The sequence below is a fragment of the Pseudomonas fluorescens genome (assembly GCF_001307275.1).
Lineage (GTDB): Bacteria > Pseudomonadota > Gammaproteobacteria > Pseudomonadales > Pseudomonadaceae > Aquipseudomonas > Aquipseudomonas fluorescens_AA.
Genome location: NZ_CP012831.1, coordinates 4,123,177 through 5,038,741 on the forward strand (window position 1 = coordinate 4,123,177; position 915,565 = coordinate 5,038,741).

Consider the following 915,565-nt stretch of genomic DNA (forward strand, 5'->3'; position numbering starts at 1 on the left):
AGCATTTTTATATCTGATCCACCGCCATCGCGAGCAAGCTCGCTCCCACAGTGGTTTTGAGTAGGGCCTGGGAGAATCCAGGCAATAAAAAGCCCCGCCTCTCGAAAGAGGGCGGGGCTTTTTAGTGGCCTGCTGCCGGGGAAGGTTACTCTTCGCCCATCTGCGATTGCAGGTAGTTCTCCAGACCGACTTTGTCGATCAGGCCCAGTTGGGTTTCCAGCCAGTCGATGTGCTCTTCCTCGGATTCGAGGATGTCTTCCAGCAGTTCACGGCTACCGAAGTCGCCAACGCTTTCGCAATGGGCAATGGCGGCCTTCAGGTCGGCGTGGCCGGTGCGCTCGATGCGCAGGTCGCACTCGAGCATTTCCCGGGTGTGTTCGCCAATGTGCAGCTTGCCCAGGTCCTGGACGTTCGGCAGGCCTTCGAGAAACAGGATGCGCTTGATCAGCTTGTCCGCGTGTTTCATCTCGTCGATGGACTCGTGGTACTCGTGCTTGCCCAGCTTGTTCAGGCCCCAATCCTCGTACATGCGCGCATGCAGGAAGTATTGGTTGATCGCGACCAGCTCATTGGCAAGGATCTTGTTGAGATGCTGGATGACTGTAATGTCGCCTTTCATGATGAGGCCTGCCCTGTAATAGCTGTGTATAGGGCAGAGTTTGAGCCGCGTATTTATCAGTGTCAAACCTAAGTTATTGAATAATAAATGAAAATTAATCGGAATAAGAATGTTTGTGTTCCGCGTCTGGACGCTAAGCATTTGATTTACAGGCATAAAAAAACCGGACATTGAGTCCGGTTCCTTGAAAAGCTGTCTTTACGCGGCAGTAAATTCTACCGGGTAGGGGATCGAGGCCTGTGCCGTTTGCACCTTGGCGAGGGTTTCACGCACCACTTCCTTGGCCAGGCAGGCACATTTGCCGCATTGGCTGGCTACGCCGGTGGCCTGGCGGACTTCGCGATAGCTGCAGCAACCTTCATAGATCGCTTCGCGGATTTGTCCGTCGGTGACGCCAGTGCAGAGGCATACATACATAAGTGAGAACCGTCGCTGGTTGTGACTCAATTGAGACGGATCTTAATGTTAACGAGAATGATTGTCAAAGTGGTTTCTCAAGGTCTTGCGCCAGAGCGGTGCCAGGCTGACGAACGGTTTTTTCCTTGGGCAACGAAGGCGGCACGCAGCGGGGCGGCGATTTTTCGATACCACCGAAAAACCGTTGAAGACAGTCCAAATGCGCGGTGTATGATGGTCGGCCCTTGCAAGCGGGTTCGTGTCACAGGGCTGTCGCCTGAGGGTGGCAGGCTGGCCCGGACTTTGTTTTCACGCTAATTACATCAGGAGATATCCAATGAGCGTACTCGTAGGCAAACAAGCCCCTGACTTCACCGTGCCAGCCGTGCTTGGCAACGGCGAAATCGTCGACAGCTTCACCCTGTCCTCGGCCATCAAAGGCAAATACGGCCTGGTGTTCTTCTATCCGCTGGACTTCACCTTCGTCTGCCCGTCCGAGCTGATCGCACTGGATCACCGCATGGATGATTTCAAGGCGCGCAACGTTGAAGTGGTCGCTGTGTCGATCGACTCGCACTTCACTCACAACGCCTGGCGCAACACCCCGATCAACAATGGCGGTATCGGCCAGGTGAAATACACCATGGCTGCCGACATGAAGCACGAAATCGCCAAGGCCTACGACGTTGAGTCCGAAGGCGGCGTGGCCTTCCGTGGTGCCTTCCTGATCGACGACAAGGGCGTTGTCCGTTCGCAGATCATCAACGACCTGCCGCTGGGCCGTAACATGGAAGAGTTGATCCGTCTGGTCGACGCGCTGCAATTCCACGAAGAGCACGGCGAAGTCTGCCCGGCCAACTGGAAAAAAGGCGACAAGGGCATGACCGCATCGCCTGAAGGCGTTGCCGCTTACCTGGGCGAGCACAGCGACAAGCTGTAAGCGCCTCCAGGCATAAAAAAACCGGCCCTCGATGGGCCGGTTTTTTTATGGGTGTTCCAAACTTGTCGGCTGAAACACAGAACCCTGTGGTGAGGGGATTTATCTGTGGGAGCAAGGCTTGCCCGCGATGGCGGCGATGCGGTCTTCCAAGAACCGAGTCGCCTGTGTCGCGAGCAAGCTTTGCTCCCACAGAGTGGCACCGCCCCACATTGGCTCTGCTCTTTAGTCGTCGAAATCCTGCCAGCCGCCCATCTCTTTCCACCGGTTGACGATGCCGCAGAACAGCTCGGCGGTCTTCTCGGTGTCGTAGCGGGCCGAGTGCGCCTCACGACCATCGAAATCGATGTCGGCTGCCTGGCACGCCTTGGCCAGGACGGTCTGGCCATACGCCAGGCCAGCCAGGGTCGCGGTGTCGAAGCTGGAGAACGGGTGGAACGGGTTGCGCTTCATGTCCAGGCGCGCGACGGCGGCGTTGAGGAAGCCCAGGTCGAAGCTGCTGTTGTGGCCGACCAGGATCGCGCGCTTGCAACCGTTGGCCTTGAGCGCCTTACGCACACCACGGAAGATGTCGGTCAGGGCCGTTTCTTCGCTGACTGCCATGCGCAACGGGTGATCGAGCTTGATCCCGGTGAATTCCAAAGCCGCCGCTTCGACGTTGGCGCCTTCGAACGGTTCGACACGGAAGAAATAGGTGTGGTCAGGGAACACAAAGCCTTTTTCGTCCATGCCGATGGTGGTCGCGGCGATTTCCAGCAAGGCGTCGGTGGCGGAATTGAAACCACCGGTTTCTACATCGACGACGACCGGCAGATAACCACGGAACCGCGCGGCCATGGGGTGACGGGCGCCGCCCGAACCACCGTTGCCGTCCAGTTCGTCGTCGAAATGATCTTCACTCACGCGTTTTCCTCCAGCAGGCGCCAGCGCAGTTTTTCACCGGCGCGCAGCGGGATGACGGTCTGCTCGCCGAAGGGCAGGCTGACAGGGGCGGTCCATTCGTCACGGACCAGGGTAATACGGTCGGTGTTCACCGGCAGGCCATAGAAGCGCGGGCCATGCAGGCTGGCGAAGCCTTCGAGTTTTTCCAGCGCATTGCGCTGTTCGAACGCCTCGGCGTACATCTCGATGGCGGCATAGGCGGTGTAGCAACCGGCGCAACCGCAGGCCGCTTCCTTGGCGTGACGGGCGTGGGGTGCCGAGTCGGTGCCGAGGAAAAACTTGGCGCTGCCGCTGGTAGCGGCGTCCAGCAAGGCTTCCTGGTGGGTATTGCGCTTGAGGATCGGCAGGCAATAGAAGTGCGGCCGGATCCCGCCCACCAGCATGTGGTTGCGGTTGTACAGCAGGTGGTGGGCGGTAATGGTCGCGCCGACGTTGGCCGGGGCCTCGTTGACGAACTGCACGGCATCGCCGGTGGTGATGTGTTCGAACACCACCTTGAGGGTCGGGAAACGCTCCACGACGCGGCGCATGTGTTCGTCGATGAAGATTTTCTCGCGGTCGAACACATCGACGTCGCCCCGGGTAACCTCACCATGGATCAACAACGGCATGCCGACTTCGGCCATGGCCTCCAGCGCCGGGAAGATCTTGTCGATGCTGGTGACACCGGAATCGGAGTTGGTCGTCGCGCCGGCGGGATACAGCTTGGCGGCATGGACAAAACCGCTGGCCTTGGCGTCGCGAATCTCTTCGGGCTGGGTGCGGTCGGTGAGGTAAAGCACCATCAGCGGTTCGAAGCGGCTGCCAGCCGGGCGCGCGGCGAGGATACGCTGGCGATAGCCATCGGCCTCGGCGGCGTTGCGCACGGGCGGAACCAGGTTAGGCATGATGATTGCGCGCCCGAAGGTGCGCGCGACATCGGCGACGGTATGGGTCAACACAGCACCATCGCGAAGATGAATATGCCAGTCGTCGGGACGCAGCAGGGTCAGGCGGTCGGACATTAGGGGGCTTCCAGGCGGGTCAAACTCTGGGGAATGCTACCGGAAAAGACCGATTCAGGCACCCGCTATCAAGTTCTGCCACAACTTACCGATAGCTCCTACAGGTGTGCCACGAATCCGTGCAGTGCCCCGGACAGGCGTCATGCCCTCAAGCATGCGTCGATCTTTGTATAAAAGTCAGTGGAGCCTCCCGTGCGCCAGCGTTATCTAGCCTTGCTCAGTGTGTTTGCCAGCCTTCCCGCCATGGCGCTCACTTTCCAGACCCGTCTGGAGAGCATTGAGTGGACGGTCGAAGGCGACAAGTTCGAGTGCCGGCTGAGCCAGCCGATCACCGATTTCGGCAGTGGCGAGTTCGTGCGCCGGGCGGGCGAACAGGCCACGTTCCGCCTCAAGAGCTATAACCCGATGCTGGGCGGCGGTTCGGCCACCTTGCTGGCGGCCGCCGCACCGTGGCAACCGGGGCGCGGCGATATCAACCTGGGCTCGGTCAGCATTGGCAGTGGCGATGTATTGTTCAACAGCTCCCAGGTCCAGGCCGGACGCTTGATCAGTGGGCTGATGGACGGTCGTAGCCCTGTGGTACGGCGTAACACCGAGGACGGTCGAGTGTCGGAAGTCCGGTTGCTGCCGGTGCGTTTCAATAAAGCCTTCGGCGATTATCAGAGCTGTGTGGCCAAGTTGTTGCCGAAGAATTTCGAGCAGGTGAAGCAGACCCAGATCGGCTTCCCCGGCGAAGAAGTCGAACTCGATGCCCATGCCAAGGCCCAGTTGCAGGTGATGCTCGACTTCATCAAGGCCGATCCGAGCGTCAATCATGTCGAGCTTGACGGTCACTCCGACAACAGCGGCAATCGCCTGACCAACCGCGAGCTGTCGCGCCGCCGGGCCCTGGCGGTCCAGGATTTCTTCAAGGCCAATGGTTTCCAGGAGTCGCAGATTACCCTGCGCTTCCACGGCGAACGTTATCCCCTGGTGCCCAACACCAACGCCGCCAACCGGGCCAAGAACCGTCGGGTGGTCGTGCGCCTCGAGCGCGTGGCGGCTAGCGAAGCACCGGCACCCCAGCCCGCCGCCGCGCAGCCTGCACCCGCTGCGCCCCCTGCCAAAGCGCCGGCGCCCACCGCTGCACCGGCCAAGACACCGGCACCCACGCCCGTCGGGACGACCGCGCGGACCTCCTGATTCGGTTTTGACCGTCGCGCGCTCGACATAATCTGTCGCTTCGTCGTCATAAGCTGTCGCGCCCCTGTAAATTATCCGCGCTGGACGTTAGACTTCACGGCTTTCCGTACAACCCGTGGAGTGATGGCATGGCGGACGTAAACAAGGTCGTTCTGGCGTATTCCGGCGGCCTGGACACTTCGGTGATCCTCAAGTGGCTGCAGGACACTTATAACTGCGAAGTGGTGACCTTCACCGCTGACCTGGGGCAGGGCGAGGAAGTCGAGCCTGCACGCGCCAAGGCCCAGGCCATGGGCGTCAAAGAGATCTACATCGATGACCTGCGCGAAGAGTTCGTCCGCGACTTCGTGTTCCCGATGTTCCGCGCCAACACCGTTTACGAAGGCGAGTACCTGCTGGGTACGTCCATCGCCCGTCCGTTGATTGCCAAGCGCCTGATCGAAATCGCCAACGAAACCGGCGCCGATGCCATTTCCCACGGCGCTACCGGCAAAGGCAACGACCAGGTGCGTTTCGAGCTGGGCGCCTATGCCCTCAAGCCGGGCGTGAAAGTCATCGCCCCGTGGCGTGAATGGGACTTGCTGTCCCGTGAAAAACTGATGGACTACGCCGAGAAGCACGCGATTCCAATCGAGCGTCACGGCAAGAAGAAATCCCCGTACTCGATGGACGCCAACCTGCTGCACATCTCCTATGAAGGCGGCGTGCTGGAAGACACCTGGACCGAGCACGAAGAAGACATGTGGCGCTGGACCGTCTCTCCCGAGAAGGCCCCGGATACCCCGCAATACCTGGAGCTGACCTATCGCAATGGCGATATCGTCGCCCTGGACGGCGTGGAAATGAGCCCGGCCACCGTGCTGGCGACCCTGAACCGCATCGGCGGCGAACACGGCATCGGTCGTCTGGACATCGTCGAGAACCGCTATGTCGGCATGAAGTCCCGCGGCTGCTACGAAACCCCGGGCGGTACCATCATGCTGCGCGCTCACCGGGCGATCGAATCGATCACCCTGGACCGCGAAGTGGCTCACCTCAAGGACGAGCTGATGCCCAAGTACGCCAGCCTGATCTACACCGGCTACTGGTGGAGCCCTGAGCGTCTGATGCTGCAGCAGATGATCGACGCCTCCCAGGCTCATGTGAATGGCGTGGTACGCCTGAAGCTGTACAAGGGCAACGTGATCGTCACCGGGCGTAAGTCCGACGAGTCGCTGTTCGACGCCAACATCGCGACCTTCGAAGAAGACGGCGGTGCCTACAACCAGGCCGACGCGGCCGGCTTCATCAAGCTCAACGCCCTGCGCATGCGCATCGCGGCGAACAAGGGTCGCAAGCTGTTCTGACCCTGGCGATATAAAAAACGGCCTGCCTTGAGCAGGCCGTTTTTTTTGCCCTCTGTTTTGCATGGGCAGCCTATTGTCTGCAGCACTGTCTCCTGATGGCTCATCCATCCTGCCCGTGGGTTGCAAGGTCTGCGTGGTGGTAAATGACGTACACGACGATGCCGGCGTGCTTCAAATGCTCAGGTTGGCAAGTTTCGCTCAGGCGGCGGGATTGGCGGCACAGGATGCAAAAGGTGTCCGGCGGTTCATGCCTGGGGCGATGAAGACCTATCAGTCGCCGCCGGTGGTCCTTGCCCGCCCGACGTAGCATTCGTTTGCGCCGACAGGTCGCGTCATCCATGGTCTTTATGAAGTGCTTGCTCTTGCGAAAATCCGAAGGTGAATACAAGGAACGATAATTGAAGTTGAGGGTGATGAAAAAAAGCAGCAATAAATAGAAGGGGAAGCTGATCAGGAACCAGAGGTAATACTCACGGTCCTGGTCATCCAGAAAAGGCAGGGAAACAGCCGCGGACGTTTCGGATAAAGTTGCGAATATGGCGATAAGGGTCATGGGGTTGGTGATGGTCTTCAAAGGTTTGTTCATGGTTAATGCTCATGGAATATTCATGCTCGTGAGTGGTTTGGAAAAAATAATATCGGTGGCTAATAAGGTGTCGCTAAAACAATCAGGGCTGTCGATGTTTTATATCGGGTGCCTGAACGTCTCTTATATAGGAATTTCCGCTGCTGAAGTGAGGGGGGGCAGTTTTAACAGTAAATAATTCAGTTACTCTTTATGAGTAAAGTGCTTTCCAATGACCGGTCCGCAAGCAGGTAGGGCGGCGAAAGAGCGCATTATTCATAGGGGTAACGGATGCTCAAGGGCGCTCGGTCCTTCTCTGTAAAAAATTGAGGACACATTTTTCCCGGCGGGATTTGTAGGAGTTTTCTGTATAGCTTGTAGGATCTGTCTCTCGGTGCGAGCGGTCAGGGGGGGGCGGCATGCCAAGGTAGAAATGACTAGGCTATTGTGCGTGCTCTAAAAATTCGAACAGCGAAGTTGGATTTGCCCATGAATAAAGTGCTGATCGTGGATGATCATCCCGTCATTCGTCTTGCTGTACGTTTGCTGATGGAGCGTCATGGTTATGAGGTCGTTGCCGAAACCGACAACGGCGTCGATGCGTTACAACTTGCTCGTGAACTTATGCCCGATATCGTCATTCTCGATATCGGTATTCCGAAACTGGACGGGTTGGAGGTCATTGCCCGTTTGACGGCCATACCTTCGTCAATGAAGGTATTGGTACTGACTTCCCAGGCGCCTGGGCATTTTTCAATGCGTTGCATGCAGACAGGGGCGGCCGGGTATGTCTGCAAGCAACAGGACCTTACTGAATTATTAAGTGCAATCAAGGCAGTACTGTCCGGCTACAGTTACTTTCCCAACCAGGCATTGCATACGGTGCGATCGAGCCTGGGTAATGCCAGTGAGTCCGATATGGTCGATCGGTTGTCGGGGCGGGAGATGATGGTCTTGCAGCAACTGGCGCGCGGCAAGACCAACAAGGAAATCGCCGATGGAATGTTCTTGAGCAACAAGACCGTCAGTACTTACAAGACCCGTCTGTTATTGAAGCTCAATGCCCGTTCGCTGGTCGACCTGATCGAGCTGGCGCAGCGTAATGGGTTGGTGTGAGGCTGCTGTCACGCGTACTCAGTAAAAAGCCTCCATCAGGGAGGCTTTTACGTGTCAGAGGTCAAAGTCGTAATCGGCCAGTTGCTTCTGTAAACGACGCTCTTCCAGCAGGTTATCGATGGTGCGGCGCTTGCTCAGGTTGGTTTTCGCTACTTCCGGCACGACCGCAGGTTCACCGTCGTCGGCCTCAGCGGCGATGAATTCGTCTTCTACATCCAGTTGTTCTTTGCCAGCACTCATGGGTTCGACTCCAGGCTAAGACTGCCATTGGCGCTCCTTATATCGATAAACCACGGGCGGGTAAAAAAGATTTTTTCAATCGATAGATCGATAAAAGCAATAGCGCCTCAATCGTCCGAGGTCTTGTGCTTGTATTCGCATAAATCTTCGATTCGGCAGCTGCCGCAGCGGGGCTTGCGCGCCAGGCAGACGTAGCGCCCATGGAGGATGAGCCAGTGATGGGAGTCCAGCAGGTATTCCTTGGGGACAAACTTCATCAGCTTCTTCTCCACCTCCACCACGTTTTTGCCGGGGGCCAGCCCGGTACGGTTGCTGACGCGGAAAATGTGGGTGTCGACCGCCATGGTCAACTGCCGAAACGCGGTGTTGAGCACGACGTTGGCGGTTTTGCGGCCGACGCCTGGAAGGGCTTCCAGCGCTTCACGGGTTTGCGGGATTTCACTGCCGTGGAGCTCGATCAGCAGGCGGCAGGTTTCGATCACGTTTTTGGCCTTGCTGTTGAACAGGCCGATGGTCTTGATGTACTCGGACAACCCTTCGACGCCCAGGGCGTAGATCGCCTCCGGGGTGTTGGCGACCGGGAACAATTTAGCCGTGGCCTTGTTGACGCCGACGTCGGTGGACTGGGCCGACAGGATGACCGCGATCAGCAATTCGAACGGCGAGGAATAGGCCAGTTCGGTTTTCGGTTCCGGGTTGTCCTCGTGAAAGCGACGGAATATTTCCAGGCGTTTTGCGGCGTTCATGGGCGCGGCGTTTCCTCGGTGGTTGAAGGGGATTTGGCTGCCGTCCAGGCCTGTCGGGCCGCCAGTAGCAGGCCGAGCAGAATGAACCCGCCCGGGGCGAGCAAGGCCAGGGGGAGGCCGCTGCCGATCAGCTCACGCAGGGTGCCCAGGCTGACCATCAAGAGACCGAACACCCCAGCCAGCCTGAGGCGTCCAGGCAAGCGAGACTCAACGAAGAAACCCGCATGCTCCAGCGCCACGCAGCTCAAGGTGATCCAGCCCAGGTAAAGCCCCAGCGGTCGATACAGTTCCAATGCCCAGGCCTGGATGACAAAACCTATGCAGGTGGTCAGGGTAGCGGCCAGCACGATGGCGGCGAGCAGTTGTTGCGCGGTTGTCAGGCGTTGTCGGACACACCCCATCGCCAAGCCCTGGCAGAAGAACATCAAGGCCCAGGCCAGCCATAACACCAGTGCGCCCATCAGCGAATCGCTGGCGCCCACCAGCGGGACGAGCAGCAGGCCGTGTGTCAGGCCCCATGGCTTATTCATTGGCAGGCACTCCCAACTGAGCCTTGTGCTCGTCGAAGTAACGCAACGCGTCGTGAACCGCTTGGAGCACCGCCCGGGATGTCACCGTTGCGCCGGCCAGTTGATCGAACTGTCCCTGGTCCTTCTTCAGGGCCCAGCCGCTGTCGTCAGGCGCCTGGCGTGATTTGCCGGTGAAAACCTGCATCCAGGTGTTCGGCCAGCCGGCAATCGCCGCGCCCAACCCGGGAGTTTCGGCTTGGCGCAGCGTCTTGACGCCCAGCAGCCGGCCCTGTGGATCGATGGCGACCAGCAATTCGATGCTGCCCTCATAGCCCGGTGCCTGGCTACGCAGCAGCACGGCGCTGGGCTGGCCATTGCGGGTCGCCAGATAACCGCCCAGCAGCGAGCTATGGGTCAAGGTCTCCGGGGCGGTGAGAACGGGGTGCGCCAATGGCTGATTGTCGTAGAGGCCGGTGGGCAGCACCTCAAGCAAGGTCCTGTTCGCCAGCGCTTGCCGCTGGGTCTCGATGCGCCCGGCGGTGCCGAGGTGTGTGAGGTAAGTGGCACTGCAACCGAGGCCGATCAACAGGATCAGGATTGCCACGCCGCCGGGATTCTTCATGTCAGTGGCCGCCGTTGTCGCGCCTCGGCAAACCGATCCAGTGCCGGCACGCCGAGGTTCATCAGCAACACCGCGAACGCCACGCCATCCGGGTAGCCGCCCCAGGTGCGGATCAGGTAGACCAGCAGCCCCATGCCCGCGCCAAACAGCAGGCGGGCGAGAGGGGCCTTGGCGCCCGAGACCGGTTCGGTCGCGATAAAAAACGCGCCGAGCATGGTTGCGCCGCTGAACAGATGAAACAGCGGGGAACCATGGGAGTCGGACCCCGACCCGTTCCAGCACAGCAGGCTGACGATAAACAGGCTCCCCAGCAGGCCCACTGGCGCATGCCAGCTGAACACCCGTTGCTGCAACAGAAACAGACCGCCTGCCAGAAAGGCCAGATTGACCCATTCGGCACCGCGGCCACCGAAACGCCCGAACGCCGGATCGCTGGCGAACAGTTCATCGATGGTCAGGCTCGTGTTGGTTCGCAGGCTGTCCAGCGCGGTGGCCCCGGCCCAGGCGTCGGGCGTCGGATGAGTGCCGAACACCTGTTGCAAGCCTTCAAGCAGGCCCAAACCGTGGGGCGCGGGACTCATATGGGCGGGAAACGCCACCAGGACCAGGGCATAGCCGAGCATCGCCGGGTTGAACGGGTTGCTGCCGACGCCGCCCCACAGGTGCTTGCCGAACAGCAAGGCGCAGGCGGCCGCGGTGACGGTCAGCCACCAGGGGCAATACGCCGGCAAGGCCAGGGCCAGCAGCGTGGCACTGACCAGCGCGCTGCCATCGTTCAGTTCGGGTTTGAGCGGCCGGCGGCGCAAACGCAGCACCAACGCTTCGACCGCCAGCGCGGTGAGGCCGGACAACAGCAGGTTGAGTACCACGCCCCAGCCCTGGAACCACAGCAACGCCAGCACGCCGGGCAGTGTCGCCAGCAACACCCGCGTCATCGCGGGCCGCAGCCGTTCGTCCACGGTGTCAGGAAGCGGCATGGACGTCCACCTGGCGCTCGGCATCCTTCACCGCTTGCTCCAACGCCTGCAGTTGTTCATCCGATGCCGCTGCCGTACGGGCTTTGCTGAGTTCGGCGCGGCGCATCGCCAGTTGGATCTTGGCCCGCTTCAGTTCGGCGCTTTGTGCCGGAGCCGGGGCTGGCGTGATCGCGGGTGCGGCGTTTTCCAGTTGGCTCAGGGCCTGCTCGGCCGCTTCGAACTGGCGTTGCAGCAGGATCAGTTGCGACTGCTGCTCGAAGGTTGGCGGATGGCCGAACGCTTTCAAGGATTTGTTCAACTGCGCCCGGCTCATGGCCAGGTCAACCTTGGCTTTTTTCAAGGCGGCATCGGCGGTGGCGGCTTTTTGCGCGCGCACGCGTTCCAGTGCGGCTTGTACGGGATCGAGCGGCTGTTCCGGTTCCTTGGCCTGGGCCGCGCGCTGGGTACGGGCCAAGCGCTCCGCCTGGCGCTGTTCTTCTTCGCGGCGCAGGCGCGCATTGCGTTGTTCGAAGCGGCGCCGGGCGTGGTTGCGCTTGGCCGTTCGCGCCTGTTGCTCGGCGGCGCTGAAGGCCAGGCCGCCGACAATCGGCAACACGCTTGCCGTCGGCAGGGGCCGCATTTCGATGCAGTCGACCGGGCAGGGCGCCACGCACAGGTCGCAGCCGGTGCATTCGTCGATGAGGACGGTGTGCATCAGCTTGGCCGCGCCGACAATCGCGTCCACCGGACAGGCCTGGATGCACTTGGTGCAGCCGATGCATTCGGCTTCGCGGATGAAGGCGATTTGCGCCGGAGCCACGCCGCGGCTGGTGTCCAGTTCCAGCACTGGTATTTTCATCAGCTCGGCCAGGGCCGCGATGGTTTCGCGTCCGCCGGGCGGGCATTTGTTGATCGGCTCGCCCTGGGCGATGCCTTCGGCGTAGGGCTTGCACCCGGGGTGACCGCATTTGCCGCATTGGGTCTGCGGCAACAGGGCGTCGATACGTTGAATCAGGCTCATGTTTTGACCAGCCCGCGCAATCCGAGAAAGGCCACCGCCATCAGTCCGGCGCTGATCAACTGTATTGGCAGGCCCCTGAAGGGCAAGGGAATAGCGTGATTGAAGGTGCGCTGGCGCAGATCGTCGAACAGGCCCAGCACCAGCCAGAAGCCCAGCCCGGCCCCCAGGCTCAGCGCCACGGCGTGGCCCAGGCCTCGGTCTTCCTGGCCGTTGAGCAGCGTGACGCCCAGGATGCCGGCATTGCCGAGCAGCAGCGGCCACAATCCATCGAACGGCATTGCGGGCAGCCAGCGTGTCAGCAGGCGCAGCAACGGCCCGATCAGCAAGATGCTCAAGGACAGCCAGACCAACAGGCGCAGGAATGTCAGATTGGTTGGCACGAGCACCCCATGATCGACCAGATAACCCAGGGTGCCGACGATCAGCATCAGGCACGCCGTTGCCAGGCCCAGGGCGTGCACCTGTCTTCTGCCGTTGGCCGCCAGCAGCGGATCGACGCCCAGCGGCCAATGCAACACCAGGTTGTTGATCAGGGCAGCGCTGAACAGCGTGAGGACGATTTCGGTCATGGGCGTGTGGGCGAACAAAGGGCCTGTTACAAGATTAGGCATTATCCGGCACGCCGGGAGTGCGGGCCAGATATGAAAATCCCACAGCCACCTGCAAGGCGACTGTGGGATCGGTGCAGCACGCGGTCGCGTTACTTGATCCGCTGGCCCGGCTTGGCGCCGCTGTCAGGGCTCAACAGGTAGATTTCCTCGCCACCGGGGCCTGCCGCCATCACCATGCCTTCGGAGATGCCGAAGCGCATTTTGCGCGGCTTGAGGTTGGCGATCATCATCGTCAACCGACCTTCGAGCTTGGCCGGGTCCGGGTAGGCACTCTTGATGCCGGAGAACACGTTGCGTTGCTCATCGCCGATGTCCAGGGTCAGGCGCAGCAGCTTGTCGGCCCCTTCGACGGCCTCGGCCTTGAGGATCAGCGCCACGCGCAGGTCAACGGCGGCGAAAGCGTCGAAGTCGATTTCCGGCGACAACGGATCCTTGGTCAACTCACCGTTGCCGGTCGGGCCGCCGGTGTCGGTCTGGCTGGCGGCCAGGTCTTCCTTGGAGGCGTCGATCATGGCTTGGACCTTGGTGGCATCGATACGGGTCATCAACGGCTTGAATGCGTTCAGTTGATGGTTGCTCAGCAGTGTCTGGTGGTCGTTCCAGGTCAGCGGCGCGACGTTCAGGAACGCTTCGGCATCAGCGGCCAGCAACGGCAGTACCGGCTTGAGGAAGATCACCAACTGGCGGAACAGGTTGATGCCCAAGGCGCAGATGGCCTGGACTTCGTCCTGCTTGCCTTCCTGCTTGGCCAGCGACCACGGGGCCTTGTCGGCGATCCAGGCATTGGCGCGGTCGGCCAGGGCCATGATTTCGCGCATGGCGCGGGCAAAGTCGCGGCTCTCGTAGGCGTCGGCGATGCTGGGTGCCGCCGCCAGGAAAGCGTCGGTCAGTTCCGGCGCGGCGTTACCGGCGACCAGGACCCCGGCGTTGCCCTTGTGGATGAACCCGGCGCAACGGCTGGCAATGTTGACGACCTTGCCCACCAGGTCGGAGTTGACCTTCTGCACGAAGTCTTCGAGGTTCAGGTCCAGGTCGTCGACGCCGCGGCCGAGCTTGGACGCGTAGTAGTAGCGCAGGTATTCCGGCGACAGGTGGTCCAGGTAGGTCCGGGCCTTGATGAAGGTGCCGCGGGACTTGGACATCTTCTGGCCATTGACGGTCAGGTAGCCGTGGACGTTGATGCCGGTCGGCTTGCGGAAACCGGCGCCTTCGAGCATGGCGGGCCAGAACAGCGCATGGAAGTTGACGATGTCCTTGCCGATGAAGTGATACACCTCGGCCGTGGAGTCCTTGCCCCAGAACGCGTCGAAGTCCAGCTCAGGCGTGCGGTCGCAAAGGTTCTTGAAGCTCGCCATGTAGCCGATGGGCGCATCCAGCCACACGTAGAAATACTTGCCGGGCTCGCCGGGGATTTCGAAGCCGAAGTACGGCGCATCGCGGGAGATGTCCCACTCTTGCAGGCCGGAGTCGAGCCATTCGGCGAGCTTGTTGGCCACCGCGTCGTGCAACGTGCCGCTGCGGGTCCAGGTTTGCAGCATTTCCTGGAAATCCGGCAGCTTGAAGAAGAAATGCTGGGAGTCCCTGAGCACCGGGGTGGCGCCGGAAATCGCCGATTTCGGGTCTTTCAGGTCGGTCGGTGCGTAGGTGGCGCCGCATTTTTCGCAGTTGTCGCCGTACTGGTCTTCGGTGCCGCATTTCGGGCAGGTGCCCTTGATGAAGCGGTCGGCCAGGAACATGTTCTTTTCCGGGTCGAAATACTGGGTGACCGAACGGGTGGCGATGTGCCCGGCGTCACGCAGCTTCAGGTAGATCTGGCTCGACAGCTCACGGTTTTCTTCGGCGTGAGTGGAGTGGAAGTTGTCGAAGTCCACCAGGAACTCGGCAAAGTCGGCGCTGTGTTCGGCCTGGACGTTGGCGATCAGTTGCTCCGGGGTGATGCCTTCCTTTTCCGCGCGCAGCATGATGGCCGAACCGTGGGCGTCGTCGGCGCAGACATAGATGCACTGGTTGCCGCGATGTTTCTGGAAGCGCGTCCACATATCGGTCTGGATGTATTCCAGCATATGGCCGAGGTGAATCGAACCATTGGCATAGGGCAGGGCGCTGGTGACGAGAATCTTGCGTGGCTCGGACATGGGGCTCGGCTACTTGATGAAACGGAGGTCGGCCACTATAAAGCGCCGGGAAATATATTTCACCCCACTGGCCTGTTTCCGCATGCATCGGTTGGGAACGGCGAAAGGCCTGAGCCAGGCACAATCTGTGGCGAGGGGATTGTGGGAGCAAAGCTTGCTCGCGAAACGGGCACCTCGATTTCTGAAAGACCGCATCGCCTGCATCGCGGGCAAGCCTTGCTCCCACACAGCGGGAGCAAGCTCCCTCGCCACACAAGCAGGCTCGGCGTAGGATAGCGGCCTGTTTTTCAAGTCTTGCTATCGGAGTTGCCCATGAGCGCCGTCAACCGCGCAGCGGTGGAAACCGTCCTTCGCCAGTACACCGACCCCTACCTGAACCAGGACCCGGTCAGCGCCGGATGCGTGCGCGCCATCGACATCCAGGGCGATCGCGTCAGTGTCCAGCTGGAAATCGGCTACGCCGCCGACCTGTTCAAGAGCGGCTGGGCGCAGATGCTGCAAATGGCGATCGAAGGCCTCGACGGCGTGACCGCCGCGACAGTCCAGGTCACCAGCGTGATCGCTGCCCATAAGGCTCAGGCGCAGGTGCCGGGGCTGGCCAACGTCAAGAACGTGATCGCCGTGGCCTCGGGCAAGGGCGGCGTGGGCAAGTCCACCACCGCCGCCAACCTGGCCCTGGCCCTGGCCCGTGAAGGGGCGAAGGTCGGGATTCTCGACGCGGACATCTACGGCCCGAGCCAGGGCATCATGTTCGGGATCGCCGAGGGCACCCGGCCGCAGATCAAGGACCAGAAGTGGTTCGTGCCGCTGCAATCCCATGGCGTGGAAGTCATGTCCATGGCCTTCCTGACCGACGACAACACGCCGATGGTCTGGCGCGGACCGATGGTTTCCGGGGCCTTGCTGCAACTGGTCACGCAAACCGCGTGGGGCGACCTGGATTACCTGGTGATCGACATGCCGCCGGGCACCGGCGATATCCAGCTGACCCTGGCGCAGAAAGTCCCGGTGGCCGGTGCGGTGATCGTCACCACCCCCCAGGACCTGGCCCTGCTGGACGCGCGCAAGGGCGTGGAGATGTTCCGCAAGGTGAACATCCCTGTGCTGGGCGTGGTAGAGAACATGGCCGTGCACATCTGCTCCAATTGCGGACATGCCGAGCACCTGTTCGGCGAAGGTGGCGGGGAAAAGCTGGCGACCCAGTACGGCGTCGAACTGCTGGCTTCGCTGCCGCTGTCGATGGTGATCCGCGAACAGGCCGACGGCGGCAAACCGACGGTCATCGCCGAACCGGACAGCCAGATCGCCATGGTCTATCAGGAACTGGCCCGCCATGTGGGCGCGCGGATAGTGTTGCAGGAGGCCGCTTCACCGGCGATGCCGAACATCACCGTCAGCGACGATTGATCGACTGAACTGCAGTCTTATGTGGGAGCAAGCCTGTGGGAGCACAGCTTGCTCGCGATGACGGCTTCACCTACAACACATCTGTTGGCCTTAGAATCGCTATCGCGAGCAAGCTGTGCTCCCACAGGCCCGCTCCCACATTTCATTTGGTTTGCGCTGACCTTAGATCCGCAACCCGCCATCCATCTCCAAGATCCGCCCGGTGTAGTAGTCATTCTCGAAGATATACGCCGCCGAATGGGCGATCTCCTCGGGCTTGCCCATGCGCTTGAGCGGAATCCCCGAGGTCATTTTCTCCAGGGCTTCGGGTTTCATGCCCAGGGTCATCTCGGTTTCGATGAAGCCCGGTGCGATGCCGGCGACACGGATGCCGTAGCGCGCCAGTTCCTTCGCCCAGGTCACGGTGGCGGCGGCCACACCGGCCTTGGCGGCCGAATAGTTGGTCTGGCCGACATTGCCGGCGCGGGAAATCGACGAGATATTGATGATGGCGCCGCTGTTCTTCAGTTCGACCATTTTCGCCGCCACTTCACGGGTGCACAGGAACACGCCGGTGAGGTTGACGTCGATCACGGCCTGCCACTGGGCCAGGCTCATCTTGGTCATTTCGCCGTCCTTGACCTTGAGCAGCAGGCCATCGCGCAGGATCCCGGCGTTGTTGATCAGGCCGTGGATCGCGCCGAAGTCCTCGGCCACCCGGGCAACCATGTCGATCACCTGATCTTCATTGGCGACATTGCACAAGTAGGCGCGGGCCTCGACGCCCTTGGCTGCGCAGGCGGCCACCGCCTGGTCGAGTTTTTCCTGGTTGAGGTCCACCAGCGCCAGCTTTGCGCCTTTGTCGGCGAAATACTCGGCCATGGAGCGGCCCAGGCCCTGGCAACCGCCGGTGATAATGATTACTTTGTCAGTGAGTTGCATTCTCATGTTCCAGATGGCGCAGCGGTGGAGGGGGGACCTGTTGGGAGGTTTCTCGAATTTGTGACGGTGCAGCCCGACTGCACACGCGAACTGTCCCCTAGGTGTATCGGAACATTACTCCAGTCGCCCGACCGTTTTCTAGACGGATTTCATAAAAGGAGTCATAAATTGAGCGTTGAAGCTGCCAGACATGCCCGGGAACTGCTGCTCAAGGAATACCGTGGAATGCTCTCCACTCATTCCAAATCCATGCCCGGCTTTCCGTTCGGCTCCGTCGTCCCGTATTGCCTGGACGCACAAGGCTGGCCGCTGATCCTGATCAGCCGCATTGCCCAGCACACTCACAATCTGCAAAAAGACCCCAAGTGTTCGATGCTGGTGGGCGAGCGCGGTGCCGAGGATGTCCAGGCGGTGGGGCGCCTGACCTATCTGGCCGAAGCCCGGAAGCTCGAAGACAGCGCCGCCATCGAAGCGGCCGCCGAGCGTTATTACCGCTATTTCCCTGACTCGCAGAACTACCACAAGGCCCATGATTTCGATTTCTGGGTGCTCGAGCCGGTGCGCCATCGCTACATCGGCGGCTTTGGCGCCATTCACTGGATCGACCGGCTCACCCTGGCCAACCCCTTCGCCGGCAAAGCCGAAGCCAGCATGATCGAGCACATGAACGCCGATCACGCCAAAGCCATCGCCCATTACGTGGAACTGGCCGGCCTGCCGAAAAGCGAACCGGCGCAACTGGTGGGCATCGACAGCGAGGGCATGCACCTGCGCATTGGCCAGGGCCTGCACTGGCTGGCGTTTGCGGCACCTTGCAACACGCCGACACAAGTGCGCGAAGCCTTGGTTTACTTGGCTCACGCCGAGCAATGGCCAAAAAATGCCGAGGCCGACGCTTGAATTCACGAAAGGGCGACGTCATTTAAGGTTTCATAGCAAGGCATTCTTGCGTTGAGGAACCATTTGATGCGCCCTTTTTTGTTGCTCTTTCTGCTGTTTCCGGTGTTGGAGCTGTTCGTATTCGTCAAGGTCAGCGGTGCGATCGGGTTTTTCCCGGCGCTGTTGCTGGTCATTCTCGGCTCGATGCTCGGCGTGTTCGTGCTGCGCATCGCCGGCCTCGCCACGGCATTGCGTGCCCGTGAAAGCCTGAACCGTGGCGAGCTGCCTGCCCAGACCATGCTCGAAGGCCTGATGCTGGCATTGGGTGGCGGCCTGTTGATCCTGCCAGGCTTTATCAGCGACGTGCTGGGCCTGGTCATGCTGTTGCCGTTCACCCGTCGGTTGCTGGCCAATAAAATGCGCCAGCGCGCCGAAGAGCAGGCGATGCGCCAGCGGGCCTTCGCCGATGACCTGCAGCCCCGTGGCGGGCCGGCTCCGCGAGAACCCCTGGGCCGTGAGCCCAACGTGATCGAAGGCGAATTCGAACATCGCGACCCCAAGTAAAAAACCGCGACACGGCACCTTCGGGTGCCGTGTTCGTTTTCGGCTCCGAGAAGTAAAAAATTTCATGCCCTGCCCTTGTAATCGCCTTGTGCGCCCTTATGTATGGGTCACCGCAAGGTTTCCGGTGGCAACACCGGACAGACTTCCGCGGTTCGCTTGACGAACCGCACCCGGCACAGCCGGATTCGTTAAACCCGCCGGGACTACACCGGCCGATGAAAACCACAATTAGGAGAGATCGACAATGAAGCTTCGTCCTCTGCATGACCGCGTCGTCGTCCGTCGCAGCGAAGAAGAAAAGAAAACCGCTGGCGGTATCGTCCTGCCAGGTTCGGCTGCTGAAAAGCCAAACCAGGGTGAAGTCCTCGCTGTAGGCCCAGGCAAGGCCCTGGAAAACGGTGAAGTACGTGCGCTGTCCGTGAAAGTGGGTGACAAGGTTGTGTTCGGCCCTTACTCCGGTAGCAACACTGTGAAAGTTGATGGCGAAGACCTGCTGGTTATCGGCGAGAGCGAAATTCTCGCTGTTGTCGAAGGCTGATTTCCCGCTCATTTTCCCGCGACTACAAAGTATTTAAGGAATATCGATCATGGCTGCTAAAGAAGTTAAATTCGGCGATTCCGCCCGCAAGAAAATGCTCGCCGGTGTCAACGTCCTGGCTGACGCAGTAAAAGCGACCCTGGGCCCGAAAGGCCGTAACGTGATCATCGAGAAGAGCTTCGGCGCTCCGACCATCACCAAGGACGGCGTTTCCGTAGCCAAGGAAATCGAGCTGAAAGATCGCTTCGAAAACATGGGCGCGCAGCTGGTCAAAGACGTTGCCTCCCGTGCCAACGATGACGCCGGTGACGGCACCACCACCGCGACCGTACTGGCTCAGTCGATCGTCAACGAAGGCCTGAAAGCCGTCGCTGCCGGCATGAACCCGATGGACCTCAAGCGCGGCATCGACAAGGCGACCATCGCCATTGTCAAAGAGCTCAAAGCCCTGTCCAAGCCATGCGCTGACACCAAGGCGATCGCTCAGGTCGGCACCATCTCCGCCAACTCCGACAACTCCATCGGCGACATCATTGCCGAAGCCATGGAAAAAGTCGGTAAAGAAGGCGTGATCACCGTTGAAGAAGGCTCGGGCCTGGAAAACGAACTGTCGGTTGTTGAAGGCATGCAGTTCGACCGTGGCTACCTGTCCCCGTACTTCGTCAACAAGCCGGACACCATGACCGCCGAGCTCGACGGCCCGCTGATCCTGCTGGTGGACAAGAAGATCTCCAACATCCGCGAAATGCTGCCCGTGCTGGAAGCCGTTGCCAAAGCCGGTCGCCCACTGCTGATCGTGGCTGAAGACGTTGAAGGCGAAGCCCTGGCGACTCTGGTTGTGAACAACATGCGTGGCATCGTTAAAGTCGCAGCCGTCAAGGCTCCAGGCTTCGGCGACCGTCGCAAGGCCATGCTGCAGGACATCGCCGTACTGACCGGCGGTACCGTTATCTCCGAAGAGATCGGCCTGAGCCTGGAAAGCACCACCCTGGAGCACCTGGGTAACGCCAAGCGCGTGATCCTGTCCAAGGAAAACACCACCGTGATCGACGGTGCCGGCGTCGAGGCTGACATCCAGGCTCGCGTGACCCAGATCCGCGCACAAGTGGCCGAGACTTCGTCCGACTACGACCGTGAAAAGCTGCAAGAGCGTCTGGCCAAGCTGTCCGGCGGCGTTGCAGTGATCAAGGTCGGTGCAGGTTCCGAAGTTGAAATGAAAGAGAAGAAAGCCCGCGTTGAAGACGCCCTGCACGCTACCCGCGCAGCCGTCGAAGAAGGCGTGGTACCTGGCGGTGGCGTGGCACTGGTTCGTGCCCTGCAAGCCATCAGCGAACTCAAAGGCGACAACGATGACCAGAACGTGGGCATCCAGTTGCTGCGTCGCGCGGTAGAAGCACCGCTGCGCCAGATCGTTGCCAACTCCGGTGACGAGCCAAGCGTTGTGGTCGACAAGGTCAAGCAGGGTTCGGGTAACTACGGTTACAACGCTGCTACCGGCGAATACGGCGACATGATCGAAATGGGTATCCTGGACCCGGCCAAAGTGACTCGTTCGGCTCTGCAAGCGGCTTCGTCGATTGCCAGCCTGATGATCACCACCGAGGCGATGATCGCTGAAATCAAGGAAGACGCTCCAGCTGGCGGCGGCATGCCAGACATGGGCGGCATGGGTGGCATGGGCGGCATGATGTAAGCCAGCCTTACCCCTGTAGCGAAAAACCCCGCCTGCGAAAGCAAGCGGGGTTTTTTATTGCCTTGGATTCATGAACGAAGCCAATCCCCCTGTGGGAGCGAGCTTGCTCGCGATAGCAGTGTGTCAGTTCATATATCCGGCACTGACCCACCGTTATCGCGAGCAAGCTCGCTCCCACATTGGGATGCGGTTCAGTTCAGGCATTGGCGGGACTGGTGACAGCGACACGCTCGGCCGTGGCGGCCGGTCGGTACAGGATGTAGTAGTAACACCCCAGGCAAATCAGCCAACAGAACACCGCCGTCCACACGTTATGGGAAAAGAAGTGCGCCCCTTGCATCATCCGCCCCAGGGAAAACACCGTGCCCAACGTGAAGGCGAGTACCAAGGCCCGGCGGGCCAGGCGCGGGCGGCGGTCGCGCAGGACGAAGAACAGCGCAAACAATGTGAACCCGGTGGCGGCGTGACCACCGGGCCAGCATCGACCGGGTTTGTCGGTGGCCGGGCGTGGGCTGAGCAGTTCACTGTAGGTTTCCTGGCCGCCGAATTCCTTCAGGCTCCAGGGGCATTGCACCGCCGTCACGGCTTTGATCGGGGTGACGAAAGACGTCGCCAGTGCCAAGGACAGCACCAGGCAACCCAGCTCGCGTTTGAACGGTTTGAGCCGGGCGATGAAAAACGTACCGATGAACCCGAGGATCGCCAGCACGGAGAACGCGATCACCACCTCCTTGGCTCGATCGTGCAGGATGTCCTCCAGAAAAAAACTGTGCCGACCGATAAAACCACCCGCCATCGGGTCGTAAAACAGCTTGGCCACGTCCATGTCCAGGGTGGTCAGTTCCAGCAGCACCAGAACGGCTGCGACAACGGCAGGCAGGCCCAAGGCAACCCGGAAATTCAGCGGCCTGGAAGCGGGGCGGAGGGCGGTGGAGACCATGGCAATACCTTTGATGGGAGTTTTCTTAAGCAGCGCGTTGCGCAGTCTGGCCTGCGCTGCGTTGGGGCGGTGTGAATGTTGGGTGAAAAACTCGTCAATGACCGTGCAGCCCTGTTCCTGGGTGCTTGACCTTTGTGGGAGCGAGCTTGCTCGCGAAAGCGTCGCTACATTCAACATGGATGGCGACTGATCCACCGCATTCGCGAGCAAGCTCGCTCCCACAGGGGACCCGCGCCGCTACGGCGGATACAACCCTAGCCGTGAGCCACGCTTGGCCGTAAGCTGCGCGGGCCAAGCCAGCCGTTAACTGTGTACGCAGAGGTACCCATGCGAATTCTATTGGTCGAAGACAACCGCGACATCCTGGCCAACCTGGCCGATTACCTGGGGCTCAAGGGCTACACCGTCGATTGCGCCCAGGACGGTTTGTCGGGGTTGCACCTGGCGGCGACCGAACATTACGACCTGATCGTGCTCGATATCATGCTGCCAGGCATCGATGGCTACACCTTGTGCAAGCGCCTGCGCGAAGACGCCCGGCGTGATACGCCGGTGATCATGCTCACCGCCCGGGACCAGTTGGACGATCGCCTGCAGGGCTTCAAGTCCGGTGCCGATGATTACCTGATCAAACCGTTCGCTTTGTCGGAACTGGCGGCGCGGATCGAAGCCGTCATGCGTCGAGCCCAGGGCGGTGGCCGGCGGGCCTTGCAGGTCGGCGACCTGAGCTACGACCTCGATACCCTCGAAGTGACGCGCGAAGGCAAGCTGCTCAAGCTCAACCCCGTCGGCCTGAAGCTGTTGGCGGTGCTGATGCAGAAAAGTCCCCATGTGCTGCGCCGCGAAATCCTCGAGGAAGCGTTGTGGGGCGACGATTGCCCGGACAGCGACAGCTTGCGCAGCCATGTCCATCAACTGCGCCAGGTCATCGACAAACCTTTCGACAAGCCGTTGTTGCACACCGTGCACGGCGTCGGCTATCGCCTGGCCGAGGGCCGCGATGGAGTTTAAGCAAAGCCTTGCCCAACGGATCATCATCGCGTTTGCGCTGATGAGCGCATTGGTGGCCGGTGCGTTCGCCATGGGCATCGTGGCGACGGTCCATCTGGTGGAAGAGAAACTGATTTCCGCCGGGCTTGGCGGTGATTTGCAACGCCTGCTGTTGATGGACAGTGTCTCGGACTGGAACCATCGGCCGGAACCCGACCAGTTGTTTTATTTCAGCGGCGGCCCGGGGGATTTCGAGTTGCCCAAGGATCTGCGCCATCTGGAGCGCGGTTTCCACGAGGTGTTTCGCGAGCAGTTGTCCTATCACGCCATGGTCGAGATCGTTGACGGTCGGCACTACGTGTTGCTGCAAGACCAGAGCGACTTCGAAGAGCGCGAACGGGTGCTGTTCGCCGTGGTGCTGGTGGGCTTCGTGCTCAGCCTGGCGCTGGCGGTATTTCTGGGCTGGGTCCTGGCCCGCCGGGTGATGGCGCCCGTGGTTCGTCTGGCCCGGCAAGTGCGTCATCGCGATCAGCTTCTGGGGCTCGCGCCGCCGCTGGCCCCGGACTATGCCGCCGATGAGGTGGGTGAACTGGCGGTGGCGTTCGACGCCACACTGGGGCGTTTGCGCCAGGCCTTGACCCGCGAGCGGTTGTTTACCAGCGACGTGAGCCACGAATTGCGCACACCGTTGATGGTCCTGGCGACCTCGTGTGAGTTGCTGTTGGAAAACCCGGCGCTGGATCCGCGCGGGCGTACCCAGGTCGAGCGCATCAATCGGGCCAGTGAAGAGATGCGCGAGCTGGTGCAGACCTTCCTGATGCTCGCCAGGGCCGAGCGTGAAGACAACGGCATGTCGCCTCGGCTGACCCTGGGGCAGGTGGCCGAGAACCTCCTTGGCGTATGGCGTGTGCCCATCGAATCCAAAGGCCTGACGCTGATCTTCGAACCTGGGCAAACCGTCGACACCCTGTATAACGCCACGTTCCTGACGGCCGTGATGGGCAATCTGTTGCGTAACGCCCTGCACTACACCGACCAGGGATTCATCCGCCTTTCGCTGACCACCACCGGATTCGTGGTCGAGGACAGCGGCGTGGGGATCCCGGAGGAGAAGCGCGAAGCGATGTTCGAACCGTTCGTGCGCGGTAACGAAAAACGCGGCGAGGGCTTGGGATTGGGCTTGTCCCTGGTGCAGCGCATTTGCGAAAACCAGGGCTGGACAGTCAGCCTCAGTACGATGGAGCCCAATGGTTGCCATTTCGAAGTGGAATTGAATCCAAAGGGCTAAGCCCCTCTGTTGAAAAGTCTTGTAAATATTGGAGCGTTTACCTGACTTTATTTTCACAAAGGCATGACATTCCGATTCATAAGGTGGGCCGATCAGTCATCGAGGCCCACCTAATGTCCAAACCCATCAAGCTGGAATTTTCTGAAAAATACGACGAGCAGCACGCCAGGGAATATTTTCATAAGCATCGCCGTGGCTTGAGTCGCCGTCTTTCCAACCAGCGAGACCAACAACTGGCCCGGCGTGCATTGGCCCTCGTCGGAGACCCCGGTCTGGTCCTGGACCTGCCCTGCGGTGCCGGGCGCTTCTGGTCTTTGTTGGCCGAAAAGCCGAACCGAGTCATCATCGGCGCCGACAATTCCGAGGCCATGCTCAGTACTGCATTGGAGGCCCAACCGACCGATGTGGTGAAACGGGTACGGCCCTTGCACACTTCTGCGTTCGACATCGCCTTGCCTGATAACGCCGTCGACAGTATTTTTTGTATGCGTTTGTTGCATCACATCGGTGAACCCGCGCATCGATTGGCGATTCTGAAGGAATTCGAGCGTGTCAGCCGTGACAGCGTGATCGTTTCATTGTGGGTCGATGGCAATTTCAAGGCCTGGAAACGCAAGCGTCTGGAGCGCACCCGTGGGCAGAAAGACTACCAGAATCGATTTGTGTTACCGACAGATACAGTAGAGGAAGAGTTTCGACAGGCTGGGTTTCGCATTCAGGAACGGCTGGATTTCCTACCGCTCTATGCCATGTGGCGAGTTTATGTATTACGCAAGAGGTAAGAGCATGGTTGTGCAGGCAGTAGAGACAACTGGCATTTCCCGCAACAGCTTCGAACATTTTTGGAACCAGCAAGGTGAGTGGGTGGAAGAACCCAACGTGCGACGTGGCGGTGAAAGCGGCGTGCAGCGGATCAACAGCAACGACGGCGAGCTGTTGTATGCCAAGCGTCAAACGGGGCACATTTATCGCAGTTGGTTGTATCCGCTCGGTCGACCGACCGTGCTGCGTGAGCAAGACGCGTTGCTGGCGTTGACCCAGTTGAATGTCCGCGTGCCAGAGCTGATCTTTTGTGGTGCCCAGCGTGACCCCGACCACAAGTGGCGTGCGCTGTTAGTGACCCATGCGCTGGAAGGCTTCGAGGAGATCGAGCATTGGTATGCCGGCGGCGGACGTGAGCGCCATGGCGAAGCGGTGCATGATCAAATCCTCCAGGCCCTGGCTGAGAACCTGGCCCGCATGCACAAGGGCCGTTGGCAGCATGGCTGCCTCTACATCAAGCATGTTTTTGTGCGGGTGACAGGAGAGGGCGAAGCGGCCAAGGCCGAAGTGGCCCTGCTGGATCTGGAGAAATGTCGCCAGCGTCTGACTGCCCGGCGTGCGGCCTCCCATGACCTGAAGCAACTGCGGCGCCATTCGTCGTTCAGCGATGTTGATTGGAAAAAATTCGTCTACTTTTATGAGGCGGCGTTTGGCAGCGCTATCAAAGGTTTATAGCCATGAAACTAGAAATTGCTAGAGGTTTGTTTTTAGTCGGAGCCCTGGCAGTTGCGTCAATGGCGGTGGCTGTATGGGAACAGCCACGCTCGCAGATCCTCAGTGCCTCCAGTGAGGGGGCGCATTGTCCCCTGCCGCGTGTGGCAAAGGCGAGCGAAGCGATCCGACCGGACGATGATCTGCTGCTGTTCATGTTCAGCCTGTCCCAGGGGATGAGGCCTCAGAGTTGAACATCACGAAGCCAAAAAGGCCTCGCTTGTGCGAGGCCTTTTTTTCTGCCGCAATCACCAGTCGAGCACTAAAACCTGTGGTGAGGGAGCTTGCTCCCCTGGACCGCGAAGCGGTCCCAATCGATTGCTCAGGTAGCCTTGGCGCATTGACGACGGCTTCGCAGCCGAGCGGGAGCAAGCTCCCTCGCCACAAAAACTATCCTGTTCCCTTCTGGCCGCCTTCAGGGTTTATCGGGTTTGGCCAGCAGTGTGTAGACGCAGGGCAGCACAAACAGGGTGAACAAGGTGCCAATCGACATGCCCGTGGCGATCACCGTGCCGATGTCGAAGCGGCTCACTGCCCCGGCGCCTGTGGCGAAGATGAGCGGCACCATGCCGAACACCATCGCCGCGGTGGTCATCAGCACCGGTCGCAGACGAATCGACGCGGCTTGTTCCACGGCTTCGCGCGGCGACAGGTTCTGTTCCCTGCGCAACTGGTTGGCGAACTCGACAATCAGGATCCCGTGCTTGCTGATCAGGCCGATCAACGTCACCAGGCCCACCTGGGTATAGATGTTCATGCTCGACCAGCCGAGGAACAGCGGAATCAGGGCGCCGCAGATGGACAACGGCACGGTCACCAGGATCACCAGCGGATCCCGGAAGCTTTCGAACTGCGCGGCCAGCACCAGGAAGATAATCGCCAGGGCCAGGGCAAAGGTCACCCATAACGCGCTGCCCTCCTGTACGAATTGGCGTGAAGCCCCCGCGTAATCGAAGGCGAACCCCACCGGCGCTTCCTCCCGGGCGATCTGGCGGACGGTCTCGATGGCCTCGCCCATGCTCACGATGGGAAAGCCTGAAATCGTCACCGCATTGAGCTGCTGGAACTGGTTCAGTTGTCGCGGCCGCGCCCGGTCGCTGACCTTGATCAGGGTCGATAGCGGTAGCGATTCACCCTTGGCATTTTTCACGTAGTAATTGTTCAGCCAGTCCGGGTTGTCCCGGAACGGCCGTTCGACCTGGGCGATGACCTTGTAGCTGCGGCCTTCGAGGGTGAAGCGATTGATCTCCGATTCCCCCAGCAGCGTCGCCAGGGTGCCGCCCAGGTCCTGCATGGAAACGCCCATCTGGGCGGCCTTGGCGCGATCGATATCCACCACGACTTCTGGCTTGTCGAACGCAAGGTCGATGTCCATGAAGGCGAATTTGCCGGATTCCAATGCGCGCTTTTTGACCCGGTCGGCAACCTCCAGCAGCGTTGCGTAGTCCTTCGGGGAGTTGATGACGAACGCGAACGGCAAGCCTTCGCCGGTGCCCGGCAGCGAGGGCAGGTTGAAGCCGAAGATCTGCAAGCCAGGCACGCTTTCCAGCTTGGCCTGCACCTCGGGCAGGATTTCCATCTGGGTGCGGTCGCGTTCGTTCCAGGGCTTGAGCAGGAAGCCGCCGATGCCCGACTGCACGCCGTTGTAGCCATTGATCTGGAAGGAGGAGTAGTACTCCGGGAACTCCTTGAAAATGGTAATGAAGTGATCGGTATAGGTGTTCAGGTAGTCGAGGTTGGTGGGCTGCGGGGCGTTGGCCATCATGAAGATGATGCCCTGGTCCTCGTCGGGGGCCAGTTCGGACTTGCTGAACATGACCAGCACCGGGATCAGCAGCAGCACGATCACCGCGAACACCAGCACCACCGGCCGGGTGTTGAGCGTGCCATGGAGCATGCGCTGGTAACGGCTCTTCAAGCGTTCGAAGAGCGTGTCCAGCCGATGGGCCAGCCCCGAGGGGTTCTCATCGTGACGCAGGAGCAGGGCGCACATCATGGGCGACAGGGTCAGGGCGACGATCCCGGAGATCACCACCGCGCCAGCCAGGGTCAAGGCGAACTCCTTGAACAAGGCGCCCGTCAGGCCCTCGAGCAGGCCGATCGGTGCATACACCGCCGCCAGGGTGATGGTCATCGAGACCACCGGCATGGCGATTTCCCGGGCACCTTCTATCGCGGCGTCGAACGGGGTCTTGCCTTCCTCGATGTGCCGGTGAATGTTTTCCACCACCACGATGGCGTCGTCCACCACCAGGCCGATGGCGAGCACCATGGCCAGCAGCGTCAGCAGGTTCATCGAGTAGCCCATCAACTGCATGAAGAACATCACGCCGATCATCGACAGCGGGATGGTCACTACCGGGATGATCACCGAACGCAGGGCACCGAGGAACAGGAACACCACGACGATGACGATCAGCACCGCCTCGAACAGGGTTTTCACCACCTCGTCGAGGGAAGCCTGGATAAACAGGGTAGCGTCGTAGGCGATCTCGGCCTTGAGGTTGGTCGGCAGTTGCGCCTCCATCTCCGGCATGATCTTGCGCACTTCCTTGATCACATCCAGCGGGTTCGCGCCCGGCGTGGCCTTGATCCCGATGTACACCGAAGGCGTGCCACCAAAGGAGCTGATGGTGTCGTAGTTCTCGGCGCCCATTTCCACGCGGGCCACGTCCCGCAGCAACACACGGCTGTCGCCGTCGGTCTTGAGCGGGATCGCGGCGAAGGCCTCGGCGGACTTGAGTTCGGTGTTGGCGTTGATGCTGGTGACGACGTATTCGCCTTTCACTTCACCGGCGGCGGAGAGGAAGTTGTGCTGGCGCACGGCATTGGTCACGTCGGCGGCGGTCAGGCCGAAGCCGGCGAGCTTGACCGGGTCCAGCCACAGGCGCATGGCGAAGACCTGGTTGCCGAGGATCTCCGCCTCGGCCATGCCGGGCAGTGTCGCCAGCTTGGGCTGGACCACCCGTGACAGGTAGTCGGTGATCTGCGGGTTGTTCAGTTCCTTGCTGAAGAAGCTGATGTACATCAGCGCCGAGGCATCGGCGGCCTCGCGGCTGAGGACCGGGTCCTCGGCATCCTGGGGCAACTGGTTCTTGACCTCGTTGGCCTTGGCCAGCAGTTCGGTAAAGAGCCGGTCGCTGTTGGAGCCGATGCGGGCATAGACCGAAATCACCGAGAAGTTCTGGCGACTGACCGAGGTCATGTAGTCGATGCCCTCGGCACTGGCCAGGCTCTGCTGCATCGGTTGGGTGATGTAGCCCTGGATGGTCTCGGCGTTGGCCCCGGGGTAGGCGGTGGTCACTGTGATCAGGGCGTTTTCCATTTGTGGATACTGGCGCAGGGGCAGCTTGCTCCAGGCCTGGAAGCCCAGCAGTACGATCAACAGGCTGACCACGGTGGCGAGCACCGGACGACGGATGAACGGATCGGTAAAAGCCATGGGGGTTCCTTGATCAGTCCGCGCGCGGCGTGCTGTTCTGTTCGGTCAGGGTCTTGTCGTCGCTGATGGCGATCGGCGTACCGTTATCGAGCTTGATCTGGCCGGCGATCACGACTTGTTCGCCGCTCTGCACGCCCTTGGAAACCAGCACTTGGCCGTCGCGTCGCTCGCCGGTTTCAACGAAACGCCGTTCGGCGATCAGGACGGGCTGGCCCTTGTCGTCTTTCTCGACGGTGCCGTCGGCGGCTTTCTTTTGCGTCACCACGTACATGGAGTTGCCGTAGAGGGTGTAGGTCACGGCGCTTTCCGGCACGACGATGCCGGCGGCCACGTCCGGCAGGATCACCTGCAGGTTGGCGAACATGCCGGGCAGCAGCTTGCCGTCGGGGTTGGCCAGGGTGGCGCGCACCAGGACGTTGCGGGTGCTGTCCTCGACCTTGGGGTTGATCGCGCTGATGGTGCCGACGAAGGTCTGCCCGGGATAGGCCGAGACGCTGACGTTGACCGATTGGGCTACAGCGAGCCGGGGCACGCTTTGCTCAGGCACGTAGAAGTCCACGTACAGGCTGCTGAGGTCTTGCAGGGTGGCGATCACCGTGCCACTGGCCAGGTAGTCGCCGACATCCACCTGGCGAATGCCGATGGTGCCGCTGAACGGCGCCAGGATGTGTTTCTTGGCCAGCGACGCCTTGAGTTGGTTGACCGTGGCCTGGTTCTTCTTCAGTTGCGCCGAGAGCCGGTCGAATTCGCCCTTGGAGATCGCCTGGCTGCCCACCAGCTGTCGGCCGCGACCGAAATCCACTTGCGACAGGCCCAGGTCGGCCTCGGCGGTTTCCAGCAGGGCGCTTTCGACTTCGCTGTCCAGTTGCAGGAGCGGCTGACCAACCTTGACCTTTTGCCCCGACTGGAACTGCACCTTCTGCACGGTCCCGGCGATCTCCAGGCTCAGGTCCACCCCTTGCAGGGCCTTCAGACTGCCCACGGTGGGCAGGCGAGCCTGCCAGGGTTGCTGGGCGGCCGTGGCCACGGCGACGCTGATCGGAGGTTTTGGCTCGGAGAACGACTGGATCTCCTGGTAAACGGAAAAGGCCTTGTAGCCGGCGAGCAACAGCACTACCAGCAGGACAACACCCAACATGATCAGCATGCGGCGTCGCAGCATGTTCCACTTCCTTGGAAAAAAACTGAGAGAAAATACAGATAGGCGGGCACATTACCCTGAGAGTGCGGGCTATTCCAGATGCTGACGGGCCCGTGGTGCGTGGGACTTTTCCGAAAAGCAGGGAGCTTGGCGCCGATGGCGCTTCGCTCCCTTGTTCAGACCAGATGCAAATGGTTGTCCCAGAGCCCTGCCGGCAGATCCAGGGGTTTTGCAACCAGTTGTGTCTGACGACAATCGTAATAGCGGCAACGTCCTTGGCCCGACGTCACGACAAAACCGTCGGCTACCGCGCCCACGCCGGCACAGTCCGGCAAGGGTGCATCCAGGCGGACTTCGCCACTGTCCAGGTCCCAGATGAAGAAGCGGTTGCCGCGCGGGGCGGTCAGGGCCACGAGGCGCAGGTCGCTGTGCACAGCGACGCTGGCGGTGTAGTGCCCCATGGCCTGCAATTGTTCTTCGGGCACCGGGAATGCCTGGAACGGCTGCCCTGGCCGTTTGATCGCCACCAGTTCCGACGATTCGTGGGCAGCGCCCATGAACTGCTGGCCGGAGACGATGGTGCCGTCACTGGCGATGCCGAGGTGGCGCACGCTGTTCATCGATTGGGCAAGGGTTTCCTTGCTCAGCAGGGTGCCATCGCGTTGCATCAGCACCAGGCTCGGTTCCATGGCGTCGAGGTTCATTTCGACCCGGCTTTCGGCCTCGGTGCGAATGCCGCCGTTGGCCACCACCAGCGTCTCGCCATCGGGCATCCAGGACACCTGGTGAGGGCCGATGCCATGGGTGGATATCTCGCCGCTGTGCACCAGCCGCTCGCCTTCGAAACGGTAAACGCCCAACAGGCCGCGTCCCGGGTCGGTGGTGTCGTTCTCGGTGGCGTACAGCCATTCGCCGCTGTTATGGATGACCGCGTGGCCGTAGAAATGCCGGTTCGGCAGCGAGGCGATGGTTTGCAGCAGCGCCCCGTCGCGCAGGTCGATCAAGTAGCTTTCGGTGCCTGGACGACGGGCGACGAACAGCGCAATCGGCTGCGTCGGGTGATTGATGATGTCATGGCAGCGTTGGCCGACCTGGGTGGCGAACACCCGCGTGCCGTCCAGTCGATAGCCGACGGCGTAGTGCTTGCCGTCGCCATCGTCCCGTGCCGAAAGCAAGAGTGGGTGCTTGTCCTTTTGCTTGAACAGCGTCCAGCCGCCCAGGGTGACGGCGCCGAGCAGCAAACTGCCCAGTGCCAGGACCTGACGTCGAAACATGATCAGTCACCGTCGTTGGCATTGAAGCCCAGTTGAATGCCCAGCGCCTTGGCCAGTTCGCCTTCGTGCAGGCGATGGACGACGTTGAGGCTGTCGTACAAATCGTTGAGTTGCTGGCGCCCGGCATCGTCGTTGAGCATTTCGGTCAAGGAGCGCTGGCTGCTGGCGAACAGTTTCAAGGAGGCATCGTAGGCGGCGTCGATCTTGTCCGCCAACGGTTTCTGGTCGCTTGGCAGCAGGCCGCGCAGGCCTTTGTTGTCCACCCCGGCCCAGACGGTCCTGGCCGCGCTCAGGCTGGCTTCCAGCCCTTGCAACGACGACTGGCTGCGCCAGGCATCGGCCTGGAATGGCTGAGGTACGCCCTTGCTCTGGCGGCCCATCGGCGTGCCGAGTTTTTTCTTCAGCGTGTCCAGGGCCGTGACCTGCACGCGCAGCAGATCGGCGATGGCCTCGTGGGAGTCGGCATAGCGCTGGTTGGGGAACTTGCTCATCTGGGCGAGCATGCCGTCGTTGGCGTTCCAGCCCGACAGGATCTCTTCGGCCAGTTGTTTCTGGCGTTCGCCGATGGCGGTGAGCAGCGGGCAGTACTTGGCTTTCTGGGCGCTGTCGGCCATGTCGATTTTCGCGTCGAACAGCAGGTATTCGTAGGCCGAGAGCCCTTGTACGACAACGCTGGACTTGGCCAGGCCGGCGGCGTCGATCTGTGGCTGGCTGTTGACCAGTTGCTCGACCTGGCGACCCACCAGGTTTTTCTTGTCCGGCCAGAACTGCACCTGCCAGGCGCGGTTGCCCTCGGCCAGCGGGCCGATCAACAGGGGTTGCAACTCGGCCCAGGCTTTTTGCGCCTTGAGGAAGTCGGCGCGGGCGGTGTCCAGGTTTTCCTTGCCTTGGCAGAACGCCAGGGCGCTGGTTGCCAGTTGCCGGTCGGCGTCGACCCAGCGGCTGTAGGTCGGCAGGATCACCTGCTTGGCGATGGCGGCCGAGGTGACCGCTTGCGGGTCCTGGGGCGAGCAGGCACCCAGGGCGAGGGCGGCGAGGCTGGTGAACAACAGCTTGGGACGGAACATGTCAGGCTCCCATTTCTGGAAAAGGCATTTAAAGGGAATTCAGAAAGGCCAGCAACGCAGCGCGTTGCTCGGCATTGAACGCTAAAACCTGGCGTTGCGCCGCTTGTGCTTCGCCGCCATGCCACAGCACGGCTTCGAGCAGGTTGCGGGCACGACCGTCATGCAGGAACTGGGTGTGGCCATTGACGGTTTCGGTCAGGCCGATGCCCCACAGCGGCGGGGTTCGCCAATCACGGCCGCTGGCCTTGAGTTCGCTGCGGTTGTCGGCCAGGCCTTCGCCCATGTCGTGCAGCAGCAGGTCGGTGTAGGGGCGGATGACCTGGTTGGCAAGCTCCGGTTCAGCGGCGTTGGCAGCGGTGGTGTATTTGGGGGTGTGGCAAGACTGGCAACCGGCCTGGAAAAACAGATTCTTGCCCGCCAGCACTTGAGGTGAATTCACCTCGCGACGGGCCGGTACGGCGAGGTTGCGGCTGTAGAACAGCACCAGTCGCAGGATGTTGTCGCTGACTTCCGGCTCGCCGTCCGGGCCGTTGCCGCTGGGGGCGCGCTTGCAATCGACCTGGGCTTCGGTGCAATCGTCGAAGGGCCGCAGGCTCGTCGTCAGGCCCATGTCACCGGAGAACGCATGGACGTTCTGTTGGTTGAGGTTGGGTTGGCCGGCCTTCCAGCCAAACCGTCCAAGTACGGTTTTCTGTTGGGCATCGTCCCAGACCTGGTTGGGGCGACCGGCAATGCCGTTGTTTTCCCGCGCCTGGGCTTTGGCGTTGGCCAGGATGGCTTCGTCGGGGATTGCCTCCAGCAACCCCAGGCCGATCATCGGCGGAGCGACACGGGCGGAAAAGCGCGTGTCCGGGTGCATCGGCCCATAGGCCAATTGGGTGATCTGCAGGTTTGGCTTGCGCAGCTCCACGACGGTGCCGTCCTTGAAGCGCACCGGGACTGGGCTGTAATCGACCCGGACTTTACCTTCGGGAGCGACACCGGGAACGGACATGTCCTGCAACTGCCCGCCGTAAACCGGTTCAGGTACGACCCCCAGTTGTTCGATGACCTTGGCGTAGGCCGGTGTGTCGGGAATCGACAGGCGCACCAGCATCGACACCGCGCTGCTCGCGTCCGGCGCTGGCGGATGGCCGCGACCGTCCTTGATGTGGCAGTTCTGGCAGGCGTTGGTGTTGAACAAGGGCCCTAGGCCATCGCGGGCGGTGGTGGTCGAGGGGGCGATCACCCACGGGCTGCGGAAGAAGCTGTTGCCGACGCTGAAATCCACGCGCCGCGAAGGTGGCAGGTTGGCCGAGGGCAGAGAAAAGGCGTTCTGATCGCTCTTGCGAACCGTCGCGGCGCCACCGGAACGGGCTTCACCCGGTTCGGCCTGGGTAAAACGCGGGGCATCATCGCAGGCACTCAGGCCCAGGGCCATGAACAGTGCACATAAACGAAGAGGCAACGACGGCATCGGGCGACCTGGGAGATAGGTGAAAAGAGGGCGCAAAGTCTAACAGGGCGGGGCAGTTTGAATAAGAGGAATTATCGTTTGGTTAATGAGGTCGCGCTTGATTCACCGTGGCGAGGGAGCTTGCTCCCGCTCGGTTGCGCAGCGACCGCAAAATCCAGGGGCCGCTTCGCAGCCCAGCGGGAGCAAGCTCCCTCGCCACAAGGGCCAGCATTGCCTTGGAGTCAACAGATCCACTGTTCATTTGCAGGTTATGGCTGGACAACAGCCCCCGGCACCAACGGCAGTTCCAGTGTTGCAATGAAACCGCCTTCGGGATGATTGCCCAGCACCAACGCACCGCCATGGCGCTCGGCGGCACGACGCGCAATCGCCAGGCCCAGGCCATGGCCGGCGGCAGTCTGGCCGGGGGCGCGGTAGAACGGTTCGCCCAATTGACCCAGGTGTTCGGCCTCCACGCCAGGCCCGTGGTCGCGCACGCTGATCAGGATCCGTTCGCCCTGGCGCGCCGCGCGCATTTCGATGGGTTGCCCGGTCGGATTGAAGCGCTGGGCGTTACGCAGCAGGTTGTCCACCGCTCGCTCGATCATGGTCGGCCAGCCCTTGAGGGTCAGGTCTGCCTCGGTTTCAAGCTGCACGGTTTGCTCCGGTGACGCCAGTTGTGCATCTTTTTGCAGGGTGAACAGCAAACCGTTGAGGTCCACCTCTTCGGCGCTGGCGTTGTCGGCGTCGACCCGGGCCAGGACCAGGATTTCGCTGATCAACGCTTCCAGGCGATCGCATTCGCGGGTCAGGCGCGGCCAGAGTTTTTCACGTTCCTCGGGGCTGGCCCGTTCAGCCAATGCCAAGGCAATGCGCAGCCGGGCGAGGGGCGAGCGCAGTTCGTGGGACACGTCGCGCAATAGCTGCCGTTGGCTCCCGATCAAGCTTTGCAGGCGCGCGCCCATGCGGTTGAAGTCGGTGGCCAGCACGCCGAACTCGTCTCGCCGGTTGGCCAGCTTGGCGAGGCTGTTCTGCTGGTAGGCGGCCTGGCCCAGGTCATGCACCGCGCCGCGCAGGCGACTCAGTGGGCGGGTGATGGAAAGCGTCACCAACAGGCTGAACAAGGTCAGCACCACCAGCGCGATGCCCAGTGCACTGAGGGGCCAGAGCAGGCTGCCGCGGTGCCAGGCGTCCAGTTCGGGATGGGGAATGCGGTAGATAAACAGGTACGTGTCGCCACTTTTGGCGCTGGTGAACTCGTCGGTCAGCCGCCGCCAGGGCAGGCGTCGGTCGTCGTTGTTCTGCCGGGCCTCGAAGGCCGCGGCACGATGGGGAAAGGTGCCGCGTACCACCGGGTCGCCGCTTTCGTTGAACACCTGGACGTCGATGTGATACTGGCGCTTGCGCTGTTGCAGGATGTCCTGGGCGGCATCCTCGCCCTGGCTTTCGTAGGTTTGCGTCCACTCTTCGGGCAGGGTATTGAGGCCAGGGTGACGGCTGAGGATCCAGGCGTCCTGGTTCAGCATATGGCCCATCAGGATCGAAAGCCCTGCAACCAGGGCGATGGCCAGCCAGAAACTGGCCAGGATGCGCCAGAACAATGAACGCACGATAAATCCTCGAAAACAAAGAAAGCCCAACGGCGATTGGCCGTTGGGCTGGGCAAGCTTCAGCGCATTATTGCGCTTTTTGCGGTTGTTGCGCTTTCCAGGCTTTGAACTCAGCCCACTCGGCGCGACGTTCGGCCTGTTTCTTCTGGATCGCGTCGAATTCCTTCTGCTGCTCAGGCTTCAACAAGCCACGGATCTGGGCATCGACTTTCTCATGCCGGGCCTGCATTTCGTCCTGCATGGCTTTCTGGTCGGCTGGCGACAGCTTGGCCAGGTACTTGTCGACCAGTTCCCGTTGTTCGTGGCGCTGTTCGCCCATGATCCGGCGAATCTGCTGGCGTTGTTCGTGGCTCAGGTCCAGTTGGCTGTAGGGGCCTTTGTCGTGCATCTGGCCGCCGTGACGCGGGCCGTCCATCGGACCCATCGGGCCGGGGCCTTCGGGCATGGCCATGGCGACAGTCGGCAGGGCGGCAGCGAACATCAGAGCGATAAGGGTCTTGCGCATGGTGTGTCTCCTTGTCTCATTCCCGGTCAGTTCCGGATGTGTGCAGATTACGGAGATCAAGGTCAGCGGCGGTCAGGGGGGCGTAAAGCTTGGGTAAAGACGGTTTGGTTCGATGCTGACAAACAGCCTGCACACAACCCCGTGGGGCATGCAATGGGAAGGAGACCCTCGCCACAAAAGCCTCCAGGGGCTGTAGCAGCACTCACAGTCTCTAGAGCCGTAACCTCTAGAGGCTGTAGTAATAACCCCGGCTACGCAGGGCCACGATGCGCGGGCGACCGTCGGGGTGGGGGCCGATTTTCTTGCGCAGGTTGCTCACGTGCATGTCGAGGCTGCGGTCGTACAGGGTCAGCTTGCGGCCCAGGGCGATTTGCGCCAGTTCCTGCTTGTCCAGCGGCTCGCCCGGTTGCTTGAGCAGCGCTTCGAGCAGGCGGCTTTCGGAAACGGTGAGGGTCTGTTCCTGTTCGTCGATGCTGACGACGCCACGCACCGGGCTGAAGGTCAGGTCACCCAGTTCGATCTGGCTGGACACGGCCGCCGGATGGCTGCGACGCAGCACGGCGCGCAAGCGGGCGGTCAGTTCCCGTGGGTCGCAGGGCTTGGCCAGGTAGTCGTCGGCACCCAGTTCCAGGCCAAGGATACGGTCCAGCGGCTCACCCCGGGCCGACAGCATCAGCACCGGCAGTTCCGGGTGATCGTTGCGCAATTGCTTGAGCAGTTCCAGGCCACTGCCGTCGGGCAGCATCACGTCCAGGACCACGGCAGCCGGGGCGGTTTCGGCCAAGGCCTTGCGGGCACTCTGGCCATCGTGACAGGCGCGGACCTGAAACCCTTCCTGACTCAGCCAACTCACGAGGAGCTCACACAGCTCCTGGTCATCATCTATCAGTAACAGCTCGCTCATGACTCACTCAATTTAGCCATTGCCGACGTTGTCTACGTCCACCGCTGGCAAAGATACCGCAGAGCAAGGCCAATAGCGCTACCCCGGCACCAATGACGAACCATTGCTGTTGATCGGTCAACAGCCGTGGCAACGGGCTGGCCTGGGCTTCCTTGAGTTGCAGCTTCAGGCGCTGGTTCTCCTGGCGCAGCCGGGCCAGCACAGCGCTTTCGCGCTCGCTGTCGGCATTTTGAAGTTGTTTGCTCAGTTCTTCACGCTGGCGCTCGCTGTCTTTCAAGCGTTGCTGCAATTCGGCGATCTGGCCGCCGGCGCTCAGGGACAAGGGCGCCGAATGACTGCCCTCGGTGCTTTCCTCGCCATGGGCGGGCGCTCCGATCGCCAACGAGACCAACAACAGGCACAACGGACCTTTGCGCATTGCAACTCCTGAATTCCAATCGAGATTAGACAGGTTGTCGGCCGACGAACGATAAAGATGAGCAACGGCGGCAATGAGCCGCGAAGGCCCATCGCGCCAGGGGGGATTTACGGCAGGACTTGCTTGAACGGCTTGACCACGACATTGGCGTAGACGCCGGCCGCCACGAACGGATCGGCCTCGGCCCAGGCCTGGGCGGCGACCAGGGAGTCGAACTCGGCCACGATCAGGCTGCCGCTGAAGCCGGCGGCGCCCGGGTCATTGCTGTCCACCGCCGGGTGCGGGCCGGCCAGCACGATACGACCTTCGGACTTGAGCTGTTGCAGGCGCTCCAGGTGTGCCGGGCGCACGGCCAGGCGTTTTTCCAGGGAGTCGGCGACGTCGGTGGCAATGATTGCGTAGAGCATGTCAGTCCTCGGTTTTTGGCGTGGTGGGGTCGGCATCGTGCAGGTGACGGGACAGGTAGATGCCCTGGCCAATCAGGAACAGCAGCGTCATGCCCAGGCTGCCGAAGACCTTGAAGTCGACCCAGTACTCCTGGAACGTGAACGCAACGAACAGGTTGGCGGCACCGCAGAACAGGAAAAACGCGATCCAGGCGATGTTCAACCGGGTCCAGATCAGTTCCGGCAGGCTGATGGCATGGCCCATGATGCGCTTGATCAGCAATCGGTCACCGATGAAGTGGCTGCCGATGAACGCGAGGGCAAACAGCCAGTTGACCACCGGGGCCTTCCATTTGAGGAAGGTTTCGCTGTGGAACGCCAGGGTCAGGCTGCCGAATACAAGGCAGGCGATGAGGGTCAGCCACTGGCTTTTCTCCAGCTTGCGCTGGGACACGAACAGCGCGCCGTAGACCACCAGGGAGCTGATGATCAGCACGGCGGTGGCGCTGTAGATACCGCCTACAGTCAAGGAGTGGCCGGCGAAATCGACGGTCCGGGGATCAAGTTTGTAGACGATGAAAAACAGCAGGAGCGGGATGAAGTCGATGAATTGTTTCACAGTGGCAGCCAGAAGCAGGATGTGGCGGCATAATAACAAACATCCTTGGCCGCGATAGGGCCAGCTGATTTGAGGTAACAAACTCTCGTGAATGTTGATTTGCACTGCCATAGCACGGCCTCCGATGGCGCCCTGGCGCCTGCGGTTCTGGTGGCGCGGGCGTTCGAGCACGGCGTGCGAGTCCTGGCCCTGACCGATCACGACACCCTCGAAGGCCTCGACGAGGCCCGCAGCGCCGCCACGGCGCTGGGCATGCAGCTGGTCAACGGGGTCGAGTTGTCGTGTACCTGGGGCGGGGCGACCATCCATGTGCTGGGCTATGGTTTCGATGTGAATGCGCCGGCGCTGGTCCAGGCCATCGCACAACTGCGCGACGGGCGCTGGCTGCGGTCCGAAGAGATCAGCCGCAAGCTGGCCCTCAAGGGCATGCCCGGTGCGCTGGACGGCGCCCGGCAGATCCAGCAGGAACTGGGCGACAGCGGCAACGCACCGGCCCGGCCACACTTTGCCGACTGGATGGTGCGCGAAGGGTTCGTCAAGGATCGCGCCGAAGCGTTCCGCAAATGGTTGGGGGCCGGCAAGCTGGGGGACGTCAAGCAGCACTGGCCGACCCTGGAAGAAACCGTCCAGACCCTGCGGGCCGCTGGCGCCTGGGTCAGCCTGGCACATCCATGGCACTATGATTTCACCCGCAGCAAGCGCCGACGCCTGGTCGCCGACTATATTCAAGCGGGGGGCCATGCCATTGAGGTGGTCAACGGCCATCAGCCTGCCGAGCAAGTGGGCAGCTTGGCGATCCTGGCCCGTGAGTTCGGCCTGCTGGTCACCGCCGGCAGTGATTTCCATGGCCCTGGGGGCTGGTCCGAGATCGGCGAATACCGCCCGTTGCCGGAAGATCTGCCACCACTCTGGTGTAGATTCAAACATGATCCCGTTACCGCCGCCGTCTGAACAGGTAGAACACGTGAGTCAATTTTTCCAGATTCATCCGGAAAACCCGCAAGCGCGCCTGATCAAACAGGCCGTGGAAATCATTCGTGGTGGTGGCGTGGTGGTCTATCCCACCGACTCGTCCTACGCCATCGGTTGCCAGATCGGCGACAAGAATGCCGTGGAGCGCGTCAGACGCCTGCGTCAACTGGACGACAAGCACAATTTCGCGCTCATCTGCAGCGACCTGTCGCAGTTGGGCCTGTTCGCCAAGATCGACACCGGCACCTTCCGCTTGCTCAAGGCGCATTTGCCGGGGCCGTACACGTTCATTCTCAATGCCACCCGGGAAGTCCCGCGGCTGTTGCTGCACCCGAAAAAGCGCACCATCGGCCTGCGGGTGCCGAGCCATCCCATCGCCCTGGCGCTGCTGGCGGAACTGGGTGAGCCGCTGATGAGCGTGACGCTGATCATGCCCGGCGAGACCGAGCCGTTGACCGATCCCTATGAGATGCGTCAGATACTCGAGCATCAGGTGGACCTGATCATCGATGGCGGTTTCGGCGGCATGTCGGCGTCCACGGTGATCAACCTGGCCGATGGCGAGCCCCAGGTGGTGCGCGTCGGGTGCGGCGATCCGACGCCGTTCATGGTCGAGGCCTGAATGTCCGCCGTGGAAACCGCCGTGGACAATGCCGACAGCCAGGCCGGCGCGCAGCAGGAGTTGCCGTTCGCCATGGTCTATGGCCAGGCGGTCATGGAAATGCCCCTGGACCTGTACATTCCGCCGGATGCGCTGGAAGTGTTCCTCGAGGCCTTCGAGGGCCCGCTTGACCTGCTGCTGTACCTGATCCGTAAACAGAACATCAATATCCTCGACATCCCCGTGGCGGAAATCACCCGCCAGTACATGGGCTACGTCGAGTTGATGCAGTCGGTACGCCTGGAACTGGCGGCGGAGTACCTGGTGATGGCGGCCATGCTGGCCGAGATCAAGTCGCGGATGCTGCTGCCGCGCTCGGCGGAGGTCGAAGCGGAAGAGGACGACCCGCGGGCCGAGTTGATCCGGCGCTTGCAGGAGTACGAACGCTTCAAGGTCGCCGCCGAACGCCTCGATGGCTTGAACCGGGTGGGGCGCGATGTGGTGGTGCCCAAGCTCGATGCGCCCGAAGCGCGGGCGCGCAAGTTGCTGCCGGATGTAAGCCTGGAAGAGCTGCTGATGTCCATGGCCGAGGTCCTGCGCCGAGGCGATATGTTTGAAAGTCACCAGGTCAGCCGCGAAGCGCTGTCCACCCGCGAGCGCATGAGCGATGTGTTGGAGCGGCTCAAGGGCGGCGGCTTCGTGCCGTTCGTCGAGCTGTTCACCGCCGAGGAAGGGCGGTTGGGGGTGGTGGTGACGTTTATGGCGGTCCTGGAATTGGTCAAGGAATCCTTGGTCGAGCTGGTGCAGAATGAGCCGTTCGCAGCGATCCACGTGCGGGCACGAGCCGAATAACGAGCAAATCAATGAATCTGACTGAACCCCGCGAGCTGGCCCCCTTGCTTGAAGCTTTCCTGTTGGCTTCGGGAAAGCCGCAATCGATGGAGCGCCTGTTCGAACTCTTCGAAGAAGGCGAGCGACCCGAGCCGGCCGTGTTCAAGAAAGCCCTGACGCTGTTGGGCAAGTCCTGCGAAGGACGAGCTTTCGAACTCAAGGAAGTGGCGTCCGGTTATCGCCTGCAGATCCGCGAGAAGTTCGCGCCCTGGGTCGGACGCCTGTGGGAGGAGCGGCCGCAGCGTTACTCCCGCGCCATGCTCGAGACCATGGCGTTGATCGCCTATCGCCAACCGATCACCCGGGGCGAGATCGAGGATGTACGGGGCGTGGCGGTCAACAGCCATATCGTCAAGACGTTGCTGGAGCGCGAGTGGATCCGCGTCGTCGGCTATCGCGATGTGCCGGGCAAACCCGCGATGTTCGCCACCACCAAGGCCTTTCTCGATCACTTCAACCTGAAGAACCTGGATGACCTGCCGCCCCTGGCCGAACTGCGGGAGCTGGAACCCGAACCGGTACTGGAGTTCGACGACGTGCCGGTGCCCCAGGGCTTGCAGGAACTGGCGGATGCCAGCGCCGAGCCTGAGGAACCGAAGGAAGAGACCAGTTTCCATTCGTTGTTGCTGGAGCTGGACACCATGGAGGAGGGCTTGAAGACTGATTTCGACGACCTGCTGCGTGAGGGGCCAGGACCTGAAGGCGAGACGAATGATCAGCCGGAGCCCGACGACGTTGAACTTCAAGCCGAGCCTGAACCCGAAGAAGACATCCTCGGCGTTGCCGAAGCCCGGGAAAAACTGCTGGCCGCTGTCGCCGCCCTCCAGCCTCACGAGCCCGAGCCGGAATTGAGCGACGAAGAAGCCGAAGCCCGTGCCCTGGCCGAAGCGATCGAGAACGAACGGCGCCAGTTCGACGACTGATACAACTGGTTTGGAAACGCCGTCCCCTGTGGGAGCCGAGCTTGCTCGCGATGACAGAGGAACATTCAGCATCAATGCAGGCTGACCCACCGCTATCGCGAGCAAGCTCGGCTCCCACAGGGGGCTTCAGCCACCGGTCGGCGGAAAAAGCGCTGAGCCTGGGTTGATCAGCTAGTCTCAGATGCGCAATTGCCTCAACAGGCGTATGATTCGCGACCCTTTGGCGATCCCTTCGTCCAAGACCCGTTTTCAAAGCGTCAGGCCAAGCCTGACCCGACCACACCGGGAGGTGCCCAGAATGAAAGACCAAGACCAGAACGACAGCCAGGAAATCGGCCCAGCAGGCGAGAAGCTGCAAAAAGTCCTCGCCCGTATCGGCGTCGGTTCGCGCCGTGACGTGGAAGCCTGGATCACTCAGGGCCGGATCAAGGTCAATGGCAAAGATGCCACCTTGGGCCTGCGTGTCGACATGCACGACGCCATCACCATCGATGGCAAGGTGATCAAGCGCGAAGAGGCCGCCGAAACGGTGCGCCGCGTGATCATGTACAACAAACCCGACGGCGAGATCTGCACCCGTGACGACCCGGAAGGCCGTCCGACCGTGTTCGACAAGATGCCGCGTCCGAAAGAAGGCCGCTGGATCAACATCGGGCGGCTGGACATCAACACCACCGGTTTGCTGATGTTCACCACCGACGGTGAGCTGGCCAACCGTTTGATGCACCCGTCCTACGAGATGGACCGCGAATACGCCGTGCGTGTGCGTGGCGAAGTCGACGACGAGATGATCGAGCGCCTCAAGGCCGGTGTTGTGCTGGAAGACGGCCCGGCGCGTTTCACCGACATCAAGCAGGCGCCCGGCGGTGAAGGTTTCAACCACTGGTATCACTGCGTGGTGATGGAAGGCCGTAACCGTGAAGTGCGGCGTTTGTGGGAATCCCAGGGGCTGGTGGTCAGCCGCCTCAAGCGCGTGCGTTTCGGCCCGGTGTTCCTCAACTCCGACCTGCCGATGGGCCGCTGGCGCGAAATGAGCCAGTACGAAGTCGACATCCTGGCCGCCGAAGTGGGTCTCAAGCCGGTGGCGATGCCGCAGATGACCGCCAAGAGCAAGGACAAGCTGGAGCGGATGCAGCGTAAATCCTCGCGCCCGATGGGCAAGACCGAGCGCGTGCGTACGCTGCGTCCGGCTGCTGAAGGTGTGGCGACCGGTCCGCGTCCTTCCCGCGAGCCGCAGATCGAAGGCGAGCGCCCGGCCCGCAAGCCTGCGCCTCGTCAGGACGGTGAGCGTGGCCCACGTACGCCGCGTCCGGCCAATGGTCGGACTGAGCGCGGTGAAGGTCGCGGTGCTCCGGCAGGTCGCGGTACGCCCGTCGCCGATCGCCCGGCCGACACCAAGCGTCCGGCCAAGCCGGCGCCGAAAAAGCGCCCGGGTATCGTCCTGGCCGACCGCGACGCGCCATCGGGCAAGCGCCGTGGTGCACCGGCAGGTTCGGGACAGCGTCCGGGGTTCGGGCGTCGTAAGCCGGAGTGATCGGCAGCCGCCCATGAAAAAAGCCAACTTTCGAGTTGGCTTTTTTTTGCCTGGCTTTTATTGATGCGGTGCCGGTGAGTCCGCTATCGCGAGCAAGCTCGCTCCCACAAGGGGCTTCAGCGAATGGAAGATTTACATTCAACGTCGTCCCACTGTGGGAGCGAGCTTGCTCGCGATGGCGGCATCAGCCGTGCAGAAATCCCACCTAAAGCACAAACCGTCCATCGAACATCGGCTCGTTATCCAGCGCCAATACGCCGCTCTCGAAAATCAGATCCAGATGATGGCTGCCCTTGGCCCCGCCACCCAGTCCCAGGTGCAAGCCGCAGTGGCGCTCCTCGAAACCGGCATTGCGGGCGTACAGGCTCTTGACCCCTTCGTTGGTGCCGATCCCCAATTCCTCGATGCGGCGATTGGACGGGTTGGCGTCCAGGTATTTGTTGAAGTCGTGCTCCAGGCCAGGTACATCGGTGGCGATTTTCTGGATGGTGGAGTCTTCGATCCACAGCTCCAGCGGCGATTGCAACACGCCGTATTTGCGTGCGAACGGGATGGTGCTCAGGAATGTGCCGACAAAATTCACCCGGCCATTGATGGTGTCGCTGTGGGTGGCGATTTCGCCGGGGGCCAGGTCGTAGTTGCCGACCCCGTTGATGTCGGTCCATTTCTTAACGCCGCCCAGGGCGGTGTCGAAATATGAACCGCGGTCATCCTGGAAACTCAGGGTCGTCGCCTGGGACATGCGTCGGATCAGGTGACTGTTGAGCCCGGCGATGCGCTGGGGAATCACGCTGAAGGTGTCGTAGAAATAATCGCCGTAGTCCTTGAACAGCAGCGATTTCTTCCAGTTGTCGGCCATCACGCCTTGCAGCGCACGGACAAAGTCCGGGCCGTCGGGACGTGGGTTGGGCAGGGTGGAAGAGTCGTAGAAGAAAATATACAGATCGCTGTCGGCAATGGCCTTGGACAGGCGCTCCGTGGGCTCGAGGTCCAGGCGCATGGCACTGAACCGGAAGGGTGAGCCGCTGCCCGCCTGTTCGGCGATGGCGCCGGTCAGCGCTTCGTAGTCAGCAGTATGACCGAGCAACACCTTGGCGGGCTGAATGCCGGCCAGGGCGGGATGGTGTTCGAGATAGTAAAGGAAATGTGAGATGGCTCGTTGTGTGTCCATGCTTATTCTTCCCTGACAAGTTCATTTAACTTCCCTGACAACCGGCAAAAAGTGGCGGAGTCGACCGGCCGGATCGCCTCCGCCGGGCGGTGCCTACAGAGGCCACATCGCCGTGCCGAACGGAACGACTGCGTCGGCTTGCATCATTTCAACGGCGGCTTCATGGGTTGGGGCTTCAAACCATTCGTCCAGTTGCAGTTCGGTTTCCAAGTCTTTGTCCAGTGCTTGCATAGTGAATCTCCTAGATGACTTTTACGGAAATCAGCGGACCGATTCGGCGAGTGGAAACAGGCCGGTGACGGCACCGCAGAACTTGTCGGCACGATGCCTTGGCAAGTCGCTGAAAACCTAGTCGAGGGTTTTTTGGATTGCAAAAAAATAATTTATTTTTTTCGTTTGAACTTTTTGTTCCATTTTTAACGACAACATTACTCATTCAAAAACAGCCGCCTGGGTGTTTTTTTTAATAGGTAGCTACCTACCGTCAATTTGCAGTCAGCCTACGGAAATTTCCTACTTGGAAAGTTTGCGTGACGGGTTGTAAAGAAATGCTGACGAAAAAGACCGGCCGAGAGGGGCCGAAACGTCGTTTCCCCAAAGCGTAAGAAAAAACTTCCGTAAGCCCCACCCTGCAGGGTTTTCCAAGGCTCTGGCCCGCTTGTTTCGAATCGATGGGCAGGGTGAGATGCGCCCCATGCCTGTCGTGCAGGTGAATAACAAAAAGGAGGCGCAATGAACGCCGCAGCTCCAGTGCATTTCTCCCGTCGTGGCGTTTTTAGCGCTACACCCTTCAGGGGCTCGCAAGGGCCTGGACACTTTTTTGCAGCCGCCCGGCATGTTCGAGGCGGACCCATGCAATCCCGGCAAACGACACGCTGATCCGGTGGTGTCTGGCAGCAGGGGGTCAGCGGTGTACAATGCGCCGCGTTTTACTGTGACCCTTCGCGTACCCACGCACTTTCAAGGTTATCCACCTTGTTCACTCCGCCACGCCACAAGCGTGTCGGGTTCGATTTCGTCACAGATAAAAACAAACAGGTGACGCATGACCGTTGTAAAAACGCTGAATTCCTGGTGCCTGCGCTGGGGTTTGATCGGCGCTGCTTGAGATCCGATTCGAGCGGCAACGTCTAACGAACATCATCAAACCTTGCGTGAGACCCTTTTCATGAGTGGACAAAACTCGCATTCGGGCGAGCTGAAACGCGGCCTGAAAAATCGCCACATTCAACTGATCGCCCTCGGTGGCGCGATCGGCACCGGCCTGTTCCTCGGCTCGGCGGGGGTGCTGAAATCAGCCGGCCCGTCGATGATCCTCGGCTACGCCATCTGCGGCTTCATCGCCTTCATGATCATGCGCCAGTTGGGCGAAATGATCGTCGAAGAGCCCGTCGCCGGGTCCTTCAGCCACTTCGCCCACAAGTACTGGGGCGGTTTCGCCGGGTTCCTGTCGGGTTGGAACTGCTGGATTCTCTACATCCTGGTGGGCATGTCCGAGCTGACCGCGGTCGGCAAGTACATCCATTACTGGGCCCCGGACATTCCGACCTGGGTGTCGGCGGCGGCGTTTTTCATCCTGATCAATGCGATCAACCTGGCCAATGTCAAAGTCTTCGGCGAGGCCGAGTTCTGGTTCGCGATCATCAAGGTCGTGGCGATTGTCGGCATGATTGCCTTGGGCAGCTATTTGCTGGTCAGCGGTCATGGTGGTCCGCAGGCGTCGGTGACCAACCTGTGGTCCCATGGTGGGTTCTTCCCCAACGGCGTGAGCGGCCTGGTGATGGCCATGGCGATCATCATGTTCTCCTTCGGTGGCCTGGAAATGCTCGGTTTCACCGCCGCTGAGGCCGACAAGCCGAAAACCGTGATCCCCAAGGCCATCAACCAGGTGATCTACCGGATTCTGATTTTCTACATCGGCGCGCTCGTGGTGCTGTTGTCCCTGACCCCTTGGGACAGCCTGCTGGCCACCCTTAACGCTTCCGGCGATGCCTACAGCGGCAGCCCGTTCGTGCAGGTGTTCTCGATGCTGGGCAGCAACACCGCTGCGCATATCCTCAACTTCGTGGTGCTGACCGCCGCGCTGTCGGTGTACAACAGCGGCACCTACTGCAACAGCCGCATGTTGCTGGGCATGGCCGAGCAGGGCGATGCGCCCAAGGCCTTGTCCAGGATCGACAAGCGCGGCGTGCCGGTACGTTCGATCCTCGCGTCGGCGGCGGTCACGCTGGTGGCGGTGCTGTTGAACTACCTGGTCCCGCAGCATGCGTTGGAGTTGTTGATGTCGCTGGTGGTCGCGACCCTGGTGATCAACTGGGCGATGATCAGCTACTCGCACTTCAAGTTCCGCCAGCACATGAACCAGACCCAGCAGACGCCACTGTTCAAAGCGCTGTGGTATCCGTACGGCAACTACATCTGCCTGGCGTTCGTGGTGTTCATCCTGGGCGTGATGTTGCTGATTCCCGGCATCCAGATCTCGGTCTACGCGATTCCGGTGTGGGTGGTGTTCATGTGGGTGTGCTACGTGATCAAGAACAAGCGCAGTGCCCGCCAGGAATTGGCTGTGGCGGCTGCCAAGTAAGCACGAAACCCTGTGGGAGCGAGCTTGCTCGCGATGGCGGTGGGTCAGCAATATCAAGGGTGACTGACACACTGCAATCGCGAGCAAGCTCGCTCCCACAGGAGTTAGGCGTCGCCCTGGGGGATTCGGGGTATTCTGTGGGGCTTGATAGCGGACCCTTTCCCATGCTGGCGATTTCCAACACCGTGCACATCCCGGACGCCGAGATCGAGCTGACGGCCATCCGCGCCCAGGGGGCCGGGGGGCAGAACGTCAACAAGGTCTCCAGCGCCGTGCATTTGCGCTTCGACATTCCGGCCTCGTCGCTGCCCGAGTTCTACAAGGAGCGGTTGCTGGCCCTGCGCGACAGTCGCATTACCAGCGACGGTGTGCTGATCATCAAGGCCCAGCAATACCGTACCCAGGAACAGAACCGGGCCGACGCGCTGGAGCGCTTGTCCGAACTGATCCTCAGCGCCACCAAGGTCGAAAAGAAGCGCCGCCCGACCAAGCCGACCCTGGGTTCGAAAAAGCGTCGCCTGGAATCCAAGACCAAGCGCGGCTCGATCAAGGCCGGGCGCGGCAAGGTGGATTTCTAGTCCTTCTCCCGCGCTTCACGGTAGCGGGGCGCCTGCCGGTACAGGTAGACACTCAGTGCCAACCCACCCAGGGCCGCCAGGGCGGCGAACAGAAAGATCGAGGCAAAGCCGAAGCCCGCGGCAATCGCGCCGGCCAGTGGCCCGGTGATCCCCAACGACAAATCAATGAACAGCGAATAGGCGCCCACCGCCGCCCCACGACTGGAGGCCGGCACCAGGTTGACCGCTTCCACGCCCAGCGCTGGAAACACCAGGGAAAAGCCGAAACCGCTCAACGCCGCGCCCGCCAGGGCCCAGTGGGCATCCGGTGCGAGCCACAACAGCAACAAACCGAGGGTTTCCACCGACAGGCAGGCAATCGCTACGCGAAAGCCGCCCAGACGGTTGATCAGGTTGCCGAACAACAGGCGCGCGCCGATGAAGCTGGCGCCGAACAGGCTCAGGCACAGCACGGCGTTATCCCAGTGCTGCGTGGCGTAGTAGAGGGTGATGAAGGTCGCGATCGTGCCAAACCCGATGGAGCCCAGGGCCAGGCCGCAGCCGTGTGGCAGCACACGTCCCAACACATGCATGAACGGCAGGCGTTCGCCAGCGACGATGGGCGCCGCGGTTTTGCGCCAGGCCAATGCCAGCCCCAGCAAACCCAGCAAGATGATGCTGACGCCCATGCTCCACAGCCCTAACGCATTGACCAGCCATACCCCCAACGGCGCACCGATCGCCAGCGCGCCGTAACTGGCGATGCCGTTCCAGGAAATCACCTTGGCGGTATTCGCTGCACCGACCCGGCCAATGCCCCAGCCAATCGAACCCGAACCCACCAGGCTTTCGGCACTGCCCAGCACCAGGCGACCGATCAACAGGCTGATCAGGCTGAGTGTCGGCAGGTGGGGCGTCCAGGCCGACACGAGCATGAACACACCGCTCAGCCCACAGCCGGCGAGGCCGAACATCACCGCGCGCTTGCTCCCCAGGTTGTCGATGATTCGCCCTGCGTAAGGGCGACTGAGCAGGGTGGCCAGGTACTGCACGCTGATCACCAGCCCGGCGATCACCGCGCCGAAACCCAGTTCGCCATGGACGAAACCGGGCAGCACGGCCAGGGGAATGCCGATATTCAGGTAGCCAATGAAGGTGAACAGGACGATGGAAACGACTTGCAGCGTGACCGCCAGGGGGCGCTGGGAATCTGACATGGGAAAGAGGTCCACGGAGCAGCGGGATAGATAGGCTGCTTATGATAACGGCGAGCGCGGCGTCCGGGCGGGGAAAAGTAAAACTATTTGCCCAATGGTGGTTCAGCTGTCGTGCTGTCCACTGACCAGGCGCGTGGTGACCAGCGCGGCGATGGCGTTTTCTTCGCTGCCGAAACGGGCCAGCAGGGCCGCTTGTTTCTCGGCGGGAAGGCGGGTCCAGATCTCGACCATTTTCTCGGCGGTGCCGATCAGGACGCTGGCCTGGCTTTCGCTGAAGGGAGGGGTGTCATCGGTCATGGGGGCACTCGGGTTCAGGCAGTGTGGAAAGCGCATCTTAGCGCTTTCCACACGGTCTGGTGGTGCGGGTCAATCAGTCTTCGCTGTCGGCCTGGCGGCGTTCAGTGGCTTCCTTGGGCTCGGGTTGCTGGGCATCAGGTTGCCCCCCGGCTTGTAGCGTGGTCGTCTGCTCAGTGTCGTGCAGGCTTGGGAAGGGGAGATTAGGGATCTCGTGCATATCGCGCTCCTCGCAAAGTCTGTGGATAGATCTGGTAGATCCGCGCTTTTACAAAGCGTGGGCAGGATACCCCAGGAGAAATGACAAAAAGACTTTTAAATCCAGGCATGCCGACAAAAGGAGTTGTCTGGACAGGTCATGCTCAATAGTCGCGTCGCTTGCGAAACGCCCATCGGCCTGCAATCACGGTAAAGGTTGCCACCAGCGCCACGAGGATCCAGAAGCCCTCGGGGTCACTCGCCAGCGGTACGCCGCCGACGTTCATGCCGAAGAAACCGGCAATGATGTTGATGGGCAGCGCCAGGACCGTGACCACTGTCAGGGTGAACAGCGTACGGTTGCTTTGTTCGTTGAGGTTGGCAGCGATCTCTTCCTGCAGCAGCTTGATCCGCTCGCCCAGGGCGGTGAGGTCGTTGATGATCAGGGCAAACTCCTCGGTGGACTTGCGCAGCTCCTTGACGTCTTCCTTCTGCAACCATTGCGGCGGGCGGTTGAGCAAGCGCAGCAACGAGCCTGGCTCCAGGGCCAGCAGGCGTTGCAGGCGCACCAGCACGCGGCGCTGGGCGCCCAACTCGGAGCGGTTGGTGGACAGTCGTGAAGAGAGCAATTGATCTTCGATCTGGTCGACGCTGAGGCTGGTCTTGCGCACGATCTGAGTCAGCACTTCGCCTTGGTCGCGCAGCAGATGCACGAGCAGTTCCAGCGGTGAGCGAAAGCTCTCGCCGGCCTTGACCGATGAGCGCAGCTTGTCGACCGAATGCAAAGGTTGCAGGCGCGCACTGATGATCAACCGACTGTGCACGCAAACCCACAACGTGGAGACATCCGAGGACACCAGGTTGCTGAGGTTGAACACCACATCGTTGACCACGGCCAGCAATGCCGAGTCGACATGTTCGATCCGGGTCGAGCGTGAGCCTTCGTGCAGGGCTTCGAAAAACTCCTCGGGCAGGGCCAGGTGGCTTTTCATCCAGCGTTCGCACGCTGCGTGAGCCAGGTTCAGGTGCAGCCAGAGAAACTCATCCGGGTCTTGCGGTTGTTGCAGGCTTTGCAGGGCCTGGGCCGAATCGATCTCCTTGCCACGCTCGCCGGGGCGGAAACGAAAGCCGTAGAGCAGGCCGAACAGGTCAGGATCGCGATGGCTTTGGTCGATGCTGTGGTTCATGAGGGCTCGCTGGCGGGGAGTGCCTGTCGCGGCGACAACAGGTTCACTTGAGCGGCATCATTGCAAGCTTTCTTGAAGGTTTTGTGACAGGTATGTCGCGGTGCTGGACCTGTGGAGTTGATAGCGGATTTTCACATACGCCAAACAAAAAGCCGCGCAACTCGAAAGTTGCGCGGCTCTTTTTTGTCGATGGATCAAGTGTCTTGCTTGTTGCTCAGGACTTTGCCGGTTGTAGCGTCGAAGTCAACGTCAAACTCTTTGCCATCGGCGGTTTTCAGTTCCACTTCATACTCATAACCGTTGAAGTGGTTATCCAGGTCGGTGTCGGTGATGGTGGCACCTGGGTGCAACTTCAGGGCTTCTGCGTTCATCGATTCCAGGGATTTGATCTTGCCTTCCTTGACCAGTTGCGGAACCTGGTCGATTCGAACGTCAGCCTGGGCCAGGCCAGCGGTGAGGGTCAGGGCGGCAGCGGTGAACAGGGCAGTCAAAGTTTTCATATGTCTTTCCTTGGTGTCATTAAGGGGTGAGTCGTTTAAGTGGGTTCAGATTATCTCTGGCAACTTAATTCACCCTTAATTCGAAAAAACTTGAAGCACGTTTCCTGGAAACGTCTTTCGACTCAGTAGCCGTTCTTCTCCAACAGTTGCGTCACACTGCCTGTTTCGGGACGCTTGAAGTACTTGAGCAACTCACTGGCACGGTTGGTGAAAATGCCATCGACGCCAGCGTCCATCACTTTCTTGAAGTCCACCGGCTCATCCACGGTGTAGACATGCACCAGCAAACCCTGGGTATGGGTGTACTGGTTCATCCACGGCTGCACCAGATCCGAGTAACTCTGGCTGCCGCCATGGGTCAAGGCAGCGGACGGACCGGTGCCCACTGCACCCTGGGCCTTGGCGTACTGGACCCATTTCTCGAATTCCGCCCTGTCCTTGGGTTCCTGCTTGGCATAGTAGACCGCCTTGTCCGTTTCACCGGATTCGGCAAACGGCACCTTGGACTTGGGTTCGATGTTGCCCTCGCCGACCCACAGCAAGAGGATCTTCGGCACCTTCGGCATCTCTTTGTGCAACAGTTCCAGGCTGCTCTTCTCGAAGGTCTGCAAGACCACCTTGCCCTTGCCTTGGCCGACGCCGGTGGCGCTTTTTGCGAGCTTGGAGCCGGAGGGGCTCAACCAGCCACGGTCCTGCAATTTGTCCTTGAGGTCACGTTCGATGCCGGGAAACAACTTCGGCTCCTTGGTTTCGATATACAGCCCCGGTTTGTGCTGTGGGTTGCCCTGGGCAATGTCGATCACTTCATCGAGGGTGAGGATCTTCAGGCCGGCGAACGAAGGGCGGGCGCGGTCCGGGTAGGCGGTGTTGAACCAGCTGCCGGCATCGAGGGTTTTGAGTTCCGCCATGGTGAACTCGTTGGCGGTGCTGTCCTTGCGTTCGGGAAACTTGGTGGCGACATCCGTGGTGCGCAGCAGACTGTCGTCATGCAGGACGAACAACACTCCGTCCTTGCTGCGTTGCAGGTCCAGTTCCAGATAGTCGGCGCCCAGGTCGCGAGCCAGCTTGTAGGCAGCGGCGGTGGATTCCGGCGCGTCGAACGAGGCACCGCGGTGGGCAATGACCGCCGGATGCGGAATGCCTTGAAGGGTTGCCAGGGCCTTGGGGCTCGGGGCTTCGGAGGCTTGTGTCTGGCCAAAGCCGAGCAACAGGCTCAGCACCAAGGCGCTGCGGGTGAAGGTGACAGGCATGCTCGAGATCCTTTCGTGATTTTCAAAGGCTTCTCTTTTAACAATTGAACGCGTTCGGCGCTATCGCCAAACCGACCTAAACCTGCGCAATGCAATTTTCCCCTCGCCTGAGACTGCTATGCAGACCGCTTGGCTCAGCGATTTTCGTGTATTAAAAGGGGTGGAGTCCGGCGTCGATCATTCTGAATATTTACAAGAAAATTCCTATCCCTCCATCGATTCGCTCGCTGAAACAGTGTGTACGGCGTAGTTCCCTGTGTTGTCGGGCTTGGCTAAAAAAATCGAGCAATATCGCCTAACGGTTCTGGCAGTGCTTCTGTTTTTTTCGACTCTTACTATGCGCGGCAGAGCGAAACAGTTCGCTTGTATTCTCCATGCCAAAGGATCGACATGAGTAATAAAAGAACGTTGTGGATAGCCAAGCTCGGGTTTTTATCTTGCCTTGCAATCACTGTCCAAGCCCAGGCAAAAACAACTGAACATGCCACGCAGGCCTACGAGTATTTGAGTGTCACGGAACTCAATCAGAGATTGACTGCCAACCAGCTGACTTCGGTGGAACTGGTGAACTATTTGAATAACCGGATCCAGACGCTGGATAAGGAAGGACCTCACCTCAAGGCTGTTCTCGAACTGAATCCTCAGGCCCTGGCAGATGCAGCGTTACGCGACAGTGAGCGTGCAAGCGGTAACGTTCGAGGTCCGCTGCACGGTATACCGGTATTGATCAAGGACAATATCGACACTGCGGACCAGATGCAGACTTCTGCCGGCTCACTGGCGATGGTGGGGATGCCGGCCGCGCAGGACGCCTTCGTCATCCAGCGGCTACGCGACGCTGGCGCCATTATCCTGGGCAAAGCCAACATGAGCGAATGGGCTGGAATGAGGGACCTGAGGGTGCCACAAGGGTGGAGCGGCCGAGGTGGGCAAGGACTCAATCCTCATGTTTTAAGCGCAGGTACCTGTGGCTCCAGCTCCGGCTCGGCGGCTAGTGTGGCTGCGGGTTTTGCGCCCATTTCGGTGGGCACCGAGACCAATGGCTCGATCATCTGCCCATCCGCCGTCAATGGGGTCGTAGGCTTCAAACCCAGCCTTGGATTGCTGAGTCGCTCGGGTGTCGTTCCAATCACCCGGCGGCAGGACACCCCCGGGCCAATAGCGCGCAACGTCTATGATGTCGCTTTGCTGCTGTACCAGTTGGCAGGCTCCGATCCAGCCGACCCGCTGACCGGCAATGCACCGCAAGGCTCCGATTACACCAGCGCTTTATCCACCGAGGCGTTGCAAGGCAAACGCATTGGGGTGGTCCTGGATGAAGGCGAGAAACATCTCGGCGCGTTTCCGCTGTTTCCCGTCGTGAAGAGCGTGAAGCGGTCGCAATGTGATTTGGGTAACGGGATGGTGCACGACCTCAGCCCTCAATATTGCGCGGCGGTAAAAACCCTCAGGGATAATGGCGCTACCCTTGTTCCGGTGACGCTGAGCCTTCCAGACATGAGCAACTACGTTCAAGTATTGGCAGCGGCGATGAAGCTCGAACTGCAGACTTACTTGAGTACTCGTAGCGGGTTGCCAATTACGTCTATTGAAACGTTGATAGATTTCAACGAGCAAAATCCGGTGGAAGGGAACCATGGCCAGGGGATGCTTGAGCAAATCAACGCGCAAACGTTAAGTGAAGAACAAGTTGATGCTCTATGGTTGCCGATACGGGCAAGTTTCAAAAGCCTCATCGACACTCAATTCCAGAATCACACGCTGGATGTCATGGTGGCCGATTATGACTATATCTCCCAGCCGAGCGCTGCCATCGCAGGCTACCCGATCATCACCGTACCGTCCGGTGTAGAGCCGGAGGGTGAGCCAACTTCCATATCGTTTATCGGGTCCATGTGGCAAGACGCCGGGGTATTGGGATTTGCCTATGCCTATGAGCAAGCTTCCTTGAAACTGGTCCATCCAACATTCAGACCGTGACGAGGCACTGATCCGATGAGCCGGGAACTGCCCGGCTCATCGAGCTCATTTAATCCAGGTCGGGACGAATTCCTCTGTTGCGGTGCTTTTTCAGGCCGGTCTACGGTAATCTTGGCCGCACAGTTTCCCCGCAGAGGGAAACCTCAATTCCAGCATCCGCTTGCCCTGCGTGTAAACCATTGATCAGACGTCCCGAGGGACGCATCCATGAGGTTTACCATGCGCACCACTTCGACATTCATCTGCCAGGCCGCCGACCAGCTCAAGGGTTTTGTCGGCCTGAACCGCAAGACTGGCCAGTACATTGTGCGGTTCAGCGAAGACGCCTTCGGCATGGACGTGGCCGACGACGGCATCATTCCCACCAGCGAATTTGTCTGGGCCCCCGCAGCAGACGGCGCCATGGCCCTCAAGCGCGAGCGGATCCAGCTGTTGCTGGACCAGAACATCGACGACCGCATCAACCTCACCGAACCTTTGCGGGTGTACATGGCCCGCAGCGATCTGCCGGAAATCGTGGCGGTGCGGCAGTTGGTGGAAGGCTGAGGCCTCGATCTTGAACTGAACAGAAACCCTGTGGGAGCGAGCTTGCTCGCGATAGCGGTGGATCAGCCAACATCACCGTGACTGACATACCGCCATCGCGAGCAAGCTCGCTCCCACAAGGATTGGTGTCCTGGTATTAGTTTGGGCGTTGGAAGGCATAGTCCCGTTCGACCTTGCACACCCTCGTATGGCAATGGGTGTACCAGGTTGAGCGACCGCGCTCACGGATCGCGCGGTGTTCGGGATGCTGCTTCCAGGCCAGGATCGCGGCTTCATCGCTCCAATACGACACAGTAATCCCAAGGCCATCGTCGCCACGGGCCGATTCGACACCTAAAAATCCGCGCTGCTCCCGGGCCAGGGCCAGCATGCGCTCGGCGGCTTCGGCGTAGCCTTGGTCCCCTTCGGTACGCAGGGAGGTGAAAATCACGGCGTAACAGTGGGCGCTCATGACATTTTCCTTGCGCAGACTTCGACAAACGCGCGGACCAGCGGCGGCACCCGGCCTTCCAGCGCGGCTCGTTCAGGCTGGAACAGCGTGGCGACAAAGAACGGATGGTCCTGCAGCTCCACCGCTCGCAGGTCGCCGGCCGAATCCCGGGCGACGGCGTGCAGGCGCTGGCTCAGCAAGTCTTTTTCAAAGTCCGGATTGACCCCGAAGCGGCAATGGTAGCCCTCGAACGCGGTCTGTCGGCCATAGGCCTTGGCGATCAACGAGCCCGCCTCGAGTTGAAGGCTGTCGATGGTTTCCACCAGGGCGCAGCTCAGCGGCGTCAACAGCGCCCGTTCAGCCTCGGGAGAGGTTTCACCATGGACGGCGTCGACCCAGCCCATCACGTGACGGGCATATTCCAGCACGGCATGCTGAAAACCACCGCAGGTGCCCAGGAAAGGGCGACGCTGTTCGCGGGCAAAACGAATGGCTTGCAAGGCGCCGGCTTCGTTTTGGTAGGGGCTGCCGGGCACACACCAGACGCCGTCGAAATCCTCCAGCACAGCATTGTCGGTAATGAGCGGCGTTGCCAGCCATTGCAGGCGAAGGGCATGGCCGGTTTGTGTGCCTGCCAGCTCAAGTGCGCGGGGGATCGCCCGGTGAGCGGTGATGTGTGGATCGTGGTCGCCGACCAGGGCGATGTTTAACGCATGCTGTTTTTCCATGGGAGCTCGCCGCTTGTTGATTCCTGGTGGCCACTATAGATTGGCGTTCACGCAATCAATATTGGCGTTTATCCAAGTGATCAATGCAGCAACGCACTATCGTCTGGACTATCCCGATCTGTCCCTGATCCTGGCGCTGGTCCGGGGTGGCTCGCTGGCACGGGCCGCTCGGCTGCTGCAGGTGGACGTGTCCACGGTGTTTCGTTCGGTACGTCGGCTGGAGGCAGCCCTGGGCCAGCCCTTGTTCGAGAAAAGCCGTTCCGGGTACTTGCCCACGAGCCTGGCCCAGGCATTGGCCGAACAAGCCGAACGCGCCGAGCAGGCCTTGGAGGCGGCGCGAGTGGGGGTGGAGCAGGGCGGCGAGGTCATCAGCGGGACGGTGCGCCTGACGTGCAGTGATTCGGTCCTGCAAGCGTTGTTGCTGCCGGCGCTGGCGCGTTTCATGCCTGCTTATCCGGCGTTGAGCCTCGAGTTGAGCACCTCGAATGACTTCGCCAACCTCAGCCGCCGGGATGCCGACATCGCGTTGCGACTGACCCGTACGCCGCCGGAGCACTTGGTTGGTCGCAACCTCGGCAATGTGACGTTCCGGGTATGTGCCGGTGCCACGTACCTGCGCTCGGCGAATGTGGATGACCTGGCCGCCATGACCTGGATCGCGCCGGACGATTTTCTCCCCGATCACCCCACCGTGGCCTGGCGTCGTCAGCATTTACCCGGCGTAGTGCCCGCCTATCGCTGCAACAGCATGCTCTCTGTCACCGAACTGGTGCGGGCGGGTTTGGGGGTGGCGGCGCTGCCGGACTTTCTGATCGACGAAAACCAGGGCCTGATGCCACTCGGTGAACCGTTGCAGGGATATGACACGGCTCTGTGGCTCCTGACCCGCCCGGATTGCCGGGCCTTGCGTTCGGTGGTGACCTTGTTCGATGAGTTGGGGCGCAATCTGCGGTGGCGCTGACTTTTAACGCGCGGGCTGTGCATGACTCAATGGATGATGATCCCCCAACGGTTATAGTGCCTTGAGCACCAGCCCTGGCAGAGAACATCACGATGACGAAGTCTTCCCAAACCACTCCCTCCGCACCCGTTGACCACTTGCGTTTTCATCGCCCTCACGCTCATCTGGCGCCGACTTTTGGCAATGACCGCTTTGCGCTGAGGGCGGAGGCGTTCGCGCGTTTTTTCGGGACGCCGATGTTCCTCGGTGCGCAGACTTTGATCGTGCTGCTATGGGTCAGCCTGAACCTGATGGGGGTCTTTCACTTCGATGCTTACCCGTTCATCTTGCTGAATCTGGCGTTCAGCCTGCAGTCAGCCTATGCTGCCCCGCTGATTTTGCTGGCGCAAACCCGGCAGGCCGCTCGGGACAAGGCCCAGGCGGAAGCCGATGCGCAACATCGCGAAGCCTTGGCCGTCGCCAACAGCGAGCGCCAGGCCCAGGCCGCGCAGAACACGGCGCAGTTGCTCCAATTGTTGGAGCAGAACACCCGCCTGACGGAAATGACCAAGGCGTTGACCGAGCGTATCGACAGCTTGACCACCGAAATGCACCAGAAGGTCGTGCACAACCCATCGATGCGGTAGTCCCTCATCCAGCGGGATGCGCCAGCCAATCAGGCCTGGTAACGACTCAGGAACATGTCGAGGGCCGATTCGATCACCCGGGCCTGCTCCTCCTGGGTCAGGCTCGGTTGCCCCATGGAAACCTGCGGCCAGAAGGCGAACGTCTTGAGTAGCCCATGCATTTGCTGGGCGGCAAATGCCGGCTCCACGGGCTTCAACCGAGCATCGGCCTGGGCCTGGCGAATCCAGGCCGTCAGGCCTTCTTCACGCTGGCCCATGCGCGACACCATGTCCTGGGCCCGTTCCGGGGAATGAATCGTTGCGGCGATGGCGATGCGCGCCAGGTCGAGGAAATTCTCGTCCGCCAGCAGGCGCAGTTTGGCTTGCAGCAACGTTTGAAGCTGCTCCCGCAGCGGCGTTTGCGAGCTGTAGGGCATGTCCTGTTCTGCGGTGATGCTGTTCCATAACCGATTCAGAATTTCGGCAAACAGCTCTTCCTTGCTGGGGAAATGGTTGTACACCGTGCGCTTCGATACGCCGGCAGTCGCCGCGATCTTGTCCATGCTGGTGATCTCGAAACCGCTGCTACGGAATTCAGCAATCGCGGCCTGGAGGATGGCTTCGCGTTTTCGCTCGGTAAGGCGCTGCGGTACGGTCATGGGCATTCGTCGGTTGAGAGGAGAGAACTTACACTCGGCAGTTTACTTGCTCCCGGCATTCATGCAATCTAGAAACTACACCGAGTGGTGTAGTTTCTGTGTCAAACGGCTGAGCGTGCATGCAACGGCCATCCAGCGTCCCACAACGGCGAAGCGCAATTGCGACGACGTCCTTGGAGTTATCGCACCATGACCATTCCCTCTTTTCCGACCGATAGCCCGGCTGCCCAACATTTATCCCGGCACGAACAGGGCAAGTATCGCAATCACGCCTTCACTCCGCGGCAAGGGTTCGGCACGACCCTGCGCATCATCTGGAACATGACCTTCCACAAGCCGCGCGCTACCCGGCCCGCGGGCGCCATCGAGGTTCAACCGCTGACGCGCGCCGCGTTGCTGGCCGCGCCCAATCACAGCGTCTTCCGTCTCGGCCACTCCACCGTGTTGCTCAAGCTGCGGGACAAATTCTGGCTGACCGACCCGGTGTTCTCCGAACGTGCTTCACCCGTGCAATGGGTCGGCCCCAAGCGTTTTCATCAGCCGCCCATCAGCCTGGAAGAGTTGCCGCCGATTGAAGCGGTGATCCTTTCCCACGATCATTACGACCACCTCGATCATCAGGCGATCCTCAAGCTGGCGGCCAAGACTCGCCACTTCCTGGCCCCCCTTGGCGTGGGCGATACCCTGATCAAATGGGGTGTCGATGCCAGCAAGGTGCGTCAGCTGGACTGGTGGCAAGGCACCGAGGTGGACGGCATCGAGTTCATCGCCACGCCCTCCCAGCATTTTTCCGGTCGCGGTCTGTTCGACAGCAACAGCACCTTATGGGCCTCGTGGGTGATGATCGACGGCGCCACGCGAATTTTCTTCAGTGGCGACACCGGCTACTTCGAGGGTTTCAAACGCATCGGCGAACAATACGGCCCCTTCGACCTGACGCTGATGGAAACCGGCGCCTATAACGTCGATTGGCCCCATGTGCACATGCAGCCGGAGCAGACCCTGCAGGCTCATATCGACCTGAAGGGCCGCTGGCTGCTGCCGATCCACAACGGCACGTTCGACTTGGCGATGCATGCCTGGTATGAACCTTTCGATCGCATCCTGGCCCTGGCCTGGGAGCGCAACGTTTGCATCACCACACCGCAAATGGGCGAAGCATTCACCCTGGCGCAGCCGCAACGTGGCCGCGCCTGGTGGCTGGACGTAGAACCCTCGGCGTACCCGGACCGAGCCGGTATCGCCTAGCATGTGCGCAGACGGTGTTATTCGATCATCGCGTAATCGGGCCGCCCCATCGGGTCCGGCGTCGCGCCCTTGATGTTCATGCCGCGCCCCGGTGCGAACCCGGGGAAGAACACCAGCCCCTCGGCCTCCAGGCGAAACGCCAGGGCCAGGCGGGTTACATCGAGCAACTCGCCACCGGCCTCGAAGCGGCGGATGGCCTGGACCGAGACGCCGGATTGCCGGGACAGCTCCTCGACACTCCAGCCCAGCATGGCTCGGGCCTGCGCACTGTGAGCAGGGGTGAATTGATAGACAGCGATGCGTTCCAGGGTGGTTTTGATTGCGAGAGAGGCCATGGGGTGCTCCAAAGCTGTGGGATTCAAAAAATACTGTGTTTTTGTACAGTTGTTTTGAATCCTGATCAATCTCATTTTTTGATCAATGACCGGTGGTCTTCTCCAGCCAGGCGCTCGGAGCGTGACCCAGCACCCGACGGAACATGGTGGAAAACGCAGCGGGGCTGTCGTAGCCCAGATCCAAGGCTATGCACGTCACCGAATCCCCTTCGGCCAAACGGGCCAACGCCGCCATGACACACGCCTGCTGTCGCCACTGGCTGAAACTCAGCGTGGTCTGCCGGCTGAACAGGCGATTGAAGGAGCGCAGGCTGATATGCAATTGCGCCGCCCATTGCACGGGCGAGGCATGGGTGTCGGGGTGTTTCAGGAACGCCCGGCACAGGCCGAGCAGGCGCGGGTCCTGGGGCAGTGGGAGGTGCAGTGGCAGATGGGTGCTGCGCAGCAGTTCGTGGAGCAGCAGATCGATCAGCGCGCCATCGCGTCCAGCCTCGTCGTAGTCCGGCGCAAGCGCCACGGCTTCCATCAGCAACTGGCGCATCAAGGGCGACACGCCGATGACCTGGCACCGCGTGTCCATGGTCGTAACCGCAGCCGGTTCGATGTACAGGCTACGGGTGCTCACGCCCAGCATCAGCACTTCATGGTCGACCCCCGGTGGAATCCAGACCGCCCGTTGCGGCGGCACCACCCAGTTGCCGTCCGCCGTGCCGACCTGCATCACCCCGGTGGCACCGTAGAGCAGTTGGGCCCGGCGATGATGGTGCATCGGCAACAGATGCCCGTGGGGGTAATCGGTGCCAATGGCGACGACGGCCCTGGGTGTCGCATCCAGCAAATCGATCGAAGTGTTGCGCATCGAAGGGTGACTCGCGATTGGCGTAAACGCGAACATTATTGGCCGGTTTGCTACAGCGGGCCAACCTTCGTTTACCTATCGTGGACGCCTCCCCATTCCACGGACTTCCCTAGATGTTCTACGTATTGCTCGCCTGTTTCGGCTGCTTGAGTGGCGTGACCGCCGTGCTGTTTGGGTTCGGCGGTGGTTTTGTCGTGGTGCCGTTGATCTACCGCCTGCTGATGGCTCGCCACGCAGGTGACGTTATCGGTGAGTCGGCGATGCACATCGCCGTGGCCACTTCCACCTGCGTCATGATCGTCAACGCCTTGGTTGCCACTGGAAAACATCACCGCGCCGGTCAGCTGCTTCGTCATTACTTGTGGCCGTTCGGCGCCTTCATCGCTCTGGGCGCGATCCTCGGCGCAACGGCTGCCACCTGGATGAGCGGCGAGATTATCCGCTACGCCTTCATTGCCTACTTGGGCCTGACCATTCTGGATTGCCTGTTGCGGCGAGGTTTTCTGACGCGCGCCAGGGATGCCGACCCACGACCTCTGTCGGCGATGGAGACGACGTTGGGTGGTACGGCTGTCGGAATCATTGCCACGTTCCTGGGTGTCGGCGGAAGTGTCATGACCGTGCCGCTGCTGCGCCGATGTGGCTTGAACATGTCCCAGGCCACGTCCATGGCCAATCCGCTGAGCCTGCCTGTCGCTTTGGCCGGCACCGTGACCTACATGGCCTTGGCCGCTTTCACCGGAACGGACCTTGGGCCGTGGTTCGTCGGTTATGTCGACTTGCTGGCCTTCGCTGTACTCACGCTCGGGGGGCTATTGGGCATCCGCCTGGCAACGCCGTGGATCGGGCGGATACCGGATCGGCTGCATGCGCGGGTGTATGTGGGGTTGTTGATGCTGGTCATGGGGGGGATGTTGCTGGGGTAGGGGGCTATTGATCCGCCAACCCCGGCGCCTCCCGAATAATAAAATGGTCCAGGTTCTCGATATTGGCGCTGAACACCCCGAACGTCTGGTCGGGGTTTTTCTTGCTCGGCACCTGCTTGAACTCCGGCGTCACGCCATAAAAGAAGCAATACAACGACTCGTCACTGTCGATGGCGTGCTTGATTTCTTCCAGGAACGCTTTGCGCTTGCGGTAGTTGTCGATCAGCTTCTTGCTCAGGTAAACGTTGACTGAGTAAGGCTTCTTCTTTGCCTCGTCCGCTTGCTTGAACCAGACCTTTGCTTCGAAATCGATGCGAAAGCTCAGCGTGTAATCCTTGATCTCCTTGATCTTGCCCCAGTAGATCAAGCCCTTGTTGTCCTGCAAGTAGTCGATCTTCTTGAAGAACGATCCATAGGGCGCCGTGTGCTCGCCAATCTTCAGCGGCATGCGCTTGAGCAGATCCTTGTTATCGAAATTCGAGACGAAACATTCCACCGGGTGGGCGAAGACACTGGTCTTGTCCGGTGTCGAGTCCTGGGCGGAATGAGTGTCATCACCGTGGGACGATGCAGAGAGGGGGGGAGGGCGAGTCGCTTCGACATCCTTCGGCAGATCGGACGGTTTACGCACGTACTGACGCCGAGTCAGCAACAGCTCCGACGGAAAATGCTCTTCGCGGTCGTCATCCGTTTCCGCCTCGCCACTCTGCGCACCCAACCCCGGTGTTTTCGGGCTGACATAAGGACAGCCCTCGATATGCTGGGTCGTTGGTTGGTTCTTGAAATGTGGCGTGCGAATGTAATTGACGCTCTTGGCATTGAGCGTCGTCAGCCGATTCTCCTCATCAAACGCCGTCCGACAGGCATCGTTGGGGCACTGGAACTGTTCTTTCGCGGAATCGAACGCCACCGTCTCGTCGAAATTCAGATCGCGCACGTCATAGATCGACAGCTTGTCGTCGAGGCTGCGGCAATAGGCGAGGTCGAATTTCATGAAGGGCTCGGGTCCTTGAGGGGGAAAGGATATTAATAGCGGGAGGCGGGGTGGGTTGCACTGATTGTTTTCAGCTCAATGTAAAATCTGCAGCAATGCCCCAGCCATGGACAGCGCCCGAGACTTTATTGATATTCCCAGCTCGACACCAACCCTGTGGCGAGGGAGCTTGCTCCCGCTGGGCTGCGCAGCAGCCCCCAATTAAGGCAGTGAGCGGGTCGTTCCAGGGTCAAAGCACGCAGTCATAGGTGCGGATGTTCTGTCTCAGCGCCGCCAGAAACGAGAAGGCGTTTTCCACCCGCTCGCCCTGGAACCCGTGGTAATAGCTTTCCGGCGTCAGCACGGTGCCGGCGCCGCGTTTGTTGTCGGGGTGCAGGCAGTAGGGGATCGACAGAAAACCACTGTCAAAGGCACCGAGCAGGGCTTCGGACAAGTTGCTGTCGTGGGCCAGCGTGCCTTCGATCAGGCGTTTCGCGCTGCGCAGGACGCGTTCGTGTTCCTGGGAATCGAACGGAATCTGCGGTAAAACGCCGTCGGTGTTCAGGCAATAGTCGCAGTACTCCAGCGCCGCGATATTTTCCTCTACCCGGGGAATGCGCCTTGATTCCACCGGTGTCTTGATGATCACGCGCTGCACACCCGTGGCGCGGATCATCGCCAGCGCATCGCCAGTGATTCGGCAAAAACCGCCAAGCGAGCGCGGGAAGAACCCCATGAACACATAACCGACAAAGTGATAGCTGCCCGGCGCAAAATATTCGGCCGCGAGTTGTTGGAGGGCTGTCACCGCCGCACGATCCTGCACCGGCGAGGTGCCTTGAGCGTAGGAGAACGACAGCGTCTTGATGCCATGGGAGCGCAAGAACAACCCTTCAAGAATATTCAGCGCCACCAGAATCACCGGGTCGCACATCTGTCCCATCATGCAACCGGCGAAGCTTTCGATGTGACTGTTGTCGACGCCGCTGGACAGCACCTGACAGGCTTTCTCCCAGTGCCCGAACGCCTCGCGCAACGGCGTGCGACTGTACGGCAGGCAATAGGAAATCGGCCCGCCCTCGGTGGTGGGCAGACCGACTTCGACCATGCGCTCGAAAATGTGCAACGGGTCGGGTGAACCATGACGAACCTGCACTGGCAGGCGGTAGCGCGCATCGATCTGGTCGATCATGGCACGGGTTTGCGCTGGCGGATGGTTGACGATCGGATAACCGTTGAGCATCGATTCGCTGTCGATGGCCCGTTGCGCTGCTTCAAGATTGTTTACCCGGGTGAACGCATCAAGGGTGATGGTGCACACAGTGTTCGCCCGGCTCGCTGCCGTGGCTTCCAGGCCGGCTTGCATCCGGGCCGGGTCACTGAAGCCCATTCGCGGCTGGAGCACCGGGCCATGGGCGTTGAAGCGTTCAAGAACATGGGTGTTGAAATCGATCATCCTGATCTGCCTTTTTCTGCGAGTCGGTAAGGGTGCAACGGGTCAGCGAGCGATCCGTTTCTCCAGGTAATGCTCTGGATACAACTGGGCAGACACCAATTCCTGAAAGGCATCGAAGCTGTTGGCCACGCTGTCGTCGAACACCTCATCGAAACCGGCGGCGCGCAGTGTGTCGCTATGGCGGGCAATGGTCCGAGGATCGTTTTCGGTGCAGATCTTGCCGCCGATATACACCCCGTCGGTGTGTTTGGTTTCGCTACGAATACGCCGCGCGAGTTCAGCGCCTTCGATGTAGCCATGGCCATTGACCGTGCTGACGACAACCATGGCGCTGGCGTGGCGGTTGAGCCGCGCGATCACTTCATCCATGGGCGTGTTCGGTCCCAGATTCTCGACGTTGTAGCCCATGTCCGTGAGCAGGAACTCCATGAACACCAGATTCCAACTATGGGAATCCGAAGGCACGGTGGTGAGCAGAGCGGTTTTGCTGAAAGTCATCGTCAAAGTCCTTTTTAAGTTGCTGTCCTGGTTGCGTAGTACGGGAGCGCCCGCTGAAAGTTGCGAAAGTTGGTGGTCACCGAGTTGATGTAGCCCCAGGTCTCGGCGTAGTTCGTGGGAAAGGGTTTGGAACCTTCGATCCTGTCGCGTTCGCGGGCAGTGATGTAGTTCGGCCACTCTTTGGATCGTGGGCGCCGGTGATGAAAGTCGTGACACGGTGTATCGCCGACCATCACAAACACCCGGACAAACAAGTGGAACGCCAGCATCTTGATCAGCCAAACGCTGATATGGGCGAAGCGTCGAACAGTTCCCGCACCTTGGGGTATGCGCAGTTCTTCGCCGATGAATACGCCGGTGGTGCTTTCGCAAATGAAGTCGATGCCGCGCCGTTCCAGTACGTCCACGCTGGGCCAGGTGTGCTCGGCCGCCAGGCGAAATGTGGTGCTGATGTGGTAGCCGGCGAAGATCGGAATCACCCACGCCACGATGAACAGATCGAAATGGCCCAAGGCTGCCGACAGCAGTGCAAGGCCCGCCCAGAAGACCAAGGTCAGTACTGCGACGCGGCGGTTTTCAGCCGTGGCGGTGCCTTTCAATCGGCCCCAGCACGAACGCAGCACGGCCAGTGGCGACAGCGCGGTCGAGACCAGTTTGGTCCACATGCTGGCGATGCTGTCGGACGGTTTCAAACCCACCACACTTTGCAGGTAGGAGAGGGTGTCATCATCGTCGGTCAGCAGCGTTTTCGAACTGTGATGCAGCGCGTGTTCGCTCTTGTAGGTATCGAAGGGTTTGAGCATCAGGACGCCGGAAATGATCCGGCCGACGGTCATATTGGTCTCGCGCGATTCGAAGACCATGTCATGGGCGCAGTTGTGGCAGATCATCACTTGCATCTGCTTGATGCCACCGGTGGCGAGGACAAAGCCCAACAGCCACAGCGCAATGCTGGCCTGCGAATAACCGATGCCGGCCAACAGCGCGCCGCCGGCTATTAATCCCGCCGACACAACGATATGGTGGAACGGCTTCAGAGGTCGGACTTTATCGAGGTCTTCGGGCAGAGGCTTGGCTGTCAGCCAACTCAGAAACGGCTGCATGAACCCTGGAAGGGCGCGCATTGAGTTACGTATCATCCATGTTTCCTCTAGGGTTTTGCTCCATGCAAAAACTGTAACGTGGCCTCTGGATATTTCGAATAGAAATAGGTGGGGATCGATTTTCCATTTTTGGGTATGTCATCGACATGGATTGGGATGATCTGAAGGTTTTTATCTTCGTGGCTAAATCGAACAACGTGACCGAGGCCGGAATCTCGCTCAAGGTTTCGGCCTCGACGGTGTCGCGCAAGATCGCGGCGCTCGAGGAATCGCTCGGTACGGTATTGTTTTCGAAGAAGACCAACGGTTACTTCCTGACTGAAGCGGGAAGAGCGTTGCTGCCATTGGCACTGGAAACGGAGGAGCGTTTCAAACTGATCGAGCGGCAAATGTCGCAACCGGGTGATCGGATGGCGGGACAGGTGCGCATCGATTGTCCGGAACTAATGGGTACGCACTTGATCATTCCGCAACTCGCGGTATTTCATGCTCAGCACCCGGAGATCAGTTTCGACTTCATTAACTCGGCGGTGTCGTCGAAACTCACGCAGAGCCACAGCGACATCATTATCCGCTTGCGCAGACCGGAGAACGGTAACTTCACCATGCGCCGGGTCGGAACACTGATGCAGGGGCTTTTCTGCTCCCGGGCTTATGCCGATGCCAACGGTCTGCCGACCGAACCCGCCGACCTCAAGCACCACAGCCTGATCGGCTGGACCGAAGAAATGTCGTATATGCCGCTCGCCCAATGGTTGAGCGAAATGGCCGGAGACCAGAAGCTGTGGATGCGCGTTTCAAACCTGAATGCGCAGCTCAAGGCCGTCGAAGCCGATCTGGGGATTGCCGCGCTACCCGTCTATGTCGGACATCAGTCCGGTCTGTGCCAGGTGTTGGCCAATCACCCTGCTCGCCGCTCGGAAATCTGGTTGCTGCGCAATCAGGCGACCCAGGGTGTGAGCCGCGTTGATCGAGTGGTGGAGTATCTGACGGAGCTGTTTCACGGCAAAGCGGTCGGCATGCACTGACCACCGTCTTACCGCGAGGTCATGGCACCAGAATCAATGAACCCTGGGTTTGGCGGTATTGCATGACGCAGTGGGCCTGGGCCGCCAGCGCGAGGGGGAAGTGCGCTATTGCCGGCAAACGAATCGCGCCCTTGGCCACTGCTTGCAGCACCCGTTCGGCCGCGTGGGTCAATTCAGCGTCGCCGCCGATGTAGTGCTTCAACGACGGCCGCGTCACATGCAGCGAGCCCATCTGCCCGAGCCGGGACAGGTTGAAATCCGTCACGTCGCCCGAAGCATTGCCAAACAGCACGAGGTGGCCGCGCGGACGCAAACTCGCCAATGACAGCTCTACGGTATCTTTACCGATCGAGTCGAATACGACATGGGCGCCTTTGCCATCGGTCAATTCACGGATCGACCCCAGTGTGTCTGGCGCTTCGGCATTGAGGGCCGCTATGCACCCCACATCCAGAACCTGACGGCGTTTGGCTTCGGTCGAAGCGAGACCTATCACGTGTACACCGCGAGCGACCAGCCAGCTTGTGGCAATGCTGCCCACGCCGCCCGCCGCCGCGTGCCATACCACAAAGTCACCAGGCGCCAGCGGCACGCAGCGATGCGTCAGGTATTCGGCCGTCAGCCCTTTGAACATGAGGCCTGCCGCGACTTCGCTCGGCACGCCATCGGGCAAGCGTATCGCCCGCGAAGCGCGAACGACCGCGTGACCGGCATAGCTGCCGGTCGAGCTGTCGACGAAGGCCACTCGATCGCCAATGGCCAGGTTTTTCACCTGCGATCCACATTCGACGACACGCCCAGCACCTTCCATGCCCAAGCCCCGGGGGAAGGCTGAACCATCGTCCAGCGCGCCGGAACGCCGGTGCAGGTCGATGAAGTTCACGCCGGCGGCTTCGATGGCCACAGTGATTTCTTCAGGGCCGGTGGTACGCAGCGGGTATTTGCGCAATTCCATGACGTTGGGTGCCCCGGGGGCGGCGAAGACAATTCCGTGGGTCTGGGTCATGGGAGCCTCCTTAAAGCGGGCTGATGCGCAGGAAAATCCATACCGCAACCGCTATCAGCATCAGGCCGAACGCAGCGTTCTGAAACATCAGCAGTTTGGGGCGGGACTGGATCAGTTTCTGCACGGTCGAACCCATCGACACCCAGATGACATGGGAGAAGAAGTTCAGCGAAATCAGCGCCGCACTGAGGATCAACACGACAGTGCTGCTGGTCTCGCCGGAAGGCATGAATGTGGAAAACATCACCAGCAACATCACGATCCCTTGCACGTTGCCCAGTTGTATAACAATGCCGTCCCGAAATTGCAGGTGCATGGCCTTGTCGGTGGGCGCTTTCAGTGGACGACGCAGCATGCGCACACCCAGCCACAAGATGTAGAAACTGCCCACCACTTGCAGCGCCCATACCAGTGTCGGATTGTTCATCAGCGTGTGATAAAGGCCTAAGCCGACCAGCACGGCGATCAGGAAGTAAGTAATGTCGAGCCCAACGATAAACCGCACCGAACGACGCACACCGCTTTGCGCACCCGACGTCGCCACCATCAAGTTGCCGGGGCCCGCACTCAGGGTCAGCGGAACCATGGTCGATAGCCAAAGCAACCAATTGATGCTGAAAATTTCTTGCATGTTGTCTTCCTTAATCACAACGCGGACTTAACTCCGGCAAGTCTAATTCGCAGTTGCTTCTAAGGTTATAGCGAAGAGCGCAAGGCGGTTTCCCATAAATGGGGGAAGCGTGGTGAGGGGGAGGGCGGTCGCCGTTGCCTTTAGGTGAGCCGACGTTTTGGGAAGGCCAAGCTGCTCGGGCCTGATACCTGGGGCGAGGGAGTTTGCTCCCGTTGGGTGCGAAGCAGCCCCCGTTCCGCAGTTCCAGGGTCAGAGCAATCGGTATTATGATGCCGGTTTTGCGGTAGGTACTGCCGATAATCGGAATTATATTGCTGGTAAGGGGGCTTTGAGCGAGACTAACCGGCATCATAGTTCCGGTTGAGGTGAAAATGTCAGGACATCTCACTATCCAGACTTACGTTGAAGGCCAATGGCGCAATGCTGTGGTCCTCACTGTGTCGAACGTCCAGAAGATTGAGGAGTCGCGATGCAGCGTATCTTATGATCAAGATTACTTACTCTATTTCATCCGTAAGCTGGATACCGCGTTTGAATCTGCCATCAGCGTGAACCTTCCGCTGAGCTGGAACGCTGTCGACAGCAAAGGCTATCCCCCATTTGTCTACGACATCATACCGGCCGGTGCCGCTCGGAAATCGTTGCAGAAGCGATTCGGTGGGGAGAAGCCTGACGGTATGGACATGAGCTTTTTCCTCCTGAGTCGCTGCACGCCCTCACCCATTGGACACTTGCGGGTGAAGGAGTCTTTTGAACATATCGACCAAACTCGCAAGGAGGCCTTTGCGCGCAAGGACGTTGTAGACAGGACCAATGATTTTCTTGAGTACGCCTATGAGTCTGGCGCTGCGCTAGGCGGTGCTACGGGTGCTCAGGGGGAAGCTCCGAAGCTGATTATGGTTGAGGATGAGGACGGCGCGCTTTATGCCGATGCGATGCTTTCTGATGAGCTTGCGCGCCGCCATTGGTTGGTGAAATTTGCTCGCAACAAAGTGACTGAGCGCGACAAGAACATCCTGCGGGCCGAGTACCACTACTACAAAGCGATCTCCCAGCTCGGTTTGAATACGATATCTACAAATGAACTGGTGCTTGAGGAGGCCGAAAAGCCAAGCCTGTGGATGCCGCGCTTTGATCGGCGAGTCGCCAACGGCATGGTGGAAAGAGTTCCGGTCGAGTCGATTTATTCAGTATGTGAGAACACCGAGCCTGGTTCGAGAATGAATCATGAGGATGTGCTCAGTCGCCTGATCCATCTGTGGCGTACGAATGGGCAGGAAGGTGAGCTTGAGGAGCTGATATTTGAATACCTTCGCCGTGACCTGCTGAATCGTATCCTGGGGAATTCGGACAACCATGGGCGCAACACGGCCATCTTCAGATATCGGGACAAATTCGAACTGGCGCCAATCTATGACCTTGCACCGATGGTGCTCGATCCGGAAGGTGTCACTCGGGTAACCAAATGGAAGGCCGAGCATATGGGAAGTCCAGACTGGAAAATAATCAGCAGTGACTTCCAAGACTTGGTCAGCCCTGACGTGCTTTTCGAGCGTCTGCTTGGAGCCGCCGAGACATTCAGAGCTTTACCGGATCTGCTGGTTGATCTTCCAGAGGAAGTGAGGCGCGCTCAGTCTATTCCGCTGAACAATTTGGATAAGCGCCTGGCTGAATGGGGGCTGCGATGAAAGAGAACACCAACGAACGGCGCAGGGAGCTCATTGACGACATCGTCATGCAGCATGTGACGGGGATCGAAACCCTGGGAACCGCTATCCGCCGGCTACGGCTTGAGGTGACCGGCCTGGATCAGGAAACCTTTGCTGTCATGTGCAACATGTCGACCAAGGCCCTGTACCAAATCGAGAAGGACAAGGGTAATCCAACCTTTAGCACCATCGAAGCCATCTTGAGGAAATTCGGGCTGCGCCTGGGGCTGACGAAGTCTGCCACGACCCTTTACACGCCGCCGCCCAGGCAGCAAAAAACGACTCCCCAAATGCCCGTTCGCGGTGCCAATCCTAAGCGCAAAACCGCAGCACAGCTCGGTACGAAGGCCAAGGATGGCGACAAGGGCGCGGCCGAGTAGGTGGAGAAATCTTCAGAACAGAGACTAGGAGCGCCACATTGAACCTATCGAACGCTCAAGCTTGGGTCAGTTGATTCCGTGGAGACGGTGTATGAGTGAACAGGTGCAAGTAACCCTGCAAGAAGCAAAGTCCCAGCTCTTACAACTGGGTGCACGTGCATGGCAGGGCGACAAGGTGGTGATCACCAAGGCCGGCAAGCCTTATCTGGATCTGCTGCCTCATGTTGCTACACCGCAGGCGCGCAAGCCTGGTCGGTTGAAGGGGAGGATTCGGATGCCGTCGGATTTTGATCTCACCCCGGAGGACATCATTGAGGGCTTTGAGGGGCGGCTCTGAGTACCGACGAATCTTCTTGATCTGAGATTTCAGCAGGCACCTCAGCCATGCAGGCCTCGCCAAATTCCTGCATAGTGGCTTTGTCGATAGCGCCGATTTTCAGCAGTGCTTCGGCCGAGCAGTGAATCGACTCGACAGAAACTGGGCGTTTCCTGAACCACTGTTCCACACCGCCAAAGCCGTGGAAACCTGCCCGCGATTTTCAAAACAACGCAGCAACCACGCCCTACACCAACCTATGACCTGACACCCGTGGCGAGGGAGCTTGCTCCCGCTGGGCTGCGCAGCAGCCCCAATTCCATATGACCAACAAAAAACCGCCGCCCGAACACGGACGACGGCTTCTGATTGAATCTCAAAACCCTCGCAAAACTCTCGACGCTTTCCGCCACCAGGGTTCATGCTGGCTAAACGGATCATCCACCAACACCGCCGGCATATCCCGCAAGCGAATCCATGGTTCATCCTGCCAGTGCAGCATGCAGAGCGACATCTTCGGCCAATCCAACACGCTCAACGTAGGCCGCTCCACCTTATGTGAGCAGCGCTCATCCCGCAGCGCAGGCACTACCTGATGCGTGATCCACTCGCGCAGCAACCGATACTCAGGGCAGTAGTGATAAACCAGCAACGCATAAACACCTGACTCGCTCAGCATCAGACGTTCCTCGGTCAACCCATGGACATGCACGAGCATCATCCGGCGCTGGTCAGGGTCAAGCTTGCGGGTCATGCGCTCATCGAGGTGCTTACTCATCAAGCGCCCCAAGTCGGATGCGCTGAACCAAGCCTGGTTTTCGACCAAGAGGGCATGCAGATGAATGTTGTGGCGAATAAATTGAGTAGGAATCAGCGGGTCAGACATGACCGACCTCCTTGCAGGAAGGCGCGCGGTCCGGTGTAACGCTGTAGCTGATCATCCTTCAGGATGAAGGGAGAATTCTTAGGCATATCCATTACCTCTGTGTGGTGTCAGCTTTCTTAGGGCTGGGTGCCGGGAGCTAAGAAACCCCACACAGAGGGCCGGACTTATTCCCCTTTCGGGTCTTTTATTCGTCCACTCCCGGCATAACAGAGATTTTTGATGCGCACGGGGAAGCCGTAGGCACAAAAAAGCCGCTACTGTCGGGTGCGGTTGGTCCGCTGTGTGAGGTGTTTCTTAGGCACCGCATAGAAGCCTAAAAGCTCTGCGGTCGCTGGTCAAGCAGTACTCGAAAAACTTTAGAGTAGGCGTTCCGTACTTTATTTGTTGAACAATATTACTGTTTTAGTGGGACCTGCTCGCGGTGTTTACCTTGGTGAGTTTTGCGAGGTATAGAAGTTCTTCTATTATTGCGCGATATTCGAGTTTTAAGTTTCTTATGTCGTCGCGACGGCAGTTGTATCTTATTCTATGAGCGGAAAGGTTGCCCAGTTCTCTGAAGGTGTCGATTTCTTTTTTTGCTTCCGGCGATAGTTTTATTTCAGACTTTGATTTTATTTTGTTTATTAGAGTCTTCAAATTTTGAAAGTTACCTTCCTCATCCTTTATTTGCTCTGGGATGTTTTCAGCTTCAAAGCAGTGGATGATAAGTATTTCAAGTAATCGTCTCATCATCAACGAGCAGGCGTCGAACAGATTGTTTTCGTATGCGGAATTTATTTGTTGTGCGATTTTTATCAGGTATTGACGTTTTGATTCATGTAAAAGAATTTCGGGTAATAGAGAGTCGTCAGAGTTAATCTCTTCTGAATCGGAAAGGTCTGGGAATTTAGATTTCAAGAGGCTATATTTTTTTTGCGATAGCCTGAATAGATTCGCTCTTGAACCTTTAATGAAGTCACTTGAGCGCAGTAATTTTTCTTTTAATCGGCTTGCATTTGGTTTTGCAAATCCAAGTCCGATAAGAATGGCGCTCATGTCGGCAATTGTAAACTCAGGTTGCTCTTTGTTCTCTATGAAGTAGAACGCCAAATAACAGATTTTCTCCAGTTCAGTTACTTCGGTTAGTTTGGCGAGATTTGAGAATACGTCAACCTTCAAGTTATGTATTCCTATACTAGTTGCTGATCTTTTCTAGTATTTCTTCTGCCCTCTCAACTCCCGGTAACGTCAGCTTGCAAGTCTTGGAAGATGAGTTTTTCTTTCCGTCGACCAGTATAAGCTCTTTTGCACCTTGAATTTGGCTGGAGAAATTTGAAGAGTCTAGGCAGCCTTGCTCTTGGCACAAAGCTCTAATTTCTTGAATTGGAACCTCGTTTACACCAACGGATTTTTTACCCCAAAGGTATACAAGTGCGGTGGTAATGGTTTTTTGAGCATTATTCGAGCCGGGCATTTTTTTAATGATGCGTACGCTCTGATCTTCAATGTGTAATACACGTTGAAAGGTTTTTTTCTCGAAAGTTAGCTGAGCTTCGTTTGCACTTAATTCAAGAGTGTGAACCGGTGGGGGCGGCGCGCTGTGTAACTCAGTGCGCGGTTTCATGTGTAGTGTTGCCAGAATTATTTCTTTGAAGTTTTCGATTTGTTGGGATACAAAACTTTCAGAGCCGGAGATTTCAAATGTCCCATCGTTTAGAGACAGTTGAATCTTTGCATTAGTATTTTCCATGTCCATCCCCTAAAAAGCCCCGCATGGAGCGGGGCTGATTTTATTTTGCTTTAGTGAGATCGTTGAACAATCAATCCCAGCTAAGCGCCCCACCCGTCTGATACTCAATCACTCGCGTCTCAAAGAAGTTCTTCTCCTTCTTCAAGTCCATGATCTCGCTCATCCAAGGGAACGGGTTAGTCGTGCCTGGATACTCTTCCTTCAGACCAATCTGCGACAGGCGACGGTTGGCGATGAACTTGAGGTAGTCCTCCATCATCGCCGCGTTCATGCCCAGCACGCCGCGAGGCATGGTGTCGCGGGCGTATTCGATCTCCAGCTGCGTACCCTGCAGGATCATCTGGGTCGCTTCTTCCTTCATCTCGGCATCCCACAGGTGCGGGTTTTCGATCTTGATCTGGTTGATCACGTCGATGCCGAAGTTCAGGTGCATGGATTCGTCGCGCAGGATGTATTGGAACTGCTCGGCGACGCCGGTCATTTTGTTGCGGCGGCCCATGGAGAGGATCTGGGTGAAGCCGCAGTAGAAGAAGATGCCTTCCAGGACGCAGTAGTAGGCGATCAGGTTGCGCAGCAGCTCTTTGTCGGTGTCCGGGGTGCCGGTTTCGAACTTCGGATCGGAGATCGAACGGGTGTACTTCAGGCCCCAGGCGGCTTTTTTCGCGACCGATGGGATCTCGTGGTACATGTTGAAGATCTCGCCTTCATCCATGGCCAGCGATTCGATGCAGTACTGGTAGGCGTGGGTGTGGATCGCCTCTTCGAACGCCTGGCGCAGGATGTACTGGCGGCATTCCGGGTTGGTGATCAGGCGGTACACGGCCAGGACCAGGTTGTTGGCGACCAGGGAGTCGGCGGTGGAGAAGAAGCCCAGGTTGCGCATCACGATGCGGCGCTCGTCGTCGGTCAGGCCTTCCGGGTTTTTCCAGAGGGCGATGTCGGCGGTCATGTTGACTTCTTGCGGCATCCAGTGGTTTGCGCAGCCATCTAGGTACTTCTGCCAGGCCCAGTCGTATTTGAAGGGGACGAGCTGGTTGAGGTCGGCGCGGCAGTTGATCATGCGCTTTTCATCGACGGCGACACGGGCGGAGGCACCTTCGAGTTCGGCGAGGCCTTCGGCGACGTCGAGTTTGTCGAGGGCGGCCTTGGCGCGAATGATCGCGGCCGAGTCGCTGGCCGTCACGGCCCGGGCTTCGAGGGCGGCGGCACCGCCGGCGCTGTCGAGGCGGTCCATGTTGGCTTCAGAAGCGTGGCCGGCGTTGGCGCCTTTTACAGCGACTTCGCCGTCTTCTTTGTCGAATTCGTCCCAGCTCAGCATGACGTGTCGTCTCCTGCGTGAGGGCCAGATGCCCGATGAAGGCCTACTGGCCGCGGTGGATCTTGAAAAATCGTTTGTTGCAGCAGCTGACGCAGGCAATAAACAGAAAAATGTACGGGTCGTTCCGAAGCGGCGCAGAACGCCGGGAGGCATTTGGCGCTGGCGTGGGCTTCAGGCAGCCTTGATCCCCTGTAAGGGAATATTGCAGGCCCGTTTGAGGCGGCATTATAAGGACTTTTTTGCCTACGTGCTGCGGCGAAATGGCTCACAGAAGGCGTCGCGAAGGGTATATCCGCGTGGGAGCGAGTATTTACAAGGCTTTGGCCGCCGAAGATTTTTTTTGCCTGGGTCGAACGGCGGTTGGTTTTGATCAAAAAACGAGCGTTTTTTGCGGTTTTGCACTACATGTTGTGTTTTCGGAGGGTTTTCAGCGGTTCCAGACACAACCAGGCCCGATCGAGACCGGGCCATGGAAAATGCCAGTAATGATCAATCGGTACGGGCCGAACCGGTGCGGTCGTTGCCATCGGTTGCGACAGTGGTCGGGTCGGTGTGGTCGTGACCGTCGGTGGCGACCGTGGCAGCATCCGTGGGGTTGTAGCGGTCGATGGCGGCGGCTGAACCGGTGCGATCGAAACCGTCGGCGGCGAAGCTATTGGCGGCCAGTACGGACAGGGCCAAGGCGAAGAACAGTTTGCTTTTCATGGTGGTTGCTCCTGGTTCGTTCAAAGTCGATCAGCCGTTGGAGCAGCCGTTGCCCATGACGCTGTAGCGCAGGATATGGCGCTGGCCCTTGGAGTCGTCGTATTCCATCTTCGCCGGGACCACTTCGCAGACATTCGGGATGTCGCTCATGGAGATGACCTTGGCGATGTCCAGGTGGGTGGAGTAGGTGTACTCCTCAATGGCCGGTTTTTGCTGTGCAACATCGGTCGGGGCCTCATCCGCCATCGCGGTGGCGCACAGGCTGCCGAGGACCAGAACCCATAAAGCTTTCATCTGATTCACCTTTCTTGAGGTCGAGTGGGGTCACGCAACCTTTTTGGGGTTGCGTGTGGAGCAAGTATTGGAAGTTGGATTAACGGCCTTCGTGGGGGCTGTGTTGCGTTAATCGTGTTTGCCGGTTGGCGAGATGAATTTTAGGGAGTGGGGCTGGGCGCAAAAAGCCTTGGTTTTGATAAACACTGTTGGTTGATCTGGTAATAATCGCTGCAGGTGAGGGGATTGTCTGCCGCATCTATGTTGGATGTGCTGCCGCCATCGCGAGCAAGCTCGGCTCCCACAGGCTCGGCTGCTACACAGGGAAAGCCTGGCGGGAGCGGGGTTGCACGTTAGTACCGACATTTTGTAGGGACTTGTTACTACCATCGTCGAATGGTTCTATAGGCCCGCCCCGGGCTACAACGGGACCATACAAAAACAACTATGTCTCCGAGGTAAGAAAGATGAGTGCGGCTTCTCTGTATCCCGTTCGCCCCGAGGTTGCGGCCAGTACGTTGACTGACGAGGCGACCTACAAGGCGATGTATCAGCAGTCGGTCGTCAACCCGGATGGCTTCTGGCGCGAGCAGGCCAAGCGCCTCGACTGGATCAAACCGTTCACCACGGTGAAACAGACCTCCTTCGACGATCACCATGTCGATATCAAGTGGTTCGCCGACGGCACCTTGAACGTGTCCTACAACTGCCTCGACCGTCACCTGGCCGAGCGCGGCGATCAAATTGCGATTATCTGGGAGGGCGATGACCCGTCCGAGAGCCGCAACATCACCTATCGCGAACTGCACGAAGAAGTCTGCAAGTTCGCCAACGCCCTGCGTGGCCAGGACGTGCATCGCGGCGACGTGGTGACCATCTACATGCCGATGATCCCTGAGGCCGTGGTCGCGATGCTGGCCTGTACCCGGATCGGTGCGATTCACTCGGTGGTGTTCGGCGGCTTTTCCCCTGAAGCGCTGGCCGGCCGGATCATCGACTGCAAATCCAAAGTGGTGATCACCGCCGACGAAGGCGTTCGCGCTGGCAAGAAGATCCCGCTCAAGGCTAACGTCGATGACGCGCTGACCAACCCGGAAACCAGCAGCATCCAGAAAGTCATCGTGTGCAAGCGCACGGCTGGCAACATCAAGTGGAACCAGCACCGCGACATCTGGTACGAAGACCTGATGAAGGTGGCCGGCACCGTTTGCGCGCCGAAGGAAATGGGCGCCGAGGAAGCGCTGTTCATCCTCTACACCTCCGGTTCCACCGGCAAGCCCAAGGGCGTGCAGCACACCACGGCCGGGTACCTGCTGTATGCAGCGCTGACCCATGAGCGCGTGTTCGACTACAAGCCAGGTGAGGTCTACTGGTGCACCGCCGACGTGGGCTGGGTCACCGGCCACAGCTATATCGTCTACGGCCCGCTGGCCAATGGCGCGACCACGCTGCTGTTCGAAGGCGTGCCGAACTACCCGGACATCACCCGGGTGGCCAAGGTCATCGACAAGCACAAGGTCAGCATCCTCTACACCGCGCCAACCGCCATCCGCGCGATGATGGCCTCGGGCACCGCCGCTGTCGAAGGCGCCGATGGCAGCAGCCTGCGCCTGTTGGGTTCGGTGGGCGAGCCGATCAACCCGGAAGCCTGGGACTGGTACTACAAGAATGTCGGCAAGGAACGTTGCCCGATCGTCGACACCTGGTGGCAGACCGAGACCGGTGGCGTGCTGATCAGCCCATTGCCAGGCGCCACGGCGTTGAAGCCGGGTTCGGCCACTCGCCCGTTCTTTGGTGTGGTGCCGGCGCTGGTGGACAACCTCGGCAACCTGATCGAAGGCGCGGCCGAAGGCAACCTGGTGATCCTCGATTCGTGGCCAGGCCAGGCGCGTACGCTGTACGGCGATCATGACCGTTTCGTCGACACCTACTTCAAGACCTTCAGCGGCATGTACTTCACCGGTGACGGCGCCCGTCGCGACGAGGACGGCTACTACTGGATCACCGGTCGAGTGGATGACGTGCTCAACGTGTCCGGCCACCGCATGGGCACGGCCGAGATCGAGAGCGCCATGGTCGCCCACCCGAAAGTCGCCGAAGCGGCGGTGGTGGGTGTGCCGCACGACATCAAGGGGCAGGGCATCTATGTCTACGTCACCCTCAATGCCGGCGAAGAAACCAGCGAGGCCCTGCGCCTGGAACTGAAGAACTGGGTGCGCAAGGAGATCGGTCCGATTGCCTCGCCGGATGTGATCCAGTGGGCACCAGGGCTGCCGAAGACCCGTTCCGGCAAGATCATGCGCCGCATCCTGCGCAAGATCGCCACGGCGGAATACGACGGGTTGGGTGATATCTCCACCCTGGCCGACCCGGGTGTGGTGGCGCACTTGATCGAGACGCACAAGACCATGAACGTTGCCTGACGGCGGTTTGTGACCTCAAGAAGCCCCGCCTGGCATTTGCCTGGCGGGGCTTTTTTGTGCGCGTCGCATGGCCTTTGTGGCGAGGGGATTTATCCCCGCTGGGCTGCGAAGCAGCCCCAAGATCCCCGACTCATTCTTCCTGATACACCGAGTTGCCTGGTTTTAGGGCCGCTTCGCAGCCCAACGGGGATAAATCCCCTCGCCACAGGTTGGGGGTTCGAACGACCGCGGTGCCTGGCTTTGGGGCTGCTTCGCAGCCCAGCGGGAGCAAGCTCCCTCGCCACGGGTTCGGCGAATGAATAAATATCGGCGTTTGAAGTGGGAGGTGTCTGAACGTTACCGGTGTTTCGAAATGTGTAACCAAAGGCGCCACAACGGGGCGATGTGAAACGCGAAGCCCCGTTACAGGGCGGCTCCGGGCGTTCCGGAAAATAAGCCGACACGCTGTGCTTGCCGGATTAGAAGGGTTTGCGAATAATGGGCCCGCTATTTGCAGCATAGATCGGTTTCCCTTCTTTTGCTCTTGCATGAATTTGCGGGGCTGTCAATGTGCTCGAACCGCTTTCTCGGTGCTTCTGTAATTTGTTGTCGCATTGAAGAAATATCGGCTTCGGGCCTGTCGTTAGAATGCCGATCACTCGCTCGTCGTGGCTCGCGTTGGATAAACCGTGAGCTTCCCAGGACGCAGCACCCACGTTCGTTCCACCCATTCGCATATTGGGCTGTTGCTCACTCTGCCGTTTTTGCCCTTTACCGATGGAGTCCCAAGATGAAGAAACTTGTGCTGCTTGGCGCCCTGGCACTGTCCGTGCTGTCCCTGCCGACCTTCGCTGATGAGAAGCCCCTGAAGATTGGTATCGAAGCGGCTTACCCTCCGTTCGCCTCGAAAGCCCCGGATGGCAGCATCGTCGGCTTCGACTACGACATCGGCAACGCGCTGTGCGAAGAAATGAAGGTCAAGTGCGTATGGGTCGAGCAGGAATTCGACGGCCTGATACCGGCGCTGAAGGTGCGCAAGATCGACGCGATCCTGTCGTCCATGTCCATCACTGAAGATCGCAAGAAGTCCGTTGATTTCACCAACAAGTACTACAACACCCCGGCCCGTCTGGTGATGAAGGCCGGTACCCAGGTCAGCGACAACCTGGCCGAGCTCAAGGGCAAGAACATCGGCGTGCAGCGTGGTTCGATCCACGAGCGTTTCGCCCGTGAAGTCCTGGCTCCGCTGGGTGCCGAGATCAAGCCGTACGGTTCGCAGAACGAAATCTACCTGGACGTCGCTGCCGGCCGCCTCGACGGCACCGTGGCAGACGCTACCCTGTTGGATGACGGCTTCCTCAAGACCGATGCCGGCAAGGGCTTCGCATTCGTAGGTCCAGCCTTCACCGACGAGAAATACTTCGGCGACGGCATCGGTATCGCGGTTCGCAAGGGCGATGCGCTGAAAGACAAGATCAATGGCGCGATCACCGCCCTCCGCGAGAACGGCAAGTACAAGCAAATCCAGGACAAATACTTCGCTTTCGACATCTACGGCAAGTAACGACGTCCCGCCACTCGTGCGAAATGGCGCAAGCAACAGGATCTCTGCGGTTTGCGCCATTTTTTCATCCCACTTTCGAGGACCTGAATCATGTTGAAAGGCTACGGGGCTGTCATCCTCGATGGCGCATGGTTGACGCTTGAGCTCGCCTTGTCGTCGATGGCCCTGGCCATCGTCCTGGGTTTGATCGGCGTTGCGTTGCGCCTTTCTCCGGTGCGCTGGCTGGCGTGGCTGGGCGACCTGTATTCCACGGTCATTCGCGGCATTCCCGACCTGGTGCTGATCCTGTTGATTTTCTACGGCGGCCAGGACTTGCTCAATCGCGTGGCACCGATGCTCGGCTATGACGACTACATCGACCTGAATCCGTTGGCGGCCGGTATCGGCACCCTGGGCTTCATCTTCGGTGCGTACCTGTCGGAGACCTTTCGCGGTGCATTCATGGCGATTCCCAAGGGCCAGGCCGAGGCGGGCATGGCATATGGCATGAGCGGCTTCCAGGTGTTCTTCCGGGTGCTGGTGCCGCAGATGATTCGCCTGGCGATTCCGGGCTTCACCAACAACTGGCTGGTATTGACCAAGGCTACCGCGCTGATTTCCGTGGTGGGCTTGCAAGACATGATGTTCAAGGCCAAGCAGGCGGCGGATGCCACTCGCGAGCCTTTCACCTTCTTCCTCGCAGTGGCGGCGATGTACCTGGTGATCACCAGTGTCTCGTTGCTGGCGTTGCGTCACCTTGAGAAGCGCTACTCGGTAGGCGTAAGGGCGGCTGATCTATGATCTTCGACTACAACGTCATCTATGAAGCCTTGCCGCTGTATTTCAGTGGCTTGCTGACCACCCTCAAATTGTTGGCCCTGTCGCTGTTCTTCGGCCTGCTGGCGGCGTTGCCCCTGGGGCTGATGCGGGTGTCCAAGCAGCCGATCGTCAACATGACGGCCTGGCTCTACACCTACGTGATCCGCGGCACGCCGATGCTGGTGCAGCTGTTCCTGATCTATTACGGGCTGGCGCAGTTCGCGATCGTGCGCGAAAGCTTCCTCTGGCCATGGCTGTCCAGCGCGACGTTCTGTGCGTGCCTGGCGTTTGCCATCAACACCAGCGCCTACACCGCCGAAATCATCGCCGGCAGCCTGCGGGCCACGCCCAATGGTGAGATCGAAGCGGCCAAGGCCATGGGCATGTCGCGCTACAAGCTGTATCGCCGGATCCTGCTGCCGTCGGCCTTGCGTCGGGCGCTGCCGCAATACAGCAACGAAGTGATCATGATGTTGCAGACCACCAGCCTGGCATCCATCGTGACCCTGATCGACATCACCGGCGCGGCGCGCACGGTGAATGCGCAGTATTACTTGCCGTTCGAGGCCTACATCACGGCCGGCGCTTTCTACCTGTGCCTGACCTTCATTCTGGTGCGCCTGTTCAAACTGGCCGAACGCCGCTGGCTGGGTTACCTGGCCCCGCGCAAGCACTGATAACGCATCGATCCGATCGACTGCTCAACGACTGACGTTTTGTGAGAACCGACCGCATGTACAAGCTTGAAGTCCAAGACCTGCATAAACGCTATGGCAGTCACGAAGTGCTCAAGGGCGTGTCCCTGAAGGCCGCCGCTGGCGATGTGATCAGCATCATCGGCTCCAGTGGTTCCGGCAAGAGTACTTTCCTGCGTTGCATCAACCTGCTCGAGCAACCCCATGCCGGCAAGATTCTGCTCAACAATGAAGAGCTGAAACTGGTCGCCGGCAAGGATGGCGCCATGAAGGCCGCGGACCCCAAGCAACTGCAGCGCATGCGTTCGCGGCTGTCGATGGTGTTCCAGCATTTCAACTTGTGGTCCCACATGACCGCGCTGGAAAACATCATGGAAGCGCCTGTGCATGTGCTGGGCGTGGCCAAGGCTGAAGCGCGGGAGAAGGCCGAGCACTACCTGAACAAGGTCGGCGTGGCCCATCGCAAGGATGCCTACCCGGGCCACATGTCCGGCGGCGAGCAGCAGCGCGTGGCGATTGCCCGTGCGCTGGCGATGGAGCCTGAGGTGATGCTGTTCGACGAGCCGACCTCGGCGCTGGACCCGGAGCTGGTGGGCGACGTGCTCAAGGTGATGCAGGCCCTGGCCGTGGAAGGTCGGACCATGGTGGTGGTGACTCACGAAATGGGCTTTGCCCGCGAGGTCTCGAACCAGCTGGTGTTCCTGCACAAGGGCATCGTCGAAGAAAGCGGCAACCCACGTGAAGTGCTGGTCAATCCGCAATCGGAGCGCCTGCAACAATTTCTTTCGGGCAGCCTCAAGTAATCGCTCCCGTTACGCACCTGATTTGGGTCATGCTGCGCACCGCGCGCCAGATGGTCTAATTTGGTTGCAGCCGCTTTTGGCTTTAACACTGTTTTCGCTTCGGATCGCCCGCCATGACTGCCCATCGAATAGGTTTCCTGATTTGGCCCAGCACTAAAGCCTTGACGCTGGCGCTGGCCGAGGAGGCCTTGCGTGTCGCTCAGCGGGTGCATCCGGATGTGGTCTACGAGCTGTCGTTCCTGCAGGCCGAGCCACCGGCCGCCGGCGCCTGGCAATTGCCGGGCGAACCTTGGGCCGGCAAGCTCGAGGGGTTCCAGAAGCTGTTCCTGCTGGCCGATGAGCCGCCGACCGCACTGGCCTCGCCCCTGAGCAGCGCCCTCAAGCAACTGGTGCGTGCCGGTTGCGTGATCGGTGGTTTGTCGGCGGGTGTCTATCCCTTGGCCCAGCTGGGTTTGCTCGACGGTTACCGTGCCGCCGTGCATTGGCGCTGGCAGGACGACTTCTCCGAGCGTTTCCCCAAGGTCATCGCCACCAGCCATCTGTTTGACTGGGATCGCGATCGCCTGAGCGCTTGCGGCGGCATGTCGGTGCTGGACCTGTTGCTGGCGGTCCTGGCCCGGGATCACGGTGCGGAGCTGGCCGGTGCGGTGTCGGAAGAGTTGGTGGTCGAGCGCATTCGTGAAGGCGGCGAGCGCCAGCGCATCCCGTTGCAGAACCGCCTCGGTTCCAGCCATCCAAAGCTCACCCAGGCGGTGCTGCTGATGGAAGCCAATATCGAAGAGCCGCTGACCACCGACGAAATCGCCCAGCATGTGTGTGTATCCCGCCGGCAACTGGAGCGGATCTTCAAGCAATACCTCAACCGCGTGCCCAGCCAGTATTACCTGGAACTGCGCCTGAACAAGGCCCGGCAGATGTTGATGCAGACCAGCAAATCCATCATCCAGATCGGCCTGTCCTGCGGTTTCTCCTCGGGGCCACACTTCTCCAGCGCCTACCGCAACTTCTTCGGCGCCACGCCGCGGGAAGACCGCAACCAGCGACGCAGCAGCAGCCCGTTCGAATTGTCCTCGGTGCCGTCCGAGCGGGGCTAGGCGGCAAGGCTGCGGATAGGGCGGTCGACATAAAAAATTGTGGGAGCGAGCTTGCTCGCGATGGCGTCGGACCAGCCAGCATCGATGCTGACTGATACACCGCTATCGCGAGCAAGCTCGCTCCCACAGGTGTTTTGTGTCTGGCAGCGGAAATGTGGAGGCGGGCGCCTCAAATCCACTGGCAACGTTTAAACTGCGCCTTTGCGACGCTATTTGTCGCATTGCCGTAAACCCGCGCAAAACGTGGGTTGGCGCTATAAGAAGTTGTCGCTTGGCGGCAAGGCCGGGCTGAAAACTGTCCTTACAATCCTTACCAAGCCCGCCAGTTCCAGGCGGGTGTTCCTCATCAGGAGACTCCGATGTCCGTTGAGCAAGCCGCGGTACAACGCGCCGATTTCGACCAGGTTATGGTTCCCAACTATGCACCTGCTGCCTTCATACCTGTGCGTGGTGCCGGTTCCCGCGTATGGGACCAATCCGGTCGTGAGTTGATCGACTTTGCTGGCGGCATTGCAGTCAACGTACTGGGCCACGCCCACCCGGCGCTGGTCGGCGCACTGACCGAACAGGCCAACAAGCTGTGGCACGTCTCCAACGTCTTCACCAATGAGCCGGCCCTGCGCCTGGCCCACAAGCTGGTCAACGCGACGTTTGCCGAGCGCGCGTTTTTCTGCAACTCCGGCGCCGAAGCCAACGAGGCCGCCTTCAAGCTGGCCCGTCGTGTTGCGTTCGATCGTTTCGGCAGCGAAAAATACGAAATCATCGCCGCGCTCAATAGCTTCCACGGTCGCACCCTGTTCACCGTCAACGTCGGCGGGCAGTCGAAGTACTCCGACGGTTTCGGACCTAAAATTACTGGCATCACCCACGTTCCTTATAACGACCTGGCCGCGTTGAAAGCCGCTGTCTCGGACAAGACCTGCGCCGTGGTGCTGGAGCCGATCCAGGGCGAGGGCGGCGTGCTGCCGGCCGAGCAGGCCTACCTGCAAGGCGCCCGCGACCTGTGCGATGCCCACGACGCGCTCTTGGTGTTCGACGAAGTGCAGACCGGCATGGGCCGCAGCGGTCATCTGTTTGCCTACATGCATTACGGCGTGGTCCCGGACATCCTCACCAGCGCCAAGAGCCTGGGCGGTGGTTTCCCGATTGCGGCGATGCTCACCACCGAAGCCCTGGCCAAGCACCTGGTGGTCGGCACCCACGGCACCACCTATGGCGGCAACCCGCTGGCCTGCGCGGTGGCCGAAGCGGTGATCGATGTGGTCAATACCCCTGAGGTGCTCGGTGGTGTCAAAACCAAGCACGCCAAGTTCAAGGCGCGCCTGGAGCAGATCGGCGAGAAGTACGGCCTGTTCACCCAAGTGCGTGGCCTGGGCCTGCTGATCGGCTGCGTGCTGAACGATGCCTGGAAAGGCAAGGCCAAGGACATCTTCAACGCCGCCGAACAGGAAGGCCTGATGATCCTGCAAGCCGGCCCGGACGTGATTCGCTTCGCCCCGAGCCTGGTGGTGGAAGACGCCGACATCGACGCCGGCCTGGACCGCTTCGAGCGGGCTGCGGCGAAGCTGACGCAAGCCTGATCCCGAAAAACTGAACCGGCTCCATGGGGAGCCAGTTTCTTGTGGGAGCTGAGCTTGCTCGCGATGGGATCGCCTCGGTTTGACAGGTAGAGCTCATTGCCTGCATCGCGAGCAAGCTTTGCTCCCACAGGGAGTCAGTATTTTTTTTCTGTGTGTCGACCTGAGGGTCGAACCCTTTATTTCAAGTTAAGGAGTGACACCATGCTGGTGATGCGCCCCGCGCAAATGGCGGATCTGGGCGAGGTACAGCGTCTGGCTGCGGACAGTCCGATCGGTGTCACTTCCTTGCCGGATGACGTGGAACGCCTGAGCGACAAGATCGCCGCAAGCGAAGCCTCGTTTGCCGCCGAAGTCAGCTTCAACGGCGAAGAAAGCTATTTCTTCGTCCTCGAAGACACCGCGACCGGCAAGCTGGCGGGCTGTTCGGCCATCGTCGCGTCGGCCGGTTATTCCGAACCGTTCTACAGCTTTCGCAACGAGACCTTCGTGCACGCCTCCCGTGAGCTGAAGATCCACAACAAGATCCACGTGCTCTCCCAATGCCACGACCTGACCGGCAACAGCCTGCTGACCAGTTTCTACGTGGTGCCGGAACTGGTGGGCTCGCCATGGTCGGAACTCAATTCACGGGGGCGGCTGTTGTTCGTCGCCAGCCATCCGGAGCGGTTCGCCGATTCGGTGGTGACCGAGATCGTCGGCTACAGCGATGAGAATGGCGACTCGCCGTTCTGGGACGCCATCGGTCGCAACTTCTTCGACCTCAACTACGCTGCCGCCGAGCGCCTGTGCGGGCTGAAGAGCCGTACCTTCCTCGCCGAGCTGATGCCCCATTACCCGATCTATGTGCCGCTGTTGCCGGATGCCGCCCAGGAAGCCATGGGCCAGGTACATCCGCGGGCGCAGATCACCTTCGACATCCTGATGCGCGAGGGTTTCGAGACCGATCACTACATCGACATCTTCGACGGTGGCCCGACCCTGCATGCCCGCGTCTCGGGCATCCGCTCGATCGCCCAGAGCCGCGTGGTGCCGGTGAAGATCGGCGAACCGGTCAAGGGCGCCGGCCGGCAATACCTGGTGGCCAATGCCCAGTTGCAGGATTACCGCGCCGTGCTGCTCGAACTCGACTACGCGCCGGGCAAACCGGTGACCCTGGATATGGAAGCGGCCGAAGCCTTGGGCGTTGGCGAAGGCGCCAGCGTGCGCCTGGTGGCGGTTTAATGAGTTTCGCGGGTGGCGCAAGCGGCCCGTTTGAGGAGATAGCATGATCGTTCGTCCCGTACGCAGCAGCGATTTACCCGCTCTGATCGCCCTGGCCCGCAGCACGGGCACCGGCCTGACCACCTTGCCGGCCAATGAAGAGCGCCTGGCCCATCGGGTCGGTTGGGCCGAGAAGACCTTTCGCGGCGAAGCCGGGCGCGGTGATGCGGACTACCTGTTCGTGCTCGAAGACGATGACGGGCGCGTGGTGGGCATTTCCGCCATCGCCGGTGCCGTGGGGCTGCGTGAGCCCTGGTACAACTTTCGGGTCGGCCTGACGGTCAGTGCTTCCCAGGAATTGAACATCTATCGGGAAATCCCGACCCTGTTCCTGGCCAACGACCTGACCGGCAATTCCGAGCTGTGCTCGTTGTTCCTCCACGCCGACTACCGCAGTGGCCTCAATGGCCGGATGCTGGCCAAGGCGCGGCTGTTGTTCATTGCCGAGTTCCCGCAGTTGTTCGGCAACAAGATCATTGCCGAGATGCGCGGCATGTCCGACGACAACGGCCGTTCGCCGTTCTGGGAAAGCCTGGGCCGGCATTTCTTCAAAATGGAGTTCAGCCAGGCCGACTACCTCACCGGCGTGGGCAACAAGGCGTTCATCGCTGAACTGATGCCCAAATTCCCGCTGTACACCTGTTTCCTGTCCGAAGGTGCCCGGGCCGTGATTGGCCAGGTTCATCCGGACACTGAACCGGCCTTGTCGATGCTCAAGAGCGAAGGTTTCAGCTATCAGGGTTACGTCGACATCTTCGACGCCGGCCCGGCGGTGGAGTGCGAGACCGGCAAGATCCGCGCGATTCGCGACAGCCAAGCGCTGGTGCTGGCCATCGGCACGCCGGGCGATGACGCCACGCCGTTCCTCATCCATAACCGCAAGCGCGAAGACTGCCGCATCACCGCTGCACCGGCGCGCTTCGCCGCAGGCACTCTGGTGGTCGATCCGCTGACCGCCAAGCGTCTTCAACTCAATGCCGGCGATCAGGTGCGTGCCGTTGCGTTGTCCGCTGCCCGGGAGTCGAAATGATGAATTCGTTGTACATCGCAGGTAGCTGGCTGGAAGGCCAGGGCGACCTCTTTGAGTCGTTGAACCCAGTGACCCAGCAAGTGTTGTGGTCGGGCAACGGTGCCACGGCGGCGCAAGTGGAATCGGCGGTGCAGGCCGCGCGCCAGGCGTTCCCGGACTGGGCGCGGCGCTCGCTGGATGAACGCATCCAGGTGTTGGAAGCTTTTGCCGCGGCCCTGAAAAGCCACGCTGACGAACTGGCCCAGTGCATCGGTGAAGAAACTGGCAAGCCGTTGTGGGAAGCGGCGACCGAAGTGACCAGCATGGTCAATAAAGTCGCCATTTCGGTGCAGAGCTACCGCGAGCGGACCGGCGAGAAGAGCGGCCCCCTGGGCGACGCCACCGCCGTGCTGCGCCACAAGCCCCATGGCGTGGTGGCGGTCTTCGGTCCCTACAACTTCCCCGGTCACTTGCCCAACGGTCATATCGTGCCAGCGCTGCTGGCCGGCAACAGCGTGTTGTTCAAGCCGAGCGAGCTGACACCGAAAGTCGCCGAGCTGACGGTCAAGTGCTGGGTCGAGGCCGGTCTGCCGGCGGGTGTGCTGAACCTGCTGCAAGGCGCGCGGGAAACCGGTATCGCCCTGGCAGCGAACCCAGGTATCGACGGGTTGTTCTTCACCGGCTCCAGCCGCACCGGCAATCTGCTGCATCAACAATTTTCCGGGCGTCCGGACAAGATCCTCGCGCTGGAAATGGGCGGTAACAACCCGCTGGTGGTGGATGAGGTGGCGGACGTCGATGCGGCGGTCTACACCATTATCCAGTCCGCTTTCATTTCCGCCGGGCAGCGCTGCACCTGTGCGCGCCGTCTGCTGGTGCCGGAAGGCGCCTGGGGCGATGCCTTGCTGGCGCGCCTGGTGGCGGTCAGCTCGACCCTTGAAGTCGGTGCCTTCGACCAGCAACCGGCACCGTTCATGGGCTCGGTGATTTCCCTGGGGGCGGCGAAGGCGCTGATGGACGCGCAAAACCATTTGCTGGGCAAAGGCGCCGTGCCGCTGTTGGCCATGACCCAGCCGCAGCCCCAGGCGGCATTGCTGACGCCGGGTATCCTGGATGTGACTGCCGTGGCCGAGCGTCCTGATGAAGAGCTGTTCGGGCCGTTGCTGCAAGTGATCCGCTACACGGACTTCGCCGCGGCCATCACCGAGGCCAACAATACGCAGTACGGCCTGGCGGCCGGGTTGCTGTCTGATTCCCAGGCGCGTTACCAGCAATTCTGGCTGCAGAGCCGCGCCGGTATCGTCAACTGGAACAAACAGCTGACCGGCGCCGCCAGCAGCGCCCCGTTCGGCGGTGTCGGTGCCTCGGGCAACCATCGCGCCAGTGCTTATTACGCGGCCGATTATTGCGCGTACCCGGTGGCTTCCCTGGAGACCCCGAGCCTTGTCATGCCGGCTGCCCTGACCCCCGGTGTGCGCATGTCTTGAGACCGCCATCGCGGGCAAGCCTTGCTCCCACAGGGGTTATGCAAAACCTGTGAGAGCAAGCCTTGTCCCCACAGGGGTTATGCAAAACCTGTGGGAACAAGGCTTGTCCCCACAGGGGTTATGCAAAACCTGTGGGAGCAAGGCTTGTCCCCACAGGGCCTATGCAAAACCTGTGGGAGCAAGGCTTGCCCGCGATAGCCGCGACGCAGTTGTAATTGATGCCTATAAAAAACAGATTCTCGTGGAGCCTCGCTGATGAAATCCTATGAAGTCAACTTTGACGGTCTAGTGGGGCCGACCCATAACTACGGCGGGCTCTCGTACGGCAACGTCGCGTCCCAGAGCAACAGCCAGCAGTCCTCCAACCCCAAGGAAGCGGCGTTGCAGGGCCTGGCGAAAATGAAAGCGCTGATGGACATGGGATTCCAGCAAGGCGTGCTGGCGCCACAGGAGCGCCCGGACGTGGCGGCCCTGCGCCGGTTGGGCTTTGCCGGCAGCGATGCCCAGGTGATCCAGCAGGCCGCGAAGGAAGCGATGCCGCTGTTGGTCGCCAGCTGCTCGGCGTCCAGCATGTGGGTGGCCAACGCCGCCACGGTCAGCCCAAGTGCCGACACCGCCGATGGTCGCGTGCATTTCACCGCCGCCAACCTGAACTGCAAGTACCACCGTAGCATCGAGCATCCGACCACCAGTCGCGTGTTGGGGGCGATGTTTGCCGACCAGCAGCACTTCGCCCACCACGCCGCGTTGCCGGCGGTGGCGCAGTTCGGCGATGAAGGTGCGGCCAACCACACCCGTTTCTGCCGCGCCTACGGCGAGGCCGGCGTCGAATTCTTCGTCTTCGGTCGCAGCGCCTTCGACACCCGTTATCCCGCACCGCAGAAGTACCCGGCGCGCCAGACCCTGGAAGCCTCCCAGGCCGTTGCCCGCCTGCATGGGCTGCGGGAGGAGGGCGTGGTGTACGCCCAACAGAATCCGTCGGTGATCGACCAGGGTGTGTTCCACAACGACGTGATCGCGGTGGGCAATGGCGAAGTGCTGTTCTATCACGAGGACGCGTTTCTCGAGACCGACAGGATGTTGGCCGAGTTGAGCAGCAAACTCGCCAAGGTTGGTGGGAAATTTCAGTCGGTGTGCGTGCCGCGTTCGGCGGTGACTGTCGATGACGCGGTACGTTCCTACCTGTTCAATAGCCAGCTGCTGTCGCGCCCCGACGGCTCCATGCTCTTGATCGTGCCGGAAGAATGCCGCGGCAACGAACGCGTCTGGCAATACCTGCAAGGCCTGACGGGCGCTGGCGGGGTGATTCGCGAAGTGAAGGTCTTCGACCTCAAGCAAAGCATGCAGAACGGTGGCGGCCCGGCTTGCCTGAGGTTGCGCGTGGCCCTCAATGAAACCGAGCTGGCGGCCGTCAATCCAGGGGTTATCATGACCGCGCCGCTGTACGATTCGCTGACCCAATGGGTCGAGCGGCACTACCGCGACCGCATGACCGAAAATGACCTGGCAGACCCGCAGTTGCTGCTCGAATGCCGTGCGGCATTGGATGAACTGACACAAATCCTTAAACTTGGCGCGGTTTATCCTTTCCAGATCAATTGAAAGCGCACGCGACCTGACTACAGTCAAAGCAGGGCGCGTTGCCTTATCCCCAGACGAGAACCTAAAGACATGAGCGATACCCTGCAGCTGATCCTTGAAGACACCGACGGCACCCAACTGGAAACCTCCTGCACCCGTGTCGCGGTGATGTGGCAAGGCAAGGAGTTGTGGATCCAGCAGGATGGCCGCGGTCAGTTGCTGATCGGCGTCGATGTCGAGGAAGGGGACGAGGAATACGCCAACCTGTTGTTGCGTCCATTGGCGACCAACCTGGTCAGCCTGCAACTGGAAATGGAACCGGCGGACGTCGGCGACGATGACCATGTCCATGGCCCGGATTGCGGCCACGACCACTAAGGAAACCGCGCTATGCTCGCCCTCGGCAAACTGCTTGAACTGACCCTCGCCGGCCGTGAACCGGCGGAGAAGACTCAACTGACTGTCGAAGGCGTACGGATGCGCTGGCTGAGCGAGGGCGCGCTGGAGGTCAAGCCGCCCGAAGCCCGGGATAACGGCCTGGATCTGCTGCTGTCGGCCGGTATCCACGGCAATGAAACCGCGCCGATCGAATTGCTCGACCGTCTGCTGCACGACATTGCCCGTGGCGACCTGAAGCCGCGGGCACGCATTCTGTTCCTGTTCGGCAACCCCGAGGCCATCCGGCGCGGTGAGCGTTTCGTCGAGCAGGACGTCAACCGACTGTTCAACGGTCGCCATGAGCTCAGTGGCGGTCCTGAAGCGCTGCGGGCCTGCGAGCTGGAGCGGCTGGCCGCCAGTTTCTTCAGTCGGCCGGAACGCAGTCGCTTGCATTACGACCTGCACACCGCTATCCGCGGCTCGAAGATCGAGCAGTTTGCCCTGTACCCATGGAAGGAAGGCCGCGCGCATTCACGCCGTGAGCTGGCACGCTTGCGTGCCGCGGGCATGGAGGCAGTGTTGCTGCAGAACAAGCCGTCCATCGTCTTCAGTGCCTATACCTACGACCAGCTCGGCGCCGAGTCCTTCACCCTGGAGCTGGGCAAGGCCCGGCCATTCGGGCAGAACGACGGGGTCAACGTCGGCCTGCTGGAAACTCGCCTGCAACAGATCATCGAAGGCAACGAGCCGGCGCTGGATGAAGGCCTCGACGGCCTCCAGCTATTCAGCGTGGCGCGGGAAATCATCAAGCACAGCGACAGTTTCCGCCTGAACCTGCCGGCGGACATCGAGAACTTCTCCGAGCTTGAAAAAGGTTATGTGCTGGCCGAGGACATCGCCCAGACCCGCTGGGTGATCGAAGAGGAGGGCGCCCGGATCATTTTCCCGAACCCCAAGGTCAAGAATGGCTTGCGGGCCGGGATCCTGATCGTGCCGGCGACTGACGAAAACCTGCTCTAAAACCCACGCCGAACCATTGTGGGAGCGAGCTTGCTCGCGATAGCGGTGTTCCAGTCAAATGTTGAAGGTGACTGACACTCCGTCATCGCGAGCAAGCTCGCTCCCACAGGTTTTTTAGTGGCTTTTAGCTCGCTACCGCCCGCTGCTCACTGCGACGCAACGCCCGGGTCTTGTGCAAGGTATCGGCGCAAGTCTTCGCCGCTTCCTGGCCCTTGTGCACGAAATGCTCGAAGAAAAACTTCTGATGCTCTTCCCCTGCATGGAAATGATGCGGCGTGAGCACCACCGAGAACACCGGCACTTCGGTTTCCAGCTGCACCTGCATCAGGCCGCTGATGACCGATTGGGCGACGAACTCGTGACGGTAGATGCCCCCGTCCACCACCAGGCCGGCGGCGACGATGCCGGCGTAGCGGCCTGACTTGGCCAGCAGCTTGGCGTGCAGCGGGATTTCGAAGGCGCCGCCGACTTCAAAGAAGTCGATGTCGCTTTCCTGGTAACCCTGGGTGATCATTTCGGCGACGAAGCCTTTACGGCTCTGGTCGACGATTTCCTTGTGCCAGCAGGCCTGGATGAACGCGACGCGCTCGCCCGGATGACTTTTGCTTTTGCTGTCGATTGCAGTGGGTTGCATGTTCTGGTTCCTGTTTGTGTGAAAAACAGGGCGTCATGAATCGAAGGGGATTCGAGGGTACGCCGCGCACGGACAGTCGCAGTCGGCCCTTGGGTGCCAATCCCGTTCTCTCTTCATCCGGACTATGACCGTCGGCCCCGGGATCACACCGGGTCTGCTGACCTTGCCGCTACACCCCAAAAAGCGGTGTACCACCAAGCGCTCGCGGGCTATGCACGTTGCGTGCAATTACCGCCGGTGGGGAATTACACCCCGCCCTGAGAACGTTTTTGCCGCCATGGTTTTTGGCAGCGGAGGATTTTTAACACATAACCTACTGTGGGAGCGAGCTTGCTCGCGATGGCGCCATTGCAGCCAGCATCAAGGCAAGCTGAACCACCGCTATCGCGAGCAAGCTCGCTCCCACAGGCGTTCTGGATAATGTTCAGGCTTTCCGTCGACCAGGCTTGATTATTCCTGCCCATGCCCGCAGTAATTGCCCTTCGAAAGGGAATTCCCCCACCAGCACCCGAGGCCAGATTCATGAGTGTTATCGATCTTCGCAGCGACACGGTCACCCAACCTACCGCCGGCATGCTGGATGCCATGGCCAGTGCGCCGACCGGCGATGATGTGTATGGCGAAGACCCGACCGTCAATCGCCTCGAAGCCGAACTGGCTGCGCGCCTGGGCTTTGCTGCGGCGATGTTCGTGCCCACGGGCACGATGAGCAATCTGTTGGGGTTGATGGCCCACTGCGAGCGCGGCGATGAGTACATCGTCGGTCAGCAGGCCCACACCTACAAATACGAGGGCGGCGGTGCGGCGGTGCTCGGTTCGATCCAGCCCCAGCCTCTCGAGGTGCAGGCGGACGGTTCCCTGGGCCTGGCGCACGTCGCCGCGGCGATCAAGCCCGATGACTTTCACTTTGCCCGCACCCGCCTATTGGCCCTGGAAAACACCATGCAGGGCAAGGTGCTGCCCTTGGAATACCTGGCCCGGGCCCGGCGTTTCACCCAGGAGCATGGCCTGGCCCTGCACCTGGATGGAGCGCGGCTGTACAACGCCGCGGTCAAGCTGAATGTCGATGCCCGGCAAATCACGCAACATTTCGATTCGGTGTCGGTGTGCCTGTCCAAGGGCCTTGGCGCTCCGGTGGGCTCGGTCCTGTGCGGCAGCGTCGAACTGATCGGCAAGGCCCGCCGGCTGCGCAAGATGGTCGGTGGCGGCATGCGCCAGGCCGGGATCCTCGCGGCGGCCGGGCTGTATGCCCTGGAGCATCAGGTCCAGCGCCTGGCCGATGACCACGCCAATGCCCAGCGGCTTGCCGAGGGCTTGCGTGGGGCGGGTTACGAGGTCGAGCCGGTGCAGACCAACATGGTCTACGTAGAAATGGGCGAGCGGGCCGAGGCGATCAAGGCGTTTGCCGATGAACGGGGCGTCAAGCTCAGCGCGGCGCCACGCCTGCGAATGGTGACGCACATGGACGTGAGCGCGGCGCAAATCGACCGGGTGGTCGCCACTTTCGTCGAATTTTCTCGCCAATGACCCGCTAACCGGGGCAATTGACAGTTTCTATCGTATAAACACGCTGTACCCCACGCGCAGGGCCGATATAATGCGGCCCTTTGCCGTTGCTTCGTCTGTTGACGTTTTGCACAGGCCTTTGGCCGCAGCCTCCGTGGAAGAACCTAATGAAAAGCGCAGAAATCCGTGAAGCCTTCCTTCGCTTCTTCGAAGAGCAAGGCCACACCCGAGTAGCCTCCAGCTCTTTGATTCCGGGCAACGACCCGACCCTGCTGTTCACCAACGCGGGGATGAACCAGTTCAAGGACTGCTTCCTGGGCCAGGAAAAACGTGCCTACACCCGTGCGGTAAGCAGCCAGAAGTGCGTGCGTGCCGGCGGCAAGCACAACGACCTGGAAAACGTCGGCTATACCGCACGTCACCACACGTTTTTCGAAATGCTGGGTAACTTCAGCTTCGGTGACTATTTCAAGCGTGACGCCATCACCTTCGCCTGGACCTTCCTGACGTCCGACAAGTGGCTGAACCTGCCCAAGGAAAAGCTTTGGGTAACGGTCTACGCCACCGACGACGAAGCCTATGACATCTGGACCAAAGAGGTCGGCGTCCCGGCAGAGCGCATGGTGCGCATTGGCGACAACAAAGGCGCGCCTTATGCCTCCGATAACTTCTGGACCATGGGCGACACCGGCCCATGCGGTCCTTGCACCGAGATCTTCTACGATCACGGCGCCGACATCTGGGGCGGCCCACCCGGCTCGCCGGAAGAAGACGGCGACCGCTACATTGAGATCTGGAACAACGTGTTCATGCAGTTCAACCGCACCGCCGATGGCGTGTTGCATCCGCTGCCAGCGCCGTCGGTGGACACCGGCATGGGCCTGGAGCGGATCAGTGCGGTGCTGCAGCACGTTCATTCCAACTACGAAATCGACCTGTTCCAGAGCCTGCTGAGCGCGTCGGCCAAGGCCATCGGTTGCACCAACGACAACCAGGCCTCGCTGAAAGTGGTCGCCGACCACATCCGTTCCTGCGGCTTCCTGATTGCCGACGGCGTGCTGCCTTCCAACGAAGGTCGTGGTTATGTACTGCGCCGGATCATCCGTCGCGCCTGCCGCCACGGTAACAAGCTGGGCGCCAAGGGCAGCTTCTTCTATCAGATCGTCGCGGCATTGGCGGCCGAGATGGGCGACGCCTTCCCGGAACTCAAGTCCCAGCAGGCGCATATCGAACGCGTACTCAAGGCTGAAGAAGAGCAATTCGCCAAGACCCTGGAGCAAGGCCTGAAGATCCTCGAGCAGGACCTGGCCGAACTCAAGGGCAATGTGGTCCCGGGCGACGTGGTGTTCAAGCTGTACGACACCTATGGCTTCCCGATGGACCTGACCGGCGACATCGCCCGCGAACGCAACCTGACCCTCGACGAGGAAGGGTTCGAGCGCGAGATGGAAGCCCAGCGGGTGCGTGCGCGTTCCGCCAGTTCCTTTGGCATGGACTACAACAGCCTGGTCAAGGTAGACGTGGCCACCGAGTTCACCGGTTATGCCGGCACCACCGGCTCGGCCAAGATCGTTGCCATCTATAAGGACGGGCAATCGGTCGACATCCTGAGCGAAGGCCAGGAAGGTGTGATCGTGCTGGACAAGACCCCGTTCTACGCCGAGTCCGGCGGCCAGATCGGCGACAGCGGTTACCTGCAGGCGGGCAGCTCGCGTTTCGACGTGCGTGACACCACCAAGACCGGCGGCGCGTTCCTGCACCACGGCGTGCTGGCGTCGGGTAGCCTGATGATCGCCGCCCCGGTGGCCGCCCATGTCGACGCCGAAGTGCGCCATGCCACGTCGCTGAACCACTCCGCCACGCACTTGCTGCACGCGGCGTTGCGCCAGGTGCTGGGCGAGCACGTCCAGCAGAAGGGCTCGTTGGTGGACAGTCAGCGCCTGCGCTTTGACTTCAGCCATTTCGAAGCCATCAAGCCTGAGCAACTCAAGGCGCTGGAAGAAATCGTCAACGCCGAGATTCGCAAGAACTCCCCGGTGGAAACCGAAGAGACCGACATCGAGACCGCCAAGCGCAAGGGCGCGATGGCGTTGTTCGGCGAGAAGTACGGCGACAGCGTGCGCGTGCTGAGCATGGGCGACTTCTCCGTTGAACTGTGCGGTGGCATCCACGCCAACCGGACCGGTGACATCGGCCTGATGAAAATCATCAGCGAAGGTGGCGTGGCATCCGGTGTACGCCGGATCGAAGCGGTCACCGGCGCTGCGGCCCTGGCGTACCTCAACGCGGCCGAAGAACAACTCAAGGAAGCGGCTACCCTGATCAAGGGCAGTCGCGACAACCTGATCGACAAGCTGTCGGCTGTGCTGGAGCGCAACCGCCTGCTGGAAAAGCAACTCGAGCAGTTGCAGGCCAAGGCCGCCAGCGCCGCGGGCGACGATCTGTCGGCCCAGGCGGTGGACGTCAAGGGCGTGAAGGTGCTGGCCGTGCGTCTGGACGGCCAGGATGGCAAGGCGCTGCTGGCGCTGGTCGATCAACTGAAAAACAAACTCGGCCGCGCAGTGATCCTGCTCGGCAGTGTCCATGAGGAAAAGGTCGTTCTCGTCGCAGGCGTGACCAAAGACCTGACTGGCCAACTCAAGGCCGGTGATTTGATGAAGCAGGCCGCTGCGGCAGTGGGCGGCAAGGGCGGTGGTCGTCCTGACATGGCGCAAGGCGGTGGTACCGACGTCGGCGCTCTGGACGCGGCACTGGCCCAGACCGTTGCATTCGTAGAGCAGGGTATTTAAGGCAGCGTCGCCGGGCTCGTGGTCTAGTGACGAGCCTGGCCGCTGTTTGAGTGATTTATTGGGCGCCCTTCATGGGCAGAGGCGGCTTTGAAATGGCTTTGATCGTACAGAAATTTGGAGGCACCTCGGTCGGCACTGTCGAGAGAATCGAACAAGTCGCCGACAAGGTTAAGAAATTCCGTGAAGCGGGCGATGACCTGGTGGTTGTGCTGTCGGCAATGAGCGGCGAGACCAACCGTCTGATCGATCTGGCCAAGCAAATCAGCGGCGACCAGCAACCGGTTCCCCGTGAACTGGACGTGATCGTTTCCACTGGTGAGCAGGTGACCATTGCCTTGCTGGCCATGGCGCTGATCAAGCGTGGCGTGCCGGCGGTGTCCTACACCGGCAACCAGGTGCGTATCCTGACGGACAGCGCGCACAACAAAGCGCGTATCCTGCAGATCGACGACCAGAAGATTCGCGGCGACCTGAAGGCTGGCCGTGTCGTGGTTGTCGCCGGTTTCCAGGGCGTGGACGAGCAGGGCAATATCACCACCCTCGGCCGTGGCGGTTCCGACACCACGGGCGTAGCACTGGCGGCGGCTCTCAAGGCTGACGAATGCCAGATCTACACCGATGTGGACGGTGTCTACACCACCGACCCACGGGTGGTGCCTGTGGCCCAGCGCCTGGACAAGATCACGTTCGAAGAAATGCTGGAAATGGCCAGTCTCGGCTCGAAGGTGTTGCAGATCCGGGCGGTCGAATTCGCCGGCAAGTACAACGTTCCGCTGCGCGTTCTGCACAGCTTCAAAGAGGGTCCGGGCACCCTCATTACTATTGATGAAGAGGAATCCATGGAACAGCCGATCATTTCCGGCATCGCTTTCAACCGCGATGAGGCCAAGCTGACCATCCGTGGCGTGCCAGACACCCCCGGCGTGGCGTTCAAGATTCTCGGCCCGATCAGTGCCGCGAACATCGAAGTCGACATGATCGTGCAGAACGTCTCGCACGATAACACCACTGACTTCACCTTTACCGTGCACCGCAACGACTACCAGTCTGCCGAAGCGATCCTGAAAAAGACCGCTGGCGAGATCGGTGCCCGGGAAGTGGTGGGCGATACCAAGATCGCCAAGGTCTCGATCGTGGGTGTCGGCATGCGTTCCCACGCAGGCGTGGCCAGCCGCATGTTCGAATCCCTGGCCAAGGAAAGCATCAACATCCAGATGATCTCTACTTCGGAAATCAAGGTTTCCGTGGTGATCGAAGAGAAGTACCTGGAACTGGCCGTGCGCGCCCTGCACACGGCTTTCGAGCTCGACGCTGCTGCCCAGCAGGGCGAGTAAAGCGTTATCCAGAGGGCGCGGCTGGACCGCGCCCTTTGTTTTTCTGAATGGCGCGTCCCAAAACTGTTCTTTTGCCCGCGCTGGTCAATACTAGGCCTGTAGGCTTCGACCGTTTCGGTTGTAGGTCCAATGCCTTTTTTTTGCAGACTGTTGTCCCTTAAGTGAATTGCGTGAGGAGAAAGGTATGCTGATTCTGACCCGTCGGTGTGCAGAAAGCCTGATTATTGGCGATGGCGAAATCACCGTGACCGTGCTCGGCGTCAAAGGAAACCAAGTGCGTATCGGCGTCAACGCCCCGAAAGAGGTTGCTGTACACCGGGAGGAAATCTACCTGCGTATCAAGAAAGAGAAGGACGACGAACCAAGCCATTAATTTTTATCGATTTTTATGTTTGCAAACGGGGATGAAGGTGGTTAATATACGCCCCGTGTTGCGGAGAGCTGGCCGAGTGGCCGAAGGCGCTCCCCTGCTAAGGGAGTACACCTCAAAAGGGTGTCGGGGGTTCGAATCCCCCGTTCTCCGCCATTATTCGTTTAGTGCGTCAGAACCTGGCTTGATCAGTAAGTGATTGAAATTACTGAAAAAAGCGCTTTACAAAAGGAATTGACGACCTATAATGCGCGGCAACAAATGCACTCGTAGCTCAGCTGGATAGAGTACTCGGCTACGAACCGAGCGGTCACAGGTTCGAATCCTGTCGAGTGCACCATTTAAGAGTTGTTTGCAGCAGTGCAAATAACTTGGCTTCAACCAGTTGTGATCTGGTATAAAACCACAACTTGCACTCGTAGCTCAGCTGGATAGAGTACTCGGCTACGAACCGAGCGGTCACAGGTTCGAATCCTGTCGAGTGCACCAAACACCAAAAAGCCCGCGTTTAACGCGGGCTTTTTGCTGTCTACGATTTGCCTTTCACGCACCCCCTTTCATCGAACACGACCTCTGCGCTGCGACCTTTCTTCGCTTTGTAGGTATACCGTGTGCTCGAATTTCGAATCTTGATTGAGTCTGGCTTGCCCAGGGCGCTCTCGACGTCCTGTTGGCTCATGCCGATGACGATTCGTCGTTCCAGGATGGCGTCGCGGCGTTGCCTGGCATCGATGAGGTTCCCGCAACGGTCCTGGAACTGGCCAACCACGGTCGGCTCTTTGCGTGTGGTTGTGTTGCCGGATGTTTGCCAACGCTCCGCTTCGGGCAGCATCGCCTCGGTCGTCGGCTCGATCGAACCTGGGCTGTAGGGATGGATCTGCTGGAGCGACAGGGCTTCACCCGGGCCGCAACTCAAGGTGGTGAATGTCACGTGCCCTGCAATGCTTTCGCAGCGATGCACGGTTTGCCCGGCGGCCCACAAAGGCAGGCAGGGCAGGCTGGCGAGCAGGATCAGGTAGTGGTTGATGGGCATCCGGTCGTCCTCCTTGACGGTGCAGGAGAACAGGTTAGTCGCGGCATTCCTGTCGAGGCGTGTGTTTTCTTTTCCGGATAAGTCGTCGTAGAGGGGAAGGTTCAGCTTGCGTTCAGGTTTGTCTCGCAAGCGCTTGTTCTTGCCATGATTTTTTAGCGTTTTAAAGCGTCAAGCGGTGTATGATTGCGCCCGTCAGCCCCGCCGGGGCTTTGGAATATCTCCATGGACTTACCCAGTAGTTACTCAATATTTAGTTTTGCCAATCATGAATTAACTGATTGATCCTTCCGGCGTGCTCCACTGCTGGGAGTGGAGTTCGCCTATGACCCAAGTAGAAGTAAAAAAAACGCAGGAAAGCCTTCAGGATCGTCTCGCTCAAGTCGTTGAGCTGCTGCAGCGCCAGCGGGTCGTCGAAGACCTGACGCATCGCCAGGAAGGCCCGAATCATGACCGGGTCGAGAACCTGGTCCACCGGCAGAATCTCGTCGAGTTGCAACGCAAGCTCGATGACTTGCACTCCGCCGACGTCGCCTACATTCTTGAAGCCTTGCCCCTGGAAGAGCGTCTGACGGTCTGGCAGTTGGTCAAGGCTGATCGAGACGGTGACATCCTGCTCGAGGTGTCGGACTCGGTTCGTGAAACCCTGATCGCCGACATGGATGATCATGAGTTGCTGGCGGCGGCCAAGGAAATGGACGCCGACGAACTCGCCGACCTTGCGCCCGAACTGCCACGGGACGTTGTCCACGAACTGATGGAAGCCCTCGACGGCCAGCAACGTGAGCGTGTGCGCTCGGCGTTGTCCTATGACGAGGAGCAGGTCGGTGCGTTGATGGACTTCGAGATGGTGACGATCCGCGAGGATGTCAGCCTTGAAGTGGTCTTGCGTTACCTGCGTCGTCTCAAGGAGCTGCCCGGCCATACCGACAAGCTTTTCGTGGTCGACTACGACGGTGTGCTCAAGGGCGTGCTGCCCATCAAGCGTTTGCTCGTCAACGACCCGGAAAAGCAGGTGGCCGAGGTCATGGCCAGCGATCCGGTGAGCTTCCACCCGGACGAAGACGCCTACGATGCGGCCCAGGCATTCGAGCGTTATGACTTGATTTCCGCACCGGTGGTCGACAAGAACGGCAAGTTGATCGGCCGTCTGACCATCGATGAAATGGTCGACTTGATTCGTGAAGAAAGCGAAAGCGAAGTCCTCAACATGGCCGGTCTGCGCGAAGAAGAAGACATCTTCGCCTCGGTCTGGAAGTCCCTGCGTAACCGCTGGGCCTGGCTGGCGATCAACCTGATCACGGCGTTTGTCGCTTCCCGGGTCATCGGCCTGTTCGAAGGCTCCATCGAGAAGCTGGTGGCGCTCGCGGCGCTGATGCCCATCGTCGCCGGTATCGGTGGCAACTCCGGTAACCAGACCATCACCATGATCGTCCGTGCCATGGCGCTGGACCAGGTCAGCACCGGCAATACATCGCGATTGATGCGCAAGGAACTGGCGGTCTCCTTGATCAATGGCGTGATTTGGGGTGGGGTGATTGGTGTGGTGGCTTATCTGCTTTATGGCAGCTGGTCGCTGGGAGTGGTCATGACGGCCGCAATGACGCTCAACCTGTTGCTGGCGGCATTGATGGGGGTCTTGATCCCCATGACCCTGGCCCGCATGGGGCGCGATCCTGCCATGGGTGCCAGTGTCATGATTACTGCTGTGACCGACAGCGGCGGGTTCTTCATTTTCCTGGGGTTGGCGACGATTTTCCTGCTCTGAATCGCTCATCGAGAAACCCGCCTGTTTGGCGTGAAACTGTTCACTTGGAAAAAACGGCGCTTCTTTCAGAAATGGGAAGCGCCGTTTTTTTGCGCTTCTTTCGATTGGTGGGCGTCGAGATCAAGCGTTCAAAGCAAGAGCAGCTGGCAGGTCCAGCCGCTATGCAGCGGCGCCAGCGCTATCGCGAGCAAGCTCGCTCCCACATGGGGTTGCGGGTGATTGACCAATTGCTTCTATCGGGCCTGGGCAAACGCCAGGCACAAAAAAGCCAGCACGAGGCTGGCTTGAGTGTTTTGGCTGTGATCAGGTCGCTTCTGCGGCCATCTCTACGTCATGTGCAATCAGCGAAACAAGGGCGTTCTGCTGACGGTGGGAGAGTTGTCGGAAGCGTTGAAGCAGTTCGCGCTCATGCAAAGACAGCTCCGGGCTGTCCAGACGCATGCTCAGCTCTTCACCCAGTGCGCCTTCCTGAATCAGACTTTGCTCCAGGCGCGCAATGATTTCAGAGTTCATGCTGCGATGATGATTACGAGCCACCTCGGCAATGCGTTCCCGCATTCCGTCTGGCAGACGTACGACGAACTTGTCAGCCGTACGGCTGGAATAAATTGCCTTTGTCATTGGGCGCATATTTATTTAACCGGTTAGTTCAGGGGAGCGGTTCTCGGGATTGGCCGCAGGATGTCGATAGGACAAGCTCCACTGCCAAATGTTCAACCTGAATTGTTAAGAGGCCCGCATCATGCCTCAAAATTGCCAGATCATTGGCGCCAATTCTGTGACAAATTCTGATCCGGGTAAAGGCGTTATGCCAGCACCTTTCATCAAAAAATGCGGACTGGTTGGAAAAAAACAACAGGTTCGCATTTGTGACCATCGGATCGTGTCGTTGTGCCATACCGTCTGGCGGATAACGGAAATGGACCAAAACGCTTGTCGTCCCTGTCTTGTATAGGATAGTGGCAAATGGCCGATTTACTAGGATAAACACGCCAGGGGCAGATGAATGGCGGCCGGGGCCAACCGCTTGGCCTTGTCAGCCTTGCGAGCAGTACCATTTGCCTACACTTAAAAAACAGCGACGACATGACAAACGCAGGGCAGGTCGTTACCATGCACGCCGTCCCGCGCACCGCGTTTCTTGTGGTCGACTCGTGTCTCAGTAGCTCAATTGGATAGAGCATCCCCCTCCTAAGGGGAAGGTTGGCAGTTCGAACCTGCCCTGGGACACCATTATAAACAGTGGGTTAGCGCACAGGCCGCTGACTTTTCCTGGTTGCATTGCCCCCTCTCCAGATGAACGACCCCGGCTTGAGCGCGTCGTTCCTGCCTCGCACAGCTCCTCATTCCCCCAAGCTGTGACCAACTGCCCATTTTTACGCATTTGTATCGAGCATATTTCGATAGCGCGAAACTTTCTCCCCACTCTGCTATCAGACCGTCTCGGTACGTTGTAGGACTTTTCCTTCGTTTCCGATGGATTACGTACCTCGTTATTTATCTGTGTCAGTGTCAATGCCGCTTCCGGCGGGCCTGACTCACCGTGTCTTCGATTCAGGCCACAAGGATGTGACATGCAGCCAGCCGCACCCTGCCGAACGCGTAAACCGAACAGCCCTCGCCGTTGTGCTGGTGGAACCCGTTCATCCGCACAGAACGCCAAGCGTCTCGCCCTGCTGCTGATAGCGGCGTGGATGACGGGCGCGTGGAGCGCTGCGCAGGCGGCCGGACCTGAAGAAGAACTGCTGCGCCAGCAAGAGCGCGAACGGGTTTTGCGCGATCAATTGGAGTCCCGGCCCGACGTGCGTCTGCAGGCAGCACCCGTGGGTGAAGGTGCCGAGCGCTTGCCCGCCAAGGAAAGTCCCTGCTTTGCCATCAATGACGTCCGCCTGATCGGCGAGGCGTCGGAAAAATTCCAGTGGGCGTTGCGCGCCGCCAATCCCAAGGATGATCCCGCCATCGGTCGTTGCCTCGGCGGCGGCGGGATCAACCTGACGATGAAACGCATGCAGAATGCGATCATCGAGGCCGGCTACGTCACCACTCGCGTACTCGCCGAAGCCCAGGACTTGAACAGTGGGGTGCTGGTGTTGACCCTGGTGCCAGGGCGCATTCGCGAGATTCGTTTCGAGGAGGGTACCAGCGCCCGCGCCAATGCCTGGAACGCGATGCCGGCCAATCCTGGCGATCTGCTCAACTTGCGCGACATCGAGCAGGCGCTGGAGAACTTCAAGCGCGTGCCGACCGCTGAGGCCGACATCAAGATCGCGCCAGCCCGTGCCGCCGACGCCAGGCCTGGTGAGAGCGACGTGGTGATCGCCTGGAGCCAGCGGTTCCCCGCCCGGGTGAGCCTGTCGGTGGACAATTCCGGCAGCAAGAGCACGGGCAAATACCAGGGCAACGTATCGCTGTCCTTGGACAACCTGCTGTCGCTCAACGATTTGTTCTACGCCAGCGTCAACCATGACTTGGGCGGCGGCGAGTCCGGGCACCGCGGTTCCGATGGCAGCACGCTGCATTATTCGCTGCCGTTCGGCTACTGGCAGTTGGGGTTCACCAGCAGCGAATACAACTACGAACAGTCTGTTGCCGGCGCTAACCAGTCCTATCAGTACCGAGGCGAGAGTCGTAACAACGAGTTGCGCCTGTCACGCCTGCTGTACCGCGACGCCGTTCGCAAGACCACCGCCTGGGGCAGCCTGTGGACGCGCTCGTCGGAGAATTTCATCGACGACACCGAGGTCGGCAACCAGAAACGCCGCATGGCTGGCTGGCAGTTGGGGTTGGACCATCGGGAGTTCATTGGCGCTTCGATTCTTGACCTGGGCGTCGCCTATCGTCGCGGCACCGGTGCCCACGATGCGCTCAGGGCACCTGAGGAAGATTTTGACGCCGGTACGTCACGCTCGCAGATCATCACCGCCGATGCTCAATTGCAGGTGCCGTTCCAGGTCGGCGATCAGCGCCTGCGCTACATCGGTGGCTGGCGCGCGCAATGGAACCGTACGCCGTTGGTGCCCCAGGATCGCTTCTCCATCGGCGGGCGCTACAGCGTCCGCGGCTTCGATGGTGAAAACATTCTTTCCGCCGACCGTGGCTGGACCCTGCGCAACGAAATAGGCCTGTCCCTGGGGCAGACCGGCCAGGAGCTCTACACCGGCATCGACTATGGCGAAGTCAGCGGCCAATCCAGTGAGTTCCTGATCGGCCAGCGCCTGGCGGGGGCCGTGGTGGGTATACGCGGCGGTTACAAGGGCCTGTCCTATGACTGGTCGGTAGGTACGCCGTTGAAGAAACCCGATGGTTTCGAGACGGCCAACGTGACCAGCGCGTTCACCGTCATCTGGTCATTCTGAGGTGATCCCATGCAGTTCGAGACGCTAGACATTATCGCTCCTGGCCTGATCGACGAACCCTGGAGCGAAGCCGCGGTGTTCGGCTCCGCCACCTGGTTGTGGATGCATTCCAAGGCCCATCGCGATGCGCCGTTGCACACCTTGCCGACATTGCTGTTGCCGGCGCTCAAGCATCGCCAGTTCGTGCTCGGCTCCGAACACGGCAAGCCGGTGTTCTACCTGTCCTGGCTCAACCTCGACGAGGCGGCAGAGCAACGTTACCTGCGCCAGTCGCCGCTGGCGCTGAGCCAAGAGGACTGGAACAGCGGCGAACGTCTCTGGCTCAACGACTGGGTCGCCCCCTTTGGCCACACGGCGGTATTGAGCCGCCTGTTGCAACGTCACCTTTTCATCGATCGCTGCGCCCGAGCCCTCTATCACCGAGGCGACGAGCGTGGCCTGCGGGTCAAGACATTCCAAGGGATCGGGGTCATCCCCGAACAGGCCCAGGCCTGGTTTGCCGCTCACCCGCTGGCAGTCGAAGCGTAACTCCAACCACTGGTCGTGCGGGCAGGCTCCGCAAATGGAATTGCTATGAACAAGCATCTTTACCGAATCGTTTTCAACAAGGCCCGCGGGCTGTTGATGGTCGTGGCCGAGAACGTCACCAGCCAGGTCAAGGCGCCGGGGACCCGCTCCGGACCGACGACGGGCGCAGCGGCTTGCACGGCGACACTGGGGGCGTTGCGCTTTGCCGTGATGACAGCGATCGGCCTGGTGTCCTTGAGCGTGGCACCGACCTGGGCCGGCACCATCGTCGCCGACCCAGGTGCTCCGGCGGGCCAACGACCGACGGTGATACAAAGCGCCAACGGCACGCCGCAGGTGAATATCCGCACGCCCAGCGCCGGCGGTGTCTCGCGCAACACCTACAACCAGTTCGATGTCGATAGCCGGGGGGTGATCCTCAACAACGGCACGGGCAACAGCCAGACGAAACTGGGCGGTTGGATCGAAGGCAACCCGATGTTGGGCAATGGCAGCGCGCGGGTCATCCTCAACGAAGTCAACTCCAGCAACCCCAGCCAATTGCGCGGTTACGTCGAAGTCGCCGGCCAGCGTGCCGAAGTGGTCATCGCCAACCCATCCGGTATCACTTGCAACGGTTGCGGCTTCATCAACGCCGACCGGGCCACCCTCAGCACCGGCCGGGCGCAGTTGGAGAACGGTCGCATAACGGGCTACACCGTGCAGGGCGGCGCGATCAACATCGAAGGCAAAGGCCTGGATGCCCGCGAGGCCGACTACACGGATCTGATTGCCCGCTCGGTGCAGGTCAACGCCGGGGTGTGGGCCAACGACTTGAAGGTCACCGCCGGACGTAATCAGGTCAATGCCGACAACACCCAGGCCACGCCGCTGTCAGGCGCCGAAGGAGAAAAACCCACCGTTGCCATCGACGTTGCCAAGCTCGGCGGCATGTATGCCGGGAAGATCATGCTGGTGGGCACGGAGTCCGGCGTGGGGGTGCGCAACGCCGGGCAGATCGGCGCCATGGCTGGTGAGGTGGTGATCAGCGCCGACGGCAAATTGCAAAACCAGGGCGCGATCAGCAGCACAACGGCAACGCAAATCACTGCCGCCAGCGTTGAAAACAGCGGCACGCTCTACGCCAAGGGCGACCTGCGGCTCGACAGCGTCGGTGATATCGACAACAGCGGCACCGTTGCCAGCCAGAACCACACCACACTCACTGCCAAGACCATTCGCAGCACCACGGCCTCGAGCCTGGCGGCGGGCGTTGGTGCGGACGGCAAGCTGGGCAAAAGTGGCAACCTTGCGCTGCGGGCCACCACGATCAAGGCGCAAGGCCAGAACCTTGCCGGCGGCGATCTCGGCGTCGGGGCCGCTGACCTGGACCTGAGCGGCAGCCAGACCCTGGGCCGCAACGTCACTCTGACGGCCAGTTCCGGCGATGCCAACCTCAGTGCTAGCCAAGTCGATGCGACCCAGGTGCTGACCGCCAAGGCGGCCAAGACCCTGCGCACCGATGGGGCTAAAGTCAGCGCTGGCAACCTGCAATTGAGCGCGCGGGATGTGTCCAATGCCGGCGGTGAACTGGTGCAGACCGGCACCGCCGATACTTCGATCACCGCCGCCGCTACGCTCGACAACAGCAGTGGGCGGATTGCCTCCAACGCCGGCAACCTGAAGCTTGGCGCCAATCGCCTCGACAACAGCGAAGGCAAGGTCGAGCACGCTGGCAAAGGTACCCTGGACATCCAGGCCAACCAGTTGGCCGGCAGCAAAGGCACCCTGGCGAGCAATGGCAAGTTGAGCGTCAAGGCCAGTGAAGTGGTGGTCGATGACGGCCTGACCCAAGGCCAACAGATCACGCTCGACACCACGACCCTGTCCAACCAGCGTGGACGCATTCTCCAGACCGGCGCGCAACCGTTGCAGGTCACCGCCCGTGAACGCTTCGACAACCAGGCCGGGCAAGTCAGCGGTCCCGCAGCGGTGGTCTTGAAGGTCGGCACGATGAACAACCAGGGCGGCAAAGTCCTCGCCACCGATAACGGTGCGTTGACTGTCACGGCCGACAAAGAGATCAATAACGGCGGCGGGACGCTGGCCGCCAGCGGTACGACAAAGGTCAGCGGCGAGGCGCTGGATAATACCCAAGGCACGGTGAGTGCCGGCGGTGAGCTGGACGCAACCTTCGATCGCTTGAACAACATCGGTGGCACGCTGGCCGCGACCCAGCGCATGCAGATCATCGCCGGGCAGTTGAACAACACCAACGGCGTGCTGGGCTCGGTGAAGTCCGGGTTGCTGGTCAGCGTCTCGGCAGACGCGCTGAACAACAGCGGCGGGCGCCTTGAAGCGCTGGGCGATATCACGCTGTCGGCCCAAGGTTTGAATAACCAGGGCGGGGTGATCAGTGGCCAGGCCTTGGACCTGAACAGCCACGGCCTGCTGATGGACAACAGCCAGGGCACGCTGAATGCCGGCGCGACCCTCGATCTGCGCAGCGGTGAGTTGCGCAACGCAGCGGGCCTGATCCAGGCCAAGGGCAAGCTGTTCATCGACACCGGCAGCCAGGCGTTGAACAACCTTCAGTCCGGCACCACCCAAGGCATCAGCGGCCAGGACGCGGTGGAAATCCACAGCGCCCATTTCAACAACAGCGCCGGTTTCCTCGGGGCCAAGGGCGCGCTGGTGCTCAAGGCCACCGACCTGACCAACGGCAGCGGCGGCCAGATCATTGGCCAGAAGAGCGTTCAGGTCGAAGGCGCCCGAGTGGATAACCGCGGCGGTCAGTTGCAGGGCCTCGGCGATGTCCAGTTGGTGCTGGGTGAGACGCTCAACAACCAGGGCGGACTGGTGCGCAGCGCGGGCACCCTGGGCGTGACTGCCGACGTGCTCGACAACAGCGCCACCCAAGGTGCCAACCAGGGGCTCGAAGGCCGCACCATGAGCCTGGCGCTCAACACTTTCGGTAACCAGGCCGGTGCCGTGCGCGCCGACCAAGGGTTGTCCATCGGTGTCAGCCAAGCGTTGGATAACCAGGGCGGCCTGATTTCCTCGGGGGCCGGCCTGACCATCACCGATCGCGATCCGACGCAACGTCGCCAGTCAGTGCACAACCTCGACGGGACCTTGCTCGCCGGCAGCCTGTTGTCCCTCAACGCCGCCTATTACGCGGGCACCGGTCGGGCCCTGAGCCTGGGCGACCTGACGTTCAGCCTGCAAAGTGGCCTGGACCTGAGTGGACAGATCCAGGCCAATAACAAGGTTGACCTGAGCACCGATGGGGCTTTCAACAACAGCGGAAAACTGCTGGCGGGCAATCTCCTGCTGGTGCACTCGCAGACGCTGGACAACGCCGCCAACGGCGAGATCAGCGCCGGCCAGGTTCGCCTGAACATCAACGACAGCCTGACCAACCGTGGCCTGATCGACGGCCAGCAAGTGCGTGTGCAAGCGCTGTCGCTGAATAACCTGGGCACCGGGCGCCTGTACGGTGATCGATTGGCGATCGCCACCTCGGCACTGAGCAACCGCGATGAAAACGGTGTCGCCGCGACCATCGCCGCCCGCGAATCGCTGGACATTGGCACCGGCACCTTGGACAACCGCGAACAGGCGCTGATCTTCAGTGCCGGGGACCTCGCCATCGGCGGTGCGCTGAGCGCCACTGACAAGGCCCAGGACCGGGCCCAACTGTTGACCAACGCCAGTGCGACCATCGAGGCCCTCGGCAACCTGTCGCTCGATGTGCAAAGCGTGCGCAACACCAATGAACACTTCAGCACTCAACAGGTGGAAATCAGCCGCACGGCCTTGCAGGAGTTCCAGCTCAGCGGTTCGCCGAACCGCTACCAGGGCGACCAGATTGCCCTGAGTCACGATGAGGTCTATTACCTCAACACGCCTGAGGGGCGCAAAGACAACTGGAACCGCTACGACTACACCCGCGTGGTCCAGGAAACCCAGATCGCCACCTCGGCGCCGGCGCAGATCCTCTCTGGCGGGACGATGCAGATCAACGCAGGCGATGTGCTCAACGACAAGAGCCGCATCATTGCCGGTGGGTTGTTGCAGGCCAATATTGCCAGTTTGACCAACACCGAATTGACCGGTCAGCGCACCACCTCCGACAGTGGCACCGCTACGAATTTCTATCGCATCCAGCGCAAGGGCCGGGACCGCCAAGGAACAGCCGTCACGGCCTACACGCCTGCCCCCTTGATCCAGGACATCACCCTGCAACCGACCGTGTTCGCCCAGAACGCCGCTGGCAACGGTACCGGCACCCAGATCAGTGCCCGCGCCACACAGGGCGTCAGCGAGCAAATAGCCGCCACAGGCACGGTCAGCGCCCCGGTCGACAGGACCTATCAAGTGGCGCCCATCGTTCAGGTCGCGGCCCAGACCACCCTGAACAGCAAGGGCGTGGCCGAGCAGATCCGCAGCGGCGGGCCATCCCTGGCATTGCCGAACAACAGCCTGTTCAGCACCAACCCCCAGAGCACCAGTAGCTACCTGATCGAAACCGATCCGCGTTTTGCCAGCTATCGCACCTGGCTGTCGTCGGACTACATGTTGCAGCGCCTGCAAGTCGACCCGGCACTGACGCAACAACGCCTGGGCGACGGCTTCTATGAGCAGAAGCTGATTCGCGAGCAAGTGGCGCAACTCACCGGCCGGCGTTTCCTCGACGGCTACGCCAATGACGAAGCGCAATACCGTGCCCTGATCGACAACGCCGTGACCGTCGCCAGCCAATGGCAACTGGTGCCCGGCGTGGCCCTGACCTCCGCGCAGATGGCCCAGTTGACCAGCGACATTGTCTGGCTGGTGCAGAAGCAGGTGACCCTGGCCAACGGCGACACCCGCAACGTGCTGGTGCCGCAAGTGTACGTACGGGTCCAGGAGGGCGACCTCAACGGCTCCGGCGCCCTGATTGCCGGGCAGCAGTTGAACCTGAACATCGCCGGCGATCTGGTCAACAGTGGCAGCCTCGCCGGGCGCAGCGTCATGGCGATCACCGCGCAAAACATCGAGAACCTCGGTGGGCGCATCCAGGCCGACAAGGCTTCGCTCACCGCGCGGGAAAACCTCAACAACCTCGGCGGCCTGATCGGTGCCGTGGACAGCCTGTCGGTCAAGGCCGGGCAGGACATCAACGTCATCTCCAGCAGCCGGGACAGCAGCAGTGCCCAAGGCACCCGCACCAACCTGTCGCGGGTCGCCGGGCTGTTCGTCAGCGGCGCCCAAGGCACGATGGGCGTGAGCGCCGGCAACGACCTCAACCTCACCGGGGCCCAGGTGGTCAATGCCGGCAAGGGCGGCAGTACGTTGCTGGAGGCGGGCAAGAACATCAACCTGGCCACGGTGGGCGAAGCCCACGAGCAAGCGCTGACCTGGAACAGCAGCAACTGGCGCAAGGACGCCAGCCGGACCGAAGTCGGCTCCCTGGTCCAAGGGCAGGGCGACGTGCGCTTGAGCGCAGGCCAGGACCTCAACGCCCGCGCCGCCCGTGTCACCAGCGAGCAAGGCGCGGTATTTGCCGAGGCCAAGCGCGACGTCAACCTGACCGCCGGCCAGAACTACCAGTTCGCCGATGAAGCGCACAAGGTCAAAGGCAGCAACGGGATGTTCTCCAGCAAGACCACCACCACCCGTGACACGATCAGCCAGACCTCGGTCGAAGGCTCCACCCTGAGCGGCGAGCAGACCTATGTGCAGGCCGGTCGCGACATCAACCTCAAGGGCAGTAACGTGGTGTCCACGACCCAGACGGTTCTGGTGGCGGACAACAACGTCAACATCGAAGCCGACACTGCCAGCAGCAGCGAGCGCCACGACAAGTCCGTGAAGAAAAGCGGCCTGTTCAGCGGCGGTGGCATCGCCGTCACCCTGGGGACCCAGCAACAGAGCGTCAAGGACCTCACCACCGAGCACACGGCTGCGGCCAGCACCGTCGGCTCGACCGCCGGCGATGTGTTGATCGAAGCGGGCAAGGGCTATCGCCAGGTGGGCAGCCAGGTGTCGGCGCCACAAGGCAACATCGACGTCACGGCGCAGACCATCGACGTCGTCGAGGCGCGCAACACCCGCGAACGCGAGCGTGAAACCCTGTTCAAGCAGACCGGGTTCACCCTCACCGTGACCAACCCGGTGATCAGCGCGATCCAGACGTCCCAGCAAATGAAACAGGCCTCGGAGAAAACCGACGATGGGCGTATGAAGGCTCTGGCCGCCGCCACCGCCGTGCTGGCCGCCAACAACGCGGCGACCGCCGTGGCGATGGACCCGGGTTCGGCGGGCGGGATCAACATCAGCCTGTCGCTGGGCACCAAGAAGAACGAAAGCACGACCACCTACACCAGCGACAGCGCGGCCGGCTCGACCATGACCGCCGGCAATGACATCCGCCTGCGCGCCACGGGCGCCGGGGCTGCCAGCGACATCACTGTGCAAGGCAGCGATATCAAGGCCGGACGCAACGCCAGCCTGCTGGCGGACGGTGACATCAACCTGCTCGCCGCCCGCAATACCGACAAGCAGGAAACCGACAGCAAAGGCACCAGCGCGAGCATCGGCATCGGCTTTTCCCTGGGCGGCACCCGCAACGGTTTCACCCTGGACCTGGGGGCATCCGGCAGTCGCGGCCAGGCGGATGGCGATGGACTCACCCACACCAATACCCATGTCCAGGCCGGCAACCAGTTGCTGCTGGCCTCCGGCGGCGACACCAACCTCAAAGGCGCGGTGGCCAGCGGCAAACAGGTCCTGGCCGACATCGGCGGCGACCTGAACATCGAAAGCCTGCAAGACACCAACACCTACGTGGTCGATGAGAAGAGCCTGGGCTTTGGCATCAGCCTGTGCATTCCGCCGTTCTGCTACGGCATGAGTTCGGTCAGCGGTGCCAGTGGCAGCTTCGGTGCCACGGATATCGACTCCAACTACGCCAGCGTGACCGAGCAATCGGGCATCAAGGCCGGGGACGACGGCTTCGACATTCGCGTGGGTGGCAACACCGACCTGGTTGGCGGCATCATCGCCAGCAGCGACAAGGCGGTGCAGGACGGCAAGAATCGCCTGGTCACCGCCAGCCTCACCAGCCGCGACATCAAGAACAAGGCCGAGTACGACGCCAGCACCGTCAGCGTCGGTGGCGGCTATCGCGAAGTCGGCAAGGACCAGCAGGGCAACGCCACCAGCGGCGGCACGAAAACCCCTGGCACCGACCTGCCGAAGAACGATAACGACCTCAGCGCCACCATGCCGATTGCCATCAGTGCCAGCGACGACGCCAGCAGCGTCACCCGCAGCGGCATCAGCGGCGGCACCATCGTCATCAGCAACGACGCCGAGCAACAGAAGCGCACCGGCAAGAATGGCGAGCAAACCGTCGCCAGTCTCAACCGCGATGTCTCCAGCGACCGCGACACCACCAACACGCTCAAGCCGATCTTCGACGAAGACGAAATCCGTGCCGGTTTCGAGATCGTCGGAGCGTTCGCCAACGAGGCCAGCACCTTGCTCGCCAACAAGGCCAAGGAAGTCGACCTCAAGCGCAAACAGGCCGAGGCGGCTCAGGCAGCGGCCCTGGACCCCAACGCCCAACTCACCGACACCGAACGCCTGGCGCTGCTCGGCAACGCTCAGCGCCTCAATGCCGAAGCCAGCGGCATCGCCGACAAGTGGGGCGCGGGCGGTACCTACCGGCAGATCACCACCGCCCTGGTAGGCGCGGCCAGCGGCAACATCAGTGGCGGCAACAGTGCGTTCGTCCAAGGGTTGGTGGTCAATTACGTGCAACAGCAGGGCGCCGGCTACATCGGCGACCTGGTGGCGGACGGCAAGCTCACCGAAGGCTCGCCGCTGCACGCCGCCCTGCACGGTATCGTGGCCTGCGCGGGTGCCGCCGCCAGCAGCCAGAGCTGTGGCAGCGGCGCCGCGGGCGCGGCGGCATCGAGCCTGCTCACCGGCCTGTTCTCCGAAGCCAGCCCCGATGAAAGCGAATCCCAGCGTGAAGCCAAGCGCAACCTGATTGTCAGCATCGTCACTGGGCTGGCGGCCACCAGCTCCTCGCTGGACCCGGCCACCGCCACCAGCGCGGCCGGCGCCGCCGTGGACAACAACTGGCTGGCGACCCAGCAATTGGTCCAGGCCGAGAAGGAGTACAGCGAGGCCGATGGGCTGCTGGCGAAGGCGCAAGTGATCGCCAAATGGGGGTACATCAACCAGAAGCAAGACGTACTGACCCGCTTCGGCGTGGGCAAAGGCCTGGTGCAAGCGGGCTGGAGCGACGTCGAGGGCCTGGCGCAATTCCTCCTCCATCCGGTTGACGGAATCAACGGCCTCAAAGCCCTGATCAACGACCCCGAGGCCCGCAAGCAGTTCGGCGATGGCGTGGTCAACGAACTCAACGCCAAACTCGACCGCGTGAAAGACGCTCTTGAAAACGGCGGCGACGACCGCGCCGTGCAACTGGGCCAGGATATTGGCGAGCTCGTCTGGCAGGTTGGCAGTATTGCCACGGGGGTTGGCGGGGCGGCGAAAGGTGGCGTGGCGCTGGCGAAAGCCGGAATCAAGGTGGGGGCGGAAGGGCTTGAAAAGATGGCTGATATGGCCAGGCTTGAAAAAATAGCGAAAGTCGAAACGCCAGCTACCAAACCGTTGCCTGACTGGAGCGGTGATGGACCCTCCGGCGGGAAGGGGCCAGATAAAACAGTCCCTCCGAGCACGACAACTGATCTGTTTGAAGCGTCTAGAGGTAAGGATCTTTCGACCCTGACAAACCAGCAAATTGGCGACTTGGGTGAGGCGATATCCAAAACCTTCTTGCGCGATAATAACCATACTGACATCTTTGCTATCCAGAACAGTAGCGGGAATGGCATCGATATTGTCAGTCGCACACCTGATGGTCGTCTCGCCTTCACTGAGGTGAAAACATCGCGAACAGGGAGTATTGGAGGGCTTTCCAGTCGTCAAGAAAATATGACGACGTTTGTCGAGGATATTCTGACTCAGGCAGCTAGTCGCCAGGGGCGCTACCGGAATATTGACGTCGCTGATCAACAGCGGGCACGTCAGATGCTCAGGGAGTTTAGGCAAACACCTGAAAGTGTGAGCGGAAATTTGATCGGTGTTGATCTAAAGGGAGAGGTATTGAGAGTCTCTCCTTGGGCGCGCAATTGATGTTTTTGGGATACATGGGGGATGTACTGAAATGAAAAAAATCAATAGCCTACTTGAGCTTCATCGACGTTGGCTTTCCCAGTCGGAAGGCATGGAGGCTCAGGAACTTGACTACATTGATGAAGATTTGGCCAGCGACTCGTTAGGTGGATTGGACAACGTGGCTGATTCATTGGGGATGCTGGCGACTTATTATGGCATTCAGGGCGAAGTCGCTATCAGTGACAGAGATGCTTCTGGCTGGGAGCATGTCTCGCGCTCAATGATGTACCGTTATTGGGCACTGATGCTCAAAGCAAAGGCTTTCTCCAAAACGAGTTTTCTTCAAGGCATCAAAACCGTCCCCAATCTGACTAACCAATTGAGCATTGCCGGATGTTTGCTGGCCGGATTCATAGTGGCTGATCGTCGAGATCTGGCCGCGTCCGTGGCCGATGTGCTGGCCGGGATGCTGACTATCAATGGCGCCGTCGATTCCAGCTATCTTAAACAGCGTCGATTCGAGCCTTTTATGCTCTGGCTTTATTCAGTCTACTCACAAAAAAATACGCTTCCAGAGATCAAGTCGATGGACCTGGGTATTTATCAAAACGTGATAGACGAATGGACTAATGAACAAGGGCTAGCTCATGCACTGGAAGAGTTATGTCGATATCACTTATCCAACGCTGACGACACCGGTGGGGCGTGGGACCCTGAATTCAAATATGCGCCTTTCGATTTGTTGCCTTTGGAGATCCACGCGATTTTCCAGGTCCGACAGCAACTAGGTCTGACTGCTCCAACTGTGTCGAGTCCTTTATTGTCCGCAGAGACGGCTGCGCTAGAAAACCTGGTCATTATTTCCGATCAGCTTGCGGTCCGGGTGGAGACGGCCTACGAGAGTTTCTTCGGGCTTTAGACGCAGGCGCTATCATTGCTCCCAGCTTAAATACAAGCAAATTCCAGAATGTTGAATTTCGGAGGAAACGTAGGTGATTCGGGCACCGCTGGGAGGCTCTCGCTATTGGTCGGAATGGGTTGAGTATGGTGATGAGAGCATCGTCAATGCGCTGAAGACCGCCGCTAAACCTGCCGGCGATCCTGACTACGCGCCGCAATACGTTTTCATTATTGCGCAGAAACATTGGCACCAGATATTGCGCCGGTATTCTGCGGGAGATCCGATAGCCGACCTTTCGCGATACTTTCCCGGATTGCTCGATGCCTGGGAGGAGGCCGAGCGCCTTGGCGCAGCAGTCTGGACTCAAGACCAGCAATTCACGCGACACAGCTGGCGTGTTAACTACGACCACTACATCACCTGTTTCTGGCTGGTGGGATTGGGGTTGTCGCTGAATCTTCAGGATGATCAGTGGAAGCGGCTGTTGACGTTAATCGGCAACGAAGGCGAGGACGTGTTGCTCGACCGAATAATCGCAAGTCGCAGCCCTGAACGTAAAATAGGTTCTGTGCTTCTTTATCCGAAACCCTACGCTCGGTTGCTGACGGCGATAGACGCTTCGGCGGATTCACAAGCGTCGCTGTTGAGTGCGTTCGTCAAGCATTGGTATGCAGAGGTACGTACTGGTGCCAAGTCGGGCTCTGATCCTCAGGCCGTCAGTTACAGACATCCCTATTGGTACACCTATGGCGATGAGAACTTCGAGGGCGGTGCCTATTTCGGTCGTTGGTGCGTGGAGGCCGTGGCGGCAGTGAAGGCTTTTGATATGGACGATTCACAGTGCCTGGGGCTTGAACATTATCCAGGGGATTTATTGAGGCCCGACGGCCCGAGTACGCACCCGCTCAGGCAGGACGCTGAAGCGCCTACTGCGGTGGTTGTTGAGAATAAGGTTGGTTTTTGGTCGAAGTTGTTGGGGCGTCGTTAGCGGTTTCGAGCAGGTTTACAGGCCCCTTTTTTTAGTTAAGCAATGACAGGCGGAAGGAGGCCGGGGGCAGATGCCTGGCCTCAGGCCGGATAGATTCAACTGTTAGATACTCGATTGATGGTGGACGTCCTGTGATTGTTGATTTTATAAATTCACCTAAAGATGGGAACTGATGAGTGAGCAGGGGCTGTATCAAAAAGTTGGCCAGCTTTTATTGGATGCTGGTCCCTCGGAGGCTCAGAAAATAGTTGTTAGAGCTAGACTTTTTGCCGAGGGCGATGGAGGAAGTTATGAGTTTGATTATTTCGATAAGACAAACCGCTCAAGCTGGTTTGATCCAGACAGCAGGGCTGTGGGAGATTTGACAGAGCTATTGGTTGAGCTTCGGCGCTATTATGTTGAAAATGGATTGTGCCAAAATGGAAAGGCTTGGTCTTCGTGTGCAGTTACGCTAGATGTAGAGAAGATGAAAATTAGTATTGATTATAATTATGATGATAAGGTTCTTTTTGCGGAGTAGGGTGCGAGGGGAAAGATGACAGATTTATTTGGTTGTCCTGGTCTTAAATAAATCTGGCCCTTTTTCTGTTTGGGAAAAATTCTACAGGTGAGGTTGTTGCGCCTCGGAGTACTTCGTAGTGAAGTTGAAAATTGAATTTCCCAAGAATTTGGTTACGGATGAGTTGCTTCGGCAGAAGCGGATTCCCTGTGTATGCAAGATAGCCAGCGAGTTTGAGGTTTTTTTTGCGGAAACTATTCCTGAATCGTCTGGAGTGGTGTTGGGGTGGGATCGGAAAGAATTGGAGTTAAGAGCTGTTGCAGGGGCGGGTGGTCAGTATACGCATCATGCTTCTGGTCTGATTACTCTGAAGGATATTGGGGGTGGGGTTTATGAAATAATTGATCTTGGGATGTTTTATAGGAGTTTTGGTTGGTGCGCTATCTTGAGGGACGGTGAATATGCACCACCAGGGGAATTCTGGGACGAAGAGTAACGGCTGCGAGGATTTATTGCCGCCTTCACCAAAAACTGGCGAGAACTAAACATGAATTCTTTGTTGTCGGACTGGTGTGCCTTCTGTGAAGATAGGGCGGTTTTTGATAAGTCTTACTTTTTGGGATTGTTGAAAACGCACAGTGGCTCCGAGGAGATTCGACGTATATTTAGTTATTTTCCGTCCTCGGAAGAGTTGGTTGATAGAGCTGAGCGCGTTCTTGCCTCTGGAGATATGGACTCCTCTCTGTATCTCTTGCCAAGACTTAAAGTTGGAAGTGATGAGTTAATTCAGCTAGGTCGGGAGTGGCTCAAGGAGCAAGAAAGAGTATGTGGGGTTCTCGGTGACTCCGAAATCCTCAGTATTTGTGAAGAGGCTCGAGTGCTTTTTGTTAATGGCCACGATATGGATCACTGGCTTCAGCAAGATATTCCTCATTATTGGATTTTTGATGAGGTTGGGGATGCGATCAGAGGAAGCCGGGTTTCCGATGCTGAGCAAATTTATGCGCTGTTTGAGGCGCTTTATGGATTGGCTGCGGATTATTATCTTGCTTGGTATATTGGGCGGCCGTTGTTTAAGTTCGATATTGATTTGGAATCCTATTTTAGATTCTGGCGGGCTGGAGGAAGATGTGCTCTCACCGAGAGTGGGTTCTTTGTAACTAACTAGAGCTAGCGTGATTAAGGTAAAGGGGCGGATTTATTTAATTGCTCTGTTCTTAAATAAAATATATTCCTTGCTTTCATATTTCCTTCCTTTCTTTCTTTTTTACGAGCGAAACACGACCTTGTCCAGCACTGGCTAAGATACGCCCCCGACGGTTTCGATAGAGAACGAAATATCTTGTATTGGGATGTTTCCCATTGACTTACAGGACATTTCCTAGAACATCCCAAGCCCTTGCGCCTGCCGATTCCGGTGCCTAGTCTTTGTTCGCCGCTGCCAATCCAGCGGTCGGGTTTAGCAGCTCGGAATCACGTTAGGCGCATGGTAACTGCCATTCAGTGCGGGCATTTTATTGCTCGAAGTTTTATGGCTGCTGTGCGCAGGGCATCTTCGGGTGCGCCGGTTTCCTAACGTATCGGTCTGCTAACCTGCGCATGGCTGCCACCCGTTCCCCCGCTGCATCTGGACATCGCGGCCGACGCCAACGCCGAACGTGTCATCGATTCCTATCTGAACCCCAAACCTGCCCAGCCTGACAAGAAGTCATCTCCCGACCAGCTATTCACTGTCGTGGAGGGCATTGATGCTGAGAGCCTGCTGGCCAACCTCAGCGAAACCCTGGCTTCTGCCAATGTCATGGCCAATGACTTGGCGTTTGAACTGGAAGGTTCTCGACGGCATTTTGCCTTGGGACTGCAACAGCTGATTGAACTGGGGCAGATGTTGGCAAACCGGGCGCTGGATGTCGTAGACCCCAGATAGGTGCTGAGAGAAGCGGATTTGATCAATGTTGACCGATCAAATCCGTTTTTGGGTAGGCGCGTGCGAGCGAAGCGAAGCTGCGATCTGAACCTGAAAGTTGACCTTCAGGCGACGATCAAAGGATCGCAGCCTCGCTTCGCTCGACAGCTCCTACAGTCCCTAGCCCAAGTTTTATTAAAGGCTGAACCGTCCAACCTTGCTGTTCAAGTTCACGACCAGGCACAGGTTAACCATGTCCCCGGTCCAACTGTTCTATGCCCGGCAGGTAGCCGATAGGTCTCGGAGCCTGCCCGCACAATCTCTTAACGGAACGCCATTTTCTGCCGATACCCTGATGAGCCCTGGTTTCTCCAGCGTTTCGGCGTGCGGAAACGGCTCGCAATGTGCGTCACGACACAGCCAAACCAAGCGATTGCTGAAATCCCTTGAACGTTGCTGGCTGGTGGCTATCATCTGCGCGCCTCGGGTTGTGACACGGCGTTTCGTTGTTATGCCATTGGGTTATTTTCTTACTTGCCTGGACATCCTCGATGCTGGCGTACCACCAAAAAAGTTTTCTGATCGTCGATGATTTCTCGGATTTCCGCAGTTCGATCCGGTCCATGCTGCGTGAGCTGGGCGTCAAGGACGTGGACACCGCCGACACCGGTGAAGTGGCGCTGCGCATGTGCTCGCAGAAGCGTTATGACTTCATCTTGCAGGACTATCACCTGGGCGATGGGCGCAAGAATGGCCAGCAGGTGCTGGAAGACCTGATGGTCGAGAAGCTGATCAGCCATGAAAGTGTGTTCCTCATGGTGACCGCCGAAACCAGCCAGGCGATGGTGCTCAGTGCCCTGGAGCATGAGCCGGATGCCTACCTGACCAAGCCGTTCAACCGCTCTGGCCTGGCCCAGCGGCTGGAGCGGCTCGAGCAGCGCAAGACCCTGCTCAAGCCGATCCTGCAGGCCCTCGATCGTGGCAAGCCGATGGAGGTGCTCAATGCCTGCATCGCCTTGTGCAAGCAGGACCCGCGCTACGGGCCGTTGTGCCTGCGTTATCGGGCCGATGCGTTGCGCGACCTGAATCAGAACGAGGCCCTTGAGCGGCTGTACAACTCCATCATCGCGGATCGCCCGTTGCCGTGGGCCTACGCGGGGCTGGGCAAGTTGATGTTCAAGCGCGGCCAGGTGGGGCAGGCCAAGGCCGTTTATGAAAAAGCCCTGAAAGTCTTTCCAATGATGCCGGCGTTGTACGACGGCATGGCCGAAGTGTTGATGGCCGAAGGTGACACCAAGCAGGCGCAGCACGTGCTGGAAGAGGCGGTGCGCCTGTCGCCGCTGGCCGTGCGCCGGCAGTCGTTGTTGGGCAAGTTGGCGATGACCAACGAAGACTACGACACGGCGTCCCGGGCTTATCGCCAGGCGGTCGGGCAGGGCGCGCAGTCGCGCTTCAAGGATCCGGAAAGCAACCTCGGCCTGGCCCACGCGCTGATCAGCAAGGGCAGCGAAAAAGGTCTCGATACCCGCACCCGGCTGGAGATCAACACCACCCTCAGCGCTGTGGCGAAGGAGAACCTCAACGACCCGGGGTTGCAGGTCCGGGCGCGGCTGATGAAGGCCACCAGCCTGTTGCTCAACGATGCCGAAACCGCCGAGAAGCTCACCGAACAGGCCTTGCAGCGCCTCGATGGCATGGAGCAGTTCATGAGCGCCGAGGCCGCGTTGCTGGTGGCCAAGCAGTTGCAAATGCTTGGCCAGACCAGCGCCGGGGAGTCGATGCTCAAGAACTGCGCGGAAATCTACGGTGATGACCCGGCGGTGATGCAAGGCATTGCCAAGCTCACCGACGACCCGAACATCCTCAATCAGGGCAATGCCGCCGCCGAGTTGAACCGCGAAGGCGTGCGGGTCTACAAGACCGGCGCATTGCCGGAAGCGCGGGAGCTGTTCCGCCGCGCCCTGAAGATGCAACCGAAGAACATCAGTATTGCCCTGAACATGGCGCAATCGCTGCTGCATGGCACCGACACCAGCGTGGAGTCGGAACTGCTGCAGGAGTGCCGCGCCTGCCTGAAACTGGTGGGCATGATGCCCGACTCCGATGCGCGTTTTGCGCGTTATCAAAAACTGCGAAGCAAGGCATTTGGCGATGAATGACAGCGAACAGGCCCTCGATTTTTCCACGGTGATCGCGTCGACCGTGCATGACATGAAAAACTCCCTGACCTTGCTCATGCAGGCACATGGGCAATGGCTCGAACGCCTGCCCGAATCCGAGCGGCAGACGTCGGAGCAGGGTGTCATCGAGTTCGAGTTCGCCCATCTCAATGGCCTCATGGTGCAGTTGCTGGGGCTGTACAAGCTCGGCGTCAACCAGTTGCCGTTGCATCCGGCCTACCACGAGCTGGACGATTTCATCGAGGCGCAACTGGCCGGCCATCAGGATGTGTTCCGCAGCCGTGGAATCATGGCCACCTACGATGTCGATCCCCTCAGCCCCTTGGGCTTTTTCGACCGCGAGCTGGTGGCCTCGGTGCTCGACAACTGCATCAACAACGCCATTCGCCATGCGCGCCAGGCGCTGCTGATCAGTGTGAGTGACGAAGCCGGGCAACTGGTGCTGACCATCAATGACGACGGCGAAGGTTATCCGCCAGAGATGATTGAGCGTCAGGCCGAGTATGTGCAAGGTATCAACCACAGCAGCGGCAGCACCGGGCTGGGCCTGTACTTTGCCGCGCGAATCGCCGGGCTGCACCAGCGCGGCGGCGTGAGCGGGCGGACCGAGATTGCCAATGGCGGTGTGTTGGGCGGCGGGGTGTTCCGGCTTTACTTGCCCTGAACAGGCCCTCCTGAGTATCCCTGGCAACACAAATCCCCTGTGGGAGCGAGCTTGCTCGCGATAGCGGTGTATCAGTCAACTCAATATTGGCTGGGCCGACGCTATCGCGAGCAAGCTCGCTCCCACAGTCGTATTGCATAAGATTTTAATTGCCTCCGGGCGCTTGATATTCCGAACAGCCGGAGCCTATTTTGTACGGGTTGCCGTTCGCGGCTCGCACATAACAAGGATTGCGTCATGACGACCGATGGCCAGCGTTCACTCGCGCAGCGACTGACGGGCATTGATGAGATTGAATGTGTCACGCCGGATTTGAATGGCGTGCCGCGGGGCAAGGTGATGACCGCCGAAGGTTTCCTCGAAGGGCGGCGGTTGCAGTTGGCGCGGGGCGTGCTGCTGCAATGCATCATGGGCGGTTATCCACCGTCGCGTTTTTATGGCAGTGATGATGGCGACCTGGCGCTGGTGGCCGACCCGAAACAGATCCACCGCCTGCCCTGGAGCCAACAGCCGCGGGCCCTGGCGATCTGCGACGCCGACGAACTGACCGGTGAAAGCTCCCGGCTCTCGACGCGCGGCCAGCTCAAGGCCGTTGTCGCGCGCTATGCCGCCCTTGGCCTGGCGCCGGTGGTGGCGACCGAGCTGGAATTCTTCGTGTTCGCCCCCAACCCGGACCCGACCCAGCCGTTCCAGCCGCCACTGGGCCTGGATGGACGTCGCGAAGACGGCCACTCGGCGTTCAGCGTCAGTTCCAACAATGGCCTGCGCCCGTTCTTCAGCGAAGTCTATGCCTGCATGGCGGCGCTGGGCTTGCCGCGCGACACCTTCATGCATGAAATGGGCGTGAGCCAGTTCGAGATCAATCTGCTGCACGGCGACCCGCTGCTGCTGGCCGACCAGACTTTCCTGTTCAAGCACCTGCTCAAGGAAGTGGCCCTCAAGCACGGCCTGACCGTGGTCTGCATGGCCAAGCCCCTCGCCCACACGCCGGGCAGTTCGATGCATATCCACCAGAGCGTCGTCGAGGCGGACAGCGGCCGCAACGTCTTCAGCGACGAAGCGGGCGAGCCGACGGCCGCGTTCCGGCATTTCATCGGGGGACAACAGGCTTGCCTGGCGGACTTCACCGCGTTGTTCGCGCCGAACGTGAATTCCTACCAGCGGCTGTGCCATCCGTTCGCCTCACCGAACAATGCCTGTTGGTCCCATGACAACCGTTCGGCCGGGCTGCGGATTCCCGCCAGTGCGCCAGTGGCCCGACGGGTCGAGAACCGCTTGCCCGGGGCCGATGCCAACCCCTACCTGGCGATTGCCGCCAGCCTGGCCGCCGGGCTGTACGGGATCGAACAGCGCCTGGAGCCGAGCGCGGCGATCCAGGGCGAATTCGAAGTGCCGGATAATCTGTCGCTGCCATGTACCTTGCATGCCGCCCTGGAGCGTCTGAAGCGTAGTCATCTGGCGAAGGAACTGTTCGGCACGGAGTTCATCGAAGGCTACATCGCTTCCAAGACCCTGGAGCTGACCAGCTTCTTCGATGAAATCACGCCCTGGGAGCGACGTGTCCTGGCGGCCCAGGCATAAAGAACCGCTGCATTCGGGCTATCTTCAACGGATAGCCCTTACTCACCTCAAGGAGCCGCTCGGAACGCCGATGCGCCAAATCTGGAAACCTTTTCGAGCGCTTTATTTCGCCTCGCTGATGATGTTGATCGGCTCGGGCCTCTTGAGTACTTACCTGGCCTTGCGCCTGGCCGCCGACCATGTGGACAGCCTCTGGGTCGGTGCGCTGATGGCCGCCAACTACTTCGGCCTGGTGCTGGGCGGCAAGATCGGCCACCGGCTGATCGCCCGCGTCGGGCACATCCGCGCCTATTCGGCCTGCGCCGGGATCGTCGGGGCAGCGGTGCTGGGCCATGGCCTGGTGGACTGGCTGCCGGCGTGGATCGTGCTGCGGATGATTGTTGGCCTGGGCATGATGTGCCAGTACATGGTCATCGAGAGCTGGCTCAATGAGCAGGCCGATGCCAAGCAGCGTGGGGTGGTGTTCAGCGGCTACATGATCGCCTCGTACCTGGGGCTGGTGCTGGGGCAGTTGATCCTGGTCATGCACCCGGCCCTGGGCTTGGAGCTGCTGATGCTGGTGGCGCTGTGCTTCGCCCTGTGCCTGGTGCCGGTAACGCTGACCCGGCGAATTCACCCGGCGGCGCTGCATCCGGCGCCCATGGAGCCGCGTTTCTTCATCAAGCGTGTGCCGCAGTCGTTGAGCACGGTGTTGGGTTCGGGGCTGATCGTCGGCTCGTTCTATGGTTTGGCACCGCTGTACGCGTCCCAGCAGGGCTTGTCGACCGAGCAGGTCGGTCTGTTCATGGGGAGCTGCATCTTTGCCGGATTGTTGGTGCAGTGGCCGCTGGGCTGGCTGTCTGACCGTTACGACCGGGCGTTGCTGATCCGCTGCTTTGCGCTGGTCCTGACGATTTGTGCGCTGCCGTTGGCGATCCTTCCGGCGGTGCCGCTGGAGGTGCTGTTCGTCGCCGGGTTCTTCTGTTCGCTGGTGCAGTTCTGCCTGTATCCGCTGGCGGTGGCGTTTTCCAACGACCACGTCGAAGCGGATCGAAGGGTGTCCCTGACCGCGATGCTATTGGTGACCTATGGCGTTGGCGCCAGTATCGGGCCGCTGGTGGCGGGGGTGCTGATGAAGATGTTCGGTAGCCAGATGCTCTACGGCTTTTTCGCCTTCTTCGCCCTGGTGCTGGTGTGGCGGATCCGGCCGAAAGCGGTGACCAACCTGCATCAGGTCGATGACGCACCGCTGCATCACGTGGCGATGCCGGACAGCATGTCGAGTTCGCCTCTGGTGGCGTGCCTCGATCCACGGGTGGATGAACAAGTGGTGCAGGAGCAGATGCAGGCACCGGCCAGCCCGGAGATGGAGCCAGAGCCCGCCACTGAGACCGTGGCTGAAGCTGACGCCGAGGCGCCTGAGGCCCCTAGCTTTACCCAGGCCAGGCCTTGAAACGGGCATAAAAAAACGGGCAGTCGCCGCAAGGGACTGCCCGTTTTTTCATGACTCGACGATCAGAGGTCGTCTTTATCGAAGCGTCGGGCTTCACGCTGGAGCTGGTAGACGAACCGCTCGACCTGCCGTTGCACCAGGCCGCTGATGTTGTGGAAGCGTACGCCAGCGAAGGTGGTGTTGAATCTTTCTTCGAAATGCAGGTAACGCAGCTCGACCGGGGCGATCATGTTGCCAAACGGCAGGGCCGCGATGAAGCGCTCGTACACCTGGCCCAATTGCAGGCGTTCGGTGATGTCACCGTCGAAACGCAGCTTGCAACCGGTGGCGGAAATGTCCAGCAGCTTGCCGTCCACGGGGGACTTGAGCTTGTCGCCGCCCAGTTCAACGCTCACCAGTTGGGCCAGTTTCAGGGCGGCGCGGAAGGCGTTGCGACGCTGGTGGTAGACCACTTCGTCGGGCAGGGCGCCGCGATAGCAGCGACCGTCGCTGGATTCATCGATGGTCAATGGACCCTTGCCATCCCAGGCGATGCGTACGCCGTCATGGAAACCTTCGACGCGAAACGGCTCGCCGGCCAGCAGGAAACGCTCGCCGTCCCGGGGAATCATTTCATCCAGGGCGATGGAATTGGTCTCGCGATCGACATTGACCAGATAGCTCTGGAAGCGCTGGGTACGTTCATGGAAGGTAATGATCAGCGGGTCGTGGCTATCTTGCAGCATCCGCAGGTTGCCAGAAATTTCCAGGGGCGTGGTGAGGACCTTGGGGGGCTGCGGAGCGTCATCCGCGTTTGAGGCATTGAACACGGTGGGTCAATCTCCAGGCAAAATACGACTACGAATGGCCGGCATTTTGCCAGCATGTATCGCGCGTTGATAGAGCGAAGGCATTGTTCGTTTCATGCCTGGCTGAGCGGGCGGTGCTTGACCATTCTGGCCGTCGAACCGCTTGCGTCGTACAGCGTCGGGATCTCGCCACCGTTGAGAATGCGCAACTGGTTGGCGGTGGCGGCTTGCTGCATCAGGATCGACTGGCCGTTGCGGGCGTTGGTTGCCTGGCATTGGGCGAGCAGGTCGTTGAGCACTTTGCTCTGGGACCGCAGCTGATCGCCGATGGTCGACTGGGCAGCCAACTGCTCAAGGCCGTCATGACTGGCGGGCAGGTTGAGGCTGGCGAGGATCTCGCTGCGCTTGCGGCCATGCTGGTCGAGCAAGATGATCAGTGCCTGTTTCTGCGCCAGGATGGTTTCCAGCAAAGGCATGTCACGACCGTGCAGGGCCACGGATTCGGCCTGCAATAACTCCAGCAATTGTTGCGCTGGAACGAAGTCGTCGATGATCAGTTGCAACAAATGAGTGTCGTGCATGGCTGGCCTTGGGTCTTAGCGTCCAAAAGCCTGGCGCAGGCGGCGGCCTAGCGCTGGGCTTCGAAGTTGAGCAGTTTGCTGGCTACGCGGTTGCTGTCGACTTTGTAGCTGCCATCGGCGATGGCTGCTTTCAACTCGGCCACGCGGGCGTTGTCGACGACAGGTTGATCGCGCAGCTTGTCAGTGAGCTTCTGCAACTGCTGAGCCTCATTGCTGAGGTGTACCGACTCCCCGTTGCTGACCTGTTCGGCTGGCGTGGACACCGGTGCGGATTTGTCGGATTCGACGGTTTCCTTGGCGGCGCTGGTACGCGTAGTGCCTGTCAGCGGTGAAGAGCTGTTTAAACGATTGAAATCGATGACCATGGTAAAAAACCTCTGGTGGGTATTTGGACGCTTGCCATGTTTTCGGCCATCCCCAAAAAAACTTTAGGCTCATTTATTCAATGAACGTGCGCACGTCTGCGCTTGCCTTGGCGTAAGGCACAGTCTAGGGAACACCGGGATCAAGCGCCAGCTTTCTACCTCCTCTATCGGGTCATTACATCGCCACTTCCACTTGGCCTGGAGCCATCACTTGCGCCTTGATGACGCGCTGGGAATTGAGGTTTTTTACCCGTATCTGTTCACGCATGCCGCCGTTGGACAGGGCCTCGCCGGGCATCCGCACGGCCAGTGAGCCGCTGCGGGCGGTGATGACCACCTGGTCGCCCTTGCGGACCACTTCGGCCTGTTCCAGGTGCACCAGCGTCACGACCTGATCGGCGACCATTGGTCGGACAAGTTTCTGTCCGATGGCCTGATCGACAGAGGTCAGGAAGCCCTGGGTGATCTGGCTGATGTCCCGTTCGCGCAACATCACGTCCTGGGGCTCGACGATCCCGGCCCGCTTGAGTGGACGCGTGGTGGTGACGATTTCCCGGAACAGGCGCACTTGAGCGGGCACGAACACCGTCCAGGGCGCGGCGCTGTCGCAGCGAACCTTCACCGTGACACGGCCCAGGGGCCGGGCCGGGCTCTCCAGCGAAGCAGTCAATTCCTTGTCACACATGGGCATGCGCAGGCGCGGGTCGAGCTGGTTGACTTCGATTTCGTAACGACCTTCGGTTTGACTGGTTGCCAGGTAGTCTTCTACGGTGAATTCAAGAAAGCCCTGAGTGACGCCGATAAGGAGATCAGGCAAGGTAACCGGAGCCGCCGCAAGGGCAGGACCGCCCGAAATGAACAGGCAGGCAGCCAGCAGTGCACCGAGCCAGTGGCGGCAGTGAGTGTTCAGGCGTCGAGAAAATGTCGTTTGTGCGTTCATGCCGGTTCAATAGCAAGCCCCGTGCCGTTTAGTGATGAATGCGCGTCGGACACATTAGCGTTAGGTAGGAGTCAGGGCATGGCGGGAGTAATGGATTCGGTGAACCAGCGCACTCAGCTGGTCGGTCAGAATCGCCTGGAGCTGTTGTTGTTCCGTCTCGACGGCCAACAAATGTACGGGATCAACGTATTCAAGGTCCGCGAGGTGCTGCAATGCCCCAAGCTGACCCTGATGCCCAAGTCCAGCCCCGTCGTGTGCGGTGTGGCCAATATCCGGGGTGCGACCATCCCGATTCTCGACCTGGCGATGGCGACCGGTTCCGGTCGGCTGCTGGACCAGAGCAATCCGTTCGTGATCATTACCGAGTACAACACCAAGACCCAGGGTTTCCTGGTGCGCTCGGTGGAGCGCATCGTCAACATGAACTGGGAAGAGATCCATCCGCCGCCCAAGGGCACCGGCCGCGATCACTACCTGACGGCTGTGACCCGGGTCGACAACCAGTTGGTGGAAATCATCGACGTGGAGAAGATCCTCGCCGAAGTGGCGCCCACGCCGGAAGCGATTTCTGCGGGTGTGGTGGACGCCGAGACCCAGCACAAGGCGATTTCGCTGCGGGTGCTGACCGTCGATGATTCGTCGGTGGCACGTAAGCAGGTAACCCGTTGCCTGCAAACGGTCGGTGTGGAGGTGGTGGCGTTGAACGATGGGCGGCAGGCGCTGGATTACCTGCGTGCGCTGGTCGACGAGGGCAAGAAGCCCGAAGAGGAATTCCTGATGATGATCTCCGACATCGAGATGCCGGAGATGGACGGGTACACCCTGACCTCGGAAATCCGCAGCGATCCGCGCATGCAAAAGCTGCACATCATCTTGCATACTTCGTTGTCCGGGGTTTTCAACCAGGCGATGGTCAAGAAGGTCGGTGCCGACGATTTCCTGGCGAAATTCCGTCCCGATGACCTGGCGTCCCGGGTGGTCGATCGGATCAAGGCAGCAGAATAAAGTAAAGGTCGGGCGCGTTGTGCGCCCGGCAAGTCAACACGATGAAAGAGGCGGTATCTTGTCTACGGGTAATTTGGATTTCGAACAGTTCCGGGTCTTCCTGGAAAAAGCCTGTGGCATCTTGCTTGGTGAAAACAAGCAATACCTGGTGTCGAGCCGTCTCAATAAATTGATGGAGCAACAGGGCCTCAAGTCATTGGGCGAGCTTGTGCAGCGTATCCAGACCCAACCGCGCAGCGGCTTGCGCGAGATGGTGGTGGACGCCATGACCACCAACGAAACCCTGTGGTTTCGTGACACCTATCCGTTCGAAGTACTGAAGAACAAAGTGCTGCCGGCCGCCATCAAGGCCAGCCCGGGCCAGCGCTTGCGGATCTGGTCGGCGGCCTGTTCGTCGGGGCAGGAACCCTATTCGCTGTCGATGTCCATCGATGAGTTCGAACGCTCCAACCTGGGCCAGTTGAAAGGCGGCGTGCAGATCGTCGCCACCGACCTGTCCGGGACCATGCTCAATAACTGCAAGACTGGCGAGTACGACAGCCTGGCCATCGGCCGTGGTTTGTCGCCGGACCGGCTGCAACGCTACTTCGACCCGAAAGGGCCGGGCAAGTGGGTGGTCAAGGCACCGATCAAGAGCCGGGTGGAGTTTCGCTCGTTCAACCTGCTGGACAGCTACGCCAGCCTGGGCAAGTTCGACATCGTGTTTTGCCGCAACGTGCTGATCTACTTCTCCGCCGAAGTGAAGAAAGACATCCTGCTGCGTATCCATAGCACCCTCAAGCCGGGCGGCTACCTGTTCCTTGGCGCCTCCGAGGCGTTGAACGGGTTGCCGGATCATTACCAGATGGTCCAGTGCAGCCCGGGGATCATCTACCAGGCGAAGTGATTCGCGGGTGTTGTCAAAAAACGGGAGCCCCAAGGGGCTCCTTTTTTTGCCTACCAGCCGGGACCATCTCCTGTGGGAGCGAGCTTGCTCGCGATAGCGGCGGCCCATCCAAAATCCATGTCACTGACAGACCGCTATCGCGAGCAAGCTCGCTCCCACATTTTGACTCGCGTCGCCGGGTGAAAGCGGCAGAAAAGCGGCAGGTAAGCGGAAACCCGTTGCCGCTTTTCTGGCATTGCCGCTTTGCCGGTGCCCGCAAAGCCCCGGTTTATGGGGTTTTTGGAAATGGCACGGCGCTTGCTTTAGCCGTCGTACGTACATTCTGGTCACCCAAAGGTTTCCGACATGAGCATCAGCTTCGATAAAGCGCTCGGTATCCACGAACAGGCCCTGAGCTTCCGCGCCCAGCGTGCCGAAGTCCTGGCCAACAACATCGCCAACGCCGACACCCCGAACTACAAGGCGCGGGACCTGGACTTTTCCAAGGTGCTCGCCGAGCAGAACGACAAGGCCAAGAACGGCCACTTCGCCTTGAACATGACCAACAACCGTCATATCGAAGCCGAAGGCCTGGGCAATGGCGACGAGTCGCTGATGTATCGCACGCCGATGCAACCGTCGATCGACCAGAACACCGTGGACGCTCAACTGGAACAGTCCAACTACGCGGAAAACTCCGTGAACTTCCAGGCCAGCTTCACCCTGCTCAACAGTAAGTTCAAAGGGCTGATATCGGCCCTGCGCGGAGAGTAAGCCATGTCGATTGCTAGCGTATTCAACATTGCCGGCAGTGCCATGAGTGCCCAGACCACTCGCCTGAACACCGTCGCCAGTAACATCGCCAACGCCGAGACCGTTTCGTCGAGCATCGACCAGACCTATCGCGCCCGCCACCCGGTATTCGCCACCATGTTCCAGGGCGGCCAGTCCGGTGGCAGCGACTCGCTGTTCCAGGATCAGGAAGCGGCCGGGCAAGGCGTACAGGTGCTTGGCGTGGTCGAGGACCAGAGCAACCTCGAAGCACGTTATGAGCCAAACCATCCGGCCGCGGACGCCAAGGGTTATGTCTACTACCCGAACGTCAACGTCGTCGAAGAAATGGCCGACATGATTTCCGCCAGTCGTTCGTTCCAGACCAACGCCGAAATGATGAACACCGCCAAAGCCATGATGCAGAAGGTCCTGACCCTCGGTCAGTGATAAGGGGCGAGTCACATGAGCGTTACCAACACTACAAGCGGTTTGAGCCTCAACGAGATTCTGGCCAACTCCTCGGTCAAGACCAACACCACGACCGATGGCCTGGGCGCGGCGACCAGCGCTGCCACCGGCAAGAAGGAGCTGGGCAAGGATGCGTTCCTGCAACTGCTCGTTACCCAGCTGAAAAACCAGAACCCGCTGGAGCCACAGGACAACGGTGAGTTCGTTGCCCAGTTGGCGCAGTTCAGCAGCCTGGAAGGCATCACCACCCTCAACGAGACGGTGAGCGGCATCGCCGGCAACTACAACTCGTCCCAGGCCCTGCAGGCCTCGTCGCTGGTGGGCCGCTCGGTCATTGCCCCAGGTGACAAGGCTGTGGTCGATACCTCCAAGAGCCTCAACGGTACGGTGGTGGTGCCGGCATCGGTGTCCTCCGTCGCCGTCAAGATCGTGGACAAGGACGGCAAGACCGTTCGCACCATCGACCTGGGCAGCCAGAACGCCGGCAACTCGGCCTTCATCTGGGATGGCAAGAACGATGCGGGCACGGTCGTCGAATCGGGCACTTACACCTTCGCTGCGTCGACCACCATCGATGGCAAGGCCACGTCGCTGATCACCAACCTGCCGGCCACGGTCAGCAGCGTGACCATCAGCCAGACGGGCGGCGAGCTGATGCTCAACCTGGCCGGGCTGGGCAGCATTGCCCTGTCCAAAGTACAAACTATTGGTATGTAGAGCCGACTAACCGGCAAAAGGAGTCAACATGTCTTTTAACATCGGCCTTAGCGGTCTCTATGCAGCCAACAAACAGCTGGACGTGACCGGCAACAACATCGCCAACGTGGCGACCACCGGTTTCAAATCGTCTCGTGCGGAATTCGAAGACGTCTACTCGGCCACCAAGCTGGGTTCGGGCAGCAAGACCGTCGGCAACGGCGTGCGCCTGGCCAACGTTTCCCAGCAGTTCGGCCAGGGTGACGTCAACAACACCGGCAACGTGCTGGACATGGGCATCCAGGGCCAGGGCTTCTTTGTCCTGAGCAACGACGGCTCCCTGAGCTATACCCGTGCCGGTACGTTCAAGACCGACAAGGAAGGCTACGTCACCAACAGTGATGGTACGTCACGCCTGCAAGGCTACGGCGTGGACGCCAACGGCAAGATCCTCAACGGTATCCTGACTGACCTGCGCATTGACACCTCTAACCTGCCGCCACAAGCCACCAGCCTGGTTTCGTCGACGATCAACCTGAACTCGACAGCGACAGCGATCACCGCGGCGTTCAATCCGACCGACACGGCCACGTACACCAAGCAGTTCACTACCCCGATCTACGACACCCAGGGCAACCAGCATTCCATGGACCAGTACATGGTCAAGACTGCCGGCAACACCTGGAATGTCTACACCTTGATCGATGGCCGTAACCTGAACGGCAGCTTGCCGACCACGACCGGTGCGACTGCGCCGATCCCTTCGACCATGAACTTCGATTCGAACGGCAAGTTGACCACGGTCACCACTCCGCCAGCGACGGTCAATAGTGATCTGGTACTGACCGGTTGGGTTCCCGGCACCGTGACCAACGGCGTATGGGCCGCCAACGGCGCCGCGAGTGCACCAACCATCACGATTTCCATGGGCAATACCTCCCAATTCAACGCCGACACCGCACGGTCGATCCCGACCCAGAACGGTTACGCCACCGGCCAGATCACCAACCTGACCATCGATGGCAGCGGTGTGATGCTGGCCAACTTCAGCAACAACCAGACCAAGCCGATCGGCCAGATCGCGCTCGCCAGCTTCACCAACGAGCAAGGCCTGCAGCCAGTGGGCGGCACCAGTTGGAAAGAAACCTTCGCCTCGGGTATCCCGGGCTACGACGCTCCCACCACTGGCACCCTGGGTTCGATCGTCTCCAACTCCCTGGAAGAGTCCAACGTCAACCTGACCAACGAACTGGTCGAGCTGATCAAGGCCCAGAGCAACTACCAGGCGAACGCCAAGACCATCTCCACCCAGAGCACCATCATGCAGACCATCATTCAGATGGCTTGATATCGAGGGTTGCTTGAAGGCTGCACAAGGAGCCCCTCGCAAGAGGGGCTTTTTTGTGGGCGCAGGTTTTGTTGTGCCGGGTCCGGCCTCATCGCGAGCAAGCTCGCTCCCACAGTGGCCTGTAAGTGCGGCTCAAAGGTGGGAGTGAGCTTGCTCGCGATGGGGCCAGGCCAGGCGCCACTTTTCTCCACACAAAAGAAAACCCCCGATAAACCAGCGGTCTATCGGGGGCTTCTTTCAGCGGGCGCCTTTACGCGCCCACCCGCTCAGCTTATTGGCAAGCTTCGCAATCCGGCTCGTCGATCGCGCAGGCCTTTGGCACTGGCGCAGGTCCTGCTGGCGCTGCCAGGACCGAATCGTCACCGTGGTTGCCGCCGCTGGAAACAGCGTTCAGCTTGCCGGTGTTGATGGTCGACTTCTCGGTGCTGGTGGCGGCCAGGGCACGGAGGTAGTAAGTGGTTTTCAGGCCACGGTACCAGGCCATGCGGTAGGTCACGTCCAGCTTCTTGCCCGAGGCGCCGGCGATGTACAGGTTCAGCGACTGAGCCTGGTCGATCCACTTCTGGCGACGGCTGGCGGCGTCGACGATCCACTTGGTGTCCACTTCGAACGCGGTAGCGTAGAGCGCTTTGAGCTCTTGCGGGATGCGCTCGATCTGCTGCACCGAACCGTCGTAGTACTTCAGGTCGTTGATCATGACCGAGTCCCACAGGCCGCGAGCCTTGAGGTCGCGAACCAGGTACGGGTTGATCACGGTGAATTCGCCCGACAGGTTCGATTTCACATACAGGTTCTGGTAGGTCGGTTCGATCGACTGCGACACGCCGGTGATGTTGGCGATGGTGGCGGTCGGTGCGATGGCCATGATGTTGGAGTTACGGATGCCTTTCTGCACACGGGCGCGAACCGGTGCCCAGTCCAGGGATTCGTTCAGGTCGACGTCGATGTACTTCTGGCCGCGCTGGGCGATCAGGATCTGTTGCGAGTCCAGCGGCAGGATGCCCTGGGACCACAGCGAACCCTGGAACGTCTCGTAGGCGCCACGCTCGTCGGCCAGGTCGCAGGAAGCCTGGATCGCGTAGTAGCTGACCGCTTCCATGGACTTGTCGGCGAACTCGACCGCGGCATCGGAACCGTACGGGATGTGCTGCAGGTACAGCGCGTCCTGGAAGCCCATGATGCCCAGGCCGACCGGACGGTGCTTGAAGTTGGAGTTCTTCGCTTGCGGCACCGAGTAGTAGTTGATGTCGATCACGTTGTCGAGCATGCGCACGGCGGTGTTCACGGTGCGTTGCAGCTTGGCGGTGTCCAGCTTGCCGTCGACGATGTGGTTCGGCAGGTTGATCGAGCCCAGGTTGCAGACCGCGATCTCGTCCTTGTTGGTGTTCAGGGTGATCTCGGTGCACAGGTTCGAGCTGTGGACCACGCCCACGTGCTGCTGCGGGCTGCGCAGGTTGCACGGGTCCTTGAAGGTCAGCCATGGGTGACCGGTTTCGAACAGCATCGAAAGCATCTTGCGCCACAGGTCTTTGGCCTGGACGACTTTGAACAGCTTGATCTTGTTGTACTCGGTCAGGGCTTCGTAGTACTCGTAGCGCTCTTCGAAGGCCTTGCCGGTCAGGTCGTGCAGGTCCGGCACTTCGGATGGCGAGAACAGGGTCCACTTGCCGTCATCGAAGACACGCTTCATGAACAGGTCGGGGATCCAGTTGGCGGTGTTCATGTCGTGGGTACGACGACGGTCATCACCGGTGTTCTTGCGCAGCTCGATGAACTCTTCGATGTCCATGTGCCAGGTTTCCAGGTAGGCACAGACCGCGCCCTTGCGCTTGCCGCCCTGGTTGACCGCAACGGCGGTGTCGTTGACCACTTTGAGGAACGGCACGACGCCCTGGGATTTGCCGTTGGTGCCCTTGATGTACGAGCCCAATGCGCGAACCGGGGTCCAGTCGTTGCCCAGGCCACCGGCGAATTTCGACAGCATGGCGTTGTCGTGGATGGCGCCGTAGATACCCGACAGGTCGTCCGGAACGGTGGTCAGGTAGCAGCTCGACAGCTGTGGACGCAGGGTGCCGGCGTTGAACAGGGTCGGGGTCGACGCCATGTAGTCGAAGGACGACAACAGGTTGTAGAACTCGATCGCACGGTCTTCGCGCTGCTTCTCTTCGATTGCCAGGCCCATGGCCACGCGCATGAAGAAGATCTGCGGCAGTTCGAAACGGATACCGTCCTTGTGGATGAAGTAACGGTCGTACAGGGTTTGCAGGCCCAGGTAGGTGAACTGCTGGTCACGCTCGTGGTTGATCGCCTTGCCGAGTTTTTCCAGGTCGAATTCGGCCAGGACCGGGTTCAGCAATTCGAACTCGATACCCTTGGCGACATAAGCGGGCAGCGCCTTGGCGTACAGGTCGACCATTTCGTGGTGGGTCGCGCTCTCGGCGACTTCCAGGAAGCTCAGGCCTTCGGCACGCAGGGTGTCCATCAGCAGGCGGGCGGTCACGAAGGAGTAGTTCGGCTCGCGTTCCACCAGGGTCCGTGCGGTCATCACCAGCGCGGTGTTGACGTCCTTGAGGGCGACGCCGTCATAGAGGTTCTTCAGGGTTTCGCGCTGGATCAGGTCGCCATCGACTTCTTCCAGGCCTTCGCAGGCCTCGGTGACGATGGTGTTCAGGCGGCCCATGTCCAGCGGCGCCAGGCTGCCGTCGGCGCGTGCGATGCGGATCGAAGGGTGGGCCTGGACCGGTGCGTCGGCCGGGGAGCGGGTAGCACGTTCCTTGGCGCGGGAGTCACGGTAGATCACGTAGTCGCGGGCCACTTTCTGCTCGCCGGCACGCATCAGGGCCAGTTCGACCTGGTCCTGGATTTCTTCGATGTGGATGGTGCCGCCCGAAGGCATGCGACGCTTGAAGGTCGCGGTGACCTGTTCGGTCAGGCGGGCCACGGTGTCGTGGATTCGCGACGAAGCGGCAGCGGTGCCGCCTTCAACTGCGAGAAACGCTTTGGTGATGGCGACGGTGATCTTGTCATCGGTGTAAGGAACGACAGTGCCGTTACGCTTGATCACACGCAGTTGGCCCGGCGCGGTGGCGGACAGATCCGGGCTCGAATCGGCGGCCAGCGGCGCGGTGCCCTGCGGGTTCTCGCGAGTTGTGTCGGTGTGCATGGGTGTCTCCACGTTCTCTATGTTTGTTTGGGCACCATCACGGTGCCCACCGTTCCGTCCTGAAGCACTACAACCGACTGGCGCCGGGCATAACAACTTCGGGACAGTAGGAAGCAGGCGTTTAATGCCGCTTCCATCCGAAGTTCTCAGGTTGCGAGCGAGGCTCGAAACCGGGTTGTCGGGGTGGCAGCAATTGACTGCAACACCCGTACCGTTTCGGTCGTTTTCGACCTTGAAACAGCTGCCATCCGCAGGGGCGGTCTGGGCTTGGGGAAATGCGATGTTTCAGTTGGACAGAAGCAAGAAAAGCGCTTGAATTCTCTGCCCGACTTGTGTTTGGTTTTTGGCCTGAAACCCTACATGTAGGGTTTTTTACGCGGCGGGCTACAAGATAATGCGTTTTTGGGGGGTATGCAACGTACTACCTGTGGATAAGCCTGTGCGTAATTTGTGTGCGAAACGTGGAACTGCTCTGTAGGCCGCGACCTAGCTGGAGTGGACCTTTTTTCACCGGTTTCGACGATCCGAAAACAGCCTGAAGATTTTTGCGGGCGCGGACGTTACCACATAAAACCTGCTTCGACCGAACGCATTTGTCCGCTTGTTTTCTGTGCAGGCGGCGTTTATACAATCGGCCTGTGCGTGGGTGTGTTTATCCTCCTTTAACATGACAAAAAGACGGGGGAGGCGCAGGACCCAACCTGTGGGAGCGAGCTTGCTCGCGATAGGGTCGGAGCAGCAGCATGGAGGCTGACAGACACACCGCCTTCGCGAGCAAGCTCGCTCCCACAGGGTTCGTGCCTTGTCAGTGAGATTGGCGACACGCCTCTCCTTATTTAGCTAATCAGCCAAAAGGTCCCCCAGTGGAACAAGAAGCCTGGCAGGTATTGATCGTCGAGGATGACCAGCGTCTGGCCGAGCTGACCCGGGAATACCTCGAAAGCAACGGGTTGCGTGTCGCCATCGAAGGCGACGGTGCGGTGGCGGCGGCGCGGATCATTGCCGAGCAGCCGGACTTGGTGGTCCTCGACCTGATGCTGCCCGGCGAAGACGGCCTGAGCATCTGCCGCAAGGTGCGCGAGCACTATGACGGGCCGATCCTGATGCTCACCGCCCGCACCGACGACACCGATCAGATCCAGGGCCTGGACCTGGGCGCCGATGATTACGTCTGCAAGCCGGTTCGCCCGCGTCTGCTATTGGCGCGGATCCAGGCCCTGCTGCGACGCAGCGAGCCGGAGCCGAGCGTGGCGCAGAAGCAGCGGCGCCTGCAATTCGGCCCGCTGGTGGTCGACGACGCCCTGCGCGAAGCCTGGTTGCAGGGCAACGGTATCGAGCTGACCAGCGCCGAATTCGACCTGCTGTGGCTGCTGGTATCCAATGCCGGGCGCATCTTGTCCCGGGAAGAAATCTTCACCGCCCTGCGCGGCATCGGCTATGACGGCCAGGACCGCTCCATCGATGTGCGTATTTCGCGCATCCGGCCCAAGATCGGCGACGACCCGGACCATCCCCGGCTGATCAAGACCATCCGCAGCAAAGGCTACCTGTTCGTTCCCGAAGCTTGCGCAGACTTGGCACCGTGAATTCGATCTTCCTGCGTATTTATGGCGGCATGTGCGCGGCGCTGGTGCTGGTGGCGGTCCTCGGCGTACTGGCCCTGCACCTGCTCAACCAGACTCGCGGCGAGCAATACCGCGAGCGCCTGGCCCACGGTACGTTTTCGTTGATGGCCGACAACCTGCGGCCAATGGACGACACCGAGCGCCGTCGGGCATTGGCCGTGTGGGAGCGTCTGCTGGGCATTCCCCTGGCCTTGCAGACGTTCTCCCAGACCGACCTGGACCTCGGCCAGCGCACTCGCGTGTTGCGCGGCCAGGCGTTGGTCGAGCAGACCGGGCCCCATGCGGCAAAAGTCTATCGGCTGGTCAATGACACCGAGCAATTGATGTTGGTCGGGGAAGTCCAGCAGATCAGCGAGCAACTGGCCCGCGCGACCATTTACCTGTTGGCCGACGAACTGGTGCGTTACCCCGTGGCCGAGCAACCCAAGCGGCTGGCGCAACTGGAGCAGGAAAAAGGGTTTGGTTTCGACCTGCGACTGATGACCGCCGAGCAGGCCGACATGGACGAAGACCAGCGCCGTCGCGTGTCCGAGGGCGATACGGTGATGGCGCTGGGCAAGGGTGGCGATTCGATCCGGGTCTTCGCCGGCATGGTTGGCACACCGTGGGTCCTGGAGATCGGCCCGCTGTACCAGATGAACCCTTACCCGCCGCAATGGCTGGTGCTGATCGCGGCGCTGGGGTTGAGCCTGATCGGGTTGATCGTCTATCTGTTGGTGCGTCAGCTGGAGCGGCGCTTGCGTGGCTTGGAGTCGGCCGCCACCCAGATCGCCCAGGGCAGCCTGGAAACCCGGGTGCCGGCCCGAGGCGCCGACTCGGTCGGGCGATTGGCGGCGGCGTTCAATGGCATGGCCGAGCACTTGCAGCAACTGTTGGCGATCCAGCGCGAGCTGGTGCGGGCGGTGTCCCACGAATTGCGCACCCCGGTGGCGCGCCTGCGGTTTGGCCTGGAAATGCTCGGCAGCGCCACCACACCCCAGGCCCGGGATAAATACCTGGCGGGCATGGACCACGACATCGAAGACCTGGATCGGCTGGTGGACGAAATGCTCACCTACGCGAGGCTGGAGCAGGGTTCGCCGGCGTTGAATTTTCAGCGGGTGGATCTGGATGCGCTGGTTAATCAGGTGATCGATGAGCTGGGGCCGTTGCGGGCCGGGATCACGGTCGAGCGCGGTCTATGCCTGTCGGCCGCCGATTGCGACGGCGCCTGGGTCGAGGCCGAGCCACGCTTTCTGCATCGGGCCTTGCAGAATCTGGTGGGCAATGCCATGCGCCACGCCCATTCCAAAGTCACCGTCAGCTACCAGGTGGGCCAGTTGCGCTGTCGGGTGGACGTGGAAGATGACGGGCCTGGCGTGCCGGAAGCGGCGTGGGAGCGGATTTTCAAACCCTTCCTGCGCCTGGACGACAGCCGCGCCCGCGCTTCAGGCGGTCATGGGCTGGGGCTGTCGATCGTGCGGCGGATCATCCATTGGCATGACGGTCGGGCGTTGATCGGCAAGAGCAAAAGCCTGGGTGGGGCGTGCTTCAGCTTGAGTTGGCCCAGGCATCAGGACAGGTCTTGAGAGATGGTGCTTGTGCCGACCTCATCGCGAGCAAGCTCGCTCCCACAGGGCATGCGTCCAACCTGTGGGAGCGAGCTTGCTCGCGATGAGGCCCTCCCAGACACCAAAAACCTCAGGCCCTGATCCCCACCAGGCTCAACAACTGCCCATCCCTCACCCCAAACTGCGCCTGCAGTTCACTGCCATGGCGCCATTCGGTCGACAGGTCCGTCAGCAAGCGCAGCCGCACCTGTCCGTCGTGTGTCCAGTCCAGCACCTCGGCATGCTCGAAATAAAAACGCTGCCTGACGATGGGATACAGCGCCTTGAACAAGCTTTCCTTCACGGAAAAGGTCAGGGTCACCAGCAAGGCCTGGTCATCGCGCGTGAGCCGGGTCATGCGCTGCAACTCTGGCGAGGTGAGGATTTCACCGGCCAGGCGCTCGGCGCGCTCGGGGTCGAGCAGGTTTTCCACGTCCATGCCCAAGCCTTGCCAGTGGTCTTTTTTCGCGACGATGGCCGCTGCCCGGCCCGTGCTGTGGGTGATCGAGCCGCTGATATGAGCTGGCCACACCGGGGCGCGGTCTTCGCCGATGGCCGGCACGCAGGCCAGGCCATCGAGCTGCTGCAACGCCGCCCGGGCGCAGATTCGCCCGGCCAGGAATTCTGCCTGACGCTTGGCCACCGAGCGCTGGATGCTCGCCGGTGGTTCGATGGCGCTGTCGGGAAAGTCGGTGCCAGCCAACAGCAACGGGTCGAAGCAGGTGCTCAGCAGCACCGTACCGGGCAGGGCGTCGGGCAATAGCCAGTGTTCATCCAGAGGCGAGCAACAGGCGGGCAGGGTGGGGAGTGTCTTCATGCCCGGCATTTTGCCGGGTTGGCGGGAGGCTGGGTAGTGGGACGCGCTTGATGGATGGACGGGAGAGGTCTTTGGTGGCGAGGGAGCTTGCTCCCGCTCGATTGCGCAGCAATCGCAAAAAAGCCGAGGCCGCTGCGCAGCCCAGCGGGAGCAAGCTCCCTCGCCACAAAGGTTATGCGTCAGTCAAAGATTTTCTTGAAGAACTTCTGCATGTCCGCCCACGACTTCTCGTCGGCTTCCTTGTTGTAGCCAATGTCCGGCCCGCCATGTTCGCCGTGGCTCAAGCGGTCGGCGTCAGGGTTGCTGAAGCCGTGCTTGGCGCCTTCGAGGCTGACGAATTTATAGTCGGCGCCGGCCTTATCCATTTCGCTCTTGAACGCGGTGACGTTGTCCTGGGTGACCATGCTGTCCAGCGCGCCGTGCTCCACCAGTACCTTGGCCTTGACGCTGCCCGGCGTGGCCGGGGTGTTGGTCACCAGCGCACCGTGGAAGCTCACCACGCCGGCCAGCGGTACACCCTGGCGCGCCGCATCCAGCACCACCTTGCCGCCGAAGCAGTAGCCGATGGCGGCGAGTTTGTCCGGATCGGTCTGGGGCTGTTTCTTCAGCAGGTCGAGACCGGCCTGGAAGCGGGCGCTGGCGGCTTTGCCGTCCTTGAGTGCCGCCTGCATGAAGGCCAGGGCGTCCTTGGGGTGCTCGGTGTTCTTGCCATCGCCGTACATGTCGATGGCCAGGGCGCTGTAGCCCAGGCCCGCGAGGTCACGGGCGCGGCGCTTGGCGTAATCGTTCAGCCCCCACCATTCGTGCACCACCACCACACCCGGGCGCGGACCTTTGACGGCGTCGTCATAAGCGTAGTAACCGATCAGCTGGGTGCCATCGGCACTGGTGTAGGGGATCTCCTGGGTCTGGATGGCGGCGTGGCTCACGCCGCTCATGGCCAGAAGTACAACAGCAAGCAGCCTGCGCATGACGGATCTCCTTATGAAAGTGGTCCGCACAGATTAGCCGATTCATTCAGCGCAGGTTCAGAGAACGTTCAAGGGGTGTTCAGGGAGCGCTGGTTAACGTGACAGCGACTTCACACACCACCCATGCTTCAAAGGAGCTCGACCATGACTCAGATGAAAAAACTGTTGCTGGCTTTCACCGTGCTGGGCGCCAGCGCCTTGGCCCACGCCGATGACAACTTCGCCAGCCTGACCCTCGGCCAGACCAGCGACAAGGTCAAGAAATCCGACGCCCTGGATGCCAACCTGAACCATCCGAACGCCGACGGCATCATCGGCAAGGACACCACGTATGGCCTGCGCCTGGGCAAGCAGAACGACCAGGGCCGCTACTACGTCACCTACGACAACGTCTCGGGCACCCACAACGGCATCAAGCTGCGCCAGGAAAACCTGCTGGGCAGCTACGATGTGTTCCTTCCGGTCACCAGCAGCACCAAACTGTTCGGTGGCGGCACGGCGGGCCTGACCAAGCTGACCCAGGATTCGCCCGGCTTCAGCCGCGACAGCGACATCGGCTACGCGGTAGGCCTGCAGGGCGGCGTGCTGCAACAAATTTCGCAGAACACCTCGGTTGAACTGGGTTACCGTTACCTGCGCAGCAACGCCAGTACCGAGATGAGCCCGCACGGTGGTGACAAGGTCGGTTCGCTGGACCTGACCAGCAGTGCCCAGACCTACCTGTCCGCCAACTACACGTTCTAAGCGGGCCAGGGTGGGTGTATCCAGCCGGATCGGTCGAAGACGATCCGGCGCCTTTCGTTGAGGTGCGCCGCGCGCGATTGTTTGATTTGCCTGGGGAGAGGCTCCATGAAATTACTGGTCGTCGAAGACGAAGCGCTGTTGCGTCATCACCTGCAGACCCGTCTCACCGACAGCGGCCATGTGGTGCAGGCTGTGGCCAATGCCGAAGAGGCCTTGTACCAGGTCCGGGAATTCAACCACGACCTGGCGGTGATCGACCTCGGCCTGCCGGGTATCAGCGGGCTGGAGCTGATCCGCCGGCTGCGCTCACAGGACAAGACGTTTCCGATCCTGATCCTGACCGCCCGCGGCAACTGGCAGGACAAGGTCGAAGGCCTGGCCGCCGGTGCCGACGACTACGTGGTCAAGCCGTTTCAGTTCGAAGAGCTGGAGGCCCGGTTGAACGCCTTGTTGCGTCGCTCCAGCGGCTTCACCCAATCGACCATCGTCGCCGGGCCGTTGCTGCTGGACCTCAACCGCAAGCAGGCGTCCCTCGGCGAGGAGCCACTGGCGTTGACGGCCTACGAATACCGCATCCTCGAATACCTGATGCGCCATCACCAGCAGGTGGTGGCCAAGGACCGCTTGATGGAGCAGCTTTACCCCGATGATGACGAGCGCGATCCCAATGTCATCGAAGTGCTGGTAGGGCGCCTGCGCCGCAAACTGGAGGCCCCGGCCGGCTTCAAGCCCATCGACACCGTGCGCGGCCTGGGTTACCTGTTCAACGAGCGCTGCCAGTGATTCGTTCGCTTCGGCTGCGGCTGATGCTGGCCGCGATGACCCTGGCGGTGCTGTTCATGCTGGCCTTGTTGCCGGCCATGCAAGGCGCGTTCAGCCTGGCGTTGCAGGAATCCATCGAGCAACGCCTGGCCTCGGACGTGACCACGCTGATTTCCGCCGCCCGGGTGGAAAACAACCGCTTGAAGATGCCGACGCAGTTGCCCGATGAGCGCTTCAACCTCGCCGATGCCCGCCTGCTGGGCTACATCTATGATCGTGAGGGGCGGTTGGTCTGGCGGTCGAAGGCCACCCAGGAAGAAAACATCAATTACACGCCGCGCTATGACGGCCAGGGCAACCAGTTCGCCCGCATTCGCGAGAACGACGGCCAGGAGTTTTTTGTCTATGACGTCGAGATCAAGCTGCTTGGCGGCCAGAACGCGGCGTTCAGCATCGTTACCCTGCAACCGGTGCGCGACTACGAAGTGACCTTGCAGGGGCTGCGGGACAATCTCTACCTGGGCTTTGGCGCGGCCCTGGCGGTGTTGCTGGCGCTGTTGTGGATCGGCCTGACCTGGGGCCTGCGGGCGTTGCGGCGCCTGAGCCAGGAACTGGATGAAATCGAAAGCGGCGCCCGGGAAAGCCTCAGTACCGAGCATCCCCGGGAACTGTTGCGCCTGACCGGTTCCCTCAATCGCTTGCTCTACAGCGAACGGGAGCAGCGCAGCCGTTATCGCGACTCCCTCGATGACCTGGCCCACAGCCTGAAGACCCCGCTGGCGGTGTTGCAGGGCGTCAGCGAAGACATGGCCCGGCGCCCCGAGGACCGTGGCCAGGCCTGGGTGCTGCAAACCCAGATCGAGCGTATGAGCCAGCAGATCGGCTACCAATTGCAGCGCGCCAGCCTGCGCAAAAGCGGGTTGGTGCGCCATCAGGTGCGCTTGCGCCCGGTGCTGCAAAGCCTGTGCGACACCTTGGACAAGGTCTATCGCGACAAGCGGGTCAATGTGAGTTTCGATCTGCCGGAGCACTGCCAGGTGCCGATCGAACAGGGTGCGTTGCTGGAGATGCTCGGCAACCTGCTGGAGAACGCCTATCGACTGTGCCTGGGCGAGGTGCGTGTCAGCGTGCACCAGACCCTCGGCGGCACGGAGTTGAGCGTCGAGGACGATGGGCCGGGCGTGCCGCCGGATCAACGTGCGCGGATCCTCCAGCGGGGCGAACGGCTGGACCGTCAGCATCCGGGGCAGGGCATTGGCCTGGCGGTGGTCAAGGACATCATCGAAAGCTACGGCGCCCGGTTGAACCTGGGGGATTCGGAACTGGGCGGGGCGGCGTTCCGGATTCATTTTCCGGTGGTTTGACTGGGATGTTTTCGGTGTGTTTGCGGGCCTCATCGCGAGCAAGCTCGCTCCCACAGGGATTTGTGAGCGCCGAAAATCCAATGTGGGAGCGAGCTTGCTCGCGATGAGGCCCGTCAGCACACCACAAAAAACCAATCAGGAAATCAGTTCTCCAACTCCCTGTAGGCCCCCGGCGTCAGCCCCGTCCACTTCTTGAACGCCCGGTGAAACGCCGACGGTTCGGAGAAACCCAACTGCTCGGCAATCTGCTGCAACGACAAATCCGCACGCCCCAAGTGGTAGATGGCGATATCCCGCCGCAACTGATCCTTGAGCTCCTGGAAGCTGGTGCCTTCCTCCCGCAGATGCCGGCGCAAGGTCTGCGGGCTGATGTGCAAGTGGGCGGCGACGGTGTCCAGGTCGGGCCAGCGTGCCGTGTCGCGGCTGAGCAGGCGGCGCAGCTGGCTGCTCAGGCTGTGGCCATCGTCCGGGCGCGACAGCAGGTCGGCGGGGGAGTGTTCGAGGAAATGCTTGAGGGTGCGTTCGTCCTGCAACAGCGGCATGTCCAGGTAGCGGCTGTGGAACAGCAGGCTGCTGCCGGGCGCGTCGAATACCAGCGGGTAGGGGAACAATAAGTCGTATTCGGCCCCGTGGGCGGGCCTGGCATAGCCGAAAGTCACCTGCTCCAGGCCTATCCGCTGGCCGATCAGCCAACTGGCGAGGCGATGCCAGACCACCAGCAGGCTTTCAGTCAGGAAGTGATCGGGGTCCCACAACGTCGAGTCGTCCAGCACCAGCCGCACCCGTTCGCCTTCGGTTTCCAGCGTCAGGCGCGGGGCGTCGGGGAACAGACTGTAGAACAGCAAGCCGCGCTGAAGGGCCTTGCCCAGGGTCCGACAGTGGATCAACGCGTGACACATCATGGCAAACGTTCCGGGTTTACTCGGCGCCCGGCCGAATCCCAGGTATTCGTCCTCCATTGCCAGCCACAACGCTTGCAGCAGGCGGGCGAACTGTTCCGGCGCGATGCGCGCCCGCGGTTCATCCAGCAGTTCAGGGCTGATGTTCAATTGTTGCAGCAAGGGAAAATAGTCGAAGCCTTGCCGACGTGCGCCGCCCAGGGCAGCGCGGGCGAAGTGGCTGGCGATCGTGCGTTGGCGCATGGCAGAAATCCGTCCGTTAAGCGGGCGAATGGTAGCAGGGGCTTGAGGCTGGACAAGGCGGATATCCGCCAAATCCCGGAGCGCGGGATGGTCTGTAGGCGGAAATCCGCCACTTACACACTGCGTTTAGTCGCGTGTGGAAACCGCAAGCCCGTCTGCTATACCGGGTGTAGGGCATTTCGCAAAAATGGCACGCGCTTTGCGATGCGTTGGATAGGTCTGCCGCGTGCAGCCGAAAAAAACAAATCCCTCCAGTGCAGGAGGGTTCGCAATTGAGGTGCCGTGGACGACAGGTGGAAGTCGTCATGCGGGACTCTTGAGGAAGGTTTGCCATGACGACTCGTCAGCCACTGTACAAATCCCTGTATTTCCAGGTGATCGTAGCCATTGCCATCGGTATTTTGCTCGGCCACTTCTACCCGCAGACCGGTGTTGCCCTCAAGCCATTCGGCGACGGGTTCATCAAACTGATCAAAATGGTCATCGCCCCCATCATCTTCTGTACCGTCGTCAGTGGTATCGGCGGCATGCAGAACATGAAATCGGTGGGCAAGACCGGCGGCTACGCGCTGCTGTACTTCGAAATCGTCTCCACCATCGCCTTGCTGATCGGCCTGGTCGTGGTCAACGTCGTGCAACCGGGCGCCGGCATGCACATTGACGTATCGACCCTGGACACCAGCAAGATCGCCGGTTTCATCTCGGCCGGTAAAGACCAGAGCATCATTGCCTTCATCCTCAACGTGATCCCGAACACCATCGTCGGCGCGTTCGCCAACGGCGACATCCTGCAAGTGCTGATGTTCTCGGTGCTCTTCGGCTTCGCCCTGCATCGCCTGGGTGCCTACGGCAAGCCGGTGCTGGACTTCATCGATCGCTTCGCCCACGTGATGTTCATCATCATCAACATGATCATGAAGCTGGCTCCACTGGGTGCATTCGGTGCCATGGCCTTCACCATCGGTGCCTACGGTGTCGGTTCGCTGGTGCAACTGGGCCAGTTGATGATCTGCTTCTACATCACTTGCGTGGTGTTCGTGCTGGTGGTGCTGGGCGCCATCTGCCGCGCCCACGGCTTCAGCGTCATCAAGCTGATCCGCTACATCCGTGAAGAACTGCTGATTGTGCTGGGTACTTCCTCCTCGGAATCGGCCCTGCCACGCATGCTGATCAAGATGGAGCGCCTGGGTGCCAAGAAATCTGTCGTAGGCCTGGTGATCCCGACTGGCTACTCGTTCAACCTCGACGGTACTTCGATCTACCTGACCATGGCGGCGGTGTTCATTGCCCAGGCCACCGATACCCCGATGGACCTGACTCACCAGATCACCCTGCTGCTGGTGCTGTTGCTGTCGTCCAAAGGTGCTGCTGGCGTGACCGGTAGCGGCTTCATCGTACTGGCGGCCACCCTGTCGGCCGTAGGTCACCTGCCGGTGGCTGGCCTGGCGCTGATCCTGGGTATCGACCGCTTCATGTCCGAAGCCCGCGCCCTGACCAACCTGGTGGGCAACGCTGTCGCCACCATCGTGGTTGCCAAGTGGGTCAAGGAGCTGGACGAAGACCAGCTGCAGACCGAGCTGGCTTCCGGTGGTCGCGGTATCTCCGACGTTCGTGAAGATGACGAGCAGATCGCGGCGGCGCAGATTGCTGCGGCTGAGACCTCTGCTCCAGGCACTGTGAAGTAATCTTCAGGCTGCAATGAAAAACCCGCTTCGGCGGGTTTTTTTATTGGCAGAGCTCTCCAGTCGAGGAGGCTTCTGTGGTGAGGGTGCAAGCGCCCTCACCACAACAGCTCTCACGCTGAGCGCAATGGTCATCCAGACTGGCACCTGCGGTAATTGCCCCACCGCCAGTCCCTGCCTAGTCTCTAACCATCCCCCCTTCGGAGACCACCCATGCAAGGCCCACTGGCATCGCTCAAGGTTCTGGATTTCTCGACCCTGTTGCCTGGCCCGTTCGCCTCGCTGTTGCTGGCGGACATGGGGGCCGAGGTGTTGCGCATCGAGTCGCCGACCCGTCAGGACTTGCTGCGGGTACTGCCGCCCCATGACCAAGGCGTATCGGCCAGCCACGCCTACCTCAACCGCAACAAGCGCAGCCTGGCCCTGGACCTCAAGCAGCCGGAAGCGTTGGAGGTGGTCACGCAGTTGCTGGGGGACTACGACATCCTGTTGGAACAGTTCCGCCCCGGTGTGATGGAGCGGCTGGGCCTGGGATACGAAGCCTTGAAAGCCATCAATCCGCGGCTGATCTACGTGTCGATCACCGGCTACGGCCAGACCGGCCCTTATAAGGATCGCGCCGGCCACGACATCAATTACCTGGCCCTGGCGGGGCTGGCCAGCCACACCGGCCGTGCCGACAGCGGGCCGTTGCCGCTGGGCATTCAGGCGGCGGATATCGCCGGTGGTTCATTGCACGGGGTGATCGGACTGTTGGCGGCGGTCATCGCCCGTCAGCAGACCGGTCAGGGCCAGCACCTTGACGTGAGCATGACTGACTGCGTGTTCAGCCTCAACGCCATGGCCGGCGCCGGTTACCTGGCCTGCGGTGTGGAACCGGGTTGGGAGAATCAGATGCTCAACGGCGGCGGCTTCTACGACTATTACCGCACCCGAGACGGTCGCTGGATGTCGGTGGGCAGCCTGGAACCGGCCTTCATGCAGGCGCTGTGCGAGGCTTTGGGACGGCCGGAACTGGCGGCCCAGGGGCTGTCGCCCAAGCCTGAGCAGCAACAGGCCCTGAAGCAGGCATTGCAAACCGAGTTCGAGAAGCATGATTTTGCCGAACTGTGCGACGTGTTTGCCGGGATCGATGCCTGTGTCGAGCCGGTGCTGAGCCTGGAGGAGGCTGTCCGGCATCCGCAGTTACAGGCTCGGGAGCTGGTGAAACAGGTGCCCCGAGGAGATGGTTCGAGCCAGGCGCAGATGGCCTGTCCGTTGCGGTTTTCAGACGGTCTGCCCGAGCCTCGCCATATTGGCGTGGAGCTGGGAGCGCATACGGATCAGGTGTTGGGGGCGCTGGGGTTCAGTGCGCTGCGGATTGCCGAATTGCGCAGGAGCGGGGTGGTTTTGTAGGGCCGCAAGGCCGCCATCGCGAGCAAGCTCGCTCCCACACTGGATCTTTGGCGTTCACGGATCCTGTGGGAGCGAGCTTGCTCGCGATGAGGTCAGCCCAGACACCACAAGAGCATTATTCCACCCGCGTTTCCCCACTGAACACCAAGGTATTGCGACAGCTGCGGCACAAATACCGCCGCCCCTGGCGCACCAGGCTGTGGCGCTGGGCCGAGAACGGGAAGTCGCTGCCATCGCAAGGGCACTTGTAGATGTAGCGGGTCACACTGCGGCGTTTGATTTCGTAGGTGTGGCAACGGTTGGGCGGCAGTTCGTACACGCCGCGCATGATCAGTTGCCATTCTTCGCCATGGGGCTGGATGCGTTCGCCAAACAGTTGGTGGGCGATCAGGTGCGCGACTTCGTGGGCGACGGTCTGCTTGAGGAAGTCTTCGGCGTTTTCCCGGTACAACTGTGGATTGAAGCGCAGCAGGTTTTCATGCAGGTGCGCGACACCGGCCTTCTGGCCACGCAATTTGAAGCTGACCACCGGGCGTTTGAAAGGACGTTTGAAAAAGGATTCGGCTTGTTGGTAACACTCTTCGACGCGGGTATTGAGTTGCTCGAGCATGCTTTACGGGTCTCCAGAAGCCCGAGTATGCCGCAAGCGTCGGCCGTTGCGAATCGCCCAGGCGCCCAGTGGTCGTTTCAAACACAGGAAGGCCGCCTTGCGGCGGCCTGTGTCGGCAGATCCTGCTTTTTTATTGGAGGGCACTACGTCAATTGGTATAGACCGGGCCGACGCCCAGCCCCCAGACGATCACCGTGAACGCCATGATGGCCACCAGCACCACCAGGCCGACCGCGAGCACCGAACTGGAAAACAGAAAACCTTCGTCCTGGGGAATGTTCATGAACGTCGGCAGGCCGACGTACAGCAGGTAGACGGTGTAGCAGATTGCCGCCGTGCCGACGATCATCCCTAGCCACATGTGCGGGTAGAGCGCCGCCAGGCCGCCGATGAACAAAGGTGTCGCGGTGTAGGTGGCAAACGCGACGCAACGGGCCAGGCTCGGATTGGCGTCGTAGGTGCGGGCCATCCAGTGGATGAAGGCACCCATTACCGCCACGCCGCCCAACATGGCCAGGTACGACATGATGGTCATCCACAGCGCGCTTTCCTGTGTGAGCATGACCGGTGGACGATTGCCGATGACCCATCCCACCTGTGTGGTGCCGATGAATGCCGATACGGCGGGGATGGCCGCCAGGATCAGCGTGTGGGTGAGGTACATGTGGCTGATGCTTTCCTCCTGATCGCCACGGATTTCTTTCCATTCTTGATCAGGGTGGGTAAAGAGCCCCACGACATGATGGATCATAGTCAGTCACTCCTTTGTTATTGCCATCGCCCCCCAACGGAGCGCCTACGGGCCAAACGGCCAAGTAAGTAAAGGTCTGGATATGTGTGCGACCTTATGTCGCAGTATAGAAAGGAGTTACCCCGAGGGGGATGGGGGGCTTAGAGCAAATCGCGCTGTAACGGAACGGGTTAATCGCGGCTTGATCTGTGGGCATAACCCTGTTGGCGAACAAATGCCCTGTGGCGAGGGAGCTTGCTCCCGCTCGGCTGCGAAGCTGACGCCGACAGAACGACCCCAGAGGGTCGCTTCGCAACCCAGCGGGAGCAAGCTCCCTCGCCACAAGTGCGGTGCCACAGCCGGTTTTTTTGCGTAAAATGCCGGCCTTTCGTCACACCTCACGGATTTCGCGTCATGGGCACTCTTACGGTCAACCAGATCAAACTGCAAAAGCGCCTGCGCCGCCAGGCCGGTGAGGCGGTCGCCGATTTCAACATGATCGAGGACGGCGACAAGGTCATGGTCTGCCTGTCCGGCGGCAAGGACAGCTACACCTTGCTCGATGTGCTGATGCATTTGCAGAAGGTTGCGCCGATCAAGTTCGACATTGTCGCGGTGAACATGGACCAGAAGCAGCCCGGGTTTCCCGAGCATGTGCTGCCGGCCTATCTCGAGTCGCTGGGTGTGGAATATCACATCGTCGAAAAAGACACCTATTCGGTGGTCAAGGAATTGATTCCCGAAGGCAAGACCACCTGTTCGCTGTGCTCGCGCCTGCGGCGCGGAACGCTCTACACCTTCGCCGACGAGATCGGTGCGACCAAGATGGCCCTGGGTCACCATCGCGACGACATCGTCGAGACGTTCTTCCTGAACATGTTCTACAACGGTTCGCTCAAGGCCATGCCGCCCAAGCTGCGAGCCGATGACGGGCGCAACGTGGTAATCCGCCCGCTGGCCTATTGCAGCGAGAAGGACATCCAGGCCTATTCGGATTTCAAGCAGTTCCCGATCATCCCCTGCAACCTGTGCGGCTCCCAGGAAAACCTGCAACGCCAGGTGGTCAAGGAGATGCTCCAGGAGTGGGAACGCAAGACCCCGGGCCGTACCGAGAGCATTTTCCGTGGCCTGCAGAACGTCATTCCGTCGCAACTGGCGGACCGCAACCTGTTCGATTTCACCAACCTGCGCATCGATGAAAACGCCACGCCGCGGTTCGTCAACGTGGTGAACCTCTGACGGTGCCAACCGCTCTATTCACGGCGCCAGTGGCTATAAGGGCCACTGGCGCCGTTTTCATTTCCGACCCCAGGAGAGGGCATGCGCGATTACAAGTGGCTGCACGAGTATTGTCTGAACCGCTTCGGTTCGGCGGCTGAACTGGAAGCCCACCTGCCGGTTCCCAAGACCCCGGCGCAACTGCGCAAGATCGGCGACGACCGCTACCTCTCGACCATGGCGCTGCGGGTGTTCCGCGCCGGGCTCAAGCACAGCCTGGTGGATGCCAAGTGGCCAGCGTTCGAAGAGGTGTTCTTCAAGTTCGATCCGGAGAAAGTCGTGCTGATGAGCGCCGAGCACCTGGAGCGACTGATGCAGGATGCACGAATCATCCGCCACCTGGGCAAGCTCAAGAGCGTGCCGCGCAACGCGCAACTGATATTGGACGTGGCCCACGAAAAGGGCAGCTTTGGTGCTCTGGTGGCCGACTGGCCGGTGACTGACATCGTCGGCCTGTGGACCTACCTGAAAAAGCACGGCCATCAACTGGGCGGCCTGTCGGCACCGCGCTTCTTGCGGATGATGGGCAAGGACACCTTCGTGCCCAGTTATGACGTGGTGGCCGCGCTCAACGCCCAGGACATCATCGACAAAGTGCCCACCAGCCTGCGGGACCTGGCGACGGTGCAGGGGGCATTCAACCAGTGGCATGAAGAGAGCGGGGGAAGGCCCATGAGCCAGTTATCGATGATGCTGGCGTATACCGTTAATCATTGAGACCGCATTGGGGCCATCGCGAGCAAGCTCGCTCCCACAGGATGCCATCGAGCCCTTGTGGGAGCGAGCTTGCTCGCGATAGCGGTTTATCAGGCGACGGAGATATCTCCCTCACCCGCCAACCGCCGGTTCAACTGGAACCGCCAGCGCACATACAGCAGGGCCGAGCAGAACACCGCCACGCTCGCCGCCATTTCCAGCACGCCGAACCATTGCCGGTTCGGGTCATAGGCCGCCAGTGCGCCTTTGATGAAATACAGGTTCACCACGAAGCACATCCATGAGTGTCCACGGGCGCTGCCGCTGAGCATGCCGGGCGCGAGTATCAGCAGCGGCACCAGTTCGATCAGCAGAATCACCCAGGACCGCGCGCCGTGCAGGTCGGCGATCAGCAGGTAGTAGGCGCTGAGCAACCCCACCAGGCCGAAAAAGCACAGCAGGCTGAGGACGCGAGCCAGGCGTACGCGCGGTTCCAGCCATTGGATCGAAGGCAGGATCTTCGGCTTCTTAGCCACGGCCGTTCTCCAGCAGCAGGGCGGTTTTCGCCAGGCGCGAACCCAAGGCGCGGCACAGGGCGACTTCATGTTCGTTCAAGCCGCTTTTACCGTCGGCCCCGGCATGGTGGCTCGGACCGTAGGGCGTACCGCCGCCCTGGGTGTCGATCAGGGCCGATTCGCTGTAGGGCAGGCCGGTGATCAGCATGCCGTGGTGCAACAGCGGCAGCATCATCGACAGCAGGGTGGTTTCCTGGCCGCCGTGCAGGCTCGCGGTGGAGGTGAACACCCCGGCCGGTTTGCCCACCAGTGCGCCGGTCAGCCACAGGTTGCTGGTGCCGTCGAGAAAGTACTTGAGTGGCGCAGCCATGTTGCCGAACCGCGTCGGGCTGCCCAAGGCCAGGCCGGCGCAGTGTTTCAGGTCATCGAGGCTGGCGTAGAGCGGGCCTTGCTCGGGGATGTCCGGGGAAACCGCTTCGCACTCGGCGGAAATCGCCGGCACCGTACGCAGCCTGGCTTCCAGCCCGGCCTGTTCGACACCCCGGGCGATTTGCCGAGCCATTTCGTTGGTGGAGCCGCTGCGGCTGTAATACAGCACCAGGATGTACGGCGTGGTCACGGCAGGATCTCCAGAATCTTCTCCGGCGGCCGGCCGATCGCGGCCTTTTCACCGGCTTCCAGAATCGGCCGTTCCATGAGTTTCGGGTGGGCGGCGATGGCTGCGATCAACTGGGCCTGGCTCAGGCTTTCGTCGGCCAGGTTCAGGTCTTTGTATTCATCCTCGCCGGTGCGCAGCAATTGCCGGGCGGTGATGCCGAGCTTGCCCAGCAGGCGTTCCAGTTGCGTGGCGTCGAGCGGGGTTTCCAGGTAGCGGACCACGGTGGGCGTCAGGCCGCGGGCCTCCAACAGTTCCAGCGCACCGCGGGATTTCGAGCAGCGCGGGTTGTGATAAAGCGTCAGATCGGTCATGAGCGGGTCGCATCTTGCGTAAGGTGGCGGCTATTCTACTGTGCCGCGAAGTCCCTAGCACCTTAGAGAGGCGACGGGTCGCAGCAGCGTTCACATTCAGACAAGGATTGGTACATGACAAGGCGATTGATGGCGGCACTGACATTCATGGGCATCCTGTTGCTCGCCGGTTGCGGAAACGACTACGGAGTGGACCAGAACGGCCAGGCCATCGACTCGCAGCGGCTGGACAAACAATGGCTGGTGCTCAACTACTGGGCGGAATGGTGCGCGCCATGCCGCACCGAAATTCCGGAATTCAATGCCTTGGCCGAACAGCTCAAGGGGCGCAACGTCGGTGTGTTCGGGGTCAACTTCGACCAGGTGCAGGGCGAAGAGCTCAAGAGCGCCAGCGACAAGATGGGGATTCGCTTCACAGTGCTGGCCCGGGATCCGGCCGAGATCTTCGACCTGCCTCGCAGTGAAGGCTTGCCGGTGACTTACATCATCGATAACCGGGGCAAGGTGCGCGAGCAGTTGCTGGGGGAGCAGACGGCGGCGGGAGTAATGGCCAAGCTTGAGGCGTTGCAGGCGTTCAAATAACCCACTTGTGGTTGAGGGCTTCGTGTGTGGCGAGGGAGCTTGCTCCCGCTGGACTGCGCAGCAGGCCCCTGCATTCTGCCTGAAACATCAAAGTGGCAGGTGCATCCGGGGGCCGCTTCGCAGCCCAGCGGGAGCAAGCTCCCTCGCCACAGGGTTAACCATGTCCCTGGTCCAACCGGGTGTGTCTGGAGGCCTCAGCCTTCTTCCAGCCACCATCGCAGCGGCTTGCCCTGGGCGGGCCAGAAGCGCATCTGCTCGATGGGCGAGATGTCCCAGCGTTCGACCTTTTCCAGGGCCTGCAAGAAGCGCGTCTCCTGCTCCATCAGCGCCGGGGCGCAGAGCTTGCGGGTGCTGCCGATCTTGCCGAAGCTCAAGCGATGGCCTTCCAGGGTGTAGGGCGCGAACCAGTGGTTGCAGCCGCCGTTGCCGTAGGCCCGGCCGTCATCCCCAAGGGTGATGGTCAGGTGGCTGTAGTCCATCAATGGCCGTTCGCCGATCCATTCCAGGATATAGCTGCGGTTGTGTTGCAACTGCACAGGTTCAGCGGCACACCCCATCAGGCTCATGCCGATCGACGCGGACAGGGCCAAACGTTTCATCAGGCGGCTTCCTGGCATGTCGGGCACAGGTGTTTTTCACCCACGGTGGTCCAGCCCAGTTCGGCGATCCGTGCGGTGGCGGCCGGTTTCTCGGCCTTGACGCCGAGTTTGGCATCGACGGCGAATTCGAAGCTCAGTGCCTTGGCGCAACCGTCACAGTTGACCTGCCAGGTATGGATCGCCAGTTCGCCGAACACCGGGCCGGTGGTCATGGCGGTCCATTGGCCCATGGGTTTGAGCAGGTGCCGCACGGTGTCCACGGTCAGGCGCATGGACAAATCCTTGCTGCCCTTGAGCGTGACGAGCAATACATCGTTGGCCTGGATCGAGCCGCCATTGCCGGTGACCTGGTAGCGGCCCGGCGCCAGGGCGCGGACTTCGGTCAAGGTGTGCTGCGGGTTCATCAGGGTGTAGCGGAAATCGTGTTCGGCCATGGGTCCTCCAAATAGGCGCGACATGCTAGCACGGGGCATGGCTTGGGATGGTCAACCACGAATCTTGCCGACGAAACTCCACCCCCTGTGGGAGCGAGCTTGCTCGCGATGGCGGAAAATCAGTCAATATTGATGTTGATTGACAGACCGCTATCGCGAGCAAGCTCGCTCCCACAGGGGTTGTGTTGGTTCAGGTTTAACGGTCCACCAGGTTCTGTGGTGTGCCGGCCGCCCAGGCTGCGATGTTATCCAGGGTGGTCATGGCAATCGCCGCCAAGGCTTCATGGGTGAGGAAGGCCTGATGGGCGGTGATCACCACGTTGGGGAAGGTCAGCAGGCGTGCCAGCACATCGTCTTGCAAGGGCTGGTCGGAGCGGTCCTTGAAGAACAGTTCGGCCTCTTCTTCATAGACATCCAACCCCAAATAGCCCAGTTGACCGCTCTTCAGCGCCTCGATCAGGGCTGGTGTATCCACCAGGCCACCGCGTCCGGTGTTGATCAACATGGCGCCGCGTTGCATCGACGCCAGGGATTGGGCGTTGATCAGGTGGCGGCTCTGTTCGTTCAGCGGGCAGTGCAGGCTGATGATCTGCGCTTGTGCCAGCAGTTCATCCAGAGGCAGGTAGCGGGCACCGAGGGCTTCGATCTGCGGGTTGGGGTACGGGTCGTAAGCGAGCAATTGGCAGCCGAAGCCGGCCATGATCCGCGCGAACGTCGCGCCGATCTGCCCGGTGCCGATCACCCCTACGGTCTTGCCCACCAGGTCGAACCCGGTCAACCCATGGAGGCTGAAATTGCCGTCCCGGGTGCGGTTGTAGGCGCGGTGCAGGCAGCGATTAAGAGCCATGATCAACGCCACGGCATGTTCGGCCACGGCGTGGGGCGAGTAGGCCGGGACCCGGACGATGCTCAAGCCCAGGCGCTTGGCGGCGGGCAGGTCGACGTGGTTGTAGCCGGCCGAGCGCAGGGCGATCAGCCGCGTGCCGCCTGAGGCCAACCGTTCCAGCACCGGGGCGCTCAGGTCATCGTTGATGAACGCGCAGACCACTTCATGCCGTTCGGCCAGGGCCACGGTGTCCAGGTTCAGGCGGGCGGGCTGGAACTGCAACTCGAGGCCGGCGGGCGCCGGGGCTTTGATGAAACTGTCACGGTCGTAGGTCTGGCTGCTGAAAAGAATCGCGCGCATGGTGGCCTCCTGGCAAAAAAACAGTTCGGGGTCGGAGCGTGGATTTTCAGCGATTCCGATTGCCAGGGTATTGCCCTGGATCAGGCGCTGATACGCGCCTCGCTGGCGAGGCGGTTGATCGCACGCTCCAGGTCTTCCAGGGCCGCAGCGGCTTTCGGGTCCTGTTGCTTGAGCAGGGTTTCGCTGCGCTGGCAGGCCGCCCGCAATTGCGGTACGCCGCAGTAACGGGTGGCGCCGTGCAGGCGGTGGACCCGTTCGATCAGGGCGTTGTGATCGTTGGCCTCGCAGGCCTGGCGGATCGCTTCGCGGTCGGCTTCCAGGGACGCCAGCAGCATTGCCAGCATGTCCGCTGCCAGATCGGCCTTGCCGGCGGCCAGGCGCAAGCCTTCTTCATGATCGAGCACCAGCAGTTCGCTGCCACCCTGGGCATCGCTGTTGCGCTCCGGCGACTGGTTGCGCAGGGCCAGGCCGGTCCATTTGAGCACCACCTGGGCCAGTTGCCGTTCGCTGATGGGCTTGGTCAGGTAGTCGTCCATGCCGCTTTGCAGCAGGGCGCGTTTTTCGTTGGCCATGGCGTGGGCGGTGAGGGCGACGATGGGCAGCGGCGTGCAATGCCGCTCGCTTTCCCACTGGCGGATCGCCTCGGTGCTCTGGCGACCGTCCATGCCGGGCATCTGCACGTCCATCAACACCAGGTCGAAGGTTTCCTTCTGCACCGCCTTGACCGCTGCGTAGCCGCTTTCCACCGCCAGCACCTTGGCGCCCATGTCTTCGAGCAGGGTCTGCACCAGCAGCAGGTTGGCCGGGTTGTCGTCCACGCACAGCACTTTCGGGGCACGGCTGGAAACCGGCTCACTGGGTTCGCTGCGGGGCGGGCGCGGGTTGACCAGGTCGGACAGCGCGCGGCGTAACTTGCGGGTGCAGGCCGGCTTGGCCTGCAACTGACTGTGGGGGTTGGGCACCGAGAGGTGGTACAGGGTCTGTTCGGTGGTGGGGCACAGCACGAGCACTTTGCAGCCCAAGTGCTCAAGGTCCCAGATGTGCTGGTTGAGGCGCTCCGGCGGCATGTCGTTGCTGGTGATGCCCAGCACGGCCAGATCGATCGCCTGGTCGGTCTGGTGGGCGACGGTGATGCCGTTGGTCAAGCTCTCCAGGGTGTTGAACGGCGTCACTTGCAGGCCGCAGTCTTCGAGTTGGTGCTGCAAGGCCTGGCGGGCCAGTTCATGGTTCTCCAGCACCGCCACGCGCCGGCCCAGCAACGGCGGGCCCGGCAGGTCTTCGGCATCGTCACGGGTCTTGGGCAGGCGCAGGCTGATCCAGAACTCCGAACCTTCGCCCGGTGTGCTGTCGACGCCGATCTCGCCACCCATCTGCTCCACCAGGCGCTTGGAGATCACCAGGCCCAAGCCGGTACCACCCGGTTGCCGGGACAGCGAGTTGTCGGCCTGGCTGAACGCTTGGAACAGTGCCCGCACGTCCTGGTTGGACAGGCCGATACCGGTGTCCTGGATGCTGATGCGCAACTGCACGCTGTCTTCGTGCTCGTCTTCGAGCATGGCGCGGGCGACGATGGTGCCCTCGCGGGTGAACTTGATGGCGTTGCTCACCAGGTTGGTGAGGATCTGCTTGAGGCGCAGCGGATCGCCCACCAGCGACAGCGGTGTGTCCCGGTAGACCAGGCTCACCAGTTCCAACTGCTTGGCGTGGGCGGCCGGGGCGAGGATGGTCAGGGTGTCCTGCAGCAGGTCCCGCAGGTTGAACGGAATGCTGTCGAGCACCAGCTTGCCGGCCTCGATCTTCGAAAAGTCGAGGATCTCGTTGATGATCCCCAGCAGGCTGTCGGCGGATTTCTCGATGGTGCCCAGGTAATCGAGCTGGCGCGGGGTCAGTTCGCTTTTTTGCAACAGGTGGGTAAAACCGAGGATGCCGTTGAGCGGTGTGCGGATTTCATGGCTCATGTTCGCCAGGAACTCGGATTTGATCCGGCTCGCTTCCAGGGCTTCCTTGCGGGCCAGGTCCAGCTCGATGTTCTGGATCTCGATGGTTTCCAGGTTCTGGCGCACGTCTTCGGTGGCCTGGTCGATGCTGTGCTGCAATTCTTCCTGGGCGTTCTGCAAGGTACTGGCCATGCGATTGATGCCCGAGGCCAGTTCATCCAGCTCCTGGCTGCCCAGCGGTGGCAGGCGGGTTTCCAGGTGACCGTCCTTGAGCTGGGCCACGGCTTGCTTGATCTGGCTCAACGGGCGGTTGATCGTGCGGCCCATGCGCAGGGCCAGCAGCGCGGTCAGGCACAGGCCCGCGGCGATCAGCAGCAGGCTGGCGAACAGGCTGCGATAGCCGCGCAGTAACATGCCGCTGTGGGACAACTCCAGCTCGACCCAGCCCAGCAGACGGTCGGCTTCCTCGGGAATCAGTTCGCCCGCCAGGTTGCGGTGCTTGCCGAATACCGGCAGCAAGTAGCGCGTGGCGTCGTTGCCGGTGCGTTGCAGCAGCTGTGCACTGTTGCCCTCCGGGGCCCGGTTGAGCATGGTCGGGCCGGCGTGGGCCAACGGCGCGCGGTCGGGGGCAAGGAAAGTCACGGCGCGCACGTCCGCTTGCTCGAGGGACTGGGTGGCGATGCGCTCCAGCAGATCGGTGTCCTGGCGGCTCATGGCCGGGGCGACCAGCGGGGCCAGTTGCTCGGCGATCATCTCGCCACGTTGCAGCAACTGGGCGTGCAGGTCCGATTGCTGCATCCAGGTGAAATAGCCGCCCAGGACCAGCGCCATCAGGCTGGTCGGCAACAGGGTCAGCAACAGCACGCGGCCTTTGATTCCCAGTTTCTTGAGCACACTTGTCTCCTGCATCCAGCGGTCTGATTGAGCTGTGCGCGCATCCGGCACGCACCACCTGCGCAGTGTAGCGATTTGCAGGCGGGCGATCTTCGTAAAAATCATGTCGCTGTTCTGATATTTTCGCCCGCTCAAGCTTTGGGGCCGCTGCGCAGCCCAGCGAGAGCTAGCTCCCTCGCCACGGGCCGTGCTTATTCCCATAAGCCATAACCACCACACTTTGCGTGATATGGCCGCGCCGGGTTTGCCGGTATGATAGGCGCCCCCGCAGTCCGGATTGCGAATACGCCATGACTTTGCAGTACCCCACCATCGCCGATTGCGTCGGCAACACCCCGCTGGTCCGCTTGCAGCGCTTGCCCGGCGAGACCACTAATACGCTTTTGCTCAAGCTCGAAGGGAATAACCCGGCGGGTTCGGTCAAGGATCGGCCGGCGCTGTCGATGATCACCCGTGGCGAGTTGCGCGGGCAGATCCAGCCTGGCGATACGCTGATCGAGGCGACTTCCGGCAACACGGGTATTGCCTTGGCGATGGCGGCGGCGATCAAGGGCTACAAGATGATCCTGATCATGCCCGACAACTCCAGTGCCGAGCGCAAGGCGGCGATGACCGCCTATGGCGCCGAGTTGATCCTGGTGACCCAGGAACAGGGCATGGAAGGTGCCCGGGACCTGGCCGAGCGCATGCAGGCCGAGGGGCGTGGCAAGGTGTTGGATCAGTTCGCCAACGGCGACAATCCCGAGGCCCACTACACCACCACCGGCCCTGAGATCTGGCGCCAGACCGACGGCACCATCACCCATTTCGTCAGCTCGATGGGCACCACCGGTACCATCATGGGCACCTCGCGCTATCTGAAAGAACAGAACCCGAACGTGCAGATCATCGGCCTGCAACCGATGGAAGGCTCGGCCATTCCCGGCATCCGCCGCTGGCCCGAAGAGTATCTGCCGAAGATCTACCAGGCCGACCGCGTGGACCGCATCATCGACATGGCCCAGAGCGAAGCCGAGGACGTGACCCGTCGCCTGGCGCGTGAGGAGGGCATCTTCTGCGGCGTGTCTTCGGGCGGTGCCGTGGCGGGGATGCTGCGCCTGTCCAAGGAAGTGGAAAATGCGGTGATCGTGGCGATCATCTGTGACCGTGGCGACCGTTACCTGTCGACCGGCATTTTCGACGCGCCCAACTGATGGCCAAGCAAGAAAGAGGCTTGCGCTTCCAGCCCAGCGGCGGAAGCCGAGCCCCGCAAGTGCCCACCGGTAAGAAGCAGCGCCTGACCATCGAGCGCCTGGCCAACGATGGCCGGGGCATTGCCTTTGTCGACGGGCGGACCTGGTTCGTCATCGGCGCCCTGGCCGGCGAAGAGGTCGAGGCGCGGGTGCTCGGTGCCCACGGCAAAGTGGTCGAAGCACGTACCGAGCGGGTGTTCCTGTCCAGTGAGCTGCGTCGCGCAACGCCGTGCATCCATGCCGGTCGTTGCGGCGGTTGCAGCGTCCAACATTTGCCCCATGACGAACAGCTCGCCCTGAAACAGCGCATGCTCGCCGAGCAGCTGTCGCGGGTGGCCGGGGTCGAGCCGGAGGAATGGGCCGCGCCATTGAGCGGGCCGGAGTTCGGTTATCGACGTCGCGCCCGCGTGGCGGTGCGCTGGGATCAGAAGGCGAAAAAACTCGAAGTGGGTTTTCGCGCCGTCGGCAGCCAGGACATCGTCGCCATTGGTGATTGCCCGGTGCTGGTACAGCCCTTGCAGCCGATCATGAGTCGCCTGCCGGAGATGCTTCGACGCCTGAGCAAACCCCAGGCGCTGGGGCATGTGGAGTTGTTCGCCGGTTCGTCCCTCGCGGTATTGCTGCGCCACATGGCGCCGCTGTCGGAGGCCGACCTGACCATCCTCAAGGATTTCTGCGCGTTTCATGCAGCCCAGTTATGGTTGCACGGTGAAGGTGAACCACAACCGGTCGAGCCCGGGCAGGCCCTGGGCTTTCGCCTGGATGCCTGGGACCTTGAGCTGGCGTACCGGCCCGGGGATTTCATCCAGGTGAACGCCGGGGTCAACGAGGCGATGATCGCCCAGGCCCTGCAATGGCTGGCGCCGCGTTCCGAGGAACGAGTGCTGGACCTGTTCTGCGGCCTGGGCAATTTTGCCTTGCCGCTGGCCAAAAGCGTGCGCCAGGTGGTGGCCGTGGAAGGCGTGCAAACCATGGTGGACCGTGCGGCGGCCAATGCCGTCAGCAACAATTTGAATAACACTGCCTTTTTTCAGGCCGATTTATCCCAGCCTCTGGCGGGTGCCGAATGGATCGGCGAAGGCTTTTCTGCGGTACTCTTGGACCCACCCCGTGACGGTGCTTTCGAGGTGGTGCGCAAGCTGTCGTCCCTGGGGGCCAAACGGTTGGTTTATGTTTCGTGCAACCCGGCAACTTTGGCCCGGGATACGGTCGAACTGATCAAGCAGGGCTACCGGTTAAAACGTGCCGGGATTCTCGATATGTTTCCTCAAACGGCGCATGTCGAGGCCATGGCGTTATTTGAAGCGAGCCAGGATGGCTTGTCCGACTGACCCGTTCGTGCCAACCCGCCACAGCCCTGGGCGGAAACACGGGCAGCGAAGGTCAGCGAAGTTGACGCATTGAATCTGCGTCGTAGGGAAGGTAAGTAAAGATGGTACAGGTGAGAGCACACCAGCCGATCAACACCGACGGCAGTATCAATCTCGAGGCTTGGCTCGATCATGCGGTCAGCGTCGACATGGCACTGGATCGCGAAGCCTTGAAGGCTGCCTGCGAGTTCGCTCGCGAGGCGGAGCAGCAACACAACGCGGCGAAGAACCTGTGGTCCGAAGGCACCTCGAGTTTCCAGACGGGCCTGGAGATCGCCGAAATTCTCGCTGACCTCAAGCTCGACCAGGACTCCCTGGTGGCGGCGGTGCTGTACCGCGGCGTGCGCGAAGGGCAGATCCAGCTACCGGTGGTCAGCCAGCGCTTCGGCACCGTGGTGGCCAAGCTGATCGACGGTGTGCTGCGCATGGCCGCTATCAGTGCCAGCCTCAGCCCGCGCCAATCCATGGTGCTGGGTACCCAGGGCCAGGTGGAAAACCTGCGCAAGATGCTGGTGGCGATGGTCGACGACGTGCGCGTCGCGCTGATCAAGCTGGCCGAGCGCACCTGCGCGATCCGTGCCGTGAAGTCCGCCGATGACGAAAAGCGCAATCGCGTCGCCCGGGAGGTGTTCGACATTTATGCACCCCTGGCCCACCGTCTCGGTATCGGTCACATCAAGTGGGAGCTGGAGGACCTGTCCTTCCGCTACCTGGAGCCCGACCAATACAAGCAGATCGCCAAGCTGTTGCATGAGCGGCGCCTGGATCGCGAGCGCTTCATCACCGATGTGATGACCCAGTTGCGCGAAGAGTTGCAGGCCACCGGCGTGGAAGCCGACATCAGTGGCCGGGCCAAGCACATCTACTCGATCTGGCGAAAAATGCAGCGCAAGGGCCTGGAGTTCAGCCAGATCTATGACGTTCGCGCCGTTCGTGTGCTGGTCCCGGAAATGCGCGACTGCTACACCGCGCTGGGGATCGTCCACACCTTGTGGCGGCACATTCCGAAGGAGTTCGACGACTACATCGCCAACCCCAAGGAAAACGGCTATCGCTCGTTGCACACCGCGGTGATCGGCCCCGAGGGCAAGGTGCTGGAAGTGCAGATCCGCACCCACGCCATGCACGAGGAGGCCGAGCTGGGGGTCTGTGCCCACTGGAAATACAAGGGCACCGACGTCAAGTCCGGGTCCAACCACTACGAAGAAAAAATCTCCTGGCTGCGTCAGGTGCTCGAGTGGCATGAGGAGCTGGGTGACATCGGCGGCCTGGCCGAACAGCTGCGCGTCGACATCGAACCGGACCGGGTCTATATCTTCACCCCCGACGGCCACGCGATCGATCTGCCCAAGGGCGCGACACCGCTGGACTTCGCCTACCGGGTCCACACCGAGATCGGCCACAACTGCCGTGGCGCCAAGATCAACGGGCGGATCGTGCCGCTCAACTACAGCCTGCAGACCGGTGAGCAGGTCGAGATCATCACCAGCAAGCACGGTACGCCGAGCCGCGACTGGCTGAATCCGAACCTGGGCTACATCACCACATCCCGGGCGCGGGCGAAAATCGTCCACTGGTTCAAGTTGCAGGCCCGCGACCAGAACGTCGCCGCCGGCAAGACCCTGCTCGAGCGTGAACTCGGGCGCCTGGGGCTGCCGCAGGTGGACTTCGACAAACTGGCTGAAAAAGCCAACATGAAAACCGCCGAGGACATGTTCGCCGCCCTCGGTGCCGGCGATCTGCGCCTGGCGCAGTTGGTCAACCTGGCCCAGCAGTTGGTGGAGCCGGAGCGTGGCAACGAGCAACTGGAGCTGATCCCGCGCAAGGCCACCGGCTACAAGCCGGGCAAGCGCGGCGATATCCAGATCCAGGGTGTGGGCAACCTGATGACCCAGATGGCCGGCTGTTGCCAGCCATTGCCGGGGGATGCGATCGTCGGCTACATCACCCAGGGCCGTGGTGTGAGCATTCACCGCCAGGACTGTGCCTCGGTGCTGCAACTGGCCGGTCGCGAGCCGGAGCGGATCATCCAGGTCAGTTGGGGCCCGGTGCCGGTGCTCACCTACCCGGTGGACATCGTCATCCGCGCCTACGACCGATCCGGTCTGCTGCGTGACGTGTCCCAGGTGTTGCTGAACGAGCGCATCAACGTGCTGGCGGTCAACACCCGTTCGAACAAAGAAGACAACACCGCGCTGATGTCCCTGACCATCGAGATTCCGGGGCTGGATGCACTGGGGCGGTTGCTGGGGCGGATCTCCCAGTTGCCGAACATCATCGAGACCCGGCGTAACAGGACGCCAGGTTAAGCGCAGTCCAAAAATGTGGGAGCGAGCTTGTGGGAGGAAAGCTTGCTCGCGATAACGGTGTTTCAGTCAGCATTCATGTTGTTGGCCAGACCGCCATCGCGAGCAAGCTTTGCTCCCACTGGCCCGCCCCCACAAGATTTTTGTGTGATGGGATGGATTGATGTACAGCCTCGAAGACCTGCTCCACCTCATGAACCGCCTGCGGGACCCGCAGTACGGCTGCCCGTGGGACATCAAGCAAACCTACGCCACCATCGTGCCTCATACCCTTGAAGAAGCCTACGAGGTGGCCGATGCGATCGAACGCGGCGATTTCGATCACCTGCAGGGCGAGTTGGGCGACCTGTTGTTCCAGGTGGTGTATTACAGCCAGTTGGCCCGGGAAGAAAATCGCTTCGAATTCGCCGGCGTGGTCGACAGCATCACCCGCAAGCTGATCCGCCGCCATCCCCATGTGTTTCCTACCGGTGACCTGTATGCGCCCTTGGATATCCCGCGCTTGAGCGAAGAGCAGGTCAAGCAGCGCTGGGAAGAAATCAAGGCTGAGGAGCGGGCCGAGAAAGCCTCGGCGCCCGAGCAATTGTCGCTGCTCGACGATGTGCCGGGGGCGCTGCCGGCGTTGTCCCGTTCGGCGAAGCTGCAAAAGCGTGCGGGCCAGGTCGGTTTCGACTGGCCAGGTCCTTTGCCGGTGCTCGACAAAGTCCGCGAGGAACTGGACGAAGTGCTCGAAGCCATGGCCGACAACGATCCGGTGGCTATCAGCGACGAGATCGGCGATCTGTTGTTCAGCGTGGTGAACCTGGCTCGCCACCTCAAGGTCGACCCGGAAACCGCGCTGCGCGATGCCAACGGGAAGTTCGAGCGGCGGTTCCGATTTATCGAACAGGCATTGCGCGACACCCACCGTCCCATGGAAGATTGCACCCTCGAAGAGTTGGACGCCTTGTGGGGCGAAGCCAAACGTCAGGAAAAGAATTTGCCCAGCTGTGGCTGAGGCCGTTGCCTAAGTGAGTAAGCACCATGAGCCTTTCCCTTCGCGACCAGTTGCTCAAAGCAGGGCTGGTCAACCAAAAGCAGGCCAAGCAGGTCGGCAAAGAGAAACAGAAACAGCAGCGCCTGGCCCACAAAGGCCAGATCGAACTGGATGATTCCCAGCAGCGTGCCGCCCAGGAAGCCATGGCCGAAAAGGTCAAGCGCGACCAGGAACTCAACCGGCAGCAGCAGGAAAAGGTCGAGCAGAAGGCCCGGGCCGCGCAGATCAAGCAATTGATCGAAGTCTCGCGCCTGCCGAAGCTGACCACTGAGGATTACTACAACTTCGTCGACGACAAGAAGGTCAAGCGCATCTCGGTCAATACGCTGATGCGCAACAAGTTGAGCAGTGGCTCCCTGGCGATCGTCCACCACGCCGGCGGCTACGAAGTGATCCCGCGCGAGGCCGCCCTGAAGATCCAGGAACGCGACCCCAAGCGCATCGTCCAGCTCAACACCCAGACCGAAGAAGTGGATGCCGATGATCCGTACGCGGCGTATCAGATTCCTGATGATTTGATGTGGTAAGCCGGACGCAATGTCATTGAGTTGAAGCACAGAAACTGTGGGAGCGAGCTTGCTCGCGATGGTGTCATATCAGTCAATCTCTCTGTCACTGATATACCGCCATCGCGAGCAAGCTCGCTCCCACAGGTTTTTTATCGTTCAGGATTCTGCCATTTCACGCGAGCGCAGCCGTTCCTCACGCTCCAGCTCAGCCTTGTAGCTATGGGCGTCCGTTTCGGAGTGGAACATGCCCACCAGCAGATCCTGTTGATGCACATCCCAGATCCGGATACCGGCGGCAATGCCTTCGTGGGACATGTGGGCGTCGTCGCGTTCAGTTACTTTCACAGTCATCTTGCAAGCTCCAATCTCTGTTATCTGCAGCAAGGCGTGTGCAGGACTTTGTTATAGATTTGGATAGCGTGCTAAGTAAATGCCCCGGTTCGTTAAGAAGTTTTCATGGAAATCGCAATAATCCTGCAGGCCAGGTGGTGCGCGGCATTCGGTCGCAGGTGTTGTTCATGAAGAAGATTTCATGTTGCAGTGGTAATCCTCCATGAGCACAAACCCTGTGGGAGCGAGCTTGCTCGCGATGGCGGTTTATCCGCGATAAAAATGCTGACTGACACACCGCTATCGCGAGCAAGCTCGCTCCCACAGAGGGTATGTGGTGGGCTTGAAATCCGGGCATTAAAAAGCCCCGCATTTGCGGGGCTTCTCGGTGTTCACTTCGATCAGCTGCCTTTCACAGCCTTGCCATTGACCGTGCCGTCCTGGAGCATGATGTTGTACTCCTTGCCGTCGGTCTCGACCTGTTGCAGGCGCACCAGCAGGTAGTCCCAGTCCTTGGCGAACCAGAGCACGGTGATGCGCTTGCTTTGTGTCGGATCGCGCACGCGCTCGACCTTGATCGCATCGATCTGTCCGGCCTTGGTGTCGACCTTCTCCGAACCCAGCACACGGAAGTCATAGGTATCGACTTCGCCATCATCCACGACCTGATAGCTCATGCTTTTCTTGCCAGCCGCCACGTCATGCTGCAGGGCCAACTGGTAAGTGGATTTATCGACCATGCCACGGTTGAGCGGCAGCTTGACCGCGTCACCGCGATCGGTGCCGGTGACCATCTTGGTGTTCCAGTCGAAGTCCAGGTCGGCCTTCTTGGCCTTGCCCAGGCCACCACGTTCGAAGTGGTAGGACTGTGGCAGCAGGGTGTCCTTGTCCAGGGTCAGGGTGCTTTCTTCGGTCAGGCTGGCGATCATCATCGAAGCCTTGAAGCTCAGCTTCCAGGTGCCGTTGGCCTCCTTGGTCAGGTTGCGCTCGGCGGTGCCGCTCATGGGCAACTGTTTCCAGTCGGCGGTGTAGCTGGCGGAGAACGGTTGAAGTTCTGCGGCCTGTGCCAGGGGCAAGGCAAGCAGAGCGCAAGCGAAGAGCAGGGCGCGACGCATAAAATCTCCTAGTATCGAATCAAATGGCCGCTGGCGGCGAGCAACTGGCCGTCCAGTGAGGCACCGCGATCGTCGAGGGTCAGCCTTCCTTCGGCAAACCAACGTACGGCCATCGGGTAGATCTGGTGCTCGCGGGCGTGAACCCGCTGCGCCAGACTTTGCGGCGTGTCGTGCAACTCTACCGGTATTACTGCCTGTACGACCAGTGGTCCGCCATCGAGTTCCTCGGTGACAAAGTGCACGGAGCAGCCGTGCTCCGTGTCTCCGGCCTCCAGCGCGCGCTGGTGAGTGTGTAACCCTTTGTATTTGGGCAGCAGCGAGGGATGGATATTGAACAGACGGCCCTGGTAGTGACGCACGAAGCCAGCGCTGAGGATGCGCATGAAGCCAGCGAGCACGACCAGTTGCGGATTGAAGGTGTCGATCTGTTCGATCAGCGCGGCGTCGAAGGCTTCGCGGCCCTCGAACGCCTTGTGATCCAGGACCCGGGTGTCGATGCCCGCGTCCCTGGCGCGTTGCAGGCCGTAGGCATCGGCGCGGTTGGAAATCACCGCACGGATACGGACCGGGCTGTCGCCGGTCCGTGTGCTGTCGATCAAGGCCTGCAAGTTACTGCCGGTGCCGGACAGCAGCACCACCACGTCACAGGTTGCGGACATCAGTGTGCCTTAAGGTTTTTCAGCTCGACCTGTGCGGCGCCTTCGGCCGCGGTGGCGATCTGGCCGATGACCCAAGGCTGTTCGCCGGCTTCACGCAGGACGTTCAGGGCGGTCTCGACGTGCTCCTGGGCTACGCAGATGACCATGCCCACGCCGCAGTTCAGCACGCGGTGCATTTCGGTTTCATCGACATTGCCTTTTTCTTGCAGCCAGTCGAACACCGCCGGACGGGTCCAGCTCGCCACGTCGACCACGGCCTGGGCGCCTTTTGGCAGCACACGCGGGATGTTGTCCAGCAGGCCGCCACCGGTGATGTGGGCCATGGCCTTGACGGCACCGGTGTCCTTGATCAGCTTGAGCAGCGGCTTGACGTAGATGCGGGTCGGAGCCATCAGCAGGTCGGCCAGTGGCTTGCCGTCGAGCTGGGTGTTTTCAATGTCGGCACCCGAGACTTCGATGATCTTGCGGATCAGCGAGTAGCCGTTGGAGTGCGGGCCGGAGGAAGGCAGGGCGAGCAGGGCATCGCCAGCGGCGACTTTCGAGCCGTCGATGATTTCGGCTTTCTCCACGACGCCGACGCAGAAGCCGGCCAGGTCGTAGTCTTCGCCTTCGTACATGCCGGGCATTTCAGCGGTTTCGCCGCCGACCAGGGAGCAGCCGGACAGTTCGCAGCCGGCGCCGATGCCGGTCACGACCTGGGCAGCGGTGTCGACGTTCAGTTTGCCGGTGGCGTAGTAGTCAAGGAAGAACAGCGGCTCGGCACCGCACACCACCAGGTCGTTCACGCACATGGCCACCAGGTCGATGCCGATGCTGTCGTGCTTGTTCAGGTTCAGGGCCAGGCGCAGCTTGGTGCCGACGCCGTCGGTGCCCGAGACCAGCACCGGTTGCTTGTAGCCGGCCGGGATCTCGCAGAGGGCGCCGAAACCGCCCAGGCCGCCCATGACTTCCGGGCGCGCAGTGCGCTTGGCGACGCTCTTGATGCGTTCGACCAATGCTTCACCGGCGTCGATGTCTACACCGGCGTCCTTGTAGCTCAGGGAGGGTTGCTTGCTCATGATCCAGGCCTTTAGGGGGGATTTCTGGGTAACGACCGACCGCCAGGGCCATTGAATAACCGTTGTACGAATTATTCCGGGGGCCCGGCCGTTGCCGGTCTGCGAAGGCGCGCGATTTTATCAGGCTTGAGGGGCAGCGGCCATCCTCGCGCCGACGGGCAGGGACATATCCGCGGAAAAAAACCGATATTTCTTATATTGGTACTGCGCAACGCCTCTGTATAAGGTGTAGCGGTAACCGGTTATGGTGATGACCGTGCGAAACTTCCGCCGGCGTGTGAATGTTTTGCCGGGTGCTGTGGTCTCAGCCATGCTCAATCTTCTTCACACGGCCTGTTCCAGCCGTTATGTCCGGGAATCTTCCATGCGTTTGTTCAAATTCTTGTCCGTGGGCTGCTTGTCGCTGATCAGCCTGGCGAGCCATGCCGAAACCGTCAATGGCCTCTATCAAGTGCTCGAACCGGTCACCAGCCAGACGCCGGAGGAGCGCAACCAGGCGACGTTGCGCGCCCTGGATACGCTGGTGCTGCGCCTGACCGGCGATGCCAAGGCGGCCCAGAATCCCGGGTTGGCGGCCATCCGCCAGGACCCGCAACAGATCATTCTTCAATATGGCTACGACGCCGGCCCGCCGGAAAGCCTCAAGGTGGATTTCGACCCGGCGAGTACCGACCGGGCATTGCGCTCGGCAGGCTTGTCGCTCTGGAGCGCGAACCGGCCATCGATCCTGGGCTGGTGGCTGAACGACTCGGCCGAGGGCTCCAGCCTGGTGGGCGATGGCCAAGCCAGCGCCACGCCGCTACGGCGTGCCGCGCAGCATCGGGGCCTGGCTTTGCACCTGCCGCTGGCGGATCTGAGCGAGCAGATCGTCGCCACCGCGCCGAACCTGGAAGGCAGCGACCCGGCGCCTCTGCGCGATGCGTCGGAGCGCTACGCGGCAGACGCCTTGCTGGCGGTCCATGCGAAGGAAGAAGGCGGCCAGTGGCATGGTACCTGGCGCCTGTGGCTGGGGGACCAGCGTGAGCAGGGCACTGCCCAGGGCGCCGATCCTGCGGCCTTGGCCGATGCGGTCATGCTCGCGGTGAGCCAGCGCCTGGCGCCGCGCTTCGTCGCCAAGCCGGGGGTGGCCACGGAGCAATTGCTGGAAGTGCAGGGCATGAACCTGGAGCGCTACGCGGCGCTGGGGCGTTTGCTCGAACCGTTCGCTGGGCAGTTGCAGCGGGTCGAAGGGGACCGGATCGTCTATCGGGTCAACGGCAGTGCCGAACAATTGAAGGCGCAACTGGCCCTGGCAAGACTGCAGGAGGTTCCAGCCGGTGAGGCCGTCGCGCCGGTGCCGGTCGCGCCACCCGCCGCCGATGGCTCGGCCCCGGTTGCAGCACCTGCGCCAGCACCGGCCGCCAATTTGCGGTTCCGCTGGTAGGTTGTCTTTCTTTATATAGCTAGGAGTGGTTCATGGGCGATACGCGGCGTTGGTTCTGGTTGGGTGGGGTTGCCCTGCTGTTCGCGCTTATCTATTTGCTGCATCCGATCCTCACGCCGTTCCTGGTTGCGCTGCTGTTGGCCTATCTGTTCGATCCGGTGGTGGATCGCCTGGAAAAACTCGGCCTGTCGCGGACCTGGGGCGTGGTGGCGGTGTTTGCGCTGTTCACACTGATCGTGAGCGCCCTGTTACTGGTGCTGATACCGATGCTCGCCAAGCAACTGGTGCGCCTGTACGAGTTGGCGCCGCAGATGCTCGATTGGTTGCAGCACAGCGCGATGCCGTGGGTGCAGTCGAAATTGGGCTTGGCCGACGGTTTCTGGAAGTTCGACAAGGTCAAGGCCGCCATCAGCGAGCACATGGGCCAGACGACCGATATCGTTGGCGTGGTGTTGAGCCAGGCGACGGCCTCGGGCCTGGCGTTGATCGGCTGGCTGGCAAACCTGGTGCTGATCCCGGTGGTGGCTTTCTATCTGCTGCGGGACTGGGACCTGATGATGGCCAAGATCCGCAGCCTGCTGCCGCGTCAGCGCGAAGAACGCATCATGACCCTGACCGGCGAATGCCATGAGGTCTTGGGGGCGTTCGTGCGCGGGCAGTTGCTGGTAATGGTGGCCCTGGGTTTCATCTACGCGGCCGGCTTGATGCTGGTGGGGCTGGAGTTGGGGTTGTTGATCGGCTTGATCGCCGGGCTGGCGGCCATCGTGCCGTACATGGGCTTTGTGATTGGTATCGGTGCGGCGTTGATCGCCGGGTTGTTCCAGTTCGGCGGTGACTTGTACCCGATGGTCGGCATCGTGGCGGTGTTCATGGTCGGGCAAGCCCTGGAGGGCATGGTGCTGACGCCGCTGTTGGTGGGCGACCGCATTGGCCTGCATCCCGTGGCGGTGATCTTTGCGATCCTGGCCGGTGGCGAGTTGTTCGGTTTCACCGGGATCCTGCTGGCGCTGCCGGTGGCGGCGGTGATCATGGTGCTGGTGCGGCATATGCACGATCTGTACAAGGATTCGGACATTTATAGCGGCGCTGAAGACCCTGATCTGTAGGGCGAATGACCGGCGGGGTGTCAGGGAAACTGATGCTCCGCGCCCTTGCTGCTGCAAACCTTTGATTTTGCTCGTGGTCCGGCGCATTGTGCGGTCCGCGCCACGGGTATAAACTTTGCGCACTTTACACAGAGGCCACTAACGGTTCCTTGGGAACTGTTCAGTCAGCATGAAACCGATTCAGCTGCCCCTAGGTGTGCGTCTGCGTGATGACGCTACCTTTATCAACTACTACCCAGGCGCCAATGCCGCTGCACTCGGCTATGTCGAGCGGCTCTGCGAAGCCGACGCCGGCTGGACCGAAAGCCTGATCTATCTGTGGGGCAAGGACGGGGTAGGGCGCACGCACCTGTTGCAGGCGGCTTGCCTGCGGTTCGAGCAGTTGGGCGAGCCGGCCGTGTATCTGCCGCTGGCTGAATTGCTGGATCGCGGCGTTGAAATCCTCGACAACCTTGAACAGTACGAACTGGTCTGCCTGGACGACCTCCAGGCCGTGGCCGGCAAGGCTGACTGGGAAGAAGCGCTGTTTCACCTGTTCAATCGGTTGCGCGACAGCGGTCGGCGCTTGTTGATCGCCGCCTCGACGTCGCCTCGGGAGCTGCCGGTGAAACTGGCGGATCTCAAATCCCGTCTCACCCTGGCGCTGATTTTCCAGATGCGCCCGTTGTCCGACGAAGACAAACTCCGTGCCTTGCAGCTACGCGCTTCCCGACGTGGCCTGCACCTGACCGATGAAGTCGGGCATTTCATCCTCACCCGTGGCACCCGCAGCATGAGCGCATTGTTCGAGCTACTCGAGCGCCTCGACCAAGCCTCGCTCCAGGCCCAGCGCAAGCTGACTATTCCTTTTTTGAAAGAAACTTTGGGCTGGTAGAACCGTTGTGAGTAGTGGCTCATGGCCTGTTCTGGACGCGGCGAAACCCGCGGTCCTGCTGGGTTGCAGGCTGCGTGACGTTCAAAATGGGCTTAAGCGCTTAGATGTAAACGTAAAACCGAGAAGTCACATTTGCATCGATTGAATTTGCAAATGAGGTTGATAGAAGGCATAGTCTCGCCATCTTTACTACTTCAGCCACGGTCGTGCCCATGCTAAATCGCTTCGCACCCCTCGTGCCTCTCGCACTCGTTACCCTGTTGTTCGGTTGCGCTGCCCACTCTCCAGTGTCCCAGCAAGCGCCACAACCACAGGTCCGGAATTCCGTTACCGCCCAGTCTTCCTCCGTTGCGTTCCAGGAAGAAATGGCCTCCGACAAAGAACTCGCAGCCTTCGCCGGCAGCAAGCCTTACCAGCTTCCAGTACTGGCTGACAGTATCCTGGAGCGTGGCATGTCGCTGATCGGTACCCGCTACCGTTTTGGCGGTACTTCTGAAGCCGGCTTCGATTGCAGCGGTTTCATCGGTTATCTGTTCCGCGAAGAGGCTGGCATGAACCTGCCGCGTTCCACTCGCGAAATGATCAACGTGAACGCCCCACTCGTAGCGCGCAATCAGCTGGAGCCCGGTGACCTGCTGTTCTTCAGCACCAACGGTCGTCGCGGTCGCGTCAGCCATGCCGGTATCTACCTGGGCGACAACCAGTTCATCCATTCCAGCAGCCGCCGCAGCGGTGGCGTGCGGATCGACAGCCTGGGCGACAGCTACTGGAGCAAGACCTTCATCGAAGCCAAGCGCGCCCTCGCCATGGCACCGACTGTGGTCACTGCTCGCAAGTAAGCACACAGTTTGTAAGGCAAACTTAAAGTCTTACTTGAAGTTTGCCACATAGTCGCTAGAATCCTTGATCATTGATTGATGGCAATCCGCCTGCGTACTACGCAGGCGGATTTGTTTTCATGCCCACGGCAGAAAAGCCGCATCCAGATCAGGATTGTTCTGCATATGTCGACGTCGGCCCGCCTCGCGCTCATCTTCCTCGCCGCACTGCTCAGTGCGTGCGCCAGCCGAACCCCGCCGCCAGCACCTGTGGTACGGGCCCCGGTGGTCTTTGCCCCCTCGCAATCCTTTTCCCCTGCCGCCGAAGACGTCCTGTTCCGGGCTCTGGGCCTGGTGGGGACGCCGTACCGCTGGGGCGGCAACACGCCGGATTCGGGCTTCGATTGCAGTGGCTTGATCGGTTATGTGTACCGCGACGCCGCCGGTATTTCCCTGCCGCGCTCCACGCGCGAGATGATCGGCATGCGCGCCCCGGATGTCGGCAAGAACGCCTTGCAGACCGGCGATTTGATTTTCTTCGCCACCAACGGCGGCTCTCAGGTCAGCCATGCCGGGATCTATGTCGGCGAGGGGCGCTTCGTCCACGCACCGGCCACGGGCGGCACGGTCAAGCTCGACAGCCTGTCCAAGGCCTATTGGCAAAAGGCTTACCTGGGCGCCAAGCGTGTGTTGCAGCCGGAGCACCTGGCGCGTAATCCCTGAGGACGCTCTTGTGGCGAGGGAGCAAGCTCCCTCGCCACAGGGGGCCTTCACAAGTCTTGAGTGGTGTTACTGACCCGAGACCCGCCAGATCTTGTTCCCCACATCATCAGCCACCAACAACCCACCCTGTTTATCGATCACCACGCCCACTGGCCGGCCCTGAGCTTTTTCGTCGGCGTTCAGGAAGCCGGTCAGCACATCCACCGGTTGCCCCACGGGTTTGCCGCCGTTGAACGGTACGAAAATCACTTTATAGCCACTGTGGGGCTTACGGTTCCAGGAACCGTGCTGACCAACGAAAGCCCCTTCGGTAAACGGTGCAGGCAGGGTGCTGCCTTCAGCGAAGGTCAGGCCCAGTGAGGCGGTATGGGGGCCGACAGCGTAGTCCGGGGCGATGGCCTTGGCCACCAGGGCCGGGTTCTGTGGTTCGACCCGGACATCGACGTGCTGCCCGTAGTAGCTGTAGGGCCAGCCATAGAACGCGCCGTCCTTGACCGAGGTGATGTAGTCCGGCACCAGGTCGCTGCCGATCTCATCCCGTTCATTCACTGCTGTCCACAGCGCCCCACTGCGGGGTTCCCAGGCCAGGCCGTTGGGGTTGCGCAGGCCTGAGGCGAAGATTCGGTGATTGCCGCTGGTCCGGTCCACTTCCCAGATGGCGGCGCGACCTTCTTCGGCCTCCATGCCATTTTCCGCGACGTTGCTGTTCGAACCGGTGGTGACGTACAGCTTGCTGCCGTCACGGCTGGCGATCACGTTCTTGGTCCAGTGATGGTTGAGGGTGCCGCCCGGCAGGTCGACGACCTTGGTCGGCTGCGCCTTGATCTGTGTGTCACCGTCCTTGTACGGGAAGCGGATCAGTCGGTCGGTGTCGGCCACGTACAGGTCATTGCCCACCAGGGTCATGCCGAACGGCGAATTGAGGTTTTCCAGGAATACCGTACGGGTTTCGGCGATGCCATCGTGATTGGCGTCGCGTAATAGCGTGATGCGGTTGGGGCTGGGCACCCCGGCACCGGCGCGGCCCATGACCTTTTTCATCACCCAGCCACGGATGCCCTTGGAATCGTCCGGTTTGGGTGGGGCGTTGGTTTCGGCCACCAGCACATCGCCATTGGGCAGCACGTAAAGCCAGCGCGGATGATCCAGTCCTTCGGCGAACGCGCCCACTTGCAGGCCCTGGGCCGGGGTTGGCTTGGCGCCTTGCGGCCAGCCGATGGCTTCGGCGATGTTGACGGTGGGGACCAGGGTCTTGTTCGGTTCCGGCAGTTTCGGCGCAGGACCGGTGCCATCGGACACTTGCAGCGTGGAAGACTCGCCACAAGCGACAAGCCCGGCGGCAAGGGCGACGATCAGAAGATGGGGTGGCTTGAGCATGCTGGCTTCCCTATGAATGCATGTGGTTATTCATAGAGAAGCGTAGACGCACGGATGGTTCAAACTGCGCGCAAAACCTTGTGGGAGCGAGCTTGCTCGCGATGGCGGCAGGACAATCAAGATTGATGTTGCCAGGTGCGTCGCTATCGCGAGCAAGCTCGCTCCCACAGTAATGAGTCAGCCATGGGCCTGCTTGAACAGCACGGCAATGCCTGGATGGTATTGGCCGGCCTCGTTGCGCAACTTGCGATAGGCGTAAGGGAAGTACCAGGCCACCGCGCAAGTGTTTTCCTTCTGCAAGTCGTCGATCATGTCCTGCAGTTCTTCGGGCGTGGCGCTCTGCTGGGCCTTTTGCGGCGAGACGAACAGGCAGCCCAGCTTCAGGTCGCTGGCGTAGCTGATGCGCTTGGCATCGCTGGTGGCTTCCGACAGCGGTTGGGTCAGGTTCAGGTTGTTGACCTTGGGCCAGCGTTGGGTGGCCTGGATGAAGGCTCGCTCATCGGTGCTGGCGATGAGCAGGTCGGCGCTGACGTTGCGTTCGCCTTCTTCATTCTGCTTGCGGGTCGGCGCGTTCTGTAGCGTGACCATCTCGGCCATCCAGGCGGCGGCCGACAGCAAGCTGAGATTGGCTCGTTCATCGAACCAGTAGGGCGTGTCGTTATCGCCGCGCACTGCGTTGTAGCGGTCGATACAATCAAACCAACGTTCCAGCACCGGGCGCAGGAATTCCAGTTTTGGATTGCTGATGAGCATGCCTTGCATATTTTGCCCTCTTGTTCTTGTGATATCGGGTCGTAATGTCTCTTTGATATCACTTGCCGCAGCATCACACAAGATTGGCGTCATTTTATTGATCGGTGCCAATGAGCACCCCCGACAGGCGGCTTTAATTGACGCTCCACCCCCAACCCTCTAACCTTCGCCGCTTGTTTCAGGTGCTCTGTGACTTGAGTTCGACAGAGTGAAACAGGGAAGCCGGTGAGTGCACACGAACCCGGCGCTGCCCCCGCAACGGTAAATGAGTCAACGCTGTGCCTAAGCCACTGTGTCGCATGACATGGGAAGGCGCGCAGCCCGGCGCCACGCCGCTCATGAGCCCGGAGACCGGCCTGATTCATCCAACGGCATCACGGTGGGCGATGCCAGGCTTGCTGCCGTCTTTTTTTGTGCCCCGCCCGCCGTTATCCAATCCCAACGGAGAGCTCCCCATGACCGACACCCCTGATCGCGATGAACGCCACCTGGCGCGCATGCAGCGCAAGAAAGCCGTGATCGACGAGCGCATCGCCAACTCGCCGAACGAATGCGGCTTGCTGCTGGTGCTGACCGGCAACGGCAAGGGCAAGAGCAGCTCGGCGTTCGGCATGCTGGCACGGTCCATGGGCCATGGCATGCAATGCGGTGTGGTGCAGTTCATCAAGGGACGCAATAGCACCGGTGAAGAGCTGTTTTTTCGCCGCTTCCCGGAGCAGGTGCGTTTTCATGTCATGGGTGAAGGTTTCACCTGGGAAACCCAGGACCGCCAGCGCGACATCGCCGCCGCCGAAGCCGCCTGGGCCGTATCCCGTCAGTTGCTCAGCGATCCGTCCATCGGCCTGGTGGTGCTCGACGAATTGAATATCGCCCTCAAGCACGGCTACCTCGACCTCGATCAGGTGCTCAGCGATCTGCAGGCGCGTCCGCCGATGCAGCATGTGGTGGTGACCGGTCGCGGCGCCAAGCCGGAGATGATCGAGCTGGCCGACACCGTGACTGAAATGGGCATGATCAAGCACGCGTTCCAGGCGGGTATCAAGGCGCAGAAAGGCGTCGAACTGTGAGTGACCCTTGCCTGACAAGCCGCCACTGTCCGGCGGTGTTGATCGCAGCGCCGGCCTCGGGACAAGGCAAGACCACCGTCACTGCGGCGCTGGCCCGGTTGCATCGCAACCAGGGACGCAAGGTGCGCGTCTTCAAGTGTGGCCCGGACTTCCTCGATCCGATGATCCTGGAGCGGGCCAGCGGCGCGCCGGTCTATCAATTGGACATGTGGATGGTCGGCGAGCAGGAAAGTCGCCGGCTGTTGTGGGAAGCCGCCGCCGAAGCGGACCTGATCCTGATCGAAGGGGTGATGGGACTGTTCGACGGCACCCCGTCCAGCGCCGACCTGGCGCGGCATTTTGGCGTACCGGTGCTGGCGGTGATCGACGGCACGGCCATGGCCCAGACCTTCGGTGCCTTGGCCCTGGGCCTGGCCCGTTATCAACCGGACCTGCCATTCGCCGGGGTCTTGGCCAACCGGGTCGGCACCTTGCGTCACGCGCAATTGCTCGAAGGCAGCCTGACCGAAGGCCTGCGCTGGTACGGCGCGCTGTCCCGGGAAACCGGCATCGAATTGCCCAGCCGTCATCTCGGGTTGGTCCAGGCCAGTGAATTGAACGATCTCGACCTGCGCCTCGACGCGGCGGCCGATGCCTTGGCCAGTAGTTGCGAAGTGGCGCTGCCGCCGGCGGTGGAGTTCGCCGCGCCGCAGGTGATTGCCGTTGAGCCGTGGCTCGCCGGGGTGCGCATCGCCGTGGCCCGTGATGAAGCGTTCGCCTTCACCTATGGCGCAAGCCTTGATCTGCTGCGGGCCATGGGTGCGCAGTTGAGCTTTTTTTCACCAATCCATGACACCGAACTGCCTGAGGCGGACAGTCTTTATCTGCCTGGCGGTTATCCGGAGCTGCACCACCTTGCGCTGGCTCGAAATAAGCCGATGCTGGCCGCGATCCGTGCCCACCACGCCGCCGATAAACCGTTACTCGCCGAATGCGGCGGCATGTTGTATCTGCTCGATTCATTGACCGATGTCGACGGCGTGCGCGCCGAACTGCTGGGTTTGCTGGCCGGCGATGCGCAGATGCAAAAGCGCCTGGCGGCCTTGGCATTGCAGTCGGTGGATTTGCCGGAAGGCAACCTGCGTGGGCACACCTATCATCATTCCCTGACCAGTACCGAGGTTGAACCGATTGCCCGTGGCCATAGCCCCAATGGCGGGCGAGGGGCGGAGGCGGTTTTCCGGCAGGGGCGGATGACGGCTTCCTATGTGCACTTTTATTTTCCGTCCAATCCCAGGGCGATTGCCGGGCTGTTTGCGCCAGATCTTGAGGCCGCCTTCGCGAGCAAGCCCGCTCCCACATTTGATCACCTGAACCCTGTGGGAGCGAGCTTGCTCGCGAAAAGGCCATGACCGACAACGCTTTCTCCCAGGCCGAACGCGATGCGGTCTACCGCGCCATCGCCGAGCGCCGCGACATGCGCCATTTCAGCGGCGGCACGGTAGAGCCGGCCCTGTTGCGCCGTCTGCTGGAAGCCGCGCACCAGGCCCCCAGCGTCGGCCTGATGCAACCGTGGCGATTCATCCGCATCAGCGACCGCGCCTTGCGTGGGCAGATCCGCCAACTGGTGGAACAAGAACGCATTCGCACCGCCGAAGCCCTGGGCGAGCGCAGCGATGAATTCATGAAGCTCAAGGTCGAAGGCATCGACGACTGTGCCGAAGTGCTGGTGGCGGCGTTGATGGAGGATCGCGAGCGGCACATCTTCGGTCGTCGGACCTTGCCGGAAATGGACCTGGCCTCGCTGTCCTGCGCCATCCAGAACCTGTGGCTGGCCTCCCGCGCCGAAGGGCTGGGGATGGGCTGGGTGTCATTGTTCGAACCTCAGGCCCTGGCCAACCTGCTGGGCCTGCCCGCCGGGGCCAAGCCGCTGGCGATCCTTTGCCTGGGCCCGGTCGAAGGGTTTTACCCAGCGCCGATGCTCGCCCTGGAAGGTTGGGCGCAACCGCGTCCGCTCAATGAGCTGCTGTATGAAAACCGTTGGGGAGTGAGCCCATGAGCGTGGCGTTGCTCAGTGCCGCTGCGGTGGCGCTGGATGCGCTGTTGGGCGAGCCTCGGCGCTGGCATCCGTTGGTGGCGTTCGGCGGCTTTGCCGATCGCATCGAACAGCGTTTCAACTCAGGCGGACGTGGCTGGCGCAGCCACGGGGTGACGGCTTGGGTGATCGCCGTGGTGCCGTTGACCTTGCTCGCCACGGCCCTGTCCTGGGCGCCGATGGTGGGCTGGTTGGTGGATATCCTGGCGTTGTACTGTGCCCTCGGCCTGCGCAGCCTCGGCGAGCATGTCGAACCGGTGGCGCGGGCACTGCGCAGCGGTGATCTGGAGCAGGCGCGCCAGCGCGTCGGCTACCTGGTCAGTCGCGAGACGGCTGAACTGGATGAAACCGCCGTGGCCCGCGCCGCCACCGAGTCGGTGCTGGAAAACGGCAGCGACGCGGTGTTCGCCGCGTTGTTCTGGTTCGCCGTGGCCGGCGCGCCCGGGGTGGTGCTGTACCGCCTGAGCAATACCCTCGACGCCATGTGGGGCTATCGCAACGAACGCTTCGAGCGCTTCGGCTGGGCAGCGGCCAAGATCGACGATGTGCTCAACTACATTCCGGCGCGCCTGGTGGCGTTGACCTACGCGCTGCTCGGCCAGACCCGCCTGGCGTTCAAGTGCTGGCGCAGCCAGGGCCCGACCTGGGACAGCCCCAACGCCGGGCCGGTGATGGCCGCCGGGGCCGGAGCGCTCGGTGTCGAGTTGGGCGGGGCGGCGGTTTACCACGGCGAACTGCACCAACGTCCGCCCTTGGGCGAAGGCGTACCGGCGAGTGCCGATTCCATTGATCGCGGCTGGCAATTGGTCCAGCGCGGGGTATGGTTGTGGTTGCTGATTCTCTGCCTGGGAGCTGAGTTCTATGCTTGAGCACGGCGGACGCTTGCGCAACGCGGCCCGGCAATACGGCATTGCCGAGGCCGATTGGCTCGACTTGTCCAGCGGCCTCGCGCCTTGGCCGTTCGACGTTCCGGCGATTCCCACGCGGGCTTGGGCGCGCCTGCCGGAAACCGATGACGGCTTGGAGCAGGCCGCCTGCGATTACTACGGTGCGTTGGATGTGCTGCCGGTGGCCGGTTCGCAGATGGCCATCCAGCTGTTGCCGCGCCTGCGTCGCAGCGGCAAGGTTGGCGTCTTGTCGCCGTGTTACGCCGAGCACGCCGAAGCCTGGCGCCGCAGCGGCTATATCGTGCGCGAAGTGCTGGAAGCGGAAGTGGATTTCTTCCTCGACAGCCTCGATGTGCTGGTGGTGGTCAATCCGAACAACCCCACGGGCCTGAGCCTGGCGCCCGAGCGTTTGCTGGATTGGCATGCCCGCCTGGCCCAGCGCGGTGGCTGGTTGGTGGTGGATGAAGCGTTCATGGACGTCACACCGGCGCTGAGCCTGGCGGCGTACACCCATCTGGTCGGGCTGATCGTCCTGCGTTCGTTCGGCAAGTTCTTTGGCCTGGCCGGGGTTCGCCTGGGCTTTGTATTGGCCGAACGCCGCTTGCTCAAGTTGCTTGCCGAACAAGTCGGGCCGTGGGCGGTCAGCGGGCCGACCCGGGTGCTGGGCCAGGCGTGCCTGCTGGATAGCGATGCCCACGCAGCCCAGCGCCAACGCTGCGAAGCCACCAGCCAACGCCTGGCGCTGTTGCTCGAACGCCACGGCTTCAAGCCGCAGGGCGGCTGCGGATTGTTCCAATGGCTGATCACCGAACACGCCCAGGGGCTTCACGATTTCATGGCCCATCGCGGCATTCTCCTGCGCCTGTTCGTGAACACCAGCAGCCTGCGTTTCGGGCTGCCGGCCGACGACAGCGAATTCCTGCGCCTCGAACAAGCCTTTGAAGCCTACGCCAAGGACACCCCATGACCACAGTGATGGTGCAGGGCACCACCTCCGATGCCGGCAAAAGTACCCTGGTCACGGCCTTGTGCCGCTGGGTCAGGCGCCAGGGCGTGGGCGTGGTGCCGTTCAAGCCGCAGAACATGGCCCTCAACAGCGCCGTGACCGCTGACGGCGGCGAAATCGGTCGGGCTCAGGCGGTGCAGGCCCAGGCCGCCGGTCTCGAACCGCACACCGACATGAACCCGGTGCTGCTCAAGCCCAACAGCGACACTGGCGCCCAGGTGATCATCCATGGTCGTGCCGTCACCACCATGAACGCCGTGGCTTATCACGATTACAAAGCCATCGCGATGCAAGCGGTGCTGGCCTCCCACGCGCGCTTGAGCGCGGCTTATGCGGTGGTGATGGTGGAAGGCGCCGGCTCGCCGGCGGAGATCAACCTGCGCGCCGGTGACATCGCCAACATGGGCTTTGCCGAGGCGGTGGACTGCCCGGTGCTGCTGATCGCCGATATCAATCGCGGCGGGGTGTTCGCCCATCTGGTCGGCACGCTGGAATTGCTTTCCCCCAGCGAGCAGGCGCGGGTAAAGGGCTTCATCATCAACCGTTTTCGTGGCGACATCGCCTTGCTGCAACCGGGCCTGGACTGGCTGGAGGCGCGCACCGGCAAACCGGTGATCGGCGTGTTGCCGTACGTCATGGATCTGCACCTGGAAGCCGAGGATGGCCTCGATCAGCGCCAGATCGACAAGGCCGAACACGTGCTGAAAGTGGTGGTGCCGGTCTTGCCGCGCATCAGCAACCACACCGATTTCGATCCGTTGCGCCTGCACCCACAGGTCGACCTGCAATTCGTCGGCCCCGGCCAGCCCATCCCGCCGGCCGACCTGATCATCCTGCCCGGCTCGAAAAGCGTGCGCAGCGACCTGGCCTACCTGCGAGCCAACGGTTGGGAGACGGCGATCCATCGTCACCTGCGCTACGGCGGCAAATTGCTGGGCATCTGCGGCGGTTTGCAGATGCTTGGCCAGCAGGTTCACGACCCCTTGGGGCTGGAAGGCGCGGCGGGCTCCAGTGCCGGTCTGGGCCTGCTGGATTTCGAAACGACCCTGGAACATGAGAAGCAACTGCGCAATGTGCGTGGGCGACTGGCCTTGGAAGCGGCCGAGGTCAGCGGCTATGAGATCCACGCGGGCGTGACCACCGGCCCGGCCTTGGAAAATGCTGCGGTGCACCTGGAAGACGGCCGTTGCGACGGCGCCCAGAGCCTCGACGCACAGGTGTTCGGCACCTACCTGCACGGGCTGTTCGAGTCGCCCCAGGCCAGCAGCGCGTTGTTGCGTTGGGCGGGGTTGGCGGATGTGCAAACGGTGGATTACCACGGCTTGCGCGAGCGGGACATCGAGCGGTTGGCGGATCTGGTGGAGCGGCATCTGGATACTGGATTGTTGCGTGAGCTTTGTGGGATTTAGGGTCGCTGGGGTGGCCTCATCGCGAGCAAGCTCGCTCCCACATTGGATCGCTGATGAGCACAGAATTTATGTACACCCCAGATCAACTGTGGGAGCGAGCTTGCTCGCGATGGCGCCAGTCGCCACACCGCCAAATAAAGGTTAATGACCCATGCTGCAACTGATCCTCGGCGGCGCCCGCTCCGGTAAGAGTCGCCTGGCTGAAAAACTCGCGGCGGACACCCGTTTGCCAGTGACCTACATCGCCACCAGCCAACCCCTGGACGGTGAGATGAACCAGCGCATCGCCCAGCATCGCGCCCGGCGGCCAGCCGAATGGGCGCTGGTGGAGGAGCCCCTGGCCCTGGCCCGGGTGCTGCGGGAAAACGCCGCCCCCGGACAATGCCTGCTGGTGGATTGCCTGACCCTGTGGCTGACCAACCTGTTGATGCTCGAGGCTCCCGAGCAATTGAACGCCGAGCGCGAAGCACTGCTGGACAGCCTGGCCGCGCTGCCCGGGGAGATCATTTTTGTCAGCAACGAGACCGGCATGGGCGTCGTGCCGCTGGGCGAGCTGACCCGCCGTTACGTCGATGAAGCCGGTTGGCTGCATCAAGCCTTGGCCGAACGTTGTCAGCGCGTCGTGCTGACCGTCGCTGGCCTGCCCCTGACTCTCAAAGGTACTGCGTTATGAATCATCGCTGGTGGCTGGAACCGTGCAAGCCCGTCGATACCCAAGTGCTGGAACTGGCCGCGGCCCGTCAGCAACAACTGACCAAGCCGGCCGGTTCCCTGGGGCGGCTGGAATCGGTGGCGGTGCAACTGGCGGGTCTGCAAGGGCAGCTCAAACCGAGCCTGGAGCGGTTGTGGATTGCGATTTTTGCCGGCGACCATGGCGTGGTCGCAGAAGGCGTATCGGCCTATCCCCAAGAGGTCACCGGGCAAATGCTGCTCAACTTCGTCAGCGGCGGCGCGGCCATCAGCGTCCTGGCGCGGCAACTGGGCGCGTCCCTGGAAGTGGTCGACCTGGGCACCGTCACGCCTGCGCTGGACCTGCCCGGTGTGCGACACCTGAACCTCGGGCCGGGCACGGCGAATTTCGCCCAGGGCACGGCAATGACGGTGAAACAGGGCGAGCAAGCCTTGCACGCCGGGCGCGACAGTGTGCTGCGTGCCGTCGCGGCCGGCACGCAATTGTTCATCGGCGGCGAGATGGGCATCGGCAACACCACCGCCGCCAGCGCCCTGGCCTGCGCCTTGCTCGACTGCCCGGTGGCGCATCTGGTCGGGCCGGGCACGGGGTTGGACGCCGCGGGTGTCAGCCGCAAGGCCCAGGTGATCGAACGGGCGCTGGCGTTGCACGCTGCCCAGGGTAACGACCCGTTGCAGACCCTGTTCAACCTCGGCGGTTTTGAAATCGCCGCGTTGGTCGGCGCATACCTGGCCTGTGCCCAGCAGGGCGTCGCCGTGCTGGTGGACGGATTCATCTGTAGCGTCGCGGCCCTGGTGGCGGTGCGCCTCAATCCGGCGTGCCGGCCGTGGTTGCTGTTCGGCCATCGCGGCGCCGAACCGGGCCATCTCCACGTGCTGGAAACCCTCGGTGCCGAACCGCTGCTGGATCTCGGCCTGCGCCTGGGCGAGGGCAGTGGCGCGGCGTTGGCGGTGCCGCTGTTGCGCCTGGCGTGTGACCTGCACGGGCAGATGGCGACGTTTGCCGAAGCGGCCGTGGCGGACCGCCCGGCATGACCTTGCGCCTGGATCTGCTGCGTCACGGCGAAACCGAATTGGGCGGCGGCTTGCGCGGCAGCCTCGACGATGCCTTGACGGCCAGGGGCTGGGAGCAGATGCACACCGCCGTCGCTCAAGGCGGACCCTGGGATCGCCTGGTCAGCTCACCCTTGCAGCGCTGCGCCCGTTTCGCCGAGCAACTCGGCGCCCGGCTCAACGTGCCGGTGCACTTGGACAAAGACCTGCAAGAGCTGCATTTTGGCGCCTGGGAAGGTCGCAGCGCAGCGGCGTTGATGGACACTGACGCCGAGGCACTGGGCCAGTTCTGGGCCGATCCCTATGCCTTCACGCCCCCCGAAGGCGAGCCGGTGCAGGCGTTTGCCAACCGCGTCCTGGCGGCGGTCGAGCGTCTGCACGCGGCCTATGCCGGTCAGCGGGTCTTGCTGGTCAGCCATGGCGGCGTGATGCGCCTGCTGCTGGCCCAAGCCCGCGGCCTGCCTCGCGAGCAACTGCTCAATGTCGAAGTCGGTCATGGCGCGCTGTTTTCCCTGACAGTGTCGGCAGGTTCAGTGCTCGAAGAGGCGAATTGACGATGTTGCCCTTCTGGATCGCCCTGCAATTTCTCAGCAGCCTGCCGGTTCGCCTGCCCGGCATGCCCGAGCCCGAACAGTTGGGCCGTTCGCTGTTGTTCTATCCGCTGGTGGGGCTGGTGTTCGGCGGGCTGTTATGGACGTTGGATGGGTTATTGCTCGGCACGCCGTTGCTGCTGCATGCCGCGCTGGTGCTGATGGCGTGGGTGCTGCTCAGTGGCGGGTTGCACCTGGATGGCCTGGCCGACAGCGCCGATGCGTGGCTCGGCGGTTTCGGCGATCGCGAACGGACGTTGCTGATCATGAAGGATCCGCGCAGCGGGCCGATTGCCGTCGTGACGTTGGTGGTGGTGTTGCTGCTCAAATGGACAGCGCTGGTGGCGTTGATCGAACAGGAGCAGGCCTTGGCGTTGCTCATCGTGCCGATGCTGGGGCGGGGCGCATTGCTGGGGTTGTTCCTGACGACGCCGTATGTGCGTGCCGGTGGATTGGGGCAGGCGCTCGCCGATCACCTGCCGCGCCGCTCGGGCTGGCAGGTGTTGTCGGCCTGTGCGCTGGGTTGCCTGCTGCTGTTGGGCTGGGCCGGGCTGTGGACGTTGGTGGTGGCCACGCTGGTCTTCATCGGATTGCGACGGATGATGCTGCGCAGGCTGCAAGGCTGCACCGGGGATACGGCGGGCGCCTTGCTGGAACTGCTGGAAACCGCCGTTCTGGTCGCGCTGGCGTTGCGTTGAAGCCGGATCTTGTCGACGGCGCAGTGTTCATTTAAGTTTGCATTCACTTAGTCGCGGGTATATACACGCATCATGCTTCCTTCCCAATGTCTGTGCATCAATCTGCGTCGTGCCGCACGTGGCGTCAGCAGGTATTACGACGGCGCCCTCGACGGCTTCGGGATCAACGTTGCCCAGTATTCTTTGCTGAGCAACCTGGCGCGCCTGGACCAACCGAGTATTTCCTCCCTGGCCGAGGCCATGGGCCTGGACCGCAGCACCCTGGGACGCAACCTGCGGGTGCTGGAAGGCGAGGGGTTGGTGGCGCTGGCCGAGGGCGACGATCTGCGTAACCGTATCGTCGTGCTCACTGAAACGGGGCAGGCCCGGCTGGCGGCAGCGCTGCCGGCCTGGGAAGCGGCGCAACAGAAACTGATCGATAAGCTGGGCGCGGAAAAACGTGCGACCTTGCTGGCCTTGCTGGATGAACTGGCGTGAAGCAGGTTCGTTCGATGATAAGTGGGTATATACCCGCGACTGGAGAACAAAAATGACATCGATGTGGCGTACCTGTGGTTGGGTCCTGGTGGGCAGCGCGCTGATCCTGGCGTTGTCCCTGGGCGTGCGGCATGGCTTCGGCCTGTTCCTCGCGCCCATGAGTGCCGAGTTCGGCTGGGGCCGTGAGGTATTCGCCTTCGCCATTGCCTTGCAGAACTTGATCTGGGGCCTGGCGCAGCCTTTCACCGGCGCGCTGGCCGACCGCTTCGGTGCGGCGAAAGTGGTGCTGATCGGTGGCGTGCTCTACGCACTCGGCCTGGTGTTCATGGGCATGGCCGACTCGCCATGGTCCTTGTCGTTGAGCGCGGGTCTTTTGATTGGTATCGGTCTGTCGGGCACATCGTTCTCGGTGATCCTCGGCGTGGTCGGACGGGCCGTGCCACCGGAAAAACGCAGCATGGGCATGGGCATCGCCAGTGCCGCCGGTTCCTTCGGCCAGTTCGCCATGTTGCCCGGTACGCTGGGGCTGATCGGTTGGCTCGGTTGGTCGGCGGCGTTGTTGGCACTGGGGCTGCTGGTGGCGTTGATCGTGCCGCTGGTGAGCATGCTCAAGGACGCACCGTTGCCGGTGGCTGGCCACGAGCAGACCCTGGCCGAAGCCTTGCGCGAGGCGTGCAGCCATTCCGGGTTCTGGCTGCTGGCGGTCGGCTTTTTTGTCTGCGGTTTCCAGGTGGTGTTCATTGGCGTGCATTTGCCGGCGTACCTGGTGGACCAACACCTGCCCGCCAGCGTCGGCACCACCGTGCTGGCTCTGGTCGGGTTGTTCAATATCTTCGGCACCTACACCGCTGGCTGGCTGGGCGGACGCATGTCCAAGCCACGCCTGTTGACCGGGTTGTATCTGTTGCGGGCCGTGGTGATTGGCTTGTTCCTGTGGCTGCCGGTGACGACCACCACGGCGTACCTGTTTGGCATGGCAATGGGCTTGCTGTGGCTGTCGACCGTGCCGTTGACCAACGGCACGGTAGCGACCCTGTTTGGTGTACGAAATCTATCGATGTTGGGTGGGATCGTGTTCCTGTTCCACCAGTTGGGCTCGTTCCTCGGTGGTTGGTTGGGCGGGGTGGTGTATGACCGCACCGGCAGCTACGACTTGATCTGGCAGGTATCGATCCTGCTCAGCCTGCTGGCGGCGGCGTTGAACTGGCCGGTGCGTGAACGGCCGGTGGCGCGCCTGCAAGTCCAGGTCGGTGCGGCATGAGTCGCATCGGCCCGTGGTTGATCGCTGCCGGCGCCGGCCTGTTGCTGGCGCTCGCCTGGTGGGGCTGGCACCAGGGAGGGTTGGCCTTGATGCAACTGGGCATGGGGACGTGTTGAACAATGGACGGCAGCGGGCATGGCGGAGTAACGTCGTGGTCTGACATGCTTTAAGGAAATACCGACATGTTGATGCGCTGGTTTGCTGTTCCCGCCCTGTTGCTGGCTGTGACCGGGCAAGTCTGGGCTGCCGATTGCCCGCCGTTGCTGGAGGGTTCGTTGCCCAAGCTGCGGGCCAAGGAAACCATTGATTTGTGCCAGCGCTTTGCCGGCAAGCCTCTGGTGGTGGTGAACACCGCCAGCTTCTGTGGGTTCGCCCCGCAGTTCAAGGGCCTCGAAGCGCTCAACCAGCGCTACAAGGGCCAAGGGTTGCAAGTGTTGGGCGTACCGTCCAATGACTTCAAGCAGGAGTCCAAGGACGGGGCTGAAACCGCCAAGGTCTGTTACGTCAATTACGGTGTGACCTTCACCATGACCGAACCGCAGCCGGTGCGGGGTGCGGATGCGATACCGCTGTTCAAGCACTTGGCCGAACAGTCCGGTGCGCCGAAATGGAATTTCTACAAGTATGTGGTGGACCGCCAGGGCAAGGTCGTTGGCAGTTTTTCCAGCCGGATCAAGCCTGACGATCCCGATTTCATCAAGGCAGTAGAGGCGGCCATCGCCTCCAAACCCTGACGCTTGCCACGAAAAAGCCCCGCCTCTTTGTAGAGTGCGGGGCTTTTTTTCGCTTCAGCTGGCGAGGGGGTCAGGTTCGCCATGAAACATCAGAAGCGGTAGGTTGCACCGACACCGAAACCGTTGGCGCTGTTTTCGTATTTGGCGTCGTAGGACTGGCCGAGGGCATTGCTGCCGCTGACGTTGACTTTTTCTTCCTTGAGATAGGAATAAGCCACGTCGATGGTCAGGTCGTCGGTCGGACTCCAGCCGGCGCCCAGGCTGAAGATGGTCCGGTCGCCTGTAGGAATACGCGGCGAGCGGTCAGCGTTGTTGGTCGGTGCCTGGTCGAAGGTCAGGCCGGTACGCAGTACCCACTGCTTGTTCAACTGGTAGGAGGTACCGATGGCGTAGGCCCAGGTGTCGTGCCAGTTCTGTTCTTCAGTAATGGAACTGAAGAAGCCAGGCGCGAAAGCACCGCCCGTTGCGGGCGTTACACCGTCGTTGTTCACGGTGATTTCTTTCAGGCGGCTCCAACGCGTCCAGGTGCTGCCCGCGTAGACGGTCCAGGCATCATTGATTTGCTGGGTGACCGAAAAGTCCACCGATTCAGGCGTGGTGATATCCAGCGAAGCATCGTAGCGCGCGCCATTCAGCAGGCTGGGAGGTGTGCCAGCCCCAGGACTGATTTCGGTGTGGCCTTCGAGCTTGTACTTGACCTTGGAGTGATAGGTCAGGCCGACACGGGTGGTGTCGGTCGCCTGGACCAGCAGGCCGATGTTGTAGCCGTAGCCAATGTCGTCGCCCTTGATCTTCACGCTGCCATCATTCGGCGACAGGGGAGAGGTCAGATCCGATTCCAGGGAGCCGGAAATACGGTTGATGGTCGGGCCGAAACCGATCGATACCTTGTCGTTGAAGGCATAGCTGACGGTTGGCTGGAAAGTGACGACCTTCACTTCGCTCTTGCTGCCGAAGTTACGGCCCTGGAAGCCATTTTCGTAGTCGGTGATCAAGCCAAACGGTGCGTAGACACCCAGGCCGAAAGCCCACTGATCATCGATAGGCTTGACGTAGTAGCCCATCGGAACGGCAGTGAGCGGAACCATGTCGCCCTTGTTGGTGCCGGACTGGGTACCGCTGGCATCGTCGATATCGGTGGAAGCATCGATGGCGGCGAAGCCACCGGTGACTTGCTGGCGCTTGAGGCGCGACATGCCGGCAGGGTTGCCAAACACGGTGCTGGCGTCATCGGCAGAGGAAGAACGACCTGCGAAACCAGTGCCCATGCCACTGATGCTTTGTTCGTTCAAGGCAAAGCCACTGGCGAAAAGTTGCGTGGATGCCAAGGTAACGGCAAGGCCAAGGGTGGTTTTGAGCATCATTTTTTTCATTGTTAGAACTCCTGGTGATCACCGGGGCGAAAATTACCAACATTTTCCCTCAAGCGCTATAGCCTGTATGGCTTGATTTAGAGCGGTTTTGTAGGACAATCCGACCAGATTCGCGACCGTTGTAGGAAGTTTCCAAATTTCCCATTCAGCAAGCGACCCGACTCAGCGGCGAAACACAGCGTTGCCAGGCGCAGGTGAAATCTCGCAGGCGCCCTTGGGGATGAAAGGTCTGGCGCCAGATGCGGGCCATGCCCAGCAGGTCGTCGGCGTCGGGAAGCGGGGTATTCTGTTCCTCCACCAGCAGCCAGGCGATGGCGGTGGCGTAGCGCAAATTGACGGTCAATTCCAGGTGCGGGCCGCTGAGAAAGGCATGCTGGCTGGCCAGGCCGCGCACCAGGCTGGCCCGTTCCGGATCGCGTGCCAGGTAATGGTCCCAGAGTGCCTGGTGTCGGGGCTCGGTAATGCGATACAGGCCATGCCCCCGTCGATCATGCAGGGCCGAACCCAGGGCGGACTGGCTGGCGGCAATGCCCAGCAACAAGGATTCCGCGGTTGCGCTGTGACGCTCAAGGTAGAGGAGCGTCGGGCGGATCACATATCGACACAGTTCGCTGGCAGCGATACCCATAAAACCCTCGAAGTGTGAAAGGGGCGGAGCCTGAAGAGTGTGGGCTTGGCAGCGGTGGATCGGTCCAGGCCCCGCCGGAAGCGGATCATGCCGCTTGACTTGAAGTGTAGTGTCATATTCCCGCTGTAAAGGACTGTTTTTAAAACATCTTCAGCGAACGGTTATAACTGTTATATCCCTTGGTGCTTACGCCGTTTCGCTTCATCGAGAAATTTCGGGCAATAAAAAGCCCCGCTTTCTGGGCGGGGCCTTTGGGGTTTCAGCCTTTCTGGCGTCTCAGGCAACCAGTGCCTGGCGAGTACGCTCGATCACGGCCTGCAGCGGTTCGGCGCTGGAGTACTGGTCGGGGTACAGGCGTTCGCTGTGACGGGCGATGCCGTGTTCGTTGACCAGCGTGAAGCTGAAGCAGCCTTTGCGAGCGGCCATGATCAGGCAGTTCATCGGTGCAAAAGCGTTGGTGAGGGTGCGGATAGCATCCTGTGCGTGGATTTGAGTAGACATGTTATGGGTGTTCCTGCAAATGACACGGTTAAGAACCGTGCAACGTTAAAACGTTCCAGTAACGTCGACCACCATTGGTCGAACGAAGAACCCGACTGGAACAAAGCAGCCAGTTTGAGCGCTATATAAGTGCGCGCTTGGGCTGGCAGGTAGGTACTTAGGAGGGCAGGCAACACATCGAGGGCAAAGGTTCTGGGCCCGGGGTGAAGATCCTGATCAATTTTGCAGGTTGGTTCGGTCAGAGTAATGAGCCTGGCAACACCCTTTGCATTCGATCAAAGGCTGTGTTGGCGCAAGATTTACCTGGAAACCATCGAGGGGGCCGGTCTCCTTTTTTCGGTGAGGCGTCCTTGGGAGGATGGCTGACCGTGGAGATGTGTTCGACCCGGAATTGACTTTCAGCTTGGTACTAACGCTGCGGATACTAACGGATCGAACCGGTGAAGGGAAGGGTGCTGGTTAAAAAATATTCAAGTGGGCACTCAATCGCTGTGGGGGCCTGCCGTAGCACAGGAACCGACGCTTGCAAGTGTGCCCACGCCACCGTTGCTGCAATGCACGGCCAGAGGTTATCCCCAGCTTTTACCGCCCGTTGTGCCAAAAAAACGCAGCGTTATAACCCGTTCAGCTGTTACTTGTGCACACTCGCTGCACCACTTGTCACCGAACTGTCATGTCGAAACAATCCGGGGTAGGTGCCTGTATCCAAAATTTAAGTCAATGAAAAACATCGCTTTTTTTTACTGGTGAAAAAATCGTCAGTTTGAGCGCAGGCCCCGTTCCACAGGGCTTTGCGAGAGTTCAGGGGGGGTTGTCCACTGAGTTATCCACAGCTTCTGTGGATTGTCCCAAGCGCTTGCTCTAGCACGGGCGTGCCGGTTTTTTTTCGACTTTACCCGTACGAAAAAAGGAGTAGAGTGGCGCGCCTTCCGATCTGTCCCACAGTGTTTTATGAAGTTTCGCTCAGTATCAAATCCTGTTACCTCCACGCCCTCTGGTGTTACCCCACCCAAACGTATGTCGATGCGGGTAGCTGAGTGGCTGCTCGACAGCCCGCGGCTGGGGGACAGCCCCAGCATCAAGCACCTGGCTGGTCGTTTGCTCAAGCAACCGGCCCGTGAAGGCGTAGTGGCCGCGCAAAGTCGTCTCGGGCAGTTGATGTGCCGAGAATGCGGCAACGCCCGGGATCGACGCATCGGCCACGACCTGCTGCGCCAGGCCGCCCGGGCCGGCGATGATCGTGCCCGCCGGGCCCTTGGTGAAATCGAAGATTGAAAACGAAGACTGCGCTGGGCAACCCCCAGCCGCTTGGTTAACCTTCGGGCTTTATTTGATCGGCAGGAATTGTCATGGCTATGGATTTGACCAGCCTGTTGTTTGGCCTGGCAGGCGCTGCGGTGCCGTTGCTGGCACTGGCCTGGCACCTGCAACGCCAAGCCGCCGCCGCGCAGACCGAACTGGCCCTGCTGGAGGAGCGCTTGGCCACGGCCCACATGGCCCACGATGGCCTCAACGCCCAGCTCGATGCCTGCCGCGATGAAATCAGCGATCTGAGCCAGGCCAACGCCGCCAAGCAGGCCGAGCTTGCCGCGGCCTGCCGTGAGGTCGAATTGCTGCAGATCGAGCGCGACAATGCCCGGGATGCGGCTCACGCCTGGAACCTCGAGCGTGCCAACAAGGAAGCCGAGCTGCGCCGGCTCGATGCCCAGGCGGCGTCGTTGCAGGCCGAACTGCGTGAGCAGCAGGAAAGCCATCAGCAACGGCTGGATGACCTGCAAGGCTCGCGAGACGAGCTGCGGGCGCAGTTCGCCGAGCTTGCCGGGAAGATCTTCGACGAACGTGAACAACGTTTCGCCGAAACCAGCCAGCAACGCCTGGGCCAGTTGCTCGATCCGCTGAAGGAGCGCATCCAGTCCTTCGAAAAACGCGTTGAAGAAAGTTATCAGGCCGAGGCCCGGGAACGCTTCTCCCTGGGCAAGGAACTGGAGCGCCTGCAACAACTGAACCTGCGCCTGAGCGACGAAGCCACCAACCTCACCCGGGCGCTCAAGGGCCAGAAGACCCAGGGTAACTGGGGCGAACTGATCCTGGAGCGGGTGCTTGAACATGCCGGCCTGGAGAAGGGCCGCGAGTATCAGACCCAGGTCAGCCTCAAGGGCCCGGACGGCGAGCGTTTCCAGCCGGACGTGTTGATTTATCTGCCGGGCGACAAGCAAGTGGTGGTCGATTCCAAGGTCAGCCTCACGGCCTATCAGCAGTACGTGGCCGCTGAAGATGACGCCATCGGCCAACTCGCCCTCAAGCAACATGTAGTGTCGTTGCGTGCCCACGTCAAAGGCTTGGCCGGCAAGGACTACAAGCGCCTGGACGGTTTGCACAGCCTGGATTTCGTGTTGCTGTTCGTGCCAATCGAAGCGGCGTTTTCCGCCGCCCTGCAAGCCGAGCCGAACCTGTTCCAGGAAGCCTTCGACCGCAACATCGTGATCGTCAGCCCGACCACGCTGCTGGCGACGCTGCGGGTGATCGACAGCTTGTGGAAGCAGGAACGCCAGAGCCAGAACGCCCGGGAAATCGCCGAGCGGGCCGGGTGGCTGTATGACAAGTTCGTCCTGTTCATCCAGGACCTGGACGAGATCGGCAGTCGCTTGCAGCAGTTGGACAAAGCCTACAGTGCCGCGCGCAACAAACTGACAGAAGGGCGCGGCAACCTGATCAGCCGTAGCGAACAGCTCAAGTTGCTCGGCGCCCGGGCGAGCAAGAGCCTGCCTGCCGATTTGCTCGAGCGGGCGATGACGGATGCGGATGGGCTGCCTGAGTTGCCGGAAGAAGCCAGCGAGAAAACCCAGGGCTGAAGCACAACCCCAAGGATGAAGCAGAAACTTGTGGCGAGGTTATCTTGTGGGAGCAAGGCTTGCTCGCGATGGCATCCTTGAGACCGCCATCGCGGGCAAGCCTTGCTCCCACAAGATGACCTTGCACAGGGCACCATTTGCCCGAATTACAACGGCAAATGCCGACTCAATAACGCCCGCAACGCCGCCGGCTTCACCGGCTTGGCCAGGTAATCCAGGCCCGCCGCATGCACCAGGGCCACCGTCTCGGGGCGGCCATCGGCACTGATCACCACCCCTGGCACCGGTTCCCCCATGCGCGTGCGCAACCAGGCCATCAGTTCGGTGCCGGTCTCGCCGTCGTCCAGATGAAAATCCACCAGCGCCAGTTGCGGTCGGCCGCCCTGGGCCAGCCAACGCTCGCATTCCTCGCGGTTGCGCGCCGTCCACACCTGGCAACCCCAGCGCGTCAGTAGGCTGTTCATGCCGATCAGGATGCTGTCTTCGTTATCGACGCACAGCACCTGTGCGCCGCTTGGCAGATGACCGTTGGGTTCGGCCACGGGCCCCGGTACGACGGCCTGTGTTTGGGCCAAGGGCACGCTGACGCTGAACACGCTGCCGCGCCCCGGCCAGGAGCGTACGCGCAAGGTATGGCCCAGCACGCGGCAAAGACCGTCGGCGATGGCCAGGCCCAGGCCCAGGCCTTTTTCGGCGCGGGTCTGGTGGCTGTCCAGGCGCTTGAACTCTTCGAAAATGACTTGCAGCTTGTCCTCGGCGATACCCGGCCCGCGGTCCCAGACTTCCAGGCACAACTCGCCGTTGCGTCGGCGTACGCCCAGCAGCACCGGGCCCTTGGCGTAGCGGAAAGCGTTGGTCAGGAAGTTCTGCAAAATACGCCGCAGTAGCTTGATGTCGCTGTCCACCCGCAACTTCGAGCCGCGAACCCGGAACTTCAAGCCTTGTTCCTGGGCCAGCGCCGTGAACTCTGCGCCGAGGGTATCGAGCAGGTCGTTGAGGGTGAAGGGTTTGCGGTCGGGGTTGATCTTGCCGTTCTCCAGGCGGGAGATATCCAGCAAGTCGGTGATCAGGTCTTCAGCCGAGCGCAGCGAACTGTCCAGGTGTTGCACCAGTTGCCGGGCCTCGCTCGGCAAACCGTCGTGCTGGTGGGACAGTGCGGCGGAGAACAGGCGCGCGGCATTGAGCGGTTGCATCAGGTCGTGGCTGACCGCCGCCAGGAACCGGGTCTTGGATTGATAGGCCGCTTCGGCGGTACTCTTGGCTTCGGTCAGGGCCAGGTTCAACTGCGACAGTTCCCGGGTGCGGTCGGCCACCCGTTGCTCCAGCCCTTCGTTGGCTTCGGTCAGCGCCTGTGCGGCCTCACGGAAGGCGGTGATGTCGGTGAAGCTCATGACGAAACCGCCACCGGGCATCGGGTTGCCGATCAGCTCGATGACCCGGCCGTTGGGGAACAGCCGTTCGGAGGTATGGGCTCGGCCCTGGCGCATCCAGTGCAGGCGCCTGGCGACATGGACTTCCGCCTCGCCCGGCCCGCAGAGGCCACGTTCGGCGTTGTAGCGGATGATGTCGGCAATGGGCCGGCCGACACTGATCAAGCCGTCCGGGTACTTGAACAGCTCCAGGTAGCGGCGGTTCCACGCCACCAGCCGGAGGGACTGGTCGACCACGCTGATGCCCTGGCTGATGTTCTCGATGGCGCCTTGCAACAGGGCGCGGTTGAATTGCAGCACTTCCGACGCTTCGTCCGCGATCCGGACCACGTCTTCGAGCTGCATCTCCCGACCTTCGATGGCAGCTTTCACGACCGCACGTGTCGAAGAGGCGCCGAGTACACCGGCCAGCAGGCGTTCGGTGTGGGCGATCCATTCGCCGTCGGCGTTCTGGTTCGGGTTGAAGCCTTTGCCCTGGCGGTAGGCGAAGCGAATGAAGCTTTGCCGCGCCCGCTCTTCGCCGACGAAACGTGCGGCCAGTTGCAAGAGGTCGTCGATGTGCACCGCCAGCATCGAGCGGGGGTTGGGGCGGGCGCTGATTTCCTGGCCGATGAAGCGCCCGGCCTGCCAGTGTTCCGAGACGCGTGTGCGCGACAGCACCGACACCCAGGCGAACAGCGTGAAGTTGCCGGCCAGGGACAGGACCACCCCTTGGGTCAGCGGCGTGATCGGCAGGTTCAAGGGATTGCCGTGCAACCAGGCCAGCCCCGGAAAACTGCTGAGCGACCAGCCCAGGCTGTGGGCGGCAATCGGCAACACCAGGGTGTAGAACCACAGGAAGATCCCCGTGGCGAGGCCGGCGAACACGCCGCGGCGGTTGGCCTGTTTCCAGTACAGCGCGCCGAGCATGGCCGGGGCCAGTTGGGTCACGGCGGCGAAGGCGATCTGGCCGATGGTCGCCAGGCTCGCCGTCGAGCCCAACAACCGATAGCTGACATAGGCCAGCAACAGGATGACCACGATACTGACTCGGCGCACCGACAGCATCCACTGACGGAACACCTCGAAGGGGCGTTCGGCGTTGTTGCGGCGCAGCAGCCAGGGCAACAACATGTCGTTGGAGACCATGGTCGACAGCGCCACGCTGGCCACGATCACCATGCCCGTGGCTGCCGAGGCGCCGCCGATGAACGCCAGTACCGCCAGGGCCGGATGGGCCTGGGCCAGCGGCAGGCTGATGACGAACGAGTCCGGCAGCACGGAACTGGGCAGCATCATTTGCCCGGCAAGGGCGATGGGCACCACGAACAGCGCGGCCAGGGCCAGGTAGGCAGGGAATACCCATTTGGCCAGGCGCAGGTCCTGGGGCTCGATGTTTTCCACCACGGTCACGTGGAACTGCCGCGGCAAGCAGATGATCGCCATCATCGCCACCCCGGTCTGCACCACCATGGACGGCCAATTGATGGTTTCTTTCCAGTATTGCTCCAGGCGTGGGGCGAGCATCGCCTGGTTGAACAGGTCGTCGAAACCGTCGTACAGGCCGTACGTCACGAACGCTCCGACCGCCAGGAACGCGAACAGCTTGACCAGGGATTCGAAGGCAATCGCCAGCACCATGCCACGGTGGTGTTCGGTGGCGTCCAGGTTGCGGGTACCGAACACGATAGTGAACAGCGCCAGGATCAGCGAGACGATCAGTGCGGTGTCCTGGGCGCGGGTGCCCATGGCGTCGGCGCCGGCACCGATCAGCAGGTTCACCCCGAGCACGATGCCCTTGAGCTGCAAGGCAATGTACGGCAACACGCCCACCAGGCAGATCAGTGCGACCACCACTGCGAGGGATTGGGACTTGCCGTAGCGGGCGGCGATGAAGTCGGCGATAGAGGTGATGTTCTCCTGTTTGCTGATCATCACCATTTTCTGCAGGACCCACGGCGCCAGCACCAGCAGCAGGATTGGCCCGAGGTAGATAGGCAGGAAGGACCAGAGTTGTTCGGCGGCCTGGCCCACGGCGCCGAAGAACGTCCAGCTGGTGCAATACACCGCCAGCGACAGGCTGTAGACCCAGGCCCGCACCCGTGGTGGCAGCGGCGTGCTGCGCCGGTCGCCGTAGAAGGCGATGGCGAACATGATGGCCATATAGGCCAGGGCGACAACGGCGATCAGCCCGCTGGACAACGACATGGAAACTCCCGGACAAAGACACCGGGACTTGAGCCCGGCAGGACAGTCTCGCATGCCCGCTCGGGTTCGTCAGTGTCGACCAAGGTCGAGGCGTGGTGGGGTGTCGCAGGTGGGTAATGAGGTGTCTGGGCGGGCCTCATCGCGAGCAAGCTCGCTCCCACAGGGATTTGTGGTGAACACGCGTTCTATGAGCGTTCTGGACGCCATGTGGGAGCGAGCTTGCTCGCGATGACGGTGTTACTGACCCAACGCAATATCCACCAACCGATACAACTCCCCAGCCTCCAACGGCGCAGTGGCAAAGAGAATGCGGAACACCGTCGGTGCCACCACCACATTGATCAGCCGCTCGACGCCCGGATTGGGTTCATCGGGATAGCGGTCCAGGATGATCTGCAACTGACGGCTGATGATCCCTACGCAATACCCTGGGGTGGCGCAGGCCTGGATGTCGCGCATCATGTTACGACCGGGCTCGGAACTCATTTCGTCCAGGTACTGCTCGGCCCAGGCGCGCAGGTCGCCGCGCAAGCTGCCGGTGTCGGCCGGTTCGCCGTCGGGGCGCATGCGGGCGATGGCGACGTCGGCCAGCAGCGCCGGCAGATCGCCCCAGCGCCGGTAGATAGTGGACGGCGTGACCCCGGCGCGCGCAGCGATTTGCGGCACGGTCAGTGTGGCGCGGTCCTGCTCCTGCAGCAGGGCGCGGACCGCCGAATGAATCGATTCCTGGACCCGGGCGCTTCGGCCGCCGGGGCGTAAACCTTCTTTAATAGCCATGCGTCAGACCTTAACACAAAGAATTTGCTTTAAGCGCACACCGGTAGCACACTCCACAAAAGCAAAAAATTAGCTTTTGCGAATGTTCCTGTGGAGCGTGCCCATGTCCCGTCCAGCTTCGACCCGCGCCAGCCTGATCTTCCTGGCGCTTACCTTGCTCGGTTTTCTCGCCGCGTCCAGCGCGCCGACGCCGTTGTATCACCTCTATCAGGAACAATTACAGTTTTCCCCGGCCGTTCTGACGCTGATTTTCGGCGTGTACGCCTTCAGTCTGCTGGCGGCCTTGCTGACCGTGGGGTCGCTGTCGGATTACCTGGGCCGCAAGCCGGTGATTTTCGTGGCGCTGTTGCTCAACATACTGGCGATGCTGCTGTTTATCAGTGCCGACAGCGTCGCCTGGTTGATCGGTGCCCGGTTGATCCAGGGGTTCGCCACCGGCATGGCCACCAGTGTATTGGGTGCTGCTTTGCTGGACTTCGACCGTCGCCAAGGCCCGTTGATCACTAGCGTTGCGCCGCTGTTGGGCATGGCGTGCGGGGCGCTGGGCTGTGGCCTGCTGGCCGAGTTCGCACCGTTGCCGTTGCAACTGACCTACTGGCTGCTGCTGGGGTTGTTCCTGGCCCAGGCCGTTTACCTCTGGCGCCTGAAAGAAAGCGTCAGCCCGCAAGCGGGTGCCTGGCAGTCCTTGCGTCCGACCTTGCACGTGCCACTCCAGGCGCGGCGAGCCTTGTGGCGGGTCCTGCCACTGGATCTGGCGGCCTGGGCCGTGGGTGGTTTCTACCTGTCACTGGCACCGTCGCTGGTGCGGGCGGCCACCGGATCGACCTCCAATCTGATCGGTGGCGCGCTGGTGGCGGTGTTGACCCTCAGTGGCGCATCAGCCATCTACCTGTTGCGCAACCAGGAGGCCGACACAATATTGCGCCCGTCCGCGAGCCTGTTGGTGATCGGCCTGGCATTGGTGCTGGTGGCGGTGCATGGCGCCAGCTTGCCGTTGTTCTTCGTCGGCACGCTGGTCACCGGTGGCGGTTTCGGTGCCGGGTTCCTGGGGGCGCTGCGCAGCCTCATGCCGCTGGCCTTGCCCCACGAACGGGCCGGCTTGATGTCGGCGTTCTATGTCCTCAGTTACCTGGCCTTCAGCCTGCCGTCGCTGCTGGCGGGGAACCTGACGCGGGTGTTCGGCTTGATCCCGACGACCGATGGGTATGGCGCCGTGTTGATCGTGTTGTGTGTCGCAGCACTGTTGGGGTTACGGCAGTCGATAAAACCGCTCAGCGATGGCGTTCGGCCTTGAAACCAGGCATGCAGGTGCCGTGGGCAGTGGGTTAGTCTTGGCACCTCAGTTTTCTTCCGGACGGATCTCTTGAAAATCATCCGCAGCAAATCCTTCACCGGTGACCGTGCCTGGGCGGCGCTGGATATCGCCAACATGAACGGCATCACCACGCGCCTGCACTGGACCGATCAGCCCTACAAATGGCACATCAACGACGGCCAGGAAGTCTTCGTGGTGCTCGATGGGCAAGTGCAGATGTGCTATCGGGAAGACGGTGTTGAAAAAGCGACCTTGCTGGACGCCGGAGACATTTTCTACGCCTCGGTGGGCACCGAGCATGTGGCCAAGCCCTTGGGCGAGGCGAGGATCCTGGTGATCGAGACTGAGGGCAGTGTCTGACCTTTATCTATAAAGCAGATAACAGATAGAGAAATTAACCGTTATATAGATATTTGATCCGGCTCTAGCATGGCTCCACCTCAACCGAGGACAGGAGTTCGTCATGACATGCTGTGCTGCAAAAAACCGCTTGCGCCCCTTGAGCCATTTGCCCAGGCCGCTGGAGGCCATTCGTCAATTCACGCCTAACTGGTTTGCCGTGGTCATGGGCACCGGTGTGCTGGCCCTGGCCTTGGCGCAATGGCCGACGACGATGCCAGGCCTGCACGCCTTGGGCGAAGGCTTGTGGTTGTTCAACACGCTGTTGTTCGTGGTGTTCGCCTTGATGTACACGGCCCGTTGGGTGTTGTTCTTCGACGAAGCCCGGCGGATCTTCGGCCATTCCACCGTCTCGATGTTTTTCGGCACCATTCCCATGGGGCTGGCGACCCTCATCAACGGCCTTTTGCTGTTTGGGCTGCCGCGCTGGGGCGAGGGCGTGGTGGCGGTGGCCGAGGTGCTGTGGTGGATTGACGTAGCGATGTCCTTGGCTTGCGGCGTGTTGATTCCCTTCCTGATGTTCACCCGCCAGGAACACCGGATCGATCAGATGACCGCCGTATGGTTGTTGCCGGTGGTGGCCGCCGAAGTCGCAGCCGCCAGCGGTGGGCTGTTGGCACCGCACCTGGCGGCCGTTCATTCGCAACTGATCGTGCTGGTCACCAGCTACGTGCTTTGGGCCTTTTCCCTACCGCTGGCGTTCAGCATTCTGACGATCCTGGTGCTGCGCATGGCCCTGCACAAACTGCCCCACGAGAACATGGCCGCTTCTAGCTGGTTGGCCCTCGGCCCCATAGGCACCGGTGCCCTCGGCATGTTGTTACTGGGGGGCGATGCCCCGATGATCTTTGCCGCCAATGGCTTGCCGGGCGTCGGCGATATTGCCGCCGGGCTGGGGCTGGTGGCGGGCATTACGCTGTGGGGCTTCGGGCTCTGGTGGATGGTGATGGCGCTGTTGATTACCGCACGCTACTTACGCACCGGTGTTCCGTTCAACCTTGGCTGGTGGGGCTTTACCTTCCCGTTAGGCGTGTATGCGCTGACCACGCTGAAGCTGGCGGACCTGCTGAAACTGGAATTTTTCAGCGTTTTCGGCAATGTTCTGGTGGCGATGCTGGTGGTGATGTGGCTGATCGTGGCGCGGCGAACGCTGGCAGGGGCCTGGCACGGTGAGTTGTTTGTGTCGCCCTGCATTGCGGGGCTGGCGAAATAATCGTTAAAGACAGGTAATGTGTGGCCTGGATCGAAAAGCGTTCATTCCAATAAGCGTCCACGCCACTCAGGAACATGGAAGATGAGTCACCCTTCGCAGTTCACCTTGCTTCGCACGCGGCGTTTCCTGCCGTTCTTCATCACGCAGTCCCTTGGCGCGTTCAACGACAACATTTTCAAGCAGTCGCTGATTCTCGCCATTCTCTACAAACTGACCATCGAGGGGGACCGCTCGATCTGGGTCAACCTCTGCGCGCTGCTGTTTATCCTGCCGTTCTTTCTGTTCTCGGCGCTGGCGGGGCAGTTTGGGGAAAAGTTCGCCAAGGACGCGCTGATTCGTCTGATCAAGCTCGGCGAAATCGTCATCATGGCGGTGGGCGCGGTGGGTTTTGTGTTCGATCACTTGTCGCTGATGCTGGTGGCGCTGTTCGCCATGGGTACGCATTCGGCGCTGTTCGGTCCGGTGAAGTATTCGATCCTGCCCCAGGCCTTGCATGAGGAAGAGTTGGTCGGTGGCAACGGCCTGGTGGAGATGGGGACTTTCCTGGCGATCCTGGCCGGCACCATTGGCGCCGGGATCATGATGTCCTCGGCGCATTACGCCCCCGTCGTCTCGACCGCGATCATCGGCGTGGCCGTGCTTGGTTACCTGGCCAGCCGTGGCATTCCGCGCGCGGCGGCGGCCTCGCCACACATGCGCCTGAACTGGAACATTTTCAGCCAATCCTGGGCCACCCTGAAACTGGGCTTGGGGCAAACCCCGGCGGTGTCCCGTTCGATTGTCGGCAACTCCTGGTTCTGGTTCGTCGGGGCGATTTACCTGACGCAGATCCCGGCCTACGCCAAGGAGTGGATGCACGGTGACGAAACCGTGGTGACCTTGATCCTGACGGTGTTCTCGGTGGGGATCGCGTTGGGGTCGATGCTCTGTGAAAAACTGTCCGGACGCAAAGTCGAGATCGGCCTGGTGCCGTTCGGCTCGTTCGGGCTCACTGTGTTTGGTCTGTTGCTGTGGTGGCATTCTGGTGGAATTCCCGACAGCGTCGAGGGGCACGGTTGGCTTGAAGTGCTCGGTTTCGGTCACGCCTGGCTGGTGTTGATCGACATCCTTGGCCTGGGGGTGTTCGGTGGCTTCTACATCGTGCCGCTGTACGCGCTGATCCAGTCGCGCACGGTGGAGGACGAGCGGGCGAGGGTGATCGCCGCCAACAACATTCTCAACGCGTTGTTCATGGTGGTCTCGGCCATCGTTTCCATCGTCTTGCTGAGCTTGGCCAAGCTGTCGATCCCGCAGTTGTTCCTGGTGGTGTCGCTGCTGAACATCGGCGTCAACGCCTACATCTTCAAGATCGTCCCCGAGTTCAGCATGCGTTTCATGATCTGGCTGCTGAGCCATTCCATGTACCGCGTGGAGCATCGCAACCTGGAGGCGATACCGGATGAAGGGGCTGCGCTGTTGGTCTGCAACCACGTGTCTTTCGTCGATGCCTTGTTGATCGGTGGTGCGGTGCGTCGGCCGATTCGCTTCGTGATGTACTACAAGATCTACAACCTGCCGGTGCTGAATTTCATCTTCCGCACCGCTGGGACCATCCCGATTGCCGGGCGCCAGGAAGACATTCAGATCTACGAAAAAGCCTTCAAGCGAATTGCCCAATACCTGAAGGACGGCGAGCTGGTGTGCATTTTCCCTGAAGGAAAATTGACCGCTGACGGTGAGATCAATGAGTTCAAGAGCGGATTGACGCGCATCCTCCAGGAAACCCCGGTGCCGGTGATTCCCCTGGCGCTCCAGGGTTTGTGGGGCAGCTTCTTCAGCCGCGACCCGGCCAAGGGGCTGTTTCGCCGGTTCTGGTCACGGGTGACGCTGGTGGCGGGCTCGGCGGTTGCGGTAGAGGCGGCAACGCCTTCGAGTTTGCAGGTGTTGGTGGGAGACTTGCGCGGCACTGTCCGCTAAACGAAAAAACTGTGGGGCAAAAGGCTTGGGGGATTAAACCTGTGGGGAGCAAGATCTGTGGGAGCAAGGCTTGCCCGCGATAGCGATCGCAAGGACGCCATCGCGAGCAAGCTTTGCTCCCACAGGTTTAATCCCACAGGCCTTGCTGCCCTCAGAGGTTTGGCTCCTGCAGGAAAGTTCAGGCGCTGACCTTGAGCCCGATCAACCCCGCAACGATCAACGCCACGCTGGCCAGGCGAACCAGCGCCATCGACTCACCAAACAAAATGATCCCGGCGATCACCGTGCCCACGGCACCGACCCCGGTCCAGATCGCATAGGCGGTACCCAGCGGCAGTTCCTTCATGGCAAGGCCGAGCAGGCCGAGGCTGATCGCCATGGCGGCGATGGTCAGAGCAGTGGGGAGAGGGCGGCTGAAGCCGTCGGTGTACTTCAGGCCGACAGCCCAGCCGACTTCGAACAGACCGGCAAAAAACAGAATGATCCAGGACATCAAACACCTCATCGATGGATGGGGTCGTCCCCGGATAATGAACACTATGGCGTTGCGGGGTCGTCCCCGTATTGGGCGCAAGAGTGCCCAATGCTGATTGTTCGGTCAAGTCGCTCGGTCAGTCCAGCGCTCGGCTGGCAAGCAGTTCACGGTCCTGTTTTTCGCTCATGCGCCGGAAGTACGTCGAGAGCAAAGCCCCGGAAATGTTGTGCCAGACACTGAACAGCGCGCTGGGTACTGCCGCCAGCGGCGAAAAGTGCGCGCTCGCCAACGCCGCGCCAAGGCCGGAGTTCTGCATGCCCACTTCCAGTGCCAGGGATTTGCGCTGGGCCAGCGGCAGCTTGAACAGGTGCCCGGTGAAGTAGCCCAGCAAGAAGCCGAAGCTGTTGTGCAGCATCACCACGGCCATGATCAACAGGCCCGATTCGGCAATTTTTGCCTGGCTGGCAGCAACGACGGCGGTGACGATGATGACGATGCTTACCACCGACACCAACGGCAGCACCTCCACGGCATGGCGCACCTTGTCTCCCAGCAGCCGTTGCGCCACCACGCCCAGCACGATCGGCAGCAGCACCACTTGCAGGATCGACCAGAACAGTTCCATGAATGACACCGGCAGCCAGGCCGAGGCCAGCAGCCAGATCAGCGCCGGGGTCAGCAGCGGTGCGAGCAGGGTCGTGACGGCGGCGATGGCCACCGACAGCGCCAGGTCGCCGCGGGCCAGCCAGGTCATGACATTCGATGAGGTGCCGCTTGGGCAGCAGCCCACCAGAATTACGCCGACGGCAATTTCCGGTGGCAGATGGAAAACTTGGCAGAGCAACCACGCCACACCGGGCATGATCACGAAATGTGCGACCACGCCCAGGGCCACGCGCCAGGGATGGCGTGCGACTTCGGCGAAGTCTTCGAGCTTGAGGGTCAGGCCCATGCCGAACATCACCAGGCCCAGCAGCGGCACGATGGCGCTTTTCAGACCGATGAACCAAGCGGGCTGCAAAAATGCCACCACCGCGAAAATCAGTACCCAGTAAGCGAAGGTATTGCCGACAAAGCGGCTCAATGCAGCCAGTGCGCGCATGACCTGATCCTTATTATTAAGAACATCCAATACTCATGTGGGAGCGAGCTTGCTCGCGATGGCGGAGTGTCAGTCAACATCTCGGTGGCTGTCATACCGCTATCGCGAGCAAGCTCGCTCCCACAAGGCAGCTATCCGCCGGGTTTAGATCCCCTGCGGAATCTCTTCCCCACCCAACGCTTCAACCAGCGCCGGCAGGAACTCGCCGAACGTCAACATCATCAGCGTGAAGCTGGCGTCCAGTTGGCCGAGGGCTTCGTCGCCACCGTCCTGCTCCGCCTGGTCCTGCAGCAGGTCTTCGAACTTCAGGCGTTTGACCACCATCTTGTCGTCGAGCACGAAGGACAGTTTGTCCTGCCAGGCCAGCGACAATTGTGTCACTACCTTGCCGGTGTTCAGGTGCAGCTGGATTTCGTCGCTGGTCAGGTCCTGGCGCTTGCAGCGCACGATGCCGCCGTCTTCGTGGGTGTCGCGCAGTTCGCATTCATCCAGCACGAAGAAATCGTCCGCGGCTTTCTGGGTCTTGACCCAGTCGGTCATGGTGGCGGTCGGGGCCATCTTGACCGTCAGCGGGCGTACCGGCAGTGAGCCGATGACTTCGCGCAGGGTGGACAGCAGGTCTTCGGCGCGTTTCGGGCTGGCCGAGTTCACCAGGATCAGGCCCTGTTTCGGCGCGATGGCGGCGAAGGTGGACGAGCGGCGGATGAAGGCACGGGGCAGGAACGCCTGGATGATTTCATCCTTGAGCTGGTCCCGTTCCTTTTTATAGACCTTGCGCATTTGCTCGGCTTCGATCTCTTCGACCTTTTCCTTCAGGGCATCACGCACGACGCTACCCGGCAGGATGCGTTCTTCCTTGCGCGCGGCGATCAGCAGGAAGTCCTGGCTGACATGCACCAATGGCGCGTCTTCGCCTTTGCCAAACGGCGCGACGAAACCGTAAGTGGTCAACTCCTGGCTTGCACATGGACGCGCCAGTTTGCTGGCCAGTGCAGTTTCCAACGCCTCGGCATCAAAAGGCAGATCTTGGGTCAGGCGATAGATAAGCAGGTTTTTGAACCACATGGGGTGAGTCTCTCCTTTATACAAAGGGGGGCATTATTCTCTTCGCGGCGCCATAGGCCAACCCTTCGCTAAGCCTTTGGAAGGCCTGAAAAAATTAATTTAAAAAGTGCTTGCCAGCTTAAAGAGTGCTCCGTAGAATGCGCGCCACACCGAAAGCGAAGGGTGATTAGCTCAGCTGGGAGAGCGTCTGCCTTACAAGCAGAATGTCGGCGGTTCGATCCCGTCATCACCCACCATTCGTTCAACGTGTTACGCGCAGCGGTAGTTCAGTCGGTTAGAATACCGGCCTGTCACGCCGGGGGTCGCGGGTTCGAGTCCCGTCCGCTGCGCCATATTCGGTTACCTGGAACACTGAACGCCAGGTCACCACGGAAAGCCCGCTAACGCGGGCTTTTTGCTGTTTGCAGTTCCTGCGGTGTGCGTTGCTTCTTTTTTCTGAAATTTGCTAATTAGATCAGCACGTTACGGAAAACTGTGAGAGAATGCGCCCCGCATCGAAAGTGAAGGGTGATTAGCTCAGCTGGGAGAGCGTCTGCCTTACAAGCAGAATGTCGGCGGTTCGATCCCGTCATCACCCACCAAGCTTTCAATGTTACGCGCAGCGGTAGTTCAGTCGGTTAGAATACCGGCCTGTCACGCCGGGGGTCGCGGGTTCGAGTCCCGTCCGCTGCGCCATATTCGGTTTCCTGGCCCTCTGAACGCCAGGTCACCACAAAAAAAGCCCGCTCAATGAAGCGGGCTTTTTGTTGCCTGTCATTTGGCCGTTGCTACTGCTCGGCATTGCGGCTGTGGCGGTAATCGCTGACCGCCTCATACACCGCTTTACGCAAACGGTTAATGCCGCCGATAGGGCGATGGGCCTCGATGCCGAACCACGGATTGAACGACTGGTTGTCACAGGCCAGGTTCAACTTGGGCGTGTCGAAATCCTGGGCCGGCACCTTGATGTGCGCCACGGTCTCGAACGGTGCATCACTTTCCTGCCATTCAATACTGGTGTCTTCGATCGGCATGTACTTGCTCGGATCCTGCCGTTGGATCTGCAGGACGAAACACGCTGGCACGCGGTCTGTGGATAACTGCTGATTCAACGCGCTACGCAGAAAGTTCGGCAGGTCCTGGTTCTGAGGGGGCAGGGTATAGCTTGGGCAGCTATCCGGGTCCGGCGCGACGCGAAACTTGGCATTGGCTTCGCCGAATTTGTAAGGCGATACCGAGAAATAAGTGGTCTGGGTCGGACTGGCCGGAGCCGGCGAGAGGGTTGCCAGGGCGATGAACAGATGACGGATCTGCCAGGTGCGCGGATCCAGGCTCGGAAAGAACGCCATCGCCTTCTTCCCGTCAGCCTGGGCGGCCACATTCTGACGGTACTCGGCGACATCACTGACAAAGAAGTTCGGATGATTGAACATCACGAAATCCTGCTCGCCCTGTGATTGCCGATCAACAAGCAGTTGTTTGCCCGGTACGTTCAGCAGCTTGATCGCCATCCCCCGTGCATCGCGCAGGCTGTCGAATTGCGGATAAGCGTTGCCGTTGGACAGGCGGATCGTGGCCTGCCAAGTCTTGCCCGGTTCGGCAAACACGCCTTGGCGCAACGGCGCCGGCAGGTCGCTCGGCACCTGGACCTCGGCCATGACGCAACCGTGGGCCTTGGCATGGGCGTCGCGCAGGTAACGTGTGCCTTCGCGGTGCTGATCGACGATGCGGATCGCGGTCTGGATGATGTCCTGGGTCATGGCGGCTTCGCCGGGTGCGATCTGTTCCTTGTCCGGGACCGGTCCCTTGTGCTGCCAGGCAAACCAGGCCGTGGACAGGGCCCAGCCGAGCAACCCGATACCCAGCAGCCACAGGAGCGTCTTGCCCAAAAAGGCGCCGAGGCGCAGCCAGAGGGTGATCAACATGCCAACATCCTTTTACCGGTGAGGTTCATCATTACAGTTGCGACTCCAGTGGCCCGCCCAGCACTTTCAAATACTCCAGCAAGGCCCAGCGTTCCTGCGGTTGCAGCAAGCGGCCAATGACGCCGTTACCGCGCTCGCCCGCGCGGAACTCATGGCCGCTGTTGTGATTGCCGGTAATCCGGGTGTCGAAGATAAAGCCATTGGTGAACGCTTCGGTGCGATAACCCAGGTGGCGTGGGTCGTATTCGAAGTTGCCCTTATAGAACGTGGTCGCCCGCTCGTCCTGGGGCGACAGCAACTGATAGATCGTCGGCACCGAGCCGTTGTGCAGGAACGGTGGCGTGGCCCAGACCCCCGCCAGTGGCCGGGCCTTGTAGGCGCGCAGTTCACGCACGCCAATGGGCAGGCCGAAACCGTCCAGGGCCGGGCGTTCGACGGGGGTGACGCCGGCGTCGCGGTAGGCGCGGTTTTCGACGAAGGCGGTGACGTAGGCCAGGCCTTTGGCGACCGAAAGCTGGCTCAGGTCCAGCGGCTCCGTCGGGGGCGGGTGCAGTTGCACGTCCAGCTTCGCCAGTTCGGCCGGGTCCCATTGCAGGCTGGTCAGGTCGAAGCGGTGGTCGGCGATGTTATTGGCGGTGCCCGGGTCGGTGCCGATCACCTGCACAGGCAGCATGTGCAATTGCTGCACCGGCCTGTCAGGCCCCTGGACCACTTTGGGCACATGGCAGCCGGCGCAGTTTTCGGTGAACAGGGCCCGGCCCTTGGCGGCCAAGGGTTTATCGATCGCGCCCAGCAACGCTTCCGGCCACACGGGCGGCTTGAGCAGTTGCAGGGTTTCTTCGATCTTGTTCAAGTCGCGCACGCGCACGCTGGAAGGGTATCGCGCGTCGCCCTGCAGCGGTTTGCCCTGGGCGTCGAAGAAATTCAGCGTGGCACCGACCCCCAGCGCTTCACCGACGTTGCGGGCCATCGGCTGCTGGGCCGATCCGTTCCATTGAACCCAGTCGAAGGTCCATATTTCCCACAGTTGCGGGTAATCCACTGGGGCGTTGGCGACCCGGTAGTTTTCCGCCGAAATGGCGTCGCCGAAGCTGGCATTGGCGATGCGACCGAAGGCGTCGGTACGCCCGGGGCCTTCTTCGGTGGGGTAGAGGCCGCGATGGGTATCGTTCCAGGCCACTCGCAGGAACGTGTCCAGGGAAACCTTGAACGCCTTGCGCAGCTCTTCGTGGCGGGCGTCGTAGTCCTTGCCCAGTACCTGGCGGGCGAAGCGTTCGAATTTCCAAGGGTTGTAGTAGGTAGACGCCAGACTGGCGACCAATGCCTGTCCGAAACTGCCACCACGTAGCGTAGGAACACTAGAAGGCAGCACGTGCTGGGCCGAGCCACCATCGATCCGTATCGCCTGGCCCTTGAAGCGTAATTCGCCGGTATGACACGCCGCGCAGGTGATATCCAGGAACTGCTCGGTGCTGCCCGGGTTCTGGTGCCGGGCGAACCCCACCGGCAAGTTGCCGGGGTTGTCAGGCGAGGCTTTCTGCGCCGGATCGATCAGGAAGCCGAAGCGCGCCAGGTACTCCGGCGAAGCGAAGCGTTGTTGCGAAAAAGGCAATTCGAGGGCGGTGAACCAGTCGTAGCGCAGGCCTTTGACCTGGGTGCCCTGGGGGGTGAAGTAATACGTCTGGCGCTCGGCGGCACTCCATTGATCCAGGTAGTGCACCTGTTCGACGGGGGTATAGAACGGCAAGCGAGGATTGGCGACGTAATAAAGCACCACGGCCACGACGACGATCAGCAGCGCGAGGAGGAGCAAGAGAATGCGAGAGAGAAGGCGCACGGTAACGTCCTTGTTTTTTTGATAAACCCTTATGCCTCAGTGCTGCGCGGCGGGCAAGTGGCCATTACCCTTGGCCTGTGGGGGAGCGGCAATGTGTCCCTGTACGTAACGGATGACAGATGCTTCATTTGCCCAGGATTAAAAAGCGTTTGCGGGCCTGAACTTATCATCACTTTGCGGCTCACATGCCGGTAGCCATTGGTCGTGGCCGCCTGATAAGCTCGCGGCTTTATTCGATTGCCCTTTAGGCGCATGAACAAGGAAATAGCATGAAACAGCATCGGTTGGCGGCGGCGGTGGCCCTGGTTGGCCTGGTACTCGCGGGTTGCGACTCGCAGACCAGCGTAGAGCTGAAAACCCCGGCGCAGAAAGCTTCCTACGGTATTGGCCTGAACATGGGCAAGAGCCTGGCTCAGGAAGGCATGGATGACCTGGACTCCAAAGCGGTCGCCCAGGGCATCGAAGATGCCGTTGGCAAGAAAGAACAGAAGCTGAAAGACGAAGAACTGGTCGAAGCCTTTGCCGCGCTGCAAAAGCGTGCCGAAGAGCGCATGGCCAAGATGAGTGAAGAGTCGGCAGCCGCTGGCAAGAAATTCCTCGAGGAAAACGGCAAGAAAGCCGGTGTTACCACCACCGCTTCCGGCCTGCAGTACGAAGTGGTCAAGAAAGCCGATGGCCCACAGCCTAAGCCGACCGATGTAGTGACCGTTCACTACACCGGCAAGCTGACCAACGGCACCGTGTTCGACAGCTCCGTCGAGCGTGGCAGCCCGATTGACCTGCCGGTCAGCGGCGTGATCCCGGGTTGGGTCGAAGGCCTGCAACTGATGCACGTCGGCGAGAAGTACAAGCTGTACATCCCGAGCGACCTGGCCTACGGCGCCCAGAGCCCGAGCCCGGCCATCCCGGCCAACTCGGTCCTGGTGTTCGACCTGGAACTGCTGGCGATCAAGGATCCGGCAAAAGAAGACGCAGCCAAGTAATCGCGTCTGCTATAACGACAACGCCTCGCTCATGCGGGGCGTTGTCGCATCTGGGCTACGGCAAATGGCAAAAAAACCGAACGCACGGGGCAGGCTACAGTCATAGGCAATACAGTCGCTGTGCTAGACGCAGTCAGCCGGTCAAGTCAATGAAATATTGGGTTTTTTTATGTGAGTAAAAAACGCCCGATCTAAGCCGGGCCCTTATGAAACGGGGGCTTCAGCGGTGAAATGCAGCTCTGTTCACAAGGTTATCCACAATTTGTGTGGATAACATTTCAGTGGGAGAAAAAATGAAGGCCCCGTGGAATTTTGCGCGATTTCTGCCGTTGGCAGGCCGCCTGCTGGCCCGCGGTCGATTACCGACGTTGCTCTTTGCCGTCGCCAGCAAAGGTGCCCGGGAGGGCGGACGGCTGGGCAAGCTCAAGGAGGACCTGCGCCTGTTGCAGGCCTTGTGCCTGGCTTACTGGCGGGGCGAATACCGCGCGGTCAGCGCCAAGTCGATGCTGTCAGTGGTGGCGGGGCTCATGTATTTCCTCAGTCCCCTGGACGCGATTCCGGATATCTTGCCGATGTTTGGCATGTTCGACGATATCGCAGTGCTGGCCTGGGTCATGAAAACCCTCGACGTTGAACTCGAGGCATTCCGCGCCTGGCGTTATCGCCAGTCTCCCGAGAAACTGGCCCAAGTCGAAAGGCTTCCCGATACCCCGGAACAACTCCAGCTCCAAGGACAGAAAAAGTCCTGATCCCCAGAGAATTCATCACCCCGCGACCTTAGCCAGCATTTAGGATTACACTTCCAAGGAAAAAGGCTGACTCGCTAAGTGTTGTTGTCCTACGGGGTAAACATGGATATTCAAATAATCACACGTGATGGAGAGCCCGAGTACGCGGTTTTGCCGTGGGATCAGTACCAAGCGTTGTTGAAGGCAGCAGGCATCGATCAAGCTCCGCCGCGGGAAGCGACAGTCCATCACGCGGCGGCACCCGGCCAGGTTCTCCCTGGCCTGGATCAGTTACGCAGTTTACGCGAAGGGAAGGGCATCGCCATCGAGGCGCTGGCCCGCACGGTAGGTATCAGCCCGTCTTATCTGGCCTTGATCGAGAGCGGCGAGCGACAGCCCGATGCCGCGATTCGGCGCAGTCTGGCCTGGGAGTTGACGGTGCCGGGTTGGAGGGAAGAATCGTGAGCGTACGCATCAGTCGGCAGCATTGGGATGGGTTGTTGGGTGAATTGGACCAGGCGCGTCGCCAACGCCATTTATTGACTTACCGCGCCTTGCTGGAGCGCTTGCAACTGCCCAGCCCCGCCATGCAGACCTTGACTGCGGCCCTTGAACACCTGGCGGCGCTGGACGCCCGGGCAGAACAGCCGCTGCGCAGTTCCCTGGTGATCAGCCAAGGCGCGAGCCGGCTGCCGCGCACGGGGTTCTTCGAATGCGTTGAGCGCCTGGGGCGTTTTTCCGGGCCTTCCGATGGGGTGGCCGCCGCCTCCTGGCACGCTTCGGAAGTGGTCCGGGTGTTTGAGTACGAATACCCCGAGTCGGCGGAGGCCTGAGTGCTCTGGCGACTCAAGGCGCGGATCGGTTATTGGCTGGCGCGCCGGTTGTTTCACTGGTCCTGGTTCGTCCGCCAGGCGCGTGGTTGGGCCTGGCTTGAGGGCCAATTCTCACGCATGGCGAACCTGGGCGACGTCGGTGCGCAAAGTTTCTATGGGCACATCCTCACGTTTCGCGGCCAAGGGCTGGGCGCCCGTGAAGAAGGGGTTCGCCTGCTGCGGCTGGCGGCTCTGGCCGGTGATGGCAAGGCGGCCTACCAGGTCGGCGTGATCAGCCTGGCCGGTACAACCAGCAAGGCGCCGGACCCGGTCGAAGCGGCACGTTGGTGGACCCTGGCGGCAAAAGCCGGGCATCCGTTGGCCGAGATCAAGCTCAAGGCACTCGAAGCTCGCGACCGCTAGCGTTATCCACAGGCTATTCGTGACGAAGTCGGGCGGATTTAGCGAATCGCCCTACATCCTTTGTCCCGTTCCCCTGACTTAATTCCCCCGTCATCCCCGGCACAGTCTCGCGCTCCCTGAGTGCTGCGAGACGCTGCCCATGTTCGACCGTTTTTTCCTGCCGGCCCTTGAGCGAGCCTTGCCCTGATGGAGCAGGTGAACCGTATCGAGCAGGAACTCGACAGTTTCAAGGACACCCTGTCGGTCTACCGCGACCAACTTGAGCGCTGGTACAGCCGGGCGGCGGACCGCGCCAGCCACGCGGTCGACTTGCCCTCGCTGATGGGCATGGAGCGGCTGATCCGCTTCGGCGACAGCACCACCGTCGTCAGCAGCGGTGACGATGATTTCCTCTCCACGGTCGTCCAGTGCCCCCTGGGTGGGGTGATGACGATCGAGAGCAAGTTCGAGTCGGTGTACGACATCCCGCTGGGCGACATCGTGGTGGATGTGGTGGAGGTGAACAGCGGCAAGGTCACGCCGGTGACCCTGGACGCCCAGGGGCTCGGGACTTTCGAGGGGGAGGCGGGCAAGTCCTATCGGGTCCATGTCCAGGACGAGGTGTCTCCCGGGCAGATCGAGAAGCTGTTTTCTTCCTACGATGGCTTGACTCGGGATCTGACGGACTGGCTACGGGGTGAGTGGCAAGGCTTCAAGCCGCGATGGGCCCGGCAGTCCTTGGCGACATCGGCGGCTGCGGTGGGGAACGGGTTGCTCGCCGGCAGTTGGGCGGCGATCGAGGGTGTGTGGGACAGCATCAGCCTGTTGTCGGACATTCTCAAGGATCCTGGTCAGTTTGTTGATCGATTGGGTGACAGCGCCGATCAGTTGAAGAAACTGGCACGAGACACGCCGCTGCTGATGGCGAAGCTGCAACTGCTGGCCAGCGACGAAGCGGCGCTGTGCCTGTTGGTGCGCACTGCCAGCCTCTGGCTGGAGATGCTGCCGCCCAGCGAAGTCGCCGGCGACACGGCCGAAGCACTCTCGACCGTGGTGGTGCAGTGCGTGATCGACTTGCTGATCGGCGTGGTCTTGACCTTTGCCGGTGCGGGGGCCGGGATCGCCTACCTGTCGATGCGGTTGGCCAGGCACGGCGCAACCCTGCTGAACGCCATGCAGCGTTTCGTCAAGGCGATCTTCGCGGTGGTCAACGGCTTCATGGCCTACGTGGACCGCTACAAAACCGTGGCGGCGCGCGGCGTCGCGGCGGGAATAAAAAAAGGCCGGCTGCAACTGCGCTGGGATGCGCAGCGCAACACCACGCTGAAAAAACACGAACCCCACGACGACGCCCCGGCCCAATCGAAAAACCCCAACGGCGACAGCGCCGACACCGCGGCCCAGACCCAGACCAGCGGCTGCCCGGTGTCGATGGTCACCGGCGAAGAACTGCTGACCCTGGACGACGGCACCCTCGACGGCCGCTTGCCGTTCGTCTTCACCCGGCTGTACCGCACCAGCGCCGTCGCCCTGGACGTCGGCCTCGGGCGCGGCTGGAGCCATGCCCTGGCCCATCGCCTGGAGCTCGACGGCGAGCAGATCACCTGGGTCGACCAGGAAAATCGCCGCACGATCTTTCCATTGCCCACCACCCAACGTCCGGCGATCCACAACAGCCTGGCCCGGGCGGCGATCTACCTGGGGGCCGCGCCGGACGAACTGATCATCGCCCAGCCCGGGGAAAACGCCCCGTTCCTGCACTTTCGCGATGGCCACCTGATCGCCCTCAGCGACCGCTACGACAACCGCCTGACCGTCCAGCGCAACATCCACGGCGACATCAGCCGCCTGGACAACGGCGCCGGGCGCTCCCTGCGCCTGCGTTACGAACAGCGCCACTTGGTCGCCGTCGACTACCAGAGCTTCCACCCGGCCCTCACCCTCGACGAAGCCTGGCGGACCGAGCAGACGCTGGTGTCCTACCGCTACGACGGACGTTTCCGACTGATCGAAGCGACCAATGCCGCCGGTGAAAGCGAACGCTACGACTACGACGACCAGCACGTCATCCTCCAGCGGCAACTGGCCGGCGGGGCGAGTTTCTACTGGGAGTGGCAGGGCGTCGGGCCGGCGTCCCGCTGCGTACGGCATTGGGCCTCCTTCGCGCAGATGGACAGCCGCTACACCTGGGGCGAGGACGGCCGTGTCACGGTCCGGCACCTGGATGGCAGCCAGGAAGTGTATGTCCACGACGACCGGGCGCGGTTGGTGCGCAAGGTCGAGCCCGACGGCGGCGAGCACCTCAAGGCCTACGACGAACAGGGCCGGTTGATCGCCGAACAGGACCCGCTGGGGGCGGTCAGCGAATACCGCTACGACGACGTCGGACGGCTGGTGGCGCTGATTCCGCCGGACGAAGCGCCGACGTCCTACGAGTACCGCAACGGCTTCCTGCACGCCCGTTCCCGCGGCAAGGCCGTGTGGAGCTACCGCCGCAATGCCCGGGGCGATGTGATCGCGAGCATCGATCCCGACGGCCAGCGTACGGAATATGCCTACGACGCCCATGGGCAACTGCTGGCCAGGTATGACCCGGACGGTGGCGAACATCGTTTCACCTGGAGTCGCCTGGGCCAACTGACCGAAGAGGTCCTGCCCGACGGCGGTCGGCGGTGTTTTGCCTACGACGCCCTGGGACGTTTACTCAGTCGCCGGGACGAACACGGCGCCCTCACGCACTACCAATGGGACGCCGTCGGCCGCCTGCTGCAAGTCACCCTGCCCACCGGTGCGACCCGGGCCTGGAGCTACAACGCCTACGGCAAGGTCATCGCCGAGCGCGACGAGCAGGGCCGAACCACCCGCTACGAATACGCCGACGACCTGCACCTGGTCAGCCGCCGCCTGAACCCTGACGGCAGCGAGCTGAAGTACCGCTACGACTCGGCGCGGCTGTTGCTGACCGAGATCGAAAACGAATCCGGCGAACGATATCAGCTGGACTACACGCCCAACGGCTTGATCCGACAGCAAGTCGGCTTCGACGGCCAACGCACCGCCTACGCCTACGACCTCAACGGCCACCTGCTGGAGAAAACCGAGCACGGCGAGGACGGTTCGCAACGGATCACCCGCTACCAGCGTGACGCGGCCGGGCGATTGCGGATCAAGACCTTGCCCGACGGCCAGGCCATCGAATACCGCTACGACGACCTGGGTCGGCTGATCCAGGTCGACGACGGCAGCGATCACCCGCTGGCCTTCGAATACGATGCCCAGGATCGGCTAGTCACGGAACACCAGGGCTGGGGCACCCTGCGTTATCGCTACGATGCCTGCGGGCGCCTCAACCACCTGCGCCTGCCGGAAGACAGCCAACTCGACTATCACCACGCCCCCGGTGGCGCGCTGACTGCCATCGACCTCAACGGCGCACGCCTGACCGAACACCGCGTTGACGGCGGCCGCGAACGGCAACGCCAGCAGGGGCTGCTGCGCAGTGATTACACGTACGACGAACAGGGCCGCCTCAAGGCCCAGACCGTGTGGCAGAACCCCCAGCAGCAATTGTTCTGGCGCGACTATGCCTACAGCCCCCGGGGCAACCTCCAGAGCCTTTCCGACCAGCGAAACCGCCGCCGCTACCAGTACGACCCGCTGGATCGCCTGACCCGCATCGACTTTTCCCACAGCGAACCGCCGGAACATTTCAGCCACGACGCGGCCGGCAACCTGCTGATGCAGGACCGCCCCGGGCCGACCACCCTCAAGGGCAACCGCCTGCTGAGGGAGGGCGACCGCCACTACGACTACGATGCCTTCGGCAACCTGATCCGCGAACGCCGCGGCCAGGCCCTGGTCAGCGCCTACCGCTACGACAGCCAACACCGCCTGATCGGCGTCACCGGCGCCGACGGCCGCGAAACGTCCTACCGCTACGACGCCTTCGGCCGACGCATCAGCAAGACCGTGGACGGCCTGACCACGGAATTTTTCTGGCAGGGCGACCAGCTCGTCGCCGAAAACAGCCCGCGCCACCACCGCAGCTACGTCTACGAACCGGGCACCTTCCGCCCGCTGGCCCTGCTCGACGGCGAAGGCCCCGACGCCCGCCCGTTCTACTACCACCTCGACCACTTGGGCACGCCCCAGGAACTGACCAACCCCGCCGGCCAGATCGTCTGGTCGGCGCGCTACAACGGCTACGGCAAGCTCACCGAACTCACCCACGGCAGCGGCGAACAACTGGAACAACCGCTGCGCTTCCAGGGCCAATACTTCGACCCGGAAAGCGGCCTGCACTACAACCGGCACCGCTACTACAATCCCGAAACCGGCCGCTATTTGACGCCTGATCCGAGCAAGTTGGCGGGTGGGCTCAATGGGTATCGCTACACGGTGAACCCGACGGGGTGGGTGGATCCGTTGGGGTTGGTGGATTGTCCGGGGCAGGGTGGGTGTCGGCCGGCGGTTGGGGATCAGGATCCGGCGGGTAAGGTCCAGGTAGATGAGGGTGAGCCGCGGTTGCCAAAGCCAACCGCTGCTGAGTTGGCTGAAAAAGAGGTCAGGCGTTTAGACAGGGAACAAGGCATGCACATGGTTGGTAAGCATAGCCCTGCGGTCCCAGATCAAGTGTGGAAGCAGCGAGCAATTGATGGTACCGATCCCGTTACTGGGAGGACCCCTTCACATAGGAAAGGGAATCCAAGTTCGAGGTTTTACAGTTGGGAGTTACAGTTAAAAGCTTATGAGTTAGCAATTTCAAAGAGAAATAGCGGTCATGTATTACTAACGGATAAAAGCGGAAGCAAATATCTACGGGCAGATTTTCCGGGGGCAGGAGAGGGATATATTCCAAACGCTAGGGATCCAAATGATCCAAAACTGGTAAAAATGAATCGTATAGAAATGAAGTTTGATCGAGATACTGAAATCCCATTTACACTGTATCCAATTAAATAGGAGACATAAAATTGATTGATCCTAGCACTGGGCAGCCTTACGTACCAACACCTGCATATTTTTTAGGTTGTTTCGATATATACGACCGAGAAGAAACTCTAGGTGAAGAGCTTGAGAAATTTGACCCCAATAACCCCGTAGATCGAGAGGTGTTAATTTTAAATTACTCGCTAACAAAGCGCTGGAAAATTACGTACAGACAAAAATTCCTCCTTTACAAAAGCTTAGGAGATGCCCTGCGAGATAGCAGTTATGACTTTCAGGCCCTATTGGAACATGACTCTCAGACCTGTTCATCGCTCCCTAACGGATGGGATACGATGAAAAATCCTAGAATTTTCTTTGAAGATATATATAAATTCGCAACTGAAGTATGGGCAGACGACCTCCGCAAAGCTGAAGCTGAAGACAGGTCTACTTGGGACTACGTGTAGGTACTCTTTGATGGGGCTAGGCCAGAGGCAAGTAATTGAGTTTGCTACTGCTTAATCAACCACCACCAAACCGCTTTTGTGGCGAGGGAGCTTGCTCCCGCTGGGCTGCGAAGCGGCCCCAAAACAGCCTGCTCGATCAACCAGACACACCGCGGCGTTGTTCAGAAGGGGGCTGCTACGCAGCCCAGCGGGAGCAAGCTCCCTTGCCACAGGGGTTGCGCCAGGGCGTTCGGGCCGTGGTGAATGGAGAGTCCGCTTACACCGACAACCCCAACTCCACCACAGCCTCCCGCTCAGCCAAACCATCTACTAAATACACACTCCCCCCCAAAATCTCCTTGGCATGGTGCTTGGCCTGGGAAGCCAGTTCCGCCAGTTGGCTGGCATCCAGTTTCTCGCAGGCCTCGGCGCGCAGATGCACCACCCCAATCGACAGCGACAACAGCGCAAAATCCTGGCGAACCCCCTGTCGATTCAGTGCGGTAAAGCACCCCGCCTCCAGATGTTCAGGCCGGTAGAAGCGCCGGCAATGGGTCTGGAAGTCGCTCAGCAATTGGTCCAGGCGTTTGCGCCAGTCTTCCGGGCCGAGGACCAGCAGGAAGTCGTCGCCGCCGATGTGGCCGACGAAGTCGCGGCTGGGGTCGATGCGTTCGTTCAGGCATTGGGCCAGGCACAGCAGGACTTCGTCGCCGCGGCCGTAGCCGTAGATGTCGTTGAAGGGTTTGAAACTGTCGATGTCCACGTAACAGATCACCGATTCCTGCCGTTGTTGCAGCAGGCGCGTGAGGCATTGCTGGATCGGGACGTTGCCCGGCAGCAGGGTCAATGGGTTGGCGTAGCGGGCCTGTTGGATTTTCAGCTCGGTGATGAGCTTGAGCACATCGATTACCCGACCCAGGCCCAGGTAGCTGCCGTTGAGGGTGATGATGAAGTCTTCTTCGATGCGTTGTCGGGCGCGGCTGGTGATCAGGCGACTGACTTGTTGCAGCGATTGGTTCAACTCCACCGCGAGAAAGTCATCGCTCATCAGCCGGCTGATAGGCTTGCGGGCGAACAGGTCGGTGGCGAAGGGTTTGAGCAAGGCATCGGAGAGTGAATGGCGATGGACGATGCCGCAGGGCTGGTTCTGATTGTCCAGTACCGCCAGGGAGTTGAGGTTGGCCTGGCGCCGAAACGCTTCCAGCACGGTGGCGGTCGGTGTGTCGTGGGCCATCGCCGGTTGTTCGTTGAGCAGCGCACTGAGGTCGTTGATCTCATCGCTCAGCGCCGCCACGCCGCTGTCCTGCCTGGGCATCAGCGCCCTGGCATCGCGTGACGGTTGTTCCTGGGGGCGGGCCAGCAGATAACCCTGGACCAGGTCGACACCCATTTCGATCAGCACCGCCAGTTCTTCCGGCAGTTCGATTCCCTCGGCAATCACCTGGGCGCGGGAAGCCCGGGCGATTTTCAGGATCGAGCCCACGAACTCGCGCTTGAGGGCGTCCTGATGGATGCCGTCGATGAAATGCCGGTCGATCTTCACATAGTCGGGTCGCAATTCGGACCACAGCCGCAGGCTCGAATAACCGGCGCCGAGGTCGTCCAGGGCAATCGAGAAACCCATGGCCCGGTAGTGATGCAGGGCGGTTTGCAGGAGCTGGAAGTCATCGATAGGGGTCTGTTCGGTCAGTTCGATCACCACCTGGCTGGGTGCGATGCCGAAGTCTTGTAGCAATTGCAGGGTGCGCCCCGTCTGGTGCGCGGATTCCAGCAGGGACTCGGGCGAGACGTTGAGAAATAGCTTGCCCGGCAGTTTTTGCTCGTTGAAGCGTTGGCAGGCGCTGCGGCGGCAGGCCAGCTCCAGCTCGCTGAGGCGTCCGGCCTGGCGCGCCACGGAGAGCAGCGCGATGGGCGAGTGCAGCGGGCTGTTGGAAGGGCCGCGGGTCAAGGCTTCATAGCCCACGATGCGCCTTTCGGAAAGACAGATGATCGGTTGGAACAGACTGTGCAAACCGCTTTGAGCCAGGATCGAACTCAAGGCACTCAGCTGTTCTGTCGTGGTCATGGCAATCTCTGGCGATAAAAAAAGGACCGGGTGCGGGGCACCCAGTCCTGTATTTCACGACAGACTGATGTCAGTTTGATGACACTCCGACGAGCATCACCATTAAATGGCCATCATCTTAGTGCTTGGCGATCGCCGTATTGAGTTTCAGGTAATCCAGCAGGATCCGCCCGGTCTCGCTCAGGTAGGCATCGTCTTCCGGCTTGGTTTTCTCCGGCTCGGTGATCAGGTCTTCGTCTTCTTTCTTCAGCTCTTTGAGAGGTTCTTCGCCCTTGGCCTTGCGACGCAGGTTTTCCATGGCCAGTTGCTTGGCCTCGATGTCGGCATGCTGTGCACGACGGTCGGTTTCGTTGAGGGTGACGGTTTTCTCCATCATCAACTTCTGCGCCAGGGCCAGCTTGTCGCGGATGAACACGAACTCCGCATCCTGGGCCGAGCGCGCGTCGTGGTCGGACTTGAGTTGGGCCAGGAACGGCTTGAACGGGTCAACGGCCGGTTTGATCGCCGGCCGGATGGTGTCCCACGGCATGGCTTCGGGCAGGGCGCTTTCACCGATTTCCTTGGTGTCGATGATCGAGGGGTAATCGATGTCAGGCAGTACGCCCTGATGCTGGGTGCTCTGGCCGGACACCCGGTAGAACTTCGCCAGGGTCAGCTTCAGCTCGCCATGGTTGAGCGGCTGGATGGTCTGCACGGTGCCTTTGCCGAAGGTCTGGCCGCCGATGATCAGTGCCCGGTGATAGTCCTGCATGGCACCGGCGAAAATCTCCGAGGCCGACGCCGACAAGCGGTTGACCAGCAAGGCCATCGGCCCCTTGTAGAACGCGCCCGGGTTTTCGTCTTCCAGCACATCCACTCGGCCATCGGCGTTACGCACGAGCACGGTCGGGCCCTTGTCGATGAACAGGCTGGTCAGCTCGGTGGCTTCCTGCAGGGAGCCGCCGCCGTTGTTGCGCAAGTCGATGACCACGCCGTCGACCTTTTCCTTCTGCAACTCGGTCAGCAGCTTCTTGACGTCACGAGTGGTGCTCTTGTAGTCCGGATCCCCGGCACGGAAGGCCTTGAAGTCCAGGTAGAAAGCCGGGATCTCAATGATGCCGAGCTTGTAGTCCTTGCCGTCCTGCTTGAGGTTGAGGACCGATTTCTTCGCCGCCTGTTCTTCCAGTTTCACCGCTTCACGGGTGATGGCCACGATTTTGCTGGTCTGGTCGTTCGGCGCGTTGCTGGCCGGGATGACTTCCAGGCGCACCACCGAGCCTTTCGGGCCGCGGATCAGCTTGACCACTTCGTCGAGGCGCCAGCCGACCACGTCGACCATTTCCTTGTTGCCTTGGGCGACACCGATGATCTTGTCCGCCGGGCTGACCTGTTTGGTTTTGTCAGCGGGACCTGCCGGGACCAGGCGCACGATCTTCACCTGATCGTTGTCACTTTGCAGCACGGCACCGATGCCTTCCAGGGACAGGCTCATGTTGATGTCGAAGTTTTCCGCGTTATCCGGCGACAGATAGTTGGTGTGCGGGTCGTAGGACATGGCAAAGGTGTTGATGTACGCCTGGAAAATGTCCTCGGCGCGGGTCTGGTCCAGGCGTGCCAATTGGTTCTTGTAGCGCTTGGTCAGGGTTTCCTGGATCTGCTTGGGATCCTTGCCGGCGATCTTCATGCGCAGCACTTCGTCCTTGACGCGCTTGCGCCACAGGTCATCGAGTTCGGCTGTGCTTTTGAGCCAAGGGGCGTCCTTGCGGTCGACCTGCAAGGTTTCCTTGGTATTGAAATCGATTTTGTCGACGCCCTTGTTCAGCTCGGCAAGGGCGTAGTCCAGACGCGCCTTCACGCGGTCCAGGTAGCGCTTGTAGATGGTGAACCCGGCGTTCAGGTCGCCGCTCTTGAGGAAATCGTCGAACTGGGTTTTCCACTTGTCGAATTCGGCGATGTCGCTGGCCAGGAAATAACTGCGGGACGGATCGAGCAGCTTCAAATAGCTGTCATAGATGATGACCGAGCGCGCGTCATCGAGCGGCGGCTTGCTGTAGTGATGGCGCTTGAGCAATTCGACGACATTCAGGCTGGCAATCACTTCGTCGCGATCGGGCTGAAGCTTGTCCCAGCTGTTGGCTGCGAACGTATCGTTCGACAACGGTAACAGGCCGAGGCCAATGACGAGCGCGAGGGCGGTGCTGGGGAACAGGTGCTTCATGCTGATTCGACGCAGGGACAATTGATAACGCATATTAGGCCGTCTTTGAAGTCGCCGGTTCCATGTGGCCCGGGCGCATAATGCAAGAAAGCCCGGCGTTGAAGCAGCGGGCCCAGTCGAGACTCACTATGGAGGCACCGTGAAAGCATTGCAAGGCGTTGAAGGCCAAGTGGTATGGGCAGATGAGCCGAGCCCGACGTGTGATGTGGGGCAAGTTCGCATCCGTGTGGCGGCCGCCGGCCTGAATCGGGCCGATTTGTTGCAAAAAGCCGGGCTTTACCCGCCGCCACCCGGCGCTAGCCAGGTGTTGGGGCTGGAGTGTTCCGGGGTGATCAGCGAGGTCGGGCCGGGCTCGTCCTGGCAGGTGGGTGACCGCGTTTGTGCGCTGCTGGCCGGCGGTGGGATGGCCGAGGAGGTGGTGGTCGATGGCCGTCACGTGCTGCCGGTGCCCGAGGGCTTGTCCTTGGCTGAAGCGGCCGCGCTGCCTGAGGTCTACAGCACCGCGTGGCTGAATCTGTTCCAGCTGGCGGCGCTCAAACCGGGCGAGAAAGTGCTGCTGCACGCCGGGGCCAGCGGCGTCGGTTCAGCCGCGATCCAGCTGTGCAAGGCGTTCGGCAACCCGTGCTGGGTCAGTGTCGGTTCGACCGAACGGCTGTCTTATTGCGAGGCCTTGGGCGCCCAGGGCGGCGTGGTACGCACCGATGGCCTGGAGGGTTTGAACGACCTCGCTCCCTTCGACGTGATCCTCGATCCGGTGGGTGGCAGCTACGCCAAGCTCAACGTGAAACTTTTGTCAGTTGACGGCCGTTGGGTGTTGATCGGCCTGATGGGGGGGCGCTCGACCGAGCTCGATCTGGCCCAGGTGCTGGGCAAGCGTATCCAACTGCTCGGCTCGACCCTGCGCAGCCGTGACGATCAGTTCAAGGCTGACTTGATCAGTGAGCTGGGGCAACAGGTGTGGCCGCTGTTTGCCGACAAGCGCCTGAGCCCGCAGTTGGCCCGGACCTTCGCAATCAAGGACGCCGAAGCGGCGTTCGCGGAGCTGGCGACCAACCAGGTGTCGGGCAAGTTGGTGTTGCTGATCGATGAGAGCCTGAGCTGATTTTGCGCAGACTTGTGGGAGCGAGCTTGCTCGCGTTAGCGGTGTCACAGTCAACAAAGTTGTTGAGTGTGCGACCGTCATCGCGAGCAAGCTCGCTCCCACAGGTGTCTTTATTTGCAGGAGCATTTGCATGTTTGCACCGATATGACGGGCACCTTCATCCCAATTGACAGTGGCTTGCACCGTTGACCGGCGACCACGGGCAAGCGGACCTTTGGTCGGCAGCCCGTACCCGATGCGCGCCCCCTGCTAGCGTTAATTAAGGGGGGATGGGGGTAACCGCAGCTTTCATTTCACCCGCCAGGTGAAGAGGTTGATCATGGCCATCGCCGAATGGCGCATGCAGGGCGTCGAATTCGTTGCCTGCAACTGTAATTGGGGCTGTCCTTGTCAATTCGATGCGCCACCGACCCGGGGCCACTGCCAGGCGGTGGCGTCGATGCGAGTGGAGCACGGGTATTTCAATCAGGTGGCGCTGGGAGGTTTGTGCTGGGCTGCCACCTTCGCTTGGCCGGGCGCCATTCATGAGGGTAACGGCAGTTGTCAGGTGTTCATCGATGAACGCGCCGACGAGGCGCAACGCCAGGCCCTGCTGACCATCCTCTCTGGCCTGGAGAGCGACCCCGGGGCCAACGTGTTCCAGGTGTTCAGCAGCACCATGAGTGAAGCATTCGAACCGCTGTTCGTGCCCATCACCCTATCCATCGATGTCGATCAGCGCTTGGCGCACCTGGACATTCCAGGCGTGCTGCAGGCCAGCGGCGAGCCGATCCGTAGCCCGATCGACGGCTCACCTCATCGAGTCCGCCTGTCCCTGCCCAACGGCTTCGAGTTCCTTGAGGCCGAAGTCGCCAGCGGCAGCTACCAGACGCATTCAGCCCTCAAGCTACAGTCCCAGGGCAGTCATAGCCATCTCGCCCACGTACACTTCACCGGCCATGGCATAGAGCCGTAATGGCAGGGCCTCGGGCGGCGACGCCGAGCAAGCGACTGACAGGCGAGCAGTTGCTGTTCCTGCTCTGCCTGCTTGCGCTGACCGTCCTGGCCTGGCTGATGCTGCTGCGCATGGCCCGCGACATGAGTGGGCCGGGTGGCATGGCCGATGCGGCAATGGCCGGTATGGTCATGCCCTGGAGCCTGAGCGATGCGCTGCTGATGTTCGTCATGTGGGTGGTGATGATGATCGGCATGATGCTGCCCAGTGCCGTGCCCATGCTGCTGATCTACCAGCAGATGCTGCGCAAGCGCATGCCGGCACCGCAGCGACACCTGGCCCTGCTGCTGTTTTGCAGCGCCTATGGTCTGGTCTGGGCCGGCTTCGCCCTGGGCGCCACGGCGCTGCAATGGGCGCTCGAGCGGCTCGCCCTGCTCAGTCCGGGGATGCGCAGCAGCAGTACCGCCCTGGGCGCTGGCCTGCTGCTGGTCGCAGGCGTCTATCAGTGGCTGCCGAGCAAGGCGGTCTGCCTTGAGCATTGTCGCGGGCCGCTGCATTTTCTTCTCAGCTACTGGCGCCCCGACGTGCTCGGCGGCTGGCGCATGGGCCTGGCCCATGGCGCTTACTGCCTGGGCTGCTGCTGGGCCCTGATGGGCCTGCTGTTCGTGGTCGGCGTGATGAATCTGCTCTGGGTGGCAGTTATCGGTGCTTTCATTCTGTTGGAGAAAAACCTGCCGCAGGGACTCTGGCTCAGTCGTCTCTGCGGATTGTTGTTGCTCGGCTGGAGCCTGTGGCTGCTGCTGGGCTAGGGGCTGAAGCTGTAGGAGCTGAGCCTGTGGGGGCTGAGCTTGCTCGCGATTGCGGTGTGTCAGCTAAATCAATGTCTGCTGATCCACCGCTATCGCGAGCAAGCCCGCTCCCACACCAGGCTGCTCACTTCCAGCTATGGATTGGCCACCCGGCCGATTCGGCATGGGCCTTCAACACCGGGTCCGGGTTCACCACGTGCGGGTGATCGACCTTGAGCAACAACGGCAGGTCGTTGCGCGAGTCGGAATAGAAACTCGCGCCTTCCAGGTTCTCCTCCTCGGCATCCAGCCAATCCAGCAACCGCGCGATCTTGCCTTCGCGGTAGGTCAGGGTGCCCACGGTCTTGCCGCTGTACACGCCATGGGCCACTTCAAGCTCGATCGCCAGGATCTCATCGATGCCCAGGCGTTCGGCAATCGGCTTGACCAGATGCGTGCCCGAGGCCGAGATCACCAGGATCCGGTCGCCGGCCTTGCGGTGTTCTGCGATGGTCTTGGTGGCGTCGCTGAAGATGATCGGTTCGATGAAGTCTTCCACCCACGGCGCCACCAGGTGCTCGATTTCCTCCGGTGTGCGGCCGATCATCGGTTCCAGGCTGAAGTCCATGTACTCTTCCATGCTCAGCTTGCCGTGGCTGTAGGCGTCCATCAGCTCGTTGTTGCGCCGCATGAACGACTCGGGATCGACCCAGCCCAGGCGACCCATCTGTTCACTCCAGAGGGTGGCGCAGTCGCCGTGGATCAGGGTTTCGTCCAGATCAAAAATTGCCAGGGCCATCAGCGTGTTTCCCTTTTCAAAATCAACAAAGCCATCAGGCTACCTCACACAGCGCCGATGGATCGATGGAAAGTGCCAACCGTGCGCCATCGGGGTGCAGGTCGGCGGCCGAGCGGTTGAGCACATCCACCACCAATTCCACGCCACGGGCTTCGACCCGGTAGCGGATGACGTTGCCCAGCAGGCTGTGGCTGCGGATCAGCGCATCGGCCTGGCCGCTGCGGCTCAGCTCGATGGCCTCGGGGCGGATGGCGATGCGACCGTTCACCGGCCGCTGCAGCAGTTTGCTCGCGCTGTCGGCGTCCAGCAGGTTGTAGTTGCCGATGAAGCCGGCGGCAAAGACATCGACTGGCGCAGTGTAAAGGGTTTCGGCATCGCCGCTTTGTACGATCTTTCCCTGGTTCATCAGGAAAATCCGGTCAGACATGGTCAGGGCTTCTTCCTGGTCATGTGTGACGAAAATCGTGGTCAGGCCCAATTCACGCTGGATCTGTCGGATCTGTTCACGCAAGTGCTTGCGAATCCGCGCATCCAGGGCTGACAGCGGCTCGTCCAGCAACAACAGGCGCGGCCGCGTGACCAGGGAGCGGGCGAGGGCGACACGCTGGCATTGGCCGCCGGAGAGTTGATGGGGATAGCGGGCGGCAAAATCGTGCAGCTCCACCAGGCGCAGGATCTCCAGCACGCGCTGGCGACTGTCCGAGGCGTCGACCTTTTGCATGCGCAGGCCGAAGGCGACGTTTTGCTCCACGGTCATGTTCGGGAACAAGGCGTAGCTCTGGAAGACCATGCCGATGCCGCGTTTCTGAGGGCTCAGCGGGACGATGTCCTGTCCGTCGAGGATGATCTGGCCGGCATCCACTGCGGTCAGGCCGGCAATGCAGCGCAACAGCGTGGACTTGCCACAACCGGAAGGGCCGAGCAGGGTGACGAATTCGCCCTTGGCGATCTCGCAGTTGATGTCGCTGAACACCGGGGTGCCGGCATAGCTTTTTTGCAGGTGTTGGACGCTGACGTAGCTCATTGGCTTTTGTCCTTGTTCAAGATATTGGCCGCCCAGGTCAGGACCAGTACGAAGAAGAAATAGGAGATCACCAGCGCACTGGTGAAGTGGCCGCTGCTGTTGCGCATGTTGTTCAGGTAGACCTGCAGGGTTTCATAGCGGGTGCCGACGAGGATGTTGGCAAACACGAATTCGCCGAACAGGAACGAGAAGGACAGCAGCAGCGCCACCATCAGGCCCTTGCGCAGGTTCGGCAGCACCACCAGGAACGCGGCCTGGAAGGTGCTGGCGCCAAGCAGTTGGGCGGCGTCCATCAGGTCGCGCAGGTTGATGGCTTGCAGGTTGTTGGTGATCGCCCGGTACATGAACGGCAGGGCGACGGTGAAGTAGCAACCGATCAGGATCCACGGCGTACCGACCATCGCCAGCGGTCCGGAGCCATAGAGTTGCAACAGCCCCACCGACGACACCACGGGCGGCACCGCGAACGGCAGCAGGATGAGGATGTTCATCAGTGCGTCGAGTTTGGGGAAGTGGTAGTGCACCACGAACAGCAACGGCAGGATCAACACCACCGAGAGCACCAGCGCACCGACACAGACCAGCAACGATTGACCGAAGGCGTGGAGAAAGCGCGGATCGCTCCACAACTGCACATACCATTTGAAGGTGAAGCCGCTGGGCAGCACGGTGGCCGACCAACTGCTGGCGATGGAGTAGACCAGCGTGCCGGCCAGGGGCAGCAGCAGGATGGCGAACAGCAGGTACACCACCGCCCGATGATAGAGCCCGACGGAGCCCGGTTCAGCGCGAGACATGGTAGCTCCTCTTGAGCAGCAACTGATGGACGATGGTCACGATGGTCATCAACGCCACCAGCACCACGGCCAGGGCACTGGCCAGGTTCGGATCGAGGGAAATGTCGCCGGAGACCATGGCGGCGATTCGGATCGGCAGCACGTTGAAGTTACCGGTGGTCAACGCGTAGACCGTGGCGTAGGCGCCGAGGGCGTTGGCCAGCAGGATCACGAAGGTGCCCAGCAGCGCCGGGGTCAGCACCGGCAAGCCGATGTGCCGCCAGAACTGCCAGCCGCTGGCGCCGAGCAACTCGGCGGATTCGCGCCAGTCTTCGCGCAGGGCGTCGAAGGCCGGGTAGAGCAGCAGCACGCCGAGGGGAATCTGGAAGTAGGTGTAGAGAATGATCAGCCCGGTTTTCGAATACAGGTTGAAATCCTCGATGATCCCCGCCTGCTTGAGCATGATCGTGATGCTGCCGTTGAACCCCAGCAAGATGATGAAGGCGAAGGCCAGGGGCACGCCGGCGAAGTTGCTGGTCATGTTGGCGAAGGCATTGACGAAGTTGCGCAGCCGCGAATCCACACGGCGCAATGAGTAGCTGCCGAGCACGGCGATGACGATGCCGAACACACTGGACCAGAAGCTGATCTCCAGGCTGTGCTGGATGGCTTGCAGGTAGAACTTGGAACTGAAGATCTTGCTGAAGTTGGCCAGGCCCCAGCCGAATTCTTCCGATTCCAGGCTGTTGACCAGCACCCAGAGCAGCGGGGCGATCTGGAACACGATGAAGAAAATCGCGAAGGGCACCAGGCACAACGCTGCCAGCCATTTGCCGCGCGTCATGGCGTTCACTTGAGTAACTCCTGGCAATAGGGTTTGTCGTGGTCGACGCCGAGCAATTGGCAAATGGTGCCGCACAGCTCGGTCTGCCTCGGCGTGGCCGCGGGATCGAAGCTGAAGCTGTCACCCAGGACGAACAGCGGCACTTCCCGTTCTTCGGCCAGCAGGCCGTTGTGGGAGCGGTCGTTGTTCATGCCGTGGTCGGAGGTCACCAGTACCTGGTAACCGGCGTCGAGCCAGGCTTGCAGGTAGACCGCCAGGTTGATGTCGGCCGAGCGGGCACTGTTGCGGTATTGCGGGGTGTCGAGGCCGTGCTTGTGGCCGGCGTCGTCGATGTTCATCGGGTGCACCAGCAGGAAGTTCGGCAAGTAGCGCTGGCGCAGGTGTTCGGCGTCGGCGAACAGATGGGAATCGGGGTAGTGGTCATTCCAGTAGAAATGCCCGTATTGAATCGGCAGGTCGGGGTTGTCGGTGTGACGGTCGCGACCGGCCACGAAAGGCGAAGTGTTGTAGAGCTCGCTGACCCAGTGGTACGCCGCAGCCGCTGTGCTCAGGCCGGCCTGGGTGGCGTAGTGGAAAATGCTGCGCTGGTTCGACAGGCGCGTGACGTTGTTGTGCACGATCCCGCTGTCGATGGGCACGACGCCGGTGAGGATGCATTCGTAGAGTGGGCGGGACAGGGCGGGCAATTCACATTCCAGTTTGTAGAGGGCTGCGCGTCCTGCGCCGACGTAAGCCTGCAAATGCCCCATGGCATGCCGGGCGACCTCATGGTTGAGACCGTCGAGCACCACCAGGATGACGTTGTGCTTCATGGATACCAGGACTCCGGATGGACACCAGAAAACTCGGACTCATCTCGGTCCAGTGTGGGAGCAGGCCTGTGGGAGCAAAGCTTGCTCGCGATGCTGGCGACACGGTGCAACTGTGAGACCGTGTCATCGTTTATCGCGAGCAAGCGTTGCTCCCACAAGGGCCTGCTCCCACAATTGGATTGCCAGTGGATATCCGAGCGGGTCTGACTACCGCCTCACTTCATCTCGACGATGACTTGTTCATTCCACGCCTGCGGCAGTGCCTTGGAAGTCTTCTCCCACGCATCCGCATCCTTGATCGGGGTCACGCCTTTGTATTGCTCGTTCGGCAGCAGCTTGGCCTGGACCTCTTCCGGCAGTTTCAGATGCTCGGCGCGGATCGGACGGGCGTTGCCCTTGGCCAGGTTGATCTGGCCGGCGTCGCTGAAGATGTACTCGCGGGCCAGCTTGGCGGCGTTCGGGTGCTTGGCGTATTTGTTGATGATGGTGGTGTAGCCGGAGATGACCGAGCCGTCGGACGGAATCAGCACGACGTAATCATCCGGGTTGGCCATCTTGGCCTTGTAGCTCAGGCCGTTGAAGTCCCAGACCACACCGACTTCGACTTCACCTTTTTCCATCGTGGCGATGGTTGGGTTGGCCATGGACAGGCGCCCTTGCTTGGCGATTTCGGCAAACATCAACAGGGCCGGCTGGAGGTTCTTCTCGTCGCCGCCGTTGGCCAGGGCCGCCGCCAGCACGCCGTTGGCGGCCTGGGCCGCGGTGCTCACGTCACCGATGGAGACTTTGTATTTGCCGGTCTTCAGGTCAGCCCATTTGGTCGGCACTTCGGAACCGTGCAGCAGCTTCTTGTTGACGATGAAGGCGATGGTGCCGGTGTAGGCCAATGCCCAGTTGCCGTCCTTGTCCTTGGCCCAGGCGGGCACTTGTTCCCAGGTGCTTGGCTTGTAGGGCTGGACCACGCCCTGCTTGACCGCGATCGGACCGAACGCCGCTCCGACGTCGCCGATGTCGGCACTGGCGTTGTCTTTTTCGGCGGCGAACTTGGCGATTTCCTGGGCCGAGCTCATGTCGGTGTCGATGTGTTTCAAGCCGTAGACCTTGGCCAGGTCGTCCCAGGTGCCTTTCCAGTTTGCCCAGTCATCGGGCATGCCGACACTGTTGACGGCGCCTTCCGCTTTCGCAGCGGCTTCCAACGTTTTCAGATCGGTGTCAGCGGCCATGGCGGCGGTGCACATGGCAATGGTCGAGCCTAACAGTGATGCCAGGAAAAGCTGTTTCATCCGAAGCTCCTATGGGCGTTTTCAACGCTGCGATTGCGGTTGTGTTGGTCTAGGTCAGCAATACCTGAGCCAATGTAGGCGAGCCCTGTGACATTTTGATGTCGGTGTTGGAGGCTCCAGGAAATACCCGGCTCGTGGAGGTTGGCTGCGAATTAAGCGTAGACCATGGTTAAACAGCTGATATGAAAGGACTTGGCCGTTAATTTGCACGCTGGCACAACGACCGTTCGGCGGCTCTGTCATCTGCCAGTCATGTGCAGTGCCTAGGCTTGCTGGACCCAGAAGTGGATCGATGAACCGTCGATCCTGCCCCGAAACAGTGCTGGCCTAGTCCAGATAGGTAACGTTGATGCGCATCGATGCAACCAAAGCGGTGACAGCCATCGGACAGGTCCTGCAAGAGCAACTCGACCACGGATTGCTGGCGCCCGGCAGCAAGTTGCCGGCCGAGCGCAAGCTCAGTGAATTGTTCGGGACCACGCGGATCACCGTGCGCGAGGCGTTGTTGCAGCTCGAAGCCCAGGGGCAGATCTATCGGGAGGAGCGCCGCGGCTGGTTCGTCTCGCCGCCGCGCCTGGCCTACAACCTGATGCAGCGCAGCCATTTCCACGCCATGGTTGCGGCCCAGGGGCGTGTGCCTTCTACCCAAGTGATCTCGGCGCGCCTGCAACCGGCTTCGGCGGCTGTGTGTGCCTGGTTGCAACTGCCGGCGCTGTCCAGCGTGATCCAGATCTGCCGCGTGCGTCGTATCGACGAGCGCCTGGTGCTCTACGTCGAACACTACCTGAACCCACAGTATTTTCCGGACATCCTCGAGTTCGATCTCAACCAGTCCATCACCGAGTTGTACGCCCGCCATTACGACCTGCACTACGGCCGGGTGAAGTTCGAAATCGTGCCCACCTCTTTACAGCCGGAGGCGGCAGCGGCGTTGAGGGTTTCGGTGGGCAGCCCCGGGCTTCGCATCGCACGGGTCAACTATGACCAGCACCAGCGGCTGATCGACTGCGACCTGGAGTTCTGGCGACACGACGCGATCCATGTCGGGGTGGATGTGCCCGAGCAACCGCCCGCTTGAGGTGAACTCAGGCTGACTCGTTGAGTTTGGCCAGGATCCTGAATAACACCGTGGCGAGGATCAGCAACATGCCGATCCACATGGCAAAGACTCCGACGTTCTTGTCACGGAAGTTGAAGCCGATGGCCAGCAGGATCATGCCGGCGATGATGGGGACCAGCATGCTGTTGAACGAAGACATGGAAACCATGGAGACGGCCTTGTCAGGGGGGATAAAGCCAGTCTAGTCGGGGTTTTGCCGGGTTGTGATGATGTGTGTCAGCACACCCCTCAATCCCGAGGCGAACGCTGTGTGGGAGCAACGCTTGCTAGCGATGAAGGCGACTCGATTTCTGGAAAAGTCGCATCACCTTCATCGCTAGCAAGCCTTGCTCCCACAGGGTTCATCATGCCTTCGGGGCGGTTATGGCAACTCGCGAGAGGCGTAGAACGCGCTCAGCACTTTCACCAGATGCGCCAGGTCATGGCTGCCGCACAGTTCGCGGATCGAATGCATGGCGAAGGTCGGCAGGCCGATGTCCACGGTGCGCACGCCCAGCTGGCTGGCGGTGATCGGGCCGATGGTCGAGCCGCAGCCCATGTCGCTGCGCACCACGAAGCTCTGCACCGGTACTTCTTCGGCCATGCACAGGTGACGGAAGAACCCGGCGGTTTCGCTGTTGGTGGCGTAGCGCTGGTTGCTGTTGACCTTGATCACTGGACCGGCGTTGAGCTTGGGGCCGTGGTTGGCGTCGTGCTTGTCGGCATAGTTGGGGTGCACGCCGTGGGCGTTGTCCGCCGACACCAGCAGGGATTTCTGAATGGTGCGAACGAACTCTTCACCTTCAGGCAGCAGGCGACGCAGGGTTTGTTCCAGCATCGGGCCGTCGGCGCCACAGGCCGAGCACGAGCCAACTTCCTCGTGATCGTTGCACACCAGTACGCACGTTTCTTCGGTGTCGGCGTTCAGCAAGGCTTGCAGGCCGGCGTAGCACGACAGCAGGTTGTCCAGGCGCGCGCCGGCAATGAAATCGCCGTGCAGGCCAATGACCGCGGCGCTTTGGGTGTCGTAGAAACTCAACTCGTAATCGAGCACCACGTCGGCATTCAGGCCGTGTTCGCGGGCCAGTTGATCGGTGAGCACGGCACGGAAGTCGACGCGCTCGTCACCGGCGAACTGGGCGAGGATCGGCGGCAGTTCGTTCTGCGGGTTGATGGCCCAGCCCTGGTTGGCTTCGCGATTGAGGTGGATGGCCAGGTTCGGAATCGTGGCGATCGGCGCCTTGAAATCGATCAACTGGCTTTCGACCTTGCCATCGCGGCGGAAGGTCACGCGCCCGGCCAGGGACAGGTCGCGGTCGAACCACGGCGCCAGCAGCGCGCCGCCGTAGACTTCCACGCCCAACTGCCAGAACCCGTGGCGTTGCAGTTCCGGCTGTGGCTTGACCCGCAGGCAAGGGCTGTCGGTGTGGGCGCCGACCAGGCGAATGCCGTCGTGCAGCGGTGAGTTGCGGCCAAGCTTGAAGGCGATGATCGAGGAGTCGTTGCGCGTGACGTAGTAGCGACCGTTGGCCTCGGTGGCCCAGGTCTCGCGTTCGTCAAGACGCTGATAGCCGGCCGCCTCCAGGCGCTTGGCCAGGCTGGCGGTGGCATGGAACGGGGTAGGGGAGGCCTTGAGGAAGTCGATCAGGCCTTGGTTCAACTCTGCGCGCATAAGTCACTCCAGACAGCGATGGGCGGGAGTTTACCCCATCGACAGCCTGCGTTGCAGGCCAATCCCCCGTCGAGGGTTGTTCCACGGGCCCCGCCATCAATCAGCCCGAGGCCGTGATCCGTTTGCGCAAGTGCGCCATGATCAGGGACTTGTCTTGTGCCTTGGACGGTTCTGGCAGGTGCCGCGGCCAGTGCTCCAGTTGGCCGAACCACTGTTGCTGGCGCTTCGGGTCCAGGCGAAGGATCTCCCGCGATGCCGAATCCCACCAATGGTGCCGGCAGAGGTTGTAGTAAGGATGCTCCGGTGCCGCGCTGCCATACAGCAGGTCGCGACCGATCCTGTGCAAGGGGCCGCTGTGATTGCGCAACTTCCATTTGATCTTCAGCCGCCGCCAGGCCGACGGGAAAGGCCGGGTGCGCGGAACGTCGTGGCAACGCTCCACCAACTGGGTATTGAATGCCTCGCCGTGCTGGGCAAAGAAGTGCGCTTGCATGGTGTGGAAGAAGCGCTTCTCGGCGAAGTAGTGATAAACGTGCTTGTTGGTTTCGCTGATGGCCTGGTTGCGCAGGGTGAATGAAATCGCGATCTGTTCGATGGTGTGGATGTCGAAGCTACCTTCGGTCCACTCATCGATCAGCCCGACGGCCTGGGCCAGCAGCGCGCCGTCTTTGTCCGTCACACCGCATAACCCGCTGTTGTAGAGCTTGAAACTGTTGTCTGGGGTGATGCCGTGGGCGCGCAGGCGCGTGCCCAGCTTGAGGTAGTCCTCGCGCTTGCAGACATAGTCCCAGTGGTATTCGAAGCTGTCCATCAGGTACTGCCCTGGCTGGATTTGCTTGAACAGCAGGTCGGGATCGGACAGGAACAGCGTGTCGGTGTCGACGAACAGAGTCTTCTCCGCCAGCGTCAGGCCGGCCGCGATGGCACAGGCCTTGCGTCGGTGAATGTAACCGTTGTTGCCTTGCCACTCGGCCAGCAACTGCGGGCTCAGCGCGAGGGTTTCGACTGGCCAGCCGCGATAATCCTCAGGCCGGTCGGTCAGGATCCTGATGCTGGGCAGGGTCGCCGGATTGCCGTGGGCCAGGGCGGTGAGGATGCTGAACTTGGCTTCGTGGCGATAAGCGTCCTTGTCGCCGTAGATCAGATACAGCAATTGGTGGCGGACTTTTTTGACGGGTGTTTCCTGAAAATCAATAACCTGCATGCCAAGCCTTTATCGGATGAAACCATTTTCACGGATCTAGAACGGTGCCGGGCACTCGAAGCGCAAGCGCTCGCCGCTTTGCGGGTGGGTGAAGCTCAGCATGCTGGCGTGCAGGCACAGGCGTGGCCAGGCGGCGAGGGCCTGCGGATGGGCGTAGAGCCCGTCGCCCAGCAGCGGGTGACCGATGGAGAGCATGTGTACGCGCAATTGGTGCGAGCGCCCGGTGATCGGCGTCAGCTCGACCCGGCACCAGTCGCCACAACGTTCCAGTACGCGCCAGAAGGTCAGGGCGTGTTTGCCTTGTTCATGGTCCACCACATGCCGGGGTTTGGTCGGTGGGTCATAGCGCAAGGGCAGGTCGATGCTGCCACTGTCCAGCTCCGGTTGGCCCCAGCACAGCGCCGTGTAGGCTTTTTCGGTTTCGCGATCATGAAATTGCCGGGACAGTTCGCGATGGGTGTCCGGGTCACGGGCCAGGAGGATGATGCCGGAGGTTTCCCAGTCCAGTCGGTGCACGATTCGCGCTTCCGGATAGCCGTTCTCCTGCAGGCGGGTGATCAGGCAATCTTTGTTGTCGTCGGCCCGGCCGGGCACGGAAAGCAACAGGGTCGGCTTGTCGACCACCAGGACAGCGGCGTCCTGATGAATGATGCGGATGTTGGACAGGGGCATTGAAAACAGTCTCGTTACAAACGCCAACGGCGGCTCGGGCCCTTCTCGAACCCAAGGGGGGGAGGAGAAGGACCCGAGCCGCCGTGGCTCCCGCCGGGGCGATCAGCGATCCGGCAGGGTGATATTGAGTTCCAGGATCGAGCAGCTGCCCTGGCTTTCCAGCGCCACATGCACGTCATCGCTACCGATGTTGACGTATTTGCGGATCACTTCCACCAGTTCCTTCTGCAAGGCTGGCAGGTAGTCAGGGGTGCTGCGTTGGCCGCGTTCGTGCGCCACGATGATCTGTAGACGCTCTTTCGCGACCGAGGCGGTACTGGGCTTTTTGTTGGCACGAAAGAAGTCAAAAAGGTTCATTACCTACCTCCAAACAGGCGCTCGAAGAAACCTTTCTTCGTTACATCGAGGAAACGATGCTCCACGGTCTTGCCCAACAGGCGATCGACGGCATCGCTGTATGCCTGGCCGGCATCGCTCTGGTCGTCGAGAATCACCGGCACGCCGGAGTTGGAAGCCTTAAGTACCGCCTGGGATTCCGGAATGACCCCCAGCAGGGTGACCGCGAGGATTTCCTTGACGTCTTCGACGCCGAGCATTTCGCCGTCGCTGACCCGTTGTGGGTTGTAGCGGGTCAACAGCAGGTGTTCCTTGATCGGCTCTTCGCCCTTTTCGGCGCGGCGGGATTTGCTCGCCAGCAGGCCCAGCATGCGGTCGGAGTCACGGACCGACGACACTTCCGGGTTGGTCACGACAATCGCTTCGTCGGCGAAGTACATGGCCAGGTGGGCACCTTTCTCGATACCGGCCGGGGAGTCGCAGACCACGAACTCAAAGTCTTCCTTGAGTTGCATCAGGACTTTTTCCACGCCTTCCTGGGTCAGCGCGTCTTTGTCGCGGGTCTGGCTGGCGGCCAGCACGTAGAGGTTCTCAAGGCGCTTGTCCTTGATCAGGGCCTGTTGCAGGTTCGCTTCGCCGTTGACGACGTTGACGAAGTCGTAGACCACGCGGCGCTCGCAACCCATGATCAGGTCCAGGTTACGCAAGCCGACGTCGAAGTCGACGATGACTGTCTTGTGGCCGCGCAGAGCGAGGCCGGTACCGATAGCGGCGCTGGTGGTGGTCTTACCCACACCACCCTTGCCGGATGTAACCACGAGAATCTTGGCCAAGGTGTTTCACCCCTAAGGAAAAAGGGACTTTGTCAGCCCCTGAAAAACATCTCTGGAAAACCGTTGCAATTGGACAGGCTTGGCTGGAATTGGCTGTCGGGCGGGGTCTACCTCCGGTAAACACTGCCAGATCCTTTTTCCTACGTCGTTTAAGCCGTTTTCGCTCGTTTTAGAGATGCTTGGAAAATGCGGCAGTATCCGTTAAAGCCGAATGATGTTCAACACGTCGCCCGACAGGCTGATCTGAACGCCGGCCCCCCACAACGGGTCGCGACGCAAATCCTCGGAGACCTTGTACTGCCCGGCGATGGAAACCAGCTCAGCGCTCAATTGCTGACAGAAGATCCTGGCTTTGGTATCACCCTTGACGCCGGCCAGTGCTCGACCGCGCATCGGACCGTATACATGGATGTTGCCATCGGCCAGAAGTTCCGCCCCCGGGCTGACCGACGACACGATGACCAGATCGCCACCCTGGGCATAAATCTGCTGCCCGCCGCGCACTGGTGTGGTGATGACCCGCGTTGGCTTGATGGTGGGCTCCGGTGGTTTTTCCGGGGCTTTCTTCGTTTCGACCGGGCTCAGTTCCAGCACGCGTTCCCGGGCGCCGGACGGCGGCAGCACGGGAATGTCCACGGCGATGGCGGCGGCGATGTCTTCGATGCGGCTGGCGCGGATCGCCAGGGTGCGCAGACCGTGCTGGCGGCAAATGCGCATCAGGCCTGGCAGATCCACTGAGCCTTCGCCAGCCGGCAGCTTGTCCAGGGCCAGCACCAGGGGGGCATTGCTGAAGAAGTTCGGGGCCTGGGCGACTTTCGCCGCCAGTTGCCGGTCAAGGCTCTCCAGGTCGTTGCGGGCCAGTTCCAGCACCGTAATGGCGAGCATGCTGCCCTTCAGCTGGAACACGGGATCTTGGTCTAGCGGTTCGGTTTGGCTCATGGTCGGCGTACAACGGCTTGTCACTAAAAGTGCCGAGACTTATAACGAGATCGTCCGCCAGCCGCAACCCGGGTCGAACAATGTAGAATGCGCGGCCCATGTCCTAATGGAAGTTGTAATGGATCGCCCGCGTTTTCGAGCTGCATTTTTTCATCCGCGTTTCTGGCTGCTGTGGTGCGGCCTGGGGCTGTTGTGGCTGATCGTGCAATTGCCTTATCCGTTATTGCTGCGGGTCGGTCGTGCATTGGGGGCGCTGATGTACCGGGTGGCCGGCGACCGACGGCGCATTGCCCGTCGCAACCTGGAACTGTGTTTCCCGCAAAAGTCCGCTGCCGAGCGCAAGCGTCTGCTCAAGGAAAACTTTGCCTCCACCGGCATCGCCTTTTTCGAAATGGCCATGAGTTGGTGGTGGTCGCGTTCGCGTTTGGCGAAACTGGCCCATGTCGAAGGGCTGGAGCATCTCAAGCAGGCCCAGCGCGAGGGCAAGGGCGTGATCCTGATGGCGCTGCATTTCACCACGCTGGAAATCGGCGCGGCCTTGCTCGGCCAGCAGCACACCATCGATGGCATGTACCGTGAGCACAAGAACCCGTTGTTCGACTACATCCAGCGCCGGGGCCGCGAGCGCCACAACCTCGACTCCCTGGCGGTGGAGCGTGACGATGTGCGGGGCATGCTCAAGCTGCTGCGGGCCGGCCGGGCGATCTGGTATGCGCCGGACCAGGACTACGGCGCCAAGCAAAGCGTGTTCGTGCCGCTGTTCGGCATCCAGGCCGCGACGGTCACCGCCACCACCAAGTTCGCCCGCCTGGGCAAGGCGCTGGTGGTGCCTTTCACCCAGGAGCGCCTGGCCGATGGCAGCGGTTATCGCCTGGTGATCCAGGCTCCGTTGACGGATTTCCCGGGGGAGACCGAGGAAGCCGATTGCATCCGCATCAATCAATGGGTCGAGCAATCGGTGCGCGATTGTCCCGAGCAGTACCTCTGGGCCCACCGGCGCTTCAAGAGCCGTCCACCGGGCGAGCCCAAGCTGTACGACAAACGCGGCTGAGTTTTTTTGATATCACCTTGAGCACGGAGCATTGCGATGACCCCAGCTGAACCGGTTACAGGTTTGATTCTTTCCGGCGGCGGGGCTCGGGCGGCGTATCAAGTGGGGGTATTGGCGGCGATTGCCGAATTGTTACCCGACGGGGCGGATAACCCGTTTCCGGTGATCGTCGGCACCTCGGCCGGGGCGATCAACGCGGTCAGCCTGGCGAGCGGGGCGATGGACTTCAAGACCGCCATCGAACGGCTGACGGCGTTCTGGCAGGCGGTACGCAGCCATCAGGTCATGCGCAGCGACTGGCGGGGCGTGATCGCCCAGGCGACGCGTTTCATTACCCACAGCCTGTTGGGCCTGGGGGCCAAGTTGCCGGTGGCGCTGATCGACAGTTCGCCATTGCGCGAACTGCTCCAGGCCCAGTTCCACGCCTCGGGCATCGAGCAGTCCATCGCCGAACAGCAACTGCGGGCGGTGGCGGTGACGGCATTCGGTTATGAATCCGGCCAGGCCGTCACTTTCTACCAGGGACGCGGGACCATCGATGCCTGGCTGCGCCACCGACGTATCGGTGTGCCGACGCAGTTGTCGGTGGAGCACCTGCTGGCCAGTTCGGCGATTCCGCTGTTGTTCGCGCCGGTCAAGATCGGTCCGCAGTACTTTGGCGACGGCGCGGTGCGGCAATCGGCGCCCATCAGCCCGGCCTTGCACCTGGGGGCCAATCGCGTGCTGGTGATCGGCGTCAGCGGCAACCCCCGTGGCGCCGGTGGCCAGGATCCTTCCGAGCGCAGCTACACCGGCCTGCAACCGACCCTGGCGCAGATCGGTGGCCATATGCTCAACAGCACCTTCATTGACAGCCTGGAAAGCGACATCGAATTGCTTCAACGCTTGAACGGTTTCAGCCACCTGCTGCCCGATGATGTGCCGGCCCATGCCCTCGGCGCCGCACCGGTGGAGGTATTGGTGATTTCGCCGAGCCAGCCCATCGATGAAATCGCCGCTCGCCATCGTCAGGAACTGCCCCGTGCGTTGCGGGTTTTCCTGCGGGGGCCGGGCGCGACCAAGACCAGTGGCGCGGGGGTGTTGAGTTATCTGTTGTTCGAGGCGGGGTACTGCAGCGAGCTGATCGAGTTGGGACGCCAGGATGCGTTGGCGCAGCGCGAGGCGTTGAGTCGGTTCCTGGGGTTGTCCTGACTGATGCAAGCAGGTCCACCGCTATCGCGAGCACGCTCGCTCCCACAAGGGATTTGCGGTGGGCGCTGAATCCTGGCTTTCACGAAACCAATGTGGGAGCGAGCTTGCTCGCGATGACGGCGGCACATCCAACACCTGTTTTGCCTGACCCACCGCCATCGCGAGCAAGCTCGCTCCCACAAGGGTGACGCGATTAGAAGTGATACTTCAGCAAGAAGCTGGTGTTGCTCTGGTTGGTCTTGAACCCTTCGCTGTCTTCAATCCCGTATTTGTTCTTCCAGTAGTCATACTCCACGCCCACATACAGCTGCTTGGCGCCAAGCTTCAAGGCCTTGCCCAGGTCATATTTGATCTGCGGGTTGATGTGCAGGTTGGCGTGGTAGGTGCCCTTCGAGTTGCTGTCGTTGTCCACCACCCAGTCGATGAAACCGTCGATCAGGATGTCGGAAGAACCCACCGGTACGGTGTAGGCCCAGGCCGGGGTGATCTGCCAGACATTGTCGCCGGCGCGCGGGCCTTCGGTCTGGCGGTTGTAGAAGTTCAGCTGGAAGTAGTCGAAGCCGGGAATCGCCAGGTCGAAGCCCGGGCCGATCAGGTAGGACTCGTTGTCGCCTTCACCGAATTCATAGGTCATGGCCAGCAGCACATCCTTGATCGGCCCCAGTTCCAGCTTCTGGTCGAAGATCTTGCCGAACGACAGGCGCGGGCTGAACTCGCCGTAGTAGGTATTCGGGCCGGACTGGCTGTCGTCCTGGCCGTTGTAGAAGATCCGGTCGAGGAAGAAGAAGTTGTCCCCGTATTTCCAGGCATCAGCGTGTTCGAAGGTCACGGTCTGCTGGATACGCGGGTTGACCTGGAAATCCTTGCCATACAGGTAGGTCAGGCTGTTGTTCTGCCATTGGAACAGGTCGTCGGCCATCGCTTGGCCTGCGACCAGCAAGGATCCTGCGAGTATCAGGCTGGTGCACGTATGTTTCATTCGGTTTGCTCCCAAAGGTAAGTGGTACCGCCATTTTTTAAGGTCAGCGCTCTGGTGTGGCGCCTTTTTCCATGGATTAAAAAACATCCGTTCGGTCAGCTTTTTGAGCGTGGCGAATGCTGATAGCAAGCGCTGAGCCAAGTCCGGAAAAAACCGGAAATGGCGTGGCCTGCGGTTTTTTGATCAGTCGGAAAAGCTGTTTTCAGGGGCGCGTCATGTCCGCCAACGCCGCAACAAGTTGGCGGTCCGGTCAGGATCGGAAGGGATTTTGTTGTAGGCCTGCTTCAAACGGCCGCGCAGGATACGGGCTTGCCTTGAAGGGCTCAAGTGCCCTGCAACAGCGCATGGGCGGCGAATTTGGGGCGTGATGGCGGGGCTTGGTCATCGGGTGCTTTCCTCTTGTTTTTATTGTTGAGGCGCAGGCAGTCGCTGACGGGGGACCGGTGGTGTGCCGGTCGACCTGTCAGCGGTATGACGATTAACGGTTTGGAGCGCTTGGCTCAGTTGGTGCGCGCGCCCTGGTTGATCCACGCGCCGATCAGGTCGCGTTCCTGCTGGGTCATCTGCGTGATGTTGCCCAATGGCATGATCTGGCTGGTCACGGCTTGGGCCTGGATGCGCGCGGCCTGTTGCTGGATCTGCTGCGGCGTATCGAACATCACCCCGCCCGGCGCGGCACTGAACAGCGGGCTGGTGGGCTTGGCCGAGTGGCAGACCGAGCAGCGTTCCTGGATCACGCTGTGGACCTTCTCGAACGAGGGGCCCTGGGCGTTGGCGGCCTGGGTGGGGGCCGAGGCCGGTGCGGCGGGGGCGGTCGCCGGTTTCGCGCCGCCGCCCACTGCCGTTTCCGGCAACGGTTGGTACTCGATCACGCCGGGTGCCTTGGCCACGTCCGGTGCGCTGGGCATGGGTTTGGGGCCGGTGACATAAGCCAGGCAGATCATCGCCAGGGCGCCGACCGGCAGCGTCCAGGCAAACCGGTTGCTGTCATGGCGCGTGTTGAAGTAATGCCGCACCAACACCGCCGCCACGGCGATACCGGCCAGGATCAACCAGTTGTACTGGCTGCCGTAGGTGCTCGGGAAGTGGTTGCTGATCATGATGAACAGCACCGGCAGGGTGAAGTAGTTGTTGTGGCGCGAACGCAACAAGCCCTTGGCCGGCAATGCCGGGTCGGGAGTGCGGTTCTCGGCGATGGCCGCGACCAGGGCACGTTGTGCCGGCATGATGATGCGGAACACATTGCCCACCATGATCGTGCCGATGACCGCACCGACATGCAGGTAGGCACCGCGACCGCTGAACACCTTGCTGAACCCGTAGGCCGCGGCGATCAGCAGCACGAACAGGATCAGGCCGAGCAAGGCAGGGCGTTTGCCCAGGGCCGAGTCGCAGAGAAAGGAATAGACGAACCAGCCGACGAACAACGAGCCGATGCCCAAGGCGACGCCTTCGGGGCCGCTCAGGCCGCTGCCGGGGGCCAGCAGGTAGACGGTCGGGTTCCAATAGAACACCACGCACAGCAGGGCGATACCCGACATCCAGGTGAAGTAGGCTTCCCATTTGAACCAGTGCAGGTTGTCCGGCATGGACGGTGGTGCAAGTTTGTATTTTTCCAGGTGGTAGATGCCGCCACCGTGGATGGCCCACAGGTCACCGGCCAGGCCGCTCCTGGGGTTGACGCGATTGAGGTTGTTTTCCAGCCAGACGAAGTAGAACGACGCGCCGATCCAGGCCACGCCAGTGATCATGTGAACCCAGCGCACGCTCAGGTTCAGCCATTCCAGCATATGTGCTTCCACAGTCTTTACCTCTCGCCCGTCACGCTTGTCTGCGCGTGATCGGACCTTCTCTTATTGGTGGGGGGCGAGGATCAAACACTCATCCTCTTGGAAAAAATGCTCATCGCAGTTATTGCCTGTGCCACTGCGATCAACCACCAGGAAGTCATCCCGCTTTTCGATCGTCAGCACCGGGTGGTGCCAGACGCCGCGATGGTAATTAATGCCCTGCCTGCCGTTGGTGACGAAGGCGCGGACCAAGCCTGATACAGGTGCATCGCCAAGTGGCGCGACCACGATCAGAAAGGGGTTGCCGAGCAGCGGAATGAAGGCCTGGCTGCCCAGCGGATGGCGCTCCAGCATGCGTACGGTCAGCGGCATGTCCAGCGCGTCGGCGCGGAAGATGCTGATGATCGCCTGATCGTCCGGCGTAGCGGTTTGCACCGTCGCCAGGCGATGGAAGCGCATGGTCGAACCGTTGTTGATCATGAAGTGATCGCTGCCGTCGGTTTCGATCACGTCACCGAACGGGGCGAAGGCTTCTTTGGTCAACGGTTCGATCTTGAGTGTGCGCATGCTGGTCTTCTTATCCAAAAAATTCTGTGTCGTTTGTTCAGCTTCTGTGGCGAGGGAGCTTGCTCCCGCTGGGGCGCGAAGCGGCCCTCAAAATGGGACTGCTGCGCAGTCCAGCGGGAGCAAGCTCCCTCGCCACAGGTGCGGTGTTTACTTCGATACCTTGCCCAGCACCCGCAGGCGACTCACGCCACCATCCGGGAACACATTGAGGCGGATGTGGGTGATCGGTCCCAGGGCCTTGATCTGCTCGGCGAAGGTGTGCTCGGCGTGCATCTCCAGCTTCTGGCTCGGCAGCAGTTCGCGCCAGAACAGCGACTGGGTTTCGATCTGGCTGTCGGTGCCGCCCTTGACGAACGCGCCCTGGATCGAGCAACTGTCGGGGTAGTTGCCCTTGAAGTGCAGGGTGTCGACGATGACTTTCTCGACCTCGCCGGCATGGCCCAGGGCGACGATCACCCAGTCATTGCCCGGGGTGCGACGACGGGCGGTTTCCCAGCCATCGCCCATGTTCACGCCACGACCCGGGTTGAGGATATTGCTCATGCGGCCGAAGTGCTCGTCGGAGCAGGCCAGGGCGCGACCACCATTGAGGGCGGCGGCCAGGTCGATCTGTTCGTTGTCGCCCACGGCCGACCAGTCGCGGTACGGAATGCCGTAGACCCGCAAGCGGGCCACGCCGCCATCAGGGTAGATGTTGAAACGCAGGTGGCTGAAGGCCTGGTCATTGCTGATCTCGTGGTAGTGGTGGCTGTTGCCTTGCAGCTCCACGGCCGACAGCACTTCAGTCCACTGGGTGTTTTCGTCCGGCTCGCCTTCGGTCAGGAAGCAGGCTTCGAGGGAGGCTGATGGTGGGTAGTTGCCGGTGAAGAATGAGGTGTCGATGTCCACGCCCTTGATCGACCCCGCCACACCCAGGCGGATCACCGCGCTGTCGTAGCCTTCGAAGCGCTTGCGCCGCGATTCCCAGCCGTCCATCCACTTGCCGTTATCATCGAACACGCCCTCCTTCCACACGGCCGGGGTCGGCTGGAACAGGCGGTTGGCGTCGGCGAACCAGTCGTCGGTGACCGAGATGATCTTGGTGCCCAGGCGGGCGTCGGCCAGGTTGACGAACTTCTCGAAAGGTACGGCGTAAGCTTTCATTCTTCTTGTCTGCCTTTAAATAAGTTGGCTGGGGATGCTTGCAGGAGGCTGCTCGCTAAAGGGTCAGTAATCGGAACAACGCGATCTTGTTGATCTCTGCCAGCGCGCATTTGAATTCGGCGTCTGCCGAGTGATGGATGCGCGTTTCGAATGCCGCGAGGATCTGGTGCCGGTTGCTGCCTTTTACCGCCATGATGAAGGGAAACTTGAACTTGGCCTTGTAGGCGTCGTTCAGCTCGGTGAAGCGTTGAAACTCTTCTGCCGTGCATTGGTGAATACCGGCGCCGGCCTGTTCGTTCGTGCTGGCTTCGGTCAGTTGGCCCTGGACGGCGGCTTTGCCGGCCAGGTCCGGGTGGGCGTTGATCAGCGCCAGTTGGCTGGCGTGATCGGCGCTCAACAGGATGTCGCTCATGCGCTGGTGCAGGGTCTCGATCTCGTCGATCGAGGGATCCTGGCCCAGTTCAAACGCCTTTTCGGCGACCCATGGCGAATGTTCGTAGATATCGGCGAAAGCCCGGACGAAGGCGTCACGGCTCAAGGTGGAAGGCTTGAGGGTCTGGAAGGCGGTCATTTCGAGGCTCCTGGATTCGAAGCCCCTTGGTACGGGTGGGCCTGCTGCCAGTGGCGGGCGATGTCGACACGCCGGCTGAACCAGACGTGTTCATGGCCTTTGACGTATTCGAGGAAGCGCTTGAGGGATGCCAGGCGCGCAGGGCGGCCGATCAGCCGGCAATGCAGCCCGATGGAGAGCATCTTCGGCGCCTCGGCACCTTCTGCATACAGCACGTCGAAAGCGTCCTTCAGGTATTGGAAAAAATCGTCACCCTTGTTGAAACCCTGCACCTGGGTGAAGCGCATGTCATTGGTGTCGAGGGTGTAGGGAATCACCAGGTGCGGCTTGCCGTTCGGGGTATTCGGTTCCCAGTAGGGCAGGTCGTCGTCGTAGGTGTCGCTGTCGTAGAGGAAACCGCCTTCTTCCATCACCAGCCGGCGGGTGTTCGGGCCGGTGCGGCCGGTGTACCAGCCCAGCGGGCGCTCGCCAGTGATTTCGGTGAGGATGCGGATCGCTTCGAGCATGTGCTCGCGCTCCTGGGCCTCATCCATGTACTGGTAGTCGATCCAGCGATAGCCGTGGCTGCAGATTTCGTGACCGGCGGCGACCATGGCGCGAATCACGTCCGGATGGCGCTGGGCGGCCATGGCGACGGCGAAGATGGTCAGCGGGATGTCGAATGCCTTGAACAGCTTGAGGACCCGCCAGACACCGGCACGGCTGCCATACTCGTACAGCGATTCCATGCTCATGTTGCGCTCGCCCTGCAGCGGTTGCGCGGCGACCATCTCCGAAAGGAACGCTTCGGATTCCTTGTCGCCATGCAGGACGTTACGCTCGCCACCTTCTTCGTAGTTGAGCACGAAGGACAAAGCGATGCGGGCGTTGCCCGGCCACTGGGGATGGGGAGGGTTATTGCCGTAACCGATCAGGTCGCGTGGGTAGTCAGCGCTCACTGCAGTTTTCCTTCTTGTTCGAACCATGTGGGTGGCGCCCTGATGATGAAATATAGGCTGGCGTCACGACGATGGAGTGATTGTATACAACTTTATGCGCGATTTGTAAGCCTGATTTTCTGCATTTTTCACCGCGGTCCTTGGCTTGTCTACACTGCAAGAAACCTGCCCACTTGGTCAATGAATCGTCAGGAGGATCTTGTATTCATTTGGTTTGCTTGAGGCCGGGGCCGGCGTGCCGTTGCGCAGTCCATGGACTGAATGTTTATTTTTTATTGTGTACAATTTTCTTTTAAAGTGTCTTAATTCGCTCATCGCCGCAGCGTTTCGTGCTCCGAACCGGTGCGGCCTGTCTTTCAACTGATTCAGGAGGCGTCGTGCCGGGCTGCCCTCGCAGCAAGGCGCGCAGAAGCAATGGGACGTTTGACTACTCACGTTTTGGATGCTGCACATGGCTGCCCGGGCAGCGCGATCAAGGTCGAGTTGTACCGGGTGGAGGGCTCGCAATTGCAGCTGGTCGCCAGCGCGCAGACCAACAGCGATGGCCGTTGCGATGCACCCTTGCTGCAAGGGGAGGACTACCGCTCGGGCGTCTATCAATTGCAATTTCATGCCGGCGATTATTACCGCGCACGTGGCGTGCAACTGCCCGAGCCGGCGTTCCTGGATGTGGTGGTGCTGCGCTTCGGCATTTCGGCCGAGCAGGAGCATTATCACGTGCCCCTGCTGATTTCGCCCTACGCCTATTCAACCTATCGAGGCAGTTGACCCCCAAGCAGCTGCCTCTCCTGGAAGCGACTGCGCATGGCGCTTCTTTGGTTTTTCGCCCGCTCACACTGCGGGCTTTTTTTTGCCGCCAGCCTACAGCCTGGCGTTGTCATCCCGAATGATAAAGACAGTGTCCGCGTAGCCAGGCCGGATCTGTGAACCGCCCTTTAGCCAGATGATTTTGCCGGCCTGATGGGCGTCCTTGACCGCTTGTGCGGCAGCGTCGCCGACCTGGGTCTCCAGGTTGATGCCGGTGGTGTTGGGATTCATGTGGGTGGGCAGGGAGAGTTTCGGCATGCGAGTGCGATGCAGGCTCATGAAAAATACATAGTCATGCCCGGTGCGCCGAAACACCAGCGCCGGAAAGCTGTTGAAACTGTTGGGCTCCATGACCGTGTAGCCATTGCGCGTCAGGATGCCGGCCATGAAGCGCTTGAGGTCCATCGGCGAGTAGGTCGACATGAAGAAATTCCACTCTCGCGGGAACCGTAGGGGGTCGAAATCCAGCCGATCCAGTCTCCCCGTCGAGGTGGAAATGGGCAGGTCTATCGAACGCGAAGCGCTCGTGATCCCTGACGAGGTCGGGAGTACGGGCAGCATCAGCAAGGGGTCGGTCCATTGCGGATGGGGCGAGGGAACGGCGTTTTTCCAGCTATGGAAAATCTGCCTCAGTGCGGTCAGGCCCGCAGCATCGGCGATCGAGGAGCTGTTGGCGAGTTCGAACTGCCTTCTGGCGATATTTTCCAGGGTGACTGTGGTGACCTCGGGAAACACTTCCCTGACATAGGCCGTCAGCGGTTTCTCGAAGGGAAGCCTGGCATCGATCTCCCAGTGGTTGTCCGGCGGCACGCGGATTACGCTTCGGGGCTGCTCGTCCGGGGTATGCCTGAGGATGGCTTCCAGCAGATCAAAATCATAGGCGGGATGGCCAGGTTGCTGGATGTAGGCAATGGGGTAGTCCCGTGCGTCGACACGTGTCACCCGCTTATAGTGAACGTCGCCGATGGTGATGAAGGCCGGCAGGGTGAGCTTTGGCTCGACCCCCCATTCCTTGCGAAAAACCGGGGTGGTTTCCACTGCGACTTCGCTGGAGGGTGGCGCCGTGCGCTGGCGCTTGGGCGCGGGCCCTTCCAGAGGATCATCGTCCGGCACGTTGTAGCGGGTAATGGTGAGCGTGGAGTCGCTGCCGTGGGAAACCTGCCGCCACAGTAGGCTGCCTTCGACTTGTTCCAGGCGGGGGCCGGACGCAACGAGCTCAGCGCTTGAGCGCGCCCGGTAGTTTTGGTCGGCATCGCGCCCCAATAGCACCGTCCCACCTTCGGCAAGTTTGACGTAAGTCCGGGTCCTGAATGTCTGGATCCCGGAGGTCGGGTCCGGGTCCGACAGCATGGGGATCAGCTCGGGGGAAAGGTAATAATTGTCCAGCGATAGCGAGGCGGGCACATGGGCGATGGCGGCTTGGGAGGTGAGTTCCGCTACCTGGACCGCCGTGGCCTGGGCGTCAGCGGCTTCGGTTTGTCGCCCAGGCGACGAGCCGGGCGACGAATCGCTGCCATCGACCCTGATAGGGCTCCTGGGCAGGCTTTCGGGTGTGGTATCGCGACTGCCGTGGGGCGTATCGGGAGGCGAAGTTGGAACGTTGGGGCGGGTGTTTTTTCTGGGGCTCATTGACGTTTGCGCTCTTGAATTTGAAAAGTATGAACAATGAATACGTCGCCGCCCGTCGTGTGGATTGACGGGCAACGCGCTGAAAGATGTTCTTGGAAAATCAACGGGCGGGTGCACTACATATGTATTGCATCGGCAAAAGACGTTCGCAGTCACTCCTCAGGACTAGGTCTGTCTGGAGACGATCTCGCCTGGGGAGAGCAGCCAACGCCAATGAGGAAGTTCCAGGCCAAAAGTCGGGCTCAGCGCGATGGCCTGCGCAAGCATCAGTGACTTGTTCAACGTCGTGCCTTCGGCCCATTTCACGCACTGTTCGCGCAACAAGCGCAGCGCCTCGTCGTCCAGGGGTGGGTTCTGGCTGAGCCCTTCGCGAGCCAGGTCCTGATAAAGGCTGAGATGGTGATCGCACAAATTGGTTTTTCTTAGGCTCGTTGCGGCGATGACCCGCGATTCATCTGTATCGAGGGTCCACTGGCGCGCCTTGAGGTGATAACTCAGTGAGCCGGGCGAGCCATCTTTGAGCGCCATGTTGGACACCCTCAGTTGTGCCGATGCTAACCGTGACAATTCGGGGGGCAGGGCGGCTTCGGGATCGACCGGGGGCGAAAAATACCGGCCGTCCAGTGCCGTTACATAGACGCGCTCGAACAGACTGTCGACTGCATGGACGACACCCTGGGCCGTGATGACGCGTATCTGGTCGACGAGGTCGTCCTCTGCGTAGGCGGGTAGATGAAGGATCGTCGTGCCTACCTGCAGCAGGTTATTGGCCAGTTTGATCTCGACCTCCCCGAGGCGGGTGGCGTCGAGTTCCCAAGTGGATGCCTGGGGCAGTCGGGGATTGGCGCCGGCCAGCGCGCCTGGCGTGGTCAGCCGTAGTGTCATGCCCGGGCTCAGGTGGACAAGGTACGTGGAGCCTTGGCCTGTCAGCACTTCGATACCGGTCTGCTCAACGGCTGGCGTGAGCATCGCGCAGGTGGCCTGGCTGCCCATGGGATGGGGCTTCTTATCCAGGGGCTGGAGAAACGCGTAGTGCTTTCTGGTCGGCGTGAGTGAAAGGGGAGCTTGTGTCTTCCATTGCACCGGATCCTTGTCGATGAATCCCTTATTCAGCAACCGCGCGGGGTCGGGGGTGGGGATGGCCAGGCGGTAGGAGGCGCCGTCGCGCATGATCAGGATAAACGTGTGCTGCGAATCCAATGCGGAAAACGCACGTCGCCCGCTGGTCTTTGTCCGCGCGCTGTAGCGCTCATCGGAACGGGCCAGGTTGTTCAGGACGACACGGTGACTGCCAAAATCCAGGGTGAGACCGCACTCACCATATTTCACCGTGTCCCCTCCGTCTTCCTGGATGACATAGGCGTTGTAGTGAGCTTCGACCCGAGTCAGTTCGCTATGGGTATAGTCCAGGTGAAGCGTGGTGCAATACTCACTTTTCTGTCTCACCTTGAGCGTGGTGAATTCAATCAACCGGGAAACGTAGTAGCTCGTGTCCTTATCGTGGGCCACCCAGCGCTCGCTTCGGTCATTGAGGATGGCCGGGTTCCGGGGGATGCCGTGTTGCACCATGACCGCTTCAATGACGAGGGGGCTGTCGTGCTCCAGCGTCTCCGGCAGGTCTGGCACCCAGTGGAAGCCGTCCTTTGTCGTGAAGGTCAGGCGGTTGATCTGTAAGGCTCTTGGATAGTCCGTATCGGCATAGACATTGTTGAGGGTGACCTTGCGTGACTCCCAGTCATTGCCATCGAAGCACGACGAGATCACCAGGTTGCCCTGCTCGATCACCCAGCTTTCAATCAGGTCGGCGCGCCAGTCCAGGGAAATGACGCTGCTGCCCATGCCGTCCTCGGTGATCGATACGTGGCCGGGTTTGTGGGCGATGACGTAGGCATCGTCCCCAGGCCCGCCGTCGGCGTTGCGGTTGTTGCCGCCGAGAATGAAGATCCGGTCGTCTCCCGCGCCGGCCTCGATGAGATCGTTGCCCCGTGACTTGATGATGTTCGCGCCGGCGCTGCCCTTGATGACATGGGTGCCGCCCTCAAGGATTTCCACATGTTCGATGCCTTCAAGAAGCGCGTGGCGATACTGTCCGCTTTCGCTCTTGGGACCTTCCTGAGTGATGATGGACGCCTGCCCCGCCTCCAGGTCGATGTGATAACCCAGTCGCGGCACCTGGCCTTGGCCGGGATTGCCGGCCAGTATCAACGTGTCGTTACCCGAACCACCTGCCAGCCGGTTCGGCGCAGGTACTTCGTCTCCTGGGGCAATGGATGTCGAGCCTTCGAAAACGAATACATCGTCTTTCGCGCCGCCCCTCAGCCGCTTGACGCCTGACCCGTAGTGGAAAACGTTCGGCTTGTTTTCTACCCCGAAAACCGTGTCATTGCCGCCGCCGATATACCAACGGATGCCTTTGTGCTCCGCCGCCGCTTCGATGACTGCGCCAGGCGTTTCGAGCGTGACGCCTTGGCGGGCATCAATCCAGTCATCGCTGTCCTTGATTTTCGGGCGCGTGTTCGTTGCCTGATACTTTTCGCCGGTCCACCAGTTCCAGGTGTTGTAGGTCACTTGCTCGAGTTCCACGGTGAATCGACCGTTCACGATCGCCTCGGTGCTGTCTTTCAACGGGCCCTTGAGCAAGTTCAAGGCGTTGGCCCGCAGTTGCCTGGTGTGTTCGGCGGTCGCCTTGGCGAGGGTGTAGCGCTCCTGGATATCGTCGTCAGGGCTGATTGTCCAGAAGGCGAACCAACCCGTTCGCAGGCGCTCGTGGGCACTGAGGGTTATGTAGTCGTCGATCTCATCGACCTGGCGAATCGCCCCCCAGACCTGTGACCCGACCACCAGGATAAGCCCGGCGGCAAGGCCCACCGGACCGGCTGAACTGAAGCCCGCCAGCGCGGCCAAGCCGATGGTCAGGGTCATGGCGGCGCTGGTGACACTCAAGGCGGCGCTGACGTAATGATCGGTGGCCGCTTTGCCACTCGCGTTGGCGGCGGCCTTGAAAGCGTCAACTGCAGAGACGATATCGAAAGGCAGGGTCAACACGCTGGCAATCAGCCCACTTCCCCGGGCCAGTCGAGTCGCGAAGGTGGTTTTCGCGAAATCCCCCAGGGAGCGCTGACCGGCCCGGATCATTTGCGTGGCTTGTCGGGTCACCAGCGCTTCGACGCCCAAGGAAGCCACTTCGGCGGCCACGCTGGCGCCGTTGAACAGGGTCTGGTAGTCGTCCTTGTTGCGGATGGCGTCTTGCAGGCCGCGCAGGCCGCTGTAGATTCCGAAGGCCTGGAGTCCCAGGCCGGTGGGGATGAGGATCTGGCTCTTGGTCTTGTTTACCCAGTTCAGTGAAGTCTGGGCAAACTGATGAGGGTCGAGGCCCTGTGCAGACTTCAGGAGTTTTTCCAGGATATTGTGATAACTGCCCGCTTCAGTCTGTACTGCAAGGTTGGCTCTTAATAATGGGCGCGCAGAGCGTGAGCGTTGGCTGGCTATTTCAAAAAGCAATGTCGGCAGGCGGTAGTCGTTTGCATCGGCGGTCAGTTTTATATGAGTTTCGACATCCGCTGCATTGAACTGGAGTGAGTCCAGGAAAAAACGACTGGCGATGCGAAAGAAACTGTTTTCACCGTTCAATACCTGACCGTCAGTGGTTGCACCCAGTGCATTCAGGGCGGAGCGGGTCACGGCTACGGAGCCGATCTGGAGCGGACCGTAAAGTTTGTCGACGACTTCGAGTTGGGCTTGCCGGTGCTTGTGTTCCGGATTGAGTTGCGCTTGATCGGCGACTTTGAAGTCGAGCGTCTCGATCGTATGCTCATTGGCCTGAAAGACAATATCGCTAATGACGACACCCCGGTCGTCAGTAGCGCAAGAGGGCGCTATAAGTTGGGCCATTGTGAACTTCCTTGTTCAACGATGTTTGAATTGGCCCTCTATGTAAGGTGTTTTCCCGAGTGCTGTATATCGATGGGTTGTTGCGATGTTTTGCGAATGCCGCACACAAAGGCATTCGCAATGCCGAGGGCTCAGTGGGTGGACATTAAGGAGGCTGCACCCGCGCCGCCAAACAGGCCCGCGCTGATCCGATTGAACCAGCTCTGGCCCTTGCCGGTACGCAGATAGCGCGCCGCGCCGTGGGCGCCGAGGCCGTAGGCCAGTTTGCAGAGCAGGTCGAGTACGGTCCAGGTGGCGATCATGATCAGCAGTTGCGGCAGGAAGGGTTGTTCGGCGCTCAGGAACTGCGGCAGGAAAGCGGCAAAGAACAGGATGTCTTTCGGATTGCTGGCACCCAGCACGAACGCCCGGCCGAACAACGCGCGGAAACGTGGCACCGCGGCGGCCTGGGGCACTTCGGCGCCTTGGGCAGGTTGCCGCGACTGCTGCCAGCTCTGCCAGGCCAGGTAGAACAGGTACAGGGCACCGACGATTTTCAGGGCGCTGAACAATTGTTCCGACGCCAGCAACAACGCACCGAGCCCCAACGCCGAGGCACTCAGCAGGCAGATCGACGCGATCACCCCACCGAGGAATGCCGGGTACGAGCGACGCAGGCCGTAGTTCAGGCTGTTGCCGATCATCAACAGCGACAGCGGGCCGGGGATAAGGATCACCACCAAGGCGGCGCCACTGAACAACAGCCAGGTTTCCAGATTCATTGCTTTGCTCCTGATGGACAAAAGCCTCACCCAAGGGGTGAGGCGGGGTGGATACGGTATCGCTTACAAGAAGATGAACTTGGCGATGAAGATCGCGCAGAGCACCCACAGGCTGACGGAAATTTCCTTGTGTTTACCGGTGCCGGCCTTGAGCACCACATAGGTGATGAACCCCAGGGCGATACCGTCGGCGACCGAGAACGTCAGGGGCATCATGATGGCCGTGACGATGGCCGGAATGCTGTCGGTCGGTTCGTCCCATTCGATATGGGCCATGCCGCCCATCATCAGCATGGCCACGTAGATCAACGCCCCGGCCGTGGCATAGGCCGGGATCATCCCGGCCAGCGGTGCGAAGAACATGGCGGCAATAAATAGCACACCGACGGTCACGGCGGTAAGCCCCGTGCGGCCACCAGCGGCCACACCGGCGGCACTTTCCACGTAGCTGGTCACCGGCGGCACACCGACCATGGCGCCGAATACGCTGGAGGCGCTGTCGGCTTTCAAGGCGCGGGACAGGTTCTCGATCTTGCCATCGGCTTTCACCAGCCCGGCGCGCTGGGCAACGCCCATCAAGGTGCCAGCGGTGTCGAACATGTGCACGAACAGGAAGGCCAGCACCACGCTGATCATGCTGACATTGAACACCCCGGCCACGTCCATCGCCATCCAGGTCGGGGCCAGGCTGGGTGGGGTCGACATGACGCCGTTGTACTGCACCAACCCCAGGCCCCAACCGGCCAGGGTCACGGCGATGATGCTGATCAGGATCGCCCCGAACACGCGGTGATAACTGAGCACGGCGATCATCAGGAAGCACACCGCAGCCAACAACGGACCGGGCTCACGCAACGAACCGAGCTTGATCAGGGTCGCGGGGCTGTCGACGATGATCCCGGCGGTTTTCAGGCCGATCAGCCCGAGGAACAACCCGACCCCCGCACCCATGGCGAACCGCAGACTCACTGGGATGCTGTTGAGCAGCCACTCGCGCACCCGTGACAGGGTCAGGATCATGAACAGCACACCGGAAATGAACACTGCGCCCAACGCGGTTTCCCAGTTGTAGCCCATGGTCCCGACCACGGTGTAGGTGAAGAAGGCGTTCAGGCCCATGCCCGGTGCCAGGCCCACTGGCCAGTTGGCGTACAGGCCCATCAACAGGCAGCCCAGGGCGGCGGCGATGCAGGTGGCGACGAACGCGGCACCGTGATCGATGCCGGCGTCGGCCATGATGTTGGGGTTGACGAAGATGATGTAGGCCATGGTGATGAAGGTCGTCAGGCCGGCAATCAGCTCGGTCTTCACCGTGGTGCCATGCAAGCTGAGTTTGAAGAGGCGTTCCAGCCAGCCACTGCGTAGTGGCGGCGAGAGGTCCAGCGTCCGGGCTTCGGGTTTGCGGCTTTCCACAGCGAGTACTCCTCAAGAGTCTTATTGTTATTTCCAGCACCGCAAACGCCCTGGGGTGGCTGCGATGCGCTGAGGCAGGTAAGGCTGGCGAAGTATGTTGACCTGTTGGTCAGGAACTCGCACGAAGCGAATTATGCTTTTGTATACAAATAATGCAAATAATGTTTTCTGTGTTGTCGACGAAATGTCTGGCGATAGGGATATATCGCCCTTGCGGGCGCTATCGCGAGCGAGCTCGCTCCCACAGGGTTCATGGGTGAAGCCAAGTCTTGTCTTCACCACCGTCCCACTGTGGGAGCGAGCTTGCTCGCGATAGCGTCGGGTCAGACGCCTTCAGTCGCCAGACTTGCCCAGGGCCAGGTTCACCGCCAGCCACCCATTCACCGCCGCCTCCCCAGCCTCGGCAAACACCCGCTCCAGCAATTTCACCTGCTCACGCCGCAACGCCTGTTCGAACCGCTCGCCCTCGGCCGTCAGTTCCAACAGCCGCTTGCGCTTGTCAGTCTCGGACGCGACGCTGTTCACCAGGTGCATTTCCATCAACTGCCGCAACGGCATGTTCAGCGCCTGCTTGCTCACCCCGAGCAGCGCCAGCAATTCCTTCACGCTCAAGGACGGGTAGCGGGCGATGAAAAAAACGATGCGCTGGTGGACCCGACTCAACCCACGACGTTCGAGCATTTCATCGGCCTTGGCGGTGAACGCCTGGTAACCGAAGAAAAACGCTTCCATGGCCATTTGTTGGGAAGTCGGGTTTTTAAGGTCAATCATATTGACGTATCCAGAGAGGTCGGAGTAATTTCAGTCAATCAGTTTGACTCATTTTTCCAGCGACCCGCTACAGGTGACCCCCATGGCTTTTTCCGAACGTGTCTCGCGCCTCAAAAGTTCTTTGATTCGAGAAATCCTCGCGGCGGCGCAGCGCCCTGAAGTGATGTCGTTCGCCGGCGGCCTGCCGGCCGAAGCCATGCTGCCGAAGGTGGAATGGGCGGCCATGCCGTTATCCATGGGCCAGTACGGCATGAGCGAAGGCGAACCGGCCCTGCGCGAAGCCCTGGCGGCCCAGGCGCGGGGGCTGGGTGTGGCCTGTGAGGCGAGTCAGGTGTTGGTGGTCAGCGGCTCCCAGCAAACCCTCGACCTGGCGGCCAAGCTGCACATCGACGTGGGCACTGAAGTGATGCTCGAAGCGCCGACCTACCTGGCGGCGTTGCAGATCTTCCAACTGTTCGGCGCCGACTGCATCACCGTGCCCCTGGAGGCCGACGGCCCCGACCTGCACCAGTTGCGGGCCCGCCTGGAGCAGCATCGGCCAGCGTTCATCTACCTGATTCCGACGTTCCAGAACCCCTCGGCGGTGCGCTACAGCGAAGCCAAGCGCGATGCCGTGGCGGCGCTGCTGGACGAGTTTGGCGTCACCCTGATCGAGGACGAACCCTACCGCGAGCTGACGTTCGATGGCGGCAGTGCCACGCCGATCGTCAGTCGCTTGAAGAAGGCCAGTTGGATCTATACCGGTACCGTGTCGAAAACCCTGTTGCCGGGGCTACGGGTGGGCTACCTGATCGCCAGTCCGGATTTGTTCCCGCACCTGCTGCGGCTCAAGCAGTCGGCGGACCTGCACACCAACCGCATCGGTCAGTGGCAGGCGCTGCAATGGATCGGTACCGAACAGTACCGCAGCCATTTGAGTGAATTGAGGGATTTCTACCGGGACCGTCGCGACCGGTTCCAGGCGGCGTTGCAAAAGCATTTCTCTGATATCGCGGACTGGAACGTGCCCCAGGGCGGGTTGTTTTTCTGGCTGACCCTCAGGCAACCGCTGGACACCCGCACCTTGCTCGCCGCCGCGCTGGCGGCCGACGTTGCGTTCATGCCGGGGGAGCCGTTCTTCCCGGAGCCGGACCAGCATCCGGGGCACTTGCGCTTGAACTTCAGCCACATCGACCCGGCGCGGCTGGATGAAGGGCTCAAGCGGTTGGCGGGGGTGGTGCGGGAGGCGTTGGCTGCAAAAGCGGCTTGATATCAGGGGGCTTTGTGGTGGCTGTCCGGGCCTCATCGCGAGCAAGCTCGGCTCCCACAGGGGGCCGGTGTTGATTGAAAATCTGCAATCATCCACAAATCCCCTGTGGGAGCCGAGCTTGCTCGCGATGAGGCCAGTAGCCACAGTAGAAAATGCTCAGGCTGCAGAGAACCGCTTATCCAGATACTCAATGATCACCTTGGAGTCATACATCCAGGTGCTCTCGCCATTTTCTTCAATACGCAGGCACGGCACTTTGATCTTGCCGCCTTGTTCCAGCAGCGCCTGGCGATCCTGCGCGTTGTTCTTCGCATCGCGCAGGGCCACCGGTACGTTGAGGCGGCGCAAGGTGCGGCGGGTCTTCACGCAGAACGGGCAGGCGTGGAATTGATACAGCGTCAGGCTGCGGGCGGCCTGGTCGACCTGCGCCTGGGCCTCGGCCGGGCGTTGTTTCTTGCCGGGGCGGGTGATGAAGTCGATGAGGATGATGAGCTGGCCCAAGCCAACTCGAAGCGCTTTGACGATCACGGTATTCAGCCTCGCGGCGGGGAAGAAGAGGGCGCGCAGCTTACCTGATTTTTCACCGGCGAAAAAAAACCGGCGATGCATGCCGGTTCTTTTCTTGGGATGGGTTACTTGATGAGGCTGAGGAATTCGCTGCGAGTGGCGGCGTTTTCCCGGAACTCGCCGAGCATCACCGAAGTGATCATCGAAGAATTCTGCTTTTCCACACCGCGCATCATCATGCACATGTGCTTGGCCTCGATCACCACCGCCACGCCCAGGGCGCCGGTCACTTGCTGGACCGCGTCGGCGATCTGGCGGCTGAGGTTTTCCTGGATCTGCAGGCGCCGCGCATACATGTCGACGATGCGCGCGACTTTCGACAACCCCAGCACCTTGCCGCTCGGGATGTAGGCCACGTGGGCCTTGCCGATGAAAGGCAGCAGGTGGTGTTCGCACAACGAGTACAACTCGATGTCCTTGACCAGCACCATCTCGCTGTTATCGGAGCTGAACAAGGCACCGTTGGTGACTTCTTCCAGCGTTTGTTCATAACCGCGGCAGAGGTACTGCATGGCCTTGGCAGCGCGCTTGGGCGTATCGAGCAGGCCCTCGCGGGAAACGTCCTCGCCCAGTTGGCCGAGAATCGCGGTGTAATTCTGTTCCAGAGACATGAAGCTACCTGTGGGATTTTTCGCAAAGGGCAAGGGTACGGTGGCGGACACGGCGCTGCAAGCTCGGCAAGCGAAGGCTATTCGTCGCGACCTTCCATCATGGTGCGCTTGAGCATCACGTAGACCGCCCCGGCGCCACCGTGTTTCGCCTGGCAGGAGGTGAAGCCCAGCACTTGCGGGTGCTGGCGCAACCAGGTGTTGACGTGGCTCTTGATCATCGGTCGCTTGCCATCCAGGCGTACGGCTTTGCCATGGGTGACGCGCACGCAGCGGATTTCGAATTTAGTGGCTTCGGCCAGGAACGCCCAAAGGGTTTCCCGGGCCTTTTCGACGCTCATGCCGTGCAGGTCGAGGCTGCCTTCGAAGGGGATCTGGCCGACCTTCAGCTTGCGCATCTGGCTTTCCTGGACACCGTCGCGCGCCCACATCAACTCGTCTTCCGGCCCGACGTCGATCACGAACTGATCGGACAGTCCGTCCACAGTCGTGGCGTCGGTGCGCACGGTGGCGGCCTGGCGCAGCTTGGCGATTTGCGCGCGATCGGCCTTGGGCTTGCCGGTCTCGGCACGGTCGTGCTTGATCGGTTTTACGCCCTGGATCGCACTTTTGAACAGGGAAAAGTCGTCGTCTTGCATGTCAGCCTCCGCGAAGCCGACCAGTTTACCCAACTCTGGCGGGATCAGGCGCGACAAAACGTCGGGTGGCGGATCAGTCGTGCTTTTTCATCAGGTGTGGAGCCATGGCCAGCTCCAGGGATTGGCGGGCGCGACGGCGGCAGCGGCGCCAGAGCCAGACGCCCAATAGCAGTACGACAAGACCGGCTGCCAGGATGATCGCCGAACCCAGCGGGGTGGCATTCAACTCGCCCAGTGCGGGTGGACGGCCCAGCAGGCTGGCCGCACCGGCCATGGCCAGCAGGACACCGAGTGTTGCCAGGAGCGCAGCGATCGCCGCGCCAAAACGAAAACGCCAGTTGCTCGGGCCCTTGGGCCGCAAGCGACGTGCGTCAAAACCATCGGATAACTTCATTCCGACCTTCCTCAATGGGTATCGGCCCTTCGACCGGAAGATATTCGGGTTGTTCCTGAAGGTAGGGCAATTGCGGCAAATGAGAGGCTTTTGCGGATGAGCGGCAGGACGGGCCGCTCATCGAGGCGCATCAGGTGAAGTCGCGGGTCAAGGCCAGGGTGGCGAAGTTGTCGGCCATGATCGCCATTTCGGTCTGCTGCACGTGTTCGGCGCTGAGGACGCCGCCCTTGTAAGGCAGGTCGCGGGTGGCGCAGGCGTCTTCCACCAGGGTGCAGCGAAAGCCCAGGTTCTTGGCAGCGCGCACGGTGGTGCTGACACTGGAGTGGCTCATGAACCCACACACGATCAGGTCCAGGGGGCCGAAATCTTCCAGGCGCTTTTTCAGTTCGGTGCCGTGGAAGGCGCTGGGTAGCAACTTTTCGACCACGGTTTCGTCGCCCTGGGGTTCGAGGCCGGAAATGAATTCCCCGCGTTCGCCTTGTGGATCGAACAGCCCGCCATGGGTGCCCAGGTGGCGCACATGCACGATCGGGCGACCGGCTGCACGGGCCGCGCCGAGCAGTTGCTTGATGTTCGCGACGGCTGCATCCATGCCGCTCAGGGCCAGGGGCCCTGCGAGGTATTCCTTCTGGGCATCGATGATGATCAAGGTCGCTTGACTCAGATTGGCCGCTGCATAACCACGGCCGCTGAGTTGAAACATCGTTTTTGGAACGGACATTCTGGGGCTCCTTCGAGTGGGGCTTTTGCGACATTCTCCTCTGGCTGAGCGGTTCTGTGAATCGCTTCCATCGCAAGGGCCGCCGTTGCTGGCCTACAGCCTTGTCAAGATGCTCGTCCTGTTCAATAGATGGTGCAAAAAACGGATAAATCCTACGATTGGTCCGGCGCTTTTCGTTCGTCAACAAGGCGCGTTTGGGTGGGGCCGCGTTTGGCTGGTAGACTCGCCCGTCGATTTTTCTGGAGTTTGCCGCCGTGATCACTTCCCGTCTCCGTACCCTGCGCGACCATATCCGTTGGGCCGTCAGCCGTTTCCATGGGGAGGATCTGTTTTTCGGCCATGGCACCGACAATGCGTGGGACGAAGCCCGGCAACTGGTGTTGGGCGCGTTGCACCTGCCGTGGGAAATTGCCGATAGCTACCTGGACTGCCGTCTTGAAGACGAAGAGTTGGTCCATGTGCAACGTCTGCTGCGTCGGCGTATTGCCGAGCGCATCCCGGCGGCTTACCTGTTGGGTGAGGCCTGGTTCTGCGGAATGTCGTTCATCGTCGATGAACGTGTGCTCATTCCACGCTCGCCCATCGGTGAGCTGATCGAAAAGCGTTTTGAGCCTTGGCTGGGCCAGGCGCCGGCACGGATTCTCGACCTGTGCACCGGTTCCGGCTGTATCGGCATTGCCTGCGCCTATGAATTCCCGGAGGCCGAGGTGGTGCTGGCCGACCTGTCGTTCGAAGCACTGGAAGTGGCCAACCAGAACATCGAGCGCCATGGCGTCGATGAGCGCGTGTTCACCGTCCAGGGCGATGGTTTCGACGGTTTGCCGGGGCAGCGTTTCGACCTGATCGTGTCGAACCCGCCCTACGTCGATGCAGAAGACTTCGCTGACATGCCGCAGGAATACCAGCACGAACCAGAGCTGGGCCTGGCCTGTGGCGATGATGGCTTGAACCTGGTTCGCCGGATGCTGGCCGAGGCGGCCGATCATCTGACCGAGAAGGGATTGTTGATTGTCGAGGTCGGCAACAGCCAGGTGCACGTCGAGGCGCTGTACCCGGAAGTCGATTTCGCCTGGCTCGACTTCGAGCGCGGCGGCCATGGCGTGTTCATGCTCAGCGCCGAGCAGTGCCGCCAGCACCAGGGGTTGTTCGCTTCGCGGGTTTGATCCCTCTTATCCATCCGGATACACCCCTGTGGGAGCGAGCTTGCTCGCGATGGTGTCGGATCAGCCACATTGCAGTTGACTGATCCATCGCTATCGCGAGCGAGCTCGCTCCCACAGGGTTACTCATGCGCTATTGAGTTCAATGGCGCGTCGCAATCCAGATCAGCAACCCCGCCTGGAACATGGCAAAGGCCACCAGGCAGGTGATGGTGAAGCGCAGGCCGGCGTCTTCGCGCTTGAACTTGGTGACCTTTTCTTCCTGCTGCTTGAGTTTGACTTCCTGTTCCGCCAGGTTCTGCTCGGCTTGTTGCAGCATTTGCGCGGCTTCGAGGATGGTCACGAACTGCAGCTTCTCGGTGTTCCAGTCCCCGACCAAATCGCCAACCTGGGCCGGCTTGATGCTGCCCTTGAGGTGCTGGGCGTCGGCGTAGGCCACCTCGAAACCCTGGGCCTTGAGAAAGCGGTCGCGGCGCAGGCGAGTGTCTTCGTTCAGGGCGTCCTTGTTATCCAGGTCGGAGCCCTCGACCCGGTAGGCCGACCAGCGTTTCTTGGCCCAGGTAATCCCTTGGGCCGCGAGGAAACGGCCGATGCCACGATTCAACGGCTCGATCTGCAGGTTTTCCGGCGAAAAGAACAGGCGTTTTTCGACGTGGTCGGCCCAGACATCCAGGTGATTCTGTTCCTTGCGCACCCGCTGGTTCGGCAGCTGGATGCTCATGCGCAGCAGGCTGCGTTCCTTGCTGTGGCGCTCGACATAGCTGAACTCGACAAACCGCAGCGGCCGCACACCGGTGGCGCGGTCGGTCTTGAGCGGCGCCAGGCGGAGCATTTTGTGATGCTCGGTATGCACGTCGGCCCACGGCAGCTCCACCGCAGACGAGGCGGGGGCTTCGGCAGCGGTGTCGGGGGAAGCTTGAGTTTCAGTCATAACGGCAAAATCCTGTCCAGGCCGGCGGGTCGGTAGCCATTGCGCTATCCGACACCGGGTTATCGGCTGTTTTTGCCAGTACTGAAGCTAAATCGACTAAAACCGCCTAACGCGCGGCTAACGAGTCAATAAAACGCAAAATCCGCGTACCCAGTTCGGCCGCCAAGGGCAGGTTGGGGTCCTTGTAGGAGGCCAGTTGCCGTTTCACGTCGTTGGGCACGATGCGCATCACGTGGTTCATGCCCTCGATCAGCGCCAGTTCAGCGTCGGGCTTGGCGGCTTTCAACTGCCGGGCATCATCGGCACCGACCTGGATATCGTTGCTGCCCTGAATGATCAAGGCCGGCATCTGCAACGCGGCGAAGGCCCGGGCCGGGTCCTGGCGGAACAGCGAGATCAGGTAGGGTTGTACGCTGGGGCGGAAAATGACCTGCAGTTGCGCCGGCACGTTGCTGTCGAGCCGACCGGCCTTGAGGCTGTCGAGCAGCTCATTGCTGCGCAGCATCAACGGCGGCGGCAGGCGGTTGCTCAGTTGTTGGCGCAATACCTGGTCGATCGGCCGGGCACTGCCGGACAGCGAAATCACCGCTGCCGCGTTGGCCTGGGGCGCGGCGAGGCTGGCGATCAACGCGCCTTCACTGTGGCCCAGCAAAATCAACGGGCCCAGGCGTGGATCGGCGGCGAGCTTGTGGCTCCAGGCCACGGCATCGGCCACATAGGCCTCGACGCTCAGGTTGCGCTCGTCCGGTGTCGCCGCGAGGCTGGCGGCCACACCACGTTTGTCATAGCGCACGCTGGCAATGTTGTGCCTGGCCAGCACCCAGGCCAGGCGCTTGAGGCTGTCGTTGCGCCCGCCCTCGGGGTTGTTGCCGTCGCGATCCGTAGGACCGGACCCGGAAATGATCAGGACAACCGGCACCGGCGTGTCGGACTTGGGCAGCAGCAACGAGCCGAAAAGCTCACCGCTGCCGGTGTCGAGGCTGATGGGGCGTTGCAGCACCGTGGCCTGGGCCAGGCAGGAAAACAGGCCGGTAAACAAGGTAAGGCTTAGGGCAAGCAGCTTTAACATCATCACGCCATTAGTTGCGAAGGTGCCGGTTGGACTGGTGGCCGCCGATAAGGTTCGAGGATGAACTACGCGGGGAGCCTGCGTATACTGGCGCCCACTACGAATCCAAGGTTGAGTCTCTCAGCGTTTTTCACGGAGCACCCTGCATGTCCGGCAATACCTACGGCAAGCTGTTCACTGTCACCACCGCGGGCGAAAGCCATGGCCCGGCGTTGGTCGCCATTGTCGACGGCTGCCCGCCGGGGCTGGAGATTTCCCTAGACGACCTGCAGCGTGACCTGGACCGCCGCAAGCCCGGTACCAGCCGCCACACCACGCAGCGCCAGGAAGCCGATGAAGTCGAAATCCTGTCCGGGGTGTTCGAAGGGCGCACCACCGGCTGCGCCATTGGCTTGCTGATCCGCAACACCGACCAGAAGTCCAAGGACTACTCGGCCATCAAGGACCTGTTCCGCCCGGCCCACGCCGACTACACCTACCACCACAAATACGGCGAGCGCGACTACCGCGGCGGCGGCCGCAGCTCGGCCCGGGAAACCGCCATGCGCGTGGCGGCCGGTGCGATCGCCAAGAAATACCTGGCCAGCCAGGGCATCGTCATCCGTGGCTACATGAGCCAGTTGGGGCCCATCGAAATCCCGTTCAAGACCTGGGATTCGGTAGAGCAGAACGCTTTCTTCTGCCCCGACCCGGACAAGGTGCCGGAGCTCGAGGCCTACATGGACCAACTGCGCCGGGATCAGGATTCGGTCGGTGCGAAGATCACCGTGGTCGCCGAAGGGGTGATGCCGGGCCTGGGCGAGCCGATTTTCGACCGCCTCGACGCCGAGCTGGCCCACGCGCTGATGAGTATCAATGCGGTGAAAGGCGTGGAGATCGGCGCCGGTTTCGCCTGTGTCGCCCAGCGTGGCACCGAGCACCGTGACGAACTGACTCCGGACGGTTTCCTCAGCAACAATGCCGGCGGTATCCTCGGCGGCATTTCCTCGGGCCAGCCGATCGTGGCGCACCTGGCCTTGAAACCGACGTCCAGCATCACCACGCCGGGACGCTCCATCGACATCCATGGCAACCCTGTCGATGTGATCACCAAGGGCCGTCATGACCCGTGCGTCGGCATCCGGGCCACGCCCATCGCCGAGGCGATGATGGCCATCGTGCTGATGGATCACCTGCTGCGTCATCGCGGCCAGAACGCCGACGTCCGCGTCAGCACCCCGGTGCTGGGGCAACTTTGATGGCCGGCCTGCCAGCCGCCGTGGCCTGACGACCATGGCGGCACTGCCGTACTGGCGGCTCTCCAGCTTCTACCTGTTCTATTTCGCCCTGCTCGGTTCGACGGCGCCGTTCCTGGCGCTGTATTTCGATCACCTGGGCTTCAACGCGGCGCGCATCGGTGAGTTGGTGGCGATCCCGATGTTGATGCGCTGCGTGGCGCCGAACATCTGGGGCTGGCTGGGGGATTACACCGGCCGACGCCTGGCGATCGTGCGGTTCGGCGCGATCTGCACGCTGCTGACCTTCTCGCTGATCTTCATCGATAAAAGCTATGCCTGGCTGGCGATGGTCATGGCGCTGCATGCGTTCTTCTGGCACGCGGTGTTGCCGCAGTTCGAAGTCATCACCCTGGCCCATTTGAGCGGGCAGGCCTCGCGCTACAGCCAGGTCCGCCTGTGGGGCTCCATCGGTTTCATCATCACCGTGGTCGTGCTCGGTCGCTTGTTCGAATGGCTGAGCCTGGACATCTACCCGGTGGCGCTGGTGTTGATCATGGCCGGCATCGTCCTTGCCAGCTTCTGGGTGCCCAACGCCCAGCCATTGCAGGGGCCACGAGTCGCGGGGGAGGGCTTCCTGCGGCAACTGCGCAACCCTGGCGTGCTGGCGTTCTACACCTGCGTGGGCCTGATGCAGGTGAGCCACGGGCCGTATTACACCTTCCTGACGTTGCACCTCGAACGCCTGGGCTACAGTCGTGGCTTGATCGGGCTGCTCTGGGCGGTCGGTGTGGTGGCGGAAGTGTTGGTCTTCCTGCTGATGAGCCGGATCCTGGCGCGGTTTTCCGTGCGCCGGGTACTGCTGGCGAGTTTCCTGTTGGCGGCGTTGCGCTGGCTGTTGCTGGGCTCGCTGGCCGAGTTCCTCTGGGTGTTGTTGTTCGCCCAGGTGCTGCATGCGGCGACCTTCGGCAGCTTTCACGCCGCGGCCATCCATTTCGTGCAACGCAGCTTCGGTCCTCGCCAGCAAGGCCAGGGGCAGGCGCTGTATGCCGCGCTGGCCGGTACGGGCGGGGCTTTGGGCGCGTTGTACTCCGGCTACAGCTGGAACGCCCTGGGCGCCAGTTGGACGTTCAGCCTCGCCAGCCTCGCCGCCTTCGCGGCAGCCGTTATCATTGCGACACGCATGCAAGAGGACCGGCCATGAGCCTTCGAACCATTAATTTGCTGGAGCCATTGTCATGAGCAGCCTGTCCGTTTATCACGTCTCGAGCCCTGACATTCCGAACAAGGTGTTGACCCATTTCGAGGACATTGCCGCGACCCTGGCGGAACAAGGTGTTCGCTTCGATCGCTGGGAAGCGGCGGCGAACATTCAGCCGGGGGCCCGTGAGGAGGACATCATCGCGGCTTACCAGGCTCAGATCGATGCGTTGATGACTGAGCGCGGTTACGTTGCGGTCGATGTGGTCAGCGTGAGCAGCGATCACACCGAACAGGTCGAGCCGCAGGCCGAGTGGCTTGATGAATATCGCCATGGCCAGGACGAGGTACGATTTTTCGTCAGCGGTCGGGGGTTGTTTAACCTGCACCTTGGCGATTATGTCTATGCGGTGCTGTGTGAAAGGAACGATTTGATAACGGTGCCTGCCGGTACGCCGCATTGGTTTGACAAGGGGGAGCGGCCGCATTTTGTTTCGATCCGTTTGTCTGGTGATTCCCAGGGGGTGGCTGCTGAGTTCACCGGCGATGATATCGCTCGCCGGTTTCCTCGCCTGGAAGACTGACCTGCGTTCAAAAGTGAGCGGCCGGTACCGTCGAACGGAGATGCCCGCCCATCGCCCGGAACACGGCGGGCTTTTTCAAGACGCAAAAAAACGGCGCTTCCCATTTCTGAAAGAAGCGCCGTTTTCCCAGTCAACAGCGACGCGAGTTTCCGGCAGACTCAAGCGCTATGGTAAGTCGGCAGCGCAAACCGATGCTGACTCTGCAGCAGCGTGATCTGGGGCAACTCGCTGGCTTGTTCGGCCAAGTCGCGACGGATCGCGCTGATCGCCCAGGACAACTGATCCCCCGCGTGCAATTGAGCGTAGGAAATCGTGCGTTTGAACAGCTTGCCGTCGCTATTGCGCAAGGTCAGCAGAATGCCGCCATCCGGGCGGGGCTGGGTGGTCACTTCGTAGTTGGAAAACAGGGATGCAAACTTTTCTTGAATCATGTTCATAGTTGACTGCTCCATGGTGTGGCAAACCGTGGAGGGGTGGTTGCACTGTCTGTGCCAGCATTTAGCATTTAAAAAAGTACTTTAAAAACAACGTGTTATGTTTTTTCTCTATTTTCGCTTTCGTGCATCTTGCATGAACGGCCATCGTGCATCCTGCATTTTGCGTGGTCGGGCAACGATATTTGGAACCAAATCGTTTTCCGGCGCTCACGCTTCGCCTCCCTCGGGCAGCAGATACAAAACATTGCAAAAACCGCATGTACAGCGCTGCGACCGCCGGCGTACTTTCGAGCCAAAATCACCGCCAGCCCGATAACAAGAACCGAGACCCACGAGGTCGAACGGGGAAGATCACCATGAGTCGTACACCCAGCGACGCCATTACCTGGGGCATGATGCTGCGCAAGCTGCCAGCCATCGCCAGAGCCGTTCCCCGGATCGTCAAGGGCAGGAAGCTGGCCAATGTCCTGGACCCGACCCAACCTTGTGGCCTGGGCTGGTGTTTCGAACAGGCCACCCGACGCAATCCCCAGGGCCCGGCGCTGCTGTGTGGCGATACGGTGTTGAGTTATGCACAGGTCAACGGGCAGGCCAATCGCATCGCCCATTACCTGTTGGCCCAAGGCATCGGCAAGGGCGACTGTGTGGCGATATTCGTCGAGAACCGGCCGCAGTTGCTGATCAGCGTGCTGGCGATGGCCAAGGTCGGCGCGGTCAGTGCCATGCTCAACACCTCGCAAACCGGCGATGCGCTGGTGCACAGCCTGGCCCTGGTCAACCCGATCGCGGTGCTGGTCGGGGATGAGCGGGTCGCGGCGTTCAACGATGTGCGAGCGCGCACCGCACTGCCGAGCGACAGGACCTGGTGGCTGGCGGATCAGGATGGCGTCGATGTGCCGTCTGGTTTCGTCGACCTGATGGCCGGTTGCGAGGCTTACCCGGACGATAACCCGGCGTGCAGCCGGGAGGTTTTCTGCAACGATCCGTGTTTTTACCTCTACACCTCGGGCACCACCGGGCTGCCCAAGGCCGGGGTGTTTCGCCATGGTCGCTGGATGCGCACCTCCACCAGCTTCGGCCTGATCGCCCTGGACATGCAGCCCGACGATGTCGTCTATTGCACCTTGCCGCTGTACCACGCCACCGGCCTGTGCGTGTGTTGGGGGGCGGCGATTTGTGGCGCGTCAGGGTTTGCGATTCGACGCAAGTTCAGCGCCAGCCAGTTCTGGAGCGACGTACGCCGTTACCGGGCGACCACACTGGGGTATGTCGGTGAGTTGTGCCGCTACCTGGTCGACCAACCCGTCGTTGCCGATGACCGCCACCACGGTGCGAAGAAAATGATCGGCAACGGCCTGCGGCCCGGGGCCTGGTCGGCCTTCAAGACGCGTTTCGGCATCGATCACATCTGCGAGCTGTATGCGGCCAGCGACGGCAATATCGGTTTCACCAACATCCTGAATTTCGACAACACCGTCGGGTTCTCCCTGATGGGCTGGGAATTGGTGCAGTACGACCATGCCAGCGGCCTGCCGTTGCGCAACCTGCAAGGTCGCATGCAAAAAGTGCCCAAGGGCCAACCGGGCCTGCTGTTGGCGCGGATCGACGAGAAGGCGCCACTGGACGGCTACACCGAGCAAGCCTTGACCGAAAGAACCATCTGCCGGGATGTCTTCGTGCCCGGCGACCGTTATTTCAACACCGGAGACCTGCTGCGCAACATCGGCTTCGGGCATGGGCAGTTCGTCGATCGCCTCGGCGACACCTATCGCTGGAAAGGCGAAAACGTCTCCACCACGGAAGTCGAAAACGTCTTGCTGCAACACCCGCAGGTGGCTGAGGCGGTGGCTTATGGCGTGGAGATCAATGGCACCAATGGCCGTGCCGGCATGGCGGCGATCACCCCGGCCGAATCCCTGGCGACCCTGGACTTCAGCGAGCTGCTGCAATTCTTGCAATGCAAGTTGCCCGCCTATGCCGTGCCGCTGTTCCTGCGCATCAAGGTGAAGATGGACACCACCGGCACCTTCAAGTACCAGAAGACGCGCCTCAAGGCTGAAGGGTTCGACCCGTGCGTCGCTGGGGATGAGCCGGTCTATGCCTGGTTGCCGGGTACCGATACGTACGTGCGGGTGGACCGGCAACTCGCGGTGCGGATCCAGGGCGGACAATTGCGTTATTGATTCTGGCTATGGCGGGCACAGTGAAAAAAGGGATGACAGCGCCCGGGTCCCTCGGGAAACTAGCCGCTTTGCGAAGACCCGAGTGGAGTTTCCCATGTCCGATACAAGCCGCCAGATGACCCCGGAAGAGGCTGCCGAGTTTGCCGAGCAGGTGTTCAACGTCGCACGCCAGGGCGACGCGGCCATGATGGCCGCGCTCCTGAGCAAGGGCCTGCCGCCCAACCTGCGCAATCACAAGGGCGACACCCTGTTGATGCTGGCCGCTTACCACGGGCATGTGGAAACGGTGAAAGTGCTGCTGGAGCACAAGGCCGATCCGGAAATCCGCAACGACAACGGCCAGAGCCCGATTGCCGGCGCGGCGTTCAAGGGCGACCTGGCAGTGGTCTCGGCGTTGGTGGACGGCGGCGCGCAAGTGGAAGGCGCGTCCTTCGATGGCCGTACCGCCTTGATGATGGCGGCGATGTTCAACCGGGTGGAAATCGTCGACTACCTGATCGGCAAAGGCGCCGACCCGAAAGCCAAGGACGCCAACGGCGTCTCGGCCCTCGATGCCGCCAGGACCATGGGCGCGGTAGACACCACGGCGCAGTTGGAAAAGATGTTGGGCTGAAAGGTCCGAGCAGATCCCGACGGCTTTTGTGGCGAGGGAGCTTGCTCCCGCTGGGCTGCGCAGCAGCCCAAAATCCAGCCACCGCAACCTGTCAGGTTTACCGCTGTTTAGCGGGTTTACGACTGCTTCGCAGTCGAGCGGGAACAAGCTCCCTCGCCACGCCTGACTCGACCGATGTGATGCGCTATCCTGCCCGCCCTCAAGACACCCTTCGCCACAGGATTCACCCCCATGAAAGCCGCCCTCATCGAACTCATCGGTAAAATCAGCTCCGGCTGCCTCGGCGAGGCGGACATCGCGAAAATCGCTGACGAAGCGGCCCAGGCCTACGCCGATCCGACGGCTTTCCTGGCCGCCAACCCCGATATCAACTACGACGACACATTCCCGATCCCGTTGGGTGAGTGGGTGGTGGTGGGCAGCCTGCCGGACACCGTGCTGTTCCAGGCCGACACCTACGTGGATCTGTTCGAGCAGATCGTCGCTTCGTTCGGCCCTGGCGTAGCGTTCAATCTCAAGCCCAAGCAGCTGGCGAAAACCGAAGCCCTGACCGCGCTCAACCGCATCCAGATCCAGATGAGCAGCCTGAACAAGGAAAACGGCGGCTACGTGCTGATGAACTTCAGCCAGTTGCTCGACGATGAATTGCAAATGGTGCTGGTGTACGGCAACGACGTGCCGCGGGTGCTGGAACTGTGTACCGAAGTCGGCATCGCCGCCGCGCCGGCCTTGGAAGCTCTCAAGGTCGCGGTCCACGTCTGAAGCAATAAAACGGAACCCTTGCCAGGGGCCCGCTATCCTAAGGGTGCCTATCACCATTTGGGAGCGACACCATGGGTTCCACCTTCAACGGCCTGGTCGGCCTGATTATCCTGGCGCTCGATATCTGGGCGATCATCAATGTACTCAAGAGTGGCGCGGAAACCGGGATGAAAATTCTCTGGGTGCTGCTGATCCTGCTGCTGCCGGTCCTGGGCCTGATCATCTGGGCGATTGCCGGGCCGCGTGGCAACGTGCGGATTTGACCGCTCCATGAAAATGCCCGGTCGCCTCGAGCGACCGGGCATTTTTATGGGTGGGGTTTCAGGCCGTGGCCAGGGACGGCTTGTGCGAGGCACTCAAGAAGCGCAGCAAGGCCAACAGCGGAAAGGCGCTGCCGACGATCACCACCCACAACCAGCCGCCGTGCTCGTACACCGCACTGGCAATCGATGAGCCGAAGGCGCCGCCGACGAAGATGCTGGTCATGTACAGCGCATTCAGCCGGCTGCGACTCTTGGCGTCGAGGGCGTAGATGGTGCGCTGGCCCAGGACCATGTTCATCTGCACGCAGAAGTCCAGGACCACGCCGGTCACCGCCAGGCCGATCACGCTGTAGAGCGGTTGGATGAACGCCGGCAGGAAACTCAGGCTGGCGAACAGCATCGCCAGCAGCGAGGCGTTGCGGGTATGGCCGGCATCCGCCAGGCGACCGGCGATGGGCGCGGCGATGGCACCGATGGCGCCGACCAGGGCGAACAGGGCGATTTCAGTCTGGGACAGGCCGTGGTTGCGTGACAGTTCCAGCGGCACGGCGGTCCAGAACAGGCTGAACGTGGCGAACATGCAGGCTTGGTAGAACGCCCGTTGGCGCAACAGCGGTTGTTGGCGCAGCAGGGTGCCGAGCGAACCCAGCAGTTGACCATAAGAGGCGCTGTGGTCGGGCTGGCGCTTGGGCACGGTCAGCGCCAGGACGATGCTGATCGCGGCCATCAACGCGGCAGCGATGATGAACATGGCCCGCCAGCCAAAGTGATCGGCCACGACGCTGGAGACCGGCCGCGCCAGCAGGATCCCGAGCAGCAGGCCGCCCATGATCCCACCGACGACCCGCCCCCGGGATTCCTCTGGTGCCAGGTGCGCGGCCAGCGGAATCAGGACTTGCACCGACACCGAACTGAATCCCACCAGCAACGAGACCAGCAGGAACACATTCGGCTGGTCAGTGAACGCCGCCCCCAACAGGCTGGCAATCGCCACCAGCGTGGTGAGAATCATCAACCGACGGTTTTCCAGCAAGTCACCCAACGGCACCAGGAAAAACAGGCCCAGGGCATAACCGATCTGGGTCAGCGAGACGATCAGGCTGGCCATGGTGCTGCTCAGGCCGACATCGGGTGCGATCAGTTCGATGATGGGTTGGGCGTAGTAGATGTTGGCGACAATGGCGCCGCAGCAGAAGGCGAAGAGCAGGACCATGCCGCGGGTCAGGGTGCTGCCGGGCGAGGTGGGTGAATGAGCACTCATGGCAATCTCATCGATCAATTGAAAGGATGGCGTGAGGCTAAAGACTTGCAGGGCTCAGGAACAGGCTTTGCGGCTGATATCAGACATGCCGGGGATTAATGGTAACGATCAGATCCTGTGGGAGCGAGCTTGCTCGCGATAGCGGCTTCATTCCAACATCATTGATGCAGAACAGACCGTTATCGCGAGCAAGCTCGCTCCCACAGGTTTGGACTTGGCTGACAGCCTGGCTTTGAGGCGAGTCGAGCCTTACTGGCCGCTATAGATCTGGTCGAAAATCCCGCCATCATTGAAGTGAGTCTTCTGCACCGTGCGCCAGTCGCCGAAGGTTTTTTCCACGGACAGGAAGTCCACTTTCGGGAAGCGGTCGGTGTATTTGGCCAGTACTGCCGGGTCCCGTGGGCGCAGGTAGTTGGCGGCGGCGATTTCCTGGCCTTCGGGCGACCACAGGTACTTGAGGTAGGCCTCTGCCGCTTCGCGGGAGCCTTTCTTCTCGACGACTTTGTCGACCACGCTCACCGGTGGCTCGGCTTCGGCGGAAACGCTTGGGTAGATCACTTCGAACTGATCGCGGCCGAACTCGCGGGCGATCATTTCCGCCTCGTTTTCAAAGGTCACCAGCACGTCACCGATCTGGTTGGTCATGAAGGTGGTCGTCGCGGCGCGACCGCCAGTGTCCAGGACCGGCGCCTGCTTGAACAGTTTGCCGACGAAGGCCTTGGCCTTGTTCTCGTCACCGCCATTTTTCAGCACATAACCCCAGGCCGACAGGTAGGTGTAGCGACCGTTGCCGGAGGTTTTCGGGTTGGGCACGATCACCTGCACACCGTCCTTGAGCAGGTCGGGCCAGTCCTTCAGTGCTTTCGGGTTGCCTTTGCGCACGATGAATACCGTGGCCGAGGTGAACGGCGCGCTGTTGTTCGGCAGGCGGGTGACCCAGTTCTCGGGCACCAGTTTGCCATTGTCCGCCAGGGCGTTGATGTCGGTGGCCATGTTCATGGTGATGACATCCGCCGGCAGCCCGTCGATCACCGAGCGCGCCTGCTTGCTGGAGCCGCCGAACGACATTTGCACGGTGATGTTTTCGTTGTGCTCGGCCTGCCAGTGCTTCTGGAAGGCTGTGTTGTAGTCCTTGTAGAAGTCGCGCATGACGTCGTAGGAAACGTTAAGCAGGGTCGGGGCGGCGTGGGCCAGGCTGCCGAAGGTCAGGCCAACGGCGAGAAGGGAGGCGCCAAAGAAGTTCTTCACTTATACGAATTCCTTTTTATTTGAACGGGGATTCCGGGCAATTAGCCAGCACACTAGCTGCATGCCTATAGACCTTCAAGCATCAAAAAGTGCTTTGCTTATTCCAATTTCTTAAACAGTGCATTGCCACAACGGGAGCAGAAAGCGGCGCCGTGTTCGTGGTTGTTTTTGCTGCACACCGGGCAATCGTGCTTGAGCTGGTCACCGCGCATGGCCGTGGCCAGTTCAGCCGTGAAAATACCCGTTGGCACGGCGATGATCGAGTAACCGGTGATCATCACCAGGGACGACACCACTTGGCCCAGGGGTGTCTTGGGCACGATGTCGCCGAAGCCTACGGTGGTCAGTGTCACGATAGCCCAATAGATACCCTTGGGGATGCTGGTGAAACCGTGCTCGGGGCCTTCGATGACGTACATCAGCGTGCCGAAGACGGTCACCAGGGTCGAGACGCTGACCAGGAACACGATGATTTTCTGCTTGCTCCCGCGCAGCGCCGCCATCAGGTAGTTGGCTTGCTTGAGGTAAGGGCTGAGCTTGAGCACGCGGAAAATCCGCAGCATGCGGATGATCCGAATGATCAACAGGTATTGGGCATCGCTGTAGTACAGCGCCAGGATCCCCGGCACGATCGCCAGAAGATCCACCAGGCCGTAGAAACTGAAGGCATAGCGCAGCGGCTTGGGCGAGCAGTACAGGCGCAGGCCGTATTCGACGATGAAGATGAACGTGAAGCCCCACTCGATAGCCGCCAGCAGGGCCGCATAGTGCTTGTGCACGCTGTCGATGCTGTCGAGCATCACGATCACCAGGCTGGCGAGGATGATCAACAGCAGGGTGCTGTCGAAGCGCCGGCCGGCCACGGTGTCGGTCTGGAAAATGATCACGTAGAGGCGTTCACGCCAGTTGTCGCTGCTTTGCATAATCTTCGCCTGAACCGGAATCAGCGAAGCCTAGGGGGATTGCCCCGTACAGCGCAAGGCGCGATGTCGAGGCTGGCCTGGCGCCACGCCCGGCCGGTGGCCTGGATCAGCCAGCAGGCGAGGATGAACGGCGCTGTCAGGGGCGGCAGGCCGAGGGCGTTAAAGCCTGGCGTGAGCATGATTGCCAGGACGATGCCCATCAGCGGCAGCCATGGGCGGCGCTGTTGGCTGAGGGCCAGCGCCACCAACACCGGGTTATAGCCGCCCAGCCCGGACAGGGCGGATGCGTTTTCATGCTGCGAGAGGGTGAAGGCCAGGCCGACCGCGGAAGCGAACAATGCCCAAGCACCGGCGCGCCGGTTGGCCAGCAGCAGCCCGGCGGCGATCAGCGCGCCAGCCGCTGGATGGCCGAGAAACATGACCTGGCCCAGTCCGCTCAAATGAGCGGCCAGCAGGTTGGGCAGGGTCATTTCAATCGAGGTGGCGGCGGGCTGCGGCAAGGTGAAACCCATCAGCAGCCAGGCCAGCCCGACAAAGGGCGCGGTGTAGGCGGGCAGGCAGCGAGGGCCTCGGGTGCGCTTGAGCCATTGCTGGGTCAGTATCGCGCTGAGGCCACCTGCGGCGATGATCAACGGTGGCAACAGGACGGACCAGGGCAACGCCAGGCTCAGCAGCAAGCCCAGCAGGATGCCGTTGTAGCTGAACAGTCCGGCTTGCCGGTCGGCCTTGGGGTAACCGCGTCGCTGGGCCGTCAACAACCCGGCCACACCGCCGAGCAACGCGCCGCCGAACAGGGCGGGCGCCGTGAGCAGAATCGCCAACAGGCACAGCAGGCCGCACAGCGGATGGCGCTGGAGAAAGACTTGGCTGAAGCCGTTGAGCAGGGCGGTGGCCCAGTCGGGGCAGTGGGTGTTGGGCATGGTAGGTGTGTGTCAGAGGGACCGAGTCGACTTCATCGCGAGCAAGCTCGCTCCCACAAGGCACCGCAGCCCCCTGTGGGAGCGAGCTTGCTCGCGATGAGGCCAGTACAGACGCTAGATCAACGTCTCGATGCGCAGCGAGTTGGTCGACCCCGGCTGCCCGAACGGTACGCCCGCGGTGATCAGCAAGGTATCGCCACGCTGGGCCATGCCTTGGGCCTGGGCGATTTCCAGGGCGGTGGAACAGACTTCGTCCACCTGCTTCAACCGATCATTGACCACCGAGTGCACGCCCCAGGCCACCGTCAGGCGGCGGGCGGCCTGCAGGTTCGGCGTGAGGTTGAGGATCGGCACCGTCGGCCGTTCCCGCGCCGCGCGCAGGCTGGAGCTGCCTGATTCGCTGTAGTTCACCAGCACCGCCACCGGCAGGATGCTGCTGATGCGCCGGATCGCGCAGCTGATGGCATCCGACACCGTGGCCTCGGCTTTCGCTCGGCTGACGTCCAGTTGCGCCTGGTAGTCGGGACCGTTTTCCACCTGGCGGATGATCTTGCTCATCATCTGCACGGCTTCAAGGGGGTAATCCCCTGAGGCGGTTTCCGCCGACAGCATCACCGCATCAGCCCCTTCGGCCACGGCGTTGGCAACGTCAGTGACTTCGGCGCGGGTGGGCGCCGGGGAAAAGCGCATCGACTCGAGCATCTGGGTGGCCACCACCACCGGTTTGCCCAGGGCGCGGCAGGTGCCAATGATGTTTTTCTGAATCTGCGGCACGCTTTCGGCCGGGACTTCGACCCCCAGGTCGCCGCGGGCGACCATGATCGCGTCGCTCAATTCGGCGATTTCCCGCAGTTGGGCCACCGCCGACGGTTTCTCGATCTTCGCCATCAGGAACGCCTTGTTGCCGATCAGCGCGCGAGCCTCGCGGATGTCCTCGGGCCGCTGCACGAACGACAACGCTACCCAGTCCACGCCCAGCTGCAGGCCGAAACTCAAGTCGCGCCGGTCCTTGGCGGTCAACGGGCTCAAGTCGAGCACGGCCTGGGGCACGTTCACGCCTTTGCGGTCCGACAGTTCGCCGCCGTTGAGCACTTCGGTGTCGATGGCGTCGCGGTGTCTGGCGGTCACGCGCAGGCGCAACTTGCCGTCGTCCAGCAACAGGTCCATGCCGGGCTCCAGGGCCGCGACGATTTCCGGGTGGGGCAGGTTGACCCGGCGTTGATCACCCGGCGTCGGGTCCAGGTCCAGGCGCAGGGCCTGGCCCCGTTGCAGCAGGACCTTGCCGTCGGCGAACTGGCCAACCCGCAGCTTCGGGCCTTGCAGGTCCATCAGGATGCCCAGGGGGTAATTGAGCTGCTGCTCGACGTCACGGATCCACTGGTAGCGCTGGGCGTGGTCGGCATGGTCGCCGTGGCTGAAGTTCAGGCGGAAGATGTTCACGCCGGCCTGTACCAGCTCGCGGATGTCATCGATGCCTCGGGTGGCGGGGCCGAGGGTCGCGAGGATCTTGACCTTTTTATCAGGCGTCATGTTTGGGGTTCTCGAGGATCAGGATGGCGCGAAAGTCGTTGACGTTGGTGCGGGTCGGTTCGGTGACGATCAGCGCATCCAGGGCGGCGAAGTAGCCGTAGCCATTGTTGTTATCCAACTCGTCGCTGGCGCACAGGCCCAGTTCGGCAGCGCGGCGATAGCTGTCCGGGGTCATGAGGGCGCCGGCGTTGTCTTCGGAACCGTCGATGCCGTCGGTGTCGCCAGCCAGTGCATAAATGCCGGGATGGCCCTTGAGGCTGTCGGTCAGGCTCAGCAGGAATTCGGCATTGCGCCCGCCACGGCCATCGCCGCGCACGGTGACGGTGGTTTCGCCGCCGGAGAGAATCACGCACGGTGCCGCCAGCGGCTGGCCGTGCAGGGCGATTTGCCGGGCGATGCCGGCGTGGACTTTCGCCACCTCCCGGGATTCGCCTTCCAGGTCGCCGAGGATCAACGGGCTGAAACCGGCTTGGCGAGCCTTCACCGCTGCGGCTTCCAGGGATTGCTGGGGACGGGCGATCAATTGGAAGTGGCTGCAGGCCAGGCTCGGGTCGCCGGGCTTGACGGTTTCCGACGCTGGGCTGTGCAGCCAGTCGCGCACCGATGCCGGCACATCGATGCGGTAGCGCTGGAGAATCGCCAGGGCTTCGGCCGATGTACTGGGGTCGGCCACCGTGGGGCCGGATGCGATGACCGTGGCCAGGTCGCCCGGCACATCGGAAATCGCGTAGGTGTACACCGTCGCCGGCCAGCAGGCCTTGCCCAGGCGCCCGCCCTTGATTGCCGAGAGGTGCTTGCGCACGCAATTCATCTCGCCGATGGTCGCACCGGACTTGAGCAAGGCTTTGTTGATCGATTGCTTGTCGGCCAGGGTGATGCCTTCGGCTGGCAAGGCGAGCAGGGCGGAGCCGCCGCCGGACAAGAGAAAGATCACCCGGTCGTCTTCGCTGAGATTGCTCACCAGCTCCAGGACTCGCTGGGCCACGGCCAGGCCCGCGGCGTCAGGCACCGGGTGGGCGGCTTCCACCACTTCTATTTTCTGGCAGGGCGCGCCATGGCCGTAGCGGGTTACCACCAGGCCGGACACTTCACCCTGCCAGCAGCGCTCGACCACTTGCGCCATGGCCGCCGCGGCCTTGCCGGCGCCAATGACGATCACTCGGCCGCTGCGGTCGCTGGGCAGGTAGTGCTCAAGGACGTGGTGCGGATGGGCCGCATCGATGGCTGTGGCAAACAGCTCGCGCAGCAGTTGTTGCGGATCGACCGACATGGCGGGCTCCCGGTTTTTATTATTAGTGTTGATGCGAACCCTGTGGGAGCGAGCTTGCTCGCGATAGCGGTTTTACATTCAACAAAGATGTTGGCTGGGCTACCGTTATCGCGAGCAAGCTCGCTCCCACAGGGGGGCAGGGTCTATTTGTCGCGAATCGAGAAATTGGCCATATGCTCCAACCCCTTGATCAGCGCCGAGTGATCCCAGTGGCTGCCGCCAATGGCCGCGCAGGTGCTGAACACTTGTTGGGCGTTGGCGGTGTTGGGCAGGTTGATGTTCAGTTCCTTGGCGCCTTGCAGGGCCAGGTTCAGGTCCTTCTGGTGCAGGCTGATGCGGAAGCCCGGGTCGAAGGTGCCCTTGATCATGCGTTCACCGTGTACTTCGAGGATCTTCGACGACGCGAAACCGCCCATCAGTGCTTCACGGACCTTGGCCGGGTCGGCACCGTTTTTCGCGGCGAACAACAACGCTTCGGCCACCGCCTGGATGTTCAGGGCGACGATGATCTGGTTCGCCACTTTGGCGGTCTGGCCATCGCCATTGCCGCCCACCAGGGTGATGTTCTTGCCCATGGCCTGGAACAGCGGCAGGGCCCGCTCGAAGGCGGCGCTGTCGCCACCGACCATGATGCTCAGGGTCGCAGCCTTGGCACCGACTTCACCACCGGAGACCGGGGCATCGAGGTACTGCGCGCCTTTTTCATTGATCTTCGCCGCGAACGCCTTGGTGGCGGTGGGGGAGATCGAACTCATGTCGATCACCACCTTGCCCGCGCCCACGCCCGCCGCTATGCCGTCGGCGCGCAACAGCACGTCCTCGACCTGCGGCGTGTCCGGGACCATGACGATGATGAACTCGGCTTCCTGGGCCACTTCCTTCGGGTTGGCCAACGCCACCGCGCCACCGGCCAGCAGGTCGGCCGGAGCCGCGTCGTGGTGCTGGGACAGGAACAGGCTGTGGCCGGCCTTTTGCAGGTTCAGTGCCATGGGGTGGCCCATGATGCCGGTGCCAATGAATCCGATTTTAGCCATGGGAAAATCCTCTTGTTTTTGTATTGCTTCAAGCAAATGAGGGAGTGCTTTCTGTGGGAGCGAGCTTGCTCGCGATGACGGTGTGTCAGCCAGGAAATGAGTGACTGGACTGACGCCATCGCGAGCAAGCTCGCTCCCACAAGGGGGAACTGCATCAGATCGCGTTATGGGTTTTCAGCCAGCCCAGGCCTGCTTCGGTGGTGGTCAGCGGCTTGTATTCACAGCCGACCCAACCCTGGTAGCCGATGCGGTCCAGGTGTTCGAACAGGAAGCGGTAGTTGATTTCCCCCGTGCCCGGCTCGTTGCGGCCCGGGTTGTCCGCCAGTTGCACATGGTTGATCTCGCCCAGGTGTGCCGACAGGGTCCGGGCCAGGTCACCTTCCATGATCTGCATGTGGTAGATGTCGTATTGCAGGAACAGGTTGGCGCTGCCCACCTGCTCCCGGATCGACAAGGCCTGGGCGGTGTTGTTCAGGTAGAAGCCAGGAATGTCGCGGGTATTGATGGCTTCCATCACCAGCTTGATGCCTTTGGCCTGCAACTTTTCGGCGGCGTATTTCAGGTTGGCGACGAAGGTTTTCTCCACCAGGGTTTCACTGCAGTTCTGCGGACGAATCCCCGACAGGCAGTTGACCTGCGTGTTGCCCAGCACCTGGGCATAGGCGATGGCCAGGTCGACACCGGCGCGGAACTCCTCGACCCGGTCCGGCAGACAGGCGATGCCACGTTCGCCCTTGGCCCAGTCGCCGGCCGGCAGGTTGAACAGCACTTGGGTCAGGCCGTTGGCGTCGAGCAAGGCCTTGAGTTCGGCGGAGCTGTAGTCATAGGGGAACAGGTATTCGACACCACTGAAGCCAGCCTTGGCGGCGGCTTCGAAACGGGCGAGGAAATCCTGCTCGGTGAACAGCATGGACAGGTTGGCGGCGAAACGCGGCATGGTGGTCTCCTGTGAATGTTTATCAGGCCCCCTGTGGGAGCGAGCTTGCTCGCGATAGCGGTGTGTCTGCTTGCATCCAGGTTGAATGTAGCGCCGTCATCGCGAGCAAGCTCGCTCCCACAGGGACGCCGGTCGGTCAATCGAGCAACGAAATGGCGGTCGGTGCATCGTTGCCCACAAGCGCCAAGTCTTCAAACTCATTGACGGCATTGATCTCGGTGCCCATGGAGATGTTGGTCACCCGCTCCAGGATGATCTCGACGATCACCGGCACCTTGAACTCCTCGATCATCGCTTGGGCCTGGCGCAGCGCCGGTTGGATACCCGCCGGTTCGAACACCCGCAGCGCCTTGCACCCCAGGCCCTCGGCCACGGCAACGTGGTCCACGCCATAGCCGTTGAGTTCCGGGGCGTTGAGGTTGTCGAAGGACAGTTGCACGCAATAGTCCATGTCGAACCCGCGCTGGGCCTGGCGAATCAGGCCCAGGTAGGAATTGTTCACCACCACATGGATGTAGGGCAGCTTGAACTGCGCACCCACCGCCAGCTCTTCGATCATGAACTGGAAATCATAGTCGCCCGACAGCGCCACGACCTTGCGGCTCGGATCGGCCTTGACCACCCCCAGCGCCGCCGGAATCGTCCAACCCAAGGGACCGGCCTGGCCGCAGTTGATCCAGTGGCGTGGTTTGTAGACGTGGAGGAACTGCGCCCCGGCGATCTGCGACAGGCCGATGGTGCTGACGTAGCAGGTGTCCTTGCCGAACACCTGGTTCATTTCTTCGTACACCCGCTGTGGCTTGACCGGCACGTTGTCGAAGTGAGTCTTGCGCTGCAGGCTGGCCTTGCGTTGCTGGCAGTCCTGCAGCCAGGCGCTACGGTTTTTCAGTTTGCCGGCGGCTTGCCATTCGCGGGCCACTTCGATGAACACCGTCAAGGCCGAGGCGGCGTCGGAAACGATGCCCAGGTCAGGGGTGAAGACGCGGCCGATCTGAGTCGGCTCGATGTCCACATGAATGAACGTGCGGCCTTCGGTGTAGACGTCCACCGAACCGGTGTGACGGTTGGCCCAGCGGTTACCGACGCCCAGCACCACGTCGGACTTGAGCAAGGTCGCATTGCCGTAGCGGTGGGATGTTTGCAGGCCGACCATGCCGACCATCTGCGGATGATCGTCGGGAATGGTGCCCCAGCCCATCAAGGTGGGGATGACTGGGATACCGGTCAGTTCGGCGAACTCCACCAGCAGGTCGCTGGCATCGGCGTTGATGATGCCGCCGCCGGCCACCAGCAATGGACGCTCAGCCTGATTGAGCATCGCCAGGGCTTTCTCGATCTGCACGCGATTGGCCGCGGGTTTGGCCAGCGGCAGCGGTTGATAGGCGTCGATGTCGAACTCGATCTCAGCCATCTGCACGTCGAACGGCAGGTCGATCAGCACCGGGCCCGGGCGGCCGGAGCGCATTTCGAAGAACGCCTTCTGGAAGGCATACGGCACCTGGCCTGGCTCCAGCACGGTGGTTGCCCACTTGGTCACGGGTTTGACGATGCTGGTGATATCCACAGCCTGAAAGTCTTCCTTGTGCATACGGGCGCGGGGGGCTTGCCCGGTGATGCACAGAATCGGGATCGAATCGGCCGAAGCGCTGTAGAGGCCGGTCACCATATCGGTGCCGGCCGGGCCCGAAGTGCCGATGCATACACCGATATTGCCGGCCTTGGTCCGGGTGTAACCCTCGGCCATGTGCGAGGCGCCTTCAACGTGGCGAGCGAGGACATGATCGATGCCACCCACCTTCTGCAGGGCGGAGTACAGCGGGTTGATCGCGGCACCCGGGATGCCGAAGGCCGTGTCCACGCCTTCACGGCGCATCACCAGAACGGCGGCTTCGATTGCTCTCATTTTGCTCATGGTTTTGTGCCTCTTACGTTTTGTAATTGTATACAAGTGGCTTTGTGCAGAGTGTATTCATGGCGAACGACGAAGGTCAATCCATTTCCTCAAGCACCTGTTTCATTCGTCGGAAGGTCAGGTTTTGCTGCTCTACTTCATCAGTTAAGGCGATTTGTGAAAATTATTGTATACAAAAATATTCAGTGTTGTGTTCTATTTGTGAGGTTCGGTTTTTCTGAAAGTGAAGCCAAAAGGCTTTTCCATAACAAAAGAAGGACAGCACCCATGAGCGCTCTAACCTTGAAAGTCGCCGTCAACCTGGCCGGGCAAGCCCTTGCCGCCGGTCGTGAAATCAGCGCTGCGCCCTTGACCGTCGCGGTCCTGGACAGTGGCGGACACCTGATTGCCTTGCAGCGCGAAGACGGCGCCAGCCTGCTTCGCCCGCAGATCGCCATCGGCAAGGCCTGGGGCGCCATCGCCCTGGGCAAAGGCTCGCGCCTGCTCGCCCAGGACGCCCAACAACGCCCGGCGTTCTTTGCCGCCTTGAATGGGTTAGGGCAGGGCAACGTCGTACCGGCCCCGGGTGGGGTATTGATCAGGGATCAGGACGGGAGGGTGCTGGGGGCGATTGGTGTCAGTGGTGATGTTTCGGATGTGGATGAGCAGGTGGCGGTCAGGGCGGTGGAGGCGTTGCAGTTGAGGGCGGATGTGGGGGTGGTTGCTTGATTTTGGGGTGAATGGACTGGCGCCATCGCGAGCAAGCTCGCTCCCACAGGTTTGATGCCAGACACATAGTGTCTAAATACCGCAAACCCAGTGTGGGAGCGAGCTTGCTCGCGATGACGATCTGTCAGACACATCCAGCCAAGAGTCAGCCCGGCATCCAAAAATCAACTGGCCTAGCCTTTGATGACCTGATTATTGGAGAGGCGAAGGAATGCCTGATCTACCTGCTTCACATCGCTTGCGCATTGGCCGTTACGGTGAGTTGAGTCGAATCTATTTATTGACCACTAACACGGTTGAGCGAAAGCCGATTTTCCAGGACTTCGCTTTAGGCAGATTGGTCGTTGAACAATTTCGGTTTGCCCAGGATAAGAAATGGGCGAAGTCATTGGCTTGGGTGGTTATGCCTGATCACTTCCATTGGTTGATCGAATTGCAGCAAGGCTCGTTGAATGAGTTGATGCAAAAAACCAAGTCCTTGAGTGCTCGGGCGGTGAACCTGTCCACTGGACGACAAGGTAGCCTGTGGCAACAGGGATACCATGACCGAGCGCTGCGGCGCGAGGAGGACTTGGTCAAGCTCGCTCGCTATGTTGTCGCCAACCCGCTGCGGGCAGGTCTGGTGACGCGATTGGGTGACTATCCACTGTGGGATGCAATATGGGTTCAATCTGAAGTCGAGGTGCCTTCAATCGCGAGCAAGCTCGCTCCCACAGGGTTGATGCTGGACACATGATGCCTAGACACCGCAAACCCAGTGTGGGAGCGAGCTTGCTCACGATTGAAGGCAACTCGGTCTTCAGTCTGGCTCACACCCCTTCAACACCAACCGAATGATCGTCTGCGCCGCCGCTTCGTAATCCGCTTCATCCAGCTTCGCCTTGCCGGTCACGGCGCTGATCTGCCAGTCGAAGTCGGCATAGGTCTGGGTGGCGGCCCAGATGCTGAACATCAGGTGGTTGGGGTCGATGGGGGCGATCTGGCCGCGGTCGATCCAGGTCTGGATGCAGTCGATGTTGTGCCGGGCCTGGGCGTTGAGTTGTTCCACCAGATCGGGGCTCAGGTGGGGGGCGCCGTGCATGATTTCGCTGGCGAAGACTTTCGAGGCGAAGGGCAGATCGCGGGAGATGCGGATCTTGGAGCGGATGTAATGGCTCAGCACCTCGCCGGGCACGCCGTCGGCATTGAACGGGGTCGAGGCCTGGAGAATCGGCTCGATGATGCTTTCCAGCACCTCGCGGTAGAGGTTTTCCTTGGATTTGAAGTAGTAGTAGACGTTGGGTTTGGGCAGGCCGGCCTTGGCCGCGATGTCGCTGGTCTTGGTCGCGGCGAAGCCCTTGTCGGCAAATTCTTCGCTGGCGGCACGCAGGATCAATTCTTTGTTGCGCTCGCGGATTGTGCTCATAAACCCAGGGGTTCCTTGCCTGTTCTGGCGGTGGCGCATGGTAGCACCGGCTTCGCGCGGCGCTCAAGAATGCCCCAAGGCGCCGCGGCTCGCGGTATGCTGCGCGGCATTATTATTCAAGGAGCCCCCTCCATGGCTGGAAGCAGTTTGCTGGTACTGATCGACGACATCGCCACCGTGCTCGACGATGTGGCGCTGATGACCAAGATGGCCGCCAAGAAAACCGCCGGCGTGCTCGGCGATGACCTGGCGCTCAATGCCCAGCAAGTGTCGGGTGTGCGTGCCGAGCGGGAGCTGCCAGTGGTGTGGGCGGTGGCCAAGGGGTCGTTCATCAATAAATTGATCCTGGTGCCGTCGGCGCTGGCGATCAGCGCCTTCGTTCCTTGGTTGGTGACGCCCTTGTTGATGGTGGGCGGCGCCTATTTGTGTTTCGAAGGGTTCGAAAAACTTGCCCACAAGTTCCTTCACAGCAAGGCCGAGGACCAGGCCGAACATGCGCAACTGGTCGAGGCGGTGGCGGATCCGGCGGTCGATCTGGTGGCCTTTGAAAAGGACAAGATCAAGGGCGCGGTGCGCACCGACTTCATTCTCTCGGCCGAAATCATCGCGATCACCCTCGGCACCGTCGCTGACGCAGCACTGACCCAGCAGGTGATCGTCCTGTCGGGCATCGCCATCGTCATGACCGTTGGCGTCTATGGTCTGGTGGCCGGGATCGTCAAGCTCGATGACCTGGGACTCTGGTTGACGCAGAAGCCAGGCCAGGCCGCCAAAAGCATCGGCGGTGCGATCCTGAGGGCGGCACCCTACATGATGAAAAGCCTGTCGGTGATCGGCACTGCGGCCATGTTCCTGGTGGGCGGTGGCATCCTGACCCATGGCGTGCCAGTGGTGCATCACTGGATCGAAGGCGTGGCAGCCAGTGCCGGTGGTGCCGGGTTTATCGTGCCGACGCTGCTCAATGCCGTGGCCGGGATCGTTGCCGGGGCGGCGGTGTTGGCGGGGGTGATGGTGGTCGGCAAGCTCTGGAAAGCGCTGAAAGGCTAAGACTGGCAACCCATGACAACTGTGGGAGCGAGCTTGCTCGCGATGAGGGCCTGACATTCAACATTTATGTTGTCTGACAGAGCGCTATCGCGAGCAAGCTCGCTCCCACAGTGGGTTTGGGGTGGTCGAAAGTTACTCGGCGATCTGCAACTTGCGCGACTCGGTGTACACGTACCGCACCTTTTCATACTCGAACGGCGTGTTCAGTTGGCCATAACGGAAGCTGGTCTGGTAGCGCCTGTCCACGCCGCGCAGGAGCAGCAGTTCCGGGTGGTTGGAGCTGACTTCGGCGACGTTGAGGAAGTTGATCGCCGATTCGGCCGTGTAGTCCACCAGCAGGCCAGAGGTGTCGCGCAGGTTCGACGGGCCGAAGATCGGCAGTACGAAATACGCGCCGCCTGGCACGCCATAGAAGCCCAGGGTCTGACCGAAGTCTTCGCTCTGGCGCGGCAGGCCCATGGCGGTGGCCGGGTCCCACAGGCCGGCGATGCCCACGGTGGTGTTGAGCAGCAGCCGCGCCGTGGTTTCCATTGAACGCTTGCCCTTGAATTGCAGCAGGCTGTTCATCAGGTTCGGCACGTCCCCCAGGTTGTTGAAGAAGTTGCTGACCCCGGTGCGCACGAAGCCTGGGGTAATGTAGCGATAGCCATCGACGATGGGCAGGAAGACCCATTGGTCGAAGCGGTAGTTGAAGTGATAGACCCGGCGGTTCCAGGATTCCAGCGGGTCATAGACGTTCAACGCGTTGAGGGTCGAGCGCTCGAACTCGCGCTGGTCCAGCCCCGGGTTGAACTTGAGTTTGGTCAGCGGTTCCTTGAAGCCGTCCGAATCCACCACCACAGGCGCGTTGGCTTTGCTGTTGTCGGCGTGGACCATGCCCGCACTCATTAACGCAGCGATAAGCAGCAGATATTTAGCCACGGAAAAACTCCAGCATGGCGTCGCTGTTGACGCGGTAGTTAAGGTTGCCGCAGTGGCCGCCCAGTGGATAAACCGTCAGGCGATCGCCAAAGGTCTTGCGCAGGAAGCCCAGGTCGCCCGGGCCGAGAATGACGTCGTCGGCATTGTGCATGACGGCAATCTTCGGGCTGTCGTGCAGGTAATCCTTCAGCGCGTACAGGCTGACTTGGTCGACCAGTTGCAGCAGGCTGCCGCCGTCGGTGCGTGCGCGCCACATCGGGATCACCTGCTCGGTGAGGTAACAGTCGAAATCGCATTGCAGCGCACGCTTGAGGAACGGCGTCAGGCTGGTGCTTTCGGTAATCGGGAACTTGGGTGGGATGATCAGGCCGCGACGGTTGATCAGGTCCGAGGTGAACGCGATGTCGGCTGCCGAGAAACGGAACGAGGTGCCGATCAACATCGCCATCTGTTCATTGCTCAAGTGCTGCTTGGACTGTTGGAAGTCGTAGAGCAGGGCGTCGTTGAGGTCGATGTAGCCTTTTTGCTGGAAGTAACGGGTCAGCTTGTTCAGTACCAGTTCATAGAAGGTCGTGGTGCTGTTGATGCCCTTGACCTCGGTCTGGACCAGTTTGTCCAGGTTGGTGATCGAGGTGTAGAGGTTCACCGGCGGGTTCAGCAGCAGCACTTTCTTGAAATTGAAGCTGCGCCGGGTTTCGTCCAGGTGGGCGACAAAGGCCGCATCCAGGGCGCCGAGGCTGTAGCCGGTCAGGTAGTACTCGGTCACTGGCAGCTTGGGGTTCTGCGCGCGCACGGCCTGCATCACCCGGTACATGTCCTCGGCGTCTTCCTTGGAAATGCCCGGCGTGGCAAAGCGCGACGCGGCACTCATGAAGTCGAAACTGGTGGGCGAGGACAACTGCACCACGTGGTAGCCGGCCTTGTAGTAGAGGCGCTTGAGGTATTCGTTGAGGGTGCTGTCGTAGCGCGCACCGGTGCCGGCGATCAGGAAGATCAGCGGCGCGGGCTTGTCCTGGGTAGCCATGCGGTAGGTGAGGCTTTTAACCGGCCAGAAGTTGTCCGGCAGGATGAACTCGCGTTCCGGGCGCAGGGTCAGGCTGTGGTCGGCCTGATTGATGTCTTCGATCAGCGGCAGCTCCGGACGCAGGTCCGGCGGCGTGGTGGCGATGGTCGCCTCGAACGGGTTGGTCAAGGGGTAGCCATAGCTGGCGGCGTCAATATCTGCCGCCAGCGCGGACGCACTCAGGATAAGGCCGCCGAGGAGGGCAGCGAAGCGCAAGGAACGGAGCATGACTGGATCCCTTAGAGGAAGGTGCCGAATGAAGTTCGCAGCCTATGACCACCGAAGCGGAGCCAAGTGCCATGACGGGCACAAAACAGGCACGGACGGGGCGCGATAGTAGCGGGACGATACACGGTCATGCGCAGTGGCGGCTAGTTATCTGGCATTTACCGGATTTGGCCTGCAAATCTCACGTGTGAGAAAGCGCAAATTGCCCGGAAACAGTAGCTGGCGTTCTGATGTCGTTTCTCGTTGCCTCGACGTCGCAGACAGAGCAGGTTGCGGAACGGCACAGGTTGATGATCAATCCTGTCAGTACTCCACTGGCGTTCAGACCGGTTTGAGGGCGAGCGTGATGGGGGCGCTGAGCATCATAACTATACGTTGACGCCGCCCGACATCCGTCGGGCGCAGCACTTTCGGGGAAGTAACGATGAAGATGCGACGACTCTTGGGCGCAGGTGCCGCACTGGTACTGGCCGTCAGTTCCACCTTGGCCAGCGCCGAAACCAAAACCCTGAGCATCGGTTACGTTGACGGCTGGTCCGACAGCGTCGCGACCACCCACGTGGCCGCCGAAGTGATCAAGCAAAAACTCGGTTATGACGTGAAGCTGCAAGCGGTCGCGACCGGGATCATGTGGCAAGGCGTGGCCACCGGCAAACTCGATGCGATGCTGTCGGCCTGGCTGCCAGTGACCCACGGCGACTACTGGACCAAGAACAAGGATCAAGTGGTCGATTACGGCCCCAACTTCAAGGACGCAAAAATCGGCCTGATCGTGCCGGAGTACGTCAAGGCCAAGTCGCTCGAGGATCTCAAGACCGACGACTCCTTCAAGAAGCGCATCGTCGGCATCGACGCCGGTTCAGGCGTGATGCTCAAGACCGAACAGGCAATCAAGGATTACGACCTGACCGGTTATCAACTCAAGGCCAGTTCCGGCGCCGGCATGATCGCCGAGCTGACCCGTGCCGAGAAGAAAAACGAATCCATCGCGGTCACCGGTTGGGTGCCGCACTGGATGTTCGCCAAGTGGAAACTGCGCTTCCTGGAAGACCCGAAAGGCGTCTACGGCGCGGCTGAGACTGTAAACAGCATCGGCAGCAAGGAGCTGGGCACCAAGGCCCCGGAAGTGGCCGAGTTCCTGAAGAAATTCCAGTGGGCGTCGAAAGACGAGATCGGCGAAGTCATGCTGGCGATCCAGGAAGGCGCCAAGCCGGACGCCGCTGCCAAGGACTGGGTCGCCAAGCACCCGGACCGCGTGAAGGAGTGGACCGGCAAGTAATTAGCCTGGTTTGACTGTTCCGAAGCCGCATGACGTTGTGTCATGCGGTTTTTTTGTGCCTGCAATTCCTGGGTTCTACACCGAGCCCTGTGAGAGCAAGGCTTGCCCGCGATGGCATCGCCTAGGTCTCAAGTTCAAGCGAGGTGCCTGCATCGCGGGCAAGCCTTGCTCCCACAGAGGCTCGCTCCCACAGGGGGGATTACGAGAAATGTGCGGGAAACTGGCAAAACCGTCATGTCGTTCTAATACTAAGGTCGTCTGGAACCTGGCCTTGAGCCGCATAGAGTAGAGTCGTTCCAATTAAATCTGTGCTGCGAGGATAAAAACAATGAACGACAGCATTTACCTCTCGATTCAAAACAGCCCGCGCTTCAAGGAGCTGGTGAGAAAAAGGGAAAAGTTCGCCTGGATTCTCTCGGCGATCATGCTTGGGCTGTATTCCGGCTTCATTCTTCTGATCGCCTACGGGCCACACATTCTCGGGGCCAAGATCACGCCTGAGTCCACCATCACCTGGGGTATTCCCATCGGTGTCGGCCTGATTGTCTCGGCCTTCATCCTGACCGGCATCTACGTGCGGCGCGCCAACGGCGAGTTTGACGACCTGAACAATGCGATTCTCAAGGAGGCTCAGCAATGATCCGGCGTCTACTGGCTCTATTGAGCATCGCAGCGTTCGCACCAGGCGCCTGGGCGGCTGACGCCCTGACCGGTGCCGTGCAGAAACAACCCCTCAACGTCGCGGCTATCCTGATGTTCGTGGCCTTCGTCGGCGCGACTTTGTACATCACCTACTGGGCGTCCAAGAAAAACAACTCGGCGGCCGACTACTATGCGGCCGGCGGCAAGATCACCGGTTTCCAGAACGGCCTGGCAATCGCGGGCGACTACATGTCGGCGGCGTCCTTCCTGGGCATTTCCGCGCTGGTGTTCACGTCCGGTTATGACGGCCTGATCTACTCCATCGGCTTCCTGGTGGGCTGGCCGATCATTCTGTTCCTGATCGCCGAGCGCCTGCGTAACCTGGGTAAGTACACGTTTGCCGATGTGGCGTCCTATCGCCTGGGCCAAACCCAGATCCGTACCTTGTCTGCCAGCGGTTCGTTGGTGGTGGTGGCGTTCTACCTGATCGCGCAAATGGTCGGTGCCGGCAAGCTGATCCAACTGCTGTTCGGCCTGGACTACCACGTTGCGGTGATCCTGGTGGGTATCCTGATGTGCCTCTATGTGCTGTTCGGCGGCATGCTGGCCACCACATGGGTGCAGATCATCAAGGCGGTCTTGCTGCTGTCGGGTGCTTCGTTCATGGCGTTGATGGTCATGAAGCACGTCAACTTCGACTTCAACATGCTGTTTGCCGAAGCGGTGAAGGTTCACCCTAAAGGCGAGGCGATCATGAGCCCCGGCGGCCTGGTGAAGGATCCGATCTCGGCCTTCTCCCTGGGTCTGGCGCTGATGTTCGGTACCGCTGGCCTGCCGCACATCCTGATGCGCTTCTTCACCGTGAGCGACGCCAAGGAAGCGCGCAAGAGCGTACTGTATGCCACCGGCTTCATCGGTTACTTCTATATCCTGACCTTCATCATCGGCTTCGGCGCGATCCTGCTGGTCAGCACCAACCCGGCCTTCAAGGACGCGGCAGGTGCCTTGCTGGGCGGTAATAACATGGCAGCGGTGCACCTGGCCAACGCCGTGGGCGGCAGCATCTTCCTGGGCTTCATCTCGGCGGTAGCCTTTGCCACCATCCTGGCGGTAGTGGCGGGCCTGACCCTGGCCGGTGCCTCGGCGGTGTCCCATGACCTGTATGCCAGCGTGATCAAGAAAGGCAAGGCCAACGAGAAGGACGAGATTCGCGTCTCGAAAATCACCACCATCGCCCTGGCGGTGCTGGCGATCGGCCTGGGTATCCTGTTCGAGAAGCAGAACATCGCGTTCATGGTGGGCCTGGCGTTCTCCATCGCGGCGAGCTGCAACTTCCCGGTACTGCTGCTTTCGATGTACTGGAAGAAGCTGACCACCCGTGGCGCCATGATTGGCGGTTGGCTGGGCCTGGTCAGTGCCGTGGGCCTGATGATCCTCGGCCCGACCATCTGGGTACAGATCATGGGTCACGAGAAGGCGATCTTCCCGTATGAATACCCGGCGCTGTTCTCGATGGCCATTGCGTTCGTCGGCATCTGGTTCTTCTCCATCACCGACAAGTCGGCTGAAGGCGCAAACGAACGGGCGCTGTTCTTCCCGCAGTTCGTGCGTTCGCAGACTGGCCTGGGGGCGAGTGGGGCGGTTAACCATTGATGTAGCGATAAGAGCTTGAAGAAATACCCCGGTCGAGAGGCCGGGGTATTTTTTTGTGCCGGGTTTAAGGGGGCCAGGGCTGCCGTCATCGCGAGCAAGCTCGCTCCCACAGGGGATTGGGTTCCAGTGTGGGAGCGAGCTTGCTCGCGATGGCGCCAGTCCGGCCGCCACTGCATAAAAGGAGGCACAAACAAAACAGCCCCCGCTCTTATATAAGAAGCGGGGGCTGTTTCAATGCAGCTTGGGACCTATCGCAAGGCAGGTCTTACTTGCGGTCTTCCAGCTGGGTGATGTCACGCGACTCGTAGCCGGTGTACAGCTGGCGCGGGCGGCCGATCTTGTACGGGCTGGAGAGCATTTCCTTCCAGTGGGAGATCCAGCCGACGGTCCGCGCCAGGGCGAAGATCACGGTGAACATGCTGGTTGGAATGCCGATCGCCTTGAGGATGATCCCCGAGTAGAAGTCGACGTTCGGGTACAGCGAGCGCTCGATGAAGTACGGGTCGGTCAGGGCGATCTCTTCCAGGCGCATGGCCAGTTCGAGTTGCGGATCGTTCTTGATCCCCAGTTCCTTGAGCACTTCGTCGCAGGTCTGCTTCATCACGGTGGCGCGCGGGTCGCGGTTCTTGTAGACCCGGTGACCGAAGCCCATCAGCTTGAACGGATCGTTCTTGTCCTTGGCCTTGGCGATGAACTTGTCGATGTTCGAGACATCGCCGATTTCATCGAGCATGGTCAGCACCGCTTCGTTCGCACCGCCGTGGGCAGGGCCCCAGAGTGCGGCGATACCGGCGGCGATACAGGCGAACGGGTTGGCACCCGAGGAGCCGGCCAGGCGCACGGTGGACGTGGAGGCGTTCTGCTCGTGGTCGGCATGGAGGATGAAGATCCGGTCCATGGCCTTGGCGAGCACCGGGCTGATCGGTTTGATCTCGCACGGGGTGTTGAACATCATATGCAGGAAGTTCTCTGCATAGGTCAGGTCGTTGCGCGGGTACATCATGGGCTGGCCCATGGAGTACTTGTAGACCATGGCTGCCAGGGTCGGCATCTTCGCCACCAGGCGGATCGCGGAAATTTCGCGATGCTGGGGGTTATTGATGTCCAGGGAGTCGTGGTAGAAGGCCGAGAGAGCGCCGACAACGCCGCACATGACGGCCATCGGGTGGGCATCGCGACGGAAGCCGTTGAAGAAGGTCTTCAACTGCTCGTGAACCATGGTGTGGTTCTTCACGGTGCTGACGAACTGGGCCTTTTGCTCTGCGGTCGGCAGCTCGCCGTTGAGCAGCAGGTAGCAGGTTTCCAGGTAGTCCGATTTTTCAGCCAGTTGCTCGATCGGGTAGCCGCGGTGCAGCAGGATGCCGTTGTCGCCGTCGATGTAGGTGATTTTCGACTCGCACGAGGCGGTCGACATGAAACCTGGGTCAAAGGTGAAACGGCCCGTGGCCGTCAGGCCCCGTACGTCGATTACATCGGGACCAACGGTGCCGGTTAAAATGGGCAGCTCGACGGGGGCTGCGCCCTCGATGATCAACTGCGCTTTTTTGTCAGCCATGTGGCCTCCTATTAATGCTTGAAATCATCAGACAGACCCCCCACGCAGGGCCCGCACCACTATAGTGAGATAAATCCGAAAGTCAATTTGCCTAAAGTCTTGCTCCAGAAGGCTTTAACCGCACTTTTTCCGCGAAATTACCTGCCGTTTACGCCTTTTGCGCCATATGTGCAATGCGCTATTAGGGGAAGGTGAACGCGTTGTCATTAGTAGCCTAACTGTCTATACTCGGCCACCGACCGCCAGGGGCTTTTGGGCCTGCTTTCTTGGGGGTCGTCACTCCCTGGGTGGTGAGTACCTGACCAGTGCGCGCCCCAACAACTTTGCCCTGATTGTTAGGGGCTCTTCAGTGTGAAAAAAAAGCCGTGAAAAGCCAACGACCTGTAAACCTAGACCTAAGGACCATCAAACTCCCAGTCACTGCTTACACGTCCATTCTTCACCGTATTTCCGGTGTCATCCTCTTCGTCAGCCTGGCCATCATGCTTTATGCATTGGACAAGTCGCTCGATTCGGAAGAAGGCTTCGGTCAGGTGAAAGCGTGTCTGACCAGTCCGCTAGCCAAGCTAGTGATTTGGGGCATCCTGTCCGCCTTGCTGTATCACTTGGTCGCCGGTGTGCGCCACTTGATCATGGACATGGGCATCGGTGAGACGCTGGAAGGCGGCAAGCTGGGCTCGAAAATCATTATCGCCGTGTCTGCGGTGCTGATCGTTCTGGCAGGAGTCTGGATATGGTAACCAACGTCACGAACCTTTCGCGTTCGGGCCTCTACGACTGGATGGCCCAGCGTGTGTCTGCGGTCGTTCTCGCGGCTTACTTCATTTTCCTGATCGGATATGTCGTGGCAAACCCAGGCCTGGGCTATGCCCAATGGCATGAACTGTTCGCAAACAACTGGATGCGTATCTTCAGTCTGCTGGCACTTGTCGCACTGGGCGCTCACGCCTGGGTCGGCATGTGGACCATTGCGACCGACTACCTGACGCCCATGGCGTTCGGCAAGTCGGCGACTGCCGTACGTTTCCTTTTCCAGGCAGTATGCGGCGTTGCGATGTTCGCTTACTTCGTCTGGGGTGTGCAGATTCTCTGGGGTATCTGATCCATGGCTAACATTCCAACGATTTCTTTCGACGCCATCATCATTGGTGGTGGCGGTGCCGGCATGCGCGCAGCGCTGCAACTGGCACAGGGCGGTCACAAGACTGCCGTGATCACCAAGGTTTTCCCGACCCGTTCGCACACTGTTTCCGCCCAGGGTGGCATCACCTGCGCCATCGCTTCGGCCGACCCGAACGATGACTGGCGCTGGCACATGTACGATACCGTCAAGGGTTCCGACTACATCGGTGACCAGGACGCTATCGAATACATGTGTCAGGAAGGCCCGGCCGCGGTGTTCGAACTGGACCACATGGGCATGCCCTTCTCGCGTACCGAGCAAGGCCGTATCTACCAGCGTCCGTTCGGTGGCCAGTCCAAGGATTACGGCAAGGGCGGCCAGGCTGCGCGTACTTGCGCGGCGTCCGACCGTACCGGTCACGCACTGCTGCACACCCTGTACCAGGGCAACCTGAAAGCCGGTACCACGTTCCTGAACGAGTACTACGCCGTCGACCTGGTGAAGAACCAGGACGGCGCCTTCGTCGGTGTGATCGCGATCTGCATCGAAACCGGCGAAACCACCTACATCCGCGCCAAGGCCACCGTACTGGCGACCGGCGGTGCAGGCCGTATCTACGCATCCACCACCAATGCCCTGATCAACACCGGTGACGGCGTCGGCATGGCCCTGCGTGCTGGCGTGCCGGTACAAGACATCGAAATGTGGCAGTTCCACCCGACCGGCATCGCCGGCGCCGGCGTACTGGTGACCGAAGGTTGCCGTGGTGAAGGTGGTTACCTGATCAACAAGCACGGCGAGCGTTTCATGGAACGTTATGCGCCGAACGCCAAGGACCTTGCCGGTCGTGACGTTGTGGCTCGTTCGATGGTTAAAGAGATCATCGCCGGCAACGGCTGTGGCCCGAATGGCGACCACGTGATGCTCAAGCTCGATCACCTGGGCGAGGAAGTGCTGCACAGCCGCCTGCCAGGTATCTGCGAGCTGTCCAAGACCTTCGCCCACGTCGACCCGGTCGTCGCGCCGGTTCCAGTGGTTCCAACCTGCCACTATATGATGGGCGGCGTTGCCACCAACATCCACGGCCAGGCGATCACCCAGAACGGCGAAGGCGTGGACGAAATCATCCCTGGCCTGTTCGCAGTGGGTGAAGTGGCGTGCGTATCGGTCCACGGTGCCAACCGCCTGGGCGGCAACTCGCTGCTCGACCTGGTGGTCTTCGGTCGCGCTGCCGGCCTGCATCTGGAGAAAGCGCTGACCGACGGTATCGAATATGACGATGCCACCGATGCCAACATCGAAGCTGCCCTGGCGCGTCTGTCCGCTCTGAACGAGCGTACCGAAGGCGAAGACGTGGCAACCCTGCGTCGCGAGCTGCAGAACTGCATGCAGAACTACTTCGGTGTGTTCCGTACCGGCGAATACATGCAGAAGGGTATCGCCCAGCTGGCGCAATTGCGTGAACGAATCGCCAACGTGAAGATCAACGATAAGTCGCAGGCGTTCAACACTGCCCGTATCGAAGCGCTGGAATTGCAGAACCTGCTGGAAGTGGCCGAAGCCACCGCCATCGCCGCAGAAGTGCGTAAAGAGTCCCGTGGTGCCCACGCCCGCGAAGACTTCGAAGACCGTGACGACGAAAACTGGCTGTGCCACACCTTGTACTTCCCGGGTGAAAAACGCGTCGCCAAGCGTGCCGTGAACTTCTCGCCGAAGACTGTTCCGACTTTCGAACCAAAAGTCCGGACTTATTAAGGGTGACCGCTATGTTGCAAGTCAGTGTTTATCGCTACAACCCTGATCAGGACGCTGCGCCGTTCATGCAGGACTTCCAGGTCGATACCGGTGGTAAAGACCTGATGGTGCTGGACGTGCTGGCCCTGATCAAAGAGCAGGACGAGGGCTTTTCCTATCGTCGCTCTTGCCGCGAGGGCGTTTGCGGCTCCGACGGCATGAACATCAACGGCAAGAACGGCCTGGCCTGCATCACGCCGCTGTCGGCCGTGGTCAAGGGCAACAAGCTGGTGGTTCGTCCATTGCCAGGTTTGCCGGTTATCCGTGACCTGGTCGTCGATATGAGCATCTTCTACAAGCAATACGAGAAGGTGAAGCCATTCCTGCAGAACGACACGCCGGCTCCGGCCATCGAGCGTCTGCAGTCTCCGGAAGAGCGTGAAAAGCTCGACGGTCTGTACGAGTGCATCCTGTGCGCTTGCTGCTCGACCTCGTGCCCATCCTTCTGGTGGAACCCGGACAAGTTCCTGGGCCCGGCCGCCCTGCTGCAAGCGTACCGCTTCCTGGCAGACAGCCGTGACACCAAGACGTCCGAGCGTCTGGCTTCGCTGGATGACCCGTTCAGCGTATTCCGCTGCCGCGGGATCATGAACTGCGTCAACGTCTGCCCGAAAGGCCTGAACCCGACTAAGGCCATCGGTCACATTCGTAACATGCTGCTGCAAAGCGGCGTGTGATTCAGCTGCTGTACCCGTAGGACCGTTGTACCCGTAAAGGCCAGGGCGCGGGCTTCAACCCGCGTCTTGGCTATAACCAGAACAGCCGCTCACAAAGCGGTGGTTCTTATTTTGAAGAAATGAGACAAGCAGGGGCATCCGGGCTGGTACCCGGACTATCAGCGTGATCCTAAGTGGCTTGTTTTAGTCGCTGCACTCGGACTTCTGCAAGTTTGCTCGGTGTTTTCGCCGGTGGTGTTCCCCTAATCGAGGGTGACCAAGCATGCAAGAAAGCGTGATGCAGCGCATGTGGAACAGTGCCCACCTCTCCGGTGGTAACGCTGCCTATGTGGAAGAGCTCTACGAGCTCTACCTGCACGACCCTAACGCTGTGCCAGAAGAATGGCGCACCTACTTTCAGAAGCTACCGGCCGACGGTAATTCTGCCACTGATGTTTCGCACTCGACGATTCGCGATCATTTCGTGTTGCTGGCAAAGAACCAGCGCCGCGCTCAGCCGGTGTCTGCCGGCAGCGTGAGCTCCGAGCACGAGAAGAAGCAAGTTGAAGTATTGCGACTGATCCAGGCCTACCGGATGCGTGGCCACCAGGCAGCCCAGCTTGACCCGCTGGGGCTGTGGCAGCGTCCTGCACCTGCAGACCTGTCGATCACTCACTACGGCTTGACCAATGCCGACCTTGATACGACCTTCCGTGCCGGCGACCTGTTCATCGGCAAAGAGGAAGCGAGCCTACGCGAAATTCACGAAGCGTTGCAGCAGACATATTGCCGCACCATCGGCGCTGAATTTACGCACATCACCGATTCCGAGCAGCGCCAGTGGTTCCAGCAGCGTCTGGAAAGCGTTCGTGGCCGTCCGACGTACTCCGCCGACATCAAGAGCCACTTGCTCGAGCGCGTCACCGCCGGTGAAGGCCTGGAGAAATACCTGGGCACCAAGTACCCGGGTACCAAGCGTTTCGGCCTGGAAGGCGGCGAAAGCCTGATTCCGATGCTCGACGAGCTGATCCAGCGTTCCGGTTCCTACGGCACCAAGGAAGTCGTCATCGGCATGGCCCACCGTGGCCGCCTGAACGTACTGGTCAACACCTTCGGCAAGAACCCGCGCGAGCTGTTCGACGAGTTCGAAGGCAAGAAGAAGGTCGAGCTGGGCTCCGGTGACGTGAAATACCACCAGGGCTTCTCGTCCAACGTGATGACCAGCGGTGGTGAAGTCCACCTGGCCATGGCGTTCAACCCGTCTCACCTGGAAATCGTTTCCCCGGTGGTCGAGGGTTCGGTCCGCGCCCGCCAGGATCGTCGCAACGATCCGACCGGCGAGAAGGTGCTGCCGATTTCCATCCACGGTGACGCGGCATTCGCCGGTCAGGGCGTGGTCATGGAAACCTTCCAGATGTCGCAGACCCGCGGTTTCAAGACCGGCGGCACCGTGCACATCGTGATCAACAACCAGGTTGGCTTCACCATCAGCAACCCGGAAGACTCGCGTTCCACCGAGTACGCGACCGACGTCGCGAAAATGATCCAGGCGCCGATTCTCCATGTGAATGGCGATGACCCGGAAGCCGTGCTGTTCGTGACCCAGTTGGCCATCGACTACCGCATGCAGTACAAGCGCGACGTGGTGATCGACCTGGTCTGCTACCGTCGTCGCGGCCACAACGAGGCCGACGAGCCAAGCGGCACCCAGCCCCTGATGTACCAGCAGATCGCCAAGCAGCGCACCACCCGTGAGCTGTATGCCGAGCGCCTGACCCAGGGCGGTGTTCTGGATGTCGCCCGCGTCCAGGAAAAAGTCGATGAATATCGCAATGCCCTGGACAACGGGCTGCACGTGGTAAAAAGCCTGGTCAAGGAACCGAACAAAGAGTTGTTCGTGGACTGGCGTCCGTACCTGGGCCACGCCTGGACCGCGCGTCACGACACGCGTTTCGACCTCAAGACCCTGCAGGAACTGTCCGCCAAGCTGCTGGAAATCCCGGAAGGCTTCGTGGTCCAGCGCCAGGTCGCGAAGATCTACGAAGACCGGCAGAAGATGCAAGCCGGCGGCCTGCCGATCAACTGGGGTTACGCCGAAACCATGGCGTACGCGACCCTGGCGTTCGAAGGTCACCCGATTCGCATCACCGGCCAGGACGTAGGCCGCGGCACTTTCTCGCACCGCCACGCGGCGCTGCACAACCAGAAAGACGCCAGCACCTACATCCCGCTGCAACACCTGTACAAGGGCCAGCCACGTTTCGACCTGTACGATTCGCTGCTGTCCGAAGAAGCCGTCCTGGCGTTCGAATATGGCTACTCCACCACCGAGCCCAATGCGCTGGTGATCTGGGAAGCCCAGTTCGGCGACTTCGCCAACGGTGCCCAGGTGGTTGTCGACCAGTTCATCACCAGCGGCGAGCACAAGTGGGGCCGTCTCTGCGGTCTGACCATGCTGTTGCCACACGGTTATGAAGGGCAGGGGCCGGAGCACTCCTCGGCACGTCTGGAGCGTTACCTGCAACTGTGTGCCGAGCACAACGTTCAGGTTTGCGTACCGACGACACCGGCACAGATCTACCACCTGCTGCGTCGTCAGGTCATCCGTCCGCTGCGCAAGCCGCTGATCGTGCTGACACCGAAGTCGCTGCTGCGTCACAAACTGGCGATCTCCACGCTCGAAGACCTGGCCGAAGGCTCGTTCCAGACCGTTATTTCGGAAATCGACACGCTGGACGCGGCGAAGGTGACTCGCCTGGTCCTGTGCAGCGGCAAGGTCTACTACGACCTGCTGGAAAAACGTCGTGCCGAAGGCCGCGAAGACATCGCCATCGTGCGTATCGAGCAGCTCTACCCGTTCCCGGAAGAAGACCTGATGGAGGCCATCGCGCCTTACACCAACCTCACCCACGTGGTGTGGTGTCAGGAAGAACCGATGAACCAGGGCGCCTGGTACAGCAGCCAGCATCACCTGCGTCGCAGCATCGGCAACCATAACAAGGCCCTGGGCCTGGAATACGCCGGCCGTGATGCTTCCGCTGCACCTGCGTGTGGTTATGCGTCGATGCACGCCGAGCAGCAGGAAAAACTGCTGCAAGATGCTTTCACTGTTTAAGCCTTCGTGCTGACTGAAACCGAATTTTAAGGACCCACAGATAATGGCTATCGAAATCAAAGCCCCGTCATTCCCGGAATCGGTTGCCGATGGCACCGTTGCCACCTGGCACAAGAAACCGGGCGAAGCAGTCAAGCGTGACGACCTGATCGTCGACATCGAGACCGACAAAGTCGTTCTGGAAGTGTTGGCCGAAGCTGACGGTGTGCTCGGCGCAATCGTTGCCGAAGAGGGCGCTACCGTCCTGTCCAACCAGGTACTGGGCTCGATCGAAGAGGGCGGCGCCGCTGCCGCCGCTCCGGCCGCTGCTGCTCCTGCCGCAGCCCAGGCCGCAGCGCCTGCTGCCGATGGCGAAGACGATCCAGTCGCCGCGCCTGCCGCGCGCAAGATCGCCGAAGAGAACGGCATCAACATCGCCTCCGTTGCCGGCACCGGCAAGGGTGGTCGTGTGACCAAGGAAGACGTGGTGGCAGCCGTTGCCGCCAAGAAAGCCGCGCCAGCCGCCGCACCGGCCAAGCCAGCCGCACCTGCCGCCGCCGCTCCGGTGTTCGCTGCCGGTGATCGCGTTGAAAAACGCGTTCCGATGACCCGCCTGCGTGCCAAGGTTGCCGAGCGTCTGGTCGAAGCACAGTCGAACATGGCGATGCTGACCACCTTCAACGAAGTCGACATGACCGAAGTCATGGCCCTGCGTTCGAAGTACAAGGATCTGTTCGAGAAGTCCCACAATGGCGTACGCCTGGGCTTCATGTCGTTCTTCGTCAAGGCTGCCACCGAAGCGCTGAAACGCTTCCCGGCGGTCAACGCGTCGATCGACGGTTCCGACATCGTCTACCACGGTTATGCCGACATCGGCGTCGCGGTTTCCAGCGACCGTGGCCTGGTGGTTCCGGTCCTGCGCAACGCCGAACTGATGAGCCTGGCCGAAATCGAAGGCGGCATCGCCACCTTCGGCAAGAAGGCCCGTGACGGCAAGCTGTCCATCGAAGAGATGACCGGCGGTACGTTCACCATCACCAACGGTGGTACATTCGGTTCGATGATGTCGACCCCGATCGTCAACCCGCCACAGGCGGCTATCCTGGGCATGCACAACATCCTGCAGCGTCCGATGGCGATCAACGGTCAAGTCGTGATTCGTCCGATGATGTACCTGGCACTGTCCTACGATCACCGCCTGATCGACGGCAAAGAAGCCGTGACGTTCCTGGTCACCATCAAGAACCTGCTTGAAGATCCGGCTCGTCTGTTGCTGGATATCTGATTTTCGCCGCGAGGGCCGGTCTGTCGACCGGCCTCTTGCTGAAACAACCGGTTTCGTCCCTCGACGGTCATCACAAGTGATCGTCCGGTTTGATTCGAAAAGGAATGACTCATGACTCAGAAATTCGACGTGGTAGTGATTGGTGCGGGCCCTGGTGGCTACGTAGCGGCCATCAAGGCTGCGCAACTGGGCCTTACCACTGCCTGCATCGAGAAATACACCGATGGCGAGGGCAAGCAGGCCCTCGGCGGTACTTGCCTGAACGTCGGTTGCATTCCTTCCAAGGCGCTGCTGGACAGCTCCTGGAAATACAAGGAAGCGAAAGAAAGCTTCAACGTTCACGGTATCTCTACCGGTGAAGTGAAAATGGACGTCGCCGCGATGGTTGGCCGCAAGGCTGGCATCGTCAAGAACCTGACCAGCGGTGTTGCCACCCTGTTCAAGGCCAACGGCGTGACCTCGATCCAGGGCCACGGCAAGCTGCTGCTGGGCAAGAAAGTCGAAGTGACCAAGCCCGATGGCTCGGTTGAAGTGATCGAAGCCGAAAACGTCATCCTGGCGCCAGGCTCGCGTCCGATCGACATTCCGCCGGCTCCGGTCGACCAGAACGTGATCGTCGATTCCACCGGTGCCCTGGAATTCCAGTCCGTGCCTAAGCGCCTGGGCGTGATCGGCGCCGGCGTGATCGGTCTCGAGCTGGGTTCGGTCTGGTCGCGCCTGGGCGCGCAAGTGACCGTGCTCGAAGCCCTCGACACCTTCCTGATGGCCGCTGACGCTGCGGTTTCCAAGGAAGCGCTGAAAACCCTGACCAAACAGGGCCTGGATATCAAGCTGGGCGCTCGCGTGACCGGTTCGAAGGTCAACGGCGAAGAAGTCGTGGTCAACTACACCGACGCCAATGGCGAACAGACCATCACTTTCGACAAGCTGATCGTTGCGGTCGGCCGTCGTCCGGTGACCACCGATCTGCTGGCTGCCGATAGCGGCGTGGACCTCGACGAACGCGGTTTCATCAAAGTTGATGATTTCTGCGCCACCACCGTACCGGGCGTCTTCGCCATCGGTGACGTGGTCCGCGGCATGATGCTGGCGCACAAGGCGTCCGAGGAAGGCATCATGGTTGTCGAGCGCATCAAGGGCCACAAAGCCCAGATGAACTATGACCTGATCCCATCGGTTATCTACACCCACCCGGAAATCGCATGGGTTGGCAAGACCGAGCAGGCCTTGAAAGCCGAAGGCGTTGAAGTTAACGTCGGCACCTTCCCGTTCGCCGCCAGTGGCCGTGCCATGGCAGCCAACGATACCGGTGGTTTCGTGAAAGTCATCGCCGATGCCAAGACGGATCGCGTATTGGGCGTTCACGTGATTGGCCCAAGCGCTGCCGAGCTGGTACAGCAAGGCGCGATCGGTATGGAATTCGGCACCAGCGCTGAAGACCTGGGCATGATGGTCTTCTCCCATCCGACCCTGTCCGAAGCCTTGCACGAAGCGGCCCTGGCCGTAAATGGCGGCGCCATCCACGTGGCCAACCGCAAGAAGCGTTAATAGACAATAAGAAACCACGGCGGTATGGCCCGTCGTGAGCCTTGCGAGCAAGACTCACCGCGGAATATCCGCTGGACGCAGCCTTGCGTAGCAGCACCGGTTCACCGGAACGCTACGCAAGCAGCAGTCACAGGTGGTGCGGCACCAGAACGGTGCAGCACCGAATGCGCAGTACCTAACGAAGACGGTAATAAGCATGAATCTTCACGAGTATCAGGGTAAGCAGCTGTTCGCTGAGTACGGCCTGCCAGTATCCACCGGCTACGCGGTAGACACCCCGGAAGCGGCAGCAGAAGCTTGCGACAAAATCGGCGGCAGCGAATGGGTTGTCAAAGCCCAGGTTCACGCCGGTGGTCGCGGTAAAGCGGGCGGCGTCAAGCTGGTTCGCAGCAAAGAAGACGCCAAAGCCTTCGCACAGCAGTGGCTGGGCAAGCGTCTGGTGACTTACCAGACTGACGCCAACGGTCAGCCAGTCACCAAGATCCTGGTTGAATCGTGCACTGATATCGCTAAAGAGCTGTACCTGGGCGCTGTCGTTGACCGTTCGAGCCGCCGTATCGTGTTCATGGCTTCCACCGAAGGTGGCGTGGACATCGAGAAAATCGCTCACGATACCCCTGAGAAAATCCTCAAGGCCACCATCGATCCACTGGTTGGCGCTCAGCCATTCCAGGGTCGCGAGCTGGCATTCCAGCTGGGTCTGGAAGGCAAGCAGGTCACTCAATTCGCCAAGATCTTCGTAGGTCTGGCCAAGCTGTTCCAGGACCACGACCTGGCACTGCTGGAAGTGAACCCGCTGGTGATCAAGGCCGACGGCGACCTGCACTGCCTCGATGCCAAGATCAACATCGACGCCAACGCCATGTACCGTCAGCCTAAGCTGAAGACTTTCCACGATCCGTCGCAAGACGATCCGCGCGAAGCGCACGCTGCCAAGTTCGAACTGAACTACGTAGCCCTGGAAGGCAACATCGGCTGCATGGTCAACGGTGCCGGCCTGGCCATGGGTACCATGGACATCGTCAACCTGCACGGCGGCAAGCCAGCCAACTTCCTCGACGTGGGCGGCGGTGCTACCAAGGAACGCGTTACCGAAGCGTTCAAGATCATCCTGTCCGACACCAACGTCGCCGCAGTACTGGTCAACATCTTCGGCGGCATCGTTCGCTGCGACATGATTGCCGAAGGCATCATCGGCGCCGTGAAAGAAGTCGGCGTGAAAATCCCGGTTGTTGTTCGCCTCGAAGGCAACAACGCTGAGCTGGGCGCTAAAGTACTGGCAGAAAGCGGTTTGAACATCATCGCTGCTACCAGCCTGACCGACGCTGCTCAACAAGTCGTTAAAGCTGCGGAGGGCAAATAATGAGCGTCCTGATCAATAAAGACACCAAGGTTATCTGCCAGGGCATTACCGGTTCGCAAGGTAGTTTCCACACCCAGCAAGCCCTGGAATACGGCACCAAGATGGTTGGCGGCGTAACACCAGGCAAAGGCGGCACCGAGCACCTGGGCCTGCCCGTGTTCAACACCGTGAAAGACGCTGTAGCTGCCACTGGCGCCACCGCCAGCGTGATCTACGTTCCGGCTCCTTTCTGCAAGGACTCCATCCTTGAAGCAGCGTTCGGCGGCATCAAGCTGATCGTCTGCATCACCGAAGGCATCCCGACCATCGACATGCTGGAAGCCAAGGTCAAGTGCGACGAGCTGGGTATCACCCTCATCGGCCCTAACTGCCCAGGCGTGATCACCCCAGGCGAATGCAAGATCGGCATCATGCCAGGTCACATTCACTTGCCAGGCAAGGTCGGTATCGTTTCCCGTTCCGGCACCCTGACCTACGAAGCTGTGAAGCAGACCACTGACGCCGGTTTCGGTCAGTCGACTTGCGTCGGCATCGGCGGTGACCCGATCCCGGGTTCGAACTTCATCGACATCCTGAAGCTGTTCCAGGAAGACCCGAAGACCGAAGCGATCGTCATGATCGGTGAGATCGGCGGTTCGGCTGAAGAAGAAGCCGCTGCCTACATCAAGGCCAACGTGACCAAGCCGGTTGTGTCCTACATCGCGGGTGTGACTGCTCCTCCGGGCAAGCGCATGGGCCATGCTGGCGCAATCATCTCTGGCGGCAAAGGCACTGCAGACGAGAAATTCGCTGCGCTGCAAGACGCAGGCGTGAAAACCGTGCGTTCGCTGGCAGACATCGGCAAGGCCCTGGCCGAGCTGACTGGCTGGGAAATGAAGAAGTAAGCTTCGGCTGACCTTTTCGTTCCAGCAACAAAGGCCACCTTCGGGTGGCCTTTGTCGTTTCTGGGTCTATGGGGAGGGCCTTATCGCGAGCAAGCTCGCTCCCACAGTCGAGCGCATTTCATTGTGGGAGCGAGCTTGCTCGCGATGACGGAATGACAATCGCCAACCATTTACATGCAAAAACGCGACACGGGGACGTCGTGCATCGGATAGTTTGCCCCTTTACAGTGCGTTTTATCGCCAAATTCGTTAGGCTAGCAGCCATTTTTGCGACCGCTGCCCACAAGGAAGCGCCGCGCTAAACGGGTCGGTCCCATACGGATCGGCAGCATTTCCCTCACCCATAAGGGAAATCCCTCTCTAAATTCCGATTCAGTAGTGTGGTTTCCTTAATGAAAGTGTTGAAAGGCCAGGACATCCTGGCGCTTGGTTTCATGACATTTGCCCTGTTCGTCGGGGCCGGCAACATCATCTTCCCGCCTATCGTCGGTTTGCAGTCCGGGCCTCATGTCTGGATGGCGGCGCTGGGCTTTTTGATCACGGCGGTCGGGCTGCCGGTCATCACGGTCGTGGCACTGGCCAAGGTGGGCGGGGCGATGGACGCCTTGAGCAGCCCCATCGGCAAGGTCGCCGGCGGGTTGCTGGCGGCGGTGTGCTACCTGGCCGTTGGCCCGTTGTTCGCCACGCCGCGTACCGCTACCGTTTCGTTCGAAGTCGGTCTGGCGCCATTGACGGGCGAAAGCCCGCTGGCACTGTTCCTGTACAGCGCCGCGTATTTCCTGCTGGTGTTCTTCATCTCGCTCTACCCGGGCCGCCTGCTGGACACCGTCGGGCGTTTCCTCGCGCCCCTTAAAATCATCGCCCTGGCCGTGCTCGGCATCGCCGCGTTTGCCTTGCCGGCCGGCGATATCGGCGTGGCGACCCCCGAATACGTGGCGGCGCCGTTTTCCCAGGGCTTCATCAATGGCTACCTGACCATGGATACCCTGGGCGCATTGGTATTCGGAATCGTCATCGTCAACGCAATCCGTTCCCGGGGCGTCGAGTCGCCGGCCTTGATCACCCGCTACGCGATCATCGCCGGGCTGATTGCCGGGGTGGGCCTGGCGCTGGTCTACGTCAGTCTGTTCCGCCTCGGTTCGGGCAGCCATGAAGTGGCCATGGGCGCGACCAACGGCGCGGCGGTGCTGCATGCCTACGTGCAACATACCTTCGGCAGCCTGGGCAGCGGTTTCCTGGCGGTGCTGATCTCCCTGGCGTGCCTGGTGACCGCGGTCGGCCTGACCTGCGCCTGTGCCGAGTACTTCAGCCGCGTTTTGCCGCTGTCCTACAAGACCCTGGTGGTGATCCTGGCGGCCTTTTCGCTGCTGGTGTCCAACCTGGGCCTGACCAAGCTGATCGCGTTCTCGATTCCGGTCCTCACCGCGATCTACCCGCCGTGCATCGCCCTGGTGGCCTTGAGCTTCTGCAAGGACTTCTGGCACGAGCAAGGGCGCATCGTTGGCCCGGTGATGCTGGTGTCGTTCCTGTTTGGCCTGATCGATGCGCTCAAGGGCGCCGGGCTGGCGGACTGGATGCCGACGCAACTGGCCCACTTGCCGCTGAGCGAACAAGGCCTGGCCTGGCTGGTGCCTTCGGTGATGACCCTGGTGGTCGCGGTGGTGTGTGATCGCCTGCTGGGCAAGCGCAGCGAAGCACTGGCTTAAACAGCTTCAGGCAGATTCATCGGCTACAACCGAAATGCCCCGTATCAATCGATACGGGGCATTTTTTTTGAGTGCCGTGTCTTTTTTCGTGGACTAACGTCGAAGCAGTGTCTCGAAAGGCTTGCACACAACCTTGTGGGAGCGAGCTTGCTCGCGATAGCGCCAGATCAGCCAGTATCGATGTGTCTGATGGATCGCAATCGCGAGCAAGCTCGCTCCCACAGGGTTCACCGCGACTATTGCTCCAGATTTTGTTTCGTCACAGGAAATCGAATGTCATTCATCCAAGCCAACCTGATCCATCTGCTTGCCGCCGCCTGGTTCATCATCTGCTGGGCGGGCTACACCCGTTACGCGACCTGGAAGGCCCGCGATACGGCCTGCCTGGCCAGTGTCATGCACCTGTACCGCGAAGACTGGATGCGCCGCATGCTGCTGCGCGAGAACCGCATCGCCGATGCCAGCGTGATCGGCAACCTGGAGCGCAACGCCTCATTCTTCGCCTCCAGCACGCTGATCATCCTGGCTGGCATCCTGACGGTGCTCGGGGCATCGGATCGGGCGGTGTCGTTGCTGGCGGACATCCCCATGGTGCAACAGGCTTCCCAGGGCATGGCGGAGGTCAAGTTGCTGTGCCTGGCACTGGTGTTCGTGTATGCGTTCTTCACCTTCAGTTGGTGCATGCGCCAGTACAACTTCGCGGCGGTACTGATTGGCTCGGCGCCGATGATCGGCGAGCGGCATGTGTCGGAGCAGGAGCGCAAGGCCTTTGCGCTAAGGGCGGCGCGAGTCATTTCCATGGCGGCCAACCAATTCAACTTCGGCCTGCGTTCCTATTATTTCGGCATGACCATGTTGGCGTGGTTCGTCAGCCCCTGGTTATTCATGTTGATGAGTGCCGGCGTGGTGTTCGTGCTGTATCAGCGCGAGTTTCACTCCGATGTGCTGGACGTGATGGTCTATACCCCCACGGAAGCACCAGTGCCCGAGGTTGGCAAGGAAGCGGCCTGACAGGCGCCGCCAAATCACAGGCAAAAGAAAACCCGCACCAGGCGGGTTTTCTTTTACAGCTAAAACCGTATCAGTTGGTCTTAGGCGCGGTGGCAGGTGCTTGTTCCTGCTGGGCGGCGCTGTTCGATTCAGACTGAGCTTTGGCGGCTTCGGCGTTTTCTTTAGCCGCGTCGTTCACTTTATCCTGTGCTTTGTTCATGTCTTGCTGAGCTTGCTCAGCGTGTTGTGCGGCATCTTGAGCTTTGTCCTCGGATTTTTTATCGCAGGCAGCGAGACCGAGGGAGGCGGCCAACATCAAGGCAATAGCAAAAGTCTTACGCATGGGGTGTTTCTCCTTATGGAAATAACTACTGGCCTTTTGAGCAACCCCCCTCGGGTTAAGTTCCTCTTTTGCTACAGATATATAACTTTGCACGGTCGCGGAACTTTAGCGAGCTCGCCTGTTGCCAGGCCTCTAAATAAACAAGGGCATTGATGGACATGGCTGAAGACCCCATTTTTGAGCGTGCCACCCGCTTTTTATCCGCCCTGCGGCATTGCCAGGTGTTGGGCTTGAAGTTGCACAGCGCCAGTCGTGATGGGCTGACGCTCATCCTGCCGTTCAGCCCGAAAATCGTCGGCAATCCCCTGACGGGCATCATCCATGGTGGCGCGTTGACCTCATTGATGGACAGTGCGTGCGGCATGTCGACCTTGTGTGTGCTGCCGCAATTCGAAGTCTGTCCTACCCTCGACCTGCGCATCGACTACATGCACGCCGCCGAGCCCCACAAAGACGTCTACGGCTTCGCTCAATGCTATCGGGTGACCCCGGACGTGATCTTCACCCGGGGTTTCGCCTATCAGGACGACCCCGAGCAACCCATCGCCCATGTGGTGGGCACGTTCATGCGCCTGGGCCAGCATGCCAGGGGCATGGGGAAGGCCAGTCCATTGACTGCCGTGGGCCAGCCATGACCGAGACCACCCAGGAACAACTGCGCCATGCCTGTGAGCAGGGCGACTACGCGCTGCTGCTCGCCTCGATCCCCTATGCCCAACTCATCGGCGTCGAATGCACGCGCCAGGGCGACGACTTGGTGTTTCGCCTGCCGGCCAACAAGGACAACATTGGTAACCCTTTATTGCCGGCCATCCACGGCGGGGTCATCGCCGGTTTCATGGAGTTGTCGGCCGCCGTTCATCTGTTGATCGCCACCGGCACGCCGGGGGTACCAAAGATCATCGACTTTTCCCTGGATTACCTGCGCACCGGGCAGTTTCGCGACACCTATGCCAAATGCCAGGTCTGGCGCCAGGGCCGGCGGGTCGCCAATGTCGCGATCACCGCCTGGCAAGATGTCGAGGCCGAGCCCATCGCCACCGCCCGGGCGCATTTCAAGATCCAGGAGCCTTCAAAACCGGAACGCCCTTGAAATCATCAGCGTTGCCCCCACCTTGAGGACATCCCGCCGCCAATCTCAGCGAGGCGGACACCACCATCCACTTGGAGTTTGATGACCATGAGCGTGGAAACTCAAAAGGAAACCCTGGGCTTCCAGACCGAGGTGAAGCAACTGCTGCACCTGATGATTCACTCGCTGTATTCGAATAAGGAAATTTTCCTTCGCGAGCTGATTTCGAACGCCTCTGACGCTGTCGACAAATTACGTTTCGAAGCCCTTTCCAAGCCTGAACTGTTGGAAGGCGGCGCCGAGCTGAAAATCCGTGTGAGCTTCGACAAGGACGCGAAAACCGTCACCCTCGAAGACAACGGCATCGGCATGAGCCGCGAAGAGGTGATCACGCACCTGGGCACCATCGCCAAGTCTGGCACGGCCGACTTCATGAAGAACCTGTCCGGCGACCAGAAGAAAGATTCCCACCTGATCGGGCAGTTCGGCGTCGGCTTCTATTCCGCGTTCATCGTGGCCGACCAGGTCGAAGTGTTCAGCCGCCGTGCCGGCCTCGCTGCGAGCGAAGGCGTGCACTGGTCTTCCAAGGGCGAGGGCGAATTCGAAGTCGCTACCGTCGACAAGGCTGATCGCGGCACCCGCATCGTGCTGCACCTCAAATCCGGTGAAGACGAGTTCGCCGATGGCTGGCGCCTGCGCAACATCATCAAGAAGTACTCCGACCATATCGCGCTGCCCATCGAGCTGCCGAAGGAAGTCACCGCTGCCGAAGGCGAAGAAAAGCCTGAAGTGGAATGGGAAACCGTCAACCGCGCCAGTGCCCTGTGGACCCGTCCGCGCACCGAAGTGAAAGACGAGGAATACCAGGAGTTCTACAAGCATATCGCCCACGACTACGAGAACCCGCTGAGCTGGAGCCATAACAAGGTCGAAGGCAAGCTGGAATACAACTCGCTGCTGTACGTGCCGGCCCGTGCACCGTTCGACCTGTACCAGCGTGAGGCGCCACGTGGCCTGAAGCTGTATGTGCAGCGTGTGTTCGTGATGGACCAGGCCGAGTCGTTCCTGCCGCTGTACCTGCGTTTCATCAAAGGCGTGGTGGATTCCAACGATTTGTCGCTGAACGTTTCGCGGGAAATCCTGCAGAAAGATCCGATCATCGACTCCATGAAGTCGGCACTGACCAAGCGCGTGCTGGACATGCTGGAAAAACTGGCGAAGAACGAGCCCGAGCAGTACAAGAGCTTCTGGAAAAACTTCGGCCAGGTCATGAAAGAAGGCCCGGCCGAGGACTTCGCCAACAAAGAGAAAATCGCCGGCCTGCTGCGCTTTGCGTCGACCCAGGGTGACGATGGCGAGCAGATCGTTGGCCTGGCCGATTACCTGGCTCGCGCCAAGGAAGGCCAGGACAAGATCTACTACCTGACCGGTGAAACGTATGCGCAGGTCAAGAACAGCCCGCACCTTGAAGTCTTCCGCAAGAAAGGCATCGAAGTGCTGCTGCTGACCGACCGTATCGACGAGTGGCTGATGAGCTATCTCAACGAGTTCGACGGCAAGAGCTTCGTCGATGTGGCCCGTGGCGACCTGGACCTCGGCAACCTGGATTCGGAAGAAGACAAGAAAGCCGCCGAAGAAGTCGCCAAGAGCAAGGAAGGCCTGGTCGAGCGGATCAAGACGGCCCTGGGCGATGCTGTCAGCGAAGTGCGTGTCTCGCACCGCCTGACCGATTCTCCGGCGATCCTGGCCATCGGTGAGCAGGACCTGGGCCTGCAGATGCGCCAGATCCTCGAAGCCAGCGGCCAGAAAGTCCCGGACTCCAAGCCGATCTTCGAATTCAACCCGGCCCACCCGCTGGTGGAAAAACTCGACAACGAGCAGAGCGAAGAGCGTTTCGGCGATCTGTCGCACATCCTGTTCGACCAGGCGGCCCTGGCGGCCGGCGACAGCCTGAAGGATCCGGCGGCGTATGTGCGTCGCCTGAACAAGCTGTTGGTCGAACTGTCAGCTTAATCTGACGCAGGAAAGTCCCTTGTGGGAGCGAGCTTGCTCGCGATTTCGGTCCAACATTCAACAGATACGTTGACTGGTCTACCGTTATCGCGAGCAAGCTCGCTCCCACAAGGGCTTCTTGAATGTTTCATCAGGAGGAGTCTGTCATGAGTCAGGTTACGGTTCGTTCGCTGGTCTATCAGATCGATGGTCAAAGTTATGAAGGTCGCCTGGCCTTCGACGTCAACCAGCAGGGCCCGCGCCCGGGTTTGCTGATGGCGCCGAACTGGATGGGTGTAGGGGCAGGTGCCGAGGAGATCGCCAAGTCGGTGGCGGCCAACGGTTATGTGGTGTTGATCGCCGACTTGTACGGGCAGACGGTGCGCCCGAGCAATGCCGATGAAGCGGGGGCGGCGATGATGCCCCTCAAGAACGACCGGGCCTTGTTGCGCAAGCGTATGCAGGCGGCGTTCGAACAACTGCAGAGCCAGGGGGATGCACAGGTCGACACGGCGAGACTGGCCACGTTCGGCTTCTGCTTCGGGGGTTGCTGCGCCCTGGAGCTGGCTCGCAGTGGCGCACCGTTGAAGGCGGCGATCTCCTTCCACGGCACCCTGGATACACCGAACCCGGCCGATGCGCAGAACATCAAGGGCGCGGTGTTGGTGCTGCATGGCGCCTCCGACCCGCTGGTGCCGAAAGAGCAGCTACCGGCCTTCGAAGATGAAATGAACGCGGCTGGGGTGGATTGGCAATTGCTGAGCTACGGCGGTGCGGTGCACTCGTTCACCGACCCGCAGGCCAATATGCCGGGCAAGATGATGTACAACGCCAAGGTCGCCGGACGCGCGTTCCGGTCGATGCATAACTTGCTGGATGAAGTGTTCAAGGGCTGAGATTGGTTGGCGCAGAACCCCTGTGGGAGCCGAGCTTGCTCGCGATAGCGGTGTATCAATCAGCATTAATGCCGACTGACACACCGCTATCGCGAGCAAGCTCGGCTCCCACAGGTTAATGGCATCCGATCTAGGGCAACTCGATCCGCTCGCTTTCCCCTGGCACGGTCGGCCAGTCTCCGGCTGCCCAGCGCCGGCGGGCTTCGTCGATCCGGGCAGGGTCGCTGGCGACGAAATTCCAGTTCATCCGTCGCGGTCCATCCAGCGGTGCGCCGCCGAACAGCACGGCATGGCAATCGCTGTCGGCAAACAGCGTCATCTCTTCCTCTGTTGGCAATATCACCAGGGAATGGGCTTCTACCGGCTCGCCATCCAGCAACGCCTCGCCGCTCAACACATACAGGGCCCGCTCTTCATGCTCGGTGGGAATCAGCAATGTCGTCGCGGTCTGCAGGTGCAGTTCGGCATACAGCGTGGGCGAGAGCACCGGCACCGGCGATTCCAGGCAAAAGCCTGACCCGGCGATCATGCGGATGCTGACCCCCAGGTTCTCACTGACCGGCAGGCTCTGTGCCGGATGATGGCTGTAGTGCCCCGGGCCTTGTTCGTAGGCTTTGGGCGAGGCCAGCCAGACTTGCAACCCGTGCATGACGAAAGGGCTGCCCAGCAGTGACTCGGGAGTGCGTTCGACGTGGGCGATGGCGCTGCCGGCGGTCATCCAGCTGACATCCCCGGCGTCCACCACCTGGTCGGAACCCAGGCTGTCCTTGTGCTGGAGCTTGCCTTCGAACAGGTAGGTGAGGGTGGACAGGCCGATATGCGGGTGCTGGCGGATGTTCATGCCTTTGCCGGCCGGGTAGGTGGTTTGCAGCATGTGATCGAAAAACACGAAAGGCCCGACGCTGCGACATTTGGCGGACGGCAGCGGGCGAAGAATCGGCTGGCCTTCGACGTCTTCGGCGCGGGGGCGAACGGTCAGGGGAGTGGTCATGTTGTCTTCCAGGTTGAACAACGGTTGCGCGAAGCATAACCCGCCGCCGGCAGACGCGGCAGATGCGCCTTGAACCCCAGCGGGACGGCGAGGGTCTATGTTGCTCATGGCTTCTGGAGACTGCCCGTGCCTTTGACCCGTTTGATCTTTGCCTGGCTGCTGGTTGTTTCGAGTGGCGGCGCCGCGGCCCGCGAATATGCCTACAGCGATGCGCACCTGCATTACGTCGATTTCTTTCAGGAAACCGCCGGCATGCCCAAGCTGCTCCAGGCGATGGCGGACAATCGCATCGAGCATGTGATGATTTCCGGTGTTCCGGTGGCCAAGAAATGGCATGAAGACGAGCCCAAGCGCCCGCGTTACTACGCCGGTGACGATGCAGACGCCTATTGGTACAGCGCCACCGATGTGATTGTTGCGGCGGCAGTGAGCAAGCTGACCGAGGAGCAACGTCGGCACTTCCATCCTTTCCTGTCGGGCTTCAATCCCAACGATAAGAACTCCGCCGCCCACATCCAGCGCATGCTCGATCTCTACCCGGGGTTGTGGCAAGGCATCGGCGAAGTTTTCACCCGCCATGACGACCTGACGGCGCTGACCTCGGGCGATACCCCGAGAGCCAACAACGAAGCCATGACTCGGATCTATCACCTGGCGGCCGAGAATGACCTGCCGGTGATGCTGCATTCCAATATCACGTCCAAGCGTGAGAGAAATCCCCTGTACCTGGCGGAGATCGAGGAGCCGTTGCGCAACCACCCGCATACGCGTTTCATCTGGGCCCATGCCGGCACCAGCATGGAAATCCATCGCCACCAGACCCAACTGGATTTTCTGTTGCCGACCCTGACCCGCATGCTTGAGGCCTATCCCAATCTGTACATCGACCTGTCCTGGAGCCTGCTCACGCCGTACTTGCTGGACGAGGCGGGCAAGCCCCGGGACGAGTGGGTAAAGCTGGTGGAGCGCTTTCCTGAGCGCTTCATGGTGGGCTCGGATGTGGTCGGGCGCTTCAACAAGTTAGGCAAGGAGTTGCACAGTTTCGATCCATTCCTTGATGCCTTGCCGGAAGAGGTGGCCAGGAAGGTGGCGCGGGATAATTTCCTGGCGGTGTTGCCGCGTTCTGTCCCGCGATAGGAAAGCACCTTGTGGCGAGGGGATTTATCCCCGCTGGACTGCGCAGCAGGCCCAAAACTTCGATGGTGATCGGTCTGACACACTGAGATATCAGGTTTGGGCCCGCTTCGCGAGCCAACGGGGATAAATCCCCTCGCCACAGAGGATTCTCGGTGTATGGCCAATGCTGGTTTGTCATCAGCCTGTCACTGCGGCGTCATACCCTCGCGCTCATCTCAATCAAGGAGCGCACTATGCACCTCACCCGTTCAAGCGCACTGGTCGCGCTGTTGTTGACCTGCGGCCTGGCACAGGCCGAAGTCCGTGTCGAAGGCCCGGTGGAATACGGCGTCTTCGAAGGGCCGCAAGCCGAGCTGCAATCGGGGGAGCGGGTCCTGCGGCGCAGCAACGAGCAGATCCGCCAGACCGAGAGCGTCCCGGCGAAGCTGGGCACCAAGTTCGGCATGCGTTATCAGTTGGCGGGCAAGGTCGCCGATGATCAGCCGTTGACCCTGTTGTACTTCACACCTGGCATCCGTACCCCTGACGGCGTGCGTCACGATAAATTCGAAGTCATCCAGAAACTGGTGCCCGGCGCGCCTCAGGACGTCATGGCTTATGAGTTCACCGAAAGCCACGAAGTGGTGTCGGGGGAGTGGCGGTTCATGGTGTTCCAGGGCGATCGGTTGCTGACGCAGCAGCGGTTTGTGGTGCGCTGAGTTCTAGCCACCACAGACCCGATGTGGGAGCGAGCTTGCTCGCGATTGCGGTAGGCCAGTCAACTTATCTGGTGCATGACACACTGCAATCGCGAGCAAGCTCGCTCCCACAGGGGAATAGGCGCAAAAAAAACGCCCCGAACCAGTCGGGGCGTTTTTGTGTGTGGCGTAGCGGCGGGGCTTACTTGCCCTGCCAGCGCTTCATCACCAGGGTGGCGTTGGTGCCACCGAAGCCGAAGCTGTTGCTCATCACGGTATTGATGGTGGCGTTTTCGCGAGTCTTGGTCAGGATGGGCAGGTCGGCCACTTCCGGGTCCAGTTCGTCGATGTTGGCCGAACCGGCCATGAAGTTGCCTTCCATCATCAGCATGCAGTAGATCGCTTCGTGAACGCCGGCGGCGCCCAGGGAGTGACCCGACAGGCTCTTGGTGGAGCTGATGGCCGGAGCCTTGTCGCCGAACACTTCACGTACGCCTTTCATTTCCATCACGTCGCCCACTGGGGTCGAGGTGCCGTGGGTGTTCAGGTAGTCGATCGGTGCATCGACGGTGGACATGGCCATCTGCATGCAACGCACGGCACCTTCACCGCTTGGCGCGACCATGTCGTAGCCATCGGAAGTCGCGCCGTAGCCGACGATTTCCGCGTAGATCTTCGCGCCACGGGCCAAGGCGTGTTCCAGTTCCTCGACCACGACCATGCCGCCACCGCCAGCGATGACGAAGCCGTCACGGTCGGCGTCGTAGGCACGGGAAGCTTTTTCCGGCGTGTCGTTGCGCTTGCTGGACAGGGCGCCCATGGCGTCGAACAGGAACGACTGGCTCCAATGTTCTTCTTCACCGCCACCGGCGAACACGATGTCCTGCTTGCCCATCTGGATCTGTTCCATGGCGGTACCGATGCAATGGGCACTGGTGGCGCAGGCAGAAGCGATGGAGTAGTTCAGGCCCTTGATCTTGAACGGCGTGGCCAGGCAGGCGGAAACGGTGCTGCTCATGGTCCGCGTGACGCGGTAGGGGCCAACGCGCTTGACGCCTTTTTCGCGCAGGATGTCCAGCGCTTCCATCTGGTTCAAGGTGGAGGCGCCGCCGGAGCCGGCAATCAGGCCGGTGCGCGGGTTGGAAACCTGCTCTTCGGTCAGGCCGGAGTCAGCGACGGCGTCCTTCATGGCCAGGTAGGCGTAGGCCGCCGCATGGCCGACGAAACGGTAGATCTTGCGATCGATCAGTTCTTCGAGATTGAGGTCAATGGAGCCGGAAACCTGGCTACGCAGACCCATTTCAGCATATTCCGGGTTGAACCGGATGCCAGGGCGACTTGCACGCAGGTTAGCGGAGACGGTCTCTTTGTCATTGCCCAGGCACGAAACGATGCCCAGACCAGTGATAACGACGCGGCGCATGCGGATAACCCTTAGAAGTTGTCAGTGGAGGTGAAAACGCCGACCCGGAGGCCTTCGGCGGTGTAGATCTCGCGACCATCCACGGCAACCGAACCATCGGCAATGGCCATGTTCAGCTTGCCCTTGAGGACGCGTTTGATATGAATGTTATAGGTGATTTTCTTGGCGGTCGGCAGGACCTGACCAAAGAACTTCACTTCGCCCGAACCCAGGGCGCGACCGCGGCCCGGCAGGCCTTGCCAGCCGAGGAAGAAACCGACCAGTTGCCACATGGCGTCCAGGCCCAGGCAGCCCGGCATCACCGGGTCACCTTCGAAGTGGCAGGCGAAGAACCACAGGTCCGGAGTGATATCCAGCTCGGCGACCAATTCACCTTTGCCGTACTTGCCACCCTCTTCGCTGATATGGGTGATGCGATCCACCATCAGCATGTTCGGGGCGGGCAGTTGCGCGTTACCTGGGCCGAACAGCTCACCGCGACTGCAGCGCAGCAGGTCTTCCCGGGTAAAGGCGTTTTGTTTGGTCATGCGAGCTCCTCAATAGTCCCATGCGGCAGGGTGGGGCAAATCTTCCCGGCCGATCGAAGCGTTCATGCCTCGAATCGACAGCCTACTCATAGACTATTGCGTTGTAGTGAAAGTCACAGCACACGGGAAATGAATGTACACCTGTGCACTGAAATTTTTATTCAAGCCCCAATCGAGGCTTGTTCGGGTGCCTAAGACTGCCGCACTTTCGCCTTTCACGCCAGTCACAGATGGTCCGGTGAGCGGTTCTAGTTCACCCAGCGCTGCAGAATCTGCTGCAGGTCGTTCCTTTTGAACGGCTTGGCCAGGTAATCGTTCATGCCCGCCGCGAGGCAGGCTTCGCGATCGCCCTGCAAGGCGTTGGCCGTCAGGGCGATGATCGGCACCTCGTCGCAGCCCGGCAACTGACGGATCTGCCGGGTGGCTTCGTAGCCATCGATGATGGGCAAGCGGCAATCCATGAGGATCGCTTCGAAAATCAGGCTTTCGGCGCTGCGTACAGCCTGGGCGCCATCGGTGGCGACGCTGACGGTGAAGCCCAGGCTGCGCAGCATGGCTTCGATCACCGTCTGGTTGACCGGATTGTCTTCCACCAGCAACACGTTGCGGCCTTCGCCATCGCCGCTGCCGGTGGGCAGGCGCGGTGCCAGGGTCGGTGGCGTCTGGCGCGACAGGGCCAGCGGGATCTCGAGGGTGAACACCGAGCCCTGGCCTTCTTCGCTCTGGGCCCGCAGCGTCCCGCCCATGCGTTCGGCCAGGGTGCGTGCGATCGGCAGGCCCAGGCCAGTGCCGCCGTAGCGCCGGGAAATCGAATTGTCGGCCTGTTGGAAGGCGTCGAACATGCGTTCCAGGCTCTCGGCGGGAATACCAATGCCACTGTCGCGAACCGTGCAGGTGAACCACAGCAGTTCGTGGTCCAGGGCTTGCCATTGGCATTGCACGGTGACACGGCCTTGCTCGGTGAATTTCAGCGCGTTGCCGATCAGGTTCACCAGGATCTGCCGTATCCGCGTCGGATCGCCCTGCACCTGCAAGGCCCGCATGTCGTCCGGGACCAGCAGGTCCAGGCCCAGCTTGCGCTGCGCGGCGCTGTGCTGGAACGACTGCGCGCAACTGCCCACCAGTTCGGCCAGGTTGAACGGGATGTGCTCCAGTTCCAAGGCCGAGCGTTCGATGCGCGAGAAGTCGAGGATGTCGTTGATCACCTTCAGCAGGTGCTCGGTGGATTCCGACGCCAGCGCCGTGTACTCGTGCTGTTCGTCGGTCATGCGAGTGGTTTCCAGCAACTGCAGCATGCCCAGTACGCCGTTCATGGGCGTGCGCAGTTCATGGCTCATCATCGCCAGGAACTCGGACTTGGCGCTGTTGGCTTTTTCCGCTTCCTCGCGGGTCTTGATCAACTGCGCCATGGCCTGGTGCTGTTCGCGGCTGGCTTGTTCCAGGCCGTCGGCCAGGTTGTTGATGTGCCGCGACAAGGCCCCCAGTTCGGCATCATCGACGACGGGCAGCGGGGCGCTGTAGTCGCCTTGCTGGATGGCCTTGACCGCGTTGCCGATGTCGCGGATCGGCCGGGACAGGTTGGTCGCCAGCCGGCGCGCCACCAGGAAGGTGAACAGCAGGGCGAACAGCGCCAGGATCGCGGCCTTGAACAGGATCTCCTGCTGCCGCTGGCTGAAGGCGTCACTGGACATGCCGACGATCACGCGGCCCAGGTAATCTTCGCCGGGCGCCTCGACGGCGGTGCTGTTGCCTTGCAGGAAATCATTGTTCAGGGCAATGCGCTGCAGGCGCACCGGGGCCTGGAAGACTTCGATCTGTTGGGCACGGCTGTGGACTTGCTCGGGTTGTTCGACATACACCAGGACCTTGTCGGTGTTGTCCTGGACCTCCAGGAAGCGTACGTGAGGGGTCGCCAGGGTCGCGGTGAGCAGGCTCTCCAGCACTTCGTTGTTGCCGGAAATCACCCCGTACTCCGTGGCGGGGGCCAGTTGGTTGGCGATCAGTTGCCCGGTGTGATTGAGCTCCTGGCGCAAGTCCTGGATCCGCACGAAGGTAAAGAAGCTGATCAGCAGCACGGTCAGCAGCAACGCCGGACCGAGGGCGATGAGCTGGGTGCGGGTATTGATGTCCCAACGACGACGCAAGGTCATGGGCGGTGTTCTCCTTCGGCCAACGTTGCCGCGACGGATTCGGCGTCAATCGGTTCGATCCCCAGCGAGCGGGAGACCTGCCGGTTGCCCAGGACTTTGAAACGGTCCGGATACAGCGTGCGCGGCCAGGTCGTGGCGGGGCGGTCGAGCAGGTCGTCGAGAATCGCCAGCCAGTCTTGCTGGTCGCTGTAGGTGCTGGCCAGGCTGCCGGCCTTGACGAAGGCCGCGCTGGGCCCGATCAGCGCACGTTGCCGGGCATAGCTGCTGAGCAACAGGTTCTTCACGGTCTTGGGGTTGTACAAGTCGGGGTCATCGAGGCCCAGCAGTACATCGCTCTGGCCCAGCAGGTTTTGCAGGGGACGGCTGTCGCTGGTGTCGTCCCAGCGTTCGCTGACGATCACCAGGCCCAGCGGTGCCGCGGCCTGGCGGATGTCCTTGAGCAGGAATTCACTGTGGGCGTCGTACAGCACGCCGACCTGGCGCACTTGCGGCAGGATGGTGCGGATCAGCCGCAATTGCCGGGCCATCGGTGGATCGCTCCACAACAGGCTCAGATGCGCGGGCGTGGCCTCGCCCAGGCGATCGCGGGCTTGCTGGCGGCTGATGCGCAGGACCAGGGTAGCCGGGCCCCGGGCGTCTTGCAGGCGCCACTCCAGGCTGGGCAGGTCAAGCAGAACCAGGCGGACATTATCCGGCAACTTGTCCGGCGCTGGCAGGTTGGCCAGCGGTGTAAACCGCACGCTGTCTTCGGGGCGCAGGGCTTTCAGGGCCTGGGTGAAAGACTGCACGCCGGGGCTATCCTCTGCACCGGTCAAGAGAATTTCGGCGGCCCGGGCCTGGAGGGTCGTCAGCCATCCGGCGAACACCAGGCACAGGGCCAGCGTCAGGCGGCCATGAAATGGCATCTTGCGGCGGGCGTTCCCGGACATCTAGAACGACAACTCCGCACTGAAGTACACGACATGGCGAGCGTCGTAGCGGTTGTCGACGAAGGTCATGGGCTGGTTGTCCAGGCGCTGTTGCAGGACGCCCGCCAGTTCCAGGCTGGCCTTGCCCAGGGGAATGCGCCGGGCGATACGGGTGTCCACCCGTTCGAAGCGATAGCCATTGAGATCGTCGGCGGCGTAATAGAACAGCGCGCTGTTCCAGCCTTGGCCCCAGTCCCTTAGCCAGCCGGCCGAGCCGCTGTTGCGGGCGGTCAGTTGTTCGTCGAGAGGGTTGCTGGCCTGGGCGTCGACATAGGCATAGGTCAGGCGCAGGCGGTCGGCGCTGGTCATGCGCCAATCGAACTGGGTCTCGACCCCGGAGAACTGTGATTCGTTGGAGTTGCTGGCAATGTACTGATTGTTGCGCAGCGGCTCGCTGATCATGCCGGTGATTTCGTCATGGAACAGTTTCACATCGACCGCCAGGCCCAGGTCCACGAAGTAACCGTTGTAGCCCAGTTCCCGGGAGCGCATGTGCTCCTGTTCCAGGTTGCCCGGGCCGCGGGTCTGGACGAAGTAACGGGCACTGTTCTGGCCGAAGGCGGCGGGTTGCAGGTTGGTGACCTGATAGCTCCAGTTGACGTTGTTCTCGAACATGTCCGGCGAGCGCACGGCTTCGGAGTACACCGCCCGCAGGCCATGGCGCGGAGTGATCAGGTAATTGACGGCGATCCGCGGAGTCAGCGAGCTGCCGGTCAGGCGGGTGTCTTCGAACATCGCGCCGCCCTGCAACAGCCAATGCTCGGTGGCCCGCCATTCGAGCTGGCCGAACAGGCGCCAGGTGGTGTCGTCCAGGGTGCCGTTGAAGTACGTCTCCGAGTCGGCCCGGTCGTAGCGATAGTTGGCCCCGGTGACCAGTCGCAGGCTGTCGGACAGGCTCAGGGTGTCCTGGATCTCCAGGTCGTAGCGCGATTCCCGGGCGCTCTGGTCGATATCGCCGCACAGGGTTTGCGAGGCGCCGTTGCGCCACTGGTCGAGCACCTGATTGGCCAACGCCTGTTCCTGTGGCGTGCCGGGTGGCGCGCCGGTGCTGGTGTAGCTGGGGATATTGCGCGCCAGCTTCTCGGCATAGTTGGGGTTGAGCTGCCACAGGTCGGTCAGTTGCGGGCTGAAGGACACCTCGGCGTCACAGGCGCGCCAGGTCTGCTGGCGATCCCAGTGCTGGATCGAGCCCTGTACATAAAGGCTGTGATCGGGGTCCAGGTCCAGGTTCCAGCGCAGTGAGCCGGCGTAGTCCTTGGCGATGACATCGGAGTTATCCCCAGCGGCGGTAATCCCGGCAAACACGGGATGGTAGGTATAGGGCCGCTGGTTGGTCCCATCCTTGGCATTCAATTGCCAGTCGATGCTCTGCCGTTCGTCCAGGGTCTGGCTGACGGACAGGTTGAAGCGGTTCAGGCGGCGGCTGTCGCGGTAGTCGGCACCGTTGCGGTCGCTGTCAAAGCCATCGTCTTCCTGGCCGGACAGCGACAGCCGCAGGTCGCCGCCGTCCCAGCCGCTGCCCTGGCTGGCGTACCAGTCACTGATGCCACGCTGGCCCCGGGTGATTTTCAGCCGGGTGCCGTGGCTGTCGGCCGGGGCGCGGGTGATGATGTTGACCACCGCCATCAGCGCGTTGGCGCCATAACTGACGGTGTTGGGGCCGCGGAAGACTTCGATCCGCTCAATGTCTTCCATGGCCACCGGAATATCGCTCCAGTCCACCGTGGCCAAGCCGGCGCGGTACACCGAGCGGCCGTCGATCAGCACTTGCATGCGCCGGGCTTCGCTGGCGTTGGTGCCATGGTAGTTCACGGCCGCCTGGTTGCCGGTGATGTTGCCGACCATCATGCCTGGCACCAGGCGCAGCAGTTCGCTGATGTCCCGGGCGCCGCTGGCCTTGATCAGCTCGCTGTCGAGCACGGTCATGCTGCCCGGCACCGCCGCTGGCGATTGCTTCAGGCGCGTGGCCGTCAGTACCTGGGGCAGGGGCTGGCTGTCCACGAACAAGTCGTCGGCCAGCACTGGCGGGCTGATGATCAGTGCCAATAGCAGGGACGAACCTGAGCGGGAAGGGCCAACGGACACGGTACAGCCTATGGGAATGGGTGGGTGACGGGCATGTTAACTGAGCTGAACGACTTTTCCATTCACGTTGACAGCATTTTCCTAGGAATTAATGGTCAGCTTCCTACAACTGGCGGTAATTGTTGCCGGGGCTGGTCGCCATCCGGCCGCTCCGTATAATGCCCCGCATTGCCACTTGGTATGGATGAACGGATTGCATATGACTGAACAGCGCCCGATTGCGGTCCTGGGGGGCGGGAGTTTCGGTACCGCCGTGGCTAACCTGCTGGCCGAGAATGGTCACCCGGTGCGCCAGTGGATGCGTGACCCGGAACAGGCCGAGGCCATCCGGGTCAACCGCGAGAACCCGCGTTACCTCAAGGGCATCAAGATCCGCCCGGAAGTGGTACCGGTGACTGACTTGCAGGCCACCCTGGAGGGCAGCGACCTGTTCTTCGTCGCCTTGCCGTCCAGTGCCTTGCGCTCGGTGCTGGCGCCCCATGCCGAGCGCTTGAGCGGCAAGTTGTTGGTGAGCCTGACCAAGGGCATCGAAGCCCAGACCTTCAAGCTGATGAGCGAGATTCTCGAAGAAATCGCCCCCAAGGCGCGGATCGGTGTGATTTCCGGGCCGAACCTGGCGCGGGAAATCGCCGAGCACGCCTTGACCGCCACCGTGGTCGCCAGCGAGGACGAAGCGCTGTGCCAACGGGTCCAGGCCGCACTCCATGGCCGCACCTTTCGTGTCTACGCCAGCGCCGACCGTTTTGGGGTGGAGCTGGGCGGGGCGCTGAAGAACGTCTATGCCATCATCGCCGGCATGGCGGTGGCGCTGGGCATGGGGGAGAACACCAAGAGCATGCTGATCACTCGCGCGCTGGCGGAAATGACCCGCTTCGCCGTCAGCCAGGGTGCCAATCCGATGACCTTCCTGGGATTGGCCGGGGTGGGCGACCTGATCGTTACCTGTTCCTCGCCCAAGAGCCGCAACTACCAGGTCGGTTTTGCCCTCGGCCAAGGCTTGAGCCTTGACGAGGCCGTGTCGCGCCTGGGTGAAGTGGCCGAAGGGGTCAACACCCTCAAGGTGCTCAAGGCCAAGTCCCAGGAGGCGGGGGTGTATATGCCGCTGGTCGCCGGGCTGCACGCGATTCTGTTCGAAGGGCGCACGCTTGAGCAGGTGATCGAGCTGTTGATGCGTGGCGAACCGAAGACCGACGTCGATTTCATTTCCACCAGCGGTTTCAACTGAACCGCTATTGACCGCAAGCAGGAGCGAGCCATGAACGATCCGCAAGGGCAACCCCAATACGAATCCATCCTGCTGCGTGTGCTGTGGATGGTGGTCTATCTGCTGGTCTGGCAGGTGGCGCAATTCATCCTCGGCGCCGTGGTGCTGGTGCAGTTGATTTATCGGCTGATCTACGGCGCGCCCAGCGCCAGCCTGATGAACTTCGGCGACAGCCTGAGCCAGTTCCTGGCGCAGATCGGCCGCTTCGGCACCTTCCACAGCGACCAGAAGCCTTGGCCGTTCGCCGACTGGCCGGCACCACGCACGCCTGAAGGCGAAGCGCCACACGCCGTGGCACCGGCGCCGCACCCCGTCCGGGACGAGGAGCCGAAGCTATGAAACTGTGGGTATTGCGTCACGGTGAGGCAGAGCCCCATGGTGTCCGTCCCGATCCGGAACGGGTCTTGACGGTGCACGGCCGCGAGGAGGTGTTGCTCAGCGCCGGCCGGTTGATGGGCGAGCCGTTGCGGGCCATCTACGCCAGCCCTTATGTGCGTGCCCAGCAGACCGCGCAACTGGTGCGCGAAGCACTGGGGTTCGAACCTGAACTGATCACCGTCGATTGGCTCACGCCGGAGACCCGACCGACGGAGGTGCTAAGGCATCTGGAGGACCAGGACGATGTGCTGCTGGTCAGCCATAACCCATTGGTGGGCAGCCTGCTGGGCTTACTGCAGCACGGCCATCTGCAACAACCCGAGCAAGTGCAAACCGCTGGCCTGGCCGAGCTGGAAGGCGATCTGCCGCTGGCCGGGGCGATGCTGCTCAAGGGCATCAGGCACCCCTGAATAGAGCGGTTGCAGGACTGGGCAAGACAACAATCACACAGGAAGGGCAACGATGAGTCTGTGGCGCACCACCCCCGACATCGAGAAACTGAACGCCGCCGGTAAGAACACCATCAGCGAAGTGCTGGACATTCGGTTCGAGTCCTTCGACGACGAATCCCTGACCGCCAGCATGGTGGTCGATCAGCGCACCCATCAACCGTTCGGCCTGCTGCATGGCGGTGCTTCGGTGGTGCTGGCTGAAACGGTCGGCTCCATGGCCGCCTATCTCTGTGTGGACGCCAGCAAATTCTATTGCGTGGGCCTGGAGATCAACGCCAACCACCTGCGCGGCGTGCGCAGTGGACGGGTGACGGCCACGGCCCGAGTGGTCCACCTGGGGCGCACCACCCAGGTCTGGGACATCCGCCTGGTCAATGACGAGGGCAAGGTCAACTGCGTGTCGCGCCTGACCATGGCGGTGGTGCCGTTGGGTGAGCAGCCGCCGGCGCGTTGACGCTCTAGCTGGATGCAATCCTGTGGTTAGGGGATCCTCTGTGGGAGCAAGGCTTGCCCGCGATGGCGGCGATGCGGTCTTTCAAAAAACGAGTCGCCTGTGTCGCGGGCAAGCCTTGCTCCCACACAACTCCCTCGCCACATCGGGCAGTATTTACAGTTCCATAACCCCCATAGCCCAAGCCCGACTGTCATCATTCCTGTCAGTTACGGTCATTGCCGCGCCGTCGGGTTCTGCGGACAATCTGCCGCAGTTCCCTCCAATGGATCGGCTGTCATGTCGCAACAGATTTTTTTCGCCCATGCCAATGGTTTTCCCTCGGCCACCTACGGCAAGCTGTTCGCCGCATTGGCGCCGCAGTACCAGGTCGCGCATCTGGAACTGCACGGCCATGACCCGCGTTTTCCGGTGGACGATAACTGGCACAACCTGGTGGACGAACTGATCCATCACCTGGAGCAGCAACCGGCGCCGGTGTGGGGCGTTGGCCACTCCCTGGGTGGCGTGCTGCACCTGCACGCGGCGTTGCGCTGCCCGCAGTTGTATCGCGGCGTGGTCATGCTCGATTCGCCAGTGCTGACCCGTACCGACCAGTGGGTGATCCTGGCCGCCAAGCGCCTGGGGTTCATCGATCGCCTGACCCCGGCGGGCCGGACGCTGGGGCGGCGCGAGGAGTTCGCTGACCTGGAATCCGCCCGGCAGTATTTTGCCGGCAAGACACTGTTCCGCGGCTTTGACCCGGATTGCTTCGACGCCTACCTGCAACACGGCCTGCAACAAGTCGGCGACCGGTTGCGCCTGCGCTTCGACCCGGCCACGGAAATCAGTATCTACCGCGGCGTGCCGCACACCAGCCCAGGACGGCCCCGCAAGCTCAAGGTGCCGCTGGCGGTGGTGCGCGGCCGGCAGAGTCGCGTGGTGATGCGGCATCACACCCGTTCGGTGGGGCGTATGCTCCATGGCGAATCCCTGAGCATGCCCGGCGGCCATATGTTTCCCCTCGAACGTCCACAAGACACGGCCAACCTGCTCAAGAACCTGTTCCAGCGTTGGGAAGGGCGCAGCGCATGAGCATGGTCGAGGAGGTCCGCCTGAGCCTGCCTCACATCGAGCTGGCGGCTCATTTGTTTGGCCCGGAAGACGGGCTGCCGGTGATTGCCCTGCACGGTTGGCTGGACAACGCCAACAGCTTCGCACGCCTGGCGCCCAGGCTCGAGGGGCTGCGGGTGATCGCCCTGGACATGGCCGGTCACGGTCATTCCGGGCATCGACCGCCGGGTGCCAGCTATGCCTTGTGGGACTACGTCCATGATGTGCTGCAAGTGGCTGAACAACTGGGCTTGAAGCGCTTCGCCCTGCTGGGGCATTCCATGGGTGCCATTGTCTCGCTGGTGCTGGCCGGTTCCCTGCCGGAACGGGTGACGCACCTGGGGTTGATCGACGGGGTGATTCCTCCTACAGCCAAAGGCGATAGCGCGGCCGAACGCATGGGCATGGCCCTGCAAGCCCAGTTGGATTTGCAGCAAAAACGCAAGCCGGTCTACAAAACCCTCGACCGGGCCATCGAAGCGCGTATGAAGGGGTTGGTAGCGGTCAGCCGCGAGGCCGCCGAGTTGCTGGCCCAGCGCGGCCTGATGCCGGTGCCCGGAGGCTATACCTGGCGCACCGACAACCGCCTGACCCTGCCATCGCCCCTGCGCCTGACCGAGGAGCAGGCCATGGCGTTCGTTGCGCGGGTCGCTTGTCCGGCGCATCTGGTGGTGGCGGCCGATGGCATGCTGGCCCAGCACCCGGAGCTGCTGGAGCGTCTACCCTTCAGTCATGAGCAGTTGCCTGGAGGCCATCATCTGCACCTTAACGATGAGGTCGGTGCCGGGCTTGTAGCAGACTGTTTCAATCGGTTCTTCACTGTTCCTTGACTTGCGCCGGGCAACTGTCGAGGCTGAGCGGGTTGAAAGGGAGACAACCATGACAGACCTCTGTTTGCCAGCCTCGCGGTGCATCGGCGACGCCCGTCGCGTCCAAGCGTCCCAGGCCAAGCCGATCCGATGAAATTATCCGTTCACTTACTCGTCCTGCTGGTGCTGGCCTGCTTCAGCCCTGCGTCGTTCGCCGTCGATGTGCCGGGCAGTCGCGACCTGGATCGCGTGCCACGCATGCCCGATGCACAGATCGTCGATTATCGGCAAACCAGCGACCTGGAACGTGTCTACCCCATGGGCTCGATCCGCAAGATCAGCGGCCAGTTGCGCTTTGACGGCCAAGTCGATGCCCGTGGGAATGTCACGTCGGTCACCTATGAGCTGCCGCCGGAACATTCCGCGACCCAGGCCTTTACCGCGGCGCGCGAAGCGTTGCAGAAACAGGGCGCCGAGCTGTTGTTCTGGTGCCAGGCCCGCGATTGCGGCGAAAGCAGCCTGTGGGCCAACGATGTCTTCGGCAACGCCAAGCTCTATGGCGCCGACAACGGCCAGGCCTTCCTGTTGCTGCGCCTGGCGCCGCCCGCGGACAGCACGCTGATTGCGCTGTATGCCATCACCCGCGGCAATCGCAAGGCCTACCTGCATGTCGAGCAGTTCGAGGCGAATGCTGCGTTGGGGGACTTGCTGCCGACATCGGCCACCCTGTTGCGCCAGCTCAAGGACACCGGGGTCCTGGACTTGCCGCGTCTTGCCGGCGAGCCGGACGACACCTGGTTGCGCCTGTTGTCCCGGGCGCTGAACCTGGACACGGGCCTGCGGGTCAGTATCGCCGGGCCCCGGGCCGAGGACTGGATTGAGGCGCTGGCGGGCCAGGGCGTCCGGGTGGCGCGCATGGAGGCCGCCAGCGGCGAGGCGGCGGGACTGCACCTGGAGTTGCTGCGCTAAGCTGTCTCGGGGCAGTGGTTTCACACCCGTGCCCCGGTCCTGTTCATTTTTCGAGACCCTACATGCTCAATAACGATCGGCTGTTGGTGCAGATCCTGCTCCTGGTGTTGTTCGGCGCAAGCCTCTGGGTCATGGCGCCGTTCTGGTCGGCGCTGTTCTGGGGCGCGGTGCTGGCATTCGCCAGTTGGCCGCTGATGCGCCTGCTGACCCGCTGGGTCAATGGTCGCGAATCCCTGGCGGCGGCGTTACTGACGGTGGGCTGGATGCTGTTGGTGGCGGTGCCGCTGGTGTGGTTGGGTTTCAACCTGGCCGACCATGTGCGCGATGCCACCGCGTTCATCAGGGACGTCCAAGTCGATGGCTTGCCCGAAGCCCCAGACTGGCTTGCCGCTATCCCCTTGGTGGGCGGGCGGCTGGTAGGCATCTGGAACAGCATCGATCAGCAGGGCGCGGCCATGATGGTGTCCATCAAGCCGTACCTGGGGCAGGTCGGCAACTGGCTGTTGGCGCGCAGTGCGCAGATTGGCGGCGGCATACTCGAACTGACCCTGAGTATTGTGTTCGTGTTCTTTTTCTATCGCGACGGCCCGCGCCTGGCGGCGTTCGTCCATGGCTTGCTGGAACGCCTGATCGGCGACCGTGCCGGTTACTACATCGAACTGGTGGCCGGTACAGTGCAGCGGGTGGTCAACGGCGTGATCGGCACCGCGGCGGCCCAGGCCGTGCTGGCGCTGATCGGCTTCCTGATCGCCGGGGTACCGGGGGCGCTGGTACTGGGGATCGTCACGTTCCTGCTGAGCCTGATCCCCATGGGCCCACCCCTGGTCTGGATCCCCGCCACGGCATGGCTGGTGTGGAAGGGTGAATACGGGATGGCGGTGTTCCTCGGCATCTGGGGCACATTCATCATCAGTGGCGTGGACAACGTGCTCAAACCCTACCTGATCAGCCGTGGCGGAAACCTGCCCCTGGTCATCGTGTTGCTGGGGGTGTTCGGCGGGTTGATCGCCTTCGGTTTCATCGGCCTGTTCATCGGCCCGACCCTGTTGGCGGTGGCCTACAGCCTGTTGACGGACTGGAGCAAGAGCCAGGCGCGATAGCTTGAATACCAAGCACCTGTGGCGGGGGGGATTGCCGTGACGAGGGGATAAATCCCCTCGCCACGAGTGAGTTTCAATCCAGGCTTGCCGGTGAATCAGGTCGCCACGTTCAGGTGTTTCCCCACCGTCGCGACGTTATCCAGCGAGTATTGCCGGCTGAGGTTGGCGATCATTCTGTTCAACGCTTCGCTGCCATTGGCCTGCCCGTTGGTGCTGTCGCTACGGCGGCCGGCCTGCAAGGCGTTGTTGAACTCGTCGCTGTCGACCCCGCCGCTGCTGTCGCTGTCGAGGGCTTCCATCAGCATCGCGCTGGTGTCGGTGCTCGACGTACCGTTGCTCGCCTGCAAGGCGCTGCTCAGTTCGCTGGCGGTGACAGTGGCGTCACCATCGGCGTCGAGCTGGCTGAACAGTTCGTCACTGGACGCCTGTTGCGGTGGGGGAGGCGGTGGCGCGAGGCTGGCGGCCAGTTCATCAAGGCTGACGGTGCCGTCCTCGTTCTTGTCCAGGGCCGAGAACACTTGCTGGCTGTCGGCACTGCTGCCGGCGCTGGCCAGGCCGCTGCTCAACTCGTCGCTGCTGACCACGCCATCACCGTCGGCGTCCAGGGCGCTGAGCAGCGCGTCGGCCAGTTCGGTATTCGGCGCCTGGTCCCGTGGCGGTGGAGGTGGCGGCGCCATCGCGGCCATTTCCTCGCTGCTCAGGTCACCGCTGCCATCACTGTCCAGGTCGCCAAAATTGTCGCTCAGGCTGACCAGGATGCCGTCGTCGCTTTTTTGCGACAGGGCGCTGCTCAACTCTTCCTGATTGACCGAGCCGTCGCCGTCACTGTCGAGCTTGCTGAGCAGTTCCTTTTGAAACTGCTGGCTGCGGGCACTGCTGGTTGCGGTACTGCTGGTGCTGGTATAGGTCGAGTAACTGCTGACGCTACCGATCATGGGCGCTCTCCTTGGGCTGGAATAGCCGGTGGGTGCACCGGCTTATGCAGCCTCGGCGGGGCAGTTGTCGTGGGTGTGTGGAGTTTGTACCGACGGGTGTACAAACTCAGTCCCGGCGCAGTGTCGAGTGTGGGAGCGGGCTTGCTCGCGAATGCGGTATGTCATCCAAGCTTGTATCGACTGAACCACCGCATTCGCGAGCAAGCCCGCTCCCACAGGGGGACATCGGTGGGATTCAGGTGCGAGGCAGGCTGATCACCGCCGTCAACCCACCCCCCGGCGTTTCTTCCAGGCTCAACTGCCCGCCCAGGCGTTCGGTGGCTTCCCGGGCGATGGTCATGCCCAGGCCGACACCGCCAGAGTTGCGATTGCGCGAGCCTTCCAGGCGGAAAAAGGGCTCGAACACCGCCTCGCGTTTGTCCGCCGCAATACCGGGGCCGTGGTCGATGACCCGGATCAATACCTGATGCTGCTGGTCTTGCAGGGCAATCAAGGCATGGCCGGCGTAGCGCAGGGCGTTGTCGATGAGGTTGTTGAGGCACGAGCGCAGTGCCATGGGTTGCACCTGCAGTGGGGCGCAGGCGCCGCTGACCTGCACATCGGCGCCCTGGTCCTGGGCGTTTTCGCTCAATGATTCCACCAGGGCCTGCACGTCCATCCATTGCAGCGCTTCGCTGGTGCGTTGTTCGTGCAAGTACGTCAGGGTGGCATCGAGCATGTCGATCATGTCGTCCAGGTCCTGGCGCATCTGGCCTTGCAGCTTGATGTCATCGATCTGTTCCAGGCGCAGCTTGAGCCGCGAGAGCGGCGTGCGCAGATCATGGGACACCGCGCCGAGCATGCGCGAACGCTGCTGTACCTGCTCGCGGATCCGTTGCTGCATCAGGTTGAACGTATGGGCTGCCTGCCGTGCCTCACGGGGGCCGTTTTCATCCAGCGGCGGGCTGTCGAGGTTTTCGCTCAGGCGCTCGGCGGCATCGCTCAGGCGTTGGATCGGTCGGGTCAGGAGCTTGGCGCCGTACCAGGCCGCGATGATCAGGAACACGAATTGAAAGGTCAGTGGCACCACCGGGCCGCCGAACCAGGGACGCGGACGGCGGTTGGGGGGCGGGCCGAAGCGCTGGGGCCCTTCGCCTTGTTGGCTCATTCCTGGCGGTGGCCCGGGGGGCGGCTGGTCGTAATGGAAAAACCAGGCAAAGGCCAAGAGATGCGCCAGGACAATCGCCAGTAGCAGCACGCCAAACAGGCGGCCAAACAGAGAGTCCAGGCGCAGTCGCATCAACCGATGTCCCGGGCGTCGAACAAGTAGCCCTCACCGCGGACGGTCTTGATCAGTTGGGGGGCCTTGGGATCGTCGCCCAGCTTCTGGCGCAGGCGCGATACCAGCAAGTCGATGCTGCGGTCGAACGCTTCGATGGAACGGCCGCGAGCCGCGTCCAGCAGTTGTTCGCGGCTGAGCACCCGGCGCGGTCGTTCGATGAAGACCCACAACAGGCGAAACTCGGCATTGGACAGGGGCACCACCAGTCCGTCGACCGAGATCAGTTGGCGCAGCACGCTGTTGAGCCGCCAGTTGTCAAAACGGATATTGGCCCGCTGCTCGGTACGGTCGTCACGTACCCGGCGCAGGATTGTCTGGATACGCGCCACCAGTTCCCTGGGTTCGAACGGCTTGGCCATGTAGTCATCGGCGCCCAGTTCCAGGCCGATGATGCGGTCGGTGGGCTCGCAGCGGGCGGTGAGCATCAGGATCGGAATGTCCGATTCGGCGCGCAACCAGCGACACAACTGCAAGCCGTCTTCACCCGGCAGCATCAGGTCGAGCACGACCACGTCGAAGTGCTCGGCCTGCATCGCCTGGCGCATGGCCGCGCCATCGGTGACGCCGCTGGCCCGTATGCTGAAACGGGCCAGGTAATCGATCAGCAGCTCGCGGATCGGCACGTCGTCGTCGACGATCAGCGCGCGGGTACTCCAGCGCTTGTCGTCGTCGGACACTTTTTGATCGTCAGAATTTGCAACAGGGGTGTTCTGCATGGATGCATCATCTGCCAGGTAGGCTGCCAACCGCAAAGAAGGCGGCGAGGTTGAGGCTTCAGCATAGGCGTCGTGCCGCGAGGCGTGAAGCGCTGAAAGAGCGGGTTGCGGCGGCGGACGGTAGCGTGTCGACGTGTTGTACGCATGTCATGAATGTATCGGCTTCGACACAAAGGCCGCTATTGTCCATGCTGCTGGGGGGACGATGAGATTTACCGATCATCGGGCCCCGCACGGGCGCTCGTTCCGCTACAATGCGCGCCGATTTCGACTTGCCTGAGAGCCCGCTCATGTCCGCCTGCCAGACGCCCATTATCGTCGCCCTGGATTTCCCCACCCGTGACGCCGCCCTGAAGCTGGCCGACCAGTTGGACCCCACGCTTTGCCGGGTCAAAGTCGGCAAGGAACTGTTCACCAGTTGCGCTTCGGAAATTGTCGGGACCCTGCGTGACAAGGGTTTCGAAGTGTTCCTGGACCTGAAGTTCCACGACATTCCCAACACCACCGCCATGGCGGTCAAGGCGGCTGCGGAGATGGGCGTATGGATGGTCAATGTGCATTGCTCCGGTGGCCTGCGCATGATGGCGGCCTGCCGTGAAGTGCTGGATCAGCGCAGCGGCCCGAAACCGTTGCTGATCGGCGTGACCGTGCTGACCAGCATGGAGCGCGAGGACCTGGCCGGGATCGGCCTGGACATCGAGCCTCAGGAGCAGGTGCTGCGGTTGGCGGCGCTGGCGCAGAAGGCCGGCCTGGACGGTCTGGTTTGTTCGGCCCTGGAAGCTGGCGCCCTGAAAGCGGCCCACCCGTCGTTGCAACTGGTGACCCCGGGGATTCGTCCGGCGGGCAGCGCCCAGGACGACCAGCGTCGCATCCTGACCCCGCGTCAGGCGCTGGACGCCGGTTCCGACTACCTGGTGATCGGTCGCCCGATCAGCCAGGCCGCCGATCCGGCCCAGGCGCTGGCGGCGGTCGTGGCCGAACTGGCCTGATCCAACCCTGAAGGGCCCTTGTGGGAGCGAGCTTGCTCGCGATAGCGGTATGTCAGTCAATAGCAATGTTGACTGACAGGGCCTCATCGCGAGCAAGCCCGCTCCCACCGTTGTTTTGTGTCAGACCTTGAGTACGAGTTTCCCGAAGTTCTCCCCGCTGAACAGTTTGGTCAGCGTCTCGGGGAAGGTCTCCAGCCCTTCCACAATGTCTTCCTTGCTCTTGAGCTGCCCTTTGGCCATCCAGCCGGCCATTTCCTGCCCGGCGGCGGCGAACTGTGAGGCGTAGTCCATGACCACGAAACCTTCCATGCGAGCCCGGTTGACCAGCAGTGACAGGTAGTTGGCGGGTCCCTTCACCGCTTCCTTGTTGTTGTACTGGCTAATGGCACCGCAAATCACCACGCGGGCCTTGAGGTTCAGGCGGCTGAGCACGGCATCCAGGATGTCGCCCCCGACGTTGTCGAAATACACATCCACGCCTTTGGGGCATTCGCGCTTGAGGCCGACGTGGACGTCTTCGTTCTTGTAGTCGATAGCCCCATCGAAGCCCAATTCATCGACCAGGAATTTGCATTTGTCGGCACCGCCAGCGATGCCCACCACACGACAGCCTTTGATCTTGGCAATCTGCCCGGCGATGCTCCCCACCGCACCGGCGGCGCCCGACAGCACCACGGTCTCGCCGGCCTTGGGCGCGCCGACGTCCAACAGGGCGAAATAAGCGGTCATGCCGGTCATGCCCAGGGCGGACAAATAACGTGGCAGCGGTGCCAGTTTTGGATCGACTTTGTAGAAACCCCTTGGCTCGCCGAGGAAATAATCCTGCACGCCCAGGGCACCGTTGACGTAGTCCCCGACCGCGAACCCCGGGTTGTTCGAGGCAATCACTTGGCCGACCCCCAGCGCCCGCATCACTTCACCGAGGCCGACCGGTGGGATGTAGGACTTGCCCTCGTTCATCCAGCCGCGCATGGCCGGGTCCAGGGACAGGTATTCGTTCTTCACCAGGATCTGGCCGGCTGCCGGCTCGCCCACCGGTACTTGCTGATAGGTGAAAGTCTCGCGGGTCGCGGCGCCTACCGGGCGTTTGGCGAGCAGGAACTGGCGATTGGTCTGGGCAGTCATGGTTGGCACTCAAGATGAATGAAGACTTGTTGATAGACCTTCGAAGCCTTTGCCGCAAGGTTCGCCGCCTCAGCGAATGCTCTTCGATCCAACCCAGTGATAGTGCCTTGGGGCCCCTTATCACTGGCGCCCATGAATGCCCAACCGGCATCTGGATAGTGCTGCCGTGCCCCGTCAGGCTGTGGCTACACTGGCGCGACCCCGCATTCTTCGAGGAACAGACAATGAGCATGACGTTTTCCGGACAGGTCGCTGTGGTAACCGGCGGTGCCGCAGGCATTGGCTGTGCCACGGCCCAGGCGTTCGCGGCAGAGGGCCTGAAAGTGGTCGTGGCCGACCTGGACGTGGCGGGCGGCGAGCGTACGGTGCAGTCGATTCGTGATGGGGGCGGCGAAGCGCTGTTCGTGCGCTGCAACGTGACGCTGGAAAGCGATGTGCAGCACCTGATGGACGAGGTGATCAAGGCCTATGGGCGCCTTGACTATGCCTTCAACAACGCCGGGATCGAGATCGAGAAGGGCAAGTTGGCCGACGGTACCCTCGACGAATTCGACGCGATCATGGGCGTCAATGTGAAGGGCGTCTGGTTGTGCATGAAGTACCAGCTGCCCTTGCTGCTGGCCCAGGGCGGCGGTGCCATCGTCAACACGGCTTCGGTGGCCGGCCTGGGCGCTGCGCCGAAGATGAGCATCTATGCCGCTTCCAAGCACGCCGTGATCGGCCTGACCAAATCGGCCGCCATCGAATATGCCAGGAAGAAGATCCGCGTGAATGCGGTCTGTCCGGCGGTGATCGACACCGACATGTTCCGTCGTGCCTATGAGGCGGACCCGAAAAAAGGCGAGTTCGCCAATGCCATGCACCCGGTGGGGCGTATCGGCAAGGTCGAGGAAATCGCCAGCGCCGTGCTCTATTTGTGCAGCGATGGCGCGGCGTTCACCACCGGTCATTCCCTGGCGGTGGACGGCGGCGTCACGGCGTTCTGAGGACGTTTCCCTGAGCTTGTAGGAAGAAGCCCGCACTGGTTGCGGGCTTTTTCTTTGGGCTGGGGAAACATCCCCGGAGCGGCCTATCAATGTGTTTCAAAGGGTGAGAATCGGCGCTTTTGGCGACGTTGTCGTACATCGTTCGGGGGTGGCCTGTGCTTAACTGTTTCCGGAAATAAAACAAACGCTTAGGAGCTTGGTTACTCATGGAGTTGAGAATCGACCGGCAGGCCTTGGTGCCTGTCGTGCAGCAAATCGTCGACGCGCTGACCGGCTGGATCCGACAGGATGCGGTGCAACCGGGGACTCGCCTGCCGTCCGTGCGCCAACTGGCGCGGCAGAACCTGCTCAGCCAGTCCAGCGTCAATGAAGCGTGTGAACGCCTGGTTGCCCAAGGCCTGCTGGCGTCCCGGCATGGCTCCAGCTTTTTTGTCGCGCCATCCCCCGCATCCGGGCAGGCGGGCATCGACCCGGAGCGGCGGCAGGATATGCCCGCCGAGGGCGTTGATTCGCCGCCCTGGGCGTTGAGGCTGGGGTGTGGCGGGTTGCCCGAGAGCTGGCGTGAAAGCGATGACCTGGGTTATGCGATCCGACAGGTCACCCGCACCGATATGGCGGCGTTGTTCAACTACAGCACGTCGCTGGGGCTGCCCGCCCTGCGTGAGCAGCTGTCCAGGCGCCTGAAGCAATTCAATATCGAGGCCGATAAAGACCTGATCCTGACCACCACCGGGGCGACCCATGGGCTGGACCTGATCGTGCGGACACTGCTGCAGCCAGGCGCCTGCGTGGTGGTGGAGAGCCCTGGCTATTCAAGCCTGTTCGACCTGCTCAGGTTGCACAAGATCGACATGATCGAACTGCCCAGGACCCCGCGCGGCCCGGACGTCGACGTGTTGCAAGACTTGCTGGCGACACACCGGCCCAGTGCGCTGTTCGTCAACAGTGCCTGTCACAACCCGACCGGCAGCAACCTGGCACCGGCCGTGGCCCAGCGGTTGTTGCAACTGACGAAGCAACACGCCGTGCTGGTGATCGAAGACGATGCCTATGGCGACTTCCAGAACTCGGCGCGGACCCGGTTGGCAGCGCTGGATGCCGACGTGGTCTACGTGGGCAGTTTCTCGAAGACCCTGAGCAGTTCGTTGCGCGTCGGTTTCGTGGTGGCCGGGCCGTCTATCATCACGCGCCTGAGCGAGGTCAAGGGCATTACCAGCATGGGTGGGTCGCGGTTCTGTGAGTCGGTGCTTGCCAATCTCCTGGCCAATGGGGCCTATCGCAAACTGGTCCAGCGCCAGCGCCAGCGTTTGGGCGTCGATACGGCGGCGCTGCTGCAGGTATTGGAGGATGCCGACTGGGAGGTCTTTGGCAAACCGGCCGGCGGGCTTTTCATTTGGGCAAGACCGCCCATCAGTGACTACGCTGGATTACAGCGTCTGGCCAAGCGGTTCGGCGTGTTGTTGTCCTCACCCACGGCCTTCAGCCCTTCGGGCACCGACAGCGACTGGCTACGGATCAACGTGGCCTATGCCCGTGATCCCCGGGCGCTGGGGTTTTTTCGGGCCGCGGCTCTGGATCGACCTCAAGTGTCCTGAAAACGACGCGGCTGTAGCTTTTTGCCATTATTCCGACGCCAGCATCTTGTGTTGCAGGGCGTCTCGTTGCGAATCTGCAATCAACACACACTGGCAGAGGACTGAGCGCAATGATTTCGGCCGTGCAAGGACGTTTTGCCAACCTGGGTATGGCAAAAAAACTGGGTATCGGATTTGTCCTGGTGCTGCTGTTGACCGCTGTGGTCGCGGCCATCGGCGTCTGGTCCCTGCAGACCATCAGCTATCGCTTCGATGGCTTGAAGCAGATGTCGTCCCTCAACAGCGGGTTGCTCAAGGTCCGGCTGCTGGAGCAGGAATACGCCTCGCGTTCCGACCCCAAGACGGCCGATGCCCTGCGCCAGGGTGTCGATGGCCTACTGGCCCTGGCGAACGAGCTCAAGGCGCAGTCGCCTGCCAACGTGCCGGTGATGAACGACGTCGAGCAGGCGTTGGGGGCGTATCGCAAGGCATTCGACGAGTTCGTCGGGCTAAGCCAGAGCAAGGACCTGGCGCTGGAAATGGCCAGTTGGTCGGTGTCCAGCGTGGCCAACAACCTCGATGTGTTGCAGGCCGGGCTGGCGGATGACGGCACCTATACCTTGAAAGACTCCGAAGGCAAGGAAGGGGCCGAGTTCATCGAGCAGGCCAGCCAGATCAGCGAAGTGTCGCGGTTGATGTTGCAGGCCATGAACGAAGCGCGGGTCCGTTTGGACCAGAGCCGCAAAGGCAACGTCGAGGGCGCTGGGGAAGGCAGCATCGAACAGGCCGAGCAGGCCATGAAACAGGCCGAAGCGCTCAAGACCACGGTCAAGGACCCGGGTTACCAGACCGTGCTCAATGAAGTGGCCGGGCATATCGCTGGGTTCAATGAGCAACTGGCCGAGTACACCGGCCTGTTGGCGAAGGAAAAAATCGTCTACCAGCAACTGCACGAGCGTGCCGATCAAGTGGTGGCGCGGGTCGACCAGGCCTTCAGTGCCGAAGACCATGCCATGCAGACTGAACTGAAGAAGAACTCGCTGCTGATCATCGGTTCGTCGGCCTTGGCGTTGCTGGTGGGATTGATCGCGGCGTGGGTCATCACCCGGCTGATCGTGACGCCGCTGCGCAGCGTCATTCGCGTTGCCCAGCGGATCGCGGCGGGTGACTTGAGCGCCACGGTGGAAGTGACGCGCCGGGACGAGATTGGCCAGTTGATGCAGGCGATGCAACAGATGGGCGCAGGGCTGAGCAGTATCGTCAGTGGCTTGCAGGCCGGGATCGAGCAACTGGCCAATTCGGCTCAATCGCTGTCAGCTGTGACCGAGCAGACCAATCTGGAAGTCAGCAGCCAGAAAGAGGAAACCGAGCAGGTCGCCACGGCCATGAACCAGATGACGGCCACCGTGCACGATGTGGCGCGCAATGCCGAAGAGGCGGCACAAGCGGCCCAGACTGCCGACGACAAGGTCGAAAGCGGCCAGCAGGTGGTGCGCCAGAGCATGGTGCGCATCGAGCAACTGGCCGATTCGGCCACCTCGGCCAGTTCCAGCATCGAAAGTCTCAGCGCCGAGATCCAGAACATCGGCACAGTGCTGAGTGTGATCAAGAGCGTGGCCGAGCAAACCAACCTGTTGGCCCTCAATGCCGCTATCGAGGCGGCCCGTGCCGGGGAGCAGGGCAGGGGCTTTGCGGTCGTGGCCGATGAGGTGCGGGCCCTGGCCAGGCGCACGCAACAGTCCACCGAGGAAATCGAACGACTGGTGAGCGCCTTGCGTTCAGCTGCCCAGGCTTCCGTGCAGCAGATCCAGAGCAGTGGCGAGTTGGTGAAGATGGCGGTCAGCGACGCACTGCAGACCGAGAGCGCGTTGGGCAGCATTGCGGCGGCGGTGTCGTTGATCCAGCAGATGAACCAACAGATCGCCGCGGCAGCCGAGCAGCAGAGCTCGGTGGCCGAAGAGATCAACCGCAGTGTCACCAGCATTCGCGCCAGCGCTGATCAATCGTCCCTGGCGATGCGCGGCAATGCCGCTTCCAGCATCGAGCTGGCGCAGTTGGGGATTGAGTTGAAAGGGATGGTGGGGCATTTCAAGTTGTGAGTCCGCGATAGCGGATCCAACATGCCAACAGTTTTGCCTGTCTGGCGGTGTACGGGCATAGCTTACAGCCCCGTGGCGAGGGAGCTTGCTCCCGCTGGGCTGCGAAGCAGACCCAGGATTCGCGGGAGCGCTGCGCACTCCAGCGGGAGCAAGCTCCCTCGCCACAGAAACTCCACCCGCACAGGGTGGAGCCGTATCAGTCGTAGACTTTCTTCTTCTTCCACTCGTCGTTTATTTCGTCGTCCTTCAAGCCTTCGGTCAACTGGTTGACCTCGCCCTCGACCGGCTGGGTGCTGGCCAGGACCTGGGCATTGGCGCGGGCCAGCAGTTTTTCCAGGTAGGCCAGTTGTTCGGCGTAGACCTGTGGTTCCTGTTGCTTGCGCAGGTACTGCACGCCGCGCTCGAAGGCCAGGCGAGCCTGCCCGGGTTGTTCTTGCTGCAAAGCCTGCTGGCCGAGGTTGTTGAAGAACTCGATGTGCAGCAGCACCAGGATGTGCCGCACTTCACGGATCCAGCGCTTGGCTTCGTTGGGCGGCAGGAAACCGTCCTGGGCGGCGCGGGTGATCTGGCCATGCAAGGCCTCGAGCAGAAAGCGAACGTCCTTGGCCTTGGCTTCGGTCTGGATCGGTGCCGGTGGATTGCTCACCGGGATCGATTCGCCCTGGGCAGCCAGTGCGCTCAGTTCATCCAGGCGTGCCTTGACCGCGGAATTGGTTTTATCCAGGTTCAACAGGCGCTGGCAGACATTCATCTCGAGGCGCGTTATCAACAATTTCAGGGCAGGGGTCATCAACTGCCCGGGGAAGGTTTCGGTGAGCTCGCCACAGCGACGCATGCGGTCGTTGAGTTCTACCTTGGTGCGGGCCTTTTCCAGCTTGTTGTTTTCCACCACGTGGTTCATGTAGCCAATGGCGATCAACAGGGCGATCCCGGCTACGACGAGCAGGGTGATCATGAGTGGTGTCACCGGTAAGACCTCTTTATTAGGGTACGCATGTCATGAGTGTAGTGGCTTGGCTTTTAAGCGCATAGGCCCGAGCGACGTGATTAGACGGGCGTCGTGCTGTTTATAGGACGCATGATCGGGTAGGAGCACATTGCCATCATTTACCTGGCGCGACTATAGCGTCTCGGCGGGTGACAGAATATAGGCGTCAGAGACCGGGCGAGTAAAATGTGCGGATCGCCCCCAAACCGGGCGAAGTCATTGATTTAAATAAATTTATATCTGGGGGTTGACGACCCTTCAATCCATCCATAGAATGCGCGCCACTTACAGCGTAAAGCACTCAGCCAAACGCTCTAAGTAGTGAATGTTGTACGTGTGTCCCCTTCGTCTAGTGGCCTAGGACACCGCCCTTTCACGGCGGTAACAGGGGTTCGAGTCCCCTAGGGGACGCCAATGCGGGAATAGCTCAGTTGGTAGAGCACGACCTTGCCAAGGTCGGGGTCGCGAGTTCGAGTCTCGTTTCCCGCTCCAATTTTAAACAGTGTTGCTTTCGAGCAGGGCTGAGTGAAGCCAGAGCCGACATCTTCGGATGCGGATTTGGGCACTGAAATACACACCATGTGTTTCAGTTAGCGTGTCCCCTTCGTCTAGTGGCCTAGGACACCGCCCTTTCACGGCGGTAACAGGGGTTCGAGTCCCCTAGGGGACGCCATTTGCGGGAATAGCTCAGTTGGTAGAGCACGACCTTGCCAAGGTCGGGGTCGCGAGTTCGAGTCTCGTTTCCCGCTCCAAATTCAAAAAAACGCCGCTCATACGAGCGGCGTTTTTTTATGCGCGTGAAAAGACCATTCAAGATGCATGGATCTTTAACCAGCGATTTTCGTTGTCTGAGGGGGCTTACCGCGCTTTACCTTAATAATGAAGGTGAAGCGAAAGTACTTCATGCAAAACTTAAGGTAAAACGCTCAGGAAGATTAATAGTTCATTCCTAAAAAAAAGCACTTCTCCTAACCTTCCAGTACCCATTCTGGAGGTGCACTTATGCTGATTTTTGTTAAATCGATGGTCATTGGGCTGTGCATCGCAGCCCCTGTGGGGCCTATTGGGCTGTTGTGCATACAGCGAAGCCTCATGCTGGGCTGGAGAGCCGGCTTCGCAACGGGATTGGGGGCCGCCACTGCCGATTCGATCTACGGATTCATCGGGGCCCTCGGGGTCACGGCCATCATCGCGACGCTGATCAGCTTCAAACCTTGGTTGTGTATTTTTGGTGGACTATTCCTCGCCTACATTGGCTATCAGACAATACGATCGAAGGGGGGCGCGACCGCCATGGCAGGTGAGCGTGCCAACATGTTCAAAGCCTACTCGACCACGCTGTTCCTGACCCTGTCGAACCCCATGACCATCTTGTCGTTTATCGCGATATTCGCCGCGTTGAGCGATGGCATGGTCAGCGACCAAGGCGGCCAGCACGCCTTGCTGCCGATGGTGACCGGTATATTCCTGGGCTCGGCTGCCTGGTGGCTGGGCTTGAGCGGGTTCTCCTCCCTTTTCAAGGCGCGGATTGCCGAATCGAAGCTAAGGCTGATCAACTACTTTTCGGGGGCGACCATCAGCGTTCTGGGGGCCTACCAGGTCGCCACTGGCGTCATGCTGGCTACGGCAACCTGATAAAAGAGGTCTTACTGCAGTCTGGACTCGACATACGCCCTGAAGCGGCCTATGGCTTGGGTGACGTCTGGGGCGGTGGCATTGCTGAATGAAAGCCTGACCTGATTAGCCGCCTCATTCGTCAGCGAAAATAAGGTGGTAGGGAATACGATCACCTTGAACTGCTGGGCGCATTCGCGCATTTCACAATACCCAAAGGCGAAAGGCAGCCGCAGATTGATGAAGAAGCCGCCCGCCGGATGATTCCAGCTGACCGTTCTTTGGGCGCCGACCTTGAGTGGGAATTCACGTTCGAGGCATTCAAGCATGTGGTCTCTTTTCTGCGTATAGGACAGCACCCTGGGTTGGTTCAGCCCTTGCAGCGAGTAGTTGTTCTCGATCAGCAAGCCGGCGACGACCGCTTGGCACAGGGCAGGGGTGTTGACGGTGATCAGGCTTTTGGCCTTGCACAATCGGGCACTGAATGACATGACACCGGCGCCCTCCGGCGCGACCACATAACCCATGCGCAAGCCGGGAAAAATCGACTTGGCAAAGGAGCCCAGCAAGAATACTCGACTGCTGTCGATGGACTTCATGGACGCAATGGCATCGCCTTCGTACCTGAAGTAGCGGTAGGCCGTGTCTTCAAGGACGAAAAAATTCTTTTCATTGGCCAAGGAAAGCATGGCTGTCCTGGCGTGATAGGAGAGGCTGTCGGCGGTCGGATTGCTAAAATCCGGAACGGCATACAGTGCTTTGATTTTTTCCCCTCTGGATTCAAGTTCTTCAATGATTCCGCGCAGGGCGATTGGGTCGAGAAAAGCCGCCATGGGGACGGGGACTATTTTTATGCCCAGCAGTTTTGCGATGCCTGTGACCCCGGAAAACACCGGGTCAGGCACTAATAAAAGCCCACCGCCTTCAAAAATGGACAGGAGCGTCAAGGTACAGGCTTCCTGAAACCCCAGGCACACCACGATGCTTTCAGGGTTGGAGACTGTTATCCCTTCATCCGCCTGCAAATAGGTAGCGATTGTTTCATTGATGATTCCCGAGGTTTTTCCATATTGGCAAAGCAGTGTCGCCAGTGACTGCCCCGTGCCGGCAACGTGAAGTTTGTATTGGGCCAGGCCTCGGTCGATGAGCGACGGGTCGCACTGCTGGTCATCGGGTCGACCGGAGGCCAGTGAAATGGCCTCCGGATTTTCCTGGGCGATGGAGTTTAGAAGGTGGATGACGTTCAGGGTGGGGTCTTCGAATATCGTGTTTTCGAATGCGCTGGACACTTTCGCTTCTCCATAAAAAAAGCAACGAGCCACTGAAGGCTCGTTGCTTGTGATGACACGCTATGCAGGATCGAGTGAGCTTTTCTGATCGACCTTGCTTTCCATGGTTTCGAATGCCTGTAGCAGGTCCTCCTTGAGGTCTTCAATATCCTCCAGGCCAAAGCACAATCGAACCAGGCCTTTCTCGATGCCCATGTCCGCTTTTTCCTGATCCGTCATCGAGGCGTGGCTTCCACTGAAGGGCTGGGCGACCATCGAGGTCACGCAGGCCATTCCGGTGCCGGTGCCAAACCATTTGAGCGCGCTGGTGAACGTTTTGTAAAAGGGCACCAGATCGGGCCGAATATCAACAAACACAATGCCGCCATAACCGCTCAATTGCCGACCATCGATGCGTGGGTAATAGACATGCTCGATAAAAGGCAACTCGCGCAGATAGTTGAGCATGCTTGCTGTCGTCTGGCTGTGTTTTTCCATGCGCAGGTTGAACGTCTGCATGCTTCTGCGCAGCAACCAGGCGCTATTGGGGGTGAGTATCGTGCCTGAATAAAAGCGACCCTCGAGGAGACGGTTGTAAATCGTTTCATTGTTGACCAGCACCAGGCCGCCCATGACATCACTGTGTCCAGAGAAGTATTTGGTTGCGCTGTACAGGGATATGTCGGCGCCAAAATTCAACGGCTTCTGAAATATCGGTGTGGCCCAGGTATTGTCAACGACCACCAGCGCCTGCGGGTTGTGTTGCTTGACGGCCCTGCTGACCGCATGGATATCAATGTCTTTCAGGAAGGGATTGGTCGGCGTTTCGAAAATGACCATGTCGACGTTCGCCGGCAAGGCCTTCAGCCCCTCTGCCGTGGTGAGATCCAGAATCGTCAGGTGTGCGCCGATACGTGCCGCATAGCGCTGGAACAATTTATAGGAGCAGCCATAGATGTATTTGTTGATGACCAGCGAAGCACCCGGTTTCAACAGTTCCAACACCATGTAGATCGCGCTCATCCCGGTGCTGTAGGCCAGGGCATGTTCACTGCCCTCCAGGGACGCGACGACCTGTTCCAACTCCGTCACGTTGGGATTGGCTTTCCTTGAATAGAAGAAGGCCGAGTCAGCGTTGAAAGCGCTGCACTGATAAATAGGCGTTACCGAAGGATGGGCGTCCCGGTCATCCACCTTGATATGAAGTATTTCAGTAGACACTTTCATGCTTGGCTGACCAGTTTGATGACCTGTTCATACATGTTTTGCTTACCCTCGTAGCCCACGGTCGGGGTGATGTCATTTTGCGAAATACCGATTTCTTCAATCGACTCCGTCGGGAAGTGGGCCCTGTCGAAGACTTCATGAAGGTTCGAGTTCACGCCGTTGGGGAGCCAGACCTCAGGGCCTGTTTCATCGATGCGAGCCTTGGCAACGATGAATCGATAGCTTTCATGGGGGCGCAAGGTCAGTGATTTCCAATCGCTGTTGTGCCCGTCCGTATAATTGCGTCGCAGGTAGACGGTCTGTTCGAAGTCTTCGGTATTCAGCACTTGGGCGTGCAGCGACACAATGTCTCCGTGCCATTCGAACTTTCGCTTCTCGTAGGCGCTCAACGTGTCCTCGCGCAACTCGACAGGGGCGTTCGCCTGGTGTTCACCCAGCAATTTGAAATGCGCATCATGTCCGCACTGAGAGCAGCATCCTTTGCTGTCCAGTCCGATGATTTCAGCGTTCAAGCCATAACGGGTGACGAGCAGGGCGTTACAGTGGTTGCAGCTGGTATTGGTCCCTTCGACGTCATTCACGTTACCCAGGTAGACATGCTCAACGCCCATGCTCCGAGCAACGTCCCGAGCCTTCAGGAGCCTGTCCACAGGCGTACGGATGCTGTTGCTCATCTTGTAATCGGGGTGAAACCTGACGAAGTGCAGCGGTACGTTCGGGCCCAGTTCATCCAGGACCCACTGGCTGATTTTCCTCGCCGTTTCCTCGTCGTCGCTGATGTCGGTCACCATCAAGGTGCTGACCTCGACATATTTGCCGGCGTCATAGACTTTCTTGATACCCGCCAGAACGGGCTCTACCCAGCCGGTGGTGACCTTGCGGTAGTATTCCGGGGAGATGGATTTCAGCGAAATCGAGAAAATATCGATGACCGGCAATAATTCATCAATGGCCTCTTCGCTGATGAAGAATGCCGATTTATAGAGGTTGATCAGGCCCGCTTCCTTGGCCAGCTTCGCTGTGTCGAGGATGAATTCGTGCCAGACAACGGGGTCGTTATACGTCCAGGAAATGACGCGTATGCCGTGCTTGAGTGCAGTTTCCACCACCTGCTCGGGGGTGTAGTAGTAAACGTCCTTGTCGGTGACGTACTTGGCCTGCGATGTCTTCCAGTTATGACAGTAACCGCAGTTGAGCATGCAGCCGATATTACCCAGGGACAAGATTCGCTCCCCCGGGGCAAAGTGGAAAACGGCTTCGGTTTCGATTGTCTCTTCGGTGCTGTGAACGCCTTTACCGTAGTTCAATGTAACGAGCCTGCCCCCACGGTTTCCGCGCACTTTGCAAAAACCTAACTTGCCTTCCTGGATAACACAGTTGCGTGGGGAAAGATGACACTTGACAGCGCCCCCAGGGAGTATTTCTTCCAGTTTTGCCGGGCTGCTTTCCAAGGTCCAGTTTTTATTTTTTGTAGTGTCCATCTTTCACTCCTCATCACGGAAGTTGCCATCAATAGCATCGGTTTAAAAAGTCGAGGCGAAACGATCCTGCCGCCCTGCAGGGCAGTCATAGTTGTAGATTTATTAGTAAGCGGATGAAGCGCTCATCAATCCATAGTTTTTAAGTGCAAAGCGCTTGGCATTCATGTTCATGAACGGTTGAATAAGTGGGCCGATCACCAGCAGAAATGCAATCGTGCCGATACCGAAGGGACCGCCTAAAAGCCAACCGCTCGAAAAGATGCCGATTTCAATAATCATTTTGGCTTTGGTGAACGACCAGTTCCATTTGGATACCATGGTCAATACCACCAGGTCCATGATCCTGATGCCGATACCGCTCATGATGATCAAGGCGGAGGAATAGGCACACAGCATCAGCCCCGAGGCCAATAACGCGTACTCATTCATTCTGACGATCAAATACTCCCCGAGCCCCAGCCACGACCAGAGATCAATCAGCAGCCCAGTCAGCGTCGTTGTAATGAAGGGACTTATCGGTGGGTATTTTTTGTTCCAGAGCACCCACCATGTCAGGAAAAACAGCGATACGATAGCCGAGCAAACGCCCATGCCCAGCATGAGTATTTTATCGATCGAGATGATCAGGACATCTAATGGGTCAGTACCCAGTTGGCTGATGATGAAACACTTGGCACCCAACGAAAAGAAACCGACGCCCATCAGGTACATCAGTAACTGATCTTTCTTGAAATGCCGGAGACTTAGGACTTGCGTGCCAATGTGCTGGACGAGCGGGTGAGGTTTTTTTTCACACTTTTTCTTTTCATCTTCCATGCGAACACCATCCCTGGAGAGAATATTTTATTATGAGTGCGTCACGCTAAAGAGCAGGGCCGTTGATTGCCCGGATTCTTTTCAGGTTTTTCAGGCTGGAAATAGACTAGCGCCATGCTTTATTTTGGTGCATGCTTTTTTTAATGAAAAACGCGGGCTTTTCATTAAAATTTATACTTTTAACCGGGGAAAACGCACATGGATCGTATAGACGTCAAAATCCTGGGTAAGGTACAGGACTGTGGTCGCATTTCCATCACAGAGCTTTCCAAGCACGCGGGGCTTTCTATTCCTGCCACCAATGACAGGTTGCGCAAACTTGAAGACTCCGGGGTCATCAAGGGCTATTGCGCGCAGTTAGATCCAACCAAGCTGGGGTATGGCATATCGGCTGTCGTCGGCATCACCACCCTCAAGCCGGCGAAAGCCAAATTGATAGCGACACTCACCGACATACCCGAAGTCGTCGAGTGCCTGCACATCACGGGGAATGACTCCTATCTGATCCGCATCTACGCCCGATCCATGGCTGAGATCGAGGACATTATTGCGAAAATCAATGCGTACGGTGAGACCCGAACCAGCATTGTCCTGTCCATTCCTATCGAGAGAAGAAAACTCGCCCCGTGAGTCAGGGCGCCTGTCGGGCAGGGGCGGGGAGTCGATCGACGAGGTCGCTCCCTGGCCATGGGCGTCCGGTCTAGCTCTGGCACGGGTGGGGATGCTTATAGAAAGATGGCGATAACGCTACAAAACCTTTTAACCCTCAAGGCTGTGCACCAGGTTTTCAATCGCTTCCAGGGCGGCCTCATCCGGTGGCTCCGGTGCCGGATGTGCGTTGCGCATCTGGTACGCGAGACGGTATTCACTGGGCGTGCAACTGGCGTATTGCTTGAAGGCGCGAGCGAAGTAGGACGGGTCCTTGAAGCCGGCCTCGTAGCCGATGCTGGTGATGGGCATCTGGCTGTTATCGAGCAACTCCTTGGCGAAGCTCATGCGTTTGTTCAGCACGTAGTCGGTGAAGCCGAGGCCATTGGCCTCCTTGAACACCCGGCTGAAACGAAACGTCGTCATACCGCAACGCTTGGCCAGGTCGCGCTGATCGATGCTGTCGCGAAAATGCTGGTCGATGTACAGCATGATGTGGCTGAGAGCCTGGTGCTTCTGGTGCCCGGCGGTCAGGCGAATGCTGTCCGGCAGGGTCGGGGAGTGGTCGATCTGCGAGGTCTTTGCCCGGCCATTGGCATTGCGGCGCAGCTCGCACAGTTGCACCACGGCGGTGAGGTAGCGCTTTTTCTCGGCGGCGGACAAGGGCAGCACCATGTATTCCCAGACGCTGGAGCGCATGGCCCACACCGCCAGCTCTTCGGAGTGCTGCACGGTGAACATGGTGATGGGCGTGCCAGGAACGGTTCGTTTGATCTCCAACAGGCGTCGCAGGCCCGGTGTGTCCGGGCGGTCGAAATGGATGCAGATCATGTCGACCTGTTCCGCGCCGGGCAGCATGGCTTTTTTGGCCAGCGTGCAGTCGCACGTGTCCTGGAACAGGGAGACGAGTTCCTGGGTGGACCGGTCATGAGTCAGATCGACCCATAACAGCTTTGGCTTTGCAGTCGGATTGGACGCCATAGGACGACTACCCACAGGTGCTTGCTGCCCTTTAGCTAGCAGTATTGTCACTGTGCCATCATTTCGCCGAATAAATTTTTATAAAAGTCCGATCGTTTAGCGCCATCCGTCGTCATGGGACGCCCGTTCGCACTGTCCCAGTGCTGGATTTCCCGCCCCGGCGCCTGTCCTGTCCGGCGCAAAAAAATCCTAGCGATGTGCAAAATCCTCCTAACGGCACTGACCACCTGCTGACTAGGGTTGCATCAGGCAGTTCGCAATGTACTGCCCTTGATAAAACAACCCGATGAGGTGTGCGAAATGACTCTTCAAACAATCAAGGCTTCGGTGCTGAAGTTCGCCAAAGATGAAGATGGCCTGACCATTGTGGAATACGCCGTGGCCGGTGGGTTGATCACCGTGTTGGTGGCTGCCGCGTTTGTGCTTCTGGGCGGTGCCGTGAACACCAAGATCCGTGCGCTGTGCCAGGCGGTCAACGGCAACGTTGCCTGCTGACAGCGGCGACTTGCAGTGAAGGGGGCACGGTCACTTTCAAGGAAAACCGCTTGCGACTCTTATGCAGTGAGTACAACGAATCAATCAAATGGACTTCGCGCTGTCCCCTCCAATCAAGTTCGTAACAGTACTTCTGACCCGCGTGAGGTTCATGAAATGACTCTCCAGACAATAAGCAACTCGATCAGCAAGTTCGCCAAAGATGAAGACGGCCTGACCATCGTTGAATACGCGGTGGCGGGAGGCTTGATCACGGTGTTGGTAGCGGCGGCCTTCGTCCTTCTGGGCGGCGCCGTGGATACCAAGATCCGGGCACTGTGCCAGGTCGTCAATAGCAACGTCGCCTGCTAACGAAAATCCCCCCAGGGAGACGCATCATGTCCATGGAACTGCTGGTGTCGACGGTACTGCTGCTAGGACTGCTGGGTGTGGCGGTGGTGAGCGATCTGCTTCGCCACCGTATCCCCAACACATTGGTCCTGTTGGGCCTTGCTCTGGGCTTGGCCGGCCAGGTGTATACCGGCGGGATCGGTGGCCTGGGCGACAGCCTGTTGGGCATGCTGATCTGCTTCGCGCTGTTCCTGCCCATGTACGCCGTCGGTGGCATGGCCGCCGGTGACGTCAAGCTGATGACCATGGTCGGCAGCTTCCTGCCTTTTCATTACGCACTGTGGGCGGCGCTGTTCAGTCTGATCGCCGGCGGTGTGTGCGGTTTCCTGATCGTCCTGGCCCGCGGCCAACTGCTCCAGACCCTGGGACGCTACTGGTTGATTGTACGAGCCCAGGCCTATCTGGCGCCGACTTCGGATGAAGTGGCGGGCAAACCCTTTCCCTATTCGATTGCGATCCTGATCGGCACTTTGAACAGCGTTTACTGGCAACTGATTGCCGGCGGCTGGGGAGTCTAGTCATGCACGTCATCAACGATAGCGATGCCTACCCCAGCGAACGGGAAGCGGTACAACGCCTGGCACCCCAGCCATGCACCATTCGCGACACAGGCCTGACCGACAGTTTCCTGGGTGAACTGGTGTGCAAGCATCTGCATGACGCCGGTGTGCTGGACATGTCGCGGCTGGTGGAGCGCCTGGCCCTGACCGGCGCGGTGTTGGAGGAAGTCCTGGCGTTCCTGCGCAAGGACGGTCGTGTCGAAGTGCTGGGCCAGTTGGGGCAAACCGGTGGGCAGACGCTGCGTTATGGCCTCACCGAGCGCGGCCGCAGTTCGGCCCGTGATGCCCTGGCCCGCAGTGGCTACATCGGCGCGGCGCCGTTCCCGGTGAGTACTTATCGCTCGCTGATCAAGATCCAGACCATCCACCACGGTCGCATCACCGCCAAGGACATGAACCAGGCCTTGGCCGGCCTGGTGCTGAGCCAAGGCATGCTCGACCAGTTGGGCGTCGCCCTGAATTCCGGGCGGGCGATCATGATCTACGGGCCGGCGGGCACGGGTAAAACCTATGTCAGCAGCCGATTGATCCGGCTGTTCGCCGAGGCCATCTGGGTGCCCCATGCCATCGTCATCAACGAGTCGGTGATCGAGATCTACGACCCGCAGGTGCACCAGCGCCTGGACGACAATGGCCAAGCGAACAACCTGATGCTCAACGAAGGCATCGACCGCCGGCTGCTGTGCTGCAAGCGCCCGATCGTCATCACCGGCGGCGAGCTGAGCATGGAGCAGTTGGACGTGCGCTACGACCCGTTCACCCGGCAATACCAGGCGGCGCTGCAGCTCAAGGCCAGCAACGGCCTGTTCATCATCGATGACATGGGGCGCCAGCGCATGGCCCCTGCGGAGTTGCTCAATCGCTGGATCGTGCCGATGGAGGAGAAGCGCGACTTCATCAACCTGGGCGGCGGTCGGCATTGCGAGCTGCCGTTCGACCTGGTGCTGGTGTTTTCCACCAACCTCAATCCCCTCGAACTGGCCGACGAGGCTTTTCTGCGGCGCATTGGCTACAAAGTGCAGTTCGGCTACCTCAAGCCCGAGGATTACGAACGCATCTGGCGCCAGGAGTGCGAGCGCCTGGGCATCCCGTATGACCCGCTGTTGGTGCGCTATGTCCTGCAGCGGTTGTATGCAAGCGAAGGCATGCCGCTGGTGCCTTGTCATCCTCGTGACCTGTTGAACATGGCGCTCGACCGCCAGCGTTACCTGGGCGGTTCCGGCCCGCTGTTGCCGCAAGAGCTGGAATGGGCCTGGCACAACTACTTCGTTCAGCTCGACTTCCTTTGATCTGGAGATACCGACATGAGCTCTCGTACGCTTCCGCTGATAGGCGTTTCCCTGGTAATGGGCCTTGGTGCCGCATGGATGGCTGACGCCTGGCTGAGCGCGCGACTCAACGCGTCTCCCGATGATCATTTGCGAAGCGTGGTGGTCGCCACGGTGGAAATCCCCTTCGGGCAAATGGTCGAGGCCCAGCAAGTCACCACGGTGCGCATGCCCATGGACACGATCCCGGACGACGCTTTCGATGCCAGCGAACAGGCCGTGGGCAAGATCGCCACCTTCGACATCCTGCGCGGCGACATCGTGCGGGGCGCGCGTCTGAGTGAGCACTTGGGCGGCAGCACCCTGGCTTCGCTGATCGCGCCGGACAAACGCGCCATTTCGGTCCGCGTGGATGATGTGGTCGGCGTGGGGGGCTTTCTCTTGCCGGGCAACCGGGTCGATGTATTGGCGACCAAGACCACCAGCGCCGGCAGTAACAGCGCCACGTCCCGGACCATCCTGGAAAACCTGCGGGTGCTGGCGGTGGACCAGACGGCGGGCACCGACAAGACCCAGCCGGTGGTGGTGCGGGCCGTGACCTTGGAAATGTCGGCCACCGAAGCCGAAGCGCTGGTCACGGCGCAAACCGAAGGCAAGCTGCAATTGGCCTTGCGCAACCCGTTGAACCTGGAGAAGAAGGCCGTGGCCGTTGCGCCGCCAGCCCCTGCGCCGGTCATGGCCATGGCGGCCGCCCCGGTGCCAAAACCTGTGGTGCAACGCAGTGCCAAGCCGCAAGGCGGAGCGATCACGCTGATCCGCGGCGTTGAAAGCAGCGTGATCAATGTCCGCTGAATGACGCCTCCATGCCAGGCCCGTCCGGGCCGTGGCGATGCCGATCCTCAAACGTTGTAGATGAGGGCTCGATGATGAATGCCAATATCCGGCGCCAGGGAGGGGCGGTGAGTGTACTGATGGTGATCGCGCTGGTGGCGATTTCCATGATGGCGGCCTTGGCCCTGGATGGCGGGCACATGCTGCTGAACAAGACGCGCCTGCAAAATGCGGTGGATGCCGCGGCCTTGGGCGGCGCCAAGACCCTGAGCCAGGTGAGTGGCGGCATCAACATGGCCAGCACCACCCGCGCGGCGGCCCTGGACACGCTGAACAGAAATGCCAACGCCACCGGCAACACCGAACTGGCCACCGCGGTCGCCGGCAACCCGGGCGCGTTTGCCGTGGTGGAACTGTCCAGCAGCGTCTATGGCCCGTTTTCCTATCCCGGGCCTAGCGATGCCAAGTACGTGCGGGTGTCGGTGTCCAGTTATCAATTGAACGGTTTTTTCTGGAGTTTCGTGCAAACGATGGGCAGCGCCGGCTTAGGCAACAAGCGCGTGGCGGCGATTGCCACGGCAGGTCCCAGCCCCACCTCGCCTTGTGACCTGGCACCGTTGATGGTGTGTGGCGATCCCACTCAATACAACCCTGGCGCCGGCAACTTCTGGGGCTACCAATTTGGCGACCTGGAGGTCTTGAAAACGGCGGCGGGGAACACATCGCCCATTGGGCCGGGCAATTTCCAATTGCTGGATTTCGGCTCAGGCGGCAGTGCAGTCCGGGAGGACCTGGCCGGCGGTGGCTCGGTTTGCCGCAGTGTCGGGAGCAACGTCCAGACGGCGCCGGGGAATAAAGCCGGTCCTACTTCCCAAGGCTTGAACACGCGCTTCGGTATCTACAATGGTCCGGTCAGTTCTTCGGACTACCCACCGGACCTGGTCACGGCGTCAGGCACTCCGGCGATCACCTACAACGATGCGCTCTCCCAGGCGCAGTACAAAGGCCAGTCCGTCACCTCGAGCAACGGTGATCTGTCGGCGGGTGGCGAGGCGATACAGGACTACAACGACTGGCGGGCCAAGGTCGCCGCCTGTGTGGCGGGAGGCGCCAGCGGTTGCCAAAGCAACGGGGTTTTCGAACGTCGGATGTTGAAGATCGTGATTGGCGATTGCGCCGGGAAACTGAGCGGCTCGACGTCGATTCCAGTCTTGGGGTTCGGCTGCTACTTCGTCGTGCAGCCAGTGGACGGCGGTGGTTCGGAGTCCATCATCTTTGGCCAGTTCGTCCAGGAGTGCGAAGGCGACAACGTACCCGGTCCTACACCCTCCACCGATGCCGGCCCGCAGATCATCCAGCTCTACAAAACCTATCTCAACGGCAGCGGCACTCCGAGCACCGACTCGTAGGAGGCGTCATGGGACTTTCTCAGTTCAAACCCGCGCAAGCCCAGCAAGGCGTGGCGCTGGTGGAGTTCACCCTGGTGCTGCCGTTGTTGCTGTTGTTGCTGCTGGCCTTCGGCGAGTTCGGCCGCATGCTCTACCAGTACAACGTGCTGTTGCAGGCCAGCCGCGATGCCGACCGTTTCGTCGCCAGCCAGGCCTGGAACTCCACCCTTGGCACTGTCGCCTTGGGCAGCACGCTCCTGACCCAGACGAAAAACGTCGCGGTGTATGGCGTGCCCAGCGCGACGGGAACCGCTGTGGTGTCAGGCTTGACCACGGCGAATGTGCAGGTCGCCGCCGAGGGCATCGATCATGTGCGCGTCACCATTACCTACACCTTCTGCCCGGTGATTGGCGCGGGCAACTGCGCGGGTTCGATCCCAGGTTTCTTCGGCAATGCCATTCCACTGGGCATCCAGTTGGTGGCGACCACTGTCATGAGGGCGCTGTGATGAATCACAAGCACATGCGCGGCACTTACATCGTGGAGTTCTCCTTTGTGGGCTTGCTGGTGTTCATCCTGCTGTTCGGCGTGGTGGAAATGGGCCGGCTGTACTTCACGGTCAATGCGCTGGATGAAGCGGCGCGCCGTGGTGCGCGGCTGGCGGCGGTGTGCAATGTCAGCGATCCGGTGGTCTTGCGCCGGGCCATCTTCAACGCCGCGACGGACGCCGGCACCAGCCAACTGATCAGCAACCTGGCGACCTCGAACCTGGCGCTGACCTACCTGGACGTCAACGGCGCCGTGGTAGCGAACCCCACCGACACGTCCGGCGCCACCGGCTTTCGAGCCATTCGCTATGTCCGGCTGAGCGTGCAGAACTTTGTTTTCAACCTGTTCATTCCCGGCTTGGGCGTGCCCATTACCTTGCCCACGTTCAGGGCAACCTTGCCACGCGAAAGCCTTGGGCGTCATTCCGATTCCGGGGAGATCACACCATGCTGAACACCAGGGAAAATCCGCTTTCGACCACCACCGGCAGAGCCGGGCTGCGGATACTGATCAGCAGTCGCGATGCTACGTCCCTGCGCGACCTGCAATGTGTCTGCCAGCGCATGCCTGGCCTTGAGGTCAGCACGCGCCTGGTCAGCAACGGCCATGTCGATCCGCTCTACGGCCTGGACCGCATGCCCGACCTGCTGCTGTTGCGCGTCAGCCATCTGTGGCGCGAAGAACTGTCGGCGTTGCTGCAACGCCCTGCCCATGAACGTCCGCCGATGCTGGTGTGCGGTCCCTTGGGCGAGCAGGAGGGTATGCGCCTGGCGATGCAGGCCGGTGCCCGGGATGTGCTGCCCGAACCCATCGCCGACACGGAATTGGTGGCGGCGCTGAATCGCCTGGTGGCGGAAGTCCGTCTCGGCAACGGCAACGAAGGGAAGCTGGTCGCGGTGATCAGCGCCAAGGGCGGCTCCGGCGGAACCCTGGTGGCGTGCAACCTGGCCCAGCAGCTCAGTGCCCGGGCAGGCAATACGCTGTTGCTGGACATGGACCTGCAATTTGGCAGCGTGACCCATTACCTGGACGTGTCGCAGTCCCACAGCCATCTGGAAGTGCTGCAGCAGATCGATGAGATGGACAGTGTCGCGCTGCGGGGTTTTTGCAGCCACTTCAGCCCGACCCTGCACGTCCTGGGAGGCCGGGCCGGTGAGTTGTGCCTGCCCCAGGATGCCCAACCCGAACAGCTCGACGCCCTGTTGCAACTGGCCCGCGCCAGTTATGACTGGGTGGTGGTGGACCTGCCGCGGCAGATCGATCACCTCACCGGCTCGGTGCTGGAACAGGTGGACCGGGTGTACGTGGTGGTGCAACAGAGCGTCAGCCACCTGCGTGATGCCAGCGCTCTGGTGCGGATCCTTCGCGAAGACCTGGGCGTGCGCGGGGAGCAGTTGCAGATCGTGATCAACCGCTATGACAAAAACGCCGCCGTCAGCCTCAAGGACATCGGCGAGGCCCTGCGCTGCGCGAACCTGTCGAAATTGCCCAATGACTTCAACCTGGTCAGCCAGAGTCAGAACACTGGCGTGCCGTTGGGGCTGCATGCGCCGAAGGCGGCCATCACCGCTGCCCTGCGCGATTTGACCGAAGACCTGGTCGGTCACCAGATGGCCACGGACAAGGGCCTGCTTAAACGTGCCTTCAACCGTTTTTTCGGGGGATGACCCATGATCAGCGACTTTCGTAACCGCTTGCGCAAACAGCCCGCCAAACCTGTTGCCGCCGCGGGCGCCCAGCCCGGCGATGGCTTGCCGGACCCGACGGACGCCTTGATGGCCTGGGAGCAGGCCATCCCCGACGTGCTGTATGAAACCCGCAGCCAGGTCACGCCGGTGGAGGCCGAGTGGCGGGAAAAGATCTACCAGCAACTGCTCAAGGTCATGGACCTGTCGTTGCTCGATGCCCTCGAGCAGGCCGAGGCCGCGCGGCAGATCCGCGATATCTGCCAGCGCCTGCTCGAGGAACATTCGGCGCCAGTGAGTACCGTCAGCCGGCAGTTGATCATCAAGCAGATCACTGACGAGGTGCTCGGCCTCGGGCCGCTGGAACCGCTGTTGGCCGACCATAGCGTGTCCGACATCCTGGTCAACGGGTTTGCCTCGGTCTATGTCGAGCGCTTCGGCAAGCTGCAACGCACCGACGTGCGTTTTCGCGACGATCAGCATTTGCTGAATATCATCGACCGCATCGTGTCCAGCCTGGGGCGCCGTATCGACGAGTCTTCGCCGTTGGTGGACGCCCGGCTCAAGGACGGTTCGCGGGTCAACGCGATCATTCCACCGCTGGCCATCGACGGTCCGAGCATGTCGATCCGGCGCTTCGCCGTGGACCTGCTCAACACCGACAGCCTGATCCAAGTAGGCACGATGACCCCGGCCATTGCCTTGCTGCTCAAGGCTATTGTTCGCGGGCGCCTGAACGTGCTGATCTCCGGCGGGACCGGCAGTGGCAAGACCACCATGCTCAACGTGCTCTCCAGTTTCATCCCCCACAACGAGCGCATCGTCACCATCGAGGATTCGGCCGAGCTGCAACTGCAACAGCCCCACGTGGTACGCCTGGAAACCCGGCCATCGAACATCGAGGGGCGTGGCGAGGTGAGCCAGCGGGAGTTGGTGCGAAACAGCCTGCGCATGCGCCCGGACCGGATTGTCATCGGTGAGGTGCGTGGTGCCGAGGCGATGGACATGCTCACGGCGATGAACACCGGCCACGACGGTTCGCTGACCACCATTCACGCCAACACCGCACGGGATGCGCTGGGGCGAATCGAGAACATGGTGTCGATGACCGGGGCGACATTTCCGATCAAGGCCATGCGTCAACAAATTGCCTCGGCCATTGATGTGGTGATCCAACTGGAGCGTCAAGAAGACGGCAAGCGACGCGTGGTGAGCATGCAGGAGATCAACGGGATGGAAGGGGAGGTCATTACCATGACCGAAATTTTCTCTTTCGTGCGCCAGGGCATCGGCGAGCACGGCGAGGTGCTCGGGGAGTATCGGCCCAGCGGCATGATCCCGGCCTTCCGCGATGTGCTGGCCAAGCGCGGCATCGAGTTGCCGCTGACCTTGTTTCGCCCTGAGTGGATGGAGGGCCGCACGTCATGAACAATATCCCCAGCGAGTTCATCCTGATTTTCCTTGGCATGGTGTTCATCGCCGTGTTCCTGCTGTCCCAGGGCGTGGTGGTGCCGGTGTTCGGCGAAGCCGGCAAGATGCGCAAGCGTATTCGCGGGCGCCTGCATGTGCTGGAGAAGGCCAACCACTTGCCCAACATGCAAACCGTGTTGCGGCAGAAATACCTGACGCGCCTGTCCCCCCTGGAAGCCCGCCTGGAACAACTGCCGTTCATGGCCAACCTGACGCAACTGATCGAGCAGGCCGGTCATGAATACCGGGCTTATCGGGTCATGCTGCTCGGTCTGGTCCTGGGGGTGGCGGCCGGTGCCTTGGTGCTGATGGTCTCGCCGGTCTGGTGGATGGCGCTGCTGGCGGCCTTTGCACTGACCTGGGCGCCGGTGTTGAAAATCCTGCGTGACCGCAACAAGCGCTTCGCCGCGTTCGAGGAAGGTTTGCCGGATGCGCTGGACGCCATGTGCCGAGCCTTGCGCGCCGGGCATCCGTTCAACGAAACCCTGCGTCTGGTCGCCGAGGAGCACAAGGGGCCGGTCGCCCAGGAATTCGGCATGACGTTTTCCGACATCAACTATGGCAACGACGTGCGCCGGGCGATGCTCGGGCTGCTGGAGCGGATGCCGAGCATGACGGTGATGATGCTGGTGACCTCGATCCTCATCCACCGCGAGACCGGCGGCAACCTGACCGAAGTGCTGGAGCGCCTGAGTCGGCTGATTCGCGGGCGTTTCCGGTTCCAGCGCAAGATCAAGACGTTGTCGGCGGAAGGGCGCATGTCGGCGTGGGTGCTGGTGGCGATCCCGTTCGTGCTGGCGATCGCCATCGTGCTCACCAGCCCCAGCTACATGCCCGTGCTGATCAATGACCCCATAGGGCACAAGCTGATCATCGGCGCGTTCTGCGCCATGTTGATCGGGATTTTCTGGATAAGAAAGATCATCCGGATCCAGGTTTAAGCGCTGTTGCGCCGAGAGGTTTCTGTCATGGACTTTTTGCTCGGATTGTTGAGCCGGTTGACTGGTAACGAAGAACTGGCACGGCTGTTGTTCATCGCCGCGATTGGCCTCAGCACAGTGCTGGCGGCCGTTGCGCTCCTGCTATTGATGCTGGGCCTGCAGGATCCGGTGCAGCGGCGTCTGGCGCTGATCAAGCGTGGTTATGCTGGCAGCACGGTGGGGCAGGAGGCGCCCAGTAACCTGCAACTGCTGTTGGAGCGGATCGGCCAGCGTTTTGCTTCCACCGACCAGGCCCACACGTCCGCCACCCAGACCTTGCTGACCCACGCCGGTTACCGGTCTGCTTCGGCGGTGCAGATGTATTGGGCCGTGCGCCTGATGTTGCCGTTGTTGCTGGTCGGCATTGCGTTGTTGCTGCTGCCGATGGTCAAGGTTTCGGTGGCCATTGGTCTACTGGCGGTAACCCTCATCGCCGGTATCGGCTGGTTGCTGCCGGCGATCTACGTCGGCAAACGCAAGCAGGCGCGCCAAGGCCGGCTGCGCGCGGCGTTCCCGGATGCACTGGACCTGATGGTGGTCTGTGTCGAGTCGGGCCTGGCCTTGCCCACGACGATTGAGCGGGTGGCTGAAGAGATGTCGGTCAGCCAGGTTGAGCTGGCCGAGGAACTGGCGTTGGTCAATGCGCAGATCCGGGCGGGCATCACCAGTACCGAGGCGCTCAAGCAACTGGCCGTGCGCACCGGCCTGGAGGACATCCAGGGCCTGGTCAGCCTGCTGGCGCAAAGTATCCGTTTTGGCACCAGCGTGGCCGATACCCTGAGGATCTACGCCGATGAGTTTCGCGACCGGCGTACCCAGGCCGCGGAAGAAATGGGCGCCAAGATCGGCACCAAGCTGATCTTCCCGCTGATCTTCTGCCTGTGGCCGAGCTTCTTCCTGGTCGCTATCGGCCCGGCCATGATCGGCGTGTTCAGGGCCTTCGGGAATATGTAGACCTCCCGTGCCCTGCCGCAAGTCCAATGTGGGAGCGAGCTTGCTCGCGATAGTGGTTTGACAGTCCATGAATGTGTTGGCTGTCAGTCCGCCTTCGCGAGCAAGCTCGCTCCCACAAGTGATCCTGGGTGTTCATGAGTCTTGTGTTCAGCGCCGGCTCAATGTGGGAGCGAGCCTGCTCGCGATAGCGGTGGGTCAGTCGATGAAGGTGCTGGCTGTCAGTCCGCCATCGCGAGCAAGCTCGCTCCCACAAGTGATCCTGGGTGTTCATGAGTCTTGTGTTCAGCACCGGCCCATTGTGGGAGCGAGCTTGCTCGCGATAGCGGTGGTTCAGTCAATGAAGATGTTGGCTGTCAGTCTGCCTTCGCGAGCAAGCTCGCTCCCACAAGTGATCTGGGGTGTTCATGAGTCTTGTGCTCAGCGCCGGCCCATTGTGGGAGCGAGCTTGCTCGCGATAGCGGTGGTTCAGTCAATGAAGATGTTGGCCGTCAGTCCGCCTTCGCGAGCAAGCTCGCTCCCACAAGTGATCTGGGGTGTTCATGAGTCTTGTGCTCAGCACCGGCCCATTGTGGGAGCGAGCTTGCTCGCGATAGCGGTGGGTCAGTCGATGAAGGTGTTGGCTGTTAGTCCGCCATCGCGAGCAGGCTCGCTCCCACAAGTGATCCTGGGTGTTCATGAGTCTTGTGCTCAGCGCCGGCCCATTGTGGGAGCGAGCTTGCTCGCGATAGCGGTGGTTCAGTCAATGAAGATGTTGGCTGTCAGTCTGCCTTCGCGAGCAAGCCCGCTCCCACAAGTGATCTGGGGTATTCATGAGTCTTGTGTTCAGCACCGGCCCATTGTGGGAGCGAGCTTGCTCGCGATAGCGGTGGTTCAGTCAATGAAGATGTTGGCTGTCAGTCCGCCTTCGCGAGCAAGCTCGCTCCCACAAGTGATCCTGGGTGTTCATGAGTCTTGTGCTCAGCACCGGCCCATTGTGGGAGCGAGCTTGCTCGCGATAGCGGTGGGTCAGTAATGAAAGTGGTTGAATGTCAGTTCGCGATCGCGAGCAAGCTCGCTCCCACAGGTTTACTCCTGTCTGCCGACCGCTCAAACCAAAAGACCACAGCCTCCGGGAGTGCCTACATCGAATCGAATGCAGGCACTCCCGGAGGCTGTGGTCTTTCGTTTGCCGCGTGTTTCATTTGCTGCTGGTGATTTCTCCACCCGAGTCCTGGTCAAAGAACTCCGGGATCGGGTAGTTGAAGCTGTTGAGCCAACGCTGCATGGCCATCTCGCGTTCGGCGGCCGAGGCGGTTTGCAGGTTGGTGGAGGCCACCACGCCGCGAATCTGCAGTTGCATCCAGCTCTCGGTGCCTTGCTGTGCGGCCGAGGAGGGGCCTGGCTCAATGGCCCAGGCGGCGGTGGACAGGCTCACCATGCACACGATCATCAATTGTTTGGTCATCATTTCTTGAACTCCTCGTAACGCTCTACTTGACCGCGCCGGTTGAAGCATCGACGACCTCGGCCAGGTGGTTGGCGGGTGACGTCGCTGCCTGAGTGGCCGAACCCCTGATTTTTTCCGCACGGGCTTGGGCATCTGCCACTTGCTGGGGGCTGAGCTTGGCCATGTTCGCGAGCTCGGCGGCCTGCTTCCAGTTGTCCTGGTAAATCAGCAGGGTCACCATGTTGAGCGCGGCCAGCGTGTCGGACTGCTGGAGCTCCATGGCGGTCATGAACTCGAAGCGGGCTTCTGAAATGCGTCGCTGATTGAGGTAGACAACCCCCAGGTCATTGCGGATCTTGCCTTCGGTCGGGGCCATCTTCGCGGCGCGTTCGAGGTATTGCGTCGCGGCCGAATTGTCATTCCTGGCGGCCGCCAATTGACCCAGGCCATGCTCACCGTCAGCGGCCAGGCATGTCCCCAGCAGGCTTTTGTACAACGGTTCGGCCTCGTTGCGGCCCATCAGGCGCAGTACCCGAGCCTTGCGCAGGCGGACCTGGACCAAGTCTTCGGGCAAGCGTTCGAGGTTCGCCAGGCTGGCGTATAGACGGCCCTCGTTGGCCATGTCTTCCGCCATGTTCAAGGCCAGTTCCTGGTCGGCTCCGGGCTTGGCGCAATCGGCTGTGCGTGAAGCCACCACGCCGCTGCTGGCACAACCGACAAGCATCAAGGTCGCCGCTAATGCGATCACTGTTTTCATGGAATACCCCTTGGCGAACCGTTGGACGTCGCACGCGTTGCACACCAGGCGCCGGCTCATTGGGAAAGCCCGCTGCGGTTGTCGAACTCGCCATGTTCGAGGAAGTACATACGGTAGAAATTCGGGTCGTAATTGCGCAGTTGCTCACCCGGCAAGGTCGGCAGTTGCGCGTCGGCCGCCAACGGTTGGACCAGGTGCGGCGTGACGATCATCAGCAGTTCGCGCTCTTCGCGGTTGATGGAGTTGTCACGAAAGAACGCGCCGAGAATCGGCACGTCGCCAAGCCCTGGAAACTTGTTCACCTGGGCGCTGTTGCGGGTGCTGATCAGGCCGCTGATGACGAAACTTTCGCCATCGGCCAGGGCGATGCTGGTATCGGTACGGCGCACGGTGAGTGCGGGCACCAATGTCCCGGCGATGTTCACCGCGTTGGTGAAGTCCAGCTCACTGACTTCCGGTGCCACCTTCAAGGCGATGCGATTCTTGCCAATGACGGTGGGGGTCAGGGTCAGGCGTATACCGAATTCCTTGTACTCGATGGACACATTGTCGCTGCCGGCACTGGGTACCGGAATCGGCACTTCGCCGCCGGCCAGGAAACTCGCGCTTTGCCCGCTGAGGGCCACCAGGCTCGGCCGCGCCAGGGTATAGGCAAAACCGCTGCCTTCCAGGGCGTTGATCATCAACAGGGTCTTACCGGTGGCGAAAGACAGGTTGAACATGTCGTTATTGACCGGCAATGAAGGCCGGACAACGCCGCCGATGGTGGGCAAGGTCCTCGGCGAGCCGAACAGGAAATTGCCACGGCTGCCGAAAATCGACGTCGAGGCTTCCTTGAGCTTGGTCCGGCTGACTTCAACGAAACGGATGTCGGTCTGTACCTGGGCGAGCAGCATCGGGTCTTCGGAAGGCATGCTCGCAGCGCCCGTCAGCGCCTCAGTGGCCCGGCCTTTGACAAAGACCATGCTCTGGCGCGGTATTTTCGAACAGTCGGTCCAGACCATCAGGCTGGTGGCGCCGGGCGCCAGGCCCGTGAGGATGAAGGCATCGCTGCCACTGGGTTGCACATCGGCAATTTTCGGGTCGCCGACAGCCAATTTCGTCACGGGTGCGAGGATACGCAGTTCGCTCTGGAGCCCTTGGCCGACCTCGAAGGTCGCCGGCAGATTGTCCAGTTGCGAACAATTTGCCGCAGCGGCCTGAGCCGCATCCAGGCCAAGGCCCATCCAGAACAGGCCATGAATGAAATGTTTTAAAACGGGGGCGGTGCGCTGGGTCATGAAGTGATCCTCGATAGAGAGGCCATCCTTAGGCTTAACCAGTGCCACGGATCACTTGAGAGGCCCGGGCTGCCCCTTCTATTTCATCCAACCCTTCAGCGGTCCGGGCACAGGCCTCATTGCTACAAGCAAACGGGCGCATTACACCGGCCTGACCGAACGGCAGGCAGCTTACGAAAAAGCTTTATGGGAACCGGAATATCCGGGTTTTCGAGCAAGGAGACCGATGTCAATCAGGTCGTCTGAAGGGTGATTTGACCCTGCCTTGTTCTCGCTTCTTTTTGAAGGTAGTTCAAGCATGGCAAAGCGCCACGCCTCAAACAAAAAAAACGACTAAAAAGTGACGGAAGGAAAATTGGTGATCAAGTGGCCGTCAATAATTTGTCTTTTGCGTGTTTTTTGCGTGACAGATTTACATGAGAAAGAGCGCCGCCTTGCGACGAAAAAATCAGGATCACCCCGTGGTGTATATTTTTTACGGCTTAGCGCTGGTGCTCTCCTGCAAGCGCTATCAGCAGTGCCTCAGGCTGGTCTGGCTCGTGGAGCAGACCTTTCCCGTGGTGGGTTGTGGAGAAACATGAAGGGTTACCTGGGAAGCAGAACGCGCCGCTGATCGAGGTACTCGACGCCAAGGACCGGGGGCCGATCCGTCTGGATCGAGTAGGCCTGAGAGCCGCGGGCCAGGCTGCTGGCCACGGCGGGTATCAGTCCACGTGGTAGTGAACCGACAAGGTGCCTTTCTTTTGTGAAAGCGAGGCAATGGTGACTGTTCCCAGCTCCTGCAGGCACCGTACGTGAGTGCCGCCGCAGCCATAGGCGCACAGCTCACCGAAACCGACTTCTCGCGTGCCTTCGCGCAATGCGATCAGGCGAGGCAAATCCTCGGCAATCCACTCATCGATGCCTTGCTGGATGATTGATCTGTCCAGCTCCTGAGGATTTTCCCCTGGCTGGAATTGCACACGGCTTTCGCCGGGCCAGTGGTGGGCCTTGATCGGTTTCCAGCCACGGCTTTCGGCAAAATGGCCGATCAGGTGCCCGGCCGAGTGCAGGCGTGAATTCAGCCGCCGCCGCTGCTCATCCACACGGATCGTGGCCATGCCCGGGGCTACTGGGCGGTCGACGTAATGAATGATCTGTTGCCCGTCCTGAACGACGCGCAGTACTTGGCCGTCGTCGATCCATCCGGTGTCGCAGGGCTGCCCACCGCCCTGGGGGTGGAACAGGGTGGCGCGCAGCACCACGGCGAATTCGTTTTCCTGGGGGCTGCAGTCCAGGACTTCCACGTTGGCCTTGAGGTCATCGCTATGGAAAAAAAGGCGAAGCGTCATGGTCCATACCCACATCAGAAATTGTGACGGGATTATAGGTAGCGTGTAAAAGGGTGATAATCCGTTCAAATTTCAAAGGACTGTTGCGTCATGAGCACAAATCTACCGTTGCCGTTGCTCGCCGAAATGGCGGTCTTCGTCAAGGTCGTGGAGACCGGCAGCTTTTCCGAAGCGGCCCGCCAGTCAGGCTCATCGCCGTCGGCCATCAGCCGCAGCATTTCTCGCCTGGAGAAAGCCCTGGCGACCCGATTGCTGCAGCGCACCACCCGCAAGTTGCGTTTGAGCGATGGCGGGGAAGAGGTGTTCAAGCGCTGCCAGGAGATGGTCGCCGCCGCTCGGTCAGTGATGGAGATCAGCGGCCAGTTCACCCAGGAAGCGGAAGGGCGCATCCGCGTCAGCGTGCCCAAGGCCGTGGGGCGTTTCGTGATTCATCCACACATGCCTGAATTTTTGCGCCGTTATCCGAAGGTCGATGTGGAGTTGTTCCTGGAGGATCGGCCGGTCGACCTGATCGATGATCACGTCGACCTGGCTATCCGGATTACCGATCAACCATCAGCCGGGCTGGTGGGGCGCCAGTTGCTGACCATTGACCACCTGCTCTGTGCCACGCCGCAATACCTGGCGGAACACGGTGTTCCCACGCATCCCCACGATTTGCTGGAGCACAGTTGCATTTACTTGGGCGAAACGCCCAATGACGCGCGTTGGAAATTCAAGAAAGGCAGCAAGTCGGTCACCGTAGGCGTGCGCGGACGCTATGCGGCCAATCACACGGGGGTACGGTTGGGGGCGGTCTTGCAGCACATCGGCATCGGTAGCCTGCCGTATTTCACCGCCCGTCACGCCTTGGAACAGGGGTTGATCGTGCAGGTATTGGCCGACTGGACGTTCCTCGCTTCGTACCACGGTGGCTTGTGGTTGCTGCATTCGCCGACCCGCTACCTGCCGCCGAAGCTGCGGGTGTTCATTGATTATCTGGTGGAGTGCCTGGCGAAGGAGCCGACCTTGAACAAGGTGGCGGGAGGAGGGCGTTCCAGCAAGGTCGCGGCGCACTATGAGTTGCCGGAAAGTGACGGGTTGTTCTGACGGGCCTCATCGCGAGCAAGCTCGCTCCCACACTGGCTGCGGTTGATCATGACTTTCTGTGGGAGCGAGCTTGCTCGCGATGAGGCCCGTCCAGGCAACACATTTGGGCAAGGCCAAAAAAAGGCCCGCCGGTTTAACCGTGCGGGCCTTTTGCATGACGGATCGCAATCAGTGCTTGCTGTCCTGGTCCGACATCGCCAGCAATTGCTTTTCCTGGTTCCAGTCGAAAGGTTCGTCGTTTTGCTCGGCTTCGAAACGACGTTCTTCCAGGGCCTGGTACAGGGCGATTTCTTCGTCAGGCATGTAGTGCAGGCAGTCACCGGCGAAGTACCAGAGCAGGTCGCGAGGCACCAGGTGGGCGATCTGTGGGTAACGCACGATCACTTGGCACAGGAGGTCCTGGCCCAGGTACTGGCTTTCGATCGGGTCGACGGGCAATTGCGCGCGCAACTCGTCGAAGCGCTCCAGGAACAAGGCGTGGCTTTCTTCGGGCACCTGTTCGGCCTCACCCACGGCGACCAGGATGCTGCGCAAGTGGTCAAGCAAGACAAGGTGATCGGCAACGACATTGGACACGAGATAAGTCCTCAAGAGCAAAACGGGCGCAGGAGTATAAAGCCCTTGCGCCCGCTTTTATAGATGAAGAGCTGTAGGTGAAGAGCTACAGGTGACGGTGTACCTGGCCGTCAGTATCAACGGACCTTGTCTGGCGCCAGCGTCAGTTCGGCCTTGTCGAAATCATCCACGTCGATGACTTTGCGCCGCGCCGCCTCGGCTGCGCGCAAGGCCTGCGCTTCACCGGCTTGCAGCACGCCGGCCTCCAGGGCCGCATCGATGAGGGGTTCGCCAGGCGCCGGGTTGAGCTGCCCCTGCTTGAGCGCACCGTGCAGTTTCTTGTGCAGCGGATGGGCGGCCGCCAGCAGGTCGGCGGCGTGTTGCAGGGCGCCCACCGGATCGTCGGTCGATTGCGGGCGATAGCAACCCTGCAGCAACTCTTCGAGAGTCGGATCACCCTTGGGCCGGCCGATGACCGCGGCCACCTCGGCGTCGAGCCTGTCGCTCGGGCCCTTGTGACGCCGACCGAAGGGGAACACCACCAGGCGCAACAGGCAACCCAGTACCCGGTTCGGGAAGTTGCTCAGCAGTTCATCCAGCGCACGTTCCGACTGGCCGAGGCTTTCTTCCATGGCCCAGGTGAACAGCGGCGTCATGTGGTCCGGCGAATCCAGGTCGTGATAACGCTTGAGCGCGGCGGACGCCAGGTACAGGTTGCTCAAGACGTCACCCAGGCGGGCCGACAAGCGTTCGCGGCGTTTGAGCTCTCCGCCCAGCAGCATCATGCTCAAGTCCGCCAGCAGCGCGAATGCCGCGGCCTGCCGGTTGAGGGCGCGGAAATACCCCTGGCTCAAGGCATTGCCGGGGGCCCTCTCGAAATGCCCCAGGCCCAGGTTGAGCACCAGGGTGCTGGCGGCGTTGCTGACGGCGAAACCGATGTGCTTGAGCAGCAAGGCATCGAACTCGACCAGCGCCTGGTCCTTGTCTTCACGGGTTGCCAGGGCCATTTCCTTGAGGACGAACGGATGGCAGCGAATGGCGCCCTGGCCGAAGATCATCAGGTTGCGCGACAGAATGTTCGCGCCTTCGACCGTGATGAAGATTGGCGCACCTTGCCAACTGCGCCCCAGGTAATTGTTCGGGCCCATGATGATGCCCTTGCCGCCATGTACGTCCATGGCGTGGCTGATGCACTCGCGACCACGCTCGGTCAGGTGGTACTTGAGAATGGCCGACAGCACCGAAGGTTTTTCCCCCAGGTCCACGGCGTTGGCGGTCAGCATGCGTGCCGCATCCATCAACCAGGCGTTGCCGCCGATGCGCGCCATGGCCTCCTGGATACCTTCGAACGCCGACAACGGTACGTTGAATTGTTCGCGGACCTGGGCGTACTGGCCCGTCACCAGGCTGGTGAACTTCGCAGCGCCGGTGCCCACCGCGGGCAGGGAAATCGAGCGCCCGACCGACAGGCAGTTCATCAGCATCATCCAGCCCTTGCCGAGCATGGCCTGACCGCCGATGAGGAAGTCCAGCGGGATGAACACGTCCTTGCCCCAGTTCGGTCCGTTCATGAACGCGGCGCCCAGGGGCAGGTGACGGCGGCCGATATGCACGCCTGGGGTGTCGGTGGGAATCAAGGCGAGGCTGATGCCCAGGTCTTCTTCGTCACCCAGCAGGTGGTCGGGGTCATACGCCTTGAAGGCCAGGCCCAGGAGCGTGGCCACCGGGCCGAGGGTGATGTAGCGTTTTTCCCAGTTCAGGCGCAGGCCGAGGGTCTCCTGGCCCTCCCATTCACCCTTGCAGATGATGCCGGTGTCGGGCATCGCCCCGGCGTCGGAGCCGGCCAGCGGCCCGGTCAGGGCGAAGCAGGGGATATCGTCGCCGCGGGCCAGTCGCGGCAGGTAATGGTCGCGTTGCTCGTCGGTGCCGTAGTGCAGCAGCAGTTCGGCCGGGCCGAGGGAGTTGGGGACCATCACGGTGGAGGCCAGGTCACCGCTGCGCGTGGCCAGTTTCATCGCGACCTGGGAGTGGGCATAGGCGGAGAAGCCCTTGCCGCCATATTCCTTGGGAATGATCAGCGCGAAGAACCCGTGCTCCTTGATATGGGCCCAGGCTTCAGGGGGCAGGTCCATGGCCTGACCGATCTGCCAGTCGCTGACCATCGCGCAGAGGGCTTCGGTAGGGCCGTCGAGGAACGCCTGCTCTTCCTCGGTCAGTTGCACCTTGGGGTAGGCCAGCAGCACGTCCCAGTCCGGGCGGCCGCTGAACAGTTCGCCATCCCACCACACCGTGCCGGCATCGATGGCGTCGCGCTCGGTCTCGGACATGGGCGGCAGGGTTTTCTGGAACCAGTCGAACATCGGCGCGCTGAAATATTTGCGGCGCAGGTCCGGTAGCAGCAGCGGGGCCGCGACAGCCGCGAGCACCACCCAGAGGATCAGCATCAGCCAGCCGGGCGCGTGGCTGAAAATGCCCATGGCCAACAGGTAGACCGCGACGATACCCAGCGCGGGCAGCGGTGCGGTGCGTCGATGCGCCAGCCAGGCGATCCCGACAACCAGGACCAGTATCCACAACAACAGCATATGTAATCCTCCGTGAACCAAGGCAAAACCGACTTTCAGAGCTTAGACGGCATCTGCAAAACCGGCAGTCGGCGCGATGTGATTGAATTCCTGGGAAACCCTGGTTGCATTGCGCCAGTCTGGTTGGCAACAGCCGCGGGAAATCGTTCGTTAATAAGGTGAGAAAACGCCATTGTTTGGCCGGAATGCCGTTATCCCTGGGCCGGGGCTGTGGATAAACTCGAGGCAAGCCCTCCGTAGGAGCTGCCGAAGGCTGCGATCTTTTGATCTTGATCTTGATCTTGATCTTGATCTTGATCTTTCGCTTGCGATTCAACTGTCTGGGACAAGATCGCAGCCTCGTTGCACTCGACAGCTCCTACGCGGGGGGATGTTTTTCCAGAGGTCTTTCCTTATATGCAGCAATACCTGAACCCCGGCCGCTTCATCGACAGCGATCACCCCGTGGTCATCGACTTCGCCGAAAACCACCGCGGCACCGAGCGCGACCCGCGGGCCCAGGCGGTCAGCCTGTATTACGCTGTGCGTGAGGCGGTGCGCTACAACCCCTATACCTTCAGTCGCGACCCGGCAACCTTGCGCGGCAGTTACGCGCTGGCTGCGAGTGAAAGCTATTGCGTGCCCAAGGCCACCTTGCTGGCCGGCTGCGCCCGGCATTGCGGCATCCCGGCGCGGATCGGCCTGGCGGATGTGCGCAACCACCTGTCCACCCCGCGTCTGCTGGAACTGCTCAGAAGCGACGTGTTCGCCATGCACGGTTATACCGAGCTGTACCTGAACGACCGCTGGGTCAAGGCCACGCCGGCTTTCAACCAGGGCTTGTGCGCGTTGTTCGACGTGGCCCCGCTTGAATTCGACGGTCGCCACGACAGCGTCTTCCACCCGTTCAATCGGCAAGGAGCGAAGCTGATGGAGTACATCACCGACCATGGCCAGTTCGCCGACGTGCCCGAGGCATTCTTCTTCGAACACCTGGAGAAGTGCTACCCGCACCTGTTCGGCGAACAGGTGCCGCGCCTGCTCGGCGACATGCAGGGCGATTTGAGTCGCGCCTGATCCGGCGTATGCTGCTGCGGCATTTATCCATCGAGGACGCCGTGATGCTGAAGATATGGGGCCGGAAAAATTCATCGAATGTGCGCAAGGCATTATGGTGCGCGGAGGAGTTGGGGCTGGCCTACGAGGCCATCGATGCGGGCGGGGCGTTCGGTGTGGTGGACACGCCCGAGTACCGCGCGAAAAACCCCAACGGCCGCGTGCCGATGATCGAGGACGACGGCTTCGTGCTCTGGGAATCCAACACCATCGTGCGTTACCTGGCGGCCCGTCATGCGTCGGGTTCGGCCTGGTATCCTGCTGACGTACAGGCCCGGGCCCAGGCTGAAAAATGGATGGACTGGACCACGTCCAGCTTTGCCGCACCGTTTCGCACGGTGTTCTGGGGCGTCTTGCGCACCCCGGCCGAACAACAGGATTGGACGGCCATCCATGCGGCGATCAAGGAGTGCGACGATTTGCTGGCCATGGTCGAGCGCACCTTGAGTGAACAGCTTTACCTGTCGGGTGATGAAATCGGCATGGGCGACATTCCCCTGGGCAGTTTCATTTATGCCTGGTTCGAGATGCCCATCCAGCGCGCCGAGCGGCCTGCCGTACAGGCCTGGTACGCGCGGTTGCAGCAGCGCCCGGCCTACCGCAAAGCCGTCATGACCGCGTTGACTTAATACCTACTATCAACACACTTGACTGTACTTGTGCGGCGACGCCAAGCACCATTGCCTTGGTGCGCCGTGTTGCATTGCTCGCCGCCCGCCCTTATCTATTCTTTTCTTCCCTCCCTTCTTGGTGCGTAATCCGATATGAGTTCCGCTCTGTCCATCCGGCAGCTAACCAAAACCTACGGCAACGGTTTCCAGGCCTTGAGTGGTATCGATCTGGACGTCGCCGAAGGTGATTTCTTCGCCTTGCTCGGCCCTAACGGTGCCGGCAAATCCACCACCATCGGCATTCTTTCCACCCTGGTGAACAAGACCAGCGGCACGGTGAACGTGTTCGGTCATGACCTGGACCGCGAGCCCGCAGCCCTCAAGCGCTGCATCGGCGTGGTGCCCCAGGAATTCAACTTCAACCAGTTCGAAAAGACCTTCGACATCGTCGTGACCCAGGCCGGTTATTACGGCATCCCGCCAAAGATCGCCAACGAGCGCGCCGAGCAGTACCTGACCCAATTGGGCCTGTGGGACAAGCGTGACGTGCCGTCCCGTTCACTGTCCGGCGGCATGAAGCGTCGCCTGATGATCGCCCGCGCACTGGTGCATGAGCCGCGCCTGCTGATCCTCGACGAACCGACCGCTGGCGTGGACATCGAGCTGCGTCGCTCGATGTGGAGTTTTTTGACCGAGCTGAACCAGAAAGGCATCACCATCATCCTCACCACCCATTACCTAGAAGAGGCTGAGCAGTTGTGCCGCAACATCGGCATCATCGACCACGGCACCATTGTCGAGAACACCAGCATGCGCCAGTTGCTCAGCCAACTGCATGTGGAAACCTTCCTGCTGGACCTGAAACACGACCTGAAGACCGCGCCCCAGCTCGTCGGCTATCCGGCCCGCCTGGTGGACAGCCATACCCTGGAAGTGCAGGTGGACAAAGCCGTGGGCATCACCGGGCTGTTCACCCAACTGGCTCTGCAAAACATTGAAGTGCTGAGCCTGCGCAACAAAACCAATCGCCTCGAGGAGTTGTTCGTGTCCCTGGTGGAGAAGAATCTGGCGAAGGTGGCGGTATGAGCATGAGTTCCGAACTGCGCCCCAACCTCATCGCCCTCAATACCATCGTTTACCGTGAAGTCCGGCGCTTCATGCGGATCTGGCCGCAGACGCTGCTGCCGCCGGCCATCACCATGGTCTTGTACTTCGTGATCTTCGGTAACCTGATCGGCCGGCAGATCGGCGACATGGGTGGCTTCACGTACATGGACTACATCGTGCCGGGGCTGATCATGATGTCGGTGATCACCAACTCCTACGGCAACGTGGTGTCGAGTTTCTTCGGCAGCAAGTTCCAGCGCTCGATCGAAGAGCTGATGGTCTCGCCGGTGTCGCCCCATACGATCCTCATCGGCTACACCTTGGGCGGTGTCCTGCGCGGCCTGGCGGTGGGCCTGATCGTGACCCTGCTGTCGTTGTTCTTCACCGATTTGCAGGTGCATCACCTGGGGGTGACGGTCTTGGTGGTGGTGCTCACGGCCACGATCTTTTCGCTGCTGGGGTTCATCAATGCCGTGTTTGCGCGCAACTTCGATGACATCTCGATTATCCCGACGTTCGTGCTCACGCCGCTGACTTACCTGGGCGGGGTGTTCTACTCGATCTCCCTGTTGCCGCCGTTCTGGCAGACCGTATCCCTGGCCAACCCGGTGCTGCACATGGTCAACGCGTTCCGCTACGGCATCCTCGGGGTGTCGGACATCAAGATCAGCATCGCCATCACCTTCATGCTGGTGGCAACCGTGGTGCTCTACATCGGCTGCGCGCGGTTGCTGGTCAGCGGGCGCGGCATGCGCACCTGACCCCAGCCCCCTGTGGGAGCGAGCTTGCTCGCGATGGCGTCGGGTCATTCAGTCATTTCTGGCTGACACACCGCTATCGCGAGCAAGCTCGCTCCCACATTGAAATGCATTCCCTTGCGGGGGCTTGCTCGCGATGGCGTCAGTCGAAACACCACAAAAAAGGCCTCCATTCCCAGGAGGCCTTTTTTGCATCTCACATCCGGCTTTTCTTGCGCCGCCGCCACTGTCTGGCCACCCACCAGCGCCAGTAACTCATGGTGACGAAGTAGGCCAGGGCGCCGAGCACCAGGCCGGTCACCACCGAGCCCAGCAGGAATGGCTGCCACAAGGTGGACAATTGGCCGCTGATCCATTCCCAGGTCAGTTCTTCGGGCAGTGTCCGGGCAGGCACATCCATCAGCCAGGCACCGGTCTGGTAGGTGCAGAAAAACACCGCAGGCATGGTGATCGGATTGGTCAGCCAGACCAGGCTCACCGCAATCGGCATATTGCCGCGCACCGTGACGGCCAGCGCGGCGGCCAGCAACATCTGCAACGGGATTGGCAGGAATGCGGCAAACAGGCCAACAGCCATCGCCCGGGCCACGGAGTGCCGATTGAGGTGCCAAAGGTTGGGGTCATGCAGCAGGGTGCCGAGAAAACGTAAGGACTTATGTTCCCGAATGCTCTCTGGGTCAGGCATGTAACGTTTGAATAGGCGCCGGGGCATAAGGCTTCTCGGTCGGTTCAACGCAGTAAAGGCCGCAAGTATGTCTGGATTCTACGGCTGACAGATTCAGACTTTGTGACAATTGATAACGCCGGGGGTGCCGCTGAGCGTCTATGCCTGAAGAGGGGCACTCTAAAGGACGGGTTATGCGCACAGGGTTAGTCGCGCTTGCATTGGGGTTGTTGGCCCCGATTTGTTTACCGGCACTGCCGCCGTTGTGGCTGGTTGCAGCCATGCCGGTGCTGGGGTTTATGGTGTTGCCGTTTCGAACCTACCCGTTGGGTTTTTTCCTGTTCGGGCTGGCTTGGGCCAGCCTGTCGGCCCAGTGGGCGCTGGACAATCGATTACCCGCCGCCCTGGACGGTGAAACCCGCTGGGTCGAAGGGCGCGTTGTCGGTTTGCCGCAACAGGGCGACGGCGTGGTGCGCTTCGAACTGGCCGATGCCCATTCGCGTCGTACCCGCTTACCGACAACGATGCGCCTCGCCTGGTTCGGGGGGCCGCCCATCAACAGTGGCGAACGATGGCGATTGGCGGTGAAGCTCAAGCGCCCCGCTGGGTTGTTGAATCCACACGGCTTCGACTATGCCGCCTGGTTGTTGAGCCGCGGCGTTGGCGCGACCGGTACCGTCAAGGACGGGCGGCTCCTGCAAGCGGCCCGGGGTGCCTGGCGTGACGAGGTGCGCCAGGCGCTGGCACAGGTCGACGCCCATGGCCGCTCCGGCGCGCTGGCGGCATTGGTCCTGGGCGACGGCGGCGGGCTGAGTCGCGAGGACTGGCAGGTTTTGCAAGACACCGGCACCGTTCATTTACTGGTGATCTCCGGGCAACACATCGGTCTGCTGGCCGGCCTGGTGTATCTGTTGGTGGCCGGCGCGGCGCGTTATGGCCTGTGGCCGGCAGGGCTGGCGTGGTTGCCCTGGGCTTGTGCGCTGGCCTTTTGCGCCGCCCTGGGCTACGGCTTGCTCGCCGGCTTCGAGGTGCCGGTGCGACGGGCCTGCGCGATGATTGGCCTGGTGTTGCTGTGGCGCTTGCGTTTCAAACAGCCGGATCCGTGGTGGGCATGGCTGCTGGCGTTCACCGGGGTGCTGGTGTTCGACCCGCTTGCCAGCCTGCGGCCAGGGTTCTGGTTGTCGTTTGCGGCCGTGGCCATCTTGATGTTCACCTTTGGCGCTCGCCTGGGGCCCTGGCGCTGGTGGCAAACCTGGACCCGTGCCCAGTGGCTGGTTGCGGTCGGCCTGTGTCCGTTGCTGTTGATCGTGGGCTTGCCGGTCAGCCTCAGCGGGCCGCTGGTGAACTTGCTCGCGGTGCCCTGGATCAGCCTGCTGGTCCTGCCGCCAGCGCTGCTCGGCACGGCATTGTTGCCGGTGCCGCTCATCGGTGAAGGCCTGCTGTGGATCGCCGGTGGGTTGCTTGATCTGTTGTTCAAAGGGCTGGGGCTGATTGCCGGACGAATACCCGCCTGGGTCCCCGTTGCGGTCCCGCCGTGGGCCTTGGGCATCGCCGCTTCAGGGGCATTTTTGCTGCTGTTGCCCAACGGCGTGCCGCTGCGTGTGCTGGGGTGGCCGATGGTGCTGCTGATGGTGTTTCCCCCGCGAGAACACCTGCCGCAAGGGCACGCCGAGGTCTGGCAACTGGACGTGGGCCAAGGGCTGGCGGTGCTGGTACGCACCCGGCATCACAGCCTGCTTTACGACGCCGGGCCGCGCTTTGGCGAGGCCGATGCCGGCGAACGCGTCGTACTGCCGACCTTGCGCAAGCTCGGTGTGCACGGCTTGGACCTGATGCTCCTCAGCCATGCCGACGCCGATCATGCCGGCGGCGCCCAAGCGGTGCGCAATGGGCTGCCGACGATGGAAGTCATCAGTGGCGATCCCGACGCGCTGCCCGATGAACTGCAAGCCGGGCCTTGCGACAGCGGCAGGCGCTGGGAATGGGATGGCGTCGGGTTCGAGCTGTGGCGCTGGGCATCTGCTGTCGAAAGTAACCAGAAGTCCTGCGTCCTGCTGGTGGAGGCCGGCGGTGAACGCCTGCTGTTGACCGGCGATATCGACACCTCTGCCGAGCGCGCCTTGCTCGACGAGGCCCTGGCGCTACCGATCCAGTGGCTGGCCGCGCCTCATCACGGCAGCCGCAGTTCGTCGTCGATGGCGTTGTTGTCGCGCCTCAAGCCGCACTCGGTGTTGATCTCTCGAGGGCAGGGCAACGCGTTCGGTCATCCCCATCCCCAAGTGATGGCACGCTATCGCCGCTCGGGCCTGGCGATCTACGACAGCGCCGAGCAGGGCGCCATTCGTCTGCAACTGGGTGCGTTCGAGTTGCCGCGTACCGAGGCCGGTCATCGACGTTACTGGCGCGACCCGCCCGCCGTCGGGCCACCGGGGCAACATTGATCCAGCGCAACCGGCTGATGCGCTTATCGGCGGGGCGGGTCTGCAAGGCGAGTCTGTGTGATAAAGTGGCGCACTTTTTCGAGGGGGCAGTCACTGTGTGGGAATTGGTCAAATCCGGCGGCTGGATGATGTTGCCGATCATTCTGAGTTCCATCGCGGCACTGGGTATCGTTGCCGAACGCCTGTGGACCCTGCGGGCCAGCCGCGTGACCCCGGAGCATCTGCTCGGGCAGGTCTGGGTCTGGATCAAGGACAAGCAACTGAACAAGGACAAGCTCAAGGAGCTGCGGGCCAGTTCGCCGCTGGGGGAAATCCTCGCCGCGGGCCTGGCGAACTCCAAGCATGGTCGCGAGATCATGAAAGAGTGCATCGAGGAAGCCGCCGCCCGGGTCATCCATGAGCTGGAGCGCTATATCAACGCCTTGGGCACCATCGCCGCCATGTCCCCGCTGCTGGGCCTGCTAGGGACGGTGCTGGGCATGATCGACATCTTCAGCGCGTTTACCGGCTCCGGCATGACCACTAACGCCGCGGTACTGGCCGGGGGGATTTCCAAGGCCCTGATCACCACCGCCGCCGGCCTGATGGTGGGTATTCCGGCGGTGTTCTTCCATCGGTTCCTGCAACGGCGCGTCGACGAGTTGGTCGTTGGCATGGAGCAGGAAGCCATCAAGCTGGTCGAGGTGGTGCAGGGTGACCGTGACGTGGACCTGGCTGGGGGCAAGCAGTGAAATTCCGCCGCAAGCCACGGGAAAACATCGAGATCAACCTTGCGTCGCTGATCGACGTGGTGTTCATCCTGCTGCTGTTTTTCGTCGTGACCACCACGTTCACCCGGGAAACCCAGCTCAAGGTTGAATTGCCGCAAGCCGTCAGCGGCTCGCCGGCCGAAGACCAGCAATTGAAGAACCTGGAAGTCACCATCAGCGCCGAAGGGGCGTTCTCGGTGAATAACCAGTTGCTGCCCAAGAGCGACCTGGCGAGCCTGATCGAGGCCCTGCAGAAAGAATCCGGCGGCGATACCAACCTGCCGCTGTCCATCAGCGCTGACGGCAAGACCCCTCATCAATCGGTGATCACCGCCATGGACGCGGCCGGCAAGCTCGGTTTCAGCCATCTGCGCATGACCACGGTCGAGGCGGCTCCCGCACCCTGATGGCCATGTCCGATCGATTGCTTGCCGCGTGGTACGAAGGCCACCCGGCCCTGGCCCTGCTACGGCCGCTGGAGTGGTTGTACCGGCGGGTGGTGGTGAGCAAGCGCGAGCGTTTCCTGGCGGGTGAAGGCCAGATCTACCAGCCCCCCGTGCCGTTGGTGGTGGTGGGCAATATCACCGTGGGTGGCACTGGCAAGACGCCGTTGATCCTGTGGCTGATCCAGCACTGCCAGCGCAGTGGCTTGCGGGTCGGGGTGGTCAGCCGGGGCTATGGCGCCAAGCCGCCGCAACTGCCGTGGCGGGTCGCGGCCGAGCAGGGCGCCGACGTCGCGGGGGACGAGCCGCTGTTGATCGTCCAGCGCACGGGCGTGCCGTTGATGATCGACCCCGACCGCAGTCGCGCGGTCCAGGCGCTGCTGGAGGCCGAGCCGCTGGACCTGATCCTGTCCGACGACGGCATGCAGCATTATCGGCTGGCCCGGGACCTCGAGCTGGTGCTGATCGATAGCGCCCGGGGCCTGGGCAACCGGCGTTGCCTGCCCGCCGGGCCGTTGCGCGAACCGGTCGAGCGCCTGCAATCGGTCGACGCCGTGCTGTACAACGGCGCCAGTGCCGACCGCGAAGACGGCTTCGCCTTCCAATTGCGCCCCACCGAACTGGTGAACCTGGCCAGTGGTGAACGCCGTCCCCTCGACCATTTCCCACCCGGCCAGGCCCTGCACGCCGTGGCCGGCATCGGCAACCCCCAGCGTTTCTTCAAGACCCTCGAAACGCTACACTGGCGGCCAATACCGCACGGGTTTGCCGACCATGCCGAATACAGCGCCCAGGCCTTGAACTTCACGCCAGCCCTGCCGGTGGTCATGACGGAAAAAGACGCGGTCAAATGCCGTGCCTTCGCCGCGTCCGACTGGTGGTACCTGGCGGTGGACGCCGCGCCGTCGCCGGCCTTCGCGGCCTGGTTCGATACGCAGTTGATGCGCCTGTTGCCGGATCGGCTCTTGCCTTAACACCTTTTACCCAGGGGAATTCCATGGACACCAAACTGCTCGATATTCTGGCCTGCCCGGTCTGCAAAGGTCCGCTCAAGCTCAGCGCCGACAAGACCGAACTGATCAGCAAGGGTGCCGGCCTGGCCTACCCGATTCGCGACGGCATCCCGGTGATGCTCGAAAGTGAAGCCCGCACCCTGACCACCGACGAGCGCCTGGATAAATGACCACCGCCTTTACCGTTGTCATTCCGTCGCGCTTCGCCTCGACTCGCCTGCCCGGCAAGCCGTTGCTGTCGATCGCCGGCAAGCCGATGATCCAGCATGTCTGGGAGCAAGCCAGTAAAAGCAGCGCCCAGCGCGTGGTGGTGGCGACTGACGATGCGCGCATCGTCGAGGCCTGCAAAGGCTTTGGCGCCGAGGTCGTGCTGACGCGCGAAGACCATAATTCCGGTACCGATCGCCTGGCGGAGGTCGCGGCGAAGCTCGGCCTTGCCGCCGACGCGATTGTGGTCAATGTGCAAGGTGACGAGCCGTTGATCCCGCCGAGCGTGATCGATCAGGTCGCCGCCAACCTCGCGGCCCACACCGAAGCGCGCATTGCCACCCTGGCCGAGCCGATCGAGGATGTGCAGACCCTGTTCAACCCCAACGTGGTCAAGGTGGTCAGTGACCTCAATGGCCTGGCGTTGACCTTCAGCCGTGCGACGTTGCCCTGGGCGCGGGATGCCTTCGCCCAAGGTCGCGACGTGATGCCACAAGGCGTGCCGTATCGTCGTCACATCGGCATCTACGCCTACCGCGCCGGTTTCCTCCAGGACTTTGTCGCCTGGGGCCCGTGCTGGCTGGAAAACACTGAAGCCCTGGAACAGCTGCGAGCACTGTGGCATGGCGTGCGGATCCATGTCGCCGATGCGCTGATCGCCCCGCCGACCGGTGTCGACACCGCCGAAGACCTCGAGCGCGTTCGTCGCCTGCTGGAGGCCTGATGCGGGTCCTGTTCGTCTGCCTCGGTAATATCTGCCGCTCGCCCACCGCCGAAGGCATCTTGCGCCACAAGTTGCGAGAGGCCGGGCTGGCCGGGCAGGTGGAAGTCGCTTCCGCCGGCACCGGTGACTGGCACGTCGGCAAGGCCCCAGACAAGCGCAGCCAGGCGGCGGCCTTGAAGCGTGGCTACGACCTGTCGGCCCAGCGCGCGCAACAGGTGACGCGCGCCGATTTCGCCGCCTATGACCTGATCCTGGCGATGGACAGCAGCAACCTGCGCAATCTCCAGGCCCTGCAACCGGCCAATGGCAAGGCCGAGCTGGATCTGTTCCTGCGGCGCTACGAAGCCGAACTCGATGACGTGCCGGACCCGTACTACGACGGCGAGCAGGGCTTCGAGCAGGTGTTGGACTTGATCGAGCGGGCCACGGATCGCCTGGTGATCGAATTGAAGGGGCGGTTATGACCTTGCAGGTACGGGCGGGCGTCAGCCTCAAGCCCTTCAACAGTTTTGGCGTGGACGTCAGCGCCCGGTTGTTCGCCGAAGCCCGCGACGATGGAGAAGTTCGCCAGGCGCTGGCCTATGCCAGCGAGCATGCCGTGCCGTTGCTGGTGATCGGCGGCGGCAGCAACCTGTTGCTGACTGGCGACATCGACGCCTTGGTGCTGCGCATGGCCAGCCAGGGGATTCGCCTGCTCAGCGATGATGGCGAACGGGTGGTGATCGAGGCCGAAGCCGGGGAACCCTGGCATCCCTTCGTCCAGCATACGCTGGCACAAGGCTGGTCGGGCCTGGAAAACCTCAGCCTGATTCCCGGCACCGTAGGCGCGGCACCGATGCAAAACATCGGCGCCTACGGTGTGGAGATCAAGGATGTCTTCGCCGGCCTCACCGCCCTGGATCGCCAGACCGGCGAGCTGAGGGACTTCACCCTTGAAGATTGTCGGTTTGCTTATCGCGACAGCCTGTTCAAACAGCAAGCGGGCCGCTGGTTGATCCTGCGGGTGCGCTTTGCCCTCAGCCGCGCCGCACACTTGCACCTGGAGTACGGCCCGGTCCGCCAGCGATTGATCGAGCAGGGCATCGATCAGCCGACGCCCACGGATGTGAGCCGGGCCATTTGCAGCATCCGCAGCGAAAAACTCCCCGACCCGGCCATGCTTGGCAATGCCGGCAGCTTCTTCAAGAACCCGCTGGTGCCGGCCACGCACGTGGCGTATCTCAAGCAGCAATACCCTGATCTTGTGGCTTATCCACAGCCAGGAGGGCAGATGAAGATCGCCGCCGGCTGGCTGATCGAACGGGCCGGCTGGAAGGGTTTTCGCGAGGGGGATGCCGGGGTGCATAAGTTGCAGGCGTTGGTGCTGGTCAACTACGGCGATGCCACGGGCCCGCAACTGTTGGACCTGGCCTTGCGCATCCAGAAAGACATTGCCGAACGTTTCCAGGTCGAGCTGGAAATGGAGCCCAATCGGTACTGAGCGCGGTGGGAGCAAAGCTTGCTCGCGATCAACTGAACAACGCCCTGCCACAATCACGCACAGATCATTTGTGCAGGATTGTGCAGGGCGTTTTGCGTGATCCTGGGTTAATTTAGTTCGCTAACGATGCGACCATCGCATCCTAAAGGCCCGATGCAGACGCCTGTGTGCGCCTGCATAAGAGAGCCCGATCAGCCTGAGCCAGTCTGCGACAACCGACCTGTTACCCAAGCGGCAGATTGCTCGACCCCATCACTCGAATATTGTGCGGGCGTGCCCATGATTACCCTGAAACTCAATGGAAAAGACCATCAACTGGATGTGACCGAGGACATGCCGCTGCTGTGGGCTATCCGGGATGTAGCCGGTTACAACGGCACCAAGTTCGGCTGCGGCCTGGGCCTGTGTGGCGCCTGCACCATCCACATCGACGGCGCCCCGGCGCGCAGTTGCATCACGCCAATCGGCTCGGTGAAAGGGCAGGACGTCAGCACCATCGACGGCCTTCATGCCGACCCGGTCGGGCAAATCGTCCAGAAGGCCTGGCTCGACACGGCGGTGGCTCAGTGTGGTTACTGCCAGGGCGGGCAGATCATGTCCGCCACCGCGTTGCTCAAGACCAACCCCAACCCGAGCGATGAGCAGATCGAAGAAGCCATGGTCGGCAACATCTGCCGTTGCGGCACGTACAACCGGATCAAGACCGCGATCCGCCAGGCTTCCACTCACCTGAAGGAGGCCAAGGCATGAGCCGCTTGCCCGATGATTTCATGCTGAGCAACCTCAGCCGCCGTGGTTTCCTCAAGGGGGCGAGCGCCACCGGCGTGCTGGTGCTGGCGGCGACGTGGGGTCTGCCGGATGCCTTTGCCGAGGAAAAGAAATTCGGCGCCGAGGGCATGCCCCATGGCGCGGTCGACGACCCGAAGGTGTACGTCAGCATTGCCAGCGATGGCAGCGTGACGGTGATTTGCAACCGTTCGGAAATGGGCCAGGGCGTGCGCACCAGCCTGAGCATGGTGGTCGCCGACGAACTGGACGCTGACTGGGCGCTCGTCAAGGTCAAGCAGGCGCCGGCCGATGAGGCGCGTTTCGGCAACCAGGATACCGACGGTTCGCGCAGCATGCGCCACTGGTACGAGCCGATGCGCCGTTGCGGGGCTGCCGCCCGGACCATGCTGGAACTGGCCGCTGCCGCCCAGTGGAAGGTCCCGGTGGGGGAATGCCATGCCCAACTGCACAAAGTGCTGCACCAGCCTTCGGGGCGCGAACTGGGCTATGGCGAATTGGCTGCCGCCGCCAGTGCCTTGGCGGTGCCGGCCCGCGACAGCTTGCGTCTCAAGCAGCCATCGGAGTTCCGCTACATCGGCAAGGAAGCGAGCCGGGCCATCGATGGCGCGGACATCGTCAACGGTCGTGCGGTGTTTGGTGCCGATGTGCATTTCGACGGCATGCTCTATGCGGTCATCGCGCGTCCGCCGGTCTATGGCGGCAAGGTCAAGAGCGTGGACAGCAGCGCGGCGCTGAAGGTACCGGGCGTGGTCAAGGTGGTTCAGATAGAGGGGCGCCCGCTGCCCTCGGAGTTCCAGCCGTTGGGCGGCGTAGCGGTAGTAGCGAAGAACACCTGGGCGGCGATCAAGGGCCGCGAGGCGCTGAAAATCCAGTGGGACGACGGCCCGAATGCCGGTTATGACTCCATTGCCTATCGCAAGGAACTGGAAGCGGCCGCCCTCAAGCCGGGAAAAGTCGTGCGCAGCAGCGGTGACCTCGACGATGCGCTGGCCAAGGCGGATTCGACGTTGGAGGCGTCGTATTACTTGCCGCACCTGTCCCAGTCCCCCATGGAGCCGATGGTTGCCGTCGCCCGGTTCAAGGACGGCCAATGCGAGGCCTGGGCGCCGAGCCAGGCGCCGCAGGTGACCCGTGAACGTGTCGCCGAACGCCTGGGCATTCCTTTCGAGAAGGTCACGGTGAACATCACGTTGCTGGGCGGCGGTTTCGGACGCAAGTCGAAACCCGACTTTGTCGTCGAGGCGGCGGTCCTCGCCAAGGAGTTTCCCGGCCAGGCGGTACGGGTGCAATGGACCCGCGAGGACGACATTCATCACTCGTATTTCCACACCGTATCGGCCGAATACCTCAAGGCCGGCCTGAACCAGGACGGTATGCCGTCCGGTTGGCTGCACCGCACCGTAGCCCCGAGCATCACCGCACTGTTCGCACCGGGCATGACTCACGAGGCACCGTTCGAAATAGGCATGGGCGTGACCAACATGGCCTACGCCATTCCCAACCTGCGCCTGGAGAACCCCGAGGCGGTGGCCCATGCCCGGGTGGGTTGGTATCGCTCGGTGTCGAACATTCCTCACGGCTTCGCAATCCAGAGCTTCATTGACGAACTGGCCCACAAAGCCGGCCAGGATCCGCTGAAGTACCAGGTCAAATTGCTCGGGCCGGACCGTAAGATCGATCCGCGTACCTTGAGCGAAGAATGGAATTACGGCGAATCCCCCGAGCGTTACCCGATTGATACGGCGCGGATCCGCACGGTGCTGGAAACCGCCGCGAAGGCCGCCGGTTGGGGCCGGGAACTGCCCAAGGGCCGTGGCCTGGGGCTGGCGGTGCACTACAGCTTCGTCACCTACGTGGCGGCGGTGCTCGAGGTGGAGGTCAAGGATGATGGCACGGTGATCGTGCACAAGGCGGACATTGCCGTGGACTGCGGCCCACAGATCAACCCCGAACGCATCCGCTCGCAATTCGAAGGAGCCTGCGTCATGGGCCTGGGCAATGCCATGGTGGGTGAAATCAGTTTCAAGGATGGCAAGGTACAGCAGGACAATTTCCATATGTACGAAGTGGCGCGCATGTCCCTGGCGCCCAAGGAAGTGGCCGTGCACCTGGTCACGCCGCCGGGTGAGGTGCCGTTGGGTGGGGTTGGCGAGCCGGGCGTGCCGCCGATTGCGCCGGCCCTGTGCAACGCGATTTTCGCCGCCACCGGCCAGCGTATCCGTAACCTGCCTGTGCGCTATCAGCTGCAAGGCTGGCAACAGGCCAAGGCCTGATGGACAGCGTCGATCTGAATGTCCTGCGCAGCGTGCTCGAGTGGCGCCGCGCCGGGCAGCGGGTGGTGTTGTTCACTGTGGTCCAGACCTGGGGCACTGCGCCAAGACCGCCGGGGGCGATGCTGGCCCTGCGCGAAGATGGCGTGGTGATCGGTTCGGTGTCGGGCGGTTGTGTCGAGGATGACCTGATCGCCCGCCTGCACGACGGCCGTATTCCGGCGGACGGTCCGCCGGTGCAACTGATCACCTATGGCGTCACCCGAGAAGAAGCGGCGCGCTTTGGCCTGCCGTGCGGCGGCACCCTGCGCCTGACCGAAGAGCGGGTGGGCGATCCGCAGTGGGTCGCAGCGTTGCTGGAGCGCTGCGAAGCCCATGAAATCGTCGCCCGTGAGCTGACGCTGACCAGTGGCAACGTGGTCCTGGCCCCGGCCAGCAAGACCGACGCCCTGGTGTTCGATGGGCAGGTGTTGCGGGCCATTTACGGCCCGCGTTGGCGGTTGCTGCTGATCGGTGCCGGGCAATTGTCGCGCTACGTGGCGGAAATGGCCCGGCTACTGGACTTCGAAGTGCTGATTTGCGATCCGCGCAAGGAGTTCGTCTATGGTTGGGAAGAGCAGCATGGGCGCTTCGTCTCGGGGATGCCCGACGAAGCCGTGTTGAGCATCCAGACCGACGAGCGCACGGCCATTGTGGCGCTGACCCATGATCCACGCCTGGATGACATGGCGCTGCTCACGGCCCTGGACTCCAAGGCTTTTTATGTCGGCGCCCTGGGTTCGCGGGTCAACAGCCAGAAACGCCGGGACAACCTGGCTCAGCTAGGCTTGTCTGCGGAGGCGATTGACCGCTTGCATGGACCGATCGGCTTGCACATCGGCAGCCATACTCCGGCGGAAATCGCCTTGTCGCTGTTGGCCGAAATCGTGGCCATCAAGAATGGCGTGGAGCTGCGGCAGAAAAAACCGCTGTAAGCCGTGGGTAAGGAGGGCGTATGAGCGAGTCGATTGGCGTGATCATCCTGGCGGCCGGAACGGGCAGCCGTTTTCGCCAGATTGCAGGCCCCGACAAGGATAAATTGCTTGCCGATTGCACCGGGCGTGACGGTGCCGTGCGCTCGGTGATCGAGCAGGTGCTGGTGAATCTGCCCGCCTCCCTGGAAAAGCGCGTGCTGGTGACGCGCAAGGATCGACCGCAAGCCATTCGCATGGCCCAGGCCTATGGCTGCGATTTTGTGGAGCTGGACTCCCCCGGCCTGGGCGACAGCATTGCCGCCGGTGTCCAGGCCTGTCCTGGGCTGGATGGTTGGCTGATGGTGCTGGGGGACATGCCCTTCATCCTGCCGTCGAGCATCGAGCAGGTGGTGGCGGCGATTCGCGCGGACGGCATCAGCGTGCCGGTCCTGGCCGGTGAGTACGGGCATCCGGTGGGGTTTGGTCGTGGGTTTGGGCCGAAACTGATGGCGCTGACCGGCGATCGCGGCGCCAAGGTATTGTTTGCCGGGGCGCAAGTGGTTGAAGTGCCGGTGGACGACCCTGGCGTGACGTGGGATGTCGATGTGCCAGAGGCACTGGCCTTCAAATAACAGGCGACGCAGAACCCTGTGGGAGCGAGCTTGTTCGCGAAAGCGGTCTGACTTCAGTATTGATGCAAGCTGACCCGGCGCTATCGCGAGCAAGCTCGCTCCCACATTGGATTTTTGTCCGGTCCCAGTCCCCTGTGGATAAGTCTGAAGGCATAAAAAAGCCCCGCCTGGGGTTACCAGGCGGGGCTTTTTACTGGGCGGTGGAATCAGGCGTGAGGTTTAGGCTCGTGCTCTTTTTCCAGGGCTTCAGTGTGACGCGGCGCGATTTCTTCAGCTGTTTGCTGAGGCTCGTCGAACGTCGGAGCCGATTCAACCGGGGTTTCGGCGGCCGGGGCAGTGGCTGCCTCGGCGACTTCTTCCACGACTGGCGCAGGCTCGGCAGCAGGCGCTTGAGCGGCGGCGACGGCGGCTTGTTCGGCTTCCTTCTGCAGGCGCTCGGCTTCACGCTTGCGACGACGCACTTCACGTGGATCGTTCGGTGCACGGCCATTCGCGGTCAGGGCGCTGGCAGGTGCAGGCTCTTCCAGCGGGGCAGGGGCTTCGGCAACCACCGGCGCCTCGACCACTGGAGCAGGCTCGACCACTTCTGGCTCGACCGCTTTCACAGGCTCTGGTGCCGACTCAGGCTCGGCAACAGGTGCCGGTGCGGCTGGCTCGGCGGTCCAGTTGAACGCAGTCTGCTCTTCGCGGACAGGCTCTGGTGCCTTTTCCTCGGCCGGTGCTTCGACGACCGGTTCGGCAGCAACGACTGGAGCCTCGACGACCGGTGCTGGCTCGGCGACGACTTCAGCTTCAGGCTGGGCGTCAGGGGCCGGTGCGAGTTCCACTTCTGGCGAGGCGGTGGCTTCTACCGGGGTAGTGGCCTCGACCACCGGCGCTTCAACCGGCGCGCTTTCCACCGCAGCGGTGGCACGTTCGGCTTGTTCGTGAGCCTGGGCTTCAGCCGGGGCGCTGATCGTGCTGCTGGCAACGGCCGCAGTCACGGCCAGGCCGGCGGCCAGGTCCGCGGCGCTTGGCGCTTCGGCGTTCTCGGTGGACTCGGACTCTTCCGAACCTTCGATCACGTTGCCGTTGGCGTCGCGCTGACGCTCACGACGGTTGCTGCGACGACGCTGGCCACGGGAGCGGCGGCGTGGACGATCGCCTTCGGCGGTGTCCTGGCCATCTTCCTGCAACTGCTCTTCGGCGTTCAGCACTTCTTCTTCGCTGGCAGCGGCGGCTGCCTGCTCGGCGCGTGGCTGGCGTTCTTCACGTGGAGGACGCGGTGCGCGTTCTTCACGAGGCTGGCGGGCTGGACGCTCTTCAGTGGTGGCGGCAGCCACGGCCGGGGCGGCATCCAGTGGCTCGCGCAGTTCACGAACACGTTCTTCACGCTCGCCACGTGGCTTGCGGTCTTCACGCGGTGCGCGTGGCTGGCGTTCTTCACGGGGCGGACGCGGTGCGCGTTCTTCGCGGGCTACGACTGGCGCTTCCTCACGGGCTTCGCGCGGCTGGCGTTCTTCACGCGGTTCACGTGGCGCACGTTCTTCACGCGGTGCACGTTCTTCGCGAGGCTTGCGCTCTTCATCGCGACGACCGTTGCGGTTGCGGGTCTGCTGGCGACCGTTGCGGCGTTCTTCGTTGCGGGCAGGGCGCTCGGTAGCGGCAGGCTTGGCGACGACGGCCGGGGTAACGGGTTCTTCCTTGGTGGCGAACAGGCTGACCAGCGACTTCACCAGGCCTTTGAACAGGCTTGGTTCGGGGGCTGCGGCCGGGGCGGCAACCGGAGCGGCCACTTCGGTCGGAACCGGAGCGTTGGCGCGGGCCGGAGCAGTCTTGACTGCGGCTTCCTGGCGAACCAGGGTGCGAGTAGCGGCGGCCGGCTGGACTTCTTCCACTTCGGCAGCGGCAGCAGCGATTTCGTAGCTGGACTGGTTGGTGTGGGCTTCCGGGCTGTCATCGCGCAGGCGCTGCACTTCGAAGTGCGGCGTCTCGAGGTGATCGTTCGGCAGGATGACGATGCGGGCGCGGGTGCGCAGTTCGATCTTGGTGATCGAGTTGCGTTTTTCGTTGAGCAGGAACGCAGCCACCGGGATCGGCACCTGGGCGCGAACTTCGGCGGTGCGGTCTTTCAGGGCTTCTTCTTCGATCAGGCGCAGGATCGCCAGGGACAGCGACTCGACGTCACGGATGATGCCGGTGCCGTTGCAGCGCGGGCAAACGATGCCGCTGCTTTCGCCCAGGGACGGACGCAGGCGCTGACGGGACATTTCCAGCAGGCCGAAGCGCGAGATGCGACCGACCTGTACGCGGGCGCGGTCGGCTTCCAGGCATTCACGGACCTTTTCTTCCACGGCGCGCTGGTTCTTGGCCGGGGTCATGTCGATGAAGTCGATGACGATCAGGCCGCCGATGTCGCGCAGGCGCAACTGACGGGCGATTTCCTCGGCGGCTTCAAGGTTGGTCTGCAGGGCGGTTTCTTCGATGTCGCTGCCTTTGGTGGCGCGGGCCGAGTTGATGTCGATGGACACCAGGGCTTCGGTCGGGTCGATGACGATGGAGCCGCCGGACGGCAGTTCGACGACGCGCTGGAAGGCGGTCTCGATCTGGCTTTCGATCTGGAAACGGTTGAACAGCGGAACGCTGTCTTCGTAGAGCTTGATCTTGCTGGCGTACTGCGGCATCACCTGGCGAATGAAGGTCAGGGCTTCGTCCTGGGCTTCGACGCTGTCGATCAGCACTTCGCCGATGTCCTGGCGCAGGTAATCGCGGATGGCGCGGATGATCACGTTGCTTTCCTGGTAGATCAGGAACGGCGCGGAACGATCCAGCGAGGCTTCTTTGATGGCGGTCCACAGCTGCAGCAGGTAGTCGAGGTCCCACTGCATTTCTTCGCTGCTGCGGCCCAGGCCGGCAGTGCGCACGATCAGGCCCATGTCGGCTGGCGCGACCAAGCCGTTGAGGGCTTCACGCAGTTCGTTGCGCTCTTCGCCTTCGATGCGGCGGGAGATGCCGCCGGCACGCGGGTTGTTCGGCATCAGGACCAGGTAACGGCCGGCCAGGCTGATGAAGGTGGTCAGGGCGGCGCCCTTGTTGCCACGTTCTTCTTTTTCGACCTGGACGATGACTTCCTGGCCTTCGCTCAGGACGTCCTTGATGTTGACGCGGCCTTCAGGGGCCTTCTTGAAGTATTCGCGGGAGATTTCTTTGAGGGGCAGGAAGCCGTGGCGCTCGGAGCCGAAATCGACAAAGGCAGCCTCAAGGCTCGGTTCGATGCGAGTAATCCGGCCTTTATAGATGTTGGCCTTCTTCTGCTCGCGTGCACCGGATTCGATATCCAGGTCGTAGAGGCGCTGGCCGTCTACCAGTGCAACACGCAACTCTTCGGGTTGAGTTGCGTTAATCAACATTCTTTTCATGTAGTACCGTCGGTTTCCGGGCTGCCGGAAACGGCGTTCGGCACACACGACTTCTCACGGTCGGTGTCAGGTGCGTCCTGGCGATGGCGAGGCCATTCCAGTGTCCAGCGAGTTCGGCCCAATGATGGCGAAGTCGCGACGGACGCGTCCTGCTTGCTGGTACTCAAGCACTCAGTCAGGAGGAGGAATCAACCGGCGTCTGTGGACGAGATGAAGCGTCTGAATATAAGCCTAGTGCTACACAGTCCGACGGTTGTACGTCTCCACCCTACACGTATCCCTGATAATTCGGGTGCTGCCGCGCGCAGAATCCGCAGCGGGTTGGCATTTACCGTGAGCTCCGGAAGGGGAGGTCACGCATCATGGCTAATTTAGGCGTTGTTTCCGAAGCTCTCGCTCGGGGTCGTTCGCAGCTGACTGCACTTTGTGAACTGGCCGTGAATGTGGCGCGCAAGGCGAGTCAAAACTCTGCTTTGCGGCGTATTTCAGGCCTCATGTCACCTGCGCTCGTTACACCTGAAAACTCTACCGTTACGTAGCGAAAGCCCCGTAGGACGGCCTCTCGTCCTCGTGAATTGCGTTGGTCAGGGCCGGTTTTTGACCGCTGGTCCACTGTCCAGCCACTTTTGGCGGCGTTCGCGACTATAGCAGCAATGATTAAGTGCTTCAATTCCATAAAAAATTGTTATGATCGCCGCCATGACAACTACTGCCCCTTCGACCCCTGGCGTTCAACTGCTCGAGGTCTCGCCGGAATATGCCGGCCAACGAATCGATAATTTCCTGCTGGCCCGGCTCAAAGGCGTGCCCAAGACCTTGATCTACCGCATTTTGCGCAAAGGCGAAGTGCGGGTGAACAAAGGTCGGATCAAGCCCGAATACAAGCTCCAGGCCGGTGACATCGTGCGCGTGCCGCCGGTTCGCGTGCCCGAGCGCGATGAGCCGGTGCCCTTGGCCCAGGGATTGCTGCAACGCCTTGAAGCCTCGATCGTCTACGAAGACAAGGCCCTGATCGTGATCAACAAGCCCGCGGGCATTGCGGTTCACGGCGGCAGCGGCCTGAATTTCGGAGTGATCGAAGCCTTTCGTCAGTTGCGTCCGGACGCCAAGGAGCTGGAACTGGTCCATCGCCTCGACCGCGACACCTCCGGCCTGCTGATGATCGCCAAGAAACGCAGCATGTTGCGCCATCTGCATGAGCAGTTGCGTGGCGACGGCGTCGACAAGCGCTACATGGCGCTGGTGCGTGGTCGCTGGGAAACCTCCATCAAGCAAGTTCGTGCGCCGCTGCTCAAGAGCAACCTGCGTTCCGGCGAGCGCATGGTCGAGGTCAACGAGGAGGGCAAGGAGGCGCTGACTGTGTTCAAGGTCTTGCGCCGTTTCGACGACTTCGCCACCTTGGTCGAGGCCAAACCGGTGACCGGGCGCACGCACCAGATCCGCGTCCATACCCTGCACGCCGGTCACTGCATTGCCGGTGACAGCAAATACGGCGATGACGACTTCACCAAGGAAATCCGCGACCTGGGCGGCAAGCGCCTGTTTCTCCATGCCTATATGCTCACCGTGCCGTTGCCCGATGGTGGCGAGCTGAAATTGCAGGCCCCGGTGGATGACATGTGGGCCAAGACCGTGGAGCGGCTGAGTGCATCCTGATTACAAATTGCTGATATTCGATTGGGACGGCACTCTTGCCAATTCCATCGGTCGGATCGTGGAGTCGATGCATGTCGCATCGGATCGCTCGGGTTTTGCCCGGTGCGACGATTTTGCGGTGAAGGGCATCATCGGCTTGGGGTTGCCGGAAGCGATTCGCAGTTTGTACCCGGAGATCGACGACGATGAGCTGGTGGTTTTTCGCCAGCACTATGCCGATCACTACATTGCGCTGGAGGCCGAGCCTTCGCCGTTGTTCGAGGGCGTGGTTCATACCCTTGAAACCTTGAAGGGCGAGGGTTATCGCTTGGCGGTCGCGACCGGCAAGGCTCGTCGTGGGTTGGATCGGGTATTGAAGGCCCATGGTTGGGACGATTATTTCGATATCACCCGTGCCGCCGATGAGACGGCCAGCAAGCCGCATCCGCTGATGCTCGAGCAGATACTGGCTCATTGTGGGGTGCTGCCTGCGCAGGCGTTGATGGTGGGGGATTCCTCGTTCGACCTGCAGATGGCGCGCAATGCCGGCATGGGTTCGGTGGCTGTCAGCTATGGTGCGCAGTCCATCGAGGCACTCAAGGTGTTCGAGCCGCGACTGGCGATTGATCATTTTCCTGAATTGCACGCCTGGCTGAGCCAGCGCGCCGATTAAAGTCTGTTGAGGATGCATGTATGACCGATGAATGGAAGGCACCGGCCAAGGCGAGCGCTGACAACGGTGACGAAAAAAGCTGGAAGCTGCTGGAAAAGACCCTGTTGGCCGGGGTGGAGGAGCAGCGTCGTGCGCGGCGCTGGGGGATCTTCTTCAAGTGCCTGGTCTTCATTTATCTGTTTTTCGGCTTGGCGTTGATCTTCCAGGCGGTTGATGGCAAGAAGAGTCCGGGAGGTGGTTCGGCCTACACGGCGGTCATCGACATCGAAGGCATGATTGCCGACAAAGAGGCGGCCAGTGCGGACAATATTGTCGGCAGCCTGCGGGCCGCGTTCGAAGATTCGAAGGTCAAGGGCGTGGTGCTGCGCATCAACAGTCCGGGTGGCAGCCCGGTGCAGGCCGGCTACGTCTATGACGAAATCGTCCGCTTGCGCGCGGCGCATCCGGATATCAAGGTCTACGCGGTGATTTCCGACCTTGGTGCCTCGGGTGCCTATTACATCGCCAGTGCGGCGGACCAGATCTATGCCGACAAGGCCAGCCTGGTGGGCTCCATTGGCGTGACGGCGGCGGGTTATGGCTTCGTCCAGACGCTGGACAAGCTTGGGGTGGAGCGCCGGGTCTATACCGCGGGCGAGCACAAATCCTTCCTCGATCCGTTCCAGCCGCAAAAGCCTGAGGAAACGGCGTTCTGGCAGGGCGTGCTCGACACTACCCATAAACAGTTCATCGCCAGCGTCAAGAAGGGGCGGGGCGAGCGCCTGAAAGACAAGGAACACCCGGAGCTCTTCTCCGGGCTGGTCTGGTCGGGCGAGCAGGCGTTGCCGCTGGGCTTGATCGATGGCTTGGGCAGCGCCAGTTCGGTGGCTCGGGACGTGATTGGCGAGAAAGAGTTGGTGGATTTCACCATTGAAGAGTCGCCGCTCGACCGTTTCTCGAAAAAACTGGGCGCCAGCATCGCCGAGCGTCTGGCGATGTGGATGGGGTTCCAGGGGCCGGCGTTGCGCTGATTGCCAGCGCTGCTCTGAAAGATCGTACCGATCCTTGTGGCGAGGGAGCTTGCTCCCGCTGGGCTGCGCAGCAGTCCCTTTTGTTGCGGTCGCTTCGCAACCGAGCGGGAGCGAGCGCCCTCGTCACACAGGGATGCAGGCCCAGGCTTCAGGGGATTTGCACACCCTCGGCCAGCAACATGTCCACAAGGCGAATCAGCGGCAGCCCGATCAGGCTGGTGGCGTCCGGTCCTTCGGTGCTCTGGAACAGACTTACGCCCAGCCCCTCGGCCTTGAAGCTGCCGGCGCAATCGTAGGGTTGCTCGGCGCGCAGGTAGCGTTCGACGTGCTCTGGATCCAGGGTGCGCATATTGACGGTAAACGCAACGCAATCGACCTGGCAGGCGTCTGTCTGGCTGTTGAGCAGTGCCAGGCCGGTCAGGAACGTGACCTTGGCGCCGCTGGCGGCCAACAGCTGTTCACGCGCGTTCTCGAAGGTGTGAGGTTTGCCCAGGATGCGCTCGCCGAGCACGGCGACCTGGTCTGAGCCGATGATCAGGTGCCCTGGATAGCTTTGGGCCAATGCCAGGGCTTTTTCCCGGGCCAGGCGTTTGACCAGTTCGAGGGCGGGTTCGCCGGGCCGATGGCTTTCGTCGATATCGGGTGAGTGGCAGACGAACGGCAGCCCCAGGCGGGCGAGCAATTCCCGGCGATAGACCGAGCTTGAGGCAAGTAATAAAGGCAGCATGGGCATCTCCAGGAGTCGGGTACGAATTCTAGCGAGGCACGCAAGTGACGGACAGGGCTGAATTTCCTTTGACATGGCCGGGGGCATCCCTATAATGCTGCGCCTATGTTGAATGACCCGATTCCACCTCACGTTGACCCGCGCAAATTGGCTGACCGTGGCACCACCCTTCAAGGTGAACTGCTGCTGGCCGATTTGAAGAGACTCTGCGACCCGCTTTCCGACGATGTCGGTACGGTCCAGGCCAAATTCGTTTTTGAACGAGATGAACGTAAATCTGTGGTTATCCACAGCTTTATCGACACTGAAGTCAAAATGGTTTGCCAGCGTTGTCTTGAGCTGGTCACCCTGCCGATCCACAGCGAATGCAGTTACGCCGTGGTGAAGGAGGGTGCGAATACCCAGTCGTTGCCGAAAGGTTATGACGTGCTGGAACTGGGCGAAGATCCATTGGATCTGCAGTCACTGATCGAGGAGGAGCTTCTGCTCGCCTTGCCCATTGTGCCTGCTCATCATCCGGAAGAATGCCAGCAGCCGGCGGGAGCAGATGAGCCCGAACCGAGCGAGGACGAGGTAACGCGGTCCAACCCGTTCAGTGTATTGGCGCAGTTAAAGCGTGACCCAAACGTTTAGGAGTTAATCAATTATGGCTGTTCAGCAGAACAAAAAATCCCGCTCTGCCCGTGACATGCGCCGTTCGCACGACGCTCTCGAGGCTAGCACCCTGTCCGTAGAAAAGACCACCGGTGAAGTTCACCTGCGTCACCACGTATCGCCAGAAGGCGTATACCGTGGCCGTAAAGTGATCGACAAGGGCGCCGACGAGTAATCACTTGTCCGCTCAAGTCATCGCGATTGACGCAATGGGCGGGGACTTCGGTCCCCGCAGCATTGTTCAGGCCAGCCTTGCTTGTCTGAATGCTACACCCTCGCTGCACCTGACCCTCGTCGGTCAATCCCCCCTCCTGGAAGACATGCTCAGCGGCCAATCGGCTGTGGATCGCGCGCGCCTGACGATTGTCCCGGCGTCCGAAATCATCACCATGGACGAAAAGCCGGCCCAGGCCCTGCGCGGCAAGCCTGACGCCTCGATGCGGGTGGCCCTTGAGCTGCTGCGTGATGGCAAGGTCCAGGCTTGTGTCAGCGCGGGCAATACCGGTGCGCTGATGGCGCTGTCACGCTATGTGCTCAAGACCTTGCCGGGTATCGACCGGCCCGCGATGGTGGCGGCGATCCCGACCCAGCGTGGCTTCTGTCAGTTGCTCGACCTGGGGGCGAACGTCGATTGCAGTGCCGAGCATCTGCTGCAGTTTGCGGTGATGGGCTCGGTCGCGGCTGAAACCCTGGGCATCGTGCGTCCTCGCGTGGCGTTGCTGAACATCGGCACCGAAGACATCAAGGGCAACCAGCAGGTCAAGCTGGCGGCAACGTTGTTGCAGGCGGCGCGGGGCATCAACTACATCGGTTTCGTCGAAGGCGATGGTCTGTACCGTGGCGAGGCCGATGTGGTGGTCTGTGACGGTTTCGTGGGCAATATCCTGCTCAAGTCCAGCGAGGGGCTGGCAACCATGATCGGCCAGCGCATCGAGACCTTGTTCAGGCAAAGCCTCGCTTCGCGGGTGGTCGGCGCCCTGGCGCTGCCGTTGATGCGTCGCTTGCAGGCGGACCTGGCGCCAGCGCGGCACAACGGTGCGAGTTTCCTCGGGTTGCAAGGTATCGTGATCAAGAGTCACGGGTCGGCGGGCGTGCAGGGTTTCCAGAGTGCGATCAATCGAGCGGTGATCGAGATCCAGGAGAACCTGCCGGAGCGCTTGCACGGTCGCCTCGAGGATTTGTTAACTTAGGCGTTTTCGTCCGACAATGCTTAAATGTGACCGGTCGGTTCAACCCGCCATCCAACTTTCAGTTTGCTAGCGCCCCCAGGGGCGTCAATTTTTGACGACAAGATCATTAGGGGCTTTGTTTTCATGTCTGCTTCCCTCGCATTCGTCTTTCCAGGGCAGGGCTCGCAGTCCCTCGGCATGCTGGCCGAGCTGGGCGCGCAATACCCGCTGATCCTCGAAACATTCAAAGAAGCTTCCGATGCGCTCGGCTATGACTTGTGGGCACTGACCCAGCAAGGGCCGGAAGAACGGCTCAATCAAACCGATAAAACCCAGCCGGCCATCCTCACCGCCTCGATCGCCTTGTGGCGCCTGTGGCTGGCTGAAGGTGGCGCGCGCCCGGCATTCGTCGCCGGTCACAGCCTGGGCGAATACAGCGCCCTCGTGGCCGCTGGCAGCCTGAGCCTGGGCGCCGCGGTGAAACTGGTGGAGCGTCGTGGCCAGTTGATGCAGGAAGCCGTTCCGGCCGGGCAGGGCGGCATGGCCGCGATCCTCGGCCTGGAAGACGCCGATGTACTGGCGGCCTGTGCCGAGGCGGCGCAAGGCGAAGTGGTCAGCGCGGTGAACTTCAATTCCCCGGGCCAGGTGGTCATTGCCGGTGCCAAGGCGGCTGTCGAGCGTGCCATCGAGGGCTGCAAGGCCCGTGGTGCCAAGCGCGCCATGCCACTGCCGGTCAGCGTGCCGTCGCACTGTGAACTGATGCGTCCGGCCGCCGAGCGCTTTGCCGAGTCCATCGCTGCCATCGACTGGCAGGCCCCGCAGATTCCCGTGGTGCAGAATGTCAGCGCCAACGTGGCGCCTGATCTCGAGACCTTGAAGCGCGATCTGCTGGAACAACTCTACAAGCCGGTTCGCTGGGTCGAATCGGTGCAGACCCTGGCAGCCAAGGGTGCGACCGAACTGGTCGAGTGCGGTCCTGGCAAAGTGCTGGCGGGCCTGAACAAACGCTGCGCCGAAGGCGTATCGACTTCCAACCTCAATACCCCAGATGCCTTCGCTGCCGCCCGTGCAGCGCAGGCCTGAACAGGAGAAACTTGCATGAGTCTGCAAGGTAAAGTTGCACTGGTGACCGGTGCAAGCCGTGGCATCGGCCAGGCCATCGCCCTGGAGCTGGGTCGTCAAGGCGCCATCGTCATCGGCACCGCGACTTCCGCTTCGGGCGCCGAGCGTATCGCCGCGACCCTGAAGGAAAACGACATCCAGGGCACCGGCCTCGAGCTGAACGTCACCAGCGACGAATCCGTTGCGGCGGTGCTGGCAAGCATTCAGGAGCAGTTCGGCGCACCGGCGATCCTGGTCAATAATGCCGGTATCACCCGCGATAACCTGATGATGCGCATGAAAGATGACGAATGGTTCGACGTCGTCGACACCAACCTGAACAGTCTGTACCGGCTGTCCAAGGGCGTTCTGCGTGGCATGACCAAGGCTCGCTGGGGTCGAATTATCAGTATTGGCTCGGTTGTGGGTGCCATGGGCAACGCAGGCCAAGTAAACTATGCTGCGGCTAAAGCCGGTCTGGAAGGTTTCAGCCGTGCGCTGGCGCGTGAAGTGGGTTCGCGCTCGATTACGGTAAACTCGGTTGCACCGGGTTTCATCGACACCGACATGACCCGTGAACTGCCGGAAGCACAGCGTGAAGCGTTGCTGACACAGATTCCGCTGGGTCGTCTGGGGCAAGCTCAAGAAATCGCGTCCGTGGTCGCTTTTCTTGCGTCGGACGGTGCGGCATACGTGACCGGGGCTACAATCCCGGTGAACGGCGGGATGTACATGAGTTAAATGTGACGGATTGCTTCAAAAAAATGTCATACGAGCTGTCTAAAATCCGTTATAAAGCTGCAATCAATTTATAGACGGCGGGCCGCAGGGTTTGAGGAGTGAAGCTTTCGGTTGAAAAACCGAAAAGTTCTTCTATACACTTACCCACCGGCCAGCTGCCTGAATTTGTCCATTAGGAGTGAAAACAAGGTATGAGCACCATCGAAGAGCGCGTCAAGAAAATCGTTGCCGAGCAACTGGGCGTTAAAGAAGAAGAAGTTGTGAACACCGCTTCCTTCGTAGAAGACCTGGGTGCCGACTCCCTTGACACCGTTGAGCTGGTGATGGCTCTGGAAGAGGAATTCGAGACCGAGATTCCTGACGAAGAAGCTGAGAAGATCACTACTGTACAAGCTGCTATCGACTACGTTACCAGCCACCAGGCGTAATCGTATTCAGTCGTCGCTAGCTGTCATGGAAAAACCGCACTGCCGTCACGGCGTGCGGTTTTTTCTTTAGGCCTGATGCAAAGTCGTCATTAGAAAAAGGAGAGTGCTGTGTCGCGTAGACGCGTCGTAGTCACCGGTATGGGTATGTTGTCGCCACTGGGCACGGATGTGCCGAGCAGTTGGCAGGGCATTCTGGCTGGCCGCAGTGGCATTGGTCTGATCGAACACACCGACCTTTCTGCCTATTCCACCCGTTTTGGCGGCTCGGTAAAGGGCTTCAATGTCGAGGAATACCTGTCGGTCAAGGAAGCCCGCAAGCTCGACCTGTTCATTCAGTACGGCCTGGCAGCCGGTTTCCAGGCAGTGCGTAACGCTGGCCTGGAAGTCACCGACGCCAACCGTGAACGCATCGGCGTGGCCATGGGGTCGGGTATTGGCGGCTTGACCAATATCGAAGAAACCAGCCGCACGCTGCACGATTCGGGACCGCGACGGATTTCTCCGTTCTTCGTGCCGGGCTCGATCATCAACATGATTTCCGGTTTCCTGTCCATCCACCTGGGTGCCCAGGGGCCCAACTACGCCATCGCCACGGCGTGCACCACCGGTACCCACTGCATCGGCATGGCCGCGCGCAACATCATGTACGACGAAGCGGACGTGATGATCGCCGGTGGCGCTGAAATGGCCGCTTGCGGTCTTGGCATGGGCGGTTTCGGCGCGTCCCGTGCGCTGTCGACCCGCAACGACGAGCCCGCCCGCGCGAGCCGGCCATGGGACAAGGGCCGCGATGGCTTCGTACTGTCCGACGGTGCCGGTGCGCTGGTGCTCGAGGAGCTGGAACACGCCAAGGCGCGCGGCGCGACCATCTACGCCGAACTGATCGGCTTCGGCACCAGTGGCGACGCGTACCACATGACCTCGCCACCGGCCGATGGCGCCGGTGCGGCCCGTTGCATCGCCAATGCCTTGCGTGACGCGAAAATCAACGGCGAGCAGGTGCAATACATCAACGCCCACGGTACTTCCACACCGGCCGGCGACCTGGCCGAAGCCCAGGCGATCAAGACCGTGTTCGGCGAGCACGCCTACAAGCTGGCGGTCAGTTCGACCAAGTCCATGACCGGTCACCTGCTGGGTGCGGCTGGAGCGGTAGAGGCGATCTTCAGCGTACTGGCGATCAACAGCCAGACGGCGCCGCCGACCATCAACCTCGATGAGCCGGACGACGGCTGCGACCTGGACTTCGTGCCGCACACTGCCCGCAGCATGGACATCGATGTGGTGCTGTCCAACTCCTTCGGCTTTGGCGGGACCAACGGTTCGCTGGTGTTCCGCCGGTTCGCCGGTTGATGGAAAGCTGGGTCGACGGTCAGCCAGCCGACGTCCTGTCGCTGAAAGATCGCGGCCTGGCTTACGGGGATGGGTTGTTCGAGACCATCGCCGTGCGCGGTGGCAACCTGCTGTTGCTGGAGCGTCATCTGCAGCGCCTGGAAGCAGGTTGCCAGCGGTTGGCGCTCAACATCGACATGAGCGCGTTGAGCGCAGAGCTGGACGCTTACGCCCGCGGCCTGGGCGACGGCGTGCTGAAGTTGATCGTGACCCGTGGCGACAGCCTGCGCGGTTATGCCGCCGATCCCTCGACGCCGGCCAGGCGCATCCTGCAAGGCAGTCCGCCGGCCGCCTATCCCGCCGTCCATGGCAACCAAGGCATTCTTCTGTTTCCCTGCACCGTGCGTTTGTCCGAGCAGCCCTTGCTCGCCGGGCTCAAGCACCTCAACCGCCTGGAACAAGTGCTGGCCCGTGCCGAATGGCGCGATGCGCAGTACGCTGAAGGCTTGATGCTGGACGCGTCCGGACGAGTGATCGAAGGTGTGTTCAGCAACCTGTTCCTGGTGCGCGATGGCGTCTTGCTCACGGCGGACCTGAGTCGTTGCGGTGTGGCTGGCGTGATGCGCGCCGAATTATTGTTTCAAGCCAAGTCCCAAGGCATCGTCACGCAAATCAGCGACATCAGCCTCGAACAACTGCACCAGGCCGATGAAGTCTTCGTCTGTAATAGCGTTTATGGCGTGTGGCCGGTGCGCGGATGCGGTTCGGCGCGCTGGTCGGTTGGCCCGCTCACCCGTAAACTGCAGACCCTTGCCCGTGCGCTATTGGATGTTTGATTCGTGAGACGTAAATTCTTGCTGCTGCTGGAGACCGGACTGGTCCTGGCAGGGCTGTTGTTGGGTGCTTCGGCCTGGAAGATTCATTCGGCGCTGCAACAGCCGCTGAACATCACCCAGGAAGAATTGCTGGACGTACCCAACGGGACCACCCCGACCGGAACCCTCAAGCGCCTCGAAGCCGATGGCTTGATCAGGGACGCTTTCTGGCTGCGGATCTATTGGCGCTTCAATCTTGCCGACCAGCCGTTGCACTCCGGCGAGTACCGTATGGTGCCAGGCATGACCATGGAAGGCCTGATCGCCGTCTGGAAGCGCGGCGAAGTGGTGCAATACAGCGTGACGCTGGTGGAAGGCTGGAATTTCCGCCAGGTGCGCGCCGCGCTGGCCAAGGATGAAAAGCTCCAGCAGACCCTCACCGACCTGAGCGACAGCCAGGTCATGGACCGTCTCGGTCATTCGGGCGTATTTCCCGAGGGGCGGTTCTTCCCGGACACCTATCGCTTCGTGCGCGGTACCTCGGATGTCGACCTGCTGAAGAAAGCCTACGACCGCTTGGAAGACGTGCTCGCCAAAGAGTGGGCACAGCGTTCCGCCGATGTGCCTTACACCTTGCCGTACCAGGCGCTGATCATGGCGTCCCTGGTGGAGAAGGAAACCGGTGTGCCCCAAGAGCGCGGGCAGATTGCCGGCGTCTTCGTACGGCGCATGCGCCTGGGCATGCTGCTGCAGACCGATCCCACGGTGATCTACGGCCTGGGCGAGCGTTACACCGGCAAACTCACCCGCGCCCATTTGAAAGAAGAAAACCCTTATAACACCTACCTGATCCCGGGCTTGCCGCCGACGCCGATCGCGATGGTGGGACGCGAAGCGATTCATGCCGCGTTGAACCCGGCGCCGGGCAACAGCCTTTACTTTGTCGCACGGGGCGATGGCAGCCACGTGTTTTCCGATGACCTGGAGTCGCACAACAACGCCGTGCGCGAGTTCCAGCTCAAGCGCCGTGCCGACTACCGCTCCAGCCCGGCCCCGGCAACGCCGGGCGAACAGGCGCCGATTCCGGCGGCATCGCCCGATACGGCCCCCGAAGCAGTGCCCCAGGTGCCGCCACAGGTACCGGCCCCCGAACCGGACGCCAGCGAGCCACCGAGCCCGCAATGACTTTGATTAAGGATCGCCCCGTGACTGGCTTGTTTATAACGCTTGAAGGCCCGGAAGGCGCCGGCAAGAGCACCAACCGCGAATACCTGGCCGAACGCCTGCGGGCCGCCGGCATCGAGGTGGTATTGACCCGTGAGCCGGGCGGCACGCCGCTGGCCGAGCGCATTCGCGAGGTACTGCTGGCCCCCCTTGAAGAGGTCATGAACCCCGACACTGAGCTGCTGCTGGTGTTCGCTGCCCGGGCGCAGCATCTGGCCGAGGTGATTCGCCCGGCGCTGGCCCGTGGCGCCGTGGTGCTCTGCGATCGTTTTACCGATTCGACCTACGCCTACCAGGGCGGCGGCCGGGGCTTGTCCGTGGAGCGCATCGCCGCGCTGGAAACCTTCGTCCAGGGTGACCTGCGACCGGACCTTACCCTGGTGTTCGACTTGCCAGTGGAAATTGGCCTGGCCCGCGCCAGCGCCCGTGGCCGGCTGGATCGTTTCGAGCTCGAGGGCCAGGATTTCTTCAATGCCGTGCGCAACGCCTTCCTGGGGCGCGCCAAGGCCGATCCGGCGCGTTACCTGCTGATCGATGCCGCGCAGCCGCTGACCCAGGTCCAGCAATCCCTGGACGGCTTGTTGCCACGTTTGCTGGAGCGTGTCCGTGGCTGAAGCCTATCCCTGGCAAGACGGTCTCTGGCAGCAACTGGCCGGTCGTGCCCAGCATGCCCACGCCTATCTGCTGCACGGCCCGGTCGGCATCGGCAAGCGGGCACTGGCCGAACGCCTGATGGCCAGCCTGCTGTGCCTGCGTCCGGGTGCTTCGAACGCCTGTGGTGAATGCAAGTCCTGCCTGCTGCTCAAGGCCGGCAGCCATCCTGACAATTACGTGCTGGAACCGGAAGAGGCGGACAAGGCGATCAAGGTCGACCAGGTCCGGGACCTGGTCAGCTTCGTGGTTCAGACCTCGCAGATGGGCGGGCGCAAAGTGGTGCTGATCGAGCCGGTCGAGTCGATGAACATCAACGCTGCCAACGCCTTGCTCAAGAGCCTCGAAGAACCCTCCGGCGATACCGTGCTGCTGCTGGTCAGCCACCAGCCGAGTCGCTTGTTGCCGACCATCAAGAGTCGCTGCGTGCAACAGGCCTGTCCGTTGCCGAGCGAAGCGATGAGCTTGCAATGGCTGGCCAAGGCCTTGCCTGAGAACACCGATGAAGAACGTATCGAACTGCTGACCCTCGCGGCCGGTTCGCCCCTGGCGGCTGTCAGCCTTCAGACCCAAGGCGTGCGTGAGCAGCGGGCCCTGGTGGTGGATGGGGTGAAGAAACTGCTCAAGCAGCAGCAATCCCCTACGCAGCTGGCCGAGGGTTGGAACGCCATCCCGCTACTCCTGCTGTTTGACTGGTTCTGCGACTGGTCGAGCCTGATCCTGCGTTACCAGTTGACCGAAGACGAGGCGGGCCTGGGGCTGGCGGACATGCGCAAGGTGATCCAGTACCTGGCGCAAAAAAGCAGCCAGGATAGAATCTTGAACATCCAGGACTGGATTCTTGCCCAACGGCAGAAGGTGCTGAGCAAGGCGAACCTCAATCGGGTGCTGTTGCTCGAGGCGCTGCTGGTGCAGTGGGCGAGTTTGCCTGGTCGAAACTGACAGAGACGGCCCAGCTACTAAACTCAGCTCAACCGCAGCGGAGATCAGCATGAACGAACCTGTCAGTCCCGGCCCACGCAACGGCATCCTGTCCCTGACCATCAAGGACAAGTCGGTGCTTTACGCCGCCTACATGCCCTTCATCAAGAACGGCGGCCTGTTCATTCCGACCAACAAGCATTATCGCTTGGGCGATGAAGTGTTCATGCTCTTGAGCCTGATGGACGAGGCGGAGAAAATTCCGGTCGCCGGCAAGGTGATCTGGCTGACCCCCAAGGGCGCCCAGGGCAATCGGGCCGCCGGCGTAGGCGTGCAGTTCAACGACGGCGACAATTCGGCCCGCAATCAGATCGAAACCCACTTGGCCGGCTCCCTGAAGTCCGACCGTCCCACCCATACGATGTAGCCTGGCCTTTTATGCTTGTAGACTCCCATTGTCACCTTGACCGTCTCGACCTCGCTGCCCATGGCGGTTCCCTGGATGCTGCGCTGGACGCGGCCCGTGAACGGGGTGTGGGGCACTTCCTGTGCATCGGCGTCAGCGCCGACAACGCCGCCGACGTCAAGGCCTTGGCCGAGCGGTATGCCGATGTCGACTGTTCGGTCGGTATCCATCCACTGGATGTCCAGCCCGATGCCGCGCCGGCGCTCGATTGGCTGTTGCGTGAGCTCGATCATCCGCGGGTGGTCGCCATTGGCGAAACCGGCCTGGACTATCACTACGAGCCAGAAGCCGCCGACGTGCAGCAAGCCTCGTTCCGGCTGCACCTGGAGGCCGCCCGGCAGACCGGCAAGCCGGTGATCATCCACACCCGTGGCGCCCGGGCCGACACCCTGGCCTTGCTGCGTGACGCCGCGCTGCCCCAGGCCGGTGTGCTGCATTGCTTCACCGAAGACTGGGACATGGCCAAGGCGGCCCTGGACATGGGCTATTACATTTCCTTGTCCGGGATTGTCACGTTCCGCAATGCCGATGCCTTGCGCGACGTTGCGAGCAAAGTGCCGGCTGATCGGCTGTTGGTGGAAACCGACTCGCCTTACCTGGCGCCGATTCCGTATCGCGGCAAGCCGAACCTTCCGCAATACGTACGGGAAGTGGCGGAATTTCTGGCGATGTTGCGCGGTGAGTCCTACGAACGGTTTGCCGAGCAGACGACGGAAAACTTTAAGCAATTGTTTCCGCTGGCTCACGTGCGTTCGGTGGATGCCTGAATTTCATGCAAAAAAAACCCGGGTTCTGGGGGGTGAATCCGGGTTAAGACCATTAGGAGTAAAACAAAGGCACGCGGTCCGTTGGTACCTTTATCAGCGTGTCACTTGGGGGAGATGTCGCGCCGACAGTTCAAGTATTGATCAGTATGCCAACGCGTCCAGTCGGGCCGGGGCGGTTTTTAAACAAATTTGGAATACGCTCGCTTCGGATAAGTTCTCACTGTCGGCAAAGCTCGCCAGTGCGGCGCATTGGCGCGGGAAACGGCGAGCCGGGTATGTACGGTTTTGTGAAGAACAGTGGCCGAGAACGGATGATCCGTGCATTTTTGCGTAAGTTAGGCATAATACCCGGCTTCGAATTTTGACCCTTCAGACCTTTTTCTTATGCACAAAGAACCCCGTAAGGTCCGTGAGTTTCGCCGCCGCGAGCAGGAAATTCTCGACACCGCGCTCAAGTTGTTCCTCGACCAGGGTGAAGACAGTGTCACCGTCGAGATGATTGCGGATGCCGTGGGTATCGGCAAAGGCACGATTTATAAACATTTCAAATCCAAGGCGGAGATCTACCTGCGCCTGATGCTCGACTACGAGCGCGATTTGAACGAGCTGTTGCATTCGGCCGATGTGGACAAGGACAAGGAGGCCCTGTCCCGGGCCTACTTCGAGTTCCGCATGCGCGACCCGCAGCGCTACCGCTTGTTCGACCGTCTGGAAGAGAAGGTGGTCAAGGGCAACCAGGTGCCGGAGATGGTCGAGGAACTGCACAAGATCCGCGCCTCGAACTTCGAACGCCTGACCCTGCTGATCAAGGGCCGGATCAGCGAGGGCAAGCTCGAGGACGTGCCGCCTTATTTCCACTATTGCGCTGCCTGGGCGTTGGTGCATGGCGCGGTGGCGCTGTATCACTCGCCGTTCTGGAGCAACGTGCTGGAAGACCAGGAAGGTTTCTTCCAGTTCCTGATGGACATCGGCGTGCGCATGGGCAACAAGCGCAAGCGCGACACCGACGTCCCGAGCAACTGACTGGCCGCAAGGCAACAAGACATTCAGCTGCCTTATTGCGCCATGTCCGCTTACATGGCGCAGTGCCCCAGTAATATACTCAGGCTTGGGTCTTGCGAAATCTTGATTTTCAGGTCAATTATCGCGAGTCCGATTTTTCTTGTGCCGGAGTGATCCATGATCGTTGACCGTCAAGGCAGGCGTTTCCGTAATTTGCGGATCAGCCTGACCTCAGCCTGCAATTACGCCTGTACCTATTGCGTGCCTGATGGCAAGCGGTTGGTGGCTGCGCAGGATGAACTGTCGGCCGACGCCATGGCACGCGGCGTGGCCTATTTGATCGAGGCCGCCGGTATCGAACGGCTGCGCATCACGGGGGGCGAGCCGCTGGTCAGCCCCAAGCTCGAGCGTTTCATGACGGCTGTAGGGCAGATGGGCCTGGAAGACATCAGCCTGACCACCAATGGCCAGTTGCTGGCGAAAAAACTGCCCTTGCTGGTGGACGCCGGTATTCGTCGCATCAACGTTTCCCTCGACACCCTGGACCCCGTTGCGTTTCGCAGTATCGCCCGTGGCGGTGACCTGGCGACCGTGCTCGACGGCATGGAACAGGCCCGGGCCGCCGGGTTGAAGATCAAGGTCAACATGGTGCCGTTGCGCGGACAGAACCTGGACCAGGTGATGCCGTTGCTCGAATACTGCCTGGAACGTGGTTATGAGTTGCGTTTCATCGAGTTGATGCGCATGGGCCACCTGGCCAGCGATTCCAACGCCTTCCTGCAGCAGTTCGTCAGCCTCCAGCAACTGCTCAGCCTGATCGGCGATCAGTACGAATACCTGCAAGCCGATGCGCCGGTGGATGCCACGGCGGTGCGCTATGAAATCCCGGGGTTGGGGCATTTCGGCGTGATCGCCAATGAAAGCGTGCCTTTCTGCCGGACCTGCTCGCGCCTGCGGTTGTCCTCTACGGGGTGGTTGCATGGCTGCCTGTCCTCCAGTAACCGTCACTTTGTCGGCGATCTTCTGGACAAGCCGCGTCACCAGGCGTTGCCCGCTCTTCAGCGATTGCTGGTCAAGGCCTTGGGAGATAAGCAGGAAGTGGCGTTCTCTGGTGGTGCGACCATCATGAAGATCATCGGCGGCTGATCTATTGCTATCGCGGGCAAGCTTGCTCCCACAAGTACGATGCTTACCATGTGGGAGCAAGGCTTGCCCGCGATAGCAATTTCCCATTCCCCTGGGCACATCTGACCCCATCTCGATGAGCTGGCGCAAAAGCTGCATCCCACGACCATTCGCCGGTTTTCCGACACCGGTTTCTGGAGGGTAGGATGCGTAGCCTGGTTTTGCTGCTGGCCGTTTTGGTGCTTGGCGGTTGCATGAATGTCAGCGACATGGGAGAGGGCGTTCGTTATCACATGAGCGACGCCGGCCTGCTGGACCATAGCGACAGCCGTCGTGTGAACAACCTGCGTATTCAGCCTGACTCGTTCATCTACATCGCCCAGGGCGCCTTCGCTCCGCCGGGCAGTGCCTATCCGCGTCCCAACGTGGTGGCCGAAGAAGCCTTCAATGGCTTCATCGAATATTTCCCCATGGTCCGTCGCGCCCGTGTTCCCGAAGGCCTCGACCAGGCCATGGGTGAAGCCCGTTCCGCCGGTGCCCATTACCTGTTGTACACCCGCTTCGCCAAGGCCGATAACCGCATCGGCAACACCGACGAATGGCAGGATGAAGAGGCCGTGGATCGCCTCGGTGTCGATACCAGCGTGATTCAAATCATGTTGATCGAGACCAGTACCCAGTATTTGATTGATACTGCACGGATCAAGAGTCGTGGCGGTTTACTGACGTTGCACGACAAACAGCCCCAGGACCTCATCGCCACGCCGTTGCGTGAGTATGCCCGCAGCCTGCTGGGGATGAGCGACGAGTAATCACAAGGAGTCACCATGAGCGGACCGCAAAAAGCCAATGACTTGCTGGGGCAGATCCCCAAGACCAAAGGCCTGCCGCCGGTCCACTTGTGGAACCCGGATTTCTGCGGCGACATCGACATGCGCATAGCCCGGGACGGTACCTGGTACTACCTGGGCACGCCCATCGGGCGAAAACCGATGGTCAAGCTGTTCTCCACCATCATCCGCCGCGACGGCGATGATTACTTCCTGATTACCCCTGTGGAAAAAGTCGGCATCAAGGTCGATGACGCGCCGTTCGTGGCCGTGACCCTCGAAGTTGAAGGGCAGGGGGAAGGGCAGTTGTTGCGCTTCACCACCAATGTCGAGGAAACCACTGAGGCTGGCGCCGAGCACCCGTTGCGGGTGGTGATCGATCCCCAGACCCAGGAACCGGCGCCGTATGTGCATGTGCGCAGCAATCTCGAAGCGCTGGTCCATCGCAATGTGTTCTACCAACTGGTGGAGCTGGCGGTCAGTCGCGAGATCGACGGGCAGCGCTGGTTGGGCGTGTGGAGCGGCGGCGTGTTCTTCCCGATAGGCCTGGAACCCTGAGCCCTTGTGGGAGCGATGGTTGATCCAATATCTGTGTTGACTGGACGTCCGCTATCGCGAGCAAGCTCGCTCCCACAGTGAATTTGGGGTGCCTGCAATATTTGTGTACGCCACCAGACCCTGTGGGAGCGAGCTTGCTCGCGAAGGCGTCGGCACATCCAGCCTCTTCTTGACTGACCCACCGCTATCGCGAGCAAACCCGCTTCTACAGTGGCCAAGTGAAATTCAAATTGACACCCAATCATATGATGATTAGCGTGGGCCTCCAATAAGAGTGGCCCGCGGGGTTTTCATGTCCAGCAGTTTTCATGCATCGACCGTCGATTGGCTGGGGGGCTGGATAGCCGCCGGTCAGGTCAAGCCTGGGCAAACCATCAAGGTCGAAGCGGACCTGGGCGAGCAACTGGGCGTCAGTCGCACGGTGATTCGCGAGGCGATCAAGACCCTGGTGGCCAAAGGGATGCTGGAAGTCGGGCCGAAAGTCGGCACGCGGGTGTTGCCGGTGCGCCGCTGGAACCTGTTCGACCCCCAAGTGGTGGGCTGGCTGTCCCGCAGCGGCCTGCCGGAAAACTTCGTCGATGACTTGCTGGACCTGCGCCGTACCATCGAGCCGATGGCGGTGCGCTGGGCCTGCGAGCGGGCCACCGCCGACCAGGTGCAGGCGATCCGCCTGGCCTACCATGCGCTGGAACGGGCGGTGGACAGCGGCGCCGATTACAACCGCGCGGACCAGTTTTTCCACGAGTGCATTCTGGCCGCCAGTCATAATCAATTCATCGAACAAATGGTCCCGGCCCTGGGGGCGCTGCTGGCGGTGTCATTCGAGGTGTCGGCGGCCGACCCGGATGAACTGCGCCGCACCTTGCCCATCCACAAGGACATCGCCGACGCCATCGCCGCCCGTGACGCGGCGCGGGGTGTCTGGGCCTGCATGACGCTGATCGATAACGCCGACCTGGCGATCAAACGCTTTTACCCCAATGTCATGGCGGGTCGAACAGACGCCGCCGGGCAAGTCGGGAACGGGAGGTTTCAATGAAGTGGACGGCTGTGACGGAACACCGGGCGAAATTGGGCGAAGGGCCGTTCTGGGATGCGCCGACCCAAGCCTTGTATTGGGTCGATATCGCCGGCAAGCAGGCCCTGCGGCTGATCGGCGCCAATGTGGAGATCTGGCAGATGCCCGAGCATGTTTCCGCTTTTATACCGACCCAAAGTGGCGACGCGCTGGTGACCCTGAGCAGTGGCGTCTACCGCCTCGATCTTGATTCGCCGGGCCTGGAACCGCGCCTGACATTGCTGTGCATGGCCGACCCCCAGCCAGGCAATCGCGCCAACGAGGCCCGTTGCGACCCCCAGGGTCAACTCTGGCTCGGCACGATGCAAAACAACATCGGTGCCGAAGGCGAGGACTTGCCGATCGAGCACCGGTCCGGAGGCCTGTTTCGCGTCGGGAGTGATGGCCGGGTCCTGCCCTTGTTGCGCGGGCTGGGCATCCCGAACACCCTGCTCTGGAGCCCCGATGGCACCACGGTGTATTTCGGCGACAGCCTGGATGGCACGGTGTATCGGCACTTTATTTACCCGGAAGGCAACCTGGCGCCTGCCGAGGTCTGGTTCGGTCCGCACCCCCGTGGCGGCCCGGATGGCTCGGCGATGGATGCCCGAGGGTATATCTGGAACGCCCGCTGGGACGGCAGTTGCCTGTTGCGGCTGACCCCGGACGGGCAGGTTGATCGGGTGATCGAATTGCCCGTCAGCCGCCCGACCAGTTGTGTATTCGGCGGTGAAGACCTCAAGACGTTGTACATCACCAGCGCGGCGAGCCCATTGGGTCATCCGCTGGACGGTGCCGTGCTGTCGATGCGTGTCGACGTGCCTGGCGTGGCCTGTACAAGGTTTGCTGGATGAATCCCAAAATATGGGATGTAAATATATATATTGAGATTATTTGGCAGCCGGGTTTATAGTCGGCTCCATCGGCAATACGCACTCACACTAAAAAAACAAAACAGGTGAAGTGATGCAACGATCTTTCCCCGTACGCCCCGACGGCGTACGCCGGCCACTGTTCTTTCAAGCGCCTTCGCGCCGGTCATCCGTGGATGCCCGGGTTTTGTCGTGCCTGCGCAAAGGAGCCTTGAGCCATGGCTGAGCCTTTGGTCTTGCCACCCGTGCCGGAGCCACCCAAGGGCGAACGCCTGAAGGACAAGGTGGTGCTGTTGACCGGTGCCGCCCAAGGCATTGGCGAAGCCATCGTCGCGGCATTCGCTTCGCAACAGGCCCGGTTGGTGATCAGTGATATCCAGGCGCAGAAAGTCGAGGCGGTGGCCGCCCATTGGCGTGAACGCGGCGCCGATGTGCACGCACTGCAGGCCGATGTGTCGAAGCAGCAGGACTTGCAGGCCATGGCCCGTCGTGCCGTCGAGCTGCACGGCCGCATCGATGTGTTGGTCAACTGCGCCGGCGTCAATGTCTTCCGTGACCCGCTGGAAATGACCGAAGAGGACTGGCGCCGTTGCTTCGCCATCGACCTGGATGGTGCCTGGTACGGTTGCAAGGCGGTGCTGCCACAGATGATCGAGCAGGGCGTGGGCAGCATCATCAACATTGCCTCCGTCCATTCGTCCCACATCATCCCCGGCTGTTTTCCTTACCCGGTGGCCAAGCACGGCCTGCTGGGCCTGACCCGCGCCCTTGGCATCGAATACGCGCCCAAAGGGGTACGCGTCAACGCCATCGCCCCGGGTTACATCGAAACCCAACTGAACGTCGACTACTGGAACGGCTTTGCCGATCCCCATGCCGAACGCCAGCGTGCGCTGGATCTGCACCCGCCACGGCGCGTCGGGCAACCGATCGAAGTGGCAATGACGGCCGTGTTCCTGGCCAGTGATGAAGCACCGTTTATCAATGCCTCATGCATCACCATCGATGGAGGACGTTCGGTCATGTACCACGACTGAATATTCCTGGATTGCAGTGGGAAACTTCGCCTGTAATCCAATCATCATACGATATGACTATTTAGGCCTATGCTGTGTAGCAACTTGATGTAACCGCCCAGCCTGCGCACTTCCACCGTCGGTGGAGCAGACCCTGGACGTTTGGCTTTCAATAAAAAAAACAAGGAGTCAACTATGAATCATCGTCGTGGGATCCGTTCCCTGTGTCGCGCCGCCCTGGCGGTCACCGCGGTCAGCCTCAGCAGCAGCTTGCTGGCGGCCGATCCCGTAAAAATCGGTTTCCTGGTCAAGCAGGCCGAGGAGCCTTGGTTCCAGACCGAATGGGCGTTCGCCGAGAAGGCGAGCAAGGACAAAGGCTTCGAGTTGATCAAGATCGCCGTGCCTGACGGCGAGAAGACCCTCTCGGCCATCGACAGCCTGGCCGCCAACGGTGCCAAGGGCTTTGTGATCTGCCCGCCGGACGTGTCCCTCGGCCCGGCCATCATGGCCAAGGCCAAGCTCAACGATCTCAAGGTGATTGCCGTGGACGACCGGTTCGTCGATGCCAACGGCAAATTCATGGAGGACGTGCCGTACCTGGGCATGGCCGCGTTCGAGGTGGGTCAGAAGCAGGGCGCCGCCATGGCCGCCGAAGCGAAAAAGCGCAACTGGGAGTGGAAAGATACCTACGCGGTGATCAACACCTTCAACGAGCTGGACACCGGCAAGAAGCGCACCGACGGTTCGGTCGATGCCTTGAAGAAGGCCGGGATGCCGGCAGACCACATCCTTTATTCGGCGCTCAAGACCCTCGACGTACCCGGTAGCATGGACTCCACCAACTCGGCGTTGGTGAAGCTGCCAAGCGCTGCGAAAAACCTGATCATCGGCGGCATGAACGACAACACCGTGCTGGGCGGCGTGCGCGCCACCGAAGCGGCCGGGTTCAAGGCGGCCAATGTAATCGGCATCGGCATCAACGGCACCGACGCCATCGGTGAATTGAAGAAACCTGACAGCGGCTTCTTTGGTTCGATGCTGCCAAGCCCGCACATCGAAGGCTACAAGACCGCCGAAATGATGTACGAGTGGATCACCACCGGCAAGGAACCGCCGAAGTACACCGCCATGGACGAGGTGACGCTGATCACTCGGGAGAACTTCAAGCAGGAGCTGGAAAAGATCGGCCTGTGGAACTGACGGTCGGTTGATTCAAAAGCGGCCCTGGCCACATGAGTGGCGGGGTCGCTTGATCTCTGTAAGTTCGAGGTGGTTATGCAAGCGCAAACAGCGACACGGCAACACAACATCGGCGGCAGCTTGCGGTTCAACGGGATCGGCAAATCCTTTCCCGGCGTGCAGGCGCTGGCCAATATCAGTTTCGTCGCGCATCCGGGACAGGTGCATGCCTTGATGGGCGAGAACGGCGCGGGCAAGTCCACGTTGCTGAAGATCCTCGGTGGCGCCTACATCCCGAGCAGCGGCGACCTGCAGATCGGCGAACAGACGATGGCCTTCAAAGGCACCGCCGACAGCATCGCCAGCGGGGTGGCGGTGATTCACCAGGAGCTGCACCTGGTGCCGGAAATGACCGTCGCTGAAAACCTGTTTCTCGGCCATTTGCCGGCGCGTTTCGGCCTGGTCAACCGTGGCGTGCTGCGCCAGCAGGCGCTGACGCTGCTCAAAGGCCTGGCCGACGAAATCGACCCGCAGGAAAAAGTCGGTCGCCTGTCCCTTGGCCAGCGCCAATTGGTGGAAATCGCCAAGGCCTTGTCCCGTGGCGCCCACGTCATTGCCTTCGACGAACCCACCAGTAGCCTGTCGGCCCGGGAAATCGACCGTTTGATGGCGATCATCGCCCGCTTGCGAGACGAGGGCAAAGTGGTGCTGTACGTCAGCCACCGCATGGAAGAAGTGTTCCGTATCTGTAACGCGGTGACGGTATTCAAGGACGGTCGTTATGTCCGGACCTTCGAAAACATGAGCGAGCTGACCCACGATCAGTTGGTCACGTGCATGGTCGGTCGCGATATCCAGGACATCTATGATTACCGCCCTCGGGAGCGCGGCGATGTGGCACTGCAGGTGAAGAGCCTGCTGGGGCCGGGCTTGCGCGAACCGGTGAGTTTCCAGGTACACAAGGGTGAAATCCTTGGATTGTTCGGGTTGGTCGGTGCCGGTCGTACCGAGCTGTTTCGCTTGCTCAGTGGCCTGGAGCGCCAGAGCGAGGGGAGCCTCGTGCTGCACGGCAAGGAGTTGAAGCTGCGTTCGCCACGGGATGCCATTGCCGCCGGCGTGCTGCTGTGCCCGGAAGATCGCAAGAAGGAAGGCATCATCCCACTGGGCAGCGTGGGCGAGAACATCAACATCAGTGCCCGTCCGGCCCATTCCGCGCTCGGCTGCCTGCTGCGCGGCGACTGGGAGCGGGGCAATGCCGACAAGCAGATCAAGTCGCTGAAGGTGAAGACCCCGGCGGCCAGCCAGAAAATCATGTACCTGTCCGGCGGCAATCAGCAGAAGGCGATTCTCGGTCGTTGGCTGTCGATGCCGATGAAAGTCCTGCTGCTGGACGAACCGACCCGCGGCATCGATATCGGCGCCAAGGCGGAGATCTACCAGATTATCCACAACCTGGCGGCCGACGGCATCGCGGTGATTGTGGTGTCCAGCGACCTGATGGAAGTGATGGGCATTTCCGACCGAATCCTGGTGCTCTGCGAAGGGGCCATGCGCGGCGAGCTGTCGCGTGACCAGGCCAACGAATCCAACCTGCTGCAACTGGCGCTGCCGCGCCAACGCGTTGCCGACGCGGCGAACTGAGAGGTAAATCATGACCATTCAAAACAATGCACTGCCAACGGCACGCAAACCCCTGGACCTGCGCCGTTTCCTGGATGACTGGGTCATGCTGCTGGCGGCCATCGGTATCTTCGTGCTCTGCACCTTGATGATCGACAACTTCCTGTCGCCGTTGAACATGCGCGGCCTGGGCCTGGCGATTTCCACCACCGGCATCGCCGCGTGCACCATGTTGTATTGCCTGGCATCCGGGCACTTCGACTTGTCGGTCGGTTCGGTGATTGCCTGTGCCGGCGTGGTCGCAGCGGTGGTGATGCGCGACACCAACAGCGTGTTCCTCGGCGTCAGCGCGGCGCTGGCGATGGGGCTGATCGTCGGCCTGATCAACGGCATCGTCATCGCCAAGCTGCGGGTCAACGCCTTGATCACCACCCTGGCGACGATGCAGATCGTCCGTGGCCTGGCCTACATCTTTGCCAACGGCAAGGCGGTGGGTGTCTCGCAGGAATCGTTCTTCGTGTTCGGCAACGGCCAATTGTTCGGCGTGCCGGTGCCGATCCTGATCACCATCGCCTGCTTCCTGTTTTTCGGCTGGCTGCTGAACTACACCACCTACGGGCGCAACACCATGGCCATCGGTGGCAACCAGGAAGCGGCGTTGTTGGCAGGGGTGAACGTCGATCGCACCAAGATCATCATCTTCGCCGTGCATGGCTTGATCGGCGCCTTGGCCGGGGTCATCCTGGCGTCGCGCATGACCTCGGGCCAGCCGATGATCGGCCAGGGCTTCGAATTGACGGTGATCTCGGCCTGCGTGCTGGGTGGGGTGTCGTTGAGCGGTGGCATCGGCATGATTCGCCATGTCATTGCGGGTGTGCTGATTCTGGCGATCATCGAAAACGCGATGAACCTGAAGAACATCGACACCTTCTATCAATACGTCATCCGCGGCTCGATCCTGTTGCTGGCGGTGGTGATTGACCGGTTGAAGCAGCGCTGAAAACAGAGATCACTGGCGATTGATCCACCGCTATCGCGAGCAAGCTCGCTCCCACACTGGTTCTGCGTTGTGCCGAGGTTCTGAGCCCTGACACAAAAACCTGTGGGAGCGAGCTTGCTCGCGATGGCGTCCTCCCTGACGCCAACAATCACCCCGCTTTGCGCAACGCTTCGACCAACTCCTGCTTGCGCATCTTCGACCGTCCGGGAATGTTTTTCGCCCGGGCCTCCTTCATCAGGCTGTCCACCGTCTGGGTCCCATGGGAGGCCTTGCTGCTGCGCGGGTGACCCTCGCGGGTCTTGGCGGCGCGGCGGGCCGATTCCTTGCGGTCGGTTTTCTTTTGCTCAGCCGGTTTAGTCTTTCCCGAGCCACCAGAGCGTTCGCCGCCACCGGACTGTTTGTTTACCGTCGCCCAGGCCCGTGCCTCGGCTTCGTTCTCCGATACACCTTTTTTCTCGTAGCTTTGCTCGATGTGCGCGGCTTTGCGCTTTTGCTCGCTGGTGTATTTGTCTTTGCTTCCACGAGGCATGGGATTTTCCTCCTCAAGTGTCCGGGCAGAAGCTGCTTACTGGCTGGCAGCGCCACCTTCGGAGCCCGAACCACCGGTCGTGGTTTTCGAACCCACGCCGGTCTCGGCGTTGTCAGGGGCGGTGGAGTCAGGCGTATTCATGCCGCCCTGGCGTCCCATGTCATTACCCTGCACGCGTGGATCGGTGCCGGTGGCAGGTGGCTGGCCATTGTTCAGGCCGCCGCCGGTGCCGTCGGTGTTCAGCTTGGGCAGGCCTTGCGTGGCTGGAGAATTGGGCGCCTGTACCGGGTCGGTGGGGCCGGTGCCGGAAGTGGACGCCGCGAAAGCCACCGAAGACAACAGCGTGGCGAGTGTGAATGCAGTCAGCCTTGAAGTGATCATGGTGTCGCCTCCATTTTTCAGAATGCTTACCCGATCTTGGGCCGTGGTGGTTTTGAGTTGGTGCCTCGGGCGCGACGAACGGCACTTGTGAAAGAAGCTCGCGTCGACGATCAAATAGTTGGATCGGTATGTGACGAGCGCCGCGCAGCGGCTTAGTATGGCGCTTTCAATTGGCTACAAGGCCTGTTCATGTCGATCGAGATCCGTCCTGCGCAACCCAGCGATGCGCCTCAAATCCTTGCCTTCATCACCGAGTTGGCCGATTACGAAAAAGCCCGCCACGAAGTCATCGCCAGTGTGGCCGACATCGAGCGCAGCCTGTTCAGCGAAGGCGCGACCGCCCACGGGCTGATCTGCCTGCGTGATGGCGTGCCGATTGGTTTCGCGGTGTTTTTCTTCAGTTATTCCACTTGGCTGGGCAGTAACTGCTTGTACCTCGAAGACCTGTACATCACGCCTGAGCAGCGCGGTGGCGGGGCGGGCAAGACGCTGTTGCGCCACCTGGCGAAGATCGCCTGCGACAACGATTGCGGTCGCTTCGAATGGAGCGTGCTGGACTGGAACACGCCGGCCATCGAGTTCTACAAATCCCTCGGCGCGCAACCCCAGGAAGAGTGGGTGCGCTACCGAATGGACGGCAAGGTGCTAAGGGATTTCGCTAACGGCCACTGAGCACTTCATGAGTGTGCGGCAGACGCGTACTCGGCAAACCCCGGTCGTTGCTCGAGGCGTTTGCAGTAGGCCGCCACGGCTGGATAGTCGGGACGCTCCATGGGCGCCTGGCGCCACCGGTGTACGGACAGGCCGATGAGCACGTCCGCGAGGGAAAACGCCGTACCGGCCACGTAGGCGCCGGTGCGGCTCAACTGCTGCTCCAGCAACCCCATCTTCTCGTTCCAGCCCTTGATGCCGGCGGCGATGCGCTGTGGGTCCTGGAAGTCCGGATTCTTGCGCACCAGGGCGTGGAAGGCGTAGCACCAGGACGGGTTGAGCTCCGTGGCTTGCCAATCCATCCACTGTTCGATTCGCGCCCGGGCGGCAGGCTCGACAGGTAGCAGATCGCTGGGCCCATGCTTGCCCACCAGGTAGCGGCATATGGTATTGGATTCCCAGAACACGCCGTTCTCATCAATGATCACCGGCACCTGGGCATTGGGATTCAAGGCCAGGAACGCCGGGTCCTGGGTCGAGGCGAAGCCGATGCCCCAATCTTCGCGCTCGTAGGCGATGTCCAGTTCCTGGCAGGTCCACAGCACTTTTCTGACGTTGATCGAAGACGTGCGGCCGAGGATTTTCAGCAGTTGTCCCATCACTTTTTCCCTAGTTGTTTGGCGTCCGGCCAGAAAACGTAGCAGGGTCTTGGACGGATGGCGATTGGCTTTGTAGGTGATGTATTTTTGTCCCAATATATGGGAGTGATATTTATATATTGAGATTTAGTTGATCCCAGGTTTATAGTCCGTCTCACTCACTGCCAAAAAACAAAACAGGTGAAGCGGATGCAGGCGCAATTGATCGCGCTCGATTGGGGGACCACCTCATTACGGGCTTACAAACTCGCTGCCGGTGGCGAGGTGCTCGAGCAGCGTTCGCTGTCGTCGGGGATCATGCAGTTGCCGTCCGGGCCGCGAAACGTGGCCGGCCAGGTGTGCATCGACGGTTTCGAGTTGGCCTTCGACGAGGCCTGCGGCGACTGGCTCGATGCCCAGCCAGGCTTGCCTGTCATTGCCTGTGGCATGGTCGGCAGTGCTCAGGGCTGGCGTGAAGCGCCGTACTGCGACACACCCGCCAACGTCGCCAATCTCGGACATTCCCTACAAACCGTTCGCAGCCTTCGCGGTGTCGATGTGCACATCGTGCCAGGCGTGATTCAGCGTTCGCGCTTGCCCAATGTCATGCGCGGCGAAGAAACCCAAGTGCTCGGTGCCTTGCACAGTCTGCCGGACGAAGCGGTGCTGATCGGCCTGCCCGGCAGCCATTCGAAATGGGTGGAAGTGGCCGATGGCCGCATCGTGCATTTCGATACCTTCATGACCGGCGAGATCTTCGCCGTGCTCAGTGACCACAGCATTCTCGGTCGCACCCAGCAACGGAGTGTGACCTTCGATGGCGTGGCCTTTGATCGCGGCGTGCAAGTGGCGTTGTCGGTGGACGGTCAGATCGGCCCGTTGTCCACCGTGTTCAGCGCCCGCAGCCTGGGCTTGACCGGCGAGTTGGGCGCCAGCGCCCAAGCGGACTACCTCTCGGGCCTGTTGATCGGCCATGAGCTGACAGCGCTGGCCCAGGTACAACGCCGACGCCGCGACAGCCTGCACCTGCCGACGGTGGTGCTGATCGGCAACTCCCAACTCTGTGTCCGTTATCAACGGGCCCTCGACGCCTGCGGCTTCGCCCGGGTGGTCCTGGCCGAACAGGCCACCGAACGCGGTTTGTGGCAACTGGCCGTGGCGGCCGGGTTGCTCGATTCCACCGCCCCCTGAACCTGACTGGAGGTCTGACATGCTCACACAAGCACTGGCGCACAACGGGTTGATCGCGATCCTGCGTGGCCTGCGTCCCGAAGAGGCGGCGGCCATCGGCGAAGTCCTGTACAGCGCCGGATTTCGCGTCATCGAAGTACCGCTCAATTCCCCCGAACCGTACGAAAGTATTCGCATCCTGCGCAGTACCTTGCCCGCCGATTGCCTGATCGGTGCCGGCACCGTGCTGACGCCGGAACAGGTGGAACAGGTGAAAGCCGCCGGTGGCCAAGTGATCGTCATGCCCCACAGCGATCCGAAGGTGCTGCGTGCGGCGAAAGCGGCGGGCTTGTATTTGTCGCCAGGCGTCGCCACGCCCACCGAAGCCTTTGCCGCACTGGCCGAGGGCGCCCATGTGCTGAAGATGTTTCCCGCCGAGCAAATGGGCCCGGCGGTGGTCAAGGCCTGGCTCGCGGTGCTGCCGGCCGGGACCGTGCTGGTGCCGGTGGGTGGGATTACGCCGGACAACATGGCGGTGTTCGTCGAAGCCGGCGTCAAGGGTTTCGGCCTCGGTTCCGGATTGTTCAAGCCGGGCCTGACAGCGGATGAAGTGGCGGTGCGCGCCAAGGCCTATGTGGCCGCATGGAATGCCTTGAACTGAAGACTTTTCCAGCGCCCCGTGCGCTGCATCTGACAAGAGAGACAACAAGATGAAAATCACCAAGCTGACCACGTTTATCGTTCCGCCGCGCTGGTGCTTCCTCAAGGTCGAGACCGACGAGGGCGTGACCGGTTGGGGCGAGCCTGTGGTCGAAGGCCGTGCCCACACGGTGGCGGCTGCCGTCGAGGAGTTGTCCGACTACCTGATCGGCAAAGACCCCCGCAACATCGAAGACATCTGGACCGTGCTCTATCGCGGCGGCTTCTACCGCGGCGGGGCCATTCACATGAGCGCCCTGGCGGGCATCGACCAGGCGTTGTGGGACATCAAGGGCAAGGCCCTGGGCGTGTCGGTCAGCGACCTGCTGGGCGGCCAGGTGCGGGACAAGATCCGTGTGTATTCGTGGATCGGCGGCGACCGGCCGGCGGACACCGCTCGCGCGGCGAAAGAGGCGGTGGCGCGGGGCTTCACCGCAGTGAAGATGAACGGCACCGAAGAGCTGCAGTTCCTCGACACCTTCGAGAAAGTCGACCTGGCCCTGGCCAACGTGGCGGCGGTGCGCGATGCGGTCGGGCCGAACGTCGGCATTGGCGTGGACTTCCACGGCCGCGTGCACAAGCCGATGGCCAAGGTGCTGATGAAGGAGCTCGACCCCTACAAACTGATGTTTATCGAAGAGCCGGTGCTCAGCGAAAACTACGAAGCCCTCAAGGAACTGGCGCCGCTGACCAGCACGCCGATTGCCCTGGGCGAGCGGTTGTTTTCCCGCTGGGATTTCAAGCGCGTGCTCAGCGAGGGCTACGTGGACATCATCCAGCCGGACGCATCCCACGCCGGTGGCATCACCGAAACCCGCAAGATCGCCAACATGGCCGAGGCCTACGACGTGGCGCTGGCGCTGCACTGCCCGCTGGGCCCCATCGCCCTGGCGGCGTGCCTGCAACTGGATGCGGTCTGCTACAACGCGTTCATCCAGGAGCAAAGCCTGGGCATCCACTACAACGAGAGCAACGACCTGCTGGACTACATCAAGGATCCGCAGGTGTTCGACTACGACAAGGGCTTCGTGAAGATCCCCAATGGCCCGGGCCTGGGCATCGAGATCAACGAGGAATACGTCATCGAACGCGCGGCCATCGGCCACCGCTGGCGCAACCCGATCTGGCGCCATGCCGATGGCAGTTTTGCCGAGTGGTGAGTCACGCCTGATCACCCTGTGCAAGCCATGGAATCCTGTGGGAGCAAGGCTTGCCCGCGATGAACGATGACGCGGTCCGACTGGAAAACCCATCGCCTGTATCGCGGGCAAGCCTTGCTCCCACAGGGGCTTGCTCCACCTTTGCCATATTCGACAAATATAAAAAGAGGCACCTCACATGCAAGCGCACACCCTGAGCGCGCAGGCGTCGTTGGTGACGCCCAGCCGCAAGCGTTTTTTCATCATGGTCCTGCTGTTCATCACCGTGGTGATCAATTACCTGGACCGCAGCAACCTCTCGATTGCCGCTCCCGCGCTGACCAGCGACCTGGGTATCGATCCAATCCATGTCGGGCTGATTTTCTCGGCGTTCGGCTGGACCTACGCCGCCATGCAGATTCCCGGTGGCTGGCTGGTGGACCGGGTGCCGCCGCGCATTCTCTATAGCGTGGCATTGCTGTTGTGGTCGGTGGCCACGGTGATGCTGGGGTTCGCCGCCAGCTTCATCGCCTTGTTCGTGCTGCGCATGGCGGTCGGAGCCCTGGAAGCACCGGCTTATCCGATCAACAGCCGTGTGGTGACCACCTGGTTTCCCGAGCGCGAGCGGGCCACGGCCATCGGTTTCTACACCTCCGGACAATTTGTCGGACTGGCCTTCCTGACGCCGGTATTGGCCTGGCTGCAACACGCCTTCGGCTGGCACATGGTGTTTGTCGCCACGGGCGCGGTGGGCATTCTCTGGGCGGTGATCTGGTACGCGGTGTATCGCGAGCCCCGGGATTTCAAAGGCGCCAATGCCGCTGAAATCGAGCTGATCCGCGAAGGCGGCGGGCTGGTGGATATCCAGGCCGATACCGCCAAGGTCAAGGCGAAATTCAGTTGGTCCGACCTGGGCATCGTCCTGACGCAACGCAAGTTGTGGGGCATTTACCTGGGGCAGTTCTGCCTCAACTCCACGCTGTGGTTTTTCCTGACGTGGTTCCCCACCTACCTGGTGAAGTATCGCGGCATGGACTTCATCAAGTCCGGCTTGCTGGCGTCGTTGCCGTTCCTCGCGGCGTTTGTCGGCGTGCTGTGCTCCGGGTTCTTCTCCGACTGGTTGATTCGTCGCGGCGCCACCGTGGGGTTCGCGCGCAAGCTGCCGATCATTGGCGGGTTGCTGATCTCGACCTCGATCATCGGCGCCAACTTTGTCGAGTCGACGCCACTGGTGATCGCTTTCCTGGCCCTGGCGTTCTTCGGCAATGGCCTGGCGTCGATCACCTGGTCGCTGGTGTCGACCCTGGCGCCGGCACGACTGCTCGGGTTGACCGGTGGGGTGTTCAACTTCATCGGTAACCTGGCGGCCATCGCCACGCCGATCGTGATTGGCTTCCTCGCCAGCGGCGATTCGTTCGCCCCGGCCATTACCTATATCTCGGTCCTGGCATTGGCTGGCGCGCTGTCCTACATCCTGCTGGTCGGGAAGGTCGAGCGCATCGAGTTGTAGTCCGACGGGGCGGGCGACCATAATGCCGCCCGTTCCCCGCTCACTGTTGAAGGCCGGCTATGCAGCAAGACGATCCAAAAATCACCAAGGACGCCGCACCAACAGGCACGCAGACATTGCTGCGTGGTCTGGGCGTGGTCCAGGCGGTCGCCAGCGGCGCCCGTGACTTGAAGGAAATCGCCCGGCTGATCGGCACCACCCGCAGCACCACCCATCGCCTGGCCAGTTGCCTGGTGGACGAACGTTACCTGCGCGTGGTGCCGCAAGTGGGTTACCTGCTGGGGCCGAAGTTGATCGAGTTGGGCTTCCAGGCCCGGGAAGAACTGCCACTGGTGAGCCTGGCGGGGCCGTACCTGGACGAGCTGTCGGCGTTGACCGGGGACACCGTTCACCTGGCGATTCGCGAGGGCGACGAAGTCTTGTACCTGCTGAAGAATCCGGGGCGTAACGGCCCGGAAATGCGCTCGCGCGTGGGCCATCGCATGCCGTTGGCGCGCACCGGGATCGGCAAGGCGCTGATGCTCGATGACACTCAGGAACAATGGCAGCGGCTGTATGAAATCAGCCTGCCGGCGGGTGGGAAGCATCAGTTCTGGCCCCAGCATCAGGAGCAATCCTGGGAACAGTTCCAGCAACGGATGCTGGAGTACGTGGCGGGGGGCTATGCCTTCGACCTGGAAGACAACGAACCGTCGATTCGCTGTGTGGCGGCGCCGATCCGTGATGCCGGCAAGCGCATCGTCGCCGGTATCAGCATCGCCAGCACTGTGCCGTACATGCCGCTGGAAAAGATGGCCGAGCTGATTCCCCTGGTCAAAGGGGTCACAGCCCGGCTGTCGGCGGAACTGGGCGCCAAGGTCTGACGAACGTCAGGCCTTGAGCGTCGCCATGTCGATGACGAAGCGGTACTTCACGTCCCCGGCGATCATGCGGCTGTAGGCCTCGTTGATCTGGCGGATGTCGAGCATTTCAATGTCGCAACTGATGTTGTGTTCAGCGCAGAAGTCCAGCACTTCCTGGGTTTCGGCGATACCGCCGATCAACGAGCCGGCCAGGACGCGACGACCCATGATCAAGTTGGCCGCATGGACTGGTGGATCGATCGGCTCGACCAGGCCCACCAGGATGTGTACACCGTCGAATCGCAGGGTACTGAGGTAGGGGTTCAGGTCGTGCTGCACCGGAATGGTGTCCAGCAGGAAGTGGAAGCGTCCGGCCGCGGCGGCCATCTGCTCGGCGTCAGTGGACACGATCACATGGTCGGCGCCCTGGCGACGGGCTTCTTCGGCCTTGCTGGCCGAGCGGGTGAACAGTGTCACTTCTGCACCCATGGCCTTGGCGAACTTGATGCCCATGTGGCCGAGTCCGCCCATGCCTAGCACGCCGACCTTGTCGCCGGCCTTCACGCCGTAGTGCTTGAGCGGCGAGTAGGTGGTGATGCCCGCGCAAAGAATCGGCGCGGCACTGGCCGGGTCGAGTGCTGCCGGGATGCGCAGCACAAAGTGCTCCTTGACCACGATGCTGTTGGAGTAACCGCCCATGGTGTGGCCGCCGCTGATGCGATCAGGGCTGGCGTAGGTCTGGGTCATGCCTTGGTAGCAGTATTGCTCCAGGTCGGCATGACAGGCTTCGCACTCGCGGCAGGAGTCGACCATACAGCCAACACCGACCAGATCGCCGACTTTATAGCGGGTGACGTCCGCGCCGACGACGGTGACTTTGCCGATGATTTCATGGCCGGGCATCAGCGGGTAAACGGCGATGCCCCATTCATTGCGGGCCTGATGGATGTCGGAGTGACAGACGCCGCAGTAGAGAATGTCGATCGCCACATCGTCGGCTCGCGGGCTGCGACGTTCGAATTTCATGGGGGCGAGGGGAGTGGTGGCCGACTGGGCGGCATATCCGATGGCTGTGTACATGATGGACCTCGCTAAGCAGTGAACGGTAGGGTTCCATTGTGGGAGTACGGTCCGTGAACGGCGATGACGATTCCTACGGGTGTCATGCCTAATCCTCCGCCCTTGGCCGTGGATTGGTTCTATGTGACGCCAGACCTGCGATGATGTTCCCATCCATTTTTTCGTGAAGTTTTCATCATGTTGTTGACCCGCCATCTCGATGCCAACGCGGCGCTGGTTTCGCTGATCGAACCTCTGGCGACCCGTGACGGTTTTATCCCGACCTCGCTGCCTGGGGTACAAGTCCTGCGGTGCAGCGAGGACATCGCCCGTGGTCCGCAGCTCTACGAGCCAAGCCTGGTGATCATTGCCCAAGGCAGCAAGCTGGCTTACCTGGGACCGCGCACGCTGGAGTACGGCGCCGGGCACTACCTGATCCAGGCGCTGCCGGTGCCGTTCGAGTGCGAAACCTATGCCATGCCCGATGCTCCGTTGCTCGGGATTTCCGTGGCGATCGATCGGGCGATGCTGGGGGAACTGGTGCTGGCCATGGGGTTGACGCCGGGGCGAAGCCTGGCGGCGCAGACGCCTGAATCCATGACCAGTGCCGCGCTCGATGGTGCTATGCGAGGGTGTGTCGAGCGATTGTTGCACTGCTTGCACGACCCCTTGGAATGCCTGGTCATGGGCCAGGCACGACTGCGAGAATTGCTGTTCGTCGCCTTGCGCGGGCCTCAGGCCGACGTATTGCGAGCGTTGGTGGAGCAGCATGGGCAATTCGCTCGGATTGCCGCGGCGCTGAGCCATCTGCATGCGCATTTCACCGAGCCGCTGAACGTCGAGACACTGGCCAGTTGCGCGAACATGAGCGCATCGACCTTTCATGAGCATTTCAAGCGCAGCACGTTGTTGTCGCCGGTGCAGTACCTCAAGCGCTTGCGTTTGCTCAAGGCGCAGCGGCTGCTGCTCATCGACGGTATGGGTGTGGCCCAGGTGGCACATCAGGTGGGGTATCAGAGCCCGTCGCAGTTCAGTCGGGAGTACAAGCGCTACTTCGAACGCAACCCCGGGGAAGAGCGCGCCGCCTGATCCTGCGATGTTCCCCTGTGGGAGCGAGCTTGCTCGCGATAGCGGTGTATCAGTCGACATCTGTGTTGAATGAGAAATCGCCATCGCGAGCAAGCTCGCTCCCACATTGGGTTGCGGTGTGCCTTGGATGGCAGGCAACAAAAAGGCCCCCATTGCGGGAGCCTCGATGTTCAGCGTGTCGGCTTACATGTTCGGGTAGGTCGGCCCGCCAGCGCCTTCCGGGGATACCCAGGTGATGTTCTGCGCAGGGTCCTTGATGTCACAGGTCTTGCAGTGCACACAGTTCTGGGCGTTGATCTGGAAGCGTTTCTCGCCGTCTTCCTTGGTCACCACTTCGTACACGCCAGCCGGGCAGTAGCGCTGGGCCGGTTCGTCGTACAGCGGCAGGTTCTTGCCGATCGGGATGCTCGGGTCGGTCAGCTTCAGGTGGCAGGGCTGTTCTTCTTCATGGTTGGTACCGGAGATGAACACCGAGCTGAGTTTGTCGAAGCTGATCTTGCCGTCCGGTTTCGGGTAGTCGATCTTCTTGCAATCGGCCGCCAGCTTGAGGCAGGCATAGTCCGGCTTGTTGTCGTGCAGGGTGAACGGTATTTTGCCGCCGAAGATGTTCTGGTCGAGCCAGTTGAAACCACCGCCGACAATCGCGCCGTACTTGTGGATTGCTGCACCGAAGTTGCGACTGGCGAACAGTTCTTCGTACAGCCAACTGCTCTTGAAATTGTCGACGTAGGCGGTCAGTTCATCACCGCCTTCGGACTCGGCGAACAAGCGATCGGCCACGGCCTCGGCGGCGAGCATGCCGGATTTCATGGCGGTGTGGCTGCCCTTGATCTTGGCGAAGTTCAGGGTGCCGAGGTCGCAACCGATCAGCGCACCGCCCTTGAAGACCATTTTCGGCAACGAGTTCAGACCGCCCTTGCAGATGGCACGGGCGCCGTAGCTGACGCGCTTGCCGCCTTCCAGGTACTGCTTGAGCACCGGGTGATGCTTGAGGCGCTGGAACTCGTCGAACGGCGACAGGAAGGTGTTGCTGTAGGACAGGTCGATAATCAGGCCGACCACCACCTGGTTGTTTTCCAGGTGATAGAGGAAGGAACCGCCGGTGTTCTCGGTGCCCATGATGTCCAGCGGCCAACCAGCGGTGTGCACCACCAGGCCGGGTTGATGCTTGGCCGGGTCGATTTCCCAGATTTCCTTCAGGCCGATGCCGTAGTGCTGGGCATCGGCTTCGCTGTCCAGGTTGAAACGCTTGATCAACTGCTTGCCGATGTGACCACGGCAGCCTTCGGCGAACAGCGTGTATTTGCCGCGCAGTTCCATGCCAGGGGTGTAGAGGCCTTCCTTCGGGTGACCTTCACGGTCGACACCCAGGTCGCCGGTGATGATCCCGCGCACCACGCCGTTCTCGTCGAACAGCGCTTCCTGGGCGGCGAAGCCGGGGTAGATTTCCACGCCCAGGTTCTCGGCCTGCTGGGCCAGCCAGCGGCACAGGTTGCCCAGGGAAATAATATAGTTGCCTTCGTTGTGCATGGTCTTGGGCACAAAGAAGTCAGGGATTTTGCTCGCAGCCTCGGGGTTTCTCAGGACATAAATGTCATCGCGAACGACGGGCGTGTTCAACGGCGCGCCGAGTTCTTTCCAGTCTGGGAACAGTTCGTTCAGGGCGCGGGGCTCGAACACCGCGCCGGAGAGGATGTGCGCACCGACTTCGGAACCTTTTTCGACCACGCAGACGCTGATTTCCTTACCGGCTTCGGCGGCCTTCTGTTTCAGTCGGCAAGCGGCAGACAGGCCAGCGGGGCCGGCACCGACGATGACCACGTCGAATTCCATGTATTCGCGTTCCACAGGCTATCTCCTACTCAAGGCTCACAGTTTTTCTAATTGGAGGTTTGGCGTTGCATCCGTTGTTTCCTTCGCGAAAAGCGACGAAAGCGACAATGGATGAACCGCGGGTCTCTCTTAAGCGGCGCATTATATCTACACCACTCTCAGGGTCCAATACAAACGTTTGTTTGAAATTGCCGAAGCCCAGATAAATCACTGACGTACGGCTTATGACTGACCATTTTGCCGTATTGACCGGAATAGGTGTTCCGGTCAAGATACGGGCGGTTTTGCGCTCGCCGTAGGCTGACTGTTGGTTTCAAGAGCACCTCTAAAGACAGGGCGAAGGCAGCACAAAGTGACGTATTGCGCGGTTCCGAGGCGCAGTTTACACGCCGCGATAATGAATGACTCATCGGTCATCACTGACGAATGGTCTTCACTCCCGTGAGCAGGGTCATGTGTGGTTCATGCCGGCGTTTTTAGAGGTGCCCTTGCGCCCATGAGCATCAACCGCCAGGTTCGCCTAGGCGACTTTTTTTCACCGGAGAGTAACGAGGAATCCATGAAGGTTCTTGTAGCTGTCAAACGAGTGGTCGACTATAACGTCAAGGTTCGCGTCAAGGCGGACAACTCCGGCGTCGACCTCGCCAACGTCAAGATGTCGATGAACCCCTTCTGCGAAATCGCCGTGGAAGAAGCCGTACGCCTGAAAGAGAAAGGCGTGGCAACGGAAATCGTCGTCGTCTCCATCGGCCCGACCACCGCCCAGGAACAACTGCGCACCGCGCTGGCACTGGGTGCCGATCGCGCCATCCTCGTCGAATCCGCCGAAGACCTGACTTCCCTGGCCGTGGCCAAGCTGCTCAAGGCCGTTGTCGACAAGGAACAGCCATCGCTGGTGATCCTCGGCAAGCAAGCCATCGACAGCGACAACAACCAGACCGGCCAGATGCTCGCGGCATTGAGCGGCTACGGTCAGGGCACCTTCGCGTCCAAAGTCGAAGTGTCCGGCGACAGCGTTGCCGTGACTCGCGAGATCGACGGCGGCGCGCAGACGGTTTCCCTGAAACTGCCGGCCATCGTTACCACCGACCTGCGTTTGAACGAGCCGCGTTATGCGTCGTTGCCAAACATCATGAAAGCCAAGAAGAAGCCGCTTGAAGTGCTGACGCCTGACGCTTTGGGCGTTTCCACCGCCTCCACCAACAAGACCCTCAAAGTCGAAGCGCCGGCTGCACGCAGCGCGGGCATCAAGGTCAAGTCGGTGGCTGAACTGGTCGAGAAACTGAAAAACGAAGCGAAGGTAATCTAAACATGACTATCTTGGTAATCGCCGAACACGATAACAAGGTGCTGGCTCCGGCCACGCTGAACACCGTTGCTGCTGCCGCCAAAATCGGTGGCGATGTGCACGTCCTGGTGGCCGGGCAGGGCGCAAGCGCCGTTGCCGAAGCCGCTGCGAAAATCGCTGGCGTGGCAAAAGTGCTGTCGGCCGACAACGCCGCCTACGCACACCAGTTGCCGGAGAACATCGCGCCGCTGGTAGCCGAGTTGGGCAAGGGCTACAGCCACATCCTGGCAGCCGCCACTTCCAACGGCAAAAACATCCTGCCGCGTGTTGCCGCTGCGCTGGACGTCGATCAGATCTCCGAGATCATCTCGGTCGAAAGCGCCGACACCTTCAAGCGTCCGATCTACGCCGGTAACGCCATTGCCACCGTGCAATCGAACGCATCGGTCAAGGTCATCACCGTCCGCGCCACCGGTTTCGACCCGGTTGCCGCCGAAGGTGGCTCGGCTGCCATCGAAGCTGTTGCTGCTGCCCACGACACTGGGATCTCCAGCTTCGTTGGTGAGGAGCTGGCCAAGTCCGATCGTCCTGAACTGACCGCTGCCAAGATCGTCGTTTCCGGCGGCCGTGGCATGCAGAACGGCGACAACTTCAAGCACCTGTACGCCCTGGCCGACAAACTGGGTGCTGCCGTCGGTGCTTCCCGCGCCGCGGTCGACGCCGGTTTCGTGCCCAACGACATGCAGGTCGGCCAGACCGGCAAGATCGTTGCCCCCCAGCTGTACATCGCCGTCGGTATCTCCGGCGCGATCCAGCACCTGGCCGGCATGAAAGACTCCAAGGTGATCGTTGCGATCAACAAGGACGAAGAAGCGCCGATCTTCCAGGTGGCTGACTATGGCCTGGTGGCGGACTTGTTCGAAGCCATCCCTGAGCTGGAGAAGCTGGTCTAATCCGGCGTCTTCACTTATAAAGAGCCCGGCCCTTTGGCCGGGCTTTTTATTTTTCGCACTGATTGTTTTCGCTGCAAGGGGAGCGTATCGCCATGGATCTGCGTCGTTTGACCGGCTGGTCGTTGCTGTGGGCGTTGGCGATCATGCCGGGCCTGTCTGTCGCCGCCGGCAAATGTGAACGCCTGATCGCCACCGGCAGCCCGGACGCACCGCCTTACCTCTGGCAAGACCCTCAGGACCCCAAGCACCTGATCGGCGCTGGCGCAGACCTGCTGGCGCAAGTGGCAGGCGAACTGGGGATCAAGATCGAGCTGCTTTACGCGGGCAAGCGCGCCCAGGCACTGGATGAAGTGCGCAGTGGGCGCATGGACCTGCTCACCGATGCGCCACTGACCAGCACGGGGCTTGAAGCGTTGGACTACGTCCACCCGCCATTGCTGGAAAACGATTATCTGGTCTGGACCCGCAAGGATTCGACACTGGTCATCAACCAGCCCGAAGACCTCCAAGGACATCCCGGGGCCCTGTCGGAAAAGGCGCGTATGACCCAGGGATTTGGCGTTTTTGCCGAGCAGAAATTGGCCTTGGTGCGCACACCCAACCTGACCCAGGCCTTTCAGAAATTGCTGCTGGGAGAGGTGGAATATGTCCTGGCGGGTCGCTATTCGGGCCTGGCGATGGCGCAGACCCTGGGCATGGCCAACGATCTGCAAGCCGCACCGCAACCGGTGGACAAACCCGGGCTGTTCCTCGCGGTTTCCCATAACTCCGCCTGCAATGACCCATGGTTACGCGGACAGCTGGCGCAAAAGATGACAGAATTGGCCGCGTCCGGTCTGACGGAGGCTGTGTTGCAGCGCAATCTCGAGCGCTGGAAAACACAGTTGCAGCCGCCTGTCAGTGCCCCAAAACAGTAGGGAACATTAGTGACTATTCGACCTCTTTTCGCTGCCCTGGCCGTTCTGGCTCTGGCGGGCTGCGCAGCCGATCCGGCGCCGAATGAACAGATCCGCCTGACCGAACAGGCACTGGAACAGGCCCGGGCCGTTGGCGCCACCGCCGACGAAGTGCCCGAATTGAAACTGGCTGAAGAAAAATTCGCTCGCGCCAAATCCAACATGGCCGACGAATCCTACAAGAAGGCGCGCATGCGGGCCGAACAGGCTGAACTCGACGCCCGCCTGGCCGAAGCGAAGGTGCTGACCCTCAAGAGCCAGGAGCAACTGAACGTGCTCGACACCCGCATCAAGCGCTTGCGCAAACAGCTGAGGGAGGATGCCCAATGAAGCACTCCCACGTATTGGGCGGTCTGGTCCTCGCCGGCCTGGCCAGCTTGTATGGCTGTGCCGGCCAACGCAGCGAAGCGGCGCTCGAGCAGGCCAGCACCGATTTCCAGAAGGTCAAGGAAGACGCCAACGTATTGCGTGCCGCGCCCCGGGACGTGATCCGCGCCGGTGAATCCCTGGCCCGTGCCGATCGCTTGTCCAGCTATTGGGGCAGCGGCGAGGATGTGCAGCATTACGCTTACCTGAGCCAGCGCTACAGTGCGATCGCCCGGGAGCACAGCAATCAGGTGCTCAACGAAGAACGCGCGGCGAAGCTCGAACTGGAGCGCCAGCGCCTGCAGCTGGCCCTGCGCGAATCCAAGTTGCTGAGTGTGCAGCAGCAGGGCAAGTGGCTCGAAGAACAGATCATGGCGATGGCGACCACCCAGACCGATCGCGGCCTGGTGATGACCCTGGGCGACGTGCTGTTCGACACTGGCGAAGCGGAACTGAAAAATTCGGCCAACCGGGTGGTGCTCAAGATTGTGCAGTTCTTGCAGCTCAATCCCAAGCGCGTGGTGCGTATCGAGGGATACACCGACAGCACGGGCGGCAAGCAGGAAAACCTCAAGCTGTCTCGCGACCGCGCGCAAGCGGTCGCGGATGTGCTGGTGGACCTGGGGATTGATGAAAAGCGCATCCAGGTCGAAGGCTACGGTGATGAGTACCCGGTGGACGTCAACGCTTCCGAGCGGGGCCGGGCCCAGAACCGTCGCGTTGAAATTGTGTTCTCCGACGAAAAAGGCCAGCTCGGCGCCGCCCGCTAAGGGTTGCGTCACTGGAAAACCCGGCCCCTGTAGCAGGCGCCGGGTTTTTTTAGCCCTGCAATCGATGCAGGATGAGTACAGTTAGAGCTGTCACTCCACTGTACTGTCGAGTAATCTGGCAACTGTCCCAGTACACTTCTAAACTGTTCCGGTATCGTTTCCGACAAGAATAAAATGCCCGTGAAATCGAGTGCTGCGTCATGACCAACCTCCTGCTCTATCAACGTATTGCGCAACAGCTGGCTGAAGACATCCGGCGCGGTGTGTATCAGCCCGGTGAACGCGTGCCTTCGGTGCGCAAGATGAGCTCGCAGCTCAACGTCAGCCACGCCACGGTGTTGCAGGCCTACGCGAACCTTGAAGACCAGGGGCTGATTCGCGCACGGCCGCAATCGGGCTACTACGTGCACCAGACACCGGCCCTGACCGCACCGACGCCGGACATTGCCCGGGTAGAGCGCCCGGGGTTGGTGACGCGCAGCAGCATCATCCAGCAGGTCTTGGTCGAGTCGCGCCGCGAAGGCGTGTTTCCCCTGGGCGCGGCGGTGCCGAGTGTCGACTACCTGCCTGTCCGGGCCCTGCATCAGCAGTTGGCCAAGGTCACGCGTTTCCACAGCCCACGGGCGTTCAGCTACATGTTCAGCCCGGGCTTCGAGCCTTTGCGGCGCCAAGTGGCGATCCGCATGCGCGATGCCGGTGTCGTGGTGGACCCTTCCGAGGTGGTGATCACCCACGGTTGCGTCGATGCGCTGCAGATGTCCTTGCGGGTGCTGACGCGGCCGGGGGACCTGATCGCCGCCGAGTCGCCGACCTATTACGGCTTGCTGCAACTGGCGGATCTGCTGGGCCTCAAGGTCATCGAGATCCCCAGCGATCCGGTCACCGGCATGAGCCTGGAGGCCTTGCAGTTGGCGGCCAACCAGTGGTCGATCAAGGCGCTGGTACTGACCACGCGCCTGAGCAATCCCCTCGGCGGCACCATGCCCGAGGAGCGGCAAAAGCAACTGCTGCGCCTGGCGTCGGACTTCGACATCCAGGTCGTCGAAGACGATATCTATGGCGAGCTGATGTTCGAGCAGGGGCGCACCAAGGCCCTCAAGGCCTACGATCGGCTGGACCGGGTCATCTACTGTTCGAGTTTTTCCAAGACGTTGTCGCCGGGTGTGCGCATCGGTTGGATGATCGCGGGGAAATTCCAGCAGGAAATCCAGCGGCTCCAGACCTTCAGCACTCACTCGGCGTGCAGCGTTACGCAGATGGGCATTGCCGCGTACCTGGAAAACGGTGGCTATGACCGGCACCTGCGCTATATCCGCCAGGAGTATCGCAAGAACCTCAGCGCCTTTCAGCTGGCGGTGCAACAGCACTTCCCCGAAGGCACGCAAATGAGCCGTCCCAACGGCGGTTTCATCCTGTGGGTCAGCCTGCCGGGACGGGTCAATACCCAGGAGTTGCATGTGCGGGCGTTGCAACAAGGCATCAGTATCGCGCCAGGGCTGATTTTCAGTAACACCGAGCAGTTCAACCACTGCATTCGCTTGAACTGCGGTACCCCCTGGAACCGTGAGGCAGAGCGGGCCTTGATGACGCTGGGGTTGTTGGCGACTCAATTGTGCCAAGAAACGGCCAACGGGTTTCTATAGGAATCAGCGGCTTAGCTTGATGTGCTTGTCAGCGCCTCATTATCAGGCGAGCATGGGCTTTTCTGCCGTCAGTGCCGTTGTGTCTATGAGAGCCAATGTTCCTGTTGCCTGGGTTTTGATCGGCCTGTTCAGTGTCTTCCAAATGGGAGGCGTCGTCGTGGCGGCTCCGGCGCAGGAAAAACCGGCCGTCAGTGCCACGAAGAATGCGCCGAAAAAAACCGCAGTGGCCAAGAAGCCGTCCGCTAAAAAGGCGGTTGCGGCGAAGAAAAAAAAGCGTGCGCCCATTGCTTCCAAAAGCAAATCAGCCCACGAGGTCGCCAAGACTCCATTGCCGCCGGCCAAGCTGGACCTCAGCCTGCCCCACGACATGGTCGAGCAACTGCAGCCACCAGGTAAGGTAGCGCCGCCCAAGCGCGAACCGCTCTTGCCGTCAATGTTCGGAGAGAAACCCGGACCGTTCCAGCTCAATGGCCGGTTGTTGAGCAATGAAATGCAACTGCCGCTGCGCAATCAGGAGCGCAACGAGGTGGAAGGCGCAGCGCTGGATTTTGAATTCAAGCAGTAAGCCTTCCATAGGGCATGCAGCTCGTCGCTGACCATTCGGTCATTTGGCCAACGGCAAAAAAACACGCAGACGGTAATTTAAAACGAGTGTTTTAGCCGTTACTCTGTCTTCTGTTACTCATCATTACCCGCCGCGAGGATGTTGTCGTCATGAAGTGCCGTGAAGGCTGTGGCGCCTGTTGCATCGCCCCTTCCATCAGCTCACCTATCCCTGGCATGCCCCAAGGCAAACCGGCGGGAGAACGTTGTGTGCAACTGTCGGTCGATAACCTGTGCCGGATCTTCGGCCAGCCGGAGCGTCCGGCGGTGTGCTCGGCGTTCGAAGCCGACATCGAGGTGTGCGGCGGCAGCCGTGAAGAGGCCATCCGCTTGATCGGTTGGTGGGAGCAAGTCACGGCAGCGTAATGGGTCAATGAACAGATCCGAAATGAACGAACTTGGACAATAAGGAAAAAACTATGGGTTCGCTGCATCGTATGGCTGTGTTGTGTGGGTTGACCGTGTTGCTGGCGACGGCCACCGCCCAGGCAGAGGACTGGCAGGTTGCCAAGGAGAAGGAGGGTATCAAGGTTTCCCTCAGTGAAGTGGCGGGCTCCAAGTACAAGGCCTATCGCGGCGTGACGGTGATGAAAACCACCATGGCCAAGCTGCGGGCCCTGCAGGAAGACGTTCCCGGCGCCTGCGCCTGGATTCATGAGTGCAAGAGCCAGAAACTGCTCAAGCACGAAGGCGACAAGAGCTGGACTTATACCCAGTTCAATACGCCCTGGCCGGTGACGCCCCGGGACTCGGTGCTGGAAGTTACCACCGAGGAGGGGGCCGACGGCAGCCTGACCCGCAAGCTCAAGGGCGTGCCGACATACCAGCCTGAGGAGCAAGGTTTCGTACGGGTGGCCCAGGTCGACGGCTTCTGGAAATTCACGCCAAAGGGTGCGGACCAGATTGAGGTCGTTTATCAGGTCCACACCGAACCGGGTGGTGACGTGCCGTCCTGGCTGGCGAACAAGTTCGTGGTGGATGCGCCGTTCAACACCCTCAAGGCCCTGAAGGAACGCGCCGAAAAGTGATCGGCCAAGGCTGCACAAGAGAGACCGCCCCCGAGGCGGTCTTTTCATGTGTGCCGTCCAAGCACCCAGCGGAACGATTGTCCGCCCCTCAATGTCGAGATGAAGGTAAGCCCTGCCCTGAATTGATCAAGGAGACACTGATGCAAAAGTGGGAAATCACTTTCATTGACGATCACGGTGAAACCACCGTCGAGCAGTTCGACTATGACCACAAACCCACCATGGAGCAGGCCGCCCAACTGATCCGCGAAAGGTTGCTACCCGTGCTCAGCCAATTGGACCTCAACGACTTGGTTGACCGCACCGAAGACCCGACAGTCAAGAACCTCAAGTCCCAAAACAGTATCGAAATTCTCAGCATTACAGCGATTTCATGAAACGGTGGCTGGTCTCGCTTGGCAGTGGCCACCACTTGCGGCTACTCTGCAATTGAGATCAGCGAAAGGATCGCCAAGGTCCGGTCTTGTCAGCTACATGCTTGTGTCCCGACGGCCATTTGATGCCGTATCGCTTGCAGCCTGAAGGCTTCACGCACGGGAAGACGGAAAGTCTATCCATCGGTTTTAGGAGGACGTTTCATGAGCACAGCCTATCAAGAAGACATCAGCACCAGCGTATTGCGCCGCATGAAAGAAGGCGGTTTCGATTTTTCCCGATTCCATCCCATTGAGTTCTACGCCATTTTCCCGGACGAGGAGCGGGCGCGCAGGGCGGCAGGTCATTTTCGGGGCGAATCGTTGAACGCGCAGATCAGTGCACGGGACGACGGGGCTTGGTCATTGGAACTGAGCCGGGTGATGTACGCCACTTACGATGATATTGGCGACTTCGAGCAAGACTTCGAGGCAGTTGTCGAACCCTTGGGGGGTGTTATCGAGGGTTGGGGCGTCAAGCAAGAGATCCGGCGCCTGCAGGCCTGACAGTCACTCACCGCAACCACAGCAACGGCTGACCTTTGTGTCGGCCGTTTTCATGTCTGTGAGCTAACCGAGGGTCCCTGTGGGAGCCGAGCTTGCTCGCGATGGCGGCTGCACGATCAACATCTTACCCGCTGACACATCACAATCACTTCCCCAGGTTTTGTACCTAACTGTATCCAGACCAGGCCGCTTCGTTTTTCCATGACTATGCTCAGGAAAGCGACGCCCCTGCGTCGCAATGAAGCGGGGGCAGCGGGTTGGGGGCATTTGCCGCACTATAAAAGTGCGCGGCCTCTCAATGGAGATTCCAACCCGTTGATCATAAAGCGTTTATGCCGATGGCACGGGGCTTGCGAAGCCTTGCTGCCAGGGTGACAAGGAGCACGGCATGATCCGCAGCGGTTTTGATGAAATGTACGACGCCGACGGCCAGGTCCGCCCGCACTACCAGGCGTTTGCCCGCTGGCTGGCCGACACGCCTGACGAGCTTCTGGCGCAGCGCAGGCGCGAAGCCGACCTGTTGTTTCACCGTGCCGGCATTACGTTCACGCTCTATGGGGACGAGCAGGGGACCGAGCGCCTGATCCCGTTCGACACGATCCCGCGCAGCATCCCGGCCAGCGAATGGCGGGTGGTCGAACGTGGCTGCATCCAACGGGTCAAGGCACTGAACATGTTCCTGGCCGACCTCTACCACGAACAACGGATCATCCGGGCCGGCATCATCCCCGCCGAACAGGTGCTGGCCAACGAGCAATACCAACTGGCGATGCAAGGGCTCGATCTGCACCGTGACATCTATGCGCACATTTGCGGTGTCGACCTGGTACGCGACGGTGACGGCACCTACTACGTGCTCGAAGACAATCTGCGTACGCCCAGCGGCGTCAGCTACATGCTCGAAGACCGCAAGATGATGATGCGCCTGTTTCCCGAGCTGTTCGCCGCCCAGCGCATCGCCCCCATCGATCATTATCCGAACCTGCTGCTCGACACCCTGAAAAGCTCCAGTCCGCTGGACGACCCCAGCGTCGTGGTACTGACGCCGGGGCGTTTCAACAGTGCTTTTTTCGAACACGCCTTCCTGGCCCGGGAGATGGGCGTGGAGTTGGTGGAAGGCGCTGACCTGTTCGTACGGGATGACAAAGTGTTCATGCGCACCACCGACGGGCCGAAGGCGGTGGATGTGATCTACCGTCGCCTCGACGACGCGTTCCTCGATCCACTGGCCTTCAATCCGGATTCGATGCTCGGCGTACCGGGGTTGTTGTCCTCCTACCGCTCCGGCAACGTGGTGCTGGCCAATGCCATCGGCACGGGGGTGGCGGACGACAAGTCGGTGTACCCGTTCGTCACCGACATGATCCGTTTTTACCTGGACGAAGAGCCGATCCTGAAGAACGTTCCCACCTGGCAGTGCCGTAATCCTGCAGAGCTCTCCCATGTGCTGGCGAATCTTCCCGACCTGGTGGTCAAGGAAACCCAGGGCTCCGGCGGGTATGGAATGCTGGTGGGGCCGGCCGCGACGACGGCGCAAATCGATGCCTTTCGCGAGCGGATCAAGGCCAAGCCGCACGCCTACATCGCCCAGCCGACGCTGTCGCTCTCGACGTGCCCGACCTTTGTCGAAAACGGCATCGCCCCGCGCCACATCGACTTGCGCCCGTTTGTGCTGGCCGGTCGCGAGACCCGCGTGGTCCCTGGCGGGCTGACACGGGTGGCGCTGCGCGAAGGCTCCCTGGTGGTGAACTCATCCCAGGGCGGCGGTACCAAGGACACTTGGGTGGTCGAGGATTGAGGAACTGCCATGCTGAGTAGAACCGCCTCGGACCTGTACTGGATGTCGCGCTACCTGGAGCGGGCGGAAAACCTCGCGCGGATGCTCGACGTCAGTTATTCGTTGTCACTGATGCCCCAGGATGGGCGTGGCGACGGCCTGCACGAACTGGCCATGCCATTGCTGATCACTGGCACGCTGGACGATTACCGGGAGCGACACGGCGATCTGCACGCCGAGCGCCTGCTGCATTTCTTTGCCCTGGAAGCGGCCAACCCGGCCAGCATCTACAGCTGTCTCGGTTCCGCGCGAGCCAGTGCCCATGCGGTACGTGGCCGAATCACCGCCGACATGTGGGAAAACATCAACGCCACCTGGCTGGAAATTCGCGGTATCGGCGAGCAAGGCTTGAATCGCTACGGCATGAGCCGTTTCTGCGAGTGGATCAAGGAGCGCTCGCACCTGTTTCGTGGCGCGACCTACGGCACCATCATGCGTAACGACGCGTTCCGGTTCATTCGCCTGGGGACCTTTATCGAAAGGGCCGACAACACCCTGCGCTTGCTCGATGCCCGCTACGAAATGGCCGGCGACCAGGCCGACGCAGTCAGCGACGGCACGGCCCACGCCTACTACCAATGGAGCGCCTTGTTGCGGGCCTTGTCGTCCTTCGAGGCCTACACCGAGATCTACCGTGAGGCCCCGGGTGCTCGCCATGTGGCTGAGTTGCTGCTGTTGCGCGCCGACGTGCCGCGCTCGCTGCGTGCCTGTACCGAAGAAATTGACCAGATCCTCGCAAGCCTGCCGGGCACCAACGGTCGGCAGGCGCAACGGCTGGCGGCGGAAATGGACGCACGCCTGCGCTACACCGGCATCAACGAAATCCTCGACGGGGGCCTGCATGCCTGGCTCACCGAATTCATCCCACTGGTCCGTGAACTGGGCAACACCATTCACAGTTCCTACCTGGAGGTCATATGAGACTCTCGATCAGCCACGAAACGGCCTACCACTATGAAGATCAGGTTCGCGCCAGCATCCAGTACCTGCGCCTGACGCCCCACGACAGCGAACGCCAGCATGTGCTGAGCTGGCAACTTGATTTACCACGGCCGGTGCGGGCGCAACTGGATCCGTTTGGCAACATCCTGCACGTGCTGACCCTGGATGAGCCTCACGAAACGGTCATCATCGGCGCCCGTGGACAGGTGGATATCGATCCGTTGCACGAAGCCGAACACGAGAGCCAGTCGGCGCTGCCATTCCTGCGCTTCACCCGGCTGACCGAGGCGGACGAGGCCCTTCGAGCCTTCGCCGCGCAGCAGTGCCAGCAGCGTCGCGACCGCACCGCGTTGATCGACCTGATGCATGGCTTGAACCAGCACATGATCTACACCCCTGGCACCACGGCAGTCGAGACCAGTGCAGCCCAGGCGTTCGCTGGTCGTAGCGGGGTGTGCCAGGACCATACCCACGCCTTCCTGGCCTGTGCTCGTAGCCTGGGCGTGCCGGCACGGTATGTGTCGGGTTATCTGTTCAGCGAAGAGAGCGAGCACCTGGCGAGCCATGCCTGGGCAGAGGCCTGGCTGGACGACGCCTGGTACAGCTTCGATGTGACCAACCAACTGGCCCGCCCGGAGCGCCACCTGAAACTGGCCGTGGGCCTGGATTATTTGGACGCCTGCCCGGTGCGAGGCATGCGTCGTGGCGGTGGTGGCGAGCAGATGCATGCCAGGATGATCGAGACCGCCGGCACCCCAGTGATCACTGTGCAACTCCAGTAACCACCTGGCGAACAAGCTTTTGTGGTGAGGGAGCTTGCTCCCGCTCGAGTGCGAAGCGCTCGCAAGCTCGTCAAGGGGCTGCTGTGCAGCCCGGCGGCAGCAAGCTCCCTCGCCACAAAAGCGATCTCATGGAGTCAGCGGCTGCTTGCGCCCCGCCATATGCTTCAAGTAACCCACCAGCAAATCCAGCTCCGAATCCGGCAACACCGCTGCCGAGAACCCGGGCATCTTGCCCTGGGGCCAGCGTCGCAGGCCTTGCGGGTCGCGAATGTAGCGCTTGAGGAAATCCCCGGAGAAGTATTCGGTGGGATTGAAAGGAATGTTCAGGTCAGGGCCGAACTGTGCATCGCCAGCGCCATTGAGCCGATGACACGCCAGGCAGTTCTTCTGGAACAGCGCGAAACCTTTATTGATCGGGTCGTCCTTGGCCAGGTTGGGCGCTGGTAGCAGGGCCGGGAAGCGTTCAGCCACCGCCGACAGGCGCTTGATGCTCGCCACCGCATAGGGCCATTGTTCCGGGCTGATGCGTCCTGCCTGCGGGTCGGTCCAGACCAGATAGAAAGGCCCGGCACTGGACTTGCCTTCCCCCAGCGACGGCCACGGCTTGGCCGGGTCCTCGATCGCCAGCCAGGCCCGGGCCCCGCTCTTGTTGAGTAATGGCGCCGCGGGCATCTCAGCAGCGAAGCCGTCCAGTGCAACGGCCTGCAGGTGGTCGTCCGGCTGGATGCCCGTCAACAGGGAGGTCAGCGGCACGGCTCGATAACTCATGGGTTTCTTGTAGGAGACGTCCTCAGCAATCTCGACCGCTTGAGCGTCCGGATGCTTGAGCAGTTCTTCGGTTTGCCAAGTGCGCGTGCTCGCGCCCAACTCCAGCACCAGTTGCGCGGCATAAAGGGGCGTGCTGAGCAGCAACGCCCCGAACACAATGAGAGCTTTCAAGTCGATCGCTTTCCATGTCGAGGGGTGGCCGCAAAGGTTGGCACAGCCATCGCTGCTCGAACAGTGAACCCATCACATTTTTTGGCGACACAACGTATTGGATGAAGCAGGTGCCCCCGCGCAGGATTCAGCCAATCACCTTGGTGATATTCGGCAAAATCAACAGCAGCGTCGTGGCAAAGAGAATGAGTCCGGCTTGACGAACTTTCGAATGTTTGAACATGGCTGATCCGCCTTTTTTGTTATGTCCTGAAAACCAGCCTGCATATCCATGATGGCTGGCGTTGCACTTCCTGTTCCGACAAGCGCCTCGGCAAAACCCGACGACTAACTTGTACAAGGATTACATTAGGGGCCGCGGCCGCCTTGGCTTAGATCCAATTCGTATCAGCTGGGTATTTATCGCTATTAAAACGGCATGAGGCCTATTGCCACCTTCCTGCCGGCCCTTTTGCTAGACAGCTTGCCCTCCTGAATCGGTTAACCCGATAGCTCGCTACCGTTCGTCTGAGCGTGGCCGTCAACGCCATTGAGCGCTGTGGTCATTGAATCCGGCGCCGCTGGGCTTATGGTTGGAGGCGTCGCATTACCCCGTGGTTTCGAGGATGTCATGACCCAAGCTTTGATTTTCGACGCATTACGCACGCCTCGTGGCAAGGGCAAGGCTGATGGCGCCCTGCACAGCGTCAAGCCGGTGAACCTGATGGGGGGCCTGCTCAGTGCCTTGCGCCAGCGCATGGATTTGGACACCAGCCAGGTCGACGACATCGTGCTCGGTTGCGTGACGCCCGTGGGCGAGCAGGGTGCCGATATCGCCAAGACTGCTGCGTTGGTGGCCAATTGGGATGTCAGCGTGGCGGGGGTGCAACTCAATCGTTTTTGCGCCTCGGGCCTGGAAGCGGTGAACCTGGCGGCGATGAAGGTGCGTTCCGGGTTCGAAGACCTGGTGGTGGCCGGCGGCGTCGAATCCATGTCCCGGGTGCCCATGGGCAGCGATGGCGGTGCATGGGCGCTGGACCCGCAATCCAACCTGCAGGGCCACTTCATTCCCCAGGGCATCGGCGCCGACCTGATCGCCACCCTGGAAGGCTTCAGCCGCGAGGACGTCGACCGCTACGCACTGCACTCCCAGCAAAAAGCGGCACGCGCCCGGGCCGACGGATCGTTCGATAAATCCCTGGTCGCCGTGCGGGACCAGAATGGCATCGTGTTGCTGGACCACGACGAATTCATCCGCGCCGACTCCACGCTCGAAGGCCTGGGCAAGCTCAAGCCGAGTTTCGAAGCCATGGGCCAGATGGGCTTCGACGGCACGGCGCTGCGGGTCTACAGCCATGTCGAACGCATTCATCATGTGCACACGCCGGGCAACAGTTCCGGCATCGTCGACGGCGCGGCGCTGATGTTGATCGGTTCCGAAGCCAAGGGACGCGCCATGGGCCTGCAACCCCGGGCCCGGATCGTCGCCACGGCCGTCACCAGTACCGACCCGACCATCATGCTCACCGGCCCGGCGCCGGCCACCCGCAAGGCCCTGGCCAAGGCCGGGCTGCGGGTGGAGGACATCGACCTGTTCGAAGTCAACGAAGCCTTCGCCTCGGTGGTGCTCAAGTTCATCCGGGACATGGCCATCGACCCCGCCAAGGTCAACGTCAACGGTGGTTCCATCGCCCTGGGGCATCCCTTGGGGGCTACCGGCTGCGCAATCCTTGGCACGTTGCTCGACGAGTTGGAGGCGCGTCGCCTGCGCTATGGCCTGGCGACCCTCTGTGTCGGCGGCGGCATGGGCATTGCCACCGTCATCGAACGCCTCTGAGCCCGACTTCAAGGAACATTTTTCATGACCGCTGCCATCCGTTACGAAACCGGCCAGGACCGGATCGTCGTCCTGACCCTGGACATGCCGGGCCAGAGCGCCAACACCATGAATGCGCGCTACCGCGAGGCCATGGCCGCTTGCGTTACCCGTTTGAAGGCTGAAAAGGACGCGATTGCCGGTGTGATCATCACCTCGGCCAAGCAGACGTTCTTCGCCGGTGGTGATCTCAATGAACTGGTCAAGGTCGGCAAGCCCGAGGCCAAGGCGTTCTACGACATGGTCCTGCTGCTTAAAGCGCAACTGCGAGCCTTGGAGACCCTGGGCAAGCCCGTGGTGGCGGCCATCAATGGCGCGGCCCTCGGCGGTGGTTGGGAGATCTGCCTGGCTTGTCATCATCGCGTGGCGCTGGAGCAGCCATCGGTGCAGCTCGGCTTGCCGGAGGTCACTCTCGGGCTGCTGCCGGGGGGCGGTGGGGTGGTGCGGATGGTGCGCCTGCTCGGTTTGGAAAAGGCCCTGCCGTATCTGCTCGAAGGTAAGAAGGTCAGTGCACAGCAAGCGCTGCAGGCCGGGTTGATCGATGAGCTGGCCAAGGATCGTGAGGAATTGCTGGCCAAGTCCCGGGCCTGGATTCTGGCCAACCCCAGCGTCGTGCAACCCTGGGATGCAAAGGGCTATCGGCTCCCGGGCGGCACGCCGTCCGACCCGAAAGTCGGGCAAATGTTGGCGATCGCTCCCTCGATCCTGCGCAACAAGACCCAGGGTTGCCTGCCGGCACCGGAGAAAATCCTCTGCGCAGCGGTGGAGGGGGCCCAGGTGGATTTCGACACCGCGCACCTGATCGAAACCCGCTACTTCACCGAACTGACCACCGGCCAAGTGGCGAAGAACCTGATCGGCACCCTCTGGTTCCAACTCAACGAGATCAAGGCCGGTGGCTCTCGCCCACAAGGTGTGGCGCCTTATCTGACGAAAAAAGTCGGCGTGCTCGGTGCGGGCATGATGGGGGCGGGAATCGCCTATGTCAGCGCCGTGGCCGGCATTGCCGTGGTTCTCAAGGACGTCGACCTGACGGCAGCCGAGAAGGGCAAGGCCCGCTCGGCGGCGTTGCTGGATAAAAAGGTCGCCCGCGGCCAGCTCACGGCCGAGCAGCGCGAAGCCACGCTGGCGCGGATTCAAGCCACCGACAACAATGCTGACCTGGCCGGTTGCGACCTGATCATCGAAGCGGTGTTTGAAGATCGCGCCCTGAAAGCCAGCGTGTCGGCTGCGGCCCAGGCGGTGGCGGGCGACGACACGGTGATCGCTTCCAATACCTCGACCTTGCCCATCACCGGCCTGGCCATGGCCGTGCCGGACCCGACGAAGTTCATCGGCCTGCACTTCTTCAGCCCGGTGGAAAAAATGCCGCTGGTGGAGATCATCAAGGGGGCGCGTACCAGTGACGCGACTTTGGCTCGGGGTTTCGATTTTGTCCTGCAGATCAACAAGACGCCGATTGTGGTCAACGACAGTCGCGGTTTCTTCACGTCGCGGGTGTTCGGCACCTTTACCAATGAGGGCATCGCCATGCTCGGCGAGGGCGTGAGTGCGCCGATGATCGAGACCGAAGCGCGCAAGGCCGGGATGCCGGTCGGGCCTCTGGCGATCTCTGACGAAGTTTCCCTCAGCCTGATGAGCCATATCCGCGCGCAAACCGCCAAGGACCTGCACGCAGAAGGGAAAACGCCGATTGAGCACCCGGCATTCGCCGTGATTGACTTGCTGCTTAACGAATACAAGCGGCCGGGCAAGGCTGCCGGCGCCGGTTTTTATGAATACCCGGCCAACGGGCAGAAGTACCTGTGGCCGCAGCTGAAGAGCCGCTTCGAGCAAGCCGATGGGCAGATTTCGCCCCAGGATATCCGTGATCGCCTGCTGTTCATCCAGGCCTTGGAGACCGTGCGCTGCGTGGAGGAGGGGGTGCTGACGTCGACGGCCGATGCCAACATCGGCTCGATCTTTGGCATTGGTTTCGCGGCCTGGACCGGCGGTGCGTTGCAGTTCATCAACCAGTATGGCCTGCAGGACTTTGTCGATCGCTCCCAGTATCTGGCCGAGCAATACGGTGAGCGTTTCTCACCGCCGGCCTTGTTGCTGGAGAAAGCCGCCCGGCACGAACTGTTCTGACAGACTGGGGAGAGGCTTGCCTTGGAACCGTGTTTCAGGGCAGGCTCTGGGGTGTGCAATATTCCCATCATCGTGTCAGGTATTTTTTATGTCACTACGCATCTGCATTCTGGAAACCGATATCCTGCGTCCGGAACTGGTCGACCAATATCAGGGTTACGGGCAGATGTTCCAGCGCCTGTTTTCACAGCAGCCCATCGCGGCCGAATTCATCGTGTACAACGTGATGGAGGGGCATTACCCCAGCGATGACGAGCAGTTCGACGCTTACCTGGTGACTGGCAGCAAGGCTGACTCCTTCGGCACCGACCCTTGGATTCAAACCCTCAAGACCTACCTGCTGGAGCGCTACCAGCGGGGCGATAAATTGCTCGGTGTGTGCTTTGGCCATCAGCTCTTGGCGTTGTTGCTGGGCGGCAAGACCGAACGCGCCACCCAAGGCTGGGGTGTCGGCACCCATCGCTACAAACTTGCCGCCAAGGCGCCGTGGATGAGCCCGGTGATGGAAGAGCTGACCTTGCTGATCAGCCACCAGGACCAGGTCACCCAACTGCCCGAAAGCGCGACCGTCATCGCCTCCAGCGATTTCTGCCCGTTCGCCGCCTATCACATCAACGACCAGGTGCTGTGCTTCCAGGGCCACCCGGAGTTCATCCACGATTATTCCCGGGCCTTGCTGGAGATTCGTCAGCAACACCTCGGCGAACAGATCTACAGCCAGGGCATGGCGAGCCTGGCCCACGAGCACCACGGCACCACGGTGGCGGAGTGGATGATGCGTTTCGTTGCACACAAGCCGCAGGCCGAAACCACCCAAGGCTAAAGATCACCACTCTCCAATGTGGGAGCGAGCTTGCTCGCGATAGCGGTGGATCAGCTGGCGTTGATGTCGGAGGTGCCGCTGTCATCGCGAGCAAGCTCGCTCCCACAGAGGATGAGCGGTGGGGAGCGGGCCTACAACCATCCCGACCGCTTGAAACTCGCCCACAAAGCCGTACATCCCACCCCGATGAATCCGAGCACCAGAAAGTAGCCGTAGTGCCAGGTCAACTCCGGCATGTTCTCGAAGTTCATCCCATAGATCCCGGCCACCGCGGTGGGGAATGCCAGAATCGCCGCCCACGCTGCAAATTTGCGCTGCACCACGCTCTGGCGCGAGGCTTCCAGCAGCACCCCGATTTCAATGGTCTGGCTGGCGATGTCCGCCAGGGTGGCCAAGTCTTCCATTTGCCGCGTGACGTGGATCTGTACGTCGCGGAAGTACGGCCCCATGTTCTTGTCGATAAAGGGGAAGTCCAGCCGCTGCAGTTCCTCGCTGATCTCCACCATGGGCGCCGCGTAACGACGCAGGCGCAATACATCGCGGCGCAGGCTGTGCAGGTTCTGGATGTCTCGCTCATTCAGGGCGCTGCACAGCACGTTGCGCTCCAGCTCATCGATCTCGGCGTGAATGGCTTCACCCACAGGCTGGTAGTTTTCGATCACGAAATCGAGGATGGCGTAGAGCACGAAATCTTCGCCGTGCTCCAGCAGGATAGGTCGAGCCTCACAACGCTGTCGGACATGGGCGTAGGAGGCTGAATGACCGTTGCGAGCGGTGATGATGTAGCCCTTGCCGGCAAAGATATGGGTTTCGATGAACTGCAGCTTGCCGTCCTTGCGTATTGGCGAATACGTGACGATAAACAGCGCATCGCCAAAGGTTTCCAACTTGGGCCGGCTGTGTTTCTCCATGGCGTCTTCGATGGCCAATTCGTGCAGGTTGAATTGACGTTGCAGGTTGGTCAGCTCCAGGGCACTGGGCTCTTCAAGACCGATCCACACAAAATGACCAGGTTTGGCAGCCCAGGCGCTGCCTTCGTCGAGGGTGATGTTGGTGATTTTCTTACCGGCGCTGTAAACCGCAGCAGCAACGACTCTACCCATAATGGTGGTTCACTTCTTATTGGAAAATGGCAGTGGCAGGCAACGTCCAGCTTAGCGCGCCCTGTAGCCTGAGAGTCAGTAAAATCTGCGGAGTTCGGTGGTCAAAGAAAACCCGCCGAGGGGCGGGTTTTCCATTACGCGGCTTGTAACTGCCGGTCCATTGTCGCAATGCACTCACGCATTTGTTCACGGCATTGGGCGATGAGCCGGGGCATGTCATCCATGCTCAATCCGGCCGTAGGAATCGCCGGCAATGAGCGTATGAGGATGTCACCACTGCGCCAGCGATCGAGGCGCATGTGCTTGATGTAGCTGCTGACGCACACCGGAATAATCGGGACTCCGGCGGCGATTGCCATTTGGAATGCGCCTTTCTTGAACGGCAGCAGGTCCTCGCCCAGATTACGCGTGCCTTCCGGAAAAACCCAGATCGAAGTGTCCTCGTGCTGCAACGTATGGGTGGTGGTCAGCATTGACTGTCGCGCCTTGATCGCGTTGCCACGGTCGATCAACACATTGCCTGCCAGCCAGAACAATTGCCCGAACAGCGGCACCCATTTCAGGCTCTTCTTGCCGATGCACACGGTGCGGCGCGGCACCACGTTGCCGAACATGAACAAGTCATAATTGGACTGATGGTTGGCGATGATGACGCAGCCGTTGGGTTTATCCACTAGCGTGTCGACCTGCGTCCGGACCCGCAGGCGCAAGATGCACATGGCCGGCAATGCGTACAGCCTTGCGCATAAACGGCTGTTGTCCGGATTGAACGGTCTGCACAGGCCCAGAATCACCCCGAGCACACCCGCCAGGACAAAGTGCAGGCCCATCAACAACATACGCAATACAAACAGCATCTACAGGCCCCATCGGGACAAAAGGTGGCGCAGTGTACGGATGTGCACTGTTTTCGGCAATTGCCCCTATAGAGGTCGGAAATAGACGATGTTTAAGCGCATGTTTCCACATGGCGTGACAGAAGCGGCCTAGAGCGGTTGCGGATTTTTAAACGATGCGCGTAGGAAAAAGCCCTGCTCTAGAGGAGGGGGACATTTGTGGGCCCGTAGGAGCGAGCGGAGCGAGGCTGCGATCTTTCTCTTAGCAATTGAGTCCGGAGCAAGATCAAACGATCGCAGCCTCGCTCCGCTCGACAGCTCCTACAAGCGTCAGCCCATATGCTCCTGATCCAGCAAAATCGCAGTGTCCAGCGTCTCCAGCAGGGCCTTGCGAACTTTCAGCTTGGTGTTCTTGTGGGCGGACATGTTGATTTTCTTCAACTGGCGCGCTGCTTCCAGGGCCGCACCTTGCAGTTCCTCGGCCGACACCACCTTGTCGAGGAAGCCCGCATCCACAGCGCTCTGGGGATTGAACATCTCGGCATTGATCACCGAACGGTGAAACGCCGACTTGCGCAGGCGATCACGAGCCAGCTCGATACCGGCGTGGTGCATGGTCATGCCGATCTGCACCTCGTTCAGGCCGATGCTGAACGGCCCTTCCACACCAATGCGGTAATCCGCCGACAACAGCAGGAACGCACCCTTGGCCACCGCATGCCCCGGGCAAGCGACAACGACAGGGAAGGGGTGCGACAACAGGCGACGGGCCAGCGTCGAGCCGGCCGTAACCAGGCTTACCGCTTCCTTGGGGCCGGCGGTCATCACCTTCAGATCGTAGCCACCCGACAGAATCCCCGGCTGCCCGGTAATGATCACCACCGCCCGATCCGCCGTCGCCTGGTCCAGCGCAGCGTTGAACGCGGCAATCACGTCCGGCGAGATGGCATTGACCTTGCCGTTGTTCAAGGTCAGGGTCGCGATACCGTCTTCGAGATGGTAGGCAATCAAGTCGCTCATGACGCTATTCCTTGTAAGAGAAGTGTCGCAGACGTTACCCACCGCCGCAGGCCAGGTAAAGCACCGTGACTGACTCACCGGTCAGCCCCAAGCCCCCCAAACAGCCTGGCTCGCCCATCCAGCCAAGCCTTCATCTATAGAGCCTTGCCTATACAGCCCCGAAGATTGGCCGGTTTGCCCTGCCCAGACGGGTTTGAAATGCCCAACCAAGCTTAACCGCATGAAAATTCTGAAAAAAACCTTTGCCATCGGAAAAGCTTTCGACTACATTAGCGCGCCTCGACAGACTGAACAGTTTGCCGAGATACGGTGAAGTGTCCGAGTGGCTTAAGGAGCACGCCTGGAAAGTGTGTATACAGGAAACTGTATCGAGAGTTCGAATCTCTCCTTCACCGCCAAATTTGAAACGACTAAACCCCTGAAAACGTTAAAGTTTTCAGGGGTTTTGTGTTTTCAGGGGTGCAAAAAAGGGTCATATGGGAACATTCATGGGAATGCGGGCTGTGGTTGCAGGTTCGCTGTTCTATTACCATGACGCCGTCCCAATACTGATGAACAAGGAAAGGATCCCCGCTATGCCAATACCGAGTGAATGGGAAATTGAACAAGGCCGGAAGGCTGTTCAAGAGCGCATCAAAGATGTGGGTAGTGCACCAGATGACGCACACCTGACTACGATTTTTTTTCGCCTTTGTGGGTATATCGAGGCTTTAGAGGATCAAGAGCTTCTGAGCGAACAGGAATGCAAGGTCTTATCCGATGAGGCAACGGAGGTTTTTTATCGTAGAAGCGCTGAAATTAGACCATCGAAAAAGCAATTGCCTACTGTCGAATGACTGATACCGGCGTAAAAGTGCCTTTACGCCCTTACCAGATCTGGAACGTCTTATCTCAGGGGAGCAGTTTCTACAGAATTCGAATCTCTTATTCATCGCCAAATTCGAAACGTCTAAATCCCTGAAAATGTTAAATTTTTCAGGGGTTTTGCGTTTTCAGAGGGTCAAAAAAAGCCCATCTTGGAACATCCATGGGAACACTTGCTCGCACTCGCCCGAGAAATGCGTGGCTCTGAAGGCCTCTTTATTAACCCCATTCGAACCTGTGGCCCGGGTTTTAAGCGAAAATCCGGGTGGTAGGGGGGAAGTGATTCGGCAACAAGAAATTGGAACGTCGCTGACCGCTATGCCCAACAAAACGGGTGCAAAAGTTTACTATGCGAAGCGGAGGGGAGAGTTATCGCGCGGATAGCACGAAGTCTGATAGCGGAGTTCAATCAGACAACGGAACCGTGAGTTGATACCAATTATGGCTAGGGGTAGGAAGACTTAAATCTATCTTCATTCGCAAGTTTTCTGTGTCTATTGATTGCTTTTCAAGAAGTTGCCTAAGCTGTATTGTCTCTTTGGCATGTTGTTCGGATAATTGTTGCTGTATGACTAATTGTTCTCGGAGCAAATTCTCGGTTACTTTCTGAGATGTTGAGTTTCCTTCATCGATGCTTTGCGATACGGAAATTTGCCACCATGTTGCAGCGAGCGAAATTATTGCTGATATGATTATCGTCCATTTCGTCCAGTTTAGACTTTTTTTAGCTTGGTCAAACGATTCTTTTGCGTTTATCTGGTCGGTTTCGGCCTTTTGAATCCACCCTGGAAGAATATCAACTACGATTGTCTGGTGCAGCCCACTAACGATATCGAGTAAAGCATTTATGTGCATATTTGTGTTACGTGTATTCTGCGCGCTTTCTAACGTAGCCCTTCCAAGTACCGTTTCTTCTGGGGGGGTAATATGGGGTACGAAGGCTTGAAAGTCGGAGCTTGACCGGCTGAGAGTGTCATCTTCGACAGGCGTTCGTAATGCATCTGTCGCCCTTTTTAGATTTGACGATGCATTGATATCGGCCAGCGTAGCTGCAGCTCTAAGGGTTTCAGGTCCAGAAAGAGATTCGCGAATGTTTGTAAGTACAGACATTTGTTCTTGGATTTTTTCCACAGCGCTCTGTCCAAGAAAACTATAGCTGCTGTCAATGGACTTACGCATTTCCTCCAGTAAATTCTTATTACGTAGAGCTTCTCTTTCCTTGCCTATCTGAACTGCAGACCCAAGTTCAGCAATGCCCGGCTGTGCAGGTAAATCGCTCCAGTCATTTTTTTTGGCGATCATCGAATTGAGTGCGAAAAAATCTGTGTCTATTAACTTTTTGAAGTCTTCTTCTGAAAGTGTGCCATTTACTTGCTTGTTTTGTTCACGGCTTACCAGTCGCTGTAGTGCCATTCGCCCTAGTTCAAATGGTTTATCACTTTCAAAATGCTTCCAGTCGCCTCGATTTGCACTTCGGACATATAATGGACCTAGCGAAGTTTTAACTTCTGATTTTTCAGGTATAAAGTCAGAAATCGACATTTTTTTTGACAGTGGTTCCGGCGACGCAGAGGGTTTTTTGTCCATCTAAAACGGTCCTTTGCTGGTAGAGGTTTGAGGCTAAGTTTCGAGATTCTACAACATCGACTAGGTGCCTTTGTGCAGATATATCCAGAGATTTCAGTTTAAAGGTGCAGCGTCAGGTTTCGCTTGCTAGCCGCTACTCACCGATTTTGCTCAGAGCCTCAGTGCTAACTGCAGCATGCCAACGACATCAGGCCCGTCCTCATTAATCCAGGTTCCATAATGTTGGCGGATCATATTTCCGTTGGTGTGCCCCATCTGCTCCGCGATCCAGTCAACCGAGGCAACTCCGGTAGTCAGCAACTGACTGGCGTAGGTATGGCGGCATTGGCCAGGCCCGCGATAGCGAACGCCGGCCGCTTTCAAGTGCGCTTTGAAGAACCTGTCTCTCACGACAAAGTCGCTGACGTGCGGCAGGCCGTTCTTGGTGTTGAGAAAAACGAAGTGCAGCCTGTGCTTGCGGACTGTCTTGTTGTCCCGCTCGACGACGTCGACCGTGCCCACTGTCTTGAGCTGATTGATCGCGTCCAGTTTGCGCAGGGCGTCCCACGCAGGCTCCAGCAGACGCACCTTGCGCGTAGAGCGTCGAGTTTTCGTCACCCGATAGGCGTCACGCACCTTGGATCGGCGAAAATGAGTGTTTGGGGTCAGACCCTACTATGATAGGGTCCATTCCACTTATTCCGTGGCCTTGCTAAATACCGTTTTATCAATGGGTTGAAGGTTCAATGCTATTTGTAGCATGCCTACAACGTCTGGACCGTCTTCGTTTATCCACATTCCGTAGTGCTGTCGGATCATGTTCGCGCTTGTATGGCCCATCTGCTCCGCAATCCAATCGATCGAAGCCACGCCCGTCGTAAGTAACTGGCTGGCGTAGGTGTGCCGGCACTGACCAGGCCCGCGATAGCGAACCCCGGCCGCGTTCAAGTGTGCTTTGAAGAACCTGTCCCTCACAACAAAATCGCTGACGTGCGGCAAACCACTCTTCGTATTCAGAAATACAAAGCGCAGCTTGTGCTTGCGGATCGTCTTATTGTCCCGCTCGACGACTTCTACCGTTTCCGCTCTCTTGGTCTGGTTGATCGCGTCTAACTTACGCAGCGCGTCCCACGCAGGCTCCAGCAGCCGTACCTTGCGAGTGGAGCGCCGGGTTTTCGTAACACGGTAAGCTCCGCGCACTTTGGATCTACGGAAAGTGACCATTCCCTGTTCCAAATCGACATCCTCCCAGGCCAGCGCGATGGTCTCCGACACCCGTGGGCCAGCCCAAATCATAAATTGCACCATCAGCAGCTCCTGGGTGCGATGGGTGGGTGTTTCTAGGATCTGTCTGATTTCCGCCCGAGTGAAAGGGTCAGGGGCCTCTGGGTCGGGAAGACGCACAAATAGCCCTTCCGTTGGGTCATGGGCGACTTTCTTTCGGGTGCGGTAGAGTCGGAACACTTGGCGCACGTTGCAAATGATGTCGCGAATGGTTTTGTTCTTGAGCCGTTTCGACAGCGGTCCCTGGATCCACTCTTGAAGGTCTAGATGGTCAATCTGATCGATCTGGATGTGTCCCCAGCGTGGCCGTACGTGCACCTCAGCCTTATTCTTATACCCGCGAAAAGAGGTTGCGGCGACGCTGTTGCTTTTGATTGTCAGCCAAAGGTCCAGGTAATGCCCGAAGGTGTTTTCGGCCAGTTTGGTCGACTCGGGAAAATGCCGCCGGTAATCGAAAGTACCTGCCTGGATTTCGTACTCGATGACTGTCACCAGACGCTTTGCATGCTCCCGGTTCTCGGGTGTATTACCACCGGGCACAAGCTCCCGGCACAACTCGCCATTAAAACGAAAATAGACCCGTACCGAATTTCCGCGGGCCTCTACGCCATCTGCCATATGCGTCTCCATGCAATCTATGAATAGCCCCACCGGAACCCGGCGGGAGGGAAGGCCGTCCCTGGCTTCCCGTGCTGCGTTGTTTTCGAGCTAAGCGCTATTGATCAGTCCTGACGGAGCAACCAAAACAAGCTGGCACCTCTTTTGGGCCTCGAAGCTTTTCCTGACAGAGCTTCTTCGGCCCGACGTCGCTCGTTAATGGCCTGTCGGGTCTTACTGCACTTGTAGTGGTTGCCGTGGGCGCGGTATTTCCCGCATTGGTCGCAGAACCCCGTCAGGTCGAGATTCCAAGGAAAGGATTTACCATTGTTCATCGCGCCAACTCCTTGATACCGACGCCTAGGGAGTCATGAAATACAGCGATACCGCCTGCCGTGGTTCGGGCGACGTAGGAAAGGTCATCATCGGGTTTCAGCGCGTTCGTGCTAGTCTCCCCGGCGCTGCTGCTTGGGTTCCGTGCTTGCATGGTGCTGCTCCTTAGTGGTGGTCGGTGTCGAGGAGGTGGCGCTCCTCGACACCATCTTTCAGGCCTTGGCCTGGTATTGCGTGATGATCGCTACGACTTCGTTCTAGTCTTCATGCCCATCGATTCCGCAACTCCTCCCAAATCGCATCGCCATTCTCGAAGTACCGCTGCACCTCTCGTTCGGTCGTGTTATCGAGCCGCAAGACGGTGATGCAGTCATCGAAAAGAGCCGCATCGAGCCGACGCAGTTCGGTCATGTCGAAGGGGTAGTCCTGGCCGTTGTAAAGCCCGAGCAAGAAGCGGCCTATGACGCCACTCTGTCCCGAATGACCTTGAGCGACCGGCACCAATCGGTGTAGCGCCTCAATGCCCGTCAGGCGAATAGCAGGAAGGGCTCTCTCGTATCGAAAAATTTCGTCAAACGCTTCTATGATTCGATCTGGTGACATGGTGTTGCTCCTTTGATGTTGTCCAGGCGTTGCCCGCCTGGTGGTGGTTACAAGCGGTGTTGCTTAGGCGTTCTGGAAGGTCCAGCAACGCACGGTGGTGGATTTCCTAGCCATCGCGTTATTGGCTGCCTGGGCCGCTCGGACGGCGCTGTAAGTGGCCTTGTTCACCTCAAGCAGCTTGCGGCTGCGGCTATTGACCAACAGCGTGCGCAGGGTCTTGAGATCCGCGAGGTTCTGTCGGTGATCGCTGGCTTTTTCGGCGAAGTCGTTGAGGTTGATGGCGATGAGTTTCGGGTCGACGCTGTGATTGACCTGCGGCCCTTCGCCGAGGCTTTCCAGGTACTCGTAAACGTCCCAAAATTCGGCAACCAAAGGATGGTCAGCGCTGATCGCCGCCTGACGTTCCAGAGCCATGCTGGTGAGGGCTTGATGGGTAGTGACACGCTGGTTTTCATCCAGCGGACAGATCAAACAAAGGCAGTCCACCAGCGCCATGATCTGGCTATGGTTCTTGATGATCCGCTCCACACGGATCTCCTTGAGCTGGCGCAGATGCTGTTCATGCACCGCCACGCGCTCGGCAAACTTCGCCATGACCTGGGCTTCAGCCCGCACAGCCATCAACAGGAAATGGCTGAGCTGTTCCACCGGGATCAAGTTCAGGTTATCCGCAGCGGCACGGCTCTCTGTGGTCACCGCAGGGCGAGCAAAGTGAGTTTTGATAATTCGGGTCAGGATCGCCTCCGACGCGCTGACATCGGCGTTCTGGCTGATAGCGACGACACCCCGAAACGGTGGCTCGTAGGTTTCGTTACCACTGGTTTTCATCCCCCTGGTGCCGAGGGTGCCGCCGCCAAAGAAGTCTTTCAGCTCGTCCCAGTCAAAGCCCTTGGCATGCGCCTTGTCCGGCTCGTTGCGGTCGCCCTCGATCAACACCACCGGCATGTTGGAAACTTGGCCCATGGCCCGCTGGCGGCCTGCACGTGTTGATTTCGAAGGGTCGAAACCTTCGTGTTCTCGGCCCAGGAGCTTCCAGAGAAAAGTCAGCAGTGTTGTCTTGCCGGCACCGGCCTCGCCCGTCACTTCCAGAAAGGGAAACGACTTGTACTGTGCGCGAATCTGTTCGGCGAACAGCGAGCCGAACCAGAACGCCAGTGCAACGATTCCCTTGGCGCCGAAACATGTCCAAAGCATGGGCAACCAGTCGTTGCGGTACTGCTTGGCGTCACGTTGGATGTGCATCGCAATCGATTTCTGCAGCGTCTTGAGCCGCAGCTTGTCGAACTCAAAAAAGTCTTCTTTGTTGACCTGGCTGACGATGCCATTGCGCACGGCAATGTCGCCGAACACATAGGCCCCATGCTCCTTGCTGTAGCCCAAATAATCGATGGTCTCTACAGTTTTAAGCCCATAGAGCTGGTCCTTCATGATCTTGTCGAGCTGCTGCCCGCTGCCAGTGAACACCGCGCCGGCAGCCATGCTGAGCAAGCGTTTCTTGAACTCGCTGGCGGCGGCGACCTGACCGCCCGTGAAGGTGTTTTTTACGCTGCCGCCGTCGTGCGGAAAGTCCACGCGGAAGTAGTACCAGGACTCGTCAGTGACTTCGTTGCGCTGGAAGTACAGCGCCTGGGGGTAGCAGTTGGCGATTTCGACAACACCACCACATTGGCGCAGTGCCTTGTCACGACGTTGTTTATCGTTAAGCAACTGGTCTTCGTGGCGCTCCGAAGAGTCCAACGCCTGCATGGTCTTGTTGAACTTCTCCAGGTCCATCTTGAACCAGTACAGCCGGCTCTCGAACTCGAAGTGAAACTCATAGCGCTCGCGCCATTCGTACATCAGCGCGCCTTTCTCGGTCGCGCTTTCGGCGATCAGAAGCGAGCCGTGATAGCGGGCGGTAGCCAAGTCTCTTTTAATTTGCTCGGTGCGCTGGGGCTCGTCATCTATAAAGGCCCAGCGTTGATGCAGGTCATTCCAATCGACCTTGCGGCTGTCAGGCTGAGGGATTTGCGCTGCTTCGCATTCATAGCCCAGGGCGCGGGCCTGTTGTACCCATTGTCTGGTGTATTTGTGTGCACCGGGCTCGTTGTCCAGCGCCCAGACCAACTTGGGCAACTTGCCGCCGCGCAGTCGTGCCAGCTCTCTCAACGACTCTTCGGGGAACGCGTTGGACGACATAGACGACACCGCTGCAATGCCGTTATGCGCCAGAGCGATAGCGTCGAAGATCCCCTCGACAATCCACAGCTCGGCGACGTCCAGCAACTCGACGCAAGGCGGACACCACCAAACGCCGCGAGGACTATCCCCAGGCTTGAACCGAGCTTTCATCTTGCCGAAGCGATGAGGGCGATCGATCAACCGTTCCCAATACCCCCCTTTATCCAGGGCGAAGCGGACCGTAGTGCTGCCTTCGTTCAGTTCTCGGCAATAGTAGGACTCTTGGCTAAACCAGCCCTGAATCAGCTCAAGCCGAAACCCACGGGCAAACTCCAGATAGGCTCGAGCTGTGGCAGTGGGATATTGATCGCAAGAGGGCGCTCGCCGGCTCCAGTCATCGAATAGATCCTCATACAATTCCTTAACGTGCCAGCGCTTCGCACATTTGCTTTCGCGTCCACAAATGATCAGCCACGGTTTTGAAACGCGGGTATAAAGCTCTTTTTGTCCACAAGCTGGGCACTTGCCGCCGCGCCAATAGACGTCGCTGTGCCGCGTCTTGAATCCATAATCGTCCTTGAGCCGTTGAAGCACTTCAGCCCGTAGCGTTTCTGACTGTTCCATGTCGCACCAACTGATGGGCAATACAAGCCCAGCCCTACGGTCGAGTAGGGTTGGGTCAATGATTAAGGGTTAGAGCGAAGTAGGGTGGTTGAGGCCGGACGCCGCGTAATGCTCAGTCCAGGCTAACTGCACCAGTTTCATCGCAATGCCGGACGGCACCTCAAGTGCAACGATCAGATGGCGGATACAGTTTTTGAACAACTGATCGCCATCGGTAAGATGTTCTGCTTGGTGGCGAGCCAAATAGGCAAGGGCGGCCTGTTGCATGCTGCTGCGGTAATCAAGCGAAATAGGCTGGGTATCGTTCATTCAGTCCGCTCCATCCTTGAGTGGGGGTAATAGTTCGAGTTGAGCGACGTTCGTTGTCATCGCCTCACGACGTAGCGCGACATCTGCCAAAGGCAACTTGACCGCCGGGTTGGCCATCCCGCTGGGGCTCATCTCGTGTGTCATTTCAAACTCGGCGCGAACAGACCAACCGCAAGCCTCGTTAGTGCATTGCAAGTAAGCAATGCGAAGAAAAATATGTGTGCCCTCACTGGTGCGGATGCGCATCCGTGATTGGCAATGGGGGCAGACCAATTTGTAAGTGCTCACGGCGGCATCCTTGCGCGAGGGCTGATGGAATGATGATTGCCGGGACAGTACCGACCTTGATACCCAATAACACCGCAGCCCGATGGGCTTCGCCGCGGCGTCCTTTCTTCCGACCATTCAGCAGGTCGCTGACCAGGTTGCTGTTCAGCGAGTTCTGACGAGAGAACTCCGCAATGCTGATACCTTTTCGATCAAGCACCGCTCGGGCTTGCTCGGGTGTGAGAGGGGCGGGCATAGTGTCCATTCGTGGGCATCCGTGTTGATTTGGTGCAATTATGCCCAAGGATTTGTGCCTGTAAAGGGTGAAAGTTTGAAAAGTTGTGCATCTGAAAATGACATGGACGTTGGCGTGGGTGAACGCTTGCGCGAAGAACGGACGCGGCTGGGGCTCAACCAGGAGGCCTTTGCGCAACTGGGTGGCATCACCCGTAATACCCAGGGCAGCTATGAAAAAGGCGAGCGAAACCCTGATTCCGTCTACCTTACGGCGGTGCTTAAGGCTGGTGTCGATGTGCCGTATGTTTTGACGGGAAGGCGGATGCAACCTGCGCTCGAAGGCTTGAACGAGGCCGAAGAAGCGCTGCTGCAGCAGTTCAGAACGTTGTCTGACTATGACCAAAAAGCTGTGCATCGCATCATCAGCGCGATGGCTGAAGTGACCACCCTGTCAAACCAAGAGAAATAACTCGTAGATATTTAAACGATTCGTTACGACGAATTTCGATTTTGATTTCCCACAAGCCTAAGTAACGTTGCGCACGCAATGCACTTAATGGAGTGGTGGGCATGTTGGATCAGGATGAAAAAAAGAAAACTCGCGCGGATATGGACGAGCGCGAAAATTCTGAGCTAACACAGGATGAAGGGAATCTTCTTACGTGGTATAGGGATATGTCTGAGGTGGATCGAGGTTATATCCGACATGTTGCGCGGGCGTTGGCGTGCGCGCTCTGATCAAAATAACGATCATGTTTATATTAATGTCAGTTGGCGAGTGGGAGGTTTAATGTGGTAAAAAACTATATGTATATGTTTGAGTGTGATTATGGCTCTCGGGTAAAAGAGCGTGATTTCATAAAGGATATTTTAAATACGTTTGAGCCCGATTATGCTACATCAGTGGGTGCTGTTGTAAATAACAATCCTTATTGTTTGGAATTCTCTATTGTTGTAAATCTACAAGGCGATCCTGTTAGGTTTGAGGAGTGGCTTCGCAATAAATACCCGGAAAAACTAAAGCGCCATAACGTTTTCTTAAATGACGTGTTGTTTTTTAACGTGATCACGTTTATAGAAGAGACAATGGTTGATATGGCTCTTGTTAGTGAGCCAAGCTTTGTGTTTTTATGGCCGGAACGTGAACTTTTTGAAACCCTTAACCCTCAGTATAAGCAAATGAAGCGAAACGATTCGAAAGTTTTTATCAGTCACTCATCCAAGGATAAAGAGCTAATTGTTGGTCCTTTGAATGCTTATCTTCAAGCTGAAGGTATTGGTACGTGGCTCGACAGTTACGAAATTGACTACGGTGATAATATTTATCTCAAGGTAAATGAAGGGATCGAAAATTCAAAGGTTGGTATATTTATATTGACAAATAATTTTTTCGATAGCGCTAGTGGTTGGCCTATAACTGAATTTTCAACTTTTTTTATGGATCTCATGAAAAATAATAAGAAGGTTTTGATGGTTAACGCGGGCGTGGATCAAGACAAAATTCACGCAATGATGAAAGCTTATAAATACCTTAATTGGGACGACGGAGAGGGGTTGCCTGAACTGGCTAACGCGATCAGGAGAAAGCTTAAGTCGTAGGTCCGAAATATACCAAAGGTAAATTTAATAAAGTAACCCGCTATCGCCAGCGCTATAGCGGGGTTCAAATTGCGCTAGGAATTAGCGGAGCGGCAACATTAATGTGACGGGTGAAAGCTCCGGGCACGGTATAAAACCTGCGTATTTTGTATAAAAGTCCGACAAACGCTCATTAAGCGGGTGGACAATTATAGCGGTAGAGCCAATGGTATTTGACGCACTAATCGCTCGTTCAATCGCATCTTGCAGCAAGTCAATGGCGAAACCTTGACCTTGTGCTTCCAGAGTTATTCCCATGCGCCCCAGCAGTGTCACGGGATGCACGCTGGGGGAATTACGTTGACGGCTTTTCGGAACGACGTTCTCGCGTGCGATTGATCCGCTCGACAGGGTGTAATAGCCCATGACGACCGGCGTATCCTTGCGGCAGATGACGTATACAACGGCCTGCTTTGCCGCTTGAGCTTTGCGCGCTTGTCTTTGAAGGTAATCGTTGATCGATGTCACGCCAGAATCGAATTCATCCAAGATGTGCTCATCGTTCAGCTTTTCCGGAGCCCTTAGCTCCACCGTTTGGGCCTTTCGAGAAGTTGATGTAGGCACTCGTTACCTCGAATCGGGTTGGCTTCCATTGCCTGTTCAAATGCGTCAAATGCAACGTCGTCGAGAAGGAACAGACGCTTATCCAGGATGACTTCCTCTGCTTTCTGACAAGCAGCTTCCAAGATAAAGCTGGTTCGATCACGACCAGACATAGCAGCTGCCAGATCGATCAGGTTTCGTTTTTTTTCGTCCGCTCTCATGTTGATGGGAACGGGTTTTGACCTTTCAACACTTTCAATTGTTACAGTCATGTTTCACCTATGGGCTGGTTGGCAGAAGTGCATAGCTCTCCTTATGAGCAGGGAGGTATTGATAAATTTGTAATTTTCATTGCGGATTCCTTCCGGGTGTGAGGTGAATCGTTTAGGTTCGGGCCATGAGGGTTGCCTTGAGAGGATTCTACGCGCCTGTATAGCTACTGTATATATGCGTGTAGCTTGTAGCTACATGGGGCGAGCCCTGAATGGATCAGGATGTGCCCAAGCCGCTCCGCGGCCAGCGTAACAACGACATCTGCGGCACCGAAAGCATCCGCAGGGTTGGCTGCATTTTCAAAGCTACCCTATCATTTTTCAGCCGCTCGCTGCCGCTCACCCTCTGATTACATCCGTTCGGGTGAGCGACGAAAGTGGTGCAGTCCATAGCGATCTGGGAGTCGGTTTTGTTACCAATAGAGCGTGCCGAAGCCATTGGACCGAGCTAGGCGATGGACGTATTGCGTTCACCAAGCGTTATGGACAGAAACAAAAAAGACGCTGTAGTCGCCTTTATCGTGTTCGGTGAAGCAGATCCAGACACCACTTGCGAACCGCCTTGCGCGGTTACGGCTTTCGTCGGTGGGAAGCGCTAAGCTCATTACTCAGAAGCAATCAATTTCGATCAGGTGCAACACGTTGAAATTGGCTATAAGCAGACGTTGAAGGGCGATCACGTTCGACTTATAGCTAACTGCTACTGACTACGAGAAACACCACTGCTAAAAACCCATGCGGCAGCCCTTCTGACGGAGAATGGGGTTTGTTGGGGCGTGGGGAATGCCTGCATGATTGTGCTCAGGTAGCCGAGCTGCCAGCGTAAGAAGGGAGATCATATGCTTCAGATTGCCACCGGAAAGCTTTTCAGCCGCCCCGTAGGTTGGGAGAACTTGCTACGCGGAATTCTCTATACCAATGCCACCTTTGGTAGTGGAGATGTAATTGAAACGGCTGGAGGGAGATTATTACCGTCTACTAGCTACTCGATTCATCCGCGTGTTCTCGTCTATGAGCTGCTGGAGCGGATGGAGGCCGAAGAGAATGGACCAGGTGTGCTCATATCCTCGTGTGTTGAACCGTACCTGAACGATTTTGCCGTTGTGGCTTCATTTGCTTTGAATTGCGTATGTACGCCGGACATCGATCTGGCCCGACGTTTGACGACTGGCAAAAAAGGCTTGGCCACACGTGCAGCTCCGCAAGAGTTCGTTCGTCGTTTCTTCGATGCCGAACTCTGGTGCAAGCCCCAGGAAGTCACATTCCTGCAGGAGTTCATCACTCAACTGATTGGTTTGCCTCGCAACACATTTCTTTGCGTCATGCGAGCGATCCGGACCTACATAAACGGTATGCACCGTATCGCCGATGATTTGGAACTTTCGTACACGCTGCTAGTCGCGTCAGTTGAGTCGCTAGCCCAAGACTTCGATGGGCATGAAAGTGACTGGGAGTCCTATGAGGAGCGTAAGCGCCTTGCAGTTGATGAGGCATTGTCTGGTGCTGAGGAAGAGCTCGCGCAGCGGGTCAGAGAGGCGCTGTTAAGAGTAGAGCATACGGCTTTAGCGCGGCGGTTTCGTGAATTCGCTATATCTCATACGTCGCCCAGTTATTTCCGCGAACCTGCACTAGTCACGAATCAGTCTCTCGCGCGCTCGGACCTTAAGGAGGTCTTGGCAATGGCCTATCAGTCACGATCCAAGTATGTGCACCAGCTCAAGCGGCTCCCGGATGTGGTAGTCCTTGGTCATGGTTTTGGTGAAACGGCGTTACATGAACGTATGCCCTATTTGACCCTTCAAGGACTATCTCGCTTGATGCGCAATGTGATCATTGAATTCGTGATGGGCCAACCCTCATTGAAGCATGAGGAATATGACTACGTTTTGGAGCGTAGCGGGGTAATCCAGATGCAGATGGCGCCTCAGTACTGGGTCGGGAATGCTGAAGGAGATTTGATCGGCGCCGGTCGACGTAAGCTTGAGGGTTTTTTAGAGCAGTATGGTCCCTGCATTTTGAAAGAAGAAGGAGCAGCCCTAACAGACCTGCGGCCGGTTCTGAGCGCTGTGGCAGAGCTCCTGCCAGACTCAAAAAAGGCTCTTCGCCTGCCATACCTGGCTCTATATGTCCTTTTCAACGGTGTTGTTTCCGAAGAACAAAGGGAGCCTATATCTGAACCGATTAACAGGCTTATTCAGCAAGAGCTCTTCCAGCCTTCGGCGGAAGCACTTATCGTATGCACCATCTTAGGCAAGATAATCAACTGGCCTTTGGATATTCACCATCAGGAGCTGGAGAACTATTTCAAGCGACGTAAGAGTCCAAGTGGGCTACGCTTTCCACGATTATTTGAGGCTGCTATGTCACTAGCTCTGGCTGAGCGCTACCGTCTATTGGGTGATTTGAATAAATGTCGGGAGATGGTTGCGGTCGCAGTGGAAAGTCACCCAGGGCATCAACAGCTGGTGCAGTTGGAAGTAGACGTCACCCTAGATACCCCTATCCATGGGTCAAATATTTTATTGCCTCGCTCAATTTCAGGTGATGAGGCTGACTGAGCCCAAGCTTTAAAAGTTTGATCCGTTTTGCTAAGACATCCACGAAGATATGTCGATGAGCGAAAGAAACGATCCCCTTGAAGAGTTGCGCGCAGTTATTCAGGAGCAATTGACGCTCTTGAACCTGATGCTCTTCGTAATGTCGGAGGGGCCAGTTCTCCGCGAAGGACAATGGCTGGCTTGCTGTCTGGAGCCAGACCAAAGGCGCGCGGCTGCTGCAGTTGCCATGGGCGCTGGACAATCCCTTAATACCATCCTGAAAAACTCAACTGAGCGTGGCCTTGCAGTCCGCGATCTCTATCCAATTGCCAGATGTGTGGTTGAGGGATTCATCAATGCTGCTTTTTTCACGACGCAGCCTGTTCAGGTCTCTAAACGCGCTTTAAAACATCTTCATTATGCCGCTTGGAAGCATAACAATCGCGTGATTGGCAACGGGGAGTTCATGATGACTTTGGGTGATGGTCCAGCTCCTAAAGCGACGGCAGCGAGGCTTTTCCCCGAGTTCGCCGGCCCTGGGCAAGACTCGTGGTGTTCGCTCGACACACCGTCCAAAATTAACCGTATAGGCAAAGTCGTGCGGGCGTCTGGAGGCGCCTTTTTGGGGGCGTATGCAGGCATCTACGCCGTGTCCTCGGAAATCATACATGGCTCAGTGTATGGCATGAGTTACTTTATGAGCGCACACAGAGGTCAGGAGCAGACTCTCGAGGCATTCCAGAGAGGAACCGAAGAGCAAATGGCCGACATCTTGTCAGCAGTTGGGCATGCCGCCAGCGGTTTTATTGCTGCCTATGCAAATGTCCATCAATTCGGCCCACTGGTTCTTAAGGAGCATGAGTTATTCAAGCGGTTGTTCAAGGCTGCAACTGGAGACGAATGGGTAGGTGGGGAACCACCAGACGCATAGTTTACAACTGAGTCGCTCCCGCCTTTTTGGGCTCTTTTGAACGTCTGCTATTGGCCGATTCTGTTGAAAAAGTCGGTCAAGATCTTCACGGTAGAAAAGTATGTGTTTGAGATTGGCATTTTTACGTTGAACAAAGGATTCCGGGCCCAGATTCGTGTAGCTGCGCGCAAAAAAGGCGCTTTCAGCAGTCAGTGTACGGACGGTTTTGGAAGGACCGACTGTTTTCGACAGAGTCGGCCAGAAGCAGTCACTGAGTGCTTATCAATCCGGGGGCGGTTCACCAGCCAATTCAGGAGCAGAACTATGTATCGCTATCTTCTTTTATGGTCCGAGGTCAGCTACGACCTCGGACTCATTGGATTGGCTGAGCTCAAAGAGCGCGCGGAAGTAGCGGAATGGCTTCTCGACCCGGGCCACAGTATACGCGACCCGAGATTGGGGCGTGACGAGGAGCCTGAGACTCAAGAATCAAGTGAATGCGAGCGACCTGATACTGCCCCTCTCGTCGAGGGCGCAAAGAAAGATGATCCTGCAGATCGGTGGTTTCATCTCGTCGTGCTAAGCAAATGGGTTTTTACGGTTGGCGACGCAGACTGTTATCCCTCTGTGCCTCACGGTCACTTTCAAAAAAAAACTAATTCATGGCCCAAGCTCAACCCCTACACCGGACGAGTATTCTCAGCTCCTCATTCAGAGGACAAAGCACGCCGGCTGACCAGAAGAGAAATGCAGGTACTGTGGAACGATGAAGAGTTTCTTAACCATTGCCACAAGCAGATCGACTGGTATACCGAGTTTGCCCCTCAGTACCAATTCGTCACCGCCAAGTACGGAAGGCACCAACTCCCACGCTGGAGGCCAGTCCGGTAACAAATGGAGGAAGCCCAAAAAAACAAAAGCCCGCGTAAGCGGGCTTTTGATTAAGAATTCGACCCTGATGGAACACAACTTACATCAGGGGAGCAGCAGCAGACACGGCGAAGGGGTTGTTGTGAACCGGCAACACAGAATCTACGCGCACACGAAGCATACTGCATAGACATGCTTGCCGCAAATATAACGGCTGGACGCCACCATTGGCTGTCGCGTACTTGAGTAGTTGACCGCGAACTACTGTTCCCATTCGAAAGGGGGTTGTGTCTACCTCTGCTGTATCAACCCCCGCCCAACCCACTCCGCCACCTGCGCAACAACGGCGTTTCCGGCACTGAAAGCCTCCGCAAGGTTGGCCGCATCCAGTCCGAGACAAAACCCATCATCTTCAGACGTTCGCTGCCGCTCAACCATCTGATCCCATCCGTTCGGGTGAGCGACGAAAGTGGTACAGCCCATAGCGATCTGGGATCCGGCTTTGTTTGCCAATAGAGTATTGGCAGCCCAGGCATCCGCGGGGCGTGGCCAGCGGATCGAGCGAGACGCTGGAGGTATTGCGTCCACTGGCGCGGCGTCAGCCAGGAACTCGAAGGGGGGCATGCGTCGATAACCTGCGACCAGGAATATTCGACGACGTTGCTGGGGGACTCCGAAATATTGAGCATTAAGCACTCGCCAAAATCCCACATACCCGCAGTCCGCAAGGGCCCGGATGACTGTCTCAAAGTCTTGGCTATCGTTGACAGCGAGCAGGTTAACGACGTTCTCAAGGACCACCCAGCCTGGTTGTATCTCTTTGAGGATACGTATGACTTCCCAGAACAGGCCGCTGCGTTCGCCGCGCAGGCCTCGGGTGTCTTGATTGCTCTCCCGACATCCGGCGATGCTGATGTCCTGGCAGGGGAAGCCAGCGGTGAGGACATCGACGGGGGAGAGGTTATGGGCGCCGCACTGGCGCACGTCTTCGAACTGGCGTGCATGGGGAAATCGATCGGCAAGCACAGCCCGGTTGACGGGGTTGAGTTCAACTTGCCAGGCGCTGCGGTATCCCGCGTTTTCAAATCCGACATCAAAGCCTCCTATGCCTGCGAACAGGCTGCCAATGGTGGGTTGCTGCATTCATGAACTCGTTGTTCTGGATGCTCGCGGCACGCTTGGGGGAGGCTCTGGGCCTTCAGATGGTTGAGTGTCCGACAGCGCGGGCACTTGATCTGTAATTCCTGGAAGCCGCTGGCAGCGGCGAGTTTGCGGCAGCAATGGCCGCAACGTATGTCTTGCATGAGGTCGTCCTTGAGCATTGTCTTTAACGTCTTCGTAATACGGGTTATTGCCGTTCTGTCTTCATTCGCTTCCACTCCCGATCTATAGCCCGCTTCGCCGAATGCTCCGTGGCGTACAACCAGTGCAGCCGCTTGGGCTTGCTCTGGTCTCCAATCGTCACGGCCTTTTCCTTCCCGGACTTCCTATCGCGGTAGTAGGCGATGACGCCGGTGAAGTCACCTCTGTTCTCTTCAGCCAGCCCCTCAACCGTGTCCTCGGGTAGCTTGCTCTCCAACTCCAAACTGACGGTGTAGCCATTGTCCGCACTCAGGCTATGCAGCACGTTGCCGCCGTACCAAATGATGGCGTCTATCTCCTGCTTCACGCCCTGGAGCGTGTAGGTCAGTTCTGGAATCAGGTCAGGACGTCCCCGGGCCAAGGTGTAGCTGAGGGTCGCGCTACCGCGCTGCAACCGGTTGAATTCAGAGCGAGCGGCGCGCAAGGCAGACTGGCGGTCGCTGTAGGTGTGGCGAAGGTCTTTAAGAGAGTCGCCGCCACCGGCAATAGCTTCCTGTTTCTTCGCGCTGTTTACGTCATAGAAATACGCACGTACCCCGTCGTAACTGCCACGGTCAGCTTGTAGATAACGGTGTTGGTCGCCATCGGTCCGGTTGAGAGTGATGTGGGGCAAATCTGCGCCGCTGGCGGTCTTGCCACCGCCAGCCGGCAGGCACAACAGGTGTCCGGCTTTGACGGTGACCACGGCGTCGAACTCTTCCCCAAGGCGGCTGATTAGGTTGGCATCCGATTCGCTCGCCTGGTCCAGCTGCAGGATGGGCAACTCGGCCAAGGCACCGGCAACCGTGGCGGTGAGGCCGTTGCCCAAAGCGATGTCGCCCAGGACCTCGCCAAGTGTCGTGTTGCTCCAACTGCGCTCGCGTTTGGTTTTCAAACCCTTGCGAAGATCCGCCGAGCGAGCGCGAATATTAAGTACGTCCGGTGCGCCGCTGTGCTCGGTTTCATCGACGGTGTAGCTGCCTTTGTCCACCAGGCCGGTGTCACTCCAACCCAGCCATAGCCGGACGACCGCGCCTTTAGGCGGGATGGTTAACAGTCCGTCGTGGTCGCTGAGGGTGATGCTCAACTGATCGGCCTCGATGCCGCGATTGTCGGCCAGTTCCAGGTGCATCAACCTCGGGCTGATCAACTGGGCGATGTCCTTGCCATCGACCGTGATGCGAAACGCCGGCACTGAATAGACAGTATCTCGGCGATTCAGATAGCCGGTGACATGGGCGAGAGCAGTATCGATCACAGCAGCGCCCTCATGATGCTCACACCGACACTGGTCGCCGCGCCGAGTAGGTCGATGCGGTCGTCATCGATGCGCTTGAGGCTGAGGCTGAACTCAATCCGCCGTGGTGTGCCGTCGCGAAAGAACAGCGTTTTGGTTTCGCTCAAGCTGTCGATAATCCACAACCCATAGATCCGTCCGCTGCCCTCGACCATCGGCCAGGCCTTCCCGGTATTCGCCATCAGGCGCAGGGCGTCGAGGCTCAAGGCACTGCCGGCCAGTTCCGGCAGGATGACGCCGGGCAGGGTGATAACGTCCTCACCGCGCCCGACAAACTGCCGCGCCGGGGCGGCACCGATGCGCGGGTTGCTCACGTGGCGCCATTCGGTTTGGCGTTGCAGTTCCTGGTAGGCGGCAGTGGAGAGGCTGAAGACGAACATGCCCAAGGCAAGCATCATGGTCGGCTACTCCAGGTCCGAAAGGCGGCTGCGGCGTCGAGCGGCCTTCTCGTTTTGATGCCGTGCTATTTCGGCACGTACAGTCCGGGCGACTGCGTTGGCGTCCATGCCTGGCGTGGTGTGGATGTGAATGGCATAGGTGTCGTGGCTATCAATGTGTTGGGAAGGTCGTGGGCTGATCGGAGCGCGAGTATCGACCGTCAGTGAATCAATCGACGACAACCGTCCTCCGGCAGCGATGAGCTGTTCGCCCAGGGCGGTTATAGCGCCCAGGGGGCCATCGGCGTGCAACGTTAGGCCTTGGACAAGCCCCTCCACCGTGAACCCGCCCAACTCGGCAAATACCCGTGAGGGACTATGGATGCCCAGGGTTTCTTTGAAGGCGTCGATGGTTCGGGTGCCGAGGCGGTCAACCACCTCTTTCAGGCGGCTCATGCCCGCGGTCAGTCCGTTGACCAGGCCGTCGACCATCAACCCGCCGAAGGCAGTAAAGCGGTTGGGCAAGTCGATGCCCAGGTACTTCATTACAGCGGCGAACGCTTGGTAGATCAAGCCGACCGGGCTGAAGTCCGCAAGCACTTTCAAAATGCCGCCCAGCCCATTGTCGAAACCGGTCTGGATTTCACGCCAAGCGCCGGCTAAATACGCCGTCACCGCGTCCCAGTGTTCATACAGCAGATACGCTGCGCCGGCGATGGCGGTGATTGCCAGCCCAATTGGATTCAGCATCAGGGCACGCCCGACGATGAGCAACGCCCTCGCCACGAATGGCAGCACGGTACGGCCCAAAGTCGACAGCAAGCCAATCAAACCCGGCAGACGAAAACCCAACTGAACCAGGACGAAACGCAGCGCTGCGAACGGCAACAGAACGCTCGCTAACGCCAGCATCAGCCCGCCGACAGCGACGGCCAGCGCGGCGATGATCGCAACGGTTTTAACGAGCCCAGCCGCGAGTTTGGGATTCTCCCGAGCCCAGGATTTGATGCTCCTGACAAGCGCGGTGACGGACTGAACCAGCTCCCTAAGCGGTTCGTTCTGTTGGTCCTGTAATTCAATACCTAGGTCCTGCCAGGCGCTGCTGAGGCTGGTCAGATCACCCTTGAGGTTATCGGCCATAACCTTCGCCGTGCGCGCCGCTTCGCCCTGACTTTGACGCAGGTTGGCGATGAGCACCTGCAGCTGTCCAGTGCCCGCCTGTTCGACCAGTTGGGCCATGCCCTTGACCGCTTCTTCCCCGGCAATCGCTTTGAACAGGCCGCCTTTCTCGGCGGTGCCCAGGCGATGGGTTTTGCTGTAGATCTCCTTTAAAAGGTCGGGCAGGGGGCGCAGGTTTCCGACCGCATCGGCCGTGGTGATGTTCAGTTGCTGCAAGGCTTTTTCAGCGCCTTTGGGTGGGGCGGCCAAGCGGTTCATGATCGAGCTGAGTGCGGTGCCGCCCATGCTGCCCTGTAGGCCTGCATCGCCGAGTTTGCCGGCCATCGCGGCGGCCACTTCCAATTCCACACCGTACGTTTTCGCCATGGGCGCGGCGTACTTCATGGTGTCGCCCAGCATTTGCAGAGTGGTATTGGAGCGGGTGAACGTCCCCACCAGCACATCGCCGAGGCGATCCATTTCATCGGCTGTCAGGCCCAGCCCCGACAGGATGTTCGACGCGATGTCAGCGGTCTGAGCCAACTCAGTACCACCTGCCGCCGCTAGGTTGAGCATGCCTGGCATCGCGGCCCGGATGGCGTTGGGTTCGAAGCCTGCCATCCCTAGGTAGCCTTGGGCATCGGCGGCCTGTCCTGCGGTGAATTGGGTGGCGCCGCCCAGCTCGCGAGCTTGAGTGCGCAAAGCCTTGAGCGCATCGGCATGCTCATCCAGACGAGTAATCGCCTGCACCTGGCTCAGGCTGGCGTCGAAGTTGATGCCCGGCGATAGCATCCGTGCCCCTGCGTACAACACTGAACCGCTACCGGCAGTTGCGACAGCGCCTTTAGCGGTCAGCTCGCCGGCGCTGCGCCGTGAAGTATCCAATGAAGCCCGCGCAGTGCTCAGGCGCCGTTGTTGTTCATTCAATGCGGCCAGTCGTTTGTATTGTGTGCTTAGGCTGGCATTGGTGGCTCCGATCTGTTGGCGTAGCTGGCGTTCGTCGCGGGCCAGGTGTTGGGTGCTGATACCCGCGCCGGCCAGTCGAGCACGCAGCGCCTGGAGCTGTTCACCTTGCTTGCGATGTTGTTGCTTAAGCGCCTGGGCGGCCCTGACGGCGGCCTGAAAGTGCTTAGTCATGGCTCGCGTCGGCGCCCCGGTCGCTGCGAACTGTTGGCTGAGGGCGCGGACCTTTTCCCGTGCCGCGTTAAGGGCCTCTTCGGTGCGCAGTGACGCCGACCGCTGAGCACGCCAGGCGCTGATGTCTTGCTGTTGGGCATTGAGCGCCTTGAGGCGGTCACGGGTTTCTTTCAATGCGCGAGCGGTGGCGGTGCTGCGTTTGTCGATCACCTTCAAAGGGCCGCTGGCTTTGTCGATAGCGCCCAGGAGCACGCGCAGTTTTAAGTCATTGCCCATCGGTGACACTCCGTGCCCGGGCGCGTTCGCGCCACGCCATCAGTTCTTGCAGGCCCAACGGGTCCATGTCCGTCGGTGCCCAGTGGAAAACCACGGCCAGGTCGGCCATGGCATCTTCTACGCAACGAGGGAGGCATCCGCCTTCACCGACTTCTGCAACAAAAAACCAGAGATCTTGCTGCCACAGGCGAGTAGGTCGGCGGGGTCCATGCCAGCGGCTTCCGGCGCGGTGATGCTTGGGTTGCTGATACGCGGCAGGATCTTGATCAAGGTCGCCACGTCCATGTTCAACAACTCGACCAGGTGCACACCGCGCAACTCACCGGCCTGTGGTTTGCGCAGGGTGATGCTGTCGATCAAGGTCTTTCCCCGGATGATCGGCGTATCCAGGGTGACGCTGTTGTCATCCTCTGGCGGCAGGGCTGTGAGCGTTTCTTCAGTCTTCATGCAAGTCTCCAAGGTTTAGGGGCAGGTCAGATGCCGAGGGCTCGGCGCTGTTTTTCCAACATGTCGACGCCGTCCACGATTTCTATGAAATTGAGCAGGTCGATTTCGATGATCTCTTCGTTGTCGACGATCAACTTGTAATAGCTGCAGGTGGTGGTGATGCTGTGTTCGGTGTCTTCACCGGGTTGCGCTTCACCCATCTCAATCGACTCATGGCGGCCGCGCATCACGATCTCCACGGCGCTGACGGCCTCGGTGTCGTCCTGCTGAAAAGCGCCGCTGAAGCGCAAGGCAATGCTCGAGGCGTTGACGGCACCGAATTGTTTGAGGGCGATCAGATCCAGGCCGCCGGTCTTCCATTCGAACTGAATACCGTCGTCCGAGAAGCCGAGATCAGACTTGACCGGGCCGTTCATACCGCCGCCGCGATAGCCTTCCATTTTGCGGCCGAGCGGGGGCAGGGTGACGGTCTTGACCACGCCCAAGTAGCTGTTGGCGTCGTTGAACAGATTGAGGTTCTTGAGTTTGCGGGGCATGGCCATGGCAGGGCTCTCCGTTGCGCGGTTCAGCTATTGATCTTGTTGGCGAAGTCCATCAGATAGCGGTCGGTGATGCGCTGGCGCAGCGTGAGGTCTTCCAGCGGTGGGACAGGGGTATAGTCATAATCGAGGAACAGCTTGCCGGCCTTGAGGGTGTTCTTGCCGTTGGCGTCGTCTGGAAACCAGCACTTGCCACCGATCAAATAGCCCGTGCCGATCAGCTCGCGGAACTTGGCATTGACCCCTTCGGTGATGTCGCGCACCAGGGACGCATGCAGCGGCTTATCCACCGCCCACATGTGCGCCTCGGCCATGGTGTCGGCGAGGATCTGTGCCGTGCGGGTGTAGTTCTCGAAGGCGAACAGAGGGTCATTGCTGGTGGTGCGGCTGCCCCAAAAGCGAAAGCCGCCCTCGTTGATGAGCGTGGTGACTTCATGGCTGTTGAGGTAGTTGGCGTCGGTGGCCGGGTTTTGCAGATCCCAGAACACGTCGGCGCTGATGCCGGTCACGCCGTTGACGGCGACGTTGGACAGGGTCTTGTGCCAACCCACTTCCTGATCGATCTTGGCGCGCAAACCCAAGGCGTGGGCCACGGCCGAGGCGGTCACCGTGGCGTTGTTGACGGTGTTCCAATTCTGGAATTCGGGCCAGATGACCATCGCTTCACGGGCGCCGAAATTGGCCCGGTAAGCGGCCACCTCTTCCTTGGTTTTGCAGCCCCAGGCGCTGACGTAGGCGAAGCCGTGTACCTGCTGAGCAATAGACACCAGGGCGGTGGCCACCGGCAGGCTGTCCAGGCCTGGCACACCGAGGATGCGCGGCACCATGCCGACGCGGGCCTTGGCGGCGAGCAGGGCTTTCAGGCCGGTGTATTTGCCTTCGGCGGTGGTGGTGCCGATCAGGGCGCTGGTGGTCTCTTCCTCGGTGGCGCCTTCCTTCACGCGCACGACAATGGTGTAGGGCATGGTCTGGTCGGCAATGGCCTGTAGGCTGGACGCCAGGGTGCCCGTGGTACCGGCTTTACCAATGGCGGTTTGAACGTTGGTTATCAGGACCGGCGTGTCGAAGGGGAAGACGCCTGCATCGGCGTCGTCGGCGGTGCAGACCATGCCGACTACCGCGGTGGGGATGGAGCGAATGGGGCGGGTGCCGTCGTTGAGTTCGATGACCCGCACGCCATGGAGATAATCGGTCATGGGGTGCCTGTGCAGTGTTTGAAATGACACTGTACAGGCTGCCGCGATTGCACCGATTGGGCGAGCCGATGGCCTTGTAGGCAGGGGGGCTACAAGCCTCGGCTAGCCCTTTCGGTCACGGCCCCATTGCTAACGCGGATCGACGATATCCAGCGCACGATTGGCCAGCAGTTCGCTCACCTCAATGACTTGCTGGATACCCATCGCAACATGCCGGCGAGAACCTTCAAGATCGAATGCCAGGTCGCTGATCATGGCATTGGCTGACGCCAGGTTTTCGCTGAGGTTGGCGAGTAGGCTTTCAGTGTCGATGCTTTCGACAACAGTGAAGAGCTGATCCGCTGCTGGTTCTTTCTTGGGTTTGGCCTGTTCCGGCTTCAAATAATAATTAAGCGCCCGCTCAGTGGCTTCGTGGAATTTTTCCGGATCGAGGCTTGAGTAGGAAGAGGTGGGATCTGATTCCGGAGGGTTGGGTGTGACCTTGAACATGGTAACGCTCCTATGAGAAATGGGAGTCGTCACGACCTGTCGCTAAACAGAATGGTGGCGACTGCACGCAGGTTAGCGAACCGGACATAGGCACCCGGCAGACTCGAAGGTCTCCTACATACAGCCGCCATAACGTAATTGCGGTTAGACCCCACAATGATTCATGGTTGCTTATGTGCCTATGGTTCGGGTCGCTAAACCCGATCGCTGATTCTTTTCAGCGACCAGGAAACGATAGAGCCCGGCCTCAAGGCGCACAAGCGGGCGGATTCTGGCTTAGTTGTAGGCAAAGGCGCAAGGTAACGTAGCCTTGGGACTGGGATGTGGTATTTCCGAGTATGTAGCTGTAGGGCTCGATACCTACCACCGTGTGAACATTAAACAGATCGGTGTTATTGGTTCTGCACAGCCACCCATGTCGGTGGCGAAGGGCGATGTTCCGAGCTGGGAAAACCGGGTGCTACGGGCCAGTCTCGCGGGGCCTGGACATAGTTCAGCAGCTCTGTTGATTGCTCGTCCGTGAGGGTTGTTGGCCTGGCGGAATCCACCTCGTCACGGTGGCGTTCGCGCAGCCAGCGCACACTGTCGATTTCAGCGTCTCGCCACAGGCGCTCAATGGCTGCCAATTGCTCCAGCGTTAATGGAGCTGGATCGATCAGAATCGGCAAACCCATGGCGTCATGGCTACGCACTTTGCCTGGGGTGGGATTGCCGATCACCTGCTCATAGCATTCGTCTGAGATCTCCACTGCGTCTAACGGAATGTCCTGATGAAGACCAACAATGTAGCTGGTTCCAGTGCTCTTACTGTATTTGCGCATGTTCATCTCCCTAGGCAAATAAATTCGAAGAAGACCTGCACGTCTGGTGCCTTAAGGCCTGAGCTGCTGAGCGATCTTGCCTGCAAGACGACACCGCTGAGAGAGTGGTTATAGCGATTTATGGAGACCGCATTGGCGGAGGAAGTTGATATCGAGCAGCCAAAGTAGCTATTGGGAAAGGCTATTGGCAGGTTTACATGAACTTCATCTGCACCCTCAGGGATCACATTCCGCGTCCACTGAATGATGAGACCACCGAGCCAAGATGGAAAAATGATGTAGCCGTTTGAATGAAGGGCGGTGGCGAAGCCCCATCGCATTGTTTTCGGAGATACCGCCACGGTATCAAGCTTCCCGGCATCTACTTCTGACTGGGTAGCCAATCGTCTGGGCGCATCGTTTTGCGTCACTTGCCGAAATGTCAGTGCTGTGGTGTTCAACTCAATGACGTCGTCTGTAGTCAGCTGCCAGATCGTATCGGCTTGGACAGTGCCTTGCTCAACGGACACAACGAGTGCCGAGGTGACTTTGGCGCCGCTGTCGGCATCCGGGGCTCGTCGCCAAGCTCCTGTAGAGGCTATGTAGAGGCCGTTTTCCTTGGCCGACTTTTGATCTTTTACCAGCACTCGGTCGCCTGCAACCACTGTCTCGCCATCAACTTTCTGAAGGCCCGTCAGCTTGATATTGGTCGTGGTGGCTAGGCGGGCTGACTGCTTATGATCGAGCTTGTACAGCTCTTCTTGGATCTTGTTATCCACATACTCGCGAGTCGCAAGCACTACCGAAGGATCGATCTTCAGCTGAATATTCGCGGTCCCAGTGGTGATGATGTGCATCCGCACGACCTGGTTACGACCGGTGCCTTGTGTCAGCAGAGGTTTGTAACTGGGGGCCGCATTCCCAACGGCGCAAAACACGCCGTCTTTGTCTTCAAGCGCCAACTCGCGCACCCACCAGCCGCCCACGTCAGGCGGCAGAACCACCTCAGCGATCAGAATGTTTGGGTCCGTCGGGGAAACACGCAGCTGATTAAGTTGGGCGCGGTAGACCTGGTTGATCAATTTTGTTTGCGTCGGGCTTGGCACTGGTCGGTGCCGTTGGCGTCACCGATCAGCATGTACTTCGGTTCCCAAGGAATGCCGAGGGCATCGCAATTGGTTTTCTTGGCAGCGCCAAGCGCGGTCAACATGCCGCCGAAAAGCGTTTTCTCATTCACCATGGGGATACACATCCAGTTCGTCGAGGGTGTAAATGCTCATGTTGCTGTAGGCCTGGATGTCCACGTTGATATCGGGATTGCTCCAGGGGTACACATCGATTTCATCGCCGTCGTAAAGCGCGATGCCGATGAAAATGTTCAGTTGGGTTTGCAGAATGATGTCGAGGCCGATCAGGTGTCGGGTCAGAGGCTTGGCGTCATCGATGAGCCATACCAGCTCCTGGTACATCGCTTCGGTGATACCGCTTTCGAGTACGCCTATTTTCAGCGTGAAGGTTGCCCGAGGGCCTTCAGGTTCGGTCTGCCACCACTCCACGATGTCGATCAAATACCCCAACGGCTCGACGACACGGCGCAGCGAGCCGAGGGTGCCTTTGCGCGAGTGGATGTAGTACGCGCTGCGGATGGCGGCACGTTTGGCCGCTTCGCTCCACTGACTGTCCCAGCGATCTACGGAGAAGGCCCAGGCCAGATAGGGCAGCAGCGGTAATGGGCAAAGATCAGGGTTGTACAAAGTGCGCAGCGGGATAGGGACACGTTGGATTTGGGCCAGTGCCTGTGCAGCTTGCCGCTCCAGCGGCGTCGAATTGCTCGGGAGCAGCGGCATGTCGGCCATTATTCAACGCCCCATGCCAGATCAATGTCTGTGCAATACGGGGCCTCGTAAGGTGTGGCGACGATATCGATCCAATCCTGCAGCACGACTTTGCGCACGCCCTCGACATGCAGCGAGGCGTGAATGATCGATTCAGACACTTCCAGGCCCAAGCGACGTCGCTGGTGCACGAAGCTGAATAGCTTCGCGTTTGCTGCCGTCATACTCAGCTCGTTTTCAGGTCCGAAGGATGACGGGAACAGTTTGGCCTTGACTTGGTAAGGGATGATCTTGGCGCTTTGCACGGTCAATCGGTCGCCTACAGGGCGTCGGTCGTCGTCACTGAGATAGGTTTTGACGGCGGCGAGCAGGGCGGGTGGAGCGGTGCCGTCGCCGAGTATCGATTGCACCGTTACCACCGCTTCAGCCGGCAATGGGCTCTCGGCAGTGGCATCAGCGACTTGCCCGTGAGCCGACCGGGCATGAAAGATGTAGCTGTTGCGCGGGCCCGCGGTGCTCAGTCCTTCCCACGCCATCTGCGCCCGTTCTCGCAGACTGTCGTCACTCTCCATCTGCAACGGAATCGGTGGTATGACGGACGGCTTGGCAGCCTGAATGACCAAGCGCCTGACGTTGTAGTTGGCGGCCAGGTTGTCCAGGTCGGTGCCTCTGGCGAGGGCGAGCATATTTGCCGAAGAGGCTTCATTGACACGTTGACGCCAGATCATTTCGCGGTAGGCATTCTCCTGGAGCAGTTTGGTCAACGGCTCCGATTCCAGGTTGAGGCGCGCAGCGATCTCGGCGCGCTCTTCGACGGGCCATAGGCTGATGGCGTAGGCCTTGCGCTCGGCGAGGATCTGCTCGTAATCGATCTGTTCGACCACCTGTGGCGCTGGAAGCTGGCTCAGATCGATGGCAACAAACGAACTCACGCGCTCCCCCCTAAGTGCAGGGGCACACTCAAACTCAGCGGCTGATTGCTATCGACAATACTGCCTTCGATGTCCAGTGACGCCTGGCCTTGCAACGTGGTGCCTAGAAACTGCACGCGGCTGAGGCTGATGCGCGGCTCCCAGCGCATCAGTGCGATAACCGTGGCGGCGTACACCTGTAAGCGGGTGATGTCGTTGAATGGATGGTCCACCAGGTCGGGTAGGAGGCTGCCGTATTCGCGGCGCATCACACGGGTGCCGAGGCGGGTGCTGAGGATGTCGCTCATGGATTGAGCGATGCTTTCTTCGGAGGAGAGGGAAGCCCCGGTGTGTCGGTTCATTCCGGATTCTCCGTCTTGCCGCCACCAGACATGACACCGCCATGTAGATGTTTGACTAGGCTGATGCCGGCCGCCACCACGTCCGCCGAGACGGAGACCTCACCGGTGATGGTCTGGTTGCCGGTCTGGGTGTAGTTGCCCTTGTGTGTGATGTCGCCGACTAGATTGATGCCGCCGGGGCTGGTCAGGGTGGTGGTGCCGCCATCGGTGAGGGCGGCGTTGAGGTGGTGGGCGATGCTGTCGTACTCAATCACCGTGCCGTCGCGGTAGGTGTAACGGTGCAGGCCTTCGCGGTCGCCGTTGGCTGGGATGTGGTCGCTGAATAGGCCTGTCAGGACGACGCCGTTGGCGAGTTGGCCGGAGGGGCTGAAGAGAAGGACCTGCTCGTTTTCTGTCGGAGGATTCCACTCGCGGTCTGCGCCGGCTCGTAGGGCGATCCAAGGTAGCCAGGTCGTGGTGAGGCTTCCGGTTTTTACTCGCACGCGTGGGGGCTTCATCTGGACGGCGGCTATGGTGCCGTAGCGGATGAGGTTTTCGATTAGGCGGGCGAGGGCGGGTAGGTCGTTCATGGCGCCGATGGTGGCGCCAACTCCAGAGAAGGTGCAGCTCTGTAGGCTTGTGAGGTTAGAGCCTACAGATGTGCAAGCGATCAGAGTTCAGCGGGGCAGGGAAAGCAGAAACTCGTCAGTGATTTCGAATAAGTAGTCAGTCGGGTCGCTGCCTTTTTCTTTCATATGCAACATTTTGCATATTTGCTCATCATCGAGAATGATAATAAGCTTCCCAATCTCACGCATCGCCCCCTGCGCCATTTTTATTGCGCTTTCATGTGCGCCTTTCCGCGTAATCATGATGGCGACTTTTCGTAGGCCTTTTTCAAGAAGGTATTTTTCAGTTGTTAGGACTTGGCCTTGTTTGATAGGTTTGGAGTAGTTTTTGAATTCGAAAAGAATATATCTGCTGTGCAGATGCTGAAGAACAAAATTCCAAAATTCAGTCGATGGTTTTATTCTGCACACAAAATCAAAACGATTTAGGTCATCCTCGGTTTTTTGCTGTTTTTTCCAACCTGTCAAATGATCCTTGAAGAGGTATTCAAGTATTTCCCTGCATTTTGTTTCATAATCATTCCACGCTGGCTTTCCGGGTTTTATTGCTCGTAACTCTTTGCATAGAATCGTGCCAGTGGTGTCTACCGATGGAGGTGTCGTATGTTCGGTGGCTTGGAGAGAGCTAATGTCTGCTGCTAAATCGTAGAACTGATCGACGGCAATTGATAAGTCGTCTGGGTTGATTTCAAATAGTGCATGTAGGTCTTCCGTTATTTCCGGGGAGTTAGAGGCTAGGTGCAAAAGGAGCTGCCTATCTAGAACTACGACCCTATATTCTCGTTTGAGATATTCTCTCTGTGCCTCCGTAATGATGCACGAGACGATCAGCATGCCCGATAATTTCGGATTCTTATCCAATTCTTGGCGTATTTGTTGTGCGGCATTACTAAGAAGTTTTAGTTGTGCTCTGTGTGTTTTGTAGTATTTGACCTCTACTGCCCAGATCTTGCTGTTTTGCTTTATAAAAAAGTCGGCGTGTGACGGGGTTTTAGTAAGTAGTGCGAAACCGCTGTGCGTAAGTAATGTGGAGATTGTTTTTTCAAAATTACGAGCTGCTCCGATTAAATCATTCATTTCTTGAGATGCTCTCTCTGACATTTATATCGGTTAACGTTTTAGCATGCTCCATTGCTATGTCCTTCCTTGCTTTCGGTTTGAGTGGATCCACACTGTGTGACTTTCAGCTTCTGGGATGCTGTTGAAAATGTTTCGTTGCCGCATAGATTTTAGTGATTTGCTGCATCATACCGCGTTTTGATGGCTTCTATCGTTGCATCGTCGGCCTGCCAAAATTGATACTCAAGATCAGACCTGAGTCCATTCTTGCGTTTTGTCCAGCTTGTAACTTGACGTCGGAGGACCGTTTTCAAGGTGTCGCCGACCCATACGGCGTGGACGTGATTAGACCCTGTCCAGCCATCGACACCGTCCTTGCGATACCAGGCAATAAAGCCGGTGTTGGTCAGCTCCTTAAGTAAACGCTTTATTTGGGTTTCGTCGAGGCATCGGGTGCTCAGATCTACTGCTCCCGTGTATGCGACTCCATCGATGGCTGAATCGGTACCATGAACATTGCTTGCAGCCGGTGCTGGGTTCCATGCCTGTGTTATTCGTGCGCTTAGCCCCAGTTTGTTGAGACCAGTGAGTGCATTTGGGTAAAGCCCTTCCGGGTGAGGCTTCCTTAGCTTGCAACTTGGGTCTGGAAGCCAGGGATAGTCGTCAGCCCAGGTTTGTAGAGGGGGGAGTATGAATAAAAAACATAAATAAACGAATCTAATTTTCATGGTGGGATTTCTCTTGGTAAGAGAAGTAAGGTACGGCGGTCGGTACAAGGACCGCCGAAATTTATTTGTACATTATGCTCTTCTAATATTCCGAGCTTTTATTACCAGTCGCTTGCGATTTTGCGGGACTGATTCCAGTCATTGATGCAGCGCATTACGCCAGGTATACTCCGATAATCCTCGTCGAGAGATGTGCTGATTGACATGTTGTTGATTGCAGGTAGCATTCCTTTTCCCGCTTCCTCCTTTGAATACAGTCGATCGACCGACGCGGTTAAGTAGTAGGGCTGGTTACCTATAGATTGGATAAAGCCTACTTGATTTTGACTCAGTGATGTATGACAGGCGGCAGAGGATACATCTCTTAGTCCAATGTAGTCGGAGGCATTAGCGATCCTAAGGTTTGTATTCCTGTCGCTGATTTTAATGGTGGGAGATAGGACCTTTTCATGCTCTCCTGTGGTAAGAAGCTTTAGAAAAAAAGTATCAAGGGTCGGAGTGGTAGGTGTAATCATGTCAGCGAGTAGTTTAAATGTCAGATCTCGCTGCGGGTTTTCAACTGTATAACCTAAACACTGCTGCAAAACTTTGGGGGTTATCATGTCTCTGTGATTTTCTAATATATATGCTTCTTGGAGTCGGCGCATGTCAAGAGTATTTAATTTCCCTTGGTATGAGTTTCTCAAGAATCTGCATTCGCTGCTAATTATGCCATAATCCCCCGCCTTGAAGACTATACCATTTTTGCTGCGGTAATTAAGAATTGCTTCATTAACTCCTGAAGGACCATCCAGAGAGAGGTTCATGATGGCTTCCTGGTTTTTTCCATCTAATAACGATTTTCTTGTGTTAAGGAAGAGATCCATTAATCGATAGTTCTGCGACCCAATTGTTGCGTATAAGGTTAGCTTGGTTTGGTTTTGGCCACCGGGCAATTTAAATCCGACGGTTTGATTGTCGTCAGGGCTTGCTGCGCTCGCTAGCGCGCTATCAAGAGAGTTTGCAATATCCTTGGTTATTGGCAATCCGACAAGTGCTCCAGCGGGCGAGGCGGCGGTAATAAGAGGGGTTGCAAAATGGAGCGCATTTTCTAATGTTTTTACCTCTTCGTCAGCTACATATATTAGATTGAATTTATGTTGATTCTCAGCTTTAGAGAAAAGGATGTAGCTAGTAAGGTCTCTCTCTATTAAAAAATCTTTCCTACATCCGCGTGTTTTTTGGTTGTACTCCACCTTTAGTATTGGCAGGGAGTCGTAAGTGAGAACTACTAGAGTTTTGCCGTTGGCTCCAATTACATTTCTTGAAAGTGCATACAAGAAATTATCATTGCACATTCCTATTAGGTTTTGGGTGGATGTTGTAGTTCTTACATAGGTTTCATCTTCTATTTGTTGGGTGTCGCTTAGCTCTGATGAAAGTGTGACTTGTTCCTTTTTGTCAAACCATCCAGAGAAGGCAACCGAAGGAAAAATGCATAAACTGACTGTGATGGCTGCTACCGTTCGCTTCATATCGAGTCTCATCCGTTAATCGTGATGGAGCAGCAATGGCCTATTGCTACTGATGCTATAGACGAGTCTGGGGATATAGGCAAGGCACCGACACAGCGTTGAGTTAGGAAATTTACGAGCAAGCTGTCGAACGTGCTGAATGTAGCCTCGCAACCTGATCCGAGCCTCCACAAATCAGATCTGCCTTCCGACATTAGGCGTGTGTCGTTCTGTTATACGAAATGATCCAACAGAGTGCGGTGGATTCGATCCAGATCAGTATCCGTAAAACCTAGGATTTCTCTTTTCTCGTACCTCACGTCTGCCGCACCGGGTTTGGCACGATCCTTCAATCCATACTGATGTACACGAGCAATACGAGCGATACGGCCTGTAAATCCAATTCCTATCGCATTTCCATTTCCCTGTACCTTCAAAAAGCTGGCTGTTCGAAGCTTCTGAAACATCCGAACCTTCTGCTTCGTTCGCCCTTGCTTTCCTCGTAGGTTGCGCTGTTTACGAAGTGCGTACTTGCTGCCGTCTGGATTTTTCTGTGCGAGGATACGTTGCTGCTGGCTGCGTCTCAGAGCTTGGCCGATGCTACGAGCCAGTTTAGTGCGCGAGTCGGGCTCAAGCTGACCCAGTAGACCTCCGGCCCATTCCTCCAGCGCTTCCAGTCGACTCGTCACTTCGGTACGACCCATTCGTTGCTGGCGCTTTGAGCGCCGGGTACCCACGCTGGGTCGAGAAACACGGCAGTGCGTTGAGGTTCGCCGGGGTGGCGGATAGTTGTCTTTCCGTCGGCGTCCTTTCTCACAATCACTCGCTCAGTCAGCGGCAAGGTCAGGCTGAGGTCCACCTTGCTGTTGTCCAGAATGTCGGCTTCGAACTGGATGCCCTCGGTGGACTTGTCCAGGTTCTCAAGTAGATCGGCTTGATTCAATTTCAACCACCCCAGTACCGGCAACATCACACTGTCGGGATGTCCGGCGAAATCGGTGAGGATGACCTGCAGATCAAAGCTGTACTCGAAGGACAAGCTGGCAGCGGCGGTGCAGCGGATTTTGCCGTTATCGATGAAAATCAGCAGTCGGTCGGGGTTGTGCTTGAGTTCGCCAATGGTGGCGAGCAGGTGAGTACGCAGGCTTTCAGGTTTGTTCATGAGGTAGGTCTTGTAAAGGGCATCAGTCCCATAGATGCACCATCCACCGCTGCGGTGCGGCCGTCTGGGCTTCGGGCATTTGCACGGCAAGGCCTTGGGGCAGCATCGGCCCGTAGTCGGCCAGGCCGGGGTTAGCTTGGAGTACCGCCTCGGTCACGCCTGCTGTGCGGCCGTAGTGACGCCAGCAAAGGGAATCGACGGTGTCGTTTTGGTGAGCGCGGACGGTGACCTTCATCAGATCAACTCCACTGTGGTGCGATTGACGCCGAGAAAGTCACGCACCGCCCAACGCAAGTCGCGGCGGTAGTCGTCGATGTTTGGCGTAAGTTCTTCTGCGTTCTGGTGGCCGCTGTTTGTGGAGTCATAGGAGCGGTAGCGCTCGCAAACTTCAGCGCCTGTAGCGGCCTCGATGGCGCGGCGGTAGAGGTGTACCAGGACCAGTACGTCGTTGATTCGCTCGCCGGGCATGTCGACAAGTTTCGTATAGCCGGCAGCTTGTTGGGTGGTGCGCCATTCGCTTAGCTCGCGGTTGACGCTGATGGCGGCGGCAACCGCGGCGGTTTCCAGGCGTGGCGGGGTGACGCTGGCGTCGATCCGCAGCGTGGCACGCAACTGATCCAAGTTGATTGTGGGCCAGAAGGCATCGGTGTTGATATGGCCGCTGGCGACGGTGCCGCCGGCTATAAATCCGCTCATGGAACAGCCCTCAAAGATAGGTCGCCGGTGGTCGGGGCATCACGTTCAGGCGGATCTGCCTGGCCGATCCGCCCCGAGCCGGCGGGGTGCGTGGGGACGCTCGATTAGCCGGCAGGGCCGGCACGTTTGTTGAGCAGGCGTTCGGCCCGTTCCAGATCTTTCTTGCCCCCGCAGGCGTCGTGCAGGGCGATGGCTTTTTTCAGCAGATCCACACCGGCCTGCAACTGGCCGGGTTGGCCCTTGGCTTCTTCGGTGATTTCGTCCAGCGTGGCGCGGCCCATGGCGAGAAACAGCTTGGCGCGGGCCTGGTCGGGCATGTCTTCGGCGTCGGTGAGTTCGGCGGTGCGATGAAGGATCGCCAAGTCGAATGGTTCGCCGATTTTCTGAGCCTTGAAGGCCGCTGTGGCGACCTCTTCAGCGACCAGGCATCCCAACGTGCGGGCGAAGCGGTCCGGCATGACCATCCTGTACTTCAGCACATAGGTCGCGATGTCGAGGCCGCCGCTGAAGTCGCCGGCATCGAAGCGCCAGACCATGACGGTGGTCATTACTTCGTCCTGAGCGCCTTTGCCACCTTCCAGCACACCTTGCACGTAGGATTCGTAGCTTGGCAGTAGCTGGCGTTTGAGTTCGGCCTTGCTCTGGTTGGACTGGACCTGTTTCAGGCGCAGGCGGTCTTGCAGCAGCTGATTTAACTGATGCTCGTACGCCGTGGCGCCGGCCATGGTTTGGGTAGGGTCTGTAGCCGCCGCTTCGACGGCAGCCGTTACACGTTCAAAATGGTGACGACAGGGGTTGGTCATGGTGGCCGCCTCAGCTCAGGATGATGTTTTCGGCCAGGGCGGCGCAGCCCAGGTCTTCGATGACGTAGCTTTCGTTGACCGACTCGAAGTTTTCGATGCGGTCGCGCTTGGCGTTGTCGACGACGGTGCGGCGGCGGGTGCCTTCCTGCCAGTACAGCGACAGGTTGTCGAGGCGAGTGACCATCAGGCCGCTGGCCGGGAAGTGTGGTACGCGCACGGCCGGCAGGTTGCCAAGGCGCTTTTGACTGGTGACGATGTCGGCAGCCAACACTTCAGTTGGTGCCTGCACAGTGTTGATGATGGGGAAGTACTTGTCGGCCAGCAGTTGGCGACCACAAATCACCACTAGCTCGGTGTCTTCCTGATACCAGGGTTCGATGAACTCGTTGACCATGCTGACGACCAGGGCGTCGATGTTTGCGAAGTCCTTGTTGGCACCGATTTCGATTTTACCGCTGCCGTCTTTCACTTCGGTCATGACCCGGGCAGGGTTTTCCTCCCGCATCTTTTGCAGCCAGCCGATGTTCACGTCTTGCAGCAGTTTGTTGATGGTTGGATTGGATGTCGCGGCGCGGCTGATACCGTTCCAACCGATCATGATTCGGTTGAGGGCCTGGGCCTTGATGATGGCGTCGCGAATGCGCGCTTGGAAGTCTTTGAACTTGGCCCACTGGTCCAGCTTCTGGTAGCGAATACCAGTGTCGAAGTTGGTTTGGGTGCAGTTGTACCCGCGGTCGTCCAGGCCGCTCGGATCGCGTGGTTCACGGTCTTTGACAGTGGTGTCGGTGGTGCTGGCAATGGTGCCGTCGATGCTGATCCCGATCTTCTCCCCCGACTGTTCCGAAACGCCGTAAATGTTGATGGCGCTGAGAAAGGCGCTGGATTCTTGGATGCGGGTTTCCAGCGTCTGGGCAACGCTCGGGTCTGCGGTGAATTTGGTGGTGACGTCAGCCACACCATGCAGTTGCGCCAGTTGCTGCAGGTAGGCGTTGAACAGTACTCGGGTGTCGTTACGCATGTTGATCGTCCTTGATGAGTCAGCAGTCGGTCATGACCTGGTTACCGCCGCCGGAGACCTGCGGGCGCGTTTTCTGGTTGGGGTCCTGTGTGGTGGAGAGCTGGTTTTTCAGCTCGGTCAGTTCGGTGCTGACCTGATCGAGTCGGGTTTGTAGCCCCTTGGAGAACTGCTTCTCGGCGGCCAGTTGGTCGGGCAAATCCTTGACGTGTTCGGCGATGGCTTCGACTGCTTCGCCTATCTGGGTGAACTCGCTGTCGTCCTTGGCCTGTTTGCCGGTCAAGAGGGTTTGCACCTTGGTGAAGAGCTGGGCGCCAATGCTCGGCTTCTCTTCGAACTCTTCAAATTTCAGCTCGGTCTCGACCGCTTCGGTGAACATGGAGGTTTCCGAATAGTGACGATCCTGGAAGGGGCTGGATTCGGGTTTCTGCGCTGAGAACGCCAGGACGTCGGTGCCCAGGCTGGCGGGTGAATCGGTCACAGCGAGGCCGACAATGTAGGCCTCACCTGTGTCGGCAAAGCTCTCGTCGATTTCGATGGAGGTGTAGATCTTCTGCTTGGCCTTGTTCATGGCGATCAGGTCGTTGGTAGGTTCGACCTTCGCGAACAGAGCCAACTTCTTTTGGCCGTTGACGTCCACCTCTTCGGCTTTTACTGCCAGTACGTCGCCGTAGGCCTTGAAGGGGCTGTCGGGCAGCAGGCTACGGAAATGTTCCAGCCAGATACGGGCGCCGTAGGTGGACGGGTTGAAGTTCTTGGCGGCCTGTTCCAGCCAACTGCGTTTGATGGTGCGCTTGTCCGAGGTGGCGCCTTCGATGGCGACGCGGAACCAGTTGCTGCGGTACTTCTTCATGCCGGGGATTCTCAGTGCGTTGCAATGAGGGGCATGGTCAGCATGGGCGCGAGCGGCGGCAACGGGGTGGGGCTGTAGCCGGGGAGGGTACAAGGGACGGCGCTATTGAGTCGCCGCTGTAGGCGGCAGCATCTCGGCATGACGACCGCCTTGCTGCCCATCGATCCCCGACGCCAATCCAAGTTCCTGTACTGGATGGGTTGGCGCGTCTGCGAGATCGCCGAAGCGACGGGCGAGAAGGAGAAAACGCTACACAGCTGGAAGGCCCGCGACAAGTGGGACCGGGCTGACAACGTCGAGCGCATCGGCGGCGCCCTGGAAGCGCGCTTGGTGCAGTTGATCCTCAAGGACAATAAGACGGGCGGCGATTTCAAGGAGATCGACCTGCTGCACCGCCAGCTTGAACGCCAGGCCCGTATTCAGCGCTTCCAGGGCGGCGGTACCGAAACCGACCTTAACCCGAACCTCGCCAAGCGCAACGAGGGGCCGAAGAAAAAATCCCCGAAAAACGACATCAGCGAAGATCAGATCGAGCTGCTGCGCGAGGCCTTCATCGACGGCTGTTTCGATTACCAGAAAGACTGGTACCGGGCCGGCAACCAACGCACCCGCGTCATCCTCAAGAGCCGGCAGATCGGTGCCACGTACTACTTCGCCCGCGAGGCGTTCATCGACGCCCTGGACACCGGTCGCAACCAGATTTTTCTGTCGGCCTCGAAGAACCAAGCCTACCTGTTCCGTGGCTACATTCAGGCCTTCGCCCGGGAGGTCATCGGCGTCGAGCTGACCGGTGACCCGATTGTATTGCCCAACGGCGCCGAGCTGTTTTTCCTCGGGACCAACGCCCGCACCGCCCAGGGCTACCACGGCAATTTCTACTTCGATGAGTTCTTCTGGACGTTCAAGTTCGAGGAGTTGAACAAGGTCGCCTCGGGCATGGCGATGCACAAGAAGTGGCGCAAAACCTATTTCTCGACCCCTTCGAGTATGGTCCACGAGGCGTACACCTTCTGGACGGGTGAGCGCTTCAACAAGGGCAAGCCGGCCGCGCAGCACACCAAGGTTGATGTGACCCATGGCGCGCTCCAGCAGGGGCGGTTCTGCGAGGACCGGCTGTGGCGCCAGATTGTCACCATCCTCGACGCGGAGCGGGGCGGCTGCGACCTGTTCGACATCGAAGAGCTGCGCCGGGAGTACAGCCCCGAGGCGTTCGCCAATCTGCTGATGTGCGAGTTCGTCGATGACGGCGCGAGCACCTTCCCGCTGTCGGTGTTGCAGTCCTGCATGGTCGATAGCTGGGTGGAGTGGGCCGAGGACTACAAGCCGTTCGCCATGCGCCCGTTCGGCGACCGTCAGGTGTGGGTCGGGTACGACCCGGCCGAGACGGGCGACTGTTCCGGCCTGGTGGTGGTCGCACCACCAATGGTGCCGGGCGGCAAGTTCCGCGTGCTCGAGCGCCACCAGTTTCGCGGCATGGACTTCGCCGCCCAGGCCGCCGCCATCAAGGGCGTGTGCGACCGCTACTGGGTGACCTATATCGGCATCGACGTCACCGGCCTGGGTAGCGGCGTGGCTCAGCTGGTGCGCCAGTTCTTCCCGGCGGTGACCACCTTCAGCTACTCGCCTGAGGTGAAAACCCGCCTGGTGCTCAAGGCCTACGACGTGATCCACAAGGGGCGGCTGGAGTTCGACGCCGGCTGGACCGACATGGCCCAGTCGCTCATGGCGATTCGCAAAACCATCACCGCAGGCGGTCGCCAGTTCACCTACACCGCCGGCCGCAACGACAACACCGGCCACGCCGACCTGGCCTGGGCGCTCTTCCACGCATTGCAGAACGAACCGCTCGAAGGGCAGACCGCTGCCAATACCGGGCGGATGGAGATTTACTGATGACCGAACAACTTGCCAGCCAGGAACTTTTGCCCGCCGCCCTCGATGTCGCGAGTGCGGGTACCCAGGTGTTTAGCTTCGGAGAGCCGACGCCGGTGCTGGGTGAGCGAGAGGTGTTCGATTACCTGGAGTGTTGGTTCAACGGGCGGTGGTATGAGCCGCCGCTGTCGCTCAACGGCCTGGCCCGGTCGGTGGGTGCGAGCGTGCATCTGCATTCGGGGTTGATGTTCAAGCGCAACCTGTTGAGTAAAACGTTTATCCCGCATCCGATGCTGTCTCGGGCAGCTTTTGAACAGTTCGCCCTGGACTTCCTTTGCCTGGGCAATGGGTATCTGGAGAAACGTCGTTCGGTGCTAGGCAGCACGCGGCAACTGGTGCCGTCGTTGGCGAAGTACATGCGGGTTGGGCCGGAGGGGCAGTTTTACCAGGTGCAGGGGTGGAAGAATGAGCATGCGTTTGAGCCTGGCAGCATCTTCCACTTGCGCGAGGCGGATTTGCACCAGGAGATTTATGGGTTGCCGGAGTGGGTCAGTGCTTTGCAGTCGGCGCTGTTGAACGAGTCGGCGACGTTGTTCCGGCGCAAGTATTACGAGAATGGTAGTCACGCCGGTTTCATCTTGTACATGACCGATGCAGCCCAGACCGAGGCGGATATCGACGCTTTGCGCAAAGCGCTGAAGGAGTCCAAGGGGCCGGGGAATTTTCGGAACCTGTTTGTCTATTCGCCGACTGGCAAGAAGGATGGGATTCAGCTAATCCCTGTCAGCGAGGTAGCGGCCAAAGACGAATTCAATTCGATCAAAAATCAGACCCGTGATGATGTGCTGGCAAGTCTGCGGATTCCACCACAGTTGATGGGGATAGTGCCGCAAAACGCTGGGGGATTCGGGTCACTTAGAGAGGCGACTGATATATGGGTTTCAAACGAGTTAGCACCAATTCAATCAAGAATGATGCAGGGGAACGAATGGTTAGGGGATGAAATAATAAGATTTTGTTAAGGAGTGTTGGGAGATGCCTCTATTTTAGTTTCAGTAATGCACTTCCAATCATGCATAGCATCAGAATGGCCGTGGCAACCCCGGTTAATGTGGTTAGCGGCTTCTTGTCAATGTTTAAGTGGGGGAGTACGACTTTCTTGAACTTATTGATCCTAACCATCAACCAGGCAGCGGTGTAGGCCAGCAGATACATCCAAAGCCAGATAGAGGTCATAAGGCTGGAGATGAAAAAGACACCTTCAGGAAATAGATAGGTGACCATTGTTTCTAATGGTGTGTCGAACTCAAACGTATTAGCGTCCGTATAATGCCCTGACGAAAAATCAAAATCTTTGACGACCTGTACGCCCATTGTCATCTCAGTGGGACTAAACCAAATCCTCAACGAGTCAGCTAGGCTCAAGAAAAACTGATCTGAAAGAGAAAATTTGAATATTGAAATGCCGATGTAATACAGCGAAATTGAGCAACTTAGATCCGCAATGGCCGCCAAGAGAAAAGACTTTTTCCCTTTCGCTACGGTCGTCCTATAGATTTTTCTCGTTATACTAATCGATAGGAAATCAATGAGTAAAACCACGAAAAATGCTAGAGTCGCAAGGCTTCTCAGGTTCGGCGTTTGCGCTATCATGTAGAGCGCATTTTTAAATTCTGGGAAGGTGTATCCATAGTTAAGCATAAAGCATGCCCCCCAAATAGAAGTCAGAATCACGCTGACGCCGAAGGAGCGAAGGGAGAGAATTTGTTTGCCAAATAGCGTGTTGTTCAAGCTCAAATATATTTCTAAAACCTTGCGTGTCCCTTTCCGAAAATCCCCCACCAATAAATGATGCCCTATCTTTGCGCGAGTCGTTTCTGAGATCGTCTCTTCGAAGATGGCTATGGCTGCGTGAAATCCCACTATTGTGGTAAGCACAATGAACAGAGAACCAGGAAGGGCCTGCAGGTGTTCGAGCATTTTTTACCATTGGTGTGGACTATGGGGGTAGCTATCAAAACACAATCATCAGAAAAATTACCCATCATTTTCAATCTGTTTGGAAGAAAATTTTCTGACAAGGTCTAGTGTTTGTGCAAGCGAGCACGTTACTGAGGGCTTGATACGCATTGCAAGCTATGAGCTGAAACTGTGGCGTCTTAGCCCATGCGATCACAAAAATGCAAAGCCGCTGGGCTGATTGTTGCCGGTCTTGGCAGGGGGGGAATCGGCCAGAAACGGATCCCGGGTGAGCTTCTGGCCGAATGCAGGCGTCATCTTAGAGCGATGCCAGTAAATTCAATATATTGAAGATCGCCTTAATGTCGAAGACGGCGCCGGATACCTGCCTCTGTATCTTGCTTTTCCGCCTCATACTCATAGGTCTCCACCATGGTCATCAGAAGAGAGGATGAAACAAACGGATGGGAAAATTCTAGAGCCTCTGCCCATCTGCGATATTTGGCTGCGAGCTCTCTCTCCTGAGCTCCGCCTTCGCCGCGAAAGTGTGCACCACGGGCGTTGTAAAGTCCTGTATGAGCGCCGCGCGATATTTCCTCGGATTCTAAGTCCTCCATCACATCACGAACGGCCTCGTTGGGCCACACCCCATCTTTACCTTCCGAGGCGCTAGCCAATAGCTTACCGAGGCAAATATCGCCGATGGCCGCGCGGTCGAGTTCGGAGCAAAGCCTACGGACGATAGAGACCCATTCGGCCAACCTCTTACGAAACGAATCTTCGGTAGCCTCATTCTGTCCGGGTAGATGTTCTAATGCCTCAAGCAGGTGATAACCCCTGATTGCCAAGTGTTCGTGTCCTTCCCCAATGCGAAATTCTGGAGGGTCTTCACTAGGAGTTTTGCGCTTGTACGTCCAGACGATCGCCTGAACGAACATTTCTGGGTGATCTTCTACATAGCGTTCGAGGTTTGGGATCTGGTGTCCATCACCACCACGCAGGGAGCGGGCCAGTACATCAATGTAAGCAAACTCCAATCTTGCCTTATCTTCGAACGGTACGTCAGGATTCTGATTTAGTAGCTTGAAGGCTTGTTGAATGTCATAAGCGTGAAGCTGATATTCGCCTTCTTTATCTTTACTGTCTTGTTCTTGTATTTCTGAAAGCATCTCAACAAGAAGCTCGGGCCGCACCTCATCAAGTTTGAAATGAACTGCCGAAAAGGCAGCGCGTGGTCGTTTTGCGTCAAGTAGGCGCCAGACACTTTCGTTGTTCTGGTCTGCTGCATTACAAATGTACTCCGGCGTGACATCTCTCCAGTAGTTAGAGCGCGCTTCAGTTGATAGCAAATCTACGAGTGTCCAAGTCGCTTTACGATAAGGTGAAGAAATTAGTATAATAAGCGCTTCTTGTTCAGACAGCTTATTGCGTAGACTCAAAAAGAGTGCTTTGTGTTGCTCTACATCGAGTGCGCCCAAAGCGCCAGTTGCTATGCTGCTTCGGCGAGCGTTCTCACTACCCTCGGTGTTGGTCAGGCACTGGAGTATAAGGTCTTCAAGCTGGTCTGCATTCAGGATTCCACGCGCTAGATACCAGCCGATTTGTCGTTGTGAGTGTCCCTTCATAGCAAGGTTGAAAACTCCTTGCAGACCATTGTTTGCGATGATCTCAGTCAGGGCCTCGGATCGGAGCTTTTCGATCCGGCGTTCTCTCGCCTGAAAGTCGAGTTCTATATCTGAGAGTTCATCTGCCGACTCCTCGACCCATCCCTGACGGAATAGCCATTCGTACTTGTTCACGACATCGGTCGGCTCCATCGAAGCGTAAACAGCCTTAGCGGTTTTCGAGAGTATGGCTTGTCCACCTTCGCCTACTTTCTTTCGAGCTCGTCGTGAGAGCACGGTTACGCGTATTTTATCGCGTACGCGGGCGATGTCGGTGTCACTCGCTCCGGCCTTACGCCATTCGTCGATGATCTTCCAGACGCTCTCTTGATCCTCGACCGATAGTGCGTGGAGCCTCGCAATGAGATCGCAAATCATATCAGCTGTATAGAGAGGCATGGTCAGGGCCATTTGGACCATCTCGCGGACAAAGATATTGATGGGTTCCCATGTGCTGAAAGGCTCACCGTAGCCGTATCCGTCTGGCCTCCATTTAGGCTTATGCGTGTAATCTCCGACGCGGCTGCCAAAGTCACCAAACTGTTGCAAGCAAATTTTCCAGCCTACCGCTTGATGCTTATCCAACAACATCCGAATGGCTTTCAATCGTGCGTTGTGGTCAGCAGCCGTCTGCGGCATCCATGCTCTGAAGATCGAGCCTAATGAGACAATCGGTTTATTCCCCCAGTTATCGTCAATTTTAACTTCGGAGAGCCGCCCTAAAATTTTGACGACCCGAGGGAAAGTAGAGGGATTCCACGCTAACCCCTCAAGTGCCCAGAGAAGGCCCGTGCGTTTAGGTGAGCCAAGAAGTCCTGTGGGCACTGGCCGTAGAAGCCCCAGAGAGCATGGTGTCTCTAGCCTGAGGTCGCGCTCCAGGATGCTTAAGAATTCTTTTGGGGCCGCTTCAGCATAAAGAGGAAGGTCACGGTCGTTAGCTTCCAACTTTCTGGTCTCAAGCGGTTCGAGAAGCTCTCGCACTAAATTGGCAGCGGCAAATTCACCATCAAAGCCGAGACGCTTCCCGAAGAGATGCTTTCCGTGGACTGCAAGCAAAACCAACGTTTCTGAAATGCCTTCGCGAAGCGCCGAAGAAAACTCTCGCTTCTTGCCATGGACAGCCGCAGCCCACCGATCTTTTTCCGGAAGATCAAGAGCAGGGTCGTCCTCGCCTAGAACCGTCTTTGCGATGTCAAAGAAATGGTTTAGGTCTCCTTGGGTGAAGGCGCCTGCAATAGCAAATAAAGAATCAATCTTGGAGATCACTCCGCGATAGTTTCCGAGCGACCATACAGGCGAATCGTTCAACTGCAGCAGTTCTTGTACTCGCCTCTCTAGCGCATCAAAGGAAAGGTCACCGGCGAGTAAAGAAAGAGCTTTCTGGTCTGCCTCATTTCGTGTATCCCACGTACCTAAAAGCACGAATGGGACAAGATTTGAGGAGGCTTGGTTATTGGCTGCCCATTCTGGCGTTCGGATCGCCGGGATCGTCGAGAGCCTACGCCGTAGCACGGTGAGCGAACGCCCTGAGTCATTGGCTAGCCTGGTTATCTCGTCGCGAGATTTACCCATCGCCTCAAGCGCCTTGTTGAAAAGCTCGTAGCTGAGGGGCTCTAAAACGATCGTAGGATTGGCATTCGCAGCATTACGCGGGTAAATTACTACTGTGCGCAACGACCCACTATAGGCTCCAAACTCCCGCTCAACATCCCGCGTGTGTGCTACTGCGATGAAATTAGTTGCACTCTGGGCGAGTTGGGGGAGGACGCCAGCTTCGTCGAACACGAGTACCCGGTCCTTATGCTCGCTCAGCTCTGGTTCGCTGAATATCTGGCTCAGGAATGCAACGGCTTCTTCTATTGAGTCTGCCGTGATAATGAGTGGCTCTGAGTTATCCTTTGATAAGAACGACTTAATTCGGCTGCGCCAAACATCGTTCGCCGTGCTGAAGAGCGACGGATGAAGAGGGGGCTCCGCAATATTTGCCCAGTCACTCCAGCACTTTTCAAGAGTTCGCACTCCGCTTGATGGGCGTGCAGTTTGGTTTGCAAACCATGTCTGTGCTGCAATGGATGTTTCCATCCACTGTTCGAGATCACTAACGTCGTAGGCTCGTACATCCTTCCAAAGCTTTTTTGCCTTCATAGCACTGATCCACGCAGCTTTTCCGGACCAGCGCCGAGGTGTAACAAACACGAACGTGATGTTTTCTCGTTCTACTTTCTTTACGGCCTTGACGCTTTTCGCGAAATCGCCGTCGGCTTTTCCTTTGATGTCAGCGTTGACCCCGAACTCCCAGCCCGATGCTCCGGAAGGAATCCATGGTGTTCCTGAAAAGGTTTCAATATAACCGTCCCAGCCGGGGCGCTCCGCGTCGTCATGCCCGGGAAAGTCTACCCTCTCCAGATTCTGGCCTGTCGAATTGACGAGAATACGAAGCAGGACTGACAGACGGGTGCGTGCCAGTATTGTGGTCGAGAACCAGCTAACGATGTCATTAGCTTGAATTCCCAAAAACGGCGTCACATAGGCACGCGCACTTGCGGCGGCACTGCCAGCTCTTCCGATATGTGAATCGAAGGAGTTCTGAAGATCGAGAATATCGATAGCTGACACGCCAAAAGCTCGCTCCAGTCGTGCGGCCATATCAGGGGTAGCCGATACTTTTTCATTAAGAAAGTTCGAAACTCCAGGGCGGCTTATGCCGATTAGCTTCGCCGCTTCGGTCACGGTGAGTTTGCGGGGGTTGAGGATGTTTTCACGGACCCAAGATCCGGGATGCAAGGGGGCGGTTTGCTTATCCATCTTAGGTCTCACTATGTCGTAGTGTGTAAGGCTACACCTTACAGTCTCTAATGGAGGCGTTGCAATACGACTGGAGTTTCACCATTTCTATTGGAGGCGATGCCGTGTGAAAGGCTCTGGCTCAACCGTTGCGAGGTGGTGAGCTCAATGACTGGGGCGTCGACCAAATTCTGTTTTTTAAAATTTTCCGACGAGTGGGCGAAAATTTAATGTAGGCAATCGCCTTTAAATTGATAAGCGTTGAAGGGGGGAAAGAATTTCGACGACGGGTTTTTTTGCCCGTAAATTTTCCGGAATTAGGTATTCTGAGGAGTTGTTGCCCTGGCGCGGGCGGTCATCCCCCCACCACGCCTGCGGGCTAAATAGGTCTTTTTTTCTTCATGGCTGTGCCTTGCTTAGCACAAGTGTGGCTGAGCATTCGGCTGGTGGAATGTGGGGAGTATAGAGCCTGCGAATCCCTGCGAAGGGTAGGTAGATCTGATATGTTCACGACAGCGCGATTCGTTCGCTTGGTGCAGATCTTCCCAGGGCTCCGGATCACAGGAGCGCAGTCGGAAAAAAGTAATGCGCGAATCCAGACACCGTAGCAACGCTGAACGCTCCGCATTGATTGGTTTCGATGAATTACTTCAGAAAGAAATTTAGAGTGATGGAAAAATACTATTGATTTAACCTGTTGATTTATAATGAATTATTTAAATTAAAGATTGCTTTTCTAAAAGTAATTACCTTTCTTTTACATTACAAGAAAATCACCTTGTATCGAGCCTACGTCCCCCAACGGGACCAGGCTTTGCAGGCAAATCCACGGGGTGAGTTACCAAAGTTACCCACTGCCGACGCTACTCCCCAAAACCGCAATAGTCCGATTACGCAACCGTGCCTCCTGGTGCCGCACAGATTCCATGGGATTGCCATGGGAACGTTTGCGCGCAAACTATCGACCTGAAACCCTTATAAACCGGCCCCTCACTCGCTGAAATTGCCGATCGGGTGCTTTCGAATCTCTCCTTCACCGCCAAATTCGATACACACAAAGCCCCTGGTTTTCCAAGAAAACCAGGGGCTTTGTGGTTTCTGCTGTCTGAAAAATGACGATAGGGGCAATGGCACCCAGGTGATACGCCGTCAGCGCTAAAGGTGCGAATTTCCAGTCTGAGTTTTGGACTGACCGCACAAGCACTGCCGCTTTTCAGCCTGTCCTACTTCATTGGTGTATTCGGGTTTCCCTTTATCACCGGAAAGCTCATCAGCAGCACGGGCGTGAAGGGGATGCTGCTTAGTGTCGGATTGATCGCTCTGTTTGCCTGGGTCTTGAGTGTCAGTCGCTGGCTGGCCGGGCGATTCTGGAAATCAGCCTCTCTTTCGGAATGAAAAAATTTCCCCTGGTGTGCGATAGCTTCCCGGTGTGGGGAGTTTGAGCACAGGTTCAAGAAGGTCGCTAAGACTGAAGGTAGAAAGGCACGGCAAATTGCTTGATGAGCGGCTGCTTGTGCAGCCTCGCCACTGAATAGCATCAGGCAACTTCACAGCAGTATCAGGCAAAGGTTTCTGGGCACATGCCGTTAAGGTTCTCCTGGAAGAGCGTCTTATCAACTGCATTGCTGTGAGAGAACATCATGACCAGATGGATGAATTTCGCTTGGCGCGTCCAGGCTCTTGCACTGTCTTTAATATTTTTTACGAACAACGTCTGGGCTTCGGAAAACACCCAACATGCGAATGCGACTCTGGTCCGCCAGGCGTTCACTAACTGGCAGCAGGGCAAAGGCACGGTGTTCGATCTGCTGGCGCCCAATGCGAAATGGACCGTGGCCGGGACGAGTCCTGTTTCAGGTGTCTATAACAGCAAGGCTGAGCTGGCCCAAGTCGTGCGGCCGATTACCGCGAGACTGGCAACACCGATCGTCCCCTCGGTGCAGAGCATCGTTGCTCAGAATGATGTCGTGGTTGTTCTGTGGGAAGGGACAGCGACGGCGCTTGATCACAAACCCTACAACAACACCTACCTGTGGCACATGACCCTCAAGAATGGTCAGATCATTGAAGTCACAGCCTTTCTGGACACCTACGTGCTGAACGATCTTATCCGGCGCGTAAAACCCCCGCAGTAGTGGCTGGGCTATCTTGTTGGCTGTGAAGCAGTTCGCTTTTCCATAGCGTGCTCTCCAAAAGGTTTACTCGATTCAGAACAAAAACCGGAAATGCGTGGTCTTTGTCAGTACCCCAAGTTCGTCTCTCCCTGAGGTCGCACAATGAGTCTGATCGATTGCCCTGAATGCGCTTCCCGAGTCTCCGACAAGGCCTACGCCTGCCCACATTGCGGCAATCCTTTCCGGGAGCCGAGTTTCCGTCTGACCGAGAAGAACGTGGGGCAGATTGCCGGGGTGACCGGCGTCTGGCTCACCGCGCCGTGGATCGCGCGAATGGTCTTTGGCGTGGTGGCGGTGATTGCGGTGGCGGCGGTGTTGATCCTGCGGTGAGCCGTATTCGCGATTGTCGGCTTATGTATTCAACGGCAACTGCGGACTGTCCGGATTCAACTGCTGGCGCCTGAACTGCCCTGGCGGCTGTCCATGTATCTGGCGAAAACGCCTGGAAAAATAAGCCTCGTCGGCAAACCCGCACAACCTCGCCACTTCGCCCACAGGCCGTGTGCCATTGAGCAAGTAATTGCGCGCCGCATGCATTCGACGTTCGAGCACCAGTTCGGTAAAGGTCTTGCCGATTTCCTTGCGCAGCCAGTGGGTCAGGTAGGTCGGCGACAGGTAGGTCGCCGCCGCCACTTTGATCAGGTTGAGGTCCGGGTCGGCGATGTTCTTGCGCAGGTATTCGGACATTCGGCCCAGCGCATCGCGTCGGCTGACTTCGGCGGCGTTTTCTTCGGCCAAGCGCTTGAGCGGCTCGGCGTACAAGGCGCAGACGCTGCCGATCAGTTGCAGTAACAAGCCCTTGAGCATCTCGCGGGTGCCGAATTGTCGATGCTCGTCCAGTGCGCGCATTTGCGTGATCAACGCGCATACCTTGGCGAAATCGTCGTCGCCGAGAATGAAGTCCAGGTGCTCCTGGAAACGAAACGGCGAGAGTTCCGGCGCCAGCAGAATCGAGACTTCTTCCAGGTCCATCGGGTCGCACTGCAAATGTGGCAACAGGAACGTCTGGGAAAAGTTGATCACCATGAAGTTGCTGTCCGCCGGGTGCGGAATCACATGCACGCGGTGGGGCAGGATGAAGGCCAGGGTGTTGCGTGGAAACGGACGCTCGACGTTGCCAATGTGTTGCACGGTGTCACCACCGAGGTTGATCTGGATCTGGAAGTACTCATGGCGATGCGGGCTGGTTTCGGCGCGCCGGCCCTTTTTGTCGCGGATGTAGAAGTCCGTCAATTCGCTGCGTTGCTGCATGACATAGGTGGGGACTCGGCTCGGTGACGACATCTCCTGGGAATCCTCTGCGGGGCATGGCGGTGACGACGATTGTGACGGTGCATCTGGCCGATTTTCAAGGCGTTATACGATGACGGGGTGCCGAGACTGAATTTTCTGGAGCCCGAGGATGGCGGCTGGTTGTCCAAAACGACAAATTCGTATTTGTGATATTTATCCTTTAAAAACAGTTACTTATTTGTATTTATAAAACGCTTTTAAAAAACTCAGCGATCTTGTTTTTTTGGACAGGTTTCTTGGGCACGGTTTCAACCGGGAAAAATGATCTAACACCTCAGTTGATTTTGAATGGTTGTACGACCACTGTTGGATCACGCAACCCGACCCTCCATCCAAAAACAATCAAAAGGTGCGCACATCATGAGCCTGTTCCTGTTTCACGCTGACCCTCCCGACCGCTCCTGCGACAGATCCTGTTGCAAGGCCTCTCTGAACACCTGACACCGGCTGTTCGCGCCTCTCATTCCTGTAGCGATTGTTCTGCCCCGGCATCGAGGGCATTGATTTCGGCTGCTCGTAAACATTTCGACGCTTCTAACAATAATGAGGTCCACCATGTCGAACTCCCACACCTCCCAAATTGCCAGCGCCCGGGACGCCGTGGTGCCTGAGCGCCTGCCGTCGCGCCGGCGTTGGTTCATGCTGTCGTTGCTGCTGATCGCGACGATCATCAACTACATCGATCGAGTGAATATTTCGATTGCCGCACCCTTCCTTGCCAAGGACCTGGGCCTGGACAAGATCGAAATGGGCCTGATTTTTTCCGCGTTTGCCTGGACCTACGCCATTGCACTGGTACCCGCCGGGTTCATCGCCGATCGCTTCGGTTCCCGGTTCACCTACGGGGTGTCGCTGATCAGTTGGTCGACCGTCACGGTGTGCCAGGGCTTTGCCACGGGCTTCGCTTCGTTGTTCGGTCTGCGCCTGGCCGTCGGTGCGATGGAAGCGCCGGCGTTTCCGGCCAACAGCCGGGCGGTCACGGTGTGGTTCCCGGCGCGCGAGCGGGGTCTCGCCAGCAGTATTTACGTCTGCGGCCAGTACCTGGGCACGGCGCTGTTTACCGGTGCGCTGCTGTGGCTGGCGACTACCTACGACTGGCGCCATGTGTTCTACAGCACCGGTGCGCTCGGCATTGTTTTCGGTGTGGCTTGGCTGTTCCTGTATCGCGACCCGATGAACTGCAAGAAAGTCAGCAAGGAAGAACTCAAGTACATCGAAGCCGGGGGCGGGCTGGTCAAGAGCAGCCAAGAGCGCACCCGGTTCAACTGGCGGCAGATCGCCGAGCTGTTCAGCTATCGGCAGGTCTGGGCGATTTGCATCGGTAAGTTCGCCAGCACCTCGGCGCTGTACTTCTTTCTCACCTGGTTCCCCACGTACCTGATCGAAGAGCGTCAACTGACCATGATCAAGGCCGGGATCTTCGCCGTGCTGCCGTTCGTGGGTGCGACAGTGGGAATCCTGCTCGCCGGGATCGTCTCCGATCTGCTGATACGCCGCGGTTATTCGCTGTCCTTTGCCCGCAAGTTGCCGCTGGTGGTCGGGTCGATGCTGGGCATGTCCATCGTGCTGGTGAATTTCACCGATTCGAACGTGATCTGCATCGCTGTGCTGACGATTGCCTTCTTTGCCCAGGGCATCGCTTCGTCCTCGTGGGCGGCGGTGTCGGAAGTAGCGCCCAAGGAGCTGATCGGGCTGACCGGCGGGATCACCAGCCTGGCGGCCAACATCGGCGGGATTGTCACCCCCATCGTGATTGGCGCGATTGTCCACAAGACCGGCTCATTTGCCTTGGCCTTCTGGTTCATCGGCGGTGTGGCGCTGATTGGCACCTTGTCCTATTCGTTGCTGCTTGGCCGTTTGTATCGCATTGAACTCAAGGCGCGCTGAGCCCGGAAAAAAGCTGTTTTTCTCCAACACGAGGCGGCATTCCTCCAACTTAGCCGGGGATTGCCACCGTACGCTGACGCTTCTATCAGGACTTTTACCAGGATGAACATGCCCGAGTATGTCTTTACCCCGGACTTGCCAGTGACCCTGCCGGTTGTTGGCACCCCACAGCGTTTTCCCGTCGGCCGGGTCTTTTGCGTCGGTCGCAACTACCCTTGGCCCGATACCCAGGGTGAATCCCGAGTCCCCCCCGTGTTTTTCATGAAACCTGCCAGTTGCGTGGTGGAGGCGACCGGCGACGTGACGTTTCCACCGGTGACCGAGGAGTTCGCTCACGAAATCGAATTGGTCGTGGCCATCGGGGAGGGCGGCGACAACATCCCTGAGAGCCAGGCGCTGGCCTATGTGTGGGGCTACGCGGCGGGTTTGGATCTGACCCGGCGTGATGTCCAGCGCCTGGCCAAGCGCAACGGTTTGCCGTGGGAGGGCGCCAAGGTGTTTGACGGCGCCGCGCCGATGACGGCCATCGTGCCGGTGTTGCGGGCGGGGCACCCCGAAGGCGAGTTGTGGCTGAACGTGAACGGTCAAGAGCGCCAGCGCGACAGCCTCGACAGCCAGATCTGGTCGGTCAGTGAAGTGATCGCCCGCATTTCCCAATCGGTAGCGCTGCGGGCTGGCGACCTGATCATGACCGGCAGCCCGGCAGGCGTCGATGTGCTGCAGCCGGGGGATGTCATCACGGCCGGCATCGATGGCATCGGCGAACTGGAAATGCGCGTCGGTCCGCGTTCATCTGACTGAATTCGAGAAGGGAGAATCCACATGTCCAACACATTGAAAGTGGCTCTGGTGACTGGCGCCGGCAGCGGGATTGGCCGCGCGGTGGCCCTGGGCCTGATGGCAGACGGCTACACGCTGGTGCTGGCCGGGCGCCGCCCCGAGCCCTTGCAGACATTGGTCGAGTTGGCGGCCTGCGAGGGGCGCGAAGCCCTGGCGGTGCCCACCGATGTGCGCGATCCGGCCAGTGTCGATGCACTGTTTGCCGCCATCGCCGAGGCCTACGGACGCCTGGACGTCGTGTTCAACAACGCCGGCGTCAATGCGCCTGCCGTGCCGCTGGATGAACTCACGTTCGAGCAGTGGCGAAACGTGATCGACACCAACCTCAACGGCGTTTTCCTGTGCGCCCGTGGTGCCTTCGGCCTGATGCGCCGGCAACAGCCCCAGGGTGGGCGGATCATCAACAACGGTTCGATTTCGGCCCACACCCCGCGGCCATTCAGCAGCGCCTACACCGCCAGTAAACACGCGGTGCTGGGGCTGACCAAATCCCTGGCCCTGGACGGACGCGAATACAACATCGCCTGCAGCCAGATCGACATCGGCAACGCCCTCACCGAAATGTCCGTGCGCATGACCAAGGGCGTGCGTCAGGCCAACGGCAGCATCGCGGTGGAGCCGATGATGGACGTCAAGCATGTGGCCGACGCGGTGCGCTACATCGCAGGCCTGCCGTTGTCGGCCAACGTCTTGAACATGACCGTCATGGCCACGGCCATGCCGTTTGCCGGTCGCGGTTGAGCCTGGGCGCTGTTCATTTTTGAGGGTGTGCATGCGTGGCGAGCACACCTGATTACGCTTGAATCAGTTTTTTCCTATTCCGTTACGAGGTCTACATGAAGCCAGAAGTCTTGCAGCTCAGCCCGATCCTGATCCCTGAAATCAATACCCGGCTCAACGAGCTGTTCACGGTACGGCGCTATTTCGAACAGGCTGACAAACAAGCCTATCTACAAGAACACGGCGCCAACATTCGCGGTGTGATCACTGGTGGGCATACGGGCATCAGCCAGGCGCTCATGGCGCAACTGCCCCAACTGGAAGTGGTGGCGGTCAACGGCGTGGGCACCGATGCGGTGGACCTGGCCTACGCCAGGGATCGTGGAATCCGCGTGACCGCCACCATCGGCGCGCTGACCGAAGATGTCGCCGACCTGGCGATCGGCCTATTGATTGCGGTGTGCCGAGGGCTATGCACCGGTGACCGCTACGTGCGCTCCGGCCAATGGCCCCAGAGCCCGACGCCATTGGCTCCGTTGCCATTGGCCCGGCAAGTGTCCGGCATGCGCATCGGCATCGTCGGCATGGGCCGGGTCGGTCGCGCCGTGGCAACCCGCGCCGCCGCGTTCGGTTGTCCGATCAGCTATACCGATCTGCAACCGATGAGCGACGTGAACCACACCTTCGTCGCCGACCTCAAGCAACTGGCTCGCGACAGCGATGCCTTGATCCTCGCGGCGGCCGCCGACAAGGCTGAAGCCATCATCGATGCCGAGGTGCTGCGCGCCTTGGGCCAGGGCGGTTACCTGATCAACGTGGCCCGCGGCAAACTGGTCAACGAGCCCGACCTGGTGGCGGCGCTGACCGCCGGGGAAATCGCCGGTGCGGCGCTGGATGTGTTTGTCGATGAACCGCACGTGCCCGAGGCGTTGTTTGGCAATGAGCAGGTGGTGCTGCAACCGCACCGGGCGAGTGCGACGTTGCAGACCCGCACGCGGATGGGGGAGATGGTGGTGGCGAGTCTGGTGGACAGTTTTGCTGGGAAGGTGCCGCAGGGGTGTGTGACGGGGTGAGGTGTGGAGCTTCAAGGCGGTTGCGAGATGGTCAAGTTGAGTGAACTTGCTGTGTTGAGGCGCAAGCGGAGCTAAGGTCCCGGGTGGTGTGATGGTCTGGGTTCATGATTTTGTCTCCGGATGTGTAGGTGATCACCCATTTGGCCCAATGCTGCCGGCCAAATCGCCTACTTGCCACAGTATGAGTCCCGCTGCCGCCAACACATCGCAGTTGTTAAAAAACACAACCAGAGTGCCATTGGCTCAAAGACAAGGAAGCCTATGGATATACTCACGCCATCACGTTTTGACGACGCTGCAATTTTGTACCCGAACGACAAGGCTGGACTTGATCGTTGCCTGCGCATTTTGAAGATGGCTCGCCCCAAGGCGTTCGCGGACCTGCAAAAGCTTTTCGGTACGCACGGTGTCGATTTGTTCAAGCCCCGAGCCGCAATGAATTGGGTTGTGATCGACGTAGGCGCAAATAATCTCAGGGTGATAGCGGGGGTCAACTACACCCGGCAGAAGTTCTACGTCAAACACATCTACACGCATGCTGATTACGACGTGGCCAACGCCTGGTATGCAAGAAACAAAGGGGTAAAACGATGAGCGCAGACCGGAACGATTTCCAGACCGTGATCGCAACGCTTGGTGAGTTGCATGCGGTGCTAGAGCGCTTGCGCGGCGAGTTTGTGCATGGCATCGAGACCCACGCCGACTATGAGCGTGCGACTGACTTGCTCGATGAACTCACCGATGGGCGCGAACTGAGCAAGACCGAGGAGAAAATTCTCGTTGAACTCGAGGATGAAATCCTGGCCTACCAGCGCGACTCCGACCAGTTTCGCCAATCGAATGCCGCTTTTGAGGCGACATGCACCCCTGTGCAACTGATCAGGGATTTGATGGAGACGCTCGGACTCACCGGTTCAGAGCTCCCTGAAATAGGTGATAAAACAGCGGTGTCCAAGGTGCTCAGTGGGGATCGGCCCATCAGTCACAAGATGGCGTACGCACTGGCAGAGCGCTTTGCGATGGAGCCGAGTGCTTTCTTGCCGCCAGCCTCGGCAAAGGCGACGCCTATCCAAACCGTTCGCCCTCCCGCCAAGAAAACCTCAGCTCATTACCGCTTTCGTAGCGACCCTTTGACCGCACATTCGGTTAAAGAGGCTCGTACCGGTGCATATAAAGTGGTGGCTTCGAAAGGCCGCAGAAAGACAGTTGAAGATCCTGAAAACGGCTAGGTAATAATTCTTCCCTTCCATCCAGGGGCAGCCCAGCTAATGCAACATTCACAATGAGGATCGTGGCTCATGGCAAACATTCAAAAGGCCGCCCAGATTGGATTCTCATCGCAAGCCCACACCTATGCCAAGGGGCGCCCGAACTACCCAAGTGAACTGAGTGCCTGGCTGGAACAAGAATTGGATCTTCTTCCGGGATCGGCAGTTATCGATCTAGGGGCCGGCACAGGAAAATTCACTCGATTGTTGAAGTCCATGGCGCTCGATGTCATTGCAGTCGAACCGGTTGAGGCCATGCGTGCCGAGTTTGCCCAAAGCCTGCCGGACGTCAGGATTGTGGAGGGGACGGCAGACAGTATCCCGTTCGAATCTGGAATGGCACAAGCAGTGGTGTGTGCCCAAGCCTTCCACTGGTTTGCAAATGAAAAAGCGCTTGCCGAGATTTACCGAGTGCTCAGGGCGAATGGCCGATTGGGCCTGATCTGGAACGTACGTGATGAGTCGGAGGACTGGGTGGCTGCTATCACTGATATCATCACTCCATACGAAGGCGATACTCCGCGTTTTCATACCGGGTCGTGGCAGTTACCCTTCACAGGAAACTATTTTTCGACTCCTGAATTGACCTGCTTTCGATACACACATTCAGGAAGCGCCAGGGAAGTCATCATGGACCGCTTCCTGTCGGTGAGTTTCATCGCCGCCTTGCCTGCCGCCGAAAAGGCCAAGGTGAGTGATCAGTTGCAGCATCTTATCGACACGCATCCCTCCTTGAGGGGGCGTGAAACTATTGATTTCCCTTATCAAACCCAAGCCTACCTGTGTCGCCGTCTGGATTGAGGACAACGCTGGAGTGGGTTGTTTTTCAAGGACACCATGATGTTTGAAAAGGACTTTCATGATGCAAACCATCCCCACATTCCAAACCCGCCGTCTGATCCTCACACCCCTTGAGCTGACGGACGCACCGGTGATTCAACGGTTGTTCCCACACTGGGAAGTGGTCCGTTACCTGGACAGTCGCGTGCCCTGGCCTTACCCGGATGACGGCGCGCTGACATACGTGCGCGACCACGCGCTCCCCGCTGTCGCCGCCGGATGCGAGTGGCACTGGATGATCCGGATTGCCGACGATCCGCCACAGAGCATCGGCAGCATCAGCCTGTACGACCAGCCTGGCAACAACCGGGGTTTCTGGCTGGCGCCGCAATGGCAGGGAAAAGGCTACATGCGCGAAGCGTGCGAGGCGATCAACGCCTATTGGTTTGAAACCCTGGGCCGCCCCGTCATGCAAGTGCCCAAGGCGGTGGGCAACCTGGCTTCACGTAAAGTTTCGGAACATGAAGGCATGCGCATGATTGCGACGCAGCAGGGGGACTTCGTTTGTGGGACGTTGCCTAAGGAAATCTGGGAAATGACGCGGGAAGATTGGCTCGAGAGATAGCCATTATTGACCCGCCAAAGGACGCCACGCGGTGGTCTGCAGATAAGGCCACTGTTTGAGCAGTAGACCGCGGGTTGTTTCTACGCCCTGCAAGGTTTCAGTGCAATTGACCATCGCGGTAAAGCTGCGAGTGGTCAGCATGAAGCTCTCCGACCCTAGCGCCTGGCACTGCTCGCTGGCGCCGATGGGTTGGCAGAACATCGGTTGCATTTTCACATCGTAGCCTTGGGCCCGAGTGAATGCCTGGAACTCCGGCATGGCAAGACGAGCCGGTGTGCCGCTCAGTGCCGGGCCTTGCCAGACGGGAGTGATAAGGCCCCTTGATGGATAGTCGCTCAGCCCCTGGACTTGCCTGGCCTCGAACAGGGCAAAACAGAACGAAGTATTTGTCGTGCTATTGCTCGCTGGCGATGTCACAGGGGCGGCCAGGGGGAGGCTCGGCGTCGGCGCGACGACTGCCGCAGGCGCAGAGGCTACCGAGGGCGCCATGCCCGATGAGTCGCCTACTTCCACCAGCACATCGATGGGAGCCCGATAACGCCACACTTTCAGCGGCGCCGCGAAACCAGGTCGAATACGGCTGGCGACAGCGGTCAGCTCGGCTGGGCTATTGACCGAAGTCCCGGCAATTTGCAAAACGATATCGCCGGCCAACATGCCTGCCTTTTCAGCGCCACTTCCGGGTACGGGTCCCAAGACCAAGACGCCACTGACAGCGGCTAAGCCGAATTGCCGAGCCACCGTCGGTGTAACAGGGGTGATGTGCAGGCCCAAGGACCCCGACTGATTGGACACGGGAACGGGCATTGCCGCCGGCGTCACGGATGTCGGGGCCACCGCAGCCGCGCTGGGCACAGGAGCGCTGCCGGCTGAACAGTCGCGTTGTGTGGCCACCTGTTGGATCACGAGGTTAACGGGGTCGGCGGCCATGTTGGGGTATTGTTCCCAACCCCGTTTGGTTGCCAGGAACGTCTCACAATCCATGGCGTAGTAGGTCGCCGGGTCTCTGACCTTGCGCAGGTATTCCGCTGTTTCGGCTCGCTCGGCGGCGCTGTACATGGGGTTGACGCAAGACGCCAGGAGCGGGGAGAGCACCAGTATTGCGGTAAGGCATTTTGTCGACATGGGCTTCTCTGGGGTCGTGGCGTTCAGGCGGGTCCAGGCAAGGTACTATTTGGCCATCATCCTGTCCAACCTCAAACCAAGCACTTCGTTGCCGTGGTGATTGAGACGGGCGGCATCCGGGCGAACGTGCATTCGATATACAACTTAAAGGCACTTTGCCATGATGCGCCACGATCCATTCGAATCCATCACCGAGAAGCGAAATGTCTGCTCCTGCCTTCAAATCAAGCACCAGGCTCGCCGTTGTACTTTCGCTCACTGCCTTGGCTGGCTGTGCCTCTGATGGCGGTCTCGGTGAGGCGGCGGTAGTCGGTGCGATGCTGCTTCCCATGGGGGGAGTGGACACCAGCGTAATGACCAGTGCCGTAGGCCTGGCGGCCGGCGCCTATGTGGTCTCCTCGGTCGCGACAGCGGACTCTGCCAGCGTCTCTCCCGCAACCTCCACCATTGCCGCGCCCCAAGGCCTGCCGCCCATTGACCTGCAAAAACTGGTGACCCGGGAAACGCCCGACCGGTATCGCTCCAAGTCCTGTGAGTACATCGAAATGTCCCTCAGCGAAGTGCCGATGTACCAGGCGAGCGCCGAGCCGATCATGAAGCAGGTCGCCACGGCTCGAAAAGAAGCGGCCAGCCAGGTATGGCTGGAAAAAGCTTGCCAGCCCGCCAATTTACCTCGTGGCCGGATCGGCGCCAGCATCGACACCATCGATCCGAAGCGGGCCATGGCCCTGTCAGCTCCCCCAGCTGGGGTTGTGGTGTTGTCAACCGTTCCGGGGAGCGGTGCGCAACAGGCCGGGATCTTGCCTCAAGACGTGATCGTGGCAGTGGATAACGGGCTTATCGCCGATTCAATCGATTTCAGGGTGGCCGTTGCAAAAGCGCCAATTGGCTCGCGGGTGAACCTGAAGGTATGGCGAAACAACGCGTTCAGCATCGTGCCGGTTCTGGTCGGGCCCGGCGGAACTCAAGTATCGATGACGCCGACGGTGATGGCGAACGGCGTAGCTGCTGCGGTTCCGGCCGATGCACTGTATTGCACTGCCGTACTGTCCACCCAGCACACTTACGGCGCTAGCGTCAGCCCGGTCAAGTTGATCGCCGGAGCCGCGAGCGACATGCAGCCCTCGCTCAAAAACTACATCGCCAAGGTGAAGCAGGAACAACCTGGCGTTTGGGGGGATTTCAAACTTAACAGCGCTGTTTGTGCGCCGGGTGCGGTGATGTGCATGGCCGAGGCCAAGGGGCCGACCGGCAAGACCCAGAACGCCTTCGAGTTCTGCCACGCGACGCAAGCCAAGGCGGATGCTGAGCTGGCCCAGATGCGCCAGGGCGACCCGAAAGCAGTGATTGTTGATTGGCCTTGAGCTGCAATCGTCTTCTGCGGTTATGATCCAGCGGTTTGAAGTGCTGGCGTGCCTGGAGGCATGCGCATGATGGGGGACGCTTTAAGGAGCTGGGTAATCGGGAATACCTGTCTCCGGCGATTGGCGTCCAAATCCGTTAACGACGATGTACAACAGTGGACCGATTGATACGAAGATGGCCGTGATCAGGAGGTAAGGCAGCAGCGATGTGAGCGACTTGCCTTTAGAACGTGTGTCCCGGTACATCCAGATGCACGCCATGCAAGCGAGCAGATAAAGGTCGATGACGACCTGTGCGGTGTCTGGGCGAGACATGAGCCCGATGCCGAACGCCAGGAGCGATTGATCGGCGAGAAACAAAGTACTCGCTGTGTACACGGAAAAAAGCAGCAGCGTGACAAGTGCGATGTAAGGTTTCTTCACTTTGCCTCCTTGGACAAGTTCATTGATCAGTGGAGATAGGCTAGTGATTTGACCGTCATGGTTTCAATGACCTCAGAGGTCATCGACGCCGCTCACCCGCAATGCCAGAGTCAACGGATGACCAGTCGACCTTTTTCTCGAACGACGCCGCCAACCTCGGCCGGTGCGCAACTGCGTCACTTGCGCCAACAGGCTGGACTGAGTCAGCTGGACTGCGCACTGATCACAGGCATCTCCCAGCGTCACCTTAGTTGCATCGAAACGGGGCGCGCCAAGCCAAGCCCCGGCACTCTGCATAACTTGTTGACTGCCCTGGATGTACCTTTGGAGCGATGCAACGACATCTTCCTGGCCAGTGGTTACGCCCCTCGCTACGAAACGACGCCGCTCACGTCGTCGTCAATGGAAGTGGTACGTGATGCCATTGACCATGTACTTCACGCCAATAACCCCGCTCCGGCGATTGTTCTGAATGCTCAATGGAACATCCTTGCCGCGAATGCCAGCGCGGGTGTCTTGTTCGATCTGGTTGGGCTTGCCAGGGAAGCGGCAGAGGGACTCAACCTCTTGGTGACACTGCTGCAACCCGGCGGCTTGGGCGATCGTTTGAGCAACGCCGAGGAAATAAGAGTAGTGGCCTGGCAACGGGCATCTCGGGAAGCCTTGAACAATCCCGCGCTGGCTGAGATTCTGAAGAGCCTGCCGGCCCCACGCAGCGTTGTGGCGCTGGCGAACGAACTGCCTCCGCTGTTGCTGACACGAGTCGACTCTCCCCAGGGGGAGCTGACGTTCATGTCAACGTTCACAACCTTCGGCATGCCGCTCGACATCACCATGAGTTCATTGCGTATCGAGCATCTGATTCCTGCCGACGCCAAGACCTGGGCGGTCATGACCAAGGCATATGGGCAAGCGCAACACTCACAATGATCAAGGAAGAACCCATGCAACCGTCACTCAATCGAATCATGCTGTATGTCCGGGACGTTCAAGCGACCTGCGATTTTTATGAGCGTCACTTCGGTTTTACCAGTGAAAGAAAAGTCGATGACCGCGTCACCGAATTGAGCCCTGCAAACGGTGGCGCGATCCTGATGGTTCACCCTGCGGGGAAGGCCGTTAAAACGGGGCAAGTCACCGTAAAGCTTGTCTTTGATCTCCAGGATGTAGAAGGTTTCAAGGCAAAATGCCTGGCCCAGGGCCTGAAGTTTGGCGCGACGCACAGGGCGGACGGTTACTCTTTTGCCAACGCCAAAGACCCTGACGGTAATTCCATTTCTATCTCCAGCAGGGCGTTTGCATGCAACTGAGCTTTCACAAGATGCATGCCAATGGCGATGACTTCGTGATTGTCGATTCGCGAAATTCGGCCAGTGCGGTGACGAGTGCCATGGCCCATCGGATGGGGGATCGGAACCGGGGCATAGGCTTCAACCAACTCGCGGTGTTGCTCGATTGCGACGATGCCGATGCGCGGGTGATGTTCTGGAACGCAGATGGCTCCGCACTGGATGTTTGCGGCAGCGCGACACGAGGTGCGGCGGACCTGCTCATGCGCGAAGCACATGTGACTTCGCTGGTGCTGCGCACTAACCGTGGTTTGCTTACTTGCGAACGTACGCCAACCGGCGACATTTCCGTCGACATGGGCGTGCCGCTTTTCGGCTGGTCGGACATTCCCTTGGCGCAAGAACTGGACACCGCTGCCTTGCCACTTGCTGACAGTCCAGCCGCCTGCAGCATGGGAAATCCCCACTGCACCTATTTTGTCGATGACCTGGCTGGCGTTGATATCGCGACGATCGGCCCGACCATTGAAACCAACGCGCTGTTCCCGCTCAAGACCAACGTTCATTTCGTCCAGATCATTGATCGCACGCATATTCGGTTGCGCATCTGGGAGCGTGGGGCGGGTATTGCGCTGGGGTCGGGGTCCTGTTCGTGCGGTGCGGTTGTCAATGGGATTCGTCGTGGTTTGTTGGACAGTACCGTCGAGGTTGAATGTGATGGCGGCAGCGTGACGGTGCAATGGGATGGCCTGGGCGCGGTCTTTCTTATCGGGCCGGTGGAGGCGAGTTTTTCGGGGACGATGAGTCAAGGTTGAGTGGATAGGATGAACTCCACAGAAACGGTACCCACCGCCAATCTCCTGTGGGAGCGAGCTTGCTCGCGAAGGCGGCAGCAAGTTACATACATCGCCTTAAAGACCGCACTCCGTGGCGAGGGAGCTTGCTCCCGCTCGGCGGCCTGGCCGTCGTAGACCGGTCGATGCCGTTTGTCTGGAAGAGCGTTTTGGGGCGGCTTCGCCACCCAGCGGGAGCAAGCTCCCTCGCCACAGGATTATGGCGGTTGCATCATTTCTCCATGATGCTGAGCCACGGCCAGCGAGCCTGATAACTTTTCGCCTTCTCATCGAACAAGTCAGGCTGGGGATTTCTTGGATTCATGCGAAGAACGCCTTGCTCTATGTCGTCCAGGCCATAGGGCGCATAGACCTCACCGGTATCGACATCCAGCCCAATACACGTACCCGCAATCAAGTAACGATCAATGCCATCCTTGGCCGACTGAAGCTGAGGGTAGGGCTTGCCAAACCGCTGACCGTACCAAAGGTGGACGCGCGCCTGGTTCTTGATCTCGATGTTGACGTCGAGGTCCTGGAAGAGACGCTGGGCGGCATGGATCACTTCATCCTCGGCCTCCCAGGACAGGTCGGGGTCGAAGTAAAAAACATCGTAATCCTTCACGCCCCAAGCGGGTGGCCGCTGCGACTGATGATTCCAGACGGCTTGGAACAGGCAACCAGCCGTGAGCATGCATTGATTCAAACCGAGTGAAGGCAAGCGCGCGGTGATTTGTGCGTTGATTGGGTTGGTCATTGCTATGCTCACCAAACTTTCGACCGTCAACGTCATATTCATCCTTTTGAAATCGATCCAAGCGTAGTGACTGAGCCTACATCAACTGTAATTTTCGGATAGGAACGCCCATGAATTTCTTCAAGAAGCTCTTCGGTTCATCGAAAACCCCTGAAACCCAAAACGACCAGCCCGCGCCGCAATCCCACGAGCTTGGCGACCTGACCGAGGCTGAAGCAGCCAATCTGGCCGTCCGGGAAGCCGGCGCAGCGTGCCTGGATCGTCATTGGAGCGCTGTCGGTACGGTCGAGCAGGATGTTCTTTCCTACCTGATCAGTCCGACTTTTTCCGGCGGCCCGTACTGGCCTTCGACCCGCCAGGCCTACCGCGTGGTTCGCCGCGGCGACGCGATCATTCTCGCCACCGAAGGCCTGTCCGATCCATTCGATGATACGGAAGGAATGGGCAACGGCTTCGAAATGGAATTGTTCGTCGAAACCGCGGATATCCCCGAGCACGCTTATGGCCCGGCGGGAGAGGTCGACCCTTTCAAACGCAGCTGGGCATTCGAGCTGGTGGAACACGTCGCCAAAACGGTGGCCGACGCGGGCGGCATCACCCACCAACTCGACCAGCACGGGGCGCTATCCCTTGAACTTCCCGGGCTGAGCCAATCGCACCACATGAGCGATCAACTGCCCAAACTCTTCGTGACCGATGACGACTCCACCGGCGTTCTGCTCGGCGCCCCGGCGCCGGATTTCCCTACCCAACTGGATGACATGCCCTTGTCCCCGGTCAGGTTGGTGCCGGTGGTATTGATCACGGCTGCGGAACTGGAGTACGTCCGTTCCGGTGGGCGAGCGGCTAGGGAGGATCTGGTGAGCCGGTTGAAGGCGGCGGGCGTTGGGCATATGAGCAGTCTGCATCGGGCGAGTGTGGTGTGAGGCCGGGAGGGGCGGCCGAAAACCAACCCGAGTGATCGGTCGCTTTTTTTGTAAGATCGATTGATACCGCGTCCCATCCCATACCCTTTCGAGACATCAATGACTGACTACCGTGGACTCATCCTCGAAGACACCCGTGAAGGCGCCACCGACCTTGCCATCGCGCAACTGGAAGCCAGCCTGGGTGCCCGCTTGCCGGACGACTATCGCCAGTTCCTCAAGACCTGCAACGGCGCCTACGTGGAATACGATGTGCTGGCCACGCTCGCCAATGGCGATGAGGAGTTGCTCAGCTTTTCACTGTACGGGCTGGATCCGGACAAAGAGTATGAATCCAACCCCTTCGAACTGGAGCAACTGCGGGCTCAGCCCGGCTTCCCCGCGACGGGATTGTTGCCGATCGGGCGCGACGGCGGCGCGAGTATCTTGCTGCTGGATTTGCGCGAAGGGCGCCAGGACGTGGCGGCAATGGTGGCGGGCTTACCGGCCTGGACCGGGCGTCGTCAGCAGGGCGATGAATATGTGGTGCTGGCGGATTCTTTCAATGGTTACTTGGACGCGCTGTATCTATCGCAAGAGCGGATCGAGGAGCATATCAATCACTTCATCATCAGCCCTGAAAGTGTTGAGGCGACGTTGGAGTGGCTGGATAAAGGAAGTCCTGGGTGGCGGGAGCGGTATCGGGAGTTGTGGAATGCGAGGGTTGTGGATCGGTTGATCTGAAGCCTGATCCGATGGCTGAAAGCCGATTTGCCGAATGACGCCAGTCTTCAGTCGAGACGGTCGATGGCGCGTGCAAGATTGGCCCGTGCCTGCTGCTCGAATGCGTCGAAGTACGGTGCAGTCGTATAAATGCGCCCCCGTGCCAGAAAACCTTCAAGGACCTGGCGGCGCTTTTGGCGGTACACAGACAGCGGCACAAACTGGTACTCGCGGCGAATTTGTTGGTCGTATTCCTCGAACCGCTCGAACGATGCCCCAAGAATCGCCAGATCCGTGTCCACCAGCACCGCTTCGTCTGCCGACGCCGGAGCAGCGTCGTGTCGCGTCACCATCACCAGCTCGTAAAGCCTGCGTCGCGTTTCATCGCCCAGGCCGTTATCACGTGCCACATCATCCAACCATTGGGCACTGCGCAGCTCGTTGTCGCTGCGAAGAGGGTCGTAGATCGCATCATGGAACCATAGCGCGAGGTCGACTTCGGCGGGGGCCGGGCAGGCCGCGTTGACGAACCGGCGCACCTGAAGGCATTCCTGCAGATGCTGGAGGGTGTGGTAAGCGCGATGCGGCTCGCCGTAGCGTCGAATGAGTGCTTCGTACGTCTCTTGTGACGCACATCCGACGCCAAGCTCCGCCCAGACGCGAGCCCAGGCAGTGAAACCCGTAGCATCAGCCACGTCGAGGTCGCCGTGTGTGCTGGCCGGCAACAGCGCACTCCCTTCTGGCGAGTCCGTCATTGTTTCTCCTGCGCTTCAAAAATGAAAAAGGGCACACCCATTTTGAATTACTGGGCATCGCCCGCTGGCGCCTCGTCGGCATCGTCCGGTGGCGCTCCGTAAGGTACACCAATCTCGACCCGGTCCGCCTTTACCCAACCTGTGTAGTCGTCGCCACTCTTGGCGATGAAGTTCACTTCCAGCCATGATTCGTCTTCAAGGCTGGCGTAAACGGTGAGAGAGTCGCCGGGTATTACGAAAATCTTTTTATTGGCACAGGCTTCATCCGGCGCTTCGTGAAAATGCAGGCGTCCGGTGCCAATGACCTTGCCTTGCACCGACGGATGAAACTCAGGCACGGTGCCGGAGATCTTTTCCGCCAGGGCAGAACAGTTGACAGCGGCCTGGCTCAGGGTGCTGAAAAGGCATAGGCATAACACGCTTGAACGCAGATACATCTTGGCGAATCCGTTTTGGGGTGGAGGCGTAGGATAGTTAAGTCGGAAACTATTGGGGAAGAGACATACCGTGACGCCTATGAAAAATGGAGCATGAAAAAGTCGGTCTGCCCAAACTACCTGATCATTGACTGGTGAAAATTCCTTTTTTCACGCTGCTACGTGAAATTTGAGTCCGGAAGCCTCCGCCAAAAGTAAAGATTCAATCTGGGGCGCGTGCTTTCCTGATGCGCAAACCATGGCTGATTTTTTCAACAGAATCGGCCAAGCATTTCTCAGTCCAGGTAGCCAATGATAGTGAAGCCCTGCCGGTAATGTACGCATGCGGCAATGCCAAACCACTGGGGTCGAATCTAGAGGTCGCAAGCATTGGAAGCACTGCCAAAGCCCAACGCTGCATGATTGATCACGGATTTGAACCGAAGAATAAACTGACACTGGTTTACCTGACTTATCCACAAGTAACGGGCTGTTCGTCAACGACCCTGCCGCGTTGACCCAATGGCTTAAGTCACAGGTAAGGCTCGCGGCATCAATGGAGACAATCTATCTGACAGCTCTCGGCCAATGACTAGCCGCCGCGACCGGAAGCCGTCGGCCGATTCGACGGAAGCAGCGATACGCCAGGTTCAAGTGAGCCTCTTCGCACAACCTGCGTTCGGAGCGAATACCGTAGCAGTAACCCACGATCAGCAGGTGAATCATCAGTTCAGGATCAATCGGGCTATAGAAATCGGCGAGGTAATGGCGCAGATCTCTCAGATCGAGGCAACGATTGAATGTTGCGCAGCAGATGACAGGCTGGGATGTAATCTTCAATGTTTACGAGTAAAGCCACCCCTCTTGTCCGCTCGACAATTGTCCCGTCATGCTGCGAATCCTCCAACTGGCCGATGACCCAATTTCGTCGCAGGCCAGACAGGAGGTCTACTTTTTCAACAGAAAAGGCCAGAAGGGGCCATCCAACAGCTAAAAACCATGTTGGGCGCAAAACCCTAACCAAGTTGAATGTAGCTTAATAATCATATTTTATAGACGCCTATCTGGATCAGAGAGATTCAAACGAGTCGATATATTTTGAAACTCTTCTCAAGCGTGAGCGCTCATTATGATTAAGCTCAAGCTTGTCTTCCAGATGCTTTTTCTGCTCATCGAAAGCCCAAATAAGATAGTGCCTTAGCCATTCATATTTTTCAGTATTTTCATTTTTATAAAAATTGGATTTTAGCAAGTTTAGAGCGCCTTCGAACGGTCTATTGCTCATGGAGGTAGATAAAATTCTTCCATAATTCAAATATGGATAATCCACCACTCCGCCATTATGAGAAACATTCGACAAGTGTGGAAGCCCTGATACCACGCACTCGGCAAGCGCACCGGTCATAGAACCGTAGTACTTCAAGATAAGTGAGCGATCAATAATTATCCTGGGGTATTTTGCTGCAGCTTCAAGAGTGTAGGCATTGATCAAGCCTGCGCCAACAATTATATTGTTGGCCTTATCAACAAAAAGGTCGCCGTGTGAGATTGCTCCTCGAACAGGAATACCTTTGGCGAGCAGTCCCGACTGCAGTAAGCTTGATAATTTCATCAACTCAAGGAGATTTTCAGATGACTCGTCGCAGTAAATAACAATCGAATCACTTATCAGTAAGAAATCAAAGTTTCGCTTAGTCACTGCGGAGTGGAAGTTGGAGAGGATGAAGCTATAATAAGTATCTATCGAGGCTGTTGATGAGGCATAGACAAGATTTTTAAAGCCAAGCACATCAATAAATGCAACCAGTCGTTTCTCGTATTTTATATTCAATTTCCAAGCTCATCCCTGAAATTTTTGAGTTTCTACGGGGCACTATTGCAGAGTAATAAATAATGGCATATAGCCATTGGCGATATATCGTACACCTTCTTTTTCTTTTGTATAGGTCTTTAAGGGGCAAAAATTGTATGGGTGCAAAATGGCTGTTCCGGCGTCTCGTCGAACCGCTTCAAGTCAGCACCACTCGATTACAAACGACCTTCTTCATAACCCGATGACTGCGCCAAAAACTCTGCGATCAGCGATGCAACCTGCTGCTGAATCACCCCCCGAGCACGACCCCCATCACCATCCCGACAAATGATCCCATCCCCTGGCACTTCCTCCTCAAGCATTTCCTGCGCACCAGGCTTACACATCGACATGAAGCTGAAATGGCTCGCATCGCTGATCTCGACGTAACGGCTTGACGCTGGGGGCAGGCGCTTGGCCAGGTTGGCAGATTCCAACTCAGCGGGAAGCTCTTGCGACGGTACACCGGCCGCGATCACCAAGGCGGGGACCGGCAGTGCGGCCAGGCTTTTATCGGTCAGACCCCGCGAAAGGCCCAGGTCCAATGTCACCACCGCAGTAACACGTTTATCGCGCCAATCGGCGGCCAGTTCGGTCTTTGCTTCTGAGGTGCTGGCGGGGTTCATCTGTTCGTAAACCGTGCAGCTGGATAACTGCGAATGGGCTTTGCAGTCCTGGGTGAAGCGCTCTGGGTCGAAGCGAGCGCCGGCGATCTCCAGGGCGGTCCAGCCGCCGAGGGAATGGCCCACGGCTGCAATTCGATCATTGGCGACCCGGCCAAATTTTTCAGGGTGAGTCGTGACCGCATCGATGGCCCGGCGCAGGTCGACAGGGCGCTGCCATAACTGCGCCGCTGCTTGGGGGCTACGGTCATGGGTGGTGCTGCCGGGGTGGTTGATGGCGGCGACGATGTAACCCTTCTGGGCCAAGGCGCTGGCCAACCAAATCTGGTTGCTCCAGTTACCCCTGTAGCCGTGGGAGAGCACCACCAATGGATGTTCGCCCGCAGTTGGCGGCGCGTTACGCACGGCGGACGCGCCGACAAACACCGCATTATCGGCGATCAGTTGCGGGGCCGTGGTGGTTGCGCTCGGGTACCAGACCACCATCTCCAGTGCGCGGCCATTGTGTGGATCCGGCAGGTTGGAAGATTGAAAACCGATGGGGGCTTCGTCAGCCAATGCGGTCGTTGTCAGGCAGGCCAACAACAGGGCGCCGAAAGCTGTTTTCAATGTCGTTTCTTCCTTGATCAGACGAATGGGGTTCTCAAAAAGCCCGGGCATTAAAGCTCAGATTCGAACCGTTGCGCACAACTTTCATCGACCCAAAAAACTAGCCCTCGAAAGTAAACGCCGAGGGGGCGAATCGATCGCGGGTGTCCATGCGAATATTGCGCAGCGCCACGGTTTCCAGGTGTGACGCGTAGAGCGATTCCGAGAAGTAGCTGATCAGGATGGAGCGACGGCGTGCGCCAATCGCGTTCAGGCTGCCCGCGTGCACCAGGTCCACATCGAACACCAGGATGTCACCGGCACTGCCTGAAAGCTGTACAGCGCGTGACTCGTCATTGAAGTCGAAGGGGGGCGCATCCGGCTCGGGGCGATGGCTGCCGGGGACGATCCGTGTCGCGCCGTTCTCGGGGCCGTAATCGTCGAAGAATGCCAGGGCGATGGCGATGTCGCCTGGTCGTTGGGCCGACAGATCGCGGTGCAGTGGTTGCTGGCCGCCACCGGCAAGGGGCTCGCGGCCTTCCACTTGGGAGAGGAAGAATTGTTCGCCGATCAACTCACCTGCCACCGCCAGTAGCTGGGGTAGACGACACACGGCTTGAATCCTCGAATCATCGTCCAGCATCGAATAGCGCCAGTCCATGCCACGGGGCACTGGCCATTGATCCGACGGTCGCACGCCTGCATCGAACACGCTACGCAAGTCAGCCAGCCACTCGTTCGGGATCGCTCGACGGAGCAGAATGTAGCCGTCTTGGTGGAGTTGTTTGCGGTCAGCCATGGTTCGTCCTTGTGCGGGCATTTGGAAGGCTAGTCTGTAAACCAAAGTGGGACCACCGGACACTGGAAAACGGAGGCGACAGAGACAATCCCGGAATGTTTTGCAATTATCATCCAACCACCATCCAAGAAAAGGACTTCACCGATGAAGCGTTTGCTCGCCTGCACCCTCCTGACACTGGCCGTCGTCGGTTACGCCAAGGCCGACCAGAGCACCTTCGAAGAAACGAACTCGTGCTCGGAAGACATCGATTGCCAAGGCGATTTCATCTGCAAAAACGGCCAATGCGACAGCCCTCAACTCCAGCGAAGCCCTGTTGCAAAAACCACCGCCAAGACTCAAGCCGCACCTCCCGCGCCGCCGGGCGTTGCCTATCAACCGCTGCCCGTCAATACCGAGCGTGCCGGACCTTTCACGACTCAGACTGAGGCGATGGCAACTGCGCTGAATTATCAATCGCGGACGGGTGTGATGAACGTCATGGAGTCCGTTGTCGAGCAGGCCGAGTACACCGGTTATGTGACGATTGAAAAGGCTTACACGTTTGGCCCGAGCAAGTATGTGCTGGTGGTTTCCACGGGCGAGGGCGGCAATGCTTGCCCTGCGTCCACTTATGTATTCAGTTTCGACACCCAGGCCGAGCGGGTTGATGGCAAGCGTGAAGTGGAGGGGTGTTCTGAGTTGGTCGAGGCCATGGCGGAAGGGAACAAGCTCATGGTCAAGAAGGAGGGCGCTGCGACTGTTGTTTATAACGGGATGGTCGAGTAGTTCAGGTCGACGATGCACCCGTGGCGAGGGAGCTTGCTCCCGCTTGAGTGCGCAGCGCTCACAAAAAGGGGCCGCTGCGCAGCCCAGCGGGAGCAAGCTCCCTCGCCACAGGTTGTCGGCGGGCAGGCTTATGGCGTGGAACCTGCCGGTGCCGCATCCAATCGTCGTGCAATCACATCCATCACGTCACACCCATCACGTAGCGGGATGCAGCAAAGTTGCGCCAGATCTTGCAAGGTCGCGGGATCGATGGTCAGTTCATCACGCATCGCCAGGTTCTCCAGGAATTGGGTCGCGGCACGGATTCGGTAGGCAGCTGAGTCGAGCAGGATGTGTAGCGGGGCGGTGGTATCGACGTAGAGGGGTTGGTCGTCGGCGTTGCTGGTCAGGCCCATGTATTGATTCATAAGTAAGCTCCACTGGATAGTTTTGCCCACTGCGGGTCGCCAAACCCGGCCACCATTTGGGCGACGCCAAGACTATAGTCGCCGCCGTAAAAAATACGCAAGGGATTGATAGCGAAGGGGATTCCCAATCATATGTAGGACGTTGCCATCGTCGTAAGCATCCGAGCTGTATGTCTTACAACTTGGCAGTCTCTTCACCTACATCAAGCCCATTCCCAACGATATGTAAGACATTTCTGTAGCCTAACCCCCGATTTCCGCCCTTCACCCCCCATTTGCCCCCCGACGCCTCCCACAATCCAATCGCGCATTCCCACCCGTCGCGGGATAATACGACCCTGCCTGGGGTCACAAGCGTTTCCCCCTCGTTGGTATTGGCGTCTCAGAAGGATCGAACGCAATGACAGATTGGCTTCAGAGCTCTGGAGAAATGGCTGAGCGGGTCCGCCGTCATCCTTGGGAGGGCACGCCGCTCGGGCCGCCTTCGCAGTGGCCTGATGTGTTGAAGACCACGGTGGCGCTGAGCCTCGCCTCGCATTTTCCCCAGGCCATCGTGTGGGGGCCGGACCTGATCACGTTGTACAACGATGCGTTCCTGCCGATCCTCGGCAGCAAGCCCGAGGCGCTGGGGCGGCGGTTCGATGAGGTGTGGCGGGAGGTCTGGAACGATATCGGGCCGATCGTGCGCGCGGCCTTCGATGGGCAAGCCACTTATATAGAGAACTTCCCCCTGGTCATCGAGCGCGGCGGCGGTCCTGAGCAGGCTTATTTCACGTTCTGCTATAGCCCCATCCGTGACCAGTTCGGCACGGTGGTGGGCATGTTGGATACGGTCACCGAGACCACGTCCACGGTGTTCATGACCCAACGGCTGGCGGTGCTGGATGCCATTGGCAATGCGGTGGCCAACGCTACCGACCCGCAGGCCATCATGGCGACCACCACGCGGATTCTGGCGGCGCACTTGAACCTGTCCAATTGTGCCTATGCGGACATGGATGAGGACGAGGACGGCTTCACCATTCGCGGCGATTGGGCCAGGGCGGGTTCGCCCCATATCCTCGGGCATTATCGGCTGGCTGATTTTGGTCGGCTGGCCGTCGCCAACCTGCGGGCCGGCAAGCCGCTGGTGATCAACGATAACCTCAAGGAGCTGGCGCCGGAGGAAGCGGCGACGTTCCAGGCCATTGGTATCGCGGCTACCATTTGCGTGCCGTTGATCAAGGGCGGGCGATTGACCGCGCTGATGGCCATTCACGACAAAACGCCGCGGGTCTGGTCATCCAACGATCTGGCGCTGCTGATGGAAGTCACCGAGCGTTCCTGGGCCCACATCGAGCGCGCCCGTGCCGACGCTGCCGTGCGCGAAGGGTTGGCGGCCCTGGCCGAATTGAACGCGACGCTGGAAGAACGGGTCGAGGAACGCACCACGCGTTTGAAACAGACCGAAGCGGCGCTGCGCCAGTCGCAAAAACTTGAAGCCATCGGCCAGCTCACCGGCGGCGTGGCCCATGATTTCAACAACCTGCTGACGATCATCCGTTCTTCGGTGGACTTCCTGCGTATGCCCAACTTGTCCGAAGAGCGCCGGCAACGCTACATGACGGCGGTTTCGGAAACGGTGGAGCGCGCCTCCAAGTTGACCAGCCAGTTGCTCGCGTTTGCCCGGCGCCAGCCGTTGAAGCCAGAAGTCATCGATGTGGCCAAGCAAGTGCTGAGCCTGGGGGACATGCTGCAAACCGTCACCGGGGCGCGGATCCAGGTCAACGTCGAGTTGTGCGATCGGCCCTGTTACATCCGCGCGGACCTGAGCCAGTTCGAGACGGCGTTGATCAACATGGCCCTCAATGCCCGGGATGCCATGAATGGCCAGGGCACGCTGTGGCTTCGGCTCAGTTGCGACGGTGGCATGCCGCCGATCCGTGGTCATGCCGGGGCCGGGCAGTCCTTTGCTGCCATTGCCTTGGCTGACACCGGTACCGGTATTGACTCGCAAGTGCTCGAACACATCTTCGAACCCTTCTTCACCACCAAGGAAGTGGGCAAGGGCACGGGGTTGGGCTTGTCACAGGTGTTCGGCTTCGCCAAGCAGTCCGGTGGCAACGTCGATGTTTCGACTGTGGTGGGCGAGGGCGCGGTGTTCACGTTGTACCTTCCGGAAGTGGCGCCAGAGCAAAACCACGAGCCGCTCAGGGAGGAGGTCACGCACCTGGTGCTGGAAAAGGGCAAGCGCCGGGTGTTGATCGTGGAAGACAACCTGGAGGTGGGGCGTTTTGCCAACCAGATCCTCCAGGACCTGGGCTACGAAACCGCCTGGGCGACCAACGCCGAAGAAGCGCTGGAAATGGTCGGGCCGGATGCGATGGCATTCGACGCGGTATTTTCTGACGTGGTGATGCCAGGCATCGGCGGTATCGCCTTGGCCCGGGAGCTGCGCCAGCGTCGCCCGGATCTGCCAGTGGTGCTCACTTCCGGCTACAGCGAAGAGTTGGCCCACAGTGGTCATGAAGGCTTTGAGTTCTTGTCCAAACCCTATTCGGCCGACCAGGTTTCCCGGGTTTTGAACCGGACGATGCTGGGTGCTGAATGAGTGTTTCCTTTTTGAAACAGTGAGTTCCACTCGTCGGCGAAGAGGCTTGTTGAATAAACAGTCTGTTGATGACCGGCTAGTCTCATTGTTGTGAAGGTCGATATTGTCAGGCAACCGGTTGTTGTCGGTATGGACCTCAATGAAAGGGGAAATGCAATGGGAGCATCGTACAGCGAGGAGCACGGAGCCGCGTATCCGATCAATGAAGGATTGCAGTGTGGTCAGTCGACCTACCATGCAGACTTTGGCGACGAGCCGATCAAGTCCATCAGGACGAAGGTGGCCAAAGTGCAGCGAGGGGAGAAAGCCAAGTTTTTGCCCAGGGTTCCGGTCAAGAAGTGACAGGCTCCCACCGGGCTGCGATCTTTCTCCTGTCGATTGAATCCAAAGCGAAAGGTAAAAGATCGCAGCCTTCGGCAGCTCCTACGGGGAGCATTCCGGTCTTTGCGTAAATATTTTTCATATTTTCTCAGCCGGCGGTTTCTTTCACGTTTCTTTCACAAGCAGGTACGTACTCTCAGCTCATCCGTTAGAAAGCAGTACCTGCCCGTTTCCCCAGCGGGCTTTTTTTTGCCTGTCATAAAATAATCCGCCGTTTCGTTGTCCAACCGTCATGGCTGACGCGTTTGGCGTACACTCGCGCCCGCGCGCACTGGCCATTTCTCCCCGATGCGGCATTCTTGAGGTTTCTATCATGCGTTTGACTTTGTCCACCTTGGTACTGGGGTTGGTGGTTGCCCAGGGCGCGATGGCTGCCGGTGACGGTACCGCTGCAGTCGGCGGCGGTCTGGGCGGTGTGTTGGGCAACGTGGTCGGCCAGCAGATGGGCGGCAGCACAGGCGCCGCGATCGGCGCGGGTGTCGGCGGCGCAGCCGGCAGCGCCGTGGGCGCGCGCAAGGGCAGCCGCACGGAAGCCGCCATCGGCGGTGGCCTGGGGTCGGCCGGTGGTTCGATCGTCGGTAACCGTCTGGGCGGCTCCACCGGTTCCACCATCGGTGCTGGCGTCGGCGGCGCGGCGGGCGGCGCGTTGGGCAGCAACCTGTCCAATGACAACGACGGTCACTCCGGCGGCAAGAAGCACAAGTACAAGCACAAGAGAAATCATCGTTAAGCGGATGCTTGGATGAAAAGACCCGGTCTCTGTGCCGGGTTTTTTATTGACCTGCCATTTCCGTGAACAGGCCCCCTGAACATTTCTCAGGAACGATTGCTGTCCCCCCACCTCAAATTCATACATCCATCAGCAATCGCGAGGTGTGCCATGACGCCGGAAACCGAAGGCAAGGAAGAAAAGGGCCCGACGGGCGTGCCCTTCATCAATGATCCAGGCCCCAACGACCCGGGCAACGAAGACCCCGGTTCCCTGATGGATGACGCCCAGGTGCCCTTGCTCGACGATGAAGACGCTGAACTCGAGGACGAATCCTACGAGTGAAGGCGTGCAAACTGATCGTCCGCGTTCTCTAAGCTGCAGGACAGGTGCGTGCACCTGTCGGGAGATTGTATGACTGCCGATTCCCCCGTTCCCAATGACGAAGAAACCCCAGAATACCCGCTACCATCGCCCACCAACCCGCTGAGCCGCGACCAGCTCCCGCCCGATGACGAGGCGGGCGTCGAGCAGGTGCCCAGCGACGACGAGGACGTCGAAGCGACTCCGGATGATCCGGACATCGCCGGTGACGACGCCTCTGGCACGCCGAGCTGATCGACGGGCCCGCCTGTCGATTCAGTGGCACCATCGCCCCGCCACGCGTGCCAGACATCAGGTAAGTATCTTGAAAAGGAGACTCACCATGATGAAGTCCAACATGACAGCGCTGACACTCGCCGGGATTCTTTCCGTCAGTTCATTGGCCGCTTTCGCACAATCTTCGAGCGGCACGCCCCCCGTGGACAAGGGCGGGATGCCACCGTCCTCGGAAATGGAAGCCGGCTCCAAGTCCGGTGCCAGCGAGAACGCCTTGCCTCCGGGCTCTGTGGGCGGCGGCAATGGCGGCGATGCCAGCGGCAGCAGCACCAGCCCCGGCACGGGCAGCGGTTCGCTGAGTGGCGGCAGCACGATGGGCGGTGCCGACGCGGGCGGTGGGACCAACGGCGGAAGCGGTACCAGTGACAGCGGTGGCAGCTCGGGCGGCAGTGGTTCGGGGTCGGGCGGCTCCGGCCAGTAACCTCCCATCATCAACCTACATGAGTGGCGAGGGAGCTTGCTCCCGCTGGGTTGCGAAGCAGCCCCACGATCCTGCGGTCGCTGCGCAACCGAGCGGGAGCAAGCTCCCTCGCCACAAAGCTCATCCTCAGATTTACCATTGCCGGTTCCAAGCCCCGTTCGTTATCCTGCTGAATCCTTTAAGGCGAACACGCTGCCCTGGCCGCACCTGAGCCATCCCTGGAATGTTGTGTTGATAACGGATCAGATGCGATGAATGCACCGCTGAAAGAGTTTGGCCCGATCAAAGCTGTGATTTTCGACATGGATGGGCTGTTGCTGGACACCGAGGGGATCTACACCGAGGTCACCTCCATCATCGCCGAGCGCTACGGGCGCACGTTCGATTGGAGCGTCAAGCAGAACATCATCGGGCGCGGGGCCACGGACCTGGCCAATTACGTCGTCCAGGCCCTGGAGTTGCCGATCACCCCCCAGGAATTCCTGGTCATCCGCGAGCCCTTGATGCGCGAGCGTTTTCCTCACGCCCTGGGCATGCCCGGTGCCGAGGAACTGGTGCGGCATCTCAAGGCCCACAACATTCCCATTGCGGTGGGTACCAGTTCGTCCAGCCCCACGTTCGCGCTGAAAACCACGTTGCACCGGGACTGGTTCGCGCTGTTCGATTGCATCGTGACGGCCGATGATCCGGAGGTCGGTGCGGCGAAACCGGCACCGGATATCTTCCTCACCGCCGCCCGGCGCCTGGGTGTCGAGCCGCGCGACTGCCTGGTGTTCGAAGATTCGCCGTTCGGCGTGACAGCCGCGAAAGCCGCCGGCATGACCGCCATTGCCATTCCGGATTCGGCCATGGCGGACGAAAAATACGCCCATGCCGACGGGATCATCCGCTCCTTGAAAATGTTCCAGCCGAGCCTTTGCGGTCTGCCGGAGCTGGAGTGGGCCTGACAGCGAAGGGCTGCTGCGCAGCCCCGCGGGAGCAGGCTCCCTCGCCACAATGATCGGCTCGGATCAGGCGCCGAAACCACCGTCGATGGTCAGGCTGGCGCCGGTGATATAACCGGCTTCCGGCCCTGCCAGGTAGGCGACGAAACTGGCGATTTCATCGACATTGCCGTAGCGCCCGACGGCCATCAGCGACAACAGGCTGGAGGCGAAGTCACTGTCGGCCGGGTTCATGTCGGTGTCCACCGGGCCGGGCTGCACGTTGTTGACGGTGATGCCGCGCGGGCCGAGGTCGCGGGCCAGGCCTTTGGTCAGGCCCACCAGCGCGGATTTGCTCATGGCGTAGGTCGCGCCACCGACGAAGGGCATGCGGTCGGCGTTGGTGCTGCCGATGTTGATGACCCGGCCACCTTCGCCCATGTGCCGCGCTGCCGCCTGGGTGGCGACGAACACGCTGCGCACGTTGACGGCCAGGGTCTGGTCGAAATCTTCGAGTTTGAATTCATCCAGCGGCCCCATGGCCAGCACGCCCGCGTTATTGACCAGGATATCCAAACGCCCGAAAGCTTCGACGGTGGCGGCGACGGCGTTACGAACGGCGTCGGCGTCGGCGCTGTCCGCCTTGATTGCCAAGGCCTTGCCGCCCGCTGCGGTGATGCTGTTCTGCAATTCTTCTGATTTTGCGCCAGAGCTGACGTAGGTGAAGGCCACGGCGGCGCCTTCTGCGGCAAGGCGTTTGACGATGGCGGCGCCGATGCCGCGAGAACCGCCCTGGATCAAGGCGACTTTACCGTTCAGTGCTTGGGTACTCATGATGTTCTCCAAAAAGTGCCGGGGCGAAGTGCCGCGGTGATGGAGCGAGTATCAAGAAGGCGTCGTGGGCTGTGTAGACCGTCATTGCTATAGTCTGTCTAAACCAAAAGTTTAGAGTGAGGCCCATGGAGACCTTCAACAGTATCGAATGCTTTGTGCGCAGCGCCGAAGTCGGCAGCTTTGCCGAGGCGGCGCGACGCTTGAGCGTGACCCCAGCGGCGGTGGGTAAAAGCGTCGCCAAGCTGGAGGCGCGGATGGGGGTGCGCCTGTTCCAGCGTAGTACCCGCAGCCTGAGGCTGACTGAAGCCGGCCAGTTGTTCCTGAGGGAAGTCGGCAGCAGCTTCAACACCATCCAGAACGCCGTCGCCAACCTGGCCAGCGCCGGCGGGCAACCGGCGGGAACGCTGAAGGTGAGCATGGGCACGGCGTTCGGTCGCTTGTATGTCGTGCCATTACTCGGGGAGTTTTTGCGGCGCTACCCGGCGATCAACCCCGATTGGCATTTCGATAACCGCCAGGTAGACCTGATCGGCCAGGGGTTCGATGCCGCCATCGGCGGTGGTTTCGAGCTGCCCCAGGGCGTGGTGGCGCGCAAGTTGACGGTGGCTCATCGGGTGCTGGTTGCATCCACGGACTACCTGAACACCCACGCTGCATTGGTGGAACCGGAAGATCTGGCGCAGCACCAGGGCATCCTGATTCGCTCGCCACAAACCGGCCGCGTGCGCTCCTGGCAACTGACCAGCCGAACCCAGCAACACAGCCCGCTCATGCTCAAGACCCGCATGACCATGAGCGATTCGGAAGCCGACTGCGCGGCCGCGGCCCAAGGGCTGGGCATCGGGCTGGTGAGCATGCCGGTGGCCGTGCCCTATCTGGAGTCCGGCGCGCTGCAACGGGTGCTGCCGGACTGGTACGTCGATGACGGCAATATCTCCATTTACTACGCCGAGCATAAGTTGCTGCCGGGCAAGACGCGGGTGTTCGTGGATTTCATCATCGAGCAGTTTGCCGAGCAGGGGTTGGCGCGGCGGTTCAGTGCGGTTTGAGTTGGGCGCTGGACCGCGTTGGCCTCAATCGCCGAGCAAGCTCGCTCCCACAGTTGGAGGGGCTGATCAGCAGTTTTGTGAACACCACAAACCCTGTGGGAGCGAGCTTGCTCGCGATTCAAGGCACCTCGGTCCAAGCCTGTGAGCTCACCGCCCAAACCGCCCCGGCCAGCCAATGATGGTCTTGGGCCGAGGCGTGGCGTAGGTGCGCACTTTCGAGGTCGATAACCCCAGCCGCACCAGTGATTCGGCAATGGTCACCGCCGCCGTCACGCCATCGACCACCGGCACTCCGGTGCGCTGGCGGATCTGCTCATCGAGCCCGGCCATGCCGCCGCAGCCCAGGCAGATCACTTCGGCCTTGTCCTGGCTGACCGCCAGTTCGGCCTGGCGCACGATGGCCTCGACCGCCCGCTGCGGGTCCTGCTCAAGCTCCAGCACCGCCAGGCCGCTGGCCCGTACCGAGGCGCAGCGGTCGAACAGGCCGGACAGCTTGAGCCGGTCTTCGATCAGCGGCACGGTGCGGTCCAGGGTGGTGACCACCGAATAAGCGTGGCCGAGGAACATGGCGGTACTGGCACCGGCATCGGTGATGTCCACTACCGGCACGTTCAGCAGTTCTTGCAGACCTTCGCGGCCATGTTCGCCGTAGCCGGCCTGGATCACCGCGTCGAACGGCTGGTCGTAGGACATCACCCGGTCCATCACCGCAATGGCCGCCAGGTAGCTTTCAAAATTGCCCTCGATGGAATCGGCACCGAAATGCGGCGTGAGCCCGACGATCTCGGTGCCCGGCGCGGCCACGGCCTGGGCCTGGCGGGCGATGGCCTGGGTGATGGATTCGGTGGTGTTGACGTTGACCACGAGAATTCGCATGAGCTGTCCTCCTTGATGCATGAAAGTAGGCGGCCCGTACCGGCCGGGCCGTTTGAGGGATCAATGATGAACGTTATCCACAGCGATGGATTCGCCGCTGACGTCCTCGTAATACGCTTCGCGCTTGGCGATGATCAGGTACAGCAGCCCTGCAATCGAAGCGCCAATCAGCCAGGAAAACGGTGAGACGGCGTCAAAACCGGGTACCAGGGCCAGGATGATCGCGATCAGCGCGGCCGGAATGAATGCCGCCACCGCACGCAGGTTGACGCCCTTGCTGTAGAAATACGCACCGTTTGGGTCCTCGCTGTACAGTTGCGGCACGTTGATACGGCCTTTTCGCAGCAGCCAGTAGTCGACCATGATCACCCCGTACAGCGGCCCGAGCAGGGCGCCGAGGCCGGACAGGAAATACACGATCACCAGTGGGCTGTTGTACAGGTTCCACGGCAGGATCAGTACGGCAATGGCGGCGCTGATCAGCCCGGCGCGGCGGAAGGTCAGGTACTTGGGCGCCAGGTTGCTGAGCACGAACGCCGGGGCGACGAAGTTGGCCATGATGTTCACCGCCACGGTGACGATCAGGAAGGCCAGGCAGCCCAGCACCAGAAGAAACGTGTTGGGGATCGAGGCGACGACCTGGGTCGGGCTTTCGATGATTTGCCCGTTGATCTGGAACTGCGCACCGCAGAGCAGGATGGTGATCCCGGCAAACACCAGGATGTTCACCGGCAGGCCCCAGAAATTGCCGACGATGATGGTTCGGCGGCATGGCGATGAGCGGGCGAAGTCGCAGAAATTGAGGATCAAGGTACCGTAGATCGACAACCATAGCGCGCCGCCGGCAAAGATATTGCGCCACATTTCGCCACCGGTCAGCGGCTCGCGGATCGACCAGGCAATGGTGGCGCCGGCCTGGGTGTACATCCAACCGGCCAGGGCCGCGACGGTCACCAGGATCACCGGACCGGCGAAACCTTCATAACGGCGCACCGTCTCCATGCCGTAGGCCAGGATCACCAGTTGCACGAACCAGATCGCCACGAAACACACCCAGCCCAGGCTCGACAGGCCGAGGATCGAGTCGCGGTCGTAGTCGGCGAAGCCCGGATGGATCGCCACCAGCAACACGCGGAACACCACCGACGCCAGGTAGGTCTGGATCCCGAACCAGGCAATCGCAATGACCGCCCTGATCAACGCAGGAATCTGCGCACCGTGGATCCCGAAGCTGATCCGGCTGATCACCGGGAACGGCACCCCGGTTTTCTGGCCCATGTAGCCGGACAGGTTCATGAAGCCATACACCAGTGCCGCGCCTATCCCCAGGGACAGCAAGATCTGCCAGCCACCCAGCCCCAGGGCATACAGACCGATGGCGAAGGAATAGTTGGCGATGTTGTGCACGTCGTTGGTCCACAGGGCAAAGATGCTGTAGCGGCCCCAGCGGCGACCTTCGGCCTTGGTCGGCGCCAGGTCCTTGTTGTGCAGCCGCGGGCTCAAGGCCAGGGAGGCTGCGGCGTTGTCATCGGGGGCAGTGGTGGAGGAGGGCAGATCCAGCGCGATGTTATTGGAGAGACTTGTACGCATTCCGGCAGGCTCCTGATTCTCGGCGCTGCGATGACTGTGCATGAGCGCGGGGCTCGACAAATCTTCGTCGCGGCGGGCGAGCATCATTGGTTACGGGGCATCTGCAGCCTGTACGGGATAGGGCGCTTCAGGCTTGCGGATCTAAAGTGTGTGTATGTTTTATAAATGTTGTATACAAAACACTTGGCGACTCAAGCCAGATTTATGCCACTTACGGATCTATCCAACGTAACGCTAATTTCGTTTCGTTATGGTCTTTGAATAACTAGCTGAAATACGGCGATTTAAAGCTGACCGTTTAAACAGGTATTTATTTTTTGGCGAACGCCAGTGGAGGAAGGAAGCCAGGTGAGGCGGGGAATTGGGTGTAACTTTTCGGGGCAGTAACGACATAAGTGCACACAAAAATGCCACTTGTGGTGACATTTTTGTGTACAGAGGGCGGCGGACGCTTAGACGGTCTTGGATTTGGCGATGATGTTTCCGGCGTGCAGCCCGCATTCTTTCTGCGTGGCTTCTTCCCACCACCAGCGACCTTCGCGTTCGTGCTGGTTCGGCAGCACCGGGCGGGTGCAGGGTTCGCAGCCGATGCTGATGAAGCCGCGTTCATGCAGGCTGTTGTAGGGCAGTTCCAGCATGCGGATGTAACCCCAGACTTCTTCGCTGGTCATCTGCGACAGGGGGTTGAATTTGTACAGGGTGCGCTCCGGGGTGGAAAACGCCGTGTCGATTTCCAGCACGGCCACCTGGCTGCGGGTGCCGGGGCTCTGGTCGCGGCGCTGGCCGGTGGCCCAGGCGCGGACATCGGTCAGCTTGCGGCGCAGCGGCTCGATCTTGCGGATGCCGCAGCACTCGCCGTGACCGTCCTTGTAGAAGCTGAACAGGCCTTTTTCCTTCACGAAGGGTTCAAGTTTCGTGTAGTCCGGCGAGACCAGTTCGATGTCGATCTTGTAGTGCTCGCGCACCTGATCGATGAAGCGATAGGTCTCCGGGTGCAGGCGACCGGTGTCGAGGCTGAACACCTTGACGTTCTTGTTCAGTTTCCAGGCCATGTCCACCAGCACCACGTCTTCGGCGCCGCTGAACGATATCCACAGCTCGTCGCCGAATTCGGCGAAGGCCAGCTTGAGGATGTCCTGGGGGGACTTGTTGGCATAGGTCGTGGCGAGTTCCACGACGTCGAACGATGGGCTCATCAGGGCGGTTTCCTACAGGTCGGTGGCGCTGGGCGCTCTATATGGGGCTGATGGTAACAAAAGCTGTCGGGGCTGGCGCGCTCCTGTGCGTTGCGCGGGCTCTGGCGAATGGCTAGAGTCGGCAAGCCTTTTATTCGCTCAACCGATAAACATCAGAAAAAATGGGAGTGTCTTGTGGAAATTGCCTGTCTCGACCTGGAAGGTGTGCTGGTCCCGGAGATCTGGATCGCCTTTGCCGAAAAAACCGGGATTGAATCCCTCAGGGCAACCACTCGGGACATTCCCGACTACGACGTGCTGATGAAGCAACGGTTGCGCATCCTTGATGAGCATGGCCTCAAGCTCTCCGACATCCAGGAAGTCATCGCCACCCTCCAGCCGCTGGACGGCGCCATCGAATTCGTCGACTGGCTGCGCGAGCGCTTCCAGGTGGTGATTCTTTCCGACACGTTCTACGAATTTTCCCAACCGTTGATGCGCCAGCTGGGCTTCCCGACTTTGCTCTGCCATCGCTTGGTTACCGATGACAGCGGGCGGGTGACGGGGTACCAGTTGCGTCAGAAAGATCCCAAGCGCCAGTCGGTTTTGGCTTTCAAGAGCCTGTACTACCGAGTGATTGCAGCGGGCGATTCCTATAACGACACCACGATGCTGGGCGAAGCCGACGCCGGGATTCTGTTCCATGCGCCGGAGAACGTGATCCGTGAGTTCCCGCAATTCCCGGCGGTGCACACGTTCGCCGAGTTGAAGCAGGAATTCCTCAAGGCTTCGAACCGCCATCTCAGCCTGTAAGTAAAAAACCTGTGGGAGCGAGCTTGCTCGCGATAGCGGTGTGCCAGTCGGCATTGATGTTGACTGACACACTGTCATCGCGGGCAAGCCTTGCTCCCACAGGGGTATAGCGCCAGTCTGTGGGAGCAAGGCTTGCCCGCGATGCTTTTAGAGGCTTTGCAAGGTTTCCAGCAACACCCGAACCTTGGTAATCGACTCCTGATACTCGGCCTCCCAGTCCGAATCCGCGACAATCCCGCCGCCGCCCCAGCAGCACACCTGCCCATCCTTGACCAGCAAACTGCGGATGGCGATGGAACTGTCCATTTCCCCGCGCACGTCCAGGTACAGCAACGAGCCGCAATACAGCCCGCGCCGGGTCGGCTCGAGTTCGTCGATGATTTGCATGGCGCGGATTTTCGGCGCGCCGGTGATCGAGCCGCCGGGGAAGCTGCCGGCGATCAGGTCCAGGGCGTCCTTGTCGTCGGCCAGTTCGCCGGTCACGCTGCTGACCAGGTGATGCACGTTCGGGTAGCTTTCCAGGCTGAACAACTCCGGCACCCGCACCGAGCCGATACGGCAGGTACGGCCCAGGTCGTTGCGCAGCAGGTCGACGATCATCAGGTTTTCCGCCCGATCCTTGGGGCTGGCCAGCAGTTCGGCGGCGTGGGCCGCGTCTTCCTCGGGCGTTGTGCCGCGGGGGCGGGTGCCCTTGATCGGCCGGGTTTCCACCTGTCCTTCGCTGACTTTGACGAAGCGCTCTGGGGACAGGCTCAGTACCGCGCCGCCCTCCGGCAGGCTCTGGAAGCCGGAAAACGGTGTCGGGCAAGCCGCCCGCAACGCCTGGTAAGCGGCCCAGGCATCACCTTGGCAGGGCGCGCGGAAGCGTTGGGCGAAGTTGACCTGATAGCAGTCGCCGGCCTGGATGTACGCCTGGATACGTTCGAACGCCTGTCGGTAGGCTTCGGCACTGAGGTCTGGCGTCATCGGTCCTTCAAGGCTGAACGAGGGAACGGCGGCGGTGGTCGGCTGGCTGAACAGCGCGATCAGGCGCTGGCGTTCGTCTTCGCCACAATGGGGATGGAACACCAGTTGGCTGGTGCCCGCCTGGTGATCGCTGATCAAAGCCCAGTCGTACACGCCAAAACGTGCGTCGGGCAGTTGCAGATCGTCCTGGGCGTGGGACGGCAGGGTTTCGAGGTGTCGGCCGAAGTCGTAGCTCAAGTAGCCGATCAGGCCGCCGGCGAAAGGCAATTGCACCGTGGCCGGCAGCACCGCGTCGCCCAGTTGCGTCAGCTGGATGCGCAGGCGTTGCAGGAAATCGCTGCCGCTCTCATTCGGCAACACCGCCAATTGTGCCAGCGGCCAGGCGCTGAGCAGGTCGTAACGCCCACGCTTGGCACTCGGCCGGCCACTGTCGAGCAGCACGCTGCCCGGGGCATGACGGATCGCAGCGAAATACTCGGCGGGGTTGGTGCGGTAGGGCAGCGGGTGTACGGAGCAGGTTGGCATGGGCGGGGCGGGTCAGCCATTCAGGCGGGGGAGCGATTGTAATCCCCTGTAGGATTTGCTCCTAGGGGGATGTCGGAGATGAGCAAGTATGGGGGCTATCGAAAATATTCGGGTGTGAACACCTTGTGGCGAGGGAGCTTGCTCCCGCTGGGTTGCGCAGCAACCCCCAGGCAGTTGAACGCGGTCAGCCTGATGCACCGCGGTGCTGGGTTTTGAGGGGCGCTTCGCACCCCAGCGGGAGCAAGCTCCCTCGCCACAGGAGCAAACTTCAAACCTCAGTCTCAGCCTTCAACCGGAGGAATATGCCCAAACAGCTCCTGGGCAAACGCCACGCGCTCTTCCGCGGTTTCGATAACGCCCCGTTCCTTGAGTTCTTCCAGGCGGGCTTCCACCGCGTGGGTGCGCAGGGTCAGGCCGCAGTCGTTGGCGATCTGGATGTTCAGGCCCGGTCGGGCATTCAGTTCCAGGATCAACGGCCCTTTCTCCTGGTCCAGCACCATGTCGACGCCGATGTAGCCCAGCCCGCACAGTTCATAGCAACCGGCGGCCAGTTTCATGAAACCGTCCCAGTAGGGCAGTTGCACGCCGTCCACCGCGTTGGTGGTGTCGGGGTGTTTGGTGATGATGTTGTTCAGCCAGGTGCCGCGCAGGGTCAGGCCCGTGGCGAGGTCGACGCCCACGCCGATAGCGCCTTGGTGCAGGTTGGCCTTGCCGCCGGACTGCCGGGTTGGCAGCCGCAGCATGGCCATCACCGGATAGCCCATCAGCACGATGATGCGGATGTCCGGCACGCCCTCGTAGCTGATGCTCTTGAAGATCTGGTCCGGCGTCACGCGGTACTCGATCAGCGCCCGGTCACGGTGCCCGCCCAAGGAATACAGGCCCGTGAGGATACTGGAGACATGGTGCTCGATTTCCTCATGGCTGATGATCTTGCCGGACACCGTGCGGTAGCGGCCTTCGAAGCGGTCGGCGATGACGATGATGCCGTCGCCGCCAGCGCCCTGGGCCGGCTTGATCACGAAGTCGGTGCGCCCGCCGATGATCTCGTCGAGCTTGTCGATTTCTTTCTCGGTGGAGATCACCCCGTACAGCTCCGGCACATGGATGCCGGCGGCGATGGCCCGTTCCTTGGTGATGATCTTGTCATCGACGATGGGGTACAGGCTGCGCTTGTTGTACTTGAGCACATAGTCGGCGTTACGCCGATTGATGCCCATGATGCCCCGGGCTTCCAGGGCCTTCCAGGTCTTCCAGAAGCCGAACATCAGGAGTCTGCCTTGAGGAAGGCCTTGAACCGGACCAACTCGGTCAGGCGGTAGCCGCGATAACGCCCCATGGCCAGCATGAAGCCCACCAGGATCAGCAGGATCGCCGGGAACGTGAACACGAAGTACACCAGTTCCGGCACGCTCATGATCAGGTGCGCCAGGGACGCGGCGAACAAGGTGCCGATGGCGACTTTCATCGCATGGCCGGCGCCGCGTTCTTCCCAGGTGATGGACAGGCGTTCGATAGTCATGGTCAGGATCACCATCGGGAACAGCGCCACCGACAGGCCACGCTCCAGGCCCAGCTTATGGCTGAACAGGCTGATGGCGGCGATCAGCACCACCACGAACGTCAGCACCACCGAGAGCCTTGGCAGCATCTGCAACTTGAGGTGTTCCAGGTACGAACGCAGCGACAGGCCCAGCGTCGTGATTACCGTGAACAGGATGATGCCGAAGCCCAGTTGGGTTTCCCGGAAGGCCAGGGCGATCAGCACCGGGGTGAAGGTCCCGAGGGTTTGCAGGCCGATCAGGTTGCGCAGTATCAGGATCACCAGCACGCCGATCGGGATCATCACCATGATCATGAAGGTTTGCTGGGTTTGCAGCGGCAGGCCGTAGAGCGAATATTCGAGGAAGTTGGCGTCGGTGTTCTCGTCCGTCAGCTTGGCCAGGCGAATGGCGTTCATTTCGCTGTTGTTCATGCTGAAGGTGACGGTGGCTTTCTTGCCGCCATCGACGGTGATCAGGTTTTCATCGCCGGTCCACCACAGCAGGCGGTCGGTGGGCAGGCCCTGTTCGCCGGAGTCCGGGTTGAAATACAGCCAGTCGGTGCCGTTGAAGCTGCGCAGCCACAGCTCGGGTGTCTGCGGCTGGTCGGCGACCAGGCGGATGGTGTGGACCTTTTCCACCGGCACGTGGGCGATGGACAGCACCAATTCGACGATGCGCGCCTTGTTGGCCGAGGAAGGATCACCGGCCAGCAACAGCTTGACGTTGTCGTCGTTGAGGTTGTTGACCCGCTTGATCGCTTCGCTGATGAACGTCTCGACGTCGGCCGAGTGCTGGCGGATCGGCGCGAGCAGGGCTTCGGCGGCCAGTTTCTCCGGGCCTTCGACGGCGATGCTGTCGCGGAAGGTCGGGCCCTTGACCTTGGTTTTCTCGGCGCTGTAGCGCTTGGTCAGTACCAGGCGGTAATAAAGGGTCTGGTTGCCCTTGGCGCGACGGGCTGACCAGGTCACTTTGCGGTTACCGTCGACCCGGTTCACCGCCACGCCGTAATTATTGGAAATGAAACTCTCGTTGAGGCTCACGTAGTCGCGGCTCAGGGGCGGCACGAACATCTGGATCTTCACCGGGTCCTTGGCGTTGGGCACGAATTCGACCTTGGCGTCGATGTTCCACAAATCGTCGGTGGCGTCTTCGGTGACCGGGATGCCGAGCACGAAAATCTGATAGGCCGTCACCGACAGGCCCAGCACCACCAGGATGGCGATCAGCATTTTCAGATGGAGGGTAAGGGAGCGCATTGGAATTACTCTGCGGTTTGAGCGGCATTGGCGCAGGCGGGTTTGCCGGCAGCGTATTTAAGACTGGGGTCGACCAGCGCGTCGAAGCGCTTGAGCGCCTCGGAACCGATCAGCAACGGGTATTGGAAGGCGCTGCGGTCGGTCAGGTTCACTTCGATGCTGCGCAGGGCCGAGCCCATGCAGATGTCCAGTTCGATGACCGGCCGGGCCGTGTATTTCTTGCCTTCTTCCGGGTCGTAGTCACCGGCGCGGCGCTTGATCTTGCTGACCCGGGCCAGCGGACGTTCGATGGGGTGCGAGTGGGCTGCGTCGATGGCCAGGTAAAAACGCACCCAGGATTCGCCATTGCGCTTGAAGCGCTTGATGTCCCGGGCGCTGAGGGAGGCGGTCTTGGCGCCGGTGTCGAGCTTGGCGGCGACCTCCAGGTCGATGCCCTGCAGGGCGGCGTATTCGTTGAGGCCGTACACGGTTTTTTCACCCGCCACGGCAAGCCCCGGCAGGCACATGAAATAGAAAGCGGCAGATAAGGGCTTGAGTGTCATAGATCCTGGTGCGCAGCGTTCCGTTTATCGGTTCAGGCCCTGGCATTACTGCACAAGCTCCCTAGGCAGCCTTTCTCTAATAAAAGGAGAGCGGCGAATAACCGCGGCATTCTAGCACGGTGGTTTTCTGACGCCACCGCTGGCCGGAGGCTACGAGTCTTCATGCAACAGGGTTATCTCCAGGGCGTTTATTAGACGATTGTCGACAATGTTGATTTTTGTTTTGACGTAAAGGCCGTTGTTGGTTAGTTTTTGCCATATTGATTTCCAAGGTGTCGACAATATGCTCGATCAGCTCGAAACCCCGGTGATGGTCCAGGACGACTCGGAGACCCTGTCCGAGAACGTCTTCCGGCGTATCCAGGCCGCCATCGTCAAGGGCGAGATCGCCCCCGGCAGCAAGATCTCCGAGCCCGAGCTGGCGCGCACCTACGGCATCAGCCGCGGGCCGCTGCGCGAGGCCATTCACCGCCTGGAAGGCCAGCGCCTGCTGGTGCGCATTCCCCACGTCGGTGCCCGGGTGGTGTCGCTGAGCCACGCCGAGCTGCTGGAACTCTACGAAATCCGTGAATCCCTCGAAGGCATGGCCTGCCGCCTGGCGGCCGAACGCATGACCCTGGAAGAAATCGACGAACTGCGCCGGGTGCTGGAAACCCACGAGCGCGATGCGGCGTTCCAGGCCGGTGTCGGTTATTACCAGCAGGAAGGCGATTTCGACTTTCATTACCGGATCATCCAGGGCAGCGGCAACCGCACCCTGACGCAGATGCTGTGCGGCGAGCTGTACCAACTGGTGCGCATGTACCGGATCCAGTTCTCCACCACGCCCAACCGTCCGCGCCAGGCCTTTGCCGAGCACCACCGGATTCTCGACGCCATCGCCGACCGTGACGGCGAACTGGCTGAATTATTGATGCGCCGGCACATCGGCGCCTCCAAACGCAATATCGCGCGTCATTTCCAGGACAGCGCCGCCACTGAACGAGGTGAGTCATGAGCAACAGCACTCCAGGCCAGCGTTTCCGCGATGCGGTCGCCAGCGAGCATCCGCTGCAAGTGGTGGGCACGATCAACGCCAACCACGCGCTGCTGGCCAAGCGCGCCGGTTTCAAGGCGATCTACCTGTCGGGCGGCGGCGTGGCGGCCGGTTCCCTCGGCGTGCCGGACCTGGGCATCACCGGCCTGGATGACGTGCTGACCGATGTACGGCGTATCACCGATGTGTGCGACCTGCCGCTGCTGGTGGACGTGGACACCGGCTTCGGTTCCTCGGCGTTCAACGTGGCGCGCACGGTCAAGTCGATGATCAAGTTCGGCGCCGCGGCGATTCATATCGAAGACCAGGTCGGCGCCAAGCGTTGCGGCCATCGTCCGAACAAGGAAATCGTCTCCCAGCAAGAGATGGTCGACCGTATCAAGGCTGCCGTCGATGCCCGTACCGATGACAGTTTCGTGATCATGGCCCGTACCGATGCCTTGGCGGTGGAAGGCTTGGAATCGGCCCTGGACCGCGCCGCCGCGTGCATCGAGGCCGGTGCCGACATGATTTTCCCCGAAGCCATCACCGAGCTTGAGATGTACAAGCTGTTCGCCAGCCGCGTGAAAGCGCCGATCCTGGCCAACATCACCGAATTCGGCGCGACCCCGCTGTACACCACCGAACAGCTGGCCGGGGCCGACGTGTCCCTGGTGCTGTACCCGCTGTCGGCCTTCCGGGCCATGAACAAGGCGGCCGAGAACGTCTACACCGCGATCCGCCGCGACGGCACGCAACAGAATGTCATCGATACTATGCAGACCCGCATGGAGCTTTACGATCGCATCGACTACCACACCTTCGAGCAGAAGCTCGATGCGTTGTTCGCGGCGAAGAAGTAAGGCGCGACTCCCCTACAAATTCAAGAAAATGGAGACAGCAAATGGCCGAAGCAAAAGTACTCAGTGGCGCCGGGCTCCGTGGCCAGGTGGCCGGGCAAACCGCATTGTCCACCGTGGGCCAATCGGGTGCCGGCCTGACCTATCGCGGCTACGACGTTCGCGAGCTGGCGGCAGATGCGCAATTTGAAGAGGTGGCCTACCTGCTGCTGTACGGCGAACTGCCGACCCAGGCACAGTTGGACGCCTACACCGGTAAGCTGCGCCAGTTGCGCGACCTGCCCCAAGCCTTGAAGGAAGTGCTGGAGCGCATTCCCGCCGACGCCCACCCGATGGACGTGATGCGCACCGGCTGCTCGTTCCTGGGCAACCTGGAACCCGAGCAGGATTTTTCCCAGCAACATGACAAGACCGATCGCCTGCTGGCCGCGTTCCCGGCGATCATGTGCTACTGGTATCGCTTCAGCCACCAAGGCCAGCGCATCGAATGCGTGACCGACGAAGTGTCCATCGGCGGCCACTTCCTGCACTTGCTGCACGGCAAGAAGCCGAGCGAGTTGCACGTCAAGGTGATGAATGTCTCGCTGATCCTCTACGCCGAGCACGAATTCAACGCCTCGACCTTCACCGCCCGGGTCTGCGCCTCCACGCTGTCGGACCTGTTCTCCTGCATCACCGCCGCCATCGGCTCGCTGCGTGGCCCGTTGCATGGCGGTGCCAACGAAGCGGCGATGGAAATGATCGAGCGCTTCAGCTCACCGCAGGAGGCCATCGAAGGCACCCTCGGCATGCTGGCGCGCAAAGACAAGATCATGGGCTTCGGCCACGCGATCTATAAGGACAACGACCCGCGCAACGAGGTGATCAAGGGCTGGTCGAAAAAACTCGCCGACGAAGTGGGCGATACCGTGCTGTTCCCGGTGTCCGAAGCCATCGACAAGACCATGTGGGAACAGAAGAAGCTGTTCCCCAACGCCGATTTCTACCATGCCTCGGCGTACCACTTCATGGGCATCCCGACCAAGCTGTTCACGCCGATCTTCGTCTGCTCGCGCCTGACCGGCTGGGCCGCCCACGTGTTCGAACAACGCGCCAACAACCGCATCATCCGACCGAGCGCCGAATACACCGGCGTCGAACAGCGCAAGTTCGTGCCAATCGAACAACGCTGAGCTGGAGGGTTTTAGCCGCCGGAACTGAAATGACCCCGAAACCCTGTGGGAGCGAGCTTGCTCGCGATTGCGCACTGACATTCAACATTGATGTCGACGGATGCGCCGCTATCGCGAGCAAGCGCGCTCCCACAGTGGCCGGGGGGACTTCAAGTACTGCGCCAGCCCCTTCTGAAACCACCGTGACCGAGTCCTGACGATGAACACAGAATTTCGCAAACCGCTGCCTGGCACTTCGCTGGATTATTTCGACGTTCGCGGCGCAGTGGATGCCATCCGCCCCGGCGCCTATGACGGCCTACCGTACACCTCCCGCGTGCTGGCGGAAAACCTGGTGCGTCGCTGCGACCCGGCCACGCTGCGCGAGTCGCTGCTGCAACTGATCGAGCGCAAGCGCGACCTGGATTTCCCGTGGTTTCCGGCCCGCGTGGTGTGCCATGACATCCTCGGCCAGACTGCCCTGGTGGACCTGGCCGGCCTGCGCGACGCCATCGCCCTGCAGGGGGGCGACCCGGCGCAGGTCAATCCGGTGGTGCCGACCCAACTGATCGTCGACCACTCCCTGGCGGTGGAAAGCGGTGGTGCCGACCCGCAAGCCTTCGCCAAGAACCGCGCCATTGAAGACCGCCGCAACGAAGACCGCTTCCACTTCATCAACTGGACCAAGAAAGCCTTCAAGAATGTCGATGTGATTCCGCCGGGCAACGGGATCATGCACCAGATCAACCTGGAAAAAATGTCACCGGTGATCCAGCAGCGTGACGGCGTGGCGTTCCCCGACACCTGCGTCGGCACCGACAGCCACACCCCCCACGTCGATGCCCTGGGCGTGATCGCCATCGGCGTCGGTGGCCTGGAGGCCGAAAGCGTCATGCTCGGTCGCGCCTCGTGGATGCGCCTGCCGGAAATCGTCGGCGTCGAGCTGACCGGCAAGCTGCAACCGGGCATCACCGCCACCGACATGGTGCTGGCGCTGACCGAGTTCCTGCGCAAGCAAAAAGTTGTCGGGGCATGGCTGGAGTTTTTCGGTGAAGGCGCCAGTGCCCTGACCTTGGGCGACCGTGTGACCATTTCCAACATGGCCCCGGAATACGGCGCTACGGCGGCGATGTTCCATATTGATCAACAGACGATCGACTACCTGAAGCTCACCGGTCGCGAAGACACCCAGGTGCAGTTGGTGGAAACCTATGCCAAGCACGTGGGCCTGTGGGCCGATAGCCTCAAGGGCGCACAGTACGAGCGTGGCCTGACCTTCGACCTGTCCTCGGTAGTACGCAACATGGCCGGCCCGAGCAACCCCCATGCCCGCGTCGCGGTGTCGGAGCTGGCCGCCAAAGGCATTTCCGGCCAGTGGGACGATGTGCCCGGGCAAATGCCCGACGGCGCGGTGATCATCGCCGCCATCACCAGTTGCACCAACACCAGCAACCCGCGCAACGTGATCGCCGCCGGCCTCTTGGCGCGCAACGCCAACCGCCTGGGCCTGGCCCGCAAGCCGTGGGTCAAGTCGTCCCTGGCCCCGGGCTCGAAAACCGTGGCGCTGTACCTGGACGAGGCCGGCCTGACGTCCGAACTCGAGAAACTGGGCTTCGGCGTGGTGGCATTCGCCTGCACCACCTGCAACGGCATGTCGGGCGCGCTGGACCCGGTGATCCAGCAGGAAATCATCGACCGCGACCTGTACGCCACCGCCGTGTTGTCGGGCAACCGCAACTTCGACGGGCGTATCCATCCGTACGCCAAGCAGGCGTTCCTGGCCTCGCCACCCCTGGTGGTCGCGTATGCCATCGCCGGGACCATCCGCTTCGACATCGAAAAAGATGTGCTGGGCGTGGTGGACGGTCGCGAGATCCGCCTCAAGGACATCTGGCCGAGCGACGAAGAAATCGACGCGGTGGTCAAGGCTTCGGTGAAGCCGGAGCAGTTCCGCCAGGTGTACATTCCGATGTTCGCCATCCAGGAAGACACCGGACCGAAAGTGACGCCGCTGTACGACTGGCGCCCACAAAGCACCTACATCCGTCGTCCGCCGTACTGGGAAGGGGCGCTGGCCGGTGCGCGGCCACTCAAGGGCATGCGCCCGCTGGCGGTGCTGCCGGACAACATCACCACCGACCATTTGTCGCCGTCCAACGCCATCATGCTGGACAGTGCCGCTGGCGAGTACCTGGCGAAAATGGGCCTGCCGGAAGAGGACTTCAACTCCTACGCAACCCACCGCGGCGACCACCTGACCGCGCAGCGCGCCACCTTCGCCAACCCGAAACTGTTCAACGAAATGGTCCAGGAAAACGGCAAGGTCAAGCAGGGCTCCCTGGCCCGAGTCGAGCCGGAAGGCAAGGTCATGCGCATGTGGGAGGCCATCGAGACCTACATGGAACGCAAGCAGCCGCTGATCATCATTGCCGGTGCCGACTACGGCCAGGGTTCGTCCCGGGACTGGGCGGCCAAGGGCGTGCGCCTGGCCGGTGTCGAGGCGATCGCCGCCGAGGGTTTCGAACGCATCCACCGCACCAACCTGGTGGGCATGGGCGTGTTGCCGCTGGAGTTCAAGCCCGGCACCGATCGCAAGACCCTGGGCATCGACGGCAGCGAAGTCTATGACGTGATCGGCGAGCGCACGCCGCGGGCGACGCTGACCCTGGTCATCACTCGCAAGAACGGCGAGCGCGTCGAAGTGCCGGTGACCTGCCGTCTCGATACCGCCGAAGAAGTGTCGATCTATGAAGCCGGGGGCGTGTTGCAACGCTTTGCCCAGGACTTCCTGGAATCGGCGGTGGCCGTTTAAATCGCTTGGGTGGTCCGTTCTCCGGCCACCCTTTTTTCAGGAGTTAGAGCACATGGCTCACTCGCCTCAAATCAAGATCCCCGCGACCTACATGCGTGGCGGCACCAGCAAAGGCGTGTTCTTCAGCCTGCAAGACCTGCCCGAAGCGGCTCGCGTTCCCGGCCCGGTCCGGGATGCCCTGCTGTTGCGGGTGATCGGCAGCCCCGACCCGTACGAGAAGCAGATCGATGGCATGGGCGGCGCAACGTCCAGCACCAGCAAGACCGTGATCCTGTCCAGGAGCACCCGGGCCGACCACGATGTCGATTACCTGTTCGGCCAGGTGTCCATCGATAAGCCGTTCGTGGACTGGAGCGGCAACTGCGGCAACCTGTCGGCGGCGGTGGGGTCGTTTGCCATCAGCAGTGGTTTGGTGGCGTCCGACCGGATTCCGCAAAACGGCGTGGCCGTGGTACGGATCTGGCAGGCCAACATCGGCAAGACCATCATCGCCCATGTGCCAATCACCGAGGGCGTGGTGCAGGAAACCGGGGACTTCGAACTCGACGGCGTGACCTTTCCAGCGGCCGAAGTGCAATTGGAGTTCATGGACCCGGCGGCCGAGGAGGAGGGCGGTGGTGGCTCGATGTTTCCCACCGGCAACCTGGTGGACGACTTGGAAGTGCCCGGTGTTGGTACCTTCAAGGCGACGCTGATCAACGCGGGGATCCCGACGATTTTCATCAATGCCCGCGATGTCGGCTACACCGGCACTGAGTTGCAGGGGGCGATCAACAGCGATCCCAAGGCGTTGGCGATGTTCGAAACCATTCGCGCCCACGGTGCCTTGCGCATGGGCTTGATCAAGCACCTGGACGAAGCGGCCCAGCGCCAGCACACACCGAAAGTGGCGTTTGTCGCGCCGCCGGCGGATTACCTTTCCTCCAGCGGAAAAGCCGTGGCGGCGGGGGATGTCGACTTGCTGGTGCGGGCGTTGTCCATGGGCAAGCTGCACCACGCCATGATGGGCACCGCAGCGGTGGCCATCGGCACCGCCGCAGCGATTTCCGGCACCCTGGTGAACCTGGCCGCCGGCGGCATCGAGCGTAACGCCGTGCGTTTCGGCCACCCGTCCGGCACCTTGCGCGTCGGCGCCGAGGCCAGCGTGGTCAACGGCGAATGGACCGTTAAAAAAGCCATCATGAGCCGCAGTGCGCGGGTGTTGATGGAAGGGTTCGTGCGGGTGCCGGGGGATGTCCTGAACTGAGTCGAAAAAGCTGTGGGAGCGAGCTTGCTCGCGATAGCGGTGTATCAGCCTACATGGATGTTGGATGTGCTGGCCTCATCGCGAGCAAGCTCGCTCCCACAGGGGATTTTCAGTGGATCCGGAATCTCATCTGTCACCGATCAAACTGTGGGAGCGAGCTTGCTCGCGATGGCGGTGTGTCGGCTGACATGGATGTTGTATGTGATGGCCTCATCGCGAGCAAGCTCGCTCCCACAGGGGATTTTCAGTGGATCCGGAATCTCATCTGTCACCGATCAAACTGTGGGAGCGAGCTTGCTCGCGATGGCGGTGTGTCGGCTGACATGGATGTTGTATGTGCTGGCCTCATCGCGAGCAAGCTCGCTCCCACATGGATTGTTGTCAGCCTCCCGTCAGCGCGGTGACGACCAGCACTGCATTACTTTCCAGCTCCGCCACCGGGTCGTCGGCATCGATGCTGAGCACCAGCAACTGGCTGCCGCCCTCGGCAATGGCTGCCTTCAGCGCATCCGAAGGCTGGCGATGATGGAGCACCAGCGCCACGTCGTTGTCCTTCAACGTCGTACTCAATTGCTTGAGGGTTTCGGCGGTCCATTCGGTATCAGGCCGGGTATCGGTGCTGATGGCGTCCAGGTTGAGCCCGCTGATCAGGTAGCCGAAGTGTTCGCTCAGGCTGACCACGCTCAGGTTATCGGCGCTGGCGAGGCGTTTTTCGCTGTCGGCGCTGAGTTTGAGCAGGCGCTGCTTGAGTGCCGCCAGGTTGGCGTCGATTTTCAGTTTGTCCGCCGGGGCCAGGCGCACCAGGTCGGCGGCGATCACGTCGGCCATGCGCCCCAGGTTATGGCTGGCCATCCACGGCTGGCTCGCCAGGCCGTCGGCCATGCCCGGTTGCACGGCGATGCCGGGCAGGGCGCCGTCCACCGGGCGTGCGGCATCGACTTCGACGATGCGGATGTTGCTGCGTCGGGCCATGGGGTACAGCGGATCGTCCGGCCATAGCGAGCGCAGGCCGATCACCCCGTCGGCAGCGCTGGCCAGTTTGCTCAAGGCTGGTGCACCACGACCGCTGAAGTAGGCACTCTGGCGGGTGCCGGGCAGATTGGCGGGCGCGGCCCGCTCCAGGCTGACCTCGGTGCCCTTGAGCAACGCTTCGCCCAATCCATAGGTGACTGGCAGCGATGCCAGCAGACGAACCTTTTCGCTGGCGAATGACGAGGTGACGGCCACGCCGCACAACGCGACGGCCAGGGTCAGTTGTCGCAATGAAAAAACCATTTATCCAAGATTCCCTTTGAGGCTGGGGACGACACCGCGGGCGATGGCGCTCAGGGCGAAGGCGATGCCGGCCACCAGGATGATCGCGGCGCCGGACGGGATCGGCAGGTCGAACACAATCGGCGCGAGGATCCCGCACAAAGTGCTGACGGTGGCGATCAGCACTGAACACCAGAAAAAGCCTTTCAATGATTGACTGAGCAGGCGCGCCGCCGCAGCGGGGATCACCAGCAACGCGCCCACCAGAATGGCACCGATGACTTTCACCGCCGCCACGGTGATCAGCGTCACCAGGACCACGAACAGGTAGTCCAGGGTCTTGACCGCCACCCCGCGCACCGCCGCCAGTTGCGGGTTGAAGCTGGCGAGCATGATGCGGTTGTACAGCGGCAAGGCCAGGGCCATCACCAGCGAGCCGACCACCGCCAGCACCAGCAGGTCATTGCCATTGACCGTCAGCACCGAGCCGAACAATACGTTTTCCAGAATGTGCACATTGATCTTGCCCGCCAGGATCAACAGCAGGCTGGCGCCCAGGGCCAGGGACACCGACAGGAAGACGCCGATCAGCGTATCGGGCGCCAGGCCGGTGCGGTTGCGCAGGTAATTGAGCAGGATGCCGAACAGCAGGCAGTAGCCGAACAGGCTGCCGTAAGGCCCGGTGTAGGGCTCGCCGAGCAGGATGCCGATGGCCACGCCGGTGAGCGCCGCATGGCCCACCGCCTCGGAAAAAAACGCGAAGCGCTTGACCACCACCAGCGTGCCGAGGCCGCCCAGCACCGGGCCGATCAACAGCCCGGCCAACAACGCATTGACCACGAACCCATAGGCCAGCGCTTCAGGCAGGTAACCGGCCGAGGCCCAACCCTGGACCATCAAGCGAAAGGCTTCATAACTCATCAGGCCGCGCTCCCGTTCGTGCGTGGATGGGTGGAAAACAGCGTCAGCAGCCGTTCCGGGGTCAAGGTCTGGCGTGGCGGGCCGTCGAACAGCACGCGGCGATTCAGGCCGGTGACACGGTCGGCCAGGCGCCCGACGGCTTCCAGGTCATGTTCGATCCACAGCACGGTGATCCCGGCCTGGCGCCAGTCCTGCAGCAGCCGTTCGAACACCTGGATACCGGCCTCGTCCAGGGCCGACATCGGTTCATCCAGCACCAGCAATTGCGGCGAGGGAATCAACCCCTGGGCCAGCAATACCCGCTGGCGCTCGCCGCCGGACAGCGCGCCCATGCGCCGCTTGCGCTTGTCCTGCATGCCGACCCGCTCCAGGGCCTGGCCGATGGCGCCGGCATAATGCTTGCTCAAGCCGAGAAAGGCCGGCCGCCGCTGACACATCGCCGCCATGAAATCATCCACGGTCATGGGCAGGCCCCGGTCGAATTCCAACGCCTGGGGTACGTAGCCGATCACCCCGGGGTCGGCCGGCCATTGCAGGCTCAAGCGTCCCTGGTGCGGCATCTGCCCCAGCAAGGTCTTGATCAGCGAACTCTTGCCGCCGCCATTGGGACCGACCAGAGCATGGATGCTGCCGGGTTCCACCTGAAAGGCCACGTTGTCGAGAATGGTGGTACGGCCCAGGTTCAGACTGACCTCGGCGAACTCGATCAAGGGGCCGACGCGTTGCAGGGTGAGGGGTTCCTGGACGGTCATGCGCCGGACTCCTGGATCGCCCGGACCACGGTGTCGAGGTTGCCGGCCATTTCCTTTTCGTACTTCTCGGCGCTGTAGTCGCCGTAGGAAATGTGCGAGAGCGGGTACAGCTTCACGCCTGACTCACGTTGGATGGTATCGACGTAGGTGGAGGGAAAATCCATCTCCGAGAAGATCACCTTCACGTCCAGCTCCCGCAGTTGGTCGATGGTTTTCTTCAATTGGCTGGGGCTCGGTTCGATGCCATGGGCCGGCTCGACCACGGCGGTCACTTCCAGGCCGAATTCGCGCAACAGGTAGTCATAGGCGGCGTGCACCGTGGCGACCCGCAATTCGGCATTGGGGGCCTGGGTCAGCTTCGCCAGGGCGGCGGCGCGCATCTGCCGCAGGCGCTTGCCATAGGCGCGGGCGTTCTGGGTATAGGCCTTGGCGTTGTCCGGGTCGAGCTTGCCCAGTTCCCGGGCGATGTTATTGACCTGGGCGATGGAGGCACTGATGGACAGGAAGGTGTGCGGGTTCACGACCTTGCCCGCGCCTCGGGCCGCCGTGCCGGTGGCGGCCAGCAGGGGCACGTTTTCGTTGGCCTCGATCACTTTGACGTTCGGGGTTTCGCTGGCGGCGATCATGCGGTCGGCGAAGTCGTCATGGCCCACGCCGTTGAGCACGATCACGTCGAGGCCGCTGATGCGCTTGATGTCCTCGGCCCGTGGTTCATAGGCGTGGGGGTTGAAACCGGCCGGGATCAGCGGCACGACCTCGGCCTTGTCGCCGACGATGTTGGCCACGTAGCTGTAATACGGGTGCAAGGTGATGCCAATGCGCAGGCGCTTGGCTGTTTCGGCGCTCACCGGCGAGGTGAACAGACAGGCCAGCAGGCCGATCAACAGCAAGCGCAGCAAGGGTCGGCGTTGAGATGCAATAGGCATGGGCAAACGGTCTTCTCTCGAATGAGGGCGTGGGGTCAGTGCCGGTGCTGGCGGGTTACGCCGGCATCGAATTGCGCGACGATCTGTTGCCAGCCGGCGGCGGACAAAGCCGCATCGTCCAGCGCGGAGGGCGTCGCGAGGCCAGTGCCGCGGTTGAGCCAGATGTCCGGGGCGGCGTCGGACGTTTCGCCGATGCGCATCAGAAACGAACCGGCCACCGACGGATTGGCACTGGCGCCGAAGTAGGCCTGGTCCTGCAGTTTTTGCCAGGCGTGGCCGCCCCGGCTGACGGAGCTGGCGTCCTGGGCGAACGGCGCGAAGCCTTCTTCGGCCAGGGTTGGCGGACTGGGCAGGGTGGGTTGGTCTTCGCGCAGCAAGCGGATTTCATCCAGGGTCACCCGCAGGTCGGCATAGATGCCTTGCTCGGCGGCGCTGAGGTCGCGGCGGGCGTCGAGCTGGTTCGAGGCCAGGTGAGGCGTGTCCTCGGCCTTTCCATGCCAGGCCACCACGGACCCGGCCACCAGCACGATGACCAGGCACAACAGCAACACATACAGGGTTTCATGGCCCGCGCCGGCGGGGCGGATGACTTGAGTCGTGGCGTTGCTCATGGGGCCTCGATGTCGGCTTGGTCGATTTCCACCACGTGGCCGGGGCCGGCGTCGAAGAGCACGTAGAATTCAGCGTTCGGTTTCTTGAAGGTCAGCTTCGAGTCGGCACCGAGCTTGCCCGGAACGAGGATGGTTTCGTCATAACCGATCACGTCCAGGGTCACTCCGGGTGCACCGCTGCCGTCGGAAAAACCGCCGGTGCATTGGATCTGCTCGGCGTCGATGGCCTTGCACTCGCACATCGGGTTGTGGGCCAGGACGCTGGTGCTTGCGCCTGCGCAGAACAGCAGCGCCAGGCCCTTGGATAAAGCGCGGAAGGTCATGGTTTGGGTCCTTGGTTCTTCAGCCAGGCGAGGGTGGCCGGGGAGGCCTGGCTCAGGGGAATGGAGGCCTGGTGCATCGAACCGTCCCAACCCTCGAGGGTTATCCACAGTTCGGCATCGGGCTGGGTCTTTGGCGGGACCGGCAACAAGGCGCCCATGCGATAGGGCGAGCCAAAGAAAATCACCCCGGCGGCCCGCAGGCTACGAGGCTTGCCGATGCGCAGGTAGGTGGCCTTGACCTGGCCGATACAGCTCTGGCACAGGGCCGCGTTGAAGTGCTTCATCGGCCCGGCGGGCCCTTCGGTCCGTGGGGCTTCGTTGCGAAACTCCGCCAGGCGCAGGCTCCAGGGACCGACCTGGACTTCGCCGATGTCCCGCTCGCCAAGCCCTGCATCGCCGCGGAACAGGGCGGCTTCGGAGAGGTATTTGGGCATGAATCCCAGGGGAATCAGCAGCAACAACACGTTGAGATGGAAGCGCCATTTATGCCAGAACAGGCTCAGGCGTGACGGTGATGATGAAGCGGTATTGGACGGGTTCACAGGCTGCCCTCCGACGATTCACGGTGGACGGACGGTTGCAGTGCCTGCGCGATTCGGGCGCCGCGGGTGGGTTTCTGGCTTCGCTTGAAGGCATTGGCGGTGGCCAGGGCCGTGCGTTTGGTCCAGATCAGCAGCCCGCTGAGGACCATCATGCTCAGGATCAGACCGAAGAAAAACCAGATGAGCTTGATCCAGAGGCCGCCGAAGTCCCCGGTGTGCAAGGGCCGCATGGATTCGGTGACGAACTCCAGGGTCGTGCGGTCCGACAGCAACCGGGAGGCGGCCACGTCGCCGTTGTAGGGATTGATGGTGGCGGTCTGGAACATCAGCGGATACCACCCGCGGCCACCGATTTCCAGATGGCTGTAGGCATTGCCGGGCAGGCTGATGAAACTCGCTTCCAGTCCCGGGATGCGTTGCTGGGCGATTTCGATGGCCCGGTCCAGGTTCAACTGCGGTGGCGCCTGGCCGTCAACGGCCAACGGCACGTTTTCACGGGCCACCACCGGGATGACCGGTTCGCTGGAAATGGAGATCTGGTTGTCGCCCAGCAAGGCCTGGATCAGGAACCAGGTGCCGGTGACGGAGATGACCGCGATGAACCAGATCGACCAGATACCGCTGAGCCGGTGGAAATCACCCCAGAAAATCCGTGCGCCATGGCGAATCCGCAGGGTCGGACGAAAGAAGCCTTTCCAGAAACGCTTGTAGACCACCAGCCCGGTCACCAGGGACGCGAGCAAGGGCAGGCCCAGGAACGACACCAGGTACCAGCCCCAACTGTAGCCATTGGTGAACGGCACCAGCCACCAGCCATGCAGGGCGCGGGTGAAGGCCTGGAAATTGAATGTCGGCGCCGAGCCCTGGATGACGCCGCTGTACGGGTTGACGTAGACCGTGTCGGGGCGTCCGTCGGGGTAGGTCACGCCGACTTCCAGCGCAAAATGCGACTCGTCCGGACGGATGATGCTTTGCACCTGGGTTTGCGGCTGGGCCTGCTTGATCGCGGCGATCACCTGGTCATAGCTGAGCGACGTGGCCTCGTCCGAAGGCTTGTTGGCCCGCATGTCGGGGTTGGCCAGCCAGACGATCTCCTGGCTGACCACCGCCAGGGTGCCGGTGACGCAGACGATGAGCACGAAGAACCAGATGGGCAATGCCAGCCAGCTATGGACCAGGAACCAGAGTTTGGAGCGGGATTTCTTCGACATGATTGAACGTCTTGATTCGATGAAAGGTTCCGTATTGCGGGCTTTGCAACACCGTGAACCCAAAAAGGCAGGCCGTGGCTTTTGCCGACGCGGCCTGCTGCATCTAATTAAGACGAACGAGCGAGCAGAATCCCGAAAGGGAAGTTGAAAGAAAATGTTTCGCGTTTAGTTTCAGTGTCTTCTGTGGCTAGGGAGCGGGGCCCCTAGCCACAGACACGGTCAGCCCTGTTGAAACATCTCCCTGGCCCGTTGCTCGATCTGGTCCTGGCTCAGATCTTCCTTGTGCGTCGCGAGGAACCACAGATGCCCATAGGGATCCTTCAGGGTGCCGCTGCGATCTCCGTAGAACTGGTCCTTGACCTCGGAAATCACCGTGCCGCCGGCGGCAATGGCCTGGGCAAATGCGCTGTCCACGTCCTCGACATATAAATGCAGGCCGACCGATGGCGATTGGTCCGGATTGCTCAAGGGGCCTTGATCGCAAGGCGTGCCAAGCATGATCGGATAACCGTTGATCCGCAGCTCGGCATGGCCGATGCCCCCGTCGGGCATGGCCAGGCGCATGACCTCGGTGGCATTGAAGGCCTTTTTGTAGAAGTCGATGGCTTCGGCAGCTTTTTGAATGCCCAGGTAGGGCGTGATGTTATGGAAACCTTCGGGAATGGCATTGACGCCCATGACGTTTCTCCTTTTGTAGGGAGGCGAAGAGAGTCTTCGTCGATTTGCGCTCCTCCACTATAGGCCAGCGACCCTGGCTGGACGCAGGGGCCGACGAACGCTTCAAGGCTATTCCAGCAGATGAGCCCCCGGCCCGCGTTGGCCGAGTACGTCGCCCTGGTTGCGCAGCGGACAAGCTTCCATCGACAGGCATCCGCAGCCGATGCAACCGTTGAGTCGATCACGCAGCGCCACCAATTGGTTGATGCGTTCGTCCAGGTCCCGGCTCCACTGCGCCGACAAGGTTTGCCAGTCGGCGGCCGTCGGGGCGCGGTTGTCTGGCAGGTTGTTCAACGCCTCGCCGATTTCCGCCAACGGAATGCCCAGGCGCTGGGCGACCTTGATCAGTGCCACGCGACGCAATACCGCCCGTGGGTAACGGCGTTGGTTACCCGGGTTGCGCGTGCTTTTGATCAGCCCCTTGGACTCGTAGAAGTGCAGGGCCGTGACCGCCACGCCGCTGCGGGCGGCCACTTGGCCGACGGTGAGTTCCTTGTGGATATCGATCTGCGCCATCGTTTCAATTCACTGCTTGACCTCAAGTTAACTAGAGGTTTTACCCTGCACGCCTTCGGATCGCAAGATTCGCCTGACCTGCATAGGGGACCTTTCATGCAATCGCCAAGGAACAATCGCAGTTTCACCCAACTGATGGAATTCGACATCGAACCTCAATGGCAGCAGGCGCTGGTAACCGCCTTGTCGGAACAGACCGAGCGCCTGGCCAGGGACCACCAGGGGTTCCTGAGTGCCAGTATCCAGGCCAGCGACGATGGTCGACGCGTGCTCAACTATTTGCAGTGGCAGACCCGCGAGGCAGGCGAGGCGGCACTTCGAAGTGTCGAAAAGGGCGAGCAGGGCTTCTGGCGGCTGATTCAGGCTCACCGCGCCAAGGCCGTGACGTTCGCTTCGTTCCAGGTGTTGCGCAATATCGAGCGCAGCCTGGACAACGCGCTGCATTGCCAGTTGGTCGATTAAGCGCAACGGCTGATCCAGGCAGGCAATACCCACTATCGAGAGGGTTGATTTCTGCCGCGCAGGACCGGCGGGTAGCCTTTGTTCATCGCCTAACTCCAGAACACCGGACACCCGCCATGAACCGTACCTTTGCCGTTTTTTTGCTCTTGACCGCCACCCTCCTGGGCGGTTGCGCCAGCTCTTCCCCGGAACTGCGCCCCTACACCGCCGACGAGACCCGCGAGCTGGCCCTTGAAGCCTTGAATCGCCGTGGCCTTTCATTCGAGGAATATCACGCGAAAAAAGCCGAGCTGCTTGGCTCGTCGCAGAAAAACGTGGGGTTCGACGATCAGGGCCAGATGAGTGCCGAGCAGGTCGTGCAACAGCCTGGCCGGTCTAGCTGAGGGACTGTACCGCTCAAAGTTTTGCCCAACTGTCCGTGGGTTTGGGTCTGGACGTGGGGTAGGGTCATGACTTGACTGACCGCCCCTGATGGACTGACCTGACATGACCCTTTCGCTTGACCTGCTGCTGGGCTTCGCCCTGTTTGCCCTGGTGACTTCGATCACGCCAGGTCCTAACAACACCATGTTGTTGGCCTCGGGTGTGAATTTCGGTTTCAACCGCACCATTCCGCACATGCTGGGTATTACCTGCGGCTTCTTTTCCCTGGTGCTGGCGGTGGGCCTTGGCCTGGGCGCGGTGTTCCAGACTTATCCACTGCTCTATACCGCGTTGCGCTACATCGGTGCGGCGTACCTGTTGTACCTGGCGTGGAAAATAGCCCACTCCGGCCCGGTTTCGGACAGCCAGCCGGGGAACAATACGCCGATCAGCTATTGGGGCGCAGCGGCGTTCCAATGGGTCAATCCCAAGGCCTGGATCATGGCCATCGGCGCCATCAGTACCTACACGCCCCTCCAGGGTTACTTCTTCAATGTGCTGGTGATTGCGGCGGTGTTTGCCTTGATCAATCTGCCAAGCGTGGGCCTGTGGGTGGTGTGCGGCAGCCTGTTGCGCAACCTGTTGCGTGATCGTCGCTGGCTGCGCATGTTCAACTGGGGCATGGCGCTGTTGTTGGTCGCTTCTATGTATCCGTTGTTGCTCGAAAGCATCAGTTGAGGGCTGAGCTTCGAGGCGATGCCTGCTAAGCTCGCTGTTCAGGAGCGTTCCTACGCACTTTTAAATGAAGTCCGACTTCTTTAAGGTCTTTGATCAGGTATTGCTTGTCTCGAACCCAACGAGGGCGCCTGATCCCGGAGCAGGCTCTGCGAGTTTCCTATGAATAAACGTCCGTTGTATTTCGATTACGCCGCCACCACGCCGGTGGATGAGCGGGTCATCCGGGTCATGGTCGAGTGTCTGGGTTTTGACGGCAACTTCGGCAACCCGGCGTCCAGTTCCCATGCCTTCGGCCAGGAGGCCCGGCGCTCGGTGGAAAGTGCCCGCCAGCAGGTGGCGCAATTGGTGGGGGCCCAGCCCGAACAGATCGTCTGGACTTCCGGCGCCACCGAATCCAACAACCTGGCCCTCAAGGGTGTGGCCCAGGCACGCAGTGGTTCCGCCGGCCATGTCATCACCAGCCTGATCGAGCACAAGGCGATTCTCGATACAGCGCGCCAGCTCGAGGAAAGTGGCGTCGCGGTTACCTGGCTGGCACCGGACGCCGAGGGCCTGATCAGCCCGCAAGCGGTTCGCGAGGCGTTGCGCGAAGACACGTTCCTGGTCTCGCTGATGCTGGTGAACAACGAGCTGGGCACCGTCAACGACATCATCGCCATTGGCGAGATCGTTCGCGAGCACGGTGCGTTGTTCCATGTGGACGCGGCCCAGGGCGCAGGCAAGGTGCAGATCGACCTGTCTCGCTGGCCGGTGGACCTGATGTCTTTTTCCGCGCATAAAATCTACGGCCCCAAGGGCATCGGTGCGCTCTACGTCGGCGACCGTGCCCGGTCACGGCTAGCGGCGCAGATCCATGGCGGTGGACATGAGGGCGGTTTGCGCTCCGGAACCCTGGCGACCCACCAGATTGCAGCCATGGGCGCCGCATTCGAACTGGCAGCCGCGGCATTCGACGAAGAACTCGCTAAAATCGTCCGGTTGCGCAATCGTTTGCTCGAGCCGCTGCTGGCGTTGCCTGGTGTGCGTATAAACGGCAGTGCGAGCCGCCGGATTCCCCACACGTTGAGCCTGACGTTCAACGAAGGTGAGTTCAACTCGGCGACATTGGGCGCATCGATTGCATTTTCCGCGACCTCGGCCTGCAATTCGGCGCACAACACCCCGTCCCACGTGCTGCTGGCCCTGGGGCACGACGCCCGTGCGGCCGGGCGGACCATCCGCTTGAGCCTGGGGCGCTTTACCACCGAGCAGGATATCGACGAGGCGGTGCGGCTGATCAAGGCGGCGTGCGCGACTGCGCCGGCGTTCTGGGCCACGACCCCATAAGCCGAATTCGGCATCGAACAACAATATCAATGAGCAGGAGAAACAATGAGCACCGAGCCTTTGCCCCATGGACTGGTTCCCCAGCGCCTGGCCCGAATCCGCCAACTGATGAGCCGAGAGGGTATTCACGCGTTGCTGGTGCCATCGGCCGACCCGCACCTGTCTGAATACCTGCCGGGCTATTGGCAGGGGCGGCAATGGTTGTCGGGGTTCCATGGTTCGGTGGGTACCTTGATCGTGACCGGCAGTTTCGCCGGCGTCTGGGCCGACAGCCGTTACTGGGAGCAGGCCACCAAGGAGCTGGAGGGCAGTGGTATCGAGCTGGTCAAGCTGATTCCAGGCCAGCCCGGTCCCCTGGACTGGCTGGCCGAACAAACGCCTGAAGGCGCAGTGGTTGCGGTCGACGGTGCGGTCATGGCCGTGGCATCGGCCCGCACCCTGGGCGGCAAGCTCGCCGAACGCGGCGCGCGGTTGCGCACCGACATCGACCTGCTCAAGGACGTCTGGACCGATCGCCCAGGCTTGCCGGATCAACCGGTCTACGCCCATTTGCCGCCCCAGGCGACCGTCAGCCGGGTCGAAAAACTCGCCAAGCTGCGCGAATCCCTCCAGGAGCGTGGTGCCGACTGGCATTTCATCGCCACGCTGGATGACATCGCCTGGTTGTTCAACCTGCGCGGAGCAGATGTATCGTTCAACCCCGTGTTCGTTTCCTTTGCCTTGATCAGCCAGCAGCAAGCAACGCTGTTCGTGGCCCTGGACAAGGTTGACGCAGCGCTGCGTGCGGTTCTGGAGCAGGACGGCGTGACCCTGCGCGATTACAGCGAAGCCGCCGCCGCGTTGCGCGAAGTGCCGGATGGCGCGAATCTGCAGGTCGACCCAGCGCGGGTGACGGTCGGCTTGCTGGATAACCTCGGCAGTGGCGTGAAGCTGATCGAAGGTCTTAATCCAACGACGTTGGCCAAGTCCCGTAAAAGCCTGGCCGACGCCGAGCACATCCGTCGGGCCATGGAGCAGGACGGCGCGGCGCTCTGTGAATTCTTCGCCTGGCTGGAAGGGGCCTGGGGGCGCGAGCGTATCACCGAGTTGACCATCGACGAGCACCTGACTGCCGCCCGCACACGTCGGCCGGATTTCGTCTCCCTGAGCTTCAATACCATCGCCGCCTTTAACGCCAACGGCGCGATGCCCCATTACCATGCCACGCAAGAGGCCCATGCCGTCATCGAAGGTGATGGCCTGTTGCTGATCGATTCCGGGGGCCAGTACTTGGGGGGCACCACTGACATCACCCGCATGGTGCCGGTCGGAACGCCCACCGCCGAGCAGAAGCGTGACTGCACCCGTGTGCTCAAGGGTGTGATTGCCCTGTCCCGGGCCAAATTTCCGCGGGGCATTCTTTCGCCCTTGCTGGATGCCATCGCCCGTGCGCCGATCTGGGCGGAGCAGGTCGATTACGGCCACGGTACCGGCCATGGTGTCGGCTATTTCCTCAATGTCCACGAAGGCCCGCAGGTGATTGCCTATCAAGCCGCTGCCGCGCCGCAAACGGCGATGCAGGCCGGCATGATCACCTCGATCGAGCCGGGCACTTATCGTCCCGGCCGCTGGGGTGTGCGCATCGAGAACCTGGTGTTGAACCGCGAAGCCGGAAGCAGCGAGTTCGGCGAGTTCCTTGAGTTCGAAACCCTCACGCTGTGCCCGATCGACACCCGTTGCCTGGAGCCTTCGCTGCTGACCCAGGACGAAAAAGACTGGTTCAACGCCTACCACGCCGAGGTTCAGCGTCGATTGAGCCCGTTGCTGGACGGTGACGCACTGCAGTGGCTCAACACCCGGACGATAGCGATTTGAGGTAGAGCATCAGGCGAGGGCTTCACGGACGAAGTCCAGCCGATCCTGGCCGAAGAACAGCTCGTCACCGACAAACATGCTCGGGGCACCGAACACGCCGCGTCCGATGGCGTCTTCGGTGGCGCTCTTGAGTGCTTGCTTGACCTGCTCGTCGTTCGTCAGGGCCAGCACATGGTCGGCGTCGAAACCGCCTTCGTTCAGGACAGCTGCGACAGTCGCTGGGTCATTGAGGTTGCGGGCGTCCACCCAAAAGGCGCGGAACAGGCAATCGACGAAGGCCTCGAAGCGTTCGGGATGGCGCAGTTGCATGGCGGTCACCGCGCGCATCAGCAGCAATGTGTTGACGGGGAAGTATGGATTGAACTGGAAGGCGACGCCGTAGCGCTTGGCGAAGCGATTCAGATCCTTGAACAGGTAAGGGTTCTTGGCTGGCACTGTCGCCGGTGATGCGTTGCCGGTTGCCTTGAAGACGCCGCCCAATAACATCGGACGATAGATCAACTGGCTGTTTGTCTGCGCGCACAGCGCCGGCAACTGGGTATAGGCCAGGTACGTGGTCGGGCTGCCGAGATCGAAGTAAAACTCCACTGATTTGCTCATGGTACCTGCTCTCTTGTTGTTGTGAGGGGAGGGCTTACCAGCGTTCATTCCAGGGGCGCAGGTCCAGCTCGAAGGTCCAGGCGTCGCGAGGTTGGCTGTGCAGATACCAGTAGTTGTCGGCGATGTGTTCAGGATTCAGGATGCCGTCCTGATCCTTGGTGGCATATTTTTCCGGGAAATGATCGCGGATGAAGTCGGTGTCGATGGCGCCATCCACCACCACATGGGCCACATGAATATTCAGCGGCCCCAGCTCCCGGGCCATGCTTTGGGCCAGTGCGCGGATGCCATGTTTGGCGCCTGCGAATGCAGCGAACCCCGAAGCGCCGCGCAATCCCGCCGTCGCCCCGGTAAACAGGATGGTTCCGCGTTGGCGCTTGACCATGCGCTTGGCCACTTCCCGTGCATTGAGAAAACCTGAGAAACAGGCCATCTCCCAAATCTTGAAGTACTTGCGTGCGGTTTCTTCGAGGATGCTGCAGGGGACGTTGGCGCCGATGTTGAACACAAAGGCTTCGATCGGGCCGATCTGGTTCTCGATTTGCTCGATGAGTGCAATCACATCGTCTTCTTTACGTGCATCACAGGCAAACCCGTGGGCTTCGCCGCCTTGAGCGCGGATTCCATCCACAAGCGGCTGGAGTTTGTCAGCGCTGCGACGGGTAACACAGGCCACGAAACCTTCCTGTGCAAAGCGTTTGGCAATCGCTCCGCCGGTGGCATCGCCCGCGCCAACAACCAGTACGACCTTCTTATTATTCATGGTCAGCCTCATGGGTAAACGATCGTTAACTAAACGGACGTTATGCTAAGGTCCGGCAAGCGTCAAGGTGAGCAATCAGGGGCAGGACCATGCGTTATTCAGCCAATCACAAAATGGAAACCCGCGAGAAACTGCTCGCCAGCAGTGCCGTGTCCGCCAAGAAATCCGGTTTCTCTACGGTCGGTGTCGACGGCCTGATGAAAGCGATCGGGTTGAGTGGCGGTGCGTTCTATAGCCACTTCTCGTCCAAGGATGAGCTTTTCAAGGCCATTGTTGAGCGGGAGTTGGCTCAAAGCCTGGATCGCTTGAGCGGCGACGGCGCCTTGGACTCGATGAAACTGGAGCGCTGCCTCAAGCAGTACTTGAGCATGAGCCATGTCGAGCAGCCCGAGGCAGGATGTGCGTTACCGGTACTGGGCGCTGAGATCGCACGATCGGATGTCCAGGTGAAGGAGGCGGCGCAAACATGGATCTGTCGTTTGCACGAAAACTGGGCACGGATATTGGGAAGCGACAGCCTGGCCTGGGCCATTCTGTCTCAATGCGTGGGGGCGTTGGTTGTCGCGCGGATGCTGGTCACGCCGCAGGTCCAGCGTGATGTCCTCAAGTCCAGCCATGAGGAAATCAGTCGTCGAATCGCCGAACAGGGGCTTGGCTAAGCTGATCTATTTGCAGATGACGATCATGCTGCGACTGGTATAGCCGGCGGGATTGAGCCCGAAGGGATAATCCCCTGGTTCTTCGACGGCGTCGCCGGACTTGGCAATGACCTTGTAACTCTTGGGAGCACATGAATTGGCGGCACTGGCAGCGCACTGGTCCCAGGATGAGGACAGGCCGGAGCAATTGATGTGAAGACCCTTTTTGCCGCGTTTGACTTCACTTTTCGATGTTGCCGCACAGCCCGCTATTGCAAGTACGGCGATCAGTATCAAAATTCGTTTCATTCCCGTCCTTATGACCGCCGCGGATCTTATGTCTGCGTGCGATCGTGTGCGCTCTTGCTTGAAGCGTTCATGACGTCCTGTATGAAAAAATCCATGTCTGGCATTAGGTTACTGGCCTAAACATGGCCTAAATGCGCGGCAAATGCCAGACCTTCGTTAAATCCCGATTCAATCTACCGCGACAGCAGGCTTTGCGGTGCTGGCCATGGTCAGCGTTGCGCCCACCGACGCGAGGATGATGCAGGTAATGGCCATCCATTGGGCCAGGGACAAGTACTCCTGGAGAAAGACGAGCCCCGACAAGGCCGCGATTGCCGGTTCGACGCTCATCAAGGTGCCGAAGGTGCGGGCAGGCATTCGAGTCAGGGCGATCATTTCCAGCGTGTAGGGCAGGGCTGTGGACAGGATGGCGACGCCGAGGGCGATTGGAATCAGGCTCGGTGTGAGCAGTGCGGCGCCGGCGTGGACAATGCCGATAGGTGCGACGAACAGGGCCGCGATCATGACGCCCAGTGCTGCGGTCTGCACGCCATTGTCCGCTCCGGCTTTCTGACCAAACAGGATGTACAACGCCCAGCAGACACCGGCACCCAGCGCGTAGCCGGCGCCAACCAGATCGATACCGGCACTGGTCGCGCCGGTCGGTATGAGCAGCAGCAGGCCAACCACTGCCAAGGCAATCCAGAGAAAGTCGATCGCCCGGCGGGAGGCGTAAATGGCGACTGCCAGAGGCCCGGTAAATTCCAACGCCACGGCAATGCCCAGTGGAACGGTGCGAACTGACATATAGAAGAGGAAGTTCATACCGCCCAGTGCCATGCCGTAAACGATCACCGTGCGCAGGGATTGGCCGGTGAGCTTGGCGCGCCAGGGGCGTAGCATCAACAGCATGATGAGGCTGGCAAAAATGAGGCGCAGCGTCGTAGTGCCTTGTGCACCCACTATCGGGAACATGCTTTTGGCGAGGGAGGCTCCTGCTTGAATGGAAGCCATGGCTATCAATAGCAAGGCAACCGGGTACAGGGTGGAGGCCAGGCTGCGATGTGGGGGGAGCGTCATTACGAAGTGTCGTCCAGAATAAAGGCGGGGGAGGCTGCGTTGAGCAGTATATTGCGCATGTGCAGCGATTCCGTCTATATACCGGGCATATTTAAGTGTCATGTCGGGCTGTAGATAGAAAAATCAAATTAAGGGTTGACGGCAAATTCTGGACGTCTATAATTCGCCCCACTTCCGGCGCAGTCGAAACGGAAAACTCCTTGAGATTCAACGAGTTAAGTAGGTTTCGAAGGTGCGGGGCTTCAGTTCATCGAAGCCAGGAAGGAGCAGATAGAGTGGTGTTGTTTGGCTCTATGTGCGGTTCGATCTTCTCGGTCGAAAGCGGTGAAAAAGAGGTGTTGACAGCAGCGAGTAACGCTGTAGAATTCGCCTCCCGCTAACGAGAGATCGGAAGCGCAAGTGGTTGAAGTTGAAAAGGAAACTTTGAAAGCTTCTGAAAATAACCGCTTGACAGATACGCGAGGCGCTGTAGAATGCGCGCCTCGGTTGAGACGAAAGACTCAGCCAGCCGCTCTTTAACAACTGAATCAAGCAATTCGTGTGGGTGCTTGTGGAGTTAGACTGCTAGTCAACAGATTATCAGCATCACAAGTTACTCCGCGAGAAATCAAAGATGTAACCAACGATTGCTGAGCCAAGTTTAGGGTTTTCTCAAAACCCAAAGATGTTTGAACTGAAGAGTTTGATCATGGCTCAGATTGAACGCTGGCGGCAGGCCTAACACATGCAAGTCGAGCGGTAGAGAGGTGCTTGCACCTCTTGAGAGCGGCGGACGGGTGAGTAATGCCTAGGAATCTGCCTGGTAGTGGGGGATAACGCTCGGAAACGGACGCTAATACCGCATACGTCCTACGGGAGAAAGCAGGGGACCTTCGGGCCTTGCGCTATCAGATGAGCCTAGGTCGGATTAGCTAGTTGGTGAGGTAATGGCTCACCAAGGCGACGATCCGTAACTGGTCTGAGAGGATGATCAGTCACACTGGAACTGAGACACGGTCCAGACTCCTACGGGAGGCAGCAGTGGGGAATATTGGACAATGGGCGAAAGCCTGATCCAGCCATGCCGCGTGTGTGAAGAAGGTCTTCGGATTGTAAAGCACTTTAAGTTGGGAGGAAGGGCATTAACCTAATACGTTAGTGTTTTGACGTTACCGACAGAATAAGCACCGGCTAACTCTGTGCCAGCAGCCGCGGTAATACAGAGGGTGCAAGCGTTAATCGGAATTACTGGGCGTAAAGCGCGCGTAGGTGGTTCGTTAAGTTGGATGTGAAAGCCCCGGGCTCAACCTGGGAACTGCATTCAAAACTGTCGAGCTAGAGTATGGTAGAGGGTGGTGGAATTTCCTGTGTAGCGGTGAAATGCGTAGATATAGGAAGGAACACCAGTGGCGAAGGCGACCACCTGGACTGATACTGACACTGAGGTGCGAAAGCGTGGGGAGCAAACAGGATTAGATACCCTGGTAGTCCACGCCGTAAACGATGTCAACTAGCCGTTGGGAGCCTTGAGCTCTTAGTGGCGCAGCTAACGCATTAAGTTGACCGCCTGGGGAGTACGGCCGCAAGGTTAAAACTCAAATGAATTGACGGGGGCCCGCACAAGCGGTGGAGCATGTGGTTTAATTCGAAGCAACGCGAAGAACCTTACCAGGCCTTGACATCCAATGAACTTTCCAGAGATGGATTGGTGCCTTCGGGAACATTGAGACAGGTGCTGCATGGCTGTCGTCAGCTCGTGTCGTGAGATGTTGGGTTAAGTCCCGTAACGAGCGCAACCCTTGTCCTTAGTTACCAGCACGTTATGGTGGGCACTCTAAGGAGACTGCCGGTGACAAACCGGAGGAAGGTGGGGATGACGTCAAGTCATCATGGCCCTTACGGCCTGGGCTACACACGTGCTACAATGGTCGGTACAGAGGGTTGCCAAGCCGCGAGGTGGAGCTAATCCCACAAAACCGATCGTAGTCCGGATCGCAGTCTGCAACTCGACTGCGTGAAGTCGGAATCGCTAGTAATCGCGAATCAGAATGTCGCGGTGAATACGTTCCCGGGCCTTGTACACACCGCCCGTCACACCATGGGAGTGGGTTGCACCAGAAGTAGCTAGTCTAACCTTCGGGGGGACGGTTACCACGGTGTGATTCATGACTGGGGTGAAGTCGTAACAAGGTAGCCGTAGGGGAACCTGCGGCTGGATCACCTCCTTAATCGACGACCGCAGCTGCTTCATGAGCTCCCACACGAATTGCTTGATTCATTGAAGAAGACGAAAGAAGCAGCCCGAAATTGGGTCTGTAGCTCAGTTGGTTAGAGCGCACCCCTGATAAGGGTGAGGTCGGCAGTTCGAATCTGCCCAGACCCACCAATTTTGTGTGGGAAACGCCTGTAGAAATACGGGGCCATAGCTCAGCTGGGAGAGCGCCTGCCTTGCACGCAGGAGGTCAGCGGTTCGATCCCGCTTGGCTCCACCACTACTGCTTCGATTGTATAAAGCTTAGAAATGAGCATTCCATCGGTTCGATGGTGAATGTTGATTTCTAGTCTTTGACTAGTTCGTTCTTTAAAAATTTGGGTATGTGATAGAAAGATAGACTGAACGTTACTTTCACTGGTAACGGATCAGGCTAAGGTAAAATTTGTGAGTTGCTCTTTGAGCAAGATCGAATTTTCGGCGAATGTCGTCTTCACAGTATAACCAGATTGCTTGGGGTTATATGGTCAAGTGAAGAAGCGCATACGGTGGATGCCTTGGCAGTCAGAGGCGATGAAAGACGTGGTAGCCTGCGAAAAGCTTCGGGGAGTCGGCAAACAGACTGTGATCCGGAGATGTCTGAATGGGGGAACCCAGCCATCATAAGATGGTTATCTTGTACTGAATACATAGGTGCAAGAAGCGAACCAGGGGAACTGAAACATCTAAGTACCCTGAGGAAAAGAAATCAACCGAGATTCCCTTAGTAGTGGCGAGCGAACGGGGACTAGCCCTTAAGCTTCTTTGATTTTAGCGGAACGCTCTGGAAAGTGCGGCCATAGTGGGTGATAGCCCTGTACGCGAAAGGATCTTAGAAGTGAAATCGAGTAGGACGGAGCACGAGAAACTTTGTCTGAATATGGGGGGACCATCCTCCAAGGCTAAATACTACTGACTGACCGATAGTGAACTAGTACCGTGAGGGAAAGGCGAAAAGAACCCCGGAGAGGGGAGTGAAATAGATCCTGAAACCGTATGCGTACAAGCAGTGGGAGCCCACTTTGTTGGGTGACTGCGTACCTTTTGTATAATGGGTCAGCGACTTATTTTCAGTGGCGAGCTTAACCGAATAGGGGAGGCGTAGCGAAAGCGAGTCTTAATAGGGCGTCTAGTCGCTGGGAATAGACCCGAAACCGGGCGATCTATCCATGGGCAGGTTGAAGGTTAGGTAACACTGACTGGAGGACCGAACCGACTACCGTTGAAAAGTTAGCGGATGACCTGTGGATCGGAGTGAAAGGCTAATCAAGCTCGGAGATAGCTGGTTCTCCTCGAAAGCTATTTAGGTAGCGCCTCATGTATCACTGTAGGGGGTAGAGCACTGTTTCGGCTAGGGGGTCATCCCGACTTACCAAACCGATGCAAACTCCGAATACCTACAAGTGCCGAGCATGGGAGACACACGGCGGGTGCTAACGTCCGTCGTGAAAAGGGAAACAACCCAGACCGTCAGCTAAGGTCCCAAAGTTATGGTTAAGTGGGAAACGATGTGGGAAGGCTTAGACAGCTAGGAGGTTGGCTTAGAAGCAGCCACCCTTTAAAGAAAGCGTAATAGCTCACTAGTCGAGTCGGCCTGCGCGGAAGATGTAACGGGGCTCAAACCATACACCGAAGCTACGGGTATCACGTAAGTGATGCGGTAGAGGAGCGTTCTGTAAGCCTGTGAAGGTGAGTTGAGAAGCTTGCTGGAGGTATCAGAAGTGCGAATGCTGACATGAGTAACGACAATGGGTGTGAAAAACACCCACGCCGAAAGACCAAGGTTTCCTGCGCAACGTTAATCGACGCAGGGTTAGTCGGTCCCTAAGGCGAGGCTGAAAAGCGTAGTCGATGGAAAACAGGTTAATATTCCTGTACTTCTGGTTATTGCGATGGAGGGACGGAGAAGGCTAGGCCAGCTTGGCGTTGGTTGTCCAAGTTTAAGGTGGTAGGCTGGAATCTTAGGTAAATCCGGGATTCTAAGGCCGAGAGCTGATGACGAGTTACCCTTTGGGTGACGAAGTGGTTGATGCCATGCTTCCAAGAAAAGCTTCTAAGCTTCAGGTAACCAGGAACCGTACCCCAAACCGACACAGGTGGTTGGGTAGAGAATACCAAGGCGCTTGAGAGAACTCGGGTGAAGGAACTAGGCAAAATGGCACCGTAACTTCGGGAGAAGGTGCGCCGGTGAGGGTGAAGCACTTGCTGCGTAAGCCCACGCCGGTCGAAGATACCAGGCCGCTGCGACTGTTTATTAAAAACACAGCACTCTGCAAACACGAAAGTGGACGTATAGGGTGTGACGCCTGCCCGGTGCCGGAAGGTTAATTGATGGGGTTAGCTAACGCGAAGCTCTTGATCGAAGCCCCGGTAAACGGCGGCCGTAACTATAACGGTCCTAAGGTAGCGAAATTCCTTGTCGGGTAAGTTCCGACCTGCACGAATGGCGTAACGATGGCGGCGCTGTCTCCACCCGAGACTCAGTGAAATTGAAATCGCTGTGAAGATGCAGTGTATCCGCGGCTAGACGGAAAGACCCCGTGAACCTTTACTATAGCTTTGCACTGGACTTTGAATTTGCTTGTGTAGGATAGGTGGGAGGCTTTGAAGCGTGGACGCCAGTTCGCGTGGAGCCATCCTTGAAATACCACCCTGGCAACTTTGAGGTTCTAACTCAGGTCCGTTATCCGGATCGAGGACAGTGTATGGTGGGTAGTTTGACTGGGGCGGTCTCCTCCTAAAGAGTAACGGAGGAGTACGAAGGTGCGCTCAGACCGGTCGGAAATCGGTCGTAGAGTATAAAGGCAAAAGCGCGCTTGACTGCGAGACAGACACGTCGAGCAGGTACGAAAGTAGGTCTTAGTGATCCGGTGGTTCTGTATGGAAGGGCCATCGCTCAACGGATAAAAGGTACTCCGGGGATAACAGGCTGATACCGCCCAAGAGTTCATATCGACGGCGGTGTTTGGCACCTCGATGTCGGCTCATCACATCCTGGGGCTGAAGCCGGTCCCAAGGGTATGGCTGTTCGCCATTTAAAGTGGTACGCGAGCTGGGTTTAGAACGTCGTGAGACAGTTCGGTCCCTATCTGCCGTGGACGTTTGAGATTTGAGAGGGGCTGCTCCTAGTACGAGAGGACCGGAGTGGACGAACCTCTGGTGTTCCGGTTGTCACGCCAGTGGCATTGCCGGGTAGCTATGTTCGGAAAAGATAACCGCTGAAAGCATCTAAGCGGGAAACTTGCCTCAAGATGAGATCTCACTGGGACCTTGAGTCCCCTGAAGGGCCGTCGAAGACTACGACGTTGATAGGCAGGGTGTGTAAGCGCTGTGAGGCGTTGAGCTAACCTGTACTAATTGCCCGTGAGGCTTGACCATATAACACCCAAGCAATTTGTAAACTCCAAGCCCCAGGGCGAACGAGACCAGATTGCGGTGTGTGAAGACGAAACGAACCGAAAGTTCGCGACGCTCGATTGCAACACACAAACTATCGCATACCCATTCGCTGGAACGTGACCGCAAGGCACGCGCTGGCTACCGAATTTCTTGACGACCATAGAGCATTGGAACCACCTGATCCCATCCCGAACTCAGAAGTGAAACGATGCATCGCCGATGGTAGTGTGGGGTTTCCCCATGTGAGAGTAGGTCATCGTCAAGATTAAATTCCGAAACCCCTATCTGCTGACGCAGGTAGGGGTTTTGTTTTTTCCGAAATAAAAGCGTTGGGCCAAAAAAAGGATGACCTGCAGAGGTCATCCTTTTTTGCATCCTGGCTGTCAAGCCTCGGGTACGGGGCAGCTCAAATCCCCTTCCTTGCACTTGAGATAGGTCTTGAACGCCTCGACCCGAGCCTTGGTCTGGGCGGTGATGCAATTGTCATAGATCAGCGGATAGACACTGCCGCCCTCAACCCCAGAGGCGGAGAATTCGCATTCGGCATCACGGAAGCCTATCCAGGCACGCTGAGCCTTGACCAGCATTTTCTTGGCTTCGGGATTGTCCTTCAGGCGTGCGGTGATCTGCTTGTACAAACTGTTCAGTTCATTGTCGGCGGCCTTGTTTTCTTTGGCTGCGCATTGGTTCATTTCGCCTTGAGTAGTGGCGTCAGCGCAGTCGTCGGCCTGGGCAATGGCGACAAAAAGCAGTGGCGTCAGGGCCAGAAGCAAGCGTAGGGACATGTTGGGTCTCTCCTTGAGGGGGTGGAAGCGCCGAGGGAGTTTACATCGCGCCGTGCTGTTTTAAAGTTGGCGAGTGCTAAACGACGGTCTGATACAACTTTCCGGTTGGCCTTGTGGTCTTACAAGCCTACTGTTGAAACACAGGAGGTGACTCATGCATTCATCCGACCGCATTGAAAGAAAGATCCTGCTCAAGGCCCCGCGCTCCCAGGTCTGGCGCGCCCTGGCCAATGCCGAAGCCTTCGGCCAATGGTTCGGTGTCGCCCTTGAGGGGAAACGGTTTGTGGCAGGCGAGCGTACCCAAGGGCAAATTACTTATCCAGGTTACGAACACCTTATCTGGGACGTAGCGGTGGAGCGGGTGGAGCCCGAGCGGGTCTTCTCGTTTCGCTGGCATCCTTACGCTGTCGAGCCGCAGGTAGATTATTCCCAGGAGTCCGAAACCCGAGTGCAATTCGAACTTGAAGACATGGATGGCGGTACCTTGCTCAAAGTCGTGGAGTCGGGTTTCAACAACATTCCCGAGGCACGCCGACTCAAGGCTTTTCGCATGGACAGCCGTGGCTGGGACGAGCAGATGGCCAATATTGAAGCGTTCCTGCACAGGCCTTGAGTTGGCCGGCTGGCAGAGCTAAGGGTTTTCGGAGGGGCAGGTATAGCGAATGTCTTACACGAGATGGTAGCTATGTCGTCTATTTCATTTTGGATCCGAGGCGTAATCTGGACTTATCCACTGAAGCACAGGAAGTGCTCAGGATCAGGGACGATCGACCATGCAAGGATTAGCTATCGACAGGGAGTCGTAATGGTCTTGGAAAAACCCGCTTCGGCGGGTTTTTTTTCGCCCGTTGAAAAGCCAGGAAAGAGTCCTATAGCGAAACGCTTACACGCCGTTGCTGCTTTCTCGTCTTTCTCCAAGTCACCGGTAGGCCTAATCTATGTTCATCCACTGAGTACAGGGAGTGCTTGGGGTCATGGATGATTGGACCAGGCATGGAATGCCGGACAGGGAGTCAAATTGGTCCTCAAAAAACCCGCCTAGGCGGGTTTTTTTTCGTCTATGGAAAAGTTGCCTGATCATGCCAGGCGCCGGGTCATGGTGCGGTCGGCACCATCAGCAGCCAAGGTCTGGCCCCCAGGCGTACGATCAGCACCATCGGCTGCGAGCGTCTGCCCTCCGGGGGTACGCTCGGCACCATCAGCAGCCAAGGTCTGGCCCCCAGGTGTACGGTCAGCACCATCGGCTGCGAGCGTCTGCCCTCCAGGCGTCCGCTCGGCACCATCAGCGGCCAAGGTCTGGCCCCCTGGCGTCCGATCGGCACCATCGGCCGCGAGTGTCTGCCCTCCAGGCGTCCGATCGGCACCATCGGCCGCGAGTGTCTGCCCTCCAGGCGTCCGATCCGCGCCATCAGCGGCCACCGGCTGCTGGTAATCGCCAGCCCAGGTGAAGAAACGGTCTTGCTGCTGGCTCGGCAGGGCAAACGCACTGGCGCTCAGGGCGAGGGTGGTAACGGCGATCAAGGTGTTGAGCGTTTTCATGGTAAAGACTCCGGTCATATCAGGTTGAGTGCCGGGTCGTTCAGATGTCGTGATCTGCTGAACCCGTTGCAGCCGGGACGGTTGTCTTGCTGCATGGGTTCAGATTAGGGGCGAGGCGGGGGCGGGCGTTAGACGGATACTGTCCTGGTTTTGCCTGATCCTGTTTGTGTGCAGGATCAGGCGCTCGTGGCTTGCAGGGCCTGGGCACGCAAACGAGCGATGTCTTTGCTCGGCGAGGCGCCAAATAGACGGCTGTATTCGCGGCTGAACTGCGAAGGGCTTTCATACCCCATCTTGTAGCCGATTGACGAAACGTCGCTGTTCTCCGCCAACAACAACCGTCGGGCTTCCTGCAGGCGCAACTGTTTCTGGTATTGCAGCGGGCTCATGGCGGTCACGGCTTTGAAGCGGTGATGCAGGGCCGAAGGGCTGAGATTGATCATTTGTGCCAGGCTGTCGATGCTCAACGGCTCGGCGTAATGGGTGTTGAGCCACTCGATGGCGCGGCTGATGCGATGGGTCTGGGTGTCGGGAATGGCGATTTCGTGCAAGCGCTGGCCTTGGGCGCCACGCAGCAGCCGGTAGAAAATCTCCTGTTGGGCCAACGGCGCGAGGGTGGCGATATCGTCCGGGCTGTCCAGCAGCCGCAGCAAGCGCAACACCGCGTCGAGTAATGGCGCATCGATGCGATCCAGGAACAACCCGCGTCCGGTTCTTTCGGCCGGCACGCCGATGGGGCTGGCGTCGGCGATCAGGCGGCAGATCTGTGCCGGATCGATGTCGAGGCGAATGCACAGGTAGGGGCGCTCGGGACTGGCTTCAATCACCTGGCCGGCCAACGGCAGGGTCACCGAGACGACAAGGTAATTGAGCGGGTCATACACGTAGCATTCGTCCGCCAGGTGCACTTCCTTGCGCCCCTCGACAATCACGCACAAACCAGGTTTGTGCACGACGTGCAGGGCTTCGGTCGGCTGGTCACTGCGGATCAGGTGCAACGCCTCGATGGCCGTGGGGTGGACGCCGAATTCCGGGGCGAAGCGCATCATCAGGCTCGCCAGTTCGGCGCGACGCTGATTGACGTTGTCGTCTGGCGCAATGTGGATGGACGTGGATACCGACATGCCGAGCAACCTCCCTGGCCAAAATGAATAGACCGCGCTAGTAAAACCGATTGCGCGGCTGTCGACCAGAGTCGGATCTATCGCTACAGGATTGTGCAAGTGCGCAGGAGGATCCGGCTAACCCTGGCCTCGGTCGGTTCCCTAATCTGGACCTGTCAAAACGCTCCCACCGGGAGCCAATACAGCCAGACGAGGGAACCATCATGTCCGATATTCAAAACAAAGTTGTGGTCATCACCGGCGCCAGCAGCGGGATTGGTGAAGCCGCGGCGCGGTTGCTTGCGGCTCGCGGTGCTCGTGTCGTGCTTGGCGCGCGGCGCATCGATCGTTTGCAAACACTGGTGCAGGAACTCGAAACCGCCGGCCAGCAGGCGGTCTGCAAGGCCGTGGACGTGACCCGTCGTGAGGATGTCCAGGACTTCGTCGACTTTGCTGTCGAGCGATTCGGTCGGGTCGACGTGATCATCAACAATGCCGGGGTCATGCCGCTCTCCAAGCTCGAGGCGCTGAAAGTCGAGGAGTGGGATCGCATGATCGACGTCAACATCCGCGGCGTGCTCCACGGTATCGCCGCCGGCCTGCCGTTGATGCAGCGTCAACGCAGCGGCCAGTTCATCAACATCGCCTCCATCGGTGCCTACGCCGTCAGCCCGACGGCCGCCGTGTACTGCGCCACCAAGTACGCCGTGCGCGCGATTTCCGAAGGCTTGCGCCAGGAAGTCGGGGGCGATGTGCGGGTGACGGTGATTTCCCCCGGTGTGACCGAATCGGAACTGGCCGATAGCATTTCCGATGAAGGTGGACGTGCCGAAATGCGTGAGTTCCGCAGGATCGCCATTCCGGCCGAAGCCATCGCCCGGGCAATCGCCTACGCCATCGAACAACCAGCGGACGTAGACGTCAGCGAATTGATCGTGCGGCCAACCGCCAGTCCATTCTGACCGACTTGACCGACAGGAGATGTCCCATGAGAAAGGCATTTGGAGACCAGGATAAATTCGTCGGCCTATGGGTGACGGCTGATGGCGTGATTCGCCATCGGTTGCTGCCGGGCGGACGCTATGACGAAGCGCGAGGTGTACGTGAAAGCGCATATCAGGGCGACTACTGGCTACAGGATGACCATATCGAATACCACGACGACACCGGTTTCACCGCCGATGGGGATTTTCGCGAAGGCGTGCTCTACCACGCGGGGATGGTGTTGTATCGCCAGGAGGGATGATGAACCGATGACCTTTGCGGTGAGGGGACAACTCCCCCTCACCACGGATTTCATTTCCATCGGGACTGATCGTTACGCCTGTTCCAACCGCGCCGCAGCACGCTGGGTGATTTGCGAGCGCACCCGGAACGACTCGGCCGCACGCCGGTTCGCTTCTTCCAGCACGCGCGTCGGCGCGGTGTCCGGGCTGCCGGCGTTGAACGGAGGGGCAGGGGCGTATTCGAGTTGCAGTTGGACCAGTTCGGCGGTGTCCTGGTCGAACAGTTCGGCCGCCAGGGTCAAGGCGAAGTCGATCCCGGCCGTGATGCCGCCACCGGTGAGCAGGTTGCCATCGCGGACTACGCGCTCCTTGACCGGTGTCGCGCCCAGGGTTTGCAGCAGGCTGTGATAGGCCCAGTGAGTGGTGGCGCGCTTGCCTTGCAGCAGGCCCGCGGCACCGAGCACCAGCGCACCGGTACACACCGAGGTAATGTATTTCGCGTCGGCGGCTTGCCGCTTGATGAAGGCCAGTGTCTGTTCGTCTTCCATCAGGGGGCCGACGCCGGTCCCGCCAGGGACGCAGATCACGTCGAGCTTCGGGCAGTCCTCGAACGTGGTGGTGGGCAGCAACACCAGCCCGGTGCTGGCGGTGACCGGCGCCAGGTCCTTCCAGACCAAGTGGACCTTCACGTCCGGCAACGAGGCCAGCACGTCATAAGGGCCGGTCAGGTCCAACTGCTGGACTTGGGGAAATAACAGCAAACCGATCTGCAACGTCATGTCGCGTTCTCCTTTGGATGATGCCCGAGGGGTGGACGGTTTTACTTTAGATCCGTAGGCTCTGGCGTATACGCCAATAAGCCCACGAATCACGCCAATATGCCCAACTCTCCGAAAATCGTTCATGTCCTGGCCTTCGCCAACGTGCAAGTGCTGGATGTCACTGGGCCCTTGCAGGTCTTCGCATCGGCCAACGACCTGGCCCGCCAGCAAGGCCTGCCGCTGCCGTACACGCCGACGGTCATCGCCGTGGGCGGCGGGGCGGTGATGTCCTCGGCGGGGTTGGCGCTGATGGCCGAGCCGCTGCCGAGCGAAGGCAGCGACACGCTGTTGATCGCCGGAGGCTGGGGTGTGTACGAAGCGGCGAAGGACCCGGCGCTGGTGGCCTGGGTCAAGGATCACGGCCTGCGTTCGCGCCGGGTGGCGTCGGTGTGCACCGGGGCATTCCTGCTGGCCGCCAGCGGTTGGCTGGACGGACGGCGCGTGGTGACGCACTGGACCCGCTGCGAACAACTGGCCGAGCAACATCCGCAATTACGGGTCGAACCCAACCCGATTTTCATCAACGACGGTCCGGTCTGGACCTCGGCCGGGGTCACGGCCGGCATCGACCTGGCCCTGGCGCTGGTCGAGGAGGACCTGGGCCGTGCGGTGGCCCTGGAGGTCGCCCGGCACCTGGTGGTGTTCCTCAAGCGCCCCGGCGGCCAATCGCAGTTCAGCGTGACCTTGTCGCTACAAAAGCAAGGCAGTCGTTTTGATGACTTGCATGCCTGGATCGCCGAAAACCTCACCCGTGACCTGGGCCTGTCGAGCCTGGCCGCCGAGGTGGGTATGAGCGAACGCAGCTTTGTACGGCACTACCGCGCCGACACCGGCCAGACCCCGGCGCGGGCCGTGGAGTTGATTCGCGTGGAAAACGCTCGCCGCCTGCTGGCCGACACGGCGGTGTCGATCAAGCGGGTGGCGGTGCAATGTGGCTTCGGCAGCGAAGAAACCCTACGCCGCAGTTTCCTGCGGGCCATGGGCGTGACGCCCCAGGCCTATCGCGAGCGGTTCGCCGTCAGCCTTCAAGCAGATCCAGCAATGCCTTGAGCGTGGCCTCGGGGGCTTCCTGGGGAATGTTGTGGCCAACACCGGGCAGCACTCGGCGCTCATAGAACCCCGTGAAATGCTCGACGTCTTCATCGTGTTCCGACGCGGGCCCCACGCCGTCATCGGCGCCGCACAGGGAAATGCTCGGCACGCTGATGGCCGGTTGTGCCGCCAGCCGTTCCTCCATCCACTCCAGCGTCGGGTCGCCCGGCGCGTACATGAAGCGATGACGGTAGGAGTGGATCACCACGTCGACGAAGTCCGGGTTATCGAACGACGCGGCACTGAGGGGGTACCGTTCGGCGCCCCGTGTCCAGGTCGGTGACCACAGGCGCCAGAGCAAGTCACACAGTTCGCGCCGGTTCCGGGTCAGGCCCTCGACGCCCCGGGCCGTGTGGAAGTAATACTGGTACCACAGGCGATGTTCGGTTTCCGGGTCCAGCGGCTGGGTGGAGCGTGGAATGTCCTGCAGGTTGTAGCCATCGCCGGTCACCAGGCAGCGCACGCGCTCGGGCCACAGGGCCGCGACGATACACGCCGCCCGACCGCCCCAGTCGTAGCCGCACAGCGCCGCTTGGGGGATGGAGAGTACGTGCATCAGGTCCAGCAGGTCCTGGGCCAACGCCGCTTGCTGGCCGGAACGCATGATGGCCGGGTTGTTGAAGCGGGTCGGGCCGTAGCCGCGCAGGTAGGGCACGATGACCCGGTAGCCACGCTGGGCCAGGGCCGGCGCGACTTCATCGAACGCCCTGGGGTCGTAAGGAAAACCGTGCAGCAGGATGATGGGGTCGCCGCTGGCGGGGCCGTGTTCTTCGTAGGCGATGCGCAGCAACGGCGTGACGGCGAAGTCGATCCTGGGCTCAAGGTTCATGTCGGCCTCCGGCAGTGTGCGGTTGCGTTCAGGCAGGTTCCTGGTTGACGTATTTGGCCCGGTCCGGGGTAAACGTCACGATCATGTTCGTGCTGGAACAGGTCAGGGTGCGCTCCTGGGTCAGGTCGATGTCCAGGTCTTCACCGCGCAGGCCCTGCCATTGGGCGAGGTACTTGAGGCAACCGAATTTTTCGTTTTTCTTCAGGCTGCGGCTGACGCCACCTTTCCAACCCAGCACCGGCAATTCACCGGCCAGGCAACGTTGCGCCAGTTCGGGAAACTTCATCGCCCGGTCGCGGCCGATTTCCCAGCACTTTATCAGACCCCGGTCCTGGCCTTCCCAGAGGTTTTCGCGGGTCAGGCCTGTTCGGGGTGGGGTGGTGATGGGGCGTTTGATATGGGTCATGTCAGGTCCTTGAGTCGGGTTTTTATCGGGCAGCTCCGCTGCACCCGTGAGAGCATCGATCTTAGGAGGGGTTTGGGGGGCTGGCAACTTCTAACGGGACGGAGTGATAAATGGGGACCCGGAGACTGCAATGCTCTTGTGGCGAGGGAGCTTGCTCCCGCTGGGTTGCGAAGCGACCCCAGGATTCTTGCGCCTGATGCGCAGTCGAGCGGGAGCAAGCTCCCTCGCCACAGGTTATGCGTTCCTACAAAAAATGTGGTGTACCGGAATTTTCTGACGAGTCGCGTCGGTTGCCGGTTCGGAAGGGGCGGGGATAGGCTTTGCTCGTCGCTGCAAAATCAGCGACCGGGTTTGGTCGCCCGGGTTTAGAATGGCGCACGGTGCCGCGCGAGCGGCTGTCTGCTTTATGGCTGACTGTGCGTGGGAGGGCTTCGGGCCCTGCCGGGTTTCCATTCCCTGGTCGACCAACCTGCGTACAGTTCGCCACCTTCTGCTTGGTCGCGGAAATGGTGAACTCCACGTTCGAATGGAGATTCATGTCATGGTCAAGATCACCCCCAACCCTCCACGCGCCGAAGACCTTTCTGCCTACACCACCCTCGACACAAAAAAACTCCGCGAAGCCGCCGACCGGGCGCTGGACATTCACTTGTCTCCCACCCCAGCCAAACCCGATACCCAGGACGGTCAGGTGTTCACCGTGGTCCCCGGGCTAAACACCGAGTCGGTGTTGACCAGCCTCAGCGAAACCCTGGCCTCGGCCGATGCGCTGGTCAGTGACTTGGGGTTCGAGCTGGAGGGCTCCCGGCGACACGTAGCACTGGGGATTCAGCAGTTGATCGAGCTGGCCAGATTGCTGGCCAACCGTGCGTTGGATGACATGAACTGAAAGGGCCTGCGTCCTGACAGGCACACCGTTTGGTGAACTGGATTTTGTGGCGAAGGTATTTATTCCCGTTGGGTTGCGCAGCATTCCAAAAACTACCTGCTCGGTGTGTCTGATTGATTTTGGGCGCCTTATTGAGGACTGCTTTTCGGCCCAGAAAGGACGAATCCTCTCGCCACAGAAATTAGGTGTTCCGAACTTGCGGCCTAAGGAGGTTCTTTGAATCATCGATCTCATTGCCAATGAGTAGTTGCTCGTGTGCGATCTGTCGCTGAAAGGAAGTGTCAGTAAGCGGTAGTTGTTATTGGTTCGCGAGCAACTTCTGCGGCGCAGTTGTCGATTGGTGCGATAGATGTGTTTGGTATCCGAGCTCGTGGCAACATTGGCTCCTAGTTCAAAACAAGACAGGGAGGTGCTGGCGCAAGTCTTCCAGAAGATTGCGGCCTAGGTCGCAGGGCGGTTGGTGTGAGTCTATGCTGAGGTACTGCCGAGATCGTCAGATTTTCGTGCATTCGCGCGCATTAAGAGGGAGAACAGATGGCTTCTCGCGCAGGGTCCCATGCGGGGCGAGGATTCCGCTACCAAGACGCGGTGACTGCATGCTTGGCTCTTCAAGGATGGGCCGGACATTCTCCGTATGGTCTTGTAATTCCAGAAGGTGACGATGACATTGAGTTGCATGCTCCAATAGGCCGCGTCCTTGCCCAGGTGAAATCGCGGCGTGAAAACCGAGGTCCGTTTCTGATGGGCGAGGTAGTAGCCTTTCTCACGAAGCTGTGGAGTCGGACCACTGAGCAACCAGAGGACTCATACCTGCTGATCCTTGAGCGCGAGGCTGCCGGATGGTCTTGCAACCAAGGTACCGCCTGGCTGCATGAGCTTCCCGCCGTCATGCTGGCATTGCCGCAGGGTATTGCCTCGGAGCTGTTGGCTCGAACCCGTATCTACGTGATGCCAAATCCACGAGGTGCTGCTCATCAGGCGATTGAAGTACAGAGGGGTTGTACGACCCTTGAGGCCGATGCGTACTATGGCGCAGTGCTGCGCCGCGCCGGCAATCTGGCTGACGACAATGGCATGAAAAAGTGTGGAGGTTTTGTAGGACTGTCCACCAGTGATGTTGAACTGGAGCTCAATAGACTTGCTCCGATGTTTACGTCGGCACGCATTCAAGCTGCTTTATCACGTGGTTTGTGTGAAGCCGTGGACTTCTCGACGCCGTTTGAAGATGTGGACTTCTTCTCAGGAGTCGACGTTCAGCCAGGCCATGTCGTAGCCGGTTTGCTTGTCGAGCGTGTCGCTCTGCGCGATGCAGTGGTCAAAGCACTGGGTGAGCGTAGAGACGTTCTGCTCAAAGGCCCCTCCGGTGCTGGTAAGTCGGCTTTACAGTGGGACGCTGCTTACACATTGCGGCATTCAGTGAGATGGTTCCGTGTTCGTCGATTGACTGTTGAAGACATAGTCGACTTGATTGCCTTGGCAAATAGCTGCTGCGCCTCAGCCGATGCGCCTGTAGGTTTCCTCTTAGACAACCTCAGCGCAGGTCTGATGGATGGCTGGGATGCTCTTGCAAGGGAGGTTGCCATTCTTCCTGGTCTTGTTCTGCTGGCTTCCATTCGTGAAGAGGACATCTATCCCCTGGCGGAACGAAGCAAAGCGCTGGAAGTCCCGGTGCAGGCCGGGGACGACTTTGCCGAGCAGTTCTGGCGCGAACTTTGTGAGCGAGGCATGACTGAGTGGACGAACTGGCTTGAACCATGGACTGCGTCCAGAGGGCTGTTGCTTGAGTATGCGCACATACTCACCCAAGGCTCTCGACTAGATGAGACGCTGCGCCAGCAAGTCGCAGTTCGAGCTACCGATTCGACTCGTCACGTTGAATTGGAAGTACTCCGCCTATGCGCCGCTATCACTTGTATTGGCGCGCGTGTTGATGTCGCGCGATTGCCCGAAGTACTCGACCGCAGCGCAATTGAGATAGGCACCTCTTTGCCACGTATTGTAAATGAGCACTTGCTGCGTGATCTCGGCGATGGATCAATGGGCGGCGCTCACGAACTGCGGTCACATCATCTACTTAAGGAGACAGATCATATCTCCCTTCGAACTCAGGCTGAGACATTCGAGCTCGCCCTGGGCGCCGTGTTGGAGGCGGACATTGGGATATTCCTTGCAAGGGCGTTAGAGCTGCATCCTTCTTTAGAAGATGCCATGCTGGATGCACTCGTCGGGAAGCTGGATCAGCGATCGTCAGCACATTTGATGACGGCTGCTCTCAATGGGCTTGGCGAGAGACAAATAGGGCAAGTAATCGAGGCTTGGCTCAGTTCATCGGAGGTAGTTCAGGTTCCGCTCAGCCAGAGATCCTTCGTGGGAATGTTCGGAGTCTCAGGCATTGAATTGCCGGATTTCCTCGCTTCCACGCATGCGGCACCAGCAATCAGACTCATTGCTCAGATGAAGATGCAGTCTACGCAAAGCAACCTACGCGGTCGTTTACTCCAAAGATTGTCCACATCGGACATCCAAAGAATGCTAGAAGAAGTGGATGACTTGGCTTCTCTAAATGCCTTGTTGGTAGCGCATGTTGGTCATACTTTATCACCAGTTCTTCGTGATGCGCTTATGGAGATGTCGCCGGACCTACTGACTGGCGAGCTATCCCAAGTAAGTGCGTTGCTGGGAACGGTTCGTCTGTTAGATCAAGATGTCGCGACTCGGTGGGTGTCAAACGCTGGAGCATCAGCGCTTCTGAAGCGTATCGGCGATGAAGTGCCTTGGGCAACGGAAGCTGGCACGCGTGAGGAGACTGAAGGGTTGGCGGTCGTCTGTGACATCCGTGCTGCTCCCACAAGGTATCAGCCGGACCCACATGGTGACGTTGTTGCCCTTTGCGAATTGCTTCTAGCCTTGAGCCCTACCGCAGACCTTGCAATCGCGCGTGCGGTGACTGCCAGTGGAGAACCGCTCGGCTACGGTGGGGGGCACGTTGCAACAAAGAAAATTCCGCGAGCAAATCTTCCTCCAGACTCGTTGCCAGCTTGGAATCGCCGATGGGGCGCTGCAATCAGTGCGAAGTTAGCACCTGAGAGCTACGGTTCTTACCTCATGCAGGCAGCGGACGATATAAAGCAACTCAACTCGTGGTTACTCAACCTACTCGACGGACTATTTCGAAACTCTCCAAGTGCTGCAGCATTGGAAGGATTGGGAGATGTTCACGAACGCTCTCAGTCCATGCCTTCTCCGAGTCTTCCCTGGTTCGCCAAGGACGCCGAAGGGGAGTTGGTGGGGCAAATAAATTCAAACCTTCAACATATCCTGTTTGATTGCAGCGCTGACTTGGTTCGACGGTTTGCAAGGTTGCCGGAAGACGCTAGGCCGTACATCGCATGGCTTGGGGACGTCCAAAAGCGTATTCGGGAATCTATTGAAGTGGAGCCCTGGCACATTGTTGTCCATGAAGCACAAACGAGAACGGAGCTGGAAACGCTTGTCGAGTTGATTGATGATTTGCGGGCGTTAGCCGGGGACGGATTGCAGCGCGGTGCAAATCCGGTACTCCTTTATCGGCGTCTGCGTGCGCCAAAGGGCCAAGCTCTGGCAGAGGCCCGCGCGTCGGCACGCAAACGAGCAAGGATGGGGAAAGGAAATATCGAGCGAGATTTGCAACGGTCCTTTCGGGCGCTAGCCTCCAGCGCGCGCGTATACGTCAAATCGTCGAGCGGTGAGCTACTGGTGTGGCCCTTTCTGGAGGTGCTCGTAACGTTTGAACTTGAACATATTCATCGTTGGCCCTCGTTCTTGTCCGAAGGCTGGACTAGCTGGCGGTCTCTTCTTGAAGACACCTTGCCTCTGACGGTGATGCCGGTGGTGAACGGCATGTGTGTGCCGATGTGCGCTGTAGGCGGATATGACCAACTATTCCCTTCCGAGTCCAAAGCGCGAGAGTGGATACAGGCTATGGGGTTGCGGCCGATTCCCGAGACCGCTTCTCGTATGTGGGGGGCGTTCTCCGAAGCTGTGATGGACGTTGCTGTCTTGGAGACGCAAGGTTTTGGTCTCAGCAATCGCCCCGAGATTGAGCGTCTGGCACGCATAGACGCGCGCGCACGTTTGCAGGCCAATAAGGCATCGATCGATGACAGGTTACCAGCGCTGCTTCGTGCAATGAGCGACACGCTTGTGGCGCTGGTTGATCAAGAGCCCTGGGAACTCCACAACGCTCAGCTCGCCATCTTGCGCGGAGAAGTCGATGCTGTTGGCGAGGTCCTAATCGAAGCACAGTATGCATGCTATTCAGTGGATCTCGGGACTGCTCCGGCTCTGACTTAACTGCAAAAAAACGGCTTTGCGAGTCGTCGGGAGACAGAAAGGTGTGGCCGTTGCCGGGAAAGGGTGTGACGATGCGTTTAGGGGGGGGACGATGATTTCAAAGAACTTCGTATAAAACCTAAGACCGCAACCGCAGTTTTGGAGAGTGGTTCCTACAAAAAAATAAGTGAACCGGAATTTTCTGACGAGTCGCGTCGGTTGCCGGTTCGGAAGGGGCGGGGATAGGCTTTGCTCGTCGCTGCAAAATCAGCGACCGGGTTTGGTCACCCGTCCAATGTCAGGCGCACACGCGCCAACCTCAGCATGTCGGCGCTTTTTTGCGTGCTTGTCGGTATGCTTTGCGGTGGGCTGTGCGCGGGGCACTTTCGAGTGCGCCGGGTGCCTGACTTCCCGGTTGACCAACCTGCGTATAGCCCACCACCCTCGTTTGGTCACGAGATGGGTGAGCTCCACTTCAAGTCAGGAGTTTCACAATGGTCAAGATCACCCCCAACCCTCCACGCGCCGAAGACCTTTCTGCCTACACCACCCTCGACACAAAAAAACTCCGCGAAGCCGCCGACCGGGCGCTGGACATTCACTTGTCTCCCACCCCAGCCAAACCCGATACCCAGGACGGTCAGGTGTTCACCGTGGTCCCCGGGCTAAACACCGAGTCGGTGTTGACCAGCCTCAGCGAAACCCTGGCCTCGGCCGATGCGCTGGTCAGTGACCTGGGGTTCGAGCTGGAGGGCTCCCGGCGACACGTAGCACTGGGGATTCAGCAGTTGATCGAGTTGGCCAGATTGCTGGCCAACCGTGCGTTGGATGACCTGGAGACGACCGGCTAACGGACACACCGTTCTTGTGGCGAGGGAGCTTGCTCCCGCTGGGTTGCGAAGCGACCCCAGGATTCTTGCGACTGTTGCACAGTCGAGCGGGAGCAAGCTCCCTCGCCACAGACCACTCCGCTCACGGCTGCCAATGATTCTTCTCCCCGCTCAACTTGCGGTCCAGAAAACTCGCCGCGCTGATCAACGCCAGATGGGTCAAGGCCTGGGGCGTGTTGCCCAAGTGGTAACCGTGGCTGTCGAACTCTTCGGCGTACAGCCCCAGCGGGTTGGCGTAGCGCAGCAGTTGTTCGAATTCCAGCTGGGCTTTTTCCACGCGGCCGGCGCGGGCCAGGCATTCGACGTACCAGAACGAGCAGGCCGCGAATGAGCCTTCGATGCCGCTGAGGCCGTCGATGGGGCTGTCGTCGTTGCGGTAGCGATAGACCATGCCGTCGCGCACCAGGTGTTTTTCGATGGCATCGAGTGTGGAGAGCCAGCGCGGGTCGCGGGCGCTGACGAAACGCACCAGGGGCATCAACAGCATCGAGCCGTCGAGGGCGGTGCTGCCCAGGCGCTGGATGAAGTGCTGATGTTCGTCGTTCCAGAAGTTGGTCCAGATGTCTTGGTAGATAGCCTGGCGGGTCTCGTCCCAGCGGGCGAACGGGGCGGGCAGGGAGCGTTTTTCGGCCAGGCGGATGGCGCGGTCGACGGCGACCCAGCACATCAGCCGCGAATGCAGGAAGTGCTGCTTGTCGCCGCGCATTTCCCAGATGCCCACGTCTTTGTCCTGCCAGACCTCGCACACCTGGTCGACCACGTCGACGGTGTGTTTCCAGCCTTCATGGGAGATGGCTTCGCCGTATTTGTTGACCAGGTACACCGCGTCCATCAACTCGCCGAAAATATCCAATTGCACCTGCTGGTAGGCCAGGTTGCCGATGCGCACCGGCTGCGCATTGCCGAACCCGCTCAGGTGCGGCAGCTCGGTTTCCGGCAGCTCCAGCCTGCCGTCCAGGCCGTAGAGGATGTTGAGTTTGGTCGGCTGGTCACAGCAGTCGCTGACCCGCCCGCGCAACCAGCGCATATAGGCGTTGGCTTCTTCGACGAAGCCCAGGCGCATGAACGCGTAGACCGTGAACGAAGCGTCGCGGATCCAGGTGTAGCGGTAATCCCAGTTGCGCTCGCCGCCGCGGGTTTCCGGCAGGCCGAAGGTGGCGGCGGCGAGGATGGCGCCGTGCTTGCGCGAGGTCAGCAGTTTCAGCGCCAGGGCCGAGCGATTGACCATTTCCCGCCAGCGCCCGCGATAGTTGGATTGGCCGATCCAGCCGCGCCAGAACGCCAGGGTCCGCTCCAGGCAGATCGCGCTGACGTCGTCCTGAAGGCGTGGGTCGTCGATGCCGCCCAGCAGGAACTCGGCGCTCTGGCCTTGTGTAAGGGTGAACTCGGCCACCGCTGCGTTCCCGTCCAGCGTCAGGGGCTGGTCGGCGCACAAGCGCAGGCTCGGTTGTCCCGGCGCCTCGAAACAGATGTGGGCACCGTCCTGGCGCGCCGTGGTGGCGGCCCGGGCATAGTCGTGGCGTACCGCGCAGCGCAGGCGAAACGTCGCGCTGCCGATGGTCATGCGCACCCGGCGGATCAATACCGGCAGATCGTCCTCGCTGTCGCCGATGGGCAGCAGGTCGGTGAGTTCCACTACGGCGCCGTCGCTCAGCCAGCGGGTTTGCAGGACGTTGGTGTCGGGCAGGTAGATTTGTTGGCGACGGGCATCCGGCAGGTCTGGCGCGAGCTGGAAGATGCCTGCTTGCGCAGTGTCCAGCAGCGAGCAGAAGATCGACGGGCTGTCGAATTCCGGCCAGCAGAAAAAATCGACACTGCCGCGATCATTGACCAGCGCGGCGGTGCGCATGTCGCCAATGATGCCGTGGTTCTCGATGGGGCTTTGCGGTTCGTCATGATCAGCCATTGCCACGAAACCCCGGGTAAAGGCTCATCCCGCCATCGATGAACAGCGTGGTGCCCACCACATAATCGGACAAGTCCGAGGCCAGCCAGACCACCGCGTTGGCGACGTCCTCCACATCGCCGACGCGACCGTAGGGAATCAGCGCCAGCAGCTTTTGCTCCTGCTCGCCCTCGGTGGCTTCGCGATTGATCGCCGTGCGGATGGCACCGGGGGCGATGCTGTTGATGCGGATGCGCTGGTGGCTGGTTTCCTGGGCCAGGCTCTGCATCAGCAGATCGACACCGCCCTTGGACGCGGCGTAATTGACGTGGCCGGCCCAGGGAATGCGCTGGTGCACCGAACTCATGTGGATGATCTTGCCCGCGGCCCGGGACACGCCCTGGCGAATGCCCTGGCGGTTGAAGACCCGCAGGGCGGCGCGGGCACAGAGGAACTGGCCGGTGAGGTTGGTGCCGATCACGGTGTTCCAGTCTGCCAGGCTCATGTCGACGGCGGCGGCGTCTTTTTGCAGGCCGGAATTGGCCACCAGGATGTCCAGCGTGCCAAAGGCTTCGAGGGTTTGGGCGAACAACTGCTCGACCTCGTGTTCCTTCGACACATCGGCACCGACGGCAATGGCGCGGCCGCCGTTGGCGTTGATTTCACGGGCCAGGTCTTGCGCCGGGCCGGCGCTGGAGTGGTAGTTGAGCACCACCGCGGCACCGGCGTCGGCCAACGCCCTGGCCGAGCCTGCGCCAATGCCGGAGCTGGCGCCGGTGACCAGGGCAACCTGTCGGGCGAGGGATATCTGCATGGTCTAGCACCTTGAATGGAGGGCCTTACCTGCTGACTGATGTGGGGAGGGTGGAGTTCACTTGGGTGAAGCAGTCTTCATATTCCAGGTCCAAACACAAACCTGTGGCAAGGGGACTGTGGGAGCATAGCTTGCTCGCGAAACAGGCGACTCGATTTCTGAAAGACCGCATTGCCTTCGTCGCGGGCAAGCCTTGCTCCCACAATCCTCCTGCCACAAAGAATGTTGCTTTAGGCCGACCGTTACCAACCCCGCCCTGAATTCACCCAGAAATTCACCGACAACGACGTCGACACCGACTCCACCTGATGGAACCAGCCTTCCGGCAAAAACAGCAAATCCCCAGCCTCCAGCGTCACGCGCATGAAGGTCACGTCCCGGGCGTGGGGGAAGCGTTGGTAGTCCGGCGCGTCTGGGTTGAAGTCGCAGCCGTCCAGCCCGCCTTGGGGGGCCGTGGACCAGGTGCCCAGGGCTTCGCGGTGGTGAGGTGCGGCGAGGGTGAAGATTTTCTGGCCCCAGACTTGGGCGAACAGGTTGTCGGTGTCGTCGCGGTGCAGCGGTGTCAGGGTGCCCTTGGGGCCGATCCAGATGCGCGGTGGGATGAACAGCGACGGGTCGAAGTAGGGCGGAAACTTGATCTGCTCCATCAGCCGCGCCGGCAGGATGTTGTTACCCATGTAGGCCGGTGGTTCACCGTCGGCGCCCTTGGCCGCCGGGCTGTCGAGGGAGGCGATGAAGTCGGCCATGGACGTGGAGCGAAAGTCCCGCTCGGTGGAGAAGGTCTTCTTCACGTAGTCGCCGTGGCGGGTGATGCCTTGCAGTTCGGCAAAATGCACCAGGGATTCTTCGCGGCTGAGCTTGAACAGCGGCCAGTCCTGCAAGGCATCGCTGATGACCAGCGGAATGCCGTGGGGCAGGTACTGGGCGCGAAACTCCTGCACCGACAGCCCGCTGCGAGGCCGCCGTTGCACGCTGCGTTGGATCGGCAGGCTGGCGGTGAGCTTTTCGCTGAAGCGCGGCGGGGTGGGGTAGCGCTTGTTCATGTCGACCTTTTCCACCACGCCACCGCCATGCCGGGCATGGTCGATGATCTGCGGCAACAACGTCGCCAGGCCCATGTTGCCGCCGATCTTCAGGCGACCGCTGGCGAACAGTTCTTCCACGTTGGCCATGCCGGCCATGATCCCGAGGAAGTCCTTCTCCGCCACCTCGATGGTGACGTCGGGGCTGGTGTGGCGGCCAGCCTCGGTGCGGCTGCTGGCCTTGACCTCGGACCAGTACGCCTGGTGCGGGCCGAACACGAATTGGAAGACGCCTTCGATACCAACGGCGCCGGCATTGGCGAACAGCTTGCCCAGGATGGTTTGCAGGTCCACGGCGGTCACTCTTGCGGGTTTTTGGTCTTAGCAGGTAACGAGGGGCCGGAGCAGAAATTTAGGCCCTCGTCGCTGCGTCATCGACCCTCGCCCTAGCGTGTCGCGACCATGAACACCCGGGGAAACGGCAGCAGCACGGTCCCATCGTCCAGGGCTGGATAAGCCTGCTCGATCGCCTTGAGGTAGTGCGCCAGGTACTGCTCGCGTTGCGCCTCGTCCAGCGGTTCGAGAAACGGCCGCAAGCCGCTGCCCTTGAACCATTCCACCACGCCTGCGGCGCCGCCGGCCAAGGGGTGATGGTAGGTGGTGCGCCACACATCGACGCGGCTGCAGTGGGGCTTGAGGATCGAGTAATAGGTGCTGGGATCCTCCACCTCGGTACGCGAATCCGCCGCCCCGGCCAGTTGGCTGGCCCAGGGACCGTTGGCGGCGATTTCCCGCATCAAGCGGTGGGAGGGCTGGTGCAGGGTGTCGGGCATCTGGATCGCCAGGCTGCCACCGGGGGCGAGTTTGCCGATCAGCGAGGGCAGCAGGGTGGCGTGGTCGGGCAGCCATTGCAGCACGGCGTTGGCGAAGATCACGTCGAACGGCCCGGGCTCATCCCACTGACCGATGTCCGCGGTGTCGAACGCCACGGCGGGCAAGCGTTTGCGTGCGGCGTCGACCATGTCGCTGGAACTGTCGAGGCCGCGCACCGTGGCGCCGCTGAAATGTTCCACCAACAGTTCGGTGGAATTGCCCGGGCCACAGCCCAGGTCGATCACCGAACGGGCCTGTGTGGGGGGAATGGCGGCGAGCAGGTCCCGGGACGGACGGGTACGTTCCTGTTCGAAGGTGACGTATTGCTTGGCGGACCAGCCCATGGCGTTCTCCTGTGCGGTGGAGTGAGTCGAGGTCGCCAGTATAAGGTCGGACGGGAAAGATGGAGCGAACGTAACGGTTTTGACTAATTTTGTGGGTTACGATCTCGTTATCTTTCCTACACGACCGATCGGAGAAAACCGCAGTGACCCAACTGACCCTGCTGTGCCTGCCTTATTCCGGCGCCAGCGCGATGGTGTACAGCCGCTGGCGGCGCAAGTTGCCGCAATGGCTGCATGTGCAACCGGTGGAGTTGCCGGGACGCGGGGCGCGCTTCGACGAGCCGCTGCACACCGACATGGGCCCGTTGGCGATGCAACTGGCGCGGGAGCTGTACCCGACGCTCCAGGCCCCGTACGCCTTGTTCGGCCACAGCCTGGGTGCGCTGCTGGCCTGCGAAATCGCCCATGCCCTGCGTGAACTCGGCAGCCCGGAACCGGTGGCGCTGTTTGCCTCCGGCACCGCGGCGCCGACGATGCGGGCCGACTACGACCGCGGTTTCGCCAAGGCGAAAACCGACGCTGAGTTGATCGAGCAACTGCGCACCCTCAACGGCACGAGCGAGGAGATCCTGGCCAATGAAGAGCTGATGGCCCTGACCCTGCCGATCCTGCGGGCCGACTTTTTGCTGTGCGGCCGCTTCCAGCCGCGGCAGCGGCCACTGCTCGACTGCCCGGTGCATGTGTTCGGCGGCACGACCGACAAGGCCACCACGGAGCAACTGATGGGCTGGCGCCAGGAAACCACGGGCAGCTTCTCGGTGGACATGCTGGCGGGCGGGCACTTCTTCATTCACGAGCACGAGGCCAAGGTGCTGCGGCTGATCAAGGATCAGTTGAGCGTGCATCATCGGCGGCATGGGTTGGCGATCAGCGCCTGATTGGATTCCCAGCTCATTCAAATGCCTTCCCCACATTGGCTGGGGTGATCCATCCCCTGGGGGAGCGAGCTTGCTCGCGATGGCGTCGTGTCAGTCAGCGAACAGCAAGCTGAGCCACCGCTATCGCGAGCAAGCTCGCTCCCACATGAGTCGTCCACATCATTCTCGAAATCTCCGTCCTGCCCCCTTCCTGACACAAATTCCCAAACGCTAATTTTTCCGGCTTGCATTCGTTTCATAGGGACGACTTGCCTTTGTGCCTTGTGCCCACTGATTCCGGATACCCCAGAAATGAATGCTGAAGACGCCTTGAAACTTGCTCGCCGGTTTATCGGGTTGCCCCTGGAAAAGCGCCGGATGTTCCTGGCCGCGTTGGACAAGGAGGGCGTGGAGTTCAGCGGTTTTCCCATTCCCCGGGGTGTCGAGGCCGAGGATCGCCAGGCGTTGTCCTATGCCCAGCAGCGCATGTGGTTTCTCTGGCAACTGGAGCCGGGCAGCGGCGCCTACAACCTGCCGGGCGCGGTGCGGCTCAAGGGCGCGTTGAGCCTGCCGGCCCTGGAGCAAGCCTTCGCCAGCCTGGTGGCCCGTCATGAAACCCTGCGCACAGTGTTCCAGCGCCAGGCCGACGACAGCCTGCTGCAGGTCCCCTCCAACACAGCGCTGGCGATCAAGCGCCAGGACTTCAGCGCCTTGCCGGCGGCCGAGCGCGAGCAGGCGGTGCGCCAGGCTGCCGAAGCGCAATCGATGCAGCCTTTCGACCTGTCCAGCGGCCCGTTGCTGCGGGTCGAATTGCTCACGCTCGATGAGCAGGAACATGTGCTGCTGCTGACCTTGCACCACATCGTCTCCGACGGCTGGTCGATGAACGTACTGATCGACGAGTTCATCCGCTGCTACGACGCCCATGAAGCAGGCGTGGCGCCGCAACTGGCCGATTTGCCGATCCAGTACAGCGACTACGCCCTGTGGCAACGCCGCTGGCTGGAAGCAGGCGAGCAGGCACGTCAACTCGAATACTGGCAGGCGCAATTGGGCGATGAGCATCCCGTGCTGGAACTGCCCATCGATCACCCACGCCCGGCGATGCCCAGCTATCGCGGCACGCGCTTTGAGTTCGCTGTGGAGCCGGCACTGGCCGAGCAACTGCGCGCCACCGCCCAGCAGCACAACATCACCCTGTTCATGCTCCTGCTTGGCGCGTTCAACGTGCTGCTGCATCGCTACACCGGCCACACCGATATCCGCGTCGGCGTGCCCATCGCCAACCGCAACCGCGCCGAAACCGAAGGGCTGATCGGCTTCTTCGTCAACACCCAGGTATTGCGCACCGAGCTCGGCGGCCAGACCCGTGTCGATGAGCTGCTGCGCACGGTCAAGGACGCCGCCCTCGGCGCCCAGGCCCATCAGGACCTGCCGTTCGAACGGTTGGTGGAAGCCCTGAAACTGGAGCGCAGCCTCAGCCATACACCGCTGTTCCAGGTGATGTACAACCACCAGCCACAAGTGGCCGACATCGCCAGCATCCGCACGGCGTCGGGGCTGGAGTTGTCGATGCTGGAATGGCAGAGCCGCACCACCCAGTTCGACCTGACCCTCGACACCTGGGAAAAGGCCGGCAAACTGCATGCGGCGCTGACCTACGCCAACGATCTGTTTGATGCCGCCACGGTCGAGCGCATGGCCCGGCACTGGACACGGCTGCTGCACGGCATGGTCGCCGACAGCCGCGCGCTCGTCGGTGAATTGCCGCTGCTGGAAGCCGATGAGTACCAGCGCCTGATCCATGACTGGAACCCGGTGGATACGCCGTTCGACCAGGCGCTGTGCATCCACCAGATGATCGCCCGCCAGGCCCAGGCTGCACCGGATGCACTGGCGGTGACCTTCGCCAACATCCGACTGAGCTACAGCGAGCTCGACGGCCGCGCCAATCGCCTGGCCCATAAACTCATCGAATTGGGCGTGGACCCGGAAGTGCGCGTGGGCGTGGCGATGCCGCGCTCCGAGCACCTGCTGATCGCCTTGCTGGCGGTGCTCAAGGCCGGCGGCGCCTACGTGCCGCTGGACCCGGACTACCCGGCCGAGCGCGTGGCCTACATGCTCGACGACAGCCGCGCCCGGGTCTTGCTGACTGAGCAGGCGGTGGCGGCGACGCTGGACGTGCCGGCCGAAACCACCGTGCTGATGCTGGATCGGATCGAGCTGGGGCAGTACCCACTGGGTGCACCGGTCACCCACGTCACGCCAGACAACCTCGCTTATGTGATCTACACCTCCGGCTCCACCGGTCAACCCAAGGGCGTGGCGATTGCCCATCGCAACGTGCTGGCGCTGATCGATTGGTCCCGATCGGTCTACAACCGCGACGACATCCAGGGCGTACTCGCCTCCACGTCGGTGTGCTTCGATTTGTCGGTATGGGAACTGTTCGTGACCCTGGCCAACGGCGGCTCGCTGATCATCGCCCGCAATGCCCTGGAGTTGCCGCAATTGCCGGCCCGGGATCAGGTGCGGCTGATCAACACCGTGCCCTCGGCGATTGCCGCGTTGCAGCGCAGCGGCGAGATCCCGGCCAGCGTGCGCATCATCAACCTCGCTGGTGAGCCACTGAAGCAAAGCCTGGTGGATGCGCTATACCCACAACACCCTTCCTGTGGGAGCGAGCTTGCTCGCGATAGCGGCGGGTCAGCCCCCCATGGACCAACTGACAGGGCGCCATCGCGAGCAAGCTCGCTCCCACAGGGGGTAGAGCATGTCTACGACCTCTACGGCCCCTCGGAAGACACCACCTATTCCACCTGGACCCGGCGCACCGCCGGCGGCACGGCGAACATCGGCCGGCCCCTCAAGCACACCGCCAGCTACCTGCTGGACGCCGACCTGCAACCGGTACCCCAAGGCGTCTCGGCGGAGCTGTACCTGAGTGGCGCGGGCATCACCCGTGGTTACCTCGGCCGTGCCGCGATGACCGCCGAGAAGTATGTGCCCAACCCGTTTTCCACAACCGGCGAACGCCTGTACCGCACCGGCGACCTGACCCGTTACCAGGCCGACGGCGCCTTGCAATACGTCGGTCGCATCGACCATCAGGTCAAGGTCCGCGGCTTCCGTATCGAATTGGGGGAAATCGAAGCGCGCCTGCTGCAACAACCCCAGGTGCGCGAACTGGCGGTGCTGGCCCAGGACGGCGAGCACGGCCAGCAACTGGTGGCCTTCATCGTCCCGCGCGAGGCTGCGGTGCTGGCCGACGCCGACGCCCAGGTGCAATTGCGCGAAGCCCTCAAGGCCGCCCTGCGCGAACACCTGCCGGATTACATGGTGCCGGCCTACCTGGTGTTCCTCCCACAACTGCCGCTGACCCCCAACGGCAAGCTCGACCGCAAGGCGTTGCCGGCCATTGACGGCAGCGAGCAGCAGCGGGAATTCGTCGCGCCCCACAGCCCCATGGAAAAAGCCCTGGCGGCGATCTGGCAGGACGTGCTGAACCTCGACAGCATCGGCCTGGAAGACAACTTCTTCGAGCTGGGCGGTGATTCCATCGTCTCCATGCAAGTGGTCAGCCGGGCGCGGCAAGTCGGGATCGTGCTCAATCCCAAGGCCCTGTTCCAACACCAGACCCTGCGCAGCCTGGCGCTCGTAGCGCGCCAGGGCGACAGCCAGGCGATCGATCAGGGCCTGGCACGCGGCGCGGTGCCGTTGACGCCGGTGCAGCAGTGGTTCTTCGAGCGCGACATTCCCGAGCGGCAACACTGGAACCAGTCGCTGCTGCTGGTGCCGGGCGAACACCTTGATGCCGTGGCATTGGCCTCGGCCCTGGTCCGCTTGGCTGAGCACCATGACAGCCTGCGCCTGCGTTTTACCCAGGTGAACGGCCAATGGCAGCAAGCCTATGCCGAGCCGTCGGCGGCCAGTGTGTTGTGGCAGCGCCAGGCGACCTCGGTCGAACAACTCAACGCCCTGTGCGACGACGCCCAGCGCAGCCTCGACCTGGAAGACGGGCCACTGTTGCGGGCGTTGCTGGTGGACATGGTCGACGGCAGCCAGCGCTTGTTGTTGGCGATCCACCACCTGGTGGTGGACGGTGTTTCCTGGCGCGTGCTGCTGGACGATCTGCAGCAGTTCTACCGCCAACTGCAGGCCGGCCAGGCGATCCAGGTGCCGGCCAAGACCAGCGCTTATGGACAATGGGCCGCGCACCTGCACGGGCATCTCGATGGCTTCATGGCCAGCCTCGATTACTGGCGTGCCCAGGGGCATGCGCCGGCCGGCAACGGCTTGCCGTGCGATTACCCCGAGCGCCTGCTGCTGGCGTGTGACGAGCGCAAGGTGCAAGTGCGGCTGGACGCCGAACAGACCCGCCAACTGCTGCAACAGGCGCCCAAGGCCTATCGTACCCAAGTCAATGACCTGCTGCTGACGGCCCTGGCCCGTACGGTGTGCCGCTGGACCGGCCAGGACAGCACGCTGATCCAGCTCGAAGGCCATGGCCGTGAAGCGCTGTTCGATGGCGTTGACTTGACCCGTACCGTCGGCTGGTTCACCAGCCTGTTCCCGGTCAGCCTCAGCCCGGCGCCGGCATTGAGTGCGTCGGTCAAGGCCATCAAGGAACAGCTGCGCGCCGTGCCGGACAAGGGCCTGGGTTATGGCGTGCTGCGCTACCTCGGCGAACCGGCGGTGCGTGCCGAACTGGCGGCCATGCCGGCGCCGCGCATCACCTTCAATTACCTGGGCCAGTTCGACCGGCAGTTCGACGACGGTGCGCTGTTTGTTCCCTCTGGTGAAGGCAGTGGCGCGGCGCAACATGCCCGGGCTCCGCTGGCGAATTGGTTGACGGTGGAAGGCCAGGTCTATGGCGGCGAGCTGTCCCTGAACTGGGGTTTCAGCGAGCGGATGTTCAAGCAGCAGACCATCGAGACATTGGCGGCTGACTACCTCGCTGAACTGAGGACGTTGATCGAACACTGCTGCGCGCTGGAAACGCCACAGGCCACGCCATCGGACTTCCCCCTGGCCCGCATCAGCCAGGCGCAACTCGACAGCCTGCCGGTGGCTGCCGGGCAGTTGGATGACCTCTATCCACTGTCGCCCATGCAGCAGGGCTTGCTGTTCCACACCTTGTACGAGCAGGCGGCAGGGGAATACATCAACCAGTTGCGCGTGGACGTGCAGGGCCTCGATCCACAGCGCTTCGCCGACGCCTGGCAGGCCACCCTCGACGCCCAGGACATCTTGCGCAGTGGTTTTGTCTGGCAGGGCGATCTCGAGCAACCGTTGCAGATCGTCCATCGCCAGGTCGAGTTGCCCTTCACGGTCCTCGATTGGCGCGGGCACGATCACCTCGCCGAGGCTCTGAATGAATGTGCCGACGCCGAGCGCCGTCAGGGCTTCGACCTGGCGCGGGCACCGTTGCTGCGCCTGGTGCTGGTGCAGACCGAGGCCGAGCGCTGGCACCTGATCTACACCCATCACCACATCCTGATGGACGGCTGGAGCAACGCCCAATTGCTGGGTGAAGTCTTGCAGCGCTACAGCGGTCGCTTGCCCAAGGCCAATGTCGGGCGTTACCGCGACTACATCGCCTGGCTGCAGCGCCAGGATGCTCAACTGAGCGAGACGTTCTGGACCGGTCAGTTGGCCACCCTGCAAGAGCCGACGCGGTTGGCGCGCGTCATGTCCGCCAGCGAAATCCACAGCGGCCATGGCGATCACTTCCAGACCCTGGACGCGACCCGCACCCAGGCCCTGGAGCAGTTCGCCCGGCAACAGAAAGTCACCCTCAACACCCTGGTGCAAGCGGCGTGGCTGTTGCTGCTGCAACGCTACACCGGCCATGACAGCGTCGCCTTCGGTGCCACCGTGGCCGGGCGTCCGGCGGATCTGCCGGGCATCGAGCAACAGGTTGGCCTGTTCATCAACACCTTGCCGGTGATCGCCGCGCCACGTCCGGACCAGTCGGTCGGTGCCTGGCTGCAAGCCGTGCAGGTACAGAACCTGAGCCTGCGGGAGTTCGAGCACACGCCGTTGGCGGACATCCAGCGCTGGGCCGGCCAGGGCGGCGAGGCGCTGTTCGACAACATCCTGGTGTTCGAGAACTACCCGATTGCCCAGGCCCTGGCAGAAGGCGCGGGGCAGGGCGCGGTGTTTGGCGAAGTCAGTCACCTGGAGCAAACCCATTACCCGTTGAGCGTGGCGGTGACCCTCGGCGAGACGCTGGCGTTGCACTACAGTTTCGACCGGGCGCATTTCAGCCCGGCGGCCATCGACGGCATCAGCGCGCAGCTGTTGCATTTGTTGGAACGCTTCGCCGAGTCGGCGGCGCGCAACCTCGGGCAAATCGCCCTGGTCAGCGCCGAGGAACAGGCCCGGCAACAGGCCGCCAATCATCCGCAGCCGTACCCGACCGACATCGCCGTGCATCAGCGCATCGCCGATCTGGCGGCGCGCAAGCCCGACGCGACGGCGGTGATCTTCGACGGCCAGCGTTTCAGCTATGGCGACCTCGACCGACGCGCCAACCAGTTGGCCCACGCCTTGATTGCCCGTGGCGTGGCCCCGGAAACCCGGGTTGGCGTGGCCCTGCCGCGCAGCGAAGGGGTGATCGTCGCGCTGCTGGCGGTGCTCAAGGCCGGCGCGGCCTATGTGCCACTGGACACCAGTTACCCACGGGAACGCCTGGCGTACCTGATCGAGGATTCGGGGCTGGCGTTGTTGCTCACCGATTCCCGTGTCTCGGCACAACTGCCGCTGGAGGGGGCCGCCGAGGTGCTGGAACTCGACCGCCTGGACCTGAGCCTGCAACCGACGAACGCCCCAGCCGTGGGTATCGATCCGCAGAACCTGGCCTACGTGATCTACACCTCCGGCTCCACCGGCAACCCCAAAGGCGTGAGCGTGGCCCACGCTCCGCTGGCGATGCACTGCCAGGCCATCGGTGAGCGCTATGAAATGCAGGGCAGCGATTGTGAATTCCACTTCATGTCCTTCGCCTTCGACGGTGCCCACGAACGCTGGCTCACCAGCCTGACCCATGGTGCTTCACTGCTGATTCGCGACGACAGCCTGTGGACCCCGGAACAGACCTACAACGCCATGGCTGAGCACGGCGTGACCGTGGTGGCGTTCCCGCCGGTGTACCTGCAACAACTGGCCGAACACGCCGAGCGCGTGGGCAACCCGCCGAAAGTGCGCATCTACTGCTTCGGCGGCGATGCGGTGCCCAACGCCAGTTTCGAACGGGTCAAGCGCGCCCTCGATCCGGAGTTCATCATCAACGGCTACGGCCCGACCGAAACCGTGGTCACCCCGTTGATCTGGAAGGCCGGCCGCGACGTGGTGTGTGGCACCGCCTATGCACCCATCGGCAGCCGCATCGGCGACCGCAGCGCCTACGTGCTCGACGCTGACTTGAACCTGCTGCCCCAAGGCATGGCCGGTGAACTGTACCTGGGCGGCACCGGGCTGGCGCGGGGCTACCTGAACCGTCCGGGCCTGACGGCCGAGCGGTTTGTCGCCGACCCGTTCAGCCGCAGCGGCGGCTTGCTCTACCGCACCGGCGACCTGGTGCGCCAACGCGTCGATGGCACCTTCGATTACCTGGACCGCATCGACAACCAAGTGAAGATCCGCGGCTTCCGCATCGAACTGGGTGAAGTCGAAGCCAGCCTGCAAGCCCTCGACGGCGTTCGCGAAGCGGTGGTGGTGGCCCAGGAAGGGGCTGCTGGCAGTGGCAAGCGTCTGGTTGCCTATGTGGTGGCCGACGAGTCCGTGGATGAGGCTTTCGCCGAGCACTTGCGTGACCAGCTCAAGGCGACTTTGCCGGCGCACATGGTCCCAGCCTATCTGCTGCTGCTCGAACGCCTGCCGCTGACCCCCAACGGCAAGCTCGACCGCAAGAACCTGCCCAAGCCCGACGTCAGCCAATTGCAGCGAACCTACGTGGCACCGCGCAGCCCGTTGGAACAGCAACTGGTGTCGATTTGGCAGGACGTGCTCAAGCTCGCGCAAGTGGGCCTGCGGGATAACTTCTTTGAACTGGGCGGCGATTCCATCGTCTCGATCCAGGTGGTCAGCCGTGCTCGCCAGGCCGGTATCCACTTCACTCCCAAGGACTTGTTCCAGCACCAGACCATCGAGGCGCTGGCGGCGGTGGCCCAGACGGGCGCACCGCTGCAAGCGATCGATCAACGACCGGTCACCGGCGAAACGGCGCTGCTGCCGATTCACCAGTGGTTCTTCGCCCAGGCGATTCCTGACCGTCATCACTGGAACCAGTCGGTGATGCTCAAGCCGACCCAGGCGCTGGATGCCCAGGCGCTGGAGCAGGCCTTGGATGCCCTGGTCGCGCACCACGACAGCCTGCGCCTGGCCTTCATCGAGCAGGCCGCAGGCTGGACGGCGCGCTACCGTGACGGGGTGGCCGACGGGATTGTCTGGCAAGCCGACGTCGCCGATCTCGCCGCGCTGCAAGCCCAGGGCGATCAGGCCCAGCGCAGCCTGCAACTGGACGGCGGCTCGCTGATCCGCGCGGTGCTGGCGAATCTCGCCGATGGCACCCAGCGTTTGCTGCTGATCGTGCATCACCTGGTGGTCGACGGGGTGTCCTGGCGGATCCTCGTCGAAGATTTGCAGACGGCCTATCGGCAGGCACTGACCGGCGCAACCGTGCAGTTGCCGGCCAAGACCAGCGCGATCAAAGCCTGGACCGAAGCCTTGCAGGGCTATGCTCGCAGCGCATCCTTGCAGGCCGAACTGGGTTTCTGGCAGCAGCAGTTGCAAGGCGCCTCCACGGCGTTGCCATGGGATAACCCCCAGGGTGGGCGGCAACAGGCTCAGGCCATGACTGTCCGCACGTCACTGGACAAGTCCCTCACCCGGCAACTGTTGCAGCAAGCCCCGGCGGCCTATCGCACCCAGGTCAATGACCTGTTGCTCACCGCCCTGGCGCGGGTGATGGTGCGCTGGACTGGCGCTGACAGCGTGGTGGTGCAACTCGAAGGCCACGGTCGCGAAGAACTGTTCGAACACATCGACCTGACCCGCACGGTCGGCTGGTTCACCAGCCTGTTCCCGGCTCGCCTCACTCCCGCTGCCGAACTCGGTGCTTCGCTGAAGCAGATCAAGGAACAGCTGCGCGCCATCCCCCATAAGGGCATCGGTTTCGGTGCCTTGGCGCACCTGGGCGATGCGCCGGCGCGGCAAGCGTTGCAGGCCTTGCCGACGCCGCAACTGACCTTCAACTACCTCGGCCAGTTCGACGGCAGTTTCGCGGCGGCTGACGATGCCCTGTTCGTGCCCACCGCCGAGCATGGCGGTGAAGAGCTGAACATGCAGGGCCCGCTGGGCAGTCCGCTGGCGCTGGACGGCAAAGTCTTCGGCGGCGAGCTGGACTTGAGCTGGACCTTCAGCGGCGACCTGTTCAACGCCGCGACCATCCAGCGCCTGGCCGATGACTACCTGCAAGAACTCACCGCGCTCATCCGTCATTGCTGCGACAGCCAGCACCGTGGCGTGACGCCGTCGGACTTCCCGCTGGCGCGGCTGTCCCAGGCGCAATTGGACACATTGGTCCGAGCACCTCAGGCTGTCGACGACATCTACCCGCTGTCGCCGATGCAGCAGGGCATGCTGTTTCATTCCTTGCTCGGCCACGGCAGTGGCGATTACATCAACCAGATGCGCCTCGACGTCGAGGGCGTCGACCCGCAGCGTTTCCGCGCCGCCTGGCAGGCTGTGGTCGATGCCCATGACATTCTGCGTACCGGGTTCTTCTGGCAGGGCGACCTGGAGCAGCCGGTGCAAATCGTCCAGCGTCAGGTCGAGGTGCCATTCCGTGTGCTCGACTGGAACGGGCGGACGGATATCGACGACGCCTTGCAAACCCTCGCCGATGAAGAACGGGCCCAAGGTGTGGACCTGACCCAGGCGCCGTTGATGCGCCTGGTGCTGGTGCGCACCGGCACGGATCGGCATCACCTGATCTACACCAACCATCACATCCTGATGGATGGCTGGAGCAGCGCGCAGTTGCTCGGCGAAGTGTTGCAGCATTACCGCGGCGACAGCGTGGCACGCCCGACTGGCCGTTATCGCGATTACATCGCCTGGCTGCAACGCCAGGACGCGAGCCTCGGCGAAGGGTTCTGGACGCAACAGCTACGCACGCTGGATGAGCCGGTGCGCCTGGCCCAGGTGTTTGCGCGCCCGGCACAGGATGTCTCGGCGACGCTGTACGGCCATCACCGCATGCAGTTGGATGGGATGCAGACCCAACGCCTGGCCGAGTTCGCCCGCCAGGCCAAAGTCACCGTCAACACCCTGGTGCAAGCGGCCTGGCTGTTGCTGTTGCAACGCTACACCGGCAAGGCCAGTGTGGCGTTCGGCGCAACGGTGGCGGGGCGGCCGGCGGACCTGGTGGGTGTCGAGGGCCAGATCGGCCTGTTCATCAACACCTTGCCGGTCATTGCCAGCCCGCGTCCGGAACAGGACCTGGGCGACTGGCTGCACAGCGTCCAGGCGCAGAACCTGGCCTTGCGCGAGTTCGAGCACACGGCGCTGTTCGACATCCAGCGCTGGGCCGGCCTGGGCGGCGAAGCCTTGTTCGACAACATCCTGGTATTCGAGAACTACCCGATTTCCGAAGCCTTGGCACACGGTGCGCCTGAAGGCTTGCGTTTCGGTGCCGTGGACAACCTGGAACAGACCAACTACCCGCTGACCCTGCTGGTCAGCCTCGGTGCCGAGCTGGCGGTGCAGTTCAGCTACCAGTGCGCTCGTTTCACCGAGGCCTCGGTCGAGCAGATCGGCGTGCACCTGCAACGCTTGCTGCTGCAAATGATCGACGCCGGGCAACGACCCCTGGGCGAACTGAGCGTGCTCGACGAGCGCGAAACCCGCCAGCACGTGCAAGGCTGGAACGCCACCACGGCGGAATATCCCCAGGCGCGCTGCGTCCATCGGCTGTTCGAGGCCCAGGCCCGGCAAACGCCGGATGCCACGGCGCTGGTGTTTGCCGATCAGGTGCTGAGCTATGGCGAACTCAATGTCCGGGCCAACCGCCTGGCTCATTGTTTGATCGAACAGGGCGTGGGGCCCGATCGGCTGGTCGGTGTGGCGCTGGAGCGTGGCGTGGACATGATTGTCGCCTTGCTGGCGATCCTCAAGGCCGGTGGCGCCTACCTGCCGCTGGACCCGGCGTTCCCCCAGGATCGCCTGGCCTACATGATCGAAGACAGCGGCATCGAGCTGCTGCTGACCCAAAGTTCGCTGCTCGACCAGTTCTGTGGGAGCGAGCTTGCTCGCGATGGCGGTGGTTCAGTCAATGATGATGTTGAAGGTGAGGGCCTCATCGCGAGCAAGCTCGCTCCCACAGGGGGTGGGGTTGGCGTTAAGACATTGGTGTTGGATCAGGAGGGGGGCTGGCTCGACGGTTATGCCGGCGAGGCGCCGGCGACGCGCTTGGATGCGGAGCACTTGGCCTACGCCATCTACACCTCGGGTTCCACCGGCAAGCCCAAGGGCGTGATGGTGCGTCATGAAGCGCTGGTGAACTTTGTCGCCAGCATGGCCCGTGAACCGGGCATCACCGCCCGTGACCGGGTGCTGTCGCTGACCACGTTCTCGTTCGACATCTTCGGCCTGGAACTCTACGGCGCGCTGTTGAGCGGTGCCTGTGTGGTGCTGGTGGACAAGCAGAGTGCCCACGACCCCGAGGCGCTGCTCAAGACCATCGACCGGCAACAGGTCAGCGTGGTCCAGGCCACGCCCTCGACCTGGCGCATGTTGCTCGACCACCCGGCGTCCGGTTTGTTGGCCGGGCGCAAATGCCTGTGCGGTGGCGAGGCGTTGGCCGAGGACCTGGCCGAGCGGTTGCTCGACGTCGCTGGCGAGGTCTGGAACCTGTATGGCCCGACTGAAACCACCATCTGGTCGGCGGCCTACCGCTTGACTCAAGAGCACCGCGTGCCGTACCTCGGCCGACCGATCGCCAACACGTCGCTGTACATCGTCGGCGATCACTTCGCGCCGAACCCGGTCGGGCTGATCGGCGAACTGTTGATTGGCGGCGACGGCCTGGCCCGGGGTTATCACGACCGGGCGGCGCTGACCGCCGAGCGATTCCTGCCGGACCCGTTCGGCAATGGCACGCGGGTGTACCGCACCGGTGACCTGGCGCGCCAGCGTGGCGACGGCGTGATCGAGTACATCGGCCGGGTCGACCATCAGGTGAAGATCCGCGGCTTCCGCATCGAACTGGGGGAAATCGAAGCCTGCCTGCTGGCCCAGGAAGCGATCCGCGAAGCCGTGGTGGTGCCACAACCCGGGCCGGGCGGCCTGCAGTTGGTGGCGTACCTGGTGGCCACCGATCCAGAGACTGCCGAACCGACGGCGCTGCGCGAAGCCCTCAAGGCGCAGCTCGCGCCCTTGCTGCCCGACTACATGATGCCGGCGCACTGGCTGCTGCTCGAACGCTTGCCGTTGACCCCCAACGGCAAGCTCGACCGCAAGGCCCTGCCGCTGCCGGACGCCCAGCAACTGCTGCGTGCCTACGTGGCGCCACAAGGCGCCCTCGAACAGGGCATCGCCGACATCTGGCAAGACGTGCTCAAGCTCGAACGGGTAGGGCGCGACGACAACTTCTTTGAACTGGGTGGGCATTCCCTGCTGGCGACGCAAGCGACGGCGCGCCTGCAAATGGAACAGGGCGCCGCGGTGCCCCTGGACTTGCTGTTCAGCACCACGTCCCTGGCCGACTACGCCGCACAACTGGCGGCCCACCTGACGCCTCACTCCAGCGCAGACCTGAGTGAGATGCATGACTTCCTGGCAGACCTGGAGACCCTTTGAATGACTCAGCTCGATAACCTGTCTCTGGTTCAGCGATTCATCCGTTTACCGCTCGCCCAACGGCAAGCGTTCCTGCACAAGCTGCACAGCAAAAACATGAGCCTGGCGACATTGCCGATCCCGGCGATGCGCGACGAGTTCGAGAGCCTCGACCTGTCCTACGCCCAGGAGCGCCAGTGGTTCCTCTGGCAACTGGACCGCCACAGCGCGGCCTACCATGTGCCGACGGCGCTGCGCCTGCGCGGCGCCCTCGACCTGCCTGCGCTGCAACGCAGCTTCGACGCCTTGCTGGCCCGTCACGACGTGCTGCGCACGGTGTTCGTCGACAGCGCGCAAGGGCCCCGACAACTGGTGCAGGAACGTTTGAGCTTGGCGATCGAGCCGGTGGTGTTGCTGGACGAGTCCGCGCTCAAAGCCCTGATCGATGATGAAATCGCCGGGCTGTTCGACCTGCAGCAAGGGCCACTGCTGCGGGTCAAGCTGCTGCAACTGGCAGCGGACGACCATGTGCTGGTGCTGACCCAGCACCACATTATTTGCGATGGCGCGTCCGCTCGGATCATGGTCAACGACCTGGTCCAGCTCTATGCAGCCCACCGCAGCGGTCAGGCGCCGACCCTGGCAGCCTTGCCGATCCAATACGCCGACTATGCGATCTGGCAGCGCAAGTGGATGGAGGCCGGTGAGCTGGAGCGGCAACTGGCCTACTGGACCGAACGGCTGGGCGATGGCGGCGAAGTCCTGCCGTTGCCGACGGACCGCCCGCGTCCGGCGGTGCAGAGCCATCGCGGCGCACGCCTGGACCTGCGCTTCGACGCCGGGCTGACCCAGGGCCTGAAATACCTGGCTCAGCGCGAAAGCTCGACGCTGTTCATGGTCTTGCTGGCGTCGTTCCAGGCCTTGTTGCACCGCTACAGCGGCCAGTCGGACATCCGCGTCGGCGTGCCGGTCGCCAACCGCAACCGCCCGGAAACCGAGGGCCTGATCGGCTTTTTCGTCAACACCCAGGTGCTCAATGCCCAGGTGCGGGGTGACCTGCCTTTCGAGCAATTGCTGGCCCAGGTCAAGCAGGCTTCGCTGGGGGCGCAAGCCCATCAAGACCTGCCGTTCGAGCAGTTGGTGCAGGCACTGGCGCCGCAGCGACAGGCGAGCCACAGCCCGCTGTTCCAGGTGATGTTCAACCACCAGAGCAGCGGCGCGGCTCAAGCCCTGCAACTGCCGGGGTTGCAGGTCGAGAGCCTGGATTGGCGTTCCCACACCGCCCAGTTCGACTTGACCCTCGACACCCACGAGACCGACGGTGAGCTGGCCGCGTCCCTGAGCTACGCCACCGACCTGTTCGACGCCAGCACCGTGCAACACATGGCCGAACACTGGCTGAACCTGCTGCACGGCATCGTCGCCGATCCCCGCCAACGCATCGGTGAACTGCCGCTGCTGACGGCCGCCGAGCAACAGCAACACATCGGCCAATGGAACCCGGCGCCGAACAGCTTCCCGGGCGAGGCCTGCCTACATCAGCGCATCGCCGAACAGGCGCGCTGGCGTCCCGATGCCGTTGCTTTGCGTTTCAACGCCCAAACCCTGACCTACGGCGAGCTCAACGCCCAGGCCAACCGCCGCGCCCATCAGTTGATCGCCCACGGCGTCGGCCCGGATGTGCTGGTGGGATTGGCCGCCGAGCGCGGTTTCGACATGCTGGTGGGCCTGTTGGCGATCCTCAAGGCCGGCGGTGCCTATGTGCCGCTGGACCCGACTTATCCCCAGGATCGTCTGGCCTACATGATGCAGGACAGCAGCATCCGCTTGCTGCTGACCCAAGCGGCCCTGGTCGATCAATTGCCGGTGCCGGATGGCGTGCAGACGCTGCTGTTGGACGCCGATGTCAGCGCCTTTGCCGACAGTGATCCGCACGTAGTGATGGACGCGGCGAACCTCGCCTACGTGATCTACACCTCCGGTTCCACCGGCAACCCGAAGGGCACCTTGCTGCCGCACCACAACGTGCTGCGCCTGTTCGAGGCCACCGAGCCGTGGTTCAACTTCGGCGCGCAGGATGTCTGGAGCCTGTTCCATTCCTACGCGTTCGACTTCTCGGTGTGGGAAATCTTCGGCGCGCTGCTCCACGGCGGCGAACTGTTGATCGTGCCGTACGACATCAGCCGTTCACCGCAGCAGTTCCACGAACTGCTCTGTGAGGCCGGGGTGACGGTGCTCAACCAGACGCCTTCGGCGTTCAAGCAGTTGATGCATGAGGCCTGCGCCGACTCACGAAGCAACGCCCTGCGCTACGTGGTGTTCGGCGGCGAGGCGCTGGACGTCAAGGCCCTGCGCCCGTGGTTCGACAAGCACGGCGACGCGGCCCCGCAATTGATCAACATGTACGGCATCACCGAAACCACCGTGCACGTGACCTACCGTCCGCTGTCGCTGGCGGACCTGGAACAGGACGCCAGCAGCCCGATTGGCGAGCCGATTGCCGACCTGTCGTGGTACCTGCTGGACGGCGACCTCAACCCCGTGCCGAAAGGCTGCATCGGTGAGCTGTACGTCGGTCGCGCCGGCCTGGCCCGGGGTTACCTGAAGCGTGGCGACCTCACTGCGTTGCGCTTCATCCCCGATCCGTTCGGTGAAAGCGGCGCACGCTTGTACCGCACCGGCGACCTGGCGCAGTACCGCAGCGATGGCGTGATCGAGTACGTCGGCCGCATCGACCATCAAGTGAAAATCCGCGGGTTCCGCATTGAGTTGGGCGAGATCGAAGCGCGCCTGAACGCCCTGGCGTCGGTGCGCGAAGCGCTGGTGTTGGCCCAGGAAGGGCCGAGCGGTCAGCAACTGGTGGGCTATGTGATCCCGGCAGATCCCCGCGAGGAGCAAGCCGGTTTGCGTGACCGGATCAAGACCCAGCTCAAGGCCGATCTGCCGGACTACATGGTGCCGACGCACCTGCTGTTCCTCGAGCAATGGCCGCTGACCGCCAACGGCAAGCTCGACCGCAAGGCCTTGCCGACCGCCGACGCCAGCCAGGTCCAGCAGGATTACGTGGCACCGCAAAGTGAACTGGAACAACAGATCGCGGCGATCTGGCAGGACGTGCTCAAGGTCGAACGGGTTGGTCTGAGCGACAACTTCTTCGAGCTGGGCGGCCATTCGCTGCTGGCGACACAGATGGTCTCGCGCATTCGCCAGGCCCTCGGCCTGAACCTGCAACTGCGCCAGTTGTTCGAGAACGCCAGCCTTGAGGCCTGTGTGGCCGCACTGGTGGACAGCGACGTGGCGCGGCCGGCGAGCATCCCGCGTCTTTCCCGGGACCCGGCGCAACGGCCACTGTCCTACGCCCAGCAACGCCAGTGGTTCCTCTGGCAGATGGAGCCCCACAGCGCGGCGTACCACATTCCGGCGGCGCTGCGGATTCAGGGCGCCCTGGACCTGCCGGCCTTGCAACAGAGTTTCGCCGCTCTGGTGCAGCGCCACGAGAGTCTGCGCACCACCTTCGTCCAGGTCGATGAGCAAGCGTTCCAAGTCATTCACGGGCAGATGAACCCGGTGGTGATTCCGCAGGTTCTCGACGGCGGCAATGAACAGATCCAGGCCTTTGTCCGCCAGCAGATCGCCCAGCCATTCGACCTGCAAAACGGCCCGCTGCTGCGGGTTGGCCTGTTGCGGGTGGCGGCCGACGAGCATGTGCTGGTGCTGACCCAGCACCACATTGTCTCCGATGGCTGGTCGATGCAATTGCTGGTGCAGGAGCTGATCCAGGGTTATGCCGCGTACAGCCAGGGTGAGTCCCCAGCATTGGCCGAGCTGCCGATCCAGTATGCCGATTACGCGGTGTGGCAGCGTCAGTGGATGGACGCCGGCGAGCGGGAAAAACAACTGGCGTACTGGACCGATGTGCTGGGGGGCGAGCAGCCGTTGCTGGCGCTGCCCACCGACCGACCGCGCCCGACCCGGCAGAGCTTTGCCGGTGCACGCCTGGCTATCGACCTGCCCCAGGCCCTGGGCCAACAGCTGCGACAACTGGCCCAGCGCGAAGGCAGCACGTTGTTCATGGTCTTGCTGGCGTCGTTCCAGGCCTTGTTGCATCGCTACAGCGGCCAGTCGGACATTCGTGTCGGCGTGCCGATCGCCAACCGCAACCGAGTGGAAACCGAAGGGCTGATCGGCTTTTTCGTCAACACCCAGGTGCTCAAGGCCGAGGTCGATCCGCAGCAGCGTTTCAGTGCGTTGCTGGCGCAGGTCAAACAGGCGGCCATCGACGCCGAGGCCCATCAGGACCTGCCGTTCGAGCAACTGGTCGAGGCGCTGCGGCCTGAGCGCAACCTGAGCCACAGCCCGTTGTTCCAGGTGCTGTACAACCACCAGAGCGTTGCTCGCCAGGCACTGCCGGCGTTGCCCGGGCTGGTCATCAAGGCCCAGGACTGGGAAAGCCAGACCGCCCAGTTCGACCTGACCCTCGACACCCTGGAAGCCGAGGGTGAACTCGGTGCGGCGCTGACCTATGCCACTGACTTGTTCGACGCCAGTACTGTGCAACGCCTGGCCGAACACTGGCTGAACCTGCTGCACGGCATCGTCGCCGATCCCCGGCAACGCATCGGTGAACTGCCGCTGCTGACGGCCGCCGAGCAACAGCAACACATCGGCCAATGGAACCCGGCGCCGAACAGCTTCCCGGGCGAGGCGTGCCTGCATCAGCGCATTGCCGAACAGGCGCGCTGGCGTCCCGATGCCGTTGCTTTGCGTTTCAACGCCCAAACCCTGACCTACGGCGAGCTCAACGCCCAGGCCAACCGCCGCGCCCATCAGTTGATCGCCCACGGCGTCGGCCCGGATGTGCTGGTGGGATTGGCCGCCGAGCGCGGTTTCGACATGCTGGTGGGGCTGCTGGCGATCCTCAAGGCCGGCGGTGCCTATGTGCCGCTGGACCCGACTTATCCCCAGGATCGCTTGGCCTACATGATGCAGGACAGCAGCATCCGCTTGCTGCTGACCCAAGCGGCCCTGGTCGATCAGTTGCCGGTGCCGGACGGCGTGCAGACGCTGCTGCTGGACGCCGACGTCAGCGCCTTTGCCGACAGCGATCCTCACGTAGTGATGGACGCGGCGAACCTCGCCTACGTGATCTACACCTCCGGTTCCACCGGCAACCCGAAGGGCACCTTGCTGCCGCACCACAACGTGCTGCGCCTGTTCGAGGCCACCGAGCCGTGGTTCAACTTTGGCGCGGAGGATGTCTGGAGCCTGTTCCATTCCTACGCGTTTGACTTCTCGGTCTGGGAAATCTTCGGTGCCTTGCTCCACGGCGGTGAACTGTTGATCGTGCCCTACGACGTCAGCCGTTCGCCGCAGCAGTTCCACGAACTGCTCTGTGAGGCCGGGGTGACCGTGCTCAACCAGACGCCCTCGGCGTTCAAGCAGTTGATGCATGAAGCCTGCGCCGACTCACGAAGCAACGCCCTGCGCTACGTGGTGTTCGGCGGCGAGGCACTGGACGTGAAGGCCCTGCGCCCGTGGTTCGACAAGTACGGCGATGCGGCCCCGCAATTGATCAACATGTACGGCATCACCGAAACCACCGTGCACGTGACCTACCGTCCGCTGTCGCTGGCGGACCTGGAACAGGACGCCAGCAGCCCGATTGGCGAGCCGATTGCCGACCTGTCGTGGTACCTGCTGGACGGCGACCTCAACCCCGTGCCGAAAGGCTGCATCGGTGAGCTGTACGTCGGTCGCGCCGGCCTGGCCCGGGGTTACCTGAAGCGTGGCGACCTCACTGCGTTGCGCTTCATCCCCGATCCGTTCGGTGAAAGCGGCGCACGCTTGTACCGCACCGGCGACCTGGCGCAGTACCGCAGCGATGGCGTGATCGAGTACGTCGGCCGCATCGACCATCAAGTGAAAATCCGCGGGTTCCGCATTGAGTTGGGCGAGATCGAAGCGCGCCTGAACGCCCTGGCGTCGGTGCGCGAAGCGCTGGTGTTGGCCCAGGAAGGGCCGAGCGGTCAGCAACTGGTGGGCTATGTGATCCCGGCAGATCCCCGCGAGGAGCAAGCCGGTTTGCGTGACCGGATCAAGACCCAGCTCAAGGCCGATCTGCCGGACTACATGGTGCCGACGCACCTGCTGTTCCTCGAGCAATGGCCACTGACCGCCAACGGCAAGCTCGACCGCAAGGCCTTGCCGACCGCCGACGCCAGCCAGGTCCAGCAGGATTACGTGGCGCCGCAAAGTGAACTGGAGCAACAGATCGCGGCGATCTGGCAGGACGTGCTCAAGGTCGAACGGGTTGGTCTGAGCGATAACTTCTTCGAGCTGGGCGGCGACTCGATTGTCTCCATCCAGGTGGTCAGCCGCGCCCGTCAGGCGGGCATCCGCTTTACTCCCAAGGACTTGTTCCAGCACCAGACTGTGCAGACGCTGGCGAGCGTCGCCCAGACCGGTGGACAGGCGCCGGGCATCGATCAGGCGCCGAGCCAAGGGTCGACGCCACTGTTGCCGATCCAGCAGGCGTTTTTCGCCGAGGCGATTCCCGAGCGTCACCACTACAACCAGTCGGTGTTGCTGAAACCGGCCAGCCCGTTGCAAGCATCCGTGGTGGAGCAGGCCTTGCAGGCGTTGGTGCTGCACCACGACGCCTTGCGTTTGTCCTTCAATGAAACCGCCGAAGGTTGGCGCGCCGAGCACCGTGAGGTGGCCGCGCAACAACAGGCTTGGGCGGACAAGGGTTTGCTGTGGCAGCGTGAGGTGGCCGATGCCAGCGCGTTGGAAACCCTCGCCAATCAGGCCCAGCGCAGCCTCGACCTGCATGCAGGGCCACTGTTGCGCGGCGTCCTGGCGACCTTGGCCGATGGCAGCCAACGCCTGTTGCTGGTGGTTCATCACCTGGCGGTGGACGGCGTGTCGTGGCGGATTCTGTTCGACGACTTGCAAACCGCCTACCAGCAGCTGCTCGCCGGCCAAGCGCTGCAACTGCCGGCCAAGACCAGTTCGGTCAAGGTGTTCGCCGAGCAGTTGCAGGCCCATGCGCGTAGTGCGCAACTGCAGCAGCAATTGGCCTACTGGCAAGGGCAACTGCGCGACGCGCCGACCGACCTGCCGTGCCTCGACCCCGAAGCGACCGGGCAAAACCGCGAGGCCGTCACCGTTCACACGCGACTGGATGCGCACTTGACCCGGCAGTTGCTGCAAGAGGCGCCAGCGGCCTATCGCACCCAGGTCAACGACCTGCTGCTCACAGCCCTGGCCCGGGTGATCTGCCGCTGGACCGGCCACGACAGCCTGTTGCTCCAGCTCGAAGGCCATGGCCGCGAAGAGCTGTTCGCCAATGTCGACCTGACGCGCACGGTGGGGTGGTTCACCAGCCTGTTCCCGGTCCGGTTGTCGCCGGCCGTGGAGCTGGCGGATTCGATCAAGTCGATCAAGCAAGGGCTGCGGACGATTCCCGACAAAGGCGTGGGCTTCGGTGCCCTGCGCTACCTGGGCGACGACGCCAGTCGGGCGGCCCTGGAGGCGTTGCCGGTGCCGCGCATCACCTTCAATTACCTCGGCCAGTTCGACGGCAGTTTCGATCAGGCCCAAGGTGCCTTGTTCAGCCCGGCCAGCGAAAGCGCCGGCGACGAGCAAAGCCCGCTGACCACCCTGGGCAATTGGCTGACGCTCAACGGCCAGGTGTTCGATGGCGCGCTGCGGTTGGGCTGGACGTTCAGTGCGCAGCAGTTCGAACCGGCGACCATCCAGGGCTTGGCCGATGACTACGCCCATGAGCTGGCGCTGTTGATCGCCCATTGCTGCGACCCGACGAGCCAGGGCATGACGCCGGCGGATTTCCCCCTGGCCGGCCTGACCCAGGCACAACTCGATGGCCTGGCGTTGTCGGCACGCGGGGTGGAAGACCTTTACCCACTGGCGCCGATGCAGCAGGGCATGTTGTTCCACAGCCTGTACGAAGCGGGCAGCGGCCAGTACATCAACCAGATGTGCCTGGACATCGAAGGCCTCGACCCACGGCGTTTCGAGGCGGCCTGGCAAGCGGCGGTCGATGCCCATGACAGCCTGCGCAGCAGTTTTATCTGGCAGGGCAGCGAGCGCCCGGTGCAAGTGGTGCACAAGCAGGTGCGCGTGCCGTTCACCTCGCTGGACTGGAGCGCCCGTGCCGATGTCGGCCAGGCCCTGGCCGAACTGGCGGACGCCGAGCGCGAGCAAGGCTTCGACCTGGCCTGCGCACCGTTGCTGCGCCTGGTGCTGGTGCGCACCGCTGAGCAGCGTTATCACCTGATCTACACCCATCACCACATCCTGATGGACGGCTGGAGCAACTCCCAGTTGCTCGGCGAGGTGCTGCAACGCTACGACGGCCAGGCCTTGCCACGCCAGGCCGGGCGGTATCGGGACTACATCGCCTGGCTGCAAGGCCGCGACGCCCAGGCCAGCGAAACCTTCTGGCTGGCGCAATTGCACAGCCTGGAGGCGCCGACCCGTCTGGCCGAGACCCGTGTCGCTCCGCTGCAATCTACGGCGGAAAGCAGCCACGCCAGCCACTATCACGACCTGACGCCCCAGCAGACCCAACGCCTGAGCGAGTTCGCCCGCCAGCAGAAAGTCACCCTCAACACCGTCGTCCAGGCGACCTGGCTGTTGCTGCTGCAGCACTACACCGGGCACGCCACCGTGGCCTTCGGCGCCACCGTGTCGGGACGTCCGAGCGAGCTCAAGGGGGTTGAGCAGCAGATCGGCCTGTTCATCAACACCTTGCCGGTGATCGCCAGCCCGCGCCCGGAGCAGGCGGTGAGCGCACTGCTGCAACAGATTCAGGGCCAGAACGTGGCCTTGCGCGAGCACGAGCACACGCCGCTGTTCGAGATCCAGCGCTGGGCCGGGCAGGGCGGTGACGGTTTGTTCGACACCTTGCTGGTGTTCGAAAACTACCCCGTGTCCCAGGCGCTGCAAGAGCAAGCGCCCTCGGGCTTGAGCTTCGGCAGCGTGGCCAGCCAGGAACAGACTAATTTCCCGTTGACCCTGGCCGTCAATCTAACTGACATCCTGAGCCTGCACTTCACCTATGCCCATGCTGCTTTCCCTACACACACCGTCGAGCGCCTGGCTGAGCAGGTGGCACACGTGCTCGCGCAGATGGTGAGCCTGCCGGCCGGTGGTTGCGTGGGCGACATCCAATTGCTGGATACGGTGGCCCGCGCCAGGCTGCTGCACGACTGGAACGCCACCTCGGTGGTGGAACCGCCTCGGCGCCCGATCCATCAATGGATCGAGGCCCAGGTCCGAAGCACCCCCGACGCGGTCGCCCTGGTCAGCGAGCAGGAGACGCTCACCTACGCCCAGCTCAATGCCCGGGCCAATCGCCTGGCCCATGGCTTGATCGAACGCGGCATCGGCCCCGACGTGCTGGTGGGCCTGGCGCTGTCGCGCAGCGTGCAGATGGTCGTCGGCTTGCTGGCGGTGCTCAAGGCCGGCGGCGCCTACGTGCCACTGGACCCAGCCTATCCCCGGGATCGCCTGGCGTACATGGTCGAGGACAGCGGCATCGCCTTGCTGCTCACCGAGACCGATGTGCTGCCGCTGTTCGGCGACGCTGCCGTGAACGCGCTGCTGTTGGATCAGCCTGGGCAATGGCTGGCCGGCTACAGCGAGCGCGACCCAGGCGTGGCCATCGACGGCGATCACCTCGCTTATGTGATCTACACCTCCGGCTCCACCGGCAAGCCCAAGGGCGTGACCCTTCGCCATGCCGCCCTGAGCAACCACATGGCGTGGATGCAGGGTTGCCTGAAACTGACGGCCGCCGACCGCGTCCTGCAAAAAACCGCGATCAGTTTCGATGCCTCGGTCTGGGAGTTCTGGCTGCCGTTGATGAGCGGCGCGCAACTGGTGCTCGCCAGCCCGCACCTGAACCTCGACCTGACCACCCTCTGGGCCGACGTGGCGCGGTGGCGCATCAGCGTGCTGCAAATGGCGCCCTCGCTGTTGCAGGCCTTGCTGCCACTGGCGACCCGCGCGCAACTGGCCTCCCTGCGCCTGCTGCTGTGCGGTGGCGAAGCCCTCAGCGCGCACCTGTCGCGCCAGGTCATGGCGCTGTTCGATGGCGAACTGCGCAACCTGTATGGCCCGACCGAAGCGACCATCGACACCAGCAGCCATGCCGTGGTGCGTGGCAGCGAAGACGACGCCGAGCGGATCATCGCCATTGGCCGTCCCATCGATAACGTGCGCACCTACGTGCTGGACGCGGCACTGCAGCCTTGCGCCGTGGGCGCCGTCGGCGAGTTGCACATCGCCGGTGATTCCCTGGCCCGTGGTTACCACCAACGACCGGCACTGAGCGCCGAGCGCTTCATTCCCGATCCGTTCGCGCCAGCCCCGGGCGGCCGCCTGTATCGCACCGGTGACCTGGCCCGTTATGGCGCCGACGGGGTGATCGAGTACCTCGGTCGGATCGACCACCAAGTGAAGATCCGTGGCCTGCGCATCGAGTTGGGGGAAATCGAAGCGCGCCTGCAGGCCGATGCCGATGTGCGCGATGCGGTGGTGCTGGCGCGGGACGACGTGAGCGGGCCGAACCTGGTGGCCTATCTGGTCGGCCAGGACAGCCTTCTTGACCAAGGCAGCCTGGGCGACCGACTCAAGGCGCGACTGGCGGCCCAGGTGCCGGACTTCATGGTGCCGACCCATTGGGTCTTCCTCGACCGCTTGCCGCTGACCCCCAACGGCAAGCTCGATCGCAAGGCCTTGCCGGCACCGGACACCCGTGCCCTGCAACCGGCATACCTGGCACCGCAGAGCGACCTCGAATGCCGGGTCGCGGCCATCTGGCAAGACGTGCTCAAGGTCGAGCAGGTCGGGCTTGGCGACGATTTCTTCGAGCTGGGCGGGCATTCGCTGCTGGTGGTGAGCGTGGTCTCGCGCCTGCAACTGGAGCTGGGCCTGACCTTGACCCCGCAACTGATTTTCCAATTCCCGGTACTCGGCGCGTTCGTGGCGCAACTCGAGCCTGCCGGCGAACCCATGAGTACGTCGAAATTGAGCAAGCTTGAAGCGCTGCTCGATGAATTTGAGGAGGTTTGATGGACACCGCTGTCGCACAACGTATTGCCAGGCGCTTCATAACGCTGCCGCTGGAAAAACGTCGCTTGTACTTGCAGAAGATGCTCGAAGAGAACGTTTCCCCGGCGAACCTGCCGATCCCGCCTGTCAGTGCCGAGTTCGACACACTGTCGTTGTCTTTTGCCCAGGAGCGCCAATGGTTCCTCTGGCAGTTGGACCCCGAGAGCGCGGCCTACCACATGCCCACGGCCCTGCGCTTGCGCGGGCCGCTGGACATCGTTGCGCTTGAACAGAGTTTCACCGCGTTGGTGGCCCGGCACGAGAGCCTGCGCACCACCTTCCAGACCCATGGCGAGCAGGTGGTGCAGCAGGTACATGCGGCGGCGCCAGTGCGTTTGCAGGCAGACACCTTGGAACAGTTGCCGGACGAGATGCAGCTGCGCCAGTTGATCGAAGGGGAAACCCGCCAGCTCTTCGACCTGCAACAGGGGCCGCTGCTGCGCACGCGCCTGCTGCGGTTGGCGGCGGATGATCATGTGCTGATCGTGACCTTGCACCACATCGTGGCCGATGGCTGGTCGATGCAGGTGATGGTCGAGGAACTGGTCGACGGCTACGCCGCCTTCAGCCAGGGCCGCACGCCGCAATTGCCGGCGCTGCCGATCCAGTACACCGACTACGCCATCTGGCAGCGGCACTGGATGGAAGCGGGCGAGCGCGAGCGTCAGTTGGAATACTGGACCGCACGTTTGGGCGGCCAGCAGCCGATGCTGGAGCTGCCGACCGATTTTCCGCGTCCGGCGGTAATGAGCTATCGCGGCGCGCGGCTGGAACTGGCCATCGACGCGGCACTGGCCGGCGATCTCAAGCACATGGCCCAGCGCGAAGGCGTCAGCCTGTTCATGCTCCTGCTGGCCTCGTTCCAGGCGCTGCTGCATCGCTACAGCGGCCAGAACGATATTCGCGTCGGCGTGCCGACGGCCAACCGCAACCGGGTCGAGGCCGAGCGCCTGATCGGCTTCTTCGTCAACACCCAGGTGCTCGACAGCGATGTCCAGAGCCAGGATTCGTTTGGCGCCTTGCTGCAACAAGTGAAACAGACAGCCCTGGGCGCCCAGGCTCACCAGGAACTGCCGTTCGAGCAACTGGTCGAGGCGTTGCAGCCTGAGCGCAACCTGAGCCACAGCCCGCTGTTCCAAGTGATGTTCAACCACCGGACCCAAGGCCCGGCGGGCGAGGGGCCGGTCGGTGCGTTGAAAGTCGAGGAACTGCGCTGGGATTCGCACACGGCGCAATTCGACCTGACCCTGGAAACCGTGGAGCACAGTGAAGGGCTTTCGGCAGGGCTGATCTATGCCACCGACCTGTTTGGCGCCGAGACAATCGCGCGCATGGCTGGGCATTGGCAGAACCTGTTGCGGGCGATCGTGGCCGACCCGGCGCAGCGCATCGGTGAATTGCCGTTGCTCGACGCGGCCGAGCGCCAGGCCCAGCTCGACAACGGCCAGCGCACCCCGACGCCGGCGCCCGAGGCGGGTTTTGTTCATCAACTGTTCGAAAGACAAGCGGCGCGCACCCCGGACGCCCCGGCACTGGTGATCGACGGCGAGCGCTGGAGCTACGGCCAACTCAATGCCCGGGCCAATCAGTTGGCGGGCAAGCTGCAAAGCCTCGGCGTGGGCCCCGATGTCCTGGTCGGCATTGCCGTGGAACGCAGCGCACACATGCTGGTGGGCCTGCTGGCGATCCTCAAGGCCGGCGGCGCCTACCTGCCGCTGGACCCGGCGTTCCCCCAGGACCGCCTGGCCTACATGATCGAAGACAGCGGCATCGAGCTGCTGCTGACCCAAAGTTCGCTGCTCGACCAGCTACGGCTGTCCTGTGGGAGCGAGCTTGCTCGCGATAGCGGTGGTTCAGTCAATATTGATGTTGGCGGTGAGGGCCTCATCGCGAGCAAGCTCGCTCCCACAGTGTTTGGTGTTGGCGTCACCACATTGGTGTTGGACCAGGAGGGTGACTGGCTCGACGGCTATGCCTGCGAGGCGCCGGCGCCGCGCCTGGATGCGGAGCACCTGGCCTACGCGATCTACACCTCCGGCTCCACCGGCAAACCCAAGGGTGTGATGGTGCGCCACGGCGCGCTGACCAACTTTGTCGCGAGCATGGCCCAGGCGCCGGGCATGACGGCCCAGGACCGGGCGTTGTCGCTGACCACGTTCTCGTTCGATATTTTCGGCCTGGAAATCTACGTGCCGCTGATGGTCGGCGCGTGCATCGTGCTGACCGGCCAGCACGTCGCCCAGGACCCGTACGCGGTGTTGGCGCTGATCGCGGCCGAGCAGGTCAACGTGGTGCAGGCCACGCCGTCGACCTGGCGCATGTTGCTGGACAACGAGCACGCCCAGGGTTTGCGCGGCTGCAAATGCCTGTGCGGTGGCGAGGCGCTGCCCCAGGAACTGGCCGTGCGCATGCTCGCCCTCGGCGGTGAAGTGTGGAACCTCTACGGCCCGACGGAAACCACCATCTGGTCGGCCTTGCACCCGTTGCAAACCCAGGCCGCGCAACCCTGGCTGGGCGGGCCTATCGACAACACGGCGCTGTACATCGTGGGCGCCGACCTGATGCCGGTGCCCTATGGCGTGGCCGGTGAATTGCTGATTGGCGGGCAGGGTCTGGCCCGCGGTTATTTCCAGCGTCCGGCGCTGACCGCCGAACGTTTCGTACCCCATCCGTTTGTCGCCGGCGAGCGCCTGTATCGCACCGGTGACCTGGCGCGCCAGCGGGCCGACGGCATCCTCGAATACCTCGGGCGCATCGACCATCAGGTGAAGATTCGCGGGTTCCGCATCGAGTTGGGCGAAATCGAAGCGCGCCTGCTGGAACAGGACAGCGTGCGCGAAGCGGCGGTGCTGGCCCAGGAGGCAGCGGGCGGCCAGGCGCTGGTGGCGTACATCGTCCCAACCGCCGAACTGAATGACCTGGATGCAGGCGCCCAGGGCGCCCTGCGCGACAGCCTCACGGCCCGGCTCAAGGTCAACCTGCCCGACTACATGGTGCCGGCGCACATGGTGGTGTTGCCACGCTTCCCGCTGACGCCCAACGGCAAGCTGGATCGCAAGCAGTTGCCCAAGCCCGATGCCAGCCAGTGGCAGAAAACCTATGTCGCGCCGCAGACACCCGTGCAGCAGGCGGTGGCGACGATCTGGGCCGATATCCTCAAGGTGCCGCAGGTGGGCCTGGACGACAGTTTCTTCGAACTGGGCGGCCATTCCTTGCTCGCCACCCAGGTGATGTCGCGGATTCGCCAGCAACTGAATATCCAGGTGCCGTTGCGCCTGTTGTTCGCCCATAACAGCCTGCGGGCGTTTGTCGAGGCCATGGGCACGGCATCGGCCCACGATGAACCGGGCATTCCACGCATTCCTCGCGACCAGCCGCTGGCGCTCTCGTTCGCCCAGCAACGGCAGTGGTTCCTCTGGCAACTGGAACCCACCAGCAGCGCCTACCACATTCCGGCGGCCCTGCGTTTGCGCGGCGCCCTCGACCGTGCCGCGCTGCAACAGAGCTTCGATGCACTGGTGGCGCGTCACGAGAGCCTGCGTACCCGCTTCGTGCTCGACAATGAGCGTCCTCTGCAAGTGATCGACGAACCAGCGCCGTTGGCCCTGGCGGTCGAATCGCTCGAAGCCGGCGTCGATGAACGTACCTTGCGCGGCTTGATCGAAGCCGAAACCCGGCAACTGTTCGATTTGCAGCGCGGTCCGTTGCTGCGGGTCAAGTGGCTGCAACTGGGTGCCGAGGACCATGTGCTGATCCTGACCCAGCACCACATCGTGTCCGATGCCTGGTCGATGCAGATCATGGTCGACGACCTGCTGCAGTTGTACGCAGGTTTCAGCCAGGGCCAGCCGGTGGCGCTGGCGCCGCTGCCGATCCAGTACGCCGACTACGGCCACTGGCAGCGGCAGTGGTTGGCGGCGGGGGAGCAGCAGCGGCAACTCGATTACTGGATCGAGCAGTTGGGCGGCGAGCAACCGATTCTCGAACTGCCGACCGACCATCCGCGCCCGGCCCAGCAAAGCTATCGTGGCGCACGGCTGCCCATCGTCATCGAACCGGCCCTGGCCGAAGGCCTCAAGCGCCTGGCCCAGCAGCACAACAGCACGCTGTTCATGCTCTTGCTGGCCGGCTTCCAGACCTTGCTGCACCGCTACAGCGGCCAGGACGACATCCGCGTCGGTGTGCCGATCGCCAACCGTAACCGGGTGGAAACCGAGCGTCTGCTGGGCTTCTTCGTCAACACCCAGGTGCTCAAGGCCGACATCGATGGCAACCTGCGATTCGACCAGCTGCTCGATCAGGTCAAGCAACGGGCCCTCGGCGCCCAGGCCCACCAGGACCTGCCGTTCGAACAACTGGTGGAGCGGCTGGAACCGGCGCGCAACCTGAGCCATACGCCCCTGTTCCAGGTGATGTTCAACCATGCCAGCGATGCCCGCCGGGACCTGTCGGCGTTGCCGGGCCTGAGCCTGGAGCAACTGACCTGGGACTCGGGCACCGCGCAGTTCGACCTGACCCTGGACACCTTCGAGTACGCCGATGGCCTCAGCGCCGCGCTGACTTACGCCAGCGACCTGTTCGAGCCGAGCACCATCGCCCGCCTGGGTGAGCACTGGCTGAACCTGTTGCGCGCCATCGTCGCCAACCCGACCCAGCGCATCGCCGAGCTGCCGATGCTGGACAGGACGCAGCGGCGCCTGATCGTCGAGGACTGGAACCGCACCTACGCCGACTACCCGAACCATCTCCCGGTTCATCATTTGATCGAAGCCCAGGTCGAGCGTGATCCCCACGCCGAGGCGCTGGTGTTCGAAGGGCAGTCGCTGAGCTATGCCCAACTCAACGCCCGCGCCAACCAGTTGGCCCACGCCTTGATCGAGCGCGGCGTCGGCCCGGATGTGCTGGTGGGCATCTCGGTGCAGCGCAGCGTGGAAATGGTGGTCGGGCTGCTGGCGATCCTCAAGGCCGGTGGCGCCTACGTGCCGCTGGACCCGGAATACCCGCCGGAACGCCTGGCCTACATGATCGAGGACAGCGGCATCGAGCTGCTGCTGACCTGTGGGAGCGAGCTTGCTCGCGATAGCGGTGGTTCAGTCAATATTGATGTTGAAGGTGAGGGCCTCATCGCGAGCAAGCTCGCTCCCACGGGAGGTGGACTCAACCTATTGGTGCTGGATGGGGACGACGACTGGTTGAGTGACCATTCCACCGACAATCCGCCTGCCCGGGCCGTCGCCCAGAACCTGGCCTATGTGATCTACACCTCCGGCTCCACTGGCAAACCCAAGGGCGCCGGCAACAGCCACGGCGCCCTGACCAACCGCTTGTGCTGGATGCAACAGGCCTATGGCCTGGAGGCCGGCGACAGTGTCTTGCAGAAGACGCCGTTCAGTTTCGACGTGTCGGTCTGGGAGTTCTTCTGGCCGTTGATGACCGGCGTGCGCCTGGTCGTCGCGGCACCGGGCGATCATCGCGATCCGCAGAAGCTGGTCAGCCTGATCGAACGGGAAAGCATCACCACCCTGCATTTCGTGCCGTCGATGCTGCAGGCGTTCGTGCTGGATGCCAACGTCAGCCGGTGCACCTGCCTGACCCGCATCGTCTGCAGCGGCGAAGCCCTGCCGGTGGATGCCCAGCAGCAGGTGTTCGCCAAGTTGCCCAATGCCCGGCTGTACAACCTGTACGGTCCGACCGAAGCGGCCATCGACGTGACCCATTGGACCTGCCGCGACGAAGGGCGCGATGCGGTGCCGATTGGCGAGCCGATTGCCAACCTGATGACCTACATCCTCGACGATGAACTCAACCCGGTGCCGAGCGGCGTCAACGGCGAGCTGTACCTCAGCGGCCAGGGCCTGGCCCGCGGTTATCACCGCCGTCCCGAACTGACTGCCGAGCGTTTCGTCGCCAGCCCTTTCGTGGCCGGCGAGCGGCTGTACCGCACCGGTGACCTGGCGCGCTATCGCCCGGACGGGGTGATCGACTATGTCGGTCGGATCGACCACCAGGTGAAGGTCCGCGGGTTCCGTATCGAATTGGGTGAGATCGAAGCGCGCCTGCTTGAACATGCGGCGGTGCGAGAAGCGGTGGTGGTGGCCCAGGACAGCCGCAGCGGCAAGGTGCTGAGCGGCTACGTGGTCGCCCAGGCCGGTGAGGCCAGCGACTGGCCGCTGTTGCGCGAAGCGCTGCTGGCCCATTTGCGCCTGAACCTGCCGGAGCACATGGTGCCGACGCACCTGACCCGCCTGGAACACATGCCGCTGAGCCCGAACGGCAAACTCGACCGCAAGGCGCTGCCGGCACCGGACCTGGCCGAGCGCCAGGAAGCCTTCACGGCACCGGTCAACGCCATCGAGCGGGCACTGGTGGACATCTGGCAAGGGGTGCTTGGCGTCGAGCGGGTGGGCACCGCCGACAACTTCTTCGCCCTGGGCGGCGACTCGATCAACTCGATCCAGGTGGTCAGCCGGGCGCGTGCCCAAGGCATCGGCCTGACCCCCAAGGACCTGTTCCTGCACCAGAACATCCAGGCCCTGGCGCGGGTCGCCACGGCGGCCGACGAAGGCGTGATCGACCAAGGCCCGGTCACCGGCGACAGCCTGCTGGTGCCGATGCAGCATTGGTTCTTCGCCAGTGATATCCCGCACCGCGACCACTGGAACCAATCGGTCCTGCTGACCCCGCGCGAACCCTTGGACATCGCCCACCTGCAACAGGCCCTCCAGCACGTGGTGGCCCATCACGATGCCTTGCGCCTGCGCTTCACCCAGGCCAACGATGGCCGCTGGCACGCCAGCCATCAGGCCGTGGATAAGCAGCCGCTGGAGATCTGGCAACGCACCGCGCAGGACGCCGCCGAGATCATCGCCATCGCCGACCAGGCCCAACGCAGCCTCGACCTGCAACACGGCCCGTTGCTGCGTTGCAGCCTGATCGCGGTGCAGGACGGCAGTTCGCGCCTGCACCTGGCGATTCATCACCTGGTCATGGACGGCGTGTCGTGGCGGGTGCTGCTGGAAGACCTGCAAAACGTCTACCGCCAACTGCGGGCGAACCAGGCGCCGGCCTTGCCGGGCAAGTCCACGGCGTTCAAGGCCTGGGCCGCTCAGTTGCAGGACTACGCCCACAGTGAAACTCTGAACAAGGAACTGGATTACTGGGTCGGGCAACTGGACCAGCCCCTGCCGCCGCTGCCACGGGCCCGTCCCGAGGGCAGCCAGGCCGCGGCCCATGGCCGTTCGGTGAGCACGCGCCTGGATGCCACCCAGACCCAGCGTTTGCTCAAGCAGGCGCCGGCGGCCTATCGCACCCAGGTCAACGATTTGCTGCTCAGCGCCCTGGCGCAAGTGGTCTGCCAATGGACCGGGCAACCGGCCTGCCTGGTGCAGCTCGAAGGCCATGGCCGCGAAGAACTGTTCGAGGGCATCGACCTGAGCCGCACCGTCGGTTGGTTCACCAGCCTGTTCCCGGTGTTGCTGACGCCGGCCGGCGACCCGGCCGAGTCGATCAAGCGGATCAAGGAACAATTGCGGGCGGTGCCGAATAAGGGCCTGGGCTACGGCGTCCTGCGTTACCTGGGTGCCGAAGCGGTCCAGCAGCGCCTGGCAAAACTGCCGCCAGCGCGCATCACCTTCAACTACCTGGGGCAGTTCGACCAGAGCTTCGATGAGCAGGCGCTGTTCGTGCCGAGCGAGGAGGGCAGTGGCGCCGGGCATGGCGATGACGTGGCGCTGGGCAACTGGCTGACCATCGACGGGCGGATCTTCAACGGCCAGTTGACCCTCGACTGGACGTTCAGTGGCGATGTTTTCGACGAGGCCACGCTCCAGCGGTTGGCCGATGCCTACGCCGTGGCGTTGCAACAACTGATCGATCACTGCTGCACCGACGGGCACTTGGGCCTGACACCCTCGGACTTCCCGCTGGCGCGACTGAGCCAGGCGCAACTCAATGGCCTGACGGTGCCCGTGGCGCAGGTGGAGGACATCTATCCGCTGTCGCCGATGCAGGACGGCATGCTGTTCCACACCCTGGCCGACGACAGCTCCGGCTTGTACATCAACCAGATCAGCCTGCCGGTGCACGGCCTGGACACCGAGCGTTTCGCCCGGGCCTGGACGTCGGTGATCGAGCGCGAGGACATCCTGCGCACCAGTTTCCACTGGCAGGATGGCTTGAGCGCGCCGGTACAAATCGTCCATCGCCACGTTGAGTTGCCGTTGCGGATTGAAGACTGGCGTGGACAGGACATCAGCGAGCAGGCGATCAGTGCCCGGGCGACCGCTGACTACCTGGCCGGTTTCGACCTGAGCCGCGCGCCTTTGCAACGGGTGTTGTTGCTGCGCCTGGAAGACGATCGCTACCAGATGATCTGGACCTGCCATCACATCCTCATGGACGGCTGGAGCAGTTCGCGGTTGTTCGGTGAGGTGTTGCAGTTCTACGCCCATGGGCACGTGCCCAGCCGCAATGGTCGCTACCGCGAGTTCATCGAATGGCTGCAACGCCAGGACCAGGGCGCGCTGGAACGCTTCTGGCGCAGCCGCCTCGACACCTTGGAGCAGGCGACTTCCCTTAGCCAGGCGATGTTCCCGCGGCATGTCGAGGCACTGCCGGGGCACGAGGCGCTGTATTCGCGCTGGGACGTGGCACAGACCGCTCGCCTGCAACAGGCCTGCCGCGCCTTGCAGATCACACCCAATACCTTGATCCAAGGGGCGTGGCTGCTGTTGCTGCAACGCTTCACCGGGCAGAACACCGTGGTCTTCGGCGCCACCGTCGCCGGGCGTCCGGCGGGGCTGGTCAACGCCGACAACATCCTCGGCCTGTTCATCAACACCTTGCCGGTGATCCAGACCCTGGACCCCGAGCAGCCGCTGGACCAATGGCTGCAACAGTTGCAGGCCTACAACCTGGACCTGCGTGAGCATTCCCATGCGCCACTGGCGGACATCCAGCGCTGGTCGGGCCTGGGCGGGCAGGGCTTGTTCGACAGCATCATCGTGTTCGAGAACTACCCCATCGACGAACGCCTGGGCGACCAGCAGGACACCGGCCTGAGCTTCGGCGAGTCACGCAATCATGACGTGACCAACTTCCCGATGGATCTGGCAGTCAACCTGGGTGAAACGCTGTCCATCGAGTACCTGTTCCTGCGCAACGCCTTCAGCGTCGAAGCGGTGGAGCGAATCCGCCGGACCCTGGAAGACACCCTGGAAGCGATGATCGATGCGCCCCACGTGTGCCTGGGCAACCTGCAGCGCTTGTCGCTGGAACAGTGGCAAGCCTTCGCACAATGGAGCGCGGCGCCGAACGGCTGCTATCAGGCGCAGTTGTTGCCGGAGCTGATTGGCCGGCATGCCCAGTCGCGTCCGCAGGCCACGGCGCTGGTGTGTGGCGACGACTCGCTGGACTATGGCGAACTGGAGCGCCGGGCCAACCGCCTGGCCCACCGTTTGATCGAACTTGGCGCCGGCCCGGAAGTGGTGGTCGGTGTGGCCCTGGAGCGTTCGGTGGACATGGTCGTGGCGCTGCTGGCGGTGATGAAAAGCGGTTCGGCGTATGTGCCGCTGGACATCGATTATCCACCCGAGCGCCTGGCGTTCATGATCGAAGATTCGGCCATGGCGCTGTTGCTGACCCACAGCCGGGTGCAGGCCCGCCTGCCGGATCTCGACGGTCTGGCACGCCTGGCCATCGACGGTTTCGACAGCCGCGGCTACAGCGATTTGCCGCCCCACAGCGGTTTGCTCGGCGGCAACCTGGCCTACCTGATCTACACCTCGGGCTCCACCGGTCGACCCAAAGGCGTCGCCGTGGCGCACGGGCCGATGAGCATGCATTGCCAGGCCATCGCCGGGCTGTACGACATGGACGAACAGACCCGCGAACTGCATTTCATGTCGTTCGCCTTCGACGGCGCCCATGAACGCTGGCTGAGCACGCTGTTCAGCGGCGGCACCCTGGTGATTCGCGACGGCGCGCTGTGGACGCCGGAGCAGACCTTCGACGCCTTGCACCGCCACGGCATTACCATCGCCTGCTTCCCGCCGGCCTACCTCAAGCAACTGGCCGAGTACGCTGCCAATAGCTCACTGGCGCCACCGCTGGTGCGGGTCTACTGCTTCGGCGGCGATGCGGTGCCGGACCAGACCTTCGAGCAAGTGAAGGCGGCGTTGCGTCCGCAATTCTTCACCAACGGCTACGGCCCGACTGAAACCGTGGTCACGCCGATGCTGTGGAAGGTGCCGGCCAGCGAACGTTGCGAAGCCGCCTACGCGCCGATCGGGCGTGCGGTGGGTGAGCGCGCCTTGTATGTACTGGACGACAACCTCAACCCGTTGCCGCCGGGCATTGCCGGCGAGTTGTACATCGGTGGCGCGGGCATCGCCCGTGGTTATCACCGTCGCCCGGACCTGAGTGCCGAGCGCTTCGTGCCGGATCCGTTCGGCCAGCCGGGCGATCGCCTGTACCGCAGCGGCGACCTGGTACGCCAGCGCGTCGACGGGGTGCTCGATTACGTCGGCCGTATCGACCACCAGATCAAGGTGCGGGGTTTCCGCATCGAACTGGGAGAAGTGGAGGCCAGTCTGCGGCAACTGGACGACGTCAGCGATGCGTTGGTGATCGCCCGCGACAGTGCCTCGGGCAAGCAACTGATCGGCTACGTGGTCACCCCCGATGGCGTGGCCATCGGCGATCGGCTCAAGGCCGAGTTGCGGGCGCAATTGCCGGATTACATGGTGCCGGCCCAGGTCATCTGCCTGGAGGCGTTGCCGGTCACCCCGAACGGCAAGCTCGATCGCCAGGCTCTGCCGGAGCCGGAATTCAAGGGCGCCGAGTATGTGCCGGGGCGTAACCGCGATGAGCAACTGTTGGCCGAGGTCTGGGCCGAGGTGTTGCAAGTCGAACGGGTGGGCATCACCGACAATTTCTTCGAGTTGGGCGGTGACTCGATCCTCAGCCTGCAAGTGGTCTCGCGGGTGCGCAACCATGGGGAGCTGAAGATGGAGCTCAAGCTGCGGGACCTGATGCGCGGCCAGACCATCGAGGCGATTTTCGACCAGCGTTCGAACACGTTTGCCGTGACGGTCGAGGACGTCACCCAGGTGGCCGCCGAAGGGCAGTTCAACCTGATTCCGATCCAGCAATGGTGGTTCGACCAGCGCATGAGCGAGCCCCATCATTACAACCAGGCGTTGATGCTGCGGGCCCGTCAGGGGTTGAACCTGACGGCACTGGAATTGGCCTTGCGCGGCATGATGCAGCAGCACGATGCCTTGCGCCTGCGCTTCAGTGAAGTCGGCGGGCGCCACCTGCAGCATTACCAGGCGCTGGAGGAGATGCAGGCCCAGTGGGCCAACGAACCTTTGCTGTGGCAGCACAGCGTGGCCGATGAAGCCGAGTTGGAGTTGTACGCCGAGCAGGTGCAACGCAGCCTTGATGTGCACAACGGGCCGGTGTGGCGCACGGCGCATGTGACCCTGGGCAGCGGTGAAATTCGTGTGCTGATGGTGATTCATCACCTGGTCATCGACACGGTGTCGTGGCGTTTGCTGCTGCAGGATTTGCAGACGGCTTATGCGGCCTACAGCGACGGCCAGACGCCGAACCTGCCGATTCGCACCAGCAGCTACCGGGCCTGGGCCGAGGGCCTGCAAGCCTATGCGCGGGACTATCCGGCGCCGGAAAAAGCCTGGTGGCTGGAGCAGATCGACCAGCCGGGCAGTGAGTTGCCGTGTGACAACCTGCGGGGCAAGAACCAGGTGCAGTACCAGTCGGTGGCGCATTTGAGCCTGTCGGAGCAGCACACCCAGCAGTTGCTCAAACAGGTGCCGGCGGTCTACCAGACGCAGATCAACGACGTGTTGCTGGCGGCGCTGAGCCGGGTCTTGTGCCGCTGGAGCCAGCAGCCGTCGGTGCTGATCCAACTGGAGGGGCATGGTCGCGAGGATCTGGTCAAGGACATCGACCTGAGCCGCAGCCTGGGCTGGTTCACCAGCATGTTCCCGGTGCGCCTGACCCCGAGCCATGAAGCCGACATCGGCACGTCGGTGCGGGCGGTGCAACGGCAGTTGGCCGCCGTGCCGAACAAGGGATTGGGCTATGGCGTGTTGCGCTACATGAGCGGCGAGCCGATGGCCGCCACCCTGGGTCGCGCGCCCCAGGCACGGGTGACGTTCAACTACCTGGGGCAGTTCGACCAGAGCTTCGACGACAAGGCGTTGCTGGTGCCGGCGGCGGAAAGCTACGGCAGCTGCTACAGCCCCCATGCCGCGCTGGGCAACTGGCTGGAAGTGGTGGGGCAGGTGTACGACGGGCGACTGGCACTGCGCTGCATCTTCAGCACCCGCCGCTACCGTGCCGAGACCGTCGAGGGGTTGATGCGCGCCTACCAGGAGGAACTGGAGGCGTTGATCGAGCACTGCGTGGCGCAAGCGGCTTAAGGATCGGGGCGGGTTTATCGTTATACAAAGACGAGCCGGATGTAGGAGCTGACGAGTGCAACGAGGCTGCGATCTTTCCTCAGACGCTTGAGTCCCAAGCGCAGAGTCAAAAGATCGCAGCCTTCGGCAGCTCCTACAGAGCGCAATTCAGCGGGACGTATGGCGTTTCGCTAAACCCCCTCGCCACAGGGTTTTGCATGAGTCTGAGTGGCTCATCTTTTACCCATGGTTTTACATAAGGAACCCCTGCGATGTCCTTGCATCCGGAACTCAACGCCTTCCTCGACCTGGCCGAAGAAAGCCAGGCCGACGGCCCCGGGCCGTTTCACCTGTCGACGCCGGCCCAGGCCCGCGAGGCGTTCGAGCGCACCACCGGGCAATTGCGCTGGGACGCTCCGGCGGATGTGCAGTGCGCCGCTCACGCCGTCACCGCCCGTGACGGCGCGACGCTGGCGCTGCGTCTGTATCGTCCCGCCACGGCTGCGGCCCAGGCGCTGCCGGTGCTGGTGTATTTTCACGGCGGCGGCTATGTGGTCGGCAGCCTGGCATCCCACGACGGCGTCTGCCGCGAATTCTGCGCCCGGACACCGTGCGCGGTGTTGTCGGTGGGCTATCGTCTGGCCCCGGAACACACCTTCCCGACGCCGCTGAAAGACGGTGCCGACGCCCTCGACTGGCTGGCCCGGCAGGCTCGCGCCGAAGGCCTGGACATCAGCCGCGTGGCGTTCGGCGGGGACAGCGTCGGCGCGACACTGGCGACGGTGCTTGCGCTGCAAGCGGCCCTGGAACCAGCCTCCCTGGCGATCCAGCCGTGCTTTCAGTTGCTCTGTTACCCGGTGACCGATGCGTCCACCAGCAGCCCGTCCACCGAGCTGTTCGGCGAAGGGTATCTGCTGGAGAGCGAAACCCTCGAGTGGTTCTACCGGCACTACGCCAATGAACCCACCGATCGCCTGGACTGGCGCTTCTCGCCGTTGCTGGCGCCCGGTTACCCCGGCCTGGCCCCGGCCCTGATCGCCCTGGCCGGCCATGACCCGTTGCTCGACGAAGGCCGCGCCTACGCCCGGCGTTTGCAGGCGCAGGGGGTGAGCGTGGAACTGATCGAATACACCGGCCTGATCCACGACTACCTGCGCTTGCAGAGCGTGGTACCGGAGATTGACGAGGTGTACGCGCAATTGAGCCAAGCCTTGCGGACTGCACTCACCGCCTGAAACACCACAATCCCTTGTGGGAGCGAGCTTGCTCGCGATAGCGGAGTGTCAGCCAAGATTATTTTGCTGATCCACCGCTATCGCGAGCAAGCTCGCTCCCACAGTTGTTTTGGGGTGGTCTCAGGATTTGCACATGCCACTGCTCCCACAGTTGTTTGGGGTGGTCTCAGGATTTGCATATGCCACACATCCTCTGTGGGAGGGTTTCAGGATTGGCAGGCACAAAAAAACCGGGCCAGGCCTAATGCCGGTCAGTTAATCCCCAAACCCGTGGGAGCAAAGCTTGCTCGCGATTGGGGTGTGCCAGTCGACAATGTCATTGACTGGTCCGCCGCCATCGCGAGCAAGCTTTGCTCCCACAGGTTTTGAGTCGTTTGATCCTTAACTGACTGGCATTAGGGCCAGGCCCGGTTCTGGGTGTTGTTTAGAAGTCGTAGGTCACGTCCAGCGAGGCCACGCGTTCCTGGCCGTAGTAGCAGCCGAACGAGTAGTTGCAGTGGGACACGTACTCGCGGTCGAAGACGTTCTGCACGTTCAGGCTGGTGGTGACGCCACGCAGGCTCGAGGTGGCCTTGCCCATGTCATAGCTGATGGTGGTGTCGAACACGGTGAAGGCCGGTACGTCGAACGAGTTGGCCGCGTCGCCCGGCTTGCGGCCGGTGTGACGAGCGCCTGCGCCGAAGGTCAGGCCATTGAGGACGGCCTGGGTGAAGTGGTAGTCGACCCACAGCGTGGCGGAGAACGGTGCCTGTTGCTCGCTGCGGTTGCCCTCGTTGCCGTAGTTGTCCTTGGTGTAGAACGAGTCGAGGTAGGTGGCGGCGGCCATGACGTCGATGTTGTCGACGGTGGATTTGACTTCCAGTTCAACCCCCCGTGAACGCACCTGGCCCGACTGGATCGAGTTCTGCGGATCGGCGGGGTCGGCGGTGACCAGGTTCTTCTGTTTGATCTGGAATACCGAGGCGGTAATCATCGTCTTGTCGAACGGCTGGTACTTCACGCCCACTTCGTATTGTTCGCCTTCGGTCGGCTTGAACGACTCGCCAGCGGCGTCTGTGCCCACGGTCGGCAGGAAGGACTCGGAGTAGCTGATATAGGGCGCCAGGCCGAAATCGGTGACATAGGTCAGGCCAATCCGGCCGGTGAACTTGTTGTCACGCAGTGAGGAAACGGTGCCCGCCAGCAGGTCCTTGTTGTCCACTTCGGCCCAGTCCTGGCGGCCACCCACGGTCAGGATCCACTTGTCCAGCTTGATCTGGTCCTGCAGGTAGACGCCGGTCTGGCGAACGGTGTTGTCCCACTGGGTGTCCAGCGTTGGGGTTACGCTGCTGGTGTCGTAGTTGTTGTTATTGCCGTACAGGTCGATCGGCGCGACGTTGTAGGCGTTGTAACCATCGTACTTGCGGTTGAAATGCCGATAGTCCACGCCTGCCAGGGTGGTGTGTTCCAGGGCGCCGGTATTGAATTTGTATTCCACGTTGTTATCGACGGTGTACGCGGTGTTGTGCTGTTGCCAGTCAAGTTTTACCCGGTTGGCCTGGGTCTGGTCAGTGACGCCACCGGTGGTGACGAAGCTGCGCAGGTAGAAGCCCCGGTATTGGTCGCGCACATCGGTGTAACGCGCAGTGGAGCGGAATTTCAGGTCATCGGTGATGTTGTGGCTGAAGTCGTAGCCCAGGATGAACTGGTCACGCTTGTAGTCGTTCCACCGCGTGTCGCCGGAGAAGAAGTCCCGGTCGATCCGCTGGCCGTTGGGGCCGCGCTCCAGGGAACCGATCCGCGGCAGCGCCTGATAGTCCTCCAGGCCATCGTCGCGCTGGATCTGCGCCAGCACGGTCAGCGAGGTGTCGTCGTTGGGCGCCCAGGTCAGGCTCGGTGCCAGCAGCATGCGTTCGCTGTGGGTGTGATCGACCTGTTGGTTGCCTTTTTTCGCCACGCCGATGACGCGATAGCTGAATTCCTTCTGGTCGTCGATCGGGCCGCTGGTGTCGAACGCGCCGTTGACCCGGCTGTAGCTGCCCGCGCCCAGTTTGATCTGGCTGCGCTGTTCCGTGGTCGGGCGCTTGGAGACCATGTTGATCAGGCCGCCGGGCTGGTTCTGCCCGTACAGCACAGATGAGGGGCCCTTGAGCACTTCGATGCGCTCCAGGGTGTACGGGTCGATTTGCGGCGCGCCGCCGAGACTGCCGGCATAGGGCAGGTAGGCCCCGTCGAGGTACAGCGGCGTGGGCGAGAAACCCCGGCTGGTGATTTCGTCGGCGATGGCGTTGCGGTCGGTGAAGCCGCCGGTGTTCAGGCCCGGCGTGTAGCGCAAGGCCTGGGTCAGGTTGCGTGCGCCCTGGGTGGCGACCTGCTCGGCGGTGACCACGTTGATGGTCTGCGGGATCTCCAGGATCGGCGTGTCGGTCTTGGTGCCGGTGGCGCTGCGGGTGGCGACGTAGCCGTCCACCGGGCCGTAGGCGGTTTCCGCGGATTTACCGGTGATGGTCGTGGCGCCCAGTTCCAGCGAATTCCCCGCCGTCCTGGCGCGCACGCTGACCGTGTTGCCCTGGATGGTGAACATGACGCCGGTCCCCACCAGCATCTGCGACAACGCCTGAGCCGGCGACAACCGGCCGCTGACCGGTTGGCTGCGCAGGCCCTGGACATCATCGGCACTGTAGAGCACTTGCATGTTCGATTGATTGCTCAATGCCTGCAGGGCGCTCGCCAGCGACTGCGCCGGAATGTTGAGATCGACTTCCTGTGCCTGGACCTGTGCGCTGAACGGCATGGCCAAGGCCAGGCTGAATGCGCTGGCGCTGAAGCCTGGTTGCAGCAGGCGGCGCATGATCAGTGCCTTGGTAAAACGTGGAATCCCCGGAGTTGCTGGCATGTGTTTCACTCTTGCAGGTTTTAGTTTTAATAAGGGTGTAGTTGTCATCAATTCTTAATTAGGACGCACGACCCAGAAAAAACCAGAATGAGAATCGTGATTATTTACGCCGATTGCAGTTCGGTGACCACCCGGCCGGCTTCCATGCGCACCAATTGGTCGGCCACGTCGAAGTAACGGTCGTCATGGGAAATCACGATGATGGTCTTGCCCAGGCGCTTGAGGTCCGGCAGCAGCTCGGTGTAGAAAATCCGCCGGAAGGTCGGGTCCTGGTCGGCGGCCCATTCGTCGAACACCAGCACCGGGCGTTCTTCCAGCCACGCATTGACCAGTGCCAGGCGCTTGCGTTGGCCGGTGGACAGGTCGGTGGTGGTGAAGGCGCCGTCGCGCACGCTGACCTTGTGGGCGATCTCCAGGCGTTGCAGGTATTTATTGGCGTCCTCCGGGATATGGGTGTCGCCCTGGACGATGTCGTCGAACAGGTAGTAATCGGCAAAAATCGTCGTGAACAACTGGCGATAATCGTCGCGGGTCACGGCTGTCACGACGTGGTCGTTGAGGCGGATTTCTCCTTGCTGCGGTGCGTACAGGCCCAGCAGCAGCTTGATCAGCGTGGTTTTGCCACAGCCGTTTTCACCCACGATGAACACGATGTCGCCCTGGTCGATCTTCAGGTTCACCGGTCCCAGGCGGAACGGCGTGGCGCCTTCCACCGCCGGGAAGCTGTAGGCCACGTTGCTCAGCTCCAGGGTCTGCACCGGGGTTTTCGGCTGGCCCTGGTCGTTGAGCAGCAGGTGCGGTTCAGGGGATGAAAACTGCTCCGACAATTCGGCGATGCGGCGGAAGGCGATCTGCGCGCGGCTGACGATCGGCAGGGTGCCGATCAGGTGTTCCAGCGGGCCTTTCATGTACAGCAACACCAGCACGAAACCACTCATCACCGCCTTGTCGGCGCTCGGCCACAGCGATTGCAGGGCCAGGGCCAGGCCGATCACCACGAAGAACAGCATCGAGCCGAAGGTCTTGGCGATCACGAAAATGTTCACCGAGCGGATCTGCGTGTCGCAGATCTTGTCGGCGGTGTGTTCGATGCCCGAGACGAACATGCGTTGCCGCCGGGGGCGATGGATGCGCAGTTCCTTGGCGCCTTCGGCGATGGCGTTGTAGTGCTTCTGCAATTCGTCCTCGGAATCGCGCGCCTCCATGAAGCCCTTGATCCCACGACCGCGGGCGATGTACTGGACCACGGTGCCGATGACAATCGCTACGACCATCATCAGGAACATTGGCCACGACAGCATGGCCAGGTAACCCATGCAGCCGAGGGTGACGGTCAGGGAAATGGCCAGGGGGGCGAAGGCGAAGGCGAAATCGCTGATGGTGTCGACGTCGTGGGTCAGCACCGGGATCAGGCGATGGCTGCGGTAGCGTTCGATCTGCTGGATAGGCGCCGACAGGACTTTTTCCCCCAGCTCCTTGCGCAGCTTGGCAATGATCTTCTGGCCGACGTAGTTGGTGCCGATGTCGGAACAGATGGAACTGACCAGGGCCAGCAGGCACAACCCGGCGAACACGCCCACCACGGTGTGGCTCAGCCCGCCGTCGGCGTGCAGCACCTTGTTGATGGTCGCCAGCAGCACGGTCACGCTCAGGCCACCGACCATGCCCAGCAGGATGGCGCCGATGACAATCAGCCGGAAGGGTTTGAGCAGGGTGAACAATTCATTGATCACCCCGCGTTTTGGTTGGCTCATGGAGGTTTCCCTGCTAGATGAAAAGGGCGAAGGCCATCGCGGGGCATTCACCGCATGGGCTGGCGGACGCAGGCACGCTGGATTGGGTTGTGCCCATCTTTAGAACGATTGGAGGAGAAGGGAATTTATCCTGTGGGAGCAAGGCTTGCCCGCGATGAAGGCAATACGGTTTTCTGTGAAATCCAGGTGTCTGCATCGCGAGCAAGCTTTGCTCCCACAGAGGCGCCTACATATCCCGCGCCACCCGAAAACCGATCCAGTCCCCCCGATTGCCCGGCACCAACGCGTTGCGGTTGCCGGAGCGGGAGAACACCGGCGCCTCGCCCCAGTCGTTGCCGCGGATGCGTTTGAATTCGCACTTGCCAGTCAGCCAGGCGCTGCCGTCGCTCGGGGCGCCCACATAGTTTTCGTTGTAGCAATCGGCGGTCCATTCGTAGATGTTGCCGTGCATGTCGTACACGCCGAAGGCGTTGGGCGCGAAGCTGCCGGCCGGGGCGGTGAAGTTGTAGCCGTCGGCCGCGCCGTAGGTGTTGGCGTGCTGGGCGATGCTGTACTCCTTGCCTGCATCGAACGGGAAGGGGAACGGCCCGGTGCTGTCGCCGCGTGCCGCGTATTCGCGCAGGGACTCGCTGACCAGCCGGTATTGTTTGCCGGTTTTTTTCGACAGCCACGCCACATAGGCATTGGCCTCGTCGAAGTCCATGCACACCGCCGGGTGTCGGTCGGTGTATTGCTTGCGCGGGTCGCTGCCCTGGTAGTCCGGGATGCCGGCCTTGCACGCTCGACCGGGACGTTCATCGCCGTCGGGCATGGTGTAGCCGGTGTCGCGCAGGTAGGCGAACCATTCGCCCTTGAGCACCTGGAAGCGACTGATCGCCAGGGGCTTGGCAAACGTCACCGGGTGCAGCGGGCCTTCGTCGGGCTCGCGTCCCACTTCGTCGTCCGGGGTGCCCATCTGGAAGGTGCCGGTGGGCAGCACGACCATTTCCGGGCAATCCTTGCAGTCGCGAAAGACCTGGCCCGGTTGCGATGCCTGGGCGCCGGAGGGCAGCAGGGCGGCGAGGGTCAGTGCCGGGAGTAGCTTCAGCGAAAAACTGTTCATCCATCTCTCTCGATAAGGTCAAAAAGGTTCGGCTCAGAGCGTTTTGCCCAGCAACCCCATGAAGCGATCGATCTCGGCTTCGGTGTTGAGCAGCCCCGGCGCGGTGCGCACCACCGGTCCCGCATCGCGATGCACGGCGTCGGCGATCACGCGGTTCTTCATCAGGTAGGCGGCGACTTCGTCGCTGTCGCGGCCCTTGACCCGGAAGAAGGTGAAGCCAGCGGACAACTCCGGGCTCATGGGGGTGATCAGCTCGATCTGCGGCTGTGCCACCAGCTGTTTTTTCAGGTAGCTGTTGAGGGCGTGGATCCGCGCCTGCACCTCGGCCTTGCCCAGTTGCAGGTGCAGCTTGAACGCTTCGTCGGCGGCCCAGCGATGCTCGAAGGCGTGATAGCCCCCCGGGGTCATGACGGTGGAAAACGCCGTGGCTTCGGAAAAGGTCGGAATGATCGGCGTGACGTACTTGAGTTCTTCGCTGCGGCTGCACACCAAGCCGGTGCCCCGTGGGCCGAACATCCACTTGTGGGTGCCGGCAATGAAAAAGTCGCAATTCATGGCGGGGAAGCTGAGGTCTTCGACGCCGAAACCGTGCACGCCGTCCACCACATAGATGATCCGTTGTTCATCGCTGCGGCCTTGGTTGTGCTTGTCCACCAGGGCACCGATCTTGCCGATCGGCAGCTTCACGCCGCTGCCGGAGTGCACCCAGGTCATGCCCAGCACCCGGGTTTCGGGGCGGATGTTGCGGTCGATGGCCGTGAGGATCTGTTCATGGCTGGCGTCGTGGGCGTTGTCGAACAGCTTGATCTTGCGCACCCGGGTGCCGCTGCGTTGGGTGCGCAGGTCGAGAATGGTGTGGGTGGCGTAGTGTTCGTGGGCGGTGGTGAGGATTTCCTGGTCGGCCGCCACGTGGACGCCGCCATAGATGATCGACAGGCCTTCGGTGGTGCTGCCGGTGAGGGCGATTTGCTTGGGCGAAGCTTGCAGGTAGCGGCCGGCCCAGGTGCGAACGTTTTCCTCTCGCTCTTCGGTGACGCCCAGGTCCCAGTCCATCAATAGCCCCGGGTTTTTATCCAGGGCGGCGCGGTGCCGGTCGATGGCCTCGCGCACCGGGCGCGGGTGGGTGGTGACCAGGAAGTTGGAGAAGTGCAGGTAGTCCGGGTCCTGGTTGAACAGCGAGCGCAATTGCGCCCATTTGTTCTTGGGCAGCGGTGCCAGTGGATCGGTGCTGGCCGTGGCGGGCAGGCTGGCGGCCAGGGGCAGGCCGGCGGCGAGGATCCCGGCCTGCTTCAGGAAGGTGCGACGTTCATTCATGGTTGGGCCGCCTTCTGGGTCGAGGCGATGGCGGGGCGGGCGGCTTTCTGCACCTGACCCCAGACCCGCAGGAAATTGCCGCCCCACAGTTTGGCGATGTCGGCTTCCGAGTAGCCGCGGGTCAGCAGCTCGGCGGTGACGTTGCGGATGTCGCCGACGTTCTCCCAGCCTTTCACGCCGCCGCCTTCGTTGAAGTCCGAGCTGATGCCGACGTGGTCGATGCCGATCTTGCGCACGGTGTAGTCGATGGCGTCCCCCAGGTCCTTGAGGCTGGCCTTGGGTTCTTCTTCGAGGATGCCGTAGAGCTGGCCGGCGTATTCGCCGAACTTCTGTTCCGGCCAGGCGGCGATGATCGGGTCGCCGGGCATCAGCGCCATCGCCAGGTTGGGCAGTGGCGGCAGGTCGAAGCGTTCGCGCAGGGCGTTGAGTCTGTCCTGGGTCTTTTGCGTCAGCGGGCGCAGGTACTGGGAGAAACCGACGATCTGCACCACGCCGCCGCTGGCCTTGATCAGTTGCATTTCCTTGTCGCTGAGGTTGCGCGGTATGTCCACCATCGCCCGAGGTGCCGAATGAGAGGCCACCAGCGGCGTGCGACTCAGTTGCGCGACTTGTTCCAGGGCCAGGGTCGACATCTGCGACACGTCGATGATCACGCCCAGGTCGTTCAGGCGTGTCACCGCTTGCTTGCCGATGTCCGACAGGCCGCCCAGGGCATCGGGCGAGTCGTTGAAGAACGGCAGCGGGCGGGAGGAGTCGGCCCAGTCGTTGTTGCCGATGTAGCTGAAGCCGAACATGCGCATGCCCCGCGCCGTCCACAGGTCCAGCAGGCTCAGGTCATGGCCCAGGGGGTAGGCGTTGAGCATGCTGATGAAAATCGCGAATTTGCCTTCGCCGTGCAGGCGGCGGAAATCATCCGGGGTGTAGGCGATGGCGACTTGGTTGGGAAAGTCCCGGACCAGGCCGGTGATGATCTTGTAGCGCACTTCCTGCTGGTTGCGCGCTTCCTCGACAAAACCGGCGGTGGGCTTGTGCGGCGCGTTGGGCCCGTTCCACAACTCCGGCCAGCCGAACACCGTCAGGGCCGCGCCGGACAGATGGCCGCGGTTGGCTTTCACCAGGTCGAACTGGCCGCTGCCGTCCTTGTCGGCTTCATTGCCGGCGGTGCCGAAATCCAGCGGCACGGTGATGTGGCTGTCGAAGGACAGCAGGCGTTCGTGCAGTTCCCTGGCCTCTTTCATCACTTTGACCGGGTAGCCGGGGTTGTCCCGCCACCAATGGTCCCAGGCCGCGACGCCCGCACCGACGGCCAACGCCAGGGCCAGGGGCAGGCCGATGAAAAGAGCCTTTTTCGAACGAGGTGTTGTCATTGCCGATCTCAGTCAGGTTCGCCTTGGAAGGACAGGCGCGGGGCCTTTGCTATCTGGGAAGAACGAGTGATCGGGCGGGAAATTTAGGTGCTCTCGGGGCCGCCATCGCGAGCAAGCTCGCTCCCACAATTTGGAATGCGTTCACCTGTGGGAGCGAGCTTGCTCGCGAAGGCGGCCTTAAACCCAACCTGCCTTTTGGGAATGTACTCAAACCCATTGTGGGAGCGAGCCTGCTCGCGAAGGCGGCCTTGAAACCAACCTGACTTTTGGGAATGTACTCAAATCCATTGTGGGAGCGAGCCTGCTCGCGAAGGCGGCCTTGAAACCAACCTGATTTTTGGGAATGTATTCAAATCCATTGTGGGAGCGAGCTTGCTCGCGATGAGGCCCACACAGTCTCCCTATAAATTTGTCAGCCCACCCATCGTTCTAGCTTGGATAAAGCCCGCTCCAGGGCTGGACACAGGTAAGGCAATGACGATTTCTCGACGATGGTTCATGGCAGGCCTGGCGCTGACCGGTGCCGCCGTGCCTGCGGTGTATTACGGGCATCGCGAACTGACCCGGCCGGACCCGACCATTACCCCCGGCGAGGCCTCGTTCGACGTGGCGGACGTGGCGGGCCAGCGCCGGGCCGATACGTTGCGGGGCATCTGGACGATCCGTTTCACCGGCCGCGATGCCGGTCTCGAAGGCTTGCCGCAGGACGATCTGCAGATCTTCCTCGATATCGGCCAGAGGGGCCGTGGCCTGGTGGGGTACCTCGACAGCGCCGAACGTTTGCGCGGTGCCGATGAGCCGCGTTATCGGGTGTTGGGCGACCTGGCCGGAACCGACCCGAAGCAACTGAGCTGGCGGTTGATGGGGGCTCGGCACGACGCGCCGGACTATGAATTCATCATGACCCTGGACGAAGTCTGGGCCGGTTTCGGCAATGCCGGCAGCGCCACGCTCAGCGGCCGGGTGTTGCGCCTGGACCGTCCCTTGGCGTTGCTTGAACAGGACAATCACTTCATCGCCGTCAAGCAGCGCTTTCCCGAGGCGCGGGAGCGCACGCCGCTGAGCCCGGCGCTGCTGGCCTGGCTGGTGTCGCCCGAGCATCGGCTGTTCCACCAGCTCTGGCATGCGTCGCGGGACAAATGGCACACCCTGGACGAAGACAAGCGCAACGCCCTGCGCGGCATCGGCTGGCAGCCCGGTCCACGGGACCGGGAGCGTGATGCCCGCGGGCCGCGCAAGGATCGCAATGGCTCGGGCGTGGACTTCTTTTTCATGCACCGGCACATGCTCGGCACCGCCCGATCGTTCCAGGCACTGCCGTCGTGGCCGCGCTTTCCCTTGCCGCAACCGGAGCTGGAACGCGATCGCCTTGGGTTCGCCCGCTACCTCGATAACCACGATGGCACGTCCTTGCCGCCGACCTGGCTGGCCGATGGCGACGAGCAGTACGCCCAGTGGGTCAGCGACATCAAGACCGCCGAGACCTACCACAGCAATTTCCAGGTCTGGGAATCGCGCTACCGCGACCCGCGCTACCTGTCGAAACTGACCCTGGGCCAGTTTGGTTCGGAAGTGGAACTGGGCCTGCACGACTGGCTGCACATGCGCTGGGCCTCGGTGCCGCGTGACCCGTCCAACGGCCACCCGGTGCCGTTCGCCCGTGACCCGGCGGACTTCGCCCAGCGCTGGTACGCCCCGGAGAATGACTTTCTCGGCGATCCGTTTTCTTCCCACGTGAGCCCGGTGTTCTGGGCCTTCCACGGCTGGATCGACGACCGCCTCGAAGACTGGTTCCGCGCCCACGAGCGTTTCCACCCGGGGGAAGTGAGCCGGCTCGAGGTCAACGGTGTGCCCTGGTTCGCCCCGGGCCGCTGGGTCGAAATCGCCGACCCTTGGCTGGGCCCGGACACCCACGGTTGCAGCACCACGCCGGGGCTGCAGGTCGGGCGCTCGGTGGAGATGGACCCGGAAACCATGAAACTGGCCTTGCGCATCACCTTCGGCAGCGATGACAAAAAGCTCTCCGAACTGTTCCGCCGCGTGCCGCAACGGCCGTGGTATGCGCGCAATCTCAAGAGCAAGCCGGTGTAAATCCCGCCATCCCCAAAAGCTGAAGTGAACGCCGTTGTGGCGAGGGAGCTTGCTCCCGCTGGGCTGCGAAGCAGCCCCCAAACCAGCCCCCTCAAAAACACCTGATCCACCGAGGTGCCGGTCATTGGGGCTGCTGCGCAGCCCAGCGGGAGCAAGCTCCCTCGCCACAGGTATCACTTGGCTTGAGTGCGTTTAGCGCGGTGCGGCGATGTCCAGGGCGCGGTTTGCCAGCAGTTCTGCCAACTCGATCATTTGCTGGATGCCCAGCGCAAAATGGCGCCGCGAGCCTTCCAGTTCAAAGGCCTGCTCACTTGCCATGACGTTGACCGAAGCGAGGGTTTCGCTGAGGTTGGCCAGCAGGCATTCCATGTCCGCGCCTTCTGCCACGGTGAACAACTGGCCCGGTGGTGGGTTGGGTTTTTCGGGTTTGGGGTCGAGGTAAAAGGCGAGGGCGCGGTCGGCGGCTTCGTCGATTTTTTTGGAATCGTCTGCGGGGGGATTGGGGGTGATCTTGAACATGGCGTAACTCCTAGTATTCATTTTCAGGAGCCGACACCATCGCTACCAAACGATTGGGTGGCGGCCGTACGCGGGTTGGTAGACCGGAGCACTAGGAACCCGGCGCGCCCGAAGACGCCCTGCGCACGGCCACCATGAAACAGACACCGAGAGAGCGTCTGTAGGAGGTGGCGCTTGCGCCTAGTTGACTCGCGGGCTACCAAACCCGATCGCTGAAATCAGCGACCCGGAAACAGTAAAAGCCACGAGCCAGGCGCACAAGCCGGCGGATTCTGGCGCAGTTGTAGGTAACGGCGCAAGGCGATGTAGCCTCGCTCGGGAGTCCTACATGGCCGGATAAACAGAACCAAAGCCGAACACCCTTTGTCGGAACGGGAATTATCTGTGGCGAGGGAGCTTGCTCCCGCTGGGCTGCGAAGCGGCCCCAAACCAGCCCCCTCAAAACCTCTGTCCCACCGAGGTGCCGGCCATTGGGGCTGCTGCGCAGCCCAGCGGGAGCAAGCTCCCTCGCCACAGGTATCACTCAGCTCGACCATCTGCTGGATCCCCAGGGCAAAACTGTGGGAGCAAGGCTTGCCCGCGATGCAGGCACCTCGGTCCCCGGAAACCGTGTCGCCTTGATCGCGGGCAAGTCTTGCTCCCACAGGGGATGAGTTTCCCTCTCCTTCATCTGTCACATGGCTGAAGGTGTGTGTTCGAGGCCTACATCACCCGCCAACCCCCACCCAACGCCTTGTACAACGCCATGCTCGCCTGTACCCGCGCCAGCCTTAACTGCACGTTCATGTCCTGCGCGGCGTACAGCGTGCGCTGTGTTTCCAGTACGGTGAGCAGGTCTTCGGCGCCGGCCTGGTAGCGGCGCTGGGCGATGTCGAAGGCGGTCTGGGCCTGGTGCAGTTCTTCGCTTTGCCATTGCCGTTGCTGGTCCAGGCCATGGATGCCGTTGAGGGCTTTTTCGACGTCGGCGAAGCCGTTGATGATGGCGGCGCGATAGAGCTCCAGCAGTTCTTCCTGGCGGGCGGTGGCTTTGTCCCGTTCGGCACTCAGGCGGCCGTTGTTGAAGATCGGCGCGGCCAGGCCGGCGGTGAGGTTGTAGACGTTGTTGCGCAGCAACTGGTCGGCGATGTCGGCGCCGGTGGCGAGGCTCAGGCCCAGGGTCGCGGTGGGCAGCATGGCGGCGCGGGCCACGGTGATGTCGGCCTGGGCGGCAGCGAGGCGCGCTTCGGCGGCGGCGATGTCCGGGCGGCGGCGCAGCAGTTCGCTGGGCACGCCGGCGTCGATGGCGGGCCAGTGCAGGCGGTCGAAACGGTCGTCGTCGAGCTTGATCGACTGCACCGGCTGCCCCAGCAGTGTCGCCAGGGTGATCACGGCCTCCCGGGCCTGTTGCTGCACTTGGGGCACGCGGCGTTGCTGGGCCGCCACCAGGCTTTTTTGCTGGGACAGTTCCAGGGCCGTGGCGCTACCGGCGTCGTAGCGGGTCTGGACCAGGTCGAGTACGCGCTGGGCGTTGTCCAGGTTCTGTTCGGCGATGCGTTGTTGCTCGCGCAGGGACAACGCCTGGGTGTAGCTGTTGGCGACGCCGCTGAGCAGGGTCAACTCCACGGTCGCCCGGTCGAACTGGCTGGCCGACAGCGTGCTCAGCGCACTGTCCCGGGCCGCCCGCTTGCCACCCCAGAAGTCCAGCTCATAGGTGGCGCTGAGGTTGGCGTCGTAGTAGTCGATGGTGCGGTTGTCCCGGTCGACGTCCAGTTGGCTGTAGCCTTTGCCGCGCAACAATTCCTGGCGATTGCCGTTGAGCCCGGCCGTGACCGCTGGCAGCAACGGCGCCCCGGCGATCACCGCGCTGGCCTGGGCCTGGCGCACCCGGGCCATGGCGGCGGCCAGGTCGTGGCTGTCCCGGCGCGCCTGTTCGATCAAGCGGTTCAATGGCGGGCTGCCGAAGTGTGTCCACCATTGCTGGTTATCCGCTTGGGCGCTGGGCGTATCGAGGTGTTGCCAGGCTGATGGCGGTTGGATGCCGCTGTCCGGTGCCGACGCAGGGGTGGCGCAGGCCGCCAGCAACAGACTGGTGGCCAGGAGGGTCAGGTGCGCTTTCATAGGGTGGGGTTCATTCACTGGTGAGGGCCGCGACCGGGTCGAGGCGGGCGGCCTTGCGGGCGGGCATGAAGCCGAAGACGACGCCGGTGACCAGGGCGCAGCCAAAGGCGCCGAACACCGCCAGCCATTCGAAGGCCACGGCGATCTTGCCCAGCAATAAGGCACCGCCCACCAGCAGGGCCAGGCCGATACCGGCGAGCCCGCCGACCACCGAGAGCATCACCGCTTCGGTGAGGAACTGGCGCAGGATGTCGCGTTGCCGGGCGCCGGTGGCCATGCGGATACCGATCTCGCGAGTCCGTTCGCGTACGGTCATGAGCATGATGTTCATCACGCCGATGCCGCCCACCAACAGCGAAATCGCCGCAATGGCCCCGAGCATCAGCGACAGCGTGCCCTGGGTGCGGGCCTCGGCCTGGATCATCGCGGCGTTGTTGGTCAGCTCGAAATCCTGCTTGCCGTCGTGCAGGCGCAACAAGGTGCGGGAGACCGCCTGTTCGGCCTCCTTGACCTTGCCCGCGTCCCGGGCGGCGATCACCACGTATTCGGGATGGCGCGTGCCGAACAACCGCACGCTGGCGGCGGAGTAGGGCACGGCGATGCGATTGTCGGCGTCCGAATCCCCGGAGCTGGCGCCTTTTTCCGCCAGTACGCCGACCACCTGGAACGGCATGTTCTCGATCAGGATGTAGCGGCCGATGGGGTCGGCGACGTCCTTGAGCAGTTTCTGCCGGACCTTGTGGCCGATCACCGCCACCGCTGCGGCGCCGCGTTCGTCGGCGTCGCTGAAGTAACTGCCCTCGGCCACCGGCCAATTGAAGATGGCCGGGAAATTCGTGTCGTTGCCGCCAACGTAGCTGGTGTGGTCGAGGTTGCCGAAACGCACGCTGGCTTCGGCACCGTTGACCGGCATGATGCGCTGCACTTCGGGCAGGTCGGCGAGGGCGGCCAGGTCGTATTCGCTGATGATGCCCTTGGCAGCTCGGGGCGTGGGCGCGCTGCCGTTGAGGTAGATGATGTTCGAGCCGAACGCGCCCATCTGGGCCATGACCTGGCGCTTGCTGCCTTCGCCCACGGCCAGCATCACCACCACCGAGGCCACGCCGATGACAATGCCGAGCAGGGTCAGGGCGGTGCGAAAGCGATTGATCCACATCACCCGCCATGCCGCCTGTACCGCGTCCACCAGCTCACCTTTCCAGGCGCCGTTGTGTTCGCTGCCGGCGCTCAGGCGTTGGCGCAAATCCACGGCTTGCAGGGCCTTGGGATTGGCGTGCACTTCGTGTGACAAAGAGGGGGCGCTGTCGCTGATGATCAGCCCATCGCGGATCTCGATGATGCGCTTGGCCCGGGCCGCCACTTCGCGGTCGTGGGTGATCAGGATCACCACGTGGCCCTGGCTCGCCAGTTCGTCGAGCAACGCCATGACCTCGATGCCGCTCTGGCTGTCGAGGGCGCCGGTGGGTTCGTCGGCGAGGATGATGTGGCCGCCGTTCATCAAGGCCCGGGCAATGGACACCCGCTGCTGCTGGCCACCGGAGAGTTGATGGGGACGGTTGCCGGTGCGGCTGGCCAGGCCGAGGCGGTCGAGCAGGGCACTGGCCCGGGCGTGGCGCTCGGCGGCGGAGGTGCCGGCATAGATGGCCGGCATCTCGACGTTTTCCTGGGCGGTGCCGGAAGGAATCAGGTGATAGCCCTGGAACACGAAGCCGAATGCTTCGCGCCGCAGCCAGGCCAGCTCGTCACTGCCCAGGCCGGCGACGTCTTCGCCGGCGAAACGGTACTCACCGCTGGTGGGGCGGTCCAGGCAGCCGAGGATGTTCATCAGGGTGGATTTACCGGAGCCGGACGCCCCGACAATCGCCAGGAACTCCCCGGCGTGAATGGATAAATCGATGCCGCGCAGCACCTCCACCCGAGGGCTGTCGCCACCGCCGTAGGCCTTGCGAATGTCCCGCAGTTCGATCAGGGGCGTGCTCATTCAGCCTCCGCTACCGCTGGCGGGGCCGATCAGCACCCGGTCGCCTTCGCTCAGGCCGTCGACAATCTGCGTGCGCAGCCGATCGCTGACGCCGGTGCGAACAGTGCGCGGCTGGACGTCGCCATTGTCGGCCAGCACCCGCACCTGGTCGGCGTCCTGCAGGGCGGCGATGGGCACGGTCAGCACGTCCTTGGCTTGGGCGGCGACGAAAAACACCTGGGCGGTCATGTCGGTCATCAGCGCGCGGTCGGCGTTGTCGACGTCGAGCAACACGGTGTAGAGCACCACCCGCTCACTGCCGCTGCGGCCTCCGGTGGGGCTGCCGCCCTGGCTGGCCTCCAGCGGGCGTGGCGGTACGGGGAGGATCTGGCGAACGGTGCTGCTCCAGCGACGGCTGCCGCCGGCCAGGGTGGTGAAGTAGGCGGTCATGCCCGGCTTGACGTGGCCGATGTCGGCTTCCGAGACCTCGGCCCAGACCGTCATCGGCGACAGCCGGGCGATGCGCAGGATCAGTGGGGTTTGCTGCTGGGCGTTGAGGGTCTGGCCTTCCCGGGCACCGACGGCGACCACGGTGCCGCTCATCGGCGCATAGATGCGCGTGTAGCCCAGCTCGGCCTCGTCGCTGCGCAGGCTGGCCTGGGCCTGGCGGATCTGGGCCTGGAACATGTCGATGCGCGCCTGGGTCGCCCGCACTTCGGCCTGGGCGGTCTGCACGTCTTCCTCGCGGGTGGCGCCGCCGGCCTTGAGTTGCTGCTGGCGGCGGAATTTCTGCTGCGCCAGGTCGTGCTGGGCACGCTGCTCCTGAAGCTGGGCCTTGAGGTTCTCGATCGAAAAACGCCCGGCGTCGAGCCTGGCTTTTTGCGTGGACGGGTCGATTTCCACCAGCAGCTGGCCTTCGCGTACCTCGTCGCCGGCCTCCACGTGAATCTTCTGGATCTGCCCGGACGCCTGGGCGCCGACGTCGACATAACGCCGCGGTTGCAAGGTGCCCAGGGCGGTGACGCTGTTTTCGATATCGCCACGGGTGACGGGCGCGGTGACCAGGGGCGCGCGGCTGGGCACGACCGCTTGCCACGCGGCGAAGGCCACGGCCGGAAGCAGGGCGAAGGTGAGAAGCCAGGCGCGTCGGGTAGGGCGGGGACGTTTCATGCAGGGTTCCGGCCGGTGATATCGGGCCCGTCCCAGGAAGGGCAGGGACGGGGGGCTGTTCTGGTAAACGAGCGCTTTGGACGGGAATTTACTGGCTTGAAACACTTGGTAGCAGGTTGGCGAATCAGCCGAAGCGACCCCGAACCCTGTGGCGAGGGAGCTTGCTCCCGCTGGGCTGTGTAGGAGCTGGCGAAGCCTGCGATCTTTTGATCTTTCGCTTGAGACTCAAGTGTCTGGGGAAAGATCGCAGCCTCGCTCCGCTCGTCAGCTCCTACAGGCCCAGCTCGCCACAAAAGCCAGGGGCCGACACCTCGTCAACTGAACGAATCAACCCCGATACAAACCAACGCTTTAAATCTATATGAGAATTACTATAAATTACGCGATCGAAGCTGCCATTATCGTGCCATGCCCTTTTCAGGCATGCCGAAGTGGCACAGGGATAGCTGGCGCAGCCATTGCGCACGGGAGTCATGTTGGAAAACTACTATCGCGAGCTGGTGTGTTTCCTGAACGCCAGGCTAGGCAACCGCCAGGCGGCCGAGGATGTGGTGCATGACGCCTATGTGCGGGTGCTGGAGCGTGCCAGCGACACGCCCATCGAACAGCCTCGGGCGTTCCTCTACCGCACGGCGCTGAACCTGGTGATCGACGGGCATCGACGCAACGTCCTGCGCCAGGTCGAATCCCTGGATGTGCTGGACAACGAAGAGCGCTTCTTCACGCCATCGCCCCACACCAGTCTCGACCATGGCCAGCGCCTGGACATGCTGCAGCGCGCCCTGGCCGAGCTGTCGCCGCTGTGCCGCGAGAGTTTCCTGCTGCGCAAGCTCGAAGGCCTGTCCCACCCGCAAATCGCCGAGCGCCTGGGCATTTCCCGGGCACTGGTGGAAAAGCACATCGTCAACGCCATGAAGCACTGCCGCGTTCGCGTGCGTCAGTGGGACGCGCCCTGATTCGAGCGTCGCCGGTCACCCGGCGGTAAATTTTTTTTCACTGTCCTCGTTCCTCTCAACAGACGACTTGCCGGCGCCTTCAGTGCCGGTCAGGTTCCCCAGGCTTTTCGTGCCCTGTTGAGGGGCTTTTCCAGAGGACACTGGACATGACACAGGCAATTGCATCGCCCATCGTTCACGACTTGATCGGCATTGGCTTCGGCCCTTCGAACCTGGCGCTGGCCATCGCGCTGCAGGAGCGGGGGCCGGTCCAGGGTGAACTGGACGTGCTGTTCCTCGACAAGCAGGCCGACTACCGCTGGCACGGCAACACCCTGGTGACCCAGAGCGAGTTGCAGATTTCCTTCCTCAAGGACCTGGTGACCCTGCGCAACCCCACCAGCCCGTATTCGTTCGTCAATTACCTCAAGCACCATGGCCGCCTGGTGGACTTCATCAACCTCGGCACCTTCTACCCGTGCCGCATGGAGTTCAATGACTATCTGCGCTGGGTGGCCGGGCACTTCAGCGCACAAAGCCGCTATGGCGAGGAAGTGTTGCGCATCGAACCGGTGCTGCACAACCAGCAGGTCGAGGCGCTGCGGGTGATTTCCCGCGACGGCCAGGGCGAAGAGCTGGTCCGCACCACCCGCTCGCTGGTGGTCAGCGCCGGCGGTACCGCACGCATTCCCGACGCGTTCAAGGCGTTCAAGGATGACGCGCGGGTGTTCCACCATTCCCAGTACCTGGAGCGCATGGCGGGTCAGCCGTGCGTGAAGGGCCAGCCGATGAAGATCGCCATCATCGGCGGTGGGCAGAGCGCGGCCGAGGCCTTCATCGACCTCAACGACAGCTTCCCTTCGGTACAGGTCGACATGATCCTGCGCGGCTCGGCCCTCAAGCCGGCGGACGACAGCCCGTTCGTCAACGAAGTGTTCTCGCCGGAGTTCACCGACCTGGTGTTCCAGCAACCCCACAGCGAGCGCGAGCGCCTGGTCAACGAGTACCACAACACCAACTATTCGGTGGTGGACATCGACCTGATCGAGCGTATCTACGGGATTTTCTATCGCCAGAAAGTTTCTGGCATCGCCCGTCATGCATTCCGCACCCTCACCACGGTGGAGAAGGCCACGGCCACCGCCGCCGGCGTGGAACTGGCGGTGCGCAACAACGCCACCGGCGAGCTGACGGTACGCCGTTATGACGCCGTGGTGCTGGCCACCGGTTACGAGCGGCAGATGCACCGCACCCTGCTGGAGCCGCTGGCGCAGTACCTGGGGGATTTCGAGGTGGATCGCAACTACAAGCTGATTACCGACGAGCGCTGCAAGGCGGCGATCTACATGCAGGGCTTCTGCCAGGCCAGCCATGGCCTGAGCGATACGCTGCTGTCGATCCTGCCGGTGCGTGCCGATGAGATTGCCGGCTCGCTCTATGAGCATGGGAACAATCGCGGACAGGCTCGTCCAGTACGCGACATGCTGTTGGCCGCTGTATAGGCCCTGTAGGAGCGAGTCACCCCCTGTGGGAGCGAGCTTGCTCGCGATGGCGTCAGTTCAGCCAATATTGAAGTGGCTGACACTACGCCTTCGCGAGCAAGCTCGCTCCCACAGGCCATAGGTCCTCTCTCTGGTCACTCGCAGGAAATTCTTCAGAAACTTCCTACACTCATGTCATGCGTCTGTTGGACAGGCGCATCGACGGTTCGCTGTTCCCTCGTATTGGCAGTCTGAACCCCCAACCGGTCACCCTGACTGAGGTCGGTGGTGCGCCGGGCCGACCACGCCAAGCGAAACACCCTGACCAGATGATGCTGCTTTTACGCACAGGCCTGGTGGCGCTGCTGCTGGGCTCATTGAGCGTGGCGCTACCGGTAGGCGCGACCCCTGAGTCGTTGCAGGTGCTCGGGCGCTCCAATGTGGATGATTATGTGGTGTCCCTGGACGCTGCCGACTGGGCCTGGCTGCGCCAGAAGGGCACGTTGCTGCTGGGGGCCTCGGCGCCGGACTATGCGCCTTTCAGCATCACCGGCAATGGTCGCGACTATGAAGGCCTGACGGCCGACTATGCGCAATTGCTGGGGCAACTCTTGCACGTCACGGTGCAGGTCCAGCGCTATCCGTCCCACGCCGAAGCGCTCCAGGCCCTGCGCGGTGGTGAGATCGACCTGCTCGGCACCGCCAACGGCTTCGAAGCCGCCGATCCAGACCTGGCGATGTCCCAGGCCTATGCCGATGACCTGCCGACCCTCGTGGCCCGCATCGACGACAGCCAGGACTTGCCCCCGGACCTGGCGGGCAAGCGGGTGGCCATGCTGTATCACTATTTGCCGTCAGAGACGGTCAAGGGGTTTTATCCCGAGGCTTCGTTGCAACTGTTCCCCTCGACCTTGAGTGCCATCGGCGCCGTGGCGTTTGGTCAGGCCGACGTCTACCTGGGGGATTCGATCAGTTCCAACTACCTGATCAGCAAGAATTACCTGAACAATGTGCAACTGGCCGATTTCTCGCGGATGGAAGTGCAGCCGTTCGCCTTTGCGGTCAGTCGCGACAACGAGCGCGTGTTGCGCATCGTCAATGCCGCGCTGCACGCCATTCCCGCCAGCGAACGCATGGTCATCCTGCGGCGTTGGAGCGCTGGCGGGGCGAGCATGCCCGGTCAGCAGGCGCTGCATTTCAGCGTCAACGAACAGCGTTGGCTGGACGCCCACCCGCGCATCAAAGTCGCCGCCAATGAAAACTTCCTGCCGCTGACGTTCTTCGACGAGCAAGGCCATCTGCGCGGGATCGGCGCGGATGTGCTGGCGCGGATCAGCTTGCGCACCGGTTTGAAATTCGATGTGCAGCGGGGCGATTCGGTTGACGATTTGATCGGGCAGATCAAGAGCGGCAAGGCCGACGTCCTGGCAACCGCCATCCCCAGCGCCGAACTCGAGGACGAGTTGCGCTTTACCCGACCGTACCTGACGAACCCGTTCGTGTTGGTGGTGCCGGTCAGGGCCAAGGCGCTGACCTTGGACCAGATGGCGGGCAAGCGCGTGGCGCTGGTGCGTGGCAACGTGCTGCGCGAGTTCCTGCTGGAGCAGTTCCCCCGCGTGCAGTTGGTGGCGGCGCAGAATGCGGCCGACGCCATGGCCATGGTCGCCGCCGGCACGGCAGATGCTGCGATCAACCCGCTGATCAGCGCACGCTACATGATTTCCCGCCAGTACCGCGACACGCTGCAAGTCACCAGCACCGTGGGCACCTTGCCCGCGCACATCGCCCTGGCGACGAACCGGGGCGCATTGGAGCTTTACTCGATCCTGGACAAGGCGCTGTTGAGTATTTCCCCGGAAGAAATGGACGAGCTGACCAACCGCTGGCGCAGTGAGGTGGTGATCGACGACAGTTATTGGCTGCGCAACCGCACCACGATCCTCCAGGGGTTCGCCGTTGCTGCGCTGCTGTTGCTGGTGGCCTTGGGCTGGGGCATCTATCTGCGACGGCTGTTGGAACAGCTGCGCGTGGCCAAGGAAAGCGCCGACGAGGCTAATCGGGCCAAGACCACCTTCGTGGCGACCATGAGCCATGAGATCCGCACGCCGATGAATGCGGTGATCGGCCTGCTGGAGCTGGCCCTGAAAAAAGCCGACCAGGGCATCGTCGACCGATTCGCCATCGAAGTCGCGTCGGGTGCGGCCCATGGCATGCTGGACCTGATCGGCGACATCCTCGACATCGCCCGCATCGAGTCGGGCAAGTTGTCGCTGGCGCCGCAACGGGCCAATCTGCACACGTTGATCGAGTCGGTGGCGCGGATTTTCGAGGGCCTGGCCTGGCAGAAACACCTGCGCTTGCATTGGGTGCTGGATGCCGGGATCGACCGCGACGTGTTGATTGATCCATTGCGTTTCAAGCAGATCGTCTCGAACCTGTTGAGCAACGCCATCAAGTTCACCGACCAGGGTGAAGTGCGCCTGAGTGTGCGCGGCGAGCCGGTCCCTGGGCACGAACGCCTGGGTCTTTGCCTGCGGGTGGAGGACACCGGTTGCGGTATTTCCCCCGAGGATCAGCGCCGCCTGTTCAGCCCCTTTGCCCAGGCCGGCCAGCACCCGCAGTCGGCTCGCAGCGGTTCCGGGTTGGGGTTGGTCATCAGCCGGACGTTGTGCGAAATGATGGGCGGCACCCTGGTGTTGCATAGCGTGCCGGGGGAGGGCACGCAGGTCGAGGTTCTGCTGGACCTGCCCTTGCTCGATGCACTGCCGGCGACGCCTGCCGAGGTCGAGGCGCTGCTGCCGGTCCCGGCGCTGAGTATCCTGGTGGTCGACGACTACCCGGCCAACCGCTTGCTGCTGTCCCAGCAATTGGGCTACCTGGGCCATCGTGTCCGGGAGGCGCAGAACGGTGTCGAGGGTCTGCAGGCTTGGCGCAGCGAACACTTCGATGTGGTCATCACCGACTGCAACATGCCCTTGATGAGCGGCTACGAACTGGCCCGTACCATTCGCGCCGAAGAGCGCGATCGTAGCCTGTCGCCGGTGGTGATCCTGGGGTTCACCGCCAACGCCCAGCCCGAGGAAAAGCAGCGCTGCGCCGAAGCCGGGATGGACGATTGCCTGTTCAAGCCCATCGGCCTCAAGGCACTCAATGCGTGCCTGGCTTCGGTCATGCCGGATGCGCGGGCGCCCCAGTCCGGCGATGGCCTCGACTTGACCGGGCTGGAGCAACTGACCGGTGGCGACACCAGTGCGATCAGGGCGTTGCTGGAGGAACTGGTCAGCAGCAATGCCGCAGATCAAGCGCGACTGCTGGACTTGTCTACCCGACTGGACTTGCCGGGCCTGGCGGACCTGGCGCACCGGATCAAGGGCGGGGCGCGGATCATCCAGGCGCAACGCCTGATCGCCGCCTGCGAGGCGCTGGAAAGCGCTTGTCGAGGGAACGACACGGTGCTGCTCGCCGAGGCCGTGGAAGACCTTCGCCAAGCCATCGAGCACCTGGCGGAACGACTGAAAACCCACCTGGAGGAATAGGCGCTATAGGAGCTGTATGAATTGTATGAACCGTAGGAGCTGACGAGTGCAACGAGGCTGCGATCTTTCCAAAGACCCTTGAATCCCAAGCGAAAGATCAAAAGATCGCAGGCTTCGCCAGCTCCTACAATCCCAAGCGAACGATCAAAGATCGCAGGCTTCGCCAGCGCCTGCAAAGCGCCGAGCGGGATAAATTCCCTCGCCATAGGGGCTGTGTCTGTCCTTATTTTAGGATTAGTCCTACATCGCCCTTCAAACGCTTCCTCTAGCCTGAGCGCCCTGAATGTTCTTGAGCCGGTGCCTACCTGGCGCGTTGCTATTGGAAAGCTTGCCATGCCGAACAAAGCACTTCGTATCCTGATTGCCGACCCACAACAGACCTATCGAATCGTGCTGGAGCGTCTGTTCAACCAACAGGGCTACCACCGGATTGTCCCCGTGAGCCATTTGCAGGAACTGCTCACGCTGGTGGAGTACGGCAGCGAGCCGTTCGACCTGATTGTCGTCAACGGGGCGTTGGCGGACGGGGCGTTGGACCTGCACGATTTTGTGATCTACAACCCGCAGATTCGTCACGGGATGATCTACAACGCGCAACCGGCCAGTCAGTCGCCGGTGCCTGTGGCGCGTCGATCGAACGTGCATCTGAGCCAGGCGCCACTGCCTGATCTCGCGTCACTGCGACGCCTGATGGAACGGGTCGATCCTCCTATCCATGAGCCGTTGCAACCGTGGGTTCGCCCCCTCAGGCAGGGTCATGGACGCTGAACCAGACCGTTGGTCCGCACTGTCAGGTTTGACAGGTGGCAGGGCCTGGCACTTGTGCAAGAGTCCGGTGCGGTCATGGCACCGGTGCCGTTTGTATTGTTTTGGGGAGCTGCCTTGAAAGACGTGTTGATCGTGGATGACCACCCTGTCATTAGAGGGGCGCTGCGGCTCATTTGCCAGAATGAGGCGTTCACCCACATCCGGGACGCCAGCGGCGCGGCCGATGCCCGGGGCATCATCAAGGAGAGTGCGCCAGACCTGGTGATCCTGGATTTGGTGATGAACGGCTTCGATGGCCTGGACCTGCTGGTCTGGATCATGGCCCAGTTTCCTGAATGCAGCGTGCTGGTGTTCACGTCCCAGGATGCGCAGCACTTCTGCAACCGCTGCATCTCGGCTGGGGCCCGGGGTTTTGTGACCAAGAAAAGCGACCTCAAGGAACTGACCAAGGCCATCCAGGCGTTGAAGTCCGGTTATGCCTATTTCCCCCAGATGCCCGTCAGGCTGGATTTCCAGCAACGCAGCGAACAGCAAGCCCTGGAAAGCCTCTCCACCCGCGAACTGTCCATCTTGCGCATGCTGGCCATGGGCATGCGTGGCAAGGACATCGCTGAAAGCCTGTTCCTGAGTCCAAAAACCGTCAGCACCTACAAGAGCCGTCTGTTGGAAAAGCTGGGGCTGCAATCCTTGGTGGGGTTGTCGGAGTTTGCCAAGCGCAATCACCTTTGAATGAGTGACACCCAACCCTGTGGGAGCGAGCTTGCTCGCGATGGCGTTGGCACATCCAACACTTATGCAAGCTTGAACCACGGCTATCGCGAGCAAGCTCGCTCCCACAGGTTCTTGATCGTTCTCCAAATGGAACGCTAAGGCCGGTTTTTGCCGTCTAGTGCTTCAAGGGTGTGGGTTTTAAGCTGTGTCCATCAAATCGCAGTACCTGATTTTGGAGACACAGCATGAAAAACATCATTGGCCTCTACACCAGCCCGCGGCCTCATTGGGTCGGCGACGGGTTCCAGGTGCGCACGCTGTTTTCCTACGACAACCTGGGCAAGCACATCAGCCCGTTCCTGCTACTGGACCACGCCGCCCCCACCGAATTCACGCCGACCAGCGAGCGTCGCGGCGTCGGCCAGCACCCCCATCGTGGGTTCGAAACCGTGACCATCGTCTACCAGGGCGAACTGGAACACCGTGACTCCACCGGCAGCGGCGGCAAGATCGGTCCCGGCGATGTGCAATGGATGACCGCCGCTTCCGGCATCATCCACGAAGAGTTCCACTCCGAAGCGTTTGCCCGCCAGGGCGGGTTCATGGAAATGGTCCAACTGTGGGTCAACCTGCCCGCCAAGGACAAGATGGCCCCGGCCGGCTACCAGACGCTCCTCAAGGGCGACATTCCGAACATCGCCCTGAAGGACGACGCCGGCAGCCTGCGCCTGATCGCCGGAAGTTTCGAAGGGCATCAAGGCCCGGCACGGACCTTCACCCCCATCGACGTTTGGGACATCCGCTTGAATGCCGGGAAAACCCTCACCCTTGACCTGCACGAAGGCCACAACACCGCCTTGGTGGTGCTGCGGGGCTCGGTCCAGGCCAATGGCCGCGAACGGGTCGAGGCCGGGCAGATGGCCCTGTTCGACCGGGCCGGCGACCAATTGAGCCTGCAAGCCAATAACGACGCGGTGGTGTTGCTGCTCAGTGGCGAGCCGATCGACGAACCCATCGTGGGCCATGGTCCGTTCGTGATGAACAGCGAACAGGAAATCCACCAGGCCTTCAATGATTTCCACTCCGGGCGCTTTGGCCGGATGGACGATTGAACGCGAAACCGACAGTCGCGCAGCACCTACACCCACTGTGGGAGCGAGCTTGCTCGCGATAGCGGTCTGATAGTCAATGCCCCCTTGACTGACACACCGCTATCGCGAGCAAGCTCGCTCCCACATGGGGATCTGCGGGGGATCTCTACAGCGTGTTCAAACTGTGCCAATCTTCGCCAATCGCCCTCCTGGAGCTGTCCCGATGCTGTTTCTGATCTCCGAGCACCCGCTGCTCTGTGCCCTGGCGCTGCTGGTGCTCGACCTACTGATGTGGCATCTGGTCAGTGCGGATCGGATCTATTGGAAAGTCGGCGCAAGGCTGGTGATTTTTTCGTTGTTCAGCGTGCTGCTGTTCAATGAAGGTCTGAACCCCATGGTCCCGGCGCAGTGGGTCGAGGATGTGCCGCGACACTTGGCCGCTACTGGTTTGCAGATCACTTGGTGGCTGTTCGCCGCGCGAACCCTCACGGTGCTGATCGTGGCGGCGATGATGCAACGGGTCGGCCACACCGGGCGGTTGTTGCAGGATTTGCTCGGCGCGGTGATTTTCCTGATCGCTGTCATCGCGGCACTGGCCTACGTGCTGGATTTACCGGTCAAGGGTGTGCTGGCCACGTCCGGCGCGATGGCGATCATCGTCGGCCTGGCCTTGCAGAGCACCCTCAGCGACGTGTTCTCCGGAATCGTGCTCAACACCACCAAGCCCTATCAGCTCGATGATTGGATTTCCATCGACGGCACTGAAGGCCGGGTCACCGACATCGATTGGCGGGCCACGCGCTTGCAGACCGCCCAGGGCAGCATGGCGGTGATTCCCAACTCGTTGGCGGCCAAGGCCAAGGTCATCAACTTCAGTCGCCCCAGCGATGTCCATGGCCTGTCCATCAGCATCCAGGTCAGCCCGCATGCGCGGCCACAAACCGTGATCGATGCGTTGGAGCGGGCCATGATCGGCTGTCGTTCCCTGCTCGCCACCCCGGCACCCAGCGTCGCGCTCAAGAGCAGCGGCAGTGGCGGGGCGGAGTATGAAGTCAGCGGGTTCGTCGCCTCCATGGCCCTGAAACGCACGGTGCGCAACCAGTTGTTCGACCTGGCGTTCCGGCATTTGCAGGCGTCGGGCGTGAGCCTGCTGTCCACCAGTGAAAGCGCCACGCCCCAGGCGGTGTCGCGGCCCCGGGCATTGCTGGAAAGCTCGAGCATTTTCTCCACCCTGCGCCAGGATGAGAAAGACACCTTCAGCCAGAACATGACCCTGCAAACTTTCCGCGCCGGCGATGTGATCCTGGCGGCGGGGGAGGTCAGCGATCATCTGTTCATCATCGAGTCAGGGGTGGTCAGTGTCACCCTGATGCGCAACGGCCAGCCACTCGAGGGCGGACGCATGGGGCCGGGGGAAGTGATCGGCGAAGCCGGGATCGTCGCGGATCAGGCGGCCCTGGCGACTTTTTCCGCCAAAACGTTCTGCACCCTGTACCGCATCGAAAACAGCTACCTCAAGCCGTGCCTCGAGGCCCGTCGCGACATCAACGATGCGATGAAAAACCTGCTGGACGTGCGCATGCACCTGGCCCAGAACCTCACCCGCGACCTGCCCAAGCCCGTCGCCAAGAAGCGCTTCCTGCAGTGGCTGCGCAGCCGGGCCTGAAGCCTATCTTGAAGTCCCCATGTCCCTTGTGGCGCCCTCGCCACAAGCGCCTCCAGCCCTCCTTCAGGTAAACCCCGACGCGTTCCCCATTGGCCACCCGAACTTCCCAACAATTGGCTATTTGTACCGCGCCACTGCACGGCTAACGTAGCGCTACACCTCATTGTTCTGGAGTTCACCATGCAACCGCGTATCGATTTCTACACCGCGTCCCCTGACGCTTTCAAAGCCATGCTGGCCCTGGAAAACGCCGCTTCGAACCTGGGCCTGGAGAAGTCCCTGCTGGAGCTGGTCAAGTTGCGCTCCTCGCAGATCAACGGCTGCGCTTTCTGCATCGACATGCACACCGCCGATGCCCGCAAGGGCGGCGAGACCGAACGTCGCCTGTACGCCGTGACCGCCTGGCGCGAAGCGCCGTTCTTCACCGGCCGCGAACGCGCCGCACTGGCCTGGACCGAAGCCCTGACCCGCCTGAGCGACACCCACGCGCCGGACGCCGACTATGCCCTGCTGAGCGAGCATTTCAGCCCCAAGGAAATGGTCGACCTGACCGTGGCGATCAACGCCATCAATGGCTGGAACCGCTTGGCGGTGGGCTTTCGCAAGATGCCTGAGGCGTAGTCGGGCGAAGAAGAAAAAAACCTGTGGGAGCGAGCTTGCTCGCGATAGCGGTCTGATAGTCAATGCACCCTTGACTGACACACCGCCATCGCGAGCAAGCTCGCTCCCACAAAGGTTTATGCCTCAGTTTTAAAGCTTCGGACGACAGGCGCCGTAATAGGTTTGCTTCACATGAATAGTAACCATTACTATTCACGCCCCGTTTCCACAGCGCGCCGCGATGACCCCCAAGCTGCCCCGCAGACCCGGCTTTTTCGAGCATTACGAAGAGTTGATCGGCACCTGGACCCGTCGCCTGCGCAATCGCCAGCAGGCCGAGGACCTGGCCCATGACACCTTCGTGCGGGTGCTTGAGTCCGATTCGAGCGGAGTCGAGCAGCCACGGGCCTATTTGCATCAGACCGCGCGCAACATTGCAGTGGATGGCTATCGGCGCGAAGATCGACGGGGGGCCATGGAAGAGGCTGTCATCGACCCTGGTCAGTCGTTTTCGGGCGACCCGGAGCACTTCATGCACGCGATCCAACTGGCGGACTCCATCGAGCGGGCGCTTGCCGAGCTGCCGGCCAACTGCCGCACGGTGTTCGTCTGGCAGAAGATCGAAGGCCTGACCCAGGCGGAAATCGCCGAGCGCCTGGGCCTGTCAAAAAACATGGTGGAAAAGTATATGATCCGCACCCTGCGGCATCTGCGCGATCGCCTGGACGGACCAGGCCAATGATCCGTCGTCCTCTTCCACCTGAGCCACAGGACCTTCCATGATGGATAGCCGTGAATGCCCGTGCGGGCAGGACAGGGTTCGCGACGCGGCGGCGCAATGGTTCGTGCGTTTGCAAGCGCCCGCCATGAGTGTCGAGGAGCGCCAGCGTTTCGAAGCCTGGCTGGACGAACATGCCAACCACCGTGACGAAATTCAATTGCTCCAGGGGATCTGGAGCGCCACGGACCTGCTGCCCAAGGAACGCCTGCGAGCGCTGTGCGAACCTCCCGCCGAACGGCCCAAGCGTCGGCCGCTGCTGCGCTACGCCGTCGCCGCCGGACTGTTCGCGGTGGCGCTGGGGTTGGGGCTGTTCAGCGGTTTGAGTTCTTCCACCGACTACAGCGGCGAATATGCCACCGCCCTTGGCGAGCGTCGGCATATCGCCTTGCCGGACGGTTCGGTGATCGACCTCAACAGCCGCAGCCGGGTGCGTATTCAATTCGCACACCGTCAGCGCCGGGTGGAACTGGTCGAGGGCGAGGCCCTGTTCAGCGTCGAACACGATGCTGGCCGGCCATTCACCGTCGATGCGGGCAACGGCCAGGTGACGGTGACCGGGACGCGCTTCGATGTGCGCCGCGATGCCGACAAGACCCGGGTGGCGGTGGCGCAGGGCAGCGTCAAGGTCCAGGGCCGCGCCGCGCCCCCGGCTCAGTCGGTCAGCCTGACAGCGGGCCTCGGCACCCAGATCGATGCCCAGGGCAAAGTCGCCACGCCTTACGCGGTCAACATCGAGGCGCTCACCGCCTGGCGCCATGGCAAGCTGGTGTTCAACGACGCGCCGCTCAAGGAGGTGGCTGAAGAAGTCTCTCGTTATCGCACCCAGCCCCTGCGGGTCGGTAGCGCGGCGGTGGGCAACCTGCGCCTGACCAGCGTGTTTCGCGCCGACGACCCCGAGGCGCTGCTCAAGGCGCTGCCGAACATCCTGCCGGTGGCCGTGCGTAACCTGGATGACGGCAGCCAGGAAATAATCGCACGATAGATTCAGGTTTTTTCCGAGTTCTTCGTCTTCTTGTCCAACTGCAACTGGTTTGCATTAACAGACGCGTATTCTTGCGATCAACAGGACAAGGTTCGACGTGAAAACAACCGCCAAAAACAACAACCGTACCCACGTGCGCTGGCTGCCCCTGGCCCTGACCCTGGCGGTCAGCGCCGCTGTGCCCCAGGCGTTCGCCGATCAGGCCGCCACCGCTATTCACATCCAGGCGCAACCGTTGGGGCAAGCCTTGACCCAGCTCGCCCAGCAGACCGCGTTGCAGGTGTTCTTCAGCGCCGAATCGGTGGCCGGCAAACAAGCGCCGGCGGTGGACGGCAACTTGTCCCCGGAAGCGGCCTTGCGCCAATTGCTGCAGGGCAGCGGCCTGCAGTACCAGATCGATAAGGGTTCGGTGACCGTGTCGCCAGCACCTTCGGCGTCCAACGCCGGCCCGCTGGAGCTGGGGGCGACTGAAATCCAGGTGGTCGGTGACTGGCTCGGCGATGCCAACGCCGAAGTGGTGCAGAACCACCCCGGTGCGCGTACGGTGATCCGCCGCCAAGCGATGTTGGAGCAGGGCGCCATGAACCTCGGCGACGTGCTGCGGCGGGTGCCGGGGGTGCAGGTGCAAGACGCCAACGGCACCGGCGGCAGCGATATTTCCCTGAACGTCGGCGTACGTGGCCTGACCTCGCGCTTGTCGCCGCGCTCCACGGTGTTGATCGACGGCGTACCGGCAGCGTTCGCGCCCTATGGCCAGCCGCAACTGTCCATGGCGCCGATTGCCCTGGGCAACCTGGACAGCATCGACGTGGTGCGTGGCGCAGGCTCGGTGCGCTACGGGCCGCAGAACGTTGGTGGGGTGATCAATTTCGTGACCCGTGCCATTCCGCAGAAAGCCACCGGTGAAATCGGCACCACCCTGGAAACCTCCCAGCGCGGCGGCTGGAAGCACATCGACACGGCCTTCCTTGGCGGCACCGCTGACAACGGCCTGGGCGTGGCACTGTTGTATTCGGGCGTCAACGGTAACGGGTATCGCCAGAGCAACAACGGCAACGACATCGACGACGTGATTCTCAAGACCCATTGGGCGCCGACCGATGTCGACGACTTCTCGCTGAATTTCCACTACTACGACGCCAAGGCCGACATGCCCGGCGGCCTGACCCAGGCCCAGTACGACGCGGACCCGTACCAGTCCGACCGCGACTGGGACAACTTCAGTGGCCGGCGCAAGGATGTGTCGTTCAAGTGGATCCGCGAGATCAATGAGCGCACCCGGGCCGAAGTGCTGACCTATTACTCCGACAGCTACCGGGGCAGCACCATCGCCTCCCGGGACCAGCGCAACCTGGTGTCCTACCCGCGCACCTATTACACCTTCGGCATCGAACCCCGGGTGTCCCACGTGTTCGACCTGGGCCCCACCACCCAGGAAGCCAGTGTCGGTTATCGTTACCTCAAGGAAGGCATGCACGAAGAGGCCAGCCGCCTGGCGTTGCGTAATAACGAACCGGTGGTGCGTCCGGGGGCCGATGGCCACGTCTACCAGGACCGTACCGGCGGCACTGAAGCCCACGCGGTGTATATCGATGACAAGATCGATGTCGGCCAGTGGACCATCACCCCGGGCATCCGCTTCGAAAGCATCAGCACCGAATGGCACGACCGCCCGGTACTCGACACCGCCGGCCGCCCCGTGCAGGAGAAACGTCGCAGCATCGACAGCAACGAACCGCTGCCGGCCCTGAGTGTGATGTATCACCTGTCCGATGCCTGGAAGCTGTTCGCCAACTACGAGACCTCGTTCGGCAGCCTGCAATACTTCCAGCTCGGCCAGGGCGGCGACGGCAACAACACCGCCAATGGCCTGAGCCCGGAGAAAGCCAAGACCTACGAGATCGGCACGCGTTACAACGATGACGTGTGGGGCGGGGAAGTGACGCTGTTCTACATCGACTTCGACGACGAACTGCAATACATCAGCAACGACGTGGGTTGGACCAACATGGGCGCGACCAAGCACCAGGGGCTGGAGGCTTCGGTGCACTACGACATGGCTGCGCTCGACCCACGCCTCGAAGGCCTCACCGCCAACGCCGGTTTCACCTACACCCGCGCGACTTACGAAGGCGAGATCCCGAGCTTCAAGGGCCGCGACCTGCCGTTCTATTCCCGCCAGGTGGCCAACCTGGGCCTGCGTTACGAGGTCAATCGCTGGACCTACAACCTCGACGCCTTTGCCCAGTCCAAGCAGCGCTCACCGGGCAACAACGTGAACGCCGATGGCAGCTTCAGCGGCGACTACATCACCGATGGCACCGCCGATGGGCAGTACGGCGACATGCCGGGCTACGTGCTCTGGAACGTGCGCGCCGGCTATGCTTTCGGTGCACAGCTGTCGAACCTGAAAGTCGGCGCCGGGGTGAAAAACCTGTTCGATCACCAGTACTACACCCGTTCCAGCGACAACAACTCGGGCATTTACGTCGGCGCACCGCGTACGTTCTTTGTGCAGGCGAGTGTGGGGTTCTGATCGGGCCAAGGATTGAGTGAGCTTTACGCTGTGGGAGCAAAGCTTGCTCGCGATGCAGGCACCTCGGTCTCAAAAGGACCGCGTCATCTTCATCGCGGGCAAGCCTTGCTCCCACAAGGTCTGTAGAGAATTCAGACCTTCAACACTTTGCCACTGGCCGCAACCGCCACCAGCGAAAACGCAATCAACCCAAACGCAAAGCTCAGGCTGCTGCCATGGGCGACGAAGCCGATCAGCGCCGGACCGGCGAGGATGCCGGCATAGCCGATGGTGGTGATGGCCGGTACGGCGATCGCTTCCGGCATCAGGGTCTGTTTGCCGACGGCGGTGTACAACACCGGCACGATGTTCGAACACCCGGCACCCACCAACGCATACCCCAGCAGCGCCGCTTGCCACATCGGTGCGAGGGTCGCCAGCAGGAACCCCGCGGCGGCGATCGACCCTCCATAGATGATCACGCGTTTGGCCCCCAGGCGATGCACCACCGAGTCGCCGGTCAGGCGGCCGACGGTCATGGTCAGCGCGAAGGCGGCATAACCCAGCCCGGCATAGGCGGTATCCACGGCGCGCTCGGTGGTCAGGAACACGGCGCTCCAGTCCAGCACCGCGCCTTCGGCCAAGAACACGATGAAACAGAGGATGCCAATAAACAGCACCACACCATGGGGAATGGCGAACGCCGGTCCCGAGCTTTCACTGCCGTAGGGCAACAGGTGCGGCGCCGCCTTGAACAACGCCACCAGCAGCACGCCATTGACCACCAGCGTCGCCCCCAGCGGCGAAAGCCCCAGGCCGAGCAGGGCGCTCACGCCGGCCGCGCCAATGATCCCGCCGAGGCTGAACATGCCGTGGAAACCCGACATCATGGTCTTGCCACTGGCCCGCTCGACGATCACCGCTTGCAGGTTCACGGTCGAGTCTACGGTGCCAAGCCCGGCGCCAAACAGGAACAACGCCGCCACCAACCAGGGCAGGGAAGTCATTGTCGCCAGCAACGGCAACGCCAGGCAGATCAGAAGCGTGCCGCCGCTGAGCACCCGACGGCAACCGAACCGGGACGCCAACGCGCCGGAAATCGGCATCGCCAGGATCGACCCGACCCCCAGGCATAACAACAGCAAGCCGAGGGTGCCTTCATCCAGGTTCGCCCGCACCTTGGCATAAGGCACCAGCGGCGCCCAGGCGGCGATGCCGATGCCGGCGATGAGGTAGGCGATGCGGGTGGACATCTGTTCCAGGCGTCCGGGGACAAAGGTGGGCGGGGGCGTGATGGCAGTCATGAAACGTCCTTGGTTTTCGGGCGGTGCAGTGCGGTGGTGCAGGCAGGGGGGCTATGCTTGCATATTCACTGACCGCACCGCGACCCCAAGGTGCCGAAGCCCTGAAGCACCCTCCTTGGACACCGTGGGTCACTGGGCCTTGTACAGCCTGATGCTCACCACCCGGTCTGCCTCCACATCAAAATAAATAAGAGCGATGGGGAATACCTGTTGCTCATCGAAGCACTCAACGATCACGTTTCGGGCTGACGTTGCCTGGGCCGAGAAGCGTCGGGCCTGGCGCAACAATCGCTTGATTTCGGGGGAGACCGGGATGGGCGGGCGGCCCTTGCGCACGCTTTCGCAAAACGCCAGCGTCACTTCTCGTGGCGTTGGTGGTGGGGGTGAGACAAGGCCCGCTTCTTCGAACAGCCGATTGAGTTGATCGGCCGCGGAGACAGCTCTAGGGAAACCGGTGAACGCCGAAGCTTGCACGACCAGCTCGACGATTTCTCCTGGCGCCAGGCCGGACGCCGCGCCGGTCCTGAAATGTACGCTCAAGGGCGGCCCCACCGTGCTGGCCGCGACGATGGCTGCCAGCGTCGCGGCTTCGCGCAAGCGCGAGTCAAGGCCGGGGCGACTCTGCAAATGACCGTAGACGACGCCGACCGCCAACTCGCCGAGCGCCGGTGCGGTATGGAACAGCGCGTCGAGTCGTGCGCCACCGTCCGGCACCAGCTCGATGAAATGTTTTCGGCCTTCGCTGTAGAGCTCGGCCATGGGACTGGAGGGATGTTTACTCTTCATGGGGGCGTCCTTGTGCTGGGAGCTTGCGTGCCTAAAGTACTGGTTCACCAGATAGCTGCGCACCTGTCGAACCTGACAGGTTGCGGCGCAAAGATTTGGCTGTATGAAGCAGGCTTCGCCTAAACTACCGGCCCCTTCTGGCTTTCTCCGGACCCGATGCATGGCACCGTTCTACGACGCACGCGGCAATATCTATGGAGTCGTTTCACCGCAGCAGGCCCGTGACCATGGCATCGATCTGCCTCCGTCGGCCGTCCAGGCCGCGCAGACCCGCGAGTCCTGGGCAGCGGCGGCCGTGCACGCGTTCTGCGCCAGGGCGCCGGGTGAGGCGCCGCCGGATGCCAAGGCTCATCGCAGTGATGGGTTGCTGATTGGCCCGTTCCAGAGTGAACCGCCCTTTGATCTATTGATCGTCAATACCGACGGGACACTGGCCGAGCGCAGCGGCAATGGCCTGACGATTTTCTCCCAGGCCTTGCAAGAGCAGGGCTTGATGGCGGGGACGGGTGATTGCTTGCTGCAGGTTCATCACGATAAATCCGACGGTTTGTCACCGCTGCAAACCTCGGTTCGCGCTGCTGAATTCGAAGGCACCCAAGGCTTCTGGCTGGACCTGGGCAAACCGCTGTTCGGGCCCGGGGCCGTCGGTGCCCAGGACGTCGAGCGTGTGATGTTCAACCAGTGCGATGTCAGCCGTGTGGCGGCGCTTGAACGGTTGAACCCGGCCTGGGGCAACAGCCAATTCGTGAACATTGGCAACCCCCATTGCGTGACGCTGGTGGACGGTGCCGAGGCGTTGCCGAGCAATTCGCAGATGCGCGCTGCGGCGCTGTCGCAAAGCCTGGTTCGCATCGCCTATGCCGCCCCGGGTGGCGCCGGGCTGCCGTGCCCCGCCGGGGTGAATCTGCAATGGGCCCGCCTGGCAGCCGAAGGGCGAATCGCGGCGCGGGTGTTTGAGCGCGGCGAAGGCCCTACCGCGTCTTCGGGTACCAGTGCCAGTGCCGTGGCCAGTGCTGCGTGGCGGGTGGGCTGGGTGAAGGCGGGCGTGGTGAGGGTGGTGATGCCCGGCGGCACGGCGCCGATTTTGCTGGAAGAAGCGGCGGGCGAGTTGGTGCGGGTCAGGTTGTTCGGTGCGGCGCGGCTTGTGCCGTAGGGCGTTCTGGAGATTTTGCGGTGCGGTTCATACCGCTATCGCGAGCAAGCTCGCTCCCACAGGGGCCCTGTGCCGGACTCAACATTTATGTCCACTGAAGATCCCTTGTGGGAGCGAGCTTGCTCGCGATGGCGGCATTACATCCAACATCAATGCAACTGACCCACCGCCGTCGCGAGCAAGTTCGCCCACAGGAGAGTCAGCCTGTCTGCTGCGCAAACTCCACCACCGGCATCTGCCGCTTCATCAGCACTTCGCCATTGCGAATCGAGTAGAGCGGCAAGCCCTGGCTGCGGATCACTTCGTAGTCGCTGTCCGCCGACAGGATCAGCAGGTTCGCCGGGCGGCCGGGTTCCAGCCCGTAGCGCTCGCCCAGGGCCATGGCCTTGGCGCTGTTGTCGGTGACCAGGTCCAGGGCGCTTTGCAGGTTGCGGTAGCCGAGCATGTGGCAGATATGCAGCCCGGCTTCGAGCACACGCAGGATGTTGCCGTTGCCCAGGGGATACCACGGGTCGACGATGGAGTCCTGGCCGAAGCACACGTTCATCCCGGCTTCGAGCAGCTCATTGACCCGAGTGACCCCACGGCGTTTGGGAAAGGTGTCGAAACGCCCCTGCAGGTGAATGCTTTCGGTGGGGCAAGAGACAAAACTGATGCCCGAGTGCCCGAGCAGGCGGAACAGCTTGGCGCAGTAGGCGTTGTCGTAGGAACCCATGGCCGTGGTGTGGCTGGCGGTGACGCGGGCGCCCATGTCACGGCTGCGGGCTTCTTCGGCGAGCACTTCGAGAAAGCGCGAATGCGGGTCGTCGGTTTCGTCGCAATGCACATCCACCAGGCAGCCGGTGCGTTCGGCCAGGTCCATGAGGAATTTCACCGAGCTGACGCCCTGGTCGCGGGTGTACTCGAAGTGGGGAATGCCGCCCACCACGTCGGCGCCCATGCGGATCGCCTCTTCCATCAGTTCGCGGCCATTGCGGTAGGACTCGATGCCTTCCTGGGGAAACGCGACGATCTGCATGTCGATCAGGTGACGGCTTTGCTCGCGCACTTCCAGCATGGCCTTGAGGGCCGTGAGTTCGGGGTCGGTCACGTCGACGTGGGTGCGCACATGCTGGATGCCATGGGCGGCGAGGGTCTGGATGGTTTTCTTGGCGCGGGTGCTGGTGTCTTCCTGGGTGATGGTGGCCTTGCGTTCGCCCCAGCACTCGATGCCTTCGAACAGCGTGCCGCTCATGTTCCAGCGCGGTTCGCCGGCGGTGAGGGTGGCGTCCAGGTGGATGTGTGGTTCGACGAAGGGTGGGACCACCAGGTTGCCGCCGGCATCGAGGTCTTCCGGGCCCAGGCTGGGGGCTTCGGTCTGACGGGCGATGTTGGCGATCAGGCCGTTTTCCAGGTGCAGTTCATGCAAGCCTTCGCGGTTGCGCAGGCGGGCGTTGATGATGTGCATCGGGCAAATCCTTTATAGGTCTTGTAGAGGTGCGTCAGCGGTGCGAATACCCATTACGCCGATCAATAGCACATACGTTAGCGCGCCGGTGGCGATTCCTACCAGTGGCGCGACCCACGGCGAATTGAACGCGGCGACCGTGCCGAGCCCATAGGCGAACAGCCCAGGCCAGTTGAACGCCGGCAACCGGGCTTCGGCCAGGCGTGGATAACGGCCGCGCCAGCGGAAGAAGAAATCGGCCATGATCACCCCGCCAATCGGTGGGATGACGGTGCCCAGCAGAATCAGGTATGGCACCAGCAGATCGTACATACCCAACAGGGCCAGCAGTGTGCCGATCACCGCGCCGCAGAGGGTCACGGTCTTGCGCCGGCGGGTGCGCAGCAGGTTGCAACCGGCCACGGCGAAGTTGTAGATGGTGTTGTCCTGGGTGCTCCAGATGTTGAGCAACAGCATCGCCATCGCCGCCATGGCGAAGCCCTGCAGCAGCAACACTTCGACTACGTCCGGTTGCTGATAGACGATGGCCCCGTAGGCACCGATCAGCACCATCAGGCCGTTGCCCAGGAAGAAGCCGATCAGGCTCGCCAGCACCGCGACCTTCGCCGAGCGGGAGAACCGCGTCCAATTGGTGGCCTGGGTCGCGCCGCTGACGAAGGTGCCGAACACCAGCGTGATGGCGGTGGACCAATCGAGGCTGCTCGTAGGCACCACCGCCAGCAAGCCTTCGAAGCCGCCGACCTTCACCGTCGCCACCCACATCGACAGCATCAGCAGCAACATCATGGCTGGTACGGCGATGTACGAAAGGATTTCCAGCCCGCGATAACCGACGTAGGCGGTGGCGCAGAACCCCAGGCCGAACAGCACCATCAACCCGAGCACGGTGCTCTCGCTCAATTCGAAATACTTGCCCAGCACCACGGCGGCGGTCGCCGTGCCCCAGGCGTACCAGCCGATCTGGGTGAACCCGAGGATCAAGTCACTGAGCTTGCTGCCCACCTCGCCGAAACAGAAACGCCCCATCAACACCGAATTGAGCCCGCTCTTGAAAGCGATGTAACCCAGGCCGGCGGCATAGAGGCCCAGCAGCAGGTTGCCAATCACAATCACGGTGAGCATCTCGGCAAAACCGAACGCCACCCCCAGCTTGCCACCGGCAAACATCGTGGCGGTGAAAAAGGTGAAACCCAGCAGCACCATGGCCGTGGAGGCCAGGCCCTTGCGAGCGTGCAGCGGGACTTCGCTCAGGGGATAGTCATTGCCTGGATCGTTCTGAGTCATGTGGCGGTCCTTGCGGGTGAGGGATGTCGCAAGCGTGCAGCGGCCGTGCCAAGCGGGTGATCGCGAGATTATTTATAGACAATCCTGGGGATTGGGTGGGCGCAGGGATCAAAAGCGGTGCGCGAGTGATTCAAGTTGGAACACAGATCTCATTAGCGACGAGCCCCTGTGGGAGCGAGCTTGCTCGCGATAGCGGTGTGTCAGATAGCATCAAGGTGACTGTCATGTCGCCATCGCGAGCAAGCTCGCTCCCACAGGGGAATGCAGTGTTTTTCAGGTCGGGGAGGACAATGGCAGAAACCGCAACACCGCCGCGACAATGGCCTCCGGCGCGTCCTCCTGAACCAGGTGCCCGGCGTTTGGAACGGGGTGCAATTGTGCCCCCGGGATCAGCCGTTGCAGGGCCCGGCCGCGTTCGATGGGGATCCACTGATCATCCTCGCCCCACAGGATCTGGGTCGGGCAGCGCACGTTCGGATACAGGCCCTCGGCTTCACGGGTGTAGCGTTCGTCCATCTGCGCGATCTGCCGGTAGAACGCCGCCTGGCCCGGTTCGCCCAGCCACGGCTGCACGTAGGGCGCCAGTTCCACGTCCGGGATGTCCCGTTTGATCGCGCCGCGGACATAGGTCGGCACGATGGCCCGCTGAATGTAGTCGGGCAGGCCGCTGAAGGCCGCTTCATGCTGGCGGACATGCTGTACAAAGGGCGAACCCCAGGGCGACAGCGCCACGGGGTCGATCAGGGTCAGGCTGCGATAATCCTTGCCGTTGAGCAGGTGCGTGCGCAGGGCGGTGGCGCCGCCAAAGTCATGGGCCACCACGTCCGGGCAATCCAGGCGCCAATGCTCCAGCAATTGTGCGAGCAACAGGTTTTGCACGCCGAGAGAGACGTCGGCATCGGGTTGCGCGGATTGGCCATACCCCAGCAGGTCGAAGTAATGCACCCGGTGGGTGGCGAAGAACAACGGGGCGATCCGGTGCCACACGTAGGAAGAGAAGGGCGTGCCGTGGACAAACACCAACGGCGGGCCATCGCCGTGGATGGCGTAGCGGATGGGGTGTCCGTTGAAGTCGTAGATTTGATCCAGCGGCCAGTGGGTCATGCTCGATACTCCCCTGAAAATGGCTCAGGGGAGCAAGCATAGGCCAATGCTGACGGGACAGGAAAACACAGTGATGGCAGCCAAGCCTGTGGGAGCGAGCTTGCTCGCGATTGCGGTCTGTCTGTCACCTAGGTGTTGAATGTGCCGCCGTCATCGCGAGCAAGCTCGCTCCCACAGGTTTTATTCGCCGTGGTAGATGCAACCGCTGGTGCAGGTCTCGTGGATGCGGATGGCACTGAGCTCCGGCAGCAACGGCTTCAACTCGTTCCAGATCCACTTGGCCAACACTTCGCTGGTGGGGTTTTCCAGGCCAGGGATGTCGTTGAGGTAGTTGTGGTCCAGACGCTCGTAGAGGGGCTTGAAGATCGCCTTGATCTCCGAGAAGTCGCGAATCCAGCCGGTGTGCGGGTCGATATCGCCGCTCAGGTGGATCGCCACCTTGAACGAGTGGCCATGAAGGCGGCCGCACTTGTGGCCTTCCGGCACGTGGGGCAGGCGGTGGGCGGATTCGAAGGTAAACTCTTTGAAGATTTCCACAGGTTCGGGCTCTTTAAGGTAGCGGTCGCGAGGCAGGCGGCGGAGTTTATCAGTTTGATAACGGCGTTGCGCAACCGTGCTGACTAAAGGGTCAGCAAACGCTCGCCCAAACCGCCGTTGGCCGTCAGCTCGAGGAACTCGTCACCGAGCCGGCGGCTCTCGTCCATCGCCGTGCGCCAATATTTGCGGCGGCTCGGGTCATCGCCCATGAAGCGCTTGAAGTCGTTGCGGTCTGGCAGTTTGCCGTAGGGCAGGCGCGCCAGGTATTCCCGGGACGGTGCCAGCAACAGCACGTCCTGCAGACGGTCGACGTTGCCCCGACGCCACGGCAGGCCCTTGTCGAACCAGCCGGGAATGACCCGGTCGGTGAAATGCGGGTAGAGCACGATGTCCTCGCCGCTGTAGGGCAGGTCGAGGTGATAGTCCAGCAGACCGCCGTCGCGGTAGGTGCCGGCACCGGCGCCCGGCAGGTCGCGCACGCCTTCCATCACCATCGGGATCGAGCCAGACGCCAGCAGGGCCTGGCGCAGGTTGCCGGCGGCCAACGGCACGAAACGCGACGGAAAGTCATTCAACGGATGCAGGGGCGGGGCCAGGCGCGGGTCATGGATGATCAACCGCTCGAAATGCCGCGACAGCCGGGCACGGCCCCGCAGGTTGTCGGCGATCACCGACGACAGCCCCAGGCCCAGCCGGCCGCGATGATCCTGGGCGAGCAGGCCGTGGCTCTTGACCACCATGATGTTGAGCCGGTACCGCGGGTTGTCGAGGATCGAGGTGTCACGGCCGTCGAGCAAGTCATCGAGCATGCGCTGCGAGCTCTGGCTGACACCGGCCATGGTCACGCCTTTGGCGAAGCTTTGTTCGTTGTACAAGGTGCCCAGGCGCCGGATCCCCTCGGCGGCGTCCGGCAGGCAGGCGCTGGCGAAGCGCCAGGCTCCCACCGAGGCCCCGATCAGCGAGCGTTCCCGGGGCGCGGCGGGCAGCCATTCGCCGAACAGCGCCAGGTCCAGCCCTTGGATGCCCAGGGCCTTGGGGCCACCGGCGGCGCCGGGCAGGATACCGACGTCGGCGGCGTTCAAGCCGGCCTGGCGAATCCGTCCGAACGCACGGGGGCCGGCCTTGAGGGTGAGGGCGGGAAACTTGATGTGGATGGCGGTCATACCGGTCTCGAATGCGTACAAGCGGATGATTATAACGACACAAGACCCTGTGGGAGCGAGCTTGCTCGCGATAGCGGCGGCACATCCTGCATCGTTACACGCTGACCCACTGTCATCGCGAGCAAGCTCGCTCCCACATTATTGATGTGGGTTCCATGATGGCGATTCAGTTTCAGTTAAGTTCACCCCGATACAGTCGCCCCCGTGAAAGATTATAAAAAGGAGACAACCCATGAACCGCCTGACTGCCTTTTTCATCGCGACCCTTATGGCCCTAGGTACAAGCCTGGCTCAGGCACGAGACCTGGACGCGGACGAAGCCCGCAAACTGCAAGACGCTGGTACCATCCTGTCCTTTGAAAAACTCAACGCCAAGGCCCTGGCCAAACATCCCGGTTCCACCGTAACCGACACCGAGCTGGAGGAAGAGTACGGCAAGTACCTCTACAAGGTGGATTTGCGCGATGCCAAGGGCGTCGAGTGGGACCTGGAATTGGATGCCGTCAACGGCGAGGTACTCAAGAATCATCAGGATACGTAATGAAGCTTAATCTACGCGCCCATGGTCGATGGGCGCTGGCGCTGCTGGCGTTTTGTTCGCTGGCCATGGCCCGGGACCTGGATCAGGACGAGGCCCTGCAACTGCGTCAGCAGGGCGTGATCCTGCCGCTCGAGCACCTGCTGCAACAGGCGCTGGACCTGCACCCCGGCGCCAAACTGCTGGAAGCCGAGTTGGAGGAGAAACACGGCGTCTATATTTATGAGGTCGAGCTGCTGGACACCGACGGCGTCGTGCGCGAACTGGACCTGGAGGCCACGACCGGCCGCTTACTCAAAGATAAGGAAGACTGATGCGCCTGCTTCTGGTGGAAGATCACGTGCCCCTGGCCGATGAACTGATGGCCGGGCTTGCACGCCAGGGTTACGCCGTCGACTGGCTGGCCGATGGTCGCGATGCGGTGTACCAGGGCAGCAGCGAGCCCTATGACCTGATCATCCTCGACCTCGGCCTGCCGGGCGTGCCGGGGCTCGACGTGTTGGCCCAATGGCGCGCTGGCGGGCTGGCCACGCCGGTGCTGATCCTCACCGCCCGCGGGTCCTGGGCCGAACGTATCGAGGGCCTCAAGGCCGGGGCCGACGACTACCTGACCAAACCCTTTCATCCTGAGGAGCTGCACCTGCGGATCCAGGCGCTGCTGCGCCGCTCCCATGGCCAAGTCAACCAGCCGACGCTCAAGGCTGCCGGATTGCACCTGGACGAGAGCCGCCAATGCGTGGTCCGCGACGGCACCGACATCCAGCTCACGGCGGCCGAATTTCGCCTGTTGCGTTATTTCATGCTGCATCCCGAGCAGATCCTCTCCAAAAGCCATCTCGCCGAACACCTGTACGACGGTGAGACCGAGCGCGATTCCAACGTGCTGGAAGTCCACGTCAATCACCTGCGGCGCAAGCTGGGACGCAGCGTGATCGAAACCCGCCGCGGCCAGGGTTACCTGTTCGGCGGGCAGGCGCAGTGAGATCCATCCAGCGGCGCCTGAGCCTGGGCCTGATCGGTGTGATGGTGGTGGTCGGCCTGGTCCTGGCGCAAACCAGCCTGTGGTTGTTCGAGCTGGGCCTGCAGCGTTACCTGGAAGCGGGGCTGCGTAACGACAGCGAGAACCTGCTGGTGGCCCTGGTGCGCGGCCCGCAGGGCTTGCAATTGGATGAGCGCCGCCTGTCGCCGGCCTATCAGCGGCCGTTTTCCGGGCATTATTTCCGCATCGATTTTGCCGATGCGCACTGGCGTTCCCGCTCCCTGTGGGACCAGGAGTTGCCTCGGCTCGACCACCCCGGCCTGCACAGCAACCTGCAACTGGGGCCCGAGGGCCAGAAGCTGCTGGTGCTGCGTACCGATTATCGACGGCTGGGCCAGGCGATTTCCATCAGCGTGGCCCAGGACTACACCCCCGTGCGTGACAGCTTCCGCCGGATGCAACAGATCGGCCTCGGGCTCGGGTTGGCGGGGCTGTTGCTGATTCTGTTGCTGCAACGCATCACCGTGCGCCGAGCCTTGCGTCCGCTGGACCGCGCCCGGGAGCAAATTGCCCAGTTGCAGCGCGGGCAACGTTCGCAACTCGACGAACAGGTGCCACGGGAGTTGGAACCGCTGGTGACGCAGATCAACCATCTGCTGGCCCACACCGAAGACAGCCTCAAGCGTTCGCGCAATGCCTTGGGTAACCTCGGCCACGCCTTGAAAACCCCACTGGCGGTGCTGCAAAGCCTGGCGTCGAACGAGAAGCTCGACCCTTATCCCGAGTTGCGCAAACTGTTGCTCGATCAACTGGAGCAGGTCCGCCAGCGCTTGAACCGCGAACTCAACCGCGCCCGCCTGTCCGGCGATGCCTTGCCCGGCGCGCACCTGGACTGCGACGCCGAATTGCCGGGGTTGCTGGCCACGCTGAACATGATCCACGGTGAACACCTGCACCTGAGCTATGTCGCCCCGCCAGGCCTGCACCTGCCCTGGGACCGTGAAGACCTGCTGGAATTGTTGGGCAACCTGCTGGACAACGCCTGCAAATGGGCCGATGCCGAGGTCCGCCTGACCATGACCGAGACGGCCGAGGGTTTCAGCCTGGCCGTGGAGGACGACGGCCCGGGCATCCCCGCGGACCGCCGCGACCAGGTGTTCAGCCGCGGCACGCGGTTGGATGAACAGACCGATGGACACGGCCTGGGCCTGGGCATCGTGCGGGACATCGTCGACACCTGGGGCGGAATGCTGGCGTTGGACGACAGCGAGTGGGGTGGATTGAAGGTCGTGATCGAGCTGCCCAAGCGCTGATCTCACGGCACCGTCCCCCTGTGGGAGCGAGCTTGCTCGCGATGGCGTCCGTTCAGCCACATGGATAGCCACCGATAGATTGCTATCGCGAGCAAGCTCGCTCCCACAGGGCGGCGGTGGTCGTCAATATTGCGAGACTTGAAAACCCGCCCCACGGCCCTTGCAGCTTGCCGCCGCTTGCTGCAAAGTCGCGACCTTTTTGTCCGGTGGCTTTCCATCGCTGTGCTTTGAGGTAACGATGATAAATGCAGTAATTGCCGCGGTTGGCGTCATGCTGGTGCTCAGCCTGTCCCGCGTGCATGTGGTGATCGCGCTGATTATCGGCGCGTTGGTGGGTGGCCTGACGGGTGGCCTGGGGATCGAGGCGACGCTCAAGGCGTTCAATGCCGGCCTGGGTGGCGGTGCGACGGTGGCGCTGTCCTACGCCTTGCTCGGCGCTTTCGCCGTGGCGATTGCCAAGTCTGGCATGGCCCACGCCCTGGCGGACAAAGCCCTGGCCCTGGTGGATCGCCAGGACGCCGCCGGTGGCACGGGCGTCAAGTGGGTGCTGATCGGCCTGCTGGGGACGGTCGCGGTCGCCTCCCAGAACATTCTGCCGATCCATATCGCCTTCATCCCGTTGCTGGTGCCGCCGCTGCTCTATGTGCTGACCAAGTTGCAACTGGACCGCCGCTTGATCGCCTGCGTCATGACCTTCGGCCTGATCACCCCTTACATGTTCCTGCCGGTGGGCTTCGGCAATATCTTTCTCAATGAAATCCTGCTGGCCAACATCGCCCGCAGCGGCGTGGACGTCAGTGGCATCAACGTCACCCACGCCATGGGCATTCCGGCGCTGGGCATGGTGTTCGGCCTGCTGCTGTCGTTGTTCAGCTACCGCAAGAAACGCGTCTACGACCTGAAGAGGATCGCCCGGGTCGAGCAGGTGGCGGTGCGCTACAACCCCATGACCCTGCTGGTGGCGGGGCTGGCGATTGTCGCGGCGTTCGCCATCCAGCTCCTGGTCGACTCGATGATCATCGGCGCCCTGGTCGGCTTCCTGATTTTCTCGGTATCGGGTGTGGTGCGCTGGCGCGAGACCGACGACCTGTTCACCGAAGGCATGAAGATGATGGCGATGATCGGCTTCATCATGATCGCCGCCTCGGGCTTTGCCGAAGTGATGAAGGCCACCGGTGAAGTCCAGAGCCTGGTGGAAACCTCGGCGGCCTGGATCGGCCACAACAAGGGCATCGGCGCGCTGATGATGTTGTTGGTGGGGCTGCTGGTGACCATGGGCATCGGCTCGTCGTTTTCCACGGTGCCGATCCTGGCGACGATTTTCGTGCCGCTGTGCCTGCAACTGGGCTTCAGTCCGCTGGCGATCGTCTGCATCGTCGGCACCGCCGGCGCCCTGGGCGATGCTGGCTCGCCCGCTTCGGACTCGACCCTGGGCCCGACCTCCGGCCTGAACATCGACGGCCAGCACCATCACATCTGGGACACCGTGGTCCCGACCTTCATCCACTACAACCTGCCGCTGCTGGCGTTTGGTTGGGTGGCGGCGATGGTGTTGTAGCCTCGAGACCGAATCGCTTCAATCGCGAGCAAGCTCGCTCCCACAGTGGATCGGTGTGAACACAAGCATTGTGGACGCCGCCGAACCCTGTGGGAGCGAGCTTGCTCGCGATGAGGCCCTTGAATTCAGCGACCCAGCCAACGGGCCGTTCACCTTGTCCTACAGTTTTGCCGTGCGGTGCCGTTAATACAGCTAACCACGCCAATAACACCTACAAGAGTGAACAGCATGCGCCTGAGCCTGAAGGCTAAAGTCCTGTCCCTTGCGATACTGCCGGTATTGCTGTCCGCCGTGATCATCAGCCTGACCACGGCTTTCATCTTGAAGGAGCAAGCTAGCAAAGAGGTCCAGCAGACCCGCGAACGCCTGCTCAGCGAGGCCAAGGCCACGCTGCAGAACTACGTGGCGGTGGGCCTCACCGCCATCAAGCCGCTCTACGATGCCGCCGCGCCTGGCGATAACGAGGCGCGTGCCCAGGCGATCAAGTTGCTGTCGAATATCAGCTATGGCAAGGACGGCTACTTCTTCGGCTACGACTCCGAGACCATTCGTCTGTTCAAGGCCAACAGCCCCGATGGCGTGGGCAAGAGTTTCAAGGACAACCGCGACCCGAACGGTGTCTACGTCAACCGTGACCTGGTGAAAGTCGCCAAGGACGGAACGCATTATCTGGAATACAGCTCGCCACTGCCCGGCAGCAATGACCTGGTGCCCAAGCTTGGCTACACCGAATACCTGCCCAAGTGGGACCTCGCGGTCGGTAGCTCGGTCAACCTGGATGGTATCGAAGCCCAGGTGGCACTGGTGGAGGCCAAGGTCCACGATCGCCTGCAAGGCGTGATCTTGAGCATCGTCGGGATTGCCGCGGTGGTGTTGCTGGTGATTGCGGTGGTGGGCCTGGTGCTCGCCAACACGATCCTGCGTCCCCTGCACCTGATGAAGGACAACCTCGACGACATCGCCGCGGGCGAGGGTGACTTGACCCGTCGGCTGACCATCACCAGCCAGGACGAGCTTGGCCAACTGGCCGGTTCGTTCAACCGCTTCGTCGACAAGATCCATGGCCTGGTACGGCAGATCACCGACATGACTTCGCAACTGACCGGCCTGGTGACACAAGTTTCCGAGCAGGCCCAGCGCTCCGAGCAGGCCATGGAACGTCAGCGCCACGAAACCGATCAGGTTGCCACGGCGATCAACGAGATGTCCTCGGCTGCCCAGGAAGTCGCCCGCAGTGCCCAGGGCGCCGCCGTCGCGGCCCAGCAGACCGACGAAGAAGGCCAGTCCGCCAAGCGCGTGGTGGCCGGCAGCATCCAGCAGATTCATGCGTTGGTGAACGATATCCGCAGCAGCGGCGTGTCCCTGGACAGCCTGCAGCAGGACGTGGCCTCGATTGTCAGTGTGCTCGGGGTGATTCGTTCGATTGCCGAGCAGACCAACCTGCTGGCCCTCAACGCCGCCATCGAGGCCGCGCGTGCCGGTGAGGCGGGGCGTGGGTTCGCGGTGGTGGCCGATGAAGTGCGGGCCCTGGCCAGCCGGACCCAGCAGAGTACCCAGGAAATCCAGGGCATGATCGACCGTCTGCAATCCGGCACCCACGCGGCGGTGGAAGCGATGCGCCGTTCCAGTGAGGCCGGCGATGGCACCTCGGAGCGGGCCAACGAGGCGGGCGCCTCCCTCGACACCATGGCGCAGCTGATCGGCACCATCAACTCGATGAACGCCCAGATCGCCAGCGCCGCGGAAGAGCAGACCGCGGTGGCCGAGGAAATCAACCGCAGCGTGCATCAGATCGCCGTGGCCGTGGACAGCGTCGCCGACGAAACCCAGCTCGGTGCCCAGACCTCCCGCAGCCTGGCCGACCTGGGCCAGCGCCTGGGCAAATTGGTGGGGCAGTTCCGAATCTGACCTGACTCTCAGGAGCTGCCGAAGGCTGCGATCTTTCGCTCTCGATCCAGATGTTTTCACCTGGGCAACCGGGTCTTATCGGGAAAGAAGGATCGCAGCCTTCGGCAGTTCCTGCCGGGCTCAACAGGCGCCAACACAACAAAACCCTGTGGGAGCGAGCTTGCTCGCGATAGCGTCAGATCAGCCAGTATTCATTTGACTGACACACCGCTATCGCGAGCAAGCTCGCTCCCACAGTTGTTCTGCGGCACCTGGATCAGCGCCAGTGCTACGGCTCACGCACATCCCGCATCAACAACCCAAACCGTAGATCCACCGCATCCGGGATCGGCACGTACACCACATGCCCATCCCCCGGTGCCACCTCTATGCTCTTGCCGTTGATGTTCTGCAATTGGTGCAGGTCGAAGTGGAAGTTTCCCTTGGGGGTCATCAGTTCCATGTGATCCCCCAGGCCGAAGCGGTTCTTGACCCGCACTTCAGCCAGGCGTTCGCGCCGCTCGCCGGTCAGTTCGCCGACGAACTGCTGGCGCTCCGAGACTGAGCTGCCGTTCTGGTAATTCTGGTATTCGTCGTGCACGTGGCGCCGTAGAAAACCTTCGGTATAGCCACGCTGGGCCAGGGACTCCAGGTCGGTCATCAGGCTGCGATCGAATTCCCGACCGGCCACCGCGTCATCGATGGCCCGGCGATACACCTGGGTGGTGCGCGCGCAATAGAAGTGCGACTTGGTCCGGCCTTCGATCTTCAACGAATGCACGCCCATGCGCGCCAGGCGTTCGACGTGTTGCACGGCCCGCAGGTCCTTGGCATTCATGATGTAGGTGCCGTGCTCGTCCTCGAAGGCTGGCAGGGAGGCGTCCGGGCGGTTGGCTTCCTGGAGCAGAAACACCTGGTCGGTGGGCGCGCCGAGGCCCAGGGTCGGTTCGGGTGGATAGCTTTGCACAATGTCGCCCACGACGTTTTCCACCGCCGGTTGCGCCGAGTACTTCCAGCGACAGGCATTGGTGCAACTGCCCTGGTTGGCATCACGCTTGTTCATGTAACCCGAGAGCAGGCAGCGCCCGGAGTAGGCCATGCACAGCGCCCCATGGACGAACACTTCCAGCTCCATGGCCGGCACCTGCTCGCGGATCTCGGCGATTTCCTCCAGGGACAACTCCCGGGACAGGATGATCCGGCTCAAGCCCTGCTGCTGCCAGAACTCGACGCTCGCCCAATTGACGGTGTTGGCCTGCACGGACAGGTGGATTGGCATCTGTGGAAAGTGTCGACGAACCAGCATGATCAATCCCGGGTCGGACATGATCAATGCGTCCGGCGCCATGGCGATCACCGGCTCCAGGTCCTTGAGGAACGTGCGCAGCTTGGCGTTGTGCGGGGCGATGTTCACCACTACGTAGAAGCGCTTGCCCATGGCCTGGGCCTCGGCAATGCCCAAGGCCAGGTTCGCGTGGTCGAATTCGTTGTTGCGCACCCGCAGGCTGTAGCGCGGCTGGCCGGCGTACACCGCATCGGCACCGTAGGCGAAGGCATAGCGCATGTTTTTCAGGGTGCCGGCGGGCGCCAGCAGTTCGGGGGCGGCGAGGGTCATGGTGGGGTCAGGTCGCAAAAAGCGGGGAGGCTACGCCAGGGTCGGCCAGGCCTCATTGACCTGAATCAATGTGCAGCGCAAACGTGAAGGCACTCCGGCGAGTCCTGGCGGACTAATGTGTATCCCGCCTTTGGACATGGAAAGCTGATGAATCGAAAGATGCTGCAAAACAAAGCCCAGATGTTGCTCCTGGTGCTGGTCACGGTCGCCTTCATCTGGATTCTGCTGCCATTTTACGGTGCGGTGTTCTGGGCGGTCATCCTGGGTATCGTCTTTGCGCCGATGCAGCGCCGCCTGCAGTTGAAGTTCGGCTGGCACCGCAATGTCACCTCGCTGGTCACGTTGAGCATTTGTGTGGTCTGCGCGATCTTGCCGGTGATCATCATCAGTACCTTGTTGGTCCAGGAGGGCGCGGCGCTGTACAAGAGCCTGGAAAGCGGCGAGCTGGACATTGCCGATTACCTGGCTCGCTTCAAGGATGCCTTGCCACCGTACTTCCAGCACCTGCTGGACCGCTTCGGCCTGGGCAACCTGAACGGCTTGCGCGACAAGATCGTCAAGAGCGCGATGCAGGGCAGCGAGTTCTTCGCCACCCAGGCCTTCAGTTTCGGCCAGGGCACCTTTCAGTTCCTGGTCAGCTTCTTCGTGATGATCTATCTGCTGTTCTTCTTTCTGCGCGACGGTGCGGAACTGGTGCGCAAAGTGCGCATGGCCGTTCCCCTGGGGGAACATCAAAAGCGCCGCCTGCAGTTGAAATTCAATCGGGTGGTGCGGGCCACGGTGAAGGGCAACCTGCTGGTCGCCATCAGCCAAGGTGCGTTGGGTGGGCTGATCTTCTGGATCCTGGGGATTCCGACGGTATTGCCATGGGCGGTGCTGATGGCGTTCCTGTCGTTGTTGCCGGCGGTGGGGGCGGGCCTCGTCTGGGCACCGGTGGCGGTGTACTTCCTGCTCTCGGGGGCAATCTGGCAGGGCGTGGTGCTGACGCTGTTCGGGGTGTTCGTGATCGGTCTGGTGGACAATTTCCTGCGGCCGATCCTGGTGGGCAAGGACACCAAGATGCCTGACTACATGGTGCTGGTCTCGACACTGGGTGGGCTGGCGGTGTTCGGGCTGAACGGCTTCGTGATCGGGCCGCTGATCGCCGCGCTGTTCATGTCCTGTTGGGCCTTGTTCGTCGAGAGCACGCCGCGTGTGCAGTTGCCCTAGGCCCTCAGCAGGTAGGGCCCGATGCGTTGCGACAGTGCCTGGGCGGCGGGCAGTGAAGTCAGCGGGCCGCTGATGGTCACGCCGTCCTGCACCAGGTACCAGCAGGCCAGCAACCCGAGCTCCCGGAGTGGGGCGGGGACGGCGCTGCCAATGACAGACATGATTTGAACCTTGGGCATGGGAAACCTCCATCAATCGATGGGGCTACCTTACGGCTCAGGGGGAAGGACGGAAAATCAACTGGCTCAATAGTAGGAATCGATGCCGCTCAATCGACGACCAGATCGAGCATGTGCACCACTTCCTGCTCGTTGAGCAGGCCCTTGCGCACCAGGTTTTCCGCCAGCAGGGAAAGGAACTTGGCGCTGCGGTGGCCTTCCAGTTGCTTGAGTTCGGTCAGTACGTTGTACACCTTGCTGGAGGTGCACAGGCCGACAATGCGGTGAGGATTTTGCGTGGGCATAGCTTCGTCCTTGTTGTTTTGAAGCTGTTGTTGGCGGACAGTGCCAGTTTGCGGCCCTGTCATGACGCTCACGTGACAGCTTGGGTTGTCGGAAAAAGAAAGCAGGATCCGGACCATATTGCCTTTTTGGCGCCGGATTATTGTTCCGGCAGCGACCTCGGCCAGACTTATATGGCCATCCACCTGTTTTTCGCCCACAAAAAAGCCCCTGGATCTTTCGATTCAGGGGCTTTTTGGTGTTGCTGTCTGGCTCCACGACCTGGACTCGAACCAGGGACCCAGTGATTAACAGTCACTTGCTCTACCAACTGAGCTATCGCGGAATGGCGCGTATGTTACTGATTGGAAAAGAGAAGTCAAGCGTCTATTGGCGGACGGCGCATTCCTGATGCCCATTGACGCTCAATCAGCGATTGGCAGTTACCGCAAGGGCGGGAGAGGGCTACCATGGTTGCCCGGAAGTGGCAGGACGCGCTGCCGGCCATTCGCCGACATTGAGGTACGTGCCATGAACCACCTGTTACCACTTCACACAGCCCGTTGCGCCGAGGTGTGCTTGTGAGCACCGCCCAGATCAGTTTGCCCAAGGGGGTGGGGCCGCACGCCGAGAAACTGTACGACGCCATCGCCCAGGCGAGCACGGCCGAAGAACTGAACCGCGCTGGCGGCAAGGCCGAGGGTTTTGTCCTGGGGCTGGAAAGTACCAAGGCGATCAAGAGCCAGGTGGCCGAGTCGTTGTATGTCATCTATGACGATGCGGCGAGCCAGCGGGCGACGGAGTTGTAGTTTCGATCTGGTGCTTTTGTGGCGAGGGAGCAAGCTCCCTCGCCACGGGTCGGTGTGAGCACTCAAAAAAACGGGAAGCCATGGCTTCCCGTTCTTCATTCCAGCGATCTTCAGATCACCTGGACAATAGCCTTGGTCACCGCATCGATGTTGTTCTGGTTCAGCGCGGCCACGCAGATGCGGCCGGTGTCCAGGGCGTAGATGCCGAACTCGTTGCGCAGGCGCATCACTTGTTCAACGCTCAGGCCGGAGTAGGAGAACATCCCGCTCTGACGGGCGACGAAGCTGAAGTCGTGCTGCGGGGCGGCCTTGGCCAGCATGTCGACCATCTGGTCGCGCATGCCGCGAATGCGCAGGCGCATTTCGGCCAGTTCGGCTTCCCACTGTGTCCGCAGCTCCGGGCTGTTGAGCACGGCGGCGACGATGCTGGCGCCATGGGTGGGCGGGTTGGAATAGTTGGTGCGGATCACGCGCTTGACCTGGGACAGCACACGGGCGCTTTCTTCTTTCGATTCGCTGACGATCGACAGGGCGCCGACGCGCTCGCCGTACAGCGAGAACGACTTGGAGAACGAGCTGGAGGCAAAGAAGGTCAGTCCCGATTCGGCGAACAGGCGCACGGCCGCCGCGTCTTCGTCGATACCGGCGCCAAAGCCCTGGTAGGCCATGTCCAGGAACGGTACGTGGTTCTTGGCCTTGACCACGGCCAGCACGTTTTTCCAGTCTTCCGGGTTCAGGTCCACGCCGGTCGGGTTGTGGCAGCAGGCGTGCAGCACAACGATCGAGCGATCGGGTAGGGCGTTGAGGTCTTCCAGCAGGCCGCTGCGGTTCACGTCGTGGGTGGCGGCATCGTAGTAGCGGTAGTTCTGCACCGGGAAGCCGGCGGTTTCAAACAGGGCGCGGTGGTTCTCCCAGCTCGGGTCGCTGATGGCCACGACCGCGTCAGGCAGCAGTTGCTTGAGGAAGTCGGCACCGATCTTCAATGCGCCAGTGCCGCCCACGGCCTGGGCGGTGACGACGCGACCGGAGGCGATCAGCGGCGAATCCTTGCCGAACAGCAGGGTCTGCACAGCCTGGTCGTAGGCGGCGATGCCGTCGATCGGCAAGTAACCACGGGAAACGTGCTGAGCCACGCGAATCGTCTCGGCCTCGACCACGGCGCGCAGGAGTGGAATGCGCCCCTCCTCGTTGCAGTAAACACCTACACCCAGGTTGACCTTATTGGTACGGGTGTCGGCGTTGAAAGCTTCGTTGAGGCCCAGGATGGGATCGCGGGGTGCCAATTCGACAGCGGAAAACAGGCTCATTAGTGCGCGGCTCTGAATGGAGAATGAGGGGACGTGTGACGCTCCAGCCGAATGCACTAGAGCGGTGCACAAACGGGGAGCTAGTATAGAGGCCATCACCCGGCACGGCGACAGGCGATTCGGCTTTTAGGCTAAGTTTTTTCGATTTTTTTCGACCGTTAGTCCTCTCGCCGCGTCAAAGTCTTCAAGGCGTGTAGGACGTTCGTCTTGAAAGCGAAGGCATTCACCTCCACATTGTGTGCATCCCAGCTTTTTCCTCGGGCGACATCAGTCGTTTCGGTCTTTCTCGTTCCTGTCGCTGGCTGACAGGGGTGAATCCAGAGGTTATGTCATGTCTGAATTCCAGCTAGTCACCCGCTTCCAGCCCGCCGGCGATCAGCCGGAAGCCATCCGCCTGATGGTCGAAGGCATCGAGGCCGGGCTGGCGCACCAGACGTTGCTCGGTGTGACCGGCTCGGGCAAGACCTTCAGCATTGCCAACGTGATCGCCCAGGTACAGCGCCCGACCCTGGTCCTGGCGCCGAACAAGACCCTGGCGGCGCAACTGTACGGTGAGTTCAAGGCGTTTTTCCCGAACAACGCCGTGGAGTACTTCGTTTCCTACTACGACTACTACCAGCCCGAGGCCTACGTGCCATCGTCGGACACCTTCATCGAGAAGGACGCCTCGATCAACGACCACATCGAACAGATGCGCCTGTCGGCGACCAAGGCGCTGCTCGAGCGCAAGGACGCGATCATCGTCACCACGGTGTCGTGCATCTACGGCCTGGGCAGCCCGGAAACCTACCTGAAGATGGTGCTGCACGTGGATCGCGGCGACAAACTCGACCAGCGCGCCTTGCTGCGGCGCCTGGCGGACTTGCAGTACACCCGCAACGACATGGATTTTGCTCGGGCGACCTTCCGGGTGCGGGGCGATGTCATTGACATCTACCCGGCGGAATCGGACCTGGAAGCGATTCGCATCGAGCTGTTCGACGATGAAGTGGAGAGTCTTTCGGCGTTCGATCCGCTGACCGGCGAAGTGATCCGCAAGTTGCCACGCTTCACCTTCTACCCCAAGAGCCACTACGTGACGCCGCGGGAAACCCTGCTGGACGCCATCGAGGGGATCAAGGCCGAGTTGCAGGAGCGCCTGGAGTACCTGCGTTCGAACAACAAGCTGGTGGAAGCCCAGCGTCTGGAGCAACGGACCCGGTTCGACCTGGAGATGATCCTGGAGCTGGGCTACTGCAACGGCATCGAAAACTACTCGCGTTACCTGTCGGGCCGCCCGGCGGGTGCGCCACCGCCGACCTTGTATGACTATCTGCCGGCCGATGCCTTGCTGGTGATCGACGAATCCCACGTCAGCGTGCCCCAGGTCGGCGCGATGTACAAAGGCGACCGTTCGCGCAAGGAAACCCTGGTGGAATACGGTTTCCGCTTGCCTTCGGCGCTGGATAACCGGCCGATGCGCTTCGACGAATGGGAAAGTGTGAGCCCGCAGACGATTTTTGTCTCGGCCACCCCTGGCAACTACGAAGCCGAGCATGCCGGGCGGGTGGTCGAGCAAGTGGTGCGACCGACCGGGCTGGTGGACCCGCAAGTCGAGGTGCGTCCGGCGCTGACCCAGGTGGACGATCTGCTCTCGGAAATCAGCAAGCGCGTGGCGGTGGAGGAGCGGGTGCTGGTCACCACGCTGACCAAGCGCATGGCCGAAGACCTTACCGATTACCTGGCCGACCACGGCGTGCGGGTGCGTTACCTGCACTCGGACATCGACACGGTGGAGCGGGTCGAGATCATCCGCGACCTGCGCCTGGGCACCTTCGATGTGCTGGTGGGCATCAACCTGCTGCGCGAAGGCCTGGACATGCCGGAAGTGTCGCTGGTGGCGATTCTCGACGCCGACAAGGAAGGTTTCCTGCGCTCCGAACGCTCGTTGATCCAGACCATCGGTCGCGCGGCGCGTAACCTGAACGGCCGGGCGATTCTGTACGCTGACCGCATTACCGGCTCCATGGAGCGGGCCATCGGCGAGACCGAGCGCCGTCGTGACAAGCAGATCGCCTTCAACCTGGCCAATGGCATCACCCCCAAGGGCGTGTTCAAGGATGTCGCCGACATCATGGAGGGCGCCACCGTGCCAGGCTCGCGCAGCAAGAAGCGCAAGGGCATGGCCAAGGCGGCCGAAGAGAGCGCCCGCTACGAGGCCGAACTGCGCTCCCCAAGCGAGATCACCAAGCGTATCCGTCAATTGGAAGAGAAAATGTACCAGCTTGCCCGGGACCTGGAGTTCGAAGCGGCGGCGCAATTGCGTGATGAGATTGGCAAGTTGCGGGAGCGGTTGTTGGCTGTCTGAGGTTGTGTGGCGACCTTAATGGCCTCATCGCGAGCAAGCTCGCTCCCACAAGTTCGATCGAGTCGCCCAATGATCCCTTGTGGGAGCGAGCTTGCTCGCGATGGGCGCGACTCGGTCTGACGACTGGCCACACAAATCCCGCTCTCACTGGAGCCCGCCCGCCATCGCCTGTTACCATTCGCCCCCTGTTCGATCTTCGCTTTTATATTCTTTCCGAGACATGCCATGACCACCGTCCGCACCCGCATCGCGCCTTCGCCCACTGGCGATCCCCATGTCGGCACCGCCTACATCGCTTTGTTCAACTATTGCTTTGCCAAGCAGCATGGCGGCGAGTTCATCTTGCGGATCGAGGACACCGACCAGTTGCGTTCGACCCGCGAGTCCGAGCAACAGATCTTCGATGCCTTGCGCTGGTTGGGGATCGACTGGAGCGAAGGCCCGGACGTCGGCGGCCCACACGGTCCGTACCGCCAGAGCGAGCGCGGTGATATCTACAAGCAGTATTGCCAGCAGTTGGTGGACATGGGGCATGCGTTCCCGTGTTTCTGCACCGCCGAAGAGCTGGACCAGATGCGCGCCGAGCAAATGGCCCGCGGCGAAACCCCGCGCTATGACGGCCGGGCGCTGCTGCTGTCCAAGGAAGAAGTCGCTCGTCGCCTGGCGGCCGGCGAGCCCCATGTGATCCGCATGAAAGTGCCGAGCGAAGGCGTCTGCGTGGTGCCGGACATGCTGCGTGGCGATGTCGAGATCCCATGGGATCGCATGGACATGCAAGTGCTGATGAAGACCGACGGCCTGCCGACGTACTTCCTGGCCAACGTGGTCGACGATCACCTGATGGGCATCACCCACGTATTGCGCGGTGAAGAATGGCTGCCGTCGGCGCCGAAACTGATCCTGCTCTACGAATACTTCGGCTGGGAACAACCGCAGCTGTGCTACATGCCGCTGCTGCGTAACCCGGACAAGAGCAAGCTGTCCAAGCGCAAGAACCCGACCTCGGTGACGTTCTACGAGCGCATGGGCTTCATGCCCGAGGCGATGCTCAACTACTTGGGGCGCATGGGCTGGTCGATGCCGGACGAGCGCGAGAAGTTCTCGCTGCAGGAAATGGTCGAGCATTTCGACCTGTCGCGGGTCTCCCTGGGCGGGCCGATCTTCGACATCGAGAAGCTGTCGTGGCTCAACGGCCAGTGGCTGCGGGACCTGCCGGTGGAAGAGTTCGCCGCACGTGTGCAGAAGTGGGCGTTGAACCCTGAGTACATGATGAAGATCGCGCCCCATGTGCAGGGCAGGGTAGAGACCTTCAGCCAGATCGCCCCGCTGGCCGGCTTCTTCTTTGCCGGTGGCGTGACGCCGGACGCGAAGCTGTTCGAGTCCAAGAAGCTCTCCGGCGACCAGGTACGCCAGTTGATGCAACTGATCCTGTGGAAGCTCGAAAGCCTGCGTCAGTGGGAGAAGGACAGCATCACGGCGACCATCCAGGCCGTGGTCGAATCCTTGGAGTTGAAACTGCGCGATGCCATGCCGCTGATGTTCGCCGCCATTACCGGCCAGGCCAGTTCGGTGTCGGTGCTCGATGCGATGGAAATTCTCGGGCCGGACCTGACCCGTTTCCGCCTGCGCCAGGCCATCGATCTGCTCGGTGGCGTGTCGAAGAAGGAGAACAAGGAGTGGGAAAAACTGCTGGGCGCGATCGCGTAAGCGCTCGATGAGGCAGGACATACCCCGGTTTTCCGGGGTTTGTCGGTAAGTGATTGTTATCCCGGCAAAAAATTTTCATATTTGTTGAAAATAAATTTGACAGCCCTCCGATACGCCCTTAAGATTCGCCCCGTCCTCAGCGATGAGGGGCTATAGCTCAGCTGGGAGAGCGCTTGCATGGCATGCAAGAGGTCGACGGTTCGATCCCGTCTAGCTCCACCAATTTACACTTCAAGGTCTGGCCACACCGGCCTTGAAGCGATCAACACTCAGCGTTGATCAGTTGTATAGAAGGGTTTGCGTCCCCTTCGTCTAGTGGCCTAGGACACCGCCCTTTCACGGCGGTAACAGGGGTTCGAGTCCCCTAGGGGACGCCAGTTTTACAGAAGCGATGTTGCAAGATGTCGCTCCGCCGCGAGGCGAAAAATCCGGGGCTATAGCTCAGCTGGGAGAGCGCTTGCATGGCATGCAAGAGGTCGACGGTTCGATCCCGTCTAGCTCCACCAATTACAGGTTCAAGGTTTGGCCACACCGGCCTTGAATCGATCAGTTCTCAGCGCTGATCAAGTTAGAAGGTTTGTGTCCCCTTCGTCTAGTGGCCTAGGACACCGCCCTTTCACGGCGGTAACAGGGGTTCGAGTCCCCTAGGGGACGCCACGATTACCCGCTCTGCGGGATTTTATAAGGGTCATTCAATTCTTGAATGGCCCTTTTGTTTGTCTGGCGTTTGGCCAATTCCCTTATCCTTTGAAAAAGTCTTCTGACCAGCGGTGAAAATTTCCGCTTGCGGAAAATTATTACATGGATAATATTTCAGTCGTAATATTCGGAGGCGACGATGAGCGATAAAAAGGCACAAACCCGTGAACGCATTCTCAAGGCCGCCAGCGATGCGCTGATCCAGCGTGGGCCGGCGGAACCGAGCGTGGGCGAGGTGATGGGCGCAGCCGGGCTGACGGTGGGCGGCTTTTACGCCCATTTCGAAAGCAAGGATGCCTTGATGCTGGAGGCCTTCAAGCAATTGCTCAATCGGCGCCGCGGCTTGATCGCCGATATGGACGGTGAGCTGACAGGCGAAGAGCGGCGTGCGTTGGTCGCCGCGTTCTATCTGTCCCGAAAGCACCGCGACTCCACCGAGCAAGCCTGCCCGATTCCGGCGTCGGTCGGCGAACTCGGGCGACTGCCGGATGCGTTTCGTGAGGTGCTCAATGAGCATATCGAGTTGATGGTCGCGCAATTGGCGGCCAGCCCGGAGGATACCGACAAGGCCCTGGCCGACATCGCCTTGATGGTCGGTGGCCTGGCACTGGCGCGGGCATTGGGCCCGGGAGAGTTATCGGATCGTTTGCTGCGCGCCGCCAAGTCGGCGGTGCGTTGAGCTGAGGCGCGAGCCCTGGAGATGAGCGATGGACAGGTTGAGCTGGATACGTAGTGTCAATGGCACGCTTGGCTGGGTGGCTCCACGCCTGGTGGCGAAGCAGATGCGTTCGCTGTTCATGCGCCCTCGAAACTTGCCGCCGCGGGATTGGGAACTGCCGTTGCTGGCGACTTCCGAGCGTATCACCTTGCGTTTCGGTCTCTCGGCCTTGCGCTGGGGCAAAGGCCCGGCGGTCTTGTTGATGCACGGTTGGGAAGGGCGGCCGACCCAGTTCGCGGCGCTGATCACGGCCCTGGTGGGCGCTGGTTACACGGTCGTGGCGCTGGACGGTCCGGCCCACGGCCGTTCGCCAGGTCGCGAGGCGAATGTCCTGTTGTTCGCCAGGGCCATGCTCGAAGCCGCCGCCGAGCTGCCGCCGTTGCAGGCGGTGATCGGGCATTCCATGGGCGGTGCCAGCGCCATGCTGGCGGTCCAGTTGGGGTTGCGTACCGAGACGCTGGTCAGCATCGCCGCGCCCGCTCGCATTCTTGGGGTGCTGCGCGGTTTCTCCCGGATGATGGGCCTGCCGCCCAAGGCGCGTTCGGCCTTCATTCGCCAGGTGGAAAGCGACGTGGGCATGCCCGCCTCGAAGATGGATGTGGCGCATTACCAGTTGGACGTGCCGGGGTTGATCGTCCATGCCGAGGACGACACATCGGTCTCGGTCAAGGAGTCGCAATTGATTCATGACGCCTGGTTCGACAGTCGGCTGCTGCGACTGCCACAGGGCGGGCATCAGCGGGTGCTGGCCGATCCTCGGGTCATTGATGGGGTGTTATCACTGTTGGCCGGTCGCAGCCTGCAAGCGCGGCAATCGGCTTGAGCGGTGGGAGCAAGGCTTGCCCGCGATGGCGGTCGAGCTAGGATCCGTTACACTGCCCCGATCCAAATTCGACCGGGAGAGGGGCATGGGCTGGGATCGGGCAACGCCATTCATCATTGATCTTCAGGTCAATGCCGAAGACATCGACGGGCTGGGCCACGCCAACAACGCGGTATACGTCACCTGGCTCGAGCGCTGTGCCTGGCGCCATTCCCAGCGCCTGGGGCTGGATCTGGTGGAGTATCGACGCCTGGACCGGGCCATGGCGGTGGTGCGGCATGAAATCGATTACCTGGCGGCCGCCTATGAAGGCGACGAACTGCAATTGGCGACCTGGATCGTCGACTGGGACCAGCGCCTGAAAATGACCCGGCATTTCCAGTTGGTCCGTCCCAGCGACAACGCCACGTTGCTGCGGGCCCAGACCACTTTCGTCTGCATCGAACTCTCCACTGGCCGGCCCAAGCGCATGCCCCAGGAATTCATCGAGGGGTATGGCCCCGCCCTGGAACCGTCCGGCATCCTCGTGGACTGACCCACCGCCATCGCGAGCAAGCTCGGCTCCCACAGGGATTGGTGGTGGACTTAGATTCCATGAACGCCCTGGAGCCCGTGTGGGAGCGAGCTTGCTCGCGATAGCGGCGATACATTCAACATTTGCGCAAGCTGACCCAGCGCCATCGCGAGCAAGCTCGGTTCCCACAGGGATTGGTGGTGGACTTCGATTCCATGAACACCTTGGAGCTCGTGTGGGAGCGAGCTTGCTCGCGATAGCGGCGATACATTCAACATTTGCGCAAGCTGACCCACCGCCATCGCGAGCAAGCTCAGCTCCCACAGGGATTGGTGGTGAATTCCGATGTCATGGGCAAAATCCGGTAAACTGCCGCACGTTTTTTCGTTGAGTGTGTGTTTCCATGCAAATTGCCCTGGCGCCCATGGAGGGGTTGGTCGACAACATCCTGCGGGACGTCCTGACCCGTGTTGGCGGTATCGACTGGTGTGTCACCGAGTTCATCCGCGTCAACGATCGTCTGCTCACGCCGGCCTATTTCCATAAGCTCGCCCCTGAGTTGCTGAGCGGTGCCCAGACCGCTGCCGGCGTGCCGTTACGGGTGCAGTTGCTCGGCTCCGATCCGGTGTGCCTGGCGGAAAACGCGGCGTTGGCGTGCGAGTTGGGCTCAGAGGTGATCGACCTCAATTTCGGTTGCCCGGCCAAGACCGTGAACAAATCCCGGGGCGGCGCAGTGTTGCTCAAGGAGCCGGAACTGCTCAACGAAATCGTCGAACACGTGCGCCGCGCGGTGCCGAAACACATCCCCGTCACCGCCAAGATGCGCCTGGGTTTCGATAGCCCGGACGGCGCCCTGGTCTGTGCCACGGCGTTGGCCGAAGGCGGCGCGGCGCACATCGTGGTGCATGCGCGGACCAAGGTCGATGGCTACAAGCCTCCGGCCCATTGGGAGTGGATCCCCCGCGTGCAGGAAGTGGTCAAGGTGCCGGTGTTCGCCAATGGCGATATCTGGAGCGTGGAGGATTGGCGCCGTTGCCGCGAAATCAGCGGTGTCGAAGACATCATGCTTGGTCGCGGCCTCGTTTCCCGCCCTGACCTGGCCCGGCAGATCGCCGCCGCCCGGGCTGGCGAGGACGTGGTCGAGATGTCCTGGGCCGAGTTGCAGCCGATGCTCCATGATTTTTGGCAGCAAGTGGTCGAACAGTTGACGCCGCGCCAGGCCCCGGGCCGGTTGAAGCAGTGGCTGGCGATGCTGACCCGCAATTACCCCGAAGCGGTGGAGCTGTTTACCGCGCTACGCCGGGAAACCGACCTGGACGCGGTGGGGCATTTATTGGGTGTTCAGCGCACTGAAGCGGCCTGAAAAAAATTCGAAAAAACCTCTTGAAAAGTTTTTGGCGGACCCTAGATAGGGGTTACGCGATGCCGAATTCGGGTCGCGGAGACAAAAAAACTTGCTGAATTTTTCAGGAGATTTGAATCATGAGTACTGCATTTTCGCTGGCCCCTCTGTTCCGTTCCTCGGTAGGCTTCGATCGCTTCAACGACTTGTTCGAAACCGCCCTGCGCAACGAACCAGGCAGCAGCTATCCACCCTACAACGTGGAAAAACATGGTGATGACGAATACCGCATCGTGGTCGCCGCCGCCGGGTTCCAGGAAGAAGACCTGGACCTGCAAGTGGAAAAAGGTGTGCTGACCATCAGTGGCGGCAAGCGTGAAGCCAGCAACGACAGCGTCACCTTCCTGCACCAGGGCATTGCCCAGCGTGCGTTCAAGCTGTCCTTCCGGTTGGCCGATCATATCGAGATCAAGTCCGCCGGCCTGCGTAACGGTCTGTTGAGCATCGACCTGTTGCGAGTGGTTCCGGAAGAGGCGAAAGCCAAGCGCATCCCGATCAACGGTGCGCAGCAGCAACCCGCGCTGCAAAACTGATGCATCGCAACTGAAAAAGGGCGCCTTATGGCGCCCTTTTTCATATCTGTGGGGGGCTCCCACTATGGCAACAACCGCTCAAACGCCTCCAGCGGCAACGGCCGGCTGTGCAGGTAACCCTGGTACAAATGGCAATCAAGCCCTTGCAAAAAATGCAATTGCTCCAGGGTCTCCACGCCTTCGGCGATCATTACCAGGTTGAGGCTGCGGGCCATGGCGACGATGGCGCGGATGATTTCTGCGTCGTTGGGGTCGCTGGTGGCGTCGCGCACGAATGACTGGTCGATTTTCAGCGTGTCCACCGGCAGGCGCTTGAGGTAGGTCAGTGACGAATAACCGGTGCCGAAATCGTCCATGGCGAAGCTCACCCCCAGCTTCTTGAGCCGGCGCATCTTGGCGATGGTGTCGTCCAGGTTCTGGATCACGATACCTTCGGTGATCTCCAGTTTCAGCAGCGAGCAGGGCAGGCCGTGGGCGGCCAGGCTGTTTTCGATGCGTTCGACGAAGTCGCTCTGGCGGAATTGTCGTGGGCTGATGTTCACGCACAGGCTGAATCGCTGCGGATCGATCTTGCCCTTGGCGATCAGTTGCTTGAAGCCGTCGCAGGCTTCATCGAGGATCCAGGTCCCGACTTCGAGGATCAGGCCACTGTCCTCCAGCACTTTGATGAATTCGTTGGGCGATTGGGCGCCGAGGTCCGGGTGATGCCAGCGCACCAAGGCTTCGGCGCCGATGATGCGGTTGTCCCGGGCATCGACCTGAGGCTGGAAATGCACGCTGAACTCGCCACGGGCCAGGGCCAGGCGCAGGTCGGTTTCCATGCGCAACCGTTCGCTGGCGGCTTTTTGCATGGTGGTGTGGAACATCTGCGAGGTGTTGCGTCCCGAGTCCTTGGCGCGATACAGCGCAATGTCGGCGCGCTTGAGCAAATCGGTGGGGGTGGAGCCGTGGTCGGGGATCAACGCGATACCGATGCTCGGCGTGACCTGCAGTCGCTGGCCATCGAGAAACATCGGTTCCGAGAGCAGTTCACGCAGGGTGTCGGCCAGGGCCTGCACTTGCTTGCTGACCTCGCTGCGCGAGCCCTCCAGGCCGCTGAGCAGCACCACGAACTCATCGCCACCCAGTCGCGCCACGGTGTCTTCCAGGCGTACGCTGGCTTCCAGGCGTGCAGTGATGATTTTCAGTACGGTGTCGCCCACCGGGTGACCGAGGGAATCGTTGATGTGCTTGAAGTGGTCCAGGTCGAGAAACAGCAGGGCGCCGCGCAAGTTGTGACGCTTGAGCAGGGCGATCTGCTGGCTCAGGCGGTCCATCAGCAAGGCCCGGTTGGGCAGGTTGGTCAGCGAGTCGTGGTAGGCCAGGTGGCGGATCTGGGCTTCGGCATTGCGCAGCAGGCTCACGTCTCGGGCGGTCAGCAGCAGGCACTCGGTTTCATTGAGGGTGATGGGCTCGACCGAGACCTCCACCGTGAGGATTTCCCCACGTTTATTGCGCCCGAGCATCTCTTGGTGGTGCACACGGCCCTTGAGTTGCAATTCGGCCAGCAGGGCGGCGCGCTGTTTTTCTTCGGCCCAGATCCCTACCTCGTAGACCGTATGCCCTATCACTTCGTCGGCGCGGTAGCCGGTCAACCGGCAGAAGCCGTCGTTGACCTCAAGGTAGCGACCGCTTTGGTGTTCGGTGATGGTGATGGCGTCGGGGCTGGAATGAAACGCCTTGGCGAATTTCTCTTCACTGGCCTTGAGGGCGGCTTCGGAGCGTTGCTGCTGCGTGATGTCGCGCAAGGTCGTGACGATGCACGGCTGGTTGCCGACGTTGATTTGCCGGCTGGAAATCACACAGGTCAATGGCTGGCCGTTCTTGTGGTGAACGACGATGGCGACATTGTTCAGCGATTGTTCGCGGATCACCCGTTCGATGCGTTGCAGACTGCTGCCCGAGCCACCCCAGAGGCCGATTTCGTCGGCGCTGAGGCCAATCACGTCGTTGGTGGTCCAGCCAAAGGTCTGGGTGAAACTGGAGTTGATCTCGAGGAAGCGCCCGCTGTCCTGGTGGGTGACGCAGATCGGGTCGGGACTGACCTGGAACAGCGTGGCGAACTTCTCTTCCGAGGCGGCCAGGCTTTGTTCGCGCTCCACCTGGTCGGTGATGTCCAGCAAGGTCCCGGCCATGCGCAAGGGGCTGCCGTCGTCGTTGCGGTAGAGGCGGGCGCGGCTTTCCAGGTAGCGCGAGGTGCCGTCGGGCAGTTGTACGCGGTAGGTCAATTGATAGTTGCCCGCCGGGCCTTCCCGCAGGCTGCGATAGGCGTTGCGCATGTTGTTGCGTTCTTCTGTGGGAACCCCCTCGAAAAACGCATCGAATGATTCGTGGAACGGCTTGGGTTCCAGGCCATGGAGCTGCGCGGCCCGGGCCGAGCCGTAGAGCATGCCGCTGGGAATGTGCCAGTCCCAGGTGCCCAGTTGCGCCGAGTCGAGGGCCAGGTCCAGGCGTTCCTGGCTGTCCTTGAGGGCCTGTTCGGCGAGCTTGCGCTCGGAGGTGTCGAGGAACGTGCTCAGCAGGTACGGCTGGCCTTCGAGCTCGACTTTCTGCGCGCTCAGAATGCCGCTATGAATCTGGCCGTTGCTGGCCCGGAACTCCACCTCCATGCTGACCAGCTCGCCCTTGGCCTTGGTTGCCTCCACCAGTTTCGCCCGCTGCCTGGGGTCAACCCACAGGCCCAGCTCCAGGGTGGTACGGCCGATCACGTCATGTACTGGCCAACCGAACAGGCTTTCGAAATACTGGTTGGCCTCGCTGATCAGCCCGTCTTCCTGGCGGGTCAGCAAGACCATGTTCGGGCACAGATGAAAGAGCGTGGCGAAGCGTTTTTCCGAGCTGCGCAGCGCCTGTTCCCGCTCGCGCTGATGGGTGATTTCACGAATCACCCCGATCATGCGCGGCCGGCCGTGCTTGTCGGGTAGCACGCTGCCACTGATTTCCAGCCAGTGCAGGCTGCCGTCGGGCCAGACGATGCGATGATGCATCGCCTGTTCCACCGGCGCTCCGGCCACTGCCGCGTGAAAGGCGCGCACGGCCCTGGCCCGGTCTTCGGGCAACAGCAGGTCGAGGTAGTCCACGTCCGCCGGCAACGGTTGGCGCGGATCGAAGCCGAACAACGCCTGGGTGCCGCGGGACCAGCTGATCTGGCCGCTGTCGATGTCCCACGACCAAGCGCCCAGCCGCGCACCGTTCAGGGCGGCCAGCAACTGTGGCGCGCTGTCCCAGCTTTGCTCGGACCGCTTCGGGTCGAGCGCCTGAATGCGCGGCAGGGGCGGGAGATGGTCAGCAGGTTTGGGCATTTCTAGCGAGCCTTGAGCGGTTTTGGGCATTAAGCACAAGCATCCAAGGCCCTACAGGCGCGGCACAACCTATGCCTTTGTCCCTGGCAAATCGATTTGTGCGTCCAGTAAGGCCATGAAAGCCCGTGCGGCATTCGATAGCGTCCGTTCGGTGTGCAAGATATAGCCTAGCTGGCGACTGAGCTGTATGCCCGGCAAAGGAATGCGCGCGACCTGTTCATCGAGCATGGTGCGCGGCAGAACGCTCCAGGCCAGGCCGATGGAAACCATCATCTTTATGGTTTCCAGATAATTCGTGCTCATGGCGATGTTTGGCGTCAGGCCCTGGGCCTCGAACAACCGTTGCACGATGTGATGGGTAAAGGTGTTGCCCCCCGGGAACACTGCCGGATGCAAGGCAATGTCCGCCAGGCTCACCGCGCTGTTTTCCAGCAACGCATGCTCCGGGGCGACCACGAAATCCAGGGGGTCGTCCCACACTGGCGTGGCCCTTACCAGCGTGTGGGGCTCGGGGGCGAGGGTGATGACGGCCAGTTCCGCCCGGCCATGGAGGATTTCTTCGTAGGCCACTTCCGAATCCAGGAACTGGATATCCAGCGCCACCTGGGGATAACGCCGGGTGAACTCGCGCAATAAAGGTGGCAAGCGGTGCAGGCCGATGTGGTGGCTGGTGGCGAGCGTCAGGCGCCCGGTCACTTCGCCGGTCAGGTTGGTCAGGGCGCGGCGGGTGTCGTCCAGCACGTTGAGGATCTGGTAGGCCCTCGGCAACAGGGCCCGGCCGGCCTCGGTCAGGCCCACTTCACGGCCCAGGCGGTCGAACAGGCGCACCTTGAGTTGTTGTTCGAGGCCGGCAATGCGCTTGCTGATGGCCGGCTGGGTCAGGTGCAGGCGTTCGCCGGCGCCGGAGAAACTGCCCGTCTCGGCGATGGCAATAAAAGCATTGAGGTTGGCGAGGTCCATGGCGGTTCCGGTCGAATTCCAGTTGGTTATGCAAAGCATGAAAAATATGAATTTGAGTTATTTAATGTAACCCCATAGGATCAGCCTCACAAGCCAAGGGGTTATTGATTCGTTCAAGGCCCGGGGCATAGAAACAAGCTGATGAGGAAACCGTCTGATGGCCGGCAAAACGCTCTACGACAAGCTCTGGGATTCGCATTTGGTCAAGCAGCGCGACGATGGCTCGGCGCTGATCTACATCGACCGTCACATCATTCACGAAGTGACGTCGCCGCAAGCCTTCGAAGGCCTGCGCCTGGCCGGGCGCAAGCCGTGGCGCATCGATGCCAACATCGCGACCCCGGACCACAACGTACCGACCACGCCGGAGCGCAAGGGCGGCATCGAAGCCATTGCCGACCAGGTCTCGCGCTTGCAGGTCCAGACCCTCGACGATAACTGTGACGAATACGGCATCGTCGAATTCAAGATGAACGATGTGCGCCAAGGCATCGTCCACGTCATCGGCCCGGAGCAGGGCGCGACCTTGCCTGGCATGACCGTGGTCTGCGGCGACTCGCACACCTCGACCCACGGTGCGTTCGGCGCCCTGGCCCACGGCATCGGCACGTCCGAGGTCGAGCACGTGCTCGCCACCCAGTGCCTGGTGGCCAAGAAAATGAAAAACATGCTGGTGCGCGTCGAAGGCAAGTTGCCGTTCGGCGTGACCGCCAAGGACATCGTCCTGGCCGTGATCGGCAAGATCGGCACCGCCGGCGGTAACGGTCATGCCATCGAGTTCGCCGGCAGCGCGATTCGCGACTTGTCCGTCGAAGGCCGCATGACCATTTGCAACATGTCCATCGAGGCCGGTGCCCGGGTCGGCCTGGTGGCCGCCGATGAAAAAACCGTGGAATACGTCAAGGGCCGTCCGTTCTCGCCCAAAGGCGCGGAATGGGACATGGCGGTCGAGGCCTGGAAAGACCTGGTCTCCGATGCCGATGCCAAGTTCGACACGGTGGTCGAGCTCGACGCGACGCAGATCAAGCCGCAAGTCAGCTGGGGTACCTCCCCGGAAATGGTCTTGGCCGTGGACCAGAACGTACCGGATCCGGCCAAGGAAATGGACCTGGTCAAGCGCGACTCCATCGTCCGTGCCTTGAAGTACATGGGCTTGAGCGCCAACCAGGCGATCACCGACATCCAGCTTGATCGCGTGTTCATCGGCTCCTGCACCAACTCGCGGATCGAAGACCTGCGCGCCGCGGCGGTGATCGCCAAGGGCCGCAAGGTGGCCTCGACCATCAAGCAGGCCATCGTGGTGCCGGGCTCGGGCCTGGTGAAGGCCCAGGCCGAAGCGGAAGGGCTGGACAAGATTTTCCTCGAGGCCGGTTTCGAATGGCGTGAGCCGGGCTGCTCGATGTGCCTGGCGATGAACCCTGACCGCCTGGAGTCCGGCGAGCATTGCGCCTCCACCTCCAACCGTAACTTCGAAGGCCGTCAGGGCGCCGGGGGCCGTACGCACCTGGTGAGCCCGGCCATGGCCGCCGCGGCGGCCGTCAACGGCCGTTTCGTCGACGTCCGCGAATTGATCTGAAGGAGCGCAGCATGAAAGCTTTTACCCAGCACACCGGTCTTGTCGCGCCTTTGGATCGTGCCAACGTCGACACCGACCAGATCATTCCCAAGCAATTCCTGAAGTCCATCAAACGCACCGGTTTCGGCCCGAACCTGTTCGACGAATGGCGCTACCTGGATGTCGGCCAGCCGTACCAGGACAACTCCAAGCGGCCGTTGAACAAGGATTTCGTGCTCAACGCCGAGCGCTACCAAGGTGCCAGTGTGTTGCTGGCCCGGGAGAACTTCGGCTGCGGTTCGAGCCGCGAGCACGCGCCATGGGCCCTGGAAGAGTACGGTTTCCGCAGCATCATCGCGCCGAGCTACGCCGACATCTTCTTCAACAACAGCTTCAAGAACGGCTTGCTGCCGATCATCCTCAGCGATGCTGACGTGGATGAGTTGTTCCAGCAGGTCGAGGCCAACCCTGGCTATCAACTGCAGATCGACCTGGCCGCCCAGACGGTGACCCGTCCCGATGGCAAGGTGCTGGGTTTCGAGATCGATGCGTTCCGCAAGCACTGCCTGCTCAACGGCCTGGATGACATCGGCCTGACCCTGCAGGACGGCGAGGCGATTGCCGCGTTCGAGGCCAGGCACCGGGCGAGCCAGCCTTGGTTGTTTCGCGATGCTTGATGGATTGATGTAGGCAGTACCGGCTTCATCGCGAGCAAGCTCGCGCCCACAGGTGTTTTGTGAACACCCAAAATCCCCTGTGGGAGCGAGCTTGCTCGCGATGGGGGCCGCCCAGGCAATAAAAAACCATAAGGACATCCCATGACCAACACCGCCCACAGTCAGGTTGTACAAAAGCAATTCGGTGAACAGGCTTCGGCCTATCTGAGCAGTGCCGTGCACGCCCAGGGCGCCGAGTTCGCGCTGCTACAGGCTGCGTTGGCCGGTCGTGGCGATGCCCGTGTGCTGGACCTGGGCTGTGGCGCCGGTCATGTGAGTTTCCACGTGGCGCCCCTGGCCGGTGAAGTGGTGGCCTACGATCTGTCCCAACAGATGTTGGATGTTGTGACCGCGGCAGCGGCCGAGCGTGGCCTGGACAACATCAGCACGGTTCGGGGCGCCGCCGAGCGCCTGCCGTTCGCCGACGCTGAGTTCGACTTCGTGTTCAGCCGTTATTCGGCGCATCATTGGAGCGACCTGGGCCTGGCGCTGCGGGAAGTGCGACGGGTGCTCAAGCCGGGCGGGGTGATGGCGTTCATCGACATCCTGTCGCCGGGTACGCCGTTGCTGGACACCTACTTGCAAAGCATCGAAGTGCTGCGCGATACCAGCCATGTGCGCGATTATTCGGCCGGCGAGTGGTTGCGCCAGGTCAGCGAAGCGGGGTTGCACACCCGCAGCACCTCGCGCCAGCGCCTGCGCCTGGAGTACCACTCTTGGGTCGAACGCATGCGTACGCCCGAGGTGATGCGCGGGGCGATTCTCCAGCTGCAGCGTTCGATGGGCGATGAAGTGCGAGAATATTTTGAGATTGAGGCCGACGGTTCGTTCAGTACAGATGTACTGGTGCTGTGGGCCGAGCGATAGCATTTTTCCCGGCCAGGCCTTGGGTGCGCAACCCAGGCCCGTGTCGACAGAGCAAACGAGGAAAGCATGAGCAAGCAGATTCTGATTCTCCCAGGTGACGGCATCGGCCCGGAAATCATGGCCGAGGCGGTCAAGGTCCTGGAGCTGGCGAACGACAAGTATGGCCTGGGCTTCGAACTCAGCCACGACGTGATCGGCGGCGCCGCCATCGACAAGCACGGCGTGCCCCTGGCCGACGAAACCCTGGACCGTGCCCGTGCCGCCGATGCCGTGCTGCTGGGCGCCGTGGGCGGCCCGAAATGGGACAAGATCGAACGCGACATCCGCCCTGAGCGCGGCCTGCTGAAGATTCGCGCGCAACTGGGCCTGTTCGGCAACCTGCGGCCGGCGATTCTTTATCCGCAACTGGCCGATGCGTCGAGCCTGAAGCCGGAAATCGTCTCGGGCCTGGACATCCTCATCGTGCGTGAGCTGACCGGCGGTATCTACTTCGGCGCCCCGCGTGGCACCCGTGAGCTGGATAATGGCGAGCGCCAGGCCTACGACACCCTGCCATACAGCGAAAGCGAAATCCGCCGTATCGCCCGGGTCGGCTTCGACATGGCCCGTGTGCGTGGCAAGAAGCTGTGTTCGGTGGACAAGGCCAACGTGCTGGCTTCCAGCCAACTGTGGCGTGAAGTGGTCGAGCAGGTGGCCAAGGATTACCCGGACATCGAGCTGAGCCACATGTACGTCGACAACGCCGCCATGCAACTGGTGCGTGCGCCCAAGCAGTTCGACGTGATCGTCACCGACAACATGTTCGGCGACATCCTGTCCGACGAAGCGTCGATGCTCACCGGTTCCATCGGCATGCTGCCGTCGGCCTCCCTGGACGCCAACAACAAGGGCATGTACGAGCCGTGCCACGGTTCGGCGCCGGACATCGCCGGGCAGGGCATTGCCAACCCGTTGGCGACCATCCTGTCGGTGTCGATGATGCTGCGCTACAGCTTCAACTTGAACGATGCCGCCGACGCGATCGAAAAAGCCGTCAGCGTGGTCCTGGACCAAGGCTTGCGCACCGGTGATATCTGGTCGCAAGGTTGTACCAAAGTCGGTACGCAGCAAATGGGCGATGCAGTAGTCGCCGCGCTGCGGAATCTGTAATCTTTCGGGCCCACCGCTTCGACGGTGGCCCACTTTTGTATAGGTGTAGTTGCGATGAAACGTGTAGGTCTGATCGGTTGGCGCGGCATGGTCGGTTCCGTGCTCATGCAGCGAATGCTGGAAGAGCAGGATTTCGATCTCATTGAGCCGGTGTTTTTCACCACTTCCAATGTCGGTGGCCAGGGCCCGTCCGTGGGCAAGGACACCGGTGCGCTCAAGGATGCCTACAGCATCGAAGAGCTCAAGACCCTCGACGTGATCCTGACTTGCCAGGGTGGCGACTACACCAGCGAAGTGTTCCCCAAGCTGCGTGAAGCCGGCTGGCAGGGTTACTGGATCGACGCCGCCTCCAGCCTGCGTATGCAGGACGACGCGGTGATCATCCTCGACCCGGTCAACCGCAAGGTCATCGACCAGCAGCTGGACGCGGGCACCAAGAACTACATCGGCGGCAACTGCACCGTCAGCCTGATGCTGATGGGCCTGGGCGGCCTGTTCGAAGCCGGTCTGGTGGAGTGGATGAGCGCCATGACCTACCAGGCCGCGTCCGGTGCCGGCGCGCAGAACATGCGTGAGCTGATCAAGCAGATGGGCGCCACCCACGCCGCCGTCGCCGATGACCTGGCCAACCCGGCCAGTGCCATCCTCGACATCGACCGCAAGGTCGCCGAGGCGATGCGCAGCGATGCCTATCCGACCGAGAACTTTGGCGTACCGCTGGCCGGCAGCCTGATCCCCTGGATCGACAAGGAACTGCCCAACGGCCAGAGCCGGGAAGAGTGGAAGGCCCAGGCCGAAACCAACAAGATCCTCGGTCGCTTCAAGAGCCCGATCCCGGTGGATGGCATCTGCGTGCGCATCGGCGCCATGCGCTGCCACAGCCAGGCGCTGACCATCAAGCTGAACAAAGACGTGCCGATCGCCGACATCGAAGGGCTGATCAGCCAGCACAACCCTTGGGTCAAGCTGGTGCCGAACAATCGCGAAACCAGCATGCAGGAGCTGAGCCCGACCAAGGTCACCGGCACCCTGAATGTACCGGTGGGCCGTCTGCGCAAATTGAACATGGGGTCGCAGTTCGTCGGTGCCTTCACCGTCGGCGACCAACTGCTGTGGGGCGCGGCCGAACCGCTGCGCCGCATGCTGCGGATCCTGCTCGAGCGTTGATCGATTGCTGCTGTGAAAGAACCCGTGCCTTGTGAGAGGCGCGGGTTTTTTATTGGGCCACAGTTGTGTGTCAGGGCTGGCCTCATCGCGAGCAAGCTCGCTCCCACATGGGATATTCAGTGATTGTAAAACCTGTGGGAGCGAGCTTGCTCGCGATGAGGCCAGTCCAGGCACTGCAAGTCCCCCAGCCAATTGCCTGCATACCCACCACCCGGTAAAGTGCCGCTCCCCACGTTTTACCTGAGGTAGACCCATGAGCCAGTCCTTTGATATTGCCGTGATCGGCGCCACCGGTACTGTCGGCGAAACCCTCGTCCAGATTCTCGAAGAGCGGGACTTCCCGGTTGGCAACCTGCACCTGCTGGCCAGCAGCGAATCGGCAGGCAGCTCGGTGATGTTTCGCGGCAAAAACGTGCGGGTGCGTGAGGTCGACGAGTTCGATTTCAGTAAAGTCCAACTGGTGTTCTTCGCCGCCGGCCCGGCGGTGACCCTGAGTTTTGCACCGCGGGCCACGGCGGCTGGCTGTGCGCTGATCGACCTGTCCGGGGCCTTGCCGCCCGAGCAGGCACCGCAGATCGTGCCGGAAGCCAACGCCCAGGTCCTGGCCGGCTTGGGCAAGCCGTTGCAGGTCAGCAGCCCCAGCGCATCGGCCACGGCCCTGGCGGTCGTGCTGGCGCCACTGCGCGAGTGCCTCGATCTGCAGCGCATCAGCCTGACCGCCAGCCTCGCGGTGTCGGCCCAGGGCCGCGTGGCCGTGAGCGAGCTGGCGCGCCAGACCGCCGAGCTGCTCAACGCCCGTCCGCTGGAACCGAAGTTCTTTGACCGGCAGATGGCGTTCAACCTGCTGGCCCAGGTCGGCGCTCCAGACGAGCAGGGCCATACGTCGCTGGAAAAGCGTCTGGTTCGTGAGTTGCGCCAGGTGCTGAACCAACCTTTGTTAAAGATTTCCGTTACTTGCATTCAAGCCCCGGTGTTTTTTGGCGATAGCTTTAGCGTGACCGTGCAGTCTGCGAACGCCGTCGACCTGGCCAAGGTCAACGCGGCCCTGGAAGCGGCGCCCGGTATCGAGCTGGTGGAGGCGGGCGACTACCCGACTGCGGTGGGTGATGCGGTGGGGCAGGATGTGGTCTACGTTGGTCGTGTGCGCGGTGGTATCGACGATCCGACGGAACTGAATATGTGGCTGACGTCAGATAACGTGCGCAAGGGCGCGGCGCTCAATGCCGTGCAGGTGGCTGAGTTGTTGATAAAAGACTTGCTGTAAAAGATACTTGGCATCAATTTGTCGAATGATTCTAGCTGGGCGCTATGCTTGGCCGGAGTGCTGAAGGCGAACATCCCTCTGGGGGACTTTCCCGGGGCATGAGTGAAATGATCGCGCGCACCGTCGTTTAGGGGCTGCGCGCAATGCCTTACGGCAGCGGCATCAATACCTTCTCGCTGGCCGAGGAATGTTCAAACAAAGGAAGAGGCTATGGTTCAAGTTCGCAAACTGGTGTTAGCAATAGCGGCCGCCTCGGCGCTGTCCTCCGGTATGGCGCAAGCGCTCGGGCTCGGGGAACTGACCCTGAAGTCGACGCCGAACCAGCCTCTGGTCGCCGAGATCGAGTTGCTCGACGTCCAGCAACTGACCGCCGCCGAAGTCGTGCCGAGCCTGGCCTCGCCCGACGATTTCGCCAAGGCCGGGGTCGACCGCCAGGCCTTTCTCAATGACCTGAGCTTCACCCCGGTGATCAACGCCAACGGCAAGAGTGTCTTGCGGGTCACGTCCAGCCGACCTCTGTCCGAGCCCATGGTCAAGTTCCTGGTGCAGGTGATGTGGCCCAACGGCCGTCTGCTGCGCGACTACAGCGTATTGCTCGATCCCTCCAAATTCTCGCCGCAGGCCGCCGACGCGGCCCGGGCAAAACCGCCCCAGGTCGTGGCCACGCCGGTCACCGGGGCCACCAAGCCTTCCCAATACACCACCACGCCGCGCGATACCCTGTGGGAAATCGCCGCCAAGGTGCGCAACGGCGGGTCGGTCCAGCAAACCATGCTGGCGATTCAGGCGTTGAACCCGAACGCGTTCATCAACGGCAACATCAACCTGCTCAAGACCGGCCAGGTGTTGCGCCTGCCGGATCCGGTGCAAAGCACGGCGTTGCCGCAGCCCCAGGCCATCGCCGAAGTGGCTGCGCAGAACGCCGCCTGGCGCTCGGGGCGTCGTACCGTGGCGGGTGCTGGCAAACAGCAGCTGGATGCCACCAAGCGTGGCCGTGGCGAAGGCGCGCCGGCACAGGCGGCCGGTCGCGACAACTTGAGCCTGGTGTCGGCCGATTCGGCGAAAGCGGGCGGCAAGGGCAAGGGCGCTGCTGGCGATGCCCAGGCGCTGACCAACAAGCTTGCGGTTACCCAGGAAAGCCTCGATTCGGCTCGTCGGGATAACGAAGAACTGAAAAGCCGCATGGCGGATCTGCAGAGCCAACTGGACAAACTGCAGCGCCTGATCGAGCTGAAGAACAATCAACTGGCCAAGATGCAGGCCGAAGGTGCCGCGGTTCCGCCTGCTGGCGAGGCACCTGCGGCGATGTCCGCAGAGCTGACCCCTGCGCCAGCGGCACAGGCCCCGACGACTGCACCTGCTCCTGCGCCAGAAACGACCCCGGAAGCGACACCACCTGCCGCACCGGTCGAGCCGACGCCTGTCGCGTCCAACGAGCAAAAATACAACGACCTGCTGACCAATCCGATCCTGCTGGGGTTGATTGGCGGCGGCGCGCTGCTTTTGCTGTTGCTGCTGTTGTTGCTCGCCCGTCGCCGCAAGGCCCAGCAGGAAGCGGAAAAACACTTGCGCATGGCCCGGGCCCTCGAGGAGGAGGCTGACTTCTCCCCGGAGCTCGATCTGCCCCCGAGCAGCTTCGAGGGCATTGATGTTCCACCACCTAGCGTAAAGCTTGAGCCAAAACCCGCGCCGGCCCCTGCGCCAGCCCCCAAGCCGGCCCCGGTGGTCGCGCCTGTGGTGGTCACGCCGCCTATCGCCGCGCCATTGGTGGCTCCGGCCGCCGATCGCTTCGACGACGTGCTGCCCCAGGCCCAGTCTCATATGGACCGCGGTCGCTTGAACCAGGCCGCTGACCTGCTCGAGCAGGGCATCAAGGCCGAACCCCAGCGCAGCGACCTGCGCCTGAAGTTGATGGAAGTTTACGGCCAGCAGGGCGACCGCGACGCCTTTGTCGCCCAGGAACGCCAACTGGTGGCCAATGGCGACAACTTCGCCCAGGTCGAACAGCTGAAAAGCCGTTTCCCGGCCATGGTGGTCGCTACCGCCGCCGGCCTGGCCGCGGCGGCAGTGGCTGCAGAGCTGGACGCGCAGTACGTCAAGGACCTGCTGGAAGACAAGTCGCCCACCGACGAGGAGCTGGACAGCGCCTTCGACCTGAGCCTGGACGACCTGGAAGCTCCGGTCGCACCCGCGCCGGAGCCTGTCGCCGAGCTGGACGCGTTCCCGGAAGACGACGACCTGAGTTTCGAGTCGGTGCTCAAGCAGCAGACTGAAGCCAGCGCGAGCTTGGACGACCTGTCGGAATTCGACCTGGACCTGGGGGCCGACGCGCCGACCCCGGTCCCGGCGCTCGATGACGAAGACTTCCTGCTGGACCTGGGTGACGATCTCAAGGGCCTGGACCTTCCAGCAGCCGAAACGCCGGCCCTGGACGATACACCGGCCGACGATCTCGAACTGCCGGCAGATTTTGACCTGTCCCTTGCCGACGAGATGGATGTCCATGATCGGCCAAAGGATGCCTTTGAATCCGAGCTGGACGATGTGAACGCCGAACTGGATCGCCTGTCCGACAGCTTGGCCCAGCCGACCTTCACCGCTGAAGATGCCATGGTTGGTGCTGAAGACGAGCCGGACTTCGACTTCCTCAGCGGTACCGACGAGGTGGCGACCAAGCTCGATCTGGCCCAGGCCTATATCGACATGGGCGACAACGACGGCGCCCGCGACATCCTTGGCGAAGTCCTCAGCGAAGGCGATGCGACTCAGAAGAGCGAAGCGCAGGAGATGTTGTCGCGTTTGGTGTAAGTCAGTAGTTAGACAAAAACGGCAGCCGGTGAGGCTGCCGTTTTTGTTTACAGCAGGATTTTTGGTGTCTGGGCTGGCCTCATCGCGAGCAAGCTCGGCTCCCACAGTGATCTGCTTCCACAGGGATCTGCTCCCACAGTGATCTGCTTCCACAGGGATCTGGGTGCTATCCCTTGTGGGAGCCGAGCTTGCTCGCGATAGCGCCCGTCGATCCAACCCAGGACCACCAGTTACACTGGCATCCCGCCCAGTCGGCCTTATAATGCCCGCCTTTGCGTACTCAGCAGGCTGTAATTCCTTGGCAAACATAGACAACCCGGCCGCCGAAATGGCGGCCGACGGCTTTTTTCGGATCGCCTTGGGCGTTGAATACAAAGGCTCGCGCTACCGTGGCTGGCAGCGCCAGGCATCCGGTGTATTGACGGTGCAGGAAACCCTCGAAAACGCACTGTCCAAAGTCGCCGACTCGCCCGTGTCGTTGCATTGCGCCGGCCGGACCGATGCCGGCGTGCATGCCTGCGGCCAGGTGGTGCATTTCGACACCCAGGTCGAACGCTCGATGAAAGCCTGGGTCATGGGCGCCAACATCAACTTGCCCCATGACGTCAGCGTCAGTTGGGCCAAGGTGATGCCGGCGCATTTCCATGCCCGCTTCAAAGCCATCGCCCGGCGTTATCGCTACGTGATCTACAACGATCAGATCCGTCCGGCGCACCTGAACGAAGAAATCACCTGGAACCACCGCCCGCTGGACGTCGAGCGCATGGCCGAAGCCGCGCAATACCTGGTCGGTGTCCACGATTTCAGCGCCTTCCGCGCGGGCCAGTGCCAGGCCAAGTCGCCGATCAAGGAGCTGCATCACCTGCGCGTGACCCGGCACGGCAAGATGATCGTGCTCGACATCCGCGCCAGCGCCTTCCTGCATCACATGGTGCGCAACATTGCCGGGGTGCTGATGACCATTGGCGCTGGCGAGCGACCGGTGGAGTGGATCAAGGAAGTGCTCGACAGTCGCGTCCGCCGTTCCGGCGGCGTCACGGCGCATCCGTTTGGCCTGTACCTGGTACAGGTGGAATATCGCGATGAATTCGAGCTGCCGGAGCGTTACATCGGGCCACATTTCCTCACCGGCTTCTCGGAACTCGACGGCTGACGCCCTCCGCAGCATTTGTTACCATCCGGGACTTTCACGGATTTGCCTGAGGTTTTAGCCACCATGCCCGTCGTTCGCAGCAAGATTTGCGGGATCACCCGCGTCGAGGACGCGTTGGCGGCGGTCGAGGCCGGGGCCGATGCCATCGGGCTGGTGTTCTATGCCAAGAGCCCGCGGGCGGTGACGGTGCAGCAGGCGCGGGCGATCGTCCAGGCCTTGCCGCCGTTCGTGACACCCGTAGGGTTGTTCGTCAATGCCAGTCGTTGCGAGCTGGGCGAGATCCTCGATGCCGTGCCGCTGGGCTTGTTGCAGTTCCATGGCGACGAAACCCCGGCCGATTGCGAAGGCTGGCATCGTCCGTATATCAAGGCGTTGCGGGTCAAGGCCGGTGACGACATCGCCGCCGGTTGCGCAGCCTTTGCCGGTGCCAGCGGCATCTTGCTGGACACCTATGTGGAAGGCGTGCCCGGCGGTACCGGCGAAGCATTCGACTGGTCGCTGGTGCCACGAGGCCTGAGCAAGCCGATCATCCTGGCCGGTGGCCTGACGGCGGAGAACGTCGCCGCGGCCATTCGCCAGGTTCGCCCCTACGCGGTGGATGTGAGCGGCGGGGTGGAGCAGGGCAAGGGCATCAAGGATCCGGCAAAGATTCGTGCGTTCATGGCTGCTGTTCGCAACAGCCAGTAGTCAATGTGACGGCTGGCAGACTGCCGCCGTCCATACCTGCACTGTACAAAGCAGGCAGGCGCCGCCTCCGGGTGGGCCGATAGCGTAGGGGCAACCGCAGTGCAGCGGTTGCCGGGATGGTTGAGGGGATTGGGCTGCACGCAGGTCATGTTTCGCGCTGACCGTGGTGGCCGTTCGACCCTCGCCGCACAATGAATTTAGCTCAAGGGCATACGCGGGGCCGCGAACCAGAGCGTTCGGGCCGCCGGTACTGGAGAAAGAAAGCATGAGCAACTGGTTGGTAGACAAACTGATCCCTTCGATCATGCGTTCCGAGGTGAAGAAAAGCTCGGTGCCTGAAGGTCTGTGGCACAAATGTCCATCCTGCGAGGCGGTGCTGTACCGTCCCGAGCTGGAAAAGACCCTGGACGTTTGCCCCAAGTGCAACCACCACATGCGCATCGGCGCGCGTGCCCGTATCGATATTTTCCTGGACGCAGAAGGCCGCGTGGAGCTGGGCGCCGACCTCGAGCCGGTGGATCGCCTGAAATTCCGCGACGGCAAGAAATACAAGGATCGCCTGACCGCTGCCCAGAAGCAGACCGGTGAAAAAGACGCCCTGGTGTCCATGAGCGGCACCTTGCTGGGCATGCCGGTGGTGGTCTCGGCCTTCGAATTCTCCTTCATGGGCGGTTCCATGGGCGCCATCGTCGGTGAGCGTTTCGTTCGCGCCGCCAACCATGCCCTGGAAAACCGTTGCCCGATGATCTGCTTCGCCGCTTCCGGCGGTGCGCGGATGCAGGAAGCGCTGATCTCCCTGATGCAAATGGCCAAGACCTCCGCGGTGCTGGCGCGTCTGCGTGAAGAAGGCATTCCGTTCATCTCGGTGCTGACCGACCCGGTCTACGGCGGTGTTTCCGCGAGCCTGGCCATGCTGGGCGACGTCATCGTCGGCGAGCCGAAAGCCCTGATCGGCTTCGCCGGCCCGCGTGTGATCGAGCAGACCGTACGTGAAAAACTGCCGGAAGGCTTCCAGCGCAGTGAGTTCCTGCTGGAGCACGGCGCCATCGACATGATCATCCATCGCCAGGAGCTGCGTCCGCGCCTGGGCAATCTGCTGGCGCAACTGATGGGCCTGCCGACGCCGACATTCGTCGCCGCACCGATCGAGCCGATCGTGGTTCCGCCAGTGCCTGCCGGGCTATGACCCAACGCACCCTGGGCGACTGGCTTGTCTACCTCGAGCAGTTGCATCCATCGGTCATCGACATGGGGCTGGAGCGCTCGCAATCGGTAGCGTCCCGCATGGGACTGGCCAAGCCGGCGCCCCGGGTCATCACTGTCACCGGCACCAATGGCAAGGGTTCGACCTGCGCCTTCGTGGCCTCGCTGCTGCGGGCCCAGGGGCTGAGCGTCGGTGTCTACAGCTCGCCGCACCTGCTGCGCTACAACGAGCGGGTGCAAGTGAACGGCGTCGAAGCCACTGACGCCCAGCTGTGCGAAGCCTTTGCCGCGGTGGAAGCCGGGCGAGGCGATACAACCCTCACGTATTTCGAGATGGGCACCCTGGCGGCGTTCTGGTTGTTTGCCCGTGCCGGCCTCGATGCGGTCGTGCTGGAAGTCGGCCTGGGCGGGCGGCTGGATACGGTCAACCTGGTGGACGCCGACATTGCACTGGTCACCAGCATTGGCGTGGACCATGCCGATTACCTGGGCGATACCCGCGAATCCGTGGCCTTCGAGAAGGCCGGCATCTTCCGCCAGGGCGCGCCTGCGCTCTGTGGCGATCTCAATCCTCCCCAGCCATTGCTGGACAAGGTTCGCGAACTGAGCTGCCCGTTCTTTCTGCGGGGTCGGGATTTCGACCTGGCGATGACCGAGCAGCATTGGCAATGGCGCGGCAGCGACCTGCGCGGCAATCCGGTGGAGTTGCGCGACCTGCCGCTGCTGGACCTGCCGATGGAAAACGCTGCGCTGGCGCTCCAGGCCTACTTGTTGCTGGGCTTGCCCTGGGAAGCCGGGCAAATCGTTCAGGCGTTGCAGGCGACCCGTGTGGTCGGGCGCCTCGACCGCCGTCAGTTCGATTGGCAAGGCAAACGCCTGAACCTGTTGCTGGACGTCGGTCATAACCCCCATGCGGCGCAGTACCTGGCCGAGCGCCTGGCGCGGCGGCCGGTGGCAGGGCGGCGCCTGGCGGTGTTCGGGCTGCTGGCCGACAAGGATCTGGATGGCGTTGTCCAGGCGTTGGATGCTAGTGTCCAGCACTGGGCGGTAACGCCGCTGGATTCGCCGCGCTCGCGTACGGCGGCTGAGCTGCAGGAGGCCTTGCAGCGTCACGGTGCTTCAGTGCAAGCCTACGCCAGTGTGGCCGCCGCCCTGGAAGGGCAGTGCGCCCTGGCGACGGTCGATGATGAAATCCTGCTGTTCGGATCATTTTTTTGTGTTGCCGAGGCCCTTCAATGGTTGGCCCGGCGCTCCACGGAGGAAGCTGCAGATGGCATTGCTGGATAAAGCGTACAAGCAGCGCATGGTCGGGGCCCTGGTGTTGGTGGCCCTGGCGGTGATATTCCTGCCGATGCTGTTTTCCCGCCAGGACGAGCAGCGCCAGGTCACGGTCGACGCGCCAGTCGCCCCCCAGGCGCCTTCGGTGCCGCCTGTGCAGGTCGAGCCGGTGGCTGTGCCCGAGCCCCAGGCGTTGCCTCAGGAGCCGGTGCCAAGCGACGAGGAACTGGCTGAGCAACCTGCTGCGCCCTCCACGCCGATTGCACCGGCGCCTGCCACGCCGGCTCCCGCCGCACCGAGCAAACCGGCTGTCGCACCCGTGCCTGTTCCAGCGGCTCCGGCGATCAAGCCGGCCCCGAGCCAGCCGATCACCGCCGCCCCGGCCAAGCCGGACACGACCCAGAGTCGTGTGGATGCCAATGGCCTGTCGGTCAGTTGGTCGGTGCAACTGGCCAGCCTGACCAGTCGCGAAAGTGCCGAGAACTTGCAGAAAACCTTGCGCAGCCAGGGCTATAACGCCTACATCCGTTCCGCCGATGGCAAGAATCGGGTGTTTGTCGGTCCGCTGATCGAGCGCGCCGAGGCCGACCGCCTGCGTGACCTGCTCAGCCGCCAGCAAAACCTCAAGGGGTTCGTCGTGCGCTTCCAGCCAGAGCGTGGTTGACGGCGATTTAGCTGATTTGAATCACGCAGCTTACCGACAGCCCTGGGCTCTGCTAAAATGCGCCGCCTTATCCGTCTGTAGGCTGCACCGTGCCATTTACCTGGGTTGACTGGGCGATCGTTGCGATCGTCGCCATCTCCGCATTGATCAGTCTGAGCCGCGGCTTCGTCAAGGAAGCCCTCTCGCTGCTGACCTGGATCATCGCGGGAGTCGTAGCCTGGATGTTTGGTGGTTCGCTGTCCCAGTACCTCGCCGGATACATCGAAACTCCCTCGGCCCGCGTGATCGCGGGCTGTGCCATCTTGTTTATCGCCACCTTGCTGGTTGGCGCAATGATCAATTATCTGATCGGCGAACTGATTCGCGTCACCGGGCTTTCCGGGACGGACCGGTTCCTGGGCATGGCCTTTGGCGCGGCGCGTGGCGCGTTGCTGGTGGTCGTGGCCGTCGGGCTCTTGAGCCTGGGGCCGGTGCAGCAGGATACGTGGTGGCAGGAGTCCCGGCTCGTGCCACAATTTCTATTGGTCGCAGACTGGTCCAAAAACCTGATCCTGGGTTGGAGCAGTCAGTGGCTTGCCAGCGGTATCAGCGTACCCGCTGAAATACCGTTCAAGGAACACCTCTTGCCGACGGCCAAAACGCCGCAGTGAGTGTTGTTCAGTTCAGATCCATTAAGTAGGGGTTGCGTCGCATGTGTGGCATCGTCGGTATCGTCGGTAAGTCGAACGTCAATCAGGCGCTGTATGACGCGCTAACCGTGCTCCAGCACCGCGGCCAGGACGCTGCCGGTATCGTGACCAGCCATGACGGCCGGTTATTCCTGCGCAAGGACAACGGCCTGGTGCGTGACGTGTTCCACCAACGTCACATGCAGCGCCTGGTCGGTCACATGGGTATCGGCCACGTGCGCTACCCGACCGCGGGCAGCTCGACGTCGGCTGAAGCCCAGCCGTTCTATGTCAACTCGCCTTACGGCATCACCCTGGCGCACAACGGCAACCTGACCAACGTCGAGCAACTGGCCAAGGAGATCTACGAATCTGACTTGCGCCACGTCAACACCAGTTCCGACTCGGAAGTGATGCTCAACGTGTTTGCCCATGAGCTGGCCCAGCGCGGCAAGCTGCAGCCTACCGAAGAAGACGTGTTCGCCGCCGTGACCGACGTGCACAACCGTTGCGTGGGTGGCTACGCGGTGGTGGCGATGATCACCGGCTACGGCATCGTCGGTTTCCGCGACCCGCATGGCATCCGCCCGATCGTGTTCGGCCAGCGTCACACCGACGAAGGCGTCGAGTACATGATCGCTTCCGAAAGCGTGTCCCTGGACGTGCTGGGCTTCACCCTGATTCGCGACCTGGCCCCGGGCGAAGCGGTCTACATCACTGAAGACGGCAAGCTGCACACCCGTCAGTGCGCGACCAACCCGTCCCTGACCCCGTGCATCTTCGAACACGTCTACCTGGCGCGTCCGGACTCGATCATCGACGGTATCTCGGTCTACAAGGCGCGCCTGCGCATGGGCGAGAAACTCGCCGACAAGATCCTGCGCGAGCGTCCGGAGCACGACATCGACGTGGTCATCCCGATCCCGGACACCAGCCGTACCGCCGCCCTGGAGCTGGCGAACCACCTGGGCGTCAAGTTTCGCGAAGGCTTCGTGAAGAACCGCTACATTGGCCGGACCTTCATCATGCCGGGCCAGGCCGCACGGAAAAAATCCGTACGCCAGAAGCTCAACGCCATCGAACTGGAATTCCGCGGCAAGAACGTGATGCTGGTGGACGACTCCATCGTCCGTGGCACCACTTGCAAGCAGATCATCCAGATGGCCCGTGAAGCCGGCGCCAAGAACGTGTATTTCTGCTCCGCGGCCCCGGCCGTGCGCTACCCGAACGTCTACGGCATCGACATGCCGAGTGCCCATGAGCTGATCGCTCATAACCGCACCACCCAAGACGTGGCCGACCTGATCGGCGCCGACTGGCTGATCTACCAGGACCTGCCGGACCTGATCGAAGCGGTGGGCGGCGGCAAGATCAAGATCGAACAGTTCGATTGTGCGGTATTCGATGGCAAGTACGTCACCGGCGATATCGACGATGCGTACTTGAACAAGATCGAGAACGCGCGTAACGATGCGTCCAAGGCCAAGACCCAGGCGGTCAGTGCGATCATCGATCTGTACAACAACTGAGTACGAACCGGCCCCGAGGGGCCGGTTTGCGTTTAACCGATTAAGGAGTGGCAGCATGAGTCAGGATTGGGATGCCGGTCGGCTGGACAGCGACCTTGAAGGCGTAGCGTTCGATACCCTGGCGGTTCGCGCGGGTCAGCACCGTACACCGGAAGCCGAACATGGCGATCCGATGTTCTTTACCTCCAGTTACGTGTTTCGCACGGCTGCCGACGCTGCGGCGCGGTTTGCTGGCGAGGTGCCGGGCAACGTCTACTCGCGCTACACCAACCCGACCGTGCGGGCATTCGAGGAGCGTATCGCCGCCCTGGAAGGCGCCGAGCAAGCCGTAGCGACCGCCACCGGCATGGCTGCGATCATGGCCGTGGTGATGAGTCTGTGCAGCGCCGGCGACCACGTGCTGGTGTCGCGCAGCGTCTTCGGTTCGACCATCAGCCTGTTCGAAAAGTACTTCAAGCGTTTCGGCGTGGAAGTCGACTACGTGCCCCTGGCGGACCTGTCCGCTTGGGATGCGGCAATCAAGGCCAATACCAAGCTGCTCTTCGTCGAGTCGCCTTCCAACCCTCTGGCCGAGCTGGTGGACATCGCCGCGTTGGCGGAAATCGCTCACGCCAAGGGCGCCATGCTGGTGGTCGATAACTGCTTCTGCACCCCGGCGCTGCAACAACCGCTGAAGCTGGGCGCGGACGTGGTGGTGCATTCGGCGACCAAGTTCATCGACGGCCAGGGCCGTTGCATGGGTGGCGTAGTGGCCGGTCGTGGCGAGCAGATGAAAGAGGTGGTGGGCTTCTTGCGCACCGCAGGTCCGACCCTCAGCCCGTTCAACGCCTGGATCTTCCTCAAGGGCCTGGAAACCCTCGGCCTGCGCATGAAGGCCCATTGCGCCAATGCCCAAGCCTTGGCCGAGTGGCTGGAGCAGCAGGACGGCATCGAGAAAGTGCATTACGCCGGCCTCAAGAGCCATCCGCAACATGACCTGGCCTTGCGTCAACAACGCGGTTTCGGTGCGGTGGTGAGCTTCGAGGTCAAGGGAGGCAAGGAGGGCGCCTGGCGCTTCATTGACGCGACCCGATTGATTTCCATCACGGCCAACCTGGGTGACAGCAAAACCACCATCACCCACCCGAGCACCACGTCCCACGGGCGCCTGTCGCCTCAGGAACGCGAGTCGGCGGGGATTCGTGACAGCCTGATCCGCGTCGCGGTCGGCCTGGAAGACATCGCGGACCTGCAAGCTGACCTGGCCCGCGGGTTGGCGGCCTTGTGATTGAGCTGGCTGCGCCGCCGAGCGGCACTCATGGCCGGGTTGCACTGGTCACGGGCGCCGCGCGGGGCATCGGTCTGGGCATTGCTGCCTGGCTGATCTGTGAAGGCTGGCAGGTGGTGCTGACCGACCTGGACCGCGAGCGCGGCTCCAAGGTGGCGAAGACCTTGGGCGATCATGCCTGGTTCATCGCCATGGACGTGGCGGACGAGGCGCAGGTCGCCACCGGGATCGCCGAGGTGCTCGGGCAGTTCGGGCGGCTCGACGCGCTGGTGTGCAACGCGGCCATCGCCGACCCGCACAACATCACCCTGGAAAGCCTCGACCTGGCTTACTGGAATCGGGTCCTGGCAGTGAACCTGGGCGGGCCGATGCTGCTGGCCAAGCACTGCGCGCCGTATCTGCGCGCTCACAACGGTGCCATCGTCAACCTGGCCTCGACCCGCGCCGCGCAATCGGAACCCGACACCGAAGCCTATGCGGCGAGCAAGGGCGGCCTGCTGGCCCTGACCCATGCCCTGGCAATCAGCTTGGGACCGGAGATCCGGGTCAACGCCGTCAGCCCTGGCTGGATCGACGCGCGCGATCCTTCCCAGCGTCGCGCACAGCCGCTGACCGACGCCGATCACGCCCAGCATCCTGCTGGCAGGGTCGGCACGGTAGAGGACGTGGCGGCGATGGTGGCGTGGCTGTTGTCGCGCAATGCCGGTTTTGTCACGGGGCAGGAGTTCGTGGTGGACGGTGGCATGACCAAGAAAATGATTTATGAGTGAGGGGGGTTGCAGGTGCCGTTTGAAACTGTTTTGAAAAAACTTCAACCCTGCTATTGACTTAGCTTCGGTACCTGCGTAAATTTCGCGGCCTCAACGAAGCAAAGGGTGATTAGCTCAGCTGGGAGAGCGTCTGCCTTACAAGCAGAATGTCGGCGGTTCGATCCCGTCATCACCCACCATGTTTTACGAGAGTTTTGTGAAAGCAAAACGGAAGCTGTCAAAAGCCTCCACCGACGCGCAGCGGTAGTTCAGTCGGTTAGAATACCGGCCTGTCACGCCGGGGGTCGCGGGTTCGAGTCCCGTCCGCTGCGCCATATTTTCCGAAGCAGGTTCGCCTGGTTCGAGATTGAAGCCCAAGGGTTTTGATCAGACGAGTTAACTGGACGCAAGTCCATAGCGATACGCAGCGGTAGTTCAGTCGGTTAGAATACCGGCCTGTCACGCCGGGGGTCGCGGGTTCGAGTCCCGTCCGCTGCGCCATATCTGCTTCGAGGCCCGCTGAACGCCTTGAAGCTAAGAAGAAAGCTGCAAAGCTACTTCTAGTCGATAGCAAAGACCCTGGTCGAAAGACCGGGGTTTTTTGTTTTTGGCGAAATGATATTGGGCCAAGCCCGTGGCGAGGGAGCTTGCTCCCGCAGGGCTGCGAAGCAGCCCCTATTGTTGGCAGCTTCAGAACCCCAATTTATCCCGTAACCCGTAATACCAGGCACCCATCGCCGCAAACGGCGTACGCAACAACTGGCCGCCGGGGAAAGGATAGTGAGGCAGGTCGGCAAACGCATCAAAACGCTCAGCCTGACCACGCAGCGCCTCGGCCAGGACCTTGCCCGCCAGGTGCGTGTACGTCACGCCATGGCCGCTGCAGCCCTGGGAATAATAAATGTTATCCCCCAGTCGCCCGACCTGCGGAAGACGCGACAGCGTCAGCAGGAAATTTCCGGTCCAGGCGTAATCGATCTTCACGTCCTTGAGCTGCGGGAAGGCCTTGAGCATCTTCGGCCGAATGATCGCCTCAATGTTCGCCGGATCCCTCGCGCCATACACCACGCCGCCCCCGAAGATCAGGCGCTTGTCGCCCGTCAGTCGGTAGTAATCGAGCAAGTAGTTGCAGTCTTCGACGCAATAATCCTGAGGCAGCAGGCTATGAGCCAACTCGTCGCCCAGGGGCTCGGTGGCAATCACCTGGGTGCCGCAAGGCATGGACTTGGCCGCCAACTCCGGGACCAGATTACCCAGGTAGGCATTGCCCGCCACGATAATGAACTTGGCCCTGACCTTGCCTTGTGGGGTATGCACAACCGGGCTGGCGCCACGCTCGATGCGCACCGCTGGCGACTGTTCATAAATCACTCCACCCAGCGATTCCACCGCAGCCGCTTCGCCCAGCGCCAGGTTGAGCGGATGAATATGCCCACCGCTCATGTCCAGCATACCGCCCACATACTCCTCGCAAGCCACCACCTCGCGAATACGCCGCTGATCCAGCAGCTCCAGCTGGGTATGACCGAAACGCTCCCATAAACGCTTCTGCGACTCCAGGTGGCCCATCTGTTTAGCGGTGAGGGCGGCGAATACACCGCCGTCCTTCAAATCACACTGAATCTGATACTTCGCCACCCGCTCGCGAATGATCCGCCCACCCTCAAACGCCATATTGCCCAGCAGCTGCGCCTGCTGAGGACCGACGCTGCGCTCGATTACATCAATGTCGCGGCTATAACTGTTAACGATCTGCCCGCCGTTACGACCCGAAGCCCCAAAGCCCACCTTCGCCGCCTCAAGGACCGTGACCTTGAAACCGTTCTCCAGCAAAAACAGCGCAGAGGACAGGCCGGTGTAACCAGCGCCGATCACGCAAACATCCGTCTCGACGTCATCCTGCAGGGCAGGGCGCGGAGGAACCGGGTTGGCCGACGCGGCGTAATAAGACTCTGGATACGGTGTGTTCGCCATTCTGGAACCTCTGTTTTATATTTTTTACGAATGCAGCGATCCTACCCGAGATAAAAATCGGCCGCCAGCCACCCCTTGAATCTTCGTCGTATTGGTGAAATTAAATATTTTGCATATTCATAGGGTTAGGTGAAAAAAAGGTATTGACACCCCTTTGGAATTCCGTAGAATGCCGCCTCACAGCAGGCACGTAGCTCAGTTGGTTAGAGCACCACCTTGACATGGTGGGGGTCGTTGGTTCGAGTCCAATCGCGCCTACCAAACAAAATCCGCTCTGCTGGGCGGTCTAGAAGGGGTTCACCGAGAGGTGAGCCCCTTTTTGCTTGCACATAAGGACATGGTCATGCGGGTTGTCACTTCCGTAACTTTTCTTTCTATAGCACTTGCTGGTTGTGCTGGAATACCTTCAGTTCCATACGAAGAGCCTACTCAATCGGAAGGGATAGCGCGTGTTCGCGTTATCACGAACTCCGATGTGTATGGAGATAGCATCGTCGGCAGTTGTGCTCCTGCTACCCGGCATAAGATGGCTGAAGCCGGACGTTTTGGGCAGGACGGTACGGCGAGCATCAACTATCCGCAGTATCCCCTGAAGTCGGCGAGCATCGGCATACCGAAAAGAGTTTGGCCCAGTCTTATCCAGTACACCCCTGCAATTCGGATGGGGGAAGGGGCTTACAAAGAGGTCGTAACCGAGTATCGCGTCAGAACGGATCTGCCATTCCAAATTGCAACCCGGGGCGCGACTATCGCGGGCAGTGGCAGCTCTTACCGGTCCTGTGATGGTCATGCGCTCGTTTACAAGCTGGAACCAGGAAAAGACTACGAAGCTGTGGTGGGGGTGGATAGCAGGCCAAGCAAAGATGGCGAGCAAGCGCTTATTTGCATGTTGGCGGTTCTCGAAGTTACCACTTTGCCTGGTACTTCGATTGTGATTCCCCAAAAGTTGACGCCTGCTGCGCCTCCGCAGGTGGCCTGTAAAAACTAAGAAAACCAGGGCCGGCCATGATTGTGAGAGCCAAGTAAGTTATTTCAAATCGTGGTCTGTCCCTGAGGAATCCCGATTCTTGGCCGAATCGTAGACGCTGCTTCGTTCCCGCTTGCCGACGGCCAGCACCAAGATGACAATCCGTTCATCCTCAACGCGGTACACAAGTCGGTAGCCGGCGCCGCGCAATTTGATCTTGTAGCAATCCTTCATGCCGTGAAGTGCATCGCCTGGCACTCGTGGCCCGGCCTGCCGTTCCTGGAGCTTTCGCAAGAACTGGAGGCGGATGGTGCCGTCGAGCTTTCGCAGTTCTTTCAGCGCCTTCGGATCCCACTCGACTTCGTACTCAACGGCCATTGGCGATATCTGCCTCGGCCTCGCCAATGAGATCGTCGAGAGATACTCGAACAGGTGTCTCGTTGGCGTCGAGTCGTGACTTGACCAAATGAACCAGTTCCAGTTCATCCAAGCGCTCAACCATCGCCTCGTAGACGTTGGCAGGGACCATGTAACCCATGACCCGGTTGTGGTTCAGCACGGCCACGGGCAACCCGTTGGCGTTGCTCAAGACTGAAGACGGATTCTTCTTCAGTTCAGATACGCTGACAGCCACGTCAGCCAGAATATTTTGCATAAATAAGACTCCTATATAGGCCTTTATTTTGGTCTTTTTATTTTGGGGTGGCAAGCGCTCTGGATCCGGATTTCACGCTCAAGTCCGTTCAATGCACTGAAAGCGTGAGCCTGGTGCCGGCCTGTTTCGTCTTAGGATGGCGGCAGGGCCACGGCCATTTCTTCGAAACCTGTTTCTTCCTTCCCCAGATAAAGGGCGCCTGAAGAAAAAATGGGACACCCATTAGCCGGTCTCAAGTCAAGGCTAAAAGCCAACTCGCCCTGCAGCTTTTAACTGCTGGGTTCCCCCTTATCCCAACCTGCCTGGTTGAACCTGTCGTACCCGTTTTCTCATCACCGGCATCGACTGCATCCCGGCAACCCTGCTCATCGACACCGAAGCGCCTCTGGACGTCCTTTTCGAAACCGCCGATTACCGTATCCGCACGGTTGCTCGATTTCTTGTCCGCGCTTCTTGACGGGCTCGGTAATATCCAGCCATACGAAAGACCTCGCAGGGTTTTCACAAGAAGATTCGTTGCTTTCTGCGTGTTGGTCGCTGTGTTCGAGTTAGTAGCACTGAACGAGTTCTATAGCGTTCGTGGATAAGGCTGGTGAGGGAGTGGCTGCGTGCCCAGGCCGCGATAGAAGATTACGGATGACATCACTAGGCTCCAACGAGGTTTTCATCATCCGGCCGAAGATCGGCATCGGTCGTTTGCTCTTTGTCCCACTGCTTCGCCAGACACCCTGGGGCATTACGGCAGTCTTTTGTATCAGCTTATCGACCGGGCTGTCGTTACCTGGCAGGCAATGGCCGGGCATCATCCTCGCAAGCCTTGTTGTGATTTGGTGGGTATATCAACTGGGCAGAGATATCAGCGCGCGTGCTTCACTGATTGTGCGATCGTCTGGTGTGGCTTTCCTCGGATGGTATCGGCTAACGAAACGTACACCGCTGCGAATAGTGCTCAAGCCCGACGGCCACGCTGCTGTTTTTCGCTCGTCCTACAGCAATTACATCGAGTATGAAAACGGGCGCTTGTTAATCGCTCGCCGTGTCGTCGGAAAAAAAGTCAATCAACAGAAACAGCTCGCCTGTGAGCTCGCCGCGTTTCTGGGCGTATTTGCATACGTCGATGATGGCTCTGGACGACTGAAGAGGTTAGCCGGCCAACGGTGAGGTTCCCAGCGCAACCAAGCAAGCGAAGCCCTGCTCAAGGCTCGTACCTACGCATTGCGGGCCAAGTCTTATAAGTTAGCGCTCTGTGAGTGATAACCTGCGAGCTCTTCTATAAGGATGCAGTTATGAAAAGCTGTTCGAGGACGCTCGGAGCAAATCTCGCTAACGGTATAGTGATCCCCGCCGCTTGGGTATCGGGGCTTGCGACGATAGGACTCTTGTGGGGCGTGGTACGGTTTTGGCCCGATCAGTTTACAGTCGAAGGACGTCAGCTCTTCGTGGCTTCCTGTTCTATTTTTTGCCTCGCCATAGGGTACTTGATATGGCGCAAGAGACGAGCAAAAGCACTTGTCGCATCCATCAACCTGAAAGAAGGTCTGAGCCTTGACGATACTCAGCTGCTCGGCTATCCAAGCCCCCTGTTTTTTGTCTTTGACCTTTCCAACAAGAAACTCGCTCAATGCCAAAGCGTCACCGGCGACTATCAAATTCGAGACTTCACGTGGGTAACAGGCTGGCAGTTTGAGTGGCTACGGATTGACAGCCGGGTGTCGGGCGGGGTTATGCAAGTAGTCGATGGGGCAGGCATGAGTGTTCCAGTCGACGAGCTTCGGCGTAGATTCATAAAATTCTCACTGGTTTTGACGGTTGCCGATACAAGTCATCCTCCCTTCCGTTTTCCAATGAACCGGAGCGCAGCTGAAGGGTGGTGTACCCGGTGCAATGTGCTTTTCAAGTGATAACACGAAGCGAATGGGCAACTGGGAGCGCTAATGCCGTACAACTATACGAACGGCCGCTACCTGGTCTTCAAAGGCAATGGCAGCGATGGGGCACCCTTGGGTCGGATTCACCAGGACGGAATAGTTCGAAATCTCCTGGGTGAGCCGCTGTACTACATAGACATGGACGAACATGCGTTCTGTTCGGTCGATTTTATCTTTCAGGGCAATATACAAAAATGTCGCGGCACGTTTTGTGTGCTCGGCGACAAAACGCTTTTCACATTTTCCGAGATGAAGGTTAAGCCACTGGGAAACGAGACCGAGGAGCAGGCGCTTCACAGGGAGTTCAAGAGGAGGGCGCTAAGTTTGGCAGGGCAGATCGTCCAGGCGAAAAATGAGATGGTGCAGGCACGCTTGGATATGGCCTGGTCCAATTTAAACCCTTTCCGTCGTTTCCGTGCCTTCTTCACTGGCCGAGCCCGCAGGGTGCGAGCATCGCTAGGGTGGCGTTACAGCGGGTTGGATCATGAGTTCAAATCGAAGGCTTTCCCCATCCCCTCATCAGCACTCGCGACAATGGTCTTGCGGGCTGTGGATGCAAGGGAAACGCGGACAGACCACGACTATGAGACGGTCCGATTACACGTGAACTCAAATCGCGGTCTGTCCCCAGCTTTCTGGTTTCCGTCGATTGAGGTGGGTTGTATAGCGGCACTTGCAGCAAGTCCTCTTCGTGGCTCGCGCTGGGAAAGCATCCAGTCAATTTATACTCCGCGTTTTTGCCCGGACACTCGCCAAATTGGTCGGAACTTATATGAAAAAAGTGATTTTGGCATTCTCGCTGGTCACACTGGCAGCCTGCATGCCTTATCAATCAGTGACCTCGCCAGATCCAAACTGGATGCGTCTGGGGGGAGATGAGCCTGAAGGTTATCCAAAGACGTTTGTCGAGAACCTGAGCGGCAATTGCGCTCTGGTTACCGAGTCGTGGTCTGATGGGAGAATCAATGGTCGTCTTCTGTGGACCAAGAAGCAGTCTCGAAAGGCTGTTACCTGTCCATAGGCGATGTGTAAGGGCTGATTTCGCCGGGAAGAAGGGACAAGCCACGATCATGCGGCGGATTAATTACAGGTGAATTCAAATCATGGTTTGTCCCGGTTTCACGTTCTGGCGTGTGATGTAATCGCGTCGAAGCTGATGAAGCAACGTCCCGAAGAAGGGTTAATCAATGCCAAAGAAATCTCAGGAAAGCAAAGCAGCGACTGCAGCTGAAATCGAGCGCTCTATCCAAGCACTGAACAAAATGGCTGAACGCCTCTGGGGTGATGGTCGGGAAGCAGAAGCGAAGGCCCTGCTCGATGCTTTGGATGCTTTAAACAGAGCGCTCGACAGGATCAGGATTGGGGAGAGCCGCAGGGTTCTTCATTGAGAGGAAAGGGGGCAACAGGTAATGCCTGGAAGGTGCTTTTAGGCGCGCCGTAGCGCGAAGAACGCTAACAAGCCTACTTGATCCAGCCCATGCCCCAATTTTCCATGACGATAGAAATCAAAGCCTGAATCCAGTGACAACCTGCTTGGTGGGGCCACTGGATGACGTCCCATAACACGCTTGCCAAGCAACGTTAAATTCATTGATTAAACTATAGGTTCCAAGCTCATAGACATCTATGGAGTCCGGGTCAGTCTTGGACTTTCTCATGGGTTGAACGATCATGCCCCGCACTGGAATTCCTGGATTAATCAGCGCAAGCAAGATTTTATTAACCAACTCTTTCTTTGCATATACATCCGAAGTCGATGTGCTTGCCAGGTTTCCGTTGGTTCCAAGTAGGCCGAGCAAGCAATAAAAGACCCAGCGTGTAGACATCTGTCGGCCATAACTGGCATCGCCGAGATGGGCGTCCACACTGCCTTTGCATTCAACTATGAGGTACTCCTCGACCGCGCCGGTCTGCAAATTTCGCTTGACCCATATCTGGTCTATTCCATTGGTTCGCCCTGATGAGGCTTTACCTATTTTCAACTGATAGTTAGTACCCATGACGGTTACCATTAGTTTGGCTGCGCCATACTCTCCTCTGTTCTCCGATGCGTAGTGTTTGGCATTTGAATCTCTTAGGTTTACATAATGGTTATTAAGTCTATTGCCGGATTTTACGTCGTTCCTGCGGAATTTTAACCAGCCGCAAACCTCGGAATACGCGACTGGATCTTTAGATAAGTCAGATAAACACAGTTTTATATTTGGGTCGTTAGGGCCGAGTAGGTGGAAATTTTTACAGAAGTAATCGCTGGCATTCTTTGATACGGGATTGGAGAAGTTGAAATTTGGCTGAATAGAGCTGCCCGAGGTGAAGTAAGCATCGGCGTTCAAGGCTTTTTTTATTTGTTGAACATCATCTGTGTCGAGGAGAACTAATTGATCGGTACGCCAAGTGGCGTATTGTGCGTGAGGGTTATAGGGAATGCAGTGCCTGTTTTGGAGCTGATGGATTGCCACGCTCTCTTGGCGAGAAGAACTCAGGTAGAACCCACCTAATTGACCGAGCGGGGTAAACGGATAGCCGCCACTATGGATGGCTGGAGACGGATTGTTGGCTTTAGGTCCGCCAAAAAATACGCTATTGCGCTCTTGCACGATAATGTTGTTTGGTGCAAGTGATAATATTGTGCTGTTTAGTATTTCACTGGGGTCGTAGCTATTAAGATAGTTCATCGGATTTCATTCCGAAATTTAATTTTGCATTTTAATATAGTCGAGAAAATGTAATCGTCAAATCGCAATGCGATTATCGGGAAGGGCTTGAGCACGCGTTGCGAACAGATGAATATCAAAAAGCGCAGACTTGGGAATTTGCAGGGGGGGCAGGGTCTGTTCCAAGTTTCAAGTGAGCCCTGTCTGAACGTCTGGAGTGTTTGGTCTGTTGCCTGTGGCTGCTCTAGTTTCATTATGAACCGTTGGATGAAGTTCCATTTTGCATAGACACAGTCCTGATCTCTTCGCTGCAGGCAGTCTCGATGATCATTGACCGGTTCCTGCCCAATAAATAGCGCAAATCGAGGGGCAGACCCCAGCAGGCAGTGAGCATCGCCTCGTAATGAATTTACCGGCGGTCCGACCCTTTGGAATTACTGCCGCCCGGGGGACTCCATTCATCGAGGAATGTGTATTCCTCAATAGCGGTGAGCACCGCCCGAGGTAAATGGAATGACGTCGTTCGAAGAATTCAGGGCCACATCCCATGAGCTTCTCAAAGAGCTGGATGCCGCGACGATAAAAATGATGATGCTGGTTTCTGCGAAAGAGGTATCCGGTCCTTTTTGGGAGGATGCTGCCCAGCGGCATCATGACGCTGTAGATGCTTGGCATTCCTTCCTCAATATCCCTACGGATTTCGCGGCGGATCCGCCTCTTTCTTAGATGAACCCGAAATTGTGGTCTGCCATCTACTTTCCGGAGAACTGCTCAGGCGCCATGCAGCGCCGAGCGTCCTGTCATCCGAGACGCAGATACCTGAACCAGACAGGGCCCGATACCGCGAGCGTGGTCTCTGCGGTGCGGTGCAAAATACCCAAGCCCGGTTCATCGTCCTCATGAAAGCCGGCAAAGACCGTACGCCCTCCTACGGCGGGTATCAGCAACTCCACTTCGGCTGCAGTCGAGTTACTGGTATATCCCATGACCAATCTGACTTTTTGCCCTTCACGTGGGGAATGAGGTAGTTCCAGGTTTCCTGGCTTTCCATGCAAGTCTTCGCCGAGAGGCCAGCGTTTTCGGGCGCCATTGACGAAGAACTTTGGGCGTTCCAGCAGGGCGCCCAGTAGTGTGGCCAGCCTGTCCAGCACTGGCACCCTGAATGTGCAGTCTAATAAACGGATATCGCCATTCTGGCTGGCAGTGACCAAGTCTCGATCATCATGGGTATCAACGATCACGGTGCCATACGCTTGGAGCAGGACCGGCGCAATGGGAGGTCGAGTGCCCAAGCAGTCGATCCTTGAGACGCAACCGCCTGTCATCGTGTATTCGCCTGGCGCTTGAGGCTTGAAGGCAATCCCGTCTTCCTGACCAAAACCACGACAGTTTCTTATGGAGGCCAGCACTCGAAAGTTCGCGTTATTGCCCTGTGTAGCAATGGTCTCACCCACCATGTTTTCCAGGTCGAGTTTGAGTGCGAATAGGCTTTCTTTTGAGGGGAGCCTGTCATCGAGATTTACCTCCACATTCAGGCCGGAGCCATGGGCATTGTGGACGGTGAGTTCCTCGCATACTGCAATGGATGCGTCGGCGAATTGAATTTTACCGGGCCTGACCCAGAGCCGTTGCGGCACATTCAATTGAGATCGATAGTCAAGGCCATCGACAACGATCCTGCGCCAAAATCGATACTCGATTGGGGTCCCGGCGGGTTTTGCCGTGCCAGAGCTTTGTGAATGCAGAAAAAGCTCCAGATCGCCGACACCTTTATTGCTGATGATCGTGATGTTACGCATCAGGAGGTCGCCATCGCAGAACCCTCCCGTGTCACCTCTCCCTTTCACAAAACCGTCGCTGCGACTTGCCATATTACGGGCATGGAAGGTCACCGTATCGAGGTCTAAAGTGCCGAGCGCCGTCACAAGAATCCCGCTATGTCCGACCACCATATTGCGCAATCGCAACCATTCCATGAATGGCTGATGGAAATCCACACGGCTGAGCACGCCGTCCCGCAGGGTGACCCGTTGGCAAAGATTGTTACCGGTCGCGCCCCATCCTTCACCGTCGGCATGGGGCGTTATTTCAATGTCGTAGCAGGTATTGAGTTGGAAGTTGTAGGCATAGTTGAAACTTTCGTTCCGGATCGCCCACTGCATCTCAGTGCGAGCCCTCACCTGACAGCATTCAGCAAAATAAACATAGGTTGGGTTGCGTGGCGTATAGATATTTTCATCCTGGATGAAGCGCACATCCAGATCGAGCAAGCTGGTGCTGACACGTACGTATTCGTTTGATTCAGCATTGTTGCGAATGTCCAGCGTTAATCCCTTGACCGTGCGTCGTCGATCTTCCATTCGAAACACTTTCACCGAGGATACGTTAACGCCGGCCAGGGAGTACCTTAGCGGCGAGGACACAACGCCATCTTTGTAGACTCTGTTTAGCTCGATCCGTTTTTTTGTCTCCGAGCGGTAGGTGTAAAAATCCTGCTCGGTGTAGATGATGACGAAGCTGTCGCTGACTTCCGGACGGCCGAACCAGCCCGAGAATCGTGACGAGCCTACGTCGAGATCCTGAGAACTCATCAAGAGCCTGACGACGGCTGAATCTGGCCCGTAGGTCTCTGCGCTGTTTTTTCTGCCAAAGACAAAGCGCCCGGACCAAGCCGAACAGTCGAATACGGCGCCAGAAAAATCGCAATCGGTGGTGAGTTCAACGAGGCCGTTACCGATGAGTTTGAACCGACCCCTTGCAACCAGCGTCGCTTGCGCCTCGTTGGCCGCCCTTGCTGCTTTCTGCAAAGCGGGCACGCTATCTTCGTTGCCCAAGGGGTCTGCGCCGAATGCCGCCAATGACATTCGCTCCGAGGCGTCGGCAAGTACGCGAAGTTTCAGGCCTCCGGCAGTCACCAGATGAGGTTCGGCCGTTTCTGCCATGACTTCATACTGGAAGCCTTGCGCTAGAAGCGTGTCTCCTACCGATATCGCCGAGTCATTCAGCTCGACATCTTCCAGCATTTCGGAGACCGAACTAAACAACGCGCCGATGCGTGCAGACAGGTAGCGCACGAGTTTGGCTTCGGTAATTGAGTTATCAGGTAATTCTTCAAGTTGAAAGTTCATGGTTCTATTTCCTACGTAATAAGTACCGAGGTACTACCTTAGGAATGAAATTGAATGCGGGGGTGCACCAGATTTTATGCAGTCAGTTTTCAGCAGGCGAGTTGAGTAAGTAACTGCCTATGTAGCCTGTGATATGTTCGAGTGATAACTGTCAGGTATGACAGAAGCGACAAGCGGTCAGTTGGATGTGGTTGCTGCGGGTGAAGTCAAGAACACCTGATTCAACCAATACTCCGCCCCAGCAACCACTCACTAAAAGCCCGCACCTCCACTTGCCGCTCCCGTCCCGGCACGCACACCACGGTATACCGCGCACCCGCCAAGCGAACCTCCGGGCGATAATCAACCAGCTCACCACGCGCAACAGCCTCAGCAACCAGCACGTTGCTGGCGAGCACCAGCCCGTGCCCGGCGATCGCTGCCTGCAGTGCATGCTGTTCCTCGTCATAACGCCGCAAGCGGGCGTTCTCCAGCCAACCCAGGGTGCCGGCCTTGGCGCACCATGCAGGCCAGTCGACTGCGACGTTTGCGCTGCTCAGCCACGGCACGTCGATCAGTTCGACGGGCGAGCCCGCCGCGGGTGGTTGCCAACCGGGTCGGCAATAAACGCCAAAGTGCTCATCCAATAAAGGCTGTTCGAACAGTTGTGGGTCCGGTCTGAACAGGGCGCGGATCGCCAGGTCGATGCTGGCGTCTCGTCGCAGGTCCACCACGTCGTTGCTGCTGTGCAGCCTGACGTCGATCTGCGGGTGCAACCGATGAAAGTCCCCGAGCCGAGGTATCAGCCACAGGCTGGCGAACGCTGGCGTTGTGCTCACCACCAGGGACTGCGCGGCACACGTTGGCGACAGTATCTGCAGGCCTTGCTGGATATCGAGCAGGGCGCGGTGCATGTAAGGGTGAAGGCGCTCGCCGTCGGCGCTCAGGCGCACGTTTTGGCTGGAGCGATCGAACAGGCGCACGCCAAGGAAGGCTTCAAGGCTTTTGACTTGGTGGGAGATCGCCGCCGGGCTGACGTTCAGTTCCTGAGCCGCGGCCTTGAAGCTGCCCAGCCGTGCGGCGGACTCGAAGCCGCGCAAGGCGGTGAGGGGCAGTTTGGCGAACATGGGCGGGTAGGTTACTCAGGTTGAGCGTGGCTCAATTTAGCTCAATTGTGCGCGGGGGCTCAACTTGCCAGGCTGTGGTCTTCCAATCCGGCTCAGGAGCCCGCCGATGCAAGGCACGCCCCGTAAAATCCTCCAGGCCATCCTCTACGAAGCCGGCGGTGTGTTGTTCGTGGCCCCGGCGCTCGCGCTGACCTACGAACAAGGGATGGGATATTCAACCCTGCTGTCGCTGGTGATTTCTGCCGTTGCGCTGGCCTGGAACATGCTTTTCAACGGCCTGTTCGAGTGGTGGGAGCGTCGCCAGCGCAGCCGCCATCGCACCTGGCTGCGACGACTGCTCCATTCCCTGGGATTCGAAGGCGGCTTGACGTTGATCCTGACTCCGGTGATTGGCGCATGGTTGGGCATCAGCCTGTGGCTGGCGCTGGTGACCAACCTGGGGTTGTTCGTGTTTTTCTTTTTTTACGCGCTGGTTTTTCAATGGGTGTTCGATCGAGTGTTCGATGTTCCGCTTTCGGCGCAGTCCGCAGCCAATGCCATGACTGGGCAGGACTGATTTATTATCTTGGATGATTAACGCTAACCTGGAAAAGCCGGGGGCAAAGCGGAGCCCCCGAGGGGCTTGCATCAATCTATCCCTTTTTCTCAAGTACTCAGAACTGCGCGTTGGCCCCCGCTGTTTGGAGTATGGATTTGCAATATGAAACGATGGCCCTCTCGGCTTCATTCAGCGGGCGTCCGCCTTTGGAAATGACACGTCCGTCGGGGAGTTGGGACCATGAGTCACTTTCGCCCAGATTCATGTTTCGTTTGGCATATTCGTTCAAGCGCTCCAGGCACATATAGGGGAGGTCGTTGGTTGTCAGGACGGCTGTAATGATTTTTTGAGTGGCATCAGCCGTTATCTGGGACGTACCGTTTGCCGGAGTTCCAATTGCCCCCGTCGCTTTACCACTGACTGAATTGTTTTTGTTTTCATCGATGGCCTTTTTGAGCTCTGCTTCTTTTCCAGCTAATTCAGCTACCTTCGCGTTGGCTGCGTCAGAAGGTGTGTCGGTCATCACTTTTTTCGCTGTCGCCAGTTCACTCTGAACGGCCGTCAATTCTTGCCGCTGGGCCGCTAATCCAGCGACTGATGCGCTGCCGGAGGACGATAGGTATACAGCCGGGGCAATGGCTCCCTGGTTAAGTTCTTCCACGGCTGCCAATGCCACCGAGTAACGTTGGAGCCTTGCCAGGAAAAAATTATATTGTGCATCATCAAGGGTGTCGTTCATGCGCGCTTCGCAGAGTCGATAAAATTCATCTCTGAAGAGCTGAATGTTCTTTGACCTGACGCCAATGTAGGCTGCCGAAGTTTGTACCGCGGCCGCTAATTCCGCCTTGGCCCTGTCGCTCAGCGTGCCGGAGGCAGCGAGTTGGGCCGCATAGGCTTGCATTGCATCCGGGCTGGGTTCCGCACAAATGGTGTCGTTACCGCTTACGATCGCTCTCTGGTTAATGTCTATGAATACGGATTTTTGTCTCTCTTGGGCAGTTTGAGGTAGCTGGAAGTCATGAGTCCTGTAGATGCTGTTCCAATTTGCATTGCAAGCAGTTAAGAGTAATGCAGTTATTATCAATAGTATTGTTTTCATCTGCTGCTCCTTTGCATTGTTTTTTTACGTCGCTCAGGCTCAGGGTAGTCGGGCTTTTGTAGGTTGCCATTATTTGCAAAGGTTTTAAGAGCGTATGAGTGCGAGTGTTTAAAATGCGGACAGATATGTATCGCTTACTTAACACCTGGTTGGATTTGGGGACGGTGTCGGCTCGCAAGCCGCCCCGAAGTTCCGAGTGTCATCGTACTGCCGAGTCTCCCGCGACCTATGAGTCCATGGGCGCGATACTTTTTTATTATTAAAAACCAAACTCCCACGACTCAGAAACAACAAGCCCGCACACTCATGACGAGGTGCGGGCTGTTGATTACCCGAGCCTGCAATCAGAGACGCATGCCTTTGAACGGGTTCCAGCCTTGCTCGCCTTTCACTTCTTTGAGGTAGTACGCGTAGTTGGCCATGAGTGCGTACATCATCGACAGGGCGATGCTCAGGCCCGTACTCAAAGGACGGGGAAACTCCATGCCGATGAGTGCGAAAATCACGCTCAATGCGATATTGATCGCCAGGAAAATACCCAGCAGGGCCAGGTTTTTCTTCCAGAGGCCCAGGACGAACAGGTAGATAGGGCCGAAGAAAAACGCAATCACGTTGGCGTTGATGAGGATTTTTTTCTTGACGCCAGGCAGCGTCTTGACGGCTTCCTTGTAGCGCGGGTCGTTTGGTGCACCGTAGGTGTCAAAGAAGTCGAAGCGTTCCTGCCATTTGGCGCTGTATTTGCCAGTGCTTTGTACTTGTTCAGTCGTGCTCATTTTCAAGGCTCCTGTTTTCCATAAATAGTTGTCTTTCTTCCAAGAAATCCTGTGCTCTGGTTTAGAGCATTGGTTGCTTTGGTTTTGTCGAAGATTCGAGCGAGTCGTCCGGGGCACTTATTTTGCCGCTTTATGACCGTTGATGTGGAACATTCCGCATTGGCAACTTGAGCGGTCGCTTGGTCTGTGACGCGCTTCACTCTATTTTTTCAATGGCACCTACCTTTGCAAGGCCGTCAGGTAGTCAGTCGCCTTGCGGTACTTTTCAATCCGATCCAGGTCTTTCTGGCTTGGCTCGCTTATGCGGGATAAGTCGCTGTTTTCCGCAAGGTCTGCCAGCTTCACTCGGCGCGCGATCGGGTCGCGAGCAGCCCGCTCGATAAAGGCCTGGTAAGTCTCTCCTTCGCGTTTGGTGAGCGCGTCGATTGCGCCCAGGATTGCTTCGCCGAAGCCTTCATCGCGCAGGTCGGCGAGGGTTGTCGCGGTGTCTTCGACCACGTCGTGCAGCACCGCCACGATACGCTCTTCGTCATGGGCCAGGCGCAGCATGACCTTCAGAGGGTGCAAAACGTAAGGCGCGCCCCCCTTATCCACTTGCCCTTCATGGGCCAGCGCGGCAATCGATATCGCTTTTTCAAGGGTGCTCATGGTATTCACCTATGACGTGGTGGCAATTTGAATGACGCCCGTTTTGAATCGGGAAATGGGGCACGGTACGCGCTCGTCGCTGGCTTTACGACTAATAGGATTCGCCGGGTTGATGGGGATAGGTCCGCCGAGAAGTTCTCGCCATGAAGATTCAGCTTCATACTCCCAGCTTTTACACCGTGGATAACCAGAAGAGGCGATGTTTTGTCGAGCGATCAACCCCATTTGCATGAGCTAAAGCTGAAGCACATTTACGACGGTTTCAAGCAACTGATCCCCATCTCTCTTTTTGTCATCGTATTCGGCGTTGCTTTCGGCCTGGCGGCTGCGCAAACGGGCTTGAGTGATACGTCAGCCGTGCTCATGAGCACCCTGGTTTTTGCCGGCGCTTCTCAATTTGCCGCGTTGGATCTGTGGGGGCAGCAAGTGCCGGTCGTTCCGCTGATGATCACCGTCTTCGCTATCAACGCCCGGCACTTGTTGATGGGCGCGACGCTTTACCCGTGGTTGCGGGAATTGCCCGTTGCCAAACGCTACGGTGTGATGCTGGTTGTCTCGGATGCCAACTGGGCCATGGCGATGCAGGCGTTCAGTCAGGGCAAGCCGGGGCTGGGGATTTTATTTGGCGGCGGCATTGCACTGTGGGTCACTTGGATCCTGGGGAGTTGGCTGGGGCTTCATTTTGGCAGCGCCATCGAGAACCCGGTCAGTTTCGGGCTCGATATGGTGATGGGCTGTTTCTTGTTGGCGATGGTCGTGGGCGGGAAAAAGAACCTGCGCATGCTCATCATCTGGACTGTGGCGGCCTGCTCATCGCTGTTGGCCTATTGGTATTTGCCGGCGAACAGTCATGTCGTCGTCGGTGCATTGGCGGGTGGGATCCTGGGTGCGGTGTGGATGGAGAAAAAACAATGAATATCGAAACCGCGGGTTACGGCACATTGATCATCTTATCGATCATGGCCGTGGTGACATTGGCGACTCGCTGGGGCGGTGTTTTCGTGATGTCGTTCGTGCCGATCAACTATCGGGTGCAGCAGTTCATCACGGCCATGTCTGGCTCGGTGTTGGTGGCAGTATTGGCACCGATGGCGGTCAAAGGTGATGACGGCGCACGCTTGGCGTTGCTCACCACGGCAGTCGTCATGTTGATCCTGAAAAAACCGTTGCCGGCGATTGCGGCCGGCATACTTGCGGCGGCTTTAGCCAGGCAGTTCTGAACAGCCGAGTCGCCCGCACACAACCGGGCGACGGAGCCCTACCAACACTCAGGTCAAAAACTCAGCGCAGATGCTTCTCCAAACGAGTGATCCTGTCCTCCCGTCATGAAGTGCAGCGACATCTCCTGCGGCGCCTCGATGGGTGGAATTTCAAAACTCCCCACCACCTGCCCCTGAAGCGCACTCAGCCGCATCGACTCTTCTTCCTTTAACTTTGCCATTCTCGCGTGGTTCGCTGCGATTTCGTTGAGAGTTGACACGGTACATCTCCGTTTGCTGACCAAGCATTGATTAATTTGCCGCCGCGTCAGAATTACGTCGTTCTTGGCTGCTGAGACAGGCCAGTGCAAACCCTGAGCCAGACAGGGCCGCTTGTTGGCCCCGCCATTGGACAGGTGACGAATGGCGGGGCAGACGTCCTCGACGCTGGCAACGTTTCAACCATGCCTCAACAATAAGTCACTGATAATACAAACCGACGCTCCGGCAGGGTCAGTCGGTATCGGTGCGGTAGACGCTTGCTCCGTGTGTTGAATGCCTGTTCAGCAGGACCACTGCGGCGCCGATCAGAGCGGTGACAACCGCCAGCAGCAGAATCACCTCCTGCGTACCGACAGGCGCGGCCAGCACCGCGACGAGCAGGCCCGCGAGCGGTTGCGACAGGTTGTTGAGCAGGGTGATGACGCCGACGGTCTTGCCGAAGTCCTGGGGCGGAATGACTTGTTGGCGCAGGGTGCGGAAGTAGACGTTGAACATTTTGTCGAAACCGACGATCAGCAAGAAGCCGACGACGTAGCCCCCTGTGTTCGGGCTGAGGGCAGTGACGAAGGCGCCGACGGTAATCAGTGTGTAGGAGAGGGCACCCAGCAGTTTCAAGGGCAAGCTCACCCGGGCCAGGATAAACAGGATGACGATGGTGACCAGCGCACCGGCTGCCTGCAACCCGGCGTAATCATCCTTGCCAGCGCTGTAGTGGCCGATGACCATGGCCGCCGATGTGGCGAGGGTGACGCCGATGATCAGGTTGACGCCCACCGCCAGGCTGATGATTTTTTTCAGTTCCGCCAGGTTGCGAATGTGGCCGAAGGCAACGCGCAACGGATTCAGCCAGAGGTCGTGAGGTTGCTCGAAGGTTTCCAGGGTGACCGAACTGGTGCGCTGCCAGTACCCCATGGCCAGGTCCGCCAGCAGGAACAGCCCGGCAATCGCCAGCACCACCCAGTGCCATGCCCACACCTCAAGCAGCAGCGCAGCGATCAGCGGGCCCAGTACCAAGCCGGTCTGGTCGGCGATTTGCGAGTAGGACAGGGTCTTGGTGTAGGTGTAGTGCTTGAAGATGTACGGCATCACCACTTCGCGGGCCATGATGCCCTGGGTGGTCAATACGCCGCAGAGGGCCGAGAGCGCCACGATCCAATAGATGCCGCCGAAGATGCCATACAGCAGCACTGCCACGCCGCAGGCTACGGCGCGATAGACCTGGCTGATGTGCAGGATGCGAATCGGCGGAAACTTGTCGCACAGCGCGCCGCAGATCGGGAACGCCAGATAGCGTGGCAAGGACTCGACGAAGAAGGCCAGGCCTGCCCAGGCGACGCTGTTGGTGGTCTGGAAAACAATCAGCGGGACGATGAACAGCAAGATCTGGTCGGCCAACCGAGAGAGGAACATTGAGGTGAAAAAAGCCAGGTAATCCTTGCGCATGAAACTCCTTGATTGCTGTATTCGGGTGTAATCCAGTCGGCCAGCGGCGCGCAGCGTGATATGGAACTAATATCACCGTTAGTCTCTATATCTTTACAGGGGACATCCCTTTTTTGAGAGAACTGCCATGTTCAAATCGCGCTCGTTGATTGCCGCAGCAACCTGTTTCGCCCTGGCGGTGGGCCCTGGCATTGTTGTCGCGGACCCGGGCAACGGCAAGGGCAATGCACAATTCGATCAAGGCCAGGGCCACGGGCAAGGAGGTAAAGGCGGGCAGGGCAACAAGGGCGGTCAAGGCAATCCCGGCAACAAGAGCAACCAGGGCGGCAAGGGAAACCAAGGCGGCGGCGATTGGCATAACGGCCCGAGCATTGACCGTGGCGGCATTCTGGGGGTGATTGGCGGCTATCGCGATTACTGGAGCCTCGGCCCGGCACTGCCGCCGGGCATCCAGAAAAACCTGGCCCGAGGCAAGCCGTTGCCCCCCGGCATCGCCAAGAAGCTTGATGGCCGGCTGCTGGGGCGGTTGCCGCACTATGACGGTTATGAATGGCAGCAGGTCGGCACGGACCTGATCCTGGTGGCGATCGCCAGCGGCATCATCTACGAAGTGCTCAATGGCGCGTTCGACTGACCCGGTGTTCCAACTGACTGGCAGCTCTTTGCAGCGGCACCATTCAGTGAAGCGAACCTCCTGTGGGAGCGAGCTTGTTCGCGATGGCGTCGTTTCAGTCACTTCATCATTGGCTGAATTGACGCTATCGCGAGCAAGCTCGCTCCCACAGTTTCGGTATTCACCACAAATCCCTTGCGGGACAGGGTTTGTATCAGCTTTCAAGTTGTCGCAGGCGTTTGTACAGGGTGTTGCGGCTGACGCCCAAGCGTCGTGCCAGGTGTGAAATATTTCCGCCCACGGCCTGCAGTTGGCGGTTCAAGTCTTCGGTATCGTTGAGGTCCACCGTCAGCGGCTCCGGTGTTTCCACCGGCTCCATTTCCAGGTCGACAAAAAAGTCGTCGGGCAGGTGCTCCGGGCGGATCGGCTGTTCCTCGGCCATCGCCAGGGCCACTTGCAGCACGCTGCTGACCTGTCGCAGGTTGCCCGGCCAGGGATGGCGTTCGAACAAATCCAGGACCTCACGGCTCAGGCCGGCCCATTGGGTCGGTTCGCGGTGGTGTTCCCAGAGGCGTTTGAACAGCGCCTGCTTGTCGCTGCGTTCGCGCAGGGGCGGCAGTTCCAGGGTCAGGCCGCCGATGCGGTAGTACAAGTCCTCGCGAAACCGCCCCAGCTGCACCTGTTCGCGCAGCGAGCGGTTGGTGGCGGAGATGATACGGATGTCTACCGGGAACAGCTCGGCGCTGCCCACCGGTTGCACGCAGCGCTCCTGCAAGACCCGCAACAGTCGGGCCTGGGTCGGCAGGGGCATGTCGCCGATTTCGTCGAGGAACAGCGTACCGCGGTCGGCCTTGCGGATCAGGCCGATGCTGCCTTTCTGGTTGGCGCCGGTGAACGCGCCTTTTTCATAACCGAACAGTTCCGATTCCACCAACTCGGCGGGGATCGCCGCGCAGTTGACGGCGATGAACGGCTGCTTGCAGCGCGAGCTGGCCTGGTGCAGGGCTTTGACGAACACTTCCTTGCCGACGCCGGTCTCGCCATGGATCAGCAGCGGAATGTCCTTCTCCAGCAAGCGCTCGGCCTGGCGCACGGCTTTTTCCACACGGTTGTCACCGAAGTGCAGGGTATTGAGGCTAATGGCGTTGCTGGCGGGGGCTGGCGCAGGTGTCGCCTCGGTGAAGACCCGGGCCCTGATCGACACTTGGCTCGGGCGCCTGAGCAAGCACTGGAATCGATTGCTGCCAGACGCTTGCAGGGCGAACGGCAGGCCGTCGGGTTGGTTCAGCAGCTCCAGCAGCGAAACCTTGAACAGGCTTTCAATGCTCACCCGTGACAGGCTCAGGCCCAGCAGGTTGTCGGCCCGGCGATTGGCTGACAGGACTTGGCCGCTCTCGTCGAAGATCAGCAGCCCGGCCCATTGGCTGTCGAGGTTGTTCAAGCCGGTGTTGAAGGTCAGCTGGAAGTGTTCACCGCGAAACAAGTTGAGGATCAGCCGGTTCTCCACGGTCTGGCTCATCATCTTGACCATGCCCAGGGTGTGGGACGGCGGCAGGTAGCTGTCGCTGGAGACGTCCAGCACGGCGATGACCTTGCGCTCGGCATCGAAGATCGGCGCGGCGGAGCCGGTCATGAAACGGTTGGCCTTGAGGAAGTGTTCATCGTGCTCGATGTGCACTGCCTGTTCGCAGGCCAGCGCGGTGCCGATGGCGTTGGTGCCGGTGCAGCGCTCCATCCAGCTTGCCCCGGCGCTGAAGCCATGGGCCAGTTTCGGCTCGATGAAGCGCTGGGTGCCCCAGGAGGTCAGCACTTGGCCCTGGTTGTCGGCCAGCATGATCAGGCAGTTGGAGTTGCTCAGGATGTTTTCGTAATACGGCAGGACTTCCTGATGGGTGGTCTGCACCAGTGAATGCTGGCTCTCCAGCAACTGGGCGATGCCTTGGGCGGGCAACTGATCGAAGGCCGGCACGCTCTGGTGATTCAGGCCAAAGGCGCGGCAACGGGACCAGGAGGCCTGGATGATGGCCTCGTGGGACAAGGCAGGAGCAGGTGCGGCCATGGGGCACTCTCGCAGGTGCTGTTTTTTATTGTTGTGGCAAGTCTCGCACAGACTCCTTGTGCTGGGGCAGGCCTGAATAGCACGTAATAACACAGACCATTGTGGGAGCGGGCTTGCTCGCGATAGCGGTGGATCAGCAGCATCGATGTGACTGACACACCGCTATCGCGAGCAAGCTCGCTCCCACAAAGGGCATGGCCAGGCTAACCGAAAACGTTCATTCAGTGTTGTTCAAAATTGTTCATTGTCAACCCGAAGATTGTTCAGTTGTTCAGTCGTGGCTGTTCACTTGTGTTCATCTATGAACGTGTTTTTCTCGGATTTTTTTACAAAAATAAGCAGGATCAAGGGCTTGTGATTTCTGGCACGGCTTTCGCTTTGCAACTCGGGTCGCTTGACTCCAAATAATAAAAAGGCCGAGCCATGTCATTAAAGCTTGAGCACATCTGTCGCACCGTCGAAGGCCAGACCTGGATCGACGATGCCAATCTGAGTTTCGAACCCGGATCCTTCAACGTCCTGCTGGGCCGCACGCTGTCCGGCAAGACCAGCCTCATGCGCCTGATGGCCGGTCTGGACAAGCCCGACAGCGGCCGCATCCTGATGAACGGCGTCGACGTCACCCACCGCCCGGTGCGGCTGCGCAACGTGTCGATGGTTTACCAGCAGTTCATCAACTACCCGACCATGACCGTTTTCGAAAACATCGCCTCGCCGTTGCGCCAGGCTGGTGTGTCCGACGAAGTCATCCAGAGCAAGGTGCTGGAAACCGCCAGGATGCTGCGGATCGAGAAGTTCTTGCAGCGCCATCCGCTGGAATTGTCCGGCGGCCAGCAGCAGCGCACGGCCATGGCCCGGGCACTGGTCAAGGACGCCGAACTGATCCTGTTCGACGAGCCCTTGGTGAACCTGGACTACAAGCTGCGTGAAGAGCTGCGCCAGGAAATGCGCGAGCTGTTCCAGGCCCGCCATACCATCGCTGTCTACGCCACCACCGAGCCTAACGAAGCGCTGGCCCTGGGCGGCACCACCACGATCCTGCATGAGGGCCGGGTGATTCAAAGTGGCAAGTCGTCCTCTGTCTATCACCAGCCACAAACGGTGCTGGCCGCCGAGTTGTTTTCCGAACCGCCGATCAACCTCATGCCGGGTCGTATCGCCGGCAACGAAGTCAGCTTCGCCAATTTCGTGCACTTCCCGCTGAACGTCGACCTGCGCCCGGTGGGCGAGGGCGAGTTCCGTTTCGGCGTGCGCCCCAGCCATATCTCCCTGGTGCCGAGCAACGACGACGACCTCGAACTGGCGGTGACCGTCGAAGTGGCCGAGATCAGCGGCTCGGAGACGTTCCTGCACGTGCGCAACGAACATTTCCTGCTGGTGCTGCACTTGCCAGGGGTGCATGAGTACGACGTGGACGCGCCGATTCGCATCTACATTCCGACCCATAAACTGTTTGTTTTCGACGCCCAGGGCAAGCTGGTCCAAGCCCCAGGGCAGCGTATCGCGAGGGTTGCCTGATGGCTGAAATTCGTTTGCAGAACCTCGCCCACAGCTACACCAGCACCCCGGCGGGCCCCGAGGATTACGCGATCCGCGAGATGAACCACATCTGGGAGCAGGGCGGCGCCTATGCGCTGCTCGGACCTTCGGGCTGCGGCAAGTCCACCTTGCTCAACATCATCTCCGGCTTGCTCAGCCCCTCCGAAGGGCAGGTGATGTTCGACAGCAAAGTCGTCAACGACCTGACCCCGGAACACCGCAACATCGCTCAGGTGTTCCAGTTCCCGGTGGTGTACGACACCATGACGGTGTTCGACAACCTGGCGTTCCCGCTGCGCAACCAGGGCATGGCCGAAGCGCGGATCCACACCAAGGTGCAGGAAATCGCCGAGGTCCTGGACCTGCAGAACCTGCTGGACAAAAAGGCCCGCAACCTCACCGCCGATGAGAAGCAGAAAGTCTCCATGGGCCGCGGGCTGGTGCGCGACGATGTGTCGGCAATCCTGTTCGACGAACCGCTGACGGTGATCGACCCGCACCTGAAATGGAAACTGCGGCGCAAGCTCAAGCAGATCCACGAGCAGTTCAACATCACCATGGTCTACGTCACCCACGACCAGTTGGAAGCCTCGACTTTCGCCGACAAGATCGCGGTGATGTATGGCGGCCAGATCGTGCAGTTCGGTACGCCCCGGGACTTGTTCGAGCGCCCGAGCCACACCTTTGTCGGCTACTTCATCGGCAGCCCGGGGATGAACCTGATCGAGGTCACGGCGCAGCCCGGCGGTGTCGGTTTCGCCTCGACCCACTTGCCGCTGTCGGAAACCTTGCAACGTCGTGTCGCCGAAGCCGAAGGCAAAAGCCTGAAGGTCGGTATCCGTCCCGAGTTCGTGCATGTCTGGGACGGCCCTTACGACGACGCGATGCAGGCTGACGTGGTGCACGTCGAAGACCTGGGCACCTACAAGATCCTGACCCTCAACCTCGATGGCGCACCGCTGAAGGTCCGCCTGGCCGAAGACAAGCCGGTGCCGGAAGGCACGGCGTACATCAGTTTTCCGGCCCAATGGCTGATGGTCTATGCCGATGAATACCTGCTGGAACCGTTGAGCGAGGTGCAGCCATGAACAAGGTGCAGAACAACAAGGCCTGGTGGCTGGTATTGCCGGTGTTCCTGCTGGTGGCCTTCAGCGCCGTGATTCCGATGATGACCGTGGTCAACTATTCGGTGCAGGACATCTTCGACCAATCCAGCCGCTACTTCGTCGGCGCCGACTGGTACAAGCAGGTGCTGCTCGATCCGCGGCTGCACGATTCGCTGCTGCGCCAGTTCATCTACTCGGCGTGCGTGCTGCTGATTGAAATTCCCCTCGGCATCGCCATCGCCCTGACCATGCCGACCAAGGGCAAATGGTCGTCCCTGGTGCTGATCATCCTGGCGATTCCGCTGCTGATCCCGTGGAACGTGGTGGGCACCATCTGGCAGATTTTCGGTCGCGCCGACATCGGTTTGCTGGGCTCGACCCTCAACGGCCTGGGCATCAACTACAACTACGCGGCCAACACCATGGACGCCTGGGTCACCGTGCTGGTGATGGATGTCTGGCACTGGACTTCGTTGGTGGCGCTGCTGTGCTATTCGGGGTTGCGAGCGATTCCCGACGTGTACTACCAGGCCGCGCGGATCGACCGGGCGTCGAACTGGGCCGTGTTCCGTCACATCCAGTTGCCGAAGATGAAGAGTGTGCTGCTGATCGCCGTGATGCTGCGTTTCATGGACAGCTTCATGATCTACACCGAGCCGTTCGTACTCACCGGCGGCGGGCCGGGCAACGCCACCACGTTCCTCAGCCAGACCCTGACGCAAATGGCCATCGGCCAATTCGACCTGGGCCCGGCGGCGGCGTTTTCCCTGGTGTATTTCCTGATCATTCTGTTGGTGTCCTGGCTGTTCTACACCGCCATGACGCACTCCGACGCCAACCGTTGAGGCCCGCACAATGAGCAAGAAAAAGCTGATTCCGCTGTTGATCTACATCCTGTTCCTGCTGGTGCCCATCTACTGGCTGCTGAACATGTCGTTCAAGAGCAACACCGAGATCCTCGGCAGCCTGACCCTGTGGCCGCAGGATTTCACCTTCCACAACTACAAGGTGATCTTCACCGACCCGAGCTGGTACACCGGTTACTTGAACTCGCTGTACTACGTGAGCCTGAACACGGTGATTTCCCTGGGCGTCGCGTTGCCGGCCGCCTATGCGTTTTCCCGTTATCGGTTCCTGGGGGACAAGCACCTGTTCTTCTGGCTGCTGACCAACCGCATGGCCCCGCCGGCGGTGTTCCTGTTGCCGTTCTTCCAGCTGTATTCGTCCATCGGGTTGTTCGACACCCATATCGCCGTGGCCCTGGCCCATTGCCTGTTCAACGTGCCGTTGGCGGTGTGGATCCTCGAAGGGTTCATGTCCGGGGTGCCGAAAGAAATTGACGAGACCGCCTACATTGACGGCTACAGTTTCCCCAAGTTCTTCGTCAAGATCTTCATTCCGTTGATCGGCTCCGGCATCGGTGTCACGGCATTTTTCTGCTTCATGTTTTCCTGGGTCGAACTGTTGCTGGCGCGCACGCTCACCTCGGTGAATGCCAAGCCGATCGCGGCGGTCATGACCCGTACGGTATCGGCGTCCGGTATCGACTGGGGGGTGCTGGCGGCGGCGGGGGTGTTGACCATCCTGCCGGGCATGCTGGTGATCTGGTTCGTTCGCAACCACGTGGCCAAGGGCTTTGCCCTGGGCCGGGTCTGAGGAGTCGATGATGGAATGGATGAACTGGACCGGCCCGACGGCGGCTTTTTTTGGAGTCATCGCCTTGCTGCTGGCAGGCATGACCACGTGGGAACTGCGTTCGCCGAGCATCCCTCGGCGTGGTTTCCTGCCGATTGCCACCACCCGTGGCGATCGGTTGTTTATCGGTCTTCTCGGTAGCGCCTACCTGCACTTGCTGGTGATCGGCGCCACCGACTGGAGCATCTGGATAGCGTTCGCGTTGTCTTGGGTGTGGCTGTTGGCAGTGATGCGGTGGGGCTAATCGCGACAATTCGACGATCAGGCTCTTAAACCCAAACAGGAGGTCTCTATGTTCAATAAAAACAATAAGCTGCGACATAGCGTTTCATTGGCAGCCATGCTGGCACTCAGCGGGCTGAGCGCTACGGCCTGGGCCGACGCCTATGAAGACGCCGCTAAAAAATGGATCGGCAGTGAATTCAAGCCGTCGACCCTGACAGCCGAGCAGCAGCTCGAAGAACTCAAGTGGTTCATCAAGGCCGCCCAGCCGTTTCGCGGGATGAAAATCAACGTGGTGTCGGAAACCATCGCCACCCACGAGTATGAATCCAAGGTACTGGCCAAGGCCTTTACCGAAATCACAGGGATCCAGCTGACCCACGACCTGCTCCAAGAAGGCGACGTGGTGGAGAAGCTGCAGACCCAGATGCAATCGGACAAGAATATCTATGATGGCTGGGTCAACGACTCGGACTTGATCGGTACGCACTTCCGCTACGGCAAGACCGAATCGATCACCGACCTGATGGCCAACGAAGGCAAGGACTTCACCTCGCCGACCCTGGACCTCAAGGACTTCATCGGTATTTCCTTCACCACCGCGCCGGACGGCAAGGTCTATCAACTGCCCGACCAGCAATTCGCCAACCTGTACTGGTTCCGCGCCGACTGGTTCGAGCGTGCGGACCTGAAGGCCAAGTTCAAGGAGAAATACGGCTACGAGTTGGGTGTGCCGGTGAACTGGTCGGCCTATGAAGACATCGCCAAGTTCTTCTCCGAAGACGTCAAGGAGATCGATGGCAAGCGCGTCTACGGGCACATGGACTACGGCAAGAAAGATCCGTCCCTGGGCTGGCGCTTCACCGATGCCTGGTTCTCCATGGCCGGTGGCGGCGACAAGGGCTTGCCCAATGGTTTGCCGGTGGACGAGTGGGGCATTCGCGTCGAAGACTGCCATCCGGTCGGTTCCAGTGTGACCCGTGGCGGCGACACCAACGGTCCCGCGGCCGTGTTCGCCACCACCAAGTACGTGGACTGGATGAAGAAGTACGCGCCACCGGAAGCGGCAGGCATGACCTTCTCCGAGTCCGGCCCGGTGCCGTCCCAAGGCAACATCGCCCAGCAGATCTTCTGGTACACCGCTTTCACGGCCGACATGACCAAGCCGGGCCTGCCGGTGATGAACGCCGATGGCACGCCGAAATGGCGCATGGCGCCTTCGCCACGCGGTCCGTATTGGGAAGAGGGCATGAAGCTGGGCTATCAGGACGTGGGTTCCTGGACGTTCATGAAGTCCACGCCTGAGAAGCAGAAACTCGCGGCCTGGCTCTATGCGCAGTTCGTGACGTCCAAGACCGTGTCGCTGAAGAAGACCATCGTTGGTCTGACGCCGATTCGTGAGTCGGACATCAACTCCCAGGCACTGACCGACCTGGCACCGAAACTCGGTGGCCTGGTGGAGTTCTACCGCAGCCCGGCCCGTGTGCAATGGACCCCGACCGGGACCAACGTGCCGGACTACCCACGCCTGGCGCAATTGTGGTGGAGCCACATCGCCGAAGCTGCCAGCGGCGAGAAAACGCCGCAGCAGGCCCTCGACGGGTTGGCCAAGGACCAGGATGCGATCATGACCCGCCTGGAACGCTCCAAGGCCCAAGCCACCTGCGCACCTAAGATGAACCCTGAGCGCGACGCGCAATACTGGTTCGACCAACCGGGCGCACCGAAGCCGAAACTGGCGAACGAGAAGCCTAAGGGCGAAACCGTGAGCTACACCGAGCTGCTGAAATCATGGGAGGCGGCACGCAAGTAAAGCCCCGGATGTGAAAACGAACGGCACCGAAAGGTGCCGTTTTTTTTCCTGGGCTCACCGCAACAGACAGACCCGCCGCCATCGCGAGCAAGCTCGGCTCCCACAGGGTTTGGTGGTGAACGTAGATATTGCGCACACCCAAAATCCATTGTTGGAGCTTGCTCCCACAGGGTTTGGTGGTGAACGTAGATATTGTGCACACCCAAAATCCATTGTTGGAGCTTGCTCCCACAGGGTTTGGTGGTGAACGTAGATATTGCGCACACCCAAAATCAATTCTGGGAGCTTGCTCCCATAGGATTCGGCGGTATCCACGAATGCTGCACACACCACAGTTCCCCTGTGGGAGCCGAGCTTGCTCGCGATGAGGCCGGCAAGCCATCCACATAAACCAGCAGGCAAAAAAACCGGCGCAACCGAGGTCGCGCCGGTGGTGGTGCCAGTGGCTGCACGGATATTCGTGGGTCCGTGCAATCACCGTTGAACCCTTGTCGGTTATGCCCGTTCCAGCGCCAGGGCCACGCCTTGGCCGCCGCCAATGCACAGGGTCGCGAGGCCTTTCTTGGCGTCGCGCTTGATCATTTCATGCAGCAGCGACACCAGGACCCGGCAACCCGACGCGCCGATGGGGTGGCCCAGGGCGATGGCGCCGCCATTGACGTTGACCTTGTCCATGTCCCATTTCAGCTCCCGGGCCACGGCCAGCGACTGGGCGGCGAAGGCTTCGTTGGCTTCGATCAGGTCCAACTGCTCCAGCGACCAGCCGGCCTTGTCCAGGCAGCGACGGGTGGCCGAGACCGGGCCAATGCCCATGATGGCCGGGTCGACGCCGGCATTGGCGTAGGCACTGATTTTCGCCAGTACTGGCAGGCCCAGGGCCTTGGCTTTCTCCGCGCTCATCAGGATCACGGCGGCGGCGCCATCGTTGAGCGAGGACGCATTGCCCGCGGTGACGCTGCCATCCTTCTTGAAGGCAGGCTTGAGCTTGCCCAGGGATTCGGCGGTGGTACCGGCGCGCGGTTGTTCATCCGTGGCGAACGCCACCGGATCGCCTTTGCGCTGGGGAATCAGGATCGGCGTGATCTCATCGGCAAACCGACCGCCCTCGATGGCGGCGACGGCCTTCTGCTGGGAAGCGGCGGCGAAGGCGTCCTGCTCCTCGCGGCTGATGCCGTACTTGTCCACCAGGTTCTCGGCGGTGATGCCCATGTGGTAATCGTTGAAGGCATCCCACAAGCCGTCGGTGATCATGCTGTCGATCATCTTCGCATGGCCCATGCGCAGGCCGGTGCGGGCGGCCGGCAGGACGTAGGGGGCCAGGCTCATGTTTTCCATGCCGCCGGCAATGATCACTTCGGCATCGCCACAACGGATCGCCTGGGCGCCCAGGTGCAACGCCTTGAGGCCCGAACCGCAGACCTTGTTCAGGGTCAGCGCCGGCACCGCATGGGGCAGGCCGGCGAGGATCGATGCCTGGCGCGCCGGGTTTTGCCCGGAACCTGCGGTCAGAACCTGGCCGAGAATCACTTCATCGACCTGTTCGCCGGACAAACCGGTCTGTTCCAGCAGGCGACGAATCACCGCGGCACCGAGTTCCGGTGCGGGAATGGCAGCCAGCGAACCCTGGAAGCTGCCGATGGCGGTACGGGTAGCGGCGACAATCACGACTTCTTGCATCGAATCTCTCCTCACTGGGCAGCGAACTGCATTTCAGGCACGTGGTCCGGCACGATCAACTTGCCGGCGGTCTTGGCGACGATTTCCTCGACGCTGACGCCTGGGGCGCGTTCTTTCAGGATGAAGGCGCCGTCCTGGATTTCCAGGTAGGCCAGGTCGGTCAGCACGCGCTTGATGCAGCCGGCGCCGGTCAGCGGCAGGCTGCAGCGCGGCAGCAGTTTCGACTCACCGTCCTTGGACGCATGGGTCATGGTGACGATGATGTTCTCGGCACCGGCCACCAGGTCCATCGCACCGCCCATGCCCTTGACCAGCTTGCCGGGGATCATCCACGAGGCAATGTTGCCTTCGACATCCACCTCGAATGCGCCGAGCACGGTCAGGTCGATGTGGCCGCCACGGATCATGGCAAACGATTCGGCCGAGGAGAAGATCGAGGCGCCGATGCGCGCAGTGACCGTCTGTTTGCCGGCGTTGATCATGTCGGCATCGACTTCGGCTTCGGTGGGAAACGCGCCCATGCCGAGCAGGCCGTTTTCCGACTGCAGCATGACTTCCATGCCTTCGGGAATGTAGTTGGCAACCAGGGTCGGAATGCCGATGCCCAGGTTCACGTAGTAGCCGTCCTGCATTTCGCGGGCGACGCGTTGAGCCATTTGTTCGCGGGAAAGTGCCATGTTCTTATTCCTTCATTCGGGCCGGGGCAGGGGATCACTTACGCACGGTGCGCTGTTCGATGCGTTTTTCGAACGTGCCGCAAATGACCCGGTCGACGTAGATGCCAGGGGTGTGGATTTGCGTCGGGTCCAGCTCGCCGGGTTCGACGATTTCTTCGACTTCCACCACGGTGATCTTGCCCGCCGTGGCGGCCAGCGGGTTGAAGTTCTGGGCGGTGTGGCGATAGATGACGTTGCCGAAATGGTCGGCCTTCCAGCCTTTGACGATGGCGAAGTCGCCGGTGATGGACTCTTCCATCAGGTACTGGCGGCCGTGGAATTCACGCACTTCCTTGCCTTCGGCCACGGGCGTGCCAACGCCGGTGGCGGTGAAGAACGCTGGGATGCCGGCGCCACCGGCGCGCATTTTTTCGGCGAGGGTGCCTTGGGGGGTGAGCACGACTTCGATTTCGCCGCTCAGCAGTTGCTGCTCGAACAGGGCGTTCTCGCCCACGTAGGAGGCGATCACCTTGCGGATCTGCCGGTCTTCCAACAGCACGCCGAGGCCGAAACCGTCGACGCCGCAGTTATTGGACACCACGGTGAGGTCGCGGATGCCCTTGCGCTTGATCTCGGCGATCAGGTTTTCCGGAATACCGCACAGGCCGAAGCCGCCGGCGATGACGGTCATGCCGTCCTTCAAGCCTTCCAGCGCTTGTTCATAAGAGCTCACGCGTTTGTCGAAACCTGCCATAGACACCTCTTTTATTCTTGATGGGGTCGCAATGAAATGCAGTGTTGCGCCAAGTCATATATTTGTTAAGTTGATTTTTAGATTGGATTGATTGATAAAACTCAATAATTGCCCTCGGAGCACAGCGACCATGACCCTCAAGCAGATCCGTGCCTTCCTCGCGGTGGCCCAGAGCCTGAGTTTCGCCGTGGCCTGCGAGCGGCTGCACCTGTCGCAATCGGCCCTGAGCCTGACCATCAAGGCCTTGGAAGAGGGCCTCGGCGGTCGTCTGTTCAGCCGTAATACCCGTAACGTGGCGTTGACCCCCGAAGGTGAATCCTTGCTGCCACTGGCTCGCCGCCTGGTAGCCGACTGGGACAACGCCGAGGACGAAATGCGCCAGCGCTTCACCTTGCAGCGCGGTCGCGTGACGCTGGCGGCGATGCCTTCGTTTGCCGGCAACCTGTTGCCGCCGATCCTCAAGACCTTCCGCGCCCGCTATCCGAATGTCAACGTCACGGTCAACGATGTGATCAACGAACAAGTGCTGGAAATGGTCCGTGATCGTCATGTCGAACTGGGCGTGGCGTTCGAGCCGATGCAGGGTTCGTCCCTGGCGTTCACGCCCTTGTACCTCGATCGCTTCGTCGCGGTGGTGCCGTTGGATTCAGCCTTTGCCCAGCGCGACGAAATCCACTGGGAAACCCTGCTGGAGCAGCCGTTCATCACGCTGCAACGACCCTCCACGGTACGGGTGATGCTGGAAGAGCATCTGCAGGCCCGGGGCATGAAACTGCCGGTGGAGTTCGAGAGCCACCAGTTGGCGACCGTCGGACGGATGGTCGCCAGTGGGCTGGGGGTCAGTGCCGTGCCGGCTCTGTGCGTCGGGCAGATGCATGAGCTGGGTGCCCGTTGCATCACCTTGAGTGAGCCGGTGATCGAGCGAGCCATCGGGGTGCTGACCAAGCCGGGGCATGAACTGTCGGCGGCGGCGCAGGCGTTGTTCGATACGCTCAGGGATCAGGAGTTGGGCACGTTGACCACAGGCGAACACTGACCCTGTGGGAACGATGATCCTGTGGGAGCGAGCTTGCTCGCGATGGCGGTGTGTCAGTCAATATCACTGCTGGCTGATCCGACGCCATCGCGAGCAAGCTCGCTCCCACAGGGGTGGGTGGGGCGGTTAGAACGGGTGCTGTGCCAGCAATGGCAGTAGTTGTTCACACGGCTCTTCAAGCTTGAGGTCCAGCAACTCATCGGCCCGGGTCTTGCCGCGGTTGATCGCCAGCAGCGGCTTGCCCTGATCCTTGATGGCCCGGCACAGGCGAAACGCCGAATACGCCATCAGCGACGAACCCACCACCAGCAGGCCGTCCGCTTGCTCGACGGCTTGCATGGCGCGGGTCGCGGTGAGGGGGGCGACGTTCTCGCCGAAAAACACCACGTCGGGTTTCAACCGCTCGCCGCCGCAATGGGGGCAATGGGGCACTTGGAAGCGTGCCTCGAACGCGGGGTCGAGCAGGGTGTCGCCATCGGGGGCCTGCACCGCATCGACACCCGCCAGGTAAGGGTTTGCGGTTTCCATCAACCGTTGAATCTGCTGTCGCTCGCTGCGCTGGCCGCAATCCAGGCACAGCACGCGATGCAGGCTGCCGTGCAGTTCGATGACGTCCTGGCTGCCGGCCTGGTCATGCAGGGTGTCGACATTCTGGGTAATCAGGCCGGTGATGCGTTGCTGCGCCTGCAACTCGGCCAAGGCTTCGTGAGCCACGTTCGGCCTGGCCTGCCTGACCCGGGGCCAGCCCAGCATCGCTCTCGCCCAGTAGCGCCGTCGTGCCTCGGGCTGGGCGAGGAACTCCTGGTACATCATCGGTTGTCGACCCCGACGGACCCCGTCGCTGTCGCGGTAATCGGGGATGCCCGAAGGGGTACTGATGCCGGCGCCGGTGAGCACCAGGAAGCGGCGCCCGGCGGTGTACGCCAGTAACTGATCGATGGGTGCCTGGTGAAGGTCTTCGGGCATGGGAGGTGTCTGCGCTGGCCTTGGGCCGTTGAGGTTAGCACTTGGATCGAGTCGACGCCTTTCGTCGCCCTGGGGCTGGTTTGTTCAAACTTTCCCCCGTGCCGCGCTATCCACTTTTATGTGCGGTACTTCAGAACCCCCGCATACCGAAGCCAAGCGCTGAGCAGCCAAGAGCGGCCGGTCCCGGGGGGCGACCGCTCCTGGAACTGCCGAGAGAGGAAACGTATGAAGCGGACCAAGGGTGAAGTACGGGCCATCAATCGAGAGAGTTCAATGGTGGGTGTGTACGTGAAGCAAGAGGACCGCCATACGGTGCTGAAGCTGAGTTCAGCCAGTGACATCGATATTGGCGACATTCTGGCATGGGACAGCGGTACGGCCTTGGGTACCCAGTCTTATCACAACCTGACCAAGGGCTGGACTGCCGATGTGTATGTGGCCAACCACGGTGTTGCGGCGGCGAACCTTGATGTCCAGTTGTGACGACGCCTTCAACCCGTGACCTCGGGAGAAAGAGCATGAGCAAATTAAAGTGCGGTTGCCCCGATTGCCAAGGCGAGGTGGATCCGCAACGGATGTTCAACCACTAATCCGGGTATCGGCGACAGGGTATCCGGACGCCGCAAGCCGGTCAGTGCGGTGGTGCAGGACAACGCCGGCAGCCCGCGCGTTTTGGCTTCCTGGAACGGCGCGAGGCCAGGTGACGAGACCGGTGCAATGGGGTGCCGGCGTTGCCTGGCCTTTGGCGGACAGCGTGGAAAGACACGCACTGTTTTGAATGTTGAAGCGGGGCAATTGTGGGAGCGAGCTTGCTCGCGATAGCGTCGGATCAGCCTGCATTGATATGACTGACACACCGCATCGCGAGCAAGCTCGCTCCCACAGGGCTGTCACTGGATGAAGTTTCGGTCTCGGCCTGTTTAATAGCCTGTTGCACTAAAGACCACGGCGGCGGCGATATACATCAAGCATTGACCACTCGTCGCCGTTTGCCGCGTTTCCTTCAAACCTTGGCGGCGTCATGTTTTCCGAATAAGACGAGTCAGCAAGGCTCGTGGAGATCAACTAAACGAGGTGAATGAAATGGCTAACACAGGTAATAACAACCCTGGCAATTTCGCTAACGATCGTGAGAAGGCATCGGAAGCCGGGAAAAAAGGTGGCCAGGCGTCGGGTGGCAACTTCGCCAATAATCCTGAGCGCGCCTCCGAGGCTGGACGCAAGGGTGGCCAGGCGTCGGGCGGCAATTTTGCCAACGACCCGAAACGCGCCGCTGAAGCCGGTCGCAAAGGCGGGCAAGCTTCGGGGGGGAACTTTGCCAACGACCCTGAGCGGGCTTCGGAAGCCGGCCGCAAAGGTGGCCAGGCGTCTGGCGGCAACGTTGCCAATGACCGGGAAAAAGCCTCCGGGGCCGGCAGGAAAGGGGCTGAAAAAAGCCATGGCGGCGGTCGTGAATCGTAATGTCCCGTGGTCTCGCAGGTCCCGTGCCGTTGGCATGGGACCTGGTCCGACCGTGATATTAAAAATCGGGTATTGATGCCCGGCTTCACTGGTGTATTGATTGTTTAAAAGATAAGCGAGTGAGCCAGGGTTTCAATTAACCACTCGTCTTCTGTCTTGATTAAAAACCAAATGTTTAACTTCTTCAGGCTTTCATGCTGCTCGAGCCATCTGGAAGTGATCGGTTCGATCATCGTGATGTTGAACAAAGGCGCCAAGGGCAAGATGGCTGAAGGCGCGGACGATGTCCGACCCCGAAAGCAACCCCACCACGGGCGCCGACTTGGGTTCAGGGATGCAAGGTGACAAACTGTAAACCGATGGCGAGGGAGGCGACTCCCACGCCCGGTATTCCAGGCCATACCACGGCCAAGCCCCCCTAAGGACATTCGATGGACCAGCCCACCTCCCGGATTCGATCGCCCTGGCGCACCTGGCTGAACCCCGTGCAAGAGAACTGGCTGTTGGGGGTCACGTTCTGGCTCGGGCTTGCGTTGGTGGCCGCGTTGTTGCTCTACAGTGGCTACAACGCCCTGGTTGGCGCCAATCGTCAAAACCTGGGCTACGCCGTGCTGGGCGGTACATCGGGTTTTGCCGCCACCGCCCTGGGGGCATTGATGGCGGTGGTGTTGCGGGATATCTCGTCGCGCACCCAGGACATCATGCTGGGTTTCGCCGCCGGCATGATGCTCGCCGCCAGCTCCTTCTCATTGATCCTGCCGGGCATCGAAGCGGCGCAGGTGATTTGTGGCAATCAGCTGCTGGCCGCGTTTGTCGTCGTGGTTGGCCTGGGCTTGGGTGTGGCCCTGATGATCGGCCTCGACCGTTTCGTGCCCCACGAACACGAGTTGAGTGGGCGGCGTGGTCCTGAAGTCGAGCGCATTAACCGTGTGTGGCTGTTCGTGCTCGCCATCACCTTGCACAACCTGCCGGAAGGCATGGCCATCGGCGTCAGTTTTGCCGACGGCGACTTCAAGGTCGGCTTGCCCCTGACCACCGCCATCGCTATCCAGGACATCCCCGAAGGCCTGGCCATTGCCATGGCGCTGCGGGTCACCGGTATCAGCACCTTGCGTGCTGCGCTCATCGCGGTCGGTTCGGGGCTGATGGAGCCCCTGGGGGCGGTGATCGGCCTGGGCATGTCGTCGGGCGTGGCCGTCGCGTACCCCATCAGCCTGGGGCTGGCGGCGGGTGCGATGATTTTCGTGGTCTCCCACGAGGTGATTCCCGAGACCCATCGCAATGGCCATGAAACCCCGGCCACCCTGGGGTTGATGATGGGGTTTGCGGTGATGATGTTTCTCGATACGGCGTTGGGTTGAAAGACTCTCCAACGCCTTTCGCCAACGTTTCGGCAAATGCCTGGAACATCCGGAGTTTCCCCCGGGTCGGTGTTGATGACATGGCGCCACTCCCGGTTTGATCACCCTATGTGCTCAAGGCGGGTGGGTTGAATTGGCGATGTATACTCAACCCCGTGGATGACGTGAATCCGGGGTGGCGCGATCGTGCTGCGTTCGCTGATGCTGGCCGTTGTGCTCGTTCTGGCGGGGTGCGCCACGCCGCAGCGCGGTCAACAGGTCGCCTCGGTGGCGATTTCCCAGGACACTTGGCGACAGGTGGACCAGCAGCTCATCGCAGCCTCGAAAAGCGCCGTCGAGCAGGCGGCACTCTACGCCCGTGGGTCGATGGAGCATTGGCGCGTGTTGGTCTATGAGCGCACCGAGGTTGAATTCATCCCCTGGTTCAGCAGCTATTGGACCCAGGAGTGGCTGGCGGTGAAGGTCAGCTGGTACGCCGCCAGCGCCGAGGGCGAGACGGACTCCTCGGCCAGGCGCCTGGCGGTTTACCTGCAAGAACAATATCGCGAGCAGGTGCTGGAACCGGTGGCGGTGGAAATCGATCCCGAGGCGATCAGGGCCAACGCCACAGGCTACTACCTGCGCCAGCTCAATCAGCAGGTCCAGGTCATCGCCCTGCGGCATCGCATCCCGAACGAACTGATGAACCGACGCCTGCACGGCATCCCGGCCATCCGCCTCGGCCCGCCAGCGGCGCGTGACGCTTCGTTGTACGAGATGGTCCACACCGAACCGTTGAACACCCTGCCGGCCTATGCGGCCCTGATCGATCACGTCAACAAGGCTGCAACCACAGGTGCCGGACCCTCGGAGGCGGTGATCGCCACGGTGGCGCAACGCACCAGTGAAAAAATCGAGGCCCAGTTCGCCACGCGTGGGGCAACCGGTGCGGCGGCGGCCGTGGCCGGGAAGGCGGCGGGGGCGTTGATCTCGGTGGGCGTGGCGGGCATTCGCGCGATCATCCACGAGGGCGAGCGGCCGGAAATGGAGGCGCAGATCCGCAAAAGCCTGAGCGCTGCGTTCGACGAGGCGTGGTTCAAGTCACTCAAGCATCCCCTCAGCGGGGTGATGGCACCGGTGTACTACCTGGACGAGGAAATAGAAGGCAACCTGGTGGAGGCGGACCTGGCCAATCGAGCGGTGGCATTGCCGGACATCAAGCCGTGACGGGACGGTTCATTCTGATCCGAGGGTGACGCGACAACCCTTGCGATGGCGGATCTGCTCGTCCGATGGGCGTTCCTTGATGAACTCGAAGCGCGGCTCGCCTTCGCTGTAGATCACCAGCCACCCCCATTCCAGCTCGCTTTCATCCTGCCCGGGCTGGGGCGGCGAGGCCCACCAGGGTTCTTTTTGCATGATCTGACGCATCGTCTACTCCTGCCGATTGATCCTTTGAACTATAGACCGCTCGATGAAGACGCTTGCATCCTGTGGGAGCAAGGGTTGTGTGCCTGAAGCTTGATAATCAGTGTGCTCTGACCCCGCCCACCAGCGTCTAGCGTCTGTATCCCCGCACTCGAACGGGGAATGACTGGACCCCGCGCATATGCAAGCACTGTTGAACGAGATCCTCGATGCGGTTCGCCCCCTGATCGGTCAGGGCAAGGTCGCCGATTACATTCCTGCCCTCGGCACGGTGGTACCCAACCAGTTGGGTATTGCCGTGTATGGCAATGATGGCGAGTTGTATTGTGCCGGCGACGCCGAAACAGCGTTTTCGGTGCAGAGTATTTCCAAGGTGTTCAGCCTGGTGCAGGCCATCGGGCATTCCGGCGAAGCGATCTGGGAGCGCCTGGGTCATGAGCCATCCGGCCAGCCCTTCAACTCCCTGGTACAACTGGAGTTCGAGCGCGGCCGGCCGCGCAATCCGTTCATCAATGCCGGCGCGTTGGTGATTTGTGATATCAACCAGTCGCGTTTCGCCGCGCCGGCGCTGTCGATGCGCGATTTTGTGCGCCGCCTGTCGGGTAACCCCCAGGTCATGGTGGACGGCAAGGTCGCCGAGTCGGAATACCAGCACCGCGCCCGCAACGCAGCGATGGCGTACCTGATGCAGTCGTTCGGCAACTTCCATAACGACGTGGAAGCGGTGTTGCGCAGTTATTTCAGCCATTGTGCCTTGCGGATGAGCTGCATCGATCTGGCGCGGGCATTCTGCTTCCTGGCCAACGACGGGTTCTGCAAACACAGCGGCGAGCAGATCCTCAGCGCCCGGCAGACCCAACAGGTCAATTCCATCATGGCCACCAGCGGCCTTTACGATGAGGCCGGCAACTTTGCTTATCGCGTCGGCCTGCCGGGCAAGAGCGGTGTCGGTGGCGGGATTGTCGCCGTGGTGCCGGGACGGTTTACCGTATGCGTCTGGTCGCCTGAACTCAACGCCGCCGGCAACTCCCTGGCCGGCATGGCGGCGCTGGAGTTGATGAGCCAACGGATCGGCTGGTCGGTGTTCTAGTTTCCTGCCGCATAAAAAAGGCCCGCTCCTGATTCAGGCGCGGGCCTTTTCGTTAGGGGATATCAGCAGAGGCGGTCGATGACCCGGACCTCGGAAGTGTTCTGCATCGACTGCCAGGCCTGGGTCAGCGTTTGCAGCACGCGGCCCATGAAGTCTTTGTCAGCCGCGGCCTTCTTGCCGACGTAGCCCTGGCCACGGCGGTACATCTTCAGCCGGGCACACAGTTCTTGCGTGTTCTTTTCGAACTCGTCTTCTTGGGTGTAGGGCGACAGGCAGTCCATATGGACCTGGCCAGTCTTGCTGATCCACAGGATATGGCTGTCGAGTGTGTCCTTGTGTGCGGCGAACATGCGAGCCAGTTCATCAATAGATGGTTGATTATTCAGATTCATGTGTAAGCCCCTTGACCATTTGGTTGATCTGTCTGGTGGTTCGCAAAAACTTCGCTACTCGGTAAGTGCCTGCCTGCTACCGAAACCAGGCCGTCAGCGTTCGTCCGTCGAACTTCGACGGGGTCGTGCATCGGTTGTGTAGTGTTATCGAAGGGCTGCTACGCAAATGCGCTACAACGAAGAGAAACAGCGAAGAATCATCAGGCAGTGTCAACTTTCGAGGGTCGACCACGCGCGTCATGAGGATCTTCGCCGACGTTTCTCGTCCTTGTTACCGGACGATCATGCCAGGTCAGCACCTTCAATCTGCCTTGTGGGCAGTCCCTTATCCAAAAAACAGCTCGGCGGTCAGACGAGCTTGCTCAAACAGTTGCCTGTACTCCCGATCGGGGAGACGTCTGCATCATGCAAGGGCAAATCGGAGGCGTCAACGGTTTTGTAGTGATTATTTTTGTTCACTACATATTGTCGGACAAAATGGTTTGGGTATGAGGATTTCCGGTCAGACACACAATCAATGTGGGAGCGAGCTTGCTCGCGATGGCGGTGTGTCAGTCAATTATCTGATGGCTGATTCACCGTCATCGCGAGCAAGCTCGCTCCCACAGGGGAATCAGGTGGGCTGATTTTTGTTGGCCTTGCGCGGTGCGCCGCCGGTCTTGCGCTTGGTCGGCTTGCGTTTGTTTTTCCATGGCGTTGCGCCACGCCCGGCGGGGCTGGCCGGGCCGCTGATGGTCAGGCTCATGCCCTGGCAGCGGGCGACGTGCTTGCTCATCCAGGCGGCTTGCCGGGTCACGAATTCTTCCAGGCTCATTTCACCGCTTTGCACCATGTCCAGGGCCTGCTCCCAGATGGCGGTGGTGCCCGGGTCGGCGATGGCCCGGGGCACGGCGTCGATGAGGCTGAAGGCCGCCGGTGTGGCGGACAGGGCCTTGCCATTCTTCACCAGGTAACCGCGGTCGAGTAGTCCCTGGATGATCGAGGCTCGGGTCGCTTCGGTGCCGATGCCGGTGGTGTCCTTGAGCTTCTGTTTGAGCAGCGGGTCTTCCACCAGTTTGGCGACATTCTTCATCGCCTTGATCAGGTCGCCTTCAGTGAAGGGCTTGGGCGGCTGGGTCCATAGGTCCTTGGGTTTCACCTCGTCCACCGTGCAATCGCGACCTTCGGCCAGTGCCGGCAAGGTTTGCGGTGCTGGTGCTTCACGGCCCTTTGCCGGCGCCAGTGCTTCGGGCAGGGCGCGTTTCCAGCCGGGTTCGACGATCTGCTTGCCCACGGCACGCAGCGCCTGGCCAGCACAGTCGAAGTCGGCCTGGGTCCGGTCGTATTCGTGGTTGGGCAGGAACTGCGCCAGGTAGCGCGCGCGAATCAACGTGTAGACCGCACGCTGCTTGCCGGCGAGTTTGTCGAGGTTCCTGGCGGCGGCGGTGGGAATGATGCCGTGGTGGGCACTGACCTTGGCGTCGTTCCAGGCCCGGGATTTGCGCTGCGGCTGCAAATGCTCGCGCAGCGGCGCGAGGCTCGGGTCGGCCTGGGCGAGGGCGGCCAGGATGGCCGGTGCTTCGCTGTGCTGGCTCAAGGGCAGGAAACCGCAATCGCTGCGGGGGTAGGTGATGAGCTTGTAGGTCTCGTAGAGCGACTGGGCAATGTCCAGGGTTTCCTGGGCGCCGAGGCCGAGTTTCTTCGAGCAGACTTCTTGCAGGGTGCCCAGGTCGAAGGGCAACGGCGCCGCTTCGCGCAGGCGTTCGGTACGCACCTTCAGTGTCCGGGCGGTGGCGGCGTTGCCCATGGCCTCGGCCGCGTCCCGGGCCAGGGCCTGGTTCAGGCAGCGTTCCTGGTCGTCGCAGGCATCCGGGTCGGCGCGCCACTGGGCGGTGAACGCCGTGCCTTCATGGCTGAGCTGCACGTCGATGGCCCAATAGGCGACCGGCACGAAGTTGGCGATGCTGCGGTCGCGGTCCACCACCAGTCGCAGCGTCGGCGTCTGCACGCGGCCTACCGGCAACACGCCCTGGTAGCCGGACTGGCGCCCCAGCAAGGTGAACAGGCGACTCATGTTCATGCCGATCAGCCAGTCGGCCCGGGAGCGGCCCAGGGCCGAGTGATACAGGTTGAAGGTTTCGACGCCCGGCTTGAGGGCGGCCAGGGCCTTGCGGATCGACGCTTCGTCCAGGGCTGACAGCCATAGCCGTCGGATCGGTCCGCGATACCGGCAATGCTCCACCAACTCCCGGGCGATCATTTCGCCTTCGCGGTCGGCGTCGGTGGCGATCACCAGTTCCTTCGCTTCCCCCAGCAGGCGCTTGACCGCCTTGTACTGGCTGGCGGTTTTCGGCTTGACGGTCATTTTCCATTGCGCAGGCACAATGGGCAGGTCGGCCAGGACCCAGCGCTTGTAGCGCGCGTCGTAGGCGTCGGGTGGGGCGGTTTCCAGCAGATGGCCGATGCACCAGGTGACCGTGACGCCAGGACCCAGCCAGCAACCGTCGCCACGGCGCGTGGCACCGAGCACCGCGGCGATGTCCTTGGCCTGGGACGGCTTTTCACACAGGTACAGCTGCATAGCGCCCTTTTCCTGAGCAGATTTCATGGGGTTGTAGCATGGTCATGGATGCGCACAAGGGCAAGTTTTATCTGTATGGATATACAGATAAAAGCGTTGCGCTGCGTTGCCAAGGGGTGTCTGGCGTGACATTCGGCCGTTCTGTCGGCATGCAGAATGAATTTCTCGCAGGGGGATGGCTCATAACTTCAAGGCGGTTGAAACCGCAAAGAAGGTTTATGAGGTCAAGGAGAGTCACTTTCATGAATTCGATGCCCAATGGCAACGGCCAGGCGACTACGCGTTTGATTCTCGTGGTGGAAGATGATCCGACTATCCTGGAGTTTCTCTGTGAAATCCTCGAGGAAGAAGGATTTGTCGTGGAGCCTCAGAAAAGCGCTGACGATGCCTTGGAGTTCCTCGAAAGGAGCGCCCATTTCGTCGATCTGTTGCTCACCGACATTACCATGCCCGGCAAGATCGACGGTGCCGACCTGGCCAACCTGACCGGAGACCGCTGGCCGCAGATCCCGCTGCTGATCATGTCCGGCTTCGAAACGCCGGAAAGCGCCGGGATCAAGCACCACGCGTCGTTCATCGCCAAGCCCTGGGCCCTGGGCCAGATGCTGGATCTGGTGGAGAGCACGGTGAAAAATCACGCGATGCACTGAGTAATCCCAGAGGGTGGCGGCGGCCAGGCACGTTTGGGTTGCAAGCGGCGATGGGCTCCATGACAATGCGAGTCATTATCAGTCGCGAATTATTCCATTGCCATGCCCGCCAACGATCTGTCCCTACGCAGTGCTGTCGACGTTCTGTACAGTGATCATCACAATTGGCTCCAGGGCTGGTTGCGCAAGCGCTTGGGCAACACGTTCGATGCCGCCGACCTGACCCAGGATACGTTTGTGCGAGTCATCAAGGCGCGCACCGCGCTGGATATCCGTGAGCCGCGACCGTACCTGTCGATGATCGCCAAAGGGCTGTTGATCGACCTGTTTCGCCGGCGCTCGCTGGAACAATCCTACCTCGAAGCCTTGGCCGCCATGCCGCAAGAGCAGCACCCATCGCTGGAAGAGCAGGCGATCCTGCTCCAGGCCCTGATGGAGATCGACCGTCTGCTCCTGGGGCTGGGGCCGCGCGTCAGGCAGGCGTTCATTCTGTCGCAGTTCGATGGCCTGACGTACCCGCAAATTGCCGAGCGCCTGGGCGTCAGCGTCCGCACGGTCAACAACCACATGGCCAAGGCCATGGAACATTGCTGCCTGATGCAAATTCAATTGCAGCTTTCATGAACCTGCCCCCCGACGAGCTGCAAGCCATCCGCGTGGCGGCGCGCTGGTACGCCCGACTGCATTCCGGTATTGCGACCGACGCGGACCGGGCCGATTGGCGCACCTGGCTGGCCGCCGATCCCTTGCACAGCCAGGCCTGGCAGCGCATGGCCGCGGTGGCCGAGCAGATGGCGAGTGTGCCGGGTGCCCTGGCGGCACCGACTTTGAGCGACACCCACCAGCGATCCCGGCGCCAGGTGTTGCGCAGCGCCTTGCTGCTGACGTCCGCCGGCGGCCTGGGCTGGCTGGGCTGGCGCAGCCAGGCAACCCAGAACCTGTTTTGTGATTACCGCACCGCAGTGGGCGAGCGTCGCGCGTTCCAGCTGGCCGATGGCAGCACGGTCCTGCTCAACACCGACACCTCGATCAATGTTCGTTTCGATGGACAGCAGCGGCGCCTGGAGCTGTTGCGGGGCGAGGTGCTCGTGACGACGGCGGTCGATCCCTTGCGACGTCCGTTCAAGGTGGTCACGGGACCGGCCGAGGTGCTGGCGCTGGGCACGCGGTTTATCGTCCGCAGCCAGGCGTGGGGCGGCGAAGTGGCGGTGCTGGAGAAAGCGGTCGAGGTGAGCCTGTTGGCAAGTGGCTCAAGGATGCGGGTCGAAGCCGGCCAGCGCCTGGATTTCAACGAACAGTCGTTGGGGGCGCTGCGCGGCAACGATGTGTCGGTCGGTGCCTGGCAGAAGGGAAGCATCATCGCCATTGACCGTCCCCTGGCGGCGCTGCTGGAGGAACTGTCGCGCTATCGCCCCGGTGTGCTGCGTTGGGATCCGGCGATTGGCGACTTGAAGGTTTCCGGTGTGTTTCCCGTCGATAACACCGATCTCGCCCTGGCCGCGCTGGAAAGCGGCTTTTCGTTGCGAGTGACCCGCTATAGCCGATTCTGGGTCCAGGTCTCCGCTGGCCATCGGCGGTAATGCTACGCAATAAAAAAATCAGCCCCTGCACTTTTCGTCCCCATCGTTCGGCTCTTCCTCAGTGAGTTTTTATCGACCGTTTTGGGGAGGGGAAGTATGACTTGGGTGAGCGCGCCAGGCCGTCTGGTGTTTGCAGTGAAAATCAGCTTGCTGGCGGTCACGACCGCCGGCGTCACGGTCGTGAACGCCAGCCCGGTTCCAGCGGCTGCGGCGCAGCAGCGCGCGGTGCAGGCCTACGATATCGGCGCTGGTCGCCTGGTGGATGTGCTGACCCGTTTCTCCAGCGCCGCCGGTGTCGCCATTTCGTTTGAGGCCCGGCAACTCGGGGGCTTGCAATCCCCCGGCCTGAAGGGGACTTTCGGCGTGGGCGACGGCTTTGCCCGCATTCTTGGCGGCAGTGGCCTGCAAGCCGCCCTCCAGGCCAACGGCACGTACGTGCTGCGCCCCGCGCCGGTCAGCGGTTCGGCATTGGAATTGGACGCCACCACCATCGAGGCACAGCGGCTCGGGGCGACCACCGAGGACAGTCACTCCTACACGACGGGGGCGGTCACCATTGGCAAGGGTGAGCACTCCCTGCGCGAAACGCCGCAATCGGTGACGGTGATTACCCGCAAGATGCTCGATGACCAGAACCTCAATACCATCGATCAAGTCATGGAAAAGACCCCCGGCATCACCGTCTACGACTCGACCATGGGCGGCAAGTATTTCTATTCCCGCGGGTTCCGCATGTCTGGCCAGTATCAATACGACGGCGTTCCGCTGGACATGGGCAACAGTTATGTCCAGGCCGACAGTTTCAGCAGCGACATGGCCTATTACGACCGGGTCGAAGTGCTGCGTGGCGCCGCTGGGATGATGAAGGGGGCGGGCGGCACTTCCGGCGGCGTCAACTTCGTTCGTAAACGCGGCCAGGCCACGGCGCAGACCGAGCTCAGCCTGTCCGGGGGAACCTGGGACAATTACCGTGGGCAGGTCGATACCGGTGGCCCGTTGAATGACGCCGGCACCGTGCGGGGCAGGGCGGTGATCGCCGAGCAGAGCCGGCATTATTTCTACGATGATGCCCGGCGCAAGGACCAGATCTACTACGGCGCCCTGGACTTCGACCTGTCGCCCGACACGACGCTCGGCCTGGGCGTAGCCTACGAGGACGTCGATGCAAGCCCGTGCTGGGGCGGGCTTCCGCGCTACCGGGACGGCAGCGATCTGAAACTCAGTCGTTCCACTTGCCTGGACCCATCGTGGAACACCTGGCGCAGCCAGCGGACCACGGTGTTCGGCGATCTCAAGCATCAGCTCAACGACGACTGGGCCGTGAAGGTCGCCAGTGTCTATACGAAAAATACCCAGGACATCAAATACGCGTTTGCATCGGGCTCGGTGGCGCCAGGCACCTCGACCACCAACATGCTGGGCAGCATGTATGACTATGACCAGGTCGATTACGGCCTCGACGCTTACTTGGACGGCAAGTTCGACGCCCTGGGGCAGCAACATGAGTTGATCGTCGGTTTCAACGCCAGTCGTTCGGACAAGGACGATTTTTTCTCGGTGGCGCTGTTGCCACAGAAGCAGAATGTGTTCGATCCGGACCGACATATTCCCGAACCGGACGACAGTTACTTCATCGAAAACTCGACGCGGGGAGGTCCGGTCAAGACCGTGACCGAGCAGCAAGGCATGTATTCGACCCTGCGGCTGAAACTGGCAGACCCCTTGACGTTTGTCGTCGGCAGCCGGGTGAGCTGGTACAGCTCCAAGACCGACTCGGTGTTCCTCACGGGCGGTACGGAGCACGCCAGGAGCACGGAGACGGGGCAAGTCACGCCGTTTGCCGCCGTGTTGCTGGACCTCAATGAGCACCTGACGGCCTATGCCAGCTATTCGGATATCTTCACGCCCCAGGGCAACTACCGCTCCGAAAGCGGCTCGGCACTCAAGCCCCTGGTGGGCGAGAGTTATGAGCTGGGGATCAAGGGCGAGTGGTTCGAGGGACGCCTGAACAGCGCCTTCAACCTGTTCCGCACACTGCAGAAAGACCAGGCCCAGACTGACTACAACTCCAGTTGCGCGTCCTCGGACGGTTACTGCTACGAGAACGCTGGCAAGGTGCGCGCCCAGGGTTTCGAAGCCGAAATCAGCGGTGAAGTCATCGAGCGCCTGCAACTGCTGGCCGGCTACACCTACACCCAGACCAAGACCCTCGACGACATTGACACCAGCCTCAACGGCGGCTCGTTCAACAGCTACGTGCCGCGCCATGTGCTGCGCCTGTGGAGCGATTATGCCCTCGGCGGGGCGTTCGAACGGTTCAGTGTCGGTGCCGGGGTCAATGCCCAGAGCGATAACTTCCGCGTATCGCCGGCGACGGGCGAGAAAATCACCCAGGCCGGTTATGCCGTGTGGAACGGCCGTGTTGGCTACCGCATCGATGACACCTGGTCGGTGGCCCTCAATGGCAACAACCTGTTCGACAAGCGCTACTACACCACCATCGGCACCGAGAGCTTCGGTAACTATTACGGTGAGCCGCGCAACTTCACCATGACCTTGAAGGGGCGCTTCTGAACCGGTGGCGAGGGCGCCAATGCCCTCGCCACGGTTTTGCCCTCAGTTGGTATCCAGGTCCACGTTGCGGGTTTCCCGCAGGCAGATCATGCCCACCACCAGGCTCACCCCGGTGATCACCACCGGGTACCACAGCCCGTAGAAAATATCCCCGGTGTAGACCACCAGGGCAAACGACACGGTGGGCAGGAAACCGCCGAACCAACCGTTGCCGATGTGATAGGGCAGGGACATGGAGGTGTAGCGGATCCGGGTCGGGAACAGTTCGACCATCAACGCCGCCAGCGGTCCGTAGCACATCGCCGAGATGATGATCAGCGCAACGATCAAGGCCACGATCATCGGCCGGTTGATCTGCTGGGCGTCGGCCTGCTGCGGGTAGCCGGCCAGGGTCACTGCGCCGCGCAGGGCGGCTTCGTCGTAACCTTCGAGTTTCACGTCACCGACGCTGACCTGCACCGCGCTGCCGGCCGGGGCCGCGACGCTGCTGTAGGGCAGGCCTTGCTTGACCAGGAAGGTCTTGACCTTGTCGCACGGGCTGTCGAAACGCGCCTTGCCCACCGGGTCGAACTGGAAGGTACAGGTGGCCGGGTCGGCGACCACGGTGATCGGCGCCTGGCGGCTGGCCTGGTCGATGGCCGGGTTGGCGTAGTGGGCCAGGGTCTTGAAGATCGGAAAGTACAGGGCAGTCGCCAGCAGCAGGCCGATCATCAGCACCGGTTTGCGCCCGACCTTGTCCGACAGCCAGCCGAAAAAGATGAAGAACGGCGCGCCAATCACCACGCTGACAATCAGCAGGCTGTTGGCCAGGGCCGGGTCCATCTTCAGGAACTGGGTGAGGAAAAACAGCACGTAGAACTGCGCGGCGTAGAAGGTCACCGCTTGCCCGGCATTGATGCTGAACAGGGCGATCAGCACCACCTTCAGGTTTTCCCATTTGCCGAAGGATTCGCGGATCGGCGCCTTGCAGCACTTGCCTTCTTCTTTCATTTTCAGGAAGGCCGGCGACTCGTGCAGGCTCAGGCGAATCCAGGTGGAGATGCCCAACAGCAGGATCGACAGCAGGAACGGAATGCGCCAGCCCCAGACTTCGAACTGATCGCCAGTGAAGTAGCGGCAGCCCAGCACCACCAGCAGCGAGAGCAACAGCCCCAACGTGGCGGTGGACTGAATCCAACTGGTATGGAAACCGCGCTTGCCCATCGGCGCATGCTCGGCGACATAGGTGGCGGCGCCGCCGTACTCGCCGCCCAGGGCCAGGCCCTGGAGCATGCGCAATACCACCAGGATGATTGGCGCGGCGATGCCGATGCTGGCGTAGTTGGGCAGCAGTCCGACGCAGAACGTCGCCAGGCCCATGAGGATGATGGTGGCCAGGAACGTGTACTTGCGCCCGATCATGTCCCCCAACCGACCGAACACCAGTGCCCCGAACGGCCGCACGATGAAACCGGCGGCGAAGGCCATCAGGGCGAAGATGAACGCGGTGGTGTCGTTGACCCCGGCGAAGAACTGCTTGCTGATCACCGCCGCCAGGGCGCCATAGAGGAAAAAGTCGTACCACTCGAACACCGTCCCCAGGGACGAGGCGAAGATGACTTTCTGGGTTTCCTGGCTGGTGCCGGCGCTGCGCGTGGCTTCCAGGGGCTGAACATGCTCGGACATAGCGGTATCCCTCACAGTGATTGTTTTTGTTGTTCCACTGCGACGCCGGGGTGGCGTCTCCTGATTTGACACACTTTCCTTGAATCGACTCACCCCCTTGTGGGAGCGAGCTTGCTCGCGATGACGGCGCCACATTCAACTTGTGGGTGACAGACAGGCCGCTATCGCGAGCAAGCTCGCTCCCACAGGGGGTTCTGTTGTTCTTCAGACCGTAGCAGGTGCTTTTTCGATGTCGGTGTTCCTCGTCGCGGGGTTGAGCATCATCTGCGCCGCCTTCTCGGCAATCATCAGCGTCGGCGAGCAGGTGTTGCCCGAGGTGATGCGCGGCATGATCGAGGCATCGGCGATGCGCAGGCCCTTGATGCCGTGGACGCGCAGTTGCGCATCCACCACCGCGTCGCGATCCTGGCCCATGCGGCACGTGCCAACCGGGTGGAAAATCGTCGTGCCGATCCGGGCGGCGGCCTGGTGCAGTTCCTCTTCGGTTTGCAGGCTGGGGCCCGGCAGGTATTCCACCGGTTTGAACGCGCTCAGGGCCGGGGCCGCGACGATGCGGCGGGTCAGGCGGATGGCGTCGGCGGCGACCCGCAGGTCCTCGGGGTGGCTCAGGTAGTTGGGCTGGATCAGCGGCGCTTCGTGCGGGTCGGCCGAACGAATGTCCACCCGACCACGGCTTTGCGGGCGCAGGTCGCAGACCGACGCGGTGAACGCCGGGAAGCTGTGCAGCGGTTCGCCGAAGCGTTCCAGGGACAGCGGCTGCACGTGGTATTCGAGGTTGGCCGAGGTCTGTTCCGGGCCCGAGCGGGCGAACGCGCCGAGTTGGCTGGGGGCCATGGACAGCGGGCCGCTGCGGTCGTACAGATAGCGCAGGCCCATGCCCATCTTGCCCCACAGGGTGCCGGCGATCTGGTTCAGGGTGCGGGCGTTTTCCAACTGGTAGATCAGCCGCAGTTGCAGGTGGTCCTGCAAGTTGCCGCCGACACCGGGCAGTTCATGGGTCACGCCGATGCCCAGGCGTTGCAGCAGGCTGCGTGGGCCGATCCCGGAACGTTGCAGGATCCCCGGCGACCCCACGGCCCCGGCGCACAGGACGATTTCCTTGCGGGCCTTGAAGGTCATGCCCTTGCCTTGCCAGCGCGCGCTGACGGCGTGGGCGCGGTCGTCACGCAGCAACACGCGGTCGACCTCGACGTCGGTCAACACCGTGAGGTTGGCGCGCTGGCGAACCGGCTTGAGAAACGCCTTGGCCGCGTTCCAGCGCACCCCGGCTTTCTGGTTGACCTGGAAGTAGCCACAGCCTTCATTGTCGCCGCCGTTGAAATCGTCGACGTTAGGGATGCCGCTCTGTTCGGCGGCACTGCGGAAGGCATCGAGAATCGGCCAGGACAGGCGCTGGCGTTCGACCCGCCATTCGCCGCCGACGCCGTGAAATTCGGACGCGCCGGCAAAGTGGTTTTCGCTCTGGCGGAACAGCGGCAGCACGTCTTCCCAGGCCCAGCCGGGATTGCCCTCGGCGGCCCAGCCATCGTAGTCCGCAGCCTGGCCGCGCATGTAGATCATGCCGTTGATGGAGGAGCAACCGCCCAGGACCTTGCCGCGCGGGTAGCTCAGGGCCCGCCCTTGCAGGCCCGGTTGTGCTTCGGTCTTGAAGCACCAGTCGGTGCGTGGGTTGCCGATGCAGAACAGGTAGCCGACCGGGATGTGAATCCACGGATAATTGTCGCGCCCGCCGGCTTCGAGCAGCAGCACCCGGTGTTGCGGGTTGGCCGAAAGCCGATTGGCCAGCAAGCACCCGGCAGGGCCGGCGCCCACGATCACGTAATCGTATTCATCGACGACAGGTTGCATTCGCGACCTCATTCTTGTTGTTGTGGGGCCCATCCTAGTTGTTAGTTTTCGTCAAAAGAATGTTAGTTTTTGCGCAGTGGCTGTGCGTTTATAAACAGTCATGCCTTCAGGCGTGTTCAAGGATCGCTTCATGTTCGACTGGAATGACCTGCGCTACTTTCTGGAACTGCAACGCAGCGGGCGTTTGTTGACGGCTGCACGGCGCCTGAACACCACCCACGCCACGGTGGCCCGGCATATCGAGGCCATCGAGAAAAGCCTGGGCACCGCATTGTTCGTCCAGCATGCCCAGGGCTATGAACTGACCCCGGCGGGCGAGACGTTGCTCAAGCACGCCGAAGCCATGGAAAACGTGGCGTTGCTGGCCCAGGAGGACATCACCCAGTCCAGTGCGCCCCTGGGCAAGATCCGCCTGGGAGTGACCGAAGGGCTGGGCATCATGTTCCTCGCCAGTCGCATGGATGGGTTGTTCCAGCGCTATCCGGGGCTGGAGGTGGAACTGGTGGCTGTGCCGCGCTTTGTCAGCATCCTCAACCGTGAGGCGGAAATCAGCATCCACCTCGAACGCCCGGCGGCCGACCTGCTGGTGACCCGCAAACTCACCGACTACAGCCTGGCGCTGTACGCCAGCCAGGCCTACCTGGACCGCTCGCCGGCGTTGCGCAGCCGCGAGGACCTGGCCCGCCACGCCTGGATCGGTTATGTCGATGACCTTTTGTTCAGCCAGGAGCTGATGTTCCTCAACAGCTTTTGCCGCAACCCCCGGGTGGTGTTCCACAGCACCAGCGTCATCGCCCAGCAACAGGCCGCGCGCTCGGGCCTGGGGATCGCCGTGTTGCCGTGCTACATGGCCAGCGGTGACCCGACGCTGGTGCCGTTGCTGCCAGACGAAACCATTCGCCGCAGCTATTGGATCAGCACCCGCCGCGAACTGCACAAGTCCGTACGCCTGCGGGTGTTGTGGGATTACGTGGTGCAGTTGTGCGAGCGCGAGCAGGGGTTATTACTCCCCTGAGCAAGCGATGCCTTTGTGGCGAGCCGTTCTGTGGGGGCGATCTGTGGGAACAAGGCTTGCCCGCGATGAGGAAACACACAGTCTATCTGGAACCGAGTCGCCTGCTTCGCGGGCAAGCCTTGCTCCCACAAATGAATCCCCTCGCCACAGAGTCATCGACTCTCCAGTGCTGGCCGCCCAAGCCCCCTTTTATGGCCCCCAATGACCTCAAGCCGATGCGGTGGCGTGCCTTAGTGTGGGAACTGCCAGACCCACCACAAGAAAGGCGCAACCGTTGCGCCACCAAGAGGGGCCTTATGTCGGCAATCACGCCTTCCTTCCTGCTTCGAACCGCTGCCGTCGTGTCGTTCGGCGCGTTGCTTGCCGCGTGTGGCGAAGAGGCCAAGCCGCCCGCGGCCACGGTATTCACGGCCATGCCCAGCGATGCGGCCCTGGCCCAGGTCTACGACAGCAGCTGCAAGCTCTGCCACGCCAACCCCGGTGCCGGGGCACCGTTGACCGGCGATACGAACGCCTGGGCCCCGCGGGTTGCCCAGGGCGCCGACACCCTGCTGGACCACGCGATCAACGGCTACAACGGCATGCCGCCGATGGGCCTGTGCATGCACTGTTCCGAGGAGCAGTTCCTGGCCTTGATCGCCTTCATGTCCGGTCAACACTTCCAATAATGAATACGGGTACTACGGCATGACGATGGATTACTCACGGCGTCGGTTGCTGCAACAGGCCGGCGTTGTCGCCGCCTTCACGGCACTGGGCAGCCAGGGCGCCCTGGCCGAGCTGATGCGTGCGCCGCGGTTGATCCCGTGGCGCAACTGGTCCGGTGCGCAGAGTTGCCTGCCGGCGGCGCGCCTGGCTCCCAAGGATCTCGATGAACTGGTGCAGGTGGTGCGCCGCGCCGAAGGGCGGATTCGTCCGGTGGGTTCCGGTCATTCCTTCAGCGCCCTGGTGCCCACCGATGGCACCTTGTTGTCGCTGAGTTTTTTCAGTGGCCTGCTGGATCACGACAAGGCCAGCCTGCAAGCCACGTTCGGTGGCGGCACGCCCATGTCCCGCATGGGCCCGGCGCTCAAGGCCATCGGCCAGGCACTGCCGAACATGGCCGACGTGGATTACCAGACCCTGGCCGGTGCCATCGCCACTTCGACCCACGGCACCGGCAAGGCCTTTGGCTCCTACGCGTCCCAGGTCGTCGGCCTGCAACTGGTGACGGCCAGCGGCGAGGTCCTCGATTGCGATGCCCAGCATCATGCCGAAGTGTTCAAGGCTGGCCGGGTGTCCCTTGGCGCGCTGGGGCTGGTGACCCGCGTGCGCCTGCAGAACCGCGCCGCCTATCGCTTGCGCGAGCACCAGTGGGTGGCGAAAACCGAGGAGTTGCTCGAGGACGTGGATGCCAACACCCGGGACAACCAGCACTGGGAAATGCAAGTCGTTACCCATTCCGACTATGCGCTGTCGATCACCCTGAACGAGACCACGGATCCGGCCACGCCGCCGATCAGCCCCGAGGAGGAGGGCGGCAACGAGTTCGTTTCCCTGATCGAAAACCTCGACAAGTACGGCAGCGATTTTCCGGCGATCCGGCGAGCGTTGCTCAACAGCCTGCGGCTGGTGGCCGATTTCGATGACCGCGTCGGCGATTCCCATGACATCTACGCCAACGCCCGTACGGTACGCTTCAACGAGATGGAGTATTCAGTCCCGGCCGAACACGGCCCGGCGTGCCTGCGGGAGATCCTCGCACTGATCCGCGACAAGGACCTGCGCACCTGGTTTCCCATCGAATACCGCTACGTGAAGGCCGACGACATTGCCTTGAGCATGTTCGAAGGCCGGGACAGTTGCTCGATCTCCGTGCACCAGCACTACCGGATGGACCATCACAATTTCTTTGCCGCCATCGAGCCGATTTTCTGGAAGTACCAGGGCCGTCCGCACTGGGGGAAATTGCACTCTCTGAACGCCAAGGCCCTCCAGGCGCTGTACCCGCGCTGGACTGAATTCACCCAGGTGCGCCAGGCACTGGACCCTGGCGGCAAGTTCCTCAATGGGCATCTTTCATCGCTTCTGGGCTTGAGCTGAAGCAAGCACCTGTGGGAGCGAGCTGGCTCGCGATGGCGGTGCATCAGTCGACATTCATGCAAACTGATCCATTGCTATCGCGAGCAAGCTCGCTCCCACAATTGTTTTGGGGTGTTCATAAGGATCTGTATTCCCCTGCACACCTCCTGTGGGAGCGAGCCTGCTCGCGAAGCAGCGACTCGGTCAAAACGCAAACGGGATACTGATCTTGGCCCAGAGCATTTCCCCTTCCGGTCGATTCTCCACGTCGAACTCCTTGGCCCAACGGATCTCGGCGCTGGCGTATTTGAGGAAGGTCAGGTGCAGCGCCGGGCCAATGGCAAAGACCTGGCCGCGTACGCCATCGTCCACGTCTTGCCCGGCGAATTGCACGGTGCGGCCATACTGTTTGTCGTCAGTGGTCTGCTTGAGGTAGTAGCCGTTGAGCCCCAGCCTCAAGTTGTCGGTCACGCGGTAGCTGACGGAGTAATCGAAGTGGAAAATCTGCCCCGAACGGTAGTCGGTGTCCTTGTTCTTGCGGTTGAAGCTGTAGGTGCTTTTCATCGACACCTCGGTGTCTTCCGTGGGCAACCAGGTGAAGGAAAACAGTGGCTTGTAGGTGTAGAAATTGTTGCTGGTGTTGGCCAGTCGATCGGTGCTGTATTCGCCGGTCGGTACGGTGATTTCCACCGCCGCGGCCAGGGTCAGGTTTTTGCCCATGTCCCAGAGCACGATGGGCGAAATGGTCGTGTCGCCCATGCCCTCGCGGGTGTCGTGCAGGCCGAACACCGAAACTTCCTGCTTGATCCAGGGTTGGGCGATGTAGATCCCCGCGCGCCCACCGGCCACCCGCAACGGGCTCAGGTAATCGATGCGCGGGACCACTGCCGTGGATTCGATTTCGACATCCGGCAGTTCGCCGCCCAATGAACTGATGTTGAATTTCCGGGCCTTGTAATGGTTGTAGTAGAGGTTGAACGCGACCATGTGGTCCGGAAGGCTGTCGACCTCCAGCGGCAACACAAAAAAGCCGTCGGTGCCAGGGCCGATGTTGTCCACCCCCGATTCGGTCGCCAGGGCGGGCAGGGCACCGCCGCATGCCAGGCCGAGGGTCAGTTGCAAGGCGAATGTCGTGCGGGTCGGGTTCATGAGGGGGCTCATTATTATTGTTGGAAATGCACCGGAGGTCCGAGTCATACAAATAAGCCCTTCGCCGCCGACAGGGCAGGGTATTGGCGGCCATACAGGGGACTTGGGCGGCCAGATTTTTATGCCCCTCTATCCAGCGGCTCATGCTAACTTTATGAAATAACCGGTTACAAAAACGCCACCTAACGTGCTCCGGAATCCGCCCCATGCAGATGAAAGTCATCGATCCCACCTATGAATTGGCGCTGGTATCGCCATTTCTGCTGCAAACCCTGGCCGAGGTGGTGGCGGACAAGGGCTTCGATGCCGCCCGCCTGTGTCGCGGCCTGGGGTTCGACCTCGATGACCTGCAAGATCCGGCCCAGCGCATTTCCTACCGCCAGGCCGTGATCATGATTCAACGTTCGCTCAAGCTGTTGCCCGACCAGGGCCTGGGGCTGTGGGTGGGTGATCGCAACGTGCTTGGCACCCTCGGCCTGCTGGGTCACGTCTTGTCGTTGTGCGAAACCCTGCGCGATGCCTTCGCCCTGGGGGTTCGTTACCAGCACACCACCGGCGGCATCGCGGTGACCCGTGTCGAAGAAGCCACTGACCGAATCAGGGTCGAGGCCACTTGCCGCCTGCCTTTCGCCGAGATCCAGGTGTTTGCCGTGGAAGAGTTCTTCGCCAGCCTGATGGTCTATGGCCGGGCGCTGGCCAGTCCCGATTTCAAGCCCCTGGCCGTGGAGTTCATGCACGCCGCGCCGTCCTATGCCCAGGAATATCAGCGGATATTGGGACCGGAGGTGCGCTTCGGTTGCCGGCACAATCGCATGTTGATCGATGTGCGCTGGCTGGATATGCGCTTGCCCAATCATCACCCGCTGGCCCTGCGCCAGGCATTGGCCTTGCTGGAGCAAGAGGCCTGCGAGGTCCACCAGAAGATCGACCTGATCCAGACCGTGGAACGGGCCATTGCCCGGGACCTGACCCGTGGCAGCCACATCGAGAAAATCGCCAGCGATCTCAACATGAGCAGCCGCACCCTGCGTCGGCGCCTGACCGAACACAGCCTGACCTTCGAGACCTTGCTCGAACAAGTGCGCCGCGGCCGCACCCTGAACCTGCTGGCCAACCCCGATCTGTCCATCGAGCGCATCACCGAAGAAGTCGGCTACAGCGATGTGCGCAGTTTCCGCCGGGCGTTCCGGCGCTGGACCGGCATGAGCCCGAGCGCGTTTCGCAACGAGGGGCAAACGTTGTAGCCACGACATTCAGGCTGGGTCTGATTAAACTCCTGCCTTTTTTGAGGGGCTCATTGCGCAGCCTGGGCCTTGATTCCATGAGTCAAACGATGAAAACGGTACGCTGGGGCATGATCGGGTGTGGCAGCGTGACGGAACGCAAGAGTGGGCCGGCTTTCTACAAGGCGCCCGGTTCAGCGCTGGTAGCGGTGATGGGGCGACGTCTGGAGGCCGTGTCCGATTATGCTGGACGCCACGGCATCGCCAGGTTCTACACCGACGCGCAGGCCCTGATCGATGATCCCGAAGTCGATGCGGTTTACATTGCGACGCCGCCCGACAGTCATTTGAGCTATAGCCTGCTGGTGGCTGCCGCAGGCAAACATTGCTGCGTCGAGAAACCCATGTCCCTCAATGTCGCGCAGAGCCGGGAAATGCAGCGCGTATTCAACACCGCAGGGGCGCAGCTGTTTGTGTCGTACTACCGGCGCTCGCTGCCGCGTTTTCGCAAAGTGCGGCAATGGATCGAGCAAGGATGCATCGGTGACATCCGGCATTTGACCTGGACCCTGACTAAGCCCGCGTCATCGGCGGATATCAGCGGTGCGACCAATTGGCGTACTGATCCGGCGATTGCGGGCGGAGGTTATTTCACGGACCTGGCCTGCCATGGCCTTGACCTGTTCCAGTTCCTGTTGGGGGACATCGTCGAGGTGACAGGTTTCGCCGCTCGCCAGAACGGTTTGTATCAGGCAGAAGATGCGGTCGTGGCCAATTGGCGTTTTGCCTGCGGGGCCACAGGCATGGGCTGTTGGAACTTCGTCGCTGACCGACGTGAGGACCGTGTGGAAGTGATTGGCAGTCAAGGGCGGATCAGCTTCTCGGTGTTCGATGAGGCGCCGCTGCAACTGTGTACGGACACCTCCGTCAGCCTCGACATCCCTCATCATCCTGAGCATATCCAGTGGCACCATGTACTCGGCATGAATGCCCATATCCGTGGTGAGTCGAAGCATCCCGCCGTGGCCGAAGAGGCCTTGAAGACCGACTGGGTGATGGACCGCATTCTCCAGCGCCGTTGAGACGAACCCGCGCGGGCATAACCTAATGCTCAAAGAGTATTTCCCAAGTGTCGGACGGTTTCCCTAAGATCACGTCATAACTCGTTATGACAAGTGATAGAGGCCATGTCCGACAACGTTCTTTCCCTCAACAGCGTACCGCTGCACACGCAACTGCGAGACGTGCTGCGTGCGCGGATTCTCGACGGTGAATATCCCCAGGGCGGGCAGATGCCCTCGGAAAGCGAGCTCGGCGTGTTGTTTCGCGTCAGCCGCATCACCGTGCGCCAGGCCTTGGGCGATCTGCAAAAGGAAGGCCTGATTTTCAAGATTCACGGCAAGGGCACGTTCGTGGCCAAGCCCAAGACCTTCCAGAACGTCAGCACTCTCCAGGGCCTGGCCGAGTCCATGACCGGGCGCGGTTTCGAGGTGATCAACCGCTTGCTCAGTTTCAAGTTCATCGCAGCCGACAAACAGGTGGCCGAGCGCCTGAAGTTGACGGAAGGGGACACGGTGGCGCAGATCAAACGGGTGCGCTTGATCAACCGCGAGCCGGTTTCCCTGGAGATCACCTACCTGCCCAAGGCCCTGGGTGAACGGCTGGAAAAGGCCGACCTGGTCACTCGCGACATTTTTCTGATCCTGGAAAACGACTGCGCCTTGACCTTGGGCCATGCCGACCTGGCCATCGATGCGGTGCTGGCCGACAGCGACCTGACCCAGGCGCTGGAGGTCGAACCAGGCTCGCCCATCATGCGCATCGAGCGCCTGACCCATGACGCCAGCGGTCAGCCCCTGGACTTCGAACACCTCTATTACCGTGGCGATGCCTTCCAGTACCGCTTGCGGATCGACCGGCAAAAAGGGACGCAGCTCCATGACTAGAAGCACCCTGGAACAGGAATACGACATTGTCGTCATCGGCGGTGGCACGGCCGGGCCCATGGCGGCGATCAAGGCCAAGGAACGCAACCGTGACTTGCGCGTGTTGCTGGTGGACAAGGCCAACGTCAAGCGCAGCGGTGCCATCAGCATGGGCATGGACGGCTTGAACAACGCCATCATCCCCGGCCATTCCACGCCCGAGCAGTACACCAAGGAAATCACCATCGCCAACGACGGCATCGTCAACCAGGCGGCGGTGTACGCCTATGCCACCCACAGCTTCGAAACCATCGAGCAACTGGACCGCTGGGGCGTGAAGTTCGAGAAGGATGAAACCGGCGACTACGCGGTGAAAAAGGTCCATCACATGGGCGCTTATGTGCTGCCGATGCCGGAAGGGCACGACATCAAGAAGGTGCTTTATCGCCAACTGAAACGGGCGCGAGTGAGCATCACCAATCGGCTGGTCTGCACGCGGTTGCTGACCGATGAAGCGGGCGCGGTGAACGGTGTGATGGGCTTCGATTGCCGCACCGCCGACTTTCATGTGATCAAGGCCAAGGCCGTGATTCTCTGCTGCGGCGCGGCGGGGCGCCTGGGCTTGCCGGCCTCCGGCTACCTGATGGGCACGTATGAAAACCCGACCAATGCCGGCGACGGCTATGCCATGGCCTATCACGCCGGTGCCGAATTGGCGAACCTGGAGTGCTTCCAGATCAACCCGTTGATCAAGGACTACAACGGCCCAGCGTGCGCTTACGTTACCGGTCCCCTGGGCGGCTACACCGCCAACAACAAGGGCGAGCGCTTCATCGAGTGCGACTACTGGAGCGGGCAGATGATGTGGGAGTTCCATCAGGAACTCGAAGGTGGCAATGGCCCGGTGTTCCTCAAGCTCGATCATCTGGCCGAGGAAACCATCCAGAACATTGAAGAGATCCTGCACAGCAACGAACGGCCGAGTCGCGGCCAGTTCCATGCCAACCGCGGCACCGACTACCGCACGCAGATGGTGGAAATGCACATCTCCGAGATCGGTTTTTGCAGCGGCCATTCGGCGTCGGGCGTGTGGGTCAACGAGCGGGCCGAGACCTCGGTCAAGGGCCTGTACTCGGCCGGCGACATGGCGGCAGTGCCGCACAATTACATGCTCGGTGCGTTCACCTACGGCTGGTTTGCCGGCAACAACGCTGCGGATTTCGTCGCCGGCAAGGATTTCTCGGCGCTGGATGCCGGGCAGATCGAGCGGGAGAGGGCCCGTGTCTACGCACCGCTGGACCGCGAGCACGGCCTGCCGCCGGCCCAGGTGGAGTACAAGCTGCGTCGCTTCGTCAACGATTACCTGCAACCGCCGAAAGTCACCAAGAAAATGCAGATCGGCCTGCAACGCTTCAGCGATATCCAGCGCGACCTGGACCAGCTCAAGGCCCATAACCCTCATGAGCTGATGCGCGCCATGGAAGTCAGCGTGATCCGCGACTGCGCCGAAATGGCCGCCCGAGCCTCGCTGTTTCGCGCCGAAAGCCGTTGGGGCCTGTACCACTATCGGGTCGATCATCCACAACGCAACGACAGCGACTGGTTCTGCCATTGCCATTTGAAGAAGGGTGATGACGGCGCGATGACTTCATTCAAGAAAGCCGTCGAACCCTACGTCATCGCCCTCGATGCCGACGAACTGCAGGCCTACGACCGGTTGCGGGTCGGTGCCGACGCGGCGTGAACCGTCCACCCAGAGAGAACGCCCATGGCCTATCAACCCCAGGAAATCTTTTTCCGCTCCAATGCCCCCGTCACCGTGGACGAGGACAAATGCATCGCTCACAAGGGCTGCACGGTTTGCGTCGATGTCTGCCCCATGGACCTGCTGGCGATCAACCCGGCGACCCAGAAGGCCTACATGGCGTTCGACGAATGCTGGTACTGCATGCCCTGTGAAAAGGACTGCCCGACGGGGGCGGTGAAAGTGGAGATTCCGTATCTGTTGCGCTGACTGACAGGACGTCATCGCGAGCAAGCTCGCTCCCACAGTGGGTCGAAGCCAGTCGCAGATCTTATGTACACCGATAAACCTGTGGGAGCGAGCTTGCTCGCGATGAGGCCCACCCAAACACCACAAAAGCCATCCGGCCACCCCCGGACGCCACATTCAGAACACCCCTCGTTTCCCACCGCGCCCTGATCGTGGCGGAGACGACATCCAATAAATGATTCGAGGGGACACACCCATGCTATTGCGTGCAGCACTCGCCGGTCTGGTACTGGCTTCATTGACCCTGCCTGCCCAGGCAGAAACCATCCGTATCGCCATCGGCACCCAGGACACCACCATCAACTGCGCCGCCGGCGGGTTGTTGATCCGGGAGCTGGGCCTGCTGGATAAATACCTGCCCCATGACGGCGCCTACAAGGACGCCCGATACGATATCCAGTGGAAGAACTTCACCAGCGGCGCGCCGCTGACCAACGAGATGGTCGCCGGCAAACTCGACTTCGGCGCCATGGCCGATTTCCCTGGAGCGTTCAACGGCGTGGCGTTCGAAACCGCTGGCAAGCACAGCCTGTTCATCAGCGTGCTGTCGGGCAGTACCCAGGGCAGCGGCAACGGCATCGTGGTGCCCAGTGCGTCGGGCGTGCAGTCCCTGGCCGAGCTCAAGGGCAAGACCATTTCCGTGCCGTTTGCCTCCACCGCTCACGGTATGTTGTTGCGCGCCGTCGCCGCCCAGGGCTGGGATCCGCTCAAGGATGTGAACATCATTGCCCAGCCGCCGGAAGTCGCCGGCTCGGCGCTGCAAGCCGGCAAGATCGACGCCCACGCCGACTTCGTGCCGTTCGCCGAACTGTTCCCCAGCCGGGGCTTCGCCCGCAAGATCTACGACGGCGCCCAGGCCAACACACCGACGTTCCACGGCGCGCTGGTGGACCAGGCCTATGCCAAGCAGTACCCGGAAATCGTCGTCGCCTACCTGCGCGCCACCATCGAGGCCAATCAACTGCTGGCCGCCGAGCCGGAGAAGTACAGCGAGCTGATCGCCAAGGTCACCGGGGTGGATGCCGAGGTCAATTACCTGTTTCACGGGCCGCTGGGGGTGCAGACCCGCGACCTGACCTGGAAACCGGAATACCGCCAGGCCGTCGGCACCGCCATCGACACCCTCAAGCTGCTGAAAAAGGCTGATCGCGGCCTGGACCTCAATACCTTCATCGATGACCAGTACATCCGCGCCGCCTTCAAGGCGTCGAACCTGGACTACACCGCGCAACTGGCTAACTACGCCCAGACCCCGCTGGGCAGCAGCGATGCGTCGACCGGCCAGGCAATCGCCGACGCCCGCCACGTGGCCGAGATCTGGGTGCGCGGCGAGGCGAAAGTGCGCCATTACGCCTCGGCCCAATCGGCCTTCGCCGCGCTGGCGAGCCTCAAGCAGGAAGGCAAGGGCATCCGCGCCGTCTATGCCCAGGCCAGCGACAGCGGAATCAAGCTGCTGGCCGAACAGGCGTGGTTCGCCAGTGATGCCAAGGGCCAGCTCAGTGCGTTCCTGCTCAAGGGCCAGGCCCAGCAATTTGCCACGGCCCAGGGCGGAAAAGTCTTCGACTTCAGCGAGGCCACCACCCAGGCCGTTGCCGCCCGCTGATTTCGGCCAATGACCTGTGGGAGCGAGCTTGCTCGCGATAGCGGCGTGTCAGTCACATCCATTCAACTGATCTGACGCTATCGCGAGCAAGCTCGCTCCCACAGGGGTACACATCAGAGGATCAATTCGTGTCCCCATTATCCAAACGCTGGCTCCTGCGAGCCGCTTCACTGCTGCTCTGCCTGTTGTTCTGGCAACTCGCTGCAACCGGCCACTGGAACCTCGGCCTGGTGACCTTCGCCAACGTCCCGACGCCACTGGCAGTGATCCAGGCGGCGCTGGGCCTGGGAGAGTCGGGCAACCTCGGCCGGCACCTGGGCAGCAGCCTGGGCCGGGTCTTTGCCGGTTATGGCGCGGCGCTGTTGATCGGCGTGGCGCTGGGCCTGGCCATCGGCCGTTCGAAATGGGCCGAAGACCTGTTGCTGCCGCCATTGGAAGTGCTGCGGCCGATCCCGGCGGTGGCCTGGATTCCACTGGCGATCCTGATGTTCCCTTCGTCGGAACTGTCGATGGTGTTCATCACCTTCACCGGCGCGCTGTTCCCGATCCTGCTCAACACCGTACACGGCGTCGAAGGCGTGGACCGGCGGCTGATCGCCTCGGCGAAAAGCCTCGGGGCCGGACGCGGGGCGATCCTGTTGGAGGTGATTCTGCCGGGCGCCGCGCCGAGCATCATCACCGGCCTGGCTATCGGCATGGGCACGTCCTGGTTCTGCCTGGTGACGGCGGAAATGATCGCCGGCCAGTACGGCATCGGCTACTACACCTGGGCCTCCTACACCGTGCAGAACTACGCCGACATCGTCGTCGGCATGTTGCTGATCGGTGTGTTGGGCATGGGCAGCAGCCTGTTGATCAAACGCCTGGGCGGGCTGTTCACGCCTTGGCATCGGCCACGAGGAAAAGCCTGATGAGCGTGATGCAAACACCCGAAGGACGGATCGATATCCGTCAGTTGTCCATTGTCCTTGGCGAGGGAGCCCAGGCCTTCGAAGCGGTCCAGGGGCTCGATTGCCAGATCGAGGCGGGCCAGTTCGTCTGTGTCCTCGGGCCGTCCGGCTGCGGCAAGTCCACCTTGCTCGGGGCCTTGGCCGGGCATCTGCAACCGCGCTCCGGCAGCTTGAATGTCGACGGCTTGAACGTTTCCGGCCCGTCGCCCCAACGCGGCATGGTGTTCCAGCAACACACGCTGTTTCCCTGGCGCAGCGTGCGCGACAACGTCGCCTTCGGCCTGAAGATGCGTGGCCTGGGCAAGGCCGAACGGCACCGGGCCGCCGATGAGATCCTTGCGCTGGTGGGCCTGGAAGGGTTTGCCGGGCACTGGCCGGATCAACTTTCTGGGGGCATGCAGCAACGGGTGGAAATCGCCCGGGTGCTGGTCAACCGTCCACGGCTGCTGCTGATGGACGAACCCTTCGGCGCACTCGATGCCCTGACCCGGTTGAATATGCAGGAGCTGCTGCTGGACATCTGGACCCGCATCCGCACCACCGTGGTGTTCGTCACCCACGACATCGACGAGGCGCTGTTCCTGGCCGATCGCTTGCTGGTGATGAGCCCGCGTCCGGGGCGGATCATCGAAGACCTGCGCCTGGACTTCCCACGGCCACGCACGACCGAACTGGTCACCCGCCCTGAATTCTCCCGCTTGAAGCGCCACTGCCTCGACCTGCTGCGCCATGAGGATGGCCGGCAGTTGCCGCGCCTCAATCCCCTCGGGCTTCCCCCTGAAACCTCCTTGCCGCGATTTGCCCTATGACCTCTCTATTCGAAAACACCGACAACGACGACATCCTTGCCCTGCAACCACGCCTGACTGACGAGGATCCGGGCGTGCGTCGCATCGCCCTGATCGAACTGGCCGACCTTGAGGAGCCTGAAGGCCTGCTGTGGCTGGTGGACCGTCTGGCTGAAGATCCCAGTGCCGACGTGCGAGCCGAAGCCGCGCGATTGCTTGAAGCCTGGGAGGATGCGCCGGTGGTGACGGCCTTGTGCGAGGCCCTGACCGATTCGTCGCCAAGTGTGCAGGCCGCTGCCGCCCAGAGCCTGAGCCTGCTCAAGAGCGAGGCGGCGGGAAGGGTGATCCTGCCCTGGACGGCACATGCCGAGGCCGGTGTGCGCGTCGCGGCGTTCAGGGCCTTGCGCGAGTTGCGTCTGCTCGAGGCGGCACCGGCGGCAAGCGTTGCCCTGGCTGACGGCGATGCCAGCGTGCGCCGTGAGGCGGTTGGCGTGCTGGGCTGGCTCAAGCACCTCGACGCCTTGCCGGCCCTGGCCCGGTTGGCCAGTGATGATCCGGATACTGAGGTGCGCCGCGCGGCCACTGGCGCCCTTGGCCTGGCTTCGGATGCGCAAGTCTTGCCGGCGCTGCGCCAGGCCCTCCGGGATCCGGCCTGGGCGGTGCGCGAAGAAGCCGCCACCACCTTGGGCAAGGTCGGTCACGCCGATGCCGGTCCGGCCCTGGTCGAGGCCTTGGGCGACGATTATTGGCAAGTGCGCTTGCGGGCCACTCGCAGCCTCGGTCGCTTGCGTTACGCCCCGGCGTTGGCGGCCTTGATCGAAACCCTGGGCCATCGCATCAGCAACTTGCGCAAGGAAGCGGCCCTGGCCTTGGGAGAGTTGAACGAACCAGGCGCAATCCCGGCGTTGCAGGCGGCCCAGGACGATGGCGACCCCGAAGTGCGCAAGGCCGTACGCATTGCCTTGGGGCAACTGCAATGAGCCCGCTGTCGCTGGGCAACTCCCAAGGCAAAGGTCAATTGCGCCTGGACTGGCCCGACGGCCGCGAGCAAAGCCTGGACCATGCCACCCTGCGCCAGCACTGCCCATGCTCGCGGTGCCGGGCGCTGCGCCTGCAAGGGCTGACCGTCCAGGTCGATCCGCGGATCCGGGTGGTGGCAGTCAACCCACAGGGCTACGGGGTGCAACTGGTCTTCAGTGATGGACATGAGCGGGGGATTTACCCGTGGGCCTACCTGGCGGGGCTTGAGCACCGACACACTTGAGGAAAAGTGATGAAACCTGTGGCGAGGGAGCTTGCTCCCGCTGGGCTGCGCAGCAGCCCCAAATCATTCAACACAGTGCATTGTGTAAATAGGAGGTAGGTGTCACGGCTGCTGCGCAGCCGAGCGGGAGCAAGCTCCCTCGCCACACTGACTTGTGCAGGCAAGCTGTGAACTGACTGGCGGCGCTTGTCAGAAAAATCCCGAAAGAGTACAAATGTACTCCATGACGACTCTCACCCCCCGCCGCACCGCCATCCTGACGTTCATCCGCGAACGCATCGCCGATCAGGGTCAGCCTCCCAGCCTCGCTGAAATCAGCGAGGCGTTCGGTTTCGCCTCCCGTAGTGTGGCGCGCAAGCATGTGCTGGCGTTGACCGAGGCCGGTTTCATCGAAGTCAATCCGCACCAGGCCCGGGGCATCCGGCTGTTGAACCAGCCGCCACGGCCTGAACTGCTGGACGTGCCGGTGCTGGGGCGGGTGGCGGCTGGCGTGCCGATCGGTGCCGACGCCGAGGTTCACAGCCGCCTGATGCTGGACCCGGCGATTTTCACCAAGGCGCCGGACTACCTGCTGCGGGTCCAGGGTGATTCGATGATCGAGGATGGCATTCTCGACGGTGACCTGGTGGGCGTGCAGCGCACACCCCAGGCCTCCAACGGCCAGATCGTCGTGGCGCGCCTGGACGGTGAGGTCACCATCAAGCGCTTCGAGCGCATCGGCGAACGGGTGCGGTTGCTGCCGCGCAACCCGGCCTACCAGCCGATCATCGTCGAGGCCGACCAGGACCTGGCGATAGAAGGGGTGTTCTGTGGCTTGGTGAGGCAAGGTTGATGGGCGCTGTCGTTGCGCTGGACACGCTGTTCAACGGCGGCCAGGTCTGGAAGGGCCGGCCTGCGCCGCCGGCCGTCAGTGCGCAACCCACTGGCCATGCAGCACTGGATGCGGCGTTGCCCAGTGGCGGCTGGCCGGAGGCTGCCTTGACGGAACTGCTCATCGCCGCGCCGGGCGTGGGCGAGTTGCAATTGGTGTGGCCGACCCTGGCGCGGCTGTCGGCAGCGGGGGAACGGATCGTGCTGGTGGCGCCGCCGTTCGTGCCTTATCCCCAGGCCTGGCAGAACGCTGGCATCGACCTGCGCCAGTTGTCGGTGATCCGCGCCGATGAGCGCGATGCCCTGTGGGCCACCGAACAATGCCTGCGTTCGGGCAGTTGTGGCGCGGTGCTGTGCTGGCCCCGCCAGGCGGACGACCGGGCCTTGCGGCGCTTGCAAGTGGCGGCGGAAACCGGCCAGGCCCTGGCGTTCGCCTGGCGCTCGATCCAGGAAGCCATCAACCCGTCGCCGGCGGCGCTGCGCATTGCCATCGATACCCGGCCTGCGCAGTTGCGCGTGCTCAAGTGCCGGGGCGGGCTGGCCCGGTCGGCGCCGATTGCCTTTGCCACGCTCGCCCCACAAACCGGGCATTGAGGTTGCGATGCGCTGGGTCTGTATTCTCTTCCCGCAATTGGCGCTGGACGCCGCGCTGCGTCAGCGCCCCGATCCCGACCAGCCCCTGGCATTGCTGACCGGCCCGGCCCAGCGTCGGGTGCTGCAAGCGGTGAACGCGCCGGCACGGGCCCTGGGCTTGCGGCCCGGCCAGACCATGACCGCCGCCCAGGCCTTGAGCAAAGGCTTTGCCACCGCGGAATACGACGCGGCGCAGATCGAACATTGGCAGCAGTTCCTGGCAGCCTGGGCCTACCGTTTCAGCGCCCAGGTCAGCGTGCATTATCCGAGTACGCTGCTGTTCGAGATCGAGTCGAGCCTGGGCCTGTTCGGACCCTGGCCGGTGTTCGAGACGCGCTTGCGAGCCGAGCTGACCGAGCTGGGCTTTCGTCATCGCATCGTCGCCGCTCCGAACCCAGTGGCGGCACGGGTGTTGGCCAATGCCTATGACGCCTTGGTGGTGCCCGATGCCGAGACCTTGCAACAGTACCTGGGACACATGCCCGTGGAGCGAATCGGCCTGGAACCCGACGTCGCCACGGCGCTGTCGCGCATGGGCCTGCGGCGCCTGAGCCAGGTCCAGGCCTTGCCCCGGCAGACCCTGGCACGGCGCTTCGAGGCCCAGGTGCTCAAGCACCTCGACGCGTTGACGGGCCATCGCACCCTGGCGCTGTCGTTCTACCTGCCACCGGACCGTTTCGATGTGCGCATCGAGCTCAACTATGACGTGCAATCCCATCAGGCGCTGTTGTTCCCGTTGCGCCGCCTGACCGGTGACCTGTCGGCCTTCCTCTGCGGACGCGACAGCGGCGTGCAGCGCTTCGACTTGCACCTGGAGCACGCCGGGTTGCCGGATACCGTGATCAAGGTCGGCCTGCTCAGTGCCGAACGGGCCCCGGCGATGCTCTTCGAACTGGCCCGCGGTCGCTTGGAGCAGGTGCAGGTCGAGGCTCCGGTGCGGGGCTTTCGCTTGTGTGCCGAAGACCTGCCGAGTTTCGTGCCCCAGCGCCTGGAGCTGTTCGACGAACGCCCCCAACAATCATTGCCCTGGGAGCAACTGCGCGAACGCTTGCGCGCCCGGCTGGGGGATGACGCCGTGCAGGGCCTGGGGTTTCGCGACGACCATCGGCCTGAGTGCGCCTGGCAGATGACGTCCCAACCCCGATCCCAGACTTGTCCGGTGCGCGACGGCGTGCAGCGTCCCGGCTGGCTGCTGGAGGAGCCCCAGGCATTGGCGCAAGGTCAGGCGCACATCCTCATGGGCCCCGAGCGCATCGAGACCGGTTGGTGGGACGGCGCGGATGTGCGCCGTGACTATTACCTGATCGAAACCCGCAGCGGACAACGTGGCTGGGCCTATCGACCGGTGGGCGAGGGCGGGCCGCTGTGGCTGCAGGGCTGGTTCGCATGAGCGTTGAGTATGCCGAGCTGCATTGCCTGTCGAACTTCAGCTTCCAGCGCGGCGCCTCCAGTGCCCTGGAGTTGTGCCGTCGCGCCAAGCAGCAGGGCTACCAGGCCCTGGCGATCACGGACGAATGCACCCTGGCCGGGATCGTCCGGGCCTGGCAGGCGGCCAAAGAGTTGGCGCTACCACTGATCGTCGGCAGCGAGATCCAGGTCGAGAACGGTCCGAAACTGGTGTTGCTGGTGGAAAACCTGGACGGTTATCAAACCTTGTGCCGGTTGATCACCCGCGCCCGGCGTCGCAGCGAGAAGGGCCACTACCGCATCGTGCGAGAGGATTTCGACCAACCCTTGCCGGGACTGCTGGCGTTGTGGATAGCCGAGGGCAAAGACGCCGAGGAACATGGGCGTTGGCTCCAGCCGATCTTTGCCGGGAGCCTGTGGCTGACGGTCCAGTTGCATTGCGCACAGGACGACCGCCGTCGGTTGGCAGACTCGTTGGCGATGGCCGAGCGCCTGGCGCTTCCGGCCGTGGCTAGCGGCGATGTGCACATGCACGCGCGCGGTCGTCGCGCCTTGCAGGACACCATGACCGCCATCCGTCACCACGTCACGGTGGCCGAGGCCGGCCAGCGCTTGCACCCCAACGGCGAGCGCCACCTGCGCAGTCGCGAGGATCTGGCCGATCTCTACCCGCAGGCCTTGCTCGATGAAACCCTGAACATCGCCCGACGCTGCACCTTCGACCTCGGCCAGTTGCGCTATCAATACCCCCGCGAGCTGGTGCCCGAGGGGCATGATCCGGCGTCCTGGCTGCGGGAACTGACCGAGCGCGGCATGCGCGAGCGGTGGAAGGACGGCGTGACAGACAAGGTGCGGGCGCAGATCGACAAGGAGCTGAGCCTGATCGCCGAGTTGGGCTATGACAGCTATTTCCTCACCGTGCAGGACATCGTCAGTTTTGCCCGCAGCCGCCATATCCTTTGCCAGGGGCGCGGTTCGGCGGCCAACTCGGCGGTGTGCTACGCCTTGGGCATCACCGAAATCGACCCCAGCCTCACCAGCTTGTTGTTCGAACGCTTCCTGTCCCGGGAGCGCAACGAGCCGCCAGACATCGACGTCGACTTCGAACACGACCGTCGCGAGGAAGTGCTGCAATACGTGTTCCAGCGCTACGGTCGGCATCGTGCGGCCTTGACGGCAGTGGTCAGCAGTTACCACGGCGCCGGAGCGGTACGCGATGTGGCCAAGGCCTTGGGCTTGCCGCCGGATCAGGTCAACGCCCTGGCCGATTGCTGTGGGCGCTGGAGCGACGAGGCGCCGCCGGTGGAGCGCTTGCGTGAAGGCGGCTTCGATCCGGACAGCCCGGTGTTGCGTCGGGTCCTGAGCCTGACCCGGCAATTGATCGGTTTTCCCCGGCACTTATCCCAGCACCCCGGCGGTTTCGTGATTTCCGAACAGCCCCTGGACATCCTGGTGCCGGTGGAAAACGCCGCCATGGCCGAGCGCACCATCATCCAGTGGGACAAGGACGACCTGGACGCGGTCGGGCTGCTCAAGGTGGACATCCTCGCCTTGGGCATGCTCAGCGCGATCCGCCGCTGTTTCGACTTGATCGAGCAGTACCGGGGGCAGCGTTATGCCCTGGCGTCGCTGCCCCAGAACGATCGGGCTACCTACGAAATGATCAGTCGCGCCGACACCATCGGTGTCTTCCAGATCGAGTCCCGGGCGCAGATGTCGATGTTGCCTCGGCTGAGACCCAGGACGTTCTACGACTTGGTCATCGAAGTGGCGATCGTGCGGCCCGGGCCGATCCAGGGTGGGATGGTGCATCCGTACCTGCGGCGCAGAAACAACGAAGAGGTGGTGACTTATCCCTCTGACGCGTTGAAAGGAGTGCTCAACCGCACCCTGGGTGTTCCCCTGTTCCAGGAGCAGGTCATGCAGATCGCCATCGTCGCGGCCGATTACACCCCGGGAGAAGCCGACCAGTTGCGGCGTTCCATGGCTGCCTGGAAACGTCACGGCGGGTTGGAGCCCCATCGGGAACGCCTGGCGCAGGGGATGAAGAAAAACGGCTACACCGCTGAATTCGCCGCGCAAATCTTCGAACAGATCAAAGGCTTCGGCAATTACGGTTTCCCCGAGTCCCACGCTGCCAGTTTCGCCTTGCTGACCTACGCCAGCAGTTGGCTCAAATGCCACGAACCGGCGGCATTCGCCTGTGCCCTGATCAACAGCTGGCCGATGGGCTTCTACAGCCCGGACCAGCTCCTCCAGGATGCCCGCCGGCATCAACTGTCGATCCATCCGGTGGACGCGCGCGCCAGCGATTGGGATTGCAGCCTCGAGCCCATGGACGGCCGGCAACCGGCGATCCGCCTGGGGCTGCGCTTGGTCAAGGGCTTTCGCGAAGAGGATGCCCAGCGTATCGAAGCGGCGCGCCGGCATCGGCCTTTCAGCGATGTGGCCGACTTGGGCGAGCGCGCGCAACTCGATGCCCGGGCCCTGGCGCAACTGGCCGACGCGGGGGCCTTGCAGGGCTTGGCCGGGGATCGCCATCGGGCCCGCTGGGAAGTGGCCGGAGTGCAGAAGCAACTGGGTTTGTTCGCCAGTTTGCCCAGCCAGGAAGAGCCGCCCGTGGCGCTGCCCGAACCCACACTGGGGGAAAACCTGTTTGCCGATTACGCCACGCTGGGCACGACACTGGGCCCTCATCCGCTGGCCCTGCTGCGTCCCGAACTGGGCGCCCGGCGCTGCCGCAGCTCCCGGGAATTGCAGGACGTGGAGCATGGCCGCAATGTCAGCGTCGCCGGGCTGGTCACTGGCCGCCAACGCCCGGGCACGGCCAGCGGCGTGACCTTCGTCACCCTGGAAGATGAGTTCGGCAACCTCAACGTGGTGGTCTGGCGCGACCTGGCCGAGCGTCAACGCAAGACCCTGGTGGGCTCGCAATTGCTCAGGGTCGACGGCCGCTGGGAAAGCGTCGGCGAGGTCCGCCACTTGATCGCCGGGCGCTTGAGCGACCTGACTGAATTGCTGGCGGGTATCCAAGTGCAGAGCCGCGATTTCCGCTGAGCCCCAGCAACACCGCCGTTTTTGTGGCGAGGGAGCTTGCTCCCGCTGGGCTGCGTAGCAGCCCCCCAAAAAAATGGTTTACGCAACCCATCAGGCACACCGCGTCAGCCGGTTTACGACGGCTGCGCCGCCGAGCGGGAGCAAGCTCCCTCGCCACAGGATTGTGCGCAAACCGATCACCATGAAACCAAACGCCAACCTGGCGCTCGAAGCTCTGATCGCAAGGGATTTGTGTCTGTTGATTCCCTGCAGGCATTTTGAGGTTCAGAGTCGACCATGGAGTTTCTATCCCAGAATCACGGCTGCCCTGGGTGGGGTGGTGAGATGGCCGGGCGTATCCAGGCGTTCGATTGGAGCCGAACCGAGTTGGGCGCCATCGAGCACTGGTCCGCCAGCTTGCGCAGCGCTGTCCAATTGTTGCTGGCTTCGCCCCTGCCGATGGTGATGTTGTGGGGCCGCCAGGGCTTCATGATTTACAACGATGCCTATGCCGAGTTCGCCGGCGGCCGCCATCCCTACTTGCTGGGGTGCGCGGTGGAGTTGGGGTGGCCGGAGGTTGCCGAATTCAATCGCCATGTGCTGGACGTCTGTCTGGCCGGCGGCACCTTGTCCTACCGCAGCAAAGAGCTGGTCCTGCTGCGCGATGGCAAGCCTGAAGACGTGTGGATGGACCTCTACTACAGCCCGGTGCCCGATGATGACCAGTCCCCGGGGGGCGTGCTGGCGATTGTGGTGGAAACCACGGAGCACGTATTGACCGAGCGCGCCCGGCAAGAGGCCGAACGCAGTTACCGTGCGGTCAATGAACGCATCCAGCTGGCGCTCTCGGCCGGGCCCTTGCTGGGGTCGTTCGTCTGGGACATCCAGGCCGACACGCTGTCGGGCGATGAGCGTTTTGCCCGCACCTTCAACTACCCACCCGACTGTCCGCTGGACGCACTGCCCATCGAGATTGCCCGCCAGGGCATCCACCCGGACGACCTTGAAGAGGTCAACCAGCGGGTCGAACTGACCGTGCGCACAGGCACGCCCTACAGCGCCGAGTATCGGGTCCGCCGCCTGGGCGGTGACTACCGGTGGGTACTGGCCAGCGGTCGCTGCGAGTTCGACAGGACAGGCCGGCCCCTGCGGTTTCCGGGAGTGCTGATTGATATCGACGAGCGCAAGACGGCCGAAGCTTCGCTGCTCAAATTCACCCGCGACCTGGAGCAGCGTGTCGCCAACGAGGTGCAGGCGCGGCTGGCAGCGGAAGAGCAGTTGCGCCAGTCGCAGAAGCTCGAGGCCATTGGCGGCCTCACCGGTGGCGTGGCCCATGACTTTAACAACTTGCTGCAAGTGATCGCAGGCAACCTGCACTTGCTGGCCCGCCACGAACGGGACAACGCCAATGTGCAACGGCGGGTCAGTGCCTCCATCGAAGCCGTGGAGCGGGGCGCCAAGTTGTCATCGCAACTGCTGGCTTTTGCCCGGCGCCAGCCATTGTCACCGGCGGTCTACAACCCTCGGCGCATCTACGAGGGCATGGGTGAACTGCTGCAGCGGGCCTTGGGCGAAACCATCCTGATTGAAGTGAGCCTGCCCCAGGAACCCTGGCGCATCCATGTCGATCGCAATCAGCTGGAAAATGCCCTGTTGAACCTGGCGATCAATGCGCGTGATGCCATGCGGGGCGAGGGCACCATCCATCTGATCGGCGAGAACATCGTGCTCGATGAGGCGTTTTGCGCCGGCAAGGGGATTGCGGCCGGCGACTATGTCCGGCTGTCGGTGATCGATTGCGGTGCCGGCATGCCGCCCGACGTCCTGAAGCAGGTGTTCGAACCGTTTTTCACCACCAAGACCGATGGCCAGGGCACCGGGCTTGGATTGAGCATGGTGTTCGGGTTCGTCAAGCAGAGTGGCGGCCATATCGAGATCGCCAGTGACCTGGGCGAAGGCACGCGGGTGCGGATGTATTTCCCTCGAAGCCTCGCGCCCGAAGCAGGGGAAACCGAGCAACATGATGCGCTTCATTCCGGCCGGCAAGAGATGATCCTGGTGGTGGAGGACAACGCTCAGGTACGCAGCGCGTCGGTGGAACTGCTGGAACAGTCCGGCTACAAGACCCTCACGGCCGCCAACGGCGATGAGGCGATGAAGCTGCTGCTGGATGGCACCCCGGTGGACCTGATCTTCACTGACGTAGTCATGCCCGGCCTGATCAAGAGTTCCGACCTGGCCGCCTGGGCCAAGGTGCAGACCCCGCCGGTCCCCGTGCTGTTCACCTCGGGGCACACCCGGGACATCATCTCCCGCAACCATCAATTGAGCCCCGATACCCATTTGTTGAGCAAGCCCTACGGTCCGGACGCACTGGCCCGGATGGTGAGGAGCGTGCTGGGCGGTTGATCGCGGCGTCTTAAACAAATGGAACCGAAGCCGTCGCGTCACCTTCGAATGTTCAAGACCGGTCATCCATCCGGCCCTGTCATGAACGAGGTGCCCATGAACGACGATCCCGCAAACACTCAGCAACAAGGCCAGGGGCAGACGCCATCCCCGCGCAACGATCCGGCCATCGATCCCCAGGTCCCGGGCAAGCCTTCGAGTGCCGAGCCCGTCAGTCCTGCCGGAGCGGACCAGGCTGACAGCGCCGCCACTGAGGTCGACCAGAAGCAGCATCATCAGGACAACGACAACACCTTCAGCCCCGGCTTCAAGCCTGACCCGGACCGTCCGAAATCCGGTGACGACACGGATGCTGACATCGACACCGATGGTGGCTAGACACACCACCGCATCATGGTGGTGAATGCAAAACGCATGAACACCCACAATGGTCCTGTAGTGAATGCAGAACTCATGAGCATCCACAATCCCTGTGGGAGCGAGCTTGCTCGCGAAAGCGCCGGGTCAGCTTGAATCGATGCTGATTGTGCCGCCGCCATCGCGAGCAAGCTCGCTCCCACAATGGTTCTGTGGTGAATGCAAAACTCATGAAAATCCACAATGGTTCTGTGGTGAATGCAATACTCATGAACATCCACAATGGTTCTGTGGTGAATGCAAAACTCATGAACACCCACAATCCCTGTGGGAGCGAGCTTGCTCGCGATGGCGGTGGGTCAGCCGCTTTATTCAGCCTTGAAGCAATACACAGCCAACTTGTTGCCATCCAGGTCCCTGGCATAAGCGGCAAAGGCATTGTCCGCCCAACTGCGGGGGCCTGGCAGGCCTTCGCAGATGCCGCCGTTTGCCAAGGCGGCCGTATGGAACGCCTGGACCGCGGCGCGGTTCGGCGCTTCGAAGCTCACCGTGACACCATTGCCGATGGACGCCGGATTGCCATTGGCCGGGTTGAGCACAAAGAACGACGGCTTGTCGACGCCCCAGATGGAGCCGGCATCCTCGAGATCAGCAACACGCTTGAGGCCGATCTCTTTCAAGGCGGCGTCATAAAACGCACGTGCTTTTGCCAGGTTGTTGGTGCCGACGGTGACATGGGTAAAAACGGACATCTTGGTTTCCTTGCTATGGGGGGAATTGGATTTTCGAGCGGGTCTCAGAAATGAATGACGGTACGAATGCTTTGCCCGGTGTGCATCAACTCGAAGGCGTCGTTGGTCTTGTCCAGGGGCATGTGCAACGCTGCCCGCTTGAGAAAAACGATGAGCCTGTGGCGAGCGCCTTACCTCAAATGTCCTTGACCAGCCGCAGCGCATCGTAGATAGCCGCATGGGTATTACGCGCCGACACCGCGTCGCCAATTCGGAACAGCTGGAAGCGGCCCTCCGGGTTGGTCACGATATTCTGGGTTTTCCCGGCGATCAGATTGTGCTGCTCCACCGCGCCGTTATTGCTCGAGTGCGGGCGTAGCTCGAAGTACAAGTCGTCCAGGGGCAGGGTGCCGTGGTTGACCACCACCTGATCGACCACGCGCTGCTTGTGCACCTGACCATAATCGCTGCCGAAGTTGGCCACCAATTGACCGTCGCGCTTCTCCACGGAGTCGACCCGATAGGTGACCGTGAAGGTGACGTTCAGGTCTTGCAGGCTGCGCATGTAAGGCACCAGGTTCATCGCCATCACCTCCGGCGCAAACGACCGGTCCGGCGTGACGATTTCCAGTTTCGCACCGCTGTTGGCGATGACCTCGGCCGCTTGTAGCGCCGCGTGGTCGCCGGCGTCGTCGAAGATCAGCACGTTCTGGCCGGGCTTGACGTCGCCGGAAATGATGTCCCAGGTCGACACCACCAGCTCATTGCCGTGCTTGAGCACCTCGGTATGGGGCAAGCCGCCCGTGGCGACGATCACCACGTCCGGCGCCTCGGCCATGACGGTCTCGGCTTCGGCCCAGGTGTTGAATTGGAACTTCACCCCCAGCCGTTCGCATTGCGCCATGCGCCAATCGATGATGCTGATCATCTCGCGCCGCCGCTCGCTCTGCGCAGTCAAGCGGATCTGCCCACCGGGCTGATCCGCCACTTCGAACACCGTGACGTCGTGGCCACGTTCGCCGGCCACCCGTGCCGCTTCCAGGCCCGCCGGGCCGGTGCCAATCACCACCACCTTGCGCTTGACCGACGCCTTGGGGATTTCGTGGGGCATGGTGGTTTCGCGGCCGGTGGCGGCGTTGTGGATGCAGTACGCGGCGCCGCCCTGATAGATGCGGTCCAGGCAATAGTTGGCACCGACGCAGGGGCGGATCTCTTCTTCACGCTTCTCGATGATCTTGCGCACGATGTGCGGGTCGGTCATGTGCGCCCGGGTCATGCCGATCATGTCCACCTTGCCGGAGGCGATGGCATGTCGCGCCGTGGCGACGTCCGGAATCTTGGCCGCATGGAACGTCGGGAAACCGGTGGCCGAGCGGATCTCACCGGCAAAATCCAGGTGTGGCGAGTTGCGCATGCCCTGGATCGGAATCACATCGGTGAGGCCGGCATCGGTATCGATGTGCCCGCGAACGACGTTGAGGAAGTCCACCAGCCCACTGTCCTTGAGCATGTGGGAAATCTGGAGACCGTCGCTGGCACCGAAGCCGCCGGGCAGGTCCTCATCGCCGGTGTAGCGCACCCCGAGCAGGAAGTCCTCGCCACAACGCTGGCGGATGCCACGCAGGATGTCGAAGGTGAAGCGCATCCGGTTTTCCAGCGAACCACCGTAGGGCCCGTCGAGATCGTTGGTCAACGGCGACCAGAACTGATCCATGAGGTGCCCGTAGGCCTGCAGTTCCAGGCCGTCAAGACCAGCCGCCTTCATGCGTTCGGCGGCATCGACGTAGTCCTTGATGATGCGATCGATGTCCCATTCTTCCATCTTTTTCGGAAACGACCGGTGAGACGCTTCGCGGCGATGGGAAGGCGATACCACCGGCAACCAGTCAGCCTTGTCCCAGCGCGTGCGCCGGCCCAGGTGGGTCAGTTGAATCATCACCGCCGCGCCGTGTTCGTGGCACTCGTCAGTCAGGTCCTTCATCCATTTGACCACTTCGTCCTTGTACGCCAGCACGTTGTTGAACACCGGCGGGCTGTCGCGGGAAACAGCGGCGGAGCCCGCCGTCATGGTCAGCGCCACACCGGCCTTGGCGCGCTCGACGTGATAGGCGCGGTACAGATCCTTCGGCATGCCGTCGACAGGATAAGCGGGCTCGTGGGAGGTGGTCATGATCCGGTTTTTGAGGGTCAGGTGCTTGATCTTATAGGGCTGCAGCAGAGGATCGCTGGACATGGTGTTGCGCTCCGGGAACAGAACATCAGGCTTGGTTTGACATAACGGTATGTCGAATGTTCATGTGTGTCAACGACCTGTGACACAGGTGTACATTTTTCTTGCGTGACGTAAAAACCAGGATTACCATCCAGTCGAAACAGGGGTGGTCCGGCTCGTGCGGCCGGCCATCGCGCATCGATCCAAAGTGCAAGGGGGCTGTGCGAAGCGCTATGCCAGGAACCATGAAAGTACTCGTTGCGGTAAAACGCGCCATCGACCCGAATGTGAAAGTCCGGGTGAAAGCCGATGGTTCAGACGTCGAGCTCAATGGCGTGAAGATGGCCTTGAATCCGTTCTGCGAAATCGCCGTGGAAGAGGCGATTCGCCTCAAGGAAAAGGGGCTGGCATCCGAAGTGGTGGTGGTCTCGGTGGGCACGTCGGCGGCGCAGGAACAACTGCGCACGGCATTGGCGCTCGGCGCGGACCGGGCGCTTCTGGTCGAGACGAGCGCGGTACTCGAGCCGCTCAATGTCGCCAAGTACCTGAGCAAAGTGATCGATCAGGAAAAGCCGCACTTGATTCTGTTCGGCAAACAGGCAATCGACCAGGAAAACAACCAGGTCGGGCAAATGGTCGCGCAGTTGATCGGCAGCGGTCAGGCCACTTACGCCTCTGCCGTCAATCAGGTCGACGGGCAGTGGGTCGTCGAACGTGAAGTCGACGGTGGCAGCCAGGTGGTCGCCCTCGCCATGCCGGCCGTGGTGACCTGTGACTTGCGCCTGAACCAACCGCGCTACGCCTCGTTGCCGAACATCATGAAAGCCAAGAAAAAACCGCTGGAAATCATTGCCGCTGACACCTTGGGCGCGAGCGTGAAGGAACACGCTCGGTTATTAGGGGTGGTCCCGCCTGCGGTGCGCAAAGCGGGGATCAACGTCGGTTCGGTGGCCGAGCTGGTGGATAAATTGAAGAACGTTGCGGGGGTGATTTGATGCGCACATTGGTGATCGCCGAGCACAGTGCCGGTCAACTGACGGCTGGTACATGGAGTGCCGTGACCGCCGCCATGGCCCTGGGGACCGAGACGGATTTGCTGGTGATGGGCGGGACGGCCGCATCGGCAGTGGCGCAACAGGCGGCGCTCACCCAGGGCCTGGCGCGGGTGCTGCTCGCACAAGGGGCGATGTTTGAAAATGCCCTGGCTGAAAATGTCCAACCGCTGGTCACTTCACTGGTGGCCGAGGGGTATACGCACGTCGTTGCCGACGCCAGCAGTATGGGCCGCAATGTACTGCCACGGATCGCGGCGAGCCTGGATGTCGGCATGCTGTCCGACGTCACCCAGATCGTCTCGACGGACACGTTCCAACGACCCATTTATGCCGGCAATGCCATCGCCACGGTGCAGTCCCTCGATCCGATCAAGTTGCTCACCGTCCGTGCCTCGGCGTTCGCCCAGGCCCTGTCCCACGAGCATCGCTGCGAAGTGGTGGTAGTGGAGGGCGGGCAAAGCGCGAGCAATGTGCGCTTCGTGAGCGAGCAACTGACGGCCAGCGAAAGGCCCGACCTGTCGAGCGCCCGCGTCGTCGTGTCCGGTGGCCGCGGGATGCAGGGCAAAGAGCATTTCGCCCTGATCGAGCGGGTGGCGGACAAGCTTGGCGGTGCCGTAGGGGCCTCGCGTGCCGCGGTGGATTCGGGGTTTGCCCCCAACGATCTGCAGGTCGGGCAGACCGGGAAAATCGTTGCGCCAGAGCTTTACATCGCGGCGGGTATCAGTGGCGCCATTCAACATTTGGCGGGCATGAGTGGTTCAAAGGTCATCGTTGCGATCAACCAGGACGCTGAAGCGCCGATTGCCCAGGTGGCGGATTACATGTGGGTGGCGGATCTGTTCGAGGCCTTGCCGGCGCTCGAAAAAGCACTGTGAGTACGTACATTCATAAGTTCCGCCAAAGGGCGGAGGAGGGCCGAACGACCTGAATACAGGAAGGGTTTTCGCATAACTAGAACTTATCCATGCATAACATTAAATCCCTTGAGGAGTGTAATGGCACTCTGCTTTGATGAGGGAACGTAAATTCTTCTGCTGCCCTGCCAATAACTATTAATACAGTACGCGGAGATGCACCATGATGACGTTTTCCAGTAAAACTCGTATCGGCTGGCTTGCCGGTCTGGCGATGGCCGCCGGCAGCCTGATGGCCCACGCCGAGGAACCCATGCCCATTCGTATCGGTTGGGTGAATTGGTCGGATACGGAAATCGCTGTAAAGCTGGCGGATACCGCACTGCGCGACCACTTGAAGCAACCGGTCAAGTTGGTGCTCGCCGATATTGGTATCCAGTTCCAGGCCTTGGCCAACGGCAACATCGACCTGATCCCGATGGTCTGGTTGCCGAGCACCCACAAGGCGTTCTATGACAAATACCAGGACAAGCTCGAAGACCTCGGCGTGCTGTATGAAGGTCGGATCGGCATGGCCGTGCCAACGTCCATTCCCACCAGCGAACTCGCCACTGTCGAGGACCTCAACAAGCCTGAAGTGCGGCAAAAGCTCGACGGCAAGATCCTGACCTCGGAAGTGGGCAACGGCCAATACAAACTCACGGAAAAGGCCATCAAGGAATACAAGCTCGAAGGCTACAAGATGGTTGCTTCTTCAGAGTCAGGCATGTTGAGCGAGCTGGATCGCAATCTCAAACGTGACAAATGGGCATTGATCAACGCCTGGAGCCCGCACTGGATGTTCGCCAAGTGGCCGCTGCGCTATCTCGACGATCCGAAGCAGATTTTCGGCGGCGCCGAACAAATTCACGCGGTTGCCCGCAAAGGCTTCAGCGCCGAGCATCCTGATGTCGCCCGGTTCTTCGCCAACTTCAAGATTCCCAAGGCCGACCTTGAGAAGCTGATGGCGACCGCCCGTGACAGTTCGGCAGACAAGGTCGTTGCCGAGTACTACGCCGCCAACAAGCCTCGTTTCGAGGCCATGTTTGGCAGTCAGACCGCCTCGGCGACCGTCAGCCAGTAATCGCCGCTGTTGCTTGATAGGTGTTTGCAGTTCGGTGCCCTTGACGCAAAGTGAAGGGCGTCGGCTGTCATCGATACCGTTCGGGCTATCCTTGGAACATCTGGGCCCCGCTTCCGGTACCGATGGGATACGTTGAGCAGCCTGTCATTTTCGTCTGCGCCTGACTCAGCAAGGGGGAAACGATGATTACCCGTCACGAGCATTTGTCGTCGGATCCGGTGGTGACTCGTAGCGCGCAGTGGCTTCGGCGATCGCTGCATGAAATCCTCTCGAACCACCTGGTGGACGGTACATCCGGGGCGACACAGGCCTATGCCGCCGCCCTGGGCCCGACCGAGTGGTCCCTCAAGAAACCGCCGGCAACGCCCTGCGCGTTACCGGCAGTCCTGGCGCCCTATTTGGCCCAGGCATTCGACGCTGCGCCAAGAGTCCCCGAACACCTGGCAGGGGTATTGGAGGCGTTGAACGCGCTGGTGCCCCATGTTCCCTGGATCAACCGTCAGGCCCAGGCCGGCCAGGACGATCGGTTCGTGGAGCGGCATCGCCATGGGATGGTCACCGGTCCAGGGGGATTGTTCGACTGTCCTGGCATGACCCTGGGGTTGGCCCTCATGGCGCCCGAAACCTGTTATCCGTTCCACCAGCATCCTCCGGCTGAGTTCTATCTGGTGTTGTCCCCAGGCGACTGGTATCGCGAGGACGTAGGCTGGTGGACGCCCGGGGCAGGGGGCATTGTCATAAACCCACCGTCCTGCACCCATGCGATGAGATCAACGCAAGCGCCACTCCTGGCGCTGTGGGGATTGCTCCATGAGCCCTGCGCTTGAGGCGAAGGGTCGAAGACTACAAGTCATTTCAGAGGCTGTGCGATGTCGGTCACCACATTGGGTATCAAGTTGGATGGGGAAACACGGGCCAGGCTGAAGTCGGTGTCGGCAAAGCTGGATCGCACCTGCCACTGGTTCATGAAACGGGCGATCCTGGATTTCATTGAAAAGGTCGAAGCCGGGGCAGGTATTGAAGCGCTCGTCGCGGTCGAGGCGCTGGAAAGAGACGCAGCGCGCCACAGCCTCGCAAGACGACGCAGGGATACCATTGCACTAGAGCCGACCACGGGTGATACACACCGTGGGTGATGCCCCACGGCCTCAACTTGGAGTCCTCTTGTGCCTGCTTTCCATGCTGCTCTTTGCAAGCCAGGACGGGATCACCAAAGTGCTGGTCAAGGACCTTCCCGTCGCCCAGCTCGTCATGGTGCGTTACTGGGTATTCCTGGCATTCGCTGTCGGCTATAGCCTTTATCGCGGCCACCTGGGAGCGGCGTGTCGAAGCCATCATCCTGCCCTGCAGGTCATCCGTGCCTTGCTGGGGGTGGGCGAAAGCGCATTGTTCGGATTGGGGCTGCGTTACCTCGGAATGGCGGAGATGCATGCCCTGTATGCGGTGTTTCCGCTGATGACCCTGGCCTTGGCAGGCGCATTCCTGGGTGAGTTCATCGGCGTCCGTCGCTGGGTGGCCGCGGCCATAGGGTTCTTGGGGACCCTGGTGATCCTCCGTCCGGGAACCGGCGTCTTCGAGTTGGCGGCGCTGATTCCGCTGTTGTCGGCCCTGGGGTTCGCGGTCTTCAGTGTGCTGACACGTCGGATCAGCCGGGATGATTCATTCGCGACGAACATGCTCTACATGGGCTTTTTCGGCGCCCTGGCCATCACGTTCTCTGGCTTGCCAGGGTGGGTTTCGCCGAACCCGACACAGTGGGGCCTGATCGCCGTGCTGTCGACGATCGGCATGGTGGCGCAGTTGCTACTCCTCCAGGCGCTCAAGTACGCAACGGCAGGTACGCTTCAACCGTTCAACTACACGCTGTTGGTGTTCGCCACATTCATCGGCCTGTTCATATTCGGCGAACTACCTGACCCATGGACCGTCGTGGGGGCGTGCATGGTGATTGCCGCAGGCCTGTATGCAATCAAGGCGAAAGGGTAGGGAGCCCGTTTTATGTTATTCGATACAGGAATAAGCATAATAGAATATATTCCTTGATCGAATTAGTTGGCATGTTAAGTTGACGCTACCGGACCGCCGGATATGTTCAACCTACTCTATGGTACGACTATGTCCGGCGCCCGAATCTTCCAAATCAGCCTTGAGGCTCTGTCGCATGATGGGGCCCATGCAGTGATTTCTCAGTCCGGCACTCTGCGCATCAGTTCTTGTGCCGCCATTGCCGTTCCATTCGTGACCGGCAAACCTCTCCCTTGCCAGGCCAACAGTGAGGCCTGCAGTGCAATCAGCGAAGGCTTGGCGTTTCTGCTCTACGCCATGTGACGCACCGCTGTCGGCACTTCCATACCGTAACGTCAGTCAATCATCTCCAGGTAATACCCGGTCCCGGGTGGTCGCTTGAAGTGTGAGTGAGTGGGCGTCTGTTCAGCGCAGCCTATCGCGACTTACCACCATGCCAAATTATTTGGATGAAGCTCATCGAGTTGAAATCGTCAAGCTCAGCAGGACCTTGACCAGCCAGACTGAATGGCCCACCTGGCTTTTACTGGTCGGCTTTTATCTGGCTTGGGCGCTTGTTGTTTTTCATGGGCAGGCACTTGGCCAACTCATCAGCATTGCCCTGTTGGTTCCACTGGTCGTGCTCTGGATGTCGATCCAGCATGAGCTTATTCACGGTCACCCAACGCGTTGGCCTGCCATAAATAAAGCCCTGGGGTTTCTGCCGTTTGCCGTTTGGTATCCCTACGACATTTATAGGGACACGCATCTGGCGCATCACAACGACGAGGTGCTGACGGTGCCTGGTCAAGATCCAGAAAGTCGCTATGTCACCAGTGCCTACTGGTTGCAGTCACCGCGTTATGTGAAAGCGTTGCTTTGGGTAAACAAGACCTTGGGTGGTCGCTTGCTCATGGGAGCACCATTGGCAGTGATATCCCTGCTGGGTAGCGAGATCAGAGGCTTGTTTCTCGCGGGAGGAAGTACTGGACGAGTGTGGATAGCTCACGTGCTAAGTGTCGTCGTGGTGCTGACCTTGGTTGAACAATACAGCGCCATCAGTGCTGTGCAGTACGTATTTTTAGTTTCACTGCCGGCCTTGTCCATTGCAATGATCAGGTCGTTTTACGAGCATCGGCCGTCAACGCTGCCAGAACACCGCACGGTGATCAATGAATCCTCAGGGCTTTTGAGCTGGCTCTTTCTTAACCTCAATCTTCACTTGGTTCATCACGATCTTCCCGGTTTGCCCTGGTTTTATTTGCCCCGGGTGTATAGAGCCAGGCGTGAACAATGGATCGCGCGAAACAATGGCTATGTCATTCATGGCTACTTCCAGTTATTGCAGAGGCATCTGATCAATCCCGTGGATTGTCCTCGCCATCCTGCCAGGCACTAAAAATACTCAAGCTAATCTGGGCGTCGGAAAATGATACGTTTTGAAGCCATCAAGAAAACTCATAAAGGCAGCCCGCGAATGGCCGTGAGCGATTTAACGCTTCATGTCCGGGAGGGGGAGATCTGCGTATTTGTCGGGCCAAGTGGGTGTGGCAAAACGACCATTTTGCGAATGATCAATAGACTGGACACCCAGGACAGTGGCCGTATCTGTGTCAATGGGGTGGCGACCGATGAGCTTGACGTCGTGACGCTTCGCCGTGGCATCGGTTTCATGATGCAAAGCTCAGCCTTGTTTCCTCATCAAACCGTTGCAGAAAATATTGGCGCGGTTCCGCGGCTCTTGGGTTGGAGCAAGCATAAGATCCGCCAGCGCGTGAGCGAGCTCATTTCCCTGGTCGGGCTTCAGCCGGAATTTCTGGACAGGTACCCTAATCAACTGTCGGGCGGGCAGCAAAGTCGTGTTGCCTTGGCGAGGGCATTGGCCTCGGACCCACCGGTTGTATTGATGGACGAACCCTTTGCCGCGCTTGATCCGGTGATCCGCGAGCGACTGCAGGACGAACTGGTTGCGCTGCAGAGGCGTTTGCATAAAACCATTATCCTGGTGACCCATGACATGGAAGAGGCCATCAAGATTGGTGATCGGATCGCCATCTTCGAGGGTGAAGGAAAGCTTGCTCAGTTCGATACACCTCACAATATCCTTGCCCATCCTGCCAGCGAGTTTGTGAAGAACTTCATCGGCAAGGATCCGCTGTTGAAAAGACTGTCGCTGATGAAGGTTTCTGATCTTCCTGTGGATGAAGTCAATTGCCAATTCAAACTTCTGCTGGACGATAAGTCCAATCCGCTGAAGTGGGTCAGTGAATCGGACTTGCCTGTCCCTGAACTTACCACGGTGTCGAATAATGATTCGTTGCATCACGCGCTGGTTAAAATTCTAACGGCTCCGCTCGGTGTGGTTGTTCGAGTGGACGAGGCGGGTGGTTACGAAGGTTGCCTGTCGATTGCCAGCTTTCACAGCGCACTCAATGAGCGCCGCTTTGGAAGTGTGCAATGATTGACTGGTCCTGGATCCTTGAAAACTGGCAGCAGATCGGCCAGCTGTTATTTGATCATATTCAGCTGGTGACCTTGGGTCTGTTTATAGGAATGCTGTTAGCGGGCGCAATGGTGCTCTTGACGTTATGGAAGCCAGGGTTGGCGCAGCCCATGATTTATATCAGCGGAATACTCTTTACCATTCCGTCCCTGGCACTGTTCATTTTGATAATGCCCTTTACCGGTTTGTCCAAGACGACGGCGGTGATTGGTTTGAGCCTGTATGCCTTGCTGATTGTGTTACAGAACACTTTGGCGGGCCTTGCGAGCAACCCTCCGGACGTGCTGGAAGAAGCCCGTGCGCTAGGGTACACGCGCATGCAGCGATTCCTGGGAGTTGAACTTCCCCTGGCGTTGCCTTCGTTATTGGCAGGGCTGCGAACGACCGCGGTGACATTGGTAGGGCTGGTGACGGTGACTGCGTTAATTGGTCAAGGCGGATTGGGGCAGCTGTTCATTACCGGGTTGGCTCAAAGTTTCACTACGCCTGTGGCGGTCAGTTTGGTTCTTACGGTGATGTTGGCGTTATGTTTTGATTTTCTGTTTTATTCAATCAATAAATGGCTGGTCCCTTGGGTGCGCTAATGAATTGGATCGCAGATGTCTACCTCTGGTTTTCTCTTCCTGAACACTGGTTGGGCGAAGACGGAATACTGACTCGGCTGGCAGAGCATATTTATTATGTGTCTTTGAGCCTGGCGATTGCTTGTGCGATAGCGTTGCCGCTCGGCGTGCTCATGGCTAACTACCGCAAAGGCGCGCAGGTGGCGATCGGGCTGTTCAATATTGGGCGAGCATTGCCTTCCCTGGGTATTGTGATACTTGCAATCATGGTCATTGGCTATGAAACCAGTACGGTGATTATCGCCTTGGTCACCCTGAGCATCCCGCCGATATTGACCAATACCTATGTTGGCATCGATCAGGTGGATTCGTCTCTGAAGCATGCTGCCAAATCGATGGGGATGCGCAGATGGCAGATGTTTATCCAGCTGGAATTACCGTTGGCTTTTCCGCTGATCTTTTCTGGATTCCGCTCAGCCCTGGTGCAACTTATTGCCACGGCCACCATTGCCGCCTATGCAGGGTTCGGCGGGCTGGGCAGGTTTCTCATTGACGGGCTGGGTCGAAATGACATCCCTCAAATCATTGGCGGCGCACTGGTGGTGTCGGCACTTGCGATTGTCAGCGAGTGGGTTTGTTCAATGATCGAAACACTCATGGTTCGAAAATGGCGAGCGGGGAATGTTGAACTGAGCGCTACATGATCAGGGCATTTGAAAGTGCGTATTAATTCTGCAGAGGTGCAAATCCAAATGAAAAACAAACAACGTTCGAAGGTTCGTTCAGCGCACTCGGTTTCATTGTTGCTGGGGTTAGGCTTGCTGGTGGGCAGCGCATTTGCCAGTGCCCAGTCCATCACCATAGGCGGGGCCAATTTTTCCGAGCAGACGATTCTCGCGAACATCTATGCGTCAGCTTTGAAAAAGGAAGGGATTGAGGTCAAGACCCGGCTCAATCTGGGGAACCGCCAGATCATCGCCAAGGCGCTGGAAAACGGGGATATCGACGTTGTACCCGAGTACATAGGATCACTGTTGAGTTTCTATGACGACAAGAGCGCCCTGACCAGCCAAAAGGAGATCGTCAGCGCCTTGCAACAGAAGTTGCCGGCGGGCCTCCAGTTGCTTGAACCTTCGGCCGCGGGCTCTATTACCGCTTGGGCCGTCACCCAGAAAACCGCAGAAAAGTACAACCTGCAGACCTTGTCCGACCTGGCACCCGTCTCCGGTGAACTCACGCTGGGTGGGCCTCCCGAAGTCACCACTGCCGCCTTGGGCCTGCCCGGGTTGAAGGCGGTCTACGGTATCAACTTCAAGAGCGTCAAATCGCTGGACATGGGCGGGCCCTTGTCGCGGCTGGCGCTGAACTCAGGCGCTATCGACGTCGCCACGGTGGTCTCCACGCAAGGCATCCTGGCAAAAGAACCTTGGGTGGTGCTCGAGGACGACAAGCACCAACAGCCCCTGCAAAACATTACGCCACTGGGGCGCAAGGCGTTGTTAACCCCAGAAGTCACCAAAGTGCTCAACGAGGTCTCCGCAAAACTGACCGATGACGACCTCAAGCAACTCAATCGCCTGGTGGATATCGATCACAAGGATCCCGCAAAAGTCGCGGCGCAGTGGGTCGCTGAAAATACCGTCAAGGCGGCCAACTGAACATGAATGCGATGTGGGTAAGGTCGCGGAGGCGTTATGTCCAATAAAAGCATGATTTTGAATTTGTTCTTTTTTAATCCCCAAGGGGATCACCGTTTTTCCTGGCGCCACCCGCTGTCGCCGACCAAGGAAATATTGACGCTGGGCTACTACGTAAAACTGGTGCAGGCAGCCGAAGCGGCGAAGTTCGATGCGGTTTTTGTCGCGGATCACGTCGCGGTCTGGGACTCCGTCGCCAGTGGGTTGAGGCACTATGCCAACGCCCGCCTTGAACCGATTACGCTCTTGTCCGCATTGGCGGCTGTCACCGAACACATCGGGCTGATGGGCACCGCTTCAACGTCCTATAACGAGCCCTTCAACATCGCGCGATATTTTGCTTCGCTGGACTACCTCAGCACAGGGCGAGCCAGCTGGAATATCGTGACCTCCTGGTTGGAAGAGGAGGCTTCGAATTTCGGATTGTCAGGTGTGACGAAACACGCCGATCGTTATCGGCGGGCCGAGGAGTTCATTCATGTCGTCAAGCAGCTTTGGGACTCCTGGGAGGAGGGGGCTCTTGAGTTTGACAAGGACAGCGGCGATTTTGCCGACCCGTCCAAGATTCACCCGATCCATCACAAAGGAGCGCATTTCAACGTGCGTGGGCCGCTTAACGTGCCGCGTCCCCCGCAAGGACATCCGGTCCTTGCCCAGGCGGGGTCTTCTGAAGCGGGCAAGGATCTGGCCGCCGCCCATGGGGACGTGCATTTCTGTTTCATCAATACGGTCGAAGAGGGACTGGCGTACAGGGCCGATTTGAATCGCCGACTCGAGTTGAAGGGCCGGCATTCCAGTGATCTGAAAATCATTACCGGTGTGCTTCCGGTGGTTCTGGAGGATGAGACTGAGGAGGAGCGCCGTCGGCAACTGGAGGACAGCCTCATTATCGATGCCGTGGCGATTGATCTGGTCTCCAGCTACACCCGTCTTGATCTGACAGGCCTGTCGCCGGACAGCCCGCTACCCGCGTTGCCGGATGAGTCTGAGTTCGATGGCATTCGAACCGAACTGGCCCTGCTCAAGAAGTACGACACGACCTTGTCCATCCGTGAAATAGGGCGCCGGTTGGTCAAGAGTTCCAGTACCTGGCTGCTGATCGGAACGGCGGAGCATATTGCCGATAAGCTTTCAGCGTTATACGAGTCGAATGCCGTCGATGGCTACAACCTCATGTTTCCGTTTTTGCCGACGGACTTCGACACATTCACCCGTGGCGTGGTGCCTTTGCTGCAAGCCAGAGGGGTTTTCCGCAAGGAATATGAACCCGGGACCCTGAGGGATCGCTTGGGTTTGAAGACGCCTGCCAACCGCTTCCTGCTGTGATCAGCGTCAATCACAATCCTCTGAATGGCTTTCATATGACCAGCGATCTATCCATGTACCTCGCTCCCGCCAGGGTTTTACAGGCCCAGGACGCCTGGCTCCAGCGCATCCTGGAGATTCTGGGTGAGCGCCGTGAGCAAAAGCAGGTCGTCGATCCCGTGTCCCATTGGCTTTCCCCTGATCTGTTGTTGTCCCAGACCTGCGGCTATCCATTCGTCACGTCACTGCGGGGAAAGGTGAGGCTGATAGGGCGTCCGAGCTATGAGCTTGCTCATAGCTCGGGGGGTGACCATTGCAGTTTGCTGCTGTGTAGAGCTGATTCGGCCGTCACCGATCTGGCGGGTTTGCAGGGCAGCCATGGTCTGATCAACGCCCGGGATTCCAACTCCGGAATGAATTTATTGCGCCACACGTTGGCTGGGATCAGCGACCGTGGTTTTTTCTCGAAACTGACCTTCACCGGATCCCACAGGGAGAGCATTCGAAGGTTGAAGAACCACGACGGTGATTTGGCTTCTATCGACAGCGTCACCTACGACTATCTGGCGAGAGACAACAGTGACGAGATCGAAGGACTCAGGATCCTGGTGCGAAGTGTGCGCAGTCCCTGCCTGCCTTACATCACGTCGATTCGTCGAACGGCGACGCAAGCAGACGCTATCAGGCGCGCAATGAACGAAGCCTTGAGCCAGCTTCCCGAGATTTCCCGTGACCTGGCGATCAGGGAAGTGCTGCCGGCCAGTGAGGCTGACTATGCGTGTCTTCTGGAGTATGAGCGCAGTGCGGCCAATCGCGGCTTTTCGTTTGTATCACCCTGAGCGGCGAGCCGTCCCTGGCTCGCCACCTCGAACACGCTAGAACTTGAAGCGCCCAACCAAGCCCTTGAGCTGCCCGGAAATATCCGTCAAACGCCCCGAGCCGGTCTGTGCCGAGTGAGCGAATTCCTCGACCAACTGGGCATCGGCATGAATCTGCGCGATGTGCCGGTTGATGTCTTCGGCCACCTGGTGCTGTTCCTCTGCCGCCGTGGCGATCTGGGTGTTCTGGTCGCGAATCGAGTCCACCGAATTGCGGATCTTGTCGAAGCTGTCACGGGCCTGCTGAATGCGCTCGACGCTGGTGTGGGACACCTGCAGGCTGCTTTGCATCTGCTGGGTGACTTCCTGGGTGCGCCGTGCGAGGTTGCCCAGCAGGCTGTCGATCTCGCCGGTGGAGTCGGCGGTGCGGCGTGCCAGGGCCCGCACTTCGTCGGCCACTACGGCGAACCCACGACCTTGATCGCCGGCCCGTGCGGCTTCGATCGCGGCGTTGAGGGCCAACAGGTTGGTCTGTTCGGCAATCGAGCGAATGGTGTCGAGGATGGTGTTGATGTTCTTGCTGTCTTGCTCCAACGCCTGCATGGTCTGGGTCGATTGTTGCAGGTCTTCGCTCAGTTTCAACACGCTGCCGGTGGCTTCGCCGATGTGATGCTGGCCGTCGTGCACATCGCGGTAGCCTTCGTCCGCACTGGAGGCGGCCTGGCTGCAAGAACGGGCCACTTCGTTGGCGGTGGCAACCATTTCGTTGAACGCGGTGCTCACCAATTCCACGGCCTGGCGCTGGCGCCCGGCGGCATCGTTCATGTTCTGGGCCACGTGGCTGGTATCGGCCGCGGCGGTTTGCAGGTCGGAAGAGGCGCTGCCGATGCGTTGCATCAGTTGCGCGATCATGCCCAGGAACTGGTTGAACCAGCCCGCCAGGGTGGCCGTTTCGTCCTTGCCTTGCACCGAGAGTTTGCGGGTGAGGTCACCTTCACCTTCGGCGATTTCCTGCAGGCCATTGGCAACGCCGCGAATCGGCCGCACGATGACGCTGGCGAAACTGGCGCCCACCACGGCGAAGACCACGGCCAGCGCGGCAGCAATGGCGGCGATCAGCCAAGTCAGGCTCGAAGCCTCGGCCATCACTTCATCGCGTTTGATCAGGCCGATGAAGCGCCAGCCCAGCCCTTTGGAACTGACCACGTTGGCCATGTAGGGCACGCCGTCGATCTCGATCTGGGTCACGCCATCGCTGCTTTTGGCCAGCTCGGCATAGTTGGGGCCAAGGTCGGCCAGCGGCTTGAAGTTGTGCTTGGCATCGGCGGCGTCCACCAGGACGTTGCCGTTGGCTTCCACCAGCATCAGGTAGCCGCTGTCGCCCAGCTTGATGTTCTTGACCAGTTCGGTGAGCTGCTTGAGCGACACGTCCAGGCCGACCACGCCCACGACGTTGCCGCTGGCGTCGGCGACCGTGTGTACGGTGCCGATCAGCGACACATCGTCCGGCGCCCAGTAATAGGCGTCCGTGCGCACGGTCGTACCCGGTGCGGCGATGGCGGCCTTGTACCAGGGGCGCACGCGCGGGTCATAGTTGGTCATCTTCGGATCGTCAGGCCAGCTGGCGTAGCCACCGTCGCTCAGCCCCACGGACAGATAGGCGGTGGTCGGATGGCTCTTGGCGAATCGGTCGAATATTTCCAGGAGCTGTTGGTTGATCTCGGGGAGCGGTGTTTGTGCGGCATCGGCCAGGGAGTAGTTTTTCAACCCCTTGGCAGCGATGATCCGTGGATCCTTGGCGATGTATTCGACGTTCTGGCTGATGCCATCGAAGAACTGCTTCATGCCGTTGTCGATCTGGCGGATTTCACGGCCGCTGCTGTCCAGGAAGTTGGCCTTTGCGGCGTCGCGCAGGTTCATTACGACAAGCACCGCTACCAGGATAACCGGGAGGCAGGCGATGGCCGCGAACGCCCATGTCAGCTTCTGTTTGATATTCATGACTTCTCCCGCGGAATATTTTAAGTGTTGGAACGGCGGAAACAGCAGTGTTTGGCCTTGCGAGTCTCTGGAAGGGAAAAGCGCCTATGCCTACTGCCACTGTATCGACCAAAGTCGTAGGCACTTGAGGCTTGCCATTTTGGCGCGGGACGATCAGTAGAGGGCGTAGGCGCGATTGCAGGCGGCTTGACTAGTCTGGAAGATAGCGTGGTTTGCCCCGCGCCTTCGCTCTGCGGCTCGGGCACCCACGTGCAGCCAATCCTCATTGTCTTTAATGTATTAACGAGGCCCTATGCCAAGCGCATTCGAGAGCGTACTCAAAAACAAGAACATGGCTTATCGACCGCTCGGAGCGGCGTCCGCCAGCGAGGCGCCGATCCGCGTCGCGTTTGTATTGATGGACAACTTCTCGATGATGTCCTTCACCGGTGCGGTGGACGCGCTGGTGACCGCCAACCTGATGAGCGACATGCCCCTCTACGAGGTGCTGACGGTGGGGGTTTCAGGTGGGCAGGTGACGAGCGACCTGGGCATTGTCATCTCGACGGACGTCGAACTGGCGCAGATGCCGGAAAACCAGGACGTGCTGATTGTCGCCGGGGGCTTTCGCGTGAAGTTGCAAGGCCATCCCTTGCTGCGCCGCAAGCTGCGCGCCAATGCGGCGTCCGGGGCGATCCTGGGCGGGTTGTGGAACGGTGTCTTCTTCGTTGCCGATGCCAATCTGTTGGATGGTTTCGAATGCGCTGTCCACCCGGAAAGTCGCGCCATGATGGTGGAGGTGTTCCCCCATGTGAAGGTGTCCAGCCGGGCCTATGTGGTGGATCGGGAGCGGGTCAGTTGCGCGGGCGCCAACAGTTCGCTGCGCATGATGCTCCAATTGATTCGCCAGACGGGCGGAGCGGCGCTGGTGGGGGCCATCGAGGAAATTCTGCGTTGTGATGAGTCGGGCGACGATGCGACGGACTTGCCACCGGTTTTCGTCGAGACCGACCCGACGCTGCCGGAAAGCCTCAAGTTGGCGTTGGAACTGATGTGGCAGAACGTAGAGGAGCCCTTGACCATCGATGAGCTGGCGGCGTGCGTGAAGATTTCCAAGCGCCAGTTGGAGCGACGGTTCTGCAGTTTTCTCGGCGCGACCCCAACGCGCTATTACCTGGAGCTGCGCCTGACGCGTGCGCGCCAACTCATCCAGCAAACCAATCGGTCCGTGACCGAAATCGCCGTGGCGACAGGCTTTGTCAGTTCCCCGCACTTCCAGCGTCGTTTCCGGGATTTCTTTGGTGTGCCGCCTGGCAGTTACCGTTCGAAATCGGAGCGCAAGCAAGCCTTGCGCTGAAGACGCTGCCGGAGCGGAAAGTGAGTTTTTGGGGCGGGAGGGCTACGCTGCTCAGCGGGAGCAAGCTCCCGCATCACGGACACAAATCAGCTGTTATCGTCGGTTTGTGTTTCGGTGGGCAGGTCTTCGGTTTGCGGAGCGGCTTGTGATGCGGTCAAAGTCGTCTCCTTGCACAGCACCTTGCCTACTTCGTCGGCTATCGAGCCGTCGATGATTCGCCCTTGCATCTGGTCGAACTGGGCTTTTTCCAGCACTGCGAGGCTGTTGTACATCCCCATGTGCCGTACATTGCGGCTGGCGCAGTCGAGTTCGAGTTTTGTGTAGTTGGTGAAGTAAGCCCCCGATCTCTGTACGGTGGCCTGGATGGCTGAGCCGCTGTCGATAAACGACACGATGGAGTACACGGCATCCGAATCATCGTAAAGGTATTTGATGTTCTGAACTTCCGCGACCGCACTGCACGCAATCGAGATTAAAGCGAGGGATATGACGGTTTTCATGCTTTCTTCCGTGAATAAGCAAGTCAGGAATAACAATGGCAAAGTGAAATCATTTTGCCGAGACTCATGCATTGGGTCAATTGACTTCGGGCAGTCGCGATGACCGCCGGTCAGAAACGAAAACCTTTCGGGAACTTTATAGATCCCTCAGGCTCGTGGCAACAGACAAAGCGCATTTCAGCTGGGCATTGGGACTTGTCCGAGACGCACCGCAGCTCCATTAGATCAAAGCCTGAATTCGTCCAATCGCCTGACTTTTTTTAGAAGTTTTTCGTCTGAGCTGCGTCGGTAATCACGGTTTCAGAACTTTCGAGCTTTTTTCTGTCCCGAAAGGGAAATCGAGCATCAACGCAAAAAGAATCGCCCCGGCGGAGATCAGGAAAAGCAATCCGTGGTGTCCGCCACTGGCATTGAACAGGGCCGAGTAGGCAAATCCGGCCAGCGCCTGGAAGGTGGCGAACGAAACAGTGGCCCGGCTCCAGGCCAGTTGTTGGCGATGAGGGTCAGGGACCAGTTCGTGCACTCGGGCCAGGGCCAAGGGCACGATGCCCGGCGGAAACGAACCGATGATCACGGCGAGCAACGCCAGTGCCATGAAGGTGTGTGAAACCGCCAGCAAGCCGAGAGCAATCGCTTGCACGGCCAGGACCAGTCGAATGCTCTTGCGCGCGCCAAGGTGATCGGCGAGAAAACCATAGCTCACCGGTCCGATAATCGCCCCGAGGCCATACATTACCCAGACCATTGCCCCGACATGTGCCCCGGCCCCGAGGCCGCGCGCCACGTAGTCGACCAAAAAGACCATCGCAGGCACGAGCCCCGCGGCCATGAACGCATACTGGGCGAACAATTGGAAAACCGCAGGAGGCATGGGCTCGTCGGGCGCAGCGCTGGCTGTTATCTGCACCGTGTCCCGGGGCCAGCCAAACCAGCTCAACCCGGTCAATGCCAGCGACAGGGCGCCAAGCCCCAGCCAGGTGGCCGGCAAGCCCAGGCTCAACAGCGGCGGCACAATCGTGCCTGAGCCGGCGATGCCAAGGCCGATGCCAAGGAAAATCGCGCCACTGGCCAAGCCTTTGCGTGCCGCCGGTACATGGGGCAATACAGTCGCCGCCACCAGCACCATGATCGCGCCGCCGGCGATCCCCGACAGTAGCCGCCAGGCGAAATACCAGATCACCGACACCGGGAAGGCACAGGCGAAAAATGCGCCGGTCACGACGAGCATCATCAGCCGCAACGCGTTCCGGTTGGTCAGTCGGTGGGCCATGGGACGGCCGAGCAGAGCGCCGATCAGGTAACCGACCAGGTTCGCCGCCCCCAGGTAGACCACGTCGTTGGCAGAAAACCAATGGGCCTCGATCAATGCCGGGATCAGTGGCGTATAGGCGAAACGCGCCAGGCCGATGCTGACGAGGCTGGCACAGAGGCCGGCGAAAATGGGCAGCCAGATGTTTGTAGGAGGTGATTCGAGCGCAGCGGATGAGGAGGGCATGACAGCGATCCTGTGAAAGGTTTATAGCGTCCAGCATATCGGCTATCTTCGCTGCGTTTGTGCAGCGATTTAGCGTCAGAGTGATGCATATATGCATCGTAGGAGGGCGAATGAATTGGGATGATGCACGGGTGTTTCTGGCCGTCTGCCGAGCGTCGACCTTGCGCGGTGCCGCGCGGGTGTTGGGGGTGGATCAGGCGACTGTGGGGCGGCGCGTTACGGCGTTGGAGAAGTCCTTGGATGCCGCGTTGTTCCTGCGTACCTCAGACGGTTACGCACTGACGGCCGTCGGCGAGGCGGCGCTCAAGGCGGTGGAGAAGATGGAGCATTCGGCGCTGGAGCTGGAGCGCCGGATACAGGGCCTGGATGATCGCCTGATCGGCAATGTCCGGGTCGCCACCACCGACTCATTGGCCATCGACTTCTTGATTCCGGCCATTGCCAGCCTGCATGGGCGCCATCCCGATGTGCGCGTGCAACTGGATGCGTCCACGCAGATCCTCAGCCTGGTCAAGCGCGAAGCGGACATCGCCGTGCGCAACACCCGGCCCGACAACCCTGACCTGATCGCTCGGCGAATCGCCCGTTGGCCGGTAGGATTGTTTGCGGCCCAAGCCTATGTCGATGCCCGTGGCGTACCGTTGCCCGGCAGCGAGTTCGAGGGACATGACTTGGTGGTTTATCAGCCGTACTGGCAGGGCAGCAAGGATTTCACCCTGGTCTCGGAGCCGATCAATCGCGGACGGATCGTGGCCAGTCTGAGTTCGAGCCTGTTGGTGCGTCGGTCGATTGCCGCGGGCATCGGTGTCGGGGAGATTCCGCTGTACATGGGGGCGCGTGACGGGTTGCTGAGGATCTGGCCGGAGCGCACGCGTGCACTGCCTTACGAGGTCTGGTTGGTCACCCACGCGGACCTGCGCCATACGGCACGGGTGCGGGCGGTGATCGATGAGATTGTCGAGGTGTTTGCGCTGCAGAATGAGTGAGGCGTCGGGGGATGTGGAGGCTCCATTGCGAAACACCCTGTAGACCCTGTGGGAGCGAGCTTGCTCGCGATGGCGCCAGGTCAGCCGATACTCATGTAGCTGACACTCCGTCATCGCGAGCAAGCTCGCTCCCACAATGGATGCTTCATAGCCTCTGTGACAATTTCTCCCACAGGGCCTAAAGGGTGTTTCATGGCATCTGTGGCAGTTCCTGCGCCCGCAGATCGAACACGAGCACCTCGGCATCCTGGCCGTGACTCAAGGTCAGGACCTGCTCCTCGCGCACCCGCACACCATCACCTTCCTGTAACTGCACGCCGTTGAGCTCGACAGCGCCTCGGGCCACGTGCACGTAGGCATAGCGATCCGCGGCCAGGGTCAAGGTAGCGCTTTGCTCACCATCGAACAGCCCGGCGTAGACCCGTGCATCCTGGCGCACTTGGAGCGAGCCGTCGGTGCCGTCCGGGGAGATGATCAATTGCAGGCGACCGCGTTTCTGTTCGCTGCTGAAATGCTCCTGTTGATAGCGTGGCGTGGCGCCACTGACGTTGGGCACGATCCAGATCTGCAGGAAGTGCACCGGCTCGTCCGCACTGTGGTTGAACTCGCTGTGGGCCACGCCGCTGCCGGCGCTCATCAACTGCACGTCACCGGGGCGAATGACCGAGCCCGTGCCCAGGGTGTCCTTGTGTTCCAGCGCCCCTTCAAGCACGTAGGAAAAGATCTCCATGTCCCGGTGGGGATGCTGGCCGAAACCCTTGGCCGCGGCGACCCGGTCGTCGTTGATGACCAGCAGGTCGGAGAAGCCCTGTTCGTTGAGGTTTCGGTAGCTGGCGAACGAGAAGGTGTGGAACGAGGTCAGCCAGCCGTGGCGGGCAATGCCGCGGTCCGAAGCTTTGCGAAGGGTCAGCATGATGATTCTCCTGATGTCTATGGGCGGCGGCTGGGGCCGTTCGCCGGGTTCAGAAGAAGGTTAATGGTTATCCTGAAGTTCAATAAGCAGGTGGAAAACGAAAGACTGTCTACTTGGAGTGGACAATCGAGAATGCCTACCGGCGGATGCCTGGCTTCGCCATAATGCTGACGATAAACCCTGTGGGAGCGAGCTTGCTCGCGATAGCGGTGTGTCAGTGACATCGACTCCAACTGATCTGACGCTATCGCGAGCAAGCTCGCTCCCACCGGGGGGCATTTATGGTTTCTGGATTTTTTTGGCGTCTTTTTAATGAAAACCGTTGCAATGGTGCTGTTCCCGGATTTTTTGCTGCTCGACATGGCCGGGCCTCTGGAAGTGTTTTCCATCGCCAATCGTTACCTCGAAGGGGACCTGCGTTATCAACTGCTGACCCTGGGTACCGAGCGCGGGCCGTTGCGAGCATCCAACGGCGTGGCGGTGCAGGCCGATATCCATATCGACCAGGCATGGGCAGCCTATGACGTGTTGCTGGTGCCGGGTGGGCCAGGGGCCTATAACGACCGGCATCCGGGGCTGCACACCTGGCTGCGGGCCGCGGCGCAACGGGCTACGCGCTACGGCTCCATCTGCACCGGTGCCTTCGTGCTCGGTGAGGCGGGCTTGCTCGACGGTTATCGCGTCACGACCCACTGGCATTACACCGAACGCCTGGTACAACGTTTCCCCAAGGCCCTGGTGGAGACCGACAAGATCTTCCTGCAGGACCGCCGCCTGATCACCTCGGGCGGTGTCACCGCCGGGATCGACCTGGCCCTGTCCATCGTGGCCCAGGACCACGGCCGCAAAGTCGCGTTGGACGTGGCCAAGGTGTTGCTGGTGGTGATGAAGCGCCAGGGCGGCCAGGCACAGTTCAGCCCCTCGGTGGCGGCGGTGTCGACGCAGGAGTCGGCCATTACCCGGGTGCAGAATCATGTGATGGAGCATCTGGAAGAACCCTTCACCATTGAGCGCATGGCCGCCTTGGCTTCCATGAGCGCGCGGCATTTCGCCCGGGTCTTTGCCCGTGAAGTGAAGATGACGCCCATGGAGTTCCTGCAGGGTGCGCGCATCGACCGGGCGCGTCAGCTGCTGGAAACCACTGACCTGCCGCTCAAGACCGTGGCGTTTCGCAGCGGCTTCGGCAGTGTGCGGCACATGCGCTTTTTGTTCGGTGAAAAGCTCGGCCTGACCCCGGTGCAATATCGTCAGCAGTTCAGTTGAGGCGTCGGTGTCCGTCCAGGGCACCGTGATGTCCGTGACGCTCCCAGTGCCAGCATTGTCCTGAGGCCTGCGCCTGCCAAGATAACGGCGAACCCTTTGGAAAGGATGCGCAGGAGCCCGGGGCAGACGTGTTCGGTGATCCGCACGCTGACGCCCGCCCCGGTTATCCGGCGCTGGATCGCCCATGAACAGTTTCGTCAAACCCGATAGCGAGCCGGCGGTGGGCTTCGGTCCGTTCGCCTTCTACCGGCAGCAACGGCTGGTCACCCGTGACGGCCAGCCCCTCGCGCTGGGTGGCCGGGCCCTGGATGTTCTGCAGGTACTGGTGGAGCACGCCGGCCACTACGTCAGCAAGCAAACCCTCATCGCCCACGTCTGGCCTGACAGCGTCGTGGAAGCCATCAACCTGCGGGTGCATATCGCGGCGCTGCGGCGGGCCTTCGGCGACGGGCGGGATGGCGCTCGCTATATCCTCAACCATCCGCGACAAGGCTATTGCCTGGCGATGCCCCTGGTGGTGCAAGAAGGCGTTGAGTCGCCTTTGAGTCCCAGGACCGAGCGACACAACCTGCCCACGCGCTTGAGCCCGGTGATCGGCCGCGACAGAGTCCTGGGACGACTGCTGGCGCAAGTGCCCCGTCAAACCCTGACCACCGTGAGCGGCCCGGGTGGGGTCGGCAAGACCACCGTGGTGTTGCGGGTGGCGGAGCTGCTGCTTGAGCACTTTGACGACGGGGCCTGGTTCGTTGACCTGGCGGAGGTCAGTGACTCTTCACAGGTGATGGCGCGGGTGGCCGGCACGCTGGGCCTGGCGCCCGGTTCTTTGGGCAGGGGCCTTGAGTCCTGTCGCATGTTGCTGGTGCTCGACGGTTGCGAGCACGTGCTCGATGCCTGTCGGGAATTGGCCCAGACATTGGCTACGGCAGCGCCCGGGGTGTCGCTGTTGTGCAGCAGTCGCGAGCCCCTGGCCCTGCCGGGCGAAAAAATCGTGCCGCTGCCGGGCCTGGCTGTGGCATCGCCCCTGGAACCCGAGCACCAGATCGTGGCGTGCCCGGCGGTGCAGTTGCTGATCGAGCGAGTGGGCGCCCGGCAACAGGGTTTCCAGCCCGTTGGCCGCGACGGGGTGATCCTGGCCCAGATCTGCCAGCGCCTGGACGGCTTGCCGCTGGCGCTGGAACTGGCGGCGGCCCAGGTCGATGCCTTGGGGCTGGCGGGGGTCCTCGAACAATTGGATTACGGCTTATCAGTCTTGAGCCACGGGCGACGTACGGCGGTGGCCCGGCATCGAAGCCTGGAGGCCGTGCTGGATTCGAGTGTCGAGCGTTTGAGTGCTGACGAACAAACCGTGTTCCAGCGCCTGGCGGTGTTCGAGGGGCCGTTTACGCTCAGGGCGGCGCTGGCAGTGATCAGTTGCGCTGAACTGAGTGTCGGGCAATTGCCCTCGTTGCTATTGCGGCTGGCGAGCGTGTCATTGCTGATGGTCGAGCCGCTGGCCGACGGAGTACGTTTTCGACTGCTGCACACCACTCGCGCCTACGCCCTGGACAAATTGCGGCGCAGTGGTCAGTGGCCCGTGTTTCATCGGCGTTATGTGCTGCAAGGCGCTTGGGGCGCGGGCCATTCAAGGCCCCAACCGGCGAGTCAATCCCTGGAGCAGCGCGCCGGCTTCCAATAGGTCGGGGGTGTTGAACCCCTCGCTGAAGCGTCGGTAAACCGGCTCGAGCAGTTCCTGCGCGGCTTGGACTTGCCCGCGGCGCTGCCACAAGCGGGCCAGGGACGTGGCGCTGCGCAGTTCCCAGGCCAGGGCATGATGCTGACGGGCGACGGCCAGGGCGGCCAGCAGTTGCGTTTCGGCGGGGCCTTCCAAGGAGGGCTCGTTCCGAGCCAGCCAGGTTTCGGCGCCGGCTCGCAGGAGCTCCGCCGAACACCAGCCCGCGGCGCCGCTGCGGGCCCGTTCCAGTTGCGCCGGGCTGACAACGCCAGGGCGCAGGGTGACGGCGATGTCCTGAATCAGCCCGTTTGTCGGGCTCGTCTCCAGGGGCTGGTCATTGAATACGCTGTCGTAATGACAGGCCCAGTCATGGAACAGCATCACCGAATGCTTCTTGGCCTGCTGTTTCAACAGCTCGAGCCTTTCCCGGGCAGTTTGATGATCGCCGGTGTAGTGGGCGATCACGCAACCGCTCAGCGCCAAGGTGTAGCAGATCGAAATGCCGTGGTTGATCTGCAAGGCGATCTGCAGCGCCAGGTTGGCGGTACGCCGGGCTTTCTCGGCAAAACCTTGCAGCCAGAGGATGCGCGCCAGAATCGTCAGCGCGGCCACGCTCTGGTCGTATTGCACGCCGAAGCCGTGGCTGAAGCGGCTGAGGTGGCCGCTCTGGGCCAGGCGCTGGATCACCTGTTCGGCTTCACGTCGCGCCGCGCCCTGGTCGCCGGTGAAATGCAGCGCCAGCACCCGCAGGCGTTGGGTGCTCAAGGACAGGATCGGGTCGCCCTGCAAACCGAGCCGGTCGAAATCCAGGCTGTGGGCCAGGGCCTGTTGGTAGTTGCCGCAGCTGAGGTCCACGGTCATTTGCCCGGACACGGCCCGCAGCTCGCTGGGCAGGTCCTGGCATTGCCGGGCCAGTTGCCGGGCGCTGGCGAAGGCACGGACCGTGGCCGGCGTGCCGCCCTCGGTGTGGTAGTTGAAACTGGCGTGGGCCAGCTCCAGGGCCAGGGTCAAGCGTGGGCATGGTGTGGGGCTGGCCCGCAACAATTGCAGCGCCTTGTTGACGTAGAGGCCGTGCTCCTTGAGCAGCGACAGCTCCTGCCAGAGGGGCAGGGTGCGGGCGGTCAGGCGGATCGCCACGGCATGTGAACCCTGCGGGCCCAAGCCGCGGTCGAGCGCCGCGCGGATGTCGTCGCGATAGTCGGCGTAACGGGCGATCCACAGTCGGGTGGGGGTGTTCTCCCAATCGTTTTCCGCTTGCCCCATGAGCGCCAGGCAGCGTTCGGCGTGGCGTTCCTGGCTGGCCGCCAATTCCCCGGCTTCGGCCAGTTTTTCCAAGGCATAACGGCGGGTGGTGTCCAGCAGGCGATAGCGCACCTCTTCATCGCCGATCTCGACGTTGAGCAACGATTTGGCGACCAACTGGCTGACCGACACCAGCACCTGGTCGGGTGCGACATGCTGGCCGACGATCACCGCCGCGGCCGAGGCCAGGTTGAAACTGCCCATGAACACCGCCAGTCGCCGCAGGCAGGTCTGCTCGCAGGTCGTGAGCAGCGCGAAGCTCCAGTCCAGCGTGGCGCGCAGGGTCTGCTGGCGCGGGGCGGCGTCGGTGTCGTTGTGGAGCAGGGCGACATTGTCTTGCAGTTGCCGGTGCAGCGCTTCGAGGCTGAAGCGGCCGATCTGTCCGGCGGCCAGCTCGATGGCCAGGGGAATCCCGTCCAGCCGCTGGCAGATGTCGACCACCAACGGCACCTCGCGGTCGCTCAGTTCGAAGTCGTCACGGCTGGCCATCGCACGCTCGGCAAACAGTTGCAATGCCGGGTATTCCAGGGCGGGATAACCCTCGATGGGCATTTCCCGGGGCGGGCATGCCAGGGCATCCAGGCGCTGCACGTATTCGCCTTCGGCGCGCAGGCCTTCGCGGCTGGTGGCCAGGATGTGCAAGTGAGGGGCGCCGCGCAGCAAGGTTTCGCTGAGCTGGGCGATGGCGTCGATCAGGTGCTCGCAGTTGTCGATCACCAGCAGCAGATGCCGCTCCTTGAGCGGTCGGGCGACGGTGTCCAGCGGATCACCGTCCTGCAGCGGCAGGTCGAGCAATGCGCACAGGTTGGGGACGATCATGGCCGCATCGTTGAGCGATGCCAGGTCCAGCAGATGGGTGCCGTCACGGTAGTGGCCGATCAGCCGTTCAGCGACCCGCAGGGCGACGGTGGTCTTGCCGATGCCGCCGGTGCCGACCAGGGTAATGAAACGCTTTCGGGGCAACTGGGTCACCAGGTTTTCCACCAGGGCCTGGCGTCCGATCAGGCGTGTGCGCTGCAGCGGCAGGTTGCGCGCCAGGGACGGATGAGGAATGCGCGCCAATGGGTCGAGGGATCCGAATGACACCGGCGCGACAAAGCTGTAGCCGCGCTGCGCCACGGTGACGATGTAGCGCTGCCCGGCCTGGCCGTCCCCGAGGGCCTTGCGCAGTGCCGCGACGTGTACGCGCAGGTTGGTGTCTTCCACCACGCTCCTGGGCCAGACCCGGGCGATCAGTTGCTGCTTGCTCACCACCTCGCCTGCGTGTTCGAGCAACACCAGCAGAATCTCCACGGCCCGCCGTCCCAGGCGCAACGGTTGCTCGCCCTCCAGCACCAGGCGCTGGCGCGGATGGACCCGGTAAGGGCCGAAATGCACCGTCTGTTCGACGGGCAGGCTGAGGTAATGGCTCATGGTGCTCTCGATGTCCTGGGCCCGATGCCTGGGCTTTACCCGAGCATATTCCTCAGGTTTGGCTTCAAGCGCAACGGCGCGGGCTTCCCTGCCAGGCACAGATCCCTGTGGCGAGGGGATTTATCCCCGTTGGGCTGCGAAGCGGCCCCCACAACCCAAACTCCAGTCAGCCTGACACACCGATATGTCGCTTTTGGGGCTGCTGCGCAGCCCAGCGGGGATAAATCCCCTCGCCACAAAAGCAGTCTTAATCCGGGTTTTTAACACTTCAGTCCCGAAAAAATTAACAACGTTTAACTCACGCCCATGCCCCCTCTGACCAGACCATAAAGCGATCCACCCACCTCAAGGAGTCATGTCATGAGCACCTTCATCACCCGCGACGGCACCGAGATCTACTACAAGGATTGGGGCAGTGGTCAACCGGTGGTCTTCAGCCACGGCTGGCCGTTGAACTCGGACAGTTGGGAGGCGCAGATGATGTTCCTGGCGTCCAACGGCTATCGGGTGATCGCCCATGACCGCCGTGGACACGGGCGTTCCAGCCAGCCCTGGGACGGCAACGACATGGACACCTACGCCGATGACCTGGCCGAGCTGATCGAACGCTTGGACTTGAAGGATGCGGTGCTGCTCGGCTTCTCCACCGGCGGTGGCGAAGTGGCGCGCTACATCGGTCGCCATGGCGCCGCCCGGGTCGCCAAGCTCGGCCTGATCTCGGCGGTGACGCCGCTTATGCTCAGGACCACGGCCAATCCTGGCGGCTTGCCCATCGAAGTCTTCGACGGTTTCCGCCAGGCCTCCCTGGCCGACCGTTCTCAGCTATACAAAGATGTGGCCAGCGCGTTTTTCGGTGCCAACCGTCCGGGCGCCAAAGTCTCCCAAGGCATGATCGACTGGTTCTGGATGCAGGGCATGCTCGCCGGCCACAAGAACGCCTACGACTGCATCAAGGCGTTCTCGGAGACCGATCTTTCCGAAGACCTGCGCAACATCGACGTGCCGACCCTGGTGGTCCATGGCGATGACGACCAGGTGGTCCCCATCGAAACCGCCGGCATCGCCGCCGCCAAATTGCTGAAGAACTCGCAGTTGCTGGTGTACCCGGGCGCGCCCCATGGCCTGACCGATACCCACAAGGACCGGCTGAACGCGGACCTGCTGGCGTTCATCCGGGGCTGATCAAGCCACAAACCTGTAGGCGCGAGCTTGCTCCGGGCGGCGTTCCGACGATGGCGGCGCAACAGTCAACATCGCCGCCGACTGACACCCCGCTATCGCGAGCAAGCTCGCTCCCACAGGATCGGCATCCAACAGGGCCCAAACCGATGAACCGCAACGATTTACGCCGTCTCGACATGAACCTGCTGGTGATCTTCGAGGCGCTGATGTTCGAGAAAAACCTGACCCGCGTCGCCGAAAAGCTGTTCATGGGCCAGCCGGCGGTGAGCGCGGCGCTGGGGCGGCTGCGGGATCTGTTCGATGACCCGTTGCTGATCCGTCACGGTCGTGGCATGGAACCGACCCCACGAGCCCTGGCGATCCTGCGAGAGTTGCAACCGGCCATGGACACCATCTCCGGCGCGGTCAGCCGGGCCAAGGCGTTCGACCCATCCACCAGTTGCGATGTGTTTCGCATCGGGCTGTCCGACGATGCCGAATTCGGCCTGTTTCCGCCATTGCTGAGCCAACTGCGCGAAGAGGCGCCGGGGATCATCGTGGTGGTGCGCCGGGCCAATTTCCTGCTGATGTCGTCGCTGCTGGCCAGCGGTGAAATCAGCGTCGGCGTGAGCTACACCACCGATCTGCCGGCCAATGCCAAACGCAAGAAACTGCGGGACATTCCTTGCAAGGTCTTGCGTGGCGACAAGCGCCCGGGGCCGCTGACCCTGGACGAGTACTGCTCGCGGCCCCACGCCATGGTTTCGTTTTCGGGCGACTTGAGCGGCAATATCGACCTGGACCTGGCCCGCATTGGCCGGACCCGCAAAGTGGTGCTGGCGGTGCCGCAATTCAGCGGGCTGCGTGCCCTGCTGGCGGGTACCGAGCTGATCGCTACCGTGCCCGACTATGCCGCCTGCGCGCTGGTGGAAGGCTGCGCGCTGCGTGCCGAGGACCCGCCGTTCGAGATCAATGCGGCCGAACTGTCGATGGTCTGGAGCGGCGTGCATGACAACGACCCGGCCGAGCGCTGGCTGCGCTCGCGCATTGCCAGTCACATGTCCCAACCCTTGCCGGCCGCTGCCTCGGCCGCCCCGGACGGAGCCCACCGATGAGCATGACCGATGAACGCCCGTGGCAGGACCTGGGTTTGTTGTTCCTGCGCCTGAGCGGCGGGTTGTTCCTGCTGTGGGTCCATGGGCTGCCGAAGCTGTTGCACTACAGCGTCGAGCTGACCCGCATCGAAGACCCCTTTCACCTGGGGGCGGCGCCAACCCTGATCCTGGCGATTTTCGCCGAGGTGCTGTGTCCGCTGCTGATCATGGCCGGTGTGCTGGTGCGCCTGGCGTGCCTGCCGATCCTGTTTCTGCTGGCGGTGGCGCTGCTGGTGGTGCATCCGCAATGGAGCCTGGAAGAAGGGCAGTTCGGTTGGTTGCTGTTGATCATATTTACCAGCGTATTGATCGCCGGGCCCGGGCGCCTGGCGATGAACACGCGTTTTGTTGGAGTGCTTCGCCATGTCTGAATCTCAAACCATCGACTCTCCTGGGAGCCCGGCCAAACCCGGCCTCGATGAAATCGTGACCCTGGTGGTCAAGCACCGGATCAAGGCCGGCCAGGATGATGCCTATGAAGCCTGGTTGCGGCGCATCGTCAGCGTGGCTGGCCAGTGGCCGGGGCATCTGGGGGTGGATGTGGTGCGGGGCAAGCAGGGCGGTTTGTCGCTGTTCACCTGTGTGCTGCGGTTCTGCTCCACCGAGGCCATGCAACGCTGGCTGGATTCGCCCGAGCGCCGCGAACTGGTGGAAGAGGCCGCGCCGCTGCTGGCCGATGGCGACCAGACCGAGGTCGCCTCCCACAAGGAATTCTGGTTCGCCCCGCTGGCCGATGCCGCCACACCGCCGCCGCGCTGGAAGCAATCGGTGGTGACGCTGTTGGTCATCCTGCCGCACACCTTGCTGGTGCCGTTGCTCTGGGGCCCGCTGTTGCAGCTCAACGCGTTTCTGTCCAACTACGTGGTCGCCACGTTCCTGATCACCCTGACCATCGTGCTCTCGGTGGTCTACGTGTGCATGCCTTTGGCGACACGCCTGTTCGCGCCTTGGCTGGAACCCAAGACCCATGAGCATCTGGAGCCCGGCCATGGCCAATAAGGACGATCCGACCGACCCGCTGCGCCGCCAACTGCTGGCCGCCGGGTCCCTGCTCAGCGCGGCGGCGGCTTTTTGGCCTCGTCTGTCCCTTGCCTCTACTCATCCAGAAGGAAATCCGATGAACGCCGATCTGATTCTATTCAACGGTCAATTCCATACCGTCGACCGCGAGAAGCCTCGGGCCAGCGCAGTCGCCATCAGCCAGGGCCGCTTCGTCGCGGTAGGCACCGATGCCGAGGCCATGGCCCTGCGGGGTAGCGGCACCCAGGTCATCGACCTCAAGGGTCGTACCGTTATCCCCGGCCTCAACGACTCGCACCTGCACCTGATCCGTGGCGGTCTGAACTACAACCTGGAACTGCGCTGGGAAGGCGTGCCGTCCCTGGCCGATGCCTTGCGCATGCTCAAGGACCAGGCCGACCGCACGCCGACGCCGCAGTGGGTGCGCGTGGTCGGCGGCTGGAACGAATTCCAGTTCGCCGAAAAGCGCATGCCGACCCTGGAAGAACTCAACCAGGCGGCCCCCGATACGCCGGTATTCGTGTTGCACCTGTATGACCGCGCCTTGCTCAACCGCGCCGCACTGCGGGTCGCCGGTTACACCCGTGACACGCCGAACCCGCCGGGTGGCGAGATCGTGCGTGACAGCAAGGGCGAGCCCACTGGCATGCTGGTGGCGCGGCCCAACGCGATGATCCTTTACTCGACGCTGGCGAAAGGGCCGAAGCTGCCGCTGGAATACCAGGTCAACTCCACCCGCCAATTCATGCGGGAACTCAATCGCCTGGGCCTGACCAGCGCCATCGATGCCGGCGGCGGTTTCCAGAACTACCCGGACGACTACGCGGTGATCGAGCAGTTGGCCCGCGAGCAGCAGTTGACGGTGCGCATCGCCTACAACCTGTTCACCCAGAAGCCCAAGGAAGAACTCAGCGACTTCAAGAACTGGACCGGCAGCGTCAAGCTGCACCAGGGCGACGATTTCCTGCGGCACAACGGCGCCGGGGAAATGCTGGTGTTCTCGGCGGCGGATTTCGAGGACTTCCTGGAGCCGCGTCCAGACCTGCCGCCCGGCATGGAGCAGGACCTGGAACCGGTGGTTCGGCACCTGGTGGAGCAACGCTGGCCATTCCGCCTGCATGCCACTTATGACGAATCCATCAGCCGCATGCTCGACGTGTTCGAGAAGGTCAACCGCGATATTCCGTTCAACGGCCTGCCGTGGTTCTTCGACCACGCCGAGACCATCACGCCGAAGAACATCGAACGTGTACGGGCGCTGGGTGGCGGCATTGCGATCCAGGACCGCATGGCCTTCCAGGGCGAATACTTCGTCGACCGCTACGGTGCCAAGGCCGCCGAAGCCACGCCGCCGATCAAGCGCATGTTGGCCGAAGGCGTACCGGTGGGCGCCGGCACCGATGCCACCCGCGTCTCCAGCTACAACCCCTGGACCTCGTTGTACTGGATGGTCAGCGGCCGCACGGTCGGTGGTCTTTCGTTGCACGAAGAAGGCCTGCCGCGCCTGACCGCGTTGGAACTGTTTACCCATGGCAGCGCCTGGTTCTCGTCGGAGCAGGGCAAGAAGGGCCAGATCAAGGTCGGCCAACTGGCGGACCTGGCGGCCCTCAGCGCGGACTTCTTCAGCGTCGAGGAAGAAGCCATCAAGTGGATCGAGTCGGTACTGACCGTTGTGGACGGCAAGGTGGTGTACGCCGCTGGTGATTTCGAAAAACTCGGCCCGGCCAGTGTCCCGGTTTTGCCCGACTGGTCGCCGGTGGTCAAGGTCCCGGGCCACTGGCGCCCGACTTCACCGTTGCAGGCCCAGGTCCACCAGTGCAGCGGCCCGTGCACGGTGCATGCCCACAGCCATGAACGGGCACGACTGTCGAACGTTCCGGTCAGTGATTTCCAAGGTTTCTGGGGCGCGTTTGGCTGTTCCTGCTTTGCCTTTTAACTAACACACAACCCCCTCTGTGGGAGCGAGCTTGCTCGCGATAGCGGTTGAACATTCAGCACTGCCGTCGCCTGACACTCCGCCATCGTCGGAACGCCGCCCGGAGCAAGCTCGCTCCCACAGGTTTTACTATCCATCCCAAAGGAGTCATCCCATGAGCAACGTTCCCGCCTACAACCGTCTGAACAAAGACGACGCGGTCGTCCTGCTGGTCGATCACCAGACCGGCCTGATTTCCCTGGTCCAGGACTTCTCGCCCAACGAGTTCAAGAACAACGTGCTGGCCTTGGCCGACCTGGCGAAGTTCTTCGAACTGCCAACCATCCTGACCACCAGCTTCGAACAAGGCCCCAACGGCCCGATCGTGCCGGAGCTCAAGGAAATGTTCCCGGACGCGCCATACATCCCGCGTCCAGGCCAGATCAATGCCTGGGACAACGAAGATTTCGTCAAGGCGATCAAGGCCACCGGCCGCAAGCAATTGATCATCGCGGGCGTGGTCACCGATGTCTGCGTAGCGTTCCCGACCCTGTCGGCGCTGGCCGAAGGTTTCGACGTGTTCGTCGTGACCGATGCCTCGGGTACCTTCAACGAAACCGTGCAGCAGGCCGCCTGGGTCCGCATGACCGCCGCCGGCGCGCAGATGATGAACTGGTTCTCGGTGGCCTGTGAGCTGCACCGCGACTGGCGCAACGACATCGAAGGCCTGGGCAACCTGCTGTCCCAGCGGATTCCGAACTACCGTAACCTGATGAACAGCTACTCGGCGCTGACGGCCAAGTAAGCGATTCATGCTCAATGACGCCCGCCTTGTGCGGGCGTTTTTGTGCCCGGCATCAGGTTCTTGCAAGCTGATCCGCCGCTATCGCGAGCAAGCTCGCTCCCACAGGGTTTGTCCGTAATCAGCGGAATCCATGTGGGAGCGAGCTTGCTCGCGATAGCGTCAGCCCATCCAACACCTTTCCAACCTGCCTTGCTCCACCCACAATGCCCAACTCATCCCCCTGACTGTCCACCCCAGGAATGACAATGAACCCCTTCGAAGAAATGCGCATCTTTGCCCAGGTCATGGAGTCAGGCAGTTTCACCGCCGCGGCGGACAAGCTGGGGCTGTCCAAGCAGTTCGTCAGCCGCAAGCTCATGGCATTGGAACAGCGCCTGGGCGTACGTTTGCTCAATCGTTCGACCCGCCGGCTGGACGTCACCCCGTTGGGCCAGCGCTATTACGAAGCGTCGCTGCGTCTGCTCAATGACGTGGAACAGGTGGAGCAGGGGATCAGCGGCCAGACCAGTGAGCCCCGTGGCACGATTCGGCTCAGCGCACCGCTGTCCTTCGCCATGGCGCATCTGGGCAGCCTGTTGCCGCAGTTCCTGCAGCGTTATCCGGGCGTCAGCGTCGAAGTGGACCTGAGCGACCGTTCGGTGGACCTGCTGGGGGAGGGCTATGACCTGGCGCTGCGCATCGGCGTGCTGGAGGACTCGACGCTGATTGCCCGGCGCATCGCGACCATCGAGCGGGTGTACTGCGCCAGTCCGGCTTACCTGGCGCAAAAAGGCACACCCATGCGACCGGAAGACCTGCGCCATCATGACTGCCTGCCCTATGGGCACAGCCGCCAGGTGCAGTGGCGTTTCGCGGGGGCCGGCAAACCGTTGACCCTGGAGGTCACGGGGCGCATGCGCGCCAACAACGGCGATGTGCTCAGGGACGCGGCCATCGCCGCCATGGGGGTCACCTACTTGCCTACCTTCATCCTCGGCGATGCCTTGAAGGATGGTCGGTTGATCAAGGTGTTGGAGGGGTTCGAAACCGAGCCCCTGGCGCTGTCAGCGGTCTACCCGCAACATCGCCAAGGCTCACGCCCGGTACAGGCGTTGGTGGAGTTCTTGCGTGAACACATGCAATAACGCCTAGGGCGTGCAGCCGTCGGGCGACGGCTGACGCATCCGCGGCGTACGATCAGGCGGCGAGGCTGGCGCTGCTCAGTTCTTTTTTGTACTGCGCTTTCATGGTCTCCATTTCCGCACCCAAGGCGTCCAGTTTTGCCTTGCCCAGCAGTTTTTTCGCGTGGGGGAACATTTCTTTTTCTTCCTCCTCGATGTGGTGCTCAAGCAGCTCCTTGACCACTTTTGCCCGGCCGGAAAATTCCGCTGTGGACGGGTCGGTCGCCTTCAGGTCAGGCAGCACCAGCGAGTCGACGGTGCGGTGCTCTTCCTTGGCTTCGTAGTACATCTGTGCCTCCTCCTTGCCACCTGCCTGCTTGAAAGCCGGATAAAGGATTTCTTCTTCCAGGCGGGTATGGATGGAAATTTCCATTTCCAGTTTCGCCAACAGGTCGGTACGTTTTTTCACGGCGCGTTCGGTCGACTCGCTCAGTTGAGTCAGGATGGCTTTGACGCGCTCATGGTCGGCTTTCAACAGATCGATGGCATTCATGGGTAGCTCCTCGGCAATTCACGGATGCGGGCAGGCTTCAAGCGCCGACGCCGCGTATGAGATGAATTGCATCAGCCGTGCCAGCCGAAGCATCTTAAAAAAGCCTTTAAAAACAATTAGTTGTATTAAGGTGGCTTTCTATGTTCGTGCAAGCTGCAAGAGGGCGGGAGAAATGGTCTTGCACTTTGACTGGCAGGCGCGTTGAGTTTCTGTGGGAGCGGGCTTGCTCGCGAAAGCGGTGGGTCAGCTTGCATCGATGTTGAAGGTGCCGCTGTCATCGCGACCAAGCTGGCCGAGTCGGCGTTATCGATCCTCACGTGTGTGCCACAGGCGCAGCAGGTACAGGGTGGAACCTACTATTTCGTAGCGCATCTCGTAGTGGCCGACCTGAATTCTGCGCACATCCCGAGGTTCGAACTCTTCCAGGCGTTCACCCATGCGCGGGTTGACCAGCAATGAGGTCGGTGCAGTCGTGAGCTGTTGTACTGTTCGTGCGGCAGCGGGTTGGTTCGCCGATGCCAGAAACTCATAGAGTCGGGCTATGTCGGACAGTGCCTTGCTGGTCCACTTCAACTCCATCAGCGCGGGACCGGTAACGGAGTGTCGGTATTGAGACTATCGGCCCAAGCCTGGACCGCCTGGTGATCAATCACACGGCCAGCGTCAACATCGGCCAGGGCCTCGAGGGTCAGACGACTGCGCTCCTCTTCCTGATCTATCCAAGCAGATAGAGCCTGTTTGACGATCCAGTTCCTGGAGCGCTCAAGGCGTTCAGCCATCAGGTCGACTTTTTCGGCCAGTTGCACTGGGACGTGGGCGGTGACAGAGCGAGTTTTCGTGGTGGTTGCCATGATGGATGACCCCTTTCAATTGGCGGGAATAGCCAGCCTTCTCAAACAACCGCTTCGAGGCCGATGATTAGCGATTTATTTTGTATCGTTGTACAGCAATCTGATTCAAGGTTAATCATATTGAATAAGGTGGCAGCGTCAAGGACCTGAATCAGTCCGCGCTTCTTGTCTTATCTCGTATCACTCTTCGCGAACGAGAGCCAAAAAAAATGCCCGTATCTTGCGATACGGGCACTTTCGATGGCTACAACGCTTGGGCGATCAGCCCACCAAGCCCGCCTGCTGGACCAAAGTCAGCAACGGCTGCGGGTACACGCCAAGGAAGAACGCCAACACGGCGATGGCCAGCAGCATCACGCCGCCTGCCTTCTGTTCCCAGTGCAACTCGGCATCGTGACGACGCAGGTTCGGTTCCATCAGGTACAGGGTGACCATCACGCGCAGGTAGTAGAACACGCCGATGGCACTGCCCAGCACCAGGGAGCCGACCAGCCACCATTGGTGAGCCTCGACGCCGGTGGCGATGATGTAGAACTTGCCGATGAAGCCGGCGGTCAGCGGGATGCCGGCCAGGGACAGCATCATCACGGTCAGCACGGCGGTCAGGTACGGACGGCGCCAGAACAGGCCGCGGTATTCGTACAGGGCATCGGCGTCGCGGCCGTTGTACGGCGAGGACATCAGGGTGATCACGCCGAAGGCGCCGAGGCTGGTGATCACGTAGGTGACCAGGTACACGCCGATGGCTTCCACGGCCAGGCCCTTGCTGGCGATCAGGGCGATCAGCAGGTAGCCGAAGTGGGCGATGGACGAATAACCCAGCAGACGCTTGAGGTTGCTCTGGGTCAGTGCCAGCAGGTTACCGAACAGGATCGACGCGATGGCGATGATGGTCAGCACGTTGCTCAGTACACCGCTGCTGGCTACGGGCGAGATCTGGAACAGCCGCACCATGACCGCGAACACCGCCACTTTCGACGCGGTGGCCAGGAACGCCGCCACCGGTGCCGGGGCGCCTTCGTAGACGTCCGGGGTCCAGAGGTGGAACGGTACCAGCGACAGCTTGAACGCCAGGCCGATCAGCATCATGCCCAGGCCCAGTTGCGCGATCGGGCTAGGCAGGCCGGTGGCCGCCAGGGCCTGGCCGATGCCGACGAAGCTCAGGGTGCCGGCTTCGGCGTAGAGCAGGGCCATGCCGAACAACAGGAACGCGGAACCGGCTGCCGACAGCACCATGTACTTGATGCCGGCTTCCAGGGAACGCTTGTTGAAGAAGGCGTAGGCCACCAGGCCGTAGACCGGTACCGACAGCAGTTCCAGGCCGATGAACAGGCTGGCCAGGTGCTGCGAGCTGACCAGCACCAGGCCGCCGGCGGCGGCCATCAGGATCAGCAGGTACAGTTCTTCGCGGTTGCCCGGGTAACCCGAACCGCCATCGCCGAGGTAGGCGTGGGCGAGGGTGACGCAGGCCAGGGTGGCGACCAGGATCAACGCCATGTAGAGGCAGGCGAAGCTGTCGATCTGCATCAGTGGCGTGACCGCCAGTGGTGCGACTTTCAGGGCCGGCAAAATCGACAGCAGGGCCAGGTTCAGCCCCGCCACCGACAGCAGGAAGGTCTGCGAGTGATTGCGCCGCCAGGCGATCGCCAGCATCACCACGATGATCGTGGCGCTGGTGATCAACAGCGGCGCAAGCGCGATAAAGTGTTGAATCGTGAATTCCATAGCGCTCTTACCGGGCCGAAGCGAGTTGAGAGAAGGCGGTGCCGAGCCACTGCTGCACGCCATGCATCGTGGCGGCAGAGGTGTCGAGGAACGGTTGCGGGTACACGCCGAGGTAAACCAGCAGCACCGCAAGGCCGAGCACCATGATCAGTTCGCGACCGTCCATGCCACGCAACACTTCATCCGACTTGGCCGGACCGAAGTAGGCGCGGTGGATCATGATCAGCGAGTAGACCGAACCGAACACCAGGCCGGAGGTGGCAATCGCCGTGATCCAAGGCGCACTGACGAACGAGCCGATCAGGATCAGGAACTCGCCGACGAAGTTGCCCGTGCCCGGCAGGCCCAGGGACGCGGCCGCGAAGAACAGGCTGATGGCCGGCAGGTAGGCGATGCGCGACCAGATGCCGCCCATTTCACGCATGTCCCGGGTGTGCAGGCGCTCGTACAGCTGACCGCTGAGGATAAACAGCGCCGCCGCCGACAGGCCGTGGGCGAGCATCTGGATCACCGCGCCTTGCAGGGCCAGCTGGCTGCCGGAGTAGATCCCGATCAGCACGAAGCCCATGTGCGAGACGCTGGAGAACGCGATCAGGCGCTTGATATCGGTCTGGGCGAACGCCAGGAACGCACCGTAGAAAATCCCGATCAGGCCCAGGGTCATGGCAATCGGCGCGAACTCCGCCGAGGCATTGGGGAACAGCGGCAAGGCAAAGCGCAGCAGGCCGTAGGCCGCGGTCTTCAGCAAGATACCCGCCAGGTCCACGGAACCGGCGGTCGGCGCCTGGGCGTGGGCGTCCGGCAGCCAGGAGTGGAACGGCACCACCGGCAGCTTCACCGCGAACGCGATGAAGAAGCCCAGCATCAGCACGTACTCGGTGGTGCGCGACATCTGCACTTTCAACAGGTCGGCGTAGTTGAAGGTAATCACGCCGGTGTTGTTGAAGTTGACCAGCACCAGGCCAAGGATCGCCACCAACATGATCAGGCCGGAAGCCTGGGTGAAGATGAAGAACTTGGTCGCCGCGTAGATCCGGGTTTTCTTGCCGTCCGAAGAACTGTGACCCCAGAGCGCGATGAGGAAGTACATCGGCACCAGCATCATTTCCCAGAAGAAGAAGAACATGAACAGGTCCAGCGCCAGGAACACGCCGACGACACCGCCCAGGATCCACATCAGGTTCAGGTGGAAGAAACCGACGTGACGCTGGATCTCTTTCCAGGAGCAGAGGACCGAGAGAATACCCAGCAGGCCGGTCAGCAGGATCATCAGCAACGACAGGCCGTCGAGGGCCAGGTGCACGCTGATGCCGAAGCGCGCGATCCAGGCGTGCTTGAACTCAAGTGCCCAGGTCGGATCGGCGCCAGGGGCCGGAGCGAATGAATAGTCGCCGGTCGCCCACAGCCAGAGGCCGAGCGCGAGTTCCAGGGACATGGTCAGCAGCGCAATCCAGCGCGGGAGCGTGGAGCTGGAGCGCTCCGCGATCCAGCACAGCAGGCCGCCGATGAAGGGGATCAGGATTAGCCAGGGCAGAATCATGACGGGCTCGTTTCCTTTCGCAAGTTCGCAAGGTTCATATCAGACCGCTACCAGCACGATGGCGCCGATAACCAGCACGGCGCCAGCCGCCATGGAAGCCGCATACCAACGCAGTTGACCGGTCTCGGTACGGCTCAAGGCGGTGTGACCGCCCTTGGCCATGCGCGGGATCAGGCCAATGGTCTGGTCGAGCGGGTCTTTGCGCAGAATGTGGCTGATCGCAAGGTATGGCTTGACGAACAGTTTGTCGTAGATCCAGTCGAAGCCCCAGGCGGCGAACCACCAGGCCGAAAGGAACCGCCCGATGCCGCTGTTGGCGACCGCCGTGACGAAACGACGCTTGCCCAGGAACAGCAGGGCGGCCAGCAGGATACCCGCCAGGGCGATGGCGCCGGAGGCGATTTCCAGGCTGTGCTTGGCTTCGCCGCCGGCATGGCCGACGCTTTGCGGCAGCACATCGGCCAGCGGTGGGGTGATCAGGGCGCCGACGAAGGTCGACAGCACGATCAGCACCGACAGTGGCAGCCAGTGGGCAATGCCGTGGCCGGCGTGGGCTTCGGTCTTGGCTTCACCGTGGAACGCGATGAAGATCAGGCGGAAGGTGTACAGCGAGGTCATGAACGCACCCACCAGGCCGGCATAGAGCAGGCCCTGGTTACCGCTGGCGAACGCTTCCCAGAGGATCTCGTCCTTGGAGTAGAAACCGGCGGTGACCAGTGGCAGGGCCGCCAGGGCCGCGCCGCCGACGATGAAGCTGGCGTAGGCCAGCGGCAGTTTTTTCCACAGGCCGCCCATCTTGAAGATGTTCTGCTCGTGGTGGCAGGCCACGATCACCGCACCGGACGCCAGGAACAGCAGGGCCTTGAAGAAGGCGTGGGTCATCAGGTGGAAGATCGCGCCTTCCCAGGCACCAACGCCCAGGGCCAGGAACATGTAGCCGATCTGGCTCATGGTCGAGTAGGCGAGGATGCGCTTGATGTCGGTCTGCACCAGGGCGGCAAAACCGGCCAGCACCAGGGTCACGCCGCCAACAATGCCGACCAGGTGCAGGATGTCCGGCGCCAGGGCGAACAGGCCGTGGGTACGGGCGATCAGGTAGACACCGGCTGTCACCATGGTCGCGGCGTGGATCAGTGCCGAGACCGGGGTAGGACCGGCCATCGCGTCCGCCAACCAGGTCTGCAGCGGCAGTTGTGCGGATTTACCGACGGCACCGCCCAGCAGCATCAGGGTCGCCAGGACGATCCAGAAGTCACCGACCTTGAAGTGCTCGGGTGCCTTGACCAGCAGTTCCTGGATATTCAGCGTGCCCAGTTGCTGGAACAGGATGAACAGGCCGATGGCCATGAACACGTCGCCGATCCGGGTCACGATGAACGCCTTGAGTGCGGCGTTGCCGTTGTTGCGGTTGCTGTAGTAGAAACCGATCAACAGGTACGAGCACAGGCCCACGCCTTCCCAGCCGAAGTACAGGAACAACAGGTTATCGCCGAGCACCAGGAACAGCATGCTGGCGATGAACAGGTTGGTGTAGGCGAAGAAGCGCGAATAACCGGCTTCACCGCGCATGTACCAGGACGCGAACAGGTGGATCAGGAAACCCACGCCGACCACCACGCCGAGCATGGTCACCGAGAGGCCGTCCAGGTACAGGGCGAAGTTCGGCGTGAAGCCTTCCACCGCCATCCACTGCCACAGCACTTGCACGTACCGGCCACCTTCCGGCGGGGCGACGTTGAATTGCCAGATCACGTAGGCCGTGACGATGGCAGACAGGCCGATGGAGCCCACGCCAACCAGCGCAGACAGGTTTTCCGACCAGCGTCCACGGGAGAACGACAGCAGCAGGAAACCGACAAGAGGAAATATGAAAGTCAGGAAGAGAAGGTTCATCCGCGCATCTCGCTGGCAGCGTCAATATCGAGAGTGTGGAAGCGGCGATACAGCTGCAACAGGATCGCCAGGCCGATACTGGCCTCGGCGGCTGCCAGGCTGATCACCAGGATGAACATGATCTGTCCATCCGGCTGCGCCCAGCGAGCGCCCGCGACGATGAAAGCCAGGGCGGAGGCATTCATCATGACCTCCAGGCTCATCAACACGAACAGAATGTTGCGGCGGACCATCAGGCCGACCAGACCGAGACAGAACAGGATGCCGGCAACCGCCAGGCCATGTTCGAGAGGGATAGCAGGCATGTGATTACTCCTTCGCCTCGTTACGGCCCAAATGGAACGCCGTGACGGCTGCGGCAAGCAGCAGCATCGAGGCGAGTTCGACCACCAGCAGGTACGGACCGAACAGGCTGATGCCCACGGCCTTGGCGCCTACGGTGGTGTGGCCGATGGCCTGGCCGCTCTGGTGAGCGAACAGCACATACAGCAGTTCACCCAGCAGCAGGGCGGCGAGAATCACCGGCCCCGCCCAGATGCCCGGCTTGAGCCAGGAGCGTTCCTGCTGGACCGCGGCCGGGCCGAGGTTGAGCATCATCACCACGAACACGAACAGCACCATGATGGCGCCGGCGTAGGCGATCACTTCCAGGGCACCGGCGAACGGCGCGCCGAGGGCGAAGAAGGTCATGGCCACGGCGATCAGCGAAATGATCAGGTAGAGCAGGGCATGTATGGGATTGGTGTTGGTGACCACACGAAGCGTGGACACCACCGCGATACCCGATGCGAAATAGAAAGCGAATTCCATCTTTCTTCCTTAAGGCAGCAAGCTCTTCACGTTGATCGGTTCGGCTTCATTCTGCGCGGCGCCTTTTGGCTTACCGGCAATGGCCATGCCTGCAACACGATAGAAGTTGTAATCAGGGTTTTTACCGGGACCGGAAATCAGCAGATCTTCTTTCTCGTACACCAGGTCCTGACGTTTGAACTCGGCCATTTCGAAATCCGGCGTGAGCTGGATCGCGGTGGTCGGGCAGGCTTCCTCGCAGAGGCCGCAGAAAATGCAGCGCGAGAAGTTGATGCGGAAGAAGTCCGGGTACCAGCGACCGTCTTCGGTTTCAGCTTTCTGCAACGAGATGCAACCCACCGGGCACGCCACGGCGCACAGGTTGCAGGCCACGCAGCGTTCCTCGCCGTCGGGGTCGCGGGTCAGGACGATGCGGCCACGGTAACGGGGGGCCAGGTAGACCGGCTCTTCCGGGTATTGCAGGGTGTCGCGCTTGCGAAAGCCATGGCCGAAGATCATGACCAGGCTTCGCAGTTGGGTACCGGTACCCTTAACGATGTCGCCAATATATTTGAACATGGGTCAAATCCTCACTGAACCGCGGCCGCAGGCGCGTTCATCAAAACGATCGCAGCGGTCACCAGCATGTTGATCAGGGTCAGCGGCAGGCAGAATTTCCAGCTGAAGTCCATCACCTGGTCGTAGCGTGGGCGCGGGATCGAGGCGCGCAGCAGGACGAACAGCATGATGAAGAACGCGGTCTTCAGGGCGAACCAGACGAAGGACAGTTGCGGCAGGATGCCGAACGGACCGTGCCAGCCACCGAAGAACAGCGTCACCAGCAGCGCCGAGATCAGGATGATGCCGATGTATTCACCGACGAAGAACATGCCCCATTTCATGCCGGCATATTCAATGTGGTAACCGTCGGCCAGTTCCTGTTCCGCTTCCGGCTGGTCGAAGGGGTGACGGTGAGTCACGGCCACGCCAGCGATGAAGAAGGTACAGAAACCGAAGAACTGCGGAATGATGAACCACAGGTTCTGGGCCTGGTACTCGACGATGTCGCGCATGTTGAACGAGCCGGCCTGGATCACGATGCCCATGAGCGCCAGGCCCATGAACACTTCGTAGGACACGGTCTGGGCCGAGGCCCGCAGGCTGCCCAGCAGGGCGAACTTGTTGTTGCTCGACCAGCCGGCGAACAGCACCGCGTAGACCGACAGGCCGGCCATGGCGAAGAAGAACAGCAGGCCGATGTTCAGGTCCGCCACGCCCCAGGTCGGGGTGATCGGGATGATCGCGAAGGCGATCAGCAAGGCGCTCATGGCCACGACCGGTGCCAGGGTGAAGATCACCTTGTCGGCAAACGGCGGTGTCCAGTCTTCCTTGAAGAACATTTTGATCATGTCGGCAGCGATCTGGAACATGCCGAACGGGCCGACGCGGTTCGGACCGTAGCGGTCCTGCCACCAGCCCAGCAGGCGACGTTCGACGAAGCTCAGCAACGCGCCGCAGACCACCACGGCCAGCAGGATCACGATGGCCTTGAGGACCGTCAGGATCACAGCGATCACTTCAGGGGTGAACCAGCTCATTGCGCTGCCTCCTGCAGACCGTCGACGGTTTTGCCGAATATCGCCGGTGGAATACCCGCCAAACCGGCCGGCAGGGCCACCAGGCCGGCGCCCAGTTCTTCATTGATGCGCAGCGGCAGACGCAGGGTCTGGCCGGCCACGTTCAGGCTCAGCAGGGCACCATCGTTGACACCCAGGCGGTCGGCTTCGGACTTGGCCAGCGCCACGTAGGCGGTTGGGATGCGTTCCTGCACCGGTGCGGCCTTGGAAGAGTTCTCTTCGCTGCCGAACAGGTGATGGAATGGCACGACCTGCCAGGTGCCCGGTGCCGGGTTGAAGGCGCGTGGCACGCTGGCGAACCAGCTCAGGCCATCGCCCTGGCTTTCGATCAGGCGGGTGCCCGGGTCGCCAGCACGCAGGTGACCACCGACTTCGTCCTGGAACTTGTTCCAGGCTTGCGGCGAGTTCCAGCCCGGCGACCAGGCGAACGGCACCTGGGAACGCGGTTCGGTCGAACCCGAGTAACCTTCCATGGAGAACGAGAACGCGGTGTCCGTGTCCTGGGAGGTGCGCGGTTCGTGGACGCTGATGTTGGCGCGCATGGCGGTGCGACCGGAGTAGCGCAGCGGTTCGCGCGCCAGTTTCAGGCCCTTGATGCGGAACGAGGCCGATGGCGCGGCATCGACGATGCGAGCCAGTTGCGGGCTGCTCGAAGCGACGGCGGCGGTGACGTGGTCCAGTTGCGTCCAGTCGATCGGCTGGTCCAGCAGGGTGGCGCGCAGGGCATGCAGCCAGCGCCAGCCTTCGTGGACCAGGATGCTGGCGTCCAGGTAAGTCGGGTCGAACACCTGGAAGAAGCGCTGGGCGCGGCCTTCCTGGCTGACCAGCGTACCGTCGCCTTCGGCGAAGCTCGCCGCCGGCAGCACCAGGTGGGCACGGTCGGTGGTGGCGGTTTTCTGATGGTCGGCGACGATCACCACTTTCGCGGCGTTCAGGGCGGCGTCCACCCGGGCTTTGTCGGTGCGGGTGTAGAGGTCGTTTTCCAGCACGACGATGGCGTCCGCACTGCCGTCGATCACCGCTTGCAGGGCGGCGTCCACCGATTCGCCACCGAGCATGGCCAGGCCGAGGCTGTTGGCTTCCGGCACGATCAGGCTGAGGGAACCGTTCTTCTCGCGCAGCTTCAAGGCCTTGGCGATGTTGGCGGCGGCTTCGATCAAGGCCTTGGAACCCAGGGAGGTGCCGGCGATGATCAATGGGCGCTTGGCCGCCAGCAGGGCGTCGGCGATGCGTTGGGCCAGGGCGGCCGCTTCGCTGTCCAGGCCGTCGACGGCCGGGGCGCTGGCGTCCAGGGCGTGGGCCACGGCGAAACCGATGCGGGCCAGGTCGTCGGGCGCGGCGTGGACGCATTCTTCGGCGACGTCGTCGAGCTTGGTTTCAGCGAGGCTGGCGATGAACAGCGGGTTCAGCGCGTGCTGGCCGATGTTCTTCACGGCGGCGTCGAGCCATGGCTGCACGCGCATGGCGTCGGCCATGTCCTCGGCCTTGCCCTTGACCGATTGGCGCAGGGCCAGGGCCATGCGGGCGGCGGTCTGGGTCAGGTCTTCGCCAAGGACGAACACCGCGTCGTGGTCTTCGATGTCGCGCATCGTCGGCACCGGCAGCGGGCTGTCCTTGAGCACTTGCAGCACCAGGCGGATGCGTTCCAGCTCGCCGGCTTCGATGCCACTGTAGAAGTGCTCGGCGCCGACCAGTTCACGCAGGGCGTAGTTGCTTTCCAGGCTGGCCCGTGGCGAACCGATGCCGACGATGTTGCGCCCGCGCAGCAGCTCGGCGGCCTTGTCCAGCGCTTCGTCCAGGCTCAGCTTGGCGCCGCCCGCCAGCAGCGGTTGGCGTGGGCGATCCGTGCGGTTGACGTAGCCATAGCCGAAACGGCCACGGTCACACAGGAAGTACTGGTTGACCGAACCGTTGAAGCGGTTTTCGATGCGCCGCAGTTCACCGTAGCGCTCGCCCGGGGAAATGTTGCAGCCGCTGGAGCAGCCATGGCAGATGCTCGGCGAGAACTGCATGTCCCACTTGCGGTTGTAGCGTTCGGAGTGAGTCTTGTCGGTGAACACACCGGTCGGGCAGACCTCGGTGAGGTTGCCGGAGAACTCGCTTTCCAGGGTGCCGTCTTCGACGCGACCGAAGTACACGTTGTCGTGGGCACCGAACACGCCCAGGTCGGTGCCGCCGGCGTAGTCCTTGTAGAAACGCACACAGCGGTAGCAGGCGATGCAGCGGTTCATCTCGTGGGAGATGAACGGGCCCAGTTGCTGGTTCTGGTGGGTGCGCTTGGTGAAGCGATAACGGCGCTCGTTGTGGCCGGTCATCACGGTCATGTCTTGCAGGTGGCAGTGGCCGCCTTCCTCACAGACCGGGCAGTCGTGAGGGTGGTTGGTCATCAGCCATTCGACGACGCTGGCGCGAAACACTTTCGCTTCTTCGTCGTCGATGGAGATCCAGCTGCCGTCGGTGGCGGGGGTCATGCAGGACATGACGATCCGACCACGCTTGTCGTTTTCGTCGGTGTACTGCTTGACCGCGCACTGGCGACAAGCGCCAACGCTGCCAAGGGCGGGGTGCCAGCAGAAATAAGGAATGTCGAGGCCCAGCGACAGACATGCCTGTAACAGGTTGTCTGCGCCATCGACTTCGAGCTCTTTGCCGTCTACGTGGATAGTGGCCATGGTTCAAAGTTCTTCGTTGGCCCGGTGTCAGCGGGCGTGGCTAATGGAATCTTGTTGTTCGCGTGAATCAACACAGCCGCTTACGGCGTCATCACACGAGAAGACGAAGGGCACGGACCCTTCGCCTTTTTAAGCGTTTACGCGCCGACTACGATCGGCTTTGCCAGAGGCGGGACGACGGCGCTGGTGGGCGCGATGCCGGCTTCGAACTCTGGACGGAAGTATTTGATGGCGCTGCCCAACGGTTCCACGGCACCCGGTGCGTGAGCACAGAAGGTCTTGCCTGGGCCGAGGAAACCCACCAGACCCAGCAGGGTCTCGATGTCGCCGGCCTGGCCTTCGCCGTTTTCAATGGCCCGCAGCAGCTTGACGCTCCACGGCAGGCCATCGCGGCAAGGGGTGCAGAAACCGCACGACTCACGGGAGAAGAACTCTTCCATGTTGCGCAGCAGCGACACCATGTTGACGCTGTCGTCCACCGCCATGGCCAGGCCGGTACCCATGCGGGTGCCCACCTTGGCGATGCCGCCGGCGTACATTTGTGCGTCCAGGTGTTCCGGCAACAGGAAACCGGTACCGGCGCCGCCGGGCTGCCAGCACTTGAGCGTGTAGCCGTCGCGCATGCCGCCGGCGTAGTCTTCGAACAGCTCGCGGCCGGTGATGCCGAACGGCAGTTCCCACAGGCCAGGGTTCTTGACCTTGCCGGAGAAGCCCATGAGCTTGGTGCCCATGTCTTCGCTGCCGTCGCGGGCCAGGGATTTGTACCAGTCCACGCCGTCGGCAATGATCGCCGGCACGTTGCACAGGGTCTCGACGTTGTTCACGCAGGTCGGCTTGCCCCACACGCCCACGGCGGCAGGGAAGGGCGGCTTGGAGCGTGGGTTGGCGCGGCGGCCTTCCAGGGAGTTGATCAGCGCGGTTTCTTCACCGCAGATGTAGCGCCCGGCGCCGGTGTGGACGAACAGCTCGAAATCGAAGCCGCTGCCCAGGATGTTCTTGCCCAGCAGGCCCGCGGCCTTGGCTTCTTCCACGGCACGGTTCAGGTGCTTGGCGGCGGTGGTGTATTCGCCGCGCAGGAAGATGTAGCCACGGTAGGTCTTCAGCGCACGGGCGCTGATCAGCATGCCTTCGATCAGCAGATGGGGCAGTTGCTCCATCAGCATGCGGTCCTTCCAGGTGTTGGGTTCCATTTCATCCGCGTTGCACAGCAGGTAGCGGATGTTGATGGATTCGTCCTTGGGCATCAGGCCCCACTTCACGCCCGTGGGGAAGCCCGCGCCGCCACGACCTTTAAGGCCGGAATCCTTCACGGTCTGGACGATGTCGTCCTGGGCCATGTCGGTGAACGCCTTGCGCGCGGCGGCGTAGCCGTTCTTGGCCTGGTACTCGTCCAGCCACACCGCTTCGCCGTCGTCACGCAGACGCCAGGTCAGGGGATGGGTTTCGGCCGAACGCTGGATGCGGTTGGCGGGCCCGAAGGAAGTCAGGGTCATACGTAGCCCTCCAGCAGTTTGGCGACGCCATCAGGCTGGACGTCACCGAAGGTGTCGTCGTCGATCATCAGCGCCGGTGCCTTGTCGCAGTTGCCCAGGCAGCACACCGGCAGCAGGGTGAAGCGGCCGTCGGCGGTGGTCTGGCCCAGGCCGATGCCCAGCTTGCTCTGGAGCTCGCCGACCACCGATTCGTGGCCGCCGATGTAGCAGACCATGCTGTCGCAGACGCGAATGATGTGACGGCCCACTGGCTGGCGGAAAATCTGGCTGTAGAAAGTGGCGACGCCTTCGACGTCGCTGGCCGGGATGCCGAGGATCTCGCCGATGGCGTAGAGCGCGCCGTCGGGCACCCAGCCACGTTCCTTCTGGACGATCTTCAGGGCTTCGATCGACGCCGCGCGCGGGTCTTCGTAGTGATGCAACTCGTGCTCGATGGCCGAGCGCTCGGTTTCGCTCAGGGCGAAACGGTCAGTCTGGATAAGCGTGCTGTTCATGCTTAGCGGTCCACGTCGGCCATAACGAAATCGATACTACCCAGGTACGCGATCAAGTCCGCGACCATGCTGCCTTTGATCACCGAAGGGATCTGCTGCAGGTGCGGGTAGCTTGGGGTGCGAATCCGGGTGCGGTAGCTCATGGTGCCGCCGTCGCTCGTCAGGTAATAACTGTTGATGCCCTTGGTCGCTTCGATCATCTGGAAGGACTCGTTGGCCGGCATGACCGGGCCCCACGAAACCTGCAGGAAGTGCGTGATCAGGGTCTCGATGTGCTGCAGCGTGCGCTCTTTGGGCGGCGGCGTGGTCAGCGGGTGATCCGCCTTGTACGGGCCTTCCGGCATGTTGCGCAGGCATTGGTCGATGATCTTGATGCTCTGGCGCATTTCCTCGACACGAACCATGCAGCGGTCATAGGCGTCACCGTTGGCCGCCAGCGGTACTTCGAATTCGAAGTTTTCGTAGCCGGAGTAGGGGCGCGCCTTGCGCAGGTCGAAGTCGCAACCGGTGGAACGCAGGCCGGCACCGGTGACGCCCCATTCCAGGGCCTCCTTGGTGTTGTAGGCGGCGACCCCGATGGTACGACCCTTGAGGATGCTGTTCTGCAGGGCGGCCTTGGTGTATTCGTCCAGGCGCTTGGGCATCCACTCGACGAAGTCCTTGACCAGCTTTTCCCAGCCGCGCGGCAGGTCGTGGGCCACGCCACCGATGCGGTACCAGGCCGGGTGCAGGCGGAAACCGGTGATGGCTTCGATCACCGTGTAGGCCTTCTGGCGGTCGGTGAAGGTGAAGAACACCGGCGTCATCGCCCCCACGTCCTGGATATAGGTACCCAGGAACAGCAGGTGGCTGGTGATGCGGAAGAACTCGGCCATCATGATGCGGATGACGTCGACCTTCTCCGGGACCTTGATCCCGGCCAGTTTCTCCACCGACAGTACGTACGGCAGGTTGTTCATCACGCCGCCGAGGTAGTCGATACGGTCGGTGTACGGGATGAAGCTGTGCCAGGACTGGCGCTCGGCCATTTTCTCGGCGCCACGGTGGTGGTAGCCAATGTCCGGCACGCAGTCGACGATCTCTTCGCCGTCCAGTTGCAGGATGATGCGGAACGCACCGTGGGCCGAAGGGTGGTTCGGGCCCAGGTTGAGGAACATGTAGTCCTCGTTGGCGCCCGAACGCTTCATGCCCCAGTCTTCAGGCTTGAAGCGCGCGGCTTCTTCCTCGAGCTGTTGCTTGGCCAGGGACAGGCTGAACGGGTCGAACTCGGTGGCGCGGGCCGGGAAGTCCTTGCGCAGCGGGTGACCTTCCCAGGTCGGCGGCATCATGATGCGGGTCAGGTGCGGGTGGCCGGGGAAGTCGATCCCGTACATGTCCCACACTTCACGCTCGTACCAGTTGGCGTTCGGCCAGATGCCGGTCACGGTCGGCACGCTGAGGTCGCTCTCGGACAAGGCGACCTTGATCATTACGTCACTATTACGCTCGATCGACATCAAGTGATAGAACACGGTGAAGTCGACGCCGTCGGGCAGCCCTTGACGCTTGGTGCGCAGACGCTCGTCCACGCCGTGCAGGTCATAGAGCATGACGTACGGCTTGGGCAGGTTGCGCAGGAAAGTCAGGACTTCGACGAGTTTGGCGCGGGCGACCCAAAGCACCGGCATGCCGGTACGGGTCGGCTGGGCGGTGAACGCCTCGGGGCCAAAACGGTTGTTCAGTTCGACGACCACATCCTGGTCGTCTGCCTTGTAAGGCGGGATGTACAGAGCACTGCCTGTAGTCATGGTTATTTATCGCTTTCGGTCAACGTAAAGAATGAAGCCAGGTTCTCGTTTCTTGTACAGAGCAGAGCTGGATCAGACTTCGTCGGGGCTGCGCAGGTTGGTGACTGCGATACGCTGTTCGCGGCGCTGTTCCTTTTGCGACGGCATCTCGGCGCGATAGACGCCTTGATCGCCAACGACCCAGGACAGTGGGCGACGCTCCTGGCCAATCGACTCCTGCAACAGCATCAAGCCTTGCAGGAAAGCTTCGGGGCGAGGTGGGCAGCCGGGCACGTAGACGTCCACGGGCAGGAACTTGTCCACCCCTTGAACGACAGAGTAGATGTCGTACATGCCACCGGAGTTGGCGCACGAACCCATGGAGATGACCCACTTGGGCTCGAGCATTTGCTCGTAGAGACGCTGGATGATCGGCGCCATCTTGATGAAGCAGGTACCGGCGATAACCATGAAATCCGCCTGGCGCGGCGATGCCCGGATCACCTCGGCGCCAAAGCGCGCGATGTCGTGGGGCGCCGTGAAGGCGGTGGTCATTTCCACGTAGCAGCATGAAAGGCCGAAGTTGTACGGCCACAGGGAATTCTTGCGACCCCAGTTGACCGTGCTGTTCAGCACGTCTTCGAGCTTGCCCATGAAGATGTTTTTGTGGACTTGATCTTCTAACGGATCGGCGACGGTTTCCCGTTTGCCAATCGGATACTGCTCGTTAGGAGCATCGGGGTCGATCCTGGTGAGATTGTATTGCATTGCCAAAGCCTCATTGTTTCAGCTTCGCTTGCCGCTTGCGCCGAGCTTCCGGAGCCCAATCAAGTGCCCCCACCCGGTAAAGGTAGACAAGACCTGCCAACAGAATTGCTATGAAAACGAGAGCTTCGACGAATCCGGTCCAGCCGCTTTCGCGGACGGACACAGACCATGCAAAGAGAAAGAGGGCTTCGATATCGAAGATCACGAACAGCATCGCGACCAGATAGAATTTGGCTGAGAGCCGCAAGCGGGCGCCACCGGTAGGCAGCATGCCGGACTCGAACGGTTCATTTTTGCTGCGGCCCCAGGCTTTTGACCCAAGCAGGCTCGACACACCGAGCATGAAAGCACACAGGCCAACAACGCCCAGAAGGAAAATGGCAAAGCCCCAGTTGTGGGCCATGAGTCCTGTCGCTTCGGACATGCTGGAAATCCTTAACAGAGAGCAAAGGTCTCTGAGCTTGAATGAAATAACGCAGTGACGATATGTCGCAGCAATCAATCGCGGTGATTTTATGGCTAAACACCGGGCAAGTAAAATTCCTATAGCGAAATTATTTATTGGAATAAGGACATAGCGCGCCTCCAGGACCCTGCGGCCCCGGCCCCGTGGGCGTTGGCCGGTTATTCATCAATAATATTTCGTGCGGAATGTAACAATGATAACGACTTTCAAATGATAATTATTATTATCTGTGCCGGCCTTTTCTACAGTGCACTTAGTGTCGTGTCTGAGAAGCTGTCTTAATCGTCGCTACTGCAATTGTCAGCGTCGGACGTTTTACTCCTTTTCGGACTGCCCAATACTGCGTTCGATCAATTTTTCTATCGGCGCATCGAAGGGAAGGGCTCGGTGAGGGGTGGATCTGCATGAGGGACTGCTCCCGTGGGAGCCAGGCTTGCTCGCGATGTCGGCAATGCGGTCCCGAGGCAGACTGCCTTGTCGTTCATCGCAGCCAAGCCTGGCTTCCACAGGTGCAGGCTTGCTCTTACAGCGTAGGTGGCTTCAAAGAAAACGGGTAAAAAAACCTCGGCCATCAGATCGAGGTCGCTTAGCCGAGCCCATCCAGAAACTGCGCCCGGGGCATTGGAGCGTCCAACGAAACCGCTGTGCCAGCAAAAAATCGGCAAGAGGCCTGGCCTAGAGCCTTGAAGGATTGATGGCAAATAGCTATCTTTGCCGCTCGCTCATCTAATCATCTATATCAATATTGATTAGAAAATCGCTCCCCCTCCATAGATAGCTGCGTCAGTTCCCATCGCTCGCGGCTGATTACCAAAGGAATGTCATGAATTCTTGGTTCGCGAATATGAGCGTTATGCTCAAGTTGGCTTTGGGCTTTGCCGTTGTGCTGCTGCTGACCGCTATCCTGGCCGCGAGCGGCTGGTTCAGCCTGGGAAAAATGGTCGAGCGCACTGATCGAATGACCAGCATTACCGAACTCGGCGACCGCCTCGATCACCTGCGCAGGGCTCGTTTGCAATACCAGCTGGACAAGGGCGATGAGCAAAAGGGGGCATTGATCCAGGCGTCGCTGGAGCAGTTTGTCGCCAAGCAGAAAAGCCTTGCGAACGAGTTGAGAAAGCCTGACAACCTGAAAAAGCTTGCGCTGATCGAGCAGGCCAGCAAGCAGTATCAGGTGGCACTGAATACGATGCGCGAGGCTTATCGCAATGACGCGGCCATGCGCAAGGAGATGGGCGTCAATGCGGTCAAGGGCGCCGCGCTGATTGCCAAGGTCATCAATGACGTAGAGGCAATGCCTGCCTCGGATGAGCGCCGTTTCGAGTTGTACAGGATCATCCTCAAGGCCAAGGAGGACGTGGCTCTGGTGCGTTATGAAGTGCGGGGCTACACCGGCAACCCCAACAGTGCCACCGAACAAGCCGCCACCCGCCAGCTCGAAAATGCGCTCAAGGGTATCGAAACCCTTAATAGTGCTTTCGGCCCGAGCTATGCCGACACCATCAAGCAGCTGGAAACCGCACTGATTGCTTACCGCCAGTCGGTGCAGAACTTCACCGCCAGTAACCAGGCCATTGGCAAGGCTGTGCAGGACACTATCGATTCGGGTGACACCATCACCCGTCTGACTGAGGAAATGTATGCCAGCCAACTGACCTCCCGTGACGAAGACAGCGCTCAGGCCCGCATCCTGCAGTTGAGCTGCACTGCTTTGGCGATGTTGTTGGGGATTCTTGCGGCCATGGTCATCACTCGCCAGATTACGCGGCCATTGCAGGACACATTGGCTGTGGTCGATCGCATTGCAGCAGGCGACCTCACCCAAGACATGGTCGTGACCCGTGGTGATGAACTGGGTGTCCTGCAGCAAGGTATCCAGCGCATGGGCACCACGTTGCGCGAGCTGATCGGTGGCATCCGCGATGGCGTCACCCAAATCGCCAGCGCCGCCGAAGAGTTATCGGCGGTCACCGAGCAGACCAGTGCCGGGGTCAATAGCCAGAAGACCGAGACCGACCAGGTAGCCACCGCCATGCAGGAAATGTCGGCCACCGTGCATGAAGTCGCGCGTAATGCCGAACAGGCTTGCGCAGTCGCGTCAGAGGCCGATGCGCAGGCCCGTATCGGCGACCAGGTGGTCGCCCAGGCCATCGTTCAGATCGAGCGCTTGGCCGGCGAAGTCGGGCGCTCCGTCGACGCCATGGGTGAGTTGGAACAAGAAAGCGCGCGCATCGGCAAGATCATGGACGTGATCAAGGCGGTGGCTGAGCAGACCAACTTGCTGGCCCTTAACGCCGCCATCGAGGCCGCTCGCGCGGGTGACGCCGGGCGCGGTTTTGCCGTGGTCGCCGACGAAGTGCGGGGCCTGGCCCAGCGTACCCAGCATTCCACCGAAGAGATCGAAAGCCTGGTGGCGGGCCTGCAGAACGGCACGCGCCAGGTGTCGAGCATCATGCGAAACAGCCGCGAACTGACCGACAGCAGCGTGGAATTGGCCGGCAAGGCCGGCATCTCCCTGGGCAACATCACCCAGGCGGTTTCCGGCATCCAGGCCATGAACCAGCAGATTGCCGCTGCTGCGGTGCAACAAAGCTCGGTGGCCGAGGACATCAGCCGCAGTATTCTGAGCGTGCGCGATGTATCCGAACAGACCGCCTCGGCCAGCGAAGAAACCGCCGCTTCCAGCATCGAGCTGGCGCGCCTGGGTAACCAGTTGCAGCAACTGGTCAGTCACTTCAAAGTGTAAAAACCGGCAAAAAAAAAGCCCCGAACCAGTCGGGGCTTCAGATCGTCGGCTTTGCGGTTAGTTTTTATCCGGTCCGCAAGGGCCGCTTACTCGAGGCAAGCGTGTGAATCAGTGGAACTGTTCTTCTTCGGTGGAGCCGGTCAGTGCGGTCACCGACGAAGTGCCGCCCTGGATCACGGTGGTCATGTCGTCGAAGTAACCGGTGCCCACTTCCTGCTGGTGAGCCACGAAGGTGTAGCCCTTGGCGGCGTCGGCGAATTCCTGCTCTTGCAGCTTCACGTAGGCGGTCATGTCGTTGCGGGCGTAGTCGTGCGCCAGGTTGAACATGCTGTGCCACATGTTGTGAATGCCGGCCAGGGTGATGAACTGGTGCTTGTAGCCCATGGCGGACAGTTCGCGCTGGAACTTGGCGATGGTCGCGTCGTCCAGGTTTTTCTTCCAGTTGAAGGAAGGCGAGCAGTTGTACGACAGCAGTTGGTCCGGGTATTCCTTCTTGATCGCTTCGGCGAAGCGACGGGCTTCGTCCAGGTCCGGCTTGGCGGTTTCGCACCAGATCAGGTCGGCGTACGGCGCGTAGGCCAGGCCACGGGCGATGGCCTGGTCGAGACCGGCACGCACCTTGTAGAAGCCTTCCTGGGTGCGGGTACCGGTCACGAACGGCTGGTCGTACGGGTCGCAGTCAGAGGTCAGCAGGTCAGCGGCGTTGGCGTCGGTACGGGCCAGGATGATGGTCGGTACACCGGCAACGTCGGCGGCCAGGCGGGCAGCCGTCAGCTTCTGCACGGCTTCCTGGGTTGGAACCAGAACCTTGCCGCCCATGTGGCCGCATTTTTTCACCGAGGCCAGTTGGTCTTCGAAGTGAACGCCGGCGGCGCCTGCTTCGATCATGCTCTTCATCAGCTCGTAGGCGTTCAGGACGCCGCCGAAACCGGCTTCGGCGTCAGCCACGATCGGTGCGAAGTAGTCGATGTAGCCTTCGTCGCCCGGGTTCTTGCCGGCTTTCCACTGGATCTGGTCGGCGCGACGGAACGAGTTGTTGATGCGCTTGACCACGGTTGGAACCGAATCCACCGGGTACAGCGACTGGTCGGGGTACATCGACTCGGCGGAGTTGTTGTCCGCAGCCACTTGCCAGCCCGACAGGTAGATCGCCTGGATGCCCGCCTTGACTTGCTGCACAGCCTGGCCGCCGGTCAGGGCGCCCATGCAGTTGACGAAATCTTTCTCGGGACGGAAGGCTGGCTTGGCGCCCTGGGTGACCAGGTTCCACAGCTTCTCGGCGCCCATTTTCGCAAAGGTGTGCTCAGGTTGAACCGAGCCACGCAGACGGACGACGTCAGCAGCGGAATAATTGCGCTTCACGCCTTTCCAGCGCGGGTTTTCAGCCCAGTCTTTTTCAAGGGCTGCAATTTGCTGTTCGCGTGTCAGTGCCATGGAGATAAACCTCGTCGCATAGGTCTTGGTGGAAAATTCCTGCTCCTGCCGACCAGGGGTTGGCGTACAAGTCGGTTCAGGCGAGGTGGCGACGGGATGAACGATGGGCTCGAGGGGAAAGTGAGCAGGTAGGGGCGAACTGCGGGCGCATTCGGGCGTCGTGGGCCTTTAATACGAACTCAGAGTGATGCCGGGTTACCTAGTTACGCTTCCGTCCCTCGGGACAACTTCGTTCCAGTCGCAACCTCGTCAAACACACCTTGTGGGCGGTACAGACACGAATCGGCTCGCAGGATAGTTGCAAGCGTCGACCCGAAGGCCCTTGCCAGGGCCCCTGATTAGCGGGAGCGAGGCCATCATGCCTTCGGTTTTTTGGCTCGTCAAACGTTTTGTAGTGCTTTTTTTATAGCACTACATCTTTGGTCTAATACGACTCATCAGTCAGTTTTTGGTGCTTCAGTTCAGGGTGTCGACCTTGACCCGCAAAATCATGTCGTCGCGGCCCTGGGTCGAGTAGCTGCGGGTCAGGCCTTGTTTGTCGGCCTGAGTCTGGCGATTCACGCCGGCCAGGGTGATCCATTCGCCGAGGCGTCCGCTGACAGTTGTGTCGGTACTCTGAACGTTCACTACATCGGGACGTTCCTGGCTCATGCGGTCACGATTGGTGCTGATGCTCAGATGAACGGTCTCGCCGGTGACGCTGGCCGTGACATAAAAACCCTGGGTGACGTTGCGGTATTCAGTCTGGCTCTGCATGCGGCCGTAGTTGTCGGTCTGGTTGCTAGTGAATGGCACGCTCTGGCCTACCTGGATCAGCGCCGGCTGGCCTTCGCTGGCCTGCACCTGCTGTACGCCGCCGTCGCGGCTGGCGGTGCTGCGGTTGATGATGCGGGTCTGGCTGGGAGCGGCACCGTTGATCGAGTAACCCTGGTCGCCCTGGAGGTTGTTTTCGTTGGTGTCGACCGTGATCAGCAGGCGCTTGGGCGCGGTGTCCAATTGGGCCAGGAATTGCCGCAGCTCTTCGATCTTGCCGGGCTCGGCGTTGACGATCAGTTGGTTGCCGTAGGCGCTGACCTGGCCGTCCTTGCCAATGAAATTCTGCGCCACCGGCAACAGGTCGGCGCTGGTGCGGTAGTTCAGCGGCACGATTTGCGTATCGGCCATGACCGACAGGCTGCAACCGAGCAGCAGGGTGACCAGGAGGGTGCGTAGAGGCATGTCCATTTCTCCGCGAGACAAAGGCTTGATATTGCCAGTTTGTCGGCCCCGGATGGGGCAAGTTGAATGGTAGACGGCAAAACGCCCCGGCATCGGGGGATGGCGGGGCGTTTTTTGGTAAGGCTTGAGGGCCTCATCGCGAGCAAGCTCGCTCCCACATGGGGGGCAGGTGTACATGAATCATGGGTTCACCGCCGGCCTCCTGTGGGAGCGAGCTTGCTCGCGATGGCCGCACTGCGGTTTCAGGCCGAGCGCCGCACCATGTCCACGTGAGGAATCCCGGCTTCCAGGAACTCCTCGCTGACCACTGCAAACCCCAACCGCTCGTAGAACGGCGTGGCATGCACCTGGGCGCTGAGCATCTGCTGCTTGAGCCCGCGTTTCTCGGCTTCGGCGATCACCGCGTGCATCAACGCATCGCCCACCTTCAGGCCGCGCCAGTCCTTGAGGACCGAGACACGGCCGATGTGGCCGTCGGTCAACAGGCGCGCGGTGCCGATGGGGAAATCGCCTTCAAACGCCAGGAAATGCACCGCGCCCTGGTCGTCGGCATCCCATTCCAGCTCGGGCGGGACGGACTGCTCGGCGATGAATACGGTCTCACGAATGCGCCGGATCTCGGCGTTATCCTTTTGCCAGTCTGCGACACGAACGTGGATTTTATTCATCGGCGAACCCCAGGCTGCCTTGCTTGACCAGCTCGCAGATCAGGCTGCGACCGTCTTCGTCGGCCAACCACGGGCCGAGGTTTTCGCTGTGCAGGGCGTCGGCGGCGCAGATCATTTTCAGCAGTTCGCGCAGCTTGCCCGGCAGGTAACGGCTCTGGCCGCTGGCGAACAGCAGCAGGTCATCATCGACTTCCGACCAGGCCAGGCGCGCGCTTGGGTTGCGGATGATCACCGCGCCTTGCTCCAGGCCGGCCAACAGCTCGTCATCTTCCATTTCCGGGCCTACCACGAGTTCCGGGTAGCGCGGCTCGGTCATGAACTGGCCGAACCAGGTCAGCAGCAGGCGCTCGTCGCTCATGTGCTCGGCCAGCAGGCCCTTGAGGCGGTCGAGGGCGTCTTGCTGGATCTGGTGCGGGTCGGCTACCGGGCGCGCGTCGGCGTCGGTGTAGCGTTCTTCGTCCGGCAGGAACTGGCTCAGGAAGTCGGTGAAGTGAGTCAGCACTTCAGCGGCGCTTGGTGCACGGAAACCCACGGAGTAGGTCATGCAGTCGTCCACGGCCACGCCGCAGTGCGCCAGGCGCGGCGGCAGGTAGAGCATGTCGCCCGGCTCCAGGATCCACTCGTCGGTGGCTTCGAAGTCGGCGAGGATGCGCAGGTCGGCGTGCTGCAGCAGCGGGCTTTCGGAGTCGCACATCTGGCCGATTTTCCAGTTGCGCTGGCCATGGCCTTGCAGCAGGAACACGTCATAGTTATCGAAATGCGGACCCACGCTGCCACCGGGGGCGGCGAAGCTGATCATCACGTCGTCGATGCGCCAGCTCGGCAGGAAGCGGAAGTTCTCCAGCAGCTCGCCGACTTCCGGTACGAACTGATCGACCGCCTGCACCAGCAGGGTCCACTCGCGCTCCGGCAACTTGCTGAATTCGTCTTCGGCGAACGGGCCGCGACGCATTTCCCAAGGGGTCTCGCCGTGTTCGATCACCAGGCGCGATTCGACTTCTTCTTCCAGGGCCAGGCCGGCCAGTTCATCGGCGTCGATCGGGCTTTGGAAGTCAGGAATCGCCTGACGGATCAGCAGGGGTTTTTTCTGCCAGTAGTCGCGCAGGAATTCCCGTGCCGTGATGCCGCCCAGGAGTTGCAGAGGAATATCAGGATTCATGTGTAACCTATTGAAAAAATATACTTTTCAGACGCGAATAAAAACGCCCGGCGCGGCCGGGCGTCTCAAAGGTAAGGCCGTGGATCAGATGCGCTTGGCTTGTTCCGCCGCGTTGCCGATGTAGCTGGCCGGCGTGAGCTTCTTCAGCTCCGCGCGGGCCGCGGCAGGCATGTCCAGGCCATCGATGAAAGTCTGCAGCGCTTCAGGGCTGATGCCCTTGCCACGGGTCAGCTCTTTCAGCTTTTCATACGGGTTTTCGATGTTGTAGCGGCGCATCACGGTCTGGATCGGCTCGGCGAGAACTTCCCAGCAAGCGTCGAGGTCGGCGGCGATCTTCTGCTCGTTCAGTTCCAGCTTGCTGATGCCCTTGAGGCTGGCTTCGTAGGCAATGACGCTGTGGGCAAAGCCCACGCCCAGGTTGCGCAGCACGGTGGAGTCGGTCAGGTCGCGCTGCCAGCGGGAGATCGGCAGTTTGCTCGCCAGGTGCTGGAACAGCGCGTTGGCGATGCCCAGGTTGCCTTCGGAGTTTTCGAAATCGATCGGGTTGACCTTGTGCGGCATGGTCGAAGAACCGATTTCTCCGGCGATGGTGCGCTGCTTGAAGTAGCCCAGGGAGATATAGCCCCAGATGTCACGGTCGAAGTCGATCAGGATGGTGTTGAAGCGCGCGATCGCATCGAACAGCTCGGCGATGTAGTCGTGCGGTTCGATCTGGGTGGTGTACGGGTTGAAGCTCAGGCCCAGCTCGTCTTCGATGAAGGCGCGGGCATTGGCTTCCCAGTCGATGTCCGGGTAGGCCGACAGGTGGGCGTTGTAGTTGCCCACGGCGCCGTTGATCTTGCCCAGCAGCGGCACGGCGGCCACTTGGGCGATCTGGCGCTCCAGGCGGTAGACCACGTTTGCCAGTTCCTTGCCCAGGGTGGTCGGCGAAGCCGGTTGACCGTGGGTACGCGACAGCATCGGCACGTCGGCGAAACGGATCGCCAGTTCGCGGATGGCCTGGGCGGTCTGGCGCATCAGGGGCAGCATCACCTCATCACGGCCTTCGCGCAGCATCAGGGCGTGGGACAGGTTGTTGATGTCCTCGCTGGTGCAGGCAAAGTGGATGAACTCGCTGACATTGGCCAGCTCCGGCAGCTTGGCCGCCTGCTCCTTGAGCAGGTATTCGATGGCCTTGACGTCGTGGTTGGTGGTGCGCTCGATCTCTTTGACGCGCTCGGCGTGCTCCAGCACGAAGTTTTCTGCCAGCGCGTTCAACACCGCGTTGGCTTCGGCGGAAAACGCCGGCACTTCGCCGATGGCAGGGTGGGCGGCCAGGCGCTGGAGCCAGCGCACTTCAACCAGGACGCGGGCACGGATCAGGCCGTACTCGCTGAAAATCGGGCGCAGGGCCTGGGTTTTGCCGGCGTAGCGGCCGTCAACAGGGGAAACCGCAGTGAGCGAAGAGAGCTGCATGGGGTGTTCTCGGACAGTCGGGCAACGAAATGGGGCGCGTATCATACATGAAAACAAGTGCCGGTCCGTCGCCAACTGACCGGCGTGCTACGCGTAACAAGCTAAAACTGTTTATTACCTGTGGCGAGGGAGCAAGCGCCTTCGCCACAAAAAAGCAGGTCGAGGCGACTTATTCGTTGCGCATCAACGGGTAAAGCTCTTTCAGCAATTTGCGGCGGCTGATCACCAGTTGCCAGCGATGGCCACCCAATTGCCGCCAAAGTCGTGCCGAGCGAATCCCGGCCAGCAGCAGGGCGCGGATTTTCGAGGCATTGCTTGGCTGTTGCAGGTTGCGCATGTCGCCATGCACCTGGATGCGCTGGCGCAAGGTGCTCAGGGTGTCCTGGTACAGCGAACCGCAGGCCGCGACGACGTTTTCGTGAGCCGGGCCGAAGTGTTCGACCTGGGACTGGATCTGCGGCAAGCGTTTGCCGATGGTCTCCAGCAGGTCGTCGCGCTTGGCCAACTGGCGCTCAAGGCCCAGCATCGACAGGGCATAGCGCAGCGGCTCGCGTTGCAAGGCGCTGGGATCGCGCTCCAGGGCGCCGATCAGCGCGCGATAGCCTTCGCGCAGGTTCAGGTCGTCGCCGCCATAGACTTCCAGGGTGTCCTTGGGGTCGCGAACCAGCAGGCTGCCGAGCATGCAGGCCACGCCCGCTTCGGTGGCCTGGCCGGTCTTGGCGATCCTGTCCACCAGCACGGCGGCGAGAAACACGCCGCCCAATGCCGTCAGTTGTTCCTGGATTGGGTTCATGCCTGGCTGCTCCAGGGCTCTGCGACTTCGATCACGCCGCCGCCCAGGCAGATGTCGCCGTCGTAGAACACCACGGATTGGCCGGGTGTGACCGCCCGCTGCGGGTCATCGAAGGTGGCGCGGTAGCCGGTGGCGGTTTTTTCCAGGGTGCAGGGTTGGTCGCTCTGGCGGTAGCGAACCTTGGCCGTCAGGCGGCGTGGTTCGCTGAGGTCGATCGGGTTGACCCAATAGATCTCGGAGGCGAGCAGGGCGCGGGAAAACAGCCAGGGATGGTCGTTGCCCTGGCCGACGATCAACTCGTTGTGCTCCAGGTCCTTGACCAGCACGTACCACGGCTCTTCCCCGGCGTCTTTCAGCCCGCCGATGCCCAGGCCCTGGCGCTGGCCGATGGTGTGGTACATCAGGCCATGGTGGCGGCCGATGACTTCGCCTTCGGTCGTCTTGATCTCGCCCGGCTGGGCTGGCAGGTATTGCTTGAGGAAGTCGCTGAAACGGCGCTCGCCAATGAAGCAGATCCCGGTGGAGTCCTTCTTCTTGGCGGTAGCGAGCTGGTGTTTTTCAGCAATCGCGCGCACTTCGGGCTTTTCCAGTTCGCCTACCGGGAACAGGGTCTTGGCGATCTGCTCGCCGCCGACGGCATGCAGGAAGTAGCTCTGGTCCTTGTTAGGGTCCAGGCCCTTGAGCAGTTCGGTGCGGCCATCGATGTCGCGGCGGCGCACGTAGTGGCCGGTGGCGATCAGGTCGGCGCCCAGCATCATGGCGTAGTCGAGGAACGCCTTGAACTTGATTTCGCGGTTGCAGAGGATGTCCGGGTTCGGCGTGCGACCGGCCTTGTATTCGGCCAGGAAGTGCTCGAACACGTTGTCCCAGTACTCGGCGGCGAAGTTGGCGGTGTGCAGCTTGATGCCGATCTTGTCGCACACGGCCTGGGCGTCCGCCAGGTCATCCATGGCGGTGCAGTATTCGGTTCCGTCGTCTTCTTCCCAGTTCTTCATGAACAGGCCTTCCACCTCATAACCCTGCTCGATCAGCAGAAGGGCGGAAACGGAAGAGTCCACGCCGCCGGACATGCCGACAATGACGCGCTTCTTGGGTGTGTCAGAAGGGGCTGGATCACGCATAGGAATTCAATGAGTGTCTTGAAAAAGGACGCGATTCTATCAGGCCCGGGCGCGCAAGGCTAAAGAGAAGGACGGATCAGCGTCAGACTGTGGCAATGGCCGGCCAGATAATCGTCGATGCAACGGATGATCAGCTCGCTGCGCCAGTGCTCGCGCCGCTCGAGCAATTCGTCGCGGGTCAGCCATTTCGCACCGAGGATGCCATCGTCCAGTTGATACTCGGGGTGGTGTTGCAAGGCCTTGGCGGCGAAACAGACGCGTTGGTAGGTCACGCCGTTGCTGGGGGCGGTGTACAGGTAAATGCCTACCACGGCGGTGGGCTCGACGTCCCAGCCGGTTTCTTCCAGGGTTTCGCGCACGGCGGCTTCGATCAGCGTTTCGTTAGGGTCCAGGTGACCGGCCGGCTGGTTGAGCACCGCGCGTCCGCCCTTGGATTCTTCCACCATCAGGAAGCGGCCGTTGTCCTCGACGATGGTGGCGACGGTGATGTGGGGTTGCCAGTCCATGGGGTTCCTTTATTTCTCGCAGGGAATATGGGCCACCGTGGAAGCGAGCTTGCTCGCGATAGCGGTGGGTCAGTCGATATTAAATGAATGACCAGTCGCCGTCCCGAGCAAATGTCCATGCCTATGCTCATGTTTCCCTGGTCAGCGATGCTGGCCCGTGCAAGGTTTGGACGTTCTTAAAGGGCAATGCATATCGCATTGGGAAAGTGGTGTTCGTTGTAGGTGAATGCTCGGATATCGCACAGTCTGTTGGTAAAGGATTTAATTGTCATGGTGACCTGTTTATTGTGCGTGTCGTGATCGAACTCAACGATAGCCGTCGTTTCCGAAAACCCGTCTTTTATAGTCAGGCTTGTGATTCCGGGGGGGTAGCCCTTGTCCGGTGTAAGGTAGTAGTTGGTGGCCGCACTTGGATTGCCCTCGCCGTGTCGATCAACTCTTTTTACTTTTCCTGGGGACTCTTCAAGGTATACATCGCAGCCCGAAAAATAGAGATTGACGTTGGATAAAAAAGAAAATTTATCGGTGTCTGCGAAAACGATTTGCGACACCTTTTTTTGGGGGGCGGGATGCACAGGTTCTGCTGAAGAGTATTGAATGATCTGGCCGTTGATCTGAACTTCGCACTCCCTGTCGGCCTCATCTCTCTTGCCCTCGGCGGGTTCACCCGGCTTGCGCATTGTAAGTTCGATCATGCGGAGAAAATCATCGAATATGAAATAGAACGCTTCGACCGAGGCGCCCGGTGAGTGGGTGGAATAGGTGACCTGATTTCCAAACTTGGTCGCATTGAATCGGTATTCGGCGGATGCGCTTTTAAACAGTAATTCATGGGAGGCCGTGGCGTAGCTGTATCGCTGGCCATAGTCATTGGTACGAACATCGGTAGAGTATCTTCCACCCGTAGAGCTGATCTTACTCACTTCATAATAGGCAAAGGGCTCATTGTCATGGTCTCTTTTATAGAGGGTTGGGGAAACTGTCAGCTCCAGAAAGCTCCAGTTACCAATAGAGAAGTGCCTTTGGGCGGGTAGGGTTATTTGCGCATTGTTTTTCATGGTGTGCTTCCTCGACGGATGCGAATCAGGTAATGAGTTTTTAGCGTGTCGTTCGTTAAAAACCCAGACCAAGAAGGATTGCCATCGCTACACAGGCGATTCGAGCAACCCGGTTTCGCTCCACTTGAGGTCGATACAACTGTAGGCAGTTCAGAGTGCTGCCCGATCTGACGCTCTCTCGTTCCCTTGCCGAGACTTCCCGCATCCACAAACGCTGAAAGGGTGTGCTTGGATCAAGCCGGGCTTTCGGCGCTCATGCTTAACTTCATGCGCCTTCAGTGAAGAGGGCGTACTTAGAACGATGTTTTTAAGGCTAGGCTGTCTGATTGTACTGTCAAGGTCAGCCTGGGCAGCCGACGGGAGTGGGTCAAGAGAGGTTGGAGAGTGCCTGTGCTCCCACAGGAGGGCTTGGTATGTCTGGAAACACAAACCCCGGCACTAGGCCGGGGTTTGTGGTGTTCCCTTACAACCTTACACCAGCGCAGCAATCGCCGCGTTGAAGGTGGCGCTCGGGCGCATGGCCTTGCTGGTCAGCTCGGGGTTGGCGAAGTAGTAACCGCCGATGTCCACGGGCTTGCCTTGCACGGCATTGAGTTCGGCAACGATCTTTTCTTCGTTGTCGGTCAATGTCTTGGCCAGGGACGCGAACTGGGCCTTGAGGGCTGCGTCGTCGTCCTGGGCGGCCAGTGCCTGGGCCCAGAACAGGGTCAGGTAGAAGTGGCTGCCGCGGTTGTCGATGCCGCCGACCTTGCGCGAAGGCGACTTGTTGCGGTCCAGGAACTCACCGGTAGCCTGGTCCAGGGTCTTGGCCAGCACCAGGGCTTTCGGGTTGTTGTAGGTCCCGCCCAGGTGCTCGAGGGATGCAGCCAGGGCCAGGAACTCGCCCAGGGAATCCCAGCGCAGGAAGTTCTCTTCCAGCAACTGCTGAACGTGCTTGGGTGCCGAGCCGCCGGCGCCGGTTTCGAACAGGCCACCGCCGTTCATCAGCGGCACGATCGACAGCATCTTGGCGCTGGTGCCCAGTTCCATGATCGGGAACAGGTCGGTCAGGTAGTCACGCAGCACGTTGCCGGTCACCGAGATGGTGTCCTTGCCTTCGCGGGTGCGGCCCAGGGTGAACTTCATCGCGTCGACAGGCGACATGATGCGAATGTCCAGGCCGCTGGTGTCGTGGTCCTTCAGGTAGGTCTGGACCTTCTCGATGACGACGCCGTCGTGGGCGCGCATCGGGTCCAGCCAGAAGATCGCCGGGGTGCTGCTGGCGCGGGCACGGTTGACGGCCAGTTTGACCCAATCCTGGATCGGCGCGTCCTTGGTCTGGCACATGCGGAAGATGTCGCCAGCCTCGACGTTCTGCTCCAGCAGGGTGCGACCGGTGTTGTCCGAAACGCGGACCACGCCGTTGGCCTTGATCTGGAAGGTCTTGTCGTGAGAGCCGTATTCTTCGGCTTTCTTGGCCATCAGGCCGACGTTCGGCACGCTGCCCATGGTGGTTGGATCGAAGGCGCCGTGTTGCTTGCAGTCTTCGATCACCGCCTGGTAGATGGTGGCGTAGCAGCGATCCGGGATCACGGCCTTGGTGTCGTGCAGCTGGCCATCGGTGCCCCACATCTTGCCGGAGTCACGGATCATGGCTGGCATCGAGGCGTCGACGATCACGTCGCTCGGCACGTGCAGGTTGGTGATGCCTTTGTCGGAGTTGACCATCGCCAGGGATGGGCGCGCCGCGTAGACCGCCTGGATGTCGGCTTCGATCTGCGCCTGCTGCTCGGCCGGCAGGGCCTTGATGCGGGCGTACAGGTCGCCGATGCCGTTGTTCAGGTTGAAGCCGATCTGCTCCAGCACTTGTGCGTGCTTGGCCAGGGCGTCTTTATAGAACTCGGCAACGATCTGGCCGAACATGATCGGGTCGGAGACCTTCATCATGGTGGCCTTGAGGTGAACCGACAGCAGCACGCCTTTTTGCTTGGCGTCTTCGATTTCAGCGGCGATGAAGTCGCGCAGGGCGTTTTTGCTCATCACGGCGCAGTCGAGGATCTCACCGGCTTGTACGGTGGTTTTTTCCTTCAGGACAGTGGCAGTGCCGTCCTGGGCGATCAGCTCGATTTTCACACTGCCGGCGGCGTCGATCAGGGCGGCTTTTTCGCTGCCGTAGAAATCGCCGGTGCTCATGTGGGCTACGTGGGACTTGGAGTCCGCGGCCCAGGCGCCCATCTTGTGCGGGTGCTTGCGTGCGTAGTTCTTGACCGACAGCGGTGCACGGCGGTCGGAGTTGCCTTCGCGCAGGACCGGGTTCACGGCGCTGCCCTTGACCTTGTCGTAACGGGCGCGAGCGTCTTTCTCGGCGTCGGTGCTCACGGTTTCCGGGTAGTCCGGCAGTGCGTAGCCCTGGGCCTGCAATTCCTTGATCGCGGCCTGCAGTTGCGGCACCGAGGCGCTGATGTTCGGCAGCTTGATGATGTTGGCTTCAGGCGTAACGGCCAGGTCGCCCAGTTCGGCGAGGTGGTCGGCTACGGCTTTGTCACCCAGTTGCTCGGGGAAGCTGGCCAGGATGCGCCCTGCGAGGGAGATATCGCGGGTTTCCACGGCGATATCGGCCGAAGCGGTAAAGGCTTCGACGATCGGCAGCAGCGAATAGGTGGCGAGGGCAGGCGCTTCGTCGGTGAAGGTATAGATGATCTTCGAGCGGGTGGGCATATTCGGATTAACTCTCTTCTTTGCTAAAGCATGCGCAGAAACTCGAGGGGCGCCGGGTAAGCGCGTTCGTTCAAAGTCATCCGTGAACCGAATGTCGAGGTTTCTTCGCGGTGATGTTGGGTGCATCAGTCGAGCGTCAAGCGGTTGGGCCGCGGTAACGGTCCGGCTTTTAAGTTGGCGGAAAGTCCTGTGATAGAGCCGTCAGCCGTCGTGACCCTGTGGTCAGCGGCGGCATTATACATAGGTAGCTGGCGATCTGCCGATGGTTCATAGACTTCCGTACACGTCCATTGGTCTAAACGTCGCAGTCCCCCTGGGGCGGACTATGCTCATGTTTGGCGCTTTTCCCTTGGTTTTCAGGGTTGTACGCGGCGAAGTGCAACGCTTTGCCGCCGATGGGCCTAACGTAGGGTTTGCGTGCCGATTCAACTGGGGTACGCTCGAACGCAGCCAGATGTTCAATCCAAGCAATGGAGTTCAGCATGGGGTATCAAAAGATTCAGGTTCCAGCCGTCGGTGACAAAATCACCGTCAATGCAGACCATTCTCTTAATGTTCCCGACAACCCGATCATCCCCTTCATCGAAGGCGACGGCATTGGCGTCGATATCAGTCCGGTCATGATCAAGGTTGTGGACGCTGCGGTTCAGAAGGCCTATGGCGGCAAGCGCAAGATTTCCTGGATGGAAGTCTATGCCGGTGAGAAAGCGACCCAGGTCTACGACCAGGACACCTGGTTGCCCCAGGAAACCCTGGATGCGGTCAAGGACTACGTGGTTTCCATCAAGGGCCCGCTGACCACGCCGGTGGGTGGCGGTATCCGTTCGTTGAACGTAGCGCTGCGCCAGCAGCTCGACCTGTATGTCTGCCTGCGTCCGGTGCGCTGGTTCGAAGGTGTGCCAAGCCCGGTCAAGAAGCCTGGCGACGTGGACATGACGATCTTTCGCGAGAACTCCGAGGACATTTACGCGGGCATCGAGTGGAAAGCCGGCTCGCCCGAAGCCACCAAGGTCATCAAGTTCCTGAAAGAAGAAATGGGCGTGACCAAGATCCGTTTCGACGAGGATTGCGGCATCGGCGTCAAGCCGGTTTCCAAGCAGGGCACCAAGCGCCTGGCTCGCAAGGCCCTGCAATATGTGGTCGACAACGACCGCGATTCGCTGACCATCGTGCATAAAGGCAACATCATGAAGTTCACCGAAGGTGCCTTCAAGGAATGGGCCTACGAAGTGGCAGCCGAAGAGTTCGGCGCGACCCTGCTCGACGGCGGGCCGTGGATGCAGTTCAAGAACCCGCGGACCGGCAAGAACGTCATCGTCAAGGACGCCATCGCCGATGCGATGTTGCAGCAGATCCTGTTGCGCCCGGCCGAGTATGACGTGATCGCCACCCTGAACCTGAACGGTGACTACCTGTCCGACGCCCTGGCGGCGGAAGTGGGCGGTATCGGTATCGCGCCGGGCGCCAACCTGTCCGACACCGTGGCGATGTTCGAAGCCACCCACGGTACCGCGCCCAAGTATGCCGGCAAGGACCAGGTCAACCCGGGCTCGCTGATTCTGTCGGCGGAAATGATGCTGCGCCACATGGGGTGGACCGAAGCGGCCGACCTGATCATCAAGGGCACCAACGGCGCGATTTCGGCCAAGACCGTGACCTATGACTTCGAACGCCTGATGGAGGGTGCCAAGCTGGTATCGTCCTCGGGCTTCGGTGATGCCCTGATCTCGCACATGTAAGCGAATCGGCGCTCAACGCGAATGCCCGGCTCGAGTGATCGAGCCGGGCATTTTCATTCAGGCGGGGTGGCGACTGCCGGTCAGTGGGTCTCGGTGACCCTGACAATGACATTGGCAGGGGCGGGCGCGGGCGCGTCTTCGGCGAGGACAACCTTGATGTTGATCGCGTGCAGGCCCTTGGGCCCCTGGATGACGTTGAATGTCACCGGTTGCCCGGCCTTCAGGGTCTTGTAGCCGTCCATCTCGATCACCGAAAAATGGGCGAACAGGTCTCCAATATCCTTGCCGTCCGCAAGAATGAAACCGTAACCCTTGGCATTATTGAACCATTTCACCTTACCTTTCATCTTGACGACCGACATAACCCATTTCCCTCTGCAACGCACTCCATCACTGGAGTATCATCCAGTCCATCCGCAGGTTAATCTTCTTGTACAGGATAGATTCCACGGACCTTTTTAACCCACGATGGGCTCTATTGGTTGTAACACCGTTTTCCCGATAGTCAAGGTGGCTCCGGTGGTCGTGGTTGAAATCGCCCACAAGCGCCCCCATCACTGTATTCGCCAACTAAACGAACCTTTCTTTCCATGCATGCAGTCAGCCAGATTCGACTAACATTCAATCAGGATCGCCCGGATCTACACGACGACGATTCCGCAGGCATTGCTGTTCAGGAAGCAAAGCCCGCATTACAGGCGCCACCGATGTACAAGGTGGTTTTGTTCAACGATGACTACACACCGATGGATTTCGTCGTCGAAGTGCTCGAGGTGTTTTTTAACCTGAATCGGGAGCTGGCGACCAAGGTCATGCTGGCCGTCCATACAGAGGGACGGGCAGTATGTGGCGTGTTTACCCGCGACATCGCCGAGACGAAGGCTATGCAGGTCAACCAGTACGCCCGGGAAAGCCAGCATCCGCTACTCTGTGAAATCGAGAAGGACGGTTAACGCCGACCACTTGGGTATGAGGTGAAGCTATGTTAAACCGCGAGCTCGAAGTCACCCTCAATCTTGCCTTCAAGGAGGCTCGTTCGAAGCGTCATGAATTCATGACCGTCGAGCACCTGCTGCTGGCCCTATTGGATAACGAGGCTGCCGCCACCGTTTTGCGTGCCTGCGGCGCGAACCTCGATAAACTCAAGCATGATCTGCAGGAGTTCATCGACTCCACCACGCCATTGATCCCCGTGCATGACGAGGATCGTGAAACCCAGCCAACCCTGGGCTTCCAGCGTGTCCTGCAGCGTGCTGTCTTCCACGTACAGAGCTCGGGCAAGCGCGAAGTCACCGGCGCCAACGTGCTGGTTGCCATCTTCAGCGAGCAGGAAAGCCAGGCAGTGTTCCTGCTCAAGCAGCAGAGCGTTGCGCGTATCGATGTCGTCAACTACATCGCCCATGGCATCTCGAAGGTGCCTGGGCATGGCGATCATTCCGAGGGTGAGCAGGATATGCAGGACGACGAGGGCGGTGAGTCTTCTTCTTCAGGCAACCCATTGGATGCCTATGCCAGCAACCTGAACGAACTGGCACGCCAGGGCCGGATCGATCCGCTGGTCGGGCGCGAGGCGGAAGTCGAGCGCGTGGCCCAGATCCTGGCCCGGCGGCGCAAGAACAACCCATTGCTGGTGGGCGAGGCAGGCGTGGGCAAGACCGCGATTGCCGAAGGCCTGGCCAAACGCATCGTCGACAACCAGGTGCCGGACCTGTTGGCCAACAGCGTGGTGTACTCCCTCGACCTGGGTGCCTTGCTGGCCGGTACCAAATACCGCGGTGATTTCGAGAAGCGCTTCAAGGCGTTGCTCGGCGAACTGAAAAAACGTCCGCAGGCGATCCTGTTCATCGACGAAATCCACACCATTATCGGTGCCGGGGCGGCGTCGGGCGGGGTCATGGATGCGTCGAACCTGCTCAAGCCGCTGCTGTCTTCGGGTGATATCCGTTGCATCGGCTCGACCACGTTCCAGGAATTTCGCGGGATCTTCGAGAAAGACCGTGCCCTGGCCCGGCGTTTCCAGAAGGTCGATGTGTCGGAGCCTTCGGTGGAAGACACCATTGGCATCCTGCGCGGCCTGAAGGGGCGATTCGAGCTGCACCACAACATCGAATACAGCGATGAAGCCCTGCGCGCGGCCGCTGAACTGGCCTCGCGCTACATCAACGACCGGCACATGCCGGACAAGGCCATCGACGTCATCGACGAAGCGGGTGCCTACCAGCGCCTGCAGCCTGTGGAGAAACGCGTCAAGCGCATCGAAGTGCCTCAGGTCGAGGACATCGTGGCGAAAATCGCGCGGATCCCGCCCAAGCACGTCACCAGTTCCGACAAGGAACTGCTGCGTAACCTGGAGCGTGACCTGAAGCTGACGGTGTTCGGCCAGGATGCGGCCATCGACTCGCTGTCGACCGCCATCAAGCTGTCCCGCGCCGGTCTCAAGTCGCCGGACAAGCCGGTGGGTTCGTTCCTGTTCGCCGGTCCTACCGGCGTCGGCAAGACCGAGGCGGCGCGGCAGTTGGCCAAGGCGATGGGCATCGAGCTGGTGCGCTTCGACATGTCCGAGTACATGGAGCGCCACACCGTATCGCGTCTGATCGGTGCGCCTCCGGGCTATGTCGGTTTCGACCAGGGCGGCCTGTTGACCGAAGCCATCACCAAGCAACCGCACTGCGTATTGCTGCTCGACGAAATCGAGAAGGCGCATCCGGAAGTCTTCAACCTGCTCCTGCAGGTGATGGACCACGGTACGCTGACCGATAACAACGGGCGCAAGGCGGACTTCCGCAACGTGATCGTCATCATGACCACGAACGCCGGCGCCGAAACCGCAGCTCGCGCTTCGATCGGTTTCACCCATCAGGACCACTCGTCCGATGCGATGGAAGTGATCAAGAAGAGCTTCACGCCTGAATTCCGCAACCGCCTGGACACCATTATCCAGTTCGGTCGCCTCAGTCATGAAGTCATCAAGAGCGTGGTGGACAAGTTCCTTACCGAACTTCAGGCTCAGCTCGAAGACAAGCGTGTGTTGCTGGAGGTGACCGATGCGGCCCGCAGTTGGCTGGCCGAAGGTGGTTACGATGTGACGATGGGCGCGCGGCCGATGGCTCGCTTGATCCAGGACAAGATCAAGCGTCCGCTGGCGGAGGAGATTCTCTTTGGCGAGCTGGCCGAGCATGGCGGTGTGGTTCACATCGACATCAAGGACGGCGAACTGACCTTCGACTTCGAAACCACGGCCGAAATGGCCTGACCGTTGACTGCAACAAAGCAAAAGGCGCCGAAAGGCGCCTTTTTGCTGTTACTGGCCCCACCGCCAATTCCTGTGGGAGCGAGCTTGCTCGCGATGGCGGCGGCACATCCTGCATCAATGCAAGCTGACCCTCTGCTATCGCGAGCAAGCTCGCTCCCACAAGGAGGGCGGGGGCATCAAATCGCAGGCAAACAAAAACGCCCGGCATCTAGCCGGGCGTCTTGTATTGACTTGTTAGCGAGCGCGGTAAGTGATGCGCCCTTTGCTCAAGTCATAGGGCGTCAGCTCGACGCGCACTTTGTCACCGGTAAGAATACGAATGTAGTTCTTGCGCATCTTGCCGGAGATATGCGCGGTTACGACGTGCCCATTTTCCAACTCCACACGAAACATGGTGTTGGGCAGGGTGTCGACGACAGTGCCTTCCATTTCGAAGCTGTCTTCTTTCGACATGCAGTAAAGCCCTCGGTATCCAGTGAATGGCCCGGTGCAACTGCGCCAGGCAAAAGCGGCGTGCATTGTGCCCGAAAAAGGGGGTTCAAGCCAAGGGGTTCTAACTTTTAAGCCAAAGGCTTCTAACTCAGGACGACCCATCGCTGGTTAATCAGCAATTCGATAGGCCGATATTGGGTCTTGTAGTTCATTTTCTTGCAGTTCTTGATCCAGTAGCCCAGGTACACCGCTTCCAGTCCCAGGCGCCGGGCTTCGTTGATTTGCCAGAGAATGGCAAAGCGCCCCAGGCTGCGCCGTTCTTCCTCCGGCTCATAGAAGGTGTACACCGCTGAAAGGCCGTTGGGCAGCAGGTCCGTGACAGCGATGGCGACCAGCCGTCCCTCCAGTCGGAACTCATAGAAGCGGGAAAACGGCAGGTCACGCACCAGGAAGGTCGAGAACTGATCCCGGCTGGGCGGGTACATGTCGCCATCGGCATGGCGTTGTTCGATGTAGCGTTGGTACAGGTCGAAGTATTCCTCGGTGAACTGCGGCTTGGCCGGCCGGACCTGAAGGTCGGCGTTGCGCTTGAAAATGCGTTTCTGCTGGCGATTGGGCAAGAATTGCGCCACGGGAATGCGCGCCGGGACGCAGGCGTTGCAATGCTGGCAATGGGGCCGGTAGAGATGATCGCCGCTACGACGAAAGCCCATTTCCGACAGGTCTGCGTAGACATGCACATCCATGGGCTGGCTAGGGTCGAGGAACAGCGTCGTGGCCTGCTCCTCCGGCAGGTAACTGCAAGAGTGGGGCTGAGTGGCATAGAACTTCAAACGCGCCAACTCGGTCATGATCGGCCCTCGGAATAAGCTTTGGATTTAATTGTAAGCCAGGAGCGCGAATGTCGCTCAGCAAACCCATGTTGCCTGGTTGGGCAGGTCCAGATGTGCCTTTAGATAGCCCGCAAATTCGGTGCGTGGAATCGACCGAGCGCCCAGGCTGTGCAGGTGCTCGGTGGGCATCTGACAGTCGATCAGCACGAAACCGGCGGCCTTGAGGTGTTGGACCAGGGTGGCGAAGCCGAATTTCGACGCATTGTCGGCTCGGCTGAACATGGACTCGCCAAAAAACAACTGGCCCATGGCCAAGCCATACAGGCCGCCCACCAGCACCCCCTGGTCCCAGACTTCCACCGAGTGGGCGAAACCACGTCGGTGCAGTTCCAGATAAGCGGTTTGCATGGCGTCGGTGATCCAGGTGCCTTCGGCATAGTCTCGCGGCGCCGCGCAGGCCTGGATGACCGCGGCAAAATCCTGATCGAACGTCACGTCATAGCGCTGCTTGCGCAACAGTTTGCCCAGGCTGCGGGATATGTGCAGTTCGTCGGGAAGCAACACCGTGCGTGGATCCGGCGACCACCACAGGATCGGTTGCCCCTCGGAAAACCATGGGAAGCAGCCGTGGCGGTAGGCCTGGATCAGCCGGTCGGCGGATAGATCGCCACCGGCGGCCAATAATCCGTTGGGATCGCGCATGGCTTTTGCCAGTGGCGGAAATTCGAGGCTGTTGCGTTGTAACCAGGTCAGCATGGGTGTCCGGCTTGTAGAAGGGGAGGGCGGCAGATGCGGGTCTCGCCGGTCAGCGAGTACCCGCCTGGAAGGTTAACCGTCAAACGGCAGGGATGTCATCGAGATACTTCTCCGCGTCGAGTGCGGCCATGCAGCCGGCGCCAGCGGAGGTAATCGCCTGGCGATAGACATGGTCGGCCACGTCGCCTGCGGCGAATACGCCTTCGATATCGGTCGCGGTGGCGTTGCCTTCGCTGCCGCCATGCACGAGCAGGTAGCCGTCGCGCATCGTCAACTGGCCCTGGAACAGATCGGTGTTGGGTTTGTGGCCGATGGCAATGAACACCCCGGCGAGGGACAAGGTGCTGGTTTCGCCGGTCTCGCTGTGCCGCAGGCGTGCGCCGGTCACGCCGCTGGCGTCGCCCAGGACTTCATCCAGGTTCTGGTTCCAGTGCAGCTTGATATTGCCGTTAGTGGCCTTTTCGAAGAGTTTGTCCTGGAGGATTTTCTCGGCGCGCAGCTTGTCGCGGCGGTGGATCAGGTGCACTTCCCTGGCGATGTTCGACAGGTACAGGGCTTCCTCGACCGCGGTATTGCCGCCGCCGACTACCGCTACCACCTGGTTGCGATAGAAAAAGCCATCGCACGTCGCGCACGCGGAAACCCCTTTGCCGGCGAAGCTTTCTTCCGAGGGCAGCCCCAGGTACTGGGCCGAGGCGCCGGTGGCAATGATCAGCGCATCACAGGTATAGATGCCGCTGTCGCCGATCAATTCGAACGGGCGCTGCTGCAACTTGGCGGTGTGGATATGGTCGTAGACGATCTGCGTGTCGAAACGCTCGGCGTGCCGTTGCATGCGCTCCATCAGTACCGGGCCGGTCAGGCCTTCGACATCGCCGGGCCAGTTATCGACTTCCACGGTGGTGGTGAGCTGGCCACCGGCCTGCAGGCCAGTAATGACAACGGGTTTGAGGTTGGCGCGGGCGGCATAGACGGCCGCGCTGTACCCCGCAGGGCCGGAACCCAGAATGATCAGGCGTGAATGCTTCACTTCGCTCATAAAAACACCTCATAAGCCTTTGTCACAAAAGAGAATGCATGGTCCAATTGGTGCAGACAAACCCGTACAATGCCTGGGTTTTGAACGCGGGATGGGCTAAAGATCAGAATTTTCGGCCACGCCTGCAGTTTTCTGGATGCACCTCACAGTGGTAAAAGTAGTACCGGTTGTGCACATTCACTTTTTTACCTGCTCGTCATGGGCAGTTTTTTATAGTCATTCAACAGATGGACGCGCCGTTGGCGCAGGAAAAGAAGCGTTTTGAAGAAATCCACCGCAGCACCCAAACCAGTCGTTCCGCTCTGGCGCCAGCAACTGCACTACCGGCTCAAGGAAGGTGCATTGATCGCCATCGGTGCCCTGTGCCTGTTCCTGATGATGGCCTTGCTGACCTACGGCAAGGACGATCCGGGCTGGAGCCATAACAGCAAGATCGACGACGTGCAGAATTTTGGCGGTCCGGCCGGTTCCTACAGCGCCGACATCCTGTTCATGGTGCTGGGCTATTTCGCCTACATTTTTCCGTTGCTGCTGGCGATCAAGGCCTACCAGATCTTCCGCCAGCGCCACGAGCCGTGGCAGTGGAGCGGCTGGTTGTTCTCCTGGCGCCTGATCGGCCTGGTATTCCTGGTGTTGTCGGGGGCCGCGCTGGCCCATATCCATTTCCATGCGCCCACCGGTTTGCCGGCCGGGGCGGGTGGTGCCCTGGGGGAAAGCCTCGGTGACCTGGCCAGGAATGCCCTGAACATCCAGGGCAGCACGTTGTTGTTCATCGCCCTGTTCCTGTTTGGCCTGACGGTGTTCACCGACCTGTCCTGGTTCAAGGTCATGGACGTCACGGGCAAGATCACCCTCGACCTGATCGAACTGATCCAGGGCGCCATGAACCGCTGGTGGGCGGCGCGCACCGAGCGCAAGCAACTGGTGGCGCAACTGCGTGAAGTCGACGACCGCGTCCACGACGTGGTGGCCCCGACGACGCCGGACAAGCGCGAGCAGGCCAAGGTCAAGGAGCGCCTGATCGAGCGTGAGCAGGCCTTGAGCAAACACATGTCCGAGCGCGAAAAACAGGTGCCGCCGGTCATCACCATGGCCCCGGCCAAGCCGCCGGAGCAGAGCAAGCGCGTACAGAAAGAGAAACAGGCGCCGCTGTTCGTCGACAGTGCAGTGGAAGGCACCTTGCCGCCGATCTCGATCCTGGACCCGGCCGAGAAGAAACAGCTCAATTATTCCCCCGAATCCCTGGCGGCCGTCGGCCACTTGCTGGAGATCAAGCTCAAGGAGTTCGGGGTCGAGGTGTCGGTGGATTCGATCCACCCGGGCCCGGTGATTACCCGCTACGAAATCCAGCCCGCTGCCGGCGTGAAGGTCAGTCGCATCGCCAACCTGGCGAAAGACCTGGCGCGTTCCCTGGCCGTGACCAGCGTGCGGGTGGTGGAGGTGATTCCCGGCAAGACCACCGTGGGCATCGAGATTCCCAACGAAGACCGCCAGATCGTGCGCTTCTCCGAAGTGCTGTCGACGCCTGAGTATGACAACCACAAGTCGCCGGTCACCCTGGCCCTGGGCCACGACATCGGCGGCAAGCCGGTCATCACCGACCTGGCGAAGATGCCTCACCTGCTGGTGGCCGGTACCACCGGTTCCGGTAAGTCGGTGGGCGTGAACGCGATGATCCTGTCGATTCTGTTCAAGTCCGGCCCGGAAGACGCCAAGCTGATCATGATCGACCCGAAAATGCTCGAATTGTCGATCTACGAAGGCATTCCGCACCTGCTGTGCCCGGTGGTCACCGACATGAAGGACGCCGCCAACGCCCTGCGCTGGAGCGTCGCCGAGATGGAGCGCCGCTACAAGCTGATGGCGAAGATGGGCGTGCGCAACCTGTCGGGCTTCAACGCCAAGGTCAAGGAGGCCGAAGAGGCCGGTACGCCATTGAGCGATCCGTTGTATCACCGCGAGAGCATCCACGACGAAGCGCCGCTGCTGCACAAGCTGCCGACCATCGTGGTGGTGGTGGACGAATTCGCCGACATGATGATGATCGTCGGCAAGAAGGTCGAAGAACTGATCGCCCGTATCGCCCAGAAGGCCCGTGCGGCTGGTATCCACTTGATCCTCGCCACGCAGCGGCCGTCGGTGGACGTGATCACCGGCCTGATCAAGGCCAACATCCCGACCCGCATGGCGTTCCAGGTATCGAGCAAGATCGACTCGCGGACCATCATCGACCAGGGTGGCGCCGAGCAGTTGCTGGGGCATGGTGACATGCTCTATATGCCGCCGGGCACCAGCCTGCCGATTCGTGTGCACGGTGCGTTCGTTTCCGATGACGAAGTGCACCGCGTGGTGGAAGCTTGGAAGTTGCGTGGCGCGCCTGAATACAACGACGACATCCTCAACGGTGTCGAAGAGGCCGGCAGCGGTTTCGAGGGCAGCAGTGGCGGCGGTGACGACGACGCTGAAACCGATGCGCTCTATGACGAAGCGGTGCAGTTTGTCCTGGAGAGCCGCCGGGCCTCGATTTCCGCCGTCCAGCGCAAGCTGAAGATTGGCTACAACCGCGCCGCCCGCATGATCGAAGCCATGGAAATGGCCGGGGTGGTGACGGCCATGAACACCAACGGCTCGCGCGAAGTACTGGCGCCGGGCCCGATGCGCGACTAATGACCCGGGCGGCCTGCCGAAGCGCCGCTCGAACCCCCACGACTTCATGAGGACTCCCATGCGCCTGATTCGCATGTTGCTGTTGCCCGTACTGGCCTTGTCTACCTTGTCGGCCCACGCCGGCGAAAAGGACGTGGCTCGCCTGACCCAATTGCTGGGGGGCTCCCAGACCTTGACCGCACGTTTTTCCCAGTTGACCCTCGATGGCAGTGGCACCCAATTGCAGGAAACCGCTGGCGACATGGCCCTGCAGCGCCCGGGCCTGTTCTACTGGCACACGGATGCACCAGCCGAACAACTGATGGTGTCCGACGGCAAGAAAGTCTCCCTGTGGGACCCGGACCTGGAACAGGTGACCATCAAGACCCTCGACCAGCGCCTGACCCAGACGCCGGCGCTGTTGCTGTCCGGTGACATCTCCGAGATCAGCCAGAGCTTCGAGATCACCTCCAAGGAGGCCGGTGGCGTGATTGACTTCACCCTCAAGCCCAAGACCAAGGACAGCCTGTTCGACAGCCTGCGCCTGTCGTTCCGCAACGGCCTGGTCAACGACATGCAGTTGATCGACAGTGTCGGCCAGCGCACCAATATCCTGTTCACCGGGGTCAAGGCCAACGAGCCGATCGCCGCGTCCAAGTTCAAGTTCGACATCCCCAAGGGTGCCGATGTGATCCAGGAATAAACACTGGCCCCCTGTTGGAAATGGCCTGTGGGAAAAGGTCTGTGGGAAAAGGTCTGTGGGAGCAAGGCTTGCCCGCGATTGCATCGTCTCGGTCCACCAGATGCACCGAGGTGTTTGTATCGCGGGCAAGCCTTGCTCCCACAGATTGGCTCCCATGGATCTGCTCCGGCAGAGAGGAATGGCAACAGGACCCAGCGGAGGTTTTGTAGTAATCATGGACCTGTTTCGAAGCGCCCCGATTGCCCAGCCATTGGCCGCCCGCTTGCGCGCGACCAACCTGGATGAGTACGTCGGCCAGGAGCATGTGCTCGCTCGCGGCAAGCCTCTGCGCGAGGCCCTGGAGCAGGGCGCCCTGCACTCGATGATCTTCTGGGGCCCGCCGGGCGTGGGCAAGACCACCCTGGCGCGGCTGCTGGCGGAAGTCTCGGACGCTCACTTCGAAACGGTGTCGGCGGTGCTGGCCGGGGTCAAGGAAATCCGCCAGGCGGTGGAAGTGGCCAAGCAGCAGGCTGGGCAGTACGGCAAGCGCACGATCCTGTTCGTCGACGAAGTGCACCGGTTCAACAAGTCCCAGCAGGACGCATTCCTGCCCTACGTCGAAGACGGCACGCTGATCTTCATCGGTGCCACCACCGAAAACCCTTCGTTCGAACTCAACAACGCCTTGCTCTCGCGGGCGCGGGTCTATGTGCTCAAGAGCCTCGACGAGACGGCGATGCGCAAGCTGGTGCATCGGGCGCTGACCGAGGAGCGCGGCCTGGGCAAGCGGCATTTGAGCCTCAGCGATGAAGGCTTCCAGATCCTGTTTTCCGCCGCCGATGGCGATGGCCGGCGCTTGCTCAACCTGCTGGAAAACGCCTCGGACCTGGCCGAAGACGACAGCGAGATTGGCGTCGAGCTGCTGCAAAGCCTGCTGGGCGATACCCGGCGCCGCTTCGACAAGGGCGGCGAAGCGTTCTACGACCAGATTTCGGCGCTGCACAAATCCATCCGCGGTTCCAACCCCGATGCGGCCTTGTACTGGTTTGCGCGCATGATCGACGGCGGTTGCGATCCGCTGTACCTGGCGCGGCGCGTCGTGCGCATGGCCAGCGAAGACATCGGCAATGCCGACCCCCGGGCCCTGAGCCTGTGCCTGGCGGCGTGGGATGTGCAGGAGCGCCTCGGCAGCCCGGAAGGTGAGCTCGCCGTGGCCCAGGCCATCACGTACCTGGCCTGTGCGCCGAAGAGCAACGCGGTGTACATGGGCTTCAAGGCGGCGATGCGCAGCGCCACCGAACACGGCTCCCTCGAAGTGCCGCTGCACCTGCGCAACGCGCCGACCAAGCTCATGAAGCAACTGGGCTATGGCGAAGAATACCGTTATGCCCATGATGAGCCGGACGCCTATGCCGCCGGCGAAGATTATTTCCCCGATGAACTCGAACCCCAGCGCTTCTACCAGCCAGTACCGCGGGGCCTTGAGCTGAAGATCGGCGAGAAGCTCAACCACTTGGCACAACTGGATCGCTTGAGCCCACGGCAGCGGAGAAAACCTTGATCCCCCTGATACTTGCCGTTTCCGCTGGCGGTGTCGCCGGCACGCTGTTGCGTTTCGCCACGGGCAACTGGATCAACGCAAATTGGCCCCGGCACTTCTATACCGCGACGCTGGCCGTTAATATCGTGGGCTGTCTGCTGATCGGCGTTCTATACGGTCTGTTTTTGATTCGCCCGGAAGTGCCCATCGAGGTGCGGGCCGGGTTGATGGTTGGCTTTCTCGGCGGCCTGACGACTTTTTCATCCTTTTCACTGGATACGGTGCGCCTGCTGGAAAACGGGCAGGTGCCGCTGGCCCTGGGCTATGCAGCCATCAGCGTATTCGGCGGGCTGCTCGCCACCTGGGCCGGCCTGTCCTTGACCAAACTTTGATAACGAGAGACCGACATGCTCGATTCCAAACTGTTACGTAGCAACCTCCAGGACGTAGCGGACCGCCTGGCTTCCCGTGGCTTTGCCCTGGATGTCGCGCGCATCGAAGCGCTGGAAGAACAGCGCAAGACCGTCCAGACCCGCACCGAAGCCCTGCAGGCTGAACGTAACGCGCGCTCCAAGTCCATCGGCCAGGCCAAGCAGCGTGGCGAAGACATCGCACCGCTGATGGCCGATGTCGAGCGCATGGCGGGCGAATTGAGCGCGGGCAAGGTCGAGCTGGACGCGATCCAGACCGAGTTGGATTCGATCCTGCTGGGCATCCCGAACCTGCCTCACGAATCGGTACCGGTTGGTGAAGACGAAGACGGCAACGTCGAAGTGCGCCGCTGGGGCACGCCGACAACCTTCGATTTCCCGGTGCAGGACCACGTGGCCCTGGGCGAGAAATTCGGCTGGCTCGACTTCGAAACCGCCGCCAAGCTGTCGGGCGCCCGTTTCGCCCTGCTGCGCGGGCCGATCGCGCGCCTGCATCGGGCCCTGGCGCAGTTCATGATCAACCTGCATGTCACCGAACACGGCTACGAAGAAGCCTACACCCCGTACCTGGTCCAGGCCCCGGCGCTGCAGGGCACCGGTCAGTTGCCGAAGTTCGAGGAAGACCTGTTCAAGATCAGCCGCGACGGCGAGGCCGACCTGTACCTGATCCCGACCGCCGAAGTGTCGCTGACCAACATCGTGGCCGGCGAGATCGTCGACGCCAAGCAACTGCCGATCAAGTTCGTCGCCCACACGCCGTGCTTCCGCAGTGAAGCCGGGGCGTCGGGCCGTGATACCCGCGGCATGATCCGCCAGCACCAGTTCGACAAGGTCGAGATGGTTCAGATTGTCGAGCCGTCTAAATCCATGGAGGCGCTGGAAAGCCTGACCGCCAACGCCGAGAAGGTCCTGCAACTGCTGGAACTGCCGTATCGCACCCTGGCGCTGTGCACCGGCGACATGGGTTTCAGCGCGGTCAAGACCTACGACCTGGAAGTCTGGATTCCGAGCCAGGACAAGTACCGCGAGATTTCGTCGTGCTCCAACTGCGGCGACTTCCAGGCCCGCCGCATGCAGGCGCGTTTCCGCAACCCGGAAACCGGCAAGCCGGAACTGGTCCACACCCTCAATGGCTCTGGCCTGGCGGTGGGGCGTACCCTGGTGGCAGTGCTGGAGAACTACCAGCAGGCCGACGGTTCGATCCGTGTGCCCGAGGTGTTGAAACCCTACATGGGCGGCATCGAGGTCATCGGCTAAATGGACTATTTGCCACTGTTCCACAACCTGCGCGGCAGCCGCGTGCTGGTGGTCGGCGGCGGGGAAATTGCCTTGCGCAAGTCCCGCCTGCTGGCCGATGCCGGCGCGTTGCTGCGGGTGGTCGCACCCGACATCGAACCGCAGTTGCGGGAACTGGTCAGTGGCAGCGGCGGCGAGTGTATCCAGCGCGGTTACCTTGAGGCGGATCTGGACGGTTGCGGGCTGATCATTGCCGCCACCGACGACGAACCGCTCAATGCCCAGGTCTCGGCCGACGCCCATAAGCGTTGCGTGCCGGTCAACGTGGTGGACGCGCCGGCCCTGTGCAGCGTGATCTTCCCGGCGATCGTCGACCGCTCGCCCTTGGTGATCGCAGTGTCCAGTGGCGGCGACGCGCCGGTGCTGGCGCGGCTGATCCGGGCCAAGCTGGAAACCTGGATTCCCTCGACCTATGGGCAGTTGGCCGGGCTGGCGGCGCGTTTTCGCAATCAGGTCAAGCAACTGTTTCCCGATGTCCAGCAGCGCCGGGCATTCTGGGAAGAGGTGTTCCAAGGCCCTATCGCCGACCGCCAACTGGCCGGGCAGGGCGGCGAAGCCGAGCGCTTGCTGCGGGAAAAGATCGACGGCCAGGCGCCGAGCGCGCCGGGCGAGGTTTATCTGGTGGGGGCCGGGCCGGGAGATCCGGACCTGCTGACCTTCCGGGCCTTGCGCTTGATGCAGCAGGCGGACGTGGTGCTGTACGACCGCCTGGTGGCGCCGGCGATTCTGGAATTGTGCCGGCGCGACGCCGAGCGCATCTACGTCGGCAAGCGCCGCGCCGACCACGCCGTACCCCAGGACCAGATCAACCAGCAATTGGTCGACCTGGCTCGCCAGGGCAAGCGCGTGGTGCGGTTGAAGGGCGGCGATCCGTTCATTTTCGGCCGTGGTGGCGAGGAGATCGAAGAGCTGGCGGCCCATGGCATTCCGTTCCAGGTCGTCCCGGGCATCACCGCCGCCAGTGGTTGCGCGGCCTACGCCGGGATCCCGCTGACCCATCGCGACTACGCCCAATCGGTGCGTTTCATCACCGGCCATCTCAAGGACGGCACCAGCGACTTGCCGTGGGCCGACCTGGTGTCGCCGGCGCAGACGCTGGTGTTCTACATGGGTTTGGTCGGCCTGCCAATGATCTGCAACGAGCTGATCAAGCACGGTCGCGCGGCGGATACGCCAGCGGCGTTGATCCAGCAGGGCACGACGTCGAACCAACGGGTCTTTACCGGCACTTTGGCGGACTTGCCACGGCTGGTGGCTGAGCATGAGGTGCATGCGCCGACGCTGGTGATCGTGGGGGAAGTGGTGCAGTTACGCGAGAAACTGGCCTGGTTTGAAGGGGCTCAGGGGCAGGTCTAGAGACCGCGTTGCCCCGATCGCGAGCAAGCTCGCTCCCACAGGGACCTTTGGCGCACTGCAGATCCAATGTGGGAGCGAGCTTGCTCGCGATGCGGGCGGCCCACTCAACATGACCTCTGCTGACCCACCGCTATCGCGAGCAAGCTCGGCTCCCACAGGGACCTTTGGCGCACTGAAGATCCAGTGTGGGAGCGAGCTTGCTCGCGATGCGGGCGGCCCACTCAACATGACCTCTGCTGACCCACCGCTATCGCGAGCAAGCTCGGCTCCCACAGGGGCCTTTGGCGCACTGCTGATCCAATGTGGGAGCTGAGCTTGCTCGCGATGAGGCCCTCAGCTACAACGGATTTTCCGGATCAATCCTCAGTCTGCCGCCAGATCCCTTTCCCACTCAACCTTTCCCGATCATGGGCAACCGTGAAATCCTGCTTCGGCCCCTTGGGCACGATCCCGTTAGGGTTGATGGTCTTGTGGCTGCCGTAGTAATGGCCCTGGATATGGGTGAAGTCCACGGTTTCGGCAATGCCCGGCCACTGGTACAGCTCCCGCAGCCAGTTCGACAGGTTCGGATAATCGGCGATGCGCCGCAGGTTGCATTTGAAGTGACCGAAATACACCGCGTCGAAACGGATGATCGTGGTGAACAGGCGGATATCCGCCTCGGTCAGGTATTCGCCAGCCAAGTAGCGTTTGGTCGCAAGCCAGGTCTCCAGCCGGTCCAGTTCGGCGAATAAACCGTCGAACGCTTCTTCGTAGGCCGCTTGGGTGGTGGCGAACCCGGCGCGATACACACCGTTGTTGACCGCCGGGTAGATCCGCTCGTTCAAGGCATCGATATCGCGGCGCAGGTGCTCGGGATACAGGTCCAGGTTGTTGCCGGTCAAACCATCGAAGGCACTGTTGAACATGCGGATGATTTCCGCCGATTCGTTGTTGACGATGCGCTGCTGGCGTTTATCCCACAGCACCGGCACGGTGACGCGGCCGGTGTAGTCCGGCGTGTCGGCGGTGTAGCGCTGATGCAGGAATTGCAGAGGGTCGAGTTTGTCGCCTGTGGAGCCGTGGGTCTTGTCGAAGGTCCAGCCGTTTTCCAGCATCAGGTAGCTGACCACCGAGACGTCGATCAGCGCCTCCAGGCCCTTGAGCTTGCGCACGATCAGCGTGCGGTGGGCCCAGGGGCAGGCCAGGGAGACATACAAATGGTAGCGCCCGGCCTCGGCGGCAAACCCGCTTTCGCCCGAGGGGTCGGCGCTGCCGTCGGCGGTCACCCAATGACGGCGCTGCGCCTGTTCGCGCTGGAAGGTGCCGTCCTTGCTTTCATACCACTGGTCCTGCCAGCGGCCTTCGACCAACAAACCCATCTGGATATCCTCGCTCAATAATCGTTGGAGACGAGTCTATTCCCATAGGTTCGAACTAAAAGCGCAAAGGTTGGGCGTTAATGATCGGTTAAATCGAACGATCCCGCGCGTCCCAATACTGCCGGGCTTTATCGAACGCTTCTTCGCGAGCCAGGCCCAGGCCGCGCAAGGCCAGTGCCATGGTGGCGATCAGCGCCAGTTGTGGGTAGCTGTCCTCGACGTCACCACGCCAGATCGCCTTCAAATGCTCGGGGTCGAGGCTCTCCGGTTTGACATGGCGCTGCTCGGCCAGGCGCGGCCATTCTTCGTCCCAACCGGCGCCGCCGGTGGTGCCGTACAGGTGGCTATCGGCGTCCGGGTTGATCTCGATTTCGCCGCCGTCGCCCTTGATCACGATGGCGGTGTCACCGAGCAGGCCGCTGGCATCGCGATGCACGGCCTGGTAGCCCGGATGGAAGATGCTTTGCAGGCCGCAGCGGGCGGCCAGTGGATTGAGAATCCGGGCCAGGGAATGGATCGGCGAGCGCAGGCCCAAGGTGTTGCGCAGGTCGATCATCCGCTGCATTTGCGGCGCCCAGTCCACCAGCGGCATGAAGGCCAGGCCGCCGTTGTCCAGCGCGCTGCCGACCTGTTGCCAATCCCGGCACAGCGGGATCTGCAGCAAGCCCAGCAATTGTTCGGTATAGAGGCGACCCGCCGTGTGAGCGCCGCCGCCGTGCATGAAAATTCGCACGCCGTTCTGGCCCAGGCACTTGGCCGCCAGCAGGTACCACGGCAAATGGCGCTTCTTGCCGGCGTAGGTCGGCCAGTCGAGGTCCACTGTCAACGCCGGGACCACCAGGCGTTCACGCAGGGCTTCGGTGAAGCCGGCCATTTCCTCGGCGCTTTCTTCCTTGTGCCGCAGCAGCATCAGGAAGGCGCCCAGTTGGGTGTCCTCGACCTTTTCATCGAGCACCATGCCCATGGCCTCACGGGCTTCTTCGCGGGTCAGGTTGCGGGCGCCGCGCTTGCCTTTGCCAAGGATGCGCACGAACTGGGCGAACGGGTGTTCGGCCGGGGTCTCAAGGGTCAGTGCTGGAAAGTCGGTCATAAGCAATTCGTCGGTTTGGGCAGGCCCGCCAGCTTGGCGGCGAGTTTGGCGGGAGTGCCTTTGAACAATCGGTTCAGGTGCAGGCTGTTGCCTTTGTCCGCCCCCAGTTTCAGCGCCGTGTACTTGATCAGCGGCCGGGTCGCGGGGGAGAGCTGGAATTCGTCGTAGAAACCGCGAAGCAGTTCAAGGATTTCCCAGTGTTCGGGACTCAACTCGATGTCCTCGGCGCTGGCCAGGGCGGTGGCGACTTCGGCCGACCAGTCGTCCAGGTCGGCCAAGTAGCCGTCCTTGTCCAGCGCGATGGCGCGGTCGCCCACGTTCAGCGTGTTCATAGCCAGGTGTTGACCTTGTCGTGCTCGATCGATAGCTCGACGAAACCTGAGTAGTTGATGGCTTCGGCCCAGTCTGGGGTGTCCAGGGCGCGGGCCTGGAGGTCTTCGGCGAGCACGAACAGGTTCACGCCGGCGGCCTGCAGCCGTTCGAACGGTGGGCTGCCCGGTTGCAACGCGTACGTCGCGTCGCCGCACAGCAGCAGCGCATCCTGATTGCCCAGCACCCGCAGGCAACTGGCGAGGTGGTTATCGCCGAAGGGCGAATGAGACAACACATGCAAAGTCGACATCAGAGGGTGATCACCTGGTCGTAACGGTCGATGAGCGCGGCGATGTCCGGCGCGCTCAGTACTTTCACCTCGCCCAGCGCCAGGGCGGCGCTGGCAACGCCACGTTCGGCGGCGCTGTCGGCGCAGAGGAACAGGTCTTCGACGCCGAACATCGGCAACGCCTGCAGGTTGGCGCTCAGGTCCTTTTGCTGGACCGCCTTGGCGTTTTGGCCGGCGGTGAGCTGGAACACGCCGTCATCGAGAAACAGCAGGCCGATGGGCAGGTCGAACGCACCGCCGGCCAGGACGATGTCCAGGGCTTCACGGGCGCCGGGGCCGGACCAGGGGGCCTGGCGGCTGATCAGCAATAAAGACTTGGCCATTACGCGCCTCCAAAACAGATCAAGCGGTCGGCGTCCTGGATCGCATCGTGCAACTGGCCCAGCCCGGACAAGGCCCAGGGCGCTTCGACGCTGGCCGCCGCCCGCTGGTAACGCTGGGCTTCTTCCTCGTTCAACACGCCACGACGCAACGCCGCCGCGATGCAGACCACGCCGTCGAGCCGGTTGTCGCTGACGAATGCGCGCCACTGTTGGGGCAGGTCCTGTTCGTCCTGGGGCGTGACGACACTGGCGCAGGCGTTATAGACGCCGTCCTGATAGAAAAACAGCCGCACGATCTCATGCCCACCTGCCAGCGCCGCCTGGGCAAACAGCAAGGCACGACGCGAGGAGGGCGCATGGGCGGCGGAAAACAGCGCAATGGCGAACTTCATGACAGACCCGATCAGCAAAACTGCGGCCATGATAAAGCTTTATGGGCGGTGGGGCGATTGCCAGGAAAGGAGGGCTAGACCTGTTTGTATCAGGGGGGATTTAAAGATTGCTCCTGCTCGATTGCATTGTAGGAGCTGCCGAGCGAAGCGAGGCTGCGATCTTTTCGAATTCAATTGAGTCTCAAGCGAAAGATCAAAAGATCGCAGCCTCGCTTCGCTCGGCAGCTCCTACGGGCCCAGCGGGAGCAAGCTCCCTTGCCACAGGGGTCAGGGCTTGGCCTTCAGGCCATGCAACTCGCAATACTCCGCCCACGCCATCCCCGCCATCTCTGCCACTTCCTTATGCACCTCCAGGCGCTGGGCCTGGTACTCCTCGGGCGAGGCGGCGGTCAGTTGCAAAGTCAGTTCCCAGGCAAACAGGCCCAGGCGCTCGGCCTCGGCTTCGAACGCTTCGTGCAAGCGCTCGGCACGGTACTGTGCGGCGGTCTCGCCCTTGGCCTGGGCCAGCAGCGGGTTGAGGTGGTCCAGTTCGTGGCGCAGTTCGGGGCGCTCATCGAGAAATTTTTCCAGGGCCCGTTCGTGTTGCTGTTCGGTTGCCGCCATGGTCACTCCTTGGGAGACGAAGACTGCTTCTTGCTGGCCTTGGCCGCAGCCGCCAGGCATTCAAGGGCGAATTGTTCGGTGTAGGTCATCTGGATCGGCGTGGTTTCGCCCTTGACGGTGCGTTCGCCGTCGAGGATGTAGCGAATCCGCTTGTCGGTGACGCCGATTCGCTTGGCGATCCACGAAGGTGTCTGGCCGATCTGGCTGATCAGTTTGTCGGCATATTCCGGGGTGGGCTTGTAGAACTCGGCGTTGGGGGTCATGGGGGTTCCGCGTGGCTGGTGGCGATGGCGCGACAGATTGCGTGAATCGGTGCTCGCTGTCGCGGGTAAATTTCAGTAAAGCAGCACGATGGCTCGGGCCGCAGTGCTACAGTCCGTTTTTTTTCGATGAGTGAACGCAATGCGAATGTTGACGGTGGCCCTGGCCGCCACTTTGCTGGTCGGCTGCGCGGGTTCGGCGATGAACGAGGCTCGGACCCAGGCCCCTTACAAGACCCTGACCTCGGACAAGCCGGAACAGGTCGTGGCCCAGTGCGTGCAGTTTTCCTGGCAGGACGAAGCGGTATTCGGTGTCGATGCCGGCGCCTACCTGCAACCGGGCAAGAAAGGTGGCTCCACGGTCTACACCCGCTCCGCCGAATCGTTTGTCGATTTGCACGCCGGTGCGACGGGCACCGAGTTGAGCTATTACGCCAAGCATGACGACTTCGTGGCCAAGCGCCGGTTGGCGGCGTTGGCGACTTGCTTGTAAGCAGCTCGCACTAACGCCCCGGATCCTATGTGGGAGCGAGCTTGCTCGCGATAGCGGCGGGTCAGACGACAGAAATGTTGACCGTTAAATGGCTATCGCGAGCAAGCTCGCTCCCACAGGGGCTGCGTTTCAAGCCGTGTCCAGGCGCTTCTGGAAGAAGAAACGCTGGTGGCCCGGCGGGTAGTCGTCGATCAGGCCGCACTCGGTGAAACCGTGTCTGCGGTAGAACGCCGGGGCCTGGAAGTCGAAGGTGTCCAGCCAGATGCCCACGCAGTTTTTCTCCCGGGCCAGTGCTTCGGCCATCTGCATCAGGGTCGAGCCGGTGCCCTGGCCCCGGGCCTGTTCCGGCACCACCAGCAGCTCGATATACAGCCAGCGAAAAAACACTCGGCCGTAGAGCCCGCCGACAATTTCGCCCTGTTCGTCCCGCACCAGCCAGGCCACCAGTTCAGGTGCACTGCCACCGGTCTTGGCGGTGTTGAAGGCGCGTAGCGGGGCGAGGATGGCTTGGCGTTCTTCGTCGGTGGGCGTGTCCGTGCGTTCGATTCGTAGTGTCATCGGCGATGTCCCTATTCAGTCAAGATCAAGCGCAGGAGCCTATCCCAAAGGCTGGCGTGACGTCATCCGGTCGGCGGGGAAACAGGCGCATTACGCAAACCAAGCCATACTGCCTAATGCTTTTGAAGCGATCCCTATTCCAAAAAACAAGAAGAGACCGACTCATGAAGTTCGAATCCTTGGCCCGGACCCTCATCGCGACGTCACTGACCCTCGGTTGTTTATCGGCGTACGCCGCTTCCCAGGCGCCGGTGGCGGCCGAGAACGGCATGGTGGTCACTGCCCAGCACCTGGCGACCCATGTCGGCGTCGATGTGCTCAAGAATGGCGGCAATGCCGTGGATGCGGCGGTGGCGGTGGGCTATGCCCTGGCGGTGGTGTATCCGGCGGCGGGCAACCTGGGCGGGGGTGGTTTCATGACCCTGCAATTGGCCGACGGTCGCAAGACGTTCCTGGATTTCCGCGAAAAGGCCCCCCTGGCCGCCACTGCCAACATGTATCTGGACAAGGACGGCAACGTCGTGCCCGAACTCAGCACCCGCGGCCACCTGGCGGTAGGCGTGCCCGGCACCGTGTCCGGCATGGAGCTGGCGTTGAGCAAGTACGGCAGCAAACCCCGGGCGGAATTGATTGCCCCGGCCATCAAGTTCGCCGAAGAAGGCTTCGCCCTGGAGCAGGGTGATGTCGATCTGCTGGAAACCGCCACCGATGTGTTCAAGAAGGACATGCGCGATTCCGGTGCGATCTTCCTGCACAACGGCGAGCCCATGCAGGTCGGCCAGAAGCTGGTGCAAAAGGATCTCGCCAAGACCCTGCGGGAAATCTCCGCCAAGGGCGCCGACGGTTTCTACAAGGGCTGGGTCGCCGATGCCCTGGTCACCTCCAGCCAGGCCAACAAAGGCATCATCACCCAGGCCGACCTGGACAAGTACAAGACCCGCGAGCTCGCCCCGGTGGAGTGCGACTACCGTGGTTACCACATTATCTCGGCGCCGCCGCCCAGTTCCGGCGGGGTGGTGCTGTGCCAGATCATGAATATCCTCGACGGCTATCCGATGAAGGAGCTGGGGTTCCATTCGGCCCAGGGCATGCACTATCAGATCGAAGCCATGCGCCACGCCTACGTGGACCGCAACAGCTACCTGGGTGACCCGGATTTCGTGAAGAACCCCATCGACCATCTGCTGGACAAGACCTACGCCGCCAAGCTACGGGCCGCGATCGAGCCGCAAAAGGCCGGCGACTCGCAGAAGATCAAGCCCGGCGTGGCGCCCCATGAGGGCAGCAACACCACCCATTACTCCATCGTCGACAAGTGGGGCAACGCCGTTTCGGTTACCTACACCTTGAACGACTGGTTCGGCGCGGGCGTCATGGCGAGCAAGACCGGGGTGATCCTCAACGATGAGATGGACGACTTCACCGCCAAGGTCGGTGTGCCCAACATGTATGGCCTGGTGCAGGGCGAGGCCAACGCCATCGCGCCGGGCAAGGCACCACTGTCATCCATGAGCCCGACCATCGTCACCAAGGACGGCAAGACGGTCATGGTGGTGGGCACCCCGGGCGGCAGCCGGATCATCACCGCGACGTTGCTGACCATCCTCAACGTGATCGACTACGGCATGAACCTCCAGGAGGCGGTCGATGCGCCGCGTTTCCACCAGCAATGGATGCCGGAGGAAACCAACCTGGAGACGTTCGCGGCCAGCCCCGATACCCAGAAACTGCTGGAGAGCTGGGGGCACAAGTTTGCCGGCCCGCAAGACCCCAACCACATCGCCGCGATCCTGGTCGGCGCGCCGTCATTGGGCGGCAAGCCAGTGGGCAAGAACCGCTTCTATGGCGCCAACGACCCCCGTCGCAATACCGGGTTGTCGCTGGGTTATTGATGAGTTGCACGGCTGCGACACGGTTTGAAGAGGGAAGGTCATGAACACCGCATTGCTGATTATCGATGTCCAGAACGCACTGTGCAGCGGCGAAGAGGAATGCTTCGACAGCCAGCGCATCATCCGGACCATCAGTGACCTCGGTGCCAGGGCCAGGGCTGCCGGCCGGACGGTGATCCTGATCCAGCATGAAGAGCTGGATGGGGCGCTGACCCATGGCGCCACCGGCTGGCAACTGGCCGTCGGCCTGTCGACCGCGGCGGATGACCTGCGGGTGCGCAAGACCACGGCCGATGCTTTCTACCAGACCGACCTGCAACCGTTGTTGCAGGCCCGAGGCATCGACCGCCTGGTGATCTGCGGGCTGCAAACCGACTATTGCATCAATGCCACCGTGCGTCAGGCCCATGCCCTGGGGTACGACGTGGTCCTGGCGGCCGATGCCCACTCCACCGTGGACAACGGCAGCATGGCGGCCGAGCAGATCATCGCCAACCACAACAACCGGCTGGGGCGACTGAGCAGTGCTGTATCGCGGATTGATGTAATGCCGGCTGCTGAAATCCGTCTGTAGCCGATACTCACTGTTTGGGCTGGAGCAGGAGACCTATGGCTCAGCCTCGAGGATGGTTCTTCACGGCGCGCCAAGCACCATCGTCCAGTACACCCCCGCATCGCTGCGCGAGTCGCTGGCCGACGCTGCGCCCATCTGGGTGAACATCGGGTTCATCAGGTTGGCGCAGTGTCCGGGGCTGGCGAGCCAATCGTGCATGGCCTGGCTCGGTGAGCGTTGGCCGGCGGCGATGTTCTCACCCAATTTACGTCCGCGAAAGCCGGCGCTCCTGGCGCGATCAGAGGTGGAGCGACCGTCCGGGTCGCGATGGGCGAAATAGTTGTCCTGGGCCATCGACCGGCTGTGGCCTTGGGCGGCCGTTCCCAACGCGGCGTTCCAGCTCAGCGGCCGAGCCGCCGCGAAGCGCTGGCGCCCGCACATCCGTGGCTTGGCCCTGGCGGCGTTGACCTGGGCCAGCAGCGTCTTGTCCGCCGCCCCCACGTCGCTCATCCGCGTGCCACCCATGGGCTGCGCCAATACCAGGCGCCACTCGTCACCGACCCGATTGACGCCGATATCGGCGTACTGGTTGTCCAGCAACGCCGCGCAATGCTCGTTCGCCAACATCTCGAAGGCCTCTTCGGCATCCTGTGCATCGGTCAGGCGGATGCTGCGCACGGCCCGGGCTTGATAGCCGGCGTCCTGCAAGGTTTCCCGCAGGCCACCGCGAAAGCCGATCGGCAAGCCCAGGTTCGAACGCAGCACCAGCGGCTGCGTGGCGCGCACCGTGCGCCACTCACAACGGCGGGACTGGCTACGGAAGTCGTTGATGGCGTCCACCAGTTGCCTTTCGCCCCGCGCATGGGCGGGGCTGGCGAACAAGGGAAACAGGGCAAGCAGGCACAGCGAAACGAAACGGCAAGAGCGAACAAGGTGGCGCATGGGGCGAACGGCTCAAGAGGGGAGGTTGCTTTAGCGCCAGGCTTGGCGCCGATCAGCTGGAAAACCCGTGGCTGCAGGTTGGCGAGGTTTTCACGGCTGGGGTAGGACTGTGGGTTTTGAAACAAGTTTCCGGAAGACGAAGACTCTCTGCGAGCTGGCACAACTCATTGTGGCGAGGGGAAAGGCTCCCTCGCCATAAAGAGTTCAGTCAGTTCAATTCGCCGTTTCAGCCACAGGCACCTTGGCCCGCTCAACCTTGCGATAGGTCAGCAACACGATGCCGGTCACCACAATCGCGCCGCCCATCACCTGGCCCGGGTTGAGCATCTGGTCCAGCACCAGCCAGCCGATCAGCAGTGTCGCCAGCGGTTCGATGTTCATCACCGGAGCGTTGCGCGGCATGTCCAGGCGGGGCACGGAGATGAACAGCACGATGAACCCGGTGCCATAGAGCACCACCAGGGTCGCCAGGGCGAGCCAGCCGGTGCTGCTGGCCGGCAGGTCGAAACCGCCGGGCAGGGCACCGGTCAGGCCGGCGAGGTTGACGCTGCTGAATACGATGAAAATCGTCAACAGGCTGCGTACCGATCCGCGCACCTGGGACAACTTGTGGTCGGTGATCCACAGCGCGCAGGCGAACACGCAGGCGGCGCAGAAGGCCAGGCCCACCCCGAGCAACCATTGCGGGCCGACGTCCTGTGCGGAGGATAAGCGAGCCGGCACTTCCAGTACGAACACCAGCCCCACCAGGATCATGCCCATCAACGCGGCGGTGCGCGCCGTCGGGCGGGGGCCGCCCAATGCCCAGGTCAGCAAGGCCAGCAGGATCGGAAACACGTTGCCCACCAACAAGGCCAACGCCACTGGCACGCGCGCCACGGCGGAGTACAGGCACAGGCTCTGGGCGCCGATCAACAACCCCAGGGCCAATTGCCAACGCCACGCCCCGGGCGGCAGGCGCAGACGCTGGCGCTGCCAGAGCACCATCGCCGCCAATACCAGCAGCGTCCCGCCCGAGCGCAGCAGGATCGCCAGCAGCACCCCGGCACCGTCGTCGAAGGCGGCCCGGGCGGCGACATGGTTGCCGGCGAAGGCACAGCCCATGCACAGCAGGACGAGCACCGCGAGATGGCGGGGTAGTGGCGTGGGGGTATCAGGTGTGACAGTGGAGCGGGTCATGGCAGGTGTCTCGAAGGCGGCCGCCAAGGCCAAAGGCCTCGGAGCGGTTATTTTTAGTTATAGGTTGTCGTACGACTAAGGGCTTTTTACCCCATGGGGTGGTAACAGACAAGGTCCACTCAAGAGCGTCGGAAAACCTGTGGCGAGGGAGCTTGCTCCCGCTGGGCTGCGTAGCAGCCCTTTTTTATGAGCGCTTCGCACTCAAGCGGGAGCAAGCTCCCTCGCCACATCGCATGTCTCGCACATTGTCCGGTGCTTTGCTGTAAAACAAACCTGGCCGCTGTGTCGTTTACAGCCTTGCCCTTTTTACGGAACAACTCATGCGCCTGGCTGATTTCATTCTCGACAATATCGAGCCGATTCTTCAGGCGTGGGAAGACTTCGCCAAAACCATCACCCCCGCGTCCATTGGCATGGATTCCATTGCCCTGCGCGACCATGCCGAACAGATGCTGCGCACCATCGCCGCCGACCTGCGCACTTCGCAAACGCGCAAGGAGGCGATTGCCAAGTCCCATGGGGAGGCGCCGGCGACCGATACCGAAACCGCCGCCGAAACCCATGCGGTCATCCGCCAGTCCTCGGGGTTTACCGTGGAGCAAATGGTCTCCGAATACCGGGCCCTGCGCACCAGTGTGCTCATGCTCTGGATGCCGCATACGCAGCTGGATCACAAGCAGGTCATGGACGATCTGATTCGCTTCAACGAGGCCGTGGACCAGGCCTTGGCCGAGTCTGTCGTCAGCTACTCCGGGGCGGTGGATGCATCGCGCAACATCTTTCTCGGGATTCTCGGACACGACCTGCGCAGCCCCTTGGGCGCGATCCTGCTGAGTTCCGAAGTGCTGCTGCGGGCGGGGGACCTGCCCGCCAAAGCCACCAAGATCACTTCGCGCATATACACCAGCGTCAAGCGGGCCAACAAAATCGTCGGCGATCTGCTGGATTTCACCCGTACCCAACTCGGCTCGGGCATTCCGGTGCAGCGCTTCAACGGCGATCTGGTGGCGGCCTGCGAAGGCATGGTGGAGGAGGCGCGGGCCTATCATCCGGAAAGCGAAATCCTTTTTGAAACGACCAGCGCGCTGGAGGGGCTGTTTGATCCGGCCCGCATGGAGCAGGTCTTCGCCAACTTGATTGGCAACGCCGTGCAGCATGGCACCGAAGGCACGCCGATTACCGTTTCGATGAGCGCTGAAGAGGATGTGGCAGTGATCGCGATCAACAACCAGGGCAAGCCCATCGAGAAAGATGCCATGGCCAGCATTTTCAACCCGATGATCCGGCATCTACGCAGTGGTGAGATGCAGTACGGTTCCACGGCCGGGCTCGGACTGGGCCTGCACATCGCCTCGGCGATCGTATCGGCCCATAAGGGCACCATCGAGGTTCACTCGAAGGCGCGAGTCGGTACGACCTTTACCGTGCGTATACCCCTGCACCCGGACTGATCGATTGTGCGGATGAGCCTTTTCGTATACTTGTACGATGTCTTATCACGGAGTAAAACTGTCGTCCCGTCCAATAATAATTAACGGAGACGCACGATGGATGTTTCGCAATCTGCAACCGCCGCCGATCAGGGCCGCCGAGTGTTCCTGAAGAAATCCCTGGTGGTCTCGGCCGCCGCCGCCACCCTTGGCAACTTGCCCGGGCTCGCCCAGGCCGAGCCCTTGAGCCAGCGTTACCCAGACCCGCTGATCAACATCCTTGACCCCAGCTTCATGGACTTGCGAATCTTCAACGCCAGCGTGGAGAAGCTCGCCACCGGCCTGCGTTGGGCAGAGGGGCCAGTGTGGGTCGGTGACGGGCGTTACCTGCTGGTCAGTGACATTCCCAACAACCGCATCGTGCGCTGGGATGAAATCACCGGCGGGCTGTCGGTGTACCGAGAGAATGCCAATTTCTCCAACGGCATGTGCCGCGATCGCCAGGGGCGGCTGCTGGTGTGCGAAGGCTCCACCACCACCAGCGAAGGCCGGCGCATCACCCGCACCGAGCACAACGGCACCCTCACCGTGCTGGCGGACAGTTTCGAGGGCAAGCCTTTCAACTCGCCCAACGACATCGTCTGCAAGCGGGACGGTTCGGTCTGGTTCACCGACCCGCCGTTCCAGACCGGCAACAACTACGAGGGGCACAAAGTCACGCCCGTCCAGCCCCACGCGGTGTACCGCATCGACGGCGAAACCGGCAAGGTCAGCCGGGTGATCGACGACCTGGCGGGGCCGAACGGGTTGTGTTTTTCCCCGGACGAAAAAATCCTCTATGTGGTCGAAGGCCGGGCCAAGCCCAACCGCTTGATCTGGGCCATCGCCGTCAAAGACGACGGCACCCTGGGCGAGCGGCGCAAGCACATCGAAGGCCTGGATTACGCGGCGATCGATGGGATCAAGTGCGATGAAAGCGGCAACCTCTGGTGCGGCTGGGGCGGCAATGGCGACCCCAAGGCCGACCTGGAAAAACTCGACGGCGTGCGGGTGTTCAACGCCGAAGGCAAGGCCATCGGGCACATCTCCCTGCCGGAGCGTTGCCCCAACGTCTGCTTCGGCGGCCGGGAAGGCAATCGGTTGTTCATGGCCGGCAGCCACTCGTTGTATTCGCTGTTCGTGAATACACGGGGGGCGACGTTTGCCTGAGTGAACCACTCACCCTTGGCGTTGATGGACTTTGTGGCGAGGGAGCTTGCTCCCGCTGGGCTGCGTAGCAGCCCCTCCATCAGGCAGCGCGGTGTGTCTGGTGGATTCAAGCCGTTTCATTCGGGGCCGCTTCGCGCCCCAGCGGGAGCAAGCTCCCTCGCCACGGGTTCCACTTACTGTCTGGCTCTAGGGGCCGTACTGCCCCGCACCGTCAACTCAAACGGCAACACCACATGCCGTTCGGCAATCGGCTTTTTCTCGATCAGGGCAATCAGCATCTGCACCGCTTTTTGCCCAAACATCTCGGCAGGCTGCGAAATGGTCGTCAGGGGCGGGTCGCAGTAGGCGGCGAACGGGATGTCGTCAAAGCCCACCAGGGAAATGTCCTCGGGCACTCGCAGGCCCATTCGCTTGATGCGCCTGAGCGCGCCGATGGCCATTTCGTCGTTTTCACAGAACAGCGCACTGGGGCGATCGGCCAACGCCAGCATCGCCCCGGCACCGTCGTCACCGGCCTTCAAGGTGAAGTCGCCATGGCAGATCAGGCTGGGGTCGATGGCGATGCCGGCCTGGTGCAGGGCATCCTGGTAGCCGGCCACGCGGTCCAGGGTCAGGGGGCTGCTGCGCGGTCCCTTGATGATGCCGATGCGGCGATGGCCGAGACCGATCAGGTGTTCGGTCATGGCCTGGGCAGCAGCCCGGTTGTCGAGGCTGATGGTCGGGTAGGGGGCACCCTTGACCACTTCGCAGGCGTTGACCAGCGGCAGGCTGTCGGCGCCAGTGGGCATCGATTCGAACGGATCGCTGGCACGCAACTGGATCACGCCGTCGGCCTGGTGGGCGTAGACCAGGGCGGCGAATTCCCGCTCGATCTGCGCCCGGCCCTGGGTGTCGCACAACAGCAATCGATAACCCGCCGCCTGTGCCGCCTGTTGCGCGCCACTGATGACCCGGGCGAAAAACGTGTTGGCGATGGCCGGCACCAGGATCACCAGGTTGCCGGTCCGGCGGGAGCGAAATTGCACCGCCATCAGATTGGGCCGATAGCCGGCCTGTTCCACCGCCGCGTTGACCTTGTCCCGTGTTTCGGGGAGTACCCGCTCGGGCGATTTCAGGGTTCTGGACACCGTGGCCACCGAAACACCCGCCAGCCGGGCCACCTCACGAATGTTGGACAAAATCACCTCGGGGAACAGGGGGTACGGTGGGGGAGCTTACCGCAGGTTGAGCGCCTCACAAATATTCCGCGGTGAACCCGTTGGGTTTGACACGCGGGGAAACTGAGCCTAGATTTCCGCCATGATGTAACCGGTTACATCATCATCCTGACAGGAAGAGAATCGCGATGAATCCTGTAGCACCGAAAATAAGAATGGGCTTCGTCGGCGGTGGAGAGGGCGCTTTCATCGGCCAGGCTCACCGTCAGGCCGCGGGCCTGGACGGCGGTTTCGAACTGGTGTGCGGCGCGTTCAGCCGCGACCCGCACAACACTCGGCAGACGGGCACGGCCCTGGGCCTGGCCGCGTCCCGTTGTTATCACGACTGGCAGCACATGCTCGACACCGAAGCGCTGCTGCCGCTTGATCAGCGCATGGAACTGCTGGTCATCGTCACCCCCAATCATCTTCATGCACCCATCGCCAGCGAGGCCTTGAAAGCCGGTTTCCATGTGTTCAGCGAGAAGCCCGCCGCGCTGGACCTCAAGCAATTGCTGGCCCTGCGCGAGGTGCTGCACGGCAGCCGTTGCCTCTATGGCCTGGCCCACACCTACCTGGGCTATCCCATGGTGTGGCAGGCCCGGGACATGGTGCGCTCGGGCGTGATCGGCCAGGTGCGCAAAGTGCTGGTCGAGTACCCCCAAGGCTGGCTCAGCCAGGATGTCGCCGCCCAGGGCAATAAGCAGGCCGAGTGGCGCGACGATCCCGGCCAGTCCGGCCTGGGCGGTTGCATCGGCGACATTGGTACCCATGCGTTTTCCCTGGCCGAGTTCGTCGCGGACCAACCGATCCAGCAGCTATGCGCTGCGTTGGGCACGCACGTCCCGGGGCGGCAACTGGATGACGATGCGGCGATGCTGTTCAAGATGGCGGGTGGCGCCAGCGGTGTGCTGATCGCAAGCCAGGTCTGCACCGGCGAAGAGAACCCGCTGAAGATTCGCGTCTACGGCGACAAGGGCGCCTTGGAGTGGCGCCAGGAAGAACCGGCGAGCCTGATCCATCGTGCCTTCGACCAGCCGTTGCGCACCCTGCGTAGCGGCCTCGGCCAGCCGTGGCTGTGCGAGGCGGCCACGCGGCGCATGCGTCTGCCGGCCGGGCATCCCGAGGGCTACCTGGAAGCCATGGCCAACCTCTACGGCGATTTCGCCCACGCCATTCGCAGCCATGTCCAAGGCCCCGACGCCCCCGGCGTACCCGGCATCGAGATCGGCTTGCGTGGCATGGCGTTCATCGAGGCCGCCATCCTCAACCACCGTGGCGACGCGAAATGGACCGTCGTGCAAACCGGAGCATCCCTGTTGTGAATACCCTCGACAAGACCCCGAGCGGCCTGCGCGGCCCAGGTATTTTCCTGGCGCAGTTCATGTCCGCCGAAGCCCCGTTCGACACCCTGGCCAACATCGCCCAGTGGGCCGCTTCACAAGGCTACAAGGCCATTCAACTGCCGACATCGGGCACGCAATACATTGACCTGGCCCGGGCCGCCGAAAGCCAGGCCTATTGCGATGAGCTCAAGGCCACCTGTGCCCAGGCCGGTGTCGAGATCAGCGAGCTATCGACGCACCTGCAAGGCCAGTTGGTGGCGGTGCATCCGGCGTTCGACGCGCTGTTCGATGACTTCGCCCCGGCCCATTTGCGCGGCCAGCCCCAGGCGCGGACCGAGTGGGCGATCGAGCAACTCAAGCTGGCCGCCCGCGCCAGCCAGCGGCTGGGTCTCAAGGCCCATGCGACGTTTTCCGGCGCGCTGCTGTGGCCGTATCTCTATCCCTGGCCGCAGCGGCCGGCGGGCCTGGTGGAGCAGGGTTTCGCCGAACTGGCCCGGCGCTGGTTGCCGATTCTCGATTGCTTCGACGCGGCCAGTGTGGACCTGTGCTACGAGATCCACCCCGGCGAAGACCTCCACGACGGTGCCTCGTTCGAACGTTTCCTGGAGGCGGTCGATCATCACCCACGGGCGGCGATTCTCTACGACCCCAGTCATCTGTTGCTGCAACAGATGGACTACCTGGGCTTCATCGACCGTTACCACGCACGGATCCGCATGTTCCACGTCAAGGACGCCGAATTCCGCCCCGATGCCCGTTCGGGGGTGTACGGCGGCTACCAGGGCTGGGTCGATCGTCCCGGGCGGTTCCGTTCGCTGGGCGATGGCCAGATCGATTTCAAATCGATCTTCAGCAAGCTGACCCAATACGATTTCAGCGGGTGGGCGGTCCTGGAATGGGAATGTTGCTTGAAGGATTCACACCAGGGCGCCGCAGAAGGGGCGGCGTTCATCCAGCGGCACATGATCAGCAAGACCCGTAAGGCGTTCGATGATTTTGCCAGCGTCACGGCGGATGAGGATTCCAACCGGCGGTTGTTGGGCCTATTGAGGTAACCGGCCCCACCCAAAACCCCGTGGCGAGGAAATCCATTGTGGGAGCAAGGCTTGCCCGCGATGAACGAAAACGCGGTTCAACGGTTGGAGCGCGGCGCGGCCATCGCGGGCAAGCCTTGCTCCCACAGGGGATCCTCCGTAACAAAAGCGGTGCGGCTTTTTTTTTCACAAGAACAACAATAAAACGGTGACGCTCATGACCACGATGAATGCACGCCTCAGCGTGATGATGTTCCTGCAGTTCTTTATCTGGGGTGGCTGGTTCGTCACCCTCGGCACCTTCCTGTCCAGCACGCTGGGCGCCAGCGGGGGGCAGATCGGCATGGCGTTCTCCACGCAATCGTGGGGTGCGATCATTGCGCCGTTCGTCATCGGCCTGATCGCCGACCGCTTCTTCAACGCCGAACGGATCCTGGCGGTGTTGCACCTGCTCGGCGCGGTGTTGCTGTATCAGCTGTATTCGGCGGCGGATTTCAGCGTGTTCTACCCGTACGTACTGGTGTACATGGTGGTCTACATGCCGACGCTGGCCCTGGTCAATTCCGTGGCGTTCCGCCAGATGCGCGATCCGGCGCTGGAGTTCTCCCGCATCCGGGTGTGGGGCACGATTGGCTGGATCGTCGCGGGCGTGGTGATCAGCTTCGTGTTCGCCTGGGATTCGCGCGAAGCGATCTCGGCAGGCGGCTTGCGCAATACGTTCCTGATGGCGGCCATCGCGTCCCTGGTCCTGGGGCTCTACAGCTTCACGCTACCGGCCACGGCGCCGCTCAAGGAACAGGCCAGCGCGGGCGGCGTCAAGCAACTGCTGGGGCTGGACGCGTTGGGTCTGTTGAAGGATCGCAGCTACCTGGTGTTCTTCATCGCTTCGATCCTGATCTGCATTCCCCTGGCGTTCTATTACCAGAATGCCAACCCGTTCCTGGCCGAAACCGGGATGACCAACCCAACGGCGAAGATGGCCATCGGGCAGGTCTCGGAAGTGTTGTTCATGCTGCTGTTGCCACTGTTCATCCAGCGCTTCGGCATCAAGCTGGCACTGTTGGTGGGCATGTTGGCGTGGGCGCTACGCTACGTGTTGTTCGCCTACGGCAATAACGGCGACCTGGCGTTCATGCTGTTCACCGGCATTGCCTTGCACGGCATCTGCTACGACTTCTTTTTTGTCTCGGGGCAGATCTACACCGACGCCAAGGCGCCGGAGCGCTTTCGCAGCTCGGCCCAGGGCCTGATTACCCTGGCGACCTATGGTGTGGGGATGCTGATCGGCTTCTGGGTGGCGGGGCAGGTGACCGATCACTTTGTCGTGGCGGGCGGTCATGACTGGCAGAGCATCTGGCTGTTCCCGGCCGGTTTCGCGCTGCTGGTATTGGTCTGCTTCCTGTTTACCTTCCGTGGCCAGCAGGCGCTCGTTGCGCCGTCAAAGGCTTGAAGCAGGGCTGGGCGTCAGTCATTTGTGGCTGACGTCCAGTTTGGTGTAGGTCACTTTCCCGCCTTCGTTGGAATAACCCTTGTTGTCCAAGGTGTAGACGCCGGCCTTGAAGTAGAAGTTATAGCTGTACCAGGACGAGTCCAACTTCACCTGTTTGCCCGTGTTGCCGATCAGCACCGAGAGCTGGCCTTGCTTGTCCATTTGCAGCGAATAGGAGAAGGCCTTGTTCAGCGGCACGTTTGGCACGGTGTAGATCACCGGGCTCTTCTTGTCCTTGGGCTTGACCCGGTATTCCACGTCGATATTGCCGGTGCCCTTGGCGTAGCGGTACACCAGTTTCAACAACGGCGTGGGGGCGTCCTTGGCGTGGATCTGCGCCACCACCACCCGGCCTTCGGAAGGCACCTGGTTCACCGCCAGGGTGCCCTTGAGGGTATTGGTGCCGCTGTTGTAGCGCCAGTTGCGCAGCTTGCCGTCCTTGCCGGTTTCCCGCAGCTCGGAGCGCGGGTATTCGCTTTTACCGGTATGGGAACCGGTGACCGGCGCCCAGAAAACGATCCGCTGGCCGTTATTGTCGAAATACTTGTTTTTCAGGGTCGGCATGGCTTTGGTCGCCACGACCTGCGCCGGCGTTTGCACGGGCAGGGTAATGTTCCAGACAGTCAGGTCAATCATGATAAAACCCTCCAACGGGACCGGCCGTTACCTGGCGGCCGTCAAGACAGAAACGGCCTTCCGTGGCGCAGTTTTCATGTTATCGACAAGGGGCTGTCTCGCTGGAGGCGCACCTGACGGATGGCTCTGCAGCGAGCCTTTCAGGCACTGAATTGGGCGGATAGGGTGTGTCAATTTATGACTGATCGGTTAGAGTACGCGCCGCCCGAGAGACGGATCCCGGGCGTCTTCCCATGGAGCGTTAAATGAACCACATCAGCAAAGTTGTCGCCTGCGCACTGTTCGGCCTGGCCCTGGCGGGTTGCACCGGCACCCCGATGAAAACCCAGCAATACGACAGCACCCAGTACACCGTTGTCGGCCACAGTGAAGCCAAGGCCACCGGCCTGCTGCTGTTCGGCCTGATCCCGATCCAGCAGAACAACCGTTTCGTGCGCGCCCAGACCGCGGCGATCAAGGCCAAGGGCGGCGACGCCATGATCAACACCCAAGTCCAGGAAAACTGGTTCTGGGCCTGGGTCCTGACCGGCTACACCACCTCGGTGTCCGGTGATGTGGTCAAGCTGAAAAGCGTTCAGTAACACCCTGCTTGAAAGGCAAGCGAGCCTGCCGGTTGTAAAGGCGCTTGCCTGTGGCGAGGGAGCTTGCTCCCGCTCGATCGCGCAGCGATCACAAAAGGGCCGCTTCGCAGCCCAGCGGGAGCAAGCTCCCTCGCCACAACAGCCCTATCTGCCGGCTCCTCGATCACTGTCCTCCCACCACCATATGCGTGAACGGCGCCACATACGCCTGCAATGTCACCAGCCCGCCCACCAGAATCGCCAGCACCACCGAGTGGAAAAACACGTAGCGCAGGATTTCGCCTTCGTGACCGTACCAACGGGTCGCGGTGGAGGCCACCACGATCGACTGAGCGTCGACCATCTTGCCCATCACCCCACCGGAACTGTTGGCGGCGGCCATCAACACCGGGCTGATGCCCAACTGCTCGGACGTGACCCGCTGCAAGCCGCCAAACAATACGTTGGAGGCCGTGTCCGAGCCGGTCAGCGCCACGCCGAGCCAGCCCAGCAGGGTGCCGAACATGGGGTAGAAAATGCCCGTGGCGGCGAAGGCCAGGCCCATGGTCGCGTCCAGGCCCGAATACCGCGTGAGGAACCCCAAGGCCAACATCGCGACGATGGTGATCAGCGAGTAGCGCACCACCCAGAGCGTTCGCAGGTAGTGGTGCACCAGTTGCGGAATGGAATAGCCCATCAGCAAGCCACCGAGAATCGCGGCCAGGAAAATGCCGCTGCCCGTGGCGGTGAACCAGTTGAACTTGTAGACCGCCTCCTCGGTTTTAGGCTGGGGCACCACGGGCGGGACTTTTTCGATCTGCTGGTGAATGGTGCCGAAGGTCACCAGGGGCGAGAAGATCGGGTTGGCCTCGCGCATCGGCTTGCTTTGGGGGTCAAGCTTGGCTGATTGGGTCTGCGGGTCCAGCGCCGGACGGGTGTCGAACAGGTTCTTGAAACCCTGGGTGCCCCAAGCGAAGACGAACACCGTGAGGATGATCCACGGCATCCAGGCCCGTCCCACGGCGGGGCGGGCGTCGTTGGAAAACGCCGCGCTGGCGGTGGGTTTTTCATCCTCGCTGGCGTCGATCTTCGAGTTGTCGACCCGCCCGGACAGCGCGGCGGAGGTGTGCACCGTGGCCGGTTTCCAGACCTTGAGGAAACCGGTGAGGCAGGCCATGGAAATCAGCGCGGCGATGACGTCCACCAGCATCGGCCCGTGGTAGTTCGACACCAGGAACTGCGGGATGGCGAAGCTGACACCGGCCACCAGGATCGCCGGCCAGACTTCCAGCATCTTGCGCCAGCCGGCGAAAGCCCAGATCAACCAGAACGGCACCAGCACCGAGAAAAACGGCAACTGCCGACCGACCATCATCGACAGCTCCATTTCATCCAGCCCGGTGACTTTGGCCAAGGTGATGATGGGCGTGCCCAGGGCGCCGAAGGCCACGGGCGCGGTGTTGGCGATCAGCGCCAGACCCGAGGCGGCCAAGGGGGAAAACCCCAGCCCGATCAGGATCGCTCCAGTCACCGCCACCGGCGTGCCGAAGCCCGCCGCGCCCTCGAAAAACGCGCCGAAGCAAAAGGCGATCAACAGCAGTTGCAGGCGCCGGTCGTCGGTGATGCGCGCGAGGGAGTCCTGCAGGACCTTGAACGAACCGTTCTCGGTGGTCAGCCGGTGCAGGAAAATGATATTGAGCACGATCCAACCGATGGGCAGCAGGCCGTTGGCCGCGCCATAAAGCGCCGCAGACCCGGCCATGCCAACGGGCATGCCGAAGGCGAAAATCGCGATCAGCAAGGCCGAGGCCAGGGCCAGCAAGGCCGCCAGGTGTGCCTTGACATGAAAGAACGCCAGGGACGCCAACATCACCACCACCGGAACCGCCGCCAGGAGCGTGGACAGCACCGCATTACCGAAGGGATCGTAGACTTGTTGCCAGACCATGTTCCACCTCTGCTTTTTATTGTTGGAAGTGCAGGCCCCAGGGGGGATTGGCAGAGAAGTATAGGCGGGGATTGACGAGGGGAATGGCGCAGAGGCCTGGGGTAAGACCCTGTGGCGAGGGAGCTTGCTCCCGCTGGACTGCGCAGCAGGCCCAAGTTTTTTGTTTAAGCACAAATTCTTGGGGCGGCTTCGCCACCCAGCGGGAGCAAGCTCCCTCGCCACAGGGTAAGTGGTGTGCTGGCTAGCGTGGGGGCTCACCTTCCTCCAGGCGAAGCCCGAGGCTCAAGTCATCGCAGCTTTGCGACCAGGCGGCCAGCCAGTCGGGCATGGCGGGCGATTGTTCGGCCAGGCCCAGCTCGCGGATGAACTCAGCCGGTGCAATCGTGCCTTTGGCCGAGCGGAACAGGCCGCGCATGATCACCACCCCGACCACACGTCCCTGGCTGATGAAACGGTGCTCCATGAACGTCCATTTTTCGTCCCAGCCGAGCAGGCGGGTGTGCACCTCGAACGCCTCGAACAGTTTCAATTCCCGCCTGAACTTGCCCCAGACATCCCCCACGATCGGCACCGCCCGGTTGCGCAACGCCACTTTGTAGGCGCCGCTGCGCAGCACGTAATCCATGCGTCCCACATCGGCCAACGTGAAGTAGCGTCCGTTGGTGACGTGGCGATTGAAGTCCAGGTCCAGCGGCCATACCCGCATGCGCACCACCGTGGTGCCCAAGGGCGCCGCCGGCTTGCGCCACGGGCGGCGGAACAGCATCAGCAACAGTCGGAACCAGAGATTCATGAGCAGGGCCGTGAAGAGGGAAAGCGGCGCACTCTAGACCCCATGCAGGGAGCGGGCTAGGTGCGAAAATGACGATTTGCGTGGCAATCGCGCATTTGGGGCATGTTCGAGGGGCTTTTGTGGCAGCGAGCTTGGGCCCGCTGTGTGGCGAAGCCGTCCCAGGAGTTTGTGTTGAAACAAAGAACCTGGGTCTGCTGCGCAGTCCAGCGGGAGCAAGCTCCCTCGCCACAAAAGCGCTGCAGCGCTACAAAGGTGCAAGGCGCTCGTTCAGCCCTTCGCCGCCATCGCGGTCACTTCCACTTTCATGCCTTCAACCGCCAGCGCCGCCACACCCACCGCCGCACGCACCGGCCAAGGCTTGGCGAAGAAGCGTTTGTAGACCTCGTTGAACGCGGCGCGGTCAGCCATGTCGGTCAGGTAGATGGTCAGGTGCAGGACCCGGTCCATGGAACTGCCGGCGCCCTCCAGGGCCTTCTTGAGGGCTTGCAGTGTGCATTCGCTCTGCAGGGTGATGTCACCCAGTTCCAGGCTGCCGTCGGCGTGGGTGGGGATTTGCGTGGAAACCAGCAGGCCGCCGAAACCGGCGACGTCGGAGGAAATGGAGTCCGCATCCGGATCTGGAATAAACGTGATGTCTGGGTTGCTCATGCAAAGCCTCATGCTGGAAAAGAAAAAGAACCGCCGCAGTTTACCGTCCCTTGCTGCGTCGTTCCTGCATTCCTTTATCCGCATAGGACTGCCCGCCGCGGGGCTGCGAATCAAAACCAGAGGCGTCAGCAGCGGCATCGTTCCCACAATGGATTTGTGCTGGGGCGGGATTTTCAGCTACACAGCCGAACCCCTGTGGGAGCGAGCTTGCTCGCGATAGCGGTGTATCAGCTTGCGGGGGTGTTGGCTGTGCTGACGCCATCGCGCGCGAGCTCGCTCCCATACCGTTGTGCATTGATGAAGTCCACGAACGCCCGCAGCGGCGAGGGCAGGTAGCGGCGACCGGGGTAGTAGAGGAACGGCCCGGTGAAGCGCTGCCACCAGGGTTCGAGCACCGGTTCGAGGGCGCCGCTGTCCAGGTAGGGTCGCAGCCAGTCTTCGAACAGGTAGACGATGCCCAGACCGTCTACAGCGGCTTGCACCGACAGGTCCACCGCACCGCCAATGCGCGTGATCAACGGGCCGCTCGGGTCGACGCTGATGGTTTCGCCGCCACGCTCATACTCCCACAGCGGCATGGCGCCGCTGGGGAACTTGCCCCGCAGGCACGCGTGTTCCAGCAGGTCTCTGGGATGTTCCGGCCTGCCCCGGGCATCGAGGTATGCCGGTGCGGCGGCCGTGGCGAAGCGCTGGAAGCGGGGGCCGATGGGGAGGGCGATCATGTCCTGCTCAAGGCGTTCGTCGTAGCGAATGCCAGCGTCACAGCCGGCGGCGAGCATGTCGACGAAGCTCTCTTCGGTGACCACTTCCAGGCGGATGTCGGGATAGCTGTTCAGGAACGGCGTGATGATCGCCGGCAACACCAGCCGGGCCGCGCTGACCGGCACGTTCAGCCTGAGGGTGCCCGAAGGACGGTCGCGAAAGTCGTTGACCACGTCCATCGCCGCCTCGACCTCGCCCAGGGCCGGGACGATGCGTTCCATCAACCGGGCACCGGCCTCGGTCGGTACCACGCTGCGGGTGGTGCGGTTGAGCAGGCGCACGCCGAGCCGGCTTTCCATCCGGCGTACGGCATCGCTGAGGCTCGACGCGGACTTGCCGCTTACCCGCGCGCCTTCACGAAAGCCCCCGGCATTGACCACGGCCACAAAGGCCAGCAAATCTTGAATATCCGTTGCCATTGTTCTCTCCGCCGTACAGCCCGTGCCGATTGCACCTGATTATCAAGGGAATGGTCAACGCCTATAGTCGGCCCACTCACATTGATCCGAGGGGCACGAGATGAACATTGCAGGCAAGGCAGGCAGCTTTTTACTGGGCGATCGCACGGTCAATCGCATGGGCTACGGCGCGATGCAACTGGCGGGGTCCAACGTGTTCGGCCCGCCCAAAGACCCGGCGGCCGCCATCGCCGTGCTGCGCGAAGCCTTGGCGAGCGGGGTCAACCACATCGACACCGCCGATTTCTACGGGCCCCATGTCACCAATCGGCTGATCCGTGAAGCGCTGCACCCTTATGCCCAGGACCTGGTCATCGTGACCAAGGTCGGCGCCGTGCGCGGCGCCGATGCGTCCTGGAACCCGGCCCACAGCCCCGCCGAGCTGACCCGGGCGGTCCACGACAATCTGCGCAACCTGGGCGTGGAGGTCCTGGACGTGGTCAACCTGCGGGTGTGGGGCGATATGCATTCGCCCACGGAAGACTCCATCGAAGAATCGTTCACGACACTGGCGCAGTTGCAGAGCCAGGGGCTTATCCGTCACCTGGGCCTGAGCAACGTCACGGCCGCGCAGGTCAAGCAGGCCCAGGGCATTGCCAAGGTGGTCTGCGTGCAGAACCACTACAACCTGACCCATCGCGACGACGAACAGCTCATCGCCGACCTGGGCCGGCAGGGCATCGCCTATGTGCCGTTCTTCCCCCTGGGCGGCTTCACACCGCTGCAGTCGGAAACCCTTTCCAGCGTGGCGGCGCGCTTGCAGGCGTCACCGCTGTGCGTGGCCCTGGCGTGGTTGCTGCAACGTGCGCCGAACCTGCTGCTGATTCCCGGCACATCGTCCCTGGCGCACCTGCGGGAAAACCTCACGGCGAGTGAGCTGAAGATCCCTGCGCCGATGCTCGCCGAGCTGGACGCATTGGTCTAGTGGCCTGAAAGACCAGCGTCTCGCCAGCATCGGCGCTGAGCTGGGTTTCAGCGCCAGCGCCAACTTGCAGCCGATGTCCGGCGCAAGTTCGGGCGCGTATGACGCCGGTCAACCCGGCGTCTTGTCGGTTTCGTTGCGATGGTGTTCCGGCCAGCTGTCGACGGGGTGGGCACGGTCTTCGTTGAACATCTCCGTGAGCAGCGCATTGGCGCGTCGGTAGGCGTCGTGGCGGAACGCGAGGTCGTCTTCCGGCTGGGCGACGATCTCCTCCAGCATCTTGAGGTTCAGCCGCCGGAACTGATCCGCCCGTTCACGCGCTTCGTAAGCCCCGACCCCCATGTGCTCCAGCGCACTGCGACCCAATGCCAGCGCGCTCTCGAAGGTTTCCCGCTCGGCCGCCTCCACGCCCATCTGCCGCAGGGTGATGAGGTGGCCCATGTCCCGCGCCCGCACGATCAGTTGCAACGCGGGAAAGTGCTCCTGGGCCAGCCGGGTCAGCGTCAGGTTGTCTTCCTGATTGTCGATCGCGTTGATCAACACCACCGCTTGGGCCGCGCCGGCCGCATGCAGCAAGTCGAGGCGGGTGGCATCGCCATAAAAGACTTTCACGCCGAACTTGCGCAGTGTCTCGATGTTGTCAGGGTCGTGATCCAATACCACCACCTCGACGCCGCAGGACATCAACAGGCGTCCGGCGATCTGCCCGAAACGGCCGAACCCGGCGATGATCACCCGTGGGTTCTGTTGGTCGACGAGGTCGGATTCGCGTTTGTTTTTCCGGGTGACGGACTCGAAGCGATCCAGCAGCAGGATCAGCAAGGGCGTCAGGCACATGGACAAGGCCACCGCCAGGGTCAGGCTCTTGCCCCATTGATCGGTCAAGATGCCGGCCACGGTCGCCGCGCCGAACACCACGAAGGCGAACTCGCTGCCTTGGCCCAGCAACACCGCCTGCCAGGAGCGCTGGCCGGCGGGGACGTTGAGGAACCGGCCCGCCATCTTGATCACCAGCAGCTTGATCAGGATGAAACCCAGGGTCAGGGTGATGACTTTCAGCGGTGCGTTGACCAGGGTGCCGAAATCGATCGACATGCCGACGCCGATGAAAAACAGACCCAACAGCAGGCCCTTGAACGGCTCGATGTCACTCTCCAGGGCATGTCGGTATTCGGAGCTGGCGAGCAGCACCCCGGCGAGGAACGCGCCCATGGCCATCGACAGGCCGGCTTCCTCCAGCAGAAAGCCGAAGCCGAACACCAGAAAAAGCGCGACGGCACTGAAAATCTCCCGCAAGCCTGAGCGTGCGGCGAAGCGCAGCAGCGGTCGCGTCAGGTAGCGCCCCAACAGCACGACGATGGCGATGGCGGCGACGATTTTGCCAATCGATAGCAGCAGCGCGGTGCCCGAAGGTGTGTCGCCGTGGGCCGACAACAACGGGATCATCGCCACCAGCGGAATGGCCGCGATGTCCTGGAACAGCAGCACGGCAAAGCTGCTGCGCCCGACCGCGGTGGCGGTCAGGTTGCGTTCGCTCATGGCCTGCATGGCGATGGCCGTGGAAGACAGGCTCAGGGTCAGGCCGACCAGCAACGCTGCCGTCCAGTTCAGGCCCAAAGCCGTGCAGAACAACCCAATGGCAGCGCCACAGGCGAGCATCTGCAGGGCACCGCCACCAAACACCATCCGGCGCAGGGCCCAGAGCCGTTTGGGGTCGAGCTCGAGGCCGATGATGAACAGCATCAGCACCACGCCGATTTCAGCGAACTCCAGGATGGCCTTGACATCGGTAATCAGCTTCAGCCCCCACGGGCCGATGATGCACCCGGCCAGTAGATAACCCAACACCGGGCCCAGGCCGAATCGAACGGCAATCGGTACGATCAGTGTCGCCGAGGCCAGGTAGATGAGCATTTCAATCAGGCTGTGAGTTTCCACTTCAATCTTCCTTCCAGGCGGCCAGGCGAGCGGCATAGTGTTCGATTTGGGCGTGCTGGGCATCCGCTTCGGCGGCATAGGCGCCATGCACGACGACCGGCTCCAGCCAGCGCATGCCGCAATAGATGGCCGTGGCGTGGAGGGGTTGGGCCAGTGCGGCAAAGCCTGGGTAGCCGCCGATCTGGAAATGCCCCTGATCGCCGCCGGTGGTCACGGCCCACAGCAGGGATTTGTCCTTGAGAGCCGTGGCGCCTTTGCCATAGGCCCAGCCGTGGGTGAAGACTTTATCGATCCACAATTTCAGCAAGGGCGGGGAGCTGTACCAGTACATCGGGTGCTGGAGGACGACCAGCTCTGCTTGTTCCACCGCCCGCTGTTCCGCCTCGACGTCGATGTCGAAGTCGGGATAAAGCGCATAGAGCGAACGTATGACCACGTCCGGGTGGCTGGATGCTCGCTTGAGCATCTGCTGGTTGACCCGCGATTTGTCGGGGTAGGGGTGCGCGTAAATGATAAGAATCATCGGTGAATTCCTTGGTTTGGCTCCGTCGATTCTTGTCTGTCGTGGGCGCGAACGATGGCACTGGGTCGGGCGATACAAACAAGAGCGCCTTTCCGGGACAGGGTCAGGCCGGAAAGGCCGGACATCCTACCGAGGAAGGCGCCGATTGTTTAGCGCGGATCGACACATCGGGGCCTTCAGTCAAGCGGTAGCGAGACCCTGGCCTCCAATCCGCCACCCTTGCGATTGCGCAGGGTCAGCGTCCCGCCATGCTCCAGCACCGTCGCCCGGGCCGCCGACAGGCCGAGCCCGACGCCGCCAGTGTGCTTGTTGCGAGAACCTTCGATGCGAAAGAACGGCGTGAAGACCTGCTCAAGGTATTGGCCGGCGATGCCCGGCCCTCGGTCGAGGACGCGAATGTCCACACGGTGGGCGTCGGCTTCGAGTCGAACCGTCGGTTCGCCGCCGTATTTGATCGCGTTGTCGATCAGGTTGACCAAGGCGCGCTTGATGCCGATGGGCCGACCGACATACACCAAGCGCTGGGCACCTTCGAACCCCACCTCGGTGCCGGCGTCCTTGAGGTCATCGACGATGGTGTGCAGCAGTTCGGCCAGGTCGAACGCGGTGGCATGTTCAAGCCGGGCATCGTCACGGAAGAACGCCAGGGCTGAATTGACCATCGCCTGCATTTCGTCCACGTCCCTGAACAAGCGCGATTGCTGCTCGGCATCCTCGATGAACTCCCCGCGCAGGCGCATGCGGGTCAGCGGCGCGCGCAAGTCGTGGGAGATGGCGGCGAGCATCTGGGTGCGGTCCTGCAGGAAGTGCTTGAGCTGGGCCTGCATGGCATTGAACGCGAGGATCGCCTGGCGGATTTCGTGGGGGCCGATGACCGGAATCGGTGGTGCCTGATGGTCGACGCCAAAGCGTCGGGCGCCTTCGGCAAAGCGTTCCAGCGGTGCGGCCAGGTGCCGGGTGGCGATCAGTGCGACGATCAACGTCGAGAGCAGGATCAGCGCGATGATGATCCCGTTGCGCGCCCATTCGCCCAGCCCCCAACTGCGCGACGGCACGGAGAAGATCACCCACGAATGGTCGGCCAGTTCGATGATCACCGCGTAGCGTGCATCCGGTTGGTCGGCCGGCCAGTCGCCCGGTTCGTAGGCTTCGATCCTGGCATCCGGCCGACCCAATTGCTGGCGCAGGAGCGTCGAACCTTCACTGAACTCCGGGTCGTCGATCACCGGCAAGCGCGCCTCTTCATGCCGCTTTAACCAGTGCGCATTGAACGCCTGGTCGCTGGCGGCCGCAGCAATCGCGGGGCGTTGTTCGGGGGCGACGGAGTCGATGATGCGGGTGATGGCGGCGGCCTTTTCCATCAGGCCGGTTTCCATCAGGGGAGGGCGCGCCCAGGCACCGGCCAGCAGGCTGAACAGTTCGTTGAGGGCCAGCAAGGTCAGCATGGCGATCATGGTGGTCAGGGCGATCCAGCGCGCCACCGTGTCCCGTGGACGTTGAGTGCCCGAGCGCGCGGGTTTCATCGCTTCACCACGTGCGGGCTGAACAGGTAGCCGCTGTTGCGCACGGTGCGGATCATCGACGCACCGGTGATGTCGGTCTCCAATTTGCGCCGCAGGCGGCTGACCTGGACGTCGATGCTGCGGTCGAACGCCTCGAAGGTTTCGCCGCGGGCCAGGTCCAGCAACTGTTGGCGAGTCAGCACCCGGCGCGGGTGTTCGGCAAACACCAGTAGCAGTTCGAACTCGCCGGTGGACAGGGGGATCATGACCTTGTCCGGTGAGCGCAGCTCGCGGCGGGTGACGTCCAGTTGCCAGTTTTCGAACTCCAGGATGGGTCGGGAGGCGTCGCTCGACGCGGCCCTGGCTTCACCGGTACGCCGCAGCACGGCACGCACCCGGGCCAACAGCTCCCGCGCATCGAAGGGCTTGGTCAGGTAATCGTCCGCCCCCAGCTCCAGGCCGACGACGCGATCACTCAACTCGCCCATGGCGGTGAGCATGATGATGCCGACCGTGTGCTCGGCCCGCAGCCGTTGGCACAGCACCAGCCCGTTGTCGCCCGGCAACATGACGTCGAGGATGATCAGGTCCGGCACCTGGCGTTCCACCGCCTGCCACAGGGCATTGCCGTCGGCGGCCACATCCACGCTATAGCCATGTTGTTCGAGGAACTTGCGCAAGAGGGCGAGGACTTCGAGGTCATCGTCCACCAGTAATAAATGGCTCACGGTGGGCACGCAGGGTAATGAATACAGGAGGGGATACTAGGGTCAATCCAGGGCCCGCGTCATATATTTCAACCCGGTAATAAAGTTGCCGGCGGGCAATATTCTGGAAATCTGCGGGCAAGAAAACGGCGGCAGGATGGCCTTGATGTCGGTCAGTTAAACCACCCACCAACACTGAACCCTGTGGCGAGGGAGCTTGCTCCCGCTGGGTCGCGAAGCGGCCCTAAAAAAAGCGGTGAGCGCTTCGCACTCAAGCGCGAGCAAGCTCCCTCGCCACAGGGGGCGGTGTTTGGCTTTCGACCGGCCCAGGCAGCATCCCATTCCTCGCCGAGATAACCCTGTATGCCGATCACCAAGCCCGCTCCGTTGTTCGTTCGATCCACCGTCGTGGTTGTATTGGCGGCACTCGCCAGCGGTTGCTCCAGTACGCCCGCTGCAACGCCGGGCTCGTGCGAAAGCGCGACCTACACCGTTTACGATCCCGCAGAACCGGTTAACCGCGGCATATTCGCCTTCAACCGAACCGTGGATGACTATGCGCTGGCCCCGGTGGCCCGTGGTTATCTCAAGTTGCCGGAGATGTTCCAGGCCGGCGTCCACAACTTCGTGGCGAACTTCGGCGAGCCCAAGGTGTTCATCAACGACTTGCTGCAAGGCAATGGCCAACGCTCGGTCAACACACTGGGCCGTTTCGTCATCAACACCACTGCAGGCATCGTCGGGCTGATCGACGTGTCGGGCAAGCTGGGCATCGAGCGCCACAAGGCCGATTTCGGCCAGACCTTCGGCGTCTGGAACCTTGCCCCCGGGCCCACCGTGGAACTGCCGCTGCTGGGCAGCGCCAACCTGAGGGACGCGACGGGCAAAGTGCTGAGTTTTGCCGTCGACCCGTTCGGTGACAACAGCAGCACCGTCGACACCCTGGGCACGATCAACACCGTCGGCGGCGTTGTCGATGGCCGTGCCGAGGCATTGCCACTGACCGACGAGTTGCAGGCGGAACCGGATTACTACGCGGCGCTTCGCGATGCCACGGCGCAGCGGCGTGCCGATCTTGTCGCGCAGGGCAAGTTGGGAGCGGTGGAGGAGGGCAACCCCCAGTGCCAGGATGGAGCCGCTGCCGATGAATAACCAGGCGCTGGTCTTGCATCGGCGAATGCGCTCGCTCGAGCCGGATGTATTGCACTGTCGTGAAGTTGAATTGTGCTTGGCCGAGGATGGTCGCCATGTGCTGCTCAACCGTTATGTCGAGTTGTATCGCCATGAACATGTCAGTTGGTGCGCCATCCAGCAGCATCGGGTGCCGCTGGCGAAGATGGTGCGCTGGTTGGTCGATAACGGCGAGCAGGTGAAGGATTAGTGGCAATTTGCTCTTGAATACAGCGGTACATCGGGGGCGGATGCCATGAAACATTTTTACATAATTACGCATGAATAATGGTTGTACGACGTCGTATCTAATATGTTCGACTGTGGCCGTTTCTCACAAAAAAAATAAACGGAGATTCCATCCATGACGAGCATTCCTTCCGCTGAAGGCAAGGCTGCGGCGCCCGTGCAAGGCCGTTTCGTGCGTCTGCTCAAGCTTCTCGGCCCCGGCATCATCGCGGTACTGTCCTGGCTGGGCGCCGGCGACCTGATCACCTCGTCCGTGGCGGGGGCGAACTACGGCTACGCAATGATGTGGGTGCTGGCGGTTTCTCTGCTGCTGCGCTACTTGATCGTCAACATCATCGCGCGCTTCCAACTCTGCAATAACCAGGGCATGACCATCCTGCAAGGTTATGCCCAGCTCAATCCGTTTTTCGCCTGGTTCCTGCTGGTGTATGCGCTGCTCATGGGGCACCTGATGAATGCCTACATGATCAAGGGTGCTGGCGAAGCCCTGGCCATGTTGCTCAAGGTCGACTATCCACTGCTGTGTTCGGTGGCGGTGGTCTTGGCGGTGTGGATGCTCGTCGGGCGCAATATCTATTCGATGATCGAAGGCGTGATGAAAGGCCTGCTGGCGATCATGACACTGGCGTTCCTGGCCCTGGCGGTGATGTCCGGCCCGGATGTCGCGGGCATCGTCAAAGGTACCATCGGCTTCAGCATTCCGCCCGATGAAGGCGTGCACGGTGCGCTGCTGGTGGCCGTTTCGGTGATCGGTGCGGTGGCCGGCTCCATCGCCAACTTCGTCCATCCGTATGTCATGCGCCAGAAGGGTTGGGTGGGGCCTGAACACAAGCGTATCCAGCGTAACGACCTGCTGTTTGCGGTGTTCGTCGGGATCATCATCAACCTGGCGATCTGGATCGTCGGTGCGGAAATCCTGCGACCCAACGGCATCGAGGTCAAAACCCTGGGCGATCTGGGCAAGGCCCTGGAAATGTTCTTCGGCTCGATCGGTTGGTACGTGTTCTTCATCGGCGTGTTCGCCACGCTGTTCGCCAGCATCTCCGGCAAGACCACGGCGTTTCCGATGCTGATCACCGATGCCTTCCAGCACGTGCGGCCCGAGCGCCGGGAGCGCTACGGCAAAGAGTTCCACCATGATCCGATGCACAAATGGTTCATGCTGTTCATTCTCGTGACGCCGCTGATCTGGTCGCTCCCCGGCATGCCGGACTTCGTCACGCTGACCATCGGCGTCAACGCGCTGAATATCGTCGGATTGCCGGTGATTTCCCTGGGCCTGCTGATCATGTCCAACCAGAAGTCCCTGCTGGGCAAGGAATATCGCAACAACCTGTTCGAGAACATCGCGCTGATGTTTGCCACGGGCCTGGCGTTGTGGGTCGCGTTCCAGCTGGGGGTCGATCTGTTTACTTGAGGCTCGGCCATCTGCAACTTTCGGGGGACTGCTAGACTTTATCGTCCAGTCCCTTTCGGAGAAGCGGAATGAACAATAAGAACAGGATCTGCCTCTGGTACGACGGCAATGCCCACGAAGCTGCGCAGTTCTACGCCAAAACGTTTCCCGACAGTGCGGTGAACGCTGTCTATCAGGCTCCGAGCGATTATCCGTCGGGCAAGGAGGGTGATGTGATCACGGTGGATTTCACGGTGATCGGCATCCCTTGCATCGGTCTCAACGGCGGGCCGGTGTTCAAGCACAGCGAGGCCTTTTCATTCCAGATTGCAACTGAGGACCAGGCCGAAACGGACCGCTTGTGGAACGCGATCATCGACAACGGCGGCCAGGCCAGTGCCTGTGGCTGGTGCAAGGACAAGTGGGGCTTGTCGTGGCAGATCAGCCCGCGTGTGTTGCTTGAAGCGGTCGCCAGTCCTGACAAGGCCGTCGCCAAGCGGGCCTTCGAGGCCATGATGACGATGACCAAGATCGACATTGCGGCGATTGAAGCGGCGGTGAAAGGTTAGCCGGCGCAGCACTTCCATTCCCTTGTGGGAGTGAGCTTGCTCCCACACTGGATCGTTGGTGGCTTCGATTTTTCGGCCTGTCCAAATCCCCTGTGGGAGCGAGCTTGCTCGCGATGGCGCCGGCACAGCCAACAGTGATGCAAGCTGACCCACCGCTATCGCGAGCAAGCTCGCTCCCACACTCGATATCACGAGGTGGCCTCAGGCAACCTGGCAATCACCTTGATCTCGAACTGAAAACCATACAACCACGTCACGCCCACCGCCGTCAGTGTCGGATGCGGCGCGCTGCCCCAGAATTCGGGCACAACGCTCCATACCCGTTCGAAGGTCGACTCGGGATCGACCATGAACACCGTCACATCCACCACATCGTCAAAGCTGCAATCGGCCGCGGCCAGGATCGCCTTCAGGTTGTTGAACGCCAGCCGCACCTGAGCTTCCAGGTCGGGTTCCGGCGAACCGTCGGCGGTGCTGCCGACTTGCCCCGACACGAACAGGAAACCATTGGAACGAATCGCCGGTGAATAGCGATTGCGCTCATACAGTGCCTGGCGTCCGGGCGGGAAAACTACATCGCGCTGTGTCATTAAATATCTCCATCAAAGAGTGGGTTCCAAACGATGAACTCACTCTAGGGGCTTGTGTCCGGGGGATAAACGAGCAACCTTGGCGATCACTGTTTGTAAATTCCAAACAATCGGATCGATACCCGAGGCAGAAATGGATCGTTTTGATGCGATGCAAGCGTTTGTGCGAGTCGTGGAGGCGGGCAGCTTCACCAAGGCGGCGGAAACCCTGCACATGAGCAAGACCACCGTGACCCAATTGGTGCAGCAGCTCGAGGCACGGTTGCGGGTCAAGCTGCTCAACCGCACCACGCGCAAGGTCAATGTCACCGCCGACGGTGCCCTTTATTACGAACGGGTGATTCGTTTGCTGGCCGACATGGACGATGCCGAGACCAGCGTCTCCAGCGCCCAGGCGCTACCCCGCGGGCGTCTGCGGGTGGACGTGCCGAGCCCGCTGGCAGTGATGATCCTGGTACCGGCCTTGCCGGCGTTTTATGAACGTTATCCGGACATCCAGATCGACATGGGCGTCAGTGATCGCATCGTCGACATGATCGATGAAAGTGTCGATTGCGTGGTGCGCGGCGGTGCGCTGGTGGATCAGTCGCTGGTGGCCCGGCGCGTCGGCGATCTTGCCCTCGGCGTCTTCGCCGCCCCGAGTTACCTGGCACGGTTCGGCCGGCCCGCGCATCCGCGCGAACTGGAAGAATCACAGCATCGCACCGTGGGTTTCCTGTGGGCGCGCACCGGTAAATCCCTGCCTTACGCCATGCGCCGTGGCAGTGAGCTGCTTCACGTCAAAGGGCGCTACGCCCTGGCCATCGACGACGGCAACGCCTACCTCGCCGCCGGCCTGGCAGGGTTGGGCGTGCTCTGGTTGCCGGAGTACATGTCCCGGCGTCACCAGGCGCAAGGCGAGTTGGTGCCGCTGTTCGAAGACTGGCACCTCGACCCGATGCCGCTCTACGTGGCTTACCCTCCGAACCGTCACGTCAATGCCAAGCTGCGGGTGTTCATCGATTGGGTGGTGGAGCTGATGGCGCAGCATGCGCCTATCATTGATCGACCGGTTTCGTGAAGTTTGTCTGTCCCGTTGTAGAGGAGATGCGCAATGGACCCATTCACTGGCGGTTGCCTATGCGGCAATGTTCGACTTGAAGCTGCTGGGCGCCCGTATCGCGTCGGTGTCTGTCATTGCCTCGATTGTCGCAAGCATCACGGGGCACTGTTCTACGCGGCGGCCGTGTTTCCCCAGGATGCGGTGACGATCGAGGGTGAAACCCGGGACTACGCCGGGCGATTTTTCTGCCCTCGCTGTGGCTCGTCGCTGTTTGCCCGCTCTGGCGACGAAATCGAAGTGCACTTGGGAATTCTGGATGCTCCCGGTCAACTGATGCCCACCTACGAAAGCTGGACCGTGCGCCGTGAGTCCTGGTTGCCGGCGTTTCCGCTCACCCGATGCTATGCCCATGATCGTGAGGGTACGGGGCGGTCTGAGGAATAGATGCAACGGGTTCTACCGTCATCGCGAGCAAGCTCGCTCCCACAGTTGATCTTGGGTGCGCGCCAATTCCGGATTCACCCTGTGGGAGCGAGCTTGCTCGCGATGACGGCAGCTCATTCAACACCCATGCAAGCGGGCCCGCCGCTTTCGCGAGCAGGCCCCTCACAACCGATCCAGGTGTTATTCCTTGAGGAAGGTCAGCAGATCCTGGTTCAGTCGGTCCTTGTGCGTCTCGGTCAAGCCGTGCGGTGCGCCAGGGTAGACGATCAGTCGGGCGCCTTTGATCAGCGCCGCCGAGGCCCGGCCTGCAGCGTCGATGGGCACGATCTGATCGTCATCGCCATGGATGACCAGGGTCGGCACGTCGAACTTCTTCAAATCGCCGCGGAAGTCTGTCGCCGAGAACGCCGCAATCGAGTCATAGGTATTCTTGCTGCCACCCTGCATGCCCTGCATCCAGAACGATTGGATCAGCCCCTGGGATGGCTTGGCACCCTTGCGGTTGTAGCCGTAGAACGGGCCCGAGGCGATGTCCAGGTACAGCTGCGAACGGTTCTCCAGGGACGCCTTGCGCAGGCCGTCGAACACCTCGATAGGCAAGCCACCGGGGTTGGTGTCTGTCTTGAGCATCAACGGTGGCACCGAAGAAACCAGCACGGCTTTCTTCACCCGACCGGTACCGTGGCGACCGATGTAACGCGCCACTTCACCACCCCCCGTCGAAAAGCCCACCAGCGTCACGTTCTTGAGGTCCAGTGCTTCAATCACCGCCGCCAGGTCGTCGGCGTAGTGGTCCATGTCGTTGCCTTCCCAAGGCTGGCTGGAGCGACCATGACCGCGACGATCGTGAGCAATCACCCGATAGCCTTTCGAGGCGAGGAACATCATCTGGCCTTCCCAGCTGTCGGAGTCCAGCGGCCAGCCGTGGCTGAAGGTCACGACCTGGCCATCACGCGGGCCCCAGTCCTTGTAATACAGCTGAACGCCATCCTTGGTGGTGATGTAGCTGGCGGACTGGACCACGCTGCCGACCGCAGACACGCTTGCAGCGGCTTGGACCGACGATGCGGCCTCGGCGCTGAGGGTAGCCAATGCCAGGGTCGCGACAGCCAGGGTGCGGTTGAAGGTGTTCATTGTGTCTCTCTCCATAAGGTCGGTTTGATCTGCGGCGATCGTCATCGATCGCGTTGGTGGGCAGATTAGAGAGAGAGGCCGATGACGAGAACGGCGTGGGCATCGATAGCAACTATAGGAAAATCGGATAGCTGCACTTCGCTTCGGTTGCCGTGATCAGTGGTGGCGAGGGCGCTTGCTCCCTCGCCACCACGTACTGTTCAAGCGCCCTGAAGTCGCCCTCAACCAAAAGAGGGCATCGGCCCCAACGAATTAAAGATCCACACGACCACCGCTACGGCCGCCAGCACCGCAACCACAATGCTGATAAACACCCATTTAAGGATTTTCAACCCTTTCGACGGCTGGGACGCAGGGAAGAGAGCCTCTTCCGAGAGCCTCATTTTTTCGGCGCAGCGCGGGCAAGCAGCGTTTTCGTCAAGAATGACGGACCTGCATTGATCACAGATTTTCATGGGGCGAGGCTCATAAGAAGGGGGGGCCATCATGGGCGGTGATGATGCGTTGAAACGACCGGGGATCGATAGGATTCATACGGGCTGGGTCCCAGGGAGGAGGGCGCAAGGGGAGCGCCGCGTATCCGGTCGCGCTGATCCTACACCAAGGTCCGGAGGCTGCTAAGGGGCGGAATGTAGACTGCGTCAACTGTCAGGCAAGTGTTTGGGTCTATGCTTACCTTGCCCCTCTTGAATCAGGCCCCCCCATGCACGAACACCGAACGGTCCACAAGGAGTACGCGTGAGACATTCGATATCGGTTGCAGCGCTGCTTTGTCTCTTGCTCGGCACGGTTGCCAGGGCCGAGCAGTATCAGATCGTCACCGAAGAATGGGCACCGTACAACTATCTGGAAAACAACCGGCTCACTGGCATGACCACCGAGATCGTCCGGGCCATCATGGCGCTGACCGGGGATGACTTCGAGGTGTTGCTGCAACCCAGCATGCGTGCCACCCAAATACTCAAGCACCGCCCCAAGACCATCATGTACTCCCTGTTTCGCACGCCGGAACGCGAGTCGTTGTACAAATGGGTCGGGCCAATCGTGGAAGAGTCCATCCACCCCTATCAACTGGCCAAGGCGCCGCCGGTAAACTCCCTGGAACAACTGCTGCACGCCCCGCAGATCACCACGCGACATGCCGGCCTGGTGCCGACGATGCTGTTGTCGCTGGGCTTTAACAACCTGGACAAAAGTGCCACCGAAAGCAAGCTGCTCTATCGTATGCTGCTTGCCGGGCGCACCGACATCATCGTCGGCGACACCGATGCGGGCGTGGTCTACTACAGCCGCCAGTTGAATATCGCGCCGGGCACGCTGCGGAAAATTCCTATCGAGCTTTATCGTTCGTCGTTGTATATCGCTTTTAGCTTGGACTCTGAAGACGAAGTGGTCGCGGCATGGACCAAGGCTTTGGAGCAGTTGCGGCGATCAGGGGAGCTGGGGCGGATTCAGCGGCGGTATGAGCAATAGAAGAGCGGAGCCGGCGCAATGCCCGCCTGACGACGGGATGCAGAAAACCGCTCCGCGATCCACTCAGCCACCACAGTCGCAACTGAGCCTGCGATGACGGATCAGCGTGTATAGGGGCCTTGCAAGTTCACCTGATTGCCAAGGAACCAGCCAAACCAACTGGCGACACCGAGCCAGGGATCGGTCCGGGCCATGATGTCCATCAGGTTGACGTTCAGTGTGCCGGTGAGGTCCGTCATCATCGCTGTCGTTGGATAGCTTTTGACGATATTGCTGTCGCTCCAGATGATCGCGAACTCGTAATACGTCCCTTCGACATAGGTGCCCTCGGGGGCTCTGGGAATGGTGAGTGTCGAGTAAGCATCATATCCACTGCCGCTGAGCGGGTCGGGGCAGGCCCAGGCGATTGCCCAGAAGAGCGGCATCAGGTTCTGGTAGGCCTGCAACATCAGCCCGTTGGCCATGGCGGTAGCGGTGGAGCTGTCGCCGTCCGAGGTCGAGGAGCCGCCGTTGTTGTCAGTGGGTATCGGCAGGTTGCCGTTGTCGGCGTAGTGGTAGAAGTTCATCAGGCGCCCGTGGTCGCTGACGATGGTCGTGTAGAAGTTGCTTAGGCTCGTGTTGCTCGCTTCGAAGGAATCGGCGACCTGCTCCCAGTACTGGCCGATGGTGATCGAGCTGGACGTTCCGTCGAGGCTGCTGGTGATCACCCGGATGACATCGGTCACGGCAACCACCGCAAGATTGGCCCAGGGGGCGACGGCTTCGGGGAAAAACCACACCAGCGAGTAACCGAGATCCTTGAGCAGTTGGACGAAGTCCAGCAGCGTGCTGTCGTCGGTCTTGGCCTGCATGTTGGCGATCGCGGCGCTTATCAGGGTATTGGCCGTGCTCTGGGCGGTATTCAGGGTGCCTTGGGTGTAGGTGTAGAGCGATTGAAGTTGTTCGACAGCGCTCATTTCCTGCCAGACCGTATAGATGATCTGGAGCCAGTCATCGGCGGCCACACCCGTCGGCGCAGCGGGGGCGGTGGGAGAAAAGCTGTAGTTGCCACTGGCGTCGAACTGCAACCAGGTGGCGAGCTCGGTGGTGACGGTGTTCGGAGACCAGTCCGGGGACGTCGCAAGCTCACGTGGATCGAGTGGATCGTTGGAATTCGCGCCATTGATGATGTCGCCGAGTGTAACGCACAGCGCCGAGTAGGCATTGTTGAAATCAGGCCAGGCCATGGCGGGTTGATCGACGATGGATTGCAGCAAGTCCATGGTTGGCTGCTGTGGCGCGAAGCAGATGACGACGTCGTGAGTAAAAATGGTGTACCAATCGCTTTCCACGTCGTACCTGGCGGAGCAATAGCCAAAGGTGCCCGCGCCGCACACACCACCGTAGCGCATGGCCCAACGGTTGGCCGCGACGGCCAGAACACTCATGTTCGAGTCCATCAGGTTCGCGCTGTCCAAGGGTTCGAGAATGCCCGCCAGGATCTGATCCATCAGTGCCGCACGACCCGCCTTGAGGACCTGGATGCCGGGGGTGTTGCTGAAGACGTAGACGCCTCGGTAGTTCTGCCCATTCTCGACCGCCATCTCCCAGCTCGGGATGCCGGCCACGTAGGCGTTACCGTTGGCGTCGCTTTGCGTCAGGGCATAGGCATGGGCGGCAGCGGCCCAACGCCGCTCGTCAGGATCGCCGGTCTGGTTCGAGGTCAGCGTAAGGGGCGGCTGATTACCGTAGGCGCTCGCCAACGCGGCGTTGAGTTCGTCGTCGCTGGGCTGCAGCAGCGTGACCTGGGTGCCCACCGGGAACAGAAACGCCCCGACGACGGGATTGCCGTTGTCGTCAGAGCCCGTTTCCCACGACGGGATCGCGAACGCGTAAAGCGGGTTGCCGTCATCATCCTGCTGGCTCAGCGCCCAACGAAGAATGCCGTTTGCCCAGTAGCGGTAATCGATGAAGGAGCCGGTCAGCGGAGGGTTGATGTCCGAGAGCATCTGGAGCACGTCACTTTGCAGAATGTTCTGCCAGACAACCGCCACGCCGGTACTTTCGATGCCGCCATTGGTGGGTGGAACAGCGGCAAATGCAGGGGCGATGGCACGTTTCGTATGCTCGGAATCGTCGAGATTGAACATGAGAGATATCCCTATCTGCGAGGCAACGTCGTGTTTGGGTGATGCGCTTGTGCGTGCAGTGACGTGACGGTGCTGTGAAGTCTAGTCCGGTATTTGTACTTGGCGAGTGAGCCGGGCGTCGGCGAATCGTCTGGTGGCGTCCAGGCAGGCCTCCGTCTACTGTTTAAGATCCTGTCTTGTCATCCTTGGAGACATCATGTTCACCTTTCCCCGAGCACAGCAGGTTAGAAGATGGGAAGGGCAGGGTGACCTGCTCGGCGGGGGAATGCCCTATTTTGGCGTGGACAGCCTGGGCGTGTGTTTTGGCTTCAGTTCGCTCTGGGTCAAGCTCGGCGCACCCTACGCTTGTTTCGATGTATTGCAGGGCGAAAGTCAGGCCGTCATCAAAGCTCAGCGTGAGCTGACGCAGGCGATGCACGTGTACGATGTGCTGATGGCCCTGGGTGTGATCGCCGAGAGTGTCATCGGTCGCAATTCGGTAAAAGAAACTGCCTACGCCAACGGCGTCGCCAGTCATATCGTCCTCGATATCCTCCAGAGCGTCGGGGCGCGCCACTTCGTGGTGTCCTTCTACTTTTCCGCAGGCCCGCAAGGCGCCGGCGGTCATGCAATTGGTGTGTCTTTCGACGCGGGCCAGACGGGAAGGCTCTTCGATCCCAACTACGGTATCGGCAGTTATCAATCGAGAGCCGATCTGAGCAACGACCTGCATGCGCTATTGGCGAGCTACGTCGTGCCCGGCGGGCATGTGACTCAGAGTTACCTTTTGGAGTTCGGGCATGTGGTCATGGACGACGACTTTGAGTTCGGTGCTTTCCAAAGCGCGGCCGACTTTCATTGATTGAAGCCGCTCGTTCCAGGCACCGGGTCGGCAAGCCGGCATCGCCTTGGGCTGCGTGGATCGTTTGTGGAGTATCGGGTCAGACCACGGTCATTGAATGTTGGTGTTGACCTGATTTCTCCTGTCGCGGTTTATGTTTTCGGCTGGAAGGGGGCGTTCCAAGTCACGCCCCCGTTGCTCTACTTTTTCTAGAAACTGTACTTGGCAGTCAACATCATGTTGCGCGGGCTGCCGTAGGAGTCCCCGCCGTAGCTCACGGAGTTGGCGATGGTCGAGTAGTAACTGCGGTCGAAGATGTTGTTGGCGTTGACCTGCACGTCCAGGTTCTGACTGACCCGGTAGCCGGCCATCAAGTCCGTGACAGCGTAGCTGCCTTGCTTGAGTCGGTATTCACTGCCATCAGCCAGCGGGATGTCGTTATACATGCGGCTCTGCCAGGAGACGTTGCCGCCCACACGCAGTTTTTCCAGCGGGCCCTGGAAGTGGTAGCTGGTGGTCAGCTTGAACAGATGCTCCGGTGTGTCGGTGTCGAACTGCTTGTTTACGTTCTGTGGGTTGGCGGCATCCTTGATGGTGTGGGTGCGTGCGTAGGTATAGCCACCGCCGACTTGCCAGTTTTCGGTCAAAGCGCCTTGCAGTTCGAAGTCGATACCCTGGCTGCGAATCTCTCCGGAGGCTTCAGAGCAGGTTGCCTGTGGGCAGTTTGCCGTAAACAATTGCACGGCGCGGTTTTCCTGGTCGATGCGAAACAGCGCCACGCTCGCATTCAGTGCGCCATCAAAGTATTCGCCCTTGATGCCGACCTCGTAGTTCTTGCCTATGATCGGCTTGACCGGGCTACCCGAGGTGTCCTTTTCGCGCTGCGGTGTGAAGATGTCGCTGTAGCTGACGTAGACCGAATGATGGTCGTCCAGGTCGTAGATCAAGCCGGCGTAACGGGTGAGGTTGCGGGTGACCTTGTAGTCGGTGTCACCATCACGGTTATCGTAGTCGTACCAGTCCAGGCGCCCGCCGAGGATCAACTTCAACGGGTCGGCCAGGCTCAGGCGCGTGGTGACGTAGACGCCATCTTGAGTAGTCACCTCGCGCTGGTTATCGGTGTGGACGAAGTCCGGTTTACCCGCATTGATCGGCCAGTTGGTGTCGTACGGGCTGTAATTGTGGGTGGTCATGTCGTAGATGCGTTTGCTGGCGCCCACCACCAGTTCATGGGTACGCCCGAACGCCTCGAAGGGCCCGCTGGCAAAGGCGTCTACGCCGGCCTGGTTTTCATCGAAATTGGCCTGGTAAACCGTGCGGGCCAGTGTGTTGTTGACCCAGCGCGATTGATAAGAGCCGGAGAACAACGCGTTCTGCTCGGAGTAGTTGGCGTTGACCTGAAGGTTCCAGTCATTGGCCAGGCGATGACGGACTTCGGCGAATACGGTGTTGATCTCCTGATCCTTGTTTTCCCAATCCGTACCCGGATTGTAGGAACGCGGCAGGTCCAGATGATGGCCGTCCTGGCCGATCATCGAAGAACCCCAGAAGTAATTGGTCTTGTCCTTCTGATGGGAAAACCCCAGGGTCAGGGTGGTGTCTTCGCTCAGGTCCGCTTCGGTGACCGCATAGAACAGGCCGTGATCCTCCTCGACGTTATCGATGAAGCTGTTGGCGTCGCGGTAAGACGTCACGACCCGACCGCGCAGCGTGCCACTGTCGTTGAGCGGGCTGGAGGCATCGACCTCGCCGCGGTAGTCGTCCCAACTGCCGGCGGCACCGGTCAGGGTGAGTTTCTGCTCGGCCAATGGCCGCTTGCGGATCAGGTTGATGGCGGCCGAAGGGTTACCTGCACCCGTCACCAGGCCGGTGGCACCGCGCACAACCTCGACTCGATCGAACATGGCCAGGTTAGGCTGGGCACCGACGTTAACGCCATCGTAGCCACTCGGAATGCCGTCATACATCAGATTGTCGATTTCAAAACCGCGCGCCTTGTAGGTCTGCCGGCCAGGACCGCCGGAAAAGTCCAGGAACAAGCCGGGCGCCGCCTTGACCACGTCGTTGATGCTGGTCATCGTCTGGTCATCCATGCGCTGACGCGTAATCACAGTGACGGCTTGCGGGGTTTCACGCATTGTCAGCGGGAGTTTGGTCGCGGTCGACATCGCGCCGGTGGTGTAGGACTCGGTGCCTTCCGTGGTACTTCCCAGTTGGCCACTGCCGGAGACCTCGGTTGCGTCCAGTTCCAGGGTGGCGGGTGGGGTGATGGTGTTGTCATCGGCGTAGGCGGGGGCCATGGAGATCATGCAGATAGCCATGGCCAGAAGATTGCGGGCAGGAGTGAAGTGACGCGGCGGGGTGGTGCGAGTCGACATGAGCAGGTCCTGATTTACTAATGCTTGTGAGAGTGATTCGCATTAAGTATTGCAGGGTTTGTTTGTGGGATAAAGCTTGTTGGGGTTGGGCGCGCTGATGCGTGGAGGGTAGGGCTTCAATGCCCAGTGGGGCCGAGGGCTCTTCTTTGTCGAGAGTTTCCTAGGACTGACCCCCTGAGTCGTTTGAACGAAGCGCTGCTTGATTTTTACGCCGGCAGGTAATATTTTCAATGCACGGCAGCCAACCATCAAGTACGTGAGCGCTTGCATCCGGTCTTAGAAAAAACAGCATATTCATTAATGCTGACTTTGTAATTGCTCACATTTTAAGTCGGCGTGGAGATGAATATGTTTAACTCTGTCATCGTTTCTGACATCCCTTTTTATACATCCGTTCAGGATGCACGAAAGGCGAATGCTGTAAATTTGAACCATCTCAAGGAATCATTAGCATACGGGCTTGGTTTTAAAACCTTGGCTGCGCATGCTGCTCATTTTGACGCTTTATCAAAAGGTGAACATGGCATAGCCAAGGTCGCGTTGTTTTCCAAGTCGCGCACAATGTCTAGGCTTATGGAGCTTGGATATACTAAAGATAAGTGTGAAGTGATGGCTGATGTCGTGGAAAGTTCTTACAAGGAAGCCCTTTCTGAGCAATTTTTCTTTGTTCCCTTTAAGCCCGATAGCGGCCCATCTGATCCATTCCGCGCAGATGCGTTTGATCGGACAAGAGTTTGGCTTCATGGCGGTAGCCGCGACGATATCTGTAATAAGGACTATCTAGAAGCGCTTTCCGATGAGTCAATGTCTAATGCAACTATAGAGTGGCTCCATTCTAAAATATCCAGCTTTGCTTTCCCTACCATTCTTGACAGAAGAAACTATCAAGGCGGCATCATTATCAGGTTGCGCGACTTGAATATAGAGAGCTATCCACTTGCTGGTTGGAGCAAACTTAGTCGTGCAGGTATTTTGGAATACGGCTCAAGTGCTGATACTTTTCTGTGTGCTCCGATGAAATAAAGAAGTATTCGGCTGGCCTTGCAAGGCCAGCCGAATACTTCGTGAATTGGACGGGGTAACGGCGTGAGCCCGATCAAGGCTATCCAAGATATCGGCAGCGCTCGTACGTTGATAGGTCAGCGAGTATCTGCGGTTCTCCAGGATCAGTATTGTTTTAACAGTGAAAAGTATCTTGGGGAATTATGGCCGTCGTACCCTGACAAGGCTAGTTGCCCCGGCCACCACCAAACGACCACTCATCGCTGGCCGTAGTGGTGATCACCACCATGACATCCTCCGCGTGGAGACCGGGCGCTCGCCCCAATTTCTCGACCAAGTCGCGGTAGAAACGCTGTTTCGTCTCGACGCTTCGAGGGCGGCCAGCGGTAATCGTGATCAACACAAAGTCATGGCTGCGCGGTCCACCCAGGTAGTCGGGATCAAATATCAACTCGCCCACTTCATGTTGGTGGATGACCTGGAAGCGATCGGTCTTCGGCACCTCGAAGCTATCAACCAAGGCATCGTGCAGCCCTTGGGACAATGCTTGTAGATACTCGGCCGACTTCCCTCGGTGCAGTGAAATTCGTGAAAACGGCATAACAGTTACCCCATGGCTAAAGCGACAGAGGGAAAACTATCAAGTCGCGATGGTTCCGAATATCAGATTTAATAGAGAGAATCATCCCAAATTAGTGGACTATTCGATGCGCCGTCCGACCTTCGATCTTGATGTATTGCGTACTTTCGTCACCGGCGTGGAGTTCAACAGCTTTGCCAAAGCGGCGGATCGTCTCGGTCGATCGACTTCTGCCGTGAGCGCTCAATTGAAGAAACTTGAGGAGCAGATCGGTACTCCGGTGCTGGCCAAATCCGGTCGAGGGTTAGTCTTGACGCCCGTAGGTGAATCACTGCTCAGTCATGCCCGTCGGTTACTGGAGCTTAACGACGGCATTTTCCAGACCCTGCATGAAAGCCAAAACGCGGGGACAATTCGCCTCGGGCTTCAAGAAGACTTTGGGGAACATTTACTGAGTGAGATCCTTCGACGCTTCGTCCAGACTTACCCGATGGTGATTCTCGAGGTCAGGATCGCGCGTAACGCCGAACTGCTTGCGTTGGTCGAAAGTGCTGGTCTGGACTTGGCCCTGACATGGGACACAGGGCATACGTCGCCCTATGCCACGCGGCTGTGCGAAACGCAGATGCACTGGATCGGGGCCCGTGACATGCCGTCACTGACCCGCCTTGCTGACTCACCGCTGCCATTGATCATGTTCGACGCGCCTTGCGTATTGCGTAGCGCTGCCACACAAGCACTGGATGCCGCGCAAATTCCCTGGCGAATCGCCCTGACCAGCCCCAGCGTCGCGAGTATCTGGGCGGCCGTCGCCGCCGGCTTGGGCTTGACGCTGCGAACTCGCATTGGGCTGCCGAGTCATCTCGCTGTCGTTTCCGGTTTGCCGGCCGTACCCAGCCTTGGTTATGTGCTTCACCGCAGTGGAAAAGACTCGACGCCCGCCATCCAGCAACTGGCCGCGTTGATCAAAACGAGCCTGCAAGAGCACACGTTCGGTTTAGCGGCTGCGCAAGGCCGGCAATCGACCCTTTGTCGCCGTTCAACGGATCACGCCTTTTAGGGGCTTTACTTCCAGTTAGGCCCTGTAAGTAAAGTTGGGAGCGCGCGATGAGCAACGAACAGGTGGCGCCTGAGACGAAAGGGGTGACGGTGACGTTACTGTCGACGATTGATCTGGGGCCTGAGATCGAGGGTATGGTAGGGCGCCAACTCAGGATGCGCAGGGTGACCATCGAGCCTGGAGGCGTCTTCGGGCCGATTCACAACCATGTAGACAGGCCAGGCACGGTCTACATTCTGCAAGGAACGATCACTGACCATCGAAATGGCGTCGCCACGGATTACGGGCCGGGAGTGGGCTGGCCCGAGGACAGGAATACCACGCACTGGCTCGAGAACAGAGGCACGATTGCGGCGGTGGAAATCTCGGTCGATATTGTCAGGCAAGGGTAAGTTGACTTCACTTGAACTGAGCAACCAATCCTTCAAACGCCACAGGCCGGATCTTCTTCTCACTAATCATCCGGTACTGAAGCGACTCCGTCACCGGCCAGACCAGCGTCGCCGCTGGCTTTTCCTAAGCCAAATTTCGGTTGGTCATGAATCGATGTGCAGCGGGGGCACCCGAAGCGCCGACGACAAACTGTCTGCCAGGCTTCCACGTAGGGTTTCTGGAAGTCGAAGTGCCCCGCCGGAGTGATCGACTGCGCCGAAAAATCCAGGCCGCGGGCGTACGTCACCACGGCGAGTTTATTGTGCAACATGCCTTCCAGACCGCGCTGCGGGTCAACGCTGAACAGGATGTCTTTCTGCGATACCAGGTCGATGAAGTACTTGAGTTTGTACGGGATGTCACACCATCGCAGTTGCAATCGCCCTGGAGCGCCAGGTAGAAGCCAGCACCATCAGCAGCCCCAGACCCGCCCCCATCGCGTTGCCGAGATTAAAGGTACCAATGTTCACCGCCGAGGCCAGAGTTGTCGATTTCAAAACCGCGTGCCTTGTAGGTCTGCCGACCAGGACCAGAGGAAAAGTCCAGGAACAAACCGGGCGTCGCCTTGACCAGCATTGAGAATGCGTTGATGCAGGAAAACCTGAAGTGCGGAGCATGAATGCCCAGGGGAGTAAGTCTCTGCGGCTAATTAATCCAGATGCGTTGCATCTGGGCTGAGGTACTGAGACCAGGCACGGCGGTCAGTGAGTTTTTGTGACAGCCGAGCGAATTTTTATCGATTGCTGGATTGACAGCGCCTTCTTAGGATTTCCACTGACCAACTGGGCTTGGCAACGATAATAAAAGAGGAATTCTCGATGACGCTTGCAAACAAGAAAGTCGCCGTAATTACCGGCGGCGCTATGGGTATCGGAGCGGAAGCGGCAAGTGCGCTGGCGAGTGATGGCCACCATGTAATCATTTGCGACATCAATACCACCGAGGCCGAACGTTTCGCGCAACACCTGCGTGACCAAGGTTTCTGCGCCGATGCCTTCCAGATCGATGTCGGTACACCTGCCTCTGTGTCCGCTGCGTTCGAATGGATTGAGGCCAAGTTTGGGCGCTGCGATGTGCTGGTCAATTCTGCAGGCATCGCCAAGACCATGCCTTTCCTGGAATTTGATGCCGATGTCTTCAACCGGACAATGCTGATCAATGTCACGGGCACGTTCTTGTGCTGCCAGCTGGCGGCACGCATCATGCGTAAGCACGAGTTCGGCCGGATCATCAACATTGCCTCCGTTGCCGGGATGCGCGCAGTGGGCAAAGGCCGGACGGCCTACGGCACATCAAAAGGTGCTGTGATCGCGCTGACAAGGCAGATGGCCGTCGAACTGAGCGAATACGGAATCACCGCAAATGCCATCGCCCCTGGACCGGTCGATACGCCGATGACCAAAGAACTGCACAGCGATGAGTTCCGTAAGGCTTACAGCAACGCCATCCCAGCGAAACGTTATGGCACCACGCGTGAAATCGCCGGAGCAGTCAGTTATCTGGCCTCTGACGTTTCAGCTTACGTAAATGGAATTGTCTTACCCGTGGATGGTGGCTTCCTTGCGTGGGGCGCCGGCGATATTTGAGTAGCCCTGACACGAACAGAAGGGGGCGCGTAATGACCAGGCACTCCCTGTGCGGCTGATCATTCGGCCGCCATTTCTTCTACGACCCACTTCACCAGGTCCGCTGTGTCGGCCCGCGCTCTGGCGTTGGGCGAGATCCACAGCACCAATTTTTCCGGGCCTTCAACACAGCCAAACGGGGCTACCAGCGCGCCGCTCTCCAGTTCCGCTTGCACCAGCATCCGCGGCACACAGGCAAATCCCAAGCCGACCTTGGCCGCTTGAATAAGCAGATAGAAATGCTCGAAGTATTCCAGTTCAAGGGAATCGGGCATGGTCATCTGCAAAGCTGAATACCATTCTTTCCAAGCATGCGGGCGAGTCTTGGTAGCCAGCAGCTTTTTTCCACTCAGGTCGCTAATTTGCTGCACACCTGAAGCCGCGAGGTAATCAGGCGAGCATATAGCCCCAATCCATTCATTGGCCAACGGGATCGGCGCGATGCCGGGAGGTGGGGCAATGCTCTCCAAGCGTATCGCCACGCTGACGCCATCTTGAGCAAAGTCGATTGGACCGTGTCCGGTTCTCAAGCCCAGTTCCATCGTCGGAAAGTTGCTGTGCAACCCGGCAAGCCTTGGTAGCAACCAATGCATCATGATGGACGCCGAACATGACAGCTCCAGCGGTTGAGGGCGCACTTCGTCAATACTTTGCTGGATCAAGTTGAATGCGCGGCCCAGGCCGGCGGCAAGGCGTGCGCCTTCGGGAGTCAGTTTAGTGCCATGCGCATTACGCGTGAGCAAGACGACCCCCAGCACATCCTCAAGCGTCCGAATGTGTCGGCTGATAGCACCGTGAGTCACGGAAAGGGCATCAGCGGCTTCGCCGAAGGTGCCTTTCCTCGCAACCATTTCGAAAGCTCTGAGTGCATTGAGAGACGGTCGCGGAGGGGATGACATGTGCTGCACCTCATGAGCAGGCCATGGCGACCAGGACGCTGGTCAAACCAGAAGCCTAATGTGAGTTTTTCTCAACTTAGCGGGAAATCATATCGTTAGCCCGCTCGCAGGGTCAATGTATATTCGAAGTGAGGGCCGCCCCTGCAAAAGTGGCCATTGAATATAAAAAAAGTAAAGCCAAGGTGATTATCTATGGTTGATCAAACAGCCGGGCGCGAAGAGTTTACGGCCCGTTTCTTCGTAGAGAGCAGTTACCCGATTGAACGGGTCGGTGAGGTCATCGCTGGCGAGCAATCCAGCGGTACATTTATTACCTTGCCCGGCGAATCTGCTGAGTTGAAAGAGCGTTCACGGGCACGTGTAGTGTCCGTCAAGTCTCTTCCAGCGGTCACCCGTGCTTCGTTACATAGCGAATACCTGGCCAGGCACAATCCTTCGGCGACTTACTATCGCGGCGAAGTTGAAATCGCTTTTCCAACAGCCAATATTGGTCCGAATCTTCCTGCACTGTTGACCACCATTGCCGGCAATCTATTCGAGATCGGTGAAGTCAGCGGTTTAAGAGTGCTCGATGTCGATCTTCCGGCTAAATTTGCCGCTGGCTTCTTGGGCCCACAGTTCGGTATTGAAGGGACTCGTAAACTGTGCGGCGTTCATGACCGCCCAATCATTGGCACCATCATTAAACCCAGCATCGGCCTGACACCTGAGCAGACCGCTACCGTGGCCGATGAGCTGTGCGCTGGTGGTATTGAGTTCCTCAAAGATGATGAACTCCTGATCGACCCGACCTATGCATCCTTCGATGCGAGGCTGAATGCTGTCATGCCTGTACTTCACAAGCATGCAGATCGCCTCGGCAGGATGCCGATGTACGCGATTAATATTTCTGGGAGCATTGATGAAATGCTTCGCCGCCACGACGCCGTGCTGGAGTCGGGGGGGACCTGCGTCATGCTCTGCCTGAACTGGGTTGGGCATTCGGGGGTCGAGCACATCCGTAAGCATTCCCAACTACCCATTCATGGCCATCGCAACGGCTGGGGTGCCTTTACCCGCAATCCACAGTTGGGCTTTTCGTTTGAGGTCTATCAGAAAATCTGGCGCCTGGCTGGCATCGATCATCTGCACGTCAATGGCATTCAAAGCAAATTCTGGGAACCGGATGACTCAGTCATTGCCTCGGCACTGAGCTGCCTGACCCCGTTTTCGGGCGTCCAACCAATCCTGCCGGTTTTCTCTTCCGGCCAATGGGCTGCCCAAGCGCCAACGCTTTTCGAAAAGCTGCAGTCGGTGGACCTCATGCATCTGGCGGGCGGTGGAATTATCGGCCATCCCCTAGGTATCGGTGCCGGCATTCAGAGTATGCGCGAAGGATGGGAAGCGGCGACTCAAGGCATACCCTTGCAACAGTATGCAGAGGGCCGGCCAGCACTAACCGCCGCCTTGGCAAAGTTTGGAGGCGTATGAATCATGCAGTCAGCCAATACGCCTAGGCTTCGTCTGGTGTTTTACGGTGACGACTTCACCGGCTCGACCGATGCTCTGGAAGTCCTTACCGCAGCCGGCCTGAGATGCGCACTGTTTTTGGCGCCACCGTCGCCCGAGTTGTTAGAGGAGCTGGGTGGTTTCGACGCTATTGGCATCGCTGGCGATAGTCGCGCGTTATCCAATGCTGAAATGGATGAAGTGCTTCCAGACCTATTTGAAGCAATCAAGCGCCTGTCCCCCGACCTTGTGCATTACAAAGTTTGCTCCACGTTCGACAGCGCTCCCGACGTGGGCAACATTGGCCATGTCATTGAGCTCGCATCACGCGCCTTTGGGGTAAAAGGCGTGCCAATCGTCGCGGGTAACCCGGCCCTGGGTCGTTACTGCGTGTTTGGCAATTTGTTTGCGCTGTCCAAGACCGACCACTGTGTACACCGGATCGACCGCCATCCCGTCATGCGGGCCCACCCCATCACGCCTATGGGAGAAGCGGATCTGAGTGTCCATATCGGCCAGCAAAAGAATTTATCGATTGCCAAAATTGACATTCTTCAGCTTGACCAAACTGCCGACCTGAGTTTCCTGGTCAGCCAAGCTTCTCTGAGCCATGACTCGGTTCTGATCGACGGCACCACCAATGCACATATGACCCTTGCAGGGAAAGCACTCACGGAGATCTCTAGCAGCTCGGCGCCGTTGTTCGTGGTTGGCTCTTCAGGTGTCGAATATGGATTGACGCAGCACTGGCATTCGGCGGGGCTGATAAATGCCTACCAAACTCAGGTCACTGCGCTGCAGCCCACCAGACAAGTGTTGGTCATTTCTGGAAGTGCATCCCCGTTAAGTCGCGCTCAAATCGATACCGCTATCGCGAGTGGATTTGTCGAGCTGGCGGTGGATGCGGCAGCGATTCTCGCAGAATCACATAAAGGAAGGAGGGTTCAGGATGTAGTGGCGACGGCAGTGGCGCACCTCAAAAGCGGACGCTCCGTACTGATCCACACGGCAAAAGGTCCGGATGACCCGAGAATCGAACAAATGATCGAAGCGATGACCGCCAAAGGCCTGCTTCGTGACGAGGCAAAAATCCGCGGCGGTAAGCAATTGGCTGTCGAAATGGGCTACATCGTTCTGGACATTCTTAAGGCGTATCCGCTCGAAAGATTGGTTATATCCGGTGGTGATACGTCAAGTCAGATCACCAAGATTCTCGCCCCTGAAGCATTGGTCATCAAATCCGATCTCTCTCCCGGTGCGCCCCTCTGCCAGGTGCGCTCGAAAAAACCGTACTTGGACAACCTGGAAATCGCCTTGAAAGGTGGGCAGATGGGTGACCAGGACTACTTCGTAAAAGCGCTCACAGGTAGGAGCTAACTTCCGTTCCAGGACAGGAACACGCTTGCATATTTACAATAACAACAGGTGAAACTATGCAAACCTCACTTTTAAGTAACAACGAGACTCATCATGAGTTTATTGATGATGAGAAGAAAAAATCCATGAAAAATGTTGTTGCCGGGAGTCTCTTCGGCACAGCGTTAGAAACCTATGACCTCTATTTGTACGGTACCGCGGCGGCGCTGATCTTCGCTCCTCTGTTCTTTCCAGGCACCGATGAAGCCGTCTCAAGACTCGCCTCGCTAGCGTCCTTCGCCATATCATTTGTCGCACGGCCACTGGGCTCGCTGGTGCTTGGACATTTCGGCGACCGGATAGGCCGCAAGAAATTGCTCTACCTCACGCTGATCATCATGGGCTTGAGCACCGTCGGTATTGGCTTGCTGCCTACCTACGCGAGCGTAGGAATCTGGGCACCCATCATGCTGTGTGTGCTGCGCTTCATCCAGGGCTTCGCTTTTGCCGGAGAATACAGCGGTGCAGTGCTCATGCTACTTGAGCATGCACCCCGGCGAAAACGTGGCTTTTATGCAGCCATCAACAACATTGGTCCGGTGTTCGGATTCATCGCCTCGGCGGGGTTGCTGTTGATTGTCAGCAGTTTATTGTCGGTGGAGGATTTCTATAAGTGGGGATGGCGCATTCCATTCATCGCCAGTCTCGCTCTGTTGGTCGTCGGCGTCTTCGTCCGGTCCAAAGTTGCCGAATCTCCGGTGTTCGAAAAGACCGCCGAAAAGCGCGCGGCAGCCAAGGGGCCGAACCTGTCTCCTGCCATGCGCCTGTTCACCAAGTATCCTAAACAGTTACTTTTGGTCGCAGGTGCCAACATCTGTCATTTTTCGACATTTTATCTTTTTACCGTGTTCGCATTGAGTTATGGCCAGAAGGAACTGGGCCTTTCCAATGCCTTTGTGCTCTCGGTAGCGATGGTAGCTATCTGCACGCACCTGGTAATTGTTCCCTTCGCCGGCGCAATGGCCGATCGACTGGGTCGACGCACCATGATGTTGATCGGCTTCGTGGTGACTGCACTGGCCGCGTTTCCCTTCTGGCACCTATTTTCCACAGGCCAGTTCCTACCCATGGTCTTGGGCTCATGCCTGTTCATGGCCGGCTACGGCTTGGTATACGGTGCTGTGCCTTCATTCACCGGCGAGGCATTTGGACCCAGCGCACGATTCACCGGGTTCGCCATGGCCACCAATGTCGGTGGCATCATCGGTGGCGGCACGGCGCCCATCGTCGGCGCCTACCTGCTCAGCCATTATGGCTCGCCCTACGCCATCTCGGTCTACACGGTAGTGCTCGCAGCAATCTCTGCCTTGTGCGTCTACCTGTCTGCCGAAACCAGAATGATCGACATCACTGACGAGTAATGCCCCCCGCGTGCGGCTTGCCCACATGCCGCACGCTTGCTCGACTCGGCAAGCGTAACGCCCTCCAGGCATAAGCGGGTCAGACCACGTTCATGAATCGTGGTCTGACCCATACCCTCCTGGCGAATATATGATGATTCGAACAGCACCGGTGGCATAGGAATCCAGTGTATTGAGAGGTTCGTGGTTTTAACTGGCCAGAGTGATCACACCCTGGGCCGCGAGGACGAGATCGGCTGCCCGCTCGCCAATGACCACGCAAGGCGCCATGGTATTGCCGACGGTGATTCGCGGCATGACCGAGGCATCCGCGATCCGCAATTTCTCGATGCCATACACGCGCAACTGATGGTCGACCACAGACATTTCATCTCGGCCCATTTTAGCGGTGCAGGACGGGTGCCAATAGGACACGGCAGAGTTGCGGATGAACTGCTCCATGGCGTGGTGCGCTTTCGGCCCGGGCACCACCTCGCGCTTTACCAGGTCGTTGAAGGTTTCGCTGTTCCCGAGTGCCCTGCAGAGGTCGATCGATGCAAACGCCGCCGCCATGTCCTCGGGCGCGCTCAGCGAGTTCGGCTCGATGAGCGGAGCATCCGACGGCCCGGCGCCCGATAGGCGCAGGCGCCCTCGACTGACAGGCCTGGCCAGCCCTGCGAACATCGTCCAACCCTGTTGCGGTGGCTGGATACCCACTTCAGCAGGAGAGGGCACCGCAAATTCAAGCTGGCAGTGCAGCAGGTCTGGCGCGTCCAGGCGACTGTCGCTTTTCCAGTACAACGTGGTTTCACAACCGCCGCCACCCACCGCCTGGGGTTGCAGGTACTCCCAGGTACAGCCAAAGGCAACATGATCCTGAAGATTCTGACCCACACCGGGAAGGTGACTGATCGGGACGATGCCATGGGGGCGCAGTTCACTTTCCGGGCCGATGCCTGACTGCATGAGCACCTTGGGCGTGTTCACCGCGCCCATGGACAAGACGACTTCGGCTTCGGCATAGAAGCGGTACCGTTGCCCTTCGATGATCACTTCGACACCGACCGCCCTTGTGTCCCTAAGCAGGACACGGGCTACCAGCGCGCCGGTGAGGACGGTCAGGTTCGGTTGGTGCAGCCGTGGTCGGACATAGGAATCGTAAACGGATTCGCGCCTGCCCTGGTTGATGCGTAGATCGGTGATCGCGGCCCCGCCGGGGCCTTCCATCATCGCTCCGTTGGGACTGTCATATCGGGGGATACCCAAACGACTGGCCGCTTCCAGGGTTGCCCAGGCGAGGGGTTGAGGCGAGTCCGGCTGCTCGACATGCACGGGGCCACCTGAACCACGCCGTGCGGCATCCGGGCTGCCGTGCCAGTTTTCGATCCTGCGGTAGTAATCCAGCACCGAATCGTATCCCCAGGCGCAGTCGCCGGACTCGGCGGCGAAGTGATCCCAGTCCGATCGATGCCCGCGTGCCCAGACCATCACGTTGATGCTGGAGCCACCTCCAAGTCCCTTGCCCATGTTCAAGGAAAGACGACGCCCGTTGAGGTGCGGATTGGGTTGTCCTGCGAATGCCCAGTCGCGCTCTGAACCGAGGTTCAGCGGCCACTGCGCAGGCTCTGCAACTTCGGGGCCGGCGTATTCGTTGCCGGCTTCAATCAACAACACGCGTGCGTTGTCCTGTTGGGCAAGGCGGGCCGCAACCACGCAGCCCGCCGTACCCGCACCACACACGATGAAGTCGTAGTTCCGATCACGCCGATGATTCATGTGTCCGTCCATATCGATGCAGCGGTTGGGCTCAGGGTTATCGGGGGTGTCGTGCCGCAGCGATCACTGCTCGCCGACGCTTTTCACGGCCTCTAGAATCACCTTGGCCACTTCGGCCGGCTGCGACTGCTGGGGCACGTGGCTGGTGTGCACCTGCGCCAGGGTGGCGCCGATACGCTTGGCGGCGGAACGCTGGACATCGGGATGGATCATCCGGTCCTCGGTGGCGAGCAGATACCAGGACGGTTTGGTCTTCCAGGCGGAGACGGTCGTTTTGTCCTCGAACGCGGATGCCTTGATGGGGCCTTGCGTCGCGGTCATCACGGCGGTCTGCGCCGCTGGAAGATCCTGGGCGAAGTCCTTGGCCATGCCTTCCGGGGTCAAGTAGAGGAAACCGTTGCCGTCAGCTTTGATCTGACTGATGCCCGGGGGCGTGGGCGCGCCTTTGCCTTGTTCGCCGCTGGTTTGACCGGCATCGGGAGCGAAGGCGGCGACGTACACCAGGGCACGGACTTTCTTGTCGCTGCCGGCCTGGGTAATCACGGTGCCGCCCCAGGAATGACCGACCAGCACGACCGGGCCCGGCTGATTGTCCAGCGTTCTTTGCGTGGCAGCGACATCGTCGGCAAGCGAGGTGAGCGGGTTTTGCACGACCGAAACGGCGACCCCCTTGGCTTGCAGAAGCGGCACGACCTTGGCCCAATCGGAGCCGTCGGCGAATGCGCCGTGTACGATGACCACCGAAGGCGTTGTATCTTGGGCCTGGCTGATACCGGCGGCCAATGTGCTTGCAAGGGCGAAGGCGACGGTGACGGCTTTTGATCTGAATGTTTTCATGGGATGAACTCCTGTGTGGGAGCTCAATTCTGCTGACTGGCCTGCTTCGTGGGCATCGGTCATTTATCCGACCCCAAGGCATTTTCATGGATAGTGCGTTGCAACTGGACATTTCATTGAGCGCAGCGCTGCAGGCGATCGGCCAGGTCGGGGACCTCAGCATGGGCCAGCCACTCGGGCATTCGCGACGCGTTGCCGCACTGGCGCGCAGTCTGGCGCAGGCCTCACACGGCGATGGCGAGCACCTGAAGGTGGCGGAGCAGGTCGCCTTGCTGCGCTGGTCCGGCTGCACCGCCAACGCCGAAGGGTTTGCGGATCTGCTCGGTGATGACGTCGACGGCCGCCGTGCGATGCTCGACCTGACCCTGAGCAAAGAGGCCATGAACGCGGTGCATCAGGCGACCCCGCTGGCCGTCGTGCACTGCGAGGTCTCCGGCGAAGTCGCGAAAACCCTCGAACTGGGGGCCGCTGTCGAGGCAGGCTTGTGCCGCGTATTCGAAACCTACGATGGGACTGGCCGGCCGCTGGGCTTGACCCATGAGCACATTCCGGAGGTCGCCTATCAGGTGGTGCTTGCCGGTGATCTGGACATTCTCAGTCGAGCACATGGCTTGGACGCGGCGCTGCGCTGGATCCGCGACCAGTCGGATCGGCGCTATCCCGCTGCCCTCGCGTCGTTGCTCATGGATAACGCCAGGGCGTGGCTGGCAGACCTGGATGGTCGCTCTCAAAACCCGGTCCATGGGGAGGCCGAACGCTCCGTCTCGCTGACCTTGGTGGGGGACGTGATTGACTTGAAGCTACCCTGGCTGGCGGGGCATTCGCGGCGGGTGGCGCATGTCGCCATGGAGGCTGCACGCTTGTGGGGGCTAGGTGAACCCACCCTGACAGCGCTCGGAAAGGCGGCGCTTGTCTACGGTCTGGGTCGGGCAGCCGTTTCCAACCAACTCTGGAACACCGCCGGGGCGCTGCCTTATAGCGCCGCGGAGCGGGTGCACCTGGTTCCCTACTGGACGCAACAGGCGCTGAGGCCTATCGGTGAACTGGCCGTGCCTGCCGAGATTGCCGCCCATGCCTACGAACGGCTCAACGGCAGTGGCTACTTTCGAGGTGTGATGGGGGATGCGCTGTGTGCCGAGCATCGGCTGCTAGCCACTTCCGTAGCCTGGGTCGCACTCAGGGAAGCCAGGCCCTGGAGGGCGGCCCACGGCGAATCGGAGGCGGCCAGACTGCTGGAGCAGGATGCCGCCCGTGGCTTGTTCGACAAGGCTGTGTGCGAAGCGGTTATCGCCGCTGCACGTGGCGAGCGTCGGACTCATCAGCCGAAGAGTTCGTTACTCACCGCACGGGAGTGTCATGTGCTCCTGGAAATCAGCCGTGGCGCCAGTAACAAGCAGGTGGCGCGGCTGCTGGACATCAGTCCGAGCACCGTTCGCACACACATGGAAAGCATATTTCGCAAACTGGAATGCTCGACCCGAGCTGCCGCGACCCTGAAGGCATTGACGCTGGGCTTGATCTCCTGATACCAAGGCGCGCAGGTTGAACATTCGAAGCTCGGCAACAGGAGGTCCGGCAGGCCTTCTCCTTTGACGTTCAACCTCGTACGGGGGAGGTCCGCGACCTGCGTGTGTTCGCTTTTGGTGTTATTGAAAGTCATTATCATTTGATATATTCTCGCGACTCCTCCTCGCTTGAGTCGCTTGCGTGTCCAGGCCATCCGATCCTCATTCCACCGACGGCCAGTTCGAGAGCCATTCGAGTGAACTGCTGCGCTTCCTCACACGGCAGGTGAAGTGCGCAGAACTGGCGGCCGACCTGCGCCAGGAGACTTGGTTGCGCTTTCGCCGGCGCGAGTCCGAGCAAGAGATCGGCAATCTTCGTGCGTTCCTCTATCGCATCGCGCGCAACCTGATCATCGACTACCGCCGTCAGCAAAAATCCCGCCCCGTCGAGGAGGAGATATCCATCGAATTGGTCAGTGCCCAGCCGGGTCCGGAGCGAGCGGCAAGCGACGCCCAGCGCCTGGAGCGACTGCAGCGCGTGGTCCAGGATTTGCCACCGCACCTGCGCCAGGCGTTGTTGTGGAATCGCCTGGACGGGCTGACCCAGCGTGAGATCGGCGAGCGCCTGGGGGTCTCGGAAAGCATGGCCGGACGCTATATCCTGAAGGCCCTCGAACACTGCCAGCAACAGATGGACCCGCAGCCGTGAATCATCCTTCGCTTCTCGATCAGGCCCGGCAATGGCAGGTGCTGCTGCATTCTGGCCGCGCCACCGCTGCCGATCGCGCTGCCGCGCAGGCCTGGCGTCAGGCGGCGCCCGAGCACGAGCAGGCGTTGCGTGAGGTGGAAGGGCTGTGGTCGTTGCTCGGCCAGATAGAACGTCCGGCCGAGCAGCCTCAGGTGCGCGTGCTGCGTCGTCGTCGACAGTGGGCGGCTCCACTGGCCTGCGCTGCGATGCTGTTGCTCGCCCTGTGGCTACCGCGCGGCACCTGGATTGGCCTGTATGCCGATATCAGCACCCAGCCGGGGGAGGTGCGCGAGGTGCGTCTGGCCGATGGTTCGCTGTTGACCCTCAACGGCGATTCGGCGCTGGACTGGCAGTTTGTCGAGGGTCGCCGTGAGGTCAGGCTGTACCGCGGTGAGGCGGATTTCCAGGTCGCCCATGACCCGACCCGGCCGTTCATTGTCAGGGCCGGCGAGGCGCGCATTCGCGTCACCGGCACGCGCTTCGATGTGCGTCTGGAGGAGGGCGGTGTCGACCTTGCGGTAAGCGAGGGCCGCGTGTTGGCTTCCAGCGAGGGGCGCGAGCCGCTGCCGGTGGTGGGCGGGCAGCAGGTGCAGTGGCGTGGCGGGGCGCTGCAGGCGCCGCAAGCACTGGATGCGCGTCAGCGCTTGGGCTGGCAGCGCGGCAAGCTGGTGTTCCGCGACCAGCCGCTGGAGCAAGTGTTCGCCGAGCTTGAGCGCAGCCAGTCTGCGCGGGTGCTGTTTGTCGACGAAGACGCTCGCCGGCTACAGGTGACCGGCGTGTTCGCCCTTGATGATCCACAGGCGGTGTTGAGCGCTGTGGAAACCACCTTGCCTGTGCGTCTGGTGCGCCTGCCGGGGTTGATCCTGGTCACGTCCCGCCGCTGAGGCCCGCGCCTGTCCCTCCAAAAAAAAGAAAATATTTAGGCGGCGGTGGTTCAGAAATCATCGCCGCCTTCGTCTTCCGTTCCTGCAAATGCGACTTCTTCGTATTGATAGTCAAGGACACCAGCATGCGGTCGACCCCCTTCCTCGCGGCGCTAGCCGTTCTTCCCCTGGCCATTGCCGCCGCACAGGCGCAAGCCGTCCAGCTCGACGTGCCTGCCCAGCGGCTCGACGCGGCGCTCACCGATTTCGCCGAGCAGGCCGACGTGCGGTTGCTCTATGACGCTGGCCTGACCCGTGGCAGCGCCATGGTGCCGGCACTCAAGGGCGACTATTCGGTGGTCGACGGCCTGCAGCGGTTGCTGGAGGGCAGCGGCCTGACCTTCCAGGCCGGCAACGACGGCACCATCACCCTGGTGCCGCTGCCCGAGCAGGGCGTGCTGGAGCTGGGCCCGACCACCATCAGCGGGCTCGCCGAAGGTCGTGTCGACCTGCCGGCCGAGTACGCCGGCGGGGAGGCGGCGCGGGGTGCCCGCATCGGCGTGCTGGGTAACCAGGACATGCAAGATGTGCCCTTCGCCTTCTCCAGCTACACCTCCGAGCTGATCGAGAAGCGCCAGGCGCAGACTCTGGCCGATGTGCTGGCCAGCGATCCGGGCGTGCGTCAGTCGTTCGGCTTCGGCAACTTCTCCCAGGTGTTCGTCGTGCGCGGGTTCCAGCTGTTCAGCGACGACATTGCCTTCAACGGGCTGTACGGCATTCTGCCGCGCCAGATCATCTCCACCGAGTCGGTCGAGCGGGTCGAGGTGTTCAAGGGGGCCAACGCCTTTGTCAATGGCGTGTCGCCGTCGGGCAGCGGTGTCGGCGGGGCGATCAACGTGGTCTCCAAGCGTGCCGAAGACACCCCCACGCGCAGCGCCACCCTGGACTATGCCAGCGACAGCCGAGTGGGCGGGCACCTCGACCTGGGCCAGCGCTTTGGCGAGGACAACCGCTTCGGCGTGCGGGTGAACCTGGCCCAGCGCGAGGGCGAGACCGCGGTGGACGATGAGCACTCGCGCTTCAGCCTGGCCACCCTCGGCCTGGACTACCGGGGTGACCGTCTGCGCCTGTCCGCGGATCTCGGTTACCAGAAACAACGGGTCAATGAGGGGCGCTCGGTGGTCTACCTCACCACGACGGGACCTACCAGCACACTCAACGGCAAGACGCCGTCGGCACCGGACTCCGACCACAACTACGCGCAACCCTGGAGCTGGTCGCAGCTCGAAGACACCTATGGCATGTTCAGCGCCGAGTACGACCTGTCGCCCACGTGGACCGCCTACCTGAGCGCAGGCGGCAAATACACGCGGGAGAACGGTGTCTACGCCTCCAACTACGTCTACGGCGCGAATGGCGACGCGCGTATCGGCCGCCTCTATTCGCCGCTGGACCAGGAAACCCTGAGCGCCGTCACCGGGCTGCGCGGCGAACTCGCCACCGGGCCGGTCAGCCACAGCATCAACCTGGCCGCCAACGGCATCTGGCAGGAAAAGCGCAACGCGTTCGAGTCCACCGCGGCGGGCAGTCGTGGCTTTGGCAATCTGTATGAGGGCCAGCCCGTCGCCGAGCCACCGGCCACCAGCGTCTCCGGCGATATCCACGACCCGGACACCACCGCCAAGGTGCAGAACCGTAGCCTGGCGGTCTCCGACACCCTGGGCTTGCTCGACGACCGCGTGCTGCTGACCCTGGGCGTGCGCCGCCAGTCCATCGGCGCCGACGCCTGGAGCGCGGCCAGCGGTGCCCGCACCTCCAGCTATCAGGAAAGCATCACCACGCCGGCCTATGGCCTGGTGATCAAGCCCACCGAATACCTGTCGCTCTATGCCAACCGCGTCGAGTCTCTGCAACAGGGCCCGACCGCGCCGGCCGCCGCACTCAACAACGGCGAGATGTTCGCACCCTATCGCTCCAAGCAGACCGAGGTGGGCGCCAAGCTCGATTGGGGTACCTTCGGCGGCAGCCTCAGCCTGTTCCGCATCGAGCAGCCCCAGGGCGTGCTCGGCGGCGACGGCTACTACCGGGTGGATGCCGAGCAGCGCAATCGCGGCGTGGAACTGAGCCTGTTCGGCGAGCCACTGGATGGCCTGCGCCTGCTGAGCGGTGCCACCTGGACCAAAGCCGAACTGCGCGGCACCGCCGGCGGTCGCGACGATGGCAACCAGGCGGTGGGCGTGCCGAAATTCCAGTTCAATCTGGGCGCCGATTGGGATGTGCCCGGCTTGCCCGGGGCGAGCCTGAACGGCCTGCTACTGCGCACCGGCGGCCAGTTCGTTGACAGCGCCAACGAATACAGCATCCCCGCCTGGACCCGCGTCGACCTGGGCGCGCGCTATCGGACGAAAATGGATGGCCGCGGGGTGACTTTCAACGCGATGCTGGAGAACGTTGCCGATGAGAATTACTGGGCCTCGGCCAACGGTGGTTACCTGACCCAAGGTGCACCGCGTACGCTGAAAGTGTCGGCTACTGTTGATTTCTGAGGTTGTTGGCGATTAAAGAGGTGCCGTTGCAAGTTGTGTGATTACGCGAAAGGTGGTTTTGTCAGACGCTCTGAGAGGCTGTATTTGTGGCCTCTGTTGTTATTGCTGTGATTGGGGCGATTGGCGCTTTTCGCTAGGCAGGAGCCGGCCAGAAGCTGCCACTCAAAGCGACTCGATAGTTCCCACCCGACCGTGCATCATCATGCTCCCCACGATCCCGTCTTGGCAGCGCGGCCGTAGGTGCAGTACCTGCCCGCCCGCAAAAACAAGCCTTTTGAAATGGAAGTCATCTCATGTTCGTACGTAACAAACTGGTTCCGGAGTTAATGGTCACCAACCTGGATAGCAGCCTAGTTTTTTGGGTTTCTCATCTGGGGTTCAAGGTAGCTTATCAACGTCCGGATGATGGATTTGCGTACCTTGATTTGAATGGTGCTCAAGTAATGCTTGAGCAGGTTGATCCAGACGCGGGTCAATGGCTGACTGCGTCGTTGACCAAGCCGTTTGGAAGAGGCATCAACCTACAGATTGATGTAGAGGCTGTCGCACCCATCATCCAAAAACTTGTTCAGGCTGGATGTCCACTCTATCGAGAATGCAAAGACACCTGGTATCGGGCTGACGACATAGAAGTAGGCCAACGCGAATTCATCGTTCAGGATCCCGACGGTTATCTCGTAAGGTTGGTAGAGCGGTTGGGTGAGCGACCGGCTTGTTCAATGTGAATCTGAGCCAAGCCGACCGTCAGCAATGGGTCGATAGCAGCCGTTCGCGAGTGACCGCTATCGACCCATAGCAGTCCTTCAGTGAGGGCTGCGAACAATTTGTGAGAAGCGGAAGCTGTGACGGATGCTCTCAATTGACGTATGTTCTAGGAATACGCCGTCATCACGGCATCAGCAAATACATAATCAACACGGAAGTACATATACACCATGAAGAAATGCTTCAATGCAGAACAATATGGGCTATTAATTAAATGTTCCCAGAGAGAAGATTTCTCAGAGTGGAATGATTACGTCTCGCAAACCCAAGACATTATAGACTTTCGAGATGCAAATCTGGAAGGTATAAAGATTGTTGGCGCAAAATTTATAAACTCCAATGGCAAGGGAGCGAATTTTTGTGATGCCAATCTAAAAAGTGCAAAATTAGAAGGCGTAGATATGTCCGACTGCCTATTCTTAAATGCCGACATGACCGGTATTGAGGCGGCCGGATCTATATTTCAAGGCTCTAAATTTGACAGGGCACAAATTTCTAACGCCTTTTTTGCACTGTGCCATTTCAATGAGGCAAGCTTTCAACAAAGCAATTTGATTTCGGTGAGATTTTTTAGCTCAAATTTTTACGAGTGTAGCTTCTACAAAGCAGACCTCTCGGACGCACAGTTTCAAGGCGGCGGTAGAAATCCATTCCTAAACGGAGAGTCGAGATTCAATTTGTGTGGGGCAATTTTTGCAGATGCGAAGTTTACAGCTAGGACTTACTTCCATCTTGCGAATGTTTCGAGGGAAACAGATTTTAGAACAGTAACGTTTGAGAACGCCTGTTACTCTGCTGGGCTTCGCCAAACTCTTCAGTACTGTAATCGCAGGCATAACTGGATTGCATGGTATGAGAAAGCTGGAAAAACAAAAAGCTTCCTAGCTAAATTATTCTGGATGGCGTCGGATTATGGGAGATCTCCTCGGCAAGTCGCAATATCATTTTTGATCGTATGCTTGTCCTACTCACTCCTTTACTGGTTAATACCCGGATCAACATCAGGAAATGAAGGAGGCGATTTAAGTATAGTGCAGAGCTTGTATTTTTCCGTCGTCACCATGACAACTCTTGGTTATGGAGACATTGCTGCCAACAAGTCAAGCTGGCTATCCCAGGCGCTAGTCATAACGCATGTCCTATTTGGTTACGTGATACTAGGGGCTCTGCTTACCGTACTATCGAATCTGTTCACTTCTGATGGGCCACCGGAGGGGCTGATAAAACATCCTATTACGGCAGGTACCCTTACCAGGCTCCATATACCTGATACTAACAGAACTTCAGCCGAGAATGAGCCCTCTCCGGTTTAGGTGTATTGTGTAGCAGCTATTGGCGGATTGCAGCCTGTCGTGAATGGCTGCAATCGGCCAAGAGCTGTCATTCAGCTTCGACAAAAATAGGTGTGATTCAATGTTACAGTCCACCGATCCTCCAAAATCATTCAGGAAGAGACAGCTATGCGTATCATTGGATGGATACTGACAATACTTGGCTGCGTATGGGCCTTCTCGGGAATCATGAGAGTTATCGCCGCAGCTATGGGAGCAATGCCCGGCCCCGGTAAGCATTTCGCAATGGGATTAGTCACCCTTTTGTTAGCTGCATTCGCTATCTGGGGAGGAAGTAAGTTGAGAGCCAAAGCTGCTCATGCAAAGTCGTTAAAACAGATTGATTGACTTTCCGATGTCTAGCAGCGACGGGCAGCGGTGATCTCTCTCATCGCAATGGGTCGACTTCTACCCTTTCTAACATGCGGAAATCGGCCGATTGCAGCCCTTCACGAGAGGCAGCAACGGAAAAAGCGGACAGATATATTTTTTTGATAGTAAATCTGCCCCTTTTTGGGCTACTGCTGTGGGCCTAGCGTTTGTCGTGGCAGTCGGGCTGCTAATTAGCACCAGCCCGGCGCAAGCGGCGGGGTTAGCCACCAACGCTTTGCCGCAGCGACACCAGCTCAATCTGCGTACCCCACGGTGCTTGAAAATAGAACCAACGAACGCCGTCCGTGTTGGTGATGGGGTCGTTGAGAATGGTCACTTTCAGGCGCTTGAGGGTCGCTAGGCTGCCGTCAATATCGGCGGTGCGCAAGGCCACATGGCTGGCTCCGGCGTCGTCGCCATGGGGTTGGACCTGATTGACCTCAGAGCCTTGGTATTGGAACAACTCCAGCTTCGCGCCGCCGTCCATTTGCAGCATCACAAAGCGTTGCAGCTCGCTGGAGCCATGCCAGCGGAATTGGTTTTTCCACTGATCTGGGATCTTGCCAGGGCTGATATCCGAGACCACCCGTGCGCCCATCAGCGCGGAGAAAAACCGGGTAGCGGTGTCGATGTCCGGTACATTGATGCCGACATGGTCGATGGCTGAAACCTGAAGCGGTGCGGCTGAGTTCATACCGGGGTGGCTTTGAGGGGGCGTGGTCGCCGCCTGAGTAGCGGCAGTCAGGGTCACGCTGGCGGCCAGCAATATCGATTGCAATGGGTTCACTGCCTGTTCCTTTTGAGATGGGTTGGCGGGCGACCGTGGCAGTCGCCCGCTGGGTGGTCAGATTTGCGCCTGGCCGCCGTCAACAAACAACTCGATACCGTTGACGAAGCTGGCGTCATCCGAGGCCAGGAACAACGCGGCGCTGGCAATTTCGTCAGCTTCACCGACACGCCCCATGGGGATCAGCGACGCCATGTAGTCGAGCAAGCCCTGCTGCTGAGCGGCATCGGGGCCGGCCAATTCAACCAGGCCAGGAGTGCGGGTGGCGCCAGGGCTAATGGTGTTGATGCGCACCTGGCGGTCTTTCAAATCCAGAATCCAGTTGCGTGCAAATGAGCGCACGGCGGCCTTGGACGCGGCGTACACACTAAAGGCGGCGGTGCCCGAGCTGCCCGCCGTGGAGCCGGTGAGAATCACCGAGGCTTTTTGGGCCAGCAGTGGCAGCGCCTTTTGCACAGTGAACAGCACGCCTTTTACGTTGCGATTGAAGGTGTCGTCGTACTGCTGTTCTGTGATGTCACCAAGTGGCAGCATGGAGCCGCCACCCGCATTGGCGAACAGCACATCGATTCGGCCGTGGGTCGCGCCAATCTGGCGATACAACGCGTCCAACTGATCGAGGTCGGCTGAGTCCACCCGCACGCCGGTGGCGTTGCCAACAGCGGCGACAGCGGCGTCCAGTTCGGCTTGGCGACGGCCCGTGATATAGACGTGGGCGCCTTCCTGAGCGAAGCGTTTGGCTGTGGCCAGACCGATGCCTGTACTGCCGCCGGTCACCAATGCAATTTTGCCTTCGAGTTTGTTAGTCATGGTGTTTCTCCCGTATTTCGATTGAGTGAGTTGCGGTGTGGGAGAAGCTTATCGACGGGGCAAAACTTTCAAAATAGAATTGTCTGAAACCTATCGTTGCAGAAATGAAATGAGCAATCTTCCAGATTTCGAAGGGTTGGCGATGTTTGCCAAGGTGGCCGAAGAAGGATCGTTCGCCGGCGCGGCGCGCGTCATGAGCGTGTCGGTGCCAACGGTATCGCGGGCGGTCGCGCGCCTGGAGGAGCGCCTGGGCGGGCGCTTGTTCAACCGCACTTCGCGGCAACTGGCACTCACCGAATTCGGCGCGAGCATGGCGGCCAAGGCGGGGGAGATTTATCGGCAGGCTGAAGAGGTGGAAAGCGAGGCTCAGGAATTATCGGTCCAGCCCCGCGGCCAAGTACGCCTCGCGATCCCCATGTCGTTTGGCCTGCGTTGGGTGGCACCGCTGATGCCGCAGTTGATCCGGCAGTATCCCGAGCTGTCGATTGACCTGCACCTTTCAGACGCCTCGGTAGACCTGATCGCCGAGGGCTTTGATGCGGCGTTACGCATTGCCGTATTGCCGGATTCCTCGCTGGTTGCGCGGCGTCTCTGCGCTGTCACCCAATACCTGGTCGCCTCACCGGCTTATCTGGATGCCCATGGCCACCCTGGCCATCCCCGCGAACTGGCGGCCCGCACATGCCTGAGTTATGCCTACCGAGCCCGCAGCCAAGTATGGCGGTTCACCCATAAGGACGGCACCGAAGAAGACGTGGTGCCCAGCGGCCCGTTAAGAGTGACCAACTCGGATGCGTTATTGCCGGTGTTGCTTGAAGGCCTGGCCATCGCCGAACTGCCGGAGTTTATTGCCAGCGAATACTTGGCAGATGGGCGCTTGGTCGTGGTGCTACCGGAATGGAGCATGACCCGTGGTGGCCTGTATTTCGTCACCCCCTCGGCCCGTACACGGCCGGTAAAAATCAAAGCGCTGTCGGACTTCTTCGCCGAGCATTTAAGCGAGCCCGTATGGCGATGGCCGTTATGAGACGATGGGGGCAGCTCTTTCAATTATGAAATGATGACTTTCATTAACTGCTATTTTTGAAACCTGGTGGATACCTTAACGTGGTTTGGTCGGCACAACACAGCGTGCCATCCAATTATTCGTTTCGGGAGAAAGTCGTCATGAAGAATGCCGTGGAATTACTTCAACAGTACTTGGATGCCATCCAGACGCCTTACTTGGCAGCGGCTCTGTTCGCCGAGGACGGCGTGCTGGAGCTGCCCTACCTGGAGTCGCTCGGCATTCCACACAGCGTGAAGGGGCCTGCAGCGATCGAGGGTTTTATCGGCTCATTGCTCGGTAAAGTGCCGGATTTCAAATTCCACAATGTGCGCTTTTTGATCGACACCCCCGATCAAGTGTTTGCCGAATACAGCGTAGAGGCGCTGGTGCCTGCCACAGGCCGCATCTACCGGCAGATGTACGCAGGCCGCCTAGTGGCCAAAGACGGCAAAATTCAGCTGCTGCGCGAATTCATGGATACCGTGGCCGCTGCCAAAGCGTTCGCGCCGGTTGAGCCGGCGTAAGGCTATTGAATCGCGACACTAAAACTCGTGGCTGGAATCGCGTCTACTGAAAACCAAATGTCTTGTGGGAAAGGCTTTAGCCTCGATCCTTTCGTTCTTGGCTGAGTGGCAGCCAAAAGTCGCCATTCATGAGCGGGGCCTATCGACCCAAAGCTGCCATCGACGACTCAGCTTATGGCATGTGTAGAATAGCGGTTTCCCTCATATTCAAAGGAATGATCCAGTGATCACTTGCCACGTCAGGTATGTAATCGATCCCTACCAGATCCCGGCTTTCGAAAACTATTCTCGCCATTGGATTCGTGTGGTGAACCGTATGGGAGGGAGCCACCACGGCTACTTTCTGCCAGCTGAAGGCGCCAACAACATCGCGTACTGTCTATTCAGCTTCTCCAGCCTGGCAGATTATGAGCAGTACCGTAGGGAGGCCGGAGTAGATCCTGAGTGCGTTCAATTAGTGGCGCAGGCTACCGAGCAAAAATTCATCTTGAGCTACGAGCGCAGTTTCCTTCGTCCAATTCTTGAGTGAAATGACTGTTTTCAGCCGCGCTCGGGCGCGCCAAAGGGGCTGCTTTTGGCAGATTGCTGCTTGTCACGAACGGTAGAAACCGGCCAAAAGCGGACACTATTGAACGACCGAAAACAGGTGGTCATTGCCAGGTTATTTCGAAGCGTGCTGGTCGCGCGCTACGGCTTGCGAACGATCCAAACGAATCCGGCACCCATTACTTTGTTCCCCGTTAGCCTTTTCGTATGATGAGCGTACATGCTATTTGGAATATCTCGCGTGAATACGCCACCTAACATCGGTTCATCACGCCAAGCAGTGCAAAAGGGGGACAGATCGGATTTCAGTGATGCTGTAGCCCAGCTCTCATGGGACGACTTGCGCATTATCAAAGCGCTCAGTGAATGCGCAAATCGCACTGATGCCGCCAAAAAACTAGGGATCAACATATCCACGGTATCGCGCCGAGTGGCCCAGCTTGAGAAAACACTTGGAGTTGCACTCTTCGATCACCGCCGCTCGGGATACATGCTCACAGCGGAAGGCGTAGAGCTGCGAGAGCTCGCCGAGCGTGTCGAACTGGATATCGTTAGTGTTGCACGGCGCGTTTCACGGACGGGGCAGGGGCCACTCGGAAAACTCCGCATCACAACGAGCGATTCGCTGCTGCTGTACTTCCTCACACCTATCATTGCGGAATTCAAAGCTCTGAATGAAGGGATAGCGATTGAAGTACTGGTAGGCAATCAGACATTGAGTCTTGCCCGCGATGAGTCGGATATTGCGGTGAGGGCGACCAATAAACCAGCTGAAAGCCTGGTTGGGCGCAAACTCGCGACAATTGCCTGGGCACCATACGGCAGTGTTAAAAACGCACCGAC

Annotated in this window: 829 protein-coding genes, 24 tRNA genes, 3 rRNA genes, 10 pseudogenes and 2 riboswitches (1 of these 868 cut by a window edge); of the genes and pseudogenes, 496 read left to right on the plus strand and 370 right to left on the minus strand. The window is 60.9% G+C overall.

Annotated features, from left to right (window positions below):
• Positions 1-145: 145 nt before the first annotated feature.
• Both bfr and AO356_RS18325 read right to left on the minus strand, forming a co-directional pair.
• Positions 146-619: a bacterioferritin gene (gene bfr, locus AO356_RS18320; RefSeq protein WP_003178701.1), complete on the minus strand. Its 474-nt coding sequence runs from the start codon at positions 617-619 to the stop codon at positions 146-148.
• Positions 620-817: 198 nt separating this feature from the next.
• Positions 818-1,036 (minus strand): bacterioferritin-associated ferredoxin, encoded by a 219-nt coding sequence (locus tag AO356_RS18325; RefSeq protein WP_003178704.1) that lies wholly within the window; start codon positions 1,034-1,036, stop codon positions 818-820.
• Between the two features lie 316 nt (positions 1,037-1,352).
• Between AO356_RS18325 and AO356_RS18330 the strand changes: the two genes are divergently transcribed.
• Positions 1,353-1,955 (plus strand): peroxiredoxin, encoded by a 603-nt coding sequence (locus AO356_RS18330; protein ID WP_003204949.1) that lies wholly within the window; start codon positions 1,353-1,355, stop codon positions 1,953-1,955.
• Positions 1,956-2,177: 222 nt separating this feature from the next.
• On the opposite strand, the gene rnt is transcribed toward AO356_RS18330, so the two are convergent.
• Positions 2,178-2,855, minus strand: a complete 678-nt coding sequence (gene rnt / locus AO356_RS18335; RefSeq protein WP_003204947.1) for a ribonuclease T — start codon at positions 2,853-2,855, stop codon at positions 2,178-2,180.
• Entirely contained in the window at positions 2,852-3,898 is a 1,047-nt protein-coding gene (gene pyrC, locus AO356_RS18340; RefSeq protein ID WP_060740940.1) for a dihydroorotase, read from the minus strand. Before pyrC ends, rnt begins: the two co-directional genes overlap by 4 nt.
• 192 nt (positions 3,899-4,090) lie before the next feature.
• On the opposite strand from pyrC, the gene AO356_RS18345 reads away from it, so the two are divergent.
• Together AO356_RS18345 and AO356_RS18350 are read left to right on the plus strand one after the other, a co-directional pair.
• Positions 4,091-5,080: a flagellar protein MotY gene (locus tag AO356_RS18345; RefSeq protein ID WP_060740941.1), complete on the plus strand. Its 990-nt coding sequence runs from the start codon at positions 4,091-4,093 to the stop codon at positions 5,078-5,080.
• Positions 5,081-5,208: 128 nt separating this feature from the next.
• Positions 5,209-6,426, plus strand: a complete 1,218-nt coding sequence (locus tag AO356_RS18350; protein ID WP_003204943.1) for an argininosuccinate synthase — start codon at positions 5,209-5,211, stop codon at positions 6,424-6,426.
• A 328-nt stretch (positions 6,427-6,754) separates the two neighbouring features.
• Here AO356_RS18350 and AO356_RS32850 read toward each other — a convergent pair.
• Positions 6,755-7,012: pseudogene (locus AO356_RS32850) on the minus strand (hypothetical protein); the annotation flags it as partial.
• 468 nt (positions 7,013-7,480) lie between these two features.
• Between AO356_RS32850 and AO356_RS18360 the strand changes: the two are divergent.
• Positions 7,481-8,107 (plus strand): response regulator transcription factor, encoded by a 627-nt coding sequence (locus AO356_RS18360; protein WP_053124532.1) that lies wholly within the window; start codon positions 7,481-7,483, stop codon positions 8,105-8,107.
• A 54-nt stretch (positions 8,108-8,161) separates the two neighbouring features.
• On the opposite strand, the gene AO356_RS18365 is transcribed toward AO356_RS18360, so the two are convergent.
• From AO356_RS18365 to metG, 8 genes are all read right to left on the minus strand, one after another.
• A complete protein-coding gene (locus AO356_RS18365) occupies positions 8,162-8,347 on the minus strand; it encodes a PA3496 family putative envelope integrity protein (RefSeq protein ID WP_060740943.1) in 186 nt (61 codons plus the stop codon).
• A gap of 107 nt (positions 8,348-8,454) precedes the next feature.
• The gene (nth, locus tag AO356_RS18370; RefSeq protein WP_060740944.1) at positions 8,455-9,093 is read right to left on the minus strand and encodes an endonuclease III; all 639 of its coding nucleotides are present in this window, start codon (positions 9,091-9,093) and stop codon (positions 8,455-8,457) included.
• A complete protein-coding gene (locus AO356_RS18375; RefSeq protein WP_060740945.1) occupies positions 9,090-9,623 on the minus strand; it encodes an Rnf-Nqr domain containing protein in 534 nt (177 codons plus the stop codon). The genes nth and AO356_RS18375 overlap by 4 nt, the downstream gene beginning before the upstream one ends.
• Positions 9,616-10,224 (minus strand): RnfABCDGE type electron transport complex subunit G, encoded by a 609-nt coding sequence (locus tag AO356_RS18380; RefSeq protein ID WP_060740946.1) that lies wholly within the window; start codon positions 10,222-10,224, stop codon positions 9,616-9,618. Before AO356_RS18380 ends, AO356_RS18375 begins: the two co-directional genes overlap by 8 nt.
• The gene (locus tag AO356_RS18385) at positions 10,221-11,201 is read right to left on the minus strand and encodes an RnfABCDGE type electron transport complex subunit D (RefSeq protein ID WP_060740947.1); all 981 of its coding nucleotides are present in this window, start codon (positions 11,199-11,201) and stop codon (positions 10,221-10,223) included. Before AO356_RS18385 ends, AO356_RS18380 begins: the two co-directional genes overlap by 4 nt.
• Positions 11,188-12,201 carry an electron transport complex subunit RsxB gene (gene rsxB / locus AO356_RS18390; RefSeq protein WP_060740948.1) on the minus strand — a complete coding sequence of 338 codons (1,014 nt, stop codon included), beginning with the start codon at positions 12,199-12,201 and terminating at the stop codon, positions 11,188-11,190. Before rsxB ends, AO356_RS18385 begins: the two co-directional genes overlap by 14 nt.
• A complete protein-coding gene (locus AO356_RS18395) occupies positions 12,198-12,770 on the minus strand; it encodes an Rnf-Nqr domain containing protein (protein WP_060740949.1) in 573 nt (190 codons plus the stop codon). Before AO356_RS18395 ends, rsxB begins: the two co-directional genes overlap by 4 nt.
• A gap of 131 nt (positions 12,771-12,901) precedes the next feature.
• Positions 12,902-14,947, minus strand: a complete 2,046-nt coding sequence (gene metG / locus AO356_RS18400) for a methionine--tRNA ligase (protein ID WP_060740950.1) — start codon at positions 14,945-14,947, stop codon at positions 12,902-12,904.
• Positions 14,948-15,259: 312 nt separating this feature from the next.
• Between metG and apbC the strand changes: the two genes are divergently transcribed.
• Positions 15,260-16,354, plus strand: a complete 1,095-nt coding sequence (gene apbC / locus AO356_RS18405) for an iron-sulfur cluster carrier protein ApbC (RefSeq protein ID WP_060740951.1) — start codon at positions 15,260-15,262, stop codon at positions 16,352-16,354.
• Positions 16,355-16,516: 162 nt separating this feature from the next.
• Here apbC and AO356_RS18410 read toward each other — a convergent pair whose 3' ends face one another.
• Entirely contained in the window at positions 16,517-17,275 is a 759-nt protein-coding gene (locus AO356_RS18410) for an SDR family oxidoreductase (protein ID WP_060740952.1), read from the minus strand.
• 168 nt (positions 17,276-17,443) lie between these two features.
• Here AO356_RS18410 and AO356_RS18415 point away from each other — a divergent pair, with 168 nt between their 5' ends.
• From AO356_RS18415 to groL, 4 genes are all read left to right on the plus strand, one after another.
• Positions 17,444-18,175, plus strand: a complete 732-nt coding sequence (locus tag AO356_RS18415) for a HugZ family protein (protein WP_060740953.1) — start codon at positions 17,444-17,446, stop codon at positions 18,173-18,175.
• A 66-nt stretch (positions 18,176-18,241) separates the two neighbouring features.
• Positions 18,242-18,718 (plus strand): FxsA family protein, encoded by a 477-nt coding sequence (locus AO356_RS18420; RefSeq protein WP_060740954.1) that lies wholly within the window; start codon positions 18,242-18,244, stop codon positions 18,716-18,718.
• Positions 18,719-18,962: 244 nt separating this feature from the next.
• A complete protein-coding gene (locus AO356_RS18425; protein ID WP_024619193.1) occupies positions 18,963-19,256 on the plus strand; it encodes a co-chaperone GroES in 294 nt (97 codons plus the stop codon).
• 49 nt (positions 19,257-19,305) lie between these two features.
• Positions 19,306-20,949, plus strand: a complete 1,644-nt coding sequence (gene groL / locus AO356_RS18430) for a chaperonin GroEL (RefSeq protein ID WP_053124505.1) — start codon at positions 19,306-19,308, stop codon at positions 20,947-20,949.
• 196 nt (positions 20,950-21,145) lie between these two features.
• Here groL and AO356_RS18435 read toward each other — a convergent pair whose 3' ends face one another.
• A complete protein-coding gene (locus AO356_RS18435) occupies positions 21,146-21,889 on the minus strand; it encodes a phosphatase PAP2 family protein (RefSeq protein WP_060740955.1) in 744 nt (247 codons plus the stop codon).
• 327 nt (positions 21,890-22,216) lie between these two features.
• On the opposite strand from AO356_RS18435, the gene colR reads away from it, so the two are divergent.
• From colR to AO356_RS18460, 5 genes are all read left to right on the plus strand, one after another.
• A complete protein-coding gene (gene colR, locus AO356_RS18440) occupies positions 22,217-22,900 on the plus strand; it encodes a two-component system response regulator ColR (RefSeq protein ID WP_025215158.1) in 684 nt (227 codons plus the stop codon).
• Positions 22,890-24,167, plus strand: a complete 1,278-nt coding sequence (locus AO356_RS18445) for a sensor histidine kinase (protein ID WP_060740956.1) — start codon at positions 22,890-22,892, stop codon at positions 24,165-24,167. Before colR ends, AO356_RS18445 begins: the two co-directional genes overlap by 11 nt.
• Before the next feature lie 113 nt (positions 24,168-24,280).
• Entirely contained in the window at positions 24,281-24,949 is a 669-nt protein-coding gene (locus AO356_RS18450; protein WP_060740957.1) for a class I SAM-dependent methyltransferase, read from the plus strand.
• 4 nt (positions 24,950-24,953) lie between these two features.
• Entirely contained in the window at positions 24,954-25,664 is a 711-nt protein-coding gene (locus AO356_RS18455; RefSeq protein WP_060740958.1) for a lipopolysaccharide kinase InaA family protein, read from the plus strand.
• A 2-nt stretch (positions 25,665-25,666) separates the two neighbouring features.
• A complete protein-coding gene (locus AO356_RS18460; RefSeq protein ID WP_060740959.1) occupies positions 25,667-25,894 on the plus strand; it encodes a hypothetical protein in 228 nt (75 codons plus the stop codon).
• Between the two features lie 221 nt (positions 25,895-26,115).
• On the opposite strand, the gene AO356_RS18465 is transcribed toward AO356_RS18460, so the two are convergent.
• The 11 genes from AO356_RS18465 to AO356_RS18515 all read right to left on the minus strand — a co-directional run bounded on the left by AO356_RS18465 (position 26,116) and on the right by AO356_RS18515 (position 38,501).
• Positions 26,116-29,142, minus strand: a complete 3,027-nt coding sequence (locus AO356_RS18465) for a multidrug efflux RND transporter permease subunit (protein WP_060740960.1) — start codon at positions 29,140-29,142, stop codon at positions 26,116-26,118.
• A gap of 13 nt (positions 29,143-29,155) precedes the next feature.
• The gene (locus AO356_RS18470; RefSeq protein WP_060740961.1) at positions 29,156-30,304 is read right to left on the minus strand and encodes an efflux RND transporter periplasmic adaptor subunit; all 1,149 of its coding nucleotides are present in this window, start codon (positions 30,302-30,304) and stop codon (positions 29,156-29,158) included.
• A gap of 155 nt (positions 30,305-30,459) precedes the next feature.
• Entirely contained in the window at positions 30,460-31,557 is a 1,098-nt protein-coding gene (locus AO356_RS18475; RefSeq protein WP_060740962.1) for a DUF1513 domain-containing protein, read from the minus strand.
• A 2-nt stretch (positions 31,558-31,559) separates the two neighbouring features.
• Positions 31,560-32,624: an imelysin family protein gene (locus AO356_RS18480; RefSeq protein WP_060740963.1), complete on the minus strand. Its 1,065-nt coding sequence runs from the start codon at positions 32,622-32,624 to the stop codon at positions 31,560-31,562.
• A gap of 28 nt (positions 32,625-32,652) precedes the next feature.
• Positions 32,653-34,080 carry a di-heme oxidoredictase family protein gene (locus AO356_RS18485; RefSeq protein WP_060740964.1) on the minus strand — a complete coding sequence of 476 codons (1,428 nt, stop codon included), beginning with the start codon at positions 34,078-34,080 and terminating at the stop codon, positions 32,653-32,655.
• A 248-nt stretch (positions 34,081-34,328) separates the two neighbouring features.
• Complete coding sequence (locus AO356_RS18490; protein WP_060740965.1) at positions 34,329-35,669, minus strand: sensor histidine kinase; 1,341 nt, start codon at positions 35,667-35,669, stop codon at positions 34,329-34,331.
• A 67-nt stretch (positions 35,670-35,736) separates the two neighbouring features.
• Entirely contained in the window at positions 35,737-36,174 is a 438-nt protein-coding gene (locus tag AO356_RS18495) for a Spy/CpxP family protein refolding chaperone (RefSeq protein WP_060740966.1), read from the minus strand.
• A gap of 226 nt (positions 36,175-36,400) precedes the next feature.
• Positions 36,401-37,078, minus strand: a complete 678-nt coding sequence (locus tag AO356_RS18500; protein ID WP_003178772.1) for a response regulator transcription factor — start codon at positions 37,076-37,078, stop codon at positions 36,401-36,403.
• 7 nt (positions 37,079-37,085) lie between these two features.
• Positions 37,086-37,496: a hypothetical protein gene (locus tag AO356_RS18505; protein ID WP_060740967.1), complete on the minus strand. Its 411-nt coding sequence runs from the start codon at positions 37,494-37,496 to the stop codon at positions 37,086-37,088.
• A 107-nt stretch (positions 37,497-37,603) separates the two neighbouring features.
• Complete coding sequence (locus AO356_RS18510; RefSeq protein WP_060740968.1) at positions 37,604-37,903, minus strand: YciI family protein; 300 nt, start codon at positions 37,901-37,903, stop codon at positions 37,604-37,606.
• Position 37,904: 1 nt separating this feature from the next.
• Positions 37,905-38,501: a septation protein A gene (locus AO356_RS18515; RefSeq protein ID WP_060740969.1), complete on the minus strand. Its 597-nt coding sequence runs from the start codon at positions 38,499-38,501 to the stop codon at positions 37,905-37,907.
• Positions 38,502-38,588: 87 nt separating this feature from the next.
• Between AO356_RS18515 and AO356_RS18520 the strand changes: the two genes are divergently transcribed.
• The 5 genes from AO356_RS18520 to rluB all read left to right on the plus strand — a co-directional run bounded on the left by AO356_RS18520 (position 38,589) and on the right by rluB (position 43,422).
• The gene (locus AO356_RS18520) at positions 38,589-39,452 is read left to right on the plus strand and encodes a PHP domain-containing protein (RefSeq protein ID WP_060740970.1); all 864 of its coding nucleotides are present in this window, start codon (positions 38,589-38,591) and stop codon (positions 39,450-39,452) included.
• Positions 39,453-39,465: 13 nt separating this feature from the next.
• Positions 39,466-40,095 carry an L-threonylcarbamoyladenylate synthase gene (locus AO356_RS18525; protein ID WP_053124883.1) on the plus strand — a complete coding sequence of 210 codons (630 nt, stop codon included), beginning with the start codon at positions 39,466-39,468 and terminating at the stop codon, positions 40,093-40,095.
• A 132-nt stretch (positions 40,096-40,227) separates the two neighbouring features.
• Positions 40,228-40,926 (plus strand): segregation and condensation protein A, encoded by a 699-nt coding sequence (locus AO356_RS18530; protein WP_203225796.1) that lies wholly within the window; start codon positions 40,228-40,230, stop codon positions 40,924-40,926.
• A gap of 11 nt (positions 40,927-40,937) precedes the next feature.
• A complete protein-coding gene (scpB, locus tag AO356_RS18535) occupies positions 40,938-41,888 on the plus strand; it encodes an SMC-Scp complex subunit ScpB (RefSeq protein WP_060740972.1) in 951 nt (316 codons plus the stop codon).
• A gap of 298 nt (positions 41,889-42,186) precedes the next feature.
• Positions 42,187-43,422, plus strand: coding sequence for a 23S rRNA pseudouridine(2605) synthase RluB (gene rluB / locus AO356_RS18540; protein ID WP_060740973.1), 1,236 nt, complete (start codon positions 42,187-42,189; stop codon positions 43,420-43,422).
• A 205-nt stretch (positions 43,423-43,627) separates the two neighbouring features.
• Here rluB and AO356_RS18545 read toward each other — a convergent pair whose 3' ends face one another.
• Together AO356_RS18545 and AO356_RS32855 are read right to left on the minus strand one after the other, a co-directional pair.
• A complete protein-coding gene (locus tag AO356_RS18545) occupies positions 43,628-44,593 on the minus strand; it encodes a hypothetical protein (protein ID WP_060740974.1) in 966 nt (321 codons plus the stop codon).
• 93 nt (positions 44,594-44,686) lie between these two features.
• A complete protein-coding gene (locus tag AO356_RS32855; protein WP_003178782.1) occupies positions 44,687-44,824 on the minus strand; it encodes a hypothetical protein in 138 nt (45 codons plus the stop codon).
• Positions 44,825-45,761: 937 nt separating this feature from the next.
• Here AO356_RS32855 and AO356_RS18555 point away from each other — a divergent pair.
• Together AO356_RS18555 and arfB are read left to right on the plus strand one after the other, a co-directional pair.
• Positions 45,762-47,177, plus strand: a complete 1,416-nt coding sequence (locus AO356_RS18555) for an amino acid permease (RefSeq protein WP_060740975.1) — start codon at positions 45,762-45,764, stop codon at positions 47,175-47,177.
• Between the two features lie 164 nt (positions 47,178-47,341).
• On the plus strand, positions 47,342-47,755 hold the full coding sequence (gene arfB, locus AO356_RS18560; RefSeq protein ID WP_060740976.1) for an alternative ribosome rescue aminoacyl-tRNA hydrolase ArfB: 414 nt from the start codon (positions 47,342-47,344) through the stop codon (positions 47,753-47,755).
• Here the strand turns inward: arfB and AO356_RS18565 are convergent.
• The 6 genes from AO356_RS18565 to AO356_RS18585 all read right to left on the minus strand — a co-directional run bounded on the left by AO356_RS18565 (position 47,752) and on the right by AO356_RS18585 (position 52,380).
• Positions 47,752-48,951, minus strand: coding sequence for an MFS transporter (locus tag AO356_RS18565; protein WP_060740977.1), 1,200 nt, complete (start codon positions 48,949-48,951; stop codon positions 47,752-47,754). The two genes, arfB and AO356_RS18565, sit on opposite strands and share 4 nt — an antisense overlap.
• 102 nt (positions 48,952-49,053) lie before the next feature.
• Positions 49,054-49,284: a hypothetical protein gene (locus AO356_RS18570; protein WP_081015379.1), complete on the minus strand. Its 231-nt coding sequence runs from the start codon at positions 49,282-49,284 to the stop codon at positions 49,054-49,056.
• Positions 49,285-49,321: 37 nt separating this feature from the next.
• Entirely contained in the window at positions 49,322-49,465 is a 144-nt protein-coding gene (locus AO356_RS32860; protein ID WP_162893862.1) for a hypothetical protein, read from the minus strand.
• A gap of 142 nt (positions 49,466-49,607) precedes the next feature.
• Complete coding sequence (locus AO356_RS18575; RefSeq protein WP_060740978.1) at positions 49,608-50,630, minus strand: transporter; 1,023 nt, start codon at positions 50,628-50,630, stop codon at positions 49,608-49,610.
• A 194-nt stretch (positions 50,631-50,824) separates the two neighbouring features.
• Complete coding sequence (locus tag AO356_RS18580; RefSeq protein ID WP_060740979.1) at positions 50,825-51,130, minus strand: PepSY domain-containing protein; 306 nt, start codon at positions 51,128-51,130, stop codon at positions 50,825-50,827.
• 122 nt (positions 51,131-51,252) lie between these two features.
• Entirely contained in the window at positions 51,253-52,380 is a 1,128-nt protein-coding gene (locus AO356_RS18585) for a glycerophosphodiester phosphodiesterase (protein ID WP_060740980.1), read from the minus strand.
• A gap of 390 nt (positions 52,381-52,770) precedes the next feature.
• Here AO356_RS18585 and AO356_RS18590 point away from each other — a divergent pair, with 390 nt between their 5' ends.
• Positions 52,771-54,360 (plus strand): amidase family protein, encoded by a 1,590-nt coding sequence (locus AO356_RS18590; protein ID WP_060740981.1) that lies wholly within the window; start codon positions 52,771-52,773, stop codon positions 54,358-54,360.
• A gap of 219 nt (positions 54,361-54,579) precedes the next feature.
• Positions 54,580-54,906 carry a DUF2025 family protein gene (locus tag AO356_RS18595; protein WP_060740982.1) on the plus strand — a complete coding sequence of 109 codons (327 nt, stop codon included), beginning with the start codon at positions 54,580-54,582 and terminating at the stop codon, positions 54,904-54,906.
• A gap of 136 nt (positions 54,907-55,042) precedes the next feature.
• Here the strand turns inward: AO356_RS18595 and AO356_RS18600 are convergent, their stop codons facing one another.
• Both AO356_RS18600 and AO356_RS18605 read right to left on the minus strand, forming a co-directional pair.
• On the minus strand, positions 55,043-55,357 hold the full coding sequence (locus AO356_RS18600) for an antibiotic biosynthesis monooxygenase family protein (RefSeq protein ID WP_060740983.1): 315 nt from the start codon (positions 55,355-55,357) through the stop codon (positions 55,043-55,045).
• Positions 55,354-56,064 carry a CTP synthase gene (locus tag AO356_RS18605; RefSeq protein ID WP_060740984.1) on the minus strand — a complete coding sequence of 237 codons (711 nt, stop codon included), beginning with the start codon at positions 56,062-56,064 and terminating at the stop codon, positions 55,354-55,356. Before AO356_RS18605 ends, AO356_RS18600 begins: the two co-directional genes overlap by 4 nt.
• 13 nt (positions 56,065-56,077) lie before the next feature.
• Here AO356_RS18605 and AO356_RS18610 point away from each other — a divergent pair, with 13 nt between their 5' ends.
• Both AO356_RS18610 and AO356_RS18615 read left to right on the plus strand, forming a co-directional pair.
• Positions 56,078-57,025, plus strand: a complete 948-nt coding sequence (locus AO356_RS18610; RefSeq protein WP_060743146.1) for a LysR family transcriptional regulator — start codon at positions 56,078-56,080, stop codon at positions 57,023-57,025.
• A gap of 92 nt (positions 57,026-57,117) precedes the next feature.
• Positions 57,118-57,651: a DUF1003 domain-containing protein gene (locus AO356_RS18615; RefSeq protein WP_060740985.1), complete on the plus strand. Its 534-nt coding sequence runs from the start codon at positions 57,118-57,120 to the stop codon at positions 57,649-57,651.
• 29 nt (positions 57,652-57,680) lie between these two features.
• Here AO356_RS18615 and AO356_RS18620 read toward each other — a convergent pair whose 3' ends face one another.
• Positions 57,681-58,289 (minus strand): TetR/AcrR family transcriptional regulator, encoded by a 609-nt coding sequence (locus AO356_RS18620; RefSeq protein WP_060740986.1) that lies wholly within the window; start codon positions 58,287-58,289, stop codon positions 57,681-57,683.
• 189 nt (positions 58,290-58,478) lie between these two features.
• Between AO356_RS18620 and AO356_RS18625 the strand changes: the two genes are divergently transcribed.
• Positions 58,479-59,537, plus strand: a complete 1,059-nt coding sequence (locus tag AO356_RS18625; protein ID WP_060740987.1) for an MBL fold metallo-hydrolase — start codon at positions 58,479-58,481, stop codon at positions 59,535-59,537.
• A gap of 17 nt (positions 59,538-59,554) precedes the next feature.
• On the opposite strand, the gene AO356_RS18630 is transcribed toward AO356_RS18625, so the two are convergent.
• Positions 59,555-59,872 carry a helix-turn-helix domain-containing protein gene (locus tag AO356_RS18630; RefSeq protein WP_060740988.1) on the minus strand — a complete coding sequence of 106 codons (318 nt, stop codon included), beginning with the start codon at positions 59,870-59,872 and terminating at the stop codon, positions 59,555-59,557.
• An 82-nt stretch (positions 59,873-59,954) separates the two neighbouring features.
• Entirely contained in the window at positions 59,955-60,731 is a 777-nt protein-coding gene (locus tag AO356_RS18635; RefSeq protein ID WP_060740989.1) for an AraC family transcriptional regulator, read from the minus strand.
• 113 nt (positions 60,732-60,844) lie between these two features.
• Here AO356_RS18635 and AO356_RS18640 point away from each other — a divergent pair, with 113 nt between their 5' ends.
• Positions 60,845-61,657 carry a sulfite exporter TauE/SafE family protein gene (locus tag AO356_RS18640; protein ID WP_060740990.1) on the plus strand — a complete coding sequence of 271 codons (813 nt, stop codon included), beginning with the start codon at positions 60,845-60,847 and terminating at the stop codon, positions 61,655-61,657.
• Between the two features lie 4 nt (positions 61,658-61,661).
• On the opposite strand, the gene AO356_RS18645 is transcribed toward AO356_RS18640, so the two are convergent.
• The 4 genes from AO356_RS18645 to AO356_RS18660 all read right to left on the minus strand — a co-directional run bounded on the left by AO356_RS18645 (position 61,662) and on the right by AO356_RS18660 (position 65,723).
• A complete protein-coding gene (locus AO356_RS18645) occupies positions 61,662-62,651 on the minus strand; it encodes a hypothetical protein (RefSeq protein WP_060740991.1) in 990 nt (329 codons plus the stop codon).
• Positions 62,652-62,880: 229 nt separating this feature from the next.
• On the minus strand, positions 62,881-64,086 hold the full coding sequence (locus AO356_RS18650) for a methylaspartate mutase (RefSeq protein ID WP_060740992.1): 1,206 nt from the start codon (positions 64,084-64,086) through the stop codon (positions 62,881-62,883).
• 42 nt (positions 64,087-64,128) lie between these two features.
• Complete coding sequence (locus AO356_RS18655) at positions 64,129-64,584, minus strand: cobalamin B12-binding domain-containing protein (RefSeq protein WP_060740993.1); 456 nt, start codon at positions 64,582-64,584, stop codon at positions 64,129-64,131.
• Between the two features lie 14 nt (positions 64,585-64,598).
• A complete protein-coding gene (locus AO356_RS18660; protein ID WP_177431698.1) occupies positions 64,599-65,723 on the minus strand; it encodes a fatty acid desaturase in 1,125 nt (374 codons plus the stop codon).
• A gap of 110 nt (positions 65,724-65,833) precedes the next feature.
• Between AO356_RS18660 and AO356_RS18665 the strand changes: the two genes are divergently transcribed.
• The gene (locus AO356_RS18665; RefSeq protein WP_060740994.1) at positions 65,834-66,715 is read left to right on the plus strand and encodes a LysR family transcriptional regulator; all 882 of its coding nucleotides are present in this window, start codon (positions 65,834-65,836) and stop codon (positions 66,713-66,715) included.
• A gap of 19 nt (positions 66,716-66,734) precedes the next feature.
• Here the strand turns inward: AO356_RS18665 and AO356_RS18670 are convergent, their stop codons facing one another.
• A complete protein-coding gene (locus AO356_RS18670) occupies positions 66,735-67,721 on the minus strand; it encodes a quinone oxidoreductase family protein (protein WP_237140758.1) in 987 nt (328 codons plus the stop codon).
• A gap of 10 nt (positions 67,722-67,731) precedes the next feature.
• The gene (locus AO356_RS18675; protein ID WP_060740995.1) at positions 67,732-68,352 is read right to left on the minus strand and encodes a LysE family translocator; all 621 of its coding nucleotides are present in this window, start codon (positions 68,350-68,352) and stop codon (positions 67,732-67,734) included.
• A 371-nt stretch (positions 68,353-68,723) separates the two neighbouring features.
• On the opposite strand from AO356_RS18675, the gene AO356_RS18680 reads away from it, so the two are divergent.
• The 3 genes from AO356_RS18680 to AO356_RS18690 all read left to right on the plus strand — a co-directional run bounded on the left by AO356_RS18680 (position 68,724) and on the right by AO356_RS18690 (position 70,778).
• On the plus strand, positions 68,724-70,040 hold the full coding sequence (locus AO356_RS18680) for a type II toxin-antitoxin system HipA family toxin (protein WP_060740996.1): 1,317 nt from the start codon (positions 68,724-68,726) through the stop codon (positions 70,038-70,040).
• Positions 70,037-70,441: a helix-turn-helix domain-containing protein gene (locus AO356_RS18685; protein ID WP_060743149.1), complete on the plus strand. Its 405-nt coding sequence runs from the start codon at positions 70,037-70,039 to the stop codon at positions 70,439-70,441. Before AO356_RS18680 ends, AO356_RS18685 begins: the two co-directional genes overlap by 4 nt.
• A gap of 91 nt (positions 70,442-70,532) precedes the next feature.
• Complete coding sequence (locus AO356_RS18690; RefSeq protein WP_060740997.1) at positions 70,533-70,778, plus strand: type II toxin-antitoxin system Phd/YefM family antitoxin; 246 nt, start codon at positions 70,533-70,535, stop codon at positions 70,776-70,778.
• A 355-nt stretch (positions 70,779-71,133) separates the two neighbouring features.
• On the opposite strand, the gene AO356_RS18695 is transcribed toward AO356_RS18690, so the two are convergent.
• From AO356_RS18695 to AO356_RS18705, 4 genes are all read right to left on the minus strand, one after another.
• A complete protein-coding gene (locus tag AO356_RS18695; protein WP_060740998.1) occupies positions 71,134-71,643 on the minus strand; it encodes a Bro-N domain-containing protein in 510 nt (169 codons plus the stop codon).
• A gap of 402 nt (positions 71,644-72,045) precedes the next feature.
• A complete protein-coding gene (locus AO356_RS18700) occupies positions 72,046-72,801 on the minus strand; it encodes a DUF4145 domain-containing protein (protein ID WP_060740999.1) in 756 nt (251 codons plus the stop codon).
• A 16-nt stretch (positions 72,802-72,817) separates the two neighbouring features.
• Positions 72,818-73,372 (minus strand): hypothetical protein, encoded by a 555-nt coding sequence (locus tag AO356_RS32610; RefSeq protein WP_152032431.1) that lies wholly within the window; start codon positions 73,370-73,372, stop codon positions 72,818-72,820.
• Between the two features lie 70 nt (positions 73,373-73,442).
• Complete coding sequence (locus tag AO356_RS18705; RefSeq protein WP_003204812.1) at positions 73,443-74,690, minus strand: ribonucleotide-diphosphate reductase subunit beta; 1,248 nt, start codon at positions 74,688-74,690, stop codon at positions 73,443-73,445.
• Between the two features lie 28 nt (positions 74,691-74,718).
• On the opposite strand from AO356_RS18705, the gene AO356_RS32615 reads away from it, so the two are divergent.
• On the plus strand, positions 74,719-75,060 hold the full coding sequence (locus AO356_RS32615) for a hypothetical protein (RefSeq protein WP_152032432.1): 342 nt from the start codon (positions 74,719-74,721) through the stop codon (positions 75,058-75,060).
• 119 nt (positions 75,061-75,179) lie between these two features.
• Here the strand turns inward: AO356_RS32615 and AO356_RS18710 are convergent, their stop codons facing one another.
• Entirely contained in the window at positions 75,180-75,395 is a 216-nt protein-coding gene (locus tag AO356_RS18710) for a hypothetical protein (RefSeq protein WP_060741000.1), read from the minus strand.
• Between the two features lie 30 nt (positions 75,396-75,425).
• Positions 75,426-75,689 carry a DUF2790 domain-containing protein gene (locus AO356_RS18715; RefSeq protein WP_060741001.1) on the minus strand — a complete coding sequence of 88 codons (264 nt, stop codon included), beginning with the start codon at positions 75,687-75,689 and terminating at the stop codon, positions 75,426-75,428.
• Positions 75,690-76,135: 446 nt separating this feature from the next.
• On the opposite strand from AO356_RS18715, the gene acs reads away from it, so the two are divergent.
• From acs to astE, 13 genes are all read left to right on the plus strand, one after another.
• Positions 76,136-78,091 (plus strand): acetate--CoA ligase, encoded by a 1,956-nt coding sequence (gene acs / locus AO356_RS18720; protein WP_060741002.1) that lies wholly within the window; start codon positions 76,136-76,138, stop codon positions 78,089-78,091.
• A gap of 769 nt (positions 78,092-78,860) precedes the next feature.
• Entirely contained in the window at positions 78,861-79,634 is a 774-nt protein-coding gene (locus AO356_RS18725; protein ID WP_060741003.1) for an ABC transporter substrate-binding protein, read from the plus strand.
• A gap of 90 nt (positions 79,635-79,724) precedes the next feature.
• Positions 79,725-80,414 carry an ABC transporter permease gene (locus AO356_RS18730; RefSeq protein ID WP_060741004.1) on the plus strand — a complete coding sequence of 230 codons (690 nt, stop codon included), beginning with the start codon at positions 79,725-79,727 and terminating at the stop codon, positions 80,412-80,414.
• The gene (locus AO356_RS18735; RefSeq protein WP_060741005.1) at positions 80,411-81,109 is read left to right on the plus strand and encodes an ABC transporter permease; all 699 of its coding nucleotides are present in this window, start codon (positions 80,411-80,413) and stop codon (positions 81,107-81,109) included. The genes AO356_RS18730 and AO356_RS18735 overlap by 4 nt, the downstream gene beginning before the upstream one ends.
• Before the next feature lie 56 nt (positions 81,110-81,165).
• A complete protein-coding gene (locus tag AO356_RS18740; protein WP_060741006.1) occupies positions 81,166-81,930 on the plus strand; it encodes an ABC transporter ATP-binding protein in 765 nt (254 codons plus the stop codon).
• Between the two features lie 113 nt (positions 81,931-82,043).
• Positions 82,044-83,024 carry a GlxA family transcriptional regulator gene (locus AO356_RS18745; protein WP_060741007.1) on the plus strand — a complete coding sequence of 327 codons (981 nt, stop codon included), beginning with the start codon at positions 82,044-82,046 and terminating at the stop codon, positions 83,022-83,024.
• Between the two features lie 359 nt (positions 83,025-83,383).
• Positions 83,384-84,604, plus strand: a complete 1,221-nt coding sequence (locus AO356_RS18750) for an aspartate aminotransferase family protein (protein ID WP_060741008.1) — start codon at positions 83,384-83,386, stop codon at positions 84,602-84,604.
• Positions 84,605-84,805: 201 nt separating this feature from the next.
• On the plus strand, positions 84,806-85,825 hold the full coding sequence (gene aruF / locus AO356_RS18755; protein ID WP_003178851.1) for an arginine/ornithine succinyltransferase subunit alpha: 1,020 nt from the start codon (positions 84,806-84,808) through the stop codon (positions 85,823-85,825).
• Positions 85,826-85,868: 43 nt separating this feature from the next.
• Positions 85,869-86,894: an arginine N-succinyltransferase gene (gene astA / locus AO356_RS18760; protein ID WP_060741009.1), complete on the plus strand. Its 1,026-nt coding sequence runs from the start codon at positions 85,869-85,871 to the stop codon at positions 86,892-86,894.
• Entirely contained in the window at positions 86,891-88,360 is a 1,470-nt protein-coding gene (gene astD / locus AO356_RS18765; protein WP_162491246.1) for a succinylglutamate-semialdehyde dehydrogenase, read from the plus strand. Before astA ends, astD begins: the two co-directional genes overlap by 4 nt.
• Positions 88,361-88,615: 255 nt before the next feature.
• A complete protein-coding gene (gene astB / locus AO356_RS18770; protein WP_060741011.1) occupies positions 88,616-89,962 on the plus strand; it encodes an N-succinylarginine dihydrolase in 1,347 nt (448 codons plus the stop codon).
• A gap of 69 nt (positions 89,963-90,031) precedes the next feature.
• Positions 90,032-90,319, plus strand: a complete 288-nt coding sequence (locus AO356_RS18775) for a hypothetical protein (protein WP_003178862.1) — start codon at positions 90,032-90,034, stop codon at positions 90,317-90,319.
• Positions 90,320-90,331: 12 nt separating this feature from the next.
• Positions 90,332-91,339, plus strand: coding sequence for a succinylglutamate desuccinylase (gene astE, locus AO356_RS18780; RefSeq protein ID WP_060741012.1), 1,008 nt, complete (start codon positions 90,332-90,334; stop codon positions 91,337-91,339).
• 124 nt (positions 91,340-91,463) lie between these two features.
• Here astE and AO356_RS18785 read toward each other — a convergent pair whose 3' ends face one another.
• Both AO356_RS18785 and AO356_RS32735 read right to left on the minus strand, forming a co-directional pair.
• Positions 91,464-91,973, minus strand: a complete 510-nt coding sequence (locus AO356_RS18785) for a 6,7-dimethyl-8-ribityllumazine synthase (RefSeq protein WP_060741013.1) — start codon at positions 91,971-91,973, stop codon at positions 91,464-91,466.
• Positions 91,974-92,073: 100 nt separating this feature from the next.
• A riboswitch (FMN riboswitch) is annotated at positions 92,074-92,242 on the minus strand.
• On the minus strand, positions 92,219-92,497 hold the full coding sequence (locus AO356_RS32735) for a hypothetical protein (RefSeq protein ID WP_160320218.1): 279 nt from the start codon (positions 92,495-92,497) through the stop codon (positions 92,219-92,221). Its footprint overlaps the riboswitch before it by 24 nt.
• Here AO356_RS32735 and ltaE point away from each other — a divergent pair.
• From ltaE to AO356_RS18820, 7 genes are all read left to right on the plus strand, one after another.
• Complete coding sequence (ltaE, locus tag AO356_RS18790) at positions 92,496-93,500, plus strand: low-specificity L-threonine aldolase (protein WP_060741014.1); 1,005 nt, start codon at positions 92,496-92,498, stop codon at positions 93,498-93,500. The genes AO356_RS32735 and ltaE overlap by 2 nt on opposite strands.
• 146 nt (positions 93,501-93,646) lie before the next feature.
• Positions 93,647-96,268, plus strand: a complete 2,622-nt coding sequence (gene alaS, locus AO356_RS18795; RefSeq protein WP_060741015.1) for an alanine--tRNA ligase — start codon at positions 93,647-93,649, stop codon at positions 96,266-96,268.
• Between the two features lie 92 nt (positions 96,269-96,360).
• Positions 96,361-97,602, plus strand: a complete 1,242-nt coding sequence (locus tag AO356_RS18800; protein ID WP_060741016.1) for an aspartate kinase — start codon at positions 96,361-96,363, stop codon at positions 97,600-97,602.
• A gap of 184 nt (positions 97,603-97,786) precedes the next feature.
• Complete coding sequence (gene csrA, locus AO356_RS18805; RefSeq protein WP_003178872.1) at positions 97,787-97,975, plus strand: carbon storage regulator CsrA; 189 nt, start codon at positions 97,787-97,789, stop codon at positions 97,973-97,975.
• Positions 97,976-98,037: 62 nt separating this feature from the next.
• Positions 98,038-98,128, plus strand: a tRNA-Ser gene (locus AO356_RS18810).
• A gap of 107 nt (positions 98,129-98,235) precedes the next feature.
• Positions 98,236-98,312: transfer RNA gene (locus AO356_RS18815), tRNA-Arg, on the plus strand.
• A gap of 72 nt (positions 98,313-98,384) precedes the next feature.
• A tRNA-Arg gene (locus AO356_RS18820) sits at positions 98,385-98,461 on the plus strand.
• A 40-nt stretch (positions 98,462-98,501) separates the two neighbouring features.
• On the opposite strand, the gene AO356_RS18825 is transcribed toward AO356_RS18820, so the two are convergent.
• Positions 98,502-99,005: a hypothetical protein gene (locus tag AO356_RS18825; protein ID WP_060741017.1), complete on the minus strand. Its 504-nt coding sequence runs from the start codon at positions 99,003-99,005 to the stop codon at positions 98,502-98,504.
• Between the two features lie 322 nt (positions 99,006-99,327).
• On the opposite strand from AO356_RS18825, the gene mgtE reads away from it, so the two are divergent.
• On the plus strand, positions 99,328-100,770 hold the full coding sequence (mgtE, locus tag AO356_RS18830) for a magnesium transporter (RefSeq protein WP_060741018.1): 1,443 nt from the start codon (positions 99,328-99,330) through the stop codon (positions 100,768-100,770).
• Positions 100,771-101,073: 303 nt separating this feature from the next.
• Here the strand turns inward: mgtE and AO356_RS18835 are convergent, their stop codons facing one another.
• Positions 101,074-101,400 carry an Arc family DNA-binding protein gene (locus AO356_RS18835; RefSeq protein WP_060741019.1) on the minus strand — a complete coding sequence of 109 codons (327 nt, stop codon included), beginning with the start codon at positions 101,398-101,400 and terminating at the stop codon, positions 101,074-101,076.
• 526 nt (positions 101,401-101,926) lie between these two features.
• Between AO356_RS18835 and AO356_RS18840 the strand changes: the two genes are divergently transcribed.
• The 14 genes from AO356_RS18840 to AO356_RS18905 all read left to right on the plus strand — a co-directional run bounded on the left by AO356_RS18840 (position 101,927) and on the right by AO356_RS18905 (position 123,961).
• Positions 101,927-102,003, plus strand: a tRNA-Arg gene (locus tag AO356_RS18840).
• Between the two features lie 461 nt (positions 102,004-102,464).
• A complete protein-coding gene (locus AO356_RS18845; RefSeq protein ID WP_060741020.1) occupies positions 102,465-104,126 on the plus strand; it encodes a ShlB/FhaC/HecB family hemolysin secretion/activation protein in 1,662 nt (553 codons plus the stop codon).
• A gap of 9 nt (positions 104,127-104,135) precedes the next feature.
• Positions 104,136-104,654 (plus strand): toxin-activating lysine-acyltransferase, encoded by a 519-nt coding sequence (locus AO356_RS18850; protein WP_060741021.1) that lies wholly within the window; start codon positions 104,136-104,138, stop codon positions 104,652-104,654.
• Between the two features lie 45 nt (positions 104,655-104,699).
• Positions 104,700-113,828 (plus strand): hemagglutinin repeat-containing protein, encoded by a 9,129-nt coding sequence (locus AO356_RS18855; RefSeq protein WP_237140760.1) that lies wholly within the window; start codon positions 104,700-104,702, stop codon positions 113,826-113,828.
• 31 nt (positions 113,829-113,859) lie between these two features.
• Positions 113,860-114,729, plus strand: coding sequence for a hypothetical protein (locus AO356_RS18860; protein WP_060741022.1), 870 nt, complete (start codon positions 113,860-113,862; stop codon positions 114,727-114,729).
• Between the two features lie 73 nt (positions 114,730-114,802).
• Positions 114,803-115,699 (plus strand): PoNe immunity protein domain-containing protein, encoded by an 897-nt coding sequence (locus AO356_RS18865; RefSeq protein ID WP_060741023.1) that lies wholly within the window; start codon positions 114,803-114,805, stop codon positions 115,697-115,699.
• A gap of 172 nt (positions 115,700-115,871) precedes the next feature.
• Positions 115,872-116,219 (plus strand): hypothetical protein, encoded by a 348-nt coding sequence (locus AO356_RS18870; RefSeq protein WP_060741024.1) that lies wholly within the window; start codon positions 115,872-115,874, stop codon positions 116,217-116,219.
• A gap of 118 nt (positions 116,220-116,337) precedes the next feature.
• Positions 116,338-116,694 (plus strand): hypothetical protein, encoded by a 357-nt coding sequence (locus AO356_RS18875; RefSeq protein ID WP_060741025.1) that lies wholly within the window; start codon positions 116,338-116,340, stop codon positions 116,692-116,694.
• 51 nt (positions 116,695-116,745) lie between these two features.
• Entirely contained in the window at positions 116,746-117,366 is a 621-nt protein-coding gene (locus AO356_RS18880; RefSeq protein ID WP_152032433.1) for a hypothetical protein, read from the plus strand.
• A 435-nt stretch (positions 117,367-117,801) separates the two neighbouring features.
• A complete protein-coding gene (locus AO356_RS18885) occupies positions 117,802-118,125 on the plus strand; it encodes a DUF6124 family protein (RefSeq protein ID WP_060741027.1) in 324 nt (107 codons plus the stop codon).
• A gap of 530 nt (positions 118,126-118,655) precedes the next feature.
• Positions 118,656-120,263 (plus strand): tetratricopeptide repeat-containing response regulator, encoded by a 1,608-nt coding sequence (locus AO356_RS18890; protein WP_060741028.1) that lies wholly within the window; start codon positions 118,656-118,658, stop codon positions 120,261-120,263.
• Positions 120,256-120,948: a sensor histidine kinase gene (locus AO356_RS18895; protein ID WP_060741029.1), complete on the plus strand. Its 693-nt coding sequence runs from the start codon at positions 120,256-120,258 to the stop codon at positions 120,946-120,948. Before AO356_RS18890 ends, AO356_RS18895 begins: the two co-directional genes overlap by 8 nt.
• A 339-nt stretch (positions 120,949-121,287) precedes the next feature.
• Complete coding sequence (locus tag AO356_RS18900; protein ID WP_162491258.1) at positions 121,288-122,529, plus strand: glutamine synthetase family protein; 1,242 nt, start codon at positions 121,288-121,290, stop codon at positions 122,527-122,529.
• A 70-nt stretch (positions 122,530-122,599) separates the two neighbouring features.
• Positions 122,600-123,961 (plus strand): MFS transporter, encoded by a 1,362-nt coding sequence (locus tag AO356_RS18905; protein WP_060741031.1) that lies wholly within the window; start codon positions 122,600-122,602, stop codon positions 123,959-123,961.
• A gap of 62 nt (positions 123,962-124,023) precedes the next feature.
• On the opposite strand, the gene AO356_RS18910 is transcribed toward AO356_RS18905, so the two are convergent.
• The 4 genes from AO356_RS18910 to flgA form a co-directional block, all read right to left on the minus strand.
• Positions 124,024-124,770 carry a flagellar brake protein gene (locus AO356_RS18910; protein ID WP_060741032.1) on the minus strand — a complete coding sequence of 249 codons (747 nt, stop codon included), beginning with the start codon at positions 124,768-124,770 and terminating at the stop codon, positions 124,024-124,026.
• A gap of 92 nt (positions 124,771-124,862) precedes the next feature.
• Positions 124,863-125,330, minus strand: a complete 468-nt coding sequence (locus AO356_RS18915) for a flagella synthesis protein FlgN (RefSeq protein WP_060741033.1) — start codon at positions 125,328-125,330, stop codon at positions 124,863-124,865.
• Between the two features lie 47 nt (positions 125,331-125,377).
• Complete coding sequence (gene flgM / locus AO356_RS18920) at positions 125,378-125,695, minus strand: flagellar biosynthesis anti-sigma factor FlgM (protein ID WP_060741034.1); 318 nt, start codon at positions 125,693-125,695, stop codon at positions 125,378-125,380.
• A gap of 175 nt (positions 125,696-125,870) precedes the next feature.
• On the minus strand, positions 125,871-126,635 hold the full coding sequence (flgA, locus tag AO356_RS18925) for a flagellar basal body P-ring formation chaperone FlgA (RefSeq protein WP_060741035.1): 765 nt from the start codon (positions 126,633-126,635) through the stop codon (positions 125,871-125,873).
• Between the two features lie 78 nt (positions 126,636-126,713).
• Here flgA and AO356_RS18930 point away from each other — a divergent pair, with 78 nt between their 5' ends.
• From AO356_RS18930 to flgE, 6 genes are all read left to right on the plus strand, one after another.
• Positions 126,714-127,640 (plus strand): chemotaxis protein CheV, encoded by a 927-nt coding sequence (locus tag AO356_RS18930; RefSeq protein ID WP_060741036.1) that lies wholly within the window; start codon positions 126,714-126,716, stop codon positions 127,638-127,640.
• A gap of 58 nt (positions 127,641-127,698) precedes the next feature.
• Entirely contained in the window at positions 127,699-128,526 is an 828-nt protein-coding gene (cheR, locus tag AO356_RS18935; RefSeq protein ID WP_003204735.1) for a protein-glutamate O-methyltransferase CheR, read from the plus strand.
• A 345-nt stretch (positions 128,527-128,871) separates the two neighbouring features.
• Positions 128,872-129,279 (plus strand): flagellar basal body rod protein FlgB, encoded by a 408-nt coding sequence (flgB, locus tag AO356_RS18940; RefSeq protein ID WP_060741037.1) that lies wholly within the window; start codon positions 128,872-128,874, stop codon positions 129,277-129,279.
• A 3-nt stretch (positions 129,280-129,282) separates the two neighbouring features.
• Entirely contained in the window at positions 129,283-129,726 is a 444-nt protein-coding gene (gene flgC, locus AO356_RS18945; RefSeq protein ID WP_060741038.1) for a flagellar basal body rod protein FlgC, read from the plus strand.
• A 15-nt stretch (positions 129,727-129,741) separates the two neighbouring features.
• Entirely contained in the window at positions 129,742-130,464 is a 723-nt protein-coding gene (flgD, locus tag AO356_RS18950; protein ID WP_060741039.1) for a flagellar hook assembly protein FlgD, read from the plus strand.
• A 28-nt stretch (positions 130,465-130,492) separates the two neighbouring features.
• Complete coding sequence (gene flgE, locus AO356_RS18955; RefSeq protein ID WP_060741040.1) at positions 130,493-131,791, plus strand: flagellar hook protein FlgE; 1,299 nt, start codon at positions 130,493-130,495, stop codon at positions 131,789-131,791.
• A gap of 271 nt (positions 131,792-132,062) precedes the next feature.
• Here flgE and AO356_RS18960 read toward each other — a convergent pair whose 3' ends face one another.
• On the minus strand, positions 132,063-134,954 hold the full coding sequence (locus tag AO356_RS18960) for a ribonucleoside-diphosphate reductase subunit alpha (protein WP_060741041.1): 2,892 nt from the start codon (positions 134,952-134,954) through the stop codon (positions 132,063-132,065).
• Positions 134,955-135,817: 863 nt separating this feature from the next.
• Between AO356_RS18960 and AO356_RS18965 the strand changes: the two genes are divergently transcribed.
• Both AO356_RS18965 and AO356_RS18970 read left to right on the plus strand, forming a co-directional pair.
• Complete coding sequence (locus tag AO356_RS18965) at positions 135,818-136,540, plus strand: response regulator transcription factor (RefSeq protein WP_060741042.1); 723 nt, start codon at positions 135,818-135,820, stop codon at positions 136,538-136,540.
• Positions 136,537-138,147: an ATP-binding protein gene (locus tag AO356_RS18970; RefSeq protein WP_060741043.1), complete on the plus strand. Its 1,611-nt coding sequence runs from the start codon at positions 136,537-136,539 to the stop codon at positions 138,145-138,147. The genes AO356_RS18965 and AO356_RS18970 overlap by 4 nt, the downstream gene beginning before the upstream one ends.
• Before the next feature lie 112 nt (positions 138,148-138,259).
• On the opposite strand, the gene AO356_RS18975 is transcribed toward AO356_RS18970, so the two are convergent.
• Both AO356_RS18975 and AO356_RS18980 read right to left on the minus strand, forming a co-directional pair.
• The gene (locus AO356_RS18975) at positions 138,260-138,985 is read right to left on the minus strand and encodes a 4'-phosphopantetheinyl transferase family protein (RefSeq protein WP_203225755.1); all 726 of its coding nucleotides are present in this window, start codon (positions 138,983-138,985) and stop codon (positions 138,260-138,262) included.
• A gap of 179 nt (positions 138,986-139,164) precedes the next feature.
• On the minus strand, positions 139,165-139,956 hold the full coding sequence (locus AO356_RS18980) for a dienelactone hydrolase family protein (protein ID WP_060741045.1): 792 nt from the start codon (positions 139,954-139,956) through the stop codon (positions 139,165-139,167).
• A 144-nt stretch (positions 139,957-140,100) separates the two neighbouring features.
• Between AO356_RS18980 and AO356_RS18985 the strand changes: the two genes are divergently transcribed.
• From AO356_RS18985 to AO356_RS18995, 3 genes are all read left to right on the plus strand, one after another.
• Complete coding sequence (locus AO356_RS18985; RefSeq protein WP_060741046.1) at positions 140,101-140,700, plus strand: hypothetical protein; 600 nt, start codon at positions 140,101-140,103, stop codon at positions 140,698-140,700.
• A 105-nt stretch (positions 140,701-140,805) separates the two neighbouring features.
• Complete coding sequence (locus AO356_RS18990) at positions 140,806-141,483, plus strand: response regulator (RefSeq protein ID WP_013694070.1); 678 nt, start codon at positions 140,806-140,808, stop codon at positions 141,481-141,483.
• Complete coding sequence (locus AO356_RS18995) at positions 141,480-142,826, plus strand: ATP-binding protein (RefSeq protein ID WP_060741047.1); 1,347 nt, start codon at positions 141,480-141,482, stop codon at positions 142,824-142,826. Before AO356_RS18990 ends, AO356_RS18995 begins: the two co-directional genes overlap by 4 nt.
• A gap of 143 nt (positions 142,827-142,969) precedes the next feature.
• Here the strand turns inward: AO356_RS18995 and AO356_RS19000 are convergent, their stop codons facing one another.
• Complete coding sequence (locus AO356_RS19000) at positions 142,970-143,968, minus strand: AraC family transcriptional regulator (protein ID WP_060741048.1); 999 nt, start codon at positions 143,966-143,968, stop codon at positions 142,970-142,972.
• 332 nt (positions 143,969-144,300) lie between these two features.
• On the opposite strand from AO356_RS19000, the gene AO356_RS19005 reads away from it, so the two are divergent.
• Positions 144,301-145,653, plus strand: coding sequence for a dicarboxylate/amino acid:cation symporter (locus AO356_RS19005; RefSeq protein ID WP_060741049.1), 1,353 nt, complete (start codon positions 144,301-144,303; stop codon positions 145,651-145,653).
• A gap of 210 nt (positions 145,654-145,863) precedes the next feature.
• Positions 145,864-147,045, plus strand: coding sequence for a CaiB/BaiF CoA transferase family protein (locus AO356_RS19010; protein WP_060741050.1), 1,182 nt, complete (start codon positions 145,864-145,866; stop codon positions 147,043-147,045).
• Between the two features lie 115 nt (positions 147,046-147,160).
• On the opposite strand, the gene AO356_RS19015 is transcribed toward AO356_RS19010, so the two are convergent.
• Together AO356_RS19015 and AO356_RS19020 are read right to left on the minus strand one after the other, a co-directional pair.
• Positions 147,161-147,655 (minus strand): SprT family zinc-dependent metalloprotease, encoded by a 495-nt coding sequence (locus tag AO356_RS19015; RefSeq protein WP_003204703.1) that lies wholly within the window; start codon positions 147,653-147,655, stop codon positions 147,161-147,163.
• 148 nt (positions 147,656-147,803) lie between these two features.
• Positions 147,804-148,406 (minus strand): Yip1 family protein, encoded by a 603-nt coding sequence (locus AO356_RS19020; protein ID WP_039591896.1) that lies wholly within the window; start codon positions 148,404-148,406, stop codon positions 147,804-147,806.
• Between the two features lie 393 nt (positions 148,407-148,799).
• Here AO356_RS19020 and ttcA point away from each other — a divergent pair, with 393 nt between their 5' ends.
• A complete protein-coding gene (ttcA, locus tag AO356_RS19025; RefSeq protein ID WP_060741051.1) occupies positions 148,800-149,624 on the plus strand; it encodes a tRNA 2-thiocytidine(32) synthetase TtcA in 825 nt (274 codons plus the stop codon).
• An 81-nt stretch (positions 149,625-149,705) separates the two neighbouring features.
• Entirely contained in the window at positions 149,706-150,380 is a 675-nt protein-coding gene (locus AO356_RS19030; RefSeq protein WP_060741052.1) for a DNA-3-methyladenine glycosylase I, read from the plus strand.
• Between the two features lie 89 nt (positions 150,381-150,469).
• On the opposite strand, the gene AO356_RS19035 is transcribed toward AO356_RS19030, so the two are convergent.
• The 3 genes from AO356_RS19035 to arsC are packed head-to-tail and all read right to left on the minus strand — an operon-like array spanning position 150,470 to position 151,843.
• Entirely contained in the window at positions 150,470-150,895 is a 426-nt protein-coding gene (locus AO356_RS19035) for a DUF2069 domain-containing protein (RefSeq protein WP_060741053.1), read from the minus strand.
• Positions 150,888-151,493 (minus strand): NAD(P)H:quinone oxidoreductase, encoded by a 606-nt coding sequence (wrbA, locus tag AO356_RS19040; RefSeq protein WP_060741054.1) that lies wholly within the window; start codon positions 151,491-151,493, stop codon positions 150,888-150,890. The genes AO356_RS19035 and wrbA overlap by 8 nt, the downstream gene beginning before the upstream one ends.
• A complete protein-coding gene (gene arsC / locus AO356_RS19045; RefSeq protein WP_060741055.1) occupies positions 151,490-151,843 on the minus strand; it encodes an arsenate reductase (glutaredoxin) in 354 nt (117 codons plus the stop codon). Before arsC ends, wrbA begins: the two co-directional genes overlap by 4 nt.
• A gap of 114 nt (positions 151,844-151,957) precedes the next feature.
• On the opposite strand from arsC, the gene AO356_RS19050 reads away from it, so the two are divergent.
• Positions 151,958-152,425 carry a TlpA disulfide reductase family protein gene (locus AO356_RS19050; protein WP_060741056.1) on the plus strand — a complete coding sequence of 156 codons (468 nt, stop codon included), beginning with the start codon at positions 151,958-151,960 and terminating at the stop codon, positions 152,423-152,425.
• Between the two features lie 194 nt (positions 152,426-152,619).
• Here the strand turns inward: AO356_RS19050 and AO356_RS19055 are convergent, their stop codons facing one another.
• The 4 genes from AO356_RS19055 to AO356_RS19070 form a co-directional block, all read right to left on the minus strand.
• Positions 152,620-153,024 carry an META domain-containing protein gene (locus AO356_RS19055; RefSeq protein ID WP_060741057.1) on the minus strand — a complete coding sequence of 135 codons (405 nt, stop codon included), beginning with the start codon at positions 153,022-153,024 and terminating at the stop codon, positions 152,620-152,622.
• Positions 153,024-153,458 (minus strand): hypothetical protein, encoded by a 435-nt coding sequence (locus tag AO356_RS19060; protein WP_060741058.1) that lies wholly within the window; start codon positions 153,456-153,458, stop codon positions 153,024-153,026. Before AO356_RS19060 ends, AO356_RS19055 begins: the two co-directional genes overlap by 1 nt.
• 196 nt (positions 153,459-153,654) lie before the next feature.
• Positions 153,655-154,644, minus strand: a complete 990-nt coding sequence (locus tag AO356_RS19065; protein ID WP_060741059.1) for a 2-hydroxyacid dehydrogenase — start codon at positions 154,642-154,644, stop codon at positions 153,655-153,657.
• 80 nt (positions 154,645-154,724) lie between these two features.
• On the minus strand, positions 154,725-157,475 hold the full coding sequence (locus tag AO356_RS19070) for a response regulator (RefSeq protein WP_060741060.1): 2,751 nt from the start codon (positions 157,473-157,475) through the stop codon (positions 154,725-154,727).
• Positions 157,476-157,765: 290 nt separating this feature from the next.
• Here AO356_RS19070 and cysM point away from each other — a divergent pair, with 290 nt between their 5' ends.
• The 5 genes from cysM (at position 157,766) to AO356_RS19095 (ending at position 163,946) form a co-directional block, all read left to right on the plus strand.
• Positions 157,766-158,668: a cysteine synthase CysM gene (cysM, locus tag AO356_RS19075; RefSeq protein WP_060741061.1), complete on the plus strand. Its 903-nt coding sequence runs from the start codon at positions 157,766-157,768 to the stop codon at positions 158,666-158,668.
• Entirely contained in the window at positions 158,668-160,038 is a 1,371-nt protein-coding gene (gene rlmD / locus AO356_RS19080) for a 23S rRNA (uracil(1939)-C(5))-methyltransferase RlmD (RefSeq protein WP_060741062.1), read from the plus strand. The genes cysM and rlmD overlap by 1 nt, the downstream gene beginning before the upstream one ends.
• 101 nt (positions 160,039-160,139) lie before the next feature.
• Positions 160,140-162,386 carry a GTP diphosphokinase gene (gene relA, locus AO356_RS19085; protein WP_014339754.1) on the plus strand — a complete coding sequence of 749 codons (2,247 nt, stop codon included), beginning with the start codon at positions 160,140-160,142 and terminating at the stop codon, positions 162,384-162,386.
• 160 nt (positions 162,387-162,546) lie between these two features.
• The gene (gene mazG / locus AO356_RS19090) at positions 162,547-163,380 is read left to right on the plus strand and encodes a nucleoside triphosphate pyrophosphohydrolase (RefSeq protein ID WP_060741063.1); all 834 of its coding nucleotides are present in this window, start codon (positions 162,547-162,549) and stop codon (positions 163,378-163,380) included.
• Between the two features lie 26 nt (positions 163,381-163,406).
• Positions 163,407-163,946, plus strand: a complete 540-nt coding sequence (locus tag AO356_RS19095; protein ID WP_053124301.1) for a DUF2058 domain-containing protein — start codon at positions 163,407-163,409, stop codon at positions 163,944-163,946.
• A 138-nt stretch (positions 163,947-164,084) separates the two neighbouring features.
• Here the strand turns inward: AO356_RS19095 and AO356_RS19100 are convergent, their stop codons facing one another.
• The 4 genes from AO356_RS19100 to purM form a co-directional block, all read right to left on the minus strand.
• A complete protein-coding gene (locus AO356_RS19100) occupies positions 164,085-164,279 on the minus strand; it encodes a hypothetical protein (protein ID WP_025215049.1) in 195 nt (64 codons plus the stop codon).
• Positions 164,280-164,659: 380 nt separating this feature from the next.
• A complete protein-coding gene (locus AO356_RS19105) occupies positions 164,660-165,373 on the minus strand; it encodes a DUF3108 domain-containing protein (RefSeq protein ID WP_060741064.1) in 714 nt (237 codons plus the stop codon).
• Positions 165,374-165,381: 8 nt separating this feature from the next.
• Positions 165,382-166,032: a phosphoribosylglycinamide formyltransferase gene (purN, locus tag AO356_RS19110; RefSeq protein WP_060741065.1), complete on the minus strand. Its 651-nt coding sequence runs from the start codon at positions 166,030-166,032 to the stop codon at positions 165,382-165,384.
• On the minus strand, positions 166,032-167,090 hold the full coding sequence (purM, locus tag AO356_RS19115) for a phosphoribosylformylglycinamidine cyclo-ligase (protein WP_003204658.1): 1,059 nt from the start codon (positions 167,088-167,090) through the stop codon (positions 166,032-166,034). The genes purN and purM overlap by 1 nt, the downstream gene beginning before the upstream one ends.
• A 364-nt stretch (positions 167,091-167,454) precedes the next feature.
• Here purM and AO356_RS19125 point away from each other — a divergent pair, with 364 nt between their 5' ends.
• From AO356_RS19125 to AO356_RS19145, 5 genes are all read left to right on the plus strand, one after another.
• Positions 167,455-168,513: a DUF2066 domain-containing protein gene (locus tag AO356_RS19125; RefSeq protein WP_060741067.1), complete on the plus strand. Its 1,059-nt coding sequence runs from the start codon at positions 167,455-167,457 to the stop codon at positions 168,511-168,513.
• Positions 168,514-168,545: 32 nt separating this feature from the next.
• Positions 168,546-169,619, plus strand: coding sequence for an AI-2E family transporter (locus AO356_RS19130; protein ID WP_060741068.1), 1,074 nt, complete (start codon positions 168,546-168,548; stop codon positions 169,617-169,619).
• 169 nt (positions 169,620-169,788) lie between these two features.
• The gene (gene hda / locus AO356_RS19135; RefSeq protein WP_003178999.1) at positions 169,789-170,493 is read left to right on the plus strand and encodes a DnaA regulatory inactivator Hda; all 705 of its coding nucleotides are present in this window, start codon (positions 169,789-169,791) and stop codon (positions 170,491-170,493) included.
• Positions 170,494-170,705: 212 nt separating this feature from the next.
• Positions 170,706-171,332 carry a C40 family peptidase gene (locus tag AO356_RS19140; RefSeq protein WP_060741069.1) on the plus strand — a complete coding sequence of 209 codons (627 nt, stop codon included), beginning with the start codon at positions 170,706-170,708 and terminating at the stop codon, positions 171,330-171,332.
• Positions 171,333-171,497: 165 nt separating this feature from the next.
• Positions 171,498-172,034: a C40 family peptidase gene (locus AO356_RS19145; RefSeq protein WP_060741070.1), complete on the plus strand. Its 537-nt coding sequence runs from the start codon at positions 171,498-171,500 to the stop codon at positions 172,032-172,034.
• A gap of 66 nt (positions 172,035-172,100) precedes the next feature.
• On the opposite strand, the gene AO356_RS19150 is transcribed toward AO356_RS19145, so the two are convergent.
• Both AO356_RS19150 and AO356_RS19155 read right to left on the minus strand, forming a co-directional pair.
• Positions 172,101-173,411, minus strand: a complete 1,311-nt coding sequence (locus tag AO356_RS19150) for a PQQ-dependent sugar dehydrogenase (RefSeq protein ID WP_060741071.1) — start codon at positions 173,409-173,411, stop codon at positions 172,101-172,103.
• 177 nt (positions 173,412-173,588) lie between these two features.
• Entirely contained in the window at positions 173,589-174,173 is a 585-nt protein-coding gene (locus AO356_RS19155) for a hypothetical protein (protein ID WP_060741072.1), read from the minus strand.
• 154 nt (positions 174,174-174,327) lie between these two features.
• Positions 174,328-174,539: riboswitch (cobalamin riboswitch) on the plus strand.
• Between the two features lie 80 nt (positions 174,540-174,619).
• On the opposite strand from AO356_RS19155, the gene cobO reads away from it, so the two are divergent.
• The 13 genes from cobO (at position 174,620) to AO356_RS19220 (ending at position 186,110) form a co-directional block, all read left to right on the plus strand.
• On the plus strand, positions 174,620-175,231 hold the full coding sequence (cobO, locus tag AO356_RS19160; RefSeq protein ID WP_060741073.1) for a cob(I)yrinic acid a,c-diamide adenosyltransferase: 612 nt from the start codon (positions 174,620-174,622) through the stop codon (positions 175,229-175,231).
• Positions 175,228-176,622 carry a cobyrinate a,c-diamide synthase gene (locus tag AO356_RS19165; protein WP_060741074.1) on the plus strand — a complete coding sequence of 465 codons (1,395 nt, stop codon included), beginning with the start codon at positions 175,228-175,230 and terminating at the stop codon, positions 176,620-176,622. Before cobO ends, AO356_RS19165 begins: the two co-directional genes overlap by 4 nt.
• Entirely contained in the window at positions 176,619-177,269 is a 651-nt protein-coding gene (bluB, locus tag AO356_RS19170; RefSeq protein ID WP_060741075.1) for a 5,6-dimethylbenzimidazole synthase, read from the plus strand. The genes AO356_RS19165 and bluB overlap by 4 nt, the downstream gene beginning before the upstream one ends.
• Positions 177,266-178,174 (plus strand): adenosylcobinamide-phosphate synthase CbiB, encoded by a 909-nt coding sequence (cbiB, locus tag AO356_RS19175; RefSeq protein WP_060741076.1) that lies wholly within the window; start codon positions 177,266-177,268, stop codon positions 178,172-178,174. The genes bluB and cbiB overlap by 4 nt, the downstream gene beginning before the upstream one ends.
• Complete coding sequence (gene cobD / locus AO356_RS19180) at positions 178,167-179,159, plus strand: threonine-phosphate decarboxylase CobD (RefSeq protein ID WP_060741077.1); 993 nt, start codon at positions 178,167-178,169, stop codon at positions 179,157-179,159. The genes cbiB and cobD overlap by 8 nt, the downstream gene beginning before the upstream one ends.
• A complete protein-coding gene (locus AO356_RS19185) occupies positions 179,156-180,607 on the plus strand; it encodes a cobyric acid synthase (RefSeq protein ID WP_060741078.1) in 1,452 nt (483 codons plus the stop codon). The genes cobD and AO356_RS19185 overlap by 4 nt, the downstream gene beginning before the upstream one ends.
• Positions 180,608-180,758: 151 nt before the next feature.
• Positions 180,759-181,280: a bifunctional adenosylcobinamide kinase/adenosylcobinamide-phosphate guanylyltransferase gene (gene cobU / locus AO356_RS19190; RefSeq protein WP_060741079.1), complete on the plus strand. Its 522-nt coding sequence runs from the start codon at positions 180,759-180,761 to the stop codon at positions 181,278-181,280.
• Complete coding sequence (gene cobT / locus AO356_RS19195; RefSeq protein ID WP_060741080.1) at positions 181,277-182,332, plus strand: nicotinate-nucleotide--dimethylbenzimidazole phosphoribosyltransferase; 1,056 nt, start codon at positions 181,277-181,279, stop codon at positions 182,330-182,332. Before cobU ends, cobT begins: the two co-directional genes overlap by 4 nt.
• A complete protein-coding gene (cobC, locus tag AO356_RS19200) occupies positions 182,329-182,904 on the plus strand; it encodes an alpha-ribazole phosphatase family protein (RefSeq protein ID WP_060741081.1) in 576 nt (191 codons plus the stop codon). Before cobT ends, cobC begins: the two co-directional genes overlap by 4 nt.
• Positions 182,905-182,906: 2 nt before the next feature.
• Positions 182,907-183,638 carry an adenosylcobinamide-GDP ribazoletransferase gene (locus AO356_RS19205; RefSeq protein WP_060741082.1) on the plus strand — a complete coding sequence of 244 codons (732 nt, stop codon included), beginning with the start codon at positions 182,907-182,909 and terminating at the stop codon, positions 183,636-183,638.
• 72 nt (positions 183,639-183,710) lie between these two features.
• Complete coding sequence (locus AO356_RS19210; RefSeq protein ID WP_003204618.1) at positions 183,711-184,115, plus strand: MarR family winged helix-turn-helix transcriptional regulator; 405 nt, start codon at positions 183,711-183,713, stop codon at positions 184,113-184,115.
• A gap of 52 nt (positions 184,116-184,167) precedes the next feature.
• Positions 184,168-185,376: an MFS transporter gene (locus AO356_RS19215; RefSeq protein WP_060741083.1), complete on the plus strand. Its 1,209-nt coding sequence runs from the start codon at positions 184,168-184,170 to the stop codon at positions 185,374-185,376.
• A gap of 182 nt (positions 185,377-185,558) precedes the next feature.
• Entirely contained in the window at positions 185,559-186,110 is a 552-nt protein-coding gene (locus AO356_RS19220) for a glutathione peroxidase (protein ID WP_060741084.1), read from the plus strand.
• Positions 186,111-186,199: 89 nt separating this feature from the next.
• Here AO356_RS19220 and AO356_RS19225 read toward each other — a convergent pair whose 3' ends face one another.
• The 3 genes from AO356_RS19225 to AO356_RS19235 all read right to left on the minus strand — a co-directional run bounded on the left by AO356_RS19225 (position 186,200) and on the right by AO356_RS19235 (position 188,612).
• A complete protein-coding gene (locus tag AO356_RS19225) occupies positions 186,200-187,483 on the minus strand; it encodes an OmpP1/FadL family transporter (RefSeq protein WP_060741085.1) in 1,284 nt (427 codons plus the stop codon).
• 145 nt (positions 187,484-187,628) lie between these two features.
• The gene (locus AO356_RS19230) at positions 187,629-188,111 is read right to left on the minus strand and encodes a hypothetical protein (protein WP_060741086.1); all 483 of its coding nucleotides are present in this window, start codon (positions 188,109-188,111) and stop codon (positions 187,629-187,631) included.
• Positions 188,112-188,387: 276 nt separating this feature from the next.
• Positions 188,388-188,612, minus strand: coding sequence for a hypothetical protein (locus AO356_RS19235; protein WP_003204606.1), 225 nt, complete (start codon positions 188,610-188,612; stop codon positions 188,388-188,390).
• A gap of 951 nt (positions 188,613-189,563) precedes the next feature.
• Here AO356_RS19235 and AO356_RS19240 point away from each other — a divergent pair.
• On the plus strand, positions 189,564-189,887 hold the full coding sequence (locus AO356_RS19240) for a sel1 repeat family protein (RefSeq protein WP_060741087.1): 324 nt from the start codon (positions 189,564-189,566) through the stop codon (positions 189,885-189,887).
• Between the two features lie 188 nt (positions 189,888-190,075).
• The gene (rmuC, locus tag AO356_RS19245) at positions 190,076-191,464 is read left to right on the plus strand and encodes a DNA recombination protein RmuC (protein WP_162491259.1); all 1,389 of its coding nucleotides are present in this window, start codon (positions 190,076-190,078) and stop codon (positions 191,462-191,464) included.
• Positions 191,465-191,610: 146 nt separating this feature from the next.
• On the opposite strand, the gene AO356_RS19250 is transcribed toward rmuC, so the two are convergent.
• The gene (locus tag AO356_RS19250) at positions 191,611-195,081 is read right to left on the minus strand and encodes a PAS domain-containing hybrid sensor histidine kinase/response regulator (RefSeq protein ID WP_060741089.1); all 3,471 of its coding nucleotides are present in this window, start codon (positions 195,079-195,081) and stop codon (positions 191,611-191,613) included.
• 237 nt (positions 195,082-195,318) lie between these two features.
• Positions 195,319-195,858 (minus strand): TetR/AcrR family transcriptional regulator, encoded by a 540-nt coding sequence (locus AO356_RS19255; RefSeq protein WP_060741090.1) that lies wholly within the window; start codon positions 195,856-195,858, stop codon positions 195,319-195,321.
• 103 nt (positions 195,859-195,961) lie between these two features.
• Here AO356_RS19255 and AO356_RS19260 point away from each other — a divergent pair, with 103 nt between their 5' ends.
• The 4 genes from AO356_RS19260 (at position 195,962) to AO356_RS19275 (ending at position 200,741) form a co-directional block, all read left to right on the plus strand.
• Positions 195,962-197,152, plus strand: coding sequence for an MFS transporter (locus AO356_RS19260; protein ID WP_060741091.1), 1,191 nt, complete (start codon positions 195,962-195,964; stop codon positions 197,150-197,152).
• Positions 197,153-197,221: 69 nt separating this feature from the next.
• The gene (locus AO356_RS19265) at positions 197,222-197,533 is read left to right on the plus strand and encodes a cupin (RefSeq protein ID WP_060741092.1); all 312 of its coding nucleotides are present in this window, start codon (positions 197,222-197,224) and stop codon (positions 197,531-197,533) included.
• A gap of 103 nt (positions 197,534-197,636) precedes the next feature.
• On the plus strand, positions 197,637-198,785 hold the full coding sequence (locus tag AO356_RS19270) for a TDT family transporter (protein WP_060741093.1): 1,149 nt from the start codon (positions 197,637-197,639) through the stop codon (positions 198,783-198,785).
• Between the two features lie 81 nt (positions 198,786-198,866).
• Positions 198,867-200,741 carry an MFS transporter gene (locus tag AO356_RS19275; protein ID WP_060741094.1) on the plus strand — a complete coding sequence of 625 codons (1,875 nt, stop codon included), beginning with the start codon at positions 198,867-198,869 and terminating at the stop codon, positions 200,739-200,741.
• Positions 200,742-200,919: 178 nt separating this feature from the next.
• Here AO356_RS19275 and sugE read toward each other — a convergent pair whose 3' ends face one another.
• The 3 genes from sugE to rdgC all read right to left on the minus strand — a co-directional run bounded on the left by sugE (position 200,920) and on the right by rdgC (position 203,383).
• On the minus strand, positions 200,920-201,234 hold the full coding sequence (gene sugE / locus AO356_RS19280) for a quaternary ammonium compound efflux SMR transporter SugE (protein WP_003204587.1): 315 nt from the start codon (positions 201,232-201,234) through the stop codon (positions 200,920-200,922).
• Between the two features lie 118 nt (positions 201,235-201,352).
• Positions 201,353-202,318 carry a bile acid:sodium symporter family protein gene (locus AO356_RS19285; RefSeq protein ID WP_060741095.1) on the minus strand — a complete coding sequence of 322 codons (966 nt, stop codon included), beginning with the start codon at positions 202,316-202,318 and terminating at the stop codon, positions 201,353-201,355.
• A gap of 144 nt (positions 202,319-202,462) precedes the next feature.
• Positions 202,463-203,383 carry a recombination-associated protein RdgC gene (rdgC, locus tag AO356_RS19290; RefSeq protein ID WP_014339706.1) on the minus strand — a complete coding sequence of 307 codons (921 nt, stop codon included), beginning with the start codon at positions 203,381-203,383 and terminating at the stop codon, positions 202,463-202,465.
• Positions 203,384-203,543: 160 nt separating this feature from the next.
• Between rdgC and AO356_RS19295 the strand changes: the two genes are divergently transcribed.
• The 4 genes from AO356_RS19295 to AO356_RS19310 all read left to right on the plus strand — a co-directional run bounded on the left by AO356_RS19295 (position 203,544) and on the right by AO356_RS19310 (position 204,058).
• Positions 203,544-203,619: transfer RNA gene (locus AO356_RS19295), tRNA-Val, on the plus strand.
• 19 nt (positions 203,620-203,638) lie between these two features.
• A tRNA-Asp gene (locus AO356_RS19300) sits at positions 203,639-203,715 on the plus strand.
• Positions 203,716-203,888: 173 nt separating this feature from the next.
• A tRNA-Val gene (locus AO356_RS19305) sits at positions 203,889-203,964 on the plus strand.
• A 17-nt stretch (positions 203,965-203,981) separates the two neighbouring features.
• Positions 203,982-204,058, plus strand: a tRNA-Asp gene (locus AO356_RS19310).
• Positions 204,059-204,150: 92 nt separating this feature from the next.
• Here AO356_RS19310 and AO356_RS19315 read toward each other — a convergent pair.
• Both AO356_RS19315 and AO356_RS19320 read right to left on the minus strand, forming a co-directional pair.
• Positions 204,151-205,287 (minus strand): catalase family protein, encoded by a 1,137-nt coding sequence (locus AO356_RS19315; protein WP_060741096.1) that lies wholly within the window; start codon positions 205,285-205,287, stop codon positions 204,151-204,153.
• Positions 205,288-205,318: 31 nt separating this feature from the next.
• Positions 205,319-207,124, minus strand: a complete 1,806-nt coding sequence (locus tag AO356_RS19320) for a di-heme-cytochrome C peroxidase (protein WP_060741097.1) — start codon at positions 207,122-207,124, stop codon at positions 205,319-205,321.
• A 269-nt stretch (positions 207,125-207,393) separates the two neighbouring features.
• Between AO356_RS19320 and AO356_RS19325 the strand changes: the two genes are divergently transcribed.
• The 7 genes from AO356_RS19325 to AO356_RS31070 all read left to right on the plus strand — a co-directional run bounded on the left by AO356_RS19325 (position 207,394) and on the right by AO356_RS31070 (position 215,445).
• Positions 207,394-208,107: an FKBP-type peptidyl-prolyl cis-trans isomerase gene (locus AO356_RS19325; RefSeq protein ID WP_003204577.1), complete on the plus strand. Its 714-nt coding sequence runs from the start codon at positions 207,394-207,396 to the stop codon at positions 208,105-208,107.
• A gap of 293 nt (positions 208,108-208,400) precedes the next feature.
• On the plus strand, positions 208,401-208,856 hold the full coding sequence (locus AO356_RS19330) for a YkvA family protein (RefSeq protein WP_060741098.1): 456 nt from the start codon (positions 208,401-208,403) through the stop codon (positions 208,854-208,856).
• A 102-nt stretch (positions 208,857-208,958) separates the two neighbouring features.
• Positions 208,959-209,300, plus strand: coding sequence for a helix-turn-helix domain-containing protein (locus tag AO356_RS19335; protein WP_060743150.1), 342 nt, complete (start codon positions 208,959-208,961; stop codon positions 209,298-209,300).
• Positions 209,297-209,668, plus strand: a complete 372-nt coding sequence (locus AO356_RS19340; protein WP_003179080.1) for a hypothetical protein — start codon at positions 209,297-209,299, stop codon at positions 209,666-209,668. The genes AO356_RS19335 and AO356_RS19340 overlap by 4 nt, the downstream gene beginning before the upstream one ends.
• Positions 209,669-210,070 carry an SEL1-like repeat protein gene (locus AO356_RS19345; protein ID WP_060741099.1) on the plus strand — a complete coding sequence of 134 codons (402 nt, stop codon included), beginning with the start codon at positions 209,669-209,671 and terminating at the stop codon, positions 210,068-210,070.
• Positions 210,071-210,256: 186 nt separating this feature from the next.
• Positions 210,257-215,011: an RHS repeat-associated core domain-containing protein gene (locus AO356_RS19350; protein WP_060741100.1), complete on the plus strand. Its 4,755-nt coding sequence runs from the start codon at positions 210,257-210,259 to the stop codon at positions 215,009-215,011.
• Between the two features lie 11 nt (positions 215,012-215,022).
• A complete protein-coding gene (locus tag AO356_RS31070) occupies positions 215,023-215,445 on the plus strand; it encodes a hypothetical protein (RefSeq protein ID WP_081015385.1) in 423 nt (140 codons plus the stop codon).
• 256 nt (positions 215,446-215,701) lie between these two features.
• On the opposite strand, the gene AO356_RS19355 is transcribed toward AO356_RS31070, so the two are convergent.
• On the minus strand, positions 215,702-217,489 hold the full coding sequence (locus AO356_RS19355) for a bifunctional diguanylate cyclase/phosphodiesterase (RefSeq protein ID WP_060741101.1): 1,788 nt from the start codon (positions 217,487-217,489) through the stop codon (positions 215,702-215,704).
• A gap of 118 nt (positions 217,490-217,607) precedes the next feature.
• On the minus strand, positions 217,608-219,686 hold the full coding sequence (locus AO356_RS19360; protein ID WP_177431744.1) for a carboxy terminal-processing peptidase: 2,079 nt from the start codon (positions 219,684-219,686) through the stop codon (positions 217,608-217,610).
• Between the two features lie 139 nt (positions 219,687-219,825).
• Here AO356_RS19360 and AO356_RS19365 point away from each other — a divergent pair, with 139 nt between their 5' ends.
• From AO356_RS19365 to AO356_RS19375, 3 genes are all read left to right on the plus strand, one after another.
• On the plus strand, positions 219,826-220,788 hold the full coding sequence (locus AO356_RS19365) for a zinc-binding dehydrogenase (RefSeq protein WP_060741103.1): 963 nt from the start codon (positions 219,826-219,828) through the stop codon (positions 220,786-220,788).
• Positions 220,789-221,107: 319 nt separating this feature from the next.
• Positions 221,108-221,743, plus strand: a complete 636-nt coding sequence (locus AO356_RS19370; RefSeq protein ID WP_060741104.1) for a DUF1326 domain-containing protein — start codon at positions 221,108-221,110, stop codon at positions 221,741-221,743.
• The gene (locus tag AO356_RS19375; RefSeq protein WP_060741105.1) at positions 221,743-222,531 is read left to right on the plus strand and encodes a DUF2182 domain-containing protein; all 789 of its coding nucleotides are present in this window, start codon (positions 221,743-221,745) and stop codon (positions 222,529-222,531) included. Before AO356_RS19370 ends, AO356_RS19375 begins: the two co-directional genes overlap by 1 nt.
• 124 nt (positions 222,532-222,655) lie before the next feature.
• On the opposite strand, the gene AO356_RS19380 is transcribed toward AO356_RS19375, so the two are convergent.
• From AO356_RS19380 to AO356_RS19405, 6 genes are all read right to left on the minus strand, one after another.
• Entirely contained in the window at positions 222,656-223,309 is a 654-nt protein-coding gene (locus AO356_RS19380; protein WP_060741106.1) for an HAD family hydrolase, read from the minus strand.
• Between the two features lie 34 nt (positions 223,310-223,343).
• Positions 223,344-224,333, minus strand: a complete 990-nt coding sequence (locus AO356_RS19385) for an ABC transporter ATP-binding protein (RefSeq protein ID WP_060741107.1) — start codon at positions 224,331-224,333, stop codon at positions 223,344-223,346.
• On the minus strand, positions 224,330-225,130 hold the full coding sequence (locus AO356_RS19390) for an ABC transporter permease (RefSeq protein WP_060741108.1): 801 nt from the start codon (positions 225,128-225,130) through the stop codon (positions 224,330-224,332). The genes AO356_RS19385 and AO356_RS19390 overlap by 4 nt, the downstream gene beginning before the upstream one ends.
• Positions 225,117-225,953, minus strand: a complete 837-nt coding sequence (locus AO356_RS19395; RefSeq protein ID WP_162491260.1) for an ABC transporter permease — start codon at positions 225,951-225,953, stop codon at positions 225,117-225,119. Before AO356_RS19395 ends, AO356_RS19390 begins: the two co-directional genes overlap by 14 nt.
• Positions 225,954-225,958: 5 nt before the next feature.
• On the minus strand, positions 225,959-226,765 hold the full coding sequence (locus tag AO356_RS19400; RefSeq protein ID WP_060741110.1) for an alkaline phosphatase family protein: 807 nt from the start codon (positions 226,763-226,765) through the stop codon (positions 225,959-225,961).
• 215 nt (positions 226,766-226,980) lie between these two features.
• Positions 226,981-228,048, minus strand: a complete 1,068-nt coding sequence (locus AO356_RS19405) for an ABC transporter substrate-binding protein (protein ID WP_060741111.1) — start codon at positions 228,046-228,048, stop codon at positions 226,981-226,983.
• 349 nt (positions 228,049-228,397) lie between these two features.
• On the opposite strand from AO356_RS19405, the gene AO356_RS19410 reads away from it, so the two are divergent.
• On the plus strand, positions 228,398-229,126 hold the full coding sequence (locus tag AO356_RS19410; protein ID WP_060741112.1) for a UTRA domain-containing protein: 729 nt from the start codon (positions 228,398-228,400) through the stop codon (positions 229,124-229,126).
• Between the two features lie 7 nt (positions 229,127-229,133).
• Here AO356_RS19410 and AO356_RS19415 read toward each other — a convergent pair whose 3' ends face one another.
• The 7 genes from AO356_RS19415 to minC form a co-directional block, all read right to left on the minus strand.
• Positions 229,134-229,316, minus strand: coding sequence for a hypothetical protein (locus AO356_RS19415; RefSeq protein WP_060741113.1), 183 nt, complete (start codon positions 229,314-229,316; stop codon positions 229,134-229,136).
• Positions 229,317-229,529: 213 nt separating this feature from the next.
• Positions 229,530-230,819 carry a M18 family aminopeptidase gene (locus AO356_RS19420; protein WP_014339686.1) on the minus strand — a complete coding sequence of 430 codons (1,290 nt, stop codon included), beginning with the start codon at positions 230,817-230,819 and terminating at the stop codon, positions 229,530-229,532.
• Positions 230,820-230,919: 100 nt separating this feature from the next.
• Positions 230,920-232,023: a hypothetical protein gene (locus AO356_RS19425; protein ID WP_060741114.1), complete on the minus strand. Its 1,104-nt coding sequence runs from the start codon at positions 232,021-232,023 to the stop codon at positions 230,920-230,922.
• Between the two features lie 36 nt (positions 232,024-232,059).
• Positions 232,060-232,695, minus strand: a complete 636-nt coding sequence (locus tag AO356_RS19430) for an RluA family pseudouridine synthase (RefSeq protein ID WP_018612476.1) — start codon at positions 232,693-232,695, stop codon at positions 232,060-232,062.
• A 102-nt stretch (positions 232,696-232,797) separates the two neighbouring features.
• Complete coding sequence (gene minE / locus AO356_RS19435) at positions 232,798-233,052, minus strand: cell division topological specificity factor MinE (protein ID WP_003179111.1); 255 nt, start codon at positions 233,050-233,052, stop codon at positions 232,798-232,800.
• Positions 233,052-233,864 (minus strand): septum site-determining protein MinD, encoded by an 813-nt coding sequence (minD, locus tag AO356_RS19440; protein ID WP_003179114.1) that lies wholly within the window; start codon positions 233,862-233,864, stop codon positions 233,052-233,054. Before minD ends, minE begins: the two co-directional genes overlap by 1 nt.
• A gap of 201 nt (positions 233,865-234,065) precedes the next feature.
• Complete coding sequence (gene minC, locus AO356_RS19445) at positions 234,066-234,803, minus strand: septum site-determining protein MinC (RefSeq protein WP_060741115.1); 738 nt, start codon at positions 234,801-234,803, stop codon at positions 234,066-234,068.
• A 118-nt stretch (positions 234,804-234,921) separates the two neighbouring features.
• Here minC and AO356_RS19450 point away from each other — a divergent pair, with 118 nt between their 5' ends.
• Together AO356_RS19450 and AO356_RS19455 are read left to right on the plus strand one after the other, a co-directional pair.
• A complete protein-coding gene (locus tag AO356_RS19450) occupies positions 234,922-235,854 on the plus strand; it encodes a lipid A biosynthesis lauroyl acyltransferase (RefSeq protein ID WP_060741116.1) in 933 nt (310 codons plus the stop codon).
• A gap of 36 nt (positions 235,855-235,890) precedes the next feature.
• A complete protein-coding gene (locus tag AO356_RS19455; RefSeq protein WP_060741117.1) occupies positions 235,891-237,045 on the plus strand; it encodes a patatin-like phospholipase family protein in 1,155 nt (384 codons plus the stop codon).
• Between the two features lie 193 nt (positions 237,046-237,238).
• On the opposite strand, the gene AO356_RS19460 is transcribed toward AO356_RS19455, so the two are convergent.
• The 6 genes from AO356_RS19460 to puuE all read right to left on the minus strand — a co-directional run bounded on the left by AO356_RS19460 (position 237,239) and on the right by puuE (position 243,033).
• Positions 237,239-238,024 (minus strand): outer membrane protein OmpK, encoded by a 786-nt coding sequence (locus tag AO356_RS19460; protein WP_060741118.1) that lies wholly within the window; start codon positions 238,022-238,024, stop codon positions 237,239-237,241.
• Between the two features lie 500 nt (positions 238,025-238,524).
• Positions 238,525-239,826, minus strand: coding sequence for a urate hydroxylase PuuD (locus AO356_RS19465; protein WP_060741119.1), 1,302 nt, complete (start codon positions 239,824-239,826; stop codon positions 238,525-238,527).
• A gap of 51 nt (positions 239,827-239,877) precedes the next feature.
• Positions 239,878-240,381, minus strand: coding sequence for an ureidoglycolate lyase (locus AO356_RS19470; protein WP_060741120.1), 504 nt, complete (start codon positions 240,379-240,381; stop codon positions 239,878-239,880).
• Between the two features lie 147 nt (positions 240,382-240,528).
• Positions 240,529-241,524 carry an allantoicase gene (alc, locus tag AO356_RS19475; RefSeq protein ID WP_003204527.1) on the minus strand — a complete coding sequence of 332 codons (996 nt, stop codon included), beginning with the start codon at positions 241,522-241,524 and terminating at the stop codon, positions 240,529-240,531.
• 55 nt (positions 241,525-241,579) lie between these two features.
• Positions 241,580-242,095, minus strand: coding sequence for a 2-oxo-4-hydroxy-4-carboxy-5-ureidoimidazoline decarboxylase (uraD, locus tag AO356_RS19480; protein ID WP_060741121.1), 516 nt, complete (start codon positions 242,093-242,095; stop codon positions 241,580-241,582).
• Positions 242,092-243,033 (minus strand): allantoinase PuuE, encoded by a 942-nt coding sequence (gene puuE, locus AO356_RS19485; RefSeq protein ID WP_060741122.1) that lies wholly within the window; start codon positions 243,031-243,033, stop codon positions 242,092-242,094. Before puuE ends, uraD begins: the two co-directional genes overlap by 4 nt.
• 414 nt (positions 243,034-243,447) lie before the next feature.
• Between puuE and uraH the strand changes: the two genes are divergently transcribed.
• Positions 243,448-243,801: a hydroxyisourate hydrolase gene (gene uraH, locus AO356_RS19490; protein WP_060741123.1), complete on the plus strand. Its 354-nt coding sequence runs from the start codon at positions 243,448-243,450 to the stop codon at positions 243,799-243,801.
• 93 nt (positions 243,802-243,894) lie between these two features.
• Here the strand turns inward: uraH and AO356_RS19495 are convergent, their stop codons facing one another.
• From AO356_RS19495 to AO356_RS19515, 5 genes are all read right to left on the minus strand, one after another.
• On the minus strand, positions 243,895-245,469 hold the full coding sequence (locus AO356_RS19495; protein WP_152032434.1) for a hypothetical protein: 1,575 nt from the start codon (positions 245,467-245,469) through the stop codon (positions 243,895-243,897).
• A gap of 165 nt (positions 245,470-245,634) precedes the next feature.
• Complete coding sequence (locus tag AO356_RS19500; RefSeq protein ID WP_060741125.1) at positions 245,635-249,360, minus strand: calcium-binding protein; 3,726 nt, start codon at positions 249,358-249,360, stop codon at positions 245,635-245,637.
• A gap of 131 nt (positions 249,361-249,491) precedes the next feature.
• Positions 249,492-250,121 carry a LysE family translocator gene (locus AO356_RS19505; RefSeq protein ID WP_060741126.1) on the minus strand — a complete coding sequence of 210 codons (630 nt, stop codon included), beginning with the start codon at positions 250,119-250,121 and terminating at the stop codon, positions 249,492-249,494.
• Between the two features lie 63 nt (positions 250,122-250,184).
• Positions 250,185-251,534 (minus strand): NCS2 family permease, encoded by a 1,350-nt coding sequence (locus AO356_RS19510; protein WP_060741127.1) that lies wholly within the window; start codon positions 251,532-251,534, stop codon positions 250,185-250,187.
• 333 nt (positions 251,535-251,867) lie between these two features.
• Positions 251,868-252,305 carry a MarR family winged helix-turn-helix transcriptional regulator gene (locus AO356_RS19515; protein WP_060741128.1) on the minus strand — a complete coding sequence of 146 codons (438 nt, stop codon included), beginning with the start codon at positions 252,303-252,305 and terminating at the stop codon, positions 251,868-251,870.
• 82 nt (positions 252,306-252,387) lie between these two features.
• Between AO356_RS19515 and AO356_RS19520 the strand changes: the two genes are divergently transcribed.
• Entirely contained in the window at positions 252,388-253,554 is a 1,167-nt protein-coding gene (locus tag AO356_RS19520; protein WP_060741129.1) for a PLP-dependent aminotransferase family protein, read from the plus strand.
• A gap of 156 nt (positions 253,555-253,710) precedes the next feature.
• Here AO356_RS19520 and AO356_RS19525 read toward each other — a convergent pair whose 3' ends face one another.
• From AO356_RS19525 to AO356_RS19545, 5 genes are all read right to left on the minus strand, one after another.
• A complete protein-coding gene (locus AO356_RS19525; protein WP_060743151.1) occupies positions 253,711-254,082 on the minus strand; it encodes a glutathione S-transferase N-terminal domain-containing protein in 372 nt (123 codons plus the stop codon).
• Positions 254,083-254,186: 104 nt separating this feature from the next.
• Positions 254,187-254,732, minus strand: coding sequence for a GTP cyclohydrolase I FolE (gene folE / locus AO356_RS19530; protein ID WP_003204506.1), 546 nt, complete (start codon positions 254,730-254,732; stop codon positions 254,187-254,189).
• Positions 254,733-254,809: 77 nt separating this feature from the next.
• On the minus strand, positions 254,810-255,367 hold the full coding sequence (locus AO356_RS19535; protein ID WP_003204497.1) for a Smr/MutS family protein: 558 nt from the start codon (positions 255,365-255,367) through the stop codon (positions 254,810-254,812).
• Positions 255,368-255,440: 73 nt separating this feature from the next.
• Entirely contained in the window at positions 255,441-255,761 is a 321-nt protein-coding gene (locus AO356_RS19540; protein WP_060741130.1) for a hypothetical protein, read from the minus strand.
• Between the two features lie 130 nt (positions 255,762-255,891).
• A complete protein-coding gene (locus AO356_RS19545) occupies positions 255,892-256,482 on the minus strand; it encodes a cysteine hydrolase family protein (RefSeq protein WP_060741131.1) in 591 nt (196 codons plus the stop codon).
• Positions 256,483-256,736: 254 nt separating this feature from the next.
• Between AO356_RS19545 and prmB the strand changes: the two genes are divergently transcribed.
• Positions 256,737-257,645 carry a 50S ribosomal protein L3 N(5)-glutamine methyltransferase gene (prmB, locus tag AO356_RS19550; protein ID WP_060741132.1) on the plus strand — a complete coding sequence of 303 codons (909 nt, stop codon included), beginning with the start codon at positions 256,737-256,739 and terminating at the stop codon, positions 257,643-257,645.
• A gap of 139 nt (positions 257,646-257,784) precedes the next feature.
• Here the strand turns inward: prmB and AO356_RS19555 are convergent, their stop codons facing one another.
• Entirely contained in the window at positions 257,785-258,573 is a 789-nt protein-coding gene (locus tag AO356_RS19555) for a hypothetical protein (protein WP_060741133.1), read from the minus strand.
• A gap of 106 nt (positions 258,574-258,679) precedes the next feature.
• Positions 258,680-259,645 carry an alpha/beta hydrolase gene (locus tag AO356_RS19560; RefSeq protein WP_060741134.1) on the minus strand — a complete coding sequence of 322 codons (966 nt, stop codon included), beginning with the start codon at positions 259,643-259,645 and terminating at the stop codon, positions 258,680-258,682.
• A gap of 143 nt (positions 259,646-259,788) precedes the next feature.
• Between AO356_RS19560 and aroC the strand changes: the two genes are divergently transcribed.
• From aroC to AO356_RS19575, 3 genes are read left to right on the plus strand one after another with little or no spacing between them, the layout of a single operon-like run.
• Positions 259,789-260,880 (plus strand): chorismate synthase, encoded by a 1,092-nt coding sequence (aroC, locus tag AO356_RS19565; protein WP_060741135.1) that lies wholly within the window; start codon positions 259,789-259,791, stop codon positions 260,878-260,880.
• Between the two features lie 34 nt (positions 260,881-260,914).
• Positions 260,915-262,060: an MFS transporter gene (locus AO356_RS19570; RefSeq protein WP_060741136.1), complete on the plus strand. Its 1,146-nt coding sequence runs from the start codon at positions 260,915-260,917 to the stop codon at positions 262,058-262,060.
• Between the two features lie 34 nt (positions 262,061-262,094).
• Positions 262,095-262,640, plus strand: coding sequence for a 1,2-dihydroxy-3-keto-5-methylthiopentene dioxygenase (locus AO356_RS19575; RefSeq protein ID WP_060741137.1), 546 nt, complete (start codon positions 262,095-262,097; stop codon positions 262,638-262,640).
• Between the two features lie 158 nt (positions 262,641-262,798).
• Here AO356_RS19575 and AO356_RS19580 read toward each other — a convergent pair whose 3' ends face one another.
• Positions 262,799-263,077 carry a DUF3509 domain-containing protein gene (locus tag AO356_RS19580; protein WP_003204481.1) on the minus strand — a complete coding sequence of 93 codons (279 nt, stop codon included), beginning with the start codon at positions 263,075-263,077 and terminating at the stop codon, positions 262,799-262,801.
• Positions 263,078-263,433: 356 nt separating this feature from the next.
• On the opposite strand from AO356_RS19580, the gene AO356_RS19585 reads away from it, so the two are divergent.
• From AO356_RS19585 to AO356_RS19600, 4 genes are all read left to right on the plus strand, one after another.
• Positions 263,434-265,260, plus strand: a complete 1,827-nt coding sequence (locus AO356_RS19585; protein WP_060741138.1) for a long-chain-acyl-CoA synthetase — start codon at positions 263,434-263,436, stop codon at positions 265,258-265,260.
• A gap of 94 nt (positions 265,261-265,354) precedes the next feature.
• On the plus strand, positions 265,355-265,873 hold the full coding sequence (locus tag AO356_RS19590; RefSeq protein WP_060741139.1) for an ankyrin repeat domain-containing protein: 519 nt from the start codon (positions 265,355-265,357) through the stop codon (positions 265,871-265,873).
• A 231-nt stretch (positions 265,874-266,104) separates the two neighbouring features.
• Positions 266,105-266,635 (plus strand): hypothetical protein, encoded by a 531-nt coding sequence (locus AO356_RS19595; protein WP_060741140.1) that lies wholly within the window; start codon positions 266,105-266,107, stop codon positions 266,633-266,635.
• A gap of 71 nt (positions 266,636-266,706) precedes the next feature.
• Positions 266,707-266,898, plus strand: coding sequence for a PLDc N-terminal domain-containing protein (locus tag AO356_RS19600; RefSeq protein WP_003204476.1), 192 nt, complete (start codon positions 266,707-266,709; stop codon positions 266,896-266,898).
• A 58-nt stretch (positions 266,899-266,956) separates the two neighbouring features.
• Here the strand turns inward: AO356_RS19600 and AO356_RS19605 are convergent, their stop codons facing one another.
• From AO356_RS19605 to gcl, 9 genes are all read right to left on the minus strand, one after another.
• Complete coding sequence (locus AO356_RS19605) at positions 266,957-268,159, minus strand: MFS transporter (RefSeq protein WP_060741141.1); 1,203 nt, start codon at positions 268,157-268,159, stop codon at positions 266,957-266,959.
• Between the two features lie 249 nt (positions 268,160-268,408).
• Complete coding sequence (locus tag AO356_RS19610; RefSeq protein ID WP_060741142.1) at positions 268,409-269,407, minus strand: sulfate ABC transporter substrate-binding protein; 999 nt, start codon at positions 269,405-269,407, stop codon at positions 268,409-268,411.
• Positions 269,408-269,505: 98 nt separating this feature from the next.
• On the minus strand, positions 269,506-270,330 hold the full coding sequence (locus AO356_RS19615; RefSeq protein WP_060741143.1) for an ion transporter: 825 nt from the start codon (positions 270,328-270,330) through the stop codon (positions 269,506-269,508).
• A gap of 20 nt (positions 270,331-270,350) precedes the next feature.
• Complete coding sequence (locus AO356_RS19620) at positions 270,351-271,250, minus strand: urea transporter (RefSeq protein WP_060741144.1); 900 nt, start codon at positions 271,248-271,250, stop codon at positions 270,351-270,353.
• 114 nt (positions 271,251-271,364) lie between these two features.
• Complete coding sequence (pyk, locus tag AO356_RS19625; RefSeq protein WP_060741145.1) at positions 271,365-272,780, minus strand: pyruvate kinase; 1,416 nt, start codon at positions 272,778-272,780, stop codon at positions 271,365-271,367.
• The gene (locus AO356_RS19630) at positions 272,770-274,050 is read right to left on the minus strand and encodes a glycerate kinase type-2 family protein (RefSeq protein WP_060741146.1); all 1,281 of its coding nucleotides are present in this window, start codon (positions 274,048-274,050) and stop codon (positions 272,770-272,772) included. The genes pyk and AO356_RS19630 overlap by 11 nt, the downstream gene beginning before the upstream one ends.
• 143 nt (positions 274,051-274,193) lie before the next feature.
• Positions 274,194-275,084 (minus strand): 2-hydroxy-3-oxopropionate reductase, encoded by an 891-nt coding sequence (locus AO356_RS19635; protein WP_060741147.1) that lies wholly within the window; start codon positions 275,082-275,084, stop codon positions 274,194-274,196.
• Positions 275,085-275,238: 154 nt separating this feature from the next.
• A complete protein-coding gene (gene hyi / locus AO356_RS19640; RefSeq protein ID WP_060741148.1) occupies positions 275,239-276,021 on the minus strand; it encodes a hydroxypyruvate isomerase in 783 nt (260 codons plus the stop codon).
• A 136-nt stretch (positions 276,022-276,157) separates the two neighbouring features.
• Positions 276,158-277,933, minus strand: coding sequence for a glyoxylate carboligase (gene gcl / locus AO356_RS19645; protein WP_060741149.1), 1,776 nt, complete (start codon positions 277,931-277,933; stop codon positions 276,158-276,160).
• Positions 277,934-278,200: 267 nt separating this feature from the next.
• Between gcl and AO356_RS19650 the strand changes: the two genes are divergently transcribed.
• Both AO356_RS19650 and AO356_RS19655 read left to right on the plus strand, forming a co-directional pair.
• Entirely contained in the window at positions 278,201-278,641 is a 441-nt protein-coding gene (locus AO356_RS19650) for a GlcG/HbpS family heme-binding protein (protein ID WP_060741150.1), read from the plus strand.
• Between the two features lie 211 nt (positions 278,642-278,852).
• Positions 278,853-279,308 (plus strand): annotated as a pseudogene (locus AO356_RS19655) (REP-associated tyrosine transposase); the annotation flags it as partial.
• A gap of 132 nt (positions 279,309-279,440) precedes the next feature.
• Here AO356_RS19655 and AO356_RS19660 read toward each other — a convergent pair.
• On the minus strand, positions 279,441-280,046 hold the full coding sequence (locus AO356_RS19660; protein ID WP_014339596.1) for a TetR/AcrR family transcriptional regulator: 606 nt from the start codon (positions 280,044-280,046) through the stop codon (positions 279,441-279,443).
• 132 nt (positions 280,047-280,178) lie between these two features.
• On the opposite strand from AO356_RS19660, the gene AO356_RS19665 reads away from it, so the two are divergent.
• The gene (locus AO356_RS19665) at positions 280,179-281,093 is read left to right on the plus strand and encodes a DUF808 domain-containing protein (RefSeq protein ID WP_060741151.1); all 915 of its coding nucleotides are present in this window, start codon (positions 280,179-280,181) and stop codon (positions 281,091-281,093) included.
• 132 nt (positions 281,094-281,225) lie between these two features.
• Here the strand turns inward: AO356_RS19665 and AO356_RS19670 are convergent, their stop codons facing one another.
• Complete coding sequence (locus AO356_RS19670) at positions 281,226-282,014, minus strand: VacJ family lipoprotein (protein ID WP_060741152.1); 789 nt, start codon at positions 282,012-282,014, stop codon at positions 281,226-281,228.
• On the minus strand, positions 282,007-283,305 hold the full coding sequence (locus AO356_RS19675) for a serine/threonine protein kinase (RefSeq protein ID WP_060741153.1): 1,299 nt from the start codon (positions 283,303-283,305) through the stop codon (positions 282,007-282,009). Before AO356_RS19675 ends, AO356_RS19670 begins: the two co-directional genes overlap by 8 nt.
• Before the next feature lie 424 nt (positions 283,306-283,729).
• On the opposite strand from AO356_RS19675, the gene AO356_RS19680 reads away from it, so the two are divergent.
• The 3 genes from AO356_RS19680 (at position 283,730) to AO356_RS19690 (ending at position 286,879) form a co-directional block, all read left to right on the plus strand.
• The gene (locus AO356_RS19680) at positions 283,730-284,584 is read left to right on the plus strand and encodes a glycine betaine ABC transporter substrate-binding protein (RefSeq protein ID WP_060741154.1); all 855 of its coding nucleotides are present in this window, start codon (positions 283,730-283,732) and stop codon (positions 284,582-284,584) included.
• 328 nt (positions 284,585-284,912) lie between these two features.
• Positions 284,913-285,224 carry a DUF485 domain-containing protein gene (locus AO356_RS19685; RefSeq protein ID WP_060741155.1) on the plus strand — a complete coding sequence of 104 codons (312 nt, stop codon included), beginning with the start codon at positions 284,913-284,915 and terminating at the stop codon, positions 285,222-285,224.
• Complete coding sequence (locus AO356_RS19690) at positions 285,221-286,879, plus strand: cation acetate symporter (protein WP_060741156.1); 1,659 nt, start codon at positions 285,221-285,223, stop codon at positions 286,877-286,879. Before AO356_RS19685 ends, AO356_RS19690 begins: the two co-directional genes overlap by 4 nt.
• A gap of 265 nt (positions 286,880-287,144) precedes the next feature.
• On the opposite strand, the gene gltA is transcribed toward AO356_RS19690, so the two are convergent.
• Positions 287,145-288,434, minus strand: coding sequence for a citrate synthase (gltA, locus tag AO356_RS19695; protein WP_003204440.1), 1,290 nt, complete (start codon positions 288,432-288,434; stop codon positions 287,145-287,147).
• 365 nt (positions 288,435-288,799) lie between these two features.
• Between gltA and sdhC the strand changes: the two genes are divergently transcribed.
• The 11 genes from sdhC to AO356_RS19750 all read left to right on the plus strand — a co-directional run bounded on the left by sdhC (position 288,800) and on the right by AO356_RS19750 (position 302,898).
• Entirely contained in the window at positions 288,800-289,174 is a 375-nt protein-coding gene (gene sdhC / locus AO356_RS19700) for a succinate dehydrogenase, cytochrome b556 subunit (protein ID WP_003179220.1), read from the plus strand.
• Positions 289,168-289,536, plus strand: a complete 369-nt coding sequence (gene sdhD / locus AO356_RS19705) for a succinate dehydrogenase, hydrophobic membrane anchor protein (protein WP_003204438.1) — start codon at positions 289,168-289,170, stop codon at positions 289,534-289,536. The genes sdhC and sdhD overlap by 7 nt, the downstream gene beginning before the upstream one ends.
• Before the next feature lie 3 nt (positions 289,537-289,539).
• Positions 289,540-291,312 (plus strand): succinate dehydrogenase flavoprotein subunit, encoded by a 1,773-nt coding sequence (sdhA, locus tag AO356_RS19710; RefSeq protein ID WP_060741157.1) that lies wholly within the window; start codon positions 289,540-289,542, stop codon positions 291,310-291,312.
• A gap of 11 nt (positions 291,313-291,323) precedes the next feature.
• Entirely contained in the window at positions 291,324-292,028 is a 705-nt protein-coding gene (locus tag AO356_RS19715) for a succinate dehydrogenase iron-sulfur subunit (protein ID WP_053123967.1), read from the plus strand.
• Between the two features lie 262 nt (positions 292,029-292,290).
• On the plus strand, positions 292,291-295,122 hold the full coding sequence (locus AO356_RS19720) for a 2-oxoglutarate dehydrogenase E1 component (protein ID WP_060741158.1): 2,832 nt from the start codon (positions 292,291-292,293) through the stop codon (positions 295,120-295,122).
• Positions 295,123-295,165: 43 nt separating this feature from the next.
• Positions 295,166-296,386, plus strand: a complete 1,221-nt coding sequence (gene odhB / locus AO356_RS19725) for a 2-oxoglutarate dehydrogenase complex dihydrolipoyllysine-residue succinyltransferase (protein ID WP_060741159.1) — start codon at positions 295,166-295,168, stop codon at positions 296,384-296,386.
• A gap of 111 nt (positions 296,387-296,497) precedes the next feature.
• Positions 296,498-297,934, plus strand: a complete 1,437-nt coding sequence (gene lpdA, locus AO356_RS19730) for a dihydrolipoyl dehydrogenase (RefSeq protein WP_060741160.1) — start codon at positions 296,498-296,500, stop codon at positions 297,932-297,934.
• Positions 297,935-298,130: 196 nt separating this feature from the next.
• Complete coding sequence (gene sucC / locus AO356_RS19735) at positions 298,131-299,297, plus strand: ADP-forming succinate--CoA ligase subunit beta (protein ID WP_003179235.1); 1,167 nt, start codon at positions 298,131-298,133, stop codon at positions 299,295-299,297.
• Positions 299,297-300,181, plus strand: a complete 885-nt coding sequence (gene sucD, locus AO356_RS19740) for a succinate--CoA ligase subunit alpha (RefSeq protein WP_014339581.1) — start codon at positions 299,297-299,299, stop codon at positions 300,179-300,181. The genes sucC and sucD overlap by 1 nt, the downstream gene beginning before the upstream one ends.
• Positions 300,182-300,573: 392 nt before the next feature.
• Entirely contained in the window at positions 300,574-301,887 is a 1,314-nt protein-coding gene (brnQ, locus tag AO356_RS19745; RefSeq protein ID WP_060741161.1) for a branched-chain amino acid transport system II carrier protein, read from the plus strand.
• A 273-nt stretch (positions 301,888-302,160) separates the two neighbouring features.
• The gene (locus tag AO356_RS19750; RefSeq protein ID WP_060741162.1) at positions 302,161-302,898 is read left to right on the plus strand and encodes a DUF599 domain-containing protein; all 738 of its coding nucleotides are present in this window, start codon (positions 302,161-302,163) and stop codon (positions 302,896-302,898) included.
• 70 nt (positions 302,899-302,968) lie between these two features.
• Here AO356_RS19750 and AO356_RS19755 read toward each other — a convergent pair whose 3' ends face one another.
• On the minus strand, positions 302,969-303,220 hold the full coding sequence (locus AO356_RS19755; protein ID WP_060741163.1) for a hypothetical protein: 252 nt from the start codon (positions 303,218-303,220) through the stop codon (positions 302,969-302,971).
• Between the two features lie 158 nt (positions 303,221-303,378).
• Between AO356_RS19755 and AO356_RS19760 the strand changes: the two genes are divergently transcribed.
• From AO356_RS19760 to AO356_RS19775, 4 genes are all read left to right on the plus strand, one after another.
• On the plus strand, positions 303,379-303,855 hold the full coding sequence (locus AO356_RS19760; protein ID WP_060741164.1) for a PaaI family thioesterase: 477 nt from the start codon (positions 303,379-303,381) through the stop codon (positions 303,853-303,855).
• Positions 303,852-304,313 (plus strand): PaaI family thioesterase, encoded by a 462-nt coding sequence (locus tag AO356_RS19765; RefSeq protein ID WP_060741165.1) that lies wholly within the window; start codon positions 303,852-303,854, stop codon positions 304,311-304,313. The genes AO356_RS19760 and AO356_RS19765 overlap by 4 nt, the downstream gene beginning before the upstream one ends.
• 87 nt (positions 304,314-304,400) lie before the next feature.
• Positions 304,401-306,305, plus strand: a complete 1,905-nt coding sequence (htpG, locus tag AO356_RS19770) for a molecular chaperone HtpG (RefSeq protein ID WP_060743152.1) — start codon at positions 304,401-304,403, stop codon at positions 306,303-306,305.
• A 146-nt stretch (positions 306,306-306,451) separates the two neighbouring features.
• Positions 306,452-307,180, plus strand: coding sequence for a dienelactone hydrolase family protein (locus AO356_RS19775; protein ID WP_060741166.1), 729 nt, complete (start codon positions 306,452-306,454; stop codon positions 307,178-307,180).
• A gap of 130 nt (positions 307,181-307,310) precedes the next feature.
• Here AO356_RS19775 and AO356_RS19780 read toward each other — a convergent pair whose 3' ends face one another.
• Positions 307,311-308,171, minus strand: a complete 861-nt coding sequence (locus tag AO356_RS19780; protein ID WP_060741167.1) for a pirin family protein — start codon at positions 308,169-308,171, stop codon at positions 307,311-307,313.
• A 120-nt stretch (positions 308,172-308,291) separates the two neighbouring features.
• Here AO356_RS19780 and AO356_RS19785 point away from each other — a divergent pair, with 120 nt between their 5' ends.
• A complete protein-coding gene (locus AO356_RS19785) occupies positions 308,292-309,308 on the plus strand; it encodes an amidohydrolase family protein (protein WP_162491261.1) in 1,017 nt (338 codons plus the stop codon).
• Positions 309,309-309,541: 233 nt separating this feature from the next.
• Positions 309,542-310,006: a DUF3859 domain-containing protein gene (locus AO356_RS19790; RefSeq protein ID WP_060741169.1), complete on the plus strand. Its 465-nt coding sequence runs from the start codon at positions 309,542-309,544 to the stop codon at positions 310,004-310,006.
• Between the two features lie 181 nt (positions 310,007-310,187).
• On the opposite strand, the gene fabB is transcribed toward AO356_RS19790, so the two are convergent.
• The 5 genes from fabB to AO356_RS19815 form a co-directional block, all read right to left on the minus strand.
• Positions 310,188-311,408 carry a beta-ketoacyl-ACP synthase I gene (gene fabB, locus AO356_RS19795; protein WP_060741170.1) on the minus strand — a complete coding sequence of 407 codons (1,221 nt, stop codon included), beginning with the start codon at positions 311,406-311,408 and terminating at the stop codon, positions 310,188-310,190.
• An 11-nt stretch (positions 311,409-311,419) separates the two neighbouring features.
• Positions 311,420-311,935, minus strand: a complete 516-nt coding sequence (fabA, locus tag AO356_RS19800; RefSeq protein ID WP_003204400.1) for a 3-hydroxyacyl-[acyl-carrier-protein] dehydratase FabA — start codon at positions 311,933-311,935, stop codon at positions 311,420-311,422.
• A 248-nt stretch (positions 311,936-312,183) separates the two neighbouring features.
• A complete protein-coding gene (locus tag AO356_RS19805) occupies positions 312,184-314,085 on the minus strand; it encodes an ATP-binding protein (protein ID WP_060741171.1) in 1,902 nt (633 codons plus the stop codon).
• On the minus strand, positions 314,082-315,014 hold the full coding sequence (locus AO356_RS19810; protein WP_060741172.1) for an ABC transporter substrate-binding protein: 933 nt from the start codon (positions 315,012-315,014) through the stop codon (positions 314,082-314,084). Before AO356_RS19810 ends, AO356_RS19805 begins: the two co-directional genes overlap by 4 nt.
• Complete coding sequence (locus AO356_RS19815; protein ID WP_060741173.1) at positions 315,015-317,138, minus strand: TonB-dependent receptor plug domain-containing protein; 2,124 nt, start codon at positions 317,136-317,138, stop codon at positions 315,015-315,017. It lies immediately after the preceding gene.
• A gap of 199 nt (positions 317,139-317,337) precedes the next feature.
• Here AO356_RS19815 and AO356_RS19820 point away from each other — a divergent pair, with 199 nt between their 5' ends.
• From AO356_RS19820 to AO356_RS19855, 8 genes are all read left to right on the plus strand, one after another.
• Positions 317,338-318,363, plus strand: a complete 1,026-nt coding sequence (locus AO356_RS19820; RefSeq protein ID WP_060741174.1) for an NAD(P)H-dependent glycerol-3-phosphate dehydrogenase — start codon at positions 317,338-317,340, stop codon at positions 318,361-318,363.
• 30 nt (positions 318,364-318,393) lie between these two features.
• The gene (locus AO356_RS19825) at positions 318,394-318,741 is read left to right on the plus strand and encodes a DUF4389 domain-containing protein (protein ID WP_060741175.1); all 348 of its coding nucleotides are present in this window, start codon (positions 318,394-318,396) and stop codon (positions 318,739-318,741) included.
• Positions 318,738-319,190, plus strand: a complete 453-nt coding sequence (gene sixA, locus AO356_RS19830) for a phosphohistidine phosphatase SixA (protein WP_060741176.1) — start codon at positions 318,738-318,740, stop codon at positions 319,188-319,190. The genes AO356_RS19825 and sixA overlap by 4 nt, the downstream gene beginning before the upstream one ends.
• 52 nt (positions 319,191-319,242) lie before the next feature.
• A complete protein-coding gene (locus tag AO356_RS19835; protein WP_060741177.1) occupies positions 319,243-319,686 on the plus strand; it encodes a hotdog fold thioesterase in 444 nt (147 codons plus the stop codon).
• Between the two features lie 276 nt (positions 319,687-319,962).
• Positions 319,963-320,757: an alpha/beta fold hydrolase gene (locus AO356_RS19840; protein WP_013694026.1), complete on the plus strand. Its 795-nt coding sequence runs from the start codon at positions 319,963-319,965 to the stop codon at positions 320,755-320,757.
• Positions 320,754-321,605: an alpha/beta hydrolase gene (locus AO356_RS19845; protein WP_060741178.1), complete on the plus strand. Its 852-nt coding sequence runs from the start codon at positions 320,754-320,756 to the stop codon at positions 321,603-321,605. The genes AO356_RS19840 and AO356_RS19845 overlap by 4 nt, the downstream gene beginning before the upstream one ends.
• A 129-nt stretch (positions 321,606-321,734) precedes the next feature.
• Positions 321,735-322,553 carry a DUF4892 domain-containing protein gene (locus tag AO356_RS19850; RefSeq protein WP_060741179.1) on the plus strand — a complete coding sequence of 273 codons (819 nt, stop codon included), beginning with the start codon at positions 321,735-321,737 and terminating at the stop codon, positions 322,551-322,553.
• A gap of 62 nt (positions 322,554-322,615) precedes the next feature.
• Positions 322,616-323,653 (plus strand): AI-2E family transporter, encoded by a 1,038-nt coding sequence (locus AO356_RS19855; protein WP_060741180.1) that lies wholly within the window; start codon positions 322,616-322,618, stop codon positions 323,651-323,653.
• A 95-nt stretch (positions 323,654-323,748) separates the two neighbouring features.
• On the opposite strand, the gene xopAW is transcribed toward AO356_RS19855, so the two are convergent.
• The 3 genes from xopAW to AO356_RS19870 form a co-directional block, all read right to left on the minus strand.
• Positions 323,749-324,588, minus strand: a complete 840-nt coding sequence (gene xopAW / locus AO356_RS19860; RefSeq protein ID WP_060741181.1) for a XopAW family type III secretion system calcium-binding effector — start codon at positions 324,586-324,588, stop codon at positions 323,749-323,751.
• A 235-nt stretch (positions 324,589-324,823) separates the two neighbouring features.
• Positions 324,824-325,867: a sensor histidine kinase gene (locus tag AO356_RS19865; RefSeq protein ID WP_060741182.1), complete on the minus strand. Its 1,044-nt coding sequence runs from the start codon at positions 325,865-325,867 to the stop codon at positions 324,824-324,826.
• Positions 325,867-326,625 carry a response regulator gene (locus AO356_RS19870; RefSeq protein ID WP_060741183.1) on the minus strand — a complete coding sequence of 253 codons (759 nt, stop codon included), beginning with the start codon at positions 326,623-326,625 and terminating at the stop codon, positions 325,867-325,869. Before AO356_RS19870 ends, AO356_RS19865 begins: the two co-directional genes overlap by 1 nt.
• A 290-nt stretch (positions 326,626-326,915) precedes the next feature.
• Between AO356_RS19870 and pyrF the strand changes: the two genes are divergently transcribed.
• Positions 326,916-327,614: an orotidine-5'-phosphate decarboxylase gene (gene pyrF, locus AO356_RS19875; protein ID WP_060741184.1), complete on the plus strand. Its 699-nt coding sequence runs from the start codon at positions 326,916-326,918 to the stop codon at positions 327,612-327,614.
• Between the two features lie 120 nt (positions 327,615-327,734).
• Here the strand turns inward: pyrF and AO356_RS19880 are convergent, their stop codons facing one another.
• Complete coding sequence (locus tag AO356_RS19880) at positions 327,735-328,739, minus strand: NADP-dependent oxidoreductase (RefSeq protein ID WP_060741185.1); 1,005 nt, start codon at positions 328,737-328,739, stop codon at positions 327,735-327,737.
• 224 nt (positions 328,740-328,963) lie between these two features.
• On the opposite strand from AO356_RS19880, the gene AO356_RS19885 reads away from it, so the two are divergent.
• From AO356_RS19885 to AO356_RS33420, 4 genes and pseudogenes are all read left to right on the plus strand, one after another.
• A complete protein-coding gene (locus tag AO356_RS19885) occupies positions 328,964-329,725 on the plus strand; it encodes an SDR family oxidoreductase (RefSeq protein ID WP_060741186.1) in 762 nt (253 codons plus the stop codon).
• A 206-nt stretch (positions 329,726-329,931) separates the two neighbouring features.
• Positions 329,932-331,320, plus strand: a complete 1,389-nt coding sequence (locus tag AO356_RS19890; protein ID WP_060741187.1) for a PLP-dependent aminotransferase family protein — start codon at positions 329,932-329,934, stop codon at positions 331,318-331,320.
• Between the two features lie 992 nt (positions 331,321-332,312).
• Positions 332,313-332,489 (plus strand): annotated as a pseudogene (locus AO356_RS33415) (HAMP domain-containing protein); the annotation flags it as partial.
• Between the two features lie 204 nt (positions 332,490-332,693).
• Positions 332,694-333,398, plus strand: coding sequence for a methyl-accepting chemotaxis protein (locus AO356_RS33420; RefSeq protein ID WP_420480621.1), 705 nt, complete (start codon positions 332,694-332,696; stop codon positions 333,396-333,398).
• A gap of 196 nt (positions 333,399-333,594) precedes the next feature.
• Here the strand turns inward: AO356_RS33420 and AO356_RS19900 are convergent, their stop codons facing one another.
• A complete protein-coding gene (locus AO356_RS19900; RefSeq protein ID WP_060741189.1) occupies positions 333,595-334,353 on the minus strand; it encodes a hypothetical protein in 759 nt (252 codons plus the stop codon).
• A 371-nt stretch (positions 334,354-334,724) separates the two neighbouring features.
• On the opposite strand from AO356_RS19900, the gene AO356_RS19905 reads away from it, so the two are divergent.
• From AO356_RS19905 to AO356_RS19925, 5 genes are all read left to right on the plus strand, one after another.
• Positions 334,725-334,800 (plus strand) — tRNA-Glu (locus tag AO356_RS19905).
• Positions 334,801-334,802: 2 nt separating this feature from the next.
• Positions 334,803-334,878: transfer RNA gene (locus AO356_RS19910), tRNA-Gly, on the plus strand.
• A 105-nt stretch (positions 334,879-334,983) separates the two neighbouring features.
• Positions 334,984-335,059: transfer RNA gene (locus AO356_RS19915), tRNA-Glu, on the plus strand.
• A gap of 3 nt (positions 335,060-335,062) precedes the next feature.
• Positions 335,063-335,138: transfer RNA gene (locus tag AO356_RS19920), tRNA-Gly, on the plus strand.
• Between the two features lie 250 nt (positions 335,139-335,388).
• The gene (locus tag AO356_RS19925; protein ID WP_060741190.1) at positions 335,389-336,021 is read left to right on the plus strand and encodes a LysE family translocator; all 633 of its coding nucleotides are present in this window, start codon (positions 335,389-335,391) and stop codon (positions 336,019-336,021) included.
• An 11-nt stretch (positions 336,022-336,032) separates the two neighbouring features.
• On the opposite strand, the gene AO356_RS19930 is transcribed toward AO356_RS19925, so the two are convergent.
• From AO356_RS19930 to AO356_RS19945, 4 genes are all read right to left on the minus strand, one after another.
• A complete protein-coding gene (locus AO356_RS19930) occupies positions 336,033-337,289 on the minus strand; it encodes a PLP-dependent aminotransferase family protein (protein ID WP_060741191.1) in 1,257 nt (418 codons plus the stop codon).
• Positions 337,290-337,349: 60 nt separating this feature from the next.
• On the minus strand, positions 337,350-338,495 hold the full coding sequence (locus tag AO356_RS19935) for a trans-sulfuration enzyme family protein (protein WP_060741192.1): 1,146 nt from the start codon (positions 338,493-338,495) through the stop codon (positions 337,350-337,352).
• Positions 338,492-339,976: an AmmeMemoRadiSam system radical SAM enzyme gene (amrS, locus tag AO356_RS19940; protein WP_060741193.1), complete on the minus strand. Its 1,485-nt coding sequence runs from the start codon at positions 339,974-339,976 to the stop codon at positions 338,492-338,494. Before amrS ends, AO356_RS19935 begins: the two co-directional genes overlap by 4 nt.
• Positions 339,977-340,078: 102 nt before the next feature.
• Complete coding sequence (locus tag AO356_RS19945; RefSeq protein ID WP_060741194.1) at positions 340,079-340,792, minus strand: YczE/YyaS/YitT family protein; 714 nt, start codon at positions 340,790-340,792, stop codon at positions 340,079-340,081.
• Positions 340,793-340,990: 198 nt separating this feature from the next.
• Between AO356_RS19945 and AO356_RS19950 the strand changes: the two genes are divergently transcribed.
• A complete protein-coding gene (locus AO356_RS19950; protein ID WP_060741195.1) occupies positions 340,991-341,422 on the plus strand; it encodes an Lrp/AsnC family transcriptional regulator in 432 nt (143 codons plus the stop codon).
• A gap of 129 nt (positions 341,423-341,551) precedes the next feature.
• On the opposite strand, the gene AO356_RS19955 is transcribed toward AO356_RS19950, so the two are convergent.
• Entirely contained in the window at positions 341,552-342,421 is an 870-nt protein-coding gene (locus tag AO356_RS19955) for a DNA-binding response regulator (RefSeq protein WP_060741196.1), read from the minus strand.
• 300 nt (positions 342,422-342,721) lie between these two features.
• Here AO356_RS19955 and AO356_RS19960 point away from each other — a divergent pair, with 300 nt between their 5' ends.
• The 12 genes from AO356_RS19960 (at position 342,722) to AO356_RS20015 (ending at position 352,992) form a co-directional block, all read left to right on the plus strand.
• Positions 342,722-342,916, plus strand: a complete 195-nt coding sequence (locus tag AO356_RS19960) for a Flp family type IVb pilin (RefSeq protein WP_008070254.1) — start codon at positions 342,722-342,724, stop codon at positions 342,914-342,916.
• 156 nt (positions 342,917-343,072) lie between these two features.
• Positions 343,073-343,267, plus strand: coding sequence for a Flp family type IVb pilin (locus tag AO356_RS19965; RefSeq protein ID WP_060741197.1), 195 nt, complete (start codon positions 343,073-343,075; stop codon positions 343,265-343,267).
• A 26-nt stretch (positions 343,268-343,293) separates the two neighbouring features.
• Positions 343,294-343,824: an A24 family peptidase gene (locus AO356_RS19970; RefSeq protein ID WP_060741198.1), complete on the plus strand. Its 531-nt coding sequence runs from the start codon at positions 343,294-343,296 to the stop codon at positions 343,822-343,824.
• Positions 343,825-343,826: 2 nt separating this feature from the next.
• The gene (locus AO356_RS19975) at positions 343,827-345,155 is read left to right on the plus strand and encodes a hypothetical protein (RefSeq protein WP_060741199.1); all 1,329 of its coding nucleotides are present in this window, start codon (positions 343,827-343,829) and stop codon (positions 345,153-345,155) included.
• A 15-nt stretch (positions 345,156-345,170) separates the two neighbouring features.
• Entirely contained in the window at positions 345,171-345,986 is an 816-nt protein-coding gene (gene cpaB, locus AO356_RS19980; RefSeq protein ID WP_060741200.1) for a Flp pilus assembly protein CpaB, read from the plus strand.
• A gap of 71 nt (positions 345,987-346,057) precedes the next feature.
• Entirely contained in the window at positions 346,058-347,374 is a 1,317-nt protein-coding gene (locus AO356_RS19985; protein ID WP_060741201.1) for a TadE/TadG family type IV pilus assembly protein, read from the plus strand.
• 8 nt (positions 347,375-347,382) lie between these two features.
• The gene (locus AO356_RS19990; RefSeq protein WP_060741202.1) at positions 347,383-347,862 is read left to right on the plus strand and encodes a TadE/TadG family type IV pilus assembly protein; all 480 of its coding nucleotides are present in this window, start codon (positions 347,383-347,385) and stop codon (positions 347,860-347,862) included.
• Positions 347,862-348,356 (plus strand): TadE family protein, encoded by a 495-nt coding sequence (locus AO356_RS19995; RefSeq protein ID WP_060741203.1) that lies wholly within the window; start codon positions 347,862-347,864, stop codon positions 348,354-348,356. The genes AO356_RS19990 and AO356_RS19995 overlap by 1 nt, the downstream gene beginning before the upstream one ends.
• Positions 348,350-349,570 carry an AAA family ATPase gene (locus AO356_RS20000; RefSeq protein WP_060741204.1) on the plus strand — a complete coding sequence of 407 codons (1,221 nt, stop codon included), beginning with the start codon at positions 348,350-348,352 and terminating at the stop codon, positions 349,568-349,570. Before AO356_RS19995 ends, AO356_RS20000 begins: the two co-directional genes overlap by 7 nt.
• A 3-nt stretch (positions 349,571-349,573) precedes the next feature.
• Positions 349,574-351,016, plus strand: a complete 1,443-nt coding sequence (locus AO356_RS20005; protein ID WP_060741205.1) for a CpaF family protein — start codon at positions 349,574-349,576, stop codon at positions 351,014-351,016.
• Entirely contained in the window at positions 351,013-351,999 is a 987-nt protein-coding gene (locus tag AO356_RS20010; RefSeq protein WP_060741206.1) for a type II secretion system F family protein, read from the plus strand. The genes AO356_RS20005 and AO356_RS20010 overlap by 4 nt, the downstream gene beginning before the upstream one ends.
• Positions 352,000-352,026: 27 nt before the next feature.
• A complete protein-coding gene (locus tag AO356_RS20015) occupies positions 352,027-352,992 on the plus strand; it encodes a type II secretion system F family protein (protein WP_060741207.1) in 966 nt (321 codons plus the stop codon).
• Between the two features lie 1,177 nt (positions 352,993-354,169).
• Here the strand turns inward: AO356_RS20015 and AO356_RS20025 are convergent.
• The 4 genes from AO356_RS20025 to AO356_RS20040 all read right to left on the minus strand — a co-directional run bounded on the left by AO356_RS20025 (position 354,170) and on the right by AO356_RS20040 (position 357,786).
• Complete coding sequence (locus AO356_RS20025) at positions 354,170-354,439, minus strand: DUF3613 domain-containing protein (RefSeq protein ID WP_060741209.1); 270 nt, start codon at positions 354,437-354,439, stop codon at positions 354,170-354,172.
• A gap of 22 nt (positions 354,440-354,461) precedes the next feature.
• Entirely contained in the window at positions 354,462-355,175 is a 714-nt protein-coding gene (locus AO356_RS20030; RefSeq protein ID WP_060743153.1) for a tetratricopeptide repeat protein, read from the minus strand.
• Positions 355,176-355,231: 56 nt separating this feature from the next.
• A complete protein-coding gene (locus AO356_RS20035) occupies positions 355,232-356,455 on the minus strand; it encodes a type II and III secretion system protein family protein (RefSeq protein WP_060741210.1) in 1,224 nt (407 codons plus the stop codon).
• 704 nt (positions 356,456-357,159) lie between these two features.
• Positions 357,160-357,786, minus strand: a complete 627-nt coding sequence (locus tag AO356_RS20040) for a hypothetical protein (RefSeq protein ID WP_060741211.1) — start codon at positions 357,784-357,786, stop codon at positions 357,160-357,162.
• A 90-nt stretch (positions 357,787-357,876) separates the two neighbouring features.
• Between AO356_RS20040 and AO356_RS20045 the strand changes: the two genes are divergently transcribed.
• Positions 357,877-358,875 carry a LysR family transcriptional regulator gene (locus tag AO356_RS20045; protein WP_060741212.1) on the plus strand — a complete coding sequence of 333 codons (999 nt, stop codon included), beginning with the start codon at positions 357,877-357,879 and terminating at the stop codon, positions 358,873-358,875.
• 168 nt (positions 358,876-359,043) lie between these two features.
• On the opposite strand, the gene AO356_RS20050 is transcribed toward AO356_RS20045, so the two are convergent.
• Positions 359,044-359,451 (minus strand): PA2817 family protein, encoded by a 408-nt coding sequence (locus AO356_RS20050; protein WP_003204309.1) that lies wholly within the window; start codon positions 359,449-359,451, stop codon positions 359,044-359,046.
• Between the two features lie 116 nt (positions 359,452-359,567).
• The gene (locus AO356_RS20055; protein WP_060741213.1) at positions 359,568-362,015 is read right to left on the minus strand and encodes an acyl-CoA dehydrogenase; all 2,448 of its coding nucleotides are present in this window, start codon (positions 362,013-362,015) and stop codon (positions 359,568-359,570) included.
• 396 nt (positions 362,016-362,411) lie between these two features.
• Between AO356_RS20055 and AO356_RS20060 the strand changes: the two genes are divergently transcribed.
• The 4 genes from AO356_RS20060 (at position 362,412) to AO356_RS20075 (ending at position 365,589) form a co-directional block, all read left to right on the plus strand.
• Positions 362,412-363,071 carry a transglutaminase-like domain-containing protein gene (locus AO356_RS20060; RefSeq protein WP_060741214.1) on the plus strand — a complete coding sequence of 220 codons (660 nt, stop codon included), beginning with the start codon at positions 362,412-362,414 and terminating at the stop codon, positions 363,069-363,071.
• A gap of 44 nt (positions 363,072-363,115) precedes the next feature.
• Entirely contained in the window at positions 363,116-363,739 is a 624-nt protein-coding gene (locus AO356_RS20065; protein WP_060743154.1) for a glutathione S-transferase family protein, read from the plus strand.
• 135 nt (positions 363,740-363,874) lie between these two features.
• The gene (locus tag AO356_RS20070) at positions 363,875-364,807 is read left to right on the plus strand and encodes an ABC transporter ATP-binding protein (protein ID WP_060741215.1); all 933 of its coding nucleotides are present in this window, start codon (positions 363,875-363,877) and stop codon (positions 364,805-364,807) included.
• Positions 364,808-364,809: 2 nt separating this feature from the next.
• The gene (locus AO356_RS20075) at positions 364,810-365,589 is read left to right on the plus strand and encodes an ABC transporter permease (RefSeq protein ID WP_053124195.1); all 780 of its coding nucleotides are present in this window, start codon (positions 364,810-364,812) and stop codon (positions 365,587-365,589) included.
• Positions 365,590-365,782: 193 nt separating this feature from the next.
• Here the strand turns inward: AO356_RS20075 and AO356_RS20080 are convergent, their stop codons facing one another.
• The gene (locus AO356_RS20080; RefSeq protein ID WP_046063671.1) at positions 365,783-366,298 is read right to left on the minus strand and encodes a DUF2062 domain-containing protein; all 516 of its coding nucleotides are present in this window, start codon (positions 366,296-366,298) and stop codon (positions 365,783-365,785) included.
• A gap of 146 nt (positions 366,299-366,444) precedes the next feature.
• Between AO356_RS20080 and AO356_RS20085 the strand changes: the two genes are divergently transcribed.
• From AO356_RS20085 to AO356_RS20140, 12 genes are all read left to right on the plus strand, one after another.
• Positions 366,445-368,691 (plus strand): DNA internalization-related competence protein ComEC/Rec2, encoded by a 2,247-nt coding sequence (locus AO356_RS20085; RefSeq protein WP_060741216.1) that lies wholly within the window; start codon positions 366,445-366,447, stop codon positions 368,689-368,691.
• Positions 368,692-368,786: 95 nt separating this feature from the next.
• Positions 368,787-369,422, plus strand: a complete 636-nt coding sequence (locus tag AO356_RS20090; protein ID WP_162491247.1) for a MotA/TolQ/ExbB proton channel family protein — start codon at positions 368,787-368,789, stop codon at positions 369,420-369,422.
• A complete protein-coding gene (locus AO356_RS20095) occupies positions 369,419-369,847 on the plus strand; it encodes an ExbD/TolR family protein (RefSeq protein ID WP_053123850.1) in 429 nt (142 codons plus the stop codon). The genes AO356_RS20090 and AO356_RS20095 overlap by 4 nt, the downstream gene beginning before the upstream one ends.
• Positions 369,847-370,857, plus strand: a complete 1,011-nt coding sequence (lpxK, locus tag AO356_RS20100) for a tetraacyldisaccharide 4'-kinase (RefSeq protein ID WP_060741217.1) — start codon at positions 369,847-369,849, stop codon at positions 370,855-370,857. Before AO356_RS20095 ends, lpxK begins: the two co-directional genes overlap by 1 nt.
• Before the next feature lie 23 nt (positions 370,858-370,880).
• Positions 370,881-371,066 carry a Trm112 family protein gene (locus AO356_RS20105; RefSeq protein WP_003179363.1) on the plus strand — a complete coding sequence of 62 codons (186 nt, stop codon included), beginning with the start codon at positions 370,881-370,883 and terminating at the stop codon, positions 371,064-371,066.
• Positions 371,063-371,827 carry a 3-deoxy-manno-octulosonate cytidylyltransferase gene (gene kdsB, locus AO356_RS20110; RefSeq protein WP_060741218.1) on the plus strand — a complete coding sequence of 255 codons (765 nt, stop codon included), beginning with the start codon at positions 371,063-371,065 and terminating at the stop codon, positions 371,825-371,827. The genes AO356_RS20105 and kdsB overlap by 4 nt, the downstream gene beginning before the upstream one ends.
• A complete protein-coding gene (locus AO356_RS20115; protein ID WP_060741219.1) occupies positions 371,827-372,291 on the plus strand; it encodes a low molecular weight protein-tyrosine-phosphatase in 465 nt (154 codons plus the stop codon). Before kdsB ends, AO356_RS20115 begins: the two co-directional genes overlap by 1 nt.
• A complete protein-coding gene (murB, locus tag AO356_RS20120; protein ID WP_060741220.1) occupies positions 372,288-373,307 on the plus strand; it encodes a UDP-N-acetylmuramate dehydrogenase in 1,020 nt (339 codons plus the stop codon). Before AO356_RS20115 ends, murB begins: the two co-directional genes overlap by 4 nt.
• 279 nt (positions 373,308-373,586) lie before the next feature.
• Positions 373,587-374,057 (plus strand): (2Fe-2S)-binding protein, encoded by a 471-nt coding sequence (locus AO356_RS20125; RefSeq protein ID WP_060741221.1) that lies wholly within the window; start codon positions 373,587-373,589, stop codon positions 374,055-374,057.
• On the plus strand, positions 374,054-376,369 hold the full coding sequence (locus AO356_RS20130; protein ID WP_060741222.1) for a xanthine dehydrogenase family protein molybdopterin-binding subunit: 2,316 nt from the start codon (positions 374,054-374,056) through the stop codon (positions 376,367-376,369). The genes AO356_RS20125 and AO356_RS20130 overlap by 4 nt, the downstream gene beginning before the upstream one ends.
• On the plus strand, positions 376,369-377,340 hold the full coding sequence (locus AO356_RS20135; protein ID WP_060741223.1) for an XdhC family protein: 972 nt from the start codon (positions 376,369-376,371) through the stop codon (positions 377,338-377,340). The genes AO356_RS20130 and AO356_RS20135 overlap by 1 nt, the downstream gene beginning before the upstream one ends.
• A gap of 20 nt (positions 377,341-377,360) precedes the next feature.
• Positions 377,361-377,951 carry a nucleotidyltransferase family protein gene (locus AO356_RS20140; RefSeq protein ID WP_060741224.1) on the plus strand — a complete coding sequence of 197 codons (591 nt, stop codon included), beginning with the start codon at positions 377,361-377,363 and terminating at the stop codon, positions 377,949-377,951.
• Positions 377,952-378,157: 206 nt separating this feature from the next.
• Here AO356_RS20140 and rne read toward each other — a convergent pair whose 3' ends face one another.
• Positions 378,158-381,349 carry a ribonuclease E gene (gene rne, locus AO356_RS20145; protein WP_060741225.1) on the minus strand — a complete coding sequence of 1,064 codons (3,192 nt, stop codon included), beginning with the start codon at positions 381,347-381,349 and terminating at the stop codon, positions 378,158-378,160.
• Between the two features lie 699 nt (positions 381,350-382,048).
• On the opposite strand from rne, the gene rluC reads away from it, so the two are divergent.
• The 3 genes from rluC to AO356_RS20160 are packed head-to-tail and all read left to right on the plus strand — an operon-like array spanning position 382,049 to position 384,667.
• On the plus strand, positions 382,049-383,005 hold the full coding sequence (rluC, locus tag AO356_RS20150; protein WP_060743156.1) for a 23S rRNA pseudouridine(955/2504/2580) synthase RluC: 957 nt from the start codon (positions 382,049-382,051) through the stop codon (positions 383,003-383,005).
• The gene (locus AO356_RS20155; RefSeq protein WP_060741226.1) at positions 382,995-383,657 is read left to right on the plus strand and encodes an HAD-IA family hydrolase; all 663 of its coding nucleotides are present in this window, start codon (positions 382,995-382,997) and stop codon (positions 383,655-383,657) included. The genes rluC and AO356_RS20155 overlap by 11 nt, the downstream gene beginning before the upstream one ends.
• A gap of 20 nt (positions 383,658-383,677) precedes the next feature.
• On the plus strand, positions 383,678-384,667 hold the full coding sequence (locus AO356_RS20160; RefSeq protein ID WP_060741227.1) for a S49 family peptidase: 990 nt from the start codon (positions 383,678-383,680) through the stop codon (positions 384,665-384,667).
• Between the two features lie 148 nt (positions 384,668-384,815).
• On the opposite strand, the gene AO356_RS20165 is transcribed toward AO356_RS20160, so the two are convergent.
• Entirely contained in the window at positions 384,816-385,394 is a 579-nt protein-coding gene (locus AO356_RS20165; protein WP_060741228.1) for a Maf family protein, read from the minus strand.
• A gap of 105 nt (positions 385,395-385,499) precedes the next feature.
• On the opposite strand from AO356_RS20165, the gene AO356_RS20170 reads away from it, so the two are divergent.
• The 24 genes from AO356_RS20170 to araH all read left to right on the plus strand — a co-directional run bounded on the left by AO356_RS20170 (position 385,500) and on the right by araH (position 405,922).
• On the plus strand, positions 385,500-386,027 hold the full coding sequence (locus AO356_RS20170) for a YceD family protein (RefSeq protein WP_003204262.1): 528 nt from the start codon (positions 385,500-385,502) through the stop codon (positions 386,025-386,027).
• A gap of 13 nt (positions 386,028-386,040) precedes the next feature.
• A complete protein-coding gene (gene rpmF / locus AO356_RS20175; RefSeq protein ID WP_003179396.1) occupies positions 386,041-386,223 on the plus strand; it encodes a 50S ribosomal protein L32 in 183 nt (60 codons plus the stop codon).
• A 4-nt stretch (positions 386,224-386,227) separates the two neighbouring features.
• Entirely contained in the window at positions 386,228-387,238 is a 1,011-nt protein-coding gene (gene plsX, locus AO356_RS20180) for a phosphate acyltransferase PlsX (RefSeq protein WP_072406324.1), read from the plus strand.
• A gap of 123 nt (positions 387,239-387,361) precedes the next feature.
• The gene (fabD, locus tag AO356_RS20185) at positions 387,362-388,300 is read left to right on the plus strand and encodes an ACP S-malonyltransferase (RefSeq protein ID WP_060741230.1); all 939 of its coding nucleotides are present in this window, start codon (positions 387,362-387,364) and stop codon (positions 388,298-388,300) included.
• Positions 388,301-388,315: 15 nt separating this feature from the next.
• Positions 388,316-389,059: a 3-oxoacyl-ACP reductase FabG gene (fabG, locus tag AO356_RS20190; RefSeq protein WP_060741231.1), complete on the plus strand. Its 744-nt coding sequence runs from the start codon at positions 388,316-388,318 to the stop codon at positions 389,057-389,059.
• Between the two features lie 191 nt (positions 389,060-389,250).
• Positions 389,251-389,487, plus strand: coding sequence for an acyl carrier protein (gene acpP, locus AO356_RS20195; RefSeq protein ID WP_003175607.1), 237 nt, complete (start codon positions 389,251-389,253; stop codon positions 389,485-389,487).
• A 108-nt stretch (positions 389,488-389,595) separates the two neighbouring features.
• Positions 389,596-390,840 carry a beta-ketoacyl-ACP synthase II gene (gene fabF, locus AO356_RS20200; protein ID WP_060741232.1) on the plus strand — a complete coding sequence of 415 codons (1,245 nt, stop codon included), beginning with the start codon at positions 389,596-389,598 and terminating at the stop codon, positions 390,838-390,840.
• The gene (pabC, locus tag AO356_RS20205) at positions 390,840-391,655 is read left to right on the plus strand and encodes an aminodeoxychorismate lyase (protein WP_060741233.1); all 816 of its coding nucleotides are present in this window, start codon (positions 390,840-390,842) and stop codon (positions 391,653-391,655) included. The genes fabF and pabC overlap by 1 nt, the downstream gene beginning before the upstream one ends.
• Positions 391,656-391,658: 3 nt before the next feature.
• Positions 391,659-392,819, plus strand: a complete 1,161-nt coding sequence (gene mltG / locus AO356_RS20210) for an endolytic transglycosylase MltG (RefSeq protein ID WP_060741234.1) — start codon at positions 391,659-391,661, stop codon at positions 392,817-392,819.
• Positions 392,820-392,839: 20 nt separating this feature from the next.
• On the plus strand, positions 392,840-393,472 hold the full coding sequence (gene tmk, locus AO356_RS20215) for a dTMP kinase (protein ID WP_060743157.1): 633 nt from the start codon (positions 392,840-392,842) through the stop codon (positions 393,470-393,472).
• The gene (locus tag AO356_RS20220; RefSeq protein WP_060741235.1) at positions 393,465-394,451 is read left to right on the plus strand and encodes a DNA polymerase III subunit delta'; all 987 of its coding nucleotides are present in this window, start codon (positions 393,465-393,467) and stop codon (positions 394,449-394,451) included. The genes tmk and AO356_RS20220 overlap by 8 nt, the downstream gene beginning before the upstream one ends.
• Positions 394,452-394,500: 49 nt before the next feature.
• A complete protein-coding gene (locus tag AO356_RS20225; protein WP_060741236.1) occupies positions 394,501-394,857 on the plus strand; it encodes a PilZ domain-containing protein in 357 nt (118 codons plus the stop codon).
• A gap of 11 nt (positions 394,858-394,868) precedes the next feature.
• Positions 394,869-395,663, plus strand: coding sequence for a TatD family hydrolase (locus AO356_RS20230; RefSeq protein WP_060741237.1), 795 nt, complete (start codon positions 394,869-394,871; stop codon positions 395,661-395,663).
• 384 nt (positions 395,664-396,047) lie between these two features.
• Positions 396,048-396,686: a TetR/AcrR family transcriptional regulator gene (locus AO356_RS20235; protein WP_060741238.1), complete on the plus strand. Its 639-nt coding sequence runs from the start codon at positions 396,048-396,050 to the stop codon at positions 396,684-396,686.
• 156 nt (positions 396,687-396,842) lie between these two features.
• Positions 396,843-397,811, plus strand: coding sequence for a GTP 3',8-cyclase MoaA (locus AO356_RS20240; protein WP_060741239.1), 969 nt, complete (start codon positions 396,843-396,845; stop codon positions 397,809-397,811).
• A 185-nt stretch (positions 397,812-397,996) separates the two neighbouring features.
• Positions 397,997-398,602 (plus strand): DUF4823 domain-containing protein, encoded by a 606-nt coding sequence (locus AO356_RS20245; RefSeq protein WP_060741240.1) that lies wholly within the window; start codon positions 397,997-397,999, stop codon positions 398,600-398,602.
• Between the two features lie 15 nt (positions 398,603-398,617).
• A complete protein-coding gene (locus AO356_RS20250) occupies positions 398,618-399,178 on the plus strand; it encodes a DUF1285 domain-containing protein (protein ID WP_060741241.1) in 561 nt (186 codons plus the stop codon).
• Between the two features lie 292 nt (positions 399,179-399,470).
• Positions 399,471-400,217: a FadR/GntR family transcriptional regulator gene (locus tag AO356_RS20255; protein WP_060741242.1), complete on the plus strand. Its 747-nt coding sequence runs from the start codon at positions 399,471-399,473 to the stop codon at positions 400,215-400,217.
• Positions 400,214-401,089 (plus strand): SMP-30/gluconolactonase/LRE family protein, encoded by an 876-nt coding sequence (locus tag AO356_RS20260; RefSeq protein WP_060741243.1) that lies wholly within the window; start codon positions 400,214-400,216, stop codon positions 401,087-401,089. Before AO356_RS20255 ends, AO356_RS20260 begins: the two co-directional genes overlap by 4 nt.
• Positions 401,090-401,201: 112 nt before the next feature.
• On the plus strand, positions 401,202-401,333 hold the full coding sequence (locus AO356_RS33210; RefSeq protein ID WP_257720541.1) for a hypothetical protein: 132 nt from the start codon (positions 401,202-401,204) through the stop codon (positions 401,331-401,333).
• A complete protein-coding gene (locus tag AO356_RS20265; protein WP_060741244.1) occupies positions 401,326-402,144 on the plus strand; it encodes an SDR family oxidoreductase in 819 nt (272 codons plus the stop codon). Before AO356_RS33210 ends, AO356_RS20265 begins: the two co-directional genes overlap by 8 nt.
• Before the next feature lie 174 nt (positions 402,145-402,318).
• Entirely contained in the window at positions 402,319-403,323 is a 1,005-nt protein-coding gene (locus AO356_RS20270; protein WP_060741245.1) for a substrate-binding domain-containing protein, read from the plus strand.
• Positions 403,324-403,398: 75 nt separating this feature from the next.
• Positions 403,399-404,943, plus strand: coding sequence for an L-arabinose ABC transporter ATP-binding protein AraG (gene araG / locus AO356_RS20275; protein WP_060741246.1), 1,545 nt, complete (start codon positions 403,399-403,401; stop codon positions 404,941-404,943).
• Positions 404,944-404,953: 10 nt separating this feature from the next.
• A complete protein-coding gene (gene araH / locus AO356_RS20280) occupies positions 404,954-405,922 on the plus strand; it encodes an L-arabinose ABC transporter permease AraH (protein ID WP_060741247.1) in 969 nt (322 codons plus the stop codon).
• 148 nt (positions 405,923-406,070) lie between these two features.
• On the opposite strand, the gene AO356_RS20285 is transcribed toward araH, so the two are convergent.
• Together AO356_RS20285 and AO356_RS20290 are read right to left on the minus strand one after the other, a co-directional pair.
• Positions 406,071-406,451, minus strand: a complete 381-nt coding sequence (locus AO356_RS20285) for a Rho termination factor N-terminal domain-containing protein (protein WP_060741248.1) — start codon at positions 406,449-406,451, stop codon at positions 406,071-406,073.
• Positions 406,452-406,487: 36 nt separating this feature from the next.
• Positions 406,488-406,832: a hypothetical protein gene (locus tag AO356_RS20290; RefSeq protein WP_060741249.1), complete on the minus strand. Its 345-nt coding sequence runs from the start codon at positions 406,830-406,832 to the stop codon at positions 406,488-406,490.
• A 189-nt stretch (positions 406,833-407,021) separates the two neighbouring features.
• Between AO356_RS20290 and AO356_RS20295 the strand changes: the two genes are divergently transcribed.
• Complete coding sequence (locus AO356_RS20295; RefSeq protein ID WP_060741250.1) at positions 407,022-407,504, plus strand: GNAT family N-acetyltransferase; 483 nt, start codon at positions 407,022-407,024, stop codon at positions 407,502-407,504.
• A 5-nt stretch (positions 407,505-407,509) separates the two neighbouring features.
• On the opposite strand, the gene AO356_RS20300 is transcribed toward AO356_RS20295, so the two are convergent.
• Positions 407,510-408,142, minus strand: a complete 633-nt coding sequence (locus AO356_RS20300; RefSeq protein WP_060741251.1) for a glutathione S-transferase family protein — start codon at positions 408,140-408,142, stop codon at positions 407,510-407,512.
• Positions 408,143-408,331: 189 nt separating this feature from the next.
• On the opposite strand from AO356_RS20300, the gene AO356_RS20305 reads away from it, so the two are divergent.
• The 5 genes from AO356_RS20305 (at position 408,332) to AO356_RS20325 (ending at position 413,502) form a co-directional block, all read left to right on the plus strand.
• The gene (locus tag AO356_RS20305) at positions 408,332-409,312 is read left to right on the plus strand and encodes a 2-dehydro-3-deoxygalactonokinase (RefSeq protein WP_060741252.1); all 981 of its coding nucleotides are present in this window, start codon (positions 408,332-408,334) and stop codon (positions 409,310-409,312) included.
• Positions 409,313-409,331: 19 nt separating this feature from the next.
• Positions 409,332-409,952, plus strand: coding sequence for a 2-dehydro-3-deoxy-6-phosphogalactonate aldolase (locus tag AO356_RS20310; RefSeq protein ID WP_003204208.1), 621 nt, complete (start codon positions 409,332-409,334; stop codon positions 409,950-409,952).
• 49 nt (positions 409,953-410,001) lie between these two features.
• Positions 410,002-411,150 (plus strand): galactonate dehydratase, encoded by a 1,149-nt coding sequence (gene dgoD / locus AO356_RS20315; protein ID WP_003179439.1) that lies wholly within the window; start codon positions 410,002-410,004, stop codon positions 411,148-411,150.
• 178 nt (positions 411,151-411,328) lie between these two features.
• Positions 411,329-412,639, plus strand: coding sequence for an MFS transporter (locus tag AO356_RS20320; protein WP_060741253.1), 1,311 nt, complete (start codon positions 411,329-411,331; stop codon positions 412,637-412,639).
• A gap of 59 nt (positions 412,640-412,698) precedes the next feature.
• Complete coding sequence (locus tag AO356_RS20325; protein WP_060741254.1) at positions 412,699-413,502, plus strand: IclR family transcriptional regulator; 804 nt, start codon at positions 412,699-412,701, stop codon at positions 413,500-413,502.
• 6 nt (positions 413,503-413,508) lie between these two features.
• Here the strand turns inward: AO356_RS20325 and AO356_RS20330 are convergent, their stop codons facing one another.
• Positions 413,509-414,561 (minus strand): NAD(P)-dependent alcohol dehydrogenase, encoded by a 1,053-nt coding sequence (locus AO356_RS20330; protein WP_060741255.1) that lies wholly within the window; start codon positions 414,559-414,561, stop codon positions 413,509-413,511.
• Between the two features lie 177 nt (positions 414,562-414,738).
• Between AO356_RS20330 and AO356_RS20335 the strand changes: the two genes are divergently transcribed.
• A complete protein-coding gene (locus AO356_RS20335) occupies positions 414,739-415,629 on the plus strand; it encodes an AraC family transcriptional regulator (RefSeq protein ID WP_060741256.1) in 891 nt (296 codons plus the stop codon).
• Between the two features lie 183 nt (positions 415,630-415,812).
• On the opposite strand, the gene AO356_RS20340 is transcribed toward AO356_RS20335, so the two are convergent.
• Entirely contained in the window at positions 415,813-417,477 is a 1,665-nt protein-coding gene (locus tag AO356_RS20340; RefSeq protein ID WP_060741257.1) for an electron transfer flavoprotein-ubiquinone oxidoreductase, read from the minus strand.
• Between the two features lie 544 nt (positions 417,478-418,021).
• Here AO356_RS20340 and AO356_RS20345 point away from each other — a divergent pair.
• The 14 genes from AO356_RS20345 to AO356_RS20410 all read left to right on the plus strand — a co-directional run bounded on the left by AO356_RS20345 (position 418,022) and on the right by AO356_RS20410 (position 429,550).
• Complete coding sequence (locus tag AO356_RS20345) at positions 418,022-418,771, plus strand: electron transfer flavoprotein subunit beta/FixA family protein (protein WP_014339477.1); 750 nt, start codon at positions 418,022-418,024, stop codon at positions 418,769-418,771.
• A 2-nt stretch (positions 418,772-418,773) separates the two neighbouring features.
• On the plus strand, positions 418,774-419,703 hold the full coding sequence (locus AO356_RS20350) for an electron transfer flavoprotein subunit alpha/FixB family protein (RefSeq protein WP_060741258.1): 930 nt from the start codon (positions 418,774-418,776) through the stop codon (positions 419,701-419,703).
• A 92-nt stretch (positions 419,704-419,795) separates the two neighbouring features.
• Complete coding sequence (locus AO356_RS20355) at positions 419,796-420,620, plus strand: substrate-binding periplasmic protein (protein WP_060741259.1); 825 nt, start codon at positions 419,796-419,798, stop codon at positions 420,618-420,620.
• Between the two features lie 9 nt (positions 420,621-420,629).
• Positions 420,630-420,989, plus strand: coding sequence for a DUF4398 domain-containing protein (locus tag AO356_RS20360; RefSeq protein ID WP_003204190.1), 360 nt, complete (start codon positions 420,630-420,632; stop codon positions 420,987-420,989).
• A complete protein-coding gene (locus AO356_RS20365) occupies positions 420,986-421,795 on the plus strand; it encodes an OmpA family protein (RefSeq protein WP_014339473.1) in 810 nt (269 codons plus the stop codon). Before AO356_RS20360 ends, AO356_RS20365 begins: the two co-directional genes overlap by 4 nt.
• A 200-nt stretch (positions 421,796-421,995) precedes the next feature.
• A complete protein-coding gene (locus tag AO356_RS20370; RefSeq protein ID WP_060741260.1) occupies positions 421,996-423,438 on the plus strand; it encodes a PLP-dependent aminotransferase family protein in 1,443 nt (480 codons plus the stop codon).
• A gap of 85 nt (positions 423,439-423,523) precedes the next feature.
• On the plus strand, positions 423,524-424,003 hold the full coding sequence (locus AO356_RS20375; protein ID WP_060743158.1) for a hypothetical protein: 480 nt from the start codon (positions 423,524-423,526) through the stop codon (positions 424,001-424,003).
• A gap of 149 nt (positions 424,004-424,152) precedes the next feature.
• Positions 424,153-424,407 (plus strand): YkgJ family cysteine cluster protein, encoded by a 255-nt coding sequence (locus tag AO356_RS20380; RefSeq protein ID WP_060741261.1) that lies wholly within the window; start codon positions 424,153-424,155, stop codon positions 424,405-424,407.
• A gap of 53 nt (positions 424,408-424,460) precedes the next feature.
• Positions 424,461-425,069, plus strand: coding sequence for an START domain-containing protein (locus tag AO356_RS20385; protein WP_060741262.1), 609 nt, complete (start codon positions 424,461-424,463; stop codon positions 425,067-425,069).
• Between the two features lie 140 nt (positions 425,070-425,209).
• Entirely contained in the window at positions 425,210-425,446 is a 237-nt protein-coding gene (locus tag AO356_RS20390; protein ID WP_060741263.1) for a hypothetical protein, read from the plus strand.
• A 201-nt stretch (positions 425,447-425,647) separates the two neighbouring features.
• Positions 425,648-425,989 (plus strand): ribonuclease E inhibitor RraB, encoded by a 342-nt coding sequence (locus AO356_RS20395; protein ID WP_003179463.1) that lies wholly within the window; start codon positions 425,648-425,650, stop codon positions 425,987-425,989.
• A gap of 388 nt (positions 425,990-426,377) precedes the next feature.
• Entirely contained in the window at positions 426,378-427,787 is a 1,410-nt protein-coding gene (locus tag AO356_RS20400) for a circularly permuted type 2 ATP-grasp protein (RefSeq protein WP_060741264.1), read from the plus strand.
• Positions 427,788-427,796: 9 nt separating this feature from the next.
• Complete coding sequence (locus tag AO356_RS20405) at positions 427,797-428,747, plus strand: alpha-E domain-containing protein (protein WP_060741265.1); 951 nt, start codon at positions 427,797-427,799, stop codon at positions 428,745-428,747.
• The gene (locus AO356_RS20410) at positions 428,744-429,550 is read left to right on the plus strand and encodes a transglutaminase family protein (protein WP_060741266.1); all 807 of its coding nucleotides are present in this window, start codon (positions 428,744-428,746) and stop codon (positions 429,548-429,550) included. The genes AO356_RS20405 and AO356_RS20410 overlap by 4 nt, the downstream gene beginning before the upstream one ends.
• A 126-nt stretch (positions 429,551-429,676) precedes the next feature.
• Here AO356_RS20410 and AO356_RS20415 read toward each other — a convergent pair whose 3' ends face one another.
• On the minus strand, positions 429,677-430,489 hold the full coding sequence (locus AO356_RS20415; RefSeq protein ID WP_060741267.1) for a c-type cytochrome: 813 nt from the start codon (positions 430,487-430,489) through the stop codon (positions 429,677-429,679).
• 610 nt (positions 430,490-431,099) lie between these two features.
• On the opposite strand from AO356_RS20415, the gene AO356_RS20420 reads away from it, so the two are divergent.
• The 3 genes from AO356_RS20420 to AO356_RS20430 all read left to right on the plus strand — a co-directional run bounded on the left by AO356_RS20420 (position 431,100) and on the right by AO356_RS20430 (position 435,297).
• Complete coding sequence (locus AO356_RS20420; protein ID WP_060741268.1) at positions 431,100-432,305, plus strand: acetyl-CoA C-acetyltransferase; 1,206 nt, start codon at positions 431,100-431,102, stop codon at positions 432,303-432,305.
• Positions 432,306-432,329: 24 nt separating this feature from the next.
• A complete protein-coding gene (locus AO356_RS20425; protein WP_060741269.1) occupies positions 432,330-434,474 on the plus strand; it encodes a 3-hydroxyacyl-CoA dehydrogenase NAD-binding domain-containing protein in 2,145 nt (714 codons plus the stop codon).
• 88 nt (positions 434,475-434,562) lie between these two features.
• A complete protein-coding gene (locus AO356_RS20430) occupies positions 434,563-435,297 on the plus strand; it encodes an amidotransferase (protein WP_060741270.1) in 735 nt (244 codons plus the stop codon).
• A 131-nt stretch (positions 435,298-435,428) separates the two neighbouring features.
• On the opposite strand, the gene AO356_RS20435 is transcribed toward AO356_RS20430, so the two are convergent.
• From AO356_RS20435 to AO356_RS20445, 3 genes are all read right to left on the minus strand, one after another.
• Entirely contained in the window at positions 435,429-436,400 is a 972-nt protein-coding gene (locus tag AO356_RS20435) for a magnesium and cobalt transport protein CorA (RefSeq protein WP_060741271.1), read from the minus strand.
• A 134-nt stretch (positions 436,401-436,534) separates the two neighbouring features.
• A complete protein-coding gene (locus AO356_RS20440; protein WP_060741272.1) occupies positions 436,535-437,257 on the minus strand; it encodes a 1-acylglycerol-3-phosphate O-acyltransferase in 723 nt (240 codons plus the stop codon).
• Between the two features lie 309 nt (positions 437,258-437,566).
• Positions 437,567-438,256 (minus strand): crotonase/enoyl-CoA hydratase family protein, encoded by a 690-nt coding sequence (locus AO356_RS20445; RefSeq protein ID WP_060741273.1) that lies wholly within the window; start codon positions 438,254-438,256, stop codon positions 437,567-437,569.
• A 308-nt stretch (positions 438,257-438,564) separates the two neighbouring features.
• Here AO356_RS20445 and AO356_RS20450 point away from each other — a divergent pair.
• Positions 438,565-438,654: transfer RNA gene (locus AO356_RS20450), tRNA-Ser, on the plus strand.
• Positions 438,655-438,732: 78 nt separating this feature from the next.
• Positions 438,733-439,092 (plus strand): hypothetical protein, encoded by a 360-nt coding sequence (locus AO356_RS20455; RefSeq protein WP_060741274.1) that lies wholly within the window; start codon positions 438,733-438,735, stop codon positions 439,090-439,092.
• Positions 439,093-439,525: 433 nt separating this feature from the next.
• Here AO356_RS20455 and AO356_RS32620 read toward each other — a convergent pair whose 3' ends face one another.
• The 8 genes and pseudogenes from AO356_RS32620 to AO356_RS33105 all read right to left on the minus strand — a co-directional run.
• Positions 439,526-440,707: a hypothetical protein gene (locus tag AO356_RS32620; RefSeq protein WP_152032435.1), complete on the minus strand. Its 1,182-nt coding sequence runs from the start codon at positions 440,705-440,707 to the stop codon at positions 439,526-439,528.
• 150 nt (positions 440,708-440,857) lie between these two features.
• Positions 440,858-441,337, minus strand: a pseudogene (locus AO356_RS20460) (tyrosine-type recombinase/integrase); the annotation flags it as partial.
• Between the two features lie 45 nt (positions 441,338-441,382).
• Positions 441,383-442,588 carry an Arm DNA-binding domain-containing protein gene (locus AO356_RS20465; RefSeq protein WP_060741275.1) on the minus strand — a complete coding sequence of 402 codons (1,206 nt, stop codon included), beginning with the start codon at positions 442,586-442,588 and terminating at the stop codon, positions 441,383-441,385.
• Between the two features lie 576 nt (positions 442,589-443,164).
• The gene (locus AO356_RS20475; RefSeq protein ID WP_060741277.1) at positions 443,165-443,503 is read right to left on the minus strand and encodes a DUF7673 family protein; all 339 of its coding nucleotides are present in this window, start codon (positions 443,501-443,503) and stop codon (positions 443,165-443,167) included.
• A gap of 63 nt (positions 443,504-443,566) precedes the next feature.
• A complete protein-coding gene (locus AO356_RS20480) occupies positions 443,567-446,287 on the minus strand; it encodes a toprim domain-containing protein (protein ID WP_203225756.1) in 2,721 nt (906 codons plus the stop codon).
• 69 nt (positions 446,288-446,356) lie between these two features.
• Positions 446,357-446,596, minus strand: coding sequence for a hypothetical protein (locus tag AO356_RS20485; protein WP_060741278.1), 240 nt, complete (start codon positions 446,594-446,596; stop codon positions 446,357-446,359).
• Positions 446,597-446,884 carry an ogr/Delta-like zinc finger family protein gene (locus AO356_RS20490; protein ID WP_060741279.1) on the minus strand — a complete coding sequence of 96 codons (288 nt, stop codon included), beginning with the start codon at positions 446,882-446,884 and terminating at the stop codon, positions 446,597-446,599. It abuts the gene before it with no gap.
• A gap of 43 nt (positions 446,885-446,927) precedes the next feature.
• Positions 446,928-447,119 (minus strand): annotated as a pseudogene (locus AO356_RS33105) (DNA-binding protein); the annotation flags it as partial.
• 114 nt (positions 447,120-447,233) lie between these two features.
• On the opposite strand from AO356_RS33105, the gene AO356_RS20500 reads away from it, so the two are divergent.
• A complete protein-coding gene (locus AO356_RS20500) occupies positions 447,234-447,569 on the plus strand; it encodes a helix-turn-helix domain-containing protein (RefSeq protein ID WP_237140762.1) in 336 nt (111 codons plus the stop codon).
• 323 nt (positions 447,570-447,892) lie between these two features.
• On the plus strand, positions 447,893-448,699 hold the full coding sequence (locus tag AO356_RS20505; RefSeq protein WP_152032436.1) for a toll/interleukin-1 receptor domain-containing protein: 807 nt from the start codon (positions 447,893-447,895) through the stop codon (positions 448,697-448,699).
• A gap of 81 nt (positions 448,700-448,780) precedes the next feature.
• On the opposite strand, the gene AO356_RS20510 is transcribed toward AO356_RS20505, so the two are convergent.
• Together AO356_RS20510 and AO356_RS20515 are read right to left on the minus strand one after the other, a co-directional pair.
• On the minus strand, positions 448,781-449,227 hold the full coding sequence (locus AO356_RS20510; RefSeq protein ID WP_237140763.1) for a hypothetical protein: 447 nt from the start codon (positions 449,225-449,227) through the stop codon (positions 448,781-448,783).
• Positions 449,228-449,259: 32 nt separating this feature from the next.
• Positions 449,260-449,553 (minus strand): DUF1778 domain-containing protein, encoded by a 294-nt coding sequence (locus AO356_RS20515; RefSeq protein WP_060741283.1) that lies wholly within the window; start codon positions 449,551-449,553, stop codon positions 449,260-449,262.
• Between the two features lie 212 nt (positions 449,554-449,765).
• On the opposite strand from AO356_RS20515, the gene AO356_RS32740 reads away from it, so the two are divergent.
• The 4 genes from AO356_RS32740 to AO356_RS20530 all read left to right on the plus strand — a co-directional run bounded on the left by AO356_RS32740 (position 449,766) and on the right by AO356_RS20530 (position 453,891).
• Positions 449,766-449,903: a hypothetical protein gene (locus AO356_RS32740; RefSeq protein WP_160320219.1), complete on the plus strand. Its 138-nt coding sequence runs from the start codon at positions 449,766-449,768 to the stop codon at positions 449,901-449,903.
• 489 nt (positions 449,904-450,392) lie between these two features.
• Entirely contained in the window at positions 450,393-452,111 is a 1,719-nt protein-coding gene (locus AO356_RS20520) for a hypothetical protein (RefSeq protein WP_060741284.1), read from the plus strand.
• A gap of 55 nt (positions 452,112-452,166) precedes the next feature.
• Positions 452,167-453,021: a DUF5677 domain-containing protein gene (locus AO356_RS20525; protein ID WP_060741285.1), complete on the plus strand. Its 855-nt coding sequence runs from the start codon at positions 452,167-452,169 to the stop codon at positions 453,019-453,021.
• A gap of 303 nt (positions 453,022-453,324) precedes the next feature.
• Positions 453,325-453,891 (plus strand): hypothetical protein, encoded by a 567-nt coding sequence (locus AO356_RS20530; protein WP_060741286.1) that lies wholly within the window; start codon positions 453,325-453,327, stop codon positions 453,889-453,891.
• Positions 453,892-454,161: 270 nt separating this feature from the next.
• Here the strand turns inward: AO356_RS20530 and AO356_RS20535 are convergent, their stop codons facing one another.
• The 27 genes from AO356_RS20535 to AO356_RS20645 form a co-directional block, all read right to left on the minus strand.
• A complete protein-coding gene (locus AO356_RS20535) occupies positions 454,162-455,013 on the minus strand; it encodes a DNA cytosine methyltransferase (protein WP_060741287.1) in 852 nt (283 codons plus the stop codon).
• Positions 454,974-455,192, minus strand: coding sequence for a Com family DNA-binding transcriptional regulator (locus AO356_RS31095; RefSeq protein WP_310650581.1), 219 nt, complete (start codon positions 455,190-455,192; stop codon positions 454,974-454,976). The genes AO356_RS20535 and AO356_RS31095 overlap by 40 nt, the downstream gene beginning before the upstream one ends.
• A gap of 26 nt (positions 455,193-455,218) precedes the next feature.
• Positions 455,219-456,469, minus strand: coding sequence for a phage late control D family protein (locus AO356_RS20540; RefSeq protein WP_060741288.1), 1,251 nt, complete (start codon positions 456,467-456,469; stop codon positions 455,219-455,221).
• Positions 456,466-456,906 carry a phage tail protein gene (locus AO356_RS20545; RefSeq protein ID WP_060741289.1) on the minus strand — a complete coding sequence of 147 codons (441 nt, stop codon included), beginning with the start codon at positions 456,904-456,906 and terminating at the stop codon, positions 456,466-456,468. The genes AO356_RS20540 and AO356_RS20545 overlap by 4 nt, the downstream gene beginning before the upstream one ends.
• 6 nt (positions 456,907-456,912) lie before the next feature.
• Positions 456,913-459,456, minus strand: coding sequence for a phage tail tape measure protein (locus AO356_RS20550; RefSeq protein ID WP_060741290.1), 2,544 nt, complete (start codon positions 459,454-459,456; stop codon positions 456,913-456,915).
• The gene (locus tag AO356_RS31100) at positions 459,446-459,565 is read right to left on the minus strand and encodes a GpE family phage tail protein (RefSeq protein ID WP_072344080.1); all 120 of its coding nucleotides are present in this window, start codon (positions 459,563-459,565) and stop codon (positions 459,446-459,448) included. Before AO356_RS31100 ends, AO356_RS20550 begins: the two co-directional genes overlap by 11 nt.
• 8 nt (positions 459,566-459,573) lie before the next feature.
• The gene (locus AO356_RS20555; RefSeq protein WP_060741291.1) at positions 459,574-459,903 is read right to left on the minus strand and encodes a phage tail assembly protein; all 330 of its coding nucleotides are present in this window, start codon (positions 459,901-459,903) and stop codon (positions 459,574-459,576) included.
• A 26-nt stretch (positions 459,904-459,929) separates the two neighbouring features.
• Positions 459,930-460,445 carry a phage major tail tube protein gene (locus tag AO356_RS20560; protein WP_060741292.1) on the minus strand — a complete coding sequence of 172 codons (516 nt, stop codon included), beginning with the start codon at positions 460,443-460,445 and terminating at the stop codon, positions 459,930-459,932.
• A gap of 23 nt (positions 460,446-460,468) precedes the next feature.
• On the minus strand, positions 460,469-461,638 hold the full coding sequence (locus AO356_RS20565) for a phage tail sheath protein (protein WP_060741293.1): 1,170 nt from the start codon (positions 461,636-461,638) through the stop codon (positions 460,469-460,471).
• Between the two features lie 129 nt (positions 461,639-461,767).
• Entirely contained in the window at positions 461,768-462,127 is a 360-nt protein-coding gene (locus AO356_RS20570) for a DUF6124 family protein (protein ID WP_060741294.1), read from the minus strand.
• A 392-nt stretch (positions 462,128-462,519) separates the two neighbouring features.
• A complete protein-coding gene (locus AO356_RS20575; protein WP_060741295.1) occupies positions 462,520-462,948 on the minus strand; it encodes a hypothetical protein in 429 nt (142 codons plus the stop codon).
• A 2-nt stretch (positions 462,949-462,950) separates the two neighbouring features.
• The gene (locus tag AO356_RS33110; protein WP_060741296.1) at positions 462,951-464,009 is read right to left on the minus strand and encodes a phage tail protein; all 1,059 of its coding nucleotides are present in this window, start codon (positions 464,007-464,009) and stop codon (positions 462,951-462,953) included.
• On the minus strand, positions 464,006-464,167 hold the full coding sequence (locus AO356_RS33115; protein WP_237140764.1) for a hypothetical protein: 162 nt from the start codon (positions 464,165-464,167) through the stop codon (positions 464,006-464,008). Before AO356_RS33115 ends, AO356_RS33110 begins: the two co-directional genes overlap by 4 nt.
• The gene (locus tag AO356_RS20585) at positions 464,157-464,783 is read right to left on the minus strand and encodes a phage tail protein I (protein ID WP_060741297.1); all 627 of its coding nucleotides are present in this window, start codon (positions 464,781-464,783) and stop codon (positions 464,157-464,159) included. The genes AO356_RS33115 and AO356_RS20585 overlap by 11 nt, the downstream gene beginning before the upstream one ends.
• Positions 464,783-465,694: a baseplate J/gp47 family protein gene (locus AO356_RS20590; RefSeq protein ID WP_060741298.1), complete on the minus strand. Its 912-nt coding sequence runs from the start codon at positions 465,692-465,694 to the stop codon at positions 464,783-464,785. The genes AO356_RS20585 and AO356_RS20590 overlap by 1 nt, the downstream gene beginning before the upstream one ends.
• On the minus strand, positions 465,691-466,035 hold the full coding sequence (locus tag AO356_RS20595) for a GPW/gp25 family protein (RefSeq protein WP_060741299.1): 345 nt from the start codon (positions 466,033-466,035) through the stop codon (positions 465,691-465,693). The genes AO356_RS20590 and AO356_RS20595 overlap by 4 nt, the downstream gene beginning before the upstream one ends.
• Positions 466,032-466,604, minus strand: a complete 573-nt coding sequence (locus AO356_RS20600; protein ID WP_060741300.1) for a phage baseplate assembly protein V — start codon at positions 466,602-466,604, stop codon at positions 466,032-466,034. The genes AO356_RS20595 and AO356_RS20600 overlap by 4 nt, the downstream gene beginning before the upstream one ends.
• A gap of 87 nt (positions 466,605-466,691) precedes the next feature.
• Positions 466,692-467,720, minus strand: a complete 1,029-nt coding sequence (locus tag AO356_RS20605) for a restriction endonuclease (RefSeq protein WP_152032437.1) — start codon at positions 467,718-467,720, stop codon at positions 466,692-466,694.
• 152 nt (positions 467,721-467,872) lie between these two features.
• Positions 467,873-468,430 (minus strand): hypothetical protein, encoded by a 558-nt coding sequence (locus tag AO356_RS32625; protein ID WP_152032438.1) that lies wholly within the window; start codon positions 468,428-468,430, stop codon positions 467,873-467,875.
• A gap of 101 nt (positions 468,431-468,531) precedes the next feature.
• Positions 468,532-469,944 (minus strand): hypothetical protein, encoded by a 1,413-nt coding sequence (locus AO356_RS32630; protein ID WP_152032439.1) that lies wholly within the window; start codon positions 469,942-469,944, stop codon positions 468,532-468,534.
• A gap of 212 nt (positions 469,945-470,156) precedes the next feature.
• Positions 470,157-470,612 (minus strand): phage virion morphogenesis protein, encoded by a 456-nt coding sequence (locus AO356_RS20615; protein WP_060743160.1) that lies wholly within the window; start codon positions 470,610-470,612, stop codon positions 470,157-470,159.
• A complete protein-coding gene (locus AO356_RS20620) occupies positions 470,609-471,085 on the minus strand; it encodes a phage tail protein (RefSeq protein WP_060741303.1) in 477 nt (158 codons plus the stop codon). The genes AO356_RS20615 and AO356_RS20620 overlap by 4 nt, the downstream gene beginning before the upstream one ends.
• Before the next feature lie 22 nt (positions 471,086-471,107).
• The gene (locus AO356_RS20625; protein ID WP_060741304.1) at positions 471,108-471,320 is read right to left on the minus strand and encodes a tail protein X; all 213 of its coding nucleotides are present in this window, start codon (positions 471,318-471,320) and stop codon (positions 471,108-471,110) included.
• Complete coding sequence (locus AO356_RS20630) at positions 471,320-471,781, minus strand: head completion/stabilization protein (RefSeq protein ID WP_060741305.1); 462 nt, start codon at positions 471,779-471,781, stop codon at positions 471,320-471,322. The genes AO356_RS20625 and AO356_RS20630 overlap by 1 nt, the downstream gene beginning before the upstream one ends.
• A gap of 104 nt (positions 471,782-471,885) precedes the next feature.
• Positions 471,886-472,584: a phage terminase small subunit gene (gene gpM, locus AO356_RS20635; RefSeq protein ID WP_060741306.1), complete on the minus strand. Its 699-nt coding sequence runs from the start codon at positions 472,582-472,584 to the stop codon at positions 471,886-471,888.
• A 10-nt stretch (positions 472,585-472,594) separates the two neighbouring features.
• Positions 472,595-473,602 carry a phage major capsid protein, P2 family gene (locus AO356_RS20640; protein ID WP_060741307.1) on the minus strand — a complete coding sequence of 336 codons (1,008 nt, stop codon included), beginning with the start codon at positions 473,600-473,602 and terminating at the stop codon, positions 472,595-472,597.
• Between the two features lie 19 nt (positions 473,603-473,621).
• Complete coding sequence (locus tag AO356_RS20645; RefSeq protein WP_060741308.1) at positions 473,622-474,452, minus strand: GPO family capsid scaffolding protein; 831 nt, start codon at positions 474,450-474,452, stop codon at positions 473,622-473,624.
• Positions 474,453-474,590: 138 nt separating this feature from the next.
• On the opposite strand from AO356_RS20645, the gene AO356_RS20650 reads away from it, so the two are divergent.
• Both AO356_RS20650 and AO356_RS20655 read left to right on the plus strand, forming a co-directional pair.
• Positions 474,591-476,345, plus strand: a complete 1,755-nt coding sequence (locus AO356_RS20650; protein WP_060741309.1) for a terminase ATPase subunit family protein — start codon at positions 474,591-474,593, stop codon at positions 476,343-476,345.
• Complete coding sequence (locus AO356_RS20655; RefSeq protein WP_060741310.1) at positions 476,345-477,346, plus strand: phage portal protein; 1,002 nt, start codon at positions 476,345-476,347, stop codon at positions 477,344-477,346. Before AO356_RS20650 ends, AO356_RS20655 begins: the two co-directional genes overlap by 1 nt.
• Before the next feature lie 19 nt (positions 477,347-477,365).
• Here the strand turns inward: AO356_RS20655 and AO356_RS20660 are convergent, their stop codons facing one another.
• Positions 477,366-478,304, minus strand: coding sequence for a hypothetical protein (locus AO356_RS20660; RefSeq protein ID WP_060741311.1), 939 nt, complete (start codon positions 478,302-478,304; stop codon positions 477,366-477,368).
• Between the two features lie 338 nt (positions 478,305-478,642).
• On the minus strand, positions 478,643-482,752 hold the full coding sequence (locus AO356_RS20665) for a HigA family addiction module antitoxin (RefSeq protein WP_203225757.1): 4,110 nt from the start codon (positions 482,750-482,752) through the stop codon (positions 478,643-478,645).
• Positions 482,753-483,892: 1,140 nt separating this feature from the next.
• On the opposite strand from AO356_RS20665, the gene AO356_RS31110 reads away from it, so the two are divergent.
• From AO356_RS31110 to AO356_RS20675, 3 genes are all read left to right on the plus strand, one after another.
• The gene (locus AO356_RS31110; protein WP_237140765.1) at positions 483,893-484,126 is read left to right on the plus strand and encodes a hypothetical protein; all 234 of its coding nucleotides are present in this window, start codon (positions 483,893-483,895) and stop codon (positions 484,124-484,126) included.
• 257 nt (positions 484,127-484,383) lie between these two features.
• A complete protein-coding gene (locus tag AO356_RS20670; RefSeq protein WP_060741312.1) occupies positions 484,384-484,866 on the plus strand; it encodes a nuclear transport factor 2 family protein in 483 nt (160 codons plus the stop codon).
• Positions 484,867-485,007: 141 nt separating this feature from the next.
• Positions 485,008-485,235 carry a hypothetical protein gene (locus tag AO356_RS20675; protein WP_060741313.1) on the plus strand — a complete coding sequence of 76 codons (228 nt, stop codon included), beginning with the start codon at positions 485,008-485,010 and terminating at the stop codon, positions 485,233-485,235.
• Positions 485,236-485,256: 21 nt separating this feature from the next.
• Here AO356_RS20675 and AO356_RS20680 read toward each other — a convergent pair whose 3' ends face one another.
• Complete coding sequence (locus AO356_RS20680; RefSeq protein ID WP_060741314.1) at positions 485,257-486,189, minus strand: helix-turn-helix transcriptional regulator; 933 nt, start codon at positions 486,187-486,189, stop codon at positions 485,257-485,259.
• Positions 486,190-486,753: 564 nt separating this feature from the next.
• On the opposite strand from AO356_RS20680, the gene AO356_RS20685 reads away from it, so the two are divergent.
• From AO356_RS20685 to AO356_RS20720, 8 genes are all read left to right on the plus strand, one after another.
• Positions 486,754-488,085 (plus strand): MFS transporter, encoded by a 1,332-nt coding sequence (locus AO356_RS20685; RefSeq protein ID WP_060741315.1) that lies wholly within the window; start codon positions 486,754-486,756, stop codon positions 488,083-488,085.
• 102 nt (positions 488,086-488,187) lie between these two features.
• The gene (locus tag AO356_RS20690) at positions 488,188-488,886 is read left to right on the plus strand and encodes a fumarylacetoacetate hydrolase family protein (RefSeq protein WP_060741316.1); all 699 of its coding nucleotides are present in this window, start codon (positions 488,188-488,190) and stop codon (positions 488,884-488,886) included.
• Between the two features lie 21 nt (positions 488,887-488,907).
• Positions 488,908-489,666: an SDR family oxidoreductase gene (locus AO356_RS20695; RefSeq protein ID WP_060741317.1), complete on the plus strand. Its 759-nt coding sequence runs from the start codon at positions 488,908-488,910 to the stop codon at positions 489,664-489,666.
• Positions 489,667-489,761: 95 nt separating this feature from the next.
• Positions 489,762-490,718, plus strand: a complete 957-nt coding sequence (locus tag AO356_RS20700; RefSeq protein ID WP_060741318.1) for a 2-hydroxyacid dehydrogenase — start codon at positions 489,762-489,764, stop codon at positions 490,716-490,718.
• A 261-nt stretch (positions 490,719-490,979) separates the two neighbouring features.
• Entirely contained in the window at positions 490,980-491,312 is a 333-nt protein-coding gene (locus AO356_RS20705; protein WP_060741319.1) for a type II toxin-antitoxin system HigB family toxin, read from the plus strand.
• Positions 491,309-491,947, plus strand: a complete 639-nt coding sequence (locus AO356_RS20710) for a helix-turn-helix domain-containing protein (RefSeq protein WP_060741320.1) — start codon at positions 491,309-491,311, stop codon at positions 491,945-491,947. Before AO356_RS20705 ends, AO356_RS20710 begins: the two co-directional genes overlap by 4 nt.
• A 69-nt stretch (positions 491,948-492,016) precedes the next feature.
• Positions 492,017-492,787, plus strand: a complete 771-nt coding sequence (locus tag AO356_RS20715) for a class I SAM-dependent methyltransferase (RefSeq protein WP_060741321.1) — start codon at positions 492,017-492,019, stop codon at positions 492,785-492,787.
• 61 nt (positions 492,788-492,848) lie between these two features.
• The gene (locus AO356_RS20720) at positions 492,849-493,391 is read left to right on the plus strand and encodes a GNAT family N-acetyltransferase (RefSeq protein WP_060741322.1); all 543 of its coding nucleotides are present in this window, start codon (positions 492,849-492,851) and stop codon (positions 493,389-493,391) included.
• A 3-nt stretch (positions 493,392-493,394) separates the two neighbouring features.
• On the opposite strand, the gene AO356_RS20725 is transcribed toward AO356_RS20720, so the two are convergent.
• Positions 493,395-494,450 carry a S1C family serine protease gene (locus AO356_RS20725; protein ID WP_060741323.1) on the minus strand — a complete coding sequence of 352 codons (1,056 nt, stop codon included), beginning with the start codon at positions 494,448-494,450 and terminating at the stop codon, positions 493,395-493,397.
• A 269-nt stretch (positions 494,451-494,719) separates the two neighbouring features.
• On the opposite strand from AO356_RS20725, the gene AO356_RS20730 reads away from it, so the two are divergent.
• Positions 494,720-495,880 carry a PDZ domain-containing protein gene (locus tag AO356_RS20730; RefSeq protein ID WP_060741324.1) on the plus strand — a complete coding sequence of 387 codons (1,161 nt, stop codon included), beginning with the start codon at positions 494,720-494,722 and terminating at the stop codon, positions 495,878-495,880.
• A gap of 81 nt (positions 495,881-495,961) precedes the next feature.
• Here the strand turns inward: AO356_RS20730 and AO356_RS20735 are convergent, their stop codons facing one another.
• Positions 495,962-496,303, minus strand: coding sequence for a hypothetical protein (locus AO356_RS20735; protein ID WP_060741325.1), 342 nt, complete (start codon positions 496,301-496,303; stop codon positions 495,962-495,964).
• Between the two features lie 117 nt (positions 496,304-496,420).
• Between AO356_RS20735 and AO356_RS20740 the strand changes: the two genes are divergently transcribed.
• Genes AO356_RS20740 through dapF form a run of 3 tightly spaced genes read left to right on the plus strand, consistent with a single transcriptional unit; the run spans position 496,421 to position 498,407 of the window.
• Complete coding sequence (locus AO356_RS20740; RefSeq protein ID WP_060743162.1) at positions 496,421-497,233, plus strand: helix-turn-helix domain-containing protein; 813 nt, start codon at positions 496,421-496,423, stop codon at positions 497,231-497,233.
• Between the two features lie 14 nt (positions 497,234-497,247).
• Entirely contained in the window at positions 497,248-497,613 is a 366-nt protein-coding gene (locus AO356_RS20745) for a VOC family protein (protein ID WP_060741326.1), read from the plus strand.
• Positions 497,604-498,407 carry a diaminopimelate epimerase gene (dapF, locus tag AO356_RS20750; RefSeq protein WP_060741327.1) on the plus strand — a complete coding sequence of 268 codons (804 nt, stop codon included), beginning with the start codon at positions 497,604-497,606 and terminating at the stop codon, positions 498,405-498,407. Before AO356_RS20745 ends, dapF begins: the two co-directional genes overlap by 10 nt.
• A 250-nt stretch (positions 498,408-498,657) precedes the next feature.
• On the opposite strand, the gene AO356_RS20755 is transcribed toward dapF, so the two are convergent.
• Positions 498,658-499,218, minus strand: a complete 561-nt coding sequence (locus AO356_RS20755) for a nucleotidyltransferase family protein (protein ID WP_060741328.1) — start codon at positions 499,216-499,218, stop codon at positions 498,658-498,660.
• Between the two features lie 74 nt (positions 499,219-499,292).
• Here AO356_RS20755 and AO356_RS20760 point away from each other — a divergent pair, with 74 nt between their 5' ends.
• Positions 499,293-500,108 (plus strand): suppressor of fused domain protein, encoded by an 816-nt coding sequence (locus AO356_RS20760; RefSeq protein ID WP_060741329.1) that lies wholly within the window; start codon positions 499,293-499,295, stop codon positions 500,106-500,108.
• Positions 500,109-500,207: 99 nt separating this feature from the next.
• The gene (locus AO356_RS20765; protein WP_060741330.1) at positions 500,208-500,831 is read left to right on the plus strand and encodes an SMI1/KNR4 family protein; all 624 of its coding nucleotides are present in this window, start codon (positions 500,208-500,210) and stop codon (positions 500,829-500,831) included.
• Between the two features lie 47 nt (positions 500,832-500,878).
• Here the strand turns inward: AO356_RS20765 and AO356_RS20770 are convergent, their stop codons facing one another.
• Positions 500,879-501,565, minus strand: coding sequence for a hypothetical protein (locus tag AO356_RS20770; RefSeq protein ID WP_060741331.1), 687 nt, complete (start codon positions 501,563-501,565; stop codon positions 500,879-500,881).
• 47 nt (positions 501,566-501,612) lie between these two features.
• Entirely contained in the window at positions 501,613-502,002 is a 390-nt protein-coding gene (locus AO356_RS20775) for a hypothetical protein (RefSeq protein WP_060741332.1), read from the minus strand.
• Positions 502,003-502,229: 227 nt separating this feature from the next.
• On the opposite strand from AO356_RS20775, the gene AO356_RS31115 reads away from it, so the two are divergent.
• Complete coding sequence (locus AO356_RS31115; protein ID WP_237140766.1) at positions 502,230-502,499, plus strand: hypothetical protein; 270 nt, start codon at positions 502,230-502,232, stop codon at positions 502,497-502,499.
• 100 nt (positions 502,500-502,599) lie between these two features.
• Here AO356_RS31115 and AO356_RS31120 read toward each other — a convergent pair.
• The 4 genes and pseudogenes from AO356_RS31120 to AO356_RS20790 all read right to left on the minus strand — a co-directional run.
• A pseudogene (locus AO356_RS31120) lies at positions 502,600-502,872 on the minus strand (transposase); the annotation flags it as partial.
• A 178-nt stretch (positions 502,873-503,050) separates the two neighbouring features.
• Entirely contained in the window at positions 503,051-503,812 is a 762-nt protein-coding gene (locus tag AO356_RS20780; RefSeq protein ID WP_060741333.1) for a hypothetical protein, read from the minus strand.
• Between the two features lie 197 nt (positions 503,813-504,009).
• A complete protein-coding gene (locus AO356_RS20785; protein WP_060743163.1) occupies positions 504,010-505,065 on the minus strand; it encodes an alpha/beta hydrolase family protein in 1,056 nt (351 codons plus the stop codon).
• A 100-nt stretch (positions 505,066-505,165) separates the two neighbouring features.
• Positions 505,166-505,843 (minus strand): phytanoyl-CoA dioxygenase family protein, encoded by a 678-nt coding sequence (locus AO356_RS20790; RefSeq protein ID WP_060741334.1) that lies wholly within the window; start codon positions 505,841-505,843, stop codon positions 505,166-505,168.
• A gap of 144 nt (positions 505,844-505,987) precedes the next feature.
• Between AO356_RS20790 and AO356_RS20795 the strand changes: the two genes are divergently transcribed.
• Entirely contained in the window at positions 505,988-506,611 is a 624-nt protein-coding gene (locus AO356_RS20795) for a hypothetical protein (RefSeq protein WP_060741335.1), read from the plus strand.
• 128 nt (positions 506,612-506,739) lie between these two features.
• Here AO356_RS20795 and AO356_RS20800 read toward each other — a convergent pair whose 3' ends face one another.
• A complete protein-coding gene (locus AO356_RS20800; RefSeq protein WP_060741336.1) occupies positions 506,740-507,018 on the minus strand; it encodes a hypothetical protein in 279 nt (92 codons plus the stop codon).
• Between the two features lie 400 nt (positions 507,019-507,418).
• On the opposite strand from AO356_RS20800, the gene AO356_RS20805 reads away from it, so the two are divergent.
• From AO356_RS20805 to AO356_RS20830, 7 genes are all read left to right on the plus strand, one after another.
• Positions 507,419-509,608, plus strand: coding sequence for a response regulator (locus AO356_RS20805; protein WP_060741337.1), 2,190 nt, complete (start codon positions 507,419-507,421; stop codon positions 509,606-509,608).
• 129 nt (positions 509,609-509,737) lie between these two features.
• Positions 509,738-509,950, plus strand: a complete 213-nt coding sequence (locus tag AO356_RS20810) for a hypothetical protein (protein ID WP_237140767.1) — start codon at positions 509,738-509,740, stop codon at positions 509,948-509,950.
• A 352-nt stretch (positions 509,951-510,302) separates the two neighbouring features.
• A complete protein-coding gene (locus AO356_RS20815; protein WP_060741339.1) occupies positions 510,303-510,719 on the plus strand; it encodes a glycine zipper domain-containing protein in 417 nt (138 codons plus the stop codon).
• Positions 510,720-510,869: 150 nt separating this feature from the next.
• On the plus strand, positions 510,870-511,043 hold the full coding sequence (locus AO356_RS32865; RefSeq protein ID WP_170842313.1) for a hypothetical protein: 174 nt from the start codon (positions 510,870-510,872) through the stop codon (positions 511,041-511,043).
• 69 nt (positions 511,044-511,112) lie between these two features.
• Positions 511,113-511,316, plus strand: coding sequence for a hypothetical protein (locus tag AO356_RS20820; protein WP_060741340.1), 204 nt, complete (start codon positions 511,113-511,115; stop codon positions 511,314-511,316).
• An 88-nt stretch (positions 511,317-511,404) separates the two neighbouring features.
• Entirely contained in the window at positions 511,405-511,779 is a 375-nt protein-coding gene (locus AO356_RS20825; protein ID WP_060741341.1) for a hypothetical protein, read from the plus strand.
• A 251-nt stretch (positions 511,780-512,030) separates the two neighbouring features.
• Positions 512,031-512,726: an HAD-IA family hydrolase gene (locus AO356_RS20830; RefSeq protein ID WP_060741342.1), complete on the plus strand. Its 696-nt coding sequence runs from the start codon at positions 512,031-512,033 to the stop codon at positions 512,724-512,726.
• A gap of 63 nt (positions 512,727-512,789) precedes the next feature.
• Here the strand turns inward: AO356_RS20830 and AO356_RS20835 are convergent, their stop codons facing one another.
• Positions 512,790-513,536, minus strand: coding sequence for a 3-oxoacyl-ACP reductase family protein (locus tag AO356_RS20835; RefSeq protein WP_060741343.1), 747 nt, complete (start codon positions 513,534-513,536; stop codon positions 512,790-512,792).
• Between the two features lie 125 nt (positions 513,537-513,661).
• On the opposite strand from AO356_RS20835, the gene AO356_RS20840 reads away from it, so the two are divergent.
• On the plus strand, positions 513,662-514,585 hold the full coding sequence (locus tag AO356_RS20840; protein WP_060741344.1) for a LysR family transcriptional regulator: 924 nt from the start codon (positions 513,662-513,664) through the stop codon (positions 514,583-514,585).
• Between the two features lie 147 nt (positions 514,586-514,732).
• Here the strand turns inward: AO356_RS20840 and AO356_RS20845 are convergent, their stop codons facing one another.
• From AO356_RS20845 to AO356_RS20855, 3 genes are all read right to left on the minus strand, one after another.
• On the minus strand, positions 514,733-515,461 hold the full coding sequence (locus AO356_RS20845) for an aspartate/glutamate racemase family protein (protein WP_060741345.1): 729 nt from the start codon (positions 515,459-515,461) through the stop codon (positions 514,733-514,735).
• A 60-nt stretch (positions 515,462-515,521) separates the two neighbouring features.
• The gene (locus AO356_RS20850; protein WP_060741346.1) at positions 515,522-517,051 is read right to left on the minus strand and encodes an NCS1 family nucleobase:cation symporter-1; all 1,530 of its coding nucleotides are present in this window, start codon (positions 517,049-517,051) and stop codon (positions 515,522-515,524) included.
• A gap of 452 nt (positions 517,052-517,503) precedes the next feature.
• Positions 517,504-518,247 (minus strand): phosphoadenylyl-sulfate reductase, encoded by a 744-nt coding sequence (locus AO356_RS20855; RefSeq protein ID WP_013693959.1) that lies wholly within the window; start codon positions 518,245-518,247, stop codon positions 517,504-517,506.
• A 174-nt stretch (positions 518,248-518,421) separates the two neighbouring features.
• On the opposite strand from AO356_RS20855, the gene thrH reads away from it, so the two are divergent.
• Positions 518,422-519,039, plus strand: coding sequence for a bifunctional phosphoserine phosphatase/homoserine phosphotransferase ThrH (thrH, locus tag AO356_RS20860; RefSeq protein WP_060741347.1), 618 nt, complete (start codon positions 518,422-518,424; stop codon positions 519,037-519,039).
• Positions 519,040-519,186: 147 nt separating this feature from the next.
• Here the strand turns inward: thrH and pabB are convergent, their stop codons facing one another.
• The 4 genes from pabB to AO356_RS20880 form a co-directional block, all read right to left on the minus strand.
• Complete coding sequence (pabB, locus tag AO356_RS20865; RefSeq protein WP_060741348.1) at positions 519,187-520,530, minus strand: aminodeoxychorismate synthase component I; 1,344 nt, start codon at positions 520,528-520,530, stop codon at positions 519,187-519,189.
• 281 nt (positions 520,531-520,811) lie between these two features.
• A complete protein-coding gene (locus AO356_RS20870; protein WP_060741349.1) occupies positions 520,812-521,798 on the minus strand; it encodes an alpha-L-glutamate ligase-like protein in 987 nt (328 codons plus the stop codon).
• Positions 521,798-523,330, minus strand: a complete 1,533-nt coding sequence (locus AO356_RS20875) for an inactive transglutaminase family protein (RefSeq protein ID WP_060741350.1) — start codon at positions 523,328-523,330, stop codon at positions 521,798-521,800. The genes AO356_RS20870 and AO356_RS20875 overlap by 1 nt, the downstream gene beginning before the upstream one ends.
• Before the next feature lie 5 nt (positions 523,331-523,335).
• Positions 523,336-523,872 carry an ATP-dependent zinc protease gene (locus AO356_RS20880; protein ID WP_053186065.1) on the minus strand — a complete coding sequence of 179 codons (537 nt, stop codon included), beginning with the start codon at positions 523,870-523,872 and terminating at the stop codon, positions 523,336-523,338.
• Between the two features lie 283 nt (positions 523,873-524,155).
• On the opposite strand from AO356_RS20880, the gene AO356_RS20885 reads away from it, so the two are divergent.
• The 5 genes from AO356_RS20885 (at position 524,156) to prpF (ending at position 530,956) form a co-directional block, all read left to right on the plus strand.
• The gene (locus AO356_RS20885; RefSeq protein WP_060741351.1) at positions 524,156-524,869 is read left to right on the plus strand and encodes a GntR family transcriptional regulator; all 714 of its coding nucleotides are present in this window, start codon (positions 524,156-524,158) and stop codon (positions 524,867-524,869) included.
• Positions 524,866-525,750: a methylisocitrate lyase gene (prpB, locus tag AO356_RS20890; protein WP_030137801.1), complete on the plus strand. Its 885-nt coding sequence runs from the start codon at positions 524,866-524,868 to the stop codon at positions 525,748-525,750. The genes AO356_RS20885 and prpB overlap by 4 nt, the downstream gene beginning before the upstream one ends.
• 41 nt (positions 525,751-525,791) lie before the next feature.
• Positions 525,792-526,919, plus strand: coding sequence for a bifunctional 2-methylcitrate synthase/citrate synthase (prpC, locus tag AO356_RS20895; RefSeq protein WP_060741352.1), 1,128 nt, complete (start codon positions 525,792-525,794; stop codon positions 526,917-526,919).
• Positions 526,920-527,118: 199 nt separating this feature from the next.
• On the plus strand, positions 527,119-529,710 hold the full coding sequence (gene acnD, locus AO356_RS20900; RefSeq protein WP_060741353.1) for a Fe/S-dependent 2-methylisocitrate dehydratase AcnD: 2,592 nt from the start codon (positions 527,119-527,121) through the stop codon (positions 529,708-529,710).
• A 52-nt stretch (positions 529,711-529,762) separates the two neighbouring features.
• On the plus strand, positions 529,763-530,956 hold the full coding sequence (gene prpF, locus AO356_RS20905; protein WP_060741354.1) for a 2-methylaconitate cis-trans isomerase PrpF: 1,194 nt from the start codon (positions 529,763-529,765) through the stop codon (positions 530,954-530,956).
• Positions 530,957-531,337: 381 nt separating this feature from the next.
• On the opposite strand, the gene AO356_RS20910 is transcribed toward prpF, so the two are convergent.
• The 10 genes from AO356_RS20910 to soxR form a co-directional block, all read right to left on the minus strand.
• Positions 531,338-532,231 carry a metal ABC transporter solute-binding protein, Zn/Mn family gene (locus AO356_RS20910; RefSeq protein ID WP_060741355.1) on the minus strand — a complete coding sequence of 298 codons (894 nt, stop codon included), beginning with the start codon at positions 532,229-532,231 and terminating at the stop codon, positions 531,338-531,340.
• Entirely contained in the window at positions 532,232-533,131 is a 900-nt protein-coding gene (locus AO356_RS20915; protein ID WP_014339414.1) for a metal ABC transporter permease, read from the minus strand.
• Complete coding sequence (locus tag AO356_RS20920) at positions 533,131-533,883, minus strand: metal ABC transporter ATP-binding protein (protein WP_060741356.1); 753 nt, start codon at positions 533,881-533,883, stop codon at positions 533,131-533,133. Before AO356_RS20920 ends, AO356_RS20915 begins: the two co-directional genes overlap by 1 nt.
• On the minus strand, positions 533,880-534,809 hold the full coding sequence (locus tag AO356_RS20925) for a metal ABC transporter solute-binding protein, Zn/Mn family (RefSeq protein ID WP_060741357.1): 930 nt from the start codon (positions 534,807-534,809) through the stop codon (positions 533,880-533,882). Before AO356_RS20925 ends, AO356_RS20920 begins: the two co-directional genes overlap by 4 nt.
• A gap of 35 nt (positions 534,810-534,844) precedes the next feature.
• Positions 534,845-535,420 (minus strand): DUF6162 family protein, encoded by a 576-nt coding sequence (locus AO356_RS20930; protein ID WP_060741358.1) that lies wholly within the window; start codon positions 535,418-535,420, stop codon positions 534,845-534,847.
• On the minus strand, positions 535,417-535,743 hold the full coding sequence (locus AO356_RS20935) for a hypothetical protein (RefSeq protein WP_060741359.1): 327 nt from the start codon (positions 535,741-535,743) through the stop codon (positions 535,417-535,419). The genes AO356_RS20930 and AO356_RS20935 overlap by 4 nt, the downstream gene beginning before the upstream one ends.
• Positions 535,740-536,285, minus strand: coding sequence for a hypothetical protein (locus tag AO356_RS20940; protein ID WP_060741360.1), 546 nt, complete (start codon positions 536,283-536,285; stop codon positions 535,740-535,742). The genes AO356_RS20935 and AO356_RS20940 overlap by 4 nt, the downstream gene beginning before the upstream one ends.
• Positions 536,282-537,496: a PepSY-associated TM helix domain-containing protein gene (locus tag AO356_RS20945; protein ID WP_060741361.1), complete on the minus strand. Its 1,215-nt coding sequence runs from the start codon at positions 537,494-537,496 to the stop codon at positions 536,282-536,284. The genes AO356_RS20940 and AO356_RS20945 overlap by 4 nt, the downstream gene beginning before the upstream one ends.
• A 219-nt stretch (positions 537,497-537,715) precedes the next feature.
• A complete protein-coding gene (locus AO356_RS20950; RefSeq protein WP_060741362.1) occupies positions 537,716-538,174 on the minus strand; it encodes a VOC family protein in 459 nt (152 codons plus the stop codon).
• A 108-nt stretch (positions 538,175-538,282) separates the two neighbouring features.
• Positions 538,283-538,729: a redox-sensitive transcriptional activator SoxR gene (soxR, locus tag AO356_RS20955; protein ID WP_060741363.1), complete on the minus strand. Its 447-nt coding sequence runs from the start codon at positions 538,727-538,729 to the stop codon at positions 538,283-538,285.
• A gap of 96 nt (positions 538,730-538,825) precedes the next feature.
• Between soxR and AO356_RS20960 the strand changes: the two genes are divergently transcribed.
• The 5 genes from AO356_RS20960 to AO356_RS20980 all read left to right on the plus strand — a co-directional run bounded on the left by AO356_RS20960 (position 538,826) and on the right by AO356_RS20980 (position 543,472).
• Positions 538,826-539,191 (plus strand): antibiotic biosynthesis monooxygenase, encoded by a 366-nt coding sequence (locus AO356_RS20960; protein ID WP_060741364.1) that lies wholly within the window; start codon positions 538,826-538,828, stop codon positions 539,189-539,191.
• 116 nt (positions 539,192-539,307) lie between these two features.
• Positions 539,308-539,574, plus strand: a complete 267-nt coding sequence (locus AO356_RS20965) for a hypothetical protein (protein ID WP_060741365.1) — start codon at positions 539,308-539,310, stop codon at positions 539,572-539,574.
• 103 nt (positions 539,575-539,677) lie between these two features.
• Positions 539,678-540,292 carry a LysE family translocator gene (locus AO356_RS20970; RefSeq protein ID WP_060741366.1) on the plus strand — a complete coding sequence of 205 codons (615 nt, stop codon included), beginning with the start codon at positions 539,678-539,680 and terminating at the stop codon, positions 540,290-540,292.
• Positions 540,293-540,451: 159 nt separating this feature from the next.
• Positions 540,452-541,618: a cysteine desulfurase family protein gene (locus tag AO356_RS20975; RefSeq protein ID WP_060741367.1), complete on the plus strand. Its 1,167-nt coding sequence runs from the start codon at positions 540,452-540,454 to the stop codon at positions 541,616-541,618.
• A gap of 45 nt (positions 541,619-541,663) precedes the next feature.
• Positions 541,664-543,472 (plus strand): aminopeptidase P family protein, encoded by a 1,809-nt coding sequence (locus AO356_RS20980; RefSeq protein ID WP_060741368.1) that lies wholly within the window; start codon positions 541,664-541,666, stop codon positions 543,470-543,472.
• A 9-nt stretch (positions 543,473-543,481) separates the two neighbouring features.
• On the opposite strand, the gene AO356_RS20985 is transcribed toward AO356_RS20980, so the two are convergent.
• Both AO356_RS20985 and AO356_RS20990 read right to left on the minus strand, forming a co-directional pair.
• Entirely contained in the window at positions 543,482-544,072 is a 591-nt protein-coding gene (locus AO356_RS20985; protein WP_060741369.1) for a 2-hydroxychromene-2-carboxylate isomerase, read from the minus strand.
• A gap of 34 nt (positions 544,073-544,106) precedes the next feature.
• Positions 544,107-544,835, minus strand: a complete 729-nt coding sequence (locus tag AO356_RS20990) for an SDR family oxidoreductase (protein ID WP_060741370.1) — start codon at positions 544,833-544,835, stop codon at positions 544,107-544,109.
• An 89-nt stretch (positions 544,836-544,924) separates the two neighbouring features.
• Between AO356_RS20990 and AO356_RS20995 the strand changes: the two genes are divergently transcribed.
• Entirely contained in the window at positions 544,925-545,494 is a 570-nt protein-coding gene (locus AO356_RS20995; protein ID WP_060741371.1) for a TetR/AcrR family transcriptional regulator, read from the plus strand.
• 6 nt (positions 545,495-545,500) lie between these two features.
• Here the strand turns inward: AO356_RS20995 and AO356_RS21000 are convergent, their stop codons facing one another.
• A complete protein-coding gene (locus AO356_RS21000) occupies positions 545,501-545,782 on the minus strand; it encodes a hypothetical protein (RefSeq protein ID WP_060741372.1) in 282 nt (93 codons plus the stop codon).
• A 168-nt stretch (positions 545,783-545,950) separates the two neighbouring features.
• On the minus strand, positions 545,951-546,841 hold the full coding sequence (rhtA, locus tag AO356_RS21005; RefSeq protein ID WP_060741373.1) for a threonine/homoserine exporter RhtA: 891 nt from the start codon (positions 546,839-546,841) through the stop codon (positions 545,951-545,953).
• A gap of 670 nt (positions 546,842-547,511) precedes the next feature.
• Here rhtA and AO356_RS21010 point away from each other — a divergent pair.
• The 5 genes from AO356_RS21010 to rrf all read left to right on the plus strand — a co-directional run bounded on the left by AO356_RS21010 (position 547,512) and on the right by rrf (position 552,735).
• Positions 547,512-549,048 (plus strand): 16S ribosomal RNA (locus tag AO356_RS21010).
• Between the two features lie 81 nt (positions 549,049-549,129).
• Positions 549,130-549,206, plus strand: a tRNA-Ile gene (locus AO356_RS21015).
• A gap of 30 nt (positions 549,207-549,236) precedes the next feature.
• A tRNA-Ala gene (locus AO356_RS21020) sits at positions 549,237-549,312 on the plus strand.
• 245 nt (positions 549,313-549,557) lie between these two features.
• A 23S ribosomal RNA gene (locus AO356_RS21025) occupies positions 549,558-552,449 on the plus strand.
• Between the two features lie 170 nt (positions 552,450-552,619).
• A 5S ribosomal RNA gene (gene rrf / locus AO356_RS21030) occupies positions 552,620-552,735 on the plus strand.
• Together the 16S, 23S and 5S rRNA genes with 2 tRNA genes alongside form the textbook arrangement of a ribosomal RNA operon.
• A 118-nt stretch (positions 552,736-552,853) precedes the next feature.
• On the opposite strand, the gene AO356_RS21035 is transcribed toward rrf, so the two are convergent.
• Positions 552,854-553,255: a lysozyme inhibitor LprI family protein gene (locus tag AO356_RS21035; RefSeq protein ID WP_060741374.1), complete on the minus strand. Its 402-nt coding sequence runs from the start codon at positions 553,253-553,255 to the stop codon at positions 552,854-552,856.
• Between the two features lie 154 nt (positions 553,256-553,409).
• Between AO356_RS21035 and AO356_RS21040 the strand changes: the two genes are divergently transcribed.
• On the plus strand, positions 553,410-553,868 hold the full coding sequence (locus tag AO356_RS21040) for an SRPBCC family protein (RefSeq protein ID WP_060741375.1): 459 nt from the start codon (positions 553,410-553,412) through the stop codon (positions 553,866-553,868).
• 464 nt (positions 553,869-554,332) lie between these two features.
• On the opposite strand, the gene AO356_RS21045 is transcribed toward AO356_RS21040, so the two are convergent.
• Positions 554,333-554,794 (minus strand): hypothetical protein, encoded by a 462-nt coding sequence (locus AO356_RS21045; protein ID WP_060741376.1) that lies wholly within the window; start codon positions 554,792-554,794, stop codon positions 554,333-554,335.
• A 176-nt stretch (positions 554,795-554,970) separates the two neighbouring features.
• Positions 554,971-555,918 carry an AraC family transcriptional regulator gene (locus AO356_RS21050; RefSeq protein ID WP_060741377.1) on the minus strand — a complete coding sequence of 316 codons (948 nt, stop codon included), beginning with the start codon at positions 555,916-555,918 and terminating at the stop codon, positions 554,971-554,973.
• 203 nt (positions 555,919-556,121) lie between these two features.
• Between AO356_RS21050 and AO356_RS21055 the strand changes: the two genes are divergently transcribed.
• Both AO356_RS21055 and AO356_RS21060 read left to right on the plus strand, forming a co-directional pair.
• The gene (locus tag AO356_RS21055) at positions 556,122-556,859 is read left to right on the plus strand and encodes an SDR family oxidoreductase (RefSeq protein WP_060741378.1); all 738 of its coding nucleotides are present in this window, start codon (positions 556,122-556,124) and stop codon (positions 556,857-556,859) included.
• A gap of 26 nt (positions 556,860-556,885) precedes the next feature.
• Positions 556,886-557,143 (plus strand): Atu4866 domain-containing protein, encoded by a 258-nt coding sequence (locus AO356_RS21060; RefSeq protein WP_060741379.1) that lies wholly within the window; start codon positions 556,886-556,888, stop codon positions 557,141-557,143.
• Positions 557,144-557,215: 72 nt separating this feature from the next.
• Here AO356_RS21060 and inhA read toward each other — a convergent pair whose 3' ends face one another.
• A complete protein-coding gene (gene inhA, locus AO356_RS21065; protein WP_060741380.1) occupies positions 557,216-557,902 on the minus strand; it encodes an isonitrile hydratase in 687 nt (228 codons plus the stop codon).
• Positions 557,903-558,001: 99 nt separating this feature from the next.
• Between inhA and AO356_RS21070 the strand changes: the two genes are divergently transcribed.
• Positions 558,002-558,994, plus strand: a complete 993-nt coding sequence (locus tag AO356_RS21070) for a GlxA family transcriptional regulator (protein WP_060741381.1) — start codon at positions 558,002-558,004, stop codon at positions 558,992-558,994.
• Here the strand turns inward: AO356_RS21070 and AO356_RS21075 are convergent.
• Both AO356_RS21075 and AO356_RS21080 read right to left on the minus strand, forming a co-directional pair.
• Complete coding sequence (locus AO356_RS21075; protein ID WP_060741382.1) at positions 558,963-559,865, minus strand: alpha/beta fold hydrolase; 903 nt, start codon at positions 559,863-559,865, stop codon at positions 558,963-558,965. The two genes, AO356_RS21070 and AO356_RS21075, sit on opposite strands and share 32 nt — an antisense overlap.
• 28 nt (positions 559,866-559,893) lie before the next feature.
• Positions 559,894-560,271, minus strand: coding sequence for a hypothetical protein (locus AO356_RS21080; protein ID WP_060741383.1), 378 nt, complete (start codon positions 560,269-560,271; stop codon positions 559,894-559,896).
• A gap of 541 nt (positions 560,272-560,812) precedes the next feature.
• On the opposite strand from AO356_RS21080, the gene AO356_RS21085 reads away from it, so the two are divergent.
• The 3 genes from AO356_RS21085 (at position 560,813) to AO356_RS21095 (ending at position 566,322) form a co-directional block, all read left to right on the plus strand.
• The gene (locus AO356_RS21085) at positions 560,813-561,160 is read left to right on the plus strand and encodes a DUF6124 family protein (RefSeq protein WP_060741384.1); all 348 of its coding nucleotides are present in this window, start codon (positions 560,813-560,815) and stop codon (positions 561,158-561,160) included.
• A 741-nt stretch (positions 561,161-561,901) separates the two neighbouring features.
• Positions 561,902-565,492, plus strand: a complete 3,591-nt coding sequence (locus tag AO356_RS21090) for a hypothetical protein (protein ID WP_060741385.1) — start codon at positions 561,902-561,904, stop codon at positions 565,490-565,492.
• 473 nt (positions 565,493-565,965) lie between these two features.
• Positions 565,966-566,322 (plus strand): DUF6124 family protein, encoded by a 357-nt coding sequence (locus AO356_RS21095; protein WP_060741386.1) that lies wholly within the window; start codon positions 565,966-565,968, stop codon positions 566,320-566,322.
• A 121-nt stretch (positions 566,323-566,443) separates the two neighbouring features.
• Here AO356_RS21095 and AO356_RS21100 read toward each other — a convergent pair whose 3' ends face one another.
• From AO356_RS21100 to tam, 4 genes are all read right to left on the minus strand, one after another.
• Positions 566,444-568,267 carry a glycoside hydrolase family 15 protein gene (locus tag AO356_RS21100; protein ID WP_060741387.1) on the minus strand — a complete coding sequence of 608 codons (1,824 nt, stop codon included), beginning with the start codon at positions 568,265-568,267 and terminating at the stop codon, positions 566,444-566,446.
• Positions 568,260-569,060, minus strand: coding sequence for an SDR family oxidoreductase (locus AO356_RS21105; protein ID WP_060741388.1), 801 nt, complete (start codon positions 569,058-569,060; stop codon positions 568,260-568,262). Before AO356_RS21105 ends, AO356_RS21100 begins: the two co-directional genes overlap by 8 nt.
• Positions 569,061-569,302: 242 nt before the next feature.
• Complete coding sequence (locus AO356_RS21110) at positions 569,303-570,436, minus strand: cupin-like domain-containing protein (protein ID WP_060741389.1); 1,134 nt, start codon at positions 570,434-570,436, stop codon at positions 569,303-569,305.
• 92 nt (positions 570,437-570,528) lie between these two features.
• Entirely contained in the window at positions 570,529-571,299 is a 771-nt protein-coding gene (gene tam, locus AO356_RS21115) for a trans-aconitate 2-methyltransferase (RefSeq protein WP_060741390.1), read from the minus strand.
• Between the two features lie 143 nt (positions 571,300-571,442).
• On the opposite strand from tam, the gene AO356_RS21120 reads away from it, so the two are divergent.
• From AO356_RS21120 to AO356_RS21140, 5 genes are all read left to right on the plus strand, one after another.
• Positions 571,443-572,177 carry a thioesterase II family protein gene (locus tag AO356_RS21120; protein ID WP_060741391.1) on the plus strand — a complete coding sequence of 245 codons (735 nt, stop codon included), beginning with the start codon at positions 571,443-571,445 and terminating at the stop codon, positions 572,175-572,177.
• A 291-nt stretch (positions 572,178-572,468) separates the two neighbouring features.
• The gene (locus tag AO356_RS21125; protein WP_060741392.1) at positions 572,469-585,020 is read left to right on the plus strand and encodes a non-ribosomal peptide synthetase; all 12,552 of its coding nucleotides are present in this window, start codon (positions 572,469-572,471) and stop codon (positions 585,018-585,020) included.
• Positions 585,021-596,099, plus strand: a complete 11,079-nt coding sequence (locus AO356_RS21130) for a non-ribosomal peptide synthetase (protein WP_060741393.1) — start codon at positions 585,021-585,023, stop codon at positions 596,097-596,099.
• Positions 596,099-608,584, plus strand: coding sequence for a non-ribosomal peptide synthase/polyketide synthase (locus AO356_RS21135; RefSeq protein WP_060741394.1), 12,486 nt, complete (start codon positions 596,099-596,101; stop codon positions 608,582-608,584). Before AO356_RS21130 ends, AO356_RS21135 begins: the two co-directional genes overlap by 1 nt.
• Before the next feature lie 251 nt (positions 608,585-608,835).
• Positions 608,836-609,798 carry an alpha/beta hydrolase gene (locus tag AO356_RS21140; RefSeq protein ID WP_060741395.1) on the plus strand — a complete coding sequence of 321 codons (963 nt, stop codon included), beginning with the start codon at positions 608,836-608,838 and terminating at the stop codon, positions 609,796-609,798.
• A gap of 424 nt (positions 609,799-610,222) precedes the next feature.
• Here the strand turns inward: AO356_RS21140 and AO356_RS21145 are convergent, their stop codons facing one another.
• From AO356_RS21145 to pvdM, 5 genes are all read right to left on the minus strand, one after another.
• Positions 610,223-612,673 carry a TonB-dependent siderophore receptor gene (locus AO356_RS21145; protein ID WP_060741396.1) on the minus strand — a complete coding sequence of 817 codons (2,451 nt, stop codon included), beginning with the start codon at positions 612,671-612,673 and terminating at the stop codon, positions 610,223-610,225.
• A gap of 104 nt (positions 612,674-612,777) precedes the next feature.
• Positions 612,778-614,427, minus strand: a complete 1,650-nt coding sequence (locus AO356_RS21150; protein ID WP_060741397.1) for a cyclic peptide export ABC transporter — start codon at positions 614,425-614,427, stop codon at positions 612,778-612,780.
• 226 nt (positions 614,428-614,653) lie between these two features.
• Positions 614,654-615,529, minus strand: a complete 876-nt coding sequence (locus AO356_RS21155) for a formylglycine-generating enzyme family protein (protein WP_060741398.1) — start codon at positions 615,527-615,529, stop codon at positions 614,654-614,656.
• 33 nt (positions 615,530-615,562) lie between these two features.
• Positions 615,563-616,843 (minus strand): aminotransferase class V-fold PLP-dependent enzyme, encoded by a 1,281-nt coding sequence (locus AO356_RS21160; RefSeq protein WP_060741399.1) that lies wholly within the window; start codon positions 616,841-616,843, stop codon positions 615,563-615,565.
• Positions 616,840-618,210 carry a pyoverdine-tailoring dipeptidase-like protein PvdM gene (gene pvdM / locus AO356_RS21165; protein WP_060741400.1) on the minus strand — a complete coding sequence of 457 codons (1,371 nt, stop codon included), beginning with the start codon at positions 618,208-618,210 and terminating at the stop codon, positions 616,840-616,842. Before pvdM ends, AO356_RS21160 begins: the two co-directional genes overlap by 4 nt.
• A 474-nt stretch (positions 618,211-618,684) precedes the next feature.
• Here pvdM and AO356_RS21175 point away from each other — a divergent pair, with 474 nt between their 5' ends.
• The gene (locus AO356_RS21175; RefSeq protein ID WP_060741402.1) at positions 618,685-620,301 is read left to right on the plus strand and encodes a hypothetical protein; all 1,617 of its coding nucleotides are present in this window, start codon (positions 618,685-618,687) and stop codon (positions 620,299-620,301) included.
• 192 nt (positions 620,302-620,493) lie between these two features.
• On the opposite strand, the gene AO356_RS21180 is transcribed toward AO356_RS21175, so the two are convergent.
• The 4 genes from AO356_RS21180 to AO356_RS21195 form a co-directional block, all read right to left on the minus strand.
• Positions 620,494-620,820 carry a DUF6124 family protein gene (locus tag AO356_RS21180; RefSeq protein WP_060741403.1) on the minus strand — a complete coding sequence of 109 codons (327 nt, stop codon included), beginning with the start codon at positions 620,818-620,820 and terminating at the stop codon, positions 620,494-620,496.
• A 702-nt stretch (positions 620,821-621,522) separates the two neighbouring features.
• Entirely contained in the window at positions 621,523-622,917 is a 1,395-nt protein-coding gene (locus AO356_RS21185) for an efflux transporter outer membrane subunit (RefSeq protein WP_060741404.1), read from the minus strand.
• A 10-nt stretch (positions 622,918-622,927) separates the two neighbouring features.
• Complete coding sequence (locus AO356_RS21190; protein WP_060741405.1) at positions 622,928-624,898, minus strand: MacB family efflux pump subunit; 1,971 nt, start codon at positions 624,896-624,898, stop codon at positions 622,928-622,930.
• Positions 624,899-626,047, minus strand: a complete 1,149-nt coding sequence (locus AO356_RS21195) for an efflux RND transporter periplasmic adaptor subunit (RefSeq protein WP_060741406.1) — start codon at positions 626,045-626,047, stop codon at positions 624,899-624,901.
• A gap of 473 nt (positions 626,048-626,520) precedes the next feature.
• Here AO356_RS21195 and AO356_RS21200 point away from each other — a divergent pair, with 473 nt between their 5' ends.
• The 11 genes from AO356_RS21200 to AO356_RS21250 all read left to right on the plus strand — a co-directional run bounded on the left by AO356_RS21200 (position 626,521) and on the right by AO356_RS21250 (position 641,134).
• A complete protein-coding gene (locus AO356_RS21200; protein WP_060741407.1) occupies positions 626,521-627,003 on the plus strand; it encodes a sigma-70 family RNA polymerase sigma factor in 483 nt (160 codons plus the stop codon).
• Between the two features lie 146 nt (positions 627,004-627,149).
• Complete coding sequence (locus AO356_RS21205; protein ID WP_060741408.1) at positions 627,150-628,484, plus strand: lysine N(6)-hydroxylase/L-ornithine N(5)-oxygenase family protein; 1,335 nt, start codon at positions 627,150-627,152, stop codon at positions 628,482-628,484.
• Positions 628,485-628,792: 308 nt separating this feature from the next.
• The gene (locus AO356_RS21210) at positions 628,793-631,999 is read left to right on the plus strand and encodes an ATP-binding protein (RefSeq protein ID WP_060743164.1); all 3,207 of its coding nucleotides are present in this window, start codon (positions 628,793-628,795) and stop codon (positions 631,997-631,999) included.
• A 333-nt stretch (positions 632,000-632,332) separates the two neighbouring features.
• On the plus strand, positions 632,333-632,767 hold the full coding sequence (locus tag AO356_RS21215; RefSeq protein ID WP_060741409.1) for a hypothetical protein: 435 nt from the start codon (positions 632,333-632,335) through the stop codon (positions 632,765-632,767).
• Between the two features lie 114 nt (positions 632,768-632,881).
• Positions 632,882-633,496 (plus strand): response regulator transcription factor, encoded by a 615-nt coding sequence (locus AO356_RS21220; RefSeq protein WP_060743165.1) that lies wholly within the window; start codon positions 632,882-632,884, stop codon positions 633,494-633,496.
• A 227-nt stretch (positions 633,497-633,723) separates the two neighbouring features.
• Entirely contained in the window at positions 633,724-634,590 is an 867-nt protein-coding gene (locus AO356_RS21225) for a pirin family protein (RefSeq protein ID WP_060741410.1), read from the plus strand.
• A 202-nt stretch (positions 634,591-634,792) separates the two neighbouring features.
• Positions 634,793-636,235, plus strand: a complete 1,443-nt coding sequence (locus tag AO356_RS21230) for a mechanosensitive ion channel family protein (protein ID WP_060741411.1) — start codon at positions 634,793-634,795, stop codon at positions 636,233-636,235.
• Positions 636,236-636,415: 180 nt separating this feature from the next.
• The gene (locus AO356_RS21235; protein WP_060741412.1) at positions 636,416-636,856 is read left to right on the plus strand and encodes a carboxymuconolactone decarboxylase family protein; all 441 of its coding nucleotides are present in this window, start codon (positions 636,416-636,418) and stop codon (positions 636,854-636,856) included.
• 220 nt (positions 636,857-637,076) lie between these two features.
• On the plus strand, positions 637,077-637,577 hold the full coding sequence (locus AO356_RS21240) for a sigma-70 family RNA polymerase sigma factor (protein ID WP_060741413.1): 501 nt from the start codon (positions 637,077-637,079) through the stop codon (positions 637,575-637,577).
• 37 nt (positions 637,578-637,614) lie between these two features.
• Positions 637,615-638,598 (plus strand): FecR family protein, encoded by a 984-nt coding sequence (locus AO356_RS21245; protein WP_060741414.1) that lies wholly within the window; start codon positions 637,615-637,617, stop codon positions 638,596-638,598.
• A gap of 97 nt (positions 638,599-638,695) precedes the next feature.
• The gene (locus tag AO356_RS21250) at positions 638,696-641,134 is read left to right on the plus strand and encodes a TonB-dependent siderophore receptor (RefSeq protein WP_060741415.1); all 2,439 of its coding nucleotides are present in this window, start codon (positions 638,696-638,698) and stop codon (positions 641,132-641,134) included.
• A 131-nt stretch (positions 641,135-641,265) separates the two neighbouring features.
• On the opposite strand, the gene AO356_RS21255 is transcribed toward AO356_RS21250, so the two are convergent.
• The gene (locus AO356_RS21255) at positions 641,266-642,417 is read right to left on the minus strand and encodes an MFS transporter (RefSeq protein ID WP_060741416.1); all 1,152 of its coding nucleotides are present in this window, start codon (positions 642,415-642,417) and stop codon (positions 641,266-641,268) included.
• Between the two features lie 129 nt (positions 642,418-642,546).
• Complete coding sequence (locus tag AO356_RS21260; protein WP_060741417.1) at positions 642,547-643,203, minus strand: carboxymuconolactone decarboxylase family protein; 657 nt, start codon at positions 643,201-643,203, stop codon at positions 642,547-642,549.
• Between the two features lie 160 nt (positions 643,204-643,363).
• Here AO356_RS21260 and AO356_RS21265 point away from each other — a divergent pair, with 160 nt between their 5' ends.
• On the plus strand, positions 643,364-644,356 hold the full coding sequence (locus tag AO356_RS21265; RefSeq protein WP_060741418.1) for a diaminopimelate epimerase: 993 nt from the start codon (positions 643,364-643,366) through the stop codon (positions 644,354-644,356).
• A gap of 199 nt (positions 644,357-644,555) precedes the next feature.
• Here the strand turns inward: AO356_RS21265 and codA are convergent, their stop codons facing one another.
• From codA to AO356_RS21290, 5 genes are all read right to left on the minus strand, one after another.
• Positions 644,556-645,803, minus strand: coding sequence for a cytosine deaminase (gene codA, locus AO356_RS21270; protein WP_060741419.1), 1,248 nt, complete (start codon positions 645,801-645,803; stop codon positions 644,556-644,558).
• A 12-nt stretch (positions 645,804-645,815) separates the two neighbouring features.
• Positions 645,816-647,087: a cytosine permease gene (gene codB / locus AO356_RS21275; RefSeq protein WP_060741420.1), complete on the minus strand. Its 1,272-nt coding sequence runs from the start codon at positions 647,085-647,087 to the stop codon at positions 645,816-645,818.
• A 273-nt stretch (positions 647,088-647,360) separates the two neighbouring features.
• Complete coding sequence (locus AO356_RS21280) at positions 647,361-648,191, minus strand: alpha/beta fold hydrolase (RefSeq protein ID WP_060741421.1); 831 nt, start codon at positions 648,189-648,191, stop codon at positions 647,361-647,363.
• A 180-nt stretch (positions 648,192-648,371) separates the two neighbouring features.
• Positions 648,372-648,728, minus strand: a complete 357-nt coding sequence (gene queD, locus AO356_RS21285) for a 6-carboxytetrahydropterin synthase QueD (protein WP_025212792.1) — start codon at positions 648,726-648,728, stop codon at positions 648,372-648,374.
• 83 nt (positions 648,729-648,811) lie between these two features.
• Positions 648,812-649,891, minus strand: a complete 1,080-nt coding sequence (locus AO356_RS21290; RefSeq protein ID WP_060741422.1) for a hypothetical protein — start codon at positions 649,889-649,891, stop codon at positions 648,812-648,814.
• A gap of 232 nt (positions 649,892-650,123) precedes the next feature.
• Between AO356_RS21290 and AO356_RS21295 the strand changes: the two genes are divergently transcribed.
• The 6 genes from AO356_RS21295 (at position 650,124) to AO356_RS21320 (ending at position 656,187) form a co-directional block, all read left to right on the plus strand.
• Positions 650,124-650,432, plus strand: a complete 309-nt coding sequence (locus tag AO356_RS21295; protein WP_060741423.1) for a PepSY domain-containing protein — start codon at positions 650,124-650,126, stop codon at positions 650,430-650,432.
• Positions 650,432-650,743: a PepSY domain-containing protein gene (locus tag AO356_RS21300; protein ID WP_060741424.1), complete on the plus strand. Its 312-nt coding sequence runs from the start codon at positions 650,432-650,434 to the stop codon at positions 650,741-650,743. The genes AO356_RS21295 and AO356_RS21300 overlap by 1 nt, the downstream gene beginning before the upstream one ends.
• Entirely contained in the window at positions 650,743-651,411 is a 669-nt protein-coding gene (locus AO356_RS21305) for a response regulator transcription factor (protein WP_053123507.1), read from the plus strand. Before AO356_RS21300 ends, AO356_RS21305 begins: the two co-directional genes overlap by 1 nt.
• Entirely contained in the window at positions 651,408-652,721 is a 1,314-nt protein-coding gene (locus AO356_RS21310) for a sensor histidine kinase (protein WP_060741425.1), read from the plus strand. Before AO356_RS21305 ends, AO356_RS21310 begins: the two co-directional genes overlap by 4 nt.
• Before the next feature lie 241 nt (positions 652,722-652,962).
• On the plus strand, positions 652,963-654,279 hold the full coding sequence (locus AO356_RS21315) for a Na+/H+ antiporter family protein (RefSeq protein WP_162491262.1): 1,317 nt from the start codon (positions 652,963-652,965) through the stop codon (positions 654,277-654,279).
• 228 nt (positions 654,280-654,507) lie between these two features.
• Positions 654,508-656,187, plus strand: coding sequence for a methyl-accepting chemotaxis protein (locus tag AO356_RS21320; protein WP_060741427.1), 1,680 nt, complete (start codon positions 654,508-654,510; stop codon positions 656,185-656,187).
• A 268-nt stretch (positions 656,188-656,455) separates the two neighbouring features.
• On the opposite strand, the gene yegQ is transcribed toward AO356_RS21320, so the two are convergent.
• Complete coding sequence (gene yegQ / locus AO356_RS21325; protein ID WP_060741428.1) at positions 656,456-657,781, minus strand: tRNA 5-hydroxyuridine modification protein YegQ; 1,326 nt, start codon at positions 657,779-657,781, stop codon at positions 656,456-656,458.
• Positions 657,782-657,928: 147 nt separating this feature from the next.
• On the opposite strand from yegQ, the gene AO356_RS21330 reads away from it, so the two are divergent.
• Positions 657,929-658,990: an AI-2E family transporter gene (locus AO356_RS21330; protein ID WP_060741429.1), complete on the plus strand. Its 1,062-nt coding sequence runs from the start codon at positions 657,929-657,931 to the stop codon at positions 658,988-658,990.
• Here AO356_RS21330 and AO356_RS21335 read toward each other — a convergent pair.
• The 3 genes from AO356_RS21335 to AO356_RS21345 all read right to left on the minus strand — a co-directional run bounded on the left by AO356_RS21335 (position 658,987) and on the right by AO356_RS21345 (position 659,776).
• On the minus strand, positions 658,987-659,169 hold the full coding sequence (locus AO356_RS21335) for a hypothetical protein (RefSeq protein ID WP_046063464.1): 183 nt from the start codon (positions 659,167-659,169) through the stop codon (positions 658,987-658,989). The two genes, AO356_RS21330 and AO356_RS21335, sit on opposite strands and share 4 nt — an antisense overlap.
• Before the next feature lie 89 nt (positions 659,170-659,258).
• Positions 659,259-659,453 carry a hypothetical protein gene (locus tag AO356_RS21340; protein WP_003203896.1) on the minus strand — a complete coding sequence of 65 codons (195 nt, stop codon included), beginning with the start codon at positions 659,451-659,453 and terminating at the stop codon, positions 659,259-659,261.
• 247 nt (positions 659,454-659,700) lie between these two features.
• Positions 659,701-659,776: transfer RNA gene (locus AO356_RS21345), tRNA-Asn, on the minus strand.
• Between the two features lie 235 nt (positions 659,777-660,011).
• On the opposite strand from AO356_RS21345, the gene AO356_RS21350 reads away from it, so the two are divergent.
• The gene (locus tag AO356_RS21350; protein ID WP_060741430.1) at positions 660,012-660,239 is read left to right on the plus strand and encodes a hypothetical protein; all 228 of its coding nucleotides are present in this window, start codon (positions 660,012-660,014) and stop codon (positions 660,237-660,239) included.
• Positions 660,240-660,349: 110 nt separating this feature from the next.
• On the opposite strand, the gene AO356_RS21355 is transcribed toward AO356_RS21350, so the two are convergent.
• On the minus strand, positions 660,350-661,546 hold the full coding sequence (locus AO356_RS21355) for an amino acid aminotransferase (RefSeq protein ID WP_060741431.1): 1,197 nt from the start codon (positions 661,544-661,546) through the stop codon (positions 660,350-660,352).
• Between the two features lie 331 nt (positions 661,547-661,877).
• On the opposite strand from AO356_RS21355, the gene uvrB reads away from it, so the two are divergent.
• The 11 genes from uvrB (at position 661,878) to AO356_RS21410 (ending at position 670,289) form a co-directional block, all read left to right on the plus strand.
• Positions 661,878-663,893, plus strand: coding sequence for an excinuclease ABC subunit UvrB (gene uvrB / locus AO356_RS21360; RefSeq protein WP_060741432.1), 2,016 nt, complete (start codon positions 661,878-661,880; stop codon positions 663,891-663,893).
• Between the two features lie 225 nt (positions 663,894-664,118).
• Complete coding sequence (gene gltX / locus AO356_RS21365) at positions 664,119-665,600, plus strand: glutamate--tRNA ligase (protein WP_041023763.1); 1,482 nt, start codon at positions 664,119-664,121, stop codon at positions 665,598-665,600.
• A 146-nt stretch (positions 665,601-665,746) separates the two neighbouring features.
• Positions 665,747-665,822 (plus strand) — tRNA-Ala (locus AO356_RS21370).
• Positions 665,823-665,901: 79 nt separating this feature from the next.
• Positions 665,902-665,977: transfer RNA gene (locus AO356_RS21375), tRNA-Glu, on the plus strand.
• Between the two features lie 53 nt (positions 665,978-666,030).
• Positions 666,031-666,106: transfer RNA gene (locus AO356_RS21380), tRNA-Ala, on the plus strand.
• Positions 666,107-666,181: 75 nt separating this feature from the next.
• Positions 666,182-666,257 (plus strand) — tRNA-Glu (locus tag AO356_RS21385).
• 181 nt (positions 666,258-666,438) lie between these two features.
• Positions 666,439-666,978 carry a TetR/AcrR family transcriptional regulator gene (locus AO356_RS21390; protein ID WP_060741433.1) on the plus strand — a complete coding sequence of 180 codons (540 nt, stop codon included), beginning with the start codon at positions 666,439-666,441 and terminating at the stop codon, positions 666,976-666,978.
• 28 nt (positions 666,979-667,006) lie between these two features.
• Positions 667,007-667,840: an alpha/beta fold hydrolase gene (locus tag AO356_RS21395; RefSeq protein WP_060741434.1), complete on the plus strand. Its 834-nt coding sequence runs from the start codon at positions 667,007-667,009 to the stop codon at positions 667,838-667,840.
• 85 nt (positions 667,841-667,925) lie between these two features.
• Entirely contained in the window at positions 667,926-668,375 is a 450-nt protein-coding gene (locus tag AO356_RS21400) for an acyl-CoA thioesterase (protein WP_060741435.1), read from the plus strand.
• Between the two features lie 382 nt (positions 668,376-668,757).
• Positions 668,758-669,717, plus strand: coding sequence for a tRNA dihydrouridine synthase (locus AO356_RS21405; RefSeq protein ID WP_060741436.1), 960 nt, complete (start codon positions 668,758-668,760; stop codon positions 669,715-669,717).
• Between the two features lie 119 nt (positions 669,718-669,836).
• Positions 669,837-670,289 carry an Hsp20 family protein gene (locus AO356_RS21410; RefSeq protein ID WP_053123476.1) on the plus strand — a complete coding sequence of 151 codons (453 nt, stop codon included), beginning with the start codon at positions 669,837-669,839 and terminating at the stop codon, positions 670,287-670,289.
• A gap of 62 nt (positions 670,290-670,351) precedes the next feature.
• On the opposite strand, the gene AO356_RS21415 is transcribed toward AO356_RS21410, so the two are convergent.
• Complete coding sequence (locus AO356_RS21415) at positions 670,352-673,630, minus strand: EAL and GGDEF domain-containing protein (protein WP_060741437.1); 3,279 nt, start codon at positions 673,628-673,630, stop codon at positions 670,352-670,354.
• A 69-nt stretch (positions 673,631-673,699) separates the two neighbouring features.
• Entirely contained in the window at positions 673,700-674,590 is an 891-nt protein-coding gene (locus AO356_RS21420) for a LysR family transcriptional regulator (protein WP_060741438.1), read from the minus strand.
• A 157-nt stretch (positions 674,591-674,747) separates the two neighbouring features.
• On the opposite strand from AO356_RS21420, the gene leuC reads away from it, so the two are divergent.
• From leuC to AO356_RS21515, 19 genes are all read left to right on the plus strand, one after another.
• Positions 674,748-676,166: a 3-isopropylmalate dehydratase large subunit gene (leuC, locus tag AO356_RS21425; RefSeq protein ID WP_003203866.1), complete on the plus strand. Its 1,419-nt coding sequence runs from the start codon at positions 674,748-674,750 to the stop codon at positions 676,164-676,166.
• Between the two features lie 11 nt (positions 676,167-676,177).
• Complete coding sequence (gene leuD / locus AO356_RS21430) at positions 676,178-676,822, plus strand: 3-isopropylmalate dehydratase small subunit (protein WP_060741439.1); 645 nt, start codon at positions 676,178-676,180, stop codon at positions 676,820-676,822.
• Positions 676,823-676,963: 141 nt separating this feature from the next.
• Positions 676,964-677,728 carry a class I SAM-dependent methyltransferase gene (locus AO356_RS21435; RefSeq protein ID WP_060741440.1) on the plus strand — a complete coding sequence of 255 codons (765 nt, stop codon included), beginning with the start codon at positions 676,964-676,966 and terminating at the stop codon, positions 677,726-677,728.
• 66 nt (positions 677,729-677,794) lie between these two features.
• Positions 677,795-678,877, plus strand: a complete 1,083-nt coding sequence (gene leuB, locus AO356_RS21440; RefSeq protein ID WP_060741441.1) for a 3-isopropylmalate dehydrogenase — start codon at positions 677,795-677,797, stop codon at positions 678,875-678,877.
• A gap of 54 nt (positions 678,878-678,931) precedes the next feature.
• Positions 678,932-680,044, plus strand: coding sequence for an aspartate-semialdehyde dehydrogenase (asd, locus tag AO356_RS21445; protein ID WP_024779161.1), 1,113 nt, complete (start codon positions 678,932-678,934; stop codon positions 680,042-680,044).
• Between the two features lie 253 nt (positions 680,045-680,297).
• Positions 680,298-681,308, plus strand: coding sequence for an aspartate-semialdehyde dehydrogenase (locus AO356_RS21450; RefSeq protein WP_060741442.1), 1,011 nt, complete (start codon positions 680,298-680,300; stop codon positions 681,306-681,308).
• A 210-nt stretch (positions 681,309-681,518) separates the two neighbouring features.
• Positions 681,519-684,116, plus strand: a complete 2,598-nt coding sequence (locus AO356_RS21455; RefSeq protein WP_060741443.1) for a FimV/HubP family polar landmark protein — start codon at positions 681,519-681,521, stop codon at positions 684,114-684,116.
• Between the two features lie 328 nt (positions 684,117-684,444).
• A complete protein-coding gene (gene truA, locus AO356_RS21460; protein WP_018610821.1) occupies positions 684,445-685,269 on the plus strand; it encodes a tRNA pseudouridine(38-40) synthase TruA in 825 nt (274 codons plus the stop codon).
• Positions 685,270-685,332: 63 nt separating this feature from the next.
• Positions 685,333-685,956, plus strand: a complete 624-nt coding sequence (locus AO356_RS21465; RefSeq protein WP_060741444.1) for a phosphoribosylanthranilate isomerase — start codon at positions 685,333-685,335, stop codon at positions 685,954-685,956.
• Between the two features lie 265 nt (positions 685,957-686,221).
• A complete protein-coding gene (accD, locus tag AO356_RS21470) occupies positions 686,222-687,142 on the plus strand; it encodes an acetyl-CoA carboxylase, carboxyltransferase subunit beta (protein ID WP_060741445.1) in 921 nt (306 codons plus the stop codon).
• Positions 687,139-688,446 carry a bifunctional tetrahydrofolate synthase/dihydrofolate synthase gene (folC, locus tag AO356_RS21475; RefSeq protein ID WP_060741446.1) on the plus strand — a complete coding sequence of 436 codons (1,308 nt, stop codon included), beginning with the start codon at positions 687,139-687,141 and terminating at the stop codon, positions 688,444-688,446. Before accD ends, folC begins: the two co-directional genes overlap by 4 nt.
• Entirely contained in the window at positions 688,430-689,101 is a 672-nt protein-coding gene (locus AO356_RS21480) for an SPOR domain-containing protein (RefSeq protein WP_060741447.1), read from the plus strand. Before folC ends, AO356_RS21480 begins: the two co-directional genes overlap by 17 nt.
• Positions 689,102-689,190: 89 nt before the next feature.
• The gene (locus AO356_RS21485; RefSeq protein WP_030142022.1) at positions 689,191-689,751 is read left to right on the plus strand and encodes a CvpA family protein; all 561 of its coding nucleotides are present in this window, start codon (positions 689,191-689,193) and stop codon (positions 689,749-689,751) included.
• Positions 689,752-689,792: 41 nt separating this feature from the next.
• Complete coding sequence (purF, locus tag AO356_RS21490; RefSeq protein WP_053123453.1) at positions 689,793-691,298, plus strand: amidophosphoribosyltransferase; 1,506 nt, start codon at positions 689,793-689,795, stop codon at positions 691,296-691,298.
• A gap of 55 nt (positions 691,299-691,353) precedes the next feature.
• Positions 691,354-692,565 carry an O-succinylhomoserine sulfhydrylase gene (locus AO356_RS21495; RefSeq protein WP_060741448.1) on the plus strand — a complete coding sequence of 404 codons (1,212 nt, stop codon included), beginning with the start codon at positions 691,354-691,356 and terminating at the stop codon, positions 692,563-692,565.
• Entirely contained in the window at positions 692,562-693,335 is a 774-nt protein-coding gene (locus tag AO356_RS21500) for an SDR family oxidoreductase (protein ID WP_060741449.1), read from the plus strand. Before AO356_RS21495 ends, AO356_RS21500 begins: the two co-directional genes overlap by 4 nt.
• A gap of 103 nt (positions 693,336-693,438) precedes the next feature.
• Positions 693,439-693,514 (plus strand) — tRNA-Val (locus tag AO356_RS21505).
• A 58-nt stretch (positions 693,515-693,572) separates the two neighbouring features.
• Positions 693,573-693,649, plus strand: a tRNA-Asp gene (locus AO356_RS21510).
• A gap of 89 nt (positions 693,650-693,738) precedes the next feature.
• Positions 693,739-693,815 (plus strand) — tRNA-Asp (locus AO356_RS21515).
• A 189-nt stretch (positions 693,816-694,004) separates the two neighbouring features.
• On the opposite strand, the gene AO356_RS21520 is transcribed toward AO356_RS21515, so the two are convergent.
• The gene (locus tag AO356_RS21520) at positions 694,005-695,288 is read right to left on the minus strand and encodes an NAD(P)/FAD-dependent oxidoreductase (protein WP_060741450.1); all 1,284 of its coding nucleotides are present in this window, start codon (positions 695,286-695,288) and stop codon (positions 694,005-694,007) included.
• A 184-nt stretch (positions 695,289-695,472) separates the two neighbouring features.
• Here AO356_RS21520 and AO356_RS21525 point away from each other — a divergent pair.
• Positions 695,473-695,549: transfer RNA gene (locus AO356_RS21525), tRNA-Val, on the plus strand.
• A gap of 82 nt (positions 695,550-695,631) precedes the next feature.
• The gene (locus AO356_RS21530) at positions 695,632-696,276 is read left to right on the plus strand and encodes a hypothetical protein (protein WP_060741451.1); all 645 of its coding nucleotides are present in this window, start codon (positions 695,632-695,634) and stop codon (positions 696,274-696,276) included.
• Between the two features lie 39 nt (positions 696,277-696,315).
• On the opposite strand, the gene AO356_RS21535 is transcribed toward AO356_RS21530, so the two are convergent.
• Together AO356_RS21535 and AO356_RS21540 are read right to left on the minus strand one after the other, a co-directional pair.
• Positions 696,316-696,633, minus strand: a complete 318-nt coding sequence (locus AO356_RS21535) for a type II toxin-antitoxin system RelE family toxin (RefSeq protein ID WP_060741452.1) — start codon at positions 696,631-696,633, stop codon at positions 696,316-696,318.
• On the minus strand, positions 696,623-696,910 hold the full coding sequence (locus AO356_RS21540) for a type II toxin-antitoxin system Phd/YefM family antitoxin (protein ID WP_060741453.1): 288 nt from the start codon (positions 696,908-696,910) through the stop codon (positions 696,623-696,625). Before AO356_RS21540 ends, AO356_RS21535 begins: the two co-directional genes overlap by 11 nt.
• Before the next feature lie 636 nt (positions 696,911-697,546).
• On the opposite strand from AO356_RS21540, the gene AO356_RS21545 reads away from it, so the two are divergent.
• The 4 genes from AO356_RS21545 to AO356_RS21560 all read left to right on the plus strand — a co-directional run bounded on the left by AO356_RS21545 (position 697,547) and on the right by AO356_RS21560 (position 700,226).
• Positions 697,547-698,071: a hypothetical protein gene (locus AO356_RS21545; protein ID WP_060741454.1), complete on the plus strand. Its 525-nt coding sequence runs from the start codon at positions 697,547-697,549 to the stop codon at positions 698,069-698,071.
• Between the two features lie 125 nt (positions 698,072-698,196).
• Positions 698,197-698,811 (plus strand): hypothetical protein, encoded by a 615-nt coding sequence (locus AO356_RS21550; RefSeq protein WP_060741455.1) that lies wholly within the window; start codon positions 698,197-698,199, stop codon positions 698,809-698,811.
• A 33-nt stretch (positions 698,812-698,844) separates the two neighbouring features.
• Positions 698,845-699,717 carry a hypothetical protein gene (locus AO356_RS21555; RefSeq protein WP_203225759.1) on the plus strand — a complete coding sequence of 291 codons (873 nt, stop codon included), beginning with the start codon at positions 698,845-698,847 and terminating at the stop codon, positions 699,715-699,717.
• Between the two features lie 308 nt (positions 699,718-700,025).
• Positions 700,026-700,226, plus strand: a complete 201-nt coding sequence (locus tag AO356_RS21560; RefSeq protein ID WP_060741456.1) for a hypothetical protein — start codon at positions 700,026-700,028, stop codon at positions 700,224-700,226.
• 117 nt (positions 700,227-700,343) lie between these two features.
• On the opposite strand, the gene AO356_RS32635 is transcribed toward AO356_RS21560, so the two are convergent.
• Positions 700,344-701,513: a hypothetical protein gene (locus AO356_RS32635; RefSeq protein ID WP_146042643.1), complete on the minus strand. Its 1,170-nt coding sequence runs from the start codon at positions 701,511-701,513 to the stop codon at positions 700,344-700,346.
• A 492-nt stretch (positions 701,514-702,005) separates the two neighbouring features.
• On the opposite strand from AO356_RS32635, the gene AO356_RS21570 reads away from it, so the two are divergent.
• Positions 702,006-702,218 carry a hypothetical protein gene (locus AO356_RS21570; RefSeq protein WP_060741458.1) on the plus strand — a complete coding sequence of 71 codons (213 nt, stop codon included), beginning with the start codon at positions 702,006-702,008 and terminating at the stop codon, positions 702,216-702,218.
• 74 nt (positions 702,219-702,292) lie between these two features.
• On the opposite strand, the gene AO356_RS21575 is transcribed toward AO356_RS21570, so the two are convergent.
• Positions 702,293-704,620 carry a hypothetical protein gene (locus AO356_RS21575; protein ID WP_060741459.1) on the minus strand — a complete coding sequence of 776 codons (2,328 nt, stop codon included), beginning with the start codon at positions 704,618-704,620 and terminating at the stop codon, positions 702,293-702,295.
• A 221-nt stretch (positions 704,621-704,841) separates the two neighbouring features.
• Positions 704,842-705,726, minus strand: a complete 885-nt coding sequence (locus AO356_RS21580) for a LysR substrate-binding domain-containing protein (protein WP_060741460.1) — start codon at positions 705,724-705,726, stop codon at positions 704,842-704,844.
• A 106-nt stretch (positions 705,727-705,832) separates the two neighbouring features.
• Here AO356_RS21580 and AO356_RS21585 point away from each other — a divergent pair, with 106 nt between their 5' ends.
• Complete coding sequence (locus AO356_RS21585; RefSeq protein WP_060741461.1) at positions 705,833-706,282, plus strand: PACE efflux transporter; 450 nt, start codon at positions 705,833-705,835, stop codon at positions 706,280-706,282.
• 97 nt (positions 706,283-706,379) lie between these two features.
• Here AO356_RS21585 and AO356_RS21590 read toward each other — a convergent pair whose 3' ends face one another.
• From AO356_RS21590 to AO356_RS21600, 3 genes are all read right to left on the minus strand, one after another.
• On the minus strand, positions 706,380-707,363 hold the full coding sequence (locus AO356_RS21590) for a hypothetical protein (protein WP_060741462.1): 984 nt from the start codon (positions 707,361-707,363) through the stop codon (positions 706,380-706,382).
• A gap of 344 nt (positions 707,364-707,707) precedes the next feature.
• Positions 707,708-708,136 carry a DUF2628 domain-containing protein gene (locus AO356_RS21595; RefSeq protein WP_060741463.1) on the minus strand — a complete coding sequence of 143 codons (429 nt, stop codon included), beginning with the start codon at positions 708,134-708,136 and terminating at the stop codon, positions 707,708-707,710.
• A gap of 219 nt (positions 708,137-708,355) precedes the next feature.
• Positions 708,356-708,784, minus strand: coding sequence for an HD domain-containing protein (locus AO356_RS21600; protein WP_060741464.1), 429 nt, complete (start codon positions 708,782-708,784; stop codon positions 708,356-708,358).
• Positions 708,785-708,988: 204 nt separating this feature from the next.
• On the opposite strand from AO356_RS21600, the gene AO356_RS21605 reads away from it, so the two are divergent.
• Positions 708,989-709,699 (plus strand): AzlC family ABC transporter permease, encoded by a 711-nt coding sequence (locus AO356_RS21605; RefSeq protein ID WP_060741465.1) that lies wholly within the window; start codon positions 708,989-708,991, stop codon positions 709,697-709,699.
• Positions 709,696-710,004, plus strand: a complete 309-nt coding sequence (locus AO356_RS21610) for an AzlD family protein (protein ID WP_060741466.1) — start codon at positions 709,696-709,698, stop codon at positions 710,002-710,004. Before AO356_RS21605 ends, AO356_RS21610 begins: the two co-directional genes overlap by 4 nt.
• A gap of 53 nt (positions 710,005-710,057) precedes the next feature.
• Here the strand turns inward: AO356_RS21610 and AO356_RS21615 are convergent, their stop codons facing one another.
• Entirely contained in the window at positions 710,058-710,264 is a 207-nt protein-coding gene (locus AO356_RS21615; protein WP_060741467.1) for a hypothetical protein, read from the minus strand.
• A gap of 232 nt (positions 710,265-710,496) precedes the next feature.
• Positions 710,497-711,708, minus strand: a complete 1,212-nt coding sequence (locus tag AO356_RS21620; protein WP_060741468.1) for an MFS transporter — start codon at positions 711,706-711,708, stop codon at positions 710,497-710,499.
• A gap of 127 nt (positions 711,709-711,835) precedes the next feature.
• Between AO356_RS21620 and AO356_RS21625 the strand changes: the two genes are divergently transcribed.
• On the plus strand, positions 711,836-712,342 hold the full coding sequence (locus tag AO356_RS21625) for an anti-virulence regulator CigR family protein (RefSeq protein ID WP_060741469.1): 507 nt from the start codon (positions 711,836-711,838) through the stop codon (positions 712,340-712,342).
• Between the two features lie 193 nt (positions 712,343-712,535).
• Here AO356_RS21625 and AO356_RS21630 read toward each other — a convergent pair whose 3' ends face one another.
• The gene (locus AO356_RS21630; protein ID WP_060741470.1) at positions 712,536-714,380 is read right to left on the minus strand and encodes a sigma-54-dependent Fis family transcriptional regulator; all 1,845 of its coding nucleotides are present in this window, start codon (positions 714,378-714,380) and stop codon (positions 712,536-712,538) included.
• 423 nt (positions 714,381-714,803) lie between these two features.
• Between AO356_RS21630 and AO356_RS21635 the strand changes: the two genes are divergently transcribed.
• The 6 genes from AO356_RS21635 to AO356_RS21660 are packed head-to-tail and all read left to right on the plus strand — an operon-like array spanning position 714,804 to position 720,755.
• Positions 714,804-715,898, plus strand: coding sequence for an ABC transporter ATP-binding protein (locus AO356_RS21635; protein ID WP_060741471.1), 1,095 nt, complete (start codon positions 714,804-714,806; stop codon positions 715,896-715,898).
• Positions 715,898-717,007: an ABC transporter ATP-binding protein gene (locus AO356_RS21640; protein ID WP_060741472.1), complete on the plus strand. Its 1,110-nt coding sequence runs from the start codon at positions 715,898-715,900 to the stop codon at positions 717,005-717,007. Before AO356_RS21635 ends, AO356_RS21640 begins: the two co-directional genes overlap by 1 nt.
• Positions 717,004-717,870: a carbohydrate ABC transporter permease gene (locus AO356_RS21645; RefSeq protein WP_030142069.1), complete on the plus strand. Its 867-nt coding sequence runs from the start codon at positions 717,004-717,006 to the stop codon at positions 717,868-717,870. The genes AO356_RS21640 and AO356_RS21645 overlap by 4 nt, the downstream gene beginning before the upstream one ends.
• Positions 717,871-717,880: 10 nt before the next feature.
• Positions 717,881-718,681: a carbohydrate ABC transporter permease gene (locus AO356_RS21650; protein ID WP_060741473.1), complete on the plus strand. Its 801-nt coding sequence runs from the start codon at positions 717,881-717,883 to the stop codon at positions 718,679-718,681.
• Positions 718,682-718,691: 10 nt separating this feature from the next.
• On the plus strand, positions 718,692-718,964 hold the full coding sequence (locus tag AO356_RS21655) for a DUF2160 domain-containing protein (RefSeq protein ID WP_053123382.1): 273 nt from the start codon (positions 718,692-718,694) through the stop codon (positions 718,962-718,964).
• A 48-nt stretch (positions 718,965-719,012) separates the two neighbouring features.
• Positions 719,013-720,755, plus strand: coding sequence for an extracellular solute-binding protein (locus AO356_RS21660; RefSeq protein WP_060741474.1), 1,743 nt, complete (start codon positions 719,013-719,015; stop codon positions 720,753-720,755).
• Positions 720,756-721,250: 495 nt separating this feature from the next.
• Here AO356_RS21660 and AO356_RS21665 read toward each other — a convergent pair whose 3' ends face one another.
• From AO356_RS21665 to AO356_RS21675, 3 genes are read right to left on the minus strand one after another with little or no spacing between them, the layout of a single operon-like run.
• Positions 721,251-722,432 carry an acetyl-CoA C-acetyltransferase gene (locus AO356_RS21665; protein ID WP_060741475.1) on the minus strand — a complete coding sequence of 394 codons (1,182 nt, stop codon included), beginning with the start codon at positions 722,430-722,432 and terminating at the stop codon, positions 721,251-721,253.
• An 11-nt stretch (positions 722,433-722,443) separates the two neighbouring features.
• Positions 722,444-723,109 carry a CoA transferase subunit B gene (locus tag AO356_RS21670; RefSeq protein WP_003180355.1) on the minus strand — a complete coding sequence of 222 codons (666 nt, stop codon included), beginning with the start codon at positions 723,107-723,109 and terminating at the stop codon, positions 722,444-722,446.
• Between the two features lie 34 nt (positions 723,110-723,143).
• Positions 723,144-723,842 carry a CoA transferase subunit A gene (locus AO356_RS21675; protein WP_060741476.1) on the minus strand — a complete coding sequence of 233 codons (699 nt, stop codon included), beginning with the start codon at positions 723,840-723,842 and terminating at the stop codon, positions 723,144-723,146.
• 130 nt (positions 723,843-723,972) lie between these two features.
• On the opposite strand from AO356_RS21675, the gene AO356_RS21680 reads away from it, so the two are divergent.
• The gene (locus AO356_RS21680) at positions 723,973-724,878 is read left to right on the plus strand and encodes a LysR family transcriptional regulator (RefSeq protein WP_060741477.1); all 906 of its coding nucleotides are present in this window, start codon (positions 723,973-723,975) and stop codon (positions 724,876-724,878) included.
• Between the two features lie 126 nt (positions 724,879-725,004).
• Here the strand turns inward: AO356_RS21680 and AO356_RS21685 are convergent, their stop codons facing one another.
• Entirely contained in the window at positions 725,005-725,844 is an 840-nt protein-coding gene (locus tag AO356_RS21685; RefSeq protein ID WP_060741478.1) for an NAD-dependent protein deacetylase, read from the minus strand.
• Positions 725,845-726,069: 225 nt separating this feature from the next.
• Between AO356_RS21685 and AO356_RS21690 the strand changes: the two genes are divergently transcribed.
• The 4 genes from AO356_RS21690 to AO356_RS21705 all read left to right on the plus strand — a co-directional run bounded on the left by AO356_RS21690 (position 726,070) and on the right by AO356_RS21705 (position 729,872).
• Positions 726,070-726,327, plus strand: a complete 258-nt coding sequence (locus AO356_RS21690; RefSeq protein WP_060741479.1) for a hypothetical protein — start codon at positions 726,070-726,072, stop codon at positions 726,325-726,327.
• A 600-nt stretch (positions 726,328-726,927) separates the two neighbouring features.
• The gene (locus AO356_RS21695; protein WP_060741480.1) at positions 726,928-727,305 is read left to right on the plus strand and encodes a general stress protein; all 378 of its coding nucleotides are present in this window, start codon (positions 726,928-726,930) and stop codon (positions 727,303-727,305) included.
• 431 nt (positions 727,306-727,736) lie between these two features.
• Positions 727,737-728,666, plus strand: coding sequence for a ZIP family metal transporter (locus AO356_RS21700; RefSeq protein ID WP_060741481.1), 930 nt, complete (start codon positions 727,737-727,739; stop codon positions 728,664-728,666).
• A 186-nt stretch (positions 728,667-728,852) separates the two neighbouring features.
• Positions 728,853-729,872: a hypothetical protein gene (locus AO356_RS21705; RefSeq protein ID WP_060741482.1), complete on the plus strand. Its 1,020-nt coding sequence runs from the start codon at positions 728,853-728,855 to the stop codon at positions 729,870-729,872.
• A 9-nt stretch (positions 729,873-729,881) separates the two neighbouring features.
• Here the strand turns inward: AO356_RS21705 and AO356_RS21710 are convergent, their stop codons facing one another.
• Positions 729,882-730,076, minus strand: a complete 195-nt coding sequence (locus AO356_RS21710; RefSeq protein WP_053123348.1) for a hypothetical protein — start codon at positions 730,074-730,076, stop codon at positions 729,882-729,884.
• Positions 730,077-730,254: 178 nt separating this feature from the next.
• Between AO356_RS21710 and glsB the strand changes: the two genes are divergently transcribed.
• Complete coding sequence (gene glsB / locus AO356_RS21715; protein ID WP_060741483.1) at positions 730,255-731,163, plus strand: glutaminase B; 909 nt, start codon at positions 730,255-730,257, stop codon at positions 731,161-731,163.
• Between the two features lie 62 nt (positions 731,164-731,225).
• On the opposite strand, the gene AO356_RS21720 is transcribed toward glsB, so the two are convergent.
• Entirely contained in the window at positions 731,226-731,555 is a 330-nt protein-coding gene (locus AO356_RS21720) for a hypothetical protein (RefSeq protein WP_060741484.1), read from the minus strand.
• A gap of 613 nt (positions 731,556-732,168) precedes the next feature.
• The gene (locus tag AO356_RS21725; RefSeq protein WP_060741485.1) at positions 732,169-734,115 is read right to left on the minus strand and encodes a DNA topoisomerase III; all 1,947 of its coding nucleotides are present in this window, start codon (positions 734,113-734,115) and stop codon (positions 732,169-732,171) included.
• Between the two features lie 242 nt (positions 734,116-734,357).
• Between AO356_RS21725 and AO356_RS21730 the strand changes: the two genes are divergently transcribed.
• The 4 genes from AO356_RS21730 to AO356_RS21745 all read left to right on the plus strand — a co-directional run bounded on the left by AO356_RS21730 (position 734,358) and on the right by AO356_RS21745 (position 738,919).
• Positions 734,358-734,765: a response regulator gene (locus tag AO356_RS21730; protein WP_060741486.1), complete on the plus strand. Its 408-nt coding sequence runs from the start codon at positions 734,358-734,360 to the stop codon at positions 734,763-734,765.
• Positions 734,766-734,867: 102 nt separating this feature from the next.
• Entirely contained in the window at positions 734,868-735,389 is a 522-nt protein-coding gene (locus AO356_RS21735) for a sigma-70 family RNA polymerase sigma factor (protein WP_060741487.1), read from the plus strand.
• Positions 735,386-736,345: a FecR domain-containing protein gene (locus tag AO356_RS21740; RefSeq protein ID WP_060741488.1), complete on the plus strand. Its 960-nt coding sequence runs from the start codon at positions 735,386-735,388 to the stop codon at positions 736,343-736,345. Before AO356_RS21735 ends, AO356_RS21740 begins: the two co-directional genes overlap by 4 nt.
• 96 nt (positions 736,346-736,441) lie before the next feature.
• Entirely contained in the window at positions 736,442-738,919 is a 2,478-nt protein-coding gene (locus AO356_RS21745) for a TonB-dependent siderophore receptor (RefSeq protein WP_060741489.1), read from the plus strand.
• Between the two features lie 42 nt (positions 738,920-738,961).
• On the opposite strand, the gene AO356_RS21750 is transcribed toward AO356_RS21745, so the two are convergent.
• Positions 738,962-740,584 carry an MFS transporter gene (locus AO356_RS21750; protein WP_060741490.1) on the minus strand — a complete coding sequence of 541 codons (1,623 nt, stop codon included), beginning with the start codon at positions 740,582-740,584 and terminating at the stop codon, positions 738,962-738,964.
• A gap of 204 nt (positions 740,585-740,788) precedes the next feature.
• Positions 740,789-742,432: a GMC family oxidoreductase gene (locus tag AO356_RS21755; RefSeq protein ID WP_060741491.1), complete on the minus strand. Its 1,644-nt coding sequence runs from the start codon at positions 742,430-742,432 to the stop codon at positions 740,789-740,791.
• Positions 742,433-742,562: 130 nt separating this feature from the next.
• Here AO356_RS21755 and AO356_RS21760 point away from each other — a divergent pair, with 130 nt between their 5' ends.
• The 3 genes from AO356_RS21760 to AO356_RS21770 all read left to right on the plus strand — a co-directional run bounded on the left by AO356_RS21760 (position 742,563) and on the right by AO356_RS21770 (position 745,529).
• Positions 742,563-743,447, plus strand: a complete 885-nt coding sequence (locus AO356_RS21760; RefSeq protein WP_053123328.1) for a LysR family transcriptional regulator — start codon at positions 742,563-742,565, stop codon at positions 743,445-743,447.
• A 296-nt stretch (positions 743,448-743,743) separates the two neighbouring features.
• Positions 743,744-744,115: a c-type cytochrome gene (locus AO356_RS21765; RefSeq protein ID WP_060741492.1), complete on the plus strand. Its 372-nt coding sequence runs from the start codon at positions 743,744-743,746 to the stop codon at positions 744,113-744,115.
• A 115-nt stretch (positions 744,116-744,230) separates the two neighbouring features.
• Positions 744,231-745,529, plus strand: a complete 1,299-nt coding sequence (locus AO356_RS21770) for a D-arabinono-1,4-lactone oxidase (protein WP_162491263.1) — start codon at positions 744,231-744,233, stop codon at positions 745,527-745,529.
• Positions 745,530-745,712: 183 nt separating this feature from the next.
• Here AO356_RS21770 and AO356_RS21775 read toward each other — a convergent pair whose 3' ends face one another.
• Positions 745,713-746,657, minus strand: coding sequence for a SphA family protein (locus AO356_RS21775; RefSeq protein ID WP_060741494.1), 945 nt, complete (start codon positions 746,655-746,657; stop codon positions 745,713-745,715).
• A gap of 206 nt (positions 746,658-746,863) precedes the next feature.
• Between AO356_RS21775 and AO356_RS21780 the strand changes: the two genes are divergently transcribed.
• From AO356_RS21780 to AO356_RS21855, 16 genes are all read left to right on the plus strand, one after another.
• Positions 746,864-747,901 (plus strand): AraC family transcriptional regulator, encoded by a 1,038-nt coding sequence (locus AO356_RS21780; protein WP_060741495.1) that lies wholly within the window; start codon positions 746,864-746,866, stop codon positions 747,899-747,901.
• An 89-nt stretch (positions 747,902-747,990) separates the two neighbouring features.
• A complete protein-coding gene (locus tag AO356_RS21785) occupies positions 747,991-748,962 on the plus strand; it encodes a Gfo/Idh/MocA family protein (RefSeq protein ID WP_060741496.1) in 972 nt (323 codons plus the stop codon).
• Between the two features lie 105 nt (positions 748,963-749,067).
• Positions 749,068-749,826, plus strand: coding sequence for a GntR family transcriptional regulator (locus tag AO356_RS21790; RefSeq protein ID WP_060741497.1), 759 nt, complete (start codon positions 749,068-749,070; stop codon positions 749,824-749,826).
• Positions 749,819-751,549, plus strand: coding sequence for a fumarate reductase/succinate dehydrogenase flavoprotein subunit (locus tag AO356_RS21795; RefSeq protein ID WP_060741498.1), 1,731 nt, complete (start codon positions 749,819-749,821; stop codon positions 751,547-751,549). Before AO356_RS21790 ends, AO356_RS21795 begins: the two co-directional genes overlap by 8 nt.
• A 24-nt stretch (positions 751,550-751,573) precedes the next feature.
• On the plus strand, positions 751,574-751,819 hold the full coding sequence (locus tag AO356_RS21800) for a 4Fe-4S dicluster domain-containing protein (protein ID WP_003180418.1): 246 nt from the start codon (positions 751,574-751,576) through the stop codon (positions 751,817-751,819).
• 235 nt (positions 751,820-752,054) lie between these two features.
• Complete coding sequence (locus AO356_RS21805; RefSeq protein WP_060741499.1) at positions 752,055-753,461, plus strand: ABC transporter substrate-binding protein; 1,407 nt, start codon at positions 752,055-752,057, stop codon at positions 753,459-753,461.
• Positions 753,462-753,589: 128 nt separating this feature from the next.
• Entirely contained in the window at positions 753,590-754,372 is a 783-nt protein-coding gene (locus AO356_RS21810) for an ABC transporter permease (protein WP_060741500.1), read from the plus strand.
• Positions 754,372-755,220 (plus strand): ABC transporter ATP-binding protein, encoded by an 849-nt coding sequence (locus tag AO356_RS21815; protein WP_060741501.1) that lies wholly within the window; start codon positions 754,372-754,374, stop codon positions 755,218-755,220. The genes AO356_RS21810 and AO356_RS21815 overlap by 1 nt, the downstream gene beginning before the upstream one ends.
• A complete protein-coding gene (locus tag AO356_RS21820) occupies positions 755,217-756,179 on the plus strand; it encodes a HEAT repeat domain-containing protein (RefSeq protein ID WP_060741502.1) in 963 nt (320 codons plus the stop codon). The genes AO356_RS21815 and AO356_RS21820 overlap by 4 nt, the downstream gene beginning before the upstream one ends.
• Positions 756,176-756,463, plus strand: a complete 288-nt coding sequence (locus AO356_RS21825) for a DUF971 domain-containing protein (protein ID WP_060741503.1) — start codon at positions 756,176-756,178, stop codon at positions 756,461-756,463. The genes AO356_RS21820 and AO356_RS21825 overlap by 4 nt, the downstream gene beginning before the upstream one ends.
• A 214-nt stretch (positions 756,464-756,677) precedes the next feature.
• A complete protein-coding gene (gene lexA, locus AO356_RS21830) occupies positions 756,678-757,295 on the plus strand; it encodes a transcriptional repressor LexA (protein ID WP_060741504.1) in 618 nt (205 codons plus the stop codon).
• Positions 757,295-757,927 carry a translesion DNA synthesis-associated protein ImuA gene (gene imuA, locus AO356_RS21835; protein ID WP_060741505.1) on the plus strand — a complete coding sequence of 211 codons (633 nt, stop codon included), beginning with the start codon at positions 757,295-757,297 and terminating at the stop codon, positions 757,925-757,927. Before lexA ends, imuA begins: the two co-directional genes overlap by 1 nt.
• A 7-nt stretch (positions 757,928-757,934) precedes the next feature.
• The gene (locus AO356_RS21840) at positions 757,935-759,356 is read left to right on the plus strand and encodes a Y-family DNA polymerase (protein ID WP_060741506.1); all 1,422 of its coding nucleotides are present in this window, start codon (positions 757,935-757,937) and stop codon (positions 759,354-759,356) included.
• Positions 759,353-762,430, plus strand: a complete 3,078-nt coding sequence (locus AO356_RS21845; protein WP_060741507.1) for an error-prone DNA polymerase — start codon at positions 759,353-759,355, stop codon at positions 762,428-762,430. The genes AO356_RS21840 and AO356_RS21845 overlap by 4 nt, the downstream gene beginning before the upstream one ends.
• Before the next feature lie 276 nt (positions 762,431-762,706).
• The gene (locus AO356_RS21850; RefSeq protein WP_081015396.1) at positions 762,707-764,818 is read left to right on the plus strand and encodes a hybrid sensor histidine kinase/response regulator; all 2,112 of its coding nucleotides are present in this window, start codon (positions 762,707-762,709) and stop codon (positions 764,816-764,818) included.
• 96 nt (positions 764,819-764,914) lie between these two features.
• Complete coding sequence (locus AO356_RS21855; RefSeq protein ID WP_060743166.1) at positions 764,915-765,196, plus strand: hypothetical protein; 282 nt, start codon at positions 764,915-764,917, stop codon at positions 765,194-765,196.
• A gap of 347 nt (positions 765,197-765,543) precedes the next feature.
• Here the strand turns inward: AO356_RS21855 and AO356_RS21860 are convergent, their stop codons facing one another.
• Together AO356_RS21860 and AO356_RS21865 are read right to left on the minus strand one after the other, a co-directional pair.
• Positions 765,544-765,927, minus strand: a complete 384-nt coding sequence (locus AO356_RS21860; protein ID WP_060741509.1) for a VOC family protein — start codon at positions 765,925-765,927, stop codon at positions 765,544-765,546.
• Between the two features lie 175 nt (positions 765,928-766,102).
• On the minus strand, positions 766,103-768,139 hold the full coding sequence (locus AO356_RS21865; RefSeq protein ID WP_060741510.1) for an NADH:flavin oxidoreductase: 2,037 nt from the start codon (positions 768,137-768,139) through the stop codon (positions 766,103-766,105).
• Between the two features lie 224 nt (positions 768,140-768,363).
• Between AO356_RS21865 and AO356_RS21870 the strand changes: the two genes are divergently transcribed.
• The 14 genes from AO356_RS21870 (at position 768,364) to AO356_RS21935 (ending at position 780,061) form a co-directional block, all read left to right on the plus strand.
• A complete protein-coding gene (locus tag AO356_RS21870) occupies positions 768,364-769,113 on the plus strand; it encodes an electron transfer flavoprotein subunit beta/FixA family protein (RefSeq protein ID WP_060741511.1) in 750 nt (249 codons plus the stop codon).
• Positions 769,113-770,048, plus strand: coding sequence for an electron transfer flavoprotein subunit alpha/FixB family protein (locus AO356_RS21875; protein WP_060741512.1), 936 nt, complete (start codon positions 769,113-769,115; stop codon positions 770,046-770,048). The genes AO356_RS21870 and AO356_RS21875 overlap by 1 nt, the downstream gene beginning before the upstream one ends.
• A gap of 202 nt (positions 770,049-770,250) precedes the next feature.
• Positions 770,251-771,150, plus strand: a complete 900-nt coding sequence (locus tag AO356_RS21880; protein ID WP_060741513.1) for a glycine betaine ABC transporter substrate-binding protein — start codon at positions 770,251-770,253, stop codon at positions 771,148-771,150.
• 182 nt (positions 771,151-771,332) lie between these two features.
• Positions 771,333-771,977: a dimethylsulfonioproprionate lyase family protein gene (locus AO356_RS21885; protein WP_060741514.1), complete on the plus strand. Its 645-nt coding sequence runs from the start codon at positions 771,333-771,335 to the stop codon at positions 771,975-771,977.
• Between the two features lie 42 nt (positions 771,978-772,019).
• On the plus strand, positions 772,020-772,286 hold the full coding sequence (locus tag AO356_RS21890; protein ID WP_060741515.1) for a hypothetical protein: 267 nt from the start codon (positions 772,020-772,022) through the stop codon (positions 772,284-772,286).
• A 43-nt stretch (positions 772,287-772,329) separates the two neighbouring features.
• Complete coding sequence (locus AO356_RS21895) at positions 772,330-773,136, plus strand: DMT family transporter (protein WP_060741516.1); 807 nt, start codon at positions 772,330-772,332, stop codon at positions 773,134-773,136.
• A 102-nt stretch (positions 773,137-773,238) separates the two neighbouring features.
• The gene (locus AO356_RS21900; protein ID WP_060741517.1) at positions 773,239-773,478 is read left to right on the plus strand and encodes a hypothetical protein; all 240 of its coding nucleotides are present in this window, start codon (positions 773,239-773,241) and stop codon (positions 773,476-773,478) included.
• A gap of 130 nt (positions 773,479-773,608) precedes the next feature.
• On the plus strand, positions 773,609-774,553 hold the full coding sequence (locus AO356_RS21905; RefSeq protein WP_060741518.1) for a fatty acid desaturase: 945 nt from the start codon (positions 773,609-773,611) through the stop codon (positions 774,551-774,553).
• A gap of 30 nt (positions 774,554-774,583) precedes the next feature.
• A complete protein-coding gene (locus AO356_RS21910; RefSeq protein ID WP_060741519.1) occupies positions 774,584-775,615 on the plus strand; it encodes an ABC transporter ATP-binding protein in 1,032 nt (343 codons plus the stop codon).
• Entirely contained in the window at positions 775,612-776,241 is a 630-nt protein-coding gene (locus tag AO356_RS21915) for an ABC transporter permease (RefSeq protein ID WP_060741520.1), read from the plus strand. The genes AO356_RS21910 and AO356_RS21915 overlap by 4 nt, the downstream gene beginning before the upstream one ends.
• Complete coding sequence (locus tag AO356_RS21920; RefSeq protein WP_060741521.1) at positions 776,241-776,924, plus strand: ABC transporter permease; 684 nt, start codon at positions 776,241-776,243, stop codon at positions 776,922-776,924. The genes AO356_RS21915 and AO356_RS21920 overlap by 1 nt, the downstream gene beginning before the upstream one ends.
• Positions 776,925-776,972: 48 nt before the next feature.
• A complete protein-coding gene (locus tag AO356_RS21925; protein WP_060741522.1) occupies positions 776,973-777,878 on the plus strand; it encodes an ABC transporter substrate-binding protein in 906 nt (301 codons plus the stop codon).
• Positions 777,879-777,914: 36 nt separating this feature from the next.
• The gene (locus AO356_RS21930; protein WP_060741523.1) at positions 777,915-779,243 is read left to right on the plus strand and encodes an LLM class flavin-dependent oxidoreductase; all 1,329 of its coding nucleotides are present in this window, start codon (positions 777,915-777,917) and stop codon (positions 779,241-779,243) included.
• 35 nt (positions 779,244-779,278) lie between these two features.
• The gene (locus AO356_RS21935; RefSeq protein WP_060741524.1) at positions 779,279-780,061 is read left to right on the plus strand and encodes a phosphate/phosphite/phosphonate ABC transporter substrate-binding protein; all 783 of its coding nucleotides are present in this window, start codon (positions 779,279-779,281) and stop codon (positions 780,059-780,061) included.
• A gap of 36 nt (positions 780,062-780,097) precedes the next feature.
• Here the strand turns inward: AO356_RS21935 and AO356_RS33425 are convergent, their stop codons facing one another.
• Positions 780,098-780,952: a methyl-accepting chemotaxis protein gene (locus AO356_RS33425; protein WP_371128530.1), complete on the minus strand. Its 855-nt coding sequence runs from the start codon at positions 780,950-780,952 to the stop codon at positions 780,098-780,100.
• Between the two features lie 54 nt (positions 780,953-781,006).
• Positions 781,007-782,041, minus strand: a pseudogene (locus AO356_RS33430) (cache domain-containing protein); the annotation flags it as partial.
• A 292-nt stretch (positions 782,042-782,333) separates the two neighbouring features.
• On the opposite strand from AO356_RS33430, the gene AO356_RS21945 reads away from it, so the two are divergent.
• Positions 782,334-783,377, plus strand: coding sequence for a GlxA family transcriptional regulator (locus AO356_RS21945; protein WP_060741526.1), 1,044 nt, complete (start codon positions 782,334-782,336; stop codon positions 783,375-783,377).
• 86 nt (positions 783,378-783,463) lie between these two features.
• Here AO356_RS21945 and AO356_RS21950 read toward each other — a convergent pair whose 3' ends face one another.
• Both AO356_RS21950 and AO356_RS21955 read right to left on the minus strand, forming a co-directional pair.
• Complete coding sequence (locus tag AO356_RS21950; RefSeq protein ID WP_060741527.1) at positions 783,464-783,877, minus strand: hypothetical protein; 414 nt, start codon at positions 783,875-783,877, stop codon at positions 783,464-783,466.
• Between the two features lie 292 nt (positions 783,878-784,169).
• Entirely contained in the window at positions 784,170-785,372 is a 1,203-nt protein-coding gene (locus AO356_RS21955; protein WP_060741528.1) for a YbfB/YjiJ family MFS transporter, read from the minus strand.
• 110 nt (positions 785,373-785,482) lie between these two features.
• On the opposite strand from AO356_RS21955, the gene AO356_RS21960 reads away from it, so the two are divergent.
• Positions 785,483-786,358: a LysR family transcriptional regulator gene (locus AO356_RS21960; protein WP_060741529.1), complete on the plus strand. Its 876-nt coding sequence runs from the start codon at positions 785,483-785,485 to the stop codon at positions 786,356-786,358.
• A 190-nt stretch (positions 786,359-786,548) separates the two neighbouring features.
• Here the strand turns inward: AO356_RS21960 and AO356_RS21965 are convergent, their stop codons facing one another.
• Positions 786,549-787,271 carry a pirin family protein gene (locus AO356_RS21965; RefSeq protein WP_060741530.1) on the minus strand — a complete coding sequence of 241 codons (723 nt, stop codon included), beginning with the start codon at positions 787,269-787,271 and terminating at the stop codon, positions 786,549-786,551.
• A 312-nt stretch (positions 787,272-787,583) separates the two neighbouring features.
• Between AO356_RS21965 and AO356_RS21970 the strand changes: the two genes are divergently transcribed.
• Together AO356_RS21970 and AO356_RS21975 are read left to right on the plus strand one after the other, a co-directional pair.
• Positions 787,584-788,534: a GlxA family transcriptional regulator gene (locus AO356_RS21970; protein ID WP_060741531.1), complete on the plus strand. Its 951-nt coding sequence runs from the start codon at positions 787,584-787,586 to the stop codon at positions 788,532-788,534.
• A 184-nt stretch (positions 788,535-788,718) separates the two neighbouring features.
• Positions 788,719-790,209, plus strand: a complete 1,491-nt coding sequence (locus AO356_RS21975; RefSeq protein ID WP_060741532.1) for an ATP-binding protein — start codon at positions 788,719-788,721, stop codon at positions 790,207-790,209.
• Here AO356_RS21975 and AO356_RS21980 read toward each other — a convergent pair.
• Positions 790,156-792,960, minus strand: coding sequence for an ATP-binding protein (locus tag AO356_RS21980; protein ID WP_060741533.1), 2,805 nt, complete (start codon positions 792,958-792,960; stop codon positions 790,156-790,158). The genes AO356_RS21975 and AO356_RS21980 overlap by 54 nt on opposite strands.
• 360 nt (positions 792,961-793,320) lie before the next feature.
• Here AO356_RS21980 and AO356_RS21985 point away from each other — a divergent pair, with 360 nt between their 5' ends.
• The 7 genes from AO356_RS21985 (at position 793,321) to AO356_RS22015 (ending at position 800,139) form a co-directional block, all read left to right on the plus strand.
• Positions 793,321-794,142 carry an alpha/beta fold hydrolase gene (locus AO356_RS21985; protein ID WP_060741534.1) on the plus strand — a complete coding sequence of 274 codons (822 nt, stop codon included), beginning with the start codon at positions 793,321-793,323 and terminating at the stop codon, positions 794,140-794,142.
• Positions 794,143-794,288: 146 nt separating this feature from the next.
• Positions 794,289-795,236, plus strand: coding sequence for a LysR family transcriptional regulator (locus AO356_RS21990; RefSeq protein ID WP_060741535.1), 948 nt, complete (start codon positions 794,289-794,291; stop codon positions 795,234-795,236).
• Entirely contained in the window at positions 795,233-795,646 is a 414-nt protein-coding gene (locus AO356_RS21995; protein ID WP_060741536.1) for a DoxX family protein, read from the plus strand. The genes AO356_RS21990 and AO356_RS21995 overlap by 4 nt, the downstream gene beginning before the upstream one ends.
• Positions 795,639-796,274: an antibiotic biosynthesis monooxygenase gene (locus tag AO356_RS22000; protein WP_060741537.1), complete on the plus strand. Its 636-nt coding sequence runs from the start codon at positions 795,639-795,641 to the stop codon at positions 796,272-796,274. Before AO356_RS21995 ends, AO356_RS22000 begins: the two co-directional genes overlap by 8 nt.
• Before the next feature lie 118 nt (positions 796,275-796,392).
• Positions 796,393-798,231, plus strand: a complete 1,839-nt coding sequence (locus tag AO356_RS22005) for an amidohydrolase (RefSeq protein ID WP_024617381.1) — start codon at positions 796,393-796,395, stop codon at positions 798,229-798,231.
• A 154-nt stretch (positions 798,232-798,385) separates the two neighbouring features.
• The gene (gene ycaC / locus AO356_RS22010; RefSeq protein WP_014337664.1) at positions 798,386-799,015 is read left to right on the plus strand and encodes an isochorismate family cysteine hydrolase YcaC; all 630 of its coding nucleotides are present in this window, start codon (positions 798,386-798,388) and stop codon (positions 799,013-799,015) included.
• 245 nt (positions 799,016-799,260) lie between these two features.
• Positions 799,261-800,139: a LysR family transcriptional regulator gene (locus tag AO356_RS22015; RefSeq protein WP_060741538.1), complete on the plus strand. Its 879-nt coding sequence runs from the start codon at positions 799,261-799,263 to the stop codon at positions 800,137-800,139.
• A gap of 52 nt (positions 800,140-800,191) precedes the next feature.
• On the opposite strand, the gene AO356_RS22020 is transcribed toward AO356_RS22015, so the two are convergent.
• The 16 genes from AO356_RS22020 to AO356_RS22095 all read right to left on the minus strand — a co-directional run bounded on the left by AO356_RS22020 (position 800,192) and on the right by AO356_RS22095 (position 816,720).
• Complete coding sequence (locus AO356_RS22020) at positions 800,192-800,668, minus strand: hemerythrin domain-containing protein (protein ID WP_060741539.1); 477 nt, start codon at positions 800,666-800,668, stop codon at positions 800,192-800,194.
• Between the two features lie 303 nt (positions 800,669-800,971).
• Positions 800,972-801,247 (minus strand): type II toxin-antitoxin system RelE/ParE family toxin, encoded by a 276-nt coding sequence (locus AO356_RS22025; protein WP_060741540.1) that lies wholly within the window; start codon positions 801,245-801,247, stop codon positions 800,972-800,974.
• Positions 801,247-801,519: a CopG family ribbon-helix-helix protein gene (locus AO356_RS22030; protein WP_060741541.1), complete on the minus strand. Its 273-nt coding sequence runs from the start codon at positions 801,517-801,519 to the stop codon at positions 801,247-801,249. The genes AO356_RS22025 and AO356_RS22030 overlap by 1 nt, the downstream gene beginning before the upstream one ends.
• A gap of 261 nt (positions 801,520-801,780) precedes the next feature.
• A complete protein-coding gene (nuoN, locus tag AO356_RS22035; RefSeq protein WP_060741542.1) occupies positions 801,781-803,244 on the minus strand; it encodes an NADH-quinone oxidoreductase subunit NuoN in 1,464 nt (487 codons plus the stop codon).
• A 7-nt stretch (positions 803,245-803,251) separates the two neighbouring features.
• Entirely contained in the window at positions 803,252-804,784 is a 1,533-nt protein-coding gene (gene nuoM / locus AO356_RS22040) for an NADH-quinone oxidoreductase subunit M (protein WP_060741543.1), read from the minus strand.
• Positions 804,785-804,823: 39 nt separating this feature from the next.
• Entirely contained in the window at positions 804,824-806,677 is a 1,854-nt protein-coding gene (gene nuoL, locus AO356_RS22045) for an NADH-quinone oxidoreductase subunit L (protein ID WP_060741544.1), read from the minus strand.
• A complete protein-coding gene (gene nuoK, locus AO356_RS22050) occupies positions 806,674-806,982 on the minus strand; it encodes an NADH-quinone oxidoreductase subunit NuoK (protein ID WP_003180046.1) in 309 nt (102 codons plus the stop codon). The genes nuoL and nuoK overlap by 4 nt, the downstream gene beginning before the upstream one ends.
• Positions 806,983-806,986: 4 nt before the next feature.
• The gene (nuoJ, locus tag AO356_RS22055) at positions 806,987-807,487 is read right to left on the minus strand and encodes an NADH-quinone oxidoreductase subunit J (protein ID WP_060741545.1); all 501 of its coding nucleotides are present in this window, start codon (positions 807,485-807,487) and stop codon (positions 806,987-806,989) included.
• Between the two features lie 9 nt (positions 807,488-807,496).
• Positions 807,497-808,045 (minus strand): NADH-quinone oxidoreductase subunit NuoI, encoded by a 549-nt coding sequence (gene nuoI / locus AO356_RS22060; RefSeq protein ID WP_003180051.1) that lies wholly within the window; start codon positions 808,043-808,045, stop codon positions 807,497-807,499.
• A gap of 11 nt (positions 808,046-808,056) precedes the next feature.
• On the minus strand, positions 808,057-809,064 hold the full coding sequence (nuoH, locus tag AO356_RS22065) for an NADH-quinone oxidoreductase subunit NuoH (RefSeq protein ID WP_025212983.1): 1,008 nt from the start codon (positions 809,062-809,064) through the stop codon (positions 808,057-808,059).
• Positions 809,061-811,775, minus strand: coding sequence for an NADH-quinone oxidoreductase subunit NuoG (gene nuoG / locus AO356_RS22070; protein WP_060741546.1), 2,715 nt, complete (start codon positions 811,773-811,775; stop codon positions 809,061-809,063). The genes nuoH and nuoG overlap by 4 nt, the downstream gene beginning before the upstream one ends.
• A 137-nt stretch (positions 811,776-811,912) precedes the next feature.
• Positions 811,913-813,268, minus strand: a complete 1,356-nt coding sequence (nuoF, locus tag AO356_RS22075; protein WP_060741547.1) for an NADH-quinone oxidoreductase subunit NuoF — start codon at positions 813,266-813,268, stop codon at positions 811,913-811,915.
• Positions 813,265-813,762: an NADH-quinone oxidoreductase subunit NuoE gene (nuoE, locus tag AO356_RS22080; protein WP_053123206.1), complete on the minus strand. Its 498-nt coding sequence runs from the start codon at positions 813,760-813,762 to the stop codon at positions 813,265-813,267. Before nuoE ends, nuoF begins: the two co-directional genes overlap by 4 nt.
• A gap of 2 nt (positions 813,763-813,764) precedes the next feature.
• Positions 813,765-815,549 carry an NADH-quinone oxidoreductase subunit C/D gene (gene nuoC / locus AO356_RS22085; protein ID WP_060741548.1) on the minus strand — a complete coding sequence of 595 codons (1,785 nt, stop codon included), beginning with the start codon at positions 815,547-815,549 and terminating at the stop codon, positions 813,765-813,767.
• Between the two features lie 72 nt (positions 815,550-815,621).
• Positions 815,622-816,296, minus strand: a complete 675-nt coding sequence (locus AO356_RS22090) for a NuoB/complex I 20 kDa subunit family protein (protein WP_030141322.1) — start codon at positions 816,294-816,296, stop codon at positions 815,622-815,624.
• Between the two features lie 10 nt (positions 816,297-816,306).
• The gene (locus AO356_RS22095; protein ID WP_003203367.1) at positions 816,307-816,720 is read right to left on the minus strand and encodes an NADH-quinone oxidoreductase subunit A; all 414 of its coding nucleotides are present in this window, start codon (positions 816,718-816,720) and stop codon (positions 816,307-816,309) included.
• 1,000 nt (positions 816,721-817,720) lie between these two features.
• Between AO356_RS22095 and AO356_RS33435 the strand changes: the two are divergent.
• Together AO356_RS33435 and AO356_RS33440 are read left to right on the plus strand one after the other, a co-directional pair.
• A pseudogene (locus AO356_RS33435) lies at positions 817,721-818,605 on the plus strand (methyl-accepting chemotaxis protein); the annotation flags it as partial.
• Between the two features lie 198 nt (positions 818,606-818,803).
• Entirely contained in the window at positions 818,804-819,508 is a 705-nt protein-coding gene (locus AO356_RS33440) for a methyl-accepting chemotaxis protein (RefSeq protein ID WP_371919209.1), read from the plus strand.
• 108 nt (positions 819,509-819,616) lie between these two features.
• Here the strand turns inward: AO356_RS33440 and aceA are convergent, their stop codons facing one another.
• From aceA to AO356_RS22150, 10 genes are all read right to left on the minus strand, one after another.
• Positions 819,617-820,942, minus strand: coding sequence for an isocitrate lyase (gene aceA, locus AO356_RS22105; RefSeq protein WP_014337679.1), 1,326 nt, complete (start codon positions 820,940-820,942; stop codon positions 819,617-819,619).
• Between the two features lie 456 nt (positions 820,943-821,398).
• On the minus strand, positions 821,399-822,160 hold the full coding sequence (locus AO356_RS22110; RefSeq protein ID WP_060741550.1) for a secretin N-terminal domain-containing protein: 762 nt from the start codon (positions 822,158-822,160) through the stop codon (positions 821,399-821,401).
• A gap of 242 nt (positions 822,161-822,402) precedes the next feature.
• On the minus strand, positions 822,403-822,828 hold the full coding sequence (locus tag AO356_RS22115; RefSeq protein WP_060741551.1) for a GNAT family N-acetyltransferase: 426 nt from the start codon (positions 822,826-822,828) through the stop codon (positions 822,403-822,405).
• Positions 822,821-823,987, minus strand: coding sequence for a cupin domain-containing protein (locus AO356_RS22120; protein WP_060741552.1), 1,167 nt, complete (start codon positions 823,985-823,987; stop codon positions 822,821-822,823). Before AO356_RS22120 ends, AO356_RS22115 begins: the two co-directional genes overlap by 8 nt.
• A gap of 84 nt (positions 823,988-824,071) precedes the next feature.
• Positions 824,072-825,442, minus strand: coding sequence for an adenylosuccinate lyase (gene purB, locus AO356_RS22125; protein WP_060741553.1), 1,371 nt, complete (start codon positions 825,440-825,442; stop codon positions 824,072-824,074).
• A gap of 169 nt (positions 825,443-825,611) precedes the next feature.
• A complete protein-coding gene (gene hflD, locus AO356_RS22130) occupies positions 825,612-826,235 on the minus strand; it encodes a high frequency lysogenization protein HflD (protein WP_060741554.1) in 624 nt (207 codons plus the stop codon).
• Positions 826,232-827,356 (minus strand): tRNA 2-thiouridine(34) synthase MnmA, encoded by a 1,125-nt coding sequence (gene mnmA, locus AO356_RS22135; protein ID WP_060741555.1) that lies wholly within the window; start codon positions 827,354-827,356, stop codon positions 826,232-826,234. Before mnmA ends, hflD begins: the two co-directional genes overlap by 4 nt.
• A gap of 59 nt (positions 827,357-827,415) precedes the next feature.
• Positions 827,416-827,862: an NUDIX hydrolase gene (locus AO356_RS22140; RefSeq protein WP_060741556.1), complete on the minus strand. Its 447-nt coding sequence runs from the start codon at positions 827,860-827,862 to the stop codon at positions 827,416-827,418.
• Positions 827,863-828,038: 176 nt separating this feature from the next.
• Positions 828,039-828,920 (minus strand): hypothetical protein, encoded by an 882-nt coding sequence (locus AO356_RS22145; RefSeq protein WP_060741557.1) that lies wholly within the window; start codon positions 828,918-828,920, stop codon positions 828,039-828,041.
• Positions 828,921-829,391: 471 nt separating this feature from the next.
• The gene (locus tag AO356_RS22150) at positions 829,392-831,617 is read right to left on the minus strand and encodes an NADP-dependent isocitrate dehydrogenase (protein ID WP_060741558.1); all 2,226 of its coding nucleotides are present in this window, start codon (positions 831,615-831,617) and stop codon (positions 829,392-829,394) included.
• Positions 831,618-832,099: 482 nt separating this feature from the next.
• On the opposite strand from AO356_RS22150, the gene icd reads away from it, so the two are divergent.
• Positions 832,100-833,356: an NADP-dependent isocitrate dehydrogenase gene (gene icd, locus AO356_RS22160; RefSeq protein WP_060741560.1), complete on the plus strand. Its 1,257-nt coding sequence runs from the start codon at positions 832,100-832,102 to the stop codon at positions 833,354-833,356.
• An 80-nt stretch (positions 833,357-833,436) separates the two neighbouring features.
• Here icd and AO356_RS22165 read toward each other — a convergent pair whose 3' ends face one another.
• A complete protein-coding gene (locus tag AO356_RS22165; protein ID WP_060741561.1) occupies positions 833,437-833,718 on the minus strand; it encodes a cold shock domain-containing protein in 282 nt (93 codons plus the stop codon).
• A 228-nt stretch (positions 833,719-833,946) separates the two neighbouring features.
• Here AO356_RS22165 and clpS point away from each other — a divergent pair, with 228 nt between their 5' ends.
• Both clpS and clpA read left to right on the plus strand, forming a co-directional pair.
• Positions 833,947-834,309, plus strand: a complete 363-nt coding sequence (clpS, locus tag AO356_RS22170; protein ID WP_003180089.1) for an ATP-dependent Clp protease adapter ClpS — start codon at positions 833,947-833,949, stop codon at positions 834,307-834,309.
• Positions 834,310-834,338: 29 nt separating this feature from the next.
• Positions 834,339-836,609 (plus strand): ATP-dependent Clp protease ATP-binding subunit ClpA, encoded by a 2,271-nt coding sequence (gene clpA / locus AO356_RS22175; RefSeq protein ID WP_024616766.1) that lies wholly within the window; start codon positions 834,339-834,341, stop codon positions 836,607-836,609.
• A 234-nt stretch (positions 836,610-836,843) separates the two neighbouring features.
• On the opposite strand, the gene infA is transcribed toward clpA, so the two are convergent.
• The 4 genes from infA to trxB form a co-directional block, all read right to left on the minus strand.
• Positions 836,844-837,062, minus strand: a complete 219-nt coding sequence (infA, locus tag AO356_RS22180) for a translation initiation factor IF-1 (protein WP_002553999.1) — start codon at positions 837,060-837,062, stop codon at positions 836,844-836,846.
• A gap of 122 nt (positions 837,063-837,184) precedes the next feature.
• Positions 837,185-837,892, minus strand: a complete 708-nt coding sequence (locus AO356_RS22185) for an arginyltransferase (protein ID WP_053123176.1) — start codon at positions 837,890-837,892, stop codon at positions 837,185-837,187.
• Positions 837,893-837,949: 57 nt separating this feature from the next.
• On the minus strand, positions 837,950-838,630 hold the full coding sequence (gene aat, locus AO356_RS22190; RefSeq protein WP_060741562.1) for a leucyl/phenylalanyl-tRNA--protein transferase: 681 nt from the start codon (positions 838,628-838,630) through the stop codon (positions 837,950-837,952).
• Positions 838,631-838,709: 79 nt separating this feature from the next.
• On the minus strand, positions 838,710-839,669 hold the full coding sequence (gene trxB, locus AO356_RS22195; protein WP_060741563.1) for a thioredoxin-disulfide reductase: 960 nt from the start codon (positions 839,667-839,669) through the stop codon (positions 838,710-838,712).
• A 261-nt stretch (positions 839,670-839,930) separates the two neighbouring features.
• On the opposite strand from trxB, the gene AO356_RS22200 reads away from it, so the two are divergent.
• From AO356_RS22200 to cysG, 6 genes are all read left to right on the plus strand, one after another.
• Positions 839,931-842,336 (plus strand): DNA translocase FtsK, encoded by a 2,406-nt coding sequence (locus tag AO356_RS22200; RefSeq protein ID WP_060741564.1) that lies wholly within the window; start codon positions 839,931-839,933, stop codon positions 842,334-842,336.
• 58 nt (positions 842,337-842,394) lie between these two features.
• Positions 842,395-843,018 carry an outer membrane lipoprotein chaperone LolA gene (gene lolA / locus AO356_RS22205; RefSeq protein ID WP_003203330.1) on the plus strand — a complete coding sequence of 208 codons (624 nt, stop codon included), beginning with the start codon at positions 842,395-842,397 and terminating at the stop codon, positions 843,016-843,018.
• A gap of 214 nt (positions 843,019-843,232) precedes the next feature.
• On the plus strand, positions 843,233-844,558 hold the full coding sequence (locus AO356_RS22210) for a replication-associated recombination protein A (protein WP_046064131.1): 1,326 nt from the start codon (positions 843,233-843,235) through the stop codon (positions 844,556-844,558).
• Entirely contained in the window at positions 844,555-844,929 is a 375-nt protein-coding gene (gene crcB, locus AO356_RS22215; protein WP_060741565.1) for a fluoride efflux transporter CrcB, read from the plus strand. The genes AO356_RS22210 and crcB overlap by 4 nt, the downstream gene beginning before the upstream one ends.
• A 15-nt stretch (positions 844,930-844,944) precedes the next feature.
• Complete coding sequence (serS, locus tag AO356_RS22220; RefSeq protein WP_025213005.1) at positions 844,945-846,225, plus strand: serine--tRNA ligase; 1,281 nt, start codon at positions 844,945-844,947, stop codon at positions 846,223-846,225.
• Positions 846,226-847,620: a siroheme synthase CysG gene (gene cysG, locus AO356_RS22225; RefSeq protein WP_060741566.1), complete on the plus strand. Its 1,395-nt coding sequence runs from the start codon at positions 846,226-846,228 to the stop codon at positions 847,618-847,620. It abuts the gene before it with no gap.
• 356 nt (positions 847,621-847,976) lie between these two features.
• Here the strand turns inward: cysG and AO356_RS22230 are convergent, their stop codons facing one another.
• From AO356_RS22230 to AO356_RS22265, 8 genes are all read right to left on the minus strand, one after another.
• Entirely contained in the window at positions 847,977-848,981 is a 1,005-nt protein-coding gene (locus AO356_RS22230; protein ID WP_060741567.1) for a glutathione S-transferase family protein, read from the minus strand.
• Positions 848,982-849,069: 88 nt separating this feature from the next.
• The gene (locus AO356_RS22235) at positions 849,070-850,071 is read right to left on the minus strand and encodes a glycosyl transferase family protein (RefSeq protein WP_060741568.1); all 1,002 of its coding nucleotides are present in this window, start codon (positions 850,069-850,071) and stop codon (positions 849,070-849,072) included.
• Complete coding sequence (locus AO356_RS22240) at positions 850,068-850,403, minus strand: TusE/DsrC/DsvC family sulfur relay protein (protein WP_060741569.1); 336 nt, start codon at positions 850,401-850,403, stop codon at positions 850,068-850,070. Before AO356_RS22240 ends, AO356_RS22235 begins: the two co-directional genes overlap by 4 nt.
• Entirely contained in the window at positions 850,400-850,693 is a 294-nt protein-coding gene (tusB, locus tag AO356_RS22245; protein ID WP_060741570.1) for a sulfurtransferase complex subunit TusB, read from the minus strand. Before tusB ends, AO356_RS22240 begins: the two co-directional genes overlap by 4 nt.
• Positions 850,693-851,055: a sulfurtransferase complex subunit TusC gene (gene tusC, locus AO356_RS22250; RefSeq protein ID WP_060741571.1), complete on the minus strand. Its 363-nt coding sequence runs from the start codon at positions 851,053-851,055 to the stop codon at positions 850,693-850,695. The genes tusB and tusC overlap by 1 nt, the downstream gene beginning before the upstream one ends.
• On the minus strand, positions 851,055-851,447 hold the full coding sequence (gene tusD, locus AO356_RS22255; protein ID WP_060743167.1) for a sulfurtransferase complex subunit TusD: 393 nt from the start codon (positions 851,445-851,447) through the stop codon (positions 851,055-851,057). The genes tusC and tusD overlap by 1 nt, the downstream gene beginning before the upstream one ends.
• Positions 851,448-851,714: 267 nt before the next feature.
• A complete protein-coding gene (locus AO356_RS22260; RefSeq protein WP_060741572.1) occupies positions 851,715-852,050 on the minus strand; it encodes a DUF6388 family protein in 336 nt (111 codons plus the stop codon).
• A gap of 2 nt (positions 852,051-852,052) precedes the next feature.
• A complete protein-coding gene (locus AO356_RS22265) occupies positions 852,053-852,313 on the minus strand; it encodes a hypothetical protein (protein WP_060741573.1) in 261 nt (86 codons plus the stop codon).
• A 139-nt stretch (positions 852,314-852,452) separates the two neighbouring features.
• Here AO356_RS22265 and AO356_RS22270 point away from each other — a divergent pair, with 139 nt between their 5' ends.
• Positions 852,453-852,803, plus strand: a complete 351-nt coding sequence (locus AO356_RS22270; RefSeq protein ID WP_060741574.1) for a hypothetical protein — start codon at positions 852,453-852,455, stop codon at positions 852,801-852,803.
• A gap of 129 nt (positions 852,804-852,932) precedes the next feature.
• Here the strand turns inward: AO356_RS22270 and AO356_RS22275 are convergent, their stop codons facing one another.
• Entirely contained in the window at positions 852,933-853,361 is a 429-nt protein-coding gene (locus AO356_RS22275; RefSeq protein ID WP_060741575.1) for a GNAT family N-acetyltransferase, read from the minus strand.
• 164 nt (positions 853,362-853,525) lie between these two features.
• Here AO356_RS22275 and ggt point away from each other — a divergent pair, with 164 nt between their 5' ends.
• Positions 853,526-855,253 carry a gamma-glutamyltransferase gene (gene ggt / locus AO356_RS22280; RefSeq protein WP_060741576.1) on the plus strand — a complete coding sequence of 576 codons (1,728 nt, stop codon included), beginning with the start codon at positions 853,526-853,528 and terminating at the stop codon, positions 855,251-855,253.
• Between the two features lie 40 nt (positions 855,254-855,293).
• On the plus strand, positions 855,294-855,827 hold the full coding sequence (locus AO356_RS22285) for a cysteine hydrolase family protein (protein WP_060741577.1): 534 nt from the start codon (positions 855,294-855,296) through the stop codon (positions 855,825-855,827).
• Positions 855,828-855,887: 60 nt separating this feature from the next.
• Here AO356_RS22285 and AO356_RS22290 read toward each other — a convergent pair whose 3' ends face one another.
• Together AO356_RS22290 and AO356_RS22295 are read right to left on the minus strand one after the other, a co-directional pair.
• Entirely contained in the window at positions 855,888-856,748 is an 861-nt protein-coding gene (locus AO356_RS22290) for a CAP domain-containing protein (RefSeq protein WP_060741578.1), read from the minus strand.
• A gap of 213 nt (positions 856,749-856,961) precedes the next feature.
• A complete protein-coding gene (locus AO356_RS22295) occupies positions 856,962-857,852 on the minus strand; it encodes an EamA family transporter (RefSeq protein WP_237140829.1) in 891 nt (296 codons plus the stop codon).
• Positions 857,853-858,247: 395 nt separating this feature from the next.
• On the opposite strand from AO356_RS22295, the gene AO356_RS22300 reads away from it, so the two are divergent.
• Positions 858,248-859,378 carry a sensor histidine kinase gene (locus AO356_RS22300; RefSeq protein WP_060741580.1) on the plus strand — a complete coding sequence of 377 codons (1,131 nt, stop codon included), beginning with the start codon at positions 858,248-858,250 and terminating at the stop codon, positions 859,376-859,378.
• A 96-nt stretch (positions 859,379-859,474) separates the two neighbouring features.
• Positions 859,475-860,566, plus strand: coding sequence for an SMP-30/gluconolactonase/LRE family protein (locus AO356_RS22305; protein ID WP_060741581.1), 1,092 nt, complete (start codon positions 859,475-859,477; stop codon positions 860,564-860,566).
• A gap of 173 nt (positions 860,567-860,739) precedes the next feature.
• Here the strand turns inward: AO356_RS22305 and AO356_RS22310 are convergent, their stop codons facing one another.
• On the minus strand, positions 860,740-861,744 hold the full coding sequence (locus tag AO356_RS22310) for a LacI family DNA-binding transcriptional regulator (RefSeq protein ID WP_060741582.1): 1,005 nt from the start codon (positions 861,742-861,744) through the stop codon (positions 860,740-860,742).
• Positions 861,745-861,911: 167 nt separating this feature from the next.
• Here AO356_RS22310 and AO356_RS22315 point away from each other — a divergent pair, with 167 nt between their 5' ends.
• From AO356_RS22315 to AO356_RS22325, 3 genes are all read left to right on the plus strand, one after another.
• Positions 861,912-863,087 (plus strand): Gfo/Idh/MocA family protein, encoded by a 1,176-nt coding sequence (locus tag AO356_RS22315; RefSeq protein WP_060741583.1) that lies wholly within the window; start codon positions 861,912-861,914, stop codon positions 863,085-863,087.
• Positions 863,051-864,163 carry a sugar phosphate isomerase/epimerase family protein gene (locus AO356_RS22320; RefSeq protein WP_109791092.1) on the plus strand — a complete coding sequence of 371 codons (1,113 nt, stop codon included), beginning with the start codon at positions 863,051-863,053 and terminating at the stop codon, positions 864,161-864,163. Before AO356_RS22315 ends, AO356_RS22320 begins: the two co-directional genes overlap by 37 nt.
• 196 nt (positions 864,164-864,359) lie before the next feature.
• On the plus strand, positions 864,360-865,592 hold the full coding sequence (locus AO356_RS22325) for a nucleoside permease (protein ID WP_060741585.1): 1,233 nt from the start codon (positions 864,360-864,362) through the stop codon (positions 865,590-865,592).
• Between the two features lie 18 nt (positions 865,593-865,610).
• Here the strand turns inward: AO356_RS22325 and AO356_RS22330 are convergent, their stop codons facing one another.
• Positions 865,611-866,267 carry a polysaccharide lyase family 7 protein gene (locus AO356_RS22330; protein ID WP_060741586.1) on the minus strand — a complete coding sequence of 219 codons (657 nt, stop codon included), beginning with the start codon at positions 866,265-866,267 and terminating at the stop codon, positions 865,611-865,613.
• A 245-nt stretch (positions 866,268-866,512) separates the two neighbouring features.
• Here AO356_RS22330 and AO356_RS22335 point away from each other — a divergent pair, with 245 nt between their 5' ends.
• Entirely contained in the window at positions 866,513-866,848 is a 336-nt protein-coding gene (locus tag AO356_RS22335; protein ID WP_060741587.1) for a hypothetical protein, read from the plus strand.
• Positions 866,849-867,011: 163 nt separating this feature from the next.
• On the opposite strand, the gene AO356_RS22340 is transcribed toward AO356_RS22335, so the two are convergent.
• The 4 genes from AO356_RS22340 to AO356_RS22360 all read right to left on the minus strand — a co-directional run bounded on the left by AO356_RS22340 (position 867,012) and on the right by AO356_RS22360 (position 871,397).
• Complete coding sequence (locus AO356_RS22340) at positions 867,012-868,775, minus strand: L-lactate permease (RefSeq protein WP_060741588.1); 1,764 nt, start codon at positions 868,773-868,775, stop codon at positions 867,012-867,014.
• 241 nt (positions 868,776-869,016) lie between these two features.
• On the minus strand, positions 869,017-869,568 hold the full coding sequence (locus AO356_RS22345; protein WP_060741589.1) for a thioesterase family protein: 552 nt from the start codon (positions 869,566-869,568) through the stop codon (positions 869,017-869,019).
• 267 nt (positions 869,569-869,835) lie between these two features.
• Positions 869,836-870,216, minus strand: coding sequence for a RidA family protein (locus AO356_RS22350; protein WP_060741590.1), 381 nt, complete (start codon positions 870,214-870,216; stop codon positions 869,836-869,838).
• A gap of 227 nt (positions 870,217-870,443) precedes the next feature.
• Positions 870,444-871,397 (minus strand): LysR family transcriptional regulator, encoded by a 954-nt coding sequence (locus tag AO356_RS22360; RefSeq protein ID WP_060741592.1) that lies wholly within the window; start codon positions 871,395-871,397, stop codon positions 870,444-870,446.
• A gap of 100 nt (positions 871,398-871,497) precedes the next feature.
• On the opposite strand from AO356_RS22360, the gene AO356_RS22365 reads away from it, so the two are divergent.
• On the plus strand, positions 871,498-872,361 hold the full coding sequence (locus AO356_RS22365; RefSeq protein ID WP_060741593.1) for an aldo/keto reductase family oxidoreductase: 864 nt from the start codon (positions 871,498-871,500) through the stop codon (positions 872,359-872,361).
• A 108-nt stretch (positions 872,362-872,469) separates the two neighbouring features.
• Here AO356_RS22365 and kefC read toward each other — a convergent pair whose 3' ends face one another.
• From kefC to AO356_RS22385, 4 genes are all read right to left on the minus strand, one after another.
• A complete protein-coding gene (gene kefC, locus AO356_RS22370) occupies positions 872,470-874,296 on the minus strand; it encodes a glutathione-regulated potassium-efflux system protein KefC (protein ID WP_060741594.1) in 1,827 nt (608 codons plus the stop codon).
• A 1-nt stretch (position 874,297) separates the two neighbouring features.
• Complete coding sequence (gene kefF, locus AO356_RS22375; RefSeq protein WP_060741595.1) at positions 874,298-874,819, minus strand: glutathione-regulated potassium-efflux system oxidoreductase KefF; 522 nt, start codon at positions 874,817-874,819, stop codon at positions 874,298-874,300.
• A gap of 176 nt (positions 874,820-874,995) precedes the next feature.
• Positions 874,996-876,342, minus strand: a complete 1,347-nt coding sequence (locus tag AO356_RS22380) for an ATP-binding protein (RefSeq protein ID WP_060741596.1) — start codon at positions 876,340-876,342, stop codon at positions 874,996-874,998.
• Complete coding sequence (locus AO356_RS22385) at positions 876,339-877,049, minus strand: response regulator (RefSeq protein WP_060743168.1); 711 nt, start codon at positions 877,047-877,049, stop codon at positions 876,339-876,341. The genes AO356_RS22380 and AO356_RS22385 overlap by 4 nt, the downstream gene beginning before the upstream one ends.
• Before the next feature lie 342 nt (positions 877,050-877,391).
• On the opposite strand from AO356_RS22385, the gene AO356_RS22390 reads away from it, so the two are divergent.
• The 4 genes from AO356_RS22390 to AO356_RS22405 all read left to right on the plus strand — a co-directional run bounded on the left by AO356_RS22390 (position 877,392) and on the right by AO356_RS22405 (position 880,412).
• A complete protein-coding gene (locus tag AO356_RS22390; protein WP_060741597.1) occupies positions 877,392-878,180 on the plus strand; it encodes a VacJ family lipoprotein in 789 nt (262 codons plus the stop codon).
• On the plus strand, positions 878,173-878,409 hold the full coding sequence (locus AO356_RS22395; RefSeq protein ID WP_060741598.1) for a hypothetical protein: 237 nt from the start codon (positions 878,173-878,175) through the stop codon (positions 878,407-878,409). The genes AO356_RS22390 and AO356_RS22395 overlap by 8 nt, the downstream gene beginning before the upstream one ends.
• 153 nt (positions 878,410-878,562) lie before the next feature.
• The gene (locus tag AO356_RS22400; RefSeq protein WP_060741599.1) at positions 878,563-879,864 is read left to right on the plus strand and encodes an Nramp family divalent metal transporter; all 1,302 of its coding nucleotides are present in this window, start codon (positions 878,563-878,565) and stop codon (positions 879,862-879,864) included.
• A gap of 68 nt (positions 879,865-879,932) precedes the next feature.
• The gene (locus tag AO356_RS22405) at positions 879,933-880,412 is read left to right on the plus strand and encodes a VOC family protein (RefSeq protein ID WP_060741600.1); all 480 of its coding nucleotides are present in this window, start codon (positions 879,933-879,935) and stop codon (positions 880,410-880,412) included.
• A 188-nt stretch (positions 880,413-880,600) separates the two neighbouring features.
• Here AO356_RS22405 and AO356_RS22410 read toward each other — a convergent pair whose 3' ends face one another.
• Complete coding sequence (locus tag AO356_RS22410) at positions 880,601-881,002, minus strand: RidA family protein (RefSeq protein ID WP_060741601.1); 402 nt, start codon at positions 881,000-881,002, stop codon at positions 880,601-880,603.
• A gap of 133 nt (positions 881,003-881,135) precedes the next feature.
• Between AO356_RS22410 and AO356_RS22415 the strand changes: the two genes are divergently transcribed.
• Positions 881,136-882,062: a LysR family transcriptional regulator gene (locus tag AO356_RS22415; protein ID WP_060741602.1), complete on the plus strand. Its 927-nt coding sequence runs from the start codon at positions 881,136-881,138 to the stop codon at positions 882,060-882,062.
• Positions 882,063-882,095: 33 nt separating this feature from the next.
• Positions 882,096-882,488: a GFA family protein gene (locus tag AO356_RS22420; RefSeq protein ID WP_060741603.1), complete on the plus strand. Its 393-nt coding sequence runs from the start codon at positions 882,096-882,098 to the stop codon at positions 882,486-882,488.
• A 180-nt stretch (positions 882,489-882,668) separates the two neighbouring features.
• Here AO356_RS22420 and AO356_RS22425 read toward each other — a convergent pair whose 3' ends face one another.
• Together AO356_RS22425 and AO356_RS22430 are read right to left on the minus strand one after the other, a co-directional pair.
• The gene (locus AO356_RS22425) at positions 882,669-883,622 is read right to left on the minus strand and encodes an alpha/beta fold hydrolase (protein ID WP_060741604.1); all 954 of its coding nucleotides are present in this window, start codon (positions 883,620-883,622) and stop codon (positions 882,669-882,671) included.
• Positions 883,623-883,843: 221 nt separating this feature from the next.
• Entirely contained in the window at positions 883,844-884,077 is a 234-nt protein-coding gene (locus tag AO356_RS22430; protein WP_060741605.1) for a hypothetical protein, read from the minus strand.
• Between the two features lie 283 nt (positions 884,078-884,360).
• Here AO356_RS22430 and AO356_RS22435 point away from each other — a divergent pair, with 283 nt between their 5' ends.
• Positions 884,361-885,095 (plus strand): substrate-binding periplasmic protein, encoded by a 735-nt coding sequence (locus AO356_RS22435; RefSeq protein WP_060741606.1) that lies wholly within the window; start codon positions 884,361-884,363, stop codon positions 885,093-885,095.
• A gap of 101 nt (positions 885,096-885,196) precedes the next feature.
• Here AO356_RS22435 and AO356_RS22440 read toward each other — a convergent pair whose 3' ends face one another.
• Positions 885,197-887,224, minus strand: coding sequence for a hypothetical protein (locus AO356_RS22440; protein WP_060741607.1), 2,028 nt, complete (start codon positions 887,222-887,224; stop codon positions 885,197-885,199).
• Between the two features lie 196 nt (positions 887,225-887,420).
• Between AO356_RS22440 and AO356_RS22445 the strand changes: the two genes are divergently transcribed.
• The gene (locus tag AO356_RS22445; RefSeq protein WP_081015398.1) at positions 887,421-888,065 is read left to right on the plus strand and encodes a YopT-type cysteine protease domain-containing protein; all 645 of its coding nucleotides are present in this window, start codon (positions 887,421-887,423) and stop codon (positions 888,063-888,065) included.
• A 188-nt stretch (positions 888,066-888,253) separates the two neighbouring features.
• Here the strand turns inward: AO356_RS22445 and AO356_RS22450 are convergent, their stop codons facing one another.
• Complete coding sequence (locus AO356_RS22450; RefSeq protein ID WP_060741609.1) at positions 888,254-890,422, minus strand: TonB-dependent siderophore receptor; 2,169 nt, start codon at positions 890,420-890,422, stop codon at positions 888,254-888,256.
• A 348-nt stretch (positions 890,423-890,770) separates the two neighbouring features.
• Here AO356_RS22450 and AO356_RS22455 point away from each other — a divergent pair, with 348 nt between their 5' ends.
• Complete coding sequence (locus tag AO356_RS22455; RefSeq protein ID WP_060741610.1) at positions 890,771-891,445, plus strand: hypothetical protein; 675 nt, start codon at positions 890,771-890,773, stop codon at positions 891,443-891,445.
• A gap of 205 nt (positions 891,446-891,650) precedes the next feature.
• Here AO356_RS22455 and AO356_RS22460 read toward each other — a convergent pair whose 3' ends face one another.
• On the minus strand, positions 891,651-892,025 hold the full coding sequence (locus AO356_RS22460) for a tautomerase family protein (protein WP_060741611.1): 375 nt from the start codon (positions 892,023-892,025) through the stop codon (positions 891,651-891,653).
• Positions 892,026-892,131: 106 nt separating this feature from the next.
• Here AO356_RS22460 and AO356_RS22465 point away from each other — a divergent pair, with 106 nt between their 5' ends.
• A complete protein-coding gene (locus AO356_RS22465) occupies positions 892,132-893,064 on the plus strand; it encodes a LysR substrate-binding domain-containing protein (protein ID WP_060741612.1) in 933 nt (310 codons plus the stop codon).
• Positions 893,065-893,111: 47 nt separating this feature from the next.
• Positions 893,112-893,456, plus strand: a complete 345-nt coding sequence (locus AO356_RS22470) for a cupin domain-containing protein (RefSeq protein ID WP_060741613.1) — start codon at positions 893,112-893,114, stop codon at positions 893,454-893,456.
• Positions 893,457-893,653: 197 nt separating this feature from the next.
• On the opposite strand, the pseudogene AO356_RS31150 reads toward AO356_RS22470, so the two are convergent.
• Positions 893,654-893,854 (minus strand): annotated as a pseudogene (locus AO356_RS31150) (NAD(P)H-dependent oxidoreductase); the annotation flags it as partial.
• 1 nt (position 893,855) lies between these two features.
• A pseudogene (locus tag AO356_RS32170) lies at positions 893,856-893,999 on the minus strand (MFS transporter); the annotation flags it as partial.
• A gap of 315 nt (positions 894,000-894,314) precedes the next feature.
• Between AO356_RS32170 and AO356_RS22480 the strand changes: the two are divergent.
• On the plus strand, positions 894,315-895,082 hold the full coding sequence (locus tag AO356_RS22480) for an SDR family NAD(P)-dependent oxidoreductase (protein ID WP_060741615.1): 768 nt from the start codon (positions 894,315-894,317) through the stop codon (positions 895,080-895,082).
• A gap of 59 nt (positions 895,083-895,141) precedes the next feature.
• Here AO356_RS22480 and AO356_RS22485 read toward each other — a convergent pair whose 3' ends face one another.
• A complete protein-coding gene (locus AO356_RS22485) occupies positions 895,142-896,020 on the minus strand; it encodes a LysR substrate-binding domain-containing protein (protein ID WP_060741616.1) in 879 nt (292 codons plus the stop codon).
• Between the two features lie 192 nt (positions 896,021-896,212).
• Between AO356_RS22485 and AO356_RS22490 the strand changes: the two genes are divergently transcribed.
• From AO356_RS22490 to AO356_RS22500, 3 genes are read left to right on the plus strand one after another with little or no spacing between them, the layout of a single operon-like run.
• The gene (locus AO356_RS22490) at positions 896,213-897,490 is read left to right on the plus strand and encodes a ribulose-bisphosphate carboxylase large subunit family protein (RefSeq protein WP_060741617.1); all 1,278 of its coding nucleotides are present in this window, start codon (positions 896,213-896,215) and stop codon (positions 897,488-897,490) included.
• A gap of 3 nt (positions 897,491-897,493) precedes the next feature.
• A complete protein-coding gene (locus tag AO356_RS22495; protein ID WP_060741618.1) occupies positions 897,494-898,885 on the plus strand; it encodes a four-carbon acid sugar kinase family protein in 1,392 nt (463 codons plus the stop codon).
• 56 nt (positions 898,886-898,941) lie between these two features.
• Positions 898,942-900,285 (plus strand): MFS transporter, encoded by a 1,344-nt coding sequence (locus AO356_RS22500; RefSeq protein ID WP_060741619.1) that lies wholly within the window; start codon positions 898,942-898,944, stop codon positions 900,283-900,285.
• A gap of 189 nt (positions 900,286-900,474) precedes the next feature.
• Here AO356_RS22500 and AO356_RS22505 read toward each other — a convergent pair whose 3' ends face one another.
• Positions 900,475-902,040 (minus strand): GMC family oxidoreductase, encoded by a 1,566-nt coding sequence (locus AO356_RS22505; protein ID WP_060741620.1) that lies wholly within the window; start codon positions 902,038-902,040, stop codon positions 900,475-900,477.
• Between the two features lie 63 nt (positions 902,041-902,103).
• Complete coding sequence (locus AO356_RS22510; RefSeq protein ID WP_060741621.1) at positions 902,104-902,877, minus strand: alpha/beta hydrolase; 774 nt, start codon at positions 902,875-902,877, stop codon at positions 902,104-902,106.
• A gap of 86 nt (positions 902,878-902,963) precedes the next feature.
• Here AO356_RS22510 and AO356_RS22515 point away from each other — a divergent pair, with 86 nt between their 5' ends.
• The 7 genes from AO356_RS22515 (at position 902,964) to AO356_RS22540 (ending at position 910,983) form a co-directional block, all read left to right on the plus strand.
• Positions 902,964-904,403 (plus strand): HD domain-containing phosphohydrolase, encoded by a 1,440-nt coding sequence (locus tag AO356_RS22515; protein WP_060741622.1) that lies wholly within the window; start codon positions 902,964-902,966, stop codon positions 904,401-904,403.
• Between the two features lie 181 nt (positions 904,404-904,584).
• Positions 904,585-905,091: an RNA polymerase sigma factor gene (locus AO356_RS22520; protein WP_060741623.1), complete on the plus strand. Its 507-nt coding sequence runs from the start codon at positions 904,585-904,587 to the stop codon at positions 905,089-905,091.
• Positions 905,088-906,014 (plus strand): FecR family protein, encoded by a 927-nt coding sequence (locus AO356_RS22525; RefSeq protein ID WP_060741624.1) that lies wholly within the window; start codon positions 905,088-905,090, stop codon positions 906,012-906,014. The genes AO356_RS22520 and AO356_RS22525 overlap by 4 nt, the downstream gene beginning before the upstream one ends.
• 125 nt (positions 906,015-906,139) lie before the next feature.
• Entirely contained in the window at positions 906,140-908,539 is a 2,400-nt protein-coding gene (locus tag AO356_RS22530; RefSeq protein WP_060741625.1) for a TonB-dependent receptor, read from the plus strand.
• A gap of 293 nt (positions 908,540-908,832) precedes the next feature.
• Complete coding sequence (locus AO356_RS22535) at positions 908,833-909,264, plus strand: bleomycin resistance protein (RefSeq protein ID WP_060741626.1); 432 nt, start codon at positions 908,833-908,835, stop codon at positions 909,262-909,264.
• Positions 909,265-909,474: 210 nt separating this feature from the next.
• On the plus strand, positions 909,475-910,617 hold the full coding sequence (locus AO356_RS31155) for a pentapeptide repeat-containing protein (protein WP_081015399.1): 1,143 nt from the start codon (positions 909,475-909,477) through the stop codon (positions 910,615-910,617).
• Positions 910,618-910,764: 147 nt separating this feature from the next.
• On the plus strand, positions 910,765-910,983 hold the full coding sequence (locus AO356_RS22540) for a hypothetical protein (protein WP_060741627.1): 219 nt from the start codon (positions 910,765-910,767) through the stop codon (positions 910,981-910,983).
• Between the two features lie 244 nt (positions 910,984-911,227).
• Here AO356_RS22540 and AO356_RS22545 read toward each other — a convergent pair whose 3' ends face one another.
• Positions 911,228-911,794 carry a VOC family protein gene (locus tag AO356_RS22545; protein ID WP_060741628.1) on the minus strand — a complete coding sequence of 189 codons (567 nt, stop codon included), beginning with the start codon at positions 911,792-911,794 and terminating at the stop codon, positions 911,228-911,230.
• Between the two features lie 57 nt (positions 911,795-911,851).
• Entirely contained in the window at positions 911,852-912,604 is a 753-nt protein-coding gene (locus AO356_RS22550; RefSeq protein ID WP_060741629.1) for an SDR family NAD(P)-dependent oxidoreductase, read from the minus strand.
• A 109-nt stretch (positions 912,605-912,713) separates the two neighbouring features.
• On the opposite strand from AO356_RS22550, the gene AO356_RS22555 reads away from it, so the two are divergent.
• The 4 genes from AO356_RS22555 to AO356_RS22570 form a co-directional block, all read left to right on the plus strand.
• Positions 912,714-913,631 (plus strand): LysR family transcriptional regulator, encoded by a 918-nt coding sequence (locus tag AO356_RS22555; protein ID WP_060741630.1) that lies wholly within the window; start codon positions 912,714-912,716, stop codon positions 913,629-913,631.
• Positions 913,632-913,771: 140 nt separating this feature from the next.
• Positions 913,772-914,176 (plus strand): nuclear transport factor 2 family protein, encoded by a 405-nt coding sequence (locus AO356_RS22560; RefSeq protein WP_060741631.1) that lies wholly within the window; start codon positions 913,772-913,774, stop codon positions 914,174-914,176.
• A 223-nt stretch (positions 914,177-914,399) separates the two neighbouring features.
• Positions 914,400-914,705, plus strand: coding sequence for an NIPSNAP family protein (locus AO356_RS22565; RefSeq protein ID WP_060741632.1), 306 nt, complete (start codon positions 914,400-914,402; stop codon positions 914,703-914,705).
• Between the two features lie 276 nt (positions 914,706-914,981).
• Positions 914,982-915,565, plus strand: partial view of a LysR family transcriptional regulator gene (locus tag AO356_RS22570; RefSeq protein WP_371919213.1) — the 5' portion only. 376 nt of this gene lie beyond the right edge of the window; the window shows 584 of its 960 coding nt (coding positions 1-584); the start codon lies at positions 914,982-914,984; its stop codon lies beyond the right edge, outside the window.

Excerpts from the sequence above, each read along its gene's own strand:
- araH (WP_060741247.1), top strand. The coding sequence starts at position 404,954 with ATGACCATTCAAAACAATGCACTGCCAACGGCACGCAAACCCCTGGAC.
- AO356_RS18635 (WP_060740989.1), bottom strand. The coding sequence starts at position 60,731 with ATGCGCAACACTTCGATCGATTTGCTGGATGCGACACCCAGGGCCGTC.
- nuoJ (WP_060741545.1), bottom strand. The coding sequence starts at position 807,487 with ATGGAATTCGCTTTCTATTTCGCATCGGGTATCGCGGTGGTGTCCACG.
- relA (WP_014339754.1), top strand. The coding sequence starts at position 160,140 with ATGGTACAGGTGAGAGCACACCAGCCGATCAACACCGACGGCAGTATC.
- AO356_RS21920 (WP_060741521.1), top strand. The coding sequence starts at position 776,241 with ATGAATTGGATCGCAGATGTCTACCTCTGGTTTTCTCTTCCTGAACAC.
- uraD (WP_060741121.1), bottom strand. The coding sequence starts at position 242,095 with ATGACCGCCTTCCAGACCCTCAAGCCTTCCACCTTGAGCCGTGACGCC.
- AO356_RS18890 (WP_060741028.1), top strand. The coding sequence starts at position 118,656 with ATGCTGGCGTACCACCAAAAAAGTTTTCTGATCGTCGATGATTTCTCG.
- AO356_RS21335 (WP_046063464.1), bottom strand. The coding sequence starts at position 659,169 with ATGCCCAAGGTTCAAATCATGTCTGTCATTGGCAGCGCCGTCCCCGCC.
- AO356_RS21035 (WP_060741374.1), bottom strand. The coding sequence starts at position 553,255 with ATGTCCCTACGCTTGCTTCTGGCCCTGACGCCACTGCTTTTTGTCGCC.
- AO356_RS19255 (WP_060741090.1), bottom strand. The coding sequence starts at position 195,858 with ATGGCTATTAAAGAAGGTTTACGCCCCGGCGGCCGAAGCGCCCGGGTC.
- rlmD (WP_060741062.1), top strand. The coding sequence starts at position 158,668 with ATGGCCAAGCAAGAAAGAGGCTTGCGCTTCCAGCCCAGCGGCGGAAGC.
- AO356_RS20805 (WP_060741337.1), top strand. The coding sequence starts at position 507,419 with ATGACAGATTGGCTTCAGAGCTCTGGAGAAATGGCTGAGCGGGTCCGC.
- AO356_RS22210 (WP_046064131.1), top strand. The coding sequence starts at position 843,233 with ATGGACCTGTTTCGAAGCGCCCCGATTGCCCAGCCATTGGCCGCCCGC.
- AO356_RS20665 (WP_203225757.1), bottom strand. The coding sequence starts at position 482,752 with ATGGATAAGCAAACCGCCCCCTTGCATCCCGGATCTTGGGTCCGTGAA.
- ttcA (WP_060741051.1), top strand. The coding sequence starts at position 148,800 with ATGGGCACTCTTACGGTCAACCAGATCAAACTGCAAAAGCGCCTGCGC.
- gcl (WP_060741149.1), bottom strand. The coding sequence starts at position 277,933 with ATGAGCAAAATGAGAGCAATCGAAGCCGCCGTTCTGGTGATGCGCCGT.
- AO356_RS20285 (WP_060741248.1), bottom strand. The coding sequence starts at position 406,451 with ATGCCTCGTGGAAGCAAAGACAAATACACCAGCGAGCAAAAGCGCAAA.
- AO356_RS18785 (WP_060741013.1), bottom strand. The coding sequence starts at position 91,973 with ATGCAACCCACTGCAATCGACAGCAAAAGCAAAAGTCATCCGGGCGAG.
- AO356_RS18555 (WP_060740975.1), top strand. The coding sequence starts at position 45,762 with ATGAGTGGACAAAACTCGCATTCGGGCGAGCTGAAACGCGGCCTGAAA.
- AO356_RS19890 (WP_060741187.1), top strand. The coding sequence starts at position 329,932 with ATGGAGTTGAGAATCGACCGGCAGGCCTTGGTGCCTGTCGTGCAGCAA.
- AO356_RS18460 (WP_060740959.1), top strand. The coding sequence starts at position 25,667 with ATGAAACTAGAAATTGCTAGAGGTTTGTTTTTAGTCGGAGCCCTGGCA.
- AO356_RS22500 (WP_060741619.1), top strand. The coding sequence starts at position 898,942 with ATGCAAACCTCACTTTTAAGTAACAACGAGACTCATCATGAGTTTATT.
- AO356_RS21095 (WP_060741386.1), top strand. The coding sequence starts at position 565,966 with ATGGTCAAGATCACCCCCAACCCTCCACGCGCCGAAGACCTTTCTGCC.
- AO356_RS21390 (WP_060741433.1), top strand. The coding sequence starts at position 666,439 with ATGAGCGATAAAAAGGCACAAACCCGTGAACGCATTCTCAAGGCCGCC.
- AO356_RS20430 (WP_060741270.1), top strand. The coding sequence starts at position 434,563 with ATGTCACTACGCATCTGCATTCTGGAAACCGATATCCTGCGTCCGGAA.
- AO356_RS20435 (WP_060741271.1), bottom strand. The coding sequence starts at position 436,400 with ATGGGTAGAGTCGTTGCTGCTGCGGTTTACAGCGCCGGTAAGAAAATC.
- AO356_RS21595 (WP_060741463.1), bottom strand. The coding sequence starts at position 708,136 with ATGAGCACGACTGAACAAGTACAAAGCACTGGCAAATACAGCGCCAAA.
- AO356_RS20385 (WP_060741262.1), top strand. The coding sequence starts at position 424,461 with ATGGGTTCGCTGCATCGTATGGCTGTGTTGTGTGGGTTGACCGTGTTG.
- purM (WP_003204658.1), bottom strand. The coding sequence starts at position 167,090 with ATGAGCAAGCAACCCTCCCTGAGCTACAAGGACGCCGGTGTAGACATC.
- AO356_RS21210 (WP_060743164.1), top strand. The coding sequence starts at position 628,793 with ATGATGCTGCTTTTACGCACAGGCCTGGTGGCGCTGCTGCTGGGCTCA.
- AO356_RS19820 (WP_060741174.1), top strand. The coding sequence starts at position 317,338 with ATGACTGAACAGCGCCCGATTGCGGTCCTGGGGGGCGGGAGTTTCGGT.
- AO356_RS21230 (WP_060741411.1), top strand. The coding sequence starts at position 634,793 with ATGCTGTTTCTGATCTCCGAGCACCCGCTGCTCTGTGCCCTGGCGCTG.
- AO356_RS20295 (WP_060741250.1), top strand. The coding sequence starts at position 407,022 with ATGTCGATCGAGATCCGTCCTGCGCAACCCAGCGATGCGCCTCAAATC.
- fabD (WP_060741230.1), top strand. The coding sequence starts at position 387,362 with ATGTCTGCTTCCCTCGCATTCGTCTTTCCAGGGCAGGGCTCGCAGTCC.
- AO356_RS18660 (WP_177431698.1), bottom strand. The coding sequence starts at position 65,723 with ATGATACGTAACTCAATGCGCGCCCTTCCAGGGTTCATGCAGCCGTTT.
- AO356_RS19990 (WP_060741202.1), top strand. The coding sequence starts at position 347,383 with ATGGGACTTTCTCAGTTCAAACCCGCGCAAGCCCAGCAAGGCGTGGCG.
- AO356_RS21865 (WP_060741510.1), bottom strand. The coding sequence starts at position 768,139 with ATGTCCAGCGATCCTCTGCTGCAGCCCTATAAGATCAAGCACCTGACC.
- AO356_RS20225 (WP_060741236.1), top strand. The coding sequence starts at position 394,501 with ATGAACGAACCTGTCAGTCCCGGCCCACGCAACGGCATCCTGTCCCTG.
- AO356_RS22340 (WP_060741588.1), bottom strand. The coding sequence starts at position 868,775 with ATGGTCTGGCAACAAGTCTACGATCCCTTCGGTAATGCGGTGCTGTCC.
- AO356_RS19630 (WP_060741146.1), bottom strand. The coding sequence starts at position 274,050 with ATGTCGGTCGATCCGCAACAACTGCTGCGCGAGCTGTTTGCCACAGCC.
- AO356_RS21150 (WP_060741397.1), bottom strand. The coding sequence starts at position 614,427 with ATGAGCCAACCAAAACGCGGGGTGATCAATGAATTGTTCACCCTGCTC.
- AO356_RS21435 (WP_060741440.1), top strand. The coding sequence starts at position 676,964 with ATGACCAACACCGCCCACAGTCAGGTTGTACAAAAGCAATTCGGTGAA.
- AO356_RS18650 (WP_060740992.1), bottom strand. The coding sequence starts at position 64,086 with ATGATCGATTTCAACACCCATGTTCTTGAACGCTTCAACGCCCATGGC.
- AO356_RS19945 (WP_060741194.1), bottom strand. The coding sequence starts at position 340,792 with ATGGAAGATGAAAAGAAAAAGTGTGAAAAAAAACCTCACCCGCTCGTC.
- AO356_RS22300 (WP_060741580.1), top strand. The coding sequence starts at position 858,248 with ATGCGCCTGGCTGATTTCATTCTCGACAATATCGAGCCGATTCTTCAG.
- AO356_RS20930 (WP_060741358.1), bottom strand. The coding sequence starts at position 535,420 with ATGAGCAACGCCACGACTCAAGTCATCCGCCCCGCCGGCGCGGGCCAT.
- AO356_RS21740 (WP_060741488.1), top strand. The coding sequence starts at position 735,386 with ATGAACCTGCCCCCCGACGAGCTGCAAGCCATCCGCGTGGCGGCGCGC.
- AO356_RS19395 (WP_162491260.1), bottom strand. The coding sequence starts at position 225,953 with ATGACGCGCGGCAAATGGCTGGCAGCGTTGTGCCTGGTGCCCTTCGCG.
- AO356_RS20140 (WP_060741224.1), top strand. The coding sequence starts at position 377,361 with ATGAGCGAGTCGATTGGCGTGATCATCCTGGCGGCCGGAACGGGCAGC.
- acs (WP_060741002.1), top strand. The coding sequence starts at position 76,136 with ATGAGTGCGGCTTCTCTGTATCCCGTTCGCCCCGAGGTTGCGGCCAGT.
- AO356_RS22015 (WP_060741538.1), top strand. The coding sequence starts at position 799,261 with ATGAACCCCTTCGAAGAAATGCGCATCTTTGCCCAGGTCATGGAGTCA.
- AO356_RS18685 (WP_060743149.1), top strand. The coding sequence starts at position 70,037 with ATGAAAGAGAACACCAACGAACGGCGCAGGGAGCTCATTGACGACATC.
- AO356_RS19050 (WP_060741056.1), top strand. The coding sequence starts at position 151,958 with ATGACAAGGCGATTGATGGCGGCACTGACATTCATGGGCATCCTGTTG.
- AO356_RS21495 (WP_060741448.1), top strand. The coding sequence starts at position 691,354 with ATGAGTCAGGATTGGGATGCCGGTCGGCTGGACAGCGACCTTGAAGGC.
- murB (WP_060741220.1), top strand. The coding sequence starts at position 372,288 with ATGACCTTGCAGGTACGGGCGGGCGTCAGCCTCAAGCCCTTCAACAGT.
- AO356_RS21735 (WP_060741487.1), top strand. The coding sequence starts at position 734,868 with ATGCCCGCCAACGATCTGTCCCTACGCAGTGCTGTCGACGTTCTGTAC.
- AO356_RS18895 (WP_060741029.1), top strand. The coding sequence starts at position 120,256 with ATGAATGACAGCGAACAGGCCCTCGATTTTTCCACGGTGATCGCGTCG.
- AO356_RS22235 (WP_060741568.1), bottom strand. The coding sequence starts at position 850,071 with ATGACCGACTTTCCAGCACTGACCCTTGAGACCCCGGCCGAACACCCG.
- AO356_RS20950 (WP_060741362.1), bottom strand. The coding sequence starts at position 538,174 with ATGGGCGTCAATGCCATTCCCGAAGGTTTCCATAACATCACGCCCTAC.
- AO356_RS22150 (WP_060741558.1), bottom strand. The coding sequence starts at position 831,617 with ATGCCCACCCGCTCGAAGATCATCTATACCTTCACCGACGAAGCGCCT.
- AO356_RS20425 (WP_060741269.1), top strand. The coding sequence starts at position 432,330 with ATGACCGCTGCCATCCGTTACGAAACCGGCCAGGACCGGATCGTCGTC.
- AO356_RS20990 (WP_060741370.1), bottom strand. The coding sequence starts at position 544,835 with ATGAATAATAAGAAGGTCGTACTGGTTGTTGGCGCGGGCGATGCCACC.
- AO356_RS20925 (WP_060741357.1), bottom strand. The coding sequence starts at position 534,809 with ATGCCTATTGCATCTCAACGCCGACCCTTGCTGCGCTTGCTGTTGATC.
- AO356_RS22535 (WP_060741626.1), top strand. The coding sequence starts at position 908,833 with ATGTTCGTACGTAACAAACTGGTTCCGGAGTTAATGGTCACCAACCTG.
- AO356_RS21880 (WP_060741513.1), top strand. The coding sequence starts at position 770,251 with ATGATGACGTTTTCCAGTAAAACTCGTATCGGCTGGCTTGCCGGTCTG.
- AO356_RS32635 (WP_146042643.1), bottom strand. The coding sequence starts at position 701,513 with ATGAACTATCTTAATAGCTACGACCCCAGTGAAATACTAAACAGCACA.
- yegQ (WP_060741428.1), bottom strand. The coding sequence starts at position 657,781 with ATGACCCTCGCCGCCCCCGAACTGCTGGCGCCCGCCGGCACCCTGAAA.
- AO356_RS21420 (WP_060741438.1), bottom strand. The coding sequence starts at position 674,590 with ATGGACCTCGCCAACCTCAATGCTTTTATTGCCATCGCCGAGACGGGC.
- AO356_RS19460 (WP_060741118.1), bottom strand. The coding sequence starts at position 238,024 with ATGAAACATACGTGCACCAGCCTGATACTCGCAGGATCCTTGCTGGTC.
- mgtE (WP_060741018.1), top strand. The coding sequence starts at position 99,328 with ATGACCCAAGTAGAAGTAAAAAAAACGCAGGAAAGCCTTCAGGATCGT.
- AO356_RS20105 (WP_003179363.1), top strand. The coding sequence starts at position 370,881 with ATGGACACCAAACTGCTCGATATTCTGGCCTGCCCGGTCTGCAAAGGT.
- AO356_RS22445 (WP_081015398.1), top strand. The coding sequence starts at position 887,421 with ATGTTCACCTTTCCCCGAGCACAGCAGGTTAGAAGATGGGAAGGGCAG.
- AO356_RS18960 (WP_060741041.1), bottom strand. The coding sequence starts at position 134,954 with ATGCACACCGACACAACTCGCGAGAACCCGCAGGGCACCGCGCCGCTG.
- AO356_RS19850 (WP_060741179.1), top strand. The coding sequence starts at position 321,735 with ATGAAATTATCCGTTCACTTACTCGTCCTGCTGGTGCTGGCCTGCTTC.
- AO356_RS18670 (WP_237140758.1), bottom strand. The coding sequence starts at position 67,721 with ATGACCCAGACCCACGGAATTGTCTTCGCCGCCCCCGGGGCACCCAAC.
- AO356_RS18730 (WP_060741004.1), top strand. The coding sequence starts at position 79,725 with ATGTTGAAAGGCTACGGGGCTGTCATCCTCGATGGCGCATGGTTGACG.
- AO356_RS22140 (WP_060741556.1), bottom strand. The coding sequence starts at position 827,862 with ATGGACTGGCAACCCCACATCACCGTCGCCACCATCGTCGAGGACAAC.
- AO356_RS33420 (WP_420480621.1), top strand. The coding sequence starts at position 332,694 with ATGACGGCCACCGTGCACGATGTGGCGCGCAATGCCGAAGAGGCGGCA.
- AO356_RS19215 (WP_060741083.1), top strand. The coding sequence starts at position 184,168 with ATGACATCGATGTGGCGTACCTGTGGTTGGGTCCTGGTGGGCAGCGCG.
- AO356_RS22470 (WP_060741613.1), top strand. The coding sequence starts at position 893,112 with ATGAGCAACGAACAGGTGGCGCCTGAGACGAAAGGGGTGACGGTGACG.
- AO356_RS20410 (WP_060741266.1), top strand. The coding sequence starts at position 428,744 with ATGAGACTCTCGATCAGCCACGAAACGGCCTACCACTATGAAGATCAG.
- AO356_RS21000 (WP_060741372.1), bottom strand. The coding sequence starts at position 545,782 with ATGAAACGAATTTTGATACTGATCGCCGTACTTGCAATAGCGGGCTGT.
- AO356_RS21620 (WP_060741468.1), bottom strand. The coding sequence starts at position 711,708 with ATGCGCAAGGATTACCTGGCTTTTTTCACCTCAATGTTCCTCTCTCGG.
- AO356_RS19330 (WP_060741098.1), top strand. The coding sequence starts at position 208,401 with ATGAAGGCCCCGTGGAATTTTGCGCGATTTCTGCCGTTGGCAGGCCGC.
- AO356_RS19965 (WP_060741197.1), top strand. The coding sequence starts at position 343,073 with ATGACTCTCCAGACAATAAGCAACTCGATCAGCAAGTTCGCCAAAGAT.
- AO356_RS20520 (WP_060741284.1), top strand. The coding sequence starts at position 450,393 with ATGCTTCAGATTGCCACCGGAAAGCTTTTCAGCCGCCCCGTAGGTTGG.
- AO356_RS18630 (WP_060740988.1), bottom strand. The coding sequence starts at position 59,872 with ATGGCCTCTCTCGCAATCAAAACCACCCTGGAACGCATCGCTGTCTAT.
- AO356_RS20595 (WP_060741299.1), bottom strand. The coding sequence starts at position 466,035 with ATGAACCGACACACCGGGGCTTCCCTCTCCTCCGAAGAAAGCATCGCT.
- AO356_RS33210 (WP_257720541.1), top strand. The coding sequence starts at position 401,202 with ATGCAACGATCTTTCCCCGTACGCCCCGACGGCGTACGCCGGCCACTG.
- AO356_RS20025 (WP_060741209.1), bottom strand. The coding sequence starts at position 354,439 with ATGATGACCAAACAATTGATGATCGTGTGCATGGTGAGCCTGTCCACC.
- AO356_RS18330 (WP_003204949.1), top strand. The coding sequence starts at position 1,353 with ATGAGCGTACTCGTAGGCAAACAAGCCCCTGACTTCACCGTGCCAGCC.
- AO356_RS20910 (WP_060741355.1), bottom strand. The coding sequence starts at position 532,231 with ATGGTTTTTTCATTGCGACAACTGACCCTGGCCGTCGCGTTGTGCGGC.
- AO356_RS20820 (WP_060741340.1), top strand. The coding sequence starts at position 511,113 with ATGACTGCCGATTCCCCCGTTCCCAATGACGAAGAAACCCCAGAATAC.
- AO356_RS18600 (WP_060740983.1), bottom strand. The coding sequence starts at position 55,357 with ATGAGCGCCCACTGTTACGCCGTGATTTTCACCTCCCTGCGTACCGAA.
- AO356_RS18590 (WP_060740981.1), top strand. The coding sequence starts at position 52,771 with ATGAGTAATAAAAGAACGTTGTGGATAGCCAAGCTCGGGTTTTTATCT.
- flgD (WP_060741039.1), top strand. The coding sequence starts at position 129,742 with ATGAGCGTTACCAACACTACAAGCGGTTTGAGCCTCAACGAGATTCTG.
- AO356_RS20300 (WP_060741251.1), bottom strand. The coding sequence starts at position 408,142 with ATGGGACAACTGCTGAAAATCCTCGGCCGCACGTCTTCGATCAACGTC.
- nuoG (WP_060741546.1), bottom strand. The coding sequence starts at position 811,775 with ATGGCCACTATCCACGTAGACGGCAAAGAGCTCGAAGTCGATGGCGCA.
- AO356_RS19370 (WP_060741104.1), top strand. The coding sequence starts at position 221,108 with ATGGCCATCGCCGAATGGCGCATGCAGGGCGTCGAATTCGTTGCCTGC.
- AO356_RS18395 (WP_060740949.1), bottom strand. The coding sequence starts at position 12,770 with ATGACCGAAATCGTCCTCACGCTGTTCAGCGCTGCCCTGATCAACAAC.
- cobD (WP_060741077.1), top strand. The coding sequence starts at position 178,167 with ATGCTTGAGCACGGCGGACGCTTGCGCAACGCGGCCCGGCAATACGGC.
- AO356_RS21135 (WP_060741394.1), top strand. The coding sequence starts at position 596,099 with ATGGACACCGCTGTCGCACAACGTATTGCCAGGCGCTTCATAACGCTG.
- cobC (WP_060741081.1), top strand. The coding sequence starts at position 182,329 with ATGACCTTGCGCCTGGATCTGCTGCGTCACGGCGAAACCGAATTGGGC.
- hyi (WP_060741148.1), bottom strand. The coding sequence starts at position 276,021 with ATGCCGCGTTTCGCCGCCAACCTGTCCATGCTGTTCACCGAGCAGGAT.
- AO356_RS19210 (WP_003204618.1), top strand. The coding sequence starts at position 183,711 with ATGCTTCCTTCCCAATGTCTGTGCATCAATCTGCGTCGTGCCGCACGT.
- AO356_RS20325 (WP_060741254.1), top strand. The coding sequence starts at position 412,699 with ATGCAGCAAGACGATCCAAAAATCACCAAGGACGCCGCACCAACAGGC.
- AO356_RS20330 (WP_060741255.1), bottom strand. The coding sequence starts at position 414,561 with ATGTACACAGCCATCGGATATGCCGCCCAGTCGGCCACCACTCCCCTC.
- AO356_RS21985 (WP_060741534.1), top strand. The coding sequence starts at position 793,321 with ATGAGCACCTTCATCACCCGCGACGGCACCGAGATCTACTACAAGGAT.
- kdsB (WP_060741218.1), top strand. The coding sequence starts at position 371,063 with ATGACCACCGCCTTTACCGTTGTCATTCCGTCGCGCTTCGCCTCGACT.
- AO356_RS22145 (WP_060741557.1), bottom strand. The coding sequence starts at position 828,920 with ATGAAAAACAATGCGCAAATAACCCTACCCGCCCAAAGGCACTTCTCT.
- hflD (WP_060741554.1), bottom strand. The coding sequence starts at position 826,235 with ATGAACCCAATCCAGGAACAACTGACGGCATTGGGCGGCGTGTTTCTC.
- AO356_RS20305 (WP_060741252.1), top strand. The coding sequence starts at position 408,332 with ATGCAGGCGCAATTGATCGCGCTCGATTGGGGGACCACCTCATTACGG.
- AO356_RS21765 (WP_060741492.1), top strand. The coding sequence starts at position 743,744 with ATGTCGGCAATCACGCCTTCCTTCCTGCTTCGAACCGCTGCCGTCGTG.
- AO356_RS20365 (WP_014339473.1), top strand. The coding sequence starts at position 420,986 with ATGAAGCACTCCCACGTATTGGGCGGTCTGGTCCTCGCCGGCCTGGCC.
- AO356_RS20525 (WP_060741285.1), top strand. The coding sequence starts at position 452,167 with ATGAGCGAAAGAAACGATCCCCTTGAAGAGTTGCGCGCAGTTATTCAG.
- flgA (WP_060741035.1), bottom strand. The coding sequence starts at position 126,635 with ATGAACGCACAAACGACATTTTCTCGACGCCTGAACACTCACTGCCGC.
- AO356_RS33115 (WP_237140764.1), bottom strand. The coding sequence starts at position 464,167 with ATGGTGAATGAGAAAACGCTTTTCGGCGGCATGTTGACCGCGCTTGGC.
- AO356_RS21890 (WP_060741515.1), top strand. The coding sequence starts at position 772,020 with ATGTCGGTCACCACATTGGGTATCAAGTTGGATGGGGAAACACGGGCC.
- AO356_RS18485 (WP_060740964.1), bottom strand. The coding sequence starts at position 34,080 with ATGCCGTCGTTGCCTCTTCGTTTATGTGCACTGTTCATGGCCCTGGGC.
- AO356_RS32735 (WP_160320218.1), bottom strand. The coding sequence starts at position 92,497 with ATGAATCTGGCCTCGGGTGCTGGTGGGGGAATTCCCTTTCGAAGGGCA.
- AO356_RS20390 (WP_060741263.1), top strand. The coding sequence starts at position 425,210 with ATGCAAAAGTGGGAAATCACTTTCATTGACGATCACGGTGAAACCACC.
- AO356_RS21630 (WP_060741470.1), bottom strand. The coding sequence starts at position 714,380 with ATGGCCGCACCTGCTCCTGCCTTGTCCCACGAGGCCATCATCCAGGCC.
- AO356_RS19415 (WP_060741113.1), bottom strand. The coding sequence starts at position 229,316 with ATGGTTTCCATGTCTTCGTTCAACAGCATGCTGGTCCCCATCATCGCC.
- AO356_RS18575 (WP_060740978.1), bottom strand. The coding sequence starts at position 50,630 with ATGAACCACAGCATCGACCAAAGCCATCGCGATCCTGACCTGTTCGGC.
- AO356_RS20850 (WP_060741346.1), bottom strand. The coding sequence starts at position 517,051 with ATGCGTACAAGTCTCTCCAATAACATCGCGCTGGATCTGCCCTCCTCC.
- AO356_RS22455 (WP_060741610.1), top strand. The coding sequence starts at position 890,771 with ATGTTTAACTCTGTCATCGTTTCTGACATCCCTTTTTATACATCCGTT.
- AO356_RS19380 (WP_060741106.1), bottom strand. The coding sequence starts at position 223,309 with ATGGCCCTGGCAATTTTTGATCTGGACGAAACCCTGATCCACGGCGAC.
- AO356_RS20675 (WP_060741313.1), top strand. The coding sequence starts at position 485,008 with ATGAGTCTGATCGATTGCCCTGAATGCGCTTCCCGAGTCTCCGACAAG.
- AO356_RS18735 (WP_060741005.1), top strand. The coding sequence starts at position 80,411 with ATGATCTTCGACTACAACGTCATCTATGAAGCCTTGCCGCTGTATTTC.
- AO356_RS19660 (WP_014339596.1), bottom strand. The coding sequence starts at position 280,046 with ATGAGCACAATCCGCGAGCGCAACAAAGAATTGATCCTGCGTGCCGCC.
- AO356_RS22330 (WP_060741586.1), bottom strand. The coding sequence starts at position 866,267 with ATGATTGACCTGACTGTCTGGAACATTACCCTGCCCGTGCAAACGCCG.
- AO356_RS19030 (WP_060741052.1), top strand. The coding sequence starts at position 149,706 with ATGCGCGATTACAAGTGGCTGCACGAGTATTGTCTGAACCGCTTCGGT.
- AO356_RS19095 (WP_053124301.1), top strand. The coding sequence starts at position 163,407 with ATGAGCCTTTCCCTTCGCGACCAGTTGCTCAAAGCAGGGCTGGTCAAC.
- AO356_RS21815 (WP_060741501.1), top strand. The coding sequence starts at position 754,372 with ATGAGCGTGATGCAAACACCCGAAGGACGGATCGATATCCGTCAGTTG.
- codB (WP_060741420.1), bottom strand. The coding sequence starts at position 647,087 with ATGACTCAGAACGATCCAGGCAATGACTATCCCCTGAGCGAAGTCCCG.
- AO356_RS20880 (WP_053186065.1), bottom strand. The coding sequence starts at position 523,872 with ATGACACTCAAGCCCTTATCTGCCGCTTTCTATTTCATGTGCCTGCCG.
- AO356_RS19005 (WP_060741049.1), top strand. The coding sequence starts at position 144,301 with ATGACGACTCGTCAGCCACTGTACAAATCCCTGTATTTCCAGGTGATC.
- AO356_RS22020 (WP_060741539.1), bottom strand. The coding sequence starts at position 800,668 with ATGAATGCCATCGATCTGTTGAAAGCCGACCATGAGCGCGTCAAAGCC.
- AO356_RS20700 (WP_060741318.1), top strand. The coding sequence starts at position 489,762 with ATGAAGCCAGAAGTCTTGCAGCTCAGCCCGATCCTGATCCCTGAAATC.
- AO356_RS21975 (WP_060741532.1), top strand. The coding sequence starts at position 788,719 with ATGAACAGTTTCGTCAAACCCGATAGCGAGCCGGCGGTGGGCTTCGGT.
- AO356_RS18350 (WP_003204943.1), top strand. The coding sequence starts at position 5,209 with ATGGCGGACGTAAACAAGGTCGTTCTGGCGTATTCCGGCGGCCTGGAC.
- AO356_RS21905 (WP_060741518.1), top strand. The coding sequence starts at position 773,609 with ATGCCAAATTATTTGGATGAAGCTCATCGAGTTGAAATCGTCAAGCTC.
- nuoH (WP_025212983.1), bottom strand. The coding sequence starts at position 809,064 with ATGAGCTGGTTCACCCCTGAAGTGATCGCTGTGATCCTGACGGTCCTC.
- AO356_RS18605 (WP_060740984.1), bottom strand. The coding sequence starts at position 56,064 with ATGGAAAAACAGCATGCGTTAAACATCGCCCTGGTCGGCGACCACGAT.
- tusC (WP_060741571.1), bottom strand. The coding sequence starts at position 851,055 with ATGGCCAAGTCTTTATTGCTGATCAGCCGCCAGGCCCCCTGGTCCGGC.
- AO356_RS22420 (WP_060741603.1), top strand. The coding sequence starts at position 882,096 with ATGGACCCATTCACTGGCGGTTGCCTATGCGGCAATGTTCGACTTGAA.
- AO356_RS20260 (WP_060741243.1), top strand. The coding sequence starts at position 400,214 with ATGAAGTGGACGGCTGTGACGGAACACCGGGCGAAATTGGGCGAAGGG.
- AO356_RS20695 (WP_060741317.1), top strand. The coding sequence starts at position 488,908 with ATGTCCAACACATTGAAAGTGGCTCTGGTGACTGGCGCCGGCAGCGGG.
- AO356_RS20350 (WP_060741258.1), top strand. The coding sequence starts at position 418,774 with ATGACTATCTTGGTAATCGCCGAACACGATAACAAGGTGCTGGCTCCG.
- AO356_RS22380 (WP_060741596.1), bottom strand. The coding sequence starts at position 876,342 with ATGAAACCCGCGCGCTCGGGCACTCAACGTCCACGGGACACGGTGGCG.
- AO356_RS19145 (WP_060741070.1), top strand. The coding sequence starts at position 171,498 with ATGTCGACGTCGGCCCGCCTCGCGCTCATCTTCCTCGCCGCACTGCTC.
- AO356_RS21800 (WP_003180418.1), top strand. The coding sequence starts at position 751,574 with ATGGCCTATCAACCCCAGGAAATCTTTTTCCGCTCCAATGCCCCCGTC.
- AO356_RS20070 (WP_060741215.1), top strand. The coding sequence starts at position 363,875 with ATGAGTTCCGCTCTGTCCATCCGGCAGCTAACCAAAACCTACGGCAAC.
- AO356_RS21400 (WP_060741435.1), top strand. The coding sequence starts at position 667,926 with ATGGGCTGGGATCGGGCAACGCCATTCATCATTGATCTTCAGGTCAAT.
- AO356_RS18435 (WP_060740955.1), bottom strand. The coding sequence starts at position 21,889 with ATGGTCTCCACCGCCCTCCGCCCCGCTTCCAGGCCGCTGAATTTCCGG.
- AO356_RS21760 (WP_053123328.1), top strand. The coding sequence starts at position 742,563 with ATGTTCGACTGGAATGACCTGCGCTACTTTCTGGAACTGCAACGCAGC.
- AO356_RS19985 (WP_060741201.1), top strand. The coding sequence starts at position 346,058 with ATGATGAATGCCAATATCCGGCGCCAGGGAGGGGCGGTGAGTGTACTG.
- arfB (WP_060740976.1), top strand. The coding sequence starts at position 47,342 with ATGCTGGCGATTTCCAACACCGTGCACATCCCGGACGCCGAGATCGAG.
- AO356_RS19350 (WP_060741100.1), top strand. The coding sequence starts at position 210,257 with ATGGAGCAGGTGAACCGTATCGAGCAGGAACTCGACAGTTTCAAGGAC.
- AO356_RS18675 (WP_060740995.1), bottom strand. The coding sequence starts at position 68,352 with ATGCAAGAAATTTTCAGCATCAATTGGTTGCTTTGGCTATCGACCATG.
- AO356_RS21260 (WP_060741417.1), bottom strand. The coding sequence starts at position 643,203 with ATGAAGAGTAAACATCCCTCCAGTCCCATGGCCGAGCTCTACAGCGAA.
- AO356_RS18715 (WP_060741001.1), bottom strand. The coding sequence starts at position 75,689 with ATGAAAGCTTTATGGGTTCTGGTCCTCGGCAGCCTGTGCGCCACCGCG.
- AO356_RS21535 (WP_060741452.1), bottom strand. The coding sequence starts at position 696,633 with ATGGCCGTTGAGTACGAAGTCGAGTGGGATCCGAAGGCGCTGAAAGAA.
- acnD (WP_060741353.1), top strand. The coding sequence starts at position 527,119 with ATGAACACAGAATTTCGCAAACCGCTGCCTGGCACTTCGCTGGATTAT.
- AO356_RS20060 (WP_060741214.1), top strand. The coding sequence starts at position 362,412 with ATGCAGCAATACCTGAACCCCGGCCGCTTCATCGACAGCGATCACCCC.
- lpdA (WP_060741160.1), top strand. The coding sequence starts at position 296,498 with ATGACTCAGAAATTCGACGTGGTAGTGATTGGTGCGGGCCCTGGTGGC.
- AO356_RS19790 (WP_060741169.1), top strand. The coding sequence starts at position 309,542 with ATGCACCTCACCCGTTCAAGCGCACTGGTCGCGCTGTTGTTGACCTGC.
- AO356_RS22480 (WP_060741615.1), top strand. The coding sequence starts at position 894,315 with ATGACGCTTGCAAACAAGAAAGTCGCCGTAATTACCGGCGGCGCTATG.
- AO356_RS20345 (WP_014339477.1), top strand. The coding sequence starts at position 418,022 with ATGAAGGTTCTTGTAGCTGTCAAACGAGTGGTCGACTATAACGTCAAG.
- AO356_RS21455 (WP_060741443.1), top strand. The coding sequence starts at position 681,519 with ATGGTTCAAGTTCGCAAACTGGTGTTAGCAATAGCGGCCGCCTCGGCG.
- AO356_RS20600 (WP_060741300.1), bottom strand. The coding sequence starts at position 466,604 with ATGAACGACCTACCCGCCCTCGCCCGCCTAATCGAAAACCTCATCCGC.
- AO356_RS19845 (WP_060741178.1), top strand. The coding sequence starts at position 320,754 with ATGAGCATGGTCGAGGAGGTCCGCCTGAGCCTGCCTCACATCGAGCTG.
- folE (WP_003204506.1), bottom strand. The coding sequence starts at position 254,732 with ATGTCTCTGGAACAGAATTACACCGCGATTCTCGGCCAACTGGGCGAG.
- AO356_RS20995 (WP_060741371.1), top strand. The coding sequence starts at position 544,925 with ATGCGTTATTCAGCCAATCACAAAATGGAAACCCGCGAGAAACTGCTC.
- AO356_RS32855 (WP_003178782.1), bottom strand. The coding sequence starts at position 44,824 with ATGCAAGCACTGGACAAAGACTTGGAAACCGAACTGCAACTGGACGAA.
- AO356_RS21100 (WP_060741387.1), bottom strand. The coding sequence starts at position 568,267 with ATGGCTGATCATGACGAACCGCAAAGCCCCATCGAGAACCACGGCATC.
- AO356_RS19595 (WP_060741140.1), top strand. The coding sequence starts at position 266,105 with ATGAAAGCCGCCCTCATCGAACTCATCGGTAAAATCAGCTCCGGCTGC.
- sucD (WP_014339581.1), top strand. The coding sequence starts at position 299,297 with ATGAGCGTCCTGATCAATAAAGACACCAAGGTTATCTGCCAGGGCATT.
- AO356_RS22540 (WP_060741627.1), top strand. The coding sequence starts at position 910,765 with ATGCGTATCATTGGATGGATACTGACAATACTTGGCTGCGTATGGGCC.
- AO356_RS21055 (WP_060741378.1), top strand. The coding sequence starts at position 556,122 with ATGTCCGATATTCAAAACAAAGTTGTGGTCATCACCGGCGCCAGCAGC.
- araG (WP_060741246.1), top strand. The coding sequence starts at position 403,399 with ATGCAAGCGCAAACAGCGACACGGCAACACAACATCGGCGGCAGCTTG.
- AO356_RS20985 (WP_060741369.1), bottom strand. The coding sequence starts at position 544,072 with ATGAGCAAATCAGTGGAGTTTTACTTCGATCTCGGCAGCCCGACCACG.
- AO356_RS22295 (WP_237140829.1), bottom strand. The coding sequence starts at position 857,852 with ATGGGCTGTGCCTTCGCCGGCAACCATGTCGCCGCCCGGGCCGCCTTC.
- AO356_RS21730 (WP_060741486.1), top strand. The coding sequence starts at position 734,358 with ATGAATTCGATGCCCAATGGCAACGGCCAGGCGACTACGCGTTTGATT.
- nuoI (WP_003180051.1), bottom strand. The coding sequence starts at position 808,045 with ATGTTCAAATATATTGGCGACATCGTTAAGGGTACCGGTACCCAACTG.
- AO356_RS22285 (WP_060741577.1), top strand. The coding sequence starts at position 855,294 with ATGAACACCGCATTGCTGATTATCGATGTCCAGAACGCACTGTGCAGC.
- AO356_RS19495 (WP_152032434.1), bottom strand. The coding sequence starts at position 245,469 with ATGAGCCCCAGAAAAAACACCCGCCCCAACGTTCCAACTTCGCCTCCC.
- pyrF (WP_060741184.1), top strand. The coding sequence starts at position 326,916 with ATGTCCGCCTGCCAGACGCCCATTATCGTCGCCCTGGATTTCCCCACC.
- AO356_RS18470 (WP_060740961.1), bottom strand. The coding sequence starts at position 30,304 with ATGCTGCGACGCCGCATGCTGATCATGTTGGGTGTTGTCCTGCTGGTA.
- AO356_RS22320 (WP_109791092.1), top strand. The coding sequence starts at position 863,051 with ATGGACCGTCGTGCAAACCGGAGCATCCCTGTTGTGAATACCCTCGAC.
- AO356_RS22440 (WP_060741607.1), bottom strand. The coding sequence starts at position 887,224 with ATGTTCAATCTCGACGATTCCGAGCATACGAAACGTGCCATCGCCCCT.
- AO356_RS18580 (WP_060740979.1), bottom strand. The coding sequence starts at position 51,130 with ATGAAAACTTTGACTGCCCTGTTCACCGCTGCCGCCCTGACCCTCACC.
- cobT (WP_060741080.1), top strand. The coding sequence starts at position 181,277 with ATGAATCATCGCTGGTGGCTGGAACCGTGCAAGCCCGTCGATACCCAA.
- AO356_RS33440 (WP_371919209.1), top strand. The coding sequence starts at position 818,804 with ATGTCGGCCACCGTGCATGAAGTCGCGCGTAATGCCGAACAGGCTTGC.
- AO356_RS18450 (WP_060740957.1), top strand. The coding sequence starts at position 24,281 with ATGTCCAAACCCATCAAGCTGGAATTTTCTGAAAAATACGACGAGCAG.
- xopAW (WP_060741181.1), bottom strand. The coding sequence starts at position 324,588 with ATGATCGGTAGCGTCAGCAGTTACTCGACCTATACCAGCACCAGCAGT.
- AO356_RS21405 (WP_060741436.1), top strand. The coding sequence starts at position 668,758 with ATGCAAATTGCCCTGGCGCCCATGGAGGGGTTGGTCGACAACATCCTG.
- AO356_RS18990 (WP_013694070.1), top strand. The coding sequence starts at position 140,806 with ATGAAATTACTGGTCGTCGAAGACGAAGCGCTGTTGCGTCATCACCTG.
- flgC (WP_060741038.1), top strand. The coding sequence starts at position 129,283 with ATGTCGATTGCTAGCGTATTCAACATTGCCGGCAGTGCCATGAGTGCC.
- AO356_RS20035 (WP_060741210.1), bottom strand. The coding sequence starts at position 356,455 with ATGACCCAGCGCACCGCCCCCGTTTTAAAACATTTCATTCATGGCCTG.
- AO356_RS33425 (WP_371128530.1), bottom strand. The coding sequence starts at position 780,952 with ATGATCGCGCAACTGATGCAACGCATCGGCAGCGCCTCTTCCGACCTG.
- AO356_RS18375 (WP_060740945.1), bottom strand. The coding sequence starts at position 9,623 with ATGAATAAGCCATGGGGCCTGACACACGGCCTGCTGCTCGTCCCGCTG.
- AO356_RS21750 (WP_060741490.1), bottom strand. The coding sequence starts at position 740,584 with ATGTCCGAGCATGTTCAGCCCCTGGAAGCCACGCGCAGCGCCGGCACC.
- codA (WP_060741419.1), bottom strand. The coding sequence starts at position 645,803 with ATGCACATCATCAACGCCCGCCTGCGCAACCGCGAAGGCTTGCATGAA.
- AO356_RS20125 (WP_060741221.1), top strand. The coding sequence starts at position 373,587 with ATGATTACCCTGAAACTCAATGGAAAAGACCATCAACTGGATGTGACC.
- astE (WP_060741012.1), top strand. The coding sequence starts at position 90,332 with ATGCTCGCCCTCGGCAAACTGCTTGAACTGACCCTCGCCGGCCGTGAA.
- AO356_RS22365 (WP_060741593.1), top strand. The coding sequence starts at position 871,498 with ATGAACATTGCAGGCAAGGCAGGCAGCTTTTTACTGGGCGATCGCACG.
- cobU (WP_060741079.1), top strand. The coding sequence starts at position 180,759 with ATGCTGCAACTGATCCTCGGCGGCGCCCGCTCCGGTAAGAGTCGCCTG.
- htpG (WP_060743152.1), top strand. The coding sequence starts at position 304,401 with ATGAGCGTGGAAACTCAAAAGGAAACCCTGGGCTTCCAGACCGAGGTG.
- AO356_RS21635 (WP_060741471.1), top strand. The coding sequence starts at position 714,804 with ATGTCATTAAAGCTTGAGCACATCTGTCGCACCGTCGAAGGCCAGACC.
- AO356_RS21790 (WP_060741497.1), top strand. The coding sequence starts at position 749,068 with ATGTCCGACAACGTTCTTTCCCTCAACAGCGTACCGCTGCACACGCAA.
- tam (WP_060741390.1), bottom strand. The coding sequence starts at position 571,299 with ATGGGCTGGTCCGCCAAGCAATACGTCACCTTCGAACAGGAACGTACC.
- cobO (WP_060741073.1), top strand. The coding sequence starts at position 174,620 with ATGACCGACACCCCTGATCGCGATGAACGCCACCTGGCGCGCATGCAG.
- AO356_RS18360 (WP_053124532.1), top strand. The coding sequence starts at position 7,481 with ATGAATAAAGTGCTGATCGTGGATGATCATCCCGTCATTCGTCTTGCT.
- leuB (WP_060741441.1), top strand. The coding sequence starts at position 677,795 with ATGAGCAAGCAGATTCTGATTCTCCCAGGTGACGGCATCGGCCCGGAA.
- csrA (WP_003178872.1), top strand. The coding sequence starts at position 97,787 with ATGCTGATTCTGACCCGTCGGTGTGCAGAAAGCCTGATTATTGGCGAT.
- mazG (WP_060741063.1), top strand. The coding sequence starts at position 162,547 with ATGTACAGCCTCGAAGACCTGCTCCACCTCATGAACCGCCTGCGGGAC.
- dapF (WP_060741327.1), top strand. The coding sequence starts at position 497,604 with ATGCAACTGAGCTTTCACAAGATGCATGCCAATGGCGATGACTTCGTG.
- AO356_RS19650 (WP_060741150.1), top strand. The coding sequence starts at position 278,201 with ATGAGCGCTCTAACCTTGAAAGTCGCCGTCAACCTGGCCGGGCAAGCC.
- AO356_RS22185 (WP_053123176.1), bottom strand. The coding sequence starts at position 837,892 with ATGACCGAGTTGGCGCGTTTGAAGTTCTATGCCACTCAGCCCCACTCT.
- aceA (WP_014337679.1), bottom strand. The coding sequence starts at position 820,942 with ATGGCACTGACACGCGAACAGCAAATTGCAGCCCTTGAAAAAGACTGG.
- AO356_RS20970 (WP_060741366.1), top strand. The coding sequence starts at position 539,678 with ATGACCCTTTCGCTTGACCTGCTGCTGGGCTTCGCCCTGTTTGCCCTG.
- AO356_RS21990 (WP_060741535.1), top strand. The coding sequence starts at position 794,289 with ATGAACCGCAACGATTTACGCCGTCTCGACATGAACCTGCTGGTGATC.
- AO356_RS21245 (WP_060741414.1), top strand. The coding sequence starts at position 637,615 with ATGATGGATAGCCGTGAATGCCCGTGCGGGCAGGACAGGGTTCGCGAC.
- AO356_RS21530 (WP_060741451.1), top strand. The coding sequence starts at position 695,632 with ATGCGGGTTGTCACTTCCGTAACTTTTCTTTCTATAGCACTTGCTGGT.
- AO356_RS21050 (WP_060741377.1), bottom strand. The coding sequence starts at position 555,918 with ATGTCGGTATCCACGTCCATCCACATTGCGCCAGACGACAACGTCAAT.
- rne (WP_060741225.1), bottom strand. The coding sequence starts at position 381,349 with ATGAAAAGAATGTTGATTAACGCAACTCAACCCGAAGAGTTGCGTGTT.
- AO356_RS20810 (WP_237140767.1), top strand. The coding sequence starts at position 509,738 with ATGGACCTCAATGAAAGGGGAAATGCAATGGGAGCATCGTACAGCGAG.
- AO356_RS22510 (WP_060741621.1), bottom strand. The coding sequence starts at position 902,877 with ATGAAAACATTCAGATCAAAAGCCGTCACCGTCGCCTTCGCCCTTGCA.
- AO356_RS19720 (WP_060741158.1), top strand. The coding sequence starts at position 292,291 with ATGCAAGAAAGCGTGATGCAGCGCATGTGGAACAGTGCCCACCTCTCC.
- leuD (WP_060741439.1), top strand. The coding sequence starts at position 676,178 with ATGAAAGCTTTTACCCAGCACACCGGTCTTGTCGCGCCTTTGGATCGT.
- AO356_RS21860 (WP_060741509.1), bottom strand. The coding sequence starts at position 765,927 with ATGTCCGTTTTTACCCATGTCACCGTCGGCACCAACAACCTGGCAAAA.
- gltA (WP_003204440.1), bottom strand. The coding sequence starts at position 288,434 with ATGGCTGACAAAAAAGCGCAGTTGATCATCGAGGGCGCAGCCCCCGTC.
- AO356_RS22350 (WP_060741590.1), bottom strand. The coding sequence starts at position 870,216 with ATGAGCAACCCAGACATCACGTTTATTCCAGATCCGGATGCGGACTCC.
- AO356_RS21410 (WP_053123476.1), top strand. The coding sequence starts at position 669,837 with ATGAGTACTGCATTTTCGCTGGCCCCTCTGTTCCGTTCCTCGGTAGGC.
- AO356_RS19885 (WP_060741186.1), top strand. The coding sequence starts at position 328,964 with ATGAGCATGACGTTTTCCGGACAGGTCGCTGTGGTAACCGGCGGTGCC.
- AO356_RS19955 (WP_060741196.1), bottom strand. The coding sequence starts at position 342,421 with ATGGCGTCCAATCCGACTGCAAAGCCAAAGCTGTTATGGGTCGATCTG.
- acpP (WP_003175607.1), top strand. The coding sequence starts at position 389,251 with ATGAGCACCATCGAAGAGCGCGTCAAGAAAATCGTTGCCGAGCAACTG.
- AO356_RS21580 (WP_060741460.1), bottom strand. The coding sequence starts at position 705,726 with ATGTTCGCCAAACTGCCCCTCACCGCCTTGCGCGGCTTCGAGTCCGCC.
- tusB (WP_060741570.1), bottom strand. The coding sequence starts at position 850,693 with ATGTCGACTTTGCATGTGTTGTCTCATTCGCCCTTCGGCGATAACCAC.
- AO356_RS21965 (WP_060741530.1), bottom strand. The coding sequence starts at position 787,271 with ATGCTGACCCTTCGCAAAGCTTCGGACCGCGGCATTGCCCGCCACGGC.
- AO356_RS21550 (WP_060741455.1), top strand. The coding sequence starts at position 698,197 with ATGAAAAGCTGTTCGAGGACGCTCGGAGCAAATCTCGCTAACGGTATA.
- AO356_RS20045 (WP_060741212.1), top strand. The coding sequence starts at position 357,877 with ATGAGCACAAATCTACCGTTGCCGTTGCTCGCCGAAATGGCGGTCTTC.
- lolA (WP_003203330.1), top strand. The coding sequence starts at position 842,395 with ATGCGCCTGATTCGCATGTTGCTGTTGCCCGTACTGGCCTTGTCTACC.
- AO356_RS20625 (WP_060741304.1), bottom strand. The coding sequence starts at position 471,320 with ATGAAGGTCACCGTCCGCGCTCACCAAAACGACACCGTCGATTCCCTT.
- sdhD (WP_003204438.1), top strand. The coding sequence starts at position 289,168 with ATGGTAACCAACGTCACGAACCTTTCGCGTTCGGGCCTCTACGACTGG.
- AO356_RS20475 (WP_060741277.1), bottom strand. The coding sequence starts at position 443,503 with ATGTCACCAGATCGAATCATAGAAGCGTTTGACGAAATTTTTCGATAC.
- AO356_RS19400 (WP_060741110.1), bottom strand. The coding sequence starts at position 226,765 with ATGAAGCACAACGTCATCCTGGTGGTGCTCGACGGTCTCAACCATGAG.
- AO356_RS20355 (WP_060741259.1), top strand. The coding sequence starts at position 419,796 with ATGGATCTGCGTCGTTTGACCGGCTGGTCGTTGCTGTGGGCGTTGGCG.
- AO356_RS18750 (WP_060741008.1), top strand. The coding sequence starts at position 83,384 with ATGTCCGTTGAGCAAGCCGCGGTACAACGCGCCGATTTCGACCAGGTT.
- AO356_RS18645 (WP_060740991.1), bottom strand. The coding sequence starts at position 62,651 with ATGAAATTCGACCTCGCCTATTGCCGCAGCCTCGACGACAAGCTGTCG.
- AO356_RS19020 (WP_039591896.1), bottom strand. The coding sequence starts at position 148,406 with ATGATCCATCATGTCGTGGGGCTCTTTACCCACCCTGATCAAGAATGG.
- AO356_RS19000 (WP_060741048.1), bottom strand. The coding sequence starts at position 143,968 with ATGCGCCAACGCACGATCGCCAGCCACTTCGCCCGCGCTGCCCTGGGC.
- AO356_RS19600 (WP_003204476.1), top strand. The coding sequence starts at position 266,707 with ATGGGTTCCACCTTCAACGGCCTGGTCGGCCTGATTATCCTGGCGCTC.
- AO356_RS21320 (WP_060741427.1), top strand. The coding sequence starts at position 654,508 with ATGCGCCTGAGCCTGAAGGCTAAAGTCCTGTCCCTTGCGATACTGCCG.
- AO356_RS21085 (WP_060741384.1), top strand. The coding sequence starts at position 560,813 with ATGGTCAAGATCACCCCCAACCCTCCACGCGCCGAAGACCTTTCTGCC.
- AO356_RS21675 (WP_060741476.1), bottom strand. The coding sequence starts at position 723,842 with ATGGCAGGTTTCGACAAACGCGTGAGCTCTTATGAACAAGCGCTGGAA.
- AO356_RS18380 (WP_060740946.1), bottom strand. The coding sequence starts at position 10,224 with ATGAAGAATCCCGGCGGCGTGGCAATCCTGATCCTGTTGATCGGCCTC.
- bfr (WP_003178701.1), bottom strand. The coding sequence starts at position 619 with ATGAAAGGCGACATTACAGTCATCCAGCATCTCAACAAGATCCTTGCC.
- AO356_RS20250 (WP_060741241.1), top strand. The coding sequence starts at position 398,618 with ATGAGCGGACCGCAAAAAGCCAATGACTTGCTGGGGCAGATCCCCAAG.
- AO356_RS19675 (WP_060741153.1), bottom strand. The coding sequence starts at position 283,305 with ATGCTCCGTTCCTTGCGCTTCGCTGCCCTCCTCGGCGGCCTTATCCTG.
- AO356_RS19230 (WP_060741086.1), bottom strand. The coding sequence starts at position 188,111 with ATGGGTATCGCTGCCAGCGAACTGTGTCGATATGTGATCCGCCCGACG.
- AO356_RS20230 (WP_060741237.1), top strand. The coding sequence starts at position 394,869 with ATGCTTGTAGACTCCCATTGTCACCTTGACCGTCTCGACCTCGCTGCC.
- AO356_RS19130 (WP_060741068.1), top strand. The coding sequence starts at position 168,546 with ATGGGCGATACGCGGCGTTGGTTCTGGTTGGGTGGGGTTGCCCTGCTG.
- AO356_RS22275 (WP_060741575.1), bottom strand. The coding sequence starts at position 853,361 with ATGACACTACGAATCGAACGCACGGACACGCCCACCGACGAAGAACGC.
- AO356_RS19555 (WP_060741133.1), bottom strand. The coding sequence starts at position 258,573 with ATGACTGAAACTCAAGCTTCCCCCGACACCGCTGCCGAAGCCCCCGCC.
- AO356_RS22410 (WP_060741601.1), bottom strand. The coding sequence starts at position 881,002 with ATGACACAGCGCGATGTAGTTTTCCCGCCCGGACGCCAGGCACTGTAT.
- AO356_RS20765 (WP_060741330.1), top strand. The coding sequence starts at position 500,208 with ATGACTGACTACCGTGGACTCATCCTCGAAGACACCCGTGAAGGCGCC.
- AO356_RS18480 (WP_060740963.1), bottom strand. The coding sequence starts at position 32,624 with ATGTTCCGTCCCAAGCTGTTGTTCACCAGCCTCGCCGCCCTCGCCCTG.
- pabB (WP_060741348.1), bottom strand. The coding sequence starts at position 520,530 with ATGCCAACCTGCTCCGTACACCCGCTGCCCTACCGCACCAACCCCGCC.
- groL (WP_053124505.1), top strand. The coding sequence starts at position 19,306 with ATGGCTGCTAAAGAAGTTAAATTCGGCGATTCCGCCCGCAAGAAAATG.
- AO356_RS18510 (WP_060740968.1), bottom strand. The coding sequence starts at position 37,903 with ATGCTCTACGCAATCATTGCCACCGACGTCGCCGACTCCCTGGAAAAA.
- pabC (WP_060741233.1), top strand. The coding sequence starts at position 390,840 with ATGGAAAGCTGGGTCGACGGTCAGCCAGCCGACGTCCTGTCGCTGAAA.
- ltaE (WP_060741014.1), top strand. The coding sequence starts at position 92,496 with ATGAGTGTTATCGATCTTCGCAGCGACACGGTCACCCAACCTACCGCC.
- glsB (WP_060741483.1), top strand. The coding sequence starts at position 730,255 with ATGCAAGCACTGTTGAACGAGATCCTCGATGCGGTTCGCCCCCTGATC.
- AO356_RS20310 (WP_003204208.1), top strand. The coding sequence starts at position 409,332 with ATGCTCACACAAGCACTGGCGCACAACGGGTTGATCGCGATCCTGCGT.
- pvdM (WP_060741400.1), bottom strand. The coding sequence starts at position 618,210 with ATGACAACACCTCGTTCGAAAAAGGCTCTTTTCATCGGCCTGCCCCTG.
- AO356_RS22165 (WP_060741561.1), bottom strand. The coding sequence starts at position 833,718 with ATGTCGGTCGTCAAGATGAAAGGTAAGGTGAAATGGTTCAATAATGCC.
- AO356_RS21600 (WP_060741464.1), bottom strand. The coding sequence starts at position 708,784 with ATGAGCACCCTTGAAAAAGCGATATCGATTGCCGCGCTGGCCCATGAA.
- AO356_RS22555 (WP_060741630.1), top strand. The coding sequence starts at position 912,714 with ATGAGCAATCTTCCAGATTTCGAAGGGTTGGCGATGTTTGCCAAGGTG.
- AO356_RS32860 (WP_162893862.1), bottom strand. The coding sequence starts at position 49,465 with ATGCACGAGATCCCTAATCTCCCCTTCCCAAGCCTGCACGACACTGAG.
- AO356_RS22025 (WP_060741540.1), bottom strand. The coding sequence starts at position 801,247 with ATGGAGTTGAAGTGGACCAGCAAGGCACTGTCCGACATAGCCCGACTC.
- AO356_RS21570 (WP_060741458.1), top strand. The coding sequence starts at position 702,006 with ATGACGTCGTTCGAAGAATTCAGGGCCACATCCCATGAGCTTCTCAAA.
- AO356_RS22120 (WP_060741552.1), bottom strand. The coding sequence starts at position 823,987 with ATGAATCCTGATATTCCTCTGCAACTCCTGGGCGGCATCACGGCACGG.
- AO356_RS19575 (WP_060741137.1), top strand. The coding sequence starts at position 262,095 with ATGAGCAGCCTGTCCGTTTATCACGTCTCGAGCCCTGACATTCCGAAC.
- AO356_RS19125 (WP_060741067.1), top strand. The coding sequence starts at position 167,455 with ATGCGTTTGTTCAAATTCTTGTCCGTGGGCTGCTTGTCGCTGATCAGC.
- AO356_RS22400 (WP_060741599.1), top strand. The coding sequence starts at position 878,563 with ATGACGAGCATTCCTTCCGCTGAAGGCAAGGCTGCGGCGCCCGTGCAA.
- AO356_RS20815 (WP_060741339.1), top strand. The coding sequence starts at position 510,303 with ATGCGTTTGACTTTGTCCACCTTGGTACTGGGGTTGGTGGTTGCCCAG.
- AO356_RS20720 (WP_060741322.1), top strand. The coding sequence starts at position 492,849 with ATGCAAACCATCCCCACATTCCAAACCCGCCGTCTGATCCTCACACCC.
- AO356_RS21290 (WP_060741422.1), bottom strand. The coding sequence starts at position 649,891 with ATGACCGCCATCCACATCAAGTTTCCCGCCCTCACCCTCAAGGCCGGC.
- AO356_RS20915 (WP_014339414.1), bottom strand. The coding sequence starts at position 533,131 with ATGAGTTATGAAGCCTTTCGCTTGATGGTCCAGGGTTGGGCCTCGGCC.
- AO356_RS21215 (WP_060741409.1), top strand. The coding sequence starts at position 632,333 with ATGCCGAACAAAGCACTTCGTATCCTGATTGCCGACCCACAACAGACC.
- AO356_RS19765 (WP_060741165.1), top strand. The coding sequence starts at position 303,852 with ATGACCGAGACCACCCAGGAACAACTGCGCCATGCCTGTGAGCAGGGC.
- AO356_RS18690 (WP_060740997.1), top strand. The coding sequence starts at position 70,533 with ATGAGTGAACAGGTGCAAGTAACCCTGCAAGAAGCAAAGTCCCAGCTC.
- AO356_RS19580 (WP_003204481.1), bottom strand. The coding sequence starts at position 263,077 with ATGAACATGATTCAAGAAAAGTTTGCATCCCTGTTTTCCAACTACGAA.
- AO356_RS19520 (WP_060741129.1), top strand. The coding sequence starts at position 252,388 with ATGGCTTTTTCCGAACGTGTCTCGCGCCTCAAAAGTTCTTTGATTCGA.
- AO356_RS18775 (WP_003178862.1), top strand. The coding sequence starts at position 90,032 with ATGAGCGATACCCTGCAGCTGATCCTTGAAGACACCGACGGCACCCAA.
- AO356_RS19950 (WP_060741195.1), top strand. The coding sequence starts at position 340,991 with ATGGATCGTATAGACGTCAAAATCCTGGGTAAGGTACAGGACTGTGGT.
- uraH (WP_060741123.1), top strand. The coding sequence starts at position 243,448 with ATGGGACGTTTGACTACTCACGTTTTGGATGCTGCACATGGCTGCCCG.
- AO356_RS18900 (WP_162491258.1), top strand. The coding sequence starts at position 121,288 with ATGACCGCCGAAGGTTTCCTCGAAGGGCGGCGGTTGCAGTTGGCGCGG.
- AO356_RS18545 (WP_060740974.1), bottom strand. The coding sequence starts at position 44,593 with ATGGACACACAACGAGCCATCTCACATTTCCTTTACTATCTCGAACAC.
- AO356_RS22030 (WP_060741541.1), bottom strand. The coding sequence starts at position 801,519 with ATGGCAACCACCACGAAAACTCGCTCTGTCACCGCCCACGTCCCAGTG.
- AO356_RS32615 (WP_152032432.1), top strand. The coding sequence starts at position 74,719 with ATGCCCGATGAAGGCCTACTGGCCGCGGTGGATCTTGAAAAATCGTTT.
- astD (WP_162491246.1), top strand. The coding sequence starts at position 86,891 with ATGATGAATTCGTTGTACATCGCAGGTAGCTGGCTGGAAGGCCAGGGC.
- AO356_RS18410 (WP_060740952.1), bottom strand. The coding sequence starts at position 17,275 with ATGCAACTCACTGACAAAGTAATCATTATCACCGGCGGTTGCCAGGGC.
- AO356_RS19360 (WP_177431744.1), bottom strand. The coding sequence starts at position 219,686 with ATGAAGCACCTGTTCCCCAGCACCGCCCTCGCGCTCGTCATTGGCCTC.
- AO356_RS21305 (WP_053123507.1), top strand. The coding sequence starts at position 650,743 with ATGCGCCTGCTTCTGGTGGAAGATCACGTGCCCCTGGCCGATGAACTG.
- AO356_RS19065 (WP_060741059.1), bottom strand. The coding sequence starts at position 154,644 with ATGCGCGCGATTCTTTTCAGCAGCCAGACCTACGACCGTGACAGTTTC.
- AO356_RS22465 (WP_060741612.1), top strand. The coding sequence starts at position 892,132 with ATGCGCCGTCCGACCTTCGATCTTGATGTATTGCGTACTTTCGTCACC.
- AO356_RS19585 (WP_060741138.1), top strand. The coding sequence starts at position 263,434 with ATGAGTCGTACACCCAGCGACGCCATTACCTGGGGCATGATGCTGCGC.
- AO356_RS21910 (WP_060741519.1), top strand. The coding sequence starts at position 774,584 with ATGATACGTTTTGAAGCCATCAAGAAAACTCATAAAGGCAGCCCGCGA.
- AO356_RS18985 (WP_060741046.1), top strand. The coding sequence starts at position 140,101 with ATGACTCAGATGAAAAAACTGTTGCTGGCTTTCACCGTGCTGGGCGCC.
- AO356_RS21955 (WP_060741528.1), bottom strand. The coding sequence starts at position 785,372 with ATGCCCTCCTCATCCGCTGCGCTCGAATCACCTCCTACAAACATCTGG.
- AO356_RS19390 (WP_060741108.1), bottom strand. The coding sequence starts at position 225,130 with ATGTCTCGCGCTGAACCGGGCTCCGTCGGGCTCTATCATCGGGCGGTG.
- AO356_RS20055 (WP_060741213.1), bottom strand. The coding sequence starts at position 362,015 with ATGCTGTTGTTGTGGATACTGGTCCTGGTTGTCGGGATCGCCTGGCTG.
- AO356_RS22000 (WP_060741537.1), top strand. The coding sequence starts at position 795,639 with ATGTCTGAATCTCAAACCATCGACTCTCCTGGGAGCCCGGCCAAACCC.
- AO356_RS20040 (WP_060741211.1), bottom strand. The coding sequence starts at position 357,786 with ATGACGCTTCGCCTTTTTTTCCATAGCGATGACCTCAAGGCCAACGTG.
- AO356_RS21300 (WP_060741424.1), top strand. The coding sequence starts at position 650,432 with ATGAAGCTTAATCTACGCGCCCATGGTCGATGGGCGCTGGCGCTGCTG.
- AO356_RS20920 (WP_060741356.1), bottom strand. The coding sequence starts at position 533,883 with ATGACCGTCCAGGAACCCCTCACCCTGCAACGCGTCGGCCCCTTGATC.
- purN (WP_060741065.1), bottom strand. The coding sequence starts at position 166,032 with ATGTCCGCAACCTGTGACGTGGTGGTGCTGCTGTCCGGCACCGGCAGT.
- AO356_RS19615 (WP_060741143.1), bottom strand. The coding sequence starts at position 270,330 with ATGCAAAGCAGCGACAACTGGCGTGAACGCCTCTACGTGATCATTTTC.
- ycaC (WP_014337664.1), top strand. The coding sequence starts at position 798,386 with ATGAGCAACGTTCCCGCCTACAACCGTCTGAACAAAGACGACGCGGTC.
- sdhA (WP_060741157.1), top strand. The coding sequence starts at position 289,540 with ATGGCTAACATTCCAACGATTTCTTTCGACGCCATCATCATTGGTGGT.
- AO356_RS20705 (WP_060741319.1), top strand. The coding sequence starts at position 490,980 with ATGGATATACTCACGCCATCACGTTTTGACGACGCTGCAATTTTGTAC.
- AO356_RS21915 (WP_060741520.1), top strand. The coding sequence starts at position 775,612 with ATGATTGACTGGTCCTGGATCCTTGAAAACTGGCAGCAGATCGGCCAG.
- AO356_RS19505 (WP_060741126.1), bottom strand. The coding sequence starts at position 250,121 with ATGAATCTGGAAACCTGGCTGTTGTTCAGTGGCGCCGCCTTGGTGGTG.
- AO356_RS32610 (WP_152032431.1), bottom strand. The coding sequence starts at position 73,372 with ATGGAAAATACTAATGCAAAGATTCAACTGTCTCTAAACGATGGGACA.
- AO356_RS21925 (WP_060741522.1), top strand. The coding sequence starts at position 776,973 with ATGAAAAACAAACAACGTTCGAAGGTTCGTTCAGCGCACTCGGTTTCA.
- AO356_RS20555 (WP_060741291.1), bottom strand. The coding sequence starts at position 459,903 with ATGAAGACTGAAGAAACGCTCACAGCCCTGCCGCCAGAGGATGACAAC.
- AO356_RS18725 (WP_060741003.1), top strand. The coding sequence starts at position 78,861 with ATGAAGAAACTTGTGCTGCTTGGCGCCCTGGCACTGTCCGTGCTGTCC.
- AO356_RS19275 (WP_060741094.1), top strand. The coding sequence starts at position 198,867 with ATGAGTCACCCTTCGCAGTTCACCTTGCTTCGCACGCGGCGTTTCCTG.
- AO356_RS18930 (WP_060741036.1), top strand. The coding sequence starts at position 126,714 with ATGGCGGGAGTAATGGATTCGGTGAACCAGCGCACTCAGCTGGTCGGT.
- AO356_RS20745 (WP_060741326.1), top strand. The coding sequence starts at position 497,248 with ATGCAACCGTCACTCAATCGAATCATGCTGTATGTCCGGGACGTTCAA.
- AO356_RS19805 (WP_060741171.1), bottom strand. The coding sequence starts at position 314,085 with ATGACCTTGCGTCGTCGTTGGGACATCAATACCCGCACCCAGCTCATC.
- AO356_RS20405 (WP_060741265.1), top strand. The coding sequence starts at position 427,797 with ATGCTGAGTAGAACCGCCTCGGACCTGTACTGGATGTCGCGCTACCTG.
- AO356_RS21645 (WP_030142069.1), top strand. The coding sequence starts at position 717,004 with ATGAACAAGGTGCAGAACAACAAGGCCTGGTGGCTGGTATTGCCGGTG.
- AO356_RS19315 (WP_060741096.1), bottom strand. The coding sequence starts at position 205,287 with ATGTTGATCACCCTCTGGCTGCGCCTCGGCGCCTTTTTGGGCAAGACG.
- AO356_RS21710 (WP_053123348.1), bottom strand. The coding sequence starts at position 730,076 with ATGCGTCAGATCATGCAAAAAGAACCCTGGTGGGCCTCGCCGCCCCAG.
- AO356_RS19430 (WP_018612476.1), bottom strand. The coding sequence starts at position 232,695 with ATGCCCCTGTCCAACATCCGCATCATTCATCAGGACGCCGCTGTCCTG.
- AO356_RS22260 (WP_060741572.1), bottom strand. The coding sequence starts at position 852,050 with ATGGCGGCAACCGAACAGCAACACGAACGGGCCCTGGAAAAATTTCTC.
- AO356_RS19410 (WP_060741112.1), top strand. The coding sequence starts at position 228,398 with ATGCGCATCGATGCAACCAAAGCGGTGACAGCCATCGGACAGGTCCTG.
- AO356_RS19155 (WP_060741072.1), bottom strand. The coding sequence starts at position 174,173 with ATGCAAGGCATGCTCATCAGCAATCCAAAACTGGAATTCCTGCGCCCG.
- AO356_RS31100 (WP_072344080.1), bottom strand. The coding sequence starts at position 459,565 with ATGGCCGACCTGGCCGTGGTTTTCCACTGGGCACCGACGGACATGGAC.
- AO356_RS20135 (WP_060741223.1), top strand. The coding sequence starts at position 376,369 with ATGGACAGCGTCGATCTGAATGTCCTGCGCAGCGTGCTCGAGTGGCGC.
- AO356_RS22515 (WP_060741622.1), top strand. The coding sequence starts at position 902,964 with ATGGATAGTGCGTTGCAACTGGACATTTCATTGAGCGCAGCGCTGCAG.
- AO356_RS18745 (WP_060741007.1), top strand. The coding sequence starts at position 82,044 with ATGACTGCCCATCGAATAGGTTTCCTGATTTGGCCCAGCACTAAAGCC.
- apbC (WP_060740951.1), top strand. The coding sequence starts at position 15,260 with ATGAGCGCCGTCAACCGCGCAGCGGTGGAAACCGTCCTTCGCCAGTAC.
- AO356_RS21225 (WP_060741410.1), top strand. The coding sequence starts at position 633,724 with ATGAAAAACATCATTGGCCTCTACACCAGCCCGCGGCCTCATTGGGTC.
- AO356_RS21680 (WP_060741477.1), top strand. The coding sequence starts at position 723,973 with ATGACCCTCAAGCAGATCCGTGCCTTCCTCGCGGTGGCCCAGAGCCTG.
- AO356_RS18825 (WP_060741017.1), bottom strand. The coding sequence starts at position 99,005 with ATGCCCATCAACCACTACCTGATCCTGCTCGCCAGCCTGCCCTGCCTG.
- AO356_RS21895 (WP_060741516.1), top strand. The coding sequence starts at position 772,330 with ATGCTGCTCTTTGCAAGCCAGGACGGGATCACCAAAGTGCTGGTCAAG.
- AO356_RS19100 (WP_025215049.1), bottom strand. The coding sequence starts at position 164,279 with ATGACTGTGAAAGTAACTGAACGCGACGACGCCCACATGTCCCACGAA.
- AO356_RS20170 (WP_003204262.1), top strand. The coding sequence starts at position 385,500 with ATGTTGAATGACCCGATTCCACCTCACGTTGACCCGCGCAAATTGGCT.
- AO356_RS20455 (WP_060741274.1), top strand. The coding sequence starts at position 438,733 with ATGGGAACATTCATGGGAATGCGGGCTGTGGTTGCAGGTTCGCTGTTC.
- AO356_RS20465 (WP_060741275.1), bottom strand. The coding sequence starts at position 442,588 with ATGGCAGATGGCGTAGAGGCCCGCGGAAATTCGGTACGGGTCTATTTT.
- AO356_RS21205 (WP_060741408.1), top strand. The coding sequence starts at position 627,150 with ATGACACAGGCAATTGCATCGCCCATCGTTCACGACTTGATCGGCATT.
- AO356_RS21185 (WP_060741404.1), bottom strand. The coding sequence starts at position 622,917 with ATGAAAGCGCACCTGACCCTCCTGGCCACCAGTCTGTTGCTGGCGGCC.
- AO356_RS20370 (WP_060741260.1), top strand. The coding sequence starts at position 421,996 with ATGACCAACCTCCTGCTCTATCAACGTATTGCGCAACAGCTGGCTGAA.
- AO356_RS18980 (WP_060741045.1), bottom strand. The coding sequence starts at position 139,956 with ATGCGCAGGCTGCTTGCTGTTGTACTTCTGGCCATGAGCGGCGTGAGC.
- inhA (WP_060741380.1), bottom strand. The coding sequence starts at position 557,902 with ATGACGTTGCAGATCGGTTTGCTGTTATTTCCCCAAGTCCAGCAGTTG.
- AO356_RS20730 (WP_060741324.1), top strand. The coding sequence starts at position 494,720 with ATGTCTGCTCCTGCCTTCAAATCAAGCACCAGGCTCGCCGTTGTACTT.
- AO356_RS20065 (WP_060743154.1), top strand. The coding sequence starts at position 363,116 with ATGCTGAAGATATGGGGCCGGAAAAATTCATCGAATGTGCGCAAGGCA.
- AO356_RS19780 (WP_060741167.1), bottom strand. The coding sequence starts at position 308,171 with ATGACCACTCCCCTGACCGTTCGCCCCCGCGCCGAAGACGTCGAAGGC.
- AO356_RS20235 (WP_060741238.1), top strand. The coding sequence starts at position 396,048 with ATGCACAAAGAACCCCGTAAGGTCCGTGAGTTTCGCCGCCGCGAGCAG.
- AO356_RS21720 (WP_060741484.1), bottom strand. The coding sequence starts at position 731,555 with ATGAATCTGAATAATCAACCATCTATTGATGAACTGGCTCGCATGTTC.
- AO356_RS22430 (WP_060741605.1), bottom strand. The coding sequence starts at position 884,077 with ATGAAAATCTGTGATCAATGCAGGTCCGTCATTCTTGACGAAAACGCT.
- AO356_RS21840 (WP_060741506.1), top strand. The coding sequence starts at position 757,935 with ATGCGCTGGGTCTGTATTCTCTTCCCGCAATTGGCGCTGGACGCCGCG.
- nuoK (WP_003180046.1), bottom strand. The coding sequence starts at position 806,982 with ATGCCTGCTATCCCTCTCGAACATGGCCTGGCGGTTGCCGGCATCCTG.
- AO356_RS20440 (WP_060741272.1), bottom strand. The coding sequence starts at position 437,257 with ATGCTGTTTGTATTGCGTATGTTGTTGATGGGCCTGCACTTTGTCCTG.
- AO356_RS19515 (WP_060741128.1), bottom strand. The coding sequence starts at position 252,305 with ATGATTGACCTTAAAAACCCGACTTCCCAACAAATGGCCATGGAAGCG.
- scpB (WP_060740972.1), top strand. The coding sequence starts at position 40,938 with ATGAATCTGACTGAACCCCGCGAGCTGGCCCCCTTGCTTGAAGCTTTC.
- AO356_RS21660 (WP_060741474.1), top strand. The coding sequence starts at position 719,013 with ATGTTCAATAAAAACAATAAGCTGCGACATAGCGTTTCATTGGCAGCC.
- AO356_RS20130 (WP_060741222.1), top strand. The coding sequence starts at position 374,054 with ATGAGCCGCTTGCCCGATGATTTCATGCTGAGCAACCTCAGCCGCCGT.
- AO356_RS20010 (WP_060741206.1), top strand. The coding sequence starts at position 351,013 with ATGAACAATATCCCCAGCGAGTTCATCCTGATTTTCCTTGGCATGGTG.
- AO356_RS31115 (WP_237140766.1), top strand. The coding sequence starts at position 502,230 with ATGCGCAAACCATGGCTGATTTTTTCAACAGAATCGGCCAAGCATTTC.
- AO356_RS22110 (WP_060741550.1), bottom strand. The coding sequence starts at position 822,160 with ATGCCTCTACGCACCCTCCTGGTCACCCTGCTGCTCGGTTGCAGCCTG.
- AO356_RS20680 (WP_060741314.1), bottom strand. The coding sequence starts at position 486,189 with ATGTCGTCACCGAGCCGAGTCCCCACCTATGTCATGCAGCAACGCAGC.
- AO356_RS20420 (WP_060741268.1), top strand. The coding sequence starts at position 431,100 with ATGACCCAAGCTTTGATTTTCGACGCATTACGCACGCCTCGTGGCAAG.
- AO356_RS20245 (WP_060741240.1), top strand. The coding sequence starts at position 397,997 with ATGCGTAGCCTGGTTTTGCTGCTGGCCGTTTTGGTGCTTGGCGGTTGC.
- AO356_RS20980 (WP_060741368.1), top strand. The coding sequence starts at position 541,664 with ATGAGCACCGAGCCTTTGCCCCATGGACTGGTTCCCCAGCGCCTGGCC.
- cbiB (WP_060741076.1), top strand. The coding sequence starts at position 177,266 with ATGAGCGTGGCGTTGCTCAGTGCCGCTGCGGTGGCGCTGGATGCGCTG.
- truA (WP_018610821.1), top strand. The coding sequence starts at position 684,445 with ATGGCGGCCGACGGCTTTTTTCGGATCGCCTTGGGCGTTGAATACAAA.
- AO356_RS19225 (WP_060741085.1), bottom strand. The coding sequence starts at position 187,483 with ATGAAAAAAATGATGCTCAAAACCACCCTTGGCCTTGCCGTTACCTTG.
- AO356_RS20690 (WP_060741316.1), top strand. The coding sequence starts at position 488,188 with ATGAACATGCCCGAGTATGTCTTTACCCCGGACTTGCCAGTGACCCTG.
- AO356_RS18565 (WP_060740977.1), bottom strand. The coding sequence starts at position 48,951 with ATGTCAGATTCCCAGCGCCCCCTGGCGGTCACGCTGCAAGTCGTTTCC.
- AO356_RS20795 (WP_060741335.1), top strand. The coding sequence starts at position 505,988 with ATGAAGCGTTTGCTCGCCTGCACCCTCCTGACACTGGCCGTCGTCGGT.
- ggt (WP_060741576.1), top strand. The coding sequence starts at position 853,526 with ATGAAGTTCGAATCCTTGGCCCGGACCCTCATCGCGACGTCACTGACC.
- AO356_RS21755 (WP_060741491.1), bottom strand. The coding sequence starts at position 742,432 with ATGCAACCTGTCGTCGATGAATACGATTACGTGATCGTGGGCGCCGGC.
- AO356_RS22005 (WP_024617381.1), top strand. The coding sequence starts at position 796,393 with ATGAACGCCGATCTGATTCTATTCAACGGTCAATTCCATACCGTCGAC.
- AO356_RS21650 (WP_060741473.1), top strand. The coding sequence starts at position 717,881 with ATGAGCAAGAAAAAGCTGATTCCGCTGTTGATCTACATCCTGTTCCTG.
- cysM (WP_060741061.1), top strand. The coding sequence starts at position 157,766 with ATGACTTTGCAGTACCCCACCATCGCCGATTGCGTCGGCAACACCCCG.
- AO356_RS21950 (WP_060741527.1), bottom strand. The coding sequence starts at position 783,877 with ATGAAAACCGTCATATCCCTCGCTTTAATCTCGATTGCGTGCAGTGCG.
- AO356_RS18615 (WP_060740985.1), top strand. The coding sequence starts at position 57,118 with ATGACGAAGTCTTCCCAAACCACTCCCTCCGCACCCGTTGACCACTTG.
- AO356_RS19545 (WP_060741131.1), bottom strand. The coding sequence starts at position 256,482 with ATGTCCGTTCCAAAAACGATGTTTCAACTCAGCGGCCGTGGTTATGCA.
- AO356_RS21105 (WP_060741388.1), bottom strand. The coding sequence starts at position 569,060 with ATGCAGATATCCCTCGCCCGACAGGTTGCCCTGGTCACCGGCGCCAGC.
- AO356_RS22560 (WP_060741631.1), top strand. The coding sequence starts at position 913,772 with ATGAAGAATGCCGTGGAATTACTTCAACAGTACTTGGATGCCATCCAG.
- AO356_RS20560 (WP_060741292.1), bottom strand. The coding sequence starts at position 460,445 with ATGGCCATGCCCCGCAAACTCAAGAACCTCAATCTGTTCAACGACGCC.
- prpF (WP_060741354.1), top strand. The coding sequence starts at position 529,763 with ATGGCTCACTCGCCTCAAATCAAGATCCCCGCGACCTACATGCGTGGC.
- AO356_RS21685 (WP_060741478.1), bottom strand. The coding sequence starts at position 725,844 with ATGCCCGAAGACCTTCACCAGGCACCCATCGATCAGTTACTGGCGTAC.
- AO356_RS19500 (WP_060741125.1), bottom strand. The coding sequence starts at position 249,360 with ATGGCCCAACTTATAGCGCCCTCTTGCGCTACTGACGACCGGGGTGTC.
- AO356_RS20775 (WP_060741332.1), bottom strand. The coding sequence starts at position 502,002 with ATGTATCTGCGTTCAAGCGTGTTATGCCTATGCCTTTTCAGCACCCTG.
- AO356_RS19635 (WP_060741147.1), bottom strand. The coding sequence starts at position 275,084 with ATGGCTAAAATCGGATTCATTGGCACCGGCATCATGGGCCACCCCATG.
- AO356_RS20485 (WP_060741278.1), bottom strand. The coding sequence starts at position 446,596 with ATGAACGATACCCAGCCTATTTCGCTTGATTACCGCAGCAGCATGCAA.
- AO356_RS20960 (WP_060741364.1), top strand. The coding sequence starts at position 538,826 with ATGCAATCGCCAAGGAACAATCGCAGTTTCACCCAACTGATGGAATTC.
- AO356_RS21695 (WP_060741480.1), top strand. The coding sequence starts at position 726,928 with ATGGCTAACACAGGTAATAACAACCCTGGCAATTTCGCTAACGATCGT.
- AO356_RS21845 (WP_060741507.1), top strand. The coding sequence starts at position 759,353 with ATGAGCGTTGAGTATGCCGAGCTGCATTGCCTGTCGAACTTCAGCTTC.
- AO356_RS21540 (WP_060741453.1), bottom strand. The coding sequence starts at position 696,910 with ATGCAAAATATTCTGGCTGACGTGGCTGTCAGCGTATCTGAACTGAAG.
- AO356_RS20255 (WP_060741242.1), top strand. The coding sequence starts at position 399,471 with ATGTCCAGCAGTTTTCATGCATCGACCGTCGATTGGCTGGGGGGCTGG.
- AO356_RS19335 (WP_060743150.1), top strand. The coding sequence starts at position 208,959 with ATGGATATTCAAATAATCACACGTGATGGAGAGCCCGAGTACGCGGTT.
- AO356_RS22325 (WP_060741585.1), top strand. The coding sequence starts at position 864,360 with ATGACCACGATGAATGCACGCCTCAGCGTGATGATGTTCCTGCAGTTC.
- AO356_RS19715 (WP_053123967.1), top strand. The coding sequence starts at position 291,324 with ATGTTGCAAGTCAGTGTTTATCGCTACAACCCTGATCAGGACGCTGCG.
- AO356_RS22290 (WP_060741578.1), bottom strand. The coding sequence starts at position 856,748 with ATGCGCCACCTTGTTCGCTCTTGCCGTTTCGTTTCGCTGTGCCTGCTT.
- AO356_RS21450 (WP_060741442.1), top strand. The coding sequence starts at position 680,298 with ATGAGCCAGTCCTTTGATATTGCCGTGATCGGCGCCACCGGTACTGTC.
- AO356_RS20005 (WP_060741205.1), top strand. The coding sequence starts at position 349,574 with ATGATCAGCGACTTTCGTAACCGCTTGCGCAAACAGCCCGCCAAACCT.
- flgE (WP_060741040.1), top strand. The coding sequence starts at position 130,493 with ATGTCTTTTAACATCGGCCTTAGCGGTCTCTATGCAGCCAACAAACAG.
- soxR (WP_060741363.1), bottom strand. The coding sequence starts at position 538,729 with ATGGCGCAGATCGATATCCACAAGGAACTCACCGTCGGCCAAGTGGCC.
- AO356_RS21125 (WP_060741392.1), top strand. The coding sequence starts at position 572,469 with ATGAATGCTGAAGACGCCTTGAAACTTGCTCGCCGGTTTATCGGGTTG.
- AO356_RS19865 (WP_060741182.1), bottom strand. The coding sequence starts at position 325,867 with ATGCGACTGCGCCTGGACTCTCTGTTTGGCCGCCTGTTTGGCGTGCTG.
- AO356_RS21970 (WP_060741531.1), top strand. The coding sequence starts at position 787,584 with ATGAAAACCGTTGCAATGGTGCTGTTCCCGGATTTTTTGCTGCTCGAC.
- AO356_RS20445 (WP_060741273.1), bottom strand. The coding sequence starts at position 438,256 with ATGAGCGACTTGATTGCCTACCATCTCGAAGACGGTATCGCGACCCTG.
- clpA (WP_024616766.1), top strand. The coding sequence starts at position 834,339 with ATGTTAAACCGCGAGCTCGAAGTCACCCTCAATCTTGCCTTCAAGGAG.
- AO356_RS21670 (WP_003180355.1), bottom strand. The coding sequence starts at position 723,109 with ATGGCACTTTCCCGCGAACAAATGGCTCAACGCGTCGCCCGCGAAATG.
- nuoE (WP_053123206.1), bottom strand. The coding sequence starts at position 813,762 with ATGAACAGCACGCTTATCCAGACTGACCGTTTCGCCCTGAGCGAAACC.
- AO356_RS19060 (WP_060741058.1), bottom strand. The coding sequence starts at position 153,458 with ATGGCCGAACACGATTTCCGCTACACCCTGATGAACCCGCAGCACACC.
- AO356_RS19835 (WP_060741177.1), top strand. The coding sequence starts at position 319,243 with ATGAGTCTGTGGCGCACCACCCCCGACATCGAGAAACTGAACGCCGCC.
- AO356_RS20760 (WP_060741329.1), top strand. The coding sequence starts at position 499,293 with ATGAATTTCTTCAAGAAGCTCTTCGGTTCATCGAAAACCCCTGAAACC.
- AO356_RS20655 (WP_060741310.1), top strand. The coding sequence starts at position 476,345 with ATGACCGAACAACTTGCCAGCCAGGAACTTTTGCCCGCCGCCCTCGAT.
- AO356_RS31155 (WP_081015399.1), top strand. The coding sequence starts at position 909,475 with ATGAAGAAATGCTTCAATGCAGAACAATATGGGCTATTAATTAAATGT.
- AO356_RS19385 (WP_060741107.1), bottom strand. The coding sequence starts at position 224,333 with ATGAGCTACGTCAGCGTCCAACACCTGCAAAAAAGCTATGCCGGCACC.
- clpS (WP_003180089.1), top strand. The coding sequence starts at position 833,947 with ATGCATGCAGTCAGCCAGATTCGACTAACATTCAATCAGGATCGCCCG.
- AO356_RS19810 (WP_060741172.1), bottom strand. The coding sequence starts at position 315,014 with ATGTCCGGGAACGCCCGCCGCAAGATGCCATTTCATGGCCGCCTGACG.
- AO356_RS21140 (WP_060741395.1), top strand. The coding sequence starts at position 608,836 with ATGTCCTTGCATCCGGAACTCAACGCCTTCCTCGACCTGGCCGAAGAA.
- AO356_RS20645 (WP_060741308.1), bottom strand. The coding sequence starts at position 474,452 with ATGAAGAAGTACCGCAGCAACTGGTTCCGCGTCGCCATCGAAGGCGCC.
- astB (WP_060741011.1), top strand. The coding sequence starts at position 88,616 with ATGAAATCCTATGAAGTCAACTTTGACGGTCTAGTGGGGCCGACCCAT.
- AO356_RS19250 (WP_060741089.1), bottom strand. The coding sequence starts at position 195,081 with ATGTCGTTGTCCAGCGGGCTGATCGCCGTTGTCGCCCTGGCCTATATG.
- AO356_RS18425 (WP_024619193.1), top strand. The coding sequence starts at position 18,963 with ATGAAGCTTCGTCCTCTGCATGACCGCGTCGTCGTCCGTCGCAGCGAA.
- AO356_RS21330 (WP_060741429.1), top strand. The coding sequence starts at position 657,929 with ATGAATCGAAAGATGCTGCAAAACAAAGCCCAGATGTTGCTCCTGGTG.
- AO356_RS21745 (WP_060741489.1), top strand. The coding sequence starts at position 736,442 with ATGACTTGGGTGAGCGCGCCAGGCCGTCTGGTGTTTGCAGTGAAAATC.
- AO356_RS22390 (WP_060741597.1), top strand. The coding sequence starts at position 877,392 with ATGCCGATCACCAAGCCCGCTCCGTTGTTCGTTCGATCCACCGTCGTG.
- AO356_RS18445 (WP_060740956.1), top strand. The coding sequence starts at position 22,890 with ATGGAGTTTAAGCAAAGCCTTGCCCAACGGATCATCATCGCGTTTGCG.
- AO356_RS19470 (WP_060741120.1), bottom strand. The coding sequence starts at position 240,381 with ATGCGCACACTCAAGATCGAACCGTTGACCAAAGAAGCCTTCGCCCCG.
- rsxB (WP_060740948.1), bottom strand. The coding sequence starts at position 12,201 with ATGAGCCTGATTCAACGTATCGACGCCCTGTTGCCGCAGACCCAATGC.
- AO356_RS21090 (WP_060741385.1), top strand. The coding sequence starts at position 561,902 with ATGGGCGAGGTAGTAGCCTTTCTCACGAAGCTGTGGAGTCGGACCACT.
- AO356_RS20165 (WP_060741228.1), bottom strand. The coding sequence starts at position 385,394 with ATGCTGCCTTTATTACTTGCCTCAAGCTCGGTCTATCGCCGGGAATTG.
- nuoN (WP_060741542.1), bottom strand. The coding sequence starts at position 803,244 with ATGGAATTCACGATTCAACACTTTATCGCGCTTGCGCCGCTGTTGATC.
- rluC (WP_060743156.1), top strand. The coding sequence starts at position 382,049 with ATGACAACTACTGCCCCTTCGACCCCTGGCGTTCAACTGCTCGAGGTC.
- AO356_RS19870 (WP_060741183.1), bottom strand. The coding sequence starts at position 326,625 with ATGCAGAACACCCCTGTTGCAAATTCTGACGATCAAAAAGTGTCCGAC.
- AO356_RS19055 (WP_060741057.1), bottom strand. The coding sequence starts at position 153,024 with ATGAAACGTTTGGCCCTGTCCGCGTCGATCGGCATGAGCCTGATGGGG.
- AO356_RS20725 (WP_060741323.1), bottom strand. The coding sequence starts at position 494,450 with ATGTACAGCGCCGCCGAGCGAGCCGAAACAGCGGAATACCTGCGCAAG.
- AO356_RS20265 (WP_060741244.1), top strand. The coding sequence starts at position 401,326 with ATGGCTGAGCCTTTGGTCTTGCCACCCGTGCCGGAGCCACCCAAGGGC.
- rhtA (WP_060741373.1), bottom strand. The coding sequence starts at position 546,841 with ATGACGCTCCCCCCACATCGCAGCCTGGCCTCCACCCTGTACCCGGTT.
- AO356_RS21160 (WP_060741399.1), bottom strand. The coding sequence starts at position 616,843 with ATGAATGAACGTCGCACCTTCCTGAAGCAGGCCGGGATCCTCGCCGCC.
- AO356_RS22505 (WP_060741620.1), bottom strand. The coding sequence starts at position 902,040 with ATGAATCATCGGCGTGATCGGAACTACGACTTCATCGTGTGTGGTGCG.
- AO356_RS18680 (WP_060740996.1), top strand. The coding sequence starts at position 68,724 with ATGTCAGGACATCTCACTATCCAGACTTACGTTGAAGGCCAATGGCGC.
- amrS (WP_060741193.1), bottom strand. The coding sequence starts at position 339,976 with ATGGACACTACAAAAAATAAAAACTGGACCTTGGAAAGCAGCCCGGCA.
- colR (WP_025215158.1), top strand. The coding sequence starts at position 22,217 with ATGCGAATTCTATTGGTCGAAGACAACCGCGACATCCTGGCCAACCTG.
- AO356_RS19140 (WP_060741069.1), top strand. The coding sequence starts at position 170,706 with ATGCTAAATCGCTTCGCACCCCTCGTGCCTCTCGCACTCGTTACCCTG.
- AO356_RS22550 (WP_060741629.1), bottom strand. The coding sequence starts at position 912,604 with ATGACTAACAAACTCGAAGGCAAAATTGCATTGGTGACCGGCGGCAGT.
- AO356_RS20685 (WP_060741315.1), top strand. The coding sequence starts at position 486,754 with ATGTCGAACTCCCACACCTCCCAAATTGCCAGCGCCCGGGACGCCGTG.
- AO356_RS20650 (WP_060741309.1), top strand. The coding sequence starts at position 474,591 with ATGACGACCGCCTTGCTGCCCATCGATCCCCGACGCCAATCCAAGTTC.
- AO356_RS20835 (WP_060741343.1), bottom strand. The coding sequence starts at position 513,536 with ATGAGTACCCAAGCACTGAACGGTAAAGTCGCCTTGATCCAGGGCGGT.
- AO356_RS20630 (WP_060741305.1), bottom strand. The coding sequence starts at position 471,781 with ATGAGCGGATTTATAGCCGGCGGCACCGTCGCCAGCGGCCATATCAAC.
- AO356_RS21590 (WP_060741462.1), bottom strand. The coding sequence starts at position 707,363 with ATGAAAACAATACTATTGATAATAACTGCATTACTCTTAACTGCTTGC.
- aruF (WP_003178851.1), top strand. The coding sequence starts at position 84,806 with ATGCTGGTGATGCGCCCCGCGCAAATGGCGGATCTGGGCGAGGTACAG.
- purB (WP_060741553.1), bottom strand. The coding sequence starts at position 825,442 with ATGCAGCTCTCTTCGCTCACTGCGGTTTCCCCTGTTGACGGCCGCTAC.
- AO356_RS21080 (WP_060741383.1), bottom strand. The coding sequence starts at position 560,271 with ATGACCCATATCAAACGCCCCATCACCACCCCACCCCGAACAGGCCTG.
- flgB (WP_060741037.1), top strand. The coding sequence starts at position 128,872 with ATGAGCATCAGCTTCGATAAAGCGCTCGGTATCCACGAACAGGCCCTG.
- AO356_RS20030 (WP_060743153.1), bottom strand. The coding sequence starts at position 355,175 with ATGAAAACAGTGATCGCATTAGCGGCGACCTTGATGCTTGTCGGTTGT.
- AO356_RS21190 (WP_060741405.1), bottom strand. The coding sequence starts at position 624,898 with ATGAGCACGCCCCTGATCGAACTGCGGGACATTCGCAAGGCCTACGGC.
- AO356_RS21070 (WP_060741381.1), top strand. The coding sequence starts at position 558,002 with ATGCCCAACTCTCCGAAAATCGTTCATGTCCTGGCCTTCGCCAACGTG.
- AO356_RS21235 (WP_060741412.1), top strand. The coding sequence starts at position 636,416 with ATGCAACCGCGTATCGATTTCTACACCGCGTCCCCTGACGCTTTCAAA.
- infA (WP_002553999.1), bottom strand. The coding sequence starts at position 837,062 with ATGTCGAAAGAAGACAGCTTCGAAATGGAAGGCACTGTCGTCGACACC.
- AO356_RS21885 (WP_060741514.1), top strand. The coding sequence starts at position 771,333 with ATGATTACCCGTCACGAGCATTTGTCGTCGGATCCGGTGGTGACTCGT.
- metG (WP_060740950.1), bottom strand. The coding sequence starts at position 14,947 with ATGTCCGAGCCACGCAAGATTCTCGTCACCAGCGCCCTGCCCTATGCC.
- AO356_RS18620 (WP_060740986.1), bottom strand. The coding sequence starts at position 58,289 with ATGACCGTACCGCAGCGCCTTACCGAGCGAAAACGCGAAGCCATCCTC.
- AO356_RS21555 (WP_203225759.1), top strand. The coding sequence starts at position 698,845 with ATGCCGTACAACTATACGAACGGCCGCTACCTGGTCTTCAAAGGCAAT.
- AO356_RS21780 (WP_060741495.1), top strand. The coding sequence starts at position 746,864 with ATGCAGATGAAAGTCATCGATCCCACCTATGAATTGGCGCTGGTATCG.
- AO356_RS21560 (WP_060741456.1), top strand. The coding sequence starts at position 700,026 with ATGCCAAAGAAATCTCAGGAAAGCAAAGCAGCGACTGCAGCTGAAATC.
- fabB (WP_060741170.1), bottom strand. The coding sequence starts at position 311,408 with ATGCGCCGCGTCGTTATCACTGGTCTGGGCATCGTTTCGTGCCTGGGC.
- AO356_RS20395 (WP_003179463.1), top strand. The coding sequence starts at position 425,648 with ATGAGCACAGCCTATCAAGAAGACATCAGCACCAGCGTATTGCGCCGC.
- AO356_RS19760 (WP_060741164.1), top strand. The coding sequence starts at position 303,379 with ATGGCTGAAGACCCCATTTTTGAGCGTGCCACCCGCTTTTTATCCGCC.
- AO356_RS20335 (WP_060741256.1), top strand. The coding sequence starts at position 414,739 with ATGTTGTTGACCCGCCATCTCGATGCCAACGCGGCGCTGGTTTCGCTG.
- AO356_RS20945 (WP_060741361.1), bottom strand. The coding sequence starts at position 537,496 with ATGTCGAAGAAATCCCGCTCCAAACTCTGGTTCCTGGTCCATAGCTGG.
- AO356_RS32630 (WP_152032439.1), bottom strand. The coding sequence starts at position 469,944 with ATGAAGCGAACGGTAGCAGCCATCACAGTCAGTTTATGCATTTTTCCT.
- AO356_RS21785 (WP_060741496.1), top strand. The coding sequence starts at position 747,991 with ATGAAAACGGTACGCTGGGGCATGATCGGGTGTGGCAGCGTGACGGAA.
- AO356_RS19420 (WP_014339686.1), bottom strand. The coding sequence starts at position 230,819 with ATGCGCGCAGAGTTGAACCAAGGCCTGATCGACTTCCTCAAGGCCTCC.
- AO356_RS21255 (WP_060741416.1), bottom strand. The coding sequence starts at position 642,417 with ATGACTGCCATCACGCCCCCGCCCACCTTTGTCCCCGGACGCCTGGAA.
- AO356_RS20875 (WP_060741350.1), bottom strand. The coding sequence starts at position 523,330 with ATGCGCTCCCTTACCCTCCATCTGAAAATGCTGATCGCCATCCTGGTG.
- AO356_RS22460 (WP_060741611.1), bottom strand. The coding sequence starts at position 892,025 with ATGCCGTTTTCACGAATTTCACTGCACCGAGGGAAGTCGGCCGAGTAT.
- AO356_RS22490 (WP_060741617.1), top strand. The coding sequence starts at position 896,213 with ATGGTTGATCAAACAGCCGGGCGCGAAGAGTTTACGGCCCGTTTCTTC.
- AO356_RS19755 (WP_060741163.1), bottom strand. The coding sequence starts at position 303,220 with ATGCGTAAGACTTTTGCTATTGCCTTGATGTTGGCCGCCTCCCTCGGT.
- AO356_RS20640 (WP_060741307.1), bottom strand. The coding sequence starts at position 473,602 with ATGCGTAACGACACCCGAGTACTGTTCAACGCCTACCTGCAGCAACTG.
- AO356_RS21240 (WP_060741413.1), top strand. The coding sequence starts at position 637,077 with ATGACCCCCAAGCTGCCCCGCAGACCCGGCTTTTTCGAGCATTACGAA.
- AO356_RS20240 (WP_060741239.1), top strand. The coding sequence starts at position 396,843 with ATGATCGTTGACCGTCAAGGCAGGCGTTTCCGTAATTTGCGGATCAGC.
- AO356_RS20790 (WP_060741334.1), bottom strand. The coding sequence starts at position 505,843 with ATGGCTGACCGCAAACAACTCCACCAAGACGGCTACATTCTGCTCCGT.
- aroC (WP_060741135.1), top strand. The coding sequence starts at position 259,789 with ATGTCCGGCAATACCTACGGCAAGCTGTTCACTGTCACCACCGCGGGC.
- AO356_RS21850 (WP_081015396.1), top strand. The coding sequence starts at position 762,707 with ATGGAGTTTCTATCCCAGAATCACGGCTGCCCTGGGTGGGGTGGTGAG.
- kefF (WP_060741595.1), bottom strand. The coding sequence starts at position 874,819 with ATGATTCTTATCATTTACGCGCACCCCTACCCCGACAAATCGCGGGTC.
- AO356_RS19750 (WP_060741162.1), top strand. The coding sequence starts at position 302,161 with ATGTCATTCATCCAAGCCAACCTGATCCATCTGCTTGCCGCCGCCTGG.
- AO356_RS19105 (WP_060741064.1), bottom strand. The coding sequence starts at position 165,373 with ATGCGTCGCGCCCTGCTCTTCGCTTGCGCTCTGCTTGCCTTGCCCCTG.
- AO356_RS19975 (WP_060741199.1), top strand. The coding sequence starts at position 343,827 with ATGCACGTCATCAACGATAGCGATGCCTACCCCAGCGAACGGGAAGCG.
- AO356_RS21825 (WP_060741503.1), top strand. The coding sequence starts at position 756,176 with ATGAGCCCGCTGTCGCTGGGCAACTCCCAAGGCAAAGGTCAATTGCGC.
- arsC (WP_060741055.1), bottom strand. The coding sequence starts at position 151,843 with ATGACCGATCTGACGCTTTATCACAACCCGCGCTGCTCGAAATCCCGC.
- AO356_RS31095 (WP_310650581.1), bottom strand. The coding sequence starts at position 455,192 with ATGCTCAAGGACGACCTCATGCAAGACATACGTTGCGGCCATTGCTGC.
- AO356_RS21040 (WP_060741375.1), top strand. The coding sequence starts at position 553,410 with ATGCATTCATCCGACCGCATTGAAAGAAAGATCCTGCTCAAGGCCCCG.
- AO356_RS18595 (WP_060740982.1), top strand. The coding sequence starts at position 54,580 with ATGCGCACCACTTCGACATTCATCTGCCAGGCCGCCGACCAGCTCAAG.
- AO356_RS20515 (WP_060741283.1), bottom strand. The coding sequence starts at position 449,553 with ATGACTGTAACAATTGAAAGTGTTGAAAGGTCAAAACCCGTTCCCATC.
- trxB (WP_060741563.1), bottom strand. The coding sequence starts at position 839,669 with ATGAGCGAAGTGAAGCATTCACGCCTGATCATTCTGGGTTCCGGCCCT.
- AO356_RS18705 (WP_003204812.1), bottom strand. The coding sequence starts at position 74,690 with ATGCTGAGCTGGGACGAATTCGACAAAGAAGACGGCGAAGTCGCTGTA.
- AO356_RS20870 (WP_060741349.1), bottom strand. The coding sequence starts at position 521,798 with ATGTTCGGCTTCTGGAAGACCTGGAAGGCCCTGGAAGCCCGGGGCATC.
- lpxK (WP_060741217.1), top strand. The coding sequence starts at position 369,847 with ATGGCCATGTCCGATCGATTGCTTGCCGCGTGGTACGAAGGCCACCCG.
- AO356_RS18625 (WP_060740987.1), top strand. The coding sequence starts at position 58,479 with ATGACCATTCCCTCTTTTCCGACCGATAGCCCGGCTGCCCAACATTTA.
- AO356_RS22530 (WP_060741625.1), top strand. The coding sequence starts at position 906,140 with ATGCGGTCGACCCCCTTCCTCGCGGCGCTAGCCGTTCTTCCCCTGGCC.
- aat (WP_060741562.1), bottom strand. The coding sequence starts at position 838,630 with ATGCTGACCTGGTTACAACGCAACAGCCTCGAATTTCCGCCACTGGCA.
- AO356_RS19570 (WP_060741136.1), top strand. The coding sequence starts at position 260,915 with ATGGCGGCACTGCCGTACTGGCGGCTCTCCAGCTTCTACCTGTTCTAT.
- AO356_RS18420 (WP_060740954.1), top strand. The coding sequence starts at position 18,242 with ATGCGCCCTTTTTTGTTGCTCTTTCTGCTGTTTCCGGTGTTGGAGCTG.
- AO356_RS22265 (WP_060741573.1), bottom strand. The coding sequence starts at position 852,313 with ATGACCCCCAACGCCGAGTTCTACAAGCCCACCCCGGAATATGCCGAC.
- AO356_RS21725 (WP_060741485.1), bottom strand. The coding sequence starts at position 734,115 with ATGCAGCTGTACCTGTGTGAAAAGCCGTCCCAGGCCAAGGACATCGCC.
- AO356_RS20290 (WP_060741249.1), bottom strand. The coding sequence starts at position 406,832 with ATGATCACTTCAAGGCTGACTGCATTCACACTCGCCACGCTGTTGTCT.
- AO356_RS20830 (WP_060741342.1), top strand. The coding sequence starts at position 512,031 with ATGAATGCACCGCTGAAAGAGTTTGGCCCGATCAAAGCTGTGATTTTC.
- AO356_RS20715 (WP_060741321.1), top strand. The coding sequence starts at position 492,017 with ATGGCAAACATTCAAAAGGCCGCCCAGATTGGATTCTCATCGCAAGCC.
- AO356_RS19150 (WP_060741071.1), bottom strand. The coding sequence starts at position 173,411 with ATGCTCAAGCCACCCCATCTTCTGATCGTCGCCCTTGCCGCCGGGCTT.
- AO356_RS20755 (WP_060741328.1), bottom strand. The coding sequence starts at position 499,218 with ATGACGTTGACGGTCGAAAGTTTGGTGAGCATAGCAATGACCAACCCA.
- AO356_RS20845 (WP_060741345.1), bottom strand. The coding sequence starts at position 515,461 with ATGCGAATTCTCGTGGTCAACGTCAACACCACCGAATCCATCACCCAG.
- AO356_RS20935 (WP_060741359.1), bottom strand. The coding sequence starts at position 535,743 with ATGACCTTCCGCGCTTTATCCAAGGGCCTGGCGCTGCTGTTCTGCGCA.
- AO356_RS19970 (WP_060741198.1), top strand. The coding sequence starts at position 343,294 with ATGTCCATGGAACTGCTGGTGTCGACGGTACTGCTGCTAGGACTGCTG.
- AO356_RS18385 (WP_060740947.1), bottom strand. The coding sequence starts at position 11,201 with ATGCCGCTTCCTGACACCGTGGACGAACGGCTGCGGCCCGCGATGACG.
- AO356_RS19425 (WP_060741114.1), bottom strand. The coding sequence starts at position 232,023 with ATGCAGGTTATTGATTTTCAGGAAACACCCGTCAAAAAAGTCCGCCAC.
- AO356_RS21930 (WP_060741523.1), top strand. The coding sequence starts at position 777,915 with ATGTCCAATAAAAGCATGATTTTGAATTTGTTCTTTTTTAATCCCCAA.
- AO356_RS19185 (WP_060741078.1), top strand. The coding sequence starts at position 179,156 with ATGACCACAGTGATGGTGCAGGGCACCACCTCCGATGCCGGCAAAAGT.
- AO356_RS20770 (WP_060741331.1), bottom strand. The coding sequence starts at position 501,565 with ATGACGGACTCGCCAGAAGGGAGTGCGCTGTTGCCGGCCAGCACACAC.
- AO356_RS21665 (WP_060741475.1), bottom strand. The coding sequence starts at position 722,432 with ATGCAAGAAGTCGTGATTGTCGCCGCTACCCGTACCGCCATCGGCAGC.
- AO356_RS18500 (WP_003178772.1), bottom strand. The coding sequence starts at position 37,078 with ATGAGCGAGCTGTTACTGATAGATGATGACCAGGAGCTGTGTGAGCTC.
- AO356_RS22485 (WP_060741616.1), bottom strand. The coding sequence starts at position 896,020 with ATGTCATCCCCTCCGCGACCGTCTCTCAATGCACTCAGAGCTTTCGAA.
- AO356_RS21610 (WP_060741466.1), top strand. The coding sequence starts at position 709,696 with ATGAATATCGAAACCGCGGGTTACGGCACATTGATCATCTTATCGATC.
- AO356_RS20975 (WP_060741367.1), top strand. The coding sequence starts at position 540,452 with ATGAATAAACGTCCGTTGTATTTCGATTACGCCGCCACCACGCCGGTG.
- nuoF (WP_060741547.1), bottom strand. The coding sequence starts at position 813,268 with ATGACCCTGACTTCCTTCGGGCCCGCCAACCGCATCCAGCGTTCGGCC.
- alaS (WP_060741015.1), top strand. The coding sequence starts at position 93,647 with ATGAAAAGCGCAGAAATCCGTGAAGCCTTCCTTCGCTTCTTCGAAGAG.
- AO356_RS19375 (WP_060741105.1), top strand. The coding sequence starts at position 221,743 with ATGGCAGGGCCTCGGGCGGCGACGCCGAGCAAGCGACTGACAGGCGAG.
- nth (WP_060740944.1), bottom strand. The coding sequence starts at position 9,093 with ATGAACGCCGCAAAACGCCTGGAAATATTCCGTCGCTTTCACGAGGAC.
- AO356_RS21700 (WP_060741481.1), top strand. The coding sequence starts at position 727,737 with ATGGACCAGCCCACCTCCCGGATTCGATCGCCCTGGCGCACCTGGCTG.
- AO356_RS20855 (WP_013693959.1), bottom strand. The coding sequence starts at position 518,247 with ATGAGCCCATCGTTCGACGTCGTGGAACTCGCCACGACCTATGCCAAC.
- nuoL (WP_060741544.1), bottom strand. The coding sequence starts at position 806,677 with ATGAACCTTCTCTTCCTGACTTTCATATTTCCTCTTGTCGGTTTCCTG.
- AO356_RS18695 (WP_060740998.1), bottom strand. The coding sequence starts at position 71,643 with ATGTCTGACCCGCTGATTCCTACTCAATTTATTCGCCACAACATTCAT.
- AO356_RS18800 (WP_060741016.1), top strand. The coding sequence starts at position 96,361 with ATGGCTTTGATCGTACAGAAATTTGGAGGCACCTCGGTCGGCACTGTC.
- AO356_RS21545 (WP_060741454.1), top strand. The coding sequence starts at position 697,547 with ATGACATCACTAGGCTCCAACGAGGTTTTCATCATCCGGCCGAAGATC.
- AO356_RS18505 (WP_060740967.1), bottom strand. The coding sequence starts at position 37,496 with ATGCGCAAAGGTCCGTTGTGCCTGTTGTTGGTCTCGTTGGCGATCGGA.
- AO356_RS19685 (WP_060741155.1), top strand. The coding sequence starts at position 284,913 with ATGAACGACAGCATTTACCTCTCGATTCAAAACAGCCCGCGCTTCAAG.
- AO356_RS22095 (WP_003203367.1), bottom strand. The coding sequence starts at position 816,720 with ATGTCCGAAGCGACAGGACTCATGGCCCACAACTGGGGCTTTGCCATT.
- pyk (WP_060741145.1), bottom strand. The coding sequence starts at position 272,780 with ATGACGCCTGATAAAAAGGTCAAGATCCTCGCGACCCTCGGCCCCGCC.
- folC (WP_060741446.1), top strand. The coding sequence starts at position 687,139 with ATGACCCAACGCACCCTGGGCGACTGGCTTGTCTACCTCGAGCAGTTG.
- AO356_RS21640 (WP_060741472.1), top strand. The coding sequence starts at position 715,898 with ATGGCTGAAATTCGTTTGCAGAACCTCGCCCACAGCTACACCAGCACC.
- AO356_RS20075 (WP_053124195.1), top strand. The coding sequence starts at position 364,810 with ATGAGTTCCGAACTGCGCCCCAACCTCATCGCCCTCAATACCATCGTT.
- AO356_RS22230 (WP_060741567.1), bottom strand. The coding sequence starts at position 848,981 with ATGGGTTTGTTGGTCGAAGGCCGCTGGCAGGACCAGTGGTATGAAAGC.
- AO356_RS32625 (WP_152032438.1), bottom strand. The coding sequence starts at position 468,430 with ATGAAAATTAGATTCGTTTATTTATGTTTTTTATTCATACTCCCCCCT.
- fabA (WP_003204400.1), bottom strand. The coding sequence starts at position 311,935 with ATGACCAAACAAAACGCCTTTACCCGGGAAGACCTGCTGCGCTGCAGT.
- AO356_RS21280 (WP_060741421.1), bottom strand. The coding sequence starts at position 648,191 with ATGACCCACTGGCCGCTGGATCAAATCTACGACTTCAACGGACACCCC.
- minC (WP_060741115.1), bottom strand. The coding sequence starts at position 234,803 with ATGAGCCAAACCGAACCGCTAGACCAAGATCCCGTGTTCCAGCTGAAG.
- AO356_RS20160 (WP_060741227.1), top strand. The coding sequence starts at position 383,678 with ATGACCGATGAATGGAAGGCACCGGCCAAGGCGAGCGCTGACAACGGT.
- AO356_RS18665 (WP_060740994.1), top strand. The coding sequence starts at position 65,834 with ATGGATTGGGATGATCTGAAGGTTTTTATCTTCGTGGCTAAATCGAAC.
- flgM (WP_060741034.1), bottom strand. The coding sequence starts at position 125,695 with ATGGTCATCGATTTCAATCGTTTAAACAGCTCTTCACCGCTGACAGGC.
- AO356_RS20620 (WP_060741303.1), bottom strand. The coding sequence starts at position 471,085 with ATGAACAAACCTGAAAGCCTGCGTACTCACCTGCTCGCCACCATTGGC.
- AO356_RS21820 (WP_060741502.1), top strand. The coding sequence starts at position 755,217 with ATGACCTCTCTATTCGAAAACACCGACAACGACGACATCCTTGCCCTG.
- uvrB (WP_060741432.1), top strand. The coding sequence starts at position 661,878 with ATGTCTGAATTCCAGCTAGTCACCCGCTTCCAGCCCGCCGGCGATCAG.
- nuoM (WP_060741543.1), bottom strand. The coding sequence starts at position 804,784 with ATGATTCTGCCCTGGCTAATCCTGATCCCCTTCATCGGCGGCCTGCTG.
- AO356_RS21945 (WP_060741526.1), top strand. The coding sequence starts at position 782,334 with ATGCCAAGCGCATTCGAGAGCGTACTCAAAAACAAGAACATGGCTTAT.
- AO356_RS19900 (WP_060741189.1), bottom strand. The coding sequence starts at position 334,353 with ATGATCACCCTGCTCGTCGTAGCCGGGATCGCCCTGTTGATCGCCATT.
- astA (WP_060741009.1), top strand. The coding sequence starts at position 85,869 with ATGATCGTTCGTCCCGTACGCAGCAGCGATTTACCCGCTCTGATCGCC.
- AO356_RS18975 (WP_203225755.1), bottom strand. The coding sequence starts at position 138,985 with ATGAAGACACTCCCCACCCTGCCCGCCTGTTGCTCGCCTCTGGATGAA.
- AO356_RS18325 (WP_003178704.1), bottom strand. The coding sequence starts at position 1,036 with ATGTATGTATGCCTCTGCACTGGCGTCACCGACGGACAAATCCGCGAA.
- AO356_RS20740 (WP_060743162.1), top strand. The coding sequence starts at position 496,421 with ATGACCAGTCGACCTTTTTCTCGAACGACGCCGCCAACCTCGGCCGGT.
- AO356_RS19665 (WP_060741151.1), top strand. The coding sequence starts at position 280,179 with ATGGCTGGAAGCAGTTTGCTGGTACTGATCGACGACATCGCCACCGTG.
- AO356_RS18880 (WP_152032433.1), top strand. The coding sequence starts at position 116,746 with ATGAATTCTTTGTTGTCGGACTGGTGTGCCTTCTGTGAAGATAGGGCG.
- AO356_RS22405 (WP_060741600.1), top strand. The coding sequence starts at position 879,933 with ATGAACAATAAGAACAGGATCTGCCTCTGGTACGACGGCAATGCCCAC.
- AO356_RS21295 (WP_060741423.1), top strand. The coding sequence starts at position 650,124 with ATGAACCGCCTGACTGCCTTTTTCATCGCGACCCTTATGGCCCTAGGT.
- AO356_RS18845 (WP_060741020.1), top strand. The coding sequence starts at position 102,465 with ATGACGGGCGCGTGGAGCGCTGCGCAGGCGGCCGGACCTGAAGAAGAA.
- AO356_RS19455 (WP_060741117.1), top strand. The coding sequence starts at position 235,891 with ATGACCCCAGCTGAACCGGTTACAGGTTTGATTCTTTCCGGCGGCGGG.
- rdgC (WP_014339706.1), bottom strand. The coding sequence starts at position 203,383 with ATGTGGTTCAAAAACCTGCTTATCTATCGCCTGACCCAAGATCTGCCT.
- AO356_RS19285 (WP_060741095.1), bottom strand. The coding sequence starts at position 202,318 with ATGCGCGCACTGGCTGCATTGAGCCGCTTTGTCGGCAATACCTTCGCT.
- AO356_RS21875 (WP_060741512.1), top strand. The coding sequence starts at position 769,113 with ATGCGCACATTGGTGATCGCCGAGCACAGTGCCGGTCAACTGACGGCT.
- AO356_RS19235 (WP_003204606.1), bottom strand. The coding sequence starts at position 188,612 with ATGTCTACTCAAATCCACGCACAGGATGCTATCCGCACCCTCACCAAC.
- AO356_RS22240 (WP_060741569.1), bottom strand. The coding sequence starts at position 850,403 with ATGAACACGCTGAACGTGGGCGACCGCGCCATCGCGCTGGACAAGGAC.
- AO356_RS18860 (WP_060741022.1), top strand. The coding sequence starts at position 113,860 with ATGAAAAAAATCAATAGCCTACTTGAGCTTCATCGACGTTGGCTTTCC.
- serS (WP_025213005.1), top strand. The coding sequence starts at position 844,945 with ATGCTCGATTCCAAACTGTTACGTAGCAACCTCCAGGACGTAGCGGAC.
- hda (WP_003178999.1), top strand. The coding sequence starts at position 169,789 with ATGAAACCGATTCAGCTGCCCCTAGGTGTGCGTCTGCGTGATGACGCT.
- AO356_RS21395 (WP_060741434.1), top strand. The coding sequence starts at position 667,007 with ATGGACAGGTTGAGCTGGATACGTAGTGTCAATGGCACGCTTGGCTGG.
- AO356_RS20270 (WP_060741245.1), top strand. The coding sequence starts at position 402,319 with ATGAATCATCGTCGTGGGATCCGTTCCCTGTGTCGCGCCGCCCTGGCG.
- AO356_RS20085 (WP_060741216.1), top strand. The coding sequence starts at position 366,445 with ATGCGCACAGGGTTAGTCGCGCTTGCATTGGGGTTGTTGGCCCCGATT.
- rpmF (WP_003179396.1), top strand. The coding sequence starts at position 386,041 with ATGGCTGTTCAGCAGAACAAAAAATCCCGCTCTGCCCGTGACATGCGC.
- AO356_RS21415 (WP_060741437.1), bottom strand. The coding sequence starts at position 673,630 with ATGCCCAAACCTGCTGACCATCTCCCGCCCCTGCCGCGCATTCAGGCG.
- AO356_RS19540 (WP_060741130.1), bottom strand. The coding sequence starts at position 255,761 with ATGAAGTTATCCGATGGTTTTGACGCACGTCGCTTGCGGCCCAAGGGC.
- AO356_RS19995 (WP_060741203.1), top strand. The coding sequence starts at position 347,862 with ATGAATCACAAGCACATGCGCGGCACTTACATCGTGGAGTTCTCCTTT.
- AO356_RS21265 (WP_060741418.1), top strand. The coding sequence starts at position 643,364 with ATGGCACCGTTCTACGACGCACGCGGCAATATCTATGGAGTCGTTTCA.
- AO356_RS20965 (WP_060741365.1), top strand. The coding sequence starts at position 539,308 with ATGAACCGTACCTTTGCCGTTTTTTTGCTCTTGACCGCCACCCTCCTG.
- AO356_RS22315 (WP_060741583.1), top strand. The coding sequence starts at position 861,912 with ATGAATCCTGTAGCACCGAAAATAAGAATGGGCTTCGTCGGCGGTGGA.
- AO356_RS20885 (WP_060741351.1), top strand. The coding sequence starts at position 524,156 with ATGCTCGATCAGCTCGAAACCCCGGTGATGGTCCAGGACGACTCGGAG.
- AO356_RS20000 (WP_060741204.1), top strand. The coding sequence starts at position 348,350 with ATGCTGAACACCAGGGAAAATCCGCTTTCGACCACCACCGGCAGAGCC.
- AO356_RS21060 (WP_060741379.1), top strand. The coding sequence starts at position 556,886 with ATGAGAAAGGCATTTGGAGACCAGGATAAATTCGTCGGCCTATGGGTG.
- AO356_RS21900 (WP_060741517.1), top strand. The coding sequence starts at position 773,239 with ATGTTCAACCTACTCTATGGTACGACTATGTCCGGCGCCCGAATCTTC.
- AO356_RS18740 (WP_060741006.1), top strand. The coding sequence starts at position 81,166 with ATGTACAAGCTTGAAGTCCAAGACCTGCATAAACGCTATGGCAGTCAC.
- AO356_RS21200 (WP_060741407.1), top strand. The coding sequence starts at position 626,521 with ATGTTGGAAAACTACTATCGCGAGCTGGTGTGTTTCCTGAACGCCAGG.
- AO356_RS18465 (WP_060740960.1), bottom strand. The coding sequence starts at position 29,142 with ATGGCTTTTACCGATCCGTTCATCCGTCGTCCGGTGCTCGCCACCGTG.
- prpC (WP_060741352.1), top strand. The coding sequence starts at position 525,792 with ATGGCCGAAGCAAAAGTACTCAGTGGCGCCGGGCTCCGTGGCCAGGTG.
- AO356_RS21770 (WP_162491263.1), top strand. The coding sequence starts at position 744,231 with ATGCGTGCGCCGCGGTTGATCCCGTGGCGCAACTGGTCCGGTGCGCAG.
- AO356_RS18655 (WP_060740993.1), bottom strand. The coding sequence starts at position 64,584 with ATGACTTTCAGCAAAACCGCTCTGCTCACCACCGTGCCTTCGGATTCC.
- prpB (WP_030137801.1), top strand. The coding sequence starts at position 524,866 with ATGAGCAACAGCACTCCAGGCCAGCGTTTCCGCGATGCGGTCGCCAGC.
- AO356_RS20670 (WP_060741312.1), top strand. The coding sequence starts at position 484,384 with ATGAATTTCGCTTGGCGCGTCCAGGCTCTTGCACTGTCTTTAATATTT.
- AO356_RS20660 (WP_060741311.1), bottom strand. The coding sequence starts at position 478,304 with ATGCTCGAACACCTGCAGGCCCTTCCTGGTTCTCTGTTCATTGTGCTT.
- AO356_RS22425 (WP_060741604.1), bottom strand. The coding sequence starts at position 883,622 with ATGAACACCTTCAACCGCACCCTGGCTGTCGCGACCCTGGCATTGGCT.
- AO356_RS19270 (WP_060741093.1), top strand. The coding sequence starts at position 197,637 with ATGACATGCTGTGCTGCAAAAAACCGCTTGCGCCCCTTGAGCCATTTG.
- sugE (WP_003204587.1), bottom strand. The coding sequence starts at position 201,234 with ATGTCCTGGATCATTCTGTTTTTTGCCGGTCTGTTCGAAGTCGGCTGG.
- AO356_RS21075 (WP_060741382.1), bottom strand. The coding sequence starts at position 559,865 with ATGAACCTTGAGCCCAGGATCGACTTCGCCGTCACGCCGTTGCTGCGC.
- icd (WP_060741560.1), top strand. The coding sequence starts at position 832,100 with ATGGGGTATCAAAAGATTCAGGTTCCAGCCGTCGGTGACAAAATCACC.
- AO356_RS20320 (WP_060741253.1), top strand. The coding sequence starts at position 411,329 with ATGCAAGCGCACACCCTGAGCGCGCAGGCGTCGTTGGTGACGCCCAGC.
- AO356_RS22415 (WP_060741602.1), top strand. The coding sequence starts at position 881,136 with ATGGATCGTTTTGATGCGATGCAAGCGTTTGTGCGAGTCGTGGAGGCG.
- AO356_RS21935 (WP_060741524.1), top strand. The coding sequence starts at position 779,279 with ATGACCAGCGATCTATCCATGTACCTCGCTCCCGCCAGGGTTTTACAG.
- AO356_RS22450 (WP_060741609.1), bottom strand. The coding sequence starts at position 890,422 with ATGTCGACTCGCACCACCCCGCCGCGTCACTTCACTCCTGCCCGCAAT.
- AO356_RS18455 (WP_060740958.1), top strand. The coding sequence starts at position 24,954 with ATGGTTGTGCAGGCAGTAGAGACAACTGGCATTTCCCGCAACAGCTTC.
- AO356_RS19010 (WP_060741050.1), top strand. The coding sequence starts at position 145,864 with ATGCAAGGCCCACTGGCATCGCTCAAGGTTCTGGATTTCTCGACCCTG.
- AO356_RS20550 (WP_060741290.1), bottom strand. The coding sequence starts at position 459,456 with ATGGGCAATGACTTAAAACTGCGCGTGCTCCTGGGCGCTATCGACAAA.
- AO356_RS32865 (WP_170842313.1), top strand. The coding sequence starts at position 510,870 with ATGACGCCGGAAACCGAAGGCAAGGAAGAAAAGGGCCCGACGGGCGTG.
- AO356_RS20535 (WP_060741287.1), bottom strand. The coding sequence starts at position 455,013 with ATGCAGCAACCCACCATTGGCAGCCTGTTCGCAGGCATAGGAGGCTTT.
- AO356_RS21175 (WP_060741402.1), top strand. The coding sequence starts at position 618,685 with ATGACGATTTCTCGACGATGGTTCATGGCAGGCCTGGCGCTGACCGGT.
- AO356_RS22115 (WP_060741551.1), bottom strand. The coding sequence starts at position 822,828 with ATGAATAAAATCCACGTTCGTGTCGCAGACTGGCAAAAGGATAACGCC.
- AO356_RS18570 (WP_081015379.1), bottom strand. The coding sequence starts at position 49,284 with ATGCGCTTTCCACACTGCCTGAACCCGAGTGCCCCCATGACCGATGAC.
- AO356_RS19260 (WP_060741091.1), top strand. The coding sequence starts at position 195,962 with ATGTCCCGTCCAGCTTCGACCCGCGCCAGCCTGATCTTCCTGGCGCTT.
- AO356_RS20375 (WP_060743158.1), top strand. The coding sequence starts at position 423,524 with ATGAGAGCCAATGTTCCTGTTGCCTGGGTTTTGATCGGCCTGTTCAGT.
- AO356_RS22395 (WP_060741598.1), top strand. The coding sequence starts at position 878,173 with ATGAATAACCAGGCGCTGGTCTTGCATCGGCGAATGCGCTCGCTCGAG.
- rluB (WP_060740973.1), top strand. The coding sequence starts at position 42,187 with ATGAAAGACCAAGACCAGAACGACAGCCAGGAAATCGGCCCAGCAGGC.
- AO356_RS21805 (WP_060741499.1), top strand. The coding sequence starts at position 752,055 with ATGCTATTGCGTGCAGCACTCGCCGGTCTGGTACTGGCTTCATTGACC.
- AO356_RS21465 (WP_060741444.1), top strand. The coding sequence starts at position 685,333 with ATGCCCGTCGTTCGCAGCAAGATTTGCGGGATCACCCGCGTCGAGGAC.
- tusD (WP_060743167.1), bottom strand. The coding sequence starts at position 851,447 with ATGAAGTTCGCCATTGCGCTGTTTTCCGCCGCCCATGCGCCCTCCTCG.
- AO356_RS20710 (WP_060741320.1), top strand. The coding sequence starts at position 491,309 with ATGAGCGCAGACCGGAACGATTTCCAGACCGTGATCGCAACGCTTGGT.
- AO356_RS19240 (WP_060741087.1), top strand. The coding sequence starts at position 189,564 with ATGAAGTTTCGCTCAGTATCAAATCCTGTTACCTCCACGCCCTCTGGT.
- AO356_RS20605 (WP_152032437.1), bottom strand. The coding sequence starts at position 467,720 with ATGAATGATTTAATCGGAGCAGCTCGTAATTTTGAAAAAACAATCTCC.
- AO356_RS18905 (WP_060741031.1), top strand. The coding sequence starts at position 122,600 with ATGCGCCAAATCTGGAAACCTTTTCGAGCGCTTTATTTCGCCTCGCTG.
- AO356_RS21195 (WP_060741406.1), bottom strand. The coding sequence starts at position 626,047 with ATGAAACGTCCCCGCCCTACCCGACGCGCCTGGCTTCTCACCTTCGCC.
- AO356_RS20545 (WP_060741289.1), bottom strand. The coding sequence starts at position 456,906 with ATGATGCTTGCCTTGGGCATGTTCGTCTTCAGCCTCTCCACTGCCGCC.
- dgoD (WP_003179439.1), top strand. The coding sequence starts at position 410,002 with ATGAAAATCACCAAGCTGACCACGTTTATCGTTCCGCCGCGCTGGTGC.
- imuA (WP_060741505.1), top strand. The coding sequence starts at position 757,295 with ATGGGCGCTGTCGTTGCGCTGGACACGCTGTTCAACGGCGGCCAGGTC.
- AO356_RS22305 (WP_060741581.1), top strand. The coding sequence starts at position 859,475 with ATGGATGTTTCGCAATCTGCAACCGCCGCCGATCAGGGCCGCCGAGTG.
- AO356_RS18365 (WP_060740943.1), bottom strand. The coding sequence starts at position 8,347 with ATGAGTGCTGGCAAAGAACAACTGGATGTAGAAGACGAATTCATCGCC.
- AO356_RS18870 (WP_060741024.1), top strand. The coding sequence starts at position 115,872 with ATGAGTGAGCAGGGGCTGTATCAAAAAGTTGGCCAGCTTTTATTGGAT.
- AO356_RS21980 (WP_060741533.1), bottom strand. The coding sequence starts at position 792,960 with ATGAGCCATTACCTCAGCCTGCCCGTCGAACAGACGGTGCATTTCGGC.
- AO356_RS22345 (WP_060741589.1), bottom strand. The coding sequence starts at position 869,568 with ATGAATCTCTGGTTCCGACTGTTGCTGATGCTGTTCCGCCGCCCGTGG.
- AO356_RS18585 (WP_060740980.1), bottom strand. The coding sequence starts at position 52,380 with ATGCCTGTCACCTTCACCCGCAGCGCCTTGGTGCTGAGCCTGTTGCTC.
- AO356_RS19620 (WP_060741144.1), bottom strand. The coding sequence starts at position 271,250 with ATGCCCAACACCCACTGCCCCGACTGGGCCACCGCCCTGCTCAACGGC.
- AO356_RS20565 (WP_060741293.1), bottom strand. The coding sequence starts at position 461,638 with ATGACCGATTATCTCCATGGCGTGCGGGTCATCGAACTCAACGACGGC.
- AO356_RS20080 (WP_046063671.1), bottom strand. The coding sequence starts at position 366,298 with ATGCCCCGGCGCCTATTCAAACGTTACATGCCTGACCCAGAGAGCATT.
- mnmA (WP_060741555.1), bottom strand. The coding sequence starts at position 827,356 with ATGCGTGATCCAGCCCCTTCTGACACACCCAAGAAGCGCGTCATTGTC.
- AO356_RS19535 (WP_003204497.1), bottom strand. The coding sequence starts at position 255,367 with ATGCAAGACGACGACTTTTCCCTGTTCAAAAGTGCGATCCAGGGCGTA.
- AO356_RS21180 (WP_060741403.1), bottom strand. The coding sequence starts at position 620,820 with ATGTTCAAGATCACCCCCAATCCCCCCGCAGACGATTCCAAAAAAATC.
- gltX (WP_041023763.1), top strand. The coding sequence starts at position 664,119 with ATGACCACCGTCCGCACCCGCATCGCGCCTTCGCCCACTGGCGATCCC.
- AO356_RS19775 (WP_060741166.1), top strand. The coding sequence starts at position 306,452 with ATGAGTCAGGTTACGGTTCGTTCGCTGGTCTATCAGATCGATGGTCAA.
- AO356_RS19590 (WP_060741139.1), top strand. The coding sequence starts at position 265,355 with ATGTCCGATACAAGCCGCCAGATGACCCCGGAAGAGGCTGCCGAGTTT.
- AO356_RS21855 (WP_060743166.1), top strand. The coding sequence starts at position 764,915 with ATGAACGACGATCCCGCAAACACTCAGCAACAAGGCCAGGGGCAGACG.
- AO356_RS19325 (WP_003204577.1), top strand. The coding sequence starts at position 207,394 with ATGAAACAGCATCGGTTGGCGGCGGCGGTGGCCCTGGTTGGCCTGGTA.
- cpaB (WP_060741200.1), top strand. The coding sequence starts at position 345,171 with ATGAGCTCTCGTACGCTTCCGCTGATAGGCGTTTCCCTGGTAATGGGC.
- AO356_RS21655 (WP_053123382.1), top strand. The coding sequence starts at position 718,692 with ATGGAATGGATGAACTGGACCGGCCCGACGGCGGCTTTTTTTGGAGTC.
- leuC (WP_003203866.1), top strand. The coding sequence starts at position 674,748 with ATGGCCGGCAAAACGCTCTACGACAAGCTCTGGGATTCGCATTTGGTC.
- AO356_RS20380 (WP_060741261.1), top strand. The coding sequence starts at position 424,153 with ATGAAGTGCCGTGAAGGCTGTGGCGCCTGTTGCATCGCCCCTTCCATC.
- alc (WP_003204527.1), bottom strand. The coding sequence starts at position 241,524 with ATGAAAGCTTACGCCGTACCTTTCGAGAAGTTCGTCAACCTGGCCGAC.
- AO356_RS21480 (WP_060741447.1), top strand. The coding sequence starts at position 688,430 with ATGGCATTGCTGGATAAAGCGTACAAGCAGCGCATGGTCGGGGCCCTG.
- AO356_RS22360 (WP_060741592.1), bottom strand. The coding sequence starts at position 871,397 with ATGGCAACGGATATTCAAGATTTGCTGGCCTTTGTGGCCGTGGTCAAT.
- AO356_RS19880 (WP_060741185.1), bottom strand. The coding sequence starts at position 328,739 with ATGACTGCCCAGACCAATCGCCAGTTCCTGCTCGCCAAACGCCCGGTA.
- AO356_RS21625 (WP_060741469.1), top strand. The coding sequence starts at position 711,836 with ATGTTCAAATCGCGCTCGTTGATTGCCGCAGCAACCTGTTTCGCCCTG.
- AO356_RS20575 (WP_060741295.1), bottom strand. The coding sequence starts at position 462,948 with ATGCGCAAATACAGTAAGAGCACTGGAACCAGCTACATTGTTGGTCTT.
- AO356_RS20480 (WP_203225756.1), bottom strand. The coding sequence starts at position 446,287 with ATGGAACAGTCAGAAACGCTACGGGCTGAAGTGCTTCAACGGCTCAAG.
- nuoC (WP_060741548.1), bottom strand. The coding sequence starts at position 815,549 with ATGACTACAGGCAGTGCTCTGTACATCCCGCCTTACAAGGCAGACGAC.
- AO356_RS19855 (WP_060741180.1), top strand. The coding sequence starts at position 322,616 with ATGCTCAATAACGATCGGCTGTTGGTGCAGATCCTGCTCCTGGTGTTG.
- AO356_RS19690 (WP_060741156.1), top strand. The coding sequence starts at position 285,221 with ATGATCCGGCGTCTACTGGCTCTATTGAGCATCGCAGCGTTCGCACCA.
- AO356_RS21690 (WP_060741479.1), top strand. The coding sequence starts at position 726,070 with ATGAAGCGGACCAAGGGTGAAGTACGGGCCATCAATCGAGAGAGTTCA.
- sixA (WP_060741176.1), top strand. The coding sequence starts at position 318,738 with ATGAAACTGTGGGTATTGCGTCACGGTGAGGCAGAGCCCCATGGTGTC.
- AO356_RS18850 (WP_060741021.1), top strand. The coding sequence starts at position 104,136 with ATGCAGTTCGAGACGCTAGACATTATCGCTCCTGGCCTGATCGACGAA.
- AO356_RS20015 (WP_060741207.1), top strand. The coding sequence starts at position 352,027 with ATGGACTTTTTGCTCGGATTGTTGAGCCGGTTGACTGGTAACGAAGAA.
- AO356_RS20840 (WP_060741344.1), top strand. The coding sequence starts at position 513,662 with ATGGAGACCTTCAACAGTATCGAATGCTTTGTGCGCAGCGCCGAAGTC.
- AO356_RS22270 (WP_060741574.1), top strand. The coding sequence starts at position 852,453 with ATGCGAATGTTGACGGTGGCCCTGGCCGCCACTTTGCTGGTCGGCTGC.
- AO356_RS19205 (WP_060741082.1), top strand. The coding sequence starts at position 182,907 with ATGTTGCCCTTCTGGATCGCCCTGCAATTTCTCAGCAGCCTGCCGGTT.
- AO356_RS18855 (WP_237140760.1), top strand. The coding sequence starts at position 104,700 with ATGAACAAGCATCTTTACCGAATCGTTTTCAACAAGGCCCGCGGGCTG.
- AO356_RS21585 (WP_060741461.1), top strand. The coding sequence starts at position 705,833 with ATGCAAGGCACGCCCCGTAAAATCCTCCAGGCCATCCTCTACGAAGCC.
- pyrC (WP_060740940.1), bottom strand. The coding sequence starts at position 3,898 with ATGTCCGACCGCCTGACCCTGCTGCGTCCCGACGACTGGCATATTCAT.
- cysG (WP_060741566.1), top strand. The coding sequence starts at position 846,226 with ATGGACTATTTGCCACTGTTCCACAACCTGCGCGGCAGCCGCGTGCTG.
- AO356_RS21355 (WP_060741431.1), bottom strand. The coding sequence starts at position 661,546 with ATGAGCCTGTTTTCCGCTGTCGAATTGGCACCCCGCGATCCCATCCTG.
- AO356_RS20400 (WP_060741264.1), top strand. The coding sequence starts at position 426,378 with ATGATCCGCAGCGGTTTTGATGAAATGTACGACGCCGACGGCCAGGTC.
- AO356_RS21340 (WP_003203896.1), bottom strand. The coding sequence starts at position 659,453 with ATGCCCACGCAAAATCCTCACCGCATTGTCGGCCTGTGCACCTCCAGC.
- AO356_RS21130 (WP_060741393.1), top strand. The coding sequence starts at position 585,021 with ATGACTCAGCTCGATAACCTGTCTCTGGTTCAGCGATTCATCCGTTTA.
- AO356_RS18710 (WP_060741000.1), bottom strand. The coding sequence starts at position 75,395 with ATGAAAAGCAAACTGTTCTTCGCCTTGGCCCTGTCCGTACTGGCCGCC.
- AO356_RS22495 (WP_060741618.1), top strand. The coding sequence starts at position 897,494 with ATGCAGTCAGCCAATACGCCTAGGCTTCGTCTGGTGTTTTACGGTGAC.
- AO356_RS21960 (WP_060741529.1), top strand. The coding sequence starts at position 785,483 with ATGAATTGGGATGATGCACGGGTGTTTCTGGCCGTCTGCCGAGCGTCG.
- AO356_RS20530 (WP_060741286.1), top strand. The coding sequence starts at position 453,325 with ATGTATCGCTATCTTCTTTTATGGTCCGAGGTCAGCTACGACCTCGGA.
- AO356_RS22335 (WP_060741587.1), top strand. The coding sequence starts at position 866,513 with ATGAACCACATCAGCAAAGTTGTCGCCTGCGCACTGTTCGGCCTGGCC.
- purF (WP_053123453.1), top strand. The coding sequence starts at position 689,793 with ATGTGTGGCATCGTCGGTATCGTCGGTAAGTCGAACGTCAATCAGGCG.
- AO356_RS21520 (WP_060741450.1), bottom strand. The coding sequence starts at position 695,288 with ATGGCGAACACACCGTATCCAGAGTCTTATTACGCCGCGTCGGCCAAC.
- AO356_RS19405 (WP_060741111.1), bottom strand. The coding sequence starts at position 228,048 with ATGAAACAGCTTTTCCTGGCATCACTGTTAGGCTCGACCATTGCCATG.
- AO356_RS20800 (WP_060741336.1), bottom strand. The coding sequence starts at position 507,018 with ATGAATCAATACATGGGCCTGACCAGCAACGCCGACGACCAACCCCTC.
- lexA (WP_060741504.1), top strand. The coding sequence starts at position 756,678 with ATGTACTCCATGACGACTCTCACCCCCCGCCGCACCGCCATCCTGACG.
- AO356_RS18495 (WP_060740966.1), bottom strand. The coding sequence starts at position 36,174 with ATGCGCAAGACCCTTATCGCTCTGATGTTCGCTGCCGCCCTGCCGACT.
- AO356_RS20115 (WP_060741219.1), top strand. The coding sequence starts at position 371,827 with ATGCGGGTCCTGTTCGTCTGCCTCGGTAATATCTGCCGCTCGCCCACC.
- gpM (WP_060741306.1), bottom strand. The coding sequence starts at position 472,584 with ATGACCAACCCCTGTCGTCACCATTTTGAACGTGTAACGGCTGCCGTC.
- AO356_RS21575 (WP_060741459.1), bottom strand. The coding sequence starts at position 704,620 with ATGAACTTTCAACTTGAAGAATTACCTGATAACTCAATTACCGAAGCC.
- AO356_RS22090 (WP_030141322.1), bottom strand. The coding sequence starts at position 816,296 with ATGCAATACAATCTCACCAGGATCGACCCCGATGCTCCTAACGAGCAG.
- brnQ (WP_060741161.1), top strand. The coding sequence starts at position 300,574 with ATGAAAGTGTTGAAAGGCCAGGACATCCTGGCGCTTGGTTTCATGACA.
- accD (WP_060741445.1), top strand. The coding sequence starts at position 686,222 with ATGAGCAACTGGTTGGTAGACAAACTGATCCCTTCGATCATGCGTTCC.
- AO356_RS19605 (WP_060741141.1), bottom strand. The coding sequence starts at position 268,159 with ATGAGTGCTCATTCACCCACCTCGCCCGGCAGCACCCTGACCCGCGGC.
- minE (WP_003179111.1), bottom strand. The coding sequence starts at position 233,052 with ATGAACCTTTTTGACTTCTTTCGTGCCAACAAAAAGCCCAGTACCGCC.
- AO356_RS19825 (WP_060741175.1), top strand. The coding sequence starts at position 318,394 with ATGAACGATCCGCAAGGGCAACCCCAATACGAATCCATCCTGCTGCGT.
- AO356_RS32740 (WP_160320219.1), top strand. The coding sequence starts at position 449,766 with ATGGATCAGGATGTGCCCAAGCCGCTCCGCGGCCAGCGTAACAACGAC.
- AO356_RS19220 (WP_060741084.1), top strand. The coding sequence starts at position 185,559 with ATGTTGATGCGCTGGTTTGCTGTTCCCGCCCTGTTGCTGGCTGTGACC.
- AO356_RS32620 (WP_152032435.1), bottom strand. The coding sequence starts at position 440,707 with ATGGACAAAAAACCCTCTGCGTCGCCGGAACCACTGTCAAAAAAAATG.
- AO356_RS19355 (WP_060741101.1), bottom strand. The coding sequence starts at position 217,489 with ATGACCACGACAGAACAGCTGAGTGCCTTGAGTTCGATCCTGGCTCAA.
- bluB (WP_060741075.1), top strand. The coding sequence starts at position 176,619 with ATGACCGACAACGCTTTCTCCCAGGCCGAACGCGATGCGGTCTACCGC.
- AO356_RS21155 (WP_060741398.1), bottom strand. The coding sequence starts at position 615,529 with ATGAACAGTTTTTCGCTGAAGCTACTCCCGGCACTGACCCTCGCCGCC.
- asd (WP_024779161.1), top strand. The coding sequence starts at position 678,932 with ATGAAACGTGTAGGTCTGATCGGTTGGCGCGGCATGGTCGGTTCCGTG.
- AO356_RS19960 (WP_008070254.1), top strand. The coding sequence starts at position 342,722 with ATGACTCTTCAAACAATCAAGGCTTCGGTGCTGAAGTTCGCCAAAGAT.
- AO356_RS19560 (WP_060741134.1), bottom strand. The coding sequence starts at position 259,645 with ATGATGTTAAAGCTGCTTGCCCTAAGCCTTACCTTGTTTACCGGCCTG.
- odhB (WP_060741159.1), top strand. The coding sequence starts at position 295,166 with ATGGCTATCGAAATCAAAGCCCCGTCATTCCCGGAATCGGTTGCCGAT.
- AO356_RS20825 (WP_060741341.1), top strand. The coding sequence starts at position 511,405 with ATGATGAAGTCCAACATGACAGCGCTGACACTCGCCGGGATTCTTTCC.
- AO356_RS21995 (WP_060741536.1), top strand. The coding sequence starts at position 795,233 with ATGAGCATGACCGATGAACGCCCGTGGCAGGACCTGGGTTTGTTGTTC.
- AO356_RS19925 (WP_060741190.1), top strand. The coding sequence starts at position 335,389 with ATGCTGATTTTTGTTAAATCGATGGTCATTGGGCTGTGCATCGCAGCC.
- AO356_RS18475 (WP_060740962.1), bottom strand. The coding sequence starts at position 31,557 with ATGTTTCGACGTCAGGTCCTGGCACTGGGCAGTTTGCTGCTCGGCGCC.
- AO356_RS19015 (WP_003204703.1), bottom strand. The coding sequence starts at position 147,655 with ATGCTCGAGCAACTCAATACCCGCGTCGAAGAGTGTTACCAACAAGCC.
- AO356_RS19935 (WP_060741192.1), bottom strand. The coding sequence starts at position 338,495 with ATGAAAGTGTCTACTGAAATACTTCATATCAAGGTGGATGACCGGGAC.
- AO356_RS18640 (WP_060740990.1), top strand. The coding sequence starts at position 60,845 with ATGTTCTACGTATTGCTCGCCTGTTTCGGCTGCTTGAGTGGCGTGACC.
- AO356_RS21045 (WP_060741376.1), bottom strand. The coding sequence starts at position 554,794 with ATGAAAACGCTCAACACCTTGATCGCCGTTACCACCCTCGCCCTGAGC.
- AO356_RS21145 (WP_060741396.1), bottom strand. The coding sequence starts at position 612,673 with ATGCCAGCAACTCCGGGGATTCCACGTTTTACCAAGGCACTGATCATG.
- fabG (WP_060741231.1), top strand. The coding sequence starts at position 388,316 with ATGAGTCTGCAAGGTAAAGTTGCACTGGTGACCGGTGCAAGCCGTGGC.
- AO356_RS19840 (WP_013694026.1), top strand. The coding sequence starts at position 319,963 with ATGTCGCAACAGATTTTTTTCGCCCATGCCAATGGTTTTCCCTCGGCC.
- AO356_RS18915 (WP_060741033.1), bottom strand. The coding sequence starts at position 125,330 with ATGCACGACACTCATTTGTTGCAACTGATCATCGACGACTTCGTTCCA.
- AO356_RS20585 (WP_060741297.1), bottom strand. The coding sequence starts at position 464,783 with ATGGCCGACATGCCGCTGCTCCCGAGCAATTCGACGCCGCTGGAGCGG.
- AO356_RS19450 (WP_060741116.1), top strand. The coding sequence starts at position 234,922 with ATGGATCGCCCGCGTTTTCGAGCTGCATTTTTTCATCCGCGTTTCTGG.
- AO356_RS21775 (WP_060741494.1), bottom strand. The coding sequence starts at position 746,657 with ATGAACCCGACCCGCACGACATTCGCCTTGCAACTGACCCTCGGCCTG.
- sucC (WP_003179235.1), top strand. The coding sequence starts at position 298,131 with ATGAATCTTCACGAGTATCAGGGTAAGCAGCTGTTCGCTGAGTACGGC.
- AO356_RS18835 (WP_060741019.1), bottom strand. The coding sequence starts at position 101,400 with ATGCGCCCAATGACAAAGGCAATTTATTCCAGCCGTACGGCTGACAAG.
- AO356_RS21870 (WP_060741511.1), top strand. The coding sequence starts at position 768,364 with ATGAAAGTACTCGTTGCGGTAAAACGCGCCATCGACCCGAATGTGAAA.
- AO356_RS20570 (WP_060741294.1), bottom strand. The coding sequence starts at position 462,127 with ATGTTCAAGGTCACACCCAACCCTCCGGAATCAGATCCCACCTCTTCC.
- AO356_RS21795 (WP_060741498.1), top strand. The coding sequence starts at position 749,819 with ATGACTAGAAGCACCCTGGAACAGGAATACGACATTGTCGTCATCGGC.
- AO356_RS19680 (WP_060741154.1), top strand. The coding sequence starts at position 283,730 with ATGAAGATGCGACGACTCTTGGGCGCAGGTGCCGCACTGGTACTGGCC.